The sequence below is a fragment of the Inhella crocodyli genome (assembly GCF_004004565.1).
GTDB classification, from domain to species: Bacteria; Pseudomonadota; Gammaproteobacteria; order Burkholderiales; family Burkholderiaceae_C; genus Inhella; species Inhella crocodyli.
In genome coordinates, this window is record NZ_SACM01000001.1 from 281092 (window position 1) to 1177421 (window position 896330).

Below are 896330 nucleotides of genomic sequence, written 5' to 3' on the forward strand. Positions count from 1 at the left end.
AGCGAGCTGGTGCAAGAAATCTCGGCAGCCAGCGGCGAGCAAAGCCAGGGCGTGGGGCAGATCAACACGACCATGCACCACATTTCAGGCACCACCCAGCAGACCGCGAGCGCCAGCGAGCAGCTCAGTGCCACCGCCGAGGAGCTGAGCGCCCAGGCCGCGCAGCTGCAGGAAATGATCGGGGCCTTCCAGCTGCAGGCCGCGGACGCGTCTGGCGCGCCTGCCGCCCGGCGGGCGCCACCGGGCGCGCGTGCTGCGCCCATGCCCGCCAAGCCGCCCCAGCGCAGCAGCGCCCATGCCGCAGCCCGCGCCGCGATGGCCGCGCCACGGACTGGCAGCACGGCCGCCCGAACCCCCAACACCCCGGCGCCTTTGACCAAGGTCAGCGGGCCGGTCGACGAAAAGCACTTCACGCGCTTTTGATGGCCACCTCGCCCGCCCCTTCTCTCCCAACGGCGCCTCGCCAGGTGCTGCGCCTGGCCGTGGGCGCCGAGTCCTTGGTGGTGCCCATCGAGTCGGTCCATGAAATCTTGGAAGTGGGCCGCCTGACGGCCATGCCGCAATCGCCGGCGCTGTTGCGCGGCGTGATGAACCTGCGCGGCGCCGTCGTCCCCGTCATCGACCTGGCCGCGCGCTTTGGCATGCCACCCACGGCCTTGGGGCGCCGCAGTGCGATCGTGGTCGTCGAGGTGGCGGGGGACGAGACGCAGGAGCGGCTCACCGCCGGCATGTTGGTGGACGCGGTCTACGAGGTGCTCGAGTTCGACAGCGAGCAGGTCGAGGCCGTGCCCAGCCTGGGCGTGCGCCTGCCTCCGGGCTTCATCGCTGGCATGGTGAATCTGCCCAGCGGCTATGCCGCTTTGTTGAGCTTGGAGCAGATTCTGTCGCCCTCCGACTTGGCGGAACGCATCGGCGCGGCGCAACAGGCGGGGGCCTGATGGCGTCGCAACTGCAGCCGGCCACGTTCGCGGGCATCACGGCCCTGTTCCACCGCGTCTCCGGCATCCGATTGGTCGAGAGCAAGCAAGCCTTGGTGTACGGCCGGCTGCAAAAGCTGGCCCTCGATTGCGGCCAGGGCGCGGACGTCGAGGCCTTTGCGCAGAAGTTCATCAGGGGCGAGGTGCCCGAGCGCCTGTTGGCCGACCTCGTCGACCGCCTGACCACCAACGAAACCTACTTCTTCCGCGAGCCCCAGCACTTCGACGACCTGGCCGTTCGGGCCGCTGCGGCCAAATCGGCGGGCGAGTTCAACGTCTGGAGCGCCGCCTCGTCCTCCGGCGAAGAGGCCTACTCCATCGCCATGCTGCTCGGCGACCGCTTGGGCCTGAGCCACCCCTGGCAGATCCACGGCACGGACCTGTCGACGGCCATGGTGGAGGCCGCCAAGGTGGGCCTGTACCCGATGGAGCGCGCGCGCAACGTGCCGGCCGATTACCTGAAGCGCTTCTGCCTCAAGGGGCAAGGGCCCTACGCCGGGCAGGTGCTGATGATGAAAGAGCTGCGCGCCAAAGCCCGCTTCCAGACGGCGAACTTGATGCAGCCCTTGCCCACCTCGCTGCCCCGGTTCGACGTCATCTTTCTGCGCAACGTGCTCATCTACTTCGACGGCCCGGCCAAGGCCGACATCGTGCGGCGCGTGATCGAGCGCCTCAAGCCCGATGGTGTGCTTTACACCGGCCACGCCGAGTCGCTGACCGGCTTGGACCTGCCACTGCGTGCCGTGGCCTCGGCCATCTACCAGCATGGCTGAGCCGCCGCGCTTCAAGTTCCAGGCCAAGGCCGCGCTCGCGCCGCCAGGCCCTGCGGCGGCGCCCGCGCTGATCAACCTGCTGCCCGGCCAATGGCATTTTGGGGCCCAAGGCTTGCTCAAAACCCTGTTGGGGTCCTGTGTGGCGATCACCTTGTGGCATCCCACCCGGCGCGTCGGCGGCATGTGCCACTTTTTGTTGCCCAGCCGCACGCGACGCGGCTCGGAGCCCTTGGATGGCCGCTACGGCGACGAGGCCTTGGAATTGATGGTGCAGAAGCTGCGGGCCATGGGCACCCAGCCGTCGGACTTCCACGCCCACCTCTACGGCGGGGCGGACACCCTGCCCGAGGGCATGAACACCAAGTTCAATGTGGGGGTGCGGAACATCGAGCAGGGCTGGCAGATGCTGGACCAGTACGGCTTTCAATTGCAGGGCATCGACGTCGGCGACGACGTGCCGCGCACGGTGACCCTCAAGCTGCCCGAGGGCGAGGTGACCATGACCCGGGGGCAGTCGATCAACCTGAACAAGATTGGGAAGTGATGGCGGGCGACGGCATCAAGGTGGCCTTGATCGACGACTCGGCGGTGGTGCGCAAGCACCTGGCCGAACTGCTGCAGGCGGCGGGCTTGCGGGTGAGCATCACGGCCAGCGATCCCTTGTTCGCTTGGCCGAAGTTGCGGGCCGATTGGCCCGACGTCATCGTGCTCGACGTGGAGATGCCGCGCATGGACGGGCTGACCTTCTTGCGCGAACTCATGGCCGAGCGGCCGACCCCGGTGGTGATGTGTTCGACCTTGACCGAGTCGGGCGCGGAAACCACCTTGCAAGCCCTGGCCGCCGGGGCCGTCAGCTTCGTGACCAAGCCCAAGATCGGGCTGAAGTCCTTCCTGGAAGACGACAGCAACGGCCTGGTGTCGGCCGTTCGGTCGGCGGCCAAGGCCAACCTGCGCGCCCTGCCGCGGGCGGCCGCGTCCCAGGCCGCGGCGGCCGCGCCGCCGCCGGTGCGGGCCCTGGCGCAAACCACCGACCGGGTGATCGCGATCGGCGCTTCCACGGGGGGCGTGCAAACCGTCGAACAGTTGCTGACGGCCCTGCCGAACACCCTGGGCGCGGGAATCGTGCTGGTGCAACACATGCCAGCGGGCTTCACGGCGGGGTTCGCGGCGCGCCTGGGCACGGTCAGTGGCTTCGAGGTGCTCGAGGCCCAGGACGGGGACCGCGTGTTCCCGGGGCGCGTGCTGGTGGCCCCGGGCGGGCGCCACATGCAGTTGCGCCGCAACGGCGCGCAGTACGTGGTGGACGTGAAGGACGGGCCCTTGGTGAACCACCACCGGCCGTCGGTCGATGTCTTGTTCCGCTCGGTGGCGCAGTGCGCGGGCCGCAACGCGCTGGGCGTGCTGTTGACTGGCATGGGCGACGACGGCGCGCGCGGCCTGCTGGTCATGCGCCAAGCCGGCGCTGGTACTTTGGCCCAAGACGAGGCCAGCAGCATCGTGTATGGCATGCCGAAGGCGGCTTTGGACCTGGGGGCGGTGGACGAGGCCCACTCGCTGAGCGAACTGGCCCACCAACTCCGACGCTGGGCCTGAGCCCGGCCCGGGGCGCGGATCAGCGCAACACGCGGTGGATGACCTCCATCAGCTCCAAGGGGCTGAAGGGCTTGGTCAGGTACTCGTCGGCGCCGGCCGACTTGCCGGCGGCGCGGTCGGTGGATTGGCTTTTGGCCGAGAGCATGATGATCTTGGTCTTGCGCAGTGCCGGGTTGGCCCGCACGCGCTTGCACACCTCCACCCCGTCGATGCCGCCCGGCATCATCACGTCGAGCAGCATCAGGTCGGGCTTCATCGCCGCGGCCTTCTCCAAGCCCTCCGGGCCGGTGCCGGCTTCGTCGATCTGGTAGTTGTCGAACTCCAGCGTGATGCGAATCAGCTCTCGGATCTCGGGTTGGTCTTCGACGATCAACACAGAACGCATGGGGGTCACATCCTTTTGAGGTCTGACAAGTCTTGCGCAGATGATGCCCGAAAACCCGTGGCAACCCATGCCCCTTCGGGCGGGGGGGCGTGGCAATATCGACAACACAAGGATCGGGGCTCATCGGGAGTCCCCAGGGAAGGATCGCCATGATGATGACGGGTGTGCGTGCCGAGCGAATCCGAGATGCCGACCGCTTGTTGGCCTTGATGCTGCTGGTGTTCGCGGTGTACGCCTTGGTGGTGGCTTTCAACCATGACAAGTTGAGTGCGACCTTGGCGGTCTTGGTGCCGACTGGGGTGCTGGTGGGCGTGCGACTGCGCAGCGCGGTGGCGGACACCTTCATGGCCTTCGTGCTGCCACTCGCCTTGTGTGCGGTGACCCTGCTCTTGGCCTACCAAGTGAACGGCAGCTATGTTGCGCATGCAGGCCTGTTCGTTGCGCTGTGCACGCTGGTGGTTTACGAAGACTGGCGCCGCGTGGCGCTGGTGGGCGTGGTGCTGTCCGTGGGTCGTCTGCTGGCGTCCGACTGGTTCGACGCCGGCGCCCCCGGCAAGGCCTTTTCCGGACTGCCGCCTGTGGTGGGCGACGTGGTGGTGTTGCTGATGCTGACCCTGATCTTGGGCGTTTACACCCGCAAGATGGCAAAGCGCACCGAGGAGCACCTCGAAATGGACTTCTTGGTGCGCGCCATGGGGCGCGACGGTCCCATTCGCTTGAACCTGGACGCGGTGCGCGTGCACTCGCCCGTGGGCCTGCGACTGAAGGACGCGCAAACGCGCATGGCCGGGCTCTTGCGCAAGGTGCGCGAGGTCATCTTCGAGGTGCACAACGCCGCCAACGAGATGTCGAGCAGCAGCCAAGACCTGCTCGACCGCACCCAGAGCACGCACACCGGCTTGAACGATGCCGCGATGAGCTTGGAGCAAATCAACGTCATCGTGCAAGAGAGCGCGCGCGCGGCGAGCGAGGCCCGCAGCCACGCCGCCCAGGCGTCCACGATGGCCGGCCACGGGGGCGAGCAGGTGCAGCAGGTGGTCAGCGCCATGCGCGAGATCGAGGTCTCCTCGAAGCGCATCACCGACATCATTGGCGTCATCGACAGCATCGCTTTCCAAACCAACATCCTGGCCTTGAACGCGGCCGTCGAAGCGGCGCGGGCGGGGGAGCAGGGCCGCGGCTTTGCGGTCGTGGCGGCGGAGGTGCGCATGCTGGCCAAGCGCTCGTCCGAAGCCGCGCGGGAGATCAAGGGCTTGATCGGCGAATCGGTCGAAAGCGTCCAGCGCGGGACCGAATTGGCCGATGGCGCCGGCCGGGCCATGACCGACCTGGTGGAAGCCGTGCGGCGCGTGGGCGCGGTGTTCGAGTCCTTGACCGCCGACTCGTCGGAGCACGCCCAGGGCATCGACGTGATCACCGCGTCGGTGCGCGAGCTGGACGCGGTGACCAAGCAAAACGTTCTCGTTGCCGATCGCAGCGGCGAGATGGCGCATCAGCTGCAGCAGCAGGCGGCCATCTTGGCCGAGGTCTTGAGCGCGTTCCGGTTGGGCGATGACGCGGCGGTGGACCAACTGCGGGCCGAGGCGGCCGAAGCCGTGGAGCGCATGGGCCGGCAGCGCGCCCAGGCCAAGGCTCGAGGCGACCTGGGCGATGGCGCCCACGGCAGCAGCACGGTTGACTTCTTTTAAGCGCTTGGCCGGGCTGGCCGGCGCGCTTGCACCAGGGCCGCCGCGATGGACACCGCGATTTCGGCGGGCGTGCGCGAGCCGATGTCCAGGCCCACGGGGCCGCGCAGGCGGGCGACGGCCGCCTCGTCCAGGTCCAGCTGCCGCAGGCGCTCGCGCCGCTTGGCAGTGGTGAGCGGCGAGCCGATCGCCCCCACGTAGAAGGCGGGCGAGGGCAGGGCCTCCAACAGCGCGAGGTCGTCGACCTTGGGGTCGTGCGACACGGCGATCACCGCCGTGCGGGCATCGGGCCGCAGCCGGCGCAGCCAGTCGTCGGGTTGCTCGCGGCTCAACGGTGCACCGTCCAGGTCCCAGCCCTCGGCGTACTCGGCGCGGGGGTCGCACACACAGACGGCGAAATCCAGGGTCATCAAGAGCGGTGCCAGGTAGCGCCCGAGCTCGGCCGCCCCCACGACCAGGGCGCGGTAATGCGGGCCCAGGGGCACGCGGTAGCCCTGCGCGTCCTCCTCGAAGCCTTGGTCGGGGTCGGCGTCCAGCAGGGCGCTGAGGCCGTCCTGCCACCGCACCTCGCGCCGCACGGTGCATTGGGCTTCGATCGCGGCGACGGCCTGGCGCACCACGGCGGGGTCCCACTGGGCCTCCAGGGCCACCCGCAGCGTGTTGTTGCAGGGCAGGCGGTAGCGCGCTTGCTCGTCGGCCCCGACGCCGAAGACGCGCAGCACGGGCGCTGGCCCGGCCTGCGCCCAACGCCCTTGCACGACTTCGCGCACCAGGTCGTCTTCCACGCAGCCGCCCGAGACCGAGCCCACCACCCAGCCGTCGTCGCGGATGGCCGCCATCGCGCCGGGCGGGCGCGGGCTGCCGCCGTAGGTGCTCAGCACCGTGGCCAGCACCACCGCGTGCCCGTGCTCGCGCCAGCGCAGCGCGGTGCTGAGCACGTCGTGGTCGTTGCCGCGGGCTGGCATGAGGGCAGGGGGGCGGGGCGGGGAAAGGCGTTGCATTGTGCGACGGCGGCCACAAGGCGGGGAAATACTGTGCTTGCATCCAGTAACTGGATGGATATACAGTTGTGGACATCGGGCCCTGCGCCGACGCGCGACGCCCTCCACCCCTCACAGAGCGACCGCCATGAACAAGCACGACTTCCGCCTGGTTTACCGCCCCGAGCCCGAGCGCATGCCCCGTTGGGTGGCGCGCTTTTTGATGTGGTTCTGAGCGCGCCTCAGCGCACGCAGTTGCGGCCGGCGGCCTTGGCGCGGTAGAGCGCTTCGTCGGCCGCCGTGAACAGGCTCTGCGGGCTGTTGGCGGCGTCGGGCACCCAGGCGGCCACCCCAAGGCTCAAGGTGACCGTGGGCCCCACGACCGACGCCGGGTGGGGCAGCGCGCGGGCTTCGCACGCCGCGCGCAGGCGCTCGGCAAAGGCCAGCGCCGCTGTTCGGTCCAGGCCCGGCAGCAGCAGCACGAACTCCTCACCACCGTAGCGCGCGGCCAGGTCGCCGGCACGGCCGGCGATGTCCCGGATCACGTCGGCCACGGCGCGCAGGCAGTCGTCACCGGCGGCGTGGCCCACGCTGTCGTTGTAGGCCTTGAACGAATCGATGTCGGCCAGCACCAGGGCCAAGGGCAGTTGCGCGCGGGCCGTGCGGCGCCACTCCCGCGCCAGCGCTTCGTCGAAGCGCCGTCGGTTGGCCAGGCCAGTGAGTGCGTCGGAGAACGACAGCGCCTCCAGGTGCTCGTTGGCCAGGCGCAGGGCCTCGGTCTTTTCGGCAACCACCCGCTCCATGTCGGCCTGGCGCTGCCGCAGGTGGCGGGTGCGCAACTGCACGGCGCCTGCCATGGCCAGCGCGGCGGCCACCACCGCGCCCAGTGCAGCCCAAGGGGTTTGGTACCAGCGGGGCTGCACGGTCACGGACAAGGGGGCCGCCTCGGCCCAGGTGTGACCGTCCAAGGTGGCGGCCACGCGGAAGCGGTACTGGCCGTGGGGCAGGCTCGGGAAGGTGGCCTCGCGGTGGTTCCCGACCTCGATCCAGTCCGGCGTCATGCCTTCCATGCGGTAGCGAAAGCGCACCCGCTCGGCGTGCCGCACGGTCGCGGCGGCGTAGCGCAAGGTCAGGGGCGGCGTGGCCCCGGGGGGCAGCACCAGGTCCGCCGACACCGGCAGGGACTGGCCCGCCAGGCTGATCGCCTCCACGCGCAGGACCGGTGGCGGCGGCAACTGCGGCAGGTGCTCGGGATCGATGCGCACCAGGCCCTTGAGCGAAGGCAGCCAGAGGCGACCGGCGGCGTCCACGGCCCCGGCCGGCTGCAGGCCGCCAGCGAAGGTCGGGGAACGCAAGGCGTCGCCCGGCCCGTAGCCCACGGCGTTCACGCGCGCCAAGCGGCCCTCGGCGAATGCGTTCAATTCGGCCAGGGCCACGCGGTACACGCCGCGGTTGCAGGTGATCCACATCCCGCCACGGCCGTCTTCGACAAACACTTGGGCCAAGCCATCCCACAGGCCGTCGCTGGGGCGCAGGGTGGCCAAGCGGCCCCCCTTGAGGCGGTGAATGCCTTCGCCGTTGGTGCCAATCCACAGCGCATCGTCGGCGTCCACGTGCAGGGACACGATCCAGTTGGAGACCAGGCCGTCTTGGCGCGTCAAGCGGGTGAATCGGCCCCCATGCCATCGCATCAGGCCGTCGCCGGTGGTGGCGAACCACACGCTGCCGTCGGCCTGCTCGGCCACGGCGACCACGCCTTCCACGGGGGCGCCTTCGTCGCGCACGGGCACGAAGCGCTCGCCCTCGCGGCGGGCCAGTCCGGCGCGCGTGCCAACCCAGAGCACGCCGTGCCGGTCGCGGTGCACGACGCGCACGTCGACGTGCGGCAGGCCGTCGGCCAGGCCGTAGCGGCTCAGCCGTCCGTTGTGCCAGCGCACCAGGCCGGCGGTGTAGCTGCCCATCCACAGGCTGCCGTCGGCGTCCTCGTGCAGCGTGGACATTTCCAGGGTCGGCAGGCCGCTGTCGAGGCCCCAGCGGGTGACGTGGCCGTCGTGGATGCGGTCCACGCCGCCGCCCGCGCTGCTGACCCAAAGGCTGCCGTCGCGCGCCCGCAGCACGGCGCGGGCGTTGTCCCCCGACAGGCCTTCGGCCTTGCCCAGCACGGCGAAGCTGCGCGGGCGCAGGCGGTTGAGCCCCCCGGTCCAACTGCCGATCCACAGGCTGTCTTCGCGGTCGGCGTGCAGGGTCCAGATCTGGTCTCCTCCCAGACCCTGGGCGCTGCTCAAGGTCTGGAACTGCCGACCGTCCCAGCGCGCCACGCCGGCGCCCCAGGTGCCGATCCACAAGGCGCCCCGCGGATCGCGGGCCAGGAAGGTGAGTTGGTCGCTGGGCAGGCCGTCGGCGGTGGTGTAGCGGCGCACCTGGTCGCCCTGCAGGTGCACCAGGCCGGCGCCCGCAGTGGCGACCCACACGCCGCCGTCGGGGTCGGCCAGCACGTGCCGCACCTCGGGGTGGGGCACCCCCTGGGCGGCCCCCCATGTCTTGAAGGCTTGCCCGTCGTAGGCCACCAGGCCGCCGCCGGTGGTGCCGATCCACAGCACGCCCTCGCGGTCGAAGGCCAGAGCGCGCAGGCGGTTGGTGGGCAGGCCGTCCTCCACGCGGAACGCGCGCACGCCCTCGCGGGTCCAGCGCAGCAGGCCGTTTTCGGTCGCGGCCCACACGGCACCGTCCTTGGCCTGCGCGAAGGCCCAAACGCGGCGCCCGTCCAGCAGCTTGGGGTCGAAGACCGAGCGGAACTGGCCCGCCTGCCAGCGCGCCGCGCCGCCCGCATGGCCGATCCAGAGCACGCCGTCGCGGTCTTCCATCAAACCAAAGATGGGGCGCTTGGCCAGCGCGGGCACCTCGGGGTCGTCGACCCCGGTGAAGCGCAGGCCGTCGAAGCGCAACAGCCCGGCGCCGGTGCCCAGCCACAGGGTGCCATCGCGGGTCTGCTGCACGGCTTGCATGGCGCCGACCGGCAGGCCTTGGGCGTCTTGCCAGCCGTCGAGGGTGTGCGTGCTGAGCACCGCGTCCACCAGGGGGTGGGGCCCCGACGGCCCCGAGGCCGCCGCCGCGGCCAGGGCGATCCCGCCCAGCACCCCGGCCAGCAGGCGGCGCCAGCGCGGCATCCAGGCATGGAGGGGCGGGGTCAAAGCGGCCAAAGCGGACGGCAGATTGCGCAAAGCCGGGGAGGGTAGCCCAGCCCAAGGCCCGCCCGTCCGCAAGAAAACGGGGCCGGCGCGGCTTCCTCCACGCGCAGGCGCTTCAGCGCAGCAGGGGCAGGGGGCTGCTCTTGAGGCAGCGCAGCACGAAGCTGCTCTTGCTGTGGCGGATGCCCGGGATTTTGTAGAGCCGCTCGCGCAGCAGGCGTTCGTAGTCGCGCGTGTTTTCGACGGCGATGCGGATCAGGTAGTCGTAGTCGCCCGACACCAGGTAGGCGTCCAGCACCTCGGGGATCTCGGCCAGGGCCCGGCCAAAGGCGAACAGGGCCTCGTCGGAGTGGCTGTCCAGCGTGAGCTGCACGATCACGGTGTCGCCCAAGCCCAGCTTTTCGGCGTTCAGCCGCACGGTGTAGCCCTCGATCACGCCCGCGGCCTCCAGGCGCTTGATGCGCGCCCAGCACGGCGAACTCGTCAGGCCCACGCTGCGGCTGAGCTCGTTCAAGCTCATGCGCGCATCGCGCTGCAGCGCCGTCAGAATGGCGCGATCGAAGCGGTCCAGCTCTTGCATTTCGTTGAATCCTATGTTGCCAGCATATTTTGCTGACTATGGTGCCATTGGAGAGAAAAGCAGCAGCACTTTCTGCGTCCTTCTCGGCACAGTGTGGGCATGACCTCGCCCCCCACCTGCGCCACCTGGCTGGTCCGCACCCTGATTGAGCTGGGCGTGGACACCGTGTTCGGCTACCCCGGCGGCGCCGTGCTGCCGCTGTACGACGCCCTGCACGCCGAGCCCCGCCTGCGCCACGTGCTGGTGCGGCACGAGCAGGCCGCCGTGCACGCCGCCGAGGGCTACGCGCGCAGCACCGGGCGGGTGGGCGTGGTCTTCGTCACCTCGGGGCCCGGCGTCGCCAACACGGTGTCGGGGCTGTTGGATGCGCACGCCGATTCGGTGCCCGTGCTGCTGATCGCCGGGCAGGTGAAGCGCGAGGCCATCGGCACCCAGGCCTTCCAAGAGTGCGACGCGCTGTCCATCACCCGCAGCGTCACCCAATGGGGCGTGCAACTGCGCGAGCCCGAGGCCGTGGTGGCCACGGTGCGCGCCGCCTTTGCGCGCACCCAGCAAGGGCGCCCGGGCCCGGTGCTGATCGACCTTCCCAAGGACGTGCAGGCCACGCCCGTGGCCTGCCCGCACGCGGGGCCGGCCGACGAGACAGCGACCTGGCGGGATTGGCGGCCCGAAGCCAGCGCCGCGGCCGACTTGCTGGCCGCCGCGCAACGGCCGGTGTTCTATGGCGGCGGGGGCCTGGCCCGGGCCGGCGAGGGCGCTTGCGCCGCGTTCACCGACCTCGTTCGCCGCACCGGGGCGCCTTGCACGCTCACGCTGATGGGGCTGGGCGCCTTTCCCGCCAGCGACCCGCAGTGGCTGGGCATGCTGGGCATGCACGGCACGTTGGAGGCCAACCGCGCGATGCACGAGGCCGACCTGGTGCTGGCCGTGGGCGTGCGCTTCGACGACCGCGTGACCGGGCGCCTGCGCGACTTCTGCCCCCAAGCGCGGTTCGTGCACTTGGACGTGGACCCCGCCCAGATCGGCCGCGTGGTGCGCCCGACCGTGGCCCTGGTGGGCGACTGCGCCGACACCGTGCCCGCGCTGGTCGACGCCTGGGGCGCGCGGCCGCCGCTGGCGCTGGCCCCCTGGTGGCAGCGCATCGAGGCTTGGCGGGCGCAGCGCTCGCTGGGCTTTGTCGAACGGCCGGACGCCATCGTGCCCCAGGCCCTGCTGCAGGCTCTGCACCGGCGCCTGCAGGGGCGGGACGCCATCGTCAGCACCGACGTCGGCCAGCACCAGATGTGGGCGGCGCAGCACCTGGGCTTCGAGCGACCGCGGCGCTTCTTGAGCAGCGGGGGCGCCGGCACCATGGGCTTTGGCCTGCCCGCGGCCATCGGCGCGCAACTGGCCCACCCAGGGCGGCCGGTGGTTTGCGTCAGCGGCGATGCCTCGGTGCTGATGAACCTGCAAGAAATGGCCACGGCGGTGCAGCACGGTGCGCCAGTGAAGCTGCTGGTGGTGAACAACGGCCGCATGGGCATGGTGCGGCAGTGGCAGGCCTTGCACCACGGCGGGCGCCTGAGCCACAGCGGCACCGCGGCCATGCCCGACCTCGTGCGCGTGGCCGAAGGCTTCGGCTGGTGGGGCTTGCGCGTGCAGGCGCCCGGGGCCCTGGGCGAGGCGCTGGACGCCTGGCTGGCGCAGCCGGGTCCCGCCCTGCTGGATGTGGTGGTGCCGTCCGAGCTCGACTGCTACCCCATGGTGCCGGCCGGCGCGGGCCACCACGAGGTGATGCTGGCGCCGGCCTGAGCGACGCGGGCGGGCCTCAGGCCAGGCCCCCGCCGCTGGCGCGAACGCACCAACCGGCCAGGGCGCAGGCGGCCAGCAGGGGCAGCACGCCCACCTGGAAGCGGAACAGCGCGACGGCCGCCGCCGTGGCGATCAGCGCCGCCATCGCGTCGAAGCCGCCCGCCATGCCTTGCGGCCAGAGCACGTGGGCCGCGAAGAACAGGGCCAGGTTCACGATCACCCCGACCACGGCGGCCGTGATGGCCGACAGCGGCGCCGTGAAGCCCAAGCGCCCGTGCGTGGACTCGACCAGCGGCCCGCCGGCCAGGATGAACACGAAGCTGGGCAAGAAGGTGAAGAAGGTGACCACCGTGGCCGCCAGCATGGCGCCCAGCAGCGCCTGCTCGGCGCCCAGCACCTGGTGCAGCCAGCCGCCGACGAAGCCCACGAAGGCCACCACCATGATCAGCGGCCCCGGCGTGGTTTCGCCCAGGGCCAGGCCGTCCATCATCTGGGCCCCACTCAGCCACTGGTGCTGCTCCACGGCGCCCTGCACCACGTAAGGCAGCACCGCGTAGGCCCCGCCAAAGGTCATCAGCGCGGCCTTGGTGAAGAACCACGCCATCTGCGTCAGCACGCCGTGCCAGCCGAAGGCCAGCGCCAGCACCGCCATGCCCAGCCCCCACAGGCCCAGGCCCACGGTCACCACCCGAACGAGGCCGCACCGGCTGAAGCGGGCGTGCGGCGGGGGCGGCGTGCCATCGTCGATCACCGCGGGCCCGGAGCTGCTCTTGCCGGGGCCGTGCCCGCCGCCCAGGGCGAACACCTGGGGCCAACGCCGTGCGCCGAAGTGGCCGACCAGGCCGGCGGCGACCACGATGGCCGGGAAGGGCGTGTCCAACGCGAAGAGGGCCACGAAGGCGGCCGCCGCGATGCCCCACATCCAGGGGTTCTTCAGCGCGCGGGTGCCGATGCGGTGCGCGGCGTGCAGCACCAAGGCGGTGACGGCCGGCTTCAGGCCGTAGAACAGGCCCGCGATGGCCGGCACGTCGCCAAAGCGCAGGTACACCCAACTCAGCCCCACGAGGACGAACAGCGAGGGCAGCACGAAGAGCGCGCCCGCCACCACGCCGCCCCAGGTGCGGTGCAGCAGCCAGCCGATGTAGGTGGCGAGTTGCTGGGCCTCGGGCCCGGGCAGCACCATGCAGTAGTTCAGGGCGTGCAAAAAGCGCGACTCGCTGATCCAGCGCCGCCGCTCCACCAACTCGGTGTGCATGAGCGCGATCTGCCCGGCCGGGCCGCCGAAGCTGACGAAGCCCAGCTTCAGCCAAAAGCAAAGGGCCTGCCAGAAGGTCGGGGCCGAGGGGGGCGCGTCCGGGCCGCTCACCACTTGCAGCCCTTGCCGCGGGCGCTGTCCAGCGCCAGGGGCACGGCCCCCAGCAGGCCTTTGTCGGCGTGGGCCTTGCGGCAGTCCTCGCGCTGGGCCTCTTCGAGGCTCTTTTCCAGCTTGGACTTGGTGTCGGGCACCGCGGGCAGCAGGGCCAGCAGCCCCGAGCTGGGCCGGGCCGTGGGCCCGTTGGCGCGCGGCAGGCTGAGGTTTAAGGGCCGGGGCGGCGCGCTGGCCGAGGCCGACGGCGCCGTGGCCACGTCGTGCCCCACCTGCGCGCCCGCGTCGGGCGAGCCCGCGGCCAGGCGCGGGCCGGGGGCCGGGGTGGGCACGGCGTCGCCGGGGCCGGCGCTGGTGGTGGCGCTGGCGGTGGCCGTGGCCGTGGTGGGCGCTGCGGCGCTCGCCCCGCTGGGCGAGGCGGGCGCGGGCGGCAAGGCCAGCGGGTCCAGGGGCCGCAGGGCCGCCGCCGTGGCGTTGGGCGCCACGGTTCCCGCGGTCACGTTCGCGCGAGCGGCGGCGTCCCGCGCCGGGCGCCGGGGGCTGGCGCCCTCGCTGGCCAAGGTCTTGAGCACCGGCGCCGGCTCGGGCACGTCCACGCGGGCGGCCACGGGCGCCAAGTCGGCACCGGCCGGGGCTTTGAGCGGCTCCAGCGCGGCGCTGCGGCGCACAGGCGGCTTGGGCAGGGCGCTGCCGCCCAAGGATTTCAGCACCGGCTCGTCGGGCGGCAGGTCCACCCGGGCTTGGACGGGCGCCAGCTCGCTGGCCGCTGGCGCCGGCCGCGGGGCGGCCAGCGGGGCTTGGCTGCGGGCCACGGTGCGCAGCCGGCTTGGCGCTTCCAGCGCGCGCAGCACGGGTTCAGGCACGGGCAGGTCGACCTGCGCGGTCGTTGGGCGCAACTCGGCGCCCGACAGCGTGCTGCGCGGCGCCGTCACGGCCGGCGTGCCGCGGGTCAGGGCCTGCGGCGCGTTGGGGTCCACCAGGCTGCGCAGCAGTGGGTCGGGCAGGGCGACGGCGGCGGTCACCGGGGCCAATTCGGCCGCGGTCGGGGCTTTCAGCGCCTCCACCGCCGGGGCCCGTTCGAGCTGCGGGCGGGGGGCGGCCTCGGTGGGCAGGGTGCGGGTCGGGGTGGGGCTCGCTTCGGCGTCCGCGGGCGGCGGCGTGCTCGCTTCGGTGGGCTTGGGCGGCACGTCCGCAGGCGCCACCGCCTTGGCATCCCGGGCCTCCGGTGCCGCGCTGGCGTCGTCGTCGGGGCGGTCGGGGGCCTCGGCCACCTCTTGCGATTGCCAGCGCCCTTGGCGCTGGGCCCCGGGGCCGGTGTCCGGCGGCGGCTCCTGCGTGCGCACCCGGCCGCCGTGGCGCGGGCTGCGGGCGTCGCCCAGTGGACCGTCATCGCGCCACACCGTGGGCTCGGCGTCGCCCTGGCCCTCGGCCAGTGGGCCCCCCAGGCCCTGGAGGGTGATGGCCAGGTCGCCCCAGCCGCCGCTGCCGGGCACCACGGGGCCGGGCCGGTTGCCGAGGGTCAGCGCCAACCAGACGTGGACCAGCGCCGCGAGCACGAGGCAGCGCAGGAACAGGTCGTCGCGGGGCGGGCGGGGCAGGGCGGTCAAAGGGGGCGGCGCAGGAAGGCGGCGCAATGCCAGGGTGCAGGCGGGCATTGTGCGCAAGGACCGCGGTGCTTGCCTTCGCGTCGCCGTTGGGTGGGGATTGGCGGGCCCAGGTTGGGAAGGACGTGGGTGCCTGAGACGCGCGCTGGTCCCTTCGATGCGAGCGGCCACGGACTCGGCTTGACACAGTTCTATAGTTCGATGATAGTAGAAGTATGGATGAGCAAACCGTGATCAAGGCCTTGGCGGCCCTGGCCCAGCCGCTGCGCTTGCAGGCCTTTCGGGCGCTGGTGGCGGTGGGCCCGCAGGGCATGACCCCCAGCACCATCGCCGAGGGCCTGGGCGTGCCGCAAAACACGCTGTCCTTCCACCTCAAGGAGCTGACCCACGCCGGCTTGGTGACGCAAGAGCGGGTGAGCCGCCACATCATCTATCGCGCCGACTTTGCCCAGATGAACGCCCTGCTCGGCTACTTGACCGAGAACTGCTGCGGCGGCAGTGTCTGTGGCCCCGATGCAGCGGGGGCCACGTGCTGCTGAAGCGGATCTGGACCGATGCCGTGGCCCGTTGGCTGTACGGCATTGCCGTGGGCGGCGGCCTGGCGCTGGTGCTGCTGGAGCCGCAGGTGCCGCTGCCGATGGCAGCTTGGGTAACGGCGTGGAGCGCGGTGGTGCTGGCCCTTGGGGCTTGGCTCTCGTGGCGACTGCCCTTCGAGGCGCGCTGGCATGAGGCGCAGGGCGACGTGGCGGTGGATACCGCGAACGCAGCCCTCATCGTGGGCCTGGTCGACCCGCTCTTGAGGGCGCTGCTGCCCGTGGCCGTGGTCGCGCTGTCCGGAACAGGCGAGGCTTCCTGGCCGGCGGCCGGATGGGCCTGGGGAGGGCAGGTCGCGGTGGCCGTTCTGTGGATGGAGTTCGCCAAGTACTGGTCGCACCGCGCGCACCACGAGTGGGCGCCGCTGTGGCGATTTCACGCGTGGCACCACAGCAGCCGGCGGCTGTACTGGCTGAACAACTTTCGCCTCCACCCTGTGAACCACGCGCTACAGCTGGCGCTCAGCCTGGGCCCCTTGTTGTGGCTGGGCGTGCCCGACACGGTGCTGCTCGGGGCGCTGGCCCTGACCCAGCCGGTGGTTGTGCTGCAGCACCTGAATCTCGATGTCCACCATGGTCTTTGGAGCCGACTGTTTAGCACCCATGAATTGCACCGCTGGCACCACTCGACGGAGCCTGCGGAGGCCAACGCCAATTACGGCAGCGCCCTGGTGCTGTGGGACCAAGTGTTCGGCACGTACCGACGCCACCCAGCGGGCCGGGGGCCGGTCAAGGTGGGGCTCTTCGAAGCGTCGCGTCATCGGCGCGGGCGCTCCGAAGGATTCGGTTGGCCCGGCTGCTGCGGCCCCGTTACTTGACGCTTTTTTCCTCGTTCGGCCCATTGCCGCCTTGTTGTTCCCCCGTCAGGAGTTACCCATGAAGCGCTTCCACGTTCACGTTCACGTCGCCGACCTCGCCCAGTCGGTGGCCTTCTATTCGCGCTTGTTCGGGGCCGCGCCGGTGCGCCACGAGGCGGACTACGCCAAGTGGATGCTCGACGACCCGCGCATCAACTTCGCCATTTCCGCCCGCGGGGGGGCCTTGGGCGTGGACCACCTGGGCTTCCAAACCGACGACCCGGCGGAACTGGGGGCCATGCGGGCGCAGGCCCAGGCGGCCGACATGGCCCTGCTGGACGAGGGCGAGACGACCTGCTGCTACGCCCGCAGCGACAAGTACTGGCTGACCGACCCCCAGGGCGTGGCCTGGGAGCAGTTCCACACGTTGGACAACATCCCGGTGTTCCGCCAGGCCACACCGGCTGAGGGGGCGTCGGCGTGCTGCGCTCCGTCATCGGCCCCGTCATCGGCCAACGAGGCAGCCCAGCCCGCCGAGCCGGCCAGCGCCGCGGCCTGCTGCGCCCCGCGCGGCAAGCCGGTGGGGGTGGCGGTCAAGTCGTCGTCTTGCTGCTGACACGGGGGCCGACCTTGACCTTTCACGTGTTGATCCTGTGCACGCACAACTCGGCGCGCAGCGTGCTGAGCGAGGGCATGCTCAACCACCTGGCGCGCCAACGGGGCGTGGACGTGAAGGCGCACAGCGCGGGCAGCAGCCCCTCGGGGCGCTTGAACCCGTTCGCGCTGGAGGCCTTGCGCAGTGCTGGCATCGACCCCAGCGCCTACCGCAGCAAGAGCTGGGACGAGTTCACCGGCCCCGAGGCGCCGCTCTTGTCCCTGGTGATCACGGTGTGCGACAGCGCGGCGGCCGAGGCCTGCCCGGTGTTCATGGGCCGCGCGGGTGAAGCGCCGCTGCGCGTGCACTGGGGCTACCCCGACCCGTCCAACGCCGAAGGCGGCGACGAGGGCAAGCGCCGCGCGTTCGAGCTCACCCGCCAGGCCATCGGCTACCGGATGCTGCAGCTGCTGGCGCTGCCCTTGGATGGCCCGGACCGCTTGGGCCGGGCCGAACTGGCCGAGGCCCTGACCGCGATCGGGCGCAGCTGATGGGCGGCGCACGGGCTTGGGGGGCCGAAGCCCTGGGCACGGCCTTGCTGCTGTGCACCGTCATCGGGTCGGGGGTGATGGCCGAACGCTTGGCCGGCGGCCATGCGGCGGTGGCGCTGCTGGCCAATGCCTGGGCCACGGTGGGCGGCCTGTACGTGCTGATCGAGGTCTTCGCACCCCTCAGCGGCGCGCACTTCAACCCCATCGTCAGCGCGGTTCAGGTCTGGCGGGGCGCCTTGCCCGCCCGCGAGTGGCTGCCCTACGCCTTGGCGCAGTGCGTGGGGGCGGTGCTCGGGGCCGTGTTGGCGCACGCGATGTTCGAGCTGCCGCTGCTGCAAGTGTCCAGCCACGTGCGCAGCGGCCCCGGGGCCTGGTGGGGCGAGGCCGTGGCCACCTTCGGGCTGCTGCTGGTGGTGCTGCGGGCGCCGGCCGGCCGGGGGGCGGCGATGGTGGCGGCCTACATCGGGGCCGCGTACTGGTTCACCTCGTCGACCTCCTTCGCCAACCCGGCGGCCTGCCTGGGCCGGATGCTCACCGACTCCTTCGCGGGCATCGCCCCGGCCAGCGTGCCCGGCTTCGTGCTGGCGGAGCTGCTGGGCGCCGTGGTGGCCGTGGCCGTGGTGGCCTTTTTGCGGCCCGAGGCACCGCCGACCCCAGCGGGCGATTGAGACCGAACTGGGGCGGGCAAAGAAAAAGGGCTTGGTGGTGAACCAAGCCCTTGTTTCGTAACGATCTTGAGTGGTGGAGAGGAGGAGGATCGAACTCCCGACCTTCGCATTGCGAACGCGACGCTCTCCCAGCTGAGCTACCCCCCCACCGAAAGAGGCGCGCACTCTACCACGGGCTTGGCCGGCTCGGTCGGTGCCGGGCTGGGGAAGTCGGCGTCGTGCAACAACCGGGCGACGATCAGCCGCATCACGTGGAAGCCCAGCTTGGGGCTTTGGAAGTAGAGCTGCTGCAGGGCGTCGGCCGACAGCGCGTAGAGCACACAGTCGGTTTCACAGCGCAGGCTCAGGGTGCGGCGGTTGTCGGGGGCGAAGAGGCCGATCTCGCCCACCAGCACCCCGGGCTCCAGGGTTTCATCGTGCTCGACGAGGCTCAAGCGGCCGCTGTGCAGGTAGAGCATCTCCTGCGCGGGGTCGCCCTTGTGCCACAGCCATTCGCCGGCCTTGACGGTGCGGCGGCTCATGTGCGGCAGCAGCCACTCGGACACCGGCGTGTTGTCTTTGGCCTGCTCGATGGCCTTGATGAGGCGCTTGAGCTGCACGGTCTTCTTGATGTTGATGGGGATCAGCGCGGCGTACAGCAGCAGCGTGGGCAGGGCCTGGGTGAGGGCGCCGTAGGCCACCAGGCACACACAAGCGGCCAGGGCCGCCAGGCGCAGGGGCAGCATGGCCTTCATCATGTAGCTGGCCAGCATGAGGCCAGCCCCCAGGAAGCCGATGGCGTAAGCGATGGAGAGGGTCATGCGGTGGCGGCGGGTGGAGAGGAAGGGAGATGGGGGCGCAGGCGTTCCTGCACCTCGGGGCGGGCCAGCACCTCGCGCGCGTGCGCCAGACCCTGCTCGCGCGCGGCGTCCAGGCGGTGCCAGTGCAGCAGGCCGATGCCGTCGACCGGCGGCTGAAACAGCACGTCGCTGTTCGCGTGGGCCGCACTTTGTCGGTTCAGGCTGCTGATGATGGTGTTGTTGAGCAGGTAGGCCAACAGCGAGGGCAGCTTGTAGCGGCGCTGGGCACGGGGGCGCAGCCGGTCGCGCAGCAGGGCCCAGGGCCCGGGGACCTCGTCGAAGCTCAGCGTTCGTGCCTTGCGCGCGAACAGGTCCACGCCAAGGACCAGGCCGATGCCACGTTGCTGGCGCATGACGTCGGTGGGGAAGTTGTTGAAGCCGCCGCCATCGCAGTACAGCTCGCCGTCGAGCACGACCGGGGGCAAGGCGCCCGGGATCGCGGTGCTGGCACGCACCGCCCGTTGCAGGTCGCCACGGTGGAGCACGGCCTCGCGGGCGCTGGAGTAGTTGGTGGCCACGCAGAACGCCGGGCGCCAGAGGTCTTCGAGTTGGGCATCGTGCCCGCACAGCTCGTGCACGGCCGCGCGCAATGCCCGGCGCAGGCGTTGCCCTTTGATCAGGGACACAAGCGGCAGCAGGCTGAAGTCCCCCGTGGGGTTGCGACGGAAGGCACGGCGCGCCACCGCCACCAGGCGCTCGGGCGACGTTTGGGTGGCGGCCAAGGTGGCCATGAGTGCGCCCATGCTGGCGCCGCCCCAGGCATCGACCGGCACGCCGGCCTCGTTCAGGGCTTGCATCACCCCCAGGTGGGCAAAGCCCCGGGCGCCCCCGCCCGCCAGCACCACGCCCACGCCCTGGCGGGCCAACAGGCGGGCGACGCGGTCCAGGTCCTCGGGCCGCCCGGCGCGCAGGTGCCAGTGCACGTCGGCCTCCAACGCGTCGAGCCAAGCCGCCGTGCCCTGCGGGTGAGGGCTGCCTTCGGGGTGCACCAGCAACAAGACCCGTGGGGCTTCGCCGACCCGGGTGGGTGGCGTCGCGGGCGGGGCTTGGCGGGCATCGGCCAGCAGCAGGGTTTCGTCGCCGTGCTGCAAGCAGGCCCGCGCCCAGCCCGGCGGGCCGCCTTCGCCCACGAGCAGCACGAAGTCGTTGTCCGCTTCCCATTGCGCGATCTGCCAGGCCGGGTCGTCGTCGCCCTCTGGGGCCAGGGCCAGCTTCACCCGGCCCCAGCGGCGCAAGGCCTGGGCCAAGGCCTCGGCAAAGGGCGCCACGGGCAGGCTGGCATGCAGGCCGAGCAGCGCCAAGGTGCGGGGCGCCGCCCAGGGGGGCGCCAGCTGCTCGCTGCGCAGCCGCGACACCACCAAGCGCGTCATGGCGATCGAAACTTCCGGGCTGAGCGCCACCAAGGCGTCAAAGCGGTCGCGGTCCAGGCGGGCGAGCAGGGACTCCCGCACGGCCACCACGTCGGCGGTGCGGGGCTCGGACGTCAACAAGCCGATCTCGCCCACCAAGGCGCCGCGGCCCATTTCGCGAATGCGACGCGCAGGCCCGTGGGGGCAGGGCAGGTCGGCCCGCAGGCGCCCGCTGACCACGAGGTACATGGCGTCGCCGGGCTCGCCGGCGCGCATCAAGGGGGCCCCGGCGGGCAAGGCCACCCAATGCAGGTGCTCGAGCAGCAGCTGTCGGGCGGGGGCGGGCAACTCGCCGAAGCGCTCGGCAATCAGGGTGCTCAGTCGCGCATCGCCATCGACAGGCTGGGGCTGCTGCATGCGCCGACCTTAGCGGATGCCCGTCCAAAGCCCAAGCGGGCAAGCCCGCGGGCGCCGGGAGCGGCAAGCACTGGCATCGGGCCGGCGATTGGGATAGCGTGGCCGAGCGGGTTGGCGGAAACGACCCGCCTGAGCGTTGACGCAGGAGAGCGATCATGGGCTTGAAGGGATCGAGGACGGAGCAGAACCTCAAGGACGCGTTCTCCGCTGAGGCGCAGGCCAACCGGCGCTACCTCTACTTCGCCAAGCAAGCCGACATCGAAGGCCAGAGCGAGGTGGCGTCGCTGTTCCGGGCCACCGCCGAAGGCGAAACCGGCCATGCCCATGGCCATTTGGAGTTCTTGGAGGCCGTGGGCGACCCGACCACCGGCCTGCCCATCGGCAACACCCGGCAGAACCTGGCCGCCGCGCTGGCGGGCGAGACCCACGAGTACTCCGACATGTACGCCAGCATGGCCAAAACGGCGCGCGACGAGGGCTTTGACGAGATCGCCGACTGGTTCGAGACCCTGGCCAAGGCCGAGCGCTCGCACGCCACGCGTTTCGCCAAGGCCTTGGCGCAGTGGTCGGATTGAAGGGCCCCGAGCGGGACGCGATGTCCAAGCCAGCGTGCCTGGCGTGAAAACCCTGGCCCTCGGGGGGCGCACCCGGCGCTGACAGGGGTCGGGCGACGACCACAATCCGGCTCGGCGCCGGAGGGCCGGCGCGGGACGACGGAGCGCGGGCGATGGCGGCAATGAAGTGGGCGTGGGGCGGGGCCTTGGTCTGGGCCTTGGTGGGCGTGGCGGGCGCGAGCGACGTGCCGCCCGTGGCGGCCAAGCACCCGCGGGACGTGACGGTGCATGGCGACCGCCGCATCGACGACTACTTTTGGCTGCGCGAGCGCAACAACCCCGCCGTGATGGCCCATTTGCAGGCCGAGGCCGCGTACACCGCGCGCTGGTTCGCGCCGCTGCAGCCCTTGACCCAGCAGCTGCGCGAGGAGATGGCGGCCCGCGTGCCGCCGGCCGAGCTCAGCGAGCCGGTGCGACAAGGCGCCTGGTGGTACAGCACCCGCATCGCGCCCGGTCAGCAGTACCCGGTGCACGTTCGGCAGGCAGCGGTCGGCCCGCAGCGGACGCTGGACCCTGCCGCCCCGGCCCAGGTGCTGCTGGACCTCAACCAATTGGCCGAAGGCCGCAAGTACCTGAAGGTGGCCGAACCGCGCGTCAGCCCCGACGCTCAGTTCATGGCCTTCGGCATCGACGAAACCGGTGCCCGCGACGTGGCCTTGAGCGTGCGCGACCTGGCCCGTGGGGTGAACCTGGCCTGGTCGGCGCCCAAGACCGACGGGCAGGTGGCCTGGGCGGCCGACAGCCGCACCTTGTTCTTCGTGACCACCGACGCGGCCAAGCGCAGCCACCGCCTGTGGCGCCAGCGGGTGGACGTGGCGGGCAGCCGGGCGGTCCTGGTGTTCGAGGAGCGCGATCCCCTGTTCAACCTGCAGCTCGGGCAAACCAACGACGGGCGCTACCTGGTGCTGAACAGCGTGGCCAAGGACCGCAACGAGTTGCGCCTGCTCTCCAGCGACCGGCCGCACGGCCCTTGGCAGCGGCTCTTGCCCCGTCAGCCGGGGCTGGAGCTGCAGGTGGAGCACCAAGACGGCCGGCTGTACCTGCTGAGCACCGACCGTGGCCCGCAGTTCCGGCTGTTGCGCCTGCCCGCCCAGCCCTTGCCGCGCCAGCGGGCGGACTTGGCGCGCGCCGAGGAACTGGTGGCGCACCGCGACGACACCTTGTTGGAAGGCATGACCCTGTTCCGCAGCCACCTGGCGCTGCAGGTGCGCGCGGGCGGCTCGGTGGGCCAGCGCCTGATCCCCCTGGCCGGCGGCCCCGCCCGCGACGTGGACTTTGGCCACGGCGGCAACTTCACCGCCACGGCCGGCACGGCCGCGTTCCCCGAGCACCCTTGGCTCAACCGCGAGGCCGAGGCCCAGCACCTGCGCGTGCTGCTGCAGTCGCAGGTGCAGCCGGCGGCCACCGTGGACGTGGACCTGGCCACGGGCCAGGTCACGGTGCGTCGGGCGCTGGAGGTGCCAGGCTATGACGCCTCACGCTACGCCACCGAGCGCCTGTGGGCCACGGCGGGCGATGGCACCCGGGTGCCGGTCTCGCTGGTGTACGCCAAGGCGCTGCGGCGCAGCGCGCCCCAGCCCCTGCTGCTCAAGGGCTACGGGGCCTATGGGGCGCCGTCCGACCCGCGCTTTTCCCGGGTGGAACTGAGTTTGCTGGACCGGGGCGTGGTGATCGCCATCGCGCACGTGCGCGGTGGGGGCGATTTGGGCCGGCCCTGGTACCAGGCGGGCAAGCTGGATCGCAAGATGAACAGCTTCACCGACTTCGTGGCGGTGGCCGAGCACTTGGTGGCCACCGGCTGGACGCGGCCCGAGCAACTGGCGGCCACCGGGGGCAGTGCGGGGGGGCTGCTGATGGGCGCCGTGGTGAACCTGCGTCGCGACCTGTTCCGTGCGGTGGTGGCCGAGGTGCCGTTCGTCGACGTGATCAACACCATGTTGGACGAAAGCCTGCCGCTCACGACCGAGGAGTTCATCGAGTGGGGCAATCCCAAAAAGCCGCGGGAGTACCGCTGGATGCGCGCCTACAGCCCCTACGACAACCTGCGGCGCGGGGACTACCCGGCCATCATGACGACCACCGGCCTGAACGACAGCCAGGTGCCTTACTGGGAGCCGGCCAAGTACGTGGCCAAGCTGCGAACGCTCAAGACGGACACGCGCCCCTTGCTGTTCGACATCAACCTGGACGTGGGCCACGGCGGGGCTTCGGGCCGCTTTGACGCGCTGGAGGCCGAGGCCAAGATTGCTGCCTTCTTGCTGACCGAGCTGGGCGTGGTGTCGCGCCCTCAGTGAGCCGGGCCCTCAGGTGGGCAGGGCGATCGCGTCCAGCAGTTCGGCCTCGAGTTGCAGTTGCACCCGCGCCTGGGCCAAGCTGGCGCCCTTGACGAGGAAGCTGTCTTCCACGCGCTCGCCCAAGGTCAGGATCTTGGCGAGCTGCAGGTCGATGCGGTGCCGCGCGAGCACGCGGGCAATGGCGTAGAGCAGGCCAGCGCGGTCGCTGGCGCTGACGGTCAACACCCAGGCCTGGGCCCGTTCGTCGGGGCGCAGACTGACGCGCGGGGTGGTGGGGAAGGACTTCACGCGGCGGCTGAGGCGCGCGCGGCGCGGCTCGGGCAGGGGCGTGGTCTGCGTCAGGGCCGATGCCAGGCGTTGCTCCACCATGGGCACAAGGTCGCGGTGGTGGGTGTCGGGGTCGTTGCCCAGCACCTGGAAGGTGTCGAGCGCGAAGCCGTCGCGCGTGGTGTGGATCTTGGCGTCCAGGATGTTGAAGCCGGCGCCGTCGAAGTAGCCGCAGATGCGGGCGAACAGGTCGGGGCCGTCGGGCGCGTACACCAGCACCTGCAGGCCTTCGCCCACGGGGCTGGGCCGCGCGAACACGACCGGCGTGGCCGTGCCCAGGTGCCGCCACAGGCTGCGCGCGTGCCAGGCCAGTTCGGCCGCGTCGTGGCGGGCGAAGTAGCTGACGTTCAGCGTGGCCCACAGCGGGGCTTCGGTGTCGGGCAGGGCGCTGCGCAGGGCCAGCAACTGGCGGGCCTCGGCCTTGCGGTGCTCGATCTCGGCGTCTTGGCTCATGGGGCTGCCGCCGAGGTGACGCAAGGTCAGGCGGTACAGGTCTTCCAAGAGCTTGCCCTTCCAGGCGTTCCACACCTTCGGGCTGGTGCCGCGGATGTCGGCCACGGTCAGCAGGTACAGCGCCGTCAATCGGCGCGGCGTGCCCACGGTCTTGGCGAAGGCGGCGATGACGTCGGGGTCGGACAGGTCTTCCTTCTGCGCCACGCGGCTGAAGGCCAGGTGCTGGTCCACCAGCCACGCGACGAGCTCGGCGTCTTCCTTGGGCAGCTTGTGGGCGCGCGCAAAGCGGCGCACTTCGTCGGCCCCCAGGGTGGAGTGGTCGCCACCGCGACCTTTCGCGATGTCGTGGAACAGCGCGGCGATGTACAGCAGGTGCGGCTTGTCCCACTGTGCGGCCAATTGCGAGCAGAAGGCGTATTCGTGGGCGTGCTCCGGGATGAAGAAGCGGCGCACGTTGCGCAGCACCATCAGGATGTGCTGGTCCACGGTGTAGACGTGGAACAGGTCGTGCTGCATCTGGCCCACGATGGCCCGGAACACCCACAGGTAGCGCCCCAGCACCGAGGTTTGGTTCATCAGGCGCAGGGCGTGCGTCTGCCCCTGGGGCAGCTGCAAGAGCTGCACAAAGGCCGCGCGGTTGCGCGGGTCGGCGCGCCAGCGCGCGTCCATCACCTGCCGCGCGTTGTAGAGCGCCCGCAGCGTCCGGCTGCTGAGCCCCTTCAGCCCCCAGGTGCTGGCGTACAGCACGAAGGTTTGCAAGATCGCCTCGGGGTGGCGCTGGTACAGGTCGTCGCTGGCGACCTCGATGAGACCGGCCCGGTCCAGGAAGAAGTCGTCGATGCGGCGCGGCACGACGTTGGCGCGGCCCTCGATGCGCTCTTCCAGGTTCAGCAGCAGGATTTGGTTGAGCTGCGTGACCGCCTTGGCCGCCCAGTAGTAGCGGCGCATCATCAACTCGCTGGCCCGCACGCCACTGGTGGATTGCAGGCCCAGGCGCTGCGCCACGGCGGTTTGCAGGTCGAACACGAGGCGGTCTTCCCGCCGACCGGCCGCCAAGTGCAGCAGGCAGCGGATGAGACACAGGGTGTCTTCGTTGCGCCGCAGCTGCTGGCTCTCGAACGGGGTGATCAGGCCTTTGGCCGCCAGTTCGTCCCAGGTGGCGCCCAGGCCCGCGCCGCGGGCCACCCAAATCAGCACCTGCAGGTCGCGCAGGCCGCCCGGGCTTTCCTTGCAGTTGGGCTCCAAGCTGTAGGGCGTGTCTTCGAACTTGCCGTGGCGCTGGCGCATTTCGGCCGTCTTGGCGCGCAAGAAGCTGCGCGCGTCCACGGTCCGGGTCACGGCCGCCTGCAGGGCCTCGAAGCGCTCGCTCGGGCCGGCCAAGAGCCGGGCTTCGAGCAGGGCGGTCATCACGGTCACGTCGCCCTGGGCTTCGCTCAGGCATTCGTCCAGGGTGCGCACCGACGAGCCGATCTCCAGCCCGATGTCCCAGCAGGTGGTGATGAAGCGCTCCAGGGCGTCCTTCAGCGGCCCGGGGCGGTGCGCCTCGGCCTCGTTGGGCAGGAGCACCAGCACGTCCACGTCGGAGTGCGGGAAGAGTTCGCCGCGTCCGTACCCGCCCACGGCGACCAGGGCCGAGCCCGCCGGCAAGCCGGCTTCGCGCCACAGCGCGCGCAGCTGGGCGTCGACGTGCTTGGCCAGGTGCCGCAGCAGTGCCCGGGCCGCCGAGGGCGTAGGGCGCTGGCGTTCGGCAAAGGCCGCGAGCAAGCGCTGCTTGCCGTCCTTGAACGCGGCCCGCCAGGCCGCGACCGGGGTCAGGTTTTCCATCCGCCCGTGATGAAGGCCGGCGGCGGCGGGCTGCCGGCGCTGACGGTCAGGATTTCGTAGCCGGTCTCGGTCACGGCGATGGTGTGTTCCCACTGGGCCGACAGCGAGCGGTCCTTGGTCACGATGGTCCAGCCGTCCGGCAGTTCTTTGATCTCACGCCGGCCGGCGTTGATCATGGGCTCGATGGTGAACACCATGCCGGGCACCAACTCTTCAAGAGTGCCCGGGCGGCCGTAGTGCAGCACCTGCGGTTCTTCGTGGAACTTGCGACCCACACCGTGCCCACAGAACTCGCGAACGACGCTGAAACCGGCCGGTTCGGCATAGCTTTGGATGGCATGGCCGATGTCGCCCAGGCGCGCGCCGGGTTTGACCTTGGCGATGCCCTTCCACATGGCTTCGTAGGTGAACTGGCACAGGCGCTTGGCGGCGATGGAGCCCTCGCCCACGACGAACATGCGACTGTTGTCGCCGTGCCATCCATCTTTGATGACGGTCACGTCGATGTTGATGATGTCGCCGTTTTTCAAAGGCCGGTCGTTCGGGATGCCGTGGCACACGGTGTGGTTGACCGAGGTGCACAAGGCGGCCGGGAAGGGCGGGTAGCCCGGCGGTTGGTAGCCGATGGTGGCCGAAATCGTCTTTTGCTCGTCTTGGATGTACCGGGTGGCGATCCGGTCCAACTCCAAGGTGGTGACCCCCGGCTTGATCAGCGGCGTCAGCATGTCCAGCACCTCGCTGGCCAGTCGGCCGGCCACGCGCATGCCTTCGATGTCTTCGGGGGTTTTGATCACGATGCTCATGCTGGAATTATCCTTTCCAGACGATCCAGCCCTGGTGCGCCGTCACCAAGACCACGATGCCGAAGGCGATTCGGTAATAGGCAAAAGGCACGAAGCTGTGGCTGGCCACGTAGCGCAGCAACCAGCGCACGCACACCCAAGCGCTCAGGAAGCTGAACACCAGGCCGACCCCGAACATCGGCAGGTCGGCCACCGACAGCAGGGCGCGCTCCTTGTAAAGGCTGTACAGGCCGGCGCCGATCAGGGTGGGAATGGCCAGGAAGAAGGAGTAGTCGGTCGCGGCCTGGCGGGACAGGCCCAGGAACATGCCGCCGATGATGGTGGCGCCCGAACGGCTGGTGCCGGGGATCATGGCGAGGCACTGCACCAGGCCGACTTTCAGGGCGTCGAGCGGCGTCATGTCGTCCACGGACTGCACACGCACCGCGCGGCCGCTGGCTTGTCGGCGTTCGGCCCACAAGATGACGAAGCCGCCCACGATGAAGGCGCTGGCGACCACGGTGGGGGTGAACAAGTGCGCCTTGATGGCCTTGCCCAGGAGCAGTCCCAGCACCACCGCCGGCAAGAAGCCGATGGCCACGTTCGTGACGAAGCGTTGGGCCTGCGGCTGCGAGGGGAACCCCGCGGCCACGGCCTTGAGCCGTTGGGCGTAGACCAGGATGACCGCGACGATGGCGCCGGTCTGGATGGCGATGTCGAACACCTTGCCCTTGGCATCGTCCATGCCCAACAAGGAGCCCGCCAGGATCAGGTGGCCGGTGGAACTGATCGGCAAGAACTCGGTCAGGCCTTCGACCACCCCCATGACCGCCGCTTTGATCAACAACAAGATATCCACGCGCTCTCCGGGCTCGCAAAGGGCGGGATTGTGAGCGATGGCCTCCTAGAATCACGCCATTGCCATAGAGGACAGCCCCCATGAACGTCGAGCAGGCCCGCTTCAACATGATCGAACAGCAGATCCGTCCCTGGGACGTGTTGGATCCCGAGGTGCTGCAGCTCTTGTCCCTGGTCCGCCGGGAGGATTTCGTGCCGGCCTCGCTGCGCCACTTGGCGTTCTCGGACACCGAACTGCCGCTGAAGCCGGGGCGCAGCCTGCTCCAACCCAAGGTGGAAGCCCGATTGCTGCAGGAACTGCAGCTGCAGCCCACCGACCGCGTGCTCGAGCTGGGCACGGGCAGTGGCTACTTGACGGCCCTGATGGCCCACCAGGCCGAGCAGGTGATCAGCCTGGAGCCCGACGCCGAGTTGGCCGAGGCCGCGCAGGGCCGTTTGCGGCGCTTGGGCCTGAACCGGGCGCAAGTGCAGGTGGCGCCGTTGACGGCCGGTGCTGCCGCGCAAGGTCCGTTCGACGCCATCGTGCTGACCGGCTCGGTCGCCGAGGTTCCGGCGGCGCTGCTGGCCCAACTGAAGCCCGGTGGCCGGCTGCTGGCCATCGTCGGTCAAGAGCCGGTCATGCAAGCCGTGCTGTTGCGGGCCGTGGGGGCGGGCCAGCCGGCGCGCACCGAGTTGTTCGACACGGTGGTGGCGCGCCTGCCGGGCGCCACCGAGCCCTCCGCCTTTGCGTTTTGATCGCCGCTGCGTGCAGCCCGTCGCATGACGGGTGTCACGCCCCGCTGCCTGGCCCTATAAACGCGGCTCTTTGCACGCAGCCTTGATTGAAGGACACCTCATGCCCCGTTTGGCCCTGCCCCTGCTGGCGATCCTCGGCGCTTTTGCCGCCACCGCCCAAGCCCAAAGCTTGAACCAGCTGTACCAAGCGGCTCGCGATTACGACGCGACATTCCTGGCCGCGCGCGCCCAGGCGGAAACGGCGCAGCACCGCCTCACGCAGGCCGAGTCCTTGCGCAAGCCCACGCTGGGCTTGGGCGTCGGCAGCACCTACGGCCAGGCCCGGCCCCTGAGCGCCACGGTGCCCGTCGGCAATGGCAACCGGGTGGACTACAACACCAACACCAACACCACGACCACGACGGCGGGCTTGCAGGCGAGCTACAGCCTCTACAACCGGGCCAACGGGGTCTCCATCTCGCAGGCCGAACGGGCCGTGGTGGTGTCCCGGGCCGACTTGGACGTGGCCGAGCAGGACCTGATCGTGCGGGTCACGCAGGCCTACTTTGACGTGTTGGCCGCGCGGGAGGCGCTGTCGACCGCCCAGGCCAGCAAGAAGTTCATCGCCGAGCAGTTGGCGTCCGCCAAGCGCAATTTCGAAGTGGGCACCGCCACCATCACCGACACGCGCGAAGCCCAGGCCCGTTTTGACCGGGCCAGCGCGCAAGAACTTGCCGCCGAGAACGACCTGCGCGTCAAGCGCGTGACCCTCGACCAGTTGGTGGGTCGCACCGACGTGGACCCCAAGCCGCTGGCCCAACCCGTTGCCTTGCCGGCTGTCGAGCCGGTGAACCTGGATCCGTGGCTGAGCCAGGCGGACGAGGCCCATCCGCAAGTCCGCCGTGCCCGCCTGGGCCTGGAAGTGGCCCAGCTGGAAGTGGACAAGGCCAAGGCGGCCACCGGTCCGACGGTGGATTTGAATGGCAGCCTGGGGGCGCAAGACCTGCGGGGTTCGAGCACCAACACCGGGCTGCGTGGCAGCGTGGCCAATGCTTCGGTGGGCATTCAGTTGAAGATGCCGCTGTACACCGGGGGCGCCACCGACGCCCGCGTTCGAGAGACCCTGGCCCTGGCCGAGAAGTCGCGCAATGACGTGGAGTTCGCACGCCGGTCGGTGGCCGAAGCCACGCGACGCAGCTTCTTCGGTTTGCAGTCGCTGAAGGCGCAGGTCAAGGCCTTGGAGGCCGCCGAATCCAGCAGCAAGCTCGCCCTGGAGGCCACGCAGCTGGGCTACAAGGTGGGGGTGCGCGTCAACCTCGACGTGTTGAATGCCCAAGCGCAATTGATCGCGGTGCAGAACGACCTGGCCAAGGCGCGCTACGACGTCATCGTCACCAGCCTTCGCCTGCGTCAGGCCTCGGGGCAGCTGCGTCCCGAGGACGTGGCCAACCTGGACGCGCTGCTGGCCAAGTAATGCTCCTGCTGCTGTCGCCAGCCAAGACGCTCGACTACGAATCGCCCATCCCGCCGGCCTGGTCGTCCCAAAGCTTGGGGCGACCGGCCCTGGTCGAGCAGTCCCAGCCGCTCATCGAGCGGCTTCGCGCTTTGTCGGTCTCGCAAGTGGCCGAGCTGATGGAGTTGTCACCGGCCTTGGCCCAGCTGAATGTCGATCGCTACCAGGCTTGGCGGCCCCGGCACACGGAAGCCAACAGCCGTGCGGCGCTGCTGGCCTTCAACGGCGATGTGTACGAGGGCCTGGACGCCGCCAGCTTCACAACGGACGACATCGCCCAGGCGCAAGCGCGACTGCTGATCTTGTCCGGGCTCTACGGCCTGTTGCGCCCCCTGGACCGCCTGCAACCCTACCGGCTTGAAATGGGGCGGCCTTTGGCCACCGACCGCGGGCCCAACCTCTATGCCTACTGGGGCGATCAACTGGCCCACGCGATTCAGAAGCGCGCGGCTCAGCAAACCGTGCCCGTGGTGGTGAACCTGGCCTCGCAGGAGTACTTCAAAGCCGCACGCCGTCCTGCCTTGAAAGCACCGGTGGTCGACTGCGTGTTCGAAGACGACCAAGGCAAGGGGCCCAAAGTGATCAGCTTCTTCGCCAAGCGGGCCCGCGGGTTGATGGCCCGCTGGGTGCTGCGCGAACGCATCGATCACCCCGATGCCTTGCGCGCCTTCTCGGGCGAGGGCTACGCTTGGCAGCGCGAGGCGTCTTCGCCGTCGCGTTTCGTTTTCCGTCGCACGCATCCTCACTGATGGCCACTCAGTACGTCACCCCCGATTTGCGCCGCTGGATCGGCGAACAACTCAAGGCCGGCGTCGGCTCGGCCGAATTGGTGCAGTCCATGATCGGCGCCGGTTGGCAGCAGAAGGTGGCCTTGCAGGCGGTGGCTCAGGCCAAGCTGGACGGTTGGTTCAAGAAGGACGAGGCGGCCCTGGCCAGCGTGGGCGTGCCCGACGCGTCGATCGCCGACGGCCGAACCTGGGTGCAGGCCCACGACCGGCAAGTGCCCGTGTTGATGGCGATGGAGCATCCGCGCGTCATCGTGTTCGGCAACGTGCTGGACCCCGAGGAATGCCAAGCGATCATCGATGCGGCCCAGCCTCGCATGGCCAGGTCGGAGACCGTGGCGGAAGCCTCGGAAGGCAGCGAAGTCAATGCGGCGCGTACCAGCCGCGGCATGTTTTTCGAGCGGGGTGAGGTGGAGGTGGTCGCCCGCTTGGAGCGGCGGATCGCCGCCTTGGTCAACTGGCCCGTGGAAAACGGGGAAGGCTTGCAAGTGCTGAACTACCAGCCAGGCGCCGAGTACCAGCCCCATTACGACTACTTCGACACCAAACACGCCAGCACGGCGGCCATCCTGAAGCGGGGCGGGCAGCGCGTGGGGACCTTCTTGGTCTACTTGAACACCCCGACGCGTGGGGGCGCCACGACCTTCCCCGATGTGAAGTTGGCGGTGAAGCCAGTGCAGGGGCAGGGCGTCTTCTTCAGCTACGACAAGCCCGATCCCAGCACGCTGAGCCTGCATGGCGGTGCGCCCGTTCTGGAAGGCGAAAAGTGGGTGTGCACCAAGTGGCTGCGACAAGGCCGCTTCGCCTGAATCGCCCGATCAACCCGAAGACAATCGCTCTCCCACCGAGGGCCTGCCATGAGCGAGACCGACACCCCCATCCGCAACGCCGATCCCGCTGAGCTGGCCAAGTTCGGCGACGCCGCCCACCGCTGGTGGGACCCCGAAAGCGAGTTCAAGCCTCTCCACCGCATCAACCCCTTGCGCTTGGGATGGATCGACTGCGTATGCGGCGGTGTGGCTGGCAAGGCGGTGCTCGATGTCGGCTGCGGCGGCGGCCTGGCCAGCGAGGGCATGGCGCGCATGGGGGCGGCGTCGGTCTTGGGCATCGACCTGAGCACCAAGGCCCTGGGCGTCGCCGAATTGCACGCCATGGACGCCGAGTTGATGAACGTGCGCTACCGCGAGGTGGCTGCCGAGGCGCTTGCGGCCGAGCAACCGGCGGCATTCGACTTGGTGACCTGCTTGGAGATGCTGGAGCACGTGCCCGATCCTGCTTCCATCGTGCAGGCTTGCGCGCGGGCTTGCCGACCTGGGGGCTGGGTGGTGTTCAGCACCTTGCACCGCCAGGTGAAGTCGTACTTGCTGGCGGTGTTGGGCGCCGAGTACGTGCTGAACTTGGTGCCGCGCGGCACGCACGATTACAGCCGCTTCATCCGGCCCAGCGAGTTGGCCCAGTCGGCGCGTCAAGCCGGCTTGGTGCCGACGGCCATGAGTGGCTTGACCTACAACCCGCTGACGCAGGCCTTCGCCTTGGGGTCCGACACGGACGTCAACTACCTGATGGCCTGTCGCAAGCCTGCACGGGTTGCCTGATGTTCCGTGGTGTGCAAGCGGTGCTGTTCGACCTGGACGGCACCCTGATCGATTCCGCCCCTGACCTGGCCGGCGCCACCAACGCTTTACGCGCCGAGCGCGGCCTGCCGCCCTTGCCCTTGGCGCACCTGCGCCCTTGGGTGGGCAGCGGGGCTCGGGGCATGCTGGCGGCGGGCTTGGACGTGGCGGTGTCTCACCCAGAGTTCGACAGCTTGCGCGACCGCTTCCTGGCCTTGTACGCATCGCGATTGCTGCAAGAGACCCGTCCCTTCGATGGCGTGCCCACGATGCTGGCGGCCCTGGGGGCACGGGGCATGCCCTGGGGCATCGTGACCAACAAGGCCGAGCGCTTCACACTGCCCATTCACCGTGGGATGCCTTTGTTGCAGGGCGCACGGGCGGTTGTGGGGGGCGATACCACGCCGCATGCCAAGCCGCACCCTGCGCCTTTGTGGGAGGCCTGCGTCCGGATGGGTGTGCCGGCCGAGGCCTGTGTTTACGTTGGCGACGACCACCGTGACATCGAGGCGGCTCGGGCCGCGGGCATGGGGTCGGTGGCGGCCCGTTGGGGCTACTTGGGCGTCGGCAGCTCGGTCGCCGAGTGGGGCGCCGACCACGTCATCGATCAACCCGACACGCTCTTGGACTTGCTCGCCTAGAATGAGGGCCTCTGGGGCCGACCTGGTTTCGACGTGGGTGCGGATCCGGAGTAGGGCATGCCGAGCACCAGTTCGCTCGTAAATCCACTGGAAACAAACCAACTGCGAACGACGAACGTTTCGCCCTCGCCGCTTAAACACCGGTGAGCCTCTCAACGGCAGGCCGATGGGCCGGGTCTGATTCCGCAAGGATGAAAGGCTGAGAGGTCATTCACATCGGCTGGTTGCTCAACGCGCCTTTCGCGGAGCAACGAGATCCAAGAGGCTGGGGCCCTCCGTAGCGTGCGCGATGCGCGACATGGGTCCGAGATTCAAATCACCGCGCTAAGCATGTAGATCTGCCCGGCGATGGCTTGCGGACGGGGGTTCAATTCCCCCCGGCTCCACCAAACTTGAAAGCCCCAACTGCTCGCAGTTGGGGCTTTTCCTTTGCTCCGCCCTGAACGGTCCGGCGTCACTGCTGTGTCAAGATGCTTCTAGGGCACAACGATTCAAGGAAGAAGGATGGACAACTCCTACTGGCTGCTGGCAGCCGGCGGTGTGGGCGCAGTGTTCGGTGCCGGTGGGGCCTGGGCCCTGGCCGTGCTGCGTTGGAACCGACTCAGCCGCGACTATCGGAACCAACTTTCAAAGTCGGAGCAGGCGCGTCAGTTCGTGATGCAGCAAGGCGATCAAGCCCGCCGCCAGGTCGAGGCGCTGCAAAAGGAAGTCGGGGAATTGCGCCATCGTTTGGCATCGCAAAGCCCGCAGGTTGCCGCCAGCGTCATGCAAGCCGAGGTGACCCCGATCAGTGACGAGGAGTTGTTGCTCCAGGCGAGCTTGATGGCCGACTTGGAGCCCGACGAGCCGGACGCCGAGGGGTTTGCGAAGACCCAAATGATCTTGCCAGGCCGGCGTTGAGCCAGCGGCACCAACGAAAACGCCCTGCAATGCAGGGCGTTTTTGTACCGAATCGTCGTGGCGGAGAGAGCGGGATTCGAACCCGCGGTGGGCTATGAACCCACACACGCTTTCCAGGCGTGCGACTTAAACCACTCATCCATCTCTCCGAAGCCCGCCATTCTAGCCGTCAAGTGCGACCGGCCTGGGCTTGCGGCGCGGCGTTTTCGCGCAGCCACTCCAAGGGCACAAACTCCAAGGCCCGTTCGTGGGTGGCCTCCAGCACCACGGGTGGGGCGTAGCCCCCTTCGAATGCTTCGCGCCAACGCAGGGCGCACACGCACCAGCGATCGCCGGGCTTGAGTCCAGGAAAGCGCTGGGCCGGGCGGGGCGTGATCAAGTCGTTGCCTCGCTCCAACTGGTGGTTCAAGAAGGCTGGTGTCATGCGGGCGCACACCACGTGGCTGCCCAAGTCTTGGGCGTCCGTGTGGCAGCAGCCATCGCGTCGCCAGCCGGTGAGCGGGTCGAAAGAGCAGGGCTGCAATGGTCCCCCCAGCACGTTCCTTGCGCTGGATGGCATCAGGACTTGGCGCCCTTGAGCAGGGCCATGGCCGTGCCGATCAAGCCACTGACTTCGCTCATGTTGCCGGGCACGATCATGGTGTTGTTCTTCTGGGCCAACTGGGCATAAGCGTCCACAGCCTTCTCTGCCACCTTGAGTTGCACGGCCTGGTCGCCGCCGGGTTGCTGAATGGCATTGGCGATCTTTTGGATCGCATCGGCCGTGGCATCGGCCACGGCCGTGATGGCGGCGGCTTCGCCCAGGGCCTTGTTGATTTCGGCCTGCTTTTCGCCTTCCGATCGCGCGATGGCGGCCTCACGTTCGCCGGTGGCGATGTTGATCTGCTCTTGGCGACGACCCTCAGAGGCGGCAATCAGGGCGCGCTTCTCGCGCTCGGCGGTGATCTGGGCTTGCATCGAGTGCAGGATGGCGGGCGGCGGCGTCAGGTCCTTGATCTCGTAGCGCAAGACCTTCACGCCCCAGTTCAAGGCGGCTTCGTCCAAGGCCTGGACCACGGCGCTGTTGATGGCGTCGCGCTCTTCAAAGGTCTTGTCCAGTTCCATGCGACCGATGACCGAGCGAAGCGTGGTCTGCGCCAGCTGGGTGATGGCCACGATGTAGTTGCTCGAGCCGTAGCTGGCGCGCATCGGGTCCGTCACCTGGAAGTACAAGATGCCGTCGACGGTCAATTGCGTGTTGTCTTTGGTGATGCAAACCTGGCTCGGCACGTCCAGGGGGATCTCCTTCAACGAGTGCTTGTAGGCCAAGCGGTCGATGAAGGGCACCAGCAGATGCAAACCGGGGGCCATGGTGCGGTCGTACTTGCCCAGGCGTTCCACGACGTAGGCGTTCTGCTGGGGAACGATGCGGATGGCACGGCTGACAAAAATGACCGCGATGACCGCGAGAACGAGTGCGATTTCCATGGGTGCCTTCAGTGGGGGACGAGTTCGAGGATGTTGCCGCTGAGCGACTGGATGCGGTGCGGCCCTGGCTGCGGCGTGCCGGTGCCGACGAAACGGGCGCTCCATGGGGCGCCCCGGTGCTGCACTTGCGTGCGCCCTTGGTCGTCCCACTGCTGAACCTGCACGGTGTCGCCGATGTCCAGGTTCACATTGCGGTCGGCTTGCGGATCGGTGGCCTCTTGGCGGTGGCGACGGCGGTGCAGGTACCACGCGCTGGTCGCGACCGCGCCGGTCACGGCGGCCAAGGCGATTTGGGTGCTGGCGCCCAAGCCGACGTGGGCCGACAGCGCGCCGACCGACGCGGCCAGCGCCAGCATCAACAGGTAAAAGGTGCCGCTGGTCAGCTCGGCGATGACCAATGCCCCGGCGAGGATCCACCACAGGGTGGCAGCTTGCATGACGGTACTCCCTGGCTTGTGCGCCCGATTGAACGAGTTTAGGGTGCTGACATCACCAGCGAACCCAACTGGCGCCCTAAACTGCGCGCCCTTTTCTTGCCCGGCCCGCCCTTGAGGAGCCACGTCGATGCTGCGCTTTCACTTTCCCATCGTCATCATTGACGAGGACTACCGTTCCGAGAACGCCTCGGGCCTGGGCATTCGGGCGCTGGCCGACGCCATCAAGCGGGAGGGCATGGACGTGCTGGGCGTGACCAGCTATGGCGACCTGAGCCAATTTGCCCAGCAGCAAAGTCGCGCCAGCGCCTTCATCCTGTCGATCGACGACGAAGAGTTCACGCCGGGCCCGGAGCTGGACCCGGCGGTGTTGAACCTGCGCAAGTTCATCGGCGAGATCCGCTTCCGCAATCCGGACATTCCGATCTACATCTACGGCGAGACGCGAACGAGTCAGCACTTGCCCAACGATGTGCTGCGGGAGTTGCATGGCTTCATTCACATGTTCGAGGACACGCCGGAGTTCGTGGCGCGTCACATCATTCGCGAAGCCAAGAGCTACCTGGACGGGCTGGCGCCGCCCTTCTTCAAAGCGCTGATGGACTATGCCCAGGACGGCTCGTACAGCTGGCACTGCCCGGGGCACAGCGGTGGCGTGGCCTTTCTGAAAAGCCCCGTCGGGCAAATGTTCCACCAGTTCTTTGGCGAGAACATGCTGCGCGCCGACGTTTGCAACGCGGTGGAGGAGTTGGGGCAACTGTTGGACCACACGGGCCCGATCGCCCAAAGCGAGAAGAACGCGGCGCGGATCTTCAATGCCGACCACTGCTTTTTCGTCACCAACGGCACCAGCACCAGCAACAAGATGGTGTGGCACCACACGGTGGCGCCGGGCGACGTGGTGGTGATCGACCGCAACTGCCACAAGAGCAACCTGCACGCGATCATCATGTGCGGGGCCATCCCGGTGTTCATGACGCCGACGCGCAACCACTACGGCATCATCGGGCCGATCCCGGAGAGCGAGTTCAGCCCCGAAGCGATTCGCGCCAAGATCGCGGCGAACCCCTTGCTGGCGCACGTTGACCCGGCCACGGTCAAGCCGTCGATCATGACGCTGACCCAAAGCACGTACGACGGGGTGCTTTACAACACCGAGGTCATCAAGAAGAAGCTGGACGGCTACGTGCCGACCCTCCACTTCGACGAGGCCTGGTTGCCCCACGCCGCCTTTCACGACTTTTATGGCCAGTTCCACGCGATGGGCAAGAACCGTCCGCGTCCGAAGGAAGCCATGGTGTATGCCACGCAGTCCACGCACAAGCTGCTCGCGGGCATCTCGCAGGCCAGCCAGGTCTTGGTGCAGGACTCGCAACAGGTCAAGCTCGACAAGCACCTGTTCAACGAGGCCTACCTGATGCACACCAGCACCAGCCCCCAGTACTCGATCATCGCCAGCTGCGACGTCGCTGCGGCCATGATGGAGCCTCCGGGGGGCACGGCCTTGGTGGAAGAAAGCATCAAAGAATCTCTCGATTTCCGCCGTGCCATGCGCAAAGTCGACGAAGACTACGGCGACGACTGGTGGTTCAAGGTGTGGGGCCCGGACTACCTCCGTGCCGAGGAAGGCAGCGACCCGGTCTCGCAAGACTGGATGCTGCAGGCCAACGAAGAATGGCACGGGTTTGGCGCCATCGCCGACGGCTTCAACATGCTGGACCCCATCAAGTCCACCATCATCACCCCCGGGCTGGACATGGAAGGGCGTTTCGCCGCCACCGGCATTCCGGCCTCGGTGGTCACGAAGTTCTTGGTGGAGCACGGCGTGGTCGTGGAGAAGACCGGGCTGTACTCTTTCTTCATCATGTTCACGATCGGCATTACCAAGGGCCGCTGGAACACCCTACTGACCGCGCTGCAGCAGTTCAAGGACGACTACGACAAGAACGCCCCGCTGTGGCGCATCCTTCCGGAGTTCTGCGCCAAGCACCCGAAGTACGAGCGGATGGGCCTCAAGGACCTGTGCCAGAGCATCCACCAAGCCTATGCCGAGGGTGACATCGCTCGCTTGACGACGGACATGTACCTGTCGAACCTTCAGCCGGCCATGACGCCGACGGACGCCTACGCGCACATCGCGCAACGGCGCACCGAGCGGGTGGGTATCGACGAGTTGGAAGGCCGGATCACCACCAGCCTGCTGACGCCGTACCCGCCGGGCATTCCGCTTTTGATCCCGGGCGAGCGCTTCAACAAGAAGATCGTCGACTACCTGAAGTTCACGCGCACCTTCAACGCCAAGTTCCCTGGCTTTGCCACCGATGTGCACGGCTTGGTGCACGAGGTCGACGAGGAGACCGGCAAGGGTCGCTACTACGTGGACTGCGTCAAGCAGTAAAGCAACAAGGGCCCCGCGGGGCCCTTGTCGTTGGGGGGAGGGGCGTCAATCTCCGCCGCTCATGGCCACCTGGCTGAAGCCGCCGTCCACGTACAGGATTTCTGCACTGATGCCGGCCGCCAAGTCCGACAGCAGGAAGGCGGCGGCGTTGCCGACGTCTTCGATCGTCACGTTGCGGCGGATGGGGGCGCTGGCAGCGAACTGGTTCAGCAACTTGCCGAAGTCCTTGATGCCCGAGGCGGCCAAGGTCTTGATCGGGCCGGCCGAAATGCCGTTCACGCGCACACCCTTGGCGCCCAAGTCGTGTGCCAGGTAGCGCACGCTGGCTTCCAAGCTGGCCTTGGCCAGCCCCATGGTGTTGTAGTTCGGCACGAATCGCAGCGCGCCCAAGTACGACAGCGTGAGCAGCGATCCACCCGCGCGCAGGCGCGGTGCCGCGGCCTTGGCCATGGCCGGAAAGCTGTAGGCGCTGATGTCGTGTGCGATGCGGAAGTTCTCCCGAGACAGGCCGTCCAGGAAGCTGCCTGCAATGGCCTCGCGTGGCGCGAATCCGATGGAATGGACGAATCCATCGAATTCCGGCCACACCTCGCCCAACTCGGCGAAGGTGCGTTCGATCTGGGCGTCGTCGCCCACGTCGCAGTCGTAAATCAGCGAAGAGTTGAACTCGGCCGCGAACTCGGTGATGCGGTCTTTGAAACGTTCACCAACGTAAGAAAAGGCCAGCTCGGCCCCCTCGCGATGGCAGGCTTTGGCGATGCCATAGGCGATGGAGCGGTTGGACAGCACGCCACTGATGAGGAAGCGCTTGCCGGAGAGGAAACCCATGTGTTGTTCCAGAGGCTCGAAACGGGGCGCGGATTCTTGCATGTCGTGCGCGATCAGGGTCAACCCGAGCGGACTTCGGTTTAGAATCGCGGCTTCGCTGAATTTTCTAGCGTGGGCGGTTCGATCCAGCCCATTTTTTTTGGTCGATCCGATTTAGAGGTTTCTTCACGGATGAGTTGGCAAGCAACGGTTGAAAAAACGGTCACGGGCCTCGGGCTGGAACTGGTGGAGTGCGAACGCTCTGCCGGCGGTCTGCTGCGCGTGTACATCGACCGCTTGCCCACCGTGCCCGAGAGCTTTGTCACCGTCGACGACTGCGAGCGCGTGACGCGCCAATTGCAGTACGTGCTCGAGGTGGAGGCGGTGGATTACGCCCGGCTGGAGGTGTCGTCGCCCGGATTGGATCGCCCGCTCAACACGGCCGCCCACTACGCCCGGTTTGTGGGGCACGAGGTTGACATCACCCTGCGCGCGCCCTTCCAAGGCCGCAAGAAGTACCGCGGCTTGCTGCAAGCCGGCGAACAAGACGCAGGGTGGCGCTTGGTGTTCGGCGAAGCCGGCCAAGAGCAAGTCCTGAATTTTCAACTGGACGAAGTGCGCGAGGCGCGCTTGGTGCCGGTCATTGATTTCAAGGGTCGCAAGGCGAAGCCTGCGGCCCCGAGTATTCCAAAGAAGCCCGACGGAGATCTGACCCCATGAACCGCGAGTTGTTGTTGCTGGTGGATGCCATTTCGCGCGAAAAGAGCGTGGAACGTGAAGTGGTGTTCGCCGCCGTCGAATCGGCGCTGGCGCAGGCCACGAAGAAGTTTGTGGGCGGCGAGGTCGACATCCGTGTTGCGATTGACCGCGAATCGGGCGAGTACGAATCGTTCCGTCGCTGGTTGGTGGTGCCGGATAGTGCCGGCCTGCAGAACCCCGACGCGGAGGAGTTGCTGAGCGATGCCATCGACCGAGTGGGTCAGATCGAAGAAGGCGACTACATCGAAGAGGGCATCGAGTCGGTGCCCATTGGGCGCATCGGTGCGCAAGCCGCCAAGCAGGTCATCCTGCAGAAGATTCGCGACGCCGAGCGCGAGCAACTGTTGAACGACTTCATGGCGCGCGGCGAGAAGATTTTCGTCGGCACGGTCAAGCGCCTGGACAAGGGCGACATCATCGTGGAGAGCGGCCGGGTGGAAGGTCGGCTCAAGCGCACGGAAATGATCCCGAAGGAAAACCTGCGCACCGGCGACCGCGTGCGCGCCGTGCTGCTCGGCGTGGATCCGACGGTGCGTGGCCCGCAGATCATGCTCAGCCGCTCGTCGCCCGAGTTCATGAAGGAGCTGTTCCTTCAAGAAGTGCCGGAGATCGAGCAAGGCCTGTTGGAAATCAAGAGCTGCGCGCGCGACGCCGGCAGCCGGGCCAAGATCGCCGTCATCTCGCACGACCGCCGCGTTGACCCCATCGGCACCTGTGTTGGCGTGCGTGGCTCGCGCGTGACTGCCGTGACGAACGAACTGGCGGGTGAGCGGGTCGACATCGTGCTGTGGAGCGAAGATCCCGCGCAGTTCGTCATCGGTGCCTTGGCGCCTGCCAACGTGTCTTCCATCGTCGTGGACGAAGAGCGCCACGCCATGGACGTGGTGGTGGACGAGGAAAACCTGGCCATCGCCATCGGCCGCGGCGGTCAAAACGTCCGCTTGGCGTCCGAATTGACCGGCTGGCGCATCAACATCATGTCGGCCGAAGAGTCGGCCGCCCGCAAGGCCGAAGAAGACGAAGGCGTGCGCAAGCTGTTCATCGACAAGCTGGACGTGGACGCCGAAGTGGCCGACATCTTGATCGCCGAGGGCTTCACCAGCCTGGAGGAAGTGGCCTACGTGCCCTTGGCAGAAATGCTGGAGATCGAGTCCTTTGACGAGGATACGGTCAACGAGTTGCGCGCCCGTGCTAAGGACGCGCTGCTGACGATGGAAATCGCCCGCGAGGAATCGGTGGAAGAGGTGTCGCAAGACCTGCGGGACCTGGAGGGCATCACGCCCGATCTGCTGGCCAAGCTGGCCAATGGCGGGGTGCACACCCGCGACGAACTCGCTGATTTGGCGGTGGACGAGCTCGTGGAAATGACCGAGATGGCCGAAGACGCGGCCAAGGCGCTGATCTTGAAGGCCCGCGAACACTGGTTCGCCTGATTCAAGCCGAACGCCCCCCGACCACGACGCCCCCGAGAGATTCAAGGATTCCCACAATGGCTGTGACCACTGTCGCCCAGTTCGCCACCGAGTTGAACCGGCCGGCCAGTACCTTGCTGGAGCAGTTGCAAGCTGCCGGCGTGCCCAAGAGTTCGGACAGCGATGCGCTGACCGAGTCGGACAAGGAACGCCTGCTCGAGCACCTGCGCCAATCGCATGGCACGGGTGCAGAGCGCAAAAAGATCACGCTGACGCGCAAGACGACCAGCGAGATCAAGCAAGCCGATGCCAGCGGCAAGGCCCGCACCATCCAGGTCGAGGTCAAGAAGAAGCGCACCTTCATCAAGCGCGAGGACGTGCCGGGTGAAGACTCGGCCGCCGCCGAAGCCGCCGAAGCGGCCGAACTGGCCCGCCGCGAAGAGGAAGTGAGGGCCCAGGCCGAGGCCCTGGCGCGCGAGCAAGCCGAGTTGGAGCGCCAAGCGCGCGAGCGCGAGGAGGCCGAGCGCCGCGCGCGGGAAGAGGCGGAGGCGCGTGCCGCCGCCGCCGCCGCCGCCGCTGCCGCCGCCAAGGCGGCCGAAGAAGCGGCAGCCGCGGCCCAGGTGAAGGCCAAGCCGGTCGAGGCGCCGCCCGCGCCGGCGCCCGCGCCTGCCGAGGTCAAGCCTGCCGTGCGCGTGGTCAAGGCCGCCGACATCAACGCGGAAGAGAAGGCCAAGCAGGCCGAGTTGGACCGTCGTCGCAAGGCTGCCGAAGCAGAGGCCGCCGCCATCCGGGCGATGATGAACGCGCCCAAGAAGGTGATGGTGGCCAAGAAGCCCGAGGAACCGAAGCCGGCCGAACCGACGGGCATCAAGGGCACCATTCACAAGAAGGCAGGTGCACCGGGCGCCGCGGCACCGGCTCCCGCTGGGGCCAAGCCGGGCGACAAGAAGTCGATCAAGAGCGAGAAGCTGTCGAGTTCTTGGGCCGACGACTCCAAGAAGCGTGGCGCGCCGGCCAAGGGCCGCAACGACGGCCCCGGGGCTGGGCGAGGCGCTGGTGCGGGCTGGAAGGCCCCGCGTGGCGGTGCCCGCCGCGGTGACCGTGGCGACGCGCCCAGCAACTTCGTGGCGCCGACGGAACCGGTGGTGCAAGAGGTGCACATCCCCGAAACCATCACCGTGGGCGACCTGGCTCACAAGATGTCGGTGAAGGCCGCAGAAGTCATCAAGAAGCTGATGCTGCTGGGCCAGATGGTCACGATCAACCAGCCCCTGGACCAAGAAACGGCCATGATCGTGGTCGAGGAAATGGGCCACAAGGCCTTCGCCGCGAAGCTGGACGATCCGGACGCCTTCCTCGAGGATGCTGCGACCGAAAAGGAATACGAAGCGCTGTCGCGTCCGCCGGTGGTCACCGTCATGGGCCACGTGGACCACGGCAAGACCTCCTTGTTGGACAGCATCCGCCGGGCCCGCGTGGCCGCGGGCGAAGCCGGCGGCATCACGCAGCACATCGGCGCCTACCACGTGGAAACGCCGCGCGGCGTGATCACCTTCCTGGACACCCCGGGTCACGAGGCCTTCACGGCCATGCGGGCTCGCGGCGCGAAGGCGACCGACTTGGTGATCTTGGTGGTGGCGGCCGACGACGGCGTCATGCCCCAAACCAAGGAAGCCATCCACCACGCCAAGGCGGCCGGCGTGCCCATCGTCGTGGCGATCAACAAGATCGACAAGCCGGGCTCCAACCTCGACCGCGTTCGCCAGGAACTGATCGGCGAGCAGGTCGTGCCTGAGGAGTACGGCGGCGACTCGCCTTTCGTGCCGGTGTCGGCCAAGACGGGCGAGGGCATCGACGGCTTGTTGGAGCAGGTGCTGCTGCAGGCCGAAGTGCTGGAGCTCAAGGCCCCGGTCGAGAGCCTGGCCAAGGGCCTGGTCATCGAAGCGAAGTTGGACAAGGGCCGCGGTCCCGTGGCCACGGTGCTGGTGCAGAGCGGCACGCTCAAGCGCGGCGACGTGGTGCTGGCCGGCTCCACCTTCGGCCGCGTGCGCGCCATGTTGGACGAAGACGGCAAGCCGGCCACGGAAGCCGGTCCGTCCATCCCGGTCGAGATCCAGGGCTTGTCCGACGTGCCGCTGGCCGGTGACGAGTTCATGGTCCTGTCCGACGAGCGCCGTGCCCGCGAGATTGCCACCTTCCGCGCCGGCAAGTACCGCGACGTGAAGCTGGCCAAGCAGCAGGCCGCCAAGCTCGAGAACATGTTCGAGAACATGGGCAAGGGCGAAGCGCAGACCTTGGCATTGATCGTCAAGGCCGACGTGCAAGGCTCGCAAGAAGCGTTGGCCGCGTCGCTGCTCAAGCTCAGCACCGAAGAGGTGCGGGTCCAGATCGTCCACGCGGCGGTCGGCGGCATCAGCGAGACCGACATCAACCTGGCCATTGCATCGAAGGCGGTCGTCATCGGCTTCAACACGCGCGCCGACGCCGGCGCGCGCAAGCTGGCCGAAGGCAACGGCGTGGACCTGCGTTACTACAACGTGATCTACGACGCCGTCGACGACGTCAAGGCCGCGATGAGCGGCATGCTGGCGCCCGAGCAGCGCGAAGAGGTGTTGGGCACGGCCGAGATCCGCAACGTCATCACCGCGACCAAGATCGGCACGATCGCGGGTTGCATGGTCACCAGCGGTTTGGTCAAGCGCGACGCCCGTTTCCGCCTGCTGCGCGACAACGTGGTCATCTACACCGGCGAACTCGACTCGCTCAAGCGCTTCAAGGACGACGTCAAGGAAGTCCGCGAAGGCTTCGAGTGCGGCGTCAAGCTCAAGAACTACACCGACATCCACGAGGGCGACCAACTGGAGTTCTTCGAGGTCAAGGAAGTGGCACGCACGCTGTAAACCCAGCGCTGTCCCGGCTCACGAGCCCCGCCGGCGCCCAACGCCAGCGGGGCTTTGTCCTTCAAGGGTCAACCCATGCGACACAAGAAAAGCACCCCCAACCGCAGCTTCCGAGTGGCCGACCAGATCCAACGCGACCTGGCGGAGTTGGTTCGCGAGCTCAAGGACCCGCGCCTGGGCATGTTGACCATCTCGGGTGTGGACGTGACGCCGGACTACGCGCACGCCAAAGTGCGCTTCACCTTGCTGGTGGGCGACCCGCAGGGCACGGAAGACGCCTTGAACGAGGCCGCTGGCTTCCTGCGCAATGGCTTGTTCAAGCGCTTGCAGATCCACACCGTGCCGACCTTGCACTTCCATTTCGACAAGAGCACCGAACGTGCGGCCGAAATGAACGCCTTGATCCTGAAAGCCAACGCCACGCGCGCGGCCGACGACGAGGCAAACACCGAAGACTGATGAACGCCGTTGCGCCCCGCGTCCGCCTGCCTCGCCGTGCGTTGCACGGCGTGCTGTTGCTCGACAAGCCCCTGGGTTTGTCGAGCAACGACGCCTTGCAGAAGGTGAAGCGCATCCTGCGCGCCGAGAAGGCGGGGCACACGGGCACGCTGGATCCCTTGGCAACGGGGCTTTTGCCTTTGTGTTTTGGCGCGGCGACCAAGTTCAGTCAGTTGAACCTCGATGCCGACAAGGCCTACGAGGCCACCTTGCACCTCGGCCAAACCACCACCACGGGCGACCGGGAAGGCACTGTCGTGCAAGAGCGGCCGGTGGTCTTCACGCCGGCCCAACTCGATGCGGCGCTGGCGCGTTTGCGCGGTGACATCGACCAGGTGCCGCCCATGCATTCCGCGCTCAAGCACGAAGGGCGTGCGCTGTACGAGTTGGCGCGGCAAGGCACCGTGGTAGAGCGTCCTGCGCGGCGGGTCACCATCCATGCGCTGGAGCTGCTGTCGCACGAGGGCTCGGCCCTGCGCTTGGCAGTGCGTTGCTCCAAGGGCACCTACATCCGTACGCTGGCCGAAGACCTGGGCGAACTCCTGGGCTGTGGCGCGCACCTGAGCGCCTTGCGACGCACCGCCAGCGGTCCGCTGAACTTGGCGCAGGCCGTCACGCTCGATCAATTGAGCGGCGAAGACGATGCCCAGCGCCTGACGCACCTGCTGCCCCCCGATACCTTGTTGGCCGACTGCCCGCTCATCCGCTTGGAGGCCACCGAGGCCGGCAAGCTGTTGGCCGGCATTCGCCGTCGCACCGCGTTGCCGCCGGCCGCGCGCGTGCGGGCCTTTGGCCCCGAGCCGCACGCCTTTTTGGGCAGCGCGCGCATCACCGCCGGCGAACTCATCCCTGAGCGCCTGCTCAGTCCGGTCGAGCTGCAAACCCTGCTCGCTGGCCCCGAACCCCTGACGACTTGAGAGCTGTTCCCATGAGCAAGCAAATCCGCAACATCGCCATCATTGCCCACGTTGACCATGGCAAAACCACCATGGTCGACCAACTGCTGCGCCAAAGCGGCACCTTTGCCGAGCACGAGAAAGTCGTGGACACGGTGATGGACAGCAACGCCATCGAGCGCGAGCGGGGCATCACGATCCTGGCCAAGAACTGCGCGGTCAGCTGGGAAGGCACGCACATCAACATCGTCGACACCCCGGGGCACGCGGACTTCGGCGGTGAGGTGGAGCGCGCGCTGTCGATGGTCGACGGCGTGGTGCTGCTGATCGATGCGCAGGAAGGCCCGATGCCGCAAACGCGCTTCGTGACCAAGAAGGCCTTGGCCCTGGGGCTCAAGCCGATCGTGGTGGTGAACAAGGTCGACAAGCCGGGGGCCAAGCCCGACGCGGTCATCAACGCCGCCTTCGACCTGTTCGACAAGCTGGGCGCCACCGACGAGCAGCTCGACTTCCCCGTGGTGTACGCCTCGGGCATCAACGGCTGGACCAGCTTGGAAGAGGGTGAGCCTGGTGCCCAGTGGGGTCCGGACATGTCTGCCCTGTTCAACACCATCTTGAAGCACGTGCCGGCCCACGCGGGCGATCCGGCCGCGCCGCTGCAGCTGCAAATCTCGGCCTTGGACTACAGCACCTTCGTGGGCCGCATCGGCGTGGGCCGGGTCAACGCTGGCACGCTGAAGCCCTCGATGGACGTCGTCGTCATGGAAGGCCAAGAAGGCAAGACCTTCAAGGGCCGCGTCAACCAGGTGCTGACCTTCCAAGGCTTGGATCGCGTGCAGGTGACCGAGGCCGGTCCTGGCGACATCGTGTTGATCAACGGCATCGAGGACATCGGCATCGGCGTGACCGTGACCGACCCGGCGAACCCGCAGCCGCTGCCGATGCTCAAGATCGACGAGCCGACCCTGACGATGAACTTCTGCGTCAACACCAGCCCCTTGGCCGGTCGCGAGGGCAAGTACGTCACCAGCCGTCAGATCTGGGACCGTCTGCAAAAGGAGTTGCAGAGCAACGTGGCCCTGCGTGTGCGCGAAACCGACGAGGACGGCATCTTCGAGGTGAGCGGCCGCGGCGAGTTGCACCTGACAATCTTGCTGGAGAACATGCGCCGCGAGGGCTATGAGTTGGCCGTGAGCAAGCCGCGCGTGGTGTTCCGCGAGATCGATGGCGTGAAGTGCGAGCCCATCGAGATGGTCACCGCCGACGTGGAAGAAACCCACCAGGGCGGCGTCATGCAGGCCCTGGGCGAGCGCAAGGGCGAGTTGGTGAACATGGAGCCGGACGGCCGTGGACGTGTGCGCCTGGAGTACCGCATCCCGGCCCGTGGCCTGATCGGCTTCAGCAACGAGTTCCTGAACCTGACCCGTGGCTCGGGCTTGATCAGCAACATCTTCGACGGCTACGAGCCGCACAAGGGCGACATCGGCGGCCGCAAGAACGGCGTGCTGATCTCGATGGACGCCGGTGAAATCTTCACCTACGCCCTGGGCAAGCTGGACGACCGCGGTCGCATGTTCGTCAAGGCCGGTGATCCGGTGTACGAGGGCATGATCGTGGGCATCCACAGCCGCGACAACGACCTCGTCGTCAACGCCACCCGCATGAAGCAACTGACGAACTTCCGCGTCAGTGGCAAGGAAGACGCGATCAAGATCACGCCGCCGATCGAGCTGACCTTGGAGTACGGCGTCGAGTTCATCGAAGACGACGAACTGGTCGAAATCACCCCCAAGAGCGTGCGCCTGCGCAAGCGCTACCTGTCGGAGCACGAGCGCAAGCGCATGTCGCGCGAATCCGGCGTCTGACCGACTGGGACGCCCCGTGACCCACCGGCGCGCGCTCGTGCTGATGGTGCTGGTCACCCTGCTGTGGAGCACGGCCGGGGTGGTCAGCCGCCAGTTGGAGAGCGCGCGTTCTTTCGAGGTCACGTTTTGGCGCAGCGCCTTCACCGCCCTCAGCCTGCTGGTTTGGTGGGGGCTGCGGGAAGGGCGCGCGGGTTGGGCACCGCTGGCGCAACGCTCGGGCCTGCTCTGGGCCTCGGCGGTGTGCTGGGGCGTGATGTTCACGTCCTTCATGCTGGCCTTGACCCTCACGACGGTGGCCACGGTGCTCGTGGTCATGGCCCTGGGACCCTTGATGACCGCGGTGCTGGCCCGGTTGGTGCTGGGCCGGCGCATGGCGCCGGTGACCGTTTTGGCGGTGCTGATGGCCGGCGCCGGTGTGGCTTGGATGTTCGGTGGCTCGGCCCTGGACCTCGGTTGGGGGCCGGTGGTCGCCCTGCTGGTGCCGGCGGCGGCGTCGGTCAATTGGATCCTGATGCAATCGCACGCCGAGCGGGCTGGTGAAGTCTCGATGCCGCACGCGGTGGCACTAGGCGCGCTGTTGTCCGCCGCGGCCACCCTGCCATTGGCTTGGCCTTTGCAGGCATCGGGCAGCGACATCGCCTGGTTGGCGCTGTTGGGGGCCACCCAGTTGGCCATCCCCTGCGTGCTGCTGGTGCACTTGACCCGGGTGCTGTCGGCCACTGAGATCGCCCTGTTGGCCTTGCTGGAATTGGTGTTTGGCGTGGCCTGGGTGTGGATGGCCGGTGAGGCCCCTGGTCCCAACACGCTGGCAGGGGCCGCGGTGGTGCTGGCGGCCTTGGTGTTCAACGAACTGAAGCGTCCCCGTGCCGGGGGCGCATGAGCGCATGACGAACGAAGCCATTCCGTCCCTGCTCAGCGGCGGCCACATCCGAGCGAGCGTCAACGGGGCCTTGGGCTTGATCACCCTGGCGCGTCCCGAGGCCATGAATGCCCTGAGCGTGGCCATGGTGCGCGACCTGACCCAGGTGCTGAAGCACTGGGCGCAGCACCCTCAGGTGCAAGCCGTGGTGCTCATGGGGCAGGGACGCGACGCGCAAACGCCGGTCTTTTGCGCCGGCGGTGACATTCGCTTCTTCCACCGGGCCGCGCTCGCACGCGATCCCGACCTGGCGGCCTTCTTCACCGAGGAGTACGCGCTCAGTCATTTGATCCACCACTTTCCCAAGCCCACGATCGCCTTGATGGACGGCGTGGTCATGGGCGGGGGCATGGGGTTGGCCCAGGGCGCCAAGCTCCGGGTCGTCAGCGAGCGCAGTCGATTGGCCATGCCCGAGACCCAAATCGGCTTCTTCCCCGACGTGGGGGGCGGCTGGTTCCTGGGCCAATTGCCGGGGCACGTGGGCGAATGGCTGGCGCTGACCGGACAAACCTTGGGCGCGGGCGACGCGGTGGAACTGGGACTGGCTGATGTGTTCGTTCCGGCTCAGGAGTGGGATGCCTTGCTCGACCGATTGCAGGGCGCGCCTCAGCCCCACGCCGAACACGTCGTGGCCACGGTGATGGAGCGGGCCGAGTTGGCACCGGATGCCGAACACCTGGCCCACCGGGCGCGCATCGACCGGCTTTTCGGTCAAGCGGACCTGGGCTCGATCCTGAATGCGGTGAGTGCCGACCAAGGCGACGCCTGGGGTTCGGATGTGCTCCAGCAACTCCAGCACAACAGCCCGCTGATGATGGCGGTCAGCTTGGCCCTGGTGCGCCGTGCTCGTCGTCTGGGCTTGGCCGATTGCTTGCGCCTTGAGCGGGTCCTGGCCCACCAGTGCTTTGCCAGCCACCAGGCTGGCGGTCACAGCGAAACGGTCGAAGGCATCCGCGCTTTGGCCGTGGACAAAGACCGGATGCCGCGTTGGCAGCCGCCCACGGTGGCGGACTTGAAGGCGTCGGCCGTCGAGGCCTTCTTCGCCGACCCTTGGCCCACTGGGGGCCATCCCTTGGCGGGCCTGGCCTAACGGTAGCGTCCTGGGGCGATCAGGCCCTGGGGGTCCAAACTGCGGTGAATGCGCTCCGACAGGGCGCAGCTTTCCGGGGCCAGTTGCCGGAGTGGCTCCATGCCCTGGATGGGAAATCGGTACGGGAAAAAGCCGGCTTCGCGCCCGCGGGCCAGCAAGGCGTGCCAGCAGGCCTGCGCACGCGCGCAGGCTGCCGGGTCGGACCGGTCGAACACCAAGGGCACGGTGCTGTCGAACACGCGGTCCCCCAGTGTGGTGAAGGTGATCAGCGGCTCCAGGCCGTGGGCCCGGGTGACCTCGCCGACCATCTCCGCGTACCGCCGCACGGCGTCGGCGCGCATCGGCACCAAGGGGGCGTACCAAATCAGGCCACAGCCGTCGGCTGCGGGGTTCTTGGGGCTGGCAGCGCGTTCGGGGTGGCGGTGCCGCCAATAGGCCAAGGGCAGGGCGGTCTCGTTCGGGCGGCCGGCGACCAACTCCAAGGAACTGCGCAGCGATTGCGTCAGCCTTTGCAGCCCGCGGCCCGATGCACCGGGCACCCACCGGGCCAGCCGCGCCAAGGTGTCGGCCCGCCGCGGCGTGACAAAGAGCAGGCGCGAGGCGATGCCGCCCAGCAACTGCCTCAACTCCGCCTGGGCTGCGCGGACCATGCGCCGGGTGCCGTAGAGCGTGGCGAATCCCGTCCAGGGGAACACCTGAAACTGTCGCCCCAGTGCTTGCAGCGTGGGGGCATCGATCAAGCCCTGAGCGTCCAGGTGATCCCAAGGGTAGGGGGCCGACATCGAGAGCACGCGGTGGCGGTTCATCAAGTTGACGGCCCCGAGCGTAGGGTGAAGGCGTTGCATGGCCTGGCGAATGGCGACCGCCGCCGCTTCCAGCAGGGCTTCGTCCTTGAGGCTGAAGAGGCACACGGCCACCGACTCCGGCCGGCGGGCCAGGGCGATCGACATCTGGGTGACGATCCCCAATCCGCTTTGCGTGAAGAGGCCCTGGGTGTACATGCCCAAGCCCCACCGAAACAAACTCGCCAATTCGGGCCCGCCCGCCTCGTGGAGCATGCCGCGGTGAACGGTGCCGTCGGCCAGCACCACCTCCATCCAGGTGACGGCGGCGAAATGATCGGTGTGCGGCGTGACGCCGTAGCCGCGCTCCAATGCATTGGCCAACAGGCTGGCCGTGCCGCCAGCGCCCGACACCGGCACCAGGAAGTCATGCTGAGCCTGCGCCAGGAACTGGGCCAGGTCGGCCTGGGTGACCCCGGGCTCGACCGTCACCACGCCCAACTCTGCGTCGAAGGCCACGATGCGTCGCAATTCGCCCAGGTCCAAGATCACACAGCCGTGGTTCACTGGCAGCGCCGAGCCGTAGCCCCAGTTCCGTCCGGTGGAGATCGGGTGCACGGGCACGCCAAAGCGGCTTGCAATGCGCACGATCTCGGGCACTTGATCGGCCGAGGCGGCGCGCAATGCCCCGCCGAGTTGCCGCGTGGCGGCGGTGGTGTCGGCCCCGTAACGGGCCCAGGCCCGGTCGCCGTCGTCCACGCGAGGGGCGCCCAGCAATTGCCGCCAGGCGTCGAGGGCGTCGCGAAGGGAAGTCGTCATGCCGAAGCGCGCCTCGGCGGCACCCCCGTGAACAAGGTCCCGAAACCGGGGCCATGAGACTGGGGGAACCCCCGAGATGGATGGGTTGTGGAGGGCCAAGCGTACACGGCGACAAGGGGGGTGTATGGCATCATGAATCCCAGTCGTCAGGGGCCGATGGGGCCCTGTTCTGCACGGCGCACAACGAGGAAGAACATGGGCGTACAACAGCTTGGATTTGCATCGATGCGGCGTGTTTTGGCCGCGGCCGCGGTGGTGTCGACCGCTTGGTTGACCGGGTGCGCAACGGCCGACCTGCCGCCGGCGCCGGCCAATGCCGAAGTCGACAACTACAGCTACATCATCGGGCCGGGCGACACGATCAACGTCGTGGTCTGGCGCAACCCCGAGCTGAGCACCGCGACCCCCGTTCGTCCGGACGGCAAGATCGCCGCCCCCCTGGTGGACGAACTCAAGGTGGCTGGCAAGAATTCCATCGAGGTGGCGCGCGACATCGAAAAGGTGTTGAGCAAGTACGTCCGCGATCCGGTGGTGACGGTCGTGGTCACGGGCTTCGTGGGGCCATACAGCCAACAGATCCGTGTGGTGGGCGAAGCGGCCAAGCCGCAGTTCCTGCCTTACAAGCAAGACATGACCCTGCTGGACGTGATGATCGCCGTGGGCGGTTTGACCGATTTCGCCGACGGCAACTCGGCCACGATCCTGCGCTCGGCCGAAGGCAACAAGCAGTACTCGGTGCGCCTGAAGGATTTGATCAAGCGCGGCGATGTGTCGGCCAACGTGCAGGTGCGGCCGGGCGACATCCTCATCATTCCTCAGAGCATTTTCTGAGCGTCGTCAGGGTTTGAACGGCGGCGCGCTGGCCTCCAGCGCGCCGTGTTTCTTGGGGCCAAGGGCTTTTCATGGATCTGTTGCTGAACCAAATGCTCGCGCTTGCGCGCCGGGTGTGGAAGTACCGCTGGCTGGGCTTGGCCCTGGGCTGGGCGGTGGGCGTGGTGGGCCTGGTGGTCGCGTTCGTGGTGCCGAACCGCTACGAGGCGAGCGCCAAGATCTACGTCGACACGCAGTCGATCTTGAAGCCCTTGATGGCCGGCTTGACGGTGCCGCAGAACGTGGACCAGCAGGTCACCATGCTGAGTCGCACCCTGATCAGTCGCCCGAACATCGAGAAACTCATCCGCATGGCGGACTTGGATTTGAAGAAGCACACCAAGGCCGAGCAGGAGGCGCTGATCGACAGTTTGATGAATAACCTGTCGATTGCCACCACGGGCCGCGACAACCTCTACACGCTGGCGTACAAGGACCAAAAGCCCGAAACCGCGAAGCGCGTGGTGCAGTCTCTCGTGTCGATCTTCGTCGAGTCGTCCTTGGGCGCGACGCGCAAGGACACGGCCACGGCCACGACCTTCATCAACGAACAGATCAAGAACTACGAAGCCAAGTTGGAAGAGGCCGAAACGCGCATGAAGGAGTTCCGCTTGCGCAACATCGACCTTATGGAAGGCGGCGGCAAGGACTCGGCAGGCCGCTTGGCCGAAATGCGGGCCCAACTCGACCAGGCCAAGTTGCAATTGCGCGAGGCCGAGCAGGCCCGCGACGCGGCCAAGGCCCAGATGGAAGGCGAACGCGCCCGCGCTGCCGACCAGACCACGCAGTCCTTGTTGCAGGAATCGGCCGCGAACGTGTCGACCCCGGAAATCGATGGGCGCTTGGAAGGCCTGCGCCGCGGCTTGGACGGTCTGCTGCAGCGTTTCACCGAGCAGCACCCCGATGTCGTCGCCACCCGCCGCTTGATTCGCGATTTGGAAGAGCAGAAAAAGCGCGAAGTGGCCCAACTGCGCAAGTTGGCCTTGAACGCGCCCGGCGGCGGTCCGAACCAGACCATGATCCAGCAGGAGATGGGACGCATGCTGGCCGCCGCAGAGGTGCAGGTGGCCGGCCTGCGCGCCCGGGTGGCCGAGTACCAATCTCGCTATGCGCAGTCCCTGGAGTTGATGAAGACTGCGCCGCAGATCGAGGCCGAGGCGGCCCAGCTGAACCGCGACTACGCGGTGCACAAGAAGAACTACGACGACCTGGTGGCCCGCCGCGAGGCGGCGGCGATTTCGGGCGAACTGGACGTGGCCTCGGGCGTGGCCGATTTCCGCCTGATCGAGCCGCCCCGCGTGACCCCGCAGCCCGTGGCCCCCAACCGCTACCTTCTGCTGGCGCTGGGCTTGGCCGCCTCGCTGGGCGTGGCCCTGTTCACGGCCTTCGCCGCGAGCCAGTTGCGCCCGGTGTTCTTCGACCCGAACGAATTGCGCAACAAGACCGAACTGCCAATCTTGGGTGTGGTGTCGCGCATCATGAGCGACGCCGAGCTGCGCAAGCGTCGTGTGGACCGCGTGCGCGTGCTCGCGGCGGCCAGCGGGCTGGTCTTGATGTACGGCTTGGCCATGGCGGTCCTGTTCGTGCTGCAAGCCCGCCAGATTGCTTGAGGAGTTTCTGACATGGCCAGTTTGATCGAGCAAGCCGCCGAACGATTGGAGCAACTGCGCCAAGCCGGCGCCGTGATGCCCCCCGCCACCGAACCCGTCAGCCACGCGCCAGCGCCGGCACTGCAGCAGGCCGCACGCCCCGCTGTGGCCGCGACCGCGCCCGAACCTGCGAAGCGGCCCACGTCTGCCGACGCTTCGGGGGACGCCCAAAGGGCGTCGAAGTCCGTGGAGCTCAACCTGGCCAGCCTGGCCGTGATGGGTTTTCTGACGCCCGGTTCGCCACGCACGGCCATGGCCGACCAGTACCGCGTGATCAAGCGCCCCTTGATCAAGAACGCTGTGGGGCAGGGCGCCGCCACGCTGAACCACGCCAACCTGATCATGGTGACCAGCGCCCTGGCCGGGGAAGGCAAGAGCTTCACCTCGCTGAACCTGGCCATGAGCATGGCGGCCGAGTTGGACCACACGGTCATGCTGGTCGATGCCGACGTGGCCCGCCCCTCTTTGTTGCGCATGCTGGGCCTGCCGCCCGGCCCGGGCCTTCTGGACGTGTTGGAAGGCCAAGCGGAGATGACCGATGTCCTGCTGCGCACCAACATCGACAAGCTCACCCTGTTGCCCAGCGGCACGCCGCACCCCCGCGCCACCGAACTGCTGGCCAGTGAGGCCATGCACGACCTGCTCGACGACATGGCCCGCCGCTACCCGGACCGGATCATCGTGTTCGATTCGCCGCCCCTGTTGCTGACGACGGAATCGCGCGTGCTGGCCACGCAGATGGGGCAAATCGTCATCGTGGTCGCCGCCGAAGCCACGCCGCACAACGCGGTTCAGCAGGCGCTGGCCACCATCGAGAACTGCCCTGTCAAGATGATGCTGCTCAACCAGGTGCGTGGCGACGCCAACGGTGCCTACGGTTACGGCTATGGCTACGGCTATGGCTACGAGCACGAAGAGGCGGCGGCCCGTGCGGGTTGACACTTCCTGGCGCTTCACCTGGCGAGGTCTCCTGGCCTTGGCCGGGGCGCTGCAATGCGGCGTGGGGCAGGCTCAGGCCGTGTTGGGCCCCACCGATGGGGCGGGTCTGGGGCAGGCCGCGGCTTCGGCCGACGAGAGCGGGACCGGCACGCGCCGCAGCGCACCGGTGGCTTGGCGCTTGGAGTCGTCTGTCATGGTGTCGGACAACCTCGGCGCCCGACCCAGTGCCGAAGGCAAAGACGGGGGTTCGATGCTCCGGGTGGCGCCGGGCGTGCGGTACGCACACCGCGGGGCCCAAGCGCAGTGGCAAGTCGATTACAGCCTGCAGGGCCAGCGCTACGTTCGCACCGAGCAGCAAGGCAAACCCTTCCAGAACAACCTGCGGGCCAGCGGCAATGCGCAGTTTTTCGGCTCAGCCCTGACCCTCGAGGGCCAGGCCAGCATTGCGCAGCGCACACGCTCGGCCTTTGACGTGCAACGCACCTTCGGGGAGTCGGCCCTGGGGGAAACGAGCGAAGTTGGCACCCTCTCTGTGGGGCCGAGCCTGAAGTGGCGCATGGGCGAGCAATGGCGAGGCCGCCTGTCGCACAGCAGTACCGTGACCCGCGCCCGCGGCACCCAAACCGGCGATGCCAACGGCCAGAACACGCAACTGACCCTGGAGCAGGCGCAGCGCGCTTTGCTGACGTGGGGCGCGCAGTTCAGCCACCAAACGTCCAACGCGGTGGAGGGGCGGGACACCGCGACCACCCAAGCCCGCGTGAACCTGACCTGGAAGCCGGACGTGGATTGGTCCGTGGGCGGGCACGGCGGGCGTGAGCGCAGCAACCTGCAGTCGACCGAGCAGGCCACGGGGGCGCTTTACGGCCTCAACGTCGCGTGGTCGCCCACGCCGCGCACCCGTGCCCAAATGAGCGGCGAGCACCGGGTGGTGGGCAACTTCCACACCCTGAGCCTCGATCACCGCTTCAGCCGTGCGGCCATTCGGCTCAGCGACTCGCGCACGGTCAACCAAGTGGGGTTCGTGGGCGGCGCCACGGGCACCACCAATTACGACTTGATCGCGGCCCAGTTGGGCACGCAGGTCTCCGACCCGGTCGAGCGCGATTTGCTGGTGCGGCAGCGGCTCGCGGAGCTGGGCCTGTCCCCCGATGCGCTCGTGGCCAATGGCTTCCTGAGCAGCCAGCCCTCGGTGTCCCGTTCACGCCTCCTGGGACTGACCTACCAGCAGCAGCGGGCCCTGTGGACCCTGAACCTGACCCAAACACGGACCTCCCGTTTGGTGGCGGGCGGCTTGGGCAGCGAAGACTTGGCCAATTCGGCCTTCGTGCAATCCAATAGCGCGCAGGGCGGTCTGACGTACCGCTTGACGCCCATGAGTGCCGTGCGGCTCCAGGCTTCCTGGCAGCGCAACGAAGGCGAGAACGCCGCCTTGCAACGCAATGAGTTGCGCACCCTGGTGGTCGGGTGGCAGTGGCGACTGGGCCCCAGCGTCCAAGTGGCCACGGGCTTGCGCCACACCGAGTTCGACTCGCCGGCCCGTCCTTTCACCGAAAACGCGGTCCTTCTGACCGTGGAACAGCGGCTCTGAGCATGTACGAAGCGTTTTACGGGCTCACGGCCAAGCCCTTCCAACTGAGCCCCGATCCGAGCTTTTACTTCGGCTCCAAGCAACACCGTCGGGCCAAGGCCTACCTGGACTACGGCGTGTTGCGCAACGATGGCTTCATCGTCATCACCGGAGAGATTGGCGCCGGCAAAACGACCCTGCTGCGGGGCTTGCTGGAGTCGCTCGGGGGTGGCCAGCAGGTGGTGATCGGCAACATCGTCACGACCCAACTCGACGCCGAGGACACCCTGCGCATGGTGGCCGCGGCGTTTGGCGTGCGGGCCAAAGAGGTCAACAAGTCCGACATCCTGATGTCGCTCGAGGCCTTCTTCGTCTCGCAAGTTAGCCAAGGCAAGCGCTGCTTGCTGGTGGTGGATGAAGCGCAGAACCTGACCGCGAAGGCGGTGGAAGAGTTGCGCATGCTGTCGAACTTCCAGTTCGGCAACCAGTCCTTGCTGCAAACCTTCCTCGTGGGGCAGCCTGAGTTCCGCCAGATTTTGCAGCGGCCAGAAATGGAGCAGTTCCGCCAGCGCGTGGCGGCCACCTGCCACATCGGTCCGCTCGACGAAGAGGAAACCCAGCGCTACATCGAGCACCGCTTGAAGTGCGCCGGCTCGACCGACAAGCCGGAGATCGATGCCGAGGCCTACCTGGTCATCCACCGCGCCACGGGCGGCATCCCCCGCCGCATCAATACCCTGGCCGACCGCTTGCTGCTGCTGGGCTTCATGAACGGCAAGGTGCGCCTGGAGTTGGCCGACGTCAACGAGGTGCTCAAGGACCTGACGCAGGAACACGCGTTGCCTCCGCCGTCCAAGCCCATGCCATTGGCGGGCGACGCTTCAGAGCCCGATTCGCAGATCGACCTCGACCTGGACCTGTCACGCCCGCAAAACCTGCCGGGCGCCACGCTCCAGCAGTTCCAGCGCCAACTGGAAGGCCAGGTGGGCGACCTGCACGCCGATCGCCTGTTGCGCCTGGAGCGCAGCCTGCTGCGGCTGGAGCGCATCAATTTGCAGAACCTGAAGATGCTGCAGCGCCTGGTGAAGGCCTTGCAGCAACCCGACGCCACCAGCGCCCATGACAACGTCACCACGCACTGAGGCCGCCGCGGCCCGACCGCTGCGCAATGCCATGTCCATCGACGTGGAAGACTACTTCCAGGTCTCTGCGCTGGCGCCCTACATCCCGCGGGCCGACTGGGACCGCCGCGAGTGCCGCGCCGAGGCCAACGTGCGCCGCATCCTGGCCATGCTGGACGAGGCCGGTGTCAAAGCGACCTTCTTCACCCTGGGCTGGATCGCCGAGCGCCATCCGCAACTCGTGAAGGACATCGTGGCCGCCGGCCACGAACTGGCTAGCCATGGTTACGGCCACGAGCGGGCCAGCGACCTCGACCGGGCCGCCTTCACGCAGGACGTTCGGCGCGCCAAGGCCTTGCTCGAGGACCTCGGTGGTGTGGCGGTGCAGGGCTACCGGGCGCCAAGCTTTTCCATCGGGGCCCAAAACCTGTGGGCCTTCGACGTGCTGCAAGAGGCGGGCTACCGCTACTCCAGCAGCGTCTACCCGATCGCCCACGACCACTACGGCATGCCGGATTCGCCCCGATTTGCCTACCCGGTTCGCGACGGCCTGATCGAGGTGCCGGTCACGACCAATCGCATCGGCGGCCGCAACCTGCCGTCCAGTGGCGGCGGCTACTTCCGACTGCTGCCCTACGGCGTGTCCCGCTGGCTCATTCGCCGCGTCAATGAGGTAGATGCCCAGTCGGCGGTCTTTTACTTCCACCCCTGGGAAATCGACCCCGACCAGCCCCGGGTCCCTGGGGTGGATGCCAAGTCGCGGTTCCGGCACTACGTCAACCTGTCCCGCACCGAGGGTCGTATCCGCCGGCTGTTGGGCGACTTCGCCTGGGGCCGGATGGACGAGATCTTCCTGCCGGCACCGGCCGCGGCGCACTGAATGGGGGCCGACCTGCAGCTTCGGCCGCTGGCGCTGGCCGATGTCGCCCAATGTCGCGCTTGGGATGCGTACGTTCGTGCGCACCCGCAAGGCACGTTCTTCCACCTCTCGGGCTGGGCGCGTGCCGTCGAGGCGGTGTGGCGCCACCCCTGTCGCCTTCTGGGCGCCTGGCAGGCGGAGCGTCTGGTGGGGGTGTTGCCCCTGGGGGAGATCGACAGCTGGCTCTTCGGTCACGCCGTGTGCTCGGTGCCCTTCGCGGTGTACGGGGGCGTGTTGGCGGACGACGACGCGGTGGCTCGTCAACTGGAGCGCGCGGGGCAGGCCTGGGCGGTGTCGCGGGGCGCCAGCCATTTGGAACTGCGCCACCTGGGGGAGCGCCGTCACCCCGACTGGGCCTTGCAAGACCTGTACGTGACCTTCCGCAAGGCCCTGGCACCCGACGACGAGACCAACCTCTTGGCCATCCCGCGCAAGCAGCGCGCGATGGTGCGCAAGGGCATCGCCAACGGCTTGACCGCTGCGGTGGACGGCGACGCCAGCGTGTTCTTTTCACTCTTCGCGGACAACGTGCATCGGCACGGCACCCCGGCCATGCCACAGGCCTGGTTCCAAGCCCTGCTCGACGAATTCGGGCCCGATGCCGAGGTGCTCACCGTGCGCGGTCCCGACGGCACGCCGCTGTCGTCGGTGCTCAGCTTCTACTTCCGAGACGAGGTGCTGCCGTATTACGCCGGCGACGCTGTGGCGGCGCGAGACCTGGCGGCCAACGACTTCAAGTACTGGGCCCTCATGCAGCACGCCGTGCGGCGTGGCGCCCGCTTGTTCGACTACGGGCGCAGCAAGGTGGGCACGGGTCCCTACGCCTTCAAGAAGAACTGGGGCTTCACGCCGCAGCCTTTGGCCTACGAGTTCTGTCTGTTCGGCGGTGCCGAAGTGCCGCAACACAACCCGAACAACCCGAAGTACCGCTTGGTGATCGAGGCATGGCGGCGCTTGCCCCTGGCCGTGGCCAATCGGCTGGGCCCCCCCATCGTTCGAAGCCTCGGATGAAGCTGCTCTACCTTGTTCACCGGATGCCGTACCCGCCCAACAAGGGCGACAAGGTACCGTCTTACCACCTGTTGCGCCACTTGGCCGACCGGCACGATGTGTTCCTGGGCACCTTCATCGACGACCCCGAAGACGAAGCCCACGTGGACACCGTGAAGGCCTGGTGCCGCGATGCGCACTTTGTGCGCCTGAACCCCCGGCGGGCCCGCTGGGCGAGCTTGCGCGGTCTGCTCACCGGCGAGCCGCTGGGCCTGCCGTACTACCGCGATGCCGGTCTTCGCGACTGGGTGCGACGGACCGTGGCGGCGCAGCGGATCGATGGGATCTTGGTGTTTTCGTCGACGATGGCGCAGTACGCCGAAGGCCTGGGGCTGCCGACCTGGGTCGACTTCGTCGACTTGGACAGTGCCAAGTGGACGGCCTACGCGCAACAGCATCGCTGGCCCTTGTCGTGGCTCTACGCCCGCGAAGGCCGGCAACTCTTGCGCTACGAGCGCCAGGTCGCGGCCTGGGCCCGGGCCTCGTTCTTTGTGACCGAGGCCGAGTGCCGCCTGTTTCGCGAGGCGGCCCCCGAGGTGGCACCGCGTGTGCACGCTTTGTGCAACGGGGTGGACGCCGAGTTTTTCTCGCCCCAGCCCGAGCGGGGGTCGCCTTACCCCGCGGACGTGACGCCGGTCGTGTTCACCGGGGCCATGGACTACTGGCCCAATGTCGACGCTGTCACTTGGTTCGTTCAAGACATGCTGCCGCGCCTGAAGGCCAACTGGCCACAACTGCGCTTCTACATCGTCGGCCGCAGTCCCACGCCAGCGGTCAAGGCCCTGGCCGGTCCCGACGTGGAGGTCACCGGCACCGTGCCCGACGTTCGGCCTTACTTGCAGCACGCGGCCGTGGTGGTGGCGCCCTTGCGCCTGGCTCGGGGCATCCAGAACAAGGTGCTGGAGGCCATGGCCATGGCGCGCCCCGTGGTGGCCGCTTCGCATTGCGTGCAGGCCATCGACGGATGCCAAGCCGGTGAGGTGACCGCGGCAGACACGGTGGACGAGTACCTGCAAGCCGTGGAAGCTTGGCTGGCGCATCCGGCAGCGGCCGAGGCGGTCGGGCAGGCCGCACGGTGCCGTGTGCTTGACGGCTTTGCTTGGCCCGCGCGCTTGGCGCCCCTGGACCGCGCCTTGGCGGCGCCGTGAGATGAGCATGAGCGAAACCCGCAGCGCCTGGACGCGAAGCCTGTTGATCTTGGGGGTCGCCCTGGCCTGGATGGCCTGGGTGCACCGGGAGGCCGGGCTGGGAATGGTCACGATTTGGTGGCGCAGCGACACGTTTGCCCACGCCTTGTTGGTGCCACCGATCGCCCTGTGGCTGGTTTGGCGTCGACGGCAAGAACTGGCTGCCTTGACCCCCATGCCCAGCATTTGGGGGGCTTTGCCTTTCGGGTTGGGGCTGCTGTTGGTCACGCTGGGTGAGTTGGCGCAAGTGAACGCGGCCCAACACTTTGGCCTGGTGTTCCTGCTGCAGGGCAGCGTGTGGCTGGTGTTGGGCAACGCTGTGACTCGCCGTATGGCGTTTCCGCTGCTCTTCCTGCTGTTCGCGCCCCCGTTTGGCGAGTTCCTGCTGCCGGCCATGATGGGCGCCACGGCGGACTTCACCGTGGCCGCCCTGCGCTTGACCGGCGTGCCGGTCTACCGCGAAGGCCTGCAGTTCGTGATCCCCTCGGGCCACTGGTCGGTGGTGGAGGCGTGTTCCGGCGTGCGCTACCTGATGGCCTCGGTGATGGTGGGAAGCCTGTTCGCTTACCTGAACTTCAACCGCTGGCCCAAGCGCTTGGCCTTTGTGGCCTTTGCCACCGTCATGCCGCTGGTGGCCAACTGGGTTCGCGCCTACCTGATCGTGATGCTGGGGCACCTGTCGGGCAACGAGTTGGCCACCGGGGCCGATCACCTGGTGTACGGGTGGGTGTTCTTCGGTCTGATCATGATGCTGATGTTCTGGGTGGGTTCTCGCTTCGCCGACCCCTTGCCCGCGGACGATGACCATCCTTTTGCCCAGGTGCAGGTGGCACCGCGGCCGGGGCATTGGGCGCTTGCGGCTGGCGCCCTGGTGCTGATGACCGCCTTGGCATGGTGGGCCCAGGGCTTGCGTATGTCGGCGGCGGTACCCGACGCGGTCCCGGCGCTGAGCGCTCCGTGGGCCACCGAGCCTGGCGTTGGGCTGGACTCGCCCGGGCTGGGCGCGGTGCTGGGCGCCGACGCCGACCTGCGCTGGGCCCGCGCGAGCGAGGCGGGGCCCGTTGTTCACGGCTACGTGGGCTATGTCGCTCGCCAGCGGGCTGGGTCCCGCGCCGTGGCCAGCACCAGCGTGGTGGTGGCCAACCAAGACAAGAACTGGCAAATCCTGAGTCACGAGCGGCTCACGGTAGAGGCGGTGTCGCAAGAAGAGTTGCGGTTGCGCTCGCGCCTGCCCATGGCCGATGGGGAATGGCGCGCACGCCGCTTCTACTGGGTGGATGGCTGGTTCGGCGACAGCGAGATCGAGGCCAAGTGGCGGGGCCTGTGGCAACTCGCCCGCGGACGTGGCGATGCCGCGGCCATGGTGGTCTTGGCCGTGCGCGAAGGCCCGCAGGCGCAAGCTGCGTTGGCCGGCGAATGGGCCCGCTTGCGCGCCCCCCTGAATGAACGCCTCGCGGCATTGGGGTCAACCCCTGCTGCTGGGCACAATGCCGCCCCTTGAGGGCGCGCCCCTCCATTCCAGCGACGAAGACGGAGCAATCGAGATGACGACCTTGGCGGTGATCGGTTTGGGCTATGTGGGCCTGCCCCTGGTGGTGGAATTTGGCAAGCAAATGCGCACCATCGGATTCGACATCGCGCAGCACAAGGTGGACGCTTGCCTGAAGGGCACCGACCCGTCGCGCGAACTCAGCGACGAGCAGATGGCGCTGGCCAAGCATGCGGTGTACACGTCCGACCCCAAGATGCTCGGCGAGGCCGACATCATCATCGTCGCCGTGCCGACCCCCGTGGACGAGGCCCATATTCCCGACTTCAAGCCCTTGATCGGCTCCAGCACCAGCGCTGGGCGCCACATGAAGAAGGGCGCGATCGTGGTCTACGAAAGCACCGTGTACCCCGGCGCCACCGAAGAGGTCTGCATCCCCGTGTTGGAGCGCGAGTCGGGCCTCAAGTGGAAGCAAGACTTCTTCGTCGGCTACAGCCCCGAGCGCATCAACCCGGGTGACAAAGAGCACACGCTGACCAAGATCCTCAAGATCGTCAGCGGCGACACGCCCGAGACCCTGGACGCCGTGGCCAAGCTGTACGAGCGCATCGTGGAGCCCGGTGTGCACCGCGCCAGCAGCATCAAGGCGGCGGAGGCCGCCAAGGTGATCGAGAACACCCAGCGCGACCTCAACATCGCCCTGATGAACGAACTGGCCATCATCTTCGACAAGATCGGCATCGACACCAGCGAGGTGCTGGAAGCCGCCGGCACGAAGTGGAACTTCCTGAAGTTCAAGCCGGGCCTGGTCGGTGGCCACTGCATCGGTGTGGACCCGTACTACCTGACGCACAAGGCCGAGATGCTGGGCTACCACCCGCAAGTGATCTTGGCCGGCCGCCGCATCAACGACGGCATGGCCAAGTTCATCGCCGAGCAGACCATCAAGCAAATGATCGCCGCCGGCAGCCATGTCAAGGGCGCGCGCGTCAACGTGCTGGGCCTGACCTTCAAGGAGAACTGCGGCGACCTGCGCAACTCCAAGGTCATCGACATCATTCGCGAACTGGAAAGCTACGGCGTGGACGTCTTCGTCAGCGACCCGCAGGCCGAGGCCGAAGAGGCCATGCACGAATACGGTGTGCGCCTGACCCCCTGGGTCGACCTGCCCAAGGCCGATGCCATCGTGGCGGCCGTCTCGCACCGCGAATTCATGGCCATGGGCGTGGGCGAGTTGACCAGCAAGCTCCTGCCTGAGGGCGTCTTCATCGACGTGAAGGCCGCCTTCGACGCTGCAGCCCTGCAGGCGACGGGCGCCCGGGTCTGGCGCCTCTGAACGCGGCGGACGTGGCCGTGTCTGCGGCCTCGCCGCTGGTGCTGCACGTGGTCTACCGGTTCGACACCGGGGGCCTTGAGAACGGTGTGGTCAACCTGATCAATCGCCTGGATGGCTACCGCCACGCGGTGTTGGCATTGACCGAGTGCGCCGAAGGGTTCACCCAGCGTGTGCAGCGGCCGGGCACACGGTTTGTGTCGCTGCACAAGCCGGCAGGGCAGGGGATGAAAGTGGCGCCGGCGTTCGCCCGCGCCCTCCGAGAATTGCGTCCGGACGTGGTGCACACGCGCAACCTGGCGGCGCTCGAGATGCAGTTGCCCACTTGGTGGAGCGGCATCGGTGCGCGCGTTCACGGCGAGCACGGCCGCGATGCCGACGACCTGGACGGTCGCTCGCGCAAACACCGCTGGATGCGGCGCGCCTTTCGGCCCTTCGTGCAGCATTACGTGGCCCTGTCGGGCGAGTTGGAGGGCTACCTGCACGAGCGCGTGGGCGTGCCCCACTCGCGCATCACCCGCATTTGCAACGGCGTCGACACCGACCGCTTCCAGCCCGCGGGCGAACGCCTTCCCTTGCCAGAGTCACCCTTCAACGACCCGGCCTGCTTCGTGTTCGGCACGGTCGGCCGCATGGCCACCGTCAAGGCGCAGACCGACTTGGTGGAGGCCTTCGTGCAGGCGGTGCAGGCCGAGCCCGTGCAGCGGGCGCACTGGCGCCTGGTGCTGGTGGGCGACGGCCCACTGCGCGCGGCATGCGCCCAACGTTTGACGGCGGCTGGCCTGGCCGACCGCGCTTGGTTGCCCGGCGACCGTCGCGACATCCCGGCGTTGATGCGCGGCTTCGACGCCTTTGTGCTGCCCTCGTGGGCCGAAGGTATCTCCAACACCGTGTTGGAGGCCATGGCCAGCGGCCTGCCCGTGGTCGCCACGCAAGTCGGCGGCAACGCCGAGTTGGTCGACGAAGGACGGACCGGCAAGCTCGTTCCGGCCGCGCAGCCGAACGAATTGGCCCGCGCTCTGGTGGAGGTGGCGGCCGATCGTTCCGCGGCTCGCGCCCTGGGGGCGGCGGGCCGCGCGCGCGCGCTGTCGCAGTTCAGCCTGGACGCCATGGTCAGCGCCTACGATTCCCTGTACCGGGGCCTGTTGCGCCCGGCTCCCCTTCATTGAGACTCACCCATGTGCGGCATCACTGGCTTGTTTGACACCCGCGAGCAGCGCTCTCCGGAGCGCGAGCGCCTGCACCGCATGAACGAGTCCCAGCACCACCGGGGCCCCGACGAAGGCGACTTGCACCTGCAACCGGGCGTGGGTTTCGGGCACCGCCGCTTGTCCATCATCGACGTGGCCACGGGGCAGCAGCCGATCTTCAACGGCGACCGCACCGTGGCCTTGGTGTTCAACGGCGAGATCTACAACTACCAGGCCCTGATGGCCGAGTTGCAGGCGGCCGGCTACGCGTTTCGCACCAAGAGCGACTCCGAAACCATCGTTCACGCTTGGCAGCATTGGGGCGAGGACTGCGTGCAGCACCTGCGAGGCATGTTCGCGTTCGCCATCTACGACAGCCGTCGCCAGTGCCTGTTCATGGCCCGCGACCGCATGGGCGTGAAACCCATGCACTACGCGCTGTTGCCGGACGGCTGGCTGTTGTTCGGCTCGGAGCTGAAGAGCCTGCTGGCCCACGGAGGCCTGTCGCGCGAGCTCGACCCCTGCGCGGTCGAGGAGTACTTCGCGCTCGGCTACGCGGCCGAGCCCCGCACCGTGTTCAAGGGCGCGAAGAAGTTGGCCCCCGGGCACTGCGTGTTGTGGCAACGCGGCGCCGCCAGCGAGCCGCAGCCCCGGCCGTATTGGGACGTGAAGTTCACGTTGGACAGTCGCATCAGTCAGGCCGATGCCGAGGCCGAGTTGCGCGAGCGCCTGACCGAGTCGGTCAAGCTGCGCATGATTTCCGAAGTGCCCCTGGGCGCCTTCCTCAGTGGTGGGGTGGACAGCAGTGCGGTGGTGGCCACGATGGCCCAGGTGCAGTCCGACCCGGTCATCACCTGCTCCATGGGCTTCGACGACCCGAAGTTCAACGAGATCGAGTTCGCACAGATGGTGGCCGACCGCTACCGCACGGCGCACCACGTGCAGACGGTGGCCAGCGACGACTTCGACCTCATCGACACCCTGGCGCGCTTGTACGACGAGCCTTTCGCCGACAGTTCGGCCATCCCGACCTACCGGGTCAGTCAGTTGGCCCGCCGCCAAGTCACCGTGGCCTTGTCGGGCGATGGCGGCGACGAGACCTTCGGGGGCTACCGCCGCTACCGCATGCACCTCATGGAAGAGCGTTTGCGCTCGGCCTTGCCGTACGGGCTGCGCAAGCCCTTGTTCGGCACCTTGGGCGCGGTCTATCCCAAGATGGACTGGGCCCCGCGTTTCCTGCGCGCCAAGACCACCTTCGAGGGCCTGGCCCGCAGCTCGGTGCAGGCCTACTTCCATTCCGTGTCGATCTTGCGCGGCCCGATGCGGGACGCTTTGTTCTCCGACCGGTTCAAACGGGAGCTGGGGGGCTACAACGCCTTCGAGGTGTTCGAGCACCACGGCGCCAAGGCGGGCACCGACGACCCGCTGGCCCTGATCCAGTACCTGGACTACAAGACCTACTTGGTCGGTGACATCAACACCAAGGTCGACCGCGCGGCGATGGCGCATTCGCTGGAGGTGCGCGAGCCGCTGATGGACCATCCGCTGATCGAGTGGCTGGCCACCTTGCCGTCGCACCTGAAGATCCAAGGTCAGGAGGGCAAGTTCCTCTTCAAGAAGGCCATGGAGCCCTTGCTGCCGCACGACGTGCTGTACCGGCCCAAGATGGGATTCGCCGTGCCGCTGGCGCGGTGGTTCCGCGGCCCCTTGAAGCAGCGGGTGCGCGACAGCCTGTTGGGCGATCGCCTGGCGGCCACCGGTTGGTTCCAGCGCGACTACCTGCAGCACCTGGTGGAGGCCCACCAGAGCGGACAGCGCGACTACAGCGCCCCCATTTGGACCCTGATGATGTTCGAAGGATTCTTGCGACAGGTCGTGGATGCGCCCGAGTCGATCGGCTTGCCCGTGCCCCAGCGCGAAGGAGCGGTGGCATGAAGGTCCTGCACGTTTTCGACCACACCATCCCCCTGCACAGCGGTTACACCTTTCGCAGCCTGGCCTTGCTCCGCGGTCAGCGGGCCTTGGGGTGGGAGACCTTCCACCTCAGCAGCCCCAAGCACAGCGCGGGCCTGGGCGACAAGGCCGACGGCGCCTTGGAAGACACCGTGGACGGTTGGCACTTCTACCGCACCCCCGAATTGCCGACGTCCAGCTTGCCGGTGCTGCGCGAGGCCCAACTGATGAAGTCGGTGGAGCGCCGGCTGGAGGCGGTGGCGTCGCAGCTTCGGCCCGATGTCATCCATGCCCATTCGCCCGTGCTCAACGCCTTGCCGGCCTTGAAGGTGGGGGAGCGTTTGCGGATCCCGGTGGTCTACGAGGTGCGCGCTTTTTGGGAAGACGCCGCGGTGGACCACGGCAGCACCCACGAGGGCAGCGTGCGCTACCGCCTGACCCGGGCCATGGAAACCCGGGCGCTGAAGCGAGCGGCCCACGTGTTCACCATCTGCGAGGGCCTGCGCCACGACATCGTGGCCCGCGGCCTGCCGGCCGACGGGGTGACCGTCATCCCCAATGCCGTGGACATCGAGGCCTTCACGCCCAGTGGCGAACCCGATGAAGCCTTGAAGGCCCAGTTGGGCCTGAGCGGCTGCACGGTGTTGGGTTTCATCGGCAGTTTCTACGCCTACGAAGGCCTGGACCTGCTGGTCGAGGCCTTGCCGGCCGTGCTGGCCGCCAAGCCCGACGTCCGGGTGCTGCTGGTGGGCGGCGGCCCGCAGGATGCCGCCCTGAAGGCGCAGGTGGCCCAGTTGGGCCTCAGCGATCGCGTCGTCTTCACCGGCCGGGTGCCGCACGCCGAGGTGCAGCGGTACTACGACCTGGTCGACCTCTTGGTTTACCCCCGGCACTCCATGCGACTCACCGAGTTGGTGACGCCGCTCAAGCCGCTGGAGGCGATGGCCCAAGGGCGCCTGCTCCTGGCCTCGGACGTGGGCGGCCACCGCGAGTTGATTCGCGACGGTGACACGGGCAAGCTGTTCCGCGCCGGCTCGGCCCCGGCCCTGGCCCAGGCCGCCTTGGACCTGCTCGCGGCCCCTCAGACTTGGCCCGCGGTCCGTGCGGCCGGCCGGCGGTTCGTCGAAACCGAGCGCAATTGGACGGTCTCGGTGTCCCACTACCCGGCGGCGTACGCCAAAGTGCTGGGCCGAGGGAGCGCGTGAACGGGCTTGCGCTGCGCGAGCTGGCGGGACTGCGCCTGCTGCTGGTGGGACCCGTGCCCCCGCCGGCGGGGGGCATGGCCAACCAGACGCGCCAGCTCGGCGAGCTGCTGCGCGGGGAGGGCGTCGAGGTGCTGCCCCTGGCCACCAACGCGCCCTACCGGCCCTCCTGGATCGCGTCCTGGCGAGGCCTTCGGGCGGTGGCCCGCTTGGTGGCTTACCTCGTGGCCTTGTGGCGCCAATGCGCCCGGGTGGACGTGGTGCACGTCATGGCCAACTCCGGCTGGAGCTGGCACCTGTTCGCGGCACCGGCCATTTGGGTGGCGCACCTGCGCGGCCGCCCGGTCGTCGTCAACTACCGTGGCGGCGAGGCCGAGGCCTTCTTGAGCCGCTCGGCGCGCTGGGTGCGACCCAGCCTGCGCCGCTGCGCGCACCTGGTGGTGCCCTCGGGCTTCTTGCTGGCGGTGTTCGACCGCTTTGGCTTTGCGGCCGAGGTGGTGCCCAACATCGTCGACACCGTGCGCTTCCAGCCCGCCGCCGAGCCGCCGACCGGGCCGTTCCACGTGGTTGTGGCGCGCAACCTCGAGCCGATCTACGACAACGCCAGCGCCCTGCGTGCCCTGGCACGCCTTCGCCAGCAGGTGCCCGATGCGCGCATGACCGTGGCCGGCACCGGCCCCGAGCGCGAGGCCCTGCAAGCCTTGGCCCAGGACCTGGGGCTGCAAGACGCCGTGCATTTCGCCGGCCGGCTGGAGCGCGAGGCCATGGCGACGCTGTACCGCAGTGCCCATGCGCTGCTGAACACCAGCCTCGTGGACAACATGCCGAACTCCCTGTTGGAGGCCTTGGCCAGCGGGGTGCCGGTGGTCAGCACGAACGTGGGCGGGGTGCCCTTCATCGTCGAAGACGGCGTCACGGCCCTGCTGGTGCCGCCCGCCGCCCCCGAGGCGATGGCCCAAGCCCTGGCCCGCGTGGCGCTGGAGCCTGCCTTGGCCGAGGGCTTGCGCGAGCGAGGCTGCCGCGAGGTGCAGCAGTACACCTGGGCGCGGGTGGCGCCGCGTTGGGCGGCGGTGTACGGTGCCGCACGCACGCATCGGAGCTGAGATGGGTCTGTACACGAAGTGGGTCGCCGGGGTCGTCTTCCCGCTGCAAGAGCGGCTGAAGCAGCACAGCACCGTGGCGGTGCGCCGCGATCTGGAGCGCACCCAGTGGCTCGGCGCGGCCGAGTTGGAGCACTTGCAAGTGGCGCGACTGCGCCGCTTGCTCACCTTGTGTGGCCAGCACGTGCCGCACTACCGCAGCCTGTTCGCCGAACTGGGCTTCGACCCTGCCCGGGTGCATAGCTTGGCGGACCTGCGTCGCCTGCCGCGCACGACCAAGGCCGACATTCGCGCCGCGGGCGACCGGCTCAAGAGCGAGCAGGCGCAAGGCCTGGCGCGGTTCAACACGGGTGGGAGTTCGGGCGAACCACTGATTTTCTTCATCGGCAAGGAGCGCGTGAGCCACGATGTGGCGGCCAAGTGGCGCGCCACGCGCTGGTGGGGCGTGGACATCGGCGACCCGGAGATCGTGGTCTGGGGCTCGCCGATCGAAGTCGGCAGCCAGGATCGCGTGAAAGCGTTTCGCGACGCCGTGATGCGCACGCGCCTCCTGCCGGCTTTCGAGATGAGCGAGGCGCGGCTGGATGACTTCCTGGCCGAAATCCGCCGCGTGCGCCCCCGCATGCTGTTCGGCTACCCCTCGGCCTTGAGCCTGATGGCCCAGCACGCCCAGCGGCGCGGCGTGGCGATGAACGACTTGGGCATTCGGGTGGCCTTCGTCACCTCCGAGCGCCTGTACGACGACCAGCGGGTCCGCATCAGCCAGGTCTTTGGCTGCCCCGTGGCCAACGGCTACGGTGGCCGCGACGCCGGCTTCATCGCCCACGAATGCCCCCAAGGCAGCTTGCACGTGACGGCTGAAGACGTGATCGTGGAATTGCTCGACGAGCAAGGCGAACCCGTGGCGCCGGGGCAAGTCGGCGAGATCGTCGTCACCCACTTGGCCACGCCGGACTTCCCCTTCATCCGCTACCGCACGGGCGACATGGGGGTGCAGTCGGGCAAGGTTTGCGCCTGCGGTCGAGGCCTGCCGGTCCTGGACGAGGTGCAGGGCCGCAGCACCGACTTCGTTGTCGCCCAGGATGGCACGGTGATGCACGGGCTGGCCTTGATCTATGTTCTGCGCGACCTTCCCGGCGTCGGGGCCTTCAAAATCGTCCAGCACAGCCTGACGGACACCGAGGTCATGGTGGTGCCCGGCGAGGGCTGGCTGGCCACGCACCCCGACACCATCGCGCGCGGCCTGCGGGCCCGCTTGGGCGAAGGGGTCGCCATCCGTGTGAACCTCCTGGATCGCATCCCGCCCGAAAAGTCGGGCAAGTTCCGCTACATCGTCAGCCATGCGCGTTGAGGGCCGTCCCCATGCGTGACCTCGTCATCGTTGCCATCGTCGCTTGGGGCTGCCTCCACGCCATCCGTCGCCCCTGGATCGGGCTGTTGGTCTGGATCTGGTTGTCCATGATGAACCCGCACCGCTACGCCTACGGGTTCGCCTTCACGGCGCCTTTGGCCCAAGTGACGGCCATCGCGGTGTTCATTGGGTTGTTGGTGGGCAAGGATCGGATTTCTCAGCCCTTGCGCGGCGCACCGGCCGTTTGGTTCCTGTTGCTCACCGTTTGGGAGACCCTGTCGTGGGCCCTTGGCTTGGATCCGAGTGGCGATACCGCCCAATGGCTCAAAGTCATCAAGGTCAATGTGATGGTGTTCATGGCGCTGTTGCTGCTGCACACCCGCTACCAGATCATGGCCGCCACAGCGGTTCTGGCCGGTTCGTTGGCGCTCCTCGGCATCAAAGGCGGCATCCACACGCTGATGACCGGAGGTGGCGGGCGCGTTTGGGGGCCGCCAGGCACCTTCATCGGGGACAACAACGAATTTGCCCTGGCCTTGGTCATGACCATCCCGATCTTGCGCTTCTTGCAGATGCAGATGACCGGTGCTTGGCAGCGCCATGCGATGACCGCGGTGATGGTGTTGTGCGCCTTGTCGGCACTGGGCAGCCAATCGCGAGGCGCCTTGCTGGCCATCGGGGCGATGACCTTGTGGCTGTGGTGGCGTGGTCAGCGCAAACTGCAACTCGGCTTGGTGCTGCTGGTGCTGGGTGTGGGCTTGGTCATCTTCATGCCCGAGTCCTGGACCGACCGGATGTCGACGATCAACCAGTACCAAGAGGATCGGTCGGCCATGGGGCGCATCAGCGCGTGGTGGAACGCTTGGAACTTGGCCAAGGACTACCCCTTTGGTGTGGGGTTCAACGCCGCGCGGCCTGAGTTGTTTGCCCGCTACTCGCCGTACCCTGACATGGTGCACGCCGCACACAGCATTTACTTCCAGGTGCTCGGCAACCACGGGTACGTGGGGCTGTTGATCTTCTTGGCCCTGTGGGTGTCAACGTGGCGCACCGCCGGGCGCTTGATCAAGCTGGGCAGCAAGGATCCCGACCTGGCTTGGCTGAAAGACTTTGGCGGCATGCTTCAGGTGTCGTACATCGCATTTCTGGTGGGTGGGGCGTTCCTCAGCTTGGTGTACTTCGATTTCCCGTACTACCTCATGGCCCTGGCCGTGGTGGCTCATCAATGGGCGTCGCGGCGTTCGCAGTGGCCAGACCCAGTGAAAGTGCCGGCTTGGCAGTCGGCGTTGGGTTGGGTCAAGAATCCGAAGGGGGCGGCAGCATGATGATTCGTGCGGCGATGGCGCTGGCCAAACCCGGTGGCGCTGCTGCGCACCTACAAGTCTTTATCTTCCACCGCGTTCACGCCCGGCCCGACCCGCTGTTCCCCAGCGAACCCGACGCGACCCGCTTCGATCGTTTATGCACGTGGTTGCGGCATTGGTTCCATGTGCTGCCTTTGGACGAGGCCGCGGAGCGACTCCAGGAAGGGCGCTTGCCCGCGCGGGCCGCTGCCATCACCTTCGACGACGGTTACCGCGACAACCACGACGTGGCACTGCCCATCCTCCAGCGCCACGGACTGACTGCCACCTTCTTCGTGGCCACGGGCTTCCTGAACGGCGGCCGCATGTGGAACGACGACGCCATCGAAGCCTTGCGCGGCACGAAGCTGTCGCGTCTTGACTTGGCCGGCACGGCAGCGGAATCCTTGGGCGCGTTGGACTTGGGCGACTGGCCGGCCCGGCGTCGCGCCCTGAGCCAGGTGTTGACGGCGGCCAAGTACCTGCCGGCCACCGAGCGCGCTGCGTTCGTCGCTGCGGTCTTGGGCGCCAGCCAAGTTCGCGCCAGCGACCGTCTGATGATGGACGACGCGCAAGTCGTGGCCTTGCACCGTGCTGGCATGCAAATCGGCGGCCACACGGTTCATCACCCGATCCTGCGTCGCATCGGCGACACCGAGGCGCGGGAGGAGATCTGCAGCGGCAAGGCGGCGCTGGAGGCCTTGATCCAGGCGCCGGTGACCCTGTTCGCGTACCCCAACGGCGTGCCCGACGTCGACTACGACGCCCGGCACGTGGCCATGGTGCGCGAGGCTGGCTTTACTGCTGCCGTTTCCACCTCCATGGGCTGCGGCGACCGCCACAGTGATCCCTTGCAGTTGCCGCGTTTCACACCTTGGGACGCCAGCCGCACCCGCTACGCGTTGCGCCTGCTCCAAGCCGCACGCTGGCGGGGCCAGCGGGCCGGCTGAGGTCGTTGCTCACAAACGCCAGTTCGGGGCGTGGGCCTGAAGCCACTGCTCCAACATCATCAAGATCCACACCATCTCGCCGTAGTAGCCCGGGTAGGCCGGCAGGTGCACCTGGAGCAAGGTGTCGATGAAGTCGGTGCGCACCAGCCCCCGCGTCGCCAGCGAACGCAGCGAGTCGCTGGCCAGGGCGCGCAGGGCTGGGTGCTGGGTGGCCCACACGCCGAAGGGCAGGCCAAAGCCGTGCTTCTGCTTGGTGATGATCTCGTCGGGCAGGAAGCCGCGCAGCGCCTCCTTGAAGAACCAGCGCAGCTTCAGGCCCCGAAGCTTGTAGTCGTTGGGCAAGCGCAGCGAGAAATCCAGCAGGTCTTCGTCCAGCAGCGGGAAGCCCACCTCGACGCCGGCCATCTGGGTGCTGTGCCGCACCTTGGGCAAGTCGTTCTCGGCCAGGGTGTAGCGCCAGTCGAAGGCCAGGGTCTGGTTCAGCTCGCCATCCGCGCGGGTTTGGTCCCAGGTCTGGCGCTGCTCGCGGCGCGGTCCTTCGGCGTCGACGGCGGCCAGGAACGCCGGCGTTAACACGTTGCCCAGTCCCAGGCGCAGCAGCAGGTTGTACATCTCCATGCGCTCGGGCATGGGCTCGCGGGCTTGTTCGATGTAGCTGTGGGCCTTCTTCAGAAGGGGCAGACGCCGCGCCGTGTCGTTGAAGAACAGGGGCTCGAGCAGGCCACGCTGCAGGGGGCCGGGGACGGCGTCGTACCACCCGAACACCCGTTGCTTGGCGTAGCGCGCGTTGCCGCCGAAGAGTTCGTCGCCGCCGTCGCCGGCCAGCAACTTGGTCACGCCGTCTTCTCGTGCCTTGAGGGCGCAGTAGTAGGCGGGCAGGGCGGACGAGTTGCCGAAGGGCTGGTCGTGGAAGCGCGCGGCCGAGGGGATGGCCGCGACGAGGTCGTCCGGCGTCACGTAGTACTCGTGGTGCTTGCAACCGTAGGCCTTGGCGGCGATGCGGGCGTACGCCATTTCGTCGTAGCCCTGGGCGTCGAAGCCGATCGAGTACGACGCCGGGCCTTGCCCCGTGGCCTCGCGAATCATGCCGGCCACGGTCGAGCTGTCGGTGCCGCCGCTCAAGAAGCAGGCCGCCGGGCCGCTGCCCAACTGCCGCTGCACCGCCTGCTTCAGCAGCGCGCGGAACTCTTGCTTCAGGTCGTCGAACCGCGGCCGGGCCGCGGGCTCGAAACGAGGCACCCAGTAGGGCTCGATGCGGACCTGCCCGTGCTCGAACCACAGCACGTGCCCGGGCGGCAGCCGGTGCACGCCGCGGACCGCCGTGCGCGGCGACGGGATGACGTGGTAGTACAGGTAATCGAACAGGGCCTGCGGGTCCAGCTCGCCGACGCCGAAGGCGTCGGCGCGTTCGGCGAACTGCAGTTGGCCGTCGTGCAAGCGGTAGCAAAGGCTGTGGGTGGCGAAGCGGTCCACCGCCAGGCCGACCCGCCCGGCGCCATCCCGCAGGCCCACGGCGAAGCCGCCGCGCAGGCCAGCGACCCACGTCCGCCAGCCTGCCGGCCCCGACGCCATGGCGCGCAGCCAGGGCGCGGCCGCGTCGCCGTCGTTCAAGGCCTGCGGTCCGGCCGGCAGCGTGGGGGTGCCCAGGAGGAGCCAATCAGCGTGTGAGGTCATCGGAGCCATGCGGTTCAAAGTGGGTGGGCAAGCCTGGCGCGCGGCGCTGGGGCTCGCGCGGGGTCAAGGAGCAGGGCGCGTGCGGCGCCAGGGCGCCAGCCGCGCCACCTCGGCGGCCAAGGGGTGTCGGGTGAGCAGGATCGTGGCCAAGAAGGCCAAGGAAGACAAGGCCAAGGCCGCCAGTACGGCCACCAAGCGACCGGTCTGGTGCTGGGCCGTCCATTGCGCCGCCCCCCAGGCCGCGGTCGTGGTCAGCAGCGCCACGGTGCCGCTGTGAAGCGAGCTTCTTGCCAGCGCCAACCACGGCACCGCGACCTGCGTGCGCACCGCGGCCAGCCACAGCATCAGGCCAACGGCGCTGGCCGGGATCATCGCCAGCGCGACCATGTCCATGCCCGCGGGGGCGGCGACCACGATGGCCAGCAAAGTGACCAGGCAGCTGCGGGCCGTGGCGCTGAGCAACTGGCCCGACGCGCCTTTGCTCACCAAAAGGTTGCTGCAGGTGCCCAAGGGCACTTGAAAGACCAGCGCCAGGGCCAGCCAGCGCACGATGGGCACGGCGGCGTCCCACTGCGCGCCGTAAAGCAGGCGCACCAGGGGTTCGGCCAGCACGAAAACCACGCCGCTGAAGGCCCAGCCCACGACACTCATGTAGGCCAGGACCTGAGCAAAGGTCGCGCCCAAGTCGCCGTCTTCGCGCGCGGTCTTGGCGAACAGCGGCAAGGTCACGGCGTTCACGGCGTCGGACACCAGGCTGCGGAACATCGCCACCAGGCCGTTGGCCCGGGAAAAATAGCCGGCCTCTGCCAGGTTGTGCAGCTTGCCCAACATGAATTCAGGCGCCCCGCTGGTGATGGTTTGGATGACCGAGGCACCGGTCAGGCGCGACCCAAAGCGCAGTACGTCCCGAAGGTGCTGCAGGCCGGGCCGCCATGGGAAGTTCGCCGGCCGGTAGCAGCTGAGCACGGCCGCGTTCGTGACCGTGGTGGCCAAGCTGCCCCAGGCCAGGCTGATCGGCCCATGGCCCCACCATGCGAGCCCGACGCTGACCACGGCCCCGGCCAGGCCCGACAAGAAGCGGCCCCAAGCCAAGGCGTCGAAGCGCATCTCGCGCATCAGCCAGGCGTAGGTGATGGAGCCGAAGGGGTTGATCAAGTAGTTCAACGCCAGCAGACCCATGATGCCGAACATGCGTTCGTCGCCGTAGAACCAGGCCAGGGGCTGGCTGGCCAGCAGGCACACGACGGCCAGCAGTGCCCCGATCCCCATTTGCACGGCCCACACCGACTGGATCTTGGCCGTTGTCAGCGCAGATTCCTGCAACAGGTACTGGCCGGCGCCCAAGTCGCGCAAGGTGCTGGCCAGGGCCAGGGTGGCCATGACCACCGAGAAGACGCCGATTTCCGTGGGCGTGAGCAAGCGCGCCACGGCCATGGACGCCACCACGGACAGGATCAGGCCCGCGTAGCGATCCAAGAACGAGAGCACCAGCGCGCGGCGGACCGACATCAGGCGATCGTGTCCAAAAGGGCGGCCAAGTCCCGCGTGCGCGACGTGCGCGAGGCGCTGCTCACGGCGGCTTCGCTGGCCACCAGAGCAGCCGGTTCGTCGCGCAGGCGGCGCAGGAACACCGGCAACTGCTGACACAGGGCCTCGGTGTCGTTCAAGGGCACGATGGCCTCGATGCCACTGGCCCGCGCCACCGCCGCCGTGTCGCCCTGCGGGTCGGTCAGGGCCAGGACGGGCCGACGGGCACGCAGGTACTCGTACACCTTGGCTGGCACCTGGTCGTTGCAGTTGCTGCTTTGCATGATGACCAAGGCGGCCACCTGCAGCATTTCGCTCAGCGCGTCGGCGTAGGGAATGGGCGGGGCGATCTCGACAAAGTCCTCCACCTTGTGTTCGGCAGCTAAGCGGCGCAGCAATGCGTCGTGCACGGCGGCGCGGAATCGGATCTTGAAGTCACCCGGGGTGATCGCGCCAAGCGCGCGCAGCCGGCCCAGCGCTTCGAACAGCTGGGTCGGGTTGCGCTCGTCGGGGTACACGATGCCGCTGTGGAGCAGCACCGGGGTGGCGTTGGGTTTCGCCTCCTGCTGCTTCAGACGAGACTCAGCCTTGGCGAATGTGTCTTCGTCATAGCCGTTTTCGATGCGGCAGATCTTGGCCGCCGCGCTCGGGTAGCGCTCACGGTAGAGGCGCTCCGCGCCGGGCGTCGTGAGTACACAGTGCTGGGCAAGTGCGAAGGCCCTGGATTCGATGGCGTCAAAGCTGCGCCATTGAGCCGGGTCGGCCGGATAGCCCTCTTGCGCCATGGGGTCGCGGAAGTCGGCGATCCATGGCAAACCGGACCGCTGGGCCAGCTCGGCCGCGATCGCGTGCGCGGTGGCGATGGGGTAAGTCGACCAAATGGCCGCTGGGCGATGGGCCTTGATCAAGGCCAAACCCTGCCGCACGGCGTCGAAGCGCCAGCTCATCCAGCGGTCGGGCCGGGCCAAGGCGCCCGGGTAGCGCCCCCACAGCGCGAAGTGTCGCGCGGCGTCGAAGGCCTGTGCACGCACCACGGGCACGCTCACCGGCACGTCGGCAAGCAGCGCCGAATCGGTGCGCTCGTAGGCCCGTGGGTGGGCGCTCAGCACCACGGGTTGCCAGCCCTGCTGGGGCAACTGCTGGACGAAGCGCAGGGTGCGCTGGATCCCACTGCTTCCCGCCAACGGGGGGAAGTGGTAGGCGATCATGAGCAACTTTCTCAACTCGAAGACTCCGGGTTGCAGGGGACAGGCCTTGTCGGATCGTTGCGCCTGCGCCAGGCGAAGGCAGCGCGCACCAAGGCCGCGGCGCCAAGCCACGTCGACGGGTTGTGGATGGTCAGGCGCCAGCGACGGCTTGCTGGGGCGGGCGTTGGCATCCCTTCGATCGCCGTTTGGCCACGGCACTCAACCTGCTCGATGAGTGGCTGCGGGAGGACCAAAGCTTCGCTGAGGGGCGCAGGCGCTGGGCCCTGGGCTTGCCACAGCACGGGCAGGCCCAACTCGGACGCGGCGCTGGACCAGGCCAAGGTCTCGGCATGGCCTGGGTTCCAGGGCGACAGTTCAATGCAGGCCACGCGCGAGCGGCCACCCAGCAGTTGCGTCAACAGCTGCCGAATGGGCGTTGGGTCCGCCGGATCGGTCGCGGCCAGGACGGGCAGTGCCGTGTCCAGGGACTGCGTCACCGACCGCAAGACCTCGCCGCCCCAGCGGCGGTCCACCTCGACCGGCAGAACGGCCTTGACTTCGGCACCTTTCGACACCCAGTAGTAGCGCCGCACACTGCCGCCTTTCGGCAAAGCTGAGAAGGACTTGGCGACCCGTTCAAGCAGTTGCCGGGCTGGCTCCGGCAACTGTTCCACGTTCGGCGCGTGTTGCAGCAACCAGCCTTCGGCCGTTGCTGGATCGGCTTTGAGCGCCCGCCGAACGAAGCGCATCGAGGAAACGAGCAAGCTGGTCGGCGCCGAGCGCTCCAGGGTCACGTGCCGAATCCAGCGGGAATCGGTGGCCCACGCCAGCGTGTCGGCGTTCGCGTTGGTGTAGAACTCGATTCGAGTCAAGGCGCCGGCCGCGAACTCGTGCTGAAGCAACTGCAGCAGGTGCTGTCGGCCCGGGGCGTAATTCGCCAAGTTTTCGTCGTACGTGGTTTTGAGGATAACCAGCGTCGTCCCCGACACCAGCGTCAGCCGGGAAGCAGCCAAGGCGCCGTCGATGTACAGCTCGTACACCCGCGCCGAGCCCGCTTCGGCACTTTGGCGCATCACCTTCAAATAGTGGTCGAACTGGGCGGCCGAAGACTTCAGCGCTGTGCCTTCTTGGGCTTTCCACCCGCGGGTTTCCAGATCGGCATAGCGGTGAACGGCGGCAGCTACGTCATCAGCTGTGACATGGCACTCGAAATGCATCGATTTGCCATCGCCTGTTAGTCGATTTTGGTAGCGACGCATGTTGGCCCGCAGATTGGCAGAGCGCGAGTGCCAATAGGCGTCCCAACCTGCCAACAGGTCCACATGCACGGTGCGGGCGTGCAACATGACGTGACTCAGGGGCTCGGGCTCGGGCGCTAGACGCATCAACTGAGGGTCTTGGCACAGCAGGTCGAGTTGCAAAACGTGCCAGGGCAGCGCGCGAAAAAGGCCGCGAGCCTGTTCCACGTCGGCCATCAGTTGAAGGGCCAACTGGGTCTGCGCTGGGAGAAAGCTGCTCCAGCGCCATGGGCTGCTGGGCACCAAGATGCACATGGCCAGGCTTTGCCCGTCGTCCCCGGGCAAATCGGCCAGCAGTTCCCGCCCAGTGCCATAGTGGGCCAAGAGCTCGCCGACCACGATCGACGTCAACAGCGGATGGCCGCCCAACAGGCGTTGGTTGAGCGCGTCCCAGCGAGCGGCATGCGATCGCCATCCGCCGTCAAGGGGCAGCAGGCGCCACGCGGTCGAGCGTGCGGGCGAGGAACTCACCGCCCGGAACGCGCCTGTGCAGCGCGCAACCACGACGGCGTGGATTGGGAGGCCAGCAACGAGCGCTCCGCAGCACCAATGTGAGACGCACGTTCGCTAACGCCGCCGTGGGGCGGTCGGGTCGGCGTGGCGGTGCTGATGTCGGTGTGCATGCCCATCAGGGGCTCGACGCGCCGGTGGCAGGCTCGGTCGCCGCCTCGGGCTCTTGCCATTTGCCCTGGGCTCTGAGGCGGTCGGCCAACTCGGACCGGGGCCATCCTTTGCTCAGCGCCAAATGGGCATGACGCAACGCCTCCTCGGGGGCCCCGGCGTCCAGCAACAGCATCCCGATATTGAAATGCGTGATGCCCTGAAGGTCGTCGCGGTTCGAGAGGACTTGCAAGCTGGTCTTGGCCTCGGCAAATCGCTGCAGGCGGTTCAGGTAGTTGGCGAACAGCAAGCGCGGCACCGTGTCGTCGGGCTGGAAGCGGAAGGCGCGATCGAAATAGCACTCCACCGGGCGCGGCAGGGTCGGAGGTTGTGCGCCTTTGGTGCGAACGCCCCAATTGGCCACCGAAGCCAGCGCACGGTGATGGTTGGGCGATGCCCTCAGGGTGTAGTCCAAGTCGGCGCCCAGGGGCCCTCGGTCGCCCTTGATCAGGAATTCCACCTGGGGCGTGAAGTGCGCGCCATCGACGATGGGCAACTTGCCCGTTCGTTCGACGCGGTAGTCGTACGGACCGTACGCGTTGGCCAAGCCCCCGCAAGCCGACGCCCCGTACTGCGCGTTGGCCGCGCCAGATGCAAGAAGGCAGGCAGCCGAGATCTGAATCAGTGCGGTGATCGGCTTCATCGTGCGCGACATGGCAGCGTCAATGCAGAAATCGTCGACGCTCAGGCCAACTTGCTGCCAACGAAATCGGCCAGCGACCCTACGGTGGCGAAAACGTCACCATCAACCTCGTCGTCGTCGATCGAGATGCCCAACTGCTCTTCCAAGGCCGTCATCAGCGAGACCACGGCCATGGAGTCGAGTTCGGGAAGAGCGCCCAGCAATGGGGTGTCACGCTGGAACTTCAGGGCGCGACCGCCCAAGCTCAAGGTGTCGTCCAAAAGGCGAAGCACTTCGGTGAGGGGATTCAAAGGCATGGGACTTGACCGGCGTTCCGGTCGAAATTGTGCTGGGGTGAACGAGATGCCAAGCGGACTCGGACCAAGCCGCTTATCTTAGTAGCCGTGGCCCCGCGTCTCTGGGGGGCGGCCCTTCAAACGGGGGAGTGCTGCGTTACATTGCCCGGCGACCGAAACCATGCTGCCGCGGCGCAGTCAAGGACCCCTACGCATGACCCGCAGCACTTCGCTGTTGCACGAGCTGATCGCGCACAGCGCGACCCGCGCGCCGGCCAGCCCGGCCCTGACCTACCGGGACCAAACCCTGAGCTACCAAGCCTTGCACGACCACGTGCAAGCCCTGGCGGCCGCGTTCACGCGTTTGAACCTCGCGCGTGGCGACCGCGTTGGCATTTACCTCGAAAAGCGCTTCGAAACCGTGGTGGCAAGCTTCGGCGCGCCGGCCGCGGGCGGGGTGTTCGTGCCGATGAACCCCTTGCTCAAGCCCGAGCAGGTTGGCTTCATCGCCCGCGACTGCGCTGTGCGCTTCTTGGTGACCTCGCCCGACCGCTACGCCCAGCTCCTGCCTGTGCTGGCCGAATGCCCCTCGATCGAAGCAGTGGTGCTGACCGAGGCGGCAGCCGAGCAGGCGCCGCAGCGCTGGGCCGTTCTGGATTGGGCGACCCTGCTGGCCACTCCGCCCGCGCCCACCCACCGCGTGATCGACACCGACGTCGTGGCCATCCTGTACACCAGCGGCAGCACGGGCAAGCCCAAAGGCGTGGTGCTCAGCCATCGGAACATGGTGGCCGGCGCCAAGAGCGTGGCCAGTTACCTGGACAACCGTGCCGACGACACCTTGCTGGCGGCCTTGCCACTGAGCTTTGACGCGGGGTTCAGCCAGCTGACCACCGCCTTTCACGTCGGCGCCCGCGTGGTGCTCTTGAACTACCTGTTGCCCAAGGACGTGCTCAAAGCGATGGAGCGCGAGAAGGTGACCGGCTTGACGGCCGTGCCGCCGCTCTACATCCAACTCACGCAGCTGGCTTGGCCGGAGGCCATCAACCAGCACCTGCGCTACTTCGCCAACACCGGCGGGCGCATGCCGCGCGAGACCTTGGACCAGCTCCGCGCGCGCGCGCCGGCGGCCCAGCCTTTCCTCATGTACGGCTTGACCGAGGCTTTCCGCTCGACCTACCTGCCGCCCGAGGAGGTCGACCGGCGTCCCGACAGCATTGGCAAGGCGATTCCCAATGCCGAAATCTTGGTGCTGCGCGAGGATGGCACTGAGTGCGCGCCCGACGAACCGGGCGAGTTGGTGCACCGCGGTGCCTTGGTCGGTTTGGGTTACTGGGGCGACCCGGAGAAGACGGCCGAGCGCTACAAGCTGTTGCCCGCGGGGACGCAGGCCCGGCTGCCGGGCCTGCAACTGCCCGAGTACGCGGTCTTCAGCGGGGACACCGTGCGCCGGGATGCCGAGGGCTTCCTGTACTTCATCGGCCGGCGCGACGAAATGATCAAGACCAGCGGTTACCGCGTCAGCCCCACGGAAGTGGAAGAGGTGCTGTACGCAACGCAGCTGGTGGGCGAGTGCGCGGCCTTCGGTGTCGAGCACCCGCAACTGGGCCAAGCCATCCACGTGATCGTGACCCCGCCACCGGGCCAGGCTGCGGTGGACCATGGCGCGCTGTTGGCAGCCTGCCGCGCGCGCATGCCGGCCTACATGGTGCCGACCACCTTCGACGAGCGCGCAGGGCCTCTGCCGCGCAATCCCAACGGCAAGATCGACCGCAGCAGCCTGGCCAAAGCCTTGCTGACCCCCTCGGCATGACCCCGACCCCTCCCCAACACGTGCCCATGGCGCAGTTCGCGTCGGCCGGCGACGACCTGCTCATCAATGGGCAGCCCTTGACCCGTTTGGCCGCTCGCGTGGGCAGCACGCCGTTTTACGCCATGGACCGCAGCCTGCTGACCCAAAGGGTGCAGATGCTGCGTTCGGTTCTGCCGCAGGGGCTCAAGTTGCACTACGCGATGAAGGCCAACCCGATGCCGGCGGTGGTGCAGCACATGGCGGGCTTGGTCGATGGCATCGACGTGGCCAGCGCCGGCGAGTTGCTCGTGGCGCTGGACGCCGGGGCCGACCCCCACGAAATCAGCTTCGCCGGACCGGGCAAGCGCGACCCCGAGCTGCGTCAGGCCGTGGCCAGCGGGGTGCTGGTCAACGTCGAGTCGGCACGAGAGTTAGCCGTGCTGGAAGCGGCCAGCCAGGCGCTGGGCCTGCCCGCCCGCGTCGCTTTGCGGGTGAACCCCGACTTCGAGCTCAAGGGCTCCGGCATGAAGATGGGCGGCGGGCCCAAGCAGTTCGGCGTGGACGTGGAGCAGGTGCCCGCCGTGCTGGACGAGATGCGCGCCCGCGGCCTGCAGTTCGAGGGCTTCCACCTGTTTGCCGGCTCGCAAAACCTCAAGGCGGAATCGATCTGCGAAGCCCAGTGCAAGAGCTTCGAGCTGGCGCTGCGCTTGGCGGCCCTCAGCCCGCAGGCTATTCGCTTTTTGAACCTGGGCGGCGGCTTCGGGATCCCGTACTTCCCGGGTGAGCAGCCCTTGGACTTGGCGCCGATCGGTGCCAACCTGCATGAGCTGATGCTGCGCGCCCGGCGCGAGCTGCCCGAGGCCGAATTGGTCATCGAGTTGGGCCGCTACCTGGTGGGCGAGGCCGGGGTCTACGTGACCCGCGTGGTGGATCGGAAGGTGTCTCGCGGCCAGGTCTATTTGGTGTGCGACGGGGGCTTGAACCACCACTTGAGCGCCAGCGGCAACTTCGGCCAGGTGATTCGCAAGAACTACCCGGCCACCGTCGGCAACCGGCTGCGGGCCGAGCCCGAGGTGCAGACCGCGGTGGGTCCGCTGTGCACGCCCCTGGACCTGCTGGCCGATCGCATGAGCCTGCCGCGGGCCGACATCGGCGACCTCGTCGTGATCTTCCAGTCGGGCGCCTACGGCGCCAGTGCCAGCCCGGCGCGCTTCCTCGGGCACCCGGCCGTCACGGAAGTGCTGGTGTAGCCGCAGCCGCCATCAGCGCGGCTTCGGTCATTTCTTCGGGCCGGTGGAACACAAAACCCTGGGCGTAGGTCACGCCCAGCTCTCGCAGTTGTTCGGCAAGGGCCTGCCGCTCGACGAACTCCGCCACCACCGGCAAGGCCAAGGCTTGCGCCATTTGCACCATGGACGCGACCATGGCCGCGTTGGCGTGGTCGGTGTCCATGTCGCGCACGAAAGCCCCATCGATCTTCACCGCGTCAAAGGGCAACTGTTTCAGGTAGCCGAAGGAGGCGAAGCCGGTGCCAAAGTCGTCCAGCGCGAAGCGCACCCCGTGCAACTTCAGCGCGTCCATGAAGCCTTTGGCGGCGCTGAGGTTGACGATGGCCTCTGACTCGGTGATCTCGATGCACAGCTTGTCGGGCGGGAACTGGAAGCTCTGCAGCAAGCCCAACACGTGGTCGGCCAAGCCGGGATCGCGCAGCGAGTAGGCGCTGAGGTTGATCGAGACCTGGCCGAGTTGGGCCATGACCGGCACCAAGCCGCTCAGCCGGGACAGCACCTCGCGCAGCATCCAGCGGTCGATCTGGTCGATCAATTGGTAGCGCTCGGCCGGACCGATGAACGAGGCCGGTTGCACCACCCGCTGCGACTCGGGGTCCCACAGGCGCACCAAAGTTTCGAAGCGCAACCCTGGCTGCGCCCGCTCGGTCAGGCCGTGGATGCGCTGGAAGTAGATGCGGAAGTGGTGGTTCTTCAGCGCGTCCATCAGCCGGTAGGCCCAATTGACGGACTCGCGAGCATCGGCCACCTGGGCGGGCACCTGGTGCAGGCGCACCGAGGGGCCCCCGTCACGACGCACCAGGTAGGCCGCCTCGTCGGCCTTCGTCATCAACTGGTCGAAGGAGACGAAGTCCCGGTGCACGGGGATCACGGCCAATCGCGCGTCGATGCGGTAGGCCCGGCCGTCCCACACGAACTCAAACCCCTCGAACACGCCCTTGATGCGCTGGGCCAGGGCCATCACGCTGTCGGGCGTGCGCCGGCAGAGCAGGGCGAAGCGATCGCCCCCCAGGCGCGCGATGAAATCGTCGGGCTGGCACAGGGCCGCCAGCATGTCGGCCACCTGCCGCAGCAGCTCGTCGCCCGCGATGTAGCCACAGGCCTCGTTAACGATGCGAAAGCGCGCCAACTCCAGCAGCACCAGACAGGCCCCGTCCTCGGGGCGCTGGCTGTCGCTGAGCAAGCGCATGGTCTGCTCTTCCAGGGCGTCGCGGTTGTACAACCGGGTGACGAAGTCGTGGGTCGCGAGGTAACTCAGGCGGTCTTGCATGAAACGCCGCTCGTTGACCTCTTCGCGCAGCTGCCGGTTGACCTGGATGAGTTCCTTGGTGCGGTCCTGCACCCGCTGTTCGAGCTGGGCATTCAACGCGGTCAACTCGCGCATCAGCCGCCGGCGCTCCAAGTGGTGGTGGACGCGGGCCCGCACCTCGTCGGCGCGTACGGGCTTGGCGATGTAGTCGGCGCCACCGGCTTCGAAGCCGCGCGCCACGTCCTCGCCCAGGGCGGTGACGAAGATCACCGGGATGTCGGCGGTGCTGGGTTGGGCCTTGAGGCGTCGGCAGGTCTCGAAGCCGTCGATGCCCGGCATCATGACGTCGAGCAAGATCAAGTCGGGCTGTTTGCGCTCGGCCAAGGCCAAGGCCCGTTCGCCGCTGTTGGCCGCCAGGATTTGCAGGCCCGGCAGGCTCAGCACCGAGATCATCAGGTCGATGTTCTCCGGCGTGTCGTCGACGATCAGCAGGCTGGTCGATGCCAGGTTGAGGCTCATGCGGGGTTCTCGGGTAGGGCGGCCTGGGCGCGCTCGAACAGCAGCACCAGCGCGTCGAAATCGTAGCGGGCCAAGGCGCTCTGGGCTTCGGCGTGAACGGGGGTGGGCAGGGTGGCGCCCGCGGCGCCCTGCAAGGCGGCGCGCAGGGCGGCCACATCGCCGTCTTGCGCCCAGCCGATCAACTCGGCCCATGCCGCTCCGCCGCTGGGGACGGTCGCGCTGGGCGCCGACGCGGGGGGGGCCACCTCAGGCGCCGCGGGTGGCACGAGGTGGGCGCCAGCGCGGTCGCGCAGGACCTGCAAGATGCTGACGAACTCGTAGGGCTTGGGGATGTAGTCGCTGAAGCCCATATCGAGGTAGACCTCGCGCTCGTGCTCCATGCTCGACGCGGTGACGGCCACGACCGGCCAGGCGCGGCGCCGTGGGTCGTCGCGAAGGGCCTGCATCAGGCCGACGCCGTCCAGCACGGGCATGCGCAAATCGGTCAAAACGAGGTCCACGTCCTCGTGCGTTGACAGGGCCAGGGCCTCGGCCCCGTTCTCGCCGGCCATCACCTGGCAGCCGATGCGGGACAGCAGCGCGCACAGCACCGCGCGGCTGTCGGGATCGTCTTCGGCCACGAGAACGCGAACGCTGCCGGGAACGGCCAATCGCCATCCCGCCGCCAGCACCGAGGCGTCGGCGGTCGGCGTGGGCATTTCTTCGGTGACCCGTTGCAGGGGCAGTTCGACGTGGGCCTCCGTCCCAGCACCCAGTTCGCTGCTCAAGCTCAGCTCGCCGCCCATGGCCTGCAAGAGGTTGCGCGACAGCACCAAACCCAGTCCGGTGCCCCCTTGGCGAAGTCCTGTGCTTCCCTGTACGAAGGGCGTGAACAGTTGTTGGAGCTCAGCCGGCGCAATGCCCGGCCCCGTGTCCCGGATGCTCAAGGTCAGGTGGGCTTCGTCCCGGAGGCGCGCGGTCAAGGTCACGCTGCCACCCGGAGGCGTGAACTTCAGGGCATTGCCCAGCAGGTTGAGCAGCACCTGGCCAAGCTTGCCGCGGTCGCCCATGATGGGCAGGGTCGGTGGCAGGTCCAGGTTGGTGACGAGGGCCACGTCGGCATGCCGCGCCCGCTCGGCCATGAGCCGCAGGGCCTCGGCCAGCTCCTGTGGGAGGTCAAACCGCTCGTTGCGCAACTGCAGCGCGCCTGCCTCGATCTTCGACAGGTCCAGGACGTCGTTGATCAGCCGCAGCAGGCGCTGCCCCCCGCCCAAGATGCTGGCCACCTGATGGCGGGATGCCTCGCCCAAGTCCGGCTGTTCGCGGAGCAACTGGGCGTAGCCCAACACGGCGTTCAGCGGGGTGCGGATCTCATGGCTCATGTTGGCCAGGAACACCGACTTGGCGCGGTTGGCCGACTCGGCACGGTCCCGGGCGTCGGCCAGCTCCGCTTCGAAGCGCCGGCGTTCGCTGATGTCGGTCATGGTCATGGCGACGGCGCGCTCGTGCCCCTGCTCGTCGCGCAGCATGAAGTAGCTCACCCACACCGGCGGCATCGTGGCGCCGGGCAGGCCGCGAACGGTCATTTCACCGCTCCAGTCGCCCTTCTTCCGCAGGGCCGGCATGACCTCATTGCGCAGGCGCGCCAAGCCGGCCTCGTCGTAGTACTCCCGGGCCAAACGTGGAGTTGCAGGGGGCCAGTTCGTTTCTCCCAACCAGCGCTGCGCGGTGCCGTTCAAGTAGTCCACGGCGCCGTCCAGTTGCCCCAGGGCAAAGCCTTGCGCGGCGCTCTCGGCCAACCAGCGGAAGCGCCGCAGCTCGTCCTCGCGCGCGAGTTGCTCGGTCACGTCCCGCGCGATGCCGATGAGTCCGATGGGGGTGCCATCGTCGTGGCGCACGTTGCTGCGCGTGACCCAGTAGGTTCGCCGGCGCCCCTCTGCATCGGTGTCGTGCTGGGTCCGCGTGACCGGCAGCGGTGAGCGACGGGCTTGATCGTCGGCCTCGCGGTCCAAAGCGGCGTCGTGCTCGTAAAACACCGCATCGGTGATCTGGCCCACGAGACGGTCCGCCGTTTGGTGCAGCGCCCGCTCCAGCGCCGTATTGACCTGCAGGAAGCGGCCGTGGTTGTCTTTCACCCAAAGCGGGTCCGGAATGCTGCGCAGCACGGCGTTCAACACGGCCTCGCGTTGCGCCAATTCCTTGGCTTGCGTGGACAGGGTTTGGATCAACTCCTGGCGCTGCTTCGCGACGCGCTCGAGGTCGGCGTTCGTTGCTTCCAGGGCCTCGGTGCGCACGCTCACCAGGCGCTCCAGTTCGGCGTGGCTCTGTTGCAGCGCGCTGTCCCGTCGGGCGCGGGCCACGAGCATGGCCCCCAACAAGCCGGTGAACACCAGGCCGGTCAGCAAAACCCCCCACTGCATGGGCGATGGCAAGAGGGGGTGCCGGCTGTGGGGCTGCGCCACCAGTTGCCACTGGCGCTGGCCCAGCCGGACGTCGCGTTGCAGGATCCGGCCCTGCTGCCAGGCGCTCAAGCGGGTCCGCACCTCGCCCGTTGGCAGTTCGGTGATGTGGTCGTCTTGCAGGCCCAGGCCCCGGGGTTCACGGTCGTCGCTGACCAGCAGCAGGGGCATGCGCCATTGGTCGTAGGGCTGCAGGGCCGTGGCCAGCAAGGTCTGCACCTGCAGCCCGGCCGATACCACCCCGGTGGCGGGGGGTGTGGCGCCCGTGCGAGCGCCTTGGGCTTGGTACACGGGCTGGTACAGGGCCACCACCAGTGGCTCCCCGCGGCTGAGCGTGAGGTTGTCCAGGATGGCGCTGGTGCTGACCTCCCCCGTGCGAACGGCCAACTCGATGGCCGACAGGCGCAAGGGGTCGCTGCTCTCGTCCAGCCCGATGCGAGCCTCGTGGCCGCTGGTGGGGCTCACGCGCTCGGTCACCCAATACTCCGACTGGGCGGGCGCCGTGGCCAGGCTTCCGTCGGCCTGCAGCGCACTGATCCGGTCCGGCCCCGCTTCGAAGCGCGCCCGGTCGCCGTGGGGGACGCGCCGGATGTAGGACAGGCTGGTGAGCCAATCGTGACGGCGTCGCAGCAGGTCGGCTTCGGCGAGGAACTCCGACTCGGTGACTTCGATGCGGTAATGGAGTGCCGCCAATTGGCGCAGGTCGGCCTCGGCCAGTTCCACTTGGGCTTGCAGGGCGCTGGTCAGTGCCCGCAACTCGGTCTCGGCCCGCTGGACCTCGCCGGCGCGCTCCTGCTGTCCGACCAAATAGACGCTGACCAAGGTCAGGCCCAAGCCCATGGTCAGGGCAGGGAAGGCTTGGTTGAACTCGTACTGCCGCCGCATGCCCCGGTTGAGCAGCATCAACATCAAGGGCGTGAACAAGAGCATGCCGTTGACATCGCCCATCCACCAGGTCAGCCAGGCCGAGGCCACGTCCGGTCGGGCCAACTGCGCACTGGCCAGCAGCACCGGCACGCCCAAGCTGGGGGCGAGCAGGCCGCCGACCAGCACACTGGCGGCGAAGCGAAGCACCAGTTGGGGGCCCGGCATGGCCAGGAGGCGGCTCCAGTTGCCAACCAGGGCGCGCACGATCAGCCACTGGCTGGCCGCGGCGCCCGTCAGCAGGGCGCCGTAGAGCAGGGCGTTGGCCCAGGGCACGCCATTGGCCTGGGAGTTCACCGCGTCGTTGACCCAACTGCCGAGCACCAGGCCGGGCAGCGCGCCGGGGCCCCAGCCGAGCAGGGCGGCCAAGGCAACGCCACTGGGCGGCCACACCGCACTGGTTTCGCCGGGACCCAAAGAGGCCCACAGGCCGAGCCGAGCCACCGCCAAGAACACCAGCGACAGCAGCGCGTTCAACAGCAGCCACTGCACCCAGCCCAGCGGCTGCCAGCGCACGGTGACGGCGGGCAGCGTCGAATTCAGGGGGGCGGGCGGCGAGGTGGCGCTCATGGGCGGCCCATGCTAGCGGTGCCCACCACCCCCCCAAGGGCAGGGAATGGCGGGGTTTTCCCGCCGCCCGCGGATTGGGCCCAGAGGTCCCTAAAATCCGCCCCCTTTTTCGTTTTCAACACGCCGCCATGAAAGCCCTGACTTTTGCCGCGATGACCGCTTTGATCTCCCCGATGGCCCTGGCGGCTCCGGCGGTGATCTTTGACATGGGCGGCAAGTTCGACAAGTCGTTCAACGAGTCGGCGTACCGGGGCGTGGAGAAGTGGAAGGCGGAGACGGGCCAGACTTACCTGGAGTTCGAGATCTCGAACGACACCCAGCGAGTGCAGGCCCTGCGCCGCATGGCCGAGAAGGGCGCCAGCCCCATCATCTCTATCGGCTTCGCCCAGGCCTCGGCCTTGGAGCAAGTGGCCAAGCAGTTCCCCAAGACCCAGTTCGCCATCATCGATGGCGTGGTCAACCTGCCCAACGTGGCCTCCATCACCTTCAAGGAGCACGAGGGCAGCTACTTGGTGGGCGCCCTGGCGGCCATGAAGAGCAAGACGGGGAAGCTCGGCTTCGTGGGGGGCATGGACATCCCGCTGATTCGCAAATTCCAGTGCGGTTACGAGCAAGGCGCCCGCGCCGCCAACCCCAAGGTGGAGGTCATCAGCAACATGACCGGCACCACCTCCAGCGCTTGGAACGACCCCTCGCGCGGCGGTGAGTTGGCCAAGGCGCAGTTCGCCAAGGGCGTGGACGTGGTGTTTGCCGCCGCCGGCGGCACGGGCACCGGCGTCTACCAGGCCGCCAAAGACGCCGGCAAGTTCGCCATCGGCGTGGACAGCAACCAGAACCACCTGCAACCGGGCACCATGCTCACCAGCATGGTCAAGCGCGTGGACGTGGCCGTTTACAACGTGCTGAAGGGCTTCAAACCCGGCCCCCAGGCCCTGGGCTTGAAGGAAGACGGCGTGATGGTGGCCATCGACCAACACAACGACAAGCTGGTCACCCCCGACCTGCGCACCAAGCTGGACGCCATCAAGGCCGACATCGTGGCCGGCAAGCGCCCGGTCGCCGATTTCATGGCCAAGCCGGCCGATTGCGCCAAGAAGTAAGAGCGACCCGGCGGTGACGGCACTCGCCCTGCGGGGCATCCACAAGCGCTTTGGGGCGGTGCACGCCAATGCCGGGGTCGACCTGACGGTCGAGCCGGGCACGGTGCATGGCTTGATCGGCGAGAACGGCGCGGGCAAGTCCACGCTGATGGCCATCCTCTACGGCTACTACCAGGCCGACGAGGGCAGCATCGCGCTGGACGGCCGCGAGGTCCAGATCCGCAACAGCCACGAGGCGATCGCCCTGGGCGTCGGCATGGTGCACCAGCACTTCATGCTGGTGGACACCTTGAGCGCGCTGGACAACGTGCTGCTCGGTGCCGAGCCCGGTTGGCACCTGCCCAGCGGCCAGGAGGCGGTGCGCGAAGGCCTGACGCAGTTGATGGCCGACACCGGCCTGCACGTGCGACTGGACGCCTTGGTGGGCCAACTGCCCGTGGGCGAGTTGCAGCGCCTGGAGATCCTGAAGGCCCTGTACCGCGGCGCCAAGCTGCTGATCCTGGACGAGCCCACCGCGGTCTTGACGCCCCAGGAAACGCAACAACTCTTCGAAGTGCTGCGCACCCTGCGCCAACGTGGCACCACGATCCTGCTGATCACGCACAAGCTCAAAGAGGTGATGGCGCTGTGCGACGCCGTGACCGTCATGCGCGCCGGACGGGTGGTGCACCGCTGCGCCATCGTCGACACCGACGAGGCCGGCCTGGCCGAAGCCATGGTCGGGCGCAAGGTGGCCTTGGGTCGCCAGGCGGGGTCGGCTCCGGCCCAGGACGAGGTCTTGCTGGAGGCCGAGGGCCTGAGCCTCCGCGACGCCCGGGGCGTGAGCGTGCTCAACAGCGTGTCCCTGCGATTGCGCGCCGGCGAGATCGTGGGCGTGGCCGGCGTGTCGGGCAACGGACAGACCGAACTGCTGGAGGTGCTCAGTGGCTTGCTGGCGCCGCAGGCGGGGCGACTGAACCTGAAGGGGGCCAGCTTCGGTCCTGACGCCTGGTTGCACCCGACGCAGGCGCGGGCCGCCGGCTTGGCGCACGTGCCCGAAGACCGGCACGCCTGCGGCCTGGTCATGAGTTTTCCGGCCTGGGAGAGCGCGGCCTTGGGCTACCAGCAACTGCCCAAGTACGCCGGCGGCCGCTGGAGCTTGAGCGGTTCGAAGCTGCGTGCGGCCTGCGCGGCCATGATGGAGCGCTTCGACGTGCGCCCGCGCAACCCCGAGCTGGGCTCGAGCAAGTTCAGCGGCGGCAACCAACAGAAGCTGATCCTGGCGCGCGAAATCGGCGAGGCGCCGACCGTGCTGCTGGTGGGGCAACCCACGCGCGGCGTGGACATCGGTGCGATCGAGTTCATCCACAACCAACTGCGGGCGCTGCGCGATGCGGGCTGTGCGGTGCTGGTGGTGAGCAGCGAGCTGGACGAAATCCTGGCCCTGGCCGACCGCGTGCTGGTGATGAACGGCGGCCGCATCACGGGCGAGCTGGACATCGACGACTGTGACGAACGCAAACTGGGGCTGTTGATGGCCGCGCAACCATGAGCAGTGCCTCCTACTCGCTGCCCCGCTGGGTGGAAATCGGGCTGCTGCCGCTGTGGAACTTGGCGGTGGCACTGGCCGTGGCGGCCCTGGTCGTGCTGGCCATCGGTCACAGCCCGGCCCAGGCCTTTGCCGTGCTCATCAAGGGCGCGCTCGGTTCCGCCTCGGGCCTGGGCTACACGCTGTACTACGCCACCACCTTCACCTTCACCGGCTTGGCCGTGGCGGTGGCCTTCCATGCCGGCCTGTTCAACATCGGCGGGGAAGGGCAGGCCACCTTCGCGGGCTTGGGCCTTAGCCTGGCGGCGCTGTACCTGTTCCCCGGCCTGCCGGCCTGGGCGCTGCTGCCACTGTTGGTGCTGGCCGCTGCGCTGTTTGGCATGGGCTGGGCGGCGGTGCCGGCCTACCTGCAAGCCTGGCGCGGCAGCCACATCGTGATCACCACGATCATGTTCAATTTCTTGGCCGCGAGCTTGAACGCGTACCTGCTGGTCAACCTGCTGCGCCCAGCGGGTTCGATGGCGGTGGAGTCGGCACCGTTTCCTGAGGCTGCGCGCATGCCCGGCCTGCACGAGCTGGCCGCCAAACTGGGCATCGAGCTCATGCCCTCGCCCTTGAACGCCAGCAGCCTGCTGGCCGTGGCCGCCTGCGTGTTCGTGGGTTGGTTTTTGTGGCGCAGCCGCGCCGGCTACGCGCTGCGCGCGGTGGGCAGCGCCCCGCGGGCGGCCGAGTACGCCGGCATCCATCCCAAGCGCCAGGTGCTGATGGCCATGGCGCTGTCGGGGGCCTTGGCAGGCATGGTGGCGGTGAACGAACTCTCGGGCGTTCAGGGCAAGTTGGCCTTGGACTTCGTGGCCGGCGCCGGTTTCACCGGCATCGCCGTCAGCCTCATGGGCCGCAACCACCCGGTCGGCATCGTGCTGGCGAGCTTGCTGTTCGGCGTGCTGTACCAAGGGGGCGTCGAGGTGAGCTTCGAGCTGCAGGGTTTCTCGCGCGAGATGGTGGTCACGGTGCAAGGCTTGATCGTGCTGTTCGCTGGGGCGATGGCCACGGTCAGCGCGCCGCTGTTCGCCAAACTGTTCAAGGGGGCCGCCCGTGGATGACACCCTGGTGATGCTCGGCTCGGTGCTGGCCAGCACCCTGCGTTTGACGGCGCCCTTGCTCTTGGCCGCGCTGGCCGGCCTGTTGGCCGAGCGCAGCGGCGTGGTGGACCTGGGGCTCGAGGGCAAGATGCTGGCGGCCGCCTTCGCCGCGGCCGCGGCGGCCGCGGTCAGCCAGTCGGCGCTGGTTGGCGTCGTGGCCGCCATCGGCGTGGCCGGGGCTTTGGCCCTGGTGCACGGATTCGCCTGCGTCACGCACCGTGGCGACCAGGTCATCTCTGGCATGGCCATCAACATGGTGGCCGCCGGCCTGACCGTGGTGCTGGGCATCGCTTGGTTTGCCACCGGCGGCCAGACGCCGACCCTGCCGCCCGAGGTGCGCATCCAAGCGCTGGCCCCTAGCCTGACCGAGCCTCTGGGCGCGGCCCAGCAGCACGGGGCCTTCCTGGGCGCGCTGCTGGGGCACGGTCTGTTCAGCCACAACGTGCTGGTGTACGCCGCCTTTGCCAGCCTGGCGCTGGTGGCCTACCTCTTGGCCCGCACTCGTTTGGGCCTGCGCCTTCGTGCCGTGGGCGAGAACCCGGCGATGGTCGATGCCGCGGGGGTGTCGGTGGCCTGGCTGCGCTACCGCGCCCTGCTGATGGGCGCGGTGCTGTGTGGCCTGGCCGGGGCCTACCTGTCGCTGGCGCAGAACGCCAACTTCAGCCCGAACATGACGGCGGGCCGCGGCTACATCGCGCTGGCCGCCATGATCTTCGGCCGTTGGCGCCCGCTGCCCACGCTGGCCGCCTGCCTGCTGTTCGGCCTGCTGGACGCGCTGGCCATCCGCCTGCAGGGCGTGGCCTTGCCGGGCGTCGGCGAAGTGCCGGTGCAGGCCATCCAGGCATTGCCCTACCTGCTCACGGTGGTGCTGTTGGCCGGCTTCATCGGCTCGGCGGTGGCGCCCAAGGCGCTGGGCCGGCCCTACGTCAAGGAGCGCTGAGCGTGTTGAGCGCCGAGCTTCAGTCCCAGATGCTGGCCGTGGCCCAAGCGGCGCGGGCCGTGGCCTACGCGCCGTACTCCCGCTATGCCGTGGGGGCGGCGCTGCTCGGTGACGACGGCCGGATCTTCGGCGGCTGCAACGTCGAGAACGCAGCCTTCCCGCAAGGCGTTTGTGCCGAGGCTGGCGCCATCAGCGCGATGGTGCTGGCCGGCGTGCGCAAGGCCCAGGCCGTGCTGGTGCTGGGTGGGGGGCCGCGCATGATCACCCCCTGTGGCGGCTGCCGCCAAAAGCTGCGAGAGTTCTGCGACCCCCACACCTTCCAGGTGCTGGCGGTCAACGACGACGGGCAGCAGCAGCAATGGACGCTGGAGCAGCTGTTCCCCAGCAGCTTCGGCCCCGATCACCTTTCCTGAAAGACTCCCCATGAGCAGTCCTTACCTGCAGGGCGACGCCCTGAACGCCGCCATTGCCGCTTGCGAAAGCACCCTGAAGGCCACTTTCGGTGACGCGCCCCGCGTGGCCGTGGTGCTGGGGTCTGGCTGGGCCGCCGCGTCCGAACGCCTGACCGACGTGCAGCGCATCAGCTACGCCGACCTGCCCGGCTGGCCCCTGCCCAAGGTGGAAGGCCACGTGAACGAGCTCGTGGTGGGCACCACGGCCGGTGGCGCGCGTGTGGCCATGCTGCGCGGCCGCGCCCACACCTACGAAAGCGGCGATTGCACCGGCATGGCCGCGCCCATCCGCAGCCTCAAGGCCTGGGGCGTGAAGTCGGTGGTGCTGACCAACGCCAGCGGCAGCCTGCGCGCCGCCAACCCGCCGGGCAGCCTGGTGCTGATCAGCGACCACCTCAACGCCCCGCAGCGCAGCCCCCTGGTGGGCCTGTCGGGCTCTGACCGCTTCTGCGACATGAGCGCGGCCTACGACCCGGAGCTGCGCGCCGTGGCCAAGGCCTTGGCGGCCGAGAAGGGCCAGCCACTGAACGAAGGCGTGTACTGCTGGGCCCTGGGCCCGCAGTTCGAGACGCCGGCCGAAATCCGCATGTTCGCCGCCTGGGGCGCCGACGCCGTGGGCATGTCCACCGTGCCCGACACCATCCTGGCCCGCCATGCCGGCCTGCGCGTCGCCTGTTTGGCCCTAATTACCAACATGGCCGCCGGCCTGTCGGACGAAGCCCTGACCCATGCCTTGACGCTCAAGGAGGCCAAGGCCAGCGGCGAGAACGCCGCCGACTTCTTGAGCGCCTACCTCGACCGCCTGGCGGTGCTGCCCTCCCTGCAATGAATGCCCTGACGACCACAGCCCGCCAATTGCTGGCGGCCCTCGACCTCACCAGCCTCAACGAGGGCGACACGCCGGCCACGGTGGCGGCCCTGTGCCAGCGCGCGCAGTCGCCCTTCGGCCCCGTCGCCGCCGTCTGCGTGTGGCCGCGCTTCGTGGCCCAGGCCCGGGCCAGCTTGCCGGCCGACATCCGCGTGGCCGCGGTGGCCAACTTCCCGGACGGCGCGCTGGACGTTGCGCGCGCCCTGGACGACATCGCCGCCATCGCGCAGTCCGGCGCGCAAGAGATCGACGTGGTGCTGCCCTACCGGGCGCTCGTGGCCGGGCAGGTGCAGGAGGTCGGTGAGTTCCTGGCCGAGGTGCGCCACGCCAGCCAGCCGCTGACCTTGAAGGTCATCATCGAGAGCGGCGAACTCGGCAGCGAAGCCCTGATTCGCCGGGCGACCCAACTCTCGCTCAACGCCGGCGCCGATTTCGTCAAGACCAGCACGGGCAAGACGCCGGTCAGCGCCACGCCCGAAGCCGCCCGCGCCATGCTGGACGAGATCGCGATCAGCGGCCTGGGCAACGCCGGCTTCAAAGCCAGCGGCGGCATCCGCACCGTGGCCCAGGGCCAGGTCTACATCGACCTGCTGACCGAGCGCCTGGGCGCCGACGCCCTGCCGCGCTTGCGCATCGGCGCCAGCAGCCTGCTGGACGACATCGAGGCCGTGCTCGGCGGCACCGCCCGCGCCACCCCTGCACAAGGCTACTGACCCATGCTGGCCCAAGAAATCATCCGCACCAAGCGGCAAGGCGGTGCGCTGAGCGTGCCGCAAATCGAGGCCTTCGTGCGCGGTTTGACCGACGGCGGTTGGAGCGAAGGCCAAGTGGCCGCGCTCGGCATGGCCATCTTCCTGAAAGGCATGGGCCGCGACGAGGCCGTGGCCCTGACCCGCGCCATGCGCGACAGCGGCCGCGTGATGCACTGGCCCGACATGCCCGGCCCGGTGGTGGACAAGCACAGCACCGGCGGCGTGGGCGACAAGATCAGCCTGATGCTCGGACCTTTGGTGGCCGCCTGCGGGGGCTACGTGCCCATGATCGCCGGCCGCGGCCTGGGCCACACCGGCGGCACGGTCGACAAGCTGGAAAGCATCGCCGGCTACCAAACGCGGCCGGACGCGGCGCGCTTCGACGCCACCGTGCGCCGCCTGGGCTGCGCCATCATTGGCCAGACGGCCGACCTGGCGCCGGCCGACAAGCGCTTTTACGCGACGCGCGACGTGACCGCCACGGTCGAATCCGTGCCCCTCATCACCGCCAGCATCCTGAGCAAAAAACTGGCCGCGGGGCTGCAGGCCTTGGTCATGGACGTGAAGGTGGGCAACGGCGCCTTTGCCGACACGCCGGCCATGGCGCGCGAACTGGCCGACAGCATCGTGGCCGTGGGCAACGGCGCCGGCATGAGAACCCGCGCCTTGATCACCGACATGAACCAGGTGCTGGGCCACACCGCCGGCAATGCGCTGGAGGTCTTGGAAGCGATCGATTACCTGAAAGGCGTGAACGTGGAGCCGCGCCAGCACGCCATCACCCTGGCCCTGTGCAGCCAGATGCTGGTGCTGGGTGGCCTGGCGGCCGACGAGGGCGAGGCGCAGGCCAAGCTCCAAGCCGCGCTGGACAGCGGTGCGGCGGCCGAGAAGTTCGCGCGCATGGTGGCCGCCCTGGGCGGGCCGGCCGACCTGCTGGAGCGACCCGGCCAGCACCTGGCCCTGGGCCCGGTGCAAAAGCCGGTGCCCGCACTGCGGGCTGGCGTGCTGGCGGGCCAAGACACCCGGGCCATCGGCATCGCCGTCATCGAACTCGGTGGCGGCCGGCGCGTGGCCAGCGACCCCGTCGACCCCCGGGTGGGATTTGCCGCCGTTCGTCCGCTGGGCTCAACGGTCCAGGCGGGCGAGGCCCTGGCCGTGGTGCACGCGGCCGACGAGGCCGCCGCCGACCGCGCCATCGCCGCCTACCAAGCGGCCTGCCAGATCGCCGAGCAGGCCCCGGTGGCCACGCCCTTGATCGCCGAGGTGCTCGGATGAGCGACCCGAAGCACGACGTCGCAAGCCCCGTCAAAGCCGCCAACGCGGCCGAGGAGGCCGGGCAGGGCGGCGCGCCGCACCGGCGCATCAAGAGCTTCGTCACCCGCGCCGGCCGCATGGGCACGGGTCAAATCCGCGCCCTGCAGGAGCTGGCGCCGCGCTACCGCATCGCCCACCAACCCAGCCTGGTCGACTGGGACGCCGTCTTCGGCCGGCAGGCCCCGCGCGTGCTGGAGATCGGCTTCGGCATGGGCGACGCCACGGCCAAGATCGCGGCCCTGAAGCCCGAGCTCGACTTCATCGGTTGCGAGGTGCACGAAGCGGGCGTGGGCGCGCTGCTGCAGCGCATCGACGAGGCCCAACTGCCCAACCTGCGCATCGTGCAGCACGACGCCGTGGAGGTGCTGGCCGACATGATCTCCAAGGGCAGCTTGCACGGCGTGCACCTGTTCTTCCCCGACCCTTGGCACAAGAAGCGCCACCACAAGCGCCGCCTGGTGCAGCCGCCCTTCATCGCCGACCTGGTGCCGTACCTCGCGCCCGGTGGCTACTTCCATGCGGCCACCGACTGGGAGCCCTACGCGCAGCAAATGCTGGAGGTGTTGAGTGCTGAACCGCGCTTGCAGAACACCGCCGACGGTTTTGCCCCCAAGCCCGACTACCGCCCCCTGACCAAGTTCGAGGCCCGCGGCCTGCGCTTGGGCCACGGTGTGTGGGATTTGCTCTTCCGACGCCGCGACTGAGGCCCAGGCGGGCGAAGATGCCGCCATGCGCACCGTCTTCACCCCCTTGCACGCCCTGCACGCCCCGGCCACGGAGTTCTTCCGCGGCGAGCGGGTGCCCTGTTTTGAGAAGGTCGACCGGGCCCGCTACGTTCACGAGGCCTTGGTGGCCCGCGGCCACCGCGTCGACGCGCCCGAGGTGGACAGCCGCCCTGTGTTGCCCCAGGTGCACGGAGAGCGCTACCTGGCCTTCCTGGAAAGCGCGTGGGCCCGCTGGCTGGCCTTGGACCCGGCCAACGCCGAGCGGCAGCCCTTTCCCTCCACCTGGCCGATTCGCACGCTGCGGGCTGACCGAGAGCCGTCCGAGTTCAGCGCGCAACTGGGCGTCTACAGCATGGACAACGGCACGCCCATTTGCGCCGGCACCTGGGACGCCGCCAAGGCCGGCGCCGACGCGGCCGCCACCGCGGCGCGCTGGGTGAGCCAGGGCGAACGCGCCGCTTTCGTGGCCACGCGTCCACCGGGGCACCACGCGGGCCCCGATTTCATGGGCGGCTACTGTTTTCTGAACAACGCCGCCGTGGCCGCCCAGGCGCTGCGCAATGCCGGCGCGGCGCGCGTGGCCGTGTTGGACGTGGACTACCACCACGGCAATGGCACGCAGGCGATCTTCTACGAGCGCGCCGACGTGCAGTTCGTCAGCCTGCACGGCGACCCGCGCACCGAATTCCCTTTCTTTCTCGGGCATGCCGACGAGGTGGGCGCTGGGGCGGGGCAGGGCTTCAACCTGAACCTGCCCCTGCCGGCGGGCGCGCTGGCCGACGCCTGGTTTGACGCGCTGGCCGCGGGCATGGCGCGCATCCGCGCGTTCGGTGCCGAAGCCCTGGTCGTGTCTTTGGGCTTGGACACCTTCGAGCACGACCCCATCTCCAAATTCAAGCTGAGCAGCGATGACTTTCTGCGCCTGGGCGAGCGCGTGGCGAGCCTGGACCTGCCGACCGTCTTCGTGCTGGAGGGCGGCTACGCGGTGGAGGCCTTGGGCCAGAACGCGGTGAACGTGTTGGACGGCTTCGAATCGGCCTGAGCCCGCCGTGCCGCCGCCGGGTGGGCGATTCGCTTGCCGAATGGCGGGGCTTCGCCACCGGCGCTGCGCAGGCCGCCTCGCTCGGGCAGCATGCGCCCCAACGCGACGACGGGAGATCGACATGCTGTGGCACGGCTTGGCTTGGACTGGGGTGCTGGTCCTGTGGGGGCTGTGGTCGACCTTTTGCTGGCTGGCGCGGTGGGTCGTGGGCTGGGAAGGGTGGCAGCGCGGCGGCGATTGGGCGGCCCACGTGCCCGAGATCCCCATGCCCGAGTGGCTGTCGGCCTGGCTGGGCTTGGGGTGGGTGCAGGCGCTGCGCGAGGCCTTGCTGGAGTGGGGCCCTGCCTTGCAAGCGTGGGTGCAGTCCTGGCCCGATCTGTCGGGCTGGGCGAGCTTGCTGATTTGGGGCCTTTGGGGGCTGGGCAGCGTGCTCTTGTTCATCGCCGGTCTGGCCCTCAGCGGCCTCATCGCCCTGGTGCGTCGCAGCCGCGGCCGAACGGTGTCGACCGGTGGGTGAGGGCGGCTAGAGTCCTCCCCATGAGCTCTTCCCTGAAAGGCCGCCACCTCCTGGTGGCCCTGTCCGGCGGCATCGCCGGCTACAAGATCGCCGAACTGGTTCGCTTGGTCACCAAGGCCGGGGCTACCGTGCAGGTCATGATGTCGGAGGCCGCCTGCCAGTTCATCACGCCGGTGACGATGCAAGCGTTGTCCGGCCGGCCCGTGCTGCTCAGCCAGTGGGACGCCAGCGCGCCCAACAACATGCACCACATCAACGCCGGGCGCGAGGCCGACGCGATGCTGGTGGCACCGGCCAGTGCTGACATGATCGCCAAGCTGGCGCAGGGCCGGGCCGACGAACTCGTCAGCCTGACGGCCCTGGCGCGGCCCATCGACCGCTGCCCGCTGATCGTCGCGCCGGCCATGAACCGCGAGATGTGGGCCCACCCGGCGACGCAGCGCAACGTGGCGCAGCTGCGGGCCGATGGCGCGCAAGTTTGGGGGCCCGCGGCGGGCGACCAAGCCTGTGGCGAGGTGGGCGATGGGCGCATGCTCGAGCCGGCCGAGTTGTTCGAGCGCTTGGAGGCCTGCTTCACCCCCCAACGCCTCGCCGGGGTGCGGGTGCTGGTCACGGCCGGCCCCACCTTCGAACCCATCGACCCGGTGCGCGGGATCACGAACCGCAGCAGCGGCAAGATGGGCTTCGCCATTGCCCAAGCGGCGCAGCGCGCCGGCGCCGAGGTGACCTTGGTGGCCGGGCCCGTGGCCCTGCCCACGCCCTGGGGCGTGCACCGCATCGACGTGCAGTCGGCCCAGGACATGCTGGAGGCTGTGCTGCCGCTGGCCCCGGCGAACGCGGTGTTCATCGCGACGGCCGCGGTGGCCGATTGGCGACCCGCCACCTGCGCCGAGCAGAAGATCAAAAAGGACGGAAGCGGGGCGACGCCGACGCTGGCGTTCACCGAGAACCCCGACATCTTGGCCACCGTGGCGGCCCTGCCTCAGGCTCCCTATTGCGTGGGCTTCGCGGCCGAAAGCGAAAAGCTGGCCGACCATGCGCAGGCCAAGCGCCTGCGCAAGGGCATCCCCCTCATCGTGGGCAACCTCGGCCCCGCCACCTTCGGTCAGGACGACAACGCCTTGCTGCTGATCGATGAGCAGGGGCAGCGTGAACTGCCCCGGGCCCCGAAAACCGAATTGGCCCAACAACTGATTGACGACATCGCCTTGCGACTGAAGCGCCCATGAGCACCGCCACCATCGACCTGCGGGTCCTCGATCCGCGCCTTGCCGATCAATTGCCGGCTTACGCCACGCCGGGCAGCGCCGGCCTCGACCTGCGGGCCGCCCTGGAGGCGCCTTTGGAACTGGCGCCGGGCCAGACCGTCCTGGTGCCCACGGGCATCAGCATCCACATCGCCGACCCGGGCTTGGCCGGCATGATCCTGCCGCGCTCGGGCTTGGGCCACAAGCACGGCATCGTGCTGGGGAACTTGGTGGGCTTGATCGACGCCGACTACCAAGGGCCCTTGATGGTGTCCTGCTGGAACCGCGGCAGCGCCGCGTTCACCATCCAGCCTTTGGACCGCCTGGCCCAGCTCGTCATCGTGCCGGTGGTGCAGGCCCAGTTCCGCGTGGTGGCCGAGTTCGGCGCCAGCGAGCGCGGCGAGGGCGGGTTCGGATCGACCGGACGGGGCTGAGCCCAGGGACGTTCAGTGCAGGGGCGCCTCGGGCGGGGCGCCTTCGAGCACCTGCAGCAAGGGCCCACCCACGCTGCGCTGGGCCAGTTCGTCGGCCGTGGCGGCACGCACGGCGCGCAATTGCACGTACATGCGCAAGCCAATGCCCGCCAAGGGGTGGTTGCCGTCGAGCACCACGTGGTCGGGGTAGACCTCGGTCACGGTGTAGATCGCTTCGGCGGGCATGTCCGGCGTTTGCGCGTTGGGGGGCAAGCCTTCGAATCGCATGCCGGGCTCGACGTTGTCCGGGAAGAGGCCCTTGGGCTCGAAGCACACCAAGCCCGAGTCGTACTCACCGAAGGCGTCGGCCGGCTCCAAGGCCACGGCCACTTCGGCCCCCACCGGCTGGTTCAGCAAGGCCGCTTCCACTTTGGGCAGGAGGTCGTCGCCGCCGAGAAAGAACTCGGTGGCTTCGTCGAGGGTGTCGATCAATTCGCTTTGCGCGTCTTCAAGTCGCCAGGTCAAGCTGACGACGCAGGGGGAGCTCACTTCGTGCATGTCGGGGATGTTCGCACAGCACAATCGACGCCATGCCGATGAATCTGGATGCACCTCTCCCTTTGCTGGGCGGCCTGAGCCCCCAAACCTTCATGCGCCGCCACTGGCAGCGCAAACCCCTGTTGGTGCGCGGAGGGGCCGCCGGCTGGGCGGGCCAAATGCCGCGCCAGGCCTTGTTTGAATTGGCGGGCCGCGAGGACGTCGAGAGCCGGCTCGTGGCGCAGACCGCCAAAGGCTGGCAAGTTCAATCGGGCCCGCACGGGCGTTTGCCGCCGGTGAAGCGATCGGGCTGGACCCTGCTGGTCCAAGGCGTGGAAGCGCAATGGCCGGCGGCGCGAAGCCTGATGGACGCCTTCCGCTTCATCCCGGAGGCGCGCCTGGACGACGTGATGGTCAGTTGGGCCAGCGACGGCGGTGGCGTGGGCCCCCATTTCGACGCCTACGACGTGTTCTTGGTGCAAATCGCCGGTCGCCGTCGCTGGCGCATCGGGCGGCAGACCGACCTCTCGTTGCGAGACGACACGCCACTCAAGATCCTGCGGGACTTTGAACCCGAGCAGGAATGGGTCTTGGAGCCTGGCGACTGGCTGTACCTGCCGCCCCGCTGGGCGCACGATGGCGTGGCGGAAGGGGCGGACTGCATCACCGCCTCGGTGGGGTTTCGGGCCCCGTCGATGCTCGAGTTGGCCGACCAGTTGCTGCCCCGTTTGCTCGACCCGGAAGACGACGAGCCGCCCGGTCTGGGGCTGCGCTACCGCGATGCCGGCCAGGTGGCGACGCTCGCGCCCGCCGAGGTGCCGGAGGCCCTGCAAGCCTTTGCCCAGGAAGCGTTGCGGCGCGCCGTCAGCGACCCGCAGCGCTTGGCCCGGGCCCTGGGGGAGTGGCTGAGCGAACCCAAGGCGCAGCAAATCTTCGAAGGACGGTCCGGGGATGCCTCCGCTGGGGTTCGGCTGGCCCCGGCCAGCCGCATGCTGGTGGACCGATGGCACGTGTTCTTCAACGGCGAGGCCTACCGCGCGGGCGGCCGCGACGCGAAACTGATGGCGCGTTTGGCCCATGCCCGGACCCTGCCGGGCGCCGACGTGGCGCGATTGAGCGAGGGCGCGCGCGCCCTGGTGAACGACTGGTTGGATTGGGGGTGGCTGTGGCCGAACGAGACGACGTCAGCGTCCTGACCGAAGGGCGGCACGAGGGCCTGGGCGAATTGCGAGCCCTGCGCCGTGCGTTGATCTTGCAGGGCTGCGCCCAAGGGGCGCGGCGCATCCTGGCTTTGGACCCGAACTTTGCCGACTGGCCCTGGTCCGACCTGGACGTGTTGGAGGCCCTGGCGCATTGGGGCCGTGGCGGCGGCCGGTTGGAGATGCTGGCGCCGGATTACACGACCGCCGCACGCCACCAATCGCGCTTCGTCCAGTGGCGCTTGAAGTGGGACCACCTGCTGCGCATCGGCAGCTTCGAGGAAGGGGAGGCGGGCGCTGGCTGGCCGACCTCGACCTTGGTGGTGGTGGGCGGCGAGGGCGCCGGGGTGTTGCGGGTGCTCGACTTCGAGGCTTGGCGGGCCACTTTCAGCCGGCATGCGACCGATAGGCAGGCGGCTCTAGAGCAGTTTGATGCAATTGCACAACGATCCAGCCCCTCCTGGCCGCTCAGCACCGTGGGCCTGTAGTCAGACTCCATGAATACCCCCCTAGAATCGCTGGCTAGGCGTTGAGAGCGCTCGAGGTTTTCAACCCTTTGCTGTGCACCAAGGAATTGGGGTGCAGTGTGGCCATCCAGCCTTTTGGGTGGGTGGCTGCGAATCTACCGGTAAAAACGTTTTTTCTGTCTTCTAGAGGACCCCAATGAACAAGTCGATCCTGTTCGCCGCCTTGCTGGCCGCCGCCGCCCTGACCGCTTGCACCAAGAAGGAAGAAGCCGCTCCGGTCGCTCCGGCCGAAACCGCTGCTCCCGCTCCCGCTGCTTCGGAAGCCGCTTCGGCCCCCGCCGCTGACGCTTCGGCCCCCGCCGCCGCTCAAGCCGCTTCGGCCGCTGCCAGCAACTAAGCTGCAGGCACTTCGGCGCCCACTGGGCGCCGATCCCCAAAAAACCGCCTTCGGGCGGTTTTTTCATGCCCGCGTGGCGCTGGCCTGCGGCATGGTGTTGTGAATCCACCAAAGAAAACGGCCGAAACCCGGGGCGGGTTTCGGCCGTGGCCGTGTGGATTGGGGCGGCGCGTCAGCGAAGGTCTTGCTGCAACAGACCAAGGATGCGCTTGGCGATGTCGTCGGTTTGTTGCTGGCCCTGCGCGTTCTGCACCGTGACCACGGAGCGGTTGCCTTCGCTCTTGACCAACACGCGCAACTTCGCGGTGCTCGGGCCGTCGGTTTTGCCAAAGAGTCGGGCGAAGAAGCCCGGCTCTTCCTTGCCGGCCTTGTCGGGGTCGGCGTAACGAAGGAAGAAGAGGCCGGCACGGCGGTCGCGATCTTCCAGCGTGAAGCCATGGCGGTCCAGCGACTGGCCGACACGGCGCCAAGCGCGCTCAAAGTCTTCCGCCACCACCAATTCGTTGGGGACGCGGCTCAAGTCCAAGCGCTCGGGTTCCACGACGTTCGGCGTGGCCGCTGCGACCGTGGCCTTCTGCTCCGGCGTGGCCGCCGTCACTTGGCCGCCCAAGCGCAGCAGCAGGCGGCTGAGCATCTCGGCTTCCAGTTCGGTGTCGGCCGGGCGGGGTTGCCACACCGTCTGGTCCTTTTGGGTCGAGGTGTAGACCTCTTGCATGCCGCGGTGCGTGATGGTGATCTCGGTCGCGTTGCCGACGCGCTCAACGCGGGTGCGGAACTTGTCGCGCTCGCCCGTCGAGTAGAAGCCGTCGAAGATCGTGCCGATCGTGCGGCGGATGAAGTCTTTGGGCAGCTTGGCGCGGTTTTCCTTCCAGTCGGTTTCCATGACCCCAATGTCGGCCTGCTCGGCGGGCAGGTCGAAGCCCAGGTCGGTCCAGAACGCACGGCTGGTGGCCCACACTTGCTCGGGGGTCTGGCTGGTGCGGATGACGCGGACGCTGCCAACGCGCGTCAGTTCGGCGCCAGGCACTTGATTCACCGCCACCGTGGCCGCTGGTGCCTGCACCGCCCCGCCCGATGGGTTCTGCGCCAACTGGGCCGCACTGACGGCGCCGCGGCCCAAGGGGGCCTGGCGCTGAAGTTGCGTCAGGTCCGGGGGCACTTCCAGGCCGGTCGTCTGCTTGGCTTGACCGCGGTAGTCGACCTTGTCGCTGGTGAAGGCACCGTCAAAGGAACTGCAACCGGCCAAGGCAAGGGCCACGCTGAGGGTCAGGACGCGGGGGGCGGGGAAACGGGTCACAGAGGCGGTCCTAGCAGGAAAGAAAGCAAAAAAACGGGTCACAGCACGCCGGCTTCGTGCATCGCAGCATCGACCGCGGCTTGGCCAGCAGGCGTCAATGGCAAGAGCGGCAGGCGCAGTGCATTGTTGCAGCGCCCGAGGCGGTTCAAGGCCCACTTGGTGGGGGCCGGGCTGGATTCGACAAACAACTGCTTGTGCAGGGGCAAGAGGCGGAAGTGCAGGGCCGTGGCCGCCGCCGCGTCGCCCCGCATGGCCGCCACGCACAATTCGGACATCGCCTTGGGGGCCACGTTGGCGCACACGCTCACCACGCCCGAGCCGCCCATCAGCATCATGGCGATGGCCGTGCCGTCGTCGCCCGAGTAGATGTGGAAGCCCTTGGGGGCATGCTTGATGAGCCATGCGGCGCGCTCGATGTTCCCGGTCGCCTCTTTGACCCCGAACACCCCTGGCAATTCGGCGCACCGCAGCGCGGTTTCGGGGGCCATGTCTGCCACGGTGCGGCCGGGCACGTTGTAGAGCATCATCGGCAAGTCCACCGCCTCGGCGATGGCCTTGTAGTGCTGGTAGATGCCTTCTTGGCTGGGCTTGTTGTAGTAGGGCACCACGCTCAGGTGGGCATCGGCGCCGACCTGCTTGGCAAAACGGGTCAATTCGATGGCCTCGGCCGTGGCGTTGGCACCGGTGCCAGCCAGCACGGGCACACGGCCGGCCACGTGCTCCACGGCCACGCGAATGACCTCGCAGTTCTCGGCCATGGTGACCGTGGGCGATTCGCCCGTGGTGCCGACCACGCCGATGCAGTGGGTGCCTTCTTGGATGTGCCAGTCGATGAGTCGGCGCAGGGCGTCGAAGTCGATGCTGCCGTCGGGGTGCATCGGGGTGACCAGGGCGACGATGCTGCCGGTGATGGGTTTCATGGGTGACAACTCGAGGGAACGGGAGATTCTAGGAGGGGCTGCGCGTCGGCCAGCCGGCGCGCCGCAACGCGCTGGACCCGCGCGCCGTTGACCACGCCGTCTTCGTAGGCCAGCACGTGAAGACCTTGGCACACCGTCCAAAGCTCGCCCGGCCGCAAAAGGAAGTCGGGGTTGCGGGGGCGACCCAAGTGCTGCTGTCCATCGGCAAAGGTCTCGTGCAGGTACCAGCCCCCGGGGGCGACGCTGGCGAGCAACTGCGGAAACAGAGGGCGCCACAAGTAATGCGTGACGAGCACGATGTCGAACAAGCGTCCTGGCAAGGGCCACGGTTCGCCTTCCAAGTCGGCCTGGCAGGTCTCGACCTCGGGCGGCAGGCTGGCCAGCGCGTCGGCATCGCGGTCCACCCCCGTGACGCGCAGGCCGCGCGCGGCCAACCAATGGGCATGCCGCCCGTGGCCGCAGGCCACGTCCAGGGCCGTGCGACCGGGCGCCCATTGCGGGGCCCAGCGCTGAATCCAAGGGGAGGGGGGTGCCATCGGGCGGCATTGTCAGCCGGGCTTCCTAGAATCCGCCCCCTCTCACTGGGACCCCCATGGCAGTCACCCCCTCCAACGCCGCTTACGGCGAAGCCTCCATCCGCGTCTTGAAGGGCTTGGAGCCCGTCAAGCAACGGCCGGGCATGTACACCCGGACCGACAACCCGCTGCACATCGTCCAGGAAGTGCTGGACAACGCCGCCGACGAGGCCTTGGCCGGTCACGGCAAGCGCATCGCGCTGACCCTGCACGCCGATGGGTCCGTCAGCGTCGAAGACGATGGCCGCGGCATCCCCTTCGGCTTGCACCCTGAAGAAGGCGTGCCGGTGGTGGAGATCGTCTTCACGCGATTGCATGCCGGGGGCAAGTTCGACAAGGGCGCCGGCGGCGCGTACAGCTTCAGTGGGGGGCTGCACGGTGTGGGCGTGAGCGTGACCAACGCCCTGGCCAAGCGCCTGGAGGTGACGGTGCAGCGCGAGGGCCAAGTGGCCAGCATCGTGTTCAGCCACGGCGACGTGATCCAGTCCGTGAACGTGCAGCCGGGCGTGCCTCGCAAGCAAGGCACCAAGGTGCGCGTGTGGCCCGAGGCCAAGTACTTCGACAGTCCGGAATTGCCGCGCAACGAGTTGGTGCACCTGCTGCGCAGCAAGGCGGTGCTGATGCCGGGCGTCACCGTCACCCTGACGGACGAGAAGAAGGGCGAAACGCAAACCTGGCTCTACAAGGGCGGCCTGCGCGAGTACCTGCAGGCCAACCTCAGCGCCGAGCCCATCGTGGAATTGTTCGAGGGCGCGCACTACGCCAAGGCCAGCGACAGTGAGAACTTCGCCGAAGGCGAGGGCGCCGCTTGGTGCGTGGCCTTCACCGAAGAGTCGGCCAGCCAGCGAGAGAGCTACGTCAACCTCATCCCCACGGTGGCCGGCGGCACGCACGAGGCGGGCCTCAAGGACGGCCTGTTCCAGGCGGTCAAGGCCTTCATCGAACTGCACTCGCTGCTGCCCAAGGGCGTGAAGCTCATGCCCGAGGACTTGTTCAGCCGGGCCAGCTTCGTGCTCAGCGCCAAGGTGCTGGACCCGCAGTTCCAAGGCCAAACCAAAGAGCGTCTGAACAGCCGCGACGCGCTGCGCTTGGTGGGCGGCTACGTGCGCCCGGCCTTCGAACTTTGGCTCAACCAGCACGTCGAGCAGGGCAAGAAGCTCGCCGAGCTGGTCATCAAGCAAGCTCAAACGCGCCAGCGCGCCGCGCAGAAGGTGGAAAAGAAGAAGGGCAGCGGCGTGGCCGTGCTGCCGGGCAAGCTGACCGACTGCGAAAGCCGTGACACCAACCTGAACGAGCTCTTCCTGGTGGAAGGCGACAGCGCCGGCGGCAGCGCCAAGATGGGGCGCAACAAGGAGACCCAGGCCATCTTGCCTTTGCGCGGCAAGGTGCTGAACACCTGGGAGGTTGAGCGCGACCTGCTGTTCAAGAACAACGAGGTGCACGACATCGCGGTGGCCATCGGTGTCGATCCCCACACGGGCGCGGGCGACCTGAGCGGCCTGCGCTACGGCAAGGTCTGCATCTTGAGCGACGCCGACGTGGACGGTGCGCACATCCAGGTGCTGCTGCTGAGCCTGTTCTACAAGCATTTCCCGGGCATGGTCGCCGCGGGCCACGTGTACGTGGCCAGGCCGCCCCTGTTCCGTGTGGATGCGCCCGCCCGCGGCAAGAAGCCACCGCTCAAGATGTACGCCCTGGACGAAGGCGAGCTGACGGCGATCTTGGACAAGCTGCGCAAAGAAGGCGCCCGAGAGGGCAGCTGGACCATCAGCCGCTTCAAAGGCCTGGGCGAAATGAGCGCCGAGCAGCTGTGGGACACCACCCTGAACCCCGACACCCGGCGCCTGCTGCGCGTGGACGTGCCCGACTTGGCCGCGGCCGACGGCGTGCTGACCCAATTGATGGGCCGCAACGAGGCGGCAGCGCGTCGCGACCTGATGGAACGCTTGGCCGATGGCATCGAGATCGACGTCTGAGGGCGTCCGCGCCGTGACGGAAGTCTCGCTGTGCACCAAAGCATGAACGGCGACGCCAACCCAACCCGGGCGGTGCCTTCAGGACTTGGCGCGGCCGATAGGATGCCGGCCGTTGGAAATGCAAGCACAGGGAGAAGAGGGCGATCGATGGTGAGCCGGGCGGCCAAGGGCACGCTGGCCGCACGCGTCCTCGCGTCGATGAAACCAGGTGAACTCCGCTGGACCGTAGAGCCGGCCAGCTGCCTGCTGCACAAAGCGCAGCATTGGGACGAACTGAACCACCACGCTGGTGAGTTGCCCTTCTTGCGCACCGCCTTTTTATTGCCCTTGCTGGCCAGTTTCGGCAACGGGCATGAACGCGTCGCATGGGGATTCGATGCCGCTGGGCAATTGCAAGCGGCCGCGGTTTTGACCCGCGCCAGCGCTTGGCATTGGCACACCTTTCAGCCGTCGCAACTGCCTTTGGGGGCTTGGCTGCATCGACCTGGGGCGGAACTCCGCCCCTGCCTGCGCTCGCTGTTCCGTGCGCTTCCTGGATTCACCCTCTCTTTGGGCCTCACGCAGTTGGACCCTGCCTTCACCCCCCGAGTGGAAGGCCCGGCCATGAGTGGCGTGGACTACGTTGACACCGCTTGGTTGGCGGTGGAGGGCGACTGGTCGTCGTACTGGGAGTCACGCGGCAAGAACCTCAAAAGCAACCTGCGCAAGATTCGCAACCGACTGGAAAGCGAGGGCCTCGCGCTGCGCTTCAGCACCGTCACGGCACCCTCGGACATGGCCCGTGCCATGGAGGACTACGTCCGCCTGGAGGCGTCGGGCTGGAAAGCGGAGCAGGGCACGGCGATCGACGTGTCCAACGGGCAATCTGCGTTCTACGCACGCATGCTGCAAAACTTTGCGGCGACTGGGCAGGCCGAGTTGTGGTGTCTGCACATCGGCGACGACTTGGTGGCGATGGACATCAACTTGCTGCAGGGTCGAACCTTGGTGATGCTGAAGACGGCCTACGACACGGCGTTCAAGCAGTACAGCCCGGCCTATTTGCTAAAACAAGAAGGCTTTGAGCGCGAGTTCGCCCAGGGTCGCACGTCGCGCATCGAGTTCTACGGCAAAGTTCTCGAGTGGCACACCCGATGGACCGACCGCCGACGTCAGCTGTACCACCTGAACGTGGACCGATGGGACTGGCCGCGCCGCTGGCACCAGCGATTGAAGTCGTGAGCGAGCTCGCCTACCGGGTCTTTGATCCCTCGGGCCTGGGCTTCCCCAGCCCAACGGTGCCGGTGCTGCCTTGGTGGAGTGAGAGCGCACCCGCGCAGGTGCCCGGCCGCTTCGGCTTGATCGGCGCCGACCGCGCCCGACTGCACTACCGGCGAGGCCGCTATGCGCTACTCGAGGCCTACCGGCTCAGCGGCGTTGGACCCGAAGGCGCCTTGCTGGCCCCGGCCTACCACTGCCGAACCATGCTGGACCCGGCCCTTCGCCTGAGCGCGACGCTCCACCTGTATCCGCTGAACCCGGACTTGTCGCCGCGCCTGGAGGCGATTGACGCGATCGTGGCGGCCAGCCCAGTGCCGGTTCGCGCCATGTTGCTGACGCACTTTTTCGGGCTGCTGAGCGACGCCCGCGCCGTGGCGGCCTGGTGCGAGTCCCGTGGCATCGCCTTGGTCGAAGACTGCTCGCACGCCCTCTTCAGTGCCCGAGGGCTGAGCGACCGCTTACCCCCCGGCGCGGCGGGGCGCTTTGCCGTGGCCAGCCCTTACAAGCTGTTGCCGTGCGAGGAAGAAGGCTGGCTGATGGTTCGGCCGGGCGACACGGTGCCGGCCGATCCGAAGGGCGCCAGCCTTTGGCGCGAGTTGCGCTGGGTGCGCGACCTGTGGCAGCGCCGCGCCGCGGGGCTGCGCGGACGGGCAGCTTTGCAGGACCCCGCCTTGCCCAAGCCCGCGGACGACCCGCCCCCGCGCCGGATGATTCGCTCGGACCGGCCCTCGGCCCATTACGAAGAGGCCGACGAGGGGCAAGCGAGTTGCCGCTTGGCGCAGACCTGGGCTCGCCGCCAAGACCCCTCGGCCGCGGCCGAAGCTCGACGCCAGGCGTACCAAGCCTGGGTGCAGGCCGTGGCGGGTCTGGCCGGTTGCCGGCCCCTGCGGGACACCTTGTGCGACGACGAGGTGCCCTACATGTTCCCGCTGGTGCTCGAGGCGCCCGCGCGGCAGTTTCCGCGACTCAAGCGCCTGGGCCTGCCCATCTGGCGTTGGGACGACATGGCCGTGTCGGACTGTGAGGTGTCGCAGGCCTACAGCGAGGCCCTGATCCACCTGCCTTGTCACCAAAGCCTGAGTGGCGCCGAGCAATCCTGGCTGCACCGGCAACTGACGCGCGGCTTGGAGACGAACTGATGCCCCAGCTTCGACTGCGTCCGAGCATGCTGTCCGACTTGGACTGGGTGGCGTCGGTGGAGCAAGACGGCGCCAACCGCCCCTTCATCACCCCTTGGGAGCGCACCCAACACGAGGGGGCCATCCGCTTCCCCGATGCACGGCACTTCATCGTCGAAGCCGACGCGCGAGAGCGCATTGGTTTCGTGATCTTGCAAGGCTGCCGCAATCCGCATGGGTCGATCGAGCTCAAGCGGTTGGTGCTGCAGCGCAAGGGGCAAGGCCTCGGCCGGCAGTGCGTACGGCTATTGAAGGCCATGGCTTTCCAGCAGTTGAAGGCGCACCGTTTTTGGCTGGACGTGAAGGCGCTGAACGAGCGCGCGCACCGGCTGTATTTGAATGAGGGCTTCGTCGAGGAGGGTCGACTGCGCGAAAGCGTGCGCGTCACCCTGGACGGGGCGGACGGCTACGACAGCCTGATCGTGATGTCGATGCTGGACCGCGAGTACCAAGCGCGGGTGGCGATGGGACAAGAGTGAGCATGAGCACGCAAGAGACTTTGGATTTCAGCCCCGCCGGTGGCGGGAACGGATTGGATGGCGGCGACAGCCTGAGCCTGGGCGAGTACGCACAGCGCGCTTACCTGGAGTACGCGCTGAGCGTCGTCAAGGGCCGGGCCTTGCCGGTCGTGACCGACGGGCAAAAGCCCGTGCAGCGGCGCATCCTGTACGCCATGCTGCGCCTGGGCTTGGCCTGGACGGGGGCCAACGGCGCCAAGCCGGTCAAGTCGGCCCGCGTGGTGGGCGACGTGCTGGGCCGCTTCCACCCGCACGGCGACCAAGCCGCCTACGACGCCTTGGTGCGCATGGCGCAGGACTTCGCCCAGCGCTACCCGCTGGTGGATGGGCAGGGCAACTTCGGCTCGCGCGACGGCGACGGCGCGGCCGCGATGCGCTACACCGAAGCCCGCTTGACCCCGCTCGCCCGGCTGCTCATGGAGGAGCTGGACGAAGGCACGGTGGACTTCACGCCGAACTACGACGGCTCGACCGAAGAGCCCAAGGAGCTGCCAGCGCGCCTGCCCTTTGTGCTGCTCAACGGCGCCAGCGGCATTGCCGTGGGCATGGCCACCGAGGTGCCCAGCCACAACCTGCGCGAGGTCGCCGCCGCCGCCGTGGCCCTGCTCAAGCAGCCCGCGCTCAGCGACGACGAGCTGTTCACCCTGCTGCCCGGGCCGGACTTCCCGGGCGGCGCGCAGATCATTTCCAGCCCGGAAGAGATCCGCGCCGCGTACAGCACCGGCCGCGGCAGCCTGAAGCTGCGCGCGCGCTGGAAGGTCGAGGACCTGGCCCGCGGCCAGTGGCAACTCGTCATCACCGAGTTGCCGCATGGCGTCTCCAGCCAGAAGGTGCTCGAAGAGATCGAGGAGATCTCGAACCCCAAGGTCAAGACCGGCAAAAAGGCGGTGACGCCCGAGCAGCTGCAACTGAAGAACACGCTGCTGGCCGTGCTGGACGGCGTGCGCGACGAAAGCAGCAAGGACGCCGCCGTGCGCCTGGTGTTCGAGCCCAAGAGCCGCACCGTGAGCGTGGACGAGTTGACCCAGGTGCTGCTGGCGCACACCAGCTTGGAGACCAGCAGCCCCATCAACCTGACGATGGTCGGCCTGGACGGCAAGCCGGTGCAAAAGACCTTCCGCCAGGTGATCACCGAATGGCTGACGTTCCGCCAAACGACGATCGAGCGCCGCAGCCGCCACCGCCTGGGCAAGGTCAACGACCGCATCCACATCCTCGAGGGCCGGCAGCAGGTGCTGCTGAACATCGACGAGGTGATCCGCATCATCCGCAACAGCGACGAGCCCAAGCCGGCGCTGATCGAGCGATTCCGCCTCAGCGACCGGCAGGCCGAGGACATCCTCGAGATTCGGCTGCGCCAGTTGGCGCGGCTGGAGGCGATCAAGATCGAGCAAGAGCTGGCCGAGCTGCGCACCGAGGGCGCCAAGCTGGAAGAGATCTTGGCCAATCCGTCGTCGCTGCGGCGCTTGATGGTCAAAGAGATCGAGGCCGACGCCAAGCAGTTTGGCGACGAGCGTCGCACGCTCATCCAAGCCGAAAAGCGCGCGTCGGCGGAGCTGAAGGTGGTGGACGAACCGGTGACCGTGGTCGTCAGCCAAAAGGGCTGGGTGCGCGCCATGAAGGGCCACGAGGTCGACGTCAACGGCCTGGCCTTCAAGGCGGGCGACGGCCTGTATGGCACCTTCCCTTGCCGCAGCGTGGACACGCTGATTGCCTTGGGCAGCAGCGGCCGCAGCTACTCGGTGGCCGTCAGCACCTTGCCGGGTGGGCGGGGCGATGGCGCGCCGATGACCAGCCTGATCGAGCTGGAAGCGGGCACGCAACTGCTGCACTACGTCGCCGGGCCGGCGACGCAGAGCTTGGTGCTGGCGGGCAGCCTGGGCTTCGGGCTGGTGGCCACCATCGGCGACCTGACGGCCTCCAAGCGCGTGGGCAAGACCTTCTTGGCCCTGGAAAAGGACGAGCTGCCGCTGCGCCCGGCGCTGGTGTCGCCCGCGTTGCCGCAGCTGGCGGTCCTCAGCACCGAAGGCCGCCTGCTGACCTTCCCGGTCACCGAGCTCAAGCTGCAGCCCAAGGGCGGCCGAGGCCTGACCTTGATCGACCTGGAGGGCAAAGACCGCCTGCACGCCGTGGCCTGCTTTGCCACGCAGCTCAACCTGAGCGGCATCGCCCGCGGCAACAAGCCCAAGGACGACGTGTTGCGCCTGTCGGGGCTGGCGGCGCACGCCGGCAAGCGCGCGCGCAAGGGCAAGGACGTGGACGGGTTCAAGCAAGTCACCGGCATGACCGGGCAGTGAAGGGTTGGCGATGAAAGCGATTTGGAACGGCACCGTGGTGGCCGAAAGCGACGACACCGTCGTGGTCGAAGGCAATCACTACTTCCCCGCCAGCAGCCTGAAGCGGGAATTCACCACCTTCAGCAACCACCGCAGCAGTTGCCCGTGGAAGGGCCAGGCGCAATGGATGAGCCTGTTTGTCAATGGCGAGATGCTGCCGGACGCCGTTTGGTTCTACCCCGAGCCCAGCGACGCGGCCGCCGAGATCAAAGACCGCGTGGCCTTCGCGCGGGGCGTGCAGGTCGTCGACTGAGCGTGCTCGGTGCTTTCCCCTGTGGGGAAGGCACCGTCACGAATGGCAGGAGGGGAAAGCCCTGCCGACAATTGGGGCCATGAGCTTCCACCGCCCCACCGCATTGGCCCTGGCAATCGCCCTGGCCGCCCCCCTGGCCTCGGCGACCGACACGCCGCTGACGCAGCTGCCTTACACCCCCAGCCTCGACGTGCAGGCCATGGACCGCAGCGTCGACCCCTGCGAGGACCTGTACCGTTTCAGCTGCGGCGGTTGGATGGCCGCCAACCCCATCCCGGCCGACCAGTCGCGCTGGAGCGTGTACGCCAAGCTGGCCAATGACAACCAACGCTACCTGTGGGGCGTGTTGCAAGGTCTTGCCGCCCAGGCCGGCGGCAGCGCCGACCAGCGCAAGCTGGGCGACTACTTCGCCGCCTGCATGGACGAAGCGGCCGTGGAAGCAGCCGGGGCCGCCCCGCTCGCGCCCTGGCTGTCGCGCATCGACGCCCTGAGCGACCGGCGCGAACTGCCGGCGCTGATCGGGGCGCTGCAGCGGGCCTTCCGCACCGACGGTTTCTTGTTCGGTTACGGCGCCGGCCAGGACCTGGCCGACCCGGAGCGCGTGATCGCCTTCGTGACCGCCGGCGGCCTGGGCCTGCCGGACCGCGACGACTACCTGCGCACCGACACCAAGAGCCGCGAACTGCGCGGCCAGTACCGCGCCAACATCGAGCGCAGCTTCGAGCTGATGGGGCACAGCCCCGCGCAGGCCCAGGCCGCAGCCCGCAGCGTGCTGGCCACCGAGACCCTTCTGGCCAAGGCCCGTTTGACCCGCGTGCAGCAGCGCGACCCCTACGCCAGCTACCACCCGATGGGCCTGTCGGCACTGCAGGCGCTGAACCCGCAGTTCGATTGGCGCGCGTACCGCTCCGCCGTCGGGGCCCCAGCGCCCGAGGCGCACAACGTCAACGAGCCTCGCTTCGTGCGGGCCTCCTTGTCCTGGCTGGCCAAGGCCCCGCTGGCCGAGGTGAAGACCTACCTGCGCTGGCAGCTGGCGCGCAACGCCGCGCCGCTGCTGAACGAGCGCTGGCAGCAGGCCCACTTCGACTTCTACGAGAAGACCCTGCAGGGCACGCCGCAGCGCAAGGCCCGCTGGAAGACCTGCGTGCAACTGGCCGATGCCCAACTCGGCGAGGCCCTGGGCCAGGAGTACGTGGCACGCAACTTCAGCCCCGAGCTAAAGGCCAAGGTGCTGACGATGAGCGAGCAGATCGAGAAGGCCATGGCCCAGCGCATCCAGCAGCTCGACTGGATGAGCGCGGGCACCAAGGCCAAGGCCCTGGAAAAGCTGCACACCGTGGTCAACAAGGTCGGCTACCCCGAACGCTGGCGCGACTACGGTGCGATGGCGGTGTCGCGCACCGACTTCTTTGGCAACGTGCTGGCCGGCAACGCCTTCGAATCGGCCCGCGACCTGGCCAAGATCGGTCAGCCGCTGGACCGGGGCGAGTGGGGCATGACGCCGCAAACGGTGAACGCCTACTACAACCCCCAGATGAACGACATCAACTTCCCGGCTGCCGTGCTGCAGCCGCCGCTGTTCGATGCCAAGCTGGACGACGCGCCGAACTACGGCAACACCGGCGGCACCATCGGGCACGAGTTGATCCACGGCTTCGACGACGAAGGCCGGCAGTTCGACGCCAAGGGACGCCTCAAGGACTGGTGGGGCCGGGCCGATGCCAAGGCCTTCGAGAAGCGCGCGGCCTGCGTTTCGAACCAGTACGCCCAGTACACGGTGGTCGACGACATCAAGATCAACAGCAAGTTGACCTTGGGCGAGGACCTGGCCGACTTGGGCGGCTTGGTGCTGGCCTGGGTGGCCTGGCAGGCCCAGGTGCAGGGCCAAGCCCTGCCCAACCAAGACGGCTTGACGCCCGAGCAGCGCTTTTTCGTGGGCTTTGCCCAGTGGGACTGCAGCCACCAACGCCCCGAGGCCGCCCGCGTGCATGCGCGCACCGACCCGCATTCGCCCGGGCGTTACCGCATCAATGGCGTGGTGGTGAACATGCCGGAGTTCGAGAAGGCCTTCGCCTGCAAACCGGGCAGCGCCATGACCAAGCCCGACGCCGAACGCTGTCGCGTGTGGTGAGGGCTGGGGCGCTCAGCCCCCCTGGTCGTCCAGCGCGTCGCGCAAGTGCGCGTCCACCCCGAAGGCCACCACGCGCCACGCGTTGCCCTCGCTCACCAGCCAGTTGATGGCGGCGTTGGGCAAGGGCTGCTGGCGGGCGCTGTGCAGGTCTTGGCCCGTGGCCCAGCGCCACACCACGTCGAGCACGCCGCCATGCGCCACGGCCAGCACGGTGCAACCGGCATGGGCCTCGCGCAGGTCGGTCAGGGCAGCGCGCACCCGGGCGTCGAAGGCCTCGATGCTTTCGCCCCCTGGCGGCAGGTAACCGGGTCGGCGGGCGACCAAGGCCGCATGCAGAGCCGGGTGGGCCACGCGCATCTCATCGCGCGTGAGGCCCTGCACCTCCCCGTGGTGGCGCTCGCGCAGGCGCGGCTCCAGCCGCACCTCGCGCCCCTGGGCCACGGCCTGGGCCGTGTGCAGCGCCCGCTGCAAGGGGCTGCTGACGACCGCGTCGAAGGTCGTGTCGCGCAGCGCCGCGGCCAGGGCCTGGGCCTGTTGGCGTCCGCGGGCGTTCAGCGGGATGTCGGTCCAGCCCTGCATGCGGTGTTCCACGTTCCAGTCGGTTTCGCCGTGGCGCACCAGGCACAAACGAAGCGGTTTCATGGCGGCGTCACAGGGCGCGGACCCAGCGCCGAACCAGCAGGCTCGCGCCGAGCAAGAGCGCCAGCAGCCCACCCAATCCCGCCCAACCCCAGGCGCTGGGGTGCTGCAACTGGTGCAGGATGGCCGGCGCGGCCCAGGCGGTGACCAGCACCATGGGCAGCATGCCCAGCAGGTTGCCCAGCAGCAGGGCACGCCAGCGAATGCGCGTGCTGCCCAGCACCAGGTTGACCACGGCAAAGGGCGCGGCCGGCACCAGGCGCACGGCAATCACCGCCAGCAGGCCGCGGCGTTCGGCCAAGGCGTTCAAGGCCTGCACCCGAGGGCCGGCCCACTGGGTCACCGCGGCTTGGCCGAGGTGGCGTCCCAGCGCGAAGGTCAGCACCGCGCACAGGCTGGCCCCCAGCAGCGCCAAGGCCGCGCCGTGCCAGGGGTCGAAGGCCAGCACGGCCAACAAGGTCAAGAGCGACAGGGGGACCGCCAGCGTGCAAGCCAGCACGAAGCTCCCCAGCACCGCCGCCCAGCCCAGGCGTTGGGCCACGGCCTGCCAGGCCTCGATCAGGGGCAGGGGGGCCAGGTAGGCGCGGGCCGGGCTGAACTGCCACACCAAGGCCAGGGCGATCAGGCCCAAGGCCAGGCCCATCAACACTCGCAATCGCCGGCGTGCCGCGTCATCCATGGGCGGAAGTGTCGCCCGCGATGGTGGACGCTTCGTGACGGGCGCCCACGGCGCCCCGCAAGGCCATCGCCAGCGCTTGAATCCGGGCGGGTTCAAAGATGGAGCCGTGCAGGCCGGGCACCTCCTGCACGCGCAGGGTGGGGCCCACCTGGGCGCGCCAGGGGCCGAAGAGCCACCGTTGCCAACGCGCCAGCCCGCTGGTGCGGATGAGGGTGACGGGGCCCGGCACGGCGCCCACCCGGTGGTGGCGCAAGGCGAGCACCTGCAAGCGCAGGCCGGCATCGCTGAACATGGCACCCAGTCGACGTCCGTTCATGGTGAGCTCCTGCACCGCCAGGCGGCGCGAAAGCCAGCCGAGCAAGCGCCACAGCCAGGCTTGCCGGAACAGCCAACGGGGGTAGACCGAGTCGATCAGCACCAGGGCCTGCACCGGAGCCCCGCGTTCCTGGAGCAAGCGTGCGGTTTCCAAGGCCGCCACGCCCCCGACCGAGAACCCGGCCAGCACCACGGGCCGCGGGCCCTCGGCCTGCCGCACGGCCTGCACGTGGTCGGCATAGGCCTGGGCCAGCAGGTCCATGCGCGGCGCTGGCAGGTCGTGCGGTGGCTGCAGCATGGTCACCGCCAGGTGCGGGCTGAGCGCTTGCGCCAAGGCCTGGAAGCGCAGCAGGTCCCCGTGCCCGCTGGCCGCGAGGAAGAGCAGGGGGCACCCCGGGGCGTCCGACAAGGGCTGGGCCAGGCGAGCCGTTCCACGGGCCACCGCCGCCGGCAGCTCGCCCATCGCACCGGGGTCGCCCTGCGCCACCAAGGCCGCGGCCAATCGGGCCACGGTGGGTGCCTGGGTGAGCAGGCCCAGGCTGGGCCGCAGGCCCGTGCGTTGTTCGATGGCCGCCAGCCAGTCCAGGGCCGCCAGCGAGTCGCCCCCGCTGAAGAAGAAGTCGTCGTCCACGCCCAACTCCGGCTGGTGCAGCACCTGGCGCAAGAGCTCCTGCAAGGTGGCTTCGAGGGCGGTGCGGGGCGCGCGCGAGGGCGCCCGCGCGTCGCAGGGCGGCAGCGCCGGCGCGTCGACCTTGCCGTGCGGGCCCCGGGGCAGGGCGGGCAGCAGTGCCCAGCGACTGGGCACCAAGGCCTCGGGCAGGCACTGGCGCGCCTGGGCTTGAACCGCCGCCAGCGCGAGGTCGGCCGGGGCCAGCCAGGCGTGCAGCATCCAGCGATCGCCATCGGCCACGGCCTGCACGTGGGCCTCGGTCACGCCGGGCAGGGCGAGCAGCGCGGCCTCGACCTCGCCCGGCTCGACCCGCAGCCCGCGCAGTTTGAGCTGCCGGTCCCAGCGGCCGGCGAACTGCAAGCGGCCTTGACCGTCCCACCAACCGCGATCGCCGGTGCGGTAGCGTCGCGCGCCCGGTGTGGGCGCGTGCGGGTCGGGCACAAAGGCCGCGGCCGTGCGCTCGGCGTCCTGCCAGTAACCCTCGGCCAGGGCGCGGCCACCGATCCAGATCTCGCCCTCGGTGCCGTAGGGCAGGGGCTCGCCCTGGGCGTCGAGCACGTACAGCCGCGTGTCGTCGATCGGCAAGCCCAGCGGCACCGGCCCGGCGGGCGCCTCGCCGCGGCAGGGCCAGGCGCTGGCGAAGATGGTGGCCTCCGTCGGCCCGTACACGTTCCACAGCACGGCCGGCGTGAGTGCGGCCCAGCGCTGCACCAGGGTCGGGGGCAGGACCTCTCCCCCGCAACAGGCCAGGCGCAACGGCAGTCGCTGGCGCTCGGTGGGGGGCAGGGCCTCGATGCCGTCCAACAACCGGCGCAGGGTGGTGGGCACCAAGGCGGTGAACGTGCACGCGTGTCGGGCGGCAAAAGCCGCCAGGGACTCCGGTGCCACTTTGCCCGGCGCTGGCAGGGCCACGCTGGCGCCCTGGGTCAGGGGCAGCAGCAGCTCGATCAGGCAGGGGTCGAAGGTGAGTTGCGTGCCTTGCAGCGCCCGGTCGGCCGGACCGATGCCCCAGGCCCGGGCCATCCAAGCCAAGCGCCGGGCCAAGGCGCCGTGCGAGACGGCGACAGCCTTGGGCGCGCCCGTGCTGCCGCTGGTGAAGAGCAGGTAGGCGAGGTCGGACGCGGCGGGCCAGGCGTGCGGTGCGGCCGCCGAACGCTTGGGTTCCGCCGCGTTCTCGCCGTCCACGGCCAGCACCCGGGGGTGCAGGGCCTGCCAGCGCGGCAGGGCCGCCTGCGTGGTCAAGACCAGTGCGGGCTGGACCTGCTGCAACAACAGGCGCTGGCGCTCGTCGGGAGCATCCGGGTCCAAGGGCAGGAACGCCGCCCCCGCGCGCGCCACCCCCAACACGGCTTGCACCCAAGCCGCGCCCCGGGGCAGGGCCAGGGCCACGATGTGCTCGCCCCCCACGCCACCCAGACCCTGCACCTTTGCCGCCACCTCGGTGGCGCCCTGGGCCAAGGTTTGGTAGCTCAGGCGGCCGCCGTCCCACACCAGGGCCGGGGCCTCGGGCAGGAGCGCGGCCCGCTGGTAGAAGCGTTGAACGAAGGGCTCCACCTCGTCGAGTTGCGCCAGGTCCCGGTGGGGTTCGTCGAGCACCGCAGCCCGTTCGACCGCGTCCAGCAGGCGCACCTGCGACAGCGGAGCCTCGGGCGCCGCCGCGAGCTGGTCGGCCACGTGGGCCACGCGCCGCAAGAGCAGCGCCAGCCCGCGGGCGTCGTAGCGCTCGGCGCTGCCCTCGGCGACGGCCAGCAGCTCCCGCTCCGGGCCGAAATCGCACACCGTGAGGCTGAGCGGGAAGCGCGCCCAACCGCTGAACAGCTGCTGCGATTCGGTCAAGGTGGCGTCGCCAAATTGCAGCTGGTAGTCCTGGCGCTCGAAGCTCAGCAGCACATCGAACAGGCTGTGCCGGCCTTGGGCCAGCAGGTTCAAGTCCCGCGCCAATTGGCTGGCCGGGTAGCGGGCATGGCGAAGGCCAGCGTGCAACTGCGCGGCGATCTGGGCCATCAAGGCCCGGGGGGTGTCCTGGGGCAAGGGGCGCAAGCGCAGGGGCATGACGCCGACGTACATGCCGACCGCTTGGCGGTGGGCGCGCCCCAGGCGGTTGAGCGTGGGCACCCCGATCACCACCTCGTCCACCCCGGCCACGCGGGTGCAATGCACGGCCAAGGCCGCCAACAGGGTGGCAAAGGCGGTTTGCCCCTCCAAGGCGCCCAGGGCCGCCCACTGGGATTGCCGCGAGCGCGACCAGGGCTGCTGCGCCAAGCGGGCCCGCGGCAATTGGGCCTGCCATGCCGGGGGCACAAGCGGCGGGGGGGCGCTGGGGAAGCGGGCCTGCCAGTGGCGAGCATCGGCCGCCATCGCCGGACTGCCCGGGTAGGCCTGGCTGGCCTCGATGTGCTGGAGGTAGACCTCGCCATCCTCGGGCGGCGCGGCTTCCCCGCGGACCAAGGCGGTGTACAGCGCCGCCCAGCGACGCATGAACTGCGCCGTGCCGTAGCCGTCCATCACTGCGTGGTGGGTGAAGAGGATCAAACCGTGCAGGGTGGGATGAAAGGGCATCCAGCCCATGCGCCAGGGCACGTCGTGGGCCAGGTCCAAGGGCTGGGCCGTCCAGCGCTGCCACACGGCGTCCATCGCCTCCCAGGGGTGCTGCGGGTCTCCCGGGGGCAGGTGGACGAGGGAGGGGGCCTCGTGCTCGGGGGGCAGCAGGGTTTGGCCGGCGGTGTCCAGGGCGCGCAGGCGCAGGGCCACCTGCTCCCGGGCCAACTGCTGCAGCGCGCCTTGCAGGTGCGCGCCGTCCACCGGCCCGCGCAGCAGCGCAAAGCCGCCCAGCAGCAGGTGCGGGCTGTCGGGGTAGGCGCGCTGGTCCAGCAGCACCTCGCGCTGCGCCAGCGACAGGGCCAGGCGACGGGCGCCGACCGTCATCGGCCGCCGAAGGCCAGGCGGTCCCAGGCCGCGATGGCCTTGACCGCATACTCGTAGCCGCAGGCCACGATCTCGTCGGCCCGCTTGTAGGCCATCAGGGAGTACGCCGAAACCGGCGGTTCGAGGTAGAAGTCCGACAGGCTCACCGTCTTGCTCCGCTGCATCAGCCCCCCAAGGTGGCCGGCGCGGTACAGGATGTCGCCGATCCCGGGCAAAGACTGACCACGGCTCAAGGTGCTCCGCAACTTGTCCATGGGGCGCAGGTGGGTCTTGTCGACCGGTGCTTCCAGCGGCTCTTGCACGTCCACGTCGATGGCGATCACCGTGCCGTTGCCACGGCGGCGCTCCAACGGGGTGCCCAGACGCTGACGCATGGCCTCGACGGGCACGTTGTCCAAGATGGCGCCATCGACCAGCAACTCGCCGTCGTACAGCACCGGGGGCAGCAGTCCTGCAGGGCTGTTGCTGGCCAGCACGGCCCGCCACAAGGGGCCGTGGTCCAGCACGGTGGTGGCGGCGCGGCTGAGGTTGCAGGCGGCGGTGAAGAAGGGCGTCCACAGGCCGTCGACCTGGGCGTTGTCGCACAGGCGGCGAAGCCCTTGCTCCATGCGCCGGCCCGACAGCAGGGAGACCACGGGCAGGGTGGGTCGCTCGCCGTTGGCGGCAAAGGCCAGCACCCGCGCTTGGATCTCGTCCAGGCCGTAGCCCAGCGCCCACTGCGAGCCGATCAGGGCCCCCATGCTGTTGCCCCCCACCAAATCGATGGGGATGCCGGCTTCTTGCAAGGCGCGCAGCACCCCCAGGTGCGCGAAGCCCCGCGCCCCGCCGCCGCCCAGCACCACGCCCACGGCGCGACCGGTGAGCAAGCGCGCCAAGCGCCCAGTGTCTTGGGGGTGACCGGCACGGATGGGCAGCACCCGCTCGAGCCGACTGCGGTCTTGCCGCCAAGGGCGGGGCGACTGGGGCAGGGGGCTGTCCTCGGGGTGCACCAGCACCAGGTGCTGGCGTTTGAAGTCGAAACCCGGCTCCTCGCGCAAGCGACGCTCGAGGGGCCCGGGCAGCGGACTGGGGCCCGGGGTCGCGACGAACAGGATCTGGTCGGCCTGGCGCAGCGCCAGCCGCGTCCAGGCGCTGGCGCTGGGCTCGGCGTGAATCAGCAGCACCTCGGTCTGGCGGTCGTGCTGGTCGATGCGCAGCATGGCTTGGGCCACGTCCAATTCGCTGCTGGCCTCGCCGCTCGGCTCCAACAGGGCACAGCGCCCCTGGGCGCTCAGCACCTCGTGCAAGTGCAGGGCCAGCCGGTGGGCCTCCGGGCCGGCTTGAAGCGGCACGATGGCGATGGTTTGGGCGCGTTGGCCCTCGTCCAGCTGCTGGATGTGCCGCAGGTAGTGGTGCAGGGCCTGGGCGAACAGGCGGCTGAACACCAGGGGGTTGCCGCGCAGCAGGTGCTCGTAGCCCTCTTGGTTCAATTCGGCCACGACGGCGTCGCGCAGGGCGAACAGGTCGGCCGTGCGCGGCTGGCCCAGCATCAAGCCGGCCACGCCGGTGCACTCACCGGGGCAGAGTTCGTTGTAGAGCAGCAGGTCACCGCCGCGCCCATGGCGCGACACCCGCAGGCGACCGCTCAGCACGATGAACAGGCCGTCGGCCGACGCGCCTTCGGCGTACAGCTGATGGCCCGCCTGCACCCGGCGCACGCGCAACTGCCCGACCAAGGCCTGCCGGTCGGCGTCCGATAGGGCGCCGAAGAGCTTGCTGAGCCGCAGGACCTCGTGGACTTCGCTGGGGTTCATGGCCCCACTACGGTGACACAAGGCGCCGCCGCGCCGGCTAGGGTTGGGCCCTAACCCGGCCCCCCGGTTTGCGGCGGATCAAACGGACTTCAGGGCCAGGGCGGCCTCCCGCACCAGGGCCGGCCCGCGGTAGATCAGCCCGGTGTAGACCTGCACCACGTCGGCGCCCGCGCGGCGTTTGGCCGCGGCGTCGGCGCCGCTCATCACGCCACCCACGCCCACGATGGGGTAGCTCGCGCCCAAGGCGGCGCGCAGCAGCGCGATGACGCGATTGCTGGCCTCGCGCACCGGCGCGCCCGACAAACCACCCGCCTCGCCGGCGTGGCGGTGGCCGGCCACGGCCTCGCGGCCGAGCGTGGTGTTGGTGGCAATGACCCCGTCCACGCCGCAGTCGCGCAGGGTGCTGGCGATGACGCCGACCTGGGCTTCGTCCAGGTCGGGCGCGATCTTCACGAACAGGGGCACCTTGCGGCCCTGAGTAACGGCCAGGTGCTCGCGCCGGGCCATCAGCGCGTCCAACAGGGCCTTCAGGGCCTCGTCGCTTTGCAGGCTGCGCAGGTTGGCGGTGTTGGGGCTGCTGATGTTGACGGTGATGTAGTCGGCGTGTGGGTAGACGCCTTCCAAGCCCTTCAAGTAATCGCTGGCGGCGTCCTCGATGGCGGTGGCGGCGTTCTTGCCGATGTTCAAGCCCAGCACCCCGCCGCCCGCGCGGAAGGTTTTGGCGCGCTGCACATTGGCCAAAAAGGCGTCCAAACCTTCGTTGTTGAAGCCCAGGCGGTTGATGAGCGCCTCGTGCTCGGGCAGGCGGAACATGCGCGGCTTGGGGTTGCCCGGCTGGGCCTTGGGCGTCACGGTGCCCACTTCGATGAAGCCAAAGCCCATGGCGCCCAGGCCGTCGATGGCGCGGCCGTTCTTGTCCAGGCCAGCGGCCAGGCCGATGCGGTTGGGCAGCTTCAGGCCGGCCAAGGTCACGGGGTCGTCCACCCGTGCTTGCGCCCAGGTGCAGGCCAGGGGGGTGCGCTGGAAGCGCTCCAGGTTGGCCATCGTGAGCTCGTGGGCGTGTTCGGGATCGAGCGCAAACAGGGCAGGGCGGGCCAGGGCGTAGGGGAACAGCATGGGAGAAGGGCGGTCAAAGCGGCAACAATGGGCGGGATTCTCCCAGCCTGCCCCCATGAAACGATTCGACGACCCGACCCACGACCGCGAAGTGGGCGATGCCACCCAAGACGCCACCCGCACCGACGACACGCGCATCCGCGCCGTGCGTCCCCTGATCAGCCCTGCGCTGCTGCTGGACGAATTGCCCCCGTCGGAGCAGGCGCTCAGCCTCGTGGAGCGCACCCGGGCCGACATCGGCCGCGTGCTGCGCGGCGAAGACGACCGGCTGGTGGTGGTGGTGGGGCCGTGCTCCATCCACGACCACGACCAGGCCATGGATTACGCCCGCTTGCTCAAGGGCCTGGCCCAGGAATTGGGGGGCGAACTGATCACCGTGATGCGCGTGTACTTCGAGAAACCGCGCACCACCGTTGGCTGGAAGGGCTACATCAACGACCCCAACCTGGACGGCAGCTTCCGCATGAACGAGGGCCTGCGCTTGGCGCGCCAGCTCTTGCTGGACGTGACGGCCCTGGGTCTGCCCCCGGCCACCGAGTTTCTGGACCTGTTGTCGCCCCAGTACATCGCCGACCTGATCGCTTGGGGGGCCATCGGCGCGCGTACCACCGAAAGCCAAAGCCACCGCCAACTGGCCAGCGGTTTGAGCTGCCCGGTGGGCTTCAAGAACGGCACGGACGGCAGCGTCAAGATCGCGGCCGACGCCGTGTTGGCCGCCCGCAGCGGTCATGCGTTCATGGGCATGACCAAGATGGGCGCCGCCGCCATCTTTGAGACCCGCGGCAACGACGACTGCCACCTGATCCTGCGCGGCGGCAAGACGCCGAACTACGACGCCGCCAGCATCGACGCCGCCTGCGCCGCCTTGCGTGCCAGCGGGGTGCGCGAGCAGGTCATGGTCGATTGCAGCCACGGCAACAGCAGCAAGCAGTACGACAAGCAGATCGAGGTCGCCGAGGACGTGGCCCGTCAGATCGAGGCGGGCGAGCGCCGCATCACCGGGGTGATGATCGAAAGCCACCTGCAGCCGGGGCGCCAGGACCACGTGGCCGGCACGCCCAAATCGAGCTTGCGGCCGGGCGTCAGCCTGACCGATGCCTGCTTGGGCTGGTCGCAAACGGAACCGGTGTTGCGCCGTTTGGCCGCCGCCGTGCGCCAGCGCCGCGGATAAACCTAGGGGTCGGGCAGGGGGCGCGCTGGGTACATTTCGCGCACCCCGTGATCCCCGAGAACCTTCCATGTCCTTGCGCGCCTTGTCCGCCTTGCCCTTGGCGATGGCTTTGTCCCTGCCCGCCTGGGCCGACAGCTTCACCTCCAGCGCCGCGAGCCTGGCCTCGCAGTCGGTGGCGAGCCTGTCGGAGTCGGTCAGCGGCAGCAGCACCAGCTCTTCGGGCAACGACAAGAAGGTGGCGGCAGGCACCTACCGGGTGACCGAGATGGCGGCCGCGCCTGGCAAGACCGGCAAGTTGCAACTGCAACTGGTGCCCGTGGGCGAGGGCGGTCACCCCTTCGCGCTGACGCTGGACGCCCCCTTGGCGCAGCAACAGGGCTTGGCCGTGGGCAGCCTGCTGGACGTGCAGGCGCGCCCCTTTGGCGTGGCCTTCGCATTGGCCGCCTCCCCGCAGCCCTTCTTGCTGGCCTTGGCCGACGATTGGATGCGCGACCTCGACGCCCGCGTGGTGCGGTGATGCGCCGCTGGGGCCTGGCCGTGCTCGGCCTGGCCTTGGGGGCCAGCGCCTGGGCCAGCGGCCTCAGCCAGCGCTTTTGCGATGGCGACGCCAGTCGGCTCAGCACCGCCGACCAAGACCGCTTGCTGCGTTTTGCGGCGGTTGTGCGGGAGGAGTTGGGGCGTTCGTCGGCGCCAGTGGCCTTGATCGGCCGAGCGGGCTTGAACCTGGCCCGCTGGGGCGTGCGGTACAGCCACGCGGGGCTGGCGCTCAGTAGCCACCCGGACGCGCCTTGGACGGTGCGCCAGCTGTACTACGCCTGCGGCGAGGGCCGGCCTCGGGTGTTCGACCAGGGCGTGGCGGGCTTTGTCTTTGGCACCAACGACGCCGAACGCGGCTTCGTGTCCTTGCTGTTCATCGACGGCGAGGCGGGCGAACGCCTGCAAGCCCAGGCGCTGGACCGCGAGCAGGCGCTTCGGGTGCTGCACCCGCGCTACAGCGCCAACGCGCATCCGTTTTCGACGCAGTTTCAGAACTGCAACCAATGGGTGGCCGAGTTGATGGCGCTGGCCTGGGGGCCGCTCGATCCCTTGGAGCCTCCCCGCGAGGCGGCGCAGCGCTGGCTGCAGGCCTCCGGTTTTCAGCCGCAAGCGGTGTCCGCGGGCTCGCGGGCCTGGCTGTGGGTGGCGAGGGCTTTTGTGCCTTGGATCCATTTCAGCGACCACCCGAAGACGGATTGGGCGCAGGCCCAGGTGCGAACCACTTTGCCGGCCGACGTGGCCGCGTGGGTGCAGCAGCGTCAGCCCGAAACGCCTCGGGTGGAGCTGTGCCACACGCGCACGCAGGTGGTGGTGCGGCGTGACGGGCCGCCCTTGAGCGAGGCCTGCGAGGCGCAGGACGGCGATCGGGTCGTGCCGTTGTGAGCGGTGTCAGGACCGCGTGAGCCCAGTGCATGGCGGCGACAATGTGCATTATGTCAACCCGCCTGCGCCGGCCCCGGCCAGCGGTTGTCGGCTTGCGCCGCTCACTCAATCAAATTTGCCCATACTTTTCAATCAAATTTGATGATGATCGCGCGGGAAGAATTTTCCTCCTCTTCCCCCGGCATCACAACGTGAATCGCCCCGGGGTATCGCGGAGGCTCAACACACTGAGAGGATTGAGGCAGAAGCAAGTCGCGCTAGTGCTCGCCAGAAGTCCGTGAGCGCGCAGTGAGGATGGTGCAGGAGCACCGAGGGGAGTACCAGTCACTGTTGGCAGCCATCGAGTCCATGGCGCCCAAGGTTGGCTGTGTGCCGTAGGCCCTGAACGAGTGGGTCAAGCGCACGGAGGTCGATGCCGGTGTGCGCGAGGGCGTGACGACCAGCGAGGCCCAGCGCGTGAAGGAACTCGAACGCGAGGTGCGCGATTTGCGCAAGGCCAACGAGATCCTCAAGTTGGCCAGCGCGTTTTTCGCCCAGGCGCAGCTCAACAGCCGCATCAAGTCCTGAAGGGCTTCGTCGACCAACATCGCCAGCGCTTTGGGGTCGAGTCGATCTGCCGTGTCATGCAGATCGCCCCGTCAGCGTATTGGCGTCATGCTGCTCGCCAACGCAATCCGGCGCTGTGCTCGCTTCGCGCCAAGCGCGATGCAAGCCTGGTGCATCAGGTGCAGCGCGTCTGGCAGGCCAACATGCGGGTCTACAGGGCCGACAAGCTTTGGCGTCAGCTCAACCGCGAAGACTGGATGCGCTGGAGCTGGGCTACGTCCCGCCTGCCGAATTCGAGGCCAACTACCATCGACACCGCGCTGGTCATGCCGCGACCGCCTGACTTAAACCAACGAGCCTCCTCGATACCCGGGGCGATTCACCCGGGCTTCCCTCGTTGACATTATTCGAGTGTTCGGACAAGACTTCGGGCGCCTGAATTTCAGGCAATTCGAAACGGGAGAAGAGATGAAATATTTATCAATTGCGCGTCGCTCAGTCAGCGCAGTGGCGCTGTTTGCCGTTGCAACGCTCATCCCCCTGACTTCCAGCGCTCAGTCGAAGGTCGAAGAGCTGTTCATCGAGGGCACGAAGACCGATACAACGCTCACGATTGACGTCCAGATGGGCCCCAGCTGCCGGCAAACGCTCAAGGTTCAAGAAGGTGCGATGAATATCCTCCAACGCGAGGATGAAGCTCCCATTCGGTTTATTGTTCAACGGGCTACACCTGGCTCCTCTGATTTTCAGCTGCTGCCCATCGAGCTGACCGAACGCATGTACAAAGGCCGAAAGGTTCCCATGCTGAAGGTACTTCCGGCCGCGACCTGGGGAGCAACGACTACAGCCTCATTGCAAAGCAAGGGTGTCTCGGCTATGAACATCACTGCCGTACAGCCCCGGGTCAAGCGTGCGACCAGCAGCCTGACACCCGTCGCAGCATCAACTACCGTTTGCCCTGAAGAACCGTGTCTGACTCCTCCGAAGCCGATGCGGTGCTGCTACTACGTTTCATGCGAAGGCAAGCGGTTCAAGTTCTGCAGCTCCAGCGATGACGACAACACCTGCGGCGGTGATGGCTGCGGCGAGTGCTGCCTCTGATCTAACTGAATCACCAATGCGAAGGCCCGCACATGCGGGCCTTTTTTCATGAGCACCCGCATGCGGAAACCCTGGCCTGGGCTATCCACCAACTCGGCTCGACGGAGTGGATCTTCAACGCGGCTTGGGCGCAGGCAACTCAGAGCGCGCCCGTTCCAATCCACGTAGTGGGTGCGACCAAGCGTAGCGCACTCATTGCCCTCTGAGAGCAGGCCGCGGCGGCAGTTTTCGCGGACTGGCGTGACGTCGCCCCTTGCTTGGGCTAGCTCGACTCTAAGCTAGGGCCACCAGACCGCCCGAGCACTGGAGCGTTCCGCTGGCCATCGACCCGCAAATGAACTTGCCCCCGGGGGCATGCTTTCGCAGAGGTCTCACCGGGGGCTTGCAGTTCTAGTTTAGCAAGGCCCCCTATTGGAACGAAGCGCCTTTGTGGCACCGTGAGTGCAGGCGGGACAGCGGCTCCTACTCGCCGACGACAAGCGCGAATTCAGAGTTGAGTGCGACGCATTGCAGGGAATCCAGACATAAATGAGACACCAGTTCAGGAGTCCATGACACGTGGACGCCCAAGTCTTTGATCTGAAGGACACACGAGTTCAGCACTCAGTGAGAACCGACAGTGAGCACGGACCGTAGGTGCAAGTAGAAAGAAGCGCTCACTTGGCCACCCTTTTGCGCGTGGCTTGGGGTGGCGGCTTTTGATCCGGGGCCGCCATGCGCGTGATCAACTCTTTCGCCATGGTGGCCTCCGTGCGATAGCGCATGGTGTCTTCGTTCGCTGCTTCAAGCCGTTGCTCGAGTTCAGCGAGCCTCTGCGCCAGCGCCCTCCCCTCAGTCTGGGCTGCTTCATGTGCCGCTTCAGCCGCCGTCAGCTTGGCTTGTTGCCGGGTGTACGCCTCCGTGTGCCGAAGCGCGCTGTCACGCTCGCGGGCCTCTGCCTGCGTCAATTGCCCGCGCAGAGTTTCCGTGGTCCGGTCCGCCTTGATTCGAGCCTGCCGCTCATGCTCGACCTCAAGCAGCGCTCGCTTCTCGGCCGAGGCCGCCCGGTCGTGGGCCGCTTCAACAGCAGTCCGAGCCTTTTCCAACTCGTTGCTGAAACGCTCCTGGAGTTGCTTGTTCAATGAACGTTGCTCCTCCAGCTGTTGTTCCTGCTGAGCCAGGCGGGACTGAATGCCGGCGGTTGCCAGGCGCTCGGCCTCCAAGTCACGCTGGCACTGCTGCAGCAGGGCGTTCACTCGGCCTGTCTCCGCAGCAGCGCGCTCCGCGGCGGCTTGAGCCTCAACCTCCCTGTGCTTGGCGGTCGCCGACGCCGCTTGCAAGTCATCTCGGATGACGGCCAGCTCGCTTCGCGCAGCTGCCGTTGCTTGCTGCCAGATGGCCGCGATGGCCTCTGCCGCGACGGTCTTGATGTCCTGCGGCAAGTCCGGATGGTCGATCTCGATGCGCGCCTTGCTTCTGAGCTCGTCCCAAAACTTGGTGAGCGCCTCAGCCGGCGTGCCCATGGTGCCCTTGCGGACGTACTGGTACAGCTTGTTGGTGGTGGGCGTGATGCCGTACCTGAAGAACAGCAATGCGCAGACTTCGCGGTACAAGGCTTTGGTGTCGCTGAATTTGCCTTTCAGCGCCTCGACCTCGGCGAGGATCTCGTTCTCGGTACTCATGCGTTGATAGTACGGCGTAATACGTAAAGAAGCCAACTCTTGTTGCCAGGCTCTGGACATAACTGATCTAATGTCCAGGTGTCGTCAAAAGCGCCTCCCCAAAACCTCGCAGTGCCCTCGGTGGTACCTTTGGATCGCTTCCTCATGCCCGCCGGGCTCGATGGACGAGAGGGGCAAAACCGAGTCCCAGGCGCCGCGCAAATCGCGGCGAATGACGATCGCTCCGCGGTGTTGGCTTGGCTGGCCAACTACGCCGACTCCCCGGCAACGCTTGCCAGCTACCGCAAGGAAGTCGAACGCTTGTTGTTGTGGTGCGTGCTGCAACACGGCAAATCACTGTCCGACCTGGCGCACGAAGACCTGCTGGTCTATCAGCGCTTCCTGAGCGATCCCCAGCCGGCTGAACACTGGGTGATGCGGCGCGGACAACGGCCGGCGAGATCGAGCCCAGATTGGCGCCCCTTTGCCGGGCCGCTGAGCGCCAGCAGCCAACGGCAAGCAGCGTCCGTGCTCAACAGCCTGTTCGGGTGGTTGGTGGAAGCGCGCTACCTGCGCGGCAACCCCCTGGCACTCAACCGCCGACGCCGCACGCAGCGGACGCCGCCCCGGGTAACGCGGTACTTGCCGATGGCGCACTGGGTCGAGGTCAAACGGACGGTCGAGGCCTTGGCCACAGACACACCGCGTCAACGCGCCCATGCCGCTCGCACGCGCTGGCTGCTGACCTTGCTCTACATCGGCGGCTTGCGCGTTTCTGAGGTGTGCTCAGGCACCATGGGGGGCTTCTTCAGTCGCATCAGCCCGGACGGGCGAGACCGTTGGTGGCTGGAGGTTCTGGGCAAAGGCCAAAAACTGCGATTGATCCCGGCAACGCCGGAGTTAATGGATGAGCTCACGCGCTACCGGCTGTCGTGTGGCTTGTCCCCCCTGCCCTGCGCTGGCGATGAAACGCCCCTGGTGCTGCCACTCATCGGGGCCGCGGTTCCGATGCAGCGGACGGGCATACATGAGGTCGTGAAAAGCATCATGACGGCGACGGCCGATCGCCTGCGGGCCACAGGCGACGTCCATTTGTTGGCCGCGGCCGAGCACATCGCCCAAGCGTCCACCCACTGGCTTCGCCATACGGCGGGCACCCACCAGAGCAACGGCATGGACCTCAAAGTCGTTCGCGACAACCTGGGGCATGGCAGCATCGCCACCACGAACACCTACCTGCACGCCGAAGACGATGTGCGGCACGATGCGACGTCCACGGCGCACCGGGTGCAGTGGACGGCCTCGGACTCTGCAAAGCCGCCGAAATGAAACCAACGATCGCCCTGGACGCTGACGGCGTCCTGCTGGACTACCACCATGCCTACGCCGGTGCCTGGGAGCGAGCCTTTGGGCACCGCCCTGCCCTGCGCGACGCCGAGGCCTACTGGCCGATGGACCGGTGGGATGTGCAGCGGGTTTCTGGCGATGCGCTGGAGCAGTTGCGAGCGTGCTTTGACGAGTCGTTCTGGCGCACGATCCCTGCGCTGCCAGGCGCGTTGGCGGCCTGCCAGCGTTTGGTCGACGCGGGGTTTCGTCTGGTTTGCGTGTCCGCCGTTGATGCGAAGTTTGCTGCTGCCCGCGAGCAGAACCTGGCGGCTTTGGGATTCCCACTGGACGGGTTGGTCGCCACCGGCAACGTGGTTGCCGGCGTCAGCCCCAAGGCAGCTGCGCTGGTGAGGCTGGGGCCTGTTGCCTTCGTGGATGACTATCTGCCGTACCACCTCGGCGTCCCTGGAAGCATTCACAAGGCGCTGATCTTGCGGGAGCCGAACGGATCGCCGAATGCCGGACCCGAATTGGCTGCGGTCGACTCGCTGCATCCGAATCTGGCGGGCTTTGTCGACTCGTGGCTGCAGCGAGTCAGCCCCAGCTTCCCTTCATGTGGCGCATCTCATGTCCGAGCTCGGTAGCTCAGCTGGAGCAAGCTGCGTTGGCGCCCTCGGCGATCCAATTAGACTGCAGCTGTTGCCCTTGGGCGACCCTGCTTTTCCTCCCTGAGCAGGGCCTTGTGCGATGACAGTAACAAGGCTTCGGGCCCCGCGAGCGGGGCCCTTTTTCTTGCGCTGTCGGCATGTCCAAAGTCGCCGGACGCCACGCCTCAGGCGCGCGGCTGAAACATGATGAGGCCCATGCCCACTAGCGCAACCATCACGCCGGCCACATCCCAGGGTGTCGGACGCACCCGGTCGACCACCCAGAGCCAGGTGATGGCCACCCCGATGTAGACACCCCCGTAGGCTGCGTAAACGCGCCCCGCCGCCGTGGCATGCAAAGTCAGCAGCCAGGCGAACGCGGCCAGGCAGAACGCCGCAGGCACCAGCAGCCAGGCCGAGCGGCCCTGTTTGAGCCAAAGGTAAGGCAGGTAGCAGCCCAGGATTTCAGCCAGGGCGGTGGCAAAGAACAGCAGAAAGGTCTTCATAGGCCACAGGGTCGCGCCCCGGGCGGGCCCAGGTCGGCCGGTCCCAGACCTCAGCGAACCGGTGTTGCAACGTTGGCGGCCGCGCTGCCGGCGTCGCGCCGGGGGCACCAGCTGACGCGTTGGCACGTTTGCGCAAGGCCATCGGCTATGAGCGATGAACTTCCGGCCGCAAGAGCCTCAGCCCGTTGAACACCACCAACAGGCTGGCCCCCATGTCGGCGAAGACCGCCATCCACATGGACGCATTTCCAAACACCGCCAGCACGAGAAAGATCGCCTTGATGCCCAGAGCAAGGGTGATGTTTTGAACCAGAACTGCATGGGCCCGCTTGGACAGGCGGATGGTTTCCGGGAGCCGCCGCAGGTCGTCGTTCATCACCACGATGTCGGCGGCCTCCATCGCGGTGTGGGTGCCGGCACCACCCATGGCAAAGCCGATGTCGGCCTTGGCCAGGGCCGGGGCGTCGTTGATGCCATCGCCTGTCATGGCCGTCATGCCACGGGTGCTCTGCAGTTCCTGGATGGCGTTCAGCTTCTCGTCCGGCAGCAAGGGGCCTCGAACCTCGTCGATCCCGGCTTGCCGTCCGATCGCTTTCGCCGTGGTCGCGTTGTCTCCGGTGAGCATCACCGGCGTCACGCCCAGCACGAGAAGCTCCTGCACCGCCTGCGTGGACGTAGGCTTGATGCGATCGGCGACCGCCACCAAGGCCAGCACCTCGTGCGCGCTGGCCAACAGCGTCACGGTGCGTCCCTGCTGCTCGTGCGCTGCTAGACGATCCTCAAGCGCAGTGCTGCAAAGGCCCTGTTCTTCCACCCAACGGTGGTTAGCCAGGGTCAGGAGCTCGCCGCCTACGGTGCCATGAACGCCCCGCCCGGGCAAGGCCGCAAAGTCTTCGACCGGCCGCTCCTCAGCGCCTCCCGCCCCCAGCAGGCCGGCAGCAATCGCCTTGGACACGGGGTGGTCGGACCGTGCCGACAGGCTCAGTGCAAGCCCACGAAGAACGGCCTCGGATCGGCTGGCGGTGATGGACTCGAAGGCCACGAGCGCGGGCTTGCCCTCGGTCAAAGTCCCGGTCTTGTCGAGCGCAACGACCTTGAGTTTGCGGGCTTCCTCCAGGTACACCCCGCCTTTGATCAGCACGCCACGCCGTGCCGCAGCCGCCAGACCGCTGACGACGGTGACCGGTGTCGAGATGACCAGGGCGCAGGGGCACGCGATCACCAAAATCACGAGCGCCTTGTAGATCGCTTGCAGCCAAGTCCAGTCCATCAGCCAAGGCGTCAGCGCGGCGACCAGCACCGCCAGCACAAAGACGGCGGGCGTGTAAATCGCGGCGAAACGGTCGACGAATCGCTGCGTCGGCGCCCGACTGCCCTGGGCCTGTTCGACCGCCTGGATGATGCGGGCGAGCAGGGTGTCACCCGCCGGCGCCGTGGTTCGGATCTGCAGCTCGGATGCCGCGTTGATGGTTCCAGCGAACACCTCGTCGCCCGGGGCCTTGTCGACGGGAATGCTTTCACCGGTCACGGCGGCTTGATCCACGGCACCGGTACCGGATGACACGACCCCATCGAGCGCAAATCGCTCCCCGGGGCGAACGCGAACAATGCTGCCCACCGCAATGGCCTTGGCCGCGGTGCGCGCCCAGCTGCCGTCGGCTTGGCGCACGTCGGCTTCCTCGGGTGCGAGCGCCAGCAGGCTGCGTATGGCGTTTCTGGCGCGGTCCACCGCGCGTGCTTCAATGGCTTCGGCGATCGCGTACAGCGCCATCACCATGGCCGCCTCCGGCCACTGACCGATCAGGAAAGCGCCGGTGACCGCCACTGTCATCAGCGCGTTGATGTTCAAGCGACCAGCGCGCAGTGCTGCGAGGCCCTTGCGGTAGGTGCCGAACCCCGCCAGAAAGATGGCGACGGCGGCCAAGGCCATTTTGGCGATGTCCCAAGGGAGGGCGGATGGGGCAAAGAACGACAGACCCTCCGCGCCGACGGCCAGCAAGAGTGCCAGCACCAGGCGCGGCAAGCCGTCGCTGAGCCACGTTCGCGGCGCATCAGGGTTCGGACTGTCCGCGTCATGGCCGGCGTATTGCCCCATGGCCTGCACCCCACCGTTGACCGGACTTGCAGCGGCCGTCTTGATCACGTCCGCCTGGAACCCCGCCTTGCGGATGGCGGCGATCGCCCGCTCCAGCCGCTCGCCCTGAGCATCGAGCGACAAGGTTCTGCGGCCCAGGTCGAATCGGAGCGGGTCGAGGTCCTCGAAAGGCTGCAGCACCCGACGGATCTCGGACTCTTCACTTGCGCAATCCATGTTGGCGATGCGGAGCGTGACTGTTCCTGTTGCTTCGGGCGCGCCGCCAGGTTCGCTGATGGTCAGTTCGCCACACCGATCGGTGCAGTGGGCGCTTGCCGAGTGGTGGGAGTTTGGATTGTTCATGTGGCTATTGAAAACCCTGAAGCTGGTGCAGAGTCAAGCGACTTCTTCCACGGTTGCTAGAAAAGGCCGAACCTTGAAGTCGGTTTAGAGTCAGTGCATGACGATCCTCTCCACCGGAGCCCCGAAGCTCCTCAAAATCGGGGCCGTGGCTGCGGCGAGCGGCACCCCCGTCGAAACCATCCGGTTCTACGAGCGAGAGGGCTTGCTCGCCGCAGCGGCGCGCACCGAATCGAACTACAGGACCTACGGCGCGGACGACGTCGAGCGCCTTCGCTTCATCCGCCGTTGCCGCAGCCTGGACATGGCGCTTCCTGAGATCCGCGCGCTGTTGCTCATCGCAGACCGGCCCGCGCAGAGTTGCGTCAGCGTGAACGGCATCCTCGATGCCCGCATCGGGCATGTGAGTGCCCGAATCCGGGAGCTGAAGGACCTCGAGAGGGCGCTCAAGCTTTTGCGTCAACAGTGCGCCGAGCCTCGGGCCGTTGCCGGCTGCGGGATCTTGCGCGGGCTTGGTGGTGGTGATAACTCCGTCGCTTTTGACCTCCGCGACAAGCAGAGCCAAAGCCGAGGGACTCACCGGTACTCGGTGGCGCCACCGTGTGCAGTGGCACCCGGGAAGCCGCCGATTCCTCTCGTGAGCGGCCCAGGGCTTTGAACCCCAGCATCGCACCAATGCTGAGCGATCCCTTCGGCTCAGATGTCCTGGGCTGTGGACACAAGCCGTCGAAGATGACCGATTTGTCATCTTCGTGTTGGTCAACTGCAGGGGGCTAATTTCTACATTGAGTTCCATGTTGAAGCAGTCCCAAGCTCTGACGGTCAGAGCCCTGCGAACAACTACGGAGATCGCCATGTCCATCGTCAAGTCCTTTGTGGTTGCCACCCTTTCTGCCGCCGCTTTGCTGAGCGCCACAGCCTCATTGGCTTCCAAGCCCGACACCTTCCCGAGCGGTCGCTCGCATTTCGGTGCCGCCAGCACTTCAGAGCAGGCCACCAAGGTGGTCGATGTTCGAAACACGAAGTACATCAACCTCGTGTGCGGCGAAACGGTCACGTTTCGCAACGGCGACCAGAGCTTCTCCTGGCGCTTTGACGTCGTGAACCACCGCACGGTCGACGCGCGAAAGGTGGCGCCTGCCGGTTTCATGACCGAGCCCTTGATGGTCTATGTGCGTCCGAATGCCTATGAGCGCAATTGAAGCCAGCCCGGTGGCTGCGTCTTGAAGCGGAACGGGGGTCACGGGTTTGACATTGGTGGCGCACTCGCCGGACCCGGCAGGTGCATCCCCACTCTGGTAACGCCGTGCTCGGAGTGCGCGAAGACATGGCCACCATGCATGCTGGCAATGGCGCGCACGATGGCCAAGCCCAACCCGTGATTCACGTCGCCGCCACTGCGCGAATGGTCCGCGCGGTAGAAGCGTTCGAACACGCGGTGTAACTCTTGTTTGGGTATGGCAACACCCTGGTTCTCGATCGCCAGCTCGATCAACCCGTTGACCTCTTGTGAGACGAGCACACGCAAACAAGATCCGCGCTCAGCGTATCGAACTGCATTGCTGACAAGATTGGACAAAGCGCGTCGCATCAAACCAGCGTCAACCTCGACCCACGCATCGCCCTCGACCTCAGCTCGCAGCCCGGCATCCAGCAGCGCCGCCTCGTGAAAATCCAGCACGTCGAGGGCGACTTGGCGCAAGCTCTGTGCGACCCCGGGACGCACCCGAGCCCCCTGATCCGCTTTGGCGAGGAACAGCATGTCACGCACGATGCCGGCCATGCGGTCCAAATCCTCCAGGTTGTTGCTCAAAATCTCGCGAAGATCGGACACGCTGCGCGTTCTCTGCAGGCCCAATTGGCAACTTCCGATGAGCACGGACAAGGGGGTGTTGAGTTCGTGTGCCACATCGGCACTGAACGCCTCAAGTTGGCGATAGGCCCGATCCAGCCGGCCGAGTAGTTCGTTGAACTGGGCAATGACTGGCTGCAGTTCATCGGGTTGCAGGCTGCCATCCAGTCGCAAGTCCAGTCGATCCGCCCGAAGCAAGCGCAGTTGCTGGACCAATCCATGTAAGGGCGACATGGCACGCCGAACCATCAGCAAGCTGCCGATGGATACGGTGATGGCTCCTCCCAGCGCACTCGTGGTGAGGATGAGTGCCAAGCGCCGTAGAAGGTCTTCATCGTTGGACGTGTCCATGAAGAGCGATGCCGAACCTGCGGCTCCTGCAGGTCGCGACGCTTCGATATCGAAATCAATGCGTTTCACGTTGACTGGCGAGTCGCTGGGTTTTGACCCAACCACGATGTCGTTCCAACCTGCAAGTCGCAAGACCAAGCCCATTTCCTCGTGGCCGATCAAGAAGTCCCGGAGCGTGTGCTCCAAAGCAACCGGATCGGACTCCAAGCCGGACTTGGAGAGGAGGTGGCGAACCATCGCCTTTTTCTCCGTGAGGGTGCCGTCTTGTCGCGCGATCAACGCCATCGATGTGGCGGCATAAACGACGACGCACACCACACCCAGTATCACAAAGGCCTGCACCGCCAGAGCGCCGCTCAACCGGCGGGAGAGTGACGGCCCTTGCTGGACGGAGACTCCGTTCATGGTTCGCGGTCTTCCAGCACGTAGCCCATGCCTCGCACGGTGTGCAGCAGCGCTCGCTCGAACGGGGCGTCCACCTTGGCGCGGAGTCGCCGCACCGCCACCTCAACCACGTTGGTATCGCTGTCGAAATTCATGTCCCAAACGAGCGATGCGATTTCAGTGCGGCTGAGCACTTCACCCCGCCTTCGCATCAAGAGCGTCAGGAGATTGAATTCCTTGGCACTCAGGTCGATGCGCTGGCCCTGGCGGGTGACCTTGCGGCGCAGCAAATCCAGTTCCAGGTCAGCAAGTTTGAACGGCACCATGGTGCCGTTTTGCGCACCCTCACCTTGCATCTGCCGGCGCAGCAGCGCTTGAACACGCGCCAGAAGCTCCGGAAAGGCGAACGGCTTGAGCAAGTAGTCGTCGGCACCGGCTTGCAAGCCAGAGACGCGGTCTTCTACGTCGGATCGCGCCGTCAGCATGAGGACGGGCGTGCGATGGCTCCCGCGAAACGCCTTGAGTAACGTGATGCCGTCGATGCCCGGAAGCATGCGATCCAGCAGCAAAAGGTCGTAGGGGCCTGTCGTTGCCAGGTGCAGGCCGTCAATGCCGTTGTGGGCCACCTCGACGCTGTAGCCCGCCTCGGTGAGACCCTGGCGCAAGTACTCGGCCAAGCGCTGCTCATCTTCGATCACCAAGACCTTCATGCAGGACACAAGGCCGGGATACGCGAATCAGGAGTGCGACCCACTGAGCGCCGGCATCTAAGCATTGAGCACCAGCTCGCAAGTGTTGGCGTTGATCAGTACCTTGGACTTCGGCGCTGGCGCGTCCTTCGGCGACATGGGGATGAACTTCCAACGGGGCTTGTTGCTGGCGCGGTACGCCACCACAACGAACTTGTCACCCGGCGCCGCCACTCGGCTGCAGCTCACGGATTGATTCCACTTCAGCGCGTCGTTGACGCTCTCGACCACGCCCTGTCGCCAACCGTCGTCCCACGACCGGCCACCGGTGTACGTCGGGCTGCTGGCGCACGCGGTGAGAGCCGCCGTCGCGACCAGCAGGATTGAGGTCTGGATGAGTTGCATGCCAATCTCCTGAAGAAACAAGGGGCCGAAGCCCCTGGGGGATCACTTCAACGTGAAGCGCACGGCTGCGGGCTTTTTGCCTGCCAGGGTCACTGTGGCCACCACCTTGGTGCCCGGGCCCAACTTGAATGGCCCTTCGGCCTCCAGGCGGTCATCGCCTACCGGCTTCAAGACGGCCTCCGCCTTGTCCTTGCCCGACAGCAAGGTGAGCTTGCCGGTGGCCCCTGCGGTGCTGGCCTTCTTGCCGTGGTCGCTGACGTGCAAGACGATGCGCTCCGGCTTCGCCACCAGCTCCCAGTCCATGTGTGCGGCCTCGACGACGATGCCGCCGTGCTTGGGTTGGTGGTCGTGGCCGTGATCGTCTTTGCCGGACGACCAGGCCGGCGAGGCCAGCGCCACCATCAGAGCGGCGAGCAAGGGGAAAGTCTTCTTCATGGGTTTCTCCGATGGGTTGAAGCGGGGCATCAAAAAACCTGGCCGCTGGCATTGGCCGCCAGGCGTTCGATGGGGGCGCGCCCGAAGCGCCACACCATCGCAGGGGTGAGGAAGGTGTCGAGCAAGGTCGCGCTGATCAGGCCGCTGAAGATCACCACGGCCACGGGGTACAGCACCTCCGTGCCGGGCTGACCGGCCTCGAACAGCAGCGGCGCCAGCGCAAAGGCCGCCACCAGCGCCGTCATCAGCACGGGGCTGAGCCGCTCCAAGGAGCCGCGCGTGAGCATGGCCGTGTCGAAGCGCTCGCCCTCGAAGGCGCACAGGTTGATGTAGTGGCTGACCTTCAAGATGCCGTTGCGGATGCTGATGCCGGCCAGGGTGATGAAGCCGATCAGCGCCGCCACCGACAGCGGCTGGCCGCTGAGCTTCAGGCCGATGACCGCCCCCACCAGCGCCAGCGGGATGTTGGCCATGATCATCAGCGTCAGCAGGCCGCTCTGGTAGCGGCTGTAGAGCACCAGGAAGACCAGCGCGGCCGAGATCAGGCTCAAGCCCGCGATCAGCCGGCTGCTTTGCTCCTGCGCTTCGAACTGGCCGCCCAAGTCGATGAACATGCCCTCGGGCAGCTTGTGCTGGGCGACCACGGCGCGAATGTCCGCCACCACCTCGGACAAGGGCCGCTGCGACACGTTCGCCGCGATGACGATCCGGCGCTTGCCATCATCTCGGCTGATCTGGTTGGGGCCATCGCCCTCCTCGATCTGCGCGAGCTTGGCCAAGGGCACCCGTCCGGCTGGGGTGTCGATCAGCATCTGCGGCAGGGTTTGCAGCGTGCGCGCCGGGTCGGCCAGGCGCAGCACCAGGTCGAAGCGGCGGTTGCCCTCCACCACCTGGGTGATGCGCTCGCCGTCCACCAGTTGCTGCAACTCCGCCATCAACTTGCCGGGTGCCAGCCCGTAGGCGCGTGCGGCGGCGTGGTCGACGCGGACTTGGATCTGTGGCGTCAGGACCTGCTTCTCGACCTCCAGGTCGGCGATACCCTGGATGCCTGCCAGCTTCGCGCGCAAGGCCTCGGCCTGCCCGCGAAGGGTGTCCAGGTCCTCGCCGAAGATCTTGATGGCGATGGCGCTGCGCACGCCCGACAGCATGTGGTCGATGCGGTGGCTGATCGGCTGCCCAATGCCGATGGCGGCCGGGGTGTTGATCAGGCGCTGGCGGATGTCGGCGTACACCGCCTCCACCGTGCGATCGCTGGGCTTGAGGCCGATGTCGATCTCGGACACGTGCACCCCTTCGGCGTGCTCGTCCATCTCCGCCCGGCCCGAGCGGCGGCCCACGTACACGACCTCCGGGACGTCCTTGAGCAGGATTTCCGCCTGCCGCGCCACGCGCACCGACTCGGCCAGCGTGGTGCCCGGGTTCAGTCGCAGGCCGATCAGCACCGAGCCCTCGTTGAAAGGCGGTAAGAAGGTCGTCGGGAAAAATGGCACCAAAGCGACGGCACCCACCACCGCCAGCACACCAGCCCCCAGCACGGCCCGGGTGTGCTCGAACACCCAGGCCAGGCCGCGTGCGTACCTGGCCTTGAGCCAAACCACCAGCTTCGGGTCGCCGTGGTCCAGGCTCTTGAGCTGCGGCAGCAGGTAGTAGGCCATCACCGGCGTGAGCGTGATCGACACCAGCATCGACGCCAGGATGGACGTGATGTACGCGATGCCCAGCGGCACGAACAGGCGCCCTTCGATGCCCGGCAGCACGAACAGAGGCACGAATACGAGCACGATGATGACCGTGGCCACCACGATGGCGCTGCGCACCTCCAGCGTGGCCTTGGCGATCAGCTCGATGGGGCCGAGCCGCTGCGGCAGTTGGCGGTTGAGCTTGAGCCGCCTCAAGACGTTTTCCACGCCCACCACCGCGTCGTCGACCAGTTCACCGATGGCGATGGCGAGACCGCCGAGCGTCATGGTGTTGATGCTGAGGTCGAAGTAGCGGAACACCAGCACGGTGATGAGGATGGACGCGGGGATCGCGGCCAGCGAGATCAGCGTGGTGCGCACATTGGCCAAGAACAGGTAGAGCACGACGGCCACGATGGCCGCGGCCGTCATCAACTTGCCCTGCAGGTTGCCGATGCTGGACTCGATGAAGCTGGCCTGACGGAAGGTGACGCGGGGGGCTTCCATGCCGGCGGGCAGCGAGGGCTTGAGCGCGGCCAGTGCCGCCTCGATGCTGCGCGTCAGCGCCACCGTGTCGGCGTCGGGCTGCTTTTGAACACCAAGGATGACCGCGGCCTTGCCATTGAAGCCGGCATCGCCCCGCTTGATGGCCGGCGCGAAGCTGACTTTGGCGACCTGGCTGAGCAGAATGGATTGACCATTCACCCAGGCCACTGGCAACTGTTGCAGGTCTTCCAGCCGCGTGGTGCGCCCCAGGTTGCGGATCAGGTACTCGCGCGCATTCAGCTCCAGGAAGCCGCCGCTGCTGTTGCTGGCGTGGCCCTGCAAGGCCTCGCGCAACTGCTCGACGCTCACGCCGAGCTGCCCCATGCGCGCGGTGTCGGGCTGCACTTGGTACTGGCGCACCTCGCCGCCAATGGGCACCACCTGCGCCACGCCGGGGATGGCTAGCAGGCGCGGACGGAGCACGAAGTCGGCGTACTCCCGCGTGGCCATGGCGCTGATCTTGGCCTCGTCGATCGGGATCGCGATCAGCATGACCTCGCCCATGATGGAGCTGATGGGCCCCATGGCGGCGTGCTGCACGCCGGCCGGCAGCGCGTCACGCGCCGTGGTGAAACGCTCGTTGACGATCTGCCGCGCCCGGTAGATGTCCGTCCCCCAGTCGAAGGTGACGTAGACGAAGGCCAGTCCGACGGACGACACGGACCGCACGGCGGTGACACCGGGCAAGCCGCTCATGGCCTGCTCCAGCGGCAGGGTGACGAGCTGCTCCACCTCCTCGGGCGCCATGCCGCCGGCCTCGATCTGCAGGGTGACCTGCGGGCGGTCGAGGCTGGGGAACACATCGACCGGGGTTCGCGTCAGGGTCAGCGCCCCGAGCACCATCATGGCCAGCGCAAGCGCCAGCACCATCAGCCGGTTTTTCAGGCTGCTGTGAACCAAGAAATCAAACATGGTCAGCGCACCTGGTTGACGAGCGTGGCGCCCTGGACGACGACCCGATCACCGTCCTCCAGGCCTTGGGTCACGGCCACCTGGGCACCGTCCAGGGCCTGCGCCAGCACCACCTTGGGCACGAAGCGCTCGGGGGCCTGCTTGACCCAGACGATGGTCTGGTTGGCCGGGTTCTTCATCAGCGCTTGGGCGGGTACCGCGTGGCCTTTCAACGTGCTGCGGCTTTGCACCACCACGCGCACGGACTGACCCAAGGCGAGCCCTTGGGCTCCCCCGAAGTTCATCGGCAAGGCCTGTTCGCGCAGACGCGTGGCGCTGCCCAGGAAGCGCAGCGATTGAGGTGGTGCGCCGGCCGTGGCCAAGAAGACGGCACCCACATCGGCTGCCGCGTTCACGTCATAAGCCAGGGCCTCAATGCGCAACCGCGAGGGGTCCACGACCTCGAACACCAGTTCACGCGCGTCCACGACCTGGCCGACCACGGCGTTGCTGGCGGCAATGACGCCACTGACGGGGGCCAGCAGCGCTTCACGACCGCTCAGACCTTGACCCAACGCGGCAATTCGCGCCTGCAGACCGGCCACTTCGGCCTGCGTGGCTTCGATGTCTCGCTTGGGCACCGTGTCGCTCAGCTCTTTCAGCCGCGCTTGGCGCTTCTCAGCCAGCCCCAGCAGCGACTTCAGCTCGGCCACCTGCGCGCTCTGTGCCGAGCGCTCCAGAGCGCCAGCCACGGGCTCCACATAGGCCAGCAACTGCCCCCGCTGCACCCGCTGACCCAGGTTGGGCAAGCCCTGCGGCGGGGCGACCAAGCGGCCGGCCTGCGTGGCTTGCACCTTGCCGCCGGCGTTGGGGTCCATCACCACCACGCCTTGCAGTTCCTGGCTGCGTGGCAGTTCCGCGCCGTTCACCGGCAGCGTACGAACGCCCATTTGCCGTTGCGCGGCCTTGGGCAGAAAAACCGACCCATCGGGCTGACGCTGGGGACCGCCGGCGCTCACGGGCGCTGCCTCGTCACCGTGGTCATGTCCCGGGCCCGACCAGGCGGGCACCAGGAACAAGGCGCCCAGCATGGCGGCCACCAGGGGTTTGCTCAGGAGATTGATCCGTCCGCGCTTCATGCTGCAGCTCCAAAAGTCGATGCGCGCTTGCGGCGCAGGAAGGCCACCAAAGCGGCCAGGCCCAACCCTCCGCCCAGCAGGGCAACGCCCCAGCGCTTCCAGTCCCAGTGCGCGTGCTCGTCCGCATGGGGCGCCTCGCCGTGCAGGTCCAGTTCGCCGGCCAGAAGATCGGCCTCATCGCCCGCCGTGACGGTGGCGGTGAAGGTGTGAGCACCCTCGCCGGGCGCTTGGGGCAACTCCAGAACGAAGCTGCCATCGGCCTGTGCCTGGGGCGTGAGCTTGGCCCCAGCGAACTCCAGTTCGATGTCGGCCTTGGGCACAGGCTCGTTCGTAGCGGCGCGGTCCAGGTAGAGCGTGAGCGTTTTGCCGTTGAGCACGCCAACCAGTTCAAAGGCCTCCGAGGTCATGGCGAATCGCGGCAAGGCAACACCGGTGTTGGCGGGGGCTTCGTCGCCATGGTCGTGGCCGGGGCCGGCGTGCGCCTGCGGCGCGGCGACCAGGGCCACCACGGCCAGCAGGGGGAGAAGGAGATGGGATTTCATCGGTAAGGACTCAGTTCGGTTCATTCGGGCAGCAGGCCGAGGCGCTGCCGCAGGGTGGCGATGGCCAGGTTCAGGTCGATGCGAGCGCGGGCCAGGTCGCGCTGGGCCTGTCCGGCCTCCAGCTCGACCCTCAGGCGCGTTGGCAGGTCGGTCTCGCCCAAACGGAAGGATTTGTCGAAGAACTGGCGGGTCTCGTCCGCCAGCCGGGCACGGTCTCGGGTTGCCTGCAGCACCGCGCGGGCCGCGTCCAGCGCCGACTGGGCGCTGCGCTGCTCGGCCATCAGGCGCTCGCGCTCTCGCGCCAGCAGCACTTCGGCTTCGGTTTGCTCGGCGCCAGCGCTCAACACGGCGGCCTTGTTGCGATCGCTGCTGCCCAGCGGAAACCGCAGGCCGAGCGTCACCGTGCCGTTGCTGGCCTCGCCGCGGGCAGCGCGGTCTCGGGTGTGAAGCAGCGTGAGCTCGGGGCTGGCGCGCACCTGCGCCTTGGCCAGCGCCGCTGCACTGCGTGCGGTCTGGGCCTTGGCTTGCAGGGCGGCCAGCAGTGGGTGCGCCGGTGCGTCACCCGCTGGCTCGGGCTCCGGCGTGGGGGCCATCAGCAGCGCGGCCTCAGCAGGCAGGCCCAGCAGCGCGCGCATGGACTGCTCGCTCGCCATCACCCGGGTGTGAGCCTGCGCCTGGTCCGACACTGCCAACAAAACAGCCGCATCGGCTTGGTTCTGGTCGGCACGCGACAACTCACCCGCCTTGACACGCCGAGCGACATCCGAGGCCAGCGCCTGCGTGGACTGGAGGCGCTCTTGCGCGGCGCGCAACTCTTCGCGCTCACGCAGCAGCCCCCACCAGTGCTCTCGCAGGCTCTGCGCCAGTTGCCACTGCGCGAGCAAAGCCTGGCGCTCCACGGCGTCCAGGTGCGCATCGGCCAGGGCTTGGCTGCGTTCGCGCTCGCCCGGCAGCCATAGCGGAACGGCAACACCGAACTCCAATTCTTGGGCACCCTGACGGCGGTTGAAGCGGTCGCTTCGAACGGAGGCTTCTAGAGCCGCAGGTGCGGGCGTCCAGTTCGACGCGGCCTGACGCAGGGACTCACCTGCCTGGCGCCGTTGGAGAAGCGCCGCGGCCTCAGGCTGGCGCTCCCAGGCCTGCGCAAACGCCAGCGGCAGTGTCAGGGGTGGGGTGGAGGAAGTTTGCGCATGGCCGATCGCCACGCTGCCAAGAGAAAGCGCGAGGACGGTCGATGCCGTCCAGGCAAGGCGCGCCCGCACTCGTGAATGAGAAAACCGAGACATCCGATGCTCCGAAGTGGAAGAAGAACCACGGGGAGATCGGCGAAGGGACGGCCACTAAGGCCCGGTGTGCGTCAGTGCGCGGCAAGGGGCCGCGCAGATTGGCAGTGGGGGGGGCTTCCCTCGCCGATCAGGCGAGGGTCGGCCACTGAGGGCGTTCAGGTCTCGGCGATGGCCGAGTGGCGACGAGCGACGCGACGGGCGCTGCGCCTTCAAAGCGAGCCATGGCAACCGTCAGCACGTCCAGGCTCAACGGCAGCGCCGTGAGGTGGCCGTGGCAGTGTCCACCCACAGCAGCACAAGCATCGCCACCCGATGCGTCGGCTCCACCGTCTGCCGTCTCGTGCACGGACGCATGAACAGCCGCCGCTTCATGGGCGTCAACGCAAAGATGGGCGACGCCTGACCAGGCCAGCTGCAAGGGCAGCAGGACGGCGAGGAGAACGAGCAACCAGCGTGGCATGCGTGAAAGTTTATCTTGGGCGCCGCAAAACCCTTTGCAGGCTGCGGAGCAGATGGTTCATGGGTGAGCGTGCTGGTGATGGGCGTCTGGAAAGTGCACGTGGCTGTGCACCAGGTGTTCATGCCGATGCGCATGGCTGTGGCGGGTCCCCGGCTCCACCGGCACGTCGTGGCTGTGCGTGTGATGCGGGTCGCCGTCGTCGTGGCTGTGTTCATGCTCGTGAACCATCGGCTCGTGAACATGCTCATGCGCGTGTCGCTCCGTCAGGTGCAACCAAATTCCGAGGGACATCAGCGCCGTGGCCACCATCAAGCTCGGCGTCAGGCTTTCGCCGAGCCAGACCAGGGCGACGGCCGCTCCCACGAACGGAGCGACCGAGAAATAGGCCCCTGTGCGCGCCGACCCCAGGTGTCGAAGACCGACCACGAAGAGCACCAGGCTGGCACCGTAAGACGCGAAGCCGATCAGACCTGCCGCAGCAACTTGTGGCCACGCCGGCCAATCGGCACCCGCCCCCAAAGCCAGAAGCAGATTCGTCAGGCCAGCGGCCAGACCTTTGGTCATGGCAATGAAGCTGGCGTCGGCCAAAGCCACCTTGCGCGTCAAGTTGTTGTCGATGGCCCAGGCCAAGCAGGCACCCAGCACAGCCAGCGCCGGCCACAGATCGAACCAAAGTCCGGTCTCGCCTGGCGCACGCGCCTGGGGCCAGGCCAACACCACACAGCCGGCGGCAATCGCCACCATGCCCAACGCGATGCGGCGATCGAAGTTTTCCTTGAAAACAAACCACGCCAGCAAGGCCGTGAGGACCCCCTCCACGTTGAGCAGCAGAGAAACCCCCGAGGCCGGCAAGCGCGACAGGCCCAACATCAAAAGCGCCGGCCCGAGGACACCGCCTGAAGCGATGGCGCCCAACAACCAGCCCGTGTCGCCCGGCTGCAATCGAACACCGGCGAACAGCCCTCCGCGCGTCAGGCGCCACAGAGCCAGGCCAATGCCAGAGCCCAGGTAAAGCAGTGCGGCCAGCATCCAAGGACTGACTGGGCCGAGCAAGGGCTTGGCCAAGGGCGTTCCCAATCCGAACAGGACCGCCGCACCGAGTGCCGCCCAAACCCCAAGGTTGGTGTTGAACCGGGCCATGCTCAATGCATCACGCAGTGGCAGTAGACGAATTCCTGCACTTGGCCCGATGGGGTCAGGTGAGATTCGCTCAAGTGGGCTTGCAACTCAAAGCAAGCGCCAAACTCGGCATGCAAGGCCTCCGCCTCGTAGCGCATCACAGGCAAGCCACTGCACTGCAACGGCCCATTGGGTCCGAATGCGGCCACGATGACATGCCCGCCCGGCCGCACGGCCCGTCGCACCTGCGCGACGTACGCACGCCGCTGATCGGCCGTGGTCAGGAAATGGAACACGGCTCGGTCATGCCAAATGTCGTAGGCCTTCTCAGGGAGCGCCACCTTCACAACGTCGCCCACCCACCACTTCACGTCCTCGGCCCTGCGGCCCAAGCGCTGACGCACAACGGAGAAGGCCGACTCCGACAAGTCAAGCAGGGACACGTCAAACTGCCCATCCCCAATCAGGTCGTCCACCAGCGTCGAGGCGCCGGCGCCGACATCGATGACGCTGCGAGGTTGGCCCGCAGCGATGCCTCGAATCAGCGCCAAGGAGCGGTCGGCATGCGCTTGGTACCAGCTCACTGAATCGACTGACTTGCTGCGGTACACGCTTTCCCAGTGGGACTTCGGATTCATGAGGGTCTCCAAATCAAGGCTCGCTCCCGCGAATCCTATCCACACGGGCATTCATGCGATGACGGACGAAATGCTCAAACAACCACTGCTTGACCGGTGACAGGTTGGAACCACGAGCCGCAAAGAAGGCATCCGGGTCATCAAAAAGTCCGAAATCCTCGGCGATGCCCTCTCGCTGGATGTACGTCGATTGGCCGCACCAGGCGACCGCGGGCTGTTGGAGGTCCGTCGTCGCCACGCCGTACCCGCAAAACGCCCGAGCCGCTGGGAAGCGTTCCTGCAGGGCGCTGAGGTAGGGTTGGTCAAGGATGAAACCCTCCAGCTCGATCCAGCGGCCGTCCACCCAAGCCTCGACCCAACTGTGCAGGATGCGCGACGGGGTGAGTGGGTAGGCCCACGCGGGGATGGCGCCACGCTGCAGTTGCTTGTCGATGGTGAAGCCATGCAAGCGGCAGGGCACATTCAGTGCGCGCAGCAAGGCCATCAGCAGCGTTGACTTGGTGTTGCACTGGCCGTACCCCTCCGCGAGGACCTGGGACGCAGGAATCTCATCCCGCGCGTTGTAGCCAAATCGAATGTCAGTGCGGACGAACTCGTAGGCGGCGCCAACGCGGTCAAGCGGTGGCAGCCTGCGCCAACCTCGGCATTCAATGAGTCGAGAGATGCTGGGATCGTTGTGATTGAGCAGCTTCGTGACTCGCAGCAAGACCTGCATGTCGGGTGGTGATGAGTCGTTAGGCGCCATGGTGACATCGTTGATCTGGTGCCAGGATTGAAAACCCTGAACCAACTACAAGGTCAAGCGCCTTGTTTGAAACCTCGTGTGATCGAGCTCGGACGAGCCTCCGCGTCAACACTCCAACCACGTCGCCGCACGTTCCTCCGCAGGCAAGCGTCGGTCGGCCACCAGGAGACTATGCGCCAGTTGATTGAAAGACTCCGCGCCACGCCAGAACCCAAGGTCGTAGCGAATGTGAGCGAGATGAAGCGCATAACACTGCACGAGGTCGCCTCGACTGGCGCGCGACTCGCCCCGAGCAAGTTTGCGGGTCGGTTTGGCGGTGGGAATCGCGCCATACCTGGCTTGGTACATCGACAGCGCTTCTCGCATCGCAGCAAACGCCTCCTTGGGGCTTGCGCCAGTGACTTCCAACTTTGCGTTGACCGCCCTGACCGTGTAGCCCTCAGGGGAGCAAAACAACCACACGGACATTCGCTCTCCCCGAGGCAAGAAAAGCCGGTGCGCCTTTGCTGACGATTGCTCAGCATGGGTTGAGTCGATCGCGCGCCAGCCATCTCGCCGCGTCCAGCTCAAGGTGGGGCCGGCGGTGAGTTGATCCAAGAGCCCCTGGCGACGCGCTTGCACGTTGCACCACGCTGCCCGCCGTTCGGTCTTCGTCATCGCCGTCATGGTCCAGTCGATGCGAACGGTTGCGGGGTGGCTTGCGAATCGCAGCCGACTGCCCTTGGCTGACGCCGCCCAGGTCACCTGGTACGGGGGCGGTGCGGTGTGCCAGTTCCAGGCCTCTGCCTGCCCGCCTGACGAGGCGGAATACCCATTGACCTGTTCGGTCGCGCTTCGCCAGTCCGCCAAGCCGCTGCATATGGCCTGCATGGCGCAAGCTTGGGCTCGCCGCCAGGCATGCGTCACCCTTGCCGCGGCCACTTGGCGCGTGAGCCAACTCTTCGCGTTCTGGGGCAGTTCGTGCTCGGGTCCGCAAGGGGCGCCGACCCAGGGGTCCTCCAGCCAGTCCTGAAGCGCCCGCTGGCTGGGGTCCAAGGCTTGCCGGTAGGGCCAACGGCGGTTCATCGCGAGTCGTTCCATCGAGAAGCAGAACACCAATTCGGCAAAGCCGACCATGGCCTGGTGGTGGGCTCGCATCTGGTCTGCCATCGCCAAGGGGTCAGGGTTCCCCAAGAACTGCATAGCAAATCGGTCCGAGTACCGCCCAACATGGCGTCGAATGTGGCGATTCATCGCGCGGTAGGCCACCGTGGCTTCCGTTTGTAGCCACATGCGGTCTGTCGAAGCAGTGGCGAAGCGGAAATCCTGGGGCTGCACCACTTTCGATCCGCGCGTCGTCGGCGCTTTCAACTGGTGCACCGAGATGGTGGCCGTGGCAAAGCCCCCATCGGCGGATGCCCCTTGATCGGAGGGGGGCGCGCTCAAGCCCAGTTGGGCGCTCCAGGCGCCCAGCGCCGACATGAACACCCGGTCGTGCGCTTCTTGAGCGTGTTTGCGCTGCGTCCACGGTCGTACGACAGTGCAGATGTCCTCCAGCCAGGCGGCGACAGACCTCATGGGTCGAACGTCATCTGCGCAAAGCGTGGGTCGGCGACAGGTCGTGCTGGTGAAAAACGCGGTCTGACCACAGCGGCACTGGCCCGCATGCGTGGCCCCGACCATCCTGAGGATCGGATCGAACGGCGCGCCGCACCGGCAACGCGAAACCAGATCGCATCGGTGGATCGGGCAGCGATCCAATGCCTTCAGAGAGAACAGTGCCGAGTGATAGCCACCTGCCGCACAAGCGGGGCAGATCCGCAGCCCTGAACCTACCAAGCATCGAACAGCGTCCGGCATCCTGCCCAAGTGCGACCACTCGAAAGCATGGGCGGGCTCGCCCATCGCGCGGGCCAACTGATCGGTGTGGACGGCGCCTGCCCGTTGTCGGTTGCCACCGTACGGAAGTTCATTGAAGAGAAGATCTGCTCTGTAAACCGAGGGCGCTTGCCAAGAGCCGACCAGCAATTCCTGCAACTCTTTGGCTCGCATGGCATTCAGGTGCATCAGCCGCTGTAGCGTGTGCCAGAGGGAGGCGAAGGGCAACACGCTGCCCGAGTGCCAGGTCAAGCTAAGTCCGGCGTTCATGGCTCACTGCGGTCCAGAACGCTTGCGCAAGCGGGGCGTGATGGCGGTGACGACCGCCATGAGCATGGTGTGGCCCGTGCCCTCGACGATGGACCGGAGCGTCGAAACCGCCATCAGGTCCGACGGGTCGGCACCGCCGGCAATTCGGAGGAGCGCATGGCGGGCTGACATCGCAACGGAGCGCATCGGGAACTCGATCGGACCCTCGTACCTCTCCGGCAGCGCATCGACCATGGCTTGCTGCAGCGGCTCCGCAAGCGCCGCCATCCGGAAGCCCTCCTCCCAGGCTCTGGGCGCCAAGCCCTGCGTGAACGAAAGCCCCGACCCCCTCGGCCATTCCGCCCCGTCGTCATAGCCAGCAAGGACGTATCGCAACTCATCGACGCCTCGGACCCCGTTGAACCTCTCTGAGGAGAGCATGAAGCGTGCTGCGACGTGTGCGCCGCCGGTCATGGCCATGCCGACGGGCTCGTCAAACACTTGCACAGAGGCCACGGAGAACACGCACAGACGCAGCCGTTCCAATTCGAGACGGCTGTGAAGCTCAACGAGCCACATCCATTCGCGCTGCGTCATGCTTTGGGCTTCATCGATCACCAGCACCACAAATCGGCCGCCCCCCTGATCTGCCAAGAGCGCCAGCCGTTCCACGAGCATCTCCTGGCGGTTCATGGGACTGCGCACCGCCTTGGCCAGCGGATGCCGGCTGGCATGCAGCAGGTGCGAGTGAAACTGCCCTGGCGAACTGGCGCCGCTTTCTGAATGGCTCCACACGACCATCGGGACGTGGCCCCCATGACGCTCGGACAGCAGCGCTTGAAGCCAGTGGTGCACAGCGCTGGACTTGCCAAATCGAGACGGGCCGAAGATGGTTGCGCCATCGACTTGGTCGTCGATCCACCCGGCCACCCGGTCCACCATCCTCGCAATGGCCGGCGTGAAGAGGGAGTACTCCCGCGTCACCACGGGATGGTTTCGCGGAACATGCGCCGGAACGAGCGGCTGCGGGGTATGGGCCTCCATCACCAAGTCTTCGCGTTGCGACGGGGAGGCAAAGCACCATCGCTCGGTCTGATGCTCGACACATCTGGACTCGGCGGCGAAGCGGCACCCGGTTCGCCTTGGTTACCGGCCCTCGGAGCAGGCGCAGCGACTACGGCCGCGGTCTCGGTCACGAGCGGCTTGGAAGCGGCTTCGGCTTGCCGCTGAAGAACGCGACGGGCCTCCAAATAGGCCGGGTGGGGCGGCAACTTCTTGTCCTTGGTCGCCTCGGCAAAGCGAATCAACTCCTCCACGCCGTCGCACTGCGTTGAAAGATGGAGAACGCGGCGCTGCGCCAGTGCACGGATCGACTGGCGCATGTACAGGGTGTGCGGGGAGCGGTGCCAGGGCGGACCTGCCCGCACCACACCAAGAAACTCGCCCTGCTTCGTGGAAACGCTGGCGAAGCGGGCGTCGTCTTCGTCTTCCAGCTGCACCCAGAGCAATTTGCCGATCAGGTCGGCTCTCAGCGCGAGCCACTCGGCTGAATAGCTGGCGTTCAGAAAATTGAAATGCGGTCTGCGCCCGCTGCGGATGCCGCCTTTGACGGTGCACAGTTTGCGGATGCCCACCATCCGACGAACTTCGCTGGCATCGGCTTGTCGAAGCCGACCAGGGCTTCGATCCACCAAAAAGTCCAGTTGGGTCAGTGGGCTTCGCCAACCGAGGCCCGAATGAGGCCGCGCGTTGTAGTTGGCGATCAGGGTGTCGAGCAGCTCTTCGGCGTACTCCAACTGGAACTGCCGATCGACTGCGGCTTTGTCAGGGTCAGAGCCACGCTTGTCGGCAGGCTTGCTGCCCGTGGTCGATGCCAATCGGTGAAAGCCACCGGCTGCGAGTTGCTTAAAGAAGGACTCGATGAATGGGCGATCGTCCTTGCTGCGCCGATGGCTGAAGCTGCTGGGGTCTTGTGGCTTGAGGATGTTGGCCCCAACGACGTCCCGCAATTGCCGCTCCACCCGCTGGCAGACGTTGGCCAATGCACCGTCGACGCTGAACTCGTCCCAACAAGCCCCCAGGTATCGCTCGTGGTGAGCCGATGGCAAGGCCGCCGAATCCGAGTAGGTTTCCTTGCTCCAATGAATTTCACGGCGAGCCCATCGCGTCAAGGCGCTTTTGACGGCCCGAAGTACGTCCTCGGCGCTGCATTCCCAGCGCAGGCTGAGGTAGTAGCCAAGAACGGCCCGACTCGCCACTTCGATGATGACGATCACCCAGATTCGGTGGATCTTGCGAGGTTCGTGCCCGCCGTGAGGGGATGGCACCAAGACCACCATTCGGGCGTCGATCTTGTGGGCATCGCACTCGACGCGCTGAAAGACCTTCAGATCAGGTCGACGGGTCCCATCGCCGGCGCGAGCCTTGCGCTCTGCCTCCTCACCGCCCAAAAGTTGTTGCTGCCGCCGTGGGTTCGCTTCAAGCACCCGGTCGATGTAGCGGTAGATGCTGACGCAACCCAGCCTCGCCACATTGAAGGGCCATTCACCGCGCGCTTCGTAACCCTCATCTCGAAGTTGCTTGAGAAACCACTGAAAGAGCTCCTGCTTGGGCCGCTTGGTGGACGCCAACTTGGGGGCTCGTCCGAGGATCTTCTTGTCAAAACGCGCCTGTAGTGCAGCGCCCCCAGGAGACTCGAACAACCACTGCATGACACCCGCGCTGCCCCTGCCCGTCGCGGTCTTGATGCGTGGGGCATTGGCCCGGGTGTACGGCTCCACGCGGTAGAACGGCAACGCGCCACGCCAACCCATCAGTGTTCCGTCTGGGTGTTGCGCCAAGCAGCGACGGGTGATCAATCGGTGCACCGTGGGCAGTGCAATCCCGGTGTCTCGCATCAGGTCGGCGTCAGAAGCGCCGGCCAGGTACATCGTCACCGCCTGCCGGCGCTTCAGGTAGAGCGCCCGGCGTTTGTCCGAAAGCGCGTCTGGGTCGACTTCCGGCCATTGCTGTACGTCCACCGCTGCGATGTGGCCTCGCCTCGCTCCGATCCGGGCTGAACTCGCCATGAGGGCCGCTCCTGGCAGCGACTGAATATGGGCAAAGTTAGTTGATTCGCGCAGTTTTTACCAATTTTGCTTGCGAGGCATCATCAAATTCAGTTGCAGCGCTGACCAGGCTTCCCTGGGAAGGCGCCTTCATCCGTTGCCCCGAATCATGTGTAAATTTGATTGCGTAAACGGCGCCTGCCGGAAGCCTCCGCCCCAACCCACCCCTGACCAGGCCTCGCCTGAAGGCTTGATCGATCCGGCGCTGGGCCGACCGCCGACCGAGTCGCCGAGCGCGGCTCGAACCCGGTCATGCACCAGCACGCAGCATCGAGCGGCGCCAAGCCCCTTACTGGTGCGCCATGCACCACCGAGGGAAATCGCGGACAGGGATTACGGCCTGTTTCAGGGCGCGGCTTTGGCCGATGCTTCCGGCCGCTCGCATTCAGCGGTACGGGTGCGCGCAGCTGGTTCCACCGAACGACTTTGTCGATCCCACAGCCCCGAGGAGACCCCGATGACGACTCCCGCTTCCGTATCCCGACCCTGGCAGGCGCTCGTGCGCCGTTGCCTGCCGGCCTTGGCCTTGCTCGCTTTTGGCGGCAACGCCGCGGCCAGCACCCTGAACCAAAACGTGTCCTGGACCATCGACCGGGCGGGCACCACCGCCAAATACCGCGTCGTGGCCTACGGCGACTCGATCTACGCCGGTTACAACGGCTCGACCACGAACGCCGCCAAGTACTCGGCCCCCACCGTGGACGCGGAGTACCTGTCGGCCGCGTGGAACGCCGACATCGAAAGCGTTCGCCGCACGAAGTCGGGCGCCGTGGCGTCCGACGTCTACCAGAACAAAATCGTCGCCGAACGCTCGTACATGCAAGCGGCCAACACCCGGGTCGTCACCTTCGAGATGTGCGGCAACGACGGTTTGCAAGCCCGCACCGCGTTCAAGAACCAAACCGGCACCTGCAATTACGGCGTGCTCACCACGGCCGAAAACAACTGCAAGGCCAACGTGGCGGCGGCAATGGACTACATCAACGCCAATGCCTACTCGGGCGTGAAGTTGAAGATCATCTCCAACCTCTACTACCCGGGTTACAGCGCCGACAACGCGCAAAGCACCTGCAAGGACGCCACCACGGGCGCCACCGTCAAGATGCAGGACAAGTTCCTGCCGGCCATCGCGCGCATGAACTACTGGATGTGCGAGTACGCACGCCAAAAGGGCTTCAAGTGCGCCGACAGCTTCGCCGAGTACATGGGCGCCGAGTACGACAGCAACGGCGACGGCTTGGTGGACGCCGACGCGCTGCGCTACGTCCCGGGCGAGAGCGAGGCCAACTACGTGACGCGCATCACCTCGACGCTGCGCAGCACCATCCGCGACGCCAACTTGCACGCGGTGTCGGCCAGCAGCACCTACGACTACATCCAGTCAGACGACGTGCACCCCACCTACACCGGTGGCACCGTGTCGGCCGGCCTGCTGGGTGGCACCACGGGCTCGGGCGCGCCGCGCTACACCTCGTTCACAAACGGAAAGAGCCCGATTTGGAATCGCTACGGCCACGAGCGGATGGGCTGGACCTTGTCCACGTCCAACCCTGTGGCGCCCTGACCGGCGTCACCGTGCACCTTGGGTGGGGCAGCCGCTCGCTGACGCGACCGTCATGAGCGCACCCCCCCGTTCGCCCGGCGCCAACGCACCCCGCGAGGCGCCGGGCCCTCGCATGGCGTGGGGCTACCTGGTCGCCGCCGCGCTCCTGGCCTTGGCGGCCGGCCTGTGGTTCTGGACGTCGTGGACCCACCAGGCCGCGCCCGCTTCCCAGCCGGGGACTGTCACCGCGGCGCCATCGACCGGCCAGCCCGCCCGGCCCGATGCCGCCGCCCTTTCGGACCCGTCCACGGTGCCCGCGGCACCGCCGACCTCGCACCCGACGGCGAACGACCCCGATGACTTGGCCGCCCACGTGCCCGCTGGACAAGCACCCAGCATGGTCGAGGTCATCCAGCGCCTGCATCAGGCCGGCGTGCACACGGGCTTGGGGGCTTTCAACCCACCCGGCACTTCGCCGCCCTTGGTTGGCCTGGCCGTGCCGCCCGACTTCCCGCTGCCCGACGGCTACGTCCGTCACCACCAAACCACCGACGACGGGCAGGACATCGAGCCGATCTTGATGTTTGCGCCCGACCGGACGTTCTACGACCGCACCGGCCGCGCCATCGAACTGCCGAAGGACCGCGTCGTGCCGCCGGAATGGGCGCCGCCCGGCTTGCCGATCCGCCGCGTCGTCGTGCCCCCGCCCTTGCCCCCTGGGAAATCCGGATCTTGATGAACGACCGCCCGCATTCGCCCACCCAACGGTGGGCGCCCGCCCTGCCCTGGCTGGGCCTGCTGCTCAGCGCCGCCCTGTTGGGGCTGGTGGCCCAAGTGGACAGCGCTTGGCCCCTGTTGTTCGTCGCCTTGGTGCCGGCCTTGGCCGCCCTGCACCACGCGCCCAGTTGGCGCAGCGCACTGCTCCGCGCGTGGGCGCTGAGCGTGGCTTTCACTGCCGCGGTGTTCCATTGGTTCGGCGCGGCCTTAGGCGACTACAGCGCATGGGGCACCCCGGTGGGCTTGGCTGTTTTGTTGCTGGTGGCGCCCCTGTTCCAGCCGCAGTGGATCGCCATGGCCTTGGTGCGGCGCTGGGCGGCGACGCGTTTCGGCGCCATCACCAACGCGGCGGCCGCGGCCTCGGCCTGGGTGGCGGTGGAATGGACGGGCGTCAAGCTCTTGGGCGACACCCTGGGCCATGGCCTGTACCCCTCGGCCGTGCTGCGCCAAGGTGCCGAGTGGGGCGGTGCCGCCAGTTTGACCTTCCTGCTGCTGCTGTGCAACGAGGGCCTGTGGGCGGCATGGCAGCGTCGCCGCGCAGCACCCAGTGCTTGGGCGCCGGCCCTGGGCCTGGCGCTGCTCGGCCCCCTGGCCTTGGCGGGCTTCGGCGCGTGGTCCACGCGGCCCCTGCCCGAAGGGCCCACCCTGCGCGTCGGCCTGGTGCAGGCCAATTTCACCCAAGTCGAACAGCAACGCCAGGCGCGCGGCAGTTACGCGGTGGTGCGCGAGATTTTGGACACCCACTACGCGATGAGCTACGACGCGGTGGAGCGCCAAAAGGTCGACGCCGTGCTGTGGACGGAGACGGTCTACCCCACCACCTTTGGCCAGCCCAAGAGCGAGGCTGGGGCGGAACTGGACCGCGAGATCGTTGGCATCGTCAACGCCGCAGGCGTGCCTTTCGTGTTCGGCACCTACGACCGCGACCGCGACGGGGAGTACAACGCCGCGGCCGTGCTGCAGCCGGGGCGCGGCCTGCTGGGCATGTACCGCAAGACGCACCCCTTTCCGCTGACCGAGCACGTGCCGGCCTGGCTCGACCGCCCGTGGCTGCGGGCCGCCCTGCCCTGGCTCGGTGGCTGGCGCCCAGGCAATGGCGCGCGGGTGTTTCCGCTGCGCCTTCGTGACGGCCGCGAGGTCGTGGTCCAGCCCTTGATCTGCCTCGACGACACCGTGCCCACCCTGGCTTTGCAGGGCGCCCGCTTGGGGGCGCAGGCCTTGTTCACGATGTCCAACGACGCCTGGTTCACGCAGCACCCTCGCGGTGCCGCCCTGCACCAGGCGGTGGCCGCGTTCCGCAGCATCGAAACGCGACTGCCTCAGTTCCGGGTCACCACCAACGGCTTCAGCGCCGTGATCAGCCCCACGGGGACGGTGGTGGTCGGCTCGCGCATGGGCGAACGCACGCTGGTCGTTGGCGCGCTGCCCACCGCGGCACCCGCGCCCACCTTGGTGGTGCGCTGGGGCGACTGGGTGGGCGCGGCCGGTGCCTTCTTCTTGCTGTTGCTGGTGCTTCGGGCCTTGCAGCGTGCCCTGGCGGCACGCTGGCCCTGGACCGCCGAGCCTGCGACCTTCGCACCCCGGGGTACGGCCACCGTGGCCCTGCTGCCGCCCGCGGTCCGGTGGATGACGGCCGGCTTGCGCGCCGGCGCGAGGCTCGGGCTCCTGGGGCTGGGCTTGGCCGTTCTGCTGGACGAGACGATGCGCGTCAATACCTTGGCGCAAATCCGGGCCTTCACCGCGGTGTTCCTGCTGCCCGAGGCCCTGGCCTGGTTGCTGATGCGGGCGTTCGTGGCGCAGGCGGCCCTGGTCGACGGCGATCTGGTCATGACCCAAGGCCCGCGCTCATGGCGCGTGCGCCGCGACGAGGTGGCGGCCCTCCGGCCTTGGCGTTGGCCGCTTCCCAGTGCGGGCTGTCACCTGGACATGGCGCAGGGCCGCACGCGGCGCTGGAGCTTGGCCTTGAGCTCGCCCCTCGCCTTGGCCCGGGAATGGGGCGTGCCCCTCGCCGCCGCGGGCCGATCCCCGGGGGCGGCGCGCTGGGGCGCCTATCTCCAGGCACGCGACGCCGTGCGCTGGGGGCGCTGGAGCCACCCCGTCCTGAAGTTTGGGGTGCTGCCCGTGCTGCTCGCCTTGCCGGCTTTTCATTTGCACCAGCACATCGCCTACGGCAGCGCGATCGGCGAGTACCTGAGCTTCGGCCTGCAGGCCTACCTGACCACCCTCGGCCTGTGGTGGGCGGCCTGGACGATCGGGGTGGTGCTGTGGGCGGCGGCACTGCGCACTTTGATCGAAGTGGGCTCGGTGTTGGGGGCCGTGCTGCGGCCCGCGCGGGTGCTGGGCCTTCGCCGCTGGCTGGAAGGCAGCAGCCTGGCGGCCTTGTACCTGGGCCTGCCAAGTTGGCTGGCGTGGCGAATCGTGGCCGGCTGAGGACCCGACCGGGCGACCGGCTCTGAGCCTGCGTAAGCCTAGGTTTCCCTGGCATGTCAACATGGGCACATGAGCTGCCCATTGCCCACGTCCAACGTGTCGCCGGAGGCTTGGGATTTGCGCTACCGAAGCAAGGGCTTTTGGTTCGGCGACAAGCCAAACGGGTGGCTCGCAAAGCACGCCAGCCACTGGAGCTCGGGCGCACACGTTTTGTGCGTCGCAGATGGTGAAGGCCGCAACAGCGTCTGGCTGGCACAGCAAGGCTTGAGAGTCGACGCGTTCGATCCGTCCTCCGTGGGCATGGCCAAAGCAGCCGAGCTGGCGGACAGTCGAGGTGTGTGTGTCAATTTCACAGTGGCCGACTGCGACAGCTACTGCTGGCCCCATGGCAGCTTCGATGGCGTGGCCGCGATCTTCATCCAGTTTGCCGACCCAAGGATGCGGGAACGCTTGTTCCAACGCATGGTGGACAGCCTCCGTCCAGGTGGTGTGATGGTGCTGCAAGGCTACACAGTGGCACAGCTGGCGTACGGGACCGGCGGGCCGCCATGCGCCTCCCACCTCTACACCCGGGACCTTCTTCACGGCCTTCTGCCGGACATGGAGATCCTGGCACTGGAGGAGTACGAGGCCCATCTCGCAGAGGGTGCAGGGCACCTTGGTCGTTCGGCGCTGGTGGGATTGGTGGCTCGAAAGCCCTGATTCTTGTCAAACGGGCAAGTGATGGCTCTGATCAACAGGCACGCTCAAGCGCGCCAAGTTCACCAATGCCCAAGCCGGCCGGGCACTGCAGGACCACTTTCTACGCCTTCGCGAGCTGCCGCTGCCTCTTTTCGAGGCAGACCGGAGCGGGGCCAATGGGATCAAGCACTTGGGCGCCCCGACCCCGCACCATCCACGGTGTTGTCCACAGGCGGTGGGGGCAAGTGCGAAGGCCGAAGAAGAAGCTGGGGTGCTAGCGTGGCATCAACCGAACGCGACCCCGGGGCGTTGTGGCCCGACCTTCGGCCTCTCTCCCCCACCCTGCCATGCGACTTGTTCGTCTTGTCCTCGCCCTCTTGGTGACCCTCTCCGCAACGGATGTCCAGGCCGTGGACGCCCGCGACCGCAGCTTTTTGAGCGTCGGCATGGGCGAAGGCGAGGTGGTGTTGAAGATCGGCAAGCCCGACCACGAGGCGATCGTGAAGTCGGTCAAGGGCCAGCCCGAAGAGAAGACCTGGTCCTACTTCCCGCACCCCCGCGACCCTCAGACCCTGACGGTGCTCACCTTCCGCGGTGGCGTGCTGGACAAGATCGACCGCAAGATCTCGCGTTGAGCGACCCCCGGCTGCCCATGCTGCCCTACGAACACCGCTCCCACCCCGTCCTGCCCACGGCCCGCTTCCTGCGGCGCATGGCCTCCCACGCCGCCTTGGCTGGTGGGTTTTTGGGCCTGTCCTTGGCCTTGGGCATGTGGGGCTACGCCCACTACGAGGGCATGACCATGACGGATGCGTTTTTGAACGCCGCCATGATTCTTGGAGGCATGGGGCCGGTGAAGACCGAGGGCCTCAGCCAAGGCGGCAAGGTGTTCGCTGGCATGTACGCGCTGTACTCCGGCCTGGCGGTCATTGCCGTGATGGGCATCATGCTGGCGCCGGTGGTGCACCGCATCTTGCACCGCTTCCACTGGCCGGCCGAGTGAGGGGATGAGCCGTCGCCGGTTTCGGCCTCAGCGGCGCGGCACCACCAAGCGCTGATCGTTGGGCGCTTTGACCGGGTTTTGCTCCAGGTCCACGGCGACCTGGGTGCACACGGCGCGGCACAGCTCGGCCACGCGGGGGCTTTCCAAGCGGTAGAAGATCTGCGTGCCCTCCCGCCGCTTGCCCAGGACGCCGGCCCGGTACAGGGTGGCCAGGTGCTGCGACATGTTGGGCTGGGTGGTGTCGATCTGGGCGAGCAGGTCGCTGACGTTGCGCTCGCCATGGCACACGGCGCTGATGATCTTCAGCCGAATCGGCGTGGACAAGAGCCGAAACAAGTCGGCGGCCGAGTCGAACACCCCATCCATGTCATCGAGATCGCTCATCGGCGGTTCATGCAACGTCGTCCATTCGTGCATTCATGTTAGGTGATGCAGTCCGCAGTCCTCAATCGCGCAGTCGGTAGTGATCGCGGTTCAAGACCGCAGCGACGGCCGTCACCTCTTCTGGGAACAGGGTCAGGTTCAACTCCGTGTTGCACTGTTCGACCATGCCACGCAATCGGCCTGGGCTGTTGATACGTCCAAGCGGTCGGTACAAAGCGCGACCATCACCGCCCACCTTTTGACGGTGGCATTCGGTGCACCGATGCTCTGCGATCAGGCGCCGACCCAACGCCAGATCGGCGCCTTGAAAGATCGCCGGCACGGGCGGCAGCGCTGGCGCCGGCGGCGCGTCAGCGACCCATGCCGCCGCGCTCACCGAAAGCCACAGGCAGGCCGCTACGCCGCCCAAGAACGCGGGGCTCATCGGAGGCGGCGAATGCGGCATGGGGCGGTCGTCCGGCCTTTACTTGGCGCCGCCGACGATCCAAGTGGCCAGGGCCTTGGCGTCGGCCTCGCTCAACGTTGGCTGCGCGGGCATCGGAACCGGACCCCATTTGCCACTGCCGCCCTTCTGGATGCTGGCCGTCACGGCGGCCACGGCGTCCTTTTGTCCGGCGTATTTTTTCGCGACGTCTTGGTAGGCCGGGCCCAAGACCTTCTTGTCGACCGCGTGGCAGGCCATGCAGTTGTTCTTTTGGGCCAGCTGCAGGTTGGCGGCGGCAGGGAGGCTCACGGCCAACAAGGCCAAAGGCATCAGCAGCGAACGAAATGGCTTCATGGGATCTCCAAGGTCAGGGAAAGGAAAGCAAAGGGGAAGCTTTATCAGTGTCCGATGATATGAAGGACACCCCGCGGCGCGCAAGCCCGTCATCCCGCTGGGGCTGCCGACCACTGCAGCAACTCCGCCAGGTCCTCTTCGAACATCTCGCCCGGCATCGGCAGGCTGCGCTGCCCGAGCCGGTTCACGGCCACCGTGCTGGGCAACACGCGGCGCGCGCCCAGGGCAGCGAGCCAAGGGGCCGCATCCAGGGTCACGTCGAAGCGATGACCGTGGGTGGCCAGGTGCCGCCGAACCAGCGTCGCATCCCGGTCCAGCGAGACGCCCAAGACCCGGGGCGCTGCCGCGCCCATCGTGGTCAGCACCTGTTGCAACTTGGTGTTGTGCCGCAAACAAAATGCGCAATGCGTGGCCCAAAACACCACCAGCAGGCCCTGCCCTTGCAGGGCTTCCGCGCTCAGCACCTCACCGTCGAGCAGTGCCGTGCGCCGGGGCCACACCACTGGGGCCGAGTCGGTCGCCAACCGCGGAGCGGCCGCCACAGAAAAGTGGAGCCCCCAGGCGCCAAGGCCGAACCTGCCCAGGGCCCACTGGCCCCATCGGCGACGCTGGATCATGGCGAAGGGCTCCGCTCCATCAGCAAATAGGTGTTGTACGCGTTGATCCGGTTGGCCACCCCAAAGAGCGGCAAGCCCATGAAGCGCGACCAATCGGCCCGGGCGTAAGCCTCCTCGAACGGCTCCATGTCGCGGGCCGCTTGCCCCATCACGTGACGCAGGTGCTGCAGGTAGTCCCGCGTCAGTTGCAGGTCCAGTGCGGGCTGGTCGCTGACCGGGCCGTGCCCCGGCACCACCAACTTGGGCTTCCAACTCAACAGTTGGTCCAATGCAGCGACCCATGCGGCGCTGTCGGCCTGGCCCACGAAGGGAATGCGTTGGCGAAAGACCAGGTCGCCCGCGAACAAGACCCCCTCCCGCTCGGCCATCACGGTCAAGTCCTCGGGCGTGTGGGCGGGCCCCGCATGGCGGAAGTGGAAGCGTTCACGTCCCAACGCCAAAGTCCAATCGCCCTCCAGCCACCGGTCGGCTGGCACCAGGTGCGTGTGTTCGTCGATCCAAGGGAACAGGTCGGCCCGACTGGCCTGCAAGCGCAAGGCGGCGGTGTCCGACTGCAGGTAGTCCTGGGCGGCCCGATGGGCGATCACCTGGGCCCCTGCGGCTTGGAGCACTTGCACGCCATAGATGTGGTCGGCGTGGTAGTGCGTCAGCACCACGAAGCGAACGGGCTCGGCCGTCACGCGTCGAATCTCCGCCAGCAACTCCTCGGCCAGGGCCGGCGAGCCCAAGGCGTCGATCACCACCACGCCCGCACCGGTGGTGACGAAGGCCGCGTTGGAGATGAAGTTCCGGTTGGCGCTGGATCCCAGCGCCGACTGTCCCTGGACGAACCAGACATGGTCCGCCACCTGCTCGGCCCGCACGGCTTGCGCGTGAGCACTCGACCCGAAGGTCAGCAACAGGGCCGCGGCGAGCCCGAGGGCCCGGCGCCAGGGCATGAATGGCGTCATGAGGGAAACCGCTTGATCTGCATGCACGAATATATGACCAGAATGGATCAGCGTCTACGGAGATTGCGCTTGCCAAGGGGCGGGCCGGTCTGCACCATGGCCGCCCCAATGCCCACAGGAGACACCCGATGAGCCTTGCATTCCCAACGCGATGGGGGCTGTGCGCCCTGGCGCTCGCGCTGCCCATGGCACCCAGCCTGGCGCAGGACCTTCAACTGGCGCGCAACCTCGCCGCCACCTGCGCCAACTGCCATGGCACGAATGGCAAGGCCAAAGGCGACATGAAGCCCCTGGCCGGCATGCCCGCTGACAAGCTCTTGGCCTTGTGGGCCGACTACAAGAGCGGCGCACAGCCGGCGACGATCATGCACCAGATCTCCAAGGGCTACACCGACGAACAGGTGCGCCTGATCGCGGCCTATTTCGCCAGCCAATCCCCAGCCAAGCCATGAAGGAGACCTCCATGAACATCGGATTCGATCGATCGCGCCGAGGGCTCCTGATGGGGGCGGCCGCTTTGGGCGCCCTGGGATTGGCAGCCTGCGCCACCCCGGGCGGCCCGTCCATCGGCCGCGTCGTGGTCGTGGGCGGTGGATTCGGCGGTAGCACCGCCGCCCGTTACCTGCGCCTGTGGGGCGGCAACGTGGACGTGACTTTGGTGGACCGCAACCCCCAGTTCATCTCCTGCCCCATGTCGAACCTCGTGCTGGGGGGCTACAAGCAAATGGCCGACATCACCCGCGGCTACGAGGGCTTGAAGGCCTTGGGCGTGAAGGTGCTGCAGGGCGAAGTCAGCGCCATCGATGCCACCGCCCGCAAGGTGAGGCTTGCCGACGGCACCGAGTTGGCCTACGACCGCTTGGTGGTGTCGCCCGGGGTGGATTTCATGGTCGACCAGATCGGGGGCCTGCAAGCCGCGCTGGACAAGGGCCAGGTGGCGCATGCATGGAAGGCCGGGCCGCAAACGGTGGCCTTGCGCCGGCAATTGGAAGCCATGCCGGATGGCGGCGTGTTCGCGTTGTCCATCCCCAAAGTGCCTTACCGCTGCCCACCGGGCCCGTACGAACGGGCCTGCGTGGTGGCCGCCTACCTGAAGCAGCACAAGCCCAAGAGCAAGGTGCTGGTGCTGGATGCCAACCCGGAAGTCCAGTCCAAGAAGGCGTTGTTCGAGAAGGCCTTCCAACAGCACTACGCCGGACTCCTGGAGTACCGCCCGAACGCCGAGTTGAAAGAGGTGGACGGAACCTTGGCGAAGTTGGAGTTCGAGGACGTGAAGGCCGACGTGTTGAACGTGGTGCCCCCCCAGAGGGCGGGCGACATTGCCAAGTCGACCGGGCTGATCAACATCAACCAACGTTGGTCCGGGGTGAATTGGCTGACCATGGAGTCGACCGCCGTGCCCGGTGTGCACGTGCTGGGCGATGCCACCTTCCCGGCCCCGCTGATGCCCAAATCGGGGCACATGGCCAATCAACACGCCAAGGTGGCGGCGGCGGCCATCATCCAGTTGCTCAAGGGCGAGCCCGTGAACGCCACGCCAGTGGTGATGAACACCTGCTACAGCTTTGTCACGGCGCGAGACGTCATCCACGTGGCCACGGTTCACCAGTACGACGCCGCCGACAAGGTCTTCAAGACGGTGCCGGGCTCGGGGGGCGTCTCGGCCGCGGCCAACCAAATCGAGGGGCGCTACGCGCTCAGCTGGGCCCAGAACATCTGGGACGACATGCTGGCAGTGCCGGCCTGACGCTCGGACGGCCGCCTACTTGAGCCCACTCAGGTAGGCGGCCACCGCCTTGACTTCCAACTCGCTGAGCTTGCTGGCGATGCTGTGCATGACGGCGTTGTCGTTCGTGCGCTCCCGCCGGTTGAACTGCTTCAGTTGGTTCTCTGTGTACTGCGCGTGTTGACCCGCCAGCCGCGGCAAGGTGGCACTGCCGTGGGCGTCCGTGCCATGGCAGCTGGCGCAAGCGGCCACGCCGTTGTACGGATTGCCGCGCAGGTACACAAAGCGCCCCACGCCAGCCAGGTCGCTGTCGTCCACCGGGTGGCCCATGGTCGGCTGGGCGGCGGCCCACGCCCCCAGGGCTTGCATCTCGGCCGGTGACAGGCCTTCCACCATCGCTTGCATCGTGCTGCTCTTGCGCTTGCCACTCTGGTAGTCGGCCAACTGCCGCGCCACGTAACTGGCGTTTTGTCCGGCCAGCCGTGGAAAGACCGGACTCGAACTTTCACCGGCCATGCCATGGCAGAGGAAGCACTTGCCTTGCACGATCTCTTCGGCCTTTGCCATGTCCGGATTGGCTTGCGCGCCTGGCGCCAAGAGGGTGGCCGAAAGCACGACGGCAATTGCGGGGCGGAGGGTCATGATGGGGTCGCCATGATCGAAGGGTCTTGAAGGGAGGCCGTCGGGGTGTGGTCGAGCCAGCGGTCGGTCAGGGCCGCCGCCGCCCACATGGCGAACAAAGTGACCCAAGCGGTGAGCGAGAAGACCGCGGCCCCAGAGAGCCCAGCCCCAACGGCGCAGCCCCCAGCCAGCATGCCGCCAAAGCCCATCATCATGGCCCCCACCAAGGCGCGGCGCATGCTGGCGCCGCCCTGAAACCCTTCCAGCTTGAGTTCGCCGAAGCAGGCGGCGGCCGCGAACGACCCCAGCACCACGCCCACGATTAAGCCCATGTCGAAGTTCAACGGCTTGCCACCGGCGAAGAGCACCCGAGAAAGAAACTCTGCCGACGGCCCGGTGAAGCTCAAGGCCTGAATGGGGTGTGGATCGAACGAGACCGTGCTCACGGCGTGCGTGAAGGCCCATGCAGCGGCGACCGACAGGCCCACCACCATCGCGCCGCCCCAAGCCCACGGGGCCACCCGTTGGCGCCGCGCCCACCAGATCGCCGCCGCCAACCACGCCAGGCCAAAGAGCATGGCACTGCCGTGGCCCCACCCCCAGCGCAAGAGCAGATCCCGACCTGCCCCACCCTCCACGGTCCACCCGCCCGCCAGGGTCTCCCGCAGCGGCGCGAGGACCCCGCTCCAACTCGCCTGCGCCGTCACCGCGAAGACCAAGCCGGAAACGACCGAACGCAGGTTCCCCCCCGCCGCCAGGACCAGCAGCCGACTGGAACACCCTCGCGCCAGGACCATGCCGGCCCCGAACAGCAGGCCGCCCAGGGCTGCGCCCGAGACGCTGCCGCGTGCGGCCAGTTGACGGGCGCTGCTGGCGTCCAGGACGCCCGACCAGGCCAAGCCCTGCGTGACGAGCACGGCGGTGGCGAACGCAAACAGCCACACGGTGAGTTTGCCGCCACCCTGGTTGCGGGCAAACTCGATGACCGCCGATCGCAAACAAAAGCGACTGCGCTGGGCGAAAAAGCCGAAGAGCACCCCAACGGTCAGTCCGCCGAGCGCGAGAACCTGGGACTCACCCCAGGCGTCGACCGCCGCTTGCAACAGCGCCATGCTGCTTCAGGGCTTGATGTAGGCCGCCCCCTGCTGCTGGAGCTTGGCCAAACGCACGACCCCCGACGGGGTGAACTCCGCCTCCTGAATGAACTGCTCTTTGGTCAAGTTGCGGTTCTTCAGGGTGATTTCACAGACCTCGAACTTGACCCCGCGCGCCACCAGGGCCGCCACCGGACCCGCAAAGGAGGCCTCGCTGCGGTCCTTCATGCCCTCCATCAAGAAGTCCACGCCGAACGCGTGGGCCACGACGGTGATCTTGGCGCTGGGGTCCACATCGAGGTGATTGCGCACGTTGCGCAGGGCCTTGAGTGCCTGCGAGGAGGTGTCGTCGATGTGGTAGACGACCGCCTGTGCCCAGGCCGTTGTGCCCGCCCCGAGCGCGGCAATGCCCAGCGCGAGGCTGGCGATGAAGTGGGCGGTCCGGGTCGAACGCTGGAGGGTCATGTCGTGCTCCGAAATTGGGGTCACACCGCCATGCCGGGGTTGCCCTGAACGCCAATGAGGCGAGGAAGGTTGGGCTTGCGAGAGGTCACCCGACCGCCTTGTGCCCGCAGCCAAGTCTCCACGTGGTCCCACACGGGCTTCACGCCTGGCAGGGTCCGTGCCTCCTCGGCCACGGGGGCCCATCCCGCCACGCGGTAGGTCTTGTCGGCTTCGATCGGTCGGCCGTGCAAGCGCAGGTCGCTGATGCGGCGCCCTGCCCCCGCACTCGGCTCGATCGCGTAGGTCAAGCCGCCCACCCGCACCATGTCACCCCCCTGTTGGTAGTAGGGGTCGGGGTTGAACAGGTTGTCGGCCACGTCTTCCAGCACGGTCTTGATGAACTCGCCCTTCATCGGCGTCAAGGTGGCCATCGGGTAGGTGATGGCCAATTGGTCCATCATCAACTCGCGCGTGATGGGGTCGCCGGGCAACAGGCTGGTGCCCCAACGGAAGCCCGGGCTGAAGGCCATCTCCGCATCCAGGGTTTGCATGAGGGCGTCGCAAACCAGTTGGTCCCAGCTGCCATTGAAATTGCCGCGGCGGTACAACAGGCCATCGGTGACGGCGAGCTGTTCCGACAGCTTGGCTTCGTAAGGCGCCCGGATCTTGCGGATCAAGGCGTCCATGGCCGGGTCGGCTCGGAGCATTTGGCTGAAAACCGGCAGCAGGCGGTAGCGGTAGTCCACCAGTTTGCCGTCCTTGACCTGGAAGTCCATCACGCCCAAAAACTTGCCGTTGCTGCCGGCGTTGGTCACCAGGGTGGTGCCTCCCGGGTTCTTCACCGGCACGGCCACCGGCACGCCATCGTGGGTGTGGCCACCGAAGATGGCGTCGATGCCCCGAACCCGGCTCGCCATCTTCAGGTCCACGTCCATGCCGTTGTGGCTGAGCACCACCACCAACTGGGCGCCCTTCCCTCGCGCCTCGTCCACCATGGACTGCATGTTCTCGTCCTGGATGCCGAACGCCCAGTCGGCCACCATGTAGCGCGGATTGGCGATGGGGGTGTACGGGAAGGCCTGCCCGATGATGGCCACGGGCACGCCGTTGATCTCGCGCACCACGTAAGGCTTGAAAACCGGGTCGCCGAAATCGTTGGTCTTGACGTTCTGCGCGACGAAGTCAACGTGGCCGGCGAAATCCTTGTCGACGATTTCCTTCACCCGCTCCATGCCATAGGTGAACTCCCAGTGGCCGGTCATCACGTCCACGCCCAAGAGCTTGCAGGCGTCCACCATGTCTTGGGCCTGGGTCCAAAGGCTGGTGGCGCTGCCTTGCCAAGTGTCGCCACCGTCCAGCAGCAAAGCGCCCGGTCGGCTGGCCTTCATCCGCTTGACCAAGGTGGACAGGTGCGCAAATCCTCCAACTTGCCCGTACCGGCGGGAAGCCCGCTCGAAATCGGTGAAGGTGAAGGCATGGGCCAGTGCAGTGCCCGGCGCCAGGTTCAGTTGCTTGAGCAGGTGTTGCCCCACCAAATGCGGCAACTGCCCCCGCATGGCCCCCACCCCCAGGTTGACGCTCGGTTCGCGAAAGCGAATGGGCTGGAGCTGGGCGTGGCAATCGGTCATGTGCAGCAGCGACACGTTGCCAAAGGCAGGCACGTCGTACAGCGCCGCCTCGGCCGTCGCCGCGTCGGCGCTCTCCCACCGGCCCAAGGCCATGCCCGCCATCGAGGCGCTGCCGAGCACCTGCAAGAACTCGCGTTTGCTTAGATTCATACCTCAGGATCCACGAATGCAAGCCGCCAGAAAAACGCCTGGTTCCACCAGGCGTGCGGGCTCATTGATTGACGGGGGACTGGGGGTCCAGCAACAGCGCCATCAGGTGGCGAATTTGGCCCTCGTCCAGCAAACCCGCGTGCCCGAAGCGTGGCATGTTCGAACAAGCGGCGTAGGCCTTGCTGTTCCACAACTTGCCCCAGGTGTACTGCACGATGGGCAAGGCCGCCGGATCGGCGGAGTCTTTGACCCCTCGAAGCTTGCCGTAGTTCCACAGGCTGGGACCGATGGTGCCGAAGGAGATTTCCTTCTTGTCGATCTGGTGGCAGTTGTAGCAATTGCCGCCGTTGGCGCTGGTGGCGGTACTGACATCGGTCCAGGTCATGCCGCGGCCGTTTTGAGCGATGCGCTCGCCCTCCTTCCAATCGCCGAGATAGCGGCCATCGCTGGGGGGCTTGATGGTGGCCATCGCCTCTTTTTCGATGCGCTGGGCCACGGCCTCAGGCGGCGCTTTGTCGCTGGAGCAGGCCTCTTGCCCGAGGTCTTGCTGAAGGCGGTCGACTTTGGCAATGCCTTGGTCGCGGAAAGAGGCCTTGATCATGGCCTGGGCCTGCGCGTCGAGTTCGGCCGGGCCTGGCAGGCTGGCGCAACTGGCAAGCGCCACCAGGGTTAGGCCGCCCGAGATCCACAGTAGAGGTCGGTTCATGGTGGGGTCCTCAGCGCTTGATGGCGGGCGCGATGGACACCGCGCCCTTGGCGTTCACGCCCATGTAGCTGGCCAAGGCAATGGTCACGTCGGACCCAAAGCCCGGGTAAGGGAAACGTTGCTGGCGGAAGCAGTCGTTCAAACGGCGCTGCATGCTCCACATCTCGCCGCTGGACACCCGGTAGGCCGGCCACGCGGCAAAACCAACGCCATCACCGGGGTTGGTGGTCAGGTTGGGCAGGTCTTGCAAGCGAATGCGCTTGCCCGATTCGCCGTGGCAAGAGGCGCAGGAGAAGTCGTGCGTTCCCCCTCGGAAGAAGAAGGCCCGTTTGCCCAACTCAACCATGCGGCGTTCTTCCACGTGGGCGGTGGGCAGGTTCATCTTCATGCCGCGGGACTCCGAGGAGATCCAGGCGGCCAAGGCCTCCATGTTGCTTTGCTCGCCACGGCCAAAGGGCGTGGCAGCAATGGCCTTGGCATCCAAACCTTGCAGGGTCTCCATGCAGGTCAGCAAACGGCTTTCCAGGTCTTGCACCCGCTTCGTGTCGGCAAAGTAGCGCGGCAACTCGACGAACGCCCCTTTCACCACGCCCGCGCCCTTGCCCAGGTCGCACTGTTCCATCGAGGCGTTCTTCGGACCGCGCTTGCGCTTCCAAAGGTCTTCGCCTTTGGCTTCGAAGAGCTCGGCAGGGTTGCCGTCCTCGAGCATCTTGCGGTACTCGGCGATGCCGTCGGCAGCGCTCTTGGTTTGGGCCGCCGCGGCGGTGGCGAGTGCGACGGCCGCGGCCGTCGCGATCAGGGGCTTGAGCGAATGTCGCATGTCTCCATTCCCATCGGGGCGCACGCGGGGTCGTGCGCGGGTTCGTCGGGCCAGGGGGGTCAGGAGACCACCGCCTCGTCGGTGCGGCTCTCGCCCTTGTTGTCTTTCCAGGTCACGGCGATCTTGTCGCCGGCCTTGGCGCCTTTGACGCTGAACTGCAAGAACGGGTTCTTGGAAACGGACGGGCCCCATTGGGCGCTCATCACGGGTTTGCCATTGTGGGTGGCGGCCACCTCCTGGATGAACCAGGCGGGAATGGTTTTGCCAGCGGCGTCTTTGCGCAGGCCGGTTTCCATTTCGTGGCTCATCAGCACGCGGACGGTGGCCTTGTCGCCTGCAACTTGGGCGCGGATGCGCATCGGGTCTGCCATGGAGTTCTCCTGATCTGGATGGGGGTGAGGGTGAGGGGCAAACGCAGCGGCCTCAGCCGCCGCAGCCGCCCAAAGTCACCTTGATTTCTTTCTGCGCGAACAGGACGCGGCCGTCGCCCATGATGGCCACGGCCATGACATTGGACGACTGACCCATCTTCACGCGGGTGTTGAAGTTGGCGTCCACCGCGTCGCTCACGTCGAAGACCGCCGCCAGCGCGCTGGGGTTCTTCTCCACCAGCACGGCCAAGCGCTTCACGCCAGGCAAGCTGGTCGACACGCCGACGGGCACCACGGCACCGTTCTCGGCAATGTCCGGGCCGGTGATGGTGACGTCGCCGCTGCTCACCGGCGCGCCCGCGCCCAGGGCCTTCATGGCCTCGGCCATGGTTTTGGCGTCAAACGCGGCTTGGGTCCAAGCTGCCAGGGCCGTCTGGGGGAGCAGGCCGGCGCCGGCCATGAGGGCCAGCACCTTCGCCGATTGGGCCAACAGGTTGCGTCGTGTGGTCATGTGGGTCTCCTTGGGTCGTTCGATGCTAGGAAGCGTAAGGGCGGTTGCGCAAGGTGAAGGAACCCTTGCGTGGCAACCCGGGGTCAGCGTGGCGCGCCGTCTGCCAGCCACCGTGCGATGGTGCGGGCATCGGCGTCCGACAGCGATTGAGGAGGCATGGGCACCGCGCCCCACACCCCACCGCCACCTTGTTTGATTTTTTCCAGAAGGTAGGCCTCCAAGTCGGCGCGCCCCTTGTGTTTCGGGGCCACCGCGCTGAAGGCCGGGCCCAGGATGGGCTTGTCCACCGCGTGACAAGCCGTGCAACCGTTCTTGTTGATGGCGGTGAGTGCTGGATGGGGCGCCGCCTTTGCAGGTGCAGCGGGCGCAGGCGCCGCCCCAGGGCGTTGCGCGCCGACGGGTGCGGTGCGAGGCGCTTGCGTCGTGTCGGCGCCGTGCTGTGCCCCAACACTGCGGTTCTGCTCGGCCAGGTTGCCGTGCGCGTTGCGCGCGAAGTCAGGCAAAGCACTGGCCAAGGCAACGCCCGGCACACAGTCCTTCATGCAAGCCCTCGCCTTCACATCCGGTTTCCCGCCGTTGCCCATGCCTTTGCCAGGCCACAGGCCGTGATCGGTGGACATGCCGTTTCGGTTGGGCATGCGCGCTTGCACTTGACCGATGTTGTCGTGGCTGAGCGTGAAGTCGGCCGGCACCACGTCGGCCATGTTGAGCAAGTAGGCGGTGACGGCGTAGACCTCGTCGGTGCTGAGGGACTTGGGTTGCGTCCAGGGCATCGCCCGGTTGATGTAGTCCCACAGCGTGGACACCGTGGGCACCTTCATCAAGGTGGTCCGACCGGGGAAGCCGGCGTCCATCAAGCGCGCCACCCGTCCCGTGGCGACATCGTTCTTGGTGGTGCCACCGATCAGCGGAGAAAACACTTCGTTGCTCTCGCCGAACACACCGTGGCACGACGCGCATTTGCCTTCCCAGACGTCCATGCCGCGCTGGACCGAGCCCTGGCCCTTGGGCAGACCCTTGAAGTCGGGGCGAACGTCGATGTCCCACGCGGCGAGTTCTTTGGGCGTGGCGTCGCGCCCCACTTGCGGGTAGCGCGACTCGGCCCCCAGCGCGGTCCCGAGGGCCAAGGCCATCGTCAGCGCCACCGCGCGGCGCCGGGACTCATGCCAACTGGACATTTTTGACCTCGCCGCTTTCCTGCACCAACCACGTTTGGATGGCGTTGTTGTGGTAGATCGAGCGGGTGCCACGCACCGCCCGCAACTGCTGGAAGCTGGGTTGCACGTACCCCGTGTCGTCCATGGCGCGGCTTTGCACCAAGGCCGGCTTGCCGTCCCAAACCCAATCGATGTTGAAACGCGTCAGGCACTTGCTCATCACGGGGCCTTCCAAGCGCGCGGTGCGCCAGTTCCGCCCACCATCGACCGACACGTCGACCCGCTTGACCTTGCCGCGGCCCGACCACGCCAGGCCCGAGACGTTGTAGTACCCCTTGTCCAGCAGGACTTGGCCGCCGGATGGGGTGGTCACCACGCTCTTGCATTCCTGGATGCTGCTGTACTGCCGGTGTTTTCCATCGGGCATCAGGTCCACGTAGTGGATGGCCTCGTCTTTGGTGCCGTAGGGCTGGTCGCCCACCTCGATGCGACGCAGGTACTTCACCCAACTCACGCCCTGCACGCCAGGCACCACCAAGCGCAAGGGGTAACCGTTTTCCGGGCGCAGCATCTCGCCGTTTTGGCCGTAGGCCACGATCACCTCGCCCGACTCCACCAGTTCCATCGGCACGGTACGGGTCATGCTGGAGCCGTCGGCGCCCTCCCCCAGCACGTAGCGGGCGCGCTTGTAGTCCACCCCCGCCATGTCCAACAGCAGCTTCAAGGGCACGCCGGTGAACTCGCTGCAACTCAACATGCCGTGCGTGTACTGGCAGGTGGGCACGGCCACGTTCCCCCATTCCATGCCGGTGTTGGCGCCACACTCGATGAAGTGAAAGCGACTCACGGACGGCAAGCGCATGAGTTCGTCCATGGTGAACACCATGGGCCGCTTCATCAGCGAGGCCTCGGACCCGTTGAGCATCAGCCGGTGCTTGCTGGGATCGATGTCCCACCAGCCTTGGTGGTGGCGCTCAAAGTGCAAACCACTGGGGGTGACGATGCCGAACAGGCTCTGCAGGGGGGCGAAGCTGACACTGGCTTGGCTGGTCTGCGTCAGGCCAGGGCTCGGACGCCGCTGCACATTGGCCTCGTACTTGCTCGGCCTGCCGTAACCGTCGGTGGCCACCGCCTGCCCCAGCCCCTTGCTGTGCTCTGGCAGGGTCAAGATGTTCGGGTCGCCGCCCTCGGCGCCCACGGGGTTGGCCTGCGCCAGGGCTGCCGGTGCGGCGGCGGTTGCCATCGCAGCGGCGAAGGCATGGCGCACGAAGTCTCGGCGGCCCGCTTTGGCCTCGCTGAACACCGCTCGAACGCCTTCGGCATCGATGAAGTTTTCCGGCGCCTTGATCAGCCGCCCGGTGGGGCCCGCCGGGCCGGGGTTGTGCGTGCGCATGGGTGACGGGGCTCCTACCGATGGCTTGAAGTTCTTCATTCGCAATATGCGAACAGACAAATATTAGGACCGAGTGCCGCCCCAGGAACGCGGGCTTACCCTAGGCCACACCGCTTGTCATGCCCTGGGCCGTCCGCGTTTCACACAATCTCCGGCGCCAAGGTGCACACCGCCTTGTAGTGGGTGAGGAACACTTGTCCCCGCAGGGTCTTGAGGAAGGCCGTCTTGCGCAGTCGGTCCATCACCGGCCCCTTGACCTCGGACAAATGCAGCGTGACCCCGGCGTCGCGCAGGCGGGCGTCGATGGCTTCCAGGCTCTCCAACGCGCTGGCGTCGATGTCGTTGATGGCCGAGCACTGCAGCACCACATGCACCAGGGCCGGCCGCTGGGCCACCGCGTCGTTGACCCGGTCTTCCAAGGCCCGCGAATTGGCGAAGTACAGGCTCTCGTCCACGCGCAGGCTGAGCAGGCGGGGGCTCACGACCACGGCGTGCCGCAGCACGTTGCGGAAGTGCTCGGTGCCCACGACCAACCCGACCTCGGCGATGTGAGGCCGGCTGGTGCGGTACAGAAACAGGGCCAAGGACACCGCCACGCCCACCACCAGTCCCGGCTCCACGCCCCACCCCAGCGTGCCCACCAAGGTGGCCAGCACCGCCAAGAAGTCGGCCTTGGCGTAAGCCCAGGTGCGACGCAACACCGAGAAATCGACCAGCGACAGCACCGCCACCACGATGGTGGCGGCCAAGGTGGCTTGGGGCAGAAAGTACAAGGCCGGGGTCAGCAACAAAGACGCCAACAAGATGCCGCCGGCGGTCATGACACCAGCCGCTGGCGTTCGCGCCCCGGCGTCAAAGTTCACGACCGAACGCGCAAAGCCACCGGTCACGGGGTAGCCGCCGGTGAAGGCCGCCGACAAGTTGCTGGCCCCCAAGGCCACCAACTCTTGGTCGGGGTCGATGCGCTGCCGGCGCTTGGCCGCCAAGGTTTGCCCGACCGACACTGATTCGACGAAGCCCACCACGCTGATCAGCAGCGCCGGCGGCCACAGTTCGCGCCACAGCGCTGGATCCCAGGTCGGCCAGGTCAAGGGGGGCAAGCCCTGCGGCACCTGGCCAACGATCCGCACGCCCTGCGCCTGCCAATCCAAGGCCCAGGTCAGCCCCGTGGTGAGCGCGATCGCCAGCACCGGCCCGGCCTTGGCCAGCATGTCAGCGGCAAGCGGTCGCAGTCCCCAACGAATCAGCGCCGGCTTCAGGCCGCGGCGGACCCATAACAAGAAGACCAAGGAGCCCAGCCCCACCCCCAGGGTGAGGCCGTGAACCTGGCTCCATCGGCCGACCAATCCCGACAGGGTTTGCAGGAAGGTGCCGCCCTCCATCGTCACGCCCAGCAGGGTCTTGAGTTGGCCCGCAGCGATCAACAGACCCGACGCCGACATGAACCCCGCAATGACCGGATGGCTCAAAAAATTGGCCAGAAAGCCCAGCCGCAACACGCCCATCAGCGTCAGCATGAGGCCCGACAGCAGGGCCAGGGTGGTGGCCGCGGCCCAGTAGTTCGCCGACCCAGGCGCCGCGTGCTCGCCGATCGCCGCCGCCGTCATCAAGGACACCACCGCCACGGGCCCCACCGCCAACACCCGGCTGGACCCAAACACGGCGTAGGCCAACAACGGCGCCACGCTGGCGTACAGGCCGACTTCCGGCGGCAAGCCCGCCAGCATGGCGTAGGCCAGGCTTTGCGGGATGAGCATCAGGGTGACGATCAGCGCGGCCAGCCCGTCGTGGAGCCAGGTCTGGCGGTCGTACTCACGGCCCCAACTCAGCAGCGGCACGGCAGGCAGCCACCGCCGCCAAGCGCTCGGGTGCTTCATGCGCCCTCGTGCACCGCGGCAGGGGCTCGGTCCACCCATTCGTACAAGGCCATGCCGGCGGCCATTGCGGCGACGAAGGCGAGTGCTTTGGGTTCTCCGGCAGCCATGGCCACCAGGCCCGGTCCCGGGCAAAAGCCGGCCAGCCCCCAACCGACGCCGAAGGTCAGCGCGCCGGCGACCAAACGACGGTCGATGTCCTGGCTCTGCGGCAGCCGCATGGCCCCGCCCAAAAAGGCGACGGTCCGCTGGCGGGCCAGCCAGAAGGCGCCCAAGCCCACGACGATCGCGCCCCCCATCACGAGGGCCAAGGACGGATCCCAAGCGCCGGCAAGGTCCAAGAACCCTTGCACCTTGCCCGGGTCGGTCATGCCGGACAACAACAAGCCCAGGCCGAACAGCAGGCCCACGAGAAACTCACTCAAGCGATGCATGGTGTCACCTCAGGCCGCATGACGCAGCAGGAACACGGTCAAGAAGCCGGCGGCCATGAACGACAGGGTGGCCACGAGCGAGCGCGGCGACAGCCGAGACAGGCCACACACGCCGTGCCCGCTGGTGCAGCCCGCGCTGTAGCGCGTGCCGACTCCCACCAACACGCCTGCCAGGAGCACCAGCCCCCAACCGGCGTCGATGCGGGGGGCGCCGACTACAGCGGCCGGTGCCGCGAGGCGCCATACCAGGGGAGCCGACATCAGGCCGAGCAGGAAAGCCAAGCGCCAGCCCGTGTCGCCCCGCTGCGGCCGCAGCAAGCCGCCCATGATGCCGCTGATGCCCAGAATCCGGCCGTTCAAGAGGATGAAGAGGGCCGAGGCCACGCCCAGCAGCAGGCCGCCGGTCAAGGATGACCAGGGGGTGAAGTTCGTCCAATCGATCGTCATGGCGCTTGTTCCTTGGTTCCACAGAAATTGGCATGAAGCACGTCGATCACCGACAGCACCACTGGGTTGTCGATGCGGTAGTGGACGTGCTTTCCCTCTCGCCGCGTGACCACCAGGGCCTCGTCGCGCAGCACCGTCAACTGCTGCGACAGGGTGGGCTGCACGATGCCCAGCAGGGCCTCCAACTCCCCCACCCGCCGCTCCCCTTGCGCCAGTTGGCACAGGATCAGCAGCCGATCGGGGTTGGACAGGACCTTCATCAAGCGACTGGCTTGCAGCGAAGCCTGCCGCATGGCGTCCATATCGAGGTTCATCATGGAGGAGGCATTCCGGTGCCGGCGAATTCAACAGTTTATTGACCGATATATTGTTCGTCAATAAACTAATGATCGAATCGATGGAACCCGCCCATGAACGTTGCCCTGCCCCGCCCCGAAGTCCACGGCCTGTTTGACCCCACCACCTGGACCGTGACCTATGTCGTCCACAGCGGCGAAGGCAGTGCCTGCGCCATCGTCGACTCGGTGCTCGATTACGACCCGAAGTCCGGCCGCACGCGGCACGAGTCCGCCGACCGGGTCATCGCCTACGTGGAGGCCCACCGGCTGAAGGTGGCCTGGATCCTGGAGACGCACGCCCATGCCGACCACCTGTCGGCTGCGCCCTACCTGAAGGCGAAGTTGGGCGGCAAGATCGCCATCGGCCGCGACATCACGCGGGTTCAGCAGGTCTTTCGCGGTGTTTTCAACTTGGAGCCCGAGTTCAAAATCGACGGCTCGCAGTTCGACCACCTGTTCGGGGACGGCGACACCGTCCCTCTGGGTCCCTTGGTGGGCCAGGTCATGGCGGTGCCCGGGCACACGCCGGCTTGCGTGGCTTACCAGTTTGGGGATGCGGTGTTCGTGGGCGACACCCTGTTCATGCCGGACGTGGGAACCGCCCGCTGCGACTTCCCCGGCGGCGACGCCAAGGTCCTGTACGCGTCGATTCGCAAGCTCTTGAGCCTGCCCCCAGAAACGCGACTCTTCCTGTGCCACGACTACCCGCCGGCAGGACGGGAGGTCTGCTTCGAGACCACGGTGGCGGCCCAGCGTGCGCACAACGTCCACGTGCACGACGGCGTCAGCGAAGCCGACTTCGTGGCGCTGCGCACCCGCCGCGACGCCACACTCGACATGCCCGTGCTCATCCTGCCCGCCGTGCAGGTCAACATCCGCGCCGGCAAGTTCCCGCCGGCGGACGACAACGGCGTGCGCTACCTGAAGATCCCGCTCAACGCGCTGTGAATCGCAGCCAAACTCAAGGGGCCGAAGCGGGGCTGCTCGCCGGCCGGGGCGCCGCGGCGCCTTGCGGCATCACGACCCCAGGCGCCAGTTGCACCTCCTCGGTGGCCTTCACGGCGGTCACGAAGTAGCGCGTTTCCCCGAAGCAATCCGTCGGCAAGCCCACCTTCTGCTCGTAATGCAAGGCCACCCGGTGGCCCATCAAACGGTTGATCTCGGCGGCCACGGCGTCGTCGTGCACGGTGAAGGCGAACTTCTCCACGGGCGCGCCCGGCGTGCTGACCAGGGCCAACTCGCCCTCCCAGGTCTTGCAGACCCAGCCCTTGTGCGACAGCTTCTGCACCCAGCCGGCGCGCTCGCCGCTGCTGTAGCTCCAGTTCAGGGCGGCCCAGAAGTACAGCGCGGGCAGCAGCACCAGCACGGCCAAGGCGATCCACAACGCACGGCTCTTCAACATCGCACCCATCCCCGTTTGAAAACGGGCGCGATTATGGGGAGTCGGGCCGGTCCCGCTCGACGCAGGCGAGGTACTCGGATCGGCCCGCCGCCCCCAAGGGCTTGAACAGCACGCGCACCGAGGTCGACGGCCCCTCGTAGGGTTGGCCGTGGCGTTGGCGCACTTCGTCAAAGCCCATGCGCCGCCAGAAGCGTTCGGCCCGGACGTTGCCCACCACCACCCCCAAACGCATCCAGCGTGCGCCCGAAATGCGCGCCCGTTGCTCCACCGCCGTGTACACCTCGGTGGCCAAGCCGGTGCCATGCCAAGCGCTGCCCACCAAAAACAGGCCAATGTGGCACACGCCCGGGTCGATCAGGCCGTCCACCAGGGACACGAAGCCCTGCCACGCACCCGATGCGCGGTCCAGCACCGCCACGGCATGGGCCTGCCGGTGCGCGAACGGCGGCACGTCGGTGATTTCCTCCAGCGCCTCGCCCGGGCGAAAGGGGCGCCCATTGACGATCTGGCTGTAAAGCGGGTTGGCGTCCAGGAAGTCTTGCAAGGCCGGGGCGTCGTCGGCGCCCAAGGGCACCGCCACCCAGCGGTCGTTGCTGACGAAGAATTCACGGCGCAAAAGATCCATGCCGGTATCATGCGCCCCGCTCAGGAGAGCGCCCCGTTGCCCACCGCGGCATTTGGGGGCCGCCGAAGGCGCAGGCCAGGTTCACCCCCGGCCGAACGCTCAGGCAAAAGGACTGGGCACACGCATGGCCGCACGGACCGAAAGGACCCGAGGCGATGCGTTCCGAGCTGGAGAGAGGCGTGCTTTTGAAGCCGCCCACCGAAGGGGCAAGCCGAACGGGGGTCAACTCCAGCCGGTCAATCTCTCAGGTAAAGCGGACAGCAAGGGCAAGCCGGGGCGCTTCAGGCGTTCCATGGATCGACTTGTCTTTGCCCAAGGGAACTGCCCCATGACCGCCCCGCTCCACAAGACCCCCCTGCACGCGCTCCACGTCGAACTCGGCGCCAAGATGGTGCCCTTCGGTGGCTACGACATGCCCGTGCAGTACCGCGAAGGCATCCTGGCCGAGCACCGCCACACGCGCACGCACGCTGGCCTGTTCGACGTCTCCCACATGGGCCAAGTCCGCCTGGTCGGCGCCGACGCCGCCCAGATGCTGGAGACCCTGGTGCCGGTCGACATCGTCGACCTGCCGGTGTTCAAGCAGCGCTACGCGCTGTTCACGAACGAGCAAGGCGGCATCCTCGACGACCTGATGGTGTGCCGCCGCCCCGACGACCTGTTCGTGGTGGTGAACGCTGGCTGCAAAGAGCAAGACATCGCCCACCTTCAGAAGCACCTCGGCGACCGCGTCGTCCCCTGCCCCGAGCGCGCCCTGCTGGCCCTGCAAGGCCCCGCCGCCGTGACCGCCCTGGCCCGCCTGGCCCCCGGCGTCGAGAAGCTGACCTTCATGGAAGGCGGTTTCTTCAAGCTGGACGCCTTCGACGTCTTCCTGACCCGCAGCGGCTACACCGGCGAAGACGGTTACGAGATCAGCATGCACGAGCGCGACGCCATCGCCATCGCCCGCCTGCTGCTGGACCAGCCCGAGGTCAAACCCATCGGCCTGGGCGCCCGCGACACCCTGCGCCTCGAAGCCGGCCTGTGCCTCTACGGCCACGACATCGACACCGGGACCACCCCCGCCGAAGCCGCGCTGACCTGGGCCATCCAAAAGGTGCGCCGCAGTGGGGGCGCCCGGGCCGGCGGCTACCCCGGCTTTGCCGTGATCGACCCGCAACTGCCCGGCGGCAGCGCCCCGGCCGCGCGCAAGCGCGTGGGCCTGAGCAGCACCGAGAAGCTGCCCGTGCGCGAAGGCGCCAAGCTTGTGAACGCCGATGGCGCCGAGGTCGGTGTCGTCACCAGCGGCACCCTGGGCCCGACCGTGGGTCACCTGGTGGCCATGGGCTACGTGGCCACGAGCCACGCCGCCCAAGGCACCCCGCTGTTTGCGTTGGTGCGCGACAAGCGCGTGCCGATGACCGTGTCCCCCATGCCCTTCGCGCCGCACCGCTATTTCCGCGGCTGAGCGCGCGGCCGAATATCCAGTTCCACGACATCCAACCAGGAGAACCCCATGAGCACCAAGTACACCCCCGACCACGAATGGGTCCAAGTCCACGGCGATGGCACCGCCACCGTGGGCATCACCGTCCACGCGCAGGACGCGCTGGGCGACGTGGTGTTCGTGGACCTGCCCGAAGTGGGCAAGGCCTACGCCCCCAAGGAAGTGGCCGGCGTGGTCGAGAGCGTGAAGGCCGCGGCCGACGTGTACATGCCCGTCAGCGGCGAAATCACCGAAGTGAACGAAGCCCTGCGCGACGACCCGAGCCTGGCCAACAGCGACCCGCTGGCCAGCGGCTGGTTCTTCAAGGTCAAGTTGTCCAACCCGAGCGAAATCGACGCGCTGATGGACAGCACCGCCTACGACGAACTGCTGAAAAACAGCTGATCCGCCCTGCCCGCCTTGCCCCTTTGCCTTAGCCGTTGACCGCCATGCCCACGCCGCTCTCCACCCTTGAAGACCACGCCGAGTTCCAAGCCCGCCACATCGGGCCCGACGCGGTGGACGAATCCTTGATGTGCGCGGCCATCGGCGTGAGCAGCCGCGCGGCCTTGATCGACGCCGTGGTGCCGGCCAGCATCCGCCGCAGCGCGGGCATGCAACTGCCGGCGGCCGTCACCGAGGCGCAGGGCTTGGCCGAGCTAAAGGCCATCGCGGGCAAGAACAAGGTCTTGAAGAGCTTCATCGGCCAGGGCTACAGCGGCACGCACACCCCGGGCGTCATCCTGCGCAACATCCTCGAGAACCCGGCTTGGTACACGGCCTACACGCCCTACCAGGCCGAAATCTCGCAGGGCCGCATGGAGGCCATCATCAACTTCCAAACGATGGTGTGCGACCTGACCGGCATGGCCATCGCCAACGGTTCGATGCTGGACGAAGCCACCTCGGCCGCCGAGGCCGTGACCCTGGCCAAGCGCTCGGTCAAGAGCAAGAGCAACACCCTGATCGTGGCGGGCGACTGCCACCCGCAGACCATCGAGGTCATCCAGACGCGCTGCAAGCCCTTGGGCTTCGAGGTCAAGGTCGGCATGGCCCCGCAGCTGATGGCCGAGAACGACTACTTCGCCGTCGTTTGCCAGTACCCCAGCACCACCGGCCTGATCCACGACCTGAAGGAGCACGCCGACGCTGCGCACGCCAAGCAAGCCGCCTTCATCGTCTGCGCCGACCTGCTGGCCTTGACGCTGCTGACGCCCCCGGGCGAATTCGGCGCCGACATCGTGGTGGGCAACAGCCAGCGCTTTGGCATGCCCATGGGCGCCGGTGGGCCGCACGCCGCGTACATGGCCTGCCGCGACGATTTCAAGCGCTCGATGCCCGGCCGCTTGGTCGGCGTGAGCAAGGACGCCCAAGGCGCTCCCGCCTACCGCCTGGCCCTGCAAACCCGCGAGCAGCACATCCGCCGCGAGAAGGCCACCAGCAACATCTGCACCGCCCAGGTGCTGCCGGCCGTGGTGGCCAGCATGTACGCCGTGTACCACGGCCCTGAAGGCCTCAAGCGCATCGCCCAGCGTGTGGCCAGCTACACCGCCATCCTGTCGGCCGGCCTGCAGCAGCTGGGCGCCAAGGTCGTCACCCCCGCCGCCTTCGACACGATCACCGTGGAGTGCGACGCCGACGCCGTCATGGCCCGCGCCCTGGCCGCCGGCGCCAACCTGCGCAAGCTGAGCGCCAAGCACGTCAGCGTGGCCCTGGACGAGACCAGCACCCGTGCCGACGTCGAAGCCCTGTGGACCTGGTTCAGCCCGGGCAGCACGCTGCGCGTGGCCGACTACGCCGCCGGCGTCGAATCGCTGATCCCCGCCCACCTGCGCCGGACCAGCGCCTTCCTGACGCACCCGGTGTTCAACACCCACCACAGCGAAACCGAGATGCTGCGCTACATCCGCGGCCTGTCGGACAAGGACCTGGCGCTGGACCGCAGCATGATCCCGCTGGGCTCGTGCACCATGAAGCTCAACGCCACCACGGAGATGATCCCCATCACCTGGCCGGAGTTTGCTCACCTGCACCCCTTCGCCCCGATCGACCAGCTGGCGGGCTACGTGGAGCTGGACGCGCAGCTGCGCGGCTGGCTGACGCAGTGCACCGGCTACGCCGGCATCAGCCTGCAGCCCAACGCGGGCAGCCAGGGCGAGTACGCCGGCCTGCTGGCCATCAAGGCCTGGCACGAAAGCCGCGGCGAAGCCCACCGCAACGTCTGCCTGATCCCCGAGTCGGCCCACGGCACCAACCCGGCCTCGGCCCAGATGGTGGGCATGACGGTCGTCGTCACCAAGTGCGACAAGGAAGGCAACATCGACCTGGCCGACCTGAAGGCCAAGTGCGAGCAGCACCAGGCCAACCTGGCCGCCATCATGATCACCTACCCCTCCACGTACGGCGTGTTCGACACGCACGTGAAGGAAATCTGCCAGATGGTGCGCAGCCACGGCGGCCGCGTGTACGTGGACGGCGCCAACATGAACGCCCTGGTGGGCGTGGCCGCCCCGGGCGAGTTCGGCGGCGACGTGAGCCACCTGAACCTGCACAAGACCTTCTGCATCCCCCACGGTGGTGGCGGCCCGGGCGTGGGCCCGGTGTGCGTGGTCGACGACCTCGTGCCCTTCTTGCCCGCGCACCGCACGGCCGGCCTGGGCGCTGACACCAACATCGGCGCCGTGAGCGCCGCGCCCTGGGGCAACGCCGCGGTGCTTCCGATCAGCTGGATGTACATCCGCCTGATGGGGCCGGACGGCCTGAAGAAGGCCACCGAGGTCGCCATCCTGAGCGCCAACTACGTGGCCGCCCGCCTGAGCGACGCCTACGACATCCACTTCAGCGGCAACATCCCCGGCGTCAAGGGCGGCGGCGTTGCCCACGAGTGCATCTTGGACCTGCGGCCCCTCAAGGACAGCAGCGGCGTGGGTGCCGAAGACGTGGCCAAGCGCCTGATCGACTACGGCTTCCACGCCCCCACGCTGAGCTTCCCGGTGGCCGGCACGCTGATGGTCGAGCCGACCGAAAGCGAAAGCCGCGCCGAGCTGGATCGCTTCATCGACGCGATGCTGCAGATCCGACAGGAAATCGCCGACGTCGAAGCCGGCAAGGTGCCCAAGGACGACAACCCGCTCGTCAACGCCCCCCACACCGCCCTGGTGTGCGGCGGCAACACCTGGACCCACGCCTACAGCCGCGAAGAAGCCGCCTACCCGGTGGCGTCCTTGCGTCGCCAGAAGTACTGGGCGCCGGTCGGCCGCGTGGACAACGTCTGGGGCGACCGCAACCTGTTCTGCAGCTGCGTGCCCCTGTCCGAGTACGAAAACGCCTGATCTGAGCCCAGGAGCGCCCCATGGCCGTGTCGGTGTTTGACCTCTTCAAGATCGGCATTGGCCCGAGCAGCTCGCACACCGTGGGCCCGATGCGGGCCGCGCGCCTCTTCGGCCTGCGGCTGAACGGCGAGGGCCTGCTCGAGCGCACCGCGCGCGTGCAGGTCGTGCTGTACGGCAGCCTGGGCGCCACCGGCAAGGGCCATGGTTCGGACAAGGCCGTGCTTTTGGGCCTGGCCGGGCACGAGCCCGACACCGTGGACGTGGAGGCCATCCCGGCCCTGCTGGACGCCATCCGCGCCGGCGCGCTGAACCTGGTGGGGATGAAGGACATCGCCTTCGACGAGGCCAAGGACCTGGTCTTCAAGCGCCGGGAGTCCCTGCCCTTCCACGCCAACGGCATGCGGTGCCTGGCCTTCGACGCCGACGGCGCGGAAATCGCCAACCGCGTGTACTACTCGGTGGGCGGCGGCTTCGTCGTCAGCGACGAGGTGGCGGCCGACGGCAGCAAGCAAAAGGTCATCGCGCCCGATGCCACGGTGCTGCCCTACCCCTTCAAGAGCGGCGAGGAACTGCTCGCGCTGACCGCCAAGTACGGCCTGAGCATCGCCGAGGTGATGCGGCGCAACGAGCGCCACTGGCGCTCGGACGCCGAGATCGAAGCCGGTTTGTTGAAGATTTGGTCGGTGATGGAGGCCTGCGTGAAGCGCGGCTGCCAGACCGAAGGCATCCTGCCGGGCGGCTTCAAGGTCAAGCGCCGCGCCGCCCAATTGCACCGCGACCTGATGGCCAACCCCGAGGCCGCGCTGCGCGATCCGCTGCAGGTGATGGACTGGGTGAACCTCTACGCCCTGGCCGTCAACGAAGAGAACGCGGCCGGCGGGCGCGTGGTGACGGCGCCGACCAACGGCGCGGCCGGCATCGTGCCGGCGGTGCTGCACTACTACACGCGCTTCGTGCACGGCGCCAACCAGCAAGGCGTCATCGACTTCCTGCTGACCGCCGCGGCCATCGGCATCCTCTACAAAGAGAACGCCTCCATCAGCGGCGCCGAAGTCGGTTGCCAGGGCGAGGTGGGCGTGGCCTGCAGCATGGCCGCGGGCGCCCTGTGCGCCGTCATGGGGGGCACGCCGGCCCAGGTGGAGAACGCCGCCGAGATCGGCATGGAGCACCACCTCGGGCTGACCTGCGACCCGGTGGGCGGCCTGGTGCAGATCCCCTGCATCGAGCGCAACGCCATCGCGTCGGTCAAGGCCATCAACGCCGCCCGCATGGCGCTGCGCGGCGACGGCACGCACTTCGTGAGCCTGGACAAGGTCATCAAGACCATGCGCGACACCGGTGCTGACATGATGACCAAGTACAAGGAAACCGCCCGCGGCGGTTTGGCCGTCAACATCGTGGAGTGCTGACGGCCGGTTGACCCCCTCAGTGGGTGTCGGCGAAGGCCAGTTCGGCCGCCAAATCGCGCGACCGGGCGTGCTCGACTTCCCGGTCGAAGCGCTCTTGCTCGGCGTTGCGCACCAGCGGGATCAACGGCTTGTCCAAGGGACGGCACACACGGCTCTTCAAGCGGGCCAAACGCTCCGAGTGGGCGACGGCGGCGCTGAAGGCGGCGGGGTCGATCAGTTGGGCGAAGGGGCTGGCAAAGGCTTCGTGGCGGTGGGCCATGGGGAACTCCAAGATCAAACTGCGATGGAGTCACTCTAGGCAAAGCCCGCCCCCGTGGGCAGTGGCCGCAGCGCGCGGCGCTTTGTCAGGTTTTGTCTGACACGGCGTCAGGGCGCCGGCGGCTTCAGCCCGTAGCGCTTGGCGAGGTCGTCGCGCCCGGCCCGCTTGGCGAAATCCCAGGCCGACAGCCCTTGTTCGTTGCGCAACTCGGTGTGGGCGCCGCGCTGCATCAGCCAGCGGGCGGCATCCACCGAGCCGTAGCCCCAGGCCAACATCAGCGGCGTGCTGCCGTTGGGACTGCGGGCGTCGAGCTCGGCGCCCTGCTCCACCAGCCAAGCCACCACGCCCCGGTCCTCGCCACTGGCGGCGTAGTGCAAGGCATGCCACTGGGCCGAGCCCGGCGCGGGCGTGACGCGCGCCCCCCGGGCGACCAGGGCCTTCACCCAGTCCAAGCGGGCGCGCAAGGCGGCCAAGGCCAAGGGGCTTTCGCCCAGTGCATTGGGCAAGTTCACGTCGGTGCGGGGGTCGGCCAGCAAGGCTTGCAGGGCCGCCGCCGACTGGTGGCGCAGCGCCCAATGCAGGGGGGCCTGTCCACGCGCGTTGAGCGCGTTCGGGTCCTGGCCGGCGCGCAGCTTCGCGGCCACGCTGGGGCCACTGTCCAGCTCGACCACCTGGAAAAACTCGCGCTCGGCCTCGCTCTCGGCCCTGGCGGGCGCGGCCACGGTCAGGGCGGTCAACACCGCCAAGGCCGCCAGGGCCCCCGCCCCACCCTTCCAGGGCCGGCGCTTCATGCGGCCTCCGGCAGCGCGAACAGGGCGCGCGTGTTGGCCGAGGTGGTGGCCGCGACGGCCGCGACCGGTTCGTTCCAGAGCTGGGCCAGGGTCTCGGCCACGTGGGGCACGTAGGCCGGGGTGTTGAGCTTGCCGCGGTAGGGCACGGGCGCCAGGTAGGGGCTGTCGGTCTCGATCAGCACCCGGTCGCGGGGCATGGCCTGCGCCACGTCGCGGATGCTTTGGGCGTTCTTGAAGGTGACGATTCCGGAGAAGCTGATGTGAAACCCCAGGTCGATCGCCGCCTGGGCGGTGGCCAGATCCTCGGTGAAGCAATGGAAGACGCCACGCACAGCGCCGCGGCCCTCGTCCTTCAAGATCGCCAGGGTGTCCTCGCTGCTGCTGCGGGTGTGCACGACCAAAGGCTTGCCGGTGGCCTGGGCCGCCCGGATGTGCACGCGAAAACGCTCCCGCTGCCAAGCCATGTCGGCCACCGTGCGGCCGTTCAAGCGGTAGTAGTCCAAGCCGGTCTCGCCGATGGCCACGACCTTGGGGTGCGCCGCCAAGCGCACCAGCTCGTCCACCGTGGGTTCGCGCACGCCTTCGTTGTCCGGGTGCACGCCCACCGAGGCAAACAAGTGGTCGTGGGCTTCGGCCAAGGCCAGCACCGCTGGGAACTCTTCCAGGGTGGTGGCAATGCAGATGGCCTGATGCACCTGCGCGCCGCGCATGGCGTCCAAGATGGCGGGCAGCTGCGCCCGCAGCTCCTGGAAGCTGAGATGGCAATGGGAATCGATGAACATGGGCGCAAGCGGGCGGCCAAGGGCCGCGCGCGTCAAACGGTCTGGGTCGGCTTGGACGAAGAGATGCTGGTGCCCAAGATCTCTTCGATCTTGTGCTTGATGCCCTTGGTCTTCTCGTCGCTGGGGAACTTCACGCCGATGCCCTGCGTGCGGCCCCCGGGGGCGTTGGCCGGGGTGATCCAGGCCACCTTGCCGGCCACGGGGTAGCGGCCGGGGTCGTCGGGCAGGGCCAACAGCAGGTACACGTCCTCGCCCAGCTTGTAGTCCCGCGTGGTGGGCAGGAACAGGCCGCCATCGGCGAACACCGAGATGTAGGCGGCGTACAGCGCGCCCTTCTCTTTGAACACGAGTTGGATCACGCCCGGGCGCAAGGCGCCGCCGCTAGGGGCCAACTGAGAGGGGCGGTCCAGGGGTTCGCTCATGCGGCGGAGTTTATGGGTTGGCAAGCGGCCCGCAATGCGTGTTGCCCCTCCAAGGCCAGGGCTTCCAACCACAGGGCCCATTGCAAGGGGTGATCGCTGCGCTGCCGGGCCTCGCGCAGGCTGGCCGCCCAGCGCTGCAGCGGCGCGGCGTGGCGCACCTTGGGCAGCGCCACGCCGGCAAAGTAGTGCGCAGGGGCGCCCGCCACCACGGCCAGGAGGTCGTGCACCAGGCGCTGCAGCAGGTCGATCAGCTGCGCCGGCGTGGCGGCCGACCACGCGCCCAGGTCGCCTTGGGCCACGGCCCGGGGCAAGGCGTGCAACTTGCTCACGTCCCAGCCGGCGCTGGCCCAGGCTTGGGCGCGCAGCACCTGCCCTCCCGCCAGCGTCAACAGCGCGGCGGCGTCTTTCACGCCCTCGGCCTCCAGCCAGGCCGCCGCCTCCTCACGCGGTGGCATGCGCAGGGGCAAGATTTGGCAACGTGAGCGCACCGTGGGCAACAACTCGTCCAGGGCCTCGGTGGCGATGGCGAAGCGCAGCACCCCGCCGGGCTCCTCCAGCGTCTTGAGCAAGGCGTTGGCGGCGATGGTGTTCATGGCCTCGGCGGGGAACACCCCGATCACCTTGGCCACGCCCCGCGCCGGCGTGCTCTGCGCAAAGCCCAGCACGGCCCGCACCTCGTCGATGCGAATCTCCTGGCTGGGCTTGGCCTTGCTGCTGCTCTCTTCCACCGGCTCCCAGCCCAGGGCCACGCGGCGTGCCGCCGGCAGCAACCAGGTCGCGTCGGGGTGGCTGCGTTGCCCCACCAGGTGGCAGGCCGCGCAGTGGCCGCAGGCCGGGCTGCCGGGGGCATGGTCTTCGCACAGCCAAGCCGCCATGAGGGCTTGCGCCAATTCGAACTGGCCGAGGCCCGAGGGCCCGGCGATCAACAAAGCGTGGGAGCGCTGGATCTGCAAGGCCTCGCGCAAGGCGCGCTCGACCCAGGGCGGACGGGCCACGGCACTCACCAGCCGCGCTCCGCCATCACGGCCCGAACGGCGGCCGCCACCGTGTCCAGGCTTTGCCCGGCATCCAGGCGCGCAAACCGCGCCGGTTGGGCGGCGGCCCGGGCGGCGTAACCGGCCCGCACGCGCTCGAAGAAGGCCAGGTCTTCGGCCTCGAAGCGGTCGGCCTCGCGGGCGCGGGCCCGGCGTTGGGCGGCTTCGGTCGGATCGAGGTCGAACCACAGGGTCAGGTCGGGTTGCAAGCCCTCGCAGGCCCAGGCCTCCAGCGCATTCAACTGCGCCAGGGGCACGCCGCGCCCGCCGCCTTGGTAGGCAAAGCTGGCGTCGGCAAAGCGGTCGGCGAGCACCACCTCGCCCCGCTGCAAGGCGGGCTGGATCACGTTCAACACGTGGTCGCGCCGCGCAGCGAAGACCAGCAGGGCCTCGGTGAGCGGGTCCATGGGGCGGTTGAGCACCATGGCGCGCAGGTCTTCGGCCAAGGGGGTGCCGCCAGGCTCCCGGGTGAGGCACACGGTCGCACCGGCGGCTTGCAAGCGCTGGGCCATCGCGGCCAAGTGCGTGCTCTTGCCGGCGCCATCGATGCCCTCGATGGTGATGAAAACGGGTCGTCGGCTCATCGTTGGTAGCGGTTCACGGCGCGGTTGTGCGCCTCCAGGGTCTCGGAAAACTCGCTGCTGCCGTCGCCCCGGGCCACGAAGTACAGGGCCTTGGTGTCGGCCGGCCGGGCCGCCGCCAGCAGCGACGCTTGGCTGGGCAGCGCGATCGGCGTGGGGGGAAGTCCCGCGCGGGTGTAGGTGTTGTAGGGGGTGTCGGTCAGCAAATCGACTTTGCGCAGGTCGCCGTCAAAGCGGGAGCCCAGGCCGTAAATCACGGTGGGGTCGGTTTGCAGGCGCATGCCGATCCGCAGGCGATTCACGAAGACCCCCGCCACCTTGCCCCGGTCGGCTTCGCGGCCGGTTTCCTTCTCCACGATGGAGGCCAAGGTCAGCAGTTCGTCCGGGGTGCGCAGGGGCGATCCCTCGGCCCGCTGGGCCCACGCCTGCTCGAGCCGGGTCTGTTGCGCCAACCAGGCTTGCTTGAGCACCACGAGGTCGCTCACGCCACGCCCGTAGCGGTACGTGTCGGGGAAAAAGCGACCCTCGGCCGGCACGTGCGGCACGCCCAGCGCGGCCATGACCTCGGCGTCGCTGCGCCCGGCCAGGGTTTGGCGCAAGCCGGGCGCCGCCGCCAGCGCGGCCCGGGCCTGGGCGAAGGTCCAGCCCTCCAGGAAGCGAACTTGCTCCAGGGTCTCCTCGCCGCGCACCATCTTGGCCAACAGGCGCTCTGGGCTGTCGCCCTGTTGCGCGGCGAAACTGCCGGCACGGATGCGCGGTGCTTGCCCCGACAGGCGAAAGGCCCAGTACAGCAGTCGCTCGTCGGTCTGCACACCGGCGGCCACCCATTCGTGCGCCACCGCTCGGGGCGATTGGCCCGGCTCCACCGTGAGCTCCACCACCTCGGCCGCCAGACCCAGGGGCTGCTGCCACCAGCGCCAGGCCCAAGCCGCGGTCGCAGCCAGGGCCAAGAGCGCGAGCGCCAAGAGGGTTGCGAGAACTCGTTTCATGGGGCGCGGATGATCCCACGCCGCGGACGCCATCGGCCTTGCCCCTGCCCCCTTCGGCCCCTTGCCGCCCTTCTGATAATGCCGCCATGACGACCTCCCTCCCCCACGGCGCCTGCCGCCTGGACGACTGGGGCCTGATCCGCGCCGAAGGCCCGGACGCCGCCAGCTTCCTGCACAGCCAACTCACCCAGTCCGTCACCGACCTGCCCACCGACCAGGCCCGCCTGGGGGGCTACTGCTCGGCCAAGGGGCGCCTGATGGCCAACTTCGCGCTGGTTCGCGAGTCGGCGGAGGGCATCGCCTTGATCCTGCCCCGGGACGTGCTGCCCGCCTTGCTCAAGCGCTTGTCCATGTTCGTGCTGCGCGCCAAGGTCAAGCTGCGGGACGCCAGCGACGAGACGCCTGTTTGGGGCGTCATCGGCGCCGCCGTTCCAGCGCTGCCCGCTTGGGGCGTGCAGAGCGGGTGGATTCGTTTGCCAGACGCCGAAGGCCACGCGCGGGCCTGGCACCTGGGCGACCCAGCGCTTGAAGGCGCGGAATCCCTGCCCCGTGACGCCTGGGACTGGGCCGAGGTGCATGCGGGGCTGGCCTGGGTGCGTGCGGCCACGGCCGAGCATTTCGTGCCGCAAATGCTGAACTGGGAGTTGGTGGGCGGCGTGAACTTCAAGAAGGGCTGCTACCCCGGGCAAGAGGTGGTGGCACGCAGCCAGTACCGCGGCACGGTGAAGCGCCGCACCCAGTTGTTGACCGGCGGCCGTGCGGCGCCTGGCAGCGAGCTGGTGGCGTCGAGCGATCCGGCTTCGGGCGTGGGCGAGGTGGTGGCAAGCGCGCAATGGAACGGTCAAGCGGCGGTGCTGGCCGAGGTCCAACTCAGTGCGTGGGAGGGCAGCGACGTCCTTTTGCTGGCCGGCGGCACGCCTCTGACCCGCGCCACCCTGCCCTACGCCGTGAAGGCCCCCGAATGAACGCCCCGACCAGCCCCGTGCGCCTGCACGTGTACTTCAAGCTCGACCTGAACGACGCCGAAGCCTGGCGGGCGCGCTGGCGCGAGGCCGCGCGTGCCGCCTGTGCGGCCCTGCCGGGTTTGCAGATCGTGCTCAGCGAGCGGCCCGAATCCCAAATGACCTGGATGGAAAGCTACCGCGGCCACACGCCCAACCAAATGGCCGACGGCGAGGCCTGGATGGCCCGGGCCCTTTCCGGCATGCCCACCGACCGGCACCGCGAGGTCTTCGTCGAGACCTTCCGCGCCGGCCAAGCCCCACACTGAGACCTCCCATGCGCAACTTCCTGCCCCTGACGCTGTCGCTGACCCTGGCCTTTCTCGGCCCCATGGCCGCCCAGGCCAACCCGGCCGCAGGGCCCTACGACGAATCGGCCGACGCACAGGCCGACATTCGCAGTGCCTTGCTCGATGCCCAACGCCACAAAAAACAAGTGCTGGTCGTGTTCGGGGCCAACTGGTGCGGCGACTGCAAGATGCTCGACGCCAGCTTCAAGTCCGGGGCCGTGGCCCCCTTGATCCAGCAGCGTTACCAGGTCGTGAAGGTCAACGTCGGGCGCTTCAACGTCAACGTGGACATCGCCGAGCGCTACGGCGTGCCGCTGAAGAAAGGCATTCCTGCCGTGGCCGTGCTGAACGCCAAGGGCGAGGCCGTGCATGCCACGCAAGGCGGCGAGTTGGCCGACGCGCGCAAGATGGGCGACGCCGGCGTGGCGGCCTACTTCGAGCAATGGGCCAAGCCCTGAGCGGGCCCCTGCCCGACGCTCACAAGCTGCGCACCATCTCCTGGTGCTCGATGCCGGCCTCTTCGAAAGGGGCCCCGCGGGCCACAAAGCCCGCCCGCCGGTAAAAGCCCACCGCGGACGCTTGGGCGTGCAGCAGCACCTGGCGGAAGCCCTGCTGGCGGGCGGCCTGCATCAAGGCCTCCAGCACCTGGGCCCCAACGCCGGTGCCGCGCGCCGCGGGCAGCACCGCCATGCGCCCCACTTTGGCCGTGCCGGGCACGTGCTCCAGCAGCCGCCCGGTGGCCAGGGCCTGCCCCACCCGGTTGTAGGCCACAGCGTGGGTGCAGTCGGGGTCCGCGCCGTCCCACTCCAAGTCGGCCGCGATGCCTTGCTCGCTCACGAACACCTGCTGGCGGATGGGCTGGGCGTCGCCCCCCAGCGCCTCCCAGGCGCCCACCTGCACCTGCACCATGGCCTGTCCGTCTTCGAAGGCTTGGATCGCCTGGCGCAGGGCTTCGGGGATGGGAACGGGCTGGAGGCTGGTGGCGTCCACCACGACGTAGCGCATCTCCGCGGTCAGCAGCACCACGTGCCCCCGCCGCAGGGTGGCGCTCAGGGTCACGCTCGTTCGGCCCAAGGCCTGCAGGCCCATGACGCAGTGCAGCTGCTCGTCGAAGCGCGCCGGCGCGCGGAAGTCCAGCGCGCAACTGCCCAGCACCACATCGGCGCCAAAGGCTTGCAGCGCCATCGGGTACGGCAAGCCGAGCGCACGCCAGTAGCCGGTGCTGGCCACGTCCAGGTAGGCCAGGTACTGGGCGTTGAAGACGATACCTTGGGCGTCGACTTCGTTCCAGCGCACGCGCAAGGGTTCAATGTGGGTGCTCATGGCGTCTCCAGCAGGGCGTCGCGCAAGGCCTGGGCGCAAACGGCCTGGGCGTCCAGGGCCTCGGGCAAGGCCCGGCCCATCTTGATGAAGTCGTGGGTCACGCCACGGAAGAGTTCGAGTTGAACCGGCACACCGGCCGCACGCAAGCGGTCGGCATAGGCCACGCCCTCGTCCACCAAGGGGTCGGCTTCGGCCAGCAACACACAGGCCGGCGCCACGCCCTCGTGATCGTCCGCCAAGAGCGGCGCAAAGCGCCAGTCGTCGCGTTGGGCGTCGGTGGCGTAATGGTCGAAGAACCACGCAATGGCCTCGGCATCCAGCAGGTAGCCCTTGGCAAAGCGGGCGTGGCTTTCCGTGTCGCAACGCGCGGTGGTGCCGGGGGTGATCAGGAGCTGCAAGGCCAGCGGAATGCCTTCATCGCGCGCCGTCAAGGCGGCCACCGCGGCCAGGGTGCCCCCTGCACTGTCGCCGCCCACGGCCAGACGCGCGCCGTTCAAGCCCAGTTCCCCGGCATGGGCCGCCAACCAACGGAGCGCCGCCAAGGTGTCGTCCACCGCCGCCGGGAACGGGTGCTCGGGCGCCAAGCGATAGTCCAGCGAGAGCACCGCCACCCCAGCGCGCAGGGCGAACTGGCGGCACAGGCTGTCGTGGGTTTCGATCCCGCCGATGGTGAAGCCCCCGCCGTGCAGGTAAAGCATCACTGGCAAGGCCTCGGTCGACGGGGCGTACAGGCGGGCGGGCATCGCCCCCGCCGGCCCCGGCAGCGCCACGTCTTCCACGCGGGCCAGCGGCGCGCGGGGGAGGTCAAGGATCTCGGCCCCCATGCGGTAGGCCACCCGGGCTTGCTGGGGCGACAGGTGGTGGTAGCCCGGCCGCTTGGCCCGCTGGATGCGGTTCAGCAACTCGGCCATGCGCGGCGTGAGCATCGGGGTAGACCCCTCCCTAAAACGAACGGGGGCGGATTGTGCCGAGTTGGCCAGAATGCGCGCGCCACGGGGGCCACGACACCCGCCTCGGGCCTGTTCCTCGTTCCTCGATCCTGCCTCCGCATCGACCTCCATGCCCAACGTCCCCGTCCGCTTCCGTCGCGGCTTTGCCCTGCTCCTGCTAACGACCATGAGCGCGATGGCCGCCGGCCCAAGCAACGGCCCTGCCCTGCCACCGACCGCGTTCGCCCTGCCCGGCGGCTTGGAGGACCCGCAGTTGTCGCCCGACGGCAGCCGCATGGCCGGCATGGTGCGGCGCGGCGATTGGCACGGGGTGGTCACCCGCAAGGTGGACGGCAGCCAAGCGCAGGCGGCCTACGCGACGCGACAAGCCGACACCACCGTGCGCTTGGTGCGCTGGCTAGGCAACGGCCGACTGCTGCTGAGCGTGACCCGAACCACCAACGAAGGCTTGCCCGGCGAATGGGGCCTGCCCATCTACCGCTGGGCCGCCGTCGACTTGGATGGCCAGCGGGCCAAAGTGCTCGAAGACGACCAACCCGGATCGTGGACCAACGTGCCCAGCACCTTGGTGCCCGAGGCCTGCCCCTCGGCGTCCAGCGTGCTGCTGCGCAGCGCGACCCAGCGCGACCTGATCCGGCTCGATGCCCTCACCGGCACCGTTTCCCAAGCCATGCGCGTCGGCGTTGACGAGATCGCGTCTCAGTGGTGGGCCGATCCGGAGGGCCGCGTTCGTTGGCGGCAACGTTGGAGTCCGGGTGGCGACCCGATCTGGTCCTTCGACACTGCCGCGCCCGGCCAGCGAGCGCAATGGCGTGACGCGCCGGCGGACTGGGGCAAGCCGCAACCCGACTGGAGTCCCCTCGGCTTTGATGGCGACCGGCAAACGATCCTCTTCGAACGCCCCGCCGGGGACGGCGTCGGCATCGTCAGGTGGCAACTGCAGCCCGAGGTCCCGCCGCGCGAGGAGGTGGTGGCGGTGCTGCCGGGCCGCGTGGACCGCCTGATTCGCAACGAATCCAACTGCCGGGCCGTGGGTGCCGTCAGCGCTGGCCAATCGCACTTCTGGGGAGATCGTCTGCCCGACCTGCTCCAAGGCTTGGCCGCGAGCCTGCCAGGGCGGAGGCTGGAGTTGCTGCAGTGGCAAGGTGACCGCTATCTCTTGCAAAGCAGCGAGGCCCACCGACCGCCCGAATACTGGGTGGGCGAGCGCTCCGCAGGGCGATTGACCCACGCCGGCGTGCCCTTCACGCAGTTGCCCGAGACCCTGCCGCTGATGCGGCGCAAGGCGCAACTCGCCAACGATGCGTTGGCCGCCCAGTGGCTGCTGCCCCAGGGTGCAGCCGGGCCCCAGCCCACGGTGATTTGCTTGGCCTGCGAGCTCAGCGAATTGGACCGCAGCCACGGCGACTTTCAACCGCTGTCGGCGCTTCTGGCGCAGCGCGGCTGGGCCGTGTTCAGCGTTGCGCGCTGGCCCATCGAGACGGTGAAGCCCAGCATCCCCGAAACCATCGAGGCGCGCCGGACCGTCTTGCGTGCCGCCATCACCGACCTGGTGTCGCAAGGCCAGATCGATCCGGGCCGAATGGCCATCTTGAGCAGCGATCCGTGGCATGGCGTCATGGCGTTCGCCTTGGCCCACGAACTGCAACCCCGCCCGGCAGCCCTGGTGGCCTTCGGCCCACGCACCGACATGACCCATTGGCTGCAGTGGCGACGGCGGGCCGCCGGCCGGGGCGGGCTGACCTTGGCCTTCAACCAATCGATGGTGGGGTCGCTGGACGAAAATACCCTGCGCGCCCGATCCCCGGTTCAACTGGCCCCGGCCTTGGACCTGCCCATCCTGCTGGTGAATGCCGAGTTCGACGGCCTAGCGCTGCGCGACGAACCGGCGCTCTTGCTGAAGGCCTTGTCGCGCAGCCCTCGCCCGCCCACGGTGCTGAACCTGCCGTCCGCGCCCCACGACTTCGATCTGGGTCGTTACCGCCAACAGGTCTTCGAGGCCATCGAGCGCCACCTGGCGCCGGCCCTCACACCCCGGCCATGAACCACTTGATCACCCCTTTGGCCACAAACCCCAGCAAGCCAAAGCCCAGCACCAGCAGCAACACGAACGTGCCGAAGCGCCCGGCCTTGGACTCGCGCGCCAGCTGCACGATGATGAACAGCATGTAAAGCATGAAGGCGCCGACCCCAAAGGTCAGGCCGAACTGCGCGATCTGTTCCTCGGTGAAGCCGCCCATGCTCAGCCCCGCTCCGGCAGGGCGCTGGCGTCGACGAGGTCCTGGTACGCGTGCCAACTGGCATGCGCCAGCACCGGCAGAAGCACCGGAAGGCCCAACAGCAGGGGCGCCATGCCCAAGGCAGTGAGCGCCATCAGCCACCCAGCCCATTGCGCCATCAACACGGGTTGGTCGATGACCGCACGCCAGCTGACCAGCACCGCCGCCCACAAGCCGATGCGGCGATCCAGCAGCAAGGGAATCGTGAGCACGCTGGAAGCAAACACGGGCGCAGCTAGCACAGCCCCGAGCAACAGCCAGGCCTCGAACAGCCAACCTTCTGGGGCCAGCACCACAACCCGAACGAAGTCCATGGGGCTGTTGACCGGCGAAGGAGCCCCCGCCGTGATCAAGGACGCGGAAGTCAGCACCCATCCCGTGCCCGCCAGACCGAGCAAGAGGCCAAAGACCATCAACGCCGGCTTGTCGGGCCGCCAACTGCGCCAGAACAAAGCCCAATCGATGGGCTCGCCCCGCGCCAGGGCCCGGCTCACGGCATAGAGGGCAGTGGCCACGATCGGGGCCACGAGCAGGAAGCCGCTGAAGGCCCCAGCCAGCAGCCAAAAACGCTGGCCCGCCAGCGTCAGCAAGGCCGCCCCGAAAAGCCAAGCTGCCATTCCGTGCAGCAGCCCAGGTCCGGGACATCGGCGGAAATCTCGCCAGCCGGCGCCCAACCAATGCCAAGGGCGTTCGGGGCCCAGTGGGCGTAGGCGGACCATCTCGGCCTGGGCCGCGGCATCTTGCAGGGTCAAGGGCATGGCCGCATTCTGGCCGCTCGCCCGTCAGCCGAGGTAGTGCTTCTCGATGCGGGCTTGGGTGCCGTCCTTGGCCATCTGGAGCAAGGCCTCCGACACGGACTTAACGGTGTCGGCCGGCCAACGCGCCTTGGCAAAGGCCATGTAGTTGGGGCTGTCGCTGACGTACTCGTAGGGCTGGCGTCGAAGCTTGGGTTCCAAGCCGCGCTCACGGATCTCCCAAGCGCCGGCGATGGCGGTGACCACCGCGCAGTCGGTACGGTTGGCCATGAGCATGGCCACCAACGATCCGATGTCCCGCCCGGGGACGCGCTGCACCCCCGGCTGGGTCATCAGCGTTGGCGGGTAATGGAAGCCCTCGATCACGCCCAAGCGAAGCTGGCCCAAGTCGGCCAGGCTGGCGATCTGCAAGGGCGAGTCCCGCCGCGTGGAGAAGCGGTAGTTGGCGCCGAGTCGGTACGGGACGCTGAAATGCAGGTAGGCCTCGCGGTCCTCGCGCCGGCTGATGGTGGTGGTCAGGTCGGCATGGCCATTGCGCAGCATCAGAAGCACCCGCCGCCAGGGCACCAACTCCAGGCGCAGGCCCAGTCCCAGGCGCTGCAGGGCCTCCCGGGCCAAGGCCACGTCCATGCCTTCGCCCAGCGGGTGGTTGGGCGCGTTGACGAACGGGGGGTACACCGTGTTGACCATGGTCAAGGTGGCGGACGCCGCACGAACCTCCGCCCTCGGTCCCACCGACAGCCCCAGGCCTGCACAGGCCGCCAAGGCGGTCCGTCGGGACGGTGCGTGAGGGGGCTTGGGGTCGGCAGGCATGGCAGCCTTCGACTCTAGCCAGTCAACGCGGGGTACGCCTTGATTCAACGCCGGCATGGCGCGTTTGTGCACGGCCATGTCGGCCCCGCGACAAAACACGAAGGCGGGATGCCTCGGATGGCCGCGTCGCTCAGTCCGGAAAGACCATCGCCGCCCACAACGCGGCATAGGCCGGGGAGCCGTCCCCCAGCAGGGGCAGGGCTGCGTCTGCCACCGGCGCGCCGTGGTACGCCGGTGAGCCGCTGCCTGGCACCGCGCTGGGAGGCAATCGGGTCAGCAACTGTTGGCTGCCGCCCCATGGGGCCGGGAGGCCGTCGACGCGGGTCGACGGCCCGGGCAGGCCCAGCGCGGCCCACAAGCGAGTGGCGGTGCCCAAGGGCACCAAGGGATCGTCCTCGTGCAGAAAGCCCCACTGCCGTTGGGCTGGCGTGGCCATCGAGCCCCGCGCCACCCAGGCCGCGGGGCGATCGAGACGCGCGTCCCAGTCGGCGGGCGACGCGAAGTACACGGCGCGCTGGACGGCCACCTGCTGCGCCATCCAAGCCGCATGGCCACCGCCTTGGGAATGGCCTGCCACCGTGATGCGGCTCCAGTCGGGCTCCCCGTTGGGCCGCAAAAAGCCGCCCCAACCCTCGGCGGGCGACTGGGCGTGCAGCCACAGCAGAAGCTTCGTCAACCGATGGAGCACGGATTCGGTGGTCGGCACCGCCACCAGCGGGCTGGCGTCGGTGCCCGTCATCACCTCGTTGCGCACTTTGCCGTGGCAGTCGGCATCCAAGCTCTGCAGGCACAGCACACCAACCGCCTCGGCATTGGGGTAGCTCAGGCCCACGGCGTGGTAGCCCCGCTCGGCGCCAACGCGCAGGATCTGTCGGTAGGACGCCGGGGTGGCCCCCGTGCCGGGCAGGAACACGAACAAGCGGCCCTTTGGCGCCGATGCCATGTTCGGTGCGCGCACGCGGTGCGGCGACAAAGCGGTGCGAATGCCAGGGTCGGTGTCGGCCGGCAGCACCTCCCGCTCTGCCGTGGTGGGCGGCACGGGTGGCGGATTCGGGAGCGGCTCGGTTGTTGAACTGCCGCCACCCCCGCAACCGACCAGCAAGGCGAAACAAACTGCCGACAGGACAGCACGCATGGACTCGTCCAGGGATTCAGGGCGACCCAGTGTGCCAAGGCCGCACCCGACGGCGCGTTGCAGCGCGGTGAACTTGTGCAAACGCCACTCCATCGGTGACGAAGCCGCAAGAAAAAAGAGCCGCCCCAAGGGGGCGGCTCCAAAGTCCTTCAGGGACGGGAGAGTTCAGAGGGCGCGGCTCAGCCGTGCTTGGCGTCGAAGAACTGTTCGTCTTCCGTCGAGCCCTTCAGCGCGGCGGTCGAGGCGTTGGCTTCGATCGTCGTGGTGATGGCGTCGAAGTAGCCCGTGCCCACCTCGCGCTGGTGCTTCACGGCGGTGAAGCCCTTCTCGGCAGCGGCGAACTCGGCCTCTTGCAACTCCACGAAGGCGCTCATCTGGTTGCGGGCGTAGCCGTAAGCCAGGTTGAACATCGAGTAGTTCAGGCTGTGGAAGCCGGCCAAGGTGATGAACTGGAACTTGTAGCCCATGGCGCCCAACTCGCGCTGGAACTTGGCGATGGTGGCGTCGTCCAGGTTCTTCTTCCAGTTGAACGACGGCGAGCAGTTGTAGGCCAACAGCTTGCCGGGGAACTTGGCGTGGATCGCGTCGGCGAACGCCTTGGCGAAGGCCAGGTCGGGCTTGCCCGTCTCGCACCAAATCAGGTCGGCGTACGGGGCGTAGGCCAGGCCGCGGCTGATGGCTTGGTCGAGGCCATTCTTCGTGCGGTAGAAGCCTTCGACGGTGCGCTCGCCGGTGCAGAAGGGCTTGTCGTTGTCGTCGATGTCGCTGGTCACCAGGTCACCGGCTTCGGCGTCGGTGCGCGCCACCAACAGGGTGGGCACGCCCATCACGTCGGCAGCCAAACGGGCCGCCACCAATTTCGCCACGGCCTCGCGGGTGGGCACCAGCACCTTGCCGCCCATGTGGCCGCACTTCTTGGCGCTGGCCAGTTGGTCTTCGAAGTGCACGCCGGCGGCACCGGCTTCGATCATGGCCTTCATCAGTTCGAAGGCGTTCAGCACGCCGCCGAAACCGGCTTCCGCATCGGCCACGATGGGGGCGAAGAAGTCGATGTCGTCCTTGCCCTCGCTCCACTGGATCTGATCGGCGCGGGCAAAGGTGGCGTTGATCTTCTTCACGACCTTCGGCACCGAGTCGACCGAGTACAACGACTGATCGGGGTACATCTCGCCGTTGCTGTTGGCGTCGCCGGCCACTTGCCAGCCGGACAGGTAGATGGCCTTCAGACCGGCCTTGACCTGCTGCATGGCCTGGTTGCCGGTCAGGGCGCCCAGGGCGTTGACGAAGGGCTCGCTGTTCACGAGGCCCCACAGCTTTTCAGCGCCGCGCTTGGCCAGGGTGTGCTCCACCTGAACGGAGCCGCGCAGGCGCACCACGTCGGCGGCGGTGTAGCCGCGCTTGATGCCCGCCCAGCGGGGGTTTTCGGCCCAGTCCTTCTCGAGGGCGGCGGCTTGTTGTTCGCGGGTCAGCTTGCTCATGTCAACACTCCTTGGATGCAGGGAAAAAAGAAAGCAGGAACGGGCTCAAGCCTAAGGACCTTGGCTTTCGAGTGCTTGACGTTTGGAGTGCGCGACCTAGAAATTGTTTCCTTTGTAAATCAAAGGCTTGGCGCGTTCGTTTCACATGGTGATTGGCGCTATTTCATGTCAAGAAATGCGACCGAGCGGTCGAACGCCAAAACTTCACCATGCGAAACGTTCATTTCGCATCCTGCAATATGGGCTACAGGCCGCCCACGAAATAGCGCTTGAGCCCCGCCAAGATCATTTCCACCGCGATGGCCGTCAGCACGAGCCCCATCAACTTTTCAAGGGCTGAAACGACCGAGTCGCCCACCCAACGGCGAATGCGCTCGGCGCTGAGCAGCAACACGCCACACACCACCATCGCCACCGCCAGCGCGCCGATCCATTCCCAAATCTTTTCCGGCTGGCGAGACGCCAACAGCAGCACCGTGGCCATGGCCGAAGGGCCGGCCAACAGGGGCACCGCCAGGGGAAATATGAACGGCTCGCGGCCAGGTGCCGTGCCGTACACGGACTCCCCTTGGCTGGAGAAGATCATGCGGATGGCCACCATCAACAAGATGACCCCGCCAGCCACCTCCAGCGAGCGTTCCGACAGGTGCATCACCCGCAAGAACGACTCCCCAAAGAACATGAAGGCCATCAGCACGATGAAGGCGAGGCCGACCTCGCGCAGCGCCACCCGAACCCTTCGGGGTTTGGGCACCTCTCGCATGATGGGGATGAAGATCGGCAGGCTGCCCAGGGGGTCCAACACCAAGAGCAGCAGGATGAGGGCGGAAAGGAAGGTGTGGTCCATGCCCCCACGTTACGCTGCACGCCACGCACTGCCACCCGGGTAAGCCTTGACCATCTTGACAACCGCGCGCCTGCGCTTGGAACCCTTCGCCGACCACCACCTCGATGGGCTGCACGCCATGAACCGCCTGCCGGAGGTGATGCAGTACATCACCGGGCAGCCCGAAACCCGGGAGGACACCCAAGCGGGCATCGACCGCGTCAAGGCGCGCTGGGCCGAATGGGGCTACAGCTGGTGGGCCTTCATCGACCCCGAGCACGAGCGTGTGGCCGGGGCGGGCTGCATCCAGCACTTGGGGCGGGAGCGCCACCTGCCACTCGAAATCGGTTGGCGCCTGCACCCCGACTACTGGCGTCGCGGCTTGGCCAGCGAAGCGGCCGAGGCCATGGCAGCCTTCGCGTTCACGGGCCTGGGCGCCCCCCTGCTCACCGCCATCCGCCACCCCGACAACCGGGCCTCGGCACAGGTGATGGCACGCCTGGGCATGCGCTACCGGGGCATGGAGCATTGGCACGACACCTGGGTGGCGGTGCACGAAATGAGCGCTGCCGAATGGGCCGCACGCCACCCGGCGCCGCCCTGAAGGACCTTGCTACCATCCGAAACAAACGTGCACGCAGGGGATTGAAATCATGGAGCTCAGCAAGCTAGACGCCATCGATTGCAAGATTTTGGAAGTTTTGCAGCGCGATGGCCGCATCTCCAACGTCGACCTGGCGGCCGAAGTGCACCTCAGTGCACCGCAATGCTTTCGACGCGTGCGGGCCCTGGAAGAGCGCGGCGTGGTGCGGGGATACCGGGCTTTGGTCAGCGGACCGTCCCTGGGCTTGGCCGTGACGGCCTTCGTCAGCGTGAACATCGAGGGGGCGGCTTTCGAGCGCGTGCGCGACATCGAGCGCCAACTGCGCGACTTTCCCGAGGTGCTGGAGATCCACACCGTCAGCGGCGACAGCGACTACCTGTTGAAAGTCGTGGCCAGCGACCTGCGCCACCTGGGGCAGTTGCTCACCGACCGCCTCATGCAGATCAAGGGCATCGCCGACGTGCGGTCGATGGTCTGCCTGGAAGAGGTCAAACCACCCTCGGCCTTGCCGGTTTCAGGGACCTGATTCCGCCAGGTCCAAGTCGGGCATCAAAGCGCGCAAGGCCGCCCGCGCCTGCGCCGCGTCGGTGTGCACGAGCACCGGCCGGTGTCGGCCGTAAACCTCCACGAGCTTGGGCAACATAAGCGAGCGGCCTTCCACTTCCATGGGAATGACCAGGGCCGTGGCCGATGCCCGAAAGCCCTGCGCCACCGCGGTGTCGATGCAGTTGGACAGCAACTGCAGTGCGTCGGGCGTCATCCAGGCACTGCCGCGCACCTCCACCAAATCCACAAAGCGGCCGTCTTGGGGCAATTGGGACGTGGCCTTGACCATCACCCGCCACAAGGCCTCGATGAACTCGAGGTTCCACGGGCCGGTCGCCGCGAAGTGCATGACACGCCCCTCCACCGACACGGTGGCATCGCCGTGCGCACGGAAAGGCCCCTTTTGGTGGGCACTCGCCTGCAATCGGTTGTTGACGGCCATGGGGGGAGCCTACACGCTGCGCCGCGCACCGTCACCCACGCGGGTGATGCCGTTGGACGACCGCCTTCAAGCGCTCGCGGGCGACGTGGGTGTAGATCTGGGTGGTGCTGAGGTCGGCGTGCCCCAGCAAGAGCTGGACCGCGCGCAGGTCGGCACCGTGGTTCAAGAGGTGGGTTGCGAACGCGTGTCGCAAGGTGTGCGGCGACAAGGCGGTGGCAATGCCGGCTTGAACCGCGTAACGCTTGATCAGGCGCCAAAACATCTGCCGGCTCATGGCCCCGCCTTGCACGGTGACGAACAAAGCATGGCTGCTGCGGCCCGCCAGCAGCACGCCGCGGGCCTCGGTCACGTAACGAGTGACCGCGGCCACGGCCGTTTGCCCCATCGGCACCAGGCGTTCTTTGTCGCCCTTGCCGGTCACGCGCACCACGCCATCGCGCAGGTTGACGCCCACGCTCGGCAAGCCCACCAACTCGCTGACCCGCAGGCCGCTCGCGTAGAGCAACTCGAGCATGGCCCGGTCGCGCAGGCCCTGCGGGCTGTCGAGCGGCGGCGCCGTCAACAGCGCGTCGACCTGCGCCTCGCCCAAAGTCTTGGGCACCCGCAGAGGTTGCTTGGCCGTGCCCAAACGAAGGGTGGGGTCCTGGGCGATGCGGGATTCGCGCAAGGCCCAGCGGTAGTAGCGCTTGAAACTGCTTAGGCGGCGGTTGGCACTGCTGGCGCGGCTCGCCCCGTGGCGCGCCGCGGCGTAGGCCAGCAAATCGTGCTCTTGGGCGCCATCGAGCGAGCCGCCCTGCCCGTGCAGCCATTGGGCCAAAGCGGCCAGGTCGCGACCGTAGGCCGCGCGCGTGTTGTCACTCAGCCCCTCTTCCAACCACAAGGCGCGCAGGAACAGCGCAATGCCCGGCGGGGGCACGAAGGGCGCAGTGCCCTCAGGCATCCAGTTTCAGCTTCTGTTTCGACACCACGTCTTTGTACACGGCGAACTCGGCGGCGATCTGCTGGCCGAATTCGGCCGGGCTGCCGAGCACCAGCTGGGAACCGGTGTCCTCGATGCGCTTGCGCACCTCCGGCAGTTCGGCGGTGCGCTTGGCGGCGGCGTGCAGGCGCTGCACCACCTCGGCCGGCAGGCCCTTGGGCCCGTGGAACCCGTAGTACGCCATGCGGTTGACGGGACCCAGGCCCAACTCCGCAAAGGTCGGCACGTTGGGCAACTGCGCCAGCCGGTTGGGGGCGGCCACCACGATGGCGATCAGGCGACCGTCTTTGATGAACGGCAGGGCCGAGGGCAGGTTGTCGAACAGGATCGGCACCTGCCCGCCCACCACGTCTTGCAGCGCCGGGCCCGCGCCCCGGTAAGGGATGTGCACGATGTAGCTGCCGGTCAAGCTCTTGAACAGCTCGGTTTGCAAGTGGCCGATGCCCCCCGTGCCCGAGGTGGCGTAGTTGTACTGGCCGGGCCGGCGCTTGATTTCGGCCAAGAAGCCCTTGTAATCCCGCGCCGGGAAACTGGGGTGCACCACGATGACGTTGGGCGTCGCCGCGATGTTGATGATGGGCGTGAAGTCGTTCAGCGGGTGGTAGGCAATCCGCGGGTTGATGGCTGGGTTCGCCGCCGTGGTGCTCACGGTGGCCATCCCGATGGTGTAGCCATCGGGGGCCGCGCGGACGATCTCGGTGGCGCCCACCACGCCGCCGCCGCCGGCGCGGTTGTCAACCACCAGCGTTTGGCCCAAGGCGGGCTGGATGCGGTCGGCCATGACGCGGGCAATGATGTCGGTCGTCCCCCCGGTGGCGAAGGGGACGATCAAGCGCACCGGCTTGGCTGGGTAGGCCTGCGCCCGCAGAGTCAGCGGGGCCATGCCGGCGGTGGCACCGGCGATCAAAAGGTGGCGGCGGTCCATGGGGTCTCCTGGTCGGGGTGGCGGGATGCTAGGCGCGCGTCCTGGCTTTGGCAGCCCGGGCTTGCCCGCTGTCGATTCAGCCTCCCGCCTGGCGATTTGTCGAGCGCTTGGGGCGTTCGAACTTGCACCCAGCCACAGTGCCGCCATCGATGACGCCCGAACGGGGCACGCCCCCCCGACGCCAAGGAGCCCACCCATGAACGCCCCCGCCCTCACCCTGGACCAAGAACTCGCCGCATTCCGCCAACGCCGTTTCCTGGCCATGCCGCTGGCCGGCAGCGTGGCCTGGGCCCTCGTGGGCCTCGCCGGGCTCGCGCTCGATCCCCGCTGGCACCTGCTGGCGATGTTCGTGCTCACGGGTTGCATCGCTTACCTGGGCATGGGCCTGTCCAAGCTCACTGGCGAAGACTTCATGGCCCAGCGCCACCGCAATCGGTTCGACGCGCTCTTCATGCTCAGCGTCGGCCAGGCGCTGCTGGCCTACGCCATCGCCATCCCCGTGGCCGTTGCGCGCCCCGACACCGCGGTGTTCACCGTGGGCATGCTCACCGGCTTCATGTGGCTGCCCTGTGCCTGGTTGATGGGCCACTGGATCGCGGCCTTCCACGCCGTGGCCCGCACCCTGCTCATCTTGCTGGCGTGGTGGTGGGCGCCGACGCAAGGGATGGTCTGTGTGCCCCTGATCGTGTTGGCGATGTACGGCATCACCATCGTCACGCTGGAGCGTCGCTGGCAAGCGCAGCAGGGGGACCGTGGCGCCGCCGCGAAAATGGCGGCATGCCCGACGCGCTGAGTCCTCCCTGCCCTGCCCCGCCCCCTGCCGAGCGCTGGCGGTTTGCCCACCGAGAGTGGCGGGTGCGCCGCCCCAAGCCCTTCGTGCTGGTGATCGAGGGCGAGGCCGATGCCAACCCCGAGGTGCCGACCGACTACCTGCACGAGGTCTTGCTGGACCCGGCGCACCGGGAAGACTTCCTGCAGTTAATGGACCGAACCGGCCTGGTGGTTTGCCTGAACGTGGCCAGTCGCCACCCCACTTACCGCGACGTGCGCGGCCGCTCCAGCAAGGGGCGCCTGAGCCAGGGCGAGTACTACCACCACGACGGTTGCAGCAGCCCCACCAAGCCGCGCTTGGTGGAGATCCGCTGCCCGCACCAAACGGTCGCCCGTTCGGTGGCCACGGCCGTGGCACCGCACCACGCCGTGCTGCGCGCCATGCTGCAGGTCCTGCCGGCCGACCTGGACGACCCGGCCGTGTTCGGCCCCTGGCGGCGGCGGCTCGCCGACGGCCCTTGGCCCAGCGACGCAGAGCTGGACACCCTGCAAGGCCTGCTCAACCGGACGGTGCGTCGCAAGCTGCCGGCCGAGGCGGCGCGCGCCTACTTCCGCGAGGTCGATGTCGCGGCCGACGCCTACGTCGTGCCGTGGTCCATGGGCGAGAGCCGCTTGATCGCCAATGCCAACGCCGGCGTCACCATGCAGCATCGGCGGGCGTACCTGCAGGAGAACCGCCCAGGGGTGCCCAATGGCAGCCTGGTGAAGCGCTGGACGCACGAGGAACTGCCCTTGCCCGGCCAAAGCGTGGACGCCGCGCTCGTTGCCTCCTTCTGCAGCGAAGAGGACGGCACCTGCCACCGCGCACGGGAGTGACCCAAGGACTCAGTAGATGAGGCCGTACACCCGCTCGAGGGGGAGGCGCGCCACCAAGTTCTTGTCCGCGTTCACGCTCACGATGGCGTACTCGCTCTGTCCCGTGTCACGTCGCTGGACCTGCGGGCTGGGCAGCCCGCGGCGGTCGGTGAGCGTGGCAACGGTGGGTGTCTTCGGCGTGGGGCCGCGGCGAATGACCACGCCCTGCTCTCCGCTGGCCAGGCACACCAGGTCGCCAGGTGGGTACAGCCCACATTCGCGCACCAAGGCGGCCACCAAGGGGCTGGCCGGCGCCTCCAGGTAAGCCTGCCGCGCCGCCTCGCGCACGTCCAGCGGGGGGCGCGACTCCCGCCGGCTGACCTTGGCCAGCACCACGTCGGCCAGGCGCAGCAATTGGGCCGGCTCCGACACGGCCGTTAGGCCCTTGGGGTAGCCCTTGCCGTCGGTGTGCTCGTGGTGTTCTTCCACGGCCTGCAGCCACCCTTCGTCGCGAACGCCGCCGGCGCGCAGGCGGGCGGCGGTGTCGGTGGGGTGGCGCGCCAGTTCGTCACGCTGCTCGGGGTTCAAGCGACCGTACACGGCGTAGCGCGCCTGCAAGTCCAAGATGGTCAGGTTCATGGTCAAGCCCGCCATCAACACCGCGTGGCGGTCCGCGTCGGGCCATCCCAAGCGCGTGGCCATCAAGTCGCACAGCGCGGCCACGAACACCGCGTGCGTCAGGCCGTACATGCGCAGCGGGTGCTGCTCTTGCCGCACCATTTGGTAGAGGATCACGTCGGGGTCTTGCAGCACCATCGCGTGCAGGGACTGGCCCAAAGCCAGGCACGCCTCGCCAAACGCGTCCCCCGGGGGCGGGTCGCGCGCCAAGTCGTCCAAGGCCCAGAAGGCGCGGGTCCAGCGGGCCATCAGCGTGGGGGCTTGCGGCGCCACGGTTTTGCCGGCGGCCAGCGCCTTGATTTCTTCGACATCGGCATGGATGCCGCGGCTGAGCAAGGCCTCTTGCTGGCGCACGCTGGCGATGACGTGGCCGGCGGCCAGCAGCAGGTGGCCAAACTCGTCCCGCACGTTGAACGGCAAGGGCGCGCCCACCTTGATGTGGTTGGCCACGAGCTTGAGCAACTGCATTCGGCACTCCCAGGGCGGGGTGCTGTCGAGGATACGCCGCCCCCAGCGCCGGCGCCCAGGGCGTCAACCCTCGTCCAGGGCCCAGTCGATGTGACGCGCCACGCGCGCCGACGCATGGGGTCGCGCCGCCCGAAGGGCCGCGCGCAAGGTTTGATCCTCCGGGTCGGCGCGCAGCGCATTGCCCAGCGCCACCGCCAGGTTGCGCCGCCAGCGCTCGTAGCCGATGCGGCGGATCGCCGAGCCCTCGGTTCGGCGCAAGAAGCTGGCTTCGTCCCAAGCCCAAAGGCTCAGCAAGTGAGCGCCTTGCATGCCCTCGCGCGGGTCGAAGTCGGGCAACGGGCTGCGCTGGGCGAACTTGTTCCAGGGGCAGGCCAGTTGGCAGTCGTCGCAGCCGTAAATCCGGTTGCCCAGGGCGCGCCGGAACTCGAGCGGGATGTCGCCCTCGTGCTCGATGGTCAGGTAGCTGATGCAGCGCCGGGCGTCCAGCCGGTAGGGCGCGACGATGGCCTGGGTCGGGCAGGCGTCCAGGCAGGCGGTGCACTGGCCGCAGTGCGAGCTCGTCGGCTCGCTGCGCGGCAAGGCCAGGTCCACGTAGATCTCACCCAGGAAGAAGGTCGAACCCGCCTCCCGGTGCAAGAGCAAGGTGTGCTTGCCCCGCCAGCCCAAACCGGCCCGCTGCGCCAGCTCCACCTCCAGCACCGGCGCCGAATCCGTGAAGCACCGGTGCCCGAAAGGCCCCAGGTGCGCGGCGATGCGGTCGGCCAGGCCTTGAAGGCGCTGGCGCAGCACCTTGTGGTAGTCCCGCCCCCGGGCGTAGAGGCTGACCTGGGCCTGCTGGGCGCGCTGCAGCCCGGCCCACTCCACGGCTTGCCAGCCCTCGGGCGTGGCGCCGGGCAGGTAGTCCATGCGCACGCTGATGACGCTCGCCGTGCCCGGCACCAACTCGGCCGGCCGCGCCCGCTTCAGGCCGTGGCGGGCCATGTAGTCCATCTCACCATGGAAGCCAGCGGCCAACCACGCGAGGAGTCCGGGTTCGGCGTCGCGCAGATCGATCGGAGCGATGCCGATTTGGGAGAATCCCGCCGCCCGCCCCCAGGCCTGCACCTGGGCCACCAGCGCGGCCCCTGGCAGGACGGGGTCAAGGTCGGTGGCTTGGGTCATCCACAAATTCTAGGAAGCCCCCGACCCGTGACGGCCGCCCTGCCCTCGCTCGAACTGTTCTGGCCCGACGAGGCCGCCACCCTGGCCGCCGCCGCCCGACTGGCGAGCTCTGAGGCGCTCCCGGGCGCGCTGGTGCTGCTGCAGGGCGATTTGGGCGCCGGCAAGACCACGCTCGTGCGCGGCCTGCTTCGGGCCCTGGGCGTGCAAGGGCGCATCAAAAGCCCCAGCTACGCCGTGCTCGAGAGCTACCCCCTGCCCCTCGGCGACGTGCACCACTTCGACTTCTACCGATTCGGCGACCCGCGGGAGTGGGAAGACGCCGGTTTTCGCGAGCTGCTCACCGGGCCTGGCCTGAAGCTGGTGGAGTGGCCCGAGAAGGCCCCTGACTTGGTGCAGGCGGCCGACCTGCAGGTCGACCTGCGGCCCGAGGGCGACGGCCGCCGCGTTCGTCTGCAGGCCTTGTCCGCGCGCGGGGCTCGGTTGTTGGAGGCCTTGGCATGAAGCGGCGCTTGCTGGTGCAACTGGGCCTGAGCACCTGGACCCTGCCGCTGATGGCCCAGCCGGGCGACGCCGAGTTGGTGGCGGTGCGCGTGTGGCCCGCGCAGGCCTACACCCGCGTCACCCTCGAAAGCGACAAACCGCTGGCGGCCAAGCACTTCGTGACCGAGGCGCCCGAGCGCCTGGTGATCGACATCGACGGGCTGAGCCTCTCGCCCCGGCTCAAGGAGCTGGTCGCCAAGACCCAGCCCGACGACCCCTACATCGCCGGCGTGCGCGTGGGCCAGTACCAGCCCCGGGTCGTGCGCTTGGTCTTCGACCTGAAGCAGGGCGTGGCGCCTCAGGTCTTCACGCTGGCGCCGGTGGCCGCTTACCGCCACCGCCTGGTGCTGGACCTGTACGCCGCGCAACCCAAAGACCCGCTGGAGGCCCTGATCGCCGAGCGGGTGGCCAACGCCCAAAGCGTCACCCAGGCCAACCAAGCGGTGGGCGACGTCAACGACGCACTGGGCGAATGGCTGAAGCGCCGCGAAACCGAGGCCCCGCCCGCGGTCAGCACCGCACCCAGCGCGCCGGCGAGCCCCCCAGCGCCCACGCCGCCCGCCAGCGCCCCAGCCGCCAAACCCTCGCCCAAGCCGCGTCCGCCCACGGGGCCAGTGGAGCGCTTGATCGTGGTCGCCCTGGACCCCGGCCACGGCGGCGAAGATCCGGGCGCCATCGGCCCAACCGGCCTGCGCGAGAAGGACGTGGTGCTGGCCATCGCCCGCCAACTGCGCGACCGGCTGACCCAAGAACCCAACCTGCGCGTGCTCATGACCCGCGATGCCGATTACTTCGTGCCCCTGCACGAGCGGGTGCGCAAGGCGCGGCGCGTGGGCGCCGACCTGTTCGTCTCGATCCACGCCGACGCCTTCATCCGCCCCGAGGCCCGTGGCGCCAGCGTGTTCGCGCTGTCCACCGGAGCCGCCACCAGCGCAGCGGCCCGTTGGATGGCCCAGCGCGAGAACTCGGCTGACGCGGTGGGCGGCCTGAACCAACTCAACGTCAAAGACCGCGGGGTGATGCAAGCGATGCTCGACATGAGCACCACCGCGCAGATCCGCGACAGCCTGCAACTGGGCAGCCAGGTGCTGGGCCAGTTGGGCAAGGTGGGCAAGCTGCACAAGCCGCGGGTGGAACAAGCCGGCTTTGCCGTGTTGAAAGCGCCCGACGTGCCCTCCATCCTGGTCGAGACCGCGTTCATCTCCAACCCCGAGGAGGAGAAGAAGCTGCGCGACCCCGACTACCAGGCCCAACTCGTGGACGCGCTGGCCAAGGGCCTGCTGCGCCACCTCGCCCGCCGCACGCCCAAGCCGGCCAACATCAGCGGCGCTTGAGGGGCACCCGGCCCCTCGCGGGTCGGTGTTTTCGCGGACGGACAAATCCGCATTGAACGCGGTTACGCCAGGTTTCACACTGCCGCACCCCCGGTCGCTGGCGCCCGCACCGCCAGCCGCAGCGACGGTGCAGTCGGGGTCCCCGTTTGGCGGCGATCCTGGAGACACCCCGAAATGCGCAAGACCCTTCGCCTCGCGATGGGCGCGGCCGTGCTGGCCGCCCTGTCCGGCTTTGCCGTCGCCACCAACTACACGCTGTGGATCAACGGCCGCTCCAACAGCGCCACGCCCGGCAACCACGCCGACTTCCGCTACTGGGGCCCGGCCACCACCGCCGCTGGCGTGAACAAGAAGTCCGTCAACTGGGACGGCTACAACAGCATCGCCAACACCAACGGCAAGGTGCGCGACGCCCTCGACTGCTACTGCACCGGCAACAACTGGTGCTACATCGCCGCCCACTCGGCCGGCAACCTGCAGATTGGCTACTCGTTGGCGCTTTACGGCACCAGCACCCGCAGCATCAAAACCCCCACGCCCAACAGCGCTGGCACCTGCAGCAATTCCGGTGCGGGCACCCAAGCCGGTTGGAACATCAAGTGGGTGCGCGTGGCCGGCGGCGCCGCCGGCGGCAGCGAGTTGGCCAACAGCGGCGACTGGGCGCTGAGCGAGCCGCTGGTCTCCGACCTCAAGACCAGCACCGCCCGCGCCATGTACAACCACAACAGCACGCAGGGCAAGATCTTCTATATGTACGCCGGCGCCAGCGGCACCCTGTACAGCGCGCTGCTGCCCGGTCAAGACGACGAGGCCATCGCCTACCACTCCAGCGGCGGCATCAGTGGCAGCAGCGGCGGGGGCTTTTGCAACCCGTCCGACTGGTGGTGCAACGACCTGACCCTGGGCACCGCCGCTGCCGAAGGCGGCCGTGCCAAGTGGACGAACCACACCGTCGCCTTCCGCGACGACGGCGAGGCCTACAACCACTACAACAACGGCAATTGGGCTGGCATCGTCGGGCGCATGCGCACCGACGTGGTCAACAACGCCCAATGAAGGTCCTGCGCCGCCCCGGGGTCTGGGCCCTGGGGCTGCTGGTGGCCGGTGGCTTGGCCTGGTGGGCGTGGCCCACCGGGCCGCAAGCGCCCTCTCAGGCGGCCCAGGCCGCCACCCCTCCACCTCGACCGGCCAGCCCCTGGCCCGCCAGTGGTGCACCAGTGGCGACGGGCGCCCCCCTGAGCCCCGAAGGCCTGCGCCAACGCGAGGCCGAGCGCCAGCAGTGGCAAGCCCGCCTGGCCCAGGCCCGCGAGGCCCTGGCCGCCTACGAGGCGCACGCGCGCTACCCGCACCAGTCGCGCCCGGCCAGCGAACACCCCGACCAGCTCCAGCCCTTCCAGCCCATCGCCGAAGAACACCCCCTGCGCACCCCCGGTGGCACCGCCATGGACGGGGTGAAGCTCGTCACCACCCAAGAGCGCGTGTTCGCGGCGAGCGGGGAAAGCAACAAGGTCACCGTCAGCCTGCAAAACGCCCAAGGCCAAGCCTTGCCGCTGCGCTTCACCCGCGCCATCGTCAAAGAAGTGACCGAACCCGGCCGCACGGCCCAGACCGCCGAGCGCCCCCTGGTGCCCCAAGACAACGGCCAGGCAGGCGACGACCTCGCTGGCGACGGCGTGCACACCGCCGTCATGAACCCGGCAACGCAGGGCTTCGCCAGCTTCGCCGGCCGCATCCGCCTGGAACTGTGGATGGAGCACGGCGGCCAGCCGGGTTTCATCTACTTCGACCTGATGCACGACCCCGGCAGCGCCGGCCGTTGGCTGCCGGGCGTGACCGAGACCGTGGCCCAGGGCGCGCTGGCCCTGGACCTGCGCCTGGAGGTGCTGCAAGCCGGTCGCTACGTCGTCAACGGGCGCATCGACGACGCCACCGGCAAGCCCATCGCCCTGGCCTTGTTCAACGAGGAGCTCAAGGCCGGCCCACAAACCGTGCGCCTGTGGGTGCACGGGCGCCTGCTGCACGACCTCAAGCCCGCCTTCCCGCTGACCCTGCGCGACGTGGACGGCTTCCTGCTGCGCGAGAACACCTTCCCCGACCGCGTCATGCTGCCGCGCCTGCCCGGCGCCGTGCACCGCACCCAGCCCTACGTGCTGGCCCGCTTCTCGCCCGAGGCCTGGCCCAGCGAGCAGCGCGACCGCTACTTGGCCGAGCTGGGCAAGGACGTGGACGTGGCCGCCGACGCCCTCAAGCGCCTGGGCGGCTCGCCCTGATTCAGGCCGCCGCCTGCTGCGCCTTGCGCTGGGCGCGCCAGCCGCCCACGATGGCGATCAAGCCCGGCACGATGATGAAGGCCCAGATGAACTTCTCCAGGTGCTCCTTCACGAAGGGCAAATTGCCGAACAGGTAGCCCAGCACCGTCAGGCTGATCACCCAAATCAAGGCGCCCGCCACGTTGTAGGCCGTGAACTTGCTGCGCGTCATCTCGGCGACCCCGGCCACGAAGGGCGCAAAGGTGCGGATGAAGGGCATGAAGCGGGCGATGATGATCGTCACGCCCCCGTGCTTTTCGTAGAACTCGTGGGCCGCGTTGAAGGCCTTCTTGTTGAAGAAGCGGCTGTCTTCCCACTGGAACACCTTCGGCCCGAAGAAGCGCCCGATCGTGTAGTTCGTCTGGTCGCCCAAGATGGCCGCCGCGATCAACACGCCCATGGCCAGCGGCAGGTTCATCAGGCCGGCGCCGCACAGCGCGCCCACCACGAAGAGCAGCGAGTCGCCCGGCAAGAAGGGCATCACCACCAAGCCCGTCTCGACGAACACGATGGCGAACAACAGGGCGTAGACCCAGTAGCCGTAGGTCCCCACGAACGCCGCGATGTGCTTGTCCACGTGGAGGATGAAGTCGATGAGCCAGTGCACGATTTCCATGGCGGGCATTCTCGGCGGCGTCCCACTCCCTCAGGCGGATTGAGGCGATCTCCCCTGCGAAAGTCCCCTCGGCTGAGGGGGCGGCTGGGATACTCGGGGGTTCCCCGCCGCCTGCACCTGCTGCCTTGATCGACACGCCCCCCCTGCCCCAGGCCCCGCCTCGGCGCCCCATCGCCGAACTGCCCGACGAGCTGATCAGCCAGATCGCCGCCGGCGAGGTGGTCGAGCGCCCGGCCTCCGTGGTGCGCGAGCTGCTGGACAACGCCATCGACGCTGGCGCCAGCCAGGTGACGGTGCGCCTGCTCGAAGGCGGCATTCGCGCCATCACGGTCGAAGACGACGGCCAGGGCATCCCGGCGGGCGAACTGCCCCTGGCGTTGCGCCGGCATGCCACCAGCAAGATCCGCAACCTGGCCGAGCTCGAGGCCGTGGGCAGCCTGGGCTTCCGCGGCGAGGCGCTGGCCGCCATCGCCTCGGTCAGCGACCTGTCCATCACCAGCCGCACCGCCGACGCCGCCCACGCCACCCGCCTGGACGCCCGCAGCGGCGAGCTGCAGCCCGCCGCCCGCACGCGCGGCACCACGGTGGAGGTGCGCGAGCTCTTCTTCAACACGCCCGCGCGCCGCAAGTTCCTCAAGACCGAGGCCACCGAGCAGGCCCATTGCCTGGAAACCCTGCGCCGCGTGGCGCTCACGCGCCCCGACATCGGTTTCGCCCTCTGGGCCGACGGCAAGCTGGCCGCCCAGTGGCGCCCCTCGCGCCTGGACCAGCGCTTGGCCGAGGTGCTGGGCGAGGATTTCGTGGCCGCCAGCCGCAGCCTGAGCTGGGCCGCCGGCCCCCTGCGCATCGAAGGCCGCCTGGGCCTGCCCGAAGCCGCTCGCAGCCGCGCCGACCAGCAGTACCTGTTCGTCAACGGCCGCTTCGTGCGCGACCGCACCCTGGCCCACGCGCTGCGCAGCGCCTTCGACGACGTGCTGCACGGCCAGCGCCAGCCCAGCTACGCGCTGCACATCGACATCGCGCCCGAGTTGGTGGACGTCAACGTGCACCCAACCAAGATCGAGGTGCGCTTTCGCGACAGCCGCGGCCTGCACCAGCAGCTGCGGCGCCTGGCCGAGCAGACCCTGGCCGCCTCGCGGGCCGAAGTGCCCGAGCGGCCCACCGGGCCGGATGGGTCGAACGGGCCTGACGCCCCGGCCCCCGTGGCGCCCTGGACGGCCATGCCGGCAGCGTCTGGCGGCGAGGGCCCCTGGCAGGCCGCCGAGCCCCGCCGCGACTGGGCGGCCGTGCCCCAGCAAAACGCCCTGCCCTGGGCCACGGCCCCGGCCGAACCCCGGTACGACCCCGCGCGTGACGCCTGGTTGGTACGCGCCAGTGCGGCGGCGCCCACGCCTTTCAGCGCGCCCGCCGCCGCCGCCGCAGTGGCCCCCGACTCGGGCGCCGGTGCCGAAGACTGGCCGCTCGGCCGCGCCATCGCCCAGCTGCATGGCGTCTACGTCCTGGCCGAGAACCGCCACGGCCTCGTGCTGGTCGACATGCACGCCGCCCACGAGCGCGTGCTTTACGAGCGCTTCAAGGCCGCCCTGGCCGCGCGCATGGACGCGCAGCCCCTGCTCATCCCCGTGGTGTTTGCCGCCAGCGCCGAGGAAATCGCCACCTGCGAATCGCAACAAGACGCGCTGCAGCAGCTCGGCCTGGACCTGAGCCCCCTGAGCGCCCAGCAACTGGCCCTGCGCTCGCGCCCGGCCCTGCTGGAAGGCGCCGACTTGGTGAGCCTGGCCCGCCGCGTGCTGGCCGACCTGGCCGCCGTGGGCGGCAGCCACGCGCTCGAACGCGCGCAGCACGACCTGCTGGCCACCCTGGCCTGCCACGCCGCCGTGCGCGCCAACCGCCAACTGACCCTGACCGAAATGAACGCGTTGCTGCGGGACATGGAGCGCACCGAGCGCGCCGACCAATGCAACCACGGCCGCCCCACCTGGCGGCAGCTCACGCTGCGCGAGCTCGATGCGCTGTTCCTGCGCGGGCGCTGAGGAGACCCCATGACCGACACCCCCAAGAAGAAGCTGACCCTCAACCCGGGCGCCAAGCCCGCTGGCCGCGGCGACCGCGCGCCCGTGCGCGGCATCAACACGCCCAAGAAGCGCCCGACCCTGGCCGAGGCGCAAGCCGACCGCGAGCGCCGCGAGCGTCGCGAGGCCAACGACCGCCCGCCGCGTCGCGACGGCGGCTCCTTCGGGGATCGCCCGCCGCGTCGCGATGGCGGCTCCTTTGGCGACCGCCCGCCCCGTCGTGATGGCGGCTCCTTTGGCGACCGCCCTCCGCGTCGCGGTGGCGGCTCCTTCGGTGACCGCCCTCCGCGTCGCGACGGCGATTCCTTTGGCGACCGCCCGCCCCGTCGCGACGGCGATTCCTTTGGCGACCGCCCGCCCCGTCGTGACGGCGGCTCGTTCGGTGACCGCCCTCCGCGTCGCGACGGTGGTTCCTTTGGCGACCGCCCCCCGCGTCGCGACGGCGGCTCCTTCGGCGACCGTCCCCCGCGTCGCGACGGTGGTTCCTTTGGCGACCGCCCGCCCCGTCGCGATGGCGGCTCCTTCGGCGACCGCCCTCCGCGTCGCGACGGCGGCTCCTTCGGGGACCGTCCCCCGCGTCGCGACGGTGGTTCCTTCGGCGACCGCCCTCCGCGTCGCGACGGCGGCTCCTTCGGCGACCGTCCCCCGCGTCGCGACGTTGGTTCCGTTGGCGACCGCCCACCGCGTCGCGACGGTGGCTCCTTCGGCGACCGTCCCCCGCGTCGCGACGGTGGCTCGTTTGGCGACCGTCCTCCGCGTCGCGACGGTGGCTCGTTTGGCGACCGTCCTCCGCGTCGTGACGGCGGCTCGTTCGGTGACCGCCCGCAGCGCCCCGAAGGCGACCGCCCGCAGCGCCATGGCGGCTTCGAAGAACGTGCCCCGCGCCCCGAACGCGAAGCCCCAGTTCGCACCAACACCAACGAGGACGGCGAGCGCCTGTCCAAGGTGATGGCCGACCGCGGCCTGGCCTCGCGCCGCGAGGCCGACGAGTGGATCGGTGCCGGCTACGTGCTCGTCAACGGCGCGGTGGCCGTGCTCGGCCAGCGCATCCCGGCCGACGCCCAAATCGACATCGACCCCCGCGCCAAGGAACTGCAGGCCCAGCGCGTCACCATCCTGCTGCACAAGCCCATCGGCGTCGTCAGCGGCCAGCCCGAAGACGGCTACGAGCCCGCCGTGAGCCTCGTCACCGCCGCCAACCGCTGGGCCGACGACCCCACCGCCAAGGGCCTGAGCTTCAACCCCAACCACCTGCGCGGCCTGGCCCCGGCCGGGCGCCTGGACATCGACTCCACCGGCCTGCTGGTGTTCACCCAAGACGGCCGCGTGGCCAAGCACCTCATCGGCGACGACAGCGACGTCGAGAAGGAGTACCTCGTGCGCGTGGCCCTGCCCGGCGCCGAGGAAGGCAGCCACCCCATGCACGCCCTGCCCGAGCACCAACTGGCCCTGCTGAACCACGGCCTGGAGCTCGACGGCGTGCAGCTGCGCGAGGCCAAGGTCAGCTGGGCCAACGAAGACCAGCTGCGCTTTGTGCTGCGCGAGGGGCGCAAGCGCCAGATCCGCCGCATGTGCGAGGCCGTGGGCCTGCAGGTGCTGGCCCTCAAGCGCGTGCGCATCGGCCGCATCCCCCTGTCGCACCTGCCCATGGGCCAGTGGCGCTACTTGGCGCCCTGGGAGCGCTTCTGAGCATGCAGGCACCGGTGTTGGAGACGCCGCGCCTGCGGCTGCGGCCCCTGGGGCCCGACTGCGAAGCGATGTACCTCGCCTTCTTCACCGACGCCGACGCCTCTCACTTTTACGGCGGCCCCCTGCCCCCGAAGGGGGCTTGGTCCCGACTGGCGGCCGACATCGGCACCTGGTCGCTGCGGGGTTTTGGGGTGTGGGCGATCGAGCGGCGAGAGGATGGGCAACTCCTCGGAACCTGCGGCTTTTGGCAAGCCGCCGATTGGCCCCGAGAGCTCACCTGGTGGCTGCTGCCAGCGGCCCGGGGGGCGGGTGTGGCGCAAGAGGCCTCTGAGGCCGTGCTCCGCCAGGCCTATGGGCCTTGGGGTTGGACCGAGGTGGAGACCTACATGCCCGACGACAACCTTGCCGCGCGCCGCTTGGCGCTGCGCTTGGGCGGCGCCGTGGTCCGCCGGCAGCACTTCCCGGACGGCGTGGCGCGCGACGTGCTGAAGCTGCCATGCCCACCCACGCCGGCATGACGCCACAGCCCGTGATCCTGGTCGGCCCCACTGGGGCCGGCAAAACCGCCGCCGCACTGGACTTGGCCCAGCGCGTGCCGCTGGAAATCATCAGCGTCGACTCCGCCCTGGTGTACCGCGGCATGGACATCGGCACCGCCAAACCCAGCGCCGCCGAACAGGCGGCTGTGCCCCACCACCTGATCGACATCCTCGACCCGCTGGAGAGCTACAGCGCCGCCCAGTTCGTGCGCGACGCCAAGCGCTTGGTGGCCGAGATCCAATCGCGAGGCAAGCTGCCCCTGCTGGTGGGCGGCACCATGCTCTACGTCAAGGCCTTGTGCGATGGGCTCTCTGAGCTGCCCGCCAGCACGCCCGAGGTGCGCGCCGCCGTCGACCAAGAAGCCGCCGAGCGCGGCTGGCCGGCCATGCACGCCGAGCTGGCCCGGGTGGACCCGGTCACCGCCGAGCGCCTGCACGCCACCGACGCCCAGCGCATCCAACGCGCGCTGGAGGTCTACCGCGTCACCGGCCGCCCCTTGAGCGACTGGCACGCCCAAGCGCCCAAAGAACCCGGCGTCGACTGGCCGCTCATCAGCATCGAAACCGAGGATCGCGCCTGGCTGCACCAACGCCTGGACGCCCGCTTCGACGCCATGCTGGACGCCGGCCTCGTCGACGAAGTGCGTGCCCTGCGCCAGCGCGGCGACCTGAGCCTGGAGCTGCCCAGCATGCGCTGCGTGGGCTACCGCCAAGTGTGGGAGGCCCTGGACGAGGCCGACCCCCCGGCCCTGGGCCCCCTTCGGGACAAGGCCCAAGCGGCCACGCGGCAGTTGGCCAAACGGCAAATCACTTGGCTGCGGAGCATGCCGAGGCGGCAGGTGATCGACGCGCGGCGCGAAGGCGCGGCCGAGCGGATCGAGGCGTGGCTGAAAGCAGCCGGCTTGGCTTGAGGGTCGGTGCTGACAGCAGCGTCGATCTAAAACGACCCTCAGGTTCCCGTTTAAGGTAAGTCGCTAGCGAACGACCGCAGCACGAACTTTCGCGAGTGGCGAGCGCTGTCTGGATCCAAAAGGGCCGCAGGACTCACAGCAGGTACGGATGGGTATGTGCAAATGCGCCAAGCACCAGTAACGCAGTTGGCCCAAGAACCAGCGTCCCAGCTCCCAACGTGATCGGCCTCCACAACATCCATGCCAGAACACACGCAAACAGCCCAACCAGCACTGCGAGGGGCCATGCCTTGCGGAGCTCCGCCGCCGCCATGTGAGACGGCGTGGTCTGCCCTGCGTCGTCGTCGAGGGCTCCTTTGATGCGGTTCAATTGCTCTGAAGACAGCGGCTCTCCTGGAAGTTCGTCCATGATCGACTGAACAGCAGGCGGCAACGCTGCCGTGTTGACCCGCACGCCTTCCGTCGAGCCGAACAGCGACGCAACGAGCACAACGAGTGAAGTTGCGATGCCAAGTGCAAATGGCTTGAGCAGCGACTGTGATTTCTTCATTGAACAGCGGGACGTCAACACCACTGCGCCTCACGGATGGTCATGAAATTGAGCCGCGCCAGTATGCAGTTGGCACTTTGCCGGCACAGCGACGAGCACGGCTAAATGTCAGGGAGGGCAAGAACCTCGCCCCTTGCACTCAATTCAGTGACCGTCATCCTAGATCAGCGTCGCGCGCAAGGAAGGACCAACGCACCCGATTGGTCGCATTCCAAGCGGCACGGCAGCCTGAGCCGTGAGGCCCGCCTGGCCGCGTAACCCGCGATCGAGCGGCGAACCGTATCCGATTCATCGCTGCCGCTTCAACTCAAACCGCCCCGGCCCCTGCTTCAACACTACCGTTTGCACCTCGCCCTCGGCCGGCCCGAAGCTCAGGCTCGCATCCACCTCCACCACGTACAACTCCCGCGGCGCGCTGGCCTTGAGCGTGACGGCGGGCTGGCCAGGCACCTGGCCGCGCAGCACGCCTTGGGGGTCGACGAATACAGAGAACGACAAGCGCTCGCCCACGTACTGGCCCACCAGGGCCTGGCGCTGGGCCTCGCTCAGGGCGAGGTCGGGGCGCTGGGGCAAGTCGCCGGTGCGGGGCAGCGGCTCGACCGGGCCTTGGTCGTCGCCGTCCGGGTAGTAAACCTGCCCAGTGACCGCACCCGCCGCGTTGCGCTGGAATTGCAACTGCGCCAGGCCGGTGCCCACGGCGAAGCGGTCTTGGCCCAGGGGCGTCAGCGGCACGGTGCTGCCCCCGGCGCGCTGGGAGACCAGCTTGCCATCCACCACGCGCAGGGTGCGGGTGACGGCGCCTTGGCTGTACACGCCCTCAAACGCCTTCAAGGTCGCCGGCGGCACCGCCACGGGCACCGCGGCCGGGTAGGCCTTGCCGGCGGCGAAGGCGCTCAGGCGACGGGCCAGCGGGTCGAGCTCGGGCGTGGCGCGGTCGCTGTTGCGCAGCAGGGCCACGGTGATGCGCTGGGCCGGCAGGTAGTAAAGCACCGTGCCGAAGCCGTGGATGCCGCCACCGTGCTGCAAGGCGGCCATGCCGCGGATGCGGTCGGTGCCGATGCCAAAGCCGTAGCGCGAGGCCTCGGCCGGGCCTTGCGGCGTGACCATGCGTTGGTAGGTGCTGGGCTTCAACAGGCCCTTCTCGTGCAGGGCCTGGTTCCAGCGCCAGAGCGACTCGACGTTGCCCACCAACGCGCCGGCGGCGTGCGGCTGGGTCATGCTGACCAAGCCGGCCGGCGCCCAGCCGTTGCCGCTGCGGGTGTAGCCGGCCACGTGGCCCGGGATGAGGCGGTCGGGTGCGGGGTAGCTCACGGCCACCCGGTTGGGCTGCAGCCAGTTCGACTGCAAGGCCTCGTGCCAGGACTTGCCCGTGATGGCCTCGATGACGGCGCCCACCAGCACGTAGCCGCTGTTGTTGTAGGCCCAGCGGGCACCGGGCGCGAAGTCGGCGGGTTGGTCCTTGAACACGGCCACCAGCTCTTGCGTGCTGAGATCGTGGCGGATCGGGTTGTGCATGTAGCCACCGATGCCCGTGTAGCTCTTGATGCCCGAGGTGTGGTTGAGCAACTGCGTCAAGGTGATGGCCTGACCGTTGGGGTAATCGGGCAGGTACTTGCTCAGCGGGTCGTCCAGCGAGGCCTTGCCTTCGTCCACCAGGCGCAGCAAGGTGGCGGCGGCGAACTGCTTGGTGATGGAGCCCAGGCGCATCACGTGGTCGGGCGCCAAAGGCACGCCCAGCTCGATGCTGGCCTGGCCCCGCGCGGCGGTGGCAAGCAGGGTGTCGCCGCGGGCCACCAACAGGGTCAGCCCCGGGCCTTTGGGGTCGATGCCTTGCTCGTCGAGCAGGCCTTGGGCATATCGCGCCACGGCCGCGGCGTCAGGCAAGGTGTCGGCCCAGGCGGCCCAAGGAGCGAGTGACAAGGCGCCCAACAAGACGACGGCACGGCGGGTGGCAGAGAAGTTCATGGCGGGGTGAGAGGGGATGAAGGCCGGGATGGTGCGCTGCCGCTTCGATTCGCGCCAGTGGCGTGCGACCGGCTGCCGAGAAGCCGGCGTGAAGCGGCGAAAAGAGGGCTTGCGCTGGATGAGCGACTGGCGCTAAAGTGATATCACTTTGATGCCAACTTGGAGACCCCAATGAGCACCCCCGCGAGCCCCAACAACAAGCCCGCCCTGCAAGAGAAGCGCGCCTGGTCGGCCGACGGCTACCTGATGATCGTGGTCGGCTTGGCGCTGCTGGGCCTGGCCGTCGTCAGCCTGCGCGGCGGCGCCCCGCTGGTGGCCATCCCGGCGCTGATCCTGGGGATCATTGCCCTGGCTGGCCTGTACATGCTGCACCCCAATCAGGCGGCCGTGCTCACCCTGTTCGGCGCCTACACCGGCAGCGACCGCAATGCCGGCCTGCGCTGGGCCAACCCGCTGGCCATCAAGAAGAAGATCTCGCTGCGCGACCGCAACCTGAACGCCCCGGTGCTGAAGGTGAACGACCAGCGCGGCAACCCCATCGAAATCAGTGCGGTGGTGGTGTGGCGCGTGCGCGATTCGGCGCAGGCCATGTTCCAGGTGGACGACTACGAGGCCTACGTGCGCGTGCAGGCCGAAGCCGCCATTCGCCACTTGGCCACCTGCTACGCCTACGACGAGGGCGAGGACATCGATGCCGGCGCCATCACCTTGCGTGGCGGCCAAGAGGCCGTGGCCGAGGCCCTGAAGCAAGAATTGCAAGCCCGCTTTGGCGACGCCGGCGTGGACGTGCTCGACGCCAAGATCAGCCACCTGGCCTACGCGCCGGAAATCGCCCAAGTGATGCTGCGCCGCCAGCAGGCCGAGGCCATCATCAGCGCCCGCAGCAAGATCGTCCACGGCGCGGTGAGCATGGTGGAAGCCGCGCTGAAGGGCCTGAGCGAGCGCGAGATCGTCTCGCTGGACGACGAGCGCAAGGCCGCCATGGTGAGCAACCTCTTGGTGGTGCTGTGCTCCGACCGCGAGACGCAGCCGGTGGTGAACACGGGCACGCTGTACACCTGAGGCCGGCCATGGTGCGGTTCTTGTTTCTGGTGGCTTGGGTGGCGGGCATGGGCCTGATGGCCGCGGCCTGGACGGCGTGGAAGGATTTGGCCGATGTGGCATTCAAGCCCACCGAACTGCCCATCCTGACGGTGGTGATGGCCGTGTCGCCGTGGATCGCAGGGCCAGGGCTGTTGCCTTGGTTGCGCCGCATGGAAAGCGGCGGCATCAACATGCCAAATGCCGACTACTGGTTTTCTGGCGAGCGCCGTGCGGAAAGCTTGAGGCGGATGGGCCCTTATCTGGATGCCATGGGCTTGTTGGTGTTGGCCTTGTTGGCGGGCATGGTCGCGCTCGACCTTTGGCATGCACGCCAGGGGCAGAAGGTGAGCGACCTGATCTCCTTGTCCCTGGTGGCGTTGTTCCTGATTGCCACGGCCCTTTGGCTCATGGCGCTCATGCGTGCCTTTCCCAAGCCACCTGCAGATCCGGCAGCGGCCCTGGGGGCTCATCAGGCACCGAGACGTCCTCGCCGACCCGGCGAACCCCACTGACCGCCAAGCATGGCCAGCCCCGACAAAAAGGCCTTTGCCCTGCGCGTGGACCCCGCGCTGTGGGCCGAGGTCGAGCGATTGGCCGCGCAAGAGCTGCGCAGCGCCAACGCGCAGGCCGAGGTGCTGCTGCGCGAGGCCCTGGCCAAGCGCGGCATCAAGCTCGGCCCGCCCAAAGCCCGTCCGCCACTGACGCCCCCCGATCCGGAGACCCCATGAGCACCCTGCCCCGCCGCCGGCTCTTGCAAGCCGCTGCTTTGCTCCCCTGCTTGCCCCGCCCCGCGGTGGCCGCCGCGCCAAACAACGATGCCGTCCGCCGCCTGTTGGCCGAGCGCCTGCGCCACGAAGGCGTGGGCCTGGCCGTGGCGCGCTTCGACGGCAGCACGGTCGACCTGGCCGCGGCCGGCCCCAGCCGCCAGGGCGGCGACGCCATCGACCCCGCCCGCCACCGATTCGAGATCGGCTCCATCACCAAAACGATGGTGGGCGTGCTGTTGGCCGATGCCGTGCTGCGCCGCGAGCTGACGCTCGACCAGCCGGTCGAGTCCTTGCTGCCCGAGGGCACGCGCCTGCGCGACAGCGCCGACGCGCCCATTCGCCTCGTGGACTTAGCGACCCACCGCAGCGGCCTGCCGCGCCTGCCCGGCAATCTCGAACCCACGGCCGTGCCCAACCCGGCCGACCCCTACGCCGCCTACGACGACGCCGCGCTGCTGGCGGGCGTGCGCCAGTTCAAGGCCACCCGCCCCCGCGATGCGCATTGGGACTACAGCAACTTCGGCTCCGGCCTGCTGGCCTGGGTGATCGCACGCCAAGCCAGGCTCAGCCTGCCCGAGTTGTTCCGGCAACGCCTGGCCCAGCCGCTGGGCCTGACGGGCATGGAGTGGGCCGCGCCCGGGGCCGCTGGCAAAGACAGCGCCCAAGGCCACAACCCCGCTGGACAGCCGGTGCCGGCTTGGCACTTTTTGGCGCTGGGCGGTGCCGGCGCCGTGCGCGCCACCGCGGCGGAATTGGCGCGCTACGGGCAAGCGGCCCTGGGGGGCTTTGAGCACCCGCTGCGCGGCGCCTTCGACCTCGCCTTGCAGGTGCACAGCGACTTGGGCCCCGCGCCCAACGCGCGCATGGGCTTGGGCTGGATGCTGGCGCCCGAGCTGAAGCTGGCCACGCACGACGGCGGCACCTATGGCTTCTCCTCGTCGCTGTGGCTGAACTTGGGCGAGCGCCGTGGCGCGCTGGTGCTGGCCAATGCCATGGTCATGGTCAACGACCTGGCCCGTCACCTGCTTAATCCCAGCCAGCCGCTGCGCGACGTGGCCGCCGAGAAGCAAGCCCAAGTCGCCGCGCAGCAGCAGGCGGCGTTGGCGGTGCCGGCGCAGGCCCTGGCCCCGCTGGCCGGCGTGTACGCGCTGAACCCGCGCTTCAAGCTCACGGTCCGCGCCCAGGGCGGCGAGCTGTTCGCCCAGGCCACCGGCCAGGGGGAGTTCGCGCTGTTCGCCAAGTCGCCCCGGCTCTTCTTCGCGCGGGTCACTCCCCTGGAAGTCGAGTTCGAGGGGGCGGAAGGACCCGCCCCGGCGCTGGTGCTGCGCCAGGGCGGTCAGGTGCTGCGCTTCGTCAAGGACTAGCGCCGCCTCTCAGTTCACTGGCAAGGCACCTGCACCAGGCAGCCGGGGCAGGCTTCGTTGCGCCAGTGGCTGCCGCCGCGGTGGCCCTGGCCGTTGCCGTTTTCCCAACCGCGGCGGTTGGCCAGCATGTCGCCCAGCCAGGTGGCCACGGTCGGCCCGGCCGAGCTTTCCGTGTAGACCGCGGGCGAGCGCAGCACGGTGTGGAACTGGCCAGCGGCCACGAAGTGGCGGAAGTTGCGCAGGCTGCTCGCGTCCGATTGGAGTTGGGCGCTCATCTTGTTGTGCCACTCCACCACCGGGTTGGGACAGCTGCCCGCCCCGAACTGCTGGGCCATCACGGCGTAGAAGCCGATTTGCACGCCATCGAAGCTGGTCGTGAACTGGGCGTAGCGGCCGTCGCGGTCGGCCTGCGCGGCGCGGCGCATCAGCTCGGGGCCTGGCAGGGCCGGGCTGTTGTTGCCGAAGGTGCGGCGGTCGAGCTGCGGGTTCCAGCTGTTGCGGCCGGGGTTGCCGTTGTCAAAGCCGGCGTTGGTCACGCCCTGGCTGGCGTCGGCCACCACGTACAGCTCGGCGCTGGGGAACGCGCGGGCCACCCAGGGCGAGTTGGCGGTGGCGCCGTAGCCGCCGGCGCTGGAGCCGGCAACCAGCACCTTGTTGGCGCCGCGGAAGTTCTTGCGCGCCCACTCCAGCACGACCATGAAGTTGTCAAAACCGCGGTGCTGGATCGTCACCGGCACGCCGGCGGGCAGGCCCAGGGCCGGATTGCCCACGCTGGTGTAGGTCTTGGTGGCCGAACCGATGTGGATGTCGCCCGTGCAGTACGGGATGTAGACCATGTCCCAGTCGCGCACCGGGTTGGCCGGGTTGTCGGTCTTGAACAGGCCGTCCATCGTGGCCGGGTCGGTGCCGGGCGGCACCTGGGGCACGAAGAATTGGGGCACCTCGGGCGGCAAGCCCACCAAGGGCGCGCTGCAGGTGTTGTTGTCCCAGCACGCACCGCCGCCCTCGAAGTAGATGGCGAGGTTGCGCGACTGGCCCTTGCGCGCCCAGAAGCTGAAGCGGGGGTCGGTGCCCGGGAAGCCGGAGCAGGTGGCGGCGTGCACCTGGCCGTCGAGCCCGCGCACCGGTGCCGGGCTGTCGATGCGCTCCCAGCGCAACGAGGGAGTGCCGTGGCGGTTGGCCTCCAGGTCGATGGCCTGGGCCACGCCCGCGCTGCCGACCAAGGCGACCGCACCGCACCAAGCCCACCAGACCGATGTCAATGTCTTTCGCATGTCCGTCCTCCGCTGATTAGGGTGCGGCTGTGTAGCTTGCGGGCCCGGCCAGGGTCAATGCCGCTAGCCCGCCCTCCCCCCACGGCTTGGGGGTGCGGCAACATGCGCCCCCATGGCCACCTCCGCAGCATCCGTGTCGTCCGACCGTCCCAAAGCCCAAAGCCCGCGCGCATTGCGGGGGCTCTTGCCCTTCCTGCGGCCCTACCGCGGCCGCATCGCCGTGGCGGGCGTGTTCCTGGTGCTGGCCGCCATCACCACCTTGCTGTTCCCCGCGGTGTTGGGCCGGCTCATCGATGCCGGCCTCGTGCCCAAGGACCGCAGCGAGCAGCTGATGGGCCTGCGCCACCACTTCGCGCTGCTGATGGGCGTGGGCGTGGCCATGGGCTTGCTGAGCGCCAGCCGCTACTACATGGTGACCTGGCTGGGCGAGCGCATCACGGCCGACGTGCGCAGCGCCGTGTACGCCCGCGTCATCGGGCACAGCCCCGGCTTCTTCGAGACCACCCGCACGGGCGAGGTGCTGAGCCGATTGACCACCGACACCACCCTGGTGCAAACGGTGGTGGGCTCCAGCTTGAGCATGGGCCTGCGCAACGCGCTGATGGCCGTGGGCGCGCTGGTGATGTTGATCGCCACCAACCCGGTGGTGATGGGCCAGGTGCTGGGCGTGCTGGCCCTGGTGCTGGCGCCCACGCTGATTTGGAGCCGCCGCGTGCGCAAACTGAGCCGCGACAGCCAAGACAAGGTGGCCGACGCCTCGGCCATCGCCGGCGAGGTGCTCAATGCCATCCCCGTGGTGCAAAGCTACACGCAGGAGGCGCGCGAAGCCCGACGCTTCACCGAGGCCAGCGAAGCGGCCTTCGACACCGCCAAACGCCGCGCCAAGGTGCGCGCGCTGCTCATCGCCTTCGTCATCGTGGCCAACTTCGCCGCCATGCTCTGGGGCCTGTACCAAGGCACGCAGGCGGTGCTGGCGGGTCGCATCAGCGCAGGGCACCTCGCACAAACCGTGGTGTACGTGGTGCTGCTGCTGGGCAGCGTGGCCGTGCTGGCCGAGGTCTGGGGCGACCTGCTGCGCGCCGCCGGCGCCACCGAGCGCTTGGTGGAGCTGTTGGAAAGCCGCTCCCCCGTGACCGAGACCGCCACGCCACGCGCCTTGCCGCCGGCGGGCTCGGGCGCCACCTTGACGGTGCGCGGGCTGAACTTCCGCTACCCCTCGCGCCCCAACACCTTGGCCCTGGCCGACTTCGACCTCGACCTGGCCCCGGGCGAAACCGTGGCCCTGGTGGGCAGCAGTGGCGCAGGCAAGACCACGGTCTTCCAGCTGCTGCAGCGCTTCTACGAGGCGGAGTCGGGCCGGATCGAGCTCGACGGCCTGCCCATCGGCGAACTGAGCCTGAACGCGCTGCGCGGCCGCATCGGCTTCGTGCCGCAGGAGAGCACGCTGTTCAGCACCAACGCCCTGGAAAACATCCGCTACGGCCGCCCCGACGCCAGCGAGGCCGAGGTCATCGCCGCGGCCAAGGCGGCGCACGCGCACGACTTCATCACCGCGCTGCCCGAGGGCTACGCCACCTTCTTGGGCGAGCGCGGCGTGCGCCTCTCCGGCGGCCAGCGCCAGCGCATTGCCATCGCCCGCGCCATGCTGAAGAACCCGCCGCTGCTGCTGCTCGACGAGGCCACCAGCGCGCTGGACGCCGAAAGCGAGCGCCTGGTGCAACAGGCCTTGGACGCCGCGATGCGCGGCCGCAGCACCTTGGTGATCGCCCACCGCCTGGCCACCGTCCAGCACGCCGACCGCATCGTCGTGCTGGAACACGGCCGCGTGGTGGAGGTCGGCACGCACGCCGAGCTGGTGGCCCGAGGCGGGGCTTACGCGCAGCTGGCGGCGCTGCAGTTCACGGTGTGAGGCTCAGGGCTTGAAGTGCAGCGCGGGCGCTTGCCCGGCCTCGATCTCGCGCTTCAACTCGGCCAGGGCGCCGGTGGTGTCGTGCAGGCGGGTCTGCACGAAGCGGGGCAGCACCTCGATGCGCAGCATCTCGCCGCCCTCCTCGCCCCGTTCGATCATGGCCATCGTGCCGTCCTTCGTCACGATGCGCGGCTTGGCCAAGAGCGCACCGGTCTTCGCGTCCAACATCACGAACTCCAGCAGGATCAGGTCTTGGCCCTTCACGGCATCGCCGGTGTAGGGCCGTCCGCTGGCCAGCAGGCGAACGCCCGCGCCATCCTCGGCCGTGAAGGGGTAAGGACGCACCTCGTTGAAGGTCTGCAACAGCAGCATCGGCGGTAGGCGCTGACCGTTGACCGTCACCGCCACGTCCATGCGCAGCTTGCTGTACCCGACGGCTTCGGGTGCTGCGCTGTGTTTTTCAGCCATAGGTACTTCAGGTGCTGCAGGTGGCGCGGCATGGACCACGGCCGGCGGCGCAGCAGGCACGGCATGCACCGCGGGAACGGCGGCAGGGCTCGGTGCCACGGGCGCGACCTTGGCGGCTTCCGCCATCGGCAGGGGGGGCACGGGCGGGGCCGGCTGGGGTTGCACGGCCAGGGCCACACCAGCCACAGAGGCCAGCAGCAAGGCGACCCAGCCTGGGCGGCGCGGGCGGTGAAGGTGGGCGGGCAGCATGGCGATCCTCTCAATCAAAGGGTGGGTGGCACAGGGCGACACGCTCAGCGGCGCGGGCCCCAGGTTCTGGGCGCGCAACAAGGCGGCGCGGTAGGTCGGCAGGGCCTGTGGGCGGCGGCGCAGCACCACGGCGTCGGCGGCCAGTTCCATGTCCTGACGCCAGCGGCGCATCGCCCACCAGGCCAACGGGTTGAACCACTGCAGCACCAGCAGCCCCAGCGCCAAGACGGTCCAGCGGGTATCGCCCCGCTCGGCGTGCACGCGCTCGTGCAGCAGCACCAGGCGCCGTTCGGCTGGCGCAAATCGGGCGCGGAAATCGGCGGGCAGGCGTACGCGCGGCCGCCAGGCGCCTTGCAGTGCAGCGCTGGCGCCGGCCGGCAAGGGGCGCTGCACGAAGCGGCGGTGTTGCACCGTCAGGACCAAGCACAGGGTCATGGCCCCCACGGCCCAGGTTCCGAGCAGCAGGGCCTGAACGCGGGGCGATTGGGGGCCCTCCGCTTTCGGGCTGCCGCGCTGCGCCGCGGTGGGCAAGCCCAGCGGGGCCGACCACGCCGCCTCGGGCAGCTCCACCTGCCACACCACGGGGGCCTGCGGCAGCGCGCGGGCCAAGCCGACGGCCAGCAGCAGCACGGGCACCAGGAACCACAGGGCGTAGCGGGCTTCGGCGCCGGCCCACCGGCCCAATGCCGGGCGCAGCAAGGCCACGGCGGTCACGCCCCCGCTCGTCAGAGCGGTGAGACCCCAAAACCAAGTCAGCGGCTCAGTCATCGCCCTGCTCCTTCAAGATCTTGGCCAGGGCGGCGCGGTCTTCGGCGGTCAGCTTGCGCTGGCTCGAAAACTGCGCCACCAGCGGCGCCAACTGCCCGCCAAACAGGCGGTCCAGCAGGCTGCCCGATTGCTGCGCCACCCAGTCGGCGCGCTGCAACACCGGCCGGTACAAAAAGCGCCGGCCGTCTTTGTCGGCCGCCACGGCCTGTTTGGCCATCAGGCGGCCCAGCAAGGTTTTGATGGTGCTGAGCTGCCAATCGGGGGCGTCGGGCAAGCCAGCCAGGCGCGCCGCCACCTCGTCGGCCGACAGGGGCTGCTCGCGCCAAAGGATCTCCATCACCTGGGCTTCCGCGTCGCTGATCATGTTTCGACTACAACCGTAAACAGATGACCATTTACGCATGTAGTCGAAAGCACGGGCACCCAGGGAAACCCGAGCAGGATGCCACTCGACCAAGGCGCGCTGCACGCCCTGGTCCCTACACTTCCGGCCTGCTTTCGCCCTTGACGCCCATGACTCGCCCCACTCGCAGCACCTTCGAAGACTTCATGCGCCACGTGCACACCACTGGCGTGCACAAGGGCGACCGCACCGGCACCGGCACCCGCTCGGTGTTCGGCTACCAAATGCGCTTCCCGCTGGACGAGGGCTTTCCGCTGGTCACCACCAAGAAGGTGCACTGGAAGAGCATCGTGCTGGAACTGCTGTGGTTCTTGCGCGGCGACAGCAACGTCAAGTGGCTGCAAGAGCGCGGCTGCACCATCTGGGACGAGTGGGCACGCGAAGACGGCGAGTTGGGCCCCGTGTACGGCGTGCAGTGGCGCAGCTGGCCCACGCCGGGCGGCGGCCACATCGACCAGATCAGCGACCTGATCCACCAGATCAAGACCAACCCCGACAGCCGCCGTCTGATCGTCAGCGCCTGGAACGTCGCCGAGTTGCCGCAGATGGCCCTGATGCCCTGCCACGCGCTGTTCCAGTTCTACGTGGCCGACGGCAAGCTCAGCTGCCAGCTTTACCAGCGCAGTGCCGACATCTTCTTGGGCGTGCCCTTCAACATCGCCAGCTACGCGCTGCTGACCCACATGCTGGCCCAGCAGTGCGACCTGGCGGTGGGCGACTTCATCTGGACCGGCGGCGACTGCCACCTCTACAGCAACCACACCGAGCAGGTCGAGACCCAGCTGGCCCGCACGCCCTACCCCTTCCCCACGCTGCGCATCAAGCGCCGCCCCGCCAGCCTGTTCGACTACGAGCTCGACGACTTCGAGTTGGTGGACTACCAGCACCACCCCTTGATCAAGGCGCCGGTGGCGGTGTGAGCGCGGCATGACCGAACTGCGCCTCATTGCCGCCATGGGACGACAGCGCGAGGTGGGCGCGGGCAACGCGCTTCTGTGGCACCTGCCCGAGGACCTGGCCCACTTCAAGGCGAGCACCCTGGGCCAGCCGGTGCTGATGGGCCGCAAGACCTGGGACAGCCTGCCCGAGCGCTTCCGCCCCCTGCCCGGCCGCCGCAACCTCGTGATGACGCGCGGCGAGGCGGTGCCCGGGGCCGAGACCGTTCGCAGCCTCGACGAGGCGCTGGCGGCCTGCACCCAAGAGCCCGTGCTGTGGGTGATCGGCGGCGCCCAGCTCTGGGCCATGGCCCTGCCCCGCGCGCACGCTTTGTTGTTGACGGAGGTCGACGCCGCCTACCCCGAGGCCGACACCTTCTTTCCCGACCTGCCCGCCAGCTGGCACACCGAGGGACCCACGGACTGGACGACCAGCCGAAACGGCCTGCGCTACCGCATCCGCACCTGGCACACCGGCTGAACCCGCGCCGGCCACCACTCGTCTTCCCCCGGTAGCCGCGCGGCAGTGTGGCGGTGCACACTGCGGCACCCCGTCACCAGGAGCGCGCCATGTCCGACGCCCCCGCCGACCTGGGGGCCGGCTTCAGCCAGTACTTCGACCTGGTGCCGGCCCTCGACGACGCGACCCGCCGCGAAGTCTTCCGCATCCGGCACGAGGTCTACTGCCGCGACCTGGGCTGGGAGCCCCTGCGCGACGACTGCCTGGAGCAAGACGTGTTCGACTTCCAGTCGATCCACTGCCTGCTGCGGCGCCGCGAAACCCACGAGCCCGTGGGCTGCACCCGCCTGATCTTGCGCCGCCCGGGCCGCGATTCCGACCCCTTGCCCTTCGAGAAGCACTGCGGCAACGCCCTGCACCGGCACCTGGTGGACCCCGCGCGCCTGCCCCCGGAGCAACAAGCCGAGGTGTCCCGCCTGGCCGTGATGCGCAACTACCGGCAGCGCAAGGGCGAGCAAGACAGCGCCGTGGCCTTGTCCGACGACGACTTCGCCAGCCGCGGCCCGCAGTCGCGATTCCCCTACATCCCAGTGGGCCTCTACCTGGGCGTGGCTTCCATCGCCCAGCGCCTGGGCCGCGAGTACGTGTTCGTGCTGACCGAGCCGCGCTTGGCCCGTCACTTTTCGCGCATCGGCTTTGCCATCGAAACCGTGGGCGACGCGATCGACCACCGCGGCCTGCGGGCGCCGTCTTTGCTGCGCGCCAGCCAGTTCATGGCCCACCTGCGCAGCTCCATCCGACCGCTGTACGAGGTGGTCGACCACAGCGTGGCCGCGGCATTTGCCGCCCACCCCGAGGCCATCCCCTGCTGAGCCGCCAGGCTCAGGCGTACACGTTCAACTGCGTGCCGAGTTGGCCCGAGGTGGCGAGCGCGGGGGCTTGCGGCAGGGACTGGATCAACTGCATGGCCCCGGCGGCCTGCAGGTCCATGGACTTGCGCAAGACCATCAAGGCCGCCGCCCCCTGCACGGTGCCCGCGGGCGCCGAGGAGGCGTTGTTGACCGTGCTGGGGCTGACGGTGGTGAGGGCGGACATGGGGGACCTTTTCGGCGCTTGACGAGCTGATATCGACCGCCTCAATGACACCTTGAGGACATTTTCACTGGCTTGCTACGGCTCCCGACTCCCGCACATTTCACCGCCCACCAGGCGTGGCGTACAGCGTCTTGCCACTCTGCCCGTCTTGGACGGACAGGAGTTCAGCCCCGCCTTGTTCATTCGTGCGGATAGTCCAGACCATCGTGATGCGCGGATCGACCTTCAAGACCGGCGCAGCCAAGACCTTGTCGTCCACGCGCACGGTGCTACGCCAGGTGCGGCCGTCCACAGCTTCGGTTGTCACATCGGCAACAGTAGCAAAGGGTTCGTCCACCAACCCCTCTGACTCCGTCATCCAGCGGCCCGACTTTGCCGTTTGCTCTAGTTGAAGCACCGGCAGTGGCATGTAGATGTACCGCTTGCTGGGCTTGGTGTTCTCTTCACGCGGAAGAGGAAGCCCCACCTTCACGGCTTGAACGTAGAACTGAGCTGCAGGCTTAGCGGCCACCATCAGGGAGAGCAAGGTCTCGCCCTGTAGGGGCAAACGCACCATCTTCGGCGCAGGCATTCCATCCGGTACGTACGTCGGCCGCGGACGCGGCGACACGCGCTCGGCCTCTGCAATCGCAGCAGCAATCTCGCCATCCGATTGCCCGCCAAGCGCAACGCGCACATCCTCTGTCATCGCAGTACGGTCCATGTCGTATAGCTGTATGGCCCCCTGTCCAACTCGTGTCAGCTGGGTGCCAAACCACTGCGAACGTCCGTGCGCCATGCGCAGACGATCCCAGGCCGTGGCCCTCAACCGCAGCAGAGCTCGGCTGTTGGGGAAGTGACGAAGCCCCGCTTCCACCAAGCCATAGGCTTGAACGATTGAAGCTGACGTTGGCCCGTGAAGCATGACCGTTGCGGCTCTCGCATAGTCGAGTTCGGTCTGAAGCTTGCCCGCATCGCGGAGTAGTAGAACCTGCCGAGCCCTCGCTTGATCTCGCTTGGCGACTGTCGCCCAATCGACTGTGGGGGCGTTGTCCGCTTGAACGACCCGATCGGCTTGATCGGCAGCATGGATCCGCCGCAACTCGACCGAATCGCTGGCCAAGGCTGAGACGTTACAAAACAACGCCAGGCCAGCCCAACCACACGCAGTCGCAAGAAAGCACTTGGTGCGAGCTCTCTCTTGGTGGGGCAAGTGGGGTAACTCATTCATCGGTTCAACACCTTGGGGACCGCGTTCGGTCGCAGGCGGAAGGCATCCGGCATGCCCGAGCCCAGCAAGGGCCGCAGGTACAGCCGGAAGGCGTCGGTCACGTCGGTGCCGCTGGCGCTGATGAACTCGTCTTCCATGGTGCGCGTCTTGCCGGCGACGGCCTCCAGGGGAAGGAGCTCGTAGTCGGCCGAGTAGAAGCCCGTGCGCTTGATGGCCACGGAGCCGTCGCGGTCGCCCCACATGGCGAACTGCACCGCCTTCTCGCCCACCTCGCGGGCCTCGCGCTGGTCGACGTCGCTGACGCAGCCCACGAAGCTGCGCTGCAGATAGCCGAAGGTGTCGCCGCGCACGCGCTTGATCTTGAGTTTGGCCTTGATCTCTTCGCACAGCAGGTCGGCCAGCGCGCCGGTGCCGCTGAGCTGCACGTTGCCGTGGGCGTCGCGCTCCAAGTCTTTGGCCAGATTTACGAGCATGGGGGTGCCGCTGGCGTCGTGGATGCCCTCGCTCACCGCGACCACACAGCGGCCATGAAGCTCCATGGTGGCCTTGACGTCCAGCAGGAAGCGGTCGATGTCGAACACCCGCTCGGGCAGGTAGATCAGGTGTGGGCCGTCGTCGGGGAACTTCTTGCCCAGGGCACTGGCGGCGGTCAGAAAGCCAGCGTGCCGGCCCATCACCACGCCCACGTACACCCCCGGCAAGGCGGCGTTGTCGAGGTTGGCACCGGCAAAGGCCTGGGCCACGAAGCGAGCCGCGCTGGGAAAGCCCGGCGTGTGGTCGTTCAGCACCAGGTCGTTGTCGATGGTTTTGGGGATGTGGATGCAGCGCAGCGGGTAGCCGGCGGCGCGGGCCTCTTCGGCCACGATGCGCACGGTGTCCGACGAGTCGTTGCCGCCGATGTTGAAGAAGTGCTCGATCTGGTGGGCGCGCAGCACCTTGAACATCTCGCGGCAGTAGGCCAGGTCGGGCTTGTCGCGGGTGCTGCCCAGCGCGGCCGCGGGCGTGCCCGCCACCAACTCGATGTTGTGGCTGGTCTCTTGCGTCAGGTCGACAAAGTCTTCGTTGACGATGCCGCGCACCCCGTGCCGCGCGCCGTAGACGCGCTGGATGCCATGGTGGCGACGGGCTTCGAGCACCACGCCGGCCAGGCTTTGGTTGATGACGGCGGTGGGGCCGCCCCCTTGGGCGACGAGGATCTTGCCGGAGGACATCGGGGCTCCTTCAGGGACTCAGGGCAGTTCGCGGCCGCGGGCCGCTTCGTACAGGGCGTACCAGTCCTCGCGCCCCATCTCCCAGGCCGTGGCCTGGGCGCAGGCGCGGATGCGGGCAGGGTCGGCCGTGCCGATGACCGGTTGAATCTGGGCCGGATGGCGCATCAGCCAGGCCAACAACACGGCCTCGGGCGCCAGCCCTTGGCGCTGAGCGATGCGGCCAACCAATGCCGCCGTTTTTGCTTGCGCCGGCGAGGCATCGGCCGGCAGGCGGCCGCTCAAGCGGCCCTGCGCCAAGGCCCCCCAGGCCTGCAGTTGCACGCCATGGGCCAGGCAATGCTCCAGGGTGCCCGGCCAGGCCGCCGCCCGGGGCGATGCCATGGCCTGCGGGTCGTTGAAGGTGGTGCCCGCCTCCAGCCAATCGTGCTGGGCCAAGCTCATTTCCAGTTGGTTCACCACCAGCGGCAGGCTGAGGTGCCGGCCCAGCCACTGCAGCTGGGCGGCGTGCATGTTGGACGTGCCGAAAAAGCGCACCTTGCCCGCGCGGTGCAGGCGCGCAAAAGCCTCGGCCACCTCGGCCGGCTGCATCAAGGGATCCGGGCGGTGCAGCAGCAGCAGGTCCAGGCGATCGGTGTGCAGGCGCTGCAAGCTGGCCTCGACGCTGCGCTCGATGTGCGCGGCCGAGAGTTCGTAGCGCTTGGGCCCGGCGGCGTCGGCAAAGCGGATGCCGCACTTGCTTTGCAGCAGCACCTGCTCGCGCAAGGAAGGTCGGCGTTGGAACAGCGCGCCGAAGGCCTGCTCGGCCTTGCCCAAGGTGTAGATGTCGGCGTGGTCCAGCACCGCGATGCCAGCGCCCAGGGCCGCGTCCAACGCCGCCTCGGCGCGCGCGACGTCGCCCTCCACCAGCGCATCGCCATTCCAGGCGCCGCCGAACCCCATGCAACCGAGCACCAGCCGGCTGGCGCTCGGCAGGTGGGCCTGCAGCGGAAAGCTCAGCACGACTGCCCGGTGGCGATGCCGCGCAGGTAGGCACGGCGGGCCTCGCCCGCTTGGATCGCGGCTTCCACCTGGCGGCTGTAGCGCTCGGCCCCGCTCAGCTTGCGAATCCAGCCACGGAACGGCACGGCGCCCTCGGCCGCGCGCTGCAGCGCCTTGCCGGCTTCGGCCTGCCCCCGGTCGCCCAGGCTGGGCTTGTCGCCCTTGGGCGCGTCGAGGTCGGGGCCCAGCACGGCGTCCAATTCGGCCACGGCCGCGGCCAGGGCCGGGCAACTGCGGTCGCCAGGCATTGCGTACGGGGCCTTTTGCGTGGCTTGAAGCAACTCCGGGATGGGCGCGTTGACGAGGTTCAAGTCGCGCAATGGCGTGGTGGCGGCTTGACCGACTTGCTGGCCCGTGCTGCTGCAACCGGCCAAGGCCAGGGCGAGGGCCGCGACGGCCAGGTGGGAGGCGGGGGTGTGCGTCATGGGCGCAGGATAGCCGTGGCTCGGTACGATCGGCCGCTGTTTTCCCACCCCTGGCCCCCCAGTTTTTCCCTGTGAAACTCGCCACCTGGAACGTCAACTCCCTGGCCGTGCGCCTCCCCCAAGTCCTCGATTGGCTGCAGGCGAATCCCGTCGACGCCTTGGTGCTGCAAGAGACCAAGCTGACCGACGACAAGTTCCCCCTGTCGGAGATCGAGGCGGCGGGCTACACCGTCAGCTTCTTCGGCCAAAAGACCTACAACGGGGTGGCCTTGCTCAGCCGACCAGCGCACGACGACGTCGTGATGAACCTCCCCGGCTTCCCCGACGAGCAGGCCCGCGTCATCACCGGCACCGTCGAAGGCATCCGCGTCATCGGGGGCTACTTTCCCAACGGGCAGGCGCCCGACAGCGACAAGTTCGTCTACAAGATGGCGTGGCTGGACGCGCTGCGCGGCTTCGTGCAGGCCGAGTTGCTGCAGCACCCACGCTTGGTGCTGATGGGCGACTTCAACATCGCGCCCGAAGACCGCGACGTCTACGACCCCATCGGCTGGGCGGGCCAAATCCACTGCACCGAGGCCGAGCGCGCCCAGTTCCGCGCCCTGCTGGACCTGGGCCTGACCGACGCCTTCCGCCTGTTCGAACAAGCCCCCAAGAGCTGGAGCTGGTGGGACTACCGCAACCTCGCCTTCCGCAAAAACCAGGGCCTGCGCATCGACCACATCCTGGTGAGCGAGGCCCTGCGGCCGCAGGTGCGGGCCTGCGACATCGACAAATTGCCCCGCAAGAACGAGCGGCCGAGCGACCACGCCCCGGTGGTCCTCACCCTGGAGACCTGACATGAGCACCCCCAGCACCGAGAACTTGGCCGACCCCCTCCACCAGTGGTTGGCCGACGAGGAGGCCGTTCGGCAGCGCCAACGTGCCAACGCGCAACCCACGATGGGTGGCATCGCCACGCCGGACCAGTTGGCCGGTCTGAGCGGCCTGGAAACACTGCAAGCCATGGTGGCCGGCAAGCTCCCTGCCCCGCCCATGGCGCACACGATGGACTACCTGCTGGTGGAGGTGGGGCCTGGCCACGCGGTGTTCCAGGGCGAGCCGCTGCACCACCACTACAACCCCATGGGCACGGTGCACGGCGGGTGGTTCGCCACCCTGCTCGACTCGGCCCTGGGTTGTGCCGTGCACACGACGATGCAGCCCGGCGAGGGCTACACAACCTTGGAGGTCAAATTCAACCTGGTCAAGGCGCTGAAGGCCGAGAAGCCCCTGCGCGTGCGGGCCATCGGCCGGGTGCGCCACCGCGGCCGTCAAACGGCCACGGCCGAGGCCGACTTGGTCGGTCCCGACGGCACGCTGTACGCCCACGCCAGCACCACCTGCTTGGTGATGGCGCCCCGGGCCTGACCCCCTCCCTAGAATCACGCCCGTGACGAGCGGCCCCTTCGGGCCGTCGTTTTTTCTCCGCGCCGCGCCCATGACCGAACTCGCCAAATCCTTCGAACCCGCCGCCTTGGAGGCCCACTGGGGCCCGCTGTGGGAGCGCGAAGGCCTCTACGCCCCCACGCTGGACGCCAGCAAGCCCTCGTTCTGCATCCAGTTGCCGCCGCCCAACGTCACGGGCACCCTGCACATGGGGCACGCGTTCAACCAGACCATCATGGACACGCTGACCCGCTACCACCGCATGCGGGGGCACAACACCCTTTGGGTGCCGGGCACCGACCACGCGGGCATCGCCACGCAAATCGTGGTGGAGCGGCAGTTGCAGGGGCAAGGCGTCAGCCGTCACGACCTGGGTCGCAAGAACTTCGTCGCCCGCGTGTGGGACTGGAAGCAAGAGAGCGGCAACACCATCACGCAGCAGATGCGCCGCATGGGCGACAGCGTGAGCTGGGACCACGAGTACTTCACGATGGACGAGAAGCTCTCGACCGTCGTGACCGAAACCTTCGTGCGCCTGTACGAGGAAGGCCTGATCTACCGCGGCAAGCGCCTCGTGAGCTGGGACCCGGTTCTCAAGTCCGCCGTGTCCGACCTCGAAGTCGAAAGCGAAGAGGAAGACGGCCACCTCTGGCACATCCGCTACCCCGTGGACGGTTCCACCGAGTCGCTGGTCGTGGCCACCACGCGTCCTGAAACCATGCTGGGCGACACCGCGGTGATGGTGCACCCCGAGGACGAGCGCTACAGCCACTTGATCGGCAAGCAGGTCAAGCTGCCGCTGACCGGCCGCTTGGTGCCGGTGATCGCCGACGCCTACGTGGACAAGGCCTTCGGCACCGGCGTGGTCAAGGTCACGCCGGCGCACGACACCAACGACTACCAGGTGGGCGTGCGCCACGGCCTGCCCATGCTGACCATTTTCGACCTGGACGCCAAGGTCAGCGCCGCCGAGGCCGACGACATCCCTGCGGCCTACCGCGGCCTGGACCGCTTCAAGGCGCGCAAGCAGATCGTGGCCGACTTGGAAGCCCAAGGCCTGCTGGTCGAGGTCAAGAAGCACAAGCTGATGGTGCCCCGCTGCGCGCGCACGGGCCAGGTCATCGAGCCCATGCTGACCGACCAGTGGTTCGTGGCCACCACCAAGCCCGGCAAGAGCGGCAAGAGCATCGCCGACGGCGCCATCGAGGCCGTGGCCTCGGGCGAGGTCCAGTTCGTGCCCGAGAACTGGGTCAACACCTACAACCAGTGGATGAAGAACCTGCAGGACTGGTGCATCTCGCGCCAGCTCTGGTGGGGCCACCAAATCCCGGCCTGGTACGACGAAGACGGCCAGGTCTACGTGGCCCGCAACGAGGCCGAGGCCCAAGCGCAAGCCCCGGGCAAGACCCTGCGCCGCGACGAGGACGTGCTCGACACCTGGTACAGCTCGGCCCTGGTGCCCTTCTCCACCCTGGGCTGGCCGGCCAAGACCCTCGAACAAGACCTGTTCTTGCCCAGCTCGGTGCTGGTCACCGGCTACGACATCATCTTCTTCTGGGTCGCCCGGATGATCATGATGACGAAACACTTCACGGGCAAAGTGCCCTTCCGTCACGTCTACATCCACGGCCTGGTGCTCGACGCCCAGGGCAAAAAGATGAGCAAGTCGGAAGGCAACGTGCTGGACCCGGTCGACCTGATCGACGGCATCGCCCTGGCCCCGCTGCTGGACAAGCGCACGCAAGGCCTGCGCAAGCCCGAGACGGCGCCCAAGGTCCGCACCGCCACCGAAAAGGAGTTCCCCGAGGGCATCCCCGGCTACGGCGCCGACGCCCTGCGCTTCACCTTCGCGGCCATGGCCACGCTGGGCCGCAGCGTCAACTTCGACAGCAAGCGCTGCGAGGGCTACCGCAACTTCTGCAACAAGCTGTGGAACGCCACGCGCTTTGTGCTGATGAACACCGAGGGCGAAGACTGCGGCTTGGTCGAAGGCAGCTGCCCGCCTGGGCACAACCGCTTCAGCCAGGCCGACCGGTGGATCGCCAGCGAGCTGCAGCGCGTGGAAGCCGCCGTGGCCCAAGGGTTCGCCGATTACCGGCTGGACCTGGCCGCCAACGCCGTCTACAGCTTCGTCTGGGACGAGTACTGCGACTGGTACCTGGAGATTGCCAAGGTCCAACTGCAGGAGGCCAAGGCCGCGGGTGACCTGGCCGCCGCCCGGGGCACGCGCCGCACGCTGATCCGCGTGCTGGAAACCGTGCTGCGCTTGCTGCACCCGATCACGCCCTTCATCACCGAGGCCCTGTGGCAAACGGTGGCACCGGTGGCCGGCCGCAAGACGGTGGCCTACCTGACCCAAGCGCCCTACCCCGTGGCCCAGCCGGAGCGCATCGACCCGGCGGCCGACGCGTGGGTGGCCCGCCTGAAAGAGGCGGTTGGCGTGTGCCGCAGCCTGCGCGGCGAGATGAAGCTCAGCCCGGCCGAGCGCGTGCCCCTGTTGGTGCAGGGCGACGACGGCTTCCTCGCCGAGGCGGCCCCGGTCCTCAAGGCCTTGGCCAAGCTCAGCGAGGTCCGCCTGCTCGACGCCGACGCCTTTGCCGGCGCCACGCAGATGGCGCCGGTGCTGGTGCTGGGCAGCGCCAAGCTGGCGCTGGAGGTGCAAATCGACCTGGAGGTCGAGCGCGCGCGCGTGGCCAAAGAGATCGCCCGCTTGGAAGGCGAGATCGCCAAGGCGCACGCCAAATTGGGCAACGAAAGCTTTGTGGCCCGCGCACCGGCGGCGGTCGTGGCGCAAGAGCGCCAACGCGTCGCCGATTTCGAACAGCAACTCACGCAACAGCGCGCCATGGCGGCGCGCCTGGGATGAGCCCATGAGCGCCAACGCCCTCGTCACCAAGGCCGTGTTCCCGGTGGCGGGGCTGGGCACCCGCTTCCTGCCCGCCACCAAGGCGCAGCCCAAAGAAATGCTGCCCGTGGTCGACAAGCCCTTGATCCAGTACGCGGTGGAAGAGGCCTACGCGGCCGGCGTGCGCGAAATGATCTTCGTGACGGGGCGGCACAAGCGGCCGATCGAAGACCACTTCGACATGACCTTCGAGCTGGAAGTGGCGCTCGAGCAGGCCAACAAGCGGGAGCTGCTCGAGGTCGTTCGCTCGGTGAAGCCGGACGACATGGAGTGCATCTACGTGCGCCAGGCGCAGGCCCTGGGCCTGGGGCACGCCGTGCTGTGCGCGCAGCGCCTCATCGGCAACGACCCCTTCGCGGTGCTGCTGGCCGACGACCTCATGGTGGGCGACAAGCCCGTGCTGCAGCAAATGGCCGAGCAGTTCGCCGAGTGGCAGGCCAGCATCTTGGCCGTCCAAGAGGTGCCGGCCGCCCACACCCGTCGCTACGGCATCGTGGCCGGCACCGACGTCAACGAGCGATTGGTGGACGTGAGCCGCATCGTTGAGAAGCCCGCACCCGAGGACGCGCCCAGCCGCCTGGGCGTGGCCGGTCGCTACATCCTGACGCCCGGCGTGTTGCGCGAGATCGCCAGCCAACCCCGTGGCGTGGGCGGTGAGATCCAACTCACCGACGGCATCGCCGGCTTGCTGCGACGCGAGAAGGTGTTCGCCTACCGCTACGAGGGACGGCGGTACGACTGCGGCAGCAAAGAAGGCTTCCTGGAGGCCAACGTGGAGTTGGCCCTCGCGCACCCGGCCCTCGGCCCGGGCTTTCGCGACTACCTGCGCGGCCTGACGCTTTAGTGCACCCGGCGCAGCGGGGGCCGCTTCTTGGGGCGGCGCCACAGCTGCATCAGCGCAAAGGCCCCGAGCATGCCGCCCAGGTGGGCGAAATGGGCGATGCCGGTGCGACCGGTGACGCCCAACAGCAGCTCCATCGCGCCGTAGATCACCACCAGCACCTTCATCTTCATGGGGATGGGCGGGATCAAGGGGATGACCATCTGCTCGCCAAACACCAGGCCCATGACAAGCAAGAGCCCGAAGACGCCGCCGGAAATGCCCACGGTGGGTGCGAACGACCCGGCCGCGAAGGTGACCAACAACTGCACCAGCGCCGCCGTCAGCACGCTCACGACCACCAAGGTCAGGTAGCGCCGAGGGCCCAGGTACTGCTCCACCTGCGCCCCAAACATGTACAGGCCCAACATGTTGAAGAACAGGTGGCCGAAATCCCCGTGCATGAGCGCGTAGGTCAGCACCTGCCAGGGCATGAACGCCGCCGCCTGGACCGGCCACAGGGCCAGCCAGTACTTCACCTCAGGCAGCAAGAAGTCCAAGCAAAAGAACCCGACACAGGCCAGGATCAGCGCTTTGGTGATGGGGGGAAGTGGATGCATGCGTCGCGCCAATGGATTGCGGCGCGAGTGTAGGCGGGCTGTCATGCAGCGCGCCCGAAGCCGTAGAGGCTTGGTGCCCAGGGCCGGACTCGAACCGGCACACCTTGCGGCGGGAGATTTTGAGTCTCCTGCGTCTACCGATTTCGCCACCTGGGCAGGTTGCTCGCAGCGGTGTGTCGCTGCGTCGCAAGGCAACACTGCCTTGCTCGGAGCCCGCGATTCTGCCACAGCTCTGAGCGGCTTTCGAAGCCGGCGGCACAATCGTGCGCATGAACGACTCGCCGCGCTACCCCACCCTCGAAGACGTCATCGGCAAAACGCCCTTGGTGCAACTCTCCCGAATCCTCGGCCCCGAGCTGGCCGCCCGGGGGAACGTGCTGCTGGGCAAGCTCGAGGGCAACAACCCGGCAGGCTCCGTCAAAGACCGCCCGGCCATCAGCATGATCCGCCGGGCCGAGGAGCGCGGCGACATCCGCCCCGGCGACACCTTGATCGAAGCGACCAGTGGCAACACCGGCATCGCGCTGGCCATGGCCGCGGCGATCCGCGGCTACCGCATGGTGCTGGTGATGCCGGAAGACCTGTCGATCGAGCGCGCACAGACCATGAAGGCCTTCGGAGCCGAGCTGATCCTGACGCCCCGCAGCGGTGGCATGGAGTACGCCCGCGACCTGGCCGAGCAAATGGCCCGCGAGGGCAAAGGCCGCGTCCTCGACCAGTTCGCGAACGCCGACAACCCCCGCATCCACTTCGAAACGACCGGGCCTGAGATTTGGCAAGACACGGCGGGGCGCGTCACGCACTTCGTCAGCGCGATGGGCACGACGGGCTCCATCACCGGGGTCTCGCGCTACCTCAAGAGCCAAAACCCAGGCGTGCGCGTGATCGGCGCGCAGCCGTCCGAGGGCAGCCGCATCCCGGGCATCCGCAAATGGCCCGAGGCCTACTTGCCCAAGATTTACGAGCCCAGTGGCGTTGACGAGATCGTGTTGGTCAGCCAGTCCGACGCCGAAGAGATGGCCCGCCGTTTGGCCCGCGAAGAAGGCTTGTTTGCGGGCATCTCGGCGGCCGGGGCCTGCTGCGTGGCCTTGTCGATCGCTCGCACCGTGAAGGACGCCACCATCGTGTTCATCGTGTGCGACCGCGGCGACCGCTACCTGTCCACGGGCGTGTTCCCGGCATGAAGTTCTGCCCCGAGTGCGCCACGCCCCTGGCCTGGATCGTTCAGGCCGAGGACGGGGGCGACAAGCAGCGCCTGCGCTGCCCGGCCTGCGGTTTCACGCACTGGAACAACCCCACGCCCGTGCTCGCGGCGGTCGTGGAATGCGTGGACCGCGATGGCCAACTGCTGTTGGCGCGCAACGCCGCGTGGCCGGGCCGCTTCTTCGGCCTGATCACCGGCTTCATGGAGGCCGGTGAAACGCCAGAAGCCGGCATCCTGCGCGAGCTGGCGGAGGAAACTGCGCTGCAGCCGGCCGGGCCCCCAACGCTCTTGGGCGTGTGGGATTTTCAGAAGATGAACCAACTGATCGTGGCCTACCACGTCCCCGCCCAGGGACCGATCGTGCTGAGCCCCGAGTTGGCCGAGTACAAGTTGTTGGCCCCGCAGGCCGTGCGCTGCTGGCCCCAAGGCACGGGGCAAGCCCTGGCCACCTTCGTGCGCTCCCGCGGCCACGAGCCGCTTTGGATGGACCTTTGATGAGCGATCACCCCCACGACCGAGACATCGACGTTCGCGGCTTCAACTGCCCGATGCCGATCCTGAAGACCAAGAAGGCCTTGGCCGACATGCAGAGCGGTCAGGTCCTGCGCATCCTGGCAACAGACCCGGGGTCGATGCGCGACTTCCAGTCGTTCGCCAAGCAAACCGGGCACACCCTCCTGGCCCAATCCGAAGCCGGCGGCGAGTTCACGCACTGGCTGAAGGTCAAGTAAGCGCTACCAGCCCGACTCCGGCAGCGGGTAGCGCGGCTGCCAGCGCAACTCCCGCTTGGCCCGCGCATTGCCGATGCGGCGGCTTTCGCTCAAGAAGCTCATCTGCATCGGGCTCAGCAAGGCGGTCGCTTCCGCGCGCGACACCCGCGGCGGCCGAGGCAGGCCCAGGGTGTCGGCCGCGAGGTCGAAGTGATCGCCCATGCGGCGCTCGCTGTCGTCCACGACGTTCAAGGCCCGCAGGGGCTTGGCCACCAGCAAGGCCCGCCAGCACGCGCGGGCCAGGTCGTCGGCGTGGATGTGGTTGGTGAAGACGTCGTCCTCGGCCCGCAACACCGGCCTTCCGGCCAACAGTCGCTCCCGCGGGTGCCCTTCTCGGTCGGCGGCGTAGATGCCGGGGGCGCGCAGCAGGCTCAATCCCACGCCTTGGCGCACCGCCCAGGCGCGCAGCACGTCTTCGGCGTCCACACGCCGCTGCGCCCGGGGCGTTTGGGCGCGACGGGCCGCGGTCTCGTCGATGCGCGCGCCCGCCCAGTCGCCGTACACCCCGGTCGTCGACACGTACACAAAGCGGCGGGGCGCGTGCGAGCGGGACAAGGCTTGCACCAAGGCGCGGGTGCGCGGGTCGGTCGTGCCTTGGGTGGGCGGTGGCGCCAGGTGCATCACCGCGTCAAAGCCACCGGCCAGTCGGCGCAGGCTGCGGGGGTCGTCGAGGTCGCCTTGGATCAAGGGAACCGCCAAATGGCGCAATTTGGCCGGCGTGCGGGCCAGCACCGCCACCGACACCGCGCGCGGCAGCAGGCGCAGCACCCGCTGCCCCACGTCGCCACACCCCACGATCAACAGGCGCATTCCATCTCCCTGGGACAATGCGCGCCAGTCTAGAAGCCCCGCCCTCTCCCCTTCGACACCATGTCCCTCACCATCACCGTTCAACCGGCCGGTCGCAGCTTCACCGTGGCACGCGATGGCACCTTGCTGGCCGCCGCGATCGAGCAAGGCATCGGCCTGCCCTATGGCTGCAAAGACGGCGCCTGCGGCTCTTGCAAGAGCAAACTGCTCGAAGGCCGCGTCATCCACGGCGCGCACCAAGCCAAGGCCCTGAGCGCCGAGGAAGAGGCCGCGGGCTACGTGTTGACCTGCTGCGCCATCCCGCAAACCGATTGCACGCTCGAAGCCCGCAGCGTGCCGGCCGAGGGCGTCCATCCGGTCGTCAAGATGCCGGTGCGCGTCAGCAGCCTCAGCAAGCCCGCGCCCGACGTGCTGGTGCTCAAGCTCCAACTGCCGGCGACGCAAAACTTCCGATACCACGCTGGGCAGTACCTGGAGTTCATCCTGCGCGACGGTTCGCGCCGCAGCTACAGCATGGCCAACGCGCCTGGCAATTCGGCCGAGGCCGAACTGCACATCCGCCACATGCCGGGCGGCAAGTTCACCGATCACGCGTTCACGAACCTGAAGGAGCGCGACATCCTCCGGGCCGAGGGCCCCTTCGGCAGCTTCTTCCTGCGCGAGGGCGAGCAGCCCATGGTGTTGCTGGCCAGTGGCACGGGCTTCGCGCCGATCAAGGCGCTGATCGAGCAGTTGGAGCGCCAAGGCAACACCCGTCCGGCCCGGCTGTACTGGGGCGGGCGCCGACCGCAGGACCTGTACCTGCACGACTGGGCCCTGGCCGCGGCCGAGCGCCTGCCCTGGCTGAGCTACGTGCCGGTGGTGAGCGATGCCCAAGCCGACGACGGCTGGACCGGGCGGACGGGCTTCGTGCACCGCGCGGTGCTGGAGGACCACACCGACCTGCGCGGGCACCAGGTCTACGCCTGCGGGGCCCCGATCGTGGTCGAAAGCGCCCGCCGAGACTTCGTGCTCGAGGCCGGTTTGCCGGAAGAGCAGTTCTACGCCGACGCTTTCACCAGCGAAGCCGACAAGCACGGCGCCTGATGTTCCAGCCGCCCTTCACCCCGGCCGATCGCGTTGACGACAGCCTGCGGCAGACCGGCTATGCCGTGCTGGCCCCTCACGACACGGCCACGTGGATGGGGCAGCCGCTGGCCAGCCTGCTGGCCCTGCACCCCTTCTGGGACGCCCTGCCGCCCGACCAGCACCTGAAGGATGGCGGTCGCTACCGCCGCCGCCGCCACAGCTGCTGGGAAATCGACGGCCAGCACCTGACCCAGGTGCCGCACCGCGCGCATTGGCAGAGCTTGGACTACAACGCCCTGCATGGCGGCATCGAGCGCTGGTTCCAGCCCATCGAACCGGCGATGGCCGCCGCGCCCGCTTGGTCGGCCCTCTTGCGCCGCCTGGCGCAAGCGACGAGTGCGTTGCGCGGCGCTCAGCCCTGGTACCTCGAGGCCCACCCGTTCCGCATCGACACCACCGACGGCATCGGCCGCCCCACGCCGGAAGGGGCCCACCGCGACGGCGTGGACCTGGTGGCCGTGATGCTGCTCGGTCGGCAGCACATCAAAGGCGGTGAAACCCGGGTCTTTGAGGCCCAGGGGCCGCACGGCCTGCGCTTCACCTTGACCGAGCCCGGCAGCCTGCTGCTGCTGGACGACGCCCGGATGATCCACGAAGCCACGCCCATCCAGCCCGACGGGGCGCCGGTGGGCCACCGGGACACCCTGGTGCTGACCTTGCGCGCGGGCGGCTTCCAAGGCCCCTGACAATGCGCGCCGCGGCGGCCCGACCACAAGCCAGGCACGCCGCTCGTTCCCTGCCACCCGCAACCTACCAAGGCGTTACCCATGCCCTCCTTCTTTGGCCTGCCCCACCAAGCCCCGCACGAACGCGTGCTCATCGCTGCCGACGAGGCCAGCGGCCTGCGCACCCTGATTGCCGTCCACAACACCGCCCGCGGCCCGGGCTTCGGCGGCTGCCGCGTGTGGGCCTACGAGAACGACCTCGCCGCGCACCACGACGCGCTGCGCCTGTCGCAAGGCATGAGCTACAAGAACGCACTGGCCAACCTGCCCTTCGGCGGCGGCAAGGCGGTGATCGTCAAGCCCAAGGGCGAGTTCAACCGCGAGCAGCTGTTCGCTGCCTTCGCCCGCGCCGTGGACAGCCTGCAAGGCGCCTACATCACCGCCGAGGACGTGGGCACCACCACGGCCGACATGCGCGTGGTGCAGCGTCACACGAAGTACGTCAGCGGCATCCCCCGCGAGGGCGCCTTTGGCGGCGACCCCAGCCCCAAGACGGCCTGGGGCGTGTTCGTGTCGGTTCAGGCGGGCGCCAAGGCCGTGTTGGGCCGCAGCGACCTGCAGGGCCTGACGGTGGCCATCCAAGGCCTGGGCGCTGTGGGTTGGCATTTGGCCGAGTTCCTGCACCAGGCCGGCGCCAAGCTGACGGTGGCCGACATCGACCCCGGCAAGACGGCCAAGGCCCAAGCGCAGTTCGGCGCCACGGTGGTGGGGGTGGACCAGATCCTGGCCGCTCCGGTGGACGTCCTCGCACCTTGCGCCCTGGGCGCGAGTCTCAACGCCACGACCATCCCCACGCTGCAGGCCAAGCTGGTCTGCGGCGCGGCCAACAACCAGCTGGCCCTGCCGTCCGACGGCAACCTGCTGGCCGATCGCGGCATTGCCTACCTGCCCGACTACTTGGTGAACGCCGGCGGCATCATTTCCGTCGCCCGCGAGTACCGCGGCGAGGGCGAAGAGCAGGCCGTGATGGCCGAGGTGAGCCGCATCGCCGAGCGGGTGACCGAGTTGCTGGCCCGCATCAAGGTCAGCGGGCGCACCCCGGCCGCCGAAGCCGACGCCTGGGCCCAAAGCCTGCTCGTGCGCGCCTGAGCCCCGATCGGCCCCGTGCTGGGGCCGATCCGCATGGGCGGCGCCGCCGCCTGGCCCTAGGCTGCCGCCCATGATCAAAACTTGGATTCGCCGGCTGGGCTGGCTCTTGCTGGCCCTGCTCGGCCTCGTCCTGGCGGCCATGGCCGTGTACCTGCTGCGCGCGCAACCCCAAGAGTCGGGCGCGCGCACCGTGCCGGGTCTGGCGGCCTCCGTGACCCTGGCCCGTGACGGGCATGGCGTGCCCACCGTCACTGCCGCCAGCCTGACCGACATGGCCTACGGCCTGGGTTTCGTCCACGGTCAAGACCGTGCTTGGCAACTGGAGTCGCAGCGCCGCATCGGGCGGGGCGAGTTGGCCGAGGCCTTCGGGCCGAATGCTCTCGAAACCGACCGCTTCCTGCGCGCGCTCGGCGTGCGTCGATCAGCCGAGGCCCGCTGGGCTTGGCTGCAATCGCAAACCGACGAGGCCTCCCGACAGTCGGTGGCCCTGCTGAAGGCTTACAGCCAGGGTGTGAACGCCGGACGCGCGGCGCAAGCCCGCCCGCCCGAGATGATCATCCTGGGCCTGCCCCTCCAAGACTGGACCCCGGTGGACAGCCTGGCCTGGGCCGTCATGATGAGCTGGGACCTGAGCGGCAATTGGAACCAGGAGCTCTTGCGGCTGCGCCTGGCCCTGCAACTGCCCGACGACAGCCGCCCGGGCACGCCAGGCCGCAGCACCCTGGCCCGGCTCAACACCTTGATGCCCGCCTACCCCGGCGACCGACTGCCCGAGACCGCCGACTACCCCGCGTTGTACCGGGAACTGGGCCTGGCCCCGCAGGCCACGGAGAAACTGGCCGCTGCGCTGCAAGGCCACGCACCGCGCTCTGGCGTGGAAGGATCGGGCTCGAACAACTGGCTGGTCGCGGGCAGCCGCAGCGTCACCGGCATGCCCTTGGTCGCCAACGACCCCCACCTCAAGCTGCAAAGCCCGGCCCTGTGGTACCTGGCGCGGCTGGAGGTGCCCGGCATGAAGGTGGCGGGGGGCACCCTCCCCGGCCTGCCCTTCGTCGTGCTCGGGCAAAACCAACACATCGCCTGGGCCTTCACCAACACCGGGCCCGACACCCAAGACCTGTACCTGGAAGAGTGGCGCGAGGCCGGCGGGCGCACCGAAGTCCGCACGCCCACGGGCTGGATGCCGGCGCAGGTGCTGGAGGAGCGCATCCGCGTCAAGGGCGGCCCCGACGAGGTCTTGCGCGTGCGCGTCGGGCGCCACGGCCCCTTCATTTCCGACGCGGGTCCTGGCGCCGACCTGCTGGCCCCCAGCGGCAAGCGCTACGCCCTGGCCTTGCGCTGGGCCACCCTCGACCCGCAGAACGACCCCATTGCCGCCGGAATCGCCCTGAACCAAGCGCAAAGCGTGGACGCGTTCTTCGCCGGCGCGCATCGCTTTGCCGCCCCCATGCAAAACATGCTGGTGGCCGACCGGACCGGGCGCACCGGCTTCATCGCGTCGGCGTTGGTGCCGGTGCGCAGCAGCGCCAACGACCTGCACGGCCTGGCGCCCGCGCCGGGCTGGGACGAGCGCTACGACTGGCAGGGCTACCTGCCCTTGGACGCCATGCCGCAAGAGCGGGACCCCGCCCGCGGCTGGATCGCCACCGCCAACCAGCGCACCGTGCCGGACGACTACCCGCACCACCTGAGCCACGAATGGGCCCTGCCCTACCGGCAGCAGCGGATCGAGCAACTGCTGCAGGCCACGCCCAAGCACAGCCTGGACAGCTTCGCGGCCATGCAGGCCGACGTGCAAAGCCTCGGTGCCGTCCCCCTGCTGCCCTGGCTCCGGGCTGCCCGCAGCCCGCATCCCCTGGCCGCCGCCGCGCAAGCCACCCTGAAAGAATTCGACGGCAGCATGCAGGCCGAGCAAGCCGCCCCCCTGATTTTTTGGGCCTGGGTCCGCCAACTCACGGTTGGGGTGTTCCAGGACGACCTGGGCGAGGCCCTGTTCGAACGCGCCTTCGCCACGCGTTCCTTCCGCGACGCCCTGCACGAGCGCTTGGCGGCCAACGATGCCGCTTGGTGCGACGACCGCCGAACGCCCCAGCCCGAGAGCTGCGCCGACCAGGCCAACGCGGCCCTGACGCGCGCCCTGGACGAGTTGCAATCGCGCTTCGGCCCCGATGTCGGGCGTTGGCGCTGGGGCGAGGCGCACGTGGCCAAGGGCGAACACCGACCCTTCTCGCGCGTGGCCGCCTTGCGCCCCTTGTTCGAACTGCAAACGCCCGTGGGCGGTGACACCTACACGGTCAACGTCTCCCGCGTGAACCTTCGGCCCGACTGGGCCGGCGCCCTGTACACCGATGACCACGGGCCGAGCTTGCGCACGCTGATGGACGTGGGCACGCCGGCCCACTCCCGCATGGTGCAGTCCACGGGCCAGTCGGGCCTGCCCTGGCGTGCCACGTACCGCGACCTGCTGCCGCTGTGGCGCGAGGGGCGCGCCGTGCCCATGTGGCCGACCGAGCCGCCCGCGCACACGCTGGTGCTGCAGCCCCAATGAAAAAGCCCGGCCAAGGGCCGGGCTCTTTGAAGGAGCGCGGGACTCACTCACCCAAGTAGGCGGCGCGCACTTTGGGGTCGGCCAGCAGATCGCTGCCGCGCCCGGTCATGGTCACCGCCCCCGACTCCATCACGTAGCCGCGGTTGGCCAGGGCCAGGGCACGGCTGGCGTTTTGCTCCACCAGCAGGATCGTGACGCCCTTGCTGTGGATGTCGTGCACCACCTCGAAGATCTTGTCCACCATGATGGGCGACAGGCCCATCGAGGGTTCGTCCAGCAAGAGCACCTCCGGGCGGGCCATCAGCGCGCGGCCCATGGCCAGCATCTGCTGCTCGCCACCGCTCATCGTGCCCGCCAGTTGGTCCTTGCGTTCGCGCAGGCGTGGGAACAGACCGAACACCATCTCCATGTCTTGGGCGATGGCCTCGGTGTCCTTGCGGATGTAGGCCCCCATCTGCAGGTTTTCGGTGATGGTCATGCGGGTGAACGTCCCGCGCCCCTCCGGGATCATCACCAGGCCCTGCTTGGCCAGGTTCCAGGCGCCTTGCCCCTTGATGGAGCGCCCCTTGAACAGCACATCGCCCTCGGCAATGGGCTGCAAGCCCGTGACCGCCTTGAGCGTCGTCGTCTTGCCGGCGCCGTTGGCCCCGATCAAGCTGACCAACTCGCCCTGCCGCACCTCGAAATCCACGCCCTTGACGGCCTTGATGCCGCCGTAGGCCACCTTCAGCCCACTGACCTGCAGCAGCACTTCCTTGTTGTTGCTCATGCCGCGTCCTTCCTCAATGGGCCGCGTGACCGGCGCCCAGGTAGGCCTCGATCACTTTCTCGTTCTTCTGCACCTCGGCGGGCGTGCCCTCGGCGATTTGCTTGCCGTAGTCCAACACCGTCACGCGATCGCACAGGCCCATCACCAGCTTCACGTCGTGCTCGATCAGCAGGATCGTGCGGCCGTCCTTGCGGATGCGGTCGATCAGCTCGCGCAGCACCACCTTCTCGGTTTGGTTCATGCCGGCCGCAGGTTCGTCCAAGGCGATCAGCTTGGGGTCGGTGGCCAGGGCGCGGGCGATCTCCAACCGACGCTGGTCGCCATAGCTGAGCGTGCGCGCGCGGAAGTCGGCGTGCTTGCCGATGCCAACGTACTCCAGCAGTTCGCGCGCACGGGCCTCGATGGCCTTCTCCTCCGCCTTGAAGCCCGGCGTGCGGAACACGGCGCCGAGCAAGCCGGAGCCGGTGCGCACGTGCCGACCGACCATGACGTTCTCCAACGCCGTCATCTCAGGAAACAGGCGGATGTTCTGGAAGGTGCGGGCGATGCCGGCCTTGGCCACCAGGTGCACGGCGGCCGGCTTGTAGGGCACGCCGCCCAACTCGAAGCTGCCGCCATCGGGCACGTACAGGCCGGTGATGACGTTGAAGAAGGTCGTCTTGCCGGCGCCGTTCGGACCGATCAGGCCGTACACCTGGCCCTGCTCGATGGTGATGCCCACGTCGCTGAGGGCCTGCACGCCCCCGAATCGCTTGGACGCGGCCTGCACTTTCAACACGACATTGCTCATGCTGCCTCTCCCTTCACCGGCGCGGCCTTCCCGTGCTCGGGGCTGGGCCACAGGCCCCTCGGTCTGACCAGCATGATCGTGATCATGGCCAGGGCAATCAGCATCTGGCGCAGGATGGAGGCGTCGATGCGCCCGCCCGTCAGGTTCTGGATGTCGCCCGCCACGTAGCGCAGCACCTCGGGCAAAGCCGCCAGCAGCAGCGCGCCCAGAATGACGCCGGGCAGGTGCCCCATGCCGCCCAGCACCACCATGGCGACGATCATCACGCTCTCTTGCAGGCTGAACGACTCGGGGCTGACGAAGCCTTGGAAGCCCGCAAACATCGCCCCGGCCACGCCCCCGAAGGTGGCACCCATGCCGAAGGCGAGGAGCTTGAGGTTGCGGGTGTTGATCCCCATGGCCTTGGCCGCGATCTCGTCTTCCCGGATGGCCATCCAAGCGCGGCCGATGCGGCTGTTCTCCAGGCGCCAGCTGATCAACACGCTGAGCACGACCAGGATGAGGAACAGCCAGTAGTACTGCGTCACGCCCGGGATGGACACGGCCTCCCAGGTCTTGCCGAAGAGGGAGATGTCCCCCAATTCGATGCGCTGCGACAGCGGGTGGCCGAAGAAGGTGACCGGGTCGATGGTGCCAATGCCGCGGGGGCCGTTGGTCACGTTGACCGGGTGCTCCATGTTGTTCAGGAACACGCGGATGATCTCGCCAAAGCCCAGGGTGACGATGGCGAGGTAGTCGCCTCGCAACTTCAAGGTTGGCGCCCCGAGCACCACCCCCGCCAAGGCCGCCAGCCCGGCCCCCAAGGGGATGACCAGCCACAGCGGCGAGTGCAGGCCGTTGGGGAAAGCGGCCGCGATGGACTCGAAGTTCTCCATCAGGTGTGGGCTGGCCAGCAGCGCGAACATGTAGGCGCCCACGGCGTAGAAGGCCACGTAGCCCAAGTCCAGCAGGCCGGCGTAGCCCACGACGATGTTGAGGCCCAAGGCCAGCATCACGTACAGCAGCGCCACGGCCATGATGCGAATCGGGCCATTGCCCACATCCAGCATCTGGACGAACAAGGGCAGGCACAAGGCCAACAGGGCGCAGGTGCCAAAGGCGACGAGCTTTTGCGTTTGGTTCATGGATGCAAACATCGCGCGCCCCTCAAGCCCGGTCCGCCACGCGCTCGCCCAACAGGCCCGATGGCCGCAGGGTGAGCACCAAGATCAGCGCCACGAAGGCAAAGATGTCGGCGTAATGGCTGCCCAGCACGCCACCCGTCAGTTGCCCCAGGTAGCCGGCCCCGATGGCCTCGATCAGGCCGAGCACCACACCGCCCACCATGGCGCCGGCCAGGTTGCCGATGCCGCCCAACACGGCGGCCGTGAAGGCCTTCAGCCCGGGCATGAAGCCCATGCTGTGCTGCGCGGTGCCGTAGTTGGCGGCCCACATCAGGCCGGCCACAGCAGCCAGCGCGGCCCCGATCACAAAGGTCGCCGAAATCACGAAGTCGGGCTTCACGCCCATCAGCGATGCCACCCGGGGGTTCTCGGCCGTGGCGCGCATGGCCCGTCCGAGCTTGGTCTTGTTCACCAGGAACATCAGGCCCGCCAACAAGATGCACGAGGTGGCCAGGATCATGATCTGCGTCATCGAAATGACCACGCTTTGCTGCGTGTCGACGCTGCCCATCAGAAAGATCGGGTCTTGCGGCAGCAGGGCCGGGAACGGCTTGGGGTTGGGCTTCCAGATCACCATGGCCAAGGTCTGCAGCAACAGGCTCATGCCCATGGCCGTGATCAGGGGGGCCAGGCGCGGCGCGTTGCGCAGCGGCCGGTAGGCGATCTTTTCGACCGAGAAGTTCACCACGCAGCACACGACGATGGCGCAGGCCAGGCCCACCGCCATCAACAACCAACCCGGCATGCCGCTGTCACTCATGTAGGTGACCACGGTCCATGCCGTGAGCGCCCCGATCATCAAGATCTCACCGTGGGCGAAGTTGATCAGGTTGATGATGCCGTACACCATCGTGTACCCCAGCGCCACCAGCGCATACATGCTGCCCAGCACCAGGCCGTTGATGACCTGTTGAAAGAAGGTTTCCAAGCCGTACTCCTACTGCCCGCCGAAGACGGAACGCGGCGGATTATGAGAGGGGGCACTGCCCCCCCCTTCCTTGGGAATACCCGGTCGTCAGAGCGCGGCCACGTGGGGCAGGCCCAGGTCGCGGGCCACGGCCGCGTGGGCGATCTGGCCCTCGTGCACGGTCAGGCCCGCGGCCAGATGGCGGTCGGCTTGGCAGGCGGCACGCCAGCCGCGGTCGGCCAGGGCCAGGGTGAAGGGCAAGGTGGCGTTGTTCAGGGCGAAGGCGCTGGTGCGCGGCACGGCGCCCGGCATGTTGGCCACGCAGTAGTGCACGACACCATCGACCACGTACGTGGGATCGGCGTGGGTGGTGGCCCGGCTGGTCTCGAAGCAGCCGCCTTGGTCGATGGCCACGTCCACCAGCACGCTGCCGGGTTTCATGCGCGCCAGGTGGGCCCGGCGCACCAGCTTGGGCGCCGCTGCCCCCGGCACCAGGACGGCCCCCACCACCAGGTCGGCCCCCAGCACCGCCTCTTCCGTCGCGTCCAAGCTGGCGTAGCCCGTCCGCAGTCGGCCCCCGAAGACCTCGTCCAACTGGCGCAAGCGCGGCAGGCTCTTGTCGAGCACGGTCACGTCCGCCCCCAAGCCCATGGCCATGCGCGCGGCATGCGTGCCCACCACCCCGCCGCCGAGCACCACGACCTTGGCCGGGGCCACGCCCGGCACGCCGCCCAACAGCACGCCCAGGCCACCGTTGGCCTTCTGCAGCGCCACCGCGCCCACCTGGATGGCCATGCGGCCGGCCACCTCGCTCATGGGGGCCAGCAAGGGAAGCCCACCGCGCTCGTCGGTGATGGTCTCGTACGCGATCGCCGTGCAGCCACTCTTCATGAGGCCGGCGGCCTGCTCGGGGTCCGGCGCCAAGTGCAGGTAGGTGAACAGCAGTTGGCCGCGCCGCAGCATGGCGCATTCCTGCGCTTGGGGCTCTTTCACCTTGACGATCATGTCGGCCTGCGCGAACACGGCGGCCGCGTCGGGCAGGATCTGCGCGCCGGCGGCCTGGTAGGCCGCGTCGTCACACCCAATGCCAGCCCCGGCGCCGGCCTGCACCAGCACCTGGTGGCCGTGGTGAACGGCCTCGCGGACGCTGGCGGGCGTCATGCCGACGCGGTACTCGTGGTTCTTGATTTCGGTGGGGACGCCGATGCGCATGGGGCACTCCAAAGTAAAGCGGGTCGAAGAAGCGGCCATCGTCGGCCGGACGACCTCGCATCAAATCGCAATGCATGGCGGTGGTAACCCTCGGTTTCTGCAACTTCATGCGATCAATCGACGAAACTACGCCGCATGAATAGCAATCTCGACCGAACCGACCGTTCAATATTGCGCCTGCTTCAAGCCGACGGTCGCTTGAGCAACGCCCAGGTGGCGGAACGCGTGGCCCTGAGCCCCTCGGCCTGCCTGCGGCGCTTGCAGCGCCTCGAAGACGAAGGCGTGATCCAGGGCTACCGGGCCGAGTTGAGTGCGCAGGCCATCGGACGCCCAACCACCGTGTTCATCGAGGTCACCCTGTCCAACCAAGGCACGGCCGCCCTGGACGCCTTCGAGCGTGCTGTGTCGGCTTGCCCGGACGTTCTGGAGTGCCACCTGATGAGCGGCGACTTCGATTACTTGCTGCGCGTGGCGGTGGCCGACCTGGCTGACTACGAGCGCCTGCACCGTCACCAATTGGCCGCCCTGCCCCACGTCGCGCGGGTGCGCACCGCCTTCGCGATGCGCGCCGTCGTGCCCAGCCGAGGATTCCCGCTGTGAGCCCCGAGATGGCCCGATGGGCCGACGAATTGCACCTGGCCAGCCAGGGCGGCCCCACCGTGAGCGCATGGCCGGGCTTGTCCCTGCCCGAGGCCTACGCGGTGGCCGCCCGCAACCACGCCCGGCGCGTCGCCGAGGGCGACGCCCCGCTCGGTCGCAAGATCGGCCACACCAACCCGGCCAACTGGCCCGCCCAGGGCCTGTCGGCGCCGAGTTGGGGCTGGCTGTACCGGGCCCGCACCTGGACCGACGCCCCCCTGCCCAGCGGCGAGCGATGGCGAGAACCCAAGGTGGAGTTGGAATTGGTGCTGCGCTTGGGGGCCCCGCCAGCGCCCGGCGCGCCGTTGGAGGCTTGGGCGCGGTGCGTGGACGCCGTTGCCCTGGGCCTGGAGTTCGTCGACCGCCCCTACGCCGCTTGGGGCGGCAGCGTCGCCGATTCGGTGGCGGCGGGCGGGGTGCACGCGGGGCTGTGGATGGGCCCCGTTCGGACGAGCACACCGGCCCTTGCCCGCGCCTGGGGCGACTTGCGCGCCAACCTCCAGGTGGGCGAGGCCTCGAGCCAGGGCAGCAGCGCCGCGGTCCTGGGCCACCCCTTGGCTGCCGTGGCCGCGTTGCAGTCGCTGCTGGCCCAACAGGGGGCAGCCCCCTTGCAGGCCGGTGAATGGATCACCACTGGCGCCTTGGCCCCGGCCCTGCCCTACCGTCCGGGGGCACCGATCTCGGCCCTCATCGAGGGCCCTGGATTCAGGCTTTCGGTGTGAGCAGGTCGCGGGCGCGGGCGTTCGCGTCCCGCAAGCGGGCCAGTTTTTCGGCGATCTTGCCCTCCAAGCCGCGGTCGGTGGGCTCGTAAAAGCGAAGGTCCTCGGGCACGCCCTCGGGCAAGTAGCGCTCGCCCGCCGCAAAGGCGTCGGGCTCGTCGTGGGCGTAGCGATAGCCGTCCCCCATGCCCAGGCCCTTCATAAGCCGGGTGGGCGCGTTGCGCAGGTGCAGGGGCACCGGGCGGCTGGCATCTTGCGCCACAAAGGCGCGCACGGCCTTGTAGGCCAGGTACGCGGCATTGCTCTTCGCCGCCACCGCCAAATACACGGTGGCCTGCGCCAGGGCCAGTTCGCCCTCGGGCGACCCCAGCCGCTCGTACACCTCGGACGCGTCCAGCGCCATGCGCAGCGCCCGCGGGTCGGCCAAGCCGATGTCTTCGCTGGCCATGCGCACCAGCCGGCGCGCCAGGTAGCGCGGGTCAGCGCCGCCATCGAGCAGCCGCGCGAACCAGTACAGGCTGGCATCGGGGTCGCTGCCGCGCACGCTCTTGTGCAGGGCCGACATCGCGTCGTAGTACTGGTCGCCGCCCTTGTCGAAGCGCCGCAACTGCGCCCCCAAGGTTTGCTGCAGGTGCGCGGTGTCCACGTCGGCGGTCGCGGTGCTGGACACGTTGTCCAGCGCGTTGAGCATGCGACGGGCATCGCCATCGGCGTACGCGATCAAGGCGTCCCGGGCGTCGTCGGTCCAAAGCACCCCCAGCAAGGCGCAGCCCCGCTCGAAGAGTTGCACCAGATCCGAACGGTCCAGGGGTTCCAACACGTGCACGGTGGCACGCGACAGCAGCGCCGAATTGACCTCGAACGACGGGTTCTCGGTCGTGGCGCCGATGAACACGAACAGGCCCGACTCCACGTGGGGCAGAAACGCGTCCTGTTGGGCCTTGTTGAAGCGGTGCACCTCGTCAACGAAGACCGCCGCACGGCCGTGCACCTTAGCCTGCTCGACCGCTTCACGGATGTCCTTCACGCCGCCCAGCACCGCCGAGATGGCAATGAAGGGCAGGCCACTGGCCTGCACCAGCAAGCGCGCCAAGGTCGTTTTGCCAACGCCAGGCGGGCCCCACAGGATCATCGAATGCAGCTGACGGCGCTCCACCGCCACGCGCAGCGGCTGGCCGGGACCCAAGAGCTTGGCTTGACCGACGACCTCGTCCAGCTTCGCCGGCCGCAAGCGCTCGGCCAACGGCACCTGGGTCGGTGCGGCGCCGAACAGGTCGGGCGTCAAGGCGCTCCGCCGTCCACCACGTCCATGCCCTTGCTGGGCACGAACTGGAAGCGCTCGGCCGCCAGCGGCACGTTGACCTCCAAGGGGCCGAACGTCAGCGTGGACTTCTGGCCCAGGCCGTCGACGATCTCCATCGCTGCCAACAGCTTGCCCTTCAGGCCGATGCGAAGGCGCTGAATGCCGGCGTCGGCCTGCTTGGGCGTGGCCGCCACCCAGGCCACGCCGTTGACCTCGGGCTCGGCCTTCAGCACGAAGGCCTCGCCCAGGGAGGTACCGGCCAAGATGGCCACGGGCGTCGCACTCACCACCTGGCTCATGGGGCGGCTGCTGGCTTGCATCAACTCGGGGTCGATCAGCCACACCTTCTTGCCGTCCCCGATCAAGGTTTGGGCCTCGGGCGGCTGGTAGTCGAAGCGAAACCGGTTGGGCCGCAAGAACTCGAAACTGCCCTGCGTGCTTCGGCGCTTTTTGCCGTCGGGCGACACCACCACCTGCGTGAAGTTCACCCGCCCCGACTGCACCTCGCGTTGAAAGGCCGTCAGTTGTTCCAGCGCGTTGGACTGGGCCCAGGTCGGCACCGTCAGGCCAGCGGACAACGCCAAGGCCAGCAAAAGTCGTCGCTTCATTCGTCTCGCTTCGGGATGATCAGGTCGCGGTTGCCGTTGGTGGCCATGCTGCTCACCAGGCCCGACTTTTCCATTTGCTCGAGCAGGCGCGCCGCGCGGTTGTAGCCAATGCGCAGGTGACGCTGCACCAAGCTGATGGAGGCCTTGCGGTGCTCCAGCACCACGGCCACGGCCTGGTCGTACATCGGGTCGCTCTCGCCATCGCTGGACGCCGCTCCCGCGGCCCCGGCATCGCCGCCCTCGCCCTCCAGCACCCCGCCCTCCAGGATGCCCTCGATGTAGTTCGGCTCGCCGCCCTGCTCCTTCAAATAGGCCACCACGCGGTGCACCTCGTCGTCGCTGACGTAAGCGCCGTGGACGCGCACCGGCAGGCCGGTGCCGCTGGGCATGTAGAGCATGTCGCCCATGCCCAGCAAGGCTTCAGCCCCCATCTGGTCGAGGATGGTGCGCGAGTCGATCTTGCTGCTCACCTGGAACGACAGGCGCGTCGGGATGTTGGCCTTGATCAGGCCCGTGATCACGTCGACGCTGGGGCGCTGGGTGGCCAAGATCAAGTGGATGCCCGCCGCGCGCGCCTTCTGGGCCAAGCGTGCGATCAACTCTTCGATCTTCTTGCCCACGACCATCATCAGGTCGGCCAACTCGTCGATCACCACCACGATGTGCGGCAAGCGATCCAAGGGCTCGGGCGCCTCCGGCGTCAGGCTGAAGGGGTTAGGGATGAGTTGCTCTTTGGCCTTGGCGTCGTCGATCTTCTTGTTGTAGCCCGCCAGGTTGCGCACGCCCATCTTGCTCATGAGCTTGTAGCGCCGCTCCATCTCGCCCACGCACCAGTTCAGCGCATTGGCGGCTTGCTTCATGTCCGTCACCACCGGACACAGCAGGTGCGGAATGCCCTCGTAGACGCTCATCTCGAGCATCTTGGGGTCGATGAGGATCAAGCGAACGTCGCGCGCCTCGGCCTTGTAGAGCAGGCTGAGGATCATGGCGTTGATGCCCACCGACTTGCCCGAGCCCGTGGTGCCCGCCACCAGGCAGTGCGGCATCTTGGCCAAGTCGGCCACCACGGGTGCGCCCACGATGTCCTTGCCCAGGCCCATGGTCAGCAGGCTTTGGGCATCGGCATAAACCTGCGAGCCCAGCACCTCGCAAAGCCGGATGGTCTGGCGGCGGGCATTGGGCAGCTCCAGCGCCATGTAGTTCTTGCCAGGGATCGTTTCCACCACGCGGATCGACACGAGGCTCAATGAACGCGCGAGGTCCTTGGCCAGGTTGACCACCTGCGACCCTTTCACGCCCGTGGCCGGCTCGATCTCGTACCGCGTGATCACCGGCCCAGGGTAGGCCGCCACAACGCGCACTTCGACGCCGAAGTCCTTGAGCTTCTTTTCGATCAAGCGGCTGGTCATCTCCAGGGATTCCGCCGTCACGGTTTCCACGCGGGCTGCCGGCGCGTCCAAGAGGTCGATCTGCGGCAGCTTGGCGTCGCTCAACTCCTGGAACAGGGGCTGTTGCCGCTCGGCCGCCACGCGGGTGCTGAGGGGCACCTCCACGGGCACGTTCAGCACCGGGGGTTCGATGTGCAGGGGCTCGTGAACAACGGCCTCCAGCTCGCGCTCGACCTTGGCCTCCTCCACCTCGGCCTCGCGGGCGACCAGGGCCTCCCGGCCCAGGCGCTCGTCTTCTTGTGCCTCCCGCGCGGAGGCTCGCCGGGCCAGTTCGGCCTCGATGGCCGCCCCGATGCGCTCCGCCGTTGCCAACCATGAGAAGCCCAGCGACCAGGCCATGCCCAGCACCAGCAAGACGATGCCCAGCAAGCCAGAGCCGGCGAAGCCCAGCCATTGCATGGCCATGGGCCCGAGCTCGTAGCCCAGCACCCCGCCTGCATGCCCGGGAACGCGGGACTCCCAACCGTACAGGCGCGTCCACTCCAAGAGGCAACTCGCACCCATCAGCAGCACCAGGCCCACGGGCACTTGCCAGGCCGGCCGAGGCGCCGTAGGCGGTTGGCCCTCGCGCCACACGGCTGCCAATGCACCGGCCCAATGGCGAGCCGCCACCACGACCAGCCACCAGGCCGATCCGCCAAATGCAAACAACAACAGGTCGGACAACCAAGCGCCGAACACCCCCAAGCGGTTGGCGGGAAGGGTGCGGTCGGTGGCGATGGAGTAGGCGCTGTCCCGCGCCTCGTGGCTGCCCAGCGCCAAGGCGAGCACCGCGATGAACACGGCCCCCCCCAGCAATGTCAGGGGCGCAAGGACCCACCGGGCGCCCGCGGGTGCCGCCGGCGGCTTCGAATCGAACTTCACGTCAAAGGCCCTCATGCGGGCCATTCTCTCAGCGGTGGCTCACTCGCCGTCGCTGTCGATGCGCGACTCCACGTGCTTCAGCACGACGGAGCCATCCTCCAAGGTCTCGATCTGGCCCCGCTCTTCCAGGTCCTTCATGACCCGGCTGACCATCTCGCGGGAGGCGCCCACCACCTTGGCCATGTCCTGCCGAGAGACGCGGCCACGAACGATCTTGCGGCCGTTGTCGTCCTCTGCCATGTCCATCAGCGTCCGTGCCACGCGGCCATAGACGTCCAACAGCGCCAGCGACTCGATCTGCCGGTCGGCATTGCGCAAGCGGGACACCAAGCCGCGCATGATCCCGTAGGCCATGCTGCCGGGGTCAGGCAGGCAGCGCGAGAACTCCTGCCGACCGAGCACCAGCACGTCGCACGGCGCTTCGGCACGAACCGTCGCCGAGGGGGGCTCCCCATCGATCAGGCTCATCTCGCCCACGTAATCGCCCGACTCCAGAACGGCCATGATCACTTCACGCCCCCGCTGGTCCGCGGTCAGCACGCGCGCGCGGCCGTTGAGCAAGATGAACAGCGCGTTGCTGTGCACGCCCTGCTCCACCAACAACTCGCCACGCTTGAACCGCCGCTTGGTCACGCTGTCGGCCACCGCCTGCGCCTGCTCGGCGGTCAGCATCGAAAACAGCCGCACGCGACGAATCAGATCCAGGTTTGACAGCATGGCCATGGGCAGCAACTCCTCAATTGGTTGTCAAGGGCGATGGAAATCGGCGCCCTTCTAAAATCGGCATTCTTTCTCAGTCCCGCAGGGGGAAAGCCCCGGTGCAACCCTGTGAGACCTTGCCGAACGGGCCTTTGCCCCCACACTCTCCCACCATGAGCCAACACCACCGCCTGATCATCTTGGGCTCGGGGCCGGCCGGCTACACCGCCGCCATCTACGCCGCCCGTGCCAACCTCAACCCCGTCCTGATCACGGGCATGGCGCAAGGCGGCCAGCTCATGACCACCACCGAGGTGGACAACTGGCCCGCGGACGTGATGGGCGTGCAAGGCCCGGAGCTGATGCAGCGGTTCCAAGAGCACGCCGAGCGCTTCAAAACGCAAATCGTGTTCGACCACATCAACGCCGTCGACCTCGGCCAACGCCCCTTCAAGCTCACGGGGGACTCCGGCCAGTACAGCTGTGATGCATTGATCATCGCCACCGGCGCTTCGGCGAAGTACCTCGGCCTGCCGAGCGAAGAAGCCTTCTCTGGGCGCGGTGTCAGCGCCTGCGCCACCTGCGACGGTTTCTTCTACCGCGACCGGGACGTGTGTGTGGTGGGGGGGGGCAACACCGCCGTTGAAGAGGCGCTGTACCTCAGCAACATCGCCAGCAAAGTGCACCTGATCCACCGCCGCGACAAGTTCAAGGCAGAGCCCATCTTGGTGGACAAGATGATGGAAAAGGTCGCTGCAGGAAAGATCGTGCTGCAAACCTTCCACACCCTGGACGAAGTCCTGGGGGACGCCAGCGGGGTCACGGGCGTGCGCATCAAGCACACGCAGTCGGGCGCGACGACCGACATCGCGCTGCACGGCTGCTTCATCGCCATTGGCCATTCGCCCAACACCGCCATCTTTCAAGGGCAGCTGGACATGAAAGACGGCTACCTGCGCACGCGGTCTGGACTGGACGGTTTCGCCACGATGACCAACGTGCCCGGTGTCTTCGCGGCGGGCGACGTTCAGGACCACGTGTACCGCCAAGCCATCACCAGCGCTGGGACGGGGTGCATGGCCGCCCTCGACGCCCAACGTTTCCTCGAACAGCAGGCTTGAGGGTCTGTCGGCGGTTTCGGGTTATACTCGCGGGCTTTCTTTGCCGTGGCCTTGGCCGCGTGACATCGAACGGGTTACCGCCACCCGAGCACTAACAAAGTGCATTTGGCGAGGTGAGGCCGCCCCGGATGGGCTCCAGACTGGAGCTGCCAGGGTCGCCGGACAACAAATGGAGTGTCCTCAATGGCACGCGTCTGCGAAGTCACGGGCAAGAAGCCCATGGTCGGGAACAACGTTTCCCACGCCAACAACAAAACCAAGCGCCGTTTCCTGCCCAACCTGCAGTACCGCCGCTTCTGGGTTGAGAGCGAGAACCGCTGGGTGCGCCTGCGCATCAGCAATGCCGCCCTGCGCCTGATCGACAAGAAGGGCATCGACGCCGTTCTGGCCGACCTGCGTGCCCGCGGTCAAGCCTAATCTCATCAAGGAGCGACAACATGGCTGCTAAAGGCGGACGCGAAAAAATCAAGCTGGAGTCCACCGCGGGCACCGGCCACTTCTACACCACGGCCAAGAACAAGAAGACCACGCCCCAAAAGCTGGAATTCATGAAGTTCGACCCCAAGGCTCGCAAGCACGTCCTGTACAAGGAAGTGAAGCTGAAGTGATGGCAGCGCCAGCCACCGGCTGGTGCACCAAAAGCAAGAACCCGCGCGTGCTTGGCACCGCGGGTTTTTTCTTGGGCCTGAAGATTCAACGACTCGCGAGCAGGCCCTTCAGCCAGCCTTGGAGCATCCGCTCTTCGTAGGCCAATCGCTGGAAATCGGCCGCCATCGGACGCGACATCAGGTAGCCCATGTCGCTGACCCGCTCCTGGCCCTCACGAAGCACGCGATCGCCGCTCTTCAGGGTGTAGCGCATTTCGATCATGGGCCAGCCCACATCGCGCATCACCCGCAGGCGCCGGGAAGCCGACCGAACCCACTCCAACTCGCCGGCCAGGTTCACGTCAACGACCGACACATCGAGGCTGTAGCCTGCAGGGAGCCGGGCCCCCAAACCTTCGAACACGGCACGCAAGGCCGCCACGTTGTCGTCGCGGTCGTCGGCGTACTCGCCCAGATCGGCGTAGTTCGCCAGGTCGCCCGCGAACTGCACACGGACCTTGGCGTCGGCCGCCGCATGTCCTTGCAACGCAACCGCGCTCAAGGCCGCGGCCAAGGCGAATTGGATCGATCGATTCATGACCTTCTCCGAGGGGGAAGACAGGCCAAAGTCTAGGACGGCGCCCTCCCCTCTGGAAAGGGCCGCCACCCTTCTTTACATCGCGAAGGCGGGCATGCGCGAAGCGCGCAAGCGCATGGACAAGGCGCGCAATTCCGCCACACCGCTTTCCTCGGCGCGTTGGCACCAGGCTTGCAACTCTTTGACCAACTGCTCGGCCGAAACGTTGGTGCGGGTCCACAGCGAGCGCAATTCCTCGCGCATCTGCACCAGTTTGTCCAACGCCGGGCTGGCCATGCGGGCCGCCTGGATCTGGGCCACGTGCTCACCCGGGATGCGGTCGGCATCGCGGGGCAGCCAGCGTTTGGCCAGCTTGATCTGCCGCCACTGCGCGCTTTGCTTGGCACCCTCGGCCTTCAAGCGCTTCAGCTCGCGGCGGCAAGCGGCACGCATTTCGCGGCCGAAGCGGGCCATGACCTCGTAACGGTTGGCGATCAAGGTTTCCAGGGTTTGTTGGTCGGCCGGCTTGATGTCGCCCTCCAACATTTGCGGCGGCACCTTGCGCGGCTGGGCCAGCTTCAGGGTCTGCAGCACGCGGATGTAGAACCAACCCAGGTCGAACTCGAACCGCTTGACCGAGAACTTGGCCGAAGTCGGGAAGGTGTGGTGGTTGTTGTGCAGCTCTTCACCGCCGATGACCAAACCCCAGGGCATCAGGTTGGTGGACGCGTCGGGCGCTTCGAAGTTGCGATAGCCCTTGGCGTGACCCAGGCCGTTGATGATGCCGGCCGCCGTCACCGGGATCCACATCATCGTCACGGCCCACATCGTGGCCCCCCAAGCGCCGAACAGCGCCAGGAACACGATCAAAAGCAAGGAAACGCCCCACACCGAATGGCGCGTGTACAGGTTTCGCTCGATCCAATCATTCGGCGTGCCGTGCCCGTACTTGCTCAGGGTCTCTTGGTTCTTGGCTTCCGCCCGGTACAACTCCGAGCCGCGTTGCAGCACGGTGCTCAAGCCGTGCGCGACCGGGCTGTGGGGGTCTTCCGAGGTTTCGCATTTGGCGTGGTGCTTGCGGTGGATCGACACCCACTCCTTGGTCACCATGCCCGTGGTCAACCACAGCCAAAACCGGAAGAAATGCGACGGGATCGCGTGCAGGTCCAGCGCGCGGTGCGCCTGCGACCGGTGCAAAAACAAGGTGACGGAGATGATGGTCAGGTGCGTGACCACCAAAGTGACCGCCACCATCGTCAAGCCGCTGACACCCAACAAGCCTTCGCCTGCCCAGGTGGCAAACGCGGCGAAGAGCGAGTTCAAAGCTTCCATGCCCAAGCGCTGCAGGACGCAGCGTCCAAAGTGACCAAAGCTTGCAATTCTAGGTGAGCCCCCCTAGGCCGGGGGCACGGCGGCAGAAACTGTTGCGCTGCATCAATTTCAGCGCACGCCACTCATGACTTCGTCCACACCGCCGCGAAGAAGCCATCGGTGCCATGGCGGTGTGGCCACAGGCGCAAGCACCCGTTCTCGACGAGCACCGAATCCACCAACTCGGCCGCGTCCATGCGCACGAAGCCCGGCGCGCCGAAGGCATCGGCCACCCCTTCGTTCTCGGCGTCCAACAGGCTGCAGGTGGCGTACACCAAGCGACCGCCCGGTTTCAACAGGCGCGCCGCCGAGGCCAAGATCGCCTGTTGCCGTTGCACCAACTCGGCCACGGCCGCCGGGCTTTGGCGCCATTTCATGTCGGGATTTCGCCGCAGGGTGCCCAGGCCCGAACAAGGCGCATCGACCAGCACCCGGTCCAACTTTCCCGACAGGCGCTTGATGCGCTCGTCGCGCTCGTGGGCGATCTGGATCGGGTAGACGTTGCTCAAACCCGAGCGGGCCAAGCGGGGGCGCAGGGCTTCCAAACGGTGGCCCGCCACATCGAACGCGTACAGGCGCCCGGTGTTGCGCATGGCCGCCCCCAGCGCCAAGGTCTTGCCGCCAGCCCCGGCGCAGAAATCGGCCACCATCTCGCCCCGTTTCGCGTCCAGCAGCAGGGCCAGCAGTTGGCTGCCCTCGTCCTGCACCTCGATGACCCCGTTCTTGAACAAAGGCCACTGGTTCAGGGCCGGCTTGCCTGCCAAGCGAATGCCCCAGGGCGAGTACGGGGTGGCCTTGGCCTCCACGCCTTGTGCCTGGAGTTCGGCCAGCACCGCGTCTCGCTTGGCCTGCAGGCTGTTCACGCGCAGGTCCAACGGGGCCGACTCCAGCAGGCTGTCGGCCAGAGCGTCGAACTCCGGGCCCAGGCGCTTTTGCAGCGGCTCGGCAATCCAGTCGGGCAGGTTGTGCCGCAGCTTGGGCTGCAGGCTCGCGCGGTCGATGTGCGAGGCGGCCGCCAACCAATCGCGCTCAGGGCCTTCGACGGCCGCATCGCGCAGCCTTGGTTCCCCAGCCCACCCCAGCAACACCAAGCGCCGCTCCATCGGGCCGCGCCCGCTCTGGGCCAGGTTCTGCCAGAGCAATCGTCGGCGCAAAACGGCGTACGTGGTTTCGGCCAAGGCGGCACGTTCGCGCGAACCCAGGCTGCGGTTGGCACGGAAGTAGGCCGACACCACGGCGTCGGCCGGCTGCTCGAAGCGCAGCACCACGTGGAGCAGCTCGCAGGCTGCGTCGATCAAGGCTTTGGGGTGCATGTCAGGTGAAAAGCTGGGCAGCGCCTTGCTGGTGGACAACCCGGGCCCCGTCAATACGGAGCTCGTCTTGCAGGAACCAGCGAACGGCTTGGGGGTACATCTGGTGCTCGAGGGCCAACACGCGGGCGGCCAAGCGCTGCGCGTCGTCGCCCGGCAGGACCGGCACCACGGCTTGCGCCACGATCGGACCGTGGTCCAACTCGGCCGTCACCAAGTGAACGGTGGCCCCGGCGACTTGACAGCCCGCCTCCAAAGCGCGCTCGTGGGTGTGCAGGCCGGGAAAAGCGGGCAGCAGGGACGGGTGGATGTTGAGCAGCCGGCCGCTGTAATGGGCCGTGAAGGCCGGCGTCAGGATGCGCATGAAGCCCGCCAAGACCACGAGGTCGGGGGCATGGGCATCGATGGCCTCGCGCAGCGCAGCATCGAAAGGTTCTCGCCCAGCGTAAGCCTTGTGATCGACCACCGCCGTCGCGATCCCCTGCGCCGCGGCGAAGGCCAAGCCGGCCGCCTCGGGCCGGTTGCTGATGACCGCGGCAATGCGGCCCGGCCAGGACTCTCTCTGGCAGGCGTGGACGATGGCTTCCATGTTGGAACCCCGCCCGGAGATCAAGATCACGACGTTCTTCATGCGGCTGCAGTGTAGAGAGGCGAGAATCCGCGCCCCCCAAAGCGCGCACCCATGAACCCCGCCCTCCCCTGCGTCATCTCCGGCATGCGCCCCACCGGCGCGCTGCACCTCGGCCACTTTCACGGCGTCCTCAAGACCTGGGTGGCCCTGCAGGCCGAACACGATTGCCGGTTTTTTGTCGCCGATTGGCACGCCCTGACCGGCGCGTCGGCCTTGCCCCACGACGAGGCCGTGTACGAGATGGTGGTGGACTGGTTGGCGGCGGGCATCGACCCGGAGCGCACCACCCTGTTCCTGCAAAGCCGCATGCCCGAGCACGCGGAGTTGTTCACCTTGTTGGCGATGCACACGCCCTTGGCCTGGTTGGAGCGGGTCCCGGGCTTCCGAGAGAAGGCCGACCAGCACCCCACCTACGGCCTGCTCGGTTACCCCTTGCTGCAAGCCGCTGACATCCTGGCGCACAAGGGCGAATGGGTGCCGGTGGGCCAAGACCAAGCCGCCCATTTGGAATTGGCCCGCGAGGTGGCACGGCGCTTCAACCACCGCTCGGGTCGGCAACTGTTCCCAATGCCACAGGCGCGCTTCAGCGATGCCCCGCGCCTCACCGGGCTGGATGGGCAGAAGATGAGCAAAAGCGCCGGCAACGCCATCGGAATGCGCGAGTCGCCGGCGAGCGTGCACGCCAAGCTGCGGGCCATGCCCACCGATCCGCAACGGGTGCACCGGCACGACGCCGGCGAGCCAGAGCGCTGCCCGGTTTGGGCCTTGCACGCGGTGATCACCCCGTCCGACGACCGCGCGGACTTGGCCGCCGGCTGCCGCACCGCCGGCATCGGTTGCCTGGATTGCAAGGGCGCCCTGGCCGACCGCATCGTGGCGCAGCAGGCGCCATGGCGGGAACGGGCTGCGGCCCTGGAGCCCAAGCAGGTGCACTGGTTGATGGAAGTCGGCACCGAGCGAGCGCGGGCCTACGCCAGGAAGACCCTGCGCGAGGTTCGCGAGGTGCTGTCGTTCCAAGCGGAGGCCTGATGGACGCCGTGGGCCTGCACATCACCGACCTGGAAGCCGCCATCAACTGGTGGCGGGCCAAGTCTCCGTCGCCGGACGGCATCAGCGCCTGTGCCGAGGTGCGTGCGCTGGCGGAGGTTTATGCGCTGATGGTGTACCACCACGAGAACACCTGGGACCCGGCCCGGCTGAGCGCCTTGGCGGCCGACGCGGTGCACGCCTGGTACGCCACCACGCCCGACTCGCCCTGCATCGCCATCTGCTCCACCGCCCAGGGCGACGCGACCTGCAAAGGCTGTGGCCGCAGCTTCGACGAGGTTCGCGACTGGCCCCAGTTGAGCCCCTTCCATAAGCGGGCGGTGTGGCGTCGCATCACCCTGGACGCCACGGCTTGGCGCTTCAATCGCTATGCCGAACGGGCCCAAGAGCGCGAGGGCCAGCAGCTCGACCTCCAAGAAGGGACGCCCCCCTGATCCCGCGCTTCCGAGACAGCGTTCGACGCCTGCTGCCGCTGGCCTGGCCGGTCTGGATCGGGCAACTGGCGGTCATGCTCTTCAGCACCGTGGACACGCTGATGCTGGGCCGCGTCGGCCCGGTGGACTTGGCCGCCCTGGCCGTGGGGTCGGCGGCCTACATCACCATCTTCGTCGGCCTCATGGGCGTGGTGCTGGCGGTCGGCCCCATGGTGGGCCGCCAGTTCGGCGCCCGGGACCTGCCCGCCGCTGGGCGCCATCTGGTGCAGGCGCAGTGGCTGGCGCTGCTGGCCTGCGTGCCCGGCTGCGCCGTGCTGCTTTGGCCCGAACCTTTCGTGTGGCTGGCTCGCCTGGACCCCGCCTTGGCCGACAAGGTGGCGGCCTACACGCGGCCGCTGGCCATCGCCCTCCCCTTTGCCCTGTTGACCACGGCTTTCCGCGGCTTCGCCAACGCGGTGAGCCGGCCCAAGGCGGTCATGGCCCTGCAACTGGGCGGGCTGGCTTTGAAAGTGCCGCTGAACGCTTTGCTGGTGTTCGGCTGGGGGCCGCTGCCTGCCATGGGCGTGGCCGGCTGCGCCTGGGCCACGACCTTGGTGATGGCCCTGCAGGCGGCTTGCGCCCAGGCCTTGCTGCGGCGAGACCCGTTCTACCGACCGTTCTCGGTACCGCATCTGTGGGACACCCGGCCGGACTGGAAGGCGCTGGCGGCCCAGCTTCGCCTGGGGCTGCCCATGGGCGGTTCCATCCTCGTGGAGGTCACGGGCTTCACCTTCATGGCCTTCTTCATCGCGCGCTTGGGCGCCACCGCGGTGGCGGGCCACCAGATCGCCGTGAACCTGGTCGCCATGATGTTCATGATGGCATTGGCCTTGGGCACGGCGGGCCAAACCTTGGTGGCCCAGCACATCGGCGCCGGTCAGTGGGGCCACGCGCGGGCGGTCGGTCGGCATGCCTTGCTGCTTTGTGCCGCGCTGGCCGCGGTGCTCGGCGGCCTGGTGGCCGGCGCCCGCGCCCCGGTGGTGGCGCTGTACACCGACAACGCCGAAGCCGCCGCCGCCGCCCTGCCTCTGCTGGTGTGGATCTGGTTCTTCCACCTGGGCGACGCGGTGCAGACCGTGTCGGCCTCGGTGCTCCGCGCCCACCACGTGGCCACCTTGCCCATGGTCATCTACGTGCTAGCGCTGTGGGGCGTGGGCATCGGCGGGGGGTACTGGCTGGCCTTCGGGCCGCCGGGATTGGGGGCGGTGGGCTTTTGGTCGGCCGCCACGGCCGGCCTGCTGACGGCGGCCACGCTCCTGGTGGCCCTGCAAGTCTGGGTGGAGCGCCAGGAAGCGCCCCCGCCTGTCACGTCGGCAGGCTGAGCACGAAGCGGCTGCCACCGCCCTCACGCGGCTCGCAGCGCACCGCACCGCCGTGCGCCTCGGCAATCTGCCGCACCAGGGCCAGCCCCAGCCCCACGCCGCCCGCCACCTCGGCGTGGCCCGGCAGCCGAAAGAAGGGCTCGAAGATGCGCTCCCGCAAGGCCTCGGGCACGCCAGGGCCGCGGTCCAACACCACCACGTCGATCGTGCCGGGCGAACGCCGCAAGGCCACCGACTGGCTGTCACCGCCGTAGCGGCGGGCGTTTTCCAGCAGGTTGCGAATGGCCCGGCGCACCAAACGCTCGTCGCCCATCCAGTCGTCGGGCAGCTCGCCCTCGAGTTCGTCCAAAGGCACGTCCACACGGGCGGCTTCTTCGGCCACCAGGCCCAGCAGGTCGACCGGCTCGCGCCGCAGCGCCTGGCCCTGCTGGGCCTCCACGCGCGCCGACATCAGCAGTTCTTCCAGCAGGGCATCAAGCTCGCCGAGGTTGCGTTGAACTTCCTGCTCCAGCTTGGGGTCGCGCTCGCGGTCGGGCCGCAGCGCCAGCGCCATCTTGAGCCGCGCCAGCGGCGAGCGCAGTTCGTGGCTGGCATTGGCCAACAGGTTTTGGTGGGCCTTCAGCAACTGGGCCACGCGGTCGGCCGTTCGGTTGAAGCTCGCCGCCACGGTCGCCACCTCGTCACGCCCTTGCAATGCCACGCGGTGGTCCAGGTCCCCAGCTCCGAAACGCTCCACGCCGTGCTTGAGCGTCTCCAGCCGGCGCGTCAGCCCACGCACGACGGGATAAGCCCCCACCGCCACGCCAACAAACAGCAAGCCGAACAAGACCAGCAGGGCGTGCACCCCAGCGGCACTGCGCGGCCATCCCGGCACCAACGGGCGCTCGGCCTCGGCCCGCGCCGCACCGCGCAGGCGCATGACGAGCAATCGCCGGCCATCGTCCAGGGGCACCGCCTGGGGCGTGCCTCCGCGTTCTTCCATGCGCTCGTAGCGCGGCATGGCGGCAATGAGGCGGCCCTGGGCGTCCTCCAGGGCCAGAGGCACGCGCAGTTTTTGGCCCCAGTGGCGCAAGGCCTCGGCCTGCGTCGCGGCCGAAGCCTCGGCCGGTGGCAAGGCGCTGTGCAGCAATTGCGCCATGGCTTGGACCCGCTCGTCTTGGGCCGTGTCGAACAACTCCCGCTCGCGGTCGAGTTGGCGCTGGGCGATGACCCCCGCCAAAAAGGCGAAGGCCAACAGCACGGCCACCACCGTGAGGTAAATCCGCAGGAACAAGGAGTTCACGCGGCGTCGCCGTCTTGCTTGCGGGCGAACACATAACCAGCGCCCCGCACGGTCAACAAGCGCTTGGGCGTTCGCGGGTCGTCCTCGATCGCCGCCCGGATGCGCGAGATGTGCACGTCGATGCTGCGATCGAAGGCCTCCAGCGGATGCCCTTTCAAGGCGTCCATGATCTGGTCTCGGGTCATGACCCGCCCAGCGTGACGCGCCATGACCACCAAGAGCTCGAACTGGTGGCTGGTCAGGGCGCAATCGTCGCCCCCCAACCGGGCGCAGCGTTCGCCCAAATCGATTTCCAGCCGGCCGAAACGCAACACCTCGGCCGCCGGGCCGGCCGCTTGCCCGCGCCGAAGGAGGGCCTTCACGCGCGCCAGCAGTTCCCGGGGCTCGAAGGGCTTGGCAAGGTAGTCGTCGGCCCCCAGTTCCAGGCCGATGACGCGGTCCATGGGTTCGCCGCGGGCGCTGAGCATCAGCACGGGCAGGCCTGCCGCTTGCGGCACGGCGCGCAATTGGCGGCAGAAATCCAGGCCATCCCCGTCCGGCAGCATCAGGTCAAGGATCACCGCATCGGGCAAGGCGGATTTCGCCGCCAGCACCTGCCGGGCCGAGGCCAAGTTCGGCGCCACCTGGACGCGGTAGCCGGCCGCGCCCAAGTAGCCCTCCAGCATCTCGGCCAGGCGCGCGTCGTCGTCGACGAGCAGCACCTGGGCTTGGATGCGCCCACTGGGCTCACTGAGCGCCACGGCGCTCCTTCATTGCGTCCATGCGCTCTTGCATGCGCTTCATGCGCTTGGCGCCCTTCTCCGCGACCTTGGCGCGCTGCGCCGGGGTCAGCACGCGACCCGCCTCAACCATCGCGCGGGTCATGCGAACGCTGGCCTGCTCGTGCAGGGTGGCTTGTTGCTTGCGCACGGCCTCGATGGCCGCCGCGTCGATTTGCGAAGCCGCCCACAGGGTCATGAGCTGGTGGCGCAAGGCCATGCCTTGTTGGTGCTGCGCCTTCAGGTCGTCGTGCGCGGTCCGCATGATTTGTTGGATTTGCTGACGCTGCGCGTCGCTCGCGTCCACATCGTCCAGCATTTCCATCATGCGCATGCCGTGCATGCCGCCGTGGTCCGGCCCCCCCATCGGGCGGGCCATGACGGCGGGGGCGGCCGCAGCCAGCACCAGGGCACTGGCCAGCACGAGGGTCTTCAAAGTCTTCATGGCATCACTCCATCGAGCGGTTGGAATGCTGCCACTGTCGGCTCGGCGGGTTTCAGGGCCTTGCGTGCCACGTAAAGAAGCGTTGCAAGGCCCCGCCACCGACGTCACACGATGGGCTTGTAGCGAACGCGCTTCGGGCGCGCGCCTTCTTCGCCCAAGCGCTTCTTCTTGTCGGCTTCGTACTCGCTGTAGTTGCCGTCGAAGAAGGTCCACTGGCTCTCGCCCTCGCAGGCCATGATGTGCGTGCAGATGCGGTCCAGGAACCAGCGGTCGTGGCTGATGACCATGGCGCTGCCGCCGAACTCCAGCAGCGCTTCTTCCAGCGCGCGCAAGGTTTCGACGTCCAAGTCGTTGGACGGCTCGTCCAGCATCAGCACGTTGCCGCCCTCGGCCAGGGTCTTGGCCAAGTGCAAACGGCCGCGCTCCCCGCCAGAGAGCTGCCCGACGAGCTTTTGCTGGTCGTTGCCCTTGAAGTTGAATCGGCCCAGGTACGCCCGGCTGGGCATGACGAACTTGCCCACAACGATGTTGTCGAGGCCGCCCGACACGTCTTCCCAAACGGTCTTCTCGGCCGCCAGGCTGGCGCGGCTCTGGTCGACGAAAGCCAGCTTGGCCGTTTTGCCGATCAGCACCTCGCCACTGTCGGGCTTCTCGGTGCCTTGGATCATGCGGAACAGCGTGGACTTGCCGGCGCCGTTGGGGCCGATGATGCCGACGATGGCGCCGGGCGGCACCTTGAAGCTGAAGTTGTCGATCAGCACCCGATCGCCGAAGCTCTTGGTGACGTTCTTGAATTCGATGACTTCGTTGCCCAGGCGTTCGGCCACCGGGATGAAGATTTCATTGGTTTCGTTGCGGCGCTGGTAGTCGACGTCGCTCAGCTCTTCGAAGCGCGCCAAACGGGCCTTGCTCTTGGCCTGACGCCCCTTGGCGTTGGAGCGAACCCACTTGAGTTCTTCCTTCATCGCCTTCATGCGGGCGTCTTCGCTGCGCTGCTCTTGCTCGAGTCGCGCTTCCTTCTGGTCCAACCAGTCGGTGTAGTTGCCCTTGTAAGGGATGCCGTGGCCACGGTCGAGTTCCAAGATCCACTCGGCGGCGTTGTCCAAGAAGTAGCGGTCGTGGGTCACGGCCACCACGGTGCCGGGGAAGCGCTGCAGGAACTGCTCCAGCCACTCAACCGATTCGGCGTCCAAGTGGTTGGTGGGTTCGTCGAGCAAGAGCATGTCGGGCTTGCTGAGCAGCAGGCGGCACAGCGCCACGCGGCGCTTCTCGCCACCCGACAGCTTGCCGATCACCGCGTCCCAGGGCGGCAGGCGCAGGGCGTCGGCGGCCAATTCCAACTGCAGGTCGGTGTTGTCGCCACCGCTGGCGGCGATGACGGCCTCCAACTCGGCCTGCTCCGCCGCCAGGGCGTCGAAGTCGGCGTTTTCGTCGGCGTAGGCGGCGTACACCTCGTCGAGTCGCTTCTTGGCGGCCAGCACGCCGCCCACGCCCTCTTCCACGGCCTCGCGAACGGTCTGGTCGGGGTTCAGCTCGGGCTCTTGGGGCAGGTAGCCGATCTTGATGCCCGGCATCGGGTAGGCCTCGCCCTCGAACTCCTTGTCGATGCCCGCCATGATCTTGAGCACGGTGGACTTGCCCGAGCCGTTCAAGCCCAACACGCCAATCTTGGCGCCGGGAAAGAAAGACAGCGAGACGCCCTTCAGGATCTGACGCTTGGGGGGCACCGTCTTGGTGACCCGGTTCATCGTGAATACGTATTGAGCCATGGGGGGAGGAGTTGCCAGTGGGCGCAGGGCGAGATGCCACGGCGCAAACCGTGCATTATCGCGGCGCGCCCGGCGGGAGGTGGCAAGGCCCTGCGCTACATGTCGCAACCCAGCAAGGACGGCGCGAGCGCCGACTGCTGGTACAGCGGCCTGGGCTCGCTCGATGTGCACTACAACTCCGGCGTGGCCAACCACTTCTTCTACCTGTTGGCCGAAGGCACGGGGGGCAACGGCTTCGGCGCCAGCAAGACCTGCGCCGCCGCCGACACCAAGACGGCCACCGGCACGGGCAGCGTGAGCGGCATCGGCCGCGATGCCGCCGGCAAGATTTGGTACCGCGCACTGACGGTCTACATGACCTCCAGCACCAACTACGCCGGGGCCCGCACGGCCACGCTCAAGGCCGCCACCGACCTCTACGGCGCGGGCTCCACGCAGTACAACGCGGTGGCTTCGGCCTGGACGGCGGTGAAGGTGAACTGAGCCGGGTCAGCGACCCATACCAAGGGGCCCCTCGGGGCCCCTTTTTCATGGACGTCCGCGCGGCACAACGGCCTGCGCGGCAGCCGCCTCAATAGCGCGCGTCGGTCAGCGGCGCGGCCACCGATTCGGGCAACTCGTCGGACGACAAGGGCGTGCGGAAAGGCACCCAGTCGCGAACCATCGTGGCCAAGTCTTCGGCGGGCATGGGTCGCGCCACCAAGAAGCCTTGGATGCTGGCGCAGCCGTTGCGGGCCAAGACTTCCAGCTGGGCCGGCTCTTCCACGCCTTCGGCCACCGTGTCCATGCCCAGGATCTTGGCCAAGTTCAGGATGGTGCGAACGATGGCGCGGGCGTCGCTGGTTGTGATCAGCTCGCGGATGAAGGCTCGATCGATCTTCAGCTTGTCGAAGGGGAAGCGCCGCAGGTAGGCCAACGACGAGTAGCCCGTGCCAAAGTCGTCCAGGGCCACGCGCAGGCCGAGGGCCTTGATGGCATGCAAGTTCTCCAAGGCCGTGGAAAGGTTCTCCATCAGCAAGGATTCGGTGACCTCGATCTCCAGGGTGTCGGGCGGCACCTGGTGCGCCCGCATGAGCTGCTCCAACTCGTTCACGAAGCCTGGGCGTTGAAGTTGCACGGCCGAGCAGTTCACCGCCACGTGCAAGCCGGCCAAGGGACCTTGGATGTCGCTGCAGGCCCGCGCCAGCACCCAGGCGCCGATGTTGTTGATCAGGCCCGATTCTTCGGCCAGCGGGATGAACTCCACCGGCGACACCATGCCCAACTTCGGGTGATTCCAGCGGATCAAGGCCTCGGCGCCCACGATCCGCCAGCTGGCGATGTCCACCTGAGGTTGGTACAGCACCTGGAACTGGTCCCGCAGCAGGGCCTCGCGCAACTCGCGTTCCAGCGTCAAACGACGCCGTTGACTGGCACCCAACTCCGGCGAGAACACCGCCACCCGCCCCCGGCCGCCCGCCTTGGCTTCGTACAGCGCCAAGTCGGCCGCCACCAGGGCCTCGTCGACCGTCTGCGCATGCTCTGGCAAGAACGCCACCCCGATGCTGACGCCCGTGTTCAAGGTCAAACCTTGTGCGTTGCAGGGCGCCCGCATGCTGACCACCAGGCGATCGGCCAGGGCCAAGACCTCTTGCGGATCGCGCACGTCGTCCAGCACGACCGCGAACTCGTCACCGCCCAAGCGACCGCACAGGTCGGCCTTGCGCATGTGCTTGCGCAGGCGCCGGCCCACTTCCTGCAACACGTCGTCGCCCACGCTGTGGCCGTGGGAGTCGTTGATGGCCTTGAAGTTGTCCAAATCCAAGCACAAGAGCGCGCTGTTGCGGCCCGCCTGCCGCTTGCCGTCCACGGCCTGGGACAGGCGGTTGCGCACACTGACCCGGTTGGCCAAGCCCGTGAGCGAGTCGTAGTGCGCCAAGAAGGCCAGGTGCTGGTTCGACTGACGCTCGCTCGTCACGTCGCTCAGCACGCCCCGCCACCCCCGAGACTTGCCCTGGTCGTCCAGCAGCGGCTTGGCCGTGATGGACCACCAGCGCGGTCCGTGGGCGGTGGCCACGCGCACCACCTGATCCCTGAACGGATCGCCGGCATCGAGTGCCGACTTCAGCCGCGCCACACCGCCCGAGCCCTCTTGCTGCATGGCGGTCAGAACCGCCAGGAACTGCAGTTGGCCCAAGCGTTTGACGGGCCGCTCGAACAGGCCCGCCAGGCGCTCCGAAGGCTGCACAAAACGACCCTGGCTGTCGATTTCCCACAGCACATCGGCGGTGGATTCTTCGAAATCGCGCAAGAGCAAGCCCACCACCTCGGACTGCCGCGAGGCGTCCCGCTCGGAGCGCAAGCGCTGCGTGAACAGGCGCGACACCGCCAACACGATGAGGACCAGGCTGATGCAGTACAGCACCATCAGGGCTTGGATGACGCCGTTGTAGGCGCCATCGTCCATGCCCAAGGCCACGATGGCCGACAGCATCATGGCGCCGGCGTAGCCCAAGGCGGCCGGCGGCAACATGGCCAAGGCCAGTGCACCTGCGCACGTGAGGCCCGTCACCAGCACCGCGATCAGCAGTTGCAGGCCCGCCGGGCTGTGGGGGAACCAGAACAGTGGCATCAAGCCCCACAAGGCGCCGAACAAGGTGGCATGGAAGGTGGCCCGGCGCACCAGGGTCGGCCGCACGGCCTGCAAATCACGCCGACTCAGCCGCCACCACCCGAACAGGCCCGACAGCGCCATGGCCACCAAGGCCGCCGCCCAAGGGGTGAGCACGATGCCCGGCACGTGCGGCTGCAGCACCCAAGCGCACAGGGCGACGTTGAACACACTCGCCGCCATGGTCCAGGGCGTGGTGGCCAGCACCGCCCTCACATGGCGGGCGCGCAGCTCGGCACTGTCGGCATCCCGTGCCGACCACAACCGCCTCACATCACCCACCCAGCGTTGCCACTCGCTCGCCATCGGATCCTGAACTCGCTCAATACCCGCCGACTCTAGCCGCCCGGCTCGGGGCCCCTCCCCCATGAAAACCTGCCCCTACACTACGCCCCGTGCATTGGCCTCCAGCCGTCTGGGCCTTGCCGGCAATCTGCAGTTCTTCATCCCCATGCGCCGCCGTGACGGCACCGTGTCTCCAACGACCGGTGATCGGCGCCAGGCCCGAACACCACGGGCTCTCTCCCATCCCCATGAACTTTGCTGATCTCGGCCTGGCCGAGCCGATCCTGCGCGCCGTGCGCGAACAGGGCTACGAGACCCCGACCCCCATCCAACAACAGGCCATCCCGATGGTCTTGAGCGGCGGTGACCTGCTGGCCGGCGCCCAAACCGGCACCGGCAAGACCGCCGGCTTCACGCTGCCCATGCTGCATCGCCTGATGGCCAAGGCCCCGGCCAGCGGTGCCAAGCGCCACGTGCGCGCCCTGGTCATGACGCCCACCCGCGAACTGGCCGCCCAGGTCGAAGAGAACGTTCGCGCCTATGGACGCCACCTGCCGCTGACCAGCACGGTCATGTTCGGCGGCGTGGGCATGCAGCCCCAAATCAACGCCCTGCGCCGCGGCGTGGACATCCTGGTGGCCACCCCGGGCCGCTTGCTCGACATCCAGCAACAAGGCCACCTGGACCTGAGCAAGGTCGAGATCCTGGTGCTGGACGAAGCCGACCGCATGCTGGACATGGGCTTCATCCACGACATCAAGAAGGTCTTGGCCCTGCTGCCCAGCAGCAAGCAAAGCCTGCTGTTCAGCGCCACCTTCAGCGACGACATCAAGGCCTTGGCCGACCGCTTGCTGAAGAGCCCGCAACTGATCGAGGTGGCCCGCCGCAACGCCACCGCCGACACCGTCGCCCAGCGCGTGTACTGGACCGGCCGAGAGCGCAAGAAGGACCTGCTGGCCGAGCTCATCAGCAAGAACAACTGGCACCAGGTGCTGGTGTTCACGCGCATGAAGCACGGGGCCAACCGCCTGGCCGAGTTCCTGACCAAGCAAAACATCACGGCCATGGCCATCCATGGCAACAAGAGCCAAGGGGCCCGCACCAAGGCGCTGAGCGAGTTCAAGGCCGGCACCTTGCAAGTCCTGGTGGCCACCGACATCGCGGCCCGCGGCATCGACATCGACGAGCTGCCCCACGTCGTCAATTTCGAGTTGCCCAACGTGCCGGAAGACTACGTGCACCGCATCGGCCGCACCGGCCGCGCCGGCTGCGAGGGCGAGGCCATCAGCTTGGTTTGCCCCGACGAAGAGCTGTTCCTGAAGGACATCGAGCGTCTGATCAAGCGCGCCCTGCCCCGCGACACCTTGCCCGGTTTCGAAGTGCCCAGCCATGAGAAGGCCGAGCCGATTCAGATCGGTCGCCAGACCATCGGCGTGCGCGGCAACGGCCGCGGCAACGGCGGCGGTGGCGGTGGACACCGCCCGCCTCGGGACGGCCAAGCTCCCCGTCGCGATGGCCGCCCGCCGGCCCCCCGCGGGGCGTCGCCCAAGCCGGCACGCACCGGGCACGGCAGCGGCCAAGGCCATGGCGGGGGCGATGCCCGTCGCTCCAGCCATGGCGCCGACGGCCAGCGCGCGGCGCGCCCGGCCGGCCAAGGCTCGGGTGGCGGCCGTCCTGCTGCGCTGTTGGGCGGTCCGCGCCGCAACGGCGGCCCCAAAGGCTGAGCATGCCCCGTTACGCCTCGGCCCCACCCTCCGCCGTGCTGCTGGCCGGGGCCTCGGGGCTGGTGGGCGGGCACCTGGCCCGCTGCATCAGTGCGGCCTTGCCGCCCGAGGGCACGCTGTGGATGCCCTTGCGCCAGGCCAGCCCCGCGCTGCTTGGCCTGCGGGGCGCCCAGGCGCTGGCCTGGCCCTTGCCCGACGCCCTGCCGCCCATGGACGTGGCCCTGTGCGCCTTGGGCACCACCTTGGCTCGCGCCGGATCGAAGGCGGCGTTTAGGGCGGTGGACTTTGACGCGGTGCTGCAGGTGGCGCGGGCCGCGCGACAGGCGGGGGCCCGGCGCTTCGGCCTGGTGTCGGCCTTGGGGGCCGATCCCGGCTCGGCCGTGTTCTACAACCGCGTCAAGGGCGAGGCCGAGGCCGCCATCGAGGCCTTGGGCTTCGAGCACCTGGTCATTGCCCAACCTTCGCTGCTGATCGGCGATCGCGCCACGCTCGGCCAAGCCCACCGGCCCGGCGAGGCCTGGGCGCAGCGGCTGAGCCCCGCCTTGGCCTGGGCCCTGCCCTTGCGCTGGCGTCCCATCTCGGCCCGGCAAGTGGCTCAGGCCCTCTGGGGCGCGTTGCAAGCGCCCGCACCCGGCGTCACGCGCCTGAGGTCGGACGACCTGGCCCGTTACGCGGGCTGATCGCTGGTGAGTTCCACCTCGACCGCGGCCCGGTAGGCGTGCCAACTGGCGTGACCGATGACCGGCGCGACCAAGGGCAAACCGGCAAACCAAGGCAGCATCGCCAAACCGACCAGGCCGGCGATGCAAGCACCCCAGCACAGCATCACACCGGGCTGCGTCAGCACCAAGCGCAGGCTGGTCAAGGCCGCCGTGATGGCGTCCACGGGTTGGTCCAGCAGCATCGGGATGGAGACGACGCTGACCGCGTAGATCAGGCCAGCGAACACGCCGCCCACGGCCAGGTAGGCCACGATGAAGTTCAGGTTCTCGGGGTTCAGCAAGGCGGTGATCGAGCCCTTGAAGTCCGGCATGCCGTCGAAGCTGACCGCGAACACCACCAACGAGGCGCGCCCCCAAACCATCTCGAGCACCAGCAGCACCATGCCGAACAGGGCCAGTGGGCCGATGCGGCTTTCGAACGCCAAGAGCGCGTCGCCGAAATCGGGCTCGCCGCCCTGTCCCAGCACCTGACTGACCCGGTACAGGCCCAGGAACAGCACGGGCCCCATCAGCAGGAAGCCCGCGGCCAGCGCCAACAGGTAGGCAGGGGCCGCTTCGTAAACCTTCAGCAGGGCCCAGCCCATGACCATGAAGCAGGTGCCGAAGAACAAGCCGATGAACGGGGCGCGGGCGAAATCCTTCAGGCCCAAAACCAACCACCGAAAGGGATCGGCCCACCCCAAGGGGCGCAGTCGCACCGACAGCCGGGAGGCGGAAGAAGGGGCAGCGACGTCGTTCATGCGGCGATGCTAGGCCGCGGGGTCTCCCTCGCCCAGAGGACAAACCACCAAGGGCAAATCATGACGCGCCGCCAAGGCTGACAAGGCCGCGGTGCTGTGCCCGGCCACCCACGCGGCCACGGCCGCGTGCGTGTCGGCGGCGCCCCAATTCGTGGGCGCAGCCAAGCCCACCAAGGCCGCCACGCGCTGACCGAAGTGCGGCTCTAGCGCGGCCAGCGCCACCCAGCCGTCTTGCGCCCGAAGGACTTGGTAGCCGGCATGCCCTCCGCCCAACAACCCACCCGGGCGGGTCAGGCCCCAACGCTGCGGGGCGGCCATGCGCTCGGCGGCCTCGGACAGGCCCACCACCCGCCGTTGAGGCACCTGCCCCTGGGCCTTGTCCAGCGCCGCCAGCAACACCGCTTGCTGCACGGCCTCGGCCCCGGCCATGTCGGCCACCAAGGTGCGCGGCAGCCCGCCCGGCGCCACCAGGCCGTGCTCGGCCTGGTAGGTCAGGTCGTGCCCCGCTTCGTTGGCCCGCGCAGGCGCGGCGGCGCCTTGGATGGCCACCATCGACAGCGCCGGGTGACGGACCCGCAACGCGCGCCAACTCAAGCCCAGGCGCGCCAGGGCCTGGGGGCGGAAGGCCGTCAGCAGGAGGTCGGCCTCGTCCAGCACCCGGTGCAGGGCGGCGGCACCGGCCGCCGACTTCAAGTCCACCGTGCGCACGCGCACGCCGCGGTGCAACTCGGCGTACACACCGGCTGCCCAGTGCCGCACGGGGTCGCCAACGGGGGGTTCGAACTTGTCGCAGCGGGCCCCCCAGCGGCGGCAGGTGGCCAGGGCCACGGGGCCGGGGATGTTCAGGGCCAGGCTGACGATGCGAAAGCCGGCCAGAGGACGATGACGCGTGGGCATGCGCCATCATGCCGCCATGCGCAAGCCCCAGTTGCCCACGGCCGACCTCGATTGGCGCGACCCCCAGCGTCCCTATTCGCGAACCCGGCAGCGCGCGATGGCGTCCGGGGAAGCCGCATGGACCCGGGCGCGCACCCAGGTGCTGGACGGCCTCGACCTCCCCCGCGCCTGGGCCGGACGCCGCCGCTACACCCTGCTCCTCGTGGGGTGCGAACTGGGGCATGCGCTGGCCTGTGCGTGGGACACCTGGCGGGCCGACCCCGCGGCCCCGGCGCGCTTGGACCTGTTGGCCGTGGACGATGCCCCGGTGGCCCGCCATGACCTGCAGCGCGAATTCGGCGAGTACCACGCCCTGGCCCAAGCCTGGCCGGTGCTGACGCCCGGCTGGCACCGCGCGCGCCTGGCAGGGGGCGGCGCCCACCTCACCCTGGCCTGGGGCGACCTGGCCGACACCCTGCCGGATTGGTGGGCCGAGGTGGATGGGATCGTGCTGGACGCCGAGGCCCCGCTGCCCGAGCGCGCCTGGACCGCGCTGGCCCGCATGGCCGCCCCCGGCGCCCGCTGCGCCGGCGCCGAAGTCCATCGCGTGGCCGCCCAGGCCCACGGCTTCGTGCCCGACGGCCCGGCAACTTGGGCGCACCGGCCACGCCACCGCCCCAGCCCACCCCCCGGCCGCATCGCGCTGGCCCCAACCGCCCGCACGGCGCTGGTGGTTGGCGCTGGCCTGGCCGGCGCCGCCTGTGCCCAGGCGCTGCAACGCGAGGGCCTGGCCGTCACCGTGCTGGAGGCCGGTCCGACCGTGGCCCACGGCGCCAGCGGCAACCCGGGTGGCTTGTTCCACGGGACTTTGCATCCCGACGACGGCCCCCACGCCCGTTGGAACCGGGCCGCCGCCCTGCACCTGCGCCAGTTGCTGTCGAGCACGCCGCTCCCCTGGCGCCTGGACGGCTTGCTGAGGCTGGTCCCGGAGTCGCGACCCGAGGACCTGGTGGCCCAGCTGACGGCCCTGGCCCTGCCGGCGGACTACGTCGAGGCACTCGCACCCGACGCGGCCAGCACGCGCAGCGGCTTGCCCCTGGCCAGCCCGGCCTGGCACTACCCCGGCGGGGGCGCGCTGGCGCCGGCCGACTTGGTGCAGCAGTGGCTGCAATCGGTGGACCTGCGCCTCAACACCCCGATCGACCAATGCCTGCCCACCGACCACGGCTGGGCGGTGCTCCAAGCGGGACGCACGCTGGTGCAGGCCGACCTGCTGGTGCTGGCCGCCGGCGCCGCCCTGCCCCGCTTGCTGGCGCCTTGGGACCCTGGCCTGGCCCAGCTGCTGACGCCCCAACGGGGCCAAGTCAGCTGGTTGGATGCCGACACCGCCGCGCGGGCGGCACGTCCGCAAGGACCGGTGGCGGCCGGGTCCTACGTGCTGCCACTGCCGGACGGGCGCTTGGTCGTGGGCGCCACGGCGCACGACCACGACCCCGAGCCGGCCCTGCGACCGGCCGACCACGCCGCCAACGCGCGCGCCTGGCAACGCCTGTGCGGTGCCCCAGCGGACCTGCTTCCCCAGCAGGGGCGCGTGGCCTGGCGTTTGCTGGCCCCCGACCGACTGCCCCTGGTCGGCGGGCTCGTCGACCCGTCGGCGCCCTCGCCCGTGCGCGCCACCCAGGCCAGCGCTTGGGCCCGGCGCCCCGGCCTCGTCGTGTGCGGCGCCTTCGGCTCGCGCGGCATCACGTCCAGCGCGCTGGCGGGCGAGTTGGCCGCCGCGCTGGCGCTGGGCCTGCCCGTGCCCGTCGAACGCGGCCTGGTCGACGCCCTCGACCCGGCTCGGTTCGCCGTGCGCGCGCTGCGCCGGCAGCCGGGGGTGTCAAAGCCCTGACAGACAAGGCGCCGGCCGGCGCCTAGCATTCGCGCCAACCCCGCCAAGGAGCCTCCCCATGAGCAGCCTGTTTCGCCCCGCCGTCGACCTGATGAGCATGTACGCCGCCTACCACCGCGACACGCGCAACATCGCCACCCACTTCGTGGGCATCCCGATGATCGTGTTCGCCGTCAGCGTGCTGCTGGCCCGGCCGGCCTTCGAGTTGGGGGGCTGGACGCTGACGCCGATCCACCTCGTTTGGGCCTTGGCCACCCTCTGGTACCTGAGCCGGGGAGCCTTCGTGCTGGGCCTGGCCACCAGCGTCGTCAACGGCGCGCTGATGCTCCTGGCCCTGCCCTTGGCCGCCGGCAGCACCGGCGCCTGGCTGGCCTGGGGCCTGGGGGCCTTCGTGCTCGGCTGGATCATCCAGTTCGTCGGCCACAAGTACGAGGGCCGCAAGCCGGCCTTTGTGGACGACCTGGTCGGCCTGCTGGTGGGCCCGATGTTCGTGGTGGCCGAGGCCCTGTTCATGCTGGGCTGGGGCAAGGCCCTGTTGGCCGAAATCGAGTCGCGCGTGGGCCCCACGCGGTCTGGCCCGCCCGCCCAAACCGCGTGAGCATCCCGATGCACGCGCCCGGCCCGGTCTGGGTCATGGGCGCGGGCCTGATCGGCACCTACGTGGGCGGTCGCCTGGCTGCCGCCGGGGTGGACGTGCGGTTCATCGGCCGGGCGTCGTTCGGCGAGCGCGTGGCCCAGGGGCTGCGCCTGAGCGACCTGGACGGGGGCCGCTGGTCGGTGCCGCGCCTGAACTGGCACACCGAGTTGCCACCGGCCGACCCGGCGCCCGCGCTGGTGCTGCTGTGCGTGAAGAGCGCGGCGACGGCCAGCGCCGCCGCGCAGTTGCAGGCCCGGTTGCCCCAGGGCGGCGTGGTGCTGTCGCTGCAAAACGGGGTGGACAACGCCGCCCAAGCCCAGCAGGCCGCGCCCGGACTGCAGGTGCTGCCGGGCATGGTGCCGTTCAACGTCGCGCAACCCGAAGCCCAGCGCCTTCACCAGGGCACCAGTGGCACCCTGATGGCGGCCGACGCCCCGGCCCTGCGCCCTTGGGTCCCGGTGTTTGGGGCCGCGGGCCTGCCTTTGCAATTGCGCCCCGACATGCTTGCCGTGCAGTGGGCCAAGTTGCTGCTGAACCTGAACAACCCGGTCAACGCGCTGTCGGGCCGCCCCTTGCGCGCCCAGTTGCTCGACCGCGACTGGCGCGCCTGCACCGCGGCCCTGATGGAAGAAGCCCTGCAGGTGCTGCAGGCCGCGGGGCAGCCCGTGGCGCGCCTCACGCCCTTGCCCCCGCGGCTGCTGCCGGCGCTCCTGCGCGCGCCAACGCCCGTCTTCCGCGTGCTGGCCGCGCGGATGTTGCGCATCGACGACGAAGCGCGCAGCAGCATGGCCGACGACCTGGCCCAGGGGCGCCCGCCCGAAATCGACGCCTTGTGCGGTGCCGTGGTCCGTTTGGGCCGAACCGTGGGGCGCCCCACGCCACGTAACCAGGCCATGGTGGAGGCTTTGTCGGCGTCCCCGCTGCCCAGCCGCAGCGCCCTGGCCTGGCGGCAGCACTTGACGGGGTGAACGACAGGCTCTCCTCCGTTCGGAGGACCGGGTTTCGGGGCCGACCCTAGCCGGGGCGGTGGGGGCTTGCCCTCACAATGGCACGGCCGGCCATGGGCCGGCGCTTTTTTTGACTTCCCCCCCAGGAAACACATGAACACCCTCACCAAAGTCGGCGCTGCAGTGGCAGTGGTCGTCGTCGGCTGGGCCGCGGGCACCGTGGTCACCGGCCAGCGCGTTCAAGCCAAGCTGGAAACCCAAGGGCCGCTGGGCGAGCCCCTGGAAGGCGGCTTCTTCAAGGTCGTCAACAGCGAGTACCGCAAGTCCTTCCTGGGGGCCAAGCGCACCATCTCCATCGACATCGGCTGCGCCCAAGACGGCAAGCCCGCGCCGCGCCTGATCGTCCAGCAAGACATCCAGCACGGGCCCTTCCCCGGCTTCAGCAGCTTCGGTGCCGCCCGGATCACCACCTCGCTGGTGCTCGACTCCGAAGCCCGCGCCCGCATGAAGGAAGCGATCGGCACCGACGAGATGCCGCTCAAGATGGTGACCCTGGCCGGCTACGGCGGCGACTCGCGCACCGACGTCAGCTCCGCCGGCTTCACGGCCAAGAACGCCCAGCAGGGCCTGCAAGTGACCCTCAAGCCCCTGAGCTTGACGCTCAAGTCGGCGACCAGTGGCGACACGGCGCTGACCTACGACGTGCAGGGCTACGAAGTCCAAGACGGCAAGGGCACCACCATGGTGCTGGCGGGCATGAAGGGCTCGGCCAAGGGCATGGCCCCGCATTGGTACGCCATGGGCACGCAAGCCGAAGGCGTGATCGACCGCTTCGAGATGCGCCTGCCCCAGAGCGGCGACAAGCCCGCCTTCTTGCTGACGAACTTGAAGGTGTCGTCGACCGGCGCCATCGCCAACGACCTCTACAGCGTGCAGTCGTCGCTGACCGGCAACGCCGAAGTCGCGGGGCACAAGCTCGAGGACTTCACGATGAAGGCCTCGATGAAAAACTTGAAGGCCAGCGCCTACGCCAAGCTCATCAGCACCGTGATGCAGCCCAAGCTGGGTTGCGACAAGCCGGGCGAGCCGCCGGCCATGGCCGTAAAGCGCCAGATGGAGGCCATGCAGGCCGACATGATCGCCCTGCTGCCCAGCGACCCCGAGTTCAGCCTCGATGAACTCAGCGTCAAGCTGGAGGGCCACAAGGCCTTGTTGAGCTACGCCGTGGGCGCCAAGGGCATGACCGGCGACGACCTCAAGGGCGACAACCCCTTGGCCTGGGTCGGCAAGGTCAAGGTCAACGCCATGGTGGAAACCTCGATGGGCTTCTTGCAGGCCGTGGCCAAGCTGGCCGGCCAACCGCACCAGGCCTTGGACGGCATGGTGGCCCAGGGCGTCGAGAAGGGCTTCTTGAAGCGGGAGGGCGACAACCTCAAGGCCGTCTTCGCCTTCGACAAGGGCGAGGCCCTGCTGAACGGTCAACCGATCCCGCTGCCGGGCTTGACCCCGCCGGCTGGTGAAGCCACAGCCGCCCCGGCGCCGGAAGGCATCCCGCCGCAATGAGCGGGCGGGGCGCAAGCCCCGTCTTGAATCCCAGGACCGAGGCCGAGGCCTCGGTCTTTTTTTTGCCCCGACGCCGCCGACCTCAGTCGTGCAGTCGGGTGCGCACCCCCTGGGGCGTGCCGATCAGGGCCACGCGCGCGCGATGCCGGGCGAACACGCCCACCGTGACCACGCCGGGCCACTGGCTCACCTCGGCCTCGAAGGCCAGGGGGTCGGTGATGCGCAGGCCGCGCACGTCCAGGATGTGCTGGCCGTTGTCGGTCACGCACCCTTGGCGCACCTGGGCCGTGCCGCCCAGCGCCGCGAAGCGCCGGGACAGCTGCGCTGCCGCCATCGGGATGATTTCGACGGGCAGCGGGAAGGCGCCCAGCACGTCGACGCACTTGCTCTCGTCGGCGATGCACACGAAACGCTCGGCCAAGTCGGCGACGATCTTTTCGCGGGTCAGCGCGGCGCCGCCGCCCTTCACCATGTTCCCTTGGGGGTCGATCTCGTCGGCCCCGTCCACGTACACACCCAGGCGCTCAACGCTGCTTGCGTCCAGCACCGCGATGCCGGCGGCCGCCAAACGCTGGCTGCTGCGCTCGCTGGAGCTGACCGCGCCCGCCAGGGCGATGCCGCTGGCGGCCAAGGCGTCGATGAACAGGTCCACGGTCGATCCCGTGCCCACGCCCAGCACGGAGCCGGGTTCCACATAGGCCAGGGCGGCCTGCGCCACCAGGCGCTTGAGTTCGGTTTGGTCCATGGCGCCATTGTCCGGGTTTCCCTGAGCCGACCGAAGCGCGCATCCCCGGGGCACCATCGGGCACACTGGCAGCAAGATGAAGCGCGAAGGGCCAGAACCCCGAAACAATGCGGCCTATGGGCGCCGGCCATTCGCCCTTGTTCGCGCTCGCGCGCTGGAGCTTGAATCGTGAGCGCGTGGTGGGGCGAGGCGGGCGCGCACCTGGCCGTGTTGGGCGGCGGCCAAGAGCGGCCGAAGGTGCTGCTGGTGGACGACCAGGCCGTCAATCTGCAGGCCCTGCACCAGGTGTTTCAGGCCGACTGCCAGGTCTTTGCGGCCACGTCGGGCGTGCAGGCCCTGCAACTGGCCAGCGCGCACTTGCCCGACCTGGTGCTGCTGGACGTCGTCATGCCCGACTTGGACGGCTACCAGGTCTGTGCCCAGCTCAAGGCCAACCCGCTGACGGCCCACATCCCCGTCATCTTCGTGACCGGCAACCGGGACGAAGAAAGCGAGGCCAAGGGCCTGGACGCCGGGGCGGTGGACTTCATCAGCAAGCCCATCAACGCGCGCATCGTGCGCGCCCGTGCCCGAACGCAGATCCTGCTCAAACGCCAGTCCGACCTGCTGCGCCAGTGGGTCTACGTCGACGGCCTCACCGGGGTCGCCAACCGGCGGCGCTTCGACGAGCTCAGTCGCATCGAGTGGGACCGAACCCAGCGCCGTCGCGCCCCTTTGTCCCTGGCGCTCGTGGACGTGGACTGGTTCAAGGCCTACAACGACCACCTGGGCCACCAAGCAGGCGACGACTGCTTGCAAGCCCTGGGCGATGCGCTGGCGTCCGGCGCGCGCCGCGCCGGCGACCTGCTCGCCCGCTACGGGGGCGAAGAGTTCGTGCTGTTGCTGCCCGACACCCCGCTCGAAGGCGCCGTGGCGCTGTCCGAGCAATTGCGGGCGACGGTGGAGGCGCGCGCCCTGCCCCACCCGGGCTCGCCCATGGGCCGGGTGACCATCAGCGTGGGCGTGGCTTGCCGCGATGCCGACGCGCCCCTGCCCAGCTTGGAGGCCCTGCTCCAGGCCGCCGACACGCGGCTCTACGCCGCCAAGCGCGAGGGCCGCAATCGCGTGGCCGCCCTCGCCCTGCCCCACTGAGAGCGGCCCGCGCGCGGGCCGCTCAGGCCGAGCGCTGGAAGTGGCCGTGGAATCCCAAGGGGACCCAGTACGGCAGCCACACGGTGGCCAGCGGCCCGGCCGACAGGGCTTCGGCGTCGAACACGGCGGCGAAGCTGCGCTGACGCCGGGCGTCGAAGCCCGTGCCCAACAACCAGCCTTCGCCCTCGCGGCGGCTGCCGGGCTTGGGCACCAACAGGTGCTCCTCCACCACGGTGTCGGGCCCGAAGTCGAACACCTCGGTGTGGCCGCGCTCCAGGTCCAGGCGCTGCACAGCATTGAAGCCCCAGCGGTCCGCGAGCCCGCGCTGGGTCGGGGCGTACACGTAGCGGTAACGCTGGGCCACCACGCGCGGGTCGACCTGCGGGAACTCTGTGGACTCGCTGCGCGCCGCGATCGAAACCCGCCCCTGGCGCAGGTCCAAGGTCATGAAGCGGGCCTGGCTGGGCGCGCCGTGCGCGGCCATCGCGCCTTCCAACACCGCGTTGAACCGACCCGACAAGAACTCGTCCATGTCGCTTTGCACGTAGTCCAGGCGGATCGTGCCCTGCCCGTCGTCCCAGGCGTTGCCGAAGTGAAAGACCAAGCCCGCCGGCGCTTCAAGGGTGTGCTGCAACTCGAGCGTCGCCTTGTCGATGACCACCACCCGCATCGCTTCGTCGGCGCGCCAGCGCATCGCACTGACCATCGAGGCCCCCGCACGCGCCGCCTCCAGGTCCAAGCCCAAGGGGGGCAGCAGGAACACGAGGTGACGCTGCGTCACCACGAAGTCGTGCACCATCGCCGCGGTGGGCAGCGACAGCACGCGGCTGCGCAGCAGCCGGCCTTGGGCGTCGATCTGGTAGAGCGCCAAACGGCCCAAGAAGGTTCCGAAGTTCCACAGCGTGCCGTCGGCCTCGCGCTTGGGGTGGGCGCTGAAGGGCATGCCGCGCAGCTCAGGCGCCCAGGTCTTCGGGCCCAGGGTGCGCAGGGTCTGGGGGTCCAGTTCGTGGGCCGATCCCCCTTCCCACAGCGCGTACAGGCGACCGCCCTGCACGGTGACGCTGGTGTTGGCGGTGTTCATGTCGTCGCTGCCCCGCACCGGCCGACGCGCCGGCACGAGGGTGCCGAAGGCGGGCACCAAGAACTCGCCGGCCTCTTGCTCGGCGCTGAACTTGCGCGTTTGCACGAACCGGGCGGTGTGGCGCAGGGCCTCGGGCCCCAACTGCCAGGCCTGGACCAGGCCGTCGCCATCGAACCAATGGCGGTAGCGCAGCCCGCCCCGGCCCAGCAGGCCCGGGCCGTTGCGGTACAGCGTGCCTCGCAGTTCGCGCGGCCAGCGGCCTTGCACGCGAAGGCCCTCGGCCAGCCGGTCCTGCCCGTCGCTCCAGCCGCGCAGGGGCTGCAGCAGCGGGTGCTCCCCGAACGGCGAGGGGTTCAGGCCCTCCGCGCGCGCCGGGCTCGGGGCCGCCCAGCTGTGGCCGGTGGCCAGGAGGGCCGTGGTGAGGGTCGCGCCAGCCTGGCCCAGCAGGGTGCGTCGTTGCAGCATGGGGTCTCTCCGGAAGCGCTCGGCGCTCAGTTCAGGGTCAGCGTGGCCTTGACGGTGCCGATCAGCTTCAGGCGCGCCGCCTCGAACTTGGGCGGACCGAACTGGCCGACGGCGTCCTGGCTGAAGCCGTAGGGCTCCACGGGCATGCCCATCGCGTTGCTGTCCAGGCGGCCGTTGCCATTGGTGTCGTGGAAGGCGCTGACCGCGATCTCTGCGTCCTCGGGCAGGTCCTCGAAAACGTGCGTCACCGCACCCGTGGCCGACACGGCGATGCGGGCCGCGGTCAGCGGCTTGCCCCGCAGCCAGAGCGCGGGCTGGTCGTACACGGCCAGCATGAGCTGGCCCTGCGCCTGCTGCAGGCCCTGCACGGTCAGCTCCAGCCGAGCGGCCTGGGCGCTGGACACGCCCAGGGCGCCCAGTGCGAGGGCCAAGGCGAGGGTCGCGGTCGTGCGGGGGAAAGTTCGTGCGGTCATCAGGGGCTCCTACAAGGGGGGTGGCGAATGGCTGCGCATGCTGCCGAGGCGAGCCGAGGCCCACCAGGGCCGTGCGACCGGCGGCGGCCGGCGGGAGCCAACGGTGGGCCACCAGCGCCAGCGGGATTGCGAGCCTTGTCCCCCGCCGGGGCCTGACTACAGTGCGACGCATGCCGCAGACCTTTGCCGACGTCCCGATCGCCGCCTGGCGCGAACTCCGCGTGCTGGTCGTGGACGACAGCGAGGCCTTGCGCGGGGTGGCCGCGGCCTTGCTCCAGCAACTGGGGGTCGGGCACATCGTGCAAGCCGCCGACGGCCGCGAGGCCTTGGGCGTGGTCGAACGCGAGCCGGTGGACCTGGTGCTCAGCGACTGGCACATGCCCGAGTTGGACGGCCTGGGACTGCTGCAGGCCCTGCGACGCAGCCCGGCCACGCGGGCCCTGCCCTTCGTCATGATGACCTCGGATGGCGACCCGCGGGGCTTGCGCACGGCCTTGGACGCCGGTGCGCAGGCCGTGGTGGTCAAGCCCTTCCACGCGGCCGCCCTGGCCGACCGGGTCCGCTTGGCCTTGGGCGCCGGGCGCCGGCGCGCCCTGGCCGACGCGGCACCGCCGCCGGAGCCGCTCAAGCCCTTGGTGCTCGTCGTCGACGACCAGCCCGACACCCTGCACCTGATGATCGACATGCTGAAGGCCGACTGCCGCCTGAAGCTGGCCACCAGTGGCGAGCGGGCCTTGGCCCTGTGCCAGTTGGACACGCCCCCCGACCTGGTGCTGCTGGACGTGGTGCTGCCCGGCATGGACGGCTTCGAGGTCGCGCGGCGCCTGCGCCAGCACCCGGCGAGCAGCGGCATCCCCATCGTCATGGTCAGCGCCCTGGAGGAGCAAGAACTCCACCAAAAGGCACTGGAGTTGGGCGCCGTGGACTTCATTCGCAAACCCGTGGACGCCGCCCTGCTGCGCCTGCGGGTGCGCAACTTCGCGCAGCACGCGGCCCACCTGCGGCACCTGCAGGCCGAGGCCGAGCACCTGCAGCAGCAGGCGGCCTTGCAGGACGAGTTGGAGCAGGTGGTGGCCACCGACCTGCGTGGCCCGCTGGCCCACGCCTTGGCGGCGATCGAGCCGCTGTTGGCCGAAGACGGCCTCCTCCCCGAGCACCGCGAGCGCTTGCTGGGCATCGAGGCCCACGTGCTGGAGGCGGTGGACGCCCTGCACCTGTCCAGCGAACTGCTGCGCATCGAACACGGGCACTTCCAGTTGCGCGCCCGGGCGGTGCCGCTGCGCAAGGTGCTGGAGCGCGTGCAGCGCCTGCTGCAGGAGGCCCACGCGCACAAAGAACTTCGGTGGGACCTGCAACTGCCGGGGCCCCTGCGTGGGGCGGGCTCGCTGTTGGCGCAAGGCGACGCCTTGCTGTGCCACAGCCTGTTCCATCAACTGGTGGACCAGGCCTGCCGCCTGGCGCCCGCCGGCAGCACCCTGGGTTTGACGCTGACCCCACGCGACGACGGCCCCGACGGCTACCGCATCCGCATCGAGATGGCCGCGGTGGTGCCTGCCCCCTTCCGCGCGCGCTTCTTCGCCAAGTTCGTCAGCCTCGTGGGTGACGAGGCCGGCGCCAGCGGCCCCGGGGCCGTGGGCTGTTACGCGGCACGGCGCCTGGCCCAGGCCCAGCGCGGAGACGTGCAGCTCCAGGTTGACGAAGCCCAGGGGCGATCCTGGCTCGACGTGCTCTTGCTGCGCTCCCAGGCCCTGCCCGACGGCGCTTGAGCGCCCGCGCCGATCAGCCCAAGCGCGCTCGGTCGCTGGCGGCGTCGGCCATGGCCCCCGGCTCGGCCGCGAAACGGGCGGCCACGTCCAGCGTGTAGGCCTCCAGGGGCCCGGCGTGCACCGTCTCCATGGTCACACGCACCGGCGCCCCGAAGTAAGCCTGGGCCTCGACCGCCTCGCCCCCGTCCTGGTGCCGCACGACGATGGGCGCACGGCGGTACCAATCGGGGCGGTCCAACTGCTCCAAGTCGTCCATGCGCGCCAACGCGGCGTCGTCCACCTCCACCAGCTCGCCCAGCACCGCGTGGCCCTCGCCGGGGGTGTGGCTCAGCCAGGGCAGGAAGCTCGGTCCGATCACCCACAGCGGCCAGCGTTCCACGGTGCGGTAGCGCCCCGGCAGGGTGCGACCTTGGTTGATGTGGGCGTTGCGGTGGCCCTGTTGCAAGGTGCCGTAAACAAAGATGAGGTGCGTGGCCATGCCCCGGTTTGTACTGGCAAACCCCGTCGGGATTTGCCCGCAGACCGCCCTGCCAACAACACAGACTTGCAAACCCATGTCGCCTGGCCGCAAGGCGGGGCCTGGAGGCGTCACGAGGCCGTCACTAACCTGCACAGGCCGACTCTCGCGGTCCCGGTGAGCCGGCACCCCTCCACTTCCTCCCCGCTCACCATGCGCTTTGCTTTGCTGGCCCTGACCGCCTCCCTCGCCACCGCCTTCCCCGCCCACGCCGGCAAGTTGTTCTTGTCGGGCGGGGGCTACAGCGACACCAACACCGACCTCTTCGTCAACGGCCTGCGCAAGGCCACGGGCATCGATAGCGCCACCACGCCCAACCTCAACAGCGTGAGCAACTGCAGCACCGACTGGGCCACCACCCGCTGCCCGCGCATCCTGGTCGTCACCTCCGCCAGCGCAAGCAGTGCCGTGGGCGTGGACGCGTTTCAGAACGATCTGCTGAACACCAACGGCACGGTCAGCAAGCGCGGCTACTACAACCTGTTCCAAACGCACGGCTTCTCGCCCAAGCACCTGAACCTGCACATCGACAACTACAGCAGCGCCGCCTACAGCAGCGCCAACGTGGCGCTGGTCAACCAAGCCGACGTGGTCTTCTTCACCGGCGGCGACCAGGCCAAGATCGCGCGCAGCCTGTTCAAAGACGACGGCAGCGACACCCCGGTGGCCGCGGCCTTGCGCGCTCGCTGGAACGGGGGCGCCGGCAGCGTGGTGGTGGCGGGCGATTCGGCCGGCAACCACGTGCTGAATGCCACCATGCACGGGGTCGGCATCAGCTACGGCTACCTGCACTTCAACGCCAACCTGCCCAGCCCCACGCCGATCGCGAGTTTCGCCACCTTCGGCGACACGCGCGAAGGCACCGCGGCGCTGCGCTACTACGACAACGGCGGCACCATGAAGGGCCTGGGCTTCCTGCCCACCACCCTGCTCAGCGACACCCACTTCGACGCCCGCTCCGGTCGCTTGGGCCGCCTGGCCGCGGCCATGCAGCACCTGGGCATCAAGCAGGGGCTGGGCGTGGACGAAAACACCGGCGTGCTGGTCGACACCACGGCGAACACCGCCCGGGTGTACGGCGGCGGCACGCTGACGGTGGTGGACGCCAACGCCGCCACCCGCGTGACGGCCAGCAGCTACAAGGTCAGCAACCTGCGCGTGAGCTTGCTCAGCAGCGGCGACAGCTACAACACCAGCACCCGCGCCGTCAGCAGCAGCAAGGCCTTGATCGGCACCCGCTACTACAGCGGGTACTACGACTCGGCCGACGTCTTCGGTCCCTTCGAAACCAGCAAGAGCCTGACCCGCGTGGTCGACCAAAGCAGCGCCTACAACGTGGGCAGCGCACCGCGCCCGACCTACAGCAGCGGCCCGCAGTACCCCACGAGCGCGCCGACGCTGAAGGTCCGCTTCACCCGCGACGCCAGCAGCAAGGGCTACTACAGCGCAGGCAAGTACACCGTGGAGAAGGTCAAGGTCGACTTCGAGTGAGGCTCGGGCGCCGCGCCCGCGTCAGTTGCGCAGGCTGCGGCGCTGTTCCCGGACTTCCTGCAGGTGCACGCACACCGGGTGCTTCTCGAACTGCGGGCGCTCGCAACGTCGGGCGACGCAGAACTCCCGGGCCAAGAAATTGCTTCGGTCGGCGCAGGCAGCCTGCGGGTCCTCCATGCCCGCCGCGCTGGCGGGCGACTCGGCGGGCGCCGCCGGCGACACGATCGGCGGTGCGGTGGCCACCGCCGCGGGCTGCGGCTTCGGCGCGATGGGCTTCGCTTCGGTGGGCTTGGGTGCCAGCACCGGCTTGCTCGCTGCCGGCCCAGGGCCCGGCAGCGGGCGGGCGGCCGGGACACCGGTCGCTGCGTTGGGCAGGGCCGTCGGCGTGGGGCCCATGGCAATTGCCGGCGCCGATGACCCCATCGCTGCCGGCACGGACGCGGCCACCGCCGAGCTCGACGCCGCCAGCGCTGGCGCCGAGGAGGCCGGCGCGCTGGCCGCCAGAGCGGTCTCTTTGCCCACTCCGGGGCCGCCCAGCACGCGGGCCAACGCGACCAACAAGCCCGCACCGATCAGCACCGCGCCGGCGCCCAGCAAAGCGGGCTGCCAGCGCGGGCGCGAGGCCGAATCAGAGGCGGCCGCCGTGCCGCGGGCGGCCACGGGCTCGGCCACGGCCAAGGTCATGGCCAAGCGGGCGCGGTCCGGGGCCTCGATGGCCTCGGCGTTATGCACATCGGGCTGCGTCGTGCGGTCCTCGGTGCCGGAGGAGGACGAAGGCGCAGCCCCCTCGGCCTCGGTGCGGCTTTGGCGAACCGTGGTCGCATGCGGGTCGGCCTGCGGTGCCAGGTTCATCAGGGGGTGCAAGCGCTCGGGCGGCGGCGCCGTCCAGCGCGCGCGGGCCGGCGCTTGGGCTTCGCCCGTCAGCACCGCCTTGAACGCGGCGACGTTGGCAGGGCGCTCCTTGGGCCGCACGGCCAAGGCCCAGTCGATGGCCTGGAGCAGTTGGGGGCTGTAGGCCTTCAAGGCCGGCGTGTCGCGCTCGGCCAGGGGCTGGCACTCGTCGGCCACGATGCGCGCGGTGGCCGGGGGCGGGGCCTCGCCGATCAGCAGGTGGTACAGCACCGCGCCCAGGGCATACAGGTCCGTCCAGGGCCCTTGGCGCAAGGCGTTGCTCTCGGCGTACTGCTCGATCGGGGCGTAGCTCGGCTTCAGGATGGCCGTGAAGCCCTGGGTCTGGTCGCCCATCTCGCGGCGGGCGGCGCCGAAGTCGAGCAGGATGGGCGCCCCGTCGCTGGCGCTGAGCCAGATGTTGTCGGGGGCGATGTCCCGGTGGTAGACGCCCTCGCTGTGCAGCAGGGCCAAGGCGTCCAAGAGGGGCAGGAGCCGCTGCAGGATCCAGGCCTCGTCAGGCGCGTGCCCCATGTCCTTGCGGGCCTTGGTCAGGGTCTGGCCCTGCAGGTAAGGCATGGCCATGTAGGCCGTGCCGTTGTCTTCCCAAAAGCGGTAGACCTTGAGCAGCGAGCGGTGGTCGAAACGCGCCAGGAGCCGCGCCTCGTTCACGAAGGACTTGCGCCCAGCTTCGAAGGTCTTGTAGCTGCTGCTGGCCCGCACGCTGACGCGGGCGTCGGCGCTGCGCCAGGCCAGGTGCGCCGGCATGAACTCCTTGATGGCCACCTCGCGCTCGAGCGCGTGGTCGCGCGCCAGGTACACGATGCCAAAGCCGCCGATGCCCAGCGTGCGCAGGATTTCCAGCTCGCCGAACCGGGTGCCCGCGGGCAAGGCCTGGCGGTGGTCGTCGGCGGTGGGCTTGTCGGCGGGAAGCGGGGAATCGGCCATGGGAAACGGTGCAACTCCCTGCACGTTACCCCATGGCCGATGCGCCCCCTCCCCTCAGTTCCCCTCAGCAGGGCGGTGACAAAAACTCACTCTTTGTCGTGGGCAAACGCGCCCAGGCCCACCGGCATCGCCGGGCTCTCGGGCGCCGGTCGGGCCTTCTTCTCGCGGCTCAGGTAGCTGTAGAGCACCGGCACCACGATCAGGGTCAGCAGCGTCGAGGTGATCACCCCGCCGATGATGGCCCGGCCCATCGGCGCCTGGATCTCGCCGCCGTCGTTCAGCGCCAAGGCCAGGGGCAGCATGCCGAAGACCATGGCCGCCGTGGTCATCACGATGGGGCGCATGCGGGTCACGCCGGCCTCGATCAGCGCCTCGGCCACCGCCATGCCGCCCTTGCGCATCTGGTTGGCGCGGTCCACCAGCAAGATGGCGTTCTTGGTCACCAGGCCCATCAGCATCACCAGGCCGATCATGGAGAACACGTTCAGCGTGCTGCCCCAGGCCAGCAATGCCACCATCACGCCGATCAGCGCGAGCGGCAGGCTGGCCATGATGGCGATCGGCTGCAAGAAGCTGCCGAACTGGCTGGCCAGCACGATGTAGATGAAGATCGCCGCCAGGGCCATGGCGCTCAGCAGGCCGGCAAAGGCCTCGGCTTGCTCTTTGCTCTGGCCGCCCACGTCGAAGCTGATGCCCGGGGGCAACTGCGTCTCCTTGATGAGCTTGTCCACCTCGGCGCTGACCTCGCCCAGCGAGCGCCCGTCCACGCCGGCGATGACGGCCTCGCGGCGCATCAGGTTCTGGCGGCGGATCACCTCGGGGTTGAACACCGGCTCGATGGTGGCCACCTGGTCCAGCGCGATGGGCGAGCCGTCCTTGGCGTAGGCCACGGGCAGCTTGGCCATTTGGTCGATGCGCTCGCGCTGGTCCTTGGGCAGGCGCAGGCTCACCTCCACCTGGGCGCCATCGGGGGCCGTCCAGTAAGTGGCGGCGTCGCCGTTGACGAAGGTGCGCAGCGCGGCAGCCAGTTGCGGCGGGTTCAAGCCCAGCTCGCGCGCGGCCGATTCCTTGACCCGCACGGCGTAGGCCGGCAGGCCGGGCTTGCTGGTGGTTTCTACGTCGACGGTGCCCTTGATCTTGCGCAGCTTGGCGGCGAACTCGTCGGCGATCTTGGCCAGCTGCTCGCTGTCGTTGCCCAGCAGGGCCACGTAGATGGGCTTGCCCCAGCCGACCGACAGCTCCACACCGGCCACCTGCTCGATGGCTTCGCGGGCCTTGGCCTCGAACTCCTTCTGGCTGAGCTTGCGCTCGTTCTTGGGCTTGAGGGCGATGCTCATGCTGGCCGCAGCGCGGCTGGTGCTGAAGCCTTCGCCGTTGCCGCCCACCGTGGTTTGCACGGTCTTCACCTCGGGCATGGCCAGCAGCAGTTGTTCGACCTGCAGCGCCTTCTCGTTGGTGCGGGCCAGGCTGGAGCCGGCGGGCATGCGCAGGTTCATCTGCGTGAAGCCTTGGTCGGTCTGCGGCACGAACTCGCTGCCCACCAGCGGCGCCAAGCCGATGGCGACGACGAAGCTCAGGCCCCCGGCCCACATCACCAGACCGCGCGGCGTCAGGGTCATCAGGCGCCAGCGGCGGGCTTGGGCCTTGTCGCGGCGGTTGTCCGGCCCGAAGGGACGGGCGTAGATGGGCAGCGGGAAGGCGAACACGCGGTAGCGGCGCGGGCTGAAGGCCCAGCGGATGGTGCGCTCGTAGCCCCGGGTCAACGCGGCCATGGCGCGGTCGCTGCCGTCCAAGAGCTTGCCCAGCACGGGGCCGATGACGCGCCAGCGGCGCATGGGCGCCGCGCCCGGGTCGTGCCAGACGGCCGACAGCATCGGGTCCAGCGTGAACGACACGAACAGGCTCACCAGCACGGCCACCGCCACGGTGATGCCAAAGGGGTAGAAGAACTTGCCGATGACCCCGCCCATGAAGGCGATGGGCACGAACACGGCGCAGATGGCGAAGGTGGTGGCCAGCACGGCCAGACCGATCTCGTTGGTGCCGTCGAAGGCCGCTTGGCGGTGGCTCTTGCCCATCCCCAAGTGCCGCACGATGTTCTCGCGCACCACGATGGCGTCGTCGATCAGCAGGCCAATGACCAGGCTCAGCGCCATCATGGTCATGAAGTTCAGCGTGAAGCCGAAGGCGTACACGGCGATGAAGCTGGCGATCACCGCGATGGGCAGCGTCAGCCCCGTGATGACCGTGCTGCGCCAGCTGTGCAGGAACAGGAACACGATGGCGATGGTCAGCAGCGCGCCCTCGATCAGCGTGTGCTTCAGGCCGTCGAGCGAGCCCTTGACGAAATCGCTGCTGACCCAGATTTCGCGGATCTCCACGTCGCTGGGCAGCTGCTTGCGCAGGTCGGCCAGGGCCTCCTTGACGCCCTCGCCCGTTTTCACCACGTTGGCGTCCTGTTGCTTGAAGACGTTGAAGCCGATGGCCTCTTGGCCGTTGATGCGGCTCAGGGTGTCGGCCTCGCGCTCGCGCTCGGTCAGCGCGCCCACGTCGCTCAGCAGCACCGGCAGGCCGTTGCGGCGGGCCACCACCACGTTGGCAAAGGCGCGCGGGTCTTTGATGCGGCCTTCCACGCGCAGCGTGCTTTCGCTGTGCGCGTCGCTCAGCAGGCCCACCGGCTGGTCGGCATTGGCCTCGCGCAGGGCGGCGGCCACTTCCGACGGCGTCAGGCCGAAGGCGCGCAGGCGCTGCGGGTCGAGGTCGATGCGCACCTCACGGCCGGTTTGGCCCCACAGGTTCACCACGGCCACGCCGCCCACGCGCTGGATGCGCTTGACCAGGGTTTGCTCGGCCAGCAGGCTCAGCTCGCGGCTGCTGCGCTGCGGGCTGATGAGCGCGCCCACCAGCACCGGCTGGTTGCCCTCTTGGTAGCGGGCCACGTTGGGCGTTTTCACGTCCTTGGGGAAGCCGGCTTGCACCATGGTCAGGCGGTCGCGCACGTCTTGCATCGCCCGGTCCATGTTGGTGTCGAGCGAGAACTCCACGTTCAGCTGCATGCGGCCTTCAAAGCTGCGGCTGCTGATGCGCTTGACCCCGGCGATGGTGTTGAGCACCTCCTCCATGGGCTTGGCGACCTCGCGCTCCACCGCCTCGGGCGAGGCGCCGGGGTAGCGCACGTCGACCCAAGCGCCCGGCAGGCTCACCTCGGGCATCTCTTCCACGCCCAGACGCTGGTAGGCGAACAGGCCCAGCACGCACAGGGCCACCATCACCATGGTGGCGAAGACCGGGTTGTTGATGGAAACGCGGGTCATCCACATGGCTCAGCCCCCCGCCTTGGGCGTGGCGGCGGCCACCTTGGTGTCGGGCTTGTCGTCGGCCTTGTCGTTGGCCTTCGGCGCAGCCTTGCCCGCGTCCACCTGGGCCTTGGCGCCTTCGCGCAGGTTGTCGTAACGGCCGGCCAGCACTTGCGCGTCGGCGCTCAGGCCCTTGAGCACTTCCACGCGACCCAGTTGGGCGTCGCGGCGGCCGGTGGTCACCAGCCGGCGCTTGAGCTCGCCTTTCTCGATCAGCCACACCTGCTGCTGGCCGTCGCTGCCCACCAAAGCGCTGGTGGGCACGGTCAGGCGCTGCTCGGGGTCGTCCAGGGTCACTGTGGCCACGGCGTACTGGCCGGCGCGCAGCAGCTCGCCGGGGTTGGCCAGGCTCAGGGTCACGCCGATCGAGCGCGTGCCCGGCTCGGCCGCGGGGCTGATGCGCACGATGCGCGCCGGCACCGGCTCGGCCACGCCCTCGATGCGCACCTGGGCCGTCATGCCGGGCTTCAGGCGCGCCACCTCGTGCGTGCCCACCAAGCCGGCCAGCTCCAGGTGGCCCAGGTCAACGACCGTGATCACCGGCTGCTCGGCCTGCAGCTTCTCACCCGGCACGGCGTGGCGCTTGGCCACCCAGCCGTCGATGGGGCTGACGAGGCTGGCCTGGCGCAGGGTCACCTGCATGGTTTGCAGCTGGGCCTGGGCAGCGGCCAATTGGGCCTTTTGCGTGTCCAGCGCGGCACGGCTGGTGTCCAGCGCCGTGGGGGCGATGAAGTTCTGGCGGGCCAGGCTTTCGTTGGCCGCATGGGTGCGCTCGGCCTGGGCCGCTTGGGCACGAACGGCTTCGACGCCCGCGGCGCGTTCGGCCACGCGTTGGCGAAGGTCTTCCAGGTCCAGGCTGCCGATGGCCTGCCCGGCGCGCACACGGGTGCCTTCCGGGGCGTTCAGCGCCAGCAGGGTGCCGCCGCCTTTGGCGCGCACCGTGGCGGTGTTGGGCGCAACCAGGGGGCCCGAGAACTCGATCCGCGCGGCCAGCTTGGCCAGCTGCGGCTGCACCACCTCGCTGGGGTTGAAGCGCAGCACCTTCTCGGCGGGCTTCTTGTCGTCCTTGGGGGCGTCGCCCTGGCCGCCGGCCAGCACGGCGGTGGCGGCCGCGGCCAGCGCGATGGCGCTCAGGCCCGCGCCCCAGGCCCAGCGACGTTGACGAAGAGTGGTGGTGTTGAGCAGCCCCATGACCGGCTCCGGTTGTGATGAACAGCCGGCATGGTGTCGGGGGGGGCGACGAGTTGCACGCGGGGCGCGACGAACTGCACCCCGCGCGGATCAGACTACCGCTGTCCGGGGACAGGCGGTGTGTCGATGTGCACGTCGCCGCACTGCGCGCGGTGCTGCAAGGCGGCGTCCATCAGCACCAAGGCCAGCATGGCCTCGGCAATGGGCGTGGCGCGGATGCCCACGCAGGGGTCGTGCCGGCCATGGGTCACCACCGTGGTGGGCTGGCCCGCGCGGTCGATGCTGGCCTTTTCCAGGCGGATCGAGCTGGTGGGCTTGATGGCGATGTGCACCACCAGGTCCTGCCCGGTGCTCAAGCCGCCCAGCACGCCGCCGCTGTGGTTGCTGGCGAAGCCCTCGGGGTGCAGCTCGTCGCCGTGCTCGCTCCCGGTTTGCGCCACCACGCCGAAGCCGTCGCCGATCTCCACGCCCTTCACGGCGTTGATGCCCATCATGGCGTAGGCGATCTGGGCGTCCAGCTTGTCGAACAGCGGCGCGCCCCAGCCCGGTGGCAGGCCGCTGGCCTCCACGCGCAACTTGGCGCCCACCGAGTCCCCACTCTTGCGCAGCGCGTCCATTTGGACCTCCAGGGCGTCGATGCCCTGGGCCGTGGCGGCAAAGAAGGGGTTGTGCCGCACCTGGCTCCAGTCGTCGGTGGCGATGGGCGTGGCGCCCAGGGCCGTCATGCAGCCGCGCACCCGGATGCCATGGTGCTCGGCCAGCCACTTCTTGGCCACGGCGCCAGCGGCCACCATGGGGGCGGTGAGGCGCGCGCTGCTGCGCCCGCCGCCGCGCGGGTCGCGCAGGCCGTACTTGCGCCAGTAGGGGTAGTCGGCGTGGCCGGGGCGGAAGGTGTCCAGCAGGTTGCCGTAGTCCTTGCTGCGCTGGTCCACGTTGCGGATCAAGAGCGCGATGGGCGTGCCGGTGGTCACGCCCTCGTAGACGCCGGACAGGATCTCGACCGCGTCGGGCTCTTGGCGCTGGGTGACGTGGCGGCTGGTGCCGGGGCGGCGGCGGTCCAGGTCGCCCTGGATGTCGGCTTCGCTCAGGGCCAAGCCCGGGGGGCAGCCGTCGATGACGCAGCCAATGGCCGGGCCGTGGCTTTCGCCGAAATTGGTGACGGCAAACCAGTTGCCGAAAGTGCTGCCCGCCATGAAAAACCCTGAGCCCGAAGAGAGCCGCCATTCTAGGAAGCCCACCCTCGTCGCCCGGAGAATGCCGGCTCGCTCGAAACACCAAGGCACCAGGGAGCCCAGAACATGCCTTTCATCGGAATTGGCCTGCATTTCGCATCGGCCATCTTTTGCGCCATCCATGCCGTGCGCAGCGGCCAGCAAACCTACTGGCTGTTCATCCTGTTCAGCTTCCCCATGCTGGGTTCGGTGGTCTACCTGTTGACCATCTACCTGCCGCACGGCCGGCTGCACCGCCAGGCCAACCGCACCCTGCGCGCCGTGGGCCGTGCGCTGGATCCCGGCCGCGAGCTGCGCGAGGCCCGCGCCGCGCTGGAAGAGACGCCCACGGCCCAGAACCAGATGCGACTGGCCGCGGCCCTGCTGGCCGCCGACCAGCTCGACGAGGCCGCGGCCACCTACGAGCAGTGCCTGCAAGGGCCCTTCGCCAACGACGCCGACACCTGGCACGCCGAGCTGGAGCAACAGCAGCGCAAGTGGAACGCGCACACGCGCGAGCTCAACGCGCCGCTGCTGGCGCGGCTGCGCGAGGCGCAGCCCAAAGCCTGAGCGGTCCACCAACAACAAGGCCCCTCGCGAGGGGCCTTGTTGTTGGGAACGGGGGCCGTCAGCCCGACTTGGCGTCGCCCTCTTCCTCGACGGGCCAATCGCGGATGTAGGCCTTGAGCATCTTGTTCTCGAAGTCTTGCGCGTCGACCACGGCCTTGGCCACGTCGTAGAACGAGATCACGCCCATCAGGGTCTTGCCGTTCAAGGCCGGCATGTAGCGCGCATGGCGGCCGAGCATCATGCGACGCACCTCGTCGATCTCGGTCTCGGGCGTACAGGTCAGCGGGTGGTCGTCCATGACCGAGCGGACTTGGCGATCGCCCACCTGCCCGCCGTTGGCCACCACGGCATTGATGACCTCGCGGAAGGTCAGCATGCCCACCACGTCGCCCAACTCGATGACCACCAGCGAGCCAATGTCCAACTTGGACATCGTGGCCACGGCCTCGGCCAAAGGCGTTTCGGGGGCCACGGTGAACAGGGTGTTGCCCTTGACCTTGAGGATGTCGGCGACCTTCATCAGCGTCTCCCAGGAGGCAGTGGGGTGAGGGGAAGTGCAGGAACCGTAGCACAGATTGCAGCGTCCCCTGCCCTCGCTTCCCCGCAATGCGCGCCCGGTCCGCCGCTGCCGGCCCCCGGTGGCTTCAGCGATCGCAACGCCAAACCCCGCCCTCGCGCACGCGCGCCAGCAGCCAACGGCCCAAGGCCAAGAACCCATCGCCCCGCGGTCCCTGCAGCGCGTGATCGCCCCCCGGCACCGGCCAGTCGCAACGCAGGCCGGCGTGGCGGGCGCTGCCCAGGGCGCTGGGCGCATAGGCCTCGGCAGGAATGAGCTCGTCGTCATCGCCCCACACCCGCACCCACGGCTGCCGCATGCCTCGCAGCGCAGGCTCCACACGCCACGCCAGCAGGTCGCGCCAGTAGCCCAAGCTGCGGCCGTCGACGATCAGCCGATCGTCGCCCGGGCCCTGGGCCTGCCGGCGCAAGCGCTGCCAGCCTGGGTCTTGGCCGTACAAAAGCTCAGCGACATCGGCCGGATCGCGCCCACTGGCGCCCACGGTGAGCAGGGCCATGGCCCCCGGCAGGGCCTCCACCAGGGCCGGCGCGATCTCCGCCCCTTCCGACAAGGCCAACACCACCCACGGCCGCTCGTCCCCCGGCAGGCCCGGCATCGCCGCCAGGGCGGCCTGCTGCCAATGCGAGAGGCGATCGCGCGCTGCAAACTCGGGCGCGCATTCCCCACTCGGGTCCAGCCAGGGCTTTTGCAGCACCCAGACGCTGGCCCCTGGGAAGGCCAGCCGCCAGCGATCGCCGCTGGCGCGCAGCACGGCCGGGCAGCCACTGCCCGGCACGATCAGCAGCCGATAGGACTCGGGGCCGCCCGCCTCGGCGGGGACTTGCCAGACGCGCGCCACCGCCGGCGGGTCGGGCCACGCCGCCGGCTCCGCGCCGCGCGCGGCCGTGCAGGCGCCCAGAAACAGGCCGAGCCACGCTCCCCAAAGAAGGAGCGTGGCTCGGCCGGGGGTCGACGAAATCGCGATCAGCGCAGGATCGTCGTCTCAGAGCGCGGGGCCTGGCGTGCCGGGGCTTGGCGCTCGGCGGCCGGGGCCTCGGGCAGTTCCAAACCGACCTGGTCGGCCAGTTGCTGGTACACGCTGGCGGCCAACGACTGCGAGGTCTCGCGGATCACCTTGCCGCGATTGGGCGGCATCACGTCACCCCGGCTGGAGATCAGCTTGGTGTCCCCCCCAGCGCCTTGCGCCGAGAACGACGCGCGGATCTCGAAGGTCTTCGTGCTGATCAGCGAGAAGTCGGCCACCAAGTCCAGCGTGAACTGGTGCGTCAGGCTGTTGGTGCCTTGAAGCGGCGACAGCGAGTCGCGGAACTGCAGGCTGCTCAAGGTGCCGAACAGCACGTAGTCGGCGCCGTTGAACTCGCCCTTCTTGATGCGCGCCACGATGTCGTGGACCTCGGGCTGGCGGGCCGGCGGCGCGGCCATCTTGCCCGTCTGCACCTGGTTCAGCACCTGCTCGGCCTTGGTCAGCTGCGGGGCCCCGGCGTCAAAGCGCTTGCCCTGGATCAGGCGCAGTGCGCCGCCCTTGAGGATCGCGCCCTTGATGTCGTTCGAGAAGCTCCCCAACTCGCGCTGTTCCACGTAGTTGTAGGTGCCCGCCACGTAGGTGCCCGAGCTCTGGTGGGTGCCGACGATGCCGTGCTGGTTGGCCGACACGCCACCGCTCGACTTGGCCGTGGCCACTTCGAAGTACTGGGCCACCTCGCGGGTGTAGGCCAAGTCGGTGACGACCACGCTGGGCGGGGGCTTGCTGCCCGGCGCCGGCTGGGCCCAGGCGGCCTGGCACAGCAGCAGCGCCGAGACCGAGGCCAACGCGCCTTTGAAAAATTGATTCATGGCCATCCCTCAGCGCTTGGTGGTCTTGCGGATTTCTTTCTCTTCCGCCCACTCGATCGTGCCTTCGCTCACGTCGAACATCTTCAGCGTGAACTTGTAGAACACGTCCTTGGTGTTGGCGTTTTGCTTGACGATCGAGGTCAGTTCGCCTTCGAGCATGTACTTCGCGGCCGTCATGCCGCCCACCTTGGCCGCCGTGCCCTGCTTGTACAGGCCGCTTTGCGCTTGGCGGTTCAGTTCGTCCACGCCCTGCTGCATCTCTTGGATCGAGCGGGTGAAACGCACCTTGCCGGACTTGACCAGCTGCGTCTGGATCGAGTTCATGACGTTGGTGGTGTCGATGTACTCGCTGGTCTTGTTCTTGACCTGCGAGATCGTCACCGTCGGGCGGCCTTGGAAGATGCCCGACTCGAGCAGGCTGCCGACCATCTTCTCGGCAATCATCTGCAGGTCGGTGGAGCCGAATTCGTTGGTCACCAGCTCGGTGGCCTTGTTGTCACCGTAGTTGACCTGGCGCTGCAAGCGCACCACGGGCGACGACACCGGGGTTTGGCAACCGGCCACCGCGGCGGTGGCCACCAGGCCCAGCATCAGCGAGCGGCGGGAATAGGACTGTTTGTGAGTCACGCGAACTTCTCCTGTTGATTCAATTCTTCTCGACGTTCATCTCGATCCGGAAGTCGACCACGGAGCTGTGCGCGGCCACACCCTTGATCGTCTGCGTCTGCTGGCCGTAGACCTGCAACTGCTTCCAGCTTTCGCCGTCACCGACCACGTTGCCGTCGGCGTCCAGCCAGCGGAAGCGGTAGAACACGGTGCGGTTCTGGTTCTTGGTGTTCAGGAAGTCGGCCTGCACCACCAGCACGTCGGCCTTGCGCTGCATGCGCACCTCGGCCACTTTGATGCCCTGCGGCTCACCGCGCAGGGCCAGCTTGGCCGCGATCGCCGGCGACGTGGTGTCGTCGGCGGCCCAAACGGGTTGGGCCATGGCCAGCGCGGCCGCGGCGGTCACGGCCGTGGCGGCCGTGCGAACCCAAGGAAATGTTTTCATGTTCAACCTCTTCACGTGTCAAAGCCCACCCTTGGAAGCCGGCGCGGGCTGGCTCCCCTTCAACTCCGGCAAGGTCGGCGCCTTCTTCGCGGGCGCCGGCTTGGCCGGTGCGCTGACCTTGCTGGTCGCGGCCGGGGCCTGGGGCTTGGCCTCGGGCGCCGGCGCTGCCGATTGTGCAACCGGCTGGGCCACCGCCGGCAGCTGGCCGAACTGCGACACCTGGCCAACCACCACTTGGTTGCCGTAGAGGCGCAGCGGCACCAATGCGTACTGGCCATCCACCTTGATGGGCGTGCCAATGCTGCGACCGTCGATCGTCACCATGTGCTCGCCCGGCTCCATGTAGCCACGGGCCACGTAGATGCGGCCGGGCAGCATGCGCCACATGCGGTCGTCGGCCTGCTCGGTGGCCGCCGAGGCGACCATGCCGACCAGGGCGCCGAACATGCCGGCGCGCTTCTCCAACTCGTTCTGCATCACGCCCTTGGCCACGGCGCGGGTGAAGTTGCGGAAGATCATCCCGGGCATCTCGTCCTTGAGGACGCGGCGGGCCATGACGTTCAGGTCCACCACGCGGTCCAAGCTCAGCTGCTGCCCGCCCGCTTGCACGGCGCCCAGGATCGGGTCGGTGCTGGGTCGGATGACCGGGTAGCTGATGGACACCGCACGCACCGAGGTGCCCACGGGCACTGGCAGCGTGAAGGCCTGCGACACGCGGGCGGGGGCGTCACCCGCCTCGACCAAGAACAGGACGTCGGTCTTGCGCTGGCGCAGTTTGTGGGTGAAGCTGGTGCGTTGGTCCAGGCCACGCAGGCCCTCTTCCAACATCGGCGAGCCCGGCCGCAATTCAATGGCCTTGCGGTAGCCCGGCGCCGCCAGGCCGCTTTCGTTCAGCACCTCGTAGACCCAGCCACTCAAGTAGTGGCTCAGCGCGTTCTGGTAGCCGTTCTTGAGCGACAGCACCTCGGGGTCGTTCAGCGTCTCCACCGGGTAGCCGTTGAGCGACTGTCCGCTGGTGGTGGCGCCTTTGCTCTTGGCCTCTTCTTCGGCCTTGGCGGTCTCCTTCGAGCGGAACTCGGCGATCACGGCCTCGCGCTCGTGGGTGCGCTTGATGTCCACCCGCGCCCCTTGCAGGTCGCCCAAGGTCAAACGGTTCACGGCCAAACGGGTGGTCAGGAACACCTTCTCGTAGTCCTGGCCCTCGTACACCTTCAACCGCTCGCTGATCAAGGCAGCGCCGACCGTGCCCAAGAGCTTGCTCGGGTTGGTCTTGGCGGTCTCCTCCCACTCCTTGACCTTCACGTCGGCCGTCGTCAAGGCATCGATGCTGTCTGCGTAGCGCTTGTTCAGGTACAGCAACTCGCCCCGTTCCAGGTTGAACAGCAGGCCCTTGCGGCCCTCGTCGGTCGTGACCGAGGCCTCGTGCTGGGCCAAGGCAGCCGGCAGCCCCCCCGTCGACGCCGTGGACTGCACCGCCGAGGCGTGCTTGTCGTGGCTGCTCATGGAGGAACAGCCGGCCAGCACCGCCAAGCTGACTGGCAGCAGCAGGCGCGCGGAAGTCTTTTGGATTCGCATCGTTGTCGTCCCTTCTCGTTCGTTGCGTGGAGTGAAAGCGGCGCCCCGCCCGCCAGCCGATCGGGCCAGCCGGCGGGGCGAATCTGTAACTTTTGGCACTGTGCATCCACTATGACGCCCCCCCATCGGTGTCATCCCCAACACCGGCCCCGCAAATGGGTGAGATGCCACACATTCAGTCGCCCAACGGCACGCTGCGCCGGCTGAACGGCACCCGACAATCGAGCGAAGCCCGCTTCGAGAACGCCCCTCCCATGCCGCACGCCCAACCCGGTGGGGTGCAAATCCTGCCCGCCGACCCCTCCTGGCCCGACCAGGCCCGCGCCGTCGTGGCCGAGTTGCAGGCCGTGATCCCGGCGGCGTTGGGGCGCTTCGAGCACATCGGCAGCACGGCGGTGCCGGGCCTGTGTGCCAAGCCGGTGCTGGACCTGCTCTGGGGCCTGCCGGCGCTGGATGCCGCAAGTGCGAGCGTGGATGCCCTGCGGGCCCTGGGCTTCGCGTACCGGCCGGCCTACGAGACCGAGGTGCCCGACCGCCGTTACTTCGTGCGCCCCGAAGACCCAGGCCTGCGGGTGCACCTGCACGGCGTGGTCGTCGGCGGCACCCTGTGGCGCGAGCACCTCGCGTTTCGCGACGCCCTGCGCCGGCAGGCCGCCTTGGCCCAGGCCTATGGCGAGCTCAAGCAGGCGCTGGCCCAGCGGCACGCCCAGGACAAGGCCGCTTACACCACGGCCAAGGCCCCCTTCATCCGCCGCGTGCTGGGCTGCTGCGGCGCTTGATCACCGTCAGGGCGTGGGGCCGCCTGCGTCCCAGCGCCCGCCCAAGGCCCGCAGCAAGGCCACGCGGTTGGCCTGCTCGGCCTGCCGCAGCGTCACCAAGGCCTGTTGGGCCGTGCTGAGTTGGCGCTGGGCGTCCAGCCATTCCAACTGGCTGGAGGCCCCCAGCCGGTAGCTGGCCTCGGCCAGCGTCAGGCTGCGCTGGGCGGATTGCACCTGGGCGGTGCCCGCGGCCAAGCGCTCGGCCAGGCTGTCGCGCACGGCCAGGGCATCGGCCACCTCGCGGAAGGCGGTTTGCAGCACGCCCTCGTAGTTGGCGATGGCCTGCTGCCGGCTGGCCTGGGTCACCGCCACCTGGGCGGCCCGGGCGCCGCCGTCGAACAGCGGCAGGTCCAGCTGTGGCACCAGGCTCCAGAAGCCCGTGCCGCTCTTGAACAGGCCATCGAGCTCCGGGCTGCGGGTGCCCACGGTGGCGGTCAGGCTCAGGCGCGGGAAGCGGGCGGCGCGGGCAGCGCCCACGTCGAACGCGGCCGCTTGCAGTTGCTGCTCGGCGGCGCGCACGTCGGGCCGCTGCAGCAGCACGCTGGACGGCAAGCCGGCCGGCACGCTGGGCAGGGCCGTCACGGCCGCCGGCGCCAGCATCGGGTCGTCGCCCACCTGGGGCAGCAGCGTCTCGTCCAGGGGCTGGCCCGCCAGCAGCTCCAGCTGCAAGCGCGCCTGCGTCACCGCGGCGCGGCTGCGTGCCGCTTCGCCCCGGGCCGCCTCGAAGGCGGTTTGTGCGCGGGCGCGCACCAGCCCGGAGACCGCCCCCAAGCGGTACTGCTGCTCGGTCAGGTCCAGGCTGCGCTGCTGGCTGTCGCGCAAGGCCTCGGCCAAGCGCAGACGCTGCTGCTCGGCCGCCAAGGCCAGCCAGGCGTTGCTCACCTCGGCCACCAGGCTCAGGCGCGCCGCGGCCTGGGTCTCTTGCTGGCCCAAGAAGCGCACCAAGGCCGCGCCTTGCAAGCTGCCCAAGCGGTCGAACAAGTCGATCTCGTACCGCGCCAAGCCCACGCTCACCGCGTAAGTCGTGGCGGTGTTGCCCGCCACACGCTGGCGCGTGGCGCTGGTGCTGGCGTCCAGGTCGGGAATGCGGTCGGCCTGGGTGATGGCGTACTGCGCCCGCACCCGCTCCACCGCCGCGGCGCTGGCGCGCAGGCTGCGGTTGTGCTGCAAGGCCAGACCCACCACCTGCCGCAACCGCGGCTCGGTGAAGAAGGCGTCCCATTCGCTGCCCGCCTCGGCGCCCGTCGCGGCCGACAAGGGCGCGTCCAGGCGGAAGTCGTCGCGCAAGCGCACCGTGTCGGCCTCGCGGGCCGGCACCAGGCTGCCGCAACCGGCCAGGGTGCCGCTCAAGACGGCGGTGGCCAGCACCACCCAGGTGATCCTGGCCTTCATGCCTGGGCCTCCGGCTGGCGGGCCAAGCGCTGCTTGACCCAGAGGTAGAACAGGGGCACGAAGAAGATGCCCAGGGCCGTGGCGCTGGCCATGCCGCCCAGCACGCCAAAGCCGATGGCCTTTTGCGACCCCGAGCCCGCGCCGCTGGCGTAGGCCAGGGGCAACACGCCCATCATGAAGGCGAGCGAGGTCATCAGGATGGGCCGCAGGCGCTGCCGGCTGGCCTTCAGGGTCGCCTCCAGCAGGCCCATGCCCTGGTCCATCAGGGACTGTGCGAACTCCACGATCAAGATCGCGTTCTTGGCCGACAGGCCCACCGTCGTGAGCAAGCCCACCTGGAAGAACACGTCGTTGTTCTGCCCGCCCAAATGGCTGGCGACGAGCGCACCAAAAATGCCCAGGGGCACCACCAGCATCACGCTGAAGGGCACCGACCAGCTTTCGTACAGCGCCGCCAAGCACAGGAAGATGAACAGCACCGACACCGCGTACAGCAGCGGGGCCTGGTCGCCGCTCAGGCGCTCCTGGTACGAGCGGCCCGACCACTCGTAGCCGATGCCCGGGGGCATCTCGCGCAGCACCTCTTCCATGGCCTTCATCGCCGCGCCCGAGCTCACACCCGGCGGCACGTCGGACTGGATCTCGTAGGCCGAACTGCCGTTGTAGCGCACCAGTTGGCGCGGGCCGTTGATCCAGCTGCTCGTGGCGAAGGCCGCGAACGACACCATCTGGCCGCTGTTGTTGCGAACAAACCAGCGCTGAATGGCCTCGGGGTCGGCCCGGAAGGCGCCCTCCCCTTGCACCAGCACGCGCTTGACCCGGCCGCGGTCGATGAAATCGTTGACGTAGGCCCCCCCCAGCGCGATGGACATGGTTTCGTTGATGACGCTGGGCGACACGCCCAGAACGCCGGCCTTGTGGTCGTCGATGCGGATCTGCAACTGCGGCGTCTCGGTCAGGCTGTTGGTGCGCGTGCGGCTGAGCTCCGGGCGCTGGTTGGCCAGCTCGATGAGTTGCTCGCGCGCCTCGATCAGCTTGTCTTGCCCCAGGCCCCCCAGGTCTTGCAGGAAGAGCTGGATGCCGGCGCTGCCACCCAGGCCGCGCACGGTCGGGGGCATGACGATGAAGATGTTGGCGTCGCGCACCCGGCGGCCCAGCTCGCGCGAGAAGCGCTCGGACAAGGCCGCCGCGCTTTGCTCGGGCCGGGGGCGGTCTTTCCAGTCGGTCAGGCGGATGAAGCCTTGGCCCGAACCCTGGTCGCCGCCCGCGCCGCGCACCACGTTGTAGAACATCACTTCCTTCTGGTCGGCCAGGTAGGCCTCCAGCTGCTGCATCACCGCTTCCAGGCGCTCGTTGGTGGCGCCCGGCGCCATGCGCACCTGGATCTGCAAGCCGCCTTGGTCTTCGTCGGGCAGGAAGGAGGTGGGCAGGCTCTTGTACATCCAGGCCATGCCGCCGATCACCAGCAGGTACACGGCGAAGCTGCGCACCCCACGGCTCGTCAACCACTGCACCTGGCGCACGTAGCGCTCGGTGAAGCGGTCAAAGCCGCGGTTGAAGCCGCCGAAGAACCAGTTCAGCGGCTTGCCCAGCAGCCCGGTGTGCGTGGCGTGCTCGCCCTTGCCCACCGGCTTGAGCACCGTGGCGCACAGCGCCGGCGACAGGGTCATCGCCACCAGCACCGACAGCACCATGGCGCTCACCACCGTGATGCTGAACTGCCGGTAAATGATGCCGGTCGAGCCCCCGAAGAAGGCCATGGGGATGAACACCGCCGACAGCACGACGGCAATGCCCACCAACGCGCCGGTGATCTCCTTCATGCTCTTGCGCGTGGCCTCCTTGGGCGACAGGCCCTCCTCGCGCATCAGGCGTTCGACGTTTTCCACCACCACGATGGCGTCGTCCACCAAAAGGCCAATCGCCAGCACCAGGCCGAACATGGTCAGCGAGTTGATCGAGAACCCCGCCACCGACAGCACGCCGAAGGTGCCCAGCAGCACCACCGGCACGGCAATCGCCGGGATCAGCGTGGCCCGCAGGTTCTGCATGAACAGGTACATGATGGCCACCACCAGCACGATGGCCTCGATCAGCGTTTGCACCACGCCCTTGATCGACACGCTGATGAAGGGCGTCGTGTCGAAAGTGACCGTGGCCTTGTAGCCCGGCGGGAAGAAGGGCTCCAGCTCCTTGAGCTTGGCCTTCACCGCGTCGCCCGTGGCCAGCGCGTTGGCGCCGCTGGCCGGGAAGATGGCCATGCCGGCCGCCGTGGTGCCGCTGGAGCGCACGTTGGTCGTGTAGCTGTCGCGCCCCAACTCCACGCGGGCCACTTGCCCCAAGCGAAGGGCCGAGCCATCGGGCTGCACGCGCAGGATGACGTTCTTGAATTCCTGGGCCGTGGTGAGCTTGGAGCGCGCCGTGATGATGGCCGTCAGCCGCTGCCCGGCGGGCGCCGGCAGCGCCCCGATCTGACCCGCCGAGACCTCGGTGTTTTGCTGCAGCAGCGCCGTGCGGATGTCGCCCGGCACCAGGTTGTAGCGCTGCAGTTGCAGCGGGTCCAACCAAATGCGCATGGCGTAGCCCGAGCCGAACACGTTCACGTCGCCCACGCCTTCCACGCGGCTGATGATGTCCACCAGGGTCGAGTTCAGGTAGTCGCCCAGGTCGCCCGAGGTCACGCTCGGGTCCTCGCTGGTCAACATCATGACCATCAAAAAGTCCACGCCGGACTTGTTGACGCGCACGCCTTGGGCCTGCACAGCCTGCGGCAGGCGGCTGATGATGGACTGCACCTTGTTCTGCACCTGCACCTGCGCGGTGTCGGGGTCGGTGCCGGCCACGAAGGTCAGCGTGGTGCTGGCGTTGCCCGTGGCGCTGCTGGTCGACTCGATGGACAGCAGGCCGTCGATGCCCTTGAGGCTCTGCTCCACGATCTGCGTCACCGAGTCCTCGATGGCCTTGGCCGAGGCGCCCGGGTAGCTGGTGTTGATCGACACCCGCGTCGGCGCGATGTCGGGGTAACGCTCCAGCGCCAGCTTGTGGATGGCGCCGGCGCCGGCCAGCATGATGACGATGGCGATGACCCACGCAAAGATGGGCCGGTCGATGAAAAACGAGGCCATGGCTCAGCCCGCCTTGGCGGCCGAGGCGGCGGACGCGGCTGGCGCCGCCGGGGCCGGCCCACCGGCCTTGTCGCCCTTGCCCTCGCCTTTGCCCTCGCCCTTCTTCTTGGGCGACGAGCCCGCCGGCACCGGCGTCACCGGCTGGTTGGGCCGGGCGCGCTGCAGGCCTTCCACGATCAGCTTGTCGCCGACCTTCAGGCCCTCGGTCACCAGCCACTGGTTGCCCACGGCCCGCTCCAGCTTCAGGCGGCGGCGCTCGGCCTTGTTGCCCTCGCCCACCACCAAGGCCGTGGCCTCGCCCGTGGCCGAGCGGCTCACGCCCTGCTGCGGCACCAAGATCGCGCCGGCGTCCACGCCGGCCACCAGCTTGGCCGTCACCACCATGCCGGGCAGCAGCAAGCCCTGCGGGTTGGGCACCGTGGCGCGCAGGGTCACGGCGCCGGTGCCGCGGTCCACGGCCACGCCGTTCACCGTCAGCTGGCCCGGCAGCGGGTAGGCCGTGCCGTCTTCCAGCACCAGCTTCACTTGCTTGCTGCCGCCCTTGCCTTCCAGCTGGCGGCGCAGGGTCAGCATCTCGGTGCTGCTTTGCACGATGTCCACCTGCATCGGGTCCAACTGCTGCACCGTCGTCAGGGCCTGGGTTTGGTTGGCCGTCACCAAGGCGCCCGCGGTCACGGTGGAGATGTCCACCCGCCCCGCGATGGGCGAGGCGATGCGCGCGCGGGTCAACTGCACCTGCGCGGCGTCCATCGCAGCCCGGGCCACGGCCACGTCGGCCTGGGCTTGCAGCAAGGCGGCGGCGCTGTCGTCGGCCTGCTGGCGGCTGATGGCATCGGCCTTCAACAGTTCGGCATCGCGCGCCGCCTTGGTCTTGGCCACGGCCGCCTGGGCCTCGGCCTTTTGCAGCGCGGCGGCGGTGCGGGCGCGCTCGGCGGCCAACGCCGCGTCGTCCAGTTGGTACAGGGGCTGCCCAGCCTTCACCAGCGCGCCCTCGGTGAACAGGCGCTTCATCACCACGCCGCTCACCTGCGGGCGGATCTCGGCCACCTGGCTCGCGCTCAGGCGGCCGGGCAGCGCCAACTCCATCGGCGCATCGGCCGTGCCCACCGTCACCACGCCCACCTCGGGCGCGCCGCCGCCCGGCTTCTTGGGGGCCTCGTCGGCCGACTTCTGGCAACCGCTGATCAGCAAAGCCGCCAAGGCCACAACACCCAGCGGACGAACGGAGTTCACAAAAACTTTAGGCATAACCCGGCATCTTGCCCCACGGGCTGACCAGGAGCCGAAGGACACCCCGCAAAGGCCTTGGGGCCTGGCGGGTGCCCGCCCCGTGCGGCAACCCCGTGCGGGGGGCACCCAGTGCCCGCGCCGGCGCGGCTCAGGGCAGCCGGCTGAAGTGGTTGCGCCGCATCACCGGCTGGCCATTCGGCCCGAAGTAGGCCACCGTCTCTTCCATGGTGCGGCCATCGGCCGCCACCACGTAGATGCGCGTCGAGGCCGGGATGCCGTTCTTGCCCAACTGCATCACCAGCACCTCGGGCCGCGGCATCGTCGTGGCCGACACGTCGGCCTCGAAGTTCGAGGCCACCGCCGTCGGCGTGCCGTCCAGCGGCGTCACGCCATCGGCCACCAGGCGCTGGCCCGCGGGGTCCACCACCTCCACCTGCATGCGCACCTGGGCGCTGCCCACGGGCGAGAAGGTGATCGTCACCTTTTGCGGCCGCGCCTGAGGCGGCATGGGCAGGCGCGCCACGTCCACGGCCCACGCGCCCATCACACTCGCTGGGGCAGGCGGCTCCGCGGCCCAAGCGCGCGGCGCCGCTGCGCCCCACCCCAAGGCCACCACCACCAAAACAGCCAACAACCCGTGCTTCATAGGAACTCCTGGTCAAAGAGGGGATAAACCACCTGCCGGCGGCCCGGTCAGCGCCTTGCGCATGAACACGCTCAGCGGGTGCTCCGCATAGTCGCCAAAGGCGCCGCAGCGCTCGAAACCGTGCTTCGCATAGAAGGCGATTGCCTCCGGCTGCCGGGGGCCGGTTTCCAGCTGAAGCCAGCGGCAGCCGCGCGCCATGGCCGCCGCCTCCAGCGCCGCCAGCACCCGCCCGGCCACGCCCAGCCCGCGCTGCGCCGGCTGGACGAACATGCGTTTCAGCTCGCCTTGGTCACCGTTCGGGTGCTCGGGGGCCACCGCACCCGACAGCACCACCGCCCCACAACCCAGCGCCTGGCCCTCCGCCCCGCGCGCCACCGCGAACAGCACCCCCGCTTGCGCCAGCGCGCTCAGGTCCAGCGCATAGCGGGCCTCGGGCGGGTACAAGGTGTCTTGATAAGCGTCCAGCGCCGCGATCAGGGCCCGCACCTCGGGCTGGTCGGGGGGTTCAAGCTGCACAGTGATGGAAGGCATGGGCACATGGGCAGGGCCAGAGGGCCACTCGCCACAGCAGGAAGCGATGGCGCCGAGCGTAGCGCCCTAGACCGGACCGCCCCGCAGCCAGGCCACCGCCGCTGGCATGCCGGCCAACAGCAGCAAGCCCACCGACAGCCCATTGCCACTGCGCGGGTCAAAGTCCCGCGCGATGCGCGCCCAGGGCAAGCGCATCACCCCGCGGCCGATGGCCACGTCGAACGACGCCATGAAGGCCGCCAAGCCGGCGCCCAGCCCCAGGTGCGCGCGCCAGCCCACGGCGCCGATCGCCGGCACGAACACCCAACACAGCCCGAAGGCCAACAGGCTGCCCGTCACCACGCTCCACCTCAAGGCCGTGGCCTTGCCCACCCTCGGCACCAGCCACACCGTGCGGGCAATGCCATGCAGGGTTTCCGCAGCGGCCAGCATCACGCAAAGGGCGGCAAAGCGGAGGACGTCGAAGGTCGGCATCGGGAGGCGGGGGGCGGTGACCCTGGATGGAGGGGGCGGCTAGCGTTGAGTTGACCGGACCGCGGAGGCAGACCGCGCCTTGCCGCGTAAGGCCACTGAGCACGCTTGCCCTTGAGCGGCCAGGCCCCGCCTGCGGTGGCGGGTCCGGTTGAACGACAGGTTCGGCCGCACTCTTGTGCCGCGGCTGCTAGAACCACAAGTCTTTTACGCACTTGCCATCGTCAGGCCGGCTCTCCCACTTGTCCAGCCCATCGAAGTGACGGACGGGTACGCGCTCAATGGGTCCAGGCTCAGCCAGACGAAGGTTGACAGCAACTCTGCGCCGACCTTGTTCATCAACGGAAAGGCCCCTCCAATGGCTGACGTTTCCGCACTTGGGGCAAAAGTTGAAACTCAGCGAGTCCCCTCGGACGAACGCAGTCGTTTCACCCGAGAAGGTGACGTCCTCTCCTTCCCAGCCATAGGCCCACAGCGTTCCATACCTTCTGCACGCCGTGCAGCTGCAGGCCGTGGCGGTCTTTGGCACGTCCTTGAGAGACCAGCGAGCGGTGCCACACAGGCATGTTCCATCAATCATGGGGACCTTGTTGGTGGGTGGGGAAGACTTCAGATCGTGGCGGTTGGTCGGCCCAACCTTTGAATTCAACGGACCAGTCAGCGCAGCTGGCTCAGGGCTGGTGCAACGAAGGGTTCGGCAGCTGTGTCAATGCGTGTCGATCTTCAAACTGCCCGATTCGACCGCCACTTCAAGCCTCAATGCAAGCGTGCCATCTTTTGTGTGAATGAACCAAAAGGATGCAGGGGCTCCGCACTTCATCTTATTTTTATGGGGCCCAATGGTATGTACTCCCGCATTGGCGCCCCCACCAAGTGTTTTGATCGCTTCGCTTGTGAATTCGCAGTAGTTCTTAAATAGCCCAGCCTTGTCAGTTGCGCGGGCGCTTATTTGCTGCGCACTGCTGGTTTGAAGGCGGAAGAAATTTTCTGGCACCTGGGACTTGCAAGCCGCTGCCATTGAATTCAAAAGGGCAACCGACTCTCCTTTCATTATGTCCTGCGGAGTAGCATTTCTTGCTTTAGAGCAATCTTGGGCAGAAGCACCATTCAATGCAGCGAGCACGGCAAGTACTATTCCAATAGAAAACTTCTTCATTCATTTTCCTTTGGCAAACAAGGGTTCAGAGGTCCAACGTTGAAGCTGAGCTGCGAGCGGCGGCTTGCCGACGCGAGTAGGCTCTAGCGACTGGTTAGGCATCACTTTGCTCGATGTGCCAAGTGAAAACCACAAAGTCATTTGGGTCCAATGCAAAGCTCTTCCAAATAGCAGGCTCGTCGGCGAGATTGAATTCCCACACATCGACGAACCGGCCAGGTTGAGGCCTACGCACATGAATGGGGCCTGCAGGCCAACGTGTCGAAGTCCGAGCAAGACCACCCGCCACGTCCAAGGCCCTTTCGATCGTCATCGGCGGCGCCACTTCATGGCGCCCAGGATTTGCAACAGCACCGCTAATCAGCACAGACATGATCTCAACTCGATCTTGGATCGATGCCTAACGTTCCGGATCACCGGCGGGGCCGCGTAGCGGCACCGTCCGAGTGCATGCGGTGGTTAGGCATCTCATGACGAATGCCCGAACAAAGAAGCGAACAGTTGGGGATCAAATGGGGAACCAAAGGGGCCCTTTTTGATTAGGCTTCGGCTAAAACCATATTTGCAGTGGCTATCGACAAATCCCATCGTGACACCATCGAATTGAATGGCAACCGCTTCACCATCAGGAGCCCAAATGAACTCAATATTAGAGGGGATTGGCCCCGGATCTGGATAGGAAACAAACTCTCGAGTTGCTGGTGGCGCGGTGCGCATCTCCCTGAATTCATGTATTGAACTAGGCGCAGAGATTCTGTTCTGAAGCCAACAATCGGAAACGATCTGGCTGCCATCCGGAGAGGTTAGGTACAACCAAATTGCAGGCCCCTCATCCACAACCTGGGCGACCCGGCCCGAGTTCGGATGCTGATCTGAGAATTCGAGGGTGCCCACAGAGGTGCCTAACTTGTTGTAGGGCGCACTTCGGCGCGGTTTATCAAGGTCACCCGCGCCCTAACAGGCTGACGGCCAGCGTGCACAAGTGTTTGTTGCTCAATGAAGATTGGGGGCATTGACTGTACGTTCATCCAGTACTAACTTCGCCGACAAATGGCGCGCCTGTTACCGGTGCGAAGCTCGCCACGAAGCAGGAGGAACCCCCATGTTGCCCTCGGCACCTCGCCTCACGCCGGTCTCACGCGCCGCACTTCGGCCGGCTCCTGTCCTCGAACTGCCGCCACTTCGCTCTGTGCGCCTGCTGGGCCAAGTGCGGGAGCGCTTGCGCATGCTGCACTACAGCCTGCGAACGGAAGAAGCGTACTTGCACTGGTGCAAGGCCTTCATCCGCTTCCACCAGCTTCGCCACCCAGCCGAGATGGGGGGCCAGAGGTGGAGTCCTTCCTGACGCACTTGGCCGCGGACCGCGGACGGTCGGTGTCCAGCCATCGGCAGGCGCTGTCAGCGTTGCTGTTCCTGTATGGAAAGGTGCTGGGCCAGCAGTTGCCGTGGATGCAGGAGATCGGGCGGCCGGTGCCTCGCCGGCGCTTGCCGGTGGTGCTGACGCCCGACGAAGTGGCCGCTGTGCTGGGGCGCATGACGGGCGTGCATGGGCTGCTGGCGCGGTTGCTGTACGGGACCGGCATGCGCATCACCGAAGGCTTGCGGCTGCGCGTGAAGGACATCGACTTTGCACAGCGGGCCGTCATCGTGCGCGAGGGCAAAGGCGGGAAGGACCGGGTGGTGATGCTGCCGCTCTCCCTGGTTCAGCCCTTGCGCGAGCACCTGACAGCCGTGCGCGCGGTGTGGGCGTCCGATGTGGAGGCTGGGTGCTCGGGGGTTGAGTTGCCGAGCGCTTTGGATCAAAAGTACCCACGCGCTGCACACGCTTGGAGTTGGTTTTGGGTGTTCCCGCAGGGTCAGCATTTGACCGACCCACGCAGCGGGGTGGTGCGCCGGCATCATCTGTCTGACGAGACCTTTCAGCGGGCTTTCAAGCGGGCCGTCACAGCGGCTGGGGTGCCCAAGCTGGCGTCGCCGCATACTGAGCCTGGCGAAGGACGGGGGCATGCAGGCCCCCGGCGTGGAGGCACTCATTCGCCACGCACCTGCTGCAAAGCGGCTCGGACATCCGAACCGTGCAGGAACTGCTGGGCCACGCCGATGTGGCGACCACCATGATTGACACGCACGGGCTGAAGCTGGGCGGTGGCGCGGTGCGCAGCGCGCTGGATGCACTGGACACAGCCCTCGCGACGGCAACCGCGTAGCTGCCTTGCGGCCCATCGTCCTGTCACGCCCCGCCCACTGGCCAAGCCTCGGGTTGCAAGGCACCCGCGTTACCGACCCTGCCGGCCTGAGGGCGCTCACTTGACCACGGCGGTCCAGGCCTGGGGCTGGTCGTTGGCCCGGTGCGGGATGCTGATGGTCTGGCGCGTCACCCAGGGTCGCACTTGGTGGTGCAGCGGCACGAAGAAGTGCTCGTCGCGCACCCGCAGCAAGGCCTCGCGCAAAAAGCCATTGCGCTTGGCCACGTCGGACTCGGACTTGGCAGCGTTGATGAGCTGGTCGAGCTTGGCGTCGCTCAAGCCGCCGTAGTTGAAGCTGCCGTCGGCCCCGGCGGTGCGCGTGTGGCCCCAGGCCTGCAAGGCGTACTGGGCGTCGAAGGTGGAAACGCCCCAGCCCAGCATGTACAGCGGGCTCTCGCCCCGCTGGAAGGTTTGCGAGTGCAAGGAGAAGGGTTGCACCACCAGCTTCGCCTTGATGCCGATGCGCAGCCACATGGGGACGACGGCTTGGCAGAGTTCCTCGTCGTTCACGTAGCGGTTGTTCGGGCAGTGCAGCGGGACCTCGAAGCCCTCGGGGTAGCCCGCCTCGGCCAGGAGCTTGCGGGCGCGCTCGGGGTCGGGCTTGAGCGGCGCGTCCAAGTCGGCGGCGTAGCCGTTCACCCCGGGGGCCACCATCAAGGCGGCCGGCACCGAGAGGCCGCGCATGATCACGCGCTGCAAGGCCACGCGGTCGAGGGCTAGGTTCATGGCCTCGCGAACGCGCTTGTCTTTGAAGGGGTTGCGGCCTTTGACGTTGCTGCCACGCAGCTCGTCGTTGCCCTGGTCCAGCGCGAAGAAGATGGTGCGCACCTCGCTGCCCTCGATGACCTTGAGCTTGCTGTCGCTGCGCAGGCGGGCCACGTCCTGCGTGGGCACGTCGGTGAGCAGGTCGGCCTCGCCCGAGAGCAACGCGGCCGCGCGGGTTTGGTCGGAGGCGATGGGCAGGTAGCTGAGTTCGGTGACGTTGCCCGCGGGCTTGTCCCACCAGTCCTTGTGGGCCACGAAGCTGATGCGCTGCGAGGGCTGCCACGCCTTGAGCACGAAGGGCCCGGTGCCCATGGCGTTCAGGGTGGCGAAGTTGACTTCCTTGCTGCGGAAGTTCTGCGTGACCGCGGTGTTGTTCTTGGTGGCCCAGGCCTTGCTCATGATGGAGACGCTGGCCACGTTCTGCAGCAGCATGGGCGTGGGTGATTCCAGGACCAGGTCGACGGTGTGCTCGTCGACCTTGCGCAGCTCCTTGATGCCCGACAGGTAGGTTTGCTTGTTGCCGTTGGGGTGGCGCATGCGCTCGAACGAGAACAGCACGTCGTCGGCGGTGAAGGCGCTGCCGTCGTGGAACTTGACGCCGCGGCGCAGCGTGAAGCGCACCTGGGTGGGGCTGAGGTAGGTCCACGCCGTGGCGAGCGAGGGCTCGGGCCGGTAGGTGGCGTCGCGGCGCGTCAGGCCCTCGTAGACGTGGCCCAAGATGGCGTTGGTGGTGGCGTGGTCTTGGGCGTGGGGGTCCAGCGTCAAGACGTCGTTCTGGGCCGCCCAGCGCAGGTTGGCGGCCTGAACGCCGAGGGTGGTGCCCAGCAGGGCCAGGCCCAAGGCCAGGTGAAGCCGCCGGCAGACGGCGGCGGCGCGGAGAACGTGCATGTGGGGCTCCCTGGGGTTGTGGCGCCCGCCAGCCTCGGTCGGCCGCCCCGACTTGAAAAGTCGGGTTCGCCCTGCCCGCCCCCGCCCTGGGGGGCCTCAGTGCCGGTAGGCCAAGCCCAGGTTCACGGTCCAGGTGCCCGTGCGCTGCACGAAGGGGGCATCGGCCGCCGGGCCCAGGAGGCGCTGGGCCGCAGCCCCGCCGAAGAGCACCCAGTGCTTGTCGTGGTCCAGCTGCCGCTGCCAACCCAGGCCGAGGCTGGCGTTGCGCAGGCCGGCGCCGGGCTCGTAGGGCACGAAACGCTGGGCGCCCTGGGGCACGCCGAAGTAACTTTGCATGTACTGCTTGCTGCCCATGTTCAGGTCGGCGCCCACACTCCATTGCCCGCCCAGGCCGCTCAGCCACTCGGGCGTGGCGAGTTGCCGGAAGTAGCCCAGCTGCAGGGTGGTGCCGCCTTCGCGGCCCAGCAGGTCGGGGGCGACGGTGAGCGACCAGGCGGCATTGCCGGGCAAGGTGCGCGTGAGCACCAAGCGGCCGCGCAAGGTGCCGCGCACGCGGGGCAAGTCGCTCAGGCGTTGCTCGCTGTCGTCTTGGATGCGGCGGCCCCGGTCGATGCGCAGGCCGGTGCGCAGGCGCCAGCCGTCGCGGTCCAGCAGGTCGGTCGAGGCCCCGCCGGCGTTGGTCTCGCCGATCAAGCCACCGGCGCCGGAATTGCTGATGCGCAATTTGCCCCAACGCAGCGCCACGAAGGGCCGCAGGCCCGTGGATCGCTCGTTTTGGCCCCAGTAGATGGGGGCGTTGGCGGCGGTGAGGCCGATGACGTAGCGCACGTCGTCCAAGGTGGCTGCTTCGTCCACCGGCTGGGGCCGGTCGGCGGCGTGCACCGACGGACCTCCCGCGCACAAGAGGAGCAGCAAGGCCAAGCGGAGGCAGCACGGTCGGTTCATGCGCCGCAGGCTAGCGCTGCAGGCTGAACCGTGGCTGAAGGATCAAACCCCGGTTTTGCGGAGGTTTTCCAGCATGTCGGCCACCATCTCGGGCAGGCCGAACTCGGCCTTCCAGCCCCAGTGCGCGCGGGCCACCGAGTCGTCGATGGAGCGCGGCCAGCTGGCGGCGATTTGCTGGCGGAAGTCGGGGGCGTAGTCGATCTCGAAGGCGGGAATGTGCTTGCGGATTTCGGCCGCGATCTCCTCCGGCGTGAAGCTGCAGCCGGCCAGGTTGTAGCTGCCGCGCTCTTGGATGGACTCGCTGGGCGCGTGCATCAGCTCCAGCGTGGCGCGGATGGCGTCGGGCATGTGCATCATGGGCAGGCGCTGGTCGGCCTGCAGGAAGCAGGTGTAACGGCCGGTCTTGAGCGCCTGGTGAAAGATGTCCACGGCGTAGTCGGTGGTGCCGCCGCCTGGCGGCGTCTTCCAACTGATCAGGCCGGGGTAGCGCAGGCTGCGCACGTCCACGCCATGCACGCGGTGGTACCAGGCGCACCAGCGCTCGCCGGCCTGCTTGCTGATGCCGTAGACGGTGGTGGGGTCCATCACCGTGCTTTGCGGCGTGTGGTCTTGCGGGGTGCTGGGGCCAAAGGCCGCGATGCTGCTGGGCCAGAACACCCGCTCCAGCTTGTGGGTGCGGGCCAGCTCCAGCACGTTGAGCAGGCCCTTCATGTTCAGGTCCCAGGCCCACTGCGGGTGCTTTTCGCCGTTGGCGCTCAGGGCGGCGGCCAGCAGGTAGACCTGCGTGACGCCATGTCGCTCGACGATGGCGGTGAGCGCCGCGGCGTCGGTGCAGTCCAGCATCTCGTGGCGCAGCGCGGGTACGCGGCCTTGGGGGGCGATGTCGCTGGTGATGACGTTGGCGTCGCCATGGCGCGCGGCCAGGGCCACGGCCAGCTCGGTGCCGATCTGGCCGTTGGCGCCGACGATCAGGATGCGCGGTGCGGTGGTGGCGGTGCTCATGCAATCACCCCCAGTTCGCGGCCGGCTTGGGTGAAGGCGGCGAGTGCGCGTTCCAGCTGCTCGCGGCTGTGCGCGGCGCTGAGCTGCGTGCGAATGCGGGCCTGGCCCTTGGGCACCACGGGGTAGAAGAAGCCCACGGCGTACACGCCGAGCTCCAGCAATCGCTGGCTGAGCTGCTGCGCCTTGACGGCGTCGTAGACCATCACCGGCACGATGGGGTGGCTGCCGGGCTTGATGTCGAAGCCAGCGGCGGTGAGCCCTTCGCGCCAGAAGCGGGTGTTCTCTTCCAGGCGGTCGCGCAGCTCGGTGCTGCCTTCCAGCAGGTCCAGCACGGCCAGCGAAGCGCCGACGATGGCCGGGGCCAGGGTGTTGCTGAACAGGTAGGGGCGCGAGCGCTGGCGCAGCAGCTCCACCACCTCCTTGCGGGCGGCCGTGAAGCCGCCGCTGGCGCCGCCCAAGGCCTTGCCGAAGGTGCCGGTGACGATGTCGATCTGGCCGAAGACGCTGCAGTGCTCGGGCGTGCCGCGGCCGGTCTTGCCCAGGAAGCCGCTGGCGTGGCATTCGTCAATGCCGAGCAGTGCGCCGTAGCGGTCGCAAAGCTCGCGGATTTCTTTGAGGCGGGCGATGGTGCCGTCCATGCTGAAGACGCCGTCGGTGAACACCAGCACGTGGCGCGCGCCCTTGGCGCGGGCCTCTTGCAGTTGCTTCTCCAGGTCGGCCAGGTCGTTGTTGGCGTAGCGGTAGCGCTGGGCCTTGCACAGGCGGATGCCGTCGATGATGGACGCGTGGTTGAGCGCGTCGCTGACGATGGCGTCTTGCTCGCCCAGCAGGGGCTCGAACAGGCCGCCGTTGGCGTCGAAGGCCGCGGCGTAGAGGATGGCGTCCTCGCAGCCCACGAAGGCGGCGATGCGGCGCTCCAACTCCTTGTGGATGTCTTGCGTGCCGCAGATGAAGCGCACCGACGACAGGCCGAAGCCATGGGTGTCCAGCGCCTTGTGCGCGGCTTCCACGGCCTTGGGGTGGCTGGACAGGCCCAGGTAGTTGTTGGCGCACAGGTTGATCAACTCGCGCCCGTCCGTCGTCTTCACCACCGCGCCTTGCGGCGTGGCCATGATGCGTTCGCGCTTCATCAGGCCGGCGGCCTCGATGTCCTTCAACTCGGCCTGGATGTGGGCGTAGAACGCGGCGGTGCTGGTCATGGAAGCTCTCCTGGCGCAGAATGCACTAAATCGAACGATGTTCACTATATCGAACGTCTGTGCACTAAAGCAAGCTTTTGATGAACGACACCGATCTTGCCCAACCGCCCCAAGTCGGGGAAGCCCTGGCGCAGCTGCGCGCGCAGCGGCAGCTCACGCTGGACGAACTGAGCCGCCGCGCGGGGGTCTCCAAGTCCATGCTGTCGCAGATCGAGCGCGGCCAGGCCAACCCCACGGTGGCCGTGGTGTGGCGCTTGGCGCAGGCGCTGGGCGTGGAGCTGAGCACGTTGTTGGAAGGCGCCAAGCCGAACGAGCGCGGCATCGAGCACGTGGCCGCCCACGCCACGCCGGGCTTGAACAGCCCCGACGGCTTGGCACAACTGCGCATCCTGGGGCCGATCGAGCTGGCCGGTCAGTTCGAGTGGTACGAGCTGACGGTGCAGCCCGGGGGCGTGCTGGCCTCGCAAGCGCACGAGCCGGGCTCGCGCGAGCACCTGAGCGTGCTGGAGGGCGAGCTGCGCGTGACCGCCGGCGAGCACCGCCAGACCGTGGCCGTGGGCGAAACCGCCCGCTACGCCGTGGACCAGGCGCACGCCATCGCCAACACCAGCCCAGCGCCGGCCGTGGCGCTGCTGGTGGTCATGCACCCCTGAGGGCTACAAGAGGTCGGCCAGGGGCCGGCTTTCCCAGCCGGAGCGCGCCCACAAGGGCGTGAGCTCGGGCGTGCGCGGCGCCAGGCATCGCTGGATCAAGGGCGCGGCCAGGGTCTCGGTGGGGTTGCGCAACAGCACCAGGCGCTGCGCCCCGCTCTCCTCCAGGCGGCCCACCCAATCCAAGGCCAGCAGGCCTTCGATGACCGGCGCCAACTGCAAGGGGTCCACCCGCAGTTGCTGCGCCAGCGCCAGGTCGGTGGCGCCCGCCGCGCCACGCCGCTGGCGCGCCCAGAGTTCGCGCACCACGCCCAGCGACAGGCCGAAGTCCAAACCCGGCCCCGGCGCGCGCTGGATCAAGCCTTGCATGAAGCCCGGCGCGTTGGCCGCGAGCAAAGCCCCCAGCAGCACGATGACCCAGCCCAGGTAGATCCAGATGAGGAAGATGGGCAAGGTGGCGAAGGCACCGTACAGCGTGGCGTAGGTGGGCACGCGCTGCAGCCACCAGGCCAAGCCCATCTTGGCCAGGGTGAAGCCGGCCGCCACGAACAAAGCCCCCAACAGGGCATGCCGCCAGCGCACGTGGGTGTTGGGGATGAAGTGGAACAAGCCCGCCACCGAGGCGGTCAACACGGTGAACTGCACCACGTCAAGGAAGGTCTCCAAGCCACCGGGCAAGGCGGCCACCAGGCCGCGGTTGGCCGACACGGCGTAGCTGGTCAGCGCCAAACTGCCACCGAGCAGGATCGGGCCCAAGGTCAGCATGGCCCAAAACACCAGCACGCGCTGGGCCAATGGCCGCGGGCGCTGCACCCGCCAGATGGCGTTGAGGGTGCGGTCGATCGTCAGCATCAGGGCCAGGGCCGTGACGCCCAAAAAGGCCGCCCCCGCCGTGCCCAGGCCCCGGGCCTTGCCGGCGAACTGCGTGATCCAGCGCATCACCGGCTTGGCGATGTCGTCGGGAATGAGGTTGGCCAGGAAGTACTGCTCCAAGGCCTTCTGAAAGCTGGCGAACACCGGGAAGGCGGTGAACAGCGAGAACACCAGCACCATCAAGGGCACCAGGGCGATGAGGGTGGTGAAGGTCAGGCTGCCCGCGGTCTCGCCCAGGCGCAGTTCGTCAAAGCGCGTGCCCAAGCCGTCGAGCGACTGCCGCCAAGGCCAACGTTGCCATCCGCGCGCAAAACCCAAGCCCAGGCGCAGCAATGGGTAGCGGCGCAGGGTGGCAATTCGAAAGTGCATGGGCGCCATTGTCATGGGGCCACTGACAATCGCGCCCATGGAACACGCACTGCCCGCCGCCCCCACCCTGCGAACCGAACCCAGCGCCGCCGAACGCTTCAGCCGCGGCCTGGCCCTGGCGAGCGCCAGCGGCCTGCTGCTGCTGTGCCTGGGCTGGGAGCTGCTGCTCACGGGCAGTTGGGCGTGGGCGCTGAAGGCCCTGCCTCTGCTGCCCGCCCTGCCCGGCCTGTGGCGCTACCGCATGTACACCTTTCGCTGGGTGTCGCTGCTGGTGTGGGTCTACGTGACCGAAGGCCTGGTGCACGCCAGCAGCAGCCTGGGCGCGCAGCGTTGGCTGGGAGCGGCCGAGGTGGCGCTGGCGGTGCTGCTGTTCGTGGCCGTGACCCTGCACATCCGCCTGCGTCTGGGTGCCGCGAAGGCCAGCGCTGCGGCGTCCACCCCCGCCAGCGCATGACCCGCGCGCTCGCTTCGCTGCTGAGCGAGTTCGGCGACGCCCAGGTGCTGCACGGCGCCGACGCGGTCGGCTTCGAGAAAGACTGGCGCGGGCAGTTCCCGGGCCGGGCCTTGGCCGTGCTGCAGCCGCGCACGGTGGACGAGGTGCAGGCCATGCTGCGCCGCTGCGCCGAGTGGCAGTTGGACGTGGTGCCCCAAGGAGGCAACACCGGCCTGGTGGGCGGCTCGACCCCAGACGCCACGGGCCGCGAGGTGGTCCTGTCGCTCAAACGCCTGAACCGCATCCGCAGCCTGTCCCCCACCAACCTGACCCTGACGGCCGAGGCCGGCTGCGTGCTGGCGCACCTGCAAGCGGCGGCCGAAGGCCAAGGCCTGCTCTTCCCCCTGAGCTTGGCCGCCGAAGGCAGCTGCACCCTGGGCGGCAACCTCGCCACCAACGCCGGTGGCACGCAAGTGCTGCGCTGGGGCAACGCGCGCGACCTGTGCCTGGGCTTGGAGGTGGTGACCGCCGACGGCGCGCTTTGGAGCGACCTCGACGGCTTGCGCAAAGACCACCGGGGCTTCAACCTGCGCGACCTCTTCATCGGCAGCGAGGGCTGCCTGGGCGTCATCACCGCCGCGGTGATGAAGCTCAGCCCCCAGCCGCGCACCCGCATCGCCGCCTGGGTGACCTTGAACGACCTGGAGGGTGCCCTGGCCCTGCTGCGCCACGGCCGGCTGCACCTGGGCGACGAGCTCAGTGGCTTCGAGGCCATGGCCGGCACGGTGCAGGCCCTGCTGCCGCACCTGCCGGTGCCCTTGGCGCCTTGGGCCGTGCTGGTGGAGCTGAGCACGCAGCGCGACGAAGCGAGCGCCCAGGCCCAGGTGGAAGCCTGGCTGCACGAGGCCTGGGCCCACGTGCCGGGGGTGCGCAGCGCGGTGATCTCGCACTCGATGGCGCAGTTCCAAGACCTGTGGGCCTTGCGCGAGCAGATCCCGGCGGCGCAGACCGAGGCCGGCGGCAACCTCAAGCACGACATCAGCCTGCCGCTCACGGCCATCCCGGCCTTCGTGCGCGACAACGGCGCTGCCTTGGCGCAGCTCTGCCCCGGCGTGCGCCCCATGGTGTTCGGCCACCTGGGCGACGGCAACCTGCACTACAACATCGCCCCGCCCGTGGGCGAGAGCCTGGCCGCGCTGCGCGAGGCCCATGGAGAGGCCATCACGCGATGTGTGTTCGACCACGTGGCCGCCTTGGGGGGCAGCTTCAGCGCCGAGCACGGCATCGGCCGGCTGCGGCGCGACGAACTGGTCCGGCAGGCCGACCCCGTGGCCTTGGACCTGATGCGCCGGGTCAAGCGCGCGCTCGACCCGGCGAACCGCCTCAACCCTGGGCGGGTGCTGTGAGGTCCACCGGCGCGCGACCGCGGCGCAGGCGCTGAACCCCAGCCCAGACGCCCCAACCCAACAGGATGGGCAGGGCCAGGACGATGGCCAGCAGGCCCAGCACGATGCGCAGCAGCACGTCGCCGGCACAGAAGGCCACCGCCATGCTCACGCCGCGCGCCGCGCGCCGCGCCAGGAAGCGCGCCTTCAACTCGCCCTTGTAGATCTCGATGCCGTCGTAGAAGCTCGGCACCATCAGCAAGGTCAGCAAGGTGGAGGTGATCGTGCCGCCGATGATGGCCACGGCCATCGGTCGGTAGAACTCGCCGCCCTCCCCGACCCCGATGGCCACCGGCAGCATGCCGGCAATCAGGGCGAACGTCGTCATCAAGATGGGTCGGAAGCGCTTGCGGCCGGCGTGCATCAAGGCCTCTTCGCGGTCGATGCCACTGGCCTCCTCCTGCTTCGTCGCGTCCAGCAACAGGATGGCGTTCTTCGCGACCAGGCCCATGAGCATGATGACGCCGATCAGGCTCATCAGGTTCAAGGTGGCCTTGGCCGCCAGCAGGGCCAGCACCACGCCGATCAAGGACAGCGGCAAAGAGAACATGACCCCCAAGGGTGTGCTGAAGGAGTTGAACTGGATCACCAGCACCACGTACATCAGCGCGATGCCCGACAGCAAGGCCAGGCCCATGGCGGAGAACACGACCTGTTGGTCGCGGGCCGAGCCGGCCAATTCGATGCCGAAGCCTTGCGGGAAGTCGATCGCCTTGGCCAGCTTCTGCGCCTCGGCCGTCACCTCGCCCGGCGAGCGGCCCTGAACGTTGGCACTGACCGTGATGGTGCGCTTGCCGTTGGCATGCTGGATCTGGCCCGGCCCCTTGCCCATGGTGATGGTGGCGATTTGGTCCAGCGGCACCATGCGGTTGCTGTTGCTCACTGCGATGGGCAGGTGCTCGATGTTGCTGGCGTCCACCCGGTCGGCCGGGTGCAGGCGCACAGCCACGTCGCGGGATTCGCCCGTGGGATCGACCCAGTCGCCGGCCTCCACGCCGGCAAAGGCCACCCGAAGCGCCTGCGCCGCGTCGTTCACCGAGATGCCCATCTGGTTGGCCAAGCCTCGGTCGAGTTCGATCTGCAACTCGTTCTGCGGGTCTTGCTCGGAGTAGCCCACTTCCACGGCGCCCTTGATGCCACGCATTTGCACCAAGAACTGCTGCGTGATCTCTTGCAAGCGGCGCGAGTCGGTGCCGTAGAAGCGGATCTGAACGGGCTTCTGAATGTTGTTGGACAGGTCGTCCAGCACCACAAACTCTGCGCCCACCAAGCGGCCCACGCGCTCGCGCAAGGCCTTGGCCACCTCGGCGGCCGAGCGCTTGCGCTCCGTGCTCTTGCCGATGTCGACGTAGATCCGACCCCCGCTGGCGTTCGGGTAGGCCGTCGTGGCCTTGGTTTCGGGCAGCGTGGCCGCCAGGGCCGCCGCCGCGTCGAGCTTCAGCTTGCTGTACTCCAGGCTGCTGGACGCCGGGCTGCGCACGTCGATCACCAAGGTGCCCGAATCCGACTGCGGCAAGAAGCTGGTGCCACCCCACTTGAACTGCGCCCCGCAGGAAACTTGCAAGGTGGCCACGGCCATCAGGGCCATGAGCAGGCGGTGCTTGAGCGCCCAGGCGATCACGTGGCCATAGCGGTCTGCTTGGTGGTCGAACCACTCGTTGAAGCGCTGCAGGTGCAGGCTGATGCCCTTCTTCGGCGCATGGTGATAGCCCGGGGGGTCGCCCCAGTAGGCCGACAGCATCGGGTCGAGCGTGAAGCTGATCAGCAAGGAGACCAGCACCGAGGCCACCACGGTCAAGGCAAAGGGCTTGAACCACTGGCCCGGTCCGCTGCCCATGAAGGCCACGGGCACGAACACGGCCACGATGGCAAAGGTGGTCGCGGCCACGGCCAAGCCGATCTCGGCCGTGCCTTCGCGCGCGGCGGTGACGCGGTCCTTGCCCATCTCCATCTGGCGCACGATGTTCTCGCGCACCACGATGGCGTCGTCGATCAGCACGCCGATGGCCAGGGACAGGCCGAGCAAGCTCATGAAGTTCAGCGAGAAGCCCATCACCCACACGGCGATGAAGGCCGCCAGCACCGAAGTGGGCAGGCTCAAGGCGGTGATCAGGGTGCTGCGCCAGCTGTTCAAGAACACGTACACGACGAAGACCGTGAGCCCGGCGCCGAAGACGAGCGCGTGGATCACGTTGTAGAGGCTGTCGTAGGCGTTCTTGCCGCCGTCTTCGGTGATCTCCAGGCTGGTGCCCTCGGGCAAGTCTTTCTGGATTTCCTTGACGAGCTTGCGCACTTCGTCGGCCACCGACACCGTGGAGCCTTCGCGCGAACGCGTCACCGAGATGCCCACCGTGGGCCGGCCGTTGCGCAGCGAGTAGCCGGTCATCTCGGCGAACCCGTCCTTGACCTCGGCCACCTGGCCGAGGCGGACGATGTCGGTGCCGCGGCGCTTGACGATCATCTGCTCGAACTCGCTGGGCGACTCCAGGCGACCGAGCAGGCGGATGCTTTGGTCTTCAAGCTGGCCGCGAACCTTGCCCACCGGCGCGGTCGTGTTCTGCAGGCGCACGGCCTGGGTCACCTCGGTGACCGAGACGCCGAACTCGCGCAGCTTTTCCGCGCGCAGCAAGATCGACAGCTCGCGCTTGAGCGCGCCGTTGACGTTCACCACGGCCACACCGGGCAAGGCACGGAAGCGGTCGGCCAGCTTGTCTTCGGCCAAGCGCGAGATCTGGGCGTGCGTTTGCTGGGTGCTGGACAGCGCCAGCTGCATGATGGGCCGCGCGCCCGGGTCGGCCCGGCTGATGATGGGCTCGCGAATCTCGGTCGGCAGCTTGAAGCGAACCGCCGCGATGGCGTTGCGCACCTCGTCCGCGGCTTCGATCATGTTCTTGGAGAACTCGAAAATCAGCACGATCGAGGCCGAGCCTTCGCGGGCGTCCGCCTGGGTGCGGTCGATGCCGGGGATGCTCTGCATCGACTTTTCCAGCCGGTTCAGCACCTCCCGCTCCACGGTCTCGGGCGAAGCGCCTGGGTAAGGCACCGTCACCACCAACACGGGCGGCTCGACATCGGGGAACTGGTTGACGCGCAGCTTGGACAAAGCGACCAAGCCCATGAGCATCAAGACCAAGATGAGCACCACCGTGGCCACCGGCCGCTTGATGCTGAAGTTGGAAAGAAACATGGTTCGGTTTCCGATCACTTCGCCTGGGTGACGGCCGAAGCGGCCCCGGCCCCTGCGGCCACGCGCTGGAACTTTTGACCGTCGGCCAAAGTGGCCGAGGGCGCCCGCAGCACCTGATCGCCCTCCTTCAAACCGCCCACGACGGCGACCAGGCCACGCCGGTCGTCGCGCTCGCCCAGTTGCACGGGCGCCTTCTTCAGCGTCTCACCGGCCAGCTGCCACACGGCATTGACGTCGCCCTGCCGCACGATGGCGCTTTCCGGCAGCACCAGGAGCGGCTTGTCGCTGCTGTCCACGCGGCCTTCGGCGTACAGCCCGGCCACCTGGGGCGCCTGGGCTGGGTCGTCGAACTGCGCGGCCACCTCGACCTGCCGCGTGGTGGCGTTGGCCGCCGCGTCGATGCGCGACAGCTTGCCGCGGAACGCGGCATCGCCAAAGCCATTGACGCGGAACGTGACGGGCTGCCCCACCTTGAGCTCGCCCAAGCGGTCGGCGCTCACCTGCCCTTCGAAGCGCATGGAGCGCGGGTCGATGACCTTCACGATTTCGCGACCGACCTGCACCGTGTCTCCCACGGACACCTTGCGCTCGCTGACGACGCCGTCGAACGGGGCGCGCACCTCGGTGCGCGTCATCTGCTGCCGGGCTCCAACGACGCGGGCCTTGGCGGCGGCCAGCTCGCTCTGCGCCGCGTTGCGACGCAGCTCCGCGTCCTCGAGCGCCTGCATGGACGTCATGCCCTGCTGGTTCAGCGTGCGCTGGCGCGCCAGCACCCGCTCGGTTTGCTCGGCCGATTGCGTGGCGGCCCGCAGCGCCTCTTCGGCGCTGCTCAGGTTGTCACGGATGGACGTGCTGTCCAGGCGCACGATGACCTCGCCTTGGCGCACGCGCTCGCCGTTGTCCTTGGCCACCTGCAAGACCATGGCGGCCACCTCGGCCCGCAAGTCGGCACGCCGGGCGGGCTGGATCGCGCCCGTGATCACCGCACCGCCCAGGGCGCCGCTGCCGGCCACCGTGTGGACGTCTTCCGGGGCGATGAGCAAGGCAGCGGCCGGCGCCTTGGTGGCGGCGTCACCGCCCGCCGCAGCAGCGCCGGGCCGCTGGCAGCCAGACAGGGCCATCAACGCGCTGCTCAGGGCAAGGACGAGGACGAGTGGGCGGGTGCGGTCCATCATGGGTGTGCGAGGCGAAGGTGAAACTGCCCGCAGCTTAGCGACCTAGCGCGGTGCTGACGAAAAGCATGGGACGGATGGCGCCCCCACGGGACGAACGGCGCCGGGCGAAGACCGGTGGCAACGCCACCGCCCGTCCAAAGATGTCGCCGCGGGGCCCGCTCAGTGAGAGCTGCCGGCCCGGTCGAAGTCGGGCAGCGCCCAAACCTCGATGCCCTCGTCGCGCAAGGCCTGCCGCTCCTGCGGCGTGGCCTGGCCACGGATGGCGCGCTCCGGGGCCTCCTCGGCGTGGATGCGCCGAGCTTCTTCGGCAAATCGCGTGCCCACGTCTTCGGTGTGGGCCTTCATGTGCGCCACCAGCTCCCGCAACATCGCTTCCGGCCCTTGCGCGGGTCGATGGGACTCCGCGGAAGTCGGCGCGATCGGTGCTTCGGACGCGCCCAAATTGAGCCGAGGCGCACTCAGGCGCTTGCCAATCTCTGCGGACCCGCATTGCGGACACGTCACCAGGCCACGAGCCTGCTGGGATTCGAAGTCACTGCGCGAACCGAACCACCCTTCGAAGGTGTGTCCGTGCACGCATTGCAGTTCAGCCACCCACATCGACGGTCGTCCAAGTCAGTGGCCAAGCGCCTGCGCGCCAACGGTGCCACCACAGCAGGCCCACGAGGGTCTTGGCGTCGGTGACCTCGCCGCGCGCGCAAGCGGCATCCAAGGCCGCAGGCTCGATCGCCACCAGGTCCAAAAACTCGCCTTCGTCCAAGCGGCGCACGCCCTGCACCAGGTCGCGCGCAAAGAACACATGGATGACCTCGTTGGAGTACGCGATGGCGTTGTGCATGGCCCCCGCGTTCGCCCAGGCGGCCGCCTGGTAGCCGGTTTCTTCTCGCAGCTCTCGCCGGGCGCAGGCTTCTGGGGGTTCGCCCGGGTCGAGCTTGCCCGCGGGGAACTCCAACATCACACGGCCCATGGGATGGCGGTACTGGCGCTCCATCAAAAAGCGGCCATCCGGCAGCAAGGGAACCACCATCGCCGCGCCTGGGTGCACGATGTACTCGCGCTGCGCGTCACGCCCGTCGGGCAGACGAACGCGGTCGCGGCGAACGTCCAGGAAGGCACCGCGGAAGGCCTGCTGGCTGTCCAGCGGCTGCTCGATCAGGCCAGCGTCGGGTTCAGTCGACATGGCGACGCCGCAGGTAGCGCCACGCGAAACCGGGAAAAGCGAAGGTCAGCAGCAAGCACAGCAGCGTGACGTAGAACTGCCAGTCCTGCGGGTGGCGCTGGCCGATGCGCGCTTCCAGGGCCAAGCCGAGCGCCAACCAAGCCAGGCCCAGCCCCAACAGCTCCAGAAGGCGCCAACCCACGGCCCGCTCGGGCCGCCGTGGCCCCACGAGCAACACCCGGGCGCTGACGAAGGGGGCGTTGGCCAAGACCAAGCCCACCACCAACAGCAGGGTCAGCCCTGCCCCTTGTCCCACGGAGTCGACCTCGCGGTGATCAGGGCAGGATGGCGCTGACGGCCAAGGTGCACCAGCCCATGACCTTGCCCGGCACCACGCCCAAGACCACCGTGCCCAAGGCCAGCAGCGTGAGCAAGGCCTTGACGTCCATCGGCGCGGCCAGGGCTTGGCGCTCGGCCGGCGGGTCGAAGAACATGGTCTTGATCACGCGCAGGTAGTAGAACGCGCCGATCAAACTCAGCACCACCGCCGCCACCATCAGGCCGTAATAGAACGGCAGCTCGGTCGCGCCCATGGCCTGCAGCACCGCCAGCTTGGCGTAGAAGCCGACCGTCATCGGGATGCCCGCGAGCGACAGCATGAAGATGGCCATCACGAGGGCGTACCAGCTGCTGCGCTGCCAAAGGCCGGCGAAGTCGCTGAGCTGCTCGGCCTCGTGCCCTTGGCGCGACAGCAGCAAGATCATGCCGAAGCTGCCCAGGGTGGTGAAGACGTAGACCACCGCGTAGAACAAGGTCGCACTGTGCGCCACCAAGGCGCCCTTGGCGCTGCCCGCCACCACCCCGCTGGCCAGGCCCAGCAGCAAGAAGCCCATCTGCGCGATGGTGGAGTAAGCCAGCATGCGCTTGAGGTTGGTTTGGGCGATGGCGACGAAGTTGCCCACCACCAGCGAGAACATGGCCAGCACGATCAGCATCTGCTGCCAGTCGGCCGCCAACGAGAACAGGCCTTCGACCAGCAAACGGAATGTGATGGCCAAGGCCGCCAACTTGGGCGCCGTGGCGATCAGCAGCGTGGCGGCCGTCGGGGCGCCCTGGTAGACGTCGGGCACCCACATGTGGAAGGGGGCCGCGCCGAGCTTGAAGGCCAATCCAGCCACCACGAACACCAGGCCGAAGACCAGCACGGCCTCGTTCGGGCGCTGCGCGGCGTCAGGGTGCCCCAGCACGTTGTAGATCTCGGGAATCGACAGGGTTCCCGTGGCGCCGTACAACATCGACATGCCGTACAGCAAGAAGCCGCTGGCCATGGCGCCGAGCACGAAGTACTTCATCGCGGCTTCGGTCGATTCGGTGTGGTCGCGGCGCAGGGCGACGAGCGCGTACAGCGACAGGCTCATCAGCTCCAAGCCCAGGTACACCACGAGCAGGTGGCGGGCGGAGACCATGATGCACACCCCGAGCACCATGAAGAGGCTCAAGGTGAAGAGCTCGCCCTTGAGCAGGTCGCGTGCAGCGGCATAGGGCCGCGCCAACACCAAGACGCCGGCCACGACCAAGGCACTCAGGCCACTCAGCAAGTGGGTGAGCGGATCGGCGCTGACCATGCCCTGCATGGCGACGTTGCTGTAGCCCAGGGCGAAGGCCCGCAGGTGCAGCGCCGCAACGGCCAGGAGGGTCAGCTGCGTGAGCCAGTACGTGGGGCGGCGCTGGCTGTCTTTGACCCAGAGGTCAACCAGGGACACGACCAGGGCCATGCCGAGCAGCAGCAGCTCGGGCTTGAAGGCGGCAAAGAAGAAGGTGCTCATGCTGGGATCCGCCTCGCCTCAGGGCAGCTTGGACACGGACACGTGCCGCATCAGCTCGGTGACAGAGGCCTGCATCACGTCGGTGAAAGGCTTCGGATAGACGCCCATGGCGATGGTGGCCGCAGCCAGCACGCCCAGGATGGTGAATTCGCGCGCGTTGACGTCCTTCAACGCCTTCACGTTGTCGTTGGCTACGTCGCCGAAGTACACGCGCTTGACCATCCACAGCGAGTACGCGGCGCCAAAGATCAAGGCGGTGGCCGCCAAAGCGCCAATCCAGAAGTTGTACTTCACGGCCCCGAGGATCACCATCCATTCGCCGATGAACCCAGCGGTGCCCGGCAAGCCGCAGTTGGCCATCGCGAACAACACGGCAAAGGCGGCGAACTTCGGCATCGTGTTCACGACACCGCCGTAGTCGGCGATCTCTCGGCTGTGCACGCGGTCGTAGAGAACGCCAATGCACAGGAACATCGCGCCCGACACGAAACCGTGCGCAATCATCTGCACCAAGCCGCCGGCCACGCCCAGTTCGTTGAACAAGAAGAAGCCCAGGGTGACGAAGCCCATGTGCGCCACGGACGAGTAGGCCACCAGCTTCTTCATGTCCTTCTGGACCATGGCCACCAAGCCCACGTAGATCACCGCGATCAGCGACAGGGTGATGATGAAGGGGGCGTAGGCATGCGCCGCGTCAGGGGCGATGGGCATCGAGAAGCGCAGGAAACCATAGGCACCCAGCTTCAACATGATGGCCGCCAGCACCACCGAGCCGCCCGTGGGCGCCTCCACGTGAGCATCGGGCAACCAAGTGTGCACCGGCCACATCGGCACCTTGACCGAGAAGGCCGCGAAGAACGCGAAGAACAGCAGGGTCTGGGCGCCCATCGGCAGGGCCAGCTTCTGCCAGCTGGCGATGTCAAAGGTCGTGACCCCGGTTTGCGCGCCCGACTGGATGTACAGGTACACCAAGGCCACCAGCATCAACAGCGAACCGGCCAAGGTGTAGAGGAAGAACTTGAAGGCCGCGTACACACGACGCGGGCCGCCCCACACGCCGATGATGATGTACATCGGGATCAGCGTGGCCTCGAAGAACACGTAGAACAGCAAGGCGTCGCTGGCGGCGAACACGCCCACCATCAGGCCCGAGAGGATCAAGAACGCGCCCATGTACTGGTTCACGCGGTTCTCGATCACCTCCCAGCCGGCCGCCACCACGATGATGGTGATGAAGGCCGTCAGCAGCACGAACCACACGGAGATCCCATCCACACCCAGCGCGTAGCGGGCGTTGAAGCGGCGGATCCAGCCGTAGTTCTCGACGAACTGCAGGGCCGCCGTGCTGGTGTCGAAGCCGGCGATCAAGGGCAAGGTGACGACGAAACTGGCGATGGCGGCCAACAGGGCCAACCAACGCACCAGGGCGGCTTGCTGTGGCTTGCCGAGCGTCAGCAGCAACAAGCCACTGACCACGGGCAACCAAATCGCGATGCTCAACCAATGCATGTTGTTCTCCGAGCGTCTCAGGCGCCCGTCAGGGTCTTCAGTTGCGGTTCGATGTAGGGCCAGAGCTTCCAGCTCATCAACCCCACGATGCCCACGATCATGGCGAGCGCGTACGCCGTGAGACGACCGGTTTGCGCCAGGCGCCCCAGCTTGGCGAGGATGCCCACCGCCTTGGCCGAGCCGTTGACCACCAAGCCGTCGATCAGCACGGTGTCACCACCCTTCCACAGGCCCACGCCCAACAGGCGGGCGCCGCGGGCCAACACGTTCTCGTTGAACCAGTCGAGGTAGTACTTGTTCTCGCCGACCACGATGAGCGGACGCAGCACCCGGGCGAAGGCCGCCGGGATTTCCGGCTTGACGATGTAAAACAGGTACGCGGTGGCCACACCGGCCAGCGCCAGCCAGAAGGGCAATGTCGTGAAGGCGTGCATCCCCATCGCCGCGGCACTGTGGAAGTGTTCCTTCAGCACCAACATGGCACCGTGGGCGGCTGTGTTCACCGTGATGGCGTCGGCGAAAAAGTCGCCGTGCACCATCGGACCGATGGTGAAGTAGCCGACGAACAACGACGGAACCGCCAGGGCCGCCAGCGGCACCCACACCACCCAAGGCGACTCGTGCGGTTCAGCATCGTGCCCGTGGTGGTCGTCGTGGTGATCGTGCTCGCCCGGGAAGGGCTTGTGGCGGAATCGCTCTGGCCCGTGGAACACCAGGAAGTACATGCGGAACGAGTAGAAGGCCGTGATGAACACGCCCGCCGTCACCGCCAAGGTGGCGAAACCCGCGCCCGGCAGGTGGCTGCCGTGCACCGCTTCGATGATGCTGTCCTTCGAGTAGAAGCCCGACAGGAAGGGCGTCCCAATCAGCGCCAAAGAACCAATCAGCGACGTGATCCAGGTGATGCGCATGTACTTGCGCAAGCCACCCATGTTGCGGATGTCCTGATCGTGGTGCATGCCAATGATCACCGAGCCGGCGGCCAAGAACAGCAGCGCCTTGAAGAAGGCGTGCGTCATCAGGTGGAAGACGGCCACCGAGTACGCCGACACCCCCAGGGCCACGGTCATGTAGCCCAATTGGCTCAGCGTGGAATAGGCCACCACGCGCTTGATGTCGTTCTGGATGATGCCCAGGAAGCCCATGAACAAGGCCGTGATCGAACCGATCACCAGCACGAAGTTCAAGGCCGTGTCCGACAACTCGAACAGGGGCGACATGCGCGCCACCATGAAGATGCCAGCCGTCACCATGGTGGCGGCGTGGATCAGCGCCGAGATCGGCGTGGGGCCTTCCATCGAATCGGGCAGCCACACGTGCAGCGGGAACTGCGCGCTCTTGCCCATCGCACCGATGAACAGGCAGATGCAGATGACGGTGATCAACATCCACTCACCGCCCCACAAGGGCGAGGGGAACGCGATCTGCGCCAGCATGTCTTTCTTGGCGAACAGTTCGGTGTAATTCAGCGAACCGCCATAGGCGACCAGCAAACCAATGCCAAGGATGAAGCCGAAGTCGCCCACACGGTTGACCAAGAAGGCCTTCATGTTGGCGAAGATCGCCGTCGGCTTCTTGAACCAGAAGCCAATCAGCAGGTAAGACACCAAGCCCACCGCCTCCCAGCCAAAGAACAACTGCAGCAGGTTGTTGCTCATGACGAGCATCAGCATGCTGAAGGTGAACAGCGAGATGTAGCTGAAGAAGCGCTGGTAACCGGGGTCGTCGGCCATGTAGCCGATGGTGTAGAGGTGCACCATCAACGAGACCGAGGTGACCACCACCATCATCATGGCGGTCAGGCCGTCGACCAAAAAGCCGACTTCCATCTTCAGGCCGCCGATGACCATCCACTCGTAGATAGTGGCGTTGAAGCGGGCACCGGCCAGCACGTCTTGCAGCGTCAGCAAGGACAGCACGGCCGCCACGGCCACGCCAAGGATGGTGACCGTGTGCGCGCCGCGTCGGCCGATGAGCTTGCCGAACAGGCCGGCCAAGATGCAGCCGACCAGAGGGGCCAAGGGCACCCACAGCAACAGGTTGGGGTTCAAGGTGGGCGTCATCGACCTCAGCCCTTCAAGGTGTCGAGCTCATCCACGCGGATGGAGCTGCGGTTGCGGAACAGCACGACGAGGATGGCCAGGCCAATCGCCGACTCGGCCGCTGCGACGGTGAGGATGAAGAACACGAAGACCTGACCGGCCATGTCGCCCAAGTAATGGGAGAAAGCCACGAAGTTCAGGTTGACCGCCAGCAGCATCAGCTCGATGGCCATCAGCAGCACGATCAAGTTCTTGCGGTTCATGAAGATGCCGATGACCGACAGGGCGAACAAGAGCGCGCCCAGCGTCAGAAAGTGGCCCAGGGTGAGCACGCCCATCACGCCGCTCCTTCTTCTTGTTGCGACGGGGTGGCCGGCTTGACGGCGTCCATCTTCACGATGCGCAAGCGCTGCGCCTTGGTGACCTTCACCTGCTGCGACGGATCCTGGTGGCGGCTGTCCTTGCGCTCACGCAGGGTCAGCGCAATGGCCGCAATGATGGCCACCAGCAGAAGCACCGCGGCCACCTGCAAGGGGTACAGGTACTGCGTGTAGATCGTCACGCCCAGCATCTTGGTGTTGCCCAGCGCAAGCAACTCGGCCGGGAAGGCCTTGGGCTGCGACACCTGGAAGCCACTCAAGAGGATGGCCGCCATCTCCAGCGCGACCACGGCACCGATGACGGCCGCCAAAGGCAAGTGCTTCCAGAAGCCCTGGCGCACCTTGTCGGTGTGCACGTCCAGCATCATCACGACGAACAGGAACAGCACCATCACCGCCCCGACGTAGACGAGGATCAAGGTGATGGCCAAGAACTCGGCCTTCAGCAGCATCCAAACGCCCGTGGCGTTGAAGAAAGCCAAGATCAAAAACAGCGCGGCATGCACCGTCGACTTGGCGGTGATGACCCGGAACGAAGCCCCGAGCAGCACCACCGAGAACAGGTAAAACAAAGCGGTTGTGACGTCCATGATGCTCAGCGGTACTTGGCGTCGGCCGCCTTGGCGGCGGCAATCTGCGGCTCGAAGCGGTCGCCCACGGCCAGCAGCATTTCCTTGGTGTAGTACAGGTCGCCCCGCTTCTCACCGTGGTACTCGAACAGCGGCGTTTCGACGATGGAATCGACCGGGCAGCTCTCTTCGCAGAAGCCGCAGAAGATGCACTTGGTCAGGTCGATGTCGTAACGCGTGGTTCGGCGGCTGCCGTCTTCGCGCACGTCGCTCTCGATCGTGATGGCCATGGCCGGGCACACGGCCTCGCACAGCTTGCACGCGATGCAGCGCTCTTCGCCGTTCTCGTAGCGGCGCAGCGCATGCAGGCCCCGGAAGCGAGGCGACAGGGGCGTCTTCTCTTCGGGAAACTGCACCGTGATGGTGGGCGACAGGAAGTGGCGACCGGTCAGGGCCAGGCCCTTGACCAGTTCCAGCAGCAGGAAGGTTTTGAAGAAGTCTTTGACAGCGGAGACGGCAGACATTGCAGTCCTCACTTCCAGATGTTGTACGGGGTCTGCATCCACAGGCCCACGACGACCAGCCACACCAAGGTGACGGGGATGAACACCTTCCAGCCCAGGCGCATCAGCTGGTCGTAGCGGAAGCGCGGGAACGACGCGCGCACCCACAAGAACATGGTCACGACGACGAAGGTCTTGCCAAACAGCCAGAACCAGTTCCAGAAGGCCATGGTTTGCTGAATGAACGCTGGCGTTTCCATGCCGAACAGGCTGAAGGAAATCGGCGCCGACCAACCACCCAGGAACAGCAGCACCGTGAGGGCCGACACCAGGATCATGTTGGCGTACTCGGCCAAGAAGAACATGGCGAACGACATGCCCGAGTACTCGATCATGTGGCCGGCCACGATCTCGGACTCGCCTTCCACCACGTCAAACGGATGCCGGTTCGTTTCGGCCAGGCCCGAGATGAAATAGACGATGAAGATCGGGAACAGCGGCAACCAATTCCACGACAGGAAGTTCACGCCGTGCGACGCGAACCAGCCGGTCGTTTGCTTGAGCACGATGTCGGTCATGTACAGGCTGCCCGACACCATGAGCACGACGACCAGGGCGAAGCCCATCGCGATCTCGTAGCTCACCATCTGGGCCGAAGCCCGCATGGCGCCCAAGAAGGCGTACTTCGAGTTCGACGCCCAGCCCGCGATGATCACGCCGTAGACCTCGAGCGACATGATCGCCATCAGGAACAACAGGCCGGCATTGATGTTGGCCACCGCCGCGTCGGGCCCGAAAGGCACCACCGCCCAAGCCGCCAATGCCGGCGCAATCGTCAGGATCGGGCCGAGGAAGAACAAGCCCTTGTTCGAGGCCGCCGGCAGGATGATCTCTTTGAAGATCAACTTCACGGCGTCGGCGATGGGCGTCAGCAGGCCCATGGGGCCCACGCGGTTGGGACCTGGTCGGATTTGGGACCAACCGATGGCCTTGCGCTCCCACAACGTGAGGTAAGCGACGCACACCATCAGCGGCGCCACGACGGCCACGATCTTGAGCAGGTTCCAGACCACCGGCCAGAACCCGCCGAGCAGGCCGGCGCCCATTTGGTACAGGCTGTCGATCATTGCGCACCCCCGGCCACGGCATTGGCGTTGGCCACCTGGATGGGAGCGAACGAGGCTCCCAGGGTCGACGTTTGCGGCAGGCCGGCAGCGACGCGCACGACGCCCTCGGCCAAGCGCTCATTGCGGCGGGCCGGCAAGGTCACGTGGGCCGCCCCTTGCGTCACTCGCACCATGGTCTCGCCCTCGGCCGGAAGTCCCAACTGAGCCCACAGGCCAGGCGGCAACTGGGCCGTTCCGGCATCGCGCGCATCACGGGTGGCGGCCAAACTCGGCGCATGGCGCACCAGCATGTCGCTGGCGTAGATGGGCAACTCGGCCAGGCGCTGCAAACCCTCCGCCGCCGCCGTCGCACCGGGCAGTGCGAAGGCGCCCACAGCCGTGGGCTTGAAGCCGTCGGGCAACAACGCCGCGCGCACGTGGTCGCTCGTCTCGAAGTCGAAACCCGGCAACTCCAACAGGTTCGCCAGCACGCGCAGCACCTTCCACGCCGGACGGGCCTCGCCCTGGGGCGGGACGACGCCGACAAAGGTCTGCAATTGCCCGTCTGCCGTTGCGAAGCTGCCGGAGGTTTCCGTGAACGGCGCGATGGGCAACAGCACGTCGGCGGTGTCCAGCAGGCCATCGGTGCGGTGGCTGACCAGACCGACCACCATGTCGGCCTGCTTCAGGACCTGGGCCGCGGCGGCCGGATCTTGCGTGTCCAGCAGCGGATCGACCCCCAAGAGCAACACGCCTTTGGGTGCCGCGCCCGCCAGTTGGGCCCGCACGCTGTGGCCGCCGGCGCCGGGCTGCACGCCCACGGCCTGCAGACCAACGGCATTGCCGCCCTGCCCCAAGTAACCCACGCTGGCGCCGGTTTGCGCACCGATCCATTGCGCCATCGCCAACAAGTCGGCGGCTTGCGGATGCTCGGCCGCGGCATTGCCCAAGAGCACCGCCGTCTGCTCGCCGCTCAACAGCGAAGCCGCCAAGGCCCGGGCCGACTCGGTCGCCTTCGCAGACGCCCAAGGCGCGGTCACGCCCCGAGCGTCGGCCACCGCCGCGGCGACGTCGGCCAAGCTGGCCAGCCAGTGTTGAGGCGCCACCGTCTGTTGCGCCGACACGGGCAACAGCCAGTCGTCGGCCACGGCGTGCAACGACGCAATGCGCGCGCCATGGCGGGCGGCTTGGCGCAAGCGCTGGGCCATCAGCGGATGGTCTTTGCGCAGGTTGGCGCCAACCACGAGCGCGCCATCCAACTTGGACAGCGACGCAATCGAACGACCCAGGGTCAAGGCCTGGCCAACGCCGGCACGGAGACGGTCGTCTTGCTGGCGCAAGGCCCAGTCGACGTTCTCGCTGCCCAAGGCGCGCAGCACACGGGCCAGCAAGCCGCCTTCTTCCAAGGTGCTGGTGGGGGCCACCCAGGCCGCCAATGACGTGGCACCGTGGTCTTGGCGGATCGACTGCAAACCCTTGGCCACGTAGTTCAGGGCCGTGGGCCAATCCACCATTTGCCAACTGCCGTCCTGCTTGATCATGGGACGGGTCAAGCGGGCATCGCTGTTCAGGCCTTCGTAGCTGAAGCGATCGCGGTCGGAAATCCAGCACTCGTTGACGGCGTCGTTCTCCAGCGGCACCACGCGCATGACCTGGTTGCCCTTGACCTGCACGATCAAATTGGCGCCATTGCTGTCGTGCGGACTGACCGACTTGCGCCGCGACAACTCCCAGGTGCGGGCGCTGTAACGGAAGGGCTTGCTGGTGAGCGCGCCGACCGGGCACAGGTCGATCATGTTGCCGCTCAACTCGCTGTCCACGGTGCGGCCGACGAAGGTCGTGATCTCGCTGTGCTCGCCGCGGTTGGGCATGCCCAGTTCCATCACGCCAGCGATCTCTTGGCCGAAGCGCACGCAGCGGGTGCAGTGGATGCAGCGGCTCATCTCTTCCATCGAGATCAGCGGCCCCACGTTTTTGTGGAACACCACGCGCTTCTCTTCGGCGTAGCGGCTCTTGCTGCCGCCGTAGCCCACGGCCAAGTCCTGCAGTTGGCACTCGCCGCCTTGGTCGCAAATCGGGCAGTCCAGCGGGTGGTTGATGAGCAAGAACTCCATCACCCCTTGCTGGGCCTTCACCGCCTTGTCGCTCTTGGTGCGGACGATCATGCCCGGCGTCACCGGCGTGGCGCACGCTGGCATGGGCTTGGGCGCCTTCTCCACGTCCACCAAGCACATGCGGCAGTTGGCCGCGATGCTCAGCTTCTTGTGATAACAGAAGTGCGGAACGTAGGTGCCCAGCTTGTCGGCGGCATGCATGACCATGCTGCCCTCGGGCACTTCGACCTTTTGGCCGTCGAGTTCGATTTCAACCATGGCTTAGGCCGCTTTCTGTTGGTTGGCGGCTTCGATCATTTGCACGAATTCGTGCTTGAAGTGCTTGAGCATCGCCCGCACCGGCATGGCAGCGGCGTCGCCCAAGGCGCAGATGGTGCGACCTTGGATGTTGTCGGCCACGCTGTTGAGCAGGTCGATGTCTTCCGGACGGCCCTTGCCATGGGCAATTCGGTCGATCACGCGCCACATCCAGCCCGTGCCCTCGCGGCAAGGCGTGCACTGGCCGCAGCTTTCGTGCATGTAGAAGTAGGACAGGCGCAGCAGGCTTTTGACCATGCAGCGCGAGTCGTCCATGACGATCACAGCGCCCGATCCCAGCATCGAGCCGGCCTTGGCGATGGAGTCGTAGTCCATCGTGCACTGCATCATCACGTCCGCCGGCAGCACCGGTGCCGATGATCCACCGGGGATCACGGCCTTGAGCTGTCGGCCCTTGCGCACGCCGCCTGCCAACTCCAGCAAGGTGCTGAACGGCGTTCCCATCGGCACCTCGTAGTTGCCGGGGCGCTCCACGTCACCGCTGACCGAAAAAATCTTCGTGCCACCGTTGTTCGGTTTGCCCACCTCGAGGTAGGCCTGCCCACCATTGCGGATGATCCAGGGCACCGCCGCGAAGGTTTCGGTGTTGTTGATGGTGGTCGGCTTGCCGTACAGGCCGAAGCTGGCCGGGAACGGCGGCTTGAAGCGGGGCTGTCCCTTCTTGCCCTCGAGCGATTCCAGCAATGCCGTCTCTTCGCCGCAGATGTACGCGCCGAAGCCGTGGAAGGCATGCAGTTGGAAGCTGAAAGCGCTGCCGAGGATCTTGTCGCCGATCAAGCCCGCCGCGCGAGCTTCTTCCAGGGCAGCCTCAAAGCGTTCGTAGACCTCGAAGATCTCGCCGTGGATGTAGTTGTAGCCCACGCTGATGCCCATGGCATACGCGGCGATGGCCATGCCCTCGATGACCGCGTGCGGGTTGAACATCAAGATGTCGCGGTCTTTGCAGGTGCCCGGCTCGCCCTCGTCCGAGTTGCACACCAGGTACTTGGCGCCCGGGAACTGGCGGGGCATGAAGCTCCACTTCAATCCCGTCGGGAAGCCGGCACCGCCGCGGCCGCGCAGGCTGCTGGCCTTCACCTCGGCGATCACCTGCTCTTGGGTCATGCCCCCTTCAGCCGCGAGGATCTTGCGCAGGGCAGCGTACCCGCCGCGGGCCTCGTAGTCCGCCAGGTGCCAGTTGCTGCCGTTCAGGTCGGCATAAATCTGCGGCTGGATGTGGCGTCCGTGGAAGCACGTTTCCGTGCCGGTCGCCTTGAACTTGGAAAGGTCCACCATCGGTCAGGCTTTCTTCAGCGTGTCGATGAGCTCATCGAGCCGCGCGTGGCTCATGAAGCTGCACATCTCGCGATCGTTCACCAGCAGAACGGGGGCGTCGGCACAGGCGCCCAAGCATTCGCTCTTCTGCACCGTGAACAGGCCATCGGCCGTGGTGCCGCCTTCGGTCACGCCGAGGCGCGAGCAGACATGCTCCAAGGCCTTTTGGCCATCACGAAGTTGGCAGGGCAGGTTGGTGCAAACGTTCAACTTGAACTTGCCCACCGGCCGCTGGTTGTACATGTTGTAGAAGGTCGTTACCTCGTGCACCGCGATGGGCGCCATGCCCAGGTACTCGGCGATCACCACCTCGGACTCGGGGGACACGTGCCCCTGCTCGTCCTGCACGATGCTCAAGCACGCCATCACGGCCGACTGCTTCTGTTCGGCGGGGTACTTGGCGACCTCGCGGTCGAAGCGCGCGCGGGTCGCGGCGCTCAAAACGTATGCATTGCTCATCGATCGATCTCGCCGAACACGATGTCCATGGTGCCGATGATGGCCACGGCGTCGGCAATCATGTGTCCACGGCTCATTTCATCCAGGGCCGCCAAGTGCGCAAAGCCCGGCGCCCGGATCTTCAAACGGTAAGGCTTGTTGGCACCATCGCTGACCATGTAGATGCCGAACTCGCCCTTGGGGTGCTCCACCGCCGCGTACGCCTCGCCTTCCGGCACGCGGAAGCCTTCGGTGAACAGCTTGAAGTGGTGGATCAGCTCCTCCATGTTGGATTTCATGGATTCGCGCGACGGCGGGGCCACCTTGTGGTTGTCGGTGATGACCGGACCCGGGTTCGCTTTGAGCCAATCCACGCACTGCTTGACGATGCGAATGGCCTGGCGCATTTCTTCCACGCGCACCACATAACGGTCGTAGGTGTCGCCGTTGGTGCCCACCGGGATGTCGAAATCCATCCGGTCGTAGACGTCGTAGGGCTGGTGCTTGCGCAGGTCCCAGGCAATGCCGGAGCCGCGCAGCATCGCCCCGGTGAAACCCAGGTTCAGCGCCCGCTCAGGACTCACGACACCCACACCCACCGTGCGCTGCTTCCAAATGCGGTTGTCCGTCAGCAGGGTCTCGTAGTCGTCCACGCAAGCCGGGAAACGACGGCAGAAGTCATCGATGAAATCGAGCAGCGAACCGCTGCGGTTCTCGTTCAGTTTGGCAATGGCCTTGGCGTTGCGGATCTTGCTCGCTTGGTATTGCGGCATGGTGTCCGGCAGGTCGCGGTACACGCCACCCGGGCGGAAGTAGGCCGCGTGCATGCGCGCTCCGCTCACCGCCTCGTACATGTCGAAGATGTCTTCGCGTTCGCGGAAGCAGTAGATGAGGATGTTCATCGCGCCGCAGTCCAAGCCGTGACAGCCGAGCCACAGCAGGTGGTTCAGCAGGCGGGTCAACTCAGCAAACATCACCCGGATGTACTGTGCGCGCAGCGGCACTTCCAAGCCCAACATCTTCTCGATGGCCAAGCAGTACGCGTGCTCGTTGGACATCATCGAGACGTAGTCCAGGCGGTCCATGTAGGGCAGCGACTGGATGTAGGTCTTCTGCTCCGCCAGCTTTTCGGTCGCGCGGTGCAGCAAGCCAATGTGCGGGTCGGCCCGCTGGATCACCTCGCCGTCCAGCTCGAGCACCAAACGCAGAACACCGTGCGCAGCCGGGTGCTGCGGGCCGAAGTTCAGGGTGTAGTTCTTGATATCGGCCATGTCAGTTCAACCCACCGTAACGGTCTTCGCGGATCACGCGCGGCGTGATCTCTCGAGGTTCGATCGACACCGGCTGGTACACCACCCGCTTCTGTTCCGCGTCGTAGCGCATTTCGACGTGCCCAGACACCGGGAAGTCCTTGCGCATGGGGTGGCCGATGAAGCCGTAGTCGGTCAAGATGCGACGCAAATCCTCGTGCCCTTCGAACAGGATGCCGTACAGGTCGAAGGCTTCGCGCTCGAACCAATTCGCACTGGTCCACAGGGCCGTCACCGACGCCACCCGGGGGAAGTCGTCATCGGCTGCAAACACGCGAACCCGAAGGCGCTGGTTCAGCGACACCGACAGCAAGTGGGTCACCACGGCAAACCGAGGCCCTTCGTAGCCGCCGTTGCCGTGCTGCGAATAGTCGACGCCGCACAGGTCGATCAACTGCTCGAAGCGCAACTCCGAGTGGTCTCGCAACGTCTTGGCCACCGCCAACCAATCGGCGGACGACACCTCCAACGTCAGTTCACCCAGGCGGTTGGTGAGCTTCTTCAGCCGGTCACCGAGCACGTGTTGCAGGCTGGCCTGCAGTCGATCCAAAGAGGGCGTCATGGTTCAGCGCGCGATCGTGTTTTCACGGCGGATCTTGGCTTGCAGTTGCAAGATCCCGTAGAGCAAAGCCTCTGCCGTCGGGGGGCAACCTGGCACATACACATCAACCGGCACGATGCGATCGCAGCCGCGCACCACCGAATAGCTGTAGTGGTAGTAGCCACCGCCGTTGGCGCAAGAGCCCATGCTCAACACCCAGCGAGGCTCGGCCATTTGGTCGTACACCTTTCGCAGTGCCGGCGCCATCTTGTTGCACAGGGTGCCAGCGACGATCATCAGATCCGACTGACGCGGACTGGGGCGGAACAACATCCCGAAACGGTCGATGTCGTAGCGCGCCGCACCGGCGTGCATCATTTCAACGGCGCAGCAAGCCAGCCCGAAGGTCATCGGCCACAGCGATCCCGTCTTGGACCAGTTGATCAGGGTGTCGACCGAGGTGGTGACAAACCCTTCCTTGAGAACGCCTTCAATACCCATTTGGCTTCTGCCTCATTCCCAATCCAGGGCACCCTTTTTCCACTCGTAGGCAAAGCCCACGACCAGGATGCCCAAGAAAACCATCATGGCCCAGAAACCCGTCGGCCCAATCTCGTGAAGCGACACGGCCCACGGGAACAGGAAGGCGATTTCCAAGTCGAACAAGATGAACAAGATGGCCACCAGGTAGTAGCGGACATCGAACTTCATGCGCGCGTCTTCGAAAGCCTCGAAGCCACATTCGTAAGGAGAGACCTTGGCCGGGTCCGGCTTGCGCGGTCCCAAGAGGGCGCCCAGCAACTGGGGCAGGATGCCGACGGCGACGCCGACCAAGATGAAGAGGATGACAGGGAGGTACTGTTCCAAATTCATGGGCAAGGCTCGGGCCGTGGGACAACCGCGGCATCTTATGCGCTCTCCCCTTCGCCCTTTTGCGAGGGATCAAGCTGAAATGACAACGGGCGCATGGCGGCGAACGATTTCGCTTTCACTGCGCCCGTTAGGCGGGATCGGAACCCTTGGATTCCGTCAAATTTGGTGCGCTCGGCGAGACTCGAACTCGCACAGCTTTCGCCACTACCCCCTCAAGATAGCGTGTCTACCAATTTCACCACGAGCGCTGGGTACCGTCAGGGACGGCGGCGTTCGGATCGCATGAGGATGGCTTTCCGAACAGCCCAAAATTCTAAACCGAAAATCGGTCTGTTCTCAGGGTTTTGATGCAGCCGGTGCCACGGGAGCGGCGGCGCCAGGCACCGCGGCAGCGCCAGACACGGCAGCGCTGGCGGCAGTTGCCGGAGCACTGGCGGCCGGCGTCGCGTCGAGCAAGCCGGTCGCTGCCGGAGCCGCGTCGCGGTAGCTGCTGAACGAGGCCATGGCCAGGGTGCAGACGAAGAAGAGCGTGGCGCAGACGGCGGTGGCCCGCGACAGCACATTGGCACTGCCCGTGGCACCGAACAAGGTGCCCGAAGCGCCAGAGCCGAACGAGGCCCCCATATCAGCGCCCTTGCCATGCTGCACGAGCACCAGACCAATCATGGCCACTGCACTCAGCAACTGCACGGCCAGCACGAGGTTCATCAAAACTTGCATCGTCGTTCTCTCCAAAAAATCAAATCGTTGAGCCTGGATCAGGCCCGGCAAATGGCATCGAAGTCGTCAGCCTTGAGTGCTGCGCCGCCAATCAGCCCGCCGTCGATGTCAGGCTGGGCAAATAGCTGACTGGCGTTGTCGGCTTTGACGCTGCCGCCGTAAAGGATGCGCATCTGAGCGGCCGCCGGTGTGGCCGCCAACAGTTGCTGGCGAAGCCGGGCATGAACCGCCTGTGCTTGCTCGGGCGTGGCAGTCAGGCCGGTTCCGATCGCCCAGACTGGCTCGTAGGCCACGACGACCTCCCCGATTCGGGCACCCATCGAACGGATGGCAGCCGCCAATTGACGCTGCACAACGGCATCGGTATGCCCCGCCTCCCGCTCGGCACGGGTCTCCCCCACGCAGACGATGGGCACCACGCCCTGGGCCAGCGCAGCCTTGGCCTTGGCCGCGACCAATTGGTCGTTCTCGGCGTGGTAGGTGCGGCGCTCGCTGTGGCCCACGATGGCGTAGGTCGCCCCCAAATCGGTCAACATCGTGGCCGACACCTCCCCGGTGTAGGCCCCCTGTCCGTTGTGCGCCGACACATCCTGGGCACCCCAGGCGATGGACGAGCCGGTCAATTCAGCCTGCACCTGACCAAGGTAGGCCATCGGAGGACAAATGGCGACGTCGCTGGGCCACGGGGCCCGGGCCTTCAGGTCGGTCAGCAGTTCCACGACCATGGCGCGACTGCCGTTCATCTTCCAGTTGCCCACCACCAACTTCTTGCGCATTTCAAGCCCCTTCCCAATCCAAGACCAGCTTGCCAACCACCGCCCCCTCCTCGAGCAGGCGGTGCGCCTCAGCGGCTTCAGCGGCAGGCAGCACTCGTTGCACTCGCGGACGAATGCCCCGCCCAACCTCTACCAAGGGCCACACGCGCTCCCGAAGCTGTCGGGCAATGGCGGCCTTGAAGGCTTCTGGTCGTGATCGCAGGGTGTTCCCGCTGATGCTTTGGCGTTTGCGGAGCAGAACCGCTGCATCCAACTCGGCCCGCGCGCCGCCTTGAACGGCGATGACCAACAGGCGTCCGCTTTCCGCCAACACCTGCTGGTTGCGGGCCACGTAGGGCCCCGCGACCATGTCCAAAATCAGGTCGAACCCTTCGCCCTGCGTGGCTGCCAAGCCCTCGGACACAAAGTCCTGTTCGCGGTAGTTGAACGCGCCTTCCGCCCCCAACATAAGGCAAGCGGCCGCCTTGTCGGCAGAACCCACCGTGACCCAAACGCGCGCACCGAAGGCAACAGCCAACTGGATGGCCGTGGTTCCGATGCCGCTGGCGCCACCATGCACCAGGATTCGGTGCCCGGCCTTCAGCCCCCCTTGATCGAAAAGGTTCGACCAAACGGTGAAGAAGGTCTCCGGCGCAGCAGCCGCCTCCAGCAGCGACCAACTCTTTGGAACCGGCAGACACTGCAAAACAGGGGCCACGCACCAAGCGGCGTAACCACCACCGGCCACCAAGGCACACACCCGGTCCCCCACCGCCAAGCCCGCTTCGGCCAAGGCCTGTGCATCGCCGTCATGAACGATGCCCGCCACTTCCAAGCCGGGCAAAGAACTCGCGCCAGCCGGGGGCGGGTACAAGCCCCGACGCTGCAGCAGGTCCGGGCGATTAACGCCCGACGCGGCCACTCGAATCAGGCATTCACCTGCACCGGCGCGCGGCATCGGGTGCTCGCCCAGGGCGAGCACCTCCGGTCCACCCGGCTGGGCGATGCCGACCGCCAGCATCAAGGCTTATTCCTGCGGCGCCGCTTCGCGGGCGATCAGGGCCTTGATGGACAGCTTGACGCGGCCCTTTTCGTCGGTGTCCAGGACCTTGACTTTGACGATCTCGCCTTCCTTCAGCACGTCCGTCACCTTCTCGATGCGGCGATGGGCGATTTCGCTGATGTGCACCAGGCCGTCTTTGTTCGGCAGGATCTGAACCAACGCGCCGAAGTCCAGGATCTTCACGACCGGACCTTCGTAGGTCTGCCCGATCACGGCCTCGGCGGTGATGTCCTCGATGCGCTTCTTCGCCAACGCGGCCTTCTCGGCGTCGGTCGAAGCGATCGTGATGGTGCCGTCGTCACCGATGTCGATGGTGGTTCCCGTCTCCTCGGTCAACGCGCGGATCGTGGCGCCACCCTTGCCGATGACGTCGCGGATCTTCTCCGGGTTGATCTTCATGGTGTACAGGCGCGGTGCGAAGTTCGAGACCTCGGCGCGAGCTTCGCCCATGGCTTCCATCATCTTGCCCAAGATGTGCAAGCGCGCTTCCTTGGCCTGTGCCAGGGCAACCTGCATGATTTCCTTGGTGATGCCTTGGATCTTGATGTCCATCTGCAGCGCCGTCACGCCGGTGTTGGTGCCGGCCACCTTGAAGTCCATGTCGCCCAAGTGATCTTCGTCACCCAGGATGTCCGTCAGCACGGCAAAGCGATTGCCATCCTTGATCAGACCCATGGCGATACCGGCCACATGCGCCTTCAAGGGCACGCCGGCATCCATCATCGACAAGCAACCGCCGCAGACCGAAGCCATCGACGAAGAACCGTTCGACTCGGTGATCTCCGAAACCACGCGCACGGTGTAGGGGAACTCTTCCTTGCTCGGGAGCACCGCAACCAGGGCGCGCTTGGCGAGGCGACCGTGGCCGATTTCGCGGCGCTTCGGCGAACCAAATCGACCCGCTTCGCCCGTCGCGAACGGGGGCATGTTGTAGTGCAGCATGAAGCGGTCTTCGAACTCGCCCGCCAGCGCGTCGATGCGCTGCGCGTCGCGATCGGTGCCCAGGGTAGCGGCGACCAAGGCCTGGGTCTCACCACGGGTGAACAGCGAAGAACCGTGGGCGCGGGGCAGCACGCTGTTGCGAATCTCGATGGCGCGCACGGTCCGCGTGTCGCGACCGTCGATGCGCGGCTCACCGGCCAAGATCTGTCCACGCACGATGCGGGCTTCGATCTCGAACAGGAAGTTGTCCACCTCGACGCCGTCAAATTCCACGCCCGCGGCCTTCAGACCGTCCTTGACGCTGGCATAAGCCGCGCGGCAGGCCTCGGTACGTGCTTGCTTGCTGCGAATCTGGTACGCAGCGCGCAGCAGCGGCTCGGCCAACTCCGTGACCTTGGCGATCAGGGGCTCGTTCTTGGCCGGGGGCGTCCAGTTCCACGCCGGCTTGCCCGCGTCGCGCACCAAGTCGTGGATGGCGTTGATGGCCACCTTGCCGGCGTCGTGACCGAACACCACGGCGCCAAGCATCACGTCCTCGCTCAGTTGGTCGGCCTCGGACTCCACCATCAGCACAGCGGCTTCGGTGCCAGCCACGACGAGGTCGAGCTTGCTGTTGGCCAACTCGGTCTTGCCCGGGTTCAGCACGTACTCGCCATTGACATAACCCACGCGGGCCGCGCCGATGGGGCCGTTGAACGGGATGCCCGACACGGCCAGGGCGGCACTCGTGGCGATCATGGCAGCGATGTCGGCTTGCACCTCAGGGTTCAAGCTGACCACGTGCACGATGACTTGCACTTCGTTGTAGAAGCCCTCGGGGAACAGCGGACGAATCGGGCGGTCGATCAGGCGGCAGGTCAGGGTTTCCAACTCGCTGGGACGCCCCTCGCGCTTGAAGAAGCTGCCGGGGATCTTGCCGGCGGCGTACGTCTTCTCGGTGTAGTCCACGGTCAGGGGGAAGAAGTCCTGGCCGGGCTTGGCCTCGGTCTTGGCGACCACGGTGGCCAACACGACGGTGTCGTCGATGTTGACCAGCACTGCACCGGTGGCTTGGCGAGCGATCTCGCCCGTTTCCATGGTGACGGTGTGCTTGCCCCAGGTGAAGGTTTTGGTGACTTTGTTGAACATGGTCATGCGTTGCTCCTATTGGGTTCGCTGGAGGGAACCGGGCTCGGCAAGCCGTTCGCCATGTCATGCCCAAGGCGTCGAACGACGACTTGGGGATGGCATGCGGTCACGGGTTGCGTGGTCTCCGGTCGGAATAAAGAGGCCAACGGCGCTTGCCGCTGGCCCAAGACAAAAGGCCTGCACCAGGTGCAGGCCTCAGGGCATTACTTGCGCAGGCCCAGCTTCTTGATCAACTCAACGTAGCGGCTGCTGTCGCGGCTCTTCAAGTAAGCCAGCAGGCTCTTGCGCGAATTGACCATCTTCAGCAGACCGCGGCGACCGTGGTGGTCCTTGGGGTTGGCCTTGAAGTGGGGGGTCAGTTCGTTGATGCGCGCGGTCAGCAGCGCGACTTGCACCTCGGGGCTGCCGGTGTCATTGGCAGCGCGGGCGTGGGCTTTGACGATCTCGGCCTTGTTCAGGGACATGGTGTTTCCTTGTGGATGTGGAACGCCGCTGCCCATGCTCTGCTGGAGGCCAAGCGGTTTCCGGGGTTGGACTTGCGAACGCAGGGGAAACCGCCCCGCGCCGTGCTCATCGTTCGCACGACCTGAATCGAGGTTCAGGCCGCACAAAACTTTTGGAGTATAGCGGAATGACTAAATGGCCCCCTGCTCGGCCAAGTCCCAGCGGGGACGAACCCCAAACCCGCCTGGCGCTTGGGCGCGATCCAAGCCCGCTTGGTGGCGCATGGCCGCAGCCAAAGCAATCATGGCGCCGTTGTCTGTGCACAAGGCCAACTCGGGGTAATGCACGCGGACGCCTCGCCGCTGGCAGGCGGCATTCAAGGCGGCGCGCAAGGCTTGGTTGGCCCCCACGCCGCCGGCCACCACCAAACGGCGCAATCCGGTCTCCTTCAAGGCCATCAAGCACTTCTTGACCAAGACCTCAACAATGGCGGCTTGGGTGCTGGCGGCCAAATCGGCCCGCTGCGCAGTGTCGAGATCGCCCAACCGCTTCACTGTGGTCAACACGGCGGTTTTCAGGCCGGCGAACGAAAAGTCGAGGTCACCGCTGTGCAGCAGCGGTCTGGGCAAGGCAAAGGCGTCTGGCCGCCCGCCCACGGCCAAAGCAGCCAAATGCGGACCTCCGGGGTACGGCAGGCCCATGACCTTGGCCGACTTGTCGAAGGCTTCGCCGGCGGCGTCGTCGATGGTTTCACCCAGCAAGGCGTACCGCCCCACGCCCATGACCCGCATCAGTTGCGTGTGTCCGCCGGACACCAAGAGGCACACGAATGGGAACTCGGGCGGATCGGCCGACAGGAAGGGCGACAACAAGTGCCCCTCCAAGTGGTGGACAGGCAACGTCGGTTTGCCCACGGCCTGAGCCAGGGCAACGGCCACCCCTGCGCCAACGAGCAAAGCCCCCGCCAAACCGGGACCCTGTGTGTAGGCAATGGCGTCAACCGCCGACCAATCCAAGCCCGCGTCGGCCATGACCTGCCGTGCCAATGGCACCACCCGACGAATGTGGTCTCGCGAGGCCAACTCGGGCACCACACCGCCATAGGCTTGGTGCATGGCAATCTGACTGTGCAGGCCTTGCGCTTCCAGCACCGCCCTGCCCTCGTGAAGCGCCACCAGGGCCACCCCGGTCTCGTCGCACGAACTCTCGATGCCCAGCACGCGCCAGGGCTTTGCAGCGTTCACGCTTTGGATTCCTTGGCGTGGTTGATCGAGTACTTCGGGATCTCCACCGTCACATCGACTTGGCCGAGGATGGCCTGACACGCGAGCCGCGAATCGGGCTCCAAGCCCCAGGCGCGATCGAGCATGTCCTCCTCGTTGTCCTCCATGGCCGACAAGGAACGAAAGCCTTCTCGCACGATGACGTGGCACGTCGTGCACGCGCACACTTGATCGCAGGCGTGCTCCAGTTCCACGCCGTTGTCCAACAAGGCCTCGCAAATCGTGGTGCCGGCCGGTGCCTGAACCGCCTTGCCCTCAGGGCAGTACTCGGCGTGCGGCAGGATGTGAATGATTGGCATCAGAGTTGCTCCACCGAGCGGCCGGTCAGGGCCTCTTGGATCGATCGGTTCATGCGGGCCGCGGCGAAAGCTTCGGTGCCGCGGGCCAGGGCTTTGACGGCGTTGTCGATGGCATCGGCCTGCTGGCCAGCGACTTCGGCGCGCAGTTCGGCCATCAAACGGTCGATGAGCCCTCGCTCGTCCGCCTTCAACAGGTCACCGTCCAGGGCAAGGGCCTTGTCGGTCGCCGCCAGCATGCGCTCGCCTTCCACGCGGGCCTCGCGCAGCTTTCGCGCCTCCATGTCGGACTGCGCGCTGGCAAAACCATCCTTCAGCATCGCGGCCACCTGCTCATCACTCAGCCCGTAGCTCGGCTTGACCGAGACGGTCGCCTCCACCCCACTGCTTTGCTCGCGGGCGGCCACACTCAGCAGGCCGTCGGCATCCACCTGAAATGTGACGCGAATCCTCGCCGCCCCAGCGGCCATCGGCGGAATGCCACGCAGCTCGAAGCGCGCCAAGGACCGACATTCGCTGACCAACTCACGCTCGCCTTGCACCACGTGCAGGGCCAAGGCCGTTTGGCCGTCCTTGAAGGTCGTGAAGTCTTGCGCCTTGGCCACGGGCAAGGTGGCGTTGCGCTCAACGATGCGCTCCACCAGTCCCCCCATCGTTTCCAACCCCAGGCTCAGCGGAATCACGTCCAGCAGCAGCAACTCGCCATCTTTGGCGTTGCCAGCCAGGGCGTTCGCCTGCACGGCCGCCCCCAATGCCACCACCTCGTCGGGGTTCAAGTTGGTGAGCACCGGTTGCCCGAACCAATGCCCCACCCGCTGCCGCACGGCCGGCATGCGCGTTGCGCCACCGACCATGACCACGCCCTGCACCTCGTGTGGACCCAGCTGCGCATCGCGCATCACCCGCCGCACCACCGACAGGGTTCGGTCGAGCAAGGGACGGGTCAACTGCTCAAACGCCTCACGCGTGACCGTGACAGCCAATGGACCTTCGTCCAAGTCGCAACGCACCTCGGTTTGGGTGAGGTCACTCAGCCGCTCCTTGGCGCGCCGCGCAGCCGCGTGCAAGCGCTGCCGGTCGGCGGCGCTGCGCGTGACGCGCCCCGCCTGGGAAAGCACCCAGTCCGCCAACAAGCGATCGAAGTCGTCCCCTCCAAGCGCAGCGTCACCACCGGTCGCCACAACCTCAAACACACCCCGGCTCAAGCGCAGGACCGAGACATCGAAAGTCCCGCCCCCCAGGTCGTACACGGCGTACAGGCCCTCGCTGCCGTGGTCCAAACCATAGGCGATGGCTGCAGCCGTGGGTTCATTGATCAGTCGCAAGACCTTCAGACCGGCGAGCTCGGCGGCATCTTTGGTGGCCTGGCGCTGCGCATCGTCGAAGTACGCCGGCACCGTGATGACGGCGCCGTAGAGCAAGTCGTCGAACGTGTCCTCCGCGCGCTGGCGGAGCACCGCCAGGATTTCCGCCGAGATTTCCACCGGGCTCTTGGGCCCTTCCCGCGTTTGAACCGCCACCATGCCGGGACCGTCCTCCAGGGCGTAGGGCAAGGCGGCGGCGTTGGGCAAGTCGCTCAATCGGCGACCCATCAGTCGCTTGACGCTGGCAATGGTGTTGCTGGGGTCGGAGGCGGCGTCGGCCAAGGCCTCGGCGCCAATTTGTCGGCGCCCCTCGCCCAGGATTCGCACCACCGATGGCAGGATCACGCGCCCCGTTTCGTCGGGCAAGCATTCCGGAATGCCGTGGCGAACGGCGGCCACCAAAGAATGCGTGGTACCCAGGTCGATCCCAACGGCAATGCGCCGCTGGTGGGGGTCGGGAGACTGTCCCGGCTCGGAGATTTGCAGTAGCGCCATGCTTGGGCAGTCAGAGAGGGAACAGGGCGTCACGACGCCGTTCGATGTCTTGCAAAAAACGCGCGACGAACATCAGCGAGCGCACCGCTTCTGCCGCCCGAGGGGCATCTGGGGCGTCGTCCAAAGCACGGGCCACCGTCTCGAACAAGCCGCGTTGTCGGGCCTGAACTTCAGCGTGGAGGCGATCGATGCTCTCTTCGTCGCCGGCCTCGTCCAAGGACTCTCGCCAGTGCATCTGCTCCATCAAGAAGGCGCTGCACATGCGCGTGTTGCTCTCGGCCTCGATCGGGACACCGCGACGCTCACACAGATAAGCCGCGCGCCGCAGGGGATCTCGCAACCGGCGGTAGGCTTCGTTGACCCGCAGCGCCCACTGCATGGCTTGCGCCTGCGTGCCCGCCCCCTGCCCCACATGGCGATCCGGGTGGACCTGCGCTGCCAAGCGCTTCCAGCGGGCGTCCAGATCCGCGCGGTCCAGTCGATACCGCTCTGGCAAGCCGAAGAGGCTGAAATCGTCGCTGGAAAGGTTCATGGGGATCAAAAACAAACGCGGCCATGGGGCCGCGCCTGCCCTGTGACTTGGTCGGTCAAACGCGGAACGACTCGCCGCAGCCGCAGCGGTCTTTTTCGCGCGGGTTGATGAACTTGAAGCCCTCGTTGAGGCCCTCGCGGACGAAATCCAACTCGGTGCCATCCAAGTAAGGCAGACTTTTTGGGTCGATCAGCACCTTCACCCCGTGGTCCTCAAACACCACGTCCTCGGCGGCCACTTCGTCGGCGTACTCCAGTTGGTAGGCCAAGCCTGAGCAGCCGGTCGTCTTGACCCCCAAGCGGACCCCAACGCCTTTGCCGCGCCGGGTCAGGTTGCGGTTGACGTGCTTGGCGGCAGCCGCCGTGAGCGTGATGGCCATGGCAGCGCTCAGTTCGATGCCACGCCAGTCTTCTGGCGGTAATCGGCCACGGCGGCCTTGATGGCGTCCTCGGCCAAGATCGAGCAGTGGATCTTGACCGGCGGCAGCGCCAACTCTTCGGCGATCTGGCTGTTCTTGATGGCCATCGCCTCGTCCAAGCTCTTGCCCTTGACCCACTCCGTGACCAGCGAGCTGGAGGCAATCGCCGAGCCGCAGCCATAGGTCTTGAAGCGCGCGTCTTCGATCAAGCCCGTGGCGGGATTGACCTTGATTTGAAGCTTCATCACGTCGCCGCAAGCCGGTGCACCCACCATGCCGGTGCCCACGGCGTCGTCGCCTTTGTCAAACGAACCCACGTTGCGCGGGTTTTCGTAGTGGTCCACGACCTTGTCGCTGTATGCCATGTTGTTGTCCTCAGTGTGCCGACCACTGAATGGTCGACAAATCGATGCCGTCTTGGTGCATTTCCCACAAGGGAGAAAGCTCGCGAAGCTTGGCCACACGGTCCTTCAGGGTGGCCACCACCTCGTCGATCTCGGCCTCCGTCGTGAAGCGCCCGATGGTCATGCGCAAGCTGCTGTGTGCCAGCTCATCGGAGCGCCCCAGCGCGCGAAGCACGTAGCTGGGCTCCAGGCTGGCCGACGTGCAAGCCGAGCCCGACGACACAGCAATGCCTTTGATGCCCATGATCAGCGATTCGCCTTCGACGAAGTTGAAGGAGGCATTGACGTTGTGGGGCACTCGACGCGCCGTGTCGCCGTTGATGTAGACCTCTTCGATGCCCTTGAGCCCGTCCAACAGACGCTGCTGCAGTGCTCGGATGCGCGGCAACTCCACCGCCATCTCTTCCTTCGCAATTCGGTAGGCCTCGCCCATGCCCACGATCTGATGCGTGGCCAAGGTGCCCGAGCGCATCCCACGCTCGTGCCCGCCGCCGTGCATCTGCGCCTCCAGCCGCACGCGGGGTTTGCGCCGGACGTAAAGCGCCCCCACGCCCTTCGGCCCGTAGGTCTTGTGCGACGCCAAACTCATCAAGTCGACCGGCAACACGCCCAGGTCCAGCGAAATCTTGCCAGTGGCTTGGGCTGCATCGACGTGGAAGATCACCCCATGCTCCCGGCACAAGGCGCCGATGGCGGCGATGTCCTGAATGACCCCGATCTCGTTGTTCACGGCCATCACCGACACCAGCAGCGTCGTCGGACGAATGGCCGCCTTGAGCGCCTCAAAATCGATGAGCCCATCGGGCTGCACATCGAGGTAGGTCACCTCGAAACCTCGGCGCTCCAGTTCCCGGCAGGTGTCGAGCACGGCTTTGTGCTCGGTCTTGACCGTGATCAGGTGGTTGCCGCGGCTTTTGTAGAACTCGGCCGCTCCTTTGATCGCCAGGTTGATGCTCTCGGTGGCGCCACTCGTCCAGACGATTTCTCGGGGGTCGGCATTGATCAAGGCCGCCACCTGTTCGCGCGCTTGTTCCACCGCGGCTTCCGCCTCCCATCCGTAGGCGTGGCTGCGGGAGGCCGGGTTGCCGAAATGCTCGCGCAACCAGGGAATCATGGCGTCCACCACGCGGGGGTCCACCGGGGTGGTGGCCCCGTAGTCCATGTAAATCGGAAGGTGCGGAGTCATGGTCATCGGTTCAAACAACAATCACTTGCTGAGCACATTGCCCAGCGCAAACACGGAATTCGGCCCGGTCACCCGGATGGGGCGCACCACCGGATTGGGCGAAATGGCACGCTTCAAGGGGGTGCCCTCCTCCAGCGTGAAACCCTTGGCCCTTTGCTCGTCCACCAAGTGGCGCAGGCTCACGCCATTCAAGAACACCAACATGTGGTCGTTCAATCGGGTCCACAGCTCGTGGGTCAGGCAACGACCGCTGTCGTCCCCCATGCAATTTTCCTTGCCCCCGCAGCCCGTGGCGTCCAGAGGCTCGTCCACGGCCAAGATCACGTCGGCCACGGTGATGTCCTCGGCGCGCCGTCCCAAGCTGTAACCGCCGCCTGGCCCCCGGGTGCTTTCCACCAGTTCAGCGCGTCGCAACTTGCCGAACAGTTGCTCGAGGTAGCTGAGTGAAATCTGCTGGCGCTGGCTGATGGCCGCCAAAGCCACAGGGCCGTTGTGCTCGCGCAGGGCGAGATCGAGCATGGCGGTGACAGCGAATCGGCCTTTGGTGGTCAGTCTCATGGTGCGCACTCCTGCGGCTGGTGGAACTTGGACTGGGCGAAACCGTTTCGCCGCTGCTCGAATCCACCGGGATAACCCGCGGAAAAGCCCGAGCAGTTTAGTCGCCTATGGGCTGCAGTTTTGTCCAAGACAAACAACCTTGCGCCAATCAGGGGTATAGAACCCTTCTGTGCCCAACACCGGCGTCCCTTCACACAGCGTCGCGTCCGCCCGCCCCAAACAGTTGCTCCTTCAGCGCCACCAGCTGATCTCGAAGCCGGGCCGCTTGTTCGAACTCCAAATTCCGAGCGTGTTCGAACATTTGCTTCTCCAACTGCTGGATCCGCTTGCTGGCCTCCTTCTCGCTCAAGCCCGCCAAGTCAGGCAGCGCCACACCTTGCTGAGCGTCGCGGCCCTTGTCGCTGACGACCCCATCGATCAGCTCCTTGATCCGTTTGGCCACCCCCTTCGGCGTGATGCCCTGCGCTTGGTTGTGGGCCAACTGCTTGGCGCGACGGCGCTCCGTCTCACCAATCGCCCGCCGCATGGAGTCGGTGACCCGATCGGCGTACAGCAAGGCGTGACCGTTCAAGTGGCGAGCCGCCCGCCCAATGGTCTGTATCAAGCTGCGCTCACTGCGCAAGAACCCTTCCTTGTCGGCGTCCAGGATGGCCACCAAGCTCACCTCAGGGATGTCCAGGCCCTCCCTCAAGAGGTTGATGCCCACGAGCACGTCGAAGGTGCCCAAGCGCAAATCCCGGATGATTTCGACGCGCTCGACGGTGTCCACGTCAGAGTGCAGGTAGCGAACCTTCACGCCGTTTTCGCCCAAGTAGTCGGTGAGCTGCTCGGCCATGCGCTTGGTCAGCACCGTGACCAGCACCCGCTCTTGCGCGTCCACCCGCAAACGGATCTCACCCAGCAGGTCATCGACCTGCGTCGTCGCCGGTCGGACCTCGACGACCGGATCGACCAAGCCGGTGGGACGAACCACCTGCTCTACCACCTGGCCTGACTGCCGCTTTTCGTAGTCGGCCGGCGTGGCGCTGACAAACACGGCCTGCCGCATCTTGCGCTCGAACTCTTCGAACTTGAGCGGCCGGTTGTCCAGCGCCGATGGCAAGCGAAACCCATACTCAACCAGGGTCGTTTTGCGAGCGCGGTCGCCGTTGTACATGCCCCCGAATTGGCCGATCAGCACGTGGCTTTCGTCGAGAAACATCAGCGCATCGCCCGGCAGGTAATCCACCAAGGTCGGCGGCGCCTCGCCCGGTGCCGACGCACTCAAGTGACGGGTGTAGTTCTCGATGCCCTTGCAATGACCGACCTCTTGCAGCATTTCCAGGTCGAACCGCGTGCGCTGCTCCAGTCGCTGGGCCTCGACCAACTTGCCGTCGCGCACGAACTCACCAACGCGCGTTCGAAGCTCTTCTTTGATGGTCTCGATGGCGGCCAACACCCGCTCGCGCGGCGTCACGTAATGGCTGCTGGGATAGACCGTGAAACGCGCCAGCTTTTGTCGCACGCCGCCCGTCAATGGGTCGAAGAGGGCCATGCTCTCGACCTCGTCGTCGAACAGTTCGATGCGCAAGGCCAACTCCGAGTGTTCGGCGGGAAACACATCGATGACATCCCCACGCACGCGAAAAGCACCGCGCGTGAACTCGATCTCATTGCGCGTGTATTGCATGCGCACCAACTGCGCGATGAGGTCGCGCTGCCCGATTGCGTCCCCAACCCGAAGCGTCATGACCATCTGGTGGTAATCGCTGGGGTTGCCGATGCCGTAGATGGCACTCACGCTGGCCACGATCACCACGTCACGACGCTCCAAGAGGCTCTTGGTGCAGCTCAATCGCAGCTGTTCAATTTGTTCGTTGATCGCGCTGTCCTTCTCAATGAACAGATCGCGCTGCGGAACGTAAGCCTCGGGCTGGTAGTAGTCGTAGTAGCTGACGAAGTACTCAACCGCATTTTTGGGGAAGAAGTCCCGAAACTCGCTGTACAGCTGGGCTGCAAGCGTTTTATTCGGCGCGAACACGATCGCCGGTCGACCCAGCCGCGCGATGACGTTGGCCATGGTGAACGTCTTGCCCGAGCCAGTCACGCCCAGCAAGGTCTGGTACGCCAGGCCGTCCTGCACACCCTCCACCAGCTGGGCGATCGCGGTGGGCTGATCGCCTGCCGGCGGAAAGGGTTGGAACAACTGGAACGGCGAGCCCTCGAAGGCCACGAACTCACCCTGCGGCGGGCTGTTTTCCAAAGCGGCTTCGGATTTGGCGGAGGCTGTCATCGGGTATTCCCTAGGCTCGCAGGGTCGGCCGCCTAGAATCGCAGCCCCATTCCCACGCAAAGCCTTCGAGCCTACCGCGCCATGTCCGTGTTTGCAGCCGTCACCCTCGCTCCGCGCGATCCGATCCTGGGCCTGAACGAACAGTTCAATGCGGACACGAGGGCCGACAAGGTCAACTTGGGCGTTGGCGTGTACACCGATGCTCAAGGCAAGTTGCCCCTGTTGGCCAGCGTGCAAGCCGCTGAAGCCCGCTTGGCAGCGAGCCCAGCGCCTCGCGGCTACCTGCCAATCGACGGTTTTGCCGCCTATGTCGCGGCGGCGCAAAAACAAGTATTCGGAACCCAAAGTGCCGCCCTCGCGGCCCGACGCGTGGCCAGTTTGCAAGCCCTTGGCGGCACAGGCGCGCTGAAGGTCGGCGCGGACTTTCTGCACCGACTGAACCCCAAGGCCACGGTGTGGATTTCGGACCCGAGCTGGGAAAACCACCGGGCCTTGTTCAGCAATGCCGGCTTTGAGGTGCAGACCTACGCCTATTACGACGCCCAAGGGCAAGGCATTGCCTTCAACGCCCTGTTGGCAGACCTCGGCCGCGCCAAAGCCGGCGACGTGGTGGTTTTGCACGCGTGCTGCCACAACCCCACCGGGTACGACCTGACGCAAGAGCAGTGGCAGGCCGTGATTGCCCTGCTCCAAGCGCGCGACCTGGTGCCCTTCATGGACATGGCCTACCAGGGCTTTGGCCAAGGGCTGGACGCCGATGCCTACGCCGTTCGCGCGCTGGACGCGGCTGGCATGAGCTTCGTGGTCGCCAGCAGTTTCAGCAAGAGCTTCAGCCTCTATGGTGAGCGCGTGGGCAGCTTGCACGTGGTGTCGCAAGACGCTGAAGAAGCCTCCCGCGTGCTGAGCCAAATCAAGGTGACGGCTCGCACCACCTACTCCAACCCTCCCACGCATGGCGCCAAGGTGGTGGCCACGGTGCTGGGCGATGACGCCCTGCGCGCGCAGTGGGAGCAGGAACTGGCCGGCATGCGCGATCGGATCGCGCAGATGCGCGCCGGCTTGCGCGAGGCCCTGGAAGCGGCCGGGGTGCGCCAGAACCTGGACTTCATCACTCGCCAACAAGGCATGTTCAGCTACTCGGGTCTGTCGGCCGCCCAAATGCAACGCCTGCGCACGGAGTTTGGGGTTTATGGTGTCGATTCGGGGCGTTTGTGCGTCGCGGCCCTGAACAGCGGTAACTTGCCACGCGTTGCCGCAGCCGTGGCGGCGGTTCTGCAAAGTTGACATTGCTGCGGCGCAGCATTTTTGTCAATTTGAGCGACACTGGGCCTCCTTAGCGGAGGCCTTTTTCATGCTGTACCAGCTCTACGAAACGCAACGCGCTTTGCTCAGTCCTTTCGCCGAGTTCTCGTCGGCGGCCGCACAGCTGTACACCAATCCGCTGTCGCCCTTCGCGCACGGCATGCTGGCTCCGCGCGTGGCGGCGGGACTGGATTTGATGCACCGCCTGGCGAAAGCCTACGAAAAGCCAGCCTTCGGCATCGAGACCGTCGACGTGGATGGCGTGCCGGTGGCCGTTCAGGAGCGTGTGGTCGTCGAAAAGCCCTTTTGCCGGCTGCTGCGTTTCAAGCGGTTCACCGACGACGCCGCGCAACTTGCCCGCATGAAAGACCAACCCACGGTCTTGGTGGTGGCGCCTCTGAGTGGGCACCACGCCACGCTTTTGCGCGACACGGTGCGACAACTCTTGCGCGACCACAAGGTCTACATCACCGACTGGACCGACGCACGCATGGTGCCCCTGGAGGTGGGTCCGTTTCATTTGGACGACTACGTGGCTTACGTGCGGGAATTCATCCAGCACATTGGCCCCAAGGTTCACGTGATCAGCGTTTGCCAGCCCACCGTCCCTGTGTTGGCCGCCGTCTCCTTGCAGGCGACAGACGGGCAAATCGTGCCACGCTCCATGACCATGATGGGCGGGCCGATCGATGCCCGAAAGAGCCCCACCGCGGTCAACAACTTGGCGATGAACAAGAGCTACAGCTGGTTCGAGAACAACGTCATCTACCGCGTACCCACGAACTTTCCTGGCGCAGGCCGCCCGGTTTATCCGGGGTTTTTGCAACACACCGGGTTCGTGGCCATGAACCCAGGGCGCCACCTCAGCAGCCATTACGACTACTTCTTGGACTTGGTCCGCGGCGACGACGAAGGCGCCGACAACCACCGAGAGTTCTACGACGAGTACAACGCCGTGCTGGACCTCCCGGCCGAGTACTACCTCGACACGATCCGCGTTGTCTTCCAAGACTTTGCCCTGGTGAACGGCACGTGGGACGTGGCCGGGCAGCGCGTGAGACCCCAGGACATCACCGGCTGCGGCTTGCTGACGGTGGAGGGCGAGTTGGACGACATCTCGGGGGCCGGTCAAACCGAAGCCGCCCATGAACTGTGTACCGGCATTCCCAAAGCGCACCAGAAGCACCTGACGGTACAGGGGGCTGGCCACTACGGCATCTTCAGCGGCAAGCGCTGGCGCAACATCGCTTATCCGGTGATCCGCGATTTCATCCAGGTGCACGACAAGGCGGCAAACCCACCGAGCAAAGCTCCCGCGCGAAAGCGCAAGGCGGCGTGACGCCGCAACAACGGGCGCTGGCGGACCAGATCGACGCGGCGCTTCCGCAAACGCAGTGCACCCGCTGCGGGGAGCCCGACTGCCGTCGCTACGCCGAAGCCATCGCCGTGGGGGCCGCCCCCATTAACCGTTGCCCGCCCGGCGGGCAAGCCGGTGTTGGTCGGCTGGCCCAGATCGTTCGACAACCGGAGCCGCTGCTGGACCCCGAATTTGGTATCGAGGCCGAACGCGCAGTGGCGGTCATCGACGAGTCTTGGTGCATCGGCTGCACCCTGTGCATCAAGGCCTGTCCGGTGGACGCGATATTTGGTGCGCCCAAGGCCATGCATGCGGTCATCGGGCCCGACTGCACCGGGTGTGAGCTGTGCCTTCCCGCCTGCCCCGTGGACTGCATTCGCATGGACACCGTGGAAAGCGGCCGCACCGGTTGGGACAATTGGTCCCAAAACGCCGCGGACCTTGCGCGCCAGCGCTACCTCGCGCGCGGCGATCGATTGGCGCGCGAGGCGGTTGAGCAGCAAGCGCGGCTCGAGGCCAAAGCCCGCCACAAGCTGGCCCACTTGGACGAAATGACCCTGGGGGCCGATGACGTCGACGAAAAGGCGCGCAAGCGCGCCGTGATCGAAGCCGCCTTGGCCCGTGCGCGCGCCAAAGCGCAGCGATGATGGCGGGATGAAGCCCGCCGCCATCGACGCCTTCTTCGCCACCCTACAAACGGCAAATCCGACCCCGGAAACGGAGTTGGTGTTCGCCAGTCGCTTCGAATTGCTGGCGGCCGTGCTGCTGTCCGCCCAGGCCACGGATGTGAGCGTCAACAAGGCCACCCGGGCCCTGTTTGCCGTCGCCCCCACCCCCGAGCGAATGCTGAAGTTGGGGGAGGCCGGCGTGATCGAGCACATCAAGACCATTGGCTTGTTTCGCAGCAAAGCCAAGCACCTGATCCAGGCCTGTCGCCTGCTCGTGGAGCGCCACCACGGCCAAGTGCCTCGCGACCGCGAGGCCCTGGAGGCCCTGCCAGGCGTGGGTCGAAAAACCGCCAACGTGGTGCTCAACGTGGCCTTCGGCGAGCCCACCATGGCCGTGGACACCCACATCTTCCGCGTGGCCAATCGCACGGGTCTTGCCCCAGGCAAGACCCCCCTGGCGGTGGAACAAGGCCTGCTGCGGCGAATCCCTGTGCGTTACCTGGAAGACGCCCACCATTGGCTCATCCTGCACGGGCGCTACGTCTGCCAAGCCCGAAAGCCGCTGTGCCATGCTTGTCAGGTTCGCACCCATTGCGACCACGGCCGACTCACGGCCATGCCCTCATGAAAACCCACCGCATCGAAGTCCAGAAGTTCAAAGCCGCCAGCAACTCAGGGCATGGCGACGTCACGTTCAAGGTGGACGCCATCGTTGCTTCACAAAGTCCACGCAGCGAGGACGAAGTGCCCAGCACCTTGCTGATCATGTCGGAGGCCAACGCGCGCGTGCTCATGGCCCTGCTGAAAACCCAACTTGCCGCCTTCGACGGGCGCAAGGCCCGGAGCCAACGATGAGCCACCTGCCGAAGTACGACCCCGCCTCTGACGTGCGACCGCTGAGCGACGACGAGTTGTCCGAGTTGGACGATGTGTTGGCGCAGTTGCCCAGCGACGCCGCCATGAACATCGAAGCCCTGGACGGGTACTGCACAGCGCTCTTGCTAGCCCCCCAGCCTTTGTCCACCTTGAACGCAGACGACTGGTTGCCGCTGGTCTGGGGAGGTGACGGCGAAGGCTTGGCTCCATTTGCCAGTGGTAAGCAGCGCAAACGGGTCGCCATGGGCGTGCTGCGCCACATCAGGCACCTGGACCATGTGCTTCACCACGACCCCGACGCGTGGGAGCCCATCTTCAGCGTGGCCGAAGCCGACGACGCGGAATGGGTGGATGCCGAGGACTGGTGCCTGGGATTCCTCAGTGCGGTGGACCTGGATGCCGAAGGCTGGGCTTTGCAATGCCGTGCGCCCGAAGGGCAGGCCACGCTCCAAGCCATCGCCGCACTGGCTGGCGAGGGTCCGGACGGACAGGACTTGTCCTTGGACACCCGGGATGCATTGGGTCGCGGCTTGCCAGAAGCCGTCCTGGGCCTGCGCCGTGGCTGAGACCGAACGGCTGTCCCTAGAATCCGGCTCCCTCCTCCCCGATTCGCGCCCTCATGGCCACGCTGTCCGACCTGCTGCACCGCGTTGAGCGCCTGCTGCTGCGCCACGATGAACTCGTGCGGACCAACACCTTGCTGACGGAGCAACTGGCCGCGGTGACCCAAGAACGCGACAGCCTCAAGTCGCGTTTGGCGGCGGCGCGCAACCGCATCGACACGCTGCTGGAGCGCATTCCCACCGAGGGCTCGGGGAGTCCATCGCCATGAAACAACTCGAAGTCAGCATCATGGGCCAAAGCTACCTGCTGGCCTGCCCGGCAGGTGGCGAGGCGGCCCTCACCAAGGCCGTGGCCAAGGTCGACGAAGAGATGTGCGCCATTCGAGACGCTGGCAAGGTGCGCGCGCGCGAGCGGATTGCCGTTCTGGCCGCTTTGAATTTGGCCTACCAACTCAGCAGCCAGCCCAGTGCGGCACCCAGCAGCGCAACGGCTGGCGCAGAACCGACCACCGACGGGGCCCTTCCCGACCTCGCCAACTTGGTAGCGCGACTTGACCAGGCCTTGGCCGCAGACGGCAACCTGCTCTGAGCGAGAATCCCGCTGTCCATCGCGTTCGCGCGGGCTTTTATTTCCTTGAACCGATGCTCTTATGAGCCTGGGCTTGGAACATGCTCGGTGGGCGTGATCGTCTCGCGTCAGACGAACCCGAAGCCTTGCTGACCTCGCCCCCCTGTACCCCTAGGGTTCAGGACTGCGGCCCGCGGTGCGCGGTGGACACCTCTTCTTCTCCGCCTCTCTCATGACGCAGCAGACCTGGCTGATGAAGTCGGAGCCCGATGAGGCCTCCATCGACGACCTTGCTCGCAGTGGGCGCCTGCCCTGGACGGGGGTGCGCAACTACCAAGCACGCAACTTCATGCGCGACGCGTTTCGGGTCGGCGATCGCGTGCTCTTCTATCACTCTTCGTGCGCCGAACCGGGCATCGCCGGGCTCGCCGAAGTTTGCAGCACACCCTACCCCGACCCCACCCAGTTCGACCCCACGAGCCCTTACTTCGATCCGAAGAGCAGGTCCGACGCGCCGCGCTGGATGCTGGTCGATGTGGCGTTCGTGGCCAAGACGCCGCTGCTCAGCCTGACAGCCCTGCGGGCAGCCCCCGACCTGGCCGACTTGACCGTGCTCCAGAAGGGCAGTCGCCTCTCCATCACCCCCGTGACGGCCGAGCAATGGCAGCGATTGGCGCCCAAGCTGGGGGTGTCGGCGTGAGCCTGGAATTGCTCCTGGCCTTGCTGGCGCTGGGCATCGCGACTGGATTCCTGGCGGGTCTCTTGGGCATCGGCGGGGGCATGTTGCTGGTGCCCTTCTTGACGGCACTGCTGCAAGCCAAAGGCGTGGCGGAAGCCCTCGCGGTGAAGATGGCCATCGCGACCTCGATGGCATGCATCGTGGCAACGGCCACGTCCAGCCTGCGGGCCCACCACCGGCGCGGTGCGGTGCGCTGGGACCTCGTTCGCGGCTTGGCCCCGGGTGTGGTGCTGGGCGGCCTGCTCTCGGGCGCAGGCCTGTTCGCCGTGCTCAAAGGCCAGGTGCTGGCCGGGGGTTTCGCCGCCTTCGTGGGCGTCTCCGCCTGGCAAATGTGGCGGGGTGCACAGCCCCGGCCAAGCCGCACGATGCCCGCATGGCCCGGTCAGGTGGCGGTCGGCGGGGGCATTGGACTGCTCAGCGGCTTGGTCGGCGCCGGTGGGGGATTCGCCTCCGTGCCCTTCATGGCCTGGTGCAACGTGCCCATTCACCAAGCGGTCGCCACCAGCGCGGCCCTCGGCCTGCCCATCGCGGCCGCCAGCACCCTCGGCTACGTCATCAGTGGTTGGAACTTGCCCGCTGCGTTGCCGGGTGCCTGGGGCTACCTCTACCTGCCGGCATTGGCCTGCCTCATGCCCGTGACCGTGATGATGGCCCCATGGGGCGCCAAGGCCGCTCACGCGCTTCCCATTGCCCAACTCAAGCGCGCGTTCGCGCTCGTGTTGGCGGCCTTGGCCGCTTACATGCTGACCAAGGCCCTCTGAGCGGAATCAGGTCAATGAAATGGCGGCCAAGGCCACTTGGTTGCATCCCCGCCGCTGCGCTTGTCGCAAGGCCTGTTCGCTGGCCTGCAACAACTCGCCTTGCGATGACGCGGTGTGGGGAAAACTGGCCACGCCCATGGACACGCTGAGCCCCAGGTCGCGCCCCTCGGCCGCGACGATTTGCTGCGCGCATTGACGGCGCAGGTGCTCCATGCGCGAGTGCGCCGTGGCAAGCCCCACCCCCGACAACAGAACGCCGAAGCACTCGTCGTCGATCTGACAGGCAGCGTCCATCGCCCGGGTGTTGGCCCGCAACAAACGGCCCAAAGCTTCCCGCTGGGCCGGCTGAATGTTCGGCGCTCCGCCATCGATGGCAATGAGAACCAGCGAGAACTCGCGGTGCTCCCGCGTGGACAGGTCGATTTCCCGCTGCAACACTTCGTCAAACAGGCGACGCTGTTGAAGCCCGGTGGCCTCGTCGCGCCCCGCCCCCTGCTGGGCCTGGCGACGCAACACCTCCATCTCGCCCTGGTGCTGCTCGATCTGCGTAAGCGCCTTCTGGAGTTGCGTTTCTCGCTGCCGCTCGTGGCTTCGGTCCCACCAAAGCGTCAGCAGGTGGCGCTCATCGAGCGCTTGGCGAACGAGGGTGAAATCGCGGCGGCGACCACTGAGTTCGATGCGGTGCTCGTTGGACTGGGCATGCCCCTGGCCCATCACCTGCAATTCCACCCGTCGCATGGCAGCGGCCTCGTCAGGGCGCATCAATTCGTTGTCGCTGGAACCGACCACGCTCGACTCCGAACGCTCGAACAAGCGATCCAGCCCCGGCGAGGCGTAGACGTACTGCCCGTTGCTCATCTGCTTGACGGACCACAGGACGCCGAGCGCCTCCATGGATTGGCCCATCAGACGCGCCACGCTGTCGCCGGTTTGCTGAGCAAACCAAGGGGCCGGGGTGTCGTCGGTCGGTGCGGGCATGTCGGAACGGTGGCGCAGGGCGAGGTGGTTGAAGTGTGGGCGGAAGGCCGCCCGAACGGGGCGCAGTCTCACCCCACGTTCTCGGGGTGGCTAGCATCGTCGCCCATTGTCCCGTGGGTTTCTGCCGCATTTGCCATGGTTTTCTGGTTCCGTCTGTGTTTTGTTCTGGTGTGGATGGGGGCCGCCGGGGCGTCGGCGTCTGAGTTGCGTTTGCGCCTCTTGGCCACCACCGACCTCCACATGCACCTGCTGGCGCACGACTACTACCAAGGCCGTACGACGGCGCAACACGGCTTCGCCCTGACCTTGGCCCTGATCGAACAAGCCCGGCGCGAAGCGCCCAATCATTTGCTGTTCGACAACGGTGACCTACTTCAGGGCAGCCCATTGGGCGATCAGGTGCATGCGCAGGGCGTAGGACAGGGGCATCCGGCGTACCGCTTGCTCAAGGCCGTGGGTTACGACGCCGCGAGCTTGGGCAATCACGAGTTCAACTACGGCCTGCCCTTTTTGCAGGCTGCGACCCAGGCGGCTGGCTTCCCCGTGCTGAGCGCCAACGTGGTTTGGCCTGACGGACGAGGCCCGGTGTTCCAAAGCAGTGCGCTTTTGAACCGGCAGTTCGTCGACGAACGCGGTCAGCCACACCACCTTCGCATTGGTGTCGTCGGGCTCACGCCGCCACAGATCATGGCCTGGGATCACCAACACCTGGCCGGACGCGTGGAGGCGCTCGACATGGTGAGCGTCGCCAGCGAGGAGGTTGCCAAGCTGAAGCGAGCGGGGGCGGATCTGGTCGTCCTGCTGGCCCACACCGGCATCGATGTGAGCGGCCGCAACGGTTTGGAGCATGCGGCACAGGCCTTGGCGCGCATCCCAGGCGTGGATGCCTTGGTCCTCGGCCACGCCCACGCGGAACTGCCCGGCCCGCACTACGCGGGCGTGGACGGCGTGGACGCCCAACGGGGCCTGATCCATGGACGTCCTGCCGTCATGCCCGGTCGTTGGGGCGACCACCTGGGCCTCATCGATTTGCGCCTCGAAAGGCGGACGCGTGGGCCGTGGCGCGTGGCCCAGGCCCAGGTGTCGTTGCGCCAGGTCAGTGGGGTGCCGCGGGAGTTGCCCGACGTGGGGGTGGCAGAGGCCCACCAAGCGACGGTCCTGCGCATGCGCGAGGAACTGGCTCAGACCACCTTGCCCCTGCACACCTACTTCGCCCAAGTGCAGGACAGCCTGGCGGTGAAGCTCGTGGCGCGGGCGCAGGCGTGGCACGCCCAATCCTTGCTGGCCGGCACAGCCTGGGCCACGTGGCCCCTGGTTTCCGCTTCGGCACCGTTCCGCGCGGGCGGACGCCAGGGCCCCAATGCCTACACCCACGTGCCACCCGGTCCGCTGACCCGCCAGCACGTGGCCGACCTGTACCCCTACCCGAACAGCCTGAAGGTCTTGAAGGTCACGGGCGCCGAACTCCGCGAATGGCTCGAGCGCAGCGCCGGACAGTTCGTCCAAATCGATCCTTCAGGACCTGACGCGCAGTCGGTGCTCGCCAACGACCACCCGTCCTACAACTTCGATGTGCTGGACGGTCTGGATTACGAAATCGACCTGACCCAACCCCGGCGCTACGACCCCCAAGGGGTGTTGGTGGCACCCAGCGCGCGACGCGTTCACAACTTGCGATGGCAAGGTCAGCCCGTGAGCGACGCGCAAGCGTTTTTGCTGGTCACCAACAGCTACCGGGCCACCGGCGGCGGTCAATTTCCAGGCACGGGGCCTGACCGGATTGTGTTGAACACCGAAGACGACCTGCGTGACGTGGTCGCGCGCTACTTGCAGCAACTCGGCACGGTTCGCCTCCCAGAGGAGTCGAATTGGCGCCTGCGCCCGGTTCCCGGCGTGCACCTGCAATTGCGATCTGCCGCCGTGGCACGCGAATGGGTCAAGGCACCTTGGCGCTGGGTGCGGGACGAACCCGGGGGATGGGCCCTGTACGAGATGCCTCCGGTGCCGTGACGCCTGGGCGGCGCCGGGCCTCAGGCGTAGATGTCCAACATCACGCCGGAGAGGCGCAATTGGGTTTGCAGCACACGCAGATTGGCCACGAATTGGTAAGCCGCAGTGCGTTGGGCCAGCAACTCACGCGCCAAGTCTGGGTCCTGCTGTTGCAGTTGCAATTCGCTGTTGGCGCCTTGGTTCAGCGGCGGGCGCTCGGTGGGATCGCTCGACATGAGTCGGCCCGATGCCGTGGCCAGGTTGTTGGCGGACGCACGCAAACGCTCCTGCGCCACAGCCAGGCCGGCCAACGCGGTGGAGAGTTCAACAGCCATGGGGCGATCCAACGAAAAGGGGCCAAACAGGCCCCCATTATTTCGTTTGCCGCCCTGGCTGACTAGCTGGAAGTGGCCTCGGCAGCCTGCTGAACCACAAAAATCCGCACGCAATCCCCGCCGGAGGCCTTCGCTTCGCCGCACGCCAGCGAGGCGGCGGCCAAGACCGCGTCCGGGGTTTCCAGGGTGGGATGGAGCAGCACCACGCCCACGCTGGCCTTGGTGCGCGCCCGGTGCAGGCCCCAACGCAGCCGGAATCCATGGACCGCGCTGCGGATCTTTTCGGCCACGATTTCGGCGTAGTGCTGGTCGCAATCGGGCAGCAAAACGGCGAACCGATCCTTCTCGATGCGGGCGACGGTGTCCGAGGCTCGAACCTTGGCCTGCAGCAACTGGCCAAGCCCGTAAAGGAAGTGATCGGCGGTTTCCGTGCCCATGCCACTCACGATCTCGCCGAAGTTGTCGAGATCGATCCAAAGCACCGACACCGGCTCGCTGCGCCGGCTGCCGACGTGGTCGGAAAGTCGCCGTTCAAACTCGCGGCGGTTGGAGAGTTCTGTCACGGGGTCGTGTTTCGCGGTCCAGGTCGGCGCGAGTCGCGCTGCGCGCGCCGCCGTCACGTCTTGGACGATCCACAGCGCCTCCCCGTCCACGCCGGCCCAATCGACCGGACTGGCCTGGATGCGGCCCCAAAAGCGGCTGCCATCGCGGCGCACCAACTCGAACTCGTCGTCCACGACCTGGCCGGCCTTGAAGCTGGTGCCAAGCCGTTCCAACCAGGTGTTGTGGCTGGGGTCACTGACAAAAACCGCCCGCGTCTCTGCGCCCTTCAAGTCATGGTCGTCCACATGCCCGAACAGGTGATTGAAGGATTCGCTGACCTCGACGAAGCGTTGCGCCGCGACAAAAGCCATCGCGATGGGGGCGCGTTGCATCAGGGCAGCGAAACGAGGGTCGTGGGCGCTCATGCGAACTCCTTCCAAGGAAGCTTGATCTTCCGCCATGGCAAGGTCGGGTCAAGCAAGGCAAATCCCTACGGGGCGATGGCTTCGGCCCAATCCACGAGGTCCGACAACAGGCCTTGCGCCCGCTCGTCGTCCTCGCGTTCGGCCTGCAGGGCGTCGATGCGGTCCAGGTACTGCGCCAGGCTGAGCCGCCCTGTCCCCCCACGGTTCAGGCGCTCTGCGCGCTCCAGGTCCCACTGTGCACGCTCGGCGTCGCTCAAGTGCTCGGGGTGATGTCGAGCGCGGTAGCGCCACAGCAGCGTGTCCAGTCTCGGGTCGTCGAAGCCCATGCGCCCGGCATGCACCCGCTCGGCCAAGGTCGCCGCGTCCAGTTGCCGGACCTGGTTCAACAGGCGTCGGTCGGCGTCCCCGACGAAACCCCCGTAGAGGTTGCTTTCGGGGTCGTCATCGGCACTTTCATGGGGAAGGAAGACGTCGGACCAGAGGCCGTCCAGTTGGCGGCCGCGATCGCGCAAGCACTCGGCGTGTCGCAACGCTCGCGCACGGTCGATGCCCCAGCGCTCGGCTTGGGCATCGCGCAGGGTGGCCAAGCTCGAGACCACGAACGGCGACTTGTTGACGTGGATGGTCTTGATCGGCAAGCGCGTGCTGCCTTCGGGCAAGTCCTCCTGCCGCACGAACAGGCGAGCGCGGATCGCCTCCGGGCGCAAATCGAAGAGTTCGGCAGGGTCGGCACTCAAGTCCCAAACGATGAGTTCGTTCTTGTTGCGCGGGTGCAGGCCCAAGGGCCACACCATGGCGATGCAGCCGCGATCCACGCCGTAGCGCCCCGACACGTGCAGCAAGGGCCGCGCTTCGTTGCCAATCTCGGCCCAAACGGCCTCCTTCTTGTGCAACTTGAACGCGAAGTCGAACAGCCGCGGATGGTGCTGGCGGATCAATCGCGCCAGGGCGACGGTGGCACGCACATCGCTCAAGGCATCGTGGGCCGCCTCGTGCTGCAACCCGTTCGCCTGGGTCAGGCGCTCCAGCTTGAAGCTCGTCTTGCCGTCGTCGCCGGTGGGCCATTGGATGCCCTCGGGGCGCAAGGCATGCGTGGCTCGAACGAGGTCCAACAGGTCCCAGCGGCCACACTGGTTCTGCCACTCCCGTGCGTAGGGGTCGATGAGATTGCGCCAGAACAAGTGGCGCGTGACCTCGTCGTCGAAGCGCAAGGTGTTGTAGCCCACGCCCACGGTGCCGGCATGGCCCAAGGCACGCTCAATGGCCGCGGCGAAGGCCGGCTCGGGCACGCCCAAGCGCGCACAGTCCTGGGGCAGGATGCCCGTGAGCAGGCAGGCCTCAGGGTCCGGCAGGGTGTCGCTGAGCGGCTGGCAATGCAGGTTGACCGGCTCGCCCACCTCGTTCAATTCGGCGTCGGTGCGGATACCTGCGAATTGCGCGGGGCGGTCGTGGCGGGGCGATCGCCCGAAGGTTTCGTAGTCGTGCCAAAAGAAGCTGTGCGCCATGGGCTCAGCATAATCGGCGGCCCCGCGTCCGGCCCTGACGGCGCCCCCATGAAAGCCTTGACTTGAACCCACTCCCCTTCTTGGCCCGGCACCGTCGCCTGTTGCTGTGGGGCCTGGTGGCACTGCCCCTGGTGCTGGCATTGACCGGGGGCCTGGTGGCCGCCGCTCTATGGCAGCAATTGCCCGCCTTGGACCGCCTGACCGACTACCAGCCCAAGGAACCGCTGCGCATCACGACGGCCGACGGTGTGCTGATCGGAGAGTTCGGCACCGAGCGGCGCCGCTTCGTGCCCTTGGCGGAGATCCCGAAGCCTTTGCAAGACGCGCTGTTGGCCGTGGAAGACACCGACTTCTGGCACCACGCCGGCTTGGACTACAGCGGCATCGTGCGGGCCTTGTGGCGCAACTTGACCCACAGCGGCCCCAAGCACGGGGCGTCGACGATCACACAACAACTGGCGCGCGACACCTACCTGACCAAGGAACAGAAGTGGACGCGCAAGGCGATCGAGGCCTTGTTGGCGGTCAAGATGGAGCGGGAGCTCAGCAAGGCGCAAATCCTGGAGATCTACATGAACCAGATCTTCATGGGGAACCGGGCCTACGGCTTCGCAGCAGCGGCCGAGCGCTACTTCGGCAAGGAGCTGGGCCAGCTCAACACCGCCGAGATGGCGCTCCTGGTCGGCCTGCCCAAAGACCCGGTGCGTTTGAACCCAGTCACCCACTTGGAGCGGGCCAAGCGGCGCCAAGCCGTGGTGCTCGACCGCTTGGCCGTGGTCGGCTTGATCACCCCCGCCCAAGCCACAGCAGCAAAGGCCGCGCCCTTGATCATCAAGCGCCCCAAGCGTTTGTCCAGCATCGCCGACCATGCGGCGGAAATGGTTCGGGCCGAGGTCGTGGCCCGTTTCGGTGAGGATGCGTATGCCCGAGGCCTGCAAGTCACCACCACCCTGCTGGCGGCCGAGCAAACGGCGGCACAGCAAGCCCTTCGCCGTGCCTTGTTCGACCTGGAGCGACGGCAGGCCTTTCGTGGTGCCGAGGGCCAGTTCGATGTGGGCGGGGGCGCCGAGCCCGACGAGGAAGGCCTTGACGCCGCCTTTGCCCGGCACCCCGACCTGGGGGAACTGCGCGCCGCCGTGGTGCTGCGGCTTGACAAGGGCCAAGCCGAGCTGGTGCTGAGCGATGGGACGAAGGTCCAGCTGGCGGGCGCTGCGCTGCGCCCTTTGCTGGGGTCTCCACCCGATGCCAAGCGGCGCGTGCAGCGCGGGTCGGTGGTGCGCCTGTTGGCGGTGGGCAAGGACTGGGCCGTCAGCCAAGCACCAGAGGCCGAAGGCGCCGTGGTGACCCTGGACCCTCAAACCGGGGCTGTGCGTGCCTTGGTCGGCGGCTTCGACTTCGCGCGCGCCCAGTTCAACAACGCCACCCAGGCCTACCGGCAGCCCGGCTCCTCGTTCAAGCCCTTCGTGTACTCCGCGGCGATCGAAGAAGGCGCCTGGGAAGGCACCGAGGTCAGCGACGAACCCATCGAGATTGGCGACTGGGCGCCCAAGAACTACGACGGCAAGTACGAAAGCAGCCTGACCCTGCGCCAGGCGCTGGCCCGCTCGAAGAACATGGTCACCATCCGCTTGCTCCAAGATTTGGGAGTGCCCCGGGTGCGGGCCTGGGTGGGGCAGTTCGGCCTGGAGCAAGCGAAGCAGCCGCAGAACCTGACCCTGGCCTTGGGGTCCGGCTCGGTCACCCCCCTGCAAATGGCCCAGGCTTACAGTGCCTTCGCCGCCGGCGGCAAGGTGCCACCGGTGCAACTGATCGAACGCGTGACCGACGCCCAAGGGCAGGTGCTCTGGCAAGCAACGCCTGGCGAGCCCAAGCAGGCCATCAGCGAGCGCAACGCGTTCATGACCGCGCAATTGTTGTCGGCCGTGATGCGGGAGGGCACAGGCGCGCGGGCCTCGGGCCTGCTGAACCGCTGGGACCTGTACGGCAAGACGGGCACCACCAACGACGCCATGGACGCTTGGTTCGTGGGCTTCCACAAATCTCGTGCCGGCGCCGTGTGGATCGGCTACCCCAACCCACGGTCGCTGGGCGAGCGGGAAACGGGCGGCGGATTGGCCCTCCCCGTTTGGGCAGCGACCATGGCCGCGGCCTTGAAGGGCGTGCCGCTGGCACCGCTGGAGCCCCCGCTAGAGGGCCTCGTGCAAGACGGCGCGCATTGGTTCTACGAAGAGTTTTCGGGCGAACAAGCCCTGAAACGCATCGGCCCTGCGCCGGCAGAAGCCGCCAGTGCCCCAGAGACGGAGCCTGCCTCTGCGCCGCCCTGAAGGGCTGCCCGGCGCCAGCTGCCGGGCCACGCCTAGACGGTGTTGAGGCGGGGTCGGACTTGCCTTACACCTCCGTGAAGGCCCCGATGCCCCTCACTGCGATTCAAGCGGCGGCGCGAAACGCAATGGCTGCCCCCGCCGTGCGAACGCTCACTGCTTGCGAACGATGACGCTGCCGATGGAGTAACCCGCCCCAAACGAACAGATCACGCCCAAATCGCCCGACTTCAAATCGGCCCGGTGCTCGTGGAAGGCGATGATGGAACCGGCCGAGGCGGTGTTGGCCCACTCGTCCAAGATGATCGGGGCCACGGCACTGCCGGCGTCGGCGCCCACCAACTTCTTGATCACGAACTGGTTCATGCCCTGGTTGGCTTGGTGCAACCAGAAACGGCCGACCGCCTGGGGCGCAAAGCCCAATTTGCCCAGGTGCGCCTCGATGTGGGCAGCGGCCAGGGGCACGACCTCCTTGAACACCTTGCGCCCCTCTTGGCGAAAGGTCTTGTCGCGCTCGGTCCAGTTGCTGTCTTCGCAACGGTTCATGAAGCCGAAGTTGTTGCGGATGTTGTTGCTGTACTGGGTGGCCAATTGGGTGCCCAGCACCGTCCAGCGCTCGGTCGACACAGCGGACTCTGCCGGCTCGATCAAGATGGCCGTGCACACGTCGCCGAAGATGAAGTGGCAGTCGCGGTCGCGCCATTCCAGGTGGGCGCTGGTGATTTCGGGGTTGACCACCAACGCGCACTGGGCCGACCCGCAGCGAACGGCATTGACGGCCTGCTCGATGGCAAAGGTGGCACTGGAACAGGCCACGTTCATGTCAAAGCCGTAGCCCTTGGCCCCCAGTGCGGCCTGGATTTCGCAGGCCATCGCGGGGTAGGCACGTTGCATGTTGGCGGCGGCGCAGTACACGGCGTCGATGTCGCTGGCGGCACGGCCGGCTTGCTCGCAGGCCTTTTTGGCGGCATCCACGGCCATCTCGGCCATCACGCTCCACTGGTCGTCGGCGCGAGCCGGGATGCGCGGGTACATGCGCATCGGGTCCAGCACGCCGGCCTTGTCCATCACATAGCGGTTCTTGATGCCAGAGGCCTTCTCGATGAACTCGACACTGCTGTGGGACAGGGCCTCCTGGCGGCCCGCGGCGATGTCCGCGGCGTGCTCGGCATTGAAGCGGTCGACGTAGGCGTTGAAGGCCTCGACCAACTCGGCGTTGCTGATCTGGTGCGGGGGCTGGTACAGGCCGGTGCCGGTGATGACGACGTCGCGCATGGCGCAGGCTCCTCGGGGGTGTTCTTGTTGGGGCCTCAGTGTAGTGAGGGCCCTCCCAGGGCCTCATGGATCGCGTCCTTCAGCTCGGCCCAGCTGTACTGGGCCTGGGCACCCAACAGACCCAGGCGGCCGAACACGGGCACCAGGCCGTAACGCGCCCACGTGGCGTCCACCGCGCCGCCGCAGGCCATGGCCTCGGCCAAAAGCTCGCCCGCCACCGTGGTGGGGGCCACGCCGTGGCCGCCGAAGGCTTGGGCAAACCACAGGCCGTCGCTCAGGCGGCCCAGTTGCGGCATCTGGTGGGCGGCGTAACTCATCAGGCCGCCCCACGCGAAGTCGATGCGGGCAGAAGCCAGTTGCGGGTAGACCTTGAGCAAGTCGGCCTTCAGCAACTGTGCGATGCGCTCAGGGTGGCGCTCCAGGATGGAGATGCGCCCGCCCCACAGCAAACGGCCGTCGGGCGGACGGCGGTAGTAGTCGAAGGCGAAGCGGTTGTCGTACACCGCCGCCGGGGTGCGCACGGGGTGGTCGGCCAGCGGCTCGGTGACCAGCACGTAGGTGGCGATGGGCAAGCGGGCGCGCTCCAAGCGCGGCAGCACGCGTTGCAGGTAACCACCGCCCGCGACCACCAACTGCGGCGCGCACAACCGCCCTTGCGGGGTGTGCAGCCGCCATTCGTTGCCCAAGCGCTCGACGCGCAGCACTGGGCTGTGCGGGTGCACCGCCCCGCCCTGCCCTGTCACGGCGCGGGCCAGGCCCTGGGCGTAGCGCAGGGGGTGGAAGTGGAAGGCGTCGCGCTCGACCAGGGCGCCGCCGTAGCGCTGGGTGGCAAGGCCCTCGCGCACTTCATCGGGGCCGATGGCGTCCCATTGCACGCCGAAGTGCTGGGCCATGAGCCGGGCTTGTCCAGCCATCGCCCGGCGCGAGCGGGCGGTGTCGAACCAATCGACCCACCAAGCGCCGCCTTCGACGCGATCGCAGTCGATGTCGAAACGCTCGATGCGTTGCCGAATCAGCGCGACGGCGTCGCGCGTCAGACCGTACAGGGTGCGGGCGGTCTCGGGGCCCCAATCGGCCAGCAATCGGGCCGGATCGCGGCTGTAGCCGCCGAACACGAAGCCCCCATTGCGCCCGCTGGCGCCATGGCCCACCGCGTGGGCCTCCAGCACCGCCACCTGGGCGATGCCCCGGTCTTGCAGACCACAGGCCACGGCCAGACCGGCCAAACCCGCGCCCAGCACAGCGACTTCGGCGTGCCGATCGCCCACCAAGGCTGGCAGGTCGGCTTGGGGGGCGGTGGCTTGGTAGTACGTGTTGTCGGGCAGCGGCATGGGGCCGCAGCCTACGTCAGGCCAAGGTCAAGCCCGCAGGGCTTGGGCCTCGCGGGCCAACTGCGTGATGCGCGCCCAATCGCCTGCGGCGATGGCATCCGGCGGCGTGAGCCAGGAGCCGCCGCACACGCGCACGTTGGGCAGGCTCAAAAACTCCGGTGCCGTCTTGAGCGAAATGCCGCCCGTGGGGCAAAACGCCACGTCGGGGAACGGGCCTGCCAGGCCCTTGAGCATGGCCACGCCACCCACGGCCGTGGCCGGGAACAACTTCAGAAACCGGTGACCGGCGTCGTTGGCCCGCATGACCTCGCTGGCGCTGGACACGCCGGGCAACAGGGGCAGCGCCACGTCCTGGCAAGCGGCACTCAGGCGCTCGGTGAAGCCTGGGCTGACACCGAACACGCAGCCGGCGTTCTTGGCGGCCACCGCATCCGCGGCGGTGCGCAGGGTGCCCGCGCCGAGCACGGCCTCGGGCACGGCCTTGGCAATCGCTTCCATCGCGGCCAGGGCCACCGGGGTGCGCAGGGTCACTTCCAGGACCTTGACGCCCCCAGCGACGAGGGCCTGGGCCAAAGGCACGGCGTCTTGCAGGCGTTCAATGACGATGACAGGGATCACGGGGCCATGGCTGGCCAGGGAGTCGAGGGTGCTCATGGGTTTCGGGGATGTCGGGGGTTCACAGCCAGGTGATGGCGCCTTCTTCGGCGGCGGAAACGAGGCGGCGCATGCCACCGAACAATTCGCGACCCAGGCCGTGCGCGTTGTCGGCCGCTTGGGCTTCTTCAATCTGAGCGCTCGGGCGCGAAGCCCAGTCGGTGGTGTCCACCAGGGCCGTCAGCGTCCCGGCCACCGCATCCAGGCGGATCAGGTCACCGTCGCGGACTTTGGCCAAGGGCCCGCCAGCCAGGGCCTCGGGGCTGACATGGATGGCGGCCGGCACCTTGCCGGAGGCGCCACTCATGCGGCCATCGGTCACCAGCGCGACCTTGAAGCCCTTGCCCTGCAACACGGCCAAGGGGGGCGTCAGCTTGTGCAACTCGGGCATGCCATTGGCCTTGGGGCCTTGGAAGCGAACGACCACCACCACATCGCGGTCGAGCTCGCCTGCCTTGAAGGCGGCTTGCATGGCCTCCTGCGAGGTGAAAACCCGGGCTGGGGCTTCGATCACATGGCGATCCTCCGGCACGGCGGACACCTTGATCACCGCGCGCCCCAGGTTGCCCGCCAGCAATCGCAGGCCCCCGGTGGGACTGAAGGGCTCGGCGGCGGTGCGGACGATGCTCGCGTCCACCGGCGACTTCGGCAGCTCACGCCAAACCAACTTCCCGCCTTCCATCCACGGCTCTTGGGTGTGGGCGCGCAGGCCGCCGGCCGCCATGGCCGGCACCTCGTGCATCAATCCGGCGTCCAACAACTCGCGGATCACAAAGCCAGGTCCGCCGGCGGCCTGGAACTGGTTCACGTCGGCCGTGCCATTGGGGTACACACGGGCCAACAAGGGCACGACGCCGGACAACTCGCTGAAGTCGGTCCAGTCGATCAGGACGCCGGCGGCGCGGGCCACGGCCACCCAATGGATCAGGTGGTTGGTGCTGCCACCGGTGGCCAGCAGGGCCGCCATGGCGTTGACGATGCAGCGCTCGTCCACCAACTTGCCGATCGGCTTGTCTCGCGCACTCAGCAGCAGGCGAACCGCTTCGTCGGTCAGAGCTTGGCGCAATCCCGCGTGGGGGTGCACGAAAGCGGCGCCGGGCACGTGCAAGCCCATCGCCTCCAAGAGCATTTGGTTGCTGTTGGCCGTGCCATAGAACGTGCAGGTGCCGGCGCCGTGGTACGCCGCCTCCTCGGCCTTGAGCAGCTCTTCCCGACCCACCTTGCCTTGTGCGTACAACTCGCGCACCTTGGCCTTGTCGCTGTTGGACAGGCCCGAACTCATGGGGCCGGCCGGCACGAACAGGGTCGGCAGGTGGCCGAAGTGCAGCGCCCCGATCAGGAGGCCGGGCACGATCTTGTCGCAAATGCCCAGCATCAACGCGGCATCAAAGACGTCGTGGGTCAGTGCCACGGCCGTGCCCATCGCGATGGTGTCGCGGCTGAAAAGGCTCAACTCCATGCCGGGCAGCCCTTGGGTCACCCCGTCGCACATGGCGGGAACCCCACCCGCCACCTGAACCGTCGCCCCGCAGCGGGCGGCCGCGGCGCGGATCTGCGCCGGGTAGGACTCGTAGGGCTGGTGGGCGCTCAACATGTCGTTGTAAGCGGTGACCACGCCCAAGTGCGGCACACGCTCGGCGACGATCTTCAGCTTGTCATGGGCGGGCATCGCGGCAAAGGCATGTGCCACGTTGGCGCAGCCCATGCGGTCGCTGCCCCGCTGCCGCTGCGACAGGCGATCGATCTGCGCCAAATAGGCAGTCCGCGTGGCCCGACTGCGCTCCACGATTCGCGCGGTAACGCGCTCCAGCACGGGATGCAAGGCGACGGGCTGAGACATGGATGTAACTCGCTACTCAAAAGTTAAGTAACTGTATTACATCGACCGGCGGGCCGCCAGCCCCTGCGGGGCTTTAGGTGGTCGGCGTGGGGCTGCTTTGGGCGCGCGCTCGGTCCAAGTCCGAAGCCGTGTCGATGTCCATCAACACGCCGGGGTCGTCGACCACCACCGGTTGAGCCGCGAAGCGCATCAGCAAACGCCGAGCGCCCTCGTCGCCTTGCAAGGCAATCAGTTCCGAATACAACTCAGAGGAAAACCCCACCGGATGGCCGCGCTGCCCCCGGTACTGCGCGAACACCACCGGATCCTGCGACAAGCTGGCGGCCACGGCCCGGATGGACGCTGGCTGCACCAGGGGCATGTCGCCCGGCAAGATCAACCAACCCGGCGCCGAGGCAGCGGCCGTCACGCCGGCCGCGATCGACCGCCCCATGCCATGGGGCCCATCCTCAGGCAACACGACCGTGTCACGGGCGGCCACGCTGCGACGCACCAGCGGTGCCAGTGCCGGCGTGCACACGACGATGACCCTTAGTTGCGTAGCCAATGCAGCGGCCAGCGTGCGCCCCAGCACCGTGCTGCCCCCAAGGGACTGCTCGAGCTTGTGGCCCGTGCCAGCAAAGCGCGACCCTTGGCCGGCTGCCAACACGATGACCACGGGATGCATGCTGACCACGAACGCCTCCTCGCCCGACGACCGGTCTCCTCCGGTCTTGTTGCACCGCAGAATGCGCCCGTGCCCGCCCTGGACCAATGGGGCCTTCCATTACGGAAAAACCTTCTTCGGAGACACCCGCATGAATTGGCTTTCTGACATGCGAAAAACCTACGACCGCGGCGAGTTGGAAGAGAGCGCGGCCGAATCGTTGCCCCTGCAGCAATTCCGCCAATGGTTCGACGAGGCCTTGGCCGCCAAGGTCCCCGAACCCAACGCCATGACCTTGGCCACCGTGGGCCCCGACGGTCAGCCCAGCACGCGAATCGTGCTGGTCAAGGACGTGGACGAACGGGGATTGGTTTGGTACACCAACTACGAAAGCCGCAAAGCCCAGGAGTTGGCGCAGAACCCGCATGCGGCGCTCCAGTTCCATTGGGTCAGCCTGGAGCGTGTGGTTCGCATCGAAGGCAAGGTCGAGCGGGTGAGCGCCGCCGAGAGTGACGCCTACTACGCCAGCCGCCCGCTGGACAGTCGCTTGGGCGCTTGGGCCAGCCCCCAGAGCCAGGTCATTGCCAACCGGGCGGTGCTGGTGGCCAACGCCGCCAAAGCCGCCGCACAACACGGGTTGAACCCGGCCCGTCCGCCCCACTGGGGCGGCTTTCGCTTGGTGCCAAACGCCTGGGAGTTCTGGGCAGGACGACCCAGCCGCTTGCACGATCGGTTGCGCTACCGCTGGATCGACGGTCAGTGGGTGCGAGAGCGACTCGCCCCCTGACTTGTGCTCAGGGGACCGGTTGCGCCTCGACCACCCGGTAAAACAGACCGTAAGGGTCGTCCTTCAGCACCGCCAACACGCCTTCGACAAGCACCGGCTCCAAGGTGTAGCGCACCGGGGTCAAGCTGCGAACTTCCACAAGGCCCTCGGGGCCGGCAGGCACGCAGAAATTGCAACTGGTGGGCACGCTCGACAGCAGGAAGTGCTTCTGACGATCGCCAGGCTCCAGCGGCATCATGAAACCCTGGATCTTGACCTTCTGCTGGTGCAGGGCCGCGATCTCGGTGGGGAACTGGGGCACCAGTTTCTTCTTCTCGACCTTGGTGGTCACCGAAGACAGCAGGCTCCAAGACAGCACACCCGCCTTCTCCTCCAACGGTTTGAACGGGCTCCGGGGGTCGTGGTAGCCGGGTCCCTGGCCAAAGGGCGAGGCCGCCCCGTTCGTGCGCGTTTGGGCGCCTGCGGTGACCACAACCAAGGCCAGGGCCAAGGCCCACCAGGGCTTAGTGCGCATGCTTCATCCCGCAGTACTTGCCAATGCCGAGGCCTTTGCAGCGGGCCTGCAAGGCCTTCAAGCACTCGGCCTCCGGCTTGCCCGATTCCAGGCAGCGCGCAGCCTCTTCGTGGGCTTGGGCCATCGCCCGGTGGCGTGCGATGTCTTCCTTGACATGCTCGTCCAGTTTGGGCTGCGCCCACGTAGGGGCCACCAGCCCCAAGACCAATGCAGCCCCGAAGGCCCGCAGTGCGTGTTTCATCGTCGATCCTTCAATGCCGTCAACGCGGCGCTTGCAACAACTGAGTGACATCGGTGCGCATCGCCCGCCAAGCCGGGCCGGCTGCAGCGACGAGGGCCAGAGCCACCCCCACCGGCCAGAACCACCACTCGGTGGGGCTCCAGAAGCCTGGATCCAAGGGTAGCGCCTGCCGCCCCGCCAACCAATGGGCCAGCAGCGCGAGGGCGCCATGGGCGGCTGCCAAGCCCAATGCCAGGGAAGCGGTAACGACCATCACCGCCTGTGCGGCCACCATCACGGCCAAACGCCAAGGGGCGGCCCCCATCAGGCGCATGAGGGCCAAATCGCCCTGGCGTTCGCGCACCAGGTTCAACTGTGTGATGAACAAGGACAACAGGCTGCTGAGCAAAAGCAGCGCCCCAAACCCTTGCAGCACTTCGCGCCCAGCGCCCACCATGCGCAGCAGGCGTGCGCTCTCCAGCGCAGGCGAGGCCGCCTGCAAACCGTCTTGCGCATTGATCCAGCGGGGCAGCATGGCCGCGGCCAAGGGGCTGCGGTAGCGCACCAAGGCCAGCGTCACTTCGCGGGCCTCGACCATCTCGGCGCGATCGCTGTCGTCCAGGGCGTGCATGTCTTCGTGCACCAGCCACACCGACGCCAGATCTGTCAGGGCCAAGCGATCGAGTGCGCTGCCGGTGGGCGCCAGCACGCCCACCACGATGTACGGATGGCTGTCATGGGCATGCCCACCCTCGCCAAGGCCGTGGCTTCCCGCAAAACGGTCGCCCACCTTCAGGCCTGTGGCACGTGCCACCTCGGCCCCCAGTACCGCCTCGAGCGGTGCTTGCCAAGGCCGCCCAGCGGCCAAGCGAGCACCGTACAAATCCAAGTACGAAGGCTCGCTGCCTACGATGCGCCAACCCTTGACGCTGTCACCCAAACTCAGGGGCCATACCTGGGCCACCAGGGGCTGCTGCCGAAGGGTTTCGATGGTGGACAGGGGGATGTTCCCCGTTGGCACGTCCAGGTGGAAAACCCCCGACAGCATGATCTGCATGGGGCTGCCCTTGGCCCCGACGACCAAGTCGATCCCGGCCAAGTCGCGCTGGACGCGTCGGTCCACCTGCTCACTGACCAACACGACAAACGCCACCGCTGCCCAGCCCAAGGCCAGCAGCAGCACGCTCAAGCCGGCAGCGGCGGGACGCGCCGCCAAGAAGCGCCAAGCCAGGCCCCAGAGCCTCATGAGCGCGCCCCCAGGGTGAGTGTCCGAAGTCGCGAGCCCATTTGCGTTCCCAGGTGGTCGACCACGCGTGCATCGTGGGTGGCCACCAAGAGACCCACCCCATGTTCCTGCACGATTTCACTCACCAAGGCCAACAAGCGGGCCGTGGCGTCGTCGTCCAAGCTGCTGGTGGGCTCGTCCAAAAGAAGCAGCTTCGGCGCCCGAACCAGTGCCCTTGCCAGGGCTGCCCGTTGTAACTGCCCCCCGCTGAGTTGCTCGGGCACGCGATCGAGCAACTCGCCGATGCCCAAGCGATCGGCCATGTGTTGGATTCGCTCAACCGGTGCGCGCTGGCCCGCCGCCACAAAAGGCAAAGCCAGGTTCAAGCGCAAGCTCAGGCCGTCACAGAGGTGCAGTCGCTGGGGCATGAGCCCCATCACTTGTCCGCGCCAGGCATCCCGCTGCGAAGTGGACATGGCCCCCAATTCGCGACCGGCCAGCCAGACCCGCCCAGCCGACGGGCGTCGCAACCCCGCCAGCAGGGCCAACAAGCTGCTCTTGCCGGCCCCAGAGGCACCCCGCAGCAGCAGGTGCTCGCCCACCGCCAGCGTCAGGTCGGGAAATGCGAGTTGAGGGCCGTCGCGGTAGGTCAGGGAAAGCCCTTGCCAAGCGATCGTGGCCTCCGACGACTCGGGATGGGTCACGGCTTCAACAACGACTGGAAGGTCCGCTGGAACTTGTCCACCTTGGGCGCCACCACGAACGCGCAATAGCCCGCATCCGGGTGGTTCTCAAAGTAGCGCTGGTGGTAAGCCTCGGCCGGGGTGTAGTTCGATCGGGGCAACAACTCCGTCACCACCCGCCCGCCCCAGGCCGCCTGGGCCTCGGCCAACACTTCGCGTGCCACCTCTTCTTGGGCAGCGGTGTGGGTGTAGATGCCGCTGCGGTACTGGCTGCCGACGTCGTTGCCCTGGCGGTTCAGGGTCGTCGGGTCGTGAACCGCGAAAAACACGCGCAGCAACTGTGACAGGTCGAGCGCCCGCGGGTCGAATTCCACCTGAACCACTTCAACGTGGCCGCTGTGCCCTGAACAAACCTGCTCGTAGTTCGGGTTTGGTGCGTGACCGTTGCAGTAACCGCTTTCCACCGCCAGCACGCCGCGAACCCGAAGGAACACCGCTTCCAGGCACCAGAAGCAGCCCCCGCCCAGGGTGATCGTTTCGGTCGATGGCGGTGGGGACGGGGCACGGACTTCCATAGTGCCCGGGAGCATAGCGTCGCCATCGGCAGCGCCGGCCATGGGTGCGAAGATGACCCGCGATGCGCGAGTTGTTTGTCCTTTTGATGCTGCCGCCGGCCGGGCCTCTGATCGTGGCGGTGGCGGGCTTTTTGGTGCTTCGCCGCTGGCGTGGCGGTCGATGGCTCGTGGGGCTGGCACTGGCCGCCGCGTGGGCCTTGAGCGCCGATGCGGTGGTGGAGCCCCTGGGTTGGGCTTGGTCTCGGGTGCCGCCCAGCGCAGAAATCCGCCAAAGCTTGGACCGATTGCATGGCGACCGCCACACCGTGGTCTTGGTCTTGGGGGGCGGCTTGGCCCGCGGCGCCCATGCCGACGGCGGCTACGACCTCCGGCTCGAGAGCGCCGAGCGCCTGCGACGCGGCGCCTGGTGGGCCCGACGGCTTGAGTTGCCGCTGGCTTTCACCGGGGGCCGTGCCCTGACTGCCGCGGCCGACCAGCCGACAGAAGCCGAACTCGCCGCCCAAGTGGCCCTTTCCGAGTTGGGTCGCCCCCTGGCCTGGGCCGAAGACCGTTCGGTCGACACCCGGGGCAACGCCCAGTTGAGTGCCGCATTGCTGCAAACCCACGGGGCGCGGCGGGTGGTGTTGGTCACCCACGCTCTGCACATGCCGCGGGCCCTGCGTGCCTTCCGAGAGGCGAATCCAGAGATCGAGTTTTTGGCGGCCCCCGTTGGGCGGGATCTCCAGGCCCCCAAGTTGCTCGAGAACTACTTGCCCAGCGTGACCGGCGTTCAAAGAGGGCGGTACCTGTTGTACGAGGTGGCCGGGTACGTGGCGGGCAAGTAGGGCACCACGCAGGCTTCTTGGGCCCCAAATAGCAACCCCGCCCCATCAGAACAACGGGGCGGGGGCTGGTGGCGAGCCACCGGTGGGGCTCTCGGGCCAATCGTCCGAGGGCTCCTGGCGCGCAAAGATTGCGCCATCGGGGTAGACCTCCGTGGAGGCCTTTGAAAGTTAGGCGACGTCGCGTCCAGCTTCAAGCGCAACGGACTAGGACTTGCCCTCTTGACCTCTGAACAGCTGCTCAAACAGGGCATCCGCCTTGGACTGCACGTGGGCCGGCATTGCGATGACCCGCCCCCACTCGCGCTGCGTTTCGCCCGCCCACTTGCTCGTTGCGTCCAGACCCATCTTTCCGCCCAAACCGCTCACGGGGGATGCGAAATCCAGGTAGTCGATGGGCGTTTGGTCCACGAGCACCGTGTCGCGCACCGGGTCCACCCGGGTCGTGATGGCCCAAATCACGTCCTGCCAGTCGCGGATGTTCACGTCCTCGTCCACCACGACGATGAACTTGGTGTACATGAACTGACGCAGGAAGCTCCACAGACCGAACATCAAGCGCTTGGCATGCCCGGCGTACGCCTTTCGGATGCTGATCACCGCCATGCGGTAGCTGCACCCTTCCGGCGGCAAGTAGAAGTCCACGATCTCGGGGTATTGCTTTTGCAGCAACGGCACAAAGACCTCGTTCAGCGCCATGCCCAGCACCGCCGGTTCGTCCGGTGGCTTCCCCGTGTAGGTCGAGTGGTAGAACGCGCCATGCCGCTGGGTCACTCGGGCCACTTCAAACACCGGGAACCACTCCTGCTCGTTGTAGTAGCCGGTGTGGTCTCCGAAAGGTCCCTCCAAGGCGTGCAGGTACCCATCCACTTCCTTGAGCGGCACCCCCATCTCACTCTCGCCCACGAACCCGGCGGGCGCCGGCGGGATGTGCCCCTCCAGCACCATTTCCGCCGTCGCTGGCACCTGAAGCATCAAGCCCGCCTCACCGACCGAGGTGTCCGCCACCTCGGTTCGTCCGCCACGCAGCAGGCCGGCGAACTGGTACTCGCTGAGCGAATCCGGCACCGGTGTGACGGCCCCCAGGGTGGTGGCCGGATCGGCGCCCAGCGCCACGGCCATCGGAAAGGCTTGTCCGGGATTCGCAAGGCGGAACGCCCGGAAATCCAGCGCGCCGCCGCGGTGGGCCAGCCAGCGCATGATCAGTCGACGAGGACCGATCAACTGCTGCCGGTAAATGCCCAAGTTCTGGCGCGTCCTGGGCGCCGGCACCGATTGCGGCCCTCGTGTGACCACCAAGCCCCAGGTCAACAGGGGGCCCGCATCGTCCGGCCAGCAATGCTGGATGGGCCAGCGGCTCAGGTCAACCTCCTGGCCTTCCAGGATCTCTTCCTGGCACGGTGGCCGGCGGTCAACGCTCGGTCGCATCTGCCACACCGATTTCACCAGCTCGAAAAGCCGCCCTGCGTCCTTGAGACCCTTGGGCGGCTCCGGCTCTTTGAGGGCGGCCAGCACGTGCCCCACCTGGCGCAGCGACGCCAAGTCGGTGGCCCCCATGCCGCGGGCCACTCGCCCCACTGTCCCGAACAGGTTCGCCAGCACGGGTCGATCGCCGGGTTGCGGGTTGGCGAACCACAAGGCCGGTCCTTGCGCACGCAGCACCCGATCGCTAAGGGCGGTCATTTCCAGGCGCGTGGCCACTGGATCCGTCACGCGACGGAGTTCACCGTCGCGCTCCAGAGCCGCCAGAAAGTCCCGCAGGTCCGTGTACTTCATAACCAATAGTTCTTTTAGTATTAACCAATAACCTTGACCGGTTATGACGAGCTTTGCAGAATCCGCGCCGGCCGAACAGCATCGGGTTTACCCGGGCTCAACCGCCATCCCGCCACTTCTGGAAGTTCATGCGTCCGACCCACTCACTCCGAACCAAGCTGCGCCAACTGGGCAGCGGATTCTCTGTGTTTGCCAAAGACGTGGGCCAAGGCCTGCTTCTCGTCAGCCACAACACCTTGGCCTTGCTGGGCCTGTTGTTGTTGAGCCTGTTGGTGGCCTTCACCAGCCAGCCGCAATGGCGGGAACGCGTTGAGCACCAAGCCTTCGCGTGGCTGGCGGAGCGGGCAAGCGCCCGCGCGGAGCGAGAAGGCGACAGCTTGGCGTTGGCCAGCGATCCGGACGCCGTGACACGGGCCACCTTCGCCGAAGCCGAAACGCTCAGCGCCCAACAGCGCCAAGTGGCCCAATGGCTCTCGCGCAAGTACAAGGTGGCCCCCGAAGCCATGAACCGCTTGGTCTTGGAAGCCTGGGAAGCGGGGCGTTTGGCACGGGTGGAGCCCACTTTGGTGCTGGCGGTGATGGCCGTGGAGTCGGGCTTCAACCCATTTGCGCAGAGCCCCGTTGGCGCGCAGGGCCTGATGCAGGTCATGACGCACGTGCACGACGACAAGTACGAAGCCTTCGGGGGTCAGCGAGCGGCCTTGGACCCGGTCACCAACTTGCGGGTTGGGGTGCAGGTGCTGCGCGAATGCATCCAGCGCGCGGGCGGTGTGGCCGAGGGGCTGCGCTACTACGTGGGGGCGGCCAACATGGCCGACGACGGTGGCTACGCGGCCAAGGTCCTCTTCGAAGCCGACCAACTGAAGGCGGTGCTGGCGGGCAAGCGACCGCCCATGGCCGCGCCTTCGGCGCCCACCGCCCTGCGCGAAGCCGTGGCCCCTGCCCCGAGTGCATCGGAGGCCGCCGACCACGTCGCTCTCTGGAAACCCTGAGTACACTGCCGCCGCTGCGCGACTGGCGATGAGGGGCTGAAGCCCCGAGGTGGACCACCACCGGGAAGCGCGGCCGGTCACGCCCTGTGGCCGCCTTGAGTCGTTCGCCTGGGCCACCTGCGTCGCATGCTCGACGGTGGCGGCGCGGGCTCATCCAGTACCGGAGCCCTTGTATGAGCACCCTCTCCCCCTTGGCCTTGCCCGAGTCGGACCCCGAGTTGTTCGCCGCGATCGCGGCGGAAACTCGGCGCCAAGAAGACCACATTGAGCTGATCGCCAGCGAAAACTACACCTCGCGCGCGGTGATGCAGGCGCAAGGCAGTCAGTTGACCAACAAGTACGCCGAGGGCTACCCCGGCAAGCGCTACTACGGCGGGTGTGAATACGTGGACGTGGCCGAGCAATTGGCGATCGACCGCTTGAAGCAACTGTTCGGAGCGAACTTCGCCAACGTGCAGCCCAACAGCGGCTCTCAAGCCAACCAAGCCGTGTTTTTGGCCTTGCTGCAACCCGGTGACACCATCTTGGGCATGAGCTTGGCCGAAGGCGGCCACTTGACGCACGGCATGTCGCTGAACATGAGCGGCAAGTGGTTCAAGGTCGTCAGCTATGGCCTGAATGCTCAAGAGGCGATCGACTACGACGCCATGGAGCGCTTGGCCCACGAGCACAAGCCCAAGATGATCATCGCGGGCGCTTCGGCTTACAGCCTGCACATCGACTTCGAGCGTTTTGCCAAGGTGGCCAAGGCCGTCGGCGCCTACTTGATGGTCGACATGGCCCACTACGCCGGCTTGATCGCGGCTGGGGTGTACCCGAGCCCGGTGCCCTATGCCGACGTGTGCACCAGCACCACGCACAAGAGCCTTCGTGGTCCGCGGGGTGGCGTCATCGTTTGCAACGACGAAACCATCGCCAAGAAGATCAACAGCGCCGTGTTCCCTGGCTTGCAAGGCGGTCCGTTGATGCACGTCATCGCGGGCAAGGCCGTGGCCTTCAAGGAGGCCCTGACGCCAGAGTTCAAGGCCTACCAGCAGCAGGTGGTGGCCAACGCGCAAGTGCTGGCCACGCGCCTGACCGAGCGCGGCTTGCGCATCATCAGCGGCGGCACGCAGAGCCACGTCATGCTGGTGGACCTGCGTCCCAAAGGCATCACCGGCAAGGACGCCGAGGCGGTGTTGGGCAGTGCGCACATGACCTGCAACAAGAACTCGATCCCGAACGACCCGGAAAAACCGATGGTCACGAGCGGCATCCGCCTTGGCACGCCAGCGCTGACCACCCGCGGCTTCAAGGAAGCCGAGACGCGCCTGACCGCCGACCTGATCGCCGACGTGTTGGACGCCCCCCGCGACGAGGCTGTGATCGCTCGCGTCCGAGCCCAGGTGGCGACCCTCACCCAGGCCTTCCCGGTCTACGGCTGACGAAACGACCCAGCATGCGCTGCCCCTTCTGCTCTCACGCCGAAACGCAGGTCGCGGAAACCCGCGAATCCGACGAAGGCGACGTGGTGCGGCGGCGGCGGCGCTGCCTGGGTTGCGACCGGCGCTTCACCACCTACGAGCGGGCCGAGATCGCCCTGCCCATGGTGATCAAGAAGGACGGGGCCCGCAGCGAGTTCGACATGACCAAACCCCGCGCCTCCATGATGTTGGCGCTGCGCAAGCGCCCCGTGAGCACCGAGCAGGTCGATGCAGCCCTGGAGCGCATCCAGGAACAGATCCTGGCGCAGAACGACCGGGAAGTGCCGAGCAGCCGTATCGGTGAGTTGGTGATGCGTGAACTGCGAAAGATCGACAAAGTCGCCTACGTTCGCTTTGCGTCGGTGTACCGAAGCTTTGAAGACATCGACGAGTTCCGAAAACTGATCAAGGACATCTGAGCGATCCACCACGAAAGGGGCCCACGGGCCCCTCGCTTTTTGGGGGGGATGGGCGAGGCGGTTTCCCCCTTTTGGGGGTCGCGACAAGCGAGGCGCCGATTTCTAGAGTGCGTGCATTCCGTCACGTGCTTCTGGAGGCCCCTCATGAACGCCACCCCCTCCCGTGGATTCACCGTGATCGAGGGCTTGGTTTGCCTGTCGATCGCCAGCCTGCTGACCGCGGTCGCGGTGCCCGCCAGCAGCGCGCTGATGCAACGCCACCGCGCGCAGGGGCAATCCAGCCAATTCGTGGCCCACTTTCACCAGGCCCGGATGCAATCCATCGGCAACGGAGCATCCCTCCACCTGCGCTTCTTTGAGCACAGCACGGGCACGGGTTACACCTTGCACCAGGGGAACCGAGATGCCTGCACCCTGACGCCACAAGGCCTGCCCGACTGCACCGATGGCGCGCAGCTGATCGCGACCGAGTGGCTGCCGGCGGAACGCGGTGTTCGCTTGCAAGCGAACGTCGCCCGGATGACCTTGAACCCCGGCACGATGACGGTGACGCCCACCGGCTCGGTGACCGTGCGCGACAGCTCGGGCACGGGGCACCAGCACACGGTCGCCATCACGGGCCGCATCCGCAGCGAGGTGCTGCGGTGAGGGCGCGAACCCGAGGCTTCAGCCTGATCGAAACCTTGGTGGGGGCTGCGTTGGTCGCCCTGCTGGCGGCCATGGGCTACCCCTCGTACGCCGAACAGGTTCAGTTGGCACGGCGTGCCGATGCCTGGGACGCACTGGCGCGCTTGGCCCTGGCGCAGGAGCGGCATCGCAGTCGGAACACCACGTTCGCCGATGACCTGGACGCTCTCGGGCAGCCGCCGCACTCGCCAGCCCAGCACTACCGAGTTCGCGTCAGCACCGCCGATGCCGAAGGCTACGTGCTCGAAGCCTGGCCCTCGCCGGGCTCGTCACAGACCGGCGACCTCCGTTGCCAACGCCTGCGCGTCACGGTCCAACGAGGCGTGCTGCAGCGTGCGTCCTACGACCGCCAAGGCCAGGACAGCACCCGACGGTGCTTCGTGTCATGACCCGCGCGTTGGGCATGACTTTGGTGGAGTTGTTGGTCGGTCTGGCCGTCGGACTCTTCCTGGTCGCTGGCGCGAGTGGCCTGATGGCCACACAACTGCAAGCGCAAAAGGGGCTCCACTTGGAGCTCCAGGTTCAACAGGAAATGCGGGCCATCGCCGCCCTCATGCGCCGCGAGTTGGGCGCCGCCGGGGCCTGGGGCCAACCCGATCATGGGGTGTGGGCGGCAGACCGGGGCAAGGGAAGGCCGAATCCGTTCGCCGACGTGGACTTTGACGCGGGCACGCAAACGCTGCGCTTCGCCGCCAGCCAGTCGGCCACCGACCCAGCCGTGCCGGAGGATGACCGGCTGGACGACGCCGATCTCAAAGCGTTCAGGCTTCGGGGAAGCACGCTGGAGTTCCGCACCGACGGTGGCCGCTTTCAGCCCCTGAACGATCCCAGCACGGTGGCCATCCGCCGCTTCGAAGTTCAGATTGAACGCGTCGAACGGTCGTTAGAGGCCCTGTGCCCGCAATCCTGCGATGGCTGGGGCGACTGCCCACCTCGCCTGCTCACCCGATCGCTGCGCGTGAGCCTGGACGCGGAAGCCAGCCAAGACGCGGGTGTTCAGCAGCGCTGGACGTGGCGCTATCGCCTCCCAGCCGACACCTTGAGCGGGAGCTGTCGACCATGAGAAGCCCTCATCACCATGGCATGAGCACCCTGTTCGTCGTGATCGCACTCTTTTTCGTCACGGCCCTGGCAGGTGCCTTTGCCAATCGACACCTGTTGACAGAGCTTCGCGTCGCCCGCCTGGTCGGTGACGACCGTCGCGCCCAGGTGGCGGCAGAGCAAGGCTTGGAGCGGGCGCTGACCTTGATGAACGGCGACAGCGTGGACGATGAATGCCAAGCCACTCCGAGTGGCCACCGATCGGCCATGGACCGCTGGATCCGCCCCCTCGATTCTGGGCACTTGGTGAGCCGCCGCGACGCTCAAGACGCCACGGTGCTGTTGTGCGACCGCGGCCCGACGGACGATTGGCGCTGCCGGTGTGCCGGCGACCAGGCCCCGGTGGGTCGTGCTGCCGAGGCCACCCCAAGCAGCTCGGTGCGGGTTGCCTTGCAGCCCGTGCCAAGCCAGCCGGGCCAGCTGTGGCTTGCGGCGCACGGCTGCGCCGAGGCCAGCGCCGGATGCGCGGCGCCAGCGCCCACCGCCGACGCTGCCCAGGGCCGGGGCAGCCAGCGTCGCATGCAAGTGGCCTTGCTGCCGGCGCTGCGTCAAGTCCCGAGCGCAGCCCTGGTGGCAGGTGGCGCGGTGGACCTGGGCGACGGCATGGCGGTGGTCAATACCGACGCCGCAACCGGCGGTGTCGCGCTGCGCAGCGGTGGCCGGCTGGCTGGCAGCGATGGTGCGCTGATTGGCCCCAACGGCGCACGGTCGGGAGAGCAAGTTTTGTCGCACGACACCGAGTTGGCGCAACTGCGGCCGCAAGAACTCCTGCGACGCCTTGTCGGCATGTCCCTCGACGCTTGGACGCGGCACCCCGCCCTGAGGGTGCTGCGATGCGAAGCACGCTGCGATGCCAGCAGCGTGGCGGCCGTGTTCAACCAGGGGGCGCGCTTCGTTTGGGTTGACGGGTCCCTGCGCGTGGACCGCGAGGTCCAATGGGGCGAGCCTGAGCGACCGCTGGCCCTGTTGGTGGGCGGGGATCTGGATTGGTCGGCGCCATCGCGCTGGCGGGGCGCCTTGCTGGTGGGCGGGGAGGCCCGCCTGTCGGGAGGAACGGGCCAAGCGCGCTTCGATGGCGGTGTGGTGGTCGGCGGTGGGGTGCGCGGTGACGCCAGCGTCCAAATCGTTCATCAGGCCAAGCTCCTGCGCTTGCTGCAGCACCAGGTCGGCAGCTTCGTGCGGGTGCCCGGGAGTTTGGGAGCCGCACCATGAACCGTTCACCCGTCCGTGGCACGTCCTTGGTGGAGGCCCTGATCGCGCTGGTGGTCATGGCGGTCGGGATGCTCGCAGCCTTGGGACTGCAAGCCCGGCTGCGCGGCCATGCCGACGAGGTTCGCCAAGGATTGGTGGCCCTCCAGCTGGCCCAGCAAACCCTGGACGACGCGCAAGCGGACTGGGCGCTGAACGACACCGGTCCGCCAAGTCCCCAGCACACCACCGTCGAACGCGAGGGCGCCCGTTTTGACGTGCGCAGGTCGGTCAGCGCCATCGGGACCTCAGGGTGGGCGCTTCAGGCCGAAGTGCGGTGGGACGGCCGCTCGGGCCCCGAGCAAGCGGTCCTGCAGCACGTGCTCAGTGCCGGTGGCCCCAGCCTATGGGCCGCCTTGGTGGAAGGGCCTCTGGGGGGATCACCGCAATGGGCGAGCCCCACAGGGCACGCAGGCATCCCCCCGCAAGCGCAGCGCTTGAGCCCCCAGCGGCTGTGGCTGCGGGCCAGCGCCACGGCCCGGTGGGGCTGGTTGATCGAATCCCACAGCGGCCGTGTCACGCACACCTGCGAATCGTCAGGCGAACCCGACCTGGCCCGCCTCGCCCAAGCCGATGCCGCCCTGTGCACGCCACAGTCGCAGCCGAGCGTTCTCGTCAGTGGACACGTGCGACTGTCCCGAGCCGGATCCGCCGACGAGGCCGACGACGAGGTCCCCGATCTGGGCGTTCAGCTGCACCTCACGAGCGAGCCCCATTTGAGCCCGCCGGTCTGCACCGTCCAGCGGAAACGCACGGTCGTCGACTACCAATGCGCTGTGCTGCTGCGCAGCCCCAGTCTCCAGGACCCTTCGGCTTACTGGAGCGGGCGCACCGATCTGACCGGACTGCCCTTCGGAGACGGGGGTTTTCGCGTCTGTCGGCACACCGGCGACCGCAACGGCAATGGCGAGATCGACAACGACGAGCACCCCGCCTCGTACCGACGGGTGCAAGCGTCGCTTCGCCATCAGCACTTCCTGCTCGTGCCCCATGCCCTGCCCTGCCCCAGGGGCGTGGTGGGGGCCGGCGACGCCTTGCGCCATACCGCCACCGAGCAGCACCAACCCTGAGCCAATCGCACCTGCCTAGACTGGCGGCATGTCGTCCGTCTTGAGCCCTCCCCTCGGCACCGTCCTCGCGCCCCGTGAGGCCATGCAACTGGCCCTGCGTTGGGCCGAGCAGGCCATCGGCCGTTCTGACCCCAATCCGCGCGTGGGCTGCGTGCTGCTGAACCCACAAGGCGGCTTTTTGTCCGCGGGCCACACCCAGGCCGCCGGCGACGCCCACGCCGAAGTCATGGCGCTGCGGCAGGCCCGTGCCCAGGGCATCGACCCCCGTGGCGCCACGGCCGTGGTCACGCTCGAGCCCTGCTCACACCACGGACGCACCCCACCCTGCTGCGACGCGCTGCTGAGCGCAGGAATCGCCCGCGTGATCGTGGCCCTCCAAGACCCCAATCCGCAGGTGGCGGGCCAGGGCCTGGCGCGATTGGCCGCGGCTGGCGTGCAAATCGACCTGGGGCTGATGGCCGATGAGGCCGAGGCCCTGAACGTCGGCTTCTGCCATCGCATGCGCACCGGGCGCCCTTGGGTGCGCTTGAAGTGGGCCGCAAGCCTGGACGGGCTCACGGCCCACCCCGACGGCAGCAGCCAATGGATCACGGGCCCCGAAGCCCGGCGCGATGGCCAGTGGTGGCGCCGCCGCGCGGGGGCCGTGCTCACCGGCGTGGGCACCGTGCTCGCCGACGACCCGCGTTTGGACGTGCGGGATTGGCCTTGCGCGCGACAACCTTTGCGCGTGGTCTTGGACACCCACGCCTCCACCCCGGCCACGGCCCGGGTGCTCCAACCACCGGGTGACGCCCTGCTCGTTCACGGCCCCGACACGAAGGGGACGCAGGCGCATTGGCAAGCGCCGCTGGGCACCGACGGACGCATCGACCTGGCGGCGGTGTTGGACGAATTGGGCCGGCGGGGCACCAACGAACTCCACGTGGAGGCCGGGACGCGACTGAACGGTGCTTGGCTTGGTGCCGACCTGGTCGACGAATTGCTGGTCTACGTCGCGCCCAAGTTGCTGGGACAAGGCCGTGGCGTCGCGCAAGTGCCCCGCGCCCTTCCCTTCGGCGACGCGCAACGCTGGCGCTGGTTGGACCTCACCCCCGTGGGCGAGGATGTGCGACTGAGACTGCGACGCCCCGGGTAATCCCCAACCTACAATCCCGCCCCTATGCCGATGTCCCCCGTGCCCGAATTGGTGGCCGACCTGGCCGCTGGCCGAATGGTCGTGCTGATTGACGACGAAGACCGCGAGAACGAGGGCGACCTGGTCCTGGCGGCCGATCACGTCACGCCCGAAGCGATCAACTTCATGGCCCGGTACGGCCGTGGCTTGATCTGCTTGACCTTGACCCGCGAACGCTGCGAGCGCCTGCAACTGCCGCCCATGGCCGTGCGCAATGGCACGCAACACGGCACGGCGTTCACCGTGTCCATCGAAGCCGCCACCGGGGTCACCACCGGCATCAGTGCCGCCGACCGCGCACGCACGGTGCAAGCGGCCGTGGCCCGCGACGCGCAAGCGAGCGATTTGGTGCAGCCCGGGCACATCTTTCCCTTGCAAGCCCAAGACGGTGGTGTGCTCATGCGCGCTGGCCACACCGAAGCTGGGTGCGACTTGGCGCGCATGGCCGGCTGCAGCCCCGCCGGGGTGATCTGCGAGATCATGAACGACGACGGCACCATGGCCCGCTTGCCGGACCTGGAGAAGTTTGCCGCCGAGCACGGCCTGAAGATCGGCACCATCGCCGACCTGATCGAGTACCGCAGCCGCAACGAAACGCTGATCGAGGTGCGCGGCGAACGAACCATGAGCACCCGCCATGGCGACTTCGAGGCCACGCTGTTTGCCGACCGCACCGGCGCCCAGCACCTGGCCTTGCGCCGTGGCAGCTGGAACGCCAGCGACACGGTCTTGGTCCGGGTGCATGAGCCCCTGTCGGTGTTCGACCTGCTTGACGCCAACGCCTGCGGCCACAGCTGGGGCTTGGACGAGGCCCTGGCCGCCTTGGCGGCCGCACCGGCAGGTGTCGCGGTGCTGCTGAACGTGGGCGATGCCGCAACCGACCTGCCGGCCCGTTTCGCTGGCGAGAGCCGCGGTGCCCCGCGCACCGGCAACATGGACCTGCGCACCTATGGCGTGGGCGCGCAAATCCTGAGGCACCTGGGCGTGCAGCGCATGGAGCTGCTGGGCAGCCCCCGGCGCATGCCCAGCATGGTGGGCTACAACCTCGAGGTGACAGGGTTCCGTCCCTTCGAACAGGCAGGAGCCAAGCATGCAGGGCGCTGAACTCGGCAGCGTCGCCGGCCTGGACGGCCGCGGCCTGCGCGTGGGCATCGTGCGCGCCCGCTTCAACGACGGCATCACCCGCGCGTTGCAAGAGGCCTGCGAAGCCGAACTGGCCCGTCTTGGCGCGTCCGTGGTGGCGCGGGTCGAGGTGGGTGGCGCCCTGGAAGTGCCACTGGCGTTGCAGGCCTTGGCCAAGCGCGGCGGCGTGCATGCCCTCGTCGCCCTGGGCTGCATCATCCGCGGCGAGACCTACCACTTCGAATTGGTGGCCAACGAAAGCGGAGCTGGCGTGACGCGCGTCGGCTTGGATGCCGAATTGCCCATCGCCAATGTCATCCTCACCGTCGAAAACGAGGCCCAAGCTTGGGCCCGCATCGACAAAGGCCGCGATGGTGCCCAAGTGGCCGTCGAAATGGCCCAACTGCTGAAGTTCCTGCGCACGGAGACGCCCTCTTGAACGCCCCCCGCACCTCCAACCGCTCCGCGCGCCGCCAATCCCGCCAAGTCGCCTTGCAGGGCCTGTACCAGTGGCTGCTTGGCGGTGACGACGCCGGCTCCATCGACGCCCACCTGCGCGAGCAGCCGGGCTACGCCAAGTGCGACCAAGGCCACTTGGACTTGCTGCTGCACGGCTGCATCCGCGAGGCCGCGGTGCTGGACGGCGTGCTGGCCGCCCACGTCGACCGCCCGACCAAAGAGCTGTCGCCCATCGAACACGCCATCTTGATGCTGGGCGCATTCGAACTGCAGCACTGCATCGACGTGCCCTACAAGGTCGTCATCAATGAAGGCGTGGAGCTGGCCAAGACCTTCGGTGGCACCGACGGGCACAAGTACGTGAACGGCGTGCTGGACCGCGTGGCCGCGCAACTGCGCCGGGTCGAGGTCGAGGCCGCTCGCAACGCCCCCCGCCCGGCGCGGACGTGAGCGACCCGGTCGCCTACCGCCTGCCGGTCCGCGTCTACTGGGAAGACACCGATGCCGGCGGCGTTGTGTACTACGCCAACTACCTGAGGTTTTTGGAGCGCGCCCGCTCCGATTGGCTGCGGACCCTCGGCATGAACCAAGAGGTCGAGCGTCACCGCAGTGGCCTTGTGTTCGTGGTGCATCACGTGGATGCCAGCTACCTCAAGCCCGCCCGACTGGACGACCTGCTGGAGGTGCGCGTGGGCGCGGCCGACGCCCGCAGCGCCAGCCTCACCTTCGTCCAAAGCATCTGGCGAGGCGACACCGAGTTGCTGCGCGCCCGCGTTCGCGTGGCCTGCGTGGACGCCGCGAACTTCAAGCCCCAGCGCCTGGATCCTGCCCTTTTGCAACGCCTGACCTCAGCCCCACTCGCCCGCTGAACCGCCCATGAACCAAGACCTGTCCATCTTCGCCCTGGTCGCCCAGGCCAGTCTCATCGTTCAACTGGTGATGGCCGCGCTGCTCATCGTGTCCGTGGCCAGTTGGAGCGTGATCTTCAGCAAGCTCTTTGGCCTGGCCAAAGTTCGCAAGGCCAACGACGCCTTCGAGCAAGATTTTTGGAGCGGCCGCAACCTCAACGAGCTGTACCAAGGCGTGAGCAACAAGGTGCCGGAAGCACCGCTGGCCCGCATCTTTGCCGCTGGCATGCGCGAGTTCTTGAAGCTGCGCGAGCGCCGCGTCACCGACACCGGCGCCATGCTGGACGGCGCCCGCCGCGCAATGCGCGCCAGCTACCAGCGCGAAGTGGACGCGCTGGAAAGCAACCTGTCGTTCTTGGCCTCCGTGGGCTCGGTGTCGCCGTACGTGGGCCTCTTTGGCACCGTGTGGGGGATCATGCACGCCTTCGTCGGCCTTTCGAACCTCACGCAGGTCACGCTGGCCACCGTGGCGCCGGGCATCGCCGAGGCCCTGGTCGCCACGGCCATCGGCCTGTTTGCCGCCATCCCGGCGGTGATTGCCTACAACCGATTTGCCCGCCAAATCGACCGCAGCGCCATCACCTTGGAGACCTTCATCGAGGAGTTCTCCAACATCCTGCAACGCAACGCCAGCCAGCCGGCGCAGGGGGCCTGAGATGCCAGGCGTCGTGGGCCGCGGCGGCCGCCGCCGCACGATCAACGAGATCAACATGGTCCCGTTCATCGACGTGATGCTGGTGCTGCTGATCATCTTCATGGTCAGCGCTCCGCTCATCACCACCGGCGTGGTGGACCTGCCCAGCGTGGGCAAAAGCAAGCAACAGCCGGAGAGCGTGCTGCAGGTCATCGTCAAGCAAGACGGCAGCTTGCAGTTCAAGCGCGACAACGGGGAGCCCCAGGACGTGACCCTGGCCCGCGTGGCCGAGGTGGTGAAGTCCGCGCAGGGCAACAGCAGCACGACGCCAGTCGTGATCCAGGCCGACCGCCAAGTGAAGTACGAGTCGGTGGTGCAAGTCATGGACAAGCTGCAGCAGGCCGGTGTGGCCCGGGTGGGCCTGGCCGTGCGCCAAGGCAAACCCGGCTGAGCGCTTGACCCATTCCTTGACGGCGATGCAGACCCTGCCCTGGCGCCCGCAGCACGATCCCGGCCTGGGCCGAGGCATCGGCTTGGCCCTGGGCGCCCATGCCCTGCTGCTCGTGGCCCTCAAATTTGGGCTGGATTGGCGCACCACCAACCACGAGCCCGCGTTCGAAGCCGAGTTGTGGTCGGCCGTGCCCCAGGCCGCCGCGCCCCGCGCGGTCGAGCCGCCTCCGCCGCCCCCAGAACCCGAAGTCCAAACGCGTCCAGCGCCGACGCCGGTGGAAGACCCCAGCGCGGCGCAACGCGACGCCGACATTCGCCTCGAACGCGAGCGCGAGCGCAAGGAGCGCGAAAAGGAACGCCTGCGGCTGGAGAAAGAACGGCAAGAGAAGCTGAAGGCCGACAAAGCCAAAGCCGACAAGCTCAAGGCCGAGAAACAGCGCGCCGAAGAGGCCAAGCTGGCCAAGGACAAGGCTGAGAAGGACCGCCTCGACAAGCAGCGCCAAGCCCAGCGCGACCAGCAGTTGGCCGAGGCGAAGCGCGAGCAGTTGCGGCAAGAGCAACTGCGCCGCATCCAAGGCATGGCGGGCGCCAGCGGCGGTGCCCAGGCCACGGGCACCGCCCTGCAAAGCAGCGGGCCGAGCGCCAGCTACGCCGGTCGGGTGATGGCCCGGGTGCGACCGAACATCCGCCCCCCTAAGGACTTCCCTCGTGAACTGGTGACCGACGTGTTGGTCCGCCTGGGGCCGGATGGCACGATCTTCTCGGCCACCGTGCGGCGCGGGAGTGGCAACGCAGAGTGGGACGAATGGGCCGTGCGCGCCGTGCTGGCCACGGCCAAGCTGCCCTTGGACACCGACGGCACCGTGCCGAAGGAAATGGTGATCGGGATCAGGCCGAACGAGTGAGTCGGCGCGGCCAGAGCGCGTCCAGGCTCAAGCGCCCCGGCCCCCAAAACCAGATCCCCAAGAGCAAGGCCCCCCACAACTGGTGCTGGGCCAAAGCGGCTGGGGCGACCTCGCTGAGGCTCAACACCGCCACGCCATTGAGCACGAACAAGCCCGCCGCGGCGAAGCGCCCGCCCAACCCCAGCAGCAGCAAGGCCGGCAGCAAGAGCTCCCCCCCGGTGCCCAGCACCGCCGCCACGTGGGGGTCCAACAGGGGGACGGCGTACTCGTCTTGGAACAGCGCCAAGGTCGAGTCCCAGTCGCGCACCTTGGTCAGGCCGGACAAGAAGAAGGCCTGCGCCACCACCCAACGCGCGCCCAGCATCAACACAGATTGCACGGCGCCCACCGCCAAAGCCCATCGCGCAGGCACCTGCGCTTGCATGCTGGGGCCATTGCCAGCGTCCGTGGCCAATCGAAACAAGGTGTGCAGCATGGGGGGCATGAAATGGCTCCTGAAAAATGAATCGCTGTCGCGCCTGGACCCTCCGGCCTTACAGCGAACGAGCCCCCAGCAGCCACTGCCGCTGCCAAGCCTCGGCCAACCACGCGCCCAAATCAAAACGGGGGTGCTGGGCCAAGACGGTCTCCAAGGCGTCGGCCAGGCTGGCACCCGACAACACGGCCGCCAGCCACGCCGCTCCGTCTGCGCTCGTCGTCGTCCAGCAGGGCTGCCAACCGGCCCGCCACACCACCACGTGAGGGCTGGGCAGCCCCGCCAGCGCAGCGCCGCCCTCCTGCGCCTGGAGCCAGGACGAGTCGTCCTCCAAGGTGGGCAGGTGCCAATACGCCAGGCCCGGGCTGAGTTGCAGCCGAACGTGCTCGGGCGGCTCGGCCTGAAGCACCTGCCAAAGCCCCGCGTCGGCCGGCTCCGGGTCCTGAAGGGTGCCTAGCCGATGCAGAGCCCAGTCCAGGCGCGCCAAATCCGCCCCCAAGGCCGGCAGGCCCGGCATGGCGGCCAAGTGCTCGGCCAGTGGCTCGCCCCAGGCGGCCGCATCGCCGCAGGTGGGCGGATGGGTCCGCGCAAAGTTCCAGGCCAAGCCCGCAAAGTCCTCGGACCCCAGCCACGCCAGCACCCGCGGGTACGCAGCGCCCAGGGCCCGGACGGCCAAGGCCTTGGCGTTCTCGCGGTACACGCGCAAGCCTTCGGCCACCGGCACACCCGGCAAAGCCCGCAGCCCTGGGCTGTCGCCCACGGGGCGCGGCCCCCAGATGGCGTGCAGCAGCGCGGCCTGTTGGCTCATGCGGCGGCCTCGGCAGCCCAAGACTGAGCTTGGGCGTCGGCCTCGGACGCCTGCGCCAGCAGCACCTCCAAGGCCGGCACCTCGGTGTCCCACTCCAGCAGGGCTGGAACGGCCCCCAGCTTGCGCAGGCTGTGCCGATGCAAGGCCCAAACCTCGTCGCGAACGGGGCTGCCGTGGTCGTCGATCGCCATGCCACGCACGTCGGCGTGGCCCGCCAAATGCAATTGCCCCACCGAGCCCGGCCGCAGGGCATCCACCCAGGCACAGGCGCTGGCCAAGGGGTCGGCGTCGGCCCGATTCTTGGCATTCACGATGAGGTTGTTCAGGTCCAGCAGCAATTGGCAGCCGGTCTGCGCCGTCAAGGCATTGAAGAACTCCGGCTCGGCCAGCGTGTCTTGCTCCCAGGCCAGGTAGGCGCTGAGGTTCTCGACCAAAATGGGCCGCCCAAGCCGGTCTTGCACCTGCTGAACGTGTTGAGACAGGCGAAGCAGGCTGGCGTCGTCGAAAGGGATGGGCAGCAGGTCAAGCCCATGCAAGCCGGGCACCCCGGCCCGGGCGAAGCACGCGTGGTCGGAGACACGAACCGGCTCCGTGCGCGCCACGAGGCCCGCCAAGCGATCCAGGTGCCAAGGGTCCAACCCAGCGGCCGACCCCAAACCCAAGCCCACACCATGCAGGCTGATCGGGTAGTGCTCCCGCGCGGCCATCAGCGTGGCCAAGGCCGCACCGCCGTCACCAAAAAAATTCTCGGAGTGCACCTCCAAGAAGGGCAGCACCGGCCGGCGCTCCAGCACCTCGCGGTAATGGGGGTGGCGCCAGCCGATGCCGCAGTGCATCACTTCTTCTTGATCTTGGCCTTGGCCTCGTCGGCCGACAGGCCCTTCATCGCGGAGCACTGTCCCTTGGGCACGTACTTCCACTCGTCAGGGGCGTTGTCGACCGTCGACTGACCGGCGCAGGAGTGCGTGCCCGACAGGTTGGCGCAGTCGTTTTGACCGGCTTTGGCGATGCCGTAGCACTTCTCTTTGGCCTTGTCTTGGGCCAAAGCCGGAGAGACCGAGAGGCCGAGGGCCAGGGCGGCCGAGACGGCGGCCAGAACGCGACGTTGCTGATCCATGAAAACTCCTTCGAGGTTGGTGAATGGGACGCCTGCCTGTCGGCCACGGAAGGCCGATCCTTACACTGCCGCGCAATTCTTTTGCGTCCGCCCCATGACCGACCTGGCCCCGGAACTCGAACGGCTGCGCCCGCAGTTGCTGAAGTTTGCCTTGCTGCAGCTGCGCAATCCCACGTGGGCCGAAGACGCCGTCAGCGAGACCCTGTTGGCGGCCTTGGAAAAGCCCCAGTCGTTCGGCGGCCGCAGCCAGCTCAAGAGCTGGCTGATCGGCATCTTGAAGCACAAATTGGTGGACCAGATCCGCCGGCAGACCAAGGAGATGTCGACCAGCTCGCCCGAAGACGAGGACGAAGGCTTGGAAGACCAGCTGTTTGGCCAGGACGGCCACTGGCGTAACGCCCCCCAAGACTGGGGCAACCCGGAGCAAAGCCTGCACCAGGTTGAGTTCTTTCGGGTGCTGGAAGCCTGCGTGGAGAACCTCCCGGGTCAACAGGGACGCCTCTTCATGATGCGCGAGTGGTTGGAATTGGAGACCGACGAAATCTGTAAGCAATTGACCATCACGCCGACCAACCTGTGGGTCATGCTGCACCGCGCCCGGCTCAAGCTGCGCGAGTGCCTGGAGGTTCGATGGTTCAGCGGGAGAAGCGCATGAAACGCGCCTGGGGCATGCGCAGCTGCCGACAAGCATCGGCCTTGATGGTGCGCCTGCAGGCCGAGCCCTTGGGCTGGCTCGATCGCTGGGCTTTGGCTTGGCACTTGCGGCTGTGCGACGGCTGCCGCCGCTTCAATGGGCAGATGCAGTTGATGAGCGCCGCCACGCAGCGATGGCGGCAATACAGCGAGCGCGACCTGGACGAATGACGCGCCGCACTCGGGAATCCTCTGAGTCGCGCGCGTGCGCTATTGCGCGTTTGACAGGCCAAGTGGCTGCCGCAAACGGCTAGCATGCCGCCATCGAAGCCGGCCCTGCCGGCATCACCCCAAGCGCTTGCCGCCCTGTCAAGGAGGACCCCGCCATGATTCGACCATTCGTCTTTGCGCTCGCCCTGGGCCTGTCGCTGAGCGCCTTTGCCAGTCCCAAGGTCATCAAGAAGATCCCGCCCGAGTTCCCGCCGGAAGCCGTTCGCAAAAACATCAGCAGCGGCGAGGTGAAGGCCAAACTGACCATCGGGGCCGACGGCAAGGTGACCAACGTCGAAATCGTGGACGCCAACCCCAAACGCGTGTTCGACAAGGCCACCATCGCCGCGCTGATGGAGTGGCGTTTCGACACCGGCGGCAAGGACGAGACCTTCGAAATCAAGCTCGTGTTTCGCAACGACGAGTGAACAGCGCCACCAGGACGGCCGCCATGCGTTGGGCGGCCCCTCGGTGGTCATTCGCAAAGCCCAAGCCCGCGGCCGCCATGGCGTCGCGGGCTTTGTTGTTTTGAAGCAAGGCCTGGGCCTCTCGCACGGCAGCCCCCAAATCGCTCACCCGCGTCGCAGCGCCCGCCGCCTCGGCCAACTCGGCGGCTTGGGCAAAGTTGAAGGTGTGCGGCCCCATCAGCAAGGGACAGCCGCAAGCGGCGGCCTCGATGAGGTTTTGGCCACCCAAAGGCTCGAAGCTGCCCCCTAGCAACGCGAGGTCGGCCAGGCCGTAGTACAGCGGCATCTCCCGCAGGCTGTCCCCCAACCACAACTCGGCCGACCGGTCCGGCCCGTCGCGCCAGCTTGAGCGCCGGCTCCAGGGACGGCCCGTGGCGGCCAGCAAGCGGGCCACCTCGTCGAAGCGCTGCGGGTGGCGGGGCACGACCAGCACGTGCCAGGGCCATGGGCCAGCAGGCAGGCTCAGGGCGTCCAAGGCCGTCAGCAGGGCCGCTTCTTCGCCCTCGCGACTCACGGCCAGCATCAGCACGGGCCGTTGGCAGGCGGCCTTCCAAGCCCGGCCCTGGGCCAGCACCTCGGGGGCCGGACTGAGGTCGAACTTCAGGTTGCCCACGGCCTGCGCCTGGGCGACGCCCATCCGACGCAGGCGCTCGGCGTCGCCCTCGGTTTGGGCCAAGGCCACGTGGATGCGTTGCGCGGCCGGCCGAAGCAGGGGCGCCAAGCGCTGCCCTCGGCGCAAGCTCCGCTCGCTGAGCCGGGCATTGGCCAACACGATGGGCAGCTGCGCCTCGGCCGCGGCGGCCTGCAAACTCGGCCAGACCTCGGTCTCCATCAGCACGCCCAAGCGCGGCTGCCAATGCCGCAGGAAGCGGCGAACCGCGCCGGGGGTGTCCAGCGGCAGCCACACCTGGGCATCGCCCTCCTGCAGCAACTCGCGGCCGGCCTCGCGCCCCGTGGCGGTGGTGTGAGTCAGCAGCAGGTGGAGGTGAGGCGCCTGCGCACGCAAGGCCGCCACCAGCGGCGCCGCGGCCCGGGTCTCGCCCAGGCTCACGGCGTGCAGCCAGAGCCAGCCGGCGCTTGCCGGAACGCGATAGCGCCCCAATCGCTCGGGCATCGCATCGCGGTAGCCCGGCTCTTGCCGACCGCGCCACCACCATCGCGCCAGGAGCAGCGGGGTGGCCAGGCGCATGGCCCAGCCCCACAGCGCCAGCGCCAGGCGCTCGCGCACGGTCAGTGCCCGGCTTGGAAGGTGATGTCGGGCTTGACGCGCTTGAGCTGCGTCAGCACTTCGTCTTGGATGCGGTCCAGCGCCTCTTGGGTGTGGCCCTCGAAGCGCAGCACCAGCACCGGCGTGGTGTTGGAGGCGCGAACGAGGCCGAAACCGTCGGCGTACTCCACGCGCAGGCCGTCGATGGTGACCACTTCCTTGGCGTTCGGGAACTGGGCCAGCTCCAGCAGCTTGGCCACCACGGCGTGGTGCTCGCCCTCGGCGCAGGGCACGTTCAGCTCGGGCGTGTTCACGCTGTCGGGCAGGCCGTTGAGCAGCTTGCTCGGGTCCTTTTCACGGCTCAGGATCTCCAGCATGCGGGCCGCCGTGTACATGGCATCGTCGAAGCCGTACCAGCGCTCGTTGAAGAAGATGTGGCCCGACAGTTCGCCCGCAATGGGCGCGCCGGTTTCCTTCAGCTTGGCCTTGGCCAGCGAGTGACCGGTCTTCCACATCAGCGGGCGGCCGCCGTGCTTTTTGATCCACGGCGCCAGGCGCTGCGTGCACTTGACGTCGTAAATGATCTGCGCGCCCTTGTTGCGCGACAGGATGTCCTTGACCAGCACCATCAGTTGACGGTCTGGCATGATGACCTTGCCGTCCTTGGTCACGATGCCCAGCCGATCGCCGTCGCCGTCGAAGGCCAAGCCCAGTTCCGCGTCGGTGGCGTGGACGATCTTCTTCAGGTCTTCGAGGTTTTCCAGCTTGCTGGGGTCCGGGTGGTGGTTTGGGAAGTCGCCGTCCACCTTGGAGTAGATGTCGATCACCTCGCAGCCCAGCGCGCGCAAGATGGCCGGTGCCGACGCGCCGGGGATGCCGTTGCCGCTGTCGACCACGACCTTCATCGGGCGGGCCAGCTTGCAGTCGCTGACGATGCGGGCCAGGTACTCGGCCTGGATGTCCATCTTGCCCAGGCGGCCCTTGCCCTTGGCGTAGTCCTCGGCCTGGATGCGGCGCAGCAGGCCTTGGATCTGTTCGCCGAACACGGCGGCGCCGTTCAGCACCATCTTGAACCCGTTGTAGTCCTTCGGGTTGTGGCTGCCGGTGACCATGATGCAGTTGTTGGCGCCGTGCTGGCCGCGCGTGGCGGCCACGTAGTAGGTCATGGGCGTGGTGACCATGCCGATGTCGACCACGTCGATGCCCGTGGCGCGCAGGCCCTTGGTGAGGGCCGCCACCATGGCCGGACCGCTCAGGCGCCCGTCGCGGCCCACGATCACCGCCTTCTGACCCAAGGCCTTGGCCTCGGTACCAAAGGCGCGGCCGATGTGCTCGGCCACGGATTCGTTCAGCGTCTTGCCGACGATGCCGCGGATGTCGTAGGCCTTGAAGATGGAGGCGTCAACTTGCATGGTGGTGAAGGAATGGGATCGGAAGGGGCGGGATTGTAGGAAGGGGGGGTTTCTTGGCGTTTCAGCGCCCCGGCTGTCGATTCGTCGAGGTTGGTCCCGAGGGGCCCTGTCCGCTGCCTAGACTGCCAGCATGACGGAATTCATTGCCACCCTGCGGCGAGCCCGCAAGGACTTTTTCAAGCTGCGCAAGCACCGTGACGTGCCGGCGTGGTCCATGTGGGTCATGACCTTCCTCGTCGCCATGGCCTGGGGAATCGGCATGCTGACGCTGGCCGGCTTTGCGGCGAAGCGCGGCGCCTCCACGGCTTGGTGGTTGGAACAGGCCCCGCCGTTCTTGGGCACCACGCTGGTCATCGGTGCGGTGTTCCACATCGTGTTCTCCTTGATCGAGCGACTCGCGCCGCAACGCTTCATCGACTGGACAAACGGCGAGCCCGGCGTGGGCGTCAGTGCCTTCTTCGCCGTCACGTCGATGGCCTGCGTGGCCGCGGGCCTGAGCTTGGCCTACGTCCTTCTGGGGGGCCTGCCGGGGATGGAGCGACTGGACTGGACTCCCGAGCGCAGTTGGTGGTCCGTGGTGACGGGGTCGGTGTTCTTCAGCGTGATCTGGGGGCTCTGGGCCTGGCAGGAATGGCACGAAGAGCAGCTCAAGCGCCAAACCAAGGAAGCCGAACTGCGCCTGCTGCAGGCCCAGATCGAACCGCACTTCCTGTTCAACACCCTGGCCAACGTGCGCAGCCTGATCGACTGCGACCCCAAGGAGGCCGGCGAGCTGCTGGACGCCTTCACCGACCACTTGCGCGCCAGCCTGACCACCATGCGTGCCGAATCGGTGACGCTCGACCAAGAGTTGGCCCTCGTGGGCCACTACCTCAAGCTGATGCAACTGCGCATGTGCGAGCGCCTCAGCTTCGGCATCGACGCCGACGAGGCGGCGCGCGCCGTGAGCCTGCCACCGCTGCTGCTGCAACCGCTGGTGGAAAACGCCATCCACCATGGGCTGGAATGCCAGGTAGAGCCCGGTCACGTTGAGGTCCATGCCCGCGTGCAAGATGGCGTGCTGCGCATCACCGTGACCGACGACGGCCTGGGCCTGGACGCGCCGAGAAACCGCAAGGGCAACGGCGTGGCCACGCAGAACATCCGCGAGCGCCTGAGCCGTCGTTATGGCTCTCGCGCCCGACTTCACCTCGAACCCGCGCAGCCCAAGGGCACGCGCGCCCTCCTTGAACTGCCCTTGACGCCATGACCCTGCGCGCCCTGATCGCCGACGACGAGCCCCATCTCGTTCGCCACCTGCAAACCCTGCTCGGCCAAGCCTGGCCCGAACTGACGCTGCTGCCTCCGGCACGCAACGGGCTCGAAGCGGCGGAACGCATCGCCACCGAACAGCCCGAGTTCGCCTTCCTCGACATCCAAATGCCCGGCCTCACCGGGCTTGAGGTGGCGCAAGGCATCGAAGGCCCGACGCGCGTGGTCTTCGTCACCGCGTACGACGAGTACGCCCTGCCTGCCTTCGAAGCGGCGGCGGTCGATTACCTGCTCAAGCCCTTGAAGCTGGAGCGATTGCAAAAGACCGTGGAGCGGCTCAAAGCGCAACTCGGCAGCGAAACCGACGCTTTGCCCCAAGCCGTGGCGGCGCTCGCGCCGGCGCGCCCGGCCCAAGCCCTGCGCTTCATCCGCGCCAGCAGCGGCGACCTCATGCACCAAGTGGACGTGCAGCAGGTCGTGTACTTCCACGCCGACGAGAAGTACACCGTGGTGCAAATGGCCGACGGCACCGAACACTTGATTCGCACGCCCATCGCCGAACTCGTGGCCCAACTCGACCCCGACCAGTTTTGGCAGGTGCACCGCGCCACCATCGTCAACCTGGCGCACCTTGCCGGCACAAGGCGCGACGAGGCGTCGCGCCTGTTCGTGCGCTTCAAAGGGATGGGCCGCGAATTGCCAGTCAGCCGGGCCTACGTGGCGCGCTTCAAGGCCATGTGATCACGCGGCCCTCGCCAAGGGGGTCCCCGGCATCAGCACCACCGGGTGCACCCCCCAACGCTGCGCAGCCCGCGCCAGCAGGCGGGATTCGCTGTCGCTGAGGTGTCCGTCGGCCTCCGCCACCTCGATGGCCGCCTGAAGCACCCGCTCGCGCAGGAGAGGGTCGTCCACCTCGTCCAGCACGCTGTCGAGCGTGCTGTCGTCCAGGTGGCAGGCGCGGCCCCACTGGCGGTTCTCGCTCGCCAACAGGTCCTCGCACAGCTGCTGCAGCAGCGCCTGCGCTCGGTCGGTGGGCAGGCCCAAGGCCCGGGCCATGCGGGTGGATTGCCAGGCCTCGACCTCGCGTGCATGGGCCACGCCATCGGCGATCAGGGTCAAGGCCACGAGCCGGGCGGCGGCTTCGGGGCTGTTCTTGGGGTAGGTACGCACCGATCACTCCCCAGCGCTGCTGAAGCCGAACAGGCTCAGGAGGCTCACGAACAGGTTGTAGACCGACAGAAAAAGGCCCACCGTGGCCATCACGTAGTTGGTCTCGCCACCCTGCACGATGCGGCTCGTTTCGAACAGGATCAAGCCAGCGGACAGCAAGGCCACCGCCGCCGACACCGCCAGGCTCAGCGCCGGGATCTCCAAAAAGAGCGCCGCCAGACCCGCCACGAGCGCGACGATCATGCCGATCATCAAGAAGCCGCCCATGAAGCTGAAGTCTTTGCGCGTCACCAGCACGAAGGCCGACAGGCCCAGGAAGGTCACGCCCGTGGTGCCCAAGGCCATGGCGATGCTCGCCGCCCCCCCTGGCAAACCAGCGACCGCGTTCAGCACCGGCCCCAATGTGTAGCCCATGAAGCCGGTGAGCGCGAACACCGCCGGCAAGGCCCAGCCGCTGTTTCGCAGTTTGTGCACGACAAAGAACAGGCAGAGCGTACCAAGCAGGCTCACGATGGGGCCCGGGTGGCGCCAGTCAAAGGCCACACCGGCCGTGGCCACGGCGGCGGCCCAGCCGAGGGTCATGGCCAGAAGCGCATAGGTGTTGCGCAGCACCCGATGCGTGGCGATGTGCGCTGCGGAGGAGCGGCGCGCCGGGGCATTCCAATTCGGGGCCAAAGTGCGATCGTTCATGACGGACTCCTTCGAGTTCAAGGGTTCAAGGGGCGGCTTTGGATCAGTGCGCGTCGATCACAGCGCTGCGAGAGGGCAAGGCGAGCAGGTCGCCGCGTCGCATGCGGGGCAGCCGTGGCGAATCGGTGAGTCGCTCGTGCAGGCTGCTCACGTTGCGCACCAGGCGGGCCAGGGCCCGCTCGAAGGCGATGCGCCAGTCTTCGGCCACCTCGGTCAACACCAAGGCGTGGCCTTGTCGCGTGCGCAGCATCAGCCGGCAGCGCTTGTCCCGGCCGTTGCGCGGGCCGTTGTCATCGTCAAGGTTGACCTCGATGCGCTGGACCCAGAAGGCCAGGCGTCTCAGCGCGAAGCGCAGTCGCTCCCGGGTCAGGGGAAGCAAGGGCGAGGCGGCCGCGGTTCGGGTCTTGACGTCAATCTGCATGGTCCATCTCCAGAAGGAACGGGAAAACGCTGCGATCGTGCGCGCAGCAACCTTCAGAAAGAAGAAGATGCAGACTGATTGATGTTCAGTTTTAATCTGAGCCATGAACTACCACCACCTGCACTACTTCTGGGTCGTCGCCACCGAAGGCGGCATGGCACGGGCGGCAGAGCGCCTTGGCGTGGCGGTGCAAACCGTCTCGGCCCAGGTTCACCAGTTGGAACGCGCCTTGGGCGTGTCGCTCTTCAAGCCTGAAGGACGGGGCCTGACCCTGACCGAGGCGGGCCAGGTGGCCTTGGCACAGGCCCAGCAGATCTTTCAGTTGGGTGCCCAGCTGCCCGAGGCGGTGCGCGCGGCGGCGCAAGCGCCCACCCTGCGACTGGCCGTGGGACTGGCCGATGGCCTGCCCAAGCTGTTGGTGCACCAAGTGTTGTCGCCCGTCCTGGGCGTTAGCAACCTGCGTCTGCAGTGCTTCGAGGACAACCCCGACGATTTGCTGGCCGCCCTGGCCCTGCACCGATTGGACCTCGTGCTGGCCGACCGCCCTCCCGCGGCCAATCCCAACCTGCGCCTGTACACCCACCGCCTGGGAGGCTCCGGCATGGGTTGGTACGCGGCACCCGAGTTGCATGCCAAGGCCGCCTCCGATTTCCCCCGCTCAATGGCCGGCGTGCCGGTGCTGCTGCCCACGGCCCACGCCGCCGTGCGCACGCCCCTGGACCGCTGGTTCCAACGCCTGGACCTCCGCCCGCAGGTGGTGGGCGAGTTCCAAGACAGCGCCTTGCTCAAAACCTTCGGCGCCTCGGGCCTGGGGGTGTTCCCCGCCGTGGACGCGGTCCACGAGCACGTGGTCCAACGGTATGGCGTGTTGCGCGTGGGCGCCATCGAAGGGGTCGAGGAGCAGGTGTGGGCGATCGGGACCGAGAAACGCGTCCAGCACCCTTTGGTGGCCAAGCTCTTGGCAGGGACAGGTCCGAAAACCGCGTCTTGAGTGGCCGCGGGCCCAACACAATCGGCCCATGCCCTCAACGCCCCGCCCTTTGGACCCCGCCGCCTGCTACGCCGCCTTGCAAGCACGCGACGCCCGCTTCGACGGCCATTGGTTCACGGGCGTGACCAGCACCGGGGTGTACTGCCGGCCCATCTGCCGCGTTCGCACCCCAAAGGCCGAGAACTGCCGCTTCTTCCCCCACGCCGCCGCCGCCGAATCGGCCGGTTTCCGACCTTGTTTGAAGTGCCGGCCCGAACTGGCGCCGCGGTCGTTCTCGGTCATGGAGGCGTCCCGCTCCTTGGCCCATGCCGCCCGCGAGCGGCTCGATGCGGCCGCCCGGCACGGTGAGGGGCCCTCGCTGGAGGCGCTGGCGAAGGGTCTCGGGGTCACCGCCCGGCACCTGCGCCGCATCTTTGCCGACGCCTTCGGCGTTTCTCCCCTGGCCTACTTGCAGACGCAGCGCTTGCTGACCGCCAAGCAGTTGCTGACCGACACCCAACTGCCCCTGGCCAGCGTGGCCGCCCAGGCGGGCTTTGGCAGCACGCGCGCCTTCCAAGACGCCTGGTCCCAACAGTACCGCCTGGCCCCGCTGCAACTGCGCAAGCAGGCCGCGCAAACGGCGGCGCCGCCCCTCACGCTGAGCTATCGGCCCCCGTATGCCGTGCCCGAGCTGCTGTCCTTTCTGGCCGTTCGGGCCATCCCCGGCGTGGAAGACGTGGACCAGGCGCGGCGTCGGGTGCGCCGCACCGTGCGTGCCGGTACCACCGTGGGTCAGTTGGCCGTGGAGTTCGATGCCGACCTGCCGAGGGTGCGCCTCCACCTGTCCGACACCCTGTGGCCCCATGCCGCCGAGATTCAAGGCCGGGTGCGGCAGTGGCTGGACCTGGACGCCGACCCCGACGCCATCGCCCAGCGCCTGGCCGCCCTGCGGCCGACGCCAGGGCTGCGCCTGGCGGGCGGCGTCGACCGCTTCGAGCTGGCGGTGCGCGCGGTGCTGGGTCAGCAGGTGACCGTGGCCGCAGCGCGCACCGTGAGCCAACGCGTGGTGCAGGCCTGGGGCCAAGCCTTGCCCGATGCGCAAGGCCTGGGCGAGGGCCAGGCGTGGCTGTTCCCCACGCCCCAAGCCCTGGCCCATGCCAGCGTCGAGGCCGTGGCGGCGTGTGGCATGCCCCTGCGGCGGGCGCAATGCTTGGTGGGCCTGGCCCAAGCCTGGCCCGCGCTGCGGATGGCGCAGCCCACGCCGCACGACCCCGATGCGGCCGAGGCCGAATTGCAGCAACTGGCCGGCATCGGCCCCTGGACGGCGGCCTACATCCGCATGCGCGCCTGGCCCTGGCCCGACCGCTTCTTGCCCGGCGATGGGGTGCTGCGCCAGCAACTGGCCCTGGACCCTCACGACCCCACCGTCTTCGCCCCCTACCGCAGCTACGCCGTGCTGCAACTGTGGCAACGCGCCACGCTTGCGAAAGCCCCCTCATGAGCACCGCCCCCTTGTTGGCGCAGTTCCGCACCGAAACCCCCTATGGCCCCGTCCTCCTGGCCCGCACGGCCAAGGGCCTGGCGGGCCTGTGGAACGCCGGTCAGGCCCACCACCCACCGCCCTTGAGCGCGCCCGTAGCCAATCACCCCTGGTTTGACGCCGCACGACGTGCGCTGGACGCCTGGGCCACCTTGAAGGACGACCCCGTGCTGCCGCCTCTGGACCCGCAGGGCACCGCGTTCCAGCAGGCGGTCTGGGTGCGCCTGCTCGCCATCCCCCGCGGTGGGTTGACCAGCTATGGGGCCATCGCCCACGCCTTGGGCAAGCCGCAAGCCAGTCGGGCCGTGGGCGCCGCGGTGGGGCGCAATCCCATTGGCATCCTGGTGCCCTGCCATCGCGTGGTGGGCGCCCGTGGAGAGCTCACCGGCTACGCTGGGGGCCTGCCCCTCAAAACCCTGCTGCTGCAGCAAGAAGGCGTCTTGATCTGATGAAACCCGCCGACCTGGCTGAATTGCTGGCCTTGGCCGCCATTTGGGGCGCCTCCTTTTTGTTCATGCGCTGGGGGGCCCCAGAGTTCGGTGCGCTGTCCCTCGCCTGGCTGCGGGTGCTGCTGGCCTCGCTGGCGCTGCTGCCCTTGTTGGCGTGGCGGCAAGGCGGCGGCAGCCTGGCCTTGATGCGCCAGCACTGGCGGCCCCTGCTGCTGATGAGCTTTGCCAACTCCGCCCTGCCCTTCGCGTTGTTTGCCTACGCGGCCCTGCACCTGCCCGCGGGCCTGTCCAGCATCCTCAACGCGACCGTGCCCATGTGGGGCGCCTTGGTCGCCTGGGTCTGGTTGGGGCAGGCCCCCACCGCATGGCGCCTGCTGGGCCTGGCCGTGGGCTTCGGTGGGGTCGTGCTGCTGGTGTGGGCGAAAACGGGGCTGAGCGGCGATGCACGGTTTTGGGCGGTGCTGGCCTGCCTGCTGGCGACGCTGAACTACGCCGTCGCCGCCATGGCCACCAAGCGTTGGTTGGGCGATTTGCCCCCGTTGGCCGTGGCCACCGGCAGCCAACTGGGCGCGGCAGCGTGGTTGCTGGTGCCCGGTTGGTGGGCCTGGCCCGCCGTGATGCCCGGGCCGAGCGCCTGGGGCAGCTTGTTGGCGCTGGCCCTGCTGTGCACCGGGGTGGCGTACATCCTGTACTTCCGCCTCATGACCCGGGTGGGGCCCACGAATGCCATCACGGTCACCTTCTTGATCCCGGTGTTCGCCGTGATCTGGGGCGCGCTCTTCTTGGGCGAGCCCTTGACCTTGCCGATGCTGGGCGGCGGCCTGCTGGTGCTGGCGGGCACGGCCATGGCCTTGGGGCTGTGGCCGCGCCGCTCACCGACCTGAGGCGGGCGCCAGGGCCCGCACGCGGCCCCGGGCGGAAGACTCAATCCTGGGACAGCAACGCTCGCAGACCGGCTTCGTCCAGCACGGTCACGCCCAGTTCTCGGGCCTTGTCCAGTTTGCTGCCCGCGGCCTCACCGGCCACCACGTAGTGGGTCTTCTTGCTGACCGAGCCCGCCACCTTGCCCCCGGCGGCTTCGATCAGCGCAGCAGCTTCATCGCGGCTCAGGGTGGGCAGCGTGCCGGTCAGCACGAAGGTCTTGCCCGCCTGGGGCAACTCGCTCGCCGCGGCCGCCCCTGCGTGCTCCGGCCATGCGATGCCCACGGCCCGGAGTTGCTCCACGGCCTCGCGGTTCAAGGGGTTGGCGAAAAAGCTGTGCACCGAGTGCGCCACCACCGGCCCCACGTCGGGCACCTGCAGCAGGGCCGCCTCGTCGGCGGCCATCAGCGCGTCCAACTGGCCGAAGTGCTTGGCCAGGTCTTTTGCCGTGGTTTCGCCCACGTGGCGAATGCCGAGGCTGAACAAGAAGCGGGCCAGCGTCGTCTGCTTGCTGGCCTCCAGGTTCGCCAGCAGCTTTTGCGCACTCTTGTCGCCCATGCGCTCCAGCGCGGCCCAATGCACAAAGCCCAGGCGGTAAAGGTCGGGCAAGGTGCGCACCAAGTCGGCGTCCACCAACTGGTCCACCAGCTTGTCGCCCAGGCCTTCCACGTCCATGGCGCGCCGGCCGGCAAAGTGCAGCAGGGCTTGCTTGCGCTGGGCACCGCAGACCAAGCCGCCGGTGCAGCGGTGCTCCAGGCTGCCTGGGTCCCGCTCGACCGGGCTGCCGCAAACCGGGCAGGCCTTGGGCATGGCGAAGTTGGGCACGTAGTGCGCGCGAGCCCCTGGCATGCGCCCCACCACCTCGGGGATCACGTCGCCCGCCCGGCGCACGATGACCTGATCGCCCACGCGCACGCCCTTGCGGCGCAGCTCGAAGGCGTTGTGCAGGGTCGCATTGCTGACCGTGGTGCCGCCCACGAACACAGGCTCCAGTTTGGCCACGGGCGTGAGCTTGCCCGTGCGGCCCACCTGGATGTCGATGGCATTGAGCCGCGTGGCCTGCTCTTGGGCCGGGTACTTGTGCGCAACGGCCCAGCGGGGCTCGCGGGTCTTGAAACCCAGTTGCTGCTGCAGGTCGCGGTGGTTGACCTTGTAGACGATGCCGTCGATGTCAAAGGGCAAGGCGTCCCGCCGCGCAGCGATGGCCGCGTGGAAGGCGACCAAGCCCTCGGGGCCGTCAACCACGGTGCGGTCGGCGCAGACCGGCAGGCCCAGCGCGGCCAAGGCGTCCAGCAAGTTGGCGTGGGTGTCTGGCACCGCCCAGCCCTGCACCTCGCCCAAGCCATAGGCAAAGAAGCACAGCGGACGCTGCGCGGTGATCGCTGGGTCGAGTTGCCGCAAGGCACCCGCGGCGGTGTTGCGCGGGTTCACGAAGGTCTTTTCCCCGCGCTGCCGCTGCCGCTCGTTCAGGGCCTCGAAGGCGTCACGACGCATGTAGACCTCGCCCCGCACCTCCAAAACCGAGGGTTCGGCGCCGCGCAAGCGCAGCGGAATTTGCCCGATGGTGCGCACATTGGCCGTCACGTCCTCGCCGGTCTCGCCATCGCCGCGCGTGGCGGCCTGCACCAGCACCCCGTGCTCGTAGCGCAGGTTCAGGGCCAGCCCGTCGAACTTCAGTTCGGCGGCGTACTGCACAGGCGGATCGCTCGCCTCCAGTCCCAACTCACGGCGCACCCGGGCGTCGAAGGCCTCGGCCCCGGCCGGGCTGGTGTCGGTCTCGGTGTAGATCGACAGCATGGGCACGGCATGACGCACGGGCGCCAACTCGGACACCGGCGCAGCCCCCACGCGCTGCGTGGGGCTGTCGGGGGTGCGCAGGCCGGGATGGGCCTCCTCCAACGCGCGCAACTCGGTGAACAGGCGGTCGTACTCGGCGTCCGGGATCTCCGGGTCGTCCCGCACGTAGTAGCGGTGCGCGTGGTGCTGCAGGCTGCTGCGAAGCTGCGCCGCACGTGCGGCGGCGTCCGCCGAGGCGGGGGCCTCGTCGGGGAACAAGGGCAAAGACATGGGCAGGGTCAGCTGAACAGGCGACGGGCCGCGGGCGAGCCGGCCGCCAAGTCGCGCGAAGCGAGCAACTTGTACAGCCGGGCCAGGTCCTCGTGGATCGCGGCAAAGCCGTGAGGTCCCAAGGGATGGCCGTCGGCATCGACCACCTCGGCCTCGAGTTCTCGGCTCAAGCGCCGGGCCACCTCTTGCAGGGCGGCGAACGGCTCCAAGGCTTCCGGCGTTTGGGGCACGTCAAACACCAAGGTGACCTCCCGCAGCGCGACGGCCTCGCCTTCTTCCGCCAGTGCGGCGCGCGCGTCGAACTGCAGCGCCAGAAGGGGCGGCTCGCCGTCCTCCGCAGCGGCCAGCACGAGGCGACCCGGCAGGCCGCCGTGCACCAAGCCCTGCTTGCTCGCAGCCTGCGCGAGGAAGCCCAGGGTCCACGCCGCGCCCTTGGCGCGCAAGACCACGCTGAGCTGGGCGTCGTGTTGGCTGGCGAACTGGTCCAGCTCTCGGCCGCGGGCCACGGCCTCGCGCATGTCCGGGAAGTCCGCCATGGCCCCCACGCCATCGGCGAAGGCCTGGACCTTGTGCACCCATTCGCTGAACTCGATCTCCGTCAGGGCCCCGCTGCGGTTGGCCAACTGCAAGCCGGCCTGGAACTCGCCGTAGCGCTCGTCGGGGGCGGGCACTTCCCACTCGCCGGTCTCCGTGTTCAGGCCCTCGATGGCAAAGGGCTTGCTGCCGGCGCGCCGCGTGGGCGGCAGGTGCGCGATCGCAGCCTCGCCGGTGGTCGGGGCTTCCAGGTGCAGGGTGGCGATGACGTCGATCAGGGCGTCCAAGCGCGGCGAGGGCCGGCGCGGCGGGCGGGGCTTCTGAACGACCATGGGCTGCGTGTCCGCATGGGCCGTGGCCGTGAAGGCGGTGTCGCCGGCCGACAGCACGTCCAGCACCGAATCGAGCTTGGAGCTCGGCGGCACCGGCTGGCCGGCCGTGTCCAGCTCGGGCTCGGTGCGCGAACCGCGAACCGGCTCCGGGCGGCGGGGGTCGGCGCGGCGGGCCACCCACCAGCCGTGGATCAGCAGGGTCAGCAGCACGGCCCCGCCTGCGATCAACAGCGCCTCGGTCAGGGTGAAGGTGCGGTCCATCACGCGGCCTCGGCCATCGTCAGCGCGGCCTCCATGTCGACCGCCACCACGCGGCTCACGCCTTGTTCCTGCATCGTCACCCCGATCAGTTGCTGCGCCATTTCCATCGCGATCTTGTTGTGGGAGATGAACAGGAACTGCGTGCCCTTGCTCATCTCCGCCACGAGTTTCGCGTAACGCTCGGTGTTGGCGTCGTCCAGCGGCGCGTCCACCTCGTCCAGCAAGCAGAAAGGCGCCGGATTGAGTTGGAAGATGGCGAAGACGAGCGCGATGGCCGTCAGGGCCTTCTCGCCGCCGCTCAACAGGTGAATGCTGCTGTTCTTCTTGCCCGGTGGCTGTGCGATGACCTGCACGCCGGAGTCCAGGATTTCACCACCCGTCATCACCAGCTTGGCCTGGCCGCCGCCAAACAGCGCCGGGAACATGCGGCCGAACTGCTCGTTGACGCGCTCGAAGGTGCTCTGCAGCAGGTCGCGGGTTTCCAGGTCGATGCGGCGGATGGCGTCTTCCAAGGTCTTCATGGCGCTGGCCAGGTCGGCCATCTGGGCGTCCAAGAAGCCCTTGCGCTCGCGCGCACTGCCCAGCTCGTCCAGCGCAGCCAAGTTCACCGCCCCCAGGGCCTCGATCTCCTTCTGGATGCGGTCGATCTCGCCCTGCAACCCTTGCAAACGCACGCCCTCGGCCTCGATGCCGGCGGCCAAGGCCTCCAAGTCCACGTTGGCGGCCGTCAGTTGCTCCTGGAACTGTGCGCCCCCCAGCTGGGCGGCCTGCTCTTCCAACTGCAACTGCGTGATGCGGGTGCGCAGTGGCTCGAGCTCGCGCTCGACCCGCAGGCGCTGTTCGTCAAAGGCCTTCAGGCGCTGGCTGAGGTCTTCGTAGCGCAAGCGCACGTCGGTGAGCTTGGCCTCGGCCGCCACACGACCGTCGATGGCTTCTTGCAAGCCCGCCTGGGCGGCGCTGTCGTCCAGCTCGGCCAGCTCTTGGTCCAGGCGGGCCAGGGCGTCGTCGCCCCCACGGGCCTCTTGCTGGGCCGTCACCAGCCCGCGCTGCAATTCGGCCTGACGGGCCATCAGGGCCCGGGCCCCGAACTGTGCCTCCTGAGCGCGGCGCTCCAAGGTGCGCTGGGTGTCGCGCGCGTCGGCCAACTGCCGCTCGGCCTGGATCACGGCCTCCTCGAGGTCGGCGTGCGCTTGCTGGGTCTCGGCCAGTTGGATGTCGAGTTCCTCGAACCGCGCCTCGCCCGTGGCACGGCGCTCCAGCAGCTGTTCTTCCTGCGCGTCCAACTCGGCCAGTTCTTCCCGCAGCCGCGTGGCCTGGGCGTTGGCCGCGTCCAGCAACTGCGTGGCCCGGAGCAGCTCCACCTGCAGCTGGTGCGCTTGACCGCGCACCTGCTCGGCCTCGCGACGGGCTTGCGCCAACTGGGCGGCCACCTGGGCATGCGCTTGGTCGGCGCGTCCGGCCTGGGCGCGGGCTTCGTCGACCAACAGCTCTTGGGCGCGCTTCTCGCGCTCCAGGTTCTCGATCTCTTGCGCCCGGGCGAGCAAGCCTGCCTGCTCGCTGTCCGGCGCGTAGAAGCTGACCGCGTGCCGCGTCACGGCATGCCCGGCGCGGGTCACGATCAGCTCCCCGTGCTGCAACTGGGCGCGCTGCGCCATGGCCTGCGTCAGGTCGGGGGCCGTGTACACGCCGTCCAGCCAATCGGCCAGCAGGGCCTTCAGGCCTGGCGCATCGACCCTCAGCAGGCTCGCAAGTTCGGGCAGGCTGTGGTGCGTGGGCGTAGCCGTGGGCGCGCCTTCGCTGACCGAGTAGAAGGCCAAACGCGTGGGCGGCGCGTTGTGCTCGAAGGCGCGGACCAAATCCAGGCGGCTGACCTCCAAGGCCCCGAGGCGCTCGCGCAGGCAAGCCTCCAGCGCGTTCTCCCACCCAGCTTCGATGTGCAGGCGCTTCCACAGGCCCTGCAAATTGCCCAGGCCCTGCTCGGCCAACCAGGGGCCCAGCTTGCCTTCGGTTTGCACCTTCTCTTGCAGCGCGCGCAGCGCATCCAGGCGCGCGCTCAGCTGTGCCAGCTTGGCGCCCTCCCCCTGGGCCGCCTCGGCGAGTCGACGGCGCTCGGCCTCCAACTCGGGCTCGCGCTCGGCCAAGTCGGTCAGACGCCCCTGCGCGTCTTCGAAGATCGCGTCGGCCTCTGCCGAGCGCTCGCGCAAGGCGTCCACCGCGCTCAAGTCGGGCAGGTTGAGGCTGGCCTTCTGCGCGTCCAGCCGTTCCCGGCGCTGGCGCAAGCCGCGGGCTTGTTCGTCCAGCGCGCGGCTCTCGGCGGCCAGCACTTGAATCTGTTGCTGAACCTGTCCCACGGCCTGGCGCTGGCCATTGGCCTTGGCCTGTGCCGCGCGCAGGGCGTCTTCGAACTCGGGCAAGCGGGCGGCCTGCTCTTCCGCCTGTGCCGCCAACAGCCCCGTCTCTTCCTCGCCCAGCGCCATTTGCTCGGCCAGCCGCTCCAACTCGACCTGCGCCTGCAGGCCACGGTCGGCCCACAGCGCTTGCTGCGCCTTGATCTCGTCGCGCCGCGCTTGGGCGCGCTGGCGGCTGTCGATCACATAGCGGATCCGCTCCTCGAGGCGGCTCACAGCCAGCTGCGCTTGCGCGAAGGCCCCCTGCTCCGCGTGCAGCGCATCACCGGCTTGGTAGTGCTCGGCACGCACCGCCTCCAATTCGGCCTCGGTGTGGCGCAGCTGGGCGGTTTGGGCTTCCAGCGCGTTCAAGGCCTCGCGGCCCGCGGCTTGCACCCGGGCCAGCTCCTTGGCGGAATCCCGGCTCTTCAGGAACCAAAGCTGGTGCAGCCGTTTTTCACCCAGCGCTTGGAGGGTTCGGTACTGCCCGGCCACCTCGGCCTGGCGCTCGAGTCGCTCCAACTGACCGTCCAGCTCGCGCTGAATGTCCTCGACACGCGTCAGGTTCTCGCGCGTGTCCTTGAGGCGGTTTTCCGTCTCGCGACGGCGCTCTTTGTACTTGGAGACCCCGGCGGCCTCCTCCAAAAACAAGCGCAGCTCTTCGGGCTTGCTTTCGATGATGCGGCTGATGGTGCCCTGGCCGATGATGGCGTAGGCCCGCGGCCCCAGGCCCGTGCCCAGAAAGACGTCTTGCACGTCCTTGCGCCGCACCACCTGGTTGTTGATGTAGTAACTGCTGTTGCCCTCGCGGGTCAGCACGCGCTTGACGGCAATCTCGCTGAACTGGTTCCAGGCGCCGCCGGCGCGGGCCAGGCTGTTGTCGAACACCAACTCCACGCTGGCGCGGCTGGCCGGCTTGCGCGTGCTCGAGCCGTTGAAGATCACGTCCTGCATGGACTCGCCGCGCAACTCGCTGGCCTTGCTCTCGCCCAGTACCCAGCGCACGGCGTCCATGATGTTGGACTTGCCGCAGCCGTTGGGCCCGACCACGCCCACGCGCTGCCCCGGCAACTGGAACACCGTGGCGTCGGCGAAGGACTTGAAGCCCGAGAGCTTGATCGAATTCAGGCGCATGGCTGCCGGTCGAAACAAAGCCCGTTCTCTCTATGAAAACGGGCTTGAAATGGGGCGCGGATGATAGCATCGCGCCCCCTCCCGAACGCCCCCGCCGCCATGGCCACCACCAAGAAGAAGACCCCCCCGGCCAGCCAGCGCCAGAAGCCCACCAACCCGCCCAGCAAGCCGAGCAAAGAGCTGCAGGTGTTCCCGAACCCGGCGCCTCAACGCGATTACCTGCTGCAGTTCCAGGTGCCCGAGTTCACCTGCCACTGCCCGCTGACCGGCCAGCCGGACTTCGCCCACTTCACCATCGAGATGGTGGCCGACGAGTGGTGCGTCGAGCTCAAGAGCTTGAAGATGTACATGTGGAGCTACCGCGACGAGGGCGCGTTCCACGAGGCCGTGACGAACAAGATCCTGGACGACATCGTCAAGGTGACCAACCCGCGCTTCGCCCGCATCAAGGCCCGCTGGTACGTGCGCGGCGGCATCTACACGAACATCGTGGCCGAGCACCGCAAAAAGGGCTGGAAGCCGGCCACGCCGGTCGAGTTCCCCGCCTTCCCGATGGAATCGGGCTTGCTGGCCGGCGGATGAACCCCCGCCTCGCCCTCCTCCAGCCCTACCCCTTCGAGCGCCTGAAGGCCGAGCTGGCGGGCATCCAGCCGCCGGCGGGCCTGCGCGCCATCAGCCTGGGCATGGGCGAACCGCGCCACGACGCACCGCCCGAAGTGCTGGCGGCGCTGCGCAACAACCTGGGCGGCTTGTCGAACTACCCGGCCACCGCCGGCGGTGAGCCGCTGCGGCAGGCCATTGCGGCCTGGGTGCACCGGCGCTACGGGGTGGCCTTGAACGCGGCCACACAGCTGCTGCCCGTGAACGGCTCGCGCGAGGCGCTGTTCGCCATCGCGCAAACGGTGATGGACGCCAGCCAAGCCGGCGCCACCGTCGTGTGCCCCAACCCGTTCTACCAAATCTACGAGGGTGCGGCCCTGCTGGCCGGGGCGCAGGTCGCCTTCGCCAACAGCGACCCGGCACGCAACTTCGCGGTCGACTGGACGTCCATCGACGACGCCACCTGGGCGCGCACGCAGCTGCTGTACGTGTGCACGCCGGGCAACCCCAGCGGCGCGGTGATGCCCCTGGCCGAATGGGAGCGCTTGTTCGCCTTGAGCGACCGGCACGGCTTTGTCATCGCCGCCGATGAGTGCTACTCCGAGATCTACCTCGAGGACGAGCCCCCATTGGGCAGCCTGCAAGCGGCCCAGGCCCTGGGCCGAAGCGACTTCAAGAACCTGATCAGCTTCACCAGCCTGTCCAAGCGCAGCAGCGTGCCGGGCCTGCGCTCGGGTTTCGTCGCGGGCGACGCGGCGCTGATCAAGGCCTTCCTGCTCTACCGGACGTACCACGGCAGCGCCATGGGGCCGGCGGTGCAAGCCGCCAGCGTCGCCGCCTGGAACGACGAAGCCCACGTGGCCGCCAATCGGGCGCTGTACCAAGCCAAGTTCCAGGCCGTGCTGCCCTTGCTGCACGACGTGCTGGACGTGCAAGCCCCGGATGCGGGCTTCTACCTGTGGGCTGGCGTGCCTTCCCACGTGGAGGGGGGCTGCGACCTCGCCTTCGCGAAGGCCCTGCTCGCACAATGCAACGTTCACGTCTTGCCCGGCAGCCTGCTGGCCCGGGAAGCCCAAGGCGTGAACCCAGGACGCGGCCGCGTGCGGCTGGCCCTGGTGGCCGAACTGGCCGACTGCGTGGAAGCCGCGCAGCGCATCCGCAACCAATTGTTGAGTCCCGCATGACCGTCGAACTGCAATCCCTCCTCGAAGCCGCCTGGGAACGGCGCACCGAGTTCAGCCCGAAGAGCGCCCCGGCCGACGTGCGCGACGCCGTGAACCACGTGTTGGGCGAACTCGACGCCGGCCGCCTGCGCGTGGCCAGCCGCGAGGGCGTGGGCCAGTGGACGGTTCACCAGTGGATCAAGAAGGCCGTGTTGCTCAGCTTCCGCTTGAACGACAACGTGCCCCAGGGCAGCGGCCCGATGAGCTTCTACGACAAGGTGCCCACCAAGTTCGAAGGCTGGAGCGCCGAGCAGTTCGCCGCCAGTGGCGTGCGCGTGGTACCGCCGGCCGTCGCCCGCCGTGGCAGCTTCGTGGCCAAGAACGTGGTGCTGATGCCCTCGTACGTGAACATCGGCGCCTTTGTCGACGAAGGCGCCATGGTCGACACCTGGGCCACCGTGGGCAGCTGCGCGCAAATCGGCAAGAACGTGCACCTGAGCGGCGGCGTGGGCATCGGCGGGGTGCTGGAGCCCCTGCAGGCCAACCCCACCATCATCGAAGACCACTGCTTCATCGGGGCCCGCTCTGAAGTCGTGGAGGGCGTGATCGTCGAAGAACACTCCGTCATCTCGATGGGCGTGTACATCGGCCAAAGCACGCCGATCTTCGACCGGGAAACCGGCGAGATCACCTACGGCCGCGTGCCCGCCGGCTCGGTGGTCATCAGCGGCAGCCTGCCGCGCGATGGCGGTCGCTACAACCTGTACGCTGCGATCATCGTCAAGAAGGTCGACGCCCAAACCCGCGCCAAGACCTCGATCAACGAGTTGCTGCGCGCTTGAAGGAGGAACGATGAGCACTGGGAACATGGACCGCATCCTTCGGCTGATGGCCGAAAAGGGTGCCTCGGACTGCTACCTGTCGGCCAACAGCCCCGTGCTCATCAAGCTCAACGGCCAGGTCGTTCAGCTGTCCGACCAAGCCCTCAGCCCCACGCAGCCCCGGCAATTGGTGGCCGAGGTGCTGTCGCCGAAAGAGCTGGCCGAGTTGGACGAACACGGCGAGTTGAACCTCGCCATCAGCATCCCGAAGGTCGGCAGCTTTCGCCTGAGCGGCTTTCGCCAGCGCGGTTCGATCGCGGCGGTGTTTCGCCACATCGCGCACATCATTCCCGAGCTCAGCGACCTCAAGCTCCCGAGCATCTTGGGCGACCTGGTGCTGGAAAAGCGCGGCCTGGTGCTGATGGTGGGCGCCACCGGCACCGGCAAAAGCACGACCCTGGCGGCCATGCTGGAGAAGCGCAACAAGACCATGTCGGGCCACATCCTCACCATCGAGGACCCGATCGAGTACCTGTTCCAGAACAAGAAGTCGGTGGTCAACCAGCGCGAGGTCGGCCGCGACACCGCCACCTTGCAAGTCGCCCTCAAGAACGCCTTGCGGCAGGCGCCAGACGCCATCCTCATCGGGGAGATTCGCGACAAGGAGACCATGACGGCCGCGATCTCGTACGCGCTCTCGGGTCACTTGGTGCTGGCCACCTTGCACGGCAACAACAGCACGCATGCGCTGAACCGCATCTTGTCGTTCTACCCGCCGGAAGCGCGCCCTGCCCTGCTGGGCGACTTGTCGGCAGGTTTGAAGGCCATCATCAGCCAGCGCTTGGTTCGGGCCCAAACCGGCGGTCGCGTGCCGGTGGTGGAAGTTCTGCTGAACAGCAAGCTCATCAGCGAGTTGATCGAGCAAGGCGATTTCAACGGCGTCAAAGAGGCCATGGAGAAGTCCATGGCCGAAGGCTCGCAGACCTTCGAGGAGCACTTTGCCCAGTTGATCGAGTCGGGCGTCATCACCCGCGAAGAAGGCTTGGCGTTCGCCGACTCGCCCACCAACCTGCTGTGGCGCCTGCAGAACACCAATGCGCCCATCGATCGCGCCCCGGTGCAAACCGAAGACGCCCCCCCCGACCAGGCCACGTTCACCGAAATCACCCTGGAAATGACGCCGGAATGAGCGGCGTGCCCCGATGGCTCTGACCCTGATGCAAGCGGTGGATGCCGCTGCCACCCGCTTGGACGCCGCCGGCGTCGCCTTTGGACAAGGCACCACCAACGCGTTCGACGAAGCCGCCTGGCTGGTGCTGTGGCGCTTGCAACTGCCGGTGGACGCGCTGGACGACGAGGCCGATCGGCCCGTGACCCCCGACGAGCAGGCTGCGGTGGACGCCTTGATCGACACCCGGATTCGCACCCGGCAACCGGCGGCCTACCTGACGGGCGAAGCCTGGCTGCAAGGCGTGCCCTTTCACATCGACGCGCGCAGCATCGTGCCGCGCAGCTTCATCGCCGAACTGATTGCCGACGCCAGCATCGACCCGTGGCTGGGCGAGCACACCCAGCGCGTGCTCGACTTGTGCACGGGCAACGGTTCCCTGGCCGTGCTGGCGGCCATGGCCTGGCCCGAGTTGCGGGTGGTGGGCACCGACCTGAGTGAGGATGCGCTGGCCGTGGCTCGCCGCAACGTGGAGCGCCACGGCCTGAACGAACGCATCCAGCTGCTGCAGGGCGACGGCTTGGCGGCCAGCGACGGCGGTTTCGACTTGATCCTCTGCAATCCCCCCTACGTCAACGCCTCGTCCATGGCCAGCTTGCCGCCCGAGTTCCGCGCCGAGCCCGCGCTGGCCCTGGCCGGCGGCACCGACGGCATGGACTTCGTCCGCCGCTTGCTGGCCGAGGCCCCCCGTCGCCTGAACGACCGCGGCGTGCTGGTGCTGGAAATCGGCCACGAACGCGCGCATTTCGAGGCTGCCTTCCCCCACTTGGAGGCGGTGTGGTTGGAAACCAGCGCAGGCGCCGACCAGGTGCTGCTGCTGACGCGCGAGGCCTTGCTCGCATGATCCGTTTGGTGGGGGTGACGCTGCGCCGCGGCGTCAAAGAGGTGCTGGTCGACGCCAATGTCACGCTGCAGCCGGGCGAGCGCATTGGCCTGGTGGGCGCCAACGGAGCGGGCAAGTCCAGTTTGTTCTCGCTGCTGGCCGGAAGGCTGCAGGCCGACAAGGGCGAGGTGGAGATGCCGCCCACCTGGCGCTTGTCCGAGGTCGCTCAAAACCTGCCAGAGACCGAGCAAGGCGCCACCGAGTTCGTCTTGGAGGGCGACCTGACCTTGCTTCGCGCCCGCCACGCGCTTGCCGAAGCCGAAGCCAGCCACGATGGGCTGCGCATGGCCGAGGCCCACGCGATGCTGCAAGACGCTGGGGCTTTTGACGCCCGGGCGCGCGCCCAATCGCTCTTGCTGGGTTTGGGCTTTCAGAGCACCCAGTTGGACGCCCCGGTGAACAGCTTCTCCGGCGGTTGGCGCATGCGCTTGCAGTTGGCCCGCACGCTGATCAACCCGGCCGAGCTGATGCTGCTGGACGAACCCACCAACCACCTGGACCTGGATGCCTTGGTGTGGCTGGAAGGGTGGCTGGCCCGCTACCCAGGCACCCTCCTCGTGATCAGCCACGATCGCGAGTTCCTGGATGCCATCACCCGTGTGACCTTGCACTTGGATCGCGCGCAGCTCACCCGCTACGGGGGCAACTACACCGCCTTCGAGTCGATGCGCGCCGAGCGCCTGGAACAACAACAGGCGGCGTACGAGAAGCAACAGGACCGAATCGCCCACCTGCAGCACTTCATCGACCGATTCAAGGCCAAGGCCACCAAGGCCAAGCAGGCCCAGAGTCGCGTGAAAGCGCTCGAACGCATGGAGAAACTGGCGCCCATCTTGGCCGCGTCGGACTTCTCCTTCGAATTCCGCGAGCCCACCAACCTGCCCAACCCGATGCTGGCGTTTGACGAAATGGCGTGTGGCTACGGCAGCACCACGATCGTGCGCGGCGTGAACCGCACGGTGTTGGCCGGCCAACGGATCGGCATCCTCGGCGCCAACGGACAAGGCAAGTCGACGCTCGTCAAAACCATCGCCCGAGAGTTGCCCGTTCTGGACGGGCGGATGACCGAGGGCAAGGGACTGACCATCGGCTATTTCGCGCAACAGGAACTGGACGTGCTGCGCCCCGACGAGGGGCCGCTGGCGCACATGGTTCGTTTGGCCAAGGCCGTCAGCCCACAGGCGCGCGAGCAAGAACTGCGAGATTTCCTGGGGCAGTTCCGCTTCACGGGCGACATGGTGAACCAGTCGGTGGGCAGCCTCTCCGGGGGCGAAAAGGCCCGCTTGGTGCTGGCCATGCTCGTTTGGCAGCGGCCGAACCTGCTGCTCTTGGACGAACCGACCAACCACCTGGACCTGCAAACCCGTGAGGCCCTGTCCCTGGCCCTCAACGAGTTCGAAGGCACGGTACTGCTCGTCAGCCACGACCGCGCGCTTTTGCGCGAGGTGTGCGACGAGTTCTGGCTGGTGAGCCAAGGCGGCGTTGCGCCCTTCGACGGCGACCTGGACGACTACCAGCGCTGGCTGGCGGACAGCGCCAAGGAGGCGGCCCGGGCCTTGAAGGCCGCCGCGGCCGCGCCATCCAGCGCCCCGATGGCGCCGCCAGCGGCGGCGCCGACCATGGCTCGCGAAGACCGCAAGGCCGCGTCGCAGGCACGGGCTCGCTTGGCCGAACAGACCAAGCCTTTGCGGCGCGAGATCGACGGCATCGACCGAAAGCTGGGCGAGTTGGGGGCGGAGCGCGCCCGATTGGAAGCGGCCTTGGCCACCGGCACCCAAGCGGCGACGGCCATCGCCGACAGTGGCCGTCGGCTCAAGGCGATTGCCGACGAAGTGGACGCGCTGGAGATGCGCTGGCTGGAGGCCAGCGAGCAAATCGAAGCCATGACGGCGGCCGCGGGCCTTTGAGCCCACGCCGGGCGCCGCTCGGCGCGCCCAGCGATTGCCCCCAATCCCATCGGGGTGATTGCAGCATTTCAATTGCTCGCAATTTAATTGACATCTAGACTTCTGCCCATGACCCAACACCGCAGCGTCAAGGCCCCCGATCACGGCCAAGCCGAGTGGTTGCACTTGGACCGGCAACTGTGCTTCGCGCTGTACGCCAGTTCCTTGGCCATGACCAAGCTGTACAAGCCCCTGCTCAGCCCGCTTGGCCTGACCTACCCCCAATACTTGGTGTTGCTGGTGCTATGGGCGCAAGACGCGCAAAGCGTGAGCGCCGTCGGCGAGCAACTGGCCCTGGACTCGGGGACGCTCACGCCCCTGCTCAAGCGCATGGAACAAGCCGGGTGGATCACCCGCGATCGCGACCGGTCGGACGAACGCCGTGTCATCGTGCGCCTCACCGACCGCGGTCAAGGCCTTCGTGCCGACGCCGCCCACATTCCCAGGACCCTGGCCTGCGCCACCGCATGCTCTTTGGAAGAACTGCAGTCCCTCACCCAGCGCTTGCACCAGTTGCGCCAGCAATTGACCCAAGCGCCCCTCCCCGCCGTCGTCTCCGCCGGCAACCACTGAAAGGAAACCCATGGCCCTCGACAAAGTCCTCTACACCGCCCACGGCAAAGCCACTGGAGGCCGCGAAGGCACCGGCAGCAGCAGCGACGGCGCCTTGAACGTCAAACTCAGCACGCCCAAAGAACTCGGTGGCGCTGGCGGCGACGGCACGAACCCCGAGCAGTTGTTCGCCGTGGGCTACGCCGCTTGCTTCATCGGCGCCATGAAGGCCGTCGGCGGCAAGATGAAGATCGCCGTGCCTGCCGACGTGTCGATCGACAGCACCGTGGGCATCGGCCCCATCCCGGCTGGCTTCGGCATCCAAGTGGCCATGACGATCCACCTGCCGGGCATGGACCGCGCCGTGGCCGAGCAGTTGGTGGCAGCGGCGCACCAGGTGTGCCCCTACTCGAACGCCACGCGCGGCAACATCGACGTCACTTTGACGATCGCCTGAGGGCAGCAAGCTCAAGCATCAAGGCGGCCCCCCACGGGGCCGCCCTTTTTGGGAATCAATGGCCCTCGGCGCCGGCCAACCAAGCCCGCAGCCGCGCCGTGAGTTGGCGCACGACCCCTGGGGCGGCAGGCGCAGCCGTGTCGTCCGACAGCGCCTGCATCAAGGTCCGCTGATCACGGGCTTGGTACTGCGCCACCGCCTCGCTGAGTTCGTCCACCATGCTGGCCCGCTGGGCCATCAGGGGCAGCAACAACTGCCGATCGATCTCGTAGAGCACCGCAGGACACAAAGTTCGCACGGTGGCGCTGCGAGGATCCCCAGTGAACAAGCCCATTTCCCCGAACACCGAGCCCGGGCCCAACACATTGACCCGGGGGGCATCGGCGTCGCCCCCCAAGCGCACATCCAGGGTGCCCTCCGCGACCACGAACATCGACTCACCCGGTTCTCCCGCTCGAACCGCGATCGCGTCACCCGCCAAATTGCGAACGACGAGGCCGTCGGCCAAGCGCTCTCGCTCGGACGCGGACAAGGAACGCAGCAAAGGCACCTCACCCAAGACGAGCGCACGATGGTCGGCACGCTCGTGTTCTCGCAGGTTGGAGCCGGAGCCCGCTGCGGCCATCCCAGGAACCGCTGGCGGCACCGCCGGCCTCAGGCCCACCACGCGCAAGTGCCGGTGCATGCACGCCAACAGGGTGTGTCGGGCGGCCCCCTTGCCCCGCAAGCGCGGATCCAGCAAGTAAACCACCCGCCATGCCACCCCTTGGCCGTCCATGCGCCACATGCGCAGCTTGGGCGGCTTTTCGCCCGCCGTGGCGCCCAAGGCCCAAGCTTCGGTGGCTGCCGCCGTCAACACCCGTTCGGCTCGGCCCAAGGGGACGTCCCAATCCAGGGTGATGTCTTGCTCCTGCTCGCTGACCGGCGAAGGGTAGGACAGGTTCTCCACGATGGAGCCGGCGACCACGCTGTTGGGCACGCTGACCAAGTTGTCTTCAGGGGTCAGCAGTCGCGTGCTGCGCCAATTGATCTCGCGCACCGTGCCGGCAAAGGGATCGCGCTGACTCCGCACCCGCAACAAGATGAAGTCACCGAGGTCGAACGGCTTCTCGATGTTGAGCGCGATCCCTGAAAAGAAGTCGGCCAGGATGTTGCGCAGGGCCAACCCGAGCACGATGCCCAAGACACCGGTCGTGGCCAGCACCGCCGACACCGCCAAACCCCAAGTGCGACTGAGCACCACGGCCAGGGTCAGCACGAAGAGCAAGACCGCAACGAACTGGCGCAGCAGCCCGGGCGTGCGGACGCCGAGCCATTGGGGCACCCAGCGGTCCCACACCACCACATCCATCAGCCGGATGCTCAGCCAAACGCCGGCGAGCCAAGCGCCGGTCTCGGCCAGGCGCTGCCACAGTTCGGCGAGGGATCCCGCCGCAGGAGGGTGCCGCTGGAGGAGCGTGATCGCTGCCGCGAACGCGAGGACCCAACAGGCAGGCCACAGCAGGTGGGCGATGCGCAAAGGCCGCGGCGCGGCCAGGGAGTGTGTGTCTTTCAAAGTGGCGCGGATGGTAGGTCAGCCGCCGTCTTGCACCCGCGTCGTCAAGCCAACAACTGCAACAACAAGGCGACGCGCGCTTGGGGCCAGCTCATGGCCCCAGCGTTGGGCAATCCCCCCCCGCCCACCACCGGCCCGGCCGCGCACCGCGTGGCCCGCAGCACCGCGACCCCTCGCGCCTGTGCCTCCAGCAAGGCCAGTTCCAAGGCGCGACTCAGGGTGCCATTGCCCGTCCCAGCGGCCACCAGGCCGAGAGGTCGACCTTCCTGGCGGGCCAAGGCCTCCCACAAGGCCACCGCCGCCCCGTCTTCCCCGGCTGCGTTGCAAACCACGGCCACACGCGGCCAAGCCTCCGGGAACGCCGGCAATCGATGGACTCCCCAGCCCAGCGGCAAGGGCCAAGCTTGCAAGGCCCGCACAACGCCGTCCTCGAGCACTGCCACCACGCCATCGGGCGACTCGAAGGCATCGACCTGGTAACTGTGGACCTTGCGAACCCGGTCGCCCCGGTGCACGCGGCCCGCGAAGCACACGAGCACGCCCGACACCCCCGGCGTGTGGGCGAGGGTCACTGCATCCATCAAATTCTGGGGGCCGTCAGGACTCAAGCTGCTGGCAGGTCGCATGGCCGCCGTCAGGACCACCGGCTTGTTGCCCTGGAGGACGTGGTGCAGCAGGCAAGCGGTCTCTTCGAGCGTGTCGGTGCCATGCGTGATCACCACGCCAGCGATGCCCGGGTCGTCCATCGCGGCCTGCACCCGCAGCGCCAACCGCTGCCAGGTGCCGAAGTCCATGTCTTTGCTGTCGAGTTGAGCCAATTGCTCAAAGGCCAGAGGCAAAGCCCGCAATGGCGGCACGCCGTCGAGCAACTCTCCAATGCCCACGCTGCCGGCGGTGTAGCCCACATGGTCGGTGCTGCTGTCCGCGCGCCCAGCGATGGTGCCCCCGGTCCCAACGATCAAAACCTTTGTCACCGTGCTTGGCATGTGCTTTATCCTGTATAAAAATGCAGTATCTGGATGTCCATCCAGTTCGTCAGGAGCGTAACGCGTGAACCCCAGCTTGACCCCCCGCCAGCAGCAGATTTTCGACTTGGTTCGCCGCTCGATCGAACGCACCGGAACGCCACCCACGCGCGCCGAAATTGCGCAAACCCTGGGCTTCAAGTCCCCCAACGCAGCCGAGGAGCACCTGCAGGCCCTGGCCCGCAAAGGCGTCATCGAACTGGTGAGCGGCACATCGCGAGGCATCCGCCTCAAGGCAGACACCCTGCGTGCGATGCGCCGCAAGCCTGCTCACGCCGACCAACTGGACCTGCCGATACCCAGTTTGGCCCAACTGACCCTGCCCCTCATCGGCCGCGTCGCAGCTGGTTCGCCCATCTTGGCGCAGGAGCATGTCGAGCAGCAGTACGCCGTGAGTCCCAGCCTGTTCAGCGCCCAACCGGACTACCTGCTTCGCGTGCGAGGCCTGTCCATGCGGGACGCGGGCATCCTGGACGGCGATTTGCTGGCCGTGAAGCGCACGAGCGAGGCCCGCAATGGGCAAATCGTGGTGGCTCGCCTCGGCGACGAGGTGACGGTGAAACGATGGCAACGCCAGGGCGATGAGGCCTGGCTCCTGCCCGAGAACCCCGACTTTCAACCGATTCGGGTGCCGCACGAGGGTTTCAGCCTAGAAGGCCTCGCGGTTGGTTTGGTGCGCGGCGCCTTGAACGGCTGATTGGCACAACTCGGCGTCACGGGTTGGCGTCGAGATTCCTTGACGGCCGAGTGGCTTCGGCGGAACAAAGAAAAAGGGCCTGCTCGTTGAGCAGGCCCTTTCAAACTTTGGCGGAGTGGACGGGACTCGAACCCGCGACCCCCGGCGTGACAGGCCGGTATTCTAACCGACTGAACTACCACTCCGCGTCGGGGCTGCGTTCGCAACTTGCGTTGCCGGTGCTGCCAGACCAATCTAATTTTTGGCGTCCCCTAGGGGATTCGAACCCCTGTTACAACCGTGAAAGGGTCGTGTCCTAGGCCTCTAGACGAAGGGGACAAATCCTTCAACCTTGAACTGCGCGCCACCAGAAAATTGGTGGAGGTAAGCGGGATCGAACCGCTGACCTCTTGCATGCCATGCAAGCGCTCTCCCAGCTGAGCTATACCCCCTTGGTGAACCGCATCATCAACTGTCGTTGCTGCTGCGTTTCGCTTTAGGCGTCGCGCTGTTCAAGCGAGAAAGAGACTATAGCGCGAATCTCAAACAGATTGCAAGCGTTCCATCAAAATTTTTTGATTGAACAGTGCCAAGCATTGGTCGATCGCGGGCGTCTGGGACCTCCCGAAAGCCGCCACTCGCACGGGAATGGCCAACTGCGGCATCTTCAGCCCATGGGCGGCAAGCACCGATTTGAACGCCGCCGAGACGCCGGCGGGCGTCCATTCAGCCTCTTTCAACGCTGCGGCCAAGGCATGCACCGCAGGGCGCACCGCCTCCGTCAGGTGCTGGGCACGCTCGGCCTCGGGCACCTGCACGTCACCGTAGTAAGCCGCCAACCAATCGGCCAGTTGCTCCAGCGTGCTGCAGCGCTCCTTGAACAGGTCGCATTGCGCCGCCACAGGCGCCTCGCTGGGCACTTCCAAGCCCCGCGCGGCGAGGCGAGGCAACACCAGGGCCGCCAAGCGCTCGCCGGTGGCGGCCTTGAGGTACTGCGCGTTGACCCACTCCAGCTTCGCCGGGTCCCACTGGGCCGGGCTCTTGCTCAAGTGGGTGCCATCGAACCAAGCCACCAATTGGTCCCGACCGAAGATCTCGTCGTTCCCATGGCTCCAACCCAAGCGGGCCAGGTAGTTCAGCATGGCCTCGGGCAAGTACCCCGCCTCTTCGTAGGCCGTCACGCTGACCGCCCCCCGGCGCTTGGACAGCTTTTGCCCGTCGTCGCCCAGGATCACTGGCATGTGGCCGAACTGCGGCAGCGGCGCGCCCAGGGCATTGAACAGGTTGATTTGCCAGGGCGTGTTGTTGATGTGCTCGTCGCCGCGGAACACATGGCTGATCTTCATGTCCCAGTCGTCCACCACCACGGCGAAGTTGTAGGTGGGCACGCCGTCGGGTCGCACCAAGATCAAGTCGTCGATCTCGCGGTTCCCAATCCGGATCTCGCCCTTCACCAGGTCCTGCCAAACGACCTCCCCGTCCAGGGGGTTCTTGAAACGCACCACCGGCGACACGCCAGCAGGCGGCGAGGGCAGCACCTTGCCAGGCTCCGGGCGCCAGCGGCCGTCGTACCGCCGCTTCTCTCCGCGCGCCTCTTGCCCGGCCTTCATGGCCTCCAGTTCTTCCGGCGTTGCGTAGCAGCGGTAGGCCTTGCCCTCCGCGATCAACTGCTCCGCCACCGCCTGGTAGCGCTCGAGGCGCTGCATTTGGTAGACCGGCCCCTCGTCGTAGTCCAGGCCCAACCAATGCATCGAAGCGAGGATCTGATCGACCGAGTCCTGCGTCGAGCGGGCCACATCGGTGTCCTCGATGCGCAGCACGAACTGGCCACCGTGGTGACGCGCGTAGGCCCAAGAGTAAAGCGCGGTGCGCGCCGTGCCCAAGTGAAGGAATCCCGTCGGCGACGGGGCAATGCGGGTGCGAATCATGGGGTGAGCATCTGGGCCAGTTCGGCCTTGAGGTCGTCGATGTGTTCGAGGCCCACGGCCAGGCGGATCAGCCCCTGGCCAATCCCAGCCGCCTGTCGCTGCGGCTCGGTCAGGCGCCCGTGGGACGTGCTGGACGGGTGGGTGACGGTGGTCTTGGTATCGCCCAAGTTGGCGGTGATCGACAAGTACCGAGTCCGGTCGATGACCGCGAACGCGCGTGCGCGGTCGGCATCGGGGTCAAGACCAGCCCCCACGTCGAAGGACACCACGGCACCGCCCAAGCCCGACTGCTGCACCATGGCCAACGCGTGTTGGGGATGGTTGCCGAGCCCGGGGTAATGCACCCGGCGGACCGCAGGTTGCTCCAACAGCCACTGGGCGACTGCCAGGGCGTTGGCGCATTGCGCCTTCATGCGAATGTCCAAGGTCTCCAGCCCTTTCAACACGACCCAAGCGTTGAAGGGCGACAACGACATGCCTGCGCTGCGAAGCACCGGGGTCAAGGTCTTGTCAATCAAGGCTTGGGAAGCGCACAAGGCGCCGGCGATCACGCGCCCCTGCCCATCGAGGTACTTGGTGCCGGAGTGGATCACCACATCGGCACCCATGCTCAATGGGCGTTGTAACGCCGGCGTGGCGAAGCAGTTGTCCACCGCGAGCAAGGCCCCTGCGCCGTGGGCCAGGTCGGCCAAGGCCCGGATGTCGCAGACTTCGGTCAAGGGGTTGGTCGGCGATTCGGCCATCAGCAAGCGCGTGGTGGGCCGCAAGGCCGCTCGCCACTCGGCCACATCGGTCTGCGAAACGAAGGTCGACTCCACGCCGAACTTGCCCATCTCGCTCTGCAAGAGCTTGATGGTCGATCCGAACACGCTGCGCGAGCACACGACGTGATCGCCCGCCTTCAAGACCCCCATGCAAAGCAGCAAGATGGCGGCCATGCCGGAACTGGTGGCGATGCACGCTTCGGCGCCTTCCAGCGCCGCCAAGCGACGCTCCATCATCGTGACCGTGGGGTTGGAGAAGCGGCTGTAGACGTAGCCCTCCTCTTCCCCCGCGAACCGAGCCGCTGCGGTCGCGGCGTTGGGGTGGCAGAAGCTGCTGGTCAGCAGCAGGGCTTCACTGTTTTCGCCCCAAGGACTCGCGGGCAGGCCCTCGCGCACCGCCAGGGTGTCGCGGTGCAGGCCTTCGGGCAGATGACGCTGGCTCATTCCTTTTGCGACTGCAGCGCCAAACGGCCGCTGTCGGTCCCTTCATCGTCTTGGCTCTTGGGACGTTGCGCTTGCAGCGCGGCAATCTCGCCGTCGCCGATGTCCCCCGTGATGTAGCAGCCATCGAAGCAAGACGCTTCGAACCCATTGAGCGCAGGCTGCAAGGCAGCCACAACGCGCTTCATGGCGTCAACGTCTTGGTAGATCAGGGCGTCGGCGCCGATGTAGGCCCGGATCTCCTCGTTCGTCCGGCCGTGCGCGATCAACTCCTCCGAGGTGGGCATGTCGATGCCGTACACGTTCGGGAAGCGAACGGGCGGGGCGGCCGAGGCCATGTAGACCTTCACAGCGCCAGCCTCGCGCGCCATGGCCACGATCTCTTTCGAGGTGGTGCCGCGCACGATCGAGTCGTCCACCAGCAGCACGCGGCGGCCCTTGAACTCTTGCGCGATGGCGTTGAGCTTTTGGCGCACCGACTTCTTGCGCACGCCCTGCCCCGGCATGATGAAGGTGCGACCCACGTAGCGGTTCTTGACGAAGCCCTCGCGGTAGGGACGCCCGATGCGGTGCGCCAGTTGCATGGCCGACGGGCGGCTGCTCTCCGGGATGGGGATGACGACGTCGATTTCCTGCGGCGGGATGGTCGACAGCACGCGCTGTGCCAAGGTCTCGCCCATGTTCAGGCGTGCTTGGTAGACCGACACGCCGTCCATCACCGAATCGGGCCGGGCCAGGTACACGAACTCGAACATGCAAGGGTTTAGGGTCGGGGCTTCGGCGCACTGGCGGGTGTGCAGTTGCCCTTGGGTGTCGATGAACAGGGCCTCGCCCGGCGCCACGTCGCGCTCCAGTTTGAATCCCGTTCCTTCGAGCGTGACACTCTCGCTGGCCACCATCCACTCGCCGTCCTGCCCGCGCCCGAAGCACAAGGGCCGAATGCCATAGGGGTCGCGGAAGGCCAGCAAGCCGTGGCCGGCGATGAGGGCGATCACGGCGTAGGAGCCGCGCAGGCGTCGGTGCACCGCGCGCACCGCCTCGAAGATGGCGTCGTGCGTGAGCGGCAGGTCGCGGGCCACGGATTCCAACTCGTGGGCAACGACGTTGATCAGGACCTCGGTGTCGCTCTCGGTGTTGATGTGACGCCGGTCCAGCGCGAACAACTCCTCTCGCAGGCTGCTCGGGTTCGTCAGGTTGCCGTTGTGCACCAAGACCAGGCCGAAGGGCGCGTTGACGTAGAAGGGCTGGGCCTCTTCTTCACTGTGCGCGTTGCCTGCCGTGGGGTAGCGGACCTGTCCCAGGCCGATCTTGCCGGGCAGGCCGCGCATGTTCCGGGTGCGAAACACGTCGCGAACCATGCCTTTGGCCTTGTGCATGAAGCACTTGGTGCCGTCCATGGTCACGATGCCGGCCGCATCTTGACCACGGTGCTGCAGCAGCAGCAGCGCGTCGTACAACAGTTGATTGACGGGTTGGTGGGACAGCGCCCCCACGATGCCACACATGGCGTGTCTCCTCAGGTCGTTGGCGACTCGGCGGGCGCGGTTGGCGCCACCAAGCGGTGCAAATCGTTCGGTAGCAGCGGTGCCAGCCCTTGAAGGGTGGCGGCCAGCCAGGGGCGCAGAAGGGAGTCCTTCCACACCGAATGTTCTTTGAAGGGCGTCAATCCGACCAGCACCGCGGCGAGCAGGCAAAGCAGCCCCCCACGGAGCAAGCCGAAGCCGGCCCCCAGCAGGCGGTCGAACCCCTGCAGGGGCGTGGCATGCAACAGGACGCGAACCAGTCGGGCCACCAAGCCGCACAGCACCAGCACCAACAAGAAGGCCAAGACGATCGCCGCCAGGGATTGCCATCCGGCTTCGGCGCTGCGCTCGGGCAGCCACCCGGCCACGACCGGGGCCAACCAAGGCGCCGCGATGTAAGCGACCACCCAAGCGGCCAGCGACAAGGCCTCGAACACCAAGCCACGCCAGGCCCCAACCCCCACCGACACCAACACCACGGCCAGCAGCGCGAGGTCCGCCCAGGTCAGCAGGATGTCCTGCCCAGGGCTCATAGCGTCAAGACCTTGCCCGCCAAACCCACCGACTGGGCCGCTGCCGCGGCCTTGTCGGCCTCGGCCTTGGTCGCGAATGGGCCGAGCCGCACGCGAATGCGATCGCCTTCCTTGGTTTGGGCGACCTGTGCGTAGGTCTTCAGGCCTTTGCGTTCCAGGCGTTGACGGGCCTCTTGGGCCGACTTCTTGTCGGCGAAGGCGCCCACTTGCACGACGAAGCGGGCCTCGGCTGCGGCCTTGGCCGTCGCAGCCGAGGCACGGGAGGCGGGCGCAGCGGCGGCGGCTTCGGGTTCTGTAGAAGGCCCCTTCGTGACCTCCTCGGCAGCCGTCGCTGGTTCCACAACCGGCTCGGCCACCTGCGCTTGGGCCGCTTCCGGCAAGCTGGCTGGCAGGGCCGGCGCCGCGCTGGTCCGGGGGGCAGGCGCCGCGTCCTGGCTGGGGATCACGATGGGCAAGTCCATCGGAACGGGGCGAGGCTGGGTTTCGAACACCAGCGGGAAGGCGACGATGCCGATGCCCACCAAAACCGCCGCACCGATCAGGCGATGCCGCGCACGCTGCCGCAGCAGCTGGACCTGCTCGGCGTGGTCGGCTTGCGCCGCCTTGGCGCCCCGCTTTCGCGGGCTGGGAGAGTCACCGGGCGCCGACGACGCCGGCTCGCGCCGAAAAAAGGACAACAGGCCCATCGGGAACAGTCTGAAAGAGGGATTCGAGGGCGGGGCGTGGAATCACACCGCGCTGGTCGCGGCCCCTCCGGCGGCGCCGCGCAACCCGGCCATGACGCCCCCCACCGTGAAGAACGAACCGAAGACCACGATTCTATCGGCGGGCTCGCTCAGGGCCTTGGCAGCACACAGGGCCAGCCAGGGGTCGGCATGCTGACTGACCTGAACCTGCTGGGTCAGTTGGAGCGAGGGCCGCAAGGCCTCGAAACGGGCGGACAAGTCGGCCGCCGATGCCGCGCGCGGCGTGGGCAGGTTGCAGAAGTGCCAGTGGTCGACCCAGGGCGCGATCTTGGCGATGACCTCGTCCAGGGCTTTGTCGCCCATGGCCCCAAACACGGCATGCGTTCGGGGCGAGAAACCCATCTGGTCCAAGTTTTGCGCCAGGGTGGCCACCGCGTGCGGGTTGTGGGCCACGTCCAGCACCACGGCCGGCTGCCCCGGCAGCACCTGAAAGCGGCCGGGCAGCTCGACCATGGCCAGCCCGGATCGAACGGCTTGGGCGCTGACTGGCAAGCGGTCGCTCAGGGCCTCCAGCGCAGCCAAGACCCCTGCCGCGTTGAGCAATTGGTTGGCGCCCCGCAGTGCCGGGTAGGCCAAGCCAGCGAAGCGCTTGGTGCGACCTTGCCAGCGCCACTGCTGCCGGTCGCCGTCGAACGCGAAATCCCGGCCCGACAGCCGCAGGTCGGCCCCCACCCGGGCGGCTTCGGTCGCGATGCTGGCCGGCGGCAGGGGGTCGGAACAGACCGCTGGCTTGCCCGGCCGCAAGATGCCGGCCTTTTCCCGTCCGATGCTTTCCCGGTCCGGACCGAGGTACTCCATGTGGTCCAGGTCGATGCTGGTGATCACCGACACGTCGGGGTCGAAGGCATTGACCGCGTCCAGCCGCCCGCCCAAGCCCACCTCGAGAATGACCAGGTCCAAGGGCTCGTGCGCCAAGCGCCGCAAGATCGCCAAGGTGGTGAACTCGAAGTAGGTCAAGGCCAGGTCGCCCCGTGCCGCCTCCACCGCCTCGAAGTGCGGCAACAGCGACTCGGCGCTCACCGACTGGCCCCCGACGCGGCAGCGCTCTTCAAAGTCCATGAAATGCGGCTTGATGTACAGGCCGACGCGGTAGCCCGCCTGCAGGGCGATGCTCTCCAGCATGGCGCAAGTGCTGCCCTTGCCATTGGTACCAGCCACGGTGATCACGGGGGCCGAGAAACGAAGGCCCAAGGCATCGCGCAGGCGCTCGACCCGAGACAGGCCCATGTCGATGGTTTTGGGGTGCAGGCGCTCGCAGTGGGCGAGCCAATCGGACAAAGTTTTCATGGCGCAAAAAAGGCCAGGGGAACCCTGGCCTTGGTGGGTTGGGGGCGCAGGCGCTCAGGCCACCGCGTCGGCGCTTTGGCGCTGCAGCATGGCCAAGCTGCTGGCGATGGTGGCGCGCAGTTCGCGGCGGTCGACGATCAGGTCCACCGCGCCCTTTTCCATCAGGAACTCGGCGCGCTGGAAGCCCGGGGGCAGCTTCTCGCGGACGGTGTTCTCGATCACGCGGGGACCGGCGAAGCCAATCAGGGCCTTGGGCTCGGCGATGACGATGTCACCCACGAACGCGAAACTGGCCGACACGCCGCCCATGGTGGGGTCGGTCAGCACGCTCACGTAGGGCAACTTGGCGCGCGCCAACGCGCCCAGGGCGGCGTTGCACTTGGCCATTTGCATCAGGCTCAGCAGGCCTTCTTGCATCCGGGCGCCGCCGGTGGCGGTGAAGCAGATGAAGGGCGTCTTCTGCTCGACGGCGGTTTGCACGCCGCGGGCGAAACGCTCACCGACCACCGAGCCCATGGAACCGCCCATGAACTCGAACTCGAAGCAAGCCGCCACCACGGGCACGCTCATCACGGCGCCGCCCATCACCACGAGGGCGTCGGTTTCGCCGGTAGCTTCCAGCGCTTCTTGCAGGCGCTGCGGGTACTTCTTGCTGTCCTTGAATTTCAGGGCATCGACGGGCAGCACCTCTTGGCCGACCTCGTAGCGGCCTTCCCCGTCCAAGAACGCATTGAGGCGCGCACGGGCCCCGATGCGGTGGTGGTGGCTGCACTTGGGGCACACGTTTTGGTTCTGCTCCAAGTCCGCCTTGTAGAGCACGGTTTCGCAGCTGGGGCACTTGGTCCACAAGCCTTCCGGCACTTGGCGGCGATCGGCGGGATCGCTGTGCTGAATCTTGGGGGGCAGCAGTTTGTCGAGCCAACTCATCGTTCAGGTCTCCTGGCCATCAAGGGCCTTGCGGATGCCGGCGAGGAACTCGCGCAGCTCAAGCGCCGCATTATCCGGCCCGGCGCGCTCCACCAACTGAACCAGGGCGGAACCGATGACCACGGCGTCGGCCACTTGCGCCACGGCCTGGGCGCTGGCCGCATCGCGGATGCCGAAGCCCACGCCGATCGGAAGGCTCAGGTGCGCCCGCAGGCGCGGGAACACCTCGGCCACCGCGGCCACGTCCAGGTGGCCGGCGCCCGTCACGCCGCGCAGGCTGACGTAATAGACATAGCCGCTGGCCAACTGCGCCACCTGACGGATGCGCTCGTCGGACGAGGTGGGCGCCAACAAAAAGATGGGGTCCAAGCCTTCGGCCTTCATGGCCTGCGAGAACGGCGCGGCTTCCTCTGGCGGGTAATCCACCACCAGCACCCCGTCAACGCCCGCGGCCTTGGCTTGGCGCGCAAAGCTCGGCAGGCCCAGTCGCTCGATCGGGTTCGCGTAGCCCATCAGCACGACCGGCGTGCGGGTGTTGGTGGCGCGGAAGGCCTGAACCAGGGCCAGCACATCGACCATGCGGACCTTGTGCACCAAGGCGCGCTCGGCGGCGCGCTGGATCACCGGGCCGTCGGCCATGGGGTCGCTGAAGGGCACGCCCAGTTCGATCACGTCGGCCCCGCCCGCCACCAGGGCGTGCATCAGGTCCACGGTCAGGGTCGGGTGCGGATCGCCCGCGGTGATGTAGGGGATCAGCGCCTTGCGGCCTTGCGCCTTGAGCGCGCTCAAGGTGGTGGCGATGCGGCTCATTTCACGCTCCGCAGGAAGGTCACGCCCTTGGCCTCTTCGCCACGGCAGGAAGGCCGGCAGTAGAAGCTGCTGCCCGACAGGTCGGCCACGGTGCCGATGTCCTTGTCGCCGCGGCCGCTGAGGTTCACCAGCAGCACTTGGTCCTTGGCCATCGAGGGCGCGATCTTCATCGCGTGCGCCAAGGCGTGGCTGCTTTCCAGCGCCGGGATGATGCCCTCGGTGCGGCACAGGCGGTGGAAGGCGTCCAAGGCCTCGGCGTCGGTGGCACCCACGTACTCGGCGCGGCCGATGTCCTTCAAGTAGGCGTGCTCGGGGCCCACGCCGGGGTAATCCAGACCAGCGCTGATGGAGTGGGTTTCGATGATCTGCCCGCCTTCGTCTTGCAGCAGGTAGGTGCGGTTGCCGTGGAGCACGCCCGGGCTGCCGGCGCTGAGCGTGGCGGCGTGGTGGCCGGTGTCGATGCCGCGGCCGGCGGCTTCAACGCCGATCAAACGCACCCCCTCGTGCGGCACGTAGGGGTAGAAGATGCCCATGGCGTTGCTGCCGCCGCCGACGCAGGCGATGACGGCGTCCGGTTGGCGGCCGACCATGTCGGGCATCTGCACCAGGCATTCGTCGCCAATGACGCGCTGGAAATCGCGCACCAGCATGGGGTAAGGGTGTGGCCCGGCCACGGTGCCAATGATGTAGAAGGTGTTTTCGACGTTGGTGACCCAGTCGCGCATCGCTTCGTTGAGCGCGTCCTTCAAGGTCTTGCTGCCGCTTTCCACGGGCACGACGGTGGCGCCCAGCAACTGCATGCGGTAGACGTTGGGCGACTGCCGCTTGACGTCCTCGGCGCCCATGTACACCACGCACTCCAGGCCGTAGCGCGCGCACACGGTGGCGGTGGCCACGCCGTGCTGGCCGGCGCCGGTCTCGGCAATGATGCGCGGCTTGCCCATGCGGCGTGCCAGCAGCACCTGGCCGATCGTGTTGTTGACCTTGTGCGCGCCCGTGTGGTTCAGGTCTTCGCGCTTGAGGTAGATCTGCGCACCGCCCAGTTCACGGCTCAGTCGTTCGGCGTGGTAAATCGGGCTGGGACGACCAACGAAGTGGGCCAACTCCTTGCGGAACTCGGCCTGGAACTCGGCATCGTGCTGGTACTTGGCGTAGGCCTGCTCGAGTTCGTCGAGCGCATGCATCAAGGTCTCGGCGACAAAGCGGCCACCGTAGCTGGTGCCCGAGGGGGTCGGGCCAAAGTGCCCGCGCGCGTCGGGCTGGTCGTACTGCAACATGGAAAGGTCCCTTCAGAGGGCGGCGTCGGCGGCGCGAACGGCGGCGCAAAACGCGTGGATCAGGTCAGGGTCTTTGACCCCACGGGAGGATTCGACGCCCGAGGAGACGTCAACGGCCCAAGGCCGCACCTGCCGGATGCCATCGCCGACGTTGGCTGCATTCAACCCACCAGACAAAACGACCGGACGGGTTGCGTTTGGTGCGAGCAGTGACCAATCGAATACCTTTCCACCGCCCCCGTAGCCGTCCACCGGCGCGTCCAACAGCAGCGCCTGGGCCCGAGGGAACCGAGCGGCGCAGTCTACCAACTGGGTGTCGGGACCGACGGCCACGGCCCGCAGGTAGGGCCGCTGCCACCGCTCGCACGCCTCGGGCGACTCGTCGCCATGGAACTGGAGCAGCAGGCCGGGGATGGCCTCCAGTGCAGCCGCGATGTCGGCCTCGGCCGCATTGACGAACAAGCCCACGGGCGTGACGAAGGGCGGCAAGCGTTCGGCCAAGGCCACAGCCTGCGCCAAGGTCACGGCACGCACGCTGGGCGCGTAAAACACAAACCCAATCGCATCGGCACCGGCTTGCACCACCGCATCCACGGTGTCGGGCGTTCTCAGGCCGCAGATCTTGATGCGGGTTCGGGCGTTCATGGCAACCAGTCCATCGCGGGGGTGTGGGTGGGCAGTTGGCGCTCGGCGTCGTACTGCGGGCCCAGAAAGTAGAGCCCATCCGGCGCGAAGGTCGGCGCGGCCGCCGTGCGGTCGCGGCTGGCCAGAACCTCGCCCATCCAAACCGGGGGACGGCTGCCCTGCCCCACGGCAATCAGTCCGCCCATCAGGTTGCGGATCATGTGGTGGAGAAAGGCATTGGCCTCGAAGTCGAAGCGCCAGTAGGCGCCACGGCGGCGGATGTCGATGGCGGACAAGGTCTTGATCGGCGACAGGGCCTGGCAGCCGGCGGCGCGAAAGGCACTGAAGTCGTGTTCGCCAATCAACAGCGCTGCCGCATCTTGCATGGCCTGCAGTGCCAGCGGGCGGAACACCCAGCCCACGGCCTGAGCCTCCATGGCAGGTCGCACGGGCGACTCGAGCAGGACGTAGGCGTAGCGGCGGCGCCGGGCGTGGTTGCGGGCGTGGAAGTCGTCCCCCGGGAAGGCCGACCACTGCACGGCAATGTCCGGCGGCAAGTACCGGTTCACGCCACGGACCCATCCAAAAGCGTCGCGCTCCCGCGAGGTGTCGAAATGCACCACCTGGTTGAGGCCATGCACCCCGGCATCGGTGCGGCCAGCGCACAGCGTCTTGATGGGCTCGTCGGCAAACTGCGACAGCGCCCGTTCCACGTGGTCCTGAACGGTCTGGCCGTTGGGTTGGGACTGCCATCCCCAATAGGCCGTGCCACGGTAGGCGATGCCCAGGGCAATGCGGGTCATGCGTCGGTCGCCGAATGAAAAAGGGCGCCGCGAACGGCGCCCTGGTGGCGGTCCAGCGCCATCAGCGCAAGCTGTCGAGCAAGGCCTTGGCCTTCTCGTACAAGGGACCGCTGTCCACTTGGTTGATCAGCTCCTGCAACACGTCGCGAGCCCCTTCCACGTCGCCGATCTGGCGGAACTCCTCGGCCAGTTCCAGCTGGCGCGTGAGCGGATCGCCGTCGTCATTGGCCAGGTCCTGCACCGCGTCGATCAGGCTGTCGCCGCCCACCTTGGCACGCTGCTCGGCATTGTCCAGGGGCTGACCCATCGTGCTCGGCGACTCGGTGCTCGCCTCGAAGTCGAGGTCGTCGAGCTTGAAGTCGAGGGCATTGCCCTGGCTGGCGGCCGGCGCTGGCGCATCCAACTCCATCGGCATGGTCAGATCGGGGCCCTTGGCCGGCGCAGGAGCGGGCTCGGGCGCGCCGAGATCGAGGTCGAGGTCCAGGCTGCTGTCGGCCGCCAGCTCGGGCTGGTTGGCAAAGGTCTCGGTCGTGGCGCCAGCCAGCGCGGTCACGGCCGCCGGCAGGGTGCTGGCGTCCATGGGCTCGGGGCGCGGCGCTTCGTCGTCGAACATGGAGCGCGGGCCGCCGCCCGGCTGGTACAGCGGGTTCTCGGCGTCGATGCCGCGGCCCATCTCCTGGGCCTTCAGCCAGTCCTCGCCCTGCCCCTTGCTTTCGGCGTACAGCTGCAAGGCGAGTTGCTCGTAGCCCCGGACGTCGCGGCGCTTGGCATAGACCTCCAACAGCTTCAGTCGGATCGCCGTGCGCTCCGGCTGGCTGCGCAGCGCCTCTTTCAAGATCTCTTCGGCTTGCAGGTCGCGGCCGTAGGCCAAGTACACATCGGCCTCGGCCACGGGGTCGACGTCACCGTGCGCATCCAACTGGCTCAAGGAGTAGGACATCGACGAGACGCCGCTGGCGCCGTCGCGCGTGTCGACCCGCTGACCGCCCGTCACTCCGAAGAAGGAATCGGGTTGCAAACGGCTCTCGCCGAACATGGTCTCGCGGCCCTGGTCGAGCTTGGGCTTGCGCGTGGCACGCCAGCCTGCGAAGCCCAAGGCCCCCAGCAGACCGATGCCCAAAGCGGCGCCCACCGGCGTCTTGAGCCAGCCCATGACGCCATCGTCGGCTTCGGCCGCCGGGGCCGGGGCCGCCGGAATCGGCTTGGGCTTGCTCGCAGCCAACGGTGCCGATGCGACGGCACTGGCGGCTTTGGGCAGCGACGCCGGCAAGGCGATGGCCGATGCGGCCGCGGGCAGGGACGCCGCCGGGGCCCCGGGCTTGGCGGCCTCCGACAGCTTTTGCAGGTCTTGGACGTTGCGGGTCAGCGCGGCCACGCTGTCGGCCGGCTTCGACGCGGGAGCGGCCGGCGCTGGCGCCGGCGCGGACGCCACGGGCGCCGGCTTGCTCAGGGTCAAGCGGTCGCCCGTGGGGGCCGCGGGTTTGCTTTCTTGCACCTGGGCTTGCACGGCCCCTTTGGTGCTGCGCTCCGGCTCGGCGGGCAACTTGGGCGCCGCGCTCGCGAGGCCCTGGCGGGCGTTGTCGAAGTCGGCGCTGTGCGCCTTGACGACCTGGCGTGCCTCGGCCGCCGCGATGGACGCGGCCTCCGCGCCGGGCACCTTGAGACGGGCCCCCGCGCGCAGCAGGTTCATGTTGTTGTTCAGGAAGGCGTCTGGGTTGCCGCGGTACAGCGCCACGAGCATTTGGTCGAGCGAAACGCCGGGTTGCAGGTGGCGCGACGCGATGCGCGACAGGGACTCGCCCCCACGAACCACCACCGTGCCATCGGCCGGGGCTGCCGGGCGCGGCGCCGGTGCCGGTGCCGACGCGGGCGGTGAGGCTGCACGTTCAGCCTGCACAGGCGCAGAACGCGCCGCAGGTGCGGCCACCGGCGCCGCTGGCGCCGGTGGTGCCGAGACCACGGGGGCCACGGGCGCCGACTCGGGCGCGCGGGCCATGCGGTTGGGCGGGTCGAACAGCAGGGTGTATTCGCGCGTCAGGCGACCGCTGGACCAACTGATGTCCAAGACCACGTCGACGAAGGGCTCTTGCACCGCCCGATCGCTGGCCAAGCGCAGCACGCTGCGACCGTCGTTGCGCTTGATCAGTTGCACCTGGGTGCCCGACAGCACGGCGTTGTAGTCCAGGCCGTTGCTGCGATAGACATCCGGCGAGGCCACGCGCACCCGCAGGCTGGCGGCTTCCTCGGGGCTGAGGCTGGTGAGCTCGATCTCCGCCCGGAGGGTCTCCCCCAGGGCCGATTGCACGTTCAGTCGCCCCAGGCCCAGGGCATGGCTGGCGCCAGCCGACAGGGTCAGACTGGCCGCCAAAGCCAATTGCGACAACGAGAAGCGCGCGCGGCGCGAGAGATCTTGGTTCAAAGCGTCCCCCATCGCCCATGCCGGGAAACGACCCGGCTTCAGGCGAAATTGCAATGGCATCAAGCATATCCGCTGTACACCTGAGAAAACGCCTGCAAAGCTGGGCTTGCAGGCGTTCACCGACGGGGGTTTGCCCCAGGGTCCAGCGGGAGGGATCAGCGCTCGATCAGGATGCGCAGCATGCGGCGCAACGGCTCGGCCGCGCCCCACAGCAATTGGTCACCAATCGTGAACGCGCCCAGGTACTCGGGGCCCATGGCCAGCTTGCGCAGGCGGCCGACCGGGATGGTGAGCGTGCCGGTGATCGCCACGGGGGTCAGGTCGCGGATCGTGGCCTCGCGGGTGTTGGGCACCACCTTCACCCAGGCGTTGTCGGCGGCGATCATGGCCTCGATCTCGTCCAGCGGCACGTCCTTCTTGAGCTTGAAGGTCAGCGCTTGGCTGTGGCAGCGCATGGCCCCAATGCGGACGCAAAAGCCATCGACCGGGATCGCGTTGGCGCTTGACCCGAGGATCTTGTTGGTCTCGGCCATGCCCTTCCACTCTTCCTTGGACATGCCGTTGCCGAGGTCCTTGTCGATCCAAGGAATGAGCGAGCCGCCCAGCGGCACGCCAAAGTTGGCGGTTTCGGCCGCCGTCAGCGAGCGCTGCTTGTCAACGATGCGGCGGTCGATCTCGAGGATGGCGCTCTTGGGGTCGTCCAGCAGGGCCTTGACCTCGGCGTTCAGCGTGCCGTACTGCGTGAGCAGTTCGCGCATGTGCTGGGCGCCGCCACCGCTGGCCGCTTGGTAGGTTTGGGTGCTCATCCACTCGACCAAACCGGCCTTGTAGAGCGCGCCCACGCCCATGAGCATGCAACTGACCGTGCAGTTGCCGCCGATCCAGTTGTTGCCGCCCTGGGCCAGGGCTTGGTCGATCACCGGGCGGTTGACCGGGTCGAGCACGATGACAGCGTCGTCGGCCATGCGCAGGCTGCTGGCGGCGTCGATCCAGTGCCCCGTCCAACCGGCAGCGCGAAGCTTGGGGTACACCTCGTTGGTGTAGTCGCCGCCTTGGCAGGTGATGACGACGTCGCAGCGCTTGAGCTGCTCGATGTCGTGCGCATCCTGCAAGGTGGTTTCGTTCTTGGCTTGCGCCGGGGCTTTGCCGCCGGCGTTGCTGGTGCTGAAGAACAGGGGTTCGATCAGGTCGAAGTCTTTTTCGGCGGTCATCCGGTCCATCAGCACCGAACCCACCATCCCACGCCAGCCCACCAGGCCCACCAAGGTCGTCATCACCGCTCCAAAAACAAGAAAAACACGCCTAACGCATCAACCCAGCGCTTGGAGGACAGCGTCCCCCATCGCCTGGGTGCCCACCCGCTCACAGCCTTCGCTCCAGATGTCGCCGGTGCGCAGGCCTTGGGCCAGCACGGCCTGCACGGCCGCTTCGATGCGGTCGGCGGCCTCGCCCCAGCCCAGGGTGTAGCGGCACATCATCGCCGCACTCAAGATCGTGGCCAGCGGGTTGGCGATGCCCTTGCCCGCGATGTCGGGGGCGCTGCCGTGGCTGGGCTCGTACAGGCCCTTGTTGGCCTTGTCGAGCGAGGCCGAGGGCAGCATGCCGATGGAGCCGGTGAGCATGGCGGCCTCGTCGGACAGGATGTCGCCGAACAGGTTGCCGGTGACGATCACGTCGAAAGCCTTGGGCGCCTTCACGAGTTGCATGGCGGCGTTGTCCACGTACATGTGGTCCAGGGCCACGTCGGGGTACTGCTGGTGCACGTCGATCACCACGTCGCGCCAGAACTGCGAGGTTTCCAGCACATTGGCCTTGTCCACGCTGGTGACCTTGCCGCGGCGCTTGCGCGCCGCCTGGAAGGCCACGTGGGCGATGCGCTCGACTTCCGGACGGCTGTAGCGCATGGTGTCAAAAGCCTCGTCGGCCCCGGGGAAGTGCCCGTCCACGGCCGTGCGGCGGCCGCGCGGGGTGCCGAAGTAGATGTCGCCGGTCAACTCGCGCAGGATGAGGATGTCCAGCCCCGCCACCAGCTCGGGCTTGAGGCTGCTGGCGTGCGTCAGCTGCGGGTAGCACAGGGCCGGGCGCAGGTTGGCGAACAGGCCCAGGTGCTTGCGCAGGCCCAAGATCGCCTGCTCCGGACGCAGCGGGCGGTCGAGCTTGTCGTACTTCCAATCGCCCACGGCGCCGAAGAGCACGGCGTCGGCGCGCTGCGCCAGGGCCAGGGTGCTTTCGGGCAGCGGATGGCCGGCCGCCTCGTAGGCGGCACCGCCCACGGGGGCGGTTTCCAGGGCGATCGGCAGCTTCAGGGCCTTCAGGATCTTGACGGCCTCGGCCATGATTTCGGGGCCGATGCCGTCGCCGGGCAGCACGGCGATGAGTTTGGTGGCGCTCATGCGGTCAGTTCTCGCTTCAACCAGGGTTTGGCGGCCAGGCGCTTCGCTTGGAAGGCCTCGATGTCGGCCGCGTGCTGCAGGGTCAGGCCGATTTCGTCCAGGCCGTTGAGCAGGCAGTGCTTGCGGAAGGGCTCGACGTCAAAGGCGTGCTCAACGCCTTCGGGCGTCACCACCACCTGGCGCGCCAAGTCGATGGCCAGTTGGTAGCCCGGCGTGGCGTGCACAGCTTGGAACAAGGCGTCGACCACAGCCTCGGGCAAGACGATGGGCAGCAAGCCGTTCTTGAAGCAGTTGTTGAAGAAGATGTCGGCAAAGCTGGGCGCGATGACGGCGCGGATGCCGTACTGCTGAATGGCCCAGGGCGCGTGCTCGCGGCTGGAGCCACAGCCGAAGTTGGCGCGGGCGAGCATCACGCTGGCACCGGCGTAGCGCGGCTGGTTGAGCACGAACGCGGGGTTCGGCTTGCGGCTGGCCGGGTCTTGGCCGGGCTCGCCCTTGTCGAGGTAGCGCCACTCGTCGAACAGGTTGGGACCGAAGCCCGTGCGCTGGATCGACTTGAGGAACTGCTTGGGGATGATGGCGTCGGTGTCGACGTTCGCGCGGTCGATGGGAACGACCAGGCCCTGGTGCTGGGTGAAGGCTTGCATCACTTCTCCATGCCCAGGGCTCGGCCCTGGGCGGTTTACTTCTTGGCGGCTTCTTCGAGCTTCTCGCCGGCCTTCTTCACGTCCTTGCCAATGCCTTGCATGGTGTTGCAGGCGCTCAGGCTGACGAGGGCGAAGGCGGCGATGGCGGTGAGGATCAGGCGTTGCATGGTGGCGTCCGGTTCAAGGGAACAAGGAAGCCGCCATTGTCGTTAGGCGAGCTGGCGAACGTCGACGAAACGGCCTTTCATGGCCGCCGCCGCGGCCATGGCCGGGCTGACGAGGTGGGTGCGACCGCCAGCGCCCTGGCGCCCTTCGAAATTGCGGTTGCTGGTGCTGGCGCAACGCTCGCCCGGCTCCAAGCGGTCGGCATTCATGGCCAGGCACATCGAGCACCCGGGTTCGCGCCACTCAAAGCCGGCGGCCTTGAACACGCGGTCCAGGCCTTCGGCCTCGGCCTGCGCCTTCACCAGGCCCGAACCGGGCACCACGAGCGCCAGCTTGATGCCCTTGGCCACGCTGCCCCCGATGCGCTGCACCACGGCCGCGGCCTCGCGCAGGTCTTCGATGCGGCTGTTGGTGCAGGAGCCGATGAACACCTTGTCCGGCGCGATGGAGCCGATGCGCTGGTGCGGCTGCAGGCCCATGTAGCTGAGCGCGCGCTGTGTGGCGTCGCGCTTCACGGCGTCGGCCTCGCGCAAGGGGTCGGGGGTGAAGGCGTCGATGGGCAGGACCATCTCGGGACTGGTGCCCCAGCTGACTTGGGGCGCCACGGCGCTCGCGTCGATTTCGACGACCGCGTCGAAGTGCGCACCGTCGTCGCTGACCAGGGTGCGCCAATAGGCCTCGGCCTGGGCCCACTCGTCACCCTGCGGCGACAGGGGACGGTCCTTCAGGTAAGCGATCGTGGTGTCGTCCACGCCCACCAAGCCGGCACGGGCGCCGGCTTCGATGGCCATGTTGCACACGGTCATGCGGCCTTCCATGCTCAGGGCCTGGATGCCCTCGCCAGCGAACTCGATGGTGTAGCCCGTGCCGCCGGCCGTGCCGATCTTGCCGATGATGGCCAGCACCAGGTCCTTGGCCGTCACCCCCGGTTGCAAGCGGCCGTTGACCTGCACGCGCATGTTCTTGGCTTTTTTGGCCACCAGGCACTGCGTGGCCAGCACGTGCTCCACCTCGCTGGTGCCGATGCCATGGGCCAGGGCGGCAAAGGCGCCGTGCGTGGAGGTGTGGCTGTCGCCGCAAACCACGGTCATGCCCGGCAGCGTGGCGCCCTGCTCGGGGCCGATGACGTGCACGATGCCTTGGCGGCGGTCGTTCATCTTGAACTGACGGATGCCGTGCTTGTCGCAGTTGGCGTCCAGGGTGTCGACCTGCAGCTTGCTGATGGGGTCGGCGATGCCCGCGGCACGGTCGGTCGTGGGCACGTTGTGGTCGCTGACCGCCAAGTTGGCGGCCAAGCGCCAGACCTTGCGCCCGGCCAGGGCCAGGCCTTCGAACGCCTGCGGGCTGGTGACTTCGTGCACCAGGTGGCGGTCGATGTAGATCAGGGCGGTGCCGTCCGGCTCGGTTCGGACAACGTGCTCGTCCCAGAGCTTGTCGTACAGGGTCTTGGCGGTCATGCAGAAACGAAGGTGAATCAGGTCGAAGACGGGGCGCGGCGTTTGGACTTGGCCGCGGCCGGGACAGGGGCCGGCACGGGTTCGGGCTCGGCGGGAAGCAGCTTGGCCTGGGCTTGGGCCAACGCGGCCGCGGCCGCGGCCGCGGCCTGGGGCGGGCACAGCGCGTCCACAAAGCGCTGCACCACGGCCGACAGGCTTTGCTGGCGCGGCACGGCGACACGGTACTCGCGCGCGGCCCACGGTTCCTGCAGGCTGAGTTGTTGCACCGCGAAGACTTGCGCGAAGCGCTCGGCCGGGCCCTGCGGCAGCACGGCAACGCCCAAGCCGGCTTCCACCAACTGGGCGATGGCGTCGAAGCCGCGCACTTGCAGGCGGGCCTTGAGCGTCTTGCCCACCAGCGCCGCCTGTTCGCGCATCACCTCTTGGGCCGCGGCCCCGGCGTGCAGGCCGACGAGGTCGTACTCCAACAGGTCTGAGAAGCGAACGCTGCCGCGGTCGGCCAGCGGGTGCCCGCGGGGCACCAGCACCGACAAGCGGGCGAAGCGGTAGCTGCGGGTGTCCAGGCGGTTGTCCAGCACCGGCGGCGTGAAGATGCCCACGTCGGCCCGGCCCTCGGCCACCGCGGCTTGCACCTCGGCGCTGGTGAGGTCTTCGAGGCTGATGCGAATCTGCGGGTGGCGGTTGCTGAAGCTGGCCAAGTCGGCCGGCAGGCACTCGGCGATGGCACCCCCGTTGGCCACGATGCGCAAGTGGCCCTTGATGCCACGCGCGAACTCCACGACCTCGGACTCCATCGCGTGCAGGCTGGCCTGCAAGGTCCGGATGTGGCGCACCAAGGCCCGGCCGGCCTCGGTGGGCTCGACGCCCCGGGCGCGCCGCTCAAAAAGCTTGACGCCGAGGCGCAGTTCCAGGTCGGCCAATCGCTTGCTCGCGGCCGCCAGGGCCAGGTGTTCGGCCTTGGCGCCGGCCGTGATCGAGCGCGTGCGCTCGATGGCCAGCACGAGGTGGAGGGTGGTGAGGTCGAGGCGCATGACGTTCACTTTAAACCTTCGTGAGTTAGGTAGGCTTCGGCAGATTACCGCTGAATACTGCAAAAAACACGAAGGCTAAACCCTAAAAACTTGGGCCGCACTGCATCCAAATGGTGCGACGCTGCGGACACCCCTGCCAATGTCCCCTGCCGCCGTGCCGGGTCCCCAACCTCCCATTCTTTTGTTGGAGCTTTCATGTTGAAGACCGCGATGCGCGCCCTGCCCCTCTCTGGGCTGGCTTTGGTGACGGCGCTGCTGCCCGGGTGGGTGGCGGCCGCCAACCTCTCGGTTCAGGTGCTGGACCGCGAGGGCAAGCCGCTGCGCGATGCCGTGGTCATCGCCGAATCCAGCCAGTCGGGCCCACGGCCAACGCCGCCCGCCGAGGTGACCGTGACGCAGGAGAAGATGAAGTTCATTCCCGCGGTCAGCGTGGTGCACCTGAGCACCAAGGTGCGCTTCACCAACCAAGACACTTGGGACCACCACGTCAAAGGCGGTGTCATCCAGACGGGCAACCGCTACGCCAAGCCCGACGAGGGCTATGCCTTTCGACTGGCGGGTCGCAAAAGCGACCGGGCACCGAGCAGTGCCACGCAGAGCTACACGGAAGTCGGCCCGCAACTGCTGGGCTGCCACCTGCACGGCAGCATGCAAGGGCACCTGTACGTGACCGATTCGCCCTGGTCGGGCGTGACCGACGCCGAGGGTCGCGTGGAGCTGAGCAACGTGCCTTACGGGCCGGCGCGGGTTCGCGTATGGCACCCCGACGAGCTGGTGCCCACGCCCGTTCAGGCCGTGGTGATGACCGACGCGCTGGGCCCGGTCAAGGTCGCGACCCAAATCCAAGCCCGCCGCAAGCGCAGCACCGAGCCCATGCCCCTGCCCGGCTACTGAGCCCTCGGCGCGCTGTCGGCCAGGGCCCGCACGCCGCGCACGGTGTTGCGGGTGTGGGCCCCCAAGTGGGCGAGCAATCGGGCCACGGCCTCTTGCATGGCCTCGCGCTGGGCTTGCAATTGGCGGCGCATGTCGGCGTCCAGATCGATCTGCCCCTCTTGGGCGCCGAAGTCGAAGGCCGGGTCCAGCACGTAGCGCGCTGGCGCGCCCACCACGATGGCCGCGTCGGTCGCCGGCCCGGCCGCATGGGCCTCCGCCGCCACGACCTCGCGCAGGTACTGATCGTGCCAAGCGGGGTAGCTGCCGTCGCGCGTCACGTCGCGCAAGGCACGCTCGTTGGCCGTGTCCTCGCCGGCTTGGGCGGCCGCCAGCAGGCGACGGGTTTGGAAGTTCTCCAGCACGAAGTGGCGGTTGCTCTGCAACACGACCAAGCCGGCCTTGCGGTCGGGCCAGCCGAGCTTGTCCAGCACGTTGGCCCACAGCATGCCCGGCAAGCGCTCACCGGGGGCCGCGCTGGCGTGGTACGGCTGGGTCAGGTCTTGCACGTAGTGCAGGGCCAAGCCGGTGAACCGCCAGCCCCAGTACGCATGGCCGGTGCGAAAGGCCAAGGCCGCCAGCGTCGTGTACTGGTGCACGCGCAACTGGGCGAAGCTGCGCGCAAAGGCGGGGGCCAGGGTGTTGAACACGGCCCCTTGGTGGAAAAAGCCCATGTGGAACGGCGCTTGGCTGCTGATCCGAATGGCCGGGTTGCCAAAGGGCTGCACCCCGAAGCCCAAGCCACCGCCGCCGGCGTTGTCGTCGAACAGGTCGATGTCGTAGCCGTAGTCGGGCTCGTCGCTGGCCGAGGCCAGCACCGCCAGCACCGGCACGGGCTGACCCGGTGCGACGGCGACGAAGCGCTGCGTGGCCCCCTTGCTCGGGGCCACGCTGGCCACGGCCTCGGGGGCCAGTGGGGGCCCATCGGCGGTGCGCTCGGGGTGGCGCGGATCGACCTGCACGAACAGCGCGAAGGCGGCTTGGGGCGACAGGCGCAGGGCGCGGGCGAAGGCGCTGCGGCGCTCGGCCTCGTCGGCTTCGGGCCGCCAAGCCCAACGCAGGCCCTCGGGCCGCGGGGTGTAGGCGCGGATGTGCGCCCGGGCCCAGGCCTCCTGCGCGTCGGTCAAGGCGGCGATGGCCGGGCCTTGGGCGCGCAAGAAGGCGTCCAGGGGCTCGGCCGGCACCGCCGGCGCCGAAGCAACCTCCGGCCAGGCCTCCAAGGCCCGGTAGCTCAACAGCGCGTGGTTGCCCCAGGCGTGCGCAAATGAGGCCAAGCCGGCCGCGCCACTCAAGAGGACGCCCATCAGGGCACGCTGCCAAGCCCGCATGCGTTGAGCGCTCCGTTCAGACGGGGGCCGGTGGCAGCCGGTCTTCGGCGGGCGTGTCCACCGGCTGGACTTCGGGCTCGCTCCCGGCCGCCGCCTGGTGGGCCTTGCGCTGCGCCTTGTCGGCTTTCTTCTGTTTCTTTTGCAGCTCGCGCTGGCGCTTTTCGAACGAGTAATTTGGTTTGGCCACGGGGCCTCCTGTCTTGGGGTTCAGGGGCCACCATACCCCTTGGGGTGGCGCGGCGGCGCCACAGCGTGTGTGCTGGGGTCAGCGCAGCGCGTCGCGAACCTCGGCGGGGGCTTGGACCAATTCGATCAGCACGCCCTCGCCGCCGATTGGGAACTGCTCGTTGCCTTTGGGGTGCACGAAGCAAATGTCATGGCCGGCCGCGCCGCGGCGGATCCCACCCGGCGCGAAGCGCAGGCCTTGGGCTTCGAGCCATTGCACGGCAGCGGGCAGGTCGTCCACCCACAGGCCCACGTGGTTCAGCGGCGTGGTGTGCACGGCCGGCTTCTTGTCGGGGTCCAGCGGCTGCATCAGGTCCACCTCGACCGCGTGCGCGCCCCGACCCAGCGTCAGGATGTCCTCGTCGACGTTTTCGCGCTCGCTCTGGAAGGTGCCGGTCACCGGCACGCCCAGCAAGTCGACCCACAAGGTCTTGAGGCGCTGCTTGTCCAAGCCGCCGATGGCGATTTGCTGCAGGCCGAGGATGCGAAAGGGACGGTCGCTCATGGCGGGCTCCAAGGGTTGTTCGAGAGGTCGAGGCGGCCCCAGAGCCACCCGGTTTTCATGCCGCTCAGGGTGGCCACGTTTTGGCCGTGGAACCAAGGCAGTTGCCCCACCGGTCCCATGAGGGCATCGCGCAGGGCGGGCAGCAGGCGCTGGTGGGACTGGAACATCGGCGTCAGCCAGCGGCTGGCCTGCCCGTAGTAGCGCAGGTGGGCGCGGCGGGCCTGGGCAAAGCGGGCCAGCAGCTCGGGCCAGGGCGCCTGCGGATGCGCGCGGCGGGTTTGCGCCAGCACCTGCGCATCGATCAAGGCCATGTTGGCCCCCTGCCCCAGCTGCGGGCTCATGCCATGCGCGGCGTCGCCGATGGCCAGCACCGCGCCACGGTGCGTCGGGTGCAAGCGCACGTCGGCGTAGCGCGCTGGCCGCAGTTGGTGGGCGTCGGTCAAGCCATCGAGCAAGGGCGACACCCAGGGGAGCAGCTCGACCAACGGGCGCTTCCAAGCCGCCAAGTCCAGCCGGTCCAGGTCGGGCATCTCGGCCAGGGGCAGGCTCCAGAACAGGTTGATGCCGGGCGCACTGCCGGCGTCGCTGCCCCAGGCGCGCCCCACGGGCATCAGGCCCAGCATCTGCCGCGCGCCGCGAAAACGCTGGCGCAGTTCGATGGCGGGAAAGCCAGTGGGTGCCGGCAGCACCGTCCACAAGGCCCCCCAAGGGAAGGGATCGGCCCGCACGCGGCCGTGCCCGGCCACCAGCTGAGACCGCAGGCGAGAAAAGCTGCCATCGGCCAAGAGCACGGCCTCGAAGCGGCCCAGGTCGGCCCCACCCTCGCCGTGAAGGCGCACGCCTTCGGGGGTGTCCGTCCAGCCCGTGACCGTGGCGCCGCAATGCCAGGGCACGCCCAGGGCCCGCAGGCGCTGCCACAGCAGGCCCATCAGCACACCGCGCTGCAAGCCCAGTCCGTAGGCCTCGGGGGCGAAGCGGCTGTAGCGAAGGTGGAGCACGGTGCGCCCGCTGGCGGTGTCCCCGTGCAGGCGGTCGAGCCGAGCGCCATGCGCCAAGGCCCCGTCCAACAGCCCCAGGTGCGCCAGCACCTGCTGCCCCGTGGGCTGCAGCAGCAAACCGGCCCCGATGGGCTGGGGGTCGGCCACCGTCTCGAAGACGGTGACCGGCACGCCCAACTGCGCCAGCCCGATGGCCGCCGCCGTGCCGGCGACGCCCGCGCCAACGACCGCGACGCTCAACGGGCGAAGCGCAAGATGGGCTGGTCGACGCTCAGGGACTCGCCCGGCTTGGCCAGCACCTCGGCCACGGTCACGTCCTGGGTGGCGAACAGCACGTTCTCCATCTTCATGGCCTCGATCACGGCCAAGCGCTCGCCCGCTTGCACCTTCTGGCCCACGGCCGCAGCCAGTTGGACCAGCAGGCCCGGCATGGGCGAGAGCAAGAAAGCGCTGGTGTCGGGCGGCGCCTTGTAGGGCATCAGGGCCTGCAGCTCGGCGTGGCGGGGGCGCAGCACGGTGATCTCGGCCGACTTGCCGTTGTGCTGCAAGCGGAACGCCAGCGGGTTCTTGGCCGTGCCGCGCTCGACCTGGGCCACGAAGGGCCGGCCGTTGACGCTGCCGCTCAGGCGCACGTCGATCAAGCGCGAGTGGCATTCGATGTCGTAGCCCTTGCCATCCACCTCGATGCGGGCCACGCCCGGCCGGCCGGCGATCTCGGTGACGCGCACGTGCTGGCGCAGGCTGTTGCCCTCGCCCAGGTGGGTGATGGCGACGGCCTTGTTGTCCAGCCCCACCTCGTGACCCGGCAGTTGGCCGCTGATGCCCACGGCCCGCTCGCGCGTTTTGCGGCGCACGAAGGCGGCCAGGGCCACCAGGAAGTCGGGGTCGTCGTGCGTCACCGACTCGGCCTTGAAGCCGCTGGGCCACTGGCGCGCGATGAAACCGGTGTCGAAGTTCCCCGACTGGAAGTCCGGGTGGGCCAGCAGGGCCGCTTGGAAGGGGATGTTGCTGGCGATGCCGCGGATGACGAAGCCGTTGAGCGCCCCGCGCATGCGGGCAATGGCGTCGGCGCGGTCCTTCCCGTGCACGATGAGCTTGGCGATCATCGAGTCGTAGTGCATCGGGATCTCGCCGCCTTCGAACACGCCGGTGTCCACGCGCACCCCCAGGCCGGCGCTGGGCTGGCCCTGCGCCAGGTCGGTGGGCGGCGGCTGGTAGCGCACCAGGCGACCGGTGCTGGGCAGGAAGTTGCGGAACGGGTCTTCGGCGTTGATGCGGCACTCGATGGCCCAGCCTTCGCGCTTCAGGTCCGACTGCTGCAGCGGCAGCTTCTCGCCCGCGGCGATGCGGATCATCCACTCCACCAAGTCCAGCCCGGTGATGCACTCGGTCACCGGGTGCTCCACCTGCAGGCGGGTGTTCATCTCCAAGAAGTAGAAGCCCTGGTCCTTGCCGACCACGAACTCGACCGTGCCCGCGCTTTGGTAGCCCACGGCTTGGGCCAGGGCCACGGCCTGCTCGCCCATGGCCTTGCGCGTGGCCTCGCTGATGAAGGGGGACGGGGCTTCTTCGATGACCTTTTGGTGGCGGCGCTGGATGGAGCACTCGCGCTCCCACAGGTACAGGGTGTGGCCGTGGCCGTCGGCCAGCACCTGGATCTCGATGTGCCGGGGCTGTTCGATGAACTTCTCCATGAACACCCGGTCGTCGCCGAAGCTCGCTGCGGCTTCGTTGCGGCAACTCACCAGGCCCTCGGCGCACTCCTTGTCGTTGTGCGCCACGCGCAGGCCCTTGCCGCCGCCGCCGGCGCTGGCCTTGAGCATGACGGGGTAGCCGATCTTCTGAGCGATGGCGACGGCCTCCTCGGCGCTGAGGATGGGCTCGTTGTGGCCGGGGATGGTGCTGACCCCGGCCTGCTGCGCCAGCTTCTTGGACGCGATCTTGTCGCCCATGGCGGCGATGGCGCCGTGCTTGGGTCCGATGAAGACCAGCCCCTCTTCCTCGACGCGGCGGGCGAAGTCTTCGTTCTCGCTCAGAAAGCCGTAACCCGGGTGGATGGCCTGCGCGCCGGTTTGCTTGGCGGCCGCGATGATCTTGTCGGCCATCAAATAGCTCTGGCGGCTGGGGGCCGGACCGATGCACACGGCCTCGTCGGCCAACTCCACGTGCCGCGCGCGGGCGTCGGCCTCGGAGTGAACGGCCACGGTGGCGATGCCCAGGCGTTTGGCGGTGGCGATGACGCGGCAGGCGATTTCACCCCGGTTGGCGATGAGGATCTTCTTAAACACGCTGGCCTCCCGGGGTGAACTCGCCTGCACCGCCGGCTTCGCCGTCGGTCATGCCATTTGTTGCTGGCGCAACCGCGCCTCCGGCGCGAACGCCACCGTTGGCGATGAGGATCTTTTTGAACATGGTCCTCTCCTTACAGCGGAATGTTCCCGTGCTTGCGCCACGGGTTGTCCAGCTTCTTGTCCTTCAGCATCTTCAAGCTGCGGCAGATGCGCTGGCGGGTTTCGTGGGGCTGGATGACGTCGTCGATGTAGCCACGCTCGGCCGCGACGAAGGGGTTGGCGAAGCGGGCCTTGTACTCGGCCTCTTTGGCCGCGAGCTTTTCGGGGTCGCCCTTGTCTTCGCGGAAGATGATTTCCACCGCGCCCTTGGCGCCCATCACGGCGATCTCGGCGTTGGGCCAGGCGAAGTTGACGTCGCCGCGCAGGTGCTTGGAGGCCATCACGTCGTAGGCACCGCCGTAGGCCTTGCGGGTGATGACGGTGATCTTCGGGACGGTGGCCTCGGCATAGGCGTAGAGCAGCTTGGCACCGTGCTTGATGATGCCGCCGTACTCCTGCGACGTGCCGGGCATGAAGCCGGGCACGTCGACAAAGGTCACCACCGGGATGTGGAAGGCGTCGCAGAAGCGCACGAAGCGCGCGGCCTTGATGCTGCTCTTGATGTCCAGGCAGCCCGCCAGCACCAGGGGCTGGTTGGCCACGATGCCCACGGTGCCGCCGTCCATGCGCGCGAAACCGGTGACGATGTTCTTGGCGTACTCGGGCTGCAGCTCGAAGAAGTCGCCGTCGTCCACCACCTTGGCGATCAGCTCCTTGATGTCGTAGGGCTGGTTCGGGTTGGCGGGCACCAGGGTGTCGAGCGACTCGTCCCGGCGCGTGGCCGGGTCGCCCGAGGGCCGCACCGGGGGCTTCTCACGGTTGCTGAGCGGCAGGTAGTTGAAGAAGCGGCGCAGCATCAGCAGCGCTTCCACGTCGTTGTCGAAGGCCAGGTCGGCCACGCCGCTCTTGGTGGTGTGCGTGCTGGCGCCCCCCAGTTCCTCGGCGGTCACTTCCTCGTGCGTGACGGTCTTCACCACCTCGGGGCCGGTGACGAACATGTAACTGCTGTCCTTCACCATGAAGATGAAGTCGGTGATCGCCGGGCTGTACACCGCGCCGCCGGCGCTGGGGCCCATGATCAGGCTGATCTGCGGGATGACACCGCTGGCCATCACGTTGCGCTGGAACACCTCGGCGTAGCCGCCCAAGGACGCCACGCCTTCTTGGATGCGCGCGCCGCCCGAGTCGTTCAAGCCGATCACCGGTGCCCCGACCTTCATGGCCTGGTCCATGACCTTGCAGATCTTCTCGGCGTGCGCCTCGCTCAGGGCGCCGCCGAACACGGTGAAGTCCTGGCTGTAGGCAAAGGCCAAGCGGCCGTTGATGGTGCCGTAGCCGGTGACCACGCCGTCGCCGGGGATGTGGTTGGCGTCCATGCCGAAGTCCACGCAGCGGTGCTGCACGAACATGTCCCACTCTTCGAAGCTGTCGTCGTCGAACAGCAGTTCCAGGCGCTCGCGGGCGGTGAGCTTGCCCTTTTTGTGCTGCGCGTCGATGCGCTTTTGGCCACCGCCCAAGCGCGCCGCGGCGCGCTTGTTCTCGAGCAGTTTTTGGATGTCATCCATGGGGGGTGTTCCTCAAAAACAGGGTCAACAGGTCGCGGGCGGCGGTGCTGGCGGCCAGTGTGCCGGCGCGCACCGCTTGCTCCAGCCCGGGTAAACGCGCCGCCACGGCGGCGTGGTCGTGGAAGGCCTGCTGCAGGCCAGCCTGGATGCGCTCGTGCAGCCAGGCGATGTCTTGTCGGTGCCGCCGCGCGTCGCGGTCCTGCGCCGCTTGCTGGCGCTGCACGGCCTGCCACACCTCGGCCACGCCCTGGCCGGTGAGGCTGCTGGCCTGCAGCACTTCCACCGGTGCCGACGCGCCATGCGCTTGGCCGTGCAGTCGCAAGCTGGACACGATGTGCACCTGCGCCCGCATGGCCGCGGCGGCATCGAGGTCGGCCTTGTGGATGACCACCAGGTCGGCCAACTCCATCACCCCGCGCTTGATGGCTTGGAGTTCGTCACCGGCATTGGGCAACTGCAGCAAGCAGAAGCAATCGGTCATGCCGGCCACCGCCACCTCGCTCTGGCCCACGCCCACGGTTTCGACGATCACCACGTCGTAGCCGGCGGCCTCGACGATGCGAATGAGTTCCCGCGTGTGGCTGGCCACGCCACCCAAGACGCCGCGGCTGGGGCTGGGGCGGATGAAGGCGGCCTCTTGCACCGACAGGCGCTCCATGCGCGTCTTGTCGCCCAAGATGGAGCCGCCCGACAGGCTGCTGCTGGGGTCCACGGCGAGCACGGCCACGCGGTGGCCTTGCTGGATCAGGTGCAGACCCAGGGCTTCGATGAAACTGCTCTTGCCGACCCCGGGCACGCCGCTCAGGCCCAAACGCACCGCGCCGCCGCTGTGCGGCAGGCAGGCGGTGAGCAGGGCATCGGCCTGGGCACGGTGGGCCGGCAGGCTGCTTTCCAGCAGGGTGATGGCCTTGGCCAGGGCGCGGCGGCCTGCCGGGCCGCCTTGGCGCAGGGCGTCCACGCTCATCGTGCGGGCTCCCAGCGGTAGCGGGTGTCGATGTCTTGCACGGCCAAAACCCTGAAACCGTGGCGTTGGTAAAAGCGGTTGGCGTCGCTGCCTTGCAAGGCTTCCAGTTCGACGGCCACGCCAGCGGCCGCGGCTTCGCTCTGCACGCTGTCCAGCGCCCACCGGCCCAGGCCTTGGCCCTGGTGCCCGGGGGCGATGTAGAGGTGCTGCACGTGCCAGGGGTCGCGCTCGCGGTGCACGGTCAGCAGGCCGACCCGTTCCCCAGCGACTTCGATCCACCGCATGGCGGCCGGATGGAACTGCCCGGCGAAGCGCTCGCGCGCCCGCGTCAAGTCGAATCGGCCCAGCGCCTCCAGCGAGGGTCGCATGGCGGCCACTCGCAAGGCCAGCAGGGCCTCGAAGTCCTCCGCCTGCACGGCGGCGAACGCCAAGCTCATGCGGCGCCCACGGCCTCGCGGATGTGCTTCAGCACGTCCCGCGCGCTGTCGGGGATGGGGGTGCCAGGGCCGTAAATGCCCTTCACGCCCTGGGCGTAGAGGAAGTCGTAGTCCTGCTGCGGGATCACGCCGCCCACGAACACGATGATGTCGTCGGCGCCCTGCTTCTTGAGCTCGGCAATGATGGCCGGCACCAGGGTCTTGTGGCCCGCGGCCAGGGTGGACACGCCCACGGCGTGCACGTCGTTTTCGATGGCCTGGCGGGCGCACTCCTCGGGCGTTTGGAACAGGGTGCCGATGTCCACGTCGAAGCCCAGGTCGGCAAAGGCCGTGGCCACCACCTTGGCGCCGCGGTCGTGCCCGTCTTGGCCCAGCTTGGCGATCATCACGCGCGGTCGGCGGCCGTGCTGGCCCTCAAAGCCGGCCACCTCGGCCTGCAAGGCCTGCCACTCGTCGGGCGCCGTGTAGGCGCCGGCGTACACGCCGCTCACCTTGTGGATGTCCGCGCGGTGGCGGCCGTAAACCGTTTCGAGTGCATCGCTCACCTCCCCCACCGTGCAGCGCACGCGCATGGCTTGAATCGACAGCGCCAGCAGGTTGCCCTCGCCCGAGCGGGCGGCCTCGGTCAGCGCGGCCAATGCGGCTTGCACCGCGGCGGCGTCGCGCGTAGCCTTGATCTGGGCCAGGCGCGCCACCTGCTGCTCGCGCACCTTGACGTTGTCGACCTCCAGCACGTCGACGGGGTCTTCCTTGGCCAGCTTGTACTTGTTGACGCCGACGATCACGTCGGCCCCGCTGTCGATGCGGGCCTGCTTCTGCGCCGCGCTGGCCTCGATCTGCAGCTTGGCCCAACCGCTGGCCACGGCCTGGGTCATGCCGCCTTGGCCTTCCACCTCTTCGATGATCGACCACGCCTTGTCGGCCAGCTCCTGCGTCAGCTTTTCCATCATGTAGCTGCCGGCCCAGGGGTCGACGACGCTGGTGATGTGCGTTTCCTCTTGCAGGATGAGCTGGGTGTTGCGGGCGATGCGGCTGGAAAACTCGGTCGGCAGCGCGATGGCCTCGTCGAAGCTGTTGGTGTGCAGGCTTTGCGTGCCGCCGAACACCGCCGCCATAGCTTCCACGGTCGTGCGAACGATGTTGTTGTACGGGTCTTGCGCCGTCAGGCTCCAGCCGCTGGTTTGGCAGTGGGTGCGCAGCATCAGGCTCTTCGGGTCCTTCGCCCCGAAGTCGCCCATGATCCGGCTCCACAGCAGGCGGGCCGCCCGCAGCTTGGCCACTTCCAAGTAGAAGTTCATGCCGATGGCGAAGAAGAAGCTCAGGCGGGGTGCAAACGCGTCCACCGCCAAGCCGCGCTTCATGGCCGTGCGCACGTACTCCATGCCGTCGGCCAGGGTGAAGGCAAGCTCCAGCGCCTGGTTGGCGCCGGCTTCTTGCATGTGATAGCCGCTGATCGAGATGCTGTTGAACTTCGGCATCTCGGCGGCGGTGTGGGCCATGATGTCCGCCACGATCCGCATGCTGGGCGCCGGCGGGTAGATGTAGGTGTTGCGGACCATGAACTCCTTGAGGATGTCGTTCTGGATGGTCCCGCTCAGCTTGGCGCTGGGCACGCCCTGCTCCTCCCCGGCCACCACGTAGGCCGCCAGCACCGGCAGCACGGCGCCGTTCATGGTCATGCTGACCGAGACCTGGTCCAGCGGGATGCCGTCGAACAAGATCTTCATGTCTTCGACCGAATCGATGGCCACGCCGGCCTTGCCGACATCGCCCACCACGCGCGGGTGGTCGCTGTCGTAGCCGCGGTGCGTGGCCAGGTCGAAGGCCACGCTCACGCCTTGGCCGCCGGCGGCCAGGGCCTGGCGGTAGAAGGCATTGCTCTCCTCGGCGGTGGAAAAGCCGGCGTACTGGCGGATGGTCCAGGGCCGCACGGCGTACATCGTGGCCTGGGGCCCGCGCAGAAACGGCGCGAAGCCAGGCAAGGTGTCGGCGTGGGGAAGCCCGGCCAGATCGGCCGCCGTGTACAGCGGCTTGACCCGCAAGCCCTCCGGGGTCACCCAAGTCAACGCGCCCACGTCCCCACCCGGGGCCGATTTGGCGGCCGCCTTCTCCCATTGGCTCAAGGTCGGGGCGGCGGTTTCAGCGGGTTTCTTGTCGGTCATGGTCGGCCTTGGGGCGGTCGGGCAAGGGATCGCGGCGACCCGCGTTCCCTGATGAGGGGACCCGCGAAGCGCCATTTGTTGTGCGGTGCATCATAGCGTCCGCGTTATTCATAATTATGAATTCAAAACTGACTACACTCTGACACCATCGGCCCACGATGCCAGGGCGCAGCGCCCATGCTGCGCCGGCCCTGGCCGCCTGTCCATCCGCCCTGCCCCCACCATGCCCGCCGCCCCACTCGCCCCGCGCGCCCTCTACCTGGAGGTGGCCGAGCACGTTCGCCAGCGGATCTTTGGGCGGCAGCTGGAGCCAGGCGCCTGGATCGACGAGCAAGCCCTGTGCGCCGAGCTCGGCATCAGCCGAACGCCCCTGCGCGAAGCCCTCAAGGTGCTGGCCGCCGAAGGCCTGGTGACCATGAAGGTGCGACGCGGCGCCTACGTGACCGAAATGAGCGAGCGCGACGTGCGCGAGGCCTATCAATTGCTGGCCCTCTTGGAGAGCGACGCCGCCGCCGAGCTGGCCGCGCGCGCCACCGAGGCCGAATTGGCAGAGCTGCAAGGCCTGCACGAGCAGCTAGAGCGCAGCGTGCACCAGCGCGACGCCTTCTTCGCCGCCAACGAGCGCTTCCACCTGCGCCTGTTGGAGCTGGAAGGCAACCGCTGGCGGCTGCACATGGTGACCGATTTGCGCCGGCTCATGAAGCTCAACCGGCACCACAGCCTGTTCCAGCAAGGGCGCCTGGCGGAATCCCTGGAAGAGCACCGCCAATTGATGGCCGCGCTCGCCCAACGCGACCCCGCGCGGGCCGCTCAAGTGGCCCGCCAGCACTTCGACAACGGCATACAGGCCGCGCGACCGGCGTCCTGAACGGCCCGGCGCAAAAACCCTGGCGCCTCGGCATTACGCCGCATTACGCCGGACTTCACCGCCCTGTTGTGCCGATTGGCCTTCGCCCCGCGACCTAGCATCCCTGCGAGGGACCTTGGGGGGCCCACGTCCGGGCAAACCCTCATACCGGTTTGACAAGGACGTGCCCGGGTGTGACAAACGCCCAAGGCCGAGCCTCAAGTTCCAGAAAAAGTAACCGAAAGCCCGAAGACGATGGCCCGTTGAAGGGGTGCGCATTCGCTTGTGCGCCTTCGCAGCAGCCCCGAAGAACGGCAACCCACACTGAACAAGTGAGCGCACCATGGCTTCTCTGATCTCCAGCCTGACCTCCGACCAAATCGCCGCCCTGTCAACGGTGACCTTGGCCCGGCTGACCAGCGACGACTGGGCGGCGTTCAACACGAATCAGATCCAGGCGCTGACCACCGACCAGGTGCGCAGCCTCAGCAGCCAGGCCTTCGGTTTCCTCAGCACCGAGCAGTTCGCGGCCTTCGAGACGCGGGACCTGCAGGTCATCAGCACGGCGGCCCTGTCGACGCTGAAGACCGACATGCTCAACGCCCTGAGCACCGACCAGATGGGCGCGCTGACCTCGGCGCAGGTCAAGGGCCTGACCACCGGGCAAATCGCCTCGCTGGTCTCCGACAACGTCAACGCCCTGACCACGGCGCAGTTCGCCAACCTCAGCACCACCCAGCTGGGCGCGCTGACCACCGACCAGGTGTCGGTGCTGGAGTCGGCCGACCTGGTGGCCATCGGCAGCACCGGCATCCGCGCCTTCAGCAGCGCGGCCGTGGGCGCCTTGTCCACCGACAACATCGCCGCGCTCAGCTCCACCCAGGCGGCCGTGCTCACCAGCACCCAGGCCAAGGGCCTGACCACCGACCAGATCGACGCCCTGGGCAGCGCCAACGTCGGCGTGCTGTCCACCGACCTGCTGCGCAGCCTGACCACGGCCCAGATCGCCGCCATGGACTCGGCGCAGTTCTCGGCCCTGAAGAGCTCGCAGGTGCAGGCCTTCAGCACCGCCCAGATCTCGGCCCTGCCCACCGACACCCTGAACGCCCTGGGCACGGCCCAGTTCAACGCCCTGTCCACCACCCAGGTGTCGGCCCTGACGACCGACCAACTGGCCAGTCTGGAAACCGACGACCTGCGCGCCTTGAGCACCAACGCGCTGCGCTCGCTGTCCAGCGCCCAGGTGGGCGCCCTGAGCACCGACGGCGTGGTGGCCTTGACCACCGCGCAAGCCGCGTCGATCACGTCCAACCAGGCCAAGGGCTTGAGCACCGACCAGCTCGGTGCGCTGCAAACCGACGACCTGCGCGCCCTCAGCACCGACACCCTGCGCTCGCTCAGCTCCAACCAGGTTGGCGCCCTCAGCACCGACAACATCGTGGCCTTGACCACGGGGCAGGCCGCGGCCCTGGCCTCGAACCAAGTGCAAGGCCTGAGCACCGACCAGACCGGCGCCCTGCAAACGGACGACCTGCGCGCCTTGGGCACCGCCACGCTGCGGGCCCTGAGCACCGACCAGCTGGGCGCCTTGGGCTCTGACCAGCTCGGCGCGCTGACCACGGTGCAGGTGCAAAACCTCACCACCCAGCAAGTCGCCGGCCTCGACACCGACGACCTCAACGCCTTCGGCACCGCCCAGTTCGCGGCCATGACCACCGGCCAGCTGACCGGCCTGACCACCGACCAGGTGGCCAGCCTGCAGACGGCCGACCTGGTGGCCATCGGCTCGGCGGGCCTGCGTGCCCTGAACTCGGCCCAAGTGGGGGCCCTGAGCACCGATGGCGTCGTGGCCCTCACAACAACGCAGGCGGCCAGCCTGACCACCGGGCAAGCGGCCGGCCTGACCACGGACCAAATGGCCGCCATGGCCACCGACGACCTGCGTGCCCTGTCGTCCGCGACCCTGCGCGCCCTCGACTCCGACCAACTGGGCGCCCTGACCAGCACGCAATTGGGGCAACTGACCACCGCCCAGATCCAGGCCTTGACCACCGGCCAGCTGGCAGGCTTGGCCACCGACGACCTGAATGCCCTGACCACCGGCCAGTTTGCCGCGCTGACCACCGCCCAACTGCGGTCGCTGACCACCGACCAGCTCGGCAGCCTCGAAACCGATGACCTGCGCGCTTTGGGCAGCGCCGGCCTGTCGGCCCTCACCTCGGCACAGATCGCAGCGCTGAGCACCGACGGCATCGTGGCCCTGACCACGCAGCAGGCCGCCAGCCTCAGCACGGCGCAAGCCGCTGGCCTGAGCACCGACCAGATGGTGGCCCTGGCCACCGACGACCTGCGCGTGCTGAACACCGCCACCCTGCGCGCCCTGACCACGGCGCAGCTGGACGCGATGGGCTCCGACCAGTTCGGCAACCTGACCAGCACCCAAGTCCAGTCGCTGACCACCCTGCAGGTGTCCAAGTTGGGCACCGACGACCTCAACGCGCTGACCAGCGCACAGTTCGGCCAGCTCACCAGCACGCAGGTGTCGGTGCTGACGACCGACCAGTTGGGCAGCCTGGAAACGGCCGATGTGGTGGGCCTGGGCACCCAAGGCCTGCGCACGCTCAGCTCGGCCCAGATGGGCGCGCTCAGCACCGACGGCATCGTCGCGCTGACCACCGCACAGGCGGCCGCCATCGGCTCCACGCAAGCCGCGGGGCTGACGACCGACCAAATGGGCGCGCTGGAAACCGACGACATCCAACGCCTGACCAGCGTGGCCCTGCGCCAACTCAGCACCGACCAGATCGGTGCCCTGAGCTCCGACCAGCTGGGTTCGCTGACCAGCAGCCAAGTCCAAGCGCTGACGACGGGCCAGATCTCGACCCTGGCCACCGACACCCTCAACGCCCTGGGCACGGCCCAGTTCGCGGCGCTGAGCACGACGCAAGTCCGCTCCCTCACCACCGAGCAGGTCTCGGGCCTGGAAACGGCCGACCTGCGCGCCTTGGGCAGCGCCGGCATCGCCACCTTCACCACGGGCCAGATCGCCGCCATCAACACCGATGGCATCCAGGCCATGACGACGGCGCAGTTCGCCGCGCTGGCCAGCGGCCAAGCCGCCGGCCTGACCACCGACCAGATCGTCGCCCTGCAAACCGACGACCTGCGGGCAATCGGCACGGCGACGGTGCGTGCCCTGAGCACGGCCCAGGTCGACGCCCTGGGCTCCGACCAGATGGCCGCCCTGACCAGCCAGCAGCTGCAGGGCTTGAGCACGGGCCAAGTGGCCGCGCTCTCGACCGATGACCTGAACGCGCTGACCACCGACCAGTTCGGGCAGCTGTTGACCTCGCAAGTGGCGGTGCTGACCACGACGCAGATGAGCGCCCTGGAGACCGCCGACGTGGTGGCCCTGGGCACCACGGGCGTTCGCGCGCTGAGCTCGGCCCAGCTCGGGGCCTTGAGCAGCGACAGCGTCGTGGCGCTCACCACCGCCCAAACCTCGGTGCTGACCACGGCCCAGGTGCAAGGCCTGAACACCGACCAGGTCGGCGTGATCGAAACGCTGGACGTCCGCAGCCTGACGACCGACGCGCTGCGCGCCCTGAGCACGGCGCAGTTGGACGCCTTGACGACCGACCAGTTCGCGCAGATGCGAACCAACCAGGTCCAAGCCCTGCGCACCAACCAGATCGCGGCCATCGGGACCGACGACCTGAATGCCTTGAGCACCGACCAGTTCGCCGCCATGACGACGGCCCAGGTGGCCGCGCTGACGACCAACCAGGTCTCCAGCCTGGAAACGGCCGACCTGGTCGCCGTTGGCGTCAATGGCGTGCGCGCCCTCGGCACCGGCCAGATCGGGGCCATCAGCACCGACGGCATCGTGGCCATGACCACGGCCCAGTTCGCCGCGCTGAGCAGCGCCCAGGTGGCCGGCTTGAGCACCGACCAGATCGCCAACCTGGAAACCGACGACCTGCGCGCCCTCAGCACCGACGCCCTGCGGGCCCTGAGCACCAACCAGATCGGCGCCCTGAGCACCGACCAACTGGCGCAGCTCACCACCAACCAGGTGCGCGCGCTGACCACGGCGCAACTGGCCTCGTTGGGCACGGACGACCTGAACGCGCTGGGCACGGACCAAGTGGCGGCCCTCACAACCAACCAGATCGTGGCACTGACCACGGATCAGGTTGCCAGTTTGGAAACCGCCGACTTGGTGGCCATCGGCAGCAGCGGCACCCGTGCGCTGACCACCGCCCAGTTCGCCGCGCTGAGCACCGACAGCATCGTGGCCCTGACCACGGCCCAAGCCGCGCAGATCACCTCGGCCCAGGCCGCGGCCCTGAGCACCGACCAGGTTGGCGCCCTGGCCACCGACGACTTCCGGGCCCTGAGCACGGCCGCCCTGTCGGGCTTCTCGTCGCGCAACATCGGCGCGCTGAGCACCGACAACATCGTGGCCCTGACCACGCTGCAGGCCAGCACGCTGACGACCGCCCAGGTCAAGGGCCTGAGCACCGACCAGATGGTGGCCCTGGCCACCGACGACCTGCGCGCCCTGAGCACGCAAGCCCTGACGACCCTGAGCACCGACCAGCTCAACGCCATGGGCACCGACCAGTTCGCGCAGATGACCAATGCGCAGGTCCAGAGCCTGACCACGGGCCAGGTCACCTCGCTGGAAACCGACGACCTGAACGCCTTCGGCACCGCCCAGTTCGCGGCGCTGCGCACGGGCCAGGTGTCGGCCTTCTCCACCGACCAGATCGCCAACCTGCAGACCAACGACATCGTCGCCCTGGGCTCGGCCGGCATCCGCGTGCTGACCACCGCGCAACTGGGCGCCATGAGCTCCGACCAGCTCGGCTCGCTGACCAGCCAGCAGGTGCAGGGCATGACCACGGGGCAGGTCTCGAGCCTCGCCACCGACACCCTCAACGCCCTGGGCACCACCCAGTTTGCGGCGATGAGCACGGCCCAGGTACGGGCCTTCACGACCGACCAGGTCAACAACCTGGAAACCAACGACCTGCGCGCCATCGGCAGCGCCGGCGTGGCGGCCTTCACCACCGCCCAGGTCGGCGCCATCAGCACCGACGGCATCCAGGCCATGACGACGGCGCAATTCGCCGCCATCGCTTCGGGCCAGGTTGCCGGCCTGACCACCGACCAGATCGCCGCCATCCAGACCGACGACGTTCAGGCCCTGGGCACCAGCAGCCTGCGCACCTTCAGCACGGCGCAGCTCGACGCGATGGGCTCCGACCAAATCGCCGCGCTCACCAGCCGCCAAGTGCAAGGCCTGGGCACCGGCCAGGTGGCCGCCCTGTCCACCGACGACCTGAACGCGCTGACCACCACCCAGTTCGGCCAGCTGCTGACCAGCCAGATCGCCGCGATGACCACCAACCAGGTGGGCAGCCTGGAGACGGCCGACGTCGTCGCCATCGGCAGCGCCGGCGTCAAGGCACTGAACTCCGGCCAGATCGGCGCCTTGAGCACCGACAACGTCGTGGCCCTCACCACCGCCCAGGCCGCGGTGCTCAACACCACCCAAGTCAAGGGCCTGACGACCGATCAGATCGGCGTGATCCAGACCGACGACCTGCGCGCCCTCAGCACCGAGGCCGTGCGTGGCATGAGCACCGACCAGCTCGGCGCCTTGAGCACCGACCAGATTTCCAGCCTGCGCACGCAGCAAACCCAGTCGCTGCTGACCAGCCAGGTCGCCTCGCTGAGCACCGACAACCTGAACGCGCTCAAGACCGAGCACTTCGCCACCCTGACCACCGGCCAGGTGGCCGCGCTGACGACGGGCCAAGTGAACAACCTGGAGACGACCGACGTCGTGGCCTTGGGCACCAACGGCGTCAAGGCGCTCAGCTCGGCGCAGATCGGTGCGCTGAACACCGACGGCGTGGTGGCGCTGACCACCGCCCAGGTCTCGGTCCTGAGCACGACGCAAGTCGCCGGCCTGACGACCGATCAGAACCCGGTGATCCAGACCGATGACGTGCGCGCCCTGAGCACCGCCGGCATCCGCAGCTTCACCACCGCCCAGCTCGATGCGCTGACCACCGACCAGCTGCGCAACATGACGACGGCCCAGGTGCAAGCGCTGAGCACGGCCCAGCTGGTGTCCCTGGGCACCGACGACCTGAACGCCTTCGGCACCGCCCAGTTTGCGGCGATGAGCACGCTGCAGTTGGCCTCGCTGACGACCGACCAGGTCGCCAGCCTGGAGACGGCCGACCTGGTGGCCATTGGCGCCAACGGCGTCAAGGCGTTGACCTCGGCCCAGTTCAAAGCGCTGAGCACCGACAACATCCAAGCCCTGACGACCGCGCAAGCCGCCGCGCTGACCACGCTGCAAACCAAGGCGATGACGACCGACCAGGTGGGCGCTTTGGAAACCGACGACCTGCGGGCCCTGAGCACCGCGGCCTTGTCGGGCCTGGGCTCCGACCAGATCGGCGCGCTCAGCACCGACAACATCGTGGCCCTGACCAGCCAGCAAGCGGCCTCGCTGAGCACGGCCCAGGTCAAGGGCCTGAGCACCGATCAGTTGGTGGCCCTGGCCACGGACGACCTGCGCGCCCTGAGCACGCAAGCCCTCCAGGCCCTGTCCACCGACCAACTCAACGCCATGGGCACCGCGCAGTTCGCGCAGCTCACCAACGCCCAGGTGCAGAGCCTGAGCACGGGCCAAGTGGCGTCGCTGGAAACGGACGATCTCAACGCCCTGAGCACGGCGCAGTTTGCGGCGCTGCGCACGGCCCAGATCGCCGTCTTGACCACCGACCAGATCGGCAGCCTGCAAAGCGATGACCTCGTCGCCCTGGGCTCGGCCGGCTTGCGCGCCTTGGGCAGCGACCAGGTTGGCGCCATCGGCACCGCCAACGTCCAGGCCATGACGAGCCAGCAATGGGGCTCGATCACCAGCACGCAGATTGCGGGCGTGACCACCGACCAACTTGGCGCCTTGGAGTCCAACGACCTGCGGGCCCTGGCCACGGCCACCCTGCGCGCGTTGACCTCCGACCAACTCGGCAGCCTGAGTTCGGCGCAGTTCCAGCAACTGCTCACCGCGCAATCGGCCAGCCTGGGCACCGGCCAGATCGCGGCCCTGGCCACGGACGACCTCAACGCCTTCGGCACCCAGCACTTCGCCAGCTTCACCAGCGCCCAGGTGGCCGCCCTGACCAGCGACCAACTCGGCAGCCTGGAGACCGACGACCTGCGCGCCCTGGGCAGCAACGGCATCCGCGCCCTCAGCTCGGCACAGATCGCCGCGCTGAGCACCGACGGCATCGTGGCCCTGACGACCGCACAAGCCACCACGCTGAGCTCCGCCCAGGTGGCCGGCCTGAGCACCGACCAGATGGTGGCCCTGGCCACCGACGACCTGCGGGCCTTGAGCACGCAGGCGCTGTCCAAGCTGACCACGGCCCAACTGGACGCCATGGGCTCTGACCAGTTCGGCGCGCTGGCCACCAACCAAAGCCGCGGCCTCACCACGGCGCAGCTGGCGGCCCTGAGCACCGACGACCTCAATGCCCTGGGCACCCAGCACTTCGCCACCTTCAGCACCGACCAAGTGGCTGCGCTGACGACCGACCAGGTCAACAACCTGCAAACGGCCGACGTGGCCGCCATCGGGGCCAACGGCATCCGCGCCTTCAGCTCCAAGCAAATCGGCGCCCTGAGCACCGACGGCATCGTGGCCCTGAGCACGGCGATGGCCGCCAACCTGAGCACCAGCCAAGTGGCCGGCCTCACCACCGACCAAATGGCCGCCTTTGCCACCGACGATCTGCGGGCCCTCGTGGCCGGCACGGTCCGCGCGCTGAGCACCGACCAGCTCAACGCGATGACCAGCGACCAGTGGGCGAACCTCACCACGACGCAAACCTCGTCGTTGACCACGGCCCAGATTCGTGGCCTGGAATCCGACGACCTGGTGGCGATGGGCACGGGCCAGTGGGCGTCGATGACCTCGGCCCAGTTGGCCGCGCTGACGACCGATCAAATCGGTTCGATGCAAAGCGCCGACATCGCCGCCATCGGCAGCAACGGCATCCGCGCGCTCGGGTCCGCCCAGATCGCGGCCATCAGCACCGATGGCATCGTGGCCCTGGGCACCCAGCAGTTCGCGGTGCTCACCAGCGCCCAAGCCGCCGGGTTGACGACCGACCAGCTCGACGCCATCGAAAGCGCCGACATGGCCGGCCTGTCCACCGCCGCGCTGCGTCAGCTGAGCACCGACCAGTTCACGGTGCTCGATTCGGCCCAAGTTTCGAAGCTGACGACAGCGCAAATCAGCGCGCTCACCTCGGCCCAGATCGGCACCCTGTCCACGGACGAGGTGGTGGCCCTGAGCACCGCACAAGTTCGTGCGTTGACCTCGGCCCAAATGCTGGGCATCACCACCGAGCAGTTGGCGGCCATGGCCACCGACGACGTCGCGGTGCTGACGACCGCCCAGTTCAAGGCCTTCGATTCGGCCGACTTCAGCGCCCTGACCAGCGACCAAGTGGCCGCGCTCAGCAGTGCCCAAGTGGTAGGCATCACCAGCGACCAAGTCGTGGGCATCAGCACCGACGCCATCGGCTCGCTGGGCACCGCCGCCTTGCGCGCCCTGGGCACCGCCGCCTTCGCGGCCCTGACCACCGACCAGATCGGCGCCCTGAGCACCGACCAGGTGGCCGCGCTCACCACCGGCCAGTTGGCCGCCATGAGCACTGCCCAGGTCGTGGCCCTGGAGACGGCCGACTTCGCCCTGCTGACCACGGGACAACTGCGGGCCTTCTCGTCGGCCCAGATCGGGGCCATCGAGACCGACGACTTGCGCACCCTGGGCACCGACGACATCGCCGCCTTCACCACGCTGCAGATCGACGGGCTGACCACCGACCAGATCCAGGCCTTCACGACCGACCAGGTCAAGGGCTTCGAGACGGCCGACCTGGGCAGCATGAACATGGACCAGGTGCTGGCCTTCACCTCCGACCAGACGGGGGCCATGAGCACGGCACAGATCAACGCCCTGTTCCTGGCCACGCCCATCATGCTGGACCTGGACGGCAACGGCATCCAAACCCTGTCGGCCAGCCAAGGGGTGAACTTCGACCTGAACGGCGACGGACAGAGCGCGAAGTGGGGCTGGGCGGCCGGCAACGACGGCTTCCTGGTGATGGACCGCAACAACGACGGCGTCATCAACGACGGCAAGGAACTCTTCGGCTCGGGCACCCGCTTGGCCGACGGCACCCGTGCCGCCGATGGCTTCGCCGCCATGGCCGCCGAAGACAGCAACCGCGACGGCAAGCTCGACGCCCAGGACGCCAACTGGAGCAAGCTGCAGGTCTGGGTGGACGGCGACCACGACGGCGTGACCGACGCCGGCGAGCTCAAGAACTTGGCCGAACTGGGCATCACCTCCTTCGACCTCAGCGCGGCCAAGGGCAGCGACGTGAACAACGGCAACTTCGTGGGCCTGGTCTCCAAGTTCACGAAGGACGACGGCAGCACCCACACGCTGGCCGACGTCTGGTTCGCCAAGGACACGACGCCACCTCCGGCCGACGAGGTGATCGCCGCCGCACCCACGGCGCTGACCCTGCCTGGCACGACGGCCACGCCGATGGGCAGCACGGATGGCGCGGTGAGCGACTTGGCCAGCCTGCGCCACGGTGGCCTCACGCCGAACTTGGTCTACAAGGGCGACGACGACGAGCGCTTCGTCCCGCCGATCATCTAAACCGATTGCGCGAACGCCGGCCCCAATGCGGCCGGCCCCGACCCCGCCACCTTCGGGTGCGCGGGGTCTTTTTTGTCCGCATCCCCGGGCTGCTTGGCGTTTTTCCGAGGCGACGTTCCCTGCCGCAGCGCCACACTCGGTCCATGCGCACCGGCGACGACGTCCCCACCCACACCGGGCATCCCCACCTGGGTCCAGGCGCCGTCGCTTGGGTCTTGACGCTGAGCCTGGTCGGGCTGGGCCTGGCGCTGGCCCTTCACGAGTCCGATTGGCAAGCCTGGCGGGCTTGGCAAGAGCGGCCGGTGGACTGGGAAGGCACGATGCAAAGGGCTGCCCAGGGGTTGGGCATCGATCGCGCCGTGGCCTGTGGTGTGGCGGTGTACCCGGGCGACGACGCGGCCCAGTCCCAGTGGGTGGCGGTGCGCCGTTGCGAGGACCACCAGGCCGAACGGGGGCAAGCGCACTGGTCGGTGCACGAGGTCCGGGGAGGCATCGACACCCACGGGTGGCGGCTCAAGATCCATGCCGCCGACGGTCGCCGGTGCCATGCCAGCCTGACGAACTTTTCCCCGTCACGCGCCGAGATCCGCGACGCCTTGGGTCGGCTCACCTGGCAGTGCGATCCACGCCAGGGCGACGGCGCTTAGGTGGGCTTGGGGCGGACTTGGGGCGGTGGTCAGCGCGGCCGGCGCGTGGCCTGGGCCAGCACGCTGGCGCTGAGCGCGTCGAACTGCTGCAGGTACTCGCCCGAGCCCGTGTCGCGCCAGGCCCGCTTGAGGGCCTCCATCGCGATCAACTGCTCGCGAAACGGGGACAGCATGCTGAACCAGGGCACGGCAAAGGGGCTGAGCGCGGCGACGCGGTAGTCGCCGCCCCAGCACAGCAGCGACGCAAAGCCCTCGCCCACGAAGACCTTGCGCTGCGCACCGCCGCCGTAGCTGGTGGCGGCGCTCAAGGCCTCGCGCATCGGGCCCTCGCCCTGCGCGATCAGCACCTCCACCCAGGCCAGCCACTGGCGCCAGAAGCGGGGGGTGGCCACCAGGTAGTTCGAGAACACGGCCACGCGGCTGTCCATGACCACCTTGTTCAGGTCCACCGGCACCCCGGCCTGCAAAAGCACCGATTGGGCCACGGCCAGGTAGCCGGGGTTGAAGGCCTCGCCGCCGTGGAAGACGCTGCGAAAGGCCATGTGCACGTCGGGCTGGGGCGAAAACAGGCAGACCTCGGCCTGCGGATGGGCCGCCGCGAAGGCGCGCACCTCGGCGGCGCCCAAGCCGGTCTTTTGCCGGAACTTGGGGCTGAAAAAGCCGTACAGCGCGCCCTCGTCCATCGGCTGGGCGCGCAGCCAGTGGGCGATGGGCCACAGCTCGTACCAATCGGGCCGGGGGTTGGCGCGGTTGTCCAGCAGGGTGAAGCCGGGCTCCATCGCGGCCGCGGTGGCCTCGCTGTAGCCGATGTGCAGCAGGTGCACGGGGCGGGGGCTAGCGCTCATGCCCAAGCGCGATGTCGCAACCGCGCACGACGTGTCCGTCCGAGCGCCGGGCCGCCCCAAGCCAACGCGCCCAGCGCCGCTGGCCAGTCGCACGGGCCGGCGGCGCCGTCCCCTCGGGGGACCGCCCCAGGCGAACCTTGGGCGAGGGGCTCATGTCAATCTCCCCATTTGGCGAAGTACTTGGGCAACTCGGCGCGCCAAGCGGCCGAGAAGTTGCCCGCGCTGGCGTGCGTCACGGCCAGGGGCCAGGTGCCCAGGCGCAGCCCGGCGGCGCGGGCGCTGCGGCAAAAGTCCAGGTCGTAGAGGTGGAACTGGAAGCGTGGGTCGAAGGCCACCCCCGTGGCGCGCAGGCGGTCCACGCGGGCGGCCAGCAGCAAGCCGTCCAACAGCTCGCAGTCGGCGGGCGCCGGGCCAAAACGGGTGACGTGGGCGTCGGCGCCGTGGGCCACGGTGCCGCTGAGCTGCTCGATCGCGTCCCAGGTGCCGCGGTCGTCGACAAAGCCCCAGCCGGGCTGCAGGGGCAGGCGCCGGCGGTTGCCCGCGATGCCGACCACGTCGTAGCGCTGCAGCGCCTCGGTCAGGCGGTCGACCACGTGGTAGTCGTCGAAGCCCACGTCGTCGTGCACGAAGACCACCAAGTCGTCGTCGGCGCACTGCGCCATGCCGGCGTTGTAGACCGCCGGCAGCCCTGCGCGGTTCTCGAAGGCCACGACGGCGCGCAGGCGGGCCTCGAACTGCAGGCGCTGCAGGCTGCGCCCGAGCAAGGTGCCGGCACCGAACTCGGCCGCCGTGGCCCGCGTGGCGCTGACGAGGACGACGCCCATGCTCAAGCCGGCCGCAGGCGGAACACGTACTGGATGGGGGTGGCGTCCTGCTGCGCCTGCGCCGGGTCCAGGCCGAAGGCACTGGCAAAGGCGCCCACCGCCGCCAGGGCTTGGGCCTGCTGCGGCGCGGGCACCTGGCGCGACACGCCGGCTTCGACCCGCCAGCCGGTGCTGGCGAACATCTCCAGCATGGTTTGGCGCGTGAACCAGCGGATGTGGGTGCGGTCCATCAGGCCTTGGTCTTCGTAGCGGAACTGGCCGCTGAGCAGGCGCCACTGCACGCTCCAGTGCTGGGCGTTGGGGATGCAAGTGACCAGGCTGCCGTCGGCGTCGATGCGCTCGCGGATGCGGCTGAGCATGCGCCAAGGGTCGCGCAGGTGCTCCAAGCAGTCGCCGAACACCCAGCAGTCGCTGGGGAACAGGTCGGCCAAGGCGGCATCGTCGAGCTGCTCCACGTCGGCGGCAAAGGCCCGCTGGCAATGGGCGGCGGCGCGCGCGGCGTAGTCGGGGTCGATGTCGATGCCCACGTAATGGCTGTCCGGGTGCTGGCTGCGCCAGGCGCGCGCCATGGCCCCGTTGGCACAACCGACCTCCACGATGCGGCGGCTGCCAGCCGGGATGTGGGCCAGCAGGTCGAGGTTGACGTTGTCGTGCGCAGGGGTTTGCTTCATGCCGTGGGCGCGAGAGGCCGAGGAGGCCGAACCATAGCCGTTCAATGCAGTCGGAGATCCCGAAAAAAGCCCGGGGGTCGGCCGCCAGCCGTTATCGTTCATCGCTGCCCGGTCAACGCCCCCACGAGGACATGAACGCTGTGATGCCCAACGCTCTCCGGTCCCGGCCCGCCCGCTGGCGCGCTTGCCGAGGCGTCGCCTTCGGCCTGGTGGCCCTGTGCGTCGCCGCGGCGGCGCAGGCCCGATGCAGCCGCCCGCTGCAGGCCCCGGTGGCGCCCATCGGCCTGGGGGTGACGGTGGACGCCGGCCAAGTGGGCGGCGTGTACCCTACGGTGCTGCGCGAGTGGGCGGTCCAGCAAGGCTGCGAGCTGCAATTCAGCCCGGTGCCGCGGGCCCGCCAAGAGCTGTTGCTCGAGAACGGCCACGCCGACCTGATGATCCCTGCCAGCCGCAGCAGCCGCCGCGACGCCTGGGGCGACTTCGTGCCGCTGCTGCAGGCCCGCCCGGCCGCCATCAGCCTGGGCGGCCGCCGGCTCTACCTGAGCGACCTGGACCAGGTGCTGGCCCGCAAGGAACTGCGGCTGGCGGTCGTGCGGGGCTTCGACTTTGGCGAGCGCTACCGCGAGGTGCTGGCGCAACTGCGGCAGGCCGGGCGCTTGGTGGAGGAGGTCGATGCCGTGGCCGTGGCCCGCGTGCTGCAGGCGGGCATGGCCGACCTGACGGTGATGACGCCCACCATCATGTGGGGCGCCTTGCAAGGCGACGATCGCATCAGCCCGCTCGCCGACCAGTTGCGCGTGGACGCGCTGCAGGACTTCGATTGGTCGGAAACGGGGGTCTACCTGTCGCGGCAAGCCCTGGCCGAGCCCGACCGACGCCACCTGATGCAGATGTTCCGCGACCCCCGCCTGTCGCAGCGCGTGTGGACCTTGACGGTCGAGGCCTACGCCGGCTTGCCGCTGGAGGGTTGGATGCGCCCGGTGCCGACCCCGCCGCTCAGCGCAGCAAAGCCGTCACGCCGCGGCCCATCGAGCCCATGACGGCCACGGCCTGCTGGGCGTCGTAGAGCGCGTTGATCTGGGCCACGCGCAGGCTGTAGTAATCGGCCTCCGCGCCCATCACGTCGAAGAGCGATCGACGCCCCAGTTGCTGCCACTGCTGCAGGGTGGCCGCGCGCAACTGCTGGCTGGCGCGCAGCAACTCGGCAATCCGCTTGGCGCGGTCCAGGCTGTTGCCGGCGGCCTCGTGGATTTCGGTGAGGCGCCAGGTCTTGGCGTCCAGGGCTTCGTCGCGCTGCGCGTTGGCGGCCTCGGCCCGGCGGCGGGCGGCGCTCAGTTGGGGCTCGTCGGTGGCGCGCCACAGCGGCACGGTGACCTGCACGCCGCCGATGTAGTCCACCCGCCGTCCGTTGCCCGCTGCGGCGTTGGCGCTGCCCAGCCAGCTCACCTGGGGCTTTTGTCCGGCGGCGGTGGCCTCGGCCAGGCGCTGCGCGGCCAGGGCCTGGGCGGTGGCGGCACCGACATCGGGGGCGGCCAACAGGTCTTTCTGCAGCAGGCCCAAATCGGGCAGTTGCGCCAGCACCGCCGAAAGGCTGCCCACCGGCGGCAGCGGATCGCCCACCAAGCGGCGCAGCCGCGTCTCGTTGCTCTTGAGCAGGTCCTGCGTGGTGGCCAGCGCCAACTCGGCCTGCTGCTGGTTCTTCTGCGCCTGCACCAGCTCGCTGGCGCGCCCCGGGTCGAGCTGGGTGATCGTCTGCAGGGCCTCGACCAAGCAGGCCATCTTGCGCACGTACTGGCCGTAGACCTGCGATTGCAGGCTGTAGCGGCTGCGGTCCAGGCTCAGGCTCACGGCCTGCAGGGCCACCTGCTCGGCGGCGTTGGCGCGGCCCGCGGCGGCGGCTTCGCCCAGTTGCCGGCGCCACTCGACCAATTGCTTCTGGCGGCCCCAATCCCACAGCGGCCCGCCGATCTGCAAGGCGGCGCGGGCTTCAACGCCGCTGGAGAGGTTCACGCCGTTCAAGTGGCTGCCGCCGTAGCCCCCGGTCAGGTTGAGCTGCATCTGGGGCAGGCTGGCGGCCTGGGCGTCGCGCAGGTCGTCCCGGGCCGCGGCCTCCAGCAGTTGCGCCACGTTGACGCTGCGGCTGCGCTGCACGGCGCTGTCGGCCACCTGGAGGAGGTAGGCGCGGGGGTCGCTCTGCGCCTGCACCGCCTGGGCCGGGTTGGCCGCACCCGCCGCAGCGGGGCGCAGGGCCTCGTCGTCGCCGCCGCAGCGCACGCCGCTCGGGGCGGCGGGGGCCACGGGCACCGCCGGTGGCGCCTTGGGCTTTTTCTTGGCCGCGCGCTGGGCGTGGGCGGGCCCCAGGGCCAGGCACAGGCTGAGCATCAACAACAAGGCACGCATGGCGACGGGTCCGGAGGACGGAAAGCGACAGGCGTTACTGCACCACGCCAAGCCCCCGGCCTGTGCGCCGAAAAACAGGGCTTTGCGCCCTCACCTCTCGCGCAGCGCTTCTTGGCTCTTGAGCATCGGCCGCAACAGCACGCTGAGCACCGAGCGCTGGCCGGTCTTGATCTCGACCGTGGCGGCCATGCCGGGGATCAGCGGGGCCGGCTCGCCCCGCACCGGCTTGAGGGTGTTGCGGTCGGCCACCACCAGCACGCGGTAGTAGCTCGCGTCGGGGTTTTTGTCCGGGTCGCCAAAGGCGTCGGGGCTGATGTAGTTGACCTTGGCGTGCAGACCGCCGTAGAGGCTGTAGTCGTAGCCCGAGAGCTTGACCTCGGCCGCTTGGTCGAGCGTGACGAAGCCCACGTCCTTGGGCTTGACCCGGGCCTCGACGATGACGCGCCCGCCGATGGGCGCGATCTCCATGATGGGCGCGCCCGAGGTGACCACGCCGCCGACGGTGTTGACCTTGATGCTCTTGACGACGCCCGCCACCGGGCTGGTGAGCGTGGTGCGCTTGAGCTGGTCTTGGCGAACGACCATCTGCTCTTCGATCACCGCCAGCTCGTTCTTGACCTTCACCAGTTCGGCGGCGGCATCTTGGCGAAAGCGGCTCAGCTGCTGGCTGCGGCTGGCCTGCAACTCGCTGACCTGGCGCGTCAGGCGCATGACCTCGACATTGCTCATCAGGCCCTGCTGGGCCATTTGGCGCGCCATCGCCAGCTCGCGCTCCACCAGGCCGATGGAGCGGCTCAAGCCCGCCAGGCCGTCGTCCAAGGCGCGGCGGCGGGCCTCGAAGCTCTCGCGCTCGGCCTGCTGGAAGCGTGGGCCCTCTTTCAGCTCGGGCGGGAAGCTCAGGGCCGTGCCGTTGGCCTCGGCGCTCAGCCGGGCGGCGGTGGCCATGAGCGCCAGGCGCCGCAAAGCGCCCTCGTTCTCGGCCGCCTCCACGCGGGTTGGGTCGAGGCGCACCAGCTCCTGGCCGGCGACGACTTGCTGGCCCTCGCGCACCAACAATTCGCCCAAGAGCCCCGGCTCCAGGCTGGCGATGACCTGTTCTTTGCCGTCGGGCACCAGGCGGCCTTCGGCGCGCGCCACCTCGTCGACCTGCGCCCAAGCGGCCCAGCCGATGAAGCAGACCACGAAGGCGATCATCAGGTAGAGCGCCCAGGTGGCCTTGGGCAGGGCCTCGGCCGTTTGCGCGGCCTGCAGGCTGCTCAGGTACTGGCGCTCGTCGCTCATACCGAGGGCGAGCGCTGCACGGGCTGCGACGCCGGGTGGATGCGAACCTTGGCCGCCTCGGCGGTTTCACCCGGCGCGGTTTGGCTCGGCTTGGCCCCGCTCAGCGCGGCCAGCACGGCGTCGCGCGCGCCGTCCATGACGATCTTGCCGTTGTCCACCACCACGATGCGCCCCACCAGCTCCAGCACCGCCGGGCGGTGGGTGACGACCACCAGCGTGCAGCCGCCGTTCTGGTGCAGGGCCTCGCGCAGTTGGCGCAAGAAAACGAGTTCGCTTTGTGCGTCCATGCTGCTGGTGGGCTCGTCCATCAGCAGCACCTGCGGCTGGTGCACCAGCGCCCGGGCCAAGGCCACCAGCTGGCGCTGACCGCCGCTGAGCAGGCCGCCCATCTCGCCCACGTGCAGGTCCCAGCCCTGCGGGTGGCTGGCCACCAAGCGGTCCAGGCCCGTCAGGCGGGCGACCTCCACCAGGCGGGCGGCGTCGATGTCGCCGCGGCCCATGGTGACGTTGTCGCGCAGCGTGCCGTGGAACAGGCGCGGCTCCTGGCCGACGAAGCCCATGCGGGCGCGGAACTCGGCGGGGTCGACCTGGCGCAAGTCGATGCCATCGAAGTCGACCTGGCCCTCGGTGGGCTGGTAGAGGCCGGCCAGCAGGCGCAGCACCGTGCTCTTGCCCGAGCCGATGCGGCCGAGCACGGCCACGCGCTCGCCCGGCTCGATGCGCAGGTTCACGCCCTTGAGCACCTTGGGGGGATTGCCCTGCACGCCGGGCGGCAGGGGGTAGCAAAAGCCAACCTCGTTGAGGCTCAGCCGGCCCTGGGCCTGCTGGATGGAAACGTAGGCCTTGGCCGCGTCGCGCTCCTGGGGGCGCTTCATCAGCCGGTCGATGTTGAGCATGGCGGCCCGCGCCCCTTGGTAGCGCGTGGCCAGGCTCACCAGGCTTGACAACGGCGCCAGGGCGCGACCGGCGAACATCACGGCCCCCACCAGGGCGCCGCTGCTCAGGAGCCCATCCTGGATCAGGTACACGCCCCACACCAGCATCACGATGGTCAGGCCCTGCTGCATCGTCATGGACAGGTTGCTGGCCAAGGCCGAGACGGCGCGCATGCGCAGGCTGTGCTCGGCGGCGATGGCACTGCTCATCTCGTAGCGACGCAGGAAGCGGCCCTGGGCGCCGGCGGTCTTGAGGTCTTCCAGGCCTTCCACGGCCTCCACCAAGGTGCCCTGCAAGTCGGCCTGCTCGGCCAGGTGCTTGCTGACGTTGCGCCGCACCCGCAGCTGCATGTAGACCGTCACGGCCAGGATGAGCGGCACGGCCAGGGCCAGGACCCAGCCCAGCTGCCCCGCGAGCACGAAGGTCATCGCGACGAACAGCAGCACGAAGGGCAAATCGGTCAGCACCGACAGCGAGGCCGAGGCGCAGAAGTCGCGCACCACCTCCACCTGCGCCAAGTAGTGCGCGTACGAGCCCGCGCTCTCCGGCCGGTGCTCCATGCGCACGCCCAGGGTGCGGCGGAACAACTCGGCGCCGATGAGCAGGTCGGCCTTGCGGCCGGCCAGGTCCAGCAGGTGGCTGCGCAGCTGGCGGGCGAACAGGTCGAAGGCCAGCGCGATGGCCGCGCCCACGGCCAGGGTCCACAGGGTGGTGGTGGCGTTGTGGGGGATGACCTTGTCGAAGATGACCGAGGTCACCAGGCCCGTCACCAAGAGCAACACGTTGGACAGCAAGGCCGCCAGCATCGAGGCCCGGTAGTAGGGCACGAAGCGCCGCAAGGTGCCCCAGAGCCAGTGCTTGGCCGGGTCGCTGCCGTCGGCGGCTTCGCTGCGGCTGCTGGCGCTTTCCTCCTTGGGCGTGGCCACCAGCACGAAGCCGCTGTAGGCCTGCTCCAGCTCGGCCGCCGTGGCGGCGGCCGGCTGGCCCATGGCCCCATCGGCATCCGGGAAAACGACCTGAAAGCGCTCGCTATCGGGGTCGCGCGCCACCAGCACGCAGGCGTCGCCCTCGCCCAGCAACAGGATGGCCGGCAGCAGCAAAGGGTTGATGTCGGCGATGCGCTTGGGCAACAGGCCGGCGTTGTAGCCGGCCTCGCGCAGCAAGCGCAGGGCCTGGTCCGGCATCACGCGGCCGTCCACCGGTTGGCCGGCGCGCAGGCTCTCGGGGCTGCGGGCCCGCCCGTGGTGGGCCGTCAGCCACGCGATGCACTGCAGCAGGGGATCGGTGCTGCCGCTGGGGCGCGGCGCGGCGGCCGGGGCCGGTGCGGCCGCCCCCTCGGCCCCGGTGCCCACCGCCGCGACCTGCAAGGGCGAACGGCCGCGCGGGGCGGCCGGTTCGTCGAAGAAGTCGGGGCGGTTGGCCATGGTGCGGGGCTCAGGCCTCGGGGTTCAGCGGCAGGCCGGCCCGGGCCTGGGTGGCCAGGCGCTCGAACACGCGCTCGATCTCGCGCACGATGGCCGGCACGTCGAACAGCGCGCTGTGCCGGCCATGCTCGGCCAGGTAGCGCTTGTACGAGGCAGACCGAGCCGGGTTGCGGCCGATCTGCACCGCCAGGCGCTCGTACTCGGCCAGGCTGGTGGCGATCAGGTCGGGCAGGCCCACGTGGGTGAGCAGGCTGCCGCACATGCGGCTGATGTAGCTCTGGCCGCTGAGCGTGAGGATGGGCGCGCCGGCCCACAGGCAATCGCTGGCGGTGGTGCCGGCGTTGTAGGGAAAGGTGTCCAGCACCAGGTCGGCCAGGGCGAAGCGCGCCAGGTAGTCGGCCGGCAGCACGCGCGGGGCAAACACCAAGCGCTCGGGCGCCACGCCGTGCGCTTGCGCGGCCGCGCGCAGGTTGGCCTCGGCCCAGCGGTTGTCGGCCAACAGCCAGAGCACCGAGCCCGGCACCTGGTGCAGCACGCGCATCCAGCAGGCCACCATCTCTTGGCTGTACTTGTGGTTGTTGTTGAAGCTGGCGAAGACGAAGGCGCCTTCGGGCAGTTGGTACTGCGCGCGGGTGGGCGGGGCGCCGATCTCGCGCTGGCGATCACTCACTTGGTAGCAGGTGTTGAGGTAGAGCGGCCGCTCGCTGCAGTAGCGCAGGTACTCGGGCTGCATGACGTAGCGGTCGGCCAGCATCCAATCCACCCCGGGCACGGCCGAGGTGGCGGGCAAGCCCAGGTAGCTGACCTGCACCGGCGCGGGCCGGTTCACGAGGATGTTGGGGCGGGCACCGCTGGTGAGCCCTTGCAGGTCCACCAGCACGTCGATGCCGGCCTTGGCGATGCGCTGGGCGGCCTCGTCGTCGCTGACGCCATGCAGGCTGTCCCAGTGCTCGAAGCTGCGCTTGATGCGCGCGCGCAGCGCCGTGCCGTCTTCGCGGCCCCAGTCGAAGGCGAAGAGCTCGAAGCGTTGCTTGTCGTGCAACTCGTACAACTCGGCGGTGAGCAGCCCCACGGCGTGCATGCACAGGTCGCCCGAGGCGTAACCGATGCGGATGCGCCCTTCGCGCCGCGCCGGTCCGTGCAGCCGGTGGTAAGGCTTGCCACTGGGCTTTTGCACCTTCTCGTGCACGAAGCGCTGGGCGGTGAGCAATTGCATGGCCGGTTCGTCGCTGGCCGAGAGCATGGCCAGCAACGAGGTGTGCACCCACAGCGCGTTCTCGCTGACCTCTCCGAAGGGCTGGTGCACCGGCCACTCGCACTGCTTCTGGCGGATGTGCACCCAGTGCTGGATGACGTCGCCCTGCCCCGGCTTGAGCAAGAGGCTGCGGTGCATCAGTGCCTCGGCCTCGTCGTAGCGCTTGAGCTGCTCCAGCAGGCGCGCTGAGTTGTTCATCGCGTGCAGTTGCAGGTCCAGGGCGTCGGCGCCGACGCAATCGAGCTGGGCGATGCCGTCGAACACCGCGCGCCACTGCGCCAAGGCCTCGTCGGGCTTGCCCTGGTGCTCCAACTGGTGCGCCAGGTTGAGCTGGGCCTGCGCGAAATCGGGCTTGACGGACAGCGCCCGCCGGTAAGCGGCTTCGGCCTTCGCGTGCTGGAACAGGCTGCCCAGCAAGGTGCCCCAATTGAACAGGGCCAGGGCCTGGTGCGGCGTGTCGGTCTTGGCGATCCAGGTCTCGTACAGCAGGGCCGCCAGGTCCAGGCGCCCCGCCGCTTGCCAGGCGTTGGCCTTGGCCATCAAGTCGCCCAGGGGCCACTGCCCCGAGGCGGCCAGGGCCAAGGAAGCCTGGGGCTCGGGCGGCTGGGCGGCGACGGGCTGGAGGGGGAGGACGTTGCTTGATGCGTTGCTGGATGGCATGGCGGAACCTGGGCGCAATCCCGGTCCTGTCGATGTTAGGCGCCGGGCCCCCACCCCGCCCGACGAATTGGCGGGCAAGCCCCTGGCATTTGCCAACATCTGCCGGCCCCGCGCCGCTTCGCCCAGCCTGCCCGCACCCGGGCAGGCCCCATGGGGAAGCCCCCAGGGGCGGCGGCACAATGCCCGCCGCCATGAACGTGATCATCCTCGACGACTACCAAGACGCCGTGCGCAAGCTGCGCTGCTCGGCCACGCTGGACGTCGAGGGCATCCAGGCCAAGGTGTTCACCAACACCGTCAAAGGCGTGGGCCAGCTGTCGGTGCGCCTGCGGGACGCCGAGGCCCTGGTGCTGATCCGCGAGCGCACCGCCTTTCCCCGGCTGCTGCTGGAGAAGCTGCCCCGCCTCAAGCTCATCGTCCAAACCGGCAAGGTCGGGCCCCACGTGGACGTGGAGGCCTGCACGCGCCTGGGCATCGCCGTGGCCGAAGGCGAAGGCTCCCCGACCGCGGCGGCCGAGCTGACCTGGGCGCTGACGCTGGCCGCCATGCGGCGGCTGCCGCAGTACATCGGCAACCTCAAGCACGGGGCCTGGCAGCAGTCGGGCCTCAAGGCGGCTTCGATGCCGCCCAACTTCGGCATCGGCATGGTGCTCAAGGGCAAGCGCCTGGGCGTGTGGGGCTACGGCCGCATCGGCCAACTGGTGGCCGGCTACGGCCGGGCTTTCGGCATGCAGGTGCAGGTCTGGGGCAGCGAAGCCTCCAGGCTCAAGGCCCTGGCCGATGGGCTCGAGGTGCCCGAGAGCCGCGAGGCCTTCTTCGCCAGCAGCGACGTGCTGACCCTGCACCTGCGTTTGAACGCCGCCACGCGGGGCCTCGTCACGCCCGAAGACCTGGCCTTGATGAAGCCCACGGCGCTGTTCGTCAACACCTCGCGGGCCGAATTGGTGGTGGAAAACGCCCTGGTCTCGGCCTTGAACCGCGGCCGGCCCGGCATGGCCGCGATCGACGTCTTCGAGAGCGAGCCCATCCTGCAAGGCCACCCCTTGCTGCGCCTGGAAAACGCGGTGTGCACGCCGCACATCGGCTACGTCGAGCAGGACAGCTACGAGAAGTACTTCGGCGAGGCCTTCCAGCACGTGGTCAATTTCGTGCGGGGCACGCCCAGCGGCCTGGTCAACCCCGAGGCCTTGCGCCACGCCCGATGAGGCCCCCGGCGTCGCCCTGGCACCTGGCCCGGGTCTGCAACCGGCTCGCCTTGCAAGGCTTTGGCGGCATCTTGGCCGTGGCCCGGCACGAGTTCGTGGAGCGCGAGCGTTGGCTGGACGACGACGAATTCTTGGCCCTGCTCGGCACGGCCCAGGTGCTGCCCGGCCCCAACGTCATCAACCTGGCCCTGATGCTGGGCGAGCAGTGCTTCGGCTGGCGCGGGGTGCTGGCCGTCTTGGGCGGGATGTTGCTGGTGCCCGGCCTGCTGGCGCTGGGCCTGATGGGCCTGGTGCTCGCCCAGGTGCACCGCCCCGAGGTGCAAGGCGCTTTGCGCGGCATGGGCGTGGTGGCCGCCGGCCTGCTGCTGGGCACCTGCTGGAAGCTCGTCGCCCCCCTGCGCCGCACGCCCCTGGGGGCCGCCTGGGGCTTCGGGCTGGCCCTGGGCGCCCTGGCCCTGAGCGCCTGGGCGCGCTGGCCGCTGGGCTGGGTGGTGCTGGGCGTGGGCGGCCTGGGCATGGCGCTGGCGTGGCGGCGTCTGCTGCCATGAGCCGGCTTCGGAAGGCAAGCCGGTGAGCGGCCTTGAGTTCTTGCACCTCAGTGCGCAGTTCGCGCTGCTGTCCCTGCTGTCGGTGGGCGGCGTCAGCGCCATCCTGGCCGACACCCACCGCCTGCTGGTGGTGGAGCGCCACGGGCTCAGCGACGCTGGCTTTGCCCAGGGCGTGGCCCTGGGGCAGGCCATGCCCGGCCCGAACATCCTGGTGGTGGCGGTGCTGGGCTGGATGGCCGCCGGCCCGCTGGGCCTCATCGCCTGCCTGGGCGGGATCTTGTTGCCCTCCACCCTGCTGGTCTGGCGCTTCAGCGCCTGGGCCCGCCAACACCACGACAGCCGCCTCCTGCGCGCCTTCCAGCTGGGCTGCGCCCCGCTGGTGCTGGGCCTGACCCTGGCCGGCTGCGTGGTGCTGGCCCGCCCGTACTTGAGCGAAGGCCGTTGGCTGGGCTTCGCCCTGCTGGCCGCTGTGGCCCTGGGCAGCGCGTGGCGCCCCAAGTGGCCACCGCTGGCGTGGCTGGCCGTGGGCGCCGCGGCCGGCGCGTTGGGCTGGGTCTGAGCCGAAGACTCAGCGCGTGCTGCGTTGGTAGACGTCGCCCAGCGGGTTCACGAGACTGCGGCGCCCTTCCGCCCAGCGCAAGGCCAAGCCCTTGGTGCTGCCCTTGACCGGGCACAGCAGGCTCACGCCCTTGGCGTCGGCTTGGTAGGTGCAGCGGGCGTAGACCCCTTTCGAGCTTCTCAGCACCGCTTTGCCCTGTCGCTCGAAGTCCATGAAGTCGTCGGTGTAGCCCGGCCGCTCGACGTCGTGCACCAACTGCCAGGTGCCCAACAGCGCGTCGGCTTGCGCCGCGGCGGTGCTGTGCAGGCCTGCGATGAACAGCCATGCGGCGCAAAGCCACGCGCGACGGCGCCCAAGCGGCCGCGCCGGCCTGGCCGTTGCAGGTGAAACAGGCATGCGACTCGCCATGGGCCACTCCCAACTGAACGCGGTGACTCACACCGCCCGGCGCTGAAACCAATTCCACCAAGCCCACCCAGGGCGGTACGATGCCTCGGCGACCCTCGGCAGGCGCGGCTCAGCGCCCAAGGCTTGGAGGTCCTGGGCCAAGGCGTCCATGCCCATGCGATGGGCGGCTTGCCAAGGGGTCAAGCCGTCCAACTCAGAGCCCAAGCAGGGGTCGGCGCCATGCGCCAACAGGCAACGCGCCGCGGGCTCTTGGCCAGCCAAGATGCTGGCCACCAGGGGCGTGGACAAAAACTCGGGGTGGGCGAAGTTGACGTCGACCCCGCGCTCGGCGTGGTGGCGCAGCAGCGTCAAGTCGCCGTCGCAGGCGGCCTGAAACAGTTCCTTCCAATCACCGCCGGACATGGCCAGGGCTCCGGCTCACTCCTTGGTGCCAAAGATCTTGTCGCCCGCGTCGCCCAGGCCCGGAATGATGTAGCCCTGGGCGTTGAGGTGGCTGTCGATGGCGGCCGTCCAGCAGCGCACGTCGGGGTGCGTTGCTTCCAGGGCCTTCACGCCTTCGGGCGCTGCCACCAGCACCAGCGCGCGGATGTCTTTGCAGCCGCGGGCTTTGAGCAGGTCGATCGTGGCAATCATGCTGCCGGCGGTGGCCAGCATGGGGTCGATGATGAGCGCGGTGCGCTCGTCCAACTGGCCCACGAAGCGGTCGAAGTAGTTCACCGGCTTGAGGGTTTCGTGGTCGCGCGCCAGGCCGACGACGCTGACCTTGGCGTTGGGCAGGATGTCGAGCACGCCGTCCAGCATGCCCAGCCCCGCGCGCAAGATGGGCACCACGGTGACCTTCTTGCCGGCGATTTGGTCCACGGCGGTGGGGCCGCTCCAGCATTCGATGGTGACCTTTTCGGTCGGGAAGTCGGCCGTGGCCTCGTAGGCCAGCAGGCGGGCCACCTCTTGGGTCAGTTCGCGGAACTTCTTGGTGGAAATGTCGGCCTCGCGCATGAGGCCGACCTTGTGCTTGACGAGCGGGTGCTTGACGTCGATGACGGGCATGGGGGTTCCTTCAGCCGCGCTGGCGCAGCGATTCGTACAGGCAAACGCCGGCCGCGACCGACACGTTGAGGCTTTCGACGGCGCCGCGCATGGGGATGCTCACCAGGCGGTCGCAGGTCTTGGCGGTGAGTTGGCGCAGGCCCTTGCCCTCGGCGCCCAGCACCCAGGCCACGGGGCCGGCCAGCTCGCCGGCCGGCAGTTGGTAGAGCGAGCCCTCGGCCTGGTCGGAGGTGCCGACGCACACGATGTCGCGCTCCTTCAACTCGCCCAAGGTGCGGGCCAGGTTCGTGACCATCAGGTAGGGCACGCTTTCGGCGGCGCCACTGGCCACCTTGGCCACGGTGGCATTCACGCCCACGGCGTGGTCGCGGGGAGCGAGCACCGCGTGCGCCCCGGCACCGTCGGCCACGCGCAGGCAGGCGCCCAGGTTGTGGGGGTCGGTGACGCCGTCCAGCACCAACAACAGCGGCTTCTCGCCGCGGGCCTGCACCTCGTCCAACAGGTCGTCCAGCGAGTGCTGGGGCTTCAGCGCCTCCACCCGGGCGACCACGCCTTGGTGGCGGTCGGTGCGGGCCAGGCGGTCGAGTTGCAGGGCTTCGGTCTCCACGACCTTGACGCCGGCCTCGGTGGCGCGGGCCAACAGGCTGCGCATGCGGTGGTCGCGGCGGCTGGGGTCGACCAGGATCGTTTCGATGCTGGTGGGGGCGATCTTGAGGCGGGCGCTCAGGGCGTGAAAGCCAAAGAGCACGGTACGGGGCTTGTCGGTCATGGCGTCATGCTACGTCCCGCCCCGCGATGGCCACCCGATTCCGGCCGGCGCGCTTGGCCTGGAGCAGTGCCCAATCGGCCGCGTGCAGCAGCGCTTCCAGGGTCGCGGTGTCGGGGCCGCGCTCGGCCACGCCCAGGCTCAGTCCCAGGGCGCCTCCCTCGGAGGCAGGCCGGGCCTGCGCCACCGCCCGCAGCCGCTCGGCCATGGCCGCCGCCTCGTCGGCGCCCAGCTCGGGCATCAGCACCACGAACTCGTCGCCGCCCCAGCGCACGGGCACGTCGGTGACCCGGCACTGCTCTTGGATTTGCCGCGCCAGCCAGCGCAGGCAGTCGTCCCCGGCCTGGTGCCCCAACTCGTCGTTGATGGCCTTGAAGCGGTCGACGTCGAGCACCAAGGCGCTGAGCGGGCGGTGGTGGCGCACCGAGAGGCGCCAGGCCAAGCTGGCACGCTCTTCGAAGGCCAGGCGGTTGGGCAGGCCCGTCAGCGCGTCGGTGCGGGCTTGCAGGCTGGCCTGCTGGCGCACCCGCTCGCGGTCTCGCACCTGGTGCGACAGGCCCAGGGCCAGCAGCGTGGCCTCCAGGGCCACGCCGACCTCCAGGGCATGGAAGCCGCTGACGGTGAAAGGCAGCAGGCCCCAGACCGACAGGGTGGTGACCACGGCCCCGCCCAAGCCAAACACGATGGCCGCCAGGTAGTAGTTGGCACTGACGTCTTGCCCCCGCGCCCGCAGGGCCACCATGCCCCCCAGCACCACGGGCACCGCCGTGGCCACCAAGGTGTAGGGGAAGGCGGCCAGCACGGCCGCTTCGTGCGCGCCGAACACGGCGCACAAGGGCACCGAAGCCAGGCCGACGACGGCAAAGCCCATCAGCCCCCGACTCAGTCGCGGTCGCGTCACGTCCAAGCCCAAGTAGCGCAGGCCGAAAACCATGCCGGCCGAGCCGAAGGTGGTCATCAGCACGAGGTTGACGTAGCGCTGCAAGTCCACCGCCTGCGGCCACAGGCCGAACCAGCCGTGCCCGGTGTAGCCCACGTTCAGGGCGATGAAGCTCAAGAGGTACACGGAGTAGGCCGAGTTGCTTTGCGCCCCCAGGCTGAGCCAGAGCAAGGCAAAGAACACCGCCAGCGCCCCGATGTAACCGTACAGCGCGCCATAGCCGTAGGCCGTGGCGCGCTTGGTGCGCACCAATTCGTCGCTGCTCCACAGGCGGGGGCTCAGCAGCAGCGGGTCGGGCGTGTCGACCCGCACCCACAGCTCGGTGCGCCCTGGCGCCAGCGTCACCGGCACCACCATCCCCAATCCCGGCTCCACGTACAAGGCCCCGGGCAGGTCGTCGCCCAGGCGGAACGCTTGGACGGACCCGCCGTGCACCACGTGCAAGGTGACGCGGTCCAGCCAGGACATGCCAATGCGGTAGTGCATGCCCAAGGCCGAGGCGCGCGGGTTGTGCGCTTCCACCCGCATCCAATGCGGACGCGCGCCCAAGCCCAGGCTGCCCCGCAAGCCCTCCCGGAAGGCGCCCGCACGCCATGCGGCCTGCGCCTCGGCCAAGGTCAGCGGCGCGCCGGTCTCGGCCATCAGCCAAGGCTCGCCCAAGCTCACGTCGGTCACGGGGGCCTCGTTGCGGGGCGCGTCGGCCCGCGCCGTGGCCACGCCGCAGGCCAAGGCCGCGGCCAGGGCCCAGGCGGCCAGCCGGATCAGGCCGAACGCCACAGCCACAAACCGCCCAACAAGGCGGCCAACAGCACCGGCTGGTGCAACAGGTAAAAGCTCAGCGGCCAGCGGCCCAAGGCCGCCAGCCCACGTGCCAGGCGCCCCAGGCCTCCTTCGGGCAGCGGGCCCTGCATGAGGCGCAGGCAGCGCGGGCTGCGCGCCGCCGCCAAACCCAGCAGCAGCGGCGCCACCCACGGCAGCACCGGCACGAAGTCTTCGGTGATGGGCTTGTGCGTCACCAGGCCCACCCAGTTCGTCCAGCGGCTGTCGAACACCGGGTGCTGCACCAGGGCCGGCAAGGCGACGGCCAGGGCCGCCACGCCCACCAGGGCCGGCGTGGGCAGGTGGGGGCCGGCCCAGCGCAGCACGGGCAGCAGCAGGGCAAAGGCGTGCAAGACCCCGAAGCTGATCCAGCTGTTCGGGAACATCCAACTGGACCCCACGCTCACCAGGCACGCCGCCCCGGCAATCTGCAACCAACGGCGCGCGAAACGCGGCCCGCTTTGCCCCGCCGCCAGGGCCAGTCCCTGAGACCACCCCGCCCAGAACAGGAAGCCACTCAAGATGAGGGTGCGCTGGGTGGTCCACAGCGCATCGACGTAGAAGTTGGCGTCGATGAGGCGGTAGTGCGCCAGGTCGAAGGCCAAGTGAAACGCCGCCATCCACACCATCCACGTGCCGCGCCACGCATCGAGGCGCGCATGCCGCATCTCCAAGGAGGGGGTTGGTGTTTGCATAGGCCGGGCGATTGTGCCGGCTCCAATAATCTGCGCGTGTCCGATCGACCGGCGGCCAACGCCGCCCTCTAGCGCACCATGCCCTTGACCGACCGTGCCCCCGCCTGGCGACGCTGGGCCCCCTGGCTCGCCCTGGCCACCGCCCTGCTGCTGGCCGCTTGCTGGCCGCCCCATGCCGTTGGCCGCGCCGACGCCAGCGCCCAAGCCCGCCCCGTCACGCCCCGCGGCCCGCTGGAGGCCGACGAGCAAAACAACGTCAACGTGTTCAAGCGCGTGTCGCCTTCGGTGGTGCACATCACCACCCTGCAGGCGCAACGCGATTTCTTTTCGCGGCGGGTGGCCGAGGTGCCCACCGGCACCGGCTCGGGCTTTGTGTGGGACGACAAAGGCCACATCGTCACGAACTTCCACGTGATCCAGGGCGCCGACCGGGCCAAGGTCACCCTGGCCGACCAGAGCGCCTACGACGCCCAGGTGGTCGGCGCCTTCCCCGACCGCGACCTGGCGGTGCTGCGCATCGACGCGCCGGCGGCCAAGCTGCCGGCCATCGGCATCGGCACCAGCCGCGAGTTGCAGGTGGGGCAGAAGGTGTACGCCATCGGCAACCCCTTCGGCCTGGACTTCACGCTCACCACCGGCATCGTGTCGGCGCTGAACCGGGAGATCGAATCGGTGACCCGCCGCAGCATCCGCGGCGCCATCCAAACCGACGCCGCGATCAACCCCGGCAACAGCGGCGGCCCCCTGCTCGATTCGGCCGGCCGCCTGATCGGCGTCAACACGAGCATCTACAGCCCCAGCGGCGCCAGCGCCGGCATCGGCTTCGCCATCCCGGTCGACGAGGTCAACCGCATCGTGCCGCGCCTGATCCGCGACGGTCGCTTCATCCGCCCGGCCTTGGGCATCGACGGCAGCGCCCTGGCAGCCAACAGCCAGTACAAGCTGCCCCGCGGCATCGCCGTCACGCGCATCGCCCCCGGCGGGCCGGCCGATCGTGCTGGCCTCAAGCCCTTCCAGCGGCGTCGCGACGGGGCGCTGGTGATCGGCGACGTGATCACCGCGATCAACGACGCCGCCGTGAGCGACTTCGACGACCTGCTCAACGAACTCGAAAAGCGCGCGCCGGGAGACACTGTGCGCCTGACCGTGTGGCGCGAAGGACGCAGCCTCACCTTGCCCGTCACCGTCGTGGCCTCGGAATGACCCTGTGACCCCTGCTTCGCTCTGGCCCTGGCAACTGCCGCCGCTGCTCGTCGCCCTGCTGGGCGCGGTGGCGGTGAGCCTGTCGGCCTGGCAGGCGCGCGACGAGGCCTTGAACCAGGCCCGACGCCAGGTGGAGCAGCAGGTGCAGGTGGCCAAGGCCAAGTTGGACCAGGCCGTTGAACAGAGCTTCAGCCCGACCCTGGGCCTGGCCACACTGATCCAAGACGACGGGCAGATGACGCAGGCCCGCTTCGACCGATTCACGCGCGACAGCATCACCGAACGCCAACGGCTGCGCAGCCTGGTCGTGGCGCCGAACGACGTGGCGCGTTTTGTGGCGCCGGTCGAGGGCAACGAGGCCGTGCTCAACCTCGACTACCGAAGCGTGCCCGCGCAGTACGCCCAGGTCGAGCGCGCCCGCACCTTGGGCACACCGCTGGTGGTGGGGCCGGTGCGCCTCGTCCAAGGCGGGCTGGGCATCATCCAGCGGCGCCCCGTCTTTTTGCGGCGCGAGGACGGAAGCCTGCGCTACTGGGGCGTGGTGTCGGCCGTGGTCGATCGCGATGCCTTGATGCGGCGCATGGGCTGGCCCCATGCCGAGCTGTCCATCGCCCTGTACGAACTGCAGGGCAACGGCGGCTTGGGCGGCCTGGTCGGCGGCGACGGCGGCCTGCACACCGACGACGTGGTGACGGCGGACACGCAACTCCCTGGGGCGCGTTGGCAGTTGCGAGCCCGGCCGGCCCAAGGATGGCCCGCTCACCTGCCCTGGCTGCACCCCCGCGTGCTTTTGCTGGCCCTGGGCAGCCTGTTGCTCACCGGCCTGACCACCCTGACCTCGCGCCAACGCCACCTGCTGGCCACGCGCCATGCCGAACTGGCGGCCGAGGCCAGCTTGCGCGCCCAAGCCCAGGCCGAAAGCGAGGCCCTGCGGGAGCGCTTCCAGTCCTTGGCGCGCATGGGTTCCGACTGGTTTTGGGAGCAGGACCGCGACCTGCGCCTGAGTCGCCTGCAACTGGGCAACGACCCGGCCCTGGCCTCGCTGCAACAGGCCCTGGGCTGTTTGCGCTGGGAGGCGCCTGGCGTGCAACCCGAGGCCGATTGGGAGGCTCACCGCCAACAATTGGCACGCCGCGAGCCCTTCCGCGACTTCGAATACCGGATGCGCGACCCCCGGGGCCACGAACGCGTCATTTCCGTGTCGGGCGAGCCGGTGTTCGATGCGCAGGGGCAGTTCCAAGGCTATCGCGGCGTCGGTCGTGACCTCACCGCCATGCGCCAGACCGAGCGCGCCCTGGCCCACATGCGCGACGAGTTGGGGCGCACCCGCGACCACCTGCAATCGCTGCTGGACTCGGCAACGGGCATTTCGGTCATCGCCACCGACTTGGACAACCGCATCACCGACTTCAGCCGGGGGGCCGAGCTGATGCTGGGCTACCGCGCGCGGGAGGTGCTGGGCAGCTCGCCCCACCGCTTCCACGACCCCGACGAGATGGCCGAGCGCGCCGCCGCCCTGACCCAGGCCAGCGGTGCCCCGGTGGCCCCGGGCGAGGTGTTCATGCACCCGCTGACCCGAAGGCAAGGAGAGAGCAGCACCTGGACCTACATCCGCTCCGACGGCCGCCGGGTGCCCGTGTCCCTGAGCCTGAGCGAGCTGCGCGATCGGCGCGGGCAGGTGGTGGGGCACCTGGGCGTTGCCATTGACCTCAGCCACCAAATCGGCACCCAACAGCAATTGGCCCGGACCGCCGAGCGTTTGCAAACGGTGATGGACAGCGCCGAGGGCGTGGCCATCGTTTGCCTCGACATTGAAGGCCGGGTGCAACTCTTCAACCGCGGCGCGGAACGGCTCTTGGGCTGCAGCGCCCAGCAGGCCATCGGTCGCTCGCCCCGCCGCTTTCACCTCGCCAGTGAAATTGACGCCGAGCGGCAACGGCTGGCGCAGGAACTGGGGCGGGAAGTGCCTTGGCACGAGGTCTTCGAGCGCCAGGCCGCGGGCTTGGACGGGGGAAACACCCGCTTGTGGACCTACGTGCGCGCCGACGATGGGACCCACCGGCGGGTCTCCCACACCTTCAGCCCGGTGCGCGACGCCAAGGGCCAGCTCACGGGCTACATGGCGGTGGCGCGGGACGTGAGCGAGCAGGTGGAAGCCGAAGAGCAATTGGTGCGCAGCACCGCCCGGCTGCAAGCGGTCTTGGACGCCGCCGACGAGATCGGCATCGTGTCCACCGACCTCCAGGGCCGCGTGATGCTGTTCAACCGTGGGGCCGAGCGCATGCTGGGCTACAGCGCCGACGAGATGGTCGGCGCCCTGCCCGACCGCCTGTACGACGCCGCGGCGTTCGGGCTGCGCTTGAAGGCGTGGAGCGACCGACTCGGTCGCCCGGTGTCGCCGAGCGAGGTCATGGCCCTGCAGGCCCGCGAACCGGGCGAACAGCGCACGCAGCTCTACACCCTGGTGGCGAAGTCGGGCACGCGACTGCGGGTGTCGGTGACTTTGTCCGAGATGCGCGACCACGCCGGCGCCTTGTTGGGTCACGTGGCGATCGCGCGCGACGTGACCGCGGCACTCAGCCACGAGGAAGCCTTGCGCGACACGCGCGACCGCCTCCAGAGCGTCTTGGACTCGGCACTCGACGTTGGCATCTTGGTGGTCAACCTGAAGGGCAAGATCGAGCTCTTCAACCGGGGGGCCGAGCGCCTGTTCGGCTACGCGCAGCACGAGGTCATCGGGCGCTCGACCTTGATGCTGCACGACCTGCCCGAGCTGCAGGCCAAGGCCGATGCGATGTCACAGGACTTGGGGCGCCGGGTGCACAAGGCCGAGGTTTTCACCTTGCCCCTGGCCGAGACCGGCGACAGCACCCTGACCCACTGGACCTTCGTGCGCAAGACGGGGGAGCGTTTGAACTGCGCGCTTCGCTTCAGCCGCATGGTGGACCGGGAAGGTCAGTTCCACGGCTACTTGGCCATCGTCATGGACACCTCGGCCCAGGTGCGGGCGCAGCGCGCGCTGGAGGAATTGAACGCGGAGTTGGAGCAGCGCGTGGCGCAGCGCACGCAAGACCTGGCGCGCGCCCACGACGACCTGGTGCGCAGCGACAAGCTCGCCGCCCTGGGCTCGATGGTGGCCGGGGTGGCCCACGAACTGAACACGCCCATCGGCACCAGCCTGACGGCGGCCAGCACCTTGGCCGACCGCTGCACCGAGATCCAGCGGGCCGTGGCCGCCAACGCCGTGCGTCGCTCCACCTTGGACGCCTTCTTGACCGACGTGCAGGCCGTGGGGCAGTTGTTGCTGCGCAGCCTGGGCAATGCCGCGGACCTGGTGCAGCATTTCAAGCAGCTGTCGGCCGACCAAACCAGCGAGCAGCGCCGCCATTTCGCGTTGGCCCAGGTCGTCGACGACGTGCTCTCGGTCACCCGTCCCCAACTGAAGCACAGCGGCATGCGCGTCGAGACCGATATCGAGCCCGAACTGTGGATGGACAGCTACCCCGGCGCTCTGGGCCGTGTGCTGACCAACCTGCTGATCAACGCCCAGCTGCACGCCTTCGACGGCCGGGACGACGGCCTGGTGACCCTGAAGGCGCGCCGCCTGCCCGGCAAGGACCGCCTGGAGCTGGTGGTGGCCGACGACGGCGTGGGCATGAGGGACGAGGTCAAGCGCCGCGCCTTCGACCCCTTCTTCACCACCAAGCTCGGCCAAGGCGGCACGGGCCTGGGCTTGAACATCGTGCACAACATCGCGACCGTCATCCTCGGCGGCAGCCTGCAACTGGACACCGCGCCCGGACAGGGCTCCCGCTTCGTCTTCGAGTTGCCGCTGCAGGCGCCACTGGATGGCGCCCACGGCGGCAACCTCACCGGCTACCGCGCCCCGGGCTGAGGCGGGCGCCCGTTCAGGCGCACCAGCGACGCGCGTTCACGAACATCTGCAACCAGGGCGAGGCCTCGCCCAGCGCCGCGCTGCCCGACCAGCTCATCTGCGCGTTGCGGAACACGCGCTCCGGGTGTGGCATCAGCGCCGTGAAGCGGCCGTCGGGCGTGGTCACCGAGGTCAGGCCCGCCGGGCTGCCGTTGGGGTTGGCCGGGTAGGCTTGCGTGGGCTGACCGTGGCCGTCGACGAAGCGCATGCTGCGCAACACGGCGGCTTCGTCGCCCTGCACCGAGAAGTCGGCCCGGCCCTCGCCGTGCGCCACGGCGATGGGCGCGCGGGTGCCCGCCATGCCGGTGAAGAAGATGGAGGGCGAGTCCAGCACCTCGACCATCGACAGGCGCGCCTCGAACTGCTCGCTCTCGTTGCGCACGAAGCGCGGCCAGGCGTTGGCGCCGGGGATCATCTCGGCCAGCGCCGCCAGCATCTGGCAGCCGTTGCACACGCCCAGCGCGAAAGTGTCGGGGCGGGCGAAGAAGGCCTCGAACTGGGCCTTCAGCACCGGGTTGAACAGGATGGATCGGGCCCAGCCCTCGCCGGCGCCCAGGGTGTCGCCGTAGCTGAACCCCCCGCAGGCCACGAAGCCGCGGAAGTCCTTCAAGTGCTGGCGCCCCGACTGCAGGTCGCTCATGTGCACGTCCACGGCCTCGAAGCCGGCCAGGGCCATGGCGTAGGCCATTTCCACGTGGCTGTTGACGCCCTGCTCGCGCAGGATGGCCACGCGCGGGCCGCGGCCGGCGGGCAGCACGGTGGGCAGGCTGGCGGTGTCGAACGGAACGTGGCGGTGCAGGCCTGGTGCGGTGGGGTCGATGGCGGCGGCGTGCTCGGCGGCGGCGCAGGCCGGGTTGTCGCGCAGGCGGGCGATCTGGTGGCTGACGGCATCCCAGCTGGCCAGGGCTTCGCCCAGGGCGATCTTGAAGGCGCACTTGGCGTCGGCCCACACGCTCAGGGCGGCGTCGGCGGTCGTCTTGCCCACGACGTGGGCGTGGGTCGACAGTCCGTGGGCGCGCAGCACGCCGATCGCGGCGTCGCGGTCGGCGGTGCGCACCTGCAGCACCACGCCGAGCTCTTCGTTGAACAGCGCACGCAGCAGCTGCTCGTGGCGGCGGCCGCTCACCTGCTGGGCCCAATTCTTGGCGTCGCCGTGGTCGCTCAGGCTGTCGCTGACGGCGGTGCTCGGCGTCATCGCGGCATCAAGGTTCAGTGCCACGCCCACGCGGCCGGCAAAGGCCATCTCGGCCACCGCGGCCCACAGGCCGCCGTCGCTGCGGTCGTGGTAGGCCAGCAGCTTGCCCTCGCTGCGCAGCGCGTTCACGGCGCTGAACAAGGCCTTGAGTTGGGCCGGCTCGTCCAAGTCGGGCACGGGGCCGCCGAACTGCTGGCTGACCTGCGCCACGATGGAGCCGCCCATGCGGCCCCGGCCTTGGCCCAGGTCGACCAGGATCAGGCTGGTGTCGCCCGCTTGCAGCTGCGGGGTGAGCGTGCCGCGCACGTCGTCCAGGCTGGCGAAGGCGCTGACGATCAGCGACACGGGGGCCGTGACTTGATTCCCGTCCCACTTCGTTCGCATCGACAGCGAATCCTTGCCCACCGGGATGCCAATGCCCAGCGCCGGGCACAGGTCCATGCCCACGGCCTTGACGGTGTCGTACAGCGCGGCGTCTTCGCCGGCTTCGCCGCAGGCCGCCATCCAGTTGGCGCTGAGCTTGACGCGGTCCAGGTTCACCGGCGCGGCCAGCAGGTTGGTCAGGCACTCGCCCACGGCCATGCGGCCCGACGCCGGCGCGTCCACGGCGGCGAGGGGCGACTTCTCGCCCATGCTCATGGCCTCGCCGGCCAAGCCGCGGAAGTCGGCCAGGGTCACGGCCACGTCGGCCACGGGCACCTGCCAGGGGCCGACCATCTGGTCGCGGTGCGTCAGGCCGCCCACGGTGCGGTCGCCAATGCTGATCAGGAAGCGCTTGCTGGCCACCGTGGGGTGGCGCAGCACGGCGTGGGCGGTGGCGGCCAGGTCGGTGATGGCCTCGGCGTCAAACCGGCCGGCGTCGCGCGCCACGCGCTTCACGTCGCGGGTCATCTTGGGCGGCTTGCCCAGCAGCACGTCCATCGGCATGTCGATGGGGGTGTCTTGGCCTTCGTCCACCAGCTGCAGCTGCGGCTCGGCGGTGGTCACGCCCACCACGGCAAAGGGGCTGCGCTCGCGCTCGCACAGGGCACGGAAGGCGTCGAGGCTCTCGGGCGCGATGGCCAGCACGTAGCGCTCTTGGCTCTCGTTGCACCAAATCTCTTTGGGGGCCAGGCCCGACTCTTCGAGCGGCACGGCGCGCAGGTCGAAGCGCGCCCCGCGGCCAGCGTCGTTCACCAGCTCGGGGAAGGCGTTGGAGATGCCGCCCGCGCCCACGTCGTGGATGGCCAGGATGGGGTTGTCGGCCCCCATGGCCCAACAGGCGGTGATGACCTCTTGCGCGCGGCGCTGGATTTCGGGGTTGCCGCGCTGCACCGAGTCAAAGTCCAGCTCGGCGCTGTTCACGCCGGCGGCCATGGAACTGGCCGCGCCACCGCCCATGCCGATGCGCATGCCGGGACCGCCCAGCTGCACCAGCAGGGTGCCGGGCGGGAACGGGATCTTCTTGGTGAGGTCGGCGCGGATTTGCCCCAAGCCGCCGGCGATCATGATGGGCTTGTGAAAGCCCCGCTGCACGCCGGCCACGGCCTGCTCGTAGGCGCGGAAGTAGCCCAGCAGGTTGGGCCGGCCGAACTCGTTGTTGAAGGCGGCGCCGCCGATGGGGCCGTCGATCATGATCTGCAGCGGGCTTGCGATGTGCGCCGGCTTGCTTTCGGGCGTCTCCCAGGGCTCGGCCAACCCCGGCAGGCGCAGGTGGCTGACGGTGAAGCCCGTCAGGCCCGCCTTGGGCTTGGCGCCGCGGCCGGTGGCGCCTTCGTCGCGGATCTCACCGCCGGCGCCCGTGGCCGCGCCGCTGAAGGGCGAGATGGCCGTGGGGTGGTTGTGCGTTTCCACCTTCATCAGCACCTGGGCCTGCTCGTCGGCGGCGCCGTACACCTGGCCGGCGCGCGGCAGCCAGCGCTCGATGGCGTGGCCGGTCATCACGGCGGCGTTGTCGGCGTAGGCGATGACGGTGTGCTGGGGGCTGAGCTTCTCGGTGTTGCGGATCATCCCGAACATCGACAGCGGCTGCGCCTCGCCGTCGATGACGAACTGGGCGTTGAAGATTTTGTGGCGGCAGTGCTCGCTGTTGGCCTGCGCGAACATCATCAGCTCAACGTCGCTGGGGTTGCGCTTCAGCTTGGTGCCGAAGGCGTCCAGCAGGTAGTCGATCTCGTCGCCGCTCAGGGCCAGGCCCCAGTCGGCGTTGGCGCGCTCCAGCGCCGCGCGGCCTTGGCCCAGCACGTCCACGCGCTCCAGGGGCTGCGCTTGCTTCTCGTCGAACAGGTGGCGGGCGTCGTCGCGCTGGCGCAGCACGCTCTCGGTCATGCGGTCGTGCAGCACGCCAGCGCAGGCCTGCCACTCCGCCTCGCTCAGGGGCTTAGCGCTGCCCAGCAAGGGCTTGTCCAGCACCAAGGTGTACTCGGTGACGCGCTCCACGTGTTGGATGGCAAAGCCACAGTTGTGCGCGATGTCGCTGGCCTTTGACGCCCAGGGGCTGAGCGTGCCCAGGCGCGGGGTGACGACCACCAAGGCGCCCTCGGCCTGGGGCGCGGCGGCGGGCCCGTAGGTCAGCAAGGCGGCGAGGCGTTCGTTCTGCGCCGCGTCCAGCGCCTGGGCGCTGCTCACCCAGTGCACGAAGCGGCCTTGGACGGCCTTGACGCGCGGCACCGCCGCCTGCAAGCGATTCAGCAAGGCCTTCGCGCGGAAGGCGGACAAGGCGTTGCCGCCCTCGAAACACTGCAGATGCTGGGAGCTGGCCATGGCGTGGAGCGCTAGAAATAGCACCGGCCACGCAAAGGCGGTGGCCGGCGGGGGTGGAGATGCGGGATTCTACTGAGCCGACTGGGGCGGACGCCTCAGGCGCCCTGCCCGGCCTTCATCTTGGCCACGGTGTCCTCGACCTCGGCCAGCACCTGCGACAGGTTGAAGCGGGTCAGTTGGCGCTGCTTCAGCACGCGCTCGCCCTGCACCCAGACGTCGCTGACGTGCTCGCGCGCCGCCACGTAGACCAATTGGGCGTCGGGGTGGTAGACCGGGCGGCACTCGGGGGCCGAGAGGTCGACGGCGATCACGTCGGCCAGCTTGCCCACCTCGATGGAGCCCAGGTCGGCCTCGCGGCCCAGGGCCTTGGCGCCGCCGATCGTGGCCATCTCCAGCGCGCGGCGGGCGTTGACCACCGTGGGCTGGCCGGTGCTGCCCTTGGCCAGCAGCGCGGCCTGGCGGATCTCTTCGAACATGTCCTGCCGGTTGTTGCTGGCCGCGCCGTCGGTGCCCAGGGCCACGTTGACGCCCGCGGCGTCCAGGTCGGCCACGCGGGCGATGCCGCTGGCCAGCTTCAGGTTGCTGCTGGCGTTGTGGGCGATGTGCACCTTGTTCTTGGCCAGCATGGCGATCTCGTCGTCGGTCAGGTGGACCATGTGCACGGCGATCATGCGTTCGTTCATCAGGCCCAGCTTTTCCAGGCGGGCCAGGGGGCGCACCCCGTGCTGCTGCACGCCGCCGTTGACCTCGTCCATCGTTTCGTGGATGTGGCAGTGCATGACCATGTCGTGCTGCTCGGACAGCTGGCGCAGCTTGACAAAGGTCTCGTCGCTGACCGTGTAGGGCGCGTGCGGGCTGCTGGTGAACTGCAGCAGCTTTTCGCCCTTGTACTTTTCGTAGGCCGCCACGCCCTTGGCGATGTAGTCGTCCGGCCCTGAGGCGTACCCCGTGGGGAAGTCGATCACGTTGATCGAGACCGCGGCGCGGATGCCGGCTTGCAAGGCGGCCTCCGCCATGGCCTCGGGGAAGAAGTACATGTCGTTCAGCGTGGTCACGCCCCCGCGCAGGGCCTCGGCGGCGCTGAACAGGCTGCCCAGGCGCGTCCACGCATGGCTGACCCACTGCTTTTCCAGCGGCCAGATGTGGTTGTTCAGCCAGTCCATCAGGCCCAGGTCGTCGGCCACGCCGCGCAGCAGGCTCATGGCGCTGTGGGTGTGGCTGTTGATCAGGCCGGGCATCAGCACGTGCTCGGGCAGCTCCACGCGGGTGGCGTTGGGGTGCAGCGCCATCAGGTCGGCGGCGGCGCCCACGGCGGCGATGCGCTCGCCCTCCAGCAGCACGGCCTGGCCGGTTTGCACCGGTTCACCGGTCTTCATCGTCAGCAGCCAACGGGGCAGCAGCAGGGTCGCGGTCATCGGGGGTCTCCTCAAAGAATCAGCAGGACTGCCAGGCCTGGAGGCACAGCAGGGTCAGGGTTTCGGCGTCGGTGTCGGTGGCCACCGCATGCGGCGGCAAGCCTTGCCATTCGGAATCGGTGGCCGAGGCCAGGTGCTGCCAGTCTTGCACGGTCTGGCCGTGGGCCAAGCCGCCTTCGACCACGCGAATGGGCCCGGTGCGCCATGTGAACGCTTCCGGCGCCAGCAGCGCGGCCACGGCGGTGGCGTCGTGCGCCACCAAGGCGTTCTCGCCATCGCGCGTGGCGTAGTAGCCGGCGTAGGGCTGGCTGGCAGCCCACAGCAGGCGCTGCGTGGCATTGCCCTCGGCCAAGGGCGCCAGGCGGTGGATAGGGATGCGCGTGCGCTGCGTGGCATCCAGGCCGATCACCCGGCACCGTGCCCAGGGCGCGGCCAGCACCTCGGCCGCTGCGCGGGGGTCGTTGTGGACGTTGGCCTCGGCGCAGGGGGTGACGTTGCCGGTGTAGCCATGGCCGCCAAAGGCCGCGCCCATCAGCGTGAGGCTGGCCACGCGCTGCGGCAGGCTGGGGTCTTGCCGCAGCGCCAGGGCGAGGTTGGTGAACGGACCCACGGCCACGAGGTGCAACGCGCCGGCGTGGGCGTGGCTGGCGGCCAGCAAGGCCTCGACCGCCGACACGGGATGGGCCGCACCGGCGGGCTCGGGCAGCTGCGCGGTGCAGCCGCTCATGCCATCGTTGCCGTGCACGGCCGCCGCAAAGCGAGGCTCGCCCACCAAGGGCCGCGCCGCGCCCGCATGCACGGGCAGTTCAGGGCGGCCGAACAGGGTCAGCAAGCGCAGCGCGTTGGCCGTGGTTTGCTCGACGCTGGCATTGCCAAACACGGTCGAAACGCCGAGCAGCTCGAACTCCGGCCGCGCCAGGATCAGCGCCAGCGCCAGCGCGTCGTCCACGCCCGGGTCGGTATCGAGCCAGAGCTTCATGCGCATGCCAGGGCGGCCTCCACCTCGGCACGGCGCGGCATGGCGTCTTGCACGCCGGTGCGCGACACCGCCAAGCCCGCGGCCGCCTGCGCGAAGCGCAGCGCCTGCGCGACGGGTTGCCCTTCGGCCAGGGCGGTGACCAAGGCGCCCACCAAGGTGTCGCCCGCGCCCACCGTGTCCACCGCCACCACGCGGGCGGCCGCGGCGCGCTGCACGCCTTCGGCGTCGGCCCAGACCAAGCCCTCGGCCCCCAAGGACACGAGCACCGCGCGCGGCCCCAGGGCCAGCAAGCCACGGGCGGCGTCCTCGGCACCGGCCACCGGCCCCGGCAACAGCGACTGGGCTTCGCCTTGGTTCACCACGAGGAGGTCGCACAGCGGCAAGAGGCCCAGCGACTCCGGCCGGTAGGGGGCTGCGTTCAGCAAGGTCTTCACGCCCAGGGTGCGCGCGCGCTCGAAGGCCCGGGCGATGGAGGCCAGCGGCAGCTCCTGCTGCGCCACGAGCCAGCGCAAGCCCGCCAGGGGCAGGCTCTCGACTTGATCGAGCGGCAGCGTTCCGTTCGAGCCGGCGACGGTGACGATCTGGTTCTCCCCGTCGGCCGCGCCCACCACGATCAAGGCCACGCCCGGCGCCTCGTCCGCGGGCTGCTGCACCGCGCGCACGTCCACGCCCTCGCCCGCCAGCTGGGCCACCAAGGCCGCGCCCTGCTCCAACTGCCCCACGCGGGCCGCCAGGGCCACGCGAGCGCCCAGGCGCGCGGCGGCCACCGCCTGGTTCGCCCCCTTGCCCCCCAAGCTGCTGGCAAAGCGCTGGCCACGCAGGGTCTCGCCGGGCACGGGCAGCCGCGGCGCGTGAACGATCAGGTCGCGGTTGACGCTGCCCAGCACGAGGACGTCGGTCGGCATGGAAACCTCCAATGAAAACGCCCCCGCGGGCGGGGGCGTCGGTCGGGCCGGTGGCCGATCAGCGTTGGCCGATGGGCTTGACGTCGCGCGAAGTGGCGCCGACGAAGAGCTGGCGCGGGCGGCCGATCTTGTACTCGGGGTCGCCGATCATCTCGTTCAGCTGGGCGATCCAGCCGACCGTGCGGGCCAGCGCGAAGATGGCGGTGAACAGCGGCACCGGGATGCCGATGGCGCGCTGCACGATGCCCGAGTAGAAGTCCACGTTCGGGTACAGCTTGCGGGCAACGAAGTACTCGTCTTCCAGCGCGATCTTCTCCAGCTCCATGGCCAGCTTGAACATCGGGTCGTTCTGCAGACCCAGCTCGCCCAGCACCTCGTGGCAGGTCTCGCGCATCAGCTTGGCGCGCGGGTCGTAGTTCTTGTAGACCCGGTGGCCGAAGCCCATCAGCTTGACGCCGCTGTTCTTGTCCTTGACCTGCTTGATGAACTCGCCGATCTTGGCCACGCCGCCTTGGTTCTGGATGTCGGCCAGCATGTTCAGGCAGGCCTCGTTGGCGCCCCCGTGCGCCGGGCCCCACAGGCAGGCCACGCCGGCCGCGATGGCCGCGAACGGGTTGGTGCCCGACGAGCCGCACAGGCGAACGGTCGAGGTCGACGCGTTTTGCTCGTGGTCGGCGTGCAAGGTGAAGATGCGGTCCATCGCGCGCACCAGCACGTCGTTGGGCTTGTAGTCCTCGCAGGGCGTGGCGAACATCATCCGCATGAAGTTCCCGGCGTAGCTCAGGTCGTTCTTCGGGTAGATGTAGGGCTGGCCGATCGTGTACTTGTAGGCCATGGCCACCAGCGTGGGCATCTTGGCGATCAGGCGGATCGCCGCGATCTCGCGGTGCTCGGGGTTATTGATGTCCGTGCTGTCGTGATAGAAGGCCGACAGGGCGCCCACCAAGCCCGTCATGACGGCCATCGGGTGGGCGTCACGGCGGAAGCCGCGCAGGAAGAACTGCATCTGCTCGTTGACCATCGTGTGGTGCATCACGCGGTCGTTGAAGGACGCCTTCTGGTCGGCGTTCGGCAGCTCTCCGTAGAGCAGCAGGTAGCAGGTTTCCAGGTAGTCGCAGTTCACCGCCAGCTGTTCGATGGGGTAGCCGCGGTACAGCAGCTCGCCCTTGTCGCCGTCGATGTAGGTGATGGTGCTGTTGCACGAGGCCGTGCTCAGGAAGCCCGGGTCGTAGGTGAACTTGCCGGTCTGGGCGTACAGCTTGCGGATGTCGATCACATCCGGGCCGATCGAGCCCTTGTAGATCGGCAGTTCCATGCTGGGGCTGCCATCGCTGAAGGCCAATGTGGCCTTGACGTCGGACGGGGTCATCGTGGGGCTCCTTGGGTTTGCGAAGAATTCTGCGGCGGTTGGCGCATCAGCGCCAGCAAGGCGTGCACATCGGGTTGATCCAGCTCACCTTCGGGCTCTTTGCGAGCCAGCAACAGGTCCAGCAGATCGTTGTCGCTCAGGTCCATCAGCCTCGTCAAGGCCGCGCCCTGCGCCAACGTGATTTGCTCCGCTTGTCGCTTGAAAAAACGCTCGATGAACAGGTCGTTCTCCAGCAAGCCGCGCCGGCAGCGCCAGTGCAGCTTGCTGAGCTCGCGTTCGTCGAGGTAGGTGGGCATCAGACGGCCCGGCGGACCATCAGCTCTTTGATCTTGCCGATGGCTTTGGTCGGGTTCAGGCCCTTCGGGCACACGTCCACGCAGTTCATGATGCTGTGGCAACGGAACAGGCGGTACGGGTCTTCCAGGTTGTCCAAGCGGCCGGCGGTGTCTTGGTCGCGGCTGTCGGCGATGAAGCGGTAAGCCTGCAGCAGGCCGGCCGGGCCGACGAACTTGTCCGGGTTCCACCAGAAGCTGGGGCAGCTGGTCGAGCAGCTGGCGCACAAGATGCACTCGTACAGGCCGTTGAGCTCGTCACGCTCTTCGGGCGACTGCAGGCGCTCCTTCTCGGGCGGGATGCTGTCGTTGACCAGGTAGGGCTTGATCGAGTTGTACTGCTTGAAGAACTGCGTCATGTCCACGATCAGGTCGCGAACCACGGGCAGGCCGGGCAGCGGCTTGAGCACGACCACCTCCGGCAAGGAGCGCATGTTGGTCAGGCAGGCCAGTCCGTTCTTGCCGTTGATGTTCATCGCGTCCGAGCCGCACACGCCCTCGCGGCAGCTGCGGCGGAAGCTGATGGTCGGGTCGACCGACTTCAGCTTCATGAGCGCGTCCAGCAGCATGCGCTCGCTGCCGTCGAGTTCGACCTCGACGGTCTGCATGTAAGGCTTGGCGTCCTTGTCCGGGTCGTAGCGGTAGATCTTGAAGGTGCGTTTCGTCATGACGGCGGCCTCAGAAGGTGCGGACCTTGGGCGGGATGGATTCGACGGTGAGCGGCTTGAGGTTCACCGGCTTGTAGGACAGGCTGTTGCTGGCGCTGTGCCACAGGGTGTGCTTCATCCAAACATCGTCGTTGCGACCGTTCGGGTGCTCCGGCGTGTCGCCGTAGTCGTTCACCGTGTGCGCACCGCGGCTCTCGTGGCGAGCGGCGGCCGACACCATGGTCGCCTGCGCGGCCTCGATCAGGTTCTCGACCTCCAAGGCCTCGATGCGCGCGGTGTTGAACACCTTGCTCTTGTCCTTCAGGCCGATGCGCTTCACGCGCTCGCGCAACTCGGCGATCTTCTGGACGCCCTGGTCCATGCTGGCCTGGGTGCGGAACACGCCGGCATGCTGCTGCATGCTGGTGCGCAGGTCGTTGGCCACGTCCTGGGCGTACTCGCCGTCGGTCGCGCTGTCCAAGCGGTCCAGGCGCGCCTGCGAAACCGCGGCCGCGTCGGCCGGCAGGTCTTGGTGCGACAGGCCGGCTTTGTGGGCGCCCACGATGTGGTTGCCCGCCGCACGACCGAACACCAACAGGTCCAGCAGGGAGTTCGTGCCCAGGCGGTTGGCGCCGTGCACGCTGACGCAAGCGCACTCGCCCACCGCGTAAAGGCCATTGACGATCTGCTGCGAGCCATCGGCCGCGGGCGCCACGACTTGGCCGTGGATGTTCGTCGGAATGCCCCCCATCTGGTAGTGGATGGTGGGCACGACCGGGATCGGCTCTTTGGTGATGTCGACGTTGGCGAAGTTGTGGCCGATCTCGAACACCGAGGGCAGGCGCTTCAGGATGGTCTCGCCACCCAGGTGCGTCATGTCGAGCTCGATGTAGTCCTTGTTCGGGCCGCAGCCACGGCCTTCTTTGATTTCCTGGTCCATGCAGCGGGACACGAAGTCGCGCGGGGCCAGGTCCTTCAAGGTCGGGGCGTAGCGCTCCATGAAGCGCTCGCCGTTGCAGTTGCGCAGGATCGCGCCCTCGCCCCGGCAGCCTTCGGTCAGCAGCACGCCCGCGCCGGCCACGCCGGTGGGGTGGAACTGCCAGAACTCCATGTCTTGCAGCGGGATGCCGGCACGCGCGGCCATGCCCAGGCCGTCGCCGGTGTTGATGAAGGCGTTGGTGCTGGCCGCGAAGATGCGCCCGGCGCCGCCGGTGGCCAGCAGCACGGTCTTGGCTTCCAGGATATGCAGCTCGCCGGTTTCCATTTCCAGCGCCGTCACGCCGACCACGTCGCCCGAGGCGTTGCGGATCAGGTCCAGCGCCATCCACTCGACGAAGAACTGCGTGCGCGCCTTCACGTTCTGCTGGTACAGCGTGTGCAGCATGGCGTGGCCGGTGCGGTCGGCGGCCGCGCAAGCGCGCTGCACCGGCTTCTCGCCGTAGTTGGCCGTGTGGCCACCGAACGGACGCTGGTAGATCGTGCCGTCGGCATTGCGGTCGAAGGGCATGCCGAAGTGCTCGAGCTCGTACACGACCTTGGGCGCTTCGCGGCACATGAACTCGATGGCGTCTTGGTCGCCGAGCCAGTCGGAGCCCTTGACGGTGTCGAAGAAGTGGTAGTGCCAGTTGTCTTCGCTCATGTTGCCCAGGCTGGCGCCGATGCCGCCCTGCGCGGCCACGGTGTGCGAGCGGGTGGGGAACACCTTGGACAGCACGGCCACGTTCAGGCCGGCCAGGGACAACTGCAGCGAGGCACGCATGCCCGAGCCGCCGGCGCCCACGATGACGACGTCAAATTTGCGTTTGGCGATGGCTGCCATTTGTCAGAGTCTCCAGAGCACTTGAACGGCCCAGCCGGTGCAAGCCACCAGCCAGACCAAGGTGAACACGTGCAGCACCAGGCGCACGCTCACGGGCTTCACGTAATCCATCCAGATGTCACGCACGCCCACCCAGGCGTGGTACGCCAAGGACAGGATCAACGTGAAGGTCAGGACCTTCATCCACTGCGCCGAAAAGATCGCGGCCCAGCGGTCGTAGCCCATAGCGTCCTTGGGCAACCATTCGATCAACCAATTGGGCAACAGGCTCAGCAACCAGCTACACCCCGCGGCACCAGGAGCACATTGGTTGGGTAGAAGCACCTGAACGAGTAGCGCGATGGTGAACAAGGCCATCAAGGCCCCCGTCACACGCTGGGCCAGCCAGTCCCGCAGGCCGTAGTGGGCGCCCGAAACGAGGCGTTTGCTTCCGTAAGTCGTCATGGTCAAGCTCCTCAGTACACGCCGAACAGCTTGGCGCCCAGCGCGGCCGTCAACAGCAGGCTGACCGTCATCACCGCGATGGCGCTGGACTTGCCCTGCTCCTTGCTCACGCTGTGCGTCGCGTCCATCCACAGGTGGCGCAGGCCGGCGCAGAAGTGGTGCAGGTAGCCCCAGATCAGGCCCAGCACGGTCAGCTTCACGAACCAAGCGGGCACGAACCCGATGCCCGCCACGAAGGCCGAGCGAAACACCTCGAACGAGATTTCGCTCGTCAGGCTCGTGTCGAACAGCCAGACCACGAAGGGCAACAGGATGAACAACAGCAGGCCGCTGATGCGGTGCAGGATGGACACGATGCCGGCCACCGGGAGGCGGTAGCTCGTCAAGTCCTTGAAAACATTGAGGTTGGTGTATTGGGGTCTGGTTTTCGTGTTCATGGGCGAGCCTCGATCGGGTCGGCGGGGACGTAATCGGCTGTAAACAACGGCCGCGGATTCTAGGCACGGGCCTTGCGCGAGCCTGACGCAGGCTTCGCAAAGACAGACTGGATCGCTGTGTGTAACCCGTAGGAACCCTGCCCTAAACTGCGCGCGATTCCCTTTCCACCCCCCTCCCCGGAGTTCCACCCATGAGCAAGAAACCCGTTCGCGTTGCCGTCACCGGCGCCGCCGGCCAAATTGGTTACGCCCTGCTGTTCCGCATCGCCTCGGGCGAAATGCTGGGCAAGGACCAGCCGGTGATCCTGCAACTGCTGGAAATCCCGGACGAGAAGGCCCAGAACGCCCTCAAGGGCGTGATGATGGAACTCGAAGATTGCGCCTTCCCCTTGCTGGCCGGCATGGAAGCCCACAGCGACCCGATGACGGCGTTCAAGGACACCGACTACGCCCTGCTGGTGGGCGCCCGCCCGCGCGGCCCCGGCATGGAGCGCGCCGACCTGCTGAGCGCCAACGCCGCCATCTTCACGGCTCAGGGCAAGGCCCTGAACGCTGTGGCCTCGCGCAACGTGAAGGTGCTGGTGGTGGGCAACCCCGCGAACACCAACGCCTACATCGCCATGAAGTCGGCCCCCGACCTGCCGGCCAAGAACTTCACCGCGATGCTGCGCCTGGACCACAACCGTGCCGCCAGCCAAATCGCCGCCAAGACCAGCAAGCCGGTGGGCGCCATCAAGAAGCTGACGGTGTGGGGCAACCACTCGCCGACCATGTACGCCGACTACCGCTTCGCCACCATCGAGGGTGCCGCGGTCAAGGACATGATCAACGACCAGGTCTGGAACAAGGACGTCTTCTTGCCCACCGTGGGCAAGCGGGGCGCCGCGATCATCGCGGCCCGTGGCCTGTCGTCGGCCGCGTCGGCCGCCAACGCCGCCATCGACCACATGCGCGACTGGGCCTTGGGCACCAACGGCGAGTGGGTCACCATGGGCATCCCGTCCCTGGGTGATTACGAGATCCCGAAGGAAGTCATGTACGGTTTCCCCGTCACCTGCGAGAACGGCGAGTACAAGGTCGTTCAAGGCCTCGAGATCGATGCCTTCAGCCGCGAGTGCATGACCAAGACCCTGAACGAACTGCTCGAAGAGAAGGCCGCCATCCAGCACCTGCTGTGATGCACGTCCGTCGATGACCTTCAGGGCCGGGCAACCGGCCCTTTTTCTTGGCCTGCCCATGCGCATCCACCCCCACGACGCCCTCAGCGACGCCCAAGACCCCCCGAGCCGCTGGCTGCCCCCGGTCGACCACTACTGCGGGGTCGAGAAGCTCATGCGCAAGAGCCTGGCACTGCAGGCCGAATGGCAAGGGCGCTTCGACGTCACCCTGGACTGCGAAGACGGGGCCGCCGTGGGCGCCGAAGCGGCCCATGTCGACCTCGTCGTGGACCTGCTCCGGGGCCCAACGGGCGGCCGCGTCGGCGTGCGCGTGCACCCCGTCGACCACCCGGCCTTCGAGATGGAGGTCCACCGTCTGGCGCACGAGGCCGGCGAGCGGCTGGCCTACCTGATGCTGCCCAAGATCGACAGCGCCGAGCAACTGCACCGGGGGGCGGTGCGCGTTCAGCAGGCCTGGCGGCAAGCCGGGCACGAGCAAGGCCCGCCCCTGCAGGCCTTGGTCGAAACCCACGGTGCGCTGCGCGAGGTGGACGCCTTGGCGGCCCACCCCGACATCGAGTCCTTGTCCTTCGGCTTGATGGACTTTGTCTCCGCCCACCGGGGCGCCATTCCGGCCGAGGCCATGGGGGTGCAGGGGCAGTTTCAGCACCCGCTCGTGCTGCGCGCCAAGCTGGCCATCAGCGCCGCGTGCCACGCGCACGGGAAGGTGCCCTCGCACTGCGTCGTCACCGAGCTCCAGGACTTGGCGCAGCTTCGCAACGCGGGCCGGCGCGCGGCGCGCGAGCTGGGCTACACGCGGATGTGGAGCATCCACCCTGCCCAGATCGAACCTTTGCTGGCGGCCTTGGCGCCCGACCCCAGCGAGCTTGACGAAGCCGCCGACATCCTCTGCGCGGCCCAAGACGCCGATTGGGCGCCCACGCGGCACCGCGACCGCCTGCACGACCGGGCCAGCTACCGCTACTACTGGCACCTGCTGAGCCAAGCCCACCGGCAACAGATCGCACTGCCTGCCGAGGCCGTGTTGCGCTTCTTCACACCGCCAACAGCCTGACACCGGTCCTCACCAAGCCCTACCGCCTGCCCGGAGCTGCGCGCGACAATGCGTGGCGACCCTCTTCTTGCCTTGAGCTGCCCATGCGCCTGATCCTCCCGCTCGCCCTCGCCGGCCTGGTGTCCACCGCCCTCCAAGCGCAGACCCACCCCACCCACCCCGAGCACCCCACGCTCAAGGCCTCGCCGACCCGCCCGCCGGTGAAGAAGGCCACCAAGCCCAGCGCCAAGCCCGCCGCCATGGCGCAACCCAGTGCCACCGAGGCCCCCACCGGTGCTGAGCCCGAAGCGCTGGACCCCGATCGCCTCGCGGTGGCCCCGCTGGTGCTCGTGGGCGAAGCCCGCTGCGAGCACGGCAAGACCGTGGACGTGAAGCCCCACCCGTCCCTGGCCGGTCGCTTCGTGCTGACGCACGGCAAAGAGGCCTACACCCTGACGCCCCAGCCGACCAACACCGGCGTGGTGCGCCTGGAGAACCCGCGCGCGGGCATCGTCTGGCTGCAAGTGCCGATCAAGTCCATGCTCATGGACGCCAAGCGCGGCCAGCGCATGGCCGACAGCTGCCTCCATGCCGAACAGGTCGCCGAGGTGGAAGCGATGAAGGCCCCAAAAACCCCGTGATTTCCCGGAAAAGCTCGGCTATACTCGCGGGCTTGCTAGCAAACCCCCGCAACGATTTGCGCCTTTGCGGCGGCTTGGCGACCCCGGCACTTCGGTCCGGACCCCAAGTGCCTGCGGCCCCAGCCACCCTGGCGTGAACACCGAGCGAACCTGGAACCTTACATGACCACCATCCGCGTCAAAGAGAACGAGCCGTTCGACGTCGCCCTGCGTCGTTTCAAGCGCACCATTGAAAAGCTGGGCCTGCTGACCGACTTGCGCGCCCGCGAGTTCTACGAAAAGCCGACCGCCGAGCGCAAGCGCAAGAAGGCCGCCGCCGTCAAGCGTCACTACAAGCGCGTGCGCAGCATGCAGCTGCCCAAGCGCATGTACTGATCCCCCGCGGGAATCAGCACCAGAAGGCCCGCCTCACCGCGGGCTTTTTTCATTCAGCCGCCACCCCATCCGACCATGAGCCTCAAAGACCGCATCACCGATGACATGAAAGCCGCCATGCGCGCCAAAGAGACCGAGCGTCTCGGCACGATCCGCATGCTCCTGGCCGCCATCAAGCAAAAGGAAGTGGACGAGCGGGTCGTGGTCGACGACGCCATGGCGGTGGCGATCGTGGACAAGCTCATCAAGCAGCGCAAAGACGCCATCGAGCAGTTCGGGGCGGCGGGCCGCCAAGACCTGGTGGACAAGGAGGCCGCCGAGTTGACCGTGCTGAGCGCCTACCTGCCGGAGCGCCTGTCGGCCGAGGCCTTGGACGCCGCCGTGGCCGACATCGTCAAGGCGCTGGGCGCCAGCGGGCCGGCCGACATGGGCAAGGTCATGGGCGCGGTCAAGGCGCAGTTGGCCGGCAAGGCCGACATGGGCATGGCCTCCGCGGCCGTCAAGAAGGCCCTGGCGGCCTGAACGGAGGGATCGCCATGCAACACCTGCCCGCCCATGCCCTGACGTCCGACGTGTGCGTCGCACCGCAACTCGGCCCGGAGCACATGGCCGCGGCCGCCGCGGCCGGCTTCAAGAGCGTGGTCAACAACCGGCCCGATTTCGAGCACGGCCCCGACCAGCCCACCAACGCGGCCATCGAAGCCGCGGCGCTGGCCGCCGGCCTGACCTACCGCTTCCTGCCCGTCAGCGGCGGCTGGCAAAGCCCTGAGCAGATCGCCGCGATGGCGGCCCTGTTGCAAGAACTGCCCCGCCCGCTGCTTATGTTCTGCCGTTCGGGCTCGCGCTCGGCCATGCTTTACCAGCAAGCGTCTGAGCACTGACGGGGTAAACGCCGCCTCCCGTCTAGAGGCCCGTCCCTAGAATTCCCCCAGAGCCTGCCACCTGCAGGGCAAAGGGTGAATTGCGGTGAAGTTCCTCGTGTTTGCGTCCCAAGCGATCGACCGCTTGGGGCTCCTCATCGGCCACGGCATTCGGTGGCTGATCTTGGCCTCGGTGCTGATCAGCGCCGGCAATGCGGTGATGCGAAAGGCGTTCGACATTGGGTCGAACGCGTTCCTCGAGGTTCAGTGGTACCTGTTCTCGGCCGTGTTCTTGCTCGGAGCCGGTTACGTGTTCCTTCGCAATGCGCACGTTCGCATCGACTTTCTGGCGGGCCGCCTCAGTGAACGCGCCCAGGCTGTCATCGACATCGTGGGGATCTTGGTCGTGGTGGCACCCTTGACGGTGCTGCTGGTGAACCTGTCTTGGCCCTTGTTCCACCAAGCCTGGGTGTCGGGCGAAATGAGCCAGAACGCGGGGGGGCTGATTCGCTGGCCCGTCTTGTTGCTCATGCCCTTGGGCTTTGGCCTGCTGCTCTTGCAGGCCGCGTCGGAGTTGATCAAACGCGTTGCGTTCTTGACTGGGCACCTGCCCCACGCCATCACCCCTGAAGTCAAGGCCGCAGAGGCCTCTGAGCAAGGGGCTTCGGCATGACGCTCTGGATTGCCCAAAACTTCGTGCCCCTGATGTTCCTGGGGCTGCTGTTGATGCTGCTCTCGGGATTCCCGGTCGCCTTCGGACTGGCGGCGACGGGCTTGGGCTTTGGTCTGCTCGGGATGGAACTCAGCAACCTGCACCCGGAGTTGCTGCACATTGGCAGCAGCTTGTTTCAGGCTCTGCCCCTGCGCGTGTTCGGCATCATGCAGAACGACACGCTGTTGGCCATCCCGTTCTTCACGCTGATGGGCATCATCTTGGAGCGGTCGGGCATGGCCGAAGACCTGCTCGAGACGGTGGGGCAAGTGTTCGGTCCGGTTCGTGGCGGACTGGCGATTGCGGTGATCTTGGTGGGCGCCTTGTTGGCCGCCACGACCGGTGTGGTCGCCGCAGCCGTCATCTCCATGGGCTTGATCTCGCTGCCCATCATGCTTCGTTACGGCTACAACCGAAGCATCGCGACGGGCACCATCACGGCGTCTGGCACCCTGGCACAGGCCATCCCTCCCAGCTTGGTGCTGATCGTCCTGGCCGACCAGTTGGGACGCTCGGTGGGCGACATGTACGCCGGCGCCCTGGTGCCTGGCTTGATGCTGGTCGGGCTGTACCTCCTCTTCATCGTGGCCGTTGCCGTCGTCAAGCCGGATTGGGTGCCGGCCTTGCCGTTGGAAGCGCGCATCTACAAAGAGTCAGACGGCAGTGGGGGCTACCGCTCTCTTGCGGCGTTGCTGGCCGTGTGCGCGCTGGCGGGTGTGGCCTGGCACCACCAGCACGACGCCATCCTCAATCCGATGCTCGAACGCAGCCTGCCTGCGCCAGAAGACGAGCGATTGATCATGTCGATGACCGTCGGCGCCGTCTTGGCCTGGGTGCTGGCCTTGGCCAACAAGTTCCTGCGTTTGAACTTGTTGTCGCGCTTGGCCCAGCAGGTGACCTTCGTGCTGATTCCGCCCTTGGTGCTGATCTTTTTGGTGCTGGGAACGATCTTTTTGGGCGTTGCCACGCCCACCGAAGGGGGTGCCATGGGGGCCGTGGGTGCGCTCATCATGGCGGGGGTCAAGCGACGCTTGAGCTTTGGCCTCTTGAATCAGGCCCTCGACAACACGGCCCGGCTCTCGTGCTTCGTGCTGTTCATCCTGATCGGCTCCACGGTGTTCAGCTTCACCTTCAATGCCGCCGAAGGTCACATTTGGGTCGAGCACCTGTTCGACAAACTGCCCGGCGGCGCGCTGGGCTTTCTGATCGTCGTGAACGTCCTGGTGTTTGTCCTCGGCATGTTCATCGACTTCTTCGAGATCGCCTTCATCGTGGTTCCCATCCTGGCGCCGGTTGCCGCCAGCGTGTTGCCCGCCATGGTGCCGGGCATGAGCCCCGACATGGTCATGATCTGGTTCGGGGTCATCTTGGCCATGAACCTGCAAACCTCCTTCCTGACCCCGCCCTTTGGCTTCGCGCTGTTTTACCTGCGCAGCGTGGCCCCGAACAAGGACTACACCGACCGCGTGACGGGCAAAACGATTCCGGCGGTGAGCACGGCGCAGATCTACAAGGGCTCGGTGGCCTTCATCGTGCTTCAGTTGATCATGGTCGCCGCCGTGATCGCGTGGCCGCAATTGGTGACGGGCAACATGTCCACGGTGGAAACGGTGGACGTGGACAAGGCCATGGAAGACATGGCCCCCAAGGACCCGGGCTTCGATGCCGCGCCGATCGACCCCATGGACGGCGCTTCCAGCCCCGAGGCCGCCGCCTCGGCAGCGCCTTAGCCCAAGCCAAGCGCCATGACAAAGGGCCCCGAGGGGCCCTTTGTTTTTGTTGGCGCGTCCGCGCTGACGGTTGGCAGCGCGGACACCGCCTCAAAGCGACGTGATCTTGCTCTGCATGTAGCGGTCGAAGATCGCTTCCGTGTAGCGGAACCAGCGGTTGCTTTCCTTGCGGAAGGCCGCGTAGTCCGTGTAGACCTTCTTCCAGTTCGGGTTCTTGGCCGAGATCTCGTCGTACAGCGCCATCGACTCCTTGAAGGCCAGGTCCATCACCGGGATGGGCATCTGAACCAGCTTGGTCTTGTTGGCCAGCAATTGCGTCAAGGCGGCGGGGTTGCGGGCGTCGTAGCGGGCCTGCATCTCGGTGTGCGCGTAGGCCGAAGCGGCATCGACCATGGCCTTGTACTCGGCCGGCAGGCCGTCGTAGGCCTTGGTGTTGATGTAGAGGTCGAGCTGCGGGCCGCCTTCCCACCAGCCGGGGTACATGTAGAACGGGGCCACCTTGAAGAAGCCCAGCTTCAAGTCGTCGTAGGGGCCCACCCACTCGGCGGCGTCGATCGTGCCCTTTTCCAGCGCGGCGTACACCTCACCTCCGGGGATGTTTTGCGGCACGCCGCCCATGCGCTCCAGCACCTTGCCCGAGAAGCCGCCGATGCGCATCTTCAGGCCCTTGATGTCGGCGACGGTCTTGATCTCTTTGCGGTACCAACCGCCCATTTGGGCGCCGGTGTTGCCCATGGGGAAGTGGATGATGTTGTAGTTCCGGTAGAACTCGCGCATCAGCTTCAGGCCATTGCCCTCGTACTGCCAGGCGGTCATTTGGCGGCTGTTCAGGCCAAAGGGAATCGCACAGCCCAAGGCGAAGGTCTCGTCCTTGCCGAAGTGGTAGTACGGCGCGGTATGCGCCATTTCGACGGTGCCGTTCTGCACGCCGTCGACCACGCCGAAGGGGGGCATGAGTTCGCCACCGGCGTGCACCGACACCTGGAACTTGCCTCCCGACATCTCGGCCAACTTCTTGGAGAAGACCTCGGCCGCGCCATAAATGGTGTCCAGGGCTTTCGGGAACGCAGAAGCCAAGCGCCACCGCAGCGTGGCCTGGGCATGCACGGCCGGGGCCACGCCCGCCGCCAAGACGCCGGCCAAACCGGCTTTCGACACAAACGAACGACGTTCCATCTCGCGGTCTCCATTGGGAAGTTGAGCCGCGCCGATTCTAGGGAGCCCCCTCTACGGGCCGAACCGGGAATGCCCTGTGCGCGACCGAGACACGCAGCGTGTCCAACTGCCGGTCAGGTGTTCAGTTGCCAGCCACTTTCATGCGCCGCACCAAGACCGACCCGACCGTCTTGGTGCCCGTCGTGTAGGCATCGGCGCCGATGGCGACGATGTCTTTGAACATCTGCGGCAGGTGCCCCGCGATGGTGATCTCTTCCACCGGATGCACGATCTCGCCGTTTTCGACCCAATAGCCGCTGGCCCCGCGGGAGTAATCGCCGGTGACGTAATTGACGCCCTGCCCCATCAACTCGGTGACGAACAGGCCGCGGTGCAAGCGCTTGAGCATCACCGCCAAGGTGTCGCCCGGCGCCGTCGCCCGGCTCTTCATGACGAGGTTGTGCGAGCCGCCGGCGTGACCGGTGGTCTTCATGCCCAACTTGCGCGCCGAGTAGCTCGACAGGAAGTAGCCCTGCAGCACGCCACCCTGCACCACGCTGCGGGCCCGTGTGCGCACGCCTTCGTCGTCGTAAGGCGCGCTGCCCTTGCCCCGGGGCACGAAGGGGTCCTCCTCGACGTCGATGTGGGAGGCCAAGATGGGCTGCCCCAGGCTGTCCAACAAGAAACTGGCCTTGCGGTAGAGCGCCCCGCCGCTCGTGGCTTGCACCAACGCACCCAGCAGGCCGGCGGCCAGCGTGCTTTCGAACAGCACCGGCACCTCCGCCGTGGCCACCTTGCGTGCCTTCAGGCGCGACAGCGCGCGCTCGGCGGCATAGCGGCCCACGGCCTCCGGCGTGGCCAAGTCGGCGGCGCATCGCTGGCTGCTGTACCAGGCGTCGCGCTGCATCCCGGCCCCGCGTCCGGCGATGGGAGCGACCGACAGCGAGTGGCGGCTGCTGGCATAGCCCCCGCGAAACCCTCGGCTGTTGCCAGCGAAGAAGTGCGACTGCTGGGCCGACACGCCCGCGCCTTCGCTGTTGGTGATCCGGCGGTCGGTCTGCAACGCCGCCGCCTCGCAGCGCAGGGCCAACTCGGCCGCCTGTTGGGCGTCGATGGCCCAGGGGTGGAACAGGTCCAGGTCGGGCACCGACTCGAGCATCAGGTCCTCAGCGTCGGGCAAGCCGGCGCAAGGATCCTCGGCGGTGTAGCGCGCGATGTCGTAGGCCGCCCGCACGGTGTCGCGCAGCGCCCGGTCGGAAAAATCGGAGGTGCTGGCGTGGCCGCGGCGTTGGCCCAGGTAGACGCTCACGCCCAAGCTCTTGTCGCGGTTGCGCTCCACGTTCTCCAGCTTGCCCATGCGGGCCGAGACCGACAAGCCGGCCCCCTCGCTGACCTCGGCCACCGCGTCGCTGGCGCCCTGCTCGCGGGCCAGGGCCAGCGTGCGCTCGACCAGGTCCTGGAACTCCTCACGGCTGTGCGCGAAACCGGCGGTGGCTTGGGTCATGAAATGGCTCGGGATCAAGGGGCGGTCATGATAATGAGCGCATGCCAAGACCCCGCCCCGCCAGCCCAGGCCCCAGCGACGACGACCTGGACGCCGTTTACGACCCCGGCGTCCCCAGCCGAACCCAGCAAAAGAAGGAAAGCGAAGCGCTCCAGGCCCTTGGGCTGGAGCTGCTGGCCCTGCCCGACAGCCGCCTGGACGCGATCGGCCTGCCCGACAACCTGCGCCAAGCGCTGCGCGACGGCAAAAAGATCACCGCCAACGGCGGCAAGCGCCGCCAGATGCAGTACATCGGCAAGCTCATGCGCCAGGTCGATGCCGAACCGCTGCGCGAAGCCGTGGCCGCCTTCAAGCTCGGCCACGCGCACGACCAGCTGCGCCTGCACGAGTTGGAGGCCACGCGCGAGGCCCTTCTGGCCGACGACCAAGCCTTGCAGGACTACATCGCCGCGCACCCGGGCGTGGACGTGCAGCAATTGCGCAGCCTGGTGCGCTCGGCGCGCAAGGACGCGGCCGCCCAGCCAGAGTCTCGCAGCGGGCGGGGCTACCGCGAGTTGTTCCAGTTTCTGAAGGCGCAGCCCTGATGGACGCGGTGCGCATCGGCCTGGTCTCGTGCTCCGACCGGGCCAGCAGCGGCGTGTACGCCGACCAAGGCCTGCCCAGCCTGCGGACCTGGCTGACCCAGGCCCTGCGCAATCCGGTGACCTTCGAAGAACGTCTGATCCCTGACGAGCGCAGCGCCATCGCTGCAACCCTGCGCTCGCTGGTGGACGAAGTGGCCTGCGACTTGGTGCTGACCACCGGCGGCACCGGGCCCGCTCCCCGCGATGTGACCCCCGATGCCACCCTGGACGTGGCAGACCGCGAAATGCCGGGCTTTGGGGAGCAGATGCGCCAAATCTCCCTGCGCTTCGTGCCCACGGCCATCTTGTCGCGGCAGGTGGCCGTCATCCGCGGGCGCGCTTTGATCTTGAACCTTCCGGGGCAACCCAAGGCCATCGCAGAAACCTTGGGCGGGCTGGAGGGCACCCCGGGCATCTTTGCCGCGGTGCCTTACTGCCTCGACCTTCTCGGCGGGCCCTACTTGGAAACCGACGCCACCGTCTGCAAGGCCTTTCGCCCGAAGTCGGCACTCCGTCCCCCGGCGGGCTGAGCCCCGGACCCCTTTCAGCGAGGCGGGGCGCTCGGGAGGTACTGCGGCGCCGTCACGCCCATGCTGACGTACAGGCTGGTGATGGCCTCGGCGCTGAGCTCGGCCGGGGTCACCCAGTCTTCCGGCACGAACAGCAACCCGCCGCCCACGGGCACCGGGGCCGTGGGCACCAACACAACGAGGCAGGGCCGCCCTGCCACCAAGACCGCTTCGGGTGCGCTTTGGAACCCGAGAACGGCACTGTGGGGCGCATCCCGCCCCCCGAAATGGCACCACACCGGGCGCATCGCCCGCGTGCTGGAGGGCGCCCGCGGCGACACCAGGTTGACGAAGCGCTGCGCCAAGTCGTAGACGCTGCGAACCAAGGGAATGCGTCTCACCAGCGCGTCCACCAGCCCCACCAAGCCGCGCTGCAATCCCAACTCGGTCAGCAGGCCCAGCACCAGGAGCACGGCCACGATGAGGGCCACCCCCAGCAAGTAGCCAAGCATCTCCGACTCCGAGACGCCCAGCCCAATGCGGCCCAGCCACTGGCCGAATGGGCTGGAAGGTCCGATCGACTGGCGCAGCAAGGCAAAGACCCAGGCGAACAAGGCCACGGTGGCGGCCAGGGGCAGTGCGGCCAGGGCGCCCGTGACCAACAGGCGGAGCAGGTGTCGAGGCACTCGGCGCATGGTCAGGACGGATCCACCAGCTTGGACAACTCTTCGGCGTTGAAGTGCTCAGCCTTTGCGGCGTCGGCAGGCAGGCAGTCCTTCTGGCCCTGCTGCAACTTCTGCAAGGCCCCCCACAGCAGGGCGATCTGGTGCTCGTGCCCCGCCGCCGAGTCGATCAAGCCCTTCATGGCCTGGGCCACGGGGTCATCGCCTTGGGTCACCGCGTAGGCGCTGAAGCCCATCTTGCTGGCCGCCGCCTCGCGGGCCTGCTCGGCACTGGCCTCGATGATGCGGGCCGGGTTGCCCACGGCCGTGGCGCCAGGGGGCACCGGCTTGGTGACCACCGCGCCCGACCCGATGCGCGCGCCCTCGCCCACCGTGAAGCCGCCCAGGACGCAGGCGTTGGCACCCACCACGACGCCACGCGCCAGCGTGGGGTGGCGCTTGGCGCCTTTCACCAGGGTGGTGCCGCCCAAGGTCACGCCTTGGTAGATGGTCACGTCGTCGTGGATCTCGGCCATCTCGCCGATCACGACGCCCATGCCGTGGTCGATGAACACCCGGCGGCCGAACTGCGCGCCCGGGTGGATTTCGATGCCCGTCAGCCAACGCCCCAGGTGCGAGACGAAGCGCGCCAGCGTGGTGAAGCCGTGCTGCCACAACCAATGGGCGCGGCGGTGGACGATCAGGGCGTGCAAGCCGGGGTAGCACCAGAACACTTCCCAGGCGCTTCGCGCGGCAGGGTCGCGTTCCAGGATGCAGGCGATGTCTTCGCGCAGGCGGGCAAACAACATGGGAGGGGACTTTCCAGAGGGCGGGGAGTGTAGGGACGCGGGGAGAAGGCCCGCGTCAACACCGCTCTTTGGCTTTCTGGGCCTGCGCCTGCATCGCCCGGGCGATGCCGCGCAGGATGTGCACCTCTTCGGCCTGCAGTCCGGCCCGGTTGAACAACTGGTTCAGGCGCGGCATCAGCTTTTTGGGGGCGGCAGGGTCGAGGAAACCGACGTCCACCAAGGCCTGCTCCCAGTGCGTCAACAGGCCCTGCACCGCCTGGGCATCGGCTGGCGTGGGGTCGGGCGTGCGGGCCTGCACATGAAAGCCCCCCAGGGCTTGGCGCCATTCGTACGCCAAGAGCTGGACGGCTTGTGCCAGGTTCAGCGAGCCGTAGTCGGGGTGCGTCGGGATCGAGACCAAGGCATGGCAGCGGTAGACGTCTTCGTTGGCCATGCCAAAGCGTTCGCTGCCGAAGACGAAGCCCACCCCGGTGCCCGCCAGCGCCAGCTCCGGCATCAGCGCGCGCGGCGCGTGGCAGGGCGGGCCGAAGTCGCGCGGGGTCATGGCCGTGCCCACCACGGTGTGGATGCCGTCCAGGGCCTCGGCCAGGGTGCCCACCACGCGCGCCTGTTGCAGCACATCGGTGGCCCCGCTGGCAAAGGCCAGGGTCTCGGGCTGGGTGAGGACGTCGTCGAATCGGGGCTGGACCAGCACCAGGTCGTGGAAGCCCATGACCTTCATCGCCCGGGCGGTGGCCCCGACGTTGCCGGGGTGGCTGGTGCGGACGAGAACGAAGCGTGTGGTTTGCACGACGGGCGCCGGCGGCGATCTCAGTAGAATCCCGCAATTATCCCGGCCACCGCCGGATCCCCTTGCGGGACGCTCTTTTCCACCGCCAGCCCACCTTTTCTCCAGGAACACGCATGTCCTCTGCAGCCCTGCATCCCATGCTCAACGTGGCCATCAAGGCCGCCCGCACCGCCGGTTCGATCATCAACCGCGCATCTCTTGACCTGGACGTGCTGAAGGTGGGCTCCAAAGGCGTGAACGACTTCGTCACCGAAGTCGACCATGCGGCCGAGGCCGCCATCATCAAAACCCTGCTGGAGGCCTACCCCCAGCACGGCATCCTGGCCGAAGAGTCGGGCCGCGAGCACGGCAACTCGCAAAGCGAGTACCAGTGGATCATCGACCCGCTGGACGGCACCACGAACTTCATCCACGGCCTGCCCATTTATGCCGTGTCCATCGCCCTCGCCCACCGTGGGGTGGTGCAGCAGGCCGTCGTGTACGACCCCACCCGCAACGACCTGTACCACGCCAGCAAGGGCCGTGGCGCCTTTTTGAACGACCGCCGCCTGCGCGTGTCCAAGCGCACGCGCCTGGGCGATTCGCTGGTGGGCACGGGCTTTCCGTTCCGCAAGGGCGACAGCTTCAAGCGCTACCTCAAGCTCTTTGAGGACGTGATGATGCAAACGGCGGGCGTGCGCCGCCCGGGCGCGGCGAGCCTGGACCTGTGCTTTGTGGCCGCGGGCTACTACGACGCCTTCTTCGAGACCGGCCTGTCGCCCTGGGACGTGGCCGCAGGGTCGCTGATCGTGACCGAGGCCGGCGGCCTGGTGGGCAACTTCACCGGCGAGTCGGACTTCCTGCACCAGCGGGAGTTGCTGGCCGGCACGCCGAAGATCTACGCCCAGTTGGTGCCGATCTTGCAGCCTTACACGCGGGTGATCAGCCAAGACGACAAGCCCGCCGACGAGGCCTGAGCCGGTCGACGGTCCCAAGGTCAACAGGGCGCCGCGGCGCCCTGTTCCTTTTTGAGACGTGAAGCTCAGCGGAATTCGTTGATCTGCAGCACCGTCGTGCTGCCGCTGACCTCGTGGCCCACGATCAGCAAGGCCTTGCCGTTGGGCGATTTGGCCGCGGGAATGAGGTGCAGGCCTTCGGGCCCCCGGTCGCCGCCCAGGCCGTCGCGGGGGTTCAGGTAGTCCATGAGCACGGGCGACCGCGGATCCGTCACGTCGTACACCGCCACGCCGCCGACGCGCTCCAGGCCGATGAAGGCGAGGGTCTTGGCACCAAAGCGCCCCAGCACCACCCCCTCGGGCTCCGGACCCTTGCTGGGGCTGCGGCTGTCCAAGGTGTTGTTGTCGTGGCTGGCGTTGAAGTTGGCGTTGCCCAGGCTGCTGGTGAGGCGCTCCAGGTCCTCGCCCGAATCGAACACGCGCTCCACGTTCGCATTCCAAATGCTGAACGAGCGCGCGCCGAAGCTGTACAGCGCGGTGCACTGGCCCGTGGCGTTCTTGCCGTCGGTGCCCCCGTTCGGGGTGGCGGTGATGCGCAGGCGACCCAGGTTGCTGTCGAACAGGAGGTTGGCCGCGTTCGTGCCGAACACCGCCGGGTCCAGGCCGTTGCTGCAGTGCTGGCGCACGCGCGTTTCCTCGTTGAATCCAGGCCAGTCGGCGCGCGCGTCGCCCTCGTTGGCGGTGATGAAGTAAGTGTTGCCGCCCACGGTGTACGACGCGATGGCATCGGGCAGGTACAGGCCGCGCACCGGGTAGTTGGCGATTTTCAGCAGCGGCGTGCCACTGTTGGTGTTGGTGCCGCCGTCCTCGTCGCTGGCATCCAGCCCCATGCCGGGGAGGCTGTGGTCCTTCCAGCCCAAGGGTTTGATGTCGGTCACCGTGGCGGTGGCCACGTCGACGATGGCGATGGCGTTGTTTTCCTGCAGCGTGACGTAGGCCTTGGTGCCGTCGCCGTTGAAGGCGATGTACTCGGGCTCGAGGTCTTGCGCCACGCTGGCGCCCGGGCCGTATATGCGCACGCCCGCGGCGCGCAATTCGGCCGCGCGGGCGTTGAACGCGCGGAAATCGGCCGTGGCCCCCGTGGGCGCCGTGCCGCCGTTGACGGTGATCACGCTGATCGAACCCTCCGGGTCCACCGAGTCGGGCAGGCCGTAGCTGTTGGGCTCGCCCTCGTTGGCGGTCAGCACCTTCCTGCCATCGGGCGTGAACACGATCATGTCGGGCTGGGCGCCCACGCGCACGCTGCCCAGCAGGCGCAGGTCGGTGGCGCTGTAAAAGGCCACGGTCCCCGGGTTCGTCTTGGGGTTGGCCTCGATGGCCAGGGCCACGATGCCCTCGTGCACGGCCACGCTGTTGACCGCGGCACCGAAGGCGCTGACCGAGATCGTGCCCACCTTGCTGGGCGCGCCCGGGTTGGACAGGTCCAGAACGTCGACCGTGCCATTGGCCCCGTTGACCACGAACAGGCGCTTGCTGCCCGCGTCAAAAGCGGTGATCTCGGCCGCGCCCAGCGTCCCGCCCTCGAAACCCCCGATCTTGACCAACTTGACCGCTCGCGGCCCCAGGTCCTCGCTGGGGGTTTCAGAGCCGCCGCCGCAAGCCGCTAGCAGCGAGAGGGACAAACACAGGGGCAGCACTCGGAAAGTGCGAGGCAACAGGCGGTGGCGCATGGCAATGGCAATGGCGGATTCTGAAAACCCGCCATCGTGGCCTGCGCCGGTGACATGGGCGTGACAGGCCTTGGCGCGGCTCAAGCCATGAACAGCCGCGCGAAATCGGGGGCCGGCTGCGGCTTGCCAAAGAGCCACCCTTGCCCGTAGTCGCAATCCAGCATCTTCAAGAGCGCCGCCTGCTCGGCGGTCTCCACGCCCTCGGCCACCACGGTGAGCTTGAGGGCACGCGCCATCCCCGCGATGGCCCGCACCAGCGCATCGGCGTCGGCGTCCTTGCCGAGGTCACGAACGAAGGCGCGGTCGATCTTCAAGATGTCCACGGGAAAGCGGCGGAGGTAGGACAGGGACGAATACCCGGTGCCGAAGTCGTCGATGGCCAGGCGCAGGCCCAGGTCCTTCAGGCCGAACAGCAAGTCGCGCGTCAAGCCATCGCGGTCCAAGAGCACCGACTCCGTCACCTCCAGCACCAGGCTGCTCGCAGGCACGGCGCAGCGCTCGATCTCCGCAGCCACCTTTTGCACCAAGTTGCGGGCGCGGAACTGCCGCGCCGACAGGTTGGCCGCCAGGGTGAGTTGGGTGTGCCCGGCCGCATGCCAATCGCGCAGGGTCTCGCAGCACCGCGCCAGCACCCAGTCGCCGATGGGCTCGATCAAGCCGCTGTCTTCCGCCAAGGGGATGAAGCGGTCCGGCGGCACCGAGCCGAATTGCGGCGATTGCCAGCGCAGCAGGGCCTCCGCCCCCTTCAACTGCCCGCTGCTGAGCAGCATCTGGGGTTGGTAGTGCAGCGACAACTCGCCGCCCTCTTGCGCACGGCGCAGGCGGTTGATGAGCTGCACCCGCTCGCGCGATCGCTGGTTCATATCAGCGCGGAAGAACTGGTGGTGGCCGCGGCCCAATTCCTTCGACCGGTGCAAAGCCGTCTCGGCGTGCTGCAGCAGGGCCTCGGCGTTGTCGCCATCGTCAGGGCACACCGACAGCCCCAGGCTCGCGGTCAAGAAGATTTCCTGCTCATCCAAGGTGAAGGGCTGGTCGAAGGTGCCCAGCAGTTTGTTGGCCATGGCCTCGGTCTCGGCCTCGCTGGCCAAGCCGTCCAGCAGCACCCCAAACTGGTCGCCTGTGAGGCGCACGACCAGGTCCTTGCCGCGCAGCCGGCTCTGCAAACGCTGCGCGCAGGCGTTGAGCAAGGCATCGCCTGCGGCCATGCCAAAGGACTCGTTGACCAAGCGGAAGTGGTCGAGCCCGATGGCCCCCACCACCAGCTTCGCCCCTTCGCGGGGCGTGCGCGTCAGCGCTTCGGCCAAACGCTCACGCATCAACAGGCGGTTGGGCAGGCCGGTGGTGGCGTCAAAGTGCGCCAAGCGGTCGATGCGAGACGCTGCCTCTTTGCTCTCGGTGATGTCCAGCAGGGTGCCCATGCGCCGGAGAGGACAGGCAGGATCGCTGGGCTCGACGTGCAGCAGGTAGTGGCGGTCGCCCTCGGGGGAGGTGTAACGCAACTCCGTGTCCAAACCTTCCGGGGCGGCGCTGACTTTCGACAGCACGGCATCCAACTGTTGGCCCTGACCCGCATCCAGCACGGCCCGCAAGGCGTCCATGCTGCACTCGCCCCCATTTTGGGCACCGAACCAGCGACCGATCTCGGAGGACCAACGCAGGCGCGCCTCCGCCGGGTCCCACTCCCACCAACCGGCGTGGCTGGCCTGGCTGACGAGTTGCAGTTGTTGCGCCCGCCGGTGGCCCTCGGTCATCGCCTGACGCTGTTGACGCAGGTCCACGTCGATGCAGTACATCTCGGGCTCGCCCCAGCTGTTGCGCAACAGCACATGGCTTGAGAACACCGGCACTGGGCTGCCGTCCTTGCGCTGCAACTCCAACTCCCCGGCCGGTATGGCTTGGTCGTGTTCGACCCATGCGCTGTGCAGGCGAATCACCTCGGCGCGCATGGGCACCGGGATGATCAGCTCTTCGAGCAGGCGGCCCAAGGCCTCCTCCCGACGCCAGCCGTACAGGGCTTCGCTGGCCGCGTTCCAATAAATCACCCGGCGTTGGCGGTCGTAGCCCTGCACGGCCGTGGTCGGGGTTTGGTCAAACGCGTGGCGGAACCGCTGCTCGGCGTCGCGCCAGCTGTCCATGCGCTGGCCCTCGCCGGGCAAGTCGATCAAGGCCCCGGTCACCACGCCGCCTTCGGCCAAGCCGGAGAGGCGGGCCCAGGTGCCAGCAGCCGGGCCCTGCAAGAGCTTGAACCGGCGCTGAATCCGCCCCCCGCTGCTCACCGCCCCTTCCAAGGCCGAGCGGACCTGGGCCTGGTCGGCCGGGTCGATGGCGTCCAAGAAGTCCTGCAACTGGCACACCAAGGGCAGGCCCAGCGCGGCCGCCACGTCGGGATCGGACGTCCACAACCCACTGCCAGGTTGGAAACGCCAGCCACCGGCGAAGCCGCCGCCGGACCAAGTCGGCACCGCGGCCGCGGGGGTGAGCGGGGTCACTTTCAACATGGGCTCCCTGGCGCCGAGCAAGCGCGGTCACCCGCGGAAAAGCGCCTGAGGCCTTGTAACCATGGCAGAGCCGCTGGTCAAGCCTGAAACCGCTCGGAAACTGCATGGCACCGACGCCCTCCACCCGAAAGCGGGGTCGGTCGCCCCCTAAGATCCCGCGCCCCATGACGACCCCTTCCCCCACCGAGACGGCCGACCTGTCGGCCCACACCCCCTTGATGCAGCAGTACCTGCGCATCAAGGCCGAGCACCCGGATCTGCTCGTGTTCTTCCGCATGGGGGACTTCTACGAGCTGTTCTACGACGACGCCCGCAAGGCCAACGCCTTGCTGGACATCACGCTGACGGTGCGCGGCAGCAGCGGGGGCGAGCCCGTGGTCATGGCCGGGGTGCCCGTGGTGTCGCTCGAGGGTTATCTGTCCCGCCTGCTCAAGCTGGGCGAGTCGGTGGCCATCGCCGAGCAAGTGGGCGAGGTGGGCGCGGGCAAGGGCCCGGTCGAGCGCAAGGTGGTGCGCATCGTCACCCCCGGCACGGTCACCGACGCCGAGTTGCTGGCCGACAAGCAAGACGCCCCGCTGCTCGCCCTGCACGCGGGCGGTGGCCGCTTCGGCCTGGCCTGGGTCACCGTCAGCCAGGGCGAAATCGGCTTGCTGGAGTGCAGCGCCGCCGAGCTGCCGGGCTGGCTGGTGCGCCTGGGCCCGGCCGAGATCCTGGTGGCCCGCGACACCAGTGCCGTGGGGCAACCCGAGGCCCTGGCCGCCGTGCGCAGCGCCCTCACCCCCCGGCCCGTCTGGCAGTTCGAGCCCTCGCTGGGCGAGCGCAAGCTGTGCAGCCAGTTGGGCGTGGCCTCGCTGCAAGGCCTGAACGCGCAAGACCTGCCCCGTGCCCACGCCGCGGCAGGCGCGCTGCTGGCCTACCTGGAACACACCCAGGGCCGCGCCTTGGGGCACCTGCAGCGCCTGCAGGTGCTGCGCGCGACCGAGCTGATCGATCTGCCCCCCGCCACCCAGCGCAACCTGGAGCTCACGCTCACCCTGCGCGGCGAGCCCGAACCCACGCTGCTGAGTCTCTTGGACGTGTGCCGCACCGGCATGGGCAGCCGCATGCTGCGCCACTGGCTGCTGACGCCGGCGCGCGACCGCCGCCAGGCCGTGGGCCGCCAAGAAGCCATCGCCGTGCTGATCGAGGCCGGCTTCGGCCCCTTGCGCGACGCGCTGCGCCAGGTGTCCGACGTCGAGCGCGTGAGCAGCCGCGTGGCCCTGCGCCAAGTGCGGCCGCGCGAGCTCGCCGGGCTGCGCGACACCCTCACCGTGCTGCCGCAGCTGCAAGCCGCCGTGCCCCCGGCCGCGGCCTCGCCCCTGCTGGACGCGCTGCGCGCCGCCTGCCACGCGCCCCCGCAGGCCTTGGCCTTGCTGCAAAACGCGCTGGCCGAACAACCGGCCGTGTGGCTGCGCGACGGCGGCGTCATCCGCGACGGCTTCGACCCCGAGCTGGACGAGCTGCGCGCCATCAACGCCAACTGCGACGCCTTCTTGCTGGCGCTGGAGGCCCGCGAGCGGGAGCGCACCGGCATCCCGAACCTGCGCGTGCAGTTCAACAAGGTGCACGGCTTCTACATCGAGGTCACGCAGGGTCAAAAGGACAAGGTGCCCGACGACTACCAGCGCCGCCAAACGCTGAAGAACGCCGAGCGTTTCATCACGCCGGAGCTCAAGGCCTTCGAGGACAAGGCCCTGAGCGCCAGCGAGCGCGCCCTGGCCCGCGAGAAGGCGCTCTTCGAGCAGTTGCTGGACGCGCTGGGCGCCGAGGTGCCCGCGCTGGCCCACCTGGCCCGCGCCTTGGCCAGCCTGGATGCCCTGGCCGCGCTGGCCGACCGCGCCGCCACGCTCAACTGGTGCGCGCCGCAGTTCGTGGCCCACCCCTGCATCGACATCGTCGGTGGCCGCCACCCCGTGGTCGAAGCCCGACTGGCCGAGACCGTGGGCAAGGCCTTCCAGCCCAACGACTGCCGGCTCGACGCCAAGCGCCGCCTGCTCGTCATCACCGGCCCGAACATGGGCGGCAAGAGCACCTTCATGCGCCAGGTGGCGCTCATCGCGCTGCTGGCCAGCATGGGCAGCTTCGTGCCGGCGCAGAGCTGCCGCTTGGGGCCCTTGGACGCCATCCACACCCGCATCGGCGCCGCCGACGACCTGGCCAACGCGCAGTCCACCTTCATGCTGGAGATGACCGAGGCCGCGGCCATCTTGCACGCCGCGACCGAACAGTCCTTGGTGCTGATGGACGAAATCGGCCGCGGCACCAGCACCTTCGACGGCCTGGCCCTGGCCGGCGCCATCGCCAGCCATTTGCACGACCGCTGCGCCGCACTGACCCTCTTTGCCACGCACTACTTCGAGCTGACCGCCCTGCCCGAGCGCCACCCCAGCGCCCACAACGTGCACGTGTCGGCGGTGGAAAGCGGCGACACCATCGCCTTCCTGCACGAACTGCAGGCCGGCCCCGCCAGCCGCAGCTACGGCGTGCAGGTGGCGCGCCTGGCCGGCATGCCCAACCCTGTGCTGCGCCAAGCCCGTGCCGCACTCGAGGCCCTGGAAGCCCACAAGGCGGGGGGCGAGGCGCAGGTGGACCTGTTCGCCCCCCCACCGGCGGCCGCGGAACCCGAGCCCGAGCACCCCGCCGTGCAGGCCTTGCAAGCGCTGGACGTCGACGCCTGCTCACCGCGCGAGGCCCTGGAACAGCTGTACCGCTTGAAGGGGCTGGCGCGATGAGCGCGGGCACCCTGGTTTTCTCCCACGCCAACAGCTACCCCGCCGGCTGCTACCGCCTGTTGTTCAAGGTCTGGCGCGACGCCGGCTACACCGTCCACGCTCTGCCCAAGCTGGGCCACGACCCGCGCTTCCCGGTGACCAGCAACTGGCCGCATTTGGTGGACCAGTTGGAGGCCTTCGTGGCCGACACCGTGCAGCCGTCCGGGCCGATCGACTTCGTCGGTCACTCGCTGGGCGGTGTGCTCAGTTTGATGCTGGCCGCGCGCCGGCCCGAATGGGCGGCGCGCGTGGTGCAACTCGACTCGCCCTTCATTCGCGGTTGGCGCCGCGAACTGCTGCGTTGGGGCAAGCTGACCGGGCTGGCTTGGCGCGTGCCGCCGGCCAGCATTGCGCGGCAGCGGCGCGACCACTGGCCGGACCGCAACGCCGTGGAGAAGCATTTCGGCAGCAAGCCCCTGTTCCAGGCCTGGGACCCGCGCGTGCTGGCCGACTACATCGATTGCGGCTTCGAGCCCGACCCCGTGCGCGGCGGCCTGCGCCTGGCCTTCCACCGGGAGGTCGAGACCCGCATCTACGCCGGGCTGCCGCACACCCTGCCCCACGTGGCCCGGCGCTTGAAGGCGCCGGTGGGTTTCATCGCGGGCACGCGCAGCGCCGAAATGCGCCAGGGCGGGCTGGAGGCCACGCGCCGCTTCATCGGGCCGGCGCGCTACCGGGAAATCGAAGGCTCGCACCTGTTTCCCTTCGAGCGACCGGAGACCACCGCCCAGGCGGTGCTGGCCTTGCTGCAGGACCTCGGGTAAACCCGGCCGATATACTCCGGCTTTCCTCTTGAGCGTTTCTGGCCGCATCGGCCCCCCAAGGGGGTGCGGCGCGTGGGAACGCCCTGCACACAATGACCAAATACGTCTTCGTCACCGGCGGTGTCGTGTCCTCTCTGGGCAAGGGCATTGCGGCCGCCTCGCTCGCGGCCCTGCTCGAATCCCGCGGTTTGAAGGTCACGCTGATCAAGCTGGACCCCTACATCAACGTCGACCCGGGCACGATGAGCCCGTTCCAGCACGGCGAGGTCTTCGTGACCGACGACGGCGCGGAAACCGACCTGGACCTGGGCCACTACGAACGCTTCATCACCACGCGGATGAAGCAGGCCAACAACTTCACCACCGGCAAGATCTACCAGTCGGTGCTGGAGAAGGAACGCCGGGGCGATTACCTCGGCAAGACCGTGCAGGTCATCCCGCACATCACGAACGAGATCCAAGAGTTCGTGAAGCGCGGCGCCGGCGTGGGCACGCCCGATGAAGTCGAAGTCGCCATCGTCGAAATCGGCGGCACGGTGGGCGACATCGAGTCCCTGCCCTTCCTCGAAGCCGTGCGCCAGATGAGCCTGAAGATGGGCCCGCACAACACGGCCTTCGTGCACCTGACCTACGTGCCTTGGATCGCCGCCGCCGGCGAACTGAAGACCAAGCCCACCCAACACACGGTGCAGAAGCTGCGCGAAATCGGCATCCAGCCCGACGCGCTCATCTGCCGCGCCGACCGCCGCATCCCCGACGACGAGCGCGAAAAGATTTCCCTGTTCACCAACGTGCCCGAGTACGGCGTGATCAGCATGTGGGACGTGAACACCATCTACAAGGTGCCCCGCGTGCTGCACGAACAGGGCCTGGACCAGATGATCTGCACCAAGCTGCAGCTCAGCACCAAGTCCACCGACCTCAAGCGCTGGGACACCCTGGTGCACGAGGTGGAGAACCCGCAAACCGAAGTGCGCATCGCCATGTGCGGCAAGTACACCGACCTGTCGGACTCGTACAAGTCGCTCAACGAGGCCCTGCGTCATGCGGGCATCCACAACCACGCCCGCGTGGTCATCGACTACGTCGACGCCGAAGAAATCGAAGCCGGCAAGCTCGACAGCCTGAAGAACGCCGACGCCATCCTGGTGCCCGGCGGCTTTGGCAAGCGCGGTGTGGAAGGCAAGATCATCGCGGCCCAGTACGCCCGCGAGCACAAGGTGCCCTACCTCGGCATCTGCCTGGGCATGCAAGTGGCCACCATCGAGTACGCCCGCCACGTGGCCGGCCTCGAGGGCGCCAACAGCTCCGAGATGGACCCCGATGCGCCGCACAAGGTCATCGCCCTGATCGACGAGTGGCAGGACGCCGACGGCAGCATCCAGAAGCGCGACGCCAACTCCGACCTGGGCGGCACGATGCGCTTGGGCTCGCAAAGCAGCGACGTCAAGCCCGGCACCATCGCCCACGCCATCTACGGCCCGGTGGTGACCGAGCGCCACCGCCACCGCTTTGAAGCCAACGAGCAGTACCTGGACCAGCTCCAAAAGGCCGGCTTGGTCATCAGCGCCATCACCCAGCGCGAGAAGCTCACGGAAATCGTCGAGCTGCCGCAGGCCGTGCACCCCTGGTACGTAGGCGTTCAGTTCCACCCCGAGTTCAAGAGCACGCCGTGGGACGGCCACCCGCTGTTCATCGCGTACGTGAAGGCCGCGCTGCAGCACAAGCAGACCAACGCTCAGGCCCAAGCCCAATGAGCACGCCCGCCTACGCCGTCATCGCCAGCAAGGTCAGCGACCCCGAAACCTTCAAGGCCTACATGGCCTCCACCCCGGCCACGGTGGCCGCCCACGGCGGCGAGTACGTGGTGCGCGGTGGCGCCATGGAGGTGGTCGAGGGCGATTGGCACCCGGCCCGCCTGGTGGTGCTGCGCTTCCCCTCGATGGAGGCCGCCAAGGCCTGGTACTTCGGCGAGGGCTACACCGCCTCGCGCGCCCTTCGCCAAGGGGCGACCGAGTATTTCAACGTCACGCTGGTCGAGGGCTACTCCCCCACGTGAACCCGGTTTGACCCGAAGTTACCGAGGGGTACCCCTCTAAACTTCCGTGCAGTTTTTCTTGCTTCCTAAGGACATCCCCCATGAGCGCCATTGTTGACATCGTCGGCCGCGAGATCCTCGACAGCCGCGGCAACCCCACCGTTGAATGCGACGTGCTGCTGGAAAGCGGCACCCTGGGCCGCGCCGCTGTGCCGAGCGGCGCCAGCACGGGCAGCCGCGAGGCCATCGAACTGCGCGACGGCGACAAGGGCCGCTACCTGGGCAAGGGCGTGCTGAAGGCGGTGGAGTTCATCAACACCGAAATCAGCGAAGCCGTGATGGGCCTGGACGCCTCGGAGCAGGCCTTCCTGGACAAGACCCTGATCGACCTCGACGGCACCGACAACAAGAGCCGCCTGGGCGCCAACGCCATGCTGGCCGTGTCGATGGCCGTGGCCCGCGCCGCCGCTGAAGAAGCCGGCCTGCCGCTGTACCGCTACTTCGGCGGCATGAACGGCTGCCAACTGCCCGTGCCGATGATGAACGTCGTAAACGGCGGCGCGCACGCCAACAACAACCTCGACCTGCAAGAGCTGATGATCGTTCCCGTGGGCGCCAGCAGCTTCCGCGAGGCCCTGCGCTGGGGCGCCGAGACCTTCCACGCCCTGAAGAAGATCCTGCACGACAAGCACATGAGCACCGCCGTGGGCGACGAAGGCGGCTTTGCCCCGAACGTCGACAACCACGAGGCCGCCATCCAGATGATCCTGCAGGCCATCGAGGCCGCCGGCTACACCCCGGGCACGCAAATCGCGCTGGCACTGGACTGCGCCGCCAGCGAGTTCTACAAGGACGGTGTCTACGTGCTGGAAGGCGAAGGCGGCATCAAGCTCAGCGCCGCCCAGTGGACCGACATGCTGGCCACCTGGGTCGACAAGTACCCCATCATTTCCATCGAAGACGGCATGGCCGAAGGCGACTGGGACGGCTGGAAGCTGCTGACCGATCGCTTGGGCAAGAAGGTGCAAATCGTCGGTGACGACCTGTTCGTCACCAACACCAAGATCCTGAAGGAAGGCATCGAAAAGGGCATCGCCAACTCGATCCTCATCAAGATCAACCAGATCGGCACCCTGACCGAAACCTTCGCCGCCATCGAGATGGCCAAGCGCGCCGGCTACACCGCCGTCATCAGCCACCGCTCGGGCGAGACCGAAGACAACACCATCGCCGACATCGCCGTGGGCACCAATGCCGGTCAAATCAAGACCGGCTCGCTGTCGCGCTCTGACCGCATGGCCAAGTACAACCAGCTGCTGCGCATCGAGGAAGACCTCGGCGACGTGGCCGTGTACCCCGGGCGCGCGGCCTTCTACAACCTGCGCTGAAGGAAGCGACCTTGCGCGGCATGGCGGTCCTGCTGGGCCTGGCCCTCTTGGGGGTTCAGGGCCAGATGTGGTTTGGCAAGCAGTCGGCCTCGCACGTGGCCGAACTGCGCCAGGCCCTGGCCGCGCAAGAGTCGAAAAACCAGGCCACGCGCCAGCAGCTGGTGCGCCTGCGCGCCGAGCTCAAGGACCTGCGCGAAGGCCTGGAGATGGTCGAAGAAAAGGCCCGGGGCGAGCTGGGCATGGTCAAGCCGGACGAGATCTACGTCCGCCTGAAGTAGCCGCGCCTTGATCGAGCTCGCCTTTTTGCCCGCCTTCACGGCCTGGGGCAGCCCCGTCACGTGGCTGGAGATCGTGGCCTTCGCGCTCTCGGTGGCCATGGTCATCGGCAACCAGCGCCAATGGCTCGTGGCCTGGCCGCTGGCCATTGCCTCGTCGGCCCTTTACGGGCTGCTCTTTTGGCACGGTCAGTTGTACGGCGAAGCCAGCCTGCAGCTTTTCTTCATCGCCTTGGCGGCCTGGGGCTGGTGGCAATGGGCCCGAGGCCAGGCTGGACAGGCGCTGCCCGTGCAGCGCATGGACCGCCGCGGCTGGATCGCCAGCCTGGGCGCCACGGCCGTGAGCTGGCCGCTGCTGGGGGCCTTTCTCGACCACGCCACCGACTCCCCCTTGCCCTACTGGGACGCCCTGCCCACCGTGGCCAGCGTGGTGGCGACGGTGCAGTTGGGGCGCAAGTTCATCGAGAACTGGCCGTTCTGGATCGCCATCAACGCCGTCTCGGTGGCCCTGTTTGCCATCAAGGCCTACTGGCTCACCGTGCTGCTGTACGCCGCCTTCATCCCCCTGGCCGCCTGGGGCTGGCGCCTGTGGGCGCGCGAGTTGAAGGCCGCCGCGTGAGCCTCGTTGTCGCCCTGCTGGGCGCCGAGTGCACCGGCAAAAGCAGCCTCACCCAGGCCTTGGGCGAACGCCTGCGCGACCTGCCGGCCGCCACCGTGCCCGAGCACCTGCGCGATTGGTGCCTGGCCCATGGCCGCACCCCGCGCCAGCACGAGCAAGCCCACATCGCCGCGGAGCAGCAACGCCAAATCGACGCCGCTGCAGCCCAGGCCCCGGTGGTCATCGCCGACACCACGGCTTTGATGACGGCGCTCTACAGCGAGCACTATTTCGCCGACCGCAGCCTGATGCCCGCCGCGCTGCAGCGCCACCGCGCTGTGTCCCTGACCTTGCTGTGCGACCCCGATGGCATCGCCTGGCAAGCCGACGGCTGGCTGCGCGACGGCGAGGCCACGCGCCACCGCACGCACCGCGCGCTGCAAGACCTCCTGCTGGCCCAGGGCCTGCCGCACGAGCCCCTGCGCGGCACGCTCGACCAGCGCGTGGCCCAGGCGGAGGCTTGGATTCGTGACCGATTGCGCCGCGACCTGCCCGTCTGAACGCCAAAATGGCGGGCTGCCCTTGGAGAGCCCATGTTTCGCCGTTCCCTGTCCTTGATCGCCCCCCTGGCCGCCGCCCTGTTCGCGGGCTGCGCCACGCCCCCCCCGGCGGCCACGCCCGAGCCGCTCAAGGTGCAGGTCCTGGCCATCAACGACTTCCACGGCAACCTGCTGCCCCCGGCCCCGTTCCGCCTGCAAGACCCGGCCGACCCGAAAAAGTCCATCCAGGTGCCCGTCGGCGGCTCCGAGGCCTTGGCCACCGCGGTGAAGGCCTTGCGCGCCAACAAGCCGCACCACGTGTTCGTGGCCGCTGGCGACCTGATCGGTGCCACTCCCCTGCTGTCGGCCCTTTTCTTTGACGAGCCCACGCTCGAGTCCCTCACGGCCATGGGCTTGCACCTGTCGGCCGTTGGCAACCACGAGTTCGACCTAGGCAGCGCCGAACTGCTGCGTCGCCAACGCGGCGGCTGCCACCCGACCGAAGGCTGCCGTGGCAACCCCAACTTCAAGGGCGCCGGCTTCCAGTACCTGGCGGCCAGCACCGTCGACGTGGCCACGGGCGAGACCTTGTTGCCGGCCTACCAAATTCGCCACTTTGACGGCGTGCCCGTCGGCTTCATCGGCCTGAGCCTGGAGGGCACGCCCGGTTTGGTGATGCCCAGTGCCGTGACGGGCCTGCGCTTCGAGGACGAGGTGCAGACCATCAACCGCTGGACGAAGGTGCTGCAAGCCCAGGGCGTCGAGGCCATCGTCGTCATGATCCACGAGGGCGGCTACCCCACCGGCAGCTACAACGGCTGCGAAGGCATGTCGGGGCCCATCCTGGAGATCGTCAAGGGCATGAGCCCGGCCGTGGACGTGGTCATCACGGGCCACACGCACCGGGCCTACAACTGCGTCATCGACGGCCGCCGTGTCACCAGTGGCGACAAGTACGGCTCGATGATCACCGACATCGAACTGCAGATCGACCGCCGCACCCGCGACGTGGTGGGCACCCAGGCCACCAACGTGCTGGTGCGCCTGGACACCTTTGCCAAAGACCCCGAGCAAACCGCGCTGTTGGCGGGGTACATCGCCAAGGCCAAGCCCCTGACCGAGCGCGAGGTGGGCCGCTTGGCGGGCGACGTGCCGGCAGCCAGCCGCGAGGATGGCAATTCCCCCATGGGCCTGCTGTTGGCCGACGCCCAACTGGCCGCCACGCGCGCCGAGGGCGCCGAACTGGCCCTGATGAACAGCTGCGGCATCCGCGCCGGCCTGAGCCTGGAGGCCACCAAGGGCGTGATCCGTTTCTCCGACCTGTTCACTGCTCAGCCCTTCAGCAACGTGCTGATCACCATGACCCTGAGCGGCCAAGAGCTGCTGGACCTGTTGCAAGCCCAGTGGCGCGACGGCAAGTCCTGCAGCCGCCTGCAAGCCTCCGACTCCCTGCGCTACCAGTGGTCCAGCCAGCGCCCCGCCGACCAGCGCGTGCTGCCCGAATCGGTCACCGTCAACGGCCAGCCCTTGGTGCTGACGCGCGATTACCGCGTCACCGTCAACAACTTCATGGCCGAAGGCGGCGACGGCTTCGTCGGCCTCAAGAAGGGCCGCGACCGTCGCACTGGCCCCACCGACACCGAGGCCCTGGAGCAGTACGTCAAGGCCCTGGGCCAGGTGCGCGCACCGGCCCTGGACCGCGCCCGCCGCGTCGACTAAAGGGGCCGCGCCCCTCAGTGCAACTCGGCCGGGGGCGGCGCCACGCCGCCCTCGGTTTGGAACAGCTGCGCACAGTCCACCGCGTCAAAGCGGTAGGGCGCGCCGCAGAAGTTGCAGGCAATCTCCACGTCGCCGCGCTCCAGCAGGATGCTGTCCACCTCCTCGCGCCCCAGGCCCACCAGCATCCGGCCCACGCGCTCGCGCGAGCAGGTGCAACGGAAGGTCGGCTCCGCCGGGTCAAACCGGCGCAGGGGCTCCTCCCAGAAGAGGCGGTGCAAAAGCTGGTCCAGCGGCAGGCTCAGCAGCTCTTCGGGCTTGACCGTGCCCACCTTCATGGCGATGCGCGGAAAGGCGTCTTCCAACTCCAGCGCCCGCTCGGCGCCGTAGCGCCCTTCGAGGTTGCCCTCGCCCTCCAGCGGCATGCGCTGGATCAGCATCCCGGCCGCCCCGTCGGCATTGGCCGCCAGCACGATCTTGGTGTCGAGCTGCTCGCTCATCTTCATGTAGTGCTCCACCGCCTGCTCCAGGCGGTTGAAGCGGCGGGCCTCGGCGTCGTTCAGCGGCACCACGCCCTGGTAGGGCTGCACGCCCGCCGGGCGGTCGCTCGGGTCCAGGGTGATGGCGCAGCGCCCACCGCCGTGCACGTTGAGCAGGTCGGCCAAGTCGGCGCCGCGCGGCACCGGGCCCACGACGTTGGCGGTGGCGCGGTAGCTGAGGTCGGTGCGCGCCTCCGCCACGGCCAGCTTCACCGGCCCGTCGCCCGCCATTTGCAAGATCAAGGTGCCATCGAACTTCAGGTTGCCCTGCAGCAGCAAGGCACAGGCGCTCATCTCGCCCAGCAGATTCATCACCTCGGGCGGCAAGGCGGTTTCGCGGCGCGACAACAGGGTCTGCCAGCTGTCAGTCAGGCGCACGACCATGCCGCGAACCGGCAGGCCTTCGAACAAGAATTTTTGGAAGTCGCTCATCGAATTTCACTCATCTCGGCGGCATAGCGCTCGCCGTTGCGGGCGTAGTGGGCGGCGCTCAGGCGCAGGCGGGCGCTTTCTTCCTCGCTCAGCTCGCGCAGCAGCTTGGCCGGGCTGCCCACGATCAGGCTGCGCGGAGGGAAGACCTTGCCCTCCGTCACCAGCGCACCCGCCCCCACGAGGCTGCCGGCCCCGATCTGCGCGCCGTTCATCACCACCGCCTGGATGCCGATCAAGCTGCCCTCGCCCACCGTGCAGCCGTGCACCATGGCCTGGTGGCCGATGGTCACGTCGTCGCCGATGGTGAGCGGAAAGCCGTCGTCGGCGTGCAGCACCGCGCAGTCTTGCACGTTCACCCGGTCGCCCAGGGTCAGCGTGCTGCTGTCGCCACGCAGCACGGCGCCGAACCACACCGAGCAGCGCTCGCCCAGGCTCACCCGCCCCACCACGGTGGCCGAGGGGGCCACCCAGGCGCTGTCGGGAACGGTGGGCACGTGCTCGCCCAATCGGTAAACGCTCATGGCAGCCGCCTTCGTGCAGAAAAGCCCGCAAGGATAATCGGCCCCCATGCCGCTGGACCTCCGCCCTCACGCCTTGACCCTGCTGATGGCGCGAGATCCGCAGGCCAAGGCCGACGAGGCCCGCGCGCTGTGGGCCGCCTGGCAAGCCGGCGAAGCCCTGCTCGACGCCGCGGCCTCGCTGCCCGAACCCAGCGCCTTGCCCGGCCGCCCCGAGCGCCCGGTGCTCACCACCACCCTCACCGCACGCTCGCGCTCGCCCCACACGGTGGAAGGCCGCGCCGCGCTGCTGCACGCCATCGCCCACATCGAGTTCAACGCCATCAACCTGGCGCTGGACGCCGTGTGGCGCTTCCCCGGCCTGCCCGAGGACTTCTACGCCGACTGGTTGCGCGTGGCCGCTGAGGAGGCTCTGCACTTCGGCCTGCTGCGCGAGCACCTGCACACCCTGGGGCACGACTACGGCGACTTCGACGCCCACGACGGCCTGTGGCAGATGTGCAGCGCCACGGCGCACGACTTCCGCGCCCGCATGGCCCTGGTGCCGCGCACGCTCGAAGCCCGCGGGCTGGACGCCACGCCGCCGCTGCAAAAGAAGCTGGCGGCCGCGGGCGATGCACGCGCCGTGGCGATCCTGGACGTCATCCTCCGCGACGAGGTCGGCCACGTGGCCATTGGCAACCGCTGGTACCGCTGGGCCTGCGAGCGCGACGGCGTCGACCCCGAGACCGACTTCCCCGCCTTGTGCGCGCACTACCGCGCGCCCCGGCCCCGCAAGCCGCTGAACCTGGGCGCCCGCGCCCTGGCCGGCTTCACCGACCAAGAGCTGGCCCGCATCGAAGCGCAGGCCCTTTGACCGATTTCGCATGAACCGCCTCCAAGCCAACCTGCTGCTCACCGCCATCGCCATCGTCTGGGCCTCGGCCTTCGTCGCCCAGGCCGAAGGCATGAAGACCCTCGGCCCGGTGGCCTTCACCGGCGTGCGCTTCTTGCTGGGCGCGCTGGTGGTGCTGCCCTTGGCGATCTGGGAATGGCGCCGCCGCCCCAGCCTGGCGCTGCCGCCCCTGGCCACGCGCCAATGGCTGCCGGTCAGCCTGGGCCTGGGCGTGCTCATGGGCCTGGGCGCGGTGATGCAGCAAATCGGCATCGTCAGCACCACCGTCACCAACGCTGGCTTCCTCACGGCGCTGTACGTGCCCCTGGTGCCCATCTTCTCCATGCTGCTGCTGCGCGAGCCCCCGCACTGGAGCGTGTGGCCCGGCGGCCTGGCCTGCCTGGTGGGCGCCTTCCTGCTCAGCGGCGCGCACGACCTGGTGCTGCAGCCGGGCGACGCCTGGGTCATCGCCTCGGCCATCCCCTGGGCGCTGCACGTGCTGTTCATCGGCCGCGTGGCCGACCGCCTGGCCGCCCCCTTCTTGGTGGCCTGCGCGCAATTCGCGGCCGTGGGCGTGCTCAACCTGCTGTGGGCCTTCGCGTTCGAGCCCTTCACCTGGGCGCAGGTGCAGGCCTGCGCCGGCCCCATCGCCTACACCGGCCTCGTCAGCGTGGGCCTGGCCTTCACCGCCCAAGTGGTGGCCCAGCGCTACGCCGAAGCGGCCGATGCCGCCATCATCCTCAGCAGCGAAACCGTGTTCGCCGCTCTCTTTGGCGCCTGGCTGTTGGGCGAGCGACTGGACGGCCAAGGCCTGCTGGGCTGCGCCCTCATCCTGGGCGCGCTGCTGGCCGTGCAACTGCTGCCCCTGCTGCACCGCCGCTTCGTGCAGCGCACAGCATGACGCAAGCCCACGCGCCCTGGCGCAGCTACCTGCTGCTGGCTGCCAGCATGACCCTGGTGGGCAGCTACGTCGGCCTGTCCAAGGCCCTGGTGGCCGTGTTCCCCGTGTTCGTGCTGGCGGGGCTGCGCTTCGGCATTGCCGCGCTGGCCATGCTCAGTTGGACGCCCAAGCCCGCCGACGAGCCCTCGCTGGACACCAGCGACCGCCGCGTGCTGTTCCTGGGCAGCTTCCTCGGCAACTTCCTGTTCTCGGTGTGCATGCTCTTTGGCGTGCAGGCCACCTCGGCCCTGGCCGCGGGCGTGGTCATGGCCGGCATTCCGGCCACGGTGGCGCTGCTGTCCTGGGCTTTCTTGGGCGAGCGCCTCAACGCCCGGCTGTGGATGGCCATCGGCTGCGCCGGGCTGGGCATCGGCCTGCTGGCCTTTGCCCGCCACGCCCCCGGCGGCACGCCCGCGCCTTGGTGGGGCTACGCCCTGCTGGTGGGCGCCGTGGTGTGCGAGGCCGCCTACGTCGTGGTGGGCAAGCGCCTGTCCACCAAACTCGGCCCCAAACGCATCAGCGCCCTCATCAACCTTTGGGGCCTGGCCTTGGTCGCACCTTTGGCGATCTGGCAGTGGCCGCAGTTCCAGGCCCAGGCCGCCAGCGCGGGCGATTGGGTGATGCTGGTCTTCTACTCGCTCGCCGCCAGCATGGGCGCGGTGTGGCTTTGGATGCGCGGCCTGCACGGCGTGCCCGCCCAGCAGGCGGGGGTGTTCACCGTCATGCTGCCCCTGGCTGCCGCGGCGGTGGGCATCGGCTGGCTGGGCGAAACCGCCACGGTGCAGCACGGTGTGGCGCTGGTGCTGGCCTTGGTGGGCGTGTACCTGGCCACGCGGCCCGTTAGCTCAAGCTCGGCCTGAGGGCAGAATCCGCGCCCTTCCCCGCACTCCCACCGCCCCGCGCCCGCCCCGTGTTCAAAGCCCTCACCGCCTACCACCTGCCCCGCGACGCGCAGCCCGACCCCAACAAGCTGGATGCCCAGCTGGCCGCCCTGCCCTTCACGCCCTGCGGGCCGACGCAGCCGCTGAGCCTGGGCTTCGTGCCGCCGCGTGGCCACGCGCACGGGCCGCTGGCGGAGTTCGTGCCGGGCGGTCACGTGATGATCAAGCTGCAGTTCGAGCAGCGCCTGCTGCCGGGCTCGGTGGTGCGCGAGCGGGTGGACGAGCTGGCGCAGAAGATGGAGCAAGAAACCGGCCGCAAGGCGGGCGCCAAGCGCCGCCGCGAGCTGAAGGACGAGGCCCTGCTGGACCTGCTGCCGCAGGCCTTCACGCGGCAAACGTCGATGCGGGTGTGGATCGCCCCGGCGCTGGAGCTGCTCGTCATCGACAGCACCAGCACGGCGCGCCTGGACGCCGCCCTCTCGGCCCTGACCAAGGCCGTGCCCGGCCTGGCGCCGCAACCGCTGCAAACGGCGGAAAGCCCGGGCGCTTGCATGCGCGCCTGGCTGCTGGACGGCGTGGCGCCGCAGGGATTTGGCATCGGCCGCGATGCCGAGCTGCGCAGCGCCGACGTGGCCGCCGCCACCGTGCGCTACACGCGCCACGGCCTGGAAGGCCCCGACGTGCAGCAGCACCTGACGGCCGGCAAGCAGGTGCGCAAGCTGGCGCTGAACTGGAAAGACCGCCTGGACTTCGTGCTGACCGACACCCTGCAGCTGACGCGGCTGAAGGTGGACGACGGCGCTTTCGAACAAGACGGCCTGAAGGACAGCGAGCAAGACCCCTTCGACGCCGACGCCCTGCTGCTGACCAGCGAGCTGGGCGAGCTGCTGCCCGCGCTGTTCGAGGGCCTGGGCGGCCGCGTGGACGGGCTGGGCGTGGCGACGGCCCCCGCGGCCGACTCCGCCCCGACCGCCTCCGCCCCGACGGGCGCTGGCGAGCCGGCGCCTTGGGACTGAGCCTGGGAATCTAGGCCGTCACCGAGCCCAAGCGGGCCGAGGTGGCCAGCGCTTGAACCTGCCGCGGCGGCAAGCCCTTGAGCTTGTGGTCGCTCCACACCTGGCGCCATCGACGCGCCCCCGGCGTGCCGTTCCACAGGCCCAGCGCGTGGCGCATGGCCACGGCCCAGGGCGTGCCGCGGGCCCACAGGGCCTCGAGGTGGGCGATCCAGGCGTCCTCCACGGCCTCGCGCGTCAGGCCGTTCGGGGCCTCGCCGAAGAAGCGCTCGTCCCAATCGGCCATGGACCAGGGCTCGTGGTACGCGTGGCGGCCGACCATGACGCCGTCCACGTGCGCAAGCTGCTCGGCGATGGTGGCTTCGTCCTTGATGCCGCCGTTGATGGCAATGGTGAGCTGCGGGAACTCGCGCTTGAGCCGGTGCACGATCTCGTAGCGCAGCGGCGGGATCTCGCGGTTGTCCTTGGGGCTCAGGCCGTCCAGCCAAGCATTGCGGGCGTGAACGATGAAGACGCTGCAGCCGGCCTCGGCCACGGTGGCGACGAAGTCGCGCACGAAGTCGTAGCTCTCGATGCGGTCGATGCCGATGCGGTGCTTGACGGTGACCGGCAGCGCGGTGGCGTCGCGCATGGCCTTGACGCAGTCGGCCACCAGCGCGGCCTCGCCCATCAGGCAGGCACCGAAGGCGCCGCGCTGCACGCGGGGGCTGGGGCAGCCGCAGTTGAGGTTGACCTCGTCGTAGCCCCAGCGCTCGGCCAGCCGGGCACACGCGGCCAAATCGGCCGGCTCGCTGCCGCCCAGCTGCAAGGCCACGGGGTGCTCGACGGCATCGAAGTCCAAGTGCCGGGGCTGGTCGCCATGAATCAGCGCGCCCGTGGTCACCATCTCGGTGTACAGCAGGGTGCGGCGGGTGAGCAGGCGGTGGAAGACGCGGCAGTGCCGGTCGGTCCAGTCCATCATGGGCGCGACGGACAGGCGCCAGGGCGAGAAATCAGCGGGCATGGGCCGCGGATTATCGAGGGAGGTCCTTCAGCAGCGGGTGCAGCAGGGCCACGGGCAGGGCGTAGGTGATGCCCGTGGGCTGGCTCAAGGCCGACTCGCGCGTGCCGCGGGCCAGCACCATGTTGATGACGCCCACCACCTGGCCGCTGGCCACGTCGAACACCGGCCCGCCGCTGTTGCCGGGGTAGGCGGTGGCGTCCAACTGAAAGATGTCCATCGGCCCGTCGCGCAGCGCGCGCACCGCCCGGGGCGACAGGCCCTGCCCCGACGACTGCGGCAGCACCAAGCCCGTGATGGACGACAGCAGCGCCCGGTGGGTGACGTGGGCAAAACCCAAGGCGCCGCCGATGGGGAAGCCGATGAAGGCGAGCTCGCTGCCCTCCCGGGGTGGCGGCCCTTCGGCCAAGGTCAAGGCGGGCAAGGCGGGGCCGCCCTCCAGGCGCAGCACGGCCAGGTCGCGCTCGCGCGCCACGGTCAGCACGCGGGCCGGCCGGGCCTCCCACTGCCGCTCGCCGCGCCAGGCTTGCACCTGCACAACGCGCCCTTCGGCTGGGATGCTGGGATCGGGCAGCACGTGCGCGTTGGTGACGACGGTCCACCCATCGCCCACCACAAAGCCCGTGCCCGAGAAGCGAAAGCGCGGCGCGTCGGTTTCGCGGTAGGTGCCCACGAGCACCACCGAGGGCTTGGCGCGGGCCACCAGGTCGGGCAGGGACTGCCCCATGGCGCCCAGCGGCAGCGTGGACAGCGCGCACCACCCCGCCCCCACCAGGGCCGCGCGCCGGCTGAGCCGGCGGGATGCAGGGCGATCAATACGCATGGACTTCGGCGGCGGTGAAGCCGCTTTCCAGGGCCGCCACGCAGCGGCGCCACACGGCATCGGGCTCGATGAGGCGGCAGCCGAGCAGGTGCTGCTCGCCGTCGAAGCCCACCTCGCGAACGACCTCGAAGCGGCCGTGCGATTCTTCCAACTCACCCAAGCTCACAACGGCATCGCCCACGGCCCCGGGCCGCAGCGGTGTTTTGCTGCGAACCTGGAAGCCGCCGAGCGACAACTCCACCACCTGGGCGGGCAGCGCCTCGGTCAGGCCATGCAGGCGCAATTCCGCCGGGCACAGCATGGAGTGGCGGGCGTGGCGCCGCAGGGCGTGCATGGCCGGCACCTCGCCGCCCTCGAGCATCGGCAGCACGGCACGGTACTCCGCCAGTTGGTAGATGGACCACAAGAGCGCCTTCTTGCGTTCGTCCAGCCCCGCCAGCGCCTGGGTGCGCTGGTTGAAAAAATGGTCCAAGAGCGCCGGCGTCATGACCGCATCGTTCGTGGTGCGGTAGCGGCGCGTGGGCCATTGGATGTTGGGCAGGTCGCGCACGATGAAGTAGTCGTGCAAGTTCTTGCGGTCGTCCTTGCCACCGTAAACGCGAGCAAGCCGTTGGTCCACGCCACGCAGGTCCAGGGTGGCGCCCACGGCCGGCGCGCCGTTGGCAAAGTCGTAGGCGTCCACGTTCTGGGCGCTGAGGCGGCGGAACAGCAGCAGGGCCTCGTACATCTCGATGCGGTCGGGGTTGACCGCAATGACCAAGTGCCGCGTGTCGAAGTACCGCACGCAGTACTCGTACATGAACTTCATCAGCGGGAACAGGATCGCGCCACCGGTTTTGCGGAAGTCGGGGTGCACGGCCAGGGCCGAAATCTCCGCGATCTGCCCCGTTTGCGAGCGCACGCCAGAGAGGTCGAACACCGACTGCATCGGGAAGCCGAACACCCCGTCGCGGATCATGGAGATGGTGCCTACCACCCGCCCCTCCCACTTGGCGCACAAGGTGGTGGTGGTGGGCAGCGCGTGGTAGATCGTGGCCCGCAAGCCCGACGGGTGCGGCTTCATGAAGCCCGCGGCGACGTAGGCGTCGTGCAGGATCTTGAAGCAGGCCTCCAACTCTTCCCGGGTTTCGGCGACCTTGAGCAGCAGCCGCGAGTCCGGCGCCGGGTCGCAATCGACCATGCGCCGGTACAGCGCAAAACGCTGCCCCTGGGGCATGAGCGCCAACCCTTTGCGCAGCAGCGTGTGAACTTGCTTGCGCAGCGACGAACGTCGGGGTGGGCTCATGGCGCTCCGTTCAGAGCTGCTTCAACAAGGCCTGCACTTCGGTTTGATCGGGGTAACGCGGTCCCAGTTGGGCCACGGCCTCCAACTCGATCTTGGCCTTCTCTTTTTGGTTGGCCGCGATGTAGCGCTTGGCCAGGGCCACGCGACGCGCCGGGTTGTTGCCGTCCAACTCCACCGCACGGCGCTGCTTCTCGATGGCTTCGTCGTGCTTCCCTTCGGCCGACAAGATCTCCGACAGGGTGTCCAAGAAGGCGCCGGCCTGCGGACGAAGTCCCACGGCCTTGCGGGCCAGGGCCTCGGCGTCCTTGAGTTGGTTGGTGCGCAGCAGCGCCCAGGCGAGGTTGTTCATCACCACCACGTCATTGGGCGAGGACTTCAAAATGAACTCGTAGCGGCTGCGGGCTTCGGCCCAGTCCGAGCGCGCCAAGGCAGAGTCCGCCAGGTAGGCCACGAACAGCAAGTCGCCGGGGTTGTCCTTGATCCACTTCTGCGCGAAAGCCTGGGCCTCGGCCGCCTTGCCCGCGCTCAGCAGCGCCCGGTGGGCCTTGCTGGGCAAGCCCGGCACCTGGACCTTCTGCGCCAGGCCCTGCTGGTAGGCCGCGGCCGCGGCCGCCCAGTTGCCTTGCTTGGCCTCGAGGTCGCCCTCGAACACGGTGGCCAGACCTTGGGTGCTCTTCTCTTGCTGCATCTCCTTGACGAGCTTGCGCGCGGCCGCCGGGTTGCCCAACTCCAACTCCAGCGCCATGACGTGACGCAGGGCCGGCAGGAAGTCGGGCTTCAAGGCCAAGGCCTTGCGAGCGTTGCCCAGCGCTTGGCGGTAGTTCTTGCGGGCAATGTCCACCTCGGCCAAGCGCACGAGGGCTTCGGGCGAACGGGGGCGCAGCGCCACCAAGTCGCTCATCGACTTGTGCGCCTGTCCGTGGTCGCCACGGGCCAGTTGCAAAGCCCCCAGCAACTCCAGCACCTCGCCGTCGTTGGGCAGGGCCGCCACCGCCTCTTGCGCAGCCGACAGGGCGCGGTCGGTGTCACCGGAGGCTTGCAGCACGCGCACGAGGGCCGTGCGCACGCGGGCCACCTTGGGGAACTGCTGCACCAATTGCTGGGCCGACTTGACCAGGTCCTCGGGTTTGTCGCCGGCCAACTGGCGGGCCTGCAACCATGCCAATTGCGGCACAGGATCGGAGGCATCGGCCTTGGCCACTGCGGCGAACCGTGCCACGGCATCGGCCGCACGGTTGGTGGCGAAGTCCTGGCGCGCCAGGGCCACGGCGGCCGCCATGTTCTTGGGGTCGCGCTTCAGAGATTCTTGCCACTGGGCCAGGGCCTTGTCCGTCGCCCCTTGAGCCAGAAAGACCTGGGCCCGCATGTTGGTGGTATCGGCCTTGCCCGGGGTCTTTTTCTCCAGGGCGTCCAGGGCCGTCAAGGCGCCCGCGTGGTCACCCTTGCGAATGAGGCTGCCGATCAAGGCCACGTCGGCCACGGGGCTCTCGAACTGGGTGGCCAAGTCGCGCAACTGGTCCAAACCTTGCGCCTCGTTGCCCCCCGCCACACGGCCCAGCGCCACCATGGTGCGGCTGCGGGCATCGTTGGGATCGAGCTCGGCCGCACGGGCGTACATCGCCTGCGCTTTGTCGGTCTGGCCCAACTGGCTGTGGGCGTCGCCGGCCACGGCGAACACCTGGGACACGCGCATGCCCGGATCGTCCAGCAGCGGCTCCAACGTGCGCAGCGCCTTGGTCGGGTCGGCCATGCGCAATTGCGTGGCGGCCAACAACAGCCTCACGCGCCCGGTGTCTCCCGGCAGGTTCAAGATCTTGCTCAGGTGGGACTCGGCCACCAGGTCTTCCCCGCGCTGGAAGGCGATCTGTCCGGCCAAGAAGAGCACCCGCGGGTCGTCGCGGGTCACTTTCAACAGTTGCTCGACGTGCGATTTCGCTTCGTCGAGCTTGCCGTCGCCCATCGCCAAGTAGGCCGCGTAGTAACGGACGGTGGTGTTGTCGCCGAACTGCTTGCGCGCGGCCTCGATGCGCTTCTTGGCTTCGTCGTTGTCCTTGACCGCCACCAGGTGACCGATGAGGGCCTGCGTAGCCGCCAAGTCCCGGGGCGCGACCTCAACGGCTTTCTCGAAAGCGGCCCGGCCGGCCTTGCCGTCACCCTTGCCCAGGGTCAGCAGGTCGCCCTTGAGGCGCCAGGCCTCGCCGGAGGTGGGCGCGGACTGGATCACGGATTCGACCAGGGCCAGGGCGTCGTCAACACGCCGTTCGGCACCGGCCATGCGGGCCAACACCAACGTGGCACCCGGGTGCTTGGGCACCAGACGCAGGGCCTCGTCCACCGCCGCGCGCGCCTCCACCGGCTTGTTCGTGGCGTTGTAGGCCTGCGCCATGACCACCTGCAGTTCGGCCTGCGCCTTCGGGTCGCTGAGTTGGCGGGTGGCGAACTGCTGCAGCACCTCCCGCGGCTTGCGCGTTTGCAGCATGGCCCGCGCTTCGGCCGGCGCGACGCGGTTGGGGTCGAACTGGGCCTCGTTGGCCTTGGCGAACTCCAAGAGCGCCCCCACGGGGTCGCCGCTGTTGAGCAGGGTTTCGCCCAGCATGAAGCGGATTTCGCCGTTGCCAGGCTCTTGCGTCAGGGCGTTCTTGAGGTGAATTTGTGCGGCCTTCAGGTCGTCCTTCGCCACCGCCTGCTTCGCCGCAGCCAGCAATTCTTCAGGGCTCTTTTGACCGCAGGCAGCAAGGCCCACGCACAGAGCCACCGCCAGCAAACCTTGAGTCCATCCACGGTTCGTCATCAACACTCCCTTGGCCACCATCGCGCCCCTCAGGGCTTGATCTGCAGCTTGTTCAACAAATCATAGAGCGTGGGTCGGCTCACCCCGAGCAGCTCGGCCGCCCGGACGATGTTCCCGTCCACCCTCGACAGCGCGGTGATCACCGCAGCGCGTTCGGCCCTTTCTCGCGCCTCGCGCAGGTCCAAAACGGCGTCGCCCGATTCCGCATCGGCCGACAGGCCCAAGTCGTCGGCGGTGATGCGTTCCCCATCGGCCATGATGGTGGCGCGCTTCATCACGTTTTGCAGTTCACGCACGTTGCCCGGCCAGCTGTGCTGCTCAAGCACCCGGATGGCGTCGTCGCCCAAGGTCAGCCCCTTGCGACGCTGATCGGCCGCGAACCGCCGAACGAACGCGTGCGCCAACAACACTGCGTCACCTTGCCGTTCCCGCAGCGGCGGGATGTCGACCACGATCTCCGCCAACCGGTAGTACAGGTCCTCTCGGAAACGGCCCTCGGCGATGAGCTGCTTGATGTTTTGGTGAGTTGCCCCGACGACGCGGACGTCGACCGCGATCTCTTGCCGCCCGCCCAATCGCTCGATGGAGCGCTCCTGCAAGAAGCGCAGCAGCTTGGCCTGCAAAGACATGGGCAAATCGCCGATTTCGTCCAGCATCAGGGTGCCGCCGTGGGCCAGTTCGATCTTGCCCGGGGTGGACTTCACCGCTCCGGTGAAGGCGCCCTTCTCGTACCCGAACAGTTCGCTTTCCAGCAGGTTCTCGGGAATGGCGGCGCAGTTGATGGCCACGAAACGGCCCGAGCGACCAGCGGCTTCGTGCAGGCCTTGGGCCAGCACCTCTTTGCCGGTGCCGCTTTCTCCCAGCAACAGCACGGTGGCATCGGCACGGGCCACCTTCTCGATGGTGCGGCAAATGCGCTGCATCCCGGGGTCGCGCGTCAGCAGCTGACCGAGCGCGTTGCCGCCCTGGGTGGCCAACCGGCGGTTCTCGTCCTGCAACTCGCGAAGCCGCATCGCGCGCTCAACGCACAAGGCCAAGACGTCGGCATCGACCGGCTTGGCCAGGAAGTCATAGGCGCCCAAGCGAATGGCCCGCAAGGCATTGCTTTGGTCGTTTTGGCCGGTGAGAACGATGACCTTGACGTAGGGGTCGATCTCGAGCAACTGCTCCAAGAGCCGGAAGCCTTCGGTGGTGCCGTCCTGGTCAGGCGGCAAGCCCAGGTCCATGGTCACCACGGGCGTGGGGCTGCGCCGGAACTGAAGCACCGCATTCGTCGCGTCGGCCGCGGTCAAAGACTCGAACCGATCGAGCGACCACTTGAGCTGCCGCTGGAGGGCCAAATCGTCCTCGACGATCAACAGGCTTGGGCTGCGCGAATCCGCCATGCGAAAGAGATCAGGTAGGGGTTTGGGAATGGAACAAGGGCAGCAAGAAGGTGAGCGTCGTGCCACGTCCAGGCGCGCTGTTCACTTCCACCTTGCCGCCGAGCTCACGAACATACTGCATGCTCTCAAAGGCACCGATGCCCATGCCATGGGCCTTCGTGCTCTGGAAGGGCTTAAAGAGGCGGTCCCGCACGAACTCCTCGCTCATGCCGATGCCTTCGTCCACGACCTCGACACGGGCGTAGGAGCCGACGGCGTCGATGCGCAAGTGCACCACCTGTTCGTCTTGGCTGGCGTCCAAAGCATTCTGGACAGCGTGACCGACGACTCGCTCGATGCGCTCCTCCACACCCCGGGTCTCGACCCCCTCTTGGGCTTGCACCTCTACGTGGCGCCCGCGTTGGCGGGCTGCCGTCTGCAAACGCTCGGCGATGGCCGCCAAGCGAACGCCGCTGGAAAGGCCCGTAGGACGTGCCCCCTCGCGCAGTTGAAGCATCAACTGGCGCATCTTCTCCACGGCGTGATTGACGGTGTCGTTCATGTCGCGCCGGAACTCGGGGTTGTCGCCGTGACGCTCGGCGTTCTTCATCATCAACGACAGTTGCGTCACGATGTTCTTCAGGTCGTGCACGACGAAGGCCGACATCCGGTTGAAGGCCTCGAATTTCTGGGCTTCCAGCAACTGCTCGCTGGCCTGCAGCATGGCCAGCCCCCCTGCTGCCTGCGAGGCCGCCGTCTTGAGCAGGTCGCGGACCTCCCAGTCCAAGGCCAGGGGTGTTCGCGGCTGCGCCAGCACGACGGCGCCATGCAAGCGACCGGCCACCACCAAGGGAATCAACAACCAAGCTTGTGGGTCCTCGAGCAACCAGTCGGGCGGTGGTAGGCCGTCGGCAGCTTGTCCCTGGCGCCAAGCGTTGAGGTCGGTGATCCACAAGCGATCGGCCAGGTCCACCAAGCAACCGTCGACGGGCAATCGGCGATCCCGACGTTCGAAGTTCCAGGCAGACACCTGTGACAAAACGCCATCTTCGCTTCGCCGGAGCCACAAGCCACCTGCCGGGCTTTCCACCAACGCAGCCAAGGAGCGCACCACGGTTTCGCCCATGCGATCCGGCGCCTCGGACGACCCCAGCGCCGCGGTGAAGCGCAGCCACTCGTCGCGGTAGTCGTAGCGATATCGGAAAAAGCTTTTGCTGACCCACACCCGCAGCCGCGCCCGAACCGCGCCAGAAAAAACAACCACTGCGAGGCCCAAGATCCCGGCCACCAGCAGCAGCACTTGCAGCGCCGGCCCCCAGTCACCGCCCGAATAGCGCACCCAGTAGCCCAGACCCGCGACCAACAACAGGTAAGCCCCGCTGAAGAGCAAGGTCGCCGAGTGGAAGACCACGGTGCGCGAGACTTGAAGCGACGCCATCAACGCAGCGCCACGCCCAAGCCCCAAGGCCAAAAGCGGCAAACCCAGCGCCGCCACCATCGGCCGCAGTTGCATGGTTTGCCAGTCCTGCCGGCGCAGCAACATGGCCTCGGCAAACACGTACACATCGAAGGCAAAGCCCACGGCCAATCCCAGGCACACCGGCTTGGCGTTCCACCGCTGGTCGCCACCCGCATTGCGGTAAAGCTGCTCGACCAAGATCAGGCCAGCGATCGCCAAGGCCAAACCCGACGTGGCCCGCACCACGCTTTCCACATCTCGCGACCAGGCACCATGGGCTGCGCTGAGCAAACCGAGCATCGCCATGCCGGCGAACAAGAGCACCGGCAAGACAAACCCCGGCCACTCGCGCCGCCGGCCATTGATACCAAGCAGCACCAAGAGCCAGCCCATCCACGCCAATTGCCGCAAGCCGTCGAACCAAGTTTGGGGCGCATCCAGGGGCCACAGAGGTCGGAACGACAAGGCGGCCGACAGCACCGCCCAGACCAAGCTGGCCCCTGTGGCCATCACCAGCCACGTGTGGGGCAATCGCGAACTCGCACCGGCCCACATGCCACGGCGCTGCACCGCCCAAGCCAACACCGAGGCGTAGGCCAGGGCCGCCAACACGGCCAGCGTCAGGTCCAAACTCATGGTTCAGGCAGTTGGAAACAAAAACCCGGGCAGTGCCCGGGCCTTGCGCGACGCGCCGAAGCGTCGAAACTCAGCGCGCACCGCGCCCCGTCAAAACAACGGCCACGGTCTCGATCAGGACCAAGATGTCCAAAAACAGGCTGTGGTTCTTGACGTAATACAAGTCGTACTGGAGCTTGGCCGCGGCATCTTCCTCGGTCGCACCGTAGTCGTACTTGACTTGCGCCCAGCCGGTGACCCCAGGCTTCACGCTGTGGCGAACGGCGAAGTACGGGATCTTCTGGACCAGCTGCTCCACGAAGAAGGCCCGCTCGGGTCGCGGTCCCACGAGGCTCATGTCGCCACGCAAGACGTTGAACAGTTGGGGCAACTCGTCGATGCGCGTGCGACGGATGAACTTGCCCACGCGGGTGACGCGGTCGTCGTTCTTCGTGGCCCAGACCGGCTTGCCATCCTTCTCGGCATCGGTGCGCATGCTGCGGAACTTGGTCACCATGAAGGGCTGGCTGTTGAGCCCCACACGCTCTTGACGGTAGAACACCGGCCCGCGCGACTCCAGACGCACGGCGACGGCGGCCAAGACCATGATGGGCGCGGTCACCAACAGCAGCATGGCCGAACAAACGATGTCGAACGCGCGCTTGATGGCCGAGCGCAGCGCCGTCTGGTTGAAGCCGTCGCCAAACACCAACCAACCGGCGTTGACGTGCTTCAGGCTGATCTGGTGCAGGTTCTTTTCGAAGTGGGTGGCCAGGTCCACCACCCGAATGCCGACCACTTTGCAATCCAAGAGTTCGCGCAAGGGCGTGTTGCCACCGCGGCGCTCCGACAGGGCCACCACGATCTCGTCCGCCCCCAAGCGCAAGGCGGTTTCGCTCAGGCTGTCGGCGGTCGACACCAAGTCCTTCTCGTCCACGGCCACTTCCGTGTCAGAACCGCGGTAAAAGCCGATGATCTGCGCCATCGGGTCAGATTCACGCAGGCTTTGGGCAACGTCCAAGGCGGCGGGACCCGCCCCCAGGACCAGCACGCGGCTGCGGCCGCGAGCCGGGTCGGCGACATGCGATGCGTAGGCCCGGTGCAACACCACCGCCGCCACCGCCGCCATGGCGGCAAAGGAGGCCCACGGCGCTTCGGCTTGGCCCATCGGAACCAAGTGAAGCACGGCGTAGGTGATGGGCAAAGCGAAAAGCAGGGCCACGATGCCGCGGGCGCAAACTTGCGTCAAGCTGCGCTTGGGCGCTGGCTGGTAAAGGCCCGTGGCGCTGTTGACCACGAACATGACACCGGCCAACGACAAACCTTGCGCTGCCGCGACCGGCAGGGACAGCGGATCGCTGCCGCCCATGGTCATCACCGTCAAGATCAACACGGCAACGATCAAACCAACGTCGAAGGCCACCTGCGTGACCGAACGCTTCTGCAAGTAATGGTTGAACACGCGGACCATGGAAACCTCAGGGGGGGGCTGGCTGAGCGGCCAACGGGTCGGTTGGCACGCCTCTTGAGCGGTGCCGGGATGATGCCCGCCACCCCATGGGTTGAAAGCCCCCCGTTTGGGGGTCGAAAACCGGACGCATGGGACGTGCGAGTGCCGCGCTGTGACGCATCTCACGGCCCGAACGCCTGACCCCCTGGACCGGGGGTGCCTCTGCACAGCACACCGCGCTCCAAGCAGGAACAAAAAAGGGACTCGCACAGCGAGTCCCTTGGATCGAGCGAGGCAAGTGCAGGCCGAGGGCCTGCCCTGCATCAACGAATCACAGCCAACTCGGCGCGCTCGCCGCCCTTGTAGGTGTAGAGGGTCAGGGCGCCATTCTTGATGTCGCCCTTGTCGTCGAAGGAAATGACGCCGGTCACCCCCTTGTACCCAGCCGTCTTGGCCAAAACCGGCAGGTACTTGGACGGCTCGGGCGAACCGGCCTTTTCCATTGCGGCGGCCATCACCATGGTGGCGTCGTAGACGTAGGGGGCGTAAACCTGCACTTCCAGGTTGTTCTTGGCCTTGAAGCGCGCCTTGAAGTCGTCCAAGCCCTTCTTGGCCGCACCTTCCACGCCGCCGGCTTCGGCGCAATACACCTGGTCGTCGGACATGGCGCCTGCCGCCAAGCCCGGCAGCCCGGCCGTGCAAATGCCGTCGCCGCCCACCAACTTGGCCTTGATGCCCAGCGCCTTCATCTGGCGCAGCATCGGGCCGGCCACGGCGTCCATGCCGCCGAAGAACACCACATCGGGGTTCTTGGCCTTCAGGCTGGTCAGGATGGCGGTGAAGTCCGTGGCCTTGTCGTTCGTGAACTCACGGCCAACCGTCTTGCCGCCCGCGGCCTTGACGCCCTTCTCGAACTCATCGGCCACGCCTTGGCCATAAGCGGTGCGGTCGTCGATCACCACGATCGACTTGCCCTTCAGCTTCTGCACGGCGTACTTGCCCAAGGTGCCCCCCAGATGCACGTCATCGGCCACCACGCGGAAGGTGGTCTTGAAGCCCTGGCGGGTGAACTTCGGGTTGGTGGCGGAGGGACTGATTTGCGGAACGCCAGCGTCGCTGTAGACCTTGGCGGCAGGAATCGAGGTGCCCGAGTTCAGATGGCCGATCACGCCATGGACCTTGGAGTCCACCAGCTTTTGGGCGGCCGCCGTGCCCTGCTTCGGATCGCCAGCGTCGTCTTCGGCGAACAGCTTGAACACCGCGACCTTGCCGCCGATCTTGATCTTCTTGGCGTTCAGATCGTCGATGGCCATGCGGGCCCCGAGCTCGTTGTCCTTGCCCAAGTGCGCAATGCCACCGCTGGTGGGGCCCACGTGGCCGATGCGGACTTCGACGGTCTCCTGCGCCATGGCGACGCCACCAAAGGCCACCAGGCCGGCCACCACGATGCTGTTCAACTTGACTTGCATGCCATCACTCCAGAAAGTTGGATCAATTGTTCGGCGCTGTGGCGGGTGCCACGACCGAGGCGCCGCAGACCATAGCGCAATTCCGCAAGGCGCCGATTGGGGCTAGCCCGGGTCGAAAACGGCGATTCAACGATCCGGTTGACCGGCTTGGGTCGCGTCGCCGCGCATCGCGATCAAAGCCGCCACACGGGGCAGCAAGGCATCCAGCAATTGCTGCTCGAAATGCGGTCGCAATTCCCCCACCACGTCCTGGACCAAGCCCGGCAACGCACCCAACACTGCCGCCTGTTGTGCGGGACTCAAGCCCTCTGACGCGACAACGTCGGTCAGCACCGGCAGGTCGATCGAAACAGGGTTCATGCCCCCTCCCGCGAGTGAATCACCTCACAGCCCATCTTCTGATAGAGGCGATAGCGCTGCCGTCCTCGTTGCGCGGCAGCTTCATCGGCCGGCACGCAATCCACCACACCGGCAAATGCCATCAGTTCGGGGTGGATCTCACTGCCAAGGTTGAGCCAATGCGTCCCTGGCGGCGGGGAGCCAATCGACGCTTCGGTGTGGTGCAACTGAATGCGACTGCGCCGACGAACGTGCGAAGGCGCATCCGGCGCCGCCAAGGGCAGAAAACCCTGCGGATCTGCAGCACACACATGGTGCAAGAGTCGCGCAGACTGGGCATGGTCCACCGTCACCCAAAGGGACAAGCCTTTGGCATGGGCCTTGCGCAGCGCGCGCAAGGCCCACCCTAGGGGGTCGGACACACCGCTGATCAGGCGGACTTCCACGGCCCGTGTCAGCGCACTTGGGCCAACAAGAAGTGCGTGAGCAGCCCCACCGGACGACCCGTGGCGCCTTTGGCCGCGCCGCCCTTCCAAGCGGTACCGGCGATGTCAAGGTGGGCCCAGCGGTACTTGCGCGCGAAACGCTGCAAGAACTTGGCCGCCGTGATCGAGCCCCCCGCACGAGGGCCGACGTTGGCCATGTCGGCAAAGTGCGTCTTCAGCGCGTCGTCGTACTCCTCGTCCAAGGGCATGCGCCAGCACGGGTCCAGCGCCGACTCGCCGGCTTGGCTCAGCGCCTGGGCGAGTTCGTCGTCACTCGCGTACATGCCACTGCGCACGCCACCCAGGGCGATGACACACGCGCCCGTCAGCGTGGCCACGTCCACCACCATGGCGGGCTTGAAGCGCTCCGCATACGTGAGGGCATCGCACAGGATCAGTCGACCCTCGGCGTCGGTGTTCAAGATCTCGATGGTCTGACCGGACATCGAGGTCACCACATCCCCCGGCTTGACGGCACGGCCGCTGGGCATGTTTTCGCACGCCGGGATCAGGGCCACCACGTTCAACTTGGGCTTCAACTCGCCGACGGCGCGCATCGCACCGAGCACGCTCGCGGCACCGCCCATGTCGTACTTCATCTCGTCCATTTCGGCGCCGGGCTTGAGCGAGATCCCGCCGGTGTCGAATGTGATGCCCTTGCCAACGAGCACGACCGGAGCTTGCGTCTTGGGCGCACCGTCATAGCGCAACACGATGAAGCGCAAGGCTTCGTCGGAACCTTGGGCCACCGCCAAAAACGAGCCCATCCCGAGCCGCTCGACCGCACGACGGTCCAGCACCTCAACCTTCATGCCGTGGCTTCGCGCCAACTGCTTGGCCTGATCGGCCAGATGGGTCGGCGTGCAGTGGTTGCCCGGGCGGTTTGCCAGTTCCTTGGCCAAACCGATGCCCGCGGCCAAGGCCTCACCCTGCGCCAGCCCAGCGCGGGCCGCCTTGAGGTCGGCCTTGTCCACCAAGAGGCTGGCCTTGGCAACACGCGCCTCTTTCGGGGCGCTCGGCTTGGTCAGTTGGTACAAGTACTCGGCGTCGGCCAAGCTCAAGACCGCCTGTTCCACCAACGACGACGCCAACGAACCGAAGCCCACGAAGGCCACCGCCACCTGCGTCACTTGCCGGCCCTTGACCTGCGCCAGGGCGGCATTCAAAGCCGCCTTGCCGGCCTTGGTGCCCGTGCCGCCCGAGGCGGCCAAAACCAAGCGCGGCGCCTTGACCCCGGCCACGTGGTGCAGCAGCACCGCCTTGCCGGCCTTGTGCTCAAAGTCGCCCAACTTCACCGCGGCCTTGACGGCGGCAGCGACTGCAGGGTCCAACTGGGTCGGCAAATGCTCGCCCGCGATCACCACCAGCAGGGCGTCGGCGGCGGCCGAGGCGAGCTTGTCGATCGAAAGCGCTTGAATACGTGCGTCCATAATTCCTGGGCTGAATAAAGCTGAAGCATGTTATTGGATACCACTTTTCGCAAAGACCTCTCTCGGGGGTTCGGCGTCACCCTCGTCGTGCTGGTGACGATCGTGGTCACGGTCATGCTCATCAAAACCCTGGGGCAGGCCGCGGGGGGCCGGGTGGCGGCCCAAGACGTCGTGATGCTGTTGGGCTTTGCCGCCCTCAGTCAGTTGCCTTTGGTGCTGACCTTGTCCCTCTTCATCGCCGTCGTCTCCACGCTGTCGCGCATGTACCGCGACTCCGAGATGGCCGTGTGGCAGGCTTGCGGTGTGCCGGTGCGGCGCTTGACCCAGCCGCTGCTGAAGGTCGCCTTGCCCGTGGTCGCCGTCATTGGCGTGTTGGTGATGGTGGCTTGGCCTTGGGGGAACGCGCAGTCACAACAGTTGCGCGACCGCTACGAAAAGCGAAGTGACCTGTCTCGGGTTGCGCCGGGGCAGTTCCAAGCGTCGCGGGACGGCAGCAAGGTCTTCTTCATCGAGCGGGATTCCGACTTGGCGGGCGTGGGGCGCAACGTGTTCATCCTCAGCCAACAAGGACCTCGCGAGTCGGTGACCACGGCCGCCACGGGCCAAATCGTTTGGGACGAGGGCGACCGCTACCTCGTGCTGCAGCAGGGCCAGCGCAATGAAAGCGATGCCGCCGGGCGCACTGGCACGCTCGCCCGCTTCGACCAATACCGGGTGCTGGCCGACCGCCAGACGGCGCGCAACTTGGATGAATTGCCCCCCAAGGCCATGGACACCATGGCCCTGACGCAATCGACGCAAGCCCGGCACCGGGCTGAGTTGGTTTGGAGGGCCGGCATGGTGATCGGCGCCCTCAACCTGGCCCTGCTGGGACTGGGCTTGGCGGCCACCAACCCGCGGCGGCCCAACAGTTGGGGGCTGCTGCTGGCCCTGCTGGTGTTCGTGGTCTATTACAACTTGATCAACCTGTCGCAAAGCTGGGTGGGCCGGGGCAAACTCGACGCCCTGGAGGCCATGGCCATCGTCCACGGCGCCGCATTCGCGGTGGCCTTGCTCTTACTGACTTGGCGAGACGAGTCGATCCGGTTTGTTCCGCCGTGGCGCCGGAGGATCGCGTGAAAACCGTCCGACGCTTGCTCTACCGTGACGTCGTGGTCACGGTCATGTTCGTGGCGCTGGCGTTCATGGCGCTGTTCTTCTTCATCGGCTTCGTGGAAGAGTTGGAGCGCTTGCGCCAAGGCGCTGGGCCCGCGCGCGCGGCGGCCCTGGCGCTGCTGGACTTGCCAGGGCAGTTCTACGAGGTCTTCCCGATTGCGGTGCTGATCGGCACGATCATTTCTCTGGCGCGCATGGCGCAATCCAGCGAGTTCACGATTCTCCGAACCGGTGGCCTCGGGCCGGGCCGCGCGCTGGGCCTGCTGAGCCTCCTGGCCGCAGGGTTTGCGGTGCTCACGTTTGTGGCGGGCGATTGGCTGGCGCCGGCGGCCGATCAATGGGGCCAGCGCTTGCGTGCCAGCGGCAACCAGGGCCTCCTTCAGCAAGCCGGTGGCGCGTGGCTGAAGGACCGCCAGCCCCAAAGCGACGGCACCGAGCGGCTCTACACCGTGAGCGTGGCAGGCGCCAGCTTGGATGGGCAATTGGAGCGGGTCCGCGTGTTTGCCTTCGACGACCAAAACCGGCTCTTGGAGCGCTGGGAGGCGCCGAAGGCGCTGGTCGATGGCAACGGGGCTTGGGTGCTCTTGGACGTTCGGCGCCTGCGCTGGCCCAATGCCATCCAAACGCCAGACGTACTGGAGGAGCACCTGCCCCTGCTGAATTGGCAAAGCCGCTTGACGCGCAGCGTGGTGTCGGCGGCACTGCTCAAGGCGAGCGACATGTCAACGGCCGAACTGTTCACGTACACCCGCCACCTGTCGGCGCAAGAGCAATCGGCGCAACGCTACGAGATTCAGTTCTGGCGCAAGGCCTTGTACCCCTTGGCATGTTTCGTGATGGTGGCCCTGGCCCTCCCGTTCGCGTACCTCCACGCCCGCGCCGGTGGCATCAGTGCCAAGGTCTTTGGCGGCATCATGCTGGGCATCAGCTTCGTGCTGTTGAACAACTTGGCAGGCCACGTGGGCTTGCTCAAGAACTGGACCCCCTGGGCGGTGGCCGCCGCCCCGAGCCTTTTGTACTTGGCCTTGTCCATGAGCGCCTTCACCTGGCTGGTACGTTACCGATGAGCCGCGCCCTGATCCTGCTGGCGCACGGGGCGCGCAACCCGGCCTGGGCCGCGCCGTTCGAGGCCGTCGTCGAGCGCATTCGCGCCGTGCAGCCAGCCTTGACCGTGCGTCTCGCGTTTTTGGAGTTGATGCCCCCTGACTTGACGACGGTGCTCCACGAACTGGCGGAAGCCGGGACGACCGACATCGAAGTGATGCCGATGTTTTTGGGTGGCGCCGGCCACGTGCTGCGGGACGTGCCCCCCATCTTGGAGGCTGTGCAAGCCGAACGGGACCTTCGCATCCACATGCACCCCGCGCTCGGCCAGTGGGCCGGCATGGTGGAGGCGATGGCGGCAGTCTGCTTGTCCGTGCTTCAGGGACCACGCCCATGAACCTGCAGCAGTTTCGCTACGTGGCCGAGGCTGCCCGCCGCGGGTTGAACTTGACCGAAACCGCCAAGGCCTTGCACACGTCGCAGCCGGGGGTGTCCAAGGCCATCCTGGAGTTGGAAGAAGAACTGGGCATCGACATCTTCTCCCGCCACGGCAAGCGCCTGCGGCGCATCACCGACCCGGGTCAGCAAGTGCTCAAGAGCATCGACCTGATCCTGCGCGAGGTGGCCAATCTGAAACGGATCGGCGAAGAGTTTTCCCGCCAAGACTCGGGTCAGTTGTCCATCGCCACCACACATACCCAAGCCCGCTACGTGCTGCCGGGCCCGTTGGCGCAACTTCGAAAACAGTTTCCCAAGCTGCAAGTCAGCTTGCACCAGGGCAACCCGAAGCAGGTCGCGCAGATGGTGCTGGAAGAGGCCGCCGTGATTGGGCTGGCCACCGAATCGCTGGACGAGTTCGAAGACTTGGTGTCGCTGCCCTGGTACGAGTGGCAGCACGTGGCGGTGATGCCCATCGACCACCTGCTGGCGTCCTCGGAATCCCTGACGCTTGCCCAGTTGGCCGAGCACCCTTTGATCAGCTACCACCCCGCCTTCACGGGACGAACACGCATCGACCGGGCGTTTGCCGCTCGGCAACTGGTCCCCAACGTGGTCTTGGAGGCCATCGACGCCGACGTCATCAAGACGTACGTGCGCGCGGGCTTCGGCGTGGGCCTTGTGGCTGAAATGGCCGTGCGCGACGAGGGCTTGACGCCCGACCTGGTTGCCCGGCCCGTGGGCCACCTTTTCGGCCAGAACGTGGCCCGCGTCGCATTCAAACGAGGCGTTTACCTGCGCAACCACGTGCTGGCCTTCGCCAGCTTGCTGTCCGACCGACTCAGCGCACCTCTGCTGCAGCGCGCCTTGGGGGGCGGCACCGTGAACTACGAGCTCTGACCCCACTCACGCGCCAGAACCTGGCGCAGGCGGGGTGGACGATGGGAAGGTCGACGTATCGGTCGGGGCCCACACAGGCTCTGTCACCCGCTTGTTCAACGAGAGGGCCTCGCGGGCTGCCACCTCGGCCACGCGCATCAAACCTTGCAGTTGGGTCAGGTCGATCTCGGGCATTTGGTGTCTCAAGTAGAGGTTGCCCCGCTGCGTCAGCATGACAAAGGGGTGCCCCGCCGGCACAAGGTCCTGGCTCGCCAGCGACAGCACATCGGTCAGGGCGCCTGCAAGCCATTCCTGGATCATCTCTGGAGACGCCCCCAAAGCACCAAAGCGCTGCTTGACCACCTTGCCCGACCACTGCTCCAAGCGCGGGAACATCACCAGCCAGCGCATTTCCTCGGGCGTGTCGGTGTCGATTCGCGTCTGCAGGGTGTCCGTGTAGGCCTCGAACACTTGGCCTTCCAGTCGGTCCATCAAGCTGCGCTCGATGACCATGACCTGCAGGTCGGATTTCAGCTTCAGGTCCCACCGCATGCGCAGTTCAGCGCCCTGCACGTAGTCGCGCTGAGGCGGGCCCCACTCGATGAGCAGGGGCCCCAAGTGGTTCTGTGGCTCCACGATGCTGCAGCCGTCGCCAGCCTCGTCGTCTTCCAGCGTGAACTGGGCCCCGCGCTTGGCGGCCCAGTCGGCCACCGGTTTCCACTGCGAAGCGCTGGTCCGCAGCTTCATCCAATGCTTGACCTGTTTGAGTACCATGAGGTTGCAACGCCATCGGAGACCGAGATGATCGAAGTCTATTCGTGGGGCACCCCCAATGGGCACAAAGTGCACATCATGTTGGAGGAGTGCGGCTTGCCCTACCGCGTGCACCCCGTGGACATCGGACGCGGCGAACAGTTCGACCCAGCCTTCCTGCGCATCAGCCCGAACAACAAGATTCCGGCCATCGTGGATCCGGAAGGCCCCGATGGACAACCGCTGTCCCTGTTTGAGTCTGGGGCCATCCTGCTGTACCTAGCCGGCAAGACGGGGCGCTTCTTGCCCGACTCCGTTCCCGACAAGTACGAGGTGCTGCAGTGGCTGATGTTCCAGGTGGGGAGCATCGGCCCCATGCTTGGGCAGGCCCACCACTTCCGGATGTACGCCACGGAGAAGTTGCCTTACGCCATCGATCGTTACAGCAACGAAGCCAAGCGCCTGTACGGGGTGATGAACAAGCGCCTGGGGCACAGCCCCTACCTGGGCGGCAAGGCCTACAGCATCGCGGACATGGCGGTGTGGCCCTGGCTGCGCAGTTGGCGGCAACAGGGCGTCGACATGAACGACTACCCGCACCTCAAAGGCTGGTTCGATGAACTCGACAAGCGACCCGCCGTGCAGCGCGGGGTGCATGTGTTGTCCGACCAGTGGCGAGGCCTCACCGACGAGCGCGCCCGGCAAGCGCTCTTCGGCGCCGAGCAGTACGCGCGCAAGTAGCCGAAGCGGTTGGCCCGGCGGGAGGGACTCGAACCCCCGACCTGCGGCTTAGAAGGCCGCTGCTCTATCCAGTTGAGCTACCGCCAGCCGAGCTAACTCAGGGCCCCATCCAAGCAGCCCTGAGTCATTGTGGCGCCACTTAGGCGAGTGCGACGTTCAAGATGGCGTTGCCGATGCCCATCAAGGCGGCACCAGCGATCAGACCGGCGCAAATCGGCTCCAGTCCGTCGACCCAGATTCGGTGTCCCTTGGTGCCTGCCGTCTTGTGCTTGCGGCCCATGAACCAGAACAACAGTGCACCCACCCACATGGTGAAGGTGTACTCGGGCGGCAGCACCACACCCAGACCAATGGCCACGGCCGAGATGCCAAACTTGCCCTTGAATTTGACCCGGAGCAGTTCAATCACGATGGCCGCGATGGCAGCCGCGATCATGCTGATGAGTGCCGATGCCGGCAGCTTGGACAGTCCGTTGGCGATCAGGTCGGCCACGCCCTTCCATTGCAAGGCGGCCGGCATCGCGAACTGGTCGGTGAAGATGGTCGCGGTGCTGCGCAGGCCTTGACTGTCGGCTGGCAAGAAGAGCAAGAAGAACAGAGGCACGCAGCACGCGATGCCGGCAACATTGCCAATCACATGGCCGATGGCTTGGTGACGAGGCTTGCCGCCGAGCATGTAGCCCGGCTTGATGTCCGACAACAAGTGCGCCGTGTTGCTGGCGATTTCCGAGGTCATCGCGGCCGGTAGCAGGTTGCTGGCCGGGTTGGCGCGGTCGATGGCCCCCATCGTGAACTGCGTGATCTTGGCCATCGAGCCCGTGGGCACCCAAGAGGTCAGGGCCACGGAGTTGGTGCCAATGATCGTCAAAACGAAGATCAGCGGCAGCGACACCAAGGCGATCCAGAAGGGGACGCCGAAGAAGGCATGGGTCACCCATGCGCCGAGCAAACTGGTCACCGGTACGCCGATGTAGCTCACCCAAAGCGGCACTTCGATGTGCTTGAGCACATCGACACCATCGGCGGATTTCTTGGCCCCGCGCTTGAAGATGCCCTTGAAGATTTCCGGCTTGGCAATCAAGCCGACCAGCGCCCCCACCACCATCATGGTGACACCCCACCAGAGCGACCATTGGTTGACGATTTCAGAGCGATTGATGGGGATCACGGTACCGTCGGCTGCCGTTCGCGGCACGATGTCTCCCAGTTGGATCATCAAAGGCGCCAGCACCCCAAAGTTGATGACGGCGCCGATCAGGCAGCTCGTTGCCACGGCAATGCCCATCAAGCCGCCGACGCCAATCATGGCAACGTCCAGCGTCAAACGCAGACCCAACTGACGAACGTCGGTACCCAAGATGGTGGGGATCAGACCATCGGCCTTGGCGGCCCAAATGTAGTAGTACTCGTCCAGTCGCTCGCGGAAGTGCCACACCTGCTTGACTCCGGCCCACTGGTCCAACATCAGCACCTTGAACTGAATCAGCTTCATCCAACCCGTGCTGACCAGCGCTTGGTAGACAGCCGCCCCACCCGCAACGTAGCCGAGCAGCCGTGCCTTGAACATGCCCTCGCCAGCGTTGCCGTTGTAGAGCGAATCAAGCACCACGCCGCAAGCGCGCCCTTCAGGGAATGGGGCTTGGTCGTCGTTGATGAACTTGCGCTTCAACGGGAAGGCCAGCATCACGCCGATCAGCGACACCACAAACAGCCAAATCATCAACTGCCACCAGGGAATGATGACGCCCGTGACCACCATCACTGCCGCCAAGCTGGAGTACAGCGGGCTGACGACGTAACCCGAAGCTGTGGCAATGGACTGCGTGCAGTTGTTTTCCAGGATGGTGAAGTCCTTGACCACGCCACTGTTGGCCAGGGCCCGGAACAGCGCGAAGGCCAGGATCACAGAGGTCAAGCCGACCCCCACGCCAATGCCAGTCTTGGCACCGATGTACAGACCGGTGGCCGACAGAACGCCCCCCAGCAAGAATCCGGTCAAGGCCGAGCGCAAGGTGAGTTGCGCCATGTCGCCTCGGTAAACGTTCTCCAACCACCAGCGGTCTTTCTGCTCGCGGGTCCAGGTGGCGACTTGTTCGTCGGTCAGGTTCAAGAGGGCCATGCCATCCTCGTACTGGGGTAAACGCTGATATTTCTGGGCCCTGAAATGCAAAACGAGGACCTTGTGGGTCCTCGCGCAGGGGCCGAAACGGCAAGTTCAACGGTGAATTGGTCGGGGCGAGAGGATTCGAACCTCCGACCCTCTGCTCCCAAAGCAGATGCGCTACCAGACTGCGCTACACCCCGACAACCAAGCCCGCCATTCTAGTCGGCCTCGTGCACCCGACCATCGGCGCTGATGAAGGCTCCCCGAACAAGCTCGCCGGGCTGCATGGCCGCCACCGCGGCGAGGTAGGTCTTCATCTGCACCAAGTACGCGGGCTGCCGCAAGGGCTGCAGGTTCAGCTTGTAGTCCAAAACCCACCAAGTGGCCGGTCGACCGCCTTGCGCCGGAAGCTTCACCAACCGGTCCAGCCGAAGGTCCTTGCCTTCGTGCACCACGGCCACCTCGTTGCCCGACCACGCGAGGGGCTCGGCACCCAGGAAGGCGCGCGCGTGCGGGCTGTCCAGCACGGCATCGGTGGCGCGCGCCAGCGCCATCGCCCCTGCGCCGTCCAAGGCATACATCTGGCTGGCGGCAGCGCACCACGCGGCGCGCTCATCGCGCGCACCGGGGCGTGTGGCCCACTCCAGAACCCGGTGCCAAGCCTCGCCGAGCGTGGCCGCGCGAGGGTCTGCGGCCTCGTCGGTCACGACAGGCTCAGGGCGAGGCGCAGCATGCCATTCGGGCAGTCGCCAGACCGTTGTCGCCACGGGCGCCTGTGGCGATACAAGACGCGCCGCCGGGTCCGGTTGGGGCCAACTGGGTGCCTGGTCCATGCCCAACAACTGCCACCAGCTGGTGGCGTTGGCGCTGCGCGACCACCGGGTTCGGCTGACGATCAAGCGATGGCGCGCCCGGGTCAAGGCCACGTACAAGCCATTGAGTTCCTCGCGCTTCCGCTGTTCACGCTCGTCGTCCATCAAGCCTTGCAGCAGCGGCGGCGGCCTCGCCTCGCTGGCGACGAAGGCCACCCGTCGGGGCTTCGCGCTGTCGACGGGCCAATCGATCAGCAGGGTTTGCGATTGCGCCTTGGGCGGTGGGGCATCGGCGTCCAGCAAGACAACGGTGTCGGCTTCCAGGCCCTTGGCGCCATGCACGGTCAGCAGGCGCACCCCTCGCCCGCCCAATGGCGGCTGCCAGAGGGGGTCTCGCTCTCGCAGGGCACGGACAAAACCGTACAGGCTCCAGAAGCGCCCGGCTTGGAGGTTCAGCGCAAGGGTCAAAAGGGCCTGCACCGCCGCCCACTGCGATTCGGCTTGGCTGGCCGGCAGGCACGCGGCCAACCGAGCCTCCACATCGGCCTCCCGAACAATGCCGACAAGGGCCTCGAACGGCGGTGCATCTCGCCACGTTGTCCGCCAGGCGCACCAGAGTTGGGCCGCTCGCGCCAAGGCCGGCGAGCCGGCCTCGTCCAGCGTCACCAGGGTGTCGGACCACGCCCGTCCTTCGGCCGCGTCGCACAGGGTCAGCAAATCTTCACTGGTCACGCCGAAGATCGCGCTGCGCAGTGCACAGGCCAAGGCCAAGTCATGGTCGGGTGAGGCCAATGCGTCCAAAACGCTCACCAAGTCCCGCACGATGGGCACTTCGAGCAAAGGCTGCTCCTCATTGGCCTCGGTGGGGATGCCACGCAATCGCAGGGCCTCGGCCAACAGCAACAGACCGCTTCGTTTGCGGGCCAGCACCATCAGCGACGAGGGCGATGCCCCCTCCTCGACCAACAGGCGCGTGACCGCGGCGGCCACCCGCTCGGCCTCGGGCTGCCGCCGGGCGAGTTCGGGCTCGCGGCGGGCCTGCGTCAGGCTCGGTCGCCAACCCTCTTCCGCCGCCCCTTCACCGCCGCCTGCCGCTGGGGCATCCGGTTCGTCCAGGGCCCAGACGCCGGCCCAGGTGGGTTGCTCCTCAGGCCCGGTGTGGGCGCGAAAGCCGCGGTAGGCCTGTGCCGCACTCAAGCGCGCAAAGCAACGATTCACCGTCTCCCGGACGGCGGGGCCATTGCGGCGCGTGTGGTCGCAGTCCAGCAAATGCCCTTGAAGGCCCTGCGCGACGAAGCGTTGGGCCTCCAGAAAGACCCTCGGCTCGGCGCGCCGGAAGCGGTAAATGCTTTGTTTGGGATCGCCCACCAAGAACACCGAAGGGGCGCTGGCCCCCGCTCCGCTGTAACTGGACAGCCAACCCGACAGCGCCTGCCATTGCAAGGGACTGGTGTCTTGGAACTCGTCCACCAGCAGCAGGCGCACGTGCACATCCAATCGCTGCTGCAACCAAGCTGCGGCATCGTCCTGGGCTAGCAAGGCACAGGCCCCCTGCTCCAAGTCGCTCATGTCCACGAGGCCACGCTCGCGCTTCAAGTCGGCCCAGGCCCGCAAAAGCGCACCAGCGAGTCGGCCAACGGCCAGGTGGTCCCGCCGCGCCGCCTGCTGACGCCGCGCGGCTTGAATCAAGGCCAATTGCTCCACCAGGCTGCTCAGCCCTTCGACCTCGCCCAGCTTTCGGGGCTCGCGCTTCTCCGTGAAGAGCGCTCGCCAGACGGCCTCAAAGCGCTCGACCGGGTCGCTCAGCGCCAGGGCCTGCTCCAGGGCCGTGGCGGCATCCCTCGCCTTCTTCCCGGCCGATTGCCCCAGGGTCCGCGCCATGCAGGTCAGTTGTGTGTGCAAGGCTTGCACCAGTTCGGCGCCATCGTCCTCGGCCCGCAATCCCTCCGGAGCAGGCACCGCTTCCCAAAGCGAAGGGCCTGCGCGCTCGATCTCCACGCGCTTTCCCCAGGCGGCCAAGAGCCATTCATCCAACGCGCGGCGACCATGCCGTGCAGCGACCCCCAGGTAATCGGCCTGCAGGCCGGGATCGGCGCTCAACGCGGCATGCAGGCGCCGCCACAGCGGCCGCGCCAAGCTGTTTTCGTCGTCGAGCAACTGCAACTCGGGCGACAGACCGAGTTCGACCAGCGTGGAGGCCGGCGCCGACCGCAACAACTGGGCGAACCACGCATGAAAGGTCAAGATCGCCACGCCCTGCGGTGCCTGGCGCAAGCGATCGGCCAGCCCGGGCAGCAATGCCGCCTGCACCTGCGCGATGTCACTGGACACGCCGCGGTCGATCAAGGCCTGCACACGTTGGACTTCGCCGGCGGCGGACAACTCGTCCACCAGTACCCCCAGCCGATCTCGCATTTCGGCCGCGGCCTTGCGCGTGAACGTGATGGCCACGATCTGCTCAGGCGGCACGCCGTCGAGCAGCGCCCGCAGCAGCCGCGACACGAGCATCCAAGTCTTGCCCGCACCCGCACAGGCCTCGACGACCACCGAGCGCGATGGGTCGCAAGCCAGTCGGTAGAACTCGGCCGCGGGCACGACCCGACCGTCCGCTCGGTAGGCCAAGCCGCTCATGCCGAACTCCAATCGTCTTTCCGGCACACCCCACGTGCCGCGCAGTGCTCGCAGGCCACGCCCTCGCCCAGCGCTCGCAGGGGCTCGCCAGCGTGCAGCTGACGCAGGTCCTCGGCCAAGCCATCGACAAGCTCACGTGCGGCCTGCGGGGTGTCGGGGCAGGCCAGGGCTTGCAAGCTGCGCGTCTTCGAGTCCACGGCCAAGTAGGCGGCGTCTTGCACCGGGTCCCCCAAGTGAGCCAAGAGGGCGGCATAGAACGGCAGCTGGGGGTCGGTCTCGACGCGCGCCTTCAAGCTGCTGGCTGACCCCGTTTTGAAGTCCAGCAGTTGAGTGCTTCCATCAGCCAGCACGTCGACCCGGTCGGCCCGTCCGATCCAAATCACCGAAGAAAGCAGCGGGTCTTCGGCCCACACGGGCCCTTCAAGCTGTCGCTCGACGGCCTCTACCCGGCGTCCCGCTTTCGCCTCGGCCGGCCACCACGACAGGTAGGCCGGTCCCCATCGCTGCAACAGCGCCAGGAAGGGCCACACCTCTTGTGCTGGCACTCCTTCGCGCTCCAGCACTTGGCGACAGGCCGCGTCCCAGTGCACCACCGGGTCGCCCAACTCGTGCGCGACCTGCAGCACGGCGTGCAGCCAACGCCCCCAGTCTCGTGGATCGGGGTCACGATCGATCTCATCCGCCTCGCCCAGCCCCAAGCGAACGCGGGCAAAGAATTGGTAGGGGCAATCGCGAAGGGCTGCCACTTGGCTGGCCGACCAGCGCTTGGGCAACCAGCCAGGCAGCGCCACCTGCGCGCGCGACGCCGACGCGGCGGTGGTTGCGACAGGCCGCCGCGCCTCTTCCGCATCGACCCAGGGGCTGGCGAACGCGGCGCGCATGCGCTGAAGTGGCGGCGCCCAGTCCAATGGCACGCCATCGCCGTGTCGCGCGTGCACGCAAACCACTTGGGGGAGTCGCGCCAGCTGCTGCAAGGCCGCCCACTGCTGCGCCTGAGCCGCTGGCAGGTTGGGCAAGTCCAACTCGGCGGCCGTGCTCTGCCGAAGCAGGGCAGGTGCAACCCGACCCAGCGACCAACGCCCCACATCCACACCGGCCAAGACGGTCGCGGCGAATGGGCGCAGTGCTGCCCGGTTCAAGGGGGTGATGACAACGTGGGGCGCCCCAAGGTCTTCGCTGGTCGGCGTGGCATCCTGAAGGGACTCGTCCACCCAGTCCAACCATTCAGCAGCGTCCAACACCTGGTCCATCAGGCCCTCGGCCGCGCTGCCCGGCCAAGGGGAGCGACTGAGCCAGAGGGTTTCCTTGCAGGCCCGCCAAGTCGCTTGATCATGGGCCGTCCAGCGGGACTCCTCGAGTGCGAGACAAGCCGCCAGCATCTGCCGCAGGCCCAGCAGCCACTGCTGCAAGGGCCGCCGCGCTCCACCGGCTCGCAGGGGCTGGGTCACCTCCAACAAGCGGCGCCATGCTTGTGCTGGCGCCCTGGCGGGGACCGATTCGCCCCAGCGCTTGACCCGCTGCCGTCGCGCCCAGGCTTCCAGAGGGGAAACGCCCTCCAGCCCGACCGGTGCCAACGGGCTCTTGGCCCAGGCCAGCAAATCGTCCATGTTGCCCAGCAAAGCTGCGCGAACGGCATGCCGCAGTGCCGCCGCGGGCCCGGTGGTGGCCAAGCTGCCCCCCGTTTCGTCCTGCACCTGCACGCCATGGGGCAACAGCAGCGCCTTGACCTGGCGCATCAGCGCGCGGTCGGTGGCCGGCATCAGCACCGGCCGCACGTCCTGCGCCAGAAGGCGAAGCACCTGCCCGGCCGCAGCCGCTGGCAGGCTGCCCGCCTCGTCCACCTCATGCACACGCCATGGGCTCGCCACCTGCAAGCCCCCAGGCCCGGCCACCTCGAGCCGCAACGCCGGCACCAGCGCTTCGCTCAGAACCGCTCGCGCCAAATGATCCGGCCGGCCCGACTCCAACAAGATCCACGCGCTCGCCTGGTGCTCGAACAGAACGTCTGTGGCTGGCGGCCCGATGTGCTGCGCCCATTCCAGGGCGATCCGAAGCAATTCAGATTCCAACCCGACCGAGACCTCGCGCCGCCAGACCTGCGCGACCCGCAGCCAATACGCCGACCGACCTTGAGGCCCGAGTGATGCAGCGGCCGACTGCAGGGCTTGGGTCAGTTCCAACAACTGGCTGGCATGCAAACGGTCCGCACGCGGATCCTCGCTGCCCAGGCCGCTGCCTCGCAGTCGCGACAGGGCCTGCAACAGGTCCAGCGCCCCTTCGCCAATCAACTCGCCAGGGCGTGCCAACCTGGGGGGGCCGAGCCCCGCGGCCAAGCTGCGGGTGGTTTCCAACCGTGGCAGCCAGGGCCCCAGGGCGGCAAACGCACGGCGTGCGATGGCGAGGTGCTGGGCGAACGGCAACAAGACCACGGCATCGCGCATCGCCACGCTGTGGCGCAACAACCACGCCTGCACCTGCTGGGCGAATTGCTGCCAGAACCCATCAACCGTTGCCCTGCCCTCCCACGCCACCACGCCGTGCTCGACGCGCTCTCCTTGCCCCATGTGTGCGATCCACCCCTTGTGTAAGAATCATTCTGCCCTCACGTGTGGGGCCCAACCTGTCAGCCAAGGTGGCGTCGATGACCCCGCTTGGCCCCACCCCCCGCAAGGAATGCCTCATGAGCAGCGAGTTGATCAAGCATGTGTCGGACGCCAGTTTTGACGCCGACGTCTTGAAGTCCAGCACCCCGGTGCTGGTGGATTACTGGGCCGAGTGGTGCGGCCCGTGCAAGATGATCGCCCCGATCCTGGACGAAGTGGCCAGCGCCACCCAGGGCAAACTGCAAATCGCCAAGATGAACGTGGACGAGAACCGCGAGGTGCCCGCCAAGTTCGGCATCCGCGGCATCCCGACCTTGATGCTGTTCAAGGACGGACAACTCGCGGCGACCAAGGTCGGCGCCTTGTCCAAGGCGCAGTTGCAACAGTTCCTCGACGCCAACCTGTAAACTGCGCGTCCGCTGGGTTCCGGTTCTCGGAACCCAGCATCCCGGCCCGCCATGCCTCGGCGATTCCCGGCCCTCTTCCCCACCCAGCCTTCAGTCCAGTGCCACGCACCCAACCGGGTGCCCTTCGCTGGAGCCAGCTGACACCCCATGCACCTTTCCGAACTCAAAGCCCTGCACGTTTCCGCCCTCATCCAGATGGGCGAGGAGCTGGAGATCGAGAACGTCAGCCGCCTGCGCAAGCAAGAGCTGATGTTTGCCATCATGAAGAAGCGCGCCAAAGCCGGCGAGCAGGTCTTCGGCGATGGCGTGCTGGAGGTGCTGCCCGATGGCTTCGGCTTCTTGCGCTCGCCCGACACCAGCTACATGGCGAGCACGGACGACATCTACCTGAGCCCCAGCCAAGTGCGGCGCTTCAACCTGCACACCGGCGACATGGTCGAAGGCGAAGTGCGCGTGCCCAAGGACGGCGAGCGCTACTTCGCGCTGGTCAAGGTGGACCGCGTGAACGGGCTCTCCCCCGAGGAGAGCAAGGCCAAGATCATGTTCGAGAACTTGACCCCGCTGTTCCCCACGGAACAGTTCAAGCTCGAGCGCGAGAACTTCAAGGGCGACGGCAACATCATCGGCCGGATCGTCGACCTGATCGCTCCCATCGGCAAAGGCCAGCGCGCCCTGCTCGTCGCGCAGCCCAAGACGGGCAAGACGATGATGATGCAGCAGTTGGCACACGCCATCACGGCCAACCACCCTGACGCCCACCTCATCGTGCTGCTGGTGGACGAGCGCCCCGAGGAAGTGACCGAGATGCTGCGCACCGTGCGCGGCGAGGTGATCAGCTCCACCTTCGACGAACCTGCCGCCCGCCATGTCCAGGTCGCCGAGATGGTGATCGAGCGCGCCAAACGCTTGGTGGAACTCAAGAAGGACGTGGTCATCCTGCTGGACTCGATCACGCGCCTGGCCCGGGCCTACAACAACGTGCTGCCCAGTTCGGGCAAGGTGCTGACCGGCGGTGTCGACGCCAACGCACTTCAGCGTCCCAAACGCTTCTTCGGCGCGGCGCGCAACGTGGAGGAAGGCGGTTCGCTGACCATCATCGGCACCGCGCTGATCGACACCGGCTCCAAGATGGACGAGGTGATCTACGAGGAATTCAAGGGCACCGGCAACTGCGAAATCCACCTGGATCGCCGCATGGCCGAAAAGCGCGTCTACCCCTCGATCTTGATCAACCGCAGCGGCACGCGCCGTGAAGAGCTCCTGTTGAAGCCGGAGATCCTCCAGAAGAGCTGGATCTTGCGCAAGCTGCTCTATCCGATGGATGAGATTGAGGCGATGGAGTTCCTCATCGAAAAGATGAAGGCCACGAAGAACAACCACGACTTCTTCGACCTGATGCGAAAAGGCGGCTAACACCTGCGGCCTGCGTTATACTCGCAGGCTTTTCGCGCATTGCGCACTCAAACCCAAGGCAAGTGCGACGCCCAACCGAGGAAGTCGCGGCTACCGACGTCACGCAGAGGTTCTCATGAAAGACGGCATCCACCCGAACTACCGCGAAGTCTGCTTCGTGGACCTGTCCAACGGCTTCAAGTTCGTCACCCGCTCGACGGTGCAGACGAAAGAAACTATCAAGATGGAAGATGGTCGCGAGCTGCCGCTCATGAAGCTGGAAACCACCAGCGAAACCCACCCGTTCTACACGGGCACGCAAAAGAGCGTCGACAACCTGGGCGGCCGCGTCGAGAAGTTCCGCAACAAGTTCGCGCACCTCAAGAAGTAATCGCCGGTCCCACCGACCCGGGTTTCTTCCCCCCAAAAGAGCAGCCTGCGGGCTGCTTTTTTGTTGCCATCATCCACCCTTGATGAACCGCCCCACTCCTGCCCTCGTCAGCGAAGCCGGTGCCCGCCCCCTGTCGCGCTGGGTGCTTTGGGTCTTGTGCCTGTGCTACCTGTTGCCCGGTCAGTGGCTGCGGGACGCCTGGCGGCACGCCGACCTGACCGCCTATGGCTACATGGCGTCGCTAGCGCGCGGCGACAGTGCTTGGCTCAAGCCCACCTTGGCCGGCGTTGGACCGGAGGACGGGGCCCTGCTGCCCTACTGGCTCGGAGCGATGGCCATCCGCCTGTTCGCCTTCGCCGACCCGGTGCTGGCGTCTCGTTTGCCGTTCGTGCTGGCCTTGGCAGGTGTGTTGGCCTTGGTCTGGTATGCCGCATTCCACCTTGCCCGCACCGAGTCGGCGCAACCCGCACCGTTCGCGTTTGGCGGGGAGGCGGATACCGTGTCCTATGCGCGGGCCATGGCCGATGCGGCCGTGTTGGCGCTGTTGGCCACTTTGGGCCTCCTGCAAATGGGGCACGAGGCCACTGGCGATGTCGTGCAGTTGCTGGGGGTCAGCCTCTGGACCTACGCCTTGGCAAGCGCCCCGTACCGTGGACGGCGTGCACAAGCCCTCATGGTCCTGGCACTCGCCGGGCTCGCGCTGTCTGGGGCGCCCATGCTCGCGCAATTGCTTGGCCTGGGCGGTCTTGTCGTGTGTCAGTTTTCAAGGTTCGAAGGCGCCCGCCGTCTTCGCTGGGGCTTGCTCACCGGCATGCTTCTCGGTGGCGCACTGGCCAGCATGATTGGGGCCTGGGGGTGGCGACTGCACAGCATGTCCTGGCCCCAGGTCGACAGTTGGACGCGACAACTGGCTTGGTTCACCTGGCCGACCTTGCCTCTGGCCATCTGGACGCTGTGGCGCTGGCGTGCGTTCCTGGGCAGCCGGCACGTGGCCGTGCCCTTGACGCAGTGGCTGGTGTGTTTGGGGGCTGCGTTGGCCATGGGCGGCAGCGACCGCGCCTTGCTCTTGACGCTTCCCGCACTGGCGGTGCTCGCCGCATTTGCCTTGCCCACGCTGCGCCGCAGTTGGAGTGGCATGGTCGATTGGTTCTCGCTCTTCTTCTTCAGTGTGGGCGCCCTGTTCATCTGGGCCTACTACTTGGCCCTCCAAACCGCATGGCCCCCGCGACTGGCCGCCAACCTCCAGCGCTTGGCGCCGGACCTGGCGGTGCGCTTCGAGCCCCTGATGCTGCTCATGGCCCTGCTCGCCACCGGCGCATGGGTGGCCCTCGTGCGCTGGCGCAGCAGCCGACAGCGCGCCGCGCTTTGGCGCACCCTCGCCCTCCCGGCAGGGGGGGTGGTGTTGGCTTGGGTGCTGGTGATGACGCTGTGGTTGCAGCCTTTGAACTTGGGGCGCTCCAACACCACTTTGGTTCAGCGCCTGCAAGCGCACATCCCGGCCACGGCCCAATGCGTGGCGGCGCACGGAACTCCCCGCTCCTTGTGGGCCAGCCTAGAGACGCAGGGCGCGTGGACCGTCAAGGTGTCACCAGAGGCGGCGCTCGTGTGCGACTGGATGGTTCAGGTCTTGCCAAGGGATGCCGCCCCGCAGACGCCTCCGGGTTGGTCGGTGGCCGGCGCCGTGGAGCGCCCGACCGAACGCGATGCCAGGTACTGGGTGCTGGCCAAGCGGCCGGTGTCAGCGCTCGCGGCCGAAAAGCGCCAAGGGCGCGGGGGCTGATTCCTCCCCCAGCATGAGCTGTGCGGGTTCAGCGCCACCCCGAACCCGCAGCGCCGGCCAGACCAAGCTGAAGACCGACCCGACACCGACTTCGCTCTCGACCCGCAGCTCGCCACCGTGGCGTTGGCACACGTGCTTGACGATCGACAAGCCCAAGCCAGTTCCCCCCGTGGCCCTGGAACGGCTGCCATCCACGCGGTAGAAGCGCTCGGTCAAACGCGGCAAGTGCTCGGCCGCGATGCCGCTGCCGGTGTCGGTCACGTGCAGGGCGACGCCCCCATCGGGCAGTTGCTCCACGCCAAGGGCGATCTGCCCCCGCTCGGCCGTGTACCGAACGGCATTGCTGAGCAAGTTCGTGAGGGCGCTGTGCATCTCCGACTCGATGCCCGCCAATTCCAAGCCCGTGGGGCCAGGCCAATGGAGTTGGTGCCGACCGGCGGAGAGACCGACCACCTCGCTGATCACCAAGCCGATCAACTCGTCCAACGAAAACCAGGTGTCTGGGCTCGGCCTCGGACTGCCTTCCAAGCGCGCCAGGGTCAGCAGGTCGTCGACCAGGGCTTGCATCCGCATGGACTGCTGCCGCATCAGCTCCAGCACCCGATCCCGCTCCGCCCCGTCCAAGCGCAAGGTCGTCAGGCTTTCCACGAAGCCACTGAGCGCCGCCAACGGGGTTCGGATTTCGTGCGACACATTGGCCACGAAGTCGCGGCGCATGGCATCGTTCCGCTCGCGCTCGCTCACATCTTGGCTGAGCAGCAGCATGGCCCCCTCGCCATAAGTGCGCAGCATCACAGCGATGCTACGGCCGTCGTGCAGGGCCAGCGTCACGGCCTGCTGGGTGTTGCGCGACTGCAAGTGCTGCACAAAGGCCGGATGCCGAATCAGGTTCGTGATGCGCTGCTGCAAGTCGCGCTGCGGGTGAAGTTGGAAGTGCAGCCCTGCCTGGGCGTTGAGCCACGCGATCTGCTCATTGGCATCCAACAACAACACGCCGTTGGGCGAGGCCTCGATGGCCTGAAGGAATTCCGCCAACCGCGACTGCTCGCGTTTGAGCTCCCGACGGTTAGTTTCGACCAAACGCTCAATGCGGTAAGTCAGATCGCCCCAAGCCCCTTCTTCGGCCGGTGGTGCCAGGGACCGGGGCGATCGCAGCCAAGCGAGCAAGCGCTGGGTTCGCCAAGCGTCCAGGGCACCCAGCCCCAAGGCCACGAGCAGCGCCGTGGCGATGGCCACGAGCACGCCGTGGTCGTTGACCCATGGCAGGCTGATGGCCACCGCAACGGCACCCACGACAACCCCCAAAACCGCCAGGGCACGGAACCAGCGCGATCGCGTCACCCCGCCCTCCCCGCGATCAACGCAGCGTGGCGGCCAGGCGCTCGGCGCAGGCGCGTGCGCGCCCAGCGTCTTGGGCCTCCACCATCACCCGCACCAAGGGCTCTGTGCCCGAGGCACGGATCAGCACCCGACCGGTTCGCCCCAATTCGGCTTCAACCGCTGCCTGCTCCGCTTGCAAGGCGGTGTTGCCTTTCCAGTCTTGCCCCGCCTGCAAACGAACATTGATCAGCGTTTGCGGGAAAAGTTGAACGTCGGCCAGCAACTCCGCCAGGCTGCGCCCGCTGCGGACCACGGCCTGCAACACGAGCAAGGCGCTCACCATGCCGTCGCCCGTGGTGTGCTTGTCCAGGGCGAGCAAGTGACCCGAGCCCTCTCCCCCCAACTGCCACCCGCGAGCCACCAACTCTTCGAGCACGTAGCGATCGCCCACCTTGGCCCGCACGAAACCCACGCCCGCGCGCTGCAGCGCCAACTCCACCGCCATGTTGGTCATCAGCGTGCCCACTGCGCCGGGCACAGGCGCCCCGGATTGCAAGCGGTCTTGAACCAAGAGGTAAAGCAGTTCGTCCCCGTTAAACAGGCGCCCCTCGGCATCGACCATTTGCAGGCGGTCGGCGTCGCCGTCGAGAGCGACCCCATAGTGAGCCCCGTGCTCGCGCACGGCGGCCTGGAGTGCGGCGGGCTCCGTGGCGCCGAAACCCGCATTGATGTTGAAACCGTCCGGGCTGCAGCCGATGGGCACCACTTCGGCGCCGAGTTCGTGGAGCACATCGGGCGCCACGTGGTAAGCCGCACCATGGGCGGCGTCCACCACCACCTTCAAGCCCTTGAGGCTCAGATCGGCGCCAAAGCAGGCCTTGCAAAACTCGATGTAGCGACCGCGCGCGTCGGCCAGTTTGCGCGCCTTGCCCAACTCGCGACTGCCCGCCCACTGGGGCGGCGTCTCCAGCGCAGCCTCCACCTCCAACTCCCAGGCATCGGGCAGCTTTTCGCCCTTGGCCGAAAAGAACTTGATGCCGTTGTCCTCGAAGGGATTGTGCGAAGCACTGATGACCACCCCCAGGTCCAGACGAAGGGTGCGGGTCAAGTAAGCAACCCCAGGGGTGGGAAGCGGCCCCGTCAGCAGCACGTTGGCCCCCACGGACACGAGCCCGGCCTCCATGGCCGACTCCAGCATGTAGCCCGAAATGCGGGTGTCTTTGCCAATGAGCACCGTGGGCTGACGCCCACCCCCGTGGCGACGCAACACTTGCCCAACGGCTTGTCCCAAACGCATCGCGAAATCCGCCGTGATGGGCGGTTGGCCCACGGTGCCGCGGATGCCATCGGTGCCGAAATACTGTCGCTTGCTCATGGTCTGCGATCCAACTTGATTTGTTCTGTTTTCATTGTCCAGCAGCCCGCCACACACGCAGGGCATCAACCGTGGGGGCCACATCGTGCACACGCAACACATGGGCACCTTGCTGTGCCGCCAGCAAGGCCGCCGTCACGCTGGCCGCCAGCCGTTCGCCTACACCACGACCCGTGATCCACCCCAAGGTGGACTTGCGCGACCAACCGACCAGCACCGGGTGGCCCAACAAGGCCAACGCGGGCAAGCACTGCGAGAGCCGTAGGTTCTGCGCTGCGGACTTGGCAAATCCCAGGCCCGGGTCCAAGGCGATTCGGGCGGCAGCCGTCCCGGCACGCTGAAGGGCATTCGCCCGCCCCGCCAAATAGCCCTTCACCTCCTCCACCACGTCGGCGTACTGGGTCAACGACTGCATGGAAGCGGGGTCACCGCGCATGTGCATCAAGCACACCCCCGCCTGGGGATGCTGCGCCAAAACCGCTTCGGCGCCAGGCGCCGTCAGCGCATGGATGTCGTTGATGACGTCCGCTCCCAGATCCAAGGCTTGCTGCATCACTTGCGGTTTGCAGGTGTCGATAGAAATGGGCACCCCCAGAGACAGCGCCCCAGTCAACACCGGCTCCAAGCGCCGCCACTCCTCGTCGGCGGGCACGCGTGGCGCGCCGGGACGGCTGGACTCGGCGCCCAGGTCCAGCATGAGCGCCCCCTCCCGCAGCAACTGCTCGCAATGCCGAAGCGCCGCCCGCGGCGAGTCGCACACCCCCCCGTCCGAGAAGGAGTCTGGGGTGAGGTTCACGATGCCCATCACCACAGGTTGGCGAAGGTCAATGCGAAAGCGGGTGGTGTCCCAATGCATGTTGGTTCTGCAATGAACGAAGGGCCCCGGAGGGCCCTTTCGTGAGCACGGAGGACAGTGCGGTCAAACGGCAGCGGCGTTGGCGGTTCCCGCTTCGGCCACCGCAGTGCCGCCGCCACCATTAGGGCTGTCCGACGGACTGCTGCCGGACTCCTTCGGCGCCCTGGGCGGCCGCCCCTGCATGATGTCGTCAATCTGGTCGCCGTCGATGGTTTCCCATTCCAGCAGGGCCTTGGCCATCGCATGCATCTTGTCGCTGTGCTCCTCGATCAAACGACGCGCAACCGCGTACTGCTCGTCAATGATGCGGCGCACTTCGGCATCCACCTTGCGCATCGTTTCCTCGGAGATGTTCTTGGTCTGCGTGACCGAGCGCCCCAAAAACACCTCGCCCTCGTTCTCGGCGTAGACCATGGGCCCCAAGCTGTCCGTCATGCCGTAGCGCATGACCATGTCCCGAGCGATGGCCGTGGCGCGCTCGAAGTCGTTGCTGGCGCCCGTGGTCATTTGCCCCATGAACACCTCCTCGGCGATGCGGCCACCGAACAGCATGGACAAGGTGCTGAGCATGCGGATCTTGTCCGTGCTGTAGCGATCCTTTTCGGGCAAGGAGACGGTCACCCCCAACGCCCGGCCTCGCGGAATGATCGTCACCTTGTGCACCGGATCGAGCTTGGGCAGCAGCCGTCCGATCAGGGCGTGGCCGGCTTCGTGGTACGCCGTGTTGCGGCGCTCTTCTTCGTCCATCACCATCGAGCGGCGTTCGGCGCCCATCAAGATCTTGTCCTTGGCGCGCTCGAAGTCGATCATCTCCACGATGCGGGCGCTGCGACGGGCGGCAAACAAGGCAGCCTCGTTGACCAAATTGGCCAAGTCCGCGCCTGAGAACCCAGGGGTGCCGCGCGCAATGATTTCCGCCTTCACGTCCCCGCCCAACGGCACCTTTCGCATGTGCACGTTGAGGATTTGCTCGCGGCCGCGGATGTCGGGCAGGGTCACGTAGACCTGGCGGTCAAAACGCCCTGGACGCAGCAAAGCCGGGTCCAAGATATCGGGCCGGTTGGTGGCCGCCATCACGATCACGCCCAGGTTCGTTTCGAACCCGTCCATTTCGACGAGCATCTGGTTCAGCGTTTGCTCGCGCTCGTCGTTGCCACCCCCAAGCCCGGCACCGCGGTGACGGCCGACCGCATCGATCTCGTCGATGAAGATGATGCAGGGCGCGTTCTTCTTGGCCTGCTCGAACATGTCGCGCACGCGGGCCGCGCCAACGCCGACGAACATCTCGACGAAGTCCGAGCCCGAAATCGTGAAGAAGGGCACCTTGGCCTCCCCCGCGATCGCTTTGGCCAACAAGGTCTTGCCGGTGCCCGGAGGGCCCACCAACAGCACGCCGCGAGGGATGCGGCCGCCCAGCTTCTGGAACTTCTGCGGGTCCTTGAGGAAGTCAACCAGTTCCTTGACCTCTTCCTTGGCCTCGTCACAACCCGCCACGTCGGCGAAGGTCGTGCTGTTGTTGTTCTCGTCCAGCATGCGGGCCTTGCTCTTGCCGAAGCTGAAGGCTCCGCCTTTGCCGCCGCCCTGCATTTGGCGCATGTAGTAAATCCAAATGCCGATCAGCAGCAGCATGGGGCCCCAGCTGATCAGGATCGTCATCAAGAGCGACTGCTCTTCGCGCTGCTTGACCTCGAACTGAACCCCATTGCGGATCAAATCGCCGGTCAGGCCACGGTCCAACACCGACCCGATCGTCCGCACCGTCGTCCCGTCCGACTTCTTGGCCGTGATTTCGATGTTGCCCGGCCCCTCTTGGATCTGGACGCTGGCGATCTCTCGCGCGTTGACCTGCTTCAGGAAATCGGAATACCCGATGGTGTCGGCCCTCGCGGCCGCCTTGTTGAACTGGTTGAAGACCATGAACAGCGCCAACAAGAGCACCGCCCAAACCGCGACCTTCGAGAACCACTGGTTATTCACTGTTCATTCCTTCCAGGCTCCGGCCCAGGGTGATGGCCAGAGAGATGCGGCCGATTCTAGGGAGTTCAAGGTGCGAGCTTGCCGCCGAGGCGCAATCGCCGGCCCACCAAGAAGGTTTCCGCCGACCGGTCGCGGCTGGCCTTGGGCTTGATCGGCTTCACCACATGGAAATGCTGTTGGAACAGCTTGACCAGTTGGCTGTAACCACTGCCATGGAACACCTTGCAAACCAGGGTCCCCTCGGGCTTGAGGTGCTGCCCGCAGAACTCGATCGCCAATTCGATCAAATGCTCGATGCGGGCGGCGTCGGCCGATTCGATGCCCGACAGGTTGGGGGCCATGTCAGAGACCACCACGTCCACGGCCGCGCCAGCCAGGGCCTCGGCCAGTTGATCGGCGACGTTCTGCTCGCGAAAGTCGCCTTGGATGAAATGCACGCCCTCGATCGCCTCGAAAGGCAGCAGGTCCAAGGCCAAGATGCGCCCGTCCAACTCGCCCACCGCGGCCCCCCCAACGCCCGCCACCTTCGGCGCAAACTTGCGGCGCAGGTACTGGCTCCAGGCTCCTGGCGCGGCGCCGAGGTCCACCACCACCTGGCCCGGCTTGATCAGCCTCAGTTCCTCGTCGATTTCCTTCAGCTTGTAAGCCGCGCGAGACCGATAGCCCTCGCGTTGGGCCAACTTGACGTAGGGGTCGTTGATGTGGTCGTTCAACCACGCCTTGTTGACCTTCTTGCTCTTGGTTTGAACCTTCATGCCCCAACGATAATCCCGCAATGACTGCATTGACCCTGAACAGCGCCCAGCGGCGCGATTTGCGTGCCCAGGCGCACCACCTGGACCCCGTCGTGATGATCGGGGGCGACGGTTTGACGGCCGCCGTGATCAAAGAGACCGATGCGGCACTGAAGGCCCACGGACTGATCAAGGTGCGCGCCATGGTGGAAGACCGCGCAGCCCGCGAAGCGGCCTTCGTTCAGCTGTGCCACGACCTCGACGCGGCCCCCGTGCAGCACATCGGCAAACTTTTCGTCATCTGGCGTCCCATGCCGGAAAAGGTCAAAACCGAACGGGACGACGCAAAACCCGGTCCGCGCATCGTGAAGGTGGTGACGGCGGCGAAGAGTGCCAACCGGCGCCCCCAGGTCAAGAAGGTGCGCCTCTTGGGCAACGAGCGGGTCACGCCTGGCGGCCTGATCAAGCGCGCGAAGCCTTCCCGGCCGAAGAGTCACAAGAAGTAATCGAGGCCCACGCCAAGGCCGCAACGACCAAAGCCTTGGCGCCAAAACAGGCCAGCGACGCCGCATGGAGCAGGGCGAAGCTGGCGCTGGCTTGGCCCGACTTGGCTTGGGCCATCCAAGGCTGCAGTGCGTCGTAGCCCAAGACGGCCAGGAACACTGCGGCGGCCGGCAGCGTCAAAAACCGGTTGAACACCACCCGGCCCTCGTGCTGCTGTCGTTGCCGGCGTTGCTCCACCAAGAGCAGCAGCACCCCGAGCAGCATGCTCACCCGGGCATCCATCCAGAACAGCCTGCCCACGTAGGCTCCAGCCTCGGTCCGGGCCAAAGTGGCGAACGCATTCGGCGCGGCCATCAATGCCACGCACAGAAGCTGGCCCAACCACGCAGCGGCCAGCAGGGCTCGGGCCTTATTCGTAGCGCACCTCGACGATTTCGTAAGCGCGAACGCCGCCGGGCGCTTGCACCTCGGCCACGTCACCGGCCTCTTTGCCGATCAGGGCGCGCGCGATGGGCGAACTGATGGAAATCTTGCCTTCTTTCAGGTCGGCCTCGTCGTCGCCGACGATTTGATAGGTGACCTCTTTGCCGTCGCTCTCGTCCGAGAGGTCCACGGTGGCGCCGAACACCACCCGCCCACCGGCGTCCAGGGTCTTGGGGTCGATGATTTGGGCGGCCGACAGTTTGCCCTCGACCTCTTGGATGCGGCCTTCGATGAAGCCCTGCTTGTCTTTGGCGGCGTCGTACTCGGCGTTCTCGCTCAAATCACCCTGGGCGCGGGCCTCGGCGATCGCTTGGATGACCGCCGGACGTTCGACGTGCTTCAGGCGCTGCAACTCTTCGCGCAGCTTTTCTGCGCCGCGGACGGTCAAAGGGATCTTGTTGCTCATGGTGCTCGGGTCAAAAACAAGCCGCCGCCCTGGCAAGCCGGGGCGGCGGCGTTCATCAAAGTAGGGCTGGAGTTTAGGTCAGCTCGGCATGCAACTCTTGCAGAGAGCGCACCAGGAGCCCATCTTGGTGCTTCATGCCTTCGACCGCGGCCTCACAGCCGGCCATGGTCGTGTAGTAGGTAACCCGGTTGGCCAGCGCCGCCTGACGGATGTAGCGGCTGTCGGCAATGGCCGTGCGAGTCTCGTCCACGGTGGTGAACACCAGATGGATGTCACCGCCCTTGATCGAGTCCACGATGTTCGGGCGCCCCTCTTTGATCTTGTTGATGGAGCGAACGGGCACGCCCACTGCCTCGATGGCCGCTGCTGTGCCCCGCGTGGCGATGATCCCGAAACCCAGGGCGTGCAAGTCCCGGGCCAATGCCACGGCACGGGCCTTGTCGCCGTTCTTCACGGTGATCAGCACATTGCCCGAGCGCGGCAGACGCGAACCTGCCCCAATTTGGCTCTTGAGCATGGCCTCCCCGAAGGTCTTGGCCGCGCCCATCACCTCACCGGTCGAGCGCATCTCGGGGCTCAAGATGGGGTCCACGCCGGGGAACTTGTTGAAGGGGAACACCGCTTCTTTGACGCTGAAGTAGGGCGGCGTGACCTCTCGCGGCACCTCGCCACCCAGGCCTTTCTGGTCCTTCAACTTCACGCCGGCCATGCAACGGGCGGCGATCTTGGCCAGTTGCTGGCCCGTGGCCTTGCTGACAAAGGGCACGGTGCGCGACGCACGTGGATTGACCTCCAGCACATAGACCGTGCAAGCATCCAGCCCGGCGGTAACGTCGCCTTGCACAGCAAACTGCACGTTCATCAGGCCCACGACCTTCAAGGCCTTGGCCATCGCAGCGGTTTGGCGGCGCAATTCGTCCTTCAAAGCCTCGCTCAAGGTGTAGGGCGGCAGCGAGCAGGCCGAATCACCGCTGTGGATGCCCGCCGCCTCGATGTGCTCCATGATCCCGCCGATCAGCACATCCTCGCCGTCGCTGATGCAGTCCACGTCGACTTCGACCGCGTCCTCCAAGAAGCGGTCGAGCAGCACGGGCGACTTGTCGGACACGCGCACCGCCTCACGCATGTAGCGCTCCAAGTCCTTGTCGCCGTGCACGATCTCCATCGCCCGGCCGCCCAACACGTAGCTGGGGCGCACGACCAGCGGGTAACCGATCTCGTTGGCCAGTTGCAGCGCAGCGTCTTCGGTCCGAGCGGTGCGATTGGGCGGCTGCTTCAAGCCCAGCGCATGCAAGAGCTGCTGGAAGCGCTCGCGGTCTTCGGCCACGTCAATGCTGTCGGGAGTCGTGCCAATGATGGGCACGCCGGCACGCTCCAAGTCGAGCGCCAGCTTCAGCGGCGTCTGTCCGCCGTACTGCACGATCACCCCGACCGGCTTTTCCTTGTCGACGATCTCCAGCACGTCTTCCAGCGTCACCGGTTCGAAGTAGAGGCGGTCGCTGGTGTCGTAGTCGGTCGACACGGTTTCCGGGTTGCAGTTGACCATGATGGTCTCGTACCCGTCTTCGCGCATGGCCATGGCGGCATGCACGCAGCAGTAGTCGAACTCGATGCCCTGGCCGATGCGGTTCGGCCCGCCACCGAGCACCATGATCTTCTTCTTGTCGGTGGGCTCGGCCTCGCACTCCTCGTCGTAGGTCGAGTAGAGGTAGGCCGTCTCCGTTGCGAACTCAGCCGCACAGGTGTCCACCCGCTTGTACACGGGACGAACGTTCAGTGCGTGGCGCTGGGCGCGCACCGCGTGCTGGTTGGTCCCCAGCAGCGCGGCCAAGCGCTTGTCGCTAAAGCCCATTTGCTTGTACGCGCGCAGTTCGGCCGCATCCAAGCTGACCAAGGTGCGTCCCTGCAAGCGCTGCTCGGCCTCGATGATCTCGGCGATCTCGCGCAAGAACCACGGGTCGATGGCGGTCTCGCGCTGGACTTCGTCGAACGGGATGCCCACTCGGAAGGCGTCCGCCAGGTAAAGGATGCGATCGGGCCGGGCTTCGCCGATCTGCTCCAGAATTTCGTCGCGGTCGCTGCTCTTGGGCGTCAGGCCGTCGATGCCCGTCTCCAGGCCACGCAGGGCCTTCTGGAAGCTCTCTTGGAAGCTGCGGCCCATGGCCATCACCTCGCCCACCGACTTCATTTGCGTCGTCAAACGCGAGTCGGCCATTGGGAACTTTTCGAAGGCGAAGCGCGGGATCTTGGTGACGACGTAGTCGATGCTGGGCTCAAACGACGCCGGGGTCGCGCCGCCCGTGATGTCGTTCTTCAGCTCGTCCAAGGTGTAGCCCACCGACAACTTGGCGGCGATCTTGGCGATCGGGAAGCCGGTGGCCTTGGAGGCCAAGGCCGATGAGCGCGACACGCGCGGGTTCATTTCGATGACGATCATGCGGCCGTTGGCCGGATTGATCGAGAACTGCACGTTGGAGCCGCCGGTGTCCACGCCAATTTCACGAAGGATGGCGATGGAGGCATTGCGCAGGCGCTGGTACTCCTTGTCGGTCAGCGTTTGCGCCGGGGCCACCGTGATGGAGTCGCCCGTGTGGATGCCCATCGGGTCCAGGTTCTCGATCGAGCACACGATGATGCAGTTGTCGGCGCGGTCGCGCACAACTTCCATCTCGTACTCCTTCCAGCCCAGCAAGCTCTCTTCGATCAGCAACTCGTTGGTGGGCGAAAGGTCCAAGCCGCGCTTGCAGATCTCTTCAAACTCTTCCGGGTTGTAGGCGATGCCGCCACCGCTGCCGCCCAGGGTGAAGCTGGGGCGGATCACCATGGGGAAGCCACTGCCGCCGATCTCCGCTTGGATGCGCCGTTGCACGGCCCAAGCCTCTTCCAGCGAGTGCGCGATGCCGCTCTTGGCCGAGTCCAGGCCGATCTTGGTCATCGCGTCCTTGAACTTGCTGCGGTCTTCGGCCTTCTCGATGGCGTGCTCGTTGGCGCCGATCATCTCAACGCCGTACTTGGCCAACACGCCTTCGCGGTGCAGGTCCAGCGCGCAATTCAGGGCCGTCTGGCCCCCCATCGTGGGAAGCACAGCGTCTGGGCGCTCTTTGGCGATGATCTTCTCCACCACCTGCCAGGTGATGGGCTCGATGTAGGTTGCATCGGCCGTCTCCGGGTCGGTCATGATCGTTGCCGGATTGCTGTTGACCAGGATGACGCGATAACCCTCTTCCCGCAGTGCCTTGCAGGCCTGGGCGCCGGAGTAGTCGAACTCGCAGGCCTGGCCGATGACGATGGGGCCAGCGCCGATGATCAGGATGCTTTTGAGGTCTTGGCGCTTAGGCATTCTTCTTGTTCTCCATCAGGGCAACGAAACGATCGAACAGGGTGCCGATGTCATGCGGCCCCGGGCTGGCTTCGGGGTGGCCCTGGAAGCTGAAAGCGGGTTGGTCCGTGCGGGCGATGCCCTGCAGGCTGCCGTCGAAGAGGCTGACGTGGGTGGCGCGGAGCGTGGCCGGCAGGGTGTCGGCATCTACCGCAAAACCGTGGTTCTGGCTGGTGATGCTGACGCGACCAGTGTCCAGGTCCTTGACGGGATGGTTGCCCCCATGATGACCGAACTTCATCTTGTACGTCTTGGCCCCACTGGCCAGCGCCAGAATCTGGTGCCCCAGACAAATACCGAACGTAGGGATGCCCCGCTCGACCAAGGTTTGCGTGGCCGCGATCGCGTAATCACAGGGTTCGGGGTCGCCGGGGCCGTTGGACAAAAACACACCGTCCGGCGCGAGTTCCAACACCCGGGAGGCAGGCGTTTGCGCCGGCACCACCGTCACGCGGCAACCGCGAGAAGTCAGCATCCGCAGGATGTTGCGCTTGACGCCAAAGTCATAGGCCACCACGTGGAAAGGCCGTTGCGCGGGGCGCGTGAACCCCTCGCCCAAGGCCCACTCCCCCTCGATCCACTCGGCCTCGTCGGCGCGGCTGACCACCTTGGCCAAGTCCTGGCCCGCCATGCTGGGCGCTGACTGCGCGGCAGAGAGGGCGTCGGCCCAGTCCGACTCGCTCACCGCCCGCCCCGGCTCCAAGGCCACGATGCAGGCATTCTGTGCCCCGGTGCGGCGCAAGATGCGCGTCAGGCGTCGGGTATCGATGCCAGCGATGCCCACGCAGCCCTCGTCCACCAGGTAGTCCTGCAAGCGCCGTTGGCTGCGGAAGTTGCTGGGGTTGGCCGGCACCTGCCGCACCACCAAGCCCGCGGCGTGAATGTGGGGGGACTCCAGGTCCTCGTCCGTGACGCCGTAGTTGCCGATGTGCGGGTACGTCAGGGTGACGATTTGGCGGCAGTAACTGGGGTCGGTCAGGATCTCCTGGTACCCGGTCAAGGCCGTGTTGAACACCAACTCACCGACCGTCCGGCCAGTGGCGCCAATGGCGTGGCCGAGGAATCGTGAACCGTCAGCGAGCACCAGCAGCGCAGCGCCGGTGGAAGGGTTGGGCAATGACAAAAGGCGGCTCCGTTGTGAGCGCGCCCCGCCTGCCTCAATTCATGCGGCCTCTGCTGGGGATTCGAAGGAGTGTGGGTTCGAGGCGCGCTGGTTCAGGGTAAACCTTAGGAGTATAGCCGGACCGCCATTTCGCCCGCGGCGCAGCCAAGGCCCTTGAATTGGGAAGGCTTCGACCCATGTGCCACCAGTTCCTAAAATCAATGTTGTTTCCATTTCTATCAGGAGCCTTCCCGATGAATCAACCGCTGCAAGGCCATTTCGGCAACTACGTCGCCAGCGCGCAAGAGCGCAATCGCGTGCTGCGCAACACGTACGCGCTGCTCGCCGTGTCGCTCTTGCCCACCGTTGCTGGGGCTTGGCTGGGGGTGACCACCGGCCTCTTGGCCAACATGGGCGTTGGTTTGTCCCTGGTCTTGTTCTTGGGCGTCTCATTCGGACTAATGTGGGCCATCGAGAAAAACAAGAACCGCGCAGCTGGCGTTTACTTGCTGCTGGGCTTCACGTTCTTCATGGGCTTGATGCTGTCGCGGCTGGTGGGCCGGGTGCTGGGCTTCTCCAACGGCGGCACGCTGATCGGCGTCGCGTTTGGTGGCACTGCGGCCGTGTTCTGCACGATGGCCATGTTGGCGGCGGTGATCAAGCGGGACCTGTCCAACATGGGCAAGTTCCTGACCGTTGGCGCGGTGATCCTGCTCGTCGCGGTCGTGGCCAATGTCTTCCTGGCGTCCAGCGCATTGATGCTGACGATCCTGGTGGCCATGCTGGGGTTGTTCAGTGCGTTCCTGTTGTACGACCTCAAGCGCATCATGGACGGCGGAGAGACCAATTACGTCACCGCCACGCTGGCCGTCTACTTGGACCTGTTCAACATCTTCCAAAGCCTGCTGTCGTTGCTGGGTGTGTTCGGCGGAGACCGCGAGTAAGTCTTCCCGCAAATGCAAACAAAAGGGGGCTGTCGAGCCCCCTTTTTTATGGCCGGTCGAAGACCGCGATGCTTTCCGTGTGCGCGGTGTGCGGGAACATGTTGACCACACCAGCGGCACTCAATCGGTAGCCTGCCAAATGGACCAACACACCAGCGTCTCTCGCAAGCGTGGCTGGATTGCAGCTGACATACACGATGCGCTCGGGCGGTTGCCACCCCGGCGCCAAGCTGGGGTCTGCCACCGCGTCGGCCACCGCCTTGGCCAGGGCAAATGCCCCCTCCCTCGGCGGATCCACCAACCATCGCCGAGCTGACCCATACTTCACGAAGTCGAGGGGGGCCAACTCGAATAGATTTCGGGCCTCGAACGCCACGTTGTCGATGCCGTTGAACCGGGCGTTCTCTCGCGAACGCGCCACCAACGTGTCACTGCCTTCGATGCCCAGCACCTGACTCGCTTGACGCGCCAGTGGCAGGGTGAAGTTGCCCAAACCACAAAACCAGTCGATGACCCGCTCGTCCGGTTGGACGGCCAACAAGCGCAAGGCACGCTCCACCAGCAGCCGGTTGATGTCGTGGTTCACCTGCGTGAAGTCCGTGGGACGGAACGGCATCGTCACGCCAAACTCGGGCAAGCGGTACGCCAAGATTGGCCCACCTGCATCGAGCAAACGCACGGTCTCCGGCCCCTTGGGCTGCAACCACCATTGAACATCGTGCTGTTTCGCGAACGCCCGCAAGAGTTCGATGTCAGGTGCTGACAAGGGCTCTAGGTGGCGAAGCACCAAGGCGGTGACGTCATCGCCCATGGCCAATTCAATCTGCGGCAACCGCTCCCGGGCCTCCATCCGCCCGATCAGGTCCCTCAGGGGCATCAACATGGCACTGACCTTGGGCGGGAGCACGGCACAGGTTTCCATGTCAGCCACGTAGCGGCTCTTGCGCTCGTGAAAGCCGATCAACACAACGCCCTTTTTCGCCACGTAGCGCACGGACAAGCGAGCGCGCTTTCGGTAGCCCCAAGGCGCCCCCTCCATGGGGCGAAGCACCCGGTCGGGCACGACCTTGGCCAAATGCTTGAGGTTGTCTTCGAGCGCGCGTTGCTTCACCGCCACCTGGGCACTGGGGTGCAAATGCTGCATCTTGCAGCCCCCACAAGCGCCCGTGTGAAGGCCGAAGTGAGGGCAAGTTGGCCGCACGCGCTGGCTGCTTTCTTTCCGCAGGGCCAGCAAGGTTCCTTGCTCCCAGTTGTTCTTACGCCTGCCGATCTGAACCTGTGCCTGCTCACCGGGCAGCGCGCCGTCGATGAAAACCACTTTGCCATCGGCGCGGTGGGCCACGCCTTGCGCCTCCAGGTCGATGGACTCGACCGTCAACCATTCGTCTTGGGATGTCATCCCCAGATTAGAACAAGGCATCGCGTCGGACGCCCTGCTGAAGCAGGTTGCGACGCAACTTCTCCAAGGCTTCCAACTGAATCTGACGCACACGCTCTCGGGTCAACTGAAGCTCTTGCGCCAGGGCGTCCAAGGTCTGGGGCTCAACGCGTCCCAATCCATAACGCCCTCTCAACACGGCCTTTTCACGGCCGCTGAGTCCCGCCAAGCCCGAATTCAACAGGGCCTCCGCTTCGTGACGCAAGCGCTCGGCCTCCGGACCCGGTACACCGACATCCGCGACATCGACCACCAACGCGTCACCGCCAGAGTCCGCCGGCGCATCCAAGGAGGTGGGCGCCTCCATGTAGGTCAACAACTCCTCAACCTCCCCCAGGGGACGCTTCAGGACGGCGGCAATGTCTGCGGTCCGAATGGATCCCTCCGGAGCATGTGGCAAGGCCTCCAGCGCACGTCTGGCGCGCAACACCTGGTTCAACTCTTGGACAACGTGAACAGGAAGCCGCACCAAACGCGCCTGGTGCATCAGTGCACGCTCCATCGCCTGGCGGATCCACCAACTGGCGTAAGTCGAGAAGCGAAAACCTCGCTCGGGCTCAAACTTGTCGATCGCGTGCATCAAGCCCAGGTTGCCCTCCTCGATGAGGTCGGACAGCGGCAAGCCCCGCCCCATGTAGGTCTTGGCCACGGAAACGACCAAGCGCAGGTTGTGCTCGATCATGCGCTGTCGCGCAGGGAAGTCGCCAGCGCGCGCCAGGGAGGCGGTCGCGAACTCCTCTTCGGGCGAGAACAAGCGAGTTCCCCGGATGTCTCGCAAGTAATGCTGCAAAACGTTCGCGCCGCCACCCGACCCGCCCACCTTGGCGGCAGGAGACCGAGGATCCTCGTCCAAACCTTCGCGATCCAGGGAGGACGGTGAGCGCTTCATCGCAGCACGAGCCTCCCCACAAGCCCTAGCGCGGCGGCAAAAGGCGAGCGGGATCCACCGGCTTGCCTTTGCGCCGGATTTCGAAGTGCAACTTCACGGCGTCGGTGTCGCTGCTGCCCATGTCGGCGATGTGCTGCCCCTTCTTGACGACCTGGTCTTCCTTGACCAGCAAGGTTTGGTTGTGCGCGTAAGCGCTCAGGTAAACGTCGTTGTGTTTCAGGATCACCATGTTGCCGTAGCCGCGCAAGCCCGCCCCGGCGTACATCACCCGGCCATCTGCGGCCGCATAGACCGGATCACCTGCCTTTCCGGCAATGGCCAAGCCCTTGACATTGCGCGCTTCATCAAAAGGCGCACTCACTGAGCCATTGGCAGGCCAAGCCCAATTCAGATCACCCTCACCCACAACAACGCTCGCGGAGGTCGACGACGGGCCTGCCGTAGCGGGGGCCGATGTCGCAGGGACTGAAGCGGTCACCACTGGGGCCTTGACGTCTCCCCGCGGCTCCAAAGGCCGCGGCGTCGACGGGGTGGGTGGTGCGACCGGTCGCGTGGTCGCCAACTCTGAGGAGGACGGTGCGGTGACACGCAACACCTGCCCAACTTCGATCAGATTGGGATTGTCCAGCCCGTTCCACCGCGCCAAGTCTCGCCAACTCTGGCCTTGGTCCAACGCGATGCGGATCAGGGTGTCACCAGGCTTCACGGTGTAGAACCCTGGCCGGGCGACTTCGGCCACAACCGGCTTGCCTTCCGGCTGAGTCGAGGGCAACGTTACCGGGCTCGCGGGTGCGCTGCTTCGGTCCTCCACGGGTGCGCGGTGGGGCTTCATGGGGGCGCACGCCGCGACCCCCAAAACCAAGCCGACGGCACCGATGCGTCGACCCAGATCAACAGAACGTTCAAAGGCTTTGGAGAGCATCACACAGCAATCATTGGCAGGTCGCAACGCGGTGCCACTCGAGGGTCAAATGACGCCAGATTTTAGAGGGACGAACAAGACACCCTCTTGCGTGGTACGACGCCACTCGCTGCGACCCGCGATGACCTCATGGTCGACGATCGTCAGCAACTGGCCTGACCCGCCATGCTGAGTGGGCGCGACCAAACGCCCCCCCGGGGCCAACAGCTGCAGCCAAGCCTGCGGAATCTCTTCACCTCCAGCTGCAGACACGATGCTGTCGAAGGGGCCTCCCCATACCGGAACCCCTTGGCCGTCAGCGTGCCAGAGCACCGGTGAACGACGCCAGCTCAGCTCGGATCGCAAAGACTGCAGCTTCAGCTTGGCGCCTTCGTGGAGCGCCTGAATCCGCTCCACGCTGGTCACGTCTGTTGCCAAACAGGCCAACAATGCCGCCTGGTAGCCACACCCTGTGCCAATCTCAAGCACCCTGCCGAGATGGCCCAAATGGCGGGCCTGTTGTCCCTGGCGCAGCAGGCTCAACATCCGAGCCACCACCGACGGTTTGGAAATCGTTTGTCCGTGACCAATCGGCAACGCCGTGTCCTCGTAAGCCTGGGGCGCCAAGGCACTGTCGACAAACCGATGGCGAGGCACGCGATCCATCGCACTCAACACCACCTCGTCGAAACCGCCGCCACGCCGAAGCCGAGACACCATGCGCGCACGCACTCCCGGTGAGTCCAACCCTATGCCACTCGGAGCCACCAAGCGTGCCGCATCGGCCACGGCCTGGTCCAGCAAGCGCTGGGGACGCAAGACCCGGCTCATGCCAGGCGCCGTCGCCAGTGATCCAACTGCGCGTGGTGCGTCAGGTCGATCTGCAGGGGGGTGATGGACACCTGGTTCTGCGAGATTGCATAGAAGTCGGTGCCCTCGCCCGCTTCCCGCACATCGCCCGGGGGACCGATCCAGTAAATGGTTTCGCCGCGGGGATTGACCTGTGAGTAAGACGCCGAGTTGGCATGTCGCCGCCCCAGTCGAGTGACCACCCGAGGCAGGCGCTCCGCGTGAGGATGGTTGGGAATGTTGACGTTCAACAAGAAGGCCTCGTCCAACGGGCCTGCGAGCACCTGCTCCACGATGCTCCTCGCCGTGCGAGCGGCTGCATCCAGTTCTCGCCAATCCCGTTCCGCTTGCGAAAACGCGATGGCAGGGATACCGAACAGATAGCCCTCCGTCGCAGCCGCCACGGTGCCGGAGTAGATCGTGTCGTCGCCCATGTTGGCGCCGTTGTTGATCCCGCTCAACACCAAATCGGGTCGCCAGTCCTTCAGCAGGGCCGTCAGGGCCAAGTGCACGCTGTCTGAAGGCGTCCCGTTGACAAACCGAAACCCATTGGCCGCACGATGCACGTTCAATGGGCGATGAAGCGAGAGCGAATTGGACGTGCCACTGGCGTTCTGCTCAGGCGCGACCACCTCGATCTCTCCTAGACCCTGGCAAGCCTCCACCAAGGCTGCCAAGCCAGGCGCCAAATAGCCGTCGTCGTTTGCAATCAGGATTCGCATCGGCAGATTGTAGGAACCCGCGCAGCCCGCCTTGACCTCGTTCGCAGCGACACTCTCGACCACAGGTTGCCCCCGGGGTCGGGGGGCGATCCATGCGATTCGCTTGGTTAGCATCAACCGATCAAAGCAAGGTCCTCATGTCGGTCAAAGTTCTTATCCTGGAAGACAACCCTGTTGCACGAAGCTTTCTGTGCAAGGTCGTTCGCGAAAGCTTCAGCGACGCGTTGCAGATCGTTGAAGCAGCCGATCTCGAGAGTGCTCGCCGGGAGGTTCAAGTCCATGGGATGGACCCGCTCAATGGCATCAAGTTGATGTTGGTGGACCTAGAACTGCCCGACGGCAATGGCATGGACCTGCTGAGCGATTTGATGGGCACACCACCCCTCAAAGTCGTCACGACGCTCTACTCTGACGACGAGCACCTTTTTCCAGCGCTGCAGTGCGGGGCCGATGGGTACTTGCTCAAAGAAGATCGCTTCGAAGTGTTGGTCGAAGAGTTGCAGCGCATCGTCCGCGGACAGCCTCCCCTATCGCCCGCCATCGCCCGTCGACTGCTGGGGCACTTCCGACCGGCCCACGCCGATACTGCGCCGTCAGGCTTGCATTCGAATTTCGGTGCGCTCGGCGGAAACGGCCCCAACTCCCGTCCGGTGCCCTTGGACCCGACAAGCGGAGAAACGGCGCGCTTGTCGCCTCGCGAGAACGAGGTGCTCACTTACCTGAGCAAGGGCTTCACGATCAAGGAAATCGCCAATTTGATGGGCATCAAGTGGTACACGGTCAACGACCACATCAAGTCGATCTACAAGAAGTTGAACGTGTCGAGCCGGGCAGAAGCGGCGGTGCTCGCCAGCAAACAAGGCTTGGTGTAAACCGGTAATGCCGAACAACAAAAAAGGCGCCAAAGGCGCCTTTTTTTGTGGATCTCGTTGGGGTGGCTGACGGGACTCGAACCCGCGACAACAGGAATCACAATCCTGGACTCTACCAACTGAGCTACAGCCACCACCGAAGCCTGCCAGTATAGCAAGCATTTCAGGATCTCAAGGCGTCGAAGCCGCCTTTGCAGGGGCCTTGACCTTGACCGAAGTCTTCACGCTGCGCTTCAAGGCCTCCACGTACGCTTCGCCCTCGGCCTGCAACCAGTTCTGGGCGACCAAGCGGGCCATGTCTTGGCTGCTCATCACGCCTTCCTTAGGCTTGCCTACCGCCGACAGGCGAACGACCCAGTACCCCGCGCGGCCCGCATCTTGTCCAAAAGTGTTGGGCAACTTACTTGCGTCGGCGCGCAAAACCGCCTCCAACACCTCGCGAGGGAGACCTTCGGGCTGCGCACGAGACACCCACTTGGGTTCGCCAAGTCCCGCGTCGCTTGCATCCTTCAAGCGCTTCTCCCCCTCCGCCTTGGCCAAGGCAGCTGCACGCTGCTGCACCAACTCCGCGCGCATCATCGGGCTCACCGTTTCAAGCGGCGGCGCCGCGGCAGGACGGTGCGTCACCACGCGCGCCGAAACCAACTGGTTGGGCGCCGTCTCGATGGCCTCCGTGTTGTGCTTCGCCCGCACGGCATCGGGAGCGAACACCGCCTCCAACAGCTTGGGAGAAGCCCACACGCCGGTCGTGCCCATGGCAGGTTGGCGGGCAACCGTTGCAGTCTGGATGCTGAGACCGAGTTTCTCCGCGGCAGGCTTCAGCGAGGTGGCCTGTTCAAAAACCAAGTTGGTGAACTGCTCGCTCAAGGCTTGCATTTGCTTGCGTGCCGATGCCGACCGCAACTCTTCCTCCAGTTCCACCTTGACCTCATCGAAGGCACGTACTGCGCCGCCTCGCGTTTCTCGCGCCAAGATCAGGTGGAACCCATCGTCGGTCTGCACTATCGGACTGACTTCACCGTCCTTGAGTGCAAAGGCCGCTTCGTCGAACGCCTTGGGAAAGGCACCTTTGGCATTGAAGCCCAGGTCGCCGCCCTGGGCCTTGGACGCCTCGTCGTCGGAGTACTGACGCGCCAAGTCGGCAAAGCGCTGAGGCGACTTCACGATCTCAGCCCGCCATCCTTCAAGCTTGTCGCGCGCGGCCTTTTCGCCGGCCGCCCCTGCCTTGGCGTCAACACGCAGCAGGATGTGCGCGAAACGCCGCTCTTCGGGCGCCGCGTATTTGCTCTTGTTTGCCTCGTAGGCTTGGCGGAGTTCGGCATCACTCACCGAGACTTTTGCTTTCAGGGCGTTGGCGTCCAACACCAGGTACTCCACGTCCGCCGACTCCGGCCGAAGCCAACGCTTTTGCGTGTCGGCCTGTTTGTAGTACGCGGCGACATCTTCGTCGCTGACTTGCACTTGGGCGGCGAAGCCGTCCGCCACGAACTTTTGCCAACGCACCTCACGCTGCTGTAGCAACGCCACATGGGCCAAGTCGCCCAGCTTGGTGCCACCTTGCTCGGGGGCCGCCGGCACCGAGACAGGCGCGAGGATCTGCCGCATTTGGATGTCCTTGCGCAGCAATTGCACGAACCCTTGCTCGGTCAATCCCTGCGCCGCCAGGATGGCAGTGTTGAGCTTGCCATCGGGCGTCCGGTACGACGAAGACAACTGCGGATCGCGATCGAACATGGCCTTGACCCGCGCATCGTCCACCACCAGCAATTGCCCCGTCGCCGCGGCGGCCAGTGCACGTTGGTCCACCAGCGATTGCAGCGAGCGCATCTTGCCCTCGTCCGAATCCAAAACCTTGGGATCGACGCGCGGATCACGCTCGCGCTGCCGTTCGGTGAACTTGCGATGCTCGGCGTCCCACTCGGCTTGCGTGATGCCGTGACCGTCCACCGACGCCACCGACGCTCCGGATGCCTCCATGAAGCTGCTGTACCCGGTGGGAGCCACGAAAGCCACCACCAGCAAGGAAAGCAGCCCCCCCATCAGCCAACGGGTGTTGGCACGCACAAACTCAAACATGCAAGTTCCTCAGATCCACCAGCACATGCCGGTGGCGACAACAAAAAGGCGAACTGACGTTCGCCTTTGGACCGATTAGGAATTTTAGGTGGCCTTGGTCAACCGGCCGAATGGTGGGTGCTAACGGGCTCGAACCGCTGACCTACGCCTTGTAAGGGCGCCGCTCTACCAACTGAGCTAAGCACCCAGGGCTTCAGTTGAGCGCGTCCTTCAAACCTTTGCCCGGCTTGAACTTCGGCGACTTGCTGGCCTTGATCTTCATCGGTTCTTTGGTCTTGGGGTTCAGGCCGGTGCGGGCCTTGCGCTTGACCACACTGAAGCTGCCGAAGCCCAGCAGCGACACGGTGCCGTTCTTCTTCAGCGTCGTGCGCACGCCACCGACGAACGCTTCCAGGGCGCGCTGGGCGGCCGCCTTGGAAATGTCAGCTTGCTTGGCAATGTGTTCAATCATTTCGGTCTTGTTCACGGCGATTCCTCTCTTGTTGGGCACCCGGCCTGGCCGATCGCGGCAGGCGGAAGGGCGCGAATTCTAGGCGCCGTCTTGAGCGATCAGGGCAGGCACAAACGCTGACCCGATCGCCACATCAGCGCGCCCGGGCTCGAATCTCTGGCAGGGCCTTGCGCAAGTAGTACACCATCGACCACACCGTCAACACGACGGCACCGGCCAACAGCCAAAGGCCCCAGGCTCGGGTGGGGATGACGCCGAACAACAGGCCGTCGTACAGCAAAAAGGGGATGGCAACCATCTGCGCAGTTGTCTTCAGTTTGCCCACCATGTGAACCGCCACACTGGCCGATGCGCCCAACTGGGCCATCCATTCGCGAAGGGCACTGATGGCGATTTCGCGCCCGATGATCACGAGCGCGAACAAGGCGCCAAGGCTGCCCAATCGCCCCTGCTCCAACAGCACCAGCAGGGAGGCACACACCAGGAACTTGTCGGCCACAGGATCCAAGAAAGCACCGAACGCGGAAGACTGGTTCAGCCGGCGAGCCAAATAGCCATCCAGCCAATCCGTCAGTGCCACGGCAACGAACAGGACCGTTGCCATCAGGTTTTTGACGTCGGGCCCCAAGGGCAGGTGGAAGACCCCCGCGATCAGCGGAATGGCCACGATCCTGGCCCAGGTCAACAGCGTGGGGATGGTGAAGAACATGTTCGAGATTGTGCGCGCGCCTTACTGCAGACCTCGCGGCTTGAAACGACGGGCCTCGTCGAACAAGAACGTTTCAACAAACATTCTGGGTTCCGGCATTCGGGACAGGTCCCCGTATGGGGCGCCGCGGTGGACCGCTGCAATGGCCAACTGCACGGTGTCTTTGGCTTGTCGCGGTTCGCGGAGCACGGTGATGCGACGCACCGTGCCGTCGGCATGCAAGTCCACGCGCAGCACAGGTACGGCGAGGAGGATGTCGGGCGGCTTGCCCAAGTACACCCGATCGGCATTTTGCTCGGCCAGGCGCTGTGCCGCGTAGCGCTCCAACGCCTGTTGGCTGCGCAATGCCGGCGCGGGCGCCACTCCCAGAGACGAGGGGGGCGCGGATGACGCCCCTGGCCGAGGGGCCGCGGGTGCAGGCGGCGCACTGACGGGCGCAGGACCGCTGCACCCGACCAATGCGAGTGCGACCGTTAGGCACGCCAATGCGCACTTCACGACCCGTCCCGGTTTGAATTCAACGAAACGCACGGTAAATCTCCTGCGCCAAGTCTTTGGAGATGCCTTTCACGCTGCTCAGTTCCTCCACGCTGGCCGCCGCCACCCCTTTCAAGCCGCCAAAGCGCTGCATCAAAGCAGCACGCTTGCGTGGGCCGATCCCAGGCAGATCCTCCAAACGAGAGCTTTGCAGCCGCGCACTGGCCCGCCTTGCCCTCATCCCTGTGATCGCAAAGCGGTGGGCCTCATCGCGGATCTCCGCCACCAGCATCAGGGCCGCAGAGGTGGCCCCGAGGCTGAGCTTGGGACGCCCGTCGGCGAAGACCAACTCTTCCAAGCCCACTTTGCGCCCCTCTCCCTTCTCGACGCCCACCAAGCGCGAGGCATCCGCCCCCAAACTCTCAAAAACCTCGGCAGCGACCCCCACTTGGCCCTTGCCGCCGTCGATCAGCACGACGTCAGGCCACCGCGCGCCGTCTCCCTGCTCTGCCAAGCGACCATAGCGGCGCAACAAGACCTGACGCATCGCGGCATAGTCATCGCCTCCCGTGATGCCCTCGATGTTGTAGCGACGGTACTGGCTGCTTTGCATGGCGTGCTGCTCGAAGACCACGCACGATGCCACGGTGGCCTCGCCGGCCGTGTGACTGATGTCGAAGCACTCGATCCGCAATCGCCCCAAGTCCTGCTCCGCATCCCACCCCAGCGCATCGGCCAGAGCCCGGGTTCTTGCTTGTTGCGAGCCCTCCTCGGCCAACAAGCGCCCAAGGGCCAACTCCGCCCCTTGGATGCACAAGTCCAACCAGATGCGCCGCTGTCCTCGAGGCTGGTCTTGCACCGTCACCCGGCGGCCTGTGGGGGCGGCCAAGAGTGCGACGAGGTCATCTTCAACGGCGTGACTCACCAACACCAGCGGTGGCGGACTCACCTCCCCGCCGTAGTGCTGCGCCATGAAGGCCTCGAGCACCTGCTGAGCCACCTCTTGCGCCGGTCGTTCGGGGTCACCTGTGGCGTCCTCGACATGGCTCGGGAAGAAGGCCCGGTCTCCCAGGTGCCGGCCTCCCCGCACCATCGCCAAGTTGACGCAAGCGCGACCGCCTTTGACCCGAACGGCCAATACGTCGACGTCGCGTTCGCCACCGGTGGCGCTGCTGGCCTCCACCACCTGCTGCTGAAGCACCTGCGACAACGCAGCAATCTGGTCTCGCAAATCGGCAGCCTTCTCGAACTCCAAGGCCTCGGCATGGGCCAGCATCCGACCCTGCAGCCCCTGCAGCACCTCGTCCGTTTGACCCCGGAGGAACGACTCGGCCTGCGCCACATCGGCCGAGTAGGCCTCCGGCTGGATCAAACCCACGCAAGGCGCCGTGCAGCGTCGGATCTGGTGCAAGAGGCACGGACGGGAACGGTGATTGAAGACCGCGTCTTCGCAAGTTCGCAGCTTGAACACCCGCTGGACCAACTCGATGGTCTGTCGGACCGCCCCACCATTGGGGTAGGGGCCAAAGTACCGCCCCTTCTTGTCAACCCCACCCCGGTAGTAGCTCACTCTTGGGAACCGATGTGGGGAGAGGCGCAAATAGGGGTAGCTCTTGTCGTCCCGGAACAGGATATTGAAGCGCGGATTGAGCTGCTTGATGAGCGTGTTCTCAAGGAGCAGGGCTTCGGCTTCGGTCCGAACGACGGTGGTTTCCAAGCGCGCGATGCGGGCAACCATCATGCCGATGCGCGTGCCTCCGTGGTCCCGTTGGAAATAGCTCGACACCCGCCGCTTGAGCATCTTGGCCTTGCCGACGTACAGGATCTGATCCTTGGCGTCGAAATATCGGTACACCCCTGGCAATTGAGGCAAGGCAGCCACCTCAACCAGCAGTCGTTCCCGGACGGTACTGGCTTGCGCCTCCAAGCCTGCCACGGCGGCCGCCTCTTGCTCGGCCGCGGCTTGCCGCAGGTCGGCCCAGGCCTTGAGAGCCTGCTCCCCCACTTGGTCAGCCTGCTCCGATCGGCACGACGGGTCGCGCTGGGCTTCGGGGTCAGATGGCGACGTGCTATTTGATTGGGCAGTGGGCATGTCGTTCATTGTGCGGGGGCGTCTGAATAATGCCGCGATGGACTGCACGTACAGCTTGCAATGGGATGTGTTCTGTCGAGTGATCGACAACCACGGGGATTTGGGCGTTTGCCTGAGGTTGGCTCGACACCTGGATGCCCGTGGAGAGCGCGTGCGCTTGTGGATCGATGACCCCGCGGCCTTGAAATGGATGGCCGCGAACGACCGCGAACGGTCTTGGGCACACGCCTGGCCCGGCATCGAATGGCACCCGCCAACGCCTCATCAAGTCGTGGTGGAGGCGTTTGGATGCCACTTGCCCGAGTCCGTTGAAGCTTCGCTCGCGGTAGCCCCGCCAAAGGCATGGATCAACCTGGAGTACCTGAGTGCAGAACCCTGGGTCGAACGCACCCATGGACTGCCTTCGCCGGTCATGAGCGGGCCCGCCAAGGGGCTTCGCAAACGCTTCTGCTACCCAGGGTTTGGTCCGAAGACGGGAGGCCTGTTGACATCCATGGTCGGTGGGGCGGAGCTCGATTCACCGCGCTCCACCCCCATCCCGTCCGGCGACACGGATGCACCGGGGAGCCGACAAGTCAGCTTGTTTTGCTACCCGCACGCCCCCATCGGGGCGCTGTTTCACCGGCTCGCCGATCGTCCGACCCAGGTTTGGGTGACCGGCGGCGACGCCTCACAAAGGGCGGCGCTTGCAGCGTGGGAAACCCTGGACGAAGCGCAACGCCGTCGCATCCGCTTGACCCCCTTGCCATGGCTGGACCAGCACGGCTACGACGCATTGCTGCAAAGGTGCGACCTGAACGTAGTGCGCGGCGAGGACTCCTTCGTTCGCGCACAGTGGGCCGGGAAGCCTTGGCTGTGGCACATCTACCGGCAGGACGACGGCAGCCACGGCCCCAAGCTGGAGGCGTTCCTGGACCGGTGGCTGGAGGGCGTACCGTCCACAGAGAGCGCGCGATGGAGAGCCACCTGGCGCGCCTGGAATGGGCTGTCAGCACCGGAGCAGTTGGCCCTCAATCGCGACGACGGCCTAGAGCAGGACGGAGCCTCGCACGCCCTGAAATGGCGACAACAACTGGCCGGATGGCCCGACCTGGCCGCCACGCTCATGACGTGGGCGCGGGAGAACCCCTAGAGACCCGCGAGCATTGGCTATAATTGAGGGCTTTGCGCCTGCGACGCCCGAAACACTTTCGGGAACCGACCGCCGCCAGCGCCCTCCAACCGAAGGCAACCCCCATGAAAATCGCCCAGGAAATCCGCGCCGGCAACGTCATCATGCAAGGCAAGGACCCGATGGTCGTGCTGAAGACCGAATACAGCCGTGGCGGCCGCAACGCCGCCACGGTGCGCATGAAGCTCAAGAGCCTGCTGAACAACTCGGGCACCGAAGTGGTGTTCAAGGCCGACGACAAGATGGACCAGATCATCCTGGACAAGAAGGAGTGCACTTACTCCTACTTTGCCGATCCGATGTACGTCTGCATGGACTCCGAGTACAACCAGTACGAAGTGGAAGCCGAGAACATGGGCGATGCCATCAACTACTTGCAAGACGGCATGGAGTTGGAAGTGGTGTTCTACGACGGCAAAGCCATCAGCGTGGAACTGCCCACCAGCGTGGTGCGCGAAGTCACGTGGACGGAACCCGCCGTCAAGGGCGACACGTCGGGCAAAGTCCTGAAGCCGGCCAAGATTGCCACGGGCTTCGAGATCATGGTGCCCATTTTTGTGGCCCAGGGCGATAACATCGAAATCGACACCCGCACCAACGAATACCGCAAGCGGGTCTGACCGCAGCGTCGGCCGCGTCATGAGGGGCGCCCCACCAGGGGCGCCCCTTTTTGTTTTTCGAAGCGAACGGTTCCTTGGAACCAGCAGACAAGAAAAAGCCCCGCCGAGGCGGGGCTAGCAGGGAACCTGGGGTTCGCCGATTACTTCTTGACGGAGCGGGTGCCAACGACCTCGATTTCCACGCGACGGTTCTTCGCGCGACCTTCCTTGGTGCTGTTGTCGGCGACCGGACTCTTCTCGCCCTTGCCTTCCGTGTACACGCGGTTCACGTCGATGCCCTTGCTCACCAAGTAGGCCTTGACGGCCTCGGAGCGGCGAGCCGACAGTTTCTGGTTGTACTCGTCCGAACCCACGCTGTCGGTGTGACCCACAGCGATGATCACTTCCAGCGTGATGGCGCCCATCTTGCTGGTCAGATCGTCCAGCTTTGCCTTGCCTTCGGGCTTGAGAACGGCCTTGTCGAAGTCAAAGAAGGCGTCGGCCGCAAAGTTGACCTTTTCCACGGTCGGCTTCGGCGGAGGCGGGGGCGGCTGAACGGGCTTCGGCGGCGCAGGCGGCGCAACCGGCGGGGCCACGGGCTTCGGGGCCTCGGGCGGCTTCGGCTTCAGGGCGCCATCGCAATCCACGGCCGCAGTCGCGGGAGTCCAGTAGTTGTCGCGCCAGCAGTACTCGTTGGTGCCGTTTTTCCAAACGGTGCCGTCGGTGGCACGCCAGTTGTCGCCGCCAACCTTCACTTGCGCGACAGCCGCGGTCGTGGCCAGGGATGCCAGAACCAGCATCGAAGCCAAACGGGTCAGTTTCTTCATATTTCTCCTCTCAAGGACGCCGCAGTTGCCTGCGCAATGATGGGTCTGCAAAAACCTCAAGGGATGCCCAAGCGCAGGCGGGCTTCCGTTGACGGGAAGATTCTGGCATGGGGCTTTCCACCGATGCATTGTGCGGTTGCCCCGTGACGTGGGGAGGTCCATGTTGCAAGGGCACGACACGGAGCGACCCATAGAATCTCGCGCTCGTTTCTCGACCCGTCCGCGCGATTCATCACGCGCCTCCCAGGCCTGTTGCCCAACCGCATGACCTCGTCCCAGTTCGCCAAAGAAACCCTGCCCATCAGCCTCGAGGAGGAAATGCGGCGCTCTTACCTCGATTACGCCATGAGCGTGATCGTGGGCCGCGCACTGCCCGACGCGCGAGACGGCCTCAAGCCCGTTCACCGTCGCGTGCTGTTCGCGATGCACGAACTGAACAACGACTGGAACCGACCTTACAAGAAGTCGGCCCGCATCGTGGGTGACGTGATCGGTAAGTACCACCCCCACGGCGACAGTGCGGTGTACGACACCATCGTGCGCATGGCGCAGGATTTCAGCTTGCGGCACATGCTGGTGGACGGGCAAGGCAACTTCGGCTCGGTCGACGGCGACAACGCGGCTGCCATGCGTTACACGGAGATTCGTCTCTCCAAGATTGCGCACGAAATGCTCGCCGATATCGACAAGGAAACAGTTGATTTCGGCCCCAATTACGACGGCTCTGAAAAGGAGCCCCTGGTTTTGCCCACCCGACTGCCCAATTTGTTGGTCAACGGTTCGTCGGGTATCGCGGTGGGCATGGCCACGAACATTCCGCCGCACAACCTCAACGAGGTGGTGGACGCTTGTTTGCATCTGCTGCGCCACCCGGACGCCAGCATCGATGACTTGATGGCCTTCATCCCTGCTCCGGACTTTCCGACCGCGGGCATCATTTACGGGCTGGAGGGCGTGCGCGAGGGGTACCGCACCGGTCGAGGCCGTGTCGTCATGCGCGCGAAATGCCATTTCGAGGACATCGACCGCGGTCAGCGTCAAGCGATCATCGTTGACGAGATCCCCTACCAGGTCAACAAGAAGACGCTGCTGGAACGCATCGCCGAGTTGGTGCATGAGAAAAAGCTGGAGGGCATCAGCCACATCCAGGACGAGTCCGACAAATCGGGGATGCGCGTCGTCATCGAACTGAAGCGCGGTGAAGTGCCCGAAGTGGTGCTGAACAACCTCTACAAGCAGACCCAGCTCCAAGACAGCTTCGGCATCAACATGGTGGCGCTCATCGATGGGCAGCCCAAGTTGTGCAACTTGCTGGACCTGATTTCCGTGTTCCTAGAGCACCGGCGTGAGGTGGTCACCCGTCGCACGGTTTTCGAGTTGCGCAAGGCGCGCGAGCGGGGCCACGTGCTGGAGGGTTTGGCCGTCGCACTGGCGAACATCGACGAGTTCATCCAAATCATCAAAAACTCGCCGACGCCGCCGATTGCCAAAGCCGAGTTGATGACCCGGAGTTGGGACAGCAGTTTGGTCCGCGAGATGCTCTCGCGCGCCGAAGGGGCGAACCCTGGTGGGGCCGCGGCTTACCGCCCGGACGGGCTTGAAGCCCACTTTGGATTGCAGGCCGATGGGCTGTACCGCCTGAGCGAGACGCAAGCCAACGAGATCTTGCAGATGCGCCTGCAGCGCCTGACGGGCTTGGAGCAGGACAAGATCGTCGGCGAGTACAAGGACGTGATGGCGCAGATCGCCGATCTGCTGGACATCTTGGCCCGACCGGAACGCGTCACGACCATCATCTCCGATGAGCTCGGGGCGCTGCGCCAAGAATTCGGCCAGACGAAGCTGGGGGCTCGCCGCAGCCAGATTGAGCGCAATGCGCAGGAACTGGGCACGGAGGACCTGATCACGCCGACCGACATGGTGGTGACACTGAGTCACACCGGTTACATCAAGAGCCAAGCCTTGGCCGAGTACCGCGCCCAACGGCGTGGCGGGCGGGGGAAGCAGGCCGCCGCCACCAAAGAAGACGACTGGATCGATCAACTCTTCATCGCGAACACGCACGACTGGATCCTGTGCTTCAGCAACCGGGGACGGGTGTACTGGCTCAAGGTGTGGGAAGTGCCGCAAGGCAGCCGCAACTCGCGCGGGCGCCCCATCGTGAACATGTTCCCGTTGCAGCCGGAAGAAAAGATCACGGTGGTCCTGCCGCTGACGGGCGAGTTCCGCACCTTCCCTGAAGACCACTACATCTTCATGTGCACGGGCATGGGAACGGTCAAGAAGACCGCCCTGAACGAATTCAGCAACCCGCGCAAGGCCGGCATCATTGCCGTGGACTTGGACGAAGGCGATGTGCTGATCGGCGCGGCGCTCACCGACGGGCGCCATGACGTGATGCTGTTCAGCGATGGCGGCAAGGCGGTTCGCTTTGACGAGGACGACGTTCGCGCCATGGGCCGCCAAGCGCGTGGCGTGAGGGGCATGCAGTTGGAGGAAGGGCAGCGCGTCATCGCCATGCTGGTGGCCGAAGACGAAACCCAAAGCGTGTTGACCGCCACCGAGAACGGCTACGGCAAGCGCACGAACATTGCGGAGTACACCCGCCATGGCCGGGGTACCAAGGGCATGATCGCCATCCAGCAAAGCGAGCGCAATGGCCGCGTGGTGGGCGCCACCCTGGTGCGCCCGGCCGACGAGATCATGCTGATCACCGATACCGGCGTGCTGGTTCGGACGCGGGTCGCCGAGATCCGCGAGTTGGGCCGTGCCACGCAGGGCGTGACCCTCATCGCCTTGGACGATGGCGCCAAGCTCAGCGGCTTGCAGCGCATCGCAGAAAACGACGCCGGTGCCGAGCCCGAAGTCACCGACGAAAGCACCGAATGAAGTCACTGAAGCTGGCCCTGGCCTCGACCCTGCTGTTTTCCGCTGGCTGGGCCTTGGCCCAAGGCGCTGACGCCGAAAAGAAGGCCTTGGTTGCCAAGATCGTCAAGCTGCAGCAACCGGCCATGGAGCAGTTTGCGCTGGGCCTGGTGCAGGGACCGATGCAGCAGATGCTGCGCAGCGCCGAGCAGGTGGTCATGGCCCGGGTCCCCGCCGAGAAGCGCGAAGCCACGGGCAACGCGATGGTTGCGGAAGCCCAAGCCGCCCTCAGAGAGTTGGAGCCGAGTTTGAAGGCCAGCGGGGCCAAGCACGCCGCCCAGACCTACGGCGCGGCCTTGGAAGCCAAGTTCAGCGCTTCGGAACTGAAAGAGATCTTGCAGGTCTTGGAGTCGCCCACCATGCGGCGCTTCTCGCAGATGGGGCCGGAATTGAACCAGTCGATGGCGCAGGCCATCGCCAAAGACACCAAGGGCAATGTTGAGTCGCGCTTGAAGGCCTTGGACCAAAAGCTGGTGCAGTTGGTCAACGCCGCCCTGCCCGCACCCAACGCCCCCAGCCCCAAGCAACCCTGACCGCCCACCCGATGCCGCAGCGCCGTCCGTACAACTTCTCAGCGGGCCCTGCGGCCCTTCCCCTGCCCGTGCTGGAGCGCGCTGCCGCCGAAATGTGCGATTGGCGAGGCAGCGGCATGGGCGTGATGGAAATGAGCCATCGCGGCGCCGAGTTCGCCGAAATCATGGCGAGCACGGAGCGGGACCTCCGGGCGCTGGCGCAGGTGCCCGACGATTTCGCCGTGCTCTTCATGCAGGGCGGCGCCTTGGCCGAGAACGCCATCGTGCCGTTGAACTTGGCCCGCCGGGGCCGTGTGGACGTGGGCATCAGCGGGAGTTGGTCGGCGAAGAGTGCGCAGGAGGCGGCCAAGTACGCGCAGGTGTCTGCGGCGTTTGACACCCGCGGCGAGGGCCATCTCTCGGTACCAGATCCGTCGACATGGCGCCTGCAAGACGACGCCGACTACCTGCACCTGTGCAGCAACGAAACCATCGACGGGGTCGAGTTCCAGGTCCTGCCGGACCTTGCCGCCATGGGCTACCGGGCCCCCTTGGTGGTGGATTGCTCGTCCAATCAACTCTCGCGCCCGTTCGATTGGTCCCGCATTGGGCTGGCCTTTGGCGGCGCCCAAAAGAACATCGGACCTGCGGGGCTGACGCTGGTCTACGTCCGACGCAGCCTTTTGGGCGAGGCCCACGCCTTGTGCCCCAGCGCATTCGAGTTCTCGCGGGTGGCGCGCGAAGGTTCGATGTTCAACACGCCGCCAACGTACGCCATTTACATGGCGGGGCTCGTGTTCGAGTGGGCCCTGCAGTTCGAGTACGCCGGACTGCGCGGTCTGGCCGCCATCGAACGGCACAACCTCGACAAAGCGCAATTGCTTTATGGGGCCATCGACGGCTCGGGGCTGTACAGCAACCGCGTCGCCGCCGCCGCGCGTTCGCGCATGAACGTCCCCTTCTTCCTGCGCCGCGAAGAACTGACGGGTATCTTCCTGACCGAAGCCAAGGCCGCCGGACTGCTCCAGCTGAAGGGCCACAAGAGCAAGGGTGGCTTGCGCGCCTCGCTCTACAACGCCATGCCATTGGCAGGGGTCGAAGCCTTGGTGGGATTCATGAAGGACTTCGAACACCGCCATGGCTGACCCCCTCGCCCCGCAAGACGACGCCGCGCTATTGGCCCTGCGCACAAAAATCGACGCCCTGGATCGGGAACTGCTGGCCATGCTCAACCGGCGGGCGGGGTATGCCCAAGAGGTCGGTGAGATCAAGCGACGCCAAGGCGCCATCGTGTTCCGTCCCGAGCGAGAGGCAGCGGTCATCGCCGGCCTGAAGTCGGTCAACACGGGCCCCCTGCTGAGCGACAACATCGCCCCGATTTGGCGCGAGATCATGAGCGCTTGCCGGGCCCTGGAAACGCCCACGCGGGTCGCCTTCTTGGGGCCCGCGGGCACCTTCAGCGAACAAGCAGCGCTGGGCTACTTCGGCAGCAGCATCGTGCGCGTGCCCTGCGCCAGCATCGACGAAGTGTTTCGCGTCACCAGCGCGGGGGCCGCCGACTTCGGCTTGGTGCCCGTCGAGAACTCCACCGAAGGCGGCGTGGCGCGCACGCTGGACCTGTTGTTGAGCACCCCGTTGTTCATCATCGGCGAGACCAGCTTGTTCGTGCGGCACAACCTGCTTCGGGCCCAAGATTCCATGGACGGCATCCAGGCCGTGTGCGCGCATCCCCAGGCCCTGGCGCAGTGCCACGCTTGGCTGTCCACGCACCTGCCACACGCCGAACGGCGACCGGTGGCGAGCAACGCCGAGGGCGCCCGGATGGCGGCGCAGGACACCAGTCTGGCGGCCATCGCCAGCACCCGTGCCGGTAGCGAATACGGCTTGCACGTGGTTGCACCTGCCATCCAGGACGACGCTCACAATCGCACCCGGTTCGCGGTGCTGACCCAGCCCGACAAGCACCCCAGCCCGCGCGCCAGCGGCCGGGACTGCACCAGCTTGGTCGTGTCCGTCCGCAACCGTCCTGGTGCATTGCACGACCTCGTGGTGCCCTTGAAGGAACATGGGGTCTCCATGACGCGGTTCGAGTCGCGGCCCGCGCGATCGGGTGGCCAGTGGGAGTACTACTTCTACATCGACCTGCAAGGGCACCCCGACGAGCCCCACGTGGCGCAAGCGCTGCAGGCGCTGCGGGACTGCTGCGCGTTTTTCAAAGTTTTGGGCACGTATCCTCTGGACACGCATTGACCCGCCACCCAACTCTGCCCATGGCCCGCCTGACCCGTCCGCAATTCCAACAACTCGGCATCATTGGCTGCGGGCTGATTGGCGGGTCGTTCGCGCTGGCCATGAAGCGAGCGGGCCTCGTCAAGCGGGTCGTGGGCTACAGCAAGTCGCCCTCGACGACTGAGTTGGCCAAGAAGATGGGGGTGATCGACGTGGCCGCGGAGTCCGCCCTGTTGGCCGTGTCGGGATCGGACATCGTGCTCATCGCCGTGCCCGTGGCCGCCACCGAGGCGACCCTTCGCGCGATTCGCCACCTGGTCGCTCCTGGGGTCCTGTTCATGGACGTGGGCTCCACCAAGGCCGATGTCGCACTGGCCGCACAGCGTGTGCTGGGCGACTTGGCCGCCAACTTCGTGCCCGTGCACCCCATTGCCGGCAAGGAGCACTCGGGCGTGCAGCACGCCGATGCCCTGCTCTTCCAAGGCAAGCAGGTGGTGTTGACCCCCTTGCCCGACAACGACCATGCCTTGGTCCAGCGGGCGGCAGCCACCTGGGCGGCGCTGGGCTGCAAGGTGCTGCGCATGACGCCGGAGAACCACGACGCCGCCTACGCCGCCGTGAGCCACCTGCCGCACTTGCTCGCGTTCGCCTACATGCAGGGCATCATGCGCCAGCCCTCGGGCCGCGAGTACATGGAACTGGCGGGTTCGGGCTTCCGAGACTTCACCCGCATCGCCGGCAGCGACCCCGCCATCTGGCGCGACATCTTGCTGGCCAACCGCGAGGAGGTGCTGCACCAGGCGCAGCGCTTCCGCATGTCGCTCGACCGCCTGGAGGGCCTATTGCAGACCCAAGACGCCCCGGCCCTGGAGGCCTTGCTCAAGCCGATCAGCGCCACGCGCAACACCTGGACCCCAGTCTTCACCAACGTGGACGACGGCGAGCCCAGTTCCAAGTTCTGATGTTCAACATTCCCTTTCTCGACCTCCCGCCCCTGCGGGCGGCCCTCGGCACGGTCACGCTGCCCGGCTCGAAGAGCATTTCCAACCGCATCTTGCTGATGGCGGCCTTGGCCGAAGGCCGGACCGAGATCCATGGCCTGCTGGCAGCCGACGACACCCAGGTCATGCTCGAGTCGCTGCGCACGCTGGGCGTGCAATGGACGCGAGACGGCGACACCGTCACGGTCGATGGCATGGGCGGGCGCGTCCCGCAGGCGCAGGCCGATCTCTTTTTGGGCAACGCAGGCACGGCCATGCGCCCCCTCGCGGCTGCACTTGCGCTGATGGCCGCCCGGTACGGCGGCGACTACCAATTGCGGGGCGTGCCCCGCATGCACGAGCGGCCGATTCGCGACCTCGTGGACGCCCTGCGTGGCCTGGGTTGCCAGGTCGACTGTTTGGCGCAAGCCGGCTACCCCCCCTTGCGCCTCACAGGACCCAGTTCCCTGCACTTGGACACCCCGGTCCGCGTGCGGGGCGACGTGTCCAGTCAGTTCCTGACCGCGCTGCTGATGGCCCTGCCTCTGGTGGCCCAGCGCGACGTGGTGGTCGAGGTGGAAGGAGAGTTGATCTCCAAGCCCTACATCGACATCACCCTGGCCCTGCTGGGGCGTTTCGGCGTGCGGGTGCAGCGGGACGGCTGGCAACGGTTCACCATCCCGGCAGGCAGTCGCTTGCAGTCGCCGGGGCGCATTCACGTCGAAGGCGATGCCTCAGCGGCCTCGTACTTCATCGCCTTGGGGGCCTTGGCGGCCTTGGGGGAGCCCCTTCGCATCGAGGGCGTGGGCAGCGATGCGCTGCAGGGCGATGTTCGATTTGCCGATGCCGCTGCGGCGATGGGGGCCGACATCCGCCTGGAGCCCAACGCGCTGCTGGTGCAACGCGGCCGCTGGCCCTTGCGCGGCATCGAGTGGGACTGCATCGCAATTCCCGACGCCGCCATGACCCTGGCGGTCATGGCCTTGTTTGCCGATGGCCCCAGCAAGCTGACCGGCATCGGCAGTTGGCGCGTCAAAGAGACCGATCGCATTGCCGCCATGGCGACCGAACTTCGCAAACTCGGGGCGACGGTCGACGAGGGGCCGGACTGGATTCGCGTGGAGCCCCTGCGCGAGTGGCGACCGGCGAGCATCCGCACGTACGACGACCATCGCATGGCCATGTGCTTCTCGCTGGCCGCGTTGAACCCTTTGGGAGGACACGGGGCTGCGCCGGTCCGCATCGAAGACCCGGCCTGTGTCGCCAAGACCTACCCCGACTACTTCGAAACCTTCTTCGGTTTGGTGCAAGCCGATGCCGCCGACGTGCCCGTCATCTGCATCGACGGGCCTACGGCCTCAGGCAAAGGCACCTTGGCCGACGAATTGGCCCAAGCCTTGGGGTTTTGGGTGCTGGACTCTGGCGCGCTCTACCGCGCCACGGCCTGGGCGGCCTTGCAAGCGGGCTTGGACCTGAACGACGAGGCAGCCGTGGCCCCCCTGGCCGCCACGCTGCCCTTGCGCTTCGCCGGCGGTCAGGTGTACTTGGGCGAGGAAAACGTCACCGAGGCGCTGCGCCAAGAAGCGGTTGGTTTGGGCGCTTCCACGGTCGCGGCGCTGCCAGCGGTCCGACAAGCGCTGCACGCCCTGCAACTCGGCTTCCGCCGGGTCCCAGGGCTGGTGGCCGATGGGCGCGACATGGGAACGGCGATCTTTCCCGACGCCCCCCTCAAGGTGTTCCTGACCGCCAGCGCCGCCCAACGCGCGCAGCGGCGCCACAAGCAATTGATTTTCAAGGGCGTTTCGGCTAATATCGAGGGCTTGCTCGCCGACCTTGAGGCGCGAGACCTGCGGGACAAAACCCGCAGTGCCTCCCCCTTGAAGCCAGCGCAAGACGCTCGATTGCTCGACAACTCGGACCTGACCATCGAAGCCTCGGTGGACCAGGTGCTGGCTTGGTGGGCCGATCAGCGGCCGTTCTGAGTTTTTTCGTTCCCGGGTCGCGGCGCTTGCCACGGCCCTTTCGCAGCCCGTTGCAACCCAGCGGGTTCGACCAACCCTCAGGCGCCTCCCGCCTGTGCAACCACCCCGGTGGCTCGGTGCACCGTCACTGTGTCGGCCGGACTTGAAAGTCATCCATGAACCAAACCCAAACCGCCGCCGCGGTCGATTCCTTTGCCGCGATGTTCGAAGAGTCGCTGCAGCGCGCCAACATGCGCTCTGGCGAAGTCGTTTCGGCCGAAGTCGTTCGCATCGAACACAACTTCGTGGTGGTCAACGCCGGCCTCAAGAGCGAAGCCTACGTGCCGCTCGAAGAGTTCAAGAACGACCAAGGCGAACTCGAAGTCCAAGTGGGCGACTTCGTGTCCGTGGCCGTGGACGCCGTTGAAAACGGCTATGGCGACACGATCCTGAGCCGCGACAAGGCCAAGCGTTTGGCCTCGTGGCTGAGCCTGGAAACCGCCCTGGAGTCGGGCGACTTCGTCACCGGCACGGTCAGCGGCAAGGTCAAGGGCGGCCTGACGGTCATGGTCAATGGCATCCGCGCCTTCCTGCCGGGTTCGCTGATCGACACCCGCCCGGTCAAGGACTTGTCCCCGTTCGAGGGCAAGACCATGGAATTCAAGGTCATCAAGCTGGACCGCAAGCGCAACAACGTCGTGCTGTCGCGCCGTGCCGTGGTCGAGGCCTCGATGGGTGAAGAGCGCGCCAAGTTGCTCGAGACCCTGTCCGAAGGCGCCATCGTCAATGGCGTGGTCAAGAACATCACCGAGTACGGCGCGTTCGTGGACCTGGGCGGCATCGACGGCCTGCTGCACATCACCGACATGGCCTGGCGCCGTGTCCGCCACCCGAGCGAAGTGGTGACGGTGGGTCAAGAACTGACCGCCAAGGTCCTGAAGTTCGACGCCGAGAAGAACCGCGTCTCGCTGGGCCTGAAGCAACTGGGCGACGACCCCTGGATGGGCGTGGCCCGCCGCTACCCGAACAGCACCCGCCTGTTCGGCAAGGTCACGAACATCGCCGACTACGGCGCGTTCGTCGAGATCGAACCCGGCATCGAAGGCCTGGTGCACGTCTCCGAGATGGACTGGACCAACAAGAACGTCGCTCCCGCCAAGGTCGTCACCTTGGGCCAGGAAGTCGAAGTCATGGTCCTGGAAATCGACGAAGACAAGCGCCGCATCAGCCTGGGCATGAAGCAGTGCCGCGCCAACCCGTGGGAAGAGTTCGCCGAGAACTTCAAGCGCGGCGACAAGGTCAAGGGCCCGATCAAGTCGATCACCGACTTCGGCATCTTCATCGGCCTGGCCGCTGGCATCGATGGCTTGGTGCACCTGAGCGACCTGTCTTGGAACGAAACCGGCGAAGCCGCCGTGCGCAACTTCAAGAAGGGCCAAGAAGTCGAGGCCATCGTGTTGGCCGTGGACGTCGAGCGCGAGCGCATCTCGCTGGGCATCAAGCAGATGGACAGCGACCCGTTCACCAACTACACCTCGGTGAACGACCGTGGCGCCACCGTGACCGGCAAGGTCAAGACCGTGGACCCGCGTGGCGCTGAGATCGAGTTGGCCGACGAAATCATCGGCTACCTGCCCGCCAGCGAAATCAGCCGCGACCGCGTCGAAGACGCTCGCAACGTGCTGAAGGAAGGCGACGAAGTCACCGTGTTGGTCATCAACATCGACCGCAAGTCGCGCTCGATCAAGTTGTCCATCAAGGCCAAGGACGACGCCGACTCCCAAGAAGCCATGAAGGCCCTGTCGGCCACGTCCGAGCGTGAAAACGCCGGCACCACCAGCCTGGGCGCCCTGCTGCGCGCCAAGCTGGACAAGGGCGGCAACTAAGCACGCCTCGCCCCCCCTCGGCCCAGGCCGGGGGGCGCTATCCTGCAAGGCCCGCTGTCGCCTCCGGCAGCGGGCCTTTTTCTTCCGACGCCCGCCATGACCCGCTCTGACCTCGTCACCCTGCTCACCGAGCGATTCCCGCAGATCCCACAACGCGACATCGAGTTCGCCGTGAAGACCCTGCTGGACGCGATGAGCGACGCCCTGGCGCGGGGCCACCGGATCGAAATTCGCGGCTTCGGCAGCTTCAGCGTAAGCCGTCGCCCGCCGCGCATGGGCCGCAACCCGCGCACCGGCGAACAGGTGCCCATCCCAGAAAAGCGCGTGCCGCACTTCAAGGCCGGCAAGGCGCTGCGCGAGGCCGTTGAGCACCTGGGCCAAACCAGCCCCAGCGCCGACTGACGGCGCGCCGCCGAGAATGCGGCCATGCGCTTGCTGACCTGGCTCGTTCGGGCCTTTCTTTTCTTCACCCTGTTCGCCTTTGCGCTGAACAACCTGCAGGACGTGACCGTCCACTGGTTCTTCGGCCACCAATGGCAGAGCCCGCTGGTGATCGTCGTCTTGGCGGCCTTCGGCCTGGGGGCGGCCTTCGGCATCTTGGCCATGGTGCCCGCCTGGTGGCGCCACCGTCGGCGCGCCCGGCAACAGGTCAGTGCCGTGAGCCCCGACGCACCCGCGACGCCCTCTCCCCCTTCGGTGATCCGCGATGGCCTTTGACCTTCGCTGGCTGCTGCTCATCATCCCGGCCGCCTTCGCCCTGGGCTGGCTGGCCTCCCGCTTGGACTTGCGACAGGCCAAGCGCGACCCGCGCGACGCACCGCAGAGCTACTTCAAGGGCCTGAACCTGCTGCTCAACGAGCAGCACGACAAGGCCATCGACGCGTTCATCGAAGCGGTGCAGCACGATCCCGATACGGCAGAACTGCACTTCGCGCTGGGCAACCTGTTCCGCCGGCGCGGCGAGACCGAGCGCGCCGTTCGCGTGCACGAGCACTTGCTGGCCCGGGGCGACTTGCCCGCGGCCGAGCGCGCACGCGCCCAACACGCCTTGGCCCAGGACTTTTTCAAGGCCGGCTTGTTCGACCGCGCGGAAGCCGCCTACCGGGCGCTGGCCGGCACGGCCTACGCCCTCGAATCCGAGCTGGCCTTGCTCAGCCTGTACGAGCGAAGCCGCGACTGGGCCCGCGCCGCCGAAGTGGCGGCGTCGCTGGAAACGCGCGGTGCCGGCAGCTTCGCGACGCGCCGGGCGCAGTACCTGTGCGAGTTGGCCCTAGCCGCCAAGAGCAGCGGCAATGCAGAACAAGCGCACGCCCTGCTGAACCAAGCCACCGACTTGGCACCGGGCCATGCCCGGGCCCGGGTGCTGGCCGGTCAGTGGGCCCTTCAAGCCGGTGATGCGCCGGCGGCGATGGCCGCGTTTGAGGCCCTGCTCGTCGCCAACCCACAGGCCTTCAACTTGGTGGCGCAGGACTACGCCCAGGCGGCCGAAGCGGCCGGGCGCCAGGACGACGCCATCGCCGCCCTGCAGGCCCGCTACGCCCAAGAACCCGCCCTCGCGCTGCTGTTGGCATGGAACCGCCTGCAGCCCGAGCACGCCGCCGAGCGCCTTTCTGCGCACCTGCAGCGCGTGCCCTCGCTCAACGCGGCGCGCCAACTGCTGGCCTTGCAGGGCGAGCCCGTGGCGCCGGGCGTGATGAAGGCCATCGACGTGGCCGCCAAGCCCTTGCTGCGCCACCGCTGCGCGGCCTGTGGATTCGAAGCCGCGCACTATTTCTGGCAATGCCCGGGCTGCCTGAGCTGGGACAGCTTCCCACCCCGCCCCGTGGAGGAACTTTGATGACCGACAAGACTGGCGACCGCTTCGTCATTTGCATGAAGTGGGGCACCAAGTACGGCCCCGAGTACGTGAACCGCCTCTACGGCATGGTCAAGCGCCACCTGACGGGGCCCTTCCGCTTCGTGTGCTTCACCGACGATGTGAAAGGGGTGCGCTCGGAGGTCGAGTGCTTCCCACTGCCCGAACTCCAACTGCAAGCGAGCCATTTCGACGGCGGCTGGCGCAAGCTCAACAGCTACCAGGCCGACCTCTACGGCCTGAAGGGCCAGGCCTTGTTCTTGGACCTGGACGTGGTCATCGTGGACGACATCACGCCCTTCTTCGAGTTCCCGGGCGAGTTCCCGATCATCAAGGACTGGAAGCGCCCTTGGCGCGTGACCGGCAACTCGTCGGTCTACCGCTTCACCCTGGGCGCCCACGTTGACATGCTGGACCACTTCGTGGCCCACCAGGCCGAGGTGCGCCGCAAGCACCGCAACGAGCAGGAGTACCTGAGCCACTACCTGCACGACCAGGGCAAGTTGGTGTACTGGCCCAAAGAGTGGTGCGCCAGCTTCAAGTACCAATGCCTGCCGCGCTGGCCGTTCAGCTTCTGGCAAGAGGCCACCATTCCGCCCGGCTGCCGCATCGTGATCTTCCACGGCGAAGTGAACCCCCCAGACGCCATCGCCGGCCGGCGCAACAAGGCCCTGAGCGGCATGAAGCCCACACCGTGGGTGGCCCAGCACTGGACCGAGTGAGCCCGACACCGCAACGTCGCCCGCCGCCCATCGCAGGCGCTGCGCTTCGCTGACCGAACGCGACCATGGTTTTTTCGTCCCACGCCTTTTTGGTGTTCATGCTCGTGCTGCTGGCCGTGTACGCCGGCGTCGCGCGCTGGGCGCCGCGGCACGCCAAGCTCACGCTGGTGCTGGCCTCGCTGCTGTTCTACGGCTGGACGATGCCGGTGTTCCTGGTGCTGCTGGGCCTGTCGCTGGCGTTCAACTACGCCGTGTCGATGGGCTTGGACGGCCCCGGCCAAAACCCGCGCAAGCGCTGGCTGCTGTGGATCGGTGTGGGCACGAACCTGTCCCTCATCGCGTACTACAAGTACTTCAACCTGCTGCTGTCCGGCCTGAACGCCCTGGGCGGGCTGTCGCTGCCGATGCAGGACATCCTGTTGCCCATTGGCATCTCCTTCTTCACCTTCCAGCAGATTGCTTACTTGGTGGACGTGGCCGAGGGCAAAACGACGCGGGCCTCGGTGCTGGACTACGTGTTCATCATCGTGTTCTTCCCGCACCTGATCGCCGGCCCCGTGGTGCTGCAAGAGCACCTGCTGCCCCAGGTGCGCGAGAAGACCGACAAGGCCGCGTGGTCGCTGAAGGCCGACCACGTTGCGCTGGGGCTGGCCTTGTTCTCGATGGGCCTGTTCAAAAAGACCGTGCTGGCCGACAACGTCGGCCGCTACGCCGACTTCCTGTTCAGCGCGGCGCACCGCGGCGAGGCCATCGGCACCCTGGACGCCTGGATGGGCACCATCGCCTACAGCTTCCAGATCTACTTCGACTTCAGCGGCTACTCGGACATGGCGGTGGGCCTGGCCTTCCTGTTCGGCTTGCGGCTGCCGATGAACTTCTTCTCGCCCTACAAGGCGCACAACATCATCGAGTTCTGGCGGCGCTGGCACATCTCGCTGTCCAGCTTCTTGCGCGACTACCTTTACATCCGCCTGGGCGGCAGCCGGCACGGCTTCCCGCGCACCATGGCGGCCCTGATGGCCACCATGCTGCTGGGCGGCCTGTGGCACGGCGCGGGCCTGCAGTACCTGGTGTGGGGGGGCTTGCACGGCCTGTACCTCGTGGCCAACCACACCTGGCGCCGGGTCACGGGTGCCACCGACGCGCCCCTGCCCTGGTGGCGCCACGCCTTGGGCGTGCTGCTGACTTACGCGGCGGTCTGCGTGGCCTGGGTCTACTTCCGCGCCGCCGACGTGAGCGAGGCCAACCGCATCGTGGCCGCGATGTTCGGCTTCGGCGCGCCCGAGTCGTTCACGCCCACGTCGCGCGGCATCGTCACCTTCGTGTGGGTGTACTTCTTGATCGCTTGGTTCGCGCCCAACACGGTGCAGTTGTTCGCCCGGCACGACATGTTCCTGCCCAGCCGCGCCCTGCAGCGCGTGGTGGACGCCTCGAAGCAAGGCCTGGGTTACGCCTTCACGCGCCGTTGGGCCTTGGCCACCGCCCTGACCTTCACGGTCGGCTGGTTCGCCATCAGCAACCTCAGCCCCTTCCTCTACTTCCAGTTCTGAGCGGATGAGCGCCGACGTCATGCAGACCCCCGCCCGTCACCTGCGCTGGATCCTGGCCCTGGCCGCCGTGTGCTGGACGGTGGCCATCACCATCAACGCCACGGCCTTCTTCGTCATCGCCGCGCCCGAGAACCAGCGCGTGCTGCAGAACAACGTGGGGTGGGAGCGCACCTACAAGCCCATGATCCACGACCGCTTGAAGCCCGAAGTGGCGGTGTTTGGGGCTTCGTGGGCGCGGGATGCGTTCGACTTTGAGGAAACGACGCAGATCTTGGGCCGTCCCTTCTTCAACCACGCCGTGTCCGGCGGGCAGGCCTACGAGAACCGTCGGTTCCTGCAATCGGCGTTGACCGGGGGCCGGCTGCAAGCGGTGATGCTCAACGTCGACAGCTTTTTGCGGCGCAGCAACCAACTGCAGTTCCAGTACGGCTTCAACGAGGGCTTGCTGAACGTCGACCCCGCGGGCCACACCAACTCCGGCGTGCAGGCCCAGCGCTTTTTTGCCGCCACGCTCTCGGGCGCGGCCATTGGCAACAACCTGTCGGCCCTGGGCATCCTGCGCCAGTTCCGCGGCGGCAAGCCCAAAAGCGAGCTGCTGCGCGCCTACGACCGCCACGACTTCGCCGCCCGCGCCGAGCGCGTGGCCCTGTGGCGCCGCAGCGTGCTGGAAGGCGCCCCCACGGGCGAGGGGCAGCCGGCCCCCTTCTCGCAGGCCGATTTCGACCGCGCCAGCGAGGAACTGGGGCGGGCGGTGGACATCGCCTGCCAAGCCGGGGTTCGGGTCGTCGCGTATTGGACGCCGTCGCACGCGGCGATCGTCGACCGCGCCATCGACCAAACCGAGCTCAAGACCGCGGTGTGGCGCCTGCTGGCCGCGCGCGAGAGTCGTTGCCCCGGGGGCCTGGCCCTGCACGACTTCAACTACCCCAACCTGGTGTCGCTGGAGGCCGTGCTGGACGGCGCGCCCCAAGGCCGCTACTTCCGCACCGACGGCCACCCCCGCCCCACGGTGGGCGAGTTGATGAGCAGCGTGATGTTCCAGCGGCCCGGCCCGGGCGCCGGCCTGCAGGACTTTGGCAACGCCAACCTCTTGAGCCTGAGTGAGGCCGACGCCCGCGCCTGGACCGCCCGGCGCGAGGCCCGCTGGCGTGGCACCTGGACCGACGAGGACCGCGCGCAACTGCGCGCCGACCTGGGGCACACGCAAACCCACGGCGCCCCGGGTCGATAGACTCCCGGGCTGACGTTTTGACCAGGACCTGACCATGGCCGCCGACACCCTCCGCCTCGACGCCTTTGCCGCCACCCCCTTGGTGCGCGAGCCGTTTGAACACCTGGTCGTGAAGGACTTTGTGCAGCGCGAGGCGCTCGACGGCGCCCGCCGCGACTTTCCGGCCGTGCCCAGCGCCGGCTCGCACCCGCCCGCGGGCTTGAAGATCGAAGGCGCCTTCAAGCGGCTGATCGACGACATCCACAGCGACGACTTCCGCCGGGCCATCGAGCAAAAGTTCAACATCGACCTGAGCGGCCGTCCCTTGATGTACACGGTGCGTGGCCACTGCCGCGCCCGTGACGGCCAGATCCACACCGACACCAAGACCAAGATCATCACGGTCCTGCTGTACCTGAACGACGACCACTGGAACAGCGCGACCGGCCGCCTGCGCCTGCTGCGCGATGGGCAAAACCTCGAGAACTACTTCGACGAGGTCGAGCCCGCTGGAGGCACGCTCTTGGTGTTCAAGCGCAGCGACAACAGCTGGCACGGCCACCACAGCTACGAAGGCCCGCGCCGCGCGCTGCAGTTCAACTGGGTGACCGACCAATCGGTCGTGGACCGCGAGCAAAACCGCCACGGCGTGTCGGCCTTCTTCAAGAAGCTGCTGGGCCGCGACACGATGACGATGTGAGCGCGGTGAGCCTCCCACCGCCCCCGCTCCCCGTTCGCTACATCAACCTCGACCGCGATGCCGAGCGGCGTGCGCGCCTGGACGCCGAGATCGCGCGCCTGGGCCTGCCGGGCGAGCGCTTTCCCGGCGTGCTGTGGACGGCCTTGCCGCAGGCCGAGCAAGACGCGCTCTACAGCCCCGCCCTCAACGCCCGGCAGTTCCACAAGCCCCTGGTGAACGGCGAGAAGGGCTGCTACGCCAGCCACATCGCCCTGTGGCGCTGGCTGCTGCACTCCCCCCACCCGGCCGTGGTGGTGTTGGAAGACGACGTGCGGCTGAAGGACGACTTCGCCGCCGTGTGCGCCGCCATCGCGGCCTTGCCTGCCGGCTGGGACATGGTCAAGCTCATCGGCCGCGCCGAATTGGGCAAGACCGAAAAACTGCGCAGCGAAGCGCCCCTGTGCCCCGGCTACCAGCTGGTGCAGTACCGCCGCATCCCCAGCCTCACGGCCGGCTACGTGCTCAGCCGCCAAGGGGCCCAGAAGCTGCTGGCCACGCGCGTCCCCTTTGGGCGCCCCATCGACGTGGACTTGCGCCATTGGTGGGAAAGCCAGCACTTGGTGATGCGCGGCGTCAGCCCCGCGGCCATCGAACTGGACGACACCAGCTTCGACAGCAGCATCGGCGCCAAGGTGGCCGAGCGCAGCCTGGCCGACAAGTGGCGCAAGGCCCGTCACAAGCTCCTCTACACGCTGGGCAACGCCTGGCACGCCCCGCGATGAGCGCAGCCCAACGCCCCTTGGTCTTGGTGTCTTGGCACGGCGCTCAAGCCCCCCTGCCCTGCCTGCACCTGGACGCCGCCGCCCAGTTCGACTGGGTGCTGTTCGACTACACCGGCACGCAAACGCCCGGCGAGCGCGAGGTGGCCGGCTTGCCGGTGACCGTGCTGTCCGAGCCCACCGAGTGCAAGGGCGACATCTTCCAGGCCCTGTGCCGCTGGCTGCACGACACGGCCCGATGCCCCGAGTACGTCGGCCTGATCGACGACGACGTGTGGGTGGGGGTGAGCGACCTGAACCGGGCGCTGCACCTGGCCCGCTGCGAACAGCTGGACGTCTTCTCGCCCACGCTGATGCACGACAGCCACTACACGCACCGCTGGATGCTGACGCAGCCCCACCGCCTGTTCCGGCCCGTGGATTGGGTCGAGGTCATGATGCCCTTCTACCGCGGGGACCTGTTCTTGGCGGCGCGCGAGCACCTGGCCGGCAACGTTTCCAGCTGGGGCCTGGACAAGTACCTGTGGCCCACGCTGCAGCAGCTGCGCGGCCAAACGCGCACCGCCCTGATCGACGCCGTGACGGCGAGCCACCGCCGGCCGATCACCAGCGGCAACAGGACCTACCGCACGGGCCGCACGGCCTTTGACGAACTGCAGGCCATGCGCGCGCTGAGCCTGGACCTGCTGCAGGCGCAACGCCCGGAGCTGGTGGGCAGCGACTGGTACCGCCGCATCTTTCAGCAGCGCCACGTTCGCACGCGCTGGCAGCAGCTTTGCGCCGGGCTGGGCCGGCCGCTGCGGCGCTGGCTCGATCAAAGCACCTGAGCCCACAGGGGCATGCGCTCCAGCGCAGCATGGCGGCCTCAGGAGACCTGCCATGCGCCCCACCCCCCTTGCCGTGTTGACCGCCGCCCTCGGCACCCTCGCCTCACCCGCCCACGCCATCGAGGAGCCGCGCTTCGAAACCGTGCTGCAGCAAGGCGCCTTTGAGGTGCGGCGCTACGCGCCCTACATGGTGGCCGAGGTGCGCGTCGGGGGCGACTTCGAGCAGGCGGGCAACCGCGCCTTCCGCCAGCTCGCCAACTACATCTTCGGCGGCAACCAGGGCCGGCAAGAGATGGCCATGACCGCGCCCGTCATCCAGGCCCCGGCCGCCCCCGTGCCCATGGCGATGACGGCCCCGGTGACCCAAACGGCGAGCGAGGGGGGCTGGCGCGTGCAGTTCGTGCTGCCGTCCCACATCAACGCCGCCAACGCCCCCGTGCCCAACAACCCGCAGGTCACGGTGCGCGAGGAGCCCGCCCGCACCCTGGCGGTCATTCGCTACAGCGGCATGTGGACGGCCGCCAACTACGCCGAGCACGTGGCCTTGTTGAAGGCCAACGCCGAGAAAGCAGGCATCCCGCTGCAGGGCGAGCCGGTGCTGTCCCGCTTCAACGGCCCCTTCACCCTGCCCTTCTTGCGGCGCAACGAGGTCTGGATGGAAGTGGCGGCCGGGGCCGGCCTGGCGCGCTAAGCCGGCGTCACAGACCAACCACGCGGCGCAGCAGGGCGTCGTAGCGGCTTCGCATCAGCGGCAGGCCGTGCGCGTGCAGGGCTTGCCCGCGGGCCGCGTGGCCCAGCTGCTCGCACAGGGCCGGGTTGCTCAGCAGGCGCTGCAAGGCAGCGGCCATCAAGGGCGGGTCTTCGGGCGGCACCAGCAGCCCGGTGCGCTCGTGCTCCAGCACGCCCTCCACGCCCGGCACCAAGGTGGCGACGCAGGCGCACCCGGCCGCCATGGCCTCCACGAGGGCCAAGGGCATGCCCTCCCAGCGGGTGCTGAGCACGAACACCCGGTTGGCCATCAGCAGCTCGGCCACCTTGGGCTCGTAGCCCAAGAACTTCACCTGCTCCTGCAGGCCCAAGCGCTCGGCCAGGCCTTGGGCGGCGCGCTGGTAGCTGGCCTTGCCGCTGCCCGCCAGGTACAGGGTGGGGCGGAGTTGGTGCTCGTCGCGCAACAGGGCCAGGGCCCGGATCAGGGTCAGGTGGTCCTTTTGCCGCGCGAAGCGGGCGCTCATGACGATGTCCGGCGCCCGCGTGCCCATGGGATGGGCCGCCGCCCGCTCGAACTTGCCCAGGTCCACGCCGTTGGGAATGGCCTGGGTGATGGCCGACGGGCTGCCCAGGCGCAGCAGGGTCTGCGCCACGCCCTCGCTCACGCCCACGACGGCGTCGGTGTGGGCGTCGAGCTTGCGCTTTTGCCACAGGCGCCAGCGCGTGTAACGCTCGCGCGAGTTGTGTTCGATGTGCACCCGGTGGGGCACCCCGGCCCACAGCGAGGCCCAGCGGCCCAGCAGGTGCTCGGGGAAGCCGTGCGCCACCATCACCTCGGGCAGGAAGCGCCGGCACAGGCGGAACAAGGCCCACAGCGTGGCGAAATGGCTCCAGCCGGGGACCACCTCGACGGCGATGCCGCTTTCGACCAGCTTGTTCACCCGCTCGGCGTCGGTGGTGCGCTTGCGGCGCAGCACCAACAGGGGCTCGAACTCGCTGCCTTGGGCCTGGGCGCGGGCCAGGTCGATGGCCACCTGCGTGGCGCCCGAAAAACCGCCCGTGACGAAATGGATGACGCGGATGCGCTGCGAAGTCATCGAACCAGTTTAGGAGCGTCGAGAATCCGCGCCAGCCATGAGCAACGCCCGCCCCGACCCCATTCCGTTGAAACCGACCGCCTTGCGGGTGTTGAATTTTGTAAAGCCCCACCGGCGCGGTCTGGTCGCCGCCGTGGGCGCGTACGTGCTGGCGGCCTGCACCGAGCCCTTGATCCCGAAGCTGTTGAAGGTGGCGCTGGACGAAGGCTTTGCCAAGGAAGCGCCCTTCCCACTGTGGTGGGTGCCGGTGGTGCTGATCGGCCTGTTCTTGCTGCGCGGGGTGTTCAGCTTTTTGGGCCAGTACCTGCTGCACTGGACCATCGGCCGCACGGTGTACGACCTGCGTCGCGCGCTGCTGGACGCGCTGCTGCGCGCCGACGCCAAGGTCTACACGCAAATGAGCGGCGGTGCGGCCGTGACCAAGGTGGTGGGCGACCCGCAGCAAAGCATCCATTTGTTGGGCACCGCCTGCATCACGGTGCTGCGCGACGGGCTGCCGGCCGTCGCCATGCTGGGCTACCTGCTGTACATCAACTGGAAGCTCACCCTGCTCACCTTGGTGACCCTGCCGGTGATGAGCTGGGTGCTGAAGAAGGTCAACCGCCGCGTGCGCCAAACCGGCAGCCGGGCTTACGACGCGCAAATCCACCTGTCGGGCGTGGTCGACGACATCGCCCGTGCCTGGAAGCTGGTGCGCAGCTTCAACGCCGCGCCCTTCGAGCGCGAACGCTTCGCGCAGGCCGCGGCGGCGGTGCGCAGCAACGCGCTCAAGCAAACCGCGGCCAACGCGCTGGCGCAGCCCCTGTCGCAGATGGTGGCCTCGGTGGGCATCTCGGTCATCGTCAGCATGGCCCTGTTCCAGGGCCGGGCCACGGGGGCCACACCGGGCGAGTTCGTCGAGTTCGTGGGCGGCCTGCTGCTCTTGATGAGCCGCGCCCGCCACCTGGCCGAGGTGGCCCAGCCCATCACCAACGGCCTGATCGTGGCGCGCGGCTGCATGGACCTGCTCGACACCCCGGCCGAGGCCGACCCCGGCCGCCAGGTGCTGGAGCGCGCCCGCGGCGACTTGGCGCTGGAGAACCTGCAGCTGACCTACCCCGGCGCCGCGGCGCCGGCCCTGAACGGCCTGAGCCTGACCGTGCGCGCCGGCGAAACCGTGGCCCTGGTGGGCCCTTCGGGCGCGGGCAAGAGCACGGTGATCCACCTGCTGCAGGGCTTTGCCGAGCCGCAGGGGGGGCGCTTCACGCTGGACGGCGTCGACGCCGCCACCCTGACCCGCGCCAGCCTGCGCACGCAGTTCGCCGTGGTCAGCCAGGACATCGTGCTGTTCGACGACAGCGTGCTGGCCAACGTGGCCTACGCGCAAGCGCCCGACGTGGCCCGCGCCGAGGCCGCGCTGAAGGACGCCGCGCTGTGGGACTTCGTGCAGACCCTGCCCCAAGGCCTGCACACGCGCATCGGCAACAACGGCAGCACGCTCAGCGGTGGCCAGCGCCAGCGCCTGGCCATCGCCCGCGCGCTGTACCGCGACGCACCGATTTGGATCTTCGACGAAGCCACCTCGGCGCTGGACACGGAAAGCGAGCGGGCCGTGCAGGACGCCTTGGCGCGCCAGCAAGGCCACAAGACCCTGATCTTGATCGCCCACCGCCTGAGCACCGTGCGCCACGCCGACTGCATCCACGTGCTGCAGGCCGGCCGCGTGGTGGAAAGCGGCACGCACGCGGAGCTGCTGGCCCAAGGCGGCGCCTACGCGGCCTTGGTGAGCCTGGGCGACGAGGGCTGAGCCCGTCCCTCAGCCGCTGACGGCTTCGCCCTCCGGCACCAGCAGGCCCTGGCGCCGCAGCCGCGCCCAAACGGGCTCGCGCTTGGCGTCGCTCCAACCGAAGAAGCGCATCACGTCCTGCCGGCGGGCCAAGGTGTCGGTCATGCCCAAGGTGATCAGCTCGGCCGTGTAGCCGCGCACGAACAGCAGGTAGCTGGCCAAGGCGCTGCCGGTGGCCGCCTTGCCCTGGCCTTGGACGCCCACGGCGCCGAGCAGCGTGCGGATGGCCGGTGGCAGCTCGTGCTGGTGCAAGCCAGCCAGGTCGTCGAGGCGCCGGCTGGGGCTGATCACCAGCACGTCCACCGGCTTCAGGGGCGTGGCGGCCAGGGCCTCCGGCGACAGCAGGCTCAGGGTCTTGTTGATGCGCTGCAGCCGCTCCACGTCCACGGCCAGCGCGTCCAAGAAGATGTTGGACAGCGCGTGCCCGGCGATCTGCGCCATGCTGGGGTGGCCGACCAAGGGCTGCCTCGGCTCGGCCTGACCGGCCTCCTGCATGCGCCCGGCGCCAATGACCAGCACGCGCTGCGCGCCCAAGTGGATGGCCGGGCTGATGGGCGCGCTTTGCCGCATGGAGCCGTCGCCCAGCCATTCCAATCGGCCGTCGACCTCGAGCTCTTGCGCCGGGAAGATGAAGGGGATGGCGCTCGATGCCATCAAATGCTTCACCGTCAGCGAGGCGGGCACGGCCAAGCGCTGGCTGCGCAGCCAGGGCGCGACCGGCTCGCGCGATTGGTAGAAGGTCACGTGCTGCCCGGAGCTGTAGCTCGAGCCGCTGATCGCCAAGGCGTCCAGATGGCCCTGCGCCAGCACCTGCGGCAGGCGCGCCAGCGGCACCGCCTTTGCCAGCAGTTCGGCCAAAGGGGCGTTGTCCAACAGGCTGCTGGGGCGCGTTTTGCGCCAGCGTCGGATGGCCCAGCCCAGGCTCATCATGGTCATCCACTGCGTGCCGGTGCGGATGGCGTCGAAGGCCTCCGAGCGGTACACATCGGCCACCTTGATGGTGGACCAGAGGCCGACCAAGGCGTCCACGGCGGCGTCGAAGCGGTCGGCCTGCGAGGCCAGGCAGGCCGCGTTGATCGCGCCGGCCGAGGTGCCGGCAATGACGTGGAAAGGATTGCCCGTGACGCCGCTGTCGCGCCGGATCTGCGCGATGGCCAGCAGCACGCCCACTTGGTAGGCGGCACGGGCGCCGCCGCCGGTCAAGATAAGGCCGGTGCGCGGCGGCAAAGCGGGGGTGGGTATCACCCCCCGAGGCTACGCCAAGCCGGGCCTAGCGGTACACCCACTGGGCGCCCACGCCACGGTCGCGCAGGTCGGCCAGGGCGGCGTCGCTGGGCCAGTGCAGCGAGGCCGCGCCGAGTTCGGCCACCGCCTGCACGCCCGCCAGCCGCAGGGGCCAGCGGATGGGCAGGCCGCGCTGCAGGGTCTCGCCGTCCTCCGTTTCGACCCGCTGCGGTGGGTGGCGGGCCACCCAGTCTTTGACCAACTGCACCTGCTGGCTGCTGGGCCGCGGCAGGTCGATCTCCAGCGCCTTGGCGTAGCGGCTGCGAACGCCTGCCAGGTCCCAGACCTGGGTGCCTTGCGCGCGCAGGCCGCCGCTGAAGCGGTCGTTGCGCACGTTGGCCTGCACGAAGACGAGGTTGTCCTCGGTCAGCAGGGCCTTGTGGGCCTCGTACAGCTCGTCGTTCAGCACCACCTCCAGGGCCTCGCTGCCGTCGTCGAGCTTGAAGATGCACACGCGGCCGCGCTGACCGTTGATGACGCGCAAATCGCCCACGATGCCGGCCAGCAGTTGCGGCTCGCGGCTGTCGGCCACCTCGCTGAGCTGCTTGGGCTGCAGGCGGCGCACCTCGGCGGCGTGCTCGTCGAACAGGTGGCCGCTCAAGTAGAAGCCAATGGCGGCCTTCTCCAGCGTCAGGCGCTCGCGCACGCCCCAGGGCTTGCACTCCAAGAGCTCGGGCTCGCTCGCGGGCGCGTCGGCAAAGTCGAACAGCCCGCCTTGGGCGGCGTTCGCTTCGAGCTGCTCGGCATGCTGGAAGGCCAGGCCGACCGATTCGAGCACGCGCTCGCGGTAGGGGTGCAGACGGTCGAAGGCGCCGGCCTTGACCAGGGCCTCGACCACGCGCTTGTTGACCGCGCGGCGGTCCACGCGGGCGGCGAAGTCAAACAGGCTCTTAAAGGGGCCGCCCTCGGCGCGGGCCCGCTCGATGGCCTCGATCGCCCCCTGCCCCGTGCCCTTGATGGCGCCCAAGCCGTAGTTGATGAGCTTCTTGGTGGCCCCACCGCCGGTCGCGCCGGCCGCCCCCACGGCGCCCATGGGCACGAACTTCAACACGCTGCGGTTCACGCAAGGGGCCAGGAAATCGATGCCGAACTGCTTGGCATCGGCCAACAGGATCTTGAGCTTGTCCGTGTTGTCCGATTCGATCGTCATGTTGGCCGCGAAGAACTCGGCCGTGTGGTGCACCTTGATGTAGGCCGTGTGGTACGCCAACAGGGAGTAGGCGGCGGCGTGCGACTTGTTGAAGCCGTAGCCGGCGAACTTCTCCATCAAGTCGAAGACCTCGTCGGCCTTCTCTTGGTCGATGCCCTTTTCGGCCGCCCCTTTGCGGAAGATCTGGCGGTGCTCGGCCATCTCTTCCGCCTTCTTCTTGCCCATGGCCCGGCGCAACAGGTCGGCGCCGCCGAGGGAGTAGCCCCCCATCAGCTGCGCGGCCTGCATCACCTGCTCTTGGTACACGAAGATGCCGTAGGTCTCGGCCAGCACCTGGCCCAGCAGCGGGTGCGGGTACTCGATCTTTTCCTTGCCGTTCTTGCGCGCGCAAAACGAGGGGATGTTCTCCAGCGGACCGGGGCGGAACATGGCGTTCAGCGCGATCAGGTCCTCCAGGCGCGTGGGCTTGGCTTCCTTCAGCATGCGCTGCATGCCGGTCGATTCAAACTGGAACACGGCCTCGGTTTTGCCGTCGGCGAACAGCTTGTAGGTCTTCGCGTCGTTCAGCGGCAGGTGCTCGTAGGCGAAGTCCGGGCGCAGCGGCGTGATGTACTGCTTGGCCAACTCCAAGATGGTGAGCGTGGCCAGGCCCAAGAAGTCGAACTTGACGAGGCCGATGGCCTCGACGTCGTCCTTGTCGTACTGGCTCACGGCCGAGTCGCTGCCCGGCTGCTGGTAGAGCGGGCAGAAGTCGGTGATCTTGCCCGGCGCGATGAGCACGCCGCCGGCGTGCATGCCGATGTTGCGCGTCAGGCCCTCCACCTGCGTGGCCAAGGCCAACAAGGTGGCCACCTCTTCTTCGTTCTTTTCGCGCTCCACCAACTCGGGCGCTTCCAAACGGGCGTAGATGACCCCGCCATCGGGCTTGTCGGGCACGGGCGCCAGGGTCACCGTCTTGCCCGGGGGCGCGGGCACCAGCTTGGCGATGCCGTCCACGTGCCCGTAGCTCATGCCCAGCACCCGGCCCACGTCGCGCAGCGCGGCCTTGGCGGCCATGGTGCCGAAGGTGGCAATCTGGCTCACGGCGTCGCGGCCGTACTTGTCCTTGACGTAGTCGATCACCCGGTCGCGGTTGCCCTGGCAGAAGTCGATGTCGAAGTCGGGCATCGACACGCGCTCGGGGTTCAGGAAGCGCTCGAACAGCAGGTTGTAGGCCAGGGGATCGAGGTCGGTGATGCCCAGCGCGTAGGCCACCAGCGAGCCGGCGCCCGAGCCCCGGCCGGGGCCGACCGGGCAGCCGTTGTTCTTGGCCCAGTTGATGAAGTCGGCCACGATCAAGAAGTAGCCCGGGAACTTCATCTTGACGATGGTGTTCAGCTCGAACTCCAGGCGCTCGACGTAGCGCGGCCGCGCCGCGTCGCGCTCGGCCTCTTTGGGGAACAGGTAGGCCAAGCGGGTTTCCAGGCCCTCGAAGCTGAGCTGCCGGAAGTAGTCGTCGGCCGGCATGGGCGTGCCGTCGGCCAGCAGCGGCGTGGGGAAGTTGGGCAGTTGCGGCTTGCCCAGCACCAGGGTGAGGCTGCAGCGCGCCGCGATGACCAGGGTGTTGGCCAGCGCCGAAGGCAGGTCGGCGAAGCGCGCGGCCATCTCGGCCTGGGTTTTGAAGTGCTGGTCGGGCGTGAAGCGCTTGACGCGCCTGGGGTTGTCCAAGGTTTCGCCCTCGGCCACGCAGACGCGGGCTTCGTGGGCATCGAACTCGTCGGCCGACAGGAACTGGATGGGATGGGTGGCCACCACCGGCAGCCCCAGCTTGGCCGCCAAGCTGCAGCTGGCGCGCACCAGGCGTTCGTTGCGAGCGCCGTCCACGCGCTGCAGTTCCACGTACAGGCGGCCCGGGAAGGCCTGCGCCAGCTCTTGCGCGACGGCCTCGGCCTTGGCCGGGTCGTGCGCGGCCATGCCCAAGGGACCCTGGGCGAAACCGGTCAGGCAGATCAGTCCCTCGCCCAGCTCGTGCAGCCACTCGCGCTTCAAGCAGGCCTGGTTGCGGATCACGTTGCGCAACCACGCGCGGCTCAAGAGCTCGCACAGGTTCAGGTAGCCGCGCGTGCTTTGCACGAGCAAGAGCAGGCGCTGGGGCGGTGGCACCTGGGCGCCGGGCAGGGCCGCGCCCTCGGGCTCCAGCCAGCAATCGGCGCCGATGACGGGCTTGACGCCTTTCTTTCGCGCGGCCTTGTAGAACTTGACGGCCCCGAAGAGGTTGCCCAGGTCGGAAATGCCCATGGCCACCTGGCCATCCTTGGCCGCGGCCTTGACGGCCTCGTCCACCCGCACGATGCCGTCCACCACGGCGAATTCGGAATGCAGGCGCAGGTGGCAGAAGGCGGGGGGCAAGGCGGTCGCGGACGTCGTCATCCGGCCATTGTCGCGGGCGACCTCACTGGGCCGCTCCAGGACAGGGCACGCGCGTCAGCGGGAAGTGCACGACGCGCCAGCGGCCATCGGGCCGCAGTCCCTCGATGCGCGCCGCCACCTGCTGCGGGCCGCGCAGGGCGTACACCACGCGGTGGGGAAAGTCGTGCCGGCGGTTCTCGAAAACCCACAGCTCGGGACCGGCCTCGATGGCCTCGAAGCTCGCGCCGGCCTGCCACTTGGGCTTGGCGCTGAACACCAGGCGCCCGTCGTCGCGCTGCTCGATGAGCATGTGCTCGAAGAACACCGTGCGGCCGCCCTTCACCGTGCGGGACTGGCCCAGCATCGTGCCGCCGGCCGCCGGCGTCCACTGCTCGCCGCTGCCCGGCTCGTCGCCCTCGGCCCGCCAGCACCCGGCCAGGGCCGAGGGCAGCGGGGCGGGTTGGGCGAGCGTGCCAACGGGCGTGCCCGGCGGCGGCACGTCGGGACCCGGCTGGGCCCAGGTCGGGGCGCTGGCGGTCAGCAACCCGAGCCAGCCACGCAAGATGAAAGGGTTCATGGTTCGGTGGGAGGGGCGTCGGGCCCGATGCTCGCATCCTGTGCAGGGGGTGCCCCTTCGGGCGTGTGCCAATAGCGGCGCCGCTGCAACCGCCAGCAGCCTTCGGCGCTGGGCGCCCCAGACGCCGACCGCCATTCGTAAGCGCCGCACTCGGCGCTCGTGAGCAGGGGCACGCCGGCCGCGTGGTAGCGCTGTTGGACCGACAAGGCGGGATGCCCATGGCGGTTGCGGTAACCGCTTTGGGCCAAGGCCCATTGCGGCGCCACGGCCGCGAGCCACTCGGGGCTGGACGAGGTGGCGCTGCCATGGTGCGGGGCCAGCAGCAGCTCGGCCCGCAGGCTGCCCGCCGGGCTGCGGGCCACCAGGGCCCGCTCCTGCGCCGCCGGCAGGTCGGCCGGCAACAGGGCCGCACGTCCGGCCGCGTCTCGCACGTGGAGCACGCAAGAGATGGCGTTGTCCGCGCCCTCGGCCCCGGGCAGTGGGTGCAGCCAGCGCAGTTGCACCCCGTCCCAGTCCCAACGCTCGCCGGCCTGGCAAGGCCGGGCGCGGGCCGCCAGCGGATGGCCCGGTGGCAGGCTGCCGACGACCGCCCCCACCGGCAGACCGCGTGCCACGCTCAGCGCCCCGCCGCTGTGGTCGCTGTCGGCGTGGCTGACGACCAGGGCATCCAGGCGCGACACGCCTTGGGCGCGCAGCACCGGCAGCACCCAGCGCGCACCGGCGTCCTGCCCGGCGGCGCCCCAGCCTGGCCCCGCGTCCAGCAGCAGGTCGTGGCGGGCCGTTTGCAGCCACACCGCGCTGCCCTGCCCCACGTCGAGCACCAGCAAACGGAAGGCCCCCGGCGGCGGACGGGCCGGGCTCCAGCACAGCAGCGGCACCCAGCTCAGCAGGCCGGCCAAGCGCCAAGCCCGCGGCAGGCGCCACAGGGCCACGGCGGTGCCGACCACGGCCAGGGCCGCAACGGCGTTCGGCGCCTGCGCCGGGGCCCACACCGCGCCGGGCCAGCCCACCATCGCCTGCATCAAGGCCCACAGGGCGTCGATCAGCCAGCCCGCCCCATGCCAGGCCCAAGGCAGGGCCACGCCCACCAAGGCCAGCGGCACCAGGGCCAAGGACACCAGGGGCACGGCCACGAGGTTGCTCACCAAGCCGACCAAGGACACCTGGCCAAAGAACAGCAGGGACAAGGGCAGCAGGCCGAAGGTGATCCAGGCTTGGGTTCGCACCAGCTCGTGCACGGCCTGCCGCCACCGCGGGCCCGATTCGCCCGGCAGGCTGCCGCCGTTCATGAGCACCGCCACGGCCACGAAGCTGAGCCAGAAGCCGGGCTGCACCAAGGCCCAGGGGTCGGCCGCGCCCACCACGGCCCCGGCCAACAAGAGCGCCAGGGGCCAGGGCCACAGGCGGCCCATAGAGGCCAACAGGGCCAGCACCGCCAGCAGGCCCACGGTGCGCTGCGCCGGCACGCCCCAGCCGGCCAGCAGGGCATAGCCCCAGGCGGCGAGCAAGCCCAACCAGCGGGCGGCGGACGGGGCCGGCCACTGCAGGCCCCATTGCGGCCAACGCCGCCACAGGCCCCGCACGGCCCAGCCCATGAGCCAGGCAAAGCCCGTGATGTGCAGCCCGCTGATGGCGAAGAGGTGCACCACCCCGGCGTCGCGCAGCAAGGCCCAGTCGGCCGCGGGCAAGCCCGCCTGGTCGCCCAGCACCAAGCCGGCCAGCACCGCCCGGTGGCGGGGCTCGGCCACCTGGCCGTAGATGGCATCGCGCAGGCGTTCGCGCAGGGCGTGCAGGTCGTGCCAGGGCGCCTCGACCAGGCGCTCGCCGGTGCGCACGCTGCCCTGGGCCCGCACGCCACGCTCGAGCAGCCACAACTCGGTGTCGGGCAAGCCCGGGTTCTGGGGCAGGTGCACGCGCTTGAGGCGCACCACCAGGCGCCAGCGCTCGCCCGCGCGCGGCGCCTGCCAGCGGTCGCGCCCCTCGGACCAAGTGAGCGACACGCCGCGGGGCACGGGCACCTGGGCGTCGCCGTGGGCGTCGTGGGCCCAGCCGGTCGAGCGCAGCGGCAAGCGCCAGCCGCTCGCCCCGCCCCAGCCGGGCAAGGCGGTGGGCAGGCCGTCGACCTCGGCCTCCATCACCAGGTCCCGGCCCTCCCAGGCCGGGTCCAGGCGCTGGTCCAAGCGCCACTGCGCTTGCGCGCTGGCCCAGGCCACGCCCAGGCAGAAGAGCCCCAGCACGGCGCCGCCCAGGCCGACGGAGCGGCCCCGGCCCGATCGGGCCCCGACGAGGCCAAGGCCCAGGGCCACCAAACCGGCACCGCCCCAGGCCTGCGCCTCGGGCAGCACGGCCAGGTGCTGCACCAGCGCCAGGCCCAGCATCCAGGCCGCCAGCCCCCATCCCCAAGGCCAGGGCGAGGCCAGGGGCGGCGACGGGGCGGGGGCTGGGGGCGTCACCCGGCCGATTGTTGCGGCCGCTACGATGCCGCCCCTTCCCCTGAACAAGGAGTGGCCATGAGCGCTGCCGCCATCCAACAACGCCTGACCGACCTCGGCATCACCTTGCCCGCCGTGGCCGTGCCCGCCGCCGCCTACGTGCCCTTTGTGCAGACCGGCAACCTCGTGTTCGTCTCCGGCCACATCGCCAAGCAGCCCAATGGCGAACCGTGGACCGGTCAGCTCGGCCTGAACATGGACACCGCGACCGGCCAGCAGGCCGCCCGCGCCATCGCCATCGACCTGATGGGCACCCTGCAAGCCGCCTGCGGCGGCGACCTGGGCCGCGTCAAGCGCATCGTCAAGCTGATGAGCCTGGTCAACAGCACACCGACCTTCACCGAGCAGCACCTGGTGACCAACGGCGCCAGCGAGCTGTTCCAGGCCGTGTTTGGCGCCGAGGTGGGCTCGCACGCCCGCTCGGCCTTTGGCGTGGCGCAGATCCCGCGCGGCGCCTGTGTCGAAATCGAACTGATTGCCGAACTGTCGTGATCAGCGAAGGATTCCTGCGACACGGCCCCCGCCTGCTGGTGCTGGTGGGCCTGATGGGCTTGGCGGCGGTCGGCATCGCGCTGACGGCCCAGTACCAGTACGGGGTCAAGCCCTGCCCCTGGTGCATCTTGCAGCGGGCCATCGTCTTGACCCTCGCGGCCCTGGCGCTGCTGGGCGGGGCCCTGGCCTGGGGCTTGAAGAAGGCGGGGCGCGCCACGGCGTCCCAAATGCTGGCCCGGGGCATGGCGGTGCCGGTGATCGTGCTGGCCCTGGCCGGCCTGGTGGCCGCCACCTACCAAAACGCCGTGGCCTCCGACAGCGCCAGCTGCGCCATGACGGTGGCCGACCGGATCATCACCCAGCTCGGCCTGGAAGAGCTGTGGCCCAAGATGTTCATGATCACGGCCAACTGCGCCGAGGCCCACGCCTACCGGCTGCTGAGCCTGCCCTACGAGGTCTGGAGCGGCCTGCTGTTCGCCGCCTCGCTGGCCGCCGCCCTGATCGTGCTGCTGCGGGCCAGCAAGGCCTGAAACGCTAGACCGGCCGGGCCCACACGGGCCCGCCGTCGTCGATGCGCACGTGGCGCCAGTCGGCGAAGCCCGCCGCGCGCAGCACCGCCAGCAACTCGGTCGCCTGATCGGCCGGCCGCCCCAACGCGGCCTGGGTCTCGGGCGACAGCAAGGCGCCGTGGATGGTCTGCCGCGGCAGCAGCGGCCCCAGGTGCGAGCTGAAGGCCGGGCCCAAACGCTCCGCCACGCCGGCACCGGCCAGTGGGGCGAAGTGCCGCACCAGCCCGTGCCAGAAGGGGCTGTGGCCCTGCGCATCGCGCCAACCGGGCAGTTCCACCAGCAGCAGCGCACCTTCCGGCCGCAGGGCGCGCACGGTGGCCAGGGCGTACTCGACCAGTGCCGGCCACAGCGCCGGGTCGCCGCCGAAGCCGCTCAACTCGGCCTCGCCGGTCGCGTCGTGCCCCAGTTGCAGGGTGCGCTGCACCTGGTAGAGGCCCAGCTCCGGCGCCGCGTGGACCACCCGCCCGAGGTGGAAGTGGTAACGGGGCCGGCTCAGGCCCAGTGCCGGCTGCAGGTGCACCCAGGCGTGTCGGTTGCCCTCGTCCGCCCACCACCACTGGCCGCCCGGCTCTTCTTGGGCCTGCGCGCCGAGCGGCGCCTGCGTCATGGGACGAAATTGAACGCTCATGCCTCTCGCTCCAGGGGCGTGGCCCAGCCGCGCCCTTGCCAGGCCGCCGGCGCTTGCCGCGTCAGCACGCGGGCCTCGAAGCCCTCGCGCTCGGCGTTGCAGGCCAGCCAGGTGCCGGCCCCCATTTGCGACAGCGGCAGGGCCGCGCGCACGCTGGCCAGGGCGTGCAAGCGCCCTTCGGTGGTCGGACCGCCGTCGAAGATGTCGACGTAGGTCTCGGCGTCGCAGCCTTCGTCTTGCAGGATCTCGAACGGCAACTCGCCGTCGGGGTGCAACTGGCCGATCGCGCTTTGCGCGGCCTCGGGCAAGAGCGGCACGTAAATGGGCGAGGTCGGCATGAGCTCGGCGATGAAGGCCTTGCTGCGGCCGCCGGCCACGGCCTCGGCCTGCGGGTAGTCCATGGCAAAGAAGCGCCGGCCCACGGCCTCCCAAAAGGGGCTGCGCCCGTCGGGCTCCAAGAGGCCCGGGTGCTCGGCCACGATGCGGTCGGAGAAGCGATCGGCGAACTGCCGGATGAACAGCAGCCGGGCCCGCGACAGCAGTTGCGGCGCGGCCCCCGCGGCCCAGGCGGGCTCGATGTAGAACGAGGTCAGCAAGGTGGTGCCCGTCAGGTCGTGCCCGAGGTGCAGGGTGTGGGTGCGCTGCGTCAGGCCCAGGGCCGCGCTGCTGGCCACAACGAACTCGTTGCGGTAGCTGTAGAAGCGCGAGCCGTAGCCGGCCCGGGCGGTGACGCCGCTGCAGCCCACGAGCCGCCCGGAAGCCTCGTCCTGCAGCACGAAGAGGTAGCGCTCTTCGCCGCTGGCCTCGTCGTCTTCGGTGGCGAAGGCCTGCAAGGAATGCTCGATGCGTTCGGCCAGCCAGGCCGGGTCGTGCCGCAAGGAACCGATGCCTGGGCTGGCGGCGGCGGCCATGCGCAGCAAGCCGCTCAGGTCCTCGCGTTGAACGGGACGGAAAAGAAGGGTCATGTCGGAACTCATGCGGCGCGCGCCTCGCGCGGGTGGCCGGTGCCGCCGCCGGCGGCCGGCTGGCGTTGCTCGCGCAAGCCCGCCAGCTCGCGGGCCCGCTCTTCGCGCGGGGTGCAGCCAAATGCCGCCTTGTAGGCGTTGGAGAAATGCGGCCCGCTGGAAAAACCGCAGGCCAGGCCAACCTGCAAGATGGACTGGCCCGTGCGTTGCAGCAGCTCGCGGCTGCGGTTCAGGCGCAGGGCCAGGTAGTGGCGGCTGGGCAGCGCGTCCAGGTGCTGCTTGAACAGGCGTTCGAGCTGGCGACGCGACAGGCCCACGAGCCGCGCCACGTCGTCGGTGGGCAGGGGCTCGGCCAGGTTGGACTGCATCAGGGTCAGGGCCTCGGCCAGCTTGGGCGGCATCAGCGCGTGGCCCTGGGACTCGCCGAGCACGCGCTCGTCGCGCGCCCGCAGGGTCGACAGGCCGAGCTTGCCGCCCAGTTGCCGCGCCAAGGCCTCGCCGTGCTCGCGCGCCAGCCAGCCCAGCAGCAGGTCGGGCAGGGCCAAGGGCCGTGCACAACTGAGCACCGGCCGGGGCGGCAGTTCGATCTCGTACAGGCCCTGGCCCCACACGACCTCGGGGTGCAACTGCTGCAGGTGGCTGGCCAGCCAGTCCACGCCGCAGGCCCGCCGTCCATTCAATTGGCCGGCCGCCGCCCACCACAGCACGCCGCCTTCGACCGCGCCGAGCAGCGCCCCGCGCTGGGCGGCCCGCTGCAACTGCGAGGGCAAGGTGCTCAGCGCCTCGGTGCTGGCCAGCGGGCGCCACGGCGCCAGCACCCACACCTGGGCCCACTCGCGGTTGGGGTCGAAGCCCCCCTCCCCCGCGACACCCGCAGCGCACAAGCGGGGCCGGAAGCGCGGTTCGGGCAACAAGGCATTGGCCCCCTCGAGCAGCTCCACCAAGAGCTGCGCGGCCAGGCGCGAGGCGCCCGGCAGCAGGAGGAGGGCCACGTCTTGCATGCGTTCCCTGCTTACTTCAGCCCGCCCGACAAGAAGGCCTTGAGCCGGTCGGATTGCGGGTTCAGCAAGATGTCTTTGGGGTGGCCCTGCTCGATGACCTTGCCCTGGTGCAAGAACATCGTGTGGTTGGACACCTCGCGGGCAAAGCCCATCTCGTGGGTGACCACGATCATGGTGCGGCCCTCGGCGGCCAGGTCTTTCATGACCTTGAGCACCTCGCCCACCAACTCGGGGTCGAGCGCCGAGGTCGGCTCGTCGAACAGCATCAGCTCGGGCTCGACGGCCAACGCCCGGGCGATGGCCACGCGCTGCTGTTCGCCGCCCGAGAGCTGCGCCGGGTACACGTCCTTGCGGTGGGCCACGCCCACGCGGGCCAACAAGGCCTCGGCCTTCTCCAGGGCCTGGGCCTTGGGCACGCCCAGCACGTGCACCGGCGCTTCGATGACGTTCTCCAGCACGGTGCGGTGGGACCACAGGTTGAAGTTTTGGAACACCATGGCCAAGCGCGCGCGCCAGCGCTGCAGCTGCTTGGCGTCGGCGGCCTTGAGGCTGCCATCGCGATCGGGCACGAGCTTGAGCTCCTCGTTGCCCAACTGAAGGCGGCCTTGGTGCGGTTGCTCCAGCAGGTTGAGGCAGCGCAAGAAGGTGCTCTTGCCGCTGCCGCTGGAGCCGATCAAGGTGATCACGTCGCCCGGTTTGGCCGACAGGGACACCCCCTTGAGCACCTCGCGCTCGCCGTACTTCTTGTGCAGGTCGTCAACGATCAGGCTTTGCATGGCAGGCACGGGTCCTCAGGGTTCGGGGGCGAATCAGGCGCTCAGCAACTTGCCCTTTCGCTTGGCGTCGAACCCGGCCACACGGGCCACCTTTTGGCCAGCCTGGGCCCAGCGCTGTTGCTCACGGGCGTAGAACAACCCGTCCACGGGGCTGTTCAGAATCGAGGATTCTCCGCTCACCGGGTCGATCACTTCGACCACCGTTTGCCCGGCCTTCACCTCGGCCCCGAGTTCGGCGTGGTAGACCAACACCCCGGCGTGCGGCGTGTTCAGGGGCATCGATCCCGCCAGCGGGCGCAGGCTGGTGTCGTACGGCTCGGCAGCGCCCAACCCCCCCGTCACGAAGCCCTGCGTGGCCAGAAACTGCAGCAGGCCCTGGGCATCTTGGGCAGCCAGCTCGTGGGTCACGTCGGCTTCGCCGCGCAGTTCCACCGTGGCCCCGTAACAAGCCAACGCCACAGGCTGCCCTGGCAGCAGGGCTTGCAGCTTGGGCCAGACCATGGAGCACGACTCGTCGAAGGGGAAGTCACCGCTTTCATCGGCCAGCAGGGCCAGCGGCGCCTGCAGCGCGCAGCCCAGGCGCTGCGTGATCTCCGTGTGGTGGGGCGTGGAGTACAGGTGCATGACGGCCTGGTTGTCGCAGTGCAGGTCCAAGACGATGTCGGCATCGATGGCCAGGTCCATCAGCGTGTGGCGCAGCGACTGCAATTCCGTCTCCACGGTGCGCTCGGCCAAGGCGGCGTGCAAGGCGGCACGCAGCAGGCGGGTGTTGGTGGCGGCGTCCTCGGTCAAGCGCACGCGCGAGGCCGCGTCGGCGGCCAGGTCGGGGTAGTGGCGGTTGAAGTTGTGCCCGCTGTTGATCTCGAAGCGCCCTTGGTGGCGCCCCCAAATGTGCTGCGACAGGCCGATGGGGTTGCAAGCGGGCACGAGCACGATTTCGTGCGCCAGCTGGCCCGCCGCCTCCAGCGCCGTCAAGCGCTGGCGCAGGTGGTGCCCCACCAGCAAGGGGGGGATCTCGTCGGCGTGCAGCGCGCACTGCAAAAGGGCGCGGCGCCCCGTGTCGGTCGGACCGAAATGAAGGCTGGGGAAGGAGCGGACGGTGCCGCTGGGACTGCCCAGCAGGGTGTGCGTTTGGATGCGCATGGGGTCAGGGGGCAGGAGCTGCGGTCAGGGGCTGGTAGAGCGGATTGCGCAAGCGCACGGGGGTGATGTCCATGTAGACGCGAAGGACCGTGTAGTCCTCGCCGCCCCAGGCACCGGTGAAATAGCCGAAGGTACCCGGGCCTTTGTACAAGCGGAACTCGAAGCCCAAGTCGGGCAGGAAGTCGTCCACCGAGGGCGAGCCTCGGTCGGCGCCCAGGCGGCCCTCCGTGCGCTCGATCTCGGTGGCCGAACCGCCCTGGGCGGCGGCGCCGCCGCGCAGCCCGAGCAAGGCGCGCCCGTTGAAGGCCAGGCCGCGCAGTTCGGCGTCGGGGCTGTCCACCAGTTGGGCCATGGCATTGGCGATGGTGTTGTCGCCGAGCATGTCGGGGTAAAAGCTGGCCCGCTGGAAGAAGGGCTTGAACTGCGGCGAGCTCGGGTCGATGGGGCCCGTGCGCTTGTCGGCGGCGGGCGTGGTCACCCCCGTGGCCAGGTCGTGCCGGTCGCCGCGGTCCAAGAAGCTGAGCTGCGCGCCCTGCACGTTGAAGGCCCCAAGCTTCGGGTTGTGCCGCGCTTGGCTCAGATCCACCAGCAGCGCGCCGCGCGCGCCAATGACCTCGATGTGCGTGCCGCGGATCAAGGCGGCGCTGTTCTCCTCGACGCCCAGGCCCCAGCGGTAGCCCTTGGCCTGCATCACCGGCACGATGCGGCCGATGCGGCCGCGCTTCAAGAAGTGCTGGTCGATGAACAGGTCAGGGCCCACGAAGCCCAGGCCGCGGTCGATCTCCAGGCCCTCGCGCAGGCGACCTTTGAGGACCGACAGCGCGTCCTGTGCGTCGCGGAACATCCATTCGCTCATGATGGCCGCACCGGCGCTGGTGCCCGCCACCACGCCGCCCTGGGCCAGCACCTGGCGCACCGCCTGCAGCACCGCCGTGGGGCGGCCGCCCGGCTGCAGGGTGCTGGTGATCAGCTCTTGCGCGCCCCCGGTGAAGAACACGCCCTGCATGCCGGCCACCTTGGCGGCCAAGGCGGGCTCGTCGCGCAAGGCCTGCCAGTCGACCCCCTTCCACTTCGGCGACAGGGGAATGACCTCGGCGACGGCCCCCGCCTGATTCAAGGCCTGCGCCGTGCGTGCGCCGCTGCGCTCGGGGTTGTCGCTGGCCGTGGCCAACACGGCGAACTTGGCGCCTGGCCCACCGGCCTCCTGCACGAGGCGCGACCACACCGGGGCGTTGTCGACCTTGAGCGCCCCTCCGATGGCCACCACCACGCCCGGCTTGCGGGGCGCCGTGTCTTGGGCCAGGGCGGCGTTCGACACCGTGGCTGCGAGGGCAAAACCAATCAACACGCGATTCAGTGGCATGGGCAAAACCAAGAAAGGGGCCGGCGGCCCGATGGGCTCGACCTGGAAAGAGCGCGGATTCTGGAACGCCAGCCGCCAAGGGCGTCAGCGGGGCCACCCGCAAGGCCAGCGCCGCGTGCAACTGCGTGTCGCCTCCAAGCAAACACTGCGGCCAAAGCGCCGCGCCTCTTGCGCCTCAGCGACACCGATTTGCCAACAAGCGACTCCTGCTCCAGAACCCGCTCCAGCCTCGCTTCCCAAAATTTCTAGAGTCCAGCCCGTCACCTCCACTGCTGGACCCTTGCCATGCATTTGCCCCCTACTCCCCGCCTGAGCCGCCTGGCCCAGGCCAGCCTTTTGGCGCTGAGCTCCTTGGCTGGCGCCGCTTCCCTGGCGCAAGACGCCCAGCCGCAACAGCTCGACCGTGTGGAAGTCACGGGCTCTAGCATCAAACGAATCGACGGCGAAACGCCGTTGCCGGTGCTGGTCGTGAAGCGGGCCGACATCGACAAGGCTGGCGTCACCACCGCAGCAGAACTGTTGCAACAACTGACGGCCAACGTGGGTGGCCTGACGGACGGGGCCAGCATCAGCGACACCGCCGGCAACCAGCGCGGCTTCAACGGCGCCAACCTGCGCGGCCTGGGCGTGTCCAGCACTTTGGTGTTGCTGAACGGCCGCCGGCTGGCCAACTTCGCGTCGCCCGGCGACAACGCCGGCGTCGACTTGAACAACATCCCCTCCGGCGCGATCGAGCGGGTGGAAGTGCTGAAAGACGGCGCATCGGCCATCTACGGCACCGACGCCATGGGTGGCGTCATCAACTTCATCACCCGCAAGGACTACCGCGGCGTTGACTTCAAGGCTTACACCTTGGCCACGCACGAGGGCGGCGCCGGCAAGCGCGCGTTCTCGGCGTCTGCTGGTTTTGGCGATCTGCGCACCGACCGCGCCAATGCCTACTTTGCGGTCGACCTGCAGAAGTTGGGGGCTCTGAACTCCAACCAGCGCGACTTCATCCAGGAGTACGACCTGGCCAAGCGCCTGCCGCAACAGTTGTCCAGCAACACCTTCCCCGCCAACATCGACCTGAGCACGTCGCAGCGCAACACGCTGAACAACTTCGTGTTGGCCAACCCCACGACGGCGCTGAAGGGTTCAAACCCCGATGGCACCTGGGCTGCGCGTCGCGTCAACCTGGACAAGGCCAGTTGCACTGGCGGCTTGAACCCGAACTCCCGCGCTCCGACGGGCCCGGGTGGCGTGGAAGGCTGCTCCTACAACTACATGGGCGACGCCGAGATCTACCCGGCCTCCGAGAAGTTCTCCCTGGTGGGCCGCGCCACCGGTCAACTGAGCGACGACCACCAAGTGTTCGTTGAAGCCTTGTTGAACAAGACCTCGACCGACTACGCCGCTTCGCCCGCCACCGTGCGCTTCCGCACCAGCTCGGGGATCGCCCTGCCCGCCTCGTTGCAGGCCGTCACCGGCATCACCTCGCCGGTGGACTTCCGCTTCCGCTTGACCGACGCAGGCAAGCGCACCAGCCGCGTGGACAGCGAAGCCACGCGCTTGGTCGCCGGCCTGACGGGCACCTGGGGCGACTGGGACTACAACACCGCCTTGAACCACAGCGTGAACAAGGCCACCGACACCAACTTGTCGGGCTGGGTGTCGTTCAGCCGCCTGGAGTCCGGCATCCGTCAAGGCCTCTACAACCCCTTCGTCCCCAGCAGCAATGGCGCTGCGGGCCGTGCCTTCATGGATTCCATCCGCCTGGACGGCGCCGCTCGCGTGGCGGAAGGCAGCTCGACCAGCTGGGATGGCAAGCTGACCCGCAGCGTTGCCGAATTGGCCGGTGGCGAGGCCATCCTGGCGCTGGGCGCCGAACTGCGACGCGAAAAAACCGAGTTCGCCGCCAGCAGCGTGCTGAAAGCCAACGACGTCAACGGCGATCGCAACAGCTCGGGGGCGCTCTTGGCCGACACCTCGCACAGCCGCGATGTGGGGGGATTCTTTGCTGAGTTGAACGCGCCCTTCACCAAATCCCTGGAAGGCCAGTTCGCCATCCGCCACGACCGCTACGACGGTGTGTTCGACGCCGCCACGGGCAAGACTTCACCCAAGCTCAGCACCACGAACCCCAAGGTGGGCCTGAGTTTCCGTCCGATGAAGGAGCTGCTGGCCCGCGCCAGCTATGGCACGGGCTTCCGTGCGCCTTCCGTGTCTGAAATGTTCCGTCCGCTGCGCGCCGGCATCACGGCCAGTTTCGTGAAGGATCCGGTCTCGGGCGAAGTGGCTCAGATGCCGATCGACCGCGCGTCCAACCCCGACCTGCAGCCCGAAAAGTCCAAGCAAGCCAGCCTGGGTGTGGTGTTCGAACCCAACCGCAACTTCAGCGGCGCGGTGGATTTCTGGTCCATCCGCAAGACCGACATCATTTCGGAAATTGGCGAAGAGACCATCTTCACGAACCCGATTTACTACAACAACCCGGCCATCGTGGTCCGCTTCTCGGATGGCTTCGTCAACTACGTCAACGTCAAGAAGGAGAACCGCGGCAAGCTGAACACCTCCGGCGTGGACGTGTCGGTCACCTGGCGCGGCGACAGCACCTCGCTGGGTCGCTTTGGCGCCAGCATCAATGGCACCTTGGTCACCGAGTACAAGTTCAACACCGACCCCCGCTCACCGCTGGTGGACGGTTTGGGCAAGTTCCGCGATGACAAGGCTGTGCAGCGCTGGCGCCACAAGTTGAACGTCGACTGGGACTTCGGCGACGTCGGTTTGACCCTGGGCAACACCTACCTGTCGGGCTACCGCGACCAAAACGTGGACGGCCTGTCTGCGCCGGAATGGAGCAACCGCGACGTCAAGGCCTATTCGCTGTGGGACCTCACGGGCAGCTACCGACTCAACCAGCACCTGCGCCTGCGCGCTGGCGTGTTGAACCTGTTCAACACCGCCCCGCCGTTCACCAACCAGTCGCGCTACTTCCAGGTCACTTGGGATCCGACTTACGGCGACCCCCGCGGCCGTTCGTACTTCATCAGCCTGAACTACGCCATCAAGTGAGCGAAGACTGACCCAACAAAAAGCCCCGCCGGCTCGCACCGGCGGGGCTTCTTTCTGCCAGCTGCGGGTTACAGCGAATCGCCCTTGGGGCGACGCTCGTGGCGCAAGTTGTCCGCCACCTCTTCCCGGCTCATGACCTTGATGCCATCCACACGGCCGTTGACTTTGTGAGCAATGCGCGAGCCGGTCAGGACCAGCTTCTCCGTGGGCTGCGCCTCAGCGTCGGCAGGGTTGGGAGGGGGCAATGCGCAAGCGCTCAGAGCGGCCAACACGGCCAGCGCGGCAAGAGATCGAATCATGGGCTTCTCCAAGTTCAGCGTGTTCCTTCACGCGAAGGCCTGAGTGTCACGCACGGGGCTTGCACACGACGCATCACCTCGGGTTTGCCCCAGGGATGCCTCACTCAGGCCAGGAACCCCGCCTGCCGCCAGGGCGCCTCGCCCGACCACCCCGACGCCAAGGCCGCGCGAACCCGGGCCTCGGCCGCCGGATCGTGCAGGCCCTGGCGCTCGCACCAGGCCGCGTCGAAGTAGCTGTCGCGGTAGCGCTCGCCGCTGTCGCACAACAAGGTGACGATGGCCCCGCCCTGCCCCTGCGCCACCAATTGCCGCGCACAGGCCAGGGACGCCAGCAGGTTGGTGCCGGTGCTGGGCCCGACACGGCGCCCCAGGCGCTCGGACAGCACGCGCATCGCCGCCACGCTCCAGGTGTCGGGCACCTTGACCATGGCGTCGATCACGTCCGGCAGGAACGAGGCCTCGACGCGCGGCCGCCCGATGCCTTCGATGCGCGAGCCGCAGTCCAAGGTCAGGCCACGGTCGCGGCTCAGGTAGTGATCGAAAAAGACCGATCGCTCGGCGTCGGCCCCGCACACGCGCGTGGCGTGGCGGCCGTAGCGCACGTAGCGCCCCAGGGTGGCCAAGGTGCCGCCCGTTCCGGCGCTGCACACCAGCCAAGCGGGCACCGGGTGCCGCTCGCGCGCCATCTGGTGAAAGATGGACTCGGCGATGTTGTTGTTGCCCCGCCAGTCGGTGGCCCGCTCGGCGTAGGTGAACTGGTCCAGGTAGTGGCCGCCGCCCTCGCGCGCCAAACGCGCGGCCTCCGCGTACACCTGGGTCGGGTCGTCGACCAAGTGGCAGCGCCCGCCTTGGAACTCGATGGCCTGGCGCTTGGCCTCGCTCACCGTGGCCGGCATCACGGCGATGAAGGGCAGGCCCAGCAAGCGCGCGAAATAGGCCTCGCTCACGGCGGTGGAGCCGCTGGAGCTTTCCACCACGGGCGCGCCCTCTTTCAGCCAGCCGTTGCACAGCGCGTAGAGGAACAGCGAGCGCGCCAGACGGTGCTTGAGGCTGCCGCTGGGGTGGATGGACTCGTCCTTGAAGTACAGGTCCACGCCCGGGAAGCCGGGCAAGGGCAACGGGATCAGGTGCGTGTCGGCGCTGCGTTGGAAGTCGGCCTCGATCTGCCGCACGCATTCGGCCACCCAGCTGCGGCTGCCACCGGTTTGGCTCATTCGGTCCACCCCTGGGCGGCCATCAGGCGCGCCACCTGGGCCTTCAGCGCGTCCACGTCGGCGCGCAGCGCCGCCAGCTCGTCACTGGCCGGGGCCGCAGCCGGCGCCTCGGCGCTCACCGGCCCGGCGATCAGCGTGGCCCAACGGGCCTCGCGCGCCCCCGGCGCCTTGGGCAGCTTCACCGCCAAGGGCGGCGTGCGCTCGGCCAGCTCGTCCAAGAAACCTTCGACCGACGAGATGTCCACGAAGCGGTGAAGTCGCTCGGTGTTCAGCCGCAGTTCGGCCGCCGTTTGTGGCCCGCGCAGCAGCAGCACGGCCAACAGGGCCTCGGCCTGACCCGGCACGCCGTACACGCGCTTGAGGTTGTGCTCGAAGCGCGTGACGCGCGCGCCGCTCACCTCGAACACCAGGTTCAGGTCCTTGAGCTCGTTCAGCGCGGCCAGCACCTCGGCCTCGCTCAAGGCCATCACGGGGTCGCGCGCCGTCTTCTGGTTGCAGCCTTGGGTCAGGGCATTGAGCGACAGCGGGTAGGTGTCGGGCACCGTGTGCTGCTTTTCCACCAGCACGGCCAGCACGCGGCCTTCGGTGGCGGTCAGGTCTCGCAGGCTCACGCGCTCAAACTCCGAATCCGTCGTCGGCCTGGACGATGGCGCCGTTGATGAAATGGCTCTCGTTGGCGCACAGCATCAGCAGGGTCGTGTCCAAGTCTTGCGGCTGGCCCACGCGCTTGCGCGGCAGCATCTCGATCAGCTTCTTGCCGTGCTCGGTGCCCCAGTGGTGGTGGTTGATCTCGGTGTCGATGTAGCCGGGACAAATGGCGTTCACGTTGATGCCGTACTTGCCGAACTCCAGCGCCATGGCGCGCGTCATGTGCACCACACCGGCCTTGCTCATGGCGTAGATGCCGATCTGGCTCAGCACGCGCAGGCCCGCCATGCTGGCGATGTTGACGATGCGCCCGCCGGTGAAACTGCCGGGCGCTGCGCCCTTGGCGCGGGCCAGCATGCGCTTGGCCACCTCTTGCGCCACGAAAAACGCGCCGCGCAGGTTCGTGTTCATCACGAAGTCCCAGTCCTCGGCCGACACGTCGACGATGCGCTGGCTGGTGGACACGCCGCTGTTGTTGATCAGGATGTCGATCGTGCCCATCTCGGTTTCGGCATGGGCCACCGCCGACTTGATGGACGCCAGGTCGGTCACGTCCAAGGTCACCACGTGGGCGTCGCCGCCGCTGGCCTCGATCTCCGCGCGCAGGGTCTTGAGCTTTTCCACCCGGCGGCCGGCCAGCACCACGGCAGCGCCGGCCGTGGCCAGGGTTTTGGCGAACTGGGCGCCCAGGCCGCTGGACGCGCCGGTGACGAAGGCCACGCGGCCGGACAAATCGATGGCGTAACTCATGGGGTTCCTGCGATTCAAAAACAGTGATGCAGGTCACGTTACCAGCCCAGCACCCCCGGGTTCTCCCGGGGCATTCCTGGGGGTTCGGCTCTACAAAAAAGCACGATCGTTCGTTTTTTTCCGTGCCTCCCTAGAATCCGCGCCCATCCCAGCACCGCCCCCTGAAGGCCACGCCATGACGAACGAAGAGATCCTTGCCCAATTCGGTCCGCGCGAATCGATGGAGTACGACGTCGTCGTCGTGGGCGGCGGCCCGGCCGGCTTGGCCACGGCCATCCGCTTGAAGCAGTTGAATGCCGACCTGAGCGTGGTCGTGCTGGAGAAGGGGTCCGAGGCCGGCGCCCACATCCTGTCGGGGGCCGTGATGGACCCACGCGCCATCACCGAACTCTTCCCCAATTGGAAGGAACTCGGCGCCCCGCTGAACCAGCCGGTCAGCGGCGACGACATCCTCTTCCTGAGCGAGACCGGCGCCACCCGCACGCCCGACTTCTTGGTGCCGCGCAACTTCCACAACGACGGCTGCTACGTGGTCAGCCTGTCCAACGTGGTCAAGTGGATGGCCCAGCAGGCGGAGAGCCTGGGCGTCGAGGTCTTCGCCGGCTTCGCCGCCGCCGAGGTGCTGTTCGACGAGCAAGGCCGCGTCAAGGGCGTGGCCACCGGCAACATGGGCGTGAAGAAGGATGGCGAGCCGGGCGACGACTTCCAACTCGGCATGGAACTGCACGGCAAGTACACCGTGTTCGCCGAAGGCGCCCGCGGCCACCTGGGCAAGCAGCTCTTGGCCAAGTACCGCCTGACCGAAGGCAAGGACGTGCAGACCTTTGCCATCGGCATCAAGGAGCTGTGGGAAGTGCCGGCCGACAAGGCCCAGCCGGGCAAGGTGGTGCACACCGCCGGCTGGCCGATGACCGACGACACTTTCGGCGGCGGCTTCCTCTACCACCTGGACGGCAACCAGGTGACCCTGGGCTTCGTGATCGGCCTGGACTACCAGAACCCGCACATGAGCCCTTTCGAAGAGATGCAGCGCTGGAAAGCCCACCCGGCCATCCGCGCCCACCTCGAAGGCGGCAAGCGCATCGGCTACGGCGCACGCGCCATCAACAACGGCACGCCGCAGGCCCTGCCCAAGACCGTGTTCCCCGGCGGCGCGCTGGTGGGCTGCGACGCCGGCTACCTGAACGCCGCCCGCATCAAAGGCAGCCACGCCGCTATCAAGAGCGGCATGCTGGTGGCCGAAGCGGCCGCCTCCGCCCTGGCCTCCGGTCGCGCACAGGACGAATTGGTCGAGTACCCCGCCGCCTTCGAGAAGAGCTGGCTGTTTGAAGAACTGCAGCAAACCCGCAACTTCAAGCTCTGGTTCAAGAAGGGCAAGACCGTGGGCCAGCTGATGACCGGCATCGAGCAGTGGCTGCTGCCCAAGCTCGGCGTGCAAAGCCCGCCCTGGACCCTGCACAACCACAAGGCCGACCACCAGGCCTTGAAGCCGGCCTCCGCCTGCGCGCCGATCGCCTACCCCAAGCCCGACGGCAAGATCACCTTCGACCGCCTGTCCTCGGTGTTCATCTCCAACACCAACCACGCCGAAGACCAGCCGGCGCACCTGACGCTCAAGGACGCCAGCGTTCCCGTGGCCACCAACTTGGCGACCTACGCCGGCCCGGAAAGCCGCTACTGCCCGGCTGGCGTGTACGAGTTCGTGAAGAACGACGACGGCAGCGACCGCCTGCTGATCAACGCGCAGAACTGCGTGCACTGCAAGACCTGCGACATCAAGGACCCGACGCAGAACATCGTCTGGGTCACGCCCGAAGGCAGCGGCGGCCCCAATTACGTGGGCATGTAAGCCCCCTCGCGCCCCTTGCTCAGGCCCGCCCCGTGCGGGCCTGTTGCTTGGCGCCATCCCCGTCGATGCCCTAGGCTGTGCGCCATGCCCCACCGACCTCGACCGACGGCCCGTTCCCCCTTGCCCTTCGGCCTATTGGCCCTGTGTGCGGCACTCGGCGTCGGCAGCCCTCAAGCCATGACGCCCCACCCACCCAACACCTTCGCGCTGAGCTGCCAGGTCCAAGCCCGGGTGCTGGCGCCCGCGCACATCGAGCTGCACTTCCGCTTGCGCAACGACGGGCCCCAGGCGGTGCAACTGCTGCGCTGGGGCTCGCCGTTCGAGGGCGCCTGGTTCGCGCCCTTCGTTCGCGTGCAAGGTGCCCAGGGCGAGCTGCCCTACCGGGGCGCCAAGATGAAGCGCGGCGACCCCGCCCCCGACGACTACCTCGCGCTGCGGCCGGGTCAAACGGCCGAAGCCCTTGTTCGGCTGGAGGAGGCCTTCGACTGGTCGGCGGCGGGGCGCGAGTTGCAAGTCAGTGCCCAGTGGCGTTGGCACGACGCGCAGGTGGCCGGCCGAAGCACGACCCCGCGCACCCGAGACCGGCACCAAGGCCTGGACCAGGCCTGCGGCAGCCTGCGCATCTCACTCTGAGACGCAGGCCCTGCAGGCTTCGACTAGCGCGAAGCGGGGGTTGCCCCACTCGGGTCTTGCCCCAGCGAGGTTTGCCCCGACTGCGCCAGCTTGCGCACTTTTTCACAATTTGAGGCCTCGACACCCCCTCTGCGGACCGCCTCATGAACCTGCGCCTCCCCCTGCTCGCCGCCGCCATCGCCCTGAGTGGCGCCGTGGCCCACGCCGCCCCCGCCCGATGCCTTGACGTGCGCCTGAGCGCCCCCAGCCCTGTGCTGCGGGGCGACGTGGACGTGACGGTGCAAGTGGCCGTCACCAACACCTGCCGCCAACCGGTGCACGCCTTGAGCTGGCAGCTGCCGTCCGACGACATGGAGGAGCCCCTGTTCGCCATCACCCGCGACGGGCAACGCGTGGCCTACCGCGGCCCGCTGGTGAAGCGCGCCCAGCCCGGGGCGGCCGACCACGTGAAGATCGCCGCAGGCCAAACCCTGAACTACAGCGTGGAGCTGACCGGCTCGTACGACCTCAGCCAGAACGGCCGTTACGCCATCCAGTACGCCGCACGCGGCCACCGCGGTTCGTCGGCCGAAGCCATGGCCTCGGACGCCATGTACCTGTGGCTGGAAGGCCGCAGTGCCAAGCTGGGCGCCAGCGCCACGGCCCTGCCCAGCGCCGTGACGCCCGCAGCCGCCGGCCTGAGCTACACCGGCCGCTGCACGGCCTCGCAGATCACCCAACTGCAAAGCGCCGTGACCGCGGCCACCAACTACAGCACCAGCTCGGCCGCCTACTTGTCAGGGATCAGCAGCGGCACGCCGCGCTACACCACCTGGTTCGGCACCTACAGCGCGGCCAACCGCGCCACGGCCCTGGACCACTTCCAAAAAGCCGCCAGCGCCTTCCAAACCCAGGCACTGACCCTGGACTGCAGCTGCAAGAAGAAAGGCACCTTCGCCTACGTCTACCCCGACCAGCCGTACAAGATTTATGTGTGCGGCGCCTTCTGGACGGCCCCGATGACGGGCACCGACAGCAAGGGCGGCACCCTGGTGCACGAGATGATGCACTTCACCGTCATCGCCGGCACCGACGACTGGGCCTATGGCCAAACCAATGCCAAGGCGCTGGCCATCAGCGACCCGATCAAGGCGCTGAACAACTCCGACAACCACGAGTACTTCGCGGAAAACACCCCGTTCCAGAACTGAGGCAGGGGCCTTGGCCCATCGCCTGCGCCACCTTCGGGTGGCGCTTTTTTTTGGCTTGCGGGTCAAACCACCACGGGCTCGGGCTCCAACTGCACCCCGAAGCGCGCGAACACCGAGGCCTGGATGGCCTGCGCCAGGGTCAGCACCTCACCCCCGCGGGCCTCGCCCCGGTTGACCAGCACCAAGGCCTGCTTCTCGTACACGCCCGCGCCGCCCACGCTCTTGCCCTTCCAGCCGCAGGCGTCGATCAGCCAACCCGCCGCCAGCTTGCAGCGACCGTCGTCCAGCGGGTAATGCACGATGTGCGGCTCGCGGGCGATGACCGCACGGCAGGCCTCGGCGGTGACGATGGGGTTCTTGAAGAAGCTGCCGGCGTTGCCGATCACCGCCGGATCGGGCAGCTTGGCGCGGCGAATGGCCATCACCCAATCGGCCACTTGGGCCGGCGTGGGTTGGGCGATGCCCGCGGCCTCTTGGGCGCGCTGCAGGTCCAGGTAGCCCAATTCGGGCACCCAGCGCTTGGGGCAGCGGAAGCGAACGCGCAAGATGACGCTGCGGCCAGCCAGGTGCTGCTTGAACACGCTGTCGCGGTAGCCGAAGTGGCAGGCCGCCTTGTCCAGGCTCACCAGCCGACCGCTCATCAGGTCCAAGGTGTCCAGGCACTCGAAGCGGTCTTTGAGCTCCACCCCATAGGCCCCGATGTTTTGCACCGGCGCCGCGCCCACCGTCCCGGGGATGAGGGCCAGGTTCTCCAGGCCACCCACGCCTTGCTCCAGGCTCCACATCACCAGGTCATGCCAGCGCTCGCCGGCGCCGGCCTCGACGATCCAGTCGTCGCCAGCGTCGAGGAGCCGGCGTCCGGGGACCTCCACCTTGAGCACCAGCGGCTGCAGGTCGCGCGTCAAGACGAGGTTGGAGCCGCCCCCCAAGATGAACTTGCTGGCCCGGCCCCAGTCGGGGTGGTTCACCACCCAGCGCAGGTCGGCCTCCGAGCGAATTCGCACCAAGCGGCGCGCCTTGGCCGGCAGGCCAAAGCTGTTGTAGGGGCGCAGGTCGACGTCGCTCTCGACGACGGGCGGGGCAAAGGGGGACTCCATCGCGGAGAATTCTCCCTGCCTTTTCTCGACACCACCGACACCATGCCCAGCTTTGACGCCGTCCTCGAACCCAACCTCGTTGAAATCCGCCATGGGGTGGAAAACGCCGCCAAGGAAGTCGGCACGCGATTCGACTTCAAGGGCACGGGGGCCAAGGTCGAGTTGAAGGGCAAGGACAAGGACACCAGCATCGAGATGACCGGCGACTCCGACTTTCAACTCGACCAGTTGGAAGCCGTGCTGCTGGACAAGATGACCAAGCGCAAGGTCGAGATCACCTACTTCGACCGCAGCGGCAAGCTCGAAAAGCTGGGCGGCGACAAGGTTCGCAAGACCTGGACGGTGCGCAACGGCATCCCCAGCGACCTGGCCAAGAAAATCGTCGCCAAGATCAAGGACAGCAAGCTCAAGGTCCAGGCCAGCATCCAGGGCGATGCCGTGCGCGTCACCGGCAAAGACAAGGACATCCTGCAAGCAACGATCGCGCTGCTTCGCAAAGAGATCGACGACACGCCGCTGACCTTCGACAACTTCCGCGACTGATGAACGCCGCGGCGCTGCTCCTGGCCCTGGTGCTGCACAGCTCAGCGGCCCTGGCGGCGCCGAGCGTCAGCCTCAATGGCAGCCTGGGGCCGTCCACCGCCCTGCTGGTCATCGACGGTCAGGTGCGGCCGGTCAAGGTGGGCGAACGCGCCGGCGGCGTCAAGTTGCTGGCCTTGAGCCCGGGCGGGGCCGACATCGAGGTGGACGGGCGGCGCTACTCCTTGGCCTTGGGCGCCACGCCGGTGGCCCTGGGGGCAGGCAGCGCGGGCGCAGGGGCGTCGCGCGTGGTGCTGTTTGCGGGCAGCGGCGGCCACTTCGTGACCGATGGCAGCGTCAATGGGCTGCCCGTGCGCTTCATGGTCGATACGGGCGCCACCCTCGTGTCCTTGAGCGAATCCGACGCCGCCCGGCTCGGGATCAACTTCCGCAACGGCCGGCGTGTGCCTTTCAACACCGCCAACGGCGTGGTCGCGGCGCACATCGTCAGCCTGAACAAGGTCAAGGTGGGCGACGTCGAGGTGTTTGGGGTCGACGCTGCCATCGTGCCCGCCGCACTGCCGGTGGCCTTGCTGGGCAACAGCTTCCTGAACCGCTTCCAAATGCGGCGGGAGAACGACACGCTGACCCTCGAACGAAGGCCCTGATGGCACGGGGCCAGCGCCTAACATCGCCGCCCTTGCCCTCGACCCCTTCACCATGACCCGACTCCGCGCCCTCAGTGCCGCCATCCTTCTGGGCTGCGCGCTGGCCACCCCCGTCGTGGCCCAAGACGCCCGCAAGGCCAGCCAGTTTTACGAAGACGCGCTCAAGCGCTACCAGGGCAAAGACCTGGACGGCGCCACCATCCAGCTCAAAAACGCCCTGCTGGCCGACCGCAAGATGCTGGCGGCCCACCTGCTGCTGGGCAAGGTGGCCTTGGAAAACTCCAACCCCGGCGCCGCCGAGGCCGCCCTGGGGGAGGCCTTGCAACTCGGCGCCAGCCCCAGCGAGGTGGTGGCCCTGCTGGCGCAGGCCATGATGATGCAGGGCAAGCAGCCCAGCATGCTGGCCGACGAGCGCCTGCAACCCGCGGGCCTGCCACCCGGGGCCCAGGCCGATCTGCTGCTGGCCCGCGCGGCCGCCCAGTCGGACCTGGGGGACGTCCGTGCGGCCCTGGCCTCCATTGAAGGGGCTCGCCGCCTCACGCCCGAGCGCGCCGACAGTTGGCTCGTGGAAGTGCCTTTGCGCATCCGGGCCCAGGCCTGGCCCGAAGCCCGCCACGCGGCCGATCAAGCGCTGCGATTGGCGCCCCAGTCGGTCGAAGCGCTCTACCTGCGCGCCTCGGTGCTGCACGCCCAAGGGGACCTGAAGGGCGCCTTTGAAGGCTACCGGCAGGCGCTGGCGCGGGAGCCCCAGCACCTCGAAGCACTGGTGGCCTTCGTCGGCTTGGCCATCGACACCGACCAGATCGACGCGGCGCGCGAGCAGGTCGCGGTGTTGCAACGGGTTCACCCCCGCGACCCCCGCGGCGCCTACCTTCGGGCCTTGTTGGCGGCGCGCGATGGCCAGAAGGACGTGGCCAATGCGGCCTTGCGCAGCGTGGTCGAGCTCATCGACCCGGTGCCCATCGACCGCATCCGCTTCCGCCCCCAGCTCTTGTTGCTGGCCGCCATGTCGCATTACGCGCTGGAGCAGCCGGACAAGGCCAAGCCCTACCTGGAGTACGTCGTCCGCCAGCAGCCAAAGAGCCCGGTGGTCAAACTGCTGGCGCAGGTGCTGTTCGACGGTGGACAGATCGAGAACGGCATCCAGGTGTTGGAGGCCTACCTGCGCCACCAACCGCAGGACAGCCAGGCCCTGGCCTTGATGGCCATCGGCCACACGGCCGCAGGGCGGCACGCCAAGTCCATGGCCCTGATGCAGCAGGCACTGGCCGCCCGGGACAGCGCCGACCTGCGCGGTGCCTTGGGCCTGTCCCTGTTCCGCTCCGGCCAATTGGGGGGCGCACAGAGCCAGCTGGAAGCCGCCTACAAGAAGGACCCCAAGAACCCGCGCCACGCCCAAGCGCTGGCGATGCTGTACCTGCGACAAGGCCAAGGCAAGGCCGCCGTCGCCGTGGCCCAAACCCTGGCCCAGACCGACGCCAGCCAACCCAGCTTCCAACACCTGTTGGGCATGGCCTTGGCCGCCGCAGGCGATGCCAAAGGCGCTCGGCAAGCGTTCGAGGCCGCGCTGAAGCTCGACCCCAGGGCCTTGGAGCCCCAGGTGAGCTTGGCCCGCCTCGAGGCGCAAAGCGGCCAACTCGACGCCGCCCAGCGGCGTTTGCAAGCCTTGCACGACAAGAACGAAAGTGCCGTCGAACCGCTGATGGAACTGGCCCGGGTGGCCCAGTTGCGACGCCAGCCGGAAGAGGCTGCGCGCTGGTTGGAGCGCGCCGCCGCGGTGGCACCGCAACGGGACGTTCGTGCCAGCTTCGCCCTGGTGGACGTGCTCCTCAACCAACGCCAAACCGCGCGCGCGGTGACGGCCGCCAACCAACTCGTGGCCCGGGTGCCCGAGGACCCAGCCGCCCTGCAGGCGCAGGCCTTGGCGCTGTTGGCCTCGGGCGACGCCAAGGCCGCGCGCCCAGTCTTGGTCAATGCCGCCCGCCGGCAGGCACCCGACGCGGTGCTGCTCACGGAAATTGCGTCTCTGCAACTGCGCGCCGACGACACGGCCGGGGCGGCTTACACCTTGGAAAAGGTCTTCCAGGTGCAGCGCGAGCACCCGCCCGCCCTGTTGTTGATGGCCTCGATCGACCTGCGCAATGGGCAACTGGACAAGGCCGAGGGGCGCCTGAAGCAGTTGCTGGCCTTGCGCGGCAAGTCGGCGGCCACGCACCTGCTGGCGGCCGACGTCGCGATGGCACGCCGCGACCCGGCCAAGGCCCTGGCGGCGCTGCGCAAAGCCCACGAGGTGCAACCTGGCACGGGCACCGTCATGCGCCTCTTCATCCACCAGGTCCAGCACGGGTCGGCCCCAGCGGCCATCGGCCTGGCCGAATCCTGGTTGGCCAAGAACCCCCAGGACGCGGCCGTTCGCGAAGCCCTGGCCAACCAATGGGCCTCGATGTCGCAATGGGGTCCCGCCAAAGCCCAGTACGAGCGCTTGCTCCAGAGCCAGCCGCGCAACGCCACCCTGTTGAACCACTACGCCAACGTGCTTCTCGGCCTGAAGGACCTGAAGGCGGCGCAGGCGGCCGCCGAGCGCGCACGGCAAGCCCAGCCGGAGCAGCCAATGGTCCTCGACACCCTCGGCTGGATCTACCACCAACAAGGCCAGTCGGAGAAGGCGCTGGGCCTGCTGCGCGACGCCCGCCTGCGTGCGCCCGACCACGCCGAGATCCGCTTCCACTTGGCCACCGTGCTGGCCAAGCTCGGCCGTCGTGCGGAGGCCAAGGCCGAGATCGACGCGGCGCTGAGCAATCCGACCGGTTTGGAGAGCCTCGAGGCGGCCCGGGCCCTGGCCGCCTCCCTCAAGTGAGGGGCGCCGGGCCTGTCGCGAAACATTACAGTGACGGCGCAAACTTGAATATTCAGATTCAACTTTGAGAATCAAAGCGCCTGTTTTTCATCCAGATCGGATTTCAGGCACGGAATCTGCATAAGTCACCGCATCAGTTTTCGCCCGAGACGGAATCCACCATGAAGAAACTCCACGCTTTTGCCCTTTGCGCCTTGGTCGTGTCGACGGGCAGCGCCATGGCGGCCACCAACTGGAGCCTGGGGAGCAGCTACACCAACACCGTGGGCGAATGCAACCGCGGCAACACGACGTCCAACGCGTCGGAGCTCTACATCAACGGGTCCGGCTCCGACATGGCCCGCCTGGCCAACGGCAACACCTGTCGCATCCAGGGGCGCGACGCGGTCACGGGCAACCTGACGCCCGTCGGCGGCGACAACGTGATGGTGTCAGCCTGGTCGACGACCAAGCAATTCGACAACGGTGTCACGAATTGGGAAGACGCCAAGCTCAAGGGCTGGCTGGGCTCGGGCTTCGGCGTGACCAACCGCGATGCCGGGACCGCGAACACCGACGACCAAAACGAAGGCAGCTCGCCCGAGCACGCGGTGGACAACAACCAACGCATCGATGGCGTCCTGTACACCTTCACGAAGAACATGGCCCTGCAGAGCCTGCGTTTGGGCTGGAGCAGCACGGACAGCGATTTGGCCGTGTTCCGTTTCGCCGGCACGGGCGTGCCCCCACAACTGGCCTTCACCAGCGCCGGCGGCCTGATCTCGGCGGGCTGGGAGCACGTGGGCAACTATGCCGACGTCGGCACCAGCTCGACCCTCTGCCTGGCCGGCAAAAACGCCGACAACAGCTGCAAGACGAGCGCAGCCGCTTCCAGCTGGTGGCTGGTCACCGCTTACAACCCGACCTACGCCAAGGGTCCTGCAAACTCTGCATTGACCGCAGGCAACGACTACTTCAAGCTGCTGACGGTGTCGGGCGACATCAAGGTCTCGGAGCCTGCCGCGCTGGCCCTGGCCGGCTTCGGCCTGTTCGGCGTCTTGGCCACCCGCCGCAAGCGCGCCGCTGCCGCCGCCTGACCGACCTTTCGGTCCTTGCGCACAAGCCGCCTTCGGGCGGCTTGTTTGCTTTTTCAGTCCCGAAACACCGCAACCAGCGGTGCCTGCCCCACCGCCACCCGACCTCGGTACATGCCCTCGGAGTTGAAGGGCATGGCCCACCGCCCCTGGGCATCCAGCGCGATCAATCCCCCCGTGCCGCCAAGGCCCGTGACGTCTTGGTGGATGGCCTGTTCGGCCGCCTCTTGGAGTACCAAGCCGCCCCAGCGCATGCGCGCCGCGACCGCATGGGCCACCGCCGCACGGATGAACACCTCGCCTTGCCCCGTGCACGACACGGCAACGCGCTCGTCCGCCCAGGTCCCTGCGCCCAACAGTGGGGAGTCGCCCACGCGGCCGGGCCACTTGCCCGTCATGCCTCCCGTGCTCGTGGCCGCCGCCAGCCGCCCCTGGGCATCCAGGGCGACCGCCCCCACGGTGCCCATCTTGCTTCGCTCGTCCAAGGGGCCTGTGCCGCTTGTCAAGACCCCGTCGTGATCCAGGCTGGGCACACCGCTGCGCGCCCCATGCCATGCCTGCCACTGGGCCTCGCGCTCGGCCGTCCGAAAGTGGTCATTGGGCACCGCCGCCTGACCGGCACGGTGGGCAAAGGCATCGGCTTCGGCCCCGATCAAGAGCACCGGCGCCGCCTCGGCCTCAAGCAGGGCGCGCGCGGCATGCACCGGGTGCGGGGTGTGTCGCAAGCCGGCCAATGCGCCGGCCCGCCGCGTGGCACCGCATGCCACTGCAGCATCAAGCTCGTGCTCGCCGCGGGCCGTCAAGACGGCCCCGCGTCCTGCGTTGAACAGCGGCTCGTCCTCGAGGTCGCCCACCGCTTGGCACACCAGGTCCAGCGCCGAGGCCCCGCGCCGCAAGGCCTGCTCGCCCCGCGCCAGCACCTTTGCAAGGGCCCGCTCGTAGCGAGTCAGGGCGGTGGCATCGGGGCCCTGCGGGCGCCGCACCGTGCCCGCGCCGCCGTGAATCAACAAAGTGGGGGTGACCATAATCGCCGCCATGCGAGTTTTTCGGGGCTTCCATCATCGTGCCAAGGCCGCGGCCTGCGCGCTCACCATCGGCACCTTCGATGGCGTCCACCGCGGCCACCAGGCGATGCTGGCCTTGCTGCGCTCCGAGGCCCAGCACCGGGGCCTGCCCGCCTGCGTGCTGACCTTCGAGCCGCACCCTCGCGATTACTTCGCCGCCCGGGCCGGGCAGACCGCCTCGGCCCCTGCGCGCATCGCGGGCCTGCGGGACAAGCTGCTGGAGTTGGCACGCTGCGGCATCGACCAAACCGTCGTGCTGCCTTTCAATGCCACTTTGGCTGCGCTCAGCCCGCGCGACTTCGTGCAACAGGTCTTGGTGCAAGGCCTGGGGGCCCGCTACGTGTTGGTGGGCGACGATTTCCGCTTCGGCGCCAAGCGACAGGGCGACTACGCCAGCCTGGATGCCATGGGGCGCGAAGGCGGCTTCGACGTCGCGCGGATGATGAGTTACGAGGTGCACGGCCTGCGCGTCAGCTCCAGCGCAGTGCGCGAGGCCCTGGGCCGAGGCGATTTGGCCCAAGCGCAGTCACTGTTGGGCCGCCCCTACGCACTGTCAGGCCACGTGCTGCACGGACAAAAGCTGGGCCGAACGCTGGGCAGCGGCTTTCGCACCTTGAACCTGCGCGTGGCCTCCCGCAAACCCGCCGCCCAGGGCATCTTCGTGGTGCGCACGCACGGCCTGGGGCCCGATGCACTGCCCGGCGTGGCCTCGCTGGGCTGCCGCCCCACCGTCGACGACAGCGGTCGCATGCTGCTGGAAGTCCACTGCCTGGCGTGGCCCGAAGGCCTCGGCGTGGAGGGGGGCTACGGTAAACTCGTGCGCGTGGAACTGCTGCACAAACTTCGCGACGAAGCCCGCTACGACGGGCTCGATGCGTTGACGGCGGCCATCGAGGCCGACGTGGCCGCCGCGCGAGGCTGGTTTGCCTCGCATGCCGCCGAACGCCGCCAAACCACCCGCGATCGAATTTGAGGGCCCGCCGCGTCCTGCGGCCACCGATCCGCCCTCCCCTGCTTCCTTTTTGACTGCGCCTTGCCGCAGCGCCCAGCCATGAGCACCACCCCGGACACCCGCACCACGCTCAACCTGCCGGACACCGCCTTCCCGATGCGCGGTGACCTGCCCAAGCGCGAGCCGGGCTGGATTGCCCAATGGCAGCAGCAGGGCCGTTACGAAGGCCTGCGTGCGGCCCGCCAAGGCGCGCCCAAGTTCGTGCTGCACGACGGCCCGCCCTACGCCAACGGCGCCATCCACATCGGCCACGCCGTGAACAAGGTGCTGAAGGACATGGTCGTGAAGAGCCGGCAGTTGGCGGGCTTCGACGCGGCCTACATCCCCGGCTGGGATTGCCACGGCCTGCCGATCGAAAACGCCATCGAGAAACAGTTCGGGCGCAACCTCAGCCGCGACGACATGCAGGCCAAGAGCCGCGCCTATGCCACCGAGCAAATCGCCATCCAGCGCGCCGGCTTCGAGCGCTTGGGCGTGCTCGGCGACTGGAACCACCGCTACGCGACGATGGACCCGAAGAACGAGGCCACGCAGATCCGCGTGTTCAAGCGCGTGATGCAGCGCGGCTTCGTCTATCGCGGCCTCAAGCCCGTGTACTGGTGCTTCGACTGCGGCTCCTCCCTGGCCGAATTCGAGATCGAGTACGCCGACAAGCAGAGCGACACCCTGGACGTGGCCTTCCCCTGCGCCGAACCGGCCAAGCTGGCCGCGGCCTTCGGCCTGGGCTCCCTGGACTTCGAGGTCAGCGCCGTCATCTGGACGACGACGGCCTGGACCCTGCCCGCCAACCAGGCGCTGAACCTGGGCCCGCAAATTCCCTATGCCTTGGTGAAGACCTCCCAAGGCGGCTTCGTCGTGGCACAGGCGCGCGTGGACGACTGCCTGAAGCGCTGGGGCTTGGAAGGTGACGTCATCGCCACTTGCCTGGGCCAAGCCTTGGACGGCGTGCGCTTCGAGCACCCGCTGGCGCGAACCCACGAGGGCTACCGCCGCACGGCCCCGGTCTACTTGGCCGACTACGCCACCGACACCGACGGCACGGGCTTGGTGCACAGCGCCCCGGCCTATGGTCTGGACGACTTCTTCTCGTGCATGGCCCATGGCATGCGGCACGACGAGATCCTGAACCCGGTGCAAGGCAATGGCGTGTACGCCGCCGACCTGCCGCTGTTCGGCGGCCTGCACATCTGGAAGGCCGTGCCCGTCATCCTGGACGTGCTCAAGGGCGCAGGCCGCCTGTTGAACACCACGCGCATCACGCACAGCTACCCGCATTGCTGGCGCCACAAGACGCCGGTGATCTACCGTGCGGCCTCGCAGTGGTTCGTCCGCATGGACGCGGCGGGCCCAGGCACCGAAGGCGTGTTCGCCAGCGAAGCCCCGGCCGAGAGTCTGCGCGAGCTGGCCCTGAAGGCCATCGACGCCACCGCCTTCTACCCCGAGAACGGCCGCACCCGCCTGCGGGACATGATCGCCAACCGGCCCGACTGGTGCATCAGCCGCCAGCGCGCTTGGGGCGTGCCGCTGCCGCTGTTCCTGCACAAGGAAACGGGCGAGCTGCACCCCAACACCCTGGCGCTGTTGGACCGGGCTGCCGACGTGGTCGAGGCCGGCGGCGTGGAAGCCTGGAGCCGCCTGAGCAGCACCGACGTGCTGGGCGCAGAGGGCGAGCAGTACACCAAGTGCACCGACATCCTGGAGGTGTGGTTCGACTCCGGCTCGACCTTCGAGCACGTGCTCAAGGGCAGCCACGCGGGCGCGGCGCACGCCGAAGGCCCGGAGGCCGACCTGTACCTGGAAGGCCACGACCAGCACCGCGGCTGGTTCCACTCGGCCCTGTTGCTGGGCGCCGCCCTGCACGGCCGCGCCCCCTACAAGGGCCTGCTGACCCACGGCTTCACCGTGGACGGCCAGGGCAAGAAGATGAGCAAGTCGCTCGGCAACACCCTGGCGCCGCAGGTGGTGGCCGACAAGATGGGCGCCGAGATCATCCGCCTGTGGGTGGCCTCGACCGATTACAGCGGCGACCTGGCCATCGACGACAAGATCCTGGCCCGCGTGGTGGACGGTTACCGCCGCATCCGCAACACGCTGCGCTTCTTGCTGGCCAACGTGAGCGACTTCAACCCCGCGACCGACGCCGTTCCCGCCGATCTGCTGTTCGAAGCCGACCGCTACGCCCTGGCCCGCGCGAGCAGCCTGCAAGACGAAATCCGCGCGCACTACGACGTCTACGAGTTCCACCCGGTGGTGGCCAAGCTGCAGGTCTACTGCTCGGAAGACCTGGGCGCCTTCTACTTGGACGTGCTCAAAGACCGGCTGTACACCACGGCGCCGAAGAGCCTGGCCCGCCGCTCCGCACAAACCGCGCTGTGGCAGATCACGCACGCCATGCTGCGTTGGATGGCGCCCTTCTTGAGCTTCACCGCCGAAGAGGCCTGGCCCTTGTTCGCCCAGGCCGGCCAGCCGGGGGTGGAGGGCAGCGGCCGCAGCGTGTTCGAAGAGGCCTTCTGGACCTTCGTCGGCGCCGACGCCGCGTTGACGCCGAAGTGGGAACGCCTGCTGGCCCTGCGGGCCGAGGTCAACAAGGCCCTGGAGGCCCTGCGCGGCCAGGGAGGCATCGGCGCTTCGCTGCAGGCCGAGCTGACCCTGACCCTGCCCGCCGACGACCTGGCCTTGGCGCGGTCCTTGGGCGAGGACCTGAAGTTCGTCTTCATCGTCAGCAAGGTCACGCTGATCGCCGGTGAGGCCGTGGGCATCGCCGTGGCCGCGAGCCAAGCGCCCAAGTGCGAGCGCTGCTGGCACTACCGCGACGACGTGGGCCGCAACCCGGCCCACCCCGGTCTGTGCGGGCGCTGCGACGACAACCTGCACGGCGCCGGTGAAACCCGGGCCTTTGCCTGATGGCCGCCGCCAAGCCCTGGTGGCGCTGGCTGGTCATCGCCGCAGTCATCGCGGTGCTCGACCAGTACACCAAGACCTTGATTCTGGGCGCCTTCCAACTGCACGAAGGGAAGGTGGTCACCTCCTTCTTCAACCTCGTGCGGGCGCACAACCCCGGCGCGGCCTTCAGCTTCTTGGCGGGTGCCGGCGGCTGGCAGCGCTGGTTCTTCACAGGGCTGGCGCTGGTGGCCACCGTGGTCATCACCTGGATGCTGCGCAAGCACAGCGAACAAACCCTGTTCGCCACCGCCCTGACGCTGATCTTGGGCGGCGCGGTGGGCAACGTGGTGGACCGCCTGATCCACGGCTACGTGGTGGACTTTTTGCAGTTCCATTGGCACGGTGCCGCCTTCCCCAGCTTCAACCTGGCCGACAGCGCGATCACGCTCGGCGCGGTGCTGCTGATCGTGGACGAATTGCGCCGCGTCAAGGGCGCGCGCTGAGGCCGTCACGAAGGGTCACATGCTAGGCTGATGGCCTAGATGTTGAGCCCCGACGCGACCCCTTCCGAGAACGACGCCGCGCTGGCGGCTTGGCGGCACGGCGCGCTGCTGATGGCCTGGGTCGAGCCGCAAGACGGTCGCCTGCTGCGGGCCAACCCTGCGCTGCAAGAGTGGTTGGGGAAAGACGGCGCGGGCGACTTGGCGCACCTGCTGGGTCACGCCGACATGGCCCTCGAGGTGTGGGCCCACCTGCGTGCCGGGCGCGATTGGCACACCCGGCTCAAGCTCAGCAACGCCACCGGCAGCCGCTGGTTCCAGGTGTCCCTGCGGCAGCCCCCGGGCGAAGGCCTGGCCTTGCTCACGGCCCTGCCCGTTCGCGCGCCCGATGAAGAGATGGCCGAGAGCCAATCGGCCTTGGTCTCGCACCTCAGCCACGAATTGCGCACGCCCTTGACGGGGGTGATCAGCCTGACCGAACTGGTGCTGAGCAGCACCTTGGGCGACCGGCAGCGCAAGCTGCTGGAGATGTCGCTGCAAAGCGGCCGCAACCTGCTCGAGCTCATCAACCACACGCTGGACTTGGCCAAGGTGGACGCCGGGGCCATGAAGCTCGACGTGCGCGCCTTCGCCTTGCACGACTGCCTGCGCGACGCCCTGCAACCCTTGCTGGCCGCCGCCCATGCCAAAGGCGTCCAGTTGCAAGCCCGGGTGCAACCGGGGGTGCCCAACGAGCTGGTGGGCGACGCGCTGCGGCTGCGCCAAGTGCTCGGCAACCTGGTGGGCAACGCGCTGAAGTTCACCGCCAAGGGCCAGGTGCGCGTGGACGTCAGCCGCGCGCACCACACCGGGCCCAAGCTGCGCCTGCGCTTCGCCATCACCGACACCGGTCTGGGCATGACGCCGGCGCAGGTGCAGCAGCTGTTCGCGCCCTTCGCGCAGGCCGACGCCAGCATCGCCCGCCGCTTCGGCGGCACCGGCCTGGGGCTGATGATTTCTCAGCGCTTGGTGGGCCTGATGGGGGGCGGTCGCATCGAGGTGGAGAGCAGCCCGGGGGTCGGCTCCTGCTTCAGCTTCGAAGTGGACTGCCAGCGGGGCGGCCCAGCGGCCTGAGCGGCCGGCCGCCGATCAGCCCGTCGGCGTGGCGTTGGCGCGCCAACGCTGAAGTTTGGGGTTCACCACGGGCACGGTCAGCATCGTGCTGGTCACGGCCATCAACAGCAGGGCCGTGAAGGTGGCGCTGGTGATGACGCCTTTGTCCAGCAAGATGTTGGCAAAGATGATTTCGATCAGGGCCTTGGTCTGCAGCAGCCAGCCCACCATGCTGGCCTCGCCCTTCGGCCAGCCCAGCACCCGGCCGGCGAACTGAACGCCCAAGAGCTTGCCGCTGACCGAGGCCAGCAACAGCCAGCCGGCCACCAAAAACACCGCCGCCCCACCGACGCCCCAGCTGGTGCGCAGGCCGGTGCTGAGAAAGAAGACGGGCATCATGACCAAGAGCACGATGCGGCGCATGGCGTCGAGTTGCTCGCGCTCGAACCAATCGGCGTCGATGATGACGCCGGCCAGGAAGGCGCCGACCATGTAGTGCAGGCCGCACCAATCGGCGCCCAGCGCGCAGGCCACCAGCCAGATCAGGGCCAGGTACCAACGGTCGCTGGACGGCACCCGCTGCATCAAGCGGCGGAACAGCAGGCCCAGGACCACGAAGGCCAGCAAGAAGGCCGCCTGGCGGCCCACCCGCTGCCAATCCAAGAGCACGATGGCCAGGACGCTCCAGATGGCGATGTCGTCCAGGCTCGCGTAGCGCAAGATGCGTTGGCCCAGGGGCGTGCCCAAGATGCCCATCTTCTCCATGAGCAGCACCAAGATGGGCAAGGCGGTCACGGCACAGCCCATCCCCACCCCCAACACGAACTGCCAGTCCTGGGCCTTGGCCCCGATCCATCCTTCGAACGGCAGAAGGCAGGCCGCCGCCACGCAGCCAAAGACCAAGGGGGTGAGCAGCGCAAAGCCCGCGGTGACCCCGCTCTCGCGCCGCGCTTGCCACGCGTCCTTGAGGTTCAGTTCGATGCCCGCCAGCATGATGAACAGGCTGACCGCCCACCAGGCCACCCCGTTGAGCGACTGCACCACCGCCGGGGTGAACACGAACTCGTAGTAGGCCGGAAAGGCCGCCCCCAACACGCCCGGCCCCAGCAGCACCCCGGCCACGATCTGCACCACCACCAAGGGGGCGAAGTACTCGGTGCGACCCAAGCGCCAAACGAGGTAAGGCACGCTCAAGATGATGAGCATGGCGACGAGGAAGATCTCGGTCGTGTTCATGGCGCGGAAGAAGAAATGAAAGTGCCCCCGAAGGGGCACCTTGAACGGGCGGCGCGGATTCTGTCAGCCCGGCAGGCCCAGCAGGGCGAAAGACCCTCGGCCGCTGGCGGCCGTGATCAAGCCCAGCACGCGACCGGGCTCGGGGCCGATCTGGTCCCAGGTGAAGCGCCAGGTCCAGTTGCTGCCGCCCAGGGTGCCGGGGGTGTTCATGCGGGTCTCGCTCCCCAGGCCCAGCACGTCCTGCAAGGGGAAGATCGCCAGGTTGGCCACGGAGTTGCTGGCCGCGCGGATCATGGCCCAGTGCACGTCGTGGTCGCCACAGGCCAAGTAGGCGCCGGCAAAGGCCCGCTCGCGGGGCTTGGCGTTGTGCCACCAGCCCTTGGCGGTGTCGTTGTCGTGGGTGCCGGTGTAGACCACGCACTCGCGCACGTAGGTTTGCGGCAGGAACTCGTGGTCGCCTTCGGCGCCGAAGGCGAACTGCAGGATCTTCATGCCGGGGTAGCCACAGGCATCGCGCAGCTCGATCACGTCGGGCGTGATCAGGCCCAAGTCTTCGGCAATGATGGGCAAGTCGCCCAGTTCGGCGGCAATGGCGTCGAACAGGCCTTTGCCTGGGCCCTTGACCCACTCGCCTTCCATGGCGGTGGGGCAACTGGCCGGGATCTCGTAGTAGCCGGCAAAGCCGCGGAAGTGGTCGATGCGGAAGACATCGGCCTGGGCCAAGGCCCGGCGCACGCGGTCGGTCCACCACTTGTAGCCGCTGCGCTTCATCTTGTCCCAGCGGTACAGCGGGTTGCCCCAGCGCTGGCCCTGGGGCCCCAGGTCGTCCGGCGGCACGCCGGCCACCACGGTGGGCTGGAAGTTGTCGTCCAGGTAGTAGTACTCGGGCGCGGCCCAGCAATCGGCGCTGTGGTGGGCGATGAAGATGGGCAGGTCGCCCACCAAGTGGATGCCCTTGGCGTTGGCCGCTTGCTTGACGGCGGCGAGCTGCGTGTCGAACTGCCATTGCACGAAGACCCAGAAGGCGATCTCCGCGGCGTGCTCCTTGCGGGCCTTGGTCAGCGCCGCCTTCTTGCGGCCGCGCAGCTCCGGCGCCCAGTCCCACCAGCAAGCACCACGGTGGGCGGATTCCAAGGCCATGAAGAGGCTGTAGTCGTCCAACCAATAGGCCTCTTGCGCCGCCCAGGCGGCCAGCGCCTCGCGCTGGGCCTCGGTGGCCCGCGCTTCAAAGCCGGCGAAGGCCGCGCGCAGCTGCTGCAAGCGCCAGGGCACCACCTTGGCAAAGTCCACGCGCTGGTCGCTGAAGCCACCGGGGGCCGGGGCTGCCAACCAACCGGCCTCCACCAGGGGCTCCAGGGCCACCATCAAGGGCGAGCCGGCAAAGGCCGACACCGACTGGTAGGGCGAGTCGCCCGGCCCGATGGGCGTGGTGGGCAGCCATTGCCACAGGGTCTGGCCGGCACTGGCCAGCCAATCGATGAAGTGAAAGGCCGAGGGGCCGAGGTCACCGATGCCGAAGGGGCCGGGCAGCGAGGTGGGGTGCAGCAGCACGCCGCTGGCGCGTTGGTTCAGGTCCATGTCAGGTTTCGGGGTTGGAGTTCTTGAGGAGGACGAGGCTGTGCGCCGGCACGATCAGGGGCGCGCCCGCCGGCAGATCACCGGGCGGCAGCACGCCGCTGGAGTCGAGCAGCAGGGCCCAAGGGCCGTGCACCAGCGTGAACGGGGTGCTGTCGGGCTCGGGGTTGAACAGCATGAGCAATCGCGGCCGGCTCTTGGCGCCGGTGTGCATCCAGCAGGCAAAGGCCTTTTGCGAGTCCGTGTGCCAGTCGTGGCCTTGCATCTCGCTGCCGGCGGGCGTCAGCCAGTGCACCGTGGCCTGCTTGGCGCCCTCGGCCATGCCGATGAACCAGCGCGGGTGGCGCAACAAGGGCTCCTGGGCCCGCAGGGCGAAGCAGCGGGCCACAAAGTCGGCCAAGTCCGGCGGAGCCTGCAACCAGTCGAGCCAGGTGGTGGCGTTGTCCTGGCAGTAGGCGTTGTTGTTGCCCTCTTGGCTGTTGGCCAGCTCGTCGCCGGCGTTGAGCATGGGCGTGCCCTGGCTGAAGGCCAAGGTGGCGAGCATGGCGCGGCGCACGCGTTCGCGGCGCTGCAAGATGAGCGGGTCGTCGGTGGGACCTTCCACGCCGAAGTTGGCCGCCAGTTCGCCATCGCGCCCGTCGCGGTTGTCCTCGCCGTTGGCGTGGTTGTGCTTGCGGGCGTAGCTGACCAGGTCGTTGAGCGTGAAGCCGTCGTGGCAGGCCACGAAGTTGACGCTGGCGGTGGGCAGGCGGTGGCCGTGGTGGAAGACGTCGCTGGAGCCGGTGAGCCGGCGCGCGAACTCGCCGCGGCTGGCGCCAGCGCCGAGCCAGTAGCTGCGCACGGCGTCGCGGTACTTGTCGTTCCACTCCAAGAAGCGGCCGGGGAAGTGGCCCACCTGGTAGCCGTTGGGGCCGGCGTCCCAGGGCTCGGCGATGAGGTGCACACCGGCCAGCACCGGGTCTTGGCGCAGGGCCGTGAAGAAAGCCGCGTGCGAGTTGTAGCCGCGCTCGTTGCGCCCCAGCACGGGCGCCAAGTCGAAGCGGAAGCCGTCCACGCCCATCTCTTGCACCCAGAAGCGCAGAGAGTCCAGCACGAACTGCGCCACGCGGGGGTGCGCGCAGTTCAGGGTGTTGCCGCAGCCGGTGAGGTTCTCGCTGCGGCTGCGGTCGTCGGCCTGCAGGTGGTACCAGCTGGCGTTGTCCAGGCCACGGAAGCTCAGCGTGGGGCCGAACTCATTGCCCTCGGGCGTGTGGTTGTAGACCACGTCGAGCAGCACCTCGATGCCCGCCTCGTGCAGCGCATGGACCATGGCGCGGAACTCGTCGCGCACGGCGCTGGGGTCTTTGGCCTGGGCCAAGCGCGGGTCGGGCGCGAAGAAGCCCAGGCTGTTGTAGCCCCAGTAGTTGTGCAGGCCCTTTTCGGCCAGGTGCGGCTCGTCGATCGTGTAGTGGATCGGGAGCAACTCCACCGCCGTGACGCCCAGCTTCTTGAGGTGCGCGACCGCCGCTGGGTGCGCCATGCCGGCGTAAGTGCCGCGCAGGGCCTTGGGCACCTCGGGGTGCTGCATGGTGAAGCCCTTGACGTGCACCTCGTAGACCACCAAGGCGTCGGTGGCGTGGTGGGGGGCGTTGTCACGCGGGTTGGGGCCGGTGAAGGGCGTGGGCACGCGTGCCTTGAGGGCGTGCGGGGCGTTGTCGCGGGCGTCAAAGCTGCGCGGTCCCTCCGGGTCGCCCACGCAGTAGCCGTGGTGCTCGGCGCGCCAACCGAATCGGCCGACGATCTCTTGCGCCCAGGGGTCGAGCAGCAGCTTCTTGGCGTTGAAGCGGTGACCCCGCTCCGGGTCGTAAGGGCCGTGGGCCCGCAGCCCGTACACCAGGCCAGGACCGACCCCGGGCAAATGGCCGTGCCAAATGCCGTCCTCGGGCCCGTGCAGCGCATAGCGACGCAACTCGCGCTGGCCCTCGGTGTCGAACACGCAGACCTCGATGGCGTGCGCGTGCTCACTGAACACGGCGAAGTTGACCCCACCATCGCGCGCACTCGCGCCCAGGGGCGTCACGCGGCCGGGCCGCATCTCATTGGGCAAACCAGTGAAGGGCGTGGACATGGCGCAGCGCTCCGACTCAGGCAGGGACCAGGAACACCGTGGCCAGCGGCGGCAAGGTCAAGGCCAGGCTGTGGCTGCGCCCATGCGCGGCAAGCGCTTGCACGGCCAGCGCCTGCGGCCCATTGCCCACGTTGCTGCCGCCGTAATGCTCGCTGTCGCTGTTGAGCACCTCGCGCCACGCGCCGTGCGTGGACGGCACGCCCAGGCGGTAGCCGTGGCGGGGCACGGGGGTGAGGTTGCACACCACCAGCACGCTGCCGCCCTGGCCGTCGTGGCGCAGCCAGGCGTAAACGCTGCTTTCTTCGTCGTGGCTGGCCACCCACTCGAAGCCCTGGGCCTCGCAGTCCAGGCGGTGCAAGGCCGGCGTGCCGCGGTACAGGGCGTTCAGGTCGCCCACCCAGCGGCGCACGCCGGCGTGGCGCGCGTCGTCGAGTTGGTGCCAGGGCAAACCGACGTCGTGGTTCCACTCGCCGCGCTGGCCCCACTCCTGGCCCATGAACAGCAACTTCTTGCCCGGGTGGCCCCACATGAAGCCGAGGTAGGCGCGCGTGTTGGCGAACTTCTGCCACTCGTCGCCCGGCATCTTGTCGAAGAGGCTGCCCTTGCCGTGCACCACTTCGTCGTGGCTGATGGGCAGCATGAAGTTTTCGCTGAAGGCGTACACCAGCCCGAAGGTCATCTGGTGGTGGTGGTAGCGGCGGTGGATGGGGTCTTCGTGGATGTAGCGCAGGGTGTCGTTCATCCACCCCATGTTCCACTTGAAGTGGAAGCCCAAGCCGCCCAGGTAGGTGGGCTGGCTCACGCCGGGGAAGGAGGTGCTTTCCTCGGCCACGGTGATGGCGCCCGGCGCTTCCCGGCCCAGCACCTCGTTCACGTGCTGCAGCAGCGCGATGGCTTCGAGGTTCTCACGACCGCCGTGGTGGTTGGGCACCCACTCGCCGCTGGGGCGCGAGTAGTCGCGGTAGAGCATGCTGGCCACGGCGTCGACGCGCAGGCCGTCCACGCCCCAGCGCTCCACCCAGTACAGCGCACTGCTGGCCAAGAAGCTGCGCACCTCGCTCCGCCCGAAGTTGTAGATGAGGGTGTTCCAGTCGCGGTGGAAGCCCTCTTTCGGGTCTTGGTACTCGTACAGCGCCGTGCCGTCAAAGCGCGCCATGCCGAAGCCGTCGGTCGGGAAGTGCGCCGGCACCCAGTCCAGCAACAGGCCCAGGCCGTGGTCGTGGCAGGCCTGGACGAAGACCTCGAACTGCTCGGGCGGGCCGAAGCGGCGGCTGGGCGCGAACAGGCCCAGGGTTTGGTAGCCCCAGCTCCCATCGAAAGGGTGCTCGCTGATGGGCAGCAACTCGAGGTGCGTGAAGCCCAAGCCGGCCACGTAGGCGGGCAAGGTGTTGGCCAGTTCTTCCCAGGTGGGGAAACCGCCATCGCGTCCTTTGCGCCACGAGGCCGGGTGGCACTCGTACACGCTGATGGGCGCGTCGCGGCGGTTGGCCTCGGCGCGGCCGGGCGGCAGGCGGCGCTTGGGCGGCAGTGGCGCCACCACGCTCGCGGTTTCGGGCCGCAGCTCGGTCGAGCGCGCGTAAGGGTCGGCCTTGAGCGGCTGCAGGTGGCCGTCGGCCCCGATGAGCTCGTACTTGTAGAAGTCGCCCGCTTGCGCGTGGGGCACGAACAGCTCCCACACGCCCACGTCGTGGCGCAGGCGCATGGCGTGGCGCCGGCCGTCCCAGGCGTTGAAGCTGCCGACCACCGACACGCGGCGCGCGTTGGGTGCCCACACGGCAAAGCGCACGCCGGCCACGTCGCCATGGGTCACCGGCTGGCTGCCCAGGATCTCGAAGGCGCGCGCCTCGTTGCCGTCTCGCAGTCGGCGGATCTCGTCGTCGCTGAGCTGCGGCCCGAACGCGTAGGCGTCGGCGTACTCGCCCTCGCCCCCGGCCGCCCACTGAATCTTCAGCCGGTAGTCCACACGGGCCTTGCCCGGCAAGCGGCCCTCGAACAGACCGTCGCCGCGCGCCGTCAAGGGGGCCACCACCTGGCCGCCGACCACCGCCGACACGGCGGCCGCCTGCGGGTTCAGCACCCGAAGCCAAAGGGCGCCGGCCGCGTCGGTGTGGAGGCCCAACACGGCGAAAGGATCGCCATGCCGGGCTTCGACCAAGGCCTGCGCCACATCGGCTTCGAGCATGTTCACCCCAAGGAGTTCAAGGACCAGACGCGTTCGACGTACTCGGCGATGGTGCGGTCCGACGAGAACCAGCCCATGCCGGCCACGTTGCGGATCGCGCGCTCGCTCCAGGCCGCACTTTGCCGGAACAAAGCGTCCACGCGGCTTTGGGCGGCCACGTAGTCGGCGAAATCGGCCATCAGCATGTAGCCGTCGCGGTGCGTCAGGTTGTCGACGATGGCGCGGTAGCGCTCGGGGTCGCCGCTGCTGAAGGTGCCGTTGCCGATGGCGTCCATCACCGCCTTGAGCTGGCGGTTCTCTTCGATGTAGAGCTTGGGGTCGTAGCCGAGCTGCTTCATCTTCTGCACGCCCTCGGCGCGCAGGCCAAAGACGAACATGTTCAGCACGCCCATGGCCTCGGCCATTTCGATGTTGGCGCCGTCCCAAGTGCCGATCGTGATGGCCCCGTTCAGGGCGAACTTCATGTTGCCCGTGCCGCTGGCCTCGGTGCCGGCGGTGGAAATCTGCTCGCTCAGGTCGGCCGCCGGGATGATGGTCTCGGCCAGGCTCACGCCGTAGTTGGGCAGGTAGACGAGCTTGAGCTTGTCGCCCACGCGCGGGTCGCTGTTGACCACGCGGGCCACGTCGTGCGCCAGCTGGATGATCAGCTTGGCCATGTGGTACGCCGAGGCCGCCTTGCCGGCAATGACCACGGTGCGCGGCACCCAGTCCAGGCCGTCCGGCGCCTTGTTCGGGCTGGCCAAGATGGCCTGGTAGCGGGCGATGACGTGCAGGATGTTGAGCAGCTGGCGCTTGTACTCGTGGATGCGCTTGATCTGCACGTCGAACAGGCTGGCGGGGTTCACCACCGTGCCCAGCTGGGTGCGAATCAGCGCGGCGAGCTTTTCCTTGTTCTCGCGCTTCACGGCCTGGAAGGCGCGCTGCAGTTCGGCGTCGCCGGCCAGCTTGCCCACCTTGCTCAGGTCGGCGAGGTTCTTGCGCCAGCCACGGCCGATCTCGGCGTCCAGCAGGTTGCTCAGGCCGGGGTTGGCCTGGGCCAGCCAGCGGCGCGGCGTCACGCCGTTGGTGACGTTGTGGAAGCGATCGGGGTACAGGCACGCGTAGTCGGCAAAGATGGTTTGCACGCACAGGTCGCTGTGCAGCTTGGCCACGCCGTTGACGCGGTGCGAGGCCACGATGCTGAGCGCGGCCATGCGCACGCGGCGCTCGTTGCCGCCATGCTCGCTGCCCTCGTCGATGATCGACACGCGGCGCAACAAGGCGGTGTCGCCCGGGGCCTTGGCCTTCACCTCTTCCAGGAAGTGGTGGTTGATCTCGTAAATGATTTCGAGGTGGCGCGGCAGCAGGGCCTCGAACATGCGCACGGGCCAGGTTTCCAGGGCCTCGGGCATCAGGGTGTGGTTGGTGTAGCTCACCGCTTGGCGAGTGATCTTCCAGGCGGCGTCCCAGCTCAGGGCGTGCTCGTCCACCAGCAGGCGCATCAGCTCGGCCGGGGCCAGCGCGGGGTGCGTGTCGTTCAGGTGGATGGCGTTGAGCTTGCCCAGGTTCAGCAGCGTGCCGTACTCGCGCAGGTGGCGGGCGATCAGGTCTTGCAGCGAGGCGCTGACCAAGAAGGCCTCTTGCTTCAGGCGCAGCTCGCGGCCGGCCTCGGTGCTGTCGTCGGGGTACAGCACCCAGTTCAAGGCGTCGGCGGCCACGCGGTGGCGGCTGGCCTCGATGTAGTCGCCGCGGCAGAAGGCCTGGAAGTCGATCGGGTTGGCGCTGCTGGCGTGCCACTGGCGCAGGGTGCTCACGCGCTCGCTGTGGTGCGCCGGCACGATGAAGTCGTAGGCCTGGGCCATGATGACCTCGCCGCCGACCCAGCGGCGACCGCCGGCGTGACCGGCGTTGGACGAGTCGCTGACCACGCGGCCGCCGAAGCGCACCGGGTAGCGGCGCTCGGGGCGGATGATTTCCCAGGGCGCGCCCATGCGCATCCAGTCGTCGGGGCTCTCCACTTGGCGGCCGCCGTCGATGCCCTGGGCGAACATGCCGTACTGGTAGCGCAGGCCGTAGCCGAAGCTGGGCAGGCCGAGCTCGGCGAACGAATCCAAGAAGCAGGCCGCCAAGCGGCCCAGGCCACCGTTGCCCAGCGCCGCGTCGGGCTCGCGCTCGATCACGTCGCCCAAGGCCACGCCGCCGGCGTGCTGGTCCAAGGCCTCTTGCATGACCTTGTCCAGGCCCAGGGCCGCCAGGGCATTGCCCAGGGCGCGGCCCATCAGGAACTCCATCGACAGGTAGTGCACGCGACGCACCGGGGCGGCCTCGCCGCGCTGGTTGTCTTGCTGCTGGGTGCTGACCCAGCGCTCGTTCAGCAGGTCGCGGCAGGCGTGCGCGGCGGCGCGCAGGATGGCCTCCTTGCTGGGCGTGCCCGGGGCTTGCGAGAGTTCTCGGGCCAGCGCGGTCTTGAAGGCCGACTGCAGACTGGCGCGGGTGCGGGTGCGTTCGGTGGCGGACATGCTGGTGCGGCCCTTCGAGGTGGAAACGGGGGTGGTGTCGGCGAGACGGCTCATCGTTGTGTAGGAAAGCTACCGCCTTTGACAAGGCGAACAACCTTCTCCGGATGGGGCTCGCACGCACAGGGCGCACAAGCCGGTCGCAAGAATGCCGCACTTGGGTTGCGCGCGCCACCGGCGCGGCGCCTGGGCACCCCGCCGGCGCACGCCAAGGGCGACGCCTGGCCGAAAGTATCCCCCAGGTCCGCCTCCGTTTGTAGTTTGACTACATAGGGCATCCCCTAGGTTTACCCTAAGTTATTGATTTTTCAACGATTGCCGCCCAGGGCCTGCGGGTTGGGCTCTGTTGTGAAACTACATGCGGCTCGGTATATTGCGCCGCATCCCGAAGGTGCGCCCGAACGAGGCGACCTCAACACAGCTCCCGGAGTTCCCATGGCCAACGTTCAATTCAAGGGCGTGCAAAAGGCGTACGGCGACGTGCGCATCCTGCACGGCATCGACCTCGAGATCCGCGACGGCGAGTTCATGGTCTTTGTCGGCCCCTCGGGCTGTGGCAAGTCCACCCTGCTGCGCACCATCGCCGGCCTGGAAGACATCACCGGCGGCGAGCTGCGCATCGGCGGGCGGCTGGTGAACGACGTGCCCCCCGCGGAGCGCGGCATCGCCATGGTGTTCCAGAGCTACGCGCTCTACCCGCACATGAACCTGTACGACAACATGGCGTTCGGGTTGAAGCTGGCCAAGGTGCCCAAGGACGAGATCGACCGCGCGGTGATGCACGCCGCCAAGATCCTGCACATCGACCACCTGCTGCAGCGCAAGCCCAAGGACCTGTCGGGCGGCCAGCGCCAGCGCGTGGCCATCGGCCGCGCCATCGTGCGCAAGCCCGAGGTGTTCTTGTTCGACGAGCCCTTGTCCAACCTGGATGCGGCCTTGCGCGTGCGCATGCGCTACGAGTTCGCCAAGTTGCACGAAGACCTGAAGACCACCATGGTCTACGTCACCCACGACCAGGTGGAGGCCATGACCTTGGCCGACCGCATCGTGGTGCTCAGCGCCGGCAAGATCGAGCAGGTGGGCAGCCCGCTGGAGCTGTACGAGCACCCTGACAACCTCTTCGTGGCCGGCTTCATCGGCAGCCCGAAGATGAACTTCATCGAGGCCGAAGTGGTGCGCGGCACCGAGCGCATGGCCCTGGTGAAGCTGGCCAATGGCGCCCAGATCGACGTGCACGTGGACGCCAGCCGTGCCCGCGTGGGCGACAAGGTCACCCTGGGCGTGCGCCCGGAGCACTTCGTGCTGGGCGGCAGCGACAACCTGCTCAAGGCCACGGTCACCTTCGTCGAAAACCTCGGCGGCGCGACCTTCGCCTACTGCGCCTTCCCCGGCGTGGAAGATGCCTTGACCTGCGAGTTCGACGGCCGCGCTCGCGTGCGCTCGGGCGACGACCTGAGCCTGCACATCCCGCCCGATGCGGGCTACCTGTTCGATGCCGAGGGCCGCGCCTTCCACCGCCTGGCCCCCACGCCGCAAGCCAAGCGCCCGCAGGAGGCGGCATGAGCCGTTTGAACCGGGCGTTGGCGCTGGCCCTCAGCGCCGCGCTGCTGGCGCCGGGTGCGCAAGCACAAAGCAACCTGAAGCTGCTGGTGTGGATCAACGGCGACAAGGGCTACAACGGCCTGCAGCGCGTGGGCGACGCCTTCGAGCGCCAGACCGGCGTGAAGGTCGAGGTGCAGCACCCCGAGGGCGCGCCCGAAAAGTTCCAGCAGGCCGTCGGTGCGGGCAAGGGCCCCGACATCTTTTGCTGGCCGCACGACCGCGTGGGCGAGTGGGCCAAGGCCGGTCTCATCGTGCCGGTGCGGCCGAACAAGGCCATACGCGACGAGATCGAACCCAGCGCCTGGGACGCCTTCCGCTACCGCGGCAAGGTGTGGGGCTACCCCATCGCGATCGAGGCCAACGGCCTGATCTACAACAAAGACCTGGTGCGCACGCCGCCCGCCACCTTCGACGACGTGCGGGTCATCGATGCGGAGCTGAGCCGCCAAGGCAAGAAGGCCATCTTGTGGGACTTCAACAAAAGCTTCTTCACCTGGCCCATGTTGGCCGGCGCCGGTGGCTTCGTGTTCGGGAAGGACAAGACCGGTGAGTACGACCCGCTGCAGGTGGGCGTGAACACCCCAGGGGCCGTCAAAGCCGGTGAGGTGCTGAAGGGCCTCATCGACGACAAGGTCATGCCCAAGGGCGCGCGCTACGCCGAAATGGAGGCCGGTTTCGCCCGCGGCACGGTGGCCATGATGGTCAGCGGCCCCTGGGCCTGGGACAACGCCCGCCGGGCCAAGATCAACTTCGGCGTGGCCCCCATCCCCGCGGTGGTGGCTGGCCAACCCAGCCAACCCTTCGTGGGCGTTCTGGGCTGCATGGTCAGCGCGCCGAGCAAGCTCAAGGACATCGCCCGCGAGTTCTTGGAGAACCACCTGCTGCGCCCCGAGCAGCTCAAGGTCGTCAATGCCGACGTGCCGCTGGGCGTGCCGGCCAACAAGGCGTTTTACGCCGAGCTGTCGACCGACCCCAACATCCGCGCCACCATGGAAAACGCCCGCCTGGGGCGCCCGGTGCCCAACATTCCCGAGGTGGGCCGCTTTTGGACGGCCATGGACGCCGCGCTCGAAGCCATCACCAACGGGCTGCAATCGCCCCAAGACGCCTTGGACGGCGCCAGCGCCCGCATGAAGGTGACCCGATGAACGCCGCCGTGACCCTGCCCCCGCGCACCGAGGGCGTGACCCCCTGGGTGAAGTGGCCCCTGACGGCCGGCCTGGCCGTCGCCTGCCTGTACCTGGTGTTCGCCATCATCGCCACGGGCCAGTACCTGTGGGGCGTCGGCGCCTTGGTGCTGTTCGCCGCCGCCTTCTACGTCTACCTGGGCAAGATCAGCTTCGCCTACCGCTACCTGTTCCCCGGCATCGCCGGCATGTTGCTGTTCGTGGCCTTTCCGCTGGTCTACACCTTCCAGCTGGGCTTCACGAATTACTCGTCCAGCAACCTGCTGACCGAGGAGCGCTCGCGCCAGTACTTGCTGGACCAAACCGAGTTCGACGAGGCCGACGCCCTGGGCTACAGCCTGCACGCCGATGGCAAGGAGTTCCGCGTGGTGCTGCGCCAGGGTGGCGACGCGCTATGGGTCTCGGGGCCCTTGGCCCTGCGCAGCGGCAAGACGCCGCCGGTGGTGACCTTGCAAACGCCTTCGCAGGCCAGCTTCGCGATCCAGTCGCCGCTGACCCTGCGCGAGCTCATCGAACACCGCAACGTGCTGCAGCAACTCAAGCTGCAAGTGCCGGGCGGCCCAGAACTGCACTACGCCGGTCTGCGGGAATTCGCGCCCATCAAGCGCTTGTGGACGGCCAACCCCGACGGCTCGGTGACCGAAGTGGCGAGCGGCACGATCTACGCGCCGAACCGAGACACCGGCTTCTTCACCAACGCCGACGGCGTGCAGTTGCAGCCGGGCTTCAAGGTCTTTGTGGGCTGGAAAAACTACGCCCGCATGTTCGGCGACGCCGACTTCCGCGGCCCCTTCATGGCCATCTTCGTGTGGACGGTGGTCTTCGCCGGCCTCACGGTGCTGTTCTCCCTGGCCGTGGGCATGAGCCTGGCCGTGCTGCTGAACTGGGAAGGCCTGCGCTTCCGCACCACCTACCGCACCTTGCTGTTCCTGCCTTACGCGGTGCCCGGCTTCATCAGCATCTTGGTGTTCAAGGGCCTGTTCAACCAGAACTTTGGCGAGATCAACGCCATCCTGGACGCGCTCTTCGACATCAAGCCCGCGTGGTTCGCCGACCCGTTCTTGGCCAAGGTGATGATCCTCATCGTCAACACCTGGCTGGGCTACCCGTACATCATGATTCTGTGCGCCGGCTTGCTGAAGGCCATCCCGGCCGACCTGTACGAGGCCAGCGCGCTGGCCGGTGCCGGACCGCTGACGAACTTCTTCAAGATCACGATCCCGCAGATCATCAAACCGCTCACGCCGCTGCTGATCTCGGCCTTCGCCTTCAACTTCAACAACTTCGTGCTGATCGCGCTGCTCACCGACGGGCGGCCCGACTTCCTCAACACCAAGTTGCCGGCGGGGCAGACGGACATCCTGGTCAGCTACACCTACCGCATCGCCTTCCGCGATTCGGGGCAGGACTTCGGCTTGGCCGCGGCCATCAGCACGCTGATCTTCATCTTGGTCGCGCTGCTGTCGATCGCCAACCTGCGCCTGACCAAGTCCAACGATTCGGGAGCCCGCTGATGGCCATCGTTCAAGGCAAGAACCAAAAGTGGCGCACCTTCTTCGCCCACGCGGTGCTGTGGGTGCTGATCGCGCTGACCATCTTCCCGCTGCTGGCCGTGGTGTCCATCAGCCTGCGCCCCGGCAACTTCGCCACCGGCAGCCTGATCCCCACCGAGATCAGCCTGGAGCACTGGAAGTTGGCGCTGGGCTTCAGCTACCAGGGGCCCGACGGCTCGCTGGTGGAGCCGCCCTTCCCCGTGCTGCTGTGGCTGTGGAACTCGATCAAGGTGGCCACCATCTCGGCCTTCCTGATCGTGGCCATTTCCACCACCGCGGCCTACGCCTTCGCGCGCCTGCGCTTTCCCTTCAAGGCCAGCCTGCTCAACAGCATGCTGCTGCTGCAGATGTTCCCGGTGGTGCTGGCCCTGGTGGCCATCTTTGCCATCTTCGAAACCATCGGCGCTTACATCCCCTGGCTGGGCGTGGAAACGCACGCGGGCTTGATCGTGGCCTACCTGGGCGGCGTGGCCACCCACATTTGGACGATCAAGGGCTACTTCGAAACCATCCCGGTGGAGATCGAAGAGAACGCCAAGGTGGACGGTGCCACGCACTGGCAGGCCTTCCGCCACGTGCTGCTGCCCATGGCCGTGCCCATCCTCGTGGTGGTCTTCGTGCTGGCCTTCATCGGCACCATCATCGACTACCCCGTGGCCAGCGTGCTGCTGCGCGAGGAAAGCAACCTGACGCTCGCCGTCGGCACCAAGTACTACCTGAACGACCAGCGCTTCCTGTGGGGCGACTTCGCCGCCGCGGCGGTGCTGTCGGGCCTGCCCATCACCCTGGTGTTCTTGGCCGCGCAGCGGTGGATCGTCTCGGGCTTGACGGCCGGGGGCGTGAAGGGCTGACGCCCTGCCTCTCGCCGCCCACCAAAGGATCGCGATGAAAACCTTGCTGGGGCTCGCTGGCACTTTGACCGCCTTTGCAATCGGTTCCATCCAAGCGGCACCGCTCACCGCGACCGAGTCGGCCGAGCGCGATCGCTTTGCCGCGCGCGAGCATGACTGGCGCAATGGCGCGGTGGTTTACCAAATCATCGTGGACCGCTTCGCGCCCAGCCGCGACCTGGACGCCAAGCGTGCGCTTTACCCCGCACCAAAGACCCTGCGCCCCTGGTCCGAAACCTCCAAGCCCGGCCCCTACCTGGAGGACCAGAAGCTCAGCGCGCACGAACTGGACTTCTGGGGCGGCGACCTGCCCAGCGCCACCGCCAAGTTGGACCACGTGCAGGGCCTTGGTGCTCAGGTGCTCTACCTGAATCCCATCCACCTGGCCCACACCAACCACAAGTACGACGCCTTCGACTTCCAGGCCATCAGCCCCGAGTACGGCACACGCGCCGACTTCAAGGCATTGGCCGCCGAAGCCCACCGGCGCGGCATGAAGGTGGTGCTGGACGGCGTCTTCAACCACATGGGACGCAACGCGCCCAAGTTCCAGGACGCACTGGCCAACCCACAAAGCCGCTGGCGCGACTGGTTCGCCATCGGCCCGCAGTACCGCGGCGGCGCGAGGGTGTGGACGGCCTTCCAGAACCTGCCCGAGTTGAACCTCGAGAACCTCGCCGTGCGAAAGCACCTGTGGCTGGACCGCGATTCGGTGGTGCGCGGGTACCTGCGCGACGGGGCCGACGGCTGGCGCCTGGACACCGCCTTCGAACTGGGCCACGCCTACCTGCGCGAGTTGACCGACGCCGCCCACCGCGAGAAGCCGGGCTCCCTGGTGGTGGGCGAGATCGTCAACCACCCTGCCGCCTGGCTGAAGTCCATCGACGCCGTCATGAACTTCACCCTGCGCGACCTGCTGCTGGGTCTGGTCCGTGGCGAAATGGAACCGGCCATGGCCTCGCGCCTGATGGCCCGGCTGGTGGACGACGCGGGGGTCGAGCCTCTGCTCAAGTCCTGGGTCGTCATCGACAACCACGACATCCCGCGCATCGCCACGCAACTGCCCGACCTGCCGCAGCGCCGCTTGGCGCAGGCCCTGCAGTTCACCCTCCCCGGCGCACCCAACCTGTACTACGGCGTGGAGGTGGGCATGACCGGTGGCGCCGACCCCGAGAACCGGGGCCCCATGCGTTGGGACCTCGTGCGCGACGACCACCCGGAGATGGTGTGGACGAAACAGCTCGTGGCGCTGCGCCAACAGCACCGCGCGCTGCGCATTGGCGACTACCGCGCCATCGACGCGCAACGCCTGTTCGCCTTCGAGCGCCACACCGACCGCGCGCTGGAAACGCGCATCGTCGTGGCCAACCCCAGCGACCAGCCCGTGCGCGAGCGCCTGCTGGTGCGGAACGCCCACTTGATGGACGACACGCCCATGGTGGACGTACTCGGCCTCGTGCCCGATTCGGTGGTCGCCGGGTTCGGTCCCGGTTTCGTCACCGTGGACGTGCCCCCGCGCGGCGTGCTGGTGCTGGCGCCACGCCCCAAAGACCTGGGCGGCTACAGCCGCTACAAACGCGTGCCTTAAGAGGTTCCCATGAAACTCGCCCCGCTGTTCGCTTTGACTCTGCTGATGGGAGCCGCCATGGTTCACGCCGCCGACCCCGCTAACCGCTACGACGCCGAACTCAAGGGTCGTTTTGAAGCCCGCGAGAAGGACTGGCGCAACGGTGCCATCGTCTACCAGGTGTTGCCCGACCGCTTCGCGCCCGCGGCCAACCTGGAGGCCAAGCGCCACCTGTACCCCGCGCCCAAGGTCCTGCGCAGCTGGGACGAAACCCCCAAGCGCGGCACCTACGTGGAAAGCGCCAAGCTGTGGAGCCACGAGATCGAGTTCTGGGGCGGCGACCTGCAAAGCCTGCGCGCCAAGCTGGACCACGTGCAAGGCCTGGGCGCCGACGTGCTCTACCTCAACCCCATCCACCTGGCCTACACGAACCACAAGTACGACGCCTTCGACTACAACGCCGTGAGCCCCGAGTTCGGCACGCGCGCCGACGTCAAGGCCTTGGCGAAGGACGTGCACGCACGCGGCATGAAGCTGGTGCTGGACGGCGTGTTCAACCACATGGGCCGCAACTCGCCCAAATTCAAAGACGCCGAGGCCAACCCCAAGAGCCCCTGGCGCGACTGGTTCTACTTCGGCCCCCCGTACCCGGGCGGCGCGCGCTCCTGGTGGCTGGCCGAGAACCTGCCCGAGATCAACTTGGAGAACCCCGCCGTGCGCGACCACGTGTACGCCGGCAAAGACTCGGTGGTGCGCAGCTACTTGCGCGACGGCGTGGACGGCTGGCGCCTGGACGTGGCCGTGGACATCGGCTTCGAGCACCTGCACGGACTCACGCGGGCAGCGCACGCCGAGAAGCCCGGCTCGCTGGTGGTGGGCGAGATCGCCAACTACCCCAAGGAGTGGTTCCCGGCGGTGGACGGCGTCATGAACTTCACCCTGCGAGCCCTCGTGTTGCGCCTAGTGGAGCAAAAGATCGAGCCGCAACACGCCGCGCGCATGATCGACCGCATGGTGCGCGAGTCCGGCATCGAACCCATGCTCAAGAGCTGGCTCATGCTGGACAACCACGACGAGCAGCGCATCGCCACCCGCGTGCCCGACGAGGCCCAGCGCCGCCTCGCCCAGGTGCTGCAGTTCACCCTGCCCGGCGCCCCCAACGTCTACTACGGCAGCGAAGTGGGCATGACAGGCGGTGGCGACCCCGAGATGCGCGCCCCCATGCGCTGGGACTGGGTGCGCGACGACAACCCCACCCTGCGCTGGACGAAGCAATTGATCCAGCTGCGCAAGCAACACCGCGCCCTGCGCGTGGGCGATTTCCGGCTCGTCGAAAGCAACCGGCTGTTCGCCTTCGAGCGCCACACCGACCGCGCCGCCGACACCGTGGTGGTGGTGATGAACCCCACGTCGCAGACGGTGCGCGAAACCGTGATGGTGGCCAACGCCAAGTTGATGAACAACTGGATGCTCGTCGACCAACTCGGCGGCGGGCCCAAGCAAATGATCGTCACCGGCCTGCTGGACCTCGAACTGCCGCCCGGCGCCTTCCGCGTCTACGTGCCCGAGCTCAGCCCCGGTGGCGGCTACAGCGCCTACAAGCGCGTGCAGTGATGAAACTTTGGACCCTGGGCCTGGCCCTCGCCCTCAGCGCCGCGGGCGCCTCGGCCCATGCCGCCTGCACCAAGGCCCCGCTCAAGGGCCGCGACGCTTACGTGCGCGGCAGCTTGAACGGCTGGGCCGCCGACGAAGCCTGGCGCATGGCCTGGCGCTGCGACCACTACGAGCTCATCGCCTCGCCCAAGGGCGAGCACCAGTTCAAGCTGGCCGACGACGACTGGAGCGCCGACGCCGACTGGGGCGCCGAACCCGGCGCCCGCGCCCGCCCGGTGCGCCCCGAGGGCAACGCCTTGTTCCCGCGCGGCGCGCCGCTCGAGGCCCATTTCGACGGCACGCCCAAGCGCTTCGAGCTGCGCTTCGCCCAAGGTCTGACCCAACCCAAGTTCCGCATGAGCGACTGCCAAGCCAAGCCGCCCCTGGGCGACACCCAGCTCTACCTGCGCGGCACCATGAACAACTGGGCCGCGCTGGACGATTACGCCTTCCGTTGGCACTGCGACGCCTACGTGCTCAATGTCGACCTCAAGAACCGCCACGACTTCAAGATCGGCGACGCCGCTTGGGGCAAGCCCAGCATCGTGGCCGCCAACGCCGCTGGCGAGGCGGCCACCGAGGCCCAGGGCGGCAACGGCAACTTCCAGCGCAGCTTCCAAGGCGAGCACACGCTGACCCTGCGCTTCGACGCCCAAGGCCGCCCCTCGCTTGCCATCGGCCCCAAGACCTTCAGCGACGGCAGCGACAGCAAGATCACCGATGCGACGGCGCTCGCCGTGCGCTACGACTCGCGCGCCAGCGAGCACAAGGAGCCCTTCGGCGCGCAGCCCGTGGGCACCACCTTCCAGTTCCGCGTGTGGGCCGACGTGCCCGGCCTCAAGGCCGTCACCTTGGTGGTGGAGCGTCGCGAACTGGTGGGCAACCAAGAGAAGCTCGAGTACCACCCGCTGGCCCGCGTGGCCATGACGCCGCACTCGCACGGCATGGGCACGCGCTTCGAGGGCAGCTACCGCTTCGATGCCATTGGCGTCTACGGCTACTGGTTCGAGGTGGAAACCGCGCATGGCCGCTACGCGCTGCAGAACAACAAGGACAGCGTCTACTGGACCCGCGAGAAAGGCTCGATGGGCCCGGCCGTCATCGAGGCTCTGCCGGAGAGCACCAAGCGCATCCGCCGCTACCGCCAAACCGTGCACCTGCCGCAGTTGCGCGTGCCCGACTGGGCCAGCGACCTCGTCTACTACTACGTCTTCCCCGAGCGCTTCCGCAACGGCGACAAGACCAACGACCCTCAACCCGGTCGCGACAAGTACCAAGACCACAGCGTGGAGCGCCACGCCAAGTGGCTGGAGCGCCCTTACCGGCCCGGCGACGGCGACAACGCGGGCGACGGCGTCTACAACAACGACTTCTTCGGCGGCGACTTAGCCGGCCTGATCGACAAGCTCGACGACATCCGGGCCCTGGGCGCCAACGCGCTCTACCTGACCCCGGTGTTCCGCGCGGCCAGCAACCACAAGTACGACACGGGCGACTACCTGCAGATCGACCCTGGCTTTGGCAGCAACGCCGACTTCGAGCGCCTGACCCGCGAGGCCGCCAACCGCGGCATGCGCGTCATCCCCGACACCTCGCTCAACCACGTGGGCTCCGACTCGCCCTACTTCGACCGCTTCGGCAACTTTGGTGGCAAGACGGGGGCCTTCGCCAACGGCAAGCCCAACCCGAAGAGCCCCTACTTCGACTGGTTCAAGTTCGACCTGAGCAAGACCGACCCCAACCAGCAGTACCAAGGCTGGGTGGGCGTGGGCGACCTGCCCGAGCTCGACAAGAGCAGCGAGAGCTGGCGCCGCTTCGCCTACAAGGACGACAACAGCGTCACCCGCACCTGGCTGCGCCGGGGCGCGGCCGGCTGGCGCATGGACGTCGCCCCCTGGGTGCCCGACGACTTCTGGCGAGAGTGGTCCGCCGTGGTGAAGCAGGAGAACCCCCAGGCCCTGACCGTGGCCGAAACCTGGTTCGACGCCAGCAAGTACTTCCTCGGCGACACCTTCGACTCGACGATGAATTACATCTTCCGCAACGCGGTGCTCGACTTTGCGGCGGGCGGCAAGGCCTCGTCGGTGTACCAAAGCCTGGAACTCACGCGCGAGTCCTACCCGGCGCCCATGCTTCAGGCCAGCATGAGCCTGCTGAGCACGCACGACCAAGCGCGCGCGCTGCACGCCTTCGGCATTGCGAACGACCCCCACACCGACCCCAAGGTCGACCCGGCCAAGCTGGCCGAGGCCAAGCAGCGCCTGCGCCTGGCCGTGCTCTTTCAGATGAGCTTCCCCGGCGCACCCACCGTCTACTACGGCGACGAGGTCGGCGTGGGCGGCGGCGACGACCCCTTCAACCGCGCCACCTACCCCTGGGCCGACGAAGGCGGTCAGCCCGACCTGGCCTTGCGCGCCGAGTTCCAGCGCCTCATCGCCATGCGCCACGCCCACCCGGTGCTGCGCCGCGGCACGCTGGAAGCCCCCCTGCACCTGGACGACCACGTCGTCGCGTTCCAACGCAGCTTGGGCACCACCCAGGCCTTGGTGCTGCTGAACAACGACCGCAAGCCCCGCACGCTGCGCCTGGTCCTGCCCGCCGGTCAACGCTGGAACGACGCCTTGGCACCCGGCGTGAGCGTCACGGTCAACGCGCAGAGCGAGCTGGCAATCACGGTGCCGCCGCTGTTCGGCCGCGTGCTGATCCACAGCGCGCCATGACCCCAACTCCCATCGGCCAGACCGGCCTGCAGGTCACGCGCGTCGGCTTCGGCGCCATGCACTTCGACGGCCTGGACGACGAGGCCGCCGTGGGGCGCTTGCTCAACGGTGCGCTCGACCTGGGCATCAACTTGATCGACACCGCCCGCGGCTACGGCCGCAGCGAAGAACGCATCGGCCGCCACCTGGCGCACCGCCGGCACGAGTTCGTCCTCAGCACCAAGTTCGGCTACGGCGTCGACGGCGTCCCCGACTGGACCTACCCCTGCATCATGCAAGGCGTGGAGCGCGCCTTGCGCCTGATGCGCACCGAGGTCATCGACATCGGCCACCTGCACAGTTGCCCCCTGCCCGTGCTGCAGCGCGGCGAAGTGACCGAGGCCCTGGCCGACTGCGTGCGCGCCGGCAAACTGCGCGTGGCCGCCTACAGCGGCGAGAACGCCGAGCTGGCCCACGCCCTGGCCGACGACCGCTTCGCCAGCGTGCAGTGCAGCCTCAGCTTGGTGGACCAAGCCAACGCGCCACAGGTGGCGGCCACGGCCAAGGGCGTGCTCGTCAAGCGCGCGCTGGGCGGCCGCGCTTGGGCGCAGGCGCAGCGCCCCGAGGACTTCTGCGAGGGCCAGTACTGGGACCGCTGGCAGGCTTTGGGCTTGGCCCACGGCCTGCCCGACCTGGGTCTGTCCTGGCCCGACCTGGCCCTGCGCTGGGCCGCGCACCGGCCCGGCGTGGCCAGCGTGCTGGTGGGCAGCCAGCGGCTGGAGAACCTGTCGGCCGCCGTGGCCACCGTGGCGCAAGGCCCCTTGCCGGCCGAGGTGCTGGCTGCGGTGGACGCCGCTTGGACGCGCGTCGGCCGCGATTGGCCGGGCCTGGTTTGACACGCCAAGGCCGGTTCACCCGGCCCTAGGCCGGCTCGGCCCGGTGGCAGACCGCCTCCAGGTTGTGTCCATCCGGGCCGATCACGAAGGCCGCGTAGTAGTTCGGGTGGTAGCGCGGGCGCAAACCCGGCGGCCCGTTGTCTTGGGCCCCCGCGGCCAACGCTGCGGCATAGAAGGCATCGACCTCGGCCCGGGTTTCGGCCACGAAGGCGATGTGCAGGGGCACCGGTCGTTCTGTGGCCTGGTAGAGGCACAGCGAGGCGTCTTGGCGGCCGCACAGCTCCACGCCGTAATTGGGCTCGCCCTCACCCCCCACCGCCACGCCCAGGGGCGCCAGGGCCTGGGCGAAAAAGGCCTTGCTGGCGGCGTAATCGCTGACACCGAACTTCACGTGGTCGAACATGAAAAGCCTCGCTGGGGATGCGACTTCACAAGGGCACGAAGTCGATGCCCTGCTGCTTCAATTCTTCCAGCACCAGCGCCCGCCACGGGCCACTCGGTGACCAAACACGGGCCACCGCCTCGTAGGCCTCGGCTGGGTCCGCCTGCAGCGCCCGCACGCGGTGCAAGAAAACCATGGTCGAGGCCCGCATGTTCACCTGGCAGTGGACCAGCACCTTCTGGTCCTGAAGGCGCCGCAGGGCCGCCGACACGGCCGCCGCATGGGCCGCCGTGGGCGCTGCGAACGGCACCGGGAGGTGCACGAACTCGATGCCCTGCCGACGCAGCAGCGCCTCCTCCTCGGGCACCGCGTCGGGCACGGTGCTGGGGGCCAGGTAAATCACGGCTTGGAAGCCCAAGCCGCCCAAGCCGGCCAGGGTTTGGCGAGTCGGCTGGCCCGCAGTGACCAAGCGCGGTCCGATCTCGACCACGTTGGGTGCGTCCAGGCCCACCGCCCGCGCGGGGTCCAAGCCCAGCATGGCGCCCACACCCACCCAGAGCGTGCTGCGGCGCCTCATCGCTCTTGAACGCCCTTGCCCGCCAACATGCGTTCGCGAAAGCCCAACACGCGCGCCACGCGGGTCTCGGGCTTCTTGGCGGCGTTGATGCGCAGCACGTAGCCGCGCTGCCGGCCCGGCGTCAGCGCGTCGAACGCCGCGCGCCATTCGGCATCGGCCGCCAGCGCCTCGGCCAGTTCCTCGGGCAGCACCAGGGCCGTGGCCTCTTTCGGCGGCAAGCGCCCGGCTTCGGCATGGCCCATGGCCTCGCGCAAGCAGGCCCGCACCGCGTCGGCGCGCTCGGCCACCTGCAACGCGCAGGTGAAGCGCAGGGCGTCGGCGTGCTGCGTGGCCGGGCCTTGCCGCTCCAAGAGCCCGCCCGCGTTGCTCAGCAACGCGGCATGGAAGAAGCTGAGTCGAAAGTCCTGCCGGAAGGCGCCCAAGATCGCCACGTTGCGCCCCGCGTGCCGGTAGCAAGGGTGGCCCCACTTGGCGACTTCTTGCAGCCCCTCGCCCAGGCACAGCGCCCGCAAGGCTTGCAGGCCCTCGGCCCAGTGGCGGGTGCTGCAGTCGGGCGTGGCAAAGCGTTCGCAGCGGCCGCAACCCTGCGCGAAGTAGTCGTCCACGGCGGTGATCACGCGCGCAGCACCTTCGCCAAGGGCTTGCCCTTGGCCAATTCGTCCACCATCTTGTCCAGCTGCCGGATCAGCCGCATCAGCGGGTCGTCCACCGCCTCCACCCGCACGCCGCAAACCACCCCAGTCACGCGCTCGCGCTGGGGGTTCAACGCGGGCGCCTGGTCGAAGAAGTCCTGCACCGAGGTCTGGGCCGCCAGCACCGCCTGCAAACCGGCGTCGTCGTAGCCGGTGAGCCAGGCGATCACTTGGTCCAATTCGGCACGCGTTCGGCCCTTGCGCTCGAGCTTGTTCAGGTACGCGGGGTACACCGCCGCGAAGGGCATGGCGAAGAGGCGGTGGGGGGCCATGCTCAGCTCAGCGCGGCCCCACGCCCAGGTACCGCTCGGGGTCGAAGTCCGCCAGGTCGATCTTGCCGAAGTCCTTGGGGGGACGGTGACGCTGGACTTGCGCCTTCTCGGACTCCGCGGCGTGGAACGATCGCTCTTCGACCGCGACCAGTTGCCACGCCCGGTCGATGCGCGAGTAGGCGAAACGGGCCGAGGTGGACCAGCGCCAAGCGCTGCCGCCGTGGTGCGCCACCGTGAAACCCTGGCGCTGCAGCGTGAGCCCCGCGAAGGGGTCGCCCAACGCGCCGCCACAGGCGCGGCACAGCACCACCTTGTCGCTGTGCTGGGCGACCTGCAAAGTGCCGTTGGGGCCGCGCACCAGCAGCGTCAAGCGCCGGGGGCCGTCGCCGTCGTCGCCGGGGGCCTCTGTCACCAGCAAGGCATCCGGTCGGCCGTCGCCATTCAGATCGCCCGCTTCGTGCGCGACCACCTGGGCCCCGTGGGGCACGAAGGGACGCAACTCGGCCGGCACCGAAGGCCCGGCAGCCGCGGCCGAGGGACCGAGCAGGGACGCGACCCAAAGCCAGCTGGCACAACGCGCAAGGACCATGAGCGAGAAATCAAGAAGGCGAGGTGACGGGTCGCGCGCGAGGCCCCCCCCCCGCCGCGGGACAAGCGGTGGGCGCTCAACGCACCTCGGCCGCCACGGGTTTGGTTTTCCACATCTGCACCCCGCGTTGCACGAACTCGGGCATCAGCTTGTCGCGCTGCAGGCGGTACATCGCGCGGGTCAGCGCACCGCGCAACTCGGGCGTGTTGCAGGCGCTGCGGTGCGAGAGCGTGACGTACAGGCGCTCTTGGGCCACCGGCGGCGCCAAGGCCTTGAGGCCTTGAATCCCCAGGCTGGCGACGTAGGCCTCGGCCGGGCTGTCCTCGTAGAGCAGGAAGTCGCCGCGGCCGAGCTCCAGCATCTTCAAGGCCTGCTCCAGCGACGCCACGCGGGTCATCTGCAGCTTCTCCTTCATGAAGCGGTCGAACTCCTCGCCGAAGCTGTTGTTCACCACGGTGAGCCCGCTGCGGCCCTGCAAGTCGGCCCATTTGCTGTAACGCAGCGGTTTGGCCTCTCGCACCAGCACCACGGAGCGGGTCTCGCGGAACGGTGGGTACACATAGTCCATGTACTCGGTGCGCGGCAAGGTGAAAAACGCCCCGGCGATGAGGTCGATGCGCCCGGCGCGCGCCTCTTCCTGCACGCGACTCCAAGGGCCGACGTAGCGAACCTCGATGGGCAGGTTGATCTCGCGCGACAGCCATTGCATCAGTTCGGCATTGGCCCCGACCAACTCGTCCTCGTCGCTCGCATTGCGCCACAGGTAGGGCGGGTACTGGGGGTTGCCCGAGGCAATGAGCCGGGTGCAGGTCGCGCTCGAGTGCGCGGCCTGGACCCCCAAGACCAACAAGCCACCAAGGGCCATCGCGAGCAAGGCGCGCGCTGTTCGCATGAATTCGCAGGAGGAGTGAGAACTTTTGTCAGTATGGACCGCCAGTGTGACCCTTGACTCCCCAGCGAAACCCTTGGTGCAAGGGCCTTGTCGCACGCCGATGCACCCAACAGAGGCACCCGATCCGCACCGTGTGCTTCAGCGGGTCCCCAATCGGGCCGACAAGGGCGGCACATGGCGTTCGCCACCCGCCAGGCGCTGGTCGTGGGCATGGTCGGCATGCACCCGCAAGCGCCAATGCCGACGCTGGTGGGCACGGGCCAACGCGGCCACCAACTCGGCAAAGGTCCAACCCTCGGCCGCATTGCTGTCCACGTGATGAACGCCCGGCTGGACCAGCAGCTGCAACAGGGCCTCGGCCGTGTCGGCCATGTAGCTGCACGCCGGCTTCCAGGCGCGGCTCGCGGCCACTTCGCCCTGCGTGCGCTGCCACTCGTCCAGGGTGGCCAGCATGTTGTTGCCCCGCGCCTCGGGGTCGATCTGCCAGCCAATGCGCACGATGCTGGCGCTGGGGTGGGCGGCCGCCACGGCGTCCTCGGTGGCGACCTTCCCACGGCCGTAGTCGTCCACCGCGTTGCGGGCATCGCCCACGGCATGGGGGCCATTGGGCTCGTGGTGGAACACCATGGCGGTGCTGGTCATCACGAAAGGCAAGTGCCGCCGAGCAGCCCAGGCGGCCAGTTCTGCCGATGCCTGGGCGTTGGCCATGGCGAGGTGCGCGATGCCATCAGGACGCTGTGCATCCAAGTAGCGCGCGGCGGCGGGTGGCCCCAGGGAACGCAGGAGGCGGTGGTCCAGGCCCAGCACGCGGTGCCCCCGCGCCCGCGCCGCGCGCGCCAGCACCGGGGCCAAGGTGCCGCTCAGGCCGGTGATCAGCAGGCGCATCGGCGCGTGGTCACGTCGCCGCGACTCAGGCGAGATGTCGTGCGAGGAACTTCTCGACGCGCGTCCAGAAGTCGAGCTTGGTCTCCAGCCAGTACCAACCGTGGCCCTCGTGGTCGTAGAGCACGAATTCCACGTTGTCGTTGTGCGCCTTCAGGGCATCGCGCATTCGCTCACCGTGCTGCCGTGGCACTCGTTCGTCGTACTGCCCGTAGGCCATCAACACCGGCGCCTTGATGCGGTGCGCTTGGCGAAGTGGCGAAGTGGCCTGGAAGCGGGCTGCGTCGGCCTTGGGGTCGCCGATGAGGCGGGCGGCCCCGAAGCGCTTGAAGACGGGGCTGATGTCGCTCCAACTGGCGGTGATCAAGAGATCGAGGTCGGTGACGCCCACCATGTTGACCGCGCAGCGGTAAAGGTCGGGATCGTTCACCAGGCCCATCATGGCCGCGTAGCCGCCGTAACTGGCACCCAGGATGGCGATGCGCTTGGGGTCGGCGTAGCCCTGGGCGATGGCCCAGCGCGCGCCGTCGGCCAGGTCGTTTTGCATGGCCAAGCCCCATTGCTGCCAGCCGGCCTGGAGGTGGTCTTGGCCAAAGCCATCGGAGCCGCGGAACTCAGGCTGCAACACGGCGTAGCCGCGGCTGGCCAGGAACTGCACCTCGGCGTCCCAGCGCCACGAAGTCCCACGCACGAAGGGACCGCCGTGCACCCACACGATCAGGGGCGCGGGCTTCTTGGCATCGTGGCCCTTGGGCAAGGTCAAGTAGGCCGGGATGGAGCGCCCATCGCGCGCCGTGTAACGGACAAAGTCCACCGTGCCCATCAGGGCGGGGTCCAAGTCCGGCCGGCTGGCGCCCAAGGCGGTGAGCTTGCCGGTTTCGCGGTGGTAGGCGTAGGCCCGGCCGACGACGCGGTCGGAATACGACCACACCACCACCCAGGGAGAGTCGCCCCGCTCGGGCACTTGGAGCAGGTTCGTGGTGGCCGGCAACTTCTGGTCCACCGCGTCTTGCAGCGCCTTGTGCGCCGGGCTGAACCACACCGAGGTCCGGGCATCGGCCGTCAGGTCCAGGCCCACCAGTCGGTCGTTGTGCCATTTCAGTGCCGCATCCAGGTCAAAGCCTTGCACGGCAATCACCGGCTTGGGGGCGAACTGGTTGGACTGAGGGTCGAGCAGGTAAAGGCCCAGGGTGTCGCGGCCTTGCCGCGCCGCCACGTACAGCCCGCCATCGGGCGCGCGGCCTTTGAGCTTGAGCGCATCGGGGCCAAATCGGTCCCACTGGCGCAGTTCGCGCCACGCCGATCCCGCCGCCCCTTCGCGCACCAACAGCCGCGCCTTGTCGTCCTTCTCGGTCACCACGGCGACGGGCAGACCGGCCGCGTCCAACACGTAGTCGGTGCTCCAGGCCGGCAACTCCAACTCCACATCGGCGCCCGTGCGCGTGTTCAGGCGCTTGAGCTCCAGAAAGCTGGCTTGGCGTTCGTCTTTGACCGACTCGGTGATGACGTCATCGCTCTGCCCCACGCGCTCGGACGACAGGCGGCGCCAGTAAACGCCCAGGCGCTTGAAGTTGTCGCCGTTGGCATCGACAGCAAACACCAGCGGTGCGCGGTCTTGGTTGCGGTCGTCTTTGCGCTCGCTGTGGCCCACCAGCACCAGACGGCGGTCGTTGAGCCAACGCGCCCAACCGATGTCGTAGTGCTCCACATAGGCCACCGGGGTGATCTTGAGCGTGGCCAACTCCAGCACGACGGCACGCCGTTCCTTGCCATCGCCACCCACGGTCAGCGCCACATGGGTGCCGCTGGGGTTGAGCGTGGCCCAGCTCAGCCGGTGGGGCTTGAAAAAGTCGGCCAGGGGGATGTCTTGGGGCGACTTGGGCCGCGCCGAAACGATCGACAGGGGCAAGGCGCTGGCAGCCAGGGCCAGGGCGGTTTGACGGCGGTTGAGCTTCATGGGGAGGTCTCGGGGTTCAACGGGCCGAGGCGCAGTGCTCGGCAATGAAGGCTTCGTGGGTGGGCATGAAGTCGGCGCACTTGCGCATGACCTGGGCCACGTTGTCCAGGTAGGCCTGGATGTCGGGTTCGGGCACCACGTCCACCAAAGGCTGGTAGCCGCGGGCGCGCAGGTTTTGGCCGTGCATCACTTGCAACCAGCCGACCTCGGCGAAGAGCTCGTTGCCGTCCCGCACGATGCGCCCGTGCGCCTCATACAAGGCCATGCGGGCCTTGAGCGTGGCAGGCACCTCCATGGTTTGGCAGTGCTGCCAGAACGGGCTGTCGGTGCGCTGGTTCACGTGGTAGTGCAACACGATGAAGTCGCGAATGCGCTCCCACTCCCAGCGGGCTTGGCGGTTGAACTCGTCCACGTCGGGGGCCGACATGGCCTTGTTGGGGAAGAAGTCGAGCAGGCGCTGGATGCCGGTTTGGATGAGGTGGATGGAGGTGGACTCCAATGGCTCCATGAAGCCGCAGGCCAGGCCCAAGGCCACGACGTTGCCGTTCCATGCCTTCTTGCGCATGCCCGTCTTGAACTTGATGGGACGCGGGTCGGCCAAGGGCTCGCCGTCCAGGTTCTTCAGCAGGATGGCGGTGGCTTCGTCGTCGCTCATGTACTGGCTGCAATACACGTGGCCGTTGCCAATGCGGTGTTGAAGCGGGATGCGCCACTGCCAGCCAGCCCGGTGCGCCGTAGAGCGCGTGTAGGGCAGCAGGCGCGGTGCGTTGCTGCAAGGCACAGCCAAGGCACGATCACAGGGCAGCAGGTGCGTCCAGTCGTCGTAGCCGGTCTTCAGGGCTTCTTCGATGAGCAGGCCCCGGAAGCCCGAGCAGTCGACGAACAGGTCGGCCGCCACACGTTCACCACTCTGAAGGCGCAGGGCGTGAACCAAGCCATCGGCCTGCTCCACCTCCACGATCTTGCCCTCGACACGCTGAACGCCCCAGGCTTCGGCTTTTTGGCGCAGGTACTGGGCGTACAGGCTCGCATCGAAGTGAAAGGCGTAATGGATGTCGGCCAGCGGCGAACCTTCCAAATCGGGCCGTGGGCGCATGAACTTGTTGTCGTAGGCAGCCAAGCGACTCAGCGCGTAGTCGCCCAGGTCTTTGGCCTTTCCTGCTTGGTACTGCTTTTGCCAGTACTGATCGAAAGGCACCGCCCACAGGTCGGGACCCAGTCGGCCAAAGCCATGCATGTAGCGGTCACCAACCCGACCCCAGTTCACGAACTCGATGCCGAGCTTGATGGTGCCGTGGGTAGCGCGCAGGAATTCGTCTTCGTCGATCTCCAGCACCTGATTGAAGCGCCGGATCATGGGGATGGTGGCTTCCCCCACACCCACGGTACCGATCTCTTCGGACTCGACCAATCGGATTTGCACCTTGCCGCGCAAGGTTTTGGCCAGCGCTGCAGCGGCCATCCAACCGGCGGTGCCGCCACCGCAGATGACGAGGGACTGAAGGGGTTCTTGGGGTTGCATGAAGCGCCCGTAGGGAGAAGATTCAGGTGGTTCGCGAGCGTGCCACAACCGGGCAAGGAGCTCTCACCCAAGCATGAAAAACCCCCGCCGAGTTTTCACTGGGCGGGGGTCAGAAGGAAAGTCCTGGGCTCGAGCGCAGGACTCATCCAGCCATCACAGCTTGTAGTTCACACCCAGCAGGTACGACTTGCCGTACTTGGTGTTTTCCACTTCGTTCGACGGGGTGTCGCGATAGCGGATGAACTTGGCGTCGCCCAGGTTGTAGCCCTGCAGCAGGACCGACAGACCCTTCAGAGGACCACTCTGGAACTCGTAGCCGATCTGAGCATCGGTGACGGACTCGCCCTTGATGTAGGTCAGGCGGCGGTCGCCGGTGAAGTCGGACACCTCACCCACGAAGTCGGAGCGATAACGCTGGCCCACGCGGATCTGGAAGCCCGAGCGCTCGTAATAGATCTGAACGCTGGCCACGTCCTTGGACAAGCCAGGCAGCGGAATGGTGCCGGTGTTGATGTCCGTGGACGAGACGCCCGAGGTCGACAGATTGATCGAGCTGCTGGTGCTGGAGTACGACGCTTGCACGCCGAAGCCCGACAGCGGCTTCCACACCATTTCCAGCGGCATCGAGGCCGACAGTTCGATGCCCTTGATGTCGCCACCCGAACCGTTGACCGGCAAGTTCAAGATGCCGACGTTGCCCCGAGGAGGCTTGGGCGTGCTGGCGGTGACGTAGGGCGTGTAGTCAAACGAAACGTCCTTGCGCAGGATGTAGGTGCGAAGGTCCTTGTAGAACGCAGCAGCGCTCACGTAGGCCTTGGTGCCCCAGAACTTTTCGTAGGACAAGTCGAACGCGTTGGCGCGGAACGGCTTGAGGGCCGGGTTGCCCGCGCCACCCGAGAAGATCGGGTTCAGCGTGTTGGTCGTCGGGTCGATGTAGCTCTGGTTGATGCCGAAGCCCAGGCTGGCGCGCATGTCGTTCAGCGTGGGACGGGCCATCACACGGGCCAAGCCCAAACGCAGCGACTGGTCGTTGCCCAAGTCCAGCACGAAGTTGGCGCTGGGCAAGATGTCGTGGTAGTTCGCGCCGCCAATGTTCGGACGGACCGCGCAGACGTCGCCAGGGCAGGCCGAGCCGTCCACGTTGAACGCGGTGCTGTCTTGCTTGGTGTTGATGAACTGAAGGCCGGCGTTGCCGCGCAGGGGCATGCCCAGCACCTCGGTGTCCAGGTTGGCCTTGGTGTACAGCGTGGTGGCCTTTTCCTTGACGGTCCAGTCCTTGTTGGCGATGTCAGACACCAGCTTGCTGGCCACGGTGTAGATCGGGCCGACCGAACCGCGCGGGTCCCAGCTCACCACGGGGATGCCGCTGATGTTGATGGTCGAAGCGCCAGGGATGGCAGCCACGGCATACGGATCGGTGCCGTTGATGACCAAACGGCCTTCGACGTAAGCACGGTCCTTCATGCGGCGGGACTCGTTGACACCGACTTCGACGCTGCTGAAGAACAGACCTTCGGGCAGGTCACGGGCCACCGAGAAGCGCAGGGCCTTCAGGTCGTCTTCCACGTGCGGCAGCTTGGAGTAGCCAGCCTGCGGCGTGGCGGCGCCACCGCCCCAGCCCATCACGTCGGTCAGGCCGATGCTGCTGGCGCTGCCGTAGTTGACGCCGGTCGTGAACTTGGCGCTGTTGACGTTGCTGCCGTCAAAGCCGGTCCAACTGATGGTGTTGTTGCTGCCGGTCAGGCCAGGGCCTGCCAAGCCAGCGGTCGTTTCCATGATGCCGCCGGTGCGGCGCGCGTTCGAAGCGCTCAGGTCCAACACCGCCGTGTAAACGTCGCCCGTCCACTTTTGGTTCAGGCCCAACGAGCGCATTTCGTCCAGCGTCGACTCGGTGTCGTTGCGGACCACGCCCTTGAAATTGTTGAAGGTGCCTGCCGAGGCGATCCCGCCCGCGACCGTGGCCGTGGTCAGCGTGCCACCCGGGTCATAGCCACCAGCGCTCGAGAAGCCCACCGGGGCTTGGAAGCCCTTGGTCTTCTTGTCCTTGTCGAATTTGGAGAAGAACAGGTCGGCCGAGGCTTCGTAGCTCTTGCTCGGCTTGAACTGAAGGGTCGCAACCGAGGCAGTGCGGGTCTGGACGGTTTGGTCCAGCCAGCTGTTGAAGCCGCCCGGGGTCTTCACCTTGCCAGCACCGAAATCAGTGTCCGCCACGCCCCAGCCTTCAAAGCGCGAGGTTTGCGCACCGTCTTCGGTGAACCGGGCCCAGCCCAGGGCCACGCCCAGAGTGCGATCAAAGAATTGGTCGACGTAGAAGGCGCTCAAGCGACGGCCGTCGCCTTCGCGGTCCTTGCCCAAGCCCACGCCGGTTTGCTGCTCGCGCACGTTGAAGGCGAGCTGGCGGGTCTTGAAGTTCAGGGGACGAACGGTTTGCAGGTCCACCGTGCCCGACAGGCCTTGGCCGATCAGGGCGCCATCGGGCGTCTTGTAGATCAGCACCGAGCTCAGCAGCTCCGAGGGGTACTGGTCGAATTCCACGCCACGGCTGTCGCCGGTGGTGACTTGCTCGCGGCCGTTCAACAAGGCGGTGGCGAAGTCAGGCGCCATGCCGCGAATGCTGATCTGCTGGGCACGGCCAGCGGTGCGCTGGGCGGTCACGCCAGGCAGGCGAGCGATCGACTCGGCCACCGAGGCGTCAGGCAGCTTGCCGATGTCTTCCGCCGAGATGGCTTCAACGATGCTGTCCTTGTTCTTTTTGACCGAGATGGCGTCCTCGATACCCTTGCGGATACCAGTGACCACCACGGTGTCGAGCTGCTGCTGTGCCTGCACGGCGCCTGCGGCCAGCAGGGCCACGAGGCACCCTGCGGTGACGGCGTTGACGCGGAACAGGTCGCGTCCGCTGCGGGAACTCTTCATGCTTGGAACTCCTAGGCTGTGGATGACGACAGTCGGTCGGCCCGGCCCACCCAGGCCAACCGATGTCACGGGGTTAGCGAGAAAGATTCTGTACTAAAACTAGATTCGACTCCACGGGCGAAACCAAGCCTTTACCCTGTGTTTGGCCTGGGTTTCGTCGTCAAATCACGACAAATAGCGGGTAATCCCTCAGGGTAAATACCCGGATGCCGCGCCGACATTTCGCCGCGACGATGCCGTTCGGTAGCAAAACTACATCTCATCGCATGCCGTCCTCGTCCAGATATCCCCGCGCCATGAGCGCCCTGCGTGCGCTGGCCGCGCTCGGCGCCGCTGTCCTGCTGGGGCCCGTGCAAGCGACCGATTGCCCCGCCCCCGCGCCGCGCCCCTCGCCCGATTGGCGGGACCAGGTCGTCTACTTTGTGATGACCGACCGCTTCGACGACGGCAACCCCGGCAACAACGACCAAGGCGCGGGCGAGTTCAACCCCAAGGACAACCGCTTTTTCAGCGGCGGCGACTTCCAAGGCCTGATGCGCCGCCTGGACTACATCCAGGGCTTGGGCGCCACCACGCTGTGGATCACGCCACCCGTGCGCAACCAGTGGTGGGACGGCGGCAGCGCCGGCTACCACGGGTACTGGGCCAGCCACCTCAAGGAGGTGGACCCGCACCTGGGCACCTTGGGCGACTACCGCTGCCTGGCCGGCGCGCTGCACGCCCGCGGCATGCACCTGATCCAGGACGTGGTGCCCAACCACATGGGCAACTACTTCTCGTACACGCCGGGCGCCTGGCGGCGGGATCGGCCTGCGGCCGGTTGGCAGCCCAACCTGGGCAGCCTGCCGGAAGTGCGCCCGCGCCAAGCGCCCTTCGACCAGAACGACCCGCGCGACCCGGCCCAGGCGGCCGCCAACATCTACCACTGGACCCCCAACATCGAGAACTACGCCGACCCCGAGCAGGAGCACGGCTGGCAGATGTCCGGCTTGGACGACCTGAACACCGAAAACCCGGTCGTGCGGCGCGCGCTGCGCGACAGCTACGCCTTCTGGCTGCGCGAGGTCGGCGTGGACGCCCTGCGGGTGGACACGGCCTTCTACATCCCACCCTCGTTCTTTGAGGATTGGCTGCACAGCCAGGACCCCAGCGCGCCTGGCCTCGCCCGCGTGGCCCGCCAAATGGGCCGGCAGGACCTGCTCGTCTTCGGCGAGGCCTTCGGCATCGACAAGCCGTTTCAAACCGCGCAGATGCGGCGCATCCAGGCCTACCAAACTCCAGGCCGCATGAATGGCATGCTGAACTTCCCGCTGTACGGCAGCCTGCAGGCGGTGTTCGCCCAGGGCCGGCCCACGGCGGAGTTGGCGCACCGGGTCCAGGCCCTGGCGCAGGTGTTCGGGGCGCGACAGCACCGCATGCCAACCTTCATCGACAACCACGACGTCGACCGTTTCCTGGCCGGTGGCACGCCCGAGGCTTTGGACCAGTCCCTGCTGGCGCTGTTCACGCTGCCCGGCATCCCCACGATTTACTACGGCACCGAGCAGGGCTTCACCGAGCCCCGCGCGGCGATGTTCGCCGCCGGCTACGGCAGCGGCGGTCGCGATCGCTTCGACACCGCCTCGCCGACCTACCGCCTGTTGGCCCGCCTAGCGGCGCTGCGACAGGAAGAGCGCGCCTTCAGCCGGGGCACGCCTACGCTGCTGCGCGCCAGCGCGGCAGGCCCTGGCGTGCTGGCCTGGCGCACCGAGCACGAAAGCCGCCGCTTGTTGGTGGTGTTCAACACCTCGCCCCAGCCGCAATGGGTGGACCGCCTGCCCGTCCACCGTGGCGCGGCCGCGCTGCGTCCGCGCTTCGCGCTGCACGGCCAGCCTTCGCCCCTGCACACGGACGCGCAGGGCCAGGTCAACCTCGTGCTGCCCCCCCGCAGCGGACAGGTGTGGGTCATCGAGCCCAGCGCAACGGCCCGCCCCTCGGGCAACCCCACGCCCGCGCTGGCGAGCCTGGCACCACCGCCCCCGGCGGCGGGCGGCACCCTGCGCTTGCGCGGCCGCGTCCCCGCGGGCCACGAGGCCGAGCTGGTGGCCGACGGCGACCTGGCCCATGCCCTGCCCCTGGCGCCCGACGCCAACAGCCACTGGGAGGCGGCCTGGCCGACCGACAACTGGCTCGACCCGACGGTGACCCACCGCCTGAGCCTGCGGCACCGCGCCGATGCCGACTCGCCCTGGCTCGCCGCCCCGCCCCGCGAGGTGAAGGTGTCGCCCGCATGGCGCACCTGGGCCCGCGTCAGCGACCCCCTGGGCGACGACCATGGCCCGAACGGGCACTACCTGTACCCGACCGACCCCAGCTGGGGCCCGGCCCGACAGATGGACCTGCGCGGCCTAAAGGTCGAGGTCACCGGCCAGGCCCTGCGCCTGACCGTGCAGACCCGGCAACTGACCACCAGCTGGAACCCGGCCAATGGCTTCGACCACGTGGCCTTCACCCTGTTCCTGGAGCTGCCGGGCCAGGACGGGGGCATCCAGGCCATGCCCTTGCAGGGCGGCGAGTTGCCCGAGGGCATGCGCTGGCACCGTCGCTTGCGCGTGCACGGATGGTCCAACGCGCTGTTCAGCGCCGATGGCGCGGGCCCGGAGTCCGAAGGCCGGCCGCACACGCCCGGCGCCACCTTGGAAACCCGCCCGGACCAAAACGCCCTGGTCATCACCCTGCCCGCCGCCGCCCTGCCCCCAGGCACCGTGCTGGATGGCGCGCGCCTGTACCTCAGCACCTGGGACTGGGACGGGGGCTACCGCGAACTGGCCGAACAGCCCGGCACGCACACGCCGGGCGGCCGCCGCAGCGCCCAAGACCCGCGCTGGATGGACGCCATCGGCCCCATCACCTTGCGCAAGCCCTGAAACGACGCGGGCCCGCACATGGCGGGCCCGATCGCGGCAGCGCAAAGTGGGTCAGCGCAATTGCGTCAGCGCCTGGGCGGCCCCGTCCAGCGCGACCAGGGTGTCCGTGATCACGGGGGTGGCGATGGGCTTCAAGAAGTCCGCGAAGCGACCTTTGGCCTCGAAGCGCTGGCGGAAGGCCGAGCGCGCGAAGCGATCGCCCAAGCGCGGCACGATGCCGCCGCCGATGTAGAGGCCCCCACGCGCACCAAAGGTCAGCGCCACCGAGCCGGCGAAGCCCCCCAGCATGGCGCAGAAGGTGTCCAAGGTGCGGCCCGCCAAGGCGTCGTCGTCGGCCAACGCGCGCTCGACGATCCATTTGCCATCCACACCGGGCACGGCCCGCTGGCCCTGCACCTGCGCCACGGCGCGGTACAGCACTGGCAGCCCAATGCCCGACAAAAAGCGCTCGGCCGACACGTGCGGGAACTCCTGGCGCGCGGCCGCCAACAAGGCCGACTCGAAATCGTCGGCCGGGGCTAGGGTCGCGTGCCCGCCCTCGCCCGGCAAGGCCATCCAGCCGCGGGCGCCGTTGGGCATCAGGCCGGCCACGCCCAAGCCTGTGCCCGGGCCGACCACGGCCATGGGCGCCTGCGGCGGCGTGCTGGGCCCGCCCAGCACCTGCTCGGGCCGGAGCCGGGGCAAGGACAGGGCCAAGGCCTCGAAATCGTTGAGCACCACCAAGGTGCGCAAGCGCAACTGCTGCGCCAACTCGCGCTGCGAAAAACTCCACGCGCTGTTGGTGAAACGCACCGAATCCCCGGTCACGGCGGTGGCCACGGCCAGCGCCGCGCTCGCCGGCTGCTCGCCGGCGGCGATCAGCCCAGACACGGCCAAGCCACTGAGGTAGGCGCGCGCGGCATCCACCAGCTGGGGGTGCTCGGCGACCGCCAGGGTGCGCACATGCTGCGGCACTTGGCCCGGGCCAGACATCCACGCGAAGCGCGCGTTGCTGCCCCCGACATCGGCCAAGAGCCAGGGGAAGGGGGCAGATTCAGACGCCAGCGTGGGCGCGGGTTGGGTTTCGACCATGGCGGCTCGACCCTCGTGAGGCCGGGCAAAACGTAGCAATCACAGGACGGTAGCAAAACTACAAAGCCTCGGCAATGGCATTTGCACCCAGTTTCAGATGGGATCGCCCCTGCCGAATCGCCCCAGCTTGGTGCGAGCGCGCCCCAAGCCCGCGCTCAAGTGCTTGATCCACCGTCAGCCGACGCCGACGGCGTCCGCCGTTTTCGCCGTCGAGCCCGTCGGCTTGTGGCCCGTCACCAAGATCCGAGCATGTAGTTCGCCTACATCTCCAGCGCCGACCGGCGTTCTCGCATACCCCCAAAGGGCGCACGAGCCCGCCCCGAGATAATGCCGGCCTTGTACTTGGACAACACCCCTCGCTGTACTTGGGTATGGCGTGGGAGGGACACGCGATGAGCTTTGAGCGCCCCCGCCTGCTGGCCGACATCGGCGGCACCTTCGCCCGCTTTGCCGTGGAGCAAGAGCCTGGGGTCTTCGCCCACGCGCAGTCCTTGCGCTGCGCCGACCACCCCGACTTCCACGCCGCCGTGCGCGCTTACTTGGATGCGCTCCCCGGCGCCGCCTCGGCAGGCCTGGACGAGCGGGTGGCCCATGCCTGCGTCGCCATCGCCAACCCGGTGGAAGGCGACCAGGTGCGCATGACGAACTACCACTGGCAGTTCAGCATCGAAGAGATGCGCCAGCGCCTGGGCTTGGAAACCCTGGTGGTGGTGAACGACTTCACCGCCCTGGCCCAGGCCTTGCCGCGCTTGCGCCAGGACGAGCGCCAGCAGATTGGCGGCGGTCAGGCGGCACCGCAGCACGTGATTGGCCTGCTGGGCTCGGGCTCGGGCTTGGGCGTGTCGGGCCTCATCCCGGCCGGCGACGGCTGGATCGCACTGGGCACCGAAGGCGGCCACACCAGCTTCAGCCCGCGCGACGAGCGCGAGATTGCCATCCTGCGCCACGCCTGGCGCGAGTACTCGCACGTGTCCTTCGAGCGCCTGCTGTCGGGCCCGGGCCTGTCGCTGATTCACCGCGCGCTGGCCGAACTGCACGGCATCTCGGCGCCGACGCGACAAGCGCCCGAGATCACCCAGGCCGCCTTGGACGGTAGCGACGCCCTGGCGGTGGAAACCGTGGACGTGTTTTGCGCGCTGCTGGGCACGGCCGCGGGCAACCTGGCGGTGACGCTGGGCGCCCTGGGCGGGGTGTTCGTGGGCGGCGGCATCGTGCCCCGTCTCGGGCCCTTGTTCGAACGCTCGCCCTTCCGCCGCCGCTTCGAAGAGCGCGGTCGCTTCAGCGACTACGTGGCCGCCATTCCCACCTTCGTCATCACCGCCGAGCAGGCCACCTTCAAAGGCGCCTCGGCCATTCTGGAAAGCCAGCTGCGCAAGCTGCAGGCCAGCCCCGGCGCGGCCATCTTGGGCCAGATCCGCCGTGCCAAGCCCCAGTTGACGCCCGCCGAGCAGCGCGTGGCCGAGCAGGTGCTGGCGCGCCCGCGCGCCGTGCTGTCGGACCCGATCGCCGAGATTGCCAAGGCCGCGGGGGTGAGCCAGCCCACGGTCATCCGCTTTTGCCGCAGCCTGGGCTGCGAGGGCCTGAGCGATTTCAAACTGCGCCTGGCCTCGGGCCTCACCGGCACCGTGCCCGTCACCCACACCAAGGTGAACGAAGACGACAGCATGGTCGAGCTCGGCGCCAAAGTGCTGGGCAACACCGCCAGCGCCATCTTGCAGGTGCGCAGCCAGCTCAACCGAGAAACCATCGACCGCGCCACGGACCTGTTGATGCAGGCCAAGCGCATCGAGTGCTTCGCCGCCGGCCATTACGGCGTGGTGGCCCAAGACGCCCAGTTCAAGTTCTTGCGCTTTGGCGTGCCGTCCAGCGCCTACACCGAGCCCCGCCTGGCCCAGCTGGCCAGCCAAGTGCTGGGCCCCGGCGACGTGGCGCTGATCGTGTCCAGCGCCGGCAAGCTGCCCGAGCTCTTGGACGTGGCCGAGCAGGCCCGCTCGCGCGGGGCCAAGGTGGTGGCCATCACCGCCAGCCAAAGCCCCTTGGTGCGCAAGGCTGACGTCGCGCTCTTGGTGGACCACCAAGAAGACGTGGCCACCCACCTGCCCATGGTGGGCCGGATCCTGCACCTGCTGGTCATCGACATCCTCGCGGTGGGCCTGGCCATGCGCCGCGGCACGATGGAGCGCGAGGTGCTGGAGGCGCTGGACGAGCGCGTGTCGCCCGCGGTGCGCGCCGCGCGGGGCGCTGCACCCGGCGTCAGCTTGGCCTCGCCCGCGGCCACGCTGGCCGCGCTGACCTCGCACAGCCGCTGAACCGGCTGGGGACGATGCTGGGACACCACTGCGCCCTGGGCTCCCTCTGGCGCTGGGGCGCCTGCCTGCTGGCCTGGGCGCTCGTGGGCACGGGGACGGTGCGGGCCGAGGACGGCCCCGATTCGACCTGGACCCTTCGCCTGTGCGCCAATGCGGCACTGGGCCAGCCCGCCGACAACAACGGCGCCGCCTACGACTTGATGCGGCGGGTGCAAGGCCTGTGGCCGGGCTTGAAGTTGCAGGTGACGCCGCTGCCGTGGGCGCGCTGCCTGCAAGACGCCGAGCAGGGGCGTTTTGACGGCGTGCTGTCCGCCTCTTGGACCGCCGAGCGGGCCGCGCAATTGGTCTACCCCATGGCCCAGGGCGAGGTGGACGACAGCAAGCGCCTGTTTCGGCTGGGCTACGTGCTGCTGCGCCCGAAAGGGGGCACGGCCGCCTGGGACGGCGAGGCCTTCACGGGCACGGGGGCCCGCGCCGGCCAGGCCCTGGGGGCGGAGCGGGGCTACTCCATCGTGGCCTTCGCCCGGGCGCGCGGCGCCACGGTGGAGGATCGTTTCCCGCATTCGGGCACCCTGCTCGAGGCCTTGAAGCTGGGCCGGATCGCGGGCGCCCTGCTGGCGCAAGAGCACGCGGCCACCTTGCTGACCGACCCGGAGTGGGCCAAGGCCTACGAAATCTCTGGCCCCATCTTGCAGTCCAAGGCCTACCACGTGCCCGTCAGCCAGGCCCTGTGGAAGGCCGAACCGGCCCGCGTGGCCCGCCTGTGGGCCACGATCGACAAGGCGCGACAAACGCCGGGGTTCAAGCAGCACTACTCGCTGGCCCTCAGCGGGGGTCAGCGCAAAGACTTGATGCCCTGATCCAGGGCCTGCCATTCGGCCTCGCTCAGCCGGCCGGTGGCGGCCGCCAGGGGCAAGAGGGCGTGGATCAAGGCGAGGTACAGCGCGCGGTCGCTGCGGGCCAAAGGCCCCGCCCGCGCCGACAAGGCCGCGTCGTGGGCCGCCAGCACGCCCAGGTCCGCCCGGGCCACCGGCCCGGACAGGGCCCCCACGACCCCGCGCTCCCGCGCCGCGCGCAGGGTTCCCTCGGCCAAGGGCAGCAGCGCCTTCAACGCCTCCTCGGGCGCCACCCCCAGGGCCTCGCTGCCCAACCGGGCGGCCAAATCCAGGGGGGCCAACAAACCGCTGGCCGCGGCGTTGGCGGCGGCGTGGTAGCCGGCGCGCAGGGCCCCGTTCAGGGCCAGGGGCTCGGCCCCCAGGCGACGGGCCAAATCGGCCAAGGCGCGGCCCACCTCGCCTTCGGCCTCGATGCCCACGCGGATGCCCTGCCACGCCGTGCGCGCGGCATCGAGCGGCGGCAGCGGATCGGCCAACAACTGCAGCGGGTGGAAGCCCGCGACACGGGCCCCGGCCTCGCGCGCCGCGCACAGCGCCGACAACGGCGTGGCGCCGCTGAGGTGCAAGGCCACGTGATGGGCTTGCCACGGCAAGCTGGCGCACAAGGGGGCGATGGCCTCATCCCGCACCGCCAGCACCACCCAGTCGGCACGGGCCAGCACCTCGGCCGGCGTGCAGGCCTGCAGGCCCCAACGGTGGGCCAAGGCCGCGGCCCGGGCGGGCTCCCGCGCCCCCAGCGCCACGGGCGGCTCGCCCAAGGCGGTCAACGCGCCACCCAGGTGGGCGGCGGCGCGTCCGGCGCCGATCAGCCCGAGCTTCAAAATGCCGCGATGCCGGTTTGCGCCCGGCCGAGGATCAAGGCGTGGATGTCGTGCGTGCCCTCGTAGGTGTTCACCACCTCCAGGTTCACCAGGTGTCGCGCCACGCCGAACTCGTCGCTGATGCCGTTGCCGCCCAGCATGTCGCGCGCCGTGCGGGCGATGTCCAGCGCCTTGCCGCAGCTGTTGCGCTTCATGATGGACGTGATTTCCACCGCGGCCGTCCCCTCGTCCTTCATGCGCCCCAGGCGCAGGCAGCCCTGCAGGGCCAGCGTGATCTCGGTTTGCATGTCGGCCAGCTTCTTTTGGATGAGTTGGTTCGCCGCCAAGGGCTTGCCGAACTGCTGGCGGTCCAGCACGTACTGCCGCGCGGTGTGCCAGCAGGCCTCCGCCGCGCCCATCACGCCCCAGGCGATGCCATAGCGCGCGCTGTTCAAGCAGGTGAAGGGCCCTTTGAGCCCGCGGACCTCGGGGAAGGCGTTTTCCTCCGGGCAGAAGACGCGGTCCATCACGATTTCGCCGGTGATGCTCGCGCGCAGGCCGACCTTGCCGTGGATGGCCGGGGCCGACAGGCCCTGCCAGCCCTTTTCCAGCACGAAGCCGCGGATCTGGCCGCCGTCGTCCTTGGCCCAAACCACGAACACGTCGGCGATCGGGGAGTTGGTGATCCACATCTTCGAGCCGGTCAGCTCGTAGCCGCCGCTCACTTGGCGAGCGCGGGTGACCATGGAGCCGGGATCCGAGCCGTGGTTGGGCTCGGTCAGGCCGAAGCAACCGATCCATTCGCCCGTGGCCAGCTTGGGCAGGTACCTCTGCTTCGTGGCCTCGTTCCCGAACTCGAAGATCGGCACCATCACCAGGGAGGACTGCACGCTCATCATCGAGCGGTAGCCCGAATCGACGCGCTCGACCTCGCGGGCGATGACGCCGTAGCTGACGTAGTTCAGCCCCGCGCCGCCGTACTCGGTGGGGATGACCGGACCGAGCAAGCCCAACTCCCCCATCTCGCGAAAGATGCCGGCATCGGTCTTTTCGTGGCGAAAGGCTTCGAGCACGCGGGGCGCCAGGCGCTCTTGGCAATAGGCGGCCGCGGCATCGCGCACCATGCGTTCGTCGTCGCTGAGTTGGGCGTTCAACAGCAGCGGGTCGTCCCAGTGGAAAGCGGCGCGATCGGTCACGGTGGGAGCTCCGTCAAGAAAAGGATGCCCCCAGTATTCCGGCTCACCCGATTCGTGTCCAATTCGAACATCGACTTCGACGATACGCGATGCCTATTGATCCAGCCCCCCGTGCGATGGAGTTCCGCCACCTGCGCTGCTTTGCCGCCCTGGCCGAGGAACTGCACTTCGGCCGCGCGGCCCAGCGCTTGGCCATGTCGCAACCCCCGTTGTCCGTGGCCATCCAGCAACTGGAGGCGAGCGTGGGCGCCCGCTTGTTCGAGCGCGACAGCAAGGGCGTGCGCCTGACGGCCGCGGGCCAGGCGTTCCGCGCCAGCGCCTTGGCGCTGTTGGAGGGCGCCGACCAAGCCTGCGTGCGTGCCCGCGAGGTGCAAGCCGGCGAGGTCGGGCGCCTGCGCCTGGGCTTCGTGGGCTCGGCCTTGCAGCGCGGCCTGGCGGCGTGGCTGCAGGCCTTCCAGGCCCGACACCCGCGCGTGCAGGTGGTGGTCGTGGAGTTGAACTCGCAGGACCAGATCGACGCCCTGCTGCGCGAGGAGCTCGACCTGGCCCTGCTGCACACCGACCGCCTGCCGCCCGCCCTCGCCTGCCAGCCGCTGTACGCCGAGCCCTTCTTGGCCTGCCTGCCCCAGGGCCACCCGGAGGCCCGCCGCCGCCGGGTGCCGCTGGCGGCCCTGGCCGATCAGCCCTTCATCCTGTTCTCCCGCAAGGGCTCGCCCGATTACCACGCGCGCATCGTCGACATCTGCCGCCAGCACGGCTTCACCCCCCGGCTGCAACACGAGGGGCGGCACTGGTTGTCGGTCGTGTCGCTCGTGGCCCAAGGGCTGGGCGTGTCCATCGTGCCGGCGGCGTTCGAGCGCGCCGGCATCCAGGGCGCGGTGTTTCGCCCCTTGGCCGAGACGCCGGAGCCCTCGGCCGTGTTCGCCGCGTGGCGGCGCGACGGCGACCCTGGCCTGCGAACGCAGTTCCTGGCGGCGCGCCCGGCCTCATCTGTATGAAACAACCGACACCACGCCCCCACAACCCCCGCTAAGGTGCGCGCCCATGCCCACGCCTCGCCTTTGGGACCTGTCTCCCCCCGTTTCTGCCGCGTCGCCCATCTTTCCGGGCGACCAGCCTTTTGCCCTGCAGTGGACGGCGCGCATCGGCCCGGACTGCCCGGTCAACTTGAGTGCCGTGACGACCAGCCCGCACGTGGGCGCCCACGCCGACGCGCCCCTGCACTACGCCCACGGCGCCCCGGCCATCGACGAGGTCGACCTGGCGCCTTACCTCGGTCCCTGCCGGGTGATCCACGCCATCGACGTGGGCCCGCTCATCCGCCCCGAGCACCTGGCCCACGCCGCGCAGAACCTGCCACCGCGCGTGCTGGTGCGCACCGCCCGCCAGGCCGACCGCCAATGGCGCGACGACTTCAGCGCCTACGCGCCCGACACCCTGGCCTGGTTGGCCGCACAAGGGGTGCGCTTGGTGGGCATCGACACCGCCAGCGTCGACCCAGCGACCAGCAAATCGCTGGACGCCCATCAGCAACTGCGTCAGCATGACCTGCGCGTCCTGGAGAACCTCGTGCTCGACGAGGTGCCCGAGGGCGACTACGAACTCATCGCCCTGCCCTTGAAGTGGGTGGGTGCCTGCGCCAGCCCCGTGCGCGCCATCCTCCGGAGCCTGCCATGAACCGCCAAGACGCCGAACTGCTCGACGCCCAAGACCCCTTGGCGCCCCTGCGCGCCTTTTTCAGCCTGCCCGAAGGCGTGGTCTACCTGGACGGCAACTCCTTGGGCGCCCTGCCCAAGGCCACTCCCGAGCACATCCGCCGCACGGTGGAGCAGGAATGGGGCCACGACCTCATCGCCAGTTGGAACACCGCCGGTTGGATCGACGCGCCACGCCGCTTGGGCGACCGCATCGCCCCCTGGATCGGCGCGCGCTCGGGCGAGGTGCTGGTCGCCGACTCCACCTCGGTCAACCTGTACAAGGTGATGCACGCCGCGCTGCAACTGCAGCAGGGGCAACGCAAGGTGGTGGTCAGCGAGCGCAGCAACTTCCCCACCGACAACTACATCGCCCAGAGCGTGGTGCGCGCCCACGGCGGTGAACTGGTGCTGGTGGACACGCCCGAAGACATCCCGGCGCTGCTGGACGATCGCTGCGCCGTGCTGATGCTCACCCACGTCAACTACCGCACTGGCCGCATGCACGACATGGCCCTGCTCACCCGCTGGGCCCAGCAAGCGGGGGCCCTGGCCGTGTGGGACCTGGCGCACAGCGCCGGCGCCGTGCCCGTGGACCTGCTGGGCAGTGCGGCCGACTTTGCCGTGGGCTGCAGCTACAAGTACCTGAACGGCGGCCCCGGAGCCCCAGCCTTCGTGTGGGCGCACCCGCGCCACCAAGGCCAGGTGTGGCAGCCCCTGACGGGCTGGCTGGGCCATGCCGCGCCCTTCGCCTTCACGCCCGACTACCGCCCCGCGCCCGGCATCCAGCAGTACCAGTGCGGCACGCCGCCCATCGTGGCCATGGCGGCCCTGGAGTCCGCCTTGGACGTGTTCGACACCGCACAGCAACTCGGCGGCATGGCCGCCATTCGGGCCAAGTCGGTCGCGCTGACCGAAGCCTTCATCGCCGCGGTGGACGCCGAACTGCCTGGGGTGCAGGTCCAGTCGCCCCGCGCCAGCGCCCAGCGCGGCAGCCAGGTGTCCTTGTCGGTGCCCAGCGATGTGGATGCCTACGCCGTGGTGCAGGCCCTCATTGCTCGCGGCGTGGTGGGCGACTTCCGAGACGGCGATCCCCCGCTGCTGCGTTTCGGGTTCACCCCGCTGTACACCCGCCACACCGACGTCGTGGACGCCGTGAGCGCCCTCAAAGACGTGCTGTCCAGCGGCGACTGGCGCGCGCCCGGCTTCCAGCGCAAAGGCAAGGTGACCTGATGGGCTGCCCGATCGACCACGGCAAGGCGCCGCAAGCCGAACCCCACGGCGACCACCACGGCGCCCAGTTGGACTTCAGCCGCGACATGAGCTATGGCGACTACCTGCAGCTCGACGCCATCCTGGCCGCGCAGAAGCCGCTGTCGCCGGCGCACGACGAGATGCTCTTCATCGTGCAGCACCAGACCAGCGAGCTCTGGATGAAGCTGGCCCTGCACGAGCTGGTGGCCGCCCGCCAGCACGTGGCCGAAGACCGCCTGCCCCAGGCCTTCAAGATGCTGGCCCGGGTCAGCAAGATTTTCGAGCAGCTGGTGCACGCCTGGGACGTGCTGGCCACCATGACGCCGCCCGAGTACAGCGCCGTGCGGCCCTACCTGTCCAACAGCAGCGGCTTCCAGAGCCACCAGTACCGGCAGATCGAGTTCCTGCTGGGCAACAAGAACGCCGCCATGCTGAGGCCCCACGCCCATCACCCCGAGCGCCTCGCCGCCGTGCAAGCCGCGTTCGAAACCCCCAGCCTGTACGACGAGGCCCTGCGCCTGGCATCGCGCCGCGGCATCCCGCTGCCCGCCGAGGTGCTGGACCGCGACTGGACCCAGCCCTACGCCGCCCACCCTGCGGTGATGGCCCTGTGGCAGCAGGTCTACCGCACCCCCGAGCAGCACTGGGACCTGTACCAGCTGGCCGAAGAGTTCGTCGACCTGGAAGACGCGTTCCGACTCTGGCGCTTCCGCCACGTCACCACCGTGGAGCGCGTCATCGGCTTCAAGCGCGGCACCGGCGGCACAGCCGGCGTCAGCTACCTGCGCAAGATGCTCGACGTCGTGCTGTTCCCGGAACTCTGGACGGTTCGCACCGAGTTGTGAATCGCCCCTGACTTTCGCTCGCCGCCCAGCGCGCCGGACAATGCGCGCCTCACCGATCACCGGCTGACGACCATGGACACCCGCACCCACCCCGCCCGCGCCCGCGTGGCCGCCCTGCAAGCCGAACTGCGCCGCCTGAACCTGCATGGCTTCGCCGTGCCGTCGGCCGACCCGCACCTCAGCGAGTACCTGCCCGAGCGCTGGCAAGCGCGCCAGTGGCTCAGCGGCTTCACCGGTTCGGCCGGCTTTCTGGCGATCACGCAGGACGCCTGCGCCGTCTTCGCCGACAGCCGCTACTGGGAGCAGGCGGAGCACGAACTGGCCGGCAGCGGCATCGAGTTGGTCAAGGTCATGAAGGCTGGGCTGGACGAGCCCCTGGCTTGGCTGCTGGCCCGCGTGCAAGCCGGCCAGCGCATCGGCGCCGACGCGCAGGTGCTGGCGCTCTCACAAGCCCAGCAGATGGCCGCGGCCGCCACCAAGGCCGGCGTGGCCTTCGTCAGCGAGCACGACCCGCTGGACGCGGCCTGGCCCGAGCGCCCTGGCCTGCCCGCCCGCCCCGTGGTGGCCCACGCCGCGCCGCACGCCACGCAAAGCCGCGCCGCCAAGCTGGCCGCCGTGCGCCAAGCCCTGGCCGCCAAGGGCGCCACGCACCACCTCGTCAGCAGCCTGGACGACGTGGCTTGGCTGCTGAACCTGCGCGGGCGCGACGTGCCCTACAACCCCGTGTTCGTCGCCCACCTGCTCATCGCCCCTGAGCGCGCCACGCTGTTCGTCAGCGAAGGTCAAATCGACGACCACCTGGCCCAAGCCCTGGCGGCCGACGGCGTGCAGCTCGCGCCCTACGCCCAAGCCCACCGCGCGCTGGGCGAGGTCTCGCCCCAGGCCACCGTCTGGCTGGACCCCAAGCGCGTGACCCTGGGCCTGCGCCAAGCCTTGCCCGCGAGCGCCACGGTGGTGGAGGCCATCAACCCCAGCACCCTGGCCAAGAGCCGCAAGAGCGACGCCGACGCCCGCCACGTGCGCGAGGCCATGGCCCAAGACGGCGCCGCCATGTGCGCCTTCTACGCCGCCTTCGAAGCCGCCGTGGCCCGCGGCGATCGCCTCACCGAACTGAGCGTGGACGAGATGCTGAGCGCCGAGCGCGCCAAGCGCCCCGGCTTCGTCAGCCTGTCGTTCAGCACCATCGCCGGCTGGCGCGCCAACGGCGCCTTGCCGCACTACCGCGCCACCGACGACAGCCACGCCGTGATCCAAGGCCCTGGCCTGCTCCTGATCGACAGCGGCGGCCAGTACTTGGGCGGCACCACCGACATCACCCGCGTCTGGGCGTTGGGCGAAGTCAGCGCCCAAGAGAAGGCCGACTACACCCGCGTGCTCAAGGGCACGCTGGCGCTGTCGCGCACCGTGTTCCCCCGCGGCACGCTCAGCCCCATGCTCGACGCCATCGCCCGCGCGCCCCTGTGGGCCGCCGGCCTGGACTACGGCCACGGCACCGGCCACGGCGTGGGCTACTTCATGAACGTGCACGAAGGCCCCCAGAGCATCTCCAAGGCCATCCCCGACGCCACCATGGCCATGGAGCCCGGGATGATCACCAGCATCGAGCCGGGTCTGTACCGACCGGGTCAGTGGGGCGTGCGCATCGAAAACCTGGTGCTCAACGTGCCCCTCAGCACGCCAGAAAACGGCGCCTTTGGCGAGATGCTGGCCTTCGAGACGCTCACCCTGTGCCCGATCGACACCCGTCCGATCGACCGCAGCCTGCTCGACGCCAGCGAAATCACTTGGCTGAACGGCTACCACGCCACCGTGCGCGAACGCCTGCTGCCCTTGGTGGACGGCGCGGCGCGCGACTGGCTGCTGGCGCGCACTGCCCCCTTCTGAGCTTCAGACCGGCGGCTTGGGCTTCGGCCCGCCCGCCAGCCAGGCGCGCACCTCGGCCGCGCGGCTGTGCTGCGGCGTCAGCGCCAAGTAGCGCTGGTAGGCGACCTCGGCCAGGGCCTCGTCGCCCATCAGCAGACGGGCGTCGCCCAGGTTGAGCCAGGCCAGCGCCCGGGCCGGGTCGGCGTCCACCGCCTGCTCGAACCAAGGCACGGCCTTGGCCGCCTGACCCTGCTTGTAGAAAAGAAAGCCCAGGTTGTTGGCGGCCAGCGAGAACCTTGGTTGCAGCGACAGCGCCTGCAAGAAGGCCGCCTCGGCCTCGGCGTAACGCCGTTCGCGGTACAGCTGCAGGCCTCGGTCGTTGGCGCGCTGGGCCGCTTGTCGCGGGCTCAAGGCAGGCGCTTCGGCTGGGGTGCTCAGGGCCTGCGGTTTGCCATCCAGCCCGGCCACGGCCACCTCCACGGCCGAAGCCGCGCCAGCGGCCGGCGCGCTGCGCAAACGGTCCACCTTTTGTGCCAAGGCACTGGCCTGCGCGTCCAACTGGCGGCTGTCGCCCGACAGCGTTTGCTCGGCCGCGTCGGGCGCGCGCAGCGCGAACACGAACTCGCCTCCCTGCGAGCCCGGCAGGCTGCCAAAGGCCGGCGTTTGCTGGGCAATGGCCGCCACCGCCGGCGCCACGTAGGCGGCCAGCTCGGTGCCGGTGATCAGGCCGTCGCCGTTCAGGTCGCCCTTGCCGCCCAAGGCCTGCAGCAGCGTCCACGTGAACACCGAATGCCCCCCGGGGCCATCGTCGGCCACCTGCTGGTCGGCGCCACCGGCGGTCATCATCTGGCGCGCCACGCGCCGGGCGTTGTCGCGCACGAAGTTTTGGCTCGCCGCGTTGCCGCCGGCCCGCGTCAGCCCCAAGCCGGAGTAGCAGGCGTCGATCACCAAGAGCGCGTGCTTGGCGCTGATGGCCTCGGCCACCTCCTGCAACTGGGGCATGGAAATGGCGCCGGCTTGCAGGTCGTCGGGACCGGCATCCACCGGCACGATGTAGCCGACCTCGCGCCCGCTGGGCAAGCGCCGCGTGCTGCCATGGCCGGCAAAGAACACGAACACCCGGTCGTCGCGCTGCACGCGCTTGGCATCGGCCAGGCGCTGGTTGAGCGCCCGGAGGATCGCGGCGCGCGTGGCCTGTCCGTCCAACAACAGCTCCACGTTCTCCGCCTTGAATCCGAACTGCTGCTTCAGCGTGTCGGCCACGGCCTGCGCGTCGCGCTTGGCGTGCGCCAGCTTGGGCCACTGCGCGTAGTCGTCGATGCCAATCACCAGCGCATGGCTGTCGCGGTAGCCGCTGTTGCCGCTCAGGGCCGGCGCCTGCGTCGCCGGGTCGCTGACCACGAACTGCCCGCCCTGCCACCGCGCGAAACGCCAACCGTCGGCCTGCAGCTGCTCCAGCACCAGGGGCAAGGCCTCGACGGTGCGCGCGTGGATGTCGTGGAACAGCACGATGCCCCGCTGGCGTTTGTTCAGCTCGGCCAGCACGCGCGCGGCGATGCTTTTGGGGATGGGATCGGCCCAGTCGAGGGAGTCGACGTTCCACATCATCGAGCGAAGCTTCAGCGCCTCCACCGCCGACAAGCCGGCCTCGGTGCGCGCGCCGTAGGGAAAACGGAACAGGGCATCGCCCTGGCGGCCAGCGGCGGTGAGCAAGGCCTCGGTGGCGGCCGCTTCTTGCCGCACCTTGGGCGGCTCGAACTTCGACATCAGGCCATGGCTGAAGCTGTGGTTGGCCAGTTGATGGCCCGCGGCCAGCACGCGTTGCGCGACCTTCAAGCCTGGCCCCGGACTGACCTTGCCCTCGGCGTCCACCTTGCCCAGGTTCTGCCCCAACTGGAAGAACACGGCCGGCGCCTGGTGGCGCTGCAGGATCTCCAGAATTTGGTCCGTGTACCGCCCGTGCGGCCCGTCGTCAAAGCTGAGCAACAGCGTCTTGGGCGGCAACTGCGCGCCGAACAGCTCGCGCTCAGGGGCGGGGCCACGCAGAGCGGGGGCGCTGCCCCCCGGCAAGGGCGCCAGCACCTCGAGTGCCAGCAAGGCAGCCGGGTCGCGAAGCAACTGCTCGCGCGGGTACAGCGCGCGAAGCTTGGCCACGTAGTCGTCCCACCGCTCACGCTTCAGCTCGATCCCGCGCGTCTCGAGCCGGCCCATCACTGCACCCAACTCGGCGGCGTAGGTTTGCTCCACCTCGGCCAGGGCCGTCAGGTCGTCTTGGATGCGCTTGGCGCGCTGGATGCCGGTGAGCTGCTGCGAGCCGCGCTGCTCTTGGGCCAGGTGTTGCAGCAGTTCCTTGAAGGCCAGGCGGTCGGCGTCGAACCACGTGGGCTCCGACTCGATGCGGGTGAGCAAGGCGTCCAAGGCCACTTCGGACCCGGGCCGAAGCACGGCTTCGGCCAATTGCTGTTGCAGGCCCCGCTGTTGGTGGAACCATTGCAAGCCGATGGCCTGCGCTTGGAGGCGTTGGGCCTCGTTGTCCTCGCGCAAGTCGGCCATCAACACGAGCACCTTGCGGTGCAGCGCCAACAGGGCATCGGCTTGCTGCACCACCGTCGCCTCCGTCACTTGGGGCAGCGGAGCGGTCGTTGGGGCCTCGGCGCGCTGACACCCCCCCAGGCTCAGGACGATGACCAGGGCCAAGGCGGGCGTGCGGCGCCAACACCGCGCCATCGAGCAAAGGATTCGCATGCGCGCCATTGTGGTCGCGCATGCGCGATGGAACAGGTTCAGACCCGCTGCGACAAGCCAGTTCGGCACATGACCACGTCGTGGCCGCGTTGGATGGCGAAACGCAAGGCCTCTTTCGGGCAACTCCAAAGGTAGCCACCACCCACCTGATCGTCGCGGAAGACCTCCACGCGCTTGCCACTGGACTGCTGTTTCGTCACCACCACGGCCGCTTGGAACAGCGATCCCACGCCGCGTTCGATCGCTCCGGCGTAAATGCGGTAGTCGCCGGAGTCCACCTCTTGAAATTTCATGCCTGCCTGCATCGAGTAAATCGGTGCAGGCATCGTGCCCACAGTGGGGCACCGGCACCATCCGACGAACAGGCCCCCCCAAAAGGGGGAAAGGCCGAAGGCGAGCCTACAAAGCACAACGCCGACCCCGTTGGGGGTCGGCGTTGACTCAGAACGTGCGTTCTGGCGGAGAGGGGGGGATTCGAACCCCCGGTACGGGGATACCGTACGCCTGATTTCGAGTCAGGTACATTCAACCACTCTGCCACCTCTCCTGAAAGCGGCGAAGCCCGGCAGTATATCAGGCCTTCAGCACCTTGAGCCCGCCCAGGTAGGGCTGCAATGCAACGGGCACCGTGATGCTCCCGTCGGCCTGTTGGTGGTTTTCCAGCACCGCCACCAAGGCGCGCCCCACCGCCAAACCCGAGCCGTTCAGCGTGTGCACCAGTTCGTTCTTGCCCTGCGCGTTCTTGAAGCGCGTTTGCATGCGCCGTGCTTGGAAGGCCTCGCAGTTGGAGCACGAGCTGATTTCACGGTAGGTGTTCTGGGCCGGCAGCCACACTTCCAAGTCGTAGGTCTTGGCCGCGCCAAACCCCATGTCGCCGGTGCACAGGGCCACCACGCGGTACGGCAGTTCCAACTTCTGCAGGATGGCTTCGGCGTGACCGACCATGGCCTCGAGCGCCGCGTTGCTCTGCTCAGGGTGCACGATTTGCACCATCTCGACTTTGTCGAATTGGTGCTGGCGGATCATGCCGCGCGTGTCGCGCCCCGCCGAACCGGCTTCCGAGCGGAAGCACGGGCTGTGGGCGGTGAGCTTGATGGGCAGTTGCGAAGCGTCCAGCACCTGCTCGCGCACGCTGTTGGTCAGTGAAATCTCGCTGGTCGAGATCAGGTACTGCTCGCTGGCCGCGGTATCGCCCCCGCGCAGCACCCAGAACATGTCTTCTTTGAACTTCGGCAACTGCCCCGTGCCCTCCAGGACCTCGCGGTTGACGATGTAGGGCGAGTAGCACTCGGTGTAGCCGTGCTCCAGGGTCTGGACGTCCAACATGAACTGCGCCAACGCACGGTGCAAGCGGGCCACAGGTCCGCGCAGGAAGCTGAAGCGGGAGCCACTCAGTTTGGCACCGGTCTCGAAGTCCAGGCCCAAGGGCTCGCCCAAGTCCACGTGGTCCTTGGGCGTGAAGTCGAAGGCGCGCGGCGTGCCCCAGCGACGCACTTCCACATTGCCGGCCTCGTCGGCACCCAGGGGCACATCGGCCTGCGGCAAGTTGGGCAGGTGCATGAGCAATTCGTGCATCTCGGCCTGCAGGGCATCGAGGCGCTCGGCGCTGGCTTTCAAGGCGTCACCGATGCCGCCCACCTCGGCCATCAAGGCCGAGGCGTCTTCGCCCTTGCCTTTGGCCATGCCGATCGCCTTGGAGAGGCTGTTGCGACGGGCCTGCAAGTCTTCGGTCGCCGTTTGCAGTTGCTTGCGCTCGGCTTCCAGTGCCTGGAAGCGCGTGACGTCCAAGAAGGGCTGCGGCGTTTTGCGCGCTTGCAGGCGCTGAAGCACGCCGTCCAGGTCGCGGCGCAAGAGGGTGATGTCAAGCATGGAATCTCGAAGGCATAAAGGGTTAATAGACCAAGTGAATTCGACGGGACACCCTCGTCAAGATCGCGTCGTCACCAACTCGGCCATGGACTTGTCGCCCAGTCCAAGGGGCAAGGGGAACCGGATGTGCTCTTCCACACCCGCCATCTTGCGCACGCTGGTGGCCCCCATCTCCCGGAGTCGGGCGATCACGGCCTCCACCAGCACCTCTGGCGCGGACGCGCCCGCCGTCAGTCCAACACGGGGGCGCCCTTCGAACCATGCCGCTTCCAATTGCCCGGCATCGTCCACCATGTAGGCGGGGGTGCCCAAACGCTCGGCCAGTTCACGAAGGCGGTTGCTGTTGCTGCTGGTGGGGCTGCCCACGACCACCACGATGTCGACCTGAGGTGCCAAGACTTTGATGGCGTCTTGGCGGTTCTGGGTGGCGTAGCAAATGTCCTGCTGCTTGGGTTCGCGCACCTGGGGGAAGCGTCGGCGGACGGCCGCCAGGATGTCGGCCGCATCGTCCACGCTGAGGGTCGTTTGTGTCACCACGGCCAACTTCTCACTTTGCCGCAGTTGCACCCGGTCGACGTCGACCACGTCCTCGACCAAGTGAATGCCCTCGCTCAACTGTCCCATGGTGCCTTCCACCTCGGGATGGCCTTTGTGGCCGATCATGATGAACTCGTAGCCCTCTTTGGCGAGCTTGGCGACCTCGACGTGCACCTTCGTCACGAGCGGACAGGTGGCGTCAAAGACCTGGAAGCCGCGCGCTTCGGCCTCGCGACGCACTGCCTGACTGACCCCGTGCGCGCTGAACACCAAGGTCGCTCCAGCGGGCACGTCACTCAACTCCTCGATGAAGATCGCCCCTTTGGCCTTGAGATCGTTCACCACGTACGTGTTGTGCACGATCTCGTGTCGCACATAGATGGGCGCACCGAACTTGGTCAGCGCGCGCTCGACGATTTCGATGGCCCGATCCACGCCGGCACAAAAACCTCGGGGCTCAGCCAGCACCACCTCTTGCGTGATTGGCGTCATCGCAGCACCCCGATCACTTGCACCTCGAAGCGCAGCGGCACGCCCGCCAAAGGGTGGTTGAAGTCGAACAGCACCCAGTCCGGCCCCACCTCGGCCACGCGGCCGGCAAAGTGCTCGCCGCCGGTGGGCGTGGGGAACGTGATGACATCACCGACCGTGTATCGCTCGTCCGGATCCCCGTGTTCGTCCAGCAAGCGGCGGCTGACCCGCTGCAGGAGTTCGGGGTTGTGCGCCCCGAAGGTGGCATCCGCAGGGAGGTCAAATCCCTCACGCGCCCCTTCCGGCAGCCCGATCAGGCACGCCTCCAGCGCGGGCGACAACGCCCCCGTGCCCAAGGTCAAGGTGGCCGGCTGTTGGTCAAACGTGTCGACCAGGGCATCGCCATCGGGCCCGCTGAGGCGGTAGTGCAAGGTCAGGAAATCGCCGGCGGCGACAAGTCGGTCGGTCATGGTCGGCGCGGGCAAGCCCACGTCACACAGGGACAAAGGGGGGCGATTCTAGAATTTCTCCATGTCCATGGCCGACCTTCCTCCCAGCAGCCGTCCCAGAGAAAAGCTGTTGGAGCGGGGCCCTGAATCGCTGAGCGACGCCGAACTGCTGGCCTTGCTGCTGCGGACGGGCGTGGCAGGCACCGGCGTTTTGCAACTTGCCGACTCGCTCTTGCAGCGTTTCGGCGGCATCTCAGGCTTGCTGCAACAAGACGCCAGCGCCTTGCAATCGGTCAAAGGCTTGGGACCGGCCAAGCGGGCCGAACTGGCCGCGGTGCTGGAGTTGGCCCGCCGTGCGATAGAGCAACCGATGGCCGAGCGTCCCGTCCTGAACGACCCGGGGTCGGTGCAACGCCTGCTTCGGCTGCGATTGGCGCACAAGCCCCACGAAGTGTTTGCGGTGCTCTTCCTGGACGCACAACTGCGCTTGATCGCTTTGGAAGAGTTGTTCCGGGGCAGCCTGACCCACACCGCGGTCCACCCCCGGGAGGTGGTCGTGCGGGCCCTGGCCCTGCACGCCCACGCCGTGGTGTTGGCGCACAACCACCCCAGCGGCGTGTGCGAGCCCAGTGGGGACGACCGCCGGCTGACCGAGCGACTGGCGGCTGCCCTCCACCTGGTGGACGTTCGCGTGCTTGACCACGTGGTGGTTGGGCAGGGAACGTGCCGATCGTTGGCCGAGATGGGGTGGATCTGATGGCCAGCCCCCCCCTCAAAGGCCTGGACAGCCTGGCCTCGGTCCAGCGCGTGCTGCGCGAACGCCGCGCCGCCCAAGAGGCCGCCGAAGCCGCGGAACGCGAACGGTTGGCGCGGCTGGCCCGAGAGCGCAACCTGTTCGCACAAACGGTCGGGGCCGTGCATGCCATGCCGGACCGTGGCCTGGCCCAAGTGCCTCGGCCACGCCCCACGCCAGAGCCGCGCAGTCGCGAGCGCGACGAGCAAGCCGTTCTGGCGCAAGCACTGAGCGACGACTTTGACGTTGACTCCTTGCTGGAGACCGACGAAGACCTGTCCTTCCGACGACCGGCCTTGCCGCCGCAAGTGCTGACCAAGCTGCGGCGCGGGCAATGGAGCATCCAGGCCCAGCTGGATCTGCACGGCCTGCGCAGCGACGAAGCGCGCGAAACCCTCGCGGCTTTTTTGCAGGACTGCCAGCTGCGAGGCAAGCGCTGCGTGCGCGTCGTCCACGGCAAAGGCCACGGCTCGCCGGGCAAGGAGGGCGTCCTGCGCGTCAAGGTGCGGCGTTGGCTGGTCCAGCGCGACGAGGTGCTGGCCTTCGTCCAAGCCACGCCGGTCCAGGGCGGCGCTGGCGCGCTGGTGGTGCTCCTGCAGGGCTGAGTCAGGCCCCAGCTCGGTTGCGCATCCAGTCGGCCGTGCCGGCGAAGGACTCGGCCAATCGCACCCGCAAGGGGTCGGGCACCGCGACGGCCACCATGGCTTCACCCATGCACGCCAGCCAGTCGTCGCGCTCGCGAATGCCGATCGGAAACGGCAGGTGTCGCGCTCTCAGCCGAGGATGGCCGAAGCGCTCGATGTAATGGTCGGGGCCCCCCAGCCACCCGCAAAGAAACCAGAACAGCTTGTCGCGAGACCCGTCCAGATCGGTGGGGTGCAAGGCCCGCAGGTGCGCGTACTGGGGCTCCAAATCCATCAGGTCGTAGAAGGCGTCGACAAGGCCGCGCACGGCCCCTTCCCCTCCCAAGGCCTCGAACGGCGAAATCGGCGCCGCCTCAGACACCGACGATCGTCTGGGCCAAGTGCTTGAGGCCCAATGCCGCGTTGCTGCCTGGATTCAGTTCGAGCAACAGCTGCCGCTTCAACACCGCTTGCCGCACCGCCTGATCGTTGGGGATCTCCCCCCACAAATCCAGCCGGAAAGCGCCCTGGGCCGGCGCAAAGCGCGCCAGCACCGCCTGCAACTGACCGCACACCACCTTGCCCTCGCCGGGCCGGTTGGCCTGGTTCAACACCAAGCCCACGCTCTTGCGCTGCTGGGTCGTGGCCAGCACCTTGATCGTGGCGTAAGCGTCGGTGAGCGAGGTGGGTTCGGGCGTGGCCACCACCAACACGTCGGCCGCCAAGCTGACGGCATAGAGCACCACGTCAGAGATGCCAGCCCCGGTGTCGATCAGCACCCAGTCAAAGCGAGGCTTGACCTGCTCGATGATGGCCAACAACTTCTCGCGCACGTCGGGTGTCAGGCGGGAGTACTCGACCATGCCTGAGCCGGCCAGCAGCACGGAGAACCCCCCCGGCGCCGGCAGGATGGCCTGCTCCAAGGTGCACTTCTCCGTGAACACATCGTGCAAGGTCAGCTTGGGATGGAGGTTCAGCACCACGTCCAGGTTGGCCAGACCGAGGTCCGCATCCAGCACCAAAACGCGGTGACCGCGCGCCGCCAAGGCTGCCGCCAAATTGGCCGTGACGAAGGTCTTGCCGACCCCGCCCTTGCCACTGGTCACGGCCAGCGTGCGGGCGGTCATGGCGCCTCCTGGGGAATGATGGCAAAGAGCATCGATTTCTCGTCGGCGGTGACCACCGATTCGGTCTGGGGCTCGAAGCAAGCCCGGTTGCGTCCCTCCGCCTTGGCGCGGTAAAGCTGCCGGTCGGCGCGCTCCACCCAGAGCAAGGGGCTGGACCGCACCCACTGCGGCGCAAAGGCCCCCCCGAGGCTGACGGTCACGCGCAAGCGTTCGGTCAGCGAAATGGCCACCGACGCGGCCTCGACTTCCGCGCGGATGCGTTCGGCCACGGTCGGCCCGAAACTCGGGGGGCAATTCGGCAGCACCACGCCAAACTCTTCCCCGCCAATGCGAGCCACGGTGTCCATGGGCCGCACCGCGCCGGCGATGGCCGCCGCGACCGCTTTGATGACCTCGTCGCCGCTGGCATGACCATGGGTGTCGTTGACGCGCTTGAAGTGATCGATGTCCAAGACCAACAACAGCGCCGGCTCACCCGCACGTGCCACGCGGTCGATTTCGCGCTCCAAGACCATCTCGAAGCTGCGACGGTTGGCCAGCCCGGTGAGGGGGTCGCGGTTGGAAAGGTCGGCCAAGGCGTCAATGACCCCCTGCAACCACAAGACGCTGTAAGGCTCAGCATCGGGCAACAGGGCACCCGCTTGCTCCAGCAACTGCAAGGCGGGCTCCAACTGGAGCTGGCGCAGTTCGGGCAGCGATCGAGAGGCGTCGGCCATCAATTGGGGCAGGCTATGGGTTCGATCCAGTCTAGCAGTGGGGGCTACAGCCGCTGACCCCCGTGTCGATACTAGGGCGTCGGGTGCAAGTGCGCTCCCACAATCAGTTAGCAATTTCGCCGTCTGTCCGGACCGTTTCATCCCATGGCCGCTTCTGTCGATCAGGAATTCACCTTCGCCAAGAGCGACTTCGAACGGGTGCGCAAGCTGATCTATGGCCACGCCGGCATCAGCTTGCACGAGGGCAAGCAGGCCATGGTGTACAGCCGCCTGTCGCGCCGGCTCCGTGAAACCGGGCACAGCAGCTTCCAGCAGTACCTGGACGACCTCGAGCGCAGTAGCGGCCCCCAGGCCGACAAGGAATGGCAAGAGTTCGTCAATTGCCTGACGACCAACCTCACCTCGTTTTTTCGCGAGGAGCACCACTTCCACGCCCTCGCCGATGAACTCAAAGGTTGGGGCAGCAAGCCACTGCGCATCTGGTGCTGCGCGGCCTCCACGGGCGAAGAGCCTTACTCGCTTGCCATCACTTGCCACGAAGCCATTGGCAACCTGAACAACGTGCAGTTGGTGTGCTCCGACATCGACACCAATGTCTTGGCCACCGCCCGCCGCGGGGTGTACGACGCCGAGGCCCGAGGGCTCTCCCCCCAGCGTTTGCGGAACTATTTCATGCGGGGAACGGGTGCCAATGCCGGTCGGATTCGGTTCAAACCCGAACTCACGCGCAACATCGACTTCCGGGTGGTCAACCTCATGCACACCCAGTGGCAATTGGGCGAACCCTTTCACATGGTGTTCTGCCGCAACGTGATGATTTACTTCGATGCCCCGACCCAACGCAAAGTGCTGGAACGCATTCACAAGGTGATGGCACCGCATTCCCTGCTGTTCGTCGGGCACTCGGAGAACTTCACCGAAGCCAAGGACTTGTTCCGTCTAAGGGGCAAGACGATTTACGAGAAGGTCTGAAAGCCCAAGCATGAGCAGCCTCCCTTCATCGAGCGCCGCCAGCACCATGCTGGGCGGCGGCGCGGCGGCCACCGCCTGGGTGAACCGCCTCAAGGCGCAGCCCCGCAAGAGTGGCGAGGCCTCGTTCTTCTTTTATGACTCCCACTTCAAGGCGGCGGCGGTCAAGGTGCTGCCGGGTGAGTACTTCGTGGACACCGAGGACGTCCTGATCCAAACCACCCTGGGTTCGTGCATCGCCGCGTGCTTGTGGGATCGGGTGGCGATGGTGGGCGGCTTGAACCACTTCATGCTGCCGGAAGGCAACGGCGAGTCGGGCCGTTACGGACTGTTCGCCATGGAACTCTTGATCAACGAGATGCTCAAGCGTGGCGCCAACAAGGGCCGCATGGAAGCCAAAGTGTTCGGCGGGGGCGCCGTCATCAGCGGCATGAGCAGCATCAACGTGGGGGAGCGCAACACCAACTTCGTGCTCGACTTCCTGAAGACCGAGCGCATTCCGGTCGTGAGCAAAGACGTGCTGGACGTGTACCCGCGCAAGGTGTGCTTTTTGCCGAAGAGCGGCAAGGCCATGGTCAAGCGCTTGGCAGCCGCCAACGACGCCCTGCTGGCCCAAGACCGCACGGCCGTCCAGAAGGTCGCCCCGGTGGCAACCAGCGGCGGTTCGATCGACCTGTTCTGAGAGACATTTGGTATGGCGAAGACGCGCGTGGTGGTCGTGGACGACTCGGCACTGGTTCGGTCCATCCTCACCGAGATCATCAACAAGCAGCCGGACATGGAATGCATCGGCGCCGCCAGCGATCCGCTGGTGGCCCGCGAAATGATCCGCAACCTGAACCCCGACGTCATCACCCTCGACGTCGAAATGCCCCGCATGGACGGCATCGACTTTTTGTCGCGGCTGATGCGTTTGCGGCCCATGCCGGTGGTGATGGTCAGCACGTTGACCGAACGTGGCGCGGAGGTCACGCTGAAGGCCTTGGAGTTGGGCGCGGTGGACTTCGTGGCCAAGCCCAAGATTGGTGTGGCCGACGGCATCCGCCAACTGGCATCGGACATCACCGACAAGATTCGCATTGCCGCACGGGCACATGTGCGCCGCGTGGCGGCGGCACCAGCGCCCGGTGCGCCGGCAGCCGTCGCGCCAGCTCCGGTGGCCAATGTGGGCCGACTGTCCACCGAGAAGATCATCTTCATCGGGGCCAGCACCGGCGGCACGGAAGCCACGAAAGACGTGCTCGTCAACCTGCCCGCCGATTGCCCGGCCGTGTGCATCACCCAGCACATGCCACCTGGGTTCACGACCAGCTACGCCCAGCGACTGGACAGCCTGTGCAAGATCCGGGTCTCCGAGGCTCGCGATGGCGAGCGCATCTTGCCGGGCCACGGGTACCTGGCGCCGGGGGGCAAGCAGTTCAGCGTGGAGCGCTCGGGCGCCAACTACATCGCTCGCGTCGTCGATGGCGAACCCGTGAACCGTCACCGCCCTTCGGTGGAGGTCTTGTTTTTGTCGGCCGCCCGGGTGGTGGGACCCAACGCGCTGGGCATCATGCTCACGGGCATGGGCGCCGACGGGGCGGCCGCGATGAAGGTGATGCGCGACGCCGGCAGCTACAACCTCGTGCAAGACGAGGCCTCGTGCGTCGTTTTCGGCATGCCCCGCGAAGCCATCAATGCGGGGGCCGCGCACGAGGTCCTGCCCCTCAAGGACATTGCGCCAAAGTTGCTGGAGCGGCTGCGGGCCTCGGGCGGCTCGATGACGCGGGTTTGAAGGACTGCGTCAGCGGCTTGGCGAGGAGGGCAAGAACAAAGCCTGGAGGTCGTTCAAGAAATCGAAGCCGCGGGCCGTGGGCTGCAGGCGCGCGGGGTCGTCCTCCAGCAAGCCTTGTGCAACGCCCAATTCGCGGGCACGCGCCAAGGCCGACAAGGGCAAGCCCGTTCGCTCGGTGAACAGCGTCAAAGGCACCCCTGCCGACAGTCGCAACGCGTTCATGGCGAACTCGAACGGCAGATCGGCGCGAGCGACTTCGTGCTCGTTGCTGACCGCTTGACCCAGCGGAGCCTCCTGGAGGTACCGGCGCGGTTCGCGCCAGCGCACTTGCCGCAGGATTCGATGCGGAAAGCTGATCTTGCTGTGGGCCCCAGCCCCGATGCCGAGGTAGTCACCGAACTCCCAGTAGTTGGTGTTGTGCACGCATCGGTGCCCTGGCCGCGCGTGGGCCGACACTTCATAGCGCTCCCACCCTTGAGCCCGGGTGCGCGACGCAATCAAATCCAGCATGTCGCTGGCCAAGTCGGCATCGGGCACGTTCGGGGGCTCCACCGCGAACCTGGTGTTGGGCTCCAAGGTCAGGTGGTACAGGGACACGTGAGGCGCTTGCAGCCTCTCCAACTCGTCCAGCTCGGCGGCCAACTCGTCCAGGGTCTGGTCGGGCAAGGCGTACATCAGGTCCAGGTTGAAGGTGTCGAAAGCAGCCCGAGCCTCCTCCACAGCGGCTCGCGCCTGTGCCGCATCGTGGACACGACCCAGCCGGTGCAGCTTGGCGTCGTTGAAGCTTTGCACGCCAACGCTGAGACGGGTCACGCCCGCTTCACGGTAGCCGCGAAACCGATCGATCTCAAAGGTGCCGGGGTTGGCTTCCAGGGTGATCTCGCAGCCGGGTTCGAGCGGCACGCGAGCCCGCAGGTCGCTCAGCAACTGCGCGATGTGCCGCGGCGTGAACAAGCTGGGCGTGCCTCCGCCGATGAACACCGACACCACAGGACGGCCCCACACCAGCGGCAAGGCCGCCTCCAGGTCGCTGCACAGCGCTTCCAAGTAGGTCTGCGCCTGCTCGTCGCTCAGCCCTTGCGCACTTTCGTGCGAGTTGAAGTCGCAGTACGGGCACTTGCGCAAACACCAGGGCAGGTGCACGTACACGGCGAGCGGCGGCAGGGCCGCCAACTGCAAGGTGCCCGGGCGCATCCAATGCCGGGCCTTGTCCAAGCCGTTCAATCCCAGCCCCACGTGCCCCGCAGTTGCGACAGCAACACCGACATCGCCTGCGCACGGTGGCTGTGCGCTTGCTTCTCTTGGGCGCTCCAAGCGGCCACACTTCGATCGCTGCCCAGCGGCTGCACGATGGGGTCGTAGCCGAAACCGCCCTCTCCTTGGGGCGCCTTCAACACCACCAAAGGCCAACGGCCCAGCGCCACCAGCGGCTCCGGGTCGTTGGCGCTGCGAACCGCCACCAGGGCGCACACGAATCGTGCGTGGCGATTCTCGATCGCTGCCATGCGACGCAACAGCTCGGCGTTGTTGGCAGCGTCCCCTTGCCCGGCACCGGCATCTCGCGCAAACCGAGCACTGCGCACGCCCGGCAGTCCGCCCAAGGCATCGACGCTCAACCCCGAGTCGTCGGCCAAGGCGGGCAAGCCCGAGACCTGGGCGGCGTGGCGGGCTTTGGCCAAGGCGTTTTCAACGAAGGTGAGGTGCGGCTCTTCGGCTTCCGGAATGTCGAGGGTGCCTTGGGGAATCAACGCGATGCCCAATGGCTGCAACAAGTCCTGCAACTCCACCAACTTCTTGGCGTTGTTGGAGGCCAAGACCAAACGTCGCGTCATGCCGCCAGCGCCTGCCCTTGCAGCGCAACCAACTCACTCACGCCCTTGCTGGCCAGGTCCAGCAAGCCATTCAGTTGCTCGCGGGCGAAGGGATCCCCTTCGGCCGTTCCTTGCACTTCCACAAACCCACCGCGGCCGGTCATCACGACGTTCATGTCGGTGTCGCAGCTGGAGTCTTCGGTGTAGGCCAGATCCAGCATCGGAAAGCCCCCCACGATGCCCACCGACACGGCCGCCACCGCATCCCGCAAGGGCCAGGCCTTGAGCAGTCCCTTGGCTTGCAGCCAGGAGCATGCGTCGTGCGCCGCGACGTAAGCCCCGGTGATGGCCGCGGTGCGCGTTCCGCCATCCGCCTGCAGCACATCGCAGTCCAGGCTGATGGTGCGCTCTCCCAAGGCCTCCAAGTCAAACACCGCACGCAAAGATCGACCGATCAAGCGTTGGATCTCCTGAGTCCGACCGCTTTGCTTGCCCTTGGCGGCCTCGCGGTCGCTGCGGGTGTGGGTGGCGCGCGGCAACATGCCGTACTCGGCCGTGACCCAACCGCCCCCCGAACCCCGGCGGTGCGGTGGCACCCGCTCTTCCACCGAAGCGGTGCACAACACCTGTGTGTCTCCGAAACAAACAAGCACCGAACCTTCCGCATGGCGCGTGTATTTACGAATGAGGCGAATGGGGCGCAACTGATCGGCACGGCGGCCATCGGCACGCAGCGCCTGCTGCAAATCTGACATCTCAACCCTTCTTTTGAGCGCGACGAATCGTCTCGTTGATCTCTTCGACGGCCCGCTCGATTTCGGCGTCGTCCAAGGCCTCGCGACGCTCCATCTGCTCCAGCATCTGCTGTTGGATGGTGGTCGCGAAGGCCGACTCGTGCAGGCTCCGGGTCGACAGGTGTTCGACCGACTCCACCGGGTCGTCCTCGCCCTCCCACTCCAGCGCCAAGACGGTCACGTTGTCCGACTTGGGGCCGCCGGCCCGCAGCGCCGACTCCACCAAATCGGGCACGGTGTCCGGCAACGGGCGACCGGTGAGTTGCGTGGTGATGAAGCCATCGTCCAAGACCCCCCACAGCCCGTCGGAACACAACAAGATCCGATCTCGGATTTGCAAGGCGATCGGTCCTTGCGTGTCGATCATGGGCCGACCTGGGCTGCCCAGGCAGGTGAACAACACATTGCGGTTCACCTTGCCTTCCACGGCCTTGCCCAGCGCCTCTTGCAACTCTGAGTACGAATGGTCTCGCGTTCGGGCGAACAAGGCCCCCTCACGCACAAGGTACAGGCGCGAGTCCCCGCAGTGAACCCAATACGCGGCGCCGCTTTGCACGATGCAGGCCACGACGGTGGTGCGGGGCGTGTCGGAAAGGTTGCGCTCTTTGGCGTAGGCCAGCAGTTGATGGTGCGCCGCCATCACCCCTTCCCGAAGGAACACCAGCGGGTCTGCGATTCGGGGTTTGGCCGAAACCTGGAACAACGAGGCCAGGGTTTGCAAGGCAATCTGGGCGGCCATTTCGCCCTCAGGGTGACCGCCCATGCCATCGGCCAGCGCAAAGAGCACCGCGTCGCGCGTGTAGCAGTAGCCCATGCGGTCTTCGTTCTTCTCGCGGCCGCCTTTGCGACTGACCTGGAAGATCCCAAACTTCATGCCTTGGCCCCGGTCTTGAGGTTCTCCAACTGCATCTTGAGGCGCTCACTGAAGCTGAGCTTCGTGTAGCGCCGCTCGGTTTCGCGCGCCAACTCCTTCTGCAGCGCGAACACGGATTGCGGCCGCGCCAAAGGGTCGAGGGACATGCACCACTCCGCCACCTCGATAAGGTTGTCCGAGTACACATTGCGCAGGCGCGACAGGCTGAGGCTGAGGCGGTCCTTCTCTTGCCGCTGGGGGGCGTCGTTGGGCGGATAGCCCTGCATGCACGCGTAGATGCAAGCGCCGATCGCGTAGATGTCCGTCCAGGGGCCCAGCGAACCGTCCCGGCGGTACATCTCCGGCGCTGCGAAGCCCGGCGTGTACATCGGACGAATGAAGTTGCCCTCTTTGGACAGCACTTCACGCGCCGCCCCGAAGTCCAGCATCACGGCACGGTTGTCGTTGGTGATGAAGATATTGGCGGGCTTGATGTCCAAGTGCAGCATCTTGTGCTGATGCACGATGCGCAAGCCCTTCAAAATCTCGTCGAACAGCGAACGAATCGTGGATTCGCGAAACACCTTGTCGCGTTTCAAATCGCGCGCCGTCACGATGAAATCCTGCAAGGTATCGCCCTGCAGGTAATTCATCACCATGTAAACGGTTTCGTTCTCTCGAAGAAAATTCAGCACCGAGACGACGCTCGCGTGCGAAATTTGGGCCAAAGAGCGCCCTTCTTCGAAAAAGCTACGCAACCCGAGGCGGTACAGCGGCAGCTTGTCGGGCTTGATGCGCGGCACCAACTCGCCCGGCGAGCGCTCGGCCAACGACGACGGCAGATACTCCTTGATGGCCACCAAGTGGTGCTCAGGGTCTTCCGCCAAATACACCACCCCGAAGCCACCGGCCGCGAGTTTCTTGATGATCTGGTAGCCGCCCACCACGGTGCCGGCGGGCAACGGAGCCGGTTTCGGCTTTGACATAATCGGCGTTGCCTGTTTTCTGAAAGCCAGACAGATTTATGCCAGTCTACAGCATGACCGGGTATGCCAACGTGTTGCGGCAACCGGGTGCAAACCAGGGGGCCGGGGGCGCCCAACTCGGGATCGAACTGCGCAGTGTGAACGGGCGCTTCCTGGACCTGAGCCTTCGCCTGCCCGAGGAATGCAGGCACCTCGAAGGCAGCCTGCGGGAGCGCGTGAGTGCCCACTTGCGCCGTGGCAAGGTCGAGTTGCGTTTGGCGTGGCAGGCCGGCGACGAAGCCGAGTGGCCAGAGATCTCGCCCAGCGCCCTGGCCCGCCTGGCCACCATGCAACACCAGGTGCAAGCGGCCCTCCCCGAGGCTCGCTCTTTATCCGTGCAAGAGGCCTTGGGGTGGTGCAAGCAAGCGCGCGCGCAAGCGCCGGCCGGCGACGAGGCCTGGATGGCTTTGGTGGAAGCCGGTCTGCAGGCACTGCTCGAAGCCCGCGCCCGGGAGGGCGAACGGCTCGCAGCCATCCTGCTGGACCGGGTTGCCGCGTTGCGAGCGCTCGCGAACCGCGCCGAGCCCTTGGTTCCCGCCGTCGTCGCACGGCAGCAGCAGCGCTTCCTGGAACGCTGGCAAGAGGCTTTGACCAGCGCGGGCGGCAACGTGAGCCCCGAGGCCGCCCAAGAACGTGCCCTGACCGAAGCCACCAGCCAAGCCATCCGCCTCGACGTGGCGGAAGAACTGGCGCGCTTGCGCACCCACCTTGACGAGATCGAGCGCCAGCTTCGCCGCGGCGGCGAGTTGGGCAAGCGGCTGGACTTCTTGATCCAGGAGCTGCACCGCGAAGCCAACACCTTGGGCAGCAAGTCGGCCGCCCTCGAACTGACCGAAATCGCCGTGGACATGAAGGTGGCGATCGAGCAGATGCGCGAGCAAGTTCAGAACATCGAGTGAGTCCCCCCATGGAAAGTCCAGGCAATCTGTTCGTCGTCGCCGCCCCCAGCGGGACTGGCAAGTCCAGCCTTGTGAAGGCCCTGTTGGAGTTGGACGCCAAGCTGGCGGTATCGGTGTCCCACACCTCGCGCGCGCCGCGCGGGCAAGAGCAACACGGTCGCGAGTACTGGTTCGTCAATGCCGACGAGTTCCGGGAGATGGTGGCGGACGACGCTTTCTTGGAGTGGGCCGAAGTGCATGGCAACCTGTACGGCACTTCCAAAGCCGCCATCCAGTCGCGCATCGACCAGGGCGAAGACATCGTGCTGGAGATCGATTACCAAGGGGCCATGCAAGTCAAGCAGCTGTTCCCCCAGGCGGTGCTGATCTTCATCCTGCCGCCCAGCTGGGAGGAATTGCGCCAACGGCTGGTGCGCCGGGGCGACACGGAAGCGGCCGTCATCGAGGCCCGCATGGCCAACGCGCGCAGCGAGGTGGCGCAGGCCAAGCACTTCGACTACGTGGTGATCAACGCCCTGTTCGAGACGGCGCTCTTCGACCTGAAGGCCATCGTGCACGCGGCTCGTCTAAAATACGCAGCTCAGGTTCGGCACCGAAGCACGGTGTTTCAAGCCCTGAACCTCCTCTGACTCTTAGAACGAAGCACGCCATGGCCCGCATCACCGTTGAAGATTGCCTGGAAAAGATCCCCAACCGCTTCCAACTGGTTCTGGCCGCCACCTACCGTGCGCGCATGCTGAGCCAAGGTCACAGCGCCAAGATCGACAGCAAGAACAAGCCCGGCGTCACCGCCCTGCGCGAAATCGCCGCCGGCGAAGTGGGGCTGGAAATGCTCCGCCGCGTGCCTGTCTAAGGCAAGCACTCCAGCGATTCAGGGCTCCTTCGGGAGCCCTTTGTTTTGGCTGCGCTAAATTCGGCGCATGCTGAAGTCTCTTGCCGCCGTCAAATGGCCGGGCGTCCGTCCACCCAAAACGGTCGAGGCGGCCAATGCGGCCTCGTTCGATGCGTTGGCACCGGCCTTGCAGTACCTGAGCAAGGGCGATGTAAAGCGTGTCCTCGAGGCCTTCCGCTTTGCGGACCAAGCCCACTTGGGCCAGTTCCGGGCCAGCGGTCAGCCCTACATCACGCACCCCCTGGCGGTGGCCAACATCTGTGCCGGTTGGCGGCTGGATGCCCAAGCCATCATGGCGGCGTTGATGCACGACACCATGGAGGACTGCGGCGTCACCAAATCCGAGTTGGTGGAGCGCTTTGAAGCGCCGACCGCCGAGTTGGTCGACGGCTTGACCAAACTGGACAAGCTGCAGTTCTCGACCAAAGAGGAATCTCAGGCCGAGAGTTTTCGCAAGATGCTTTTGGCCATGGCGCGCGACGTGCGGGTCATCCTGATCAAGTTGGCCGACCGCTTGCACAACATGCGGACGATGGAGGGCATGGCGCCGAACAAGCAGCGCCGCATCGCCGGAGAAACGCTGGACATCTACGCTCCCATCGCCCACCGCCTGGGACTGAACCAGACCTACCGCGAGCTGCAAGAGCTTTCGTTCCGCTACCAGAACCCATGGCGGCACGCCGCGCTGTCGAAAGCCATTGAACGCGCACGGGGCAACCGCCGCGACTTGGTGCAGCGCATCGAAACCGATGTGCAGCGCGCGTTCAACGAAGCCAGCTTGCCCGTTCAGATCAGTGGCCGAGAGAAGACGCTGTATTCGATCTACAAAAAGATGCGGGAGAAGCACCTGAGCTTCGCGCAGGTGAGCGACATCTTTGGCTTCCGCATCGTGGTTGATGAGTTGCCACAGTGCTACCTGTCCCTTGGCGTCCTCCACCAGCTGTACAAGCCCCAACCCGGCCGTTTCAAGGACTACATCGCCATCCCCAAGCCCAATGGCTACCAATCCCTGCACACCACGCTGGTGAGCCCGCTGGGAACGGCTGTCGAGTTCCAGATTCGCACCGAGGCCATGCACCGGGTGGCCGAGCAAGGGGTGGCCGCCCATTGGCTCTACAAGGTCAAGGGCGATGAGCCGCAAGCCCTGGGCAGCAAGTTGCTGCAGTCTCTGCTGGACATCCAAAGCGAGACGCGCGATGCGGGCGAGTTCCTCGAACACGTTCGGGTGGAGTTGTTCCCCGATGCGGTCTATGTGCTCACACCGCGGTCGCGCATCTTGGCCTTGCCCAAGGGCGCCACGCCGGTGGACTTTGCCTACGCCATCCACTCCGACATCGGCGACCGCTGCGTGGCCGCCCAAGTGAACGGCGAAATGGTGCCGCTGAGAACGCCGCTGAAGAGCGGTGACGTGGTGGAGATCGTCACCGCACCCCAGGCCCGACCCAATCCTGCCTGGCTGGCCTTCGTTCGTACGGGGCGGGCGCGCAGCAAGATTCGCCACCACTTGAAGACGCTGGCCAGCGACGAGGCCCGCGACCTGGGTCGCAAGATGCTGGCTCAGGCCCTTCGGGCGGAGGGCCTGGCCCTGCCCGACATGGCGAACGAGGTGCTGTGGCGCGACTTGGCCAAATGGTCGGGGGCGCGCAATGCCGACGAGCTCTTGGGCGAAGTCGGCATCGGTCGCAAGATCGCCGGCATGGTGGCCAAGCAATTGGCACGGATGCTCAACGACGCCGGCACCAAGCCCGACGCCGTGTTGCTGACGATGGGCCGATTCAGCACCGACGACACGGTGTCGCAGGGCCTGGTCCTGCTGGACGGCAGCGAGGGCGCTTCGGTTCGCTATGCACGTTGCTGCCACCCGATCCCTGGTGACGAGATTCGAGGCTACCTGGGCCGGGGCGAGGGGCTGCTCGTGCACACCGCCGAATGCCAGACCGGCAAGCGCTTGCTGCAGCGAGACAGCGACCACTGGATCGGCGTGGCCTGGGCCGACGAGCTGCAAGGCAGCTTTGAAGCGGGCATCGGACTCTTGCTGCGCAATGGCAAGGGCGTGCTCGCGCAGGTGGCTGCTTCGGTGAGCCAAGCCGAAGCGGACATCCGCCACGTGGCGATGGACAAAGACCAGGACGTGGCCGAAGAAACGGCCGAGATGCGCCTGGTCATCGCGGTGCGTGACCGCCACCACCTTGCCGACGTGCTCCGCCTGCTGAAACGCTCGCCATCCGTCATGCGCGTTTGGCGCATCAAGCCCTGATCAAGTCCTGATCAAGCGCTTCGGGGGTAGCGCACCTCCACCACCTCCAGCACCGTGTCACCGCCCGGGGCCCGCAAGACCACCTCATCACCAACGCGCGACTTGAGCAGTGCTCGCGCCACCGGGGAGACCCAACTCACCTCCCCGGCCAAGGCATCGGCTTCGTCGACCCCTTTGATGGTGATGGTCCGCTCGTCACCATCTTGATTCGCGTAGGTGACCGTGGCACCGAAGAACACCTGGTCGCCGCCCTCGTGCAGGCTGGGGTCGACCACCTCGGCCACGGACAAGCGCTTGGTCAAGAAGCGAATGCGGCGGTCGATTTCCCGAAGTCGCTTCTTGCCGTAAAGGTAGTCGCCGTTCTCACTGCGATCGCCGTTGCTCGCTGCCCAGTGGACGACCTCCACCACCTTGGGGCGCTCAACGTCCAAGAGTTGCATCAGTTCGGATCGCAAAGCGGCATGGCCTTGCGGGGTCATGTAGTTTTTGGCGCCCGCCGGGATGACCAAACCCCCTGTTGCAGCGTCCTCGTCGTCGTCCGCCGCATCCGGCTCGCGAGTGAATGCCTTGCTCATGGCTCGCCAGCAGCTCCCAAAGGACAACAGGCCCGTCGCTTGCGCGACGGGCCTGTTTGAATGTTGGCGCGGCTGGCAGGATTCGAACCCACGACCCCTTGGTTCGTAGCCAAGTACTCTATCCAACTGAGCTACAGCCGCAGCGACTCCCGCATGGCAGGAGCAGCAAATTTCCTTGCAGTGGCGCGGCTGGCAGGATTCGAACCCACGACCCCTTGGTTCGTAGCCAAGTACTCTATCCAACTGAGCTACAGCCGCGCAGCAAAGACGAAAAGTATAGCACAGGCATTCCGGACCTACAGCAGCCCACCACCGCGCTCAACTCAACAGCTTGGCTGCTTGCTCCAGATCGGCGGCCCGTTGCGTGCCGTCGCCCGCTTCCATCGACATGTCCGCCAAGCGCAACCAAGCGCGGCGTCGGTCCTCGGGCGAAAGACGCGAATCGCCCCCTGCCGCGGCCAAAAGCTGCCGTGCCTTGCCCCAAAGTTGAAGCTCGGCCAAGGCCAAGCCCAGGCACAACTGGAGGTAAGCCTCGCGGGGCCATTGGGCCACGGCCGCTTCGAGCTTGGGCAACCACTCAGCGCCGATGCCCACCACGCACTGCGAGAGCCCCATGGCCAGCGTTTTGCGCTCCTCGTCGCTGCGCTGTGCCAATCCGTCCCACAAGGGTTTCAGCCATGCACGGGCCTCGGACGCCGCACCCCAGCGTGCCATCGCGGTGGCGGCCCGCACGGCCACCAACACATCGCGCCGATCCGCCCCTTCCAATTGCGACCAAGCCTGACGAAGCTGGTCGGCATCGCGCGCAGCGTCCAAGACCTCGAAGGCCAACGATCTCATCAAGCTGCTGGCCACGGTGGCCGAGAACCCTTGGTGCTTGGCCAGCAGCCGCGCGGTCTTCAAGGCTTCCATCGATTGCCCTGCCAATCGCGACGCTTGAAGGCGCAAACGCAAGGCCTGGGTGCGTCGCCCCGCGCCAGGACCCAATGCCTCCAAATGGCGCAAGGCTTGAGGCGCCTCCCGGTCGTCCAAAGCCCAGGCGGCCGCCATCAGTCTTGCCGCCTCCTCGTGGGTCCGGGGCCCGCCAGCCCCGAGCGCCGATTCCCAATGCTGTTGCCGGCGCGACCGATCTTGCAATCGGTGCGCCGCCTCGGCCGCCAACAAGTGCGCCAAGGCCACCGCATCACCGTCTGCTCGCAACTCGGGCGACTTGGCCTGCACCGCCAGCAGTCGCTGGGCCGCCTTGTGCGCTCGCGCAAAGCGGCCACTCCATAGGGCCACCAAGGCTTCGCGCAGCAGTTGTTGTGCGCCACGATCCCGCTGCGCCAAACGCCACGCCTTGGCGCGTTTCGGCAGGTTGAGCAGGGAATCGAGCGACTGCAGCGTGGCCACCACCGCCGCACACAGCAACAGGAACGCCAGCAGAAAGAGGTTGAGCGAAACGTCCACCCGCCATCCCTGCCAGAACAGGCTGACCAGGCCGTCGTTGCGCCCAAACGTGAGGGCCGCCACAGCCGCCGCCGTGAACAGCAATACCAGCCAAATCACGCCGCGCATGGTCAGCGCACCGCGCCAAGCGCCGCCAGCGCAGCCAGGCTGTCATCGGGCCTCGGCAAAGGCTGGGGCTTGGCCTGCAACAAGACCTGGGTCAGCAATTCAACCGCCGTCTGCACGCGCCGCTGGCGAACATCAGCGTGCCGTTGGACCAAGCGCAAGGCCGCCTCCAAGTCCACCCGGGCCGTCTCGAACTGCCGGGACAACAGAGCCAGCCTTGCATTGAGGAGCCTGAGTTTCAGGTTTTCGCGCAAGAAAAACGATTGCTCCGGAGTCTTGAGCATGGCGTCCGGATGCTCGATGCGGGTCACGCGCACCAAGCCTTTCACCTCGTCCCAGACCTCATCCCCTCGGACGCCCAGCCAGTGGCGCCAACGATCCCATGCGTCTTTCGGCTCGGCGGCCGGCGCCGCCGTCCGGTTGACCGGGCTTCGCGCAATGCGCTGGGGCTCATTCAACAAGGGCAAATCGTCGATGAGGCGAGACACCTCGTCCAAACGCAAGGCCAGCGTCGCCGCGTCCACGGTGCTGGCCGCCTTGACGCGGTCGAGGTCGCGCAGCAAGGCCCGGCGGACGCCTTCCAATCGGGGCTGTTTGTAGCGCTGCAAGCGCTCATCCCCCTGCCGCAGGGCCGTCAACAGCGGCTCGGTGCTGCCCACCAGGGCCGCTTGCTGGCTGGCCACCCGCAGGCTGGCCTCGAGGTCACCGACCACGTTCTCATCGCGCGAGCGCGAAAGCGCGCTGAGCAAGTCCTCCAGTTGTCCGCGCTGCAGAGCAACCTCGGCCAACTTGGCCTCGGCCAGCGCCAACTTGGCCGCCAAGTCCCGGACCTGCTCTTCCGTTTGCTTTGCCGACCCTTGGGCCGATTCGGCCAGGCCCTGACTGGTCGCCTGACGGCGCACCAACTCCTGCTCCAAGGCATTGAGCCGATTCTGCGCCTGCCATGCCAGTGCCCCGGATCCCAAGGCCATCACGGCCAACATCCCCAAGCCCAGGCTGGGCCACCAGGCGCGTCCAGTGGACAGGAAAGTCGACGACTCGGGCGCGTCGGCGGGGCGGTCTTCAGGGTGCATCGCGGGCATTCTAGGGAGCGGCAGGACCGCCTTGGCGGGGTACCGCGACGTGGAGGTGCCATGCGTCGGCCACGGCCTGAACCGTGGGCAACACCTCGGTCACGCGAAGGCCTGCAGCGCGCGCCGCTGCCGCAATGCGCGGGTGCGTCGCCAGCACAGGCAGGGGCGGGAGTGGCCCAGCCAAGGTTTGCCAATGGCTGACGGCCTCGCTGCTGGAGAGCAGCCACAGGGGTTCGGGTTGTGCCGCCATCAAAGTTTGCAAGATTGCCGCTTGCTCCGCATTCGGCCGCGGGCACTGCCGCTGGTAGACCGCTTCGGCCTCGACGAACGCTCCGTCGGCCCGCAGGCGGTCGGCCAACCATTCGCGACCGCCCTGCCCGCGCAGGAGCAAAACCGCCTTGCCCGCCCAAGGCGCGAGCCGCTGCAGGATTGGCCAAAGGGCCTCCGAATCGAACTGTGCCCCATTGGATGGCGGCGACAGGACCTTGTGCGAGGGGACGCCAGCCGCCCTCAACGCTTCGGCGCTGCCGGGGCCCACGCATGCCGCCCACGCCCGCTCGGGCCAAACCTTCCCAGGTGGGCACGCCGCCATCACCGCGGCCACTGCATTGGGACTGGCAAAGAAGACGAGGTCCACGTCCGGCAAGCGATGCCAGGCTCGGGTCAACGATTTGGGATCGTGAGCCGGGGCAATGTCGATCATGGGCCAGCCGACGACGGTCACTCCAAGGGCCGTCAACGCTTCTTGCCAAGCGGCTTGTTGGGCTGCCGGCCGCGTCAGCACCAAGGGAGGCTTGTCAGCCCAATGGGACACCGGCATCCCGCAGTTGTTGGGCCACCGTCTCGCCCAAAGACTCCGCGCCGTCCAGCCCGCTCACCTCGGCGTCGGCTTCCGCTTGCCACAGGCGCGGACCGGCGGGGAGCAGCGCGCCGAACACGGCGCGCAGATGCAATCGCTCGCCCTGCCAATGCGCGTGGGCAGCCAGTGGCACGCTGCAGCTGCCCCCCAGCGCCCGCGACACCGCCCGCTCGGCCCCGCAGGCCCACGACGTGGCTCGATCGACCAAGGGCCCCAATGCGGAGATCAGATCGGTGCGCGACGCCAACACCTCGATCCCCAACGCCCCCTGCCCAGCGCAAGGCAGCATCTCATCCACCTCGAACGCCGATCGCACGCGGCTTGCCAACCCCAATCGAACCAGGCCGGCTCGGGCCAACACGATGCCGGCGTACTCCCCGTCGTCCAGTTTTCGCAAGCGGGTGTCCAAGTTGCCACGCAAAGGCTGAACGTCGAGGTCGGGACGTCGGGCCAGCAGTTGCACCTGCCGACGCAGGCTGCTGGTGCCAACCCGCACCCCCGACGGAAGGTCCTCCAGACGCGCAAACTCAGGACTGACCCACGCATCGCGCGGATCTTCCCGAGTCATCACCGCAGCCAAGGCGTACCCGTCTGGCAGGTCCATCGGCACGTCCTTGAGGGAGTGGACCGCCAAATCCGCCTCGCCCCTGGCCAGCGCCAGCTCCAACTCCTTGACGAACAGGCCTTTGCCCCCCACCTTGGACAGGCTGCGGTCCAAGATCTCATCGCCGCGGGTGCTCAACGGCAGCAAGGTGACGCGGGCGCCAAGTTCGGATTCCAGGCGGGCTTTCACGTGTTCGGCTTGCCACAGGGCCAAGCGGCTTTGGCGGGTGGCAATCTTCAAGGTCATCGTCATGGGCCTCACTCTAGCTTTCCCACGAAGCCAGCCCCCACGCCGGAGACGAAACTCAATCGTCAAATAGATGTAACCCGGTTACATTGGCACTGCGTTTGTCTCAGATCAAGCCCCAACCATGCCCCGCGCCAAGTCCCCAGTGCCGCCCGCCCCTGTCGCTGACAAGGAGCAACCGCTTCGCCACGACATTCGCCTGCTGGGCCGTCTGTTGGGCGAAGTGATTCGCGACCAAGAAGGTCGCGAATCGTTCGAGTTGGTGGAGCGAATCCGTCAACTGTCGGTGGCCTGGAAGCGGGGGCAAGACGCCGCGGCCGGCAAGCAAATCGACAAACTGCTCAAGGGCCTGTCCAGCCAACAAGCGGTGATGGTGATCCGGGCCTTCAGCTACTTTTCGCACTTGGCCAACATCGCCGAAGACCGCCACCATGTCCGCCGCCGCGAGCATCACGAACGCGAAGGGCATGTCCAAGCCGGTTCCTTGGCCTACAGCCTGGAGCAGCTGCACCAAGCCGGCGTTCGCCCCGCTGAAATCGGGCAATTGCTTGAACGCGCCCACATCGCCCCCGTTCTGACGGCACACCCAACCGAAGTGCAGCGCAAGAGCATCTTGGACGCCGAGCGCGCGGTCGCGGAACTGATTGCCGAACGCGATGGCCTGGTTTTGGAGCGCGACCTGCGCCGCAACGAGGACGCTTTGCGGGCAAGGATCACGCAGCTTTGGCAAACCCGCATGCTCCGCTACAGCAAGCTGACCGTGGCGGACGAAATCGAGAACGCGCTGTCGTATTACCCGGTCACGTTCCTGCGCGAGATCCCGCGCTTGTACGCCGAGTTGGAAGAAGCCCTCCCCGCCTTGAAGGGCGCCGAACTGCCTGCCTTCTTGCGCATGGGTCACTGGATCGGGGGAGACCGCGACGGCAACCCCAATGTCGGCGCCGCCACCATGCGCCATGCACTGCGTCGGCAGGCCGAAGTGGCCTTGCGGCACTACCTGACGGAACTGCACGAACTGGGGGCCGAGCTGAGCATCTCGGCCCGGTTGACCACCATCACCCCGGAGATGCAAGCACTGGCAGAGCGCAGCCCCGATCAGAACGCGCACCGCATGGACGAGCCGTACCGCCGTGCGCTCACGGGCATGTATGCACGCCTTGCGGCCACGCTGCACGACTTGACAGGCACCGAAGCGCTTCGGCATGCCGTCGCGCCCCAAGACCCCTACCCGTCTCCCGAGGCCTTGCTTGCCGACCTGCGCACGATCGAGGCCAGCCTGCGATCGCACCACGCCCAGGCGCTGATTGGGCAGCGTTTGGCACCCTTGATGCGTGCTGTGCAAGTCTTCGGCTTTCACCTGGCCACCCTGGACCTGCGACAAAGCAGCGACCAGCACGAAGCCGTCGTGGCGGAACTGCTGGCCGTGGCACGGATTGAGCCCGCGTACAGCGAGCTGGACGAAACCGGCAAGCGCACTCTCTTGCTGAGACTGCTGCAAGAGGCCCGCCCGCTGCGCGTGGTGGGGGCTCAGTACAGCGAGCGCTCGCTCGGGGAGATGGCCGTGTTCGAGGCGGCACAAGAAGCGCTGCAGCGCTACGGACGCGAGGCCATCCGTCACTACATCATTTCGCACACAGAGTCCGTGAGCGACCTGCTCGAAGTGCTGATCCTGGCCAAAGAAGCCGGCTTGCTCACGGGAAGCCTGGGCTTGGGCGCCCGTTGCAGCCTCATCGTCAGTCCGCTGTTCGAAACCATCGGAGACCTGCGCGAGGCGGCCGCCATCATGGAGGCCTTCTATGCCCTGCCGGGCATCGCCGACATGGTGCGCGACAGTGGCAACGAGCAGGACATCATGCTCGGCTACAGCGACAGCAACAAAGACGGCGGCGTCTTCACCAGCAACTGGGAGCTGTACCGGGCCGAGTTGGCCTTGGTCGCGCTGTTCGACGGCCTTCGGGCCCGGCAGGGTGGCCCCACCTTGCGCTTGTTCCACGGCCGTGGCGGCACGGTGGGACGGGGAGGTGGCCCCAGCTACCAAGCCATCCTGGCCCAACCTCCGGGTACCGTCAACGGCCAAATCCGGCTGACCGAGCAGGGCGAGGTCATCGCATCGAAGTACGCCAACCCCGACATCGGCCGCCGCAACTTGGAAACCTTGGTGGCCGCCACGCTGGAGGCCAGCCTCTTGCACCCCACCCAAGCGGCGCCCAAGCCCTTCTTGGAGGCGGCACAAACCCTGTCGGATGCCAGCTTCGCGGCCTACCGCCACCTGGTCTACGAAACCCCAGGCTTCGCCGACTACTTCTTCGCGGCGACTCCCATCCGGGAAATCGCCGAACTCAACATCGGGTCGCGGCCCGCCAAACGCCCGGGCAGCGGCGGTGGCGCCAAGGCCATCGAAGGCCTGCGCGCCATTCCTTGGGGCTTCAGCTGGGGCCAGAGCCGCGTGGCCTTGCCCGGCTGGTGCGGATTTGGGTCGGCGGTTCAACACTTCTTGGGCGACCCCGAGTCGCCTGCCCACGGCAAGCGTCTGGCCCTGCTGCGCAAGATGCACAAGCAGTGGCCGTTCTTCCGCACGCTGCTGTCGAACTTGGACATGGTGCTGGCCAAAACCGACCTGGGACTCGCCGCCCGGTACGTCGATCTCGTCGAAGACAAGAAACTGGGCAAGCGCATCTTTGCGGCCATTCAAGCGGAGTACGACGCCACGCAGCAGGCCTTGACCGACATCACGGGCCAACGGCAGCGACTGGCCAGCAACGCGGCTCTGGCTCGCTCCATTGCGCATCGCTTCCCCTACATCGAACCCCTGAACCACCTGCAGGTGGAGTTGATGCGTCGCTACCGGGCCATGCCACCTGCGGACCGGCAAGACCCCGACAAGGTGGAACGGCTACAGCGGGGCATCCACCTCTCCATCAACGGGGTGGCGGCTGGCCTGCGAAACACAGGTTGACAACGCAAGGGGGGCCTGCTGCGTTACGCTGGCTCTCACTTTGTTAGCGCCGCCACCTCGGCGGCCCCTCGCCCATGAAATCACTCCCCATGGCCGCCGCCAGCTTGCTGATGGCACTCGTCAGTTCCGTCCACGCCACCGACGTGGGCGTCTCGATCTCCATCAGCCAACCGGGCGTCTACGGCCGGATCGACATCGGGCGATACCCCCAGCCTGTGCTGGTCCAAACCCAGCCGGTGATCGTCCAACGGGGGCCACGCGTTCTCGAGCCCGTGTACCTCTGGGTGCCGCCCGGGCACCAGAAGAACTGGCACAAGCACTGCGGGCGCTACAACGCCTGCGGGGTGCCGGTGTACTTCGTCCAAGAGCGTTGGTACCAGGACCACGTGGCGCAGGGCGGCCGACGCGATCGCGACGGCTGGGACGACCGGGATGAGGGCAACGAACGTCGCGGTGGCCGCGGACATGGCCACGACAAATCGGGCAAAGGGCACGGCAAGGGCCACGACTGAGCCTCGCGTGATGCCGGTGGGCCGCTGGCAATGCGGACCACCCTGGATCAAGGTCCCAGGGTGCGCTGAGGGGTCAAAGCCGGGTGAGGCGCTGCTTGCCGCGCCGCTTGCCTTCGTACATGGCTGCATCGGCGCGTTGCAGAAGGTGGTTGGGGTCGCTGCCGTCCAGGGGCGCCAGCGCATACCCGATGGTGGCACCGACCCGCACACTCAGCCCCTCTAGGTCGTAGGGCAGCTGAAAGGTCGCTAGCAACTCCTCGCCCAATCTTTGGGCGTGCTGCTCATTGGCCAAGCCTTTGGCCAAGACCACGAACTCATCCCCCCCCAAGCGGGCCACGATGTCGGCCACGCGCAAGAGCTCGCGCAAGCGCGCGGACACCGCGACCAGCAGGCGATCCCCGACCTCGTGGCCAAACTCGTCATTGACGGGCTTGAAGCCGTCAAGATCGATCAGGTACACGGCGGTGATGGGTGCAGCTTGGCCCACTGGCAAAGACTCGCTCAATGCAGCCTGCAGCCCCCGGCGGTTGGGCAATCCCGTCAATGCGTCGGTGGCGGCCATGCTCAAGGCATGGTCGCGTTCGTGGGCCGCTCGCAGCGCCTGCTCGTGCACCGCGTTCAACCGAAGCGCGAGCACGCGCAAGAAAAGCAGCATGTCCAGCGTCGTGCCGATCTGGAACGAATGCAAGGTCCAAGCATTCGCGGGCACAACGCCTCGGATCACCAGCACCATGATCGTGGTGGTGATGAAGTAGCCCAGCCAGGCCACGATGAAGTACCAGCCCACGCTGTCGCCCCGGCGAGCCCGTCGCACGGCCCCGGGCAAGCCCATCAAGGCGGGCGCCAGCCCGACGGTGCCGATGACCTTGCTGACCACGTGAACGTCGACCCAACCCACGGCATAGGCCCAACCGACCAAGGCCAAGAAGGCCGCCCCGCCCTTCATGACCGGGCTAAACCAGCGGTGCTGCTCCGGCTCGCGCAAGACCTCTTCGACGAACAGGAACGTGCCCGCCGAGGCCATCAAGGCTGCCAAGCCAGCCAGGTGCAACTCGAACCAAAACACGTCGGTCCACAGGTACTGCGCCCCGATGCCGAACTGAACGATCGAGAACATCACGCCGCCCCCAATGAGAACGGCGTACTTGATGAGCAGCGCCTCCCTCAGGGTCAGCCACTGGGCCAAGCTGTAGCAAATCAGGCAAACGCCCAACCCCACCAGCAGGCCCTGCAGCATTTGCTCCCGCAGGGCTCGGGCCAAAAACACCGACTCCTTGCTGAGCGTCATTGGCACGATCATCCCGCCCAAGGTTTCAACGCGAAGCCACAACTCGTGCGACTGACCGGGCCGCAGTTGCAACTCCACCGCGTGGGAGCGGCTCGGCATGGGGCGGTCGGCGGCCAGTTGGGTGTTGCCCAGGCGTGCCTGCTGGAGCACCTGCCCTTCAGCACTGATGACGTAGACGTCCATGCGATTGAGGACGGCGTAGTCCACGTCGAAGACCCAGCGCCCGTCCGAGGCCGCAGACACCGCCAAGGGCACCCGCATCCACACCGCATCACGGCGGTGGCCAAGGGTCGATGCCGCCGTGGTCGGCACGGTGAACTCTGCTACGCGCTGCCTGGCCTCGGCCACGGTCATGCTTTTGCCTGGATCGCTCAGGACCGTCACGGCCGACCACACGTTGACCTCGCGATGCTGGTCGTCCAAGGTCAGCCCCGCGGCCTTGGCAGGCGCCCAGGCCCCCAGGAGCCACAAGGCCAGAACGCATGCAAGCTCAAGTACGCGTCGCATGCCAGGCCCCAGGCACCGTGAATTGGTCTTCGAGCGCGTTCACCCACGCCGGCGCGCGGACGTCGTGCCCCCAGGCGCCCACGGTGCCATGCATTTGCTGCAGCACCCCATCGGGCAGGCGCAGGGGCCGGGTTTGGTCCATCAAGAGGCCACTCAAGAGGTGGTACCCCAGCACCCTGCCGACCATGCGGGACAAGGAAAAGTCCGGCCGGAACCAGCGGCCGAGGACATCGAGGCCACGCGCCAGCATGAGCGCCGCAGCGAAGGTCCATCGGGAACTGAGCGGAACGGGAAACTCCTGCCCCAGGCCGATGTCGGCCGCGCTGCGCGAACCGCACAAGCGTCGCGTCATCAACACGGGCCACGGCTTGGCCACCCGCCAAGGAATGACACGGGCCATGCACGCCATCAACGCGCGGCCCAAGGGCCCACGGGGATCGGGGGCCACCGACGACTGACGTCGACCTCGTTGCTGCAGCAGGGCAAACAGGGCCTGGGCGTCGTCCATCCCTTGCGCCATCAAGCCGGGTTGAACCCCGACCAAGGCGCCCATCACGTTCCAGGCATGCAAGACGGCCGCCTCATCGGCCGGGCGGTGAGGCACCCCCAAGCTGTGAAGTCCGCGGAGGATGACGTAGCCGAAGGTCAGCAGCGTGTAGGCCAATTCTTCCTGGTTGCAGGGCAGCCCCAGGGCCCGATTCGGCCAGCCACGTCCCACCAAACTCGCCACGAAGCTTTGCGAGGGGTCCAGTGCAAGTTCCTGGAAGGCCATGGGTTGCAACTCGCGCGACCGAGCACCGGCGGGCGCCCCCCGCAAGATCAAGTGCCGCACCATGGCATGGATCAAGCGCACTTTCAGCACCTGCGCCCGACCCGACCCCGTGGGTGACACCAGGCCTCCGCGCATCATGACCGGGAAGATCATGGCCGCCGTGGCGCGAATGCGGTGCTCGGTGCGGGCCTCCAATTGGCCCGTGGTGTGCAGAACCTCGGCCAAGTCAGGCACCACGTAGCACTCGGGCAAGCTGGCGCAGAAGAGCAGCAAGCAGGACAGCGCGCCTTCCTCGAAGAACAAGGCCTCAGCTCGCTCGATGAGTTCGGGCCGCGCCCAGGACGGCAGCGCCTGCGTCTGCAGCAGGTACTCGCCCAGCACCTCGGCCACCGCCTCCGGCGTGCCAGCGGGCGCCTGCCAATGCGCTACATCCGCGTTGGTGCACCAAGAACTCACCGCGGCATTGATCTCGGCGACACGCCGCTGGAGCGACGTCAAGGCCGACGCCACCGGCAGATCGACATCGCTGGCGTCCCGCCAACAGGGCGCCAGCAGCCGCTCAATGGCGGCGTCGGCAACGGGATCGGCTTCGAAGCGTGCGCGATCGAGCGCAGCGTCGTCGGGCAATTGGGTCATGTCACGGCCAGCACATTGGGCGCTGGCCACCACACAGGCATCCACGCGCAGAGCGCTGGATTATGAAAAGACCCGCGCGCCATCGACCTGGGGGTCTGCCCTGGGGGCGGATCAAACGGCCAAACGTTGGCGAGCAGCGGCGTACTCGGCGGCCAGGCGGGCCACCAACTGGGACGTGGGCAGCACCGCCTTCACGGCTCCGATGCCTTGGCCGCAACCCCAGATGTCCTTCCAAGCCTTGGCCGCGGCATTGCCTCCAAAATTCATCTTGCTGGGGTCACTTTCTGGCAAGTGATCGGGGTCCAGTCCGGCCTTCAGGATGGAGCCTCGCAGGTAATTGCCGTGCACCCCAGTGAAGAGGTTGGTGTAGACGATGTCGTCGCTCGTCGACGCCACCACCATGTCCTTGTAGTCCTGCGCCGCACGGGCTTCCTCGGTCGCGATGAAGGCCGAGCCGATGTACGCCAAATCGGCACCCATGGCCTGGGCGGCCAGGATGCCATCGCCCGTGCCGATCGCGCCCGACAACAACAGCGGCCCTTGGAACCATTCGCGGATTTCGGCGATCAGGGCGATCGGGTTCTTCACGCCAGCATGCCCACCCGCCCCCGTCGCTACCGCGATCAGGCCGTCGGCCCCCTTGTCGATCGCCTTGTGCGCAAAGGTGTTGTTGATGACGTCGTGAAGCACGATGCCACCCCAGGCGTGCACGGCCTGGTTGATGTCTTCTCGCGCCCCCAAGGACGTGATCACGATGGGCACTTTGTACTTGGCACACACCGCCATGTCGTGTTCCAGGCGGTCGTTGCTCTTGTGCACGATCTGGTTGATGGCATAGGGCGCAGCCGGGCGGTCCGGGTGGGCCCGGTTGTGGGCCGCGATGCCCTCGGTGATTTCGGCCAACCACTCGTCGAGCAACTCAGCCGGACGCGCGTTCAAGGCCGGCATGGAGCCCACCACACCGGACGTGCATTGCGCAATGACCAACTTTGGCGTGCTCAAAATGAACATCGGCGAGGCCACCACCGGAAGGCGCAGGCCTCGAAGGATCGGCGGCAAGGCCATCAGAAGGCCTCCAGCGGCAAGGCCAGGGCACTCTCGGCACCATTGAGCACGGCATCGCGCAAGGCCGCGGTGCGCGGCAGGATGTGCTCGGCGTAGAAACGGGCGGTGGTGACCTTGGCCTGCATGAAGGCCAGGTCCTCGCCCGCCGCAATCGCCTTCTCTGCAGCCAGCAGGCCCCGTGCGAGGCACCAGCCGGCCACGAGGTTGCCTGCCAACATCAGGTAGGGCACAGAACCGGCGAACACCGCGTTCAAATTGCCCTTGCCAGTGGCCGCCAAGTAGTCGACCACGGCCTCGTAGGCTTGGCGCGCGTGACTCAAATTGGCGCGAACGGCATGGGCCGCCGTCGAGCCTTGCGCCAACTCGGCCTCGGTCGCCTCCACCAAGGTCGCCAGACCACGGGCGAATTGGCCACCGTCGCGCAGCGTCTTGCGGCCGACGAGGTCGTTGGCCTGGATCGCGGTGGTGCCTTCGTAGATGGTCAGGATCTTGGCGTCGCGGTAATGCTGCGCAGCACCGGTTTCTTCGATGAAGCCCATCCCGCCATGGACTTGGACGCCCAAAGACGTGACCTCATGGCTGATCTCCGTGCTGTACCCCTTCACCAGGGGCACCAGGAATTCGTACAAAGCTTGCTGCGCGGCATCTCCTTGGGCATGGCCGCGGTCGTAGGCGCCCGCCGCCATAGTGGCCATGGCCCGGCAACCTTCGGTCAGGGCGCGCATGGTCATCAGCATGCGGCGAACGTCGGGGTGGTGAATGATCGGCGCGGCCCCTGGCAGCGACCCGTCCACCGGGCGGCTTTGCACCCGATCACGGGCGTAGCCAACGGCTTGCTGGTAAGCCCGCTCGGCCAAGGCCAAACCTTGCACCCCCACGCCGTAGCGGGCCGCGTTCATCATGATGAACATGTACTCCAGCCCACGGTTCTCATCGCCGACGAGATAACCGATCGCCCCACCGTGATCGCCGAACTGAAGCACCGCCGTCGGGCTGGCCTTGATCCCCAGTTTGTGCTCGATCGACACACAGTGCACGTCGTTGCGCGCGCCCAGACTGCCGTCTGCGTTGACCAGCACTTTGGGCACCACGAACAAGCTGATGCCCTTGACACCCGCCGGCGCACCCGGCACCCGGGCCAGCACCAAATGCACGATGTTTTCGGCCATGTCGTGCTCACCGTAGGTGATGAAGATCTTGGTGCCGAACACCTTGTAAGTGCCATCCCCCTGGGGCTCGGCGCGGGTGCGCACCAAGCTCAGGTCGGAGCCGGCTTGCGGTTCGGTGAGGTTCATCGACCCCGTCCAACTGCCGTCGATCATCTTGGGGATGTAGCGGCTCTTCAACTCGTCGCTGCCGGCCGTCAGCAGGGCTTCGATCGCACCGTCGGTCAGCAAAGGGCACAGGGCGAAGCTGAGGTTGGCGCTGTTGACCATCTCTTGGCACGCGGCGGCGATCACCTTGGGAAAGCCTTGGCCGCCAAAGTCGGCCGGGTGCACCAGACCTTGCCAACCGCCCTCCACGTATTGGCGGAACGCTTCTTTGAATCCGGGCGTCGTCTTGACGATGCCGCCTTCGTGCCAGCTCGACGGATTTTTGTCGCCCTCCCAGTTCAGCGGGGCAATGACCTGTTCGGTCAGTTTGGCGCACTCTTCCAGCACGGCCTGCGCCGTGTCCAAGCCGTGGTCGGCAAAGGCAGGCACGTCGTGCGTGAGACCGTCCAACTGCGCGAGGTGCGCCATGTTGAACAGCATGTCCTTGACGGGGGCGGTGTAGCTCATGGGGGTCTCCGAGAATGAAAAAGGGCGCCGGCACAAAGCTGTGGCGGCGCCCTCAGGGATGCAGGTTCAGGCGATCAGAGGCTGCTGACCAGCTCGGGCACGGCCGCGAACAGATCGGCTTCCAGGCCGTAGTCGGCCACGCTGAAGATCGGGGCCTCCGGGTCCTTGTTGATCGCAACGATCACCTTGGAGTCCTTCATGCCGGCCAGGTGCTGGATGGCGCCCGAAATACCCGCAGCGATGTAGAGCTGCGGCGCCACGATCTTGCCCGTCTGGCCCACTTGCCAATCGTTCGGGGCGTAGCCCGCGTCCACCGCGGCTCGGCTGGCCCCCAGCGCAGCGCCCAGCTTGTCGGCCAGGGGCGTCAGCACCTCGTTGAACTTGTCGCTCGAGCCCAGCGCGCGACCGCCCGACACGATGATCTTCGCGGCCGTGAGTTCAGGGCGATCGCTCTTCGTGGTCTCGCGGCCCACAAAGCTGCTCTTGCCAGAGTCGGCCACGGCGCTCACCGCTTCGACCGGTGCGCTGCCGCCCTGGGCCGCGGCGTCGAAGCCCGTGGTGCGCACGGTGATGACCTTGACGGCATCCGTCGCTTGCACCGTGGCAATCGCATTACCGGCATAGATCGGACGCTCGAACGTATCCGGGCTCAACACCTTGGTGATGTCCGTGACCTGGGCCACATCCAGCAAAGCCGCCACGCGCGGCGCGACGTTCTTGCCCCCAGCCGTCGCCGGGAACAAGATGTGGCTGTAACCACTGGCGATGGCCAGCACTTGGGCGGCCACGTTCTCGGCCAGTCCTTCGGCCAGCGACGCTCCATCGGCGTGCAGCACCTTGGCCACGCCAGCCACTTGCGATGCCGCAGAGGCGGCGGCACCAGCGTTGTGGCCAGCCACCAGCACGTGCACGTCACCCCCACAGGCCAGGCCGGCCGTGATCGTGTTCAGGGTCGCCCCCTTCAGGGAGCCATGGTCGTGTTCAGCAATGACGAGGACAGCCATTTCAAATCACCTTCGCTTCGTTCTTCAGCTTGCCCACCAACGTGGCCACATCGGGCACCTTGATGCCGGCGCTTCGTTTGGCAGGCTCGGTCACTTTCAGGGTCTTGATGCGAGGCGTCACGTCCACGCCCAGATCGGCGGGCTTGACGACATCGAGCGTCTTTTTCTTCGCCTTCATGATGTTGGGCAGCGTGACGTAGCGCGGCTCGTTCAAGCGCAGGTCCGTGGTGATCACCGCCGGCAGGCCGAGCTTCACGGTCTCCAGGCCACCATCGACCTCGCGCGTGACGGCCACACCGCCGTCCACGGCTTCGACCTTGCTGGCAAAGGTGCCCTGCGGCATGCCGGTCAGCGCGGCCAACATCTGGCCCGTTTGGTTGCAGTCGTCGTCGATCGCTTGCTTGCCCAGGATCACCAACTGCGGCTGCTCCTTCTCAACCAAGGCTTTGAGGAGCTTCGCCACGGCCAGCGGCTGCAATTCAGCATCGGTCTCGACGAGGATGGCGCGGTCAGCGCCAATGGCCATCGCGGTGCGCAGGGTTTCCTGGCACTGCGTCACGCCGCAAGACACCGCCACGATCTCGGTGACGACGCCCTTCTCCTTCAGGCGCACGGCTTCTTCCACCGCGATTTCGTCGAACGGGTTCATCGACATCTTCACGTTGGCGATATCCACGCCCGTGCCGTCGGCCTTGACCCGCACCTTCACGTTGTAATCCACCACCCGCTTGACGGGCACCAAGACTTTCATCACGCGCTCCTTCGTGAAACTGACTGAAATCATTCTAGGGGTCGCCCTGCTTCCTCATAGGGCGAAAGGGGCAAACGAGGGGCCAAAATAGAACGGTCGTTCTATTTTTTGTGAAGGATGTTGGATGGCGTGCATTGGGGTGTTCGATTCCGGCGTCGGCGGACTGACCGTCTTGGCCGCCTTGCGCCGTGCGCTGCCCCGTGTGCCACTGCATTACGTGGCCGACAGCGCACACGCGCCGTACGGCGAACGCAGCCCTGAGTTCATCCGCGAGCGCAGCTTGGCCCTTGCTCAGCGTTTGATCGGGCAAGGCGCCACCTTGATCGTCGTGGCCTGCAACACCGCCACGGCCCACGCGGCCGACGCCCTGCGCGCGGCGCATCCCACGGTACCCATCGTGGGCATCGAGCCCGGCATCAAACCGGCGGTGGCGCGGAGCGCAGGTGGCCGAATCGGCGTGTTGGCCACAACCAGCACCGTCAACAGCGCGCGATTTCAAGCCCTGCTGAGCCGCCATGCGGAAGGTCGCGAAGTGACCGCGGTGGCGGCGGCAGGCGTGGTGAGCCACATCGAGCGGGGGGACTTGGACAGCCAGGCGCTGCGCCAGCTCGTGGCCCAGCACGTGGCCCCATTGAAGGCCGCGCAAGCCGACACCGTCCTTTTGGGCTGCACACACTACCCCCTCATCCGCCCCCTCTGGGCTGAGGCCCTGGGCCCGGACGTCCACGTGGTGGAGGTGGAGGACGCGGTGGCAATGCAAGCCCAGCGCCTGTGGAATGCGCAACCCACCCACATCGACAGCGGTCGCATTTGGCTGCAAAGCACGGGAGGCCTTGAGAACCTGGGGGGCCTGGCACGTCGTGCGCTGGGCTGGGAGTCGTTCGCCCTGTCGATGGCCGGAGCAGCCTGAGCGCCCTGGTGCCCGGGACGGGACTCGAACCCGTACGGCCCTTTTCAGGAACCGGCGGAGTTTAAGTCCGCTGCGTCTACCGATTTCGCCACCCGGGCGGGCGGCGCATTGTGCTGGAGCGGGAAACGAGGCTCGAACTCGCGACCTCAACCTTGGCAAGGTTGCGCTCTACCAACTGAGCTATTCCCGCAAAAACACTGACCACGAAACACTTGGAGGCGCGGGGCGGAGTCGAACCGCCCTGGACGGATTTGCAATCCGCTGCATAACCGCTTTGCTACCGCGCCCCGGGGTCCCGCCCCCGGTTGGTGCCGGGGATAAAAAAAGGAAGCCGGGGCTTCCTTTTCGGAAAACTTGGAGCGGGAAACGAGGCTCGAACTCGCGACCTCAACCTTGGCAAGGTTGCGCTCTACCAACTGAGCTATTCCCGCGTCGCACTTCGATGGACAGCTCGAACAACCAAGCGCCCAACGAAGTCCTCCATTCTATGCCAAATTTTCGATGGAAATCAAGTGCCGCATCAGTGCTTGATGGCTTCGGTCGTGGCCGCGGGCGTTTCTGCCGGCTTTGCCGCCAACTCCTCTTCCGTCAAGGGCGTAGGCGCCCTTTCCAGGGCCAACTCCAACACCGTCTCGATCCAGCGGACCGGCAAGATCTCCAAAGACTCTTTGACGTTGTCGGGGATCTCCTGCAAGTCCTTGACGTTTTCTTCGGGGATCAAAACGACCTTGATGCCGCCGCGGTGCGCTGCCAACAACTTTTCCTTCAGCCCGCCGATGGCCGTGACCTCGCCGCGCAGGGTGATTTCCCCCGTCATGGCCACATCGGCCCGAACAGGAATGCCCGTCATGGCCGACACCAAGGCCGTGGCCATGGCAGCACCCGCGCTGGGCCCGTCCTTGGGCGTGGCGCCATCGGGCACGTGGATGTGCACGTCTCGCTTCTCGAAGAGTTCGTCCTTGATGCCAAGTTGGGCCGCACGCGATCGCACCACCGTGCGTGCCGCCTCGACAGACTCCTTCATCACGTCACCCAGCGATCCGGTTCGGGTGACCAGGCCCTTGCCCGGCATCAGGGCCGCCTCGATGGTCAGCAAGTCGCCCCCCACCTCGGTCCATGCCAAACCCACCACCTGGCCGACTTGGTTCTTCTTCTCGGCACGTCCAAAGTCGTACTTGCGCACCCCCAAGAATTCGTTGAGGTTGTCTTCATTGACCGTCACAGGGGCGGTCATCTTCTTGAGCTGAAGGCCCTTGACCACCTTGCGGCAAATCTTCCCGATCTCGCGCTCGAGCGAGCGCACTCCCGCCTCTCGGGTGTAGTAGCGGATCACGCCACGCACGGCCGACTCGTCCACCACCAACTCCGCATCAAGCACGCCGTTGTTCTTGCGTTGCTTGGGCAGGAGGTAGGCCTGCGCGATGTGGACCTTCTCGTCTTCCGTGTAACCGGAAAGACGGATCACCTCCAAGCGATCCAACAGGGCCGGCGGGATGTTCATCGAGTTCGCCGTGGCGACGAACATCACGTCGGACAGGTCGTAGTCCACCTCAACGTAATGGTCGCTGAAGGTGTGGTTCTGCTCGGGATCGAGCACCTCCAACAAGGCCGACGACGGATCGCCCCGGAAGTCCTGGCCCAACTTGTCGATCTCGTCGAGCAAGAACAAGGGATTGCGGGTGCCCACCTTGGTCAGCGACTGCAACACCTTGCCCGGCATGGCGCCAATGTAGGTGCGACGGTGGCCCCGGATCTCGGCCTCATCGCGCACCCCCCCCAAGGCCATGCGCACGAACTTGCGACCGGTGGCGCGCGCAATGCTTTGCCCCAGCGAGGTCTTGCCCACCCCGGGTGGGCCGACCAAGCACAAGATCGGCGCTTTGACCTTGTCCACGCGCTGCTGCACAGCGAGGTATTCGAGGATGCGTTCTTTGACCTTGTCCAAGCCGAAGTGGTCTTCGTTCAGAACGTCTTCGGCCAGCGGCAGGTCGTGCTTGATCTTGGTCTTCTTGCTCCAAGGCAGCCCGATCAAGGTGTCCAGGTAGTTGCGCACCACCGTGGCCTCGGCACTCATGGGAGACATGAGCTTGAGCTTTTTCAACTCGCCTTCGGCCTTGGCGCGCGCCTCTTTGGGCATCTTCGCGGCCAAGATGCGCTTTTCGAGTTCCTCGATGTCAGCGCCCTCTTCGCCATCGCCCAACTCCTTCTGGATGGCCTTGACCTGCTCGTTCAGGTAGTACTCCCGCTGGCTCTTTTCCATCTGGCGCTTCACGCGGCCGCGGATGCGCTTCTCCACCTGCAAGATGTCAACCTCGTGCTCCAGCAGCTCCAGCAGCTTTTCAAGGCGCTTGGCCACGTCCGACAAGTCCAAGACCGACTGCTTGGCCTCAAGCTTCAATTGAAGGTGCGCGGCGATGGTGTCGGCCAAGCGACCGGGCTCGTCGATGCCCGCGATCGACGTGAGGATCTCCGGCGGAATCTTCCGATTGAGCTTCACGTACTGATCGAAGTGCTGCACCACCGCGCGACGCAAGGCTTCGATTTCAGGCGCCGCCACGGCATCTGGGCCGATCGGCAGGACCTCGGCCACGAAATGGTCTTGCTCTTCCCGAACGCGGCTGGCGCCGGCGCGCTGCAAGCCTTCGACCAGCACCTTCACGGTGCCATCGGGCAACTTCAGCAACTGCAAGATGGTGGACACGCAGCCGATGTCAAAAAGATCTTCGGCCTTGGGCTCGTCTTTCGCGGCCGCCTTCTGGGCCACGAGCATGATCTGACGCCCCGACTCCATGGCCGCTTCCAGGGCCTTGATCGACTTGGGGCGCCCCACGAAAAGGGGAATGACCATGTGGGGAAACACCACCACGTCCCGCAGGGGAAGCAACGGGAGGGTGATGGGCTCAGAGGGCAGCAGGGCTTGACCTGACATGTGTGGATTCCTTCAGAAGGTCAGGCTCATCTGGGGCCGGCCGCTCCAAGCACAAGGGCTCGACAGCAACTGGCCAGAGGGTCACGCGCTGGCTTTGGCCTCGCGGTACACCAGCAGGGGCTTCGTGCCTTCGTCGATGTTGGACTCGTCCAAAACGACCTGTGCCACGCCTTGTTGCGCTGGCAAATCGAACATGGTGTCGATGAGCGCATGCTCGACGATCGAGCGCAAGCCGCGTGCACCGGTCTTCCGTTTCAGGGCCTTGCGGGCGATGGCCGTCAGTGCCGACGGCCGAACGTCCAGCTCCACCCCGTCCAACGCGAACAGTTGTTGGTACTGCTTCACCAGCGCATTCTTCGGCTCGACCAAGATCTGCACGAGGGCGTCTTCGGTCAACTCCCCGAGGGTGGCAATCACCGGCAGGCGCCCCACCAGTTCAGGAATGATGCCGAACTTGATCAGATCGCCGGGTTCGATTTCGGCAAACAGTTCCCCGATCTTCCGTTCGGTGGCACTCTTGACCGATGCCCCGAATCCAATCCCCGACTTTTCGGAGCGGTTCTGAATGACCTTCTCCAGGCCATCAAACGCACCACCGCAGATGAACAGGATGTTGGTGGTGTCGATCTGGAGGAAGTCTTGGTTCGGGTGCTTGCGTCCACCCTGTGGCGGCACGCTCGCCATCGTGCCTTCGATCAGCTTCAGCAAGGCCTGTTGCACCCCTTCGCCCGACACGTCTCGGGTGATGGAGGGGTTGTCGGCCTTGCGACTGATCTTGTCGATCTCATCGATGTAAACGATGCCGCGTTGGGCCTTGTCGACGTCGTAATTGCAGTTCTGCAGCAGCTTCTGGATGATGTTTTCGACGTCTTCGCCCACGTAACCGGCTTCGGTCAAGGTGGTCGCATCGGCAATCACGAACGGCACGTTCAGCAAACGGGCCAAGGTCTGCGCCAGCAAAGTCTTGCCAGAACCGGTCGGTCCGATCAACAGGATGTTGCTCTTGCTGAGTTCAACATCGCCCTTCTCAGCCTCACCGAGGTGCTTCAGGCGCTTGTAATGGTTGTAGACCGCCACAGCCAAGGTCCGCTTGGCCGGATCCTGTCCGATCACATACTGGTCGAGGATCGCCTTGATCTCGGTGGGCAAAGGCAGGTCCGAGCCCTTGCGATCGCGCGGCGTCTCGGCATTCGCGACCTCGTCGCGAATGATGTCGTTGCACAACTCAATGCACTCGTCGCAGATGAACACCGACGGGCCCGCGATGAGCTTTTTGACTTCGTGCTGGCTCTTGCCGCAGAAGGAGCAGTACAGCACCTTCTCGCCGGAGCCGCCTTTTTTGTCAGGCATGGGAATTACTTTCGGGCGGGAGGTTGCGAGCCATGGTAGCGCAGCAACTGGCCCCCGCTGTCAAAGGAAATCAGAAACGACCGAGGCCGTTCAAGCGCGCTTGTCGACCACTTTGTCGATCAAGCCGTAGGCCTGCGCCTCGGCCGCGGACATGAAGTAATCGCGCTCGGTGTCGGCGGTGATGCGCTCCAACGTTTGCCCGGTGCGCTCCGCCATCAAGCGGTTCAGTTGCTCTCGGGTCTTCAAGATCTCGCGGGCGTGGATCTCGATGTCCGTGGCTTGCCCCTGCGCGCCGCCCAAGGGCTGGTGAATCATGATCTTGCTGTTCGGCAGGGCAAATCGCTTGCCTTTGGCCCCAGCCATCAGCAGGAAGGCTCCCATGCTCGCCGCCATGCCCAAGCACAGCGTGCTCACATCCGGCTTGATGAAATTCATCGTGTCGAAGATGGACATGCCCGCACTGACGCTGCCCCCAGGGGAGTTGATGTACAGCGAAATCTCCTTGTCGGGGTTCTCGCTCTCCAGGAACAGCAATTGCGCCACCACCAAGTTGGCCGTGGCGTCGTTGACGGGGCCGACCAAAAACACGATCCGCTCGCGCAGCAGTCGGCTGTAGATGTCGTAAGCGCGTTCGCCGCGGCCCGACTGTTCGATCACGATGGGCACCATGCCCAGATTGCTGATTTCCAAAGCGCTCATGCGAGTCCTCTGTGTGTGTTCGGCAAATGATAGGGGCTGAGAAACAGCAAGGCGCCGCCCCGGTCGGGTACGGCGCCTTGGCGTGGGGAGAAGGCCCGATCAGCCTTGGGCTTGCTGTGCCATCAGTTCGTCAAACGGCACGGCCTTGTCGACCAGCTTGACCTGCGACAGCACATAGTCGGTCACGTTGTTCTCGATGACCACGGCTTCGACCTCTTGCATGCGCTGACGGTCGCTCAGGTACCAACGCATCACGTCGGCCGGCTTTTCGTAGCTCTGGCTCAGCTCCTCGATGTGGGCCTGCAACTGCTCGGGCTTGGCCTTCAGGTTTTGCGTGCGAACCAGTTCGCCCACCACCAGACCCAGGCGCACGCGGCGCTCGGCTTGGGGGGTGAACATCTCGGCCTGCACCGGCATCTTGTCGGCATCCTTCAGACCTTGGGCCTTCAGACGCTCGCGGAAGTCGCCAACCAAGCGGTTCGCCTCTTCCGCCACCAAGGCCTTGGGCAGGTCCAACTCCGCCACTTTCACCAACGCGTCCATCGCGGCGGCCTTGTTGCGAGCCAGCACGCGGAACTTGACCTCGCGCTCGAGGTTCTTGCGCACATCAGCGCGCAGGCCTTCCACCGTGGCTTCCTTGATGCCCAATTGCTTGGCAAACGCATCGTTCACCTCGGGCAAGTGCTGCGCCTCGATCTTTTTGACCGTGACCAAGAAGTCGGCTTCTTTGCCGGCCACGTCCTTGCCGTGGTAATCCTCCGGGAAGGCCAGCGGGAAGGTCTTGCTTTCGCCCGACTTCATGCCGCGAACGGCCTTCTCGAACGCTTCCAGCATCTGGCCTTCGCCCAACTGGAACTGGAAGGCTTCGGCCTTGCCGCCCTGGAAGGGCTCGCCGTCGATCTTGCCCTCGAAGTCGATGGTGACACGGTCGCCGTCTTGCGCCGCGGCGTCCGCAGCACGTTGGGCGAAGCTGCGACGCTGCTTACGCAGGATGTCCACCGTGCGGTCCACGGCCTCGTCGGTGACTTCGCTCGAGACACGCTCGACCTCAACAGCAGCCAGGTCGCCCAGCTTGATCTCCGGGTACACCTCGAAGGTCGCGTCGAAGGCCAACTCGCCCTCGGCCGCGCTGTCCTTCTGCGCGATGCTGGGCACGCCAGCGACACGCAGTTGAGCTTCGCTGGCGGCCTTGGCAAAGGCCTCGCCCAGCTTGTCGTTGATGACTTCGTACTGCACCGAGCTGCCGTAGCGGCTGGCGACGAAGCTCATCGGCACCTTGCCGGGGCGGAAGCCATCGGCCTTGACGGTGCGGGCCAGTTTCTTCAGGCGCTGCTCGACTTCGCTGCCAATGCCACTGGCGGGCAGGGTCAGGGTGATGCGGCGTTCGAGCTTTTCGAGGGTTTCGACGGTGACGGCCATGGCAGCAGGTCAGAAAAGAGGAATGAAAGCGGTGGTGCGCGGGGCCGGACTCGAACCGGCACGCCGGTGAAGGCGTCAGGACCTAAACCTGGTGCGTCTACCAATTTCGCCACCCGCGCGGGTGCGGCCTCGACGCACTGGGCCGGACCCTATGCGCCCAAACCAAGATTCGGCGAACCCGCGATTCTAGCCGGCTGCCGATCTGTCCAGGTTCAGCGGGGCACGCGCACCCGGAACCAGGCAGCGTACATGGCCGGCAAAGCCAGCAGCGTCAAGGCGGTGGCGACAACCAAGCCACCCATGATCGCCACGGCCATGGGGCCCCAAAACACGCTGCGCGAGAGGGGAATCATGGCCAACACCGCGGCCGCCGCGGTCAGCACGATGGGGCGAAAACGCCGTACCGCCGACTCGATGATCGCCGACCACGCGGGCACCCCCCGGGCGCGGTCCTCCTCGATCTGGTCGATCAAGATCACCGAATTGCGCATGATCATGCCCATCAGGGCGATCACACCCAGCAAGGCCACGAACCCGAAGGGACGGTTCAGCAGCAACAGCGCGCCCGCGACCCCGGCGATGCCCAGGGGCCCCGTCAGGAACACGAGCATCGAGCGCGAGAAGCTCTGCAACTGCAGCATCAGCAAGGTGAAGATGATGAAAAGCATCAGGGGCACGCCGGCGGCGATCGAGCCCTGACCCTTGCTGCTTTCTTCCACCGCGCCAGCCACTTGGATGCGATAGCCATCGGGCATCTTGGCCTGCAGCGCCTGCAGTTGCGGCCAGATTTGGTTGCTGACCGTGGCGCCCTGCAAGCCTTCAACCACGTCGCCCTGCACGGTGATCGCGTACTGCCGGCCTTCGCGCCACATCACGCCCGGCTCGAATCCGAATTCGTGCTGCGCCACCTGGCTCAGGGGCACGCTGCGGCCACTGGCCGTTGGGAGGTAGGCGCTGGCCAAGTCGGTCAGGCTGCTGCGCTCGTCCAGGGGTTGTCGCAGCACGATCTCGATGAGTCGATCGTCTTCCCGGAACTGCCCGATGGTGCTGCCCGTGAGGATGGTTCGTGCCGCTTGGGCAATGCTCTGGCTGCTGACGCCAAGCGCCCGCGCCTTGTCCTGGTCGACCTTGAGACGCAGGACCTTGATGGACTCGTTCCAGTTGTCGTTGACCCCCAGCATGTTGGGGTTGGCAGCCACGATGTCTTTGGCCTCGTCTGCCCAGCGGCGCAGAACCAGGGGGTCGGGGCCGATCACGCGGAACTGCACCGGGTAGGGAACCGGCGGCCCGTTGGGCAACAGCTTGACCCGCCCCCGCACATCACCGAACTCAGCCGCGAGCACGGACGGCAGGCGCTGCCGGAGCTCTTCTCGGTCCTTCAATGACTTGGGCAGCAAGATGAATTGCGCCACGTTGGACTGCGGGAAGACGTTGTCCAGCGGCAGGTAGAAGCGAGGCACGCCCGATCCCACCCAAGCGGTGACGGACTCCAGGCCGGTTTCCTTGAGCATCCGTTGCTCGAAGCGCTTGGCCACAGACTCCGTGTTCTGGATCGGCGCGCCCTCCGGCAGCCAGAGGTCGACCAAGATCTCCGGGCGGCTCGAATCGGGGAAGAACTGCTGCTGCACTTTGCCCATGCCCACGATGCCCAGGGCGAAGATGGCCACGGTCATGCCGATGGTGATCCACCGGTGCAGCACGCACCAGCGCACGAGCGCCCGGAAGCGCGCATAGAACGGGGTGTCGAACAATTCGTGCGCATGTCCCGGTTGCGCCGGCCGCGTCCGCAACAGCAAGGCGCCCAGGTAGGGCACAAAGTACACCGACACCACCCACGAAATGACCAAGGAAGCCGCCGTGACGGCAAAGATGGCGTAGGTGTACTCGCCCACCGACGAGCGCGCCAATCCGATCGGCAGAAAGCCCACCGCCGTGATCAAGGTGCCGGTCAGCATGGGCATGGAGGTCACTTCGTACGCAAACGTGGCGGCCGTCTTCTTGTCGTAGCCTTCTTCCAGTTTGCGCACCATCATCTCGACGGCAATGATGGCGTCGTCCACCAACAGGCCGAGCGCGATGATCAAGCTGCCCAAGGAAATCTTGTGCAGCCCAACGCCCCAATAGAACATGGTCACGAAGGTGATGGCGAGCACCAAGGGGATGGTGATCGCGACCACGAGACCCGGCCAGATGTCGATGCGCAGGGGCTTGGTGTGCAGTCCGAGGCTGATGAAACTGACCGCCAGCACGACCACCACGGCCTCGATCAGCACCTGCACGAACTCGCTCACCGAGCGCTGCACCGCCTGGGGCTGGTTCTGCACCTGGGACAGCGTCAAACCGGCCGGCAAATTGGGCTCCAGCTTGCCAATGGCCTCTTGCAAGGACTTCCCCAGGCGAATGATGTCGCCGCCCTTGGCCATGGAGACGCCCAGGGCAATCACCTTCTGGCCCTGATGGCGCACCGAAACGGCAGCCGGCTCTGCGTAGGCCCGCGTGACCGTCGCGATGTCGCCCAAACGCAAACTGCTGGCCTGACCCGTTTGCGGGTTCACGGCCCGGATGGCAAGTTGCCGGACCGACTCGATGTTTTGGAATTGCCCCTGGACCCGGACCCCCACGTTGCCGTCTTCGCTGTTCAGCAAGCCCGAGCCCTCGACCGCGTTCTGGGCGTTCAACTGCCCCACGATCTGGTTCAAGTCCAACCCCATTTGGGCGATCTTGCGGTGCGAAATCTCGACGTAGATTTTTTCGGGTTGCACGCCGAACAACTCGACCTTGGCGACGTCCGGCACCCGCAAGAGCTCGGCGCGAATCGCATCGGCATGACGCCGCAGTTCTTCCGGGCTGTAGCCATCGCCGCTCAGGGCGTAGATGGAACCGTACACATCACCGAACTCGTCGTTGAAGAACGGGCCGAGAACGCCTTGGGGCAAGGTATGGCGAATGTCGCCCAGCTTCTTGCGCACCTGGTACCAGGTCCCGGGCACGTCTTTGCCCGGGACGCTGTCCTTCAGTTGGAACAAGGTGAGCGACTCGCCCGGCTTGGTGAACGAACGGATGCGATCGGCGTACGCCACCTCTTGCAGCGAGCGCTCGATCTTGTCGGTGACCTGGTCGGCCATCTGCTGTGCGGTCGCCCCCGGCCAGAACGACTGGATGACCATGGCCCGGAAGGTGAACGGCGGGTCCTCGTCCTGGCCCAACTGGAAGTACGCGGCGAAGCCAACGACCATCAGCACCACCATCAGGTAGCGCGTCAGGGACGGGTGCTCCAGCGCCCAGCGTGAGATGTTGAAGCGGTGGCGGGCGGTGTCGACGTTGCTCATGACCGCGCCCCGATCAACGCGATGCCGCCGGCGCCGCTGCAGGGGCAGCGCCGAAGCGGCGCACCTTCTGGTTGGCCGCCAGCACATGCGTTCCGGCGGTCACGATTTCCTGCTTGGGGGAAAGCCCCGAAAGCACCACGACTTCGTTGCCGTCGGCGCCACCGACTTCCACCGCTTGGGCCTTCAAGGTCATGGTGCTCGGACTCAGCACCCAAACATGCGGCCGGCCTTGCGACTCGAACACCGCCGACATCGGCACCTTCACGACCCCCGACAGCTTGCCTGGGTTGAACACCACCGTGGCGGTTTGACCGAGCTTGACCTCATCGGCCCGCCCAATGTCGGCTTTGACCAAGAAGGTCCGCGTGACCGGGTCGGCCGACTCGGCCAACTCTCGCAACGTGGCCGGCAAGGGCTCTTCCCGGCCCCAGATTCGGACCTGGAGGCCCGCCGATTCGTTTTTCAGTTGGCGGCGCAGCAGCGCCACTTGGTGCTCCGGCACTTGGAACACCACGTCACGCGGCCCATCGTGGGCCAAGCGCAAAACCGGCGTGCCCGCTGCGACCACCGTGCCCGGTTCGGCGTCAACGCTGGTGATCAGGCCCGCCGCATCGGCTTCCAAGTCCCCGTAGTCGGCCTGGTTGCGCTGCGCTTTGGCCTGGGCTTGGGCCTGCTCCCACTGCGCTTGGGCCGCCGCCAGCGCCACTTCGCGCCGCTCCAACTCGGCACCGCTGATGAACCCTTGGGCCTTCAGCTCGCGGAAGCGTTTGAGGTCGGCGGCCAGCTGGTCGCGGTTGCTGCGCGCGGCCCGCAGCGCGGCATTGGCGGCTTCCGCGGCCAAGGCCAGGTCTTGCCCGTCCAAGCGCATCAACACCTGCCCGGCCTTGACGCGGTCGCCCAGGCTTACCTTGCGCTGCAAGACCTTGCCGGGCACCCGAAAGCCCAGTCGGCTCTCGGTGCGTGCGCGCACATCGGCGGCGTACTCAAACACCTGCCCGGCGGCCACGGTTTCCACCACCATCGTGCGCACGGCCCGCTCCGGCGCCGGTGGCGCTGGCTTCGGACCGCAAGCGACCAAGGCCCCCAAGGTGACCAGCACGACCCACGCCCCGACTGGGCGGCTCACGGGGGTCGTCTCACGGGGCTTGGAATCCGGCATGGGGCACCTCTTCTCACGGGGTTGGCACGTCCCATGTTCAGGGGATCGCGCGTCAGCGTGGGCTACTGTATCGGCTGCCTCCCACGCAACTGGCGACAATGCGGCGTGAATCCCACTGTTGATCCCGCACGCTTGGCGCAGCGGCACCGCGCCGAGAACTTTCCCGTTGCGAGTTGGCTGTGTCCACCCGCGCTGCGCCCCCCCATCCTGGCCGTCTACCGCTTTGCCCGCGAGGCGGACGACATCGCCGATGAAGGCGACGCTCCAGCGAGCACCCGGCTGGCCGCGCTGACCGCGATGCGCAGCCAGCTTCACGCCATGGCCCGGGGGGAACCCACCGACCCGCGCCATGCCGACCTGGCCCAAGCCACGCAGCAATGGCAACTGCCCTTGGGCGAACTCCACGCCCTGCTCGACGCCTTCGAGCAAGACGTGCGCGTGCAGCAGTACCCCGATCGCACCGCCTTGCTGAGCTACTGCGAACGATCGGCCAACCCCGTTGGCCGCTTGGTGCTGCACCTGGCCGGTGTTCACGACGCCGAGTCGCGACGGGCATCGGACGCCATTTGCACCTCGCTGCAACTCATCAACTTCTGGCAGGACGTCAGCGTGGACCGCCTGAAGCCGCGCGTGTACCTCCCTGCCGAGGATCTGGCGCGTCACGGCGCAAGCGTGGCCCAGGTTTTGGCGGGCCAAGACAGCCCTGGCCTGCGCGCGACACTCAAAGACATGAACGCCTGGGCCTTGGACTTGATGCGTCAAGGCGAGCGCCTCCCCCAGCGGGTTCCCGGTCGGCTCGGGTGGGAGTTGCGGGCGGTCATCGAAGGCGGGCGGCGCATCGCAGAGAAAATCGTCGCCATGGACCATGCCACCCTTCTCGCCCGGCCGCGTTTGCGCGCCTGGGACGCGCCCCGACTGCTGTGGCGCGTCGTTCGCTTCCGCCCCGCCGCATGACACCCAACCAGTACGTCGAGGCCAAGGCCGCGCAGAGCGGATCCAGCTTCTATTACGCCTTCAAGTTTCTGCAACCGGCGCAGCGCGAGGCCATCACCGCGTTTTACGCCGTGTGCCGAGAGGTGGACGACGTGGTCGACGAAGTCAGCGACCCCAGCGTGGCCGCCAGCAAACTGGCGTGGTGGCGTCGCGAGGTCGGCGCGGCCTTTTCGGGACAGCCCTCTCACCCCGCCTTGCAGGCCTTGATGCCGCACGCCGCGACCTTCGGCATCGAGGCGCACCACGTGCTGGCGGTCATCGAGGGTTGCGAGATGGACTTGCAGCAAACGCGTTACCTGGACTACGCCGGTCTGCAGCGCTACTGCCACCTGGTGGCCGGCGTGGTGGGCGAAGTCGCGAGCGGCATCTTCGGACGCACCGACCCCCAAACCACGGCCTACGCCCACCGCTTGGGCTTGGCGCTGCAACTGACCAACATCATCCGAGACGTGGGGGACGACGCGCGGCGCGGCCGCATCTACCTGCCGGTGAACGAGTTGCAGCAGTTCGGGGTCACGGCCCAGGACATCCTGAAGCGGGAGGCGCCCTGGGGTTACAGCGAGCGCTTCACCGCCCTCATGCGCTTCCAAGCGGCCCGGGCGCACCAGGCCTACGACGAGGCCCTGGCCCTGCTGCCCGAAGCCGACCGCCGCACTCAAAAGCCTGGTTTGATGATGGCCAACATTTACCGCAGCCTGCTGCGAGAAATCGAAGCCGGCGGATTCCAGGTGCTCCATCAACGGATCGCGCTCACGCCGTTGCGCAAGGTGTGGATCGCCATGAAGACCAATTGGCGCGGGCGTTGAGGCAGCGACTGTTGGTCATCGGCGGCGGGTGGGCCGGTCTGGCCGCCGCGGTGCGAGCCACCGCGGCCGGTGCGCAGGTCACCGTGCTCGAGATGGCCCCTCAACTCGGCGGCCGCGCCCGTTCTTGGCAAGACGAGGCCGGTGCCTGGCGCGACAGCGGCCAGCACATCTTGATCGGCGCTTACAGAGACACCCTGGCCTTGATGCGCACGGTGGGCGCCGACCCCGAGCGCCTGCTCAAGCGCGAGCCCCTCACCTTGGTCGATCCCATGGGCCGCGGCTTGCGTTGGCCGCGCCAAAGGCATCCCGTGACGGCCGCGATGCAGGCGGTCGCAGGCCACCCGCTTTGGGGCTGGCGGGAGCGGTGGGGCTTGATCCGTTGGGGCCTGCGGCAGATCGCGCGTGGCCTGAGGGCCCCCTCCGGGTGGAGCGTGGCGCGTTGGTGCGAAGGCTTGCCGCCGGCCGTCCGGACCCAGTTGATCGACCCCCTTTGCATTGCCGCCTTGAACACGCCCACCGACACCGCCAGCGCGGCGGTGCTGATGCGGGTCCTGCGGGACGCCTTGCTGGGCGGACGGGGGGCCTCGGACTTGCTGCTGCCCGCCGCCCCGCTGCAAGAACTGTTGCCCGCCAGTGCCGAAGCCTGGCTGCGCAGTCGCGGTGCGGTCGTCAGGGTCGGGGCCCGTGTCAAATCGCTGTCGCATGAAGGCAGACTTTGGCGCTGCGACGGACACGAGGTCGAGGCGGTGATCCTGGCCTGCAGCGCCAACGAAGCGGCGCGCTTGACGCAGTCCCTGGCCCCCAATTGGTCGGCCCAGGCCGCTGCGCTGCCGGCAGAGGCCATCGCCACCGTCGAGTTCCACGCGCCGGGGGCATGCTTGGCCGCCCCCATGGTGGCGCTGTCGGGAGGGCCGGCGCAGTTCGTGTTCGATCTCGGGCAAATCGAAGGCGGTGCGGGCACCCGCCAAGGGCGGTACACGGCCGTGGCCAGCGCCGTCGCGTCCGAATTGGCCCGGGACGGCCTGGAGACCGTCGCCCAGCGCATTCACGCCCAAGTGGCGGCCCAAGTGCCGGGCTTGGAAAACGCCCAGCGAACCCACGCGCATGCCGATCGGCGGGCCACGTTCGCTTGCACGGCGCAATTGCAGCGCCCATCGGCCGAAATTCGACCGGGTCTCTGGGCCGCGGGCGACTACGTGGACGGCCCCTACCCCGCCACCTTGGAAGGGGCGGTGCAGGCGGGCTTGCGCGCCGCCGAAGGGGCCATGACCCACAATCCGCGCCCATGAGCCGCGCCCCTGCCCCCGCCGACACCGCCAGCCCGGCCATCCAGGTGCTCGAGCGCGCCTTCGCGCTCTTGGACGTGCTGGCCCGCCACACCGACCCGGTGCCCTTGAAAGACCTGGCCCAGGCCACGGGCCTGCACCCGTCGACGACGCACCGCATCCTCAACGACCTGACCCTGGGGCGGTACGTCGACCGCCCCGAGCCGGGCAGCTACCGCTTGGGCATGCGCTTGTTGGAGCTGGGCAATTTAGTCAAGGCGCGCTTGGACGTTCGCGACGCCGCCTTGGACGCCATGCGCGAGCTGCACAAGCACACGCACCAACCGGTGAACCTGTCGGTCCGGCAGGGCGACGAGATCGTGTACATCGAGCGCACCTACAGCGAGCGCTCGGGCATGCAAGTCGTGCGAACGGTGGGTGGCCGAGCGCCCCTGCACCTGACTTCGGTGGGCAAGCTGTTTCTGGCGGCCGACGAGCCCGCCCGCGTGCGGGCCTACGCCACCCGAACCGGCCTGGCCGGCAACACGCGCAACAGCATCACCGACTTGGCCCGTCTGGAGCGTGAGCTGGCCCAGATTCGCATGCGGGGCGTGTCCCGCGACGAAGAGGAGCTGGAGGTGGGCGTGCGCTGCATGGCCGTGGGCATCTACGACGACCAGAGCAAGCTGGTCGCTGGCCTCTCGATTTCCGCGCCGGCTGAGCGTTTGGAAGAAAGCTGGGAGCCGCGCCTGAAAGAAACCGCCGCGGGCATCTCGGCCGCGCTGGGCTACCGCGGCTGAGGCCTCAGGGCGCCTTCTTCGCCTCGCCCACGATCCACTTGCGCACCCGCTCGGCATCGCCGATGCGGCTGTACTTGCCGGCCGAGTCCAGGAACACCATCACCAGGCGCCGGCCGGCCATGTGGGCCTGCATGACGAGGCACTGCCCGGCTTCGCTGATGTAGCCCGTTTTTTGCAGACCAATGTCCCAGACCGGACTGCGCACCAAGCCATTGGTGGTGCCGAACGAGGTTTCACGCCGGCCCACGCGAACCGTCGTGCTTTCCGAAGTCGACAGTTCGCGGATGAGCGGCACCGTGTAGGCCGTCTTGACCAAGCGCGCCAAGTCGTGCGCGCTGCTCTGGTTCTGGCTGGACAGGCCCGTGGGCTCCACGTAGCGCGTGTCGCGCATGCCCAGCAGCTGCGCCTTGGCGTTCATGGCCGACACGAAGGCCGACAAACCGCCCGGGTAGTGACGACCCAGCGCATGTGCCGCACGGTTTTCGCTGCTCATCAGGGCCAAGTGCAGCATTTCGCCGCGCGTCAGGCGGGTGCCCACCTGCAGGCGCGAGCGGCTGCCCTTTTCGGTGTCCACGTCGTCTTGCGTGACCGTCAGGACCTCGTCCAGAGGCAATTGCGCTTCGGTCACCACCAGGGCCGTCATCAGCTTGGTGATGGAAGCGATCGGCAGAACGGCGTTGTCGTTCTTGGCCAGCAAAACCTCTTCGGTGTCTTGGTCCATGACCAAGGCCACGCTGGACTTCAGCGCCAAGGGGTCGTCGGTGTGTTGCAGGCCGGCCAACTGCCCGAAGGAAGGCTTGGCCGGCACCACCACCGCGGCCTTGGTGGCCCGCTTGCGAACCGGGGCTTGGGCTTTGGCCTTGGCGGGCACTTTGCGCACCGAGGGTTTGGCGGGAGTGCTCTTCGCCTTTTGGCTGCTGGCGGACTTGCTCTGCGCCTGAGCCGATTGAAGGCCCAGGCTTGCATCGCCCAGGGACAGGCCCAAAGCCACCAAGAACACCGCCAAACCACGCATCCTGAAACCCTCCGAAACAGGGACTCGAGTGTAAGCGCCAGACTGAAACTCAATCAAGGACAAGCACTTACATGCGATACCTGAGGTTCCCTGTGAAAACCCGCACGGTTGCGATGCAAAAGCTAGGGTTACCCCTGTGCCGCCACCCGCTCGCCCTTGGCGCGCAGCTTGTTCAACGCATTGAGGTAAGCCTTGGCCGACGCCACGATGATGTCGGGATCGGAGCCGACCGCGTTGACGACGCGCCCACCCAACTGCAGGCGCATGCTCACTTCACCCTGGCTCTCGCTGCTGCCGCTGCTGATGGCGTTGACGCCGTACAGAAGCAACTCCGCGCCGGATTGCACTTGGCTTTCGATGGCGCGCACGCACGCGTCCACCGGCCCGTTGCCATCGCTTTCGGCGCGGAACTCCTGACCCCCACCGGCGAACACCACGGCCGCATGCGGGCGCTCGCCGGTCTCGCTGCGCTGGGCCAAGGACACCAAGTGGTAGTCCTCGTCGCTTTGGTGTTCGGCCTGCTCGTCCATCACCAGGGCCAGGATGTCTTCGTCAAACACCTCGGCCTTGCGGTCGGCGAGGTCCTTGAAGCGGGCGAAGGCCTCGTTGACTTCGGACTCGGACTCCAGCGTGATGCCCAATTGCTCCAAGCGCTGCTTGAAGGCGTTGCGACCGCTGAGCTTGCCCAGCACGATCTTGTTCGCCGCCCAACCCACGTCTTCAGCGCGCATGATTTCGTAGGTGTCGCGCGCCTTGAGCACGCCATCCTGGTGAATGCCCGAGGCATGCGCGAAGGCGTTGGCGCCCACCACGGCCTTGTTCGGCTGCACCACGAAGCCGGTGGTTTGGCTGACCAGGCGCGACGCTGCCACGATCTGGCTGGTGTCGATGTTCACGTTGAGGCCGAAGTGGTCGCGGCGCGTCTTGACGGCCATGACCACCTCCTCCAAGGAGCAGTTGCCGGCCCGCTCGCCCAGCCCGTTGATCGTGCACTCGATCTGGCGCGCGCCACCGATCTTGACCCCGGCCAGGGAGTTGGCGACGGCCATGCCCAAGTCGTTGTGGCAATGCACGCTCCAGATGGCCTTGTCGCTGTTGGGCACGCGGGTGCGCAAGTCCAGGATGAACTGCCCGTACAACTCGGGGATGCCATAGCCCACGGTGTCGGGGATGTTGATGGTCGTCGCACCCTCGGCAATCACGGCCTCGATCACGCGGACCAAGAACTCGGGATCGCTGCGGTAGCCGTCCTCGGGGGAAAACTCGACGTCGTCGCAGTGCTGGCGGGCAAAGCGCACGGCCAACTTGGCCTGCTCCAGCACCTGCTCACGGGTCATGCGCAGCTTCTTCTCCATGTGGAGTTCGCTGGTGGCGATGAAGGTGTGGATGCGCGCCGCGTTGGCGCCACGCAAGGCTTCGGCGGCGCGGCCGATGTCGCGGTCGTTGGCGCGAGCCAGCGAGCAGATGCGGCTGTCTTTCACCACGCTCGCGATGGCCTGCACGGCCTCAAAGTCGCCCGGGCTGGCCGCGGCGAAGCCGGCCTCGATCACGTCCACCCGCAGGCGTTCCAACTGGCGGGCGATGCGCAGCTTCTCGTCCTTGGTCATCGATGCGCCGGGCGACTGCTCGCCATCGCGCAAGGTGGTGTCAAAGATGATCAACGAATCGGCCATGAGGCACTCCAAGGGAACTGGAAAAAACAAAACCCGCCAAGCTGGGGGCCGGGCGGGTCACGTGGATTCAGGCGATGCGGCCGCTCTTGGCCGCGCATGCATCAGCGCACCCGGGACTCCAGGGCTAGTAGCAGGGCGCGCTCGATGACTTGCATGGCATCGAATGTATCAGGGCGAGATTTCGTCAACGGTGCAGGCCCGCTTCGTCCGGCTCGTCGGTGCTGGTGGCGATCAGGCTCGCGTGACGGCCCTGCCACTTGCGCCGGGCGTACTCCAAGTAGCCCGACAGGCTGTAGCAGCAAAACAGCGCAAACAGCGCGATGGGGGTGTGGCTGGCCACCAGGGCGATCAGGATCACCAAACCCACGAGCAGCGCAAAAGGCACGGTGCGCTTCAAGCTGAAATCTTTGAAGCTGTAAAACGGGGCATTGGTCACCATGGTCAGGCCGGCATACAGCGTGATGCCCAGCATCGTCCACTCCAGCCATGGGTGCTCTTGCGGCAACCAACCCGCGTCCACCGCCAGCCACAGGGAGCCGGCCACCAAGGCGGCTGCAGCGGGGCTCGGCAAGCCTTGGAAGAAGCGCTTGTCGATGACGCCGATGTTGGTGTTGAAGCGGGCCAGGCGCAAGGCGGCGCAGGCGCAGTACACGAAGGCGGCGATCCAGCCCCATCGCCCCAAGTCTTTCAGCGCCCACTCGTAGACCACCAAGGCCGGGGCCGCGCCGAAGCTGACCATGTCGGACAGGCTGTCCATTTGCTCGCCGAAGGCCGACTGGGTGCCCGTCATGCGAGCCACGCGGCCGTCGAGGCTGTCGAGCACCATGGCGCAAAAGATGCCAATCGCGGCGTTTTCAAAACGGCCGTTCATGGCCATCACGATCGCATAGAAGCCGCCGAACAGCGCGGCCAGGGTGAACAGGTTGGGCAGCACGTACAGGCCCTTGCGGGGTTTGCGGGGTGCGGCCTCCAGGTCGGAATCCTGGAACTCGGGGTGCGGGGTGTTCATCGGGCGCCACTGTAACGAGGCCCAGGCCCGCTTCAAAGCGCCAAGCGTCGGCGCACGCCGTCCGCCTCCATGGACGCGCCCGGTCCGCGCATGACGACCTCGCCGCGCTCCAGCACCAGGTACTGGTCGGCCAACTCGGCGGCAAAGTCGTAGAACTGCTCCACCAGCACGATGGCCATGGTGCCCTTGGCCGCCAGATGCCGGATGACCCGGCCGATGTCCTTGATCACGCTCGGTTGGATGCCCTCGGTCGGCTCGTCCAGCAGCAGCACCTTGGGACCGGCGGCCAAGGCGCGGGCGATGGCCAGTTGCTGCTGTTGGCCGCCGCTCAGGTCGCCGCCCCGGCGGTGCTGCATCTGTTCCAGGACCGGGAACAACTCGTACAGGTCCGGCGGTAGGGGCGTGCTGGCCGGGCACGGGGCGAGGCCCATGCGCAGGTTGTCGAGCACCGACAGGCGCCCAAAAATCTCGCGGCCCTGGGGCACGTAGCCGAAGCCCGCTCTGACGCGGGCATGACTGGGCAGCTTGGCGAGCTCCAGCCCGTCCAGCCGAATGCACCCCTGGCTGCTGGGCACCACGCCCATGAGCGTCTTGAGCAAGGTGGTTTTGCCCACCCCGTTGCGGCCCAACAGCACCGTCACTTCGCCAGCGCGCAAGTCCAGGTCGATGCCGCGCAAGATGTGGGAGCCGCCGTAGTGCTGGTGCAGGCCCTCGACGCGAAGAAGTGGGTCGGTGGCGACCGCAGGGAGGCTGGGAGCACGATCAGCGGCCAAGGTACACCTCCACCACCTGCTCGTTGGCCTGGACCTCGGCCATGCCCCCTTCGGCCAGCACCCGCCCTTCGTGCAGGACCGTGACGCGGCGGTGGGCGCCGGCCAGTTGCTGCACGAAGGGCATGTCGTGTTCCACGACCACCAGGGAGTGCTTGCCCTCCAGGCTCAAAAACAGCTCGGCGGTGCGCTCGGTTTCTTCGTCGGTCATGCCGGCCACGGGCTCGTCCAGCAGCAGCAGGATCGGGTCCTGGGCCAGCAGCATGCCAATCTCCAACCACTGCTTCTGGCCGTGGCTGAGCAAACCCGCGCTGCGGTCGGCCTGGTCCCACAGGTGCACTTGCATCAGCAACTCGTCCAGCCGGTCGCGTTGGGCGCCGCTCAGGCGGGCGCGCACCGCGTGGCGCGCGCGGCGGTCGCCCTTGAGGGCGAGCTCGAGGTTCTGCTGCACGGTCAGGGCCTCGAACACCGTGGGCTTCTGGAACTTTCGGCCGATGCCGGCCTGGGCGATGGCGGGCTCGCTCATCAAACGCAGGTTCAGGTTGCTGCCGAAGTACAAGCGCCCGCTGTCGGGCCGGGTCTTGCCGGTGATGCAATCCATCAGCGTGGTTTTGCCCGCGCCGTTCGGGCCGATGACACAAAGCAGCTCACCCAAGCCCACGGTGAGCGACAGCCCGCCCAAGGCCTGGAAGCCGTCGAAGCTGACGCGCAGGTCTTCCACGTACAGGGCCACGCCCTGATTGAACACGGGGCGGCCGCCATGGGCCACTTGGGTTTGCAGCCGCGCTCGGGCCTGGGCCCCGGCTTCCATCAACTCGGGCGTCATCGCCGCACCTTCTTGCGCAATTGGGCGAACAGGCCCACCAGGCCCTGAGGCAAAAACAGGGTCACCGCGATGAACAGCGCCCCCAACACGTACAGCCACGCCTCGGGCAGCCACACGGTGAAAACCGATTTGCCGCCGTTGACAAAGAACGCGCCCACGATGGGCCCGATCAGCGTGCCGCGGCCGCCCACCGCGGCCCAGATCGCCATCTCGATGCTGGCAGCCGGGCTCATCTCGCTCGGATTGATGATCCCCACCTGCGGCACGTACAGCGCCCCGGCCACGGCACACATCAGCGCAGACAGCACCCACACCGACAGCTTGTAGGCCACGGGGTCGTAGCCGCAGAAGCGCACGCGGCCTTCGGCGTCGCGAATGGCCTGCAGCACCCGCCCGTAGGGGCTTTGGACCAGCGCGCGCGCCAACAAGAAGCAAGCCACCAGCACCCAGCCGCTGAGCACGCACAGCACCACGCGCATGCCCGGCTCGTTCAAGGCAAAACCGGCCAGGCGCTTGAAGTCGGTGAAGCCGTTGTTGCCGCCAAAGCCCGTCTCGTTGCGGAAGAAGAGCAGCATGGCCGCCACGGTGAGGGCCTGCGTGATGATGGAGAAGTACACGCCTTGGATGCGACTGCGGAAGGCGAAGTAGCCGAAGACCCAGGCCAAGGCACCGGGCACCAACAGCACCAGCAGCAGTTGCAAGGCCAGGCTGTCGCTCCAGGCCCAGTGCCAGGGCAGCTCTTTCCAGTTGAGGAAGACCATGAAGTCGGGCAGGTCCGACTGGTACTGCCCCTCGCGGCCGATCTGGCGCATCAGGTACATGCCCATGGCGTAGCCGCCGAGCGCAAAGAACAAGCCGTGGCCGAGCGACAGGATGCCGGTGATGCCCCAGATCAGGTCGATGGCCAGCGCGCACAAGGCGTAGCAGAGGAACTTGCCCAGCAGCGTGACGTAGAACTCCGGCAGGTGCAGCAGGTGACCGGGGGGCACTAGCAGGTGCAGCACGGGCACCAGCACGGTCAGCCCCAGCACGGCAGCCAGCAGCAGGGCCCAGCCGCGCGGGCCGAGCAAGGCGGGACGGGCAGCGAGCTCGCGCATCAGTCGGCACTCCGGCCCTTGAGGGCGAACAGGCCTTGGGGCTTCTTCTGGATGACCAGGACGAGCAGCAGGAGCAAGGCGATCTTGGCCAGCACCGCGCCTTGCCAACCTTCCAGCAGCTTGCCCAGCACGCCCAGGCCCAGTCCGGCATAGACGGTGCCCGCCAGCTGACCGACGCCGCCCAGCACCACGACCATGAAGGCATCCACGATGTAGGCCTGGCCCAGGTCGGGACCGACGTTGCCGACCTGAGACAAGGCACAACCCGCCAAGCCGGCGATGCCCGAGCCCAGTGCAAAGGCCAGGGTGTCGACGCGGGCGGTGTTCACGCCCAGGCACCCGGCCATGCGGCGGTTCTGCGTCACGCCTCGCACCATCAGGCCCAAGCGCGTGCGTGCCAGCAGCCAGGCCATGCCAGCCAACACCAGGGCTGCGAAGGCGATGATGGCCAAGCGGTTGTAAGGCAGGGTGAAGTTGGGCAGCAACTGCCAGCCCCCGCTCAAGAAGCCCGGGTTCTCCACCGCCACGTTCTGCGCCCCGAAAAGGCTTCGCACCGACTGCATGAGGATCAGGCTCAGGCCCCAGGTGGCCAGCAGGGTTTCCAGCGGTCGGCCGTACAGCCAACGGATGACGCTGCGCTCCATGGCCGCGCCCACCGCGGCAGCCACCAGGAAGCTCACGGGCAAGGCCACCAACAGGTAGGCGTCAAACGCACCGGGCGGCAACCACGCCCGGAAGGCCTGCTGCACCGCCCAGGTGGCGTAGGCGCCCACCATCAACAGCTCGCCGTGGGCCATGTTGATCACGCCCATCAGCCCGTAGGTGATGGCCAGGCCCAGCGCCACCAGCAACAGGATGGAGCCCAGGCTCAGGCCGCTGAACAGCAGCTGGGCGCGCTCGCCCCAGGCCAGGCGCGCGGCCACTTGGTCGGCGGCGCTTTGCAAAGCGCGCTTCACGCCAGGGTCCGCTTCGGTGGCCAGGCGCTCCAACAGCAGGGCGCGCTTGGCGGGCTCGGCCGACTTCGACAGCAAGCCGGCGGCGGCGGTGCGCAGCGCCGGGTCGGGCGACGACAAGCGGGCCGCAGCGACCAAGCCCTCCAGTTGCGCCTTCAGGGCGGGATCGGCTTCCGCAGCCCAAGCCCGTTCCAGCAAGGGAAGGCGCGCCGCTTCGGTGTCGTCGCGCAGCACGTTCAGGGCGGCGGCGCGCACGCTGGCCTGGGGGCTGAAGAGGTTCAAGCCTGCCAGGGCCGACTCGATCTCGCGGCGCATGCGGTTGTTGACGATGGGCTCTTCGGCATCGGCCGGGGCTGCGCCGTCAGGCGGCAACACCCAGGCCTGCCCGTTCCGCACGCGGACGCGCCCTTCCTGCAGCGCTTGCAGGAAGGGCGCGAGCTGCGGGTCGCCTTGGGCGACCGCTTCGTTCAAGGCCGCGATGCGCGCATCGCCCTCCCCCGCCGCGATGCGATGGGCCATGGTCGGGTCAAGCGCCAACGCCGGCAAGCTCAAGCAGGCAAGGCAGACCAAAAAGAGCAATCGAAGGAGCATCTGGGTGCCAACGGAGAGGCAGCGGGCAGCAGAACGAGGCCCCCAAGCGGCCGCCGTGGAACTGGCTTTGCCAGGCCACAGGCGGTGCCCCCTTGAGAGGGCCGGCGATGCCGGTACGGGGTGGGCCTACGTCACTTCTTCTCGGGCTCGTTCTTCTTGCCCTTGTTCTCAGGGATGTAGTCGCTCCACGGGTCGGCCACCACGGGGCCGGGCGTCTTCCACACCACGTTGAACTGGCCGTCGGCCTTGACCTCGCCGATGAACACCGACTTGTGCAGGTGGTGGTTCTTCTCGTCCATCTTGGACGTGATGCCCGAGGGCGCGGTGAAGGTCTGGCCCGCCATGGCGGCGATGACCTTGTCGGTGTCGGTGCTCTTGGCCTTGGCCACGGCCTGCGCCCACATGTTCACGCCGATGTAGGTGGCCTCCATCGGGTCGTTGGTCAGCGGCTTGTCCTTGTGGCCGGGGATGTTCTTGGCCTTGGCGTAGGCCGCCCACTTCTTGATGAAGGCATCGTTGGTGGGGTTCTTGATGCTCATGAAGTAGTTCCACGCGGCCAGGTGACCTTGCAGGGGCTTGGTGTCCACGCCACGCAGTTCTTCTTCGCCCACGCTGAAGGCCACCACCGGCACGTCGGTCGCCTTCAGGCCCTGGTTGCCCAGCTCTTTGTAGAAGGGCACGTTGCTGTCGCCGTTGATGGTGGACACCACGGCGGTCTTCTTGCCCTCGCTGGAGAACTTCTTGATCTTGGCGATGATCGACTGGTAGTCGCTGTGGCCGAAAGGCGTGTACTCCTCCAGGATGTCGCTCTCGGGGATGCCCTTGCTCTTCAAGAACGCGCGCAAGATCTTGTTGGTGGTGCGGGGGTACACGTAGTCGGTGCCCAGCAGCACGAAGCGCTTGGCGCCACCGCCGTCCTTGCTCATCAGGTACTCCACCGCGGGAATGGCCTGCTGGTTGGGCGCCGCGCCCGTGTAGAACACGTTCTTGCTCAGCTCTTCGCCCTCGTACTGCACCGGGTAGAACAGCAAAGAATTGGTTTGCTCGAACACCGGCAACACCGACTTGCGACTCACCGAGGTCCAGCAACCGAACACCACGGCCACCTTGTCTTGGCTGATGAGCTGCTTGGCCTTTTCGGCGAACAGCGGCCAGTTGGAGGCCGGGTCCACCACCACGGGCTCGAGCTTCTTGCCGAGCACCCCGCCCTTGGCGTTGATCTCGTCGATCGCCATGAGCACGGTGTCTTTCAACACCGTCTCGGAGATGGCCATGGTGCCGGAGAGCGAGTGCAGCACGCCCACCTTGATGGTGTCGGCGGCCCAGGCGGGCACGGCGAGCAAGGTGGCGGCAGCCAGGCTGATGGAACGGAGCGCAGAACGGCGAAGCATCGGGAGTCCTCCAGGGTTGGGGTGGGGATCGAACGGGTTCCACCCAGGCTTGCGCAAAGGTCGTGCCATGCCCGCCGCGCCGGTTACACGGCGGGACCGCGCGACCTTGGTGCGGTGCAGCAAAACGGCGCACCTCGCCGGTGCACAGACCCCCCCATTGCGTGCAGATGGCACCAGCAAGGGCTGGCCCGAACCTTGCAACGGCTGCGTACCATCCCTCACCTAGAAGCCCGCCGCCCACGCCCATGGACCTCACGCCGCGCGAGAAAGACAAGTTGCTCCTGTTCACGGCCGCGCTGCTGGCCGAACGGCGCAAGGCGCGGGGCCTGAAGCTCAACCACCCCGAGGCGGTGGCCTACATCAGCGCCGCCATCTTGGAGGGCGCGCGCGACGGCAAGACCGTCGCGCAGTTGATGAGCGAAGGACGCCAGGTGCTGCGGCGCGACGAGGTGATGGACGGCATCCCGGAAATGATCCCGGAGATCCAGGTGGAAGCCACCTTCCCCGACGGCACCAAGCTGGTGACCGTGCACCAACCCATCGCCTGAGAGCCGACGCCACCATGGTCAAGCAATTGCGCCTGTTCACCGTCACTGCACCCCTGGCCCTCGTGCCTGCCCTGGCCTACGCCCACAGCGGCGACCACGGCATCGCCGGCTTTGCCGCCGGCTTCGCCCACCCCTTGAGCGGGCCGGACCACCTCGCCGCCATGTTGGCGGTGGGGCTGTGGAGCGCCTTGGCCAAGGGCGAACTCAAGCGCGCCGTGTGGGCGCCGCTGGTGTTCGCTTTGGCGTTGCTCGCAGGTGCTGCTGGAACCATGCTGCTGGGTTGGGCGCCGCCCTTGGTGGAGCCCGGCATCGCGGTCTCGCTGCTGGGCCTGGGCCTGCTGGTGGCCTGGCGGGTGGACCTGCCGCGCGGCGCAGGCCTGGGCCTGACCCTGGCCTTCGCCTTGGCGCACGGCGCCGCGCACGGCCACGAATTGCACGGCGCCGCCGCGCTGGCCGGCATGGTGCTGGCCACTGCCGTGCTGCACAGCGCCGGCTTGGCCTTCGGCCTGTTGATGCGCCCCACGGCCATGCGCTGGAGCGAGGGCCTGGGGGCCACCTTGATGACCTTCGGCGCGCTGCGCTTGGCGGGGGTGCTGTGAACGTCCCGGGCGAGCTGCTGACCGACGACGGCGACCTCGTCCTGAACCCGGGGCGCCGCACCCTCACGCTGAAGGTCGCCAACACCGGCGATCGCCCCATCCAGGTGGGCTCGCACTATCACTTTGCCGAAACCAACGCGGCCCTGGCCTTCGACCGGGAACTGGCCTTGGGCATGCGCCTGAATATTTGCAGCGGCACCGCCGTGCGCTTCGAGCCCGGCCAAAGCCGCACAGTGGAGTTGGTCGACCTTGGGGGCGACCGGCAGGTGTGGGGCTTCCGCGGCCTCGTCAACGGAGCGCTGTGATGGCCACCCTCAGCCGCCGCGCTTACGCCGAGATGCTCGGCCCCACCGTGGGCGACCGCCTGCGCCTGGCGGACACCGCCTTGGTGATTGAAGTTGAACAGGACTTCACCCTGCGCGCCGGCGGCTACGGCGAAGAGGTGAAGTTCGGCGGCGGCAAGACCGTGCGCGACGGCATGGGCCAAAGCCAGCGCCCGAACGGCCCCACGGCCGCCGATGCGGTGGACACCGTCATCACCAACGCCGTCATCGTCGACCACTGGGGGATCGTCAAGGCCGACATCGGCCTGCGCGGCTGCCGCATCGCGGCCATCGGCAAGGCCGGCAACCCCGACGTGCAACCGGGCGTCGACATCGTCATCGGCCCGGGCACGGAGATCATCGCGGGCGAGGGCTTCATCGTCACCCCCGGCGCCATCGACACGCACATCCACTTCATCTGCCCGCAGCAGATCGAGGAGGCGCTGATGTCGGGCGTGACCACCATGATCGGCGGCGGCACGGGCCCGGCCACGGGCACCCTGGCCACCACCTGCACGCCAGGGCCGCAGCACATCAGCACGATGCTGAAAGCGGCCGATGCCTTCCCCATGAACCTCGGCTTCCTGGGCAAAGGCAACGCCAGCCGCCCCGAAGCGCTGGTGCAGCAGATCGACGCCGGCGCCATCGGCATGAAGCTGCACGAGGACTGGGGCACCACGCCCGCGGCCATCAGCAACTGCCTGGACGTGGCCGAGCTGACCGACACGCAGGTGGCCATCCACACCGACACGCTCAACGAGAGCGGCTTCGTGGAGGACACCATCGCCGCGTTCAAAGGCCGCACCATCCACAGCTTCCACACCGAAGGCGCGGGCGGCGGCCACGCGCCCGACATCATGAAAGTGGTGGGCGAGGCCAACGTGCTGCCCTCCTCCACCAACCCCACGCGCCCGTTCACCATCAACACGCTGGACGAGCACCTGGACATGCTGATGGTGTGCCACCACCTGGACGCCGGCATCGCCGAGGACCTGGCCTTTGCCGAGTCGCGCATCCGCAAGGAAACCATCGCCGCCGAGGACATCCTGCACGACCTGGGTGCCATCAGCATGTTCTCGTCCGACAGCCAGGCCATGGGCCGCGTCGGCGAGGTCGTGATCCGCTGCTGGCAAACGGCGCACAAGATGAAGGTGCAGCGCGGCAGCTTGCCCGGCGACACGGACCGCCATGACAACGCGCGGGTGAAGCGCTACATCGCCAAGCTGGGCATCAACGGCGCGCTGGCGCACGGCGTGGCGCACGAGGTGGGCAGCATCGAGGTGGGAAAGTGGGCCGACCTGGTGCTGTGGAAGCCGGCCTTCTTCGGCGTCAAGCCCGCGCTCATCTTGAAGGGCGGCTTCATCGCCGCGGCCGCCATGGGCGACCCCAACGCCAGCATCCCCACGCCGCAGCCGGTGCACTACCGGCCCATGTTCGGCAGCTTCGGCGGGGCGCTGGCGCAAGGCTCGCTCACCTTCGTGTCGCAGTCGGGCCAGGCCCACGCCGAACGGCTGGGCTTGAAGAAAACCTTGAGCGCCGTGCGCGGTTGCCGGACCGTCCGAAAGGCCGACATGGTGCACAACGCGTACCTGCCCCAGATGGAGATCGACGCGCAAACCTACGAGGTGCGCGCCGACGGCGTGCTGCTGACCTGCGAGCCCGCCAACGTGCTGCCCATGGCGCAGCGCTATTTCCTGTTCTGACGCGGGGCCCAATTCCGCACGGCCCACGCGGGCGCCGGCTTCGGCGACGATGGCAGCGATGAAACGACGTCACCTCCTCCAAGCCAGCGTCACCCTGTCCGCGGGAGCAGCCGCCACCGCGGCCAGCGGACCGGCCCCGGGTCTGCCCGACTTCCCTTGGCGAGAGGCCGATGCCACCCAACTGGCCGCGGCGCAACGCGAAGGCCGCGCCACGGCCCTGGGCCTGACGCAGGCCTACCTGGCCCGCATCGCCGCGCTGGACCGCGCCGGCCCGCAGTTGCGCAGCGTGATCGAGCTCAACCCCGAGGCCGAGGCCATCGCCGCCGGTCTGGACGCCGAGCGGGCCGCCGGCCGGGTGCGCGGCCCGCTGCACGGCCTGCCCGTGCTGCTGAAGGACAACATCGCCACCGGCGACCGCATGGCCACCTCGGCCGGCTCCATCGCGCTGGCCAGCGCACCGGCCGCGAAGGACGCCCCGCTCGTGGCCCGCCTGCGGGCCGAAGGGGCGGTGATCCTGGGCAAGACCAACCTGTCGGAGTGGGCCAACTTCCGGGGCAAGGCCTCCGTCAGCGGTTGGAGCTCGCGCGGCGGCCAAACCCGCAACCCCCATGCGCTGGACCGCACGCCCAGCGGCTCCTCCTCGGGCACCGGCGCTGCGCTGGCGGCCCACTTCGCCGCACTGGGCGTGGGCACCGAGACCGACGGCTCCATCACCTCGCCCGCCTCGGTGCAAGGCCTGGTGGGCATGAAGCCCACGCTGGGCCTGGTATCGCGCCGCGGCGTGATCCCCATCGCCCCTTCGCAAGACACCGCCGGCCCCATGTGCCGCAGCGTGGCCGACGCCGCCTTGCTGCTCTGGGCACTGGCCGGCGTCGACCCCGGCGATCCCGCCACCCAGGCCCAGCAAGGCCACTTCGACCGAGATACCCTGCTGCAGCTGCCACCGCAGGCCCTGCGTGGGGCCCGCTTGGGCGTGGCCACCAACTTGGTGGAAGGGCACGGCCGCGCCACCGTGGCATTGTTCGAGTCCGCGTTGCAGCAACTGGAAGCCGCGGGCGCCACCCTGGTTCGCGCCCCCCTGCCCCAGTGGCCCGCGATGGCCTCGGGCGAGTTGGACGTGCTGCTGCACGAAATGGCCCCGGCGATGGCTTCCTACCTGGCCGAGTTCGCGCCCAATGCCCCGTTCAAGACCTTGGCAGATCTGCTGGCCTTCAACCGCGCGCACCCCGAGACCTTGGCGCTCTTCGGCCAAGAGTGGTTCGAGGCCTCGGTCGCCACCGTGGCCGCGGGCGGCCTGAAGGCTCCGGCCTACCGCAAGGCCCTGTCCAACGGCCGGCGGTCGGCGCGTGCCTTGGGCATCGACGCCCTGATGCGCCAGCACAGCCTGGTGGCCATCGTGGCCCCCACCACCGGCCCGGCCGGCTTGATCGACCCCGTCAAGGGCGACCAGGACGGCACCCCCTCGGCCACCACCCCAGCGGCCGTGGCCGGTTACCCCCACGTCACCGTGCCCATGGGCCAGGTGCAGGGCTTGCCCGTCGGTTTGTCGTTCTTCGGCACGGCCTGGAGCGACGCCCGCCTGCTGGCCCTGGCCGCCGATTACGAACAGCGCAGCCGCCTGCGCCGCGACCCGGCCTTCCGGGCCAGCGCTGGCGTGGCTTGACCCGAACACAAGAACCACCTCCCATGCTTCACGCTTCCAAACGCATCGCCGGCGGCGCCGGCCTGGCCCCCGCCCTGCTCAAGCGCGCACCCACGCTCGACCTCGACTGGGACACCCGCCAGAAAAGCCGCTTTGGCGCCACCGACAGCGCCGGGCGCGAACTGGCCGTGCTGCTGCCGCGCGGCAGCGTGCTGCGCGGCGGCGACGTGCTGGTGCTCGACGACGGCTCCCTCGTCCGCGTTCAAGCCGCCCCCCAGCCGGTGCTGCAGGTGCGGCATTGCAGCGCCCACGGCAGCCCCTTCGACCTGCTGCGCGCCGCGTACCACCTGGGCAACCGCCACGTGCCACTGGAACTGCAGCCCGACCTGTTGCAACTCGAACCCGACCCGGTGCTGGCCGAGATGCTGCGGCGCCAGCACCTGATCGTGGCCGAGGCGCAAGCCGCCTTCGAGCCCGAGGCAGGTGCCTACGGCGAGGGGGCGGGGCACGGCCATCACCACGGCCATGGCCACTCGCACGACCATGACCATGAGGGCACCCATGCGCACAGCCCCGCGCCTGCCCCAGCGCGCAAAACCATCGCCATCCCGGTGGTGGCCGCGGCGCCGGCGCACGTTCACGGCCCAGGTTGCGGTCATGACCACGGGCACTGACGCGAGCGCCAGCGGCGCGCTGCTGCACCTGCTGTGGCTGGCGTCGCCCGCCCTGCCGGTGGGCGGCTTCAGCTACTCCGAGGGCCTCGAAGCCGCGGTGGACGCCGGCGTGGTGCACGACGAAGCCAGCGCCGCCGCTTGGCTCTTGAACCAACTGACGCTGGTGCAAGCCCGTGGCGAATTGCCCGTCGCCGCGGCGGCGCACCAAGCGGCCTTGGCGGGCGACGCCGAGCGCCTGGCAGCGCTCAACGCCTGGGTGCTGCAAACGCGCGAGGCGTCCGAGTCGCTCCAGCAAACGCAGCAGATGGGCCGCAGCCTGCTGGTGTGGTTGCAAGGCCTCGTGCCCGAGGCTCCGGTGCTGCCCCTGCTGCAGGCGCTCGCGCCCGCCCCCACCTGGCCGGTCGTCATGGGCTGCGCCGCGGCCACGCGCGGCGCGGCGCTGGCGCCCGCGCTGCAAGCCATCGCCTTCGGCTGGGCCGAGAACCTCACCCAAGCGGCCGTGCGCGTGGTGCCCCTGGGCCAAACCGCCGGCCAGCGCTTGTTGGCACAGCTCGTGCAAGCCATTCCAGCGGCGGTGCAAACGGCGCTGGAGGCCTCCGAGCCGCTGGCCTTCGCCCCCATGCTCGGCATCCACGCCGCGCGCCACGAAATCCAGTACTCGAGGTTGTTCAGATCGTGAGTCCCCCGTCTTCGGCGCCGCGCGCCTTCGCCACCCCCCAAGGGGGCCAGCTCCCGCTCGGGAGCGGCCCTTCACAGGACCTCTCATGACCCTGCTCCACACCATCCCCGGTCGCACCAAGAAGCTGCCCCCGCTGCGCGTGGGCATCGGCGGCCCCGTCGGTTCCGGCAAAACCACCCTGCTGGAGATGCTCTGCAAGGCCATGCGCGATCGCTGGGACCTCGTCGTCATCACCAACGACATCTACACGAAGGAGGACCAGCGCCTGCTGACCGTCTCGGGCGCACTGCCGCCCGAGCGCATCGTGGGCGTGGAGACCGGCGGCTGCCCGCACACCGCGATCCGCGAAGACTGCTCGATCAACCTCGAGGCCGTGGACCGCATGCTGGAGAAGTTCCCCGACGCCGACATCGTCTTTGTCGAGAGCGGCGGGGACAACCTGGCAGCCACCTTCAGCCCCGAGCTGAGCGACCTCACCGTCTACGTCATCGACGTGGCCGCTGGCGAGAAGATCCCTCGCAAGGGCGGCCCGGGCATTACCAAGAGCGACCTCTTCGTCATCAACAAGACCGACCTCGCCCCGCACGTGGGCGCCAACCTGGACGTGATGCGCAGCGACACCGCCCGCATGCGCCCCACCAAGCCGTGGGTCATGACCAACCTCAAGACCCAGGCCGGCTTGGAGGAGGTGGTTCGCTTCATCGAAACCCAGGGACTGCTCGTTGCAGCGTGAACCCGGCATCCGCTGGCCCGCGCGCCTGGCCCTGACGGCCACGGCGGCGCCCGGCGACGCCATCGCCACCCGCGCGCACGCCGAGCACGACGGGCCGCTGCGCCTGCTCAAGACGCTCTACCCCGAAGGCCCGGGCGTGGCCCACGCCGTGCTGGTGCACCCGCCCGGCGGGCTCGTGGGTGGCGACCGGCTCGACGTCCAGCTGCACGTGCAGCCCGGCGCCCACCTGCTGGCCACCACCCCCGCCGCCACCCGCTACTACCGCAGCGTGCAAGGCGAAGCGGTGCAGGCCGTTCACGCCCGCGTGGCTCCCGGCGCGCGCCTGGAGTGGCTGCCGCAGGAAACCCTGGCCTACCGCGGCTGCCTGGGGCGCAACGAGCTGCGCGTGCAACTGCAAGGCCAGCTGATCGCCAGCGAGCTGCTGGCCCTGGGCCTGCGCGAGGCCGAGCTGCCCTTCGACCACGGTGCGCTGCTGCAGCACCTGGAGATCGAGGGACTGTGGCTGGACCGCGGCTGGCTTCGGGCCGAGGACCGCGAGTTGCTCGACGGCCCCTGCGGCTTGGCCGGCCACCGCGTGCTGGGCACGCTGATGTTGGCCCAGGCCGAGCCCTTCGCGCTCGGCTTGACCGAGCGCCTGCTCGGCGACGCACGCAGCGCGATCGCCGACAGCGGGCTCACCGCCGGCGCCACCCTGCTGCAAGGCCGCCTGCTGCTGCTGCGCCTGCTGGCGCACGAGTTGGAACCGGCCACGGCGCTGATCCGCCGCGTGCGCGGACGGTGGCGCCAACAAGCGTGGGGCCTCGCGCCCCACGAGCCGCGCATCTGGGTGACTTGAGCGCCTCAGTACAGGGCACCCTCGGGTTTGCGACCCGCCAAGGCCGCGTCGCTGATCGGCGTGGCGCCCGCATCCCCAACCGCCTTCTTCAAACGCGCCAGCGCGGCGTGCGCTTCCTCCATGCGGCCAACCCTCACCAGAGTCAAGACCATCGGAGCCGTCTGGTGGTCGATGTACTGAACACTCGAAGCCTGTTCCTCGCGTGTAAGGGGGCCACGTCCTGGCCGAGGCTCAAGGAGAGTGCGCAGCAATTCACTCGAACGCTTCTGCATGCGTTCAACGTCAAGGAATCGCGCAGCCAGCGCATAGTCGTCGAGTTGCACCAAGGCCGGCAACGCTGAGTCCACCAGGACACGCGCCAGCTGTTCGTCCTGAGTCGCCACATCGGCAAAGGCATCCCGGGTGCTCTTCCAATCGGCCAGGCGCTCGTTCATGGTGGCTAGGTCGCGGAACGCCGGCTCCAACCGATAACCACCCAGCTTGACCTTTGCCGCAGTCGCATCTCGCGCTGCCACGAAATCGCGACGCGCCGGTTCGTACCGCTTTGCCAGCGCATACCAATCGGACAAAGCGAACGACATCCTCACGCCCGATTGGGAGGGCATCAATCCCAGCACGTTGTCGTGGTACCACCGGTGCTTGGCCGCTGCATCGGCCAACCGACCCGAGCGGGCGTCTGCGCGAGCTTCCTTCAGTATTTGCTTAGGGTCCGGATCGGCAGGCGGTGTCCACGCCATCGCCACCACCGATGCCAATGCCAACGCACTTCCACCGACCCACTTCATGAACGAGTTCATCTTGCCTAACTCCCTGGTTTTGCGGGGGGCATGGTAGGGGTCGGCAAAAGAAAATCGGGGCGCCGCAGCGCCCCGATTTGGAGGGTAGAACCGACCGAAGCGGTCGGCAAAACGCGCCTCAGTTGCGGCTCTTGTCCACCATCTTGTTGGCCTTGATCCAGGGCATCATGTCGCGCAGCTTCTCGCCCACGATTTCGATCGGGTGCTCGGCCATCAGGCGGCGGCGGCTGATCAAGGTCGGCGCGCCGGCCTGGTTTTCCAGGATGAAGCTCTTGGCGTATTCGCCGGTCTGGATGCGACGCAGCGCTTCCTTCATGGCGGCCTTGCTTTGCGCGGTGATCACCTCGGGGCCGGTCACGTACTCGCCGTACTCGGCGTTGTTCGAGATCGAGTAGTTCATGTTGGCGATGCCGCCCTCGTAGATCAGGTCCACGATCAGCTTGAGCTCGTGCAGGCACTCGAAGTAGGCCATCTCGGGGGCGTAGCCGGCCTCGGTCAGGGTCTCGAAGCCCGCCTTGATCAGCTCCACCGCACCGCCGCACAGCACGGCCTGCTCGCCGAACAGGTCGGTTTCGGTTTCTTCGCGGAAGGTCGTCTCGATGATGCCGGCCTTGCCGCCACCGTTGGCCGCGGCGTAGCTCAGCGCCAGGTCACGCGCCTTGCCCGAGGCGTTGGCGTGGATGGCGATCAAGTGGGGCACACCGCCGCCCTGCTTGTAGGTGTTGCGCACGGTGTGGCCCGGGGCCTTGGGGGCCACCATCCACACGTCCAGGTCGGCGCGCGGCTGCACCTGGCCGTAGTGAACGTTGAAGCCGTGGGCGAAGGCCAGCGAAGCGCCCTTCTTGATGTTGGGCTCGATGTCTTGGCGGTACACGGCGGCGATTTGCTCGTCGGGCAGCAGCACCATCACCACGTCGGCGGCCTTCACGGCCTCGGCCACTTCGGCCACCTTCAGGCCAGCGCCTTCGGCCTTGGCCCAGCTGGCGCCGGTGCGGCGGGCGCCGACGGTGACGTTCACACCGCTTTCGTGCAGGTTCAGCGCGTGGGCGTGGCCTTGCGAGCCATAGCCAATGATGGCGACTTGCTTGCCCTTGATGAGGCTGAGATCGGCGTCTTTGTCGTAGTACACGTTCATGGTTCAGTTCTCCAGGTCAGGCAGTCAAATCAAACACGCAGGATCCGTTCGCCGCGGCCGATGCCGCTGGCGCCGGTGCGCACGGTTTCCAGGATGGCGGTGCGGTCCACCGCCTCGATGAAGGCATCGAGCTTCGAGCCGTCGCCCGTGATCTCGATGGTGTAGGTCTTCTCGGTCACGTCAACGATGCGGCCGCGGAAGATGTCGGCGGTGCGCTTGAGCTCTTCGCGCTCTTTGCCCACCGCGCGCAGCTTCACGAGCATCATTTCGCGCTCTATGAATTGGGCCTCGGTCAGGTCCACCACCTTCACCACCTCGATGAGGCGGTTCAGGTGCTTGGTGATCTGCTCGATCACCTCGTCGGAACCCGTGGTCACGATGGTCATGCGCGACAGCGAGGGGTCTTCGGTGGGAGCCACCGACAGCGACTCGATGTTGTAGGCGCGGGCCGAGAACAGGGCCACCACCCGGCTCAGGGCGCCGGCTTCGTTTTCCAGCAGGACGGCAATGATGTGCTTCATGGCGTGCTCCTCACAGGTCCTCGGAGCCAAGCAGCATCTCGGTGATGCCCTTGCCGGCTTGCACCATGGGCCACACGTTTTCGCTGGGGTCGGTTCGCACGTCCAAGAACACGGTGCGGTCCTTCAGGCGCATGGCCTCGCGCAGCGCGCCTTCCACGTCACCGGGCTTCTCGACCAAGATGCCGACGTGGCCGTAGGCCTCGGCCAGCTTGACGAAGTCGGGCAGCGCGTCCATGTAGCTGTGGCTGTAGCGGCCGCCGTAGTCCAGTTGCTGCCACTGGCGCACCATGCCCAGGTAGCGGTTGTTCAGGCTGACGATCTTGACCGGCGTGCGGTACTGCTGGCAGGTGCTCAGCTCTTGGATGCACATCTGGATCGAACCCTCGCCGGTGATGGCGAAGACGTCTGCGTCGGGCTTGGCCAGCTTGATGCCCATGGCGTAGGGCAAGCCCACCCCCATGGTGCCCAGGCCGCCCGAGTTGATCCAGCGGCGCGGCTCGTCGAACTTGTAGAACTGGGCGGCCCACATCTGGTGCTGACCGACGTCGGAGGTGATGTAGGTCTCGCGGTCACGCGTCAGGTTCCACAGGGTCTCGATGACCATCTGCGGCTTGATGAGGGTGTCGCTGGGCTTGTAGGCCAGGCAGTTCTTGCCCTGCCAGTCCTTGATCTGGCGCCACCAGGCGTTCAGGTCTTCGGGCTTGGCGCGCTCATTGGCCGCCTTGATCTGAGCGATCAACTCCTGCAGCACTTCCTTGACGTCGCCCACGATCGGGATGTCGACCTTCACGCGCTTGGAGATCGACGAGGGGTCGATGTCCACGTGGATGATCTTGCGCTCGACGCTGGCGAAGTGCTTGGGGTTGCCGATCACGCGGTCGTCGAAGCGCGCACCCACGGCCAGCAGCACGTCGCAGTTCTGCATGGTCATGTTGGCTTCGTAGGTGCCGTGCATGCCCAGCATGCCGAGAAAGCGCGGGTCGGTGGCGGGCATGGCGCCCAAGCCCATCAGCGTGTTGGTGACCGGGTAGCCCAGCAAATCCACCAGCTCGCGCAGTTCGGCACTGGCGCTTCCCAAAATCACGCCGCCGCCGGTGTAGATGTACGGGCGCTTGGCGTTCAGCAGCAGCTGCACCGCCTTGCGAATCTGGCCAGGATGGCCCTTCTTGACCGGCTGGTACGAGCGCATCGAAATCTCTTTCGGGTACTCGAACGAGGTCTTGTAGAGCGACACGTCCTTGGGGATGTCCACCACCACGGGGCCCGGGCGGCCGGTCTTGGCGATGTGGAAGGCCTTCTTCAAGGTCGAGGCCAAGTCGCGCACGTCCTTGACCAAGAAGTTGTGCTTGACCACGGGGCGCGTGATGCCCACGGTGTCGCACTCCTGGAACGCGTCCAAGCCGATCGCCGGCGTCGGAACCTGCCCGGTGATGATCACCATCGGGATGGAGTCCATGTACGCGGTGGCGATGCCCGTGATAGCGTTGGTCACCCCGGGGCCCGAGGTGACGAGGGCCACGCCCACCTCGCCGGTGGCGCGGGCGTAGCCGTCCGCCGCATGAATGGCCGCCTGCTCGTGGCGCACCAGCACGTGGTGGATCGTGTCTTGTTTGTAGAGGGCGTCGTAGATGTAGAGGACGGCCCCACCGGGGTAGCCCCACAAGTACTTGACGTTCTCGGCCTGCAGGCAGCGCACGAGGATCTCGGCGCCCATCAGCTCGGGCAGGTCCGGAGCGGCGTCGGTGCGTGTGTCGGCACCCGCCGCGAAACTAGCGGTCGTTGTCATCGTCAACCTCCAAGGCGTTCACCATGAACACCAATCGGTGACCCTCCTCACGGGCTCATGGCTCGGACTCGGGGCTCAGCCTTCGGACTCCAAGCCGAAGGCGGACGCATGATAGGCCGCCAGCCTCCGCGATTCGCGAAGGCGAACATGGTCGAAGGCAAGGCGAAGCTGGCTGGTGATAATCCGCGGCCTTTCCGCCCGCCTTCCCTTGTCCGCCTTGGCCACCGACGCCGAACTCAACGACTTCCTGCGCTCTGTCGAGCGACGCGCCTTCAAACGCACCGCTTACATGGTGCGCGACGACGAGGCGGCCCTGGACATCGTGCAAGACGCCATGATCCGGCTGTCGCAGAGCTACGCCCACCGACCGCCCGAGGAATGGCCGATGCTGTTCCAGCGGATCCTGTCCAACGCCACCATGGACTGGTTTCGCCGGCAGAAGGTGCGCAACGCCGTGCTCGTCAACCTGTCCGACTTTGAAGGCGACGACGCCGACGACAGCTTTGACCTGCTGGAAGCCGTGGACGGCGGCGATGGCGCGCTGGGCGCGCTGAGCGCCGGTGACGAGGTGGAACGCGCCGAATTGGTGCGCCTGATCGAGGTCGAAATCCAAAAATTGCCTGCCCGTCAACGCGAGGCCTTCATGCTGCGTTACTGGGAGGAACTGGACACGGCCGAAACCGCCAGCGTGATGGGTTGCTCCGAGGGCAGCGTGAAAACGCACTGCTCTCGCGCGGTGCATGCGCTGGCCAAAGCATTGACGGCCAAGGGGATTCAACGATGAACACCGACCGCAAGACGACCGACTCCGCCGACGCCATGGGCCGCCAATTGGCTCGCGTGCTGGACGACGCCCCCCTCCCCGAAGGCGTGGAAGCCCGCCTGCGGGCGGCGCGCGAGACCGCCGTGCAGGCGGCTGCAGCGGCACGCGAGTCGAGGGTGGTGCTGGCCCCCGCGCTGGCCGGGACTGCGGGATCCACGGCAGGCCGCGGCCAAGGCCGCTGGACCTTGATTGCCTTGGCCCTTGTGCTGGCCGTCGGTCTGCTTGCCATCGGCCAGAGCCAATGGATGCAGCAGGTCATGGGCCGCGCCGATGCCGACGCCGCCCTGCTGAAGGACACGCTGCCGCCCAACGCCTACGGCGACCCCGGCTTCAACGAGTACCTGGACGAAAAGCCCGAAGGCGAAGCCCCGCCGCCGGAAGAAACGGAAACGACCGACCGATGAACCTTCGCTGGCCACTGGCCGCGGTTGCCGCGGTTTGCTTCGCCTTCGGCGCCATGGCGCAAACCGCCACGGCCCCGCTCGCGCCCTTGGTGCCCAGCAAGGCTTGGGCCCAGCTGACGCCGCAGCAAAAGCAAGTCTTGGCGCCCCTGGTGTCGCAGTGGAACGAATTGGGCGCCGCCGAACGCGACCAGTGGCTCGCCTTGGCCGGCCGCTACCCGACCATGCAGGGCGAGGAGCAGGCCCGCTTCCGAACCCGACTTCAGGAATGGGCGCAAATGACGCCCGCCCAGCGCTTGCAGGCCCGCCAAGGCTTCCAGGGGGCGCAAAAGGTCACGGCGGCCGAACGGGAAGCCAAGTGGGCGGCCTACCAGCAACTGCCGGTGGAAAAGCGCCAGGCGCTTCAAGAACGTGCGGCCCAGCGCGCCAGCGGCGCAGCCATGGCCCCGGCGGCCGCCGCCAGCGCGCCGCGACCGGGAGTCAGCAGCTTGCAGCCGGGTCAACGTGCCTTGGCCGCGGCGCCCTGGGCCCCCGCCCGGGGCCTGCCGCCCAGCGCACCGGCCAGCGCCGCCCAACCTTGAGCACCGGCGGCGAACGGCCCGCGCCCGAGGGCGCGGCGGTGCCAGCGCAAACGCCCAAGCTGTGGGTGCGCATGGCCTGTGGGGTCTACGAAGGGCTCTTGGTGTTCGGCGTGTTGGCCGCGGCCAGCCTGGTGTACGGCCTGCTGGTTCGCCCTTCGGGTGACGCGAACTGGGGCTTGGCGCACCGCCTTTACCTGCTGGTGGTGATGGCGGCCTACTTCACGTGGTTCTGGGCCAAGGGCGAAACCTTGGCCATGGGCACCTGGCACTTGCGCCTGCGCATGGCCCAGGGGCACGGCAGCGTGCCGCCCATCCGGGCGCTGCTGCGCTTTGCCTTGAGCCTGATGTGGTTCCTGCCCGGCCTGCTGGCCTTGCACCTGTCCGGCCTGGAAGGCGAGCGCAGCGCCTGGGGCCTGGTCATGGGCGCCAACATCGTGGGCTACGCCCTGCTGACCCGCCTTCACCCCAGCCGCCAGTACCTGCACGACGTGTTGGCCGGCACCGAAATGGTGTTCGTGCCCGGCCGCAAGATGAAGCAACGCGGCGAAGGCTGAAGGCCTTCACCGCGGCACGTTCAGATCGCTTGGTCGTCCGTCTCGCCGGTGCGGATGCGGATGACCTGCTCGACCGCGGTGACAAAAATCTTGCCATCGCCGATCTTGCCGGTCTTGGCGGCGCGCAAGATGGCCTCGATGCAGCGCTCGACGTCGCCGTCCTTGACCACCACCTCGACCTTCACCTTGGGCAGGAAGTCGACCACGTACTCGGCGCCCCGGTAGAGCTCGGTGTGGCCCTTTTGGCGACCGAAGCCCTTCACCTCGGTGACGGTCAAGCCCGAGACGCCGACATCGGCCAGGGCCTCGCGCACTTCGTCGAGCTTGAAGGGTTTGATGACGGCGGTGATTTGTTTCATGGTCAGGCTCTGAAGCGGTTGGTGATGGGGTAGCGCCAGTCGCGGCCGAAGCTGCGGTGGGTGATGCGGATGCCGATCGGCGCTTGGCGCCGTTTGTACTCGCTGATTTTGATCAGTTTGGTGACCCGCTCGACCTGCGCTGGGTCAAAGCCTTCGGCCAACAACTGCTCGACCGACGCATCTTCCTCCATGTACCGGGCCAGGATGGCGTCCAACACCGGGTAGGGCGGCAGGCTGTCTTCGTCCTTTTGGTCGGGCCGCAGTTCTGCCGATGGCGGGCGGTCGATGATGCGCTGGGGGATGACCGGGGACGGGCCTTGGCGGTTGCGCCACTCGGCCAAGCGGAAGACCAAGGTCTTGGCCACGTCCTTGATGACGGCAAAGCCACCGGCCATGTCGCCGTACAGGGTGCAATAGCCCGTGGCCATTTCGCTCTTGTTGCCCGTCGTCAGCACCAGGCTGCCGAACTTGTTGGACAAGGCCATCAGCAGGGTGCCGCGGATGCGGGCTTGCAGGTTCTCTTCGGTCGTGTCGCGGTCGCGCCCCCCGAACAAGGGCGCCAAGCTCGCGTTGAAGCCGTCAAAGAGCCCGCTGATGCCGATCTCGTCGTAGCGCACCCCCAGCCGCTCGGCCATGTCGCGCGCATCGATCCAACTGATGTCGGCCGTGTAGGGCGAGGGCATCATCACCGCCCGCACCCGGTCGGCCCCCAGCGCGTCCACGGCGATGGCCAGCACGAGCGCCGAATCGATGCCCCCACTCAGGCCGATGATGGCGCCAGGGAACCCGCTCTTGCCGAGGTAATCGCGCACGCCGGTGGTCAGCGCCCCCCAGACCTGCGCCTCCATCTCGGGCAGCGGCGCCACCGCGCCGCGGAACCCGTCGTCCAGCACCAGCAGCTGCTCGACGTACATCGGCGCGCGGGCCGTGAGCTGGCCCTGGGCGTCGACGGCGAACGACGCGCCGTCGAACACCACCTCGTCCTGTCCGCCCACCAAATGGGCGTAGGCCAAGGGCAAGCCCACGCCCTGGGCGGTGCGGGCCATGCGGGCTTCGCGCTCGGCGGGCTTGCCAACATGGAACGGGCTGGCGTTGAGCACCGCCAAGCAGTCGGCCCCGGCCGCCTGGGCCGCACGCGCGGGCTCGTCGAACCAGGCGTCCTCGCAAATCAACAGGCCCACGCGGCGACCGGCCACGTCCAGCACCAGCGGCGACTCGCCGGCATCGCGCCCCGAGACGAAGTAGCGCCGCTCGTCGAACACTTGGTAGTTCGGCAACTCTCGCTTGGCATAACGCGCGGCCATGCGGCCCGCTTGCAACACCACCGCGGCGTTGAAGCCTTTGGGGGCCTGCTGAGAGCGGCTTTGCACCGGTGGGGCCGCCAAGGGCCAGGGCGCGCCGACCACCACCGCGATGGGAAGTTCGGCCAACTCATGGGCCAAGGCTTGCAACTGCACCTGACAGGCCTCGATGAAGGCCGGGCGCAGCAGCAGGTCCTCGGGGGGGTAGCCGCACAGGCTGAGCTCGGGCGTGACCAACAACTGCGCCCCTTGCGCCACGGCGTCTCGGGCGGCGGCGGCGATGCGGGCGGCGTTGCCCGGCAAATCGCCCACGGTCACGTTGAGTTGGGCAAGCGCAATGCGCAGGGTCATGGGACGGGTTCCTGAATGAAAAACGGCGGCCCTGGGGCCGCCGCGCATCATGCCTTGGGGACTGTCGACCTCAGCCGATCACTTCTTTTGCTTGGCGGCCCAAGCGGCCATGCCATCGGTGATCTCCTTTTTGGCGCCATCCACGCCCTCCCAGCCGATCACCTTCACCCACTTGCCTTCTTCCAGGTCCTTGTAGTGCTCGAAGAAGTGCTGGATGGCCTTCAGGCGCGAGGGGTTCAGGTCCTCGTAGCTCTTCCACTGGCTGTACAGCGGCAGGATCTTGTTGGTCGGCACGGCGATCAGCTTGCTGTCGCCACCGGCCTCGTCGGTCATCTTCAAGATGCCCAGCGGGCGGCAGGTCACGACCACGCCCGGGATCAGGGGCACCGGGGTGATGACCAGCACGTCCACCGGGTCGCCGTCGTCGGCCAAGGTCTGCGGCACGTAGCCGTAGTTGCACGGGTAGTGCATGGCGGTGCCCATGAAGCGATCCACGAACAGGGCGCCAGAGTCTTCGTCGACCTCGTACTTGATCGGGTCGCCGTTCATCGGGATTTCGATGATGACGTTGAACTCTTCGGGCGCCTTGGCGCCGGGGGTCACGTTGTGCAGGCTCATGGTGGGTCGCTGGGCTTGAGGAAAACCCGCATTCTAAAGAGGCCCCCTCAGGGTGATTGCCGGGGGCGTTAACCCGCCCCGTTTTGGGCAAACCCGCACAAGCCTTAGGGGTGTCGCTCCACAGAATCCGCGCACGGCACCGTGCGGTTGGCGGTGTGTTCCCGATCTTTACTTTGGAGTGGTGCGCATGACGACAGAAATCGCGCTGATCTTCGCCCTGGGTTGTGGCGTGGCAGCGGTGTTGTACGGCTTCATCCAGCGCAGCTGGATCTTGAGTCAAGACGCGGGCAATGCCCGCATGCAGGAAATCGCTTCGGCCATTCAACAAGGCGCCGCGGCGTACTTGGGCCGTCAGTACCGCACCATCGCCATCGTCGGCGTGGCCTTGGCCATCGCCATCGCCGTGGTGCCCGGCTTGGGCGTCACGACCGCCGTCGGCTTCGTGCTGGGCGCCGTGCTGTCGGGCATCTGCGGCTTCATCGGCATGAACATCTCGGTGCGCGCCAACGTGCGCACGGCGCAGGCCGCCACCAAGGGCATCGGCCCGGCCCTGGACGTCGCCTTCAAGGGCGGCGCCATCACCGGCATGCTGGTGGTGGGCCTGGGCCTGCTGGGCGTGGCCGGCTTCTATTACGCCATCACTGGCGGCACGGGCGCCACGAGCGAAGCGCTCAAGCCCATGCTGGGCCTGGCCTTCGGCTCGTCGCTGATCTCGATCTTTGCGCGCCTGGGCGGCGGCATCTTCACCAAGGGCGCCGACGTGGGCGCCGACCTGGTGGGCAAGGTGGAAGCCGGCATTCCCGAGGACGACCCGCGCAACCCGGCGGTGATCGCCGACAACGTGGGCGACAACGTGGGCGACTGCGCCGGCATGGCCGCCGACCTGTTCGAGACCTACGCCGTGACCCTGATCGCGGCCATGGCCCTGGGCGCCATCATGGTGCTGGGCGGTACCGCGCACACGGCGGTGGTGTACCCCTTGGCCCTGGGCGGCGTGTCGATCTTCGCGTCCATCATCGGCTGCATGTTCGTCAAGGCCAGCCCTGGCATGAAGAACGTGATGCCGGCGCTCTACAAGGGCCTGATCGTCTCGGGCCTGCTGAGCCTGGTCGCCTTCTTCTTCGTCACCAAGGCGATGTTCCCCGGTGAGATCGCGCTGGCCGGTGGCGGCACGGCCACCTGGGTGTCCTTGTTCGGCGCCTGCATCGTGGGCCTGGTGCTGACGGCCGCGATGGTCTGGATCACCGAGTACTACACCGGCACGCAGTACGGGCCCGTGCAGCACGTGGCGCAGGCCAGCACCACCGGCCACGGCACCAACGTGATCGCCGGCTTGGGCGTGAGCATGAAGTCCACCGCCTGGCCGGTGCTGTTCGTGTGCGCGGCCATCTTTGTGGCCTACCAGTTGGCGGGGCTTTACGGCATCGCCATCGCCGCGACCTCCATGCTCAGCATGGCCGGCATCGTGGTGGCCTTGGACGCCTACGGCCCCATCACCGACAACGCCGGCGGCATTGCCGAGATGGCGGAACTGCCCCCCGCCGTGCGCGACGTGACCGACCCGCTGGACGCCGTGGGCAACACGACCAAGGCCGTGACCAAGGGCTACGCCATCGGCTCGGCCGGCTTGGCGGCCCTGGTGCTGTTCGCCGACTACACGCACGCGCTGGAAGCACGCGGCATGCACGTCAGCTTCGACCTGAGCGACCCCAAGGTCATCATTGGCCTGTTCATCGGCGGCTTGATTCCCTACCTGTTCGGCGCCATGGCCATGGAGGCCGTGGGCCGCGCCGCCGGCGCGGTGGTGGTGGAGGTGCGCAAGCAGTTCGCCGACGGCGCCATCATGAAGGGCGCGCGCAAGCCCGACTACAGCGCAGCCGTGGACATGCTGACCACGGCGGCGATCAAGGAAATGATCGTGCCTTCGCTGCTGCCCGTGATCGCCCCCATCGTGGTGGGCCTGCTGCTGGGTCCGGCCGCGCTGGGTGGCTTGCTGATGGGCACCATCGTCACCGGCCTCTTCGTCGGCATCAGCATGTGCACGGGCGGTGGCGCCTGGGACAACGCCAAGAAGCTGATCGAAGAAGGCTTCAAGGACGCCGACGGCGTGGAACACCGCAAGGGCTCGGAAGCGCACAAGTCGGCGGTCACCGGCGACACGGTGGGCGATCCGTACAAGGACACCGCCGGTCCGGCCGTGAACCCCCTGATCAAGATCATCAACATCGTGGCCTTGTTGATCGTGCCCCTGCTGCCCATGACGGCCGCCCCGGTGAAGGCCGAGGCGGCTGCCGTGGCCGCTCCGGTGGTCGAGGCCAGTGCCCCGGCCGCCCCGGCGATCGCCGCGCCGGCCAGCGACGCCGCGTCGCAGTAAGCGCGCATCGCGTCCCACAAGCCCGCTTCGGCGGGCTTTTTTCATGGTCGCTCGCCGGGGGCGGGCGCCAGGGCGGCTGACAATGAATCCGCCATGCGCCCGAACCCCGACCAAGCCGTGCTCGACCCCGCCCTCTGGCGGCTGGAGATGGCACGCCGGCGGCGGCAGTTGGACGAGTTCAAGCAGTTCTTGAGCACGCTGGAGCGTGAGTTCGAAACGCTCAGCCACGAGGTGCTGGCGTTTTGGTCCGACTACGAGCAGCGCCTGGGGCCCCTGTGGACCGAGGTGGAAAGCCTGCAGGCCGAGTTGCAGGCAGCGCTGGACGCCATGGCCCAGGCCCAAGGGGCAACGCCGGTGCGCCTGCCCAAGCTGCGGACGCGGCACAGCCTGCCGACGCTGCCGCCCTCGGTGGCGTGGCCGGCGGCACCGGCCGAGGACGCCGCCCCCGTGGCCCCGACCTTGAAGGACCTGCACCGCCGGGCGGCCATGCGCTTGCACCCGGACCGCGCGCCCGACGAGCGCGAGCGCGCGCGACGCGAGGCGCTGATGCGCGACGCCAACCTGGCCTATGCCAACCAAGACCGCGCGATGCTCGAAGGCCTGTTGATTGCCGCTGGCGAGTCGCCCGTGCGTCTGGGTGGCTTCGACGTGCAGGCCCAGTGGCAATGGCTGGAGCGCTGCGAGCACCTGGCCCAGGGCCGCATGCGCTTGCTCAAGGCGCACCTGGTGCTGCTGCGCCAGCACCCCAACACCGTCATGGCCGACGCCGTGACGCGCGCCCGCGGCCGCGGGCTCGATGCGCTGGCGTTGATGGCCTTGCGCCTCAAGGCGCAAGCGCAGGAATTGCGCCAGCAGCTTTACATCGGCGCGCGGCTGCCGCCGCAAAGCGCGCTGGCCGAGGCCTTCTTGGCGCAATGGCGCGCGCGCTGGGCCGAGGTCGCCAGCGTTCAGCCGAGCTACGCGCCGCGCTGGACCGGCTTGAACGGCGAACGCGCCGCCAGCTCGGCCTCGTAGGCCGCCACCGCCGCCTGCTCTTCTTCGGCGAAGCGGCCGACCGCGTCGGCAAAGCGCGGGTCGGCCAGCCAGTGCTGGCTTTGGGTGGGCACGGGCAGCAGGCCTCGGGCCATCTTGTGCTCGCCCTGGGCGCCGCCTTCGAAGCGCTGCACCCCTTTGGCGATGCACCAGGCCAAGGGCGCGTAGTAGCAAAGCTCGAAGTGCAGGAAGGGCAGGTCCAGCACCGCGCCCCAGTGCCGGCCGTACACGGTGCGTCCGTCGGCGCTTTGTGCCAGCAGCGAGGCCGCGATGGGCGCATCCTCGTGCTCGGCGATCAAGAGCACCCAGCGGTCGCCCCCGCTCAAGGCTTGCTGGAAGAAGCCCTCGGGCAGGTAAGGCGGGTTGCCACGCAGCGCGTAGGTGCGGGCGTAGCAGCGGTAGAAAAAGGCCCAGTCGGCCTCGGTGATGGCCTCGCCGGCCACCACGCGCACCTGCACGCCGGCGTCGCGCACGTGGCGGCGCTCTTGCTGGATCTTCTTGCGCTTGTCGCGCTTCATCGCGGCCAGGAAGTCGTCGAAGCCTTGCCACGCCGGGTCGCGCTGCCAGTGAAACTGGGGCTGCTCGCGCGTGGCGAAGTCCAAACCCTGCAGCGCGCGAGCATCGGCCTCGCTGCCGAAGAGCAGGTGCAGGCCGCTCAGGCCTTGCGCTTCGGTCCAGTCGCGCAGCGCGCGGGCCAACAAGGCCCGGTGGGCGTCGTCCACGGCCAGCAAGCGGCTGCCCGGCACGGGGGTGAAGGGCACGGCCACCACGGCCTTGGGGTAGTAGCGCAGGCCGTGCTGGGCGTAGGCGCGGGCCCAGGCTTGGTCGAACACGAACTCGCCCCAGGAGTGGCCCTTGAGGGCCAGGGGCGCGGCGGCCAGCAGGGTGTCGCCGCTCCACAGGGTGGGCCACAGCAACTGCCAACCGGTGTCGGGGCTGGCGGCGCCAGTTCGACCCAGGGCGTCAAGAAAGGACGCCCGCATGAAGGGCGTGGGCGCGTCTTGCTGGGCCAGCAGCGCATCCCACGCGGCCGCGTGGGGGGCAAGGTCGTCGAGAAAGCGCAAGGTCAATGCCATGGGGGCGCGATCTTGCCTGTTGCCGCGCGGCCGGGGCGCTCGCTCAATGAAAGTCCCTGCTGTCCAGGTCGAGCCGGCCGAGCCAAGGGCTGAGGTCTTCGAAGTCCCGGGCCAGCACGTGCCCCACCCCATCGCGCTGCTGCCACACGCCGTGCACCATCAGCAGCCGCGCCTGGATGAGCAAGCGGCGGTGCTGGGCGTAGATGGCGGGCCAGACGATGACCTGGGTGGTGCCGGTTTCGTCCTCCAGGCTGATGAACAAGGTGCCCTTGGCGGTTTGCGGGCGCTGGCGGACGGTGACGAGGCCGCAGGCCGTGGCGCGGCGGCCGGGGGGGTGCGTGCGCAAGCCCTCGGCGCTGAGCGCACCGCGCGGTGCCAGGCGCGATCGCAGCAGGGCCAGCGGGTGGTGGCGCAGGCTCAGGCCCAGCGCGGCGTAGTCCCAGAGCACGGCCTCACCGTCGGGGGCTTCGGGCAGGTCCAGCGCTTCTTCCGGCGGCAGGCTGCCCTGCAGCAGCGGCGGCATGCGGCGCAGCGCGCTGGCCTGCCACACCTGCTGGCGGCGGTGGCCGGCCAGGGAGGCCAGCGCGTCGGCGGCGGCCAGGCGCTGCAGGTCGGGCGCGTCCAGCCCCGCGCGCAGGGCCAGGTCTTGCGGATGAATAAAGGCACCGCCCGTGTCGCGGGCCTGCACGATGCGCTCGGCCGCCGCGTGGCTGAGGCCGTGCACGCGGTCCAGGCCCAGGCGCACGGCCGGCTGGGGCTCGCCGTCGCGGGGCTCCAGCGTGCTCTCCACGCGGCTGTGGGCCACGTCCACCGGGCGCACCTCGATGCCGTGGCGCCGCGCGTCCTGCACCAGCTGGTCGGGCGTGTAGAAGCCCAGGGGCTGGGAGTTGAGCAAGGCGCACAAGAAGGCCGCTGGCTCGTGCCGCTTGAGCCAGCAGCTGGCGTAGGTCAGCAGCGCGAAGCTGGCGGCGTGCGACTCGGGGAAGCCGTAGGACGCGAAGCCTTGGATCTGCCGAAAGATGGCCTCGGCGAAGTCGTCGGTGTAGCCGCGCTCGCGCATGCCGGCCAGGATGCGCGCATGAAAGCGCGCCAGGTCGCCCGGCCGCTTCCAGGCGGCCATGGCGCGGCGCAACTGGTCGGCCTCGCCAGGGGTGAAGCCGGCGGCGATCATGGCCACCTGCATCACCTGCTCTTGGAAGATGGGGATGCCGCAGGTGCGCTGCAGCGCGGCCTTCAGGGCCTCGCTGGGGTAGACGATGTCCTCGGGCCGCTTGGCGCGGTTGGCCAGGTAGGGGTGCACCATGCCGCCTTCGATGGGGCCGGGGCGCACGATGGCGACCTCGATGACCAGGTCGTAAAAGCAGCGGGGCTTCAGGCGCGGCAGCATGGACATCTGCGCCCGGCTTTCGATCTGGAAGGTGCCCACGGTGTCGGCCGCGCAGATCATGTCGTAGGTGGCGGTGTCGCCCTCGGGGATGCTCGCCAGGTCGGTGGGGCGGCCGAGTTCGCGCACAAGGTCGAAGCAGCGCCGCAGCGCCGACAGCATGCCCAGCGCCAGCACGTCGACCTTGAGCAGGCCCAGCGCGTCCAGGTCGTCCTTGTCCCACTCGATGACGGTGCGGTCGGCCATGGTGGCGTTCTCGATGGGCACCACCTGCGACAGCGGCCCCTGCGTGAGCACGAAGCCGCCCACGTGCTGGCTCAGGTGCCGCGGCTGCCCCTCCAACTGCCGCGCCAGGTGGATGAGCTGGCGCAGGCGCGGGTCGCCCAGGTCCAGGCCCAGCTCGACCTCCAAGGCGGCCAGGCGCTCGGGGGGCAGCAGCGCGTCGCCCCAGCGGTGGTGGTCCTTGGCCAGTGCCTCCACCAGGGGTTCGGGCAAGGCCAAGGCCTTGCCCACGTCGCGGATGGCGCTGCGCGCGCGGTAGCGGGTGACCACGGCGGTGAGCGCGGCGCGGTGGCGGCCGTACTTGGCGTAGAGGTACTGGATGACTTCCTCGCGGCGCTCGTGCTCGAAGTCGACGTCGATGTCGGGCGGCTCGTTGCGCTCGCGGCTGATGAAGCGCTCGAACAGCAGGGTGCTGCGCGCCGGGTCCACCGCGGTGATGAAAAGCGCGAAGCACACCACGCTGTTGGCCGCCGAGCCCCGGCCCTGGCACAAGATGCCGCGCGAGCGGGCGAAGGCCACGATGTCGGCCACGGTGAGGAAGTAGTGCTCGTAGCGCAGCTCTTCGATCAGGGCCAACTCGTGCTCGGCCTGCGCCACCCAGCGCGGGTCGGGCCCGGCGGGCCAGCGGCGCTGCAGGCCCTCGTGCGTGAGTTGGCGCAGGTGGGCCATGGCCGTGCGCCCCGGGGGCACCACCTCGGACGGGTACTCGTGCCGCAGTTCGTCCAGCGAGAAGTGGCAGCGCTCGGCCACGGCCAGGGTGGCGGCCAGCAGGTCGGGGGGGTAGACCTGGGCCAGCAGCACCCGGCTGCGCAGGTGGCGCTCGGCGTGCGGCTGCAAGTCAAAACCGCATTCGGCCACGGGGCGCCCCACACGGATGGCGGTCATGACGTCTTGCAAGGGCTTGCGCGAGCGCACGTGGAAGTGCACATCGCCGCAGGCCACCAGGGGCACGCCCGTCAACCCCGCGACCTGGCGCAGGCGCTGCAGCCAGCGCTCGTCGCCCAGCTCGCGCAACAGGGTCACGCCCAACCAGCCGCGCCCCGGCGCGTGGCGCTGCAGCCAGCGCGCTTGCGCCAGCAGGTCGGCGTCGTCGGCGCGGCGCTCGGGCACCAGCAGCAGCACGCAGCCCGGCAAGGGCGTGGGCGCATTCAGGGCGGGGTGCGCGCGGGTCAGGCGGTAGCGCCCCTTGACGGGCGAGGCACGGCGCAAGTCGGTGATGAACTGGCTGAGCTGGCCGTAGCCCTCGCGCTGGCAGGCCAGGGCCACCAGGGTGAAGGCCGGCGGGGCCTCGGGGCCGGCTTCGTCGTCGTGCACGGCGAACTGGCTGCCCAGGATGAGGTGGGGCAGCTCCAGCTCGGGGTCGCGCTCGGGCGCGCGCTCGCGCCACGCGGCCACCAGGCGCTTGAGGGCCACGTGCGCGCGCACCACGCCGGCCAGCGAGCACTCGTCGGTCAGCGCCAGCGCGGCGTAGCCCTGCACCTGCGCGCGCTGCACCAGCTCCTCGGGGTCAGAGGCGCCGGTGAGGAAGCTGAAGTGGCTGCGGCACTGCAGCTCGGCGTAGGCCGCGGGCGCGTCCTGCCCCAACTGCGGGGGGGCCACGTGGCGGGCCGTGGGGCTCACTGGACGACCCTCCGCACGGCGTGCGCCGGGGTTCGCGCTTGGGAGCGGCCCGGCGCGCTCATGCGAACACCCCGTGCAGGTACCACTCGGGCGCGTCCAGCGTGCGGCGGTCCAGGTAGACCCACAGCAAGCCGGCGCGTGGGCTGTGGGCCAGGTAGTAGTCGCGCTGCACGGCCCCGCCCTCCCCCGCCCCCCACCAGCCCGTGGCCAAGCGCTGCGGACCGGCCAGCAGGCGCAGCGGGCCTTGGTGCTGGGGCTGGTCGTGGCGCACCCCCAGGCGCAAGGGCGGGTCGAGCAGCCAGGTGGGTTGCACGCCGGGCGGGTGCGGGGCCTCGGCCCAGTCGCGCGGGCTTCCCGGCGCGGGCGCTTCAGGGCGCCAGGCTTGCCACTGCTGCAGGCATTCGGGGCGGTGGTCGGCCTGCAGCACGGGCTGGCGCACGCGCTCGGGCCCCAAGCGCGCGGCCAGGCGCTCCAGCAACTGGTGCAGGGGCTCGCGCGCCGCGGGGTCGCCCCCGTCGTCGTCGAGGAACAGGGCCGTGCTGGCGTCGGGCAGGGGGTGCACCTCGTCGGCCTGCAAGCGCAAGCCCCCGGCGGGCGCGGCCAGGGTGGTGCGCGCCAGGTGCTCGGCCAGCAACCGGTTCAGGTGCGCCAGGTCGCGCGTGGGCGCGGCCGTGGCCAGGGCAATGGCCCCGCCCTCCCCGCTGTCGCGCGGCCGAAAGGCGTCGTGCTGCCAGGCCAGGGTCAGGCGCAGCACGCCCTGGTGGCGCGCGGCCAGCCAGGCGCTCAGCTGTTGCAGCAGGGGTTGTGCGTGGGCCAGCAAGGCCTGGGCCTGCTCCACGCGCCAGGGGAGCTCCAGCGCCACGGCGAAGGTCTCGGGCAGTGGCTCCCACACGTGGGCCTGCGCGGCGTCCACGGCAGGGTCGTAGGCCTGGTCCAAGGCGGCCAACAACTCGGGGCCGAAGCGCCGCGCCAAGGCCGTGCGCGGCAAGGCCCGCACCTCGCCCAAACGGCGGCAGCCCAGGCGTGCCAGCATGGGCCGGTGGGCCTGCACGGCCTCCAGCACGTGCAGGGGCAGGCGGTCCAGCAAGGGCGCCAAGGGGCGCGTGAGCCCGTTCACCACCCCGCCCCGCGCCAAGGCCAAGGCGCCCAGGCGCGTGGGCGCCCAGGCCAGCGCTTGCACCTCGAACTCGGCCTGCGCCTGCGCCTTCACGCGCGCGTGCAAGGCCTTGAGCCCGCCGAACAGGCGCAGGCTCGCGCCCAGCTCCACCAGCACGGCCTCGCCCTGCCGGGTCACCCGCGGGCTGAAGCGCAAGGCCCACCACGCCAAGCCCTGCAGGTGGGGCACCAGCGCCTCAGCCGTGCGCGGACTGCGCAGTGCGAGCCAATGGGGCTGGGGCGTCATGGGACACCTGGACATCGCGCAGCGCCTCCGCATCGGTCTGCGAGGGCGGCATCCCCCCACGGCGCATGCGGGCGGTCAGCAAGGGCGACAAGGCCTCGGGCACGGCGGGCAGCGAGATCCAGCCTGCCTGCGGCGGCCCACGCCGTTTGATCACCTGCACCTGGAGCGCCCAAGGCGAGCCGGCTTTCACGCGCACGCGCAAGGGCGCGGCCGAGGCTTGCGACGCGGCACTCTCAGGGCGCATCAAGAACACCGGCGCAGGCGAGGCCATGGCCGCCACCTGCAAGCGCCGCAACTGCTCGGGCCGGGCCTCGGGAAGCCAGGCCAGCACGGCCGCCGCCGCTTGTGCACGAATGGCTTGTTCGACCGCCCACAGGCTGTGCCGCGCGCCCTCCGGCGCCACCCACACCCAGCGCAGGCCCGCCAAGCCCTGCGAGGCCAGGCCGGGCACGTGCGGCGCGTGCGGCGGGTTGACGAGCAGCACCGGCCGAGCAAGCGCAGCCGGCACCCGGCGCGCCCGGCGCGCGGCCCGAACGGACGGCAAGGTCGGTGCGGCCCAGGCGCGCAGGGCCGGCGCCAGCAAGCGCCATTCGCACGTGCCGGGCGCCTCCATCAGCAGTTCGCACAGCATGCGCGTGGGCCAACCGCCGCCAGGCAGCTCGGCGTCCAAGGCGGCAAAACCGCTGGACACACACGGACTGGCGTTGCTGCGCAGGCTCGCGGCGCGCCACACACGCGGGTCGTGCTGCCAGGGGTCGACCGGGGCCGGCAGCGCTTGCGCGCGAGGCCGATCGAAAAGATCGAACGAGCCCGGCATCGCCGGGAAGGGCGCAGGGCCCGAAGGAACGAGGAGATGGGCAGGCACGGCGCCCCCGAGAACAAGCCGATGGAAAGCCACCCCGCCGAAGACTGTGGCGGGATCTGGATACTGTGTTTTTATCCAGTATACGGAGCTTGCTTCGGCCTTGCATCCGCCGTTCATCGGGTGCCCCCGCACGCGTGAAATGGCGCCGGAAAAGACAACGGGCCTGTTCTTGTGGAACAGGCCCGTTGGCTCTTCTGATAAGTGGTCGGGGTGGCGGGATTCGAACTCGCTACCCCTTGCACCCCATGCAACACAAGCTCATTTCACAACCACCCAATCCAAATCAAGATCTCGAAGAAAATCCATGACATTCAATGGTTTATGGAATTCCAAGGAGCGCATGCAGTCGTATAGCTACACTTAGATCCAGCGTCAAACGGTGACCAGACGGTGACCAAGACCACCTGGAGCAGACATGCCGACGATCACAGACCGCGCGATGCAGGCCAAGCCCACCAACCAGGAACAGTGGCTTTCACAGCCCTTCGCCCGCGGCGCTGGCGTGTTTCTTGGGCGCATCACGCCGGCTGGTGAACGCCTCTTCTACTTTCGTTACACAGCCTCCAAAGGCCGCCGACCGTTCTTGCCGATCGGAAGCTACAGCCCCAAGGGCCAAAGTGGAGGCCTGACCGTGGCACAGGCCTACGCCATAGCTGCCGAATGGAGCCGCCTCTACGTCGGTGGCCACAAAGATCTGCGTGAGCACTTTGAAGCCCAAGCTGCCGCGGATGCAGCCGCCATTGAAACCAAGCGCCTTACTGCCGAAGCCGAGTCACGGCGCCTGCAAGAGGAGGCAGCAGCAGCCTCGCTAGCCGCATCGCGTCGCCTCACCGTGCGGCAGCTTTTCAAGCGCTGGCAAGACACCGACCTGCAACCCCACCTTGGCGCAGATGGCAAGCGCATCGGTCGAAAAGACGGCGGCGCTTTTGTCGCCGCCCAGTTCGAGCGACACGTGTTCCCCTGCATCGGGGACCTTGCTGCCGCCGATCTGACACGACAAGACCTGCTGACCATCTTGGACGCCCGCAAGGCAGCCGGCCGATTACGCACAGCGAACATGCTGCTCACAGATCTGCGGCAAATGCTTGGCTTTGCGGTGGAGCGAGCCATCATCCCGAGCAACCCTTTAGAGGGTGTTCAGCGCCGCAAGATCGGCGGCAAGGACACCGAGCGCGAGCGCGTGCTGTCCGATGCCGAGTTACGCAAACTGTGGGCCGCCCTGCCCTCGGCACGCCTCCATCCTCGAAGCCGCTGCGCGCTCGGGCTCATTCTTTCCACCGGCACACGCGTCGGCGAGGCCATGGGCGCGACCTGGGCCGACGCTCACACCAGTCGCGCCCAGACGACGCAGCTTCGCTCGGTGGCAGATGCCGCAGACACCAAGTTCGGCGTCGTCGACATGGGAGCACGCACCTGGCACCTACCCGACACAAAGAACCAGCGGGAACACACCATCCACCTCAGTGAATTTGCATTGACCTGCCTAGAAGAGCTTGCCAGCCTGCGCGAGCTGGACGAAAGCGGCAAACCAAGCGCCTGGCTGTTCCCCGATCGCAGCAGAGTCAAACCGGTGTGCGTCAAAAGTCTGGGCAAGCAAATCGCCGACCGTCAGCGAGCAGCCGACAAGCGCATGAAGAACCGCGCCAAGGGCACAGAAGCCCTGGCGCTTGAAGGCGGCGCTTGGACCTTGCATGACCTGCGCCGCACCGCCGCGACCATCCTCGCGCGGCTGGGCTTCAGCACCGACGTGATCGACGAGTGCTTGAATCACAAATTGCAAAGCAAAGTCGCGCGGATCTACATCCGCGACCGCCGTGAGGCCGAACAGAAGCTCGCCTTCGACGCACTGGGGCAGCACCTGGAAAGCCTCCTGAGTGCGAACGCACCAGCCGGCAACGTGCACCCACTTCGGCGTTCAGCTCCAACATAACGCCAAACAGACGCCGCATACATGCGGCGCTTGCTTTGGCCGGTGGGTCCCCAATACGCTCTCTTTCGCCTACTTGGATTGAAACGGAACTGCTTGAACACACAAGGTCGTACTCGACCGAGTGTGAGATTGACAGATCCTGCCAAATCCAAAAAAGGTGAAGGGCCGACGTCCTGACAGACGTTGGCCCTTCGGAGCGCCGGAGCGCATGTCAACTTTCGACGGATGACGTCACAAGCGTACACCACGGGGGTTCGATGAATTCAACCCGTGGTGTGTGCAGCCGGCGCCTGACCAACAGCAAATCAGGAGCCCAGATGGACAACCATCAACCACGCCAGCGAAATCTTCCCGAAGTACTTCCCAGTGCACTGCAAGACGTTGTGCTGATCAACGCCCGGACCTGTGCGGCCATTGGCAACATGGGCATTTCCTGGTGGTTGGCACGTGTAGCAGCCGGCGAAGCCCCTAAGCCCGCCATCCAGCAGCCGCGCATGACCCGCTGGCGCTTGGCCGATGTGCGCGAGTACTGGGCCAAGCTGGCCACTGAAGGCAGAAGCTCCCGGGCGTCCCAATCGGTGCCGACCGCAAACAAGGGCACCCAATGACCAACAAGTCCCGACACGCCCTGGCCACATCAGCGGCGCAGGTTGCAGAGCCGTGGCCGCCATCTTGCGACGGCTCGGATGACATGCCAGTTGCCCCCAAGCTCGACCAGCCCAGCGGCTCCCAGGACCTGCCGACAGGTTGGCAGAAAGAACTGACCGTCCTGCTCGAACGGCACTCGTCACTGGGCGCAAATCCCGACCCTCACAGCATGCCCGAGGCCGAGCTACGAGGTCTCTACCAGTACCTCGCGCGTCACAACCGGGGAGGAGGCTGATGAATGGCAAACGGACGCCGAGGTCGCAGCAAGCGCGATCTCAGTCGGGAGCCCGGCGGCTTTGTTGCGATGCCCTGGCTCGTCATGGATTCCACGGCCTACCTGAACCTCAGCCACACCGCGCGCTCGCTGTTACTCGAACTCGCCCGCCAGCTCAGACCCGACAACAACGGGCAGCTCTTGGCCAGCAGAGCTCACCTGCTCAAGCGCGGGTGGCGCTCGGCGGACGTGATCGATCGGGCCAAGCGCGAACTCCTCAACTCGGAGCTGATCGTCGAAACCGTGAAAGGCCATCGCCCCAACAAAGCCAGCTGGTTCGCTGTCACCTGGCGCTTGCTGGATCACCACCCCAGCTACGACGCAGGGGTTCAGTCCACCTTTCGGCGCGGAGCCTACTCACAGATTCAAAACGCGGCGCTTAGTCCGTCAGACGGACCTAAGTCCATCTGAATTGGTCCGTCGGGCGGAACAGAGGCACATCACCCTGTTCTGCCTGACGGAGCAATGGAAGCACCTTTAGCCCGGTTGCTTGTTCCGCCTGCCGGACACCATCTAGAAATGCCATCTGCGTGGATCGATGTCTCCTCCGCCTACTGGTTAGGAAGACCCTAGATATCAGCCTCAGAGACGCGCAACCCGACTGCCCGTTCAAAAACAAATGAGGCCTGCTTCTGGAAAACAACGACATGCTCAACCGGCACAAGATGAGCTCGCTTGTTATGCCCTTCGGGCTGATTGACCAGCGTTGCTCTTGCATGAAAGACCAGAGGCCCGTCAGCCGCATGCTTGGCCGTCCTTCGCTGAACCAAATCAACCAAGTCCTTGAAGCCCGGGAACACCGGTTGGTCTGAGGGGCCAAGGTGTTGATAGTGAAGGAACTGGAGGTCGGACGTATCCAACTCATCAAACTCAACACAGGCAATCTGATCCGGCACGAGGCGTTCACACCACGAGTCAGATTGGTGCAGCTTGCCTAGTGGGTGAGCAAGGTTGTCAGGCACTCTCCATTGCCCCTCACCCTCAAAGGCAAAGCGCCATGTCGACTTCTTGTCAACACTCAGGTTAATGACTTCATCTAGGACCCAAACCCGCCCCGTGGATGGCTCCAAGACGTAGATCGGAGCCCCTGGACTCAAGAGGGAGTCAAGCCTGAGCTGAATAATCAAAGACCAAAGGGCTAAGGCCGCAACGATCAGCCAGGTCGCAAGGCCCGGTTTGCCCAACTTCAAAATTCGCCCCTCAAAACTGTTCCGACGGCACTTCCTTCGTGCGCATATTGCCGCCCTGCACTTGGTACAAGGTGACTCGAACGTTGCTAAAGCGAACGCCATCGGCCTCGTCGACCTCCTGCAAGTCGAACACCTGATCCGCCTCGTAGGTCTTGGTGCTGCCCATGTACCGATAGCGCATCACGTAACGGCCCGCTGCCAACCCCTGCAGCTTGAACTTCTCACCGTTCTTGACAAACACGCTGCGCACTGCGGAGCCGCCACCTTCTCGGTACAGCCTAACGAGTGCATCGCCTCCACCCCGGGAGTTGTCGATGGTGAAGGATGAGCGACCTCCAGTGGCCAGGCGTTTTGAGCCTGTAACGTAGCCCGTCTTCTCCTGCTGGTCAGGATCCGCAACCTGTGAACCATCCACAGCGTCAGCCGTTGGCCTGCCCATCAAGTCTGCGAGTAGGTCTGCGCCGTCTGCTCGCGAGCCCTGGTTGGCAGGGGCAGGGGCACTGTTGGCCTTGGCTTGAGGCTTCACTTGTTGGCGTGATGCCTCTTGACTTCTCAATTCGGCTGCCTGCGCAAAACCTACGATCAGAAATCCAAAATGGGTGCCTTGTGTGGAGTTGAATTCTTCGGCGAGTCCATGACCAATCTTGTCGATCGCATCCGGAAATGCCGCTTGACTGATAGCGACACCTAGCCTCACCCACTGCTCCTTTGTGAACGCTTCGGCGGGAGGAACATCGCTCCATAGGTTTCGCGCGAAGTCCTTGTCGCGCTTGAACCCTTCTAGAAAAACAGCGCGTAACCCATCAATCTCGGCTTTGTCCTGGGTCTCGGCAAGCGTCGCGACAGTTAAGGCCCTTACCAGCCTTTGCTGCCAATTCAAAAGACCAACCCCCTTGTTCAGCCAACTCAGACCGCGGTTTGCATCAGTGCCTCTGACAACCAACAGCAGACCGTAATAGCCTGCAGCTCTTGGAACGTCCACTTTGGCAGCTCTGCCAAGCCAACCTTCAACGCATTTCTGCTCGATCCCGTCGCCTGCCGAAACTGTTAGCTCGTCCCCTTGGTTGCCAATGCAGGCCAAGAGTCCCTCAAAGTAAATATCCTTCACCCCGGCAGTCCAGGATCGTTCAAGCGCCTGAGCCGCAAGCTGCGCGCTTTGCTTGCTAGTAAAAGGGCGATCACCCTTGCGCATCGCCTCAGACAGTTTCGACACGTGCCATGAAGAGATCGACTTGGCTGACAGGAGAGCCAATTTTTCGGCGGCTTCCTCGTCGGACAGCATTCCCAAGCCCTCCGCCATCATTTGGGCATGTAACCACTGCGCATCGGGATCGCCTATCAACAAGGCTGCGCGCAGCAACTCTGCTGCCCGTTGAAAGTGAGCAAGTGCGACGCTGGGATCCTTTTGCACCATGGCGCCACTTCGATGGGCGCGCCCTAGCTCGAGGTGGGCGGCTGCGCTGCCTTGCCGAATTGCAAGTCTGAGAGCTGCGGCGAAACCCTCTTTCATGACAAGGGTGCCGGACTTTGAGTCAGCCTTCAGTTCCCTCGAAATCTTGATGAGCCGCTCCTCACTGGACCAGTGCTTGCTCCAAGCATTGATCAGGTTTCGCCGGTCTTCCTCCAATGCTTCAATGGCCAGTTGAATTGCCTGTTCATCACGCCAAGGCTGCACAACGCGCTCATTGACGAGCCAGCCACCAACCATCAAGCCAACGGCCGCAAGCGTCAAAGCAACTCCGCGCCACCTGCGTCGAAGCCAAGACCGAAGGCGACTCAAAGACTCAGTTCGACCTTCGGGCAAATCAACAAACTCCACGGTTTGCGCTTGGCCACCCTTGCTTTCATCCATCCCCTCAACTCCCTCTTGAATCGTTGTTTGAGTCCAGCACCCCATGCCAAGGGGGCGCACAAGTATGGGCCGCCTCGGCTGGTGCCTAGACGCCCGGCTGATTCAACTCACTCCGATGACTCCCAAGCCACATCCAGCGCGTAGATCGCGTCTTCCTCGGTCTCGAACGGACCATCCATGGCCGTGACGCTGTAGCCACGATCCAGCAAAGAAAAGACCGTCGAGGTCGACGCCGCCTCCTCCATCCAACTTGCACGCTCGGTTGACTGCAAGGGAACGTCACTTCGTTCGATCCGCCAGAACTTGTCCGTGAACGACTCGGCGCTGAACCAGCGCCCTTCCAGTAGCGCCCTGTTGAGCCGTTTAAGACGAATCTCTACCCTCGCCCCGATCGGACAGCCACGGCGCTGGCGAACTTCCAAAGAGGCCGTGCGAGGGCAGTAAAACTCGCGCGACCTCGTCCCAGAGGCCTGCTGGTTTAGGGTAGTGACCAAGCGCTGAGCGACGTCTCGCACAGCGGAGCCTGGATCCTGGTTCGCAGGGCCTTGCGCCTCTTTCAGGAACCAGCCTCTGTCCGGGTCATGGTGGCACTCAGCAGTCGCCACCCGCTTCCACGATCCTGGCGTTCCCTCCCGGCTCCTGATGGATACCAACAAGCTCGTGCCGCTCAGCATGTCATCCAGTCGGCTGAAGATGCAGTGCCCCATGGCCTCACCCTCGTCGAACAAGGTGACAGCGTCGTGGATGGCCTCCAGACGAAAAGCTCCCCACTCCATGGGTTCGAAGGGACAGGGGATGCCTTGATTGGAAAGGTTCCAGCGCTCATGCTGGGCCTGATGCCATTGCATCGACCGTTGACGCAGCCAAGCCCAACCCGCCCGGCGCTGCAGTTTGCTCAGGCCAGGGTCGACCTGGCGCAGCCAGTCGGCCACCTGTGGAAACTCGTCGCGCACCAGCGCGGGCTCAGAAACTTCCGCCGCAGCCGCTGCTCGAACGGCATGCGCGAAGTCCCTTGGGACGGCCTCAAATTCCCTCAAGTGACTTGGATGCCGCCATGATGAATTGGCGAACTGAGCAAACACGCGCCGGAGAAGCATTGGTGAGGGCAGCGTTTCCAATTTGAGTGTTTCAAGGCAGAGCAGAAAGTCCACAACCTGCGGCCAAACCTTGCCCTCGTAGAACTCTTCAATCAGGCGCAGGTGCGCAGGCGTGAGTGTCAGCAGCTGGCGCCATGTGCTGGGTTTGATGGTCACCCTTCCGGTGTCCATGAGCTCCCGCCGCAGGCGGGTCAGCGGGTTGAGCTGTGGGGCAATCTTCTGGACGCGAAGAAGGGTGCCCAGCATCAACTCCGCGCCAGGAAAAGTGCCAGGATCTTGGTCAGCGCGATCAAACAATTGGCGATTGGCGACGCTCAGGTTGTAGAGGTCAATCGTGCAGGGTCTCGATCCGCGATCGAATCGGAGCATGCGTCGTGCTCGGGCCATGCTGGCGCGGTCAACTTGAAGCCCATCCTGGATGCGGCGGCCCAGGGTGCGCCACTCGGGCTGCTGGCGCAGCGCGCGGAGCATGGGGGCCACACAGCGGTAGACGTAGGCGTGGATGTACCCAGAGTTTGGTGTTCGGCCGGCCGCCCGTTCGGCCTGGTGGATCTCGAAGGCGCAAGCGGCGTAGAGATCGGCCTGCCAAGTGTGCCCGTTGGGCAAGTCTTCGAACTCAATCAGCGCCTCGGCCGGTGACTGGGGGGGCATCCACACCATCCCCTTGTAGGTCCGACGCCAGCGAGAGAAAGCGAGCCGCCCATCCGACGATTCTGAGAACCTCATGAGGCCGAGTGCGACGTGCGCGCGACCGCCGGGGGTTTCGACGGTATCCACCGGATGTTGCAAGGCGAATTGCAACCTTGCCCACACCGATTGCACCCATGCCGATCGGTGCATCGTTTGCCAGGACAAGGGCCACGCGGAGACGGGCAAGTTGGCGCAGCGCGCTGGCATGGGAGGGATGCCTTTGAGCGACGTGGCACTAGCATCAAGCCAGCTCGCTTCGAACTCAGGGCCAGATGCTTCTGCCCAGCGCACCTTGAGGTCCGAGGGACTTCGATGGGCGCTCATTCCTCGATGCCTCCATCGGCGGTGATTGAATCGCCTGGACGGCAAAACCTGCATGCGAGCCCGAGCTCCATGGCTGCCTGATTGGCCTCCTCTGGGCTGGTTTTGAGTTCTGCGGCCATGTAGCTGCTGCCTGGATGGTCTCATTCGACCGTGATCACTCCTAGAGCGTCCAAGTCCGACACGGGCATGTTGTCGAAGTACCGATAGGCAATCCTTTGACCGGTGGTGTGATCAGGAAAGTGCGCCCACTCTTCCGTGTCAGGACCTTCGTTCAGCCAGTTCTGCAAAGCCGAGACCAATGTGTCGCCCTCGCTGGTAGGCATGTACCGTACCCAGTCGCGCCAGCTGTCTCCATGGCCTTCGATCTGGTCGTGGGCCGCCTGAACGCGCTCGCGTTCCGCGGGAGTCAACTTGCGCTCGAGGGAACGCATTTCCTCCAAGAAGTACTCGGCAGCCTCAACGACTTGCTTTGCCGCCCAGTCAGAGATGGGTGTGTTGCTGTCCAGGATGCGAAGCAATGTGACGTTGTCGAGGTCCTCGGGGATTTGGATGTCCATGAGGTCCCCCCGGGTCTCGGGATCTTTATGCCCCCGCGGGGTCAAGGTATCGCCCTCGTCAACCTCGAACCAGTCGAAAGAGGAGGTCTCCCGATCTTCTGTGCCTGTCGCTTCGCCTTCGTCCTGGTCAGGGGCGAAACGATCAACCGCTTCTTGAAACCAAGCGGCAAGTTCAGTCAGTTCGCTGGGGGTCAGGTTGACTTGCAGCTTCGGGATGGCGACAGGATGGTTGGCCACCGGGATCCGGGTCGATAGGGTGAGGTTGATGCCCGCTCGGTTGGGGGTGAGCTCGGCCGTGAGCTCAAAAGCGGGTGATGCGACAACGGTGGTTTTCATGGTTTCTCCGGTGCCCGCCCGAGCGGAGAAGCAAGTCGAGCTGCAGGCGGGACATCGCAGCGCAACGCTTTAGCCAGTGAGGTGAGGCGCCCTGGCAAGTGGTCGGTAAATCCGGCGCCGTTAGTGGAGGAAAAAGTCTCTGCAGAGCCGTTGGGTTAGCTGCGGTGTGAAGCCGGCTTCGTGGTGCTGCTAGAGCAATGAATCGCTCATCCCGCGATCTGCGGGACGGAATTCAACTTGGATGACTCGGCCGGAACTGGTTCGTAAATGGATCTGTTCATGCACCTCTGTGCAGCTACGAACCAGTCCATCCCGGTCTCCTCGACGAGCTTGTCAGCTTCGAGGCAGATGGCTTCGATCCACTCCCTTTCCTCTGCTTCGGTCATAGGACCTCCTCCGACTTAGTGACTACAAACAAACTTGTGATTGCTCAGTACCTGCTCACCATCCCAGCGGTAGGCGACCAAAGGACCTTCCTTAGCAGCTGACCAGTCCAGGCAGGCAACCTTGTGGTCCTGAATGACGGGCGTGCCTTGCATCCAGTAGTGACCGATGAAGACCGGGATGTCAGTGATGGTGCGGGCTTCGTAGCTGTCAGTCATTGCCTTCATGGGGTGTTCTGGGAGTTGCAAGCGTTGTTCCTCATCCAGGATGGCGACGTCCCTCAGGCTGACGTCGTCGCCCATCCACCAGCGGGTGCGAACCTCAAATCGCTCTACCCCAGAGTGGTCCCGGAACGAAACGCCCTCGGGCAGTCGGACTTCCAGACCTTTACAGATCCCTTCGACGGCCCTCCATTCAGGGCTGTGTTTGGTGAAGGCAGCGTGCAAGAAGTCGTCATTGATCGACTGGCCTCCCAGGTGTTGAGCGCCCACTTGGTCGATGTAGGGGGCATGCCACCAAGCGTGGACAGCACGAATGGCGCCGAGGTCCAGGAAAAGAGGCAGGGTGCGGAACCAGTCGATGATCTCCTTGTGCTTGGCGCTTCCCTCACCCACCTGAGCCAGAAACTCGGCGTGCTGGGCCTTCTTGCTTGCCGAGTGGTTGCGTAGGAAGCCTGGGCCATCACGTCGAGGCGTGACATACCCAATGGCGTTGAGTTCATGGTTGCCCATGACGGCGTGAGCTTGCCCGCCCTCGACCATTCGGCGAACCGTGTCGACAACTTTCATTTGCTCGGGACCGCGATCGATGAGATCTCCCACGAACACAGCTTTGCGACCGGCCGGGGCCTTCCAGCCCTCAGCGGTGCGGACGTAGCCCAGCTTCTTCAGCAGGGCTTCGAGCTTGGCGGCGTGCCCGTGGATATCGCCGATCAGGTCGTAGGAGAGTCTCATTTCGTGATCTCTTTGTTAGTTGCATTTCGCAACGAACGGAGTGTGGCACACTTCGTTGTGCTTTGCAACTATCAAGTTCGCCATGACCCAGTACCAGGACGCGCGCCCCAAACACCCAATGCCGTTCACCCGCCTTGAAGTGTGCGTTTTGGGCTTGAACGACCAAGGGCTCCACGTCTTGCTCGGCAAGCGTGAGGCCCAGCCGTACCAAGGTCACTGGGCTTTACCAGGTGGCGTGCTCAGGATTGATCTCGATGAGGACTTAGAGGGTGGTGCGAGACGCGTGATGCACGAGCGCTTAGCCCTGGAGCTCCCTTTCATGCGGCAGCTAGTCGCAGTGGGAGGGAAGCACCGGGACCACGACCGATCGCCGTGGGCGTTGAGCGTGGTTTATCGCGCGTTGGTGTGGCAAACAGCTGTCCAACCATTGGCGGGTAAGCGCCTCAGTGATTTGGCTTGGCGCGGAGTTGAGGACGCCGTGACTGACACCAAGCTGGCCTTTGATCACCGGGAGCTGGTCGCCCTGGCGGTCGAACGGACGCGGCAAGAAGTTGCCGACTTGGAACTACCAGTTGGCTTCCTGCCAAGGGCATTCACCCTCGGAGAGCTGCAGTCCATCTGTGAGCGGATCCTGGGTCGCGCTCTGGACAAATCCAGCTTCCGGCGCAAGCTGAGCGATCGTGGTTTGGTCCACCCCATCGAGGGCGAAAAGAGGGGTGGCGCGAATCGGCCAGCACAGCTGTTTGAGCTGAGCAGATGACTGCACAAGATCACCGAGGACCCGAACGACTCGGTGCCAAATGACCAGTCTCGAAAGCAACGCCGCATGTGCAGCCCACCATCCCGCACTGAAGAAAACTCGGGCCATGGACAACTCTCAGCAAACTCGGCCACCGAGGCTCATCCAGCCAGCAGCTCAACGGCCGCATCAGAGCCTGAGCATCTTCCGGCGCGTCTCCTGATGGGAGAACGAGCAACCGGCGTTCCGGCTAATCCGCCACGCGGATGCCTAACTTGGATCTTGGACATCCAAGCCCATGAGGCAGGGCTAGATCCGGACACCTGGTTTGAAGGCACTCGCCCTTCACCTGAAACGACCGGCGACCAATCGAACGCCATCGTCGACGAGCGCCCGTCAGACGACAAAGGCTAACGGCTTGCGCCACAGCAGTTGCTCTGTCACGGCCGGGGAACAATGGACTTGCCTTGTGATTCGCCGCAGATCGCCCGGCTTCGCGACAGAGCAGTAACAGCTAGCTTGTATGTGCGACGAAGTTGCTGACCTGTGACCTGGCGCTTTGCTGCTCGTTGCGATGACCCTTTGCGACCCATGGCAGCCGCAAGTCTGCGCAAGCCTCAACAGCCGGTTTGCAGCGATAGCGGTCTTCCGCTGCAGGTCGCCAGGTTCACGGTCAGGGACAAGAAGGCGTCATCGGCTTGCCTAGCCTCGCAGGACCAACGATGTGCGCTGCCGGGGTTGAGGCAGACGGCCAAACGTTATGGCCGCTTATCGACTCCATTAGCGGGCTTGGAGGCCCGCAGCGGGGCCAAGATCGCACGCCCAGGGCCGTGGCCTGAGCGAAGACTGCGCCGCCGGAACGCGGGTCAGATCCTGTCGGCCACCACGCGGAACTCCGCGTTCACCGCGCGCGCCAGCGACTCCACGCCGAACAGCAGCGTCCTTAGCTGGCTGGCGCCCACTGTGTCAGCACTACCGACCCGCTTGACGAAGTCGCTCTTGCGGACATGGGGCTGGACGATGATGACCTCACAGTCATAGTTCGTGCCCAGCTTGCCTAGAGCCGCTTCGAAGGCCTTGGCATCCGGCAAGGGTGCCAAGTTCACCGCCCACGGCTGGTCCCAGATGCGCTTGGAGCCGTTCTTCTTCAGGCGTTCCCTGATGCGATCCAGCAGCAGCTGCGCGTCGAGAGCGCGCAAGTTCTTGATGGCCTGGGCTGCGACCAGCTCGTAGGGGCCGGGGGCTGCCTGGCGCGCACCTGAATCGCTATCGGCGCCTTTGGCGTGGACCAACGTCAACCGTTTGGGCTTCGATTCCACGTCCAGATGGACAAAGTCGGCAACCTCGCTGGCGCCATCGTCACAGTACAGCCAGACCCCTTTTGGCGATGGCTTCTTCAGCCCCAACAAGGTCAGCCCCTCCTTGAAGATCCACTTGAAGAGGCTCTCATCGGTATCCGTCATCATGTCCAGGAGCGGCACCGCACCCGAGACCTTCTTGCCGTTTTTCAGCGTCACAGGAGCCGGCGGCTTCTCCTGCGTCACGTTGTACTTGTTGAAGTTCCCGTAAACAAACCCTTTGAACGGCGACTCCTGCCGGCGAACCAGCGCCAGCGTGCCGCCCGTGATCGTATGGCCGCTGTCGTAGTAGGCACGAAGCAGGGCCGAGGACTCTGAGATCGCACTCGCCCACTCGTTGAAGGGCGCTGCAGGCATGGTCGCGACGAGATATTGAATCCTGCCGTCCACTAGGTAGGGCTCCACCTCGACGACGGCCGTCTTAGACGATTTGATCTCCGTGACAAGCACGGCGAAGGCGCAGGCAGGCTGGCCTGCCGATGCGCCCAGCGCGTTCAGCTCCACTCGGAACTGGTCAGCAAGTGCCTTTGCCTTGGCTCGTCCACTTGCGCCGTCCAACGTCTCATGGTCGGCCTGCGACACGGCATAGCAGCCATTCACGTTGGCAAGATCATCGACCCAGCTTGCGAGCGCACCGTGGACCTGAAGCTCCGATCCGGGTTTGGCCTGGATGGCCAAGTCCACCAAGGTCAAGAGGTTCACGGTGCGCGCTTCAAAAGTCTGAAGGTTGCTATTCGGTCCCGTCCACACCGACGAGTTGCGCAGGCTGACACCGCCCTTGGTCGACCTCACGGCTCCTGCAAGGAAGCTGGCGTCGTTCATCGGGTCTATGGCGTCGACCAGGTCCGAGCCGGAGATGATCTTGGACGTCGGCTTGATGCCCGTGTCCCGATGGACGCCGGTCAGCCAGAGCGTTTTCAACTTTTCGCCCTCGACCAAGGCCTTCACCAGGACCGCCTGCGATACCGGTTTCCAGTTGGCGAAATAGTCGAACTGCAGGTGCTGCAGCAACGCGGCTCGGTGGTCAGCATCCGTCGTCGTCAGCAGCAGCAGGCCACCCTTCGTCACGGTCACCATCAATAGATGGTGCAGCCGGTCTTTGGCAGCGCCCATCGGCAGCCAAGTCACCGGGCGATCTTCCTCGTAGATGCACGCCGCGCTGCGCAAGCCCGGCCGAATTCCCCAGGGGGCGATGAAATCCGTCTTGGTGATACTGCCCGCAACCTTTGCGCTATGGGTCACTCTGCTCGGCAACTCGACGACGTCGTTGATGACGATCATGGCCGCGCCCATGACGGCGTCGATCTCCTCGTCGATCTTCGAGATGGTACCCGTGTGCATGGCCAGGACATGGCTGCTGTACGGCGATAGGTCGTGCTGCGAGTAAGCCAAATGGATCTCCGCGGATGTGCGGTCCCTCTGGTGGCGACAGGCCGCCCGTTGCGGCGATCAACGCCTGATGAGGGCTTTCTCAAAACATGGTACGCCAGCGCCCCAGCTAAGTTCGAGCCAGCGCGGATTGGGCCGCTTCACAAGCGTTCCCACGGAATGTGCCTGCCCCAGGAGACCCAAGCCGATGCGTTTCACGCTCTCAAGATGTGAGACTGGGCGTCCGCAAATCGCAGGGATGCAGCCGTTCGGCCGTAGTGAGTGGAGGACTGCTCCCAGCCTGGCTCGGTCATTCGCCCCTTCTGGCCGAGCACCCGCTCTTGGGCAATTTCAGCCCGTAGGGACAGCCGCGCTGACCAACACCAGCCGCAAGCGGTCGATCCACAGCTTGGAGCGCGCATCTTTGCGCTACTTGGAGCTAAGCCAGTCGCAACAACAAGCGACTGCCAGTCGTAGAACTGTGGCGCAAGTCGTAATCACTTTGGTGACCTACGACCAACGAGCCACTGGCCCATGCCTGCAGGCAAACCTTGGGTTGCTTCAGGGAAATTGAGGGGTCCATCGCCGGAAGCACATAGACCGATGCAGCTTCAAGTCGCCGCCTGCTAGGGGTGACGTTGCATCGACCGGAAACTGCCTTGCTGCAAACGGTGACCGAACGGTGACCAGCAGCTCAGAAGGACGAAGGGCCTGGAGTCTTGCGACTCCAGGCCCTTGCCTTTTTCTCTATGGTCGGGGTGGCGGGATTCGAACTCGCGACCCCTTGCACCCCATGCAAGTGCGCTACCAGGCTGCGCTACACCCCGACGAAGCCTCGCAGTATAGCCTAATCCGCGAGGGTTTCTTTCAAACGCTCCAACTCGAAACGCAATTCAGCCCAACCGATCGGCCCCTCGGTCTCGGCCGGTGAGGGCTGCAAGGTCACGGGCGACGCGAAGGCATCGGCCAGTTGGTTGCGGGCGCCGCTGATGGTGAAGCCCTGGTCGTACAGCAGGTCGCGAATGCGCCGGATGAGCAGCACCTCGTGGTGCTGGTAGTAGCGGCGGTTGCCGCGGCGCTTTTGCGGGCGCAGTTGGGTGAACTCCTGCTCCCAATAGCGCAAGACGTAGGGCTTGACGCCGCACAACTCGCTCACCTCGCCGATGGTGAAGTACCGGCGGGCGGGAATGGCGGGGAGCGACGTCTTGTCCATGGGGTGCAAGCGGCCGAGTTGGGGGCGACAGGGGCGGGGATGCTAGCGCCAGGCCGCTCAGTCGCCCTGCACCTGGTCCTTGAGCTTCTGGCTGGCGTGGAAGGTCACCACTTGGCGGGCCTCGATGGGGATCAACTCGCCCGTGCGCGGATTGCGGCCCGGCCGGGCCGCCTTGCGGCGCAGGCCGAAGTTGCCAAAGCCGCTGAACTTGACCTCGCGACCGCGCGTGAGGCTTTCGCCCATCAGGTCGAAGAAGGCTTCGACCATGTCCTTGGCCTCGCGCTTGTTCAGCCCGAGCTTGTCGAACAGCATCTCCGACAACTCGGCCTTGGTCAGCGTCGGGGTCTCGATCGAAGCGATCAGGTTCGAGGGCTTGAGCGAATCGGTCATGGCTTGGGGTCCTTCGATCAACCGCGGCGGCGGGCGCCCACGCGGGTTTGCAGGCTGGCGGTGACGGCGGCCATGGCCTGTTCGATGCGTTCGTCGGTCAGCGTGGCGCTCTCGTCTTGCAGCTCGATGCGCAGCGCCAAGCTGCGTTCGCCCGCGGCCAGGTCGGCCGTGGGTTGGGCGGGCTTGAAGACGTCGAACAAGCGGGCGCTTTGCACGATGGGGTCGTTGGCGGCGGCCACGGCGGCCATCAGCGCGTCGTGGGTCACGCCCTCGCCCACCACCACGGCCAGGTCGCGCAGCGCGGCCGGGTGGCGCGGCAAGGTCTTGGCGGCGGGCACGGGGCGCTGCAGCAGCGCGTCCAAGTCCAGCTCGAACAGCACCGGGGCCTGGGGCAGCTCGTAGCCCTGGCGCCAGCGCGGGTGCAACTCACCGACCCAGCCGATGGGCTGGCCGTCCAGCTCCACGCGGGCGCTGCGGCCCGGGTGCAGCGCCGGGTGCTCGGCCGCCACGAAGGTGGCGCGGCGCGGGGCCAGCAGGGCCTCCACGTCGCCCTTCACGTCGAAGAAATCGACCTGGCGGTCCTTGCCACCCCACTGCAAACCGTCCAGCGGGCCGTAGGCCAAGCCGGCCACACGGCGGGGCTGGCGCAGACCGGCCACTTCCAAGGCGCCGTCGGTCGCGCTGGCGTCGCGCAGGAACACGCGGCCGGTTTCGAACAAGCGCACACGCGGCGCGCGGTGGGCCAGGTTGTGGCGCAGCACGGCGATCAAGCTGCCCAGCAGCGACGAGCGCATGACCGACAGCGGCGCGGCGATGGGGTTGAGCACGCGCACCGGGTCGGTGTTGCCCGCCAGCTCGCGCTCCCAGCGCTCTTCGACGAAGCTGAAGTTGATGGTCTCTTGGTAGTCCAGGTCCACCAGCTGGCGGCGCAGCAGGCTCAAGGGGCGCACGCGCTCCGGCAGCACGCGCGGCACCACCGGGCCCAAGGGCGCGGCGTCGTCCAAGCGGTGCAGGCCCAGCACGCGGATGACCTCTTCGATCAGGTCTTCCTCAATCTGGATGTCGTGGCGCCAGCTCGGCGGCGTGACGGTCAGCGTGCCCTCGCCCTCGGTGAAGGCAAAGCCCAGGCGCTGCATCACCTGCACGCACTCGGCCTGGGTGACCGGGATGCCCAAGATCTTGGCGGCACGGGCCACGCGCAGGGTCACCGGCTTGGCCTCGGGCAGGCGCAGGGTTTGGTCGTCCAACGGGCCGGCTTGGCCACCGCAAATCTCGAGCACCAGCGCGGTGATGCGCTCGATGTGCTCGGCGATGCTGGCGGGGTCGACGCCGCGCTCGAAGCGGTGGGCGGCATCGGTGCTGAAGTTGTAGCGGCGGGCACGGCCTTGGATGGCCTCGGGCCACCAGAAGGCAGCCTCGATGTAGACGTTGCGGGTGTCGTCGCCCACGGCGGTGCTGTCACCGCCCATGATGCCGGCCAAGGATTCGACCTGCTGCGCGTCGGCGATGACGCCCACCTTCTCGTCCAGCGTGACGGTGTTGCCGTTGAGCAGCTTGAGCGTCTCGCCCGCGCGACCCCAGCGCACTTGCAGCCCGCCGTGCACCTTGTCGAGGTCGAACATGTGCGAGGGGCGGCCCAGCTCGAACATCACGTAATTGGAGATGTCGACCAGGGCCGACACCGAGCGCTGCCCGCAGCGGGCCAAGCGCTCGACCATCCAGGCCGGCGTGGCGGCCTTCGGGTTGACGCCGCGCACGATGCGACCGGCGAATCGGCCGCACAGCTCGGGCGCGTCGACCTTCACGGGCAGCTGGTCGGCGATGGCAGGGGCCACGGGCGACATGGCGGGCAGGGTCAGCGGTGCGCCGGTCAGGGCCGACACCTCGCGGGCCACGCCCATCACCGACAGCGCGTGGCCCAGGTTGGGCGTGAGCTTGAGGGTGAACAGCTGGTCGTCCAATGCCAGGTGCTCGCGGATGTTTTGGCCGTTGGTTGCGTCAGCAGCCAACTCCAGCAGGCCACCATGGTCGGTGCTCAGGCCAAGCTCGCGGGCCGAGCACAGCATGCCGAAGCTCTCGACGCCGCGCAGCTTGCCCACCTTGATCTTGAAGGCCTTGCCGTCTTCACCAGGCGGCAGCTCGGCCCCGACGGTGGCCAGCGGCACCTTGATGCCCACGCGGGCGTTGGGCGCACCGCAAACGATCTGGAGCAGTTCGGCGCCGCCGGCGTTGACCTTGCACACGCGCAGGCGGTCGGCATCGGGGTGCTGGGCGGCCTCGACGATCTCGGCCACGACCACGCCGCTGAACGGCGGGGCCACGGGTTGGCGCTCCTCGACCTCGAAGCCCGACAGGGTCAGCAGGTCGGCCAGTTGTTCGCTGCTCAGCGCGGGGTTGCAGAAGCTGCGCAGCCAGGATTCAGGGAATTGCATCTCGGAACTCGATCAACGGAACTGGGCGAGGAAGCGCAGGTCGCCCTCGAAGAACTGGCGCAGGTCGTTCACGCCATAGCGCAGCATGGTCAAGCGGTCAGGGCCCATGCCGAAGGCGAAGCCCACGTGCTTTTCAGGGTCCAAGCCGTAGTTGCGCACCACGTTGGGGTGCACCTGGCCCGAACCGGCCACCTCGAGCCAGCGGCCCTTGAGCGGACCTTCGCTGAAGGCGATGTCGATCTCGGCCGAGGGCTCGGTGAAGGGGAAGTAGCTGGGGCGGAAGCGCAGCTGCAGCGCGTCGGTCTCGAAGAAGCGGCGGCAGAAGTCGGTGAACACCGCCTTGAGGTCGCGGAACGAAACGTTCTCGCCAATCCACAGGCCTTCGCACTGGTGGAACATGGGCGAGTGGGTGGCGTCGCTGTCCACGCGGTAGGTGCGGCCCGGCGCGATGACGCGGATCTCGGGCATGTGCGCCTCGCCCGCGTGCTTGGCGGCGTGGGCGCGGGCGTACCTCACCTGCATCGGGCTGGTGTGCGGGCGCAGGTTCAGCCAGGCGCCGTGGGCGTCTTTCAGGTCGACGTAGAAGGTGTCCTGCATCGAACGCGCCGGGTGGTTCTCCGGGTTGTTCAAGGCGGTGAAGCTCATCCAGTCGGTTTCGATCTCGGGACCGTCGGCCACATCAAAGCCCATCGAGCCAAAGATGGCCTCGATGCGTTCGATGGTGCGCGTGACGGGGTGCAAGCCGCCTTGCCCACGCGCGCGGCCCGGCAGGGTCACGTCCAGGGCCTCGGCCTTGAGCTGTGCGTTGAGCTCGGCCTCGGCCAGCTCGGCGCGGCGGCCGGTGAGCAAGGCTTCCACCTGCTGCTTGGCTTGGTTGATCTCGGCGCCGCGGGTCTTCTTCTCGTCGACGCTCAAGGCGGCCAGGCCCTTCATCAGCTCGGTCAGGCGGCCGCTCTTGCCCAGGAAACGCGCCTTCGCGTCTTCCAACTGGGCGGGCGTGGCGGCCTGGGCAAACGCGCCGCGGGCCTCTTCGATCAGGTCAAGCAATGCAGACATGGGAAGCAGAAAAAAGGAAGGCCGAGCACCGGCGGTGTTCGGCCTTCGGAAAGGGCTCGCCTGGTGCGAACCAGGCGGCTCATCGGCCCCCGAAGGGGCCCTGGTCGATTTACGCCAGCGCGGCCTTCACCTTCGCAAAGATGGAGGCAAAGCCGGCGGGGTCGTGCACCGCCAGATCGGCCAGGACCTTGCGGTCGATGTCGATCTGGGCCTTCTTCAGGCCGGCCACGAACTTGCTGTAGGACAGGCCGAGACCGCGCGAGGCGGCGTTGATACGGGCGATCCAGAGCTGACGGAAGACGCGCTTCTTGGCACGGCGGTCGCGGTAGGCGTATTGACCCGCCTTCATCACCGCCTGTTTGGCGATGCGGAAGACGTTCTTACGACGACCACGGAAGCCCTTGGCCAGGGCCAAGACCTTCTTGTGACGGGCACGAGCGGTGACACCACGTTTGACGCGAGGCATGTGTTTTCTCCTTCAGTTCTTGAGATTACAGACCAGCGCTGGGCAGCATCGCAGCGATGTGGCCCATGTTGGTCTCATGCACGTTCGCGGCGCCACGGAGTTGGCGCTTGTTCTTCGTGGTCTTCTTCGTCAGGATGTGGCGCTTGAACGCGTGACCGCGTTTGACGGTGCCACCCGGACGCACGCGAAAACGCTTTTTCGCGCTGCTCTTGGTCTTCATCTTGGGCATGACTGCTCCTTAGGAATATGCCGATCTGGGCGGCAGGGGTCACCCCCTGCACTTGATGGCCTGACCGGCTTGTAGCGACCGAGACGCCGACCAAAGCGTCCCGACCGAATCTTGCAAATTACTTCTTCTTGGGCGCCAAGATCATGATCATCTGGCGACCTTCCAACTTTGGCATGTGCTCGACCACGGCGATGTCGGACAACTCGTCGCGGATCTTTTCCAGCAAGCGCAGGCCGATGTCTTGGTGCGTGATTTCACGGCCGCGGTAGCGCAGCGTGACCTTGCCCTTGTCACCGTCTTCGCCGATGAAGCGGCGCAGGTTGCGCATCTTCACGTTGTAGTCGGCGTCGTCGGTGCCCGGGCGGAACTTCACTTCCTTGACGTCGATGACCTTTTGCTTGGCCTTCGCCTCCGCCGCCTTCTTCTGTTCTTGGTACTTGAACTTGCCGTAGTCCATCAGCCGGCACACAGGCGGGCTGGCGGTGGCGGCAATCTCGACCAAGTCCACGTCGGCCTCACCCGCCAGTCGCAGCGCTTCCATGATCGACACGATGCCCAAGGGCTCGTTGTCCACCCCGTTGAGGCGAACCTCGGGGGCCATGATTTCGCGGTTCAGACGGTGCTTGCGCTCCACGTTGGGCGTGCGGCGGTCCATGAAGGAGGTAGCGATGGTGGAAATCCTTGTTCAAACGGGGTCGAACCCCAAAAACGCAATGCGCGCCGGCGGTGGGTCAGACCTTGGCGGCGATGTCGGCGGTGACTTTGGCTAGGAAGTCGACCGTGGACATCACGCCGAGGTCTTGGTTGCCACGGGCGCGCACTGCAACGTGCTGATTGGCCTTCTCTTTCTCGCCCACGACGAGGATGAAAGGCGTCTTCTGCAGGGAATGCTCCCGAATTTTATAGGTGATCTTGTCGGAGCGGCAATCGGCCACCGCCCTAACTCCTTGTTTTTGCAGCATTTTCGCGACTTCCTCCGCGTAGGCCTGCTGGCCCTCGCTGATGGATGCGACCACCACCTGGGTCGGCGCCAGCCAAACCGGCAGGGCGCCGGCGTGCTGCTCGATCAAGATGCCGATGAAGCGCTCCAGGCTGCCGACGATGGCGCGGTGCAGCATCACGGGCGGTTTGCGGCTGCTGTCTTCGTCCACGTACTCGGCGCCCAGGCGCTCGGCCATGGAGAAGTCGACCTGCATCGTGCCGCACTGCCATTCACGGCCCAGCGCGTCTTTCAGCGTGTACTCGATCTTGGGGCCGTAGAAGGCGCCGTCGCCCGGGGCGATCACGAACTCGCAGCCGCTGGCGCGCAAGGACTCCATCAGCGCGTGCTCGGCCTTGTCCCAAATGGCGTCGCTGCCGATGCGGGCCTCGGGCCGCGTGGCGACCTTGTAGAGGATGTCGGTGAAGCCGAAGTCTTGGTAGACCTTCTGCAGCAACGTCGTGTACGCAATGCACTCCGGCAGGATTTGGTCTTCGGTGCAGAAGATGTGGCCGTCGTCTTGCGTGAAGGCGCGCACGCGCATGATCCCGTGCAGGCCGCCCGTGGGCTCGTTGCGGTGGCACTGGCCGAACTCGCCGTAGCGCAGCGGCAGGTCGCGGTAACTCTTGATGCCCTGCTTGAAGATCAGGATGTGGCCCGGGCAGTTCATCGGCTTGAGGGCGTACTCTCGCTTCTCGCTCTCCGTCGTGAACATGTTGTCGCGGTACTTGTCCCAGTGGCCGGTCTTCTCCCACAGGCCGCGATCGACGATCTGCGGGCCCTTGACCTCTTGGTAGCCGTTCTCGCGGTAGACGCGGCGCATGTACTGCTCCACCTCTTGCCACACCGTCCAACCCTTGGGGTGCCAGAACACCGTGCCGGGGCTGTGCTCGTCCAGGTGGAACAGGTCCAGCTCTTTGCCCAGGCGGCGGTGGTCGCGCTTCTCGGCCTCTTCCAAGCGCGTGAGGTAGGCCTGCAGGTCGTCCTTGCTGGCCCAGGCCGTGCCGTAGACCCGCTGCAGCATTTCGTTGCGGTGGTCGCCGCGCCAGTAGGCGCCGGCCACCTTCATCAGCTTGAAGTGCTTGAGCTTGCCCGTGCTGGGCACGTGGGGGCCGCGGCACAGGTCTTCGAAGGCGCCTTCGCGGTACAGGCTCACGTCCTCACCCGCGGGGATGCTGCCGATGATCTCGGCCTTGTAGGCCTCGCCCATGGCCGTGAAGTGGGCAATGGCCTCGTCGCGCGGCAGCACGCGGCGCTCGACCTTTTCGTCCTTCTTGGCCAGTTCGGTCATCTTGGCTTCGATGGCCGTCAGGTCCTCGGGCGTGAAGGGGCGCTTGTAAGCGAAGTCGTAATAGAACCCGTTCTCGATGACGGGGCCGATCGTGACCTGGGCGTCGGGGAACAGCTCTTTGACGGCGTAGGCCAGCAGGTGGGCCGTGCTGTGGCGGATCAGTTCCAAGCCGTCGGCGTCCTTCTCAGTGACGATGGCCAGTTGGGCATCGGCGTCGATGACATGGCTCAGGTCGACCAGTTTGCCGTTGACCTTGCCGCCCAACGCGGCCTTGGCCAGACCGGCCCCAATGGAAGCGGCCACTTGGCCCACGCTGACAGGGCCGTCGAACGGGCGCTTGGAGCCGTCGGGCAATTGAATGGAAATCATGGATTCAGCTCCTGGAAACGACAACGCGGCCTCTGAGGGCCGCGTTTGGAAGGGAGAACAGGCGAAAAACTTACGCGCAGCACCACGCGGCGGGGGCGCGCTTCAAGGTGGAGGTCGTAGTCCGCGGTGTCATAACCGTCGTGCCTTTCTCGCTCTTGTGAAAGTCGGTCGAGGCCGCGATTCTAAAGCGGCAAGGCCTGCACGCTGCTTTGGGCGCTCAAGCGGGCAAAGTCGTCGGCCAGGCGCTGGCTCTCGGCCACCGCCGCACGCCAGCGTCGCTGGCGCTCGTCCACCCCGAGGTCGGTGAAGTCGCTGCGGTCGGGCAGCTTGCCGCCCGGCAGGCGGCGCACCCAGTCGGGGTTGGGCACCAGCAGCACGAGGTTGTCGAGGAAGGCGCTGGGGCGGTGCCGGCGCTTCCAGGCCTTGTCGAGCCAACCGGGCACGACCTGCGGCTGGAAATGCGGGTAGAGCACCAGCGGCGATGCGCTGTGCTGCAGTGGGCGGTAGTCCCAGTGCAGGTGGTAGTCGGTGATGCCACCGTCCCAGTACACGCCGGCCGGTGCGCCCGGCAGGTTGCTTTGCGCCTGAAGCCAAAAGGGGATGGAGCAACTGGCCAGCAGCGAAGGCAACAGGTTGGCCTCGCTCAGGTCGACCCGCTGGGTGCGGAAGTCCCGCCAGTCCACGCCCAGCGGCGTTCGGCCATCGGAGAACACCACGCGCTCGAGCCAAGCCCCCAGCCAGGGCCGGTGCAGGGCGTTGGCGGCGAAGGCCCCCAGGTAGCCCAGGGGTGTGCGCCATCGCCCCTCGCGCTGAAGCAGCCGGGAGCGCCCGCGCGAAGTGACCACGTGCAGGCGCCAGCGTGGGTGCTGCAGCAGGGCCGCCTCCTGGCCGCCAAAAAAGTCGGCCAGCGTGCGGGCGAACTTGGCGCTGACACCGGCCGCGCTGGGGCGCTTGCGCCCAGGCTCGGGGTCGTAGCGCTGGCCCACGTAGGCCTCGGCCATGGCGCGAAAGTGGGCGTCGGCGTTGCCAGGCAGGCAGGCCGTGGCCATGCGCCAGGCCCCGATGCTGGCCCCCAGCAGGTGCACGGGCTGATCGCTCTGCGGCAGCCAATGCGCAAACAGGTGGCAGTCGAGCCCGTTGAGGATCAAGCCTTTGGGGCCGCCGGCCGCCGCGGGGATGGCCGCGATGTCGCTGGGCTGCAGGCCACGCTCGGCCAGGCGCGCACGCGCCGCCGGGCCCGCAAACACCTGCAGCGCCGGGTCCATCAGAACTTGTGTTCCCAGTTCACCGACCACCAGGGTGAGCCCTGGCGAACGCTGCGGCTGAAGTCGCCATTGGCGAAGGCCGTCGTGCTTCGGTTGGCCGGCTGGGCCACGCCGTTGACGCTGACACGCAGGGTGTCGACCTTGCTCACGTTCCACATGGCAAAGGCGTCGATGCCGCGCGCTTGGCCGGTGGTCAAGCGCTGCAACTCGGTCTGCTGCACCTCGTACTCGGGCGTGACGTTGACGCTGACACCCAGGCTCACGGGCGCGGACTTCATGCGGTAGTCCGCACCCAGGTTGAGCGACCAAGGCTGCTGCTGCTCCAGCCGGTTGTCGGGCCCGGGCACGTCCTTCACCTTGGAGGAATAGACGCTGAGCGCCGCGCGCAGGTTCAGGGCCAAGGTGGGCTCGAACAGGCTGGGCATCAACTCGCCCGCGCGGCCCTTGACCTCGAACTCCATGCCGGTGGTGCTGGCCCGGCTGAGGTTGATGGGCATGGCCACCCAACGCGGCGCGCTGGCCCAAGACACGTTCTGCAGGGACAGGCCGCTGCGGATCAGGCCCGTGATGCGGCGGTGGAACACGCTGGCCGACACCATGCCGCCGCCGCTCAGGTAGGTTTCCCAGGCGATGTCCAGGCCCGTGGCGAGCTCGGGCTTCAGGTTGGGGTTGCCGACGCGATCCGGGGCCGTGGTCGTGTTCGTGCCGGTGGTCGGGTAGTCGGTGTTGATCGTCGGGCGCGCGATCAGCTGCTGCACGTCGGGCGCCTTGTAGCTGCGCGTGAGGCTGGCGCGGATCAGGTCGCGGCCTTTGGGGTCGAACTTGTAGTTCAGGTGCAGCAAGGGCGTGAGCACGTTGCTGCTGCTGGTGAAGCTGCTGCCCGTGCCCTCGCTTTGCACGCGGATGCGCTCGTTGCGCAGGCCCAAGTAGGCCGACCACTGCTTGTTGATCTCCCACTCGTCCTGCACGTAGGCGGCCGTGCGGGTGATGGTGGCATCGAAGGGTTGGCCCTCAAAGCCGGGCAGCAAGTCCACGCCGTTCTGCACGGTGCGGCGCTGCTCGTCGCGGGTGCGGCGTTCCAGCTCCACGCCGGTGGTGATGGTGTGGTCTTCGCCCCAATACTGGCTGTACTTGCCCGTGAGGCTGACGTTGCCGTTGCGCCCCTCGCCCGTGGTGCGGCGGTTCAAGGCCCCGGCTTGGTAATCGAAGTCGAAGTCGGCCCCGCCGCGCCCGGCCTGGGCACGCAGTTCGACCTTGCGGTCTTCGTCGAAGCGGTTGTTGTACTGCAGGCTCAAGCGCGAGGCACTGAAGGTGCCCTGGTTGCGCGTGCGCTCGATGAAGGCGCGATCGGCCGCGGCCGGGTCGACCACGTCTTCGGTGACCGCCGCATCGCCTCGGTTGCGGAAGTGGTTGCTGACGAAGAAGCCTTGCAGGGTCAGGGTCTCGTCGTCGCCCAGCTTCCAGCTCACGCGCGGGCTGACGTTGAAGCCACGGCCGAAGGGGATGTCTTCGCCCTCGCTGACGCGCCGGCGCGTGCCCTGCGGCAAGGTCTGCGAGGGCGTGAATCGCTCGCTGGCCGTGTCGGCCTGCAAGCGCCATTGGTAGAAGGAAATGGGCAGCACCAGGCCGATGCCGCCCTTGCGGTCGCCATAGGTGAAGCCGCCGTTCACCACCGGGCGCTCGGCGTTGTAAGCCAGGCCCAGGCGGAGGTCCTTTTGCACGACGCGCGGGGCATCTTTCAGGATGATGTTCAGCGTGCCGGCGATGGCCTGGGCGCTTTGATCGGCCGTCGGGGCCTTGGTGACCTCCAGGCGCTCGACCTGAGCGGGGTTGAGGTTGTCCAGGCTGAACCCGGGGGGGGCCGGTTCACCGTTGACGAGGATCTGCGTGTAGGCACCGCCCAGGCCGCGCATGCGCAGCTGGCCGCCCGAGACGTTGATGCCCGGCAGGCGCTTGAGCACGTCGCTGAGCTGGGTGTCGCCGTACTTGTCGAGGTCGTCGCGGCCGTAGATCTGCTTGGCCACGGGCTGGCGGCGGCGCAGTTCGGTTTCGGTGGCCTGACGGCCACGCACTTCGACGCGCTCGAGCGACTGCGGCTGCGCCTGGCGGTCTTCGGCCACCTCTTGCTGGGCAAAGGCGGGCAAGGCCAGCGCCAAGGCGGCGGCAAGGGTGGTGGTTTTGAACATCATGGGTCAGCGTTTCGTTTGGGCCTTGGCGAAGGCGGCGGCCAGAGCATTGCCCACGGGCGCGTTGTTGGCGTTCGTCATGCCGACCGTGCGAGAAGACACCCCGCGCTGCGGCGCGGCGCCCGGCTGGCGCTTTTCCACCGGGGCGTCCATCTTCATGCTCAGCGAAATGCGCTGGCGCTGCAGGTCGACCTCGAGCACCTTGACGCGCACGATGTCGCCCGTCTTGACCACCTCGCGGGCGTCGTTGACGAACTTGTTGCTCAGCTGGCTGACGTGGATGAGGCCGTCTTGGTGCACGCCCAAATCCACGAAAGCACCGAACTGCGCCACGTTGCTGACGGTGCCTTCCAGCACCATGCCGGGCTGCAGGTCCTTGAGGTCTTCGACGCCGTCGTTGAAGCGGGCCACCTTGAAGTCAGGGCGCGGGTCGCGGCCGGGCTTCTCCAATTCGGTGAGCACGTCCCTGACGGTGATGGCGCCAAAGCGTTCGTCGGCCAGGGCCTCGGGCTTGAGGCGGCGCAGCACGTCGCTGCGGCCCATGACCTCGGTGATCGGCGCCTTGAGCTGCTGCAGCAGCTTCTCCACCACCGGGTAGGTCTCGGGGTGGACGCCGCTCAGGTCCAGCGGGTTGTCGCCGTCGCGGATGCGCAAGAAGCCGGCGGCCAGCTCGAAGGTCTTGGGGCCCAGGCCCGTGACCTTGAGCAACTCCTGCCGGTTGCGGAACGGGCCGTGCGCGTCGCGGTGGCGCACGATGGCGCCGGCCAGGCCTTGGGTCAGGCCCGAAACGCGCGCCAGCAGCGAGGGACTGGCCGTGTTCAGGTCCACGCCCACGCCGTTCACGCAGTCCTCCACCACGGCGTCCAGGCTGCGCGCCAGTTCGCTTTGGTTGACGTCGTGCTGGTACTGGCCCACGCCGATGCTCTTGGGGTCGATCTTCACCAGCTCGGCCAGTGGGTCCTGCAGGCGGCGGGCGATGGACACGGCGCCGCGCAAGCTCACGTCCAGGTGGGGCAGTTCTTTGCTGGCGGCCTCGCTGGCGGAATAGACCGAGGCCCCGGCCTCGCTGACCACCACCTTCTGGATGGCGACGCCGGGCGCCAGCTGTTGCAGGCGCTTGATGAGGTCGGCGGCCAGCTTGTCGGTTTCGCGGCTGGCCGTGCCGTTGCCGATGGCGATCAGGTTCACCCCGTGCGTGGCGCACAGCTTGGCCAGGGTGTGCAGGCTGCCTTCCCAATCGCGGCGCGGCTCGTGGGGGTAGACGGTCGTGGTGTCCAGCACCTGGCTGGTCTCGCCCACCACGGCGACCTTCACGCCGGTGCGGATGCCGGGGTCCAGGCCCATCACCACCTTGCGCCCGGCCGGTGCGGCCAGCAGCAGGTCGCGCAGGTTTTCGGCGAAGACCTTGATGGCCGTGGCCTCGGCGGCCTCGCGCAGGCGGTTGAACAGGTCGCGCTCCAGGCTCATGCTGAGCTTGACCTTCCAGGTCCAGGCCACGGTCTTTTTGATCAAGGCGTCGCCCGGGCGGTCCTGGTTCTTCCAGCCCAGGTGCGCAGCGATCTTCATCTCGGCCATCGTGGGCTTGCCCGGCACGGCCTCTTCGTCGAGCTTGAGCTTGGCGTCCAGGTGCCCCAGGGTGCGGCCACGGAACACGGCCAGCGCGCGGTGGCTGGGCACCTTGTGCAGGGGTTCGTCGTAGTCGAAGTAATCGCGGAACTTGGCGACCTCGGGGTCGGTCTCGTTCTGGCCGGCCACCAGCTTGCTGTCCAGCAAGCCTTCGGCCCACAGCCATTCGCGCAGCTTGCCCACCAGGGTGGCGTCCTCGGCCCAGGTCTCGCTGAGCAGGTCCCGCACGCCGTCCAGCACGGCAAAAGCATCGGCAAAGCCGGCCTCCGGATTGAGGAAGGCCGCAGCCTCGGTGGCTGGGTCGAGGCCAGGGTCGGCGAACAGCTTGTCGGCCAGGGGCTGCAAGCCGGCTTCGCGGGCGATCATGCCCTTGGTGCGGCGCTTGGGCTTGTAGGGGGCGTACAGGTCTTCCAGCACCTGCTTGGTGTCGGCCGACTCGAACGCGGCACGCAGTTCCGGCGTGAGCTTGCCCTGCTCGTCCACACTCTTGATGACGGCGGCGCGGCGGTCTTCCAGCTCGCGCAGGTAGGTCAGGCGCACTTCCAATTCGCGCAGCTGCGTGTCGTCCAGGCCGTCGGTGGCCTCTTTGCGGTAGCGGGCGATGAAGGGCACGGTGGCGCCACCGTCCAGCAGGTCCACGGCGGCCTGCACCTGCGCCGGCCGGACCTTCAGTTCGGCGGCAATCTGAGCAACGATTCGGTCCACAAACAACAAGGGCGTCTGCAACGACGCCCTGGGGAAAACGCGAGGGGGCGGATTCTGCCAAACGGCCGCGCTACGCTGGGAACCATCACCCACCCGATCGGAGCTCAGGATGTTCGATAAGAACCGCGTCATGGCCCTGTCCAAGCAAGTGATGGACGGCAGCCTTCAAGCCGAGGCGTTCTACCAAGCCTTGACCCAGGCGCTCACGGAAGAGATGGACTGCACCCGCGCCAGCCTGTGGGTGTACCCCGACCCTGAGTTGCGCGACAGCATTCAGTGCCTGCAGTTGTACGACCGCACCGACGGCGCGTGGAGCGCCGGCACGGTGCTGCGGGAAGACGACTTCGGCCCCTACTTCGAGGCCATGCGCCGCGACAACCTCATCGTGGCTGGCAAAGCGCGTCAGAACGCGGTGACGTCGTGCTTCAACGACATCTACTTCGAGCCCCTTGGCATCTATTCGCTGCTGGACGTGGGCATCAACATGTCGGGGCGGCCGTGGGGTCTGTTCTGCTGCGAGAACACCACCGACATCCTGGACTGGACGCCTCAGCACGTGGAGTACCTGCGGCAGGTGGGCACGCTGCTGGGGTTCGCGCTGAAAAAGGCACAAGGGTGAGCGCGGGCGCTCCTCTGCCCGACTTGCCCTCCCTGCCGATGGGGCGCTATCGCCACTACAAGGGCGGGCTGTACGAGGTGATCGGTGTGGCTCGGCACAGCGAGACGAGGGAGCCCTTGGTGATGTACCGCCCGCTGTACAACGACAGCGGATGGTGGGTGCGCCCCTTCGAGATGTTCACGGGCGAGGTGGAGGTGGACGGCCGTCCCACCCCCCGTTTCGCGTGGGAGCCCCCCACGGGGCCATGACCTTCAGGACGGGCGCCTCGGGGCCGAGCCTGCTAGGGTGCGCGCCGGCGTCCGCACAGGACGCCTTTTCCTTCCTCACCGAGATTCCCCCATGCTGTCATCGCGCCCCTTCCAAACCCTGTCCCTCGCCACCCTGACCCTGTCGGTGGCACTGCTCAGCGCCTGCGCCGCGCCGGCCGAAACGGCCGAGCAAAAGGCCGCCCAAGCCACGGCCAGCCAGGCCAACCGCGAGTGCGAGGCCACGACGGGCTCGAACCTGTGCCGCAAGCGCAAGGGCGCCTCGGTGGCGCCGGTCGCTTCGATCGACGGCGAAACCCTGCGCCGTGGCGGCGACGAGTTGGTGCGCGACAAGGCCAGCACCCCGGCGAACTGAGCCCTGCGCCCAGGCCGCGACGCGCCCCTCAGGGGCTGAAGAAGCCCAGGTCGCGCCGGCTGAAGTTGGCGATGTTGGGCACCACGGTGCCCAATTCGCTGTTGCTGACGCCCATCCATGTGGCCAAGGTGGCCGCCACCTGGTCCACGCTGGTGGTGGGCAACAGGCGGCCCTGGCCCACGTCGTTGGGGCCGTTGTTGGCCAGCACGGGCATGTCGCCCCAGAAGCGACGCCCCTGAACCGCCCCGCCCATCACCATGTGGTGGGCGCCCCAACCGTGGTCGCTGCCGTCGCCATTGCTGGTGAGCGTGCGGCCAAAGTCGCTGGCGGTGAAGGTGGTCACGCGGTCGGCCACGCCCAACTCCGTCATCGCGGCCTGGAAGGCGGCCATGCCCTCGGCCACCTGGGTCAGCAAGCCCGGGTGTTGCGTCAGCAAGAAGTCGTGGTTGTCGAAGCCGCCGAGGCTGACGAAGAACACCTGGCGCTGGGCCCCGAGGGCGCTGCGGCCCGCGATCAAGCGCGCGACCATTTGCAATTGCCGCCCCAGGCTGCTGCTGGTGTTGAACACCGTGGTGAACGGCAAGGCCGTGTTGCTGCCCAGGGCCGCCTTGACCTGCGCCTCGGCCGAGATCGAGCGCGCCGTGACGCGGTTCAACTCGGCCTCCAACCAGTGCGTGCGCGGCGCGGTGATGAGGTTGCGCAGCGCCGTGCTGCACGCACTGGAGCCGTAAAGGTTCGAGACCACGCCGTTGACCGGCACCGCCCCGTTGGTGCTGACCTGGTACTGCACGGCTTGCTGGCCGGTCATGAAGACCGCGTTGCCGCTGGCGTTGATGCAGGTGAAGGTGCTGGTGGCATTGCTGGACAAAAACAGGTCGCCAATGGCCCCACCCCAGCCCTTGGTCGAGCCCTCGGCACCGCTGCTCTGCCACACCGACTGCTGGTCGTTGTGGCTGAACAGCTTGGGCGGCAGCGGCACGGACTGGGCCGAGTACTGCGCCTTCGTGGTGGGCTGCACCAGGGTGCCGACGTTGAGCAGCCAGCCCAGGCGCCCGCTGTCGAACAAGGGCTTGAGCGGTGCCATCTCGGCCGCCATGGCCAGTTGGGTGCCCGCCGCCCCGCTGCCGGTCATCGCCACCCGGGGCGTGAGCGCCGTGGCGGCCAGGCTGGCGCGCGTGGCCACCAGGCCACCGGTGTCGGTGGTGCCTCCCCGCAGGGTGGCCAGGTTCGCGTGGCCGGCCGCGTCCACCGGCAGCAGCGTGCGGCCGTAGTCGTTGCCGCCGTACAGGAACAGGCACACGAGGGCCTTGTAGCCGCCGCTGGCGTCGGCCGCCGCGGCCTCGCCGATGGCGGCCAGGTTCATGGCCCAGGGGGCCGCCACGCCCGCGATGCCCAGTTGGGCCGAGCGGCGAAGGAACTCGCGGCGCTGAAGTTCGGGAAGTCGGTTGATCTTCATGGCCGGGTCACTTTTGAACGAGGTACTCGGGCGCGGCCATCACCAGCAGGATGGCGGCGCGCACGCGGTTGAGCTTGCCGGCGTCGGTGGTGGCGGCAATGCCGCCCACCGCCGTGCTCAGTTCGGCCAGGGTGATGCTGTTGATGCCCCCTGCGGCCAGGCGCAGGTTCAAGTGCGCCAAGAGGGCCGGCGCGTCGGTCGAGATGGACAACTCGTAGGCGTAGTTGGCCGCCACGTCGCCGCTGCCGATGCCGCTGGCGATCACGGTCTGCATGTAGTTCAGGTAGCCGGCCACGGTGCTTTCGTTGCACAGCTGGAACTCGGGCGCCGTGACTTGGTTGGCCGCCAGTTCGTTGCCCGGCGGCACGTAGCCCGGCCGGAAGAAGTTGAAGACCGAGGGGCTGCGCCAGGGGCTCTGGCCCAAGCGCGTGGCCGGGTCGGACGTGTCCCCAATGGGCCAGCGACCGCCCGTGCTGGTGACGCCGAACCCGCGCGCCCACTGCACGAAGCGCTGGATCGGTTCGCGCAGGCGGCCGCTGCCGTTGCCGCTGGGTGCGGCGCGGGCCTCGGCGTCCAGCAGCACGGCACGCAGCGTCGCCTTCAGGTCGCCGCGCACCCCGCTGCCGTTGTCGTTGAACACCGCGGCCACGCGGGCCACGTAGGCCGGGCTGGGGTTGCTTTGTGTGAAGCGCTGGATGAGTTGGCGGCCGATGAAGGGCCCGACGTTGGGGTGGTTGGCCAGCAGGTCCAGCGCGGCCGCCAAGGCCTGTGGCCCCGTGAGGCTGCCGCTGATCACCGTGCCCAGCACCGTCTTGTCGCCCGGCTGGTACTGCGTGGCGTTGTGCTTCATGGGCCGCGTGACCTGGGCGAAGTCGGCGGCGTCGATGCGGTCGCGCTCCCAGCCGGTGAACACGCGGGCCAACTGCGTGATGTCGGTTTGCGTGTAGGTGTCGATGGGCTTGCCGCCGCTCAGTTGCGGCGTGCCGTCGTTGTTCAGCTTCACCAGCCCGATGCTGAACAGTTGCATCACCTCGCGGGCGTAGTTTTCGTCGGGCACGCGGCCGGTGCGGGTGTCTTCCTTGCGGTTGCCCTGCATGTTCAGGTAGGTGCCCATCGCCAAGCTCAGGGTCACGTCCTGCAGCAGGTCGCGGTAGCGCCCGAAGGCGTTGCGCTCGAGCAGGTCGGCGTAGTGCGCGATGGCCAGGCCGCGCCAGTCGATGGGCAGGCCCAGCATCGAGACCACGAAGATCTCCGACAAGGCCAGGGTCATGCGCTGGCGCACCGGGTCGGGGCTGCTGATGAGCTTGCGCCAAATCGCGTTGTCGGCCCCGGCGAAGCTGAACTTGTTGTCTTCGATGGCGTAGCCGTTGGCCACCATCCACTCGTAGCGCGTGACGCCTTGCACCGGCAGCGCAAGTTGGGCGTCCAGCCACCCGGCGTAGCCTTGGGCCTTGACGGCCGCGATGTCGTCGGCCGAGGCGGCGAAGCCCGCTTGGGCCAAAAAGCGCGCGGCTTGGGCGTCGGTCGGGGGTGCCGGAGGCGGCGGCGGTGGGGGGGGCGGCGCCGGCGTCGGGCCGGGGGCGTCGCCGCCCCCGCCGCCACCGCAGGCCGCCAGCAAGGCGCTGGCGGCGGCCGCCAAGGCCACGCTGTCGAGGGCCGGCGCCGGGGGCGTCGGGGTAGGGGCCTCGGCGAGGCGCTCGGTGACCGGGGTGTCGCGCATGGCCGGACTCTAGTGGTCCGACTTTGACGCCGCCATGTGCGGCGTGTAAACGTGTGTGTAGCCCCGGTCGGGCGTGTTCAATGCAACGGCACGCCGGTCTTGCTTTGCACGAACTCGCGCGTCACCTCGGGCGCCAGCTCCACCAACTTCAGGCCTTGGGGCGTCACGTCCATCACGGCCAGGTCCGTGATGATGCGGTGCACCACGCCCACGCCGGTCAGCGGAAGGGTGCAGGCGGGCAGGATCTTCAGGTCCTCGGTGCCGTCCTTCTTGCGCGCCACGTGCTCCATCAGCACCACCACGCGGGGCACGCCGGCCACCAGGTCCATGGCGCCGCCCATGCCTTTGACCATCTTGCCGGGGATCATCCAGTTGGCCAGGTCGCCCTTCTCGCTGACCTGCATGGCGCCCAGGATGGACAGGTTGATCTTGCCGCCGCGGATCATGGCGAAGCTGTCGTGGCTGCCGAAGATGCTGCTGCCGGCGATGGTCGTCACGGTCTGCTTGCCGGCGTTGATCAGGTCGGGGTCGACCTGGTCTTCCGTCGGGAAGGGACCGATGCCCAACATGCCGTTCTCGCTTTGCAGCCAGACCTCCATGTTGGCGGGCACGTGGTTGGCCACTTGCGTGGGGATGCCGATGCCGAGGTTGACGTAGAAGCCGTCCTGCAGCTCTTGGGCGGCGCGTTGCGCCATCTGTTCTTGGGTCCAGGGCATGTCAGCCTCCGATGGGCCGCCCCGAGGCGGCTGAAGCCCCCTCGGGGGGCAGCGAATGGAATGAGCGTGGGGGCCGCATTGCAGCTCCTCAAGCCGGGCGGGTGGTGCGCTTTTCGATGCGCTTTTCAGGAGTCGGGTTGTGCACGATGCGGTGCACGTAGATGCCCGGCAGGTGGATGTCGTCGGGGGCCAGTTCGCCCACCTCCACCACCTGCTCCACCTCCACCACGCACACCTTGCCGGCCATGGCCACGGCCGGGTTGAAGTTGCGCGCCGTCAGGTTGAAGCGCAAGTTGCCGCTCTTGTCGGCAACCTGGGCCTTCACCAGGCTCAGTTCAGGGCTCAGGCTGCGCTCCATCACGTAGGTGTGACCGTCGAACTCGCGCAGCTCTTTGCCCTCGGCCACCAAGGTGCCCACGCCGGTGCGGGTGAAGAAGGCGGGAATGCCGGCGCCGCCGGCGCGCAGCTTCTCGGCCAGGGTGCCCTGGGGCGTGAACTCCAGCTCCAACTCGCCGGCCAGGTACTGGCGTTCGAACTCCTTGTTCTCGCCCACGTAGCTGGAGATCATCTTCTTGATCTGACGCGTCTCCAGCAGCTTGCCCAGCCCAAAGCCGTCCACGCCGGCGTTGTTGCTGATGGCGGTCAGGTTTTTGGCGCCGGTGTCTTTCAGCGCGTCGATCAGCGCCTCGGGGATGCCGCACAGACCGAATCCGCCCACGGCGATCAATTGACCGTCGTGGACGAGGCCGGCCAGGGCCGCAGCGGCGCTCGGGTAGAGCTTGTTCATGGGCAGTCTCTGGGTGAACGAGGCCGCCAGCTTACGTGAAATTGCCTGTAATGCTGCGGTGCAGCACTGCCCGATCTTCGGTCAAGCGGGGTGACCGCCAAACAGACAAACGCCCATGAAAAAGGCCCCGATCGCTCGGGGCCTGCCTGGGGCGCGCTTGGCATTCGCGCCCCGCCAAAAGCAAGGCCAATGCCAGAGCGAGGTTTAGCCTCGCTTCGCGACGACGGCCTTCAAACGCTCGCCGAAGGCCTTGGCCGTGGCGATGTCACCGGCCACCATTTCGCTGGTGCTGGCGTCGCTGGGCGTGGTCGTCATCAGGCCGGCGGAGCTGCCCACGTAGTTGATGCTGTCGCGCGTGGCGGCCTTGTTGTTGTTCGGCATCAGGCCCGTGCCCACCCACAGCATGCTGTGCTGCATGGCCAGGGTCATCATGTAGTGCAGGGTGCTGTGCTTGTCGCCGTTCATGGTGGCGCTGTTGGTGAAGCCGGCGGCCAGCTTGTCCTTCCAGGCCTGGCCGAACCAGGGCTTGCTGGAGGCGTCGGCGAACTTCTTGAACTGCCAGCTGGCCATGCCCATGTAGGTGGGCGAGCCAAACACGACCATCTTGGTCGCGGCGAGCTGCTCCCAGCCGCCTTCGGGCAGGTTGCCTTCGGCGTCGATGGCCAGCAAGGCGCCGCCGCTGGCTTCGGCCACGGCTTGGGCCACTTGGGCGGTGTGGCCGTAGCCGCTGTGGAACACGATGACGATGTCAGTCATGACAATCTCCGGTTGTGGGGTTGCGATGGAACTCATTGCACCCGGCCCGGCTCTCCCTGTGTCCGCATGGGCGTGAAGCCACCATTCAAAAAATTGCATCCATGACCCAGCCCCTGCGCGTGCTCAGCCTCATCCCCCCGATGACGCAGCTCAACACGCCCTACCCGTCCACCGCCTACCTGACGGGCTTCCTGCGCGCACAGGGCGTGGATGCGCACCAGGCCGACCTCGCCGTGGCCTTGGTGCTGCGCCTCTTCAGTGCCGACGGCCTGGCCACGCTGCGCGCCGCCGCCGAGGCCGCCCCGCGCACCCCGGCGCTGGATTTCCACCTGGCCGCGGCCGACCTCATCGCCCAGGTCACGCCCCGGGTCATCGCCTTCCTGCAGGGGCGCGACCCCACCCTGGCCCACCGCATCAACAGCCGCGCCTTTCTGCCCGAAGGCCCGCGCTTCGCGCCGGTGGACGTCGGCATTCCCGGCCAGGAGGACGAGCCCGACCCCCTGGGCTGGGCCTTCGGCACCCTGGGCGCGCAGGACCGCGCCCGCCACCTCGCCACCCTGTTCCTGAACGACCTGGCCGACGCCGTGCGCGATGCGCTGGACCCGCGCTTCGAGTTCGTGCGCTATGGCGAAAAGCTGGCCGCCAGCCAGCCCACCTTCGACGCCCTGGCCAACGCGCTGGCCGCGCCCGAAACCCCGCTGGACACCTGGCTGCGCGAGCTGGCCGTGGCCGAGGTGGCGCGGCTGCAGCCCACGGTGGTGCTGCTCAGCTGCCCCTTCCCCGGCAGCGTGTACGCCGCCTTTCGCATCGCCCAGGCCATCAAGGCGGCGCACCCGTCCATCACCACCGTGCTGGGCGGGGGCTACGTCAATACCGAGCTGCGCGAGCTGGCCGAGCCGCGGGTGTTCGACTTCTTCGACTTCGTCACCCTCGACGCCGGCGAGCGCGTGCTGCTCGCCCTGCTGGAGCACCTGGGGGGCAAGCGCAGCCGCCAGCGCCTGATCCGCAGCTTCGTGCGCGAAGACGGCGCGGTGAAGTACCTGAACTTCATCGGCGAGGGCGAGGTGCCCATCGACCAAACCGGCACGCCCACCTGGGACGGCCTGCCGCTCAACCAGTACCTGAGCCTGCTGGACATGCTCAACCCCATGCACCGCCTGTGGAGCGACGGGCGCTGGAACAAGCTGACCGTGGCCCAAGGCTGCTACTGGAAGAAGTGCAGCTTTTGCGACGTGGACCTGGACTACATCGGCCGCTACGAGGCGGCCAACGCCGCCGTGCTGGCCGACCGCATGGAGGCCATCGTGGCCGAGACGGGTCAGACCGGCTTTCACTTCGTGGACGAAGCCGCCCCGCCCAAGGCCCTCAAGGCCCTGGCCGACGAAATCCTGCGCCGGCGCCTGTCGGTCAGTTGGTGGGGCAACGTGCGCTTCGAGAAGACCTTCACCCCGGCCCTGGCCGAAAAGCTGGCCGAGAGCGGCTGCATCGCCATCAGCGGCGGCTTGGAGGTGGCGTCCGACCGCCTCTTGAAGCTGATGCAAAAGGGCGTGAGCGTCGACCAAGTGGCCCGCGTGACCAAGGCCTTTGCCGACCAGGGCATCTTGGTGCACGCCTACCTGATGTACGGCTTCCCCACCCAAACCGCGCAAGACACCGTGGATGCGCTGGAGTACGTGCGCCAACTCTTCGAAGAAGGCTGCCTGCACAGCGGCTTCTTCCACCGCTTCACCTGCACCGTGCACTCGCCGGTGGGCAAGCACCCCGAGCAGTTCGGGGTGCAGTTGATCCCACTGCCGGACTCCCCCTTCGCGAAGAACGACATCGGCTTCATCGACCCCACGGGCGTGGACCACGACCGCCTGGGCCTGGGGCTGAAACGCGGCCTCTACAACTTCATGCACGGCGTGGGCTTGGACTGGGACGTGCGGCGCTTCTTCGAGGAGGTGCGCGTGCCCAAGCCCACGGTCAAGCGCGGGCACATCGCGCGGGCGCTGGCGGCCGGCTCAGGCGCCCACGCGTAGCGCCTCGCGCACCGCCGCCACCTGGCGGCGGGACACGGCCAGCCACTCGTTGACCAGGGCCACGCGCACGGCCCAGCCGTCGCCCAGCGCGTCCAGGGGCATGGGCCCGCTGTCGCCATGCGCTTCGTCGCTTGGGGCATGGCGGTCAAGCTCGCGCACCGCGGCCTTGGCCACCAAGGCATTGCGGTGGATGCGCAGGAAGCGCCCTGCCAGGCGCTGCTCCCAGTCGTTCAAGCTGCCCTCCAGCGTGTGGCGGGCGGTGGCGGTGCGCACGGTCAAATACTTGAGCTCGGCCTTGAAGTACAGCACCTCGGCCAAGGGCACGCGCACCAAGCGGCCGCGCTCGACGATGGGCACGACCTCCTCGTCCTCCTGCGGCAGCGCGACCTCGGGCTGCACCTGCCCCAGCGCCTCGCGCTCCCGCTGACGCTGCGCCACGCGCACCAAGGCAGCTTGCAGGCGCTCTAGGCGCACGGGCTTGGTCAGGTAATCCAGGGCCTCCAAGTCGAAGGCCTGCAGCGCGTGCTGCGGGTGGGCGGTGACGAACACCACCCAGGGCCGCACCGGCAGCGCGCGCAGGGTGGCGGCCAGCGTCAGGCCGTCGTCGCCCGGCATTTGCACGTCCAGCAGCAGCAAGTCGCAGGCGTTGTCGCGCAACCAGGCGCGGGCCTGGCTGCTGCTGCCGGCCTCGGCCACCACGGTCACCTGCGGGTCCTTGCACTGCGCCAGCAGCGAGCGCATGCGCGCCCGGGCCAGGGGCTCGTCGTCCACCAAGAGGGCGCGCAAAGGGGGCTGGGTCAGGAGGGGCGTCATGGCGCGGTCAGAGCGGGAGCAGGATGCGAACGGTGAAGTGCGCATCGTCGCGTTCGATGCTGCAGCGCGCTGCAACATCGTGCATCAGGCGCAGCCGCTCTTGCACATTGGCCAGGGCCAGGCCGTGGCCGCCGGGGGCGCTGGCGCGCACGGTGTTGCGCACCAGCAATTCCACGGCATTGCCTTTGCGGCGCGTGCGCACCAGCACCTCGCCGCCCTCGTCGTTCGGCTCCACGCCGTAGCGCACGGCGTTTTCCACCAAGGGCTGCAGCAGCAGCACCGGCACGCGCGCTTGGCCGCAGGCGGGGTCCAGCTGCCAGTCAACGCGCAAGCGTTCGCCGAAGCGCAGGGTCTCGATGCCCAGGTAGCGCTCGGCCAGCTCGACCTCCGCGGCCAGGGTGCTGGCGTCGCTGGGGGCCGACAGCGCGGCGCGGAACAGCTCGGCCAGGTCTTCCAGCACGCGCTCGGCCTGGCTCGGGTCCAGGCGCACCAGGGCCACGGCCGTGTTCAGGGTGTTGAACAGGAAATGCGGGCGGATGCGCGCCTGCAGCTCGACTAAACGCGCCTGCATGCCCACCGGCCCTTGCGCCAGCGCGCGCAGGCGCAGGCTTTGCACCAGCCAGGCCGCGCCCAAGGCGCCGCCCAGGGCCACGGCCGCGCCACTCCAAGGGCTGGGCTCGTCCAGGGTGAGCCACAGGGCCCAAGCGCGCCAAGCCATCAGGGCGCTGCCCGCCCCCAGGATGGTCACCGCGGCCAGCTGCAGCGGGGCCCGGCAGCGCTGCAGCACGCCGCGCAGGCCGCACACCACCACGATCCAGGCCAGCACCGCGGGCACCGCCACCACGCTGGCGTCGGTGAAGCGAGCCAGCCAGTGCGCGGCCGTGCGCGACTCCAGCGCGCTGCCCAGCATCAGCGCCGCCAGCACCCCCAGCACCGCGCGCAGCACCACGCCCACGTGGCACAGGTCCAGCGTGGGCCCCGGGTGCAGCGCCGGCACGGGCGGCGGGGCTTCGGTGCCGCCCAGCAGGGTGGAGGCTTCGTGCATCAGCGAGGGTCGAGGGTGGGCATTCCTAGAATCCTAGGCTCTCCCGCTCTCTGACCGCCCTGTCGTTCTCACCATGTCCCACGACCCCCTGGCCAACAAGGCCAACGCCTGGTCCGCCCTGTTCGCCGAACCCGTGAGCGAGCTGGTGCAGCGCTACACCGCCAGCGTGGGCTTCGACCAGCGCCTGTGGGCCGCCGACATCCAAGGCAGCCTGGCCCACGCCGAGATGCTGCATGCGCAGGGCCTGATCAGCGCCCAGGACTGGGCCGACATCCAGCGCGGCATGGCGCAGATCCGCGAGGAAATCGCCAGCGGCCAGTTCGAGTGGAAGCTCGCCCTGGAAGACGTGCACCTGAACCTGGAAGCGCGCCTGACCGAGCTGGTGGGCCAAGCCGGCAAGCGCCTGCACACCGGCCGCAGCCGCAACGACCAGGTGGCCACCGACGTGCGCCTGTGGCTGCGCGGCGAGATCGACGGCCTGCTGACCCTGCTGACCCAGCTGCAAGCCGTGCTGGTGGAGCGCGCCGAGGCCAACGCCGAGGTGGTGATGCCCGGCTTCACCCACCTGCAGGTGGCGCAACCCGTCACCCTGGGCCACCACCTGCTGGCCTACGTGGAGATGTTCGCCCGCGACCACGAGCGCCTGAGCGACGTGCGCCGCCGTGTGAACCGGCTGCCGCTGGGCGCTGCCGCCTTGGCCGGCACGCCCTACCCGCTGGACCGCGAGCGCGTGGCGCGCACCCTGGGCATGGACGGCGTGTGCCAAAACAGCCTGGATGCCGTGAGCGACCGCGACTTCGCCATCGAGTTCACCGCCGCGGCCAGCCTGGCCATGGTGCACATCAGCCGCCTGAGCGAAGAGCTGGTGCTGTGGATGAGCCAGAACTTCGGCTTCGTCACCCTGCCCGACCGCTTCTGCACCGGCTCGTCGATCATGCCGCAGAAGAAAAACCCCGACGTGCCCGAGTTGGCCCGCGGCAAAACCGGCCGCGTGGTGGGCCACCTGATGGGCCTGATCACCCTCATGAAGGGCCAGCCCCTGGCCTACAACAAGGACAACCAAGAAGACAAAGAGCCGCTGTTCGACACGGTGGACACCCTGCGCGACACCCTGCGCATCTTTGTCGACATGATGGCCGGCCTGCAGGCCCGCCCCGAGAACCTGCGCGCCGCCGCGCAGCGCGGCCACGCCACCGCCACCGACCTGGCCGACTACCTGGTGCGCGAGAAGGGCATCCCCTTCCGCGACGCCCACGAAACCGTGGCCCACGCCGTGCGCTTGGCGTCCGAGCGCGGCCTGGAGCTGGCCGCCTTGTCGCTGGAAGACCTGCAGGCCATCGAGCCGCGCATCGGCGCCGACGTGTTCGGCCCCCTGTCGCTCGAAGGCTCGCTGGCCGCCCGCAAGGTGCTGGGCGGCACCGCGCCCGAGCAGGTCCGCGCCCAAGTGGCCCGCCACAAAGCCCGCCTGGCGGGCTGAGGCCGAACGGGCGGCGGCGTCACGCTGGCATGGCGCCTGCCCGCTGGATCGCCCACCTCGACATGGACGCGTTCTACGCGTCCGTTGAGCTGCTGCGCTACCCGGAGCTGAAAGGCCAGCCCGTCGTCATCGGCGGTCGGCGCGACCAAGCCCCGCGCGACACCCCGCAAGGCCGCGTCTACGCCCGGCTGAAGGACTACACCGGCCGCGGCGTCATCACCACCGCCACCTACGCCGCGCGCGCCTTCGGCGTGCGCTCGGGGCTGGGCATCATGAAGGCCGCGCAGCTCGCGCCCGAGGCCATCCTGCTGCCCGTGGACTTCCCGGCCTACCGCGCCATGTCGCGCCGCTTCAAGGCCGCCGTGGCCGAGATCGCCCCGGTCATCGAAGACCGCGGCATCGACGAGATCTACATCGACCTCAGCCAGCTCGCCGCCGCGCGCCAAGGCGCGGGGCACGACCCCCTGGCGGGCCTGCGCGAGGTGGCGCAGGACCTGAAGAACAACGTGCGCGCCGCCACGGGCCTGACCTGCTCCATCGGCCTGGCGCCCAACAAGCTGCTGGCCAAGATCGCCAGCGACTTGGACAAGCCCAACGGGCTGACCCTCATCCGCCCCGAGGACCTGACCACCCGCATCTGGCCCCTGCCGGTGCGCACCATCAACGGCATCGGCCCCAAGGCCGCCGCCAAGCTGGAAGGGCTGGGCATCGACACCATCGGCGAGCTGGCCGCGGCCGACCCCGCGTGGCTGGTCGAGCGCTTCGGCAAGGCCTACGGCGCCTGGCTGCACGACGCCGCCCACGGCCGCGACGAGCGCCCCGTGGTCACGCACAGCGAGCCCGTGTCCATCAGCCGCGAAACCACCTTCGAGCGCGACCTCGACGCCAAGCGCGACCGCGCGCAACTCAGCCGCATCCTCACTCAGTTGTGCGAGCAGCTCGCCACCGACCTGGCCCGCAAGGGCTACGCCTCACGCACCGTGGGCATCAAGCTGCGGTTCGAGGGGTTTCGCACGGTCACGCGGGATCAGACCCTGCCCGAAGGGGTGCAAACCGCCGAGGAGCTGGTGCACGCCGCAAGGCTGTGCTTGAAGCGGGTGGACTTCAATGCGCGCATGCGGCTGATTGGGGTGCGGGCGGGGAATTTGGTGAGGCCGGGTTGACAGAATGCCAAAGCCACCCGGCGCTGCCGGGCGGCTGAACATTTCAGGGAGAACTTCATGACCCGAATCGGGCGCCTCATCGGCGGCTGCGCCGCACTCGTCTTGGCGGCATCGGTCGCCTCCGCGCAGCCGGCTGCCGCCCCAACAGCGCCCCCTCTGCCGCCAGCCTCGGCCTTCTTTGCCTACCCGCAGGTGCTGGACGCGCAGCTTTCTCCCGATGGGCGGCGCCTGGCACTCAGCACCGCCGCCCGCACGGGGCGTGCGGCGCTGTACGTGTTCGACCTCCACGACAGCAACCGCATCACTCAAGCGGCCAGTTTTCGGGACACCGACATCACGCGCTTTGAGTGGGTCAACAACGAACGCCTGGTGTTCAGCGTCACTGATCTGCAGGCGGGCAGCGGGGAAAGCTACCGCGTGGCACCTGGCCTGTTCGCTGCCCGATTCGACGGCAGTGAGGTGCGTGCCTTGGTCAGCCGCCAAGGCGGGCCGAGCGTGACCAGCGGCTCGGCCCGCGCCCAAGCGCTGCCCTGGAGCCACCGCCTGCTGCACGTGCCCGCCCTTTCGGCGGACGGGCCCTCGGAAGAGGTGCTGCTGGGCGAGCACGTGTTCGATGGCAGCGACCTCCAAGCCGTTGGGCCGCTGTGGCAGAACGTCCGCACGGGGCGCACCCGCAGCGCCAAGGTGGACGCGCCCGCCAGCGGCGTGGTGGGCTGGTGGTTCAACTCGGCCGGCGAACCCTTGGTCGCGCTGGCCCTTGCCAAAGACCAGCACACCCTGTTTCACCGCAGCGCCCCGGGCGCGGAGTGGCAAGTTCTCGCACAGGCCCCGCGCGACCGGCTGCCATTCATGCCGCTGCGCGTGGAAGACAACGGGAGCCTCTACGTCACCCAAAACAGCGGTCGCGAGGGCCTTCGCGTGGTCAAGCGCTACGACTTCAGTGCCAAACGCCCGGAAGTGGAGCCCTTGGTCAGCGCACCGGGCTTCGATTTCTCGGGCCAATTGCTGCACGGCAGCGACGCTGACTCACAAGGCCGACTGGTGGGGGTGCGCTTGACGACCGACGCCGAAACGACCGTGTGGTTCGACCCCACGCTGAAGGCCCTGCAGGCCGTGGCCGATGCCGCCCTGCCCGGCCGCGTCAATCGCATCAGCTGCCGGCGTTGTGGTCACCCCGACGCCACCGTGCTGGTGCGCTCGTGGTCCGATCAGCATCCCGGTGAACTGCTGCTCTACCGCCCCGCCACGCAAAGCTGGCAGCGCGTGGCGCAGGTTCAACCCGGCATCGACCCTCAACTGAGCGCCACAGTGAAGCTCGAGCACATTGCCGCACGAGATGGCCGCTCGATACCGGTCTGGATCACCCTGCCCCCGGTGATCCCTGGCCATGCCGCGGCCCCTCGCCCCGCCGTGGTCCTGGTGCACGGCGGCCCGTGGGTGCGCGGGCACCAATGGCGCTGGGAACCCATGGCGCAGTTCTTGGCCTCGCGCGGCTACGTGGTGATCGAGCCTGAGTTCCGCGGCAGCGCGGGCTACGGCGCGGCCCACCAGCGGGCCGGCTACAAGCAGTTCGGCAAAGCCATGCAAGACGACATCGCCGACGCCCTGCAATGGGCGCAGAAGCAAGGCATTGCCAGCGAACGCGCCTGCATCGCCGGGGCCAGCTACGGCGGTTACGCCACCCTCATGGGGCTGGCGCGGCACCCCGAGCTGTACCGCTGCGGCGCCGCATGGGTCGCCCTCACCGACCTGTTGCTGTACGTCGAAGGCTCTTGGTGGGTGGACGACGACATCAGCGACTTCGGCCGGCGCGTGTCGCTCATCGAACGCGTGGGCAACCCCAAAGACGAGACCGAGCGCGCCATGCTCGTGGCCATGTCGCCCATCCACCAAGCCGAGCGCATCCAGGCCCCCGTGCTGCTGGCCTTTGGCGAGGACGACCGGCGCATTCCGCTTCAGCACGGCAAGCGCATGCGCGAAGCCCTGGAGAAGGCAGGCCGGACGCCCGAGTGGGTCGTCTACCCCGGCGAGGGCCACGGCTGGCGCCTACCCGCCAACCGGGTGGACTTTGCCGAGCGCTTGGAGCGGTTCTTGGCACCCCATTTGAAGTAGCGCCATTCAGGGGGGCAGTTTGAAACCCGCGTCTTGGCGACTGCAACGAAGAGATGACTTAGTTCGCCACAAGGACGTCCTCGGAGGCAAAAGGCAAGACTTGACCCCGATGCACCACGGCCGCGACGAACGCCCCGTGGTCACGCACAGCGAGCCCGTTTCCATCAGCCGCGAGACCACCTTCGAGCGCGACCTCGATGCCAAGCGCGACCGCGCGCAACTCAGCCGCATCCTCACCCAGTTGTGCGAGCAACTCGCCGCCGACTTGGCCCGCAAGGGCTACGCCTCGCGCACCGTGGGCATCAAGCTGCGGTTCGAGGGGTTTCGGACCGTCACACGGGACCAGACCCTGCCGGAGGCGGTGCAAAGCGCCGAGGAATTGGTCCACGCGGCGCGGCTGTGCTTGAAGCGGGTGGACTTCGATGCGCGGCTGCGGCTGATGGGGGTGCGGGCGGGGAGTTTGGTGCGGCAGGGGTAAGCGCCGCGAGTAAGTCCGAATCACGCCGCGTCAGGCGGCTCCCGTACCAGTGCGCGAGTAGTGCCGCTGCCTTCAAGCGGCTGGGGACAAAAGGCAAGACCTACCCCTCGACTTTCAGCTCCGATGCTGTAATGCATTGTGAATTGCGCGCTGCCATCAAGTCTGCGCCGCGGCCGGGTAGGTCATACCAAGAGACCTGCATCCGGAGCAAGCTTGCTACACGAGTTGCCTAAAAGGAAAAGCCCGCCTGTAGGGCGGGCTTTGTAGCGAAGCGGCCTGTTTACTTTTTGCGGAGACGAGTGAAGCCGAAACCAGCTGCGCCTAAACCTAGCAGCGCCAGCGAAGTTGGCTCCGGCACGCTTGCCGCTTCAAACCGGAAGTCGTCGATAGCGAAGGCCCCATTCACCGGACCGAAGGTGTCAATGACGATACGGTCGAAGCCGGATGTGAACTCGACACCTACAAACGAACCTCCAACGCCGTTACCAGACGTGTTGAAGGTCTCGAACCCAACCAGTGTTGCGCCTTTGTATGCGTAAACCGTCGTGTCGTCTGCATCGTTGGCCGTGATGAAGAAGCCCGCACGAACCATCAGATTGCTAAACAGCGCTTCTCCATTCGGAAAGCCAGGGACATCAAAGAAGTTCGTAGCGCTCTTGCTGGCACCGGAACCGGTCCCGGTGTCATAGGAGTAAGTGCCACTAAGGTTCACAAACTTGACACCATTACCAACATAAAACGTGTTTATAAGACCAGAGGGTGCATCGTTGAAATCAATCAACGTGGGGGAATCGAAGCCGGCTACTCCGACAGGCGCTGCCGACGCCTGAAAAGAGGTGCATAGCGCTGCGAAAGCCAAAACAAGTGTCTTGATCATTTGATGGTCCGGTTGGAAGGATCTAAGTTGCCGGATCAGCCTCATCAGCACAAACGCTGCGCTCAGGTGGAACTGCCAGCCATCAGAAAAGAATAAGCATTTTTTGTGCCAACCCAATTCATTGCTTACTAAACAAGAAGTTGTGATGACAATCAAACACACGACCGTTAACCATGTAAAGTATCTCGACAGAAGATACGGGTAACGATTGCTCGAGGTCAGGACTTGTGTTTTGCCCCCATGCACCCGGCCTGTTGGCGCGAAGCCCACGCCCCATCACCGCCGGCTGAAGCGCCCCACCACCTGCGCCGACCCCAACGCCAGGCCCAGCAATGCCGCCGCGCCCAGCATCACGCCAGCCGGCCACTGGTGGTCCAGGAACAAACCGAACAACGGGGCCGAGAGCGCGAAGCCGATGTCCAGGCCCGAGTACACCGTGCCGTAGACGCGGCCGGTGGCCCCTGGGGGCGCGGCGCGCTTGACGAGCATGTCGCGCGCCGGGCCGGCCAGGCCGGTGCCCACGCCGGCCACCATCACCAAGCCCAGCGCCACGGCCAGGGGCCAACCGGACCAGGACGAGGCCACCAGCAGCGCGCCGCCCGCGCTCAAGGCCATGGCGATGTGGCGCTCCAGTTGGGGGCCCTTGGCCACCATGAAGCCGCCGATGAGCATGCCCAGCGCCCCGCACAGCATGTAGCCGGTCACCACCAAGGCGGTGGCCGTCGGGTCGACGCCGTGCAGGCGGGCCAAGGCCGGGCCGGCAAAGTTTTGGATGCCGGCCAGCGCCGCCGTGGTGAAGAAGAAGAACGAGAAGCACAGCCACACCGAGGGCAGCTTCAAAAAGTCGAAGGTGGGGGCCGGTTCGTTGGCGCGGCTGGGGTGCGAGGTCGGGTGGTCTTCGATGGCCGCGCGCTGCCACCACAGCACGGCCATCACCGTGAGGGCCACCATGGCCGTGCCGGCGTACACCCAGCGCCAGTGGCCCGTGGCCTGCATCACCAGCAAGGCAAACACCGGCGACAAGGACCAGCCCAGGTTGCCGCTGATGCCGTGCACGCTGAAGGCGTGGCCCAAGCGCGCGGGGCTGACGCGTTGGTTCAGGATGGTGAAGTCCGCCGGGTGAAAGGGCGCGTTGCCCAGGCCGGCCAGCGCCGCCGCCAGCACCAAGCCGGCGTAGCCCTGGGCCGTGCCCGCGGCCACGGAGGCCAGTGCGAAGCAGGCCATCGCGGCCAGCAAGGCCGGGCGGGCGCCGTGGCGGTCCACCACGAAACCAGCCAGGGCCTGCCCCACGCCGCTGACGCCGTAGAACACCGACACCAGCAGGCCCAGCTGCGCCCAACTCAGGCCGAAGCTGTGCGCGAACACCGGGAACATCGGCGGCAGCAGCAGGTGGAAGAAGTGGCTGGTGCCGTGTGCCAGGCCGATCAGGGAGATCGTGTGCACATCGGCGCGGCGGGACGACAGGGCCAGGCTCGACATGGCTGCCATGGTGCCCAAGGCGGGCACTGCTTGGTTACGATAGTTCGTCGTTGTTTGTCGAGTTTCTGCCATGGCCGCTCGCCCCCCAGCCAAGCGCACCCCGCCCAGCCGCACGCCCTTGCCGGTGCTGGACCCCGAACGGCACGCGCCCAGCCCCCAGCGGCCGGTGCGCGCCCGCGCACGGCGCATGGCCAGCAGCATGGAGATCCGCCCGCACCACCACGCCTGGGGCCAGCTGGTGTTCTCGGCCCAGGGCGCCGTGCGCGTGGAAACGCAAGACGGCGAACGGGGCCATGCCTTCATCGTGCCGCCAGGGCGCGCGGTGTGGATCCCGCCGGGCGTGCAGCACGCGGTGACGGCCATCCAGCAGGCTGACCTGCGCACCCTGTACGTGCAAGCCGGCGCCCTGCCCTGGCCGGCCTGCCGGGTGATGGAGGCCTCGCCCCTGATGCAGGCCGTGGTGCAAGCGCTTGCCGATGGCGACACCCCCGCTGCCCCGCAAGGCGCCGAGCAAGCCCGCGTGCAGGCCTTGACCACCCTGCTGCTGGACGAGGCCCAGCGCGCCCGCCCGGTGCCCCTGGGCCTGCCGCTGCCGCAAGAGCCCCGCCTGCGCCGCCTGTGCCAGGCCCTGCTGGACGACCCCGGCCGGCACACCGACCTGGCGGGCTGGGCCACCGAAGTGGGCGCCAGCGAACGCACGCTGCACCGCCTGTTCCGGGCCGAGCTGGGCACGGGCTTTCGGGAATGGCGCGCCCAGCTGCTGCTGGCCCACGGCCTGACGTTGGCGGCCCGTGGCACGCCGATGGGGGTGATCGCCGCCGAGCTGGGTTATGCCAGCGCAAGCGCCTTCAGTGCGATGGTGACGCGCACGGTCGGCATGCCGCCCAAGCGCTTCTTCGCCCAGGCTTGAGCGGCCTCATTGGTAGGGCGCCAGCACGCGCTGCACGCCGCCCTTGGCCACCCAGCGGCGGATGGCCTCTTGCAGCTTGGGCACCGACACGCGCCCCCGATCGGTGATGAGGCAGTGCGTGCCCACCTCGTCCACCACCTTGAGCAAGCGCAGCGGCGGGTGGCCGCTGCGGTGGTTGTAGGCCTTCAGGGTCCACTCGTTGACCACGCCGACCTGCGTGCGGCCGCGGGCCAGCTTTTCCAGCACCGCCCATTGATCCAGCGCGTCGTCGCGCTGCAGCTCGCCCGAGGCGATGCGTCCGTCCAGCGTCGGGTACTGGTAGCCGCGCACGGCGCCCAAGGCCCAGCGCGAGCGCTGCTCGAAGGCCGCCGCCGTGGCCGGCCCATCGGGCCCGGCCACCAGCACGTCGCGCAAGACGAGCACGGGCACGCTCCAGTGCAGGTGCTTGGGCGGGTTCGGCCACCAGCTGGGGGCCAGCAAGCATTGCAGATCGACGCCGCCACTCTCCAGGGCCGCCTCCACCCGCGCGGGGGGCAAGAGCTCGAACTGGGGCGTGGTGCCCATCTCGGCCGCGATGGCGGTCATCAGGTCGGGCAGGATGCCGCCCAGCACGCGCGAGCCCGAGCGCTCCAAGAAGGGCGCGCCCCAGCTTTGTCCCAGCGCAAAGCGCAGCGGTCGCGCTTGCGCGACGCTCAGACTCGGCACGATCCCCCCTGCCGCTCCCATCATGGTTCTTCTGGTGAGCATGGGGGGGAGTCTAGGAGGACGCGAGGCCGCAGGACAATCGATTCATGGAACAGACCATCGCCTTCGATTACGACCGCCAAGACGCCGCCGGCGCCACCTGCACCGCGCACGCCTGGGCCAAGGTGCCCCAGCCCCCGAAAGACCGCGCCGCGGCCAAGGCCCGGGCGGCCCAGCTTTTGAAAGCGCGCGGCGCCGTGCTGGTGGCCCACTACTACGTGGACGGCGACCTGCAAGACCTGGCCTTGGAAACCGGCGGCTGCGTGTCCGACAGCCTGGAGATGGCCCGCTTCGGCCGCGACCACGCGGCGCAAACCCTGGTGGTGGCCGGCGTGCGCTTCATGGGCGAAACCGCCAAGATCCTGAGCCCCGAGAAGACGGTGCTGATGCCCGACCTGGACGCGACCTGCTCGCTGGACTTGGGCTGCCCGGCCGAGGACTTCGCCGCCTTTTGCGACCAGCACCCCGACCGAAAGGTGGTGGTCTACGCCAACACCAGCGCCGCCGTGAAGGCCCGCGCCGACTGGATGGTGACCAGCAGCTGCGCCTTGGACATCGTGGGCCACCTGCACGCCCAAGGCCAAAAGATCCTGTGGGCGCCCGACCGCCACCTGGGCCGCTACATCCAAGAGCAAACCGGCGCCGACATGCTGCTGTGGAACGGGGCTTGCATCGTGCACGACGAGTTCAAGGGCCTGGAGCTGCAGATGCTGCGCGAGCAGCACCCCGACGCGCTGATCCTGGTGCACCCGGAAAGCCCGCGCAGTGTGGTCGAGCAGGCCGACGTGGTGGGCTCCACCAGCGCGCTGATCAAGGCCGTGGTGGAGGGCACGCAGCAGCGCTACATCGTGGCCACCGACAACGGCATCCTGCACCGCATGCGCCAGCTGGCCCCGGGCAAGGAATTGATCGAGGCGCCCACCGCCGGCAACGGCGCCACCTGCAAGAGCTGCGCCCACTGCCCCTGGATGGCCATGAACGCCCTGACCAACCTCATCGAGGTGCTGGAAACGGGCGCCAACGCCATCCAAGTGCCCGAGCCCACCCGGGCCCAAGCCCAGGCCTGCATCGAGCGCATGCTGGACTTCACCGCGGCCCAGAAAGCCCGCGCCTCCGGGATGACCCCGGGCATGGGCGCGGCCTGAGCCGCCCAGAATCAACCCGAACCCCGGAGACGCGCATGGCCAACCCCGACTTCACCCAGCTGTTCAACCACCACGAGCGCGAGGTGTTCGCCGCGGTGATGGCCGCCGCGCCCGACTACCCTGACATCTCGATCTCGAACGACTTGCTGTGCGACGTGGCCTGCGTGGCCTTGAACCGATTGCCGCCGCGCTACATCCGCCACACGGTCGACTTCAGCTTCTACCTGACCGAGCAAGAGCGCCTGCAGATGGACACGGCCATCGTCGATGCCGTGGCGTACGCGTTTAACTTTGTGAGTGCGCGCACGGCGATGCGCAATCAGCCGGTTTAATAGGCCCCGTTTTCCCCCCTCAACGCTTCTCCCAGAAAGGTCCCGCATGAACCGCCGTCAATCTGGCTTCACCTTGATCGAGCTGATCGTTGTCATCGTCATCCTGGGCATCTTGGCCGCCGTGGCGCTGCCGCGCTTCGTGGACCTGTCGGATTCCGCCGAAGACGCGGCGGTCAAGGGCGTGGCCGGCGCGCTGGGCAGCGGCTCGGTGTTGAACCACTCGAACAACCTGCTGGTGGACGCCGGCCTGGCCTCGGCCGGCACGCTGGTAACGGTGAACAACTGCCCCGCCGTGGCCAGCACCTTGACCAGCGGCCTGCCCTCGTCGGACTACGTCATCACGGCCGGCACGGGCACCACGATCTCGGGCGGCGGCATCGCCAGCGAGGGCGGCACGTCCACCTGCACCGTCACCTACAAGGGCAAGTCGGCGACCTTCGTGGCCTACGGCGTGCAGTGACATTCAACGCAGCTTGAAAAACGGGCCCCGCGGGGCCCGTTTTTTTACGCCCGCCGCACCGGGGGGATGAGCAGCGTGGGAAAGCTGGAGGGCAAGGTCTGCGGGAAGTCGCGGCTGAAGTGCAGGCCGCGGCTCTCGTGGCGCAGCAGGGCGCTGCGCACGATCAGCTCGGCACAGTCCACGAGGTTGCGCAGCTCCAGCAGGTCGCGGTTGACGCGGAAGTTGGCGTAGTACTCCAGCACCTCGCTCTTGAGCAGCTCGATGCGGTGCAGCGCGCGCTCCAGGCGCTTGGTGGTGCGCACGATGCCCACGTAGTTCCACATCAACAGGCGCAGCTCGTCCCAGTTGTGGGCGATGACCACCTGCTCGTCGGCGTTCTCCACCTGGCTCTCGTCCCAGGCCGGCAGCGCCGGCACCTGGGCCGGCGCGCTGCCGGCGATGTGCGCGGCGCAGGTGCGGCCCAGCACCACGCACTCCAACAGGCTGTTGCTGGCCAAGCGGTTGGCACCGTGCAGGCCGGTGTAGCCCGTTTCGCCCACGGCGTACAGGCCCGGCAAGTCGGCGCGGCCGTCGAGGTCGGTGACCACGCCGCCGCAGGTGAAGTGCACCGCCGGCACGACGGGGATGGGCTGTTTGGCGATGTCGATGCCCAGCTTCAAGCAGCGGGCATGGATGGTGGGGAAGTGCTCTTTCAAGAAGGGCTCGCCCAGGTGCGTGGCGTCCAGCCACACGTGGTCGACGCCGTGCTTCTTCATTTCGAAGTCGATGGCGCGGGCCACGATGTCGCGCGGCGCCAGCTCCAAGCGCGGGTCGTGCCGGGCCATGAAGCGGTCGCCGTTGGGCAGCTTCAAGTGCCCGCCCTCCCCGCGCAGCGCCTCGGTGATCAAAAAGCTGCGCTCTTGCGGGTGGTACAGGCAGGTGGGGTGGAACTGGATGAACTCCATGTTCGCCACCCGGCAGCCGGCCCGCCAGGCCATGGCCACGCCGTCGCCCGTGGCGGTGTCGGGGTTGGTGGTGTAGCGGTACACCTTGCCCGCGCCCCCCGTGGCCAGCACCACAGCGCGGGCGGGCACGGTTTCCACGCGGCCGGTGTCGATGTCCAAGGCGTAGGCGCCATGGCAGCGCTGCGCGGCCTCGGGGCCCAGGTGGCGGTGGGTGATGAGGTCCACCGCCATCCAGCGCTCCTTCAGGCGGATGTTGGGGTGGGCCTTGGCTTGGGCGAGCAGGCTGTCGTGGATGGCCTTGCCCGTGGCGTCGGCGGCATGGGCGATGCGGCGCACGGCGTGGCCGCCCTCGCGCGTCAGGTGCAAGCCCAGCGGGCCGTCGTCGTCGGGGGTGAAGGGCACGCCCTGCTGCACCAACCAGGCCACGGCGCTGGCGCTGCGCTCGGCGATGAAGCGGGCCGTGGCCTCGTCCACCAGGCCGGCGCCAGCGTCCTGCGTGTCGCGCACGTGGCTGTCGATGGAGTCGTCGCTGCCCAGCACGCCCACGATGCCGCCCTGGGCCCAGGCGGTGGCCGCCTCCGTCAGTTCGCGCTTGGCCAGCACCACGACCGGCATGGTGTCGGCCAGGTGCAGGGCCACGGTCAGGCCGGCGAGGCCCGCGCCGATGATGACGACGGGGGCGGTGTCAGGCGTTGCTTGCATGGGGGCGATTCTGTGCGAAGGCCCCAGGGGCAGCCCTCCTCAGTGCGGCAAGCCCAGGTCGAAGACCAAGATCTCGGCCTGCTCACCGCCCTGAATCTGCACCGAACTCACGTCGGCCATCTGCAGGCCATCGCCCTGGTTCAGGCGCTCGCCATTGACCGTCACGGCGCCGCGCGCCACCTGCACATAGGCCAGGCGGCCGGCTAGCAGGGGCAACTCGGCGGTTTCCGCCCCGTCGAAGCGGCCGGCGTACAGGCGCACGTCGCTGTTGACGTGCACCAGCGCGCCGCCGTCGGCGGCCAGCAGGCTCAAGCGCCCGCGCATGCTGGCCGGGTCGATGCGGGCCTGCTCGTAGCCGGGGGCGCCGCCCGGGGTCTTGGGCAGCATCCAGATCTGCAGCAGGTGCACCTCTTGGTTGCCGTGGTTCATTTCGCTGTGCATCACGCCGCTGCCGGCGCTCATGCGCTGGATTTCGCCGGGCCGGATGACGCCCGCGTTGGCGCCGCCCACCTCGCCGTTGCCCATGCTGTCCTTGTGGGCCAGCTCGCCTTCGAGCACGTAGGTCACGATCTCCATGTCCCGGTGGCCGTGCGTGCCGAAGCCGGTGTGCGGCGCCACGCGGTCTTCGTTGATCACGCGCAGCACGCCAAAGCCCATGCGGCTCGGGTCGTACCAGTTGGCGAAGGAGAAGCTGTGCTTGGCCAGCAGCCAGCCGTGGTTGGCGCCGCCGCGTTGCTCAGAACGGAAAACCTGTTTCATCGCGAACCTCCTAGGGAATGCCCTCACTGTAGGGACGCGGGCCCGCCTTGTGGGCAAGGCAGGATGCCGACTGCATTCAATTTGACTGAAGGGCAGCCATGCACATCGCCGACAAACGCAGCGTGCTCACCCCCGACGCCCTGGCCATGGTCGACGCCATTGCCCGCACGGGCAGCTTCGCCGGGGCCGCGCGCGAGCTGGGCAAGGTGCCGTCGGCGCTGACCTACTCCGTGCGCCACCTCGAAGAGGCGCTGGACGTGCTGCTCTTCGACCGCAGCGCCCGGCACGCCCAGCTCACCGCCGCCGGGCACGAGCTGCTGGTGGAGGGCCGCCGGCTGTTGATGGAAATCGACGCCGTGGCCAACCGCGTCAAGCGCATCGCCACGGGCTGGGAGGCCGAACTCACCATCGCCGTGGACGACGCCGTGGCGCGCCCGGCCCTGTACGACCTGATCGCCGCCTTCCAGCAGCAGCGCATCGAGCCCCTGTCGGGCACGCCGCACGCCACGCACAACGGCCCGCCCACGCGGCTGCGCTTCCGCACCGAGGTCATGTCGGGCACCTGGGAGGCGCTGGTGTCGGGGCAGGCCGACCTGGCCATCGGCACCAGCTCGCAGCCGCCGGGCTCCAGCGTGGCCTGCGAGGTGATGGGCGAGCAGAACTGGCTGTTCGTGGTGGCGCCCACGCACCCCTTGGCCACGGTGGACGGGCAACTCAGCGCCTCGCAAATCGCCGAGCACCGCATCGTCACCGTGGCCGACACGGCGCGCCAGCTGGCACCGCTCACCGTGGGCGTGGTCCCCGGCCAAGACGTGCTGACCCTGTCCAGCTTGAGCGCCAAGCTGCAAGCGCAGTTGCGCGGCCTGGGCTGCGGCTGGTTGCCCGAGCCCATGGTGCGCGAGGCCCTGGCCCGCGGCCTGCTCGTCGCCAAGGACACCTTCGACACGCGGCGCATCACCCTGCATTACGCCTGGCGCGTGACCGGCGCGCCGCCGGCGCGGGCCCTGAGCTGGTGGCTGCAGCAGCTCAAGAGCGAACCGACCCGCCGCGCGCTGCTGGAGCAGCACCTGACCTGAGGCGGCCCGTGGGCTACGTCGGTCGCTTCGCGCCCTCCCCCACCGGCCCGCTGCACGCCGGCTCGGTGGTGGCCGCCCTGGGCAGCTGGCTCGACGCCCGCGCGCACGGCGGTCGCTGGCTGGTGCGCATCGAGGACGTGGACACGCCGCGCTGCCCGCCGGGCACCGACCGCGTGGTGCTCGGGCAGCTGAGCGCGCTGGGGCTGTTGCCCGACGAGCCGCCGATCTGGCAGACGCAGCGCACGGCGCACTACGAAGACGCGCTGAACCGCCTCGTTGCCGCCGGTCAGGCCTTTGCCTGCGCCTGCACGCGCAAGCAGTTGATGGCCGCCCAGGGCCCGCGCGAGCGTCACGGTGAGCTCGTCTACCCCGGCACCTGCCGGCCCGAGAACGGCGGCCTTCGCGGTCAGGCGGCACGGGCCTGGCGCCTGCGCGTGCCCGGGGGCGAGCTGCACTGGCAGGACCGGGCGCTCGGCCCGCAGGGCCAGGACGTGGCGCGCGAGGTGGGCGACTTCGTGCTGAAGCGCGCCGACGGCCTTTGGGCCTACCAGCTGGCCGTGGTGGTGGACGACGGCGCGCAGGGCGTGAGCCACGTGGTGCGCGGGGCCGACTTGGCGGACAACACGCCCCGGCAGATCCTGCTGCAGCGCGCCCTCGGGCTGCCGCAGCCGCAGTACCTGCACCTGCCCCTGGTGCTGGCCGACGACGGCCAGAAGCTCAGCAAGCAAAACGGGGCCGCGGCCGTGGACCTGCAAGACCCGCTGGCCGCGCTTCAAGCCGCGGGCCGGGTGCTGGGCCTGCCCGCCCTGCCGGCGCAGGCCCTGCCCGAATGGCTGGCCCAAGCGGCCCGCGCCTGGCCCTTGCGTCCCAAGGACAATCCGCCCCTTTGAACCCCTTCTTCCCTGGACGAGCCCCATGAACACCACCGACAGCGGCCTGCAATTCGACGACACCCAACTCGGCAGCGGCGCCACCGCCCTGGCCGGCTGCGACGTGCAGGTGCACTACACCGGCTGGCTGTGGAAGGACGGCCAGCGCGGCGCCAAGTTCGACTCCAGCCTGGACCGCCGCGAGCCCTTCGAATTCGAGCTGGACGGTGGCATGGTCATCCGCGGCTGGGACGAGGGCGTGCAAGGCATGAAGGTCGGCGGCAAGCGCACCCTGCGCATCCCGCCGCAGTTGGGCTACGGCGCGCGCGGCGCCGGCGGCGTGATCCCGCCCAACGCCACCTTGGAGTTCGAGGTCGAGCTGCTGGCCGTCTCGGGCGGCCCGGTCGCGATGGACCTGCCTTTTCAAACGACGGCCAGCGGCCTGCAGTTTCACGACGTGACGCCGGGCACCGGCGCCGAGGCCCAGGCCGGTCGCGCGGTGCGCGTGCACTACACCGGCTGGCTGTGGAAGGACGGCATGCGCACGCGCAAGTTCGACAGCAGCAAGGACCGCGGCCAGCCCTTCCACTTCCGCCTGGGCGGCGGCGAGGTCATCCGCGGTTGGGACGAAGGCGTGCAAGGCATGAAGGAAGGCGGCACCCGCGTGCTCGTCATCCCGGCCGAGTTGGGCTATGGCAGCCGCGGCGCCGGTGGGGTGATCCCGCCCAACGCCACGCTGTGCTTCGAAGTGGAACTGTTGAAGGCCTGAAGCGGCCCAAGCGCCACAGGCCCTATGAGGAGAGCGCCATGACCGACCGGGACGTCATCCAAGCCGCGTACGAAGACCAACTCGCGCAGCTGTTCGAGCACTTCTTTGCCAACACGGTGGAGGCCGAGGGCCAAGCGGCCGAATTGGCCCAGGCCGAGCGGGCGTTTCAGGCGGGCGTGAGGCGCGCCCGCGAGGTTCGAGACCGGGCGCTGGCCCTGCTGTGATCACCCCCCGGCCACGAGGCGACGCAGCACCGCGATCGCTTGCCAGCCGGCCGGGGTGACGATCCAAACCAGGGCCAAGAGGTTCAACGCCACCATGGCCCAGGTCCAGCGCAAAAACGCGGGCTTGGCGGTCTTGTGCCGGAACACCTGCTGCCCCAGCAGCGCGCCGGGCCAGCCGCCCAGCAGGGCGATGAGGTGCAGCGAGGACTCGGCCACGCGGGCGCGCCCCCGCTTGGCGGCCCACTTGTCCATGCCGTAGACGATGAACAAGGCCGTGGACAGCGCGCCGTAGAGCGTGGTGACCAGGCGCGGCAGGGGCCAACTCATGTGGATCGCCCCCAGCAGCAAGCCGAACGCGGGAATCACCAGCAAGCGGGCGCTGTTGGGCGCGGCGGCCGGCCGGCTGGCGCGGGGCCGCGCCCCCGGCGGCGCGCTGGCGGGGGGCGACGCTCGCTGGCTGTGCACGCCCTTGGCCATGCCGTCGCGAGGCGTGTAGCGCACGGGCTCGCCCACGTCCGGGTTGCCACGGGCCTTGAGGCGGCCGGCCAGGTCGGCGCGGCGCAGCACCAGGCGCTCGCCCCCGGCATCGGGCTGCACAAAGCCCAAGCCCTTGGCGGCGTCCCAGTGGGAGACACGGCCAAGGGCTTGGGCAGAGGAACCGGGGCGGGGCTTGTTCATCCCCGCAGGTTAATCAATCGCCGTGGCGATCACTCTTCGCGACGGCGCGGGCCGCGCGGGGCACCGAAGCCGCCTTCGCGACGCTCGCCCCCGAAGGACGGCTTGCGGTCGCCGAACTGCGGGCGGTCGCCGCCGAAGGGCTTGCGGTCGCCGAACTGCGGGCGGTCGCCGCCGAAGGGCTTGCGGTCGCCGAATTGCGGCCGGTCGCTGCCGAAGGGCTTGCGGTCGCCGAACTGCGGGCGGTCGCCACCGAAGGGCTTGCGGTCGCCGAACTGCGGGCGGTCGCCACCGAAGGGCTTGCGGTCGCCGAACTGCGGGCGGTCGCCACCGAAGGGCTTGCGGTCGCCGAACTGCGGGCGGTCGCCGCCGAACGGTTTGCGGTCGCCGAACTGCGGGCGGTCGCCGCCGAAGGGCTTGCGGTCGCCGAACTGCGGTCGGTCGCCACCTTCGTGGAACGGACGGCCTTCACGGCCGGCAAAGGGCTTGCGGTCGCCGAACTGCGGGCGGTCGCCCCCCGACTGGGGACGCTCGTCGCGCTGCCAGCGCGGGCCGCCCTTGGAGAAACCGCGGCGCTCGCCGTCGTCGTACTCGCGGCGCAGGCCACGGTCCGTGAAGATCACGGGGTCCGGCTTCTTCGGCTCGAGGCCTTCCACGCGGCTGGGCGTCAGGGCCTCCTTGGTGTAGGCCTGCAGGCGGCGCAGGCGGGGCAGGTCTTCGCGCAGGGCCAGGGTCACGGCCAGGCCGCTGCGGCCGGCACGGCCGGTGCGGCCGATGCGGTGCACGTAGTCCTCGGCCTTCATCGGCAGGCCGACGTTGATGACGTGGCTGATGGTGGGCACGTCGATGCCGCGGGCGGCGACGTCGGTGGCCACCAGCACGCGCAGTTCGCGGCGGCGCAGGCCCATCAGGGTGCGGTTGCGCTTGCCTTGGGGCATGCCCCCGTGCAGCGCGGCCACGGCGTGGCCCAGTTCGGCCAGTTGGTACGCCATCTGCTCGGCCTCGACCTGGGTGCCGGCGAACACGACGGCCTGGTCGACGGTGGCGTCAGCCAGCAGGTGCTCCAGCAGGGCGGTGCGGTGCATGGGGTGGTCGGCCCAGTGCAGGCGCTGCTCTATTTGCGCCTTCTGCTCGGGCGCGCTAGTCACCTCGATGCGCTGCGGCTCGTTGAGCAGCTCGCGGGCCAGGGTGCCGACGCGACCGTCGAAGGTGGCGCTGAACATCACCGTTTGGCGCGGCGTGGGCAGCATGGCGGCGATGGCCTCGATGTCCTCGATGAAGCCCAGGTCCAGCATGCGGTCGGCTTCGTCCAGGACCAAGGTCTTGATCTCGGTCAGCATGGCCGGCACTTGCACGGCGATGTCTTGCAGGCGGCCGGGGGTGGCGATGACGATGTCAGCGCCGCCGCGCAGGCGCTGCAGCTGGGCTTGGTAAGGCATGCCGCCCACGATGGTGCAGACCGAGAAGCCCGGGATGCCGCGGCCGAGTTGGATGGCCATCTGGGCCACCTGCTGGGCCAACTCGCGGGTGGGCGCCAGGACCAGGCCGATGGGGTTGATCGGCGTGCCCGCAAAGCGCGCGGCGCCACGGGTGCCGCGGTTGCCACGCTGGTGGCGGGGGCTGGCGTGGAAGCTGCGCGCCGGCATGGCGGCGGGCAGTTGGTCGGGGTTGGCCTCGCGGCGGGCCAGCACCTGCGTGAGCATGGGCAGCAGGAAGGCGGCGGTTTTGCCGCTGCCGGTGCGGCTGGAGACCATCAGGTCGGTGCCGGCCAGGCCGAGGGGGATGGCGCGCGCCTGCACCTCGGTGGCCTCGGTGAAGCCGATCTCACGAACGGCGGCCAACAGGGTTTCGGGCAGGCCCAGGGTATCGAAGGACATGTACAGCTCTCTGACTCGCGAACACGCACGCACCGGCCTCCTGGGTCGGGGCGCACAAAGGACACGGCAACTCGCCGGCCCAGGTGGGGTCGCAAACAACTCCGGAGGCCAAACGCTGGCCCCAACGGTGCGACGGCATCGCCGCCGACCGAAAACCCGCTGGGAGGCGGGAGAGCACCAAAAGGGGCGCTCCAGGAGGAGTCAGAGGAGATGAACGAACCGCGTCGGCTTCAAACTGCCTGCCGAACGCGAGGGGCGGACTGTAACACTGGGGTTTTCCCGAAATCCAGCGCGACGTGCCCCTTCCCGCCGCGTTGTGTGATCGATGCCACAGACCGGGCGCTGCGGCGGGGCTGAGGCAAGGGCCTCAGGCCCCGCTGCGCAAAGCCGCGCGCAGTTGCGCGCCGATCTCCGGGTGGTCGCCGAAGGGGTCGCCAGGGTTCTGGCCCGCCAGCACCTCGTCCGCCCGCTGCTTCACCCCGGCCAAGGCCTGCGGGTGGCTGAAGATCCAAAAGCGCTGGGCGCGCACGGCATCCAGCACCAGGGCCGCGATGTCGGCCGCCGTGAGCTTGCCGCTGGTCACGGCCTTGCTGCTCATGGCGTGCGCGATGCGCTGGCTGGCCGTGGGTCGGGCCAGGTCTTGGGGCGCGCGGTTGCGGTGGCTGTCGGCGATGCCCGTTGGCACGAAATACGGGCACAGCACGCTGGCGTGCACCTGGTCGGTGACCAGGCCCAGGTCGTGGTGCAGGGTTTCGCTCAGCGAGACCACCGCGTGCTTGCTGACGTTGTAGACGCCGAAGTTGGGGGCATCCAGCATGCCGGCCATGCTGGCGGTGTTGACGATGTGGCCTTGGTAGGCCGGGTCGGCCTTGGCGGCGGCCAGCATCATGGGCGTGAACAGGCGCACGCCATGCACCACACCCATCAGGTTGACCCCCATGACCCAATCCCAGTCGCTGGGGCGGGCTTCCCAGATCAGGCCCCCGAAGGCCACGCCGGCGTTGTTGAACACGAGGTGCGGCGCGCCATAGCGGGCTTGCACGGCCGCGGCCAGGGTCTCCATCTCGGCCGCGCTGCTGACATCGACGCGCTGCGCCATGGGCTTGGCGGCGGCCAATTCGTCGGCCGCACGGGCCAGGGCGTCGGCCTGCACGTCCACCAGCACGAGGTTCATGCCCTCGGCGGCGCACAGGCGGGCCAGTTCCAGGCCGAAGCCGCTGCCGGCGCCGGTGATGACGGCGGTCTTGTTCTTCAAATCGATCACAACAGGTCTCCCGGGGGTCGGTGCATCTCGCGGTGGAGGATGCCGTCTTCGTCAAAAGGCTCGCCCACGCCGACGAAGCCGGCGCGGCCGTAGAAATCTTGCAGGTGGGCCTGCGCGAACAGGGTGATGCCTTGGCCCGGCCACCGCTGCAGGCAGGCTTGCACCGCCTGACGGTTGAGTTGGTGGCCCAGGCCAATGCCACGCGCTTCGGGCGCGGTGACGACCCGACCGATGACGGGCGCGGGGGCCTTCAGGCCCGGGGGCATCAAGCGCGCATAGGCCAGCAGGTGCTCGCCTCGCCAGGCGGATAGGTGCAGGCACGCAGGATCGAGCCCGTCGATATCGGGAAAGAGGCACTGCTGCTCCACCACGAACACCTCGCTGCGCAAGCGCAGCATGGCGTAGAGGGCGGCGGTGCTCAGGCCCTCGAAGGGCTGCAACTGCCAGGCGATGTCGCTCACAGCACCTCGGGGTCGAGCGCGGCCAGCAGGGACTGCCCCGCCAACACGGGCGCCAGCCAGGCCTGCGCCAAAGGCAGTTCGTAGGCGAAGAAGTAGGCACAGGCGGCCCGGTGACCGGCGTGCAGCGGGTGCCCGCTCGGGGTGTGGCGCAGCAGGTCCAGCCAGGTCCAGGCCAGCACCAGGTGCCCGAAGCCTTGCAGGTAGGGCGTGCCATGCACGGCGGCCTGGGCCGGATCGCCCGAGGCCCAAGCGGCCTTGGTGGCCTTGCCCACCAGGGCCAGGCCGGCGGCCAGCTGGTTGGCCCAATCGGCCATGGCTGGGTCTTGCAAGGCCGCTTGCACCGTGTCGTTGACCCGGGCGGCGAGCAACTGCAAGGCCTGGGGCTGAGACGCCTTGCGCAACAGCAGGTCCAGGCCCTGGATGCCGTGCGTGCCCTCGTGGATCATGTTCAAGCGGTTGTCCCGCCAGTACTGCTCCAGCGGCCAGTCGCGGGTGTAACCGGCGCCCCCCAGCACCTGAATGGCCAAGCTGTTGGCCTCCAGGCCCCACTGGCTGGGCCAGCTTTTGGCCACGGGGATGAGCAGGCCGAGCAGGGCCGTGGCGTCGGCCTTTTGTTCCGGCGTGCCGCTGCGCTGGGCGTCCACCAAGGCGGCGCAGTAGAGGTTCAAGGCCAGGGCGCCTTCGGCGATGGCCTTTTGCGCCAGCAGCATGCGCTTGACGTCGGCGTGCTGCGCGATGGGCACGGGCGCCCCGCCGCGCTGGCCCACCGGGCGCCCTTGGGTGCGGTCCTTGGCGTACGCCAAGGAGGCCTCGTAACCGGCCATGGCCAGCATGGACGCGCTCAGGCCCACGCCGATGCGGGCCTCGTTCATCATGTGGAACATGCAGGCCAGGCCCTGGCCTTCGGCGCCCACGCGGTAGCCGATGGCCGGCGCCGACTCGCCGAAGTTCAACAGGCAATTGCTGGTGCCGCGCCAGCCCAGCTTGTGATTCAGGCCCACCAGGCTCACGCCATTGCGCACGCCGGTGAGCGCGCCGTGCTCGTCCACCTGCCACTTGGGCACGATGAACAGGCTGATGCCGCCGCTGCCCTCGGGCAGGCTGCCATCGGGCTTGGGCACCTTGGCCAGCACGAGGTGCACGATGTTCTCGCTCAGCTCGTGCTCGCCGGCGCTGATCCACATCTTGCTGCCCTTGAGCCGGTAGCGAGGCCCCAGGGGGTCGTTGGTGTCGTCCAGCTCGGCACGGCTGGTGAGGTCGCCCAGCGACGAGCCGATGGCCGGTTCGCTCAGGCACATCGTGCCCATCCACTGGCCGGTGAGCTCGCGCGCCGCGAACACCTCCCGCTGCTTGGGCGTGCCATGGGCCAGGATCAAGCTGGCGTTGCCGCTGGTCAGCAGGGTGTAGCCGCCGCAGCCCACGCTGGCCTTGCTGAAGAAGGCGTTGCCCGCCATCTCGACCACGCAGGGCAACTGCAGGCCGCCGTGCTCGGCGTCTTGGCTGGCGGCCTGCATGCCGGTCTCGAAGTAGGCCTTCACGGCCGCCGCCGTGCTGGCCGGCAGCACGACCCGGCCCTCGGCGTCGACGTGGGGCTCCTCCACGTCGCAGGCGCGGTTGGCCGGGGCAAATCGCTCGGCCGCCACCCGCTCACAGGTGTCGAGCACCTGTTGGAAGGTCTCGCGGCTGTGGTCCGCGTAGCGCTCGCGAGCGCACAGTTCGCCGGCGCGCAGCCAGTCGAACACCAGAAAGTCCACGGTGGCGCGCACGGGGTCCCTTTCGCTCGAGGCTCAGCGCAGGCGGAACTGGCCGACCAGGCCGTTGAGGCGCGTGGCTTGGCCCTTGAGGCTGTCGGCCGCGGCCGCCCCCTCCTCCACCAAGGCGGCGTTTTGCTGCATCGACTGGTCGAGGCGATCGACCGAATCGGCGATGCCCTGCAAGCCCGCGCTTTGCGTGCGGGCCATTTGCGTGGCGTCGGCGATGAGGGCCGCCACCCGCTCCACGGCACTGACGACCTCCTCCATCCGCGCCCCCGCGTTATTCACCAGGTTGCTGCCGGTGTCGACCTGCTCCACCGAGCTGGTGATGAGGCTCTTGATTTCCTTGGCCGCCTCGGCGCTGCGCTGCGCCAGGCTGCGCACCTCGCCGGCCACCACGGCGAACCCGCGCCCTTGCTCGCCAGCGCGGGCGGCCTCCACGGCGGCGTTCAGGGCCAAGATGTTGGTCTGGAAGGCGATGCCGTCGATCACGCCAATGATGTCGGCGATCTTGCGGCTCGACTGGCTCACCCCGCTCATGGCGGAGACCGCCTGCGACACCACGCTGCCGCCCTCGCGCGCCAGGCCGCTCGTGCTTTGGCTCAGCGTGGCGGCCTCGCTCATCGCGTCCGAGCTGTGACGCGCCGCCTCGGTCATCTCCCGCAAGGCGCTGGCGCAGGCCTGCAGGTCGGCGCTGCCTTGCTCGGTGCGCTGGCTCAGGTCCAGGTTGCCCGCGGCGATTTCGGTGGCGGCCGTGTTCACCTGCTCGGCGCCGTCGCGCAGTGTGCCCATCATGGCGCGCAAGCGCTCTTGCAGGCCCTGCATGGTGTCCAGGCCGGCGCGGGTCGTGGGGTTGCCGAAGGTGGGCACGTCCTCGGTGAGGTCGCCGTGGCCCATGCGGTCGGCGCCGGCCATCAAGGTCTCGACAAAGCGCCCCGTGCCGCTGGCGCTGTCCAAGTACAGCCAGAGCATGAAGGCCCCGATGAGCAGGCTGCCGACGATCACGGTGCCCGAGCCCCAGCCGCTGAGCACGGCCACCACCACGTAGACCTGCAGGCCCACGTTCAGACCCACTTGCAGGGCCACGCGTTGTTTCAAGGACAGGCTGTCAAAGATCATGCAGGACTCCGGAACGGGGTGGGAAGAAGGGGATCAGGCCCGGCGCCAGGGGCCGGGGTCGCTGGGGTGCGCTTGGGTCAGCTCGGCCAATCGCGCTTGCAGGGCCTCGGCGGGGCGCTGCGCGAGCGCGAACATGGGCCCGCCACGCCAACGCGGGAAGCCGTAGCCGGCCAGGTAGACCACGTCCACGTCGCTGGCCCGCAGGGCGATGCCTTCTTGCAGCAGGGCCTGGCCCTCCAGGCCCAAGGCGAGCAGCAGGCGGTCGACGATCTCGTCGTCCGGCACCGCGCGGGCCGGACGGCCCAGGCGCTGGCGGTGCGCGGCCATCAGGGCGTCCACGGCGGGCGACGGCGTGCCTTGGCGCGAGCCCGGGGCGTAGTCGTACCAACCGCCGCCGGTCTTCTGGCCGAAGCGGCCGGCTTCGCACAGGGCGTCGGCCAGGGGCTGGGGCCAGACGGTCTTGCCGTCCTTCACGCGCTGCTGGCGCACGCGCCAGCTGACGTCGTTGCCGGCCAAGTCCCCCATGCGGAACGGGCCCATGGCAAAGCCCCAAGCCTCGATCGCGCGGTCCACCTGCTGGGGCGTGCAGCCCTCGTCCAGCAGGAAGAGGGCCTGCTGCAAGTAGGGCTCCAGCATGCGGTTGCCGATGAAGCCATCGCACACGCCCGACACCACGCAGGTCTTGCCGATGCGCTTGCCAAAGTCCAAGGCCGTGGCCAGCACCTCGGCCGAGGTGGCGGCACCGCGCACCACCTCCAAGAGCTTCATGACGGCCGCGGGGCTGAAGAAGTGCAGGCCGACCACGTCGTTGGGTCGTTGGGTCACGGCAGCGATCTGGTCGACGTCCAAGGTGCTGGTGTTGCTGGCCAGGATGGCGCCGGGTTTGCAAACGGCGTCCAGCTTGCGGAACACGGTCTGCTTCAGGGCCATGTCTTCGAACACGGCCTCGATGACCAAATCGGCTTGCGACAAGGCCTCGTCGCCGGTGCTGGGCTTCAAGTTCGCGCGCAGCGCTGCCGCCTTGTCGGCCTTCAGCCGGCCCTTGTCCACCTGCGCTTGCACGTGCTTCTCGAGGGCGGCCACGCCGCGGGCCAGGGCCGCCTCTTGCGACTCGATGAGGTCGACCTGCAGGCCGGCCATCAGGCAGGCCGTGGCGATGCCGCTGCCCATGGTGCCGGCGCCGATCACCGCCACCCGCGCGATCGGTCGGCGCGGTGTGTGGGCCTCGATGCCCGGCACCTTGCCCACGGCACGCTCGGCGAAGAAGGCGTGGCGCAAGGCGGCGCTGGCTTCGGTGCGCATCAGGCGCTCGAAGCCCTCGCGCTCGGCCTTCAGGCCCTCTAGGAAGGGCCGGTCGGTGGCGGCGGCCACCGCCTCCACACACGCCAAGGGGGCGGGGTAAGGCAGCGCGGCCGCCTGCGCGCGGGCCGCGGCCAAGGCGGCTTCGTCGCCAGGCACGGCGCGCTCGCTCAGGCGCGGGCAGGTGGTGGCGGCAGCGGCCAGGGCCACGGCGCGGTCCAACAACTCGGCCGCGGGCACGCAGGCGTCGATCAAGGCTTGCCCAGGCAACGCCGCGAGCTTGGCGGCGCGTTGCGGCACGCCGGTGGTGATCATCTGCAGGGCCGTCGCCAGTCCCAGCGCGCGCGGCAGGCGCTGCGTGCCGCCGGCACCGGGCAACAGGCCGATGTTGACCTCCGGCAGCCCGAGCTGGGCGTCGTCGGCCACCACGCGGTGGTGGCAGCACAGGGCGAGTTCCAGGCCCCCGCCCAGCGCCAGGTGGTTCACAGCGGCGACCACGGGCTTGGCGCAGGCCTCGATGCGCTGCGTCAGGGCTGGCAGGTGGGGGTGGGCGAAGGACTCGGGCTTGCCGAACTCGCGGATGTCCGCGCCCCCGGAGAAGGCCTTGCCACTGCCGGTGATGACGATGGCGCGGACCGCCGGTTCGGCCTCGAGCCGCTCGACCGCGGCCCACAGCGCCGACCGCAGGGCGTGCGACAGGCCGTTGACCGGCGGGTTCTCCATGACCAAGACGGCAACGCCGTCGCGAAGGGTTTCGTTCAACATGGCAGGGGATCAGTTCAAGAGGGTGTCGACCAGCGCGCGCAATTCGCGCTTGTCGATGTCGCCGTTGCCCAGCTTGGGCAACTCGGGGAAGCACAGCGCCTGCACCGGGCGCTGCCAGTCGGCCACACGGCCATTGAAAAGGGTGAGCAGTTCCTCGGGGTCGGGCGCCCCGCCCAGACGCGCCACCACCACCAAGAGCGGCCGCTCGCCATGGACCTCGTCGGCCTGGGCGATGACGGCGGCCTCGGCCACCTGCGGGTGCAGGAGCGCGATGCGCTCCAGCTGGCGGGCGCTGATCCACTCGCCGCCGCAGCGGATGAGGTCCTTCTTGCGGTCGGTCAGGGTGACCCGGCCGTCGGGGCCGATGCGGCCGATGTCGCCCGTGGGCAGCCAGCCGGGGTCGCCGTCGACAGCGACCAGGGGCGACTCGGTCTCGCCCAGGTAGGCGTCCAGGGTCCACGGCCCGCGCACCACCAACTCGCCTTCGGCGTCGTCGTCCCGCGGCAGGCTGCGGCCGGCGTCGTCGACCAGCGCGATCTCAACCCCGAAACAGGCCCGTCCCTGGGGCAAGCGGCCGTCGCGGTCGGGCGTCAGCAAGGCGCCCCGGGCCACCAGCGCAGGCGGGGCCAACTCGGTCATGCCCCAGGTGTGCACCACGTCCAGCCCAGGCATCGCGCGCAAGCGCTCGAGCAGGGGCACGGGGAACGACGCACTGCCCACGGCCGCACAGCGCAAGGTCGGCAGGCGCAGGCCCTCGGCGTCGAGGTGGTCCAGCAAGGCCTGCCAGACCGTGGGCGGTCCGGCGGCGATGGTCACGCCCGTTTCCAGCATCGCGCGGGCCAGGTCGGCGGTGGACAAACCCGGCGGCACCATGGTGAGCTGCGAGCCGATCAGCGCCGCGCACAGGCACAGCGCCCAGCCCCCGCTGTGGGCCACCGGCAGCAAGGGCATCAGGGTGTCGACGTGGGCGATGCCGTAGGCGTCTGGGAAGGCCGCCGCCATCGCTTGCAGGATGCAGGCGCGGTGGCTGATGGGCACGCCCTTGGGCCAGCCGCTGCTGGCCACGCGGAACGCGATCAGCGCCGTGCTGTTCTCGTCCACCTCGGGCCAGCGCCAGTCGGGGTCGTCCATGCCGAGCAGGGATTCCGCGTCCATGGGCGCCAAGCCCCAACTCGGGGGCGGCAGGGCGTCGGGCCCGCCAAGCTGGATGTAATGCTTCACCGTGCCCATCTGCAGCTGCATGGCCTCGACCAGCGGCGCCAACTCGGGGTCGAAAACCAAGGCCTCGGCCTTGGCCTGGTTCACGGCGTAAATCAGCTGCTCTGGGAACTGGCGCGGGTTCAGGGTCAGGGCCTGGCGGCCGCTGGCCGCCGTGCCCAGCACCGCCTCCAACAGGCCTTGGGCGTTCCACCCCAGCAGCGCCACCACGCTGCCGGGCGCCTGCTCCAAGCGGTCCCAGGCCTGGCCCCACTGGCGCGCACGGCGTTCAAGTTGCGCCCAACTGCCGGCCTGGACGCGGCCGTCGGCGCCAACGGTGTGGATGCGCTTGGCCCCGTGTTCGCGCGCGGCGTGCCGCAGCAAGTTGGCGAGGTCGAGGGGGACGCGCATCATGGTCGTTCGATCTTAGGGGCGCCCCTCCGGGCCACGGCCCCACAGGGGCTCCGGATTGACCCACCCCCCTACACTCGATCGACCTCCCTGCCTTCCGCACCGGCCATGAGCGACTACCCCGTGAAAAAGACCGACGCCGAATGGCGCGAACAGCTCGACCGCGAGCACCCGCTGGCCTACCAGGTGGCGCGCCAGGCGGGCACGGAGCGCGCGTTCACGGGTGCGTTCTGGGACCACTGGGAGGCGGGGCACTACGTGTGCGTGGGCTGCGGCACGGCGCTGTTTGCCTCGGACACCAAGTTCGACGCCGGCTGCGGCTGGCCCAGCTACTACGAGCCCCTGGACAACGAGGTCGTGGAGCGCTTGGTCGATCACAGCCACGGCATGGTGCGGGTGGAGGTGCGCTGCAAGCGCTGCGGCAGCCACTTGGGTCATGTCTTCCCGGACGGCCCCGAACCGACGGGCGAGCGCTTCTGCATCAACTCCGTCTCCCTAAAATTCAAGCCCGACTGAGCGCTGGCCCCTGCCTTGAAATTCCTTCTCGACTTTTTGCCTCTGGGGCTGTTCTTTGCCGCGTTCAAGTACGGCGAGTCTCACCGCGAATGGGCGGCCAGTTGGGTGACGGCGCAGCTGGGCTTCATGGTGTCGGGCGGGGTCATCGGCCCCCAAGAGGCCCCCACCATCCTGGCCACCCTGGTGGTGATGGGCGCGACGCTGCTGCAAGTGCTGGTGCTCAAGCTCATGCGGCAAACCATCGACCTGCTGCTGTGGGTGAGCCTGGCCCTGGTGGTCGTGCTCGGCACCCTGACCCTCTACTTCCACAGCGAGACCTTCATCAAGTGGAAGCCCACCGGCCTGTACTGGGCCATGGCCCTGGGCTTCTGGGCCAGCCAGCGGTTCTGGGGCAAGAACCTGCTGCACACCGTGCTCAAGGACGTCGAGCTGCCCGACGCGATCTGGGCGCGCTTGAACGCGATGTGGATCGCCTTCTTCGCGGGCATGGGGCTGCTGAACCTGGCCGTGGCCTACGGCTTTTCCACCAGCACTTGGGCCAGCTTCAAGGTCTTCGGCGCCACCGCCTTGATGTTCGTGTTCGTGATGGCGCAGGGCCTGTACCTCTCCCGTCACCTGCCGCCCGAGGAGGCCCCGAAATGAAGGCCCGCTTGGACGAATTGGGCGCCCTATTGACCGAGTCGCTGGGCGCCACGGCGCTCGCTTGGCAGGACGACAGCCACCTGCACGCCGGGCACGCGGGGGCCCGCGAAGGGGGCCACTACCGCCTGCGGATCGTGAGCCCGCGGTTCGCCGGACTGGGCCGAGTTGCGCGCCACCGGCTCATCTATGATGCCCTCGGCCCCTTGGCCGATCGCGGCATCCATGCGTTGCAAATCGACGCGCGCAGCCCCGAAGAGCCTTGACCGAATCGGTGGCGTCCTGCCACCCATTGCCACCCGCCTCCTGGCGGTCTTTCTCACCGTTTCCAGCCCTTCCGATGAAATCCACCCTGCTCGCCGCCACCCTCGTCGCGGCCGCCTTTGGCGCCCAAGCGCAAAACATCGCCATCGTCAACGGCAAGCCGGTGCCCAAGGCCCGCTTCGAGACGATCATCAGCCAGATCACCAAGGGCGGTCAGCCCCGCACGCCCGAGATGGACCGCCAGGTGCGCGACGAAGTCGTGAACCGCGAGATCTTGATGCAAGAGGCCGAGCGCCGTGGCGTGCCCGCCAGCGCCGACTACCGCGCCCAGATCGAGTTGGCCCGCCAGGCCATCCTGATCCGCGAACTGCAAAACCACTACTTCAAGACCAACCCCGTGACCGACGCCGAAGCCCAGGCCGAGTACGACAAGGTCAAGGCCGCCCAAGGTGGTCAGGAGTACCGCGCTCGCCACATCCTGGTCGAGACCGAAGACGAGGCCAAGGACATCATCGCCAAGCTGAAGCTGGGCACGAAGTTCGAAGACCTGGCCAGCAAGAGCAAGGACCCCGGCTCGGCCGCCCGCGGTGGCGACCTGGATTGGTCCAACGCCAACGCCTACGTCCCCGAGTTCAGCAAGGCCATGGTGGCCCTGAAGAAGGGCGAGATCACCGAGACGCCGGTGAAGTCGCAATTCGGCTACCACGTCATCCGCCTGGATGACACGCGCGAAATGCAGTTCCCGGCCTTCGACGAAGTCAAGCCGCAAGTGATCGATCGCCTGAAGCAGATGAAGTGGAACGCCTTCCAGGCCTCGCTGCGCCAAGCCGCGAAGACCGACTACAAGTTCGGCCAGTAAGTCCACCCACCGGAGAAGCCGCCCGAGCCCCGTGCCCGAGCGGCTTTTTTCATGCCCGCTTCCAAACTCGCCCGCCGCTGGCTGCCCACGCCCGAGAACCTGGCCCAAATCAAGGGGCTGGCCTGGCTGGGGCATTACTTGGCCCCGCGCCCCTGGCTCTGGGTGGCCCACCGCCGCCGCGTGGCCATGGGCGTGGCCGTGGGCTTGGCCGTGGGGGTGATCCCCCTGCCTGTGCAAATGCTGGTGGCCGCCTTGGCCGCGGTGCTGGTGCGATGCAACGTGGCCGCGGCCGTCGCCGCAACTTGGCTGACCAACCCCTTCACGCTGGTGCCGATTTGGGGCCTGGCGTTGTGGCTTGGCAGCTGGGTGATGGACCCCAGCGGCGTGGCGGCCACCCCGGCCATGCTGGCCTTGGACTGGGCGCACCCGGGCACCTGGTGGCCGGCCTTCGTGACCTGGATCTCCGCCATGGGCCCGGCTTGGGCCGTGGGCATGCCCATGGCCGCCGTGGTGCTGGGCGGCGTGGCCTACGGGGTCACGTACTGGGCGTGGTGGGGCGTGATCCGCTTCGAACGCCGCCGCCGGCTGCGCGCCCGGGCGCGGCGCTGAGGCTCACACCAAGCGACCGGCCTCGATGCGCAGGCGGCGGTCGCAATGCGCGGCCAAGCGCTCGTCGTGCGTGACCAGCACCAGGGTCGTGCCCGCCTCGCGGTTCAACTCGTCCATCAAGGCCATCACCTGGGCCCCGGTGGCGTGGTCCAAGCTGCCCGTGGGTTCGTCGGCCAACAGCAAGGCCGGCTTCACGACGAAGGCCCGCGCCAAGGCGACGCGCTGCTGCTCGCCGCCCGACAGCACGCGCGGGCGGTGCTTCAAGCGCTCGCCCAGGCCCACCCGCTGCAGCATCACGCGGGCCTTTTCTTCGGCCTCGCGGTCGCCGCGCAATTCGAGCGGCAGCATCACGTTTTCCAGCGCAGTCAGGTTCGGCAGCAGCTGAAAGCTCTGGAACACGAAGCCCATCGTGCGCCCGCGCAGTTCGGCCCGGCCGTCCTCGTCGCGCTCGAACAGGTCCTCGCCTTGGATGCGAACGCGGCCCGCACTCGGCGTGTCCAGGCCGGCCAGCAAGCCGAGCAAGGTGCTCTTGCCCGAACCCGACGCGCCCACGATCGCCACCGACTCCCTCGCCTGCAAGGTGAATGACAGCGAATGCAGAATCGTCAACTCGCCCGAGGCATCGCGCACGCGCTTGCTGAGGTCTTGCACATCGACGAGAGGAACTGCGGACATGGCGGGTGGGACGAAGCGGCGGGCCTGGGTGGCGCACTGTAGCGGCGCCCTTCTGGGGCTCGGGCTCTGGGGGCATTCGCTGGCCGCCGCGCCCGCGCGAACCCTGCTGGTGGTGGGCGACAGCCTGTCGGCCGAGTACGGCATCGCCCGCGGTGCCGGCTGGGTGGCCTTGCTGTCGGCGCGGCTGCAACAACGCAAGGCCCCCTACACCGTCGTCAACGCCAGCATCAGCGGCGACACCACCGGAGGTGGGCGCGCGCGACTGCCGGCCTTGCTGGCGCAGCACCGCCCGGCCATCGTGGTGATTGAGCTGGGGGGCAACGACGCCCTGCGCGGGCTGCCCTTGGCCCACACGCGCGACAACCTGCGCACCATGGTCCAGGCGGCCAAGGCCGCGGGGGCCAAGGTGCTGCTGGTGGGGATGCAGGTGCCGCCGAACTACGGGGCACGCTACGGCCAGGATTTCGCGGCCACCTTTGCCGAGGTGGCCCGCAGCGAAAAGACCGCCCTGGTGCCCTTCTTGCTGAGCGGCTTCGCGCAGCGGCCGGACGCGGAGAGCTGGTTCCAGCCCGACCGCATCCACCCGCTCGCCAAAGCCCATCCCCTGATGCTGGACGCCGTGTGGCCGGCGCTCAGCCCGCTGCTCTAGACCCGACTCAACGCTCTTGCTCGCCGCGCTTGCGCGGCACGCCATCGTCGCGCTCGCGGGCCCGCGGCGCGGGGGCCGAGGGCGCTGGCTCGGCGCGGCGCTGCGGCAGGTCCATGCGCGGCGGGGGTTCCGCGCGACGCGGGGGCTCCATGCGCGGGGGCGGCGGCGCGGGCTGGGCCTGCGGCTGCGGTTGCACCTGCGGCGCCCGCCAGGGCATGCCTTCGTCGCGGCGCTCGGACGACGGGCGCGCGGGCGGCTCGAAGCGACGCGTCGGCACCTCGGCCTCCGGGCTGCGCTCGACCACTGGCGCGCGCCGCTCTTCGCGGGGCAGCTCGCGCGGGAACTCGCGGGGCTCGTCGCGGCGCTCGCTGCGGCGCGGCACACCGGCATCGGGCTGGCTGCGCCAAATGGGGTCGACGGTCGGGGGCGGCACGTCGCGGTCGGCCGGCGTCGGTCGCTCTTGGCGCTCCTGACGCTCTTGGCGGCGCGGCAGGCCTTGGTCGCCGCGGGCGCTCGGCTCCGGCCCACGCGTCTCGGGCGCGCTGCCACGCCAAGGCACCCCGGCATCACCGCCCCGTCCGACCGGGGCGCTCGGCTCGCCGCCGACAACCCGAGCACGCGGGGCGTCCTCGCCACGTTCCGGTCGGTTCGGACGGGCCAGCGGCAAGGTGTCGCGGCCTGGGCCCTCGGGCAGTGGCGCCAGGGCGCGCAACGTCGCCTCGTCGCGAACGGGCACGGGGCGCGGCAGGGCCGTGCGGTTGGGACCGTCTTGGCGAACGGGCACGTCGAAGGTGCTGACGGCACCCGGCACGCTGCGGTTGTTGCCCGTCCAGCCCGGCACGGTGGGGCGGCGCACCGTCACCGGATCGGGGTCGGGGTTGATGCGGCGCACGTACTGCGGGCTGTGGCGGTACCAGGGCTTGTAGACCTCGTACGGGGCCAGTGGGTACCAGGCCACGGGCGGGGCGGCGCGCCCCCCGATCTGGATCCCCACCTGCACGTGGCCGCTGCCCACCCAGCCGACCAAGGCCGGGGCGAACACCGGTCGTGCCACGCGCACGGGACCCGGTGCCCAGCACCAGCGGTTGCGCCAGTACACCCAGCGCCCGTAGTGCGAGGTGGCATAGCCCCAAGGCAGGTCGTCGACCCAGGTCCAGCCCCAGTGGCGGTGCCAGGTCCAGCGACCGTAGCGGTAGGGCGCCCAGTCCACGGCCACGCGCACCGGCAGCCACAGCGGGCCGAACTCGCTGCTACTCTCCCAGCGACCGTGGGCGTCCAACTCGTCGGCACCCGTCAACTCCGGCGAGACGTAGCGGTAGGCCGGTCGGTTGGCGTATCGGTCAACGTCTTCGCGGCCGAAGCCGGCGCTGTCGACCAACCAGGCCCCGAAGTCGTCCTGGGGCATCAAGCGCTGGCGCTCGGCACGCGGCCCGTTGTCCCACCACAGTTCGGCCGTCTCGGGGGCCTGCAGCCACAAGGGGGCATCTTCCTGGCCGCGGTGGTCGAACAGCATGCGCCCCTCGTACACCTGGCCGCGGCTGCTGCGCGCCAGCGCGTCGACGCGGTAGTCACCGGCCCGGTCGAACTGGAACCGCCCTTCCGGGGTGCGCACCCGGGTCTCGCGCGCGCCTTCGCGCGTCACCAAGCGCAAGGCCAAGGCGCCGCGGTCCAGCACCAAGTCCAGGCGCTCGTCGTCCACGCGCATCAGCTCCAACTGGCTGCGCTCGTCCAGCCACAAGGCGTGCGGCCCGATGCGCAGGCCCACGCGGCTGTGGTGGTCCACCCGCAAGCGGTCGCCCTCGGACAGGCTCTGGTTGCGCAGCAAGGGCTGCCACTCGCGCTCGTCGGGGTCGAACCACAAGGCCTGACCCTGGATTTCCGCCACACGCAGCACGCGGGTGGGTGGGTCGGCTTGGGCGGCCATGCCCGTCAGGCACAGGACCAGCAAAAGCAGCAGTTGCAGGCCGAACCACCGGCGCAAGGGAAGGGGCAGGGTCATCGCACGTCTCCGCCCCGCGGAGCCGGGGCTGGGGACGCAACGCACCAGTGGGGCCCGCGGTGGACAGGCTCAGTCGTCCGAGGCGTCCAGGCCTGGAAACAAGATGTCGGTGAACCCAAAACGGCGGAAGTCCCGCACCCGCATGGGGTAGAGCACGCCGAACAGGTGGTCGCACTCGTGCTGGACCACCCGCGCATGGAAGCCCTCGGCCTCGCGCTCGATGGGGGTGCCGTTGAGCCCAAAGCCCCGGTAGCGGATGCGCGACCAACGCGGCACGACGCCGCGCAGGCCCGGCACCGACAGGCAGCCTTCCCAGCCCTCCTCCTCGGCCTCGCCCAGGGGCTCGATGACCGGGTTGATCAGCAGGGTTGGGGGCACGGGCGGCGCGTCGGGGTAGCGCGGGTTGGACTGGAAGCCGAACAGGACCACTTGCAGGTCCACCCCGACCTGCGGTGCGGCCAGGCCGGCGCCCTTAGCCGCCACCATGGTGTCGTGCAGGTCCTGAGCCAGGGCGTGCAAGGCCGGTGTGTCAAATTCGGTGACCGCTTGGGCCACGCGCAGCAGGCGCGGGTCGCCCATGCGAAGGATCTCGAGAACGGCCATGGGCTATCGTGACGGGATGTTAGGACACCCCCGCATTCTTCCCGAGCACACGCAGGACCTGGGCCATGGCGTGTACGCCATCGACACCGGGTTCCAGCGCCCCCGCTTCGACGCCGCCTACCTGGTCGTGGAAGCCGGCCGGGCCGCCTTCATCGACACGGGCACGAACTTCGCCGTGCCGCGCCTGCTGGAGGCCTTGGCCGCGGTGGGCCTGGCCCCAGAGGCGGTGGATTACGTCATCCCCACCCACGTGCACCTGGACCATGCCGGCGGCGTGGGCCTGCTGATGCGCGCCCTCCCCGGCGCCAGCCTCATTTGCCACCCGCGCGGCCTGCGGCACATGGTCGACCCCACGCAACTGTGGATCAGCGCGACCGCCGTGTACGGCGAAGAGGAAATGCGCCGCAGCTATGGCGAGCTGGTCAATGTGCCGGCCGAGCGCGCGCGCGCCAGCGCCGACGAGATGGTGATCGAGCTGGCCGGGCGCCCGCTGCGCTTCATCGACACCCCGGGCCACGCCAAGCACCACCACTGCATCTGGGACGCGCGCAGCCGCGGCTGGTTCACCGGCGACACCTTCGGGTTGAGCTACCGGGAGTTCGACGTGGGCGGCCGCCCTTGGGCCCTGCCCACCAGCACGCCCGTCCAGTTCGAGCCCGACGCGATGAAGGCCTCGATCGCACGCCTGATGGCCACCCAGCCCGAGCGCATGTACGTGACGCACTACGGCATGGTGCAAGACGTCCCTCGCTTGGCGGCGCTCTTGAACGCGCTGATCGACCGCATGGTGGCCGTGGCCCGCGACGCCCAGGCCGAGCGCCACGCCCGCATCAAGCGCGAGCTTCTGGCCGTGTACGCCGACAGCCTGCGCGAACACGGCTGCGCCTTCGACGAGGCCCAGGTGGCAGACCTGTTGGCCACGGACCTGGAGCTCAACGCCCAAGGCCTGGAGGTGTGGCTTGAGAAACGTTGAACCGCCCGCGGTGCTGGCCGCGCGACAGGCGGCGCAGTGGCAGCGGAACAAGTGGTCCCTGTACACCGACCTGGCCTTGGGCCTGCTGTTTTTCGTGGTGGCCAAGTTCACCAACCTGACCACCGCGGCCTTGGTGGGCGCGGCGGCCGGCCTGGCCTTGGTGCTCGTGCAGCGCTTCGTGAAGGTGGACCTGCTGGGCGGGTTGGCGATGTTCGGCGTCGTGATGCTGCTCGTCTCGGCCGGCTTTTCGCTCGCCTTTCAGGACGACTGGGCGGTGAAGATGAAGAGCACGGTGTTGGGCCTGCTGACGGCCGCGCTGTTCCTCGGCGACGGCGCGCTCAACCGCGGCCGCTACTTCGGACAGCGCATGGCCCGTTACCTGATGCAGCCGGTGGACTTCCCGCGACTCAGCCTGGGCATGGGCGTCTTGGGGCTGGTGATGGCCAGCCTGAACTACGGCGTGGCCACCTGGTTCAGCACCGACCTGTGGTTGACCTACTCGACCTTCGGCGACACGGTGCTGGTGATGCTGCTGTTCTTCGCCGTGCTGCGCTTCGCGCAGCCCAGGGCCTGACGGCCCCCGGACCTCACTCGTCCAGCAGGCTGCGCAGCATCCACGCGGTCTTTTCGTGGACGTCCATGCGCTGCGTGAGCAGGTCGCAGCTGGGCTGGTCGTTGGCCGCGTCGGCCACCGGGAACACCGAGCGCGCCGTGCGCGCGACCGCCTCGTGGCCCTGCACCAGCAGCGCCACCATGGCGTTGGCCTTCGGCGGCTGGGCCGGGGCGTCGGGCAGGCTGCTCAGCGCGGCGAACTGCGCGTAGCTGCCGGGCGCCGGCTGGCCCAAGGAACGGATGCGTTCGGCGATCGGGTCCACGGCGTTCCACAGCTCCGTGTACTGCGCCATGAACATGGCGTGCAGCGAATTGAACTGCGGCCCGGTCACGTTCCAGTGGAAGTTGTGCGTGGTCAGGTAGAGGGTGTAGGTGTCGGCCAGCAGGCGGGACAGCCCCGCGGCGATGGCCTGCCGCGTTTTGGCGTCGATGCCGATGTCCATGGTGACGCCCTTCTTCTTGCCCATTGCGTGCTCCTGGTGTGGTCGATCCCGAAAGGCTAACGCAGTCGCGGGCCCCCGCAGGCCGCGGGGACAATGCCGCATGAGCGCCTCTTTCGACAGCCTGCCCCTCTCCGCCGCCCAGCGCGCCAACCTGGCGCAATTGGGCTATGCGGCCATGACGCCGATCCAAGCCGCCAGCCTGCCCTTGGCCCTGGCGGGCCACGACGTGCTGGGCGAGGCGCAAACCGGTTCGGGCAAGACGGCGGCGTTCTCGCTGGCCCTGTTGCACAAGCTCGACCCGGGCCAGAACCAGGTGCAGGCCCTGGTGCTGTGCCCCACCCGGGAACTGGCCGAGCAGGTCACCCAGGAAATCCGCCGGCTGGCCCGCGCCGCCGACAACGTCAAGGTGCTCACGCTCTGCGGCGGCAGCCCGATGAAGCCGCAGATGGAGAGCCTGGGCTTCGGCGCGCACGTCGCGGTGGGCACACCCGGGCGTGTGCTGGACCACCTGGAGCGCGGCAGCCTGGACCTGGCGGGCTTGCAGACCTTGGTGCTCGACGAGGCCGACCGGATGCTGGACATGGGCTTCTTGGACGACATCAAGCGCATCGCCGCCCGCGGCCCGCGCACGCGGCAAACCCTGCTGTTCTCCGCCACCTTTCCGGAGGGCGTGACCGAGATCGCGGCCAAGTTCATGCGCACACCACGCGAGGTCAAGCTCGCCCCGGCCGCCCAGGGTGCGCCGGCGGGCATTGAGCAGTGGGCCTTCGAGGTGGGCGAGGCCGAACGCCTGGACGCCGTGCCCCACCTGCTGCGCGCCTGGCGGCCCGCGTCGACCATCGCCTTTTGCAACACCAAGGCCCAGTGCCGCGACCTGTGCGAGGTGCTGAACGCCCAAGGCTTCGTGGCCCTGGCCTTGCACGGCGACTTGGAGCAGCGCGACCGCGACCAGGTGCTGATCCAGTTCGCCAACCGCAGTGCCTCGGTCCTGGTGGCCACCGACGTGGCGGCCCGCGGCTTGGACATCGCGCAGCTGGCCTGCGTGATCAACGTCGAGGTCAGTGCCGACGCCGAAAGCCATGTGCACCGCATCGGCCGCACCGGCCGGGCTGGCGAAAAGGGGCTGGCCCTCACCCTGGCCAGCATGGACGAGATGGGGCGCGTGGGCCGCATCGAGCAGCTGATGGGCGCCGAGTTCCGATGGCGCGCGCTGGCCGACTTGCGCGACGCGCCGGGCGGCCCCTTGCGGCCTCCCATGGACACCCTGCAAATCTTGGGCGGGCGCAAAGAGAAGCTGCGCCCGGGCGACATCTTGGGCGCGCTGACCGGCGAGGCCGGCTTCCAGGCCGAGCAGGTGGGCAAGATCAACGTGACCGATTTCCACAGCTACGTGGCCGTGTCGCGCGACATCGCGCACGAGGCGGTGCGGCGGCTCTCCCTGGGCAAGCTCAAAGGCCGCAAGGTCAAGGTCCGCCGGCTGGCGGACCTGAGCGAGCGCGACTGAGCCCGGGGCTCAGTCGCCCGCGTCGTCCAGGCCCAGTTCCTGGATCTTGCGGGTGATGGTGTTGCGACCGATGCCCAGCAGGCGCGCGGCCTCGATGCGCCGGCCGCGCGTGTGCGCCAAGGCGGTGGTGATCAGCTCGGACTCGAAGCGCCGCGTCAGCTCGTCCCACACCTCGGGCTCGCCGGCGGCGAGCAAGCGCGCCGCCTCCACCGCCATCAGCTGCGTCCAGCCCTGACCGCCCACGGTCGTGCCGACGTTGACGGACGCGGCTGGCACGGCGGCTGGGCCGCTGGGCAAAGGGGCCGCCGGCGCGTCGGCCACCGGACTGGCGGTCAAGGCCGGCGTGGACTCGCCCAACTCGGGCGGGAGGTCCTTGGCGTCCACCACGGCGCTGGGCGCCATCACCGTCAGCCAGTGGCAGAGGTTTTGCAACTGCCGCACATTGCCCGGGAAGTCGAAGGCCTGCAGGCGGGCCAAGGCGTCTTCCGACAGGCGCTTGGGCTCCATGCCGAGTTCCTGGGCGCTGGCGGCCAAGAAGGAGCGGGCCAGCAGGGCGATGTCTTCGCGTCGCTCGCGCAAAGGGGGCAGGCGCAAGCGGATGACGTTCAGGCGGTGGAACAGGTCCTCGCGGAAGGCCCCGTCGCGCACCCGCTGCTCCAGGTTCTGGTGCGTGGCGGCGATGACCCGCACCTGGCTTTTCAAGGGGCTGTGGCCGCCGACGCGGTAGTACTGCCCGTCGGAGAGCACCCGCAGCAGGCGCGTTTGCAACTCCAGCGGCATGTCGCCGATCTCGTCGAGGAACAGGGTGCCGCCTTCGGCCTGCTCGAAGCGGCCGCGGCGCGTGGCCTGCGCCCCCGTGAAGGCGCCGCGCTCGTGGCCAAAGAGCTCGCTTTCCAGCAGGTCCTTGGGGATGGCCGCGGTGTTGATGGCCACGAAGGGCCCGCCCGCACGCGGGCTGTGCTTGTGCAGGGCCCGCGCCACCAACTCCTTGCCAGCGCCACTTTCGCCGGTGATCAACACCGTCACCTGGCTTTGGCTGAGCCGCCCGATGGCGCGGAACAACTCCTGCATGGCCGGGGCCTGGCCCAGCATTTCGGGCGTGTTGGCCTGCGCCTCGAGGGCCGCGCCCTCGGTGTCGCTTTGGGCCATGGCGCGGCGGATCAGCTCCACCGCCCGCGCCAAGTCGAAGGGCTTGGCCAGGTAGTCGAAGGCCCCGCCTTGAAAAGCCGCGACGGCGCTGTCCAAGTCGCTGAAGGCCGTCATCACGATGACCGGCAGCGTGGGCAGCTTGGCGCGCACCTCGGCCAGCAGGTCCAGGCCCGAGCCGCCGGGCATGCGGATGTCGCTCACCAGGACCTGGGGCGGCCCCTCTTGGTCGAGCGCCGTGCGCACGTCGCGCACGTTGGCGAAGGTGCGCACCGGCAGGCCTTCGCGCGCCAGCGCCTTTTCCAGCACGAAGCGGATGGAGTGATCGTCGTCAACAACCCAGATGGATTTCAAGGCGGGCTCAAGGTAGGGGCAGCGTGATGCGGAAACTCGTCCGGCCCGCGGCGCTTTCGCAATCGATCAGGCCTTGGTGCGCCTGCACGATGGTTTGCGCCAGGTGCAGCCCCAAGCCCGTGCCGCCCTCCCGCCCACTGACCAAGGGCAGAAAGATCCGGTCACGGAGCTCGGGAGGCACCCCCGGTCCGTTGTCTTCGATATGCAACTCCAGTGCCAGCTTCCAGCGCTGCTTGCCCAGCGTGACCTGGCGGGCCACCCGGGTGCGGAAGGTGATGACGGCTTCCTCGCCCGCGTCCATCTGCGGCTGCATGACCTGGGCCGCGTTCTGCGCGATGTTCAACGCGGCCTGGATCAGCTGTTCGCGGTCGCCCCGGAAGTCGGGCAGGGAGATGTCGTAGTCGCGGCGCACGGTCAGGCCCTTCGGGTACTCGACCAAGAGCAAGGATCGGACGCGTTCGCACACCTCGTGGATGTTCACATCGCTGACCTCCGGGGCATGGCGGTGGGGCGCCAGCAGCCGGTCGACCAGCAGTTGGAGGCGGTCGGCCTCGTGCACGATCACGTCGGTGTACTCGGTCAGACCGCTGTCGCTCCCCAGCTCCAGGGCCAGCAACTGGGCCGCCCCACGCAGCCCGCCCAGCGGGTTCTTGATCTCGTGCGCCAGGTTGCGGATCAGGTCCTTGCTCGAGCGCACCTGGTCCAAGCTGCGCTCTTCGCGCTCTTGGCGGGTTTGCTGGGTGGCCTCGATCATCTCGACCAGCAGCTCGTCGGCCGCGTCGCCCGCCGACACCAGCACCTGCACCTGCAAGGGCTCGTCGTGCGGCGCGCGGTGCAGCACGGCCTCGAAGCGCGAGGCGGCCACCCGGTTCTGGTGCACGGCTTGCAGGGAGTCGCGAAGTTGGTCGGCCTCGAGCACCCAATCGAACAGCGATTGGCGCTGCGCGCTGCGCCGTGACAGGCGCATTTGGTCCTCGAACGCGGCGTTGGCGAAGCAAACCGCACCATGGGGGCGCACGACCAGCACCAAAGTGGTGAGGAGGTCGAAGGCCGCCCAACGATCGGGCGCCGCCATGGTCGTCAATTCAGCTTGGCCAACTCGCGCTTGAGCGCGGCGACGTCGGCCTCTTGGCGGCTGATCGCGGCCTTGAGCTCGGCCACGCGCTCCTGGTACTTGGCGAAATTGCGTTCGTCACCCCGGCGCTCGGGCTCGCCGTTGTTGTACTCGGCCCGGGCCGCGGCCAAGCGGGCCTCGGCGTCGCGCAACTCGGCGCTGAGCACCGCCCGGCGGTCGCTGTCGCGGGCACGCTGCAGGTCGCGCTCCACCTTGCTGCCCTCGTTGGCCACCGGCACGGCGGCGGCGGGCGCTGGCGCCTTGGGCCGGGGCGCCTGCACCACGCTAACGGGCGCGCCTTCGATCGACTTGCAGCCCTTCTCTGCCGCTTCCTTGGCCGTGAGGGCGTCGGTGTAAAGCACCGGTGGACCGGGGCAGCGGTACACCACGTTCTGGGCCGCGGCCAGCGTGGGCACGGCCAGCAGCGTCAGCAGCGTCAGCTCGAACAAGCGTCGGGTCATGGGCAAGGCGCAAAAGCAAAGACGCGCCCATTGTGGCGCGCGCGGGAAAAAGAAAGGGGCGCCCGAGCGCCCCTTTCGCGATGCTGCATCCCGGAGGATTACAGCGAGTAGTACATGTCGAACTCGATGGGATGCGGCACTTGGCGGAAGCGGGTCACTTCTTGCATCTTCAACTCGATGTAGGCATCGAGGTAAGCGTCGGTGAACACGCCGCCCTTGGTCAAGAACGCGCGGTCCTTGTCCAAGTACTCCAGCGCCTGGTCGAGGCTGTGGCAGACGGTCGGGATCTTCGCGTCTTCCTCGGGCGGCAGGTGGTACAGATCCTTCGTGGCGGCTTCGCCCGGATGGATCTTGTTTTCCACGCCGTCCAGGCCGGCCATCATCAGCGCCGAGAAGCACAGGTAGGGGTTGGCCAGAGGATCGGGGAAGCGTGCCTCGATGCGGCGGCCCTTCGGGTTCGCCACGAACGGGATGCGGATCGAGGCCGAGCGGTTGCGGGCCGAGTAAGCCAGCTTCACCGGGGCTTCGAAGCCAGGCACCAGGCGCTTGTAGCTGTTGGTGCCGGGGTTCGTGATGGCGTTGAGCGCGCGGGCGTGCTTGATGATGCCGCCGATGTAGTACAGCGCGAACTCGCTCAGGCCGCCGTAGCCGTCGCCAGCGAACAGGTTCTTGCCGTCCTTCCAGATCGACTGGTGCACGTGCATGCCGCTGCCGTTGTCGCCAGCCATGGGCTTGGGCATGAAGGTGGCGGTCTTGCCGTAGGCGTGGGCCACGTTGTGGATCACGTACTTCTGCAGTTGCAGCCAGTCGGCGCGTTGCACCAGGGTGCTGAACTTGGTGCCGATTTCGTTCTGGCCGGCGCCCGCCACTTCGTGGTGGTGCACTTCAACCGGGATGCCCAGGCTTTCCAGGATCAGGCACATCTCGCTGCGCATGTCCTGGAAGCTGTCGACCGGGGGCACGGGGAAGTAGCCGCCCTTGACGGTCGGGCGGTGGCCCATGTTGCCGCCTTCGGTGGCATTGCCGGTCATCCACGAGGCTTCGTCGGAGTCGATCTTGACGAAGCTGCCCGACATGTCGCTGGCCCAGCGGATGCCGTCGAAGATGAAGAATTCGGGCTCCGGACCGAAGAAGGCGGTGTCGCCCAGGCCGCTGCTCTTCAGGTAAGCCTCGGCGCGCTTGGCCAAGCTGCGGGGGTCGCGCTCGTAGGCCTTGCCGTCGCCCGGCTCGATCACGTCGCAGGTCAGGAACAGGGTCGGCTCTTCGTAGAACGGGTCGATGTTGGCCGTGGCCGGGTCCGGCATCAGCAGCATGTCCGACGCTTCGATGCCCTTCCAGCCGGCGATCGACGAGCCGTCGAACGCGTGGCCGCTGACAAACTTGTCTTCGTCAAAGTGCGACACGGGCACGCTGACGTGCTGCTCCTTGCCACGGGTATCGGTGAAGCGGAAGTCGACGAACTTGACTTCGTTCTCCTTCACCAGCTTCATCACGTCGGCAACGGTCTTGGCCATCCAAAGCTCCAAACGGTACGGGGTTGAAATTGAAAGTCAGGCGCGCAGCCGGCGCCCGATGTCTCAGGGGTATGCAGCAACTGTGCCAAGCAGGCCCAGCGCCGCGCTCCCAGGGCGGGCCCATGATACGGGGCCCGGGTATTCCCGAGAATGGGGCATCGCACCGTCAACGCACCAGTTCGGTGCGAATGACAGCACCGAGTTGGTGCAACCCTGTGCGCAACGCGGCCAGAGCCGCTTGGCGTTGGGCGTCGTCGGCGCCGGCCTTGACGCCGAGCTCCACGCACTTGCCCCAAGTTGGGTGGTCTTCACTGGGCAAGCTGAAGACCTTGATGCCGACAAACGAAGCCTCGATGGCCTCCATCAGGGGCGAGAGCTGCGCCTCGAACGCGCCTTGCAAGACCACCGAGCGCTCGCGCACCGCCATGGGGCGCGGCCGCAGCCCGTACTCGGTCTCCAGCACCCAGGCCATCATGGGGTGGGCCATGACGGGAAAGCCGGGCACGAAGTGCACGCGGCCTAGGCTGAAACCGGCGATGCGGTTGTAGGGGTTGGGGATGAGGCGCGCGCCCGCGGGCAACACGCCCATTTCCAGGCGGCGCAGCATGTCCGGCTGCTCGGGCGCGGGCGGCGGCAAGCCCTTGTCGACGGCCATCTCGCGCGCACGCTGCCAGATCAGGGCCTGCGCCTCGGCGTGGGCTTGCAGCGGCACCCCCGCGGCCAGGGCCGCCGCCTGCCGGGTGTGGTCGTCGGGCGTGGCGCCGATGCCCCCGCAAGCGAACACCACGTCGCCACTGGCCCAGGCCTGACGCAAGGCCGAGGCCTGGGCGGCGCGGTCGTCGCGCACGTAGCGCGCCCAGGCCAGCTCCTCGCCCCGCTCGGCCAGCAGTTCGATGAGCTTGGGCGCATGGGCGTCCTGGCGCTTGCCGGACAAAAGCTCGTCGCCAAAAACGATCAAACCGAAGGGCATGGGAGGTCCTTGAACTACAGAGGTGGCAAGGCCTGATCGATCGGCGCCGGCGTGACCGTCCCGTCGATGACGCTGCCCTGGGAACGCAACTGCTGCAGGGCGGCCAGTGCGTAATGCGCGAACCACAGCGCTGCCAACGCAAACACCAGCATGTACAACCAAATGGCAATGGGCAGCAGCAGGGGAGCCAACACCAAGCTCATCGCGCCAAACGCAAAGATCAAGGTGGGCGCAGCACCGAGGTAACCGCTGACGACGCCGATGGCCAACAGCGGCCAGCGGTGCTGGCGCAACAAGGCCCTGCGTTCGTCCGCGCTGGCGTGTTCGGCCAGCACGTCATAGCAAAACACGCGGTAGCTGAGCCAGCCCCAAATCAGCGGCGGCACGACCAAGGCCACCGGCGGAATCAGCCAAAAGGGCATGGTCAGCAACAGCACCAGCAAGGCCAAGGCCGTGGAGCCCAAGGACCAGGCCAGGCCACCGACCAAGGACCCCCCTTCTCGTCGCGCCAAAGTCGGGAAGCGGCGCTCGGCCACCAGCCGGGTCAGCGAGGGCGTCATCAAGGCCGCCACCAGCAGCAGGCTCAACGCCATGATCAACGGAAGCGCCAGGGCGACCACCAGCAGCGGCGCCAACACACTGCGCAGTCCGCTCAGGCCAAACACGTCCAACCACTTGAGCAGGGTGTCGACGATCAGCCAGCTCTCCATCTGGGCACGCACGGCCGTGACCGCCGGCTCCCAGAAGAACCAGGCCATGCCAAAGCTCACGGCCACGGCCAAGGCCAAGGGCAAGAGCGACCAACCGATGACCCGCGGGTGCAGGCAGTAGGCCGCGGCACGCCAGCCGGCGTCCAGCACCTGGGTCGCCGCGCGCGAGTTCATCGGACTTTTAATGCCTGCCATAGACGTTGCATCCCCAGGCGCTGCTGCACCCAAAAGCCGGCGCCGTAATCGCGCCCTTGGAGTTGATCGCGGATGCCCGTGGGCTGCAGCGCGGCATCGAACACGGCGGTGCCGAACAGCCGGTCCCACCAGGGGAACAGCACCCCCAGGTTGTGACCACCCAGGCTGCCGGGGCCGCGCGACTCATGCCCCAGGCCGATGGCATGGTGCACGCGGTGGAAGTGCGGGCTGACCAGCCAGCGCTCGAGCGGTCCAAAGCGCAAGCGCACGTTGGCGTGCTGCAGGCTCTCCAGCAGCTGCGTCAGCAGCACGATGCCCATGAACTGCGCCGGCTCGGTGCCCAGCACCAGGGCCACCAAGGCGAACACCGCCGCCACGATCAGGTCGTCCAGCAGGTGGTTGCGGCTGTCACTCCACTTGCCCATCTGGCGCTGGCTGTGGTGCAAGGCGTGCAGGGCCCACCACCAGCGCCACGCATGCTGCGCGCGGTGCAGGCCGTAGCCCACAGCGTCAAAGACCACCAGGTACAGCAGGAAGGACACCCAGCCGCGGTCCGTGATGCCCGGCCACAGGGCGTCCAGGTGCCAGGGCTGCCAGCCCAACAAGCGCCCTTGGGCGGCCAGGGCATCGACCAGCGGATCGAGGGTGAAGAACAGCCCCAGCCGGAACAATCCCAGTCGGTGGATCAAGGTGTACAGCGCGTCGACGCGAACCGCCGCCCGGTCGGTCACCGCCTCGACCGGCCGCCAGCGCTCCAAGGCCCCGAACACCAGGGCGATGAACAGCAACTGCGCCACGCCGGCCACCAGCCAGCCCGCCCCCTCGAAGGCCTCGGGCGACTGCGACGCCAAGCCGAGCGCCTGCACCAGGGGCTGGAACAGGTGCTCGAAGACCCACTGCTGGGCTTGGTCGAAGGCTTGCATCACGGGGCGGTCAGGGCGGGGCCAAAGCGGGGATGTTCGCGCAGCGGCGCGAAGCACAGGCCACGCGCCTTGAGGCCCTGGACCAAGGGCTTCAACACGCTCGGCGCCCAGGGGTCACGCCGGCTCCAGATGCCCAGGTGCGCCAGCAGCACGTCGCCTTCGCGCACGCGGCGCAGCGCCTGGTCCAGCAGCATGGCGTTGGGGTGACTCTCGCTCGGCAACTCGTCGCCCAGGAAGCCGGCCGGCGTCCACCCGACGTGCGTGTAGCCGCAGGCCTGCGCCGCGGCCAACAAACGCGGCGAGGTTTTGCCGCCGGGGGCGCGGAACACGCGTCCCATGCGGCGCCCGGTCATGGCCTCGAAGCGTTCGGCACTGCGCTTCAACTCGGTGCAGTACTCCGCGGCATCGAGGGTCCGGAAGCGGGGCACTTGGCGACCGGCTTGGGTCTTGAAGCGCATGCGGCCATCGGGCAAATCGGCCACCCAAATGTCGTGCGCCCACGTGTGGCTGCCAAAGTCGTGGCCCTGGCTCGCCAGACGGCGCCACCAGGGCGCCCAGCGCTCGTCCAGGCTGCTGCCCCCGTCTTGCGTGGGCTCGTCGGCCAAAAAAAAGGTGGCGCTGACGCCCTCCTCTTGCAGCACCTGGGCCACCAGGGGGGCCACGCCCATGTGACCGGTGTCGAACGTCAGGTAGACCGGCCGCTGGCACGCCGCGTGGGCCGTGGCCATGCCCACGACCGCGACCAGCGCTGCCAGCGCCCGTCTCATCGCCGGCTGACGTGGTCCAAGGTCCAGACGCCGTGCGGCGAGCGTCCGACGTTGACCTGGCGCACGACCTTGCGCTGCGCCATGTCGATGACCGTGAGCTTGCGCGCCCAGCGGCTGGTGACGAGCAGGGTGTTGCCGTCGCCCAGCACCTCCATGTCGTCCGGGCCCCCGGGGGCGGGGTACTCGGCCACGATCTTCCAGTCGATGAAGTCCAGGCGGCTGATGGTGTTGCCCGCGCGGTTGCTCACCAACACGTGACGGCCGTCGCCCACGGCCCGGAAGCTGTGGGCCCCCTGCCCGGTGAAGAAGCGGCCGGCGAACTTCGGGGGCTGGCCACCGTTGAGCGCCCACACCTGCACCATGCGATCGCCCGTCAAGCCCACCATCAGGTGGCGCTGGTCGGGCGTCAGGTACACGTCGGCCGGCGTTTTGCCGATGGGCACCTTCCAGGCCACGGCCTGCGTGGACAGGTCGATGGCCATCAACTCGTCGCTGTCCTGCATGCTGACGTAGGCGTAGCGGCTCTGGTCGTCGATCCACAGGTGGCTGGGCGTCTTGCCGCTGGGAATGCGCTTGACCAACTCCAGCGGCTGGGGCGCCTGGGCCCCGTGCCAGCGGTACAGGTCCACGTGGTCCAGGCGGTTGGCCGCCGTGATGAACCACTTCATGTCGGGCGAGAAGCGCAGGTGGTACGGATCCACGATGCCGCTCACCGTGCGCAGCACCTGGGCCGTGCGGGGGTCGATGAAGGTCAGCGAATCGCTGCGCGCGTTGGCCACGATGAGGTGCTTGTCATCGGGCGCCAGGTACAGGTGGTGAGGCTCCTTGCCCGTGGCAATTCGCTCTCGTTCCGACCACGTGGCCGGGTCGATCACCGACACCGACGCGTCCAACGAGTTCAGCACGAACACGGGGCTGCCCGTGGCGGCCACCGCTTGAAATGCCGCGATCACGCCCGCGGCCAGCCCCATCGTCCAACGCATATGCGGGGCCGCTGGGGCCCCTCCTTGAAGTGTTATTCGTCGTCGCCAGCCAGGATGCCACCCAGCAAACCGCCCGCGGCCAACCCGCCGAAGCCGGCTTGCTCGGTGCGCCCGCCGCCCGTCTGCGGTGCCGCTGCAAAGATGCGCGAGGCCAGGCGGCTGAAAGGCAGGCTTTGCAGCCACACGTCGCCAGGGCCGGTCAGCTTGGCCAAGAACAGGCCCTCACCGCCGAACAGCGCCGTTTTGATCTTGCCAACGTACTGGATCTCGAAGTTCACGTCGGGCGTGTGGGCCACCAAGCAACCGGTGTCCACCAGCAGGGTTTGGCCCGGCTGCAGGCTGCGCTTGACCACCGTGCCCCCCGAGTGCACGAAGGCCAGGCCGTCGCCCTCGAGCTTCTGCATGATGAAGCCCTCGCCGCCGAAGAAGCCGACGCCGATCTTTTGCTGGAAGTGGATGCCGATCTGCACGCCGCGCGCCGCGCACAAGAACGAGTCGCGCTGGCAGATGACCTTGCCGCCCATCTGCTTCAGGTCCATGGCAATGATCTTGCCGGGGTAAGGGGCCCCGAACGCGACCTTGGCTTTGCTCTGACTTTGGTTCGTGTACACCGTGGTGAACAGCGATTCACCGGTGATCAAGCGCTTGCCAGCGCCCAGCAGCTTGCCAAAGAAGCCGCCTTGGTTTTGGCTGCCGTCACCGAACACCGCATCCAGGCTGACGCCCGCATCCATGAAGAACATGCTGCCGGCCTCCCCGATGGCGGCCTCGCCGGGATCGAGTTCGATCTCGACGAACTGCATTTCGGCGCCCTTGATTTCGTAGTCGACAACGTCCATGGCCATGGCCAGCAACTCCTGCGCAAAGCGGCAAAAAACAAAAGGGCCGGCATGTTAGCCGGCCCGAATTCCCTTTGAAGGGTTTACCCCATGTGCAAGCCGCCGTTGCAGGAAAAGTCGGCGCCGGTGGTGAACCCGCTATCGTCGCCGGCCAACCAGCTGACGATCGAGCCAATCTCTTCGGGCGTGCCCAAGCGCTTGACCGGGATGGTGGCGACGATCTTCTCCAGCACCTCGGGCTTGATGGCGCGGACCATGTCGGTGCCGATGTAACCTGGGCTGACGGTGTTCACCGTCACGCCCTTGGCGGCCAGCTCCTGGGCCAGGGCCATGGTGAAGCCGTGCATGCCGGCCTTGGCGGCCGAGTAGTTGGTCTGGCCGGCCTGGCCCTTCTCGCCGTTGACCGAGCTGATCTGGATGATGCGGCCCCAGCCCTTTTCCACCATGCCCGGCACCACCTGCTTGGTGACGTTGAACATGCTGTTCAGGTTGGTGTCGATCACCGCCTTCCAGTCCTCGGGGGTCATCTTGAGGAACATGCGGTCGCGCGTGATGCCGGCGTTGTTGACCAGCACGTCGATCACGCCATGCTCTTCCACGGCCTTGGTGAAGGCCGACACGGTCGAGTCCCAATCGGCGACGTTGCCCACCGAGGCGTAAAAGGTGTAGCCCAGGGCCTTCTGCTCGTCGAGCCACTTCGTGAAGTCGCGGCTGGGGCCGCAACCGGCGATGACCTTGAAGCCCTTTTGGTGCAGCTTCTGGCAGATGGCGGTGCCGATGCCGCCCATGCCACCGGTGACGTACGCAACTTTCTGACTCATCTCGGGTCTCCTAGGGGGTTTCGTTCAACGCTCGACGCACAGGGCCACGCCCATGCCGCCACCGATGCACAAGGAAGCGATGCCCTTCTTCGCATGGCGGCGCTGCATTTCGTGCAACAGGGTGACGAGGATACGGGCGCCGGAAGCGCCGATCGGGTGCCCCAGGGCGATGGCGCCGCCGTTCACGTTGACCTTGCTCAAGTCCCAGCCCATTTGCTGGTGCACGGCGCAGGCCTGCGCGGCGAAGGCCTCGTTGATTTCCAAGAGGTCCAAGTCGGCCGCTTTCCAGCCGGCGCGTTGCAGCGCCTTTTGGCTGGCGGGCACCGGGCCCATGCCCATGAGCGCCGGGTCGAGGCCGGCCGATGCGTAACTGGCGATGCGGGCCAGCGGGGTGAGGCCGAGGGCCGCGGCCTTGGCGGCGCTCATCAGCACCAAAGCGGCGGCGCCATCGTTCAAGCCGGAGGCGTTGCCCGCGGTGACGCTGCCCGCCTTGTCAAAGGCCGGCCGCAGTCCGGCCAGCGCTTCGGCGTTGGTCTTGCGGTTGATGTACTCGTCGGCGTCGACCACGATGGGGTCGCCCTTCTTCTGCGCGATGCTGACGGGGCAGATTTCGTCCTTGAACTTCCCGGCGTCTTGCGCGGCCGCGGCCTTGCGCTGGCTGTCCAGGGCCAAGGCGTCTTGCTGCTCGCGCGTGACGCCGTGCGCCTTGGCCACGTTCTCGGCCGTGATGCCCATGTGGTACTGGTTGTAGACGTCCCACAGGCCGTCGTTGATCATGGTGTCGACCAGGTTCCAGTTGCCCATGCGCTGGCCGTCGCGGCTGCCCATCAGCACGTGCGGGCTGGCGCTCATGTTCTCTTGGCCTCCCGCCACGACGATCTCGCTGTCGCCGTCGCGGATGGCTTGCGTGGCCAGCATCACGGCCTTCAGGCCGGAGCCGCAGACCTTGTTGATCGTCATGCCCGGCACGCTGTGCGGCAAACCGGCCTTGATCAGCGCCTGGCGGGCCGGGTTTTGGCCGCTGCCGGCGGTCAGCACCTGGCCCAAGATGACCTCGCCCACCTGGGCACCGTCGAGCTTGGCGCGTTCCAGGGCCGCCCGGATGGCGGTGGCCCCCAACTCGGGCGCACTGACCTTGGCGAGCGAGCCGCCAAACTTGCCGATGGCGGTGCGGGCGGCGGAAACGATGACGACATCCATGAACGCGTTCTCCAAGAGTTGAAACGATGAATCAGGCTTTTTGCTTGACGTAGCGGCCGGGGGCCGGTTCTAGCGGACGGTGCTTGCGCGAACCTTGCACTTTGGGCGCCGGCACCAGCGGGCCGCCCCCGTGTTGGGCCAGCCACGCCGACCAATCGCGCCACCAACTGCCCGGCGTTTCGGTGGCCGACTTGAGCCAGGTTTGTGGGTCGGCCGGGTGCGTGTCGGGGCCCAGCCAATGCGAGCGCTTGTTCTTGCCGGCCGGGTTGATGACGCCGGCGATGTGGCCGCTGGCGCCCAGCACGAAGCGCACGGGCTTGCCCTTGAACACCTGCGTGTTGGCGTAGGCCGCCTCCCAGGGCACGATGTGGTCCTCGCGGCTGCCATAGACGTAGATGGGCGCGCGGATGGCGCGCAGGTCGAGCTTCTCGCCGCACACGGTGAGCTTGCCGGGCTGCTTCAGCTCGTTCTGCAAGTAGGTGTGGCGCAGGTACCAGCAGTACATGGGGCCGGCCATGTTGGTGCTGTCGCCGTTCCAGTACAGCAAGTCGAAAGCCGGCGGCATTTCCCCCTTGAGGTAGTTGCCAACGACGTAGTTCCACACCAAATCGTTGGGCCGCAGGAACGAGAAGGTTTGCGCCAGCTCGGCCCCCTTCAGCAGCCCGGGCTTGGCCGGGTCGCCCAGGGTCAGCTCGCGGGCCTTGACGAGGTTCTCGTCGACAAAGATGTCCAAGATGCCCGTGTTGGCGAAATCCAGCAGCGTGGTCAGCAGGGTCAGGCTAGCCGCCGGGTGCTGACCGCGCGCAGCCAGCACGGCCAGGCCGGTGGCCAGGATCGTGCCGCCCACGCAAAAGCCCAGGGTGTTGACCTGCTTGGCGCCGGTGATTTCTTGCACCACGCGCAGGGCCTCGATCGGACCGCCCTCGATGACCTGGTCCCAGGTCCAGTGCGCGCACCCCTCGTCGGGGTTGCGCCAACTGACGACGAAGGTGCGGTGGCCGTTCTCGACCGCGTAGCGGATCAGCGAGTTCTCGGGCTGCAGGTCCAGGATGTAGAACTTGTTGATGCTCGGCGGCACCATCAGGAAGGGCCGGGGGTGCACTTCTTTCGTGAGCGGCGCGTACTCCAACAACTGGAAGAACTCGTTCTCGAACACGACGCTGCCCGGCGTGGTGGCCACGTTCTTGCCCACCTCGAAGGCGCGGTCGTCGGTCTGCGACAGCTTGCCGCGCTGCACGTCGGACCACAGCAGCTGCAGGCCCTTGGCCAGGCTCTCGCCCTGTGTCTCCAGCGCCTTCTTCTGCGCTTCGGGGTTGAGCGCCAGGAAGTTGCTGGGGGCGCTGGCGTCCACCATCTGTTGCACCGCAAAACGGATCCGCGCGCGGGTTTTGGGATCGGCCTGCACGGCCTCGGCAAGCTCCGTCAAGGCGCGGCTGTTGAGCAGGTAGAGCTGGGCCAGGAAGCCCGAACCCGCGTCTTGCCAGGCAGGGTGGGCGAATCGCCGGTCTTGCGGCGCCGGCAGGTGCTGGGTCAGCGCGTCGTTCCACAAGGCCGAGGCCTTCTCGACGTAGTGCTGCTGGGCGCGGGCCCAGGCTTCGGGGTCGATGCACAGCTCCGGGAGCGGGGGCAGGCCGTCGAACGAGCCTTGGAAGGCGCCTTGAAAGGCCTTCTGCAGCGTGTCGATTCCAGGGAGGTCAAAAGCGGGCGGGGTCGGCTTGCTGGTAGAACGCGGCATGCGATTCGCTCTCGGAAGCCCCCCTCCAGGTCTGGAGAGAGCCCTCTAAAACTGGTGAAAACCCGCAATGTACCTCGTGGCAATCGGCTGGCTTTACGTCGCCTTGATGATGGCCATCGCCGAAGCCATCTCACCGCGTGGCACGGTGCTGGGCGCCATCCTCACCTTCTCGCTCTACGGCGTGGCGCCCACCGCCTTGCTGATGTACCTGCTGGGCACGCCCGGCCGAAAGCGTCGCTTGCGAGAACAAGAACGCTTGGCCGACTCAGCCCAGGGCGATGAAGGCGGCCATGCGGCCGCTGGCGGCACCGTCCCGGCGGAAGCTGAAAAACCGTAGGGGGTCGCTGACGGTGCAGGCGGGCTCGACGCTGACGCCCTCGACGCCCAACTGGTGCAGGCGCTCGCGCGCCAGGCCCTGCAAGTTGGCGCGCCAGCGCGGGCTGCCGTCCAAGCGCGGCTGGTAGCGGAAGTGCCGGCCCGGCAGTTCCGGGCGCTGGCCGAAGGCTTCGAGCACGTCCTCGCCCACCTCGAAGGCCTCGGGGCCGATGCAGGGGCCCAGCCAGGCCCGCAGCGCGAAGTTGTCGGGCGCCACCTCGCGCAGCGCGGCCACCGTGGCCTCGAGCACACCACCGGCCAGGCTGCGCCAGCCCGCGTGCGCGCCACCCACCGCCAGCGCGCGCCCTTGGGCGTCCAAAGCCGAGAGCAAGACCGGCAGGCAATCGGCCACCTGGATGGCCAACCCCACACCGGGCGTTGCCGTGACGGCCGCGTCGGCGCTCAGCGGCTCCGGGGTGGGACCGTCCAGCAGCACGCAGCGGCTGCCGTGCACCTGGTGCAGGTACACCGGCTCGGTGCCCAGGTGGCGGGCCACCCGCCGGCGGTTTTCGAGCACGGCCTCGGGGGCGTCGCCCACGCTGCGCCCCAGGTTCAGGTGGTGGAACGGGGGCTCGCTCACGCCGCCCTCGCGCGTGCTCATGAAGGCACGCAGGCCGGTGCCCAAGGCCTTGGGCTGCAGGCCGGGGAGCGCGTCATTCGGCATCGGGCACCCGACTGGGGTGGGCGGAGGCCACGCGGGGATCGGCCTCGCAAGCGCTGACCACCGCCTGGACCGCCGCGAAGGGCCGCAGGTCCACGCCAAACCGCTGGGCGTTGAACACCTGGGGCAGCAGCACGCAGTCGGCGTAGCCCGGGGCATCGCCCAGGCAGAAGCGGCCCTGGAAATGCCGGCTGCCGCGCAGGCGCGCGTCCACCACGGCCAAACCGCGCTCGATCCAGTGGCGCGCCCAGGCCGTCTTGGCCGCTTCGTCGAGCTTCAACTCGCCCACCAAGTGGCGCAGCACGCGCAGGTTTTGCAGCGGGTGCGTGTCGCAGGCGATGTCTTGGGCCAAGGAGCGCGCGAACGCGCGGTCCACGGGATCTCGGGGCAGCAAGGGGGGCTCGGGGTGGGCCTCCTCCAGGTAGTCCAGGATGGCCAAGGACTGGGTCAGGCGGGTGCCGTCGTCGAGCACCAGGGCCGGCACCTGCTGGGCCTCGCCGCCGAGCACGGGATCGTGCTGTTCGTTGCGCACCAGGTGCACCCCGCGGTAGTCGTGCGGCAAGCCCTTGAGGGCCAGCGCGATGCGCACGCGCCAACTGGCCGACGAGCGAAAGTAGCTGTACAGGGTGAGGGGCATCGAGCGATCTTGCCATGCCACACTGAGGCCCATGACCCCCCGACGCCTTAGGCACTGCACCGAATGCGGCACCGCCGTGGACTACCGCGTGCCGGCCGACGACAACCGCGAGCGTGCGGTGTGCCCGGCCTGTGGCCACGTCCAGTACCAAAACCCCCTGAACGTCGTGGGCACCCTGCCCTTGGCCGAGGACGGCCGCGTGCTGCTGTGCCGCCGCGCCATCGAGCCCCGGCGCGGCCTGTGGACGCTGCCGGCCGGCTTCATGGAGCTCGGTGAAACCGTCGAGGCCGGGGCCCTGCGCGAAACCAGCGAGGAGGCGGGCGCCCGCGTCGAGCTGCTGGGCCTGATGGCCATGATCGACGTGCTGCACGTCGGACAAGTGCACTTCTTCTACCGCGCGCGCCTCTTGGACCTGGACTTTGCGCCCGGCGAAGAGTCGCTGGAAGTGCGCCTCTTCCACTGGGACGAGCTGCCCTGGGACGAGCTGGCCTTTCGCACTGTGCGATTGACGCTGGAACACCAGCGCGCCGGCACCCCCGGCGTGCTGACGGCCGCCCTCAGCTGAGCGCCGGGTAGTCGGTGTAGCCCTCGGCCCCGCCCCCGTAAAAGGTGCTGGGGTCGGGCTCGTTGCAGGGGGCGCCCAGCCGCAGGCGCTCGGGCAGGTCGGGGTTGGCGATGAAGGCCCGACCGAAGGCCACGGCGTCCAGCCAGCCCGCCGCCAAGGCTTGGGCGGCGCGCTCGGCCGTGTAGCGACCGGCGCCGACCAACACGCCCGGGTAAGCCGCACGCAGGGCCTCGCGGAAGGCCGGGCTCAGGCCCGGGCCGGCGCCCGTCCAGTCGGGCTCGCTCAAGTGCAGGAAGGCCAAGCCCCGCGGCGCCAGCGCGCGCGCCACGGCCAGGGCATTGGCCTCGGGGGCGTCGTCCGCCAAGTCGGGCGAGGCACTGCAAAACGACACGCGCAGGCCGACGCGGTCGGGCGACCAGGCCTCGGCGCAGGCGTCCACCACCGCCAGCAGCAAGCGCATGCGGGCGGCGATGGACCCCCCGTAGGCGTCGGTGCGGCGGTTGCTGGCGGCGGCCAAGAACTGGTGCAACAGGTAGCCGTTGGCGCCGTGGATCTCGACCGCGTCAAACCCAGCGGCGCGGGCCCGGCGCGTGGCGGCGGCGTACGCGTCGACGATGCCCGGCAGTTCGGCCGTGTCCAGCGCCCGCGCGGGGCTGCACGCGGTTCGCATCGGGCGGCCTTGGGCATCGCGCAGGCTGGTTCGGGCGTCCACGGGCAGGGCCGAGGGCGCCACCGGCGGCAAGCCGCCCGGCTGCAGGCTTGCGTGCGAGATGCGACCGACGTGCCAGAGCTGGCAGGCGATGCGACCGCCGGCGGCATGCACCGCGTCGGTGATCGGGCGCCAGGCCTGCACCTGCTCGTCGCTGTAGATGCCCGGGGCCCCTGCATAGCCTTTGGCCTGCGGGCTGATGTGGGTGGCCTCGCTGACGATCAGCCCGGCGCCGGCCCGCTGCGCGTAGTAGGCGGCCATCAGGGGGATGGGAAGGTCGCCGGGCTCGGTGCAGCGCAAGCGTGTCAGCGGGGCCATCCACACCCGGTTGGGCACCTGCAGGGCGCCGACCTGCAGCGGCGCGAACAAAGCCTCGACGTTCATGCCTGGTGCCCGGTGGCCCAAGGGCCGGTCAAGCCGTTGACGCCGCAGTCCAGCAGCGTGCTGGCGTCGCGGGCGTCGTCCACGCCCTCGGCAATCACTTGCAGCGACAGGCTGTGCAGCACGATGACCAGGCTGCGCACGAAGCCGGCGCGGCTGGCGTCGTCGGCGACGCCCAGGACCACGCTGCGGTCGAGCTTCACGAAGTCCAGGCCGAGCTGGTAGAGGCGCTCGATCTTTTGCAAGTTGGCCCCGGCGTGCTCCAGGCCCACGCGCACCCCGAGCGGGTGCACGGCGCGGCTCAGCTCTTGCACCAACTCGAACTGCGACAAGGCCGCCTCGGCGTCCACCTCCAGGCCCACCTGCCGCGCCGCCTGGGGCTGGCTGCGCAGCAGGGCGCGCAGGCGGCCGAGGAAGGCCGGGGCCCGCAGCGAGGCGGGGGCCAGGTTCACGCAGCGTTGCTGGCCGTCGAGCTGGATCTGCGCCAGCGCCGCGCCGACGGCGGCGAGGTCGACCTCCACGGTCAGCCCGGTGCGCTGCGCCAGGGGCAGCCAGGTGCTGGCCGGCACGAAGTCGGGCGTGGCCTGGTGCGCCGCGGCCAGCCCGAGGTGCAAGGGGCACTCCCAATGCAGCAGGTGCTGCGCGCCGTCCAGCACCGGGTAAGGCACCAGGCGCAAGTGACCCTGCGCCAGGGCCGCTTCGATCTGCGCCCGCCAAGCGCGCTCGCCGTGGGGCAGCATGCGATCGTCCCCGCCCTCCACGCGCTTGAGGCACTGGCCCAAGGCGCCCGGCAATTGCTCGGCCTCGGCCAGGGCCGCATCGGCCTGACCAAACCACTGCGACAGCGGCAAGCTGCGGGCCAGTTCCACGCCGCCCAGGGCCAGTCGAATGACCGAACGCCCCCCGCCGCCAGCGGCACGCTGCAAGGCCTGCAGCAAGGCCTCGCTCAAGGCCTGGGCGCTGTCTTCCAGCACCGCCGGCGCGGGCAGCCACAGGGCGAAATCGGCCCCGTTCAAGCGCCCCGCCAAGCTGCCGTGCACGCGCTGCGTGTAAGCCTGCAAGGCCTCGCCGATCAAGGCCAGCACCTCGTCCGTGGCCTCCCGCCCCAGCAACTGGTTGACGCGGGCCAGGTCCTGCAAGCGCAGCAGCAGCAGGCTGGCGCGGTCGGGGCCGTCGTCCCGGGCCAAGGCCGAGGCCAGCTCCGCCAAGAAGTGCTTGCGCAGCGACAAACCAGTCAGTGCGTCGCAATGCGCGTGCTGGCGCAGCAAGCCGAGCTGCTCCGTTTGGGCCTCGAACAGGCGCTTGATGCGCATGACCATGCCGTTGAGCGCCTCGGTCAGCTTGCGCAACTCCAACACGCGGCTCGGTTCCACGGTCATGAACTGGCCCTCGGCCAGCGCATCGGCCTGGGCCACCAGCGCGTCCAGCGGACGGCGGATCCGGCCCAGCAGCCATTGCGCCACGGCCAAGGCAGCCAGGGCCAGCAAGCCAGACATCACCGCCGTTCGCAAGAGCCCCGTCCACAGCGCGTCGTAGGCGTAGGCCTGCTGGCTGCGCAACTCCAACTGACCCAGGCTTTGCCAGCCGCTGGAGAGCTGCGCCACGCCGGCCGGCGCGTCCAAGGACACGGCCTCGCGCAGCCAGGCCGGCGCGCGCCCCCCCGCCGCCGGGGCCACGCGCTCGAAGGCCAGGGAGCCATCGGCGCGCCGCCAGCGCAGCGATTCGTAGTGACCGGTGTCGAACTGCGCGCTCATGAGCAGTTCGATGACCGCCTGGTCACCGCCCTGCTGGGACACCGCCAAGGCCAGGGCCTGGGCGTTGTCGGCGTTCTTGAGCGTGAGTTGCTGGCGCAGCAGGTCGCGCAGCGCACCGCCCGAGGCCAGCACGCCGCCGGCAAAGGCGCAGACCAGCGACAGCAGGATCAGCACGCTCACTTGTCGAATCAAAGACATCGACGATCACTCCTTCTCATCCGTCAAAAGCCCTCGGCCTGGGCGCGCTCCAGCGCGTCGCGCCAGATGCCCAAGCGGGCCAAGGGGTTGCCCGCGCCCTGCGCCCCCACGCCCTGCCAAAGGCCTTCGGCGTTGAAGCTGAACACGGGTTGCAAGTCCCCCCGCTTGCTGGCGGGCAGCAACTCGGGGTTGATGTTGTCCAAGATCAGGGGCTCGCCCTGGGGCTTGGGGTACCAGGCCAGGACCATGTGCGCCTGCGATCGCCCCTCGAACTGCGCCTTGACGTAGACCAGGCGCAGGCTGGCAGGGGCCACGCCCAGGCCCCGCAGCGCGAAGTACTTGCCCATGGCCAGGTCCTCGCAATCGCCCGCGCCCTTGTCGAACATCTCCATCGGGCTGGCCCAGTAGTCGACCTTGTTCCACACCGTGGCGTCGTCCCGCCATTCCACCCGCTGGTTGAAGAACTGGTTGACGCGGCGAACGCGCTCTTCCAGCGGCCAGGTCCCCGCTTGACCGGCCATGGCCAACAGGGCGGCCACCTGCTGCTGCACCGCCGCGCTGCGCTGGGCGGCTTGGGCTTTCAACCGAGCCACATCCCACGCCGCCACGCCCCAGGCCAGCAGGGCCAGGGCGCAAGCAAGGACGAAGCGTGACATCGGGCGCATGCGGCAGGGGGCGTTTTCGGTGACTGTAGCGACGGGCGCCTGAAGGCCGCTTCATCTGCCTATGATGGTTTCCTCCAGTGAGGGCGCCGAGCCATGCACAGCAGCCAGATTCAGCAAGAACTCACAACGGCCCGTGACAAGGGCCCGCTGCGGGAGATCAAGATCCCGCCCTGTCCGGACCTGTTGCGCCGACTGCGCACGGCCATGCAACGGGCCGAGCCCGACATGACCGAGGTGCAGGCGGTGGCCTCGGCCGACGTGGCCATGTCGGCCACGCTCATCCGCGTGGCCAACAGCCCCGTGCACCTGAGCGATGGCGCGCCCTGCGTCAGCGTGGGCCAGGCCATGACGCGCCTCGGCCTGCAGCAAACCGCCATGCTGATGCAGCAGTTTCTGGTGCGCAATGCACTGCCGGTGAACAGCCCTCACCTACAGCGCTTTTGGGAGCGCTCGGCCAAGCGGGCCGTGTGCATGGAATTCTTGGCCCGCCACGTGGAGGGGCTGGCCGGCGATTTGGCCGCCAGCCACGGCCTGTTCTGCCACGTGGGCATTCCGGTGCTGCTGCAACAGGTGCGTGGCTACGGGGGCACCATGGTGGAGGCTGCGGCGCGGATCGATCGCCCCTTCATCGCCACGGAAGATGCCAACCATCGCACCAACCACGCCGTGGTCGGGGCCCTGGTGGTGCGCGCCTGGGGTTTCCCAGACCCCTTGATGGCCTCGGTGCGCCTGCACCACGACTTCACCGTGCTGAACGACCGCGACACCGACCCCGGTGTGCCCTTGTTGGTGGCGGCAGGCTTGGTGGCCGAACAGCTGATGCGCGAACACGAGGGCGTGCCGCCCGACGCCGAATGGCTGCAGCACCGCGACGAGGTGCAAGCCCACTTGAACATCTCCGAGGCCGATTTGGCCGAATGGGCGCACGACCTGCAGCCCACGCTGGACTACGTCGTTTGAGCCAAGTGACGGCGGGCATGCAACAGCGCCTGCGCCGCCAACCACGGCCCTGACGAACCGGCCACCAGCCGCCAGGCGGGCCAGAGGTGCTGCAGCAACTCGGCCGTGACCCAAGCGTCGCTGCTGGCTCGGTGGCGTTGGCCGACCTGCAAGCCATAGTGCTGCAACCAGGCGTCCAGGTGGCGGTGGGGCAAGTCGGGGAGCAGCGCCCGCGCCAACTCGGCCAGGTCCAACCACGGCCAAGGCCATCCCTGTCCCAGGTGCTGCCGACAGGCGCGCTCCAGCATGTGGGCATCGAAAGCGGCATGAAAGGCCAAGCAGGGCGCACCGTCCACGAAGGCCCGCAACTGCCGCAACCCCGCCGCGGGCGCTTGGCCACCGCCTTGCTCGCCGCGGCCCACGCCATGCAGCAGGATGTTGCGGCGGGCCACCGCGTCCAACACCACGCCTGGGGGGCACTGCAGCACCACCTCGAAGCTGTCGGCCACGCGCAGGCAGGGGCGTCCGCCCTCCAACGAAACCGCCACGGCGGCCGCGGCGATCAGGTGGTCGCGTTGCAGGTCCAGGCCGCTGGTCTCGGTGTCGATGACCACCCAACGCGTGGCGGTGGCGGCGAAGCGCCGCGCGCCGCGCCGGGTTGCCCATTCGTGCCACCAGTTCATGCGCGCAAGTGGTCCAGTTGAAGGCGCTGCTGCAAGCGTTGCGCCACCCGCAGGGACACGCGCAAGGTGCGGCGGTCGAGGTCGTTGAGCCGGTCGATGGGCACCCAGTTGGGCCCTTCGGGTGACGCCGTCTCGTCCCCCGGCGCGAGCTGCCCCTGCAAGCGCAAGCCCTGCAAGAACTCGAAGGCGGCGGCCCAGCCTTGGCGCTCCTGCTCGCCCACACCCAAGGCCTCGCCCGCCGCCAGCAGGCGCTCGCGCGTTCCCACGGCATCGATGCCCTGGGCCAGGGCCATCAAGCGGGCCGCCTCGACGAACAAGGCCGTGCCATTGGCCTTCAGGTCCAGGCCCAGGACGCCGTGGCGCGCTTCGGGGTCCAGCGCCCCTCGCCACGACAGCGGCGGCTTCCAGCGCAGGGCGTTCTCGGCCATCAGGCGCAGGAAGCGGGCCGAGGCCGGCCCGCGGGCCAGGGCCCGCAAGGGCTCGGCCCAAGCCGCCTGGCCGGCCACCGGGCGGGCGTCGAAAAAGATCGAAACCCGCAGCAGGTCCTCGGGGGTTCCTTGGTTCAGCCAGGTCAGGAAGGCCTCGCGCCACTCTTGCACCGAGCGGCAGCAGTCGGGGTTGCGGGCCATGACACCGCCTTTGCACAAGGGGAACCCAGCCTCGTTCAGGCTGTCGCAAACCGCCGCCCCCAGCGCCAGCCAACGCGGACGGTCCTGGTCGGGCTGCTCGCTGGCGAACACGATGCCGTTGTCCTGGTCGGTGGCGAGGGTCTGCTCGCCCCGGCCCTCGCTGCCGAAGGCCAGCCAGGCGGCCTGGCCCAAGTCCAAGCCCAACGCGGTGGCGTGCAGCTGCACCAGCCGCTCGGTGAGCAGGTCGTTGAGGTGGGCGATCAAGCCCGTGAGCGTCTTGGCACCGACGCCCTGCCCTGCCAACAGGCGCGCCAGCTCCCGGATGCGCGGGGCTTGCTCCAGCACGGCAGCCACGTGGTCGGCGGCGCGCAACTCGCTGCTGACGCGCTGCACCGACAGGCGCGACAGGGCGAACAGGTCGCGCTCGGACACGATGCCCACCAGGCGCTCGCCATCCACCACCGGCACATGGCGCAAGGTGTAGCGGCTCATCAACAAGGCCGCTTCTTGCGCCGTGTGCTGCACGCCCAGGCTGCGCACGGGCTGCGACATCACCTGCCCAATGGCCGTGTGCAGCGGCCGCTGGGGCAAGGTGACGCGGTCGAGCACGTCGTCGCGGGTCAGGATGCCCAAGGGCCGGTGGTCCGCATCGACCACCAGCACCGAGCCCACCCGGCGCTGGCTCATGGCCCGCAGGGCCAGCTCCAAAGGGGTGTCGGGCCCCACGGTGAGCACCTTGGGCCGCATCAGCTCGCGCAGAGGCCGCTCCATCGACTGCTGCGCCAGGGCCGCCTGCGTGGCCTGCCGGGCCTGTTCGCGACCGGCCAACTGCAGCAGCTGCAGCACCCGCTCGCTCAGGTGCGCCGCCAAAGGGGGGCTCACGGCCGCCACGGCCTTCACGGTGTCCGCCGGCACGCGCCACACGAAGACGTCGCTGTCGGCGCGGTAGGTGGCAGTGACGGCCCGGCCGTTCATCAAGGCCGCCATGGGAAAGCAGTCGCCAGCCTCGTACTGCCAGCCGCCCGCCAGCTCGGCCAGGCCTTGGTGGGCCGACACCAGCCCCGACTTCACGACGAAGAGCGCCGTCGCGGGACCGTCATCCGGGCAGGCGATGACCTCCTCGGGGGCGAAATAGGCCTGCTCGGCCGCCAGCACCAAGGTGCGCAGGGCCTCGGGGGCCATGGCGTCAAAGGGGGCGTGCCGGCGCCAAAGCGCCATCTCTTGCTGCAGCAAATGCGGGGCGGGGCTGTCGGACATCGTCGACCCTGGAAATCTCGAGCTCATTCTGCGAGGCCGGTCCGCCTCAACACTTGCGATCGGTCAAGGCCGCTCGAGCTTCAGGTCGGGGTAGCGCAGGGCCGCGACCAGCGCCTGGGCGTCGCGCCGCGGCGGCGGCGTCAGCCAGCTGACCACCACGATGGTCAAGGCCCCCAGGGGCACGCCAAACACCGCGGCCGACACCGGCTGGATCCCCCACCACAGCTGCACCGGTGCGCTGATCCCCAAGAGTTCGCGCAGCCACGGTTGGTTCAGGGCCATGTAGGCCGTGGCCACGCCGAGCCCGACGACGATGCCGGCACAGGCCCCCCACTTGTTGGCCCGGGGCCAGAACACCCCCAGCACCAGCGCCGGGAACAGGGCCGAGCCCGCCAGCGAGAACGCCGCCGCCACCATGAAGAGGATGTCCCCGGGGCGCTGGGCCGCGACGTAGGCGGCGGCCAAGGCCACCACCAGCAGCAGCATCTTGGACAAGGCCACCCGACGGCTGGTGTTGGCCCGCGGGTTGATCATTTGGTAATAGACGTCGTGCGACAGGGCGTTGGAGATGGTCAGCAGCAGGCCGTCGGCCGTGGACAGGGCCGCCGCCAAGCCGCCGGCGGCCACCATGCCGGAGACCACGTAGGGCATGCCTCCCAGCTCGGGCGCCAGCAGCACGAAGATGTCCGTGCCGATCTTGAGCTCGCCGAACTGCAGCAAGTGGTCGCCGTTGACGTCGACCACGCTCAACAGGTTGGGGTCGATGCGCGACCAGCGCGCCATCCAGTCGGGCAATCGGTCGAAGGGCAGGCCCACCAGTTGGGTGAACACCTCGTACTTCACCAGCACCGCCAAGGCCGGCGCGCTGATGTAGAGCACCACGATGAAAAGCAGGCTCCAAGCGACGGACTCGCGCGCCTCCTTCACCGTGGGCGTGGTGTACGAGCGCATGAGGATGTGCGGCAAGGCGGCGGTGCCCACGGTCAAGCAGAACACCAAGGCCAAGAAGTTGCGGCGGTCGTCTTCGAACTCTTGGCGCTGCTGGGCCGAACCCTCGGGGTCGCCCTTGAAGGGCCTCGCATGGGGCGGCATGCCGGCCAGGGGCTGGGCCCGCTCCCGCGCCTGCGCCAGGGCGCGGGTCCAGGTCTCGCGGGCGATGGCGTCGTTGGCCGGCAACTTGGCCAGCGCGCGCTCGGCCAGGTGCACGTCCATGCGACTGGCCCCGCTTTCCACCAGCTGGGTCAGGTGGGCCTGGGCCGCTTCGCGATCGCGGGCGCGCGCACCCGGCACGTCTCGCAGCTTGCGCTCCAGCGCCTCGACCCGCTCTTGGTAGACCGCGCGCACTTCCAACTCGGCCGGGTCGTTCGCCAAACGACGCTCGATCTCGGTGACCTTCTCCAACTGCTGGGCGTAGGCGATCTGCGGCACGGGCATGCCCGTCTGCTTCACGGACAACCACACCACCGGCACCATGTAGGCGATCACCAGCACGATGTACTGCGCGACCTGGGTCCAGGTCACCGCCCGCATGCCGCCCAGAAAGCTGCACACCAGGATGCCAGCGAGGCCGGCAAACACACCGATCTCGAACACCATGCCCGTCAGGCTGGAGGCCACCAGGCCCACGCCATAGATCTGGGCCACCACGTAGGTGAAGGAGCACAGCAAGGCGGCCACCACCCCGAGCAAGCGTGGCAGGTTGCCCTCGTAGCGCGCGCCGAGGAAGTCCGGGATCGTGTACTGGCCGAACTTGCGCAGGTAGGGCGCCAGCAGCATGGCCACCAAGCAGAAGCCCCCGGTCCACCCCAGGATGTAGGCCAGGCCGCCATAGCCGGAGACGTACAAGGTGCCTGCCAAGCCCATGAAGCTGGCCGCGCTCATCCAGTCGGCGCCCGTGGCCATGCCGTTGTAGACCGCGGGAACCCGGCGCCCGGCCACGTAGTACTCGACCGGGTCGGCGGTGCGGCTGACGAAGCCGATGCCGGCGTACAGCAGCACCGAGCCGGCCAGGAAGCTCAGGCCGATGACCTGCCGACCCACGCCAAACGCCTCCAGCACCGACAGCAGCAGCACGAACACCAGGAAGCCCCCGGTGTACCAACCGAAGGCCCGGTTGAGTTGGCGCTTGAATGGGGCCTGGGGTGCCGGCTCAGTCCTTGCCATGCGCCTCCCCTTGGGCCGCCTGCAAGAACTCGGCATCCAATTCGTTCATCCGCCAGCAGTACACCAGGGCGATCAACAGGTACGCCAACAGCCCCCCTTGGGCCGCCCACCAGTAGCTCAGCGGCCAGCCCAGCCAAGAGCCATCGAAGCTG

At 67.8% G+C, this 896330-nt stretch carries 817 protein-coding genes, 20 tRNA genes, 2 other RNA genes, 4 pseudogenes, 3 riboswitches and 1 other annotated feature (2 of these 847 only partly in view); of the genes and pseudogenes, 365 read left to right on the top strand and 478 right to left on the bottom strand.

The annotated features are described in order from the left end of the window. The 5 genes in view from EOD73_RS01270 to EOD73_RS01290 are tightly spaced (each overlapping or abutting the next) and all read left to right on the top strand, a layout consistent with a single transcriptional unit that may run on beyond the window. Positions 1-423, top strand: partial view of a methyl-accepting chemotaxis protein gene (locus tag EOD73_RS01270; protein ID WP_441316916.1) — the 3' portion only. The gene continues 2175 nt to the left of window position 1, outside the view; only the last 423 of its 2598 coding nucleotides appear in the window; its start codon lies off the left edge, out of view; it ends in the stop codon at positions 421-423. Then, the gene (locus EOD73_RS01275; RefSeq protein ID WP_127680119.1) at positions 423-938 is read left to right on the top strand and encodes a chemotaxis protein CheW; all 516 of its coding nucleotides are present in this window, start codon (positions 423-425) and stop codon (positions 936-938) included. Before EOD73_RS01270 ends, EOD73_RS01275 begins: the two co-directional genes overlap by 1 nt. Further along, on the top strand, positions 938-1750 hold the full coding sequence (locus EOD73_RS01280) for a CheR family methyltransferase (protein WP_127680121.1): 813 nt from the start codon (positions 938-940) through the stop codon (positions 1748-1750). Before EOD73_RS01275 ends, EOD73_RS01280 begins: the two co-directional genes overlap by 1 nt. Continuing rightward, entirely contained in the window at positions 1743-2294 is a 552-nt protein-coding gene (locus tag EOD73_RS01285; protein ID WP_127680123.1) for a chemotaxis protein CheD, read from the top strand. The genes EOD73_RS01280 and EOD73_RS01285 overlap by 8 nt, the downstream gene beginning before the upstream one ends. Continuing rightward, positions 2294-3343 carry a protein-glutamate methylesterase/protein-glutamine glutaminase gene (locus EOD73_RS01290; protein ID WP_127680125.1) on the top strand — a complete coding sequence of 350 codons (1050 nt, stop codon included), beginning with the start codon at positions 2294-2296 and terminating at the stop codon, positions 3341-3343. The genes EOD73_RS01285 and EOD73_RS01290 overlap by 1 nt, the downstream gene beginning before the upstream one ends. Positions 3344-3362: 19 nt before the next feature. On the opposite strand, the gene EOD73_RS01295 is transcribed toward EOD73_RS01290, so the two are convergent. After that, entirely contained in the window at positions 3363-3728 is a 366-nt protein-coding gene (locus tag EOD73_RS01295; protein ID WP_127680127.1) for a response regulator transcription factor, read from the bottom strand. Positions 3729-3877: 149 nt separating this feature from the next. On the opposite strand from EOD73_RS01295, the gene EOD73_RS01300 reads away from it, so the two are divergent. Continuing rightward, a complete protein-coding gene (locus tag EOD73_RS01300) occupies positions 3878-5416 on the top strand; it encodes a methyl-accepting chemotaxis protein (RefSeq protein WP_127680129.1) in 1539 nt (512 codons plus the stop codon). Here EOD73_RS01300 and EOD73_RS01305 read toward each other — a convergent pair. The 3 genes from EOD73_RS01305 to EOD73_RS01315 form a co-directional block, all read right to left on the bottom strand. Next, a complete protein-coding gene (locus EOD73_RS01305) occupies positions 5413-6378 on the bottom strand; it encodes an XdhC family protein (protein WP_164845914.1) in 966 nt (321 codons plus the stop codon). The two genes, EOD73_RS01300 and EOD73_RS01305, sit on opposite strands and share 4 nt — an antisense overlap. A gap of 257 nt (positions 6379-6635) precedes the next feature. Next, on the bottom strand, positions 6636-9560 hold the full coding sequence (locus EOD73_RS01310) for a ligand-binding sensor domain-containing diguanylate cyclase (protein WP_127680133.1): 2925 nt from the start codon (positions 9558-9560) through the stop codon (positions 6636-6638). 136 nt (positions 9561-9696) lie between these two features. Further along, a complete protein-coding gene (locus EOD73_RS01315) occupies positions 9697-10161 on the bottom strand; it encodes an Lrp/AsnC family transcriptional regulator (RefSeq protein WP_127680135.1) in 465 nt (154 codons plus the stop codon). 99 nt (positions 10162-10260) lie between these two features. Between EOD73_RS01315 and ilvB the strand changes: the two genes are divergently transcribed. After that, positions 10261-11952: a biosynthetic-type acetolactate synthase large subunit gene (gene ilvB, locus EOD73_RS01320; RefSeq protein ID WP_127680136.1), complete on the top strand. Its 1692-nt coding sequence runs from the start codon at positions 10261-10263 to the stop codon at positions 11950-11952. Between the two features lie 16 nt (positions 11953-11968). Here the strand turns inward: ilvB and chrA are convergent, their stop codons facing one another. Together chrA and EOD73_RS01330 are read right to left on the bottom strand one after the other, a co-directional pair. Further along, on the bottom strand, positions 11969-13318 hold the full coding sequence (gene chrA, locus EOD73_RS01325) for a chromate efflux transporter (protein ID WP_240660548.1): 1350 nt from the start codon (positions 13316-13318) through the stop codon (positions 11969-11971). Beyond that, on the bottom strand, positions 13315-14925 hold the full coding sequence (locus tag EOD73_RS01330) for a hypothetical protein (RefSeq protein WP_127680140.1): 1611 nt from the start codon (positions 14923-14925) through the stop codon (positions 13315-13317). Before EOD73_RS01330 ends, chrA begins: the two co-directional genes overlap by 4 nt. 212 nt (positions 14926-15137) lie before the next feature. Between EOD73_RS01330 and EOD73_RS01335 the strand changes: the two genes are divergently transcribed. Genes EOD73_RS01335 through EOD73_RS01355 form a run of 5 tightly spaced genes read left to right on the top strand, consistent with a single transcriptional unit; the run spans position 15138 to position 18126 of the window. After that, entirely contained in the window at positions 15138-15461 is a 324-nt protein-coding gene (locus tag EOD73_RS01335) for an ArsR/SmtB family transcription factor (RefSeq protein ID WP_127680142.1), read from the top strand. Beyond that, complete coding sequence (locus EOD73_RS01340; protein WP_127680144.1) at positions 15452-16333, top strand: sterol desaturase family protein; 882 nt, start codon at positions 15452-15454, stop codon at positions 16331-16333. The genes EOD73_RS01335 and EOD73_RS01340 overlap by 10 nt, the downstream gene beginning before the upstream one ends. A 58-nt stretch (positions 16334-16391) precedes the next feature. Further along, the gene (locus EOD73_RS01345; protein ID WP_127680146.1) at positions 16392-16928 is read left to right on the top strand and encodes an ArsI/CadI family heavy metal resistance metalloenzyme; all 537 of its coding nucleotides are present in this window, start codon (positions 16392-16394) and stop codon (positions 16926-16928) included. A 14-nt stretch (positions 16929-16942) separates the two neighbouring features. Further along, entirely contained in the window at positions 16943-17458 is a 516-nt protein-coding gene (locus EOD73_RS01350) for an arsenate reductase ArsC (RefSeq protein WP_127680148.1), read from the top strand. Beyond that, on the top strand, positions 17458-18126 hold the full coding sequence (locus tag EOD73_RS01355) for an aquaporin (protein WP_127680150.1): 669 nt from the start codon (positions 17458-17460) through the stop codon (positions 18124-18126). Before EOD73_RS01350 ends, EOD73_RS01355 begins: the two co-directional genes overlap by 1 nt. 71 nt (positions 18127-18197) lie before the next feature. Here EOD73_RS01355 and EOD73_RS01360 read toward each other — a convergent pair. The 3 genes from EOD73_RS01360 to EOD73_RS01370 all read right to left on the bottom strand — a co-directional run bounded on the left by EOD73_RS01360 (position 18198) and on the right by EOD73_RS01370 (position 20731). Further along, positions 18198-18273, bottom strand: a tRNA-Ala gene (locus EOD73_RS01360). Continuing rightward, complete coding sequence (locus EOD73_RS01365) at positions 18264-18926, bottom strand: Crp/Fnr family transcriptional regulator (protein WP_127680152.1); 663 nt, start codon at positions 18924-18926, stop codon at positions 18264-18266. Before EOD73_RS01365 ends, EOD73_RS01360 begins: the two co-directional genes overlap by 10 nt. Next, positions 18923-20731, bottom strand: coding sequence for a patatin-like phospholipase family protein (locus EOD73_RS01370; RefSeq protein WP_127680154.1), 1809 nt, complete (start codon positions 20729-20731; stop codon positions 18923-18925). Before EOD73_RS01370 ends, EOD73_RS01365 begins: the two co-directional genes overlap by 4 nt. A gap of 155 nt (positions 20732-20886) precedes the next feature. Here EOD73_RS01370 and EOD73_RS01375 point away from each other — a divergent pair, with 155 nt between their 5' ends. Both EOD73_RS01375 and EOD73_RS01380 read left to right on the top strand, forming a co-directional pair. Then, complete coding sequence (locus tag EOD73_RS01375) at positions 20887-21306, top strand: rubrerythrin family protein (RefSeq protein ID WP_375137421.1); 420 nt, start codon at positions 20887-20889, stop codon at positions 21304-21306. A gap of 152 nt (positions 21307-21458) precedes the next feature. After that, on the top strand, positions 21459-23639 hold the full coding sequence (locus EOD73_RS01380) for a S9 family peptidase (RefSeq protein WP_127680158.1): 2181 nt from the start codon (positions 21459-21461) through the stop codon (positions 23637-23639). A 9-nt stretch (positions 23640-23648) separates the two neighbouring features. On the opposite strand, the gene EOD73_RS01385 is transcribed toward EOD73_RS01380, so the two are convergent. From EOD73_RS01385 to EOD73_RS01395, 3 genes are read right to left on the bottom strand one after another with little or no spacing between them, the layout of a single operon-like run. After that, positions 23649-26243: a [protein-PII] uridylyltransferase gene (locus tag EOD73_RS01385; protein ID WP_127680160.1), complete on the bottom strand. Its 2595-nt coding sequence runs from the start codon at positions 26241-26243 to the stop codon at positions 23649-23651. Beyond that, positions 26231-27046 (bottom strand): type I methionyl aminopeptidase, encoded by an 816-nt coding sequence (gene map / locus EOD73_RS01390; RefSeq protein ID WP_127680162.1) that lies wholly within the window; start codon positions 27044-27046, stop codon positions 26231-26233. The genes EOD73_RS01385 and map overlap by 13 nt, the downstream gene beginning before the upstream one ends. Before the next feature lie 7 nt (positions 27047-27053). Continuing rightward, positions 27054-27884: an undecaprenyl-diphosphate phosphatase gene (locus tag EOD73_RS01395; protein WP_127680164.1), complete on the bottom strand. Its 831-nt coding sequence runs from the start codon at positions 27882-27884 to the stop codon at positions 27054-27056. 80 nt (positions 27885-27964) lie between these two features. Between EOD73_RS01395 and EOD73_RS01400 the strand changes: the two genes are divergently transcribed. The 8 genes from EOD73_RS01400 to EOD73_RS01435 all read left to right on the top strand — a co-directional run bounded on the left by EOD73_RS01400 (position 27965) and on the right by EOD73_RS01435 (position 34049). Further along, on the top strand, positions 27965-28618 hold the full coding sequence (locus tag EOD73_RS01400) for a protein-L-isoaspartate O-methyltransferase family protein (RefSeq protein ID WP_127680166.1): 654 nt from the start codon (positions 27965-27967) through the stop codon (positions 28616-28618). Between the two features lie 100 nt (positions 28619-28718). After that, the gene (locus EOD73_RS01405; protein WP_127680168.1) at positions 28719-30071 is read left to right on the top strand and encodes a TolC family outer membrane protein; all 1353 of its coding nucleotides are present in this window, start codon (positions 28719-28721) and stop codon (positions 30069-30071) included. Further along, positions 30071-30859: a peroxide stress protein YaaA gene (yaaA, locus tag EOD73_RS01410; RefSeq protein ID WP_127680170.1), complete on the top strand. Its 789-nt coding sequence runs from the start codon at positions 30071-30073 to the stop codon at positions 30857-30859. The genes EOD73_RS01405 and yaaA overlap by 1 nt, the downstream gene beginning before the upstream one ends. Then, positions 30859-31704, top strand: coding sequence for a 2OG-Fe(II) oxygenase (locus tag EOD73_RS01415; RefSeq protein WP_127680172.1), 846 nt, complete (start codon positions 30859-30861; stop codon positions 31702-31704). Before yaaA ends, EOD73_RS01415 begins: the two co-directional genes overlap by 1 nt. Positions 31705-31752: 48 nt before the next feature. Then, a complete protein-coding gene (gene ubiG / locus EOD73_RS01420; RefSeq protein WP_127680174.1) occupies positions 31753-32490 on the top strand; it encodes a bifunctional 2-polyprenyl-6-hydroxyphenol methylase/3-demethylubiquinol 3-O-methyltransferase UbiG in 738 nt (245 codons plus the stop codon). Beyond that, positions 32490-33149: a phosphoglycolate phosphatase gene (gene gph, locus EOD73_RS01425; protein WP_127680176.1), complete on the top strand. Its 660-nt coding sequence runs from the start codon at positions 32490-32492 to the stop codon at positions 33147-33149. The genes ubiG and gph overlap by 1 nt, the downstream gene beginning before the upstream one ends. A 13-nt stretch (positions 33150-33162) precedes the next feature. Then, positions 33163-33538, top strand: a transfer-messenger RNA (tmRNA) gene (ssrA, locus tag EOD73_RS01430). Between the two features lie 115 nt (positions 33539-33653). Next, positions 33654-34049, top strand: a complete 396-nt coding sequence (locus EOD73_RS01435; RefSeq protein ID WP_127680178.1) for a hypothetical protein — start codon at positions 33654-33656, stop codon at positions 34047-34049. 58 nt (positions 34050-34107) lie between these two features. Here the strand turns inward: EOD73_RS01435 and EOD73_RS01440 are convergent. The 4 genes from EOD73_RS01440 to EOD73_RS01455 form a co-directional block, all read right to left on the bottom strand. Further along, positions 34108-34198: transfer RNA gene (locus EOD73_RS01440), tRNA-Ser, on the bottom strand. A gap of 20 nt (positions 34199-34218) precedes the next feature. Next, positions 34219-34608, bottom strand: a complete 390-nt coding sequence (locus EOD73_RS01445; protein ID WP_127680180.1) for a DUF2237 family protein — start codon at positions 34606-34608, stop codon at positions 34219-34221. Further along, positions 34608-35516 (bottom strand): SPFH domain-containing protein, encoded by a 909-nt coding sequence (locus EOD73_RS01450; RefSeq protein ID WP_127680182.1) that lies wholly within the window; start codon positions 35514-35516, stop codon positions 34608-34610. The genes EOD73_RS01445 and EOD73_RS01450 overlap by 1 nt, the downstream gene beginning before the upstream one ends. Positions 35517-35524: 8 nt before the next feature. Beyond that, the gene (locus EOD73_RS01455; protein ID WP_127680184.1) at positions 35525-35953 is read right to left on the bottom strand and encodes an NfeD family protein; all 429 of its coding nucleotides are present in this window, start codon (positions 35951-35953) and stop codon (positions 35525-35527) included. A gap of 127 nt (positions 35954-36080) precedes the next feature. Here EOD73_RS01455 and EOD73_RS01460 point away from each other — a divergent pair, with 127 nt between their 5' ends. Next, a complete protein-coding gene (locus EOD73_RS01460) occupies positions 36081-38348 on the top strand; it encodes an arginine/lysine/ornithine decarboxylase (protein WP_127680186.1) in 2268 nt (755 codons plus the stop codon). 45 nt (positions 38349-38393) lie between these two features. Here the strand turns inward: EOD73_RS01460 and fabI are convergent, their stop codons facing one another. Next, positions 38394-39176 (bottom strand): enoyl-ACP reductase FabI, encoded by a 783-nt coding sequence (fabI, locus tag EOD73_RS01465; RefSeq protein ID WP_127680188.1) that lies wholly within the window; start codon positions 39174-39176, stop codon positions 38394-38396. A 171-nt stretch (positions 39177-39347) separates the two neighbouring features. On the opposite strand from fabI, the gene rimP reads away from it, so the two are divergent. The 8 genes from rimP to EOD73_RS01505 all read left to right on the top strand — a co-directional run bounded on the left by rimP (position 39348) and on the right by EOD73_RS01505 (position 49494). Then, the gene (gene rimP, locus EOD73_RS01470) at positions 39348-39875 is read left to right on the top strand and encodes a ribosome maturation factor RimP (RefSeq protein ID WP_127680190.1); all 528 of its coding nucleotides are present in this window, start codon (positions 39348-39350) and stop codon (positions 39873-39875) included. After that, the gene (gene nusA / locus EOD73_RS01475) at positions 39872-41347 is read left to right on the top strand and encodes a transcription termination factor NusA (RefSeq protein ID WP_127680192.1); all 1476 of its coding nucleotides are present in this window, start codon (positions 39872-39874) and stop codon (positions 41345-41347) included. The genes rimP and nusA overlap by 4 nt, the downstream gene beginning before the upstream one ends. 56 nt (positions 41348-41403) lie before the next feature. Continuing rightward, a complete protein-coding gene (gene infB / locus EOD73_RS01480) occupies positions 41404-44226 on the top strand; it encodes a translation initiation factor IF-2 (RefSeq protein WP_127680194.1) in 2823 nt (940 codons plus the stop codon). Between the two features lie 75 nt (positions 44227-44301). Next, the gene (gene rbfA / locus EOD73_RS01485) at positions 44302-44685 is read left to right on the top strand and encodes a 30S ribosome-binding factor RbfA (RefSeq protein WP_127680196.1); all 384 of its coding nucleotides are present in this window, start codon (positions 44302-44304) and stop codon (positions 44683-44685) included. Further along, on the top strand, positions 44685-45641 hold the full coding sequence (gene truB, locus EOD73_RS01490; protein ID WP_127680198.1) for a tRNA pseudouridine(55) synthase TruB: 957 nt from the start codon (positions 44685-44687) through the stop codon (positions 45639-45641). The genes rbfA and truB overlap by 1 nt, the downstream gene beginning before the upstream one ends. Before the next feature lie 11 nt (positions 45642-45652). Beyond that, positions 45653-47485, top strand: coding sequence for a translational GTPase TypA (gene typA / locus EOD73_RS01495; RefSeq protein ID WP_127680200.1), 1833 nt, complete (start codon positions 45653-45655; stop codon positions 47483-47485). Positions 47486-47501: 16 nt separating this feature from the next. Next, entirely contained in the window at positions 47502-48365 is an 864-nt protein-coding gene (locus EOD73_RS01500; RefSeq protein ID WP_375137422.1) for a DMT family transporter, read from the top strand. Between the two features lie 4 nt (positions 48366-48369). After that, positions 48370-49494, top strand: coding sequence for an enoyl-CoA hydratase/isomerase family protein (locus EOD73_RS01505; protein ID WP_127680202.1), 1125 nt, complete (start codon positions 48370-48372; stop codon positions 49492-49494). Here the strand turns inward: EOD73_RS01505 and EOD73_RS01510 are convergent. Then, a complete protein-coding gene (locus EOD73_RS01510; RefSeq protein WP_127680204.1) occupies positions 49491-51095 on the bottom strand; it encodes an FAD-binding oxidoreductase in 1605 nt (534 codons plus the stop codon). The two genes, EOD73_RS01505 and EOD73_RS01510, sit on opposite strands and share 4 nt — an antisense overlap. A gap of 225 nt (positions 51096-51320) precedes the next feature. Between EOD73_RS01510 and EOD73_RS01515 the strand changes: the two genes are divergently transcribed. The 17 genes from EOD73_RS01515 (at position 51321) to EOD73_RS01595 (ending at position 72311) form a co-directional block, all read left to right on the top strand. Further along, a complete protein-coding gene (locus EOD73_RS01515) occupies positions 51321-51926 on the top strand; it encodes an XrtA/PEP-CTERM system exopolysaccharide export protein (RefSeq protein WP_127680206.1) in 606 nt (201 codons plus the stop codon). A gap of 71 nt (positions 51927-51997) precedes the next feature. After that, entirely contained in the window at positions 51998-53575 is a 1578-nt protein-coding gene (locus EOD73_RS01520) for an XrtA system polysaccharide chain length determinant (protein ID WP_127680208.1), read from the top strand. Between the two features lie 12 nt (positions 53576-53587). Next, on the top strand, positions 53588-54553 hold the full coding sequence (locus EOD73_RS01525; RefSeq protein WP_127680210.1) for an XrtA-associated tyrosine autokinase: 966 nt from the start codon (positions 53588-53590) through the stop codon (positions 54551-54553). Next, positions 54543-56144, top strand: a complete 1602-nt coding sequence (locus EOD73_RS01530) for a TIGR03016 family PEP-CTERM system-associated outer membrane protein (protein WP_164845915.1) — start codon at positions 54543-54545, stop codon at positions 56142-56144. Before EOD73_RS01525 ends, EOD73_RS01530 begins: the two co-directional genes overlap by 11 nt. Positions 56145-56146: 2 nt before the next feature. Beyond that, positions 56147-57265 (top strand): XrtA/PEP-CTERM system-associated ATPase, encoded by a 1119-nt coding sequence (locus EOD73_RS01535; protein WP_127680214.1) that lies wholly within the window; start codon positions 56147-56149, stop codon positions 57263-57265. Between the two features lie 31 nt (positions 57266-57296). Beyond that, complete coding sequence (locus EOD73_RS01540; protein WP_240660549.1) at positions 57297-58124, top strand: XrtA system polysaccharide deacetylase; 828 nt, start codon at positions 57297-57299, stop codon at positions 58122-58124. Beyond that, positions 58125-59174, top strand: coding sequence for a FemAB family XrtA/PEP-CTERM system-associated protein (locus tag EOD73_RS01545; RefSeq protein WP_127680218.1), 1050 nt, complete (start codon positions 58125-58127; stop codon positions 59172-59174). It begins immediately after the preceding gene. Further along, entirely contained in the window at positions 59171-60361 is a 1191-nt protein-coding gene (locus EOD73_RS01550; RefSeq protein ID WP_127680220.1) for a TIGR03087 family PEP-CTERM/XrtA system glycosyltransferase, read from the top strand. The genes EOD73_RS01545 and EOD73_RS01550 overlap by 4 nt, the downstream gene beginning before the upstream one ends. 7 nt (positions 60362-60368) lie before the next feature. Continuing rightward, positions 60369-61901, top strand: a complete 1533-nt coding sequence (gene xrtA, locus EOD73_RS01555) for an exosortase A (RefSeq protein ID WP_164845916.1) — start codon at positions 60369-60371, stop codon at positions 61899-61901. Between the two features lie 43 nt (positions 61902-61944). Further along, positions 61945-63225, top strand: a complete 1281-nt coding sequence (locus tag EOD73_RS01560; protein ID WP_127680224.1) for a nucleotide sugar dehydrogenase — start codon at positions 61945-61947, stop codon at positions 63223-63225. Between the two features lie 11 nt (positions 63226-63236). Next, positions 63237-64391 (top strand): TIGR03088 family PEP-CTERM/XrtA system glycosyltransferase, encoded by a 1155-nt coding sequence (locus tag EOD73_RS01565; RefSeq protein ID WP_127680226.1) that lies wholly within the window; start codon positions 63237-63239, stop codon positions 64389-64391. 9 nt (positions 64392-64400) lie between these two features. Continuing rightward, complete coding sequence (locus tag EOD73_RS01570; RefSeq protein ID WP_127680228.1) at positions 64401-66347, top strand: XrtA/PEP-CTERM system amidotransferase; 1947 nt, start codon at positions 64401-64403, stop codon at positions 66345-66347. Then, positions 66344-67570: a TIGR04063 family PEP-CTERM/XrtA system glycosyltransferase gene (locus EOD73_RS01575; protein ID WP_127680230.1), complete on the top strand. Its 1227-nt coding sequence runs from the start codon at positions 66344-66346 to the stop codon at positions 67568-67570. The genes EOD73_RS01570 and EOD73_RS01575 overlap by 4 nt, the downstream gene beginning before the upstream one ends. Then, a complete protein-coding gene (locus EOD73_RS01580; RefSeq protein ID WP_240660550.1) occupies positions 67567-68670 on the top strand; it encodes a glycosyltransferase family 4 protein in 1104 nt (367 codons plus the stop codon). Before EOD73_RS01575 ends, EOD73_RS01580 begins: the two co-directional genes overlap by 4 nt. Position 68671: 1 nt before the next feature. Continuing rightward, positions 68672-70018: a phenylacetate--CoA ligase family protein gene (locus EOD73_RS01585; protein WP_127680232.1), complete on the top strand. Its 1347-nt coding sequence runs from the start codon at positions 68672-68674 to the stop codon at positions 70016-70018. Between the two features lie 11 nt (positions 70019-70029). Then, positions 70030-71343 (top strand): putative O-glycosylation ligase, exosortase A system-associated, encoded by a 1314-nt coding sequence (locus EOD73_RS01590; RefSeq protein ID WP_127680234.1) that lies wholly within the window; start codon positions 70030-70032, stop codon positions 71341-71343. Further along, positions 71340-72311, top strand: a complete 972-nt coding sequence (locus EOD73_RS01595; RefSeq protein WP_240660551.1) for a polysaccharide deacetylase family protein — start codon at positions 71340-71342, stop codon at positions 72309-72311. The genes EOD73_RS01590 and EOD73_RS01595 overlap by 4 nt, the downstream gene beginning before the upstream one ends. A 9-nt stretch (positions 72312-72320) precedes the next feature. Here the strand turns inward: EOD73_RS01595 and EOD73_RS01600 are convergent, their stop codons facing one another. The 6 genes from EOD73_RS01600 to EOD73_RS01625 form a co-directional block, all read right to left on the bottom strand. After that, positions 72321-73985 carry an asparagine synthetase B family protein gene (locus tag EOD73_RS01600; protein ID WP_127680236.1) on the bottom strand — a complete coding sequence of 555 codons (1665 nt, stop codon included), beginning with the start codon at positions 73983-73985 and terminating at the stop codon, positions 72321-72323. A 63-nt stretch (positions 73986-74048) separates the two neighbouring features. After that, positions 74049-75494 (bottom strand): lipopolysaccharide biosynthesis protein, encoded by a 1446-nt coding sequence (locus EOD73_RS01605; protein WP_127680238.1) that lies wholly within the window; start codon positions 75492-75494, stop codon positions 74049-74051. Then, positions 75494-76735 carry a glycosyltransferase gene (locus EOD73_RS01610; protein ID WP_240660552.1) on the bottom strand — a complete coding sequence of 414 codons (1242 nt, stop codon included), beginning with the start codon at positions 76733-76735 and terminating at the stop codon, positions 75494-75496. The genes EOD73_RS01605 and EOD73_RS01610 overlap by 1 nt, the downstream gene beginning before the upstream one ends. After that, on the bottom strand, positions 76732-78174 hold the full coding sequence (locus tag EOD73_RS01615; protein ID WP_164845917.1) for a GNAT family N-acetyltransferase: 1443 nt from the start codon (positions 78172-78174) through the stop codon (positions 76732-76734). The genes EOD73_RS01610 and EOD73_RS01615 overlap by 4 nt, the downstream gene beginning before the upstream one ends. A gap of 451 nt (positions 78175-78625) precedes the next feature. Beyond that, complete coding sequence (locus tag EOD73_RS01620) at positions 78626-79300, bottom strand: hypothetical protein (protein WP_127680242.1); 675 nt, start codon at positions 79298-79300, stop codon at positions 78626-78628. A 41-nt stretch (positions 79301-79341) separates the two neighbouring features. Next, positions 79342-79596 carry an acyl carrier protein gene (locus EOD73_RS01625; RefSeq protein WP_205702395.1) on the bottom strand — a complete coding sequence of 85 codons (255 nt, stop codon included), beginning with the start codon at positions 79594-79596 and terminating at the stop codon, positions 79342-79344. Between the two features lie 193 nt (positions 79597-79789). On the opposite strand from EOD73_RS01625, the gene EOD73_RS01630 reads away from it, so the two are divergent. Both EOD73_RS01630 and EOD73_RS01635 read left to right on the top strand, forming a co-directional pair. Continuing rightward, a complete protein-coding gene (locus EOD73_RS01630) occupies positions 79790-81388 on the top strand; it encodes an acyl-CoA ligase (AMP-forming), exosortase A system-associated (protein WP_127680244.1) in 1599 nt (532 codons plus the stop codon). Next, positions 81385-82617, top strand: a complete 1233-nt coding sequence (locus tag EOD73_RS01635) for a pyridoxal-dependent decarboxylase, exosortase A system-associated (RefSeq protein ID WP_127680246.1) — start codon at positions 81385-81387, stop codon at positions 82615-82617. Before EOD73_RS01630 ends, EOD73_RS01635 begins: the two co-directional genes overlap by 4 nt. Here EOD73_RS01635 and EOD73_RS01640 read toward each other — a convergent pair. After that, the gene (locus EOD73_RS01640) at positions 82598-84424 is read right to left on the bottom strand and encodes a putative bifunctional diguanylate cyclase/phosphodiesterase (RefSeq protein ID WP_127680248.1); all 1827 of its coding nucleotides are present in this window, start codon (positions 84422-84424) and stop codon (positions 82598-82600) included. The two genes, EOD73_RS01635 and EOD73_RS01640, sit on opposite strands and share 20 nt — an antisense overlap. After that, on the bottom strand, positions 84421-88356 hold the full coding sequence (locus EOD73_RS01645; protein WP_127680250.1) for an ATP-binding protein: 3936 nt from the start codon (positions 88354-88356) through the stop codon (positions 84421-84423). Before EOD73_RS01645 ends, EOD73_RS01640 begins: the two co-directional genes overlap by 4 nt. Before the next feature lie 128 nt (positions 88357-88484). On the opposite strand from EOD73_RS01645, the gene EOD73_RS01650 reads away from it, so the two are divergent. From EOD73_RS01650 to dut, 13 genes are all read left to right on the top strand, one after another. Then, entirely contained in the window at positions 88485-89456 is a 972-nt protein-coding gene (locus EOD73_RS01650; RefSeq protein ID WP_127680252.1) for a BMP family lipoprotein, read from the top strand. Between the two features lie 13 nt (positions 89457-89469). After that, the gene (locus tag EOD73_RS01655) at positions 89470-90987 is read left to right on the top strand and encodes an ABC transporter ATP-binding protein (RefSeq protein ID WP_127680253.1); all 1518 of its coding nucleotides are present in this window, start codon (positions 89470-89472) and stop codon (positions 90985-90987) included. Next, positions 90984-92087 carry an ABC transporter permease gene (locus EOD73_RS01660; RefSeq protein ID WP_127680255.1) on the top strand — a complete coding sequence of 368 codons (1104 nt, stop codon included), beginning with the start codon at positions 90984-90986 and terminating at the stop codon, positions 92085-92087. Before EOD73_RS01655 ends, EOD73_RS01660 begins: the two co-directional genes overlap by 4 nt. After that, positions 92080-93066 carry an ABC transporter permease gene (locus tag EOD73_RS01665; RefSeq protein ID WP_127680257.1) on the top strand — a complete coding sequence of 329 codons (987 nt, stop codon included), beginning with the start codon at positions 92080-92082 and terminating at the stop codon, positions 93064-93066. The genes EOD73_RS01660 and EOD73_RS01665 overlap by 8 nt, the downstream gene beginning before the upstream one ends. 2 nt (positions 93067-93068) lie before the next feature. Beyond that, on the top strand, positions 93069-93479 hold the full coding sequence (gene cdd / locus EOD73_RS01670) for a cytidine deaminase (RefSeq protein WP_240660553.1): 411 nt from the start codon (positions 93069-93071) through the stop codon (positions 93477-93479). Between the two features lie 10 nt (positions 93480-93489). Further along, positions 93490-94347: a purine-nucleoside phosphorylase gene (locus EOD73_RS01675; protein ID WP_240660554.1), complete on the top strand. Its 858-nt coding sequence runs from the start codon at positions 93490-93492 to the stop codon at positions 94345-94347. Beyond that, positions 94344-95099, top strand: coding sequence for a deoxyribose-phosphate aldolase (gene deoC / locus EOD73_RS01680; protein ID WP_127680259.1), 756 nt, complete (start codon positions 94344-94346; stop codon positions 95097-95099). The genes EOD73_RS01675 and deoC overlap by 4 nt, the downstream gene beginning before the upstream one ends. A 3-nt stretch (positions 95100-95102) precedes the next feature. Then, on the top strand, positions 95103-96413 hold the full coding sequence (gene deoA / locus EOD73_RS01685; RefSeq protein WP_127680261.1) for a thymidine phosphorylase: 1311 nt from the start codon (positions 95103-95105) through the stop codon (positions 96411-96413). After that, positions 96410-97156 (top strand): tRNA (guanosine(46)-N7)-methyltransferase TrmB, encoded by a 747-nt coding sequence (trmB, locus tag EOD73_RS01690; protein ID WP_127680263.1) that lies wholly within the window; start codon positions 96410-96412, stop codon positions 97154-97156. Before deoA ends, trmB begins: the two co-directional genes overlap by 4 nt. A gap of 25 nt (positions 97157-97181) precedes the next feature. Continuing rightward, positions 97182-98219 (top strand): histone deacetylase family protein, encoded by a 1038-nt coding sequence (locus EOD73_RS01695; protein ID WP_127680265.1) that lies wholly within the window; start codon positions 97182-97184, stop codon positions 98217-98219. Between the two features lie 121 nt (positions 98220-98340). Next, positions 98341-98736, top strand: a complete 396-nt coding sequence (locus tag EOD73_RS01700; protein WP_127680267.1) for a hypothetical protein — start codon at positions 98341-98343, stop codon at positions 98734-98736. Positions 98737-98756: 20 nt separating this feature from the next. Beyond that, on the top strand, positions 98757-99965 hold the full coding sequence (gene coaBC / locus EOD73_RS01705) for a bifunctional phosphopantothenoylcysteine decarboxylase/phosphopantothenate--cysteine ligase CoaBC (protein ID WP_127680269.1): 1209 nt from the start codon (positions 98757-98759) through the stop codon (positions 99963-99965). Beyond that, positions 99962-100417: a dUTP diphosphatase gene (dut, locus tag EOD73_RS01710; RefSeq protein ID WP_127680271.1), complete on the top strand. Its 456-nt coding sequence runs from the start codon at positions 99962-99964 to the stop codon at positions 100415-100417. The genes coaBC and dut overlap by 4 nt, the downstream gene beginning before the upstream one ends. A 12-nt stretch (positions 100418-100429) precedes the next feature. Here dut and EOD73_RS01715 read toward each other — a convergent pair whose 3' ends face one another. Beyond that, positions 100430-100954 carry an FKBP-type peptidyl-prolyl cis-trans isomerase gene (locus EOD73_RS01715; RefSeq protein ID WP_127680273.1) on the bottom strand — a complete coding sequence of 175 codons (525 nt, stop codon included), beginning with the start codon at positions 100952-100954 and terminating at the stop codon, positions 100430-100432. Positions 100955-100986: 32 nt separating this feature from the next. Between EOD73_RS01715 and EOD73_RS01720 the strand changes: the two genes are divergently transcribed. The 3 genes from EOD73_RS01720 to EOD73_RS01730 all read left to right on the top strand — a co-directional run bounded on the left by EOD73_RS01720 (position 100987) and on the right by EOD73_RS01730 (position 102996). Next, entirely contained in the window at positions 100987-102129 is a 1143-nt protein-coding gene (locus tag EOD73_RS01720; protein ID WP_310733051.1) for a cupin domain-containing protein, read from the top strand. Further along, positions 102099-102620: a hypothetical protein gene (locus tag EOD73_RS01725; protein WP_127680274.1), complete on the top strand. Its 522-nt coding sequence runs from the start codon at positions 102099-102101 to the stop codon at positions 102618-102620. The genes EOD73_RS01720 and EOD73_RS01725 overlap by 31 nt, the downstream gene beginning before the upstream one ends. A 175-nt stretch (positions 102621-102795) precedes the next feature. Next, complete coding sequence (locus EOD73_RS01730; RefSeq protein ID WP_127680276.1) at positions 102796-102996, top strand: hypothetical protein; 201 nt, start codon at positions 102796-102798, stop codon at positions 102994-102996. A gap of 172 nt (positions 102997-103168) precedes the next feature. On the opposite strand, the gene bamC is transcribed toward EOD73_RS01730, so the two are convergent. The 3 genes from bamC to EOD73_RS01745 are packed head-to-tail and all read right to left on the bottom strand — an operon-like array spanning position 103169 to position 105749. Continuing rightward, a complete protein-coding gene (gene bamC, locus EOD73_RS01735) occupies positions 103169-104293 on the bottom strand; it encodes an NlpB/DapX family lipoprotein (protein WP_127680278.1) in 1125 nt (374 codons plus the stop codon). Between the two features lie 38 nt (positions 104294-104331). Beyond that, a complete protein-coding gene (gene dapA / locus EOD73_RS01740) occupies positions 104332-105213 on the bottom strand; it encodes a 4-hydroxy-tetrahydrodipicolinate synthase (RefSeq protein WP_127680280.1) in 882 nt (293 codons plus the stop codon). Then, on the bottom strand, positions 105210-105749 hold the full coding sequence (locus EOD73_RS01745) for a class I SAM-dependent methyltransferase (RefSeq protein ID WP_127680282.1): 540 nt from the start codon (positions 105747-105749) through the stop codon (positions 105210-105212). The genes dapA and EOD73_RS01745 overlap by 4 nt, the downstream gene beginning before the upstream one ends. 56 nt (positions 105750-105805) lie before the next feature. On the opposite strand from EOD73_RS01745, the gene EOD73_RS01750 reads away from it, so the two are divergent. The 7 genes from EOD73_RS01750 to EOD73_RS01780 all read left to right on the top strand — a co-directional run bounded on the left by EOD73_RS01750 (position 105806) and on the right by EOD73_RS01780 (position 115440). Further along, positions 105806-107764, top strand: a complete 1959-nt coding sequence (locus EOD73_RS01750; RefSeq protein WP_127680284.1) for a DNA topoisomerase IV subunit B — start codon at positions 105806-105808, stop codon at positions 107762-107764. 198 nt (positions 107765-107962) lie between these two features. Continuing rightward, on the top strand, positions 107963-108985 hold the full coding sequence (locus EOD73_RS01755) for a GNAT family N-acetyltransferase (protein WP_164845918.1): 1023 nt from the start codon (positions 107963-107965) through the stop codon (positions 108983-108985). Then, entirely contained in the window at positions 108982-110163 is a 1182-nt protein-coding gene (locus tag EOD73_RS01760; protein WP_164845919.1) for a DegT/DnrJ/EryC1/StrS family aminotransferase, read from the top strand. Before EOD73_RS01755 ends, EOD73_RS01760 begins: the two co-directional genes overlap by 4 nt. Next, positions 110163-110681: a GNAT family N-acetyltransferase gene (locus EOD73_RS01765; RefSeq protein WP_127680290.1), complete on the top strand. Its 519-nt coding sequence runs from the start codon at positions 110163-110165 to the stop codon at positions 110679-110681. Before EOD73_RS01760 ends, EOD73_RS01765 begins: the two co-directional genes overlap by 1 nt. A 2-nt stretch (positions 110682-110683) precedes the next feature. Continuing rightward, positions 110684-113017, top strand: coding sequence for a DNA topoisomerase IV subunit A (parC, locus tag EOD73_RS01770; protein WP_127680292.1), 2334 nt, complete (start codon positions 110684-110686; stop codon positions 113015-113017). A gap of 10 nt (positions 113018-113027) precedes the next feature. Next, positions 113028-113309: a DUF427 domain-containing protein gene (locus tag EOD73_RS01775; protein WP_127680294.1), complete on the top strand. Its 282-nt coding sequence runs from the start codon at positions 113028-113030 to the stop codon at positions 113307-113309. Between the two features lie 79 nt (positions 113310-113388). Then, positions 113389-115440, top strand: a complete 2052-nt coding sequence (locus tag EOD73_RS01780; protein WP_127680296.1) for a M13 family metallopeptidase — start codon at positions 113389-113391, stop codon at positions 115438-115440. Between the two features lie 12 nt (positions 115441-115452). Here the strand turns inward: EOD73_RS01780 and EOD73_RS01785 are convergent, their stop codons facing one another. The 5 genes from EOD73_RS01785 to EOD73_RS01805 all read right to left on the bottom strand — a co-directional run bounded on the left by EOD73_RS01785 (position 115453) and on the right by EOD73_RS01805 (position 123577). After that, entirely contained in the window at positions 115453-116082 is a 630-nt protein-coding gene (locus EOD73_RS01785; protein ID WP_127680298.1) for a histidine phosphatase family protein, read from the bottom strand. Positions 116083-116089: 7 nt separating this feature from the next. Beyond that, positions 116090-116758: a TVP38/TMEM64 family protein gene (locus EOD73_RS01790; RefSeq protein ID WP_164845920.1), complete on the bottom strand. Its 669-nt coding sequence runs from the start codon at positions 116756-116758 to the stop codon at positions 116090-116092. Beyond that, positions 116751-120668, bottom strand: coding sequence for a non-ribosomal peptide synthetase (locus tag EOD73_RS01795; protein WP_127680302.1), 3918 nt, complete (start codon positions 120666-120668; stop codon positions 116751-116753). The genes EOD73_RS01790 and EOD73_RS01795 overlap by 8 nt, the downstream gene beginning before the upstream one ends. Further along, the gene (locus EOD73_RS01800) at positions 120665-122461 is read right to left on the bottom strand and encodes a patatin-like phospholipase family protein (RefSeq protein ID WP_127680304.1); all 1797 of its coding nucleotides are present in this window, start codon (positions 122459-122461) and stop codon (positions 120665-120667) included. Before EOD73_RS01800 ends, EOD73_RS01795 begins: the two co-directional genes overlap by 4 nt. A gap of 78 nt (positions 122462-122539) precedes the next feature. After that, positions 122540-123577: a quinone-dependent dihydroorotate dehydrogenase gene (locus EOD73_RS01805; RefSeq protein WP_127680306.1), complete on the bottom strand. Its 1038-nt coding sequence runs from the start codon at positions 123575-123577 to the stop codon at positions 122540-122542. A gap of 55 nt (positions 123578-123632) precedes the next feature. Between EOD73_RS01805 and EOD73_RS01810 the strand changes: the two genes are divergently transcribed. The 5 genes and pseudogenes from EOD73_RS01810 to EOD73_RS01830 all read left to right on the top strand — a co-directional run bounded on the left by EOD73_RS01810 (position 123633) and on the right by EOD73_RS01830 (position 127814). Next, complete coding sequence (locus tag EOD73_RS01810) at positions 123633-124748, top strand: 3-deoxy-7-phosphoheptulonate synthase (RefSeq protein WP_127680308.1); 1116 nt, start codon at positions 123633-123635, stop codon at positions 124746-124748. 67 nt (positions 124749-124815) lie between these two features. Further along, positions 124816-125265 carry a hypothetical protein gene (locus EOD73_RS01815; RefSeq protein ID WP_127680310.1) on the top strand — a complete coding sequence of 150 codons (450 nt, stop codon included), beginning with the start codon at positions 124816-124818 and terminating at the stop codon, positions 125263-125265. Further along, complete coding sequence (locus tag EOD73_RS01820; protein WP_127680312.1) at positions 125265-126167, top strand: DUF2145 domain-containing protein; 903 nt, start codon at positions 125265-125267, stop codon at positions 126165-126167. Before EOD73_RS01815 ends, EOD73_RS01820 begins: the two co-directional genes overlap by 1 nt. Positions 126168-126461: 294 nt before the next feature. Further along, positions 126462-126964, top strand: a pseudogene (locus tag EOD73_RS01825) (transposase family protein); the annotation flags it as partial. Continuing rightward, positions 126689-126805 (top strand) — a sequence feature (AL1L pseudoknot). (Overlaps the previous pseudogene by 117 nt.) A gap of 160 nt (positions 126965-127124) precedes the next feature. Then, positions 127125-127814, top strand: a complete 690-nt coding sequence (locus EOD73_RS01830) for a hypothetical protein (RefSeq protein WP_127680313.1) — start codon at positions 127125-127127, stop codon at positions 127812-127814. Positions 127815-128470: 656 nt separating this feature from the next. Here the strand turns inward: EOD73_RS01830 and EOD73_RS01835 are convergent. Then, positions 128471-129475: a DNA-binding protein gene (locus EOD73_RS01835; protein WP_127680315.1), complete on the bottom strand. Its 1005-nt coding sequence runs from the start codon at positions 129473-129475 to the stop codon at positions 128471-128473. A gap of 144 nt (positions 129476-129619) precedes the next feature. Between EOD73_RS01835 and EOD73_RS01840 the strand changes: the two genes are divergently transcribed. Continuing rightward, entirely contained in the window at positions 129620-130783 is a 1164-nt protein-coding gene (locus EOD73_RS01840; protein ID WP_127680317.1) for a tyrosine-type recombinase/integrase, read from the top strand. Next, on the top strand, positions 130780-131424 hold the full coding sequence (locus EOD73_RS01845) for an HAD family hydrolase (RefSeq protein WP_127680319.1): 645 nt from the start codon (positions 130780-130782) through the stop codon (positions 131422-131424). The genes EOD73_RS01840 and EOD73_RS01845 overlap by 4 nt, the downstream gene beginning before the upstream one ends. A gap of 188 nt (positions 131425-131612) precedes the next feature. Here EOD73_RS01845 and EOD73_RS01850 read toward each other — a convergent pair whose 3' ends face one another. Together EOD73_RS01850 and EOD73_RS01855 are read right to left on the bottom strand one after the other, a co-directional pair. Further along, positions 131613-131933 carry a YnfA family protein gene (locus EOD73_RS01850; RefSeq protein ID WP_127680321.1) on the bottom strand — a complete coding sequence of 107 codons (321 nt, stop codon included), beginning with the start codon at positions 131931-131933 and terminating at the stop codon, positions 131613-131615. Between the two features lie 145 nt (positions 131934-132078). Continuing rightward, a complete protein-coding gene (locus EOD73_RS01855) occupies positions 132079-134370 on the bottom strand; it encodes a heavy metal translocating P-type ATPase (RefSeq protein WP_127680323.1) in 2292 nt (763 codons plus the stop codon). A gap of 97 nt (positions 134371-134467) precedes the next feature. Here EOD73_RS01855 and EOD73_RS01860 point away from each other — a divergent pair, with 97 nt between their 5' ends. Continuing rightward, complete coding sequence (locus tag EOD73_RS01860; protein ID WP_127680325.1) at positions 134468-135025, top strand: Cd(II)/Pb(II)-responsive transcriptional regulator; 558 nt, start codon at positions 134468-134470, stop codon at positions 135023-135025. Positions 135026-135221: 196 nt separating this feature from the next. Further along, entirely contained in the window at positions 135222-135569 is a 348-nt protein-coding gene (locus tag EOD73_RS01865) for a CzcE family metal-binding protein (protein ID WP_127680327.1), read from the top strand. A gap of 38 nt (positions 135570-135607) precedes the next feature. Here the strand turns inward: EOD73_RS01865 and EOD73_RS01870 are convergent, their stop codons facing one another. The 14 genes from EOD73_RS01870 to EOD73_RS01935 form a co-directional block, all read right to left on the bottom strand. Then, on the bottom strand, positions 135608-136975 hold the full coding sequence (locus EOD73_RS01870) for a heavy metal sensor histidine kinase (protein WP_127680329.1): 1368 nt from the start codon (positions 136973-136975) through the stop codon (positions 135608-135610). Further along, the gene (locus EOD73_RS01875) at positions 136972-137664 is read right to left on the bottom strand and encodes a heavy metal response regulator transcription factor (protein WP_127680331.1); all 693 of its coding nucleotides are present in this window, start codon (positions 137662-137664) and stop codon (positions 136972-136974) included. The genes EOD73_RS01870 and EOD73_RS01875 overlap by 4 nt, the downstream gene beginning before the upstream one ends. 57 nt (positions 137665-137721) lie before the next feature. Then, positions 137722-138048, bottom strand: coding sequence for a hypothetical protein (locus tag EOD73_RS01880; RefSeq protein ID WP_127680333.1), 327 nt, complete (start codon positions 138046-138048; stop codon positions 137722-137724). Between the two features lie 42 nt (positions 138049-138090). Continuing rightward, positions 138091-138483, bottom strand: coding sequence for a hypothetical protein (locus EOD73_RS01885; protein ID WP_127680335.1), 393 nt, complete (start codon positions 138481-138483; stop codon positions 138091-138093). A 29-nt stretch (positions 138484-138512) separates the two neighbouring features. Further along, the gene (locus EOD73_RS01890) at positions 138513-141620 is read right to left on the bottom strand and encodes an efflux RND transporter permease subunit (protein ID WP_127680337.1); all 3108 of its coding nucleotides are present in this window, start codon (positions 141618-141620) and stop codon (positions 138513-138515) included. Positions 141621-141622: 2 nt separating this feature from the next. Beyond that, positions 141623-142738: an efflux RND transporter periplasmic adaptor subunit gene (locus EOD73_RS01895; protein WP_127680339.1), complete on the bottom strand. Its 1116-nt coding sequence runs from the start codon at positions 142736-142738 to the stop codon at positions 141623-141625. Then, complete coding sequence (locus EOD73_RS01900) at positions 142735-143280, bottom strand: hypothetical protein (RefSeq protein ID WP_127680341.1); 546 nt, start codon at positions 143278-143280, stop codon at positions 142735-142737. The genes EOD73_RS01895 and EOD73_RS01900 overlap by 4 nt, the downstream gene beginning before the upstream one ends. A gap of 20 nt (positions 143281-143300) precedes the next feature. Continuing rightward, complete coding sequence (locus EOD73_RS01905; protein WP_502515405.1) at positions 143301-144263, bottom strand: TolC family protein; 963 nt, start codon at positions 144261-144263, stop codon at positions 143301-143303. A gap of 820 nt (positions 144264-145083) precedes the next feature. Next, positions 145084-146166, bottom strand: a complete 1083-nt coding sequence (locus EOD73_RS01910) for a DMT family transporter (protein ID WP_127680345.1) — start codon at positions 146164-146166, stop codon at positions 145084-145086. Between the two features lie 2 nt (positions 146167-146168). Further along, positions 146169-146783: a class I SAM-dependent methyltransferase gene (locus EOD73_RS01915; RefSeq protein ID WP_127680347.1), complete on the bottom strand. Its 615-nt coding sequence runs from the start codon at positions 146781-146783 to the stop codon at positions 146169-146171. Positions 146784-146796: 13 nt separating this feature from the next. Continuing rightward, a complete protein-coding gene (locus EOD73_RS01920; protein ID WP_240660555.1) occupies positions 146797-147528 on the bottom strand; it encodes a transglutaminase-like domain-containing protein in 732 nt (243 codons plus the stop codon). Between the two features lie 105 nt (positions 147529-147633). Beyond that, positions 147634-149655, bottom strand: coding sequence for a TniQ family protein (locus tag EOD73_RS01925; RefSeq protein WP_127680349.1), 2022 nt, complete (start codon positions 149653-149655; stop codon positions 147634-147636). A 3-nt stretch (positions 149656-149658) separates the two neighbouring features. Beyond that, on the bottom strand, positions 149659-150678 hold the full coding sequence (locus tag EOD73_RS01930) for an ATP-binding protein (protein ID WP_127680351.1): 1020 nt from the start codon (positions 150676-150678) through the stop codon (positions 149659-149661). After that, a complete protein-coding gene (locus EOD73_RS01935; RefSeq protein WP_164845921.1) occupies positions 150678-152654 on the bottom strand; it encodes an integrase core domain-containing protein in 1977 nt (658 codons plus the stop codon). Before EOD73_RS01935 ends, EOD73_RS01930 begins: the two co-directional genes overlap by 1 nt. 544 nt (positions 152655-153198) lie before the next feature. On the opposite strand from EOD73_RS01935, the gene EOD73_RS01940 reads away from it, so the two are divergent. The 6 genes from EOD73_RS01940 to EOD73_RS01965 all read left to right on the top strand — a co-directional run bounded on the left by EOD73_RS01940 (position 153199) and on the right by EOD73_RS01965 (position 159175). After that, on the top strand, positions 153199-154305 hold the full coding sequence (locus EOD73_RS01940) for an SGNH/GDSL hydrolase family protein (RefSeq protein WP_127680355.1): 1107 nt from the start codon (positions 153199-153201) through the stop codon (positions 154303-154305). A gap of 52 nt (positions 154306-154357) precedes the next feature. Next, positions 154358-155020 carry a hypothetical protein gene (locus tag EOD73_RS01945; protein ID WP_240660556.1) on the top strand — a complete coding sequence of 221 codons (663 nt, stop codon included), beginning with the start codon at positions 154358-154360 and terminating at the stop codon, positions 155018-155020. Continuing rightward, entirely contained in the window at positions 155020-157491 is a 2472-nt protein-coding gene (gene lnt / locus EOD73_RS01950; protein WP_127680357.1) for an apolipoprotein N-acyltransferase, read from the top strand. Before EOD73_RS01945 ends, lnt begins: the two co-directional genes overlap by 1 nt. Before the next feature lie 69 nt (positions 157492-157560). Then, complete coding sequence (locus EOD73_RS01955; RefSeq protein WP_127680359.1) at positions 157561-158193, top strand: class I SAM-dependent methyltransferase; 633 nt, start codon at positions 157561-157563, stop codon at positions 158191-158193. Positions 158194-158552: 359 nt separating this feature from the next. Beyond that, positions 158553-158807, top strand: coding sequence for a hypothetical protein (locus tag EOD73_RS01960; protein WP_127680361.1), 255 nt, complete (start codon positions 158553-158555; stop codon positions 158805-158807). Then, complete coding sequence (locus EOD73_RS01965) at positions 158804-159175, top strand: hypothetical protein (RefSeq protein WP_205702396.1); 372 nt, start codon at positions 158804-158806, stop codon at positions 159173-159175. Before EOD73_RS01960 ends, EOD73_RS01965 begins: the two co-directional genes overlap by 4 nt. A gap of 27 nt (positions 159176-159202) precedes the next feature. Here the strand turns inward: EOD73_RS01965 and EOD73_RS01970 are convergent, their stop codons facing one another. The 5 genes from EOD73_RS01970 to EOD73_RS01990 form a co-directional block, all read right to left on the bottom strand. Then, entirely contained in the window at positions 159203-159559 is a 357-nt protein-coding gene (locus EOD73_RS01970; protein WP_127680363.1) for an ArsR/SmtB family transcription factor, read from the bottom strand. A 61-nt stretch (positions 159560-159620) separates the two neighbouring features. After that, positions 159621-159983 carry a hypothetical protein gene (locus EOD73_RS01975; RefSeq protein WP_205702397.1) on the bottom strand — a complete coding sequence of 121 codons (363 nt, stop codon included), beginning with the start codon at positions 159981-159983 and terminating at the stop codon, positions 159621-159623. 39 nt (positions 159984-160022) lie between these two features. Continuing rightward, positions 160023-160337 carry a c-type cytochrome gene (locus tag EOD73_RS01980; protein ID WP_127680365.1) on the bottom strand — a complete coding sequence of 105 codons (315 nt, stop codon included), beginning with the start codon at positions 160335-160337 and terminating at the stop codon, positions 160023-160025. An 89-nt stretch (positions 160338-160426) separates the two neighbouring features. Further along, entirely contained in the window at positions 160427-160837 is a 411-nt protein-coding gene (locus EOD73_RS01985; protein WP_164845922.1) for a TlpA family protein disulfide reductase, read from the bottom strand. Positions 160838-160950: 113 nt separating this feature from the next. After that, positions 160951-161904: an MBL fold metallo-hydrolase gene (locus EOD73_RS01990; protein ID WP_127680369.1), complete on the bottom strand. Its 954-nt coding sequence runs from the start codon at positions 161902-161904 to the stop codon at positions 160951-160953. 128 nt (positions 161905-162032) lie between these two features. Between EOD73_RS01990 and EOD73_RS01995 the strand changes: the two genes are divergently transcribed. Beyond that, entirely contained in the window at positions 162033-162356 is a 324-nt protein-coding gene (locus EOD73_RS01995; protein ID WP_127680371.1) for a c-type cytochrome, read from the top strand. Between the two features lie 11 nt (positions 162357-162367). Beyond that, positions 162368-163651 (top strand): NAD(P)/FAD-dependent oxidoreductase, encoded by a 1284-nt coding sequence (locus tag EOD73_RS02000; RefSeq protein ID WP_127680373.1) that lies wholly within the window; start codon positions 162368-162370, stop codon positions 163649-163651. Between the two features lie 15 nt (positions 163652-163666). On the opposite strand, the gene EOD73_RS02005 is transcribed toward EOD73_RS02000, so the two are convergent. The 14 genes from EOD73_RS02005 to EOD73_RS02070 form a co-directional block, all read right to left on the bottom strand. Continuing rightward, a complete protein-coding gene (locus EOD73_RS02005) occupies positions 163667-164272 on the bottom strand; it encodes a c-type cytochrome (RefSeq protein ID WP_127680375.1) in 606 nt (201 codons plus the stop codon). After that, on the bottom strand, positions 164269-165363 hold the full coding sequence (locus EOD73_RS02010) for a YeeE/YedE family protein (protein WP_127680377.1): 1095 nt from the start codon (positions 165361-165363) through the stop codon (positions 164269-164271). Before EOD73_RS02010 ends, EOD73_RS02005 begins: the two co-directional genes overlap by 4 nt. A 6-nt stretch (positions 165364-165369) precedes the next feature. Beyond that, a complete protein-coding gene (locus EOD73_RS02015; RefSeq protein ID WP_127680379.1) occupies positions 165370-165810 on the bottom strand; it encodes a DsrE family protein in 441 nt (146 codons plus the stop codon). Positions 165811-165830: 20 nt separating this feature from the next. After that, positions 165831-167567 (bottom strand): thiosulfohydrolase SoxB, encoded by a 1737-nt coding sequence (gene soxB, locus EOD73_RS02020; RefSeq protein WP_127680381.1) that lies wholly within the window; start codon positions 167565-167567, stop codon positions 165831-165833. A 61-nt stretch (positions 167568-167628) separates the two neighbouring features. Then, complete coding sequence (gene soxX / locus EOD73_RS02025) at positions 167629-168273, bottom strand: sulfur oxidation c-type cytochrome SoxX (protein ID WP_127680383.1); 645 nt, start codon at positions 168271-168273, stop codon at positions 167629-167631. A gap of 10 nt (positions 168274-168283) precedes the next feature. After that, complete coding sequence (gene soxA / locus EOD73_RS02030; protein WP_127680385.1) at positions 168284-169093, bottom strand: sulfur oxidation c-type cytochrome SoxA; 810 nt, start codon at positions 169091-169093, stop codon at positions 168284-168286. A gap of 59 nt (positions 169094-169152) precedes the next feature. After that, entirely contained in the window at positions 169153-169464 is a 312-nt protein-coding gene (soxZ, locus tag EOD73_RS02035) for a thiosulfate oxidation carrier complex protein SoxZ (protein ID WP_205702398.1), read from the bottom strand. A gap of 52 nt (positions 169465-169516) precedes the next feature. Continuing rightward, positions 169517-169975 carry a thiosulfate oxidation carrier protein SoxY gene (gene soxY / locus EOD73_RS02040; protein ID WP_127680387.1) on the bottom strand — a complete coding sequence of 153 codons (459 nt, stop codon included), beginning with the start codon at positions 169973-169975 and terminating at the stop codon, positions 169517-169519. A gap of 83 nt (positions 169976-170058) precedes the next feature. Further along, positions 170059-171153, bottom strand: coding sequence for a c-type cytochrome (locus EOD73_RS02045; protein WP_127680389.1), 1095 nt, complete (start codon positions 171151-171153; stop codon positions 170059-170061). After that, positions 171137-172525 carry a sulfite dehydrogenase gene (gene soxC / locus EOD73_RS02050; protein ID WP_127680391.1) on the bottom strand — a complete coding sequence of 463 codons (1389 nt, stop codon included), beginning with the start codon at positions 172523-172525 and terminating at the stop codon, positions 171137-171139. Before soxC ends, EOD73_RS02045 begins: the two co-directional genes overlap by 17 nt. Before the next feature lie 140 nt (positions 172526-172665). Next, the gene (locus EOD73_RS02055; RefSeq protein WP_127680393.1) at positions 172666-174402 is read right to left on the bottom strand and encodes a SulP family inorganic anion transporter; all 1737 of its coding nucleotides are present in this window, start codon (positions 174400-174402) and stop codon (positions 172666-172668) included. Continuing rightward, positions 174399-174833: a DUF6691 family protein gene (locus EOD73_RS02060; protein ID WP_127680395.1), complete on the bottom strand. Its 435-nt coding sequence runs from the start codon at positions 174831-174833 to the stop codon at positions 174399-174401. The genes EOD73_RS02055 and EOD73_RS02060 overlap by 4 nt, the downstream gene beginning before the upstream one ends. Positions 174834-174842: 9 nt before the next feature. After that, positions 174843-175280, bottom strand: coding sequence for a YeeE/YedE family protein (locus EOD73_RS02065; RefSeq protein WP_127680397.1), 438 nt, complete (start codon positions 175278-175280; stop codon positions 174843-174845). Further along, positions 175277-175597 (bottom strand): ArsR/SmtB family transcription factor, encoded by a 321-nt coding sequence (locus EOD73_RS02070; protein WP_127680399.1) that lies wholly within the window; start codon positions 175595-175597, stop codon positions 175277-175279. The genes EOD73_RS02065 and EOD73_RS02070 overlap by 4 nt, the downstream gene beginning before the upstream one ends. Before the next feature lie 93 nt (positions 175598-175690). Here EOD73_RS02070 and EOD73_RS02075 point away from each other — a divergent pair, with 93 nt between their 5' ends. After that, positions 175691-176566: an MBL fold metallo-hydrolase gene (locus EOD73_RS02075; protein WP_127680401.1), complete on the top strand. Its 876-nt coding sequence runs from the start codon at positions 175691-175693 to the stop codon at positions 176564-176566. A 13-nt stretch (positions 176567-176579) separates the two neighbouring features. Here the strand turns inward: EOD73_RS02075 and EOD73_RS02080 are convergent, their stop codons facing one another. Both EOD73_RS02080 and EOD73_RS02085 read right to left on the bottom strand, forming a co-directional pair. Beyond that, positions 176580-177020 (bottom strand): hypothetical protein, encoded by a 441-nt coding sequence (locus EOD73_RS02080; protein ID WP_205702399.1) that lies wholly within the window; start codon positions 177018-177020, stop codon positions 176580-176582. Between the two features lie 31 nt (positions 177021-177051). Further along, entirely contained in the window at positions 177052-177645 is a 594-nt protein-coding gene (locus EOD73_RS02085; protein ID WP_127680403.1) for a GNAT family N-acetyltransferase, read from the bottom strand. Between the two features lie 11 nt (positions 177646-177656). Continuing rightward, positions 177657-177770: riboswitch (glycine riboswitch) on the top strand. A 32-nt stretch (positions 177771-177802) separates the two neighbouring features. Continuing rightward, positions 177803-177916, top strand: a riboswitch (glycine riboswitch). Positions 177917-177973: 57 nt separating this feature from the next. Here EOD73_RS02085 and gcvT point away from each other — a divergent pair. The 4 genes from gcvT to EOD73_RS02105 are packed head-to-tail and all read left to right on the top strand — an operon-like array spanning position 177974 to position 183851. Further along, positions 177974-179092, top strand: a complete 1119-nt coding sequence (gene gcvT / locus EOD73_RS02090; protein ID WP_127680405.1) for a glycine cleavage system aminomethyltransferase GcvT — start codon at positions 177974-177976, stop codon at positions 179090-179092. Positions 179093-179140: 48 nt separating this feature from the next. Further along, a complete protein-coding gene (gene gcvH / locus EOD73_RS02095; protein ID WP_127680407.1) occupies positions 179141-179515 on the top strand; it encodes a glycine cleavage system protein GcvH in 375 nt (124 codons plus the stop codon). Between the two features lie 44 nt (positions 179516-179559). After that, positions 179560-182442, top strand: a complete 2883-nt coding sequence (gcvP, locus tag EOD73_RS02100) for an aminomethyl-transferring glycine dehydrogenase (RefSeq protein WP_127680409.1) — start codon at positions 179560-179562, stop codon at positions 182440-182442. A 20-nt stretch (positions 182443-182462) separates the two neighbouring features. Next, entirely contained in the window at positions 182463-183851 is a 1389-nt protein-coding gene (locus EOD73_RS02105) for an L-serine ammonia-lyase (protein WP_127680411.1), read from the top strand. A gap of 16 nt (positions 183852-183867) precedes the next feature. On the opposite strand, the gene EOD73_RS02110 is transcribed toward EOD73_RS02105, so the two are convergent. From EOD73_RS02110 to mltG, 7 genes are all read right to left on the bottom strand, one after another. Beyond that, positions 183868-184110 carry a hypothetical protein gene (locus tag EOD73_RS02110; protein WP_127680413.1) on the bottom strand — a complete coding sequence of 81 codons (243 nt, stop codon included), beginning with the start codon at positions 184108-184110 and terminating at the stop codon, positions 183868-183870. A gap of 107 nt (positions 184111-184217) precedes the next feature. Then, complete coding sequence (locus EOD73_RS02115) at positions 184218-184901, bottom strand: ankyrin repeat domain-containing protein (protein WP_127680415.1); 684 nt, start codon at positions 184899-184901, stop codon at positions 184218-184220. After that, positions 184898-185683, bottom strand: coding sequence for a TatD family hydrolase (locus tag EOD73_RS02120; RefSeq protein WP_127680417.1), 786 nt, complete (start codon positions 185681-185683; stop codon positions 184898-184900). The genes EOD73_RS02115 and EOD73_RS02120 overlap by 4 nt, the downstream gene beginning before the upstream one ends. A 32-nt stretch (positions 185684-185715) precedes the next feature. Beyond that, entirely contained in the window at positions 185716-186105 is a 390-nt protein-coding gene (locus tag EOD73_RS02125; protein ID WP_127680419.1) for a PilZ domain-containing protein, read from the bottom strand. Then, positions 186102-187109: a DNA polymerase III delta subunit-related protein gene (locus tag EOD73_RS02130; RefSeq protein ID WP_164845923.1), complete on the bottom strand. Its 1008-nt coding sequence runs from the start codon at positions 187107-187109 to the stop codon at positions 186102-186104. The genes EOD73_RS02125 and EOD73_RS02130 overlap by 4 nt, the downstream gene beginning before the upstream one ends. Further along, entirely contained in the window at positions 187106-187723 is a 618-nt protein-coding gene (gene tmk, locus EOD73_RS02135; protein ID WP_127680423.1) for a dTMP kinase, read from the bottom strand. The genes EOD73_RS02130 and tmk overlap by 4 nt, the downstream gene beginning before the upstream one ends. Further along, a complete protein-coding gene (gene mltG / locus EOD73_RS02140; RefSeq protein WP_127680425.1) occupies positions 187720-188709 on the bottom strand; it encodes an endolytic transglycosylase MltG in 990 nt (329 codons plus the stop codon). The genes tmk and mltG overlap by 4 nt, the downstream gene beginning before the upstream one ends. 86 nt (positions 188710-188795) lie before the next feature. Here mltG and ygfZ point away from each other — a divergent pair, with 86 nt between their 5' ends. Genes ygfZ through EOD73_RS02155 form a run of 3 tightly spaced genes read left to right on the top strand, consistent with a single transcriptional unit; the run spans position 188796 to position 190458 of the window. Next, positions 188796-189674: a CAF17-like 4Fe-4S cluster assembly/insertion protein YgfZ gene (ygfZ, locus tag EOD73_RS02145; protein ID WP_127680427.1), complete on the top strand. Its 879-nt coding sequence runs from the start codon at positions 188796-188798 to the stop codon at positions 189672-189674. Then, positions 189671-189979: a DUF4936 family protein gene (locus EOD73_RS02150; protein ID WP_127680429.1), complete on the top strand. Its 309-nt coding sequence runs from the start codon at positions 189671-189673 to the stop codon at positions 189977-189979. Before ygfZ ends, EOD73_RS02150 begins: the two co-directional genes overlap by 4 nt. 8 nt (positions 189980-189987) lie before the next feature. Then, the gene (locus EOD73_RS02155; RefSeq protein WP_240660557.1) at positions 189988-190458 is read left to right on the top strand and encodes a thioredoxin family protein; all 471 of its coding nucleotides are present in this window, start codon (positions 189988-189990) and stop codon (positions 190456-190458) included. Between the two features lie 19 nt (positions 190459-190477). Here EOD73_RS02155 and EOD73_RS02160 read toward each other — a convergent pair whose 3' ends face one another. Together EOD73_RS02160 and EOD73_RS02165 are read right to left on the bottom strand one after the other, a co-directional pair. After that, a complete protein-coding gene (locus EOD73_RS02160) occupies positions 190478-191323 on the bottom strand; it encodes a YbgC/FadM family acyl-CoA thioesterase (RefSeq protein ID WP_127680431.1) in 846 nt (281 codons plus the stop codon). Further along, a complete protein-coding gene (locus EOD73_RS02165) occupies positions 191320-192234 on the bottom strand; it encodes an alpha/beta hydrolase (RefSeq protein ID WP_127682371.1) in 915 nt (304 codons plus the stop codon). The genes EOD73_RS02160 and EOD73_RS02165 overlap by 4 nt, the downstream gene beginning before the upstream one ends. Positions 192235-192382: 148 nt before the next feature. Between EOD73_RS02165 and EOD73_RS02170 the strand changes: the two genes are divergently transcribed. Beyond that, complete coding sequence (locus EOD73_RS02170) at positions 192383-194317, top strand: S9 family peptidase (RefSeq protein ID WP_127680433.1); 1935 nt, start codon at positions 192383-192385, stop codon at positions 194315-194317. Here the strand turns inward: EOD73_RS02170 and EOD73_RS02175 are convergent. The 6 genes from EOD73_RS02175 to EOD73_RS02200 form a co-directional block, all read right to left on the bottom strand. Further along, a complete protein-coding gene (locus tag EOD73_RS02175) occupies positions 194301-194513 on the bottom strand; it encodes a DUF2788 domain-containing protein (RefSeq protein ID WP_127680435.1) in 213 nt (70 codons plus the stop codon). The genes EOD73_RS02170 and EOD73_RS02175 overlap by 17 nt on opposite strands. 2 nt (positions 194514-194515) lie before the next feature. Beyond that, positions 194516-195169: a DUF2189 domain-containing protein gene (locus EOD73_RS02180; protein WP_310733052.1), complete on the bottom strand. Its 654-nt coding sequence runs from the start codon at positions 195167-195169 to the stop codon at positions 194516-194518. Positions 195170-195334: 165 nt separating this feature from the next. Next, complete coding sequence (locus EOD73_RS02185; RefSeq protein WP_164845924.1) at positions 195335-196120, bottom strand: substrate-binding periplasmic protein; 786 nt, start codon at positions 196118-196120, stop codon at positions 195335-195337. A gap of 130 nt (positions 196121-196250) precedes the next feature. Further along, complete coding sequence (locus EOD73_RS02190; RefSeq protein ID WP_127680441.1) at positions 196251-197159, bottom strand: BPSS1187 family protein; 909 nt, start codon at positions 197157-197159, stop codon at positions 196251-196253. Between the two features lie 275 nt (positions 197160-197434). Then, positions 197435-198733 (bottom strand): isocitrate lyase, encoded by a 1299-nt coding sequence (gene aceA, locus EOD73_RS02195; RefSeq protein WP_127680443.1) that lies wholly within the window; start codon positions 198731-198733, stop codon positions 197435-197437. Between the two features lie 244 nt (positions 198734-198977). Further along, positions 198978-199580 carry a MarC family protein gene (locus tag EOD73_RS02200; RefSeq protein ID WP_127680444.1) on the bottom strand — a complete coding sequence of 201 codons (603 nt, stop codon included), beginning with the start codon at positions 199578-199580 and terminating at the stop codon, positions 198978-198980. Positions 199581-199626: 46 nt separating this feature from the next. Between EOD73_RS02200 and EOD73_RS02205 the strand changes: the two genes are divergently transcribed. After that, the gene (locus EOD73_RS02205; protein WP_127680446.1) at positions 199627-200163 is read left to right on the top strand and encodes a GNAT family N-acetyltransferase; all 537 of its coding nucleotides are present in this window, start codon (positions 199627-199629) and stop codon (positions 200161-200163) included. A 49-nt stretch (positions 200164-200212) separates the two neighbouring features. Beyond that, positions 200213-200689: an Lrp/AsnC family transcriptional regulator gene (locus EOD73_RS02210; protein ID WP_127680448.1), complete on the top strand. Its 477-nt coding sequence runs from the start codon at positions 200213-200215 to the stop codon at positions 200687-200689. On the opposite strand, the gene EOD73_RS02215 is transcribed toward EOD73_RS02210, so the two are convergent. From EOD73_RS02215 to EOD73_RS02225, 3 genes are read right to left on the bottom strand one after another with little or no spacing between them, the layout of a single operon-like run. Continuing rightward, the gene (locus EOD73_RS02215) at positions 200678-201151 is read right to left on the bottom strand and encodes a hypothetical protein (RefSeq protein WP_127680450.1); all 474 of its coding nucleotides are present in this window, start codon (positions 201149-201151) and stop codon (positions 200678-200680) included. The two genes, EOD73_RS02210 and EOD73_RS02215, sit on opposite strands and share 12 nt — an antisense overlap. A 31-nt stretch (positions 201152-201182) precedes the next feature. After that, positions 201183-202091: a site-specific tyrosine recombinase XerD gene (gene xerD, locus EOD73_RS02220; protein ID WP_127680452.1), complete on the bottom strand. Its 909-nt coding sequence runs from the start codon at positions 202089-202091 to the stop codon at positions 201183-201185. Then, positions 202084-203055 (bottom strand): tripartite tricarboxylate transporter substrate binding protein BugE, encoded by a 972-nt coding sequence (locus tag EOD73_RS02225; protein ID WP_127680454.1) that lies wholly within the window; start codon positions 203053-203055, stop codon positions 202084-202086. Before EOD73_RS02225 ends, xerD begins: the two co-directional genes overlap by 8 nt. Before the next feature lie 196 nt (positions 203056-203251). On the opposite strand from EOD73_RS02225, the gene EOD73_RS02230 reads away from it, so the two are divergent. Both EOD73_RS02230 and EOD73_RS02235 read left to right on the top strand, forming a co-directional pair. Next, entirely contained in the window at positions 203252-203848 is a 597-nt protein-coding gene (locus EOD73_RS02230; RefSeq protein WP_127680456.1) for a DUF7010 family protein, read from the top strand. Then, a complete protein-coding gene (locus tag EOD73_RS02235) occupies positions 203833-204702 on the top strand; it encodes a hypothetical protein (protein ID WP_127680458.1) in 870 nt (289 codons plus the stop codon). The genes EOD73_RS02230 and EOD73_RS02235 overlap by 16 nt, the downstream gene beginning before the upstream one ends. Before the next feature lie 9 nt (positions 204703-204711). Here EOD73_RS02235 and EOD73_RS02240 read toward each other — a convergent pair whose 3' ends face one another. Together EOD73_RS02240 and queG are read right to left on the bottom strand one after the other, a co-directional pair. Further along, positions 204712-205827, bottom strand: a complete 1116-nt coding sequence (locus EOD73_RS02240) for an HD-GYP domain-containing protein (protein WP_127680460.1) — start codon at positions 205825-205827, stop codon at positions 204712-204714. A 63-nt stretch (positions 205828-205890) separates the two neighbouring features. Next, positions 205891-206988, bottom strand: coding sequence for a tRNA epoxyqueuosine(34) reductase QueG (gene queG / locus EOD73_RS02245; RefSeq protein ID WP_127680462.1), 1098 nt, complete (start codon positions 206986-206988; stop codon positions 205891-205893). Between the two features lie 27 nt (positions 206989-207015). On the opposite strand from queG, the gene tsaE reads away from it, so the two are divergent. From tsaE to EOD73_RS02265, 4 genes are all read left to right on the top strand, one after another. After that, on the top strand, positions 207016-207489 hold the full coding sequence (gene tsaE / locus EOD73_RS02250) for a tRNA (adenosine(37)-N6)-threonylcarbamoyltransferase complex ATPase subunit type 1 TsaE (RefSeq protein WP_240660558.1): 474 nt from the start codon (positions 207016-207018) through the stop codon (positions 207487-207489). Next, complete coding sequence (locus EOD73_RS02255; protein ID WP_127680464.1) at positions 207486-208862, top strand: N-acetylmuramoyl-L-alanine amidase; 1377 nt, start codon at positions 207486-207488, stop codon at positions 208860-208862. The genes tsaE and EOD73_RS02255 overlap by 4 nt, the downstream gene beginning before the upstream one ends. Positions 208863-209036: 174 nt before the next feature. Continuing rightward, a complete protein-coding gene (locus EOD73_RS02260) occupies positions 209037-209918 on the top strand; it encodes a hypothetical protein (RefSeq protein ID WP_127680466.1) in 882 nt (293 codons plus the stop codon). Continuing rightward, entirely contained in the window at positions 209915-211132 is a 1218-nt protein-coding gene (locus EOD73_RS02265) for a hypothetical protein (protein ID WP_127680468.1), read from the top strand. Before EOD73_RS02260 ends, EOD73_RS02265 begins: the two co-directional genes overlap by 4 nt. Position 211133: 1 nt before the next feature. Here EOD73_RS02265 and EOD73_RS02270 read toward each other — a convergent pair whose 3' ends face one another. Continuing rightward, the gene (locus EOD73_RS02270; protein WP_127680470.1) at positions 211134-211787 is read right to left on the bottom strand and encodes a DedA family protein; all 654 of its coding nucleotides are present in this window, start codon (positions 211785-211787) and stop codon (positions 211134-211136) included. Between the two features lie 125 nt (positions 211788-211912). Here EOD73_RS02270 and mutL point away from each other — a divergent pair, with 125 nt between their 5' ends. From mutL to miaA, 4 genes are read left to right on the top strand one after another with little or no spacing between them, the layout of a single operon-like run. Beyond that, the gene (mutL, locus tag EOD73_RS02275; protein ID WP_240660559.1) at positions 211913-213820 is read left to right on the top strand and encodes a DNA mismatch repair endonuclease MutL; all 1908 of its coding nucleotides are present in this window, start codon (positions 211913-211915) and stop codon (positions 213818-213820) included. A gap of 9 nt (positions 213821-213829) precedes the next feature. Next, positions 213830-215548, top strand: a complete 1719-nt coding sequence (locus tag EOD73_RS02280; RefSeq protein WP_127680472.1) for a pseudouridine synthase — start codon at positions 213830-213832, stop codon at positions 215546-215548. A gap of 2 nt (positions 215549-215550) precedes the next feature. Next, positions 215551-216066 (top strand): GNAT family N-acetyltransferase, encoded by a 516-nt coding sequence (locus EOD73_RS02285; RefSeq protein ID WP_127680474.1) that lies wholly within the window; start codon positions 215551-215553, stop codon positions 216064-216066. After that, on the top strand, positions 216045-216998 hold the full coding sequence (gene miaA, locus EOD73_RS02290) for a tRNA (adenosine(37)-N6)-dimethylallyltransferase MiaA (RefSeq protein ID WP_240660560.1): 954 nt from the start codon (positions 216045-216047) through the stop codon (positions 216996-216998). The genes EOD73_RS02285 and miaA overlap by 22 nt, the downstream gene beginning before the upstream one ends. A gap of 133 nt (positions 216999-217131) precedes the next feature. On the opposite strand, the gene EOD73_RS02295 is transcribed toward miaA, so the two are convergent. Beyond that, complete coding sequence (locus EOD73_RS02295) at positions 217132-217548, bottom strand: hypothetical protein (protein WP_127680476.1); 417 nt, start codon at positions 217546-217548, stop codon at positions 217132-217134. A 288-nt stretch (positions 217549-217836) separates the two neighbouring features. After that, the gene (locus EOD73_RS02300) at positions 217837-219513 is read right to left on the bottom strand and encodes a serine hydrolase domain-containing protein (protein ID WP_127680478.1); all 1677 of its coding nucleotides are present in this window, start codon (positions 219511-219513) and stop codon (positions 217837-217839) included. A 171-nt stretch (positions 219514-219684) separates the two neighbouring features. On the opposite strand from EOD73_RS02300, the gene EOD73_RS02305 reads away from it, so the two are divergent. The 4 genes from EOD73_RS02305 to EOD73_RS02320 are packed head-to-tail and all read left to right on the top strand — an operon-like array spanning position 219685 to position 222727. Then, a complete protein-coding gene (locus EOD73_RS02305) occupies positions 219685-220575 on the top strand; it encodes an SPFH domain-containing protein (protein ID WP_127680480.1) in 891 nt (296 codons plus the stop codon). A gap of 8 nt (positions 220576-220583) precedes the next feature. Beyond that, on the top strand, positions 220584-221108 hold the full coding sequence (locus tag EOD73_RS02310; RefSeq protein WP_127680482.1) for a hypothetical protein: 525 nt from the start codon (positions 220584-220586) through the stop codon (positions 221106-221108). Positions 221109-221117: 9 nt separating this feature from the next. After that, positions 221118-221324 (top strand): type II toxin-antitoxin system antitoxin, encoded by a 207-nt coding sequence (locus tag EOD73_RS02315; protein WP_127680484.1) that lies wholly within the window; start codon positions 221118-221120, stop codon positions 221322-221324. After that, entirely contained in the window at positions 221321-222727 is a 1407-nt protein-coding gene (locus tag EOD73_RS02320) for a serine hydrolase (RefSeq protein ID WP_127680486.1), read from the top strand. Before EOD73_RS02315 ends, EOD73_RS02320 begins: the two co-directional genes overlap by 4 nt. Before the next feature lie 14 nt (positions 222728-222741). Here EOD73_RS02320 and EOD73_RS02325 read toward each other — a convergent pair whose 3' ends face one another. Further along, positions 222742-224001 (bottom strand): pectin acetylesterase-family hydrolase, encoded by a 1260-nt coding sequence (locus EOD73_RS02325; RefSeq protein WP_127680488.1) that lies wholly within the window; start codon positions 223999-224001, stop codon positions 222742-222744. A gap of 112 nt (positions 224002-224113) precedes the next feature. Here EOD73_RS02325 and EOD73_RS02330 point away from each other — a divergent pair, with 112 nt between their 5' ends. Next, a complete protein-coding gene (locus EOD73_RS02330) occupies positions 224114-225910 on the top strand; it encodes an ABC transporter transmembrane domain-containing protein (RefSeq protein ID WP_127680490.1) in 1797 nt (598 codons plus the stop codon). A gap of 3 nt (positions 225911-225913) precedes the next feature. On the opposite strand, the gene EOD73_RS02335 is transcribed toward EOD73_RS02330, so the two are convergent. Together EOD73_RS02335 and EOD73_RS02340 are read right to left on the bottom strand one after the other, a co-directional pair. Then, positions 225914-227395 carry a M56 family metallopeptidase gene (locus EOD73_RS02335; protein ID WP_127680492.1) on the bottom strand — a complete coding sequence of 494 codons (1482 nt, stop codon included), beginning with the start codon at positions 227393-227395 and terminating at the stop codon, positions 225914-225916. Further along, complete coding sequence (locus EOD73_RS02340) at positions 227388-227759, bottom strand: BlaI/MecI/CopY family transcriptional regulator (protein ID WP_127680494.1); 372 nt, start codon at positions 227757-227759, stop codon at positions 227388-227390. Before EOD73_RS02340 ends, EOD73_RS02335 begins: the two co-directional genes overlap by 8 nt. 140 nt (positions 227760-227899) lie before the next feature. Between EOD73_RS02340 and EOD73_RS02345 the strand changes: the two genes are divergently transcribed. The 3 genes from EOD73_RS02345 to EOD73_RS02355 all read left to right on the top strand — a co-directional run bounded on the left by EOD73_RS02345 (position 227900) and on the right by EOD73_RS02355 (position 230065). Further along, the gene (locus tag EOD73_RS02345; RefSeq protein ID WP_127680496.1) at positions 227900-228718 is read left to right on the top strand and encodes a thymidylate synthase; all 819 of its coding nucleotides are present in this window, start codon (positions 227900-227902) and stop codon (positions 228716-228718) included. Between the two features lie 7 nt (positions 228719-228725). Then, positions 228726-229214: a dihydrofolate reductase gene (locus tag EOD73_RS02350; RefSeq protein ID WP_127680498.1), complete on the top strand. Its 489-nt coding sequence runs from the start codon at positions 228726-228728 to the stop codon at positions 229212-229214. A gap of 89 nt (positions 229215-229303) precedes the next feature. Next, positions 229304-230065 carry a PEP-CTERM/exosortase system-associated acyltransferase gene (locus EOD73_RS02355; RefSeq protein WP_127680500.1) on the top strand — a complete coding sequence of 254 codons (762 nt, stop codon included), beginning with the start codon at positions 229304-229306 and terminating at the stop codon, positions 230063-230065. A 10-nt stretch (positions 230066-230075) separates the two neighbouring features. Here EOD73_RS02355 and EOD73_RS02360 read toward each other — a convergent pair whose 3' ends face one another. From EOD73_RS02360 to EOD73_RS02380, 5 genes are all read right to left on the bottom strand, one after another. Continuing rightward, positions 230076-230288 carry a putative motility protein gene (locus EOD73_RS02360; RefSeq protein ID WP_127680502.1) on the bottom strand — a complete coding sequence of 71 codons (213 nt, stop codon included), beginning with the start codon at positions 230286-230288 and terminating at the stop codon, positions 230076-230078. 100 nt (positions 230289-230388) lie between these two features. Next, positions 230389-231411 carry a hypothetical protein gene (locus EOD73_RS02365; protein WP_127680504.1) on the bottom strand — a complete coding sequence of 341 codons (1023 nt, stop codon included), beginning with the start codon at positions 231409-231411 and terminating at the stop codon, positions 230389-230391. An 83-nt stretch (positions 231412-231494) separates the two neighbouring features. Next, a complete protein-coding gene (locus EOD73_RS02370; RefSeq protein WP_127680506.1) occupies positions 231495-232709 on the bottom strand; it encodes a 6-phosphofructokinase in 1215 nt (404 codons plus the stop codon). 18 nt (positions 232710-232727) lie between these two features. After that, positions 232728-233708, bottom strand: a complete 981-nt coding sequence (locus EOD73_RS02375; RefSeq protein ID WP_205702400.1) for an aldo/keto reductase — start codon at positions 233706-233708, stop codon at positions 232728-232730. Next, positions 233702-234172 (bottom strand): hypothetical protein, encoded by a 471-nt coding sequence (locus EOD73_RS02380; RefSeq protein WP_127680508.1) that lies wholly within the window; start codon positions 234170-234172, stop codon positions 233702-233704. The genes EOD73_RS02375 and EOD73_RS02380 overlap by 7 nt, the downstream gene beginning before the upstream one ends. 71 nt (positions 234173-234243) lie before the next feature. On the opposite strand from EOD73_RS02380, the gene xth reads away from it, so the two are divergent. The 4 genes from xth (at position 234244) to galU (ending at position 239349) form a co-directional block, all read left to right on the top strand. After that, the gene (xth, locus tag EOD73_RS02385; RefSeq protein ID WP_127680510.1) at positions 234244-235011 is read left to right on the top strand and encodes an exodeoxyribonuclease III; all 768 of its coding nucleotides are present in this window, start codon (positions 234244-234246) and stop codon (positions 235009-235011) included. Position 235012: 1 nt separating this feature from the next. Next, positions 235013-235582: a PaaI family thioesterase gene (locus tag EOD73_RS02390; RefSeq protein WP_127680512.1), complete on the top strand. Its 570-nt coding sequence runs from the start codon at positions 235013-235015 to the stop codon at positions 235580-235582. Between the two features lie 70 nt (positions 235583-235652). Then, a complete protein-coding gene (locus EOD73_RS02395; protein ID WP_127680514.1) occupies positions 235653-238466 on the top strand; it encodes a valine--tRNA ligase in 2814 nt (937 codons plus the stop codon). Positions 238467-238470: 4 nt separating this feature from the next. Beyond that, the gene (gene galU / locus EOD73_RS02400) at positions 238471-239349 is read left to right on the top strand and encodes a UTP--glucose-1-phosphate uridylyltransferase GalU (RefSeq protein ID WP_127680516.1); all 879 of its coding nucleotides are present in this window, start codon (positions 238471-238473) and stop codon (positions 239347-239349) included. Here the strand turns inward: galU and EOD73_RS02405 are convergent. Beyond that, entirely contained in the window at positions 239346-239945 is a 600-nt protein-coding gene (locus EOD73_RS02405) for a rhomboid family intramembrane serine protease (RefSeq protein WP_127680518.1), read from the bottom strand. The genes galU and EOD73_RS02405 overlap by 4 nt on opposite strands. Before the next feature lie 71 nt (positions 239946-240016). After that, positions 240017-240101: transfer RNA gene (locus EOD73_RS02410), tRNA-Leu, on the bottom strand. Between the two features lie 113 nt (positions 240102-240214). Between EOD73_RS02410 and cysM the strand changes: the two genes are divergently transcribed. Genes cysM through EOD73_RS02425 form a run of 3 tightly spaced genes read left to right on the top strand, consistent with a single transcriptional unit; the run spans position 240215 to position 241880 of the window. Beyond that, the gene (gene cysM, locus EOD73_RS02415; RefSeq protein WP_127680520.1) at positions 240215-241129 is read left to right on the top strand and encodes a cysteine synthase CysM; all 915 of its coding nucleotides are present in this window, start codon (positions 240215-240217) and stop codon (positions 241127-241129) included. Continuing rightward, entirely contained in the window at positions 241126-241644 is a 519-nt protein-coding gene (locus EOD73_RS02420; RefSeq protein WP_127680522.1) for an NUDIX hydrolase, read from the top strand. The genes cysM and EOD73_RS02420 overlap by 4 nt, the downstream gene beginning before the upstream one ends. Next, positions 241644-241880 (top strand): sulfurtransferase TusA family protein, encoded by a 237-nt coding sequence (locus tag EOD73_RS02425; protein ID WP_127680524.1) that lies wholly within the window; start codon positions 241644-241646, stop codon positions 241878-241880. The genes EOD73_RS02420 and EOD73_RS02425 overlap by 1 nt, the downstream gene beginning before the upstream one ends. Before the next feature lie 3 nt (positions 241881-241883). Here EOD73_RS02425 and EOD73_RS02430 read toward each other — a convergent pair whose 3' ends face one another. Continuing rightward, positions 241884-242729 carry an NAD(P)H-binding protein gene (locus EOD73_RS02430; protein ID WP_127680526.1) on the bottom strand — a complete coding sequence of 282 codons (846 nt, stop codon included), beginning with the start codon at positions 242727-242729 and terminating at the stop codon, positions 241884-241886. A gap of 60 nt (positions 242730-242789) precedes the next feature. On the opposite strand from EOD73_RS02430, the gene EOD73_RS17685 reads away from it, so the two are divergent. From EOD73_RS17685 to EOD73_RS02450, 4 genes are all read left to right on the top strand, one after another. Then, a complete protein-coding gene (locus EOD73_RS17685) occupies positions 242790-243815 on the top strand; it encodes a CDP-6-deoxy-delta-3,4-glucoseen reductase (protein ID WP_127680529.1) in 1026 nt (341 codons plus the stop codon). Next, positions 243815-244543 carry a 2OG-Fe dioxygenase family protein gene (locus EOD73_RS17690; protein WP_240660561.1) on the top strand — a complete coding sequence of 243 codons (729 nt, stop codon included), beginning with the start codon at positions 243815-243817 and terminating at the stop codon, positions 244541-244543. Before EOD73_RS17685 ends, EOD73_RS17690 begins: the two co-directional genes overlap by 1 nt. 81 nt (positions 244544-244624) lie before the next feature. Next, a complete protein-coding gene (locus EOD73_RS02445) occupies positions 244625-245671 on the top strand; it encodes a Leu/Phe/Val dehydrogenase (protein WP_127680531.1) in 1047 nt (348 codons plus the stop codon). Positions 245672-245741: 70 nt separating this feature from the next. Then, a complete protein-coding gene (locus tag EOD73_RS02450; RefSeq protein ID WP_127680533.1) occupies positions 245742-248219 on the top strand; it encodes a penicillin acylase family protein in 2478 nt (825 codons plus the stop codon). A 43-nt stretch (positions 248220-248262) separates the two neighbouring features. Here the strand turns inward: EOD73_RS02450 and EOD73_RS02455 are convergent, their stop codons facing one another. From EOD73_RS02455 to ald, 5 genes are all read right to left on the bottom strand, one after another. Further along, entirely contained in the window at positions 248263-248988 is a 726-nt protein-coding gene (locus tag EOD73_RS02455; protein WP_127680535.1) for an ABC transporter ATP-binding protein, read from the bottom strand. A gap of 13 nt (positions 248989-249001) precedes the next feature. Continuing rightward, positions 249002-249778, bottom strand: a complete 777-nt coding sequence (locus EOD73_RS02460; RefSeq protein WP_127680537.1) for an ABC transporter ATP-binding protein — start codon at positions 249776-249778, stop codon at positions 249002-249004. Continuing rightward, positions 249775-250902, bottom strand: a complete 1128-nt coding sequence (locus EOD73_RS02465; RefSeq protein ID WP_127680539.1) for an ABC transporter permease subunit — start codon at positions 250900-250902, stop codon at positions 249775-249777. Before EOD73_RS02465 ends, EOD73_RS02460 begins: the two co-directional genes overlap by 4 nt. A gap of 22 nt (positions 250903-250924) precedes the next feature. Next, the gene (locus tag EOD73_RS02470; RefSeq protein WP_127680541.1) at positions 250925-251869 is read right to left on the bottom strand and encodes a branched-chain amino acid ABC transporter permease; all 945 of its coding nucleotides are present in this window, start codon (positions 251867-251869) and stop codon (positions 250925-250927) included. Positions 251870-251956: 87 nt separating this feature from the next. Further along, entirely contained in the window at positions 251957-253060 is a 1104-nt protein-coding gene (gene ald, locus EOD73_RS02475; protein ID WP_127680543.1) for an alanine dehydrogenase, read from the bottom strand. Between the two features lie 135 nt (positions 253061-253195). On the opposite strand from ald, the gene EOD73_RS02480 reads away from it, so the two are divergent. Together EOD73_RS02480 and EOD73_RS02485 are read left to right on the top strand one after the other, a co-directional pair. Continuing rightward, positions 253196-253660, top strand: a complete 465-nt coding sequence (locus EOD73_RS02480) for an Lrp/AsnC family transcriptional regulator (RefSeq protein WP_127680545.1) — start codon at positions 253196-253198, stop codon at positions 253658-253660. Then, positions 253657-254421, top strand: a complete 765-nt coding sequence (locus EOD73_RS02485) for a 2-keto-4-pentenoate hydratase (RefSeq protein WP_127680547.1) — start codon at positions 253657-253659, stop codon at positions 254419-254421. Before EOD73_RS02480 ends, EOD73_RS02485 begins: the two co-directional genes overlap by 4 nt. Here EOD73_RS02485 and EOD73_RS02490 read toward each other — a convergent pair. The 4 genes from EOD73_RS02490 to EOD73_RS02505 are packed head-to-tail and all read right to left on the bottom strand — an operon-like array spanning position 254405 to position 259364. Further along, positions 254405-255691, bottom strand: coding sequence for a replication-associated recombination protein A (locus EOD73_RS02490; protein ID WP_375137432.1), 1287 nt, complete (start codon positions 255689-255691; stop codon positions 254405-254407). The two genes, EOD73_RS02485 and EOD73_RS02490, sit on opposite strands and share 17 nt — an antisense overlap. 8 nt (positions 255692-255699) lie before the next feature. Next, positions 255700-256329, bottom strand: a complete 630-nt coding sequence (lolA, locus tag EOD73_RS02495) for an outer membrane lipoprotein periplasmic chaperone LolA (RefSeq protein WP_127680551.1) — start codon at positions 256327-256329, stop codon at positions 255700-255702. Beyond that, complete coding sequence (locus EOD73_RS02500) at positions 256326-258656, bottom strand: DNA translocase FtsK (protein ID WP_240660562.1); 2331 nt, start codon at positions 258654-258656, stop codon at positions 256326-256328. The genes lolA and EOD73_RS02500 overlap by 4 nt, the downstream gene beginning before the upstream one ends. Positions 258657-258680: 24 nt before the next feature. Beyond that, positions 258681-259364, bottom strand: coding sequence for a Crp/Fnr family transcriptional regulator (locus EOD73_RS02505; RefSeq protein ID WP_127680555.1), 684 nt, complete (start codon positions 259362-259364; stop codon positions 258681-258683). Between the two features lie 149 nt (positions 259365-259513). Here EOD73_RS02505 and trxB point away from each other — a divergent pair, with 149 nt between their 5' ends. From trxB to rpmG, 3 genes are all read left to right on the top strand, one after another. Continuing rightward, positions 259514-260461 carry a thioredoxin-disulfide reductase gene (gene trxB, locus EOD73_RS02510; protein ID WP_127680557.1) on the top strand — a complete coding sequence of 316 codons (948 nt, stop codon included), beginning with the start codon at positions 259514-259516 and terminating at the stop codon, positions 260459-260461. Between the two features lie 183 nt (positions 260462-260644). Then, the gene (gene rpmB, locus EOD73_RS02515) at positions 260645-260878 is read left to right on the top strand and encodes a 50S ribosomal protein L28 (protein ID WP_022979438.1); all 234 of its coding nucleotides are present in this window, start codon (positions 260645-260647) and stop codon (positions 260876-260878) included. A gap of 20 nt (positions 260879-260898) precedes the next feature. Then, the gene (gene rpmG / locus EOD73_RS02520) at positions 260899-261069 is read left to right on the top strand and encodes a 50S ribosomal protein L33 (RefSeq protein WP_127680559.1); all 171 of its coding nucleotides are present in this window, start codon (positions 260899-260901) and stop codon (positions 261067-261069) included. Positions 261070-261154: 85 nt separating this feature from the next. Here the strand turns inward: rpmG and EOD73_RS02525 are convergent, their stop codons facing one another. From EOD73_RS02525 to purN, 4 genes are all read right to left on the bottom strand, one after another. Next, positions 261155-261646: a DUF3016 domain-containing protein gene (locus EOD73_RS02525; RefSeq protein ID WP_127680561.1), complete on the bottom strand. Its 492-nt coding sequence runs from the start codon at positions 261644-261646 to the stop codon at positions 261155-261157. A 75-nt stretch (positions 261647-261721) separates the two neighbouring features. After that, positions 261722-262957: a DesA family fatty acid desaturase gene (locus EOD73_RS02530; RefSeq protein WP_127680563.1), complete on the bottom strand. Its 1236-nt coding sequence runs from the start codon at positions 262955-262957 to the stop codon at positions 261722-261724. A 122-nt stretch (positions 262958-263079) separates the two neighbouring features. Continuing rightward, positions 263080-264309 carry an RsmB/NOP family class I SAM-dependent RNA methyltransferase gene (locus tag EOD73_RS02535; RefSeq protein ID WP_127680565.1) on the bottom strand — a complete coding sequence of 410 codons (1230 nt, stop codon included), beginning with the start codon at positions 264307-264309 and terminating at the stop codon, positions 263080-263082. A gap of 1 nt (position 264310) precedes the next feature. Continuing rightward, entirely contained in the window at positions 264311-264937 is a 627-nt protein-coding gene (gene purN, locus EOD73_RS02540) for a phosphoribosylglycinamide formyltransferase (RefSeq protein ID WP_127680567.1), read from the bottom strand. A 51-nt stretch (positions 264938-264988) separates the two neighbouring features. Between purN and trpS the strand changes: the two genes are divergently transcribed. From trpS to EOD73_RS02555, 3 genes are read left to right on the top strand one after another with little or no spacing between them, the layout of a single operon-like run. Continuing rightward, entirely contained in the window at positions 264989-265966 is a 978-nt protein-coding gene (gene trpS, locus EOD73_RS02545) for a tryptophan--tRNA ligase (protein WP_127680569.1), read from the top strand. Further along, positions 265966-266418 (top strand): DUF3717 domain-containing protein, encoded by a 453-nt coding sequence (locus EOD73_RS02550; protein WP_127680571.1) that lies wholly within the window; start codon positions 265966-265968, stop codon positions 266416-266418. Before trpS ends, EOD73_RS02550 begins: the two co-directional genes overlap by 1 nt. Beyond that, entirely contained in the window at positions 266337-267779 is a 1443-nt protein-coding gene (locus EOD73_RS02555; RefSeq protein ID WP_375137423.1) for an MATE family efflux transporter, read from the top strand. The genes EOD73_RS02550 and EOD73_RS02555 overlap by 82 nt, the downstream gene beginning before the upstream one ends. Here EOD73_RS02555 and EOD73_RS02560 read toward each other — a convergent pair. From EOD73_RS02560 to ettA, 4 genes are all read right to left on the bottom strand, one after another. Beyond that, positions 267763-269061 carry a HAMP domain-containing sensor histidine kinase gene (locus tag EOD73_RS02560; RefSeq protein ID WP_127680575.1) on the bottom strand — a complete coding sequence of 433 codons (1299 nt, stop codon included), beginning with the start codon at positions 269059-269061 and terminating at the stop codon, positions 267763-267765. The genes EOD73_RS02555 and EOD73_RS02560 overlap by 17 nt on opposite strands. Next, positions 269058-269774: a response regulator gene (locus EOD73_RS02565; RefSeq protein WP_127682377.1), complete on the bottom strand. Its 717-nt coding sequence runs from the start codon at positions 269772-269774 to the stop codon at positions 269058-269060. Before EOD73_RS02565 ends, EOD73_RS02560 begins: the two co-directional genes overlap by 4 nt. Positions 269775-269787: 13 nt before the next feature. Continuing rightward, entirely contained in the window at positions 269788-270264 is a 477-nt protein-coding gene (locus tag EOD73_RS02570) for a Spy/CpxP family protein refolding chaperone (RefSeq protein ID WP_127680577.1), read from the bottom strand. A gap of 104 nt (positions 270265-270368) precedes the next feature. Next, the gene (gene ettA / locus EOD73_RS02575; protein WP_127680579.1) at positions 270369-272033 is read right to left on the bottom strand and encodes an energy-dependent translational throttle protein EttA; all 1665 of its coding nucleotides are present in this window, start codon (positions 272031-272033) and stop codon (positions 270369-270371) included. A 33-nt stretch (positions 272034-272066) separates the two neighbouring features. On the opposite strand from ettA, the gene EOD73_RS02580 reads away from it, so the two are divergent. Continuing rightward, a complete protein-coding gene (locus EOD73_RS02580; protein ID WP_127680581.1) occupies positions 272067-272516 on the top strand; it encodes a M4 family metallopeptidase in 450 nt (149 codons plus the stop codon). An 88-nt stretch (positions 272517-272604) separates the two neighbouring features. Here EOD73_RS02580 and EOD73_RS02585 read toward each other — a convergent pair whose 3' ends face one another. Then, a complete protein-coding gene (locus EOD73_RS02585) occupies positions 272605-274989 on the bottom strand; it encodes a putative bifunctional diguanylate cyclase/phosphodiesterase (RefSeq protein ID WP_164845925.1) in 2385 nt (794 codons plus the stop codon). 227 nt (positions 274990-275216) lie between these two features. Between EOD73_RS02585 and EOD73_RS02590 the strand changes: the two genes are divergently transcribed. Together EOD73_RS02590 and EOD73_RS02595 are read left to right on the top strand one after the other, a co-directional pair. Beyond that, the gene (locus EOD73_RS02590) at positions 275217-276692 is read left to right on the top strand and encodes a DEAD/DEAH box helicase (protein ID WP_127680585.1); all 1476 of its coding nucleotides are present in this window, start codon (positions 275217-275219) and stop codon (positions 276690-276692) included. 2 nt (positions 276693-276694) lie between these two features. Then, entirely contained in the window at positions 276695-277372 is a 678-nt protein-coding gene (locus EOD73_RS02595) for a Rossmann-fold NAD(P)-binding domain-containing protein (protein WP_240660564.1), read from the top strand. Here EOD73_RS02595 and EOD73_RS02600 read toward each other — a convergent pair. Together EOD73_RS02600 and EOD73_RS02605 are read right to left on the bottom strand one after the other, a co-directional pair. Then, positions 277360-278154: a DUF2189 domain-containing protein gene (locus EOD73_RS02600; RefSeq protein WP_127680589.1), complete on the bottom strand. Its 795-nt coding sequence runs from the start codon at positions 278152-278154 to the stop codon at positions 277360-277362. The genes EOD73_RS02595 and EOD73_RS02600 overlap by 13 nt on opposite strands. Before the next feature lie 9 nt (positions 278155-278163). Then, positions 278164-279051: a CoA transferase gene (locus EOD73_RS02605; protein ID WP_127680591.1), complete on the bottom strand. Its 888-nt coding sequence runs from the start codon at positions 279049-279051 to the stop codon at positions 278164-278166. Between the two features lie 16 nt (positions 279052-279067). Here EOD73_RS02605 and mnmC1 point away from each other — a divergent pair, with 16 nt between their 5' ends. The 4 genes from mnmC1 (at position 279068) to EOD73_RS02625 (ending at position 284068) form a co-directional block, all read left to right on the top strand. Next, on the top strand, positions 279068-280921 hold the full coding sequence (gene mnmC1 / locus EOD73_RS02610) for an FAD-dependent 5-carboxymethylaminomethyl-2-thiouridine(34) oxidoreductase MnmC1 (RefSeq protein WP_127680593.1): 1854 nt from the start codon (positions 279068-279070) through the stop codon (positions 280919-280921). 58 nt (positions 280922-280979) lie between these two features. After that, positions 280980-281519 carry an Mpo1 family 2-hydroxy fatty acid dioxygenase gene (locus tag EOD73_RS02615; RefSeq protein ID WP_127680595.1) on the top strand — a complete coding sequence of 180 codons (540 nt, stop codon included), beginning with the start codon at positions 280980-280982 and terminating at the stop codon, positions 281517-281519. Then, positions 281516-282526, top strand: coding sequence for a 2-dehydropantoate 2-reductase (locus EOD73_RS02620; RefSeq protein ID WP_240660565.1), 1011 nt, complete (start codon positions 281516-281518; stop codon positions 282524-282526). Before EOD73_RS02615 ends, EOD73_RS02620 begins: the two co-directional genes overlap by 4 nt. Before the next feature lie 132 nt (positions 282527-282658). Next, on the top strand, positions 282659-284068 hold the full coding sequence (locus EOD73_RS02625; protein WP_127680597.1) for a YdgA family protein: 1410 nt from the start codon (positions 282659-282661) through the stop codon (positions 284066-284068). An 82-nt stretch (positions 284069-284150) separates the two neighbouring features. On the opposite strand, the gene rpiA is transcribed toward EOD73_RS02625, so the two are convergent. After that, positions 284151-284813 carry a ribose-5-phosphate isomerase RpiA gene (gene rpiA / locus EOD73_RS02630; RefSeq protein ID WP_127680599.1) on the bottom strand — a complete coding sequence of 221 codons (663 nt, stop codon included), beginning with the start codon at positions 284811-284813 and terminating at the stop codon, positions 284151-284153. Between the two features lie 168 nt (positions 284814-284981). Between rpiA and EOD73_RS02635 the strand changes: the two genes are divergently transcribed. After that, complete coding sequence (locus tag EOD73_RS02635; protein ID WP_240660566.1) at positions 284982-285944, top strand: diguanylate cyclase; 963 nt, start codon at positions 284982-284984, stop codon at positions 285942-285944. A 22-nt stretch (positions 285945-285966) separates the two neighbouring features. Here the strand turns inward: EOD73_RS02635 and EOD73_RS02640 are convergent, their stop codons facing one another. Together EOD73_RS02640 and EOD73_RS02645 are read right to left on the bottom strand one after the other, a co-directional pair. After that, positions 285967-287490: a carotenoid oxygenase family protein gene (locus EOD73_RS02640; protein WP_127680601.1), complete on the bottom strand. Its 1524-nt coding sequence runs from the start codon at positions 287488-287490 to the stop codon at positions 285967-285969. 26 nt (positions 287491-287516) lie between these two features. After that, positions 287517-287963 (bottom strand): DUF2141 domain-containing protein, encoded by a 447-nt coding sequence (locus EOD73_RS02645; RefSeq protein WP_127680603.1) that lies wholly within the window; start codon positions 287961-287963, stop codon positions 287517-287519. 170 nt (positions 287964-288133) lie between these two features. Between EOD73_RS02645 and EOD73_RS17630 the strand changes: the two genes are divergently transcribed. Continuing rightward, positions 288134-289729 carry an ATP-binding response regulator gene (locus tag EOD73_RS17630; RefSeq protein WP_127680605.1) on the top strand — a complete coding sequence of 532 codons (1596 nt, stop codon included), beginning with the start codon at positions 288134-288136 and terminating at the stop codon, positions 289727-289729. 13 nt (positions 289730-289742) lie between these two features. Here EOD73_RS17630 and EOD73_RS02655 read toward each other — a convergent pair whose 3' ends face one another. After that, complete coding sequence (locus tag EOD73_RS02655) at positions 289743-290207, bottom strand: gamma-glutamylcyclotransferase family protein (RefSeq protein WP_164845926.1); 465 nt, start codon at positions 290205-290207, stop codon at positions 289743-289745. A gap of 192 nt (positions 290208-290399) precedes the next feature. Here EOD73_RS02655 and EOD73_RS02660 point away from each other — a divergent pair, with 192 nt between their 5' ends. After that, positions 290400-291737: a cyanophycinase gene (locus tag EOD73_RS02660; protein ID WP_127680609.1), complete on the top strand. Its 1338-nt coding sequence runs from the start codon at positions 290400-290402 to the stop codon at positions 291735-291737. Between the two features lie 21 nt (positions 291738-291758). Here the strand turns inward: EOD73_RS02660 and EOD73_RS02665 are convergent, their stop codons facing one another. From EOD73_RS02665 to aroC, 4 genes are all read right to left on the bottom strand, one after another. Next, positions 291759-293573, bottom strand: coding sequence for a serine/threonine protein kinase (locus EOD73_RS02665; protein ID WP_127680611.1), 1815 nt, complete (start codon positions 293571-293573; stop codon positions 291759-291761). Between the two features lie 86 nt (positions 293574-293659). Next, positions 293660-296887, bottom strand: coding sequence for an efflux RND transporter permease subunit (locus EOD73_RS02670; protein ID WP_240660567.1), 3228 nt, complete (start codon positions 296885-296887; stop codon positions 293660-293662). A 9-nt stretch (positions 296888-296896) separates the two neighbouring features. Then, positions 296897-298120, bottom strand: coding sequence for an efflux RND transporter periplasmic adaptor subunit (locus EOD73_RS02675; RefSeq protein ID WP_127680615.1), 1224 nt, complete (start codon positions 298118-298120; stop codon positions 296897-296899). Between the two features lie 95 nt (positions 298121-298215). Next, positions 298216-299313 carry a chorismate synthase gene (gene aroC / locus EOD73_RS02680; protein WP_127680617.1) on the bottom strand — a complete coding sequence of 366 codons (1098 nt, stop codon included), beginning with the start codon at positions 299311-299313 and terminating at the stop codon, positions 298216-298218. Between the two features lie 105 nt (positions 299314-299418). Here aroC and EOD73_RS02685 point away from each other — a divergent pair, with 105 nt between their 5' ends. After that, on the top strand, positions 299419-299901 hold the full coding sequence (locus EOD73_RS02685) for a hypothetical protein (RefSeq protein WP_127680619.1): 483 nt from the start codon (positions 299419-299421) through the stop codon (positions 299899-299901). A 58-nt stretch (positions 299902-299959) separates the two neighbouring features. Here the strand turns inward: EOD73_RS02685 and EOD73_RS02690 are convergent, their stop codons facing one another. The 6 genes from EOD73_RS02690 to EOD73_RS02715 all read right to left on the bottom strand — a co-directional run bounded on the left by EOD73_RS02690 (position 299960) and on the right by EOD73_RS02715 (position 304865). Continuing rightward, complete coding sequence (locus EOD73_RS02690; RefSeq protein ID WP_127680621.1) at positions 299960-300421, bottom strand: CBS domain-containing protein; 462 nt, start codon at positions 300419-300421, stop codon at positions 299960-299962. A gap of 124 nt (positions 300422-300545) precedes the next feature. Next, positions 300546-301316, bottom strand: a complete 771-nt coding sequence (locus tag EOD73_RS02695; protein WP_127680623.1) for a hypothetical protein — start codon at positions 301314-301316, stop codon at positions 300546-300548. A gap of 125 nt (positions 301317-301441) precedes the next feature. Beyond that, a complete protein-coding gene (locus tag EOD73_RS02700; RefSeq protein ID WP_164845927.1) occupies positions 301442-302317 on the bottom strand; it encodes a hypothetical protein in 876 nt (291 codons plus the stop codon). A 3-nt stretch (positions 302318-302320) separates the two neighbouring features. Beyond that, positions 302321-302902, bottom strand: a complete 582-nt coding sequence (lpoB, locus tag EOD73_RS02705; protein ID WP_127682380.1) for a penicillin-binding protein activator LpoB — start codon at positions 302900-302902, stop codon at positions 302321-302323. Positions 302903-302957: 55 nt separating this feature from the next. Beyond that, positions 302958-303362 carry a YcfL family putative periplasmic lipoprotein gene (locus EOD73_RS02710; protein WP_127680627.1) on the bottom strand — a complete coding sequence of 135 codons (405 nt, stop codon included), beginning with the start codon at positions 303360-303362 and terminating at the stop codon, positions 302958-302960. A gap of 18 nt (positions 303363-303380) precedes the next feature. Next, a complete protein-coding gene (locus tag EOD73_RS02715; RefSeq protein ID WP_164845928.1) occupies positions 303381-304865 on the bottom strand; it encodes a COG3014 family protein in 1485 nt (494 codons plus the stop codon). A 236-nt stretch (positions 304866-305101) separates the two neighbouring features. Between EOD73_RS02715 and EOD73_RS02720 the strand changes: the two genes are divergently transcribed. After that, positions 305102-305716 carry a GrpB family protein gene (locus tag EOD73_RS02720; protein ID WP_164845929.1) on the top strand — a complete coding sequence of 205 codons (615 nt, stop codon included), beginning with the start codon at positions 305102-305104 and terminating at the stop codon, positions 305714-305716. 6 nt (positions 305717-305722) lie between these two features. Here the strand turns inward: EOD73_RS02720 and EOD73_RS02725 are convergent, their stop codons facing one another. The 10 genes from EOD73_RS02725 to EOD73_RS17510 all read right to left on the bottom strand — a co-directional run bounded on the left by EOD73_RS02725 (position 305723) and on the right by EOD73_RS17510 (position 315023). Continuing rightward, positions 305723-307147, bottom strand: coding sequence for an efflux transporter outer membrane subunit (locus EOD73_RS02725; protein WP_127680633.1), 1425 nt, complete (start codon positions 307145-307147; stop codon positions 305723-305725). Continuing rightward, positions 307144-310272: an efflux RND transporter permease subunit gene (locus EOD73_RS02730; protein WP_127680635.1), complete on the bottom strand. Its 3129-nt coding sequence runs from the start codon at positions 310270-310272 to the stop codon at positions 307144-307146. Before EOD73_RS02730 ends, EOD73_RS02725 begins: the two co-directional genes overlap by 4 nt. 3 nt (positions 310273-310275) lie before the next feature. Then, positions 310276-311520 (bottom strand): efflux RND transporter periplasmic adaptor subunit, encoded by a 1245-nt coding sequence (locus EOD73_RS02735; protein WP_127680637.1) that lies wholly within the window; start codon positions 311518-311520, stop codon positions 310276-310278. Positions 311521-311650: 130 nt separating this feature from the next. Next, positions 311651-312148 carry a hypothetical protein gene (locus EOD73_RS02740; protein ID WP_205702401.1) on the bottom strand — a complete coding sequence of 166 codons (498 nt, stop codon included), beginning with the start codon at positions 312146-312148 and terminating at the stop codon, positions 311651-311653. 12 nt (positions 312149-312160) lie between these two features. Beyond that, complete coding sequence (locus EOD73_RS02745; RefSeq protein ID WP_205702402.1) at positions 312161-312679, bottom strand: GNAT family N-acetyltransferase; 519 nt, start codon at positions 312677-312679, stop codon at positions 312161-312163. Positions 312680-312745: 66 nt separating this feature from the next. After that, the gene (locus tag EOD73_RS02750; protein ID WP_127680639.1) at positions 312746-313153 is read right to left on the bottom strand and encodes a hypothetical protein; all 408 of its coding nucleotides are present in this window, start codon (positions 313151-313153) and stop codon (positions 312746-312748) included. 187 nt (positions 313154-313340) lie between these two features. Then, positions 313341-313730, bottom strand: coding sequence for a GFA family protein (locus EOD73_RS18035; protein ID WP_127682383.1), 390 nt, complete (start codon positions 313728-313730; stop codon positions 313341-313343). A 126-nt stretch (positions 313731-313856) separates the two neighbouring features. Then, positions 313857-314306 carry a hypothetical protein gene (locus EOD73_RS02760; protein ID WP_127680641.1) on the bottom strand — a complete coding sequence of 150 codons (450 nt, stop codon included), beginning with the start codon at positions 314304-314306 and terminating at the stop codon, positions 313857-313859. A gap of 94 nt (positions 314307-314400) precedes the next feature. After that, complete coding sequence (locus EOD73_RS02765) at positions 314401-314679, bottom strand: polysaccharide biosynthesis/export family protein (protein WP_127680643.1); 279 nt, start codon at positions 314677-314679, stop codon at positions 314401-314403. 95 nt (positions 314680-314774) lie between these two features. After that, on the bottom strand, positions 314775-315023 hold the full coding sequence (locus tag EOD73_RS17510; protein ID WP_164845930.1) for a hypothetical protein: 249 nt from the start codon (positions 315021-315023) through the stop codon (positions 314775-314777). A gap of 508 nt (positions 315024-315531) precedes the next feature. On the opposite strand from EOD73_RS17510, the pseudogene EOD73_RS02770 reads away from it, so the two are divergent. Together EOD73_RS02770 and EOD73_RS18040 are read left to right on the top strand one after the other, a co-directional pair. Next, positions 315532-316424: pseudogene (locus EOD73_RS02770) on the top strand (integron integrase). After that, positions 316373-316513, top strand: coding sequence for an integrase (locus EOD73_RS18040; protein WP_441316917.1), 141 nt, complete (start codon positions 316373-316375; stop codon positions 316511-316513). The pseudogene EOD73_RS02770 and the gene EOD73_RS18040 overlap by 52 nt, the downstream one beginning before the upstream one ends. 96 nt (positions 316514-316609) lie before the next feature. On the opposite strand, the gene EOD73_RS02780 is transcribed toward EOD73_RS18040, so the two are convergent. The 4 genes from EOD73_RS02780 to kbl form a co-directional block, all read right to left on the bottom strand. Beyond that, the gene (locus tag EOD73_RS02780; RefSeq protein ID WP_127680645.1) at positions 316610-318205 is read right to left on the bottom strand and encodes an ABC transporter substrate-binding protein; all 1596 of its coding nucleotides are present in this window, start codon (positions 318203-318205) and stop codon (positions 316610-316612) included. A gap of 96 nt (positions 318206-318301) precedes the next feature. Further along, on the bottom strand, positions 318302-319126 hold the full coding sequence (locus tag EOD73_RS02785; protein ID WP_164845932.1) for a MipA/OmpV family protein: 825 nt from the start codon (positions 319124-319126) through the stop codon (positions 318302-318304). Positions 319127-319192: 66 nt separating this feature from the next. Beyond that, entirely contained in the window at positions 319193-320152 is a 960-nt protein-coding gene (locus EOD73_RS02790; protein ID WP_127680649.1) for an NAD-dependent epimerase/dehydratase family protein, read from the bottom strand. Continuing rightward, positions 320149-321351, bottom strand: coding sequence for a glycine C-acetyltransferase (gene kbl / locus EOD73_RS02795; RefSeq protein ID WP_127680651.1), 1203 nt, complete (start codon positions 321349-321351; stop codon positions 320149-320151). Before kbl ends, EOD73_RS02790 begins: the two co-directional genes overlap by 4 nt. 80 nt (positions 321352-321431) lie before the next feature. Between kbl and EOD73_RS02800 the strand changes: the two genes are divergently transcribed. Continuing rightward, positions 321432-322004 carry a helix-turn-helix domain-containing protein gene (locus EOD73_RS02800; RefSeq protein ID WP_127680653.1) on the top strand — a complete coding sequence of 191 codons (573 nt, stop codon included), beginning with the start codon at positions 321432-321434 and terminating at the stop codon, positions 322002-322004. 3 nt (positions 322005-322007) lie between these two features. Here the strand turns inward: EOD73_RS02800 and EOD73_RS02805 are convergent, their stop codons facing one another. Beyond that, complete coding sequence (locus EOD73_RS02805) at positions 322008-323243, bottom strand: YihY family inner membrane protein (protein WP_240660568.1); 1236 nt, start codon at positions 323241-323243, stop codon at positions 322008-322010. Positions 323244-323280: 37 nt separating this feature from the next. Here EOD73_RS02805 and EOD73_RS02810 point away from each other — a divergent pair, with 37 nt between their 5' ends. Both EOD73_RS02810 and EOD73_RS02815 read left to right on the top strand, forming a co-directional pair. Continuing rightward, on the top strand, positions 323281-323697 hold the full coding sequence (locus EOD73_RS02810; protein WP_127680657.1) for a DUF2069 domain-containing protein: 417 nt from the start codon (positions 323281-323283) through the stop codon (positions 323695-323697). Then, positions 323694-325082 carry an FAD-binding oxidoreductase gene (locus EOD73_RS02815; RefSeq protein ID WP_127680659.1) on the top strand — a complete coding sequence of 463 codons (1389 nt, stop codon included), beginning with the start codon at positions 323694-323696 and terminating at the stop codon, positions 325080-325082. The genes EOD73_RS02810 and EOD73_RS02815 overlap by 4 nt, the downstream gene beginning before the upstream one ends. Here EOD73_RS02815 and EOD73_RS02820 read toward each other — a convergent pair. From EOD73_RS02820 to uvrB, 34 genes are all read right to left on the bottom strand, one after another. Next, on the bottom strand, positions 325060-328308 hold the full coding sequence (locus EOD73_RS02820) for an efflux RND transporter permease subunit (RefSeq protein WP_127680661.1): 3249 nt from the start codon (positions 328306-328308) through the stop codon (positions 325060-325062). The two genes, EOD73_RS02815 and EOD73_RS02820, sit on opposite strands and share 23 nt — an antisense overlap. Before the next feature lie 14 nt (positions 328309-328322). Beyond that, entirely contained in the window at positions 328323-329483 is a 1161-nt protein-coding gene (locus tag EOD73_RS02825; protein ID WP_240660569.1) for an efflux RND transporter periplasmic adaptor subunit, read from the bottom strand. A gap of 159 nt (positions 329484-329642) precedes the next feature. Continuing rightward, positions 329643-330083 carry a DUF1178 family protein gene (locus EOD73_RS02830; protein WP_127680663.1) on the bottom strand — a complete coding sequence of 147 codons (441 nt, stop codon included), beginning with the start codon at positions 330081-330083 and terminating at the stop codon, positions 329643-329645. Then, positions 330070-330663, bottom strand: coding sequence for an NUDIX domain-containing protein (locus EOD73_RS02835; protein WP_127680665.1), 594 nt, complete (start codon positions 330661-330663; stop codon positions 330070-330072). Before EOD73_RS02835 ends, EOD73_RS02830 begins: the two co-directional genes overlap by 14 nt. Beyond that, positions 330653-330958 carry a DUF2818 family protein gene (locus EOD73_RS02840; RefSeq protein WP_127680667.1) on the bottom strand — a complete coding sequence of 102 codons (306 nt, stop codon included), beginning with the start codon at positions 330956-330958 and terminating at the stop codon, positions 330653-330655. Before EOD73_RS02840 ends, EOD73_RS02835 begins: the two co-directional genes overlap by 11 nt. A 19-nt stretch (positions 330959-330977) precedes the next feature. Then, positions 330978-332468, bottom strand: coding sequence for an NADH-quinone oxidoreductase subunit NuoN (gene nuoN, locus EOD73_RS02845; protein WP_127680669.1), 1491 nt, complete (start codon positions 332466-332468; stop codon positions 330978-330980). An 18-nt stretch (positions 332469-332486) separates the two neighbouring features. Beyond that, positions 332487-333977, bottom strand: coding sequence for an NADH-quinone oxidoreductase subunit M (locus EOD73_RS02850; RefSeq protein ID WP_127680671.1), 1491 nt, complete (start codon positions 333975-333977; stop codon positions 332487-332489). A 17-nt stretch (positions 333978-333994) separates the two neighbouring features. Next, positions 333995-336040 carry an NADH-quinone oxidoreductase subunit L gene (gene nuoL, locus EOD73_RS02855; protein ID WP_127680673.1) on the bottom strand — a complete coding sequence of 682 codons (2046 nt, stop codon included), beginning with the start codon at positions 336038-336040 and terminating at the stop codon, positions 333995-333997. A 5-nt stretch (positions 336041-336045) separates the two neighbouring features. Beyond that, positions 336046-336357, bottom strand: coding sequence for an NADH-quinone oxidoreductase subunit NuoK (nuoK, locus tag EOD73_RS02860; RefSeq protein WP_127680675.1), 312 nt, complete (start codon positions 336355-336357; stop codon positions 336046-336048). Beyond that, a complete protein-coding gene (locus tag EOD73_RS02865; RefSeq protein ID WP_127680676.1) occupies positions 336357-336989 on the bottom strand; it encodes an NADH-quinone oxidoreductase subunit J in 633 nt (210 codons plus the stop codon). Before EOD73_RS02865 ends, nuoK begins: the two co-directional genes overlap by 1 nt. 5 nt (positions 336990-336994) lie before the next feature. Beyond that, the gene (gene nuoI / locus EOD73_RS02870; protein ID WP_127680678.1) at positions 336995-337492 is read right to left on the bottom strand and encodes an NADH-quinone oxidoreductase subunit NuoI; all 498 of its coding nucleotides are present in this window, start codon (positions 337490-337492) and stop codon (positions 336995-336997) included. Positions 337493-337500: 8 nt separating this feature from the next. After that, positions 337501-338598, bottom strand: coding sequence for an NADH-quinone oxidoreductase subunit NuoH (gene nuoH / locus EOD73_RS02875; protein ID WP_127680680.1), 1098 nt, complete (start codon positions 338596-338598; stop codon positions 337501-337503). Next, positions 338595-340949, bottom strand: coding sequence for an NADH-quinone oxidoreductase subunit NuoG (nuoG, locus tag EOD73_RS02880; protein WP_127680682.1), 2355 nt, complete (start codon positions 340947-340949; stop codon positions 338595-338597). Before nuoG ends, nuoH begins: the two co-directional genes overlap by 4 nt. Before the next feature lie 3 nt (positions 340950-340952). Next, positions 340953-342284, bottom strand: a complete 1332-nt coding sequence (gene nuoF, locus EOD73_RS02885) for an NADH-quinone oxidoreductase subunit NuoF (protein WP_127680684.1) — start codon at positions 342282-342284, stop codon at positions 340953-340955. 3 nt (positions 342285-342287) lie between these two features. Further along, the gene (locus EOD73_RS02890) at positions 342288-342782 is read right to left on the bottom strand and encodes an NADH-quinone oxidoreductase subunit NuoE family protein (protein WP_127680686.1); all 495 of its coding nucleotides are present in this window, start codon (positions 342780-342782) and stop codon (positions 342288-342290) included. Further along, positions 342779-344032, bottom strand: a complete 1254-nt coding sequence (locus EOD73_RS02895) for an NADH-quinone oxidoreductase subunit D (protein WP_127680688.1) — start codon at positions 344030-344032, stop codon at positions 342779-342781. The genes EOD73_RS02890 and EOD73_RS02895 overlap by 4 nt, the downstream gene beginning before the upstream one ends. Position 344033: 1 nt before the next feature. Further along, complete coding sequence (locus EOD73_RS02900) at positions 344034-344633, bottom strand: NADH-quinone oxidoreductase subunit C (protein ID WP_127680690.1); 600 nt, start codon at positions 344631-344633, stop codon at positions 344034-344036. A gap of 3 nt (positions 344634-344636) precedes the next feature. Continuing rightward, the gene (locus EOD73_RS02905; protein WP_047484384.1) at positions 344637-345113 is read right to left on the bottom strand and encodes a NuoB/complex I 20 kDa subunit family protein; all 477 of its coding nucleotides are present in this window, start codon (positions 345111-345113) and stop codon (positions 344637-344639) included. A 12-nt stretch (positions 345114-345125) separates the two neighbouring features. Then, positions 345126-345485 (bottom strand): NADH-quinone oxidoreductase subunit A, encoded by a 360-nt coding sequence (locus EOD73_RS02910; RefSeq protein WP_127680692.1) that lies wholly within the window; start codon positions 345483-345485, stop codon positions 345126-345128. A 163-nt stretch (positions 345486-345648) separates the two neighbouring features. Further along, a tRNA-Leu gene (locus tag EOD73_RS02915) sits at positions 345649-345733 on the bottom strand. Positions 345734-345821: 88 nt separating this feature from the next. Next, complete coding sequence (secG, locus tag EOD73_RS02920; protein WP_127680694.1) at positions 345822-346205, bottom strand: preprotein translocase subunit SecG; 384 nt, start codon at positions 346203-346205, stop codon at positions 345822-345824. 38 nt (positions 346206-346243) lie between these two features. Further along, positions 346244-346981, bottom strand: coding sequence for a triose-phosphate isomerase (gene tpiA, locus EOD73_RS02925; protein ID WP_127680696.1), 738 nt, complete (start codon positions 346979-346981; stop codon positions 346244-346246). A 1-nt stretch (position 346982) separates the two neighbouring features. Continuing rightward, on the bottom strand, positions 346983-347981 hold the full coding sequence (locus tag EOD73_RS02930) for an NAD(P)H-quinone oxidoreductase (RefSeq protein ID WP_127682386.1): 999 nt from the start codon (positions 347979-347981) through the stop codon (positions 346983-346985). A 6-nt stretch (positions 347982-347987) separates the two neighbouring features. After that, positions 347988-350099, bottom strand: a complete 2112-nt coding sequence (gene pnp, locus EOD73_RS02935; protein WP_127680698.1) for a polyribonucleotide nucleotidyltransferase — start codon at positions 350097-350099, stop codon at positions 347988-347990. A 197-nt stretch (positions 350100-350296) separates the two neighbouring features. Continuing rightward, positions 350297-350557: a 30S ribosomal protein S15 gene (gene rpsO, locus EOD73_RS02940; protein WP_127680700.1), complete on the bottom strand. Its 261-nt coding sequence runs from the start codon at positions 350555-350557 to the stop codon at positions 350297-350299. 171 nt (positions 350558-350728) lie between these two features. Continuing rightward, positions 350729-351781, bottom strand: coding sequence for a tRNA (adenosine(37)-N6)-threonylcarbamoyltransferase complex transferase subunit TsaD (gene tsaD, locus EOD73_RS02945; RefSeq protein ID WP_240660570.1), 1053 nt, complete (start codon positions 351779-351781; stop codon positions 350729-350731). Further along, entirely contained in the window at positions 351778-352119 is a 342-nt protein-coding gene (gene fdx / locus EOD73_RS02950) for an ISC system 2Fe-2S type ferredoxin (RefSeq protein WP_127680702.1), read from the bottom strand. The genes tsaD and fdx overlap by 4 nt, the downstream gene beginning before the upstream one ends. Then, positions 352119-353975 (bottom strand): Fe-S protein assembly chaperone HscA, encoded by a 1857-nt coding sequence (gene hscA, locus EOD73_RS02955; RefSeq protein ID WP_127680704.1) that lies wholly within the window; start codon positions 353973-353975, stop codon positions 352119-352121. Before hscA ends, fdx begins: the two co-directional genes overlap by 1 nt. A gap of 10 nt (positions 353976-353985) precedes the next feature. Beyond that, entirely contained in the window at positions 353986-354507 is a 522-nt protein-coding gene (gene hscB / locus EOD73_RS02960; RefSeq protein ID WP_127680706.1) for a Fe-S protein assembly co-chaperone HscB, read from the bottom strand. Positions 354508-354562: 55 nt separating this feature from the next. After that, positions 354563-354886: an iron-sulfur cluster assembly protein IscA gene (gene iscA / locus EOD73_RS02965; RefSeq protein ID WP_127680708.1), complete on the bottom strand. Its 324-nt coding sequence runs from the start codon at positions 354884-354886 to the stop codon at positions 354563-354565. A gap of 8 nt (positions 354887-354894) precedes the next feature. Next, positions 354895-355290 carry a Fe-S cluster assembly scaffold IscU gene (gene iscU, locus EOD73_RS02970; RefSeq protein ID WP_127680710.1) on the bottom strand — a complete coding sequence of 132 codons (396 nt, stop codon included), beginning with the start codon at positions 355288-355290 and terminating at the stop codon, positions 354895-354897. Between the two features lie 10 nt (positions 355291-355300). Next, on the bottom strand, positions 355301-356521 hold the full coding sequence (locus EOD73_RS02975) for an IscS subfamily cysteine desulfurase (protein WP_127680713.1): 1221 nt from the start codon (positions 356519-356521) through the stop codon (positions 355301-355303). A 15-nt stretch (positions 356522-356536) separates the two neighbouring features. Then, positions 356537-357073: a Fe-S cluster assembly transcription factor gene (locus EOD73_RS02980; protein WP_127680714.1), complete on the bottom strand. Its 537-nt coding sequence runs from the start codon at positions 357071-357073 to the stop codon at positions 356537-356539. Between the two features lie 190 nt (positions 357074-357263). Further along, positions 357264-359345: an excinuclease ABC subunit UvrB gene (gene uvrB, locus EOD73_RS02985; RefSeq protein ID WP_127680716.1), complete on the bottom strand. Its 2082-nt coding sequence runs from the start codon at positions 359343-359345 to the stop codon at positions 357264-357266. 81 nt (positions 359346-359426) lie between these two features. Here uvrB and EOD73_RS02990 point away from each other — a divergent pair, with 81 nt between their 5' ends. From EOD73_RS02990 to EOD73_RS03035, 11 genes are all read left to right on the top strand, one after another. Next, positions 359427-360629, top strand: coding sequence for an amino acid aminotransferase (locus tag EOD73_RS02990; RefSeq protein WP_127680718.1), 1203 nt, complete (start codon positions 359427-359429; stop codon positions 360627-360629). Between the two features lie 67 nt (positions 360630-360696). Then, entirely contained in the window at positions 360697-361986 is a 1290-nt protein-coding gene (locus EOD73_RS02995) for a polyhydroxyalkanoate depolymerase (protein WP_127680720.1), read from the top strand. Then, positions 361983-362651 (top strand): electron transport complex subunit RsxB, encoded by a 669-nt coding sequence (gene rsxB, locus EOD73_RS03000; protein WP_127680722.1) that lies wholly within the window; start codon positions 361983-361985, stop codon positions 362649-362651. Before EOD73_RS02995 ends, rsxB begins: the two co-directional genes overlap by 4 nt. A 7-nt stretch (positions 362652-362658) precedes the next feature. Further along, the gene (gene nth / locus EOD73_RS03005) at positions 362659-363300 is read left to right on the top strand and encodes an endonuclease III (RefSeq protein ID WP_127680724.1); all 642 of its coding nucleotides are present in this window, start codon (positions 362659-362661) and stop codon (positions 363298-363300) included. After that, a complete protein-coding gene (locus EOD73_RS03010; protein ID WP_127680726.1) occupies positions 363297-363527 on the top strand; it encodes a hypothetical protein in 231 nt (76 codons plus the stop codon). Before nth ends, EOD73_RS03010 begins: the two co-directional genes overlap by 4 nt. Next, complete coding sequence (locus tag EOD73_RS03015; protein ID WP_127680728.1) at positions 363524-364114, top strand: UPF0149 family protein; 591 nt, start codon at positions 363524-363526, stop codon at positions 364112-364114. The genes EOD73_RS03010 and EOD73_RS03015 overlap by 4 nt, the downstream gene beginning before the upstream one ends. A gap of 53 nt (positions 364115-364167) precedes the next feature. After that, positions 364168-364380, top strand: a complete 213-nt coding sequence (locus EOD73_RS03020; RefSeq protein WP_127680730.1) for a DUF904 domain-containing protein — start codon at positions 364168-364170, stop codon at positions 364378-364380. Then, the gene (locus EOD73_RS03025) at positions 364377-364700 is read left to right on the top strand and encodes a cell division protein ZapA (RefSeq protein ID WP_127680731.1); all 324 of its coding nucleotides are present in this window, start codon (positions 364377-364379) and stop codon (positions 364698-364700) included. The genes EOD73_RS03020 and EOD73_RS03025 overlap by 4 nt, the downstream gene beginning before the upstream one ends. A 10-nt stretch (positions 364701-364710) precedes the next feature. Further along, positions 364711-364893, top strand: a non-coding RNA gene (gene ssrS / locus EOD73_RS18045) — 6S RNA. An 18-nt stretch (positions 364894-364911) separates the two neighbouring features. Further along, entirely contained in the window at positions 364912-365379 is a 468-nt protein-coding gene (locus EOD73_RS03030) for an EVE domain-containing protein (protein ID WP_127680733.1), read from the top strand. Further along, on the top strand, positions 365340-366179 hold the full coding sequence (locus EOD73_RS03035) for a sulfite exporter TauE/SafE family protein (RefSeq protein WP_127680735.1): 840 nt from the start codon (positions 365340-365342) through the stop codon (positions 366177-366179). The genes EOD73_RS03030 and EOD73_RS03035 overlap by 40 nt, the downstream gene beginning before the upstream one ends. 6 nt (positions 366180-366185) lie before the next feature. Here EOD73_RS03035 and EOD73_RS03040 read toward each other — a convergent pair whose 3' ends face one another. Next, positions 366186-367157, bottom strand: coding sequence for a GGDEF domain-containing protein (locus EOD73_RS03040; RefSeq protein WP_127680737.1), 972 nt, complete (start codon positions 367155-367157; stop codon positions 366186-366188). 174 nt (positions 367158-367331) lie between these two features. On the opposite strand from EOD73_RS03040, the gene EOD73_RS03045 reads away from it, so the two are divergent. Further along, complete coding sequence (locus tag EOD73_RS03045) at positions 367332-369167, top strand: bifunctional 2',3'-cyclic-nucleotide 2'-phosphodiesterase/3'-nucleotidase (protein WP_259370324.1); 1836 nt, start codon at positions 367332-367334, stop codon at positions 369165-369167. A gap of 20 nt (positions 369168-369187) precedes the next feature. Here EOD73_RS03045 and EOD73_RS03050 read toward each other — a convergent pair whose 3' ends face one another. The 3 genes from EOD73_RS03050 to sbcB all read right to left on the bottom strand — a co-directional run bounded on the left by EOD73_RS03050 (position 369188) and on the right by sbcB (position 371954). Further along, on the bottom strand, positions 369188-369481 hold the full coding sequence (locus EOD73_RS03050) for a hypothetical protein (protein ID WP_127680741.1): 294 nt from the start codon (positions 369479-369481) through the stop codon (positions 369188-369190). A gap of 62 nt (positions 369482-369543) precedes the next feature. After that, positions 369544-370449 (bottom strand): sensor domain-containing diguanylate cyclase, encoded by a 906-nt coding sequence (locus EOD73_RS03055; protein WP_164845934.1) that lies wholly within the window; start codon positions 370447-370449, stop codon positions 369544-369546. Between the two features lie 65 nt (positions 370450-370514). Continuing rightward, positions 370515-371954, bottom strand: a complete 1440-nt coding sequence (gene sbcB / locus EOD73_RS03060) for an exodeoxyribonuclease I (protein WP_127680745.1) — start codon at positions 371952-371954, stop codon at positions 370515-370517. 62 nt (positions 371955-372016) lie between these two features. Between sbcB and EOD73_RS03065 the strand changes: the two genes are divergently transcribed. Next, complete coding sequence (locus EOD73_RS03065) at positions 372017-374278, top strand: penicillin-binding protein 1A (RefSeq protein WP_127680747.1); 2262 nt, start codon at positions 372017-372019, stop codon at positions 374276-374278. Positions 374279-374428: 150 nt separating this feature from the next. Here EOD73_RS03065 and EOD73_RS03070 read toward each other — a convergent pair whose 3' ends face one another. The 5 genes from EOD73_RS03070 to EOD73_RS03090 form a co-directional block, all read right to left on the bottom strand. Further along, entirely contained in the window at positions 374429-375550 is a 1122-nt protein-coding gene (locus EOD73_RS03070; protein ID WP_127680749.1) for a beta-ketoacyl-ACP synthase III, read from the bottom strand. A gap of 35 nt (positions 375551-375585) precedes the next feature. Continuing rightward, positions 375586-376881: an NAD(P)/FAD-dependent oxidoreductase gene (locus EOD73_RS03075; protein WP_127680751.1), complete on the bottom strand. Its 1296-nt coding sequence runs from the start codon at positions 376879-376881 to the stop codon at positions 375586-375588. Between the two features lie 27 nt (positions 376882-376908). Next, positions 376909-377535, bottom strand: coding sequence for a bifunctional 4-hydroxy-2-oxoglutarate aldolase/2-dehydro-3-deoxy-phosphogluconate aldolase (gene eda, locus EOD73_RS03080; protein ID WP_127680753.1), 627 nt, complete (start codon positions 377533-377535; stop codon positions 376909-376911). Positions 377536-377557: 22 nt separating this feature from the next. Continuing rightward, entirely contained in the window at positions 377558-379375 is a 1818-nt protein-coding gene (edd, locus tag EOD73_RS03085) for a phosphogluconate dehydratase (RefSeq protein ID WP_127680755.1), read from the bottom strand. Positions 379376-379448: 73 nt separating this feature from the next. Beyond that, complete coding sequence (locus EOD73_RS03090; RefSeq protein ID WP_127682388.1) at positions 379449-380042, bottom strand: nucleotidyltransferase family protein; 594 nt, start codon at positions 380040-380042, stop codon at positions 379449-379451. A gap of 130 nt (positions 380043-380172) precedes the next feature. On the opposite strand from EOD73_RS03090, the gene pdxH reads away from it, so the two are divergent. After that, positions 380173-380808 carry a pyridoxamine 5'-phosphate oxidase gene (gene pdxH / locus EOD73_RS03095; RefSeq protein ID WP_127680757.1) on the top strand — a complete coding sequence of 212 codons (636 nt, stop codon included), beginning with the start codon at positions 380173-380175 and terminating at the stop codon, positions 380806-380808. Positions 380809-380815: 7 nt separating this feature from the next. Here pdxH and EOD73_RS03100 read toward each other — a convergent pair whose 3' ends face one another. Genes EOD73_RS03100 through msrA form a run of 5 tightly spaced genes read right to left on the bottom strand, consistent with a single transcriptional unit; the run spans position 380816 to position 384040 of the window. Then, on the bottom strand, positions 380816-381322 hold the full coding sequence (locus EOD73_RS03100) for a DUF3299 domain-containing protein (RefSeq protein WP_127680759.1): 507 nt from the start codon (positions 381320-381322) through the stop codon (positions 380816-380818). Further along, on the bottom strand, positions 381312-381563 hold the full coding sequence (locus EOD73_RS03105; protein ID WP_127680761.1) for a hypothetical protein: 252 nt from the start codon (positions 381561-381563) through the stop codon (positions 381312-381314). Before EOD73_RS03105 ends, EOD73_RS03100 begins: the two co-directional genes overlap by 11 nt. 19 nt (positions 381564-381582) lie before the next feature. Next, the gene (locus tag EOD73_RS03110; protein ID WP_127680763.1) at positions 381583-382788 is read right to left on the bottom strand and encodes an ABC transporter permease; all 1206 of its coding nucleotides are present in this window, start codon (positions 382786-382788) and stop codon (positions 381583-381585) included. After that, positions 382785-383471, bottom strand: coding sequence for an ATP-binding cassette domain-containing protein (locus EOD73_RS03115; RefSeq protein WP_240660571.1), 687 nt, complete (start codon positions 383469-383471; stop codon positions 382785-382787). The genes EOD73_RS03110 and EOD73_RS03115 overlap by 4 nt, the downstream gene beginning before the upstream one ends. Beyond that, positions 383468-384040 (bottom strand): peptide-methionine (S)-S-oxide reductase MsrA, encoded by a 573-nt coding sequence (msrA, locus tag EOD73_RS03120; protein WP_240660572.1) that lies wholly within the window; start codon positions 384038-384040, stop codon positions 383468-383470. The genes EOD73_RS03115 and msrA overlap by 4 nt, the downstream gene beginning before the upstream one ends. Positions 384041-384087: 47 nt before the next feature. Between msrA and EOD73_RS03125 the strand changes: the two genes are divergently transcribed. Beyond that, positions 384088-384849: a YdcF family protein gene (locus EOD73_RS03125; RefSeq protein ID WP_127680765.1), complete on the top strand. Its 762-nt coding sequence runs from the start codon at positions 384088-384090 to the stop codon at positions 384847-384849. A gap of 204 nt (positions 384850-385053) precedes the next feature. On the opposite strand, the gene EOD73_RS03130 is transcribed toward EOD73_RS03125, so the two are convergent. Continuing rightward, on the bottom strand, positions 385054-386622 hold the full coding sequence (locus tag EOD73_RS03130) for a UbiD family decarboxylase (protein WP_127680767.1): 1569 nt from the start codon (positions 386620-386622) through the stop codon (positions 385054-385056). Between the two features lie 185 nt (positions 386623-386807). Here EOD73_RS03130 and EOD73_RS03135 point away from each other — a divergent pair, with 185 nt between their 5' ends. The 16 genes from EOD73_RS03135 (at position 386808) to tolA (ending at position 399254) form a co-directional block, all read left to right on the top strand. Next, positions 386808-387614: a lytic transglycosylase domain-containing protein gene (locus EOD73_RS03135; RefSeq protein WP_240660573.1), complete on the top strand. Its 807-nt coding sequence runs from the start codon at positions 386808-386810 to the stop codon at positions 387612-387614. Positions 387615-387622: 8 nt separating this feature from the next. Next, positions 387623-387735, top strand: a riboswitch (ZMP/ZTP riboswitch). 52 nt (positions 387736-387787) lie between these two features. Continuing rightward, entirely contained in the window at positions 387788-389038 is a 1251-nt protein-coding gene (gene glyA / locus EOD73_RS03140) for a serine hydroxymethyltransferase (protein WP_127680771.1), read from the top strand. A gap of 14 nt (positions 389039-389052) precedes the next feature. Continuing rightward, complete coding sequence (gene nrdR, locus EOD73_RS03145) at positions 389053-389496, top strand: transcriptional regulator NrdR (protein WP_127680773.1); 444 nt, start codon at positions 389053-389055, stop codon at positions 389494-389496. A 144-nt stretch (positions 389497-389640) separates the two neighbouring features. Next, positions 389641-390144, top strand: coding sequence for a pilus assembly FimT family protein (locus EOD73_RS03150; RefSeq protein WP_127680775.1), 504 nt, complete (start codon positions 389641-389643; stop codon positions 390142-390144). Beyond that, positions 390141-390572: a type IV pilin protein gene (locus tag EOD73_RS03155; protein WP_127680777.1), complete on the top strand. Its 432-nt coding sequence runs from the start codon at positions 390141-390143 to the stop codon at positions 390570-390572. Before EOD73_RS03150 ends, EOD73_RS03155 begins: the two co-directional genes overlap by 4 nt. A gap of 23 nt (positions 390573-390595) precedes the next feature. Beyond that, positions 390596-391246, top strand: coding sequence for a PilW family protein (locus EOD73_RS03160; RefSeq protein WP_164845935.1), 651 nt, complete (start codon positions 390596-390598; stop codon positions 391244-391246). Positions 391247-391266: 20 nt separating this feature from the next. Then, positions 391267-392496, top strand: a complete 1230-nt coding sequence (locus EOD73_RS03165) for a hypothetical protein (RefSeq protein WP_127680781.1) — start codon at positions 391267-391269, stop codon at positions 392494-392496. Then, positions 392493-393602, top strand: a complete 1110-nt coding sequence (locus EOD73_RS03170; RefSeq protein ID WP_127680783.1) for a type IV pilus modification PilV family protein — start codon at positions 392493-392495, stop codon at positions 393600-393602. Before EOD73_RS03165 ends, EOD73_RS03170 begins: the two co-directional genes overlap by 4 nt. A 28-nt stretch (positions 393603-393630) precedes the next feature. Continuing rightward, positions 393631-394737, top strand: a complete 1107-nt coding sequence (gene ribD / locus EOD73_RS03175; RefSeq protein ID WP_240660574.1) for a bifunctional diaminohydroxyphosphoribosylaminopyrimidine deaminase/5-amino-6-(5-phosphoribosylamino)uracil reductase RibD — start codon at positions 393631-393633, stop codon at positions 394735-394737. A gap of 24 nt (positions 394738-394761) precedes the next feature. Continuing rightward, positions 394762-395880, top strand: coding sequence for a bifunctional 3,4-dihydroxy-2-butanone-4-phosphate synthase/GTP cyclohydrolase II (gene ribBA / locus EOD73_RS03180; protein ID WP_127680785.1), 1119 nt, complete (start codon positions 394762-394764; stop codon positions 395878-395880). Then, positions 395867-396337 carry a 6,7-dimethyl-8-ribityllumazine synthase gene (ribH, locus tag EOD73_RS03185; protein ID WP_127680787.1) on the top strand — a complete coding sequence of 157 codons (471 nt, stop codon included), beginning with the start codon at positions 395867-395869 and terminating at the stop codon, positions 396335-396337. The genes ribBA and ribH overlap by 14 nt, the downstream gene beginning before the upstream one ends. Beyond that, positions 396334-396807, top strand: a complete 474-nt coding sequence (gene nusB, locus EOD73_RS03190; protein ID WP_127680789.1) for a transcription antitermination factor NusB — start codon at positions 396334-396336, stop codon at positions 396805-396807. Before ribH ends, nusB begins: the two co-directional genes overlap by 4 nt. Next, positions 396804-397226 (top strand): tol-pal system-associated acyl-CoA thioesterase, encoded by a 423-nt coding sequence (gene ybgC, locus EOD73_RS03195; RefSeq protein WP_127680791.1) that lies wholly within the window; start codon positions 396804-396806, stop codon positions 397224-397226. The genes nusB and ybgC overlap by 4 nt, the downstream gene beginning before the upstream one ends. Positions 397227-397233: 7 nt before the next feature. Beyond that, positions 397234-397920 (top strand): protein TolQ, encoded by a 687-nt coding sequence (gene tolQ / locus EOD73_RS03200; protein WP_127680793.1) that lies wholly within the window; start codon positions 397234-397236, stop codon positions 397918-397920. Between the two features lies 1 nt (position 397921). Beyond that, positions 397922-398350, top strand: a complete 429-nt coding sequence (gene tolR, locus EOD73_RS03205; protein WP_127680795.1) for a protein TolR — start codon at positions 397922-397924, stop codon at positions 398348-398350. Positions 398351-398354: 4 nt separating this feature from the next. Continuing rightward, positions 398355-399254 carry a cell envelope integrity protein TolA gene (tolA, locus tag EOD73_RS03210; protein WP_240660575.1) on the top strand — a complete coding sequence of 300 codons (900 nt, stop codon included), beginning with the start codon at positions 398355-398357 and terminating at the stop codon, positions 399252-399254. Here tolA and EOD73_RS03215 read toward each other — a convergent pair. The 4 genes from EOD73_RS03215 to EOD73_RS03230 are packed head-to-tail and all read right to left on the bottom strand — an operon-like array spanning position 399238 to position 401654. Beyond that, positions 399238-399738 carry a DoxX family protein gene (locus EOD73_RS03215; protein ID WP_240660576.1) on the bottom strand — a complete coding sequence of 167 codons (501 nt, stop codon included), beginning with the start codon at positions 399736-399738 and terminating at the stop codon, positions 399238-399240. The two genes, tolA and EOD73_RS03215, sit on opposite strands and share 17 nt — an antisense overlap. A gap of 49 nt (positions 399739-399787) precedes the next feature. Continuing rightward, positions 399788-400537 carry an HvfC/BufC N-terminal domain-containing protein gene (locus EOD73_RS03220; RefSeq protein ID WP_127680797.1) on the bottom strand — a complete coding sequence of 250 codons (750 nt, stop codon included), beginning with the start codon at positions 400535-400537 and terminating at the stop codon, positions 399788-399790. Beyond that, entirely contained in the window at positions 400534-401373 is an 840-nt protein-coding gene (locus EOD73_RS03225) for an MbnB/TglH/ChrH family RiPP precursor modification enzyme (RefSeq protein ID WP_127680798.1), read from the bottom strand. The genes EOD73_RS03220 and EOD73_RS03225 overlap by 4 nt, the downstream gene beginning before the upstream one ends. Beyond that, positions 401373-401654 carry a BufA1 family periplasmic bufferin-type metallophore gene (locus tag EOD73_RS03230; protein WP_127680800.1) on the bottom strand — a complete coding sequence of 94 codons (282 nt, stop codon included), beginning with the start codon at positions 401652-401654 and terminating at the stop codon, positions 401373-401375. Before EOD73_RS03230 ends, EOD73_RS03225 begins: the two co-directional genes overlap by 1 nt. Before the next feature lie 94 nt (positions 401655-401748). Here EOD73_RS03230 and EOD73_RS03235 point away from each other — a divergent pair, with 94 nt between their 5' ends. The 3 genes from EOD73_RS03235 to EOD73_RS03245 all read left to right on the top strand — a co-directional run bounded on the left by EOD73_RS03235 (position 401749) and on the right by EOD73_RS03245 (position 402985). Further along, positions 401749-402309: a sigma-70 family RNA polymerase sigma factor gene (locus tag EOD73_RS03235; RefSeq protein WP_127680802.1), complete on the top strand. Its 561-nt coding sequence runs from the start codon at positions 401749-401751 to the stop codon at positions 402307-402309. Further along, a complete protein-coding gene (locus EOD73_RS03240) occupies positions 402306-402518 on the top strand; it encodes an anti-sigma factor family protein (protein WP_127680804.1) in 213 nt (70 codons plus the stop codon). The genes EOD73_RS03235 and EOD73_RS03240 overlap by 4 nt, the downstream gene beginning before the upstream one ends. Positions 402519-402673: 155 nt before the next feature. Then, positions 402674-402985, top strand: coding sequence for an energy transducer TonB (locus tag EOD73_RS03245; RefSeq protein ID WP_127680806.1), 312 nt, complete (start codon positions 402674-402676; stop codon positions 402983-402985). Here the strand turns inward: EOD73_RS03245 and EOD73_RS03250 are convergent. Next, positions 402957-404252, bottom strand: a complete 1296-nt coding sequence (locus EOD73_RS03250) for a 3-deoxy-D-manno-octulosonic acid transferase (protein WP_310733053.1) — start codon at positions 404250-404252, stop codon at positions 402957-402959. The genes EOD73_RS03245 and EOD73_RS03250 overlap by 29 nt on opposite strands. Positions 404253-404254: 2 nt before the next feature. Next, a complete protein-coding gene (locus EOD73_RS03255) occupies positions 404255-405643 on the bottom strand; it encodes a phosphomannomutase/phosphoglucomutase (RefSeq protein WP_127680808.1) in 1389 nt (462 codons plus the stop codon). 130 nt (positions 405644-405773) lie between these two features. Between EOD73_RS03255 and EOD73_RS03260 the strand changes: the two genes are divergently transcribed. Beyond that, positions 405774-406892 (top strand): sensor histidine kinase, encoded by a 1119-nt coding sequence (locus tag EOD73_RS03260; protein ID WP_127680810.1) that lies wholly within the window; start codon positions 405774-405776, stop codon positions 406890-406892. Next, positions 406889-407635 carry a LytR/AlgR family response regulator transcription factor gene (locus EOD73_RS03265; RefSeq protein ID WP_127680812.1) on the top strand — a complete coding sequence of 249 codons (747 nt, stop codon included), beginning with the start codon at positions 406889-406891 and terminating at the stop codon, positions 407633-407635. The genes EOD73_RS03260 and EOD73_RS03265 overlap by 4 nt, the downstream gene beginning before the upstream one ends. On the opposite strand, the gene EOD73_RS03270 is transcribed toward EOD73_RS03265, so the two are convergent. From EOD73_RS03270 to EOD73_RS03280, 3 genes are read right to left on the bottom strand one after another with little or no spacing between them, the layout of a single operon-like run. Continuing rightward, on the bottom strand, positions 407636-408064 hold the full coding sequence (locus EOD73_RS03270) for a tellurite resistance TerB family protein (RefSeq protein WP_127680814.1): 429 nt from the start codon (positions 408062-408064) through the stop codon (positions 407636-407638). Positions 408065-408067: 3 nt separating this feature from the next. Beyond that, the gene (locus tag EOD73_RS03275; protein WP_127680816.1) at positions 408068-408754 is read right to left on the bottom strand and encodes a Bax inhibitor-1/YccA family protein; all 687 of its coding nucleotides are present in this window, start codon (positions 408752-408754) and stop codon (positions 408068-408070) included. A gap of 43 nt (positions 408755-408797) precedes the next feature. Next, positions 408798-409175 carry an HPF/RaiA family ribosome-associated protein gene (locus EOD73_RS03280; RefSeq protein WP_127680818.1) on the bottom strand — a complete coding sequence of 126 codons (378 nt, stop codon included), beginning with the start codon at positions 409173-409175 and terminating at the stop codon, positions 408798-408800. Positions 409176-409278: 103 nt separating this feature from the next. On the opposite strand from EOD73_RS03280, the gene EOD73_RS03285 reads away from it, so the two are divergent. The 4 genes from EOD73_RS03285 to EOD73_RS03300 are packed head-to-tail and all read left to right on the top strand — an operon-like array spanning position 409279 to position 413018. Next, a complete protein-coding gene (locus EOD73_RS03285; protein ID WP_127680820.1) occupies positions 409279-410166 on the top strand; it encodes a LysR family transcriptional regulator in 888 nt (295 codons plus the stop codon). Between the two features lie 28 nt (positions 410167-410194). After that, positions 410195-411646 carry an Ada metal-binding domain-containing protein gene (locus EOD73_RS03290; RefSeq protein WP_127680822.1) on the top strand — a complete coding sequence of 484 codons (1452 nt, stop codon included), beginning with the start codon at positions 410195-410197 and terminating at the stop codon, positions 411644-411646. After that, positions 411643-412134, top strand: a complete 492-nt coding sequence (locus EOD73_RS03295) for a methylated-DNA--[protein]-cysteine S-methyltransferase (RefSeq protein ID WP_127680824.1) — start codon at positions 411643-411645, stop codon at positions 412132-412134. The genes EOD73_RS03290 and EOD73_RS03295 overlap by 4 nt, the downstream gene beginning before the upstream one ends. Next, entirely contained in the window at positions 412134-413018 is an 885-nt protein-coding gene (locus EOD73_RS03300) for a DMT family transporter (RefSeq protein WP_127680826.1), read from the top strand. Before EOD73_RS03295 ends, EOD73_RS03300 begins: the two co-directional genes overlap by 1 nt. Positions 413019-413058: 40 nt before the next feature. On the opposite strand, the gene ligA is transcribed toward EOD73_RS03300, so the two are convergent. The 3 genes from ligA to smc are packed head-to-tail and all read right to left on the bottom strand — an operon-like array spanning position 413059 to position 419770. Then, complete coding sequence (gene ligA, locus EOD73_RS03305; RefSeq protein ID WP_127680828.1) at positions 413059-415122, bottom strand: NAD-dependent DNA ligase LigA; 2064 nt, start codon at positions 415120-415122, stop codon at positions 413059-413061. A gap of 8 nt (positions 415123-415130) precedes the next feature. Further along, positions 415131-416249, bottom strand: a complete 1119-nt coding sequence (locus tag EOD73_RS03310) for a cell division protein ZipA C-terminal FtsZ-binding domain-containing protein (protein ID WP_127680830.1) — start codon at positions 416247-416249, stop codon at positions 415131-415133. Next, positions 416249-419770, bottom strand: a complete 3522-nt coding sequence (smc, locus tag EOD73_RS03315) for a chromosome segregation protein SMC (RefSeq protein WP_127680832.1) — start codon at positions 419768-419770, stop codon at positions 416249-416251. The genes EOD73_RS03310 and smc overlap by 1 nt, the downstream gene beginning before the upstream one ends. 99 nt (positions 419771-419869) lie before the next feature. On the opposite strand from smc, the gene queF reads away from it, so the two are divergent. The 8 genes from queF to EOD73_RS03355 all read left to right on the top strand — a co-directional run bounded on the left by queF (position 419870) and on the right by EOD73_RS03355 (position 427420). Then, positions 419870-420352, top strand: coding sequence for a preQ(1) synthase (queF, locus tag EOD73_RS03320; RefSeq protein ID WP_127680834.1), 483 nt, complete (start codon positions 419870-419872; stop codon positions 420350-420352). Then, positions 420349-421554: a succinyldiaminopimelate transaminase gene (gene dapC / locus EOD73_RS03325; protein WP_127680836.1), complete on the top strand. Its 1206-nt coding sequence runs from the start codon at positions 420349-420351 to the stop codon at positions 421552-421554. The genes queF and dapC overlap by 4 nt, the downstream gene beginning before the upstream one ends. Continuing rightward, positions 421551-422375, top strand: coding sequence for a 2,3,4,5-tetrahydropyridine-2,6-dicarboxylate N-succinyltransferase (dapD, locus tag EOD73_RS03330; RefSeq protein ID WP_127680838.1), 825 nt, complete (start codon positions 421551-421553; stop codon positions 422373-422375). The genes dapC and dapD overlap by 4 nt, the downstream gene beginning before the upstream one ends. A gap of 10 nt (positions 422376-422385) precedes the next feature. After that, positions 422386-423543 carry a PilT/PilU family type 4a pilus ATPase gene (locus tag EOD73_RS03335; protein WP_127680840.1) on the top strand — a complete coding sequence of 386 codons (1158 nt, stop codon included), beginning with the start codon at positions 422386-422388 and terminating at the stop codon, positions 423541-423543. A gap of 13 nt (positions 423544-423556) precedes the next feature. Continuing rightward, the gene (gene prmB, locus EOD73_RS03340; protein ID WP_127680842.1) at positions 423557-424426 is read left to right on the top strand and encodes a 50S ribosomal protein L3 N(5)-glutamine methyltransferase; all 870 of its coding nucleotides are present in this window, start codon (positions 423557-423559) and stop codon (positions 424424-424426) included. After that, positions 424423-426372, top strand: coding sequence for an ABC-F family ATP-binding cassette domain-containing protein (locus tag EOD73_RS03345; protein ID WP_127680844.1), 1950 nt, complete (start codon positions 424423-424425; stop codon positions 426370-426372). Before prmB ends, EOD73_RS03345 begins: the two co-directional genes overlap by 4 nt. Positions 426373-426480: 108 nt before the next feature. After that, positions 426481-426984, top strand: a complete 504-nt coding sequence (locus EOD73_RS03350; RefSeq protein ID WP_127680846.1) for a MarR family winged helix-turn-helix transcriptional regulator — start codon at positions 426481-426483, stop codon at positions 426982-426984. A 10-nt stretch (positions 426985-426994) separates the two neighbouring features. Then, the gene (locus EOD73_RS03355; RefSeq protein WP_127680848.1) at positions 426995-427420 is read left to right on the top strand and encodes an organic hydroperoxide resistance protein; all 426 of its coding nucleotides are present in this window, start codon (positions 426995-426997) and stop codon (positions 427418-427420) included. Positions 427421-427475: 55 nt separating this feature from the next. Here the strand turns inward: EOD73_RS03355 and EOD73_RS03360 are convergent, their stop codons facing one another. Together EOD73_RS03360 and EOD73_RS03365 are read right to left on the bottom strand one after the other, a co-directional pair. Further along, positions 427476-428975 (bottom strand): mechanosensitive ion channel family protein, encoded by a 1500-nt coding sequence (locus EOD73_RS03360; RefSeq protein WP_127680850.1) that lies wholly within the window; start codon positions 428973-428975, stop codon positions 427476-427478. Between the two features lie 44 nt (positions 428976-429019). Further along, complete coding sequence (locus EOD73_RS03365) at positions 429020-429961, bottom strand: asparaginase (RefSeq protein WP_127680852.1); 942 nt, start codon at positions 429959-429961, stop codon at positions 429020-429022. A gap of 64 nt (positions 429962-430025) precedes the next feature. Here EOD73_RS03365 and lexA point away from each other — a divergent pair, with 64 nt between their 5' ends. Next, the gene (lexA, locus tag EOD73_RS03370) at positions 430026-430697 is read left to right on the top strand and encodes a transcriptional repressor LexA (protein WP_127680854.1); all 672 of its coding nucleotides are present in this window, start codon (positions 430026-430028) and stop codon (positions 430695-430697) included. Between the two features lie 108 nt (positions 430698-430805). On the opposite strand, the gene EOD73_RS03375 is transcribed toward lexA, so the two are convergent. From EOD73_RS03375 to EOD73_RS03475, 21 genes are all read right to left on the bottom strand, one after another. After that, positions 430806-430882, bottom strand: a tRNA-Asp gene (locus EOD73_RS03375). 57 nt (positions 430883-430939) lie between these two features. Continuing rightward, a tRNA-Glu gene (locus EOD73_RS03380) sits at positions 430940-431015 on the bottom strand. 37 nt (positions 431016-431052) lie between these two features. After that, positions 431053-431128: transfer RNA gene (locus EOD73_RS03385), tRNA-Ala, on the bottom strand. Positions 431129-431218: 90 nt separating this feature from the next. Next, positions 431219-432604, bottom strand: a complete 1386-nt coding sequence (gene gltX, locus EOD73_RS03390; RefSeq protein ID WP_127680856.1) for a glutamate--tRNA ligase — start codon at positions 432602-432604, stop codon at positions 431219-431221. Further along, entirely contained in the window at positions 432601-433812 is a 1212-nt protein-coding gene (locus EOD73_RS03395) for an O-succinylhomoserine sulfhydrylase (RefSeq protein ID WP_127680858.1), read from the bottom strand. Before EOD73_RS03395 ends, gltX begins: the two co-directional genes overlap by 4 nt. Continuing rightward, positions 433809-435314 (bottom strand): amidophosphoribosyltransferase, encoded by a 1506-nt coding sequence (gene purF / locus EOD73_RS03400; protein ID WP_127680860.1) that lies wholly within the window; start codon positions 435312-435314, stop codon positions 433809-433811. The genes EOD73_RS03395 and purF overlap by 4 nt, the downstream gene beginning before the upstream one ends. Positions 435315-435325: 11 nt before the next feature. Next, positions 435326-435865 carry a CvpA family protein gene (locus EOD73_RS03405; protein ID WP_127680862.1) on the bottom strand — a complete coding sequence of 180 codons (540 nt, stop codon included), beginning with the start codon at positions 435863-435865 and terminating at the stop codon, positions 435326-435328. Then, the gene (locus EOD73_RS03410; protein WP_127680864.1) at positions 435862-436551 is read right to left on the bottom strand and encodes an SPOR domain-containing protein; all 690 of its coding nucleotides are present in this window, start codon (positions 436549-436551) and stop codon (positions 435862-435864) included. Before EOD73_RS03410 ends, EOD73_RS03405 begins: the two co-directional genes overlap by 4 nt. 42 nt (positions 436552-436593) lie before the next feature. Next, positions 436594-437898 carry a bifunctional tetrahydrofolate synthase/dihydrofolate synthase gene (gene folC, locus EOD73_RS03415; RefSeq protein WP_127680866.1) on the bottom strand — a complete coding sequence of 435 codons (1305 nt, stop codon included), beginning with the start codon at positions 437896-437898 and terminating at the stop codon, positions 436594-436596. A gap of 54 nt (positions 437899-437952) precedes the next feature. Beyond that, positions 437953-438825, bottom strand: a complete 873-nt coding sequence (gene accD / locus EOD73_RS03420) for an acetyl-CoA carboxylase, carboxyltransferase subunit beta (protein WP_127680868.1) — start codon at positions 438823-438825, stop codon at positions 437953-437955. A 3-nt stretch (positions 438826-438828) separates the two neighbouring features. Then, positions 438829-439635: a tryptophan synthase subunit alpha gene (gene trpA, locus EOD73_RS03425; RefSeq protein WP_127680870.1), complete on the bottom strand. Its 807-nt coding sequence runs from the start codon at positions 439633-439635 to the stop codon at positions 438829-438831. Further along, positions 439632-440912, bottom strand: coding sequence for a tryptophan synthase subunit beta (gene trpB, locus EOD73_RS03430; RefSeq protein ID WP_127680872.1), 1281 nt, complete (start codon positions 440910-440912; stop codon positions 439632-439634). The genes trpA and trpB overlap by 4 nt, the downstream gene beginning before the upstream one ends. 12 nt (positions 440913-440924) lie before the next feature. After that, the gene (locus EOD73_RS03435; RefSeq protein WP_127680874.1) at positions 440925-441557 is read right to left on the bottom strand and encodes a phosphoribosylanthranilate isomerase; all 633 of its coding nucleotides are present in this window, start codon (positions 441555-441557) and stop codon (positions 440925-440927) included. Then, positions 441554-442339, bottom strand: a complete 786-nt coding sequence (gene truA, locus EOD73_RS03440; protein WP_127680876.1) for a tRNA pseudouridine(38-40) synthase TruA — start codon at positions 442337-442339, stop codon at positions 441554-441556. Before truA ends, EOD73_RS03435 begins: the two co-directional genes overlap by 4 nt. 61 nt (positions 442340-442400) lie before the next feature. Further along, the gene (locus EOD73_RS03445; protein ID WP_240660577.1) at positions 442401-444758 is read right to left on the bottom strand and encodes a FimV/HubP family polar landmark protein; all 2358 of its coding nucleotides are present in this window, start codon (positions 444756-444758) and stop codon (positions 442401-442403) included. A 155-nt stretch (positions 444759-444913) separates the two neighbouring features. Then, entirely contained in the window at positions 444914-446032 is a 1119-nt protein-coding gene (asd, locus tag EOD73_RS03450; RefSeq protein ID WP_127680878.1) for an aspartate-semialdehyde dehydrogenase, read from the bottom strand. Between the two features lie 36 nt (positions 446033-446068). After that, a complete protein-coding gene (gene leuB, locus EOD73_RS03455; protein ID WP_127680879.1) occupies positions 446069-447151 on the bottom strand; it encodes a 3-isopropylmalate dehydrogenase in 1083 nt (360 codons plus the stop codon). Further along, positions 447148-447798, bottom strand: coding sequence for a 3-isopropylmalate dehydratase small subunit (gene leuD, locus EOD73_RS03460; RefSeq protein ID WP_127680880.1), 651 nt, complete (start codon positions 447796-447798; stop codon positions 447148-447150). The genes leuB and leuD overlap by 4 nt, the downstream gene beginning before the upstream one ends. 35 nt (positions 447799-447833) lie before the next feature. Further along, positions 447834-447965 (bottom strand): entericidin A/B family lipoprotein, encoded by a 132-nt coding sequence (locus EOD73_RS03465; protein ID WP_127680881.1) that lies wholly within the window; start codon positions 447963-447965, stop codon positions 447834-447836. A 42-nt stretch (positions 447966-448007) separates the two neighbouring features. Then, complete coding sequence (leuC, locus tag EOD73_RS03470) at positions 448008-449420, bottom strand: 3-isopropylmalate dehydratase large subunit (RefSeq protein ID WP_127680882.1); 1413 nt, start codon at positions 449418-449420, stop codon at positions 448008-448010. A 17-nt stretch (positions 449421-449437) separates the two neighbouring features. Then, the gene (locus EOD73_RS03475; RefSeq protein ID WP_127680883.1) at positions 449438-450451 is read right to left on the bottom strand and encodes a LysR family transcriptional regulator; all 1014 of its coding nucleotides are present in this window, start codon (positions 450449-450451) and stop codon (positions 449438-449440) included. A gap of 195 nt (positions 450452-450646) precedes the next feature. Here EOD73_RS03475 and EOD73_RS03480 point away from each other — a divergent pair, with 195 nt between their 5' ends. Next, entirely contained in the window at positions 450647-451345 is a 699-nt protein-coding gene (locus tag EOD73_RS03480) for a cupredoxin domain-containing protein (protein ID WP_127680884.1), read from the top strand. Here the strand turns inward: EOD73_RS03480 and EOD73_RS03485 are convergent. The 10 genes from EOD73_RS03485 to scpA all read right to left on the bottom strand — a co-directional run bounded on the left by EOD73_RS03485 (position 451339) and on the right by scpA (position 461955). Further along, positions 451339-452685, bottom strand: coding sequence for a phospholipase C/P1 nuclease family protein (locus tag EOD73_RS03485; protein ID WP_164845936.1), 1347 nt, complete (start codon positions 452683-452685; stop codon positions 451339-451341). The genes EOD73_RS03480 and EOD73_RS03485 overlap by 7 nt on opposite strands. 40 nt (positions 452686-452725) lie before the next feature. Beyond that, on the bottom strand, positions 452726-452896 hold the full coding sequence (locus tag EOD73_RS17515; protein WP_164845937.1) for a hypothetical protein: 171 nt from the start codon (positions 452894-452896) through the stop codon (positions 452726-452728). A gap of 78 nt (positions 452897-452974) precedes the next feature. Beyond that, complete coding sequence (locus EOD73_RS03490; RefSeq protein WP_127680887.1) at positions 452975-453439, bottom strand: VOC family protein; 465 nt, start codon at positions 453437-453439, stop codon at positions 452975-452977. Further along, positions 453436-454677, bottom strand: coding sequence for an FAD-dependent oxidoreductase (locus tag EOD73_RS03495; RefSeq protein WP_127680889.1), 1242 nt, complete (start codon positions 454675-454677; stop codon positions 453436-453438). Before EOD73_RS03495 ends, EOD73_RS03490 begins: the two co-directional genes overlap by 4 nt. Continuing rightward, positions 454674-456725 (bottom strand): acetyl-CoA carboxylase biotin carboxylase subunit, encoded by a 2052-nt coding sequence (gene accC, locus EOD73_RS03500; protein ID WP_127680891.1) that lies wholly within the window; start codon positions 456723-456725, stop codon positions 454674-454676. Before accC ends, EOD73_RS03495 begins: the two co-directional genes overlap by 4 nt. Continuing rightward, a complete protein-coding gene (locus EOD73_RS17890) occupies positions 456718-456849 on the bottom strand; it encodes a hypothetical protein (RefSeq protein WP_259370319.1) in 132 nt (43 codons plus the stop codon). Before EOD73_RS17890 ends, accC begins: the two co-directional genes overlap by 8 nt. A 10-nt stretch (positions 456850-456859) precedes the next feature. Continuing rightward, positions 456860-458392, bottom strand: coding sequence for an acyl-CoA carboxylase subunit beta (locus tag EOD73_RS03505; protein ID WP_127680893.1), 1533 nt, complete (start codon positions 458390-458392; stop codon positions 456860-456862). Beyond that, entirely contained in the window at positions 458385-459356 is a 972-nt protein-coding gene (gene meaB / locus EOD73_RS03510; protein ID WP_127680895.1) for a methylmalonyl Co-A mutase-associated GTPase MeaB, read from the bottom strand. The genes EOD73_RS03505 and meaB overlap by 8 nt, the downstream gene beginning before the upstream one ends. After that, positions 459353-459793 carry a GNAT family N-acetyltransferase gene (locus tag EOD73_RS03515; RefSeq protein WP_127680897.1) on the bottom strand — a complete coding sequence of 147 codons (441 nt, stop codon included), beginning with the start codon at positions 459791-459793 and terminating at the stop codon, positions 459353-459355. Before EOD73_RS03515 ends, meaB begins: the two co-directional genes overlap by 4 nt. Further along, on the bottom strand, positions 459790-461955 hold the full coding sequence (gene scpA / locus EOD73_RS03520) for a methylmalonyl-CoA mutase (protein ID WP_127680899.1): 2166 nt from the start codon (positions 461953-461955) through the stop codon (positions 459790-459792). The genes EOD73_RS03515 and scpA overlap by 4 nt, the downstream gene beginning before the upstream one ends. A 223-nt stretch (positions 461956-462178) precedes the next feature. Between scpA and EOD73_RS03525 the strand changes: the two genes are divergently transcribed. From EOD73_RS03525 to EOD73_RS03535, 3 genes are all read left to right on the top strand, one after another. Beyond that, positions 462179-462823 carry a GntR family transcriptional regulator gene (locus EOD73_RS03525; protein ID WP_127680901.1) on the top strand — a complete coding sequence of 215 codons (645 nt, stop codon included), beginning with the start codon at positions 462179-462181 and terminating at the stop codon, positions 462821-462823. A 322-nt stretch (positions 462824-463145) separates the two neighbouring features. Beyond that, on the top strand, positions 463146-472568 hold the full coding sequence (locus EOD73_RS03530; RefSeq protein WP_127680903.1) for an SPM autocatalytic domain-containing protein: 9423 nt from the start codon (positions 463146-463148) through the stop codon (positions 472566-472568). Between the two features lie 143 nt (positions 472569-472711). Next, the gene (locus EOD73_RS03535; RefSeq protein ID WP_127680905.1) at positions 472712-473215 is read left to right on the top strand and encodes a hypothetical protein; all 504 of its coding nucleotides are present in this window, start codon (positions 472712-472714) and stop codon (positions 473213-473215) included. 29 nt (positions 473216-473244) lie between these two features. Here the strand turns inward: EOD73_RS03535 and EOD73_RS03540 are convergent, their stop codons facing one another. The 3 genes from EOD73_RS03540 to EOD73_RS03550 form a co-directional block, all read right to left on the bottom strand. Beyond that, entirely contained in the window at positions 473245-474060 is an 816-nt protein-coding gene (locus EOD73_RS03540; protein ID WP_127680907.1) for a hypothetical protein, read from the bottom strand. Between the two features lie 155 nt (positions 474061-474215). After that, complete coding sequence (locus tag EOD73_RS03545) at positions 474216-474884, bottom strand: glycosyltransferase family 2 protein (RefSeq protein ID WP_127680909.1); 669 nt, start codon at positions 474882-474884, stop codon at positions 474216-474218. Between the two features lie 2 nt (positions 474885-474886). Next, positions 474887-475555 carry a class I SAM-dependent methyltransferase gene (locus EOD73_RS03550; protein ID WP_164845938.1) on the bottom strand — a complete coding sequence of 223 codons (669 nt, stop codon included), beginning with the start codon at positions 475553-475555 and terminating at the stop codon, positions 474887-474889. A 143-nt stretch (positions 475556-475698) separates the two neighbouring features. Between EOD73_RS03550 and EOD73_RS03555 the strand changes: the two genes are divergently transcribed. After that, positions 475699-476595, top strand: coding sequence for a transporter substrate-binding domain-containing protein (locus tag EOD73_RS03555; RefSeq protein ID WP_127680913.1), 897 nt, complete (start codon positions 475699-475701; stop codon positions 476593-476595). Here the strand turns inward: EOD73_RS03555 and EOD73_RS03560 are convergent. The 4 genes from EOD73_RS03560 to EOD73_RS03575 form a co-directional block, all read right to left on the bottom strand. Beyond that, on the bottom strand, positions 476552-477955 hold the full coding sequence (locus tag EOD73_RS03560) for a TolC family protein (protein WP_127680915.1): 1404 nt from the start codon (positions 477953-477955) through the stop codon (positions 476552-476554). The two genes, EOD73_RS03555 and EOD73_RS03560, sit on opposite strands and share 44 nt — an antisense overlap. 90 nt (positions 477956-478045) lie before the next feature. Beyond that, a complete protein-coding gene (locus tag EOD73_RS03565) occupies positions 478046-479236 on the bottom strand; it encodes a beta-barrel domain-containing protein (protein WP_127680917.1) in 1191 nt (396 codons plus the stop codon). Continuing rightward, positions 479233-481596, bottom strand: a complete 2364-nt coding sequence (locus EOD73_RS03570) for a type I secretion system permease/ATPase (RefSeq protein WP_127680919.1) — start codon at positions 481594-481596, stop codon at positions 479233-479235. The genes EOD73_RS03565 and EOD73_RS03570 overlap by 4 nt, the downstream gene beginning before the upstream one ends. A gap of 10 nt (positions 481597-481606) precedes the next feature. After that, the gene (locus EOD73_RS03575) at positions 481607-483511 is read right to left on the bottom strand and encodes an O-linked N-acetylglucosamine transferase, SPINDLY family protein (RefSeq protein ID WP_240660578.1); all 1905 of its coding nucleotides are present in this window, start codon (positions 483509-483511) and stop codon (positions 481607-481609) included. Between the two features lie 191 nt (positions 483512-483702). Between EOD73_RS03575 and EOD73_RS03580 the strand changes: the two genes are divergently transcribed. Genes EOD73_RS03580 through EOD73_RS03590 form a run of 3 tightly spaced genes read left to right on the top strand, consistent with a single transcriptional unit; the run spans position 483703 to position 485823 of the window. After that, entirely contained in the window at positions 483703-484716 is a 1014-nt protein-coding gene (locus EOD73_RS03580) for a D-2-hydroxyacid dehydrogenase family protein (RefSeq protein WP_127680921.1), read from the top strand. Beyond that, entirely contained in the window at positions 484713-485264 is a 552-nt protein-coding gene (locus tag EOD73_RS03585) for a chromate transporter (RefSeq protein WP_127680923.1), read from the top strand. Before EOD73_RS03580 ends, EOD73_RS03585 begins: the two co-directional genes overlap by 4 nt. A 22-nt stretch (positions 485265-485286) precedes the next feature. Beyond that, positions 485287-485823: a chromate transporter gene (locus tag EOD73_RS03590; RefSeq protein WP_127680925.1), complete on the top strand. Its 537-nt coding sequence runs from the start codon at positions 485287-485289 to the stop codon at positions 485821-485823. Between the two features lie 9 nt (positions 485824-485832). Here the strand turns inward: EOD73_RS03590 and EOD73_RS03595 are convergent, their stop codons facing one another. From EOD73_RS03595 to EOD73_RS03620, 6 genes are read right to left on the bottom strand one after another with little or no spacing between them, the layout of a single operon-like run. Further along, positions 485833-486219 carry a hypothetical protein gene (locus EOD73_RS03595; protein ID WP_127680927.1) on the bottom strand — a complete coding sequence of 129 codons (387 nt, stop codon included), beginning with the start codon at positions 486217-486219 and terminating at the stop codon, positions 485833-485835. Positions 486220-486258: 39 nt separating this feature from the next. Beyond that, entirely contained in the window at positions 486259-486633 is a 375-nt protein-coding gene (locus EOD73_RS03600) for an ankyrin repeat domain-containing protein (protein WP_205702403.1), read from the bottom strand. Between the two features lie 15 nt (positions 486634-486648). Next, positions 486649-487278, bottom strand: coding sequence for a uracil phosphoribosyltransferase (gene upp / locus EOD73_RS03605; protein ID WP_127680929.1), 630 nt, complete (start codon positions 487276-487278; stop codon positions 486649-486651). Between the two features lie 10 nt (positions 487279-487288). Further along, positions 487289-488047 (bottom strand): 23S rRNA (guanosine(2251)-2'-O)-methyltransferase RlmB, encoded by a 759-nt coding sequence (rlmB, locus tag EOD73_RS03610; protein WP_127680931.1) that lies wholly within the window; start codon positions 488045-488047, stop codon positions 487289-487291. A 4-nt stretch (positions 488048-488051) separates the two neighbouring features. Beyond that, a complete protein-coding gene (locus tag EOD73_RS03615; protein ID WP_127680933.1) occupies positions 488052-489761 on the bottom strand; it encodes a sensor domain-containing diguanylate cyclase in 1710 nt (569 codons plus the stop codon). Then, the gene (locus EOD73_RS03620) at positions 489746-490498 is read right to left on the bottom strand and encodes a heparan-alpha-glucosaminide N-acetyltransferase (RefSeq protein WP_240660579.1); all 753 of its coding nucleotides are present in this window, start codon (positions 490496-490498) and stop codon (positions 489746-489748) included. The genes EOD73_RS03615 and EOD73_RS03620 overlap by 16 nt, the downstream gene beginning before the upstream one ends. A 78-nt stretch (positions 490499-490576) precedes the next feature. Here EOD73_RS03620 and EOD73_RS03625 point away from each other — a divergent pair, with 78 nt between their 5' ends. Both EOD73_RS03625 and EOD73_RS03630 read left to right on the top strand, forming a co-directional pair. Then, positions 490577-491701 carry a S1C family serine protease gene (locus EOD73_RS03625; RefSeq protein WP_127680935.1) on the top strand — a complete coding sequence of 375 codons (1125 nt, stop codon included), beginning with the start codon at positions 490577-490579 and terminating at the stop codon, positions 491699-491701. Between the two features lie 4 nt (positions 491702-491705). Next, positions 491706-495596: a PAS domain S-box protein gene (locus tag EOD73_RS03630; RefSeq protein ID WP_127680937.1), complete on the top strand. Its 3891-nt coding sequence runs from the start codon at positions 491706-491708 to the stop codon at positions 495594-495596. A gap of 13 nt (positions 495597-495609) precedes the next feature. Here the strand turns inward: EOD73_RS03630 and purL are convergent, their stop codons facing one another. The 10 genes from purL to sdhC all read right to left on the bottom strand — a co-directional run bounded on the left by purL (position 495610) and on the right by sdhC (position 507919). Next, entirely contained in the window at positions 495610-499572 is a 3963-nt protein-coding gene (gene purL / locus EOD73_RS03635; protein ID WP_127680939.1) for a phosphoribosylformylglycinamidine synthase, read from the bottom strand. A 95-nt stretch (positions 499573-499667) separates the two neighbouring features. After that, on the bottom strand, positions 499668-500987 hold the full coding sequence (locus EOD73_RS03640) for a TRZ/ATZ family hydrolase (protein ID WP_127680941.1): 1320 nt from the start codon (positions 500985-500987) through the stop codon (positions 499668-499670). Positions 500988-501006: 19 nt separating this feature from the next. Beyond that, positions 501007-501966, bottom strand: a complete 960-nt coding sequence (locus tag EOD73_RS03645) for a nucleoside hydrolase (RefSeq protein ID WP_164845939.1) — start codon at positions 501964-501966, stop codon at positions 501007-501009. Beyond that, positions 501963-502871 (bottom strand): ribokinase, encoded by a 909-nt coding sequence (locus EOD73_RS03650; RefSeq protein ID WP_127680945.1) that lies wholly within the window; start codon positions 502869-502871, stop codon positions 501963-501965. Before EOD73_RS03650 ends, EOD73_RS03645 begins: the two co-directional genes overlap by 4 nt. Positions 502872-502929: 58 nt before the next feature. Beyond that, a complete protein-coding gene (gene gltA / locus EOD73_RS03655; protein ID WP_127680947.1) occupies positions 502930-504240 on the bottom strand; it encodes a citrate synthase in 1311 nt (436 codons plus the stop codon). Continuing rightward, complete coding sequence (locus EOD73_RS03660; protein WP_127680949.1) at positions 504237-504536, bottom strand: FAD assembly factor SdhE; 300 nt, start codon at positions 504534-504536, stop codon at positions 504237-504239. The genes gltA and EOD73_RS03660 overlap by 4 nt, the downstream gene beginning before the upstream one ends. After that, positions 504536-505240: a succinate dehydrogenase iron-sulfur subunit gene (locus EOD73_RS03665; protein ID WP_127680951.1), complete on the bottom strand. Its 705-nt coding sequence runs from the start codon at positions 505238-505240 to the stop codon at positions 504536-504538. The genes EOD73_RS03660 and EOD73_RS03665 overlap by 1 nt, the downstream gene beginning before the upstream one ends. 10 nt (positions 505241-505250) lie before the next feature. After that, positions 505251-507038, bottom strand: coding sequence for a succinate dehydrogenase flavoprotein subunit (gene sdhA, locus EOD73_RS03670; RefSeq protein ID WP_127680953.1), 1788 nt, complete (start codon positions 507036-507038; stop codon positions 505251-505253). Positions 507039-507041: 3 nt separating this feature from the next. Continuing rightward, positions 507042-507482, bottom strand: coding sequence for a succinate dehydrogenase, hydrophobic membrane anchor protein (gene sdhD / locus EOD73_RS03675; RefSeq protein ID WP_127680955.1), 441 nt, complete (start codon positions 507480-507482; stop codon positions 507042-507044). An 11-nt stretch (positions 507483-507493) separates the two neighbouring features. After that, complete coding sequence (sdhC, locus tag EOD73_RS03680; RefSeq protein WP_127680957.1) at positions 507494-507919, bottom strand: succinate dehydrogenase, cytochrome b556 subunit; 426 nt, start codon at positions 507917-507919, stop codon at positions 507494-507496. 191 nt (positions 507920-508110) lie between these two features. Here sdhC and EOD73_RS03685 point away from each other — a divergent pair, with 191 nt between their 5' ends. The 8 genes from EOD73_RS03685 to EOD73_RS03720 all read left to right on the top strand — a co-directional run bounded on the left by EOD73_RS03685 (position 508111) and on the right by EOD73_RS03720 (position 514448). Further along, entirely contained in the window at positions 508111-509097 is a 987-nt protein-coding gene (locus tag EOD73_RS03685) for a malate dehydrogenase (RefSeq protein ID WP_127680959.1), read from the top strand. A gap of 58 nt (positions 509098-509155) precedes the next feature. Next, a complete protein-coding gene (locus EOD73_RS03690) occupies positions 509156-510151 on the top strand; it encodes an HpcH/HpaI aldolase/citrate lyase family protein (RefSeq protein ID WP_127680961.1) in 996 nt (331 codons plus the stop codon). 83 nt (positions 510152-510234) lie between these two features. Continuing rightward, a complete protein-coding gene (locus tag EOD73_RS03695) occupies positions 510235-510771 on the top strand; it encodes a hypothetical protein (protein ID WP_127680963.1) in 537 nt (178 codons plus the stop codon). Positions 510772-510933: 162 nt separating this feature from the next. Next, on the top strand, positions 510934-511146 hold the full coding sequence (gene rpsU, locus EOD73_RS03700) for a 30S ribosomal protein S21 (protein WP_127680965.1): 213 nt from the start codon (positions 510934-510936) through the stop codon (positions 511144-511146). A gap of 75 nt (positions 511147-511221) precedes the next feature. After that, positions 511222-511668, top strand: a complete 447-nt coding sequence (locus EOD73_RS03705; RefSeq protein WP_127680967.1) for a GatB/YqeY domain-containing protein — start codon at positions 511222-511224, stop codon at positions 511666-511668. Between the two features lie 14 nt (positions 511669-511682). After that, entirely contained in the window at positions 511683-512027 is a 345-nt protein-coding gene (locus EOD73_RS03710) for a protein tyrosine phosphatase family protein (RefSeq protein ID WP_127680969.1), read from the top strand. Between the two features lie 97 nt (positions 512028-512124). Continuing rightward, positions 512125-512679 carry a TRAP transporter small permease subunit gene (locus EOD73_RS03715; RefSeq protein ID WP_240660580.1) on the top strand — a complete coding sequence of 185 codons (555 nt, stop codon included), beginning with the start codon at positions 512125-512127 and terminating at the stop codon, positions 512677-512679. Next, positions 512676-514448 carry a TRAP transporter large permease gene (locus EOD73_RS03720; protein ID WP_127680973.1) on the top strand — a complete coding sequence of 591 codons (1773 nt, stop codon included), beginning with the start codon at positions 512676-512678 and terminating at the stop codon, positions 514446-514448. The genes EOD73_RS03715 and EOD73_RS03720 overlap by 4 nt, the downstream gene beginning before the upstream one ends. 90 nt (positions 514449-514538) lie before the next feature. On the opposite strand, the gene EOD73_RS03725 is transcribed toward EOD73_RS03720, so the two are convergent. After that, complete coding sequence (locus EOD73_RS03725; RefSeq protein ID WP_127680975.1) at positions 514539-515624, bottom strand: TRAP transporter substrate-binding protein; 1086 nt, start codon at positions 515622-515624, stop codon at positions 514539-514541. A gap of 121 nt (positions 515625-515745) precedes the next feature. Then, complete coding sequence (gene pmbA, locus EOD73_RS03730) at positions 515746-517107, bottom strand: metalloprotease PmbA (RefSeq protein WP_127680977.1); 1362 nt, start codon at positions 517105-517107, stop codon at positions 515746-515748. A gap of 41 nt (positions 517108-517148) precedes the next feature. Between pmbA and yjgA the strand changes: the two genes are divergently transcribed. Both yjgA and mog read left to right on the top strand, forming a co-directional pair. Continuing rightward, a complete protein-coding gene (gene yjgA / locus EOD73_RS03735; protein ID WP_127680979.1) occupies positions 517149-517691 on the top strand; it encodes a ribosome biogenesis factor YjgA in 543 nt (180 codons plus the stop codon). After that, on the top strand, positions 517691-518260 hold the full coding sequence (gene mog, locus EOD73_RS03740; protein ID WP_127680981.1) for a molybdopterin adenylyltransferase: 570 nt from the start codon (positions 517691-517693) through the stop codon (positions 518258-518260). The genes yjgA and mog overlap by 1 nt, the downstream gene beginning before the upstream one ends. Before the next feature lie 14 nt (positions 518261-518274). Here mog and EOD73_RS03745 read toward each other — a convergent pair whose 3' ends face one another. From EOD73_RS03745 to EOD73_RS03755, 3 genes are read right to left on the bottom strand one after another with little or no spacing between them, the layout of a single operon-like run. Continuing rightward, entirely contained in the window at positions 518275-518934 is a 660-nt protein-coding gene (locus EOD73_RS03745; protein WP_127680983.1) for a DUF502 domain-containing protein, read from the bottom strand. Positions 518935-518936: 2 nt separating this feature from the next. Beyond that, entirely contained in the window at positions 518937-519707 is a 771-nt protein-coding gene (cysE, locus tag EOD73_RS03750; RefSeq protein ID WP_127682398.1) for a serine O-acetyltransferase, read from the bottom strand. Positions 519708-519765: 58 nt separating this feature from the next. Next, a complete protein-coding gene (locus EOD73_RS03755) occupies positions 519766-520500 on the bottom strand; it encodes an RNA methyltransferase (protein WP_240660581.1) in 735 nt (244 codons plus the stop codon). Positions 520501-520613: 113 nt separating this feature from the next. Between EOD73_RS03755 and EOD73_RS03760 the strand changes: the two genes are divergently transcribed. Then, complete coding sequence (locus tag EOD73_RS03760; protein ID WP_127680985.1) at positions 520614-521456, top strand: inositol monophosphatase family protein; 843 nt, start codon at positions 520614-520616, stop codon at positions 521454-521456. Between the two features lie 65 nt (positions 521457-521521). Here the strand turns inward: EOD73_RS03760 and EOD73_RS03765 are convergent, their stop codons facing one another. Together EOD73_RS03765 and EOD73_RS03770 are read right to left on the bottom strand one after the other, a co-directional pair. Then, the gene (locus EOD73_RS03765; protein WP_375137424.1) at positions 521522-523132 is read right to left on the bottom strand and encodes a choice-of-anchor I family protein; all 1611 of its coding nucleotides are present in this window, start codon (positions 523130-523132) and stop codon (positions 521522-521524) included. Positions 523133-523245: 113 nt separating this feature from the next. Next, positions 523246-525663: a putative bifunctional diguanylate cyclase/phosphodiesterase gene (locus EOD73_RS03770; protein WP_127680989.1), complete on the bottom strand. Its 2418-nt coding sequence runs from the start codon at positions 525661-525663 to the stop codon at positions 523246-523248. Positions 525664-525827: 164 nt separating this feature from the next. Here EOD73_RS03770 and mutS point away from each other — a divergent pair, with 164 nt between their 5' ends. The 9 genes from mutS (at position 525828) to EOD73_RS03815 (ending at position 535794) form a co-directional block, all read left to right on the top strand. Continuing rightward, entirely contained in the window at positions 525828-528434 is a 2607-nt protein-coding gene (gene mutS / locus EOD73_RS03775) for a DNA mismatch repair protein MutS (protein WP_127680991.1), read from the top strand. Next, a complete protein-coding gene (locus EOD73_RS03780; protein WP_127680993.1) occupies positions 528431-529237 on the top strand; it encodes an alpha/beta fold hydrolase in 807 nt (268 codons plus the stop codon). Before mutS ends, EOD73_RS03780 begins: the two co-directional genes overlap by 4 nt. 92 nt (positions 529238-529329) lie before the next feature. After that, entirely contained in the window at positions 529330-530994 is a 1665-nt protein-coding gene (pyrG, locus tag EOD73_RS03785) for a CTP synthase (protein ID WP_127680995.1), read from the top strand. Further along, positions 530991-531296 (top strand): DUF1330 domain-containing protein, encoded by a 306-nt coding sequence (locus EOD73_RS03790; protein ID WP_127680997.1) that lies wholly within the window; start codon positions 530991-530993, stop codon positions 531294-531296. Before pyrG ends, EOD73_RS03790 begins: the two co-directional genes overlap by 4 nt. 80 nt (positions 531297-531376) lie before the next feature. Beyond that, the gene (eno, locus tag EOD73_RS03795) at positions 531377-532663 is read left to right on the top strand and encodes a phosphopyruvate hydratase (protein ID WP_127680999.1); all 1287 of its coding nucleotides are present in this window, start codon (positions 531377-531379) and stop codon (positions 532661-532663) included. A gap of 20 nt (positions 532664-532683) precedes the next feature. Continuing rightward, positions 532684-532941, top strand: a complete 258-nt coding sequence (locus EOD73_RS03800) for a septum formation initiator family protein (protein ID WP_127681001.1) — start codon at positions 532684-532686, stop codon at positions 532939-532941. Between the two features lie 7 nt (positions 532942-532948). Next, complete coding sequence (pnuC, locus tag EOD73_RS03805) at positions 532949-533557, top strand: nicotinamide riboside transporter PnuC (protein ID WP_240660582.1); 609 nt, start codon at positions 532949-532951, stop codon at positions 533555-533557. Further along, complete coding sequence (locus tag EOD73_RS17520; protein WP_164845940.1) at positions 533554-534096, top strand: AAA family ATPase; 543 nt, start codon at positions 533554-533556, stop codon at positions 534094-534096. The genes pnuC and EOD73_RS17520 overlap by 4 nt, the downstream gene beginning before the upstream one ends. Positions 534097-534129: 33 nt before the next feature. Beyond that, positions 534130-535794, top strand: coding sequence for a bifunctional metallophosphatase/5'-nucleotidase (locus tag EOD73_RS03815; RefSeq protein WP_127681005.1), 1665 nt, complete (start codon positions 534130-534132; stop codon positions 535792-535794). 14 nt (positions 535795-535808) lie between these two features. Here the strand turns inward: EOD73_RS03815 and hslO are convergent, their stop codons facing one another. Next, positions 535809-536762: an Hsp33 family molecular chaperone HslO gene (hslO, locus tag EOD73_RS03820; protein WP_127681007.1), complete on the bottom strand. Its 954-nt coding sequence runs from the start codon at positions 536760-536762 to the stop codon at positions 535809-535811. Beyond that, complete coding sequence (locus EOD73_RS03825; protein ID WP_127681008.1) at positions 536759-537283, bottom strand: gamma carbonic anhydrase family protein; 525 nt, start codon at positions 537281-537283, stop codon at positions 536759-536761. The genes hslO and EOD73_RS03825 overlap by 4 nt, the downstream gene beginning before the upstream one ends. 46 nt (positions 537284-537329) lie before the next feature. Here EOD73_RS03825 and EOD73_RS03830 point away from each other — a divergent pair, with 46 nt between their 5' ends. Genes EOD73_RS03830 through EOD73_RS03845 form a run of 4 tightly spaced genes read left to right on the top strand, consistent with a single transcriptional unit; the run spans position 537330 to position 540991 of the window. Further along, positions 537330-538136 (top strand): ferritin-like domain-containing protein, encoded by an 807-nt coding sequence (locus tag EOD73_RS03830; RefSeq protein ID WP_127681010.1) that lies wholly within the window; start codon positions 537330-537332, stop codon positions 538134-538136. A 10-nt stretch (positions 538137-538146) separates the two neighbouring features. Then, complete coding sequence (locus EOD73_RS03835) at positions 538147-539055, top strand: DMT family transporter (protein ID WP_127681012.1); 909 nt, start codon at positions 538147-538149, stop codon at positions 539053-539055. After that, on the top strand, positions 539052-539954 hold the full coding sequence (locus tag EOD73_RS03840; RefSeq protein WP_127681014.1) for a DMT family transporter: 903 nt from the start codon (positions 539052-539054) through the stop codon (positions 539952-539954). Before EOD73_RS03835 ends, EOD73_RS03840 begins: the two co-directional genes overlap by 4 nt. A gap of 50 nt (positions 539955-540004) precedes the next feature. Further along, positions 540005-540991, top strand: a complete 987-nt coding sequence (locus EOD73_RS03845; RefSeq protein WP_164845941.1) for a recombination-associated protein RdgC — start codon at positions 540005-540007, stop codon at positions 540989-540991. A 10-nt stretch (positions 540992-541001) separates the two neighbouring features. Here EOD73_RS03845 and dusA read toward each other — a convergent pair whose 3' ends face one another. The 11 genes from dusA to EOD73_RS03900 all read right to left on the bottom strand — a co-directional run bounded on the left by dusA (position 541002) and on the right by EOD73_RS03900 (position 555498). Beyond that, positions 541002-541991, bottom strand: a complete 990-nt coding sequence (gene dusA, locus EOD73_RS03850) for a tRNA dihydrouridine(20/20a) synthase DusA (RefSeq protein ID WP_127681018.1) — start codon at positions 541989-541991, stop codon at positions 541002-541004. Between the two features lie 10 nt (positions 541992-542001). Continuing rightward, positions 542002-542811, bottom strand: a complete 810-nt coding sequence (locus EOD73_RS03855; protein ID WP_240660583.1) for a S1 family peptidase — start codon at positions 542809-542811, stop codon at positions 542002-542004. Then, entirely contained in the window at positions 542801-544096 is a 1296-nt protein-coding gene (locus EOD73_RS03860; RefSeq protein ID WP_127681021.1) for a PilZ domain-containing protein, read from the bottom strand. The genes EOD73_RS03855 and EOD73_RS03860 overlap by 11 nt, the downstream gene beginning before the upstream one ends. 10 nt (positions 544097-544106) lie before the next feature. Next, on the bottom strand, positions 544107-546887 hold the full coding sequence (prsT, locus tag EOD73_RS03865) for an XrtA/PEP-CTERM system TPR-repeat protein PrsT (RefSeq protein ID WP_164845942.1): 2781 nt from the start codon (positions 546885-546887) through the stop codon (positions 544107-544109). 29 nt (positions 546888-546916) lie between these two features. Continuing rightward, on the bottom strand, positions 546917-548272 hold the full coding sequence (gene prsR / locus EOD73_RS03870; RefSeq protein WP_127681025.1) for a PEP-CTERM-box response regulator transcription factor: 1356 nt from the start codon (positions 548270-548272) through the stop codon (positions 546917-546919). A 10-nt stretch (positions 548273-548282) separates the two neighbouring features. Beyond that, positions 548283-550346, bottom strand: a complete 2064-nt coding sequence (gene prsK / locus EOD73_RS03875) for an XrtA/PEP-CTERM system histidine kinase PrsK (RefSeq protein WP_127681027.1) — start codon at positions 550344-550346, stop codon at positions 548283-548285. A 70-nt stretch (positions 550347-550416) separates the two neighbouring features. Beyond that, complete coding sequence (locus tag EOD73_RS03880; RefSeq protein WP_127681029.1) at positions 550417-551796, bottom strand: TIGR03013 family XrtA/PEP-CTERM system glycosyltransferase; 1380 nt, start codon at positions 551794-551796, stop codon at positions 550417-550419. Between the two features lie 302 nt (positions 551797-552098). Beyond that, positions 552099-553244, bottom strand: coding sequence for a branched-chain amino acid ABC transporter substrate-binding protein (locus EOD73_RS03885; RefSeq protein ID WP_127681031.1), 1146 nt, complete (start codon positions 553242-553244; stop codon positions 552099-552101). Between the two features lie 126 nt (positions 553245-553370). Continuing rightward, positions 553371-553604: a hypothetical protein gene (locus EOD73_RS03890; protein ID WP_127681033.1), complete on the bottom strand. Its 234-nt coding sequence runs from the start codon at positions 553602-553604 to the stop codon at positions 553371-553373. Then, positions 553601-554029 carry a DNA polymerase III subunit chi gene (locus tag EOD73_RS03895; protein ID WP_164845943.1) on the bottom strand — a complete coding sequence of 143 codons (429 nt, stop codon included), beginning with the start codon at positions 554027-554029 and terminating at the stop codon, positions 553601-553603. The genes EOD73_RS03890 and EOD73_RS03895 overlap by 4 nt, the downstream gene beginning before the upstream one ends. An 8-nt stretch (positions 554030-554037) precedes the next feature. Continuing rightward, the gene (locus EOD73_RS03900) at positions 554038-555498 is read right to left on the bottom strand and encodes a leucyl aminopeptidase (RefSeq protein ID WP_127681037.1); all 1461 of its coding nucleotides are present in this window, start codon (positions 555496-555498) and stop codon (positions 554038-554040) included. Positions 555499-555525: 27 nt separating this feature from the next. On the opposite strand from EOD73_RS03900, the gene lptF reads away from it, so the two are divergent. Genes lptF through EOD73_RS03920 form a run of 4 tightly spaced genes read left to right on the top strand, consistent with a single transcriptional unit; the run spans position 555526 to position 559035 of the window. Continuing rightward, positions 555526-556617, top strand: coding sequence for an LPS export ABC transporter permease LptF (gene lptF / locus EOD73_RS03905; protein WP_127681039.1), 1092 nt, complete (start codon positions 555526-555528; stop codon positions 556615-556617). Continuing rightward, positions 556614-557720, top strand: a complete 1107-nt coding sequence (gene lptG / locus EOD73_RS03910) for an LPS export ABC transporter permease LptG (protein WP_127681041.1) — start codon at positions 556614-556616, stop codon at positions 557718-557720. The genes lptF and lptG overlap by 4 nt, the downstream gene beginning before the upstream one ends. Then, the gene (locus EOD73_RS03915; protein ID WP_127681043.1) at positions 557717-558094 is read left to right on the top strand and encodes a sirohydrochlorin chelatase; all 378 of its coding nucleotides are present in this window, start codon (positions 557717-557719) and stop codon (positions 558092-558094) included. The genes lptG and EOD73_RS03915 overlap by 4 nt, the downstream gene beginning before the upstream one ends. Continuing rightward, positions 558091-559035, top strand: a complete 945-nt coding sequence (locus tag EOD73_RS03920; protein ID WP_127681045.1) for a CysB family HTH-type transcriptional regulator — start codon at positions 558091-558093, stop codon at positions 559033-559035. The genes EOD73_RS03915 and EOD73_RS03920 overlap by 4 nt, the downstream gene beginning before the upstream one ends. A 6-nt stretch (positions 559036-559041) precedes the next feature. On the opposite strand, the gene EOD73_RS03925 is transcribed toward EOD73_RS03920, so the two are convergent. After that, the gene (locus EOD73_RS03925) at positions 559042-559761 is read right to left on the bottom strand and encodes a hypothetical protein (protein WP_127681047.1); all 720 of its coding nucleotides are present in this window, start codon (positions 559759-559761) and stop codon (positions 559042-559044) included. Between the two features lie 54 nt (positions 559762-559815). Here EOD73_RS03925 and EOD73_RS03930 point away from each other — a divergent pair, with 54 nt between their 5' ends. Continuing rightward, a complete protein-coding gene (locus EOD73_RS03930) occupies positions 559816-560508 on the top strand; it encodes a glutathione S-transferase N-terminal domain-containing protein (RefSeq protein WP_127681049.1) in 693 nt (230 codons plus the stop codon). A 10-nt stretch (positions 560509-560518) separates the two neighbouring features. On the opposite strand, the gene EOD73_RS03935 is transcribed toward EOD73_RS03930, so the two are convergent. The 5 genes from EOD73_RS03935 to EOD73_RS03955 all read right to left on the bottom strand — a co-directional run bounded on the left by EOD73_RS03935 (position 560519) and on the right by EOD73_RS03955 (position 568619). Beyond that, positions 560519-560595, bottom strand: a tRNA-Arg gene (locus EOD73_RS03935). Positions 560596-560647: 52 nt separating this feature from the next. After that, entirely contained in the window at positions 560648-562627 is a 1980-nt protein-coding gene (locus EOD73_RS03940) for an OPT family oligopeptide transporter (protein ID WP_127681051.1), read from the bottom strand. Positions 562628-562735: 108 nt separating this feature from the next. After that, a tRNA-Pro gene (locus tag EOD73_RS03945) sits at positions 562736-562812 on the bottom strand. Positions 562813-562830: 18 nt separating this feature from the next. After that, positions 562831-566055 (bottom strand): UvrD-helicase domain-containing protein, encoded by a 3225-nt coding sequence (locus EOD73_RS03950; protein ID WP_127681053.1) that lies wholly within the window; start codon positions 566053-566055, stop codon positions 562831-562833. Continuing rightward, positions 566052-568619, bottom strand: coding sequence for a PD-(D/E)XK nuclease family protein (locus EOD73_RS03955; protein WP_127681055.1), 2568 nt, complete (start codon positions 568617-568619; stop codon positions 566052-566054). The genes EOD73_RS03950 and EOD73_RS03955 overlap by 4 nt, the downstream gene beginning before the upstream one ends. 116 nt (positions 568620-568735) lie before the next feature. On the opposite strand from EOD73_RS03955, the gene trxA reads away from it, so the two are divergent. The 4 genes from trxA (at position 568736) to EOD73_RS03975 (ending at position 572628) form a co-directional block, all read left to right on the top strand. Next, positions 568736-569065 (top strand): thioredoxin TrxA, encoded by a 330-nt coding sequence (gene trxA / locus EOD73_RS03960; RefSeq protein ID WP_127681057.1) that lies wholly within the window; start codon positions 568736-568738, stop codon positions 569063-569065. 147 nt (positions 569066-569212) lie between these two features. Next, entirely contained in the window at positions 569213-570478 is a 1266-nt protein-coding gene (rho, locus tag EOD73_RS03965) for a transcription termination factor Rho (RefSeq protein WP_127681059.1), read from the top strand. A 115-nt stretch (positions 570479-570593) separates the two neighbouring features. Continuing rightward, the gene (locus EOD73_RS03970) at positions 570594-570848 is read left to right on the top strand and encodes a type B 50S ribosomal protein L31 (RefSeq protein ID WP_127681061.1); all 255 of its coding nucleotides are present in this window, start codon (positions 570594-570596) and stop codon (positions 570846-570848) included. Positions 570849-570930: 82 nt separating this feature from the next. Next, positions 570931-572628, top strand: a complete 1698-nt coding sequence (locus EOD73_RS03975) for a glycosyltransferase family protein (RefSeq protein ID WP_127681063.1) — start codon at positions 570931-570933, stop codon at positions 572626-572628. Here the strand turns inward: EOD73_RS03975 and phoR are convergent. The 5 genes from phoR to EOD73_RS04000 all read right to left on the bottom strand — a co-directional run bounded on the left by phoR (position 572587) and on the right by EOD73_RS04000 (position 578911). Beyond that, positions 572587-573969, bottom strand: a complete 1383-nt coding sequence (gene phoR, locus EOD73_RS03980; RefSeq protein ID WP_127681065.1) for a phosphate regulon sensor histidine kinase PhoR — start codon at positions 573967-573969, stop codon at positions 572587-572589. The genes EOD73_RS03975 and phoR overlap by 42 nt on opposite strands. Before the next feature lie 16 nt (positions 573970-573985). Further along, a complete protein-coding gene (gene glmM, locus EOD73_RS03985) occupies positions 573986-575323 on the bottom strand; it encodes a phosphoglucosamine mutase (protein ID WP_127681067.1) in 1338 nt (445 codons plus the stop codon). 31 nt (positions 575324-575354) lie between these two features. Next, positions 575355-576179 (bottom strand): dihydropteroate synthase, encoded by an 825-nt coding sequence (gene folP, locus EOD73_RS03990; RefSeq protein WP_127681069.1) that lies wholly within the window; start codon positions 576177-576179, stop codon positions 575355-575357. A gap of 63 nt (positions 576180-576242) precedes the next feature. After that, entirely contained in the window at positions 576243-578156 is a 1914-nt protein-coding gene (gene ftsH, locus EOD73_RS03995; RefSeq protein WP_127681071.1) for an ATP-dependent zinc metalloprotease FtsH, read from the bottom strand. A gap of 65 nt (positions 578157-578221) precedes the next feature. After that, positions 578222-578911, bottom strand: a complete 690-nt coding sequence (locus EOD73_RS04000) for an RlmE family RNA methyltransferase (RefSeq protein WP_127681073.1) — start codon at positions 578909-578911, stop codon at positions 578222-578224. A gap of 20 nt (positions 578912-578931) precedes the next feature. Here EOD73_RS04000 and EOD73_RS04005 point away from each other — a divergent pair, with 20 nt between their 5' ends. After that, a complete protein-coding gene (locus tag EOD73_RS04005; protein ID WP_127681075.1) occupies positions 578932-579396 on the top strand; it encodes a YhbY family RNA-binding protein in 465 nt (154 codons plus the stop codon). Here the strand turns inward: EOD73_RS04005 and EOD73_RS04010 are convergent. The 4 genes from EOD73_RS04010 to carA form a co-directional block, all read right to left on the bottom strand. Next, positions 579353-579874 carry a DUF4149 domain-containing protein gene (locus EOD73_RS04010; protein ID WP_259370320.1) on the bottom strand — a complete coding sequence of 174 codons (522 nt, stop codon included), beginning with the start codon at positions 579872-579874 and terminating at the stop codon, positions 579353-579355. The genes EOD73_RS04005 and EOD73_RS04010 overlap by 44 nt on opposite strands. After that, a complete protein-coding gene (gene greA, locus EOD73_RS04015) occupies positions 579804-580283 on the bottom strand; it encodes a transcription elongation factor GreA (RefSeq protein WP_127681079.1) in 480 nt (159 codons plus the stop codon). The genes EOD73_RS04010 and greA overlap by 71 nt, the downstream gene beginning before the upstream one ends. A gap of 73 nt (positions 580284-580356) precedes the next feature. Continuing rightward, positions 580357-583623, bottom strand: coding sequence for a carbamoyl-phosphate synthase large subunit (gene carB / locus EOD73_RS04020; RefSeq protein WP_127681081.1), 3267 nt, complete (start codon positions 583621-583623; stop codon positions 580357-580359). Continuing rightward, positions 583616-584785: a glutamine-hydrolyzing carbamoyl-phosphate synthase small subunit gene (gene carA / locus EOD73_RS04025; protein ID WP_240660584.1), complete on the bottom strand. Its 1170-nt coding sequence runs from the start codon at positions 584783-584785 to the stop codon at positions 583616-583618. The genes carB and carA overlap by 8 nt, the downstream gene beginning before the upstream one ends. A gap of 233 nt (positions 584786-585018) precedes the next feature. Between carA and EOD73_RS04030 the strand changes: the two genes are divergently transcribed. After that, complete coding sequence (locus tag EOD73_RS04030) at positions 585019-585708, top strand: Bax inhibitor-1 family protein (protein ID WP_127681083.1); 690 nt, start codon at positions 585019-585021, stop codon at positions 585706-585708. 46 nt (positions 585709-585754) lie between these two features. Here EOD73_RS04030 and rlmD read toward each other — a convergent pair whose 3' ends face one another. The 5 genes from rlmD to surE are packed head-to-tail and all read right to left on the bottom strand — an operon-like array spanning position 585755 to position 590507. Next, entirely contained in the window at positions 585755-587107 is a 1353-nt protein-coding gene (gene rlmD, locus EOD73_RS04035; protein ID WP_127681085.1) for a 23S rRNA (uracil(1939)-C(5))-methyltransferase RlmD, read from the bottom strand. A 7-nt stretch (positions 587108-587114) separates the two neighbouring features. Beyond that, positions 587115-588035 (bottom strand): sigma-70 family RNA polymerase sigma factor, encoded by a 921-nt coding sequence (locus tag EOD73_RS04040; RefSeq protein WP_127681087.1) that lies wholly within the window; start codon positions 588033-588035, stop codon positions 587115-587117. A gap of 25 nt (positions 588036-588060) precedes the next feature. Next, entirely contained in the window at positions 588061-588957 is an 897-nt protein-coding gene (locus tag EOD73_RS04045; protein ID WP_127681089.1) for a peptidoglycan DD-metalloendopeptidase family protein, read from the bottom strand. Positions 588958-589002: 45 nt separating this feature from the next. After that, entirely contained in the window at positions 589003-589767 is a 765-nt protein-coding gene (locus EOD73_RS04050; protein WP_127681091.1) for a protein-L-isoaspartate O-methyltransferase family protein, read from the bottom strand. Next, complete coding sequence (surE, locus tag EOD73_RS04055; protein WP_127681093.1) at positions 589764-590507, bottom strand: 5'/3'-nucleotidase SurE; 744 nt, start codon at positions 590505-590507, stop codon at positions 589764-589766. Before surE ends, EOD73_RS04050 begins: the two co-directional genes overlap by 4 nt. A gap of 137 nt (positions 590508-590644) precedes the next feature. On the opposite strand from surE, the gene EOD73_RS04060 reads away from it, so the two are divergent. Then, the gene (locus tag EOD73_RS04060; RefSeq protein WP_127681095.1) at positions 590645-591379 is read left to right on the top strand and encodes a LuxR C-terminal-related transcriptional regulator; all 735 of its coding nucleotides are present in this window, start codon (positions 590645-590647) and stop codon (positions 591377-591379) included. Between the two features lie 58 nt (positions 591380-591437). Here EOD73_RS04060 and EOD73_RS04065 read toward each other — a convergent pair. From EOD73_RS04065 to uvrC, 7 genes are all read right to left on the bottom strand, one after another. Then, positions 591438-591513, bottom strand: a tRNA-His gene (locus EOD73_RS04065). Between the two features lie 37 nt (positions 591514-591550). Further along, the gene (locus tag EOD73_RS04070) at positions 591551-593455 is read right to left on the bottom strand and encodes a SurA N-terminal domain-containing protein (RefSeq protein ID WP_127681097.1); all 1905 of its coding nucleotides are present in this window, start codon (positions 593453-593455) and stop codon (positions 591551-591553) included. Between the two features lie 111 nt (positions 593456-593566). Next, positions 593567-593642, bottom strand: a tRNA-Val gene (locus EOD73_RS04075). A gap of 6 nt (positions 593643-593648) precedes the next feature. After that, positions 593649-593921: an HU family DNA-binding protein gene (locus tag EOD73_RS04080; protein WP_127681099.1), complete on the bottom strand. Its 273-nt coding sequence runs from the start codon at positions 593919-593921 to the stop codon at positions 593649-593651. Positions 593922-594039: 118 nt separating this feature from the next. After that, complete coding sequence (gene pgsA, locus EOD73_RS04085) at positions 594040-594615, bottom strand: CDP-diacylglycerol--glycerol-3-phosphate 3-phosphatidyltransferase (protein ID WP_127681101.1); 576 nt, start codon at positions 594613-594615, stop codon at positions 594040-594042. Positions 594616-594636: 21 nt separating this feature from the next. Beyond that, positions 594637-594960 carry a hypothetical protein gene (locus EOD73_RS04090; protein ID WP_240660585.1) on the bottom strand — a complete coding sequence of 108 codons (324 nt, stop codon included), beginning with the start codon at positions 594958-594960 and terminating at the stop codon, positions 594637-594639. Positions 594961-595132: 172 nt separating this feature from the next. Beyond that, positions 595133-597184 carry an excinuclease ABC subunit UvrC gene (gene uvrC, locus EOD73_RS04095; RefSeq protein ID WP_127681103.1) on the bottom strand — a complete coding sequence of 684 codons (2052 nt, stop codon included), beginning with the start codon at positions 597182-597184 and terminating at the stop codon, positions 595133-595135. Between the two features lie 37 nt (positions 597185-597221). Between uvrC and EOD73_RS04100 the strand changes: the two genes are divergently transcribed. Together EOD73_RS04100 and efp are read left to right on the top strand one after the other, a co-directional pair. Beyond that, positions 597222-598316, top strand: coding sequence for an elongation factor P maturation arginine rhamnosyltransferase EarP (locus EOD73_RS04100; protein WP_240660586.1), 1095 nt, complete (start codon positions 597222-597224; stop codon positions 598314-598316). Positions 598317-598420: 104 nt separating this feature from the next. Further along, entirely contained in the window at positions 598421-598975 is a 555-nt protein-coding gene (efp, locus tag EOD73_RS04105) for an elongation factor P (protein WP_127681105.1), read from the top strand. Between the two features lie 140 nt (positions 598976-599115). On the opposite strand, the gene ompA is transcribed toward efp, so the two are convergent. Further along, complete coding sequence (ompA, locus tag EOD73_RS04110) at positions 599116-599781, bottom strand: outer membrane protein OmpA (protein WP_127682404.1); 666 nt, start codon at positions 599779-599781, stop codon at positions 599116-599118. A 264-nt stretch (positions 599782-600045) separates the two neighbouring features. Here ompA and gyrA point away from each other — a divergent pair, with 264 nt between their 5' ends. From gyrA to EOD73_RS04195, 17 genes are all read left to right on the top strand, one after another. Beyond that, a complete protein-coding gene (gene gyrA / locus EOD73_RS04115; protein ID WP_127681107.1) occupies positions 600046-602670 on the top strand; it encodes a DNA gyrase subunit A in 2625 nt (874 codons plus the stop codon). Continuing rightward, complete coding sequence (locus tag EOD73_RS04120; RefSeq protein ID WP_127681109.1) at positions 602667-603239, top strand: DUF2059 domain-containing protein; 573 nt, start codon at positions 602667-602669, stop codon at positions 603237-603239. Before gyrA ends, EOD73_RS04120 begins: the two co-directional genes overlap by 4 nt. Before the next feature lie 11 nt (positions 603240-603250). Next, the gene (serC, locus tag EOD73_RS04125) at positions 603251-604363 is read left to right on the top strand and encodes a 3-phosphoserine/phosphohydroxythreonine transaminase (protein WP_127681111.1); all 1113 of its coding nucleotides are present in this window, start codon (positions 603251-603253) and stop codon (positions 604361-604363) included. After that, positions 604356-605468 carry a prephenate dehydratase gene (pheA, locus tag EOD73_RS04130; RefSeq protein WP_127681113.1) on the top strand — a complete coding sequence of 371 codons (1113 nt, stop codon included), beginning with the start codon at positions 604356-604358 and terminating at the stop codon, positions 605466-605468. The genes serC and pheA overlap by 8 nt, the downstream gene beginning before the upstream one ends. 20 nt (positions 605469-605488) lie before the next feature. Beyond that, positions 605489-606409 carry a prephenate dehydrogenase gene (locus EOD73_RS04135; protein ID WP_127681115.1) on the top strand — a complete coding sequence of 307 codons (921 nt, stop codon included), beginning with the start codon at positions 605489-605491 and terminating at the stop codon, positions 606407-606409. Beyond that, positions 606409-608409, top strand: coding sequence for a bifunctional 3-phosphoshikimate 1-carboxyvinyltransferase/cytidylate kinase (locus EOD73_RS04140; protein WP_127681117.1), 2001 nt, complete (start codon positions 606409-606411; stop codon positions 608407-608409). The genes EOD73_RS04135 and EOD73_RS04140 overlap by 1 nt, the downstream gene beginning before the upstream one ends. Positions 608410-608564: 155 nt before the next feature. After that, positions 608565-610274 carry a 30S ribosomal protein S1 gene (gene rpsA / locus EOD73_RS04145; protein ID WP_127681119.1) on the top strand — a complete coding sequence of 570 codons (1710 nt, stop codon included), beginning with the start codon at positions 608565-608567 and terminating at the stop codon, positions 610272-610274. Between the two features lie 96 nt (positions 610275-610370). Beyond that, positions 610371-610676, top strand: a complete 306-nt coding sequence (locus EOD73_RS04150) for an integration host factor subunit beta (RefSeq protein ID WP_127681121.1) — start codon at positions 610371-610373, stop codon at positions 610674-610676. Positions 610677-610700: 24 nt separating this feature from the next. Next, positions 610701-610991, top strand: coding sequence for a lipopolysaccharide assembly protein LapA domain-containing protein (locus EOD73_RS04155; protein WP_127681123.1), 291 nt, complete (start codon positions 610701-610703; stop codon positions 610989-610991). Continuing rightward, positions 610981-612111: a lipopolysaccharide assembly protein LapB gene (lapB, locus tag EOD73_RS04160; protein WP_127681131.1), complete on the top strand. Its 1131-nt coding sequence runs from the start codon at positions 610981-610983 to the stop codon at positions 612109-612111. Before EOD73_RS04155 ends, lapB begins: the two co-directional genes overlap by 11 nt. After that, positions 612111-612851 carry a glycosyltransferase gene (locus tag EOD73_RS04165; RefSeq protein ID WP_127681133.1) on the top strand — a complete coding sequence of 247 codons (741 nt, stop codon included), beginning with the start codon at positions 612111-612113 and terminating at the stop codon, positions 612849-612851. Before lapB ends, EOD73_RS04165 begins: the two co-directional genes overlap by 1 nt. 65 nt (positions 612852-612916) lie before the next feature. Further along, entirely contained in the window at positions 612917-614401 is a 1485-nt protein-coding gene (locus EOD73_RS04170; RefSeq protein ID WP_127681135.1) for an MBOAT family O-acyltransferase, read from the top strand. Between the two features lie 4 nt (positions 614402-614405). Next, complete coding sequence (locus EOD73_RS04175) at positions 614406-615632, top strand: hypothetical protein (RefSeq protein ID WP_127681137.1); 1227 nt, start codon at positions 614406-614408, stop codon at positions 615630-615632. Positions 615633-615666: 34 nt separating this feature from the next. Then, positions 615667-616311, top strand: coding sequence for a 2OG-Fe(II) oxygenase (locus EOD73_RS04180; RefSeq protein ID WP_127681139.1), 645 nt, complete (start codon positions 615667-615669; stop codon positions 616309-616311). Next, the gene (locus EOD73_RS04185) at positions 616308-617072 is read left to right on the top strand and encodes a glycosyltransferase family 25 protein (RefSeq protein ID WP_240660587.1); all 765 of its coding nucleotides are present in this window, start codon (positions 616308-616310) and stop codon (positions 617070-617072) included. Before EOD73_RS04180 ends, EOD73_RS04185 begins: the two co-directional genes overlap by 4 nt. Beyond that, positions 617069-617896, top strand: a complete 828-nt coding sequence (locus tag EOD73_RS04190) for a hypothetical protein (RefSeq protein ID WP_127681143.1) — start codon at positions 617069-617071, stop codon at positions 617894-617896. Before EOD73_RS04185 ends, EOD73_RS04190 begins: the two co-directional genes overlap by 4 nt. A 52-nt stretch (positions 617897-617948) precedes the next feature. Further along, positions 617949-618587 (top strand): SOUL family heme-binding protein, encoded by a 639-nt coding sequence (locus EOD73_RS04195; protein ID WP_127681145.1) that lies wholly within the window; start codon positions 617949-617951, stop codon positions 618585-618587. Positions 618588-618594: 7 nt separating this feature from the next. Here EOD73_RS04195 and EOD73_RS04200 read toward each other — a convergent pair whose 3' ends face one another. Then, complete coding sequence (locus tag EOD73_RS04200) at positions 618595-619701, bottom strand: glycosyltransferase (protein WP_127681147.1); 1107 nt, start codon at positions 619699-619701, stop codon at positions 618595-618597. 37 nt (positions 619702-619738) lie between these two features. On the opposite strand from EOD73_RS04200, the gene EOD73_RS04205 reads away from it, so the two are divergent. Then, the gene (locus tag EOD73_RS04205; RefSeq protein ID WP_240660588.1) at positions 619739-621487 is read left to right on the top strand and encodes an ABC transporter transmembrane domain-containing protein; all 1749 of its coding nucleotides are present in this window, start codon (positions 619739-619741) and stop codon (positions 621485-621487) included. Between the two features lie 9 nt (positions 621488-621496). Here EOD73_RS04205 and EOD73_RS04210 read toward each other — a convergent pair whose 3' ends face one another. From EOD73_RS04210 to EOD73_RS04225, 4 genes are read right to left on the bottom strand one after another with little or no spacing between them, the layout of a single operon-like run. Next, on the bottom strand, positions 621497-622768 hold the full coding sequence (locus tag EOD73_RS04210; protein WP_375137433.1) for a patatin-like phospholipase family protein: 1272 nt from the start codon (positions 622766-622768) through the stop codon (positions 621497-621499). Between the two features lie 28 nt (positions 622769-622796). Next, positions 622797-626369, bottom strand: a complete 3573-nt coding sequence (gene dnaE, locus EOD73_RS04215; RefSeq protein WP_127681149.1) for a DNA polymerase III subunit alpha — start codon at positions 626367-626369, stop codon at positions 622797-622799. Between the two features lie 22 nt (positions 626370-626391). Next, on the bottom strand, positions 626392-626925 hold the full coding sequence (locus tag EOD73_RS04220) for a DUF6265 family protein (RefSeq protein WP_127681151.1): 534 nt from the start codon (positions 626923-626925) through the stop codon (positions 626392-626394). Beyond that, positions 626922-629378 carry a DNA internalization-related competence protein ComEC/Rec2 gene (locus EOD73_RS04225; protein WP_127681153.1) on the bottom strand — a complete coding sequence of 819 codons (2457 nt, stop codon included), beginning with the start codon at positions 629376-629378 and terminating at the stop codon, positions 626922-626924. The genes EOD73_RS04220 and EOD73_RS04225 overlap by 4 nt, the downstream gene beginning before the upstream one ends. Before the next feature lie 57 nt (positions 629379-629435). On the opposite strand from EOD73_RS04225, the gene EOD73_RS04230 reads away from it, so the two are divergent. Continuing rightward, positions 629436-629909: a RidA family protein gene (locus tag EOD73_RS04230; protein ID WP_127681155.1), complete on the top strand. Its 474-nt coding sequence runs from the start codon at positions 629436-629438 to the stop codon at positions 629907-629909. Further along, positions 629906-630439 (top strand): disulfide bond formation protein B, encoded by a 534-nt coding sequence (locus EOD73_RS04235; RefSeq protein WP_240660590.1) that lies wholly within the window; start codon positions 629906-629908, stop codon positions 630437-630439. The genes EOD73_RS04230 and EOD73_RS04235 overlap by 4 nt, the downstream gene beginning before the upstream one ends. Before the next feature lie 4 nt (positions 630440-630443). Here EOD73_RS04235 and EOD73_RS04240 read toward each other — a convergent pair whose 3' ends face one another. From EOD73_RS04240 to EOD73_RS04265, 6 genes are read right to left on the bottom strand one after another with little or no spacing between them, the layout of a single operon-like run. After that, positions 630444-631106, bottom strand: a complete 663-nt coding sequence (locus EOD73_RS04240; protein WP_127681157.1) for an arginine N-succinyltransferase — start codon at positions 631104-631106, stop codon at positions 630444-630446. Next, on the bottom strand, positions 631103-632071 hold the full coding sequence (locus EOD73_RS04245; protein ID WP_164845944.1) for an arginine N-succinyltransferase: 969 nt from the start codon (positions 632069-632071) through the stop codon (positions 631103-631105). The genes EOD73_RS04240 and EOD73_RS04245 overlap by 4 nt, the downstream gene beginning before the upstream one ends. 8 nt (positions 632072-632079) lie before the next feature. Further along, on the bottom strand, positions 632080-633072 hold the full coding sequence (locus tag EOD73_RS04250) for a GlxA family transcriptional regulator (RefSeq protein WP_127681160.1): 993 nt from the start codon (positions 633070-633072) through the stop codon (positions 632080-632082). An 11-nt stretch (positions 633073-633083) separates the two neighbouring features. Then, positions 633084-633848 carry an ABC transporter ATP-binding protein gene (locus EOD73_RS04255; protein WP_127682408.1) on the bottom strand — a complete coding sequence of 255 codons (765 nt, stop codon included), beginning with the start codon at positions 633846-633848 and terminating at the stop codon, positions 633084-633086. Positions 633849-633881: 33 nt separating this feature from the next. Beyond that, complete coding sequence (locus EOD73_RS04260) at positions 633882-634991, bottom strand: succinylglutamate desuccinylase/aspartoacylase family protein (protein ID WP_127681162.1); 1110 nt, start codon at positions 634989-634991, stop codon at positions 633882-633884. A 4-nt stretch (positions 634992-634995) separates the two neighbouring features. Beyond that, on the bottom strand, positions 634996-636354 hold the full coding sequence (locus tag EOD73_RS04265) for a cyanophycinase (RefSeq protein WP_127681164.1): 1359 nt from the start codon (positions 636352-636354) through the stop codon (positions 634996-634998). 285 nt (positions 636355-636639) lie between these two features. On the opposite strand from EOD73_RS04265, the gene EOD73_RS04270 reads away from it, so the two are divergent. Further along, positions 636640-639408 (top strand): TonB-dependent receptor, encoded by a 2769-nt coding sequence (locus EOD73_RS04270; RefSeq protein ID WP_127681166.1) that lies wholly within the window; start codon positions 636640-636642, stop codon positions 639406-639408. Between the two features lie 68 nt (positions 639409-639476). Here the strand turns inward: EOD73_RS04270 and EOD73_RS04275 are convergent, their stop codons facing one another. The 4 genes from EOD73_RS04275 to EOD73_RS04290 form a co-directional block, all read right to left on the bottom strand. Further along, positions 639477-639707, bottom strand: a complete 231-nt coding sequence (locus EOD73_RS04275) for a hypothetical protein (RefSeq protein ID WP_127681168.1) — start codon at positions 639705-639707, stop codon at positions 639477-639479. A 104-nt stretch (positions 639708-639811) separates the two neighbouring features. Next, the gene (locus EOD73_RS04280) at positions 639812-640921 is read right to left on the bottom strand and encodes a PLP-dependent cysteine synthase family protein (protein ID WP_127681170.1); all 1110 of its coding nucleotides are present in this window, start codon (positions 640919-640921) and stop codon (positions 639812-639814) included. Further along, positions 640918-641586: a YceH family protein gene (locus tag EOD73_RS04285; RefSeq protein WP_127681172.1), complete on the bottom strand. Its 669-nt coding sequence runs from the start codon at positions 641584-641586 to the stop codon at positions 640918-640920. The genes EOD73_RS04280 and EOD73_RS04285 overlap by 4 nt, the downstream gene beginning before the upstream one ends. Next, positions 641537-642319 carry an SDR family oxidoreductase gene (locus EOD73_RS04290; RefSeq protein WP_127681174.1) on the bottom strand — a complete coding sequence of 261 codons (783 nt, stop codon included), beginning with the start codon at positions 642317-642319 and terminating at the stop codon, positions 641537-641539. The genes EOD73_RS04285 and EOD73_RS04290 overlap by 50 nt, the downstream gene beginning before the upstream one ends. Positions 642320-642494: 175 nt before the next feature. Here EOD73_RS04290 and EOD73_RS04295 point away from each other — a divergent pair, with 175 nt between their 5' ends. From EOD73_RS04295 to EOD73_RS04305, 3 genes are all read left to right on the top strand, one after another. Then, positions 642495-644168 (top strand): electron transfer flavoprotein-ubiquinone oxidoreductase, encoded by a 1674-nt coding sequence (locus tag EOD73_RS04295; RefSeq protein ID WP_127681176.1) that lies wholly within the window; start codon positions 642495-642497, stop codon positions 644166-644168. Positions 644169-644345: 177 nt separating this feature from the next. Next, positions 644346-644801 carry an SMI1/KNR4 family protein gene (locus tag EOD73_RS04300; RefSeq protein ID WP_127681178.1) on the top strand — a complete coding sequence of 152 codons (456 nt, stop codon included), beginning with the start codon at positions 644346-644348 and terminating at the stop codon, positions 644799-644801. Between the two features lie 143 nt (positions 644802-644944). Further along, a complete protein-coding gene (locus EOD73_RS04305) occupies positions 644945-645991 on the top strand; it encodes a M35 family metalloendopeptidase (RefSeq protein WP_127681180.1) in 1047 nt (348 codons plus the stop codon). A gap of 62 nt (positions 645992-646053) precedes the next feature. Here the strand turns inward: EOD73_RS04305 and murB are convergent, their stop codons facing one another. Then, positions 646054-647088 carry a UDP-N-acetylmuramate dehydrogenase gene (gene murB, locus EOD73_RS04310; protein WP_127681182.1) on the bottom strand — a complete coding sequence of 345 codons (1035 nt, stop codon included), beginning with the start codon at positions 647086-647088 and terminating at the stop codon, positions 646054-646056. Positions 647089-647130: 42 nt separating this feature from the next. Here murB and EOD73_RS04315 point away from each other — a divergent pair, with 42 nt between their 5' ends. The 4 genes from EOD73_RS04315 to xdp1 all read left to right on the top strand — a co-directional run bounded on the left by EOD73_RS04315 (position 647131) and on the right by xdp1 (position 652208). Continuing rightward, a complete protein-coding gene (locus EOD73_RS04315) occupies positions 647131-647631 on the top strand; it encodes a YajQ family cyclic di-GMP-binding protein (protein ID WP_127681184.1) in 501 nt (166 codons plus the stop codon). Next, the gene (locus EOD73_RS04320) at positions 647631-648275 is read left to right on the top strand and encodes a retropepsin-like aspartic protease family protein (RefSeq protein WP_127681186.1); all 645 of its coding nucleotides are present in this window, start codon (positions 647631-647633) and stop codon (positions 648273-648275) included. Before EOD73_RS04315 ends, EOD73_RS04320 begins: the two co-directional genes overlap by 1 nt. Before the next feature lie 52 nt (positions 648276-648327). Further along, the gene (gene prsT / locus EOD73_RS04325) at positions 648328-651132 is read left to right on the top strand and encodes an XrtA/PEP-CTERM system TPR-repeat protein PrsT (RefSeq protein WP_127681188.1); all 2805 of its coding nucleotides are present in this window, start codon (positions 648328-648330) and stop codon (positions 651130-651132) included. A 161-nt stretch (positions 651133-651293) separates the two neighbouring features. After that, positions 651294-652208 (top strand): exosortase-dependent surface protein XDP1, encoded by a 915-nt coding sequence (gene xdp1, locus EOD73_RS04330; RefSeq protein WP_127681190.1) that lies wholly within the window; start codon positions 651294-651296, stop codon positions 652206-652208. Positions 652209-652261: 53 nt separating this feature from the next. On the opposite strand, the gene EOD73_RS04335 is transcribed toward xdp1, so the two are convergent. Further along, positions 652262-653230, bottom strand: coding sequence for an isoaspartyl peptidase/L-asparaginase family protein (locus EOD73_RS04335; RefSeq protein WP_205702404.1), 969 nt, complete (start codon positions 653228-653230; stop codon positions 652262-652264). A 10-nt stretch (positions 653231-653240) separates the two neighbouring features. Between EOD73_RS04335 and EOD73_RS04340 the strand changes: the two genes are divergently transcribed. From EOD73_RS04340 to EOD73_RS04355, 4 genes are all read left to right on the top strand, one after another. Continuing rightward, entirely contained in the window at positions 653241-654242 is a 1002-nt protein-coding gene (locus EOD73_RS04340; protein WP_127681194.1) for a bifunctional riboflavin kinase/FAD synthetase, read from the top strand. Between the two features lie 78 nt (positions 654243-654320). After that, positions 654321-657185, top strand: a complete 2865-nt coding sequence (gene ileS / locus EOD73_RS04345) for an isoleucine--tRNA ligase (protein ID WP_127681196.1) — start codon at positions 654321-654323, stop codon at positions 657183-657185. Then, on the top strand, positions 657185-657667 hold the full coding sequence (gene lspA, locus EOD73_RS04350) for a signal peptidase II (protein WP_127681198.1): 483 nt from the start codon (positions 657185-657187) through the stop codon (positions 657665-657667). Before ileS ends, lspA begins: the two co-directional genes overlap by 1 nt. A 39-nt stretch (positions 657668-657706) precedes the next feature. After that, positions 657707-658777 (top strand): ATP-binding protein, encoded by a 1071-nt coding sequence (locus EOD73_RS04355; RefSeq protein ID WP_127681200.1) that lies wholly within the window; start codon positions 657707-657709, stop codon positions 658775-658777. Positions 658778-658792: 15 nt separating this feature from the next. Here the strand turns inward: EOD73_RS04355 and EOD73_RS04360 are convergent, their stop codons facing one another. The 5 genes from EOD73_RS04360 to EOD73_RS04380 all read right to left on the bottom strand — a co-directional run bounded on the left by EOD73_RS04360 (position 658793) and on the right by EOD73_RS04380 (position 668408). Continuing rightward, positions 658793-659992, bottom strand: coding sequence for a cation:proton antiporter (locus EOD73_RS04360; protein ID WP_127681202.1), 1200 nt, complete (start codon positions 659990-659992; stop codon positions 658793-658795). A 63-nt stretch (positions 659993-660055) separates the two neighbouring features. Continuing rightward, positions 660056-661570: a 4-alpha-glucanotransferase gene (malQ, locus tag EOD73_RS04365; protein WP_127681204.1), complete on the bottom strand. Its 1515-nt coding sequence runs from the start codon at positions 661568-661570 to the stop codon at positions 660056-660058. A gap of 1 nt (position 661571) precedes the next feature. Beyond that, a complete protein-coding gene (glgX, locus tag EOD73_RS04370) occupies positions 661572-663674 on the bottom strand; it encodes a glycogen debranching protein GlgX (protein WP_127681206.1) in 2103 nt (700 codons plus the stop codon). A 16-nt stretch (positions 663675-663690) separates the two neighbouring features. Beyond that, positions 663691-665856, bottom strand: coding sequence for a 1,4-alpha-glucan branching protein GlgB (glgB, locus tag EOD73_RS04375; protein ID WP_127681208.1), 2166 nt, complete (start codon positions 665854-665856; stop codon positions 663691-663693). 2 nt (positions 665857-665858) lie between these two features. Continuing rightward, positions 665859-668408, bottom strand: coding sequence for a glycogen/starch/alpha-glucan phosphorylase (locus EOD73_RS04380; RefSeq protein ID WP_240660591.1), 2550 nt, complete (start codon positions 668406-668408; stop codon positions 665859-665861). A 378-nt stretch (positions 668409-668786) separates the two neighbouring features. On the opposite strand from EOD73_RS04380, the gene EOD73_RS04385 reads away from it, so the two are divergent. Genes EOD73_RS04385 through EOD73_RS04420 form a run of 8 tightly spaced genes read left to right on the top strand, consistent with a single transcriptional unit; the run spans position 668787 to position 680398 of the window. Continuing rightward, positions 668787-669914 carry an ABC transporter ATP-binding protein gene (locus EOD73_RS04385; RefSeq protein WP_127681210.1) on the top strand — a complete coding sequence of 376 codons (1128 nt, stop codon included), beginning with the start codon at positions 668787-668789 and terminating at the stop codon, positions 669912-669914. Next, entirely contained in the window at positions 669911-671101 is a 1191-nt protein-coding gene (gene malE / locus EOD73_RS04390; protein ID WP_127681212.1) for a maltose/maltodextrin ABC transporter substrate-binding protein MalE, read from the top strand. The genes EOD73_RS04385 and malE overlap by 4 nt, the downstream gene beginning before the upstream one ends. Then, a complete protein-coding gene (gene malF / locus EOD73_RS04395) occupies positions 671098-672654 on the top strand; it encodes a maltose ABC transporter permease MalF (RefSeq protein ID WP_127681214.1) in 1557 nt (518 codons plus the stop codon). The genes malE and malF overlap by 4 nt, the downstream gene beginning before the upstream one ends. Continuing rightward, on the top strand, positions 672654-673544 hold the full coding sequence (gene malG, locus EOD73_RS04400; protein ID WP_127681216.1) for a maltose ABC transporter permease MalG: 891 nt from the start codon (positions 672654-672656) through the stop codon (positions 673542-673544). Before malF ends, malG begins: the two co-directional genes overlap by 1 nt. A gap of 34 nt (positions 673545-673578) precedes the next feature. Continuing rightward, positions 673579-675171, top strand: coding sequence for a glycoside hydrolase family 13 protein (locus EOD73_RS04405; RefSeq protein ID WP_127681218.1), 1593 nt, complete (start codon positions 673579-673581; stop codon positions 675169-675171). 9 nt (positions 675172-675180) lie between these two features. After that, on the top strand, positions 675181-676764 hold the full coding sequence (locus EOD73_RS04410) for a glycoside hydrolase family 13 protein (protein ID WP_205702405.1): 1584 nt from the start codon (positions 675181-675183) through the stop codon (positions 676762-676764). Next, positions 676764-679523, top strand: coding sequence for a glycoside hydrolase family 13 protein (locus EOD73_RS04415; protein ID WP_127681220.1), 2760 nt, complete (start codon positions 676764-676766; stop codon positions 679521-679523). The genes EOD73_RS04410 and EOD73_RS04415 overlap by 1 nt, the downstream gene beginning before the upstream one ends. Continuing rightward, positions 679520-680398 carry an aldo/keto reductase gene (locus EOD73_RS04420; protein WP_127681222.1) on the top strand — a complete coding sequence of 293 codons (879 nt, stop codon included), beginning with the start codon at positions 679520-679522 and terminating at the stop codon, positions 680396-680398. The genes EOD73_RS04415 and EOD73_RS04420 overlap by 4 nt, the downstream gene beginning before the upstream one ends. A gap of 25 nt (positions 680399-680423) precedes the next feature. Here the strand turns inward: EOD73_RS04420 and EOD73_RS04425 are convergent, their stop codons facing one another. The 10 genes from EOD73_RS04425 to EOD73_RS04470 all read right to left on the bottom strand — a co-directional run bounded on the left by EOD73_RS04425 (position 680424) and on the right by EOD73_RS04470 (position 691079). Next, a complete protein-coding gene (locus EOD73_RS04425) occupies positions 680424-680801 on the bottom strand; it encodes a VOC family protein (RefSeq protein ID WP_127681224.1) in 378 nt (125 codons plus the stop codon). Positions 680802-680826: 25 nt separating this feature from the next. Next, the gene (locus EOD73_RS04430; RefSeq protein ID WP_127681226.1) at positions 680827-681357 is read right to left on the bottom strand and encodes a fused DSP-PTPase phosphatase/NAD kinase-like protein; all 531 of its coding nucleotides are present in this window, start codon (positions 681355-681357) and stop codon (positions 680827-680829) included. Next, a complete protein-coding gene (locus EOD73_RS04435) occupies positions 681354-681974 on the bottom strand; it encodes a YdeI/OmpD-associated family protein (protein WP_127681243.1) in 621 nt (206 codons plus the stop codon). Before EOD73_RS04435 ends, EOD73_RS04430 begins: the two co-directional genes overlap by 4 nt. Next, on the bottom strand, positions 681971-682321 hold the full coding sequence (locus EOD73_RS04440; RefSeq protein WP_127681245.1) for a DUF2200 domain-containing protein: 351 nt from the start codon (positions 682319-682321) through the stop codon (positions 681971-681973). The genes EOD73_RS04435 and EOD73_RS04440 overlap by 4 nt, the downstream gene beginning before the upstream one ends. 7 nt (positions 682322-682328) lie before the next feature. Then, on the bottom strand, positions 682329-682910 hold the full coding sequence (locus EOD73_RS04445) for a hypothetical protein (RefSeq protein WP_127681247.1): 582 nt from the start codon (positions 682908-682910) through the stop codon (positions 682329-682331). A gap of 76 nt (positions 682911-682986) precedes the next feature. Beyond that, positions 682987-683802 (bottom strand): substrate-binding periplasmic protein, encoded by an 816-nt coding sequence (locus tag EOD73_RS04450; protein ID WP_127681249.1) that lies wholly within the window; start codon positions 683800-683802, stop codon positions 682987-682989. 138 nt (positions 683803-683940) lie between these two features. After that, complete coding sequence (locus EOD73_RS04455; protein ID WP_127681251.1) at positions 683941-684687, bottom strand: sugar nucleotide-binding protein; 747 nt, start codon at positions 684685-684687, stop codon at positions 683941-683943. Positions 684688-684712: 25 nt separating this feature from the next. Further along, the gene (locus EOD73_RS04460) at positions 684713-686641 is read right to left on the bottom strand and encodes an alpha/beta hydrolase family protein (RefSeq protein ID WP_127681253.1); all 1929 of its coding nucleotides are present in this window, start codon (positions 686639-686641) and stop codon (positions 684713-684715) included. 16 nt (positions 686642-686657) lie between these two features. Next, positions 686658-688163: a tryptophan halogenase family protein gene (locus EOD73_RS04465; protein ID WP_127681255.1), complete on the bottom strand. Its 1506-nt coding sequence runs from the start codon at positions 688161-688163 to the stop codon at positions 686658-686660. Between the two features lie 153 nt (positions 688164-688316). Further along, positions 688317-691079, bottom strand: coding sequence for a TonB-dependent receptor (locus EOD73_RS04470; protein ID WP_127681257.1), 2763 nt, complete (start codon positions 691077-691079; stop codon positions 688317-688319). Positions 691080-691375: 296 nt separating this feature from the next. On the opposite strand from EOD73_RS04470, the gene EOD73_RS04475 reads away from it, so the two are divergent. Then, a complete protein-coding gene (locus EOD73_RS04475) occupies positions 691376-693985 on the top strand; it encodes an alpha-amylase family glycosyl hydrolase (RefSeq protein ID WP_164845945.1) in 2610 nt (869 codons plus the stop codon). A 51-nt stretch (positions 693986-694036) separates the two neighbouring features. Here EOD73_RS04475 and glk read toward each other — a convergent pair whose 3' ends face one another. Beyond that, a complete protein-coding gene (glk, locus tag EOD73_RS04480) occupies positions 694037-695056 on the bottom strand; it encodes a glucokinase (RefSeq protein WP_127681261.1) in 1020 nt (339 codons plus the stop codon). A 392-nt stretch (positions 695057-695448) separates the two neighbouring features. Here glk and EOD73_RS04485 point away from each other — a divergent pair, with 392 nt between their 5' ends. Together EOD73_RS04485 and EOD73_RS04490 are read left to right on the top strand one after the other, a co-directional pair. Beyond that, the gene (locus EOD73_RS04485; RefSeq protein ID WP_127681263.1) at positions 695449-697365 is read left to right on the top strand and encodes a glucokinase; all 1917 of its coding nucleotides are present in this window, start codon (positions 695449-695451) and stop codon (positions 697363-697365) included. A 14-nt stretch (positions 697366-697379) separates the two neighbouring features. Next, positions 697380-698225: a substrate-binding periplasmic protein gene (locus EOD73_RS04490; protein WP_127681265.1), complete on the top strand. Its 846-nt coding sequence runs from the start codon at positions 697380-697382 to the stop codon at positions 698223-698225. Here the strand turns inward: EOD73_RS04490 and EOD73_RS04495 are convergent. Then, positions 698201-699082 carry a DUF2520 domain-containing protein gene (locus tag EOD73_RS04495; RefSeq protein WP_164845946.1) on the bottom strand — a complete coding sequence of 294 codons (882 nt, stop codon included), beginning with the start codon at positions 699080-699082 and terminating at the stop codon, positions 698201-698203. The genes EOD73_RS04490 and EOD73_RS04495 overlap by 25 nt on opposite strands. Further along, entirely contained in the window at positions 699079-700257 is a 1179-nt protein-coding gene (locus EOD73_RS04500; RefSeq protein WP_127681267.1) for an acyl-CoA dehydrogenase, read from the bottom strand. The genes EOD73_RS04495 and EOD73_RS04500 overlap by 4 nt, the downstream gene beginning before the upstream one ends. A 116-nt stretch (positions 700258-700373) precedes the next feature. Here EOD73_RS04500 and EOD73_RS04505 point away from each other — a divergent pair, with 116 nt between their 5' ends. The 5 genes from EOD73_RS04505 (at position 700374) to EOD73_RS04525 (ending at position 705934) form a co-directional block, all read left to right on the top strand. Continuing rightward, a complete protein-coding gene (locus tag EOD73_RS04505) occupies positions 700374-701255 on the top strand; it encodes a LysR family transcriptional regulator (protein WP_127682412.1) in 882 nt (293 codons plus the stop codon). A 46-nt stretch (positions 701256-701301) separates the two neighbouring features. Next, the gene (gene kynB, locus EOD73_RS04510) at positions 701302-701934 is read left to right on the top strand and encodes an arylformamidase (RefSeq protein ID WP_127681269.1); all 633 of its coding nucleotides are present in this window, start codon (positions 701302-701304) and stop codon (positions 701932-701934) included. Beyond that, the gene (gene kynU, locus EOD73_RS04515; protein WP_127681271.1) at positions 701931-703184 is read left to right on the top strand and encodes a kynureninase; all 1254 of its coding nucleotides are present in this window, start codon (positions 701931-701933) and stop codon (positions 703182-703184) included. The genes kynB and kynU overlap by 4 nt, the downstream gene beginning before the upstream one ends. Continuing rightward, a complete protein-coding gene (gene kynA / locus EOD73_RS04520; protein ID WP_127681273.1) occupies positions 703184-704050 on the top strand; it encodes a tryptophan 2,3-dioxygenase in 867 nt (288 codons plus the stop codon). The genes kynU and kynA overlap by 1 nt, the downstream gene beginning before the upstream one ends. A 72-nt stretch (positions 704051-704122) precedes the next feature. After that, entirely contained in the window at positions 704123-705934 is a 1812-nt protein-coding gene (locus tag EOD73_RS04525) for an aminopeptidase P family protein (protein WP_127681275.1), read from the top strand. A gap of 3 nt (positions 705935-705937) precedes the next feature. On the opposite strand, the gene EOD73_RS04530 is transcribed toward EOD73_RS04525, so the two are convergent. From EOD73_RS04530 to EOD73_RS04555, 6 genes are all read right to left on the bottom strand, one after another. Then, entirely contained in the window at positions 705938-708658 is a 2721-nt protein-coding gene (locus EOD73_RS04530; RefSeq protein ID WP_240660592.1) for a caspase family protein, read from the bottom strand. A gap of 38 nt (positions 708659-708696) precedes the next feature. After that, positions 708697-708951: a hypothetical protein gene (locus EOD73_RS04535; protein ID WP_127681277.1), complete on the bottom strand. Its 255-nt coding sequence runs from the start codon at positions 708949-708951 to the stop codon at positions 708697-708699. A gap of 163 nt (positions 708952-709114) precedes the next feature. After that, positions 709115-709205 (bottom strand) — tRNA-Ser (locus EOD73_RS04540). A 26-nt stretch (positions 709206-709231) separates the two neighbouring features. Further along, positions 709232-710527: a serine--tRNA ligase gene (gene serS / locus EOD73_RS04545; RefSeq protein WP_127681279.1), complete on the bottom strand. Its 1296-nt coding sequence runs from the start codon at positions 710525-710527 to the stop codon at positions 709232-709234. Between the two features lie 57 nt (positions 710528-710584). Next, positions 710585-711556 (bottom strand): 4-hydroxy-3-methylbut-2-enyl diphosphate reductase, encoded by a 972-nt coding sequence (gene ispH / locus EOD73_RS04550; protein ID WP_127681281.1) that lies wholly within the window; start codon positions 711554-711556, stop codon positions 710585-710587. Then, positions 711553-712005 (bottom strand): FKBP-type peptidyl-prolyl cis-trans isomerase, encoded by a 453-nt coding sequence (locus EOD73_RS04555; RefSeq protein ID WP_127681283.1) that lies wholly within the window; start codon positions 712003-712005, stop codon positions 711553-711555. The genes ispH and EOD73_RS04555 overlap by 4 nt, the downstream gene beginning before the upstream one ends. A gap of 61 nt (positions 712006-712066) precedes the next feature. Between EOD73_RS04555 and radC the strand changes: the two genes are divergently transcribed. Both radC and EOD73_RS04565 read left to right on the top strand, forming a co-directional pair. Then, the gene (gene radC, locus EOD73_RS04560; RefSeq protein WP_127681285.1) at positions 712067-712741 is read left to right on the top strand and encodes a RadC family protein; all 675 of its coding nucleotides are present in this window, start codon (positions 712067-712069) and stop codon (positions 712739-712741) included. Further along, complete coding sequence (locus EOD73_RS04565; RefSeq protein WP_127681288.1) at positions 712741-713382, top strand: Smr/MutS family protein; 642 nt, start codon at positions 712741-712743, stop codon at positions 713380-713382. The genes radC and EOD73_RS04565 overlap by 1 nt, the downstream gene beginning before the upstream one ends. A 1-nt stretch (position 713383) precedes the next feature. Here the strand turns inward: EOD73_RS04565 and EOD73_RS04570 are convergent, their stop codons facing one another. The 3 genes from EOD73_RS04570 to EOD73_RS04580 are packed head-to-tail and all read right to left on the bottom strand — an operon-like array spanning position 713384 to position 715243. After that, complete coding sequence (locus tag EOD73_RS04570) at positions 713384-713782, bottom strand: group II truncated hemoglobin (RefSeq protein WP_375137425.1); 399 nt, start codon at positions 713780-713782, stop codon at positions 713384-713386. After that, positions 713775-714527 (bottom strand): MinD/ParA family protein, encoded by a 753-nt coding sequence (locus tag EOD73_RS04575; protein ID WP_127681292.1) that lies wholly within the window; start codon positions 714525-714527, stop codon positions 713775-713777. The genes EOD73_RS04570 and EOD73_RS04575 overlap by 8 nt, the downstream gene beginning before the upstream one ends. Next, positions 714524-715243 carry a GGDEF domain-containing protein gene (locus EOD73_RS04580; protein WP_127681294.1) on the bottom strand — a complete coding sequence of 240 codons (720 nt, stop codon included), beginning with the start codon at positions 715241-715243 and terminating at the stop codon, positions 714524-714526. Before EOD73_RS04580 ends, EOD73_RS04575 begins: the two co-directional genes overlap by 4 nt. 144 nt (positions 715244-715387) lie before the next feature. Here EOD73_RS04580 and EOD73_RS04585 point away from each other — a divergent pair, with 144 nt between their 5' ends. Genes EOD73_RS04585 through EOD73_RS04595 form a run of 3 tightly spaced genes read left to right on the top strand, consistent with a single transcriptional unit; the run spans position 715388 to position 717986 of the window. Next, complete coding sequence (locus EOD73_RS04585) at positions 715388-716215, top strand: CheR family methyltransferase (RefSeq protein ID WP_127681296.1); 828 nt, start codon at positions 715388-715390, stop codon at positions 716213-716215. Between the two features lie 46 nt (positions 716216-716261). Then, complete coding sequence (gene cheD / locus EOD73_RS04590) at positions 716262-716894, top strand: chemoreceptor glutamine deamidase CheD (RefSeq protein ID WP_240660638.1); 633 nt, start codon at positions 716262-716264, stop codon at positions 716892-716894. Between the two features lie 12 nt (positions 716895-716906). After that, the gene (locus EOD73_RS04595; protein ID WP_127681300.1) at positions 716907-717986 is read left to right on the top strand and encodes a protein-glutamate methylesterase/protein-glutamine glutaminase; all 1080 of its coding nucleotides are present in this window, start codon (positions 716907-716909) and stop codon (positions 717984-717986) included. A gap of 9 nt (positions 717987-717995) precedes the next feature. On the opposite strand, the gene hemW is transcribed toward EOD73_RS04595, so the two are convergent. The 5 genes from hemW to EOD73_RS04620 are packed head-to-tail and all read right to left on the bottom strand — an operon-like array spanning position 717996 to position 722430. Beyond that, a complete protein-coding gene (hemW, locus tag EOD73_RS04600; protein WP_127682414.1) occupies positions 717996-719180 on the bottom strand; it encodes a radical SAM family heme chaperone HemW in 1185 nt (394 codons plus the stop codon). A gap of 26 nt (positions 719181-719206) precedes the next feature. Beyond that, positions 719207-719818 carry an RdgB/HAM1 family non-canonical purine NTP pyrophosphatase gene (gene rdgB / locus EOD73_RS04605; RefSeq protein ID WP_127681302.1) on the bottom strand — a complete coding sequence of 204 codons (612 nt, stop codon included), beginning with the start codon at positions 719816-719818 and terminating at the stop codon, positions 719207-719209. Next, complete coding sequence (rph, locus tag EOD73_RS04610) at positions 719815-720531, bottom strand: ribonuclease PH (protein ID WP_164845984.1); 717 nt, start codon at positions 720529-720531, stop codon at positions 719815-719817. Before rph ends, rdgB begins: the two co-directional genes overlap by 4 nt. Before the next feature lie 22 nt (positions 720532-720553). Next, a complete protein-coding gene (locus EOD73_RS04615) occupies positions 720554-721465 on the bottom strand; it encodes a PP2C family protein-serine/threonine phosphatase (protein WP_127681306.1) in 912 nt (303 codons plus the stop codon). Beyond that, positions 721462-722430, bottom strand: a complete 969-nt coding sequence (locus EOD73_RS04620; protein WP_127681308.1) for a serine/threonine protein kinase — start codon at positions 722428-722430, stop codon at positions 721462-721464. The genes EOD73_RS04615 and EOD73_RS04620 overlap by 4 nt, the downstream gene beginning before the upstream one ends. A 38-nt stretch (positions 722431-722468) precedes the next feature. Between EOD73_RS04620 and EOD73_RS04625 the strand changes: the two genes are divergently transcribed. The 4 genes from EOD73_RS04625 (at position 722469) to EOD73_RS04640 (ending at position 726517) form a co-directional block, all read left to right on the top strand. After that, a complete protein-coding gene (locus EOD73_RS04625) occupies positions 722469-723368 on the top strand; it encodes a YicC/YloC family endoribonuclease (RefSeq protein WP_205702407.1) in 900 nt (299 codons plus the stop codon). Between the two features lie 8 nt (positions 723369-723376). Next, positions 723377-723997: a guanylate kinase gene (gene gmk, locus EOD73_RS04630; protein WP_127681310.1), complete on the top strand. Its 621-nt coding sequence runs from the start codon at positions 723377-723379 to the stop codon at positions 723995-723997. Between the two features lie 20 nt (positions 723998-724017). Then, entirely contained in the window at positions 724018-724221 is a 204-nt protein-coding gene (gene rpoZ / locus EOD73_RS04635; RefSeq protein ID WP_127681312.1) for a DNA-directed RNA polymerase subunit omega, read from the top strand. A 67-nt stretch (positions 724222-724288) separates the two neighbouring features. Continuing rightward, complete coding sequence (locus EOD73_RS04640) at positions 724289-726517, top strand: RelA/SpoT family protein (RefSeq protein WP_127681314.1); 2229 nt, start codon at positions 724289-724291, stop codon at positions 726515-726517. An 11-nt stretch (positions 726518-726528) separates the two neighbouring features. Here the strand turns inward: EOD73_RS04640 and greB are convergent, their stop codons facing one another. The 7 genes from greB to hemC form a co-directional block, all read right to left on the bottom strand. Next, complete coding sequence (gene greB, locus EOD73_RS04645) at positions 726529-727092, bottom strand: transcription elongation factor GreB (protein WP_127681316.1); 564 nt, start codon at positions 727090-727092, stop codon at positions 726529-726531. A 64-nt stretch (positions 727093-727156) separates the two neighbouring features. After that, a tRNA-Arg gene (locus EOD73_RS04650) sits at positions 727157-727233 on the bottom strand. Between the two features lie 40 nt (positions 727234-727273). Further along, positions 727274-727350: transfer RNA gene (locus tag EOD73_RS04655), tRNA-Arg, on the bottom strand. A 60-nt stretch (positions 727351-727410) separates the two neighbouring features. Beyond that, on the bottom strand, positions 727411-728649 hold the full coding sequence (locus EOD73_RS04660; protein ID WP_127681318.1) for a heme biosynthesis HemY N-terminal domain-containing protein: 1239 nt from the start codon (positions 728647-728649) through the stop codon (positions 727411-727413). Between the two features lie 2 nt (positions 728650-728651). Next, complete coding sequence (locus EOD73_RS04665; protein WP_240660593.1) at positions 728652-729719, bottom strand: uroporphyrinogen-III C-methyltransferase; 1068 nt, start codon at positions 729717-729719, stop codon at positions 728652-728654. 10 nt (positions 729720-729729) lie between these two features. Then, positions 729730-730539: a uroporphyrinogen-III synthase gene (locus EOD73_RS17990; RefSeq protein ID WP_127681320.1), complete on the bottom strand. Its 810-nt coding sequence runs from the start codon at positions 730537-730539 to the stop codon at positions 729730-729732. Further along, positions 730517-731434: a hydroxymethylbilane synthase gene (gene hemC / locus EOD73_RS04675; RefSeq protein ID WP_127681322.1), complete on the bottom strand. Its 918-nt coding sequence runs from the start codon at positions 731432-731434 to the stop codon at positions 730517-730519. The genes EOD73_RS17990 and hemC overlap by 23 nt, the downstream gene beginning before the upstream one ends. Positions 731435-731552: 118 nt before the next feature. Between hemC and ppc the strand changes: the two genes are divergently transcribed. Both ppc and EOD73_RS04685 read left to right on the top strand, forming a co-directional pair. Continuing rightward, positions 731553-734384, top strand: coding sequence for a phosphoenolpyruvate carboxylase (ppc, locus tag EOD73_RS04680; protein ID WP_127681324.1), 2832 nt, complete (start codon positions 731553-731555; stop codon positions 734382-734384). A 74-nt stretch (positions 734385-734458) separates the two neighbouring features. Beyond that, a complete protein-coding gene (locus EOD73_RS04685) occupies positions 734459-734896 on the top strand; it encodes a hypothetical protein (protein WP_127681326.1) in 438 nt (145 codons plus the stop codon). 73 nt (positions 734897-734969) lie between these two features. Here the strand turns inward: EOD73_RS04685 and EOD73_RS17705 are convergent, their stop codons facing one another. The 6 genes from EOD73_RS17705 to EOD73_RS04715 form a co-directional block, all read right to left on the bottom strand. Next, positions 734970-736691 (bottom strand): diguanylate cyclase, encoded by a 1722-nt coding sequence (locus EOD73_RS17705; protein WP_127681328.1) that lies wholly within the window; start codon positions 736689-736691, stop codon positions 734970-734972. After that, positions 736675-738099 carry an oxygenase MpaB family protein gene (locus EOD73_RS04695; RefSeq protein ID WP_127681330.1) on the bottom strand — a complete coding sequence of 475 codons (1425 nt, stop codon included), beginning with the start codon at positions 738097-738099 and terminating at the stop codon, positions 736675-736677. Before EOD73_RS04695 ends, EOD73_RS17705 begins: the two co-directional genes overlap by 17 nt. Before the next feature lie 111 nt (positions 738100-738210). Further along, positions 738211-739164: an NAD(P)H-dependent flavin oxidoreductase gene (locus EOD73_RS04700; RefSeq protein ID WP_205702408.1), complete on the bottom strand. Its 954-nt coding sequence runs from the start codon at positions 739162-739164 to the stop codon at positions 738211-738213. Continuing rightward, complete coding sequence (locus EOD73_RS04705; RefSeq protein ID WP_127681332.1) at positions 739164-740945, bottom strand: acyl-CoA dehydrogenase; 1782 nt, start codon at positions 740943-740945, stop codon at positions 739164-739166. Before EOD73_RS04705 ends, EOD73_RS04700 begins: the two co-directional genes overlap by 1 nt. Positions 740946-741019: 74 nt before the next feature. Further along, positions 741020-741949 carry an electron transfer flavoprotein subunit alpha/FixB family protein gene (locus EOD73_RS04710; RefSeq protein WP_127681334.1) on the bottom strand — a complete coding sequence of 310 codons (930 nt, stop codon included), beginning with the start codon at positions 741947-741949 and terminating at the stop codon, positions 741020-741022. 1 nt (position 741950) lies between these two features. Further along, positions 741951-742700, bottom strand: coding sequence for an electron transfer flavoprotein subunit beta/FixA family protein (locus EOD73_RS04715; RefSeq protein WP_127681336.1), 750 nt, complete (start codon positions 742698-742700; stop codon positions 741951-741953). Between the two features lie 124 nt (positions 742701-742824). Between EOD73_RS04715 and murI the strand changes: the two genes are divergently transcribed. Then, positions 742825-743610: a glutamate racemase gene (gene murI / locus EOD73_RS04720; protein WP_127681338.1), complete on the top strand. Its 786-nt coding sequence runs from the start codon at positions 742825-742827 to the stop codon at positions 743608-743610. A gap of 6 nt (positions 743611-743616) precedes the next feature. Here the strand turns inward: murI and EOD73_RS04725 are convergent. From EOD73_RS04725 to EOD73_RS04775, 11 genes are all read right to left on the bottom strand, one after another. Continuing rightward, a tRNA-Leu gene (locus EOD73_RS04725) sits at positions 743617-743708 on the bottom strand. 16 nt (positions 743709-743724) lie between these two features. Further along, positions 743725-743800: transfer RNA gene (locus tag EOD73_RS04730), tRNA-Gly, on the bottom strand. Positions 743801-743823: 23 nt separating this feature from the next. Next, positions 743824-743897: transfer RNA gene (locus EOD73_RS04735), tRNA-Cys, on the bottom strand. Positions 743898-743965: 68 nt separating this feature from the next. Then, positions 743966-744041: transfer RNA gene (locus EOD73_RS04740), tRNA-Gly, on the bottom strand. An 89-nt stretch (positions 744042-744130) separates the two neighbouring features. Continuing rightward, on the bottom strand, positions 744131-746539 hold the full coding sequence (gene lon, locus EOD73_RS04745; protein ID WP_127681340.1) for an endopeptidase La: 2409 nt from the start codon (positions 746537-746539) through the stop codon (positions 744131-744133). A gap of 81 nt (positions 746540-746620) precedes the next feature. Next, positions 746621-747889: an ATP-dependent Clp protease ATP-binding subunit ClpX gene (clpX, locus tag EOD73_RS04750; RefSeq protein ID WP_127681342.1), complete on the bottom strand. Its 1269-nt coding sequence runs from the start codon at positions 747887-747889 to the stop codon at positions 746621-746623. A 90-nt stretch (positions 747890-747979) separates the two neighbouring features. After that, positions 747980-748588, bottom strand: coding sequence for an ATP-dependent Clp endopeptidase proteolytic subunit ClpP (clpP, locus tag EOD73_RS04755; RefSeq protein WP_127681344.1), 609 nt, complete (start codon positions 748586-748588; stop codon positions 747980-747982). A 99-nt stretch (positions 748589-748687) separates the two neighbouring features. After that, positions 748688-750007, bottom strand: a complete 1320-nt coding sequence (gene tig, locus EOD73_RS04760) for a trigger factor (RefSeq protein ID WP_127681346.1) — start codon at positions 750005-750007, stop codon at positions 748688-748690. A 32-nt stretch (positions 750008-750039) separates the two neighbouring features. After that, positions 750040-750126: transfer RNA gene (locus EOD73_RS04765), tRNA-Leu, on the bottom strand. A 93-nt stretch (positions 750127-750219) separates the two neighbouring features. Beyond that, complete coding sequence (locus EOD73_RS04770; RefSeq protein WP_127681348.1) at positions 750220-753336, bottom strand: efflux RND transporter permease subunit; 3117 nt, start codon at positions 753334-753336, stop codon at positions 750220-750222. Positions 753337-753349: 13 nt separating this feature from the next. Continuing rightward, positions 753350-754462 (bottom strand): efflux RND transporter periplasmic adaptor subunit, encoded by a 1113-nt coding sequence (locus EOD73_RS04775; protein ID WP_240660594.1) that lies wholly within the window; start codon positions 754460-754462, stop codon positions 753350-753352. A 138-nt stretch (positions 754463-754600) separates the two neighbouring features. Here EOD73_RS04775 and hpnC point away from each other — a divergent pair, with 138 nt between their 5' ends. The 4 genes from hpnC to EOD73_RS04790 are packed head-to-tail and all read left to right on the top strand — an operon-like array spanning position 754601 to position 758359. Next, positions 754601-755449, top strand: coding sequence for a squalene synthase HpnC (gene hpnC, locus EOD73_RS04780; RefSeq protein ID WP_240660595.1), 849 nt, complete (start codon positions 754601-754603; stop codon positions 755447-755449). Continuing rightward, positions 755446-756294 (top strand): presqualene diphosphate synthase HpnD, encoded by an 849-nt coding sequence (gene hpnD, locus EOD73_RS17710; protein WP_240660596.1) that lies wholly within the window; start codon positions 755446-755448, stop codon positions 756292-756294. Before hpnC ends, hpnD begins: the two co-directional genes overlap by 4 nt. After that, positions 756210-757583, top strand: a complete 1374-nt coding sequence (hpnE, locus tag EOD73_RS17715; RefSeq protein WP_375137434.1) for a hydroxysqualene dehydroxylase HpnE — start codon at positions 756210-756212, stop codon at positions 757581-757583. Before hpnD ends, hpnE begins: the two co-directional genes overlap by 85 nt. After that, a complete protein-coding gene (locus EOD73_RS04790) occupies positions 757580-758359 on the top strand; it encodes an IclR family transcriptional regulator (RefSeq protein WP_127681354.1) in 780 nt (259 codons plus the stop codon). The genes hpnE and EOD73_RS04790 overlap by 4 nt, the downstream gene beginning before the upstream one ends. Before the next feature lie 4 nt (positions 758360-758363). Here the strand turns inward: EOD73_RS04790 and pbpG are convergent, their stop codons facing one another. The 8 genes from pbpG to urtA all read right to left on the bottom strand — a co-directional run bounded on the left by pbpG (position 758364) and on the right by urtA (position 767684). After that, positions 758364-759374 (bottom strand): D-alanyl-D-alanine endopeptidase, encoded by a 1011-nt coding sequence (gene pbpG / locus EOD73_RS04795; protein WP_127681356.1) that lies wholly within the window; start codon positions 759372-759374, stop codon positions 758364-758366. 128 nt (positions 759375-759502) lie between these two features. Next, positions 759503-761047: a 2-isopropylmalate synthase gene (locus EOD73_RS04800; RefSeq protein ID WP_127681358.1), complete on the bottom strand. Its 1545-nt coding sequence runs from the start codon at positions 761045-761047 to the stop codon at positions 759503-759505. 184 nt (positions 761048-761231) lie between these two features. Then, positions 761232-762056 (bottom strand): CDP-diacylglycerol--serine O-phosphatidyltransferase, encoded by an 825-nt coding sequence (gene pssA / locus EOD73_RS04805; protein ID WP_127681360.1) that lies wholly within the window; start codon positions 762054-762056, stop codon positions 761232-761234. Positions 762057-762088: 32 nt separating this feature from the next. Next, positions 762089-762829, bottom strand: a complete 741-nt coding sequence (gene urtE / locus EOD73_RS04810; RefSeq protein WP_127681362.1) for an urea ABC transporter ATP-binding subunit UrtE — start codon at positions 762827-762829, stop codon at positions 762089-762091. Further along, complete coding sequence (urtD, locus tag EOD73_RS04815) at positions 762819-763652, bottom strand: urea ABC transporter ATP-binding protein UrtD (protein WP_127681364.1); 834 nt, start codon at positions 763650-763652, stop codon at positions 762819-762821. Before urtD ends, urtE begins: the two co-directional genes overlap by 11 nt. Beyond that, positions 763649-764749: an urea ABC transporter permease subunit UrtC gene (urtC, locus tag EOD73_RS04820; protein ID WP_127681366.1), complete on the bottom strand. Its 1101-nt coding sequence runs from the start codon at positions 764747-764749 to the stop codon at positions 763649-763651. The genes urtD and urtC overlap by 4 nt, the downstream gene beginning before the upstream one ends. Further along, a complete protein-coding gene (urtB, locus tag EOD73_RS04825) occupies positions 764749-766293 on the bottom strand; it encodes an urea ABC transporter permease subunit UrtB (protein ID WP_127681368.1) in 1545 nt (514 codons plus the stop codon). The genes urtC and urtB overlap by 1 nt, the downstream gene beginning before the upstream one ends. Positions 766294-766424: 131 nt before the next feature. Next, positions 766425-767684 (bottom strand): urea ABC transporter substrate-binding protein, encoded by a 1260-nt coding sequence (urtA, locus tag EOD73_RS04830; RefSeq protein ID WP_127681370.1) that lies wholly within the window; start codon positions 767682-767684, stop codon positions 766425-766427. A 245-nt stretch (positions 767685-767929) separates the two neighbouring features. On the opposite strand from urtA, the gene EOD73_RS04835 reads away from it, so the two are divergent. The 9 genes from EOD73_RS04835 to EOD73_RS04875 all read left to right on the top strand — a co-directional run bounded on the left by EOD73_RS04835 (position 767930) and on the right by EOD73_RS04875 (position 775420). Then, positions 767930-768232, top strand: coding sequence for an urease subunit gamma (locus EOD73_RS04835; RefSeq protein ID WP_127681372.1), 303 nt, complete (start codon positions 767930-767932; stop codon positions 768230-768232). A gap of 14 nt (positions 768233-768246) precedes the next feature. Next, complete coding sequence (locus EOD73_RS04840) at positions 768247-768831, top strand: HupE/UreJ family protein (RefSeq protein WP_127681374.1); 585 nt, start codon at positions 768247-768249, stop codon at positions 768829-768831. After that, positions 768828-769136: an urease subunit beta gene (locus tag EOD73_RS04845; RefSeq protein WP_127681376.1), complete on the top strand. Its 309-nt coding sequence runs from the start codon at positions 768828-768830 to the stop codon at positions 769134-769136. The genes EOD73_RS04840 and EOD73_RS04845 overlap by 4 nt, the downstream gene beginning before the upstream one ends. Next, positions 769136-770857 carry an urease subunit alpha gene (ureC, locus tag EOD73_RS04850; RefSeq protein WP_127681378.1) on the top strand — a complete coding sequence of 574 codons (1722 nt, stop codon included), beginning with the start codon at positions 769136-769138 and terminating at the stop codon, positions 770855-770857. The genes EOD73_RS04845 and ureC overlap by 1 nt, the downstream gene beginning before the upstream one ends. Positions 770858-770915: 58 nt before the next feature. Then, positions 770916-772520, top strand: a complete 1605-nt coding sequence (locus EOD73_RS04855) for an amidase (RefSeq protein ID WP_127681380.1) — start codon at positions 770916-770918, stop codon at positions 772518-772520. 23 nt (positions 772521-772543) lie between these two features. Then, a complete protein-coding gene (gene ureE, locus EOD73_RS04860; protein WP_127681382.1) occupies positions 772544-773173 on the top strand; it encodes an urease accessory protein UreE in 630 nt (209 codons plus the stop codon). Beyond that, positions 773157-773852, top strand: coding sequence for an urease accessory protein UreF (locus EOD73_RS04865; RefSeq protein ID WP_127681384.1), 696 nt, complete (start codon positions 773157-773159; stop codon positions 773850-773852). Before ureE ends, EOD73_RS04865 begins: the two co-directional genes overlap by 17 nt. 85 nt (positions 773853-773937) lie before the next feature. Further along, on the top strand, positions 773938-774585 hold the full coding sequence (gene ureG / locus EOD73_RS04870) for an urease accessory protein UreG (RefSeq protein ID WP_127681386.1): 648 nt from the start codon (positions 773938-773940) through the stop codon (positions 774583-774585). Further along, a complete protein-coding gene (locus tag EOD73_RS04875) occupies positions 774575-775420 on the top strand; it encodes an urease accessory protein UreD (protein ID WP_240660598.1) in 846 nt (281 codons plus the stop codon). Before ureG ends, EOD73_RS04875 begins: the two co-directional genes overlap by 11 nt. Before the next feature lie 5 nt (positions 775421-775425). On the opposite strand, the gene EOD73_RS04880 is transcribed toward EOD73_RS04875, so the two are convergent. The 4 genes from EOD73_RS04880 to EOD73_RS04895 all read right to left on the bottom strand — a co-directional run bounded on the left by EOD73_RS04880 (position 775426) and on the right by EOD73_RS04895 (position 779659). Next, positions 775426-776217 carry a hypothetical protein gene (locus EOD73_RS04880; RefSeq protein ID WP_127681388.1) on the bottom strand — a complete coding sequence of 264 codons (792 nt, stop codon included), beginning with the start codon at positions 776215-776217 and terminating at the stop codon, positions 775426-775428. Positions 776218-776335: 118 nt separating this feature from the next. Beyond that, the gene (ilvC, locus tag EOD73_RS04885; protein WP_127681390.1) at positions 776336-777352 is read right to left on the bottom strand and encodes a ketol-acid reductoisomerase; all 1017 of its coding nucleotides are present in this window, start codon (positions 777350-777352) and stop codon (positions 776336-776338) included. A 29-nt stretch (positions 777353-777381) separates the two neighbouring features. Further along, complete coding sequence (gene ilvN / locus EOD73_RS04890) at positions 777382-777873, bottom strand: acetolactate synthase small subunit (protein ID WP_127681392.1); 492 nt, start codon at positions 777871-777873, stop codon at positions 777382-777384. 10 nt (positions 777874-777883) lie between these two features. Beyond that, on the bottom strand, positions 777884-779659 hold the full coding sequence (locus tag EOD73_RS04895) for an acetolactate synthase 3 catalytic subunit (RefSeq protein ID WP_127681394.1): 1776 nt from the start codon (positions 779657-779659) through the stop codon (positions 777884-777886). 217 nt (positions 779660-779876) lie between these two features. On the opposite strand from EOD73_RS04895, the gene EOD73_RS04900 reads away from it, so the two are divergent. Genes EOD73_RS04900 through EOD73_RS04915 form a run of 4 tightly spaced genes read left to right on the top strand, consistent with a single transcriptional unit; the run spans position 779877 to position 782018 of the window. After that, positions 779877-780443: an RNA polymerase sigma factor gene (locus EOD73_RS04900; RefSeq protein ID WP_127682420.1), complete on the top strand. Its 567-nt coding sequence runs from the start codon at positions 779877-779879 to the stop codon at positions 780441-780443. Next, the gene (locus tag EOD73_RS04905) at positions 780440-780886 is read left to right on the top strand and encodes a DUF3619 family protein (protein ID WP_127681396.1); all 447 of its coding nucleotides are present in this window, start codon (positions 780440-780442) and stop codon (positions 780884-780886) included. Before EOD73_RS04900 ends, EOD73_RS04905 begins: the two co-directional genes overlap by 4 nt. Next, entirely contained in the window at positions 780883-781464 is a 582-nt protein-coding gene (locus tag EOD73_RS04910) for a DUF3106 domain-containing protein (protein WP_164845947.1), read from the top strand. The genes EOD73_RS04905 and EOD73_RS04910 overlap by 4 nt, the downstream gene beginning before the upstream one ends. Then, positions 781461-782018 (top strand): RDD family protein, encoded by a 558-nt coding sequence (locus EOD73_RS04915; protein ID WP_127681400.1) that lies wholly within the window; start codon positions 781461-781463, stop codon positions 782016-782018. Before EOD73_RS04910 ends, EOD73_RS04915 begins: the two co-directional genes overlap by 4 nt. A 20-nt stretch (positions 782019-782038) precedes the next feature. Here EOD73_RS04915 and EOD73_RS04920 read toward each other — a convergent pair whose 3' ends face one another. From EOD73_RS04920 to ppa, 3 genes are all read right to left on the bottom strand, one after another. Next, positions 782039-782377: a P-II family nitrogen regulator gene (locus EOD73_RS04920; protein WP_127681402.1), complete on the bottom strand. Its 339-nt coding sequence runs from the start codon at positions 782375-782377 to the stop codon at positions 782039-782041. Between the two features lie 2 nt (positions 782378-782379). Then, the gene (locus EOD73_RS04925) at positions 782380-784029 is read right to left on the bottom strand and encodes an NAD+ synthase (protein WP_127681404.1); all 1650 of its coding nucleotides are present in this window, start codon (positions 784027-784029) and stop codon (positions 782380-782382) included. A gap of 78 nt (positions 784030-784107) precedes the next feature. Next, complete coding sequence (gene ppa / locus EOD73_RS04930) at positions 784108-784647, bottom strand: inorganic diphosphatase (protein ID WP_127681406.1); 540 nt, start codon at positions 784645-784647, stop codon at positions 784108-784110. A 187-nt stretch (positions 784648-784834) separates the two neighbouring features. Between ppa and EOD73_RS04935 the strand changes: the two genes are divergently transcribed. Then, positions 784835-787021, top strand: coding sequence for a sodium-translocating pyrophosphatase (locus tag EOD73_RS04935; RefSeq protein WP_127681408.1), 2187 nt, complete (start codon positions 784835-784837; stop codon positions 787019-787021). A gap of 93 nt (positions 787022-787114) precedes the next feature. Further along, on the top strand, positions 787115-788035 hold the full coding sequence (locus tag EOD73_RS04940; RefSeq protein ID WP_127681410.1) for a J domain-containing protein: 921 nt from the start codon (positions 787115-787117) through the stop codon (positions 788033-788035). On the opposite strand, the gene EOD73_RS04945 is transcribed toward EOD73_RS04940, so the two are convergent. Genes EOD73_RS04945 through imuA form a run of 4 tightly spaced genes read right to left on the bottom strand, consistent with a single transcriptional unit; the run spans position 787978 to position 794682 of the window. After that, positions 787978-789129, bottom strand: a complete 1152-nt coding sequence (locus EOD73_RS04945; RefSeq protein WP_127681412.1) for a GNAT family N-acetyltransferase — start codon at positions 789127-789129, stop codon at positions 787978-787980. The genes EOD73_RS04940 and EOD73_RS04945 overlap by 58 nt on opposite strands. A 43-nt stretch (positions 789130-789172) precedes the next feature. Continuing rightward, positions 789173-792415 carry an error-prone DNA polymerase gene (locus tag EOD73_RS04950; RefSeq protein WP_240660599.1) on the bottom strand — a complete coding sequence of 1081 codons (3243 nt, stop codon included), beginning with the start codon at positions 792413-792415 and terminating at the stop codon, positions 789173-789175. Between the two features lie 58 nt (positions 792416-792473). After that, a complete protein-coding gene (locus EOD73_RS04955) occupies positions 792474-793817 on the bottom strand; it encodes a DNA polymerase Y family protein (RefSeq protein WP_240660600.1) in 1344 nt (447 codons plus the stop codon). Next, entirely contained in the window at positions 793768-794682 is a 915-nt protein-coding gene (gene imuA, locus EOD73_RS04960) for a translesion DNA synthesis-associated protein ImuA (RefSeq protein ID WP_164845948.1), read from the bottom strand. The genes EOD73_RS04955 and imuA overlap by 50 nt, the downstream gene beginning before the upstream one ends. Before the next feature lie 415 nt (positions 794683-795097). On the opposite strand from imuA, the gene EOD73_RS04965 reads away from it, so the two are divergent. The 4 genes from EOD73_RS04965 (at position 795098) to EOD73_RS04980 (ending at position 797945) form a co-directional block, all read left to right on the top strand. Further along, positions 795098-796612: a tyrosine-type recombinase/integrase gene (locus tag EOD73_RS04965; protein WP_127681416.1), complete on the top strand. Its 1515-nt coding sequence runs from the start codon at positions 795098-795100 to the stop codon at positions 796610-796612. Positions 796613-796929: 317 nt separating this feature from the next. Next, entirely contained in the window at positions 796930-797220 is a 291-nt protein-coding gene (locus EOD73_RS04970; protein ID WP_127681418.1) for a hypothetical protein, read from the top strand. Next, entirely contained in the window at positions 797217-797495 is a 279-nt protein-coding gene (locus EOD73_RS04975) for a hypothetical protein (RefSeq protein WP_127681420.1), read from the top strand. The genes EOD73_RS04970 and EOD73_RS04975 overlap by 4 nt, the downstream gene beginning before the upstream one ends. 3 nt (positions 797496-797498) lie before the next feature. Further along, positions 797499-797945 carry a hypothetical protein gene (locus tag EOD73_RS04980; protein WP_127681422.1) on the top strand — a complete coding sequence of 149 codons (447 nt, stop codon included), beginning with the start codon at positions 797499-797501 and terminating at the stop codon, positions 797943-797945. Between the two features lie 158 nt (positions 797946-798103). Here the strand turns inward: EOD73_RS04980 and EOD73_RS04985 are convergent, their stop codons facing one another. The 6 genes from EOD73_RS04985 to EOD73_RS05010 form a co-directional block, all read right to left on the bottom strand. Further along, positions 798104-798724: a hypothetical protein gene (locus EOD73_RS04985; protein WP_127681424.1), complete on the bottom strand. Its 621-nt coding sequence runs from the start codon at positions 798722-798724 to the stop codon at positions 798104-798106. A 10-nt stretch (positions 798725-798734) separates the two neighbouring features. Beyond that, the gene (locus EOD73_RS04990) at positions 798735-800576 is read right to left on the bottom strand and encodes an SEL1-like repeat protein (protein ID WP_127681426.1); all 1842 of its coding nucleotides are present in this window, start codon (positions 800574-800576) and stop codon (positions 798735-798737) included. 107 nt (positions 800577-800683) lie between these two features. After that, on the bottom strand, positions 800684-802495 hold the full coding sequence (locus EOD73_RS04995; protein ID WP_127681428.1) for a hypothetical protein: 1812 nt from the start codon (positions 802493-802495) through the stop codon (positions 800684-800686). A 332-nt stretch (positions 802496-802827) separates the two neighbouring features. Beyond that, the gene (locus tag EOD73_RS05000; RefSeq protein WP_127681430.1) at positions 802828-803580 is read right to left on the bottom strand and encodes a hypothetical protein; all 753 of its coding nucleotides are present in this window, start codon (positions 803578-803580) and stop codon (positions 802828-802830) included. A 206-nt stretch (positions 803581-803786) separates the two neighbouring features. Further along, the gene (locus EOD73_RS05005; RefSeq protein ID WP_127681432.1) at positions 803787-803966 is read right to left on the bottom strand and encodes a hypothetical protein; all 180 of its coding nucleotides are present in this window, start codon (positions 803964-803966) and stop codon (positions 803787-803789) included. 15 nt (positions 803967-803981) lie between these two features. Then, entirely contained in the window at positions 803982-804917 is a 936-nt protein-coding gene (locus EOD73_RS05010; protein WP_127681434.1) for a metallophosphoesterase, read from the bottom strand. Positions 804918-804999: 82 nt separating this feature from the next. Here EOD73_RS05010 and EOD73_RS05015 point away from each other — a divergent pair, with 82 nt between their 5' ends. Further along, positions 805000-805677, top strand: a complete 678-nt coding sequence (locus EOD73_RS05015; protein WP_127681436.1) for an NUDIX domain-containing protein — start codon at positions 805000-805002, stop codon at positions 805675-805677. An 845-nt stretch (positions 805678-806522) separates the two neighbouring features. On the opposite strand, the gene EOD73_RS05020 is transcribed toward EOD73_RS05015, so the two are convergent. The 13 genes from EOD73_RS05020 to EOD73_RS05080 form a co-directional block, all read right to left on the bottom strand. Continuing rightward, entirely contained in the window at positions 806523-808355 is a 1833-nt protein-coding gene (locus EOD73_RS05020) for a hypothetical protein (protein ID WP_127681438.1), read from the bottom strand. A 777-nt stretch (positions 808356-809132) separates the two neighbouring features. Beyond that, positions 809133-809209 (bottom strand) — tRNA-Pro (locus EOD73_RS05025). A gap of 20 nt (positions 809210-809229) precedes the next feature. Further along, positions 809230-809595, bottom strand: a complete 366-nt coding sequence (locus EOD73_RS05030; protein WP_127681440.1) for a MerR family transcriptional regulator — start codon at positions 809593-809595, stop codon at positions 809230-809232. 57 nt (positions 809596-809652) lie between these two features. Then, positions 809653-809985, bottom strand: coding sequence for an integration host factor subunit alpha (locus EOD73_RS05035; RefSeq protein WP_127681442.1), 333 nt, complete (start codon positions 809983-809985; stop codon positions 809653-809655). Between the two features lie 17 nt (positions 809986-810002). Then, positions 810003-812417: a phenylalanine--tRNA ligase subunit beta gene (pheT, locus tag EOD73_RS05040; protein ID WP_127681444.1), complete on the bottom strand. Its 2415-nt coding sequence runs from the start codon at positions 812415-812417 to the stop codon at positions 810003-810005. 12 nt (positions 812418-812429) lie between these two features. Continuing rightward, the gene (gene pheS, locus EOD73_RS05045; RefSeq protein ID WP_127681446.1) at positions 812430-813473 is read right to left on the bottom strand and encodes a phenylalanine--tRNA ligase subunit alpha; all 1044 of its coding nucleotides are present in this window, start codon (positions 813471-813473) and stop codon (positions 812430-812432) included. 109 nt (positions 813474-813582) lie between these two features. Next, positions 813583-813939, bottom strand: coding sequence for a 50S ribosomal protein L20 (gene rplT, locus EOD73_RS05050; protein ID WP_127681448.1), 357 nt, complete (start codon positions 813937-813939; stop codon positions 813583-813585). 25 nt (positions 813940-813964) lie between these two features. Next, a complete protein-coding gene (gene rpmI / locus EOD73_RS05055; RefSeq protein WP_127681450.1) occupies positions 813965-814168 on the bottom strand; it encodes a 50S ribosomal protein L35 in 204 nt (67 codons plus the stop codon). Positions 814169-814286: 118 nt separating this feature from the next. Continuing rightward, the gene (infC, locus tag EOD73_RS05060) at positions 814287-814823 is read right to left on the bottom strand and encodes a translation initiation factor IF-3 (protein WP_127681452.1); all 537 of its coding nucleotides are present in this window, start codon (positions 814821-814823) and stop codon (positions 814287-814289) included. Between the two features lie 76 nt (positions 814824-814899). Further along, positions 814900-816807 carry a threonine--tRNA ligase gene (gene thrS, locus EOD73_RS05065; protein WP_127681454.1) on the bottom strand — a complete coding sequence of 636 codons (1908 nt, stop codon included), beginning with the start codon at positions 816805-816807 and terminating at the stop codon, positions 814900-814902. 182 nt (positions 816808-816989) lie between these two features. Then, a complete protein-coding gene (locus EOD73_RS05070; RefSeq protein WP_127681456.1) occupies positions 816990-818072 on the bottom strand; it encodes a patatin-like phospholipase family protein in 1083 nt (360 codons plus the stop codon). After that, on the bottom strand, positions 818072-820261 hold the full coding sequence (locus EOD73_RS05075; protein ID WP_127681458.1) for a TonB-dependent receptor plug domain-containing protein: 2190 nt from the start codon (positions 820259-820261) through the stop codon (positions 818072-818074). Before EOD73_RS05075 ends, EOD73_RS05070 begins: the two co-directional genes overlap by 1 nt. A gap of 3 nt (positions 820262-820264) precedes the next feature. Further along, a complete protein-coding gene (locus tag EOD73_RS05080) occupies positions 820265-822589 on the bottom strand; it encodes a Tex family protein (RefSeq protein WP_127682423.1) in 2325 nt (774 codons plus the stop codon). 109 nt (positions 822590-822698) lie between these two features. On the opposite strand from EOD73_RS05080, the gene EOD73_RS05085 reads away from it, so the two are divergent. The 3 genes from EOD73_RS05085 (at position 822699) to EOD73_RS05095 (ending at position 823829) form a co-directional block, all read left to right on the top strand. Continuing rightward, entirely contained in the window at positions 822699-823208 is a 510-nt protein-coding gene (locus EOD73_RS05085; protein ID WP_127681460.1) for a GAF domain-containing protein, read from the top strand. Positions 823209-823246: 38 nt separating this feature from the next. Further along, a complete protein-coding gene (locus EOD73_RS05090) occupies positions 823247-823456 on the top strand; it encodes a DUF1653 domain-containing protein (RefSeq protein WP_205702430.1) in 210 nt (69 codons plus the stop codon). Between the two features lie 91 nt (positions 823457-823547). Next, positions 823548-823829, top strand: coding sequence for a hypothetical protein (locus EOD73_RS05095; protein ID WP_127681462.1), 282 nt, complete (start codon positions 823548-823550; stop codon positions 823827-823829). 28 nt (positions 823830-823857) lie between these two features. Here EOD73_RS05095 and EOD73_RS05100 read toward each other — a convergent pair whose 3' ends face one another. From EOD73_RS05100 to EOD73_RS05120, 5 genes are all read right to left on the bottom strand, one after another. Then, positions 823858-825285, bottom strand: coding sequence for a DUF1501 domain-containing protein (locus EOD73_RS05100; RefSeq protein WP_127681464.1), 1428 nt, complete (start codon positions 825283-825285; stop codon positions 823858-823860). A 7-nt stretch (positions 825286-825292) separates the two neighbouring features. Then, positions 825293-827005 (bottom strand): DUF1800 domain-containing protein, encoded by a 1713-nt coding sequence (locus EOD73_RS05105; protein WP_127681466.1) that lies wholly within the window; start codon positions 827003-827005, stop codon positions 825293-825295. A gap of 77 nt (positions 827006-827082) precedes the next feature. Continuing rightward, entirely contained in the window at positions 827083-827721 is a 639-nt protein-coding gene (locus EOD73_RS05110; protein ID WP_127681468.1) for a 3-oxoacid CoA-transferase subunit B, read from the bottom strand. An 88-nt stretch (positions 827722-827809) separates the two neighbouring features. Next, a complete protein-coding gene (locus EOD73_RS05115) occupies positions 827810-828508 on the bottom strand; it encodes a CoA transferase subunit A (protein WP_127681470.1) in 699 nt (232 codons plus the stop codon). Between the two features lie 204 nt (positions 828509-828712). Then, entirely contained in the window at positions 828713-829264 is a 552-nt protein-coding gene (locus EOD73_RS05120) for a flavodoxin family protein (RefSeq protein ID WP_127681472.1), read from the bottom strand. 101 nt (positions 829265-829365) lie between these two features. On the opposite strand from EOD73_RS05120, the gene EOD73_RS05125 reads away from it, so the two are divergent. After that, positions 829366-831285 (top strand): B12-binding domain-containing radical SAM protein, encoded by a 1920-nt coding sequence (locus EOD73_RS05125; RefSeq protein ID WP_127681474.1) that lies wholly within the window; start codon positions 829366-829368, stop codon positions 831283-831285. Here EOD73_RS05125 and EOD73_RS05130 read toward each other — a convergent pair. Both EOD73_RS05130 and EOD73_RS05135 read right to left on the bottom strand, forming a co-directional pair. Beyond that, on the bottom strand, positions 831268-832098 hold the full coding sequence (locus EOD73_RS05130) for a LytR/AlgR family response regulator transcription factor (protein WP_127681476.1): 831 nt from the start codon (positions 832096-832098) through the stop codon (positions 831268-831270). The two genes, EOD73_RS05125 and EOD73_RS05130, sit on opposite strands and share 18 nt — an antisense overlap. Positions 832099-832105: 7 nt before the next feature. Beyond that, a complete protein-coding gene (locus EOD73_RS05135) occupies positions 832106-833143 on the bottom strand; it encodes a sensor histidine kinase (RefSeq protein ID WP_240660601.1) in 1038 nt (345 codons plus the stop codon). Between the two features lie 73 nt (positions 833144-833216). On the opposite strand from EOD73_RS05135, the gene argH reads away from it, so the two are divergent. From argH to EOD73_RS05155, 4 genes and pseudogenes are all read left to right on the top strand, one after another. Beyond that, the gene (argH, locus tag EOD73_RS05140) at positions 833217-834620 is read left to right on the top strand and encodes an argininosuccinate lyase (protein WP_127681478.1); all 1404 of its coding nucleotides are present in this window, start codon (positions 833217-833219) and stop codon (positions 834618-834620) included. Between the two features lie 29 nt (positions 834621-834649). Beyond that, positions 834650-835783, top strand: coding sequence for a DNA polymerase IV (gene dinB, locus EOD73_RS05145; RefSeq protein WP_127681480.1), 1134 nt, complete (start codon positions 834650-834652; stop codon positions 835781-835783). A 57-nt stretch (positions 835784-835840) separates the two neighbouring features. Beyond that, on the top strand, positions 835841-837895 hold the full coding sequence (locus EOD73_RS05150) for a S9 family peptidase (RefSeq protein WP_127681482.1): 2055 nt from the start codon (positions 835841-835843) through the stop codon (positions 837893-837895). Positions 837896-838013: 118 nt separating this feature from the next. Continuing rightward, positions 838014-838364 (top strand): annotated as a pseudogene (locus EOD73_RS05155) (DinB/UmuC family translesion DNA polymerase); the annotation flags it as partial. Positions 838365-838653: 289 nt separating this feature from the next. On the opposite strand, the gene EOD73_RS05160 reads toward EOD73_RS05155, so the two are convergent. Next, positions 838654-839412, bottom strand: coding sequence for a PEP-CTERM sorting domain-containing protein (locus EOD73_RS05160; protein ID WP_127681484.1), 759 nt, complete (start codon positions 839410-839412; stop codon positions 838654-838656). Between the two features lie 114 nt (positions 839413-839526). Next, positions 839527-840738 (bottom strand): MFS transporter, encoded by a 1212-nt coding sequence (locus tag EOD73_RS05165; protein WP_205702410.1) that lies wholly within the window; start codon positions 840736-840738, stop codon positions 839527-839529. A gap of 61 nt (positions 840739-840799) precedes the next feature. On the opposite strand from EOD73_RS05165, the gene EOD73_RS05170 reads away from it, so the two are divergent. Further along, complete coding sequence (locus EOD73_RS05170) at positions 840800-841639, top strand: AraC family transcriptional regulator (RefSeq protein ID WP_127681486.1); 840 nt, start codon at positions 840800-840802, stop codon at positions 841637-841639. A 6-nt stretch (positions 841640-841645) separates the two neighbouring features. On the opposite strand, the gene EOD73_RS05175 is transcribed toward EOD73_RS05170, so the two are convergent. Beyond that, positions 841646-842386: a substrate-binding periplasmic protein gene (locus EOD73_RS05175; protein ID WP_127681488.1), complete on the bottom strand. Its 741-nt coding sequence runs from the start codon at positions 842384-842386 to the stop codon at positions 841646-841648. 44 nt (positions 842387-842430) lie between these two features. Here EOD73_RS05175 and nadA point away from each other — a divergent pair, with 44 nt between their 5' ends. From nadA to EOD73_RS17920, 3 genes are read left to right on the top strand one after another with little or no spacing between them, the layout of a single operon-like run. Further along, positions 842431-843528, top strand: coding sequence for a quinolinate synthase NadA (gene nadA / locus EOD73_RS05180; protein WP_127681490.1), 1098 nt, complete (start codon positions 842431-842433; stop codon positions 843526-843528). Between the two features lie 35 nt (positions 843529-843563). Next, the gene (locus EOD73_RS05185; protein WP_127681492.1) at positions 843564-843860 is read left to right on the top strand and encodes a late competence development ComFB family protein; all 297 of its coding nucleotides are present in this window, start codon (positions 843564-843566) and stop codon (positions 843858-843860) included. A 46-nt stretch (positions 843861-843906) separates the two neighbouring features. Beyond that, positions 843907-844320, top strand: coding sequence for a type II secretion system protein (locus tag EOD73_RS17920; protein WP_127681494.1), 414 nt, complete (start codon positions 843907-843909; stop codon positions 844318-844320). A 44-nt stretch (positions 844321-844364) separates the two neighbouring features. Here EOD73_RS17920 and nadB read toward each other — a convergent pair whose 3' ends face one another. Both nadB and EOD73_RS05200 read right to left on the bottom strand, forming a co-directional pair. Next, positions 844365-845966 carry an L-aspartate oxidase gene (gene nadB, locus EOD73_RS05195; protein WP_127681496.1) on the bottom strand — a complete coding sequence of 534 codons (1602 nt, stop codon included), beginning with the start codon at positions 845964-845966 and terminating at the stop codon, positions 844365-844367. A 39-nt stretch (positions 845967-846005) separates the two neighbouring features. After that, positions 846006-846725: a pirin family protein gene (locus tag EOD73_RS05200; RefSeq protein WP_127681498.1), complete on the bottom strand. Its 720-nt coding sequence runs from the start codon at positions 846723-846725 to the stop codon at positions 846006-846008. Between the two features lie 104 nt (positions 846726-846829). On the opposite strand from EOD73_RS05200, the gene EOD73_RS05205 reads away from it, so the two are divergent. The 5 genes and pseudogenes from EOD73_RS05205 (at position 846830) to EOD73_RS05220 (ending at position 849663) form a co-directional block, all read left to right on the top strand. Further along, positions 846830-847801, top strand: coding sequence for a LysR family transcriptional regulator (locus tag EOD73_RS05205; RefSeq protein WP_205702431.1), 972 nt, complete (start codon positions 846830-846832; stop codon positions 847799-847801). An 8-nt stretch (positions 847802-847809) separates the two neighbouring features. Beyond that, positions 847810-848691: a tRNA glutamyl-Q(34) synthetase GluQRS gene (gene gluQRS / locus EOD73_RS05210; protein ID WP_127681501.1), complete on the top strand. Its 882-nt coding sequence runs from the start codon at positions 847810-847812 to the stop codon at positions 848689-848691. 25 nt (positions 848692-848716) lie between these two features. Continuing rightward, positions 848717-849061, top strand: a pseudogene (locus EOD73_RS17635) (FKBP-type peptidyl-prolyl cis-trans isomerase); the annotation flags it as partial. Between the two features lie 18 nt (positions 849062-849079). Beyond that, positions 849080-849439, top strand: coding sequence for an FKBP-type peptidyl-prolyl cis-trans isomerase (locus EOD73_RS17640; RefSeq protein ID WP_205702432.1), 360 nt, complete (start codon positions 849080-849082; stop codon positions 849437-849439). 38 nt (positions 849440-849477) lie between these two features. Further along, on the top strand, positions 849478-849663 hold the full coding sequence (locus EOD73_RS05220) for a hypothetical protein (RefSeq protein WP_127681505.1): 186 nt from the start codon (positions 849478-849480) through the stop codon (positions 849661-849663). Here EOD73_RS05220 and EOD73_RS05225 read toward each other — a convergent pair whose 3' ends face one another. The 8 genes from EOD73_RS05225 to EOD73_RS05260 form a co-directional block, all read right to left on the bottom strand. Further along, positions 849664-850341, bottom strand: a complete 678-nt coding sequence (locus EOD73_RS05225) for a DUF1294 domain-containing protein (RefSeq protein WP_127681507.1) — start codon at positions 850339-850341, stop codon at positions 849664-849666. It abuts the gene before it with no gap. Between the two features lie 29 nt (positions 850342-850370). After that, entirely contained in the window at positions 850371-852215 is a 1845-nt protein-coding gene (locus EOD73_RS05230) for a DEAD/DEAH box helicase (RefSeq protein ID WP_127681509.1), read from the bottom strand. A gap of 367 nt (positions 852216-852582) precedes the next feature. Continuing rightward, positions 852583-853479, bottom strand: coding sequence for an SDR family oxidoreductase (locus tag EOD73_RS05235; RefSeq protein ID WP_127681511.1), 897 nt, complete (start codon positions 853477-853479; stop codon positions 852583-852585). Further along, entirely contained in the window at positions 853476-853940 is a 465-nt protein-coding gene (locus tag EOD73_RS05240; RefSeq protein ID WP_240660602.1) for a GNAT family N-acetyltransferase, read from the bottom strand. Before EOD73_RS05240 ends, EOD73_RS05235 begins: the two co-directional genes overlap by 4 nt. Continuing rightward, a complete protein-coding gene (locus tag EOD73_RS05245; RefSeq protein ID WP_127681513.1) occupies positions 853937-855706 on the bottom strand; it encodes an acyl-CoA dehydrogenase family protein in 1770 nt (589 codons plus the stop codon). Before EOD73_RS05245 ends, EOD73_RS05240 begins: the two co-directional genes overlap by 4 nt. A gap of 21 nt (positions 855707-855727) precedes the next feature. Beyond that, on the bottom strand, positions 855728-856813 hold the full coding sequence (locus EOD73_RS05250) for a methyl-accepting chemotaxis protein (RefSeq protein ID WP_127681515.1): 1086 nt from the start codon (positions 856811-856813) through the stop codon (positions 855728-855730). Between the two features lie 33 nt (positions 856814-856846). Next, positions 856847-858877: a 3-hydroxyacyl-CoA dehydrogenase NAD-binding domain-containing protein gene (locus EOD73_RS05255; protein ID WP_127681517.1), complete on the bottom strand. Its 2031-nt coding sequence runs from the start codon at positions 858875-858877 to the stop codon at positions 856847-856849. A 9-nt stretch (positions 858878-858886) separates the two neighbouring features. Beyond that, entirely contained in the window at positions 858887-860488 is a 1602-nt protein-coding gene (locus tag EOD73_RS05260; RefSeq protein WP_127681519.1) for an AMP-binding protein, read from the bottom strand. 105 nt (positions 860489-860593) lie between these two features. Between EOD73_RS05260 and msrB the strand changes: the two genes are divergently transcribed. From msrB to EOD73_RS05285, 5 genes are all read left to right on the top strand, one after another. After that, the gene (gene msrB / locus EOD73_RS05265) at positions 860594-861001 is read left to right on the top strand and encodes a peptide-methionine (R)-S-oxide reductase MsrB (RefSeq protein ID WP_127681521.1); all 408 of its coding nucleotides are present in this window, start codon (positions 860594-860596) and stop codon (positions 860999-861001) included. 15 nt (positions 861002-861016) lie between these two features. Then, positions 861017-861643 carry a septation protein A gene (locus tag EOD73_RS05270; RefSeq protein ID WP_127681523.1) on the top strand — a complete coding sequence of 209 codons (627 nt, stop codon included), beginning with the start codon at positions 861017-861019 and terminating at the stop codon, positions 861641-861643. Further along, entirely contained in the window at positions 861640-861906 is a 267-nt protein-coding gene (locus EOD73_RS05275) for a BolA family protein (protein WP_127681525.1), read from the top strand. Before EOD73_RS05270 ends, EOD73_RS05275 begins: the two co-directional genes overlap by 4 nt. 74 nt (positions 861907-861980) lie before the next feature. Continuing rightward, positions 861981-862763, top strand: a complete 783-nt coding sequence (locus EOD73_RS05280) for a peptidylprolyl isomerase (RefSeq protein WP_127681527.1) — start codon at positions 861981-861983, stop codon at positions 862761-862763. Between the two features lie 51 nt (positions 862764-862814). Then, positions 862815-863372 (top strand): DUF2062 domain-containing protein, encoded by a 558-nt coding sequence (locus EOD73_RS05285; protein ID WP_127681529.1) that lies wholly within the window; start codon positions 862815-862817, stop codon positions 863370-863372. A gap of 3 nt (positions 863373-863375) precedes the next feature. On the opposite strand, the gene EOD73_RS05290 is transcribed toward EOD73_RS05285, so the two are convergent. Next, the gene (locus EOD73_RS05290; RefSeq protein WP_127681531.1) at positions 863376-864047 is read right to left on the bottom strand and encodes an ABC transporter ATP-binding protein; all 672 of its coding nucleotides are present in this window, start codon (positions 864045-864047) and stop codon (positions 863376-863378) included. Here EOD73_RS05290 and EOD73_RS05295 point away from each other — a divergent pair. Then, entirely contained in the window at positions 864046-864696 is a 651-nt protein-coding gene (locus EOD73_RS05295) for an arylesterase (RefSeq protein ID WP_127681533.1), read from the top strand. The genes EOD73_RS05290 and EOD73_RS05295 overlap by 2 nt on opposite strands. 7 nt (positions 864697-864703) lie before the next feature. Here EOD73_RS05295 and EOD73_RS05300 read toward each other — a convergent pair whose 3' ends face one another. Both EOD73_RS05300 and def read right to left on the bottom strand, forming a co-directional pair. Beyond that, positions 864704-866695 carry a DUF6600 domain-containing protein gene (locus EOD73_RS05300; protein WP_127681535.1) on the bottom strand — a complete coding sequence of 664 codons (1992 nt, stop codon included), beginning with the start codon at positions 866693-866695 and terminating at the stop codon, positions 864704-864706. Positions 866696-866764: 69 nt separating this feature from the next. Continuing rightward, positions 866765-867298: a peptide deformylase gene (gene def, locus EOD73_RS05305; protein WP_127681537.1), complete on the bottom strand. Its 534-nt coding sequence runs from the start codon at positions 867296-867298 to the stop codon at positions 866765-866767. A gap of 16 nt (positions 867299-867314) precedes the next feature. Between def and EOD73_RS05310 the strand changes: the two genes are divergently transcribed. Then, a complete protein-coding gene (locus EOD73_RS05310) occupies positions 867315-868271 on the top strand; it encodes an MBL fold metallo-hydrolase (RefSeq protein WP_127681539.1) in 957 nt (318 codons plus the stop codon). After that, on the top strand, positions 868258-868845 hold the full coding sequence (locus EOD73_RS05315) for a septation protein IspZ (RefSeq protein WP_127681541.1): 588 nt from the start codon (positions 868258-868260) through the stop codon (positions 868843-868845). Before EOD73_RS05310 ends, EOD73_RS05315 begins: the two co-directional genes overlap by 14 nt. A gap of 13 nt (positions 868846-868858) precedes the next feature. Here the strand turns inward: EOD73_RS05315 and EOD73_RS05320 are convergent, their stop codons facing one another. Then, on the bottom strand, positions 868859-869350 hold the full coding sequence (locus tag EOD73_RS05320; protein ID WP_127681543.1) for a Dps family protein: 492 nt from the start codon (positions 869348-869350) through the stop codon (positions 868859-868861). A gap of 76 nt (positions 869351-869426) precedes the next feature. On the opposite strand from EOD73_RS05320, the gene dbpA reads away from it, so the two are divergent. After that, positions 869427-870830, top strand: a complete 1404-nt coding sequence (gene dbpA, locus EOD73_RS05325; protein WP_127681545.1) for an ATP-dependent RNA helicase DbpA — start codon at positions 869427-869429, stop codon at positions 870828-870830. 9 nt (positions 870831-870839) lie between these two features. Here dbpA and ntrC read toward each other — a convergent pair whose 3' ends face one another. From ntrC to phaC, 13 genes are all read right to left on the bottom strand, one after another. Next, the gene (gene ntrC, locus EOD73_RS05330; RefSeq protein ID WP_127681547.1) at positions 870840-872330 is read right to left on the bottom strand and encodes a nitrogen regulation protein NR(I); all 1491 of its coding nucleotides are present in this window, start codon (positions 872328-872330) and stop codon (positions 870840-870842) included. Between the two features lie 7 nt (positions 872331-872337). Continuing rightward, a complete protein-coding gene (gene glnL / locus EOD73_RS05335) occupies positions 872338-873405 on the bottom strand; it encodes a nitrogen regulation protein NR(II) (protein ID WP_127681549.1) in 1068 nt (355 codons plus the stop codon). 5 nt (positions 873406-873410) lie between these two features. Next, complete coding sequence (locus tag EOD73_RS05340; RefSeq protein WP_127681550.1) at positions 873411-873905, bottom strand: hypothetical protein; 495 nt, start codon at positions 873903-873905, stop codon at positions 873411-873413. Between the two features lie 98 nt (positions 873906-874003). Then, complete coding sequence (gene glnA / locus EOD73_RS05345; protein WP_127681552.1) at positions 874004-875419, bottom strand: type I glutamate--ammonia ligase; 1416 nt, start codon at positions 875417-875419, stop codon at positions 874004-874006. A gap of 166 nt (positions 875420-875585) precedes the next feature. Next, positions 875586-876389 carry a competence/damage-inducible protein A gene (locus tag EOD73_RS05350; RefSeq protein WP_127681554.1) on the bottom strand — a complete coding sequence of 268 codons (804 nt, stop codon included), beginning with the start codon at positions 876387-876389 and terminating at the stop codon, positions 875586-875588. Positions 876390-876403: 14 nt separating this feature from the next. Then, positions 876404-877273: an EI24 domain-containing protein gene (locus EOD73_RS05355; RefSeq protein ID WP_127681556.1), complete on the bottom strand. Its 870-nt coding sequence runs from the start codon at positions 877271-877273 to the stop codon at positions 876404-876406. Beyond that, the gene (locus EOD73_RS05360) at positions 877270-878217 is read right to left on the bottom strand and encodes a sterol desaturase family protein (RefSeq protein ID WP_127681558.1); all 948 of its coding nucleotides are present in this window, start codon (positions 878215-878217) and stop codon (positions 877270-877272) included. The genes EOD73_RS05355 and EOD73_RS05360 overlap by 4 nt, the downstream gene beginning before the upstream one ends. After that, the gene (locus tag EOD73_RS05365; RefSeq protein ID WP_127681560.1) at positions 878217-878984 is read right to left on the bottom strand and encodes a polysaccharide deacetylase family protein; all 768 of its coding nucleotides are present in this window, start codon (positions 878982-878984) and stop codon (positions 878217-878219) included. Before EOD73_RS05365 ends, EOD73_RS05360 begins: the two co-directional genes overlap by 1 nt. Further along, positions 878981-879967, bottom strand: a complete 987-nt coding sequence (locus EOD73_RS05370) for a YncE family protein (protein WP_375137426.1) — start codon at positions 879965-879967, stop codon at positions 878981-878983. The genes EOD73_RS05365 and EOD73_RS05370 overlap by 4 nt, the downstream gene beginning before the upstream one ends. A 32-nt stretch (positions 879968-879999) precedes the next feature. Beyond that, positions 880000-880812, bottom strand: a complete 813-nt coding sequence (locus tag EOD73_RS05375; RefSeq protein WP_127681562.1) for a TIGR00266 family protein — start codon at positions 880810-880812, stop codon at positions 880000-880002. A 77-nt stretch (positions 880813-880889) separates the two neighbouring features. Beyond that, positions 880890-881627 carry an acetoacetyl-CoA reductase gene (gene phbB / locus EOD73_RS05380; protein WP_127681564.1) on the bottom strand — a complete coding sequence of 246 codons (738 nt, stop codon included), beginning with the start codon at positions 881625-881627 and terminating at the stop codon, positions 880890-880892. A 24-nt stretch (positions 881628-881651) separates the two neighbouring features. Beyond that, on the bottom strand, positions 881652-882827 hold the full coding sequence (locus EOD73_RS05385; RefSeq protein WP_127681566.1) for an acetyl-CoA C-acetyltransferase: 1176 nt from the start codon (positions 882825-882827) through the stop codon (positions 881652-881654). A gap of 31 nt (positions 882828-882858) precedes the next feature. After that, the gene (gene phaC, locus EOD73_RS05390; RefSeq protein ID WP_127681568.1) at positions 882859-884562 is read right to left on the bottom strand and encodes a class I poly(R)-hydroxyalkanoic acid synthase; all 1704 of its coding nucleotides are present in this window, start codon (positions 884560-884562) and stop codon (positions 882859-882861) included. 67 nt (positions 884563-884629) lie between these two features. Between phaC and EOD73_RS05395 the strand changes: the two genes are divergently transcribed. Then, positions 884630-884899: a hypothetical protein gene (locus tag EOD73_RS05395; protein WP_127681570.1), complete on the top strand. Its 270-nt coding sequence runs from the start codon at positions 884630-884632 to the stop codon at positions 884897-884899. On the opposite strand, the gene pgeF is transcribed toward EOD73_RS05395, so the two are convergent. Continuing rightward, a complete protein-coding gene (gene pgeF, locus EOD73_RS05400) occupies positions 884828-885601 on the bottom strand; it encodes a peptidoglycan editing factor PgeF (RefSeq protein WP_205702411.1) in 774 nt (257 codons plus the stop codon). The two genes, EOD73_RS05395 and pgeF, sit on opposite strands and share 72 nt — an antisense overlap. Beyond that, entirely contained in the window at positions 885591-886235 is a 645-nt protein-coding gene (maiA, locus tag EOD73_RS05405; RefSeq protein WP_127681572.1) for a maleylacetoacetate isomerase, read from the bottom strand. The genes pgeF and maiA overlap by 11 nt, the downstream gene beginning before the upstream one ends. A gap of 31 nt (positions 886236-886266) precedes the next feature. Here maiA and EOD73_RS05410 point away from each other — a divergent pair, with 31 nt between their 5' ends. After that, entirely contained in the window at positions 886267-886800 is a 534-nt protein-coding gene (locus EOD73_RS05410; RefSeq protein ID WP_127681574.1) for an NUDIX hydrolase, read from the top strand. On the opposite strand, the gene nemA is transcribed toward EOD73_RS05410, so the two are convergent. From nemA to EOD73_RS05425, 3 genes are read right to left on the bottom strand one after another with little or no spacing between them, the layout of a single operon-like run. Further along, the gene (gene nemA, locus EOD73_RS05415) at positions 886793-887893 is read right to left on the bottom strand and encodes an N-ethylmaleimide reductase (RefSeq protein ID WP_127681576.1); all 1101 of its coding nucleotides are present in this window, start codon (positions 887891-887893) and stop codon (positions 886793-886795) included. The genes EOD73_RS05410 and nemA overlap by 8 nt on opposite strands. Next, a complete protein-coding gene (locus tag EOD73_RS05420) occupies positions 887890-889842 on the bottom strand; it encodes an EAL domain-containing protein (protein ID WP_127681578.1) in 1953 nt (650 codons plus the stop codon). The genes nemA and EOD73_RS05420 overlap by 4 nt, the downstream gene beginning before the upstream one ends. 23 nt (positions 889843-889865) lie before the next feature. Next, entirely contained in the window at positions 889866-890498 is a 633-nt protein-coding gene (locus EOD73_RS05425; RefSeq protein WP_127681580.1) for a transglutaminase-like cysteine peptidase, read from the bottom strand. Between the two features lie 102 nt (positions 890499-890600). Here EOD73_RS05425 and EOD73_RS05430 point away from each other — a divergent pair, with 102 nt between their 5' ends. Further along, complete coding sequence (locus EOD73_RS05430) at positions 890601-891467, top strand: HDOD domain-containing protein (protein ID WP_127681582.1); 867 nt, start codon at positions 890601-890603, stop codon at positions 891465-891467. On the opposite strand, the gene EOD73_RS05435 is transcribed toward EOD73_RS05430, so the two are convergent. From EOD73_RS05435 to EOD73_RS05450, 4 genes are all read right to left on the bottom strand, one after another. Beyond that, positions 891455-892129 (bottom strand): 3'-5' exonuclease, encoded by a 675-nt coding sequence (locus EOD73_RS05435; RefSeq protein WP_127681584.1) that lies wholly within the window; start codon positions 892127-892129, stop codon positions 891455-891457. The two genes, EOD73_RS05430 and EOD73_RS05435, sit on opposite strands and share 13 nt — an antisense overlap. Next, the gene (locus tag EOD73_RS05440; RefSeq protein WP_164845949.1) at positions 892126-894015 is read right to left on the bottom strand and encodes a DUF294 nucleotidyltransferase-like domain-containing protein; all 1890 of its coding nucleotides are present in this window, start codon (positions 894013-894015) and stop codon (positions 892126-892128) included. Before EOD73_RS05440 ends, EOD73_RS05435 begins: the two co-directional genes overlap by 4 nt. 63 nt (positions 894016-894078) lie before the next feature. Continuing rightward, on the bottom strand, positions 894079-896178 hold the full coding sequence (locus tag EOD73_RS05445) for a sodium:solute symporter family protein (protein ID WP_127681588.1): 2100 nt from the start codon (positions 896176-896178) through the stop codon (positions 894079-894081). Beyond that, a protein-coding gene (locus EOD73_RS05450; protein WP_127681590.1) for a DUF4212 domain-containing protein crosses the window boundary here: on the bottom strand, positions 896165-896330 show its 3' portion. 125 nt of this gene lie beyond the right edge of the window; only the last 166 of its 291 coding nucleotides appear in the window; its start codon lies off the right edge, out of view — the gene reads right to left on this strand; the stop codon is at positions 896165-896167. The genes EOD73_RS05445 and EOD73_RS05450 overlap by 14 nt, the downstream gene beginning before the upstream one ends.

What these genes read in the sequence shown, in the direction of transcription:
- EOD73_RS01275 (WP_127680119.1), top strand. Translation starts at nt 423, where the DNA reads ATGGCCACCTCGCCCGCCCCTTCTCTCCCAACGGCGCCTCGCCAGGTG.
- EOD73_RS01280 (WP_127680121.1), top strand. Translation starts at nt 938, where the DNA reads ATGGCGTCGCAACTGCAGCCGGCCACGTTCGCGGGCATCACGGCCCTG.
- EOD73_RS01285 (WP_127680123.1), top strand. Translation starts at nt 1,743, where the DNA reads ATGGCTGAGCCGCCGCGCTTCAAGTTCCAGGCCAAGGCCGCGCTCGCG.
- EOD73_RS01290 (WP_127680125.1), top strand. Translation starts at nt 2,294, where the DNA reads ATGGCGGGCGACGGCATCAAGGTGGCCTTGATCGACGACTCGGCGGTG.
- EOD73_RS01295 (WP_127680127.1), bottom strand. Translation starts at nt 3,728, where the DNA reads ATGCGTTCTGTGTTGATCGTCGAAGACCAACCCGAGATCCGAGAGCTG.
- EOD73_RS01300 (WP_127680129.1), top strand. Translation starts at nt 3,878, where the DNA reads ATGATGATGACGGGTGTGCGTGCCGAGCGAATCCGAGATGCCGACCGC.
- EOD73_RS01305 (WP_164845914.1), bottom strand. Translation starts at nt 6,378, where the DNA reads ATGCCAGCCCGCGGCAACGACCACGACGTGCTCAGCACCGCGCTGCGC.
- EOD73_RS01310 (WP_127680133.1), bottom strand. Translation starts at nt 9,560, where the DNA reads ATGCCGCGCTGGCGCCGCCTGCTGGCCGGGGTGCTGGGCGGGATCGCC.
- EOD73_RS01315 (WP_127680135.1), bottom strand. Translation starts at nt 10,161, where the DNA reads ATGCAAGAGCTGGACCGCTTCGATCGCGCCATTCTGACGGCGCTGCAG.
- ilvB (WP_127680136.1), top strand. Translation starts at nt 10,261, where the DNA reads ATGACCTCGCCCCCCACCTGCGCCACCTGGCTGGTCCGCACCCTGATT.
- EOD73_RS01335 (WP_127680142.1), top strand. Translation starts at nt 15,138, where the DNA reads ATGGATGAGCAAACCGTGATCAAGGCCTTGGCGGCCCTGGCCCAGCCG.
- EOD73_RS01345 (WP_127680146.1), top strand. Translation starts at nt 16,392, where the DNA reads ATGAAGCGCTTCCACGTTCACGTTCACGTCGCCGACCTCGCCCAGTCG.
- EOD73_RS01355 (WP_127680150.1), top strand. Translation starts at nt 17,458, where the DNA reads ATGGGCGGCGCACGGGCTTGGGGGGCCGAAGCCCTGGGCACGGCCTTG.
- EOD73_RS01365 (WP_127680152.1), bottom strand. Translation starts at nt 18,926, where the DNA reads ATGACCCTCTCCATCGCTTACGCCATCGGCTTCCTGGGGGCTGGCCTC.
- EOD73_RS01370 (WP_127680154.1), bottom strand. Translation starts at nt 20,731, where the DNA reads ATGCAGCAGCCCCAGCCTGTCGATGGCGATGCGCGACTGAGCACCCTG.
- EOD73_RS01375 (WP_375137421.1), top strand. Translation starts at nt 20,887, where the DNA reads ATGGGCTTGAAGGGATCGAGGACGGAGCAGAACCTCAAGGACGCGTTC.
- EOD73_RS01380 (WP_127680158.1), top strand. Translation starts at nt 21,459, where the DNA reads ATGGCGGCAATGAAGTGGGCGTGGGGCGGGGCCTTGGTCTGGGCCTTG.
- EOD73_RS01385 (WP_127680160.1), bottom strand. Translation starts at nt 26,243, where the DNA reads ATGGAAAACCTGACCCCGGTCGCGGCCTGGCGGGCCGCGTTCAAGGAC.
- map (WP_127680162.1), bottom strand. Translation starts at nt 27,046, where the DNA reads ATGAGCATCGTGATCAAAACCCCCGAAGACATCGAAGGCATGCGCGTG.
- EOD73_RS01400 (WP_127680166.1), top strand. Translation starts at nt 27,965, where the DNA reads ATGAACGTCGAGCAGGCCCGCTTCAACATGATCGAACAGCAGATCCGT.
- EOD73_RS01405 (WP_127680168.1), top strand. Translation starts at nt 28,719, where the DNA reads ATGCCCCGTTTGGCCCTGCCCCTGCTGGCGATCCTCGGCGCTTTTGCC.
- yaaA (WP_127680170.1), top strand. Translation starts at nt 30,071, where the DNA reads ATGCTCCTGCTGCTGTCGCCAGCCAAGACGCTCGACTACGAATCGCCC.
- EOD73_RS01415 (WP_127680172.1), top strand. Translation starts at nt 30,859, where the DNA reads ATGGCCACTCAGTACGTCACCCCCGATTTGCGCCGCTGGATCGGCGAA.
- ubiG (WP_127680174.1), top strand. Translation starts at nt 31,753, where the DNA reads ATGAGCGAGACCGACACCCCCATCCGCAACGCCGATCCCGCTGAGCTG.
- gph (WP_127680176.1), top strand. Translation starts at nt 32,490, where the DNA reads ATGTTCCGTGGTGTGCAAGCGGTGCTGTTCGACCTGGACGGCACCCTG.
- EOD73_RS01435 (WP_127680178.1), top strand. Translation starts at nt 33,654, where the DNA reads ATGGACAACTCCTACTGGCTGCTGGCAGCCGGCGGTGTGGGCGCAGTG.
- EOD73_RS01445 (WP_127680180.1), bottom strand. Translation starts at nt 34,608, where the DNA reads ATGCCATCCAGCGCAAGGAACGTGCTGGGGGGACCATTGCAGCCCTGC.
- EOD73_RS01450 (WP_127680182.1), bottom strand. Translation starts at nt 35,516, where the DNA reads ATGGAAATCGCACTCGTTCTCGCGGTCATCGCGGTCATTTTTGTCAGC.
- EOD73_RS01455 (WP_127680184.1), bottom strand. Translation starts at nt 35,953, where the DNA reads ATGCAAGCTGCCACCCTGTGGTGGATCCTCGCCGGGGCATTGGTCATC.
- EOD73_RS01460 (WP_127680186.1), top strand. Translation starts at nt 36,081, where the DNA reads ATGCTGCGCTTTCACTTTCCCATCGTCATCATTGACGAGGACTACCGT.
- fabI (WP_127680188.1), bottom strand. Translation starts at nt 39,176, where the DNA reads ATGGGTTTCCTCTCCGGCAAGCGCTTCCTCATCAGTGGCGTGCTGTCC.
- rimP (WP_127680190.1), top strand. Translation starts at nt 39,348, where the DNA reads ATGAGTTGGCAAGCAACGGTTGAAAAAACGGTCACGGGCCTCGGGCTG.
- nusA (WP_127680192.1), top strand. Translation starts at nt 39,872, where the DNA reads ATGAACCGCGAGTTGTTGTTGCTGGTGGATGCCATTTCGCGCGAAAAG.
- infB (WP_127680194.1), top strand. Translation starts at nt 41,404, where the DNA reads ATGGCTGTGACCACTGTCGCCCAGTTCGCCACCGAGTTGAACCGGCCG.
- rbfA (WP_127680196.1), top strand. Translation starts at nt 44,302, where the DNA reads ATGCGACACAAGAAAAGCACCCCCAACCGCAGCTTCCGAGTGGCCGAC.
- truB (WP_127680198.1), top strand. Translation starts at nt 44,685, where the DNA reads ATGAACGCCGTTGCGCCCCGCGTCCGCCTGCCTCGCCGTGCGTTGCAC.
- typA (WP_127680200.1), top strand. Translation starts at nt 45,653, where the DNA reads ATGAGCAAGCAAATCCGCAACATCGCCATCATTGCCCACGTTGACCAT.
- EOD73_RS01505 (WP_127680202.1), top strand. Translation starts at nt 48,370, where the DNA reads ATGACGAACGAAGCCATTCCGTCCCTGCTCAGCGGCGGCCACATCCGA.
- EOD73_RS01510 (WP_127680204.1), bottom strand. Translation starts at nt 51,095, where the DNA reads ATGACGACTTCCCTTCGCGACGCCCTCGACGCCTGGCGGCAATTGCTG.
- EOD73_RS01515 (WP_127680206.1), top strand. Translation starts at nt 51,321, where the DNA reads ATGCGGCGTGTTTTGGCCGCGGCCGCGGTGGTGTCGACCGCTTGGTTG.
- EOD73_RS01520 (WP_127680208.1), top strand. Translation starts at nt 51,998, where the DNA reads ATGGATCTGTTGCTGAACCAAATGCTCGCGCTTGCGCGCCGGGTGTGG.
- EOD73_RS01525 (WP_127680210.1), top strand. Translation starts at nt 53,588, where the DNA reads ATGGCCAGTTTGATCGAGCAAGCCGCCGAACGATTGGAGCAACTGCGC.
- EOD73_RS01535 (WP_127680214.1), top strand. Translation starts at nt 56,147, where the DNA reads ATGTACGAAGCGTTTTACGGGCTCACGGCCAAGCCCTTCCAACTGAGC.
- EOD73_RS01540 (WP_240660549.1), top strand. Translation starts at nt 57,297, where the DNA reads ATGTCCATCGACGTGGAAGACTACTTCCAGGTCTCTGCGCTGGCGCCC.
- EOD73_RS01545 (WP_127680218.1), top strand. Translation starts at nt 58,125, where the DNA reads ATGGGGGCCGACCTGCAGCTTCGGCCGCTGGCGCTGGCCGATGTCGCC.
- EOD73_RS01550 (WP_127680220.1), top strand. Translation starts at nt 59,171, where the DNA reads ATGAAGCTGCTCTACCTTGTTCACCGGATGCCGTACCCGCCCAACAAG.
- xrtA (WP_164845916.1), top strand. Translation starts at nt 60,369, where the DNA reads ATGAGCGAAACCCGCAGCGCCTGGACGCGAAGCCTGTTGATCTTGGGG.
- EOD73_RS01560 (WP_127680224.1), top strand. Translation starts at nt 61,945, where the DNA reads ATGACGACCTTGGCGGTGATCGGTTTGGGCTATGTGGGCCTGCCCCTG.
- EOD73_RS01570 (WP_127680228.1), top strand. Translation starts at nt 64,401, where the DNA reads ATGTGCGGCATCACTGGCTTGTTTGACACCCGCGAGCAGCGCTCTCCG.
- EOD73_RS01575 (WP_127680230.1), top strand. Translation starts at nt 66,344, where the DNA reads ATGAAGGTCCTGCACGTTTTCGACCACACCATCCCCCTGCACAGCGGT.
- EOD73_RS01585 (WP_127680232.1), top strand. Translation starts at nt 68,672, where the DNA reads ATGGGTCTGTACACGAAGTGGGTCGCCGGGGTCGTCTTCCCGCTGCAA.
- EOD73_RS01590 (WP_127680234.1), top strand. Translation starts at nt 70,030, where the DNA reads ATGCGTGACCTCGTCATCGTTGCCATCGTCGCTTGGGGCTGCCTCCAC.
- EOD73_RS01595 (WP_240660551.1), top strand. Translation starts at nt 71,340, where the DNA reads ATGATGATTCGTGCGGCGATGGCGCTGGCCAAACCCGGTGGCGCTGCT.
- EOD73_RS01600 (WP_127680236.1), bottom strand. Translation starts at nt 73,985, where the DNA reads ATGACCTCACACGCTGATTGGCTCCTCCTGGGCACCCCCACGCTGCCG.
- EOD73_RS01605 (WP_127680238.1), bottom strand. Translation starts at nt 75,494, where the DNA reads ATGTCGGTCCGCCGCGCGCTGGTGCTCTCGTTCTTGGATCGCTACGCG.
- EOD73_RS01615 (WP_164845917.1), bottom strand. Translation starts at nt 78,174, where the DNA reads ATGGCCGACGTGGAACAGGCTCGCGGCCTTTTTCGCGCGCTGCCCTGG.
- EOD73_RS01620 (WP_127680242.1), bottom strand. Translation starts at nt 79,300, where the DNA reads ATGAAGCCGATCACCGCACTGATTCAGATCTCGGCTGCCTGCCTTCTT.
- EOD73_RS01625 (WP_205702395.1), bottom strand. Translation starts at nt 79,596, where the DNA reads ATGCCTTTGAATCCCCTCACCGAAGTGCTTCGCCTTTTGGACGACACC.
- EOD73_RS01630 (WP_127680244.1), top strand. Translation starts at nt 79,790, where the DNA reads ATGACCCGCAGCACTTCGCTGTTGCACGAGCTGATCGCGCACAGCGCG.
- EOD73_RS01635 (WP_127680246.1), top strand. Translation starts at nt 81,385, where the DNA reads ATGACCCCGACCCCTCCCCAACACGTGCCCATGGCGCAGTTCGCGTCG.
- EOD73_RS01640 (WP_127680248.1), bottom strand. Translation starts at nt 84,424, where the DNA reads ATGAGCCTCAACCTGGCATCGACCAGCCTGCTGATCGTCGACGACACG.
- EOD73_RS01645 (WP_127680250.1), bottom strand. Translation starts at nt 88,356, where the DNA reads ATGAGCGCCACCTCGCCGCCCGCCCCCCTGAATTCGACGCTGCCCGCC.
- EOD73_RS01650 (WP_127680252.1), top strand. Translation starts at nt 88,485, where the DNA reads ATGAAAGCCCTGACTTTTGCCGCGATGACCGCTTTGATCTCCCCGATG.
- EOD73_RS01660 (WP_127680255.1), top strand. Translation starts at nt 90,984, where the DNA reads ATGAGCAGTGCCTCCTACTCGCTGCCCCGCTGGGTGGAAATCGGGCTG.
- EOD73_RS01675 (WP_240660554.1), top strand. Translation starts at nt 93,490, where the DNA reads ATGAGCAGTCCTTACCTGCAGGGCGACGCCCTGAACGCCGCCATTGCC.
- deoC (WP_127680259.1), top strand. Translation starts at nt 94,344, where the DNA reads ATGAATGCCCTGACGACCACAGCCCGCCAATTGCTGGCGGCCCTCGAC.
- deoA (WP_127680261.1), top strand. Translation starts at nt 95,103, where the DNA reads ATGCTGGCCCAAGAAATCATCCGCACCAAGCGGCAAGGCGGTGCGCTG.
- trmB (WP_127680263.1), top strand. Translation starts at nt 96,410, where the DNA reads ATGAGCGACCCGAAGCACGACGTCGCAAGCCCCGTCAAAGCCGCCAAC.
- EOD73_RS01695 (WP_127680265.1), top strand. Translation starts at nt 97,182, where the DNA reads ATGCGCACCGTCTTCACCCCCTTGCACGCCCTGCACGCCCCGGCCACG.
- EOD73_RS01700 (WP_127680267.1), top strand. Translation starts at nt 98,341, where the DNA reads ATGCTGTGGCACGGCTTGGCTTGGACTGGGGTGCTGGTCCTGTGGGGG.
- coaBC (WP_127680269.1), top strand. Translation starts at nt 98,757, where the DNA reads ATGAGCTCTTCCCTGAAAGGCCGCCACCTCCTGGTGGCCCTGTCCGGC.
- dut (WP_127680271.1), top strand. Translation starts at nt 99,962, where the DNA reads ATGAGCACCGCCACCATCGACCTGCGGGTCCTCGATCCGCGCCTTGCC.
- EOD73_RS01715 (WP_127680273.1), bottom strand. Translation starts at nt 100,954, where the DNA reads ATGCACGAAGTGAGCTCCCCCTGCGTCGTCAGCTTGACCTGGCGACTT.
- EOD73_RS01720 (WP_310733051.1), top strand. Translation starts at nt 100,987, where the DNA reads ATGCCGATGAATCTGGATGCACCTCTCCCTTTGCTGGGCGGCCTGAGC.
- EOD73_RS01730 (WP_127680276.1), top strand. Translation starts at nt 102,796, where the DNA reads ATGAACAAGTCGATCCTGTTCGCCGCCTTGCTGGCCGCCGCCGCCCTG.
- dapA (WP_127680280.1), bottom strand. Translation starts at nt 105,213, where the DNA reads ATGAAACCCATCACCGGCAGCATCGTCGCCCTGGTCACCCCGATGCAC.
- EOD73_RS01745 (WP_127680282.1), bottom strand. Translation starts at nt 105,749, where the DNA reads ATGGCACCCCCCTCCCCTTGGATTCAGCGCTGGGCCCCGCAATGGGCG.
- EOD73_RS01750 (WP_127680284.1), top strand. Translation starts at nt 105,806, where the DNA reads ATGGCAGTCACCCCCTCCAACGCCGCTTACGGCGAAGCCTCCATCCGC.
- EOD73_RS01755 (WP_164845918.1), top strand. Translation starts at nt 107,963, where the DNA reads ATGAAACCAGGTGAACTCCGCTGGACCGTAGAGCCGGCCAGCTGCCTG.
- EOD73_RS01765 (WP_127680290.1), top strand. Translation starts at nt 110,163, where the DNA reads ATGCCCCAGCTTCGACTGCGTCCGAGCATGCTGTCCGACTTGGACTGG.
- parC (WP_127680292.1), top strand. Translation starts at nt 110,684, where the DNA reads ATGAGCACGCAAGAGACTTTGGATTTCAGCCCCGCCGGTGGCGGGAAC.
- EOD73_RS01775 (WP_127680294.1), top strand. Translation starts at nt 113,028, where the DNA reads ATGAAAGCGATTTGGAACGGCACCGTGGTGGCCGAAAGCGACGACACC.
- EOD73_RS01780 (WP_127680296.1), top strand. Translation starts at nt 113,389, where the DNA reads ATGAGCTTCCACCGCCCCACCGCATTGGCCCTGGCAATCGCCCTGGCC.
- EOD73_RS01785 (WP_127680298.1), bottom strand. Translation starts at nt 116,082, where the DNA reads ATGAAACCGCTTCGTTTGTGCCTGGTGCGCCACGGCGAAACCGACTGG.
- EOD73_RS01790 (WP_164845920.1), bottom strand. Translation starts at nt 116,758, where the DNA reads ATGGATGACGCGGCACGCCGGCGATTGCGAGTGTTGATGGGCCTGGCC.
- EOD73_RS01795 (WP_127680302.1), bottom strand. Translation starts at nt 120,668, where the DNA reads ATGACGGTCGGCGCCCGTCGCCTGGCCCTGTCGCTGGCGCAGCGCGAG.
- EOD73_RS01800 (WP_127680304.1), bottom strand. Translation starts at nt 122,461, where the DNA reads ATGAACCCCAGCGAAGTCCACGAGGTCCTGCGGCTCAGCAAGCTCTTC.
- EOD73_RS01805 (WP_127680306.1), bottom strand. Translation starts at nt 123,577, where the DNA reads ATGCTGTTCCCCTACGCCCTGGCCCGCCCTGCCCTGTTTGCGCTCGAT.
- EOD73_RS01810 (WP_127680308.1), top strand. Translation starts at nt 123,633, where the DNA reads ATGAAACGATTCGACGACCCGACCCACGACCGCGAAGTGGGCGATGCC.
- EOD73_RS01815 (WP_127680310.1), top strand. Translation starts at nt 124,816, where the DNA reads ATGTCCTTGCGCGCCTTGTCCGCCTTGCCCTTGGCGATGGCTTTGTCC.
- EOD73_RS01820 (WP_127680312.1), top strand. Translation starts at nt 125,265, where the DNA reads ATGCGCCGCTGGGGCCTGGCCGTGCTCGGCCTGGCCTTGGGGGCCAGC.
- EOD73_RS01835 (WP_127680315.1), bottom strand. Translation starts at nt 129,475, where the DNA reads ATGAGTACCGAGAACGAGATCCTCGCCGAGGTCGAGGCGCTGAAAGGC.
- EOD73_RS01840 (WP_127680317.1), top strand. Translation starts at nt 129,620, where the DNA reads ATGCCCGCCGGGCTCGATGGACGAGAGGGGCAAAACCGAGTCCCAGGC.
- EOD73_RS01845 (WP_127680319.1), top strand. Translation starts at nt 130,780, where the DNA reads ATGAAACCAACGATCGCCCTGGACGCTGACGGCGTCCTGCTGGACTAC.
- EOD73_RS01850 (WP_127680321.1), bottom strand. Translation starts at nt 131,933, where the DNA reads ATGAAGACCTTTCTGCTGTTCTTTGCCACCGCCCTGGCTGAAATCCTG.
- EOD73_RS01855 (WP_127680323.1), bottom strand. Translation starts at nt 134,370, where the DNA reads ATGAACAATCCAAACTCCCACCACTCGGCAAGCGCCCACTGCACCGAT.
- EOD73_RS01860 (WP_127680325.1), top strand. Translation starts at nt 134,468, where the DNA reads ATGACGATCCTCTCCACCGGAGCCCCGAAGCTCCTCAAAATCGGGGCC.
- EOD73_RS01865 (WP_127680327.1), top strand. Translation starts at nt 135,222, where the DNA reads ATGTCCATCGTCAAGTCCTTTGTGGTTGCCACCCTTTCTGCCGCCGCT.
- EOD73_RS01870 (WP_127680329.1), bottom strand. Translation starts at nt 136,975, where the DNA reads ATGAACGGAGTCTCCGTCCAGCAAGGGCCGTCACTCTCCCGCCGGTTG.
- EOD73_RS01875 (WP_127680331.1), bottom strand. Translation starts at nt 137,664, where the DNA reads ATGAAGGTCTTGGTGATCGAAGATGAGCAGCGCTTGGCCGAGTACTTG.
- EOD73_RS01880 (WP_127680333.1), bottom strand. Translation starts at nt 138,048, where the DNA reads ATGCAACTCATCCAGACCTCAATCCTGCTGGTCGCGACGGCGGCTCTC.
- EOD73_RS01885 (WP_127680335.1), bottom strand. Translation starts at nt 138,483, where the DNA reads ATGAAGAAGACTTTCCCCTTGCTCGCCGCTCTGATGGTGGCGCTGGCC.
- EOD73_RS01890 (WP_127680337.1), bottom strand. Translation starts at nt 141,620, where the DNA reads ATGTTTGATTTCTTGGTTCACAGCAGCCTGAAAAACCGGCTGATGGTG.
- EOD73_RS01895 (WP_127680339.1), bottom strand. Translation starts at nt 142,738, where the DNA reads ATGAAGCGCGGACGGATCAATCTCCTGAGCAAACCCCTGGTGGCCGCC.
- EOD73_RS01900 (WP_127680341.1), bottom strand. Translation starts at nt 143,280, where the DNA reads ATGAAATCCCATCTCCTTCTCCCCCTGCTGGCCGTGGTGGCCCTGGTC.
- EOD73_RS01910 (WP_127680345.1), bottom strand. Translation starts at nt 146,166, where the DNA reads ATGGCCCGGTTCAACACCAACCTTGGGGTTTGGGCGGCACTCGGTGCG.
- EOD73_RS01915 (WP_127680347.1), bottom strand. Translation starts at nt 146,783, where the DNA reads ATGAATCCGAAGTCCCACTGGGAAAGCGTGTACCGCAGCAAGTCAGTC.
- EOD73_RS01920 (WP_240660555.1), bottom strand. Translation starts at nt 147,528, where the DNA reads ATGGCGCCTAACGACTCATCACCACCCGACATGCAGGTCTTGCTGCGA.
- EOD73_RS01925 (WP_127680349.1), bottom strand. Translation starts at nt 149,655, where the DNA reads ATGAACGCCGGACTTAGCTTGACCTGGCACTCGGGCAGCGTGTTGCCC.
- EOD73_RS01930 (WP_127680351.1), bottom strand. Translation starts at nt 150,678, where the DNA reads ATGGAGGCCCATACCCCGCAGCCGCTCGTTCCGGCGCATGTTCCGCGA.
- EOD73_RS01940 (WP_127680355.1), top strand. Translation starts at nt 153,199, where the DNA reads ATGACGACTCCCGCTTCCGTATCCCGACCCTGGCAGGCGCTCGTGCGC.
- EOD73_RS01945 (WP_240660556.1), top strand. Translation starts at nt 154,358, where the DNA reads ATGAGCGCACCCCCCCGTTCGCCCGGCGCCAACGCACCCCGCGAGGCG.
- lnt (WP_127680357.1), top strand. Translation starts at nt 155,020, where the DNA reads ATGAACGACCGCCCGCATTCGCCCACCCAACGGTGGGCGCCCGCCCTG.
- EOD73_RS01955 (WP_127680359.1), top strand. Translation starts at nt 157,561, where the DNA reads ATGAGCTGCCCATTGCCCACGTCCAACGTGTCGCCGGAGGCTTGGGAT.
- EOD73_RS01970 (WP_127680363.1), bottom strand. Translation starts at nt 159,559, where the DNA reads ATGAGCGATCTCGATGACATGGATGGGGTGTTCGACTCGGCCGCCGAC.
- EOD73_RS01975 (WP_205702397.1), bottom strand. Translation starts at nt 159,983, where the DNA reads ATGAGCCCCGCGTTCTTGGGCGGCGTAGCGGCCTGCCTGTGGCTTTCG.
- EOD73_RS01980 (WP_127680365.1), bottom strand. Translation starts at nt 160,337, where the DNA reads ATGAAGCCATTTCGTTCGCTGCTGATGCCTTTGGCCTTGTTGGCCGTG.
- EOD73_RS01990 (WP_127680369.1), bottom strand. Translation starts at nt 161,904, where the DNA reads ATGACGCCATTCATGCCCTGGCGCCGGGCCCTCGGGCTCGCCGCGGCC.
- EOD73_RS01995 (WP_127680371.1), top strand. Translation starts at nt 162,033, where the DNA reads ATGAGCCTTGCATTCCCAACGCGATGGGGGCTGTGCGCCCTGGCGCTC.
- EOD73_RS02000 (WP_127680373.1), top strand. Translation starts at nt 162,368, where the DNA reads ATGAACATCGGATTCGATCGATCGCGCCGAGGGCTCCTGATGGGGGCG.
- EOD73_RS02005 (WP_127680375.1), bottom strand. Translation starts at nt 164,272, where the DNA reads ATGACCCTCCGCCCCGCAATTGCCGTCGTGCTTTCGGCCACCCTCTTG.
- EOD73_RS02010 (WP_127680377.1), bottom strand. Translation starts at nt 165,363, where the DNA reads ATGGCGCTGTTGCAAGCGGCGGTCGACGCCTGGGGTGAGTCCCAGGTT.
- EOD73_RS02015 (WP_127680379.1), bottom strand. Translation starts at nt 165,810, where the DNA reads ATGACCCTCCAGCGTTCGACCCGGACCGCCCACTTCATCGCCAGCCTC.
- soxB (WP_127680381.1), bottom strand. Translation starts at nt 167,567, where the DNA reads ATGAATCTAAGCAAACGCGAGTTCTTGCAGGTGCTCGGCAGCGCCTCG.
- soxX (WP_127680383.1), bottom strand. Translation starts at nt 168,273, where the DNA reads ATGAACCGACCTCTACTGTGGATCTCGGGCGGCCTAACCCTGGTGGCG.
- soxA (WP_127680385.1), bottom strand. Translation starts at nt 169,093, where the DNA reads ATGCGACATTCGCTCAAGCCCCTGATCGCGACGGCCGCGGCCGTCGCA.
- soxZ (WP_205702398.1), bottom strand. Translation starts at nt 169,464, where the DNA reads ATGGCAGACCCGATGCGCATCCGCGCCCAAGTTGCAGGCGACAAGGCC.
- soxY (WP_127680387.1), bottom strand. Translation starts at nt 169,975, where the DNA reads ATGACCACACGACGCAACCTGTTGGCCCAATCGGCGAAGGTGCTGGCC.
- EOD73_RS02045 (WP_127680389.1), bottom strand. Translation starts at nt 171,153, where the DNA reads ATGTCCAGTTGGCATGAGTCCCGGCGCCGCGCGGTGGCGCTGACGATG.
- soxC (WP_127680391.1), bottom strand. Translation starts at nt 172,525, where the DNA reads ATGCGCACGCACAACCCCGGCCCGGCGGGCCCCACCGGGCGGCTGATC.
- EOD73_RS02055 (WP_127680393.1), bottom strand. Translation starts at nt 174,402, where the DNA reads ATGAAGCACCCGAGCGCTTGGCGGCGGTGGCTGCCTGCCGTGCCGCTG.
- EOD73_RS02060 (WP_127680395.1), bottom strand. Translation starts at nt 174,833, where the DNA reads ATGCATCGCTTGAGTGAGTTTCTCGTGGGCCTGCTGTTCGGCCTGGGC.
- EOD73_RS02065 (WP_127680397.1), bottom strand. Translation starts at nt 175,280, where the DNA reads ATGACGATCGATTGGACGAACTTCACCCCCTGGTCATCCTTGACCGGC.
- EOD73_RS02070 (WP_127680399.1), bottom strand. Translation starts at nt 175,597, where the DNA reads ATGATGAACCTCGATATGGACGCCATGCGGCAGGCTTCGCTGCAAGCC.
- EOD73_RS02075 (WP_127680401.1), top strand. Translation starts at nt 175,691, where the DNA reads ATGAACGTTGCCCTGCCCCGCCCCGAAGTCCACGGCCTGTTTGACCCC.
- EOD73_RS02080 (WP_205702399.1), bottom strand. Translation starts at nt 177,020, where the DNA reads ATGTTGAAGAGCCGTGCGTTGTGGATCGCCTTGGCCGTGCTGGTGCTG.
- EOD73_RS02085 (WP_127680403.1), bottom strand. Translation starts at nt 177,645, where the DNA reads ATGGATCTTTTGCGCCGTGAATTCTTCGTCAGCAACGACCGCTGGGTG.
- gcvT (WP_127680405.1), top strand. Translation starts at nt 177,974, where the DNA reads ATGACCGCCCCGCTCCACAAGACCCCCCTGCACGCGCTCCACGTCGAA.
- gcvH (WP_127680407.1), top strand. Translation starts at nt 179,141, where the DNA reads ATGAGCACCAAGTACACCCCCGACCACGAATGGGTCCAAGTCCACGGC.
- gcvP (WP_127680409.1), top strand. Translation starts at nt 179,560, where the DNA reads ATGCCCACGCCGCTCTCCACCCTTGAAGACCACGCCGAGTTCCAAGCC.
- EOD73_RS02105 (WP_127680411.1), top strand. Translation starts at nt 182,463, where the DNA reads ATGGCCGTGTCGGTGTTTGACCTCTTCAAGATCGGCATTGGCCCGAGC.
- EOD73_RS02110 (WP_127680413.1), bottom strand. Translation starts at nt 184,110, where the DNA reads ATGGCCCACCGCCACGAAGCCTTTGCCAGCCCCTTCGCCCAACTGATC.
- EOD73_RS02115 (WP_127680415.1), bottom strand. Translation starts at nt 184,901, where the DNA reads ATGAAGCGCCGGCCCTGGAAGGGTGGGGCGGGGGCCCTGGCGGCCTTG.
- EOD73_RS02120 (WP_127680417.1), bottom strand. Translation starts at nt 185,683, where the DNA reads ATGTTCATCGATTCCCATTGCCATCTCAGCTTCCAGGAGCTGCGGGCG.
- EOD73_RS02125 (WP_127680419.1), bottom strand. Translation starts at nt 186,105, where the DNA reads ATGAGCGAACCCCTGGACCGCCCCTCTCAGTTGGCCCCTAGCGGCGGC.
- tmk (WP_127680423.1), bottom strand. Translation starts at nt 187,723, where the DNA reads ATGAGCCGACGACCCGTTTTCATCACCATCGAGGGCATCGATGGCGCC.
- mltG (WP_127680425.1), bottom strand. Translation starts at nt 188,709, where the DNA reads ATGAAACGAGTTCTCGCAACCCTCTTGGCGCTCGCGCTCTTGGCCCTG.
- ygfZ (WP_127680427.1), top strand. Translation starts at nt 188,796, where the DNA reads ATGACGACCTCCCTCCCCCACGGCGCCTGCCGCCTGGACGACTGGGGC.
- EOD73_RS02150 (WP_127680429.1), top strand. Translation starts at nt 189,671, where the DNA reads ATGAACGCCCCGACCAGCCCCGTGCGCCTGCACGTGTACTTCAAGCTC.
- EOD73_RS02155 (WP_240660557.1), top strand. Translation starts at nt 189,988, where the DNA reads ATGCGCAACTTCCTGCCCCTGACGCTGTCGCTGACCCTGGCCTTTCTC.
- EOD73_RS02160 (WP_127680431.1), bottom strand. Translation starts at nt 191,323, where the DNA reads ATGAGCACCCACATTGAACCCTTGCGCGTGCGCTGGAACGAAGTCGAC.
- EOD73_RS02165 (WP_127682371.1), bottom strand. Translation starts at nt 192,234, where the DNA reads ATGGCCGAGTTGCTGAACCGCATCCAGCGGGCCAAGCGGCCGGGCTAC.
- EOD73_RS02170 (WP_127680433.1), top strand. Translation starts at nt 192,383, where the DNA reads ATGCCCAACGTCCCCGTCCGCTTCCGTCGCGGCTTTGCCCTGCTCCTG.
- EOD73_RS02175 (WP_127680435.1), bottom strand. Translation starts at nt 194,513, where the DNA reads ATGGGCGGCTTCACCGAGGAACAGATCGCGCAGTTCGGCCTGACCTTT.
- EOD73_RS02180 (WP_310733052.1), bottom strand. Translation starts at nt 195,169, where the DNA reads ATGGCAGCTTGGCTTTTCGGGGCGGCCTTGCTGACGCTGGCGGGCCAG.
- EOD73_RS02185 (WP_164845924.1), bottom strand. Translation starts at nt 196,120, where the DNA reads ATGCCTGCCGACCCCAAGCCCCCTCACGCACCGTCCCGACGGACCGCC.
- aceA (WP_127680443.1), bottom strand. Translation starts at nt 198,733, where the DNA reads ATGAGCAAGCTGACCCGCGAACAACAAGCCGCCGCCCTCGAGAAGGAC.
- EOD73_RS02200 (WP_127680444.1), bottom strand. Translation starts at nt 199,580, where the DNA reads ATGGACCACACCTTCCTTTCCGCCCTCATCCTGCTGCTCTTGGTGTTG.
- EOD73_RS02210 (WP_127680448.1), top strand. Translation starts at nt 200,213, where the DNA reads ATGGAGCTCAGCAAGCTAGACGCCATCGATTGCAAGATTTTGGAAGTT.
- EOD73_RS02215 (WP_127680450.1), bottom strand. Translation starts at nt 201,151, where the DNA reads ATGGCCGTCAACAACCGATTGCAGGCGAGTGCCCACCAAAAGGGGCCT.
- xerD (WP_127680452.1), bottom strand. Translation starts at nt 202,091, where the DNA reads ATGCCTGAGGGCACTGCGCCCTTCGTGCCCCCGCCGGGCATTGCGCTG.
- EOD73_RS02225 (WP_127680454.1), bottom strand. Translation starts at nt 203,055, where the DNA reads ATGGACCGCCGCCACCTTTTGATCGCCGGTGCCACCGCCGGCATGGCC.
- EOD73_RS02230 (WP_127680456.1), top strand. Translation starts at nt 203,252, where the DNA reads ATGAACGCCCCCGCCCTCACCCTGGACCAAGAACTCGCCGCATTCCGC.
- EOD73_RS02235 (WP_127680458.1), top strand. Translation starts at nt 203,833, where the DNA reads ATGCCCGACGCGCTGAGTCCTCCCTGCCCTGCCCCGCCCCCTGCCGAG.
- EOD73_RS02240 (WP_127680460.1), bottom strand. Translation starts at nt 205,827, where the DNA reads ATGCAGTTGCTCAAGCTCGTGGCCAACCACATCAAGGTGGGCGCGCCC.
- queG (WP_127680462.1), bottom strand. Translation starts at nt 206,988, where the DNA reads ATGACCCAAGCCACCGACCTTGACCCCGTCCTGCCAGGGGCCGCGCTG.
- EOD73_RS02255 (WP_127680464.1), top strand. Translation starts at nt 207,486, where the DNA reads ATGAAGCGGCGCTTGCTGGTGCAACTGGGCCTGAGCACCTGGACCCTG.
- EOD73_RS02260 (WP_127680466.1), top strand. Translation starts at nt 209,037, where the DNA reads ATGCGCAAGACCCTTCGCCTCGCGATGGGCGCGGCCGTGCTGGCCGCC.
- EOD73_RS02265 (WP_127680468.1), top strand. Translation starts at nt 209,915, where the DNA reads ATGAAGGTCCTGCGCCGCCCCGGGGTCTGGGCCCTGGGGCTGCTGGTG.
- EOD73_RS02270 (WP_127680470.1), bottom strand. Translation starts at nt 211,787, where the DNA reads ATGGAAATCGTGCACTGGCTCATCGACTTCATCCTCCACGTGGACAAG.
- EOD73_RS02280 (WP_127680472.1), top strand. Translation starts at nt 213,830, where the DNA reads ATGACCGACACCCCCAAGAAGAAGCTGACCCTCAACCCGGGCGCCAAG.
- EOD73_RS02285 (WP_127680474.1), top strand. Translation starts at nt 215,551, where the DNA reads ATGCAGGCACCGGTGTTGGAGACGCCGCGCCTGCGGCTGCGGCCCCTG.
- miaA (WP_240660560.1), top strand. Translation starts at nt 216,045, where the DNA reads ATGCCCACCCACGCCGGCATGACGCCACAGCCCGTGATCCTGGTCGGC.
- EOD73_RS02295 (WP_127680476.1), bottom strand. Translation starts at nt 217,548, where the DNA reads ATGAAGAAATCACAGTCGCTGCTCAAGCCATTTGCACTTGGCATCGCA.
- EOD73_RS02300 (WP_127680478.1), bottom strand. Translation starts at nt 219,513, where the DNA reads ATGAACTTCTCTGCCACCCGCCGTGCCGTCGTCTTGTTGGGCGCCTTG.
- EOD73_RS02305 (WP_127680480.1), top strand. Translation starts at nt 219,685, where the DNA reads ATGAGCACCCCCGCGAGCCCCAACAACAAGCCCGCCCTGCAAGAGAAG.
- EOD73_RS02310 (WP_127680482.1), top strand. Translation starts at nt 220,584, where the DNA reads ATGGTGCGGTTCTTGTTTCTGGTGGCTTGGGTGGCGGGCATGGGCCTG.
- EOD73_RS02315 (WP_127680484.1), top strand. Translation starts at nt 221,118, where the DNA reads ATGGCCAGCCCCGACAAAAAGGCCTTTGCCCTGCGCGTGGACCCCGCG.
- EOD73_RS02320 (WP_127680486.1), top strand. Translation starts at nt 221,321, where the DNA reads ATGAGCACCCTGCCCCGCCGCCGGCTCTTGCAAGCCGCTGCTTTGCTC.
- EOD73_RS02325 (WP_127680488.1), bottom strand. Translation starts at nt 224,001, where the DNA reads ATGCGAAAGACATTGACATCGGTCTGGTGGGCTTGGTGCGGTGCGGTC.
- EOD73_RS02330 (WP_127680490.1), top strand. Translation starts at nt 224,114, where the DNA reads ATGGCCACCTCCGCAGCATCCGTGTCGTCCGACCGTCCCAAAGCCCAA.
- EOD73_RS02335 (WP_127680492.1), bottom strand. Translation starts at nt 227,395, where the DNA reads ATGACTGAGCCGCTGACTTGGTTTTGGGGTCTCACCGCTCTGACGAGC.
- EOD73_RS02340 (WP_127680494.1), bottom strand. Translation starts at nt 227,759, where the DNA reads ATGATCAGCGACGCGGAAGCCCAGGTGATGGAGATCCTTTGGCGCGAG.
- EOD73_RS02350 (WP_127680498.1), top strand. Translation starts at nt 228,726, where the DNA reads ATGACCGAACTGCGCCTCATTGCCGCCATGGGACGACAGCGCGAGGTG.
- EOD73_RS02355 (WP_127680500.1), top strand. Translation starts at nt 229,304, where the DNA reads ATGTCCGACGCCCCCGCCGACCTGGGGGCCGGCTTCAGCCAGTACTTC.
- EOD73_RS02360 (WP_127680502.1), bottom strand. Translation starts at nt 230,288, where the DNA reads ATGTCCGCCCTCACCACCGTCAGCCCCAGCACGGTCAACAACGCCTCC.
- EOD73_RS02370 (WP_127680506.1), bottom strand. Translation starts at nt 232,709, where the DNA reads ATGTCCTCCGGCAAGATCCTCGTCGCCCAAGGGGGCGGCCCCACCGCC.
- EOD73_RS02380 (WP_127680508.1), bottom strand. Translation starts at nt 234,172, where the DNA reads ATGACGCACACCCCCGCCTCCCACCTGGCCGTCGCGGCCCTCGCCCTG.
- EOD73_RS02390 (WP_127680512.1), top strand. Translation starts at nt 235,013, where the DNA reads ATGAGCACCCCCAGCACCGAGAACTTGGCCGACCCCCTCCACCAGTGG.
- EOD73_RS02395 (WP_127680514.1), top strand. Translation starts at nt 235,653, where the DNA reads ATGACCGAACTCGCCAAATCCTTCGAACCCGCCGCCTTGGAGGCCCAC.
- galU (WP_127680516.1), top strand. Translation starts at nt 238,471, where the DNA reads ATGAGCGCCAACGCCCTCGTCACCAAGGCCGTGTTCCCGGTGGCGGGG.
- EOD73_RS02405 (WP_127680518.1), bottom strand. Translation starts at nt 239,945, where the DNA reads ATGCATCCACTTCCCCCCATCACCAAAGCGCTGATCCTGGCCTGTGTC.
- cysM (WP_127680520.1), top strand. Translation starts at nt 240,215, where the DNA reads ATGAACGACTCGCCGCGCTACCCCACCCTCGAAGACGTCATCGGCAAA.
- EOD73_RS02420 (WP_127680522.1), top strand. Translation starts at nt 241,126, where the DNA reads ATGAAGTTCTGCCCCGAGTGCGCCACGCCCCTGGCCTGGATCGTTCAG.
- EOD73_RS02425 (WP_127680524.1), top strand. Translation starts at nt 241,644, where the DNA reads ATGAGCGATCACCCCCACGACCGAGACATCGACGTTCGCGGCTTCAAC.
- EOD73_RS02430 (WP_127680526.1), bottom strand. Translation starts at nt 242,729, where the DNA reads ATGCGCCTGTTGATCGTGGGGTGTGGCGACGTGGGGCAGCGGGTGCTG.
- EOD73_RS17685 (WP_127680529.1), top strand. Translation starts at nt 242,790, where the DNA reads ATGTCCCTCACCATCACCGTTCAACCGGCCGGTCGCAGCTTCACCGTG.
- EOD73_RS17690 (WP_240660561.1), top strand. Translation starts at nt 243,815, where the DNA reads ATGTTCCAGCCGCCCTTCACCCCGGCCGATCGCGTTGACGACAGCCTG.
- EOD73_RS02445 (WP_127680531.1), top strand. Translation starts at nt 244,625, where the DNA reads ATGCCCTCCTTCTTTGGCCTGCCCCACCAAGCCCCGCACGAACGCGTG.
- EOD73_RS02450 (WP_127680533.1), top strand. Translation starts at nt 245,742, where the DNA reads ATGATCAAAACTTGGATTCGCCGGCTGGGCTGGCTCTTGCTGGCCCTG.
- EOD73_RS02455 (WP_127680535.1), bottom strand. Translation starts at nt 248,988, where the DNA reads ATGAGCAACAACAAGGAAGTGCTGCTGCAGGTCAGTGGGCTGAAGGTG.
- EOD73_RS02460 (WP_127680537.1), bottom strand. Translation starts at nt 249,778, where the DNA reads ATGAGCAATGTCGTGTTGAAAGTGCAGGCCGCGTCCAAGCGATTCGGG.
- EOD73_RS02465 (WP_127680539.1), bottom strand. Translation starts at nt 250,902, where the DNA reads ATGAACCAAACGCAAAAGCTCGTCGCCTTTGGCACCTGCGCCCTGTTG.
- ald (WP_127680543.1), bottom strand. Translation starts at nt 253,060, where the DNA reads ATGCGCATCGGCGTCCCCACCGAAATCAAGAACCACGAGTACCGCGTC.
- EOD73_RS02480 (WP_127680545.1), top strand. Translation starts at nt 253,196, where the DNA reads ATGAATAGCAATCTCGACCGAACCGACCGTTCAATATTGCGCCTGCTT.
- lolA (WP_127680551.1), bottom strand. Translation starts at nt 256,329, where the DNA reads ATGAAGCGACGACTTTTGCTGGCCTTGGCGTTGTCCGCTGGCCTGACG.
- EOD73_RS02500 (WP_240660562.1), bottom strand. Translation starts at nt 258,656, where the DNA reads ATGAGGGCCTTTGACGTGAAGTTCGATTCGAAGCCGCCGGCGGCACCC.
- EOD73_RS02505 (WP_127680555.1), bottom strand. Translation starts at nt 259,364, where the DNA reads ATGGCCATGCTGTCAAACCTGGATCTGATTCGTCGCGTGCGGCTGTTT.
- trxB (WP_127680557.1), top strand. Translation starts at nt 259,514, where the DNA reads ATGAGCCAACACCACCGCCTGATCATCTTGGGCTCGGGGCCGGCCGGC.
- rpmB (WP_022979438.1), top strand. Translation starts at nt 260,645, where the DNA reads ATGGCACGCGTCTGCGAAGTCACGGGCAAGAAGCCCATGGTCGGGAAC.
- rpmG (WP_127680559.1), top strand. Translation starts at nt 260,899, where the DNA reads ATGGCTGCTAAAGGCGGACGCGAAAAAATCAAGCTGGAGTCCACCGCG.
- EOD73_RS02525 (WP_127680561.1), bottom strand. Translation starts at nt 261,646, where the DNA reads ATGAATCGATCGATCCAATTCGCCTTGGCCGCGGCCTTGAGCGCGGTT.
- EOD73_RS02530 (WP_127680563.1), bottom strand. Translation starts at nt 262,957, where the DNA reads ATGGAAGCTTTGAACTCGCTCTTCGCCGCGTTTGCCACCTGGGCAGGC.
- EOD73_RS02535 (WP_127680565.1), bottom strand. Translation starts at nt 264,309, where the DNA reads ATGCACCCCAAAGCCTTGATCGACGCAGCCTGCGAGCTGCTCCACGTG.
- purN (WP_127680567.1), bottom strand. Translation starts at nt 264,937, where the DNA reads ATGAAGAACGTCGTGATCTTGATCTCCGGGCGGGGTTCCAACATGGAA.
- trpS (WP_127680569.1), top strand. Translation starts at nt 264,989, where the DNA reads ATGAACCCCGCCCTCCCCTGCGTCATCTCCGGCATGCGCCCCACCGGC.
- EOD73_RS02550 (WP_127680571.1), top strand. Translation starts at nt 265,966, where the DNA reads ATGGACGCCGTGGGCCTGCACATCACCGACCTGGAAGCCGCCATCAAC.
- EOD73_RS02570 (WP_127680577.1), bottom strand. Translation starts at nt 270,264, where the DNA reads ATGAAGACTTTGAAGACCCTCGTGCTGGCCAGTGCCCTGGTGCTGGCT.
- ettA (WP_127680579.1), bottom strand. Translation starts at nt 272,033, where the DNA reads ATGGCTCAATACGTATTCACGATGAACCGGGTCACCAAGACGGTGCCC.
- EOD73_RS02580 (WP_127680581.1), top strand. Translation starts at nt 272,067, where the DNA reads ATGCCACGGCGCAAACCGTGCATTATCGCGGCGCGCCCGGCGGGAGGT.
- EOD73_RS02585 (WP_164845925.1), bottom strand. Translation starts at nt 274,989, where the DNA reads ATGGCGAGCGAGTGGCAACGCTGGGTGGGTGATGTGAGGCGGTTGTGG.
- EOD73_RS02590 (WP_127680585.1), top strand. Translation starts at nt 275,217, where the DNA reads ATGAACTTTGCTGATCTCGGCCTGGCCGAGCCGATCCTGCGCGCCGTG.
- EOD73_RS02595 (WP_240660564.1), top strand. Translation starts at nt 276,695, where the DNA reads ATGCCCCGTTACGCCTCGGCCCCACCCTCCGCCGTGCTGCTGGCCGGG.
- EOD73_RS02600 (WP_127680589.1), bottom strand. Translation starts at nt 278,154, where the DNA reads ATGAACGACGTCGCTGCCCCTTCTTCCGCCTCCCGGCTGTCGGTGCGA.
- EOD73_RS02605 (WP_127680591.1), bottom strand. Translation starts at nt 279,051, where the DNA reads ATGCCCACGCGTCATCGTCCTCTGGCCGGCTTTCGCATCGTCAGCCTG.
- mnmC1 (WP_127680593.1), top strand. Translation starts at nt 279,068, where the DNA reads ATGCGCAAGCCCCAGTTGCCCACGGCCGACCTCGATTGGCGCGACCCC.
- EOD73_RS02615 (WP_127680595.1), top strand. Translation starts at nt 280,980, where the DNA reads ATGAGCAGCCTGTTTCGCCCCGCCGTCGACCTGATGAGCATGTACGCC.
- EOD73_RS02625 (WP_127680597.1), top strand. Translation starts at nt 282,659, where the DNA reads ATGAACACCCTCACCAAAGTCGGCGCTGCAGTGGCAGTGGTCGTCGTC.
- rpiA (WP_127680599.1), bottom strand. Translation starts at nt 284,813, where the DNA reads ATGGACCAAACCGAACTCAAGCGCCTGGTGGCGCAGGCCGCCCTGGCC.
- EOD73_RS02640 (WP_127680601.1), bottom strand. Translation starts at nt 287,490, where the DNA reads ATGCTGCAACGACGCACCCTGCTGGGCCAGGCTGGCGCGACCCTCACC.
- EOD73_RS02645 (WP_127680603.1), bottom strand. Translation starts at nt 287,963, where the DNA reads ATGACCGCACGAACTTTCCCCCGCACGACCGCGACCCTCGCCTTGGCC.
- EOD73_RS17630 (WP_127680605.1), top strand. Translation starts at nt 288,134, where the DNA reads ATGCCGCAGACCTTTGCCGACGTCCCGATCGCCGCCTGGCGCGAACTC.
- EOD73_RS02655 (WP_164845926.1), bottom strand. Translation starts at nt 290,207, where the DNA reads ATGGCCACGCACCTCATCTTTGTTTACGGCACCTTGCAACAGGGCCAC.
- EOD73_RS02660 (WP_127680609.1), top strand. Translation starts at nt 290,400, where the DNA reads ATGCGCTTTGCTTTGCTGGCCCTGACCGCCTCCCTCGCCACCGCCTTC.
- EOD73_RS02665 (WP_127680611.1), bottom strand. Translation starts at nt 293,573, where the DNA reads ATGGCCGATTCCCCGCTTCCCGCCGACAAGCCCACCGCCGACGACCAC.
- EOD73_RS02670 (WP_240660567.1), bottom strand. Translation starts at nt 296,887, where the DNA reads ATGACCCGCGTTTCCATCAACAACCCGGTCTTCGCCACCATGGTGATG.
- EOD73_RS02675 (WP_127680615.1), bottom strand. Translation starts at nt 298,120, where the DNA reads ATGGGGCTGCTCAACACCACCACTCTTCGTCAACGTCGCTGGGCCTGG.
- aroC (WP_127680617.1), bottom strand. Translation starts at nt 299,313, where the DNA reads ATGGCGGGCAGCACTTTCGGCAACTGGTTTGCCGTCACCAATTTCGGC.
- EOD73_RS02685 (WP_127680619.1), top strand. Translation starts at nt 299,419, where the DNA reads ATGCCTTTCATCGGAATTGGCCTGCATTTCGCATCGGCCATCTTTTGC.
- EOD73_RS02690 (WP_127680621.1), bottom strand. Translation starts at nt 300,421, where the DNA reads ATGAAGGTCGCCGACATCCTCAAGGTCAAGGGCAACACCCTGTTCACC.
- EOD73_RS02700 (WP_164845927.1), bottom strand. Translation starts at nt 302,317, where the DNA reads ATGGCCATGAATCAATTTTTCAAAGGCGCGTTGGCCTCGGTCTCGGCG.
- lpoB (WP_127682380.1), bottom strand. Translation starts at nt 302,902, where the DNA reads ATGCTGGGCCTGGTGGCCACCGCCGCGGTGGCCGGTTGCCAAACCCCG.
- EOD73_RS02710 (WP_127680627.1), bottom strand. Translation starts at nt 303,362, where the DNA reads ATGAAAACATTTCCTTGGGTTCGCACGGCCGCCACGGCCGTGACCGCC.
- EOD73_RS02715 (WP_164845928.1), bottom strand. Translation starts at nt 304,865, where the DNA reads ATGAGCAGCCACGACAAGCACGCCTCGGCGGTGCAGTCCACGGCGTCG.
- EOD73_RS02720 (WP_164845929.1), top strand. Translation starts at nt 305,102, where the DNA reads ATGCCACACATTCAGTCGCCCAACGGCACGCTGCGCCGGCTGAACGGC.
- EOD73_RS02725 (WP_127680633.1), bottom strand. Translation starts at nt 307,147, where the DNA reads ATGAAGGCCAGGATCACCTGGGTGGTGCTGGCCACCGCCGTCTTGAGC.
- EOD73_RS02730 (WP_127680635.1), bottom strand. Translation starts at nt 310,272, where the DNA reads ATGGCCTCGTTTTTCATCGACCGGCCCATCTTTGCGTGGGTCATCGCC.
- EOD73_RS02735 (WP_127680637.1), bottom strand. Translation starts at nt 311,520, where the DNA reads ATGCCTAAAGTTTTTGTGAACTCCGTTCGTCCGCTGGGTGTTGTGGCC.
- EOD73_RS02740 (WP_205702401.1), bottom strand. Translation starts at nt 312,148, where the DNA reads ATGAAGCACGGGTTGTTGGCTGTTTTGGTGGTGGTGGCCTTGGGGTGG.
- EOD73_RS02745 (WP_205702402.1), bottom strand. Translation starts at nt 312,679, where the DNA reads ATGCCTTCCATCACTGTGCAGCTTGAACCCCCCGACCAGCCCGAGGTG.
- EOD73_RS02750 (WP_127680639.1), bottom strand. Translation starts at nt 313,153, where the DNA reads ATGCCGACCTTCGACGTCCTCCGCTTTGCCGCCCTTTGCGTGATGCTG.
- EOD73_RS18035 (WP_127682383.1), bottom strand. Translation starts at nt 313,730, where the DNA reads ATGATTGATGGAACATGCCTGTGTGGCACCGCTCGCTGGTCTCTCAAG.
- EOD73_RS02760 (WP_127680641.1), bottom strand. Translation starts at nt 314,306, where the DNA reads ATGAAGAAGTTTTCTATTGGAATAGTACTTGCCGTGCTCGCTGCATTG.
- EOD73_RS02765 (WP_127680643.1), bottom strand. Translation starts at nt 314,679, where the DNA reads ATGTCTGTGCTGATTAGCGGTGCTGTTGCAAATCCTGGGCGCCATGAA.
- EOD73_RS17510 (WP_164845930.1), bottom strand. Translation starts at nt 315,023, where the DNA reads ATGCGCACCGCGCCACCAGCAACTCGAGAGTTTGTTTCCTATCCAGAT.
- EOD73_RS02780 (WP_127680645.1), bottom strand. Translation starts at nt 318,205, where the DNA reads ATGCACGTTCTCCGCGCCGCCGCCGTCTGCCGGCGGCTTCACCTGGCC.
- EOD73_RS02790 (WP_127680649.1), bottom strand. Translation starts at nt 320,152, where the DNA reads ATGAGCACCGCCACCACCGCACCGCGCATCCTGATCGTCGGCGCCAAC.
- kbl (WP_127680651.1), bottom strand. Translation starts at nt 321,351, where the DNA reads ATGACCAGCACCGCCGCGTTCTACGCCCACATCCAGGCCGAGTTGAAG.
- EOD73_RS02800 (WP_127680653.1), top strand. Translation starts at nt 321,432, where the DNA reads ATGAACGACACCGATCTTGCCCAACCGCCCCAAGTCGGGGAAGCCCTG.
- EOD73_RS02805 (WP_240660568.1), bottom strand. Translation starts at nt 323,243, where the DNA reads ATGCACTTTCGAATTGCCACCCTGCGCCGCTACCCATTGCTGCGCCTG.
- EOD73_RS02810 (WP_127680657.1), top strand. Translation starts at nt 323,281, where the DNA reads ATGGAACACGCACTGCCCGCCGCCCCCACCCTGCGAACCGAACCCAGC.
- EOD73_RS02815 (WP_127680659.1), top strand. Translation starts at nt 323,694, where the DNA reads ATGACCCGCGCGCTCGCTTCGCTGCTGAGCGAGTTCGGCGACGCCCAG.
- EOD73_RS02820 (WP_127680661.1), bottom strand. Translation starts at nt 328,308, where the DNA reads ATGTTTCTTTCCAACTTCAGCATCAAGCGGCCGGTGGCCACGGTGGTG.
- EOD73_RS02825 (WP_240660569.1), bottom strand. Translation starts at nt 329,483, where the DNA reads ATGATGGACCGCACCCGCCCACTCGTCCTCGTCCTTGCCCTGAGCAGC.
- EOD73_RS02830 (WP_127680663.1), bottom strand. Translation starts at nt 330,083, where the DNA reads ATGTGGGTGGCTGAACTGCAATGCGTGCACGGACACACCTTCGAAGGG.
- EOD73_RS02835 (WP_127680665.1), bottom strand. Translation starts at nt 330,663, where the DNA reads ATGTCGACTGAACCCGACGCTGGCCTGATCGAGCAGCCGCTGGACAGC.
- nuoN (WP_127680669.1), bottom strand. Translation starts at nt 332,468, where the DNA reads ATGAGCACCTTCTTCTTTGCCGCCTTCAAGCCCGAGCTGCTGCTGCTC.
- EOD73_RS02850 (WP_127680671.1), bottom strand. Translation starts at nt 333,977, where the DNA reads ATGCATTGGTTGAGCATCGCGATTTGGTTGCCCGTGGTCAGTGGCTTG.
- nuoL (WP_127680673.1), bottom strand. Translation starts at nt 336,040, where the DNA reads ATGACGCCCACCTTGAACCCCAACCTGTTGCTGTGGGTGCCCTTGGCC.
- nuoK (WP_127680675.1), bottom strand. Translation starts at nt 336,357, where the DNA reads ATGGGCGTGCTCACCCTGGGCCACTTTCTGACGCTGGGCGCGCTCTTG.
- EOD73_RS02865 (WP_127680676.1), bottom strand. Translation starts at nt 336,989, where the DNA reads ATGGACGTCACAACCGCTTTGTTTTACCTGTTCTCGGTGGTGCTGCTC.
- nuoI (WP_127680678.1), bottom strand. Translation starts at nt 337,492, where the DNA reads ATGTCTGCCGTCTCCGCTGTCAAAGACTTCTTCAAAACCTTCCTGCTG.
- nuoH (WP_127680680.1), bottom strand. Translation starts at nt 338,598, where the DNA reads ATGATCGACAGCCTGTACCAAATGGGCGCCGGCCTGCTCGGCGGGTTC.
- nuoG (WP_127680682.1), bottom strand. Translation starts at nt 340,949, where the DNA reads ATGGTTGAAATCGAACTCGACGGCCAAAAGGTCGAAGTGCCCGAGGGC.
- nuoF (WP_127680684.1), bottom strand. Translation starts at nt 342,284, where the DNA reads ATGGTGGACCTTTCCAAGTTCAAGGCGACCGGCACGGAAACGTGCTTC.
- EOD73_RS02890 (WP_127680686.1), bottom strand. Translation starts at nt 342,782, where the DNA reads ATGAGCAATGCATACGTTTTGAGCGCCGCGACCCGCGCGCGCTTCGAC.
- EOD73_RS02895 (WP_127680688.1), bottom strand. Translation starts at nt 344,032, where the DNA reads ATGGCCGATATCAAGAACTACACCCTGAACTTCGGCCCGCAGCACCCG.
- EOD73_RS02900 (WP_127680690.1), bottom strand. Translation starts at nt 344,633, where the DNA reads ATGACGCCCTCTTTGGATCGACTGCAGGCCAGCCTGCAACACGTGCTC.
- EOD73_RS02905 (WP_047484384.1), bottom strand. Translation starts at nt 345,113, where the DNA reads ATGGGTATTGAAGGCGTTCTCAAGGAAGGGTTTGTCACCACCTCGGTC.
- EOD73_RS02910 (WP_127680692.1), bottom strand. Translation starts at nt 345,485, where the DNA reads ATGAATTTGGAACAGTACCTCCCTGTCATCCTCTTCATCTTGGTCGGC.
- secG (WP_127680694.1), bottom strand. Translation starts at nt 346,205, where the DNA reads ATGCAAGTTTTGATGAACCTCGTGCTGGCCGTGCAGTTGCTGAGTGCA.
- tpiA (WP_127680696.1), bottom strand. Translation starts at nt 346,981, where the DNA reads ATGCGCAAGAAGTTGGTGGTGGGCAACTGGAAGATGAACGGCAGTCGC.
- EOD73_RS02930 (WP_127682386.1), bottom strand. Translation starts at nt 347,981, where the DNA reads ATGCTGGCGGTCGGCATCGCCCAGCCGGGTGGACCGGAGGTGCTCGCC.
- pnp (WP_127680698.1), bottom strand. Translation starts at nt 350,099, where the DNA reads ATGACCATGTTCAACAAAGTCACCAAAACCTTCACCTGGGGCAAGCAC.
- rpsO (WP_127680700.1), bottom strand. Translation starts at nt 350,557, where the DNA reads ATGTCCCTGAACAAGGCCGAGATCGTCAAAGCCCACGCCCGCGCTGCC.
- fdx (WP_127680702.1), bottom strand. Translation starts at nt 352,119, where the DNA reads ATGCCAATCATTCACATCCTGCCGCACGCCGAGTACTGCCCTGAGGGC.
- hscA (WP_127680704.1), bottom strand. Translation starts at nt 353,975, where the DNA reads ATGGCGCTACTGCAAATCTCCGAGCCGGGACAGTCTCCCGACCCCCAC.
- hscB (WP_127680706.1), bottom strand. Translation starts at nt 354,507, where the DNA reads ATGAACCTTTCCAGCGACGATTTCAGCCTCTTCGGCTTGCCAGAGCGG.
- iscA (WP_127680708.1), bottom strand. Translation starts at nt 354,886, where the DNA reads ATGGCCATCACGCTCACGGCGGCTGCCGCCAAGCACGTCAACCGCAAC.
- iscU (WP_127680710.1), bottom strand. Translation starts at nt 355,290, where the DNA reads ATGGCATACAGCGACAAGGTCGTGGACCACTACGAAAACCCGCGCAAC.
- EOD73_RS02975 (WP_127680713.1), bottom strand. Translation starts at nt 356,521, where the DNA reads ATGACCATGACTCCGCACCTTCCGATTTACATGGACTACGGGGCCACC.
- EOD73_RS02980 (WP_127680714.1), bottom strand. Translation starts at nt 357,073, where the DNA reads ATGAGACTGACCACCAAAGGCCGATTCGCTGTCACCGCCATGCTCGAT.
- uvrB (WP_127680716.1), bottom strand. Translation starts at nt 359,345, where the DNA reads ATGACAGCCTCCGCCAAATCCGAAGCCGCTTTGGAAAACAGCCCGCCG.
- EOD73_RS02990 (WP_127680718.1), top strand. Translation starts at nt 359,427, where the DNA reads ATGTCCGTGTTTGCAGCCGTCACCCTCGCTCCGCGCGATCCGATCCTG.
- EOD73_RS02995 (WP_127680720.1), top strand. Translation starts at nt 360,697, where the DNA reads ATGCTGTACCAGCTCTACGAAACGCAACGCGCTTTGCTCAGTCCTTTC.
- nth (WP_127680724.1), top strand. Translation starts at nt 362,659, where the DNA reads ATGAAGCCCGCCGCCATCGACGCCTTCTTCGCCACCCTACAAACGGCA.
- EOD73_RS03010 (WP_127680726.1), top strand. Translation starts at nt 363,297, where the DNA reads ATGAAAACCCACCGCATCGAAGTCCAGAAGTTCAAAGCCGCCAGCAAC.
- EOD73_RS03015 (WP_127680728.1), top strand. Translation starts at nt 363,524, where the DNA reads ATGAGCCACCTGCCGAAGTACGACCCCGCCTCTGACGTGCGACCGCTG.
- EOD73_RS03020 (WP_127680730.1), top strand. Translation starts at nt 364,168, where the DNA reads ATGGCCACGCTGTCCGACCTGCTGCACCGCGTTGAGCGCCTGCTGCTG.
- EOD73_RS03025 (WP_127680731.1), top strand. Translation starts at nt 364,377, where the DNA reads ATGAAACAACTCGAAGTCAGCATCATGGGCCAAAGCTACCTGCTGGCC.
- EOD73_RS03030 (WP_127680733.1), top strand. Translation starts at nt 364,912, where the DNA reads ATGACGCAGCAGACCTGGCTGATGAAGTCGGAGCCCGATGAGGCCTCC.
- EOD73_RS03035 (WP_127680735.1), top strand. Translation starts at nt 365,340, where the DNA reads ATGGCAGCGATTGGCGCCCAAGCTGGGGGTGTCGGCGTGAGCCTGGAA.
- EOD73_RS03040 (WP_127680737.1), bottom strand. Translation starts at nt 367,157, where the DNA reads ATGCCCGCACCGACCGACGACACCCCGGCCCCTTGGTTTGCTCAGCAA.
- EOD73_RS03045 (WP_259370324.1), top strand. Translation starts at nt 367,332, where the DNA reads ATGGGGGCCGCCGGGGCGTCGGCGTCTGAGTTGCGTTTGCGCCTCTTG.
- EOD73_RS03050 (WP_127680741.1), bottom strand. Translation starts at nt 369,481, where the DNA reads ATGGCTGTTGAACTCTCCACCGCGTTGGCCGGCCTGGCTGTGGCGCAG.
- EOD73_RS03055 (WP_164845934.1), bottom strand. Translation starts at nt 370,449, where the DNA reads ATGAGCGCCCACGACCCTCGTTTCGCTGCCCTGATGCAACGCGCCCCC.
- sbcB (WP_127680745.1), bottom strand. Translation starts at nt 371,954, where the DNA reads ATGGCGCACAGCTTCTTTTGGCACGACTACGAAACCTTCGGGCGATCG.
- EOD73_RS03070 (WP_127680749.1), bottom strand. Translation starts at nt 375,550, where the DNA reads ATGCGCGACGTCGTCATCACCGGCACCGGCCTGTACCAGCCCCCGCAC.
- EOD73_RS03075 (WP_127680751.1), bottom strand. Translation starts at nt 376,881, where the DNA reads ATGCCGCTGCCCGACAACACGTACTACCAAGCCACCGCCCCCCAAGCC.
- eda (WP_127680753.1), bottom strand. Translation starts at nt 377,535, where the DNA reads ATGAGCACCCTCGACTCCCTGGCCAGCCATGGCCCCGTGATCCCTGTC.
- edd (WP_127680755.1), bottom strand. Translation starts at nt 379,375, where the DNA reads ATGTCTCAGCCCGTCGCCTTGCATCCCGTGCTGGAGCGCGTTACCGCG.
- EOD73_RS03090 (WP_127682388.1), bottom strand. Translation starts at nt 380,042, where the DNA reads ATGCATCCCGTGGTCATCGTGTTGGCAGCCGGCCAAGGGTCGCGCTTT.
- pdxH (WP_127680757.1), top strand. Translation starts at nt 380,173, where the DNA reads ATGAATTGGCTTTCTGACATGCGAAAAACCTACGACCGCGGCGAGTTG.
- EOD73_RS03100 (WP_127680759.1), bottom strand. Translation starts at nt 381,322, where the DNA reads ATGCGCACTAAGCCCTGGTGGGCCTTGGCCCTGGCCTTGGTTGTGGTC.
- EOD73_RS03105 (WP_127680761.1), bottom strand. Translation starts at nt 381,563, where the DNA reads ATGAAACACGCACTGCGGGCCTTCGGGGCTGCATTGGTCTTGGGGCTG.
- EOD73_RS03110 (WP_127680763.1), bottom strand. Translation starts at nt 382,788, where the DNA reads ATGAGGCTCTGGGGCCTGGCTTGGCGCTTCTTGGCGGCGCGTCCCGCC.
- msrA (WP_240660572.1), bottom strand. Translation starts at nt 384,040, where the DNA reads ATGCTCCCGGGCACTATGGAAGTCCGTGCCCCGTCCCCACCGCCATCG.
- EOD73_RS03125 (WP_127680765.1), top strand. Translation starts at nt 384,088, where the DNA reads ATGCGCGAGTTGTTTGTCCTTTTGATGCTGCCGCCGGCCGGGCCTCTG.
- EOD73_RS03130 (WP_127680767.1), bottom strand. Translation starts at nt 386,622, where the DNA reads ATGAAGTACACGGACCTGCGGGACTTTCTGGCGGCTCTGGAGCGCGAC.
- glyA (WP_127680771.1), top strand. Translation starts at nt 387,788, where the DNA reads ATGAGCACCCTCTCCCCCTTGGCCTTGCCCGAGTCGGACCCCGAGTTG.
- nrdR (WP_127680773.1), top strand. Translation starts at nt 389,053, where the DNA reads ATGCGCTGCCCCTTCTGCTCTCACGCCGAAACGCAGGTCGCGGAAACC.
- EOD73_RS03150 (WP_127680775.1), top strand. Translation starts at nt 389,641, where the DNA reads ATGAACGCCACCCCCTCCCGTGGATTCACCGTGATCGAGGGCTTGGTT.
- EOD73_RS03165 (WP_127680781.1), top strand. Translation starts at nt 391,267, where the DNA reads ATGAGCACCCTGTTCGTCGTGATCGCACTCTTTTTCGTCACGGCCCTG.
- EOD73_RS03170 (WP_127680783.1), top strand. Translation starts at nt 392,493, where the DNA reads ATGAACCGTTCACCCGTCCGTGGCACGTCCTTGGTGGAGGCCCTGATC.
- ribD (WP_240660574.1), top strand. Translation starts at nt 393,631, where the DNA reads ATGTCGTCCGTCTTGAGCCCTCCCCTCGGCACCGTCCTCGCGCCCCGT.
- ribBA (WP_127680785.1), top strand. Translation starts at nt 394,762, where the DNA reads ATGCCGATGTCCCCCGTGCCCGAATTGGTGGCCGACCTGGCCGCTGGC.
- ribH (WP_127680787.1), top strand. Translation starts at nt 395,867, where the DNA reads ATGCAGGGCGCTGAACTCGGCAGCGTCGCCGGCCTGGACGGCCGCGGC.
- tolQ (WP_127680793.1), top strand. Translation starts at nt 397,234, where the DNA reads ATGAACCAAGACCTGTCCATCTTCGCCCTGGTCGCCCAGGCCAGTCTC.
- tolR (WP_127680795.1), top strand. Translation starts at nt 397,922, where the DNA reads ATGCCAGGCGTCGTGGGCCGCGGCGGCCGCCGCCGCACGATCAACGAG.
- EOD73_RS03215 (WP_240660576.1), bottom strand. Translation starts at nt 399,738, where the DNA reads ATGCCCCCCATGCTGCACACCTTGTTTCGATTGGCCACGGACGCTGGC.
- EOD73_RS03220 (WP_127680797.1), bottom strand. Translation starts at nt 400,537, where the DNA reads ATGAGCCAACAGGCCGCGCTGCTGCACGCCATCTGGGGGCCGCGCCCC.
- EOD73_RS03225 (WP_127680798.1), bottom strand. Translation starts at nt 401,373, where the DNA reads ATGCACTGCGGCATCGGCTGGCGCCACCCCCATTACCGCGAGGTGCTG.
- EOD73_RS03230 (WP_127680800.1), bottom strand. Translation starts at nt 401,654, where the DNA reads ATGGATCAGCAACGTCGCGTTCTGGCCGCCGTCTCGGCCGCCCTGGCC.
- EOD73_RS03235 (WP_127680802.1), top strand. Translation starts at nt 401,749, where the DNA reads ATGACCGACCTGGCCCCGGAACTCGAACGGCTGCGCCCGCAGTTGCTG.
- EOD73_RS03240 (WP_127680804.1), top strand. Translation starts at nt 402,306, where the DNA reads ATGAAACGCGCCTGGGGCATGCGCAGCTGCCGACAAGCATCGGCCTTG.
- EOD73_RS03245 (WP_127680806.1), top strand. Translation starts at nt 402,674, where the DNA reads ATGATTCGACCATTCGTCTTTGCGCTCGCCCTGGGCCTGTCGCTGAGC.
- EOD73_RS03255 (WP_127680808.1), bottom strand. Translation starts at nt 405,643, where the DNA reads ATGCAAGTTGACGCCTCCATCTTCAAGGCCTACGACATCCGCGGCATC.
- EOD73_RS03260 (WP_127680810.1), top strand. Translation starts at nt 405,774, where the DNA reads ATGACGGAATTCATTGCCACCCTGCGGCGAGCCCGCAAGGACTTTTTC.
- EOD73_RS03265 (WP_127680812.1), top strand. Translation starts at nt 406,889, where the DNA reads ATGACCCTGCGCGCCCTGATCGCCGACGACGAGCCCCATCTCGTTCGC.
- EOD73_RS03275 (WP_127680816.1), bottom strand. Translation starts at nt 408,754, where the DNA reads ATGAACGATCGCACTTTGGCCCCGAATTGGAATGCCCCGGCGCGCCGC.
- EOD73_RS03280 (WP_127680818.1), bottom strand. Translation starts at nt 409,175, where the DNA reads ATGCAGATTGACGTCAAGACCCGAACCGCGGCCGCCTCGCCCTTGCTT.
- EOD73_RS03285 (WP_127680820.1), top strand. Translation starts at nt 409,279, where the DNA reads ATGAACTACCACCACCTGCACTACTTCTGGGTCGTCGCCACCGAAGGC.
- EOD73_RS03290 (WP_127680822.1), top strand. Translation starts at nt 410,195, where the DNA reads ATGCCCTCAACGCCCCGCCCTTTGGACCCCGCCGCCTGCTACGCCGCC.
- EOD73_RS03295 (WP_127680824.1), top strand. Translation starts at nt 411,643, where the DNA reads ATGAGCACCGCCCCCTTGTTGGCGCAGTTCCGCACCGAAACCCCCTAT.
- EOD73_RS03300 (WP_127680826.1), top strand. Translation starts at nt 412,134, where the DNA reads ATGAAACCCGCCGACCTGGCTGAATTGCTGGCCTTGGCCGCCATTTGG.
- ligA (WP_127680828.1), bottom strand. Translation starts at nt 415,122, where the DNA reads ATGTCTTTGCCCTTGTTCCCCGACGAGGCCCCCGCCTCGGCGGACGCC.
- EOD73_RS03310 (WP_127680830.1), bottom strand. Translation starts at nt 416,249, where the DNA reads ATGGACCGCACCTTCACCCTGACCGAGGCGCTGTTGATCGCAGGCGGG.
- smc (WP_127680832.1), bottom strand. Translation starts at nt 419,770, where the DNA reads ATGCGCCTGAATTCGATCAAGCTCTCGGGCTTCAAGTCCTTCGCCGAC.
- queF (WP_127680834.1), top strand. Translation starts at nt 419,870, where the DNA reads ATGGCCACCACCAAGAAGAAGACCCCCCCGGCCAGCCAGCGCCAGAAG.
- dapC (WP_127680836.1), top strand. Translation starts at nt 420,349, where the DNA reads ATGAACCCCCGCCTCGCCCTCCTCCAGCCCTACCCCTTCGAGCGCCTG.
- dapD (WP_127680838.1), top strand. Translation starts at nt 421,551, where the DNA reads ATGACCGTCGAACTGCAATCCCTCCTCGAAGCCGCCTGGGAACGGCGC.
- EOD73_RS03335 (WP_127680840.1), top strand. Translation starts at nt 422,386, where the DNA reads ATGAGCACTGGGAACATGGACCGCATCCTTCGGCTGATGGCCGAAAAG.
- prmB (WP_127680842.1), top strand. Translation starts at nt 423,557, where the DNA reads ATGGCTCTGACCCTGATGCAAGCGGTGGATGCCGCTGCCACCCGCTTG.
- EOD73_RS03345 (WP_127680844.1), top strand. Translation starts at nt 424,423, where the DNA reads ATGATCCGTTTGGTGGGGGTGACGCTGCGCCGCGGCGTCAAAGAGGTG.
- EOD73_RS03350 (WP_127680846.1), top strand. Translation starts at nt 426,481, where the DNA reads ATGACCCAACACCGCAGCGTCAAGGCCCCCGATCACGGCCAAGCCGAG.
- EOD73_RS03355 (WP_127680848.1), top strand. Translation starts at nt 426,995, where the DNA reads ATGGCCCTCGACAAAGTCCTCTACACCGCCCACGGCAAAGCCACTGGA.
- EOD73_RS03365 (WP_127680852.1), bottom strand. Translation starts at nt 429,961, where the DNA reads ATGCCAAGCACGGTGACAAAGGTTTTGATCGTTGGGACCGGGGGCACC.
- gltX (WP_127680856.1), bottom strand. Translation starts at nt 432,604, where the DNA reads ATGATTCGCACCCGCATTGCCCCGTCGCCGACGGGATTCCTTCACTTG.
- EOD73_RS03395 (WP_127680858.1), bottom strand. Translation starts at nt 433,812, where the DNA reads ATGAGCCAGCGTCATCTGCCCGAAGGCCTGCACCGCGACACCCTGGCG.
- purF (WP_127680860.1), bottom strand. Translation starts at nt 435,314, where the DNA reads ATGTGTGGCATCGTGGGGGCGCTGTCCCACCAACCCGTCAATCAACTG.
- EOD73_RS03405 (WP_127680862.1), bottom strand. Translation starts at nt 435,865, where the DNA reads ATGAGCCCTGGGCAGGACATCCTGCTGACCTGGGCGGACCTCGCGCTG.
- EOD73_RS03410 (WP_127680864.1), bottom strand. Translation starts at nt 436,551, where the DNA reads ATGGGCCTGTTGTCCTTTTTTCGGCGCGAGCCGGCGTCGTCGGCGCCC.
- folC (WP_127680866.1), bottom strand. Translation starts at nt 437,898, where the DNA reads ATGAAAACTTTGTCCGATTGGCTCGCCCACTGCGAGCGCCTGCACCCC.
- accD (WP_127680868.1), bottom strand. Translation starts at nt 438,825, where the DNA reads ATGAGTTGGCTCGACAAACTGCTGCCCCCCAAGATTCAGCACAGCGAT.
- trpA (WP_127680870.1), bottom strand. Translation starts at nt 439,635, where the DNA reads ATGAGCCGCATCGCCACCACCTTGAGCGCGCTCAAGGCGCAAGGCCGC.
- trpB (WP_127680872.1), bottom strand. Translation starts at nt 440,912, where the DNA reads ATGTTGCAGTACGACCAGCCCGACGCGCGCGGGCACTTTGGCCCGACC.
- EOD73_RS03435 (WP_127680874.1), bottom strand. Translation starts at nt 441,557, where the DNA reads ATGAACGCCCGAACCCGCATCAAGATCTGCGGCCTGAGAACGCCCGAC.
- truA (WP_127680876.1), bottom strand. Translation starts at nt 442,339, where the DNA reads ATGACCCGCATTGCCCTGGGCATCGCCTACCGTGGCACGGCCTATTGG.
- asd (WP_127680878.1), bottom strand. Translation starts at nt 446,032, where the DNA reads ATGACGACCTTGGTGGGCCTGGTGGGCTGGCGTGGGATGGTGGGTTCG.
- leuB (WP_127680879.1), bottom strand. Translation starts at nt 447,151, where the DNA reads ATGAGCGCCACCAAACTCATCGCCGTGCTGCCCGGCGACGGCATCGGC.
- leuD (WP_127680880.1), bottom strand. Translation starts at nt 447,798, where the DNA reads ATGCAAGCCTTCACCCAGCACCAGGGCCTGGTCGTTCCCATCGACCGC.
- EOD73_RS03465 (WP_127680881.1), bottom strand. Translation starts at nt 447,965, where the DNA reads ATGCAACGCCTGATCCTCACCGCCATCGCCGCCTTCGCCCTCGTCAGC.
- leuC (WP_127680882.1), bottom strand. Translation starts at nt 449,420, where the DNA reads ATGACCGCCAAGACCCTGTACGACAAGCTCTGGGACGAGCACGTTGTC.
- EOD73_RS03475 (WP_127680883.1), bottom strand. Translation starts at nt 450,451, where the DNA reads ATGCGCCTCGACCTCACCACCCTCCACCTCGTGCTGGCCATCGAGCGC.
- EOD73_RS03480 (WP_127680884.1), top strand. Translation starts at nt 450,647, where the DNA reads ATGTTGAAGACCGCGATGCGCGCCCTGCCCCTCTCTGGGCTGGCTTTG.
- EOD73_RS03485 (WP_164845936.1), bottom strand. Translation starts at nt 452,685, where the DNA reads ATGGGCGTCCTCTTGAGTGGCGCGGCCGGCTTGGCCTCATTTGCGCAC.
- EOD73_RS03490 (WP_127680887.1), bottom strand. Translation starts at nt 453,439, where the DNA reads ATGAGCGACCGTCCCTTTCGCATCCTCGGCCTGCAGCAAATCGCCATC.
- EOD73_RS17890 (WP_259370319.1), bottom strand. Translation starts at nt 456,849, where the DNA reads ATGTTCAAAAAGATCCTCATCGCCAACGGTGGCGTTCGCGCCGGAGGC.
- EOD73_RS03505 (WP_127680893.1), bottom strand. Translation starts at nt 458,392, where the DNA reads ATGGATGACATCCAAAAACTGCTCGAGAACAAGCGCGCCGCGGCGCGC.
- meaB (WP_127680895.1), bottom strand. Translation starts at nt 459,356, where the DNA reads ATGAGCGTGGACGCCCTGCGCCAAGGCGGCCCGGCAGGCCGCCGCGCC.
- EOD73_RS03515 (WP_127680897.1), bottom strand. Translation starts at nt 459,793, where the DNA reads ATGAGCTTGGCGTTCGCCGCCGTGCAGGCGGAGGACTTCGAGGCCCTG.
- scpA (WP_127680899.1), bottom strand. Translation starts at nt 461,955, where the DNA reads ATGACCGACAAGAAACCCGCTGAAACCGCCGCCCCGACCTTGAGCCAA.
- EOD73_RS03525 (WP_127680901.1), top strand. Translation starts at nt 462,179, where the DNA reads ATGCCCGCCGCCCCACTCGCCCCGCGCGCCCTCTACCTGGAGGTGGCC.
- EOD73_RS03530 (WP_127680903.1), top strand. Translation starts at nt 463,146, where the DNA reads ATGGCTTCTCTGATCTCCAGCCTGACCTCCGACCAAATCGCCGCCCTG.
- EOD73_RS03535 (WP_127680905.1), top strand. Translation starts at nt 472,712, where the DNA reads ATGCGCACCGGCGACGACGTCCCCACCCACACCGGGCATCCCCACCTG.
- EOD73_RS03540 (WP_127680907.1), bottom strand. Translation starts at nt 474,060, where the DNA reads ATGAGCGCTAGCCCCCGCCCCGTGCACCTGCTGCACATCGGCTACAGC.
- EOD73_RS03545 (WP_127680909.1), bottom strand. Translation starts at nt 474,884, where the DNA reads ATGGGCGTCGTCCTCGTCAGCGCCACGCGGGCCACGGCGGCCGAGTTC.
- EOD73_RS03550 (WP_164845938.1), bottom strand. Translation starts at nt 475,555, where the DNA reads ATGAAGCAAACCCCTGCGCACGACAACGTCAACCTCGACCTGCTGGCC.
- EOD73_RS03555 (WP_127680913.1), top strand. Translation starts at nt 475,699, where the DNA reads ATGCCCAACGCTCTCCGGTCCCGGCCCGCCCGCTGGCGCGCTTGCCGA.
- EOD73_RS03560 (WP_127680915.1), bottom strand. Translation starts at nt 477,955, where the DNA reads ATGCGTGCCTTGTTGTTGATGCTCAGCCTGTGCCTGGCCCTGGGGCCC.
- EOD73_RS03565 (WP_127680917.1), bottom strand. Translation starts at nt 479,236, where the DNA reads ATGAGCGACGAGCGCCAGTACCTGAGCAGCCTGCAGGCCGCGCAAACG.
- EOD73_RS03570 (WP_127680919.1), bottom strand. Translation starts at nt 481,596, where the DNA reads ATGGCCAACCGCCCCGACTTCTTCGACGAACCGGCCGCCCCGCGCGGC.
- EOD73_RS03575 (WP_240660578.1), bottom strand. Translation starts at nt 483,511, where the DNA reads ATGCCATCCAGCAACGCATCAAGCAACGTCCTCCCCCTCCAGCCCGTC.
- EOD73_RS03580 (WP_127680921.1), top strand. Translation starts at nt 483,703, where the DNA reads ATGAACGTGATCATCCTCGACGACTACCAAGACGCCGTGCGCAAGCTG.
- EOD73_RS03585 (WP_127680923.1), top strand. Translation starts at nt 484,713, where the DNA reads ATGAGGCCCCCGGCGTCGCCCTGGCACCTGGCCCGGGTCTGCAACCGG.
- EOD73_RS03595 (WP_127680927.1), bottom strand. Translation starts at nt 486,219, where the DNA reads ATGCCTGTTTCACCTGCAACGGCCAGGCCGGCGCGGCCGCTTGGGCGC.
- EOD73_RS03600 (WP_205702403.1), bottom strand. Translation starts at nt 486,633, where the DNA reads ATGTCCGGCGGTGATTGGAAGGAACTGTTTCAGGCCGCCTGCGACGGC.
- upp (WP_127680929.1), bottom strand. Translation starts at nt 487,278, where the DNA reads ATGCCCGTCATCGACGTCAAGCACCCGCTCGTCAAGCACAAGGTCGGC.
- rlmB (WP_127680931.1), bottom strand. Translation starts at nt 488,047, where the DNA reads ATGACCGACAAGCCCCGTACCGTGCTCTTTGGCTTTCACGCCCTGAGC.
- EOD73_RS03620 (WP_240660579.1), bottom strand. Translation starts at nt 490,498, where the DNA reads ATGCAAACACCAACCCCCTCCTTGGAGATGCGGCATGCGCGCCTCGAT.
- EOD73_RS03625 (WP_127680935.1), top strand. Translation starts at nt 490,577, where the DNA reads ATGCCCTTGACCGACCGTGCCCCCGCCTGGCGACGCTGGGCCCCCTGG.
- purL (WP_127680939.1), bottom strand. Translation starts at nt 499,572, where the DNA reads ATGGCCAGCTCCCAGCATCTGCAGTGTTTCGAGGGCGGCAACGCCTTG.
- EOD73_RS03640 (WP_127680941.1), bottom strand. Translation starts at nt 500,987, where the DNA reads ATGACCGCGACCCTGCTGCTGCCCCGTTGGCTGCTGACGATGAAGACC.
- EOD73_RS03645 (WP_164845939.1), bottom strand. Translation starts at nt 501,966, where the DNA reads ATGAAGCTCTGGCTCGATACCGACCCGGGCGTGGACGACGCGCTGGCG.
- EOD73_RS03650 (WP_127680945.1), bottom strand. Translation starts at nt 502,871, where the DNA reads ATGCCGACCGACGTCCTCGTGCTGGGCAGCGTCAACCGCGACCTGATC.
- gltA (WP_127680947.1), bottom strand. Translation starts at nt 504,240, where the DNA reads ATGACCCCGTCCGACGTCAAGGCCACATTGGCCTTCAGCGATGGCAGC.
- EOD73_RS03660 (WP_127680949.1), bottom strand. Translation starts at nt 504,536, where the DNA reads ATGCCCACCTACCTCGACGAACGCGAGCTCAGCAAGCTGCACTGGCGC.
- EOD73_RS03665 (WP_127680951.1), bottom strand. Translation starts at nt 505,240, where the DNA reads ATGACGAAACGCACCTTCAAGATCTACCGCTACGACCCGGACAAGGAC.
- sdhA (WP_127680953.1), bottom strand. Translation starts at nt 507,038, where the DNA reads ATGGCAGCCATCGCCAAACGCAAATTTGACGTCGTCATCGTGGGCGCC.
- sdhD (WP_127680955.1), bottom strand. Translation starts at nt 507,482, where the DNA reads ATGACGACTTACGGAAGCAAACGCCTCGTTTCGGGCGCCCACTACGGC.
- sdhC (WP_127680957.1), bottom strand. Translation starts at nt 507,919, where the DNA reads ATGAACACGAAAACCAGACCCCAATACACCAACCTCAATGTTTTCAAG.
- EOD73_RS03685 (WP_127680959.1), top strand. Translation starts at nt 508,111, where the DNA reads ATGAGCAAGAAACCCGTTCGCGTTGCCGTCACCGGCGCCGCCGGCCAA.
- EOD73_RS03690 (WP_127680961.1), top strand. Translation starts at nt 509,156, where the DNA reads ATGCGCATCCACCCCCACGACGCCCTCAGCGACGCCCAAGACCCCCCG.
- EOD73_RS03695 (WP_127680963.1), top strand. Translation starts at nt 510,235, where the DNA reads ATGCGCCTGATCCTCCCGCTCGCCCTCGCCGGCCTGGTGTCCACCGCC.
- rpsU (WP_127680965.1), top strand. Translation starts at nt 510,934, where the DNA reads ATGACCACCATCCGCGTCAAAGAGAACGAGCCGTTCGACGTCGCCCTG.
- EOD73_RS03705 (WP_127680967.1), top strand. Translation starts at nt 511,222, where the DNA reads ATGAGCCTCAAAGACCGCATCACCGATGACATGAAAGCCGCCATGCGC.
- EOD73_RS03710 (WP_127680969.1), top strand. Translation starts at nt 511,683, where the DNA reads ATGCAACACCTGCCCGCCCATGCCCTGACGTCCGACGTGTGCGTCGCA.
- EOD73_RS03720 (WP_127680973.1), top strand. Translation starts at nt 512,676, where the DNA reads ATGACGCTCTGGATTGCCCAAAACTTCGTGCCCCTGATGTTCCTGGGG.
- EOD73_RS03725 (WP_127680975.1), bottom strand. Translation starts at nt 515,624, where the DNA reads ATGGAACGTCGTTCGTTTGTGTCGAAAGCCGGTTTGGCCGGCGTCTTG.
- pmbA (WP_127680977.1), bottom strand. Translation starts at nt 517,107, where the DNA reads ATGACCCAAGCCACCGCCGGTTTCGCGCACAGCCGTGAGGAGTTCCAG.
- yjgA (WP_127680979.1), top strand. Translation starts at nt 517,149, where the DNA reads ATGCCAAGACCCCGCCCCGCCAGCCCAGGCCCCAGCGACGACGACCTG.
- mog (WP_127680981.1), top strand. Translation starts at nt 517,691, where the DNA reads ATGGACGCGGTGCGCATCGGCCTGGTCTCGTGCTCCGACCGGGCCAGC.
- EOD73_RS03745 (WP_127680983.1), bottom strand. Translation starts at nt 518,934, where the DNA reads ATGCGCCGAGTGCCTCGACACCTGCTCCGCCTGTTGGTCACGGGCGCC.
- EOD73_RS03760 (WP_127680985.1), top strand. Translation starts at nt 520,614, where the DNA reads ATGTCCTCTGCAGCCCTGCATCCCATGCTCAACGTGGCCATCAAGGCC.
- EOD73_RS03770 (WP_127680989.1), bottom strand. Translation starts at nt 525,663, where the DNA reads ATGTTGAAAGTGACCCCGCTCACCCCCGCGGCCGCGGTGCCGACTTGG.
- mutS (WP_127680991.1), top strand. Translation starts at nt 525,828, where the DNA reads ATGACGACCCCTTCCCCCACCGAGACGGCCGACCTGTCGGCCCACACC.
- EOD73_RS03780 (WP_127680993.1), top strand. Translation starts at nt 528,431, where the DNA reads ATGAGCGCGGGCACCCTGGTTTTCTCCCACGCCAACAGCTACCCCGCC.
- pyrG (WP_127680995.1), top strand. Translation starts at nt 529,330, where the DNA reads ATGACCAAATACGTCTTCGTCACCGGCGGTGTCGTGTCCTCTCTGGGC.
- EOD73_RS03790 (WP_127680997.1), top strand. Translation starts at nt 530,991, where the DNA reads ATGAGCACGCCCGCCTACGCCGTCATCGCCAGCAAGGTCAGCGACCCC.
- eno (WP_127680999.1), top strand. Translation starts at nt 531,377, where the DNA reads ATGAGCGCCATTGTTGACATCGTCGGCCGCGAGATCCTCGACAGCCGC.
- EOD73_RS03800 (WP_127681001.1), top strand. Translation starts at nt 532,684, where the DNA reads ATGGCGGTCCTGCTGGGCCTGGCCCTCTTGGGGGTTCAGGGCCAGATG.
- EOD73_RS03815 (WP_127681005.1), top strand. Translation starts at nt 534,130, where the DNA reads ATGTTTCGCCGTTCCCTGTCCTTGATCGCCCCCCTGGCCGCCGCCCTG.
- hslO (WP_127681007.1), bottom strand. Translation starts at nt 536,762, where the DNA reads ATGAGCGACTTCCAAAAATTCTTGTTCGAAGGCCTGCCGGTTCGCGGC.
- EOD73_RS03825 (WP_127681008.1), bottom strand. Translation starts at nt 537,283, where the DNA reads ATGAGCGTTTACCGATTGGGCGAGCACGTGCCCACCGTTCCCGACAGC.
- EOD73_RS03830 (WP_127681010.1), top strand. Translation starts at nt 537,330, where the DNA reads ATGCCGCTGGACCTCCGCCCTCACGCCTTGACCCTGCTGATGGCGCGA.
- EOD73_RS03835 (WP_127681012.1), top strand. Translation starts at nt 538,147, where the DNA reads ATGAACCGCCTCCAAGCCAACCTGCTGCTCACCGCCATCGCCATCGTC.
- EOD73_RS03840 (WP_127681014.1), top strand. Translation starts at nt 539,052, where the DNA reads ATGACGCAAGCCCACGCGCCCTGGCGCAGCTACCTGCTGCTGGCTGCC.
- dusA (WP_127681018.1), bottom strand. Translation starts at nt 541,991, where the DNA reads ATGCCCGCTGATTTCTCGCCCTGGCGCCTGTCCGTCGCGCCCATGATG.
- EOD73_RS03855 (WP_240660583.1), bottom strand. Translation starts at nt 542,811, where the DNA reads ATGCGTATTGATCGCCCTGCATCCCGCCGGCTCAGCCGGCGCGCGGCC.
- EOD73_RS03860 (WP_127681021.1), bottom strand. Translation starts at nt 544,096, where the DNA reads ATGAGCCCACCCCGACGTTCGTCGCTGCGCAAGCAAGTTCACACGCTG.
- prsT (WP_164845942.1), bottom strand. Translation starts at nt 546,887, where the DNA reads ATGACGAACCGTGGATGGACTCAAGGTTTGCTGGCGGTGGCTCTGTGC.
- prsR (WP_127681025.1), bottom strand. Translation starts at nt 548,272, where the DNA reads ATGGCGGATTCGCGCAGCCCAAGCCTGTTGATCGTCGAGGACGATTTG.
- prsK (WP_127681027.1), bottom strand. Translation starts at nt 550,346, where the DNA reads ATGAGTTTGGACCTGACGCTGGCCGTGTTGGCGGCCCTGGCCTACGCC.
- EOD73_RS03880 (WP_127681029.1), bottom strand. Translation starts at nt 551,796, where the DNA reads ATGGTCCGCGTGTTCAACCATTACTTGCAGAAGCGTTCGGTCACGCAG.
- EOD73_RS03885 (WP_127681031.1), bottom strand. Translation starts at nt 553,244, where the DNA reads ATGCAAGTCAAGTTGAACAGCATCGTGGTGGCCGGCCTGGTGGCCTTT.
- EOD73_RS03890 (WP_127681033.1), bottom strand. Translation starts at nt 553,604, where the DNA reads ATGAACCCTGTTTCGATCGACCTGCCGGTGCTGACCGACGTTGTCGCG.
- EOD73_RS03900 (WP_127681037.1), bottom strand. Translation starts at nt 555,498, where the DNA reads ATGGACGCACGTATTCAAGCGCTTTCGATCGACAAGCTCGCCTCGGCC.
- lptF (WP_127681039.1), top strand. Translation starts at nt 555,526, where the DNA reads ATGTTATTGGATACCACTTTTCGCAAAGACCTCTCTCGGGGGTTCGGC.
- EOD73_RS03915 (WP_127681043.1), top strand. Translation starts at nt 557,717, where the DNA reads ATGAGCCGCGCCCTGATCCTGCTGGCGCACGGGGCGCGCAACCCGGCC.
- EOD73_RS03920 (WP_127681045.1), top strand. Translation starts at nt 558,091, where the DNA reads ATGAACCTGCAGCAGTTTCGCTACGTGGCCGAGGCTGCCCGCCGCGGG.
- EOD73_RS03925 (WP_127681047.1), bottom strand. Translation starts at nt 559,761, where the DNA reads ATGAAGCTGCGGACCAGCGCTTCGCAGTGGAAACCGGTGGCCGACTGG.
- EOD73_RS03930 (WP_127681049.1), top strand. Translation starts at nt 559,816, where the DNA reads ATGATCGAAGTCTATTCGTGGGGCACCCCCAATGGGCACAAAGTGCAC.
- EOD73_RS03940 (WP_127681051.1), bottom strand. Translation starts at nt 562,627, where the DNA reads ATGGCCCTCTTGAACCTGACCGACGAACAAGTCGCCACCTGGACCCGC.
- EOD73_RS03950 (WP_127681053.1), bottom strand. Translation starts at nt 566,055, where the DNA reads ATGAGCGGCTTGGCCTACCGAGCGGACGGTCGGGTCGTGCCCGCGGCC.
- EOD73_RS03955 (WP_127681055.1), bottom strand. Translation starts at nt 568,619, where the DNA reads ATGGGGCAAGGAGAGCGCGTCGAGCACGGCGTGGTGGCGTGGGAGGGC.
- trxA (WP_127681057.1), top strand. Translation starts at nt 568,736, where the DNA reads ATGAGCAGCGAGTTGATCAAGCATGTGTCGGACGCCAGTTTTGACGCC.
- rho (WP_127681059.1), top strand. Translation starts at nt 569,213, where the DNA reads ATGCACCTTTCCGAACTCAAAGCCCTGCACGTTTCCGCCCTCATCCAG.
- EOD73_RS03970 (WP_127681061.1), top strand. Translation starts at nt 570,594, where the DNA reads ATGAAAGACGGCATCCACCCGAACTACCGCGAAGTCTGCTTCGTGGAC.
- EOD73_RS03975 (WP_127681063.1), top strand. Translation starts at nt 570,931, where the DNA reads ATGAACCGCCCCACTCCTGCCCTCGTCAGCGAAGCCGGTGCCCGCCCC.
- glmM (WP_127681067.1), bottom strand. Translation starts at nt 575,323, where the DNA reads ATGAGCAAGCGACAGTATTTCGGCACCGATGGCATCCGCGGCACCGTG.
- folP (WP_127681069.1), bottom strand. Translation starts at nt 576,179, where the DNA reads ATGCATTGGGACACCACCCGCTTTCGCATTGACCTTCGCCAACCTGTG.
- EOD73_RS04000 (WP_127681073.1), bottom strand. Translation starts at nt 578,911, where the DNA reads ATGAAGGTTCAAACCAAGAGCAAGAAGGTCAACAAGGCGTGGTTGAAC.
- EOD73_RS04005 (WP_127681075.1), top strand. Translation starts at nt 578,932, where the DNA reads ATGACTGCATTGACCCTGAACAGCGCCCAGCGGCGCGATTTGCGTGCC.
- greA (WP_127681079.1), bottom strand. Translation starts at nt 580,283, where the DNA reads ATGAGCAACAAGATCCCTTTGACCGTCCGCGGCGCAGAAAAGCTGCGC.
- carB (WP_127681081.1), bottom strand. Translation starts at nt 583,623, where the DNA reads ATGCCTAAGCGCCAAGACCTCAAAAGCATCCTGATCATCGGCGCTGGC.
- EOD73_RS04030 (WP_127681083.1), top strand. Translation starts at nt 585,019, where the DNA reads ATGAATCAACCGCTGCAAGGCCATTTCGGCAACTACGTCGCCAGCGCG.
- rlmD (WP_127681085.1), bottom strand. Translation starts at nt 587,107, where the DNA reads ATGACATCCCAAGACGAATGGTTGACGGTCGAGTCCATCGACCTGGAG.
- EOD73_RS04040 (WP_127681087.1), bottom strand. Translation starts at nt 588,035, where the DNA reads ATGAAGCGCTCACCGTCCTCCCTGGATCGCGAAGGTTTGGACGAGGAT.
- EOD73_RS04045 (WP_127681089.1), bottom strand. Translation starts at nt 588,957, where the DNA reads ATGCTCTCCAAAGCCTTTGAACGTTCTGTTGATCTGGGTCGACGCATC.
- EOD73_RS04050 (WP_127681091.1), bottom strand. Translation starts at nt 589,767, where the DNA reads ATGAGCCGGGTCTTGCGTCCCCAGCGCTTGCTGGACCAGGCCGTGGCC.
- surE (WP_127681093.1), bottom strand. Translation starts at nt 590,507, where the DNA reads ATGCGAATCCTGATTGCAAACGACGACGGCTATTTGGCGCCTGGCTTG.
- EOD73_RS04060 (WP_127681095.1), top strand. Translation starts at nt 590,645, where the DNA reads ATGTCGGTCAAAGTTCTTATCCTGGAAGACAACCCTGTTGCACGAAGC.
- EOD73_RS04070 (WP_127681097.1), bottom strand. Translation starts at nt 593,455, where the DNA reads ATGTTTGAGTTTGTGCGTGCCAACACCCGTTGGCTGATGGGGGGGCTG.
- pgsA (WP_127681101.1), bottom strand. Translation starts at nt 594,615, where the DNA reads ATGTTCTTCACCATCCCCACGCTGTTGACCTGGGCCAGGATCGTGGCC.
- uvrC (WP_127681103.1), bottom strand. Translation starts at nt 597,184, where the DNA reads ATGCCCACTGCCCAATCAAATAGCACGTCGCCATCTGACCCCGAAGCC.
- EOD73_RS04100 (WP_240660586.1), top strand. Translation starts at nt 597,222, where the DNA reads ATGGACTGCACGTACAGCTTGCAATGGGATGTGTTCTGTCGAGTGATC.
- efp (WP_127681105.1), top strand. Translation starts at nt 598,421, where the DNA reads ATGAAAATCGCCCAGGAAATCCGCGCCGGCAACGTCATCATGCAAGGC.
- ompA (WP_127682404.1), bottom strand. Translation starts at nt 599,781, where the DNA reads ATGAAGAAACTGACCCGTTTGGCTTCGATGCTGGTTCTGGCATCCCTG.
- gyrA (WP_127681107.1), top strand. Translation starts at nt 600,046, where the DNA reads ATGACCTCGTCCCAGTTCGCCAAAGAAACCCTGCCCATCAGCCTCGAG.
- EOD73_RS04120 (WP_127681109.1), top strand. Translation starts at nt 602,667, where the DNA reads ATGAAGTCACTGAAGCTGGCCCTGGCCTCGACCCTGCTGTTTTCCGCT.
- serC (WP_127681111.1), top strand. Translation starts at nt 603,251, where the DNA reads ATGCCGCAGCGCCGTCCGTACAACTTCTCAGCGGGCCCTGCGGCCCTT.
- pheA (WP_127681113.1), top strand. Translation starts at nt 604,356, where the DNA reads ATGGCTGACCCCCTCGCCCCGCAAGACGACGCCGCGCTATTGGCCCTG.
- EOD73_RS04135 (WP_127681115.1), top strand. Translation starts at nt 605,489, where the DNA reads ATGGCCCGCCTGACCCGTCCGCAATTCCAACAACTCGGCATCATTGGC.
- EOD73_RS04140 (WP_127681117.1), top strand. Translation starts at nt 606,409, where the DNA reads ATGTTCAACATTCCCTTTCTCGACCTCCCGCCCCTGCGGGCGGCCCTC.
- rpsA (WP_127681119.1), top strand. Translation starts at nt 608,565, where the DNA reads ATGAACCAAACCCAAACCGCCGCCGCGGTCGATTCCTTTGCCGCGATG.
- EOD73_RS04150 (WP_127681121.1), top strand. Translation starts at nt 610,371, where the DNA reads ATGACCCGCTCTGACCTCGTCACCCTGCTCACCGAGCGATTCCCGCAG.
- EOD73_RS04155 (WP_127681123.1), top strand. Translation starts at nt 610,701, where the DNA reads ATGCGCTTGCTGACCTGGCTCGTTCGGGCCTTTCTTTTCTTCACCCTG.
- lapB (WP_127681131.1), top strand. Translation starts at nt 610,981, where the DNA reads ATGGCCTTTGACCTTCGCTGGCTGCTGCTCATCATCCCGGCCGCCTTC.
- EOD73_RS04165 (WP_127681133.1), top strand. Translation starts at nt 612,111, where the DNA reads ATGACCGACAAGACTGGCGACCGCTTCGTCATTTGCATGAAGTGGGGC.
- EOD73_RS04170 (WP_127681135.1), top strand. Translation starts at nt 612,917, where the DNA reads ATGGTTTTTTCGTCCCACGCCTTTTTGGTGTTCATGCTCGTGCTGCTG.
- EOD73_RS04175 (WP_127681137.1), top strand. Translation starts at nt 614,406, where the DNA reads ATGAGCGCCGACGTCATGCAGACCCCCGCCCGTCACCTGCGCTGGATC.
- EOD73_RS04180 (WP_127681139.1), top strand. Translation starts at nt 615,667, where the DNA reads ATGGCCGCCGACACCCTCCGCCTCGACGCCTTTGCCGCCACCCCCTTG.
- EOD73_RS04190 (WP_127681143.1), top strand. Translation starts at nt 617,069, where the DNA reads ATGAGCGCAGCCCAACGCCCCTTGGTCTTGGTGTCTTGGCACGGCGCT.
- EOD73_RS04195 (WP_127681145.1), top strand. Translation starts at nt 617,949, where the DNA reads ATGCGCCCCACCCCCCTTGCCGTGTTGACCGCCGCCCTCGGCACCCTC.
- EOD73_RS04200 (WP_127681147.1), bottom strand. Translation starts at nt 619,701, where the DNA reads ATGACTTCGCAGCGCATCCGCGTCATCCATTTCGTCACGGGCGGTTTT.
- EOD73_RS04205 (WP_240660588.1), top strand. Translation starts at nt 619,739, where the DNA reads ATGAGCAACGCCCGCCCCGACCCCATTCCGTTGAAACCGACCGCCTTG.
- dnaE (WP_127681149.1), bottom strand. Translation starts at nt 626,369, where the DNA reads ATGACGACGTCCGCGACCGCCTTGCCCCCCGCCTTCTGCCACCTGCGC.
- EOD73_RS04220 (WP_127681151.1), bottom strand. Translation starts at nt 626,925, where the DNA reads ATGAACCCTTTCATCTTGCGTGGCTGGCTCGGGTTGCTGACCGCCAGC.
- EOD73_RS04230 (WP_127681155.1), top strand. Translation starts at nt 629,436, where the DNA reads ATGAGCGCTGCCGCCATCCAACAACGCCTGACCGACCTCGGCATCACC.
- EOD73_RS04240 (WP_127681157.1), bottom strand. Translation starts at nt 631,106, where the DNA reads ATGAGCGTTCAATTTCGTCCCATGACGCAGGCGCCGCTCGGCGCGCAG.
- EOD73_RS04245 (WP_164845944.1), bottom strand. Translation starts at nt 632,071, where the DNA reads ATGACCCTTCTTTTCCGTCCCGTTCAACGCGAGGACCTGAGCGGCTTG.
- EOD73_RS04250 (WP_127681160.1), bottom strand. Translation starts at nt 633,072, where the DNA reads ATGCAAGACGTGGCCCTCCTCCTGCTGCCGGGCGCCTCGCGCCTGGCC.
- EOD73_RS04255 (WP_127682408.1), bottom strand. Translation starts at nt 633,848, where the DNA reads ATGCAAAGCCTGATCGTTGACGACCTGCACAAGAAGTACGGCGAGCGC.
- EOD73_RS04260 (WP_127681162.1), bottom strand. Translation starts at nt 634,991, where the DNA reads ATGCGCATCCAAACGCACACCCTGCTGGGCAGTCCCAGCGGCACCGTC.
- EOD73_RS04265 (WP_127681164.1), bottom strand. Translation starts at nt 636,354, where the DNA reads ATGCCACTGAATCGCGTGTTGATTGGTTTTGCCCTCGCAGCCACGGTG.
- EOD73_RS04270 (WP_127681166.1), top strand. Translation starts at nt 636,640, where the DNA reads ATGCATTTGCCCCCTACTCCCCGCCTGAGCCGCCTGGCCCAGGCCAGC.
- EOD73_RS04275 (WP_127681168.1), bottom strand. Translation starts at nt 639,707, where the DNA reads ATGATTCGATCTCTTGCCGCGCTGGCCGTGTTGGCCGCTCTGAGCGCT.
- EOD73_RS04280 (WP_127681170.1), bottom strand. Translation starts at nt 640,921, where the DNA reads ATGAGCCAAACCGGTGGCAGCCGCAGCTGGGTGGCCGAATGCGTGCGG.
- EOD73_RS04290 (WP_127681174.1), bottom strand. Translation starts at nt 642,319, where the DNA reads ATGAGTTACGCCATCGATTTGTCCGGCCGCGTGGCCTTCGTCACCGGC.
- EOD73_RS04295 (WP_127681176.1), top strand. Translation starts at nt 642,495, where the DNA reads ATGACGAACGAAGAGATCCTTGCCCAATTCGGTCCGCGCGAATCGATG.
- EOD73_RS04300 (WP_127681178.1), top strand. Translation starts at nt 644,346, where the DNA reads ATGACGCCCCACCCACCCAACACCTTCGCGCTGAGCTGCCAGGTCCAA.
- EOD73_RS04305 (WP_127681180.1), top strand. Translation starts at nt 644,945, where the DNA reads ATGAACCTGCGCCTCCCCCTGCTCGCCGCCGCCATCGCCCTGAGTGGC.
- murB (WP_127681182.1), bottom strand. Translation starts at nt 647,088, where the DNA reads ATGGAGTCCCCCTTTGCCCCGCCCGTCGTCGAGAGCGACGTCGACCTG.
- EOD73_RS04315 (WP_127681184.1), top strand. Translation starts at nt 647,131, where the DNA reads ATGCCCAGCTTTGACGCCGTCCTCGAACCCAACCTCGTTGAAATCCGC.
- EOD73_RS04320 (WP_127681186.1), top strand. Translation starts at nt 647,631, where the DNA reads ATGAACGCCGCGGCGCTGCTCCTGGCCCTGGTGCTGCACAGCTCAGCG.
- prsT (WP_127681188.1), top strand. Translation starts at nt 648,328, where the DNA reads ATGACCCGACTCCGCGCCCTCAGTGCCGCCATCCTTCTGGGCTGCGCG.
- xdp1 (WP_127681190.1), top strand. Translation starts at nt 651,294, where the DNA reads ATGAAGAAACTCCACGCTTTTGCCCTTTGCGCCTTGGTCGTGTCGACG.
- EOD73_RS04335 (WP_205702404.1), bottom strand. Translation starts at nt 653,230, where the DNA reads ATGGTCACCCCCACTTTGTTGATTCACGGCGGCGCGGGCACGGTGCGG.
- EOD73_RS04340 (WP_127681194.1), top strand. Translation starts at nt 653,241, where the DNA reads ATGCGAGTTTTTCGGGGCTTCCATCATCGTGCCAAGGCCGCGGCCTGC.
- ileS (WP_127681196.1), top strand. Translation starts at nt 654,321, where the DNA reads ATGAGCACCACCCCGGACACCCGCACCACGCTCAACCTGCCGGACACC.
- lspA (WP_127681198.1), top strand. Translation starts at nt 657,185, where the DNA reads ATGGCCGCCGCCAAGCCCTGGTGGCGCTGGCTGGTCATCGCCGCAGTC.
- EOD73_RS04355 (WP_127681200.1), top strand. Translation starts at nt 657,707, where the DNA reads ATGTTGAGCCCCGACGCGACCCCTTCCGAGAACGACGCCGCGCTGGCG.
- EOD73_RS04360 (WP_127681202.1), bottom strand. Translation starts at nt 659,992, where the DNA reads ATGAACACGACCGAGATCTTCCTCGTCGCCATGCTCATCATCTTGAGC.
- malQ (WP_127681204.1), bottom strand. Translation starts at nt 661,570, where the DNA reads ATGGACCTGAACCAACGCGCCAGCGGCGTGCTGCTGCACCCCACCTCG.
- glgX (WP_127681206.1), bottom strand. Translation starts at nt 663,674, where the DNA reads ATGTCCACGCCCTTCACTGGTTTGCCCAATGAGATGCGGCCCGGCCGC.
- glgB (WP_127681208.1), bottom strand. Translation starts at nt 665,856, where the DNA reads ATGCTCGAAGCCGATGTGGCGCAGGCCTTGGTCGAAGCCCGGCATGGC.
- EOD73_RS04380 (WP_240660591.1), bottom strand. Translation starts at nt 668,408, where the DNA reads ATGAGCCGTCTCGCCGACACCACCCCCGTTTCCACCTCGAAGGGCCGC.
- EOD73_RS04385 (WP_127681210.1), top strand. Translation starts at nt 668,787, where the DNA reads ATGGCCAACGTTCAATTCAAGGGCGTGCAAAAGGCGTACGGCGACGTG.
- malE (WP_127681212.1), top strand. Translation starts at nt 669,911, where the DNA reads ATGAGCCGTTTGAACCGGGCGTTGGCGCTGGCCCTCAGCGCCGCGCTG.
- malF (WP_127681214.1), top strand. Translation starts at nt 671,098, where the DNA reads ATGAACGCCGCCGTGACCCTGCCCCCGCGCACCGAGGGCGTGACCCCC.
- malG (WP_127681216.1), top strand. Translation starts at nt 672,654, where the DNA reads ATGGCCATCGTTCAAGGCAAGAACCAAAAGTGGCGCACCTTCTTCGCC.
- EOD73_RS04405 (WP_127681218.1), top strand. Translation starts at nt 673,579, where the DNA reads ATGAAAACCTTGCTGGGGCTCGCTGGCACTTTGACCGCCTTTGCAATC.
- EOD73_RS04410 (WP_205702405.1), top strand. Translation starts at nt 675,181, where the DNA reads ATGAAACTCGCCCCGCTGTTCGCTTTGACTCTGCTGATGGGAGCCGCC.
- EOD73_RS04415 (WP_127681220.1), top strand. Translation starts at nt 676,764, where the DNA reads ATGAAACTTTGGACCCTGGGCCTGGCCCTCGCCCTCAGCGCCGCGGGC.
- EOD73_RS04420 (WP_127681222.1), top strand. Translation starts at nt 679,520, where the DNA reads ATGACCCCAACTCCCATCGGCCAGACCGGCCTGCAGGTCACGCGCGTC.
- EOD73_RS04425 (WP_127681224.1), bottom strand. Translation starts at nt 680,801, where the DNA reads ATGTTCGACCACGTGAAGTTCGGTGTCAGCGATTACGCCGCCAGCAAG.
- EOD73_RS04430 (WP_127681226.1), bottom strand. Translation starts at nt 681,357, where the DNA reads ATGAGGCGCCGCAGCACGCTCTGGGTGGGTGTGGGCGCCATGCTGGGC.
- EOD73_RS04440 (WP_127681245.1), bottom strand. Translation starts at nt 682,321, where the DNA reads ATGGCCCCCCACCGCCTCTTCGCCATGCCCTTCGCGGCGGTGTACCCC.
- EOD73_RS04445 (WP_127681247.1), bottom strand. Translation starts at nt 682,910, where the DNA reads ATGGTCCTTGCGCGTTGTGCCAGCTGGCTTTGGGTCGCGTCCCTGCTC.
- EOD73_RS04450 (WP_127681249.1), bottom strand. Translation starts at nt 683,802, where the DNA reads ATGCGAACAGCGCGCGCCTTGCTCGCGATGGCCCTTGGTGGCTTGTTG.
- EOD73_RS04455 (WP_127681251.1), bottom strand. Translation starts at nt 684,687, where the DNA reads ATGCGCCTGCTGATCACCGGCCTGAGCGGCACCTTGGCCCCGGTGCTG.
- EOD73_RS04460 (WP_127681253.1), bottom strand. Translation starts at nt 686,641, where the DNA reads ATGAAGCTCAACCGCCGTCAAACCGCCCTGGCCCTGGCTGCCAGCGCC.
- EOD73_RS04465 (WP_127681255.1), bottom strand. Translation starts at nt 688,163, where the DNA reads ATGCAACCCCAAGAACCCCTTCAGTCCCTCGTCATCTGCGGTGGCGGC.
- EOD73_RS04470 (WP_127681257.1), bottom strand. Translation starts at nt 691,079, where the DNA reads ATGAAGAGTTCCCGCAGCGGACGCGACCTGTTCCGCGTCAACGCCGTC.
- EOD73_RS04475 (WP_164845945.1), top strand. Translation starts at nt 691,376, where the DNA reads ATGAGCGCCCTGCGTGCGCTGGCCGCGCTCGGCGCCGCTGTCCTGCTG.
- glk (WP_127681261.1), bottom strand. Translation starts at nt 695,056, where the DNA reads ATGGTCGAAACCCAACCCGCGCCCACGCTGGCGTCTGAATCTGCCCCC.
- EOD73_RS04485 (WP_127681263.1), top strand. Translation starts at nt 695,449, where the DNA reads ATGAGCTTTGAGCGCCCCCGCCTGCTGGCCGACATCGGCGGCACCTTC.
- EOD73_RS04490 (WP_127681265.1), top strand. Translation starts at nt 697,380, where the DNA reads ATGCTGGGACACCACTGCGCCCTGGGCTCCCTCTGGCGCTGGGGCGCC.
- EOD73_RS04505 (WP_127682412.1), top strand. Translation starts at nt 700,374, where the DNA reads ATGGAGTTCCGCCACCTGCGCTGCTTTGCCGCCCTGGCCGAGGAACTG.
- kynB (WP_127681269.1), top strand. Translation starts at nt 701,302, where the DNA reads ATGCCCACGCCTCGCCTTTGGGACCTGTCTCCCCCCGTTTCTGCCGCG.
- kynU (WP_127681271.1), top strand. Translation starts at nt 701,931, where the DNA reads ATGAACCGCCAAGACGCCGAACTGCTCGACGCCCAAGACCCCTTGGCG.
- kynA (WP_127681273.1), top strand. Translation starts at nt 703,184, where the DNA reads ATGGGCTGCCCGATCGACCACGGCAAGGCGCCGCAAGCCGAACCCCAC.
- EOD73_RS04525 (WP_127681275.1), top strand. Translation starts at nt 704,123, where the DNA reads ATGGACACCCGCACCCACCCCGCCCGCGCCCGCGTGGCCGCCCTGCAA.
- EOD73_RS04530 (WP_240660592.1), bottom strand. Translation starts at nt 708,658, where the DNA reads ATGCGAATCCTTTGCTCGATGGCGCGGTGTTGGCGCCGCACGCCCGCC.
- EOD73_RS04535 (WP_127681277.1), bottom strand. Translation starts at nt 708,951, where the DNA reads ATGAAATTTCAAGAGGTGGACTCCGGCGACTACCGCATTTACGCCGGA.
- serS (WP_127681279.1), bottom strand. Translation starts at nt 710,527, where the DNA reads ATGCTTGACATCACCCTCTTGCGCCGCGACCTGGACGGCGTGCTTCAG.
- ispH (WP_127681281.1), bottom strand. Translation starts at nt 711,556, where the DNA reads ATGACGCCAATCACGCAAGAGGTGGTGCTGGCTGAGCCCCGAGGTTTT.
- EOD73_RS04555 (WP_127681283.1), bottom strand. Translation starts at nt 712,005, where the DNA reads ATGACCGACCGACTTGTCGCCGCCGGCGATTTCCTGACCTTGCACTAC.
- radC (WP_127681285.1), top strand. Translation starts at nt 712,067, where the DNA reads ATGTCCATGGCCGACCTTCCTCCCAGCAGCCGTCCCAGAGAAAAGCTG.
- EOD73_RS04565 (WP_127681288.1), top strand. Translation starts at nt 712,741, where the DNA reads ATGGCCAGCCCCCCCCTCAAAGGCCTGGACAGCCTGGCCTCGGTCCAG.
- EOD73_RS04575 (WP_127681292.1), bottom strand. Translation starts at nt 714,527, where the DNA reads ATGACCGCCCGCACGCTGGCCGTGACCAGTGGCAAGGGCGGGGTCGGC.
- EOD73_RS04580 (WP_127681294.1), bottom strand. Translation starts at nt 715,243, where the DNA reads ATGGCCGACGCCTCTCGATCGCTGCCCGAACTGCGCCAGCTCCAGTTG.
- EOD73_RS04585 (WP_127681296.1), top strand. Translation starts at nt 715,388, where the DNA reads ATGGCCGCTTCTGTCGATCAGGAATTCACCTTCGCCAAGAGCGACTTC.
- cheD (WP_240660638.1), top strand. Translation starts at nt 716,262, where the DNA reads ATGCTGGGCGGCGGCGCGGCGGCCACCGCCTGGGTGAACCGCCTCAAG.
- EOD73_RS04595 (WP_127681300.1), top strand. Translation starts at nt 716,907, where the DNA reads ATGGCGAAGACGCGCGTGGTGGTCGTGGACGACTCGGCACTGGTTCGG.
- hemW (WP_127682414.1), bottom strand. Translation starts at nt 719,180, where the DNA reads ATGCGCCCGGGCACCTTGCAGTTGGCGGCCCTGCCGCCGCTCGCCGTG.
- rdgB (WP_127681302.1), bottom strand. Translation starts at nt 719,818, where the DNA reads ATGACGCGACGTTTGGTCTTGGCCTCCAACAACGCCAAGAAGTTGGTG.
- EOD73_RS04615 (WP_127681306.1), bottom strand. Translation starts at nt 721,465, where the DNA reads ATGAAGTTTGGGATCTTCCAGGTCAGTCGCAAAGGCGGCCGCGAGAAG.
- EOD73_RS04620 (WP_127681308.1), bottom strand. Translation starts at nt 722,430, where the DNA reads ATGTCAAAGCCGAAACCGGCTCCGTTGCCCGCCGGCACCGTGGTGGGC.
- EOD73_RS04625 (WP_205702407.1), top strand. Translation starts at nt 722,469, where the DNA reads ATGCCAGTCTACAGCATGACCGGGTATGCCAACGTGTTGCGGCAACCG.
- gmk (WP_127681310.1), top strand. Translation starts at nt 723,377, where the DNA reads ATGGAAAGTCCAGGCAATCTGTTCGTCGTCGCCGCCCCCAGCGGGACT.
- rpoZ (WP_127681312.1), top strand. Translation starts at nt 724,018, where the DNA reads ATGGCCCGCATCACCGTTGAAGATTGCCTGGAAAAGATCCCCAACCGC.
- EOD73_RS04640 (WP_127681314.1), top strand. Translation starts at nt 724,289, where the DNA reads ATGCTGAAGTCTCTTGCCGCCGTCAAATGGCCGGGCGTCCGTCCACCC.
- greB (WP_127681316.1), bottom strand. Translation starts at nt 727,092, where the DNA reads ATGAGCAAGGCATTCACTCGCGAGCCGGATGCGGCGGACGACGACGAG.
- EOD73_RS04660 (WP_127681318.1), bottom strand. Translation starts at nt 728,649, where the DNA reads ATGCGCGGCGTGATTTGGCTGGTATTGCTGTTCACGGCGGCGGCTGTG.
- EOD73_RS04665 (WP_240660593.1), bottom strand. Translation starts at nt 729,719, where the DNA reads ATGCACCCTGAAGACCGCCCCGCCGACGCGCCCGAGTCGTCGACTTTC.
- EOD73_RS17990 (WP_127681320.1), bottom strand. Translation starts at nt 730,539, where the DNA reads ATGCCGGTGTCCCATTGGGCTGACAAGCCTCCCTTGGTGCTGACGCGG.
- hemC (WP_127681322.1), bottom strand. Translation starts at nt 731,434, where the DNA reads ATGACGATGACCTTGAAGATTGCCACCCGCCAAAGCCGCTTGGCCCTG.
- ppc (WP_127681324.1), top strand. Translation starts at nt 731,553, where the DNA reads ATGCCCCGCGCCAAGTCCCCAGTGCCGCCCGCCCCTGTCGCTGACAAG.
- EOD73_RS04685 (WP_127681326.1), top strand. Translation starts at nt 734,459, where the DNA reads ATGAAATCACTCCCCATGGCCGCCGCCAGCTTGCTGATGGCACTCGTC.
- EOD73_RS17705 (WP_127681328.1), bottom strand. Translation starts at nt 736,691, where the DNA reads ATGCGACGCGTACTTGAGCTTGCATGCGTTCTGGCCTTGTGGCTCCTG.
- EOD73_RS04695 (WP_127681330.1), bottom strand. Translation starts at nt 738,099, where the DNA reads ATGACCCAATTGCCCGACGACGCTGCGCTCGATCGCGCACGCTTCGAA.
- EOD73_RS04700 (WP_205702408.1), bottom strand. Translation starts at nt 739,164, where the DNA reads ATGGCCTTGCCGCCGATCCTTCGAGGCCTGCGCCTTCCGGTGGTGGCC.
- EOD73_RS04705 (WP_127681332.1), bottom strand. Translation starts at nt 740,945, where the DNA reads ATGAGCTACACCGCCCCCGTCAAGGACATGCTGTTCAACATGGCGCAC.
- EOD73_RS04710 (WP_127681334.1), bottom strand. Translation starts at nt 741,949, where the DNA reads ATGGCTGTCCTCGTCATTGCTGAACACGACCATGGCTCCCTGAAGGGG.
- EOD73_RS04715 (WP_127681336.1), bottom strand. Translation starts at nt 742,700, where the DNA reads ATGAAAGTCTTGGTGCCCGTCAAGCGGGTGGTGGATTACAACGTGAAG.
- murI (WP_127681338.1), top strand. Translation starts at nt 742,825, where the DNA reads ATGGCGTGCATTGGGGTGTTCGATTCCGGCGTCGGCGGACTGACCGTC.
- lon (WP_127681340.1), bottom strand. Translation starts at nt 746,539, where the DNA reads ATGTCAGGTCAAGCCCTGCTGCCCTCTGAGCCCATCACCCTCCCGTTG.
- clpX (WP_127681342.1), bottom strand. Translation starts at nt 747,889, where the DNA reads ATGCCTGACAAAAAAGGCGGCTCCGGCGAGAAGGTGCTGTACTGCTCC.
- clpP (WP_127681344.1), bottom strand. Translation starts at nt 748,588, where the DNA reads ATGAGCGCTTTGGAAATCAGCAATCTGGGCATGGTGCCCATCGTGATC.
- tig (WP_127681346.1), bottom strand. Translation starts at nt 750,007, where the DNA reads ATGGCCGTCACCGTCGAAACCCTCGAAAAGCTCGAACGCCGCATCACC.
- EOD73_RS04770 (WP_127681348.1), bottom strand. Translation starts at nt 753,336, where the DNA reads ATGAGCAACGTCGACACCGCCCGCCACCGCTTCAACATCTCACGCTGG.
- hpnD (WP_240660596.1), top strand. Translation starts at nt 755,446, where the DNA reads ATGACACCCAACCAGTACGTCGAGGCCAAGGCCGCGCAGAGCGGATCC.
- EOD73_RS04790 (WP_127681354.1), top strand. Translation starts at nt 757,580, where the DNA reads ATGAGCCGCGCCCCTGCCCCCGCCGACACCGCCAGCCCGGCCATCCAG.
- pbpG (WP_127681356.1), bottom strand. Translation starts at nt 759,374, where the DNA reads ATGCGTGGTTTGGCGGTGTTCTTGGTGGCTTTGGGCCTGTCCCTGGGC.
- EOD73_RS04800 (WP_127681358.1), bottom strand. Translation starts at nt 761,047, where the DNA reads ATGGCCGATTCGTTGATCATCTTTGACACCACCTTGCGCGATGGCGAG.
- pssA (WP_127681360.1), bottom strand. Translation starts at nt 762,056, where the DNA reads ATGAACACCCCGCACCCCGAGTTCCAGGATTCCGACCTGGAGGCCGCA.
- urtD (WP_127681364.1), bottom strand. Translation starts at nt 763,652, where the DNA reads ATGACGCCCGAGTTGATGGAAGCCGGGGCCCAGGCCCGAGCGCGGCTG.
- urtC (WP_127681366.1), bottom strand. Translation starts at nt 764,749, where the DNA reads ATGCGCGAGCTCGCTGCCCGTCCCGCCTTGCTCGGCCCGCGCGGCTGG.
- urtB (WP_127681368.1), bottom strand. Translation starts at nt 766,293, where the DNA reads ATGCTCCTTCGATTGCTCTTTTTGGTCTGCCTTGCCTGCTTGAGCTTG.
- urtA (WP_127681370.1), bottom strand. Translation starts at nt 767,684, where the DNA reads ATGCTTCGCCGTTCTGCGCTCCGTTCCATCAGCCTGGCTGCCGCCACC.
- EOD73_RS04835 (WP_127681372.1), top strand. Translation starts at nt 767,930, where the DNA reads ATGGACCTCACGCCGCGCGAGAAAGACAAGTTGCTCCTGTTCACGGCC.
- EOD73_RS04840 (WP_127681374.1), top strand. Translation starts at nt 768,247, where the DNA reads ATGGTCAAGCAATTGCGCCTGTTCACCGTCACTGCACCCCTGGCCCTC.
- ureC (WP_127681378.1), top strand. Translation starts at nt 769,136, where the DNA reads ATGGCCACCCTCAGCCGCCGCGCTTACGCCGAGATGCTCGGCCCCACC.
- EOD73_RS04855 (WP_127681380.1), top strand. Translation starts at nt 770,916, where the DNA reads ATGAAACGACGTCACCTCCTCCAAGCCAGCGTCACCCTGTCCGCGGGA.
- ureE (WP_127681382.1), top strand. Translation starts at nt 772,544, where the DNA reads ATGCTTCACGCTTCCAAACGCATCGCCGGCGGCGCCGGCCTGGCCCCC.
- EOD73_RS04865 (WP_127681384.1), top strand. Translation starts at nt 773,157, where the DNA reads ATGACCACGGGCACTGACGCGAGCGCCAGCGGCGCGCTGCTGCACCTG.
- ureG (WP_127681386.1), top strand. Translation starts at nt 773,938, where the DNA reads ATGACCCTGCTCCACACCATCCCCGGTCGCACCAAGAAGCTGCCCCCG.
- EOD73_RS04880 (WP_127681388.1), bottom strand. Translation starts at nt 776,217, where the DNA reads ATGAACTCGTTCATGAAGTGGGTCGGTGGAAGTGCGTTGGCATTGGCA.
- ilvC (WP_127681390.1), bottom strand. Translation starts at nt 777,352, where the DNA reads ATGAACGTGTACTACGACAAAGACGCCGATCTCAGCCTCATCAAGGGC.
- ilvN (WP_127681392.1), bottom strand. Translation starts at nt 777,873, where the DNA reads ATGAAGCACATCATTGCCGTCCTGCTGGAAAACGAAGCCGGCGCCCTG.
- EOD73_RS04895 (WP_127681394.1), bottom strand. Translation starts at nt 779,659, where the DNA reads ATGACAACGACCGCTAGTTTCGCGGCGGGTGCCGACACACGCACCGAC.
- EOD73_RS04905 (WP_127681396.1), top strand. Translation starts at nt 780,440, where the DNA reads ATGAACACCGACCGCAAGACGACCGACTCCGCCGACGCCATGGGCCGC.
- EOD73_RS04910 (WP_164845947.1), top strand. Translation starts at nt 780,883, where the DNA reads ATGAACCTTCGCTGGCCACTGGCCGCGGTTGCCGCGGTTTGCTTCGCC.
- EOD73_RS04920 (WP_127681402.1), bottom strand. Translation starts at nt 782,377, where the DNA reads ATGAAACAAATCACCGCCGTCATCAAACCCTTCAAGCTCGACGAAGTG.
- EOD73_RS04925 (WP_127681404.1), bottom strand. Translation starts at nt 784,029, where the DNA reads ATGACCCTGCGCATTGCGCTTGCCCAACTCAACGTGACCGTGGGCGAT.
- ppa (WP_127681406.1), bottom strand. Translation starts at nt 784,647, where the DNA reads ATGAGCCTGCACAACGTGACCCCCGGCGCCAAGGCGCCCGAAGAGTTC.
- EOD73_RS04935 (WP_127681408.1), top strand. Translation starts at nt 784,835, where the DNA reads ATGACGACAGAAATCGCGCTGATCTTCGCCCTGGGTTGTGGCGTGGCA.
- EOD73_RS04940 (WP_127681410.1), top strand. Translation starts at nt 787,115, where the DNA reads ATGCGCCCGAACCCCGACCAAGCCGTGCTCGACCCCGCCCTCTGGCGG.
- EOD73_RS04945 (WP_127681412.1), bottom strand. Translation starts at nt 789,129, where the DNA reads ATGGCATTGACCTTGCGCTTTCTCGACGACCTTGCCCCCCACGCGGCC.
- EOD73_RS04955 (WP_240660600.1), bottom strand. Translation starts at nt 793,817, where the DNA reads ATGACGCCCCAGCCCCATTGGCTCGCACTGCGCAGTCCGCGCACGGCT.
- EOD73_RS04965 (WP_127681416.1), top strand. Translation starts at nt 795,098, where the DNA reads ATGCCGACGATCACAGACCGCGCGATGCAGGCCAAGCCCACCAACCAG.
- EOD73_RS04970 (WP_127681418.1), top strand. Translation starts at nt 796,930, where the DNA reads ATGGACAACCATCAACCACGCCAGCGAAATCTTCCCGAAGTACTTCCC.
- EOD73_RS04975 (WP_127681420.1), top strand. Translation starts at nt 797,217, where the DNA reads ATGACCAACAAGTCCCGACACGCCCTGGCCACATCAGCGGCGCAGGTT.
- EOD73_RS04980 (WP_127681422.1), top strand. Translation starts at nt 797,499, where the DNA reads ATGGCAAACGGACGCCGAGGTCGCAGCAAGCGCGATCTCAGTCGGGAG.
- EOD73_RS04990 (WP_127681426.1), bottom strand. Translation starts at nt 800,576, where the DNA reads ATGGATGAAAGCAAGGGTGGCCAAGCGCAAACCGTGGAGTTTGTTGAT.
- EOD73_RS05000 (WP_127681430.1), bottom strand. Translation starts at nt 803,580, where the DNA reads ATGAAAACCACCGTTGTCGCATCACCCGCTTTTGAGCTCACGGCCGAG.
- EOD73_RS05005 (WP_127681432.1), bottom strand. Translation starts at nt 803,966, where the DNA reads ATGACCGAAGCAGAGGAAAGGGAGTGGATCGAAGCCATCTGCCTCGAA.
- EOD73_RS05010 (WP_127681434.1), bottom strand. Translation starts at nt 804,917, where the DNA reads ATGAGACTCTCCTACGACCTGATCGGCGATATCCACGGGCACGCCGCC.
- EOD73_RS05015 (WP_127681436.1), top strand. Translation starts at nt 805,000, where the DNA reads ATGACCCAGTACCAGGACGCGCGCCCCAAACACCCAATGCCGTTCACC.
- EOD73_RS05020 (WP_127681438.1), bottom strand. Translation starts at nt 808,355, where the DNA reads ATGCACACGGGTACCATCTCGAAGATCGACGAGGAGATCGACGCCGTC.
- EOD73_RS05030 (WP_127681440.1), bottom strand. Translation starts at nt 809,595, where the DNA reads ATGGACAAGACGTCGCTCCCCGCCATTCCCGCCCGCCGGTACTTCACC.
- EOD73_RS05035 (WP_127681442.1), bottom strand. Translation starts at nt 809,985, where the DNA reads ATGACCGATTCGCTCAAGCCCTCGAACCTGATCGCTTCGATCGAGACC.
- pheT (WP_127681444.1), bottom strand. Translation starts at nt 812,417, where the DNA reads ATGCAATTCCCTGAATCCTGGCTGCGCAGCTTCTGCAACCCCGCGCTG.
- pheS (WP_127681446.1), bottom strand. Translation starts at nt 813,473, where the DNA reads ATGTCTGCATTGCTTGACCTGATCGAAGAGGCCCGCGGCGCGTTTGCC.
- rplT (WP_127681448.1), bottom strand. Translation starts at nt 813,939, where the DNA reads ATGCCTCGCGTCAAACGTGGTGTCACCGCTCGTGCCCGTCACAAGAAG.
- rpmI (WP_127681450.1), bottom strand. Translation starts at nt 814,168, where the DNA reads ATGCCCAAGATGAAGACCAAGAGCAGCGCGAAAAAGCGTTTTCGCGTG.
- infC (WP_127681452.1), bottom strand. Translation starts at nt 814,823, where the DNA reads ATGGACCGCCGCACGCCCAACGTGGAGCGCAAGCACCGTCTGAACCGC.
- thrS (WP_127681454.1), bottom strand. Translation starts at nt 816,807, where the DNA reads ATGATTTCCATTCAATTGCCCGACGGCTCCAAGCGCCCGTTCGACGGC.
- EOD73_RS05070 (WP_127681456.1), bottom strand. Translation starts at nt 818,072, where the DNA reads ATGGACCCGGCGCTGCAGGTGTTTGCGGGCCCGGCGGCGCGTGCGCGC.
- EOD73_RS05075 (WP_127681458.1), bottom strand. Translation starts at nt 820,261, where the DNA reads ATGATGTTCAAAACCACCACCCTTGCCGCCGCCTTGGCGCTGGCCTTG.
- EOD73_RS05085 (WP_127681460.1), top strand. Translation starts at nt 822,699, where the DNA reads ATGTTCGATAAGAACCGCGTCATGGCCCTGTCCAAGCAAGTGATGGAC.
- EOD73_RS05090 (WP_205702430.1), top strand. Translation starts at nt 823,247, where the DNA reads ATGGGGCGCTATCGCCACTACAAGGGCGGGCTGTACGAGGTGATCGGT.
- EOD73_RS05095 (WP_127681462.1), top strand. Translation starts at nt 823,548, where the DNA reads ATGCTGTCATCGCGCCCCTTCCAAACCCTGTCCCTCGCCACCCTGACC.
- EOD73_RS05100 (WP_127681464.1), bottom strand. Translation starts at nt 825,285, where the DNA reads ATGAAGATCAACCGACTTCCCGAACTTCAGCGCCGCGAGTTCCTTCGC.
- EOD73_RS05105 (WP_127681466.1), bottom strand. Translation starts at nt 827,005, where the DNA reads ATGCGCGACACCCCGGTCACCGAGCGCCTCGCCGAGGCCCCTACCCCG.
- EOD73_RS05110 (WP_127681468.1), bottom strand. Translation starts at nt 827,721, where the DNA reads ATGCCCTGGACCCAAGAACAGATGGCGCAACGCGCCGCCCAAGAGCTG.
- EOD73_RS05115 (WP_127681470.1), bottom strand. Translation starts at nt 828,508, where the DNA reads ATGAACAAGCTCTACCCGAGCGCCGCTGCGGCCCTGGCCGGCCTCGTC.
- EOD73_RS05120 (WP_127681472.1), bottom strand. Translation starts at nt 829,264, where the DNA reads ATGACTGACATCGTCATCGTGTTCCACAGCGGCTACGGCCACACCGCC.
- EOD73_RS05125 (WP_127681474.1), top strand. Translation starts at nt 829,366, where the DNA reads ATGACCCAGCCCCTGCGCGTGCTCAGCCTCATCCCCCCGATGACGCAG.
- EOD73_RS05130 (WP_127681476.1), bottom strand. Translation starts at nt 832,098, where the DNA reads ATGACGCCCCTCCTGACCCAGCCCCCTTTGCGCGCCCTCTTGGTGGAC.
- EOD73_RS05135 (WP_240660601.1), bottom strand. Translation starts at nt 833,143, where the DNA reads ATGCACGAAGCCTCCACCCTGCTGGGCGGCACCGAAGCCCCGCCGCCC.
- argH (WP_127681478.1), top strand. Translation starts at nt 833,217, where the DNA reads ATGTCCCACGACCCCCTGGCCAACAAGGCCAACGCCTGGTCCGCCCTG.
- dinB (WP_127681480.1), top strand. Translation starts at nt 834,650, where the DNA reads ATGGCGCCTGCCCGCTGGATCGCCCACCTCGACATGGACGCGTTCTAC.
- EOD73_RS05150 (WP_127681482.1), top strand. Translation starts at nt 835,841, where the DNA reads ATGACCCGAATCGGGCGCCTCATCGGCGGCTGCGCCGCACTCGTCTTG.
- EOD73_RS05165 (WP_205702410.1), bottom strand. Translation starts at nt 840,738, where the DNA reads ATGGCAGCCATGTCGAGCCTGGCCCTGTCGTCCCGCCGCGCCGATGTG.
- EOD73_RS05170 (WP_127681486.1), top strand. Translation starts at nt 840,800, where the DNA reads ATGGCCGCTCGCCCCCCAGCCAAGCGCACCCCGCCCAGCCGCACGCCC.
- EOD73_RS05175 (WP_127681488.1), bottom strand. Translation starts at nt 842,386, where the DNA reads ATGCTCACCAGAAGAACCATGATGGGAGCGGCAGGGGGGATCGTGCCG.
- nadA (WP_127681490.1), top strand. Translation starts at nt 842,431, where the DNA reads ATGGAACAGACCATCGCCTTCGATTACGACCGCCAAGACGCCGCCGGC.
- EOD73_RS05185 (WP_127681492.1), top strand. Translation starts at nt 843,564, where the DNA reads ATGGCCAACCCCGACTTCACCCAGCTGTTCAACCACCACGAGCGCGAG.
- EOD73_RS17920 (WP_127681494.1), top strand. Translation starts at nt 843,907, where the DNA reads ATGAACCGCCGTCAATCTGGCTTCACCTTGATCGAGCTGATCGTTGTC.
- nadB (WP_127681496.1), bottom strand. Translation starts at nt 845,966, where the DNA reads ATGCAAGCAACGCCTGACACCGCCCCCGTCGTCATCATCGGCGCGGGC.
- EOD73_RS05200 (WP_127681498.1), bottom strand. Translation starts at nt 846,725, where the DNA reads ATGAAACAGGTTTTCCGTTCTGAGCAACGCGGCGGCGCCAACCACGGC.
- EOD73_RS17640 (WP_205702432.1), top strand. Translation starts at nt 849,080, where the DNA reads ATGGACCTGCCTTTTCAAACGACGGCCAGCGGCCTGCAGTTTCACGAC.
- EOD73_RS05220 (WP_127681505.1), top strand. Translation starts at nt 849,478, where the DNA reads ATGACCGACCGGGACGTCATCCAAGCCGCGTACGAAGACCAACTCGCG.
- EOD73_RS05225 (WP_127681507.1), bottom strand. Translation starts at nt 850,341, where the DNA reads ATGAACAAGCCCCGCCCCGGTTCCTCTGCCCAAGCCCTTGGCCGTGTC.
- EOD73_RS05230 (WP_127681509.1), bottom strand. Translation starts at nt 852,215, where the DNA reads ATGTCCTTCGATACCCTGGGCCTGCCCGAAACCCTGTTGGCCGCCGTT.
- EOD73_RS05250 (WP_127681515.1), bottom strand. Translation starts at nt 856,813, where the DNA reads ATGATCTTTGACAGCCTGTCCTTGAAACAACGCGTGGCCCTGCAAGTG.
- EOD73_RS05255 (WP_127681517.1), bottom strand. Translation starts at nt 858,877, where the DNA reads ATGTTGAACGAAACCCTTCGCGACGGCGTTGCCGTCTTGGTCATGGAG.
- EOD73_RS05260 (WP_127681519.1), bottom strand. Translation starts at nt 860,488, where the DNA reads ATGATGCGCGTCCCCCTCGACCTCGCCAACTTGCTGCGGCACGCCGCG.
- msrB (WP_127681521.1), top strand. Translation starts at nt 860,594, where the DNA reads ATGAGCGACTACCCCGTGAAAAAGACCGACGCCGAATGGCGCGAACAG.
- EOD73_RS05275 (WP_127681525.1), top strand. Translation starts at nt 861,640, where the DNA reads ATGAAGGCCCGCTTGGACGAATTGGGCGCCCTATTGACCGAGTCGCTG.
- EOD73_RS05280 (WP_127681527.1), top strand. Translation starts at nt 861,981, where the DNA reads ATGAAATCCACCCTGCTCGCCGCCACCCTCGTCGCGGCCGCCTTTGGC.
- EOD73_RS05285 (WP_127681529.1), top strand. Translation starts at nt 862,815, where the DNA reads ATGCCCGCTTCCAAACTCGCCCGCCGCTGGCTGCCCACGCCCGAGAAC.
- EOD73_RS05295 (WP_127681533.1), top strand. Translation starts at nt 864,046, where the DNA reads ATGGCGGGTGGGACGAAGCGGCGGGCCTGGGTGGCGCACTGTAGCGGC.
- EOD73_RS05290 (WP_127681531.1), bottom strand. Translation starts at nt 864,047, where the DNA reads ATGTCCGCAGTTCCTCTCGTCGATGTGCAAGACCTCAGCAAGCGCGTG.
- EOD73_RS05300 (WP_127681535.1), bottom strand. Translation starts at nt 866,695, where the DNA reads ATGACCCTGCCCCTTCCCTTGCGCCGGTGGTTCGGCCTGCAACTGCTG.
- def (WP_127681537.1), bottom strand. Translation starts at nt 867,298, where the DNA reads ATGGCCGTTCTCGAGATCCTTCGCATGGGCGACCCGCGCCTGCTGCGC.
- EOD73_RS05310 (WP_127681539.1), top strand. Translation starts at nt 867,315, where the DNA reads ATGTTAGGACACCCCCGCATTCTTCCCGAGCACACGCAGGACCTGGGC.
- EOD73_RS05320 (WP_127681543.1), bottom strand. Translation starts at nt 869,350, where the DNA reads ATGGGCAAGAAGAAGGGCGTCACCATGGACATCGGCATCGACGCCAAA.
- dbpA (WP_127681545.1), top strand. Translation starts at nt 869,427, where the DNA reads ATGAGCGCCTCTTTCGACAGCCTGCCCCTCTCCGCCGCCCAGCGCGCC.
- glnL (WP_127681549.1), bottom strand. Translation starts at nt 873,405, where the DNA reads ATGGCGGCGCCCGATCGTTGGGCGGCCTTCGACCTCCTCACCACTTTG.
- EOD73_RS05340 (WP_127681550.1), bottom strand. Translation starts at nt 873,905, where the DNA reads ATGACCCGACGCTTGTTCGAGCTGACGCTGCTGACGCTGCTGGCCGTG.
- glnA (WP_127681552.1), bottom strand. Translation starts at nt 875,419, where the DNA reads ATGGCCAAGACCGTTGCCGACGTGATGAAGCTGGTGAAGGAGAACGAA.
- EOD73_RS05350 (WP_127681554.1), bottom strand. Translation starts at nt 876,389, where the DNA reads ATGCCCTTCGGTTTGATCGTTTTTGGCGACGAGCTTTTGTCCGGCAAG.
- EOD73_RS05355 (WP_127681556.1), bottom strand. Translation starts at nt 877,273, where the DNA reads ATGAACTCGCGCGCGGCGACCCAGGTGCTGGACGCCGGCTGGCGTGCC.
- EOD73_RS05360 (WP_127681558.1), bottom strand. Translation starts at nt 878,217, where the DNA reads ATGCAAGCCTTCGACCAAGCCCAGCAGTGGGTCTTCGAGCACCTGTTC.
- EOD73_RS05365 (WP_127681560.1), bottom strand. Translation starts at nt 878,984, where the DNA reads ATGAGACGGGCGCTGGCAGCGCTGGTCGCGGTCGTGGGCATGGCCACG.
- EOD73_RS05370 (WP_375137426.1), bottom strand. Translation starts at nt 879,967, where the DNA reads ATGCGTTGGACGATGGGGCTGGCCGCGGGCGTGATCGCGGCATTTCAA.
- EOD73_RS05375 (WP_127681562.1), bottom strand. Translation starts at nt 880,812, where the DNA reads ATGGCCATGGACGTTGTCGACTACGAAATCAAGGGCGCCGAAATGCAG.
- phbB (WP_127681564.1), bottom strand. Translation starts at nt 881,627, where the DNA reads ATGAGTCAGAAAGTTGCGTACGTCACCGGTGGCATGGGCGGCATCGGC.
- EOD73_RS05385 (WP_127681566.1), bottom strand. Translation starts at nt 882,827, where the DNA reads ATGGATGTCGTCATCGTTTCCGCCGCCCGCACCGCCATCGGCAAGTTT.
- phaC (WP_127681568.1), bottom strand. Translation starts at nt 884,562, where the DNA reads ATGCCGCGTTCTACCAGCAAGCCGACCCCGCCCGCTTTTGACCTCCCT.
- EOD73_RS05395 (WP_127681570.1), top strand. Translation starts at nt 884,630, where the DNA reads ATGTACCTCGTGGCAATCGGCTGGCTTTACGTCGCCTTGATGATGGCC.
- pgeF (WP_205702411.1), bottom strand. Translation starts at nt 885,601, where the DNA reads ATGCCGAATGACGCGCTCCCCGGCCTGCAGCCCAAGGCCTTGGGCACC.
- maiA (WP_127681572.1), bottom strand. Translation starts at nt 886,235, where the DNA reads ATGCCCCTCACCCTGTACAGCTACTTTCGCTCGTCGGCCAGTTGGCGC.
- EOD73_RS05410 (WP_127681574.1), top strand. Translation starts at nt 886,267, where the DNA reads ATGACCCCCCGACGCCTTAGGCACTGCACCGAATGCGGCACCGCCGTG.
- nemA (WP_127681576.1), bottom strand. Translation starts at nt 887,893, where the DNA reads ATGAACGTCGAGGCTTTGTTCGCGCCGCTGCAGGTCGGCGCCCTGCAG.
- EOD73_RS05420 (WP_127681578.1), bottom strand. Translation starts at nt 889,842, where the DNA reads ATGTCTTTGATTCGACAAGTGAGCGTGCTGATCCTGCTGTCGCTGGTC.
- EOD73_RS05425 (WP_127681580.1), bottom strand. Translation starts at nt 890,498, where the DNA reads ATGTCACGCTTCGTCCTTGCTTGCGCCCTGGCCCTGCTGGCCTGGGGC.
- EOD73_RS05430 (WP_127681582.1), top strand. Translation starts at nt 890,601, where the DNA reads ATGCACAGCAGCCAGATTCAGCAAGAACTCACAACGGCCCGTGACAAG.
- EOD73_RS05435 (WP_127681584.1), bottom strand. Translation starts at nt 892,129, where the DNA reads ATGAACTGGTGGCACGAATGGGCAACCCGGCGCGGCGCGCGGCGCTTC.
- EOD73_RS05440 (WP_164845949.1), bottom strand. Translation starts at nt 894,015, where the DNA reads ATGTCCGACAGCCCCGCCCCGCATTTGCTGCAGCAAGAGATGGCGCTT.
- EOD73_RS05445 (WP_127681588.1), bottom strand. Translation starts at nt 896,178, where the DNA reads ATGGCAAGGACTGAGCCGGCACCCCAGGCCCCATTCAAGCGCCAACTC.